Genomic DNA, 922,746 nt, shown 5'->3' on the forward strand with positions numbered 1-922,746 from the left:
TGTTTGTAGCTATCCTGGGCTGCAGTCAGCTTACTTATGTAGAAGCGGTGGAAAGCCAGCGTAAAGAAGATCTGATCAAAGCCTGTGAGAATGCGCTGCATTACTTTGGCGGGGTTCCTGTTGCCATGGTGCCGGACAACCTGCGTTCTGCGGTAACCCGGGGGAGTAAATACGAAGCCATACTTAATGACGAGTTCGCTTCCTTCGCTGAACATTATTCCGTTACCGTTGTGCCTGCACGTGTTTATAAGCCGCGTGATAAGTCCTTAGTGGAAGGAGCGGTAAAGTTGATCTACCGGAGCATATACACCAGGCTGGAAGGCCGCAGGTTCAGCGATCTGGGATCGCTGAACTCGGCTATACGTCCCGCTTTAGAGATCCATAACAACAAACCCTTCTCCGGGCGGACCTACTCCCGCAGGGAACAGTTCGAAGAGATCGAACGGGATGTACTGGCACCACTGAACCCATTGCGTTACGAGGTTAATAAACAGGTAATGGTTACCGTTATGAAGAACGGATATATCCGCCTGGGCGAGGATATTCACTATTACAGCGTGCCTTACACTTATATCGGAAAGAAGGTCAAGGTCTTATATACTTCCGGTTCCGTTAAGATCTATTACCAGTACACTCAGATCGCAGCCCATCCACGTGTCCGTATCAAGTATCGCCACACAACAGATGACAATCACCTGGCCTCGCAGCATCGTTTCCTTACTGAATGGTGCCCTGAAAAGTTTATTCAGGAGGCCGAAGCTATTCATGAGGATGTAGCCCGCTACATTACCAAGGTACTGGAACATAAGGTCTATCCGGAACAGGCTTACAAATCATGCGCTGGCATTCTAAGCTTTGCCCGTCGTGTTGGTGCCGGAAGGCTGGCTGGTGCCTGCCGCTGGGCCTACAACCTCCACCAGTATAACTATCCAATTATCGAAGAGATACTCAAGAAACGCCTGGACCAGCTTCAGCCAGAGGACGAGACATCAGTGATCCCCGCCCATAACAATATCAGAGGAAAAGAATATTACCAGTAACCCATAAAACATAGAACAAATGAATAATGAAACATTAGACAAGATGCGTCAGCTTCGCCTTTATGGCATGTATGATGCCTTTAAAACCAATCTGGAGAGTTCAGTAAAAGAATCGCTTACAGCCGATCAGTTCATCGCCCTGCTGGTCGCCAGTGAATGGGACGACCGGCGAAACCGTTACGTAGAACGAGCCATCAGGGGAGCAGGCTTTAGGTATAAAGCTTCGTTGGAGCAGGTTGACTACGGTATAGATCGTGGTCTGGACAAGAATGAGGTACACAGGCTGGCCGGGCTTGACTTTGTTAAGGAGCACAAGGATCTGTTTATTACCGGTTCCACCGGAACAGGCAAAAGCTATCTGGCGACAGCGCTTGGCTATCAGGCCTGTCAGAATGGGTACAAGGTCTTATACGTCAATACGGCCAAGCTTATGGGCCAGCTGAAGCTGGCCAAAGCAAAAGGTACCATTCTGGCAGAACTGAAAAAAATAGAACGGGCCGATCTGTTGATATTGGACGACTTCGGTCTACAGCCTTTTGATGCCCAGAGCCGGGCTTCTTTACTGGATATTATAGAAGACAGGCACCAAAAGCGCTCTACGGTGGTCACTTCGCAGATCCCAGTCAAGGAATGGTATGATGTTATCGGTGAAAAAACAATCGCCGATGCTATCCTTGACCGCATTGTTCATCACTCATTAAGGGTTGAACTGTATGGCGAATCACTAAGGAGAAGAAACTCTAAATCAGAAAATGTATTTTTGTAAAAATAATAGTTGTTAAACCGGACAAAAGCATCCGCTCCCAGGAGCCTGTCTGTACAATAACTTTATGCTCTTTTAAACCCTTAACTCAAAGGGGTCACGAACGATTGGCGAGAGGGGTCAATTAAATTGGTATATCCAATTTAGTTAATACTAAGATTCTGCCAAGAGTCTCAAATCTGCTAAAAAGGGGTTCGAAATCGTTCCCCTACGGGCTACAAAAAAAAATACCAAAAGGTGCTAAAACCCTGCAAATCAAAAGTTTGCAGGGTTTTTTGTTAGCATCAAAACACCATATTATGCACCAAAACGCAACAAAAATGAGCGTAATTCGGTGCGTATTATATGGCAAAACACTACGCACCGAATTACTTTTAATTAATTGATTATCAACTTGTTAAACGAGTTGACATCTTGATAAAGGCAGGCTACAAACTTACTTTTGTTTACCTTTTAAGCTTGTAATTATGAACAGTAATTTCCATATGCTTTTCTATATCAGAAAGAAAAAAAACTACAAAGGGGACCCTATGGCCATCTACATGCGCATTACAGTCGACGGTAAACGCGCAGAAAGGTCAACAGGCCGCGAGTGCGAGTCATCCAAGTAATAAATTGGTATTAACTTACTTCCTTTTACCTGTCCTGAATGATATTGATGATGAGCAGGATTTGATCAATACAAATCTTTTCCAAAAATCATGACCAGCATTATCATCCCAACATATAATGAAGCCGATCAGATAGCAGCCACTATCAAGAAATTGAATGGAACAAATAGCGACGGGCATTTTGAAATCATTGTTTCGGACGGCGGAAGCACAGATGATACAATTACATTAGCAAAACAGGCGGGGGCGATAACATTACTTTCACAGCGAAAGGGGCGCGCAGCTCAAATGAATGCCGGAGCGGCGCTGGCAAAAGGCGAAATACTCTATTTTTTGCATGCCGATACCATGCCACCTGTCGGGTTTATCAATGATATTGCAAATGCGATAAGCAATGGTTACCAGGCAGGTTGCTTTATGTTATCCTTCGATTATCCCCATTGGTTTTTAAAAGCTAATTGCTGGCTCACCCGTTTTGATGTCAACGCCATCCGCTTTGGCGACCAGAGTTTATTTGTTACAAAAGAAGAATTTGATCGGACAGGTGGTTTTTCTGAAAGACACATTGTTTTGGAAGATCAGGAGTTAATAAAGCGGCTGAGGAAAGCTATCCGCTTTAAGATTATCAAAAGGCCCGTGGTCACATCCGCCCGTAAATACCTGGAAAATGGCATTTATAAAACACAAGGGATTTTTTTTATTATCTATTTTTGTACGTGCTTGGTTTTTCGCAGGATAAACTCGTCAACACTTATAAGAAACTAATTAGCCAGAATAAGCTTTAACCAATAAGAGAATGGCAAAATATGAATACGATATTATTGTAATTGGCGCGGGTTCTGGTGGGCTAACTGTCGGGCTGTTTATGAATCAGGCCGGGTTCAGAGTCTTAATGATCTCGACATCGGATTTGGATATTGGCGGTGATTGCCTAAACGACGGTTGTGTGCCCAGCAAGGCCTTGATCCGCGTTGCTAAAATTGTTCATCAGGCGAGGGAGGCAGCTAATGTTGGCTTGCAAGTGAGCGGCAACGCAGATATTAAAAAAGTGATCAGCTATATAAACGAGAAACGGTCATTTATACGGACGCATGAAAACGCCCAATGGTTGAATGACAGGGGAATCGCCGTAGCTTTGGGAAATGCTCATTTTTCGGGAAAGAATGAGGTGACTGTAAACGATAAGACATATACCGCCAGAAAGATCGTTATCGCAACCGGTTCAAAGCCTCGCTTGTTAAAAGTCGAGGGAGTGGAAAAGGTCAGGTATTTTGATAATGAAAGCGTCTTTCACCTCGATGCCCTGCCTAAAAAAATATTGTTCGTTGGCGGGGGGCCAATCGGAATTGAAATTGCGCAGGCACTGCACCGTCTGGGGGCAAGGGTTACTTTGATCCATAAAGGTTCGGAGATATTGGAGCATGACGATCCGGCTGTAACAACGATATTGCAGGAACAGTTGGAAAAGGAGGGTATTGAATTTTTACTAAATGCCAGGATTGATAGGTTTATTTCCGCAACTGAAGCTATCGTCGACAACTGCAATGGCAAAAAAATAGCAATTGATTTCGACGCCATTTTTGTTGCAATCGGAAGGGAGCTTGTATTAGAGCACTTGACACTTTCAAGAGCCGACATTCAGGTTACCGAAAACAAAATCATCGTTGATCCTTATCTGCGGACAACCAACAAAAATGTATTCGTTTGTGGGGATATTGCAGGGGATCTTCAGTTTTCACATGCAGCCGAATTTCATGGGCGAATTATTCTGAATAATCTTTTTTCGCCTTTTAAAAAGAAACTCGATAACCAATATATGTCATGGGTAACTTTTACCGATCCCGAACTGGCTACATTCGGTTTAAACGATAAGCAATTAAAGGAAAGAAAAATTGCTTATCGAAGATTGGAAAAAGATTTTACAGACGATGACCGGGCGGTCGTAGATAGTTATCAGTATGCGAAGTTAGTTTTGCTGGTTAGCAAGGGTGGCGTATTCAGAAAACAAAAAATATTAGGTGGAACGATGATTGCGCCAAACGCCGGTGAGTTGATACAGGAGCTGATTTTAGCTAATACAGCCCGGCTTTCAGTTAAAGCGATCTTTAATAAAGTTTATCCATACCCGGTTGCATCCCGCATTAATCAAAGTCTGGTTGCCGACTTGATGTCCGAAGGGCTCACGCCCACTATAAAAGCATTATTGCAAAAAGCATATCAAATTTTTAGCTGATGGATTGGTGGCATTCGGTAAAGGATTGGTTTTTAGGTTTAGGCGAGCAATACCACGTTAACCCGTTTATTTTTGGTGGAATATACGTTGGCGCAATCCCGTTCTTTTTTGCGTCACTTTCATGGACAATTAATAATATCCGAAAGAAAAAATCTTTTTTGATCCCCTCAATGTTGACTGGGTTGTTTTTTATTTCAGCCTATTTGTACCTGATTGTCGTTGGTCAGCATATCCCTGTTTGGGCGTATTTTTTTATTGGCGTGATGATTGTGTATGGTATGTATTCCGCTGTTAATAAAGTTAAACGGCAAATCAAAAAATAACATGATAAAAAACAATCACAAGCCGGTAATCCTTTTCGACGTTAATGAAACTTTATTAGATATGACACCAATTAAGGAGCGGATCAACACCATTCTTGATCATACCGATGCATTTCGCATTTGGTTCGGATTATTATTGCAATACTCGCTCGTTGCGAATAACACTGCGAATTACCGTGATTTCCCAACAATTGCAGGAGCAACTTTGAACATGGTAGCAGAGTCCTTCGGCCTGTCTATCGATGACGAAACAAAAAAGTCGGTACTTGGGTTGATGACTCACTTAACGGCATATCCTGATGTGGAGCCGGGTTTGAAAAAATTAAGCGCCGCCGGTTTCAGGCTGGCGACCCTGACCAACTCTCCAGAACGGGTATTGACTGACCAGTTAAATTTTGCCGGGATTCAGGCTTATTTCGAATCTACATTGAGTATAGATGCCATAAAGACTTATAAACCCTCTTTAAATACCTATCAATGGGCAGCGGAACAACTTGGCGCAGGTACAGGAGAAATCATTTTGGTGGCTGCTCATGGTTGGGATATTGCGGGTGCCGGACTGGCAGGGTTACAAACTGCTTTTATAAGCAGAAAAGGCCAGTCTCTTTATCCGCTTGCAGACAAGCCGGATTTTATTGGTAAAGACCTTTTAGAAGTTGCAGATGAGATAAAAGCAAAATATGCCATTAGGGGTAATTGATTGACACGATATGGATTTAGTCAGGCGGATATTTGACAAAAAAGCGGCACCGCTGCTTACGGCTGTTTTTGTCTTGCTCTTCATCGTTGAGCGCAGGCGTCGGCTTCGGAAGCCGACACAGCCTTTGAAAAAAAGGATGATCATAAACTCAATTGTTGCTATTCCGGCTTTTGGCCTGCTTCGGTTTGTTTTTCTACCGGCGATGGTAAAACTGGCTTTAAAAAATAAGCGATACGGGATGGGGCGAATATTACCGATGCCAAACGTTATTCAGCTCATTTTAACATTTTTGATTCTCGACTACGGGAATTACCTGTGGCATGTACTTAACCATAAAAGCCCTTTTCTTTGGCGGTTTCATCTCGTTCACCATACCGACCTTGACCTTGATACCTTGACCGCATTTCGCTTTCATTTTGGTGAAATGATCGGTTCTGTATTTTTTAGGGGGTTGTTCGTTTTGCTATCAGGCGCGACTGCGGCCCAGGTGCTGGCTTATGAGCTTTTTTTTGAGGCAGCAACACAGTTCCATCATAGTAACATGAAAATCCCTTACCGGCTGGAAATTGGCCTTAACAGGCTGATCGTTACGCCAAGGATGCACGGAATACACCATTCTATCAATAAGGCGGAAACCAACAGCAATTACGCAGTAATCTTCTCTTTTTGGGACAGGCTGCACCGAACATTTAAAATCAATGACCACCAGGAAGAACTCATCATTGGTTTACCAGCATACCGTGAGCCCACTCAAATGACGGCGCGGTATTTATTGCTGCTGCCATTTAAAAAAATCACAGGAAAGAATTTGTGATCGAATAATCCAACATGAGCTGTAACTTTAGTATAAAACCAAAACAAGATTTAGAAGAAACCTACCAGTTAGCTCTTCGTGAAATTAAACGGTTTGGCGCAACCTATATCGGGGACGCTAACGGCGGACATTTTGAAATTGAAATTTTAGGGATGCTGTTTAAGGGCAATATTCGGGTTGAAGGCAATATCATTGTTGTTACGCTGACGGATATGCCCTTGCTGGTTCCCTGTTCTCTTATTGAAAGCAGTGTTAAAGGATATGTCGACAACTTACAATAGATTTTACAACAATTTAACAGAAATATTCAGGTATTATTAACGAATTTTATAAATGAAACGAATTTTTACATTAATGTTCTTTTTGGGTGCCATTTATACTGTAAAGGCACAGTCAACAGACAGCTTACAGGTACAGTTGGCCCGTAAATGGGTGAACAGTAAGAGCTATGCTTTAAAACTTGCTGCCTTGATGCCTGAAGACGGCTATGATTTTAAAGCATCGCCTGAAGAAATGAGCTTCCGTGAGCAATTGCTCCATATCGCCGATAACATGACCTGGCTATCGTCCTCCTTTCTTTTGGTTAATGCCCCTTCTAAAAGGGCTGCAACAGAAAAATTATCAAAAGCTGCGGTATTAAAGGTGTTGGGGGATGCCTATGATCTTGGATTGAGCGCGCATATGAAAATCAATGTCAGCCAATTAGATGACCATGTGAAGTTCTTCTCAGGCCCAATGACACGAAGGCAAATATTGATCTTAATGCATGACCATCAAACGCATCATTTAGGGCAGTTAGTCGTTTACCTTCGCTTAAATGGGATCAAGCCCCCGGAATATGTGGGCTGGTAGGACTATCGGTTAATATTCAAATTTTATCAATAGACTTTCTCCCCGCTGTTTTCTCACTTTTGAACTGGCTGGGCGTTTTACCCGTGACACTTTTAAATTGCGTTGATAAATGGGCGCTACTGCTATAGCCCATATTATAAGCGATCACATTTAGATTTAATTCACCATGTTCGATCAACTCTTTTATTTTTTCTGCTTTTTGTTCCATGATGAACCGCTCAATTGTGGTATCCTGCAGATTAGAAAACATACAGCTCAAATGGGCATAATCCCTGGCCGCCCGGTCAGCTATCAAATTGGAAAAGGATGTATTGAATTCCGACAGATCAAAATGATAGACAATCTCAATAACAGCATTTTTGATTGCCTCCACCATTTTATCTGCTTCACTGTTAATTAATTCAAAACCCGGTACTTTTATGGCAGCTGCTATCATTTGTAACTGGTTTTCATCCGGGTCAGGGGTAATTTTCGCCCGTCCCAAAATGATTCTGTGCATGCACATTTCGGGTACGTATTCAGTTTTTCAATGAACCACCTTAAAGACAAGCAAAAGGCAGAAGACATGGTGCAGGATACTTTTCTCAAAGCATTAAAAAGGTCAATCAATTTAAAGGAACTTGTTGAGAGCGGACCTGGCTTACAGCCATTCTTAAAAACAATATCTACGATCTCCTTAGACGGGAAACTAAGACAGGTCGATTGGAAGACATAGCGTAAACTGATGAAGATGAATACTTCGAGGCGAATGGCCAGTGGAAAAAGGATGCGAGACCACTTTTATGGCAAACTGACAAACTAGATGTTTTAGAAAAAAAGGAACTTTTTATCGTTTTCGATAAATGTCTCAATGACCTGCCCGTTCAGTGGGCCGCTGTATTTTCAATGAAACACGTAGATGAAGAAGAATCCGAAAATATTTGCAAGGAACTTAACATCACTGCGTCAAACCTTTGGACGATCATGCATAGAGCGAAATTAAAGTTGCCTGTGTAGGTATAAACCGACTTTGTTGTTTCAAATGCATCTTCTAATACCTTTACAGCATCATAAGCTAATTTCAGTTGCAGATAGGCTTTCTGAACTTCAAAGGCCAGGTACTCTTTGGTGCGCTGCGTTTTGTACTGGTAAACTTCAGTTTGCTTTTCAGCTCCCTTTCTCATATACAACATGTCCATATTCAGGATAGGCTGCCGCACTTCCAGCTTAGTCATAAAGTCTGATGTGCCGGAAGGATGGTTTAAAAGTGCAGGATTAAAATCGTTTTGGGCGATGGATCTTTGCTCCAATTTGTACCCAAAAGCATTCAATGGGTTGTTCCTACTCATTGCCGTATATGAAAGCCCAACCTGGGGAAGAAAAACGGCTTCGGTCTGCTTATAGTTGGCGGAAGCGATATTTTCATCCAGTTTTGCTAAACGTATGTCCCTGTTATTACTTAAGGCAGCATCAATGGCTTCATTCAGACTTAAATTTTTTGTGCTATCCTGCGCTGAAACTTTAATAGCAGATACATTTATGAGGATAACTATTATTATAGCCTTTAAAATAAAAATAGCTTTTGCTGTTCATTCATATTTAATTTCCAGCAAAACTATGGGCATTTGAAAAGGTAATTGGTAACATTTGTTACCCAGGAAATGCATCTAACAAGTGTCTAAAGAGCTCAGGCGCTAATGCTGTTTCTCGTGACTTGCATAAAGCGGTTTTAATTTCATCCGACACCAGGATCATGGATATTATATGGAGGCAAAAATTGTTGGTCAACAATGGAAAATGTTAGTTATTGAGGCTTCCGGCTAACCCTTATACGGTTTAGTTAATATTGGGGATGCTTGAATTGGGTGTGAAACATAAAATCGCCGGGTGCTCATCGCCAGGGGTATTAAGCCTACCCTTGTCACAATCGGTAAATTGGGTGTGTGCCCAGTAATTTTCTAACAAAAGCTAACAAAAATTTATTATTGAAGAGTGAGTTGGCAATAATAAAGAAAACCAAAGACATTACTGGAAGGCACTGAAATCCAAAATAAATCCAATTAAGTGTCATTAATATTGCAGTATTTTGCATCTTTATACTGTAAGGTTTGTATTTAATCTACATCATAAAGTGGTTAGCAATTCGGTACATAGCACATCACAGCCATATAAAGTATTGTAAGTCAATTGGGTTTTAATTATGTTCGATTCCCCTATGGCTTTTTTACCCTTTTACTAAATCATATTTATTCCTCCGTAAATTTAAATAACCATCGTCTGTCCCCTTATTTCTCGTCTGATAGACTATTTTACAAGCATATTAAACGCAGACATTTTAAATAATTAATTGTTGCTGGTTTAAAAGGACTACATTTGTTAAAATGCATAAAGCAAAAAGTATATTTTTATTATTCATCACAGCCATCCTGTTTTTATCATGGATGCAAGTTGATATTTGTCCTGAAAAACCAATTATTGTTAATGGTCACCAGGTTCATGGCTTATGTGCATTGAGGGCAAAAAGTAAAGGCACTAACATTTGGCCGGTTATGACCTGCAAAACACTACCCTATCTACATTCAAAATTTCAAAGTTCAGAGGAATCCCATCGGATCTCACCCGATTTAGTTAAGCTCATTTTTGCAGTTTATATATTTCATCTGCAAATTAATACAACCAACAATACCACGCTACCTCGTTATTTCTTCCACCATACGCCAGCCCCCCCTCTTGATAGTAATGCGCTTCGCGGACCCCCTGTTTTAGTTTAGTCATACTTTAATTGTTTACCTGTATCATTCGTTTACGGGTAGTATTTTTTACTACACCCTGTTTTGGCCTGCAGTTTAGTTTGCTGTAACGGTTACTGGGGGGTGGACTAAACAAATTTCAAAATGTTAAAACTTGCTTTTAAAAACAAGTACCTAGTTATTGTGGTATGCTTGCTGGTGGCCATCATCAGTATAGTTTCCCTTCAAAAACTGCCAGTAGATATATTGCCCACCTATAAATCTTCTGCTATACAAATACTCACTTTATATCCGGGCATGCCCGCCGAAGTAATGGAAAAAGACATTACTAGCCGCTTGGAACGTTGGACAGGGCAAGCAGAAGGCGTGCAAAGCCAGGAAAGTAAGAGTATGATAGGTGTGAGCATACTCAGGAATTATTACGGGCCCGAAATTGACCCCAGTACGGCCATGTCGCAGGCCACTTCACTTGCCACTTCAGATCTTTATTATCTGCCGCCGGGGACTATCCCTCCTATGGTAATGCCTTATGACCCCACGGCATCTGTGCCGCTGGCATTACTCGCTGTCAGCAGCGACCAGCTTTCTGAGAAAGAGCTCTATGATATCGCTTATTTCCAGTTGCGCAACCTGTTGGGATCGGTACAGGGGATTATAGCGCCGGCCGTTTATGGCGGTAAGCTGCGCCGCATCTATATGTATGTGTATCCCGAAAAACTGCAGGCTTATGGCTTGTCACAAACAGATATAGTACAGGCGATTCAAAAAAACAATGTAATGATACCTACAGGAGACATCAATATCGGCCCGCTTAATTATAGTGTCAACGCTAACGGGATGCTGCCTAAAGTGGATGATTTTAATAATATCATTATAAAAATGAAAGATGGCGCTCCAATTTATTTACATGACGTTGGTTATGCTAAAGATGCCAGCGCCATACAAACCAACATTGTTCACATCAATGGCAAACGCCAGGTTTATATACCAATTTATAAAAGGCCAAAAGCTAACACCATTGCTGCCATTGAAGCCGTGAACGATAAACTGGCGGTGCTGAAAACAAGGCTACCTAAATCAGTTAACCTGAATATTATACTTGACCAGTCAGACTATGTACGCAATTCCATCAGTGGCCTCGAGAAGGAGGGAGTAACCGGTTTAGTTTTAGTTTCACTGGCTTTACTGCTTTTTTTGGGGAATTTCCGTTCGGCGTTGATCGTTTTTATCAGCATCCCGCTTTCTATCATGTTTACTTTTATTGCCATGTACTTTACCGGCGATAGTATTAACAGTATAACTTTAGGGGGAATAGCCCTTGCCATCGGGTTACTGGTAGATGACTCGATTGTAGTGCTGGAAAATATCGACAAGCATTTAAAAATGGGTAAAACGCCTGCCCAAGCCGCTTTTGACGGCGCCCAGGAGGTAGCAATGCCGGTACTGGTTACCACCCTTACTATTTGTATAGTATTTTTTCCGGTTGTTTTTTTAACGGGGATAGCTAAATTTTTATTCGCACCACTCGCCGTTGTGGTGTGTTTCGCCATGATTGGCTCACGAATTTTTTCTATGACGCTTGTTCCGGTAGCCGCCGCTATGTTATTGAAACCTTACCAAAAAGATGAACATCTTAAAAATGGGTTTTTAGCTACGTTTGACCGTTTTATTGAACGTATTACCACCAGATATAGTTATGTGATTGCCAAGCTGCTGCCAAAGGCCTGGTATTTAATTGCAGGTGTACTATTCGTTTTCGCAGTTTCGGTATTCGGATTCATGAATTTGGGTACAGAACTTTTTCCCAAAATGGATGTCGGGCAAATATCTATCGATGTCCGAATGGAATCGGGAACCAGGATAGAAAATACGGAAACGACGATCACTGAAATTGAGCATTTCTTAAAGGAAAATGTCGGTAGCGACCTAAGAACGACCGTATCTAACATAGGCGTACTTAACGATTGGCCTGCGGCTTATACACCCAATTCAGGCACACAAGATGCTACTTTGTCCATGCAATTAAATAAGGGCCACAAGCCTACTGCTGCCTATGTTCGCGAATTAAGAAAAAAGCTAAAGGACAAATTTCCCGGCGTTGAATTCATTTTCAATACGGGTGGAATCGTTACACAGGCATTAAATTTCGGTTTACCATCACCTATTGACATACAGATTACCGGTAATGACTTACAAAAAGCAAGGACTATAGCTGAAAATATCAGGAACGTGGTAAACACGGTTAGCGGGACCGAAGACGTGAGGGTTCAGCAGCGTTATGACCATCCGGAATTAAAACTGAATATTGACAGGCAAAAGGCTGCGCTGCTACATATTGATGCTGATGATATTGTAAAAAACACCGTTTCAGCGTTAAATTCAAGTGTTAATTTTAAACCTTCATTTTGGATAGATGACAAAAATGGCAACCACTATTTTGTGGGGGTAACCTACCCCGAAGCTGCGCTTGATAAACCTGGTGTGCTGGGTAACATTGGGATAACCGCTGCTAATGGTTCGCCTATGTCTCTTCTTAAAAATGTGGCTGTAACCACGTTAGGATCGGCTCCGATAGAGATTAACCACGTTGATATTCAGCGGGTAACTGACATTTACTCCAATACCGATGGCCGCGATATAGGGTCTATCTCTAAAGATATAGAAAAGCAGCTAAAAATTATCCGCAAAACACTGCCGGAAGGTTATACAATTACCATGCGCGGCGAAGTACAAAGCATGCGGGAATCATTTAGTAACCTGGGGCTCGGGCTTGGGCTGGCTGTTGTACTGATATATTTAGTGATAGTACCGCTCTTACGCTCCTTTAAACTCCCGCTGATCATCATATCAGTGATACCTCTGGGGCTAATTGGTGTAACGGCTGTTATGCTTCTTACCAATACCTATCTCAATATACAGTCAATGATGGGCATTATTATGATGGCCGGGATTAGCGTGGCTTACAGTAACCTGCTTGTTGATAAGATGAACAATCTTTTAAAAGAAGGCAAACTGTTACCTGCCGCTATTCTCGAAGGTGTTGAAAACAGGTTCCGCCCTATTTTAATGACCTCCGTTGTAGCCATACTTGCCCTGTTGCCCATGGCTATCGGCTATGAAACCGGCGGCGAAGCTAATGTACCATTAGCGCGAGCTATTGTTGGCGGCGTGATAGCAGCAACCTTTTTAACGCTGTTTTTTGTGCCTGTACTGTTTTACGTAATGAACAAAAAAAATCAACTAAAGCTCATGAAAACGTCAACCATTTGTATAATTATCCCGATCCTTATATTTTTCACCTCATGCGGACAACAGAAGCCGGAAAATCAAGTTTCCATCCCTTTCGTTGGGGTCACCTTCCCCGTTAAACATAGCTTTAACAATGTTTTAAATTTAACCGGTAATGCTATGGCTTACCAGCAAACTAAAATATTTGCGCAAACCAGCGGCTATCTGTCCGTTTTAAAGGTTGATATTGGCGATTTTGTAAAAAAGGGAGAAGTATTAGCCGTTTTAAACAACCCAGAACTGCTGCAAAAAAAGGAAATGCTGGCTGCTGATCTCCAGGCTAAATCAGCATTGAATACGAGGCTGCAAAATATCCTGCATAAAACTCCACAATTAACAACGGCCACTGATGTGGAAAATGCGAAAGCTGCTTATGACGTTGCGAAAGCTACCTACCAGGCATTACTTATTCAATTAGGTTATTTACAAATAAGGGCTCCTTTTGTAGGGGTGATCACCAAGCGATATGTAAGTGCCGGTGATGTTATCCAAAATGGGTTAAGCAACTCAACAGCTATAGCTTTATTTGATCTTCAAAACCTTAACCCTATCAGGTTAATGGTGAATGTTCCCGAAACTAATGCCGGTGATATTACCAAAAACACGGTAGTTAAGGTAGGTTTTGCTGAAATACCCGGAAAAACCTACCTGTTAAAAGTAACCCGTTTAGCTTATGGGTTGGATATGGATACCAAAACCATGCAGGCAGAAGTGGATATGCCAAATAACGATTTGAAGTTAAGGCCCGGCATGTATGCCAATGTAAGCTTTGAAATGGGCAGCGACGTCAATCTGTTATCGGTACCCAACGCGGCAATTGGCAATGTTGACGGCAAAGCATTCCTGTACCTGGTCAGTAACCATATTGTCAAAAAAATACCTGTTACCATCGGCTTTCAGGACGGGCAATACACTGAGGTGAAAGGCGCGTCTATTAATCCGGACGACAGGATTGTTGTAACTGGTAAAGAGTTATGTACAAACGAGCTACATGTTGATGATAAACTTATAAACAATTAAGGAGAGTATTATGAGATCATTCAAAATATTAATTGCCTTATTGTTATTAATTACTAGCAGTAACGCTAACAGCCAGGAAATAAGCCCGGTATCGGTGCAAACAGTGCTTAAGCTTGCCGGTGCCAATAACCTTACTATAAAAGAATATCAGGCAATGTACAGGCAAGCATTAGCCGACCAGGTTAAAGCGGGCGAATGGTGGCTCCCTGTTTTAAGAGCAGGGATAACAACGCATTATTTAAACGGGGCTGCTATGAATACCAATGCCCGTATTATCAACGGGTTAAATCAAAATTCTTTGTTTTCAGCTTTTGGATTTTCTGCCGAAATAGATTTTAACAAAGGCAGATACGAATACCTGGCCGCTAAACAAATGTCGGTTGCAGCAAGTTATGCAAGTATAGCGGCACATAATCAAGCTATTTTGCACGCGGTACAAACTTATTATGATTTGCAGGCCGACCAGTTAAGCTATCTGTTTTTAACGCGGTTAGCCTCACAGGCGGATACGCTTGCCGGACAATTGAAAATACAGGTGGACGCAGGCCTGAGATATCAATCAGAATACCTGTTAGCCGCCAGTAATGCACAGCACTACTATATTGAAGCAATCCAACAAAAGGAGAACTGGCAAAAGGCGGGCATTACATTATCATCTCTGCTAAATTTAATCGGTAATATTCGGTTAGTAAGTGCTGATTCAGTAATGTTACCGCTAAGAAATGATTTTATGAGCGATAGCACGGCAACTAATAATTTTAACGTAAGGCCCGAATATAAGAGCCTACAGGCCGAACTTAGCAGCTACCAAACTACCCGTAAAATAAGTACTAACGGCTATGCATTACCCAAAATAATTATCGGCACTGATGATGGTTTATTTGGTGCTTACAGTTATCCATTGTACAATACCTATCAAATTAATGCATCTATTGTTTGGACGCTACCGCTTGGGCGTTTATTTAAACACGGAGAGCTTCAGAGGCAGGATGCCCGTATTGCCATACAACAAAATAAAATAGAACAGTTTAAAAACCAATATTTTATTGAAATTCAAAATGCCGATATTCAAAAGCATTCTGCCTACCAACAGCTGCAAGCGGCAACTTCAGCATTAAATATGGCAGGTAATGCCCTTTTACAAAGCCAGCAACGGCAACAATTGGGCACGGCCAAGGCTTTTGAAGTAATACAAGCAGAACAAGTTTACTTGCAAATAAAATTAGATGATATAAAAGCGATTGCAGAATACAATAAAGCAATTTATTCTATTTTCGTAGCTAAAGGCGGAACTTTATAAAATTTATCTTAATAGATGAACTTGTACTTAATGATCATAAATCAATAGATCTACAATAAAGCGATGGGTATTTTAACCATTTCACAAAACCTAATCTCAGTACGCACATGATTTACGAATGATTAATTATTTAATATATCTTTTTGAAATAACAGTTCAACTTCTTATCTCTATTTCATAAGATTTGCTATTAATCTGTGCTCAAAAAAGTGGTGAGTATTTCGGTGAGTAAGAATTAAAGTCATTATAAAATATTGAATATCAGCACAGTGAAAGGGTGATACAAGTTTCTCTTGCTTTTGCCCTTAGTCGCCAACTTGGTGAGAATGAGATGTTATGAATTTCGATTCGTAAGGCCGATAACGTCTCTTTTAATATTTATATGCCTAAAAGAACCTTTGTTAGAATTGGAATAATTTGGAGGATTTTGTATGTTTATACGGTAAGATTTGTAATTAATCTGCATTAAAAGTGGTTAGTAATTCGGTGCGTAGTGTCTAGATAGCCCTATACGATATTGTAAGCCAATGGGTTAGCAATCGAGTTCGATTGACTATTCCGGGGAAACTTACAACTCCATTCCGTGGCAAACTGATCAGGCAATTTCCCCGGAATAGTCATACTTTTGCTATATCCATCATAAAAGAGCATAAAAAGTCACAATAAAAACTTTTCAACAAAGTTACAGTGTCGCCACATTCTTTCTGAAAAAAGTCTTTAAACTTCTTGTTGGTAAGCATTTTATCGATAAGTTTAAAGATAGATAGTGGCGCATTGATAACGGTCATTTGATACCTTAATTGATGCTTTGCTTTTTAAAGCTGCAGAACAGGAAGTTTTGTTTGGTTTGAAAAGGGGTGATATGGTCTTCATGGATACACCTGATCTTTTCAAAATCTTTTTTCAACTGGCTTTGCAATTGGTCTTCAGTATATTGTTTGATCGGTAATCCGCTGCATTTATCAGGCCCGTTTTCAGAAAAGGTGCCCACCACCATATAGTTATTAATTGATCTGCCTGCAATTTGCAGATAAGCACCAATCTGGCGTTTGCTGGTTAAAAAATGAAATGTTGCCCGGTCGTGCCATAGGTCAAAATGCCTGTCAGTTTTGAACTTGGTAATATCGGAAACCACCCATTTGACCAATTCACTTCGTTCGCCAAGCCTGGCTTTTGCTTTGTTGATCGCCGCTTCAGAAATATCCAACACGGTAATATCCTGAAACCCCTCCTGTATAAGAAAATCCACCAGGTTACTGTCGCCGCCGCCAATATCAATGATACTGGAACTTTTAGATAACCGGAACCCGTGGATAAAATCCAGGGATGTTTGAGGAACAACTTGCGTCCAGCTCACCTGATCCGAAGTTTTATTGGAATAGACATTATCCCAATGTGCTTTTTGATTACCTTTCATGAATAAACAGAATTATATAACATTAAAGGTCATCATAAATTTGCTCAAATGAAAACTAAAACACTTCTAACCCTATGCATCCTGGTAATTGCCGGGTTATGTTCTTCCTCAGCTCAAGCGCAGACGTCCCCGGTAGCTTTACCTTCCGCCCTTAATAATTATCCCTGGACAGACCGTGACCTAATGGCGCCGGCTTTACTCGCCGCAAATATTAAAGAACACCCGGCTGAACTGCCGCTGATCCTTAATATAGGCGCAGTTGAAGACATTAAAGGGGCAAAACATATTGGTGCAGCGGGTAAAACAGAAAATCTAAAAGCACTGAAAGCTATGGTAGCTACACTGCCTAAAAACAGGGACATCGTCATCTATTGCGGGTGTTGCCCTTTCACCAAATGCCCTAACATCAGGCCTGCTTTCCAGGAATTGAAGAAAATGGGATTTACCCATGTTAAATTGTTAAATCTTCCGGTCAACCTGCAAACCAATTGGATCGCTAAAGGATATCCATTAGCGGGAAGCTAATCAAGTCGGCTACCTTTATCTTCGTGATTCAAATGAATAAAGCAGTTCAGTTGGCGTTGCTAAAGGCTTAACTTTCCAAAATTCATATATTAGTAAAATGAGAAGGATAAGTTTTTTTGTACTATCATTTACAATGGTACTAACGTTAAGTTCCCTGTCAGACGAACGGAATTTAATCGGTGAGGGCCAGCAACCACAGGTCAGCATAGACAACAAAGGATTATTCGGGTTATATTCGGATCTGCCGACCAGATATTTTGTGCTGTTTCAACCGATCATGGCGGATCGTTCACCAAGTCCGTACTCGTTGCCAAATTACCCGAAATACACTTGGGTATGGCAAGAGGCCCGCAATTAACCAGCTCAAAAAACTTTTCGGTGATCACCGCTATGGATAAATCCGGGAATATCTACTGGTATCGTCTTGCTCATGCTACCGGCAAATGGAAAAGCAAAGCATGGGACGGGTAAACGATCAGCCGGGGTCAGCCCCCGAGGGATTGATGAGCATTGCCGCTGACGATCAGGATCATTTTTACGCGGCCTGACTCGACATCCGAGCAGCAAAGCAAAACCAGATCTATTTTTCTTCCCTATCGGGTAAAGCACTTAACTGGTCTAAAAACACGATGGTCTATCACTCACCCGACCAGCATGTTTGTGAGTGCTGTAAGCCCAGTATAGCGGTACAGGGTTCTTCGGTCGCTATCATGTTCCGCAACTGGCTGAACGGTTCGCGTGACCTGTATGTAACCCGCTCGTCAAATATGGGGCAAACCTTTGCGGCAGCGCAAAAGATGGGCATGGATACCAGGAAACTGAACGGCTGCCCGATGGATGGCGGGGGCCTGCGAATCAGCCCGGCCAGCGCGGTGCAGACAGTATGGCAGCGGAAAGGCAATATTTACTATGCAGCTCCCGGTGAGCCGGAAACCTACCTGGCGAGGGGAAGAACCTGTAGTATTGCCGGCAGCGGAACGAATCCACTGATCACCTACCAGAACAGCGACACCCTAAACATGATTGCATTCCCTCAAAAAACACCAAGGATGATCGGAACCGGCGGCTATGTGAAAGCTGTGCAGCTAAGCGCAACCGGCAATCTTTTCGTTTGGGAACAGAAGAACCAGATCAGGTTTCGAAAAATGTAAAAACTAAACTTTTCGAAAATAAGCATGGTTATATTGGTTGCCCCACAGGCAGGCGATCTTTTCCGGCTTATCCGCAAAAAATTCATCATAAGCCAGTTTAACGCCGGGGTTAATATCCAGGCCTTCAACGCCGGTGGAGGCATCAAAATAATCCATCATGATACAGACCGAATTTTTCGGCATCCGGGGGTAAATACTTTCGAAACAATGCAGCATTACAGCTTATGCTCCATTTTATCCCCGCCGAAACCGCAGTCGATGTGCACAAAAGCTATTTCCGCGGGCAATTCACCCGGCAGGGTTCTTTTAAAATCCCCTTTATGCACAATCGGCTGCTTTAGCTTTGCCTTGTTAAAGTTGGCTTTTAACTCATCTTCAACGCTGCCCTTAACCTTAAAGGACGCGAAAAAACTGTCGTAAAGGTGCAATTGCTTGTCAGAGGCATTCAGCTCGATCACCTTTTCAAAAATAAGCGCACATTGCCCGGTGAAACACCCTAATTCAACTACGTCACCGGGTACCCCGTTAAAAATGACCTAATCCAGCAAGTGGTAATTATTGATCCGCTGCTCGGGCGTATTCACATCTATATTAGTATCGAGCTGCTGTGTTTAGACATTAGTTTATACTATCAACTAATATTCAATGATAGGAAATTAGTTTTAAAATCCATCGGAAAAAATAATGCGGTATTCTGTAAACTTTTAGCAGAATCCTGTAAAGCCTATGATCCTGCGCAGGGGTAAATTTGTAGGGTAAATAAAAAAGATGGCAGCAGAAACTATTATCACACAGACTTTCCCCGTTACCAGCATGACCTGCGCAGGTTGCGCTTCCAGCGTAGAGTCGATGATCGGCGTACAAAAAGGCGTCGAAAAAGCAGAAGTGAACTTTGCAACGCAAACAGTTAAGGTCGCCTATCACCCGGATATCGTTCAGCCTGAAAGCTTAAAGCAGGCTGTACAATCAATCGGTTATGACCTTATCATCGATACCGTAAACGGAAAAGAAAAGCAGGAACAGGCACAGCGGGATCATTACCTGGAACTGAAAAGAAATATCATCTGGGCCGGTATGCTGACCCTGCCTGTTGTCGCAATCGGTATGTTTTTTATGAACATCCCTTACGCTAATTATATCATGCTGGTATTAACTGCCCCCGTCCTGTTTATCGCCGGCAAAAATTTTTTTACCGGCGCGTGGAAGCAGGCAAAACACAGGCGGGCGAATATGGATACGCTGGTAGCGATGAGTACCGGGATTGCTTTTCTATTCAGCGTTTTCAATACGGTCTACCCGGAGTTCTGGCACCGCAGGGGCCTGCACCCCCATGTTTATTACGAGGCAGCTTCGGTTGTAATCGTATTTATTATGCTGGGGAAACTATTGGAAGACCGTGCGAAATCCAATACTTCTTCCGCAATCAAAAAGCTGATCGGACTACAGCCAAAGACAGTATTGCTGATTACGCAGGAAGGTGAAAAAATTACGCCTGTAGAAGAAGTAAATATCGGCGACTTGCTGCTGGTCCGTCCGGGCGAAAAGATCCCGGTGGATGGCATCGTGGAGCAGGGTAGCTCTTACATCGACGAGAGCATGATCAGCGGCGAAGCCGTCGCGGTAGAAAAAAAGACAGGCGACCGCGTTTTTGCGGGGACGATAAATCAAAAAGGCAGTTTTCGGTTCCGCGCAGAAAAGGTCGGCAGTGAAACCCTGTTAGGGCAGATCATCAGCCTGGTGCAGGAAGCACAGGGCTCTAAAGCGCCGGTACAAAAAATGGTGGATAAGATTGCCGGAGTCTTTGTTCCGGTGGTGATGCTCATCGCCTTACTGACTTTGGGCGCCTGGCTGTTCTTTGGCGGCCAGCAAGCCCTGACACAGGGGCTCCTGGCTATGGTGACCGTATTGGTGATCGCCTGTCCCTGCGCTTTAGGGCTGGCTACACCAACGGCTGTTATGGTGGGGATCGGCAAAGGAGCCGAAAACGGCATCCTGATCAAAGATGCGGAAGCCCTGGAACTGGGCTATAAAGTGAACGCGGTCATTTTTGATAAGACAGGAACGATCACGGAAGGCAAGCCCGTGGTCACCGAGCTGATCTGGGCAAAACAGGCAGCCGGTGAAAAAGAAACTTTAGGGGCGATATTGTTAGCGCTGGAGCAGCAATCGGAACATCCGCTGGCAACTGCGGTGGTCAGCTATTTGAAGGAACAAAAGATGGAGAGCGTATCGTCCAGTTACTTTCACAGTTTGACCGGCCAGGGTATCGAGGGATTGTTCAACGGGCAGCCTTTTTATGCCGGCAACCTGAAACTGGTTGAATCCTGCAAGACCTTTGTTCCGGATGAACTCCGGGTGGCTGCCGATGCGCTTTCGCAAACAGGGAAAACGGTGATTTATTTTGCCTCTCATTTAACCGTATTGGCTATTGCAGCCCTGCAGGACCGGGTGAAAACCAGTTCTGCCAAAGCCATCACAGAGTTGAAGGCTGCAGGGATCGCCGTCTACATGCTCACCGGCGACCATGCATCTACCGCTAAGCAGATCGGGAAAGAGGCAGGGATCAGCGAAATCATCGCGGGCGCCATGCCTGCCGATAAAGCGGAATTTGTAAAGACATTGCAAAGCCGCGGAAAGATCGTGGCAATGGTTGGCGATGGCATTAATGACAGCCAGGCGCTGGCACAGGCGGACCTTTCTATAGCGATGGGCCACGGTTCGGACATTGCCATAGATGTGGCAAAGATAACGCTGGTTTCTTCTGATCTTTTGCAGATACCCAAAGCGCTTAAATTGTCGAGGCTAACCGTGCGTACGATTCGGCAAAACCTGTTCTGGGCGTTTATTTATAACCTGATCGGCATACCGTTAGCTGCCGGTATTTTATACCCGGTGAACGGCTTCCTGCTCAACCCGATGATCGCGGGGGCGGCGATGGCGCTAAGCTCTGTGTCGGTTGTCAGTAACAGCCTGCGTCTTAAATATTCAAAAATTAATTTTTAATAGAAATAAACAAATGGAAACTTTAAAATTCAAGACCACTATCAAATGCGGTGGGTGCATAGCAGGTGTTACCCCTGTCCTTAATGATATAGAAGGAATAGAAAAATGGGAAGTGGATACTGTGAACCCCGATAAAATCCTTACGGTAACGGCAGTAGCAGCATTGAAGCCGGATACAGTGATCACCGCACTGGCAGCCAAAGGCTACCGTGCGGAGGCCATATAGCTAAATCCGCTATGGATAAGTTCCCCGGACCGGTAGCTTCGGGGGACTTATATGATTATCAGTAAAATAAGCTAAATTTAAACAATTGTAACATTCTTGTGTAGTATTTAATAATGAGAAAATTAGGTGCTTTTAGCCTGGCTGCGTTTTACCTGTTGTTAACAACAGATATGTTCGTATGCCTGGTGCATTGTAGTGCCGAATATATGCTAGGAAAGCCCACACAGGCGATGGCCGCCCATAAAGACGATGATTATGATGGCCACGACCCTGGAGCGATGCTCCCTGCCGGACATGATGATGATAATGACAAGGGAAAAGCACACGATCATCAAAAACCCTGCGGAGAAGGAAAAGATTGCAGATGCTGTAATCAGCATGATAATTACGTCGTTAAGGAAAATACCTCCGGATCGGCTGAACTTCAGCTGACCGCGTTACAGGTTGCTATAATCCCCTTACCATACCATGCGCTGGCACCGGTGCACGGCATATACCAGGCCAAAGTATCATGGCTTAATGCGACGGGACCGCCGCGCGCTGCCGAACAGCCATTATTTATTAAATTCCGCTCTCTTCTGATCTGATTCAAGCTTTGCTGCAATTTTGCGGCCTGAAGTACTATTGCCTTCACTTTATTTTAGCTTGAATTAAATATGACACTATATATCAAAAATATGGTTTGCGACCGCTGCATTATGGTCGTTAAACAACAACTGGAAAACTCAGGTTTCCGTATTATTTCGATAACGCTGGGTAGCGCCGTTGTCCAGCCCGAGCCTGATGCTATTCAGTTAAGTTCTATTTCTTCCTCCCTGAAGCTACTTGGCTTTGAGCTGATCGATAATGAAAAGGACCGCGTTGTACAGCGTATTAAGGACCTGATCATTGAAAAAATACATCACACTGACCTTGCGGATAGCCACCTCAGTTTTTCAGATTACCTTTCCGACCGGGTGCATAAGGATTACACTTATCTCAGCCGGATGTTCTCGGAATCGGAAGATACGACCATTGAGAAGTTCATTATTCAGCAAAAGATAGAAAAGGTCAAAGAGCTGCTGGAATACGGCGAGCTCAATATGAATGAGATTGCGTGGAAGATGGGCTACAGCAGCAGCGCCCATCTGTCAGCTCAATTCAAAACGATAACAGGTTTAACACCGAGCCGATTCAAAGCATCTGAACACGGACAGCGTAAAGCCATTGATAAAATTTAACAGCCATCCTATGAAAAACTTACTCATAACTGCCATGGTGTTGCTGTGGCTACCTGCCATAGTGCAGGCCCAGACCATGAATATGGGCGACACAACGAAGACCAAAAAAAGCAAAAAAATGAACATGCCGATGAAGCATACCGAAATGAAGGGCATGAAAATGGCGGATACCACCAAAAAGGCTAAAGCCTCGAAAATGAGTATGCCCATGAAGCCTGGCCAGATGAAAGGCATGAAGATGCAGGGTATGCATAAAGATTCGTCTATGTCAGGCATGGATATGGGCGGGATGCAGATGGATGGTATGTCCATCAAAATGATGAGCAATTCGCAGTCGCTGAACCTGCCTATGACCAGGGACGGATCGGGAACTAGCTGGCTGCCGGATGCCTCACCCATGTACGGTATTATGCTCAACAGCGGCAAGTGGAGTTACATGCTGCATGGCAACGTTGCGCTACGTTATACCAAACAGGACCTGGGGGATAAAGGCAGCCGTGGTGGGGGAAAGTTCGATGCCCCCAATTGGTTTATGGGTATGGCACAGCGAAAAATTGGCACAAACGGCTTGTTGCACTTCAACCTGATGATGTCGCTTGACCGGCTGACGGAGGGTGGTGGCGGTTACCCGTTACTGTTCCAGACCGGAGAAAGCTGGAAAGGTTCCCCGCTGATCGATCACCAGCACCCGCATGATCTTTTCTCAGAATTATCTGCCAGTTATGCCTACGCTTTTTCGAAAAAGACGGATCTGAGCATTTATGTGGGCTATCCCGGTGAACCGGCATTAGGACCGGTGGCGTTCATGCACCGTCCATCGGCCATGTCCAATCCCGATGCACCGATCAGTCACCATTGGTCCGATGCTACTCATATCACCTTTGGGGTGGCCACGGTCGGCTTCCGGTTCTATGATTTTAAGATCGAAGCCTCCTCTTTTACAGGCAGGGAGCCTAACGAGAACCGTTTTAATTTTGATAAGCCAAGATTTGATTCCTGGAGCGGGCGATTAAATTATAACCCTTCGGCGAACTGGGCCTTACAGGTTTCCCACGGCTTCATCAAGAGCCCGGAAGATCTGCACCCGGAGGAAAATGTTTACCGCACAACGGCGTCCGCCACTTACAGTATGCCTTTCGGGGATGAAAAAACGTTCAATGCGACAGCGCTATGGGGGTTAAATAAAACGCCTGAGCAGCAGGGTAATCATTCCGCCTTGCTGGAGGGTGATGTGCGTATGAGAAAAATCGCAGTCTACGCCCGTTATGAATTTGTGCAGAAAACCACCGAAGAATTGGTGCTGAATCCCCTGGCGTACGGCGATAACACCATTTTCCCCATAAATGCGATCAGCCTGGGGCTCACTTATGACCTGGCAAAACTTGGCCCGCTGAACCTTGCTGCCGGAGGGCAGCTGACCTACTATGCCGCCGACAGCAAACTGAACAGCCTGTACGGCAAAAACCCCATGGGCGGACAGGTTTTCCTGCGCCTGTATCCGCGCATGATGAAAATGAAAATGTAAAAACCTATTGTAAACCATTAAAACGATCAATTATGTCACATCAATAATTTAAAGACTGTATAGCGGCCTGCCTGGCCTGTGCAGTCGCCTGCAACCATTGTGCAACTTCGTGCCTCAGTGAAAAGGATGTAAAAATGATGGCCAGATGTATCGGTCTCGACCTCGAATGCGCAGCGGTCTGCCGCTCTGCTGCCGAACTCATGAGCCTGGGAAGCGACTACAGTGCGCGGCTTTGCCGGATCTGTGCCGATGCATGCAAGGCCTGTGCAGAAGAATGCGGAAAGCATGACATGGCGCACTGCCAGGAATGCGCAGCGGCTTGCCGGGAGTGCGCTTCGGCTTGTGAAGCGATGGCGACAGCCGCCTGATTTCAACAGGCACCTGACGCCAAAGACGCCCAGGTTCCTGTTAGCAGGTTTAAAAACATGATTTGATCAAAAAAATTTAAAAATTCGGACAGGCCTTCGATTAATGATCTTTTGACGATAACTTCCACGAATGGCATTGCGATGGTAAAACCTTCGCAGAAGCAGAAATAGTCCAGATTGTTAAAATCACTCAGGATAATATAAAGGAATGGCTGGACCAGGGCGATATTCCCCTTATCCTTGCAGAATAACACTTGGAAATCATATAACTGAATTATACCTGAGCGATGAACGAATATCGTGTCGATAGTAAATACCTGCATTGATATTTTGCCAGGGTACTTATATGCGGCGGGAACAGCTAATGATGGTATGAGAAGAAAAACGCCCCCAGATTTATAAGGCCTGGGATATTTTGATCAGATTAATATAGTTTGTTTTAACTTATTTAAATTAGGGATTCCGTTACATGCGGGCAGCCCATTTAAAACATATGAATGAACATTTACAATCTATAATCAGCCAATACAAAAACGACAGGGAATCGGTTTATAATACCTGGTTCATTAATAATGAAGAGCGATTGAAGGCCTTTCGTTCGATCCGGCGGGGTGTCCTGCAGGTTATCGACGACATCAAGAGCAAACTTTTTGGCAACGACTTCAAAGGAACCTCACTGAAATTTGTGCTTTCCTGTATTACGGAACAGAAACAGGTTTTTGAAGGTGCTTCGCACCCTTTTACTGGAAACCTAAATTGAGAATACCAGACATTCATGAGAACCAGGCGAATAAAATAGTGTTCGGACAGTTCCTTGAAAACTGCATCCATGCCAAAAACGAGCAGCAGGTGGTCAACGAAATTGAAAAACCGGATGCGCTGAAGATCAAGGGCCTTGGCCCTGCTGTAGCCAGTATCCTGTATTTTCTGCACCCTACCTGGATACCGCCGTTTAACACGGCGATCATTAACGGGTTTAATTACCTGTTCAAGGATAAAAAGAAATTGGGGAGCTGGAGCGAATATCTGAAGATCAGGAAAGTTATTATGGATATGAACCGGAAGCACTCCAATGAGTTGTCGCCAGATACCGGTGCTTTTGCCAGGCTGCTTTTTGAGATCGGGACGCAGAAACTGCTTTTGGGCAAAGACGAGTACCTGTCGGAGACGGAGCGGAGCCGGCTGGAAAAACTCATCGAAAAGCGGCATAAGAACAAACGTACGGAAATGGCGGATGAGCATCTTCATAATGAAATGCAATATCACCTGTTGAAGATCGGGCATGCACTGGGCTACGATGTCATCGCGGCATCAAACGACCGTTCTAAAAGCTGGGATGGAAATAAGTTCAGCTTTATTTCGCTGGCTGACTTTCCGCAACTCGCCCTTGAAAAAGAAGTGCTGAACACTGTCAAACTGATCGACGTACTTTGGTTTCAAAAAGGCACATCAAAAGTGACCGCTGCCTTTGAAGTGGAAAAAACCACCAGTATCTATTCTGGCATCCTGCGTTTAACGGACCTGAGCTGCAGCCTGAATAATAAGGAGGAAGTGCTCTATCTCGTCGTTCCTGATCAGCGGGAGAAAGATGTGCTCATGCAGCTTTCCAGGCCATCGATCCGGCAGGGAAATATGGAAATGAAATATATCTGTTTTTCGGACCTGCGGCAGCATTGCGACGCGCTTTTCAAATTTGGCGACGATCATGCGATCATGCAAAAGATAGCAAGAGTAGCGGTTTGATCAATTTACATCAAAATATAAGAATATGACGGAATTATATAAATCCGTCGCCTTACTAATTTTTAAATTTGTATGGAAATGAAATGTAAAGCACTGATATTGTTATTTGTATTCCTGCTCAACACGGTCGCCGGGTTCAGCTGTGCCTTACATATGGCGCATCAGGAACATAATGAGGTGAAAGGACATCACGGGCACCAGCACGCCATCGAATCTGCGGTTCACCAACATACTGCAAACAAGATCATCCTGTCACCAAACGACCCCTGCTGCCAGGGTGCCGTCAATAACTTTATTTCGCAGGCTAAACAAATTCCGGCCAGCAATACCACCGTGCTTATACCACCCTTTTTCTTTATCAGTCATCCTATTGATTTTTTTCTGAATCCGGTAACTGATGTGTGCTTAACCCAACTCAAAGTTACGGATGAGCGGCGACGGCCCCCTGACACGGATATCCGGGTTTCCATACAAAGTTTCCTGATCTGATTAGAATAGTCTGAATCTATCGTGGCTACGCCATGCCTTTATAGTATACTATGTCAATAATCAATTTAAAAGATCATGAAAAAAATATTTTTAATGGCCGCGCTGATCGCGACCGCGTTTACCCAACAACTTTTCGCTCAAGGTGCCAAATCAACCGCACTTAGCCCGCTGCTGACTTCCTATTATAGCGTGAAAAATGCACTCATTGCTTCCGCAAGTCCTGAGGCGGCTACCGGCTCAGCTGAATTTGTGAAATTATTGAGCGCAGTGGACATGAAATCACTCCCGGTAGCTGATATGGAAGCGTTTATGTCCTTACAGGAAAAATTGTCGGCCGATGCCGGGCATATTGCTGAAAGCAAGGATATCGCCGTTCAAAGGGAGCAATTTGCCAATTTATCCGCCAACTTTTTCAAACTGGTTAAGGCCGTTAAACAGACCGATCAGGCTGTTTACTATGACTACTGCCCGATGAAAAAGAGTTACTGGCTATCTGCTGATGCCCAAATCAAAAACCCATATTATGGCAACCAGATGCTTACCTGCGGCAAAGTGAGCGAAACCCTGAACAAATAATCAACGGGAGTAATGAACACCGTGCTAAATGAATTTACTTCGTTTAGCACGGCTATTATGTTACCATAGAAATTACATCATGAAAAATCTGATCATCGTCGTTGCTTTTGCTGCAACTTCATTAACCATAGCAGCCTGCAATAATTCAAATAAGCCTGCTGCATCAAGCACAACTGACACTAATAAAATGGCCTCCGCAACCGGAAAACAGGCAGCTCAAACAGCACCCGCTTCAGCAGTAAAAGGTATTCTGGACAATTACCTGCAATTAAAGAATGCGCTCGCCGCTGATAACAGCGAGGATGCTGCCACCGCCGGGAAAGCAATCGCGGCGGGCTTCGCTAAATTTGACCAATCCGCGCTGACAATAACTCAAAAGAAGTCTTTTGCCGACATTCAAGGGGATGCTAAAGAAATGGCCGAACATATCGGCGAAAGCGCCGGGAAGTTACCCCACCAGCGGGAGCATTTCGAGATGCTGAGCCAGGATATGGTCGATCTTGTTAAACTATTCGGCGCGGGACAACCCTTATACGTTGATCATTGCCCGATGTATAACAATAACAAAGGGGCTGACTGGCTAAGCGAAACCAAAGCGATCAAAAACCCCTACCTGGGTACTAAAATGCCAACCTGCGGGTCTGTTAAAGAAGAACTCAAATAAGCCATGAAACAGATGTTCAAACGTTTGCCCGGTGTAGCGCTACTTTTGTTCATCGCTATACAGTTCATCCCCCGTGGCTATAACGAAGCAGGCAATACGGCTGTCCATGATATCGCCGGCGTTTATCATATACCTGCCGGTGTCGGGCTGATCCTGAAAAGATCCTGTTATGATTGCCATAGCAATCAAACGATATACCCCTGGTATGCCAGGCTACAGCCGGTAAGGTTGTTGATGGATCAGCATGTGCGGGATGGAAGGGTTGAATTAAACTTTAATGCGTTCGGAACTTATAGCGCCCGAAAACAAAGGAGCAAATTGCGGGCGATAGGTGAAAGCCTGGACGAGGGTTCCATGCCTTTGTCTTCCTACACGCTGCTTCACCGGGACGCGATCCTTTCCAGGGCGGAACAGCTATTATTAATGAACTGGGTTAAACAAACATCGGATAGCCTGTAGAAAAAATAAAGATGAAGAAAATACTGATCATAGCGCTGCTGCTTTGCCTCAGGCAGGTAGTATTTGCACAAAACGATATGCAAAATATGAGCGGGATGCAAAAACAGCAGCCCATTACCTATACCTGCCCGATGCACCCGGACATCCATGCTGCGAAACGGGGCAATTGCCCGAAATGCGGCATGAAACTGATCAGGGAAAAGCCGAAAGCTGCCGCTAAAAAAGCTGCCAAAGTGGACATGCCCTTAAAGGAAAAGAACACGAAATTGGATGGCATGGCAATGGGAAGAAAACCGGCAGTGCTGGCCGGGACCTACACCTGCCCGATGCATCCGGACATCCATTCCGCGCAACCGGGTAATTGCCCTAAATGCGGGATGAAACTGGTTAAAGAACCATCAAAATCCATGGAAATGCCGGACGGTATGAATATGCCGGTGGCTGATAGCACAAAAAAGAACGGACAAATGACCGGCATGAAAATGGACGGTATGGATATGCCTGCGGGGTCGGTCGAAATTCAAGCCGCGAAAGACCGCCTGGGGTTTATCAAAACAGTCGCAGCCAAATATCCTCCGCGTACCGTGCGTTATGACCTCTATATCGCCGATACATCCGTGACTTACGGGGGAAAGCCTAAGCGGGCCATTGCCGTTAACGGGAGCATCCCGATGCCGACGCTGACCTTTACCGAAGGAGATACGGCAGAGATCTATGTACATAACAGACTTAAAGAGGAAACCTCGCTGCACTGGCACGGACTTTTCCTGCCGAACCGTTATGACGGTGTTCCCAATATGACGCAGATGCCGATCCCGCCCGGGGCGACGCACCTGTATAAATTCCCCATCAAACAGCATGGTACCCACTGGTACCATAGCCACACGGGCTTACAGGAGCAGATTGGGATGTACGGCGCTTTTATCATGAATAAACGTCAGGAATGGGATATACCAACCATCCCGCTGGTGTTAAGTGACTGGACCAATATGAACCCCAAAGAGGTATCTCGCAGTCTCCATGCCGCAACTGATTGGTTTGCCATCAAAAAAGGCACCACACAAAGTTATCTGGAGGCCATTCAAACCGGGCATTTTAAAACCAAGGTAGGCAATGAATGGAAGCGGATGAATGCAATGGATGTGAGCGACGTTTACTATGACAAGTTTCTGATCAATGGTGAAAATCAAAACGAACAGCCTCATTTTAAGGCAGGCGATAAGGTGCGGCTGCGGATCGCCAATGGCGGCGCGTCTTCTTATTTCTGGCTGAAGTACGCTGGCGGTAAAATGACCGTGGTAGCAACGGATGGTAACGATGTGGAACCCGTTGAAGTGGACCGACTGATCATAGCTGTTTCCGAAACTTATGATGTGGTGGTGACCATCCCGGAGAACAAAAGTTACGAGTTCCTGGTCACCCCTGAGGACCGCACCAAATCCGCATCGCTTTGGCTGGGTAAAGGGGAAAAGGTTTATGCGGGCAAAATGCCCAAGCTGAAGTATTTCGCCGGGATGAAAATGATGAATGACATGATGGATATGAACGGCAATATGGTGCAAATGGACGGAATGGCCATGCAAAACCAGATCATGGACATGAATACGGTTATGTACCCGGAAATCACCGGTGAGGAAAAGCCCAAAACTGATGACAAAAAAAGCAGTATGCCGGGTATGCAGATGGGGAATGATAAAAGCATGTCAGGCATGAACATGGCGGCGGATAATCCTGATATCGTCACCCTTAATTATACGATGCTCCGTGATCCAAATAAAACTACTTTACCTAAAGGTCCGATGAGGGAATTAAAATTTGATCTGACCGGGAACATGAACAGGTATGTCTGGACATTGGATAATAAAACCGTATCCGAATCAGATAAGATCCTGATCAAAAAAGGCGAGAACCTCCGTATCATTTTATATAATAACAGCATGATGCGGCACCCGATGCACCTGCATGGACACGACTTCCGGGTGCTGAACGGGCAGGATGAAAACGCCCCTATGAAAAATGTGATCGACATTATGCCTATGGAAAGGGACACTATAGAATTCGCCGCTAATGAGCAGGGCGGCGACTGGTTCTTTCACTGCCACATACTTTATCACATGATGAGCGGTATGGGCCGTGTGTTCAGCTATGAAAACTCTCCACCCAATCCGGACGTTCCTGATCCGAAACTGGCGCAACGAAAGTTATTCTGGGACGACCAGATGCCCCACCTGATGGGCAAAGTCGGCCTGGAAAGCAACGGTACTGACGGGCAATTAATGCTGGGTGGTACCCGCTGGAAAGCGACTACGATGTGGCACCTGGGCACGGGCGCGATGATGGGTTATGAAAGTGAAACAACGGTGGGCCGTTATATTGGGCGAAACCAATGGCTGTTCCCTTATGTGGGCTTTGATTACCACTACAAAAAGTTTAACCCTGATGAAAAGAATATTTTTGGCAGCGATTACAAGAACCTTTTCGGCCAGGTCAGTAATAAGGAAAACCGGCACACGGTGGTTGCGGGTATAGCGTATACGCTACCTATGCTATTTGTGGCTGATATGCGGATCGACGGCAATGGTAAACTGCGCTTCCAGTTGGGACGAGAAGATATCCCGATAGCGCAGAGGCTGCGCATGACGCTCATTATCAACACCGACAAGGAGTACACAGCAGGTTTGCGGTATATCATCACCAAATACTTTTCATTGTCCACCCATTATGATAGTGACATGGGGTTAGGAGGTGGTCTGACACTAACCTATTAAATTTGATAACCGGCCAATAATAATATGACACACATCATTCGACCTTTTATTAGGAATTAACAGATTTGTTTGGTTATTCCATTTTAGGTTTAATCATTAAACTAAAGATCATGGTGTACTATGGAAATTTTGGAGGAATGCATCTGATATGGTGGTTCGTTTAGATGATCATGCTATTCTGGATATTCGCAACACCTTATGATATTCCGGGTCAGCGCCGGCGAAAAGACACGCCATTAAACATGCTGCAAAAGCGATTTTCTGCCGGTGAGATTACCACGATAGCATACCAAGAAAAGAAAAGGATCCTTGAAGCGGATTTAGCCAACTAAATTAAAAACTATGGATATGAACAAAATGCCGGAAGGTATGGATCACAGTAAAATGCACAAGGGTCATGACCCGCACATGGGTATGTCAGAGCATAACCACCATGCTATGATGATCGCTGATTTTAAAAAGCGGTTTTATGTGGTGCTGGTGTTGACCATTCCTATTATGCTCTTATCAACCATGATACAGCATTTTATGAGGGTTAACTGGGCTTTTATCGGGTCTTCCTACATTTTGTTCGCCTTGTCCTCGGTTGTATTTGTGTATGGTGGCTGGCCATTTTTAACAGGTTTGGTAGATGAGGTGAAGGCTAAGAATCCCGGCATGATGTTCCTGATCGGTTTTGCGATAACTGTTGCCTACAGCTACAGCGTAGCTATTGTATTCGGTTTGAAAGGGATGGATTTCTTTTGGGAACTGGCTACCCTTATTTTGATCATGCTATTAGGGCATTGGATAGAAATGCGTTCGGTAATGGGCGCGTCAAATGAACTGGAGTTATTAGTCCAATTAATGCCAGCTGATGCACACATGGTAATGCCGGATATGGTGCATGATGTAAAGACAGATACGCTAAAGGAGAATGATATTATCCTGATCAAGCCCGGCGAGAAGGTCGCGGCTGACGGGATCATACTGGAGGGCGAGAGTTACCTGAACGAATCCATGCTGACGGGTGAATCAAAGCCGGTATTGAAAGTTAAAGGCGACAAAGTGATCGCCGGTTCGATTAACGGTAATGGCTCTTTTAAAGTTACCGTATCTCATGCTGCCAAAGATTCCTATTTGTCGCAGGTGGTAAAATTGGTCGATGATGCGCAAAAGTCAAAATCCCAGACACAGTTGCTGGCGGATACTGCCGCAAAATGGTTAACGGTGATCGCGTTGGTTACGGGCATCGGTACATTCTTGTATTGGTATTTAACCGGCCAAACCTTAGCGTTTGCGATGGAGCGGATGGTAACAGTAATTGTTATTTGCTGCCCCCATGCTTTAGGTTTGGCCGTTCCGCTTGTGGTGGCTAAGTCAACGGCTTTATCGGCCAAACACGGTTTACTGATCAAAAACCGGACGGCCTTTGAGAACGCAAGGAAGATCACCACCATTGTTTTCGATAAAACGGGGACGCTAACTGTAGGCAAGTTTGAAGTATCCAAAGTGGTTTCCTTAAATAAGGACATTAAGGAAGATGAACTGATACGTTTGGCGTCGGCCTTAGAGCAAAAATCTGAGCATCCCATTGCTACAGGCATCCTGCAAAAAATTAAAGACTTAAAACTGTCTATTCCACAAGCCGAAAACTTTAAGGCGATCACGGGCCAAGGTGTGGAAGCGACCGTAGAAGGCAAAAAGCTATTGGTGGTTAGCCCTGGTTATTTACAAGAAAATAAGGTAACGCTGCCGGATGGTTTTACTGCAAATGATACAGAAACTGTAGTATTTGTACTAATTGAAAACGAGTTGGCAGGATATATTGCATTATCCGATGAAATACGTCCTGAATCTGCGGAAGCGATAAAAACGTTGAAGGAAGAAAAAATCAAATCTATCCTGCTAACGGGTGACAATAACAAGGTAGCTGCCAGTGTGAGTAAAACTTTGGGTATGGATAGTTTTATTGCCGAAGTATTGCCACATCAGAAATTGGAGAAGATAAAAGAATTGCAAAGCAAAGGTGAGTTTGTGGCGATGACCGGGGACGGGGTAAATGATGCGCCTGCACTTGCACAGGCGGATATTGGTATCGCTGTAGGTTCTGGTAGTGATATCGCCGCAGAAACCGCAGGAATCGTTTTAGTAAATAGTAATCCAAAAGATATTGTAAGCCTGATCATGTTTGGTAAAGCAACTTACCATAAAATGATACAGAACCTTATTTGGGCAACAGGATATAACGTGGTCGCTTTGCCATTGGCAGCGGGGGTATTATATAACCAGGGTATTGTATTAAGCCCGGCAGCGGGTGCAGTATTAATGACCGTCAGTACAGTGGTGGTAGCTATTAACGCAAGTCTACTAAAAGTAAAAAGCTAAGTTTTAAACGTGGCTCGATTAGTGGGTATATATAAGAAAACTAACCAAAAAAAACATGAAAAAAATTATGATCACCTTAATTGCTGTTACACTGAGTTGTAGCGCAATGGCACAAACCAAAATGGCCGACACCTCTATGCATAAGATGTCGCACATGTCTATGAAAAAAATGAACCACTCCGCGATGATGATGGACGGTAAAATGATGACCATGATGCACGGTAAAAGTATGCCAATGACCAAAATGATGACCATGAGCAATGGAACTATGGTGATGACAGACGGTACCGTGAAAATGAAAGGCGGCAAAACCATGATGCTAAAAGAAGGGCAATGTGTGATGATGAATGGTAAGGTTATGAAAATGCCGATGAAAAAAGGCATGATGGATGATAAGATGAAAATGTAGTTGCATCCGTCTAAAAACCCGGCTGATACTTTATAATCAGCCGGGTTTACTTAAACTTTTTTATTAGTTTTATGTAAGCTTTTTGAAACATTTGCGACTAAGTCAAAGTGAAGCACGAATAATTTTCTAAACGAAGTTTAAAAAATAAGATAGCACGCAAAATTATAAATTAATTATCTTCGATTTGTGAAACGGACCACGCTCATTTTATTAACGGCCATTTATCTCTTATCCTGCGTGGGTATCGGGGTGAACCGTTTTTATTGCTGTGGTAAACTAGCCTCGGTAACCCTTACCTATGCCACGCCGGATAATAATCCGAAGGAAGGTGGCGCAGGGGACAATTGCTGCAAACATGAGAAGCAAAGTTTCAAGGTAAAGGACAGTCATTTCAGCGTAATTGCTACTGCTTTAGACCATCCTGCACCGGTATTGATCCCTTATGTGGTAATTCCGTTCCATGAACTACCATTAACGCAAGTCCAAACAAAGATTCTATATTATGGCAATGCCCCACCCGGACATTCCGATAAGCCTGCTTATACCCTGAACTGTACTTACAGGATCTGACCCTGAACATCCCTATAGTCCTGCTTTCCTGCACCGGGCTATAATTCCATTGTAATCCATCTTAATTTATAATTCACGCACAGGCTTTGCCTATGCTATTCTCCATTTTTAATTTAAAAAAATCATGAAAAAAGTAACATTGATGGCTATTGCCATTCTGTTTTCTGCCGCAACCGTTTTTGCCGGCGACACCCACACTGGTAAAATGGCTGCTGACACCACTAAAAAAGTAAACCCTGCAAAAGTGCAGTACACCTGTACCATGCACCCCGAAGTATTGAGCGACAAGCCGGGCAAATGCTCGAAATGCGGTATGGCGCTGGTTAAAAAAACCGCTGTCAAAAAGAAACCCGCAGCAAAAATGAAAATGTAATTCCATTCAGCCCCCGTTCGCCAAAGGCGGGCGAGAGGCTGATTAAAGCAATTAAGATGATTAATCAACTTATTTCCCTATCCTTAAAAAACAGGTATATCGTTCTGCTGATCGCCATAGCCCTCTTCGGATGGGGAACCTATGCGGTGAAGGAGAACCCGATTGATGCCATACCCGATTTGTCGGACAACCAGGTGATTGTATTTACAGAATGGCAAGGCCGCAGCCCCCAGATCATGGAAGACCAGGTAACTTACCCGTTGGTGAGTAATTTGCAGGGTATCCCCAAAGTAAAAGCCATCCGGGCTACTTCCATGTTCGGGATGAGCTTTGTATATATTATTTTTGAAGAGAAGGCTGATGTGTACTGGGCGCGAAGCCGGGTACTGGAACGCTTGAACTATGCACAGCGCTTATTGCCGCGGGGCATTACCCCAACACTGGGGCCTGATGGTACCGGTGTTGGCCATGTGCTGTGGTACACTTTGGATGCGAAAAGCATCGACCTCGGCGAACAACGGGCTTTACAGGATTGGTACGTAAAACTGGGGCTGCAAACTGTTCCAGGAGTAAGTGAAGTTGCCTCCTTCGGCGGATTTGAAAAACAATACCAGGTCAGCATCGACCCGCATAAGCTCAATTATTACAATATCCCCTTATCGCAGGTACTCAAAGCGGTAAAAAGCAACAACAATGACGTAGGCGGCCGCAAGTTTGAAATGAACGGTAGCGGTTACATTGTTCGTGGGCTGGGGTACATTAAATCCTTAACCGATGTAGAAAACATCAGTGTCGGCGTAATTAAAACCGTCCCTGTCAGGATAAAGGATATTGCTACCGTGCAAATGGGTGGTGATGAACGCCTGGGCATCTTTGACCAGAACGGCGAGGGTGAAGCCGTCGGCGGCATCGTAGTGATGCGTTACGGCGAGAATGCCGATAAAGTGATCCATGCGGTCAAGGATAAAATGGCGGACATTCAAAAGGGCCTGCCGCCGGGCGTAAAGTTCAAGATCGCTTATGACCGCAGCGAGCTCATTGAAAGCGCGGTTAATTCCGTTAAACATACCCTCATTGAGGAAATGATCACGGTATCTATTATCGTTATCCTGTTCCTGTTTAGCTGGCGCAGCGCGTTAAGCATCATTATACAAATACCCATCACGATAGCGACCAGCTTTATTTTATTGAACGCTTTGGGCATCAGTTCCAATATTATGTCCTTAACCGGTATCGCCCTGGCTATCGGGGTGATCGTGGATAATGGTATTATCATGGTAGAAAACTCACACCGCAATTTAGCCATTGCACAAGAAAAAGAAAAATCATGACTACAGCAGAAAGAATCAGGATCATAGAAGCCTCCTGTAAGCAGGTTGGCCGTGGCGTTTTCTTTTCCACGCTGATCATCGTCGCTTCATTCCTCCCTGTGTTCTTACTGGAAGGACAGGAAGGCAAATTGTTCGGCCCTTTGGCCTGGACAAAAACATTTATACTGGCAATAGATGCCATATTAGCGGTAACACTTGCCCCGGTGCTGATCTCCTTTTTCCTGAAAGGAAAATTGCGGACAGACGATTATAACCCGCTGAACCGGGGACTGGAAAAGATCTATCGTCCGGTACTTAACTGGTGCGTGACCTGGCGTAAAACAACTATAGGGATTAATATCATAGCTTTGCTCGTTAGCATTCCGCTTTTACTAAGCCTCGGCAGCGAGTTCATGCCGCCTTTGGATGAAGGCACGATACTTTTCATGCCGGTTACCCAGCCTGATGTATCTAACGCTGAAGCCAAGCAATTGCTACAAGTGCAGGACAGGATCATTAAAAGTATCCCCGAAGTCGCGAACGTATTGGGCAAAGCAGGCCGGGCGAATACCGCTACAGATAACTCGCCGATCAGCATGACCGAAACCATCATCCTGTTAAAACCAAAAGATCAATGGCGCAAAGGCATCAAAAAAGAAGATATTATTAACGAACTAAACGCCAAGCTGCAAATACCCGGCGTGGTGAATGGCTGGACACAGCCCATCATTAACCGGATCAATATGCTTTCCACGGGTATCCGTACCGATGTCGGGCTTAAAATTTACGGGCAAAACCTGGATACCATTAATGTTTTGGCCAATCAAATGAAACAGGCGCTGCAAGGTTTAGCGGGTGTGAAGGATATGTATGTTGATCCGATCACAGGTGGTAAATATGTAGACATACAGGTAAACAAGGATGCCATCGGCAGGTACGGTTTAAGCGTTGACGACGTAAACGAAGTGGTTGAAAGCGCTTTGGGTGGCATGAATCTAACAACCACGATAGAGGGCAGGCAACGCTTCAGCGTGAATGTGCGGCTGGCACAGGATTACCGCAGCAACCTGGGGGCCATCAATAGGACGCTCGTACAAACACCAGCTTACGGGCCGGTGCCGCTATCAGCTGTGGCTGATATTAAGATCAGTGATGGCCCGGCCATGATCCAATCGGAAAATGCCCTGTTACGTGGCACGGTACTATTTAATGTGCGTGACCGTGACCTGGGCAGCACAGTGAAGGAAGCGCAGGAAAGGTTAAATACAATGGTCAAATCGTTGCCTAAAGGCTACTTCATCGAGTGGAGCGGTCAGTACGAGAACCTGATCCGTGCAGAGCATACGCTAAAACTGATCTTACCTGTGGTGCTCCTCATCATTTTTGCCTGCTTGTACTTCGCTTTTCATTCCATCCGGGAGGCCTTTTTTAGCCTCATTTCTATCCCATTCGCTTTGATCGGCGGTGCGTACATGGTGTATTTCTTCGGGGTGCATTTATCGGTTGCTGTGGCGGTTGGATTTATCGCGCTTTTTGGTATCGCCGTGGAGACGGGTATCGTGATGGTCATTTACCTGAATGATGCTATGCAGCAATTGACCGCATTAAAAGGAAACTTAAAGGAAACCATTACTAAAGAAGATTTGCGGCTTTATGTCATGAACGGCGCAGTAAAACGCCTGCGCCCAAAATTGATGACCGTTTGTGTTGCCCTGTTTGGTTTAGTACCGGTCTTATGGGCCACCGGTACAGGCAGCGATGTCATGCTGCCCATTGTGCTGCCGATGATCGGCGGCGTATTAACGTCTTCTACCCATATTTTATTGGTTACCCCGCTCATCTTTTTGATGGTGAAGGAATACGAGTTAAAGAAATACGGTAAACTGGAAGTATTGGAGGTAAAGGAATAAAATCATGAAAACAAGAAATCAAATTATAATTATCCTGCTCATCTGCTTGCCTGGCCTTGCCGTCCAGGCACAAACCCTGCCATTGGATAGTGTTTTAGTCAGAGTAGCAAGCAATCCTGCTTTACAGGCTTACGATGCCAGGATCAGCGCGCAGGATGCCTATGCGACCGGCGCGAGAAGCCTGGATGCACCCAAGATAAGTGCGGGCCAATACCAAACTCCTTACCAGATCAACCCTAATGGTGGCTCATTCATGATCCAGGCAGAACAAATATTCACCAATCCGGCTAAACTGCGGGCAAAGGAAGATTATATGAAAGGGATGTCTAAAGTAACTGCGGAAGATAAAAACTATCAAAAAAATCAACTCATCGGCCAGGCGAAGCAATATTATTACGAGCGCGTAGTGTTGGAAAAGAAACTGGTTCAATTACAACACACACAAGACTTAATGGAATATATGCTCAAAGATGCCAATATCCGGCTGACCTACGGGAAAGAAAAACTACCGAACATCTATAAGGCCAAAGCCGAGTTGTTTGCACTGGATAACACACGAGAGCAATTGAACAATGAGATCAGCCAGCGGAATATTATGCTTAATACGCTGATGAACCGGGATAAGCAAACCGTCTTCATGGTAGATACGGATGCTATATTAAAAGAGTACGAAGGCACGATGACCGATACAGCAACCCTGGCTAACCAGCGAAGCGATATTAAAGGGGTCAGCCGCAGTATAGAACTACAGCAATTGAACGCGCAGGCGGAATACAGCAAACGTAAGCCTGATTTCGGAATACAGGCGGCCCACATGATCAGCTATGGTGGTTTTCCCAACCAATATATTTTAATGGCTTCGGTCACTATACCCATCGTACCCTGGGCATCGAAGGAATACAAAGCCAACCTGAAAGGTATTCGCTACGAAGTCCAAGAACTACAGCAGAGAAGATTGGATATGCTTAACCAGGCTCGGGGGCAGTTAAGCAGTTTAAGGACAAATATGGGCAGTAAGAAAAGACAACTGAAAAACTATAACCTCAATATCATTCCCGCCCTGCAAAACGGTTATAAAACGGCTTTGCTTGCTTATGATCAAAATAGCGGGGACCTGCCATCGGTTTTAAATGGCATCAAAGGTTTACAAACTGCACGGATGGAAGCGTTAGACCGTCTGCAGGATCTATTAACCTTACAAGTAGCTTATGAAAGGGAATATGAGAAATACTAATATCATACTAATGGGTTTCGGCATCATGCTGGTTTTTCTAACAGCATGTTCAAACCCAAAACCTGAACCTGTTGCGGTTCAGGCAAAGAGCGATATAAAATATACCTGCCCGATGCACCCACAGATCATGGAAGACCATCCGGGCAGTTGCCCTATTTGCGGCATGGACCTAGTTAAGAAATCAGGGCAGGCCAGCGAGGGGTCGGGAATCAGCCTGAACACGGTTTTAAAACCGGTTAACGGAAATGTTATTTCTTCGGTAGGATATGTTATGCCGGCGCAACGAGCAATTGCTACAGAAATTTCCGGCGATGGTTACCTGGACTTTGACACCCGGACATTTAATAATATCGCATCCCGGTTCTCGGGCCGTATCGAAAAGCTGTATATCAAATATGCTTTCCAGGAGATCCATGCTGGTCAACGCATCTTTGATATTTACAGCCCTGACCTGGTAACGGCGCAACAGGATCTACTATTCGTTAGCAAAAACTCCGCACAGGAAACCGGCCTGATCAATGCGGCGCGACAAAAACTATTGCTGTTAGGAATGACAACCGCACAAGTAGAACAAGTCGTTAAAACCGGCAAAGCGTTTTACAGCTTGCCTGTTTATAGCCCTTACGAAGGCCATGTACATGATGTAGCGCATAGTCAAATGGCCGGTAGTACAGAAAACAAACCAGCTACCGATTTTGCTAACAATCTTCCGCTATCCATCAAAGAGGGGATGTATGTTGAAAAAGGGCAACCCTTATTCAATGTGGTCAACCCGCACATGCTTTGGGCAATCATTAAAATAGACCGCTCACAGGTTTCAGGTTTAAAACTCAACCAAAAAGTGCAGATCAGTTTACCGGATATGCAGGGCAAAATCATCCGGGGGAAAGTTGATTTTATCGAGCCAATCCTACAGGATGGCGATAAGGCTACGAGCATCAGGGTTTATCTCAACAACATGGATCACGAACTAAAAGTGAATAGCCTGGTTAAAGCCGCCATTCAAACCGGCGAAACAGATGGTTTATGGATACCGCGCTCCGCATTACTGGACTTGGGACATACGCAATTAATCTGGCTCAAACAGGGTAGCTTGTATAAAGCCCGTCAGGTTTACACCGGGATCAAAAATGACAAGGAAATACAAGTCATTAAAGGGTTATCACTGGCCGACAGCCTGGCATCCAATGCACAGTATTTATCTGACAGCGAAAGCTTCATTAAAACACAGGGACATGAATAAGATCAAAATATTGATAGTAATGTTTTTACTGGCACTAACTGCGTGCAAACCAAAGCCGCAGGTTGTAGTGTCAGAAACAGTATCGAAAGCTTATTACACCTGTTCCATGCACCCGCAGGTTCACGAAGACCGTGATGGCAATTGCCCGATTTGTGGTATGAAACTCATCAAAGTTGAAATGACCGGCACGATGAGCAATATGGGTAGGGATAAGATCATACTTACCGCAACGCAAATTCAACTGGCGGCCATTCAAACGGACACTATAAAGGAACAAAATACCGGCAACGAAAAAACGCTTACCGGAACCGTGACCACCAATGAAACCGCTGCACAGGAATTGAGCGCAAGATTAGGCGGCCGGATACAAAAACTTTTTGTGAGGTCCGTTGGCGAAACAATAGCTATTGGACAACCTGTTTATGCCATTTACAGCGAGGATCTACAGGAAGCGGAAAAAGAATACCTGCTGGCTAAACAGCAACAAAAGCTTCTCCATAACCCCGATGTGGATTACAAGCAATTGATAAATGCGGCAGAAAGCAAACTTCAATTATGGGGCTTAACACCGTCACAGATCAATAGTTTAGAAGCGTTGGGCAAAGTATCTGCAACAACAGTGATATTAAGCAAGGTAAGCGGAACAGTAAGCGAAATAGCCGTCCACGAGGGTGATTATGTAACGGAGGGCATGACTGTTTTAAAAACGCAGTCTTTGAACAACTTATGGGTAGAGGCCCAGCTTTACGCTAATGAAACCAATAATTACAAGGTCAATGACCGGGTAAACGTATCGTTTCCCGATCTTGGTGGGCAGATCATCGCAGGAAAAGTTGAATTTATAAACCCTGAGTTATCAGAAACATCCAAAGTTGATTTGATCAGGATCAGTATTTCTAATAGCCAAGGGTTGATCAGGCCGGGTATGCTGGCTTATTTAACCATCGGCGGTACGGGCAACAAAGCGTTAGCAGTTCCGGCATCAGCTGTTTTAACGGAGGGAAGAGGCAGCAGGGTGTGGGTTAAAAATAGAGATGGTAGCTTCTCATCTAAAATGATTAAAGTTGGTTTAGGAAATCAAAATTATGTCTCTGTAACATCGGGGTTAAGTATTGGGGAAATCGTGGTAACGAACGGGGCTTATTTGTTGAATAGTGAGGCAATATTCAAAAACGGAACCGGTGATAAAAATGCTGGTATAAAAATGTAAGCAGAATATGTTGTCTCTTTTCAAAGATAGTCGTAAAATATTAGTACCGGTTCATGAACGGCTTATTGCAGTGGAAGAAGAATCTATTTTTGAAGTAAAAGTAATTATAACTTATAAACAAGACATGGAAACTTATTTAATCAGAGCCTAAAGCATGGGGTTAAGGCAATGTTTTGCGAATTTGATCGCTAAGGGGTACTATCGCATTATCCCGGTTGAAAAATCAAAACCAACATGGCCGCGCTAAGCGGTCATGTTGGTTTGGGTAATTAATTAATAACAGTACCGTCTTTAATATCGTCGCCGGCTTTGGTAACGATACGGTCTGACGCAACCAAAGCACCGAAAACTTCCGTAGAATCTTTTCCAGCAAGTCCTTCTTTGATATCGACCAGCTTCGCCTTACCGTCTTTTACCGTGATCACATATTCCCGTTCGGTGGAACGAACGATTGCGGTATTTGGCACCAGCAATGACTTGGCCCCAGAAAGCATCGGAATCTTAACCTCCGCATACATACCGGGTTTGAGTTGGCCGTCTTTGTTGATCACATCGATCTCGATTGCTTCTGACCGCATATTGCCCAAGGCATTGGCCGAACGGCTGATCTTCGCGGTATGTTCCTTGCCTGGCATGGCGTTAAAGGTAAAGGTAACGGCCTGTTTCAGGTCCACTTTATCCACGTAATCTTCTGGGATGGCTACTTCCAGGCGCAGTTTTCGGGTATCCTGAAGTACTAACATGGGCTGGTCAGTGCCTTTGCCAGGCGCAACCAACGCACCTGGCGATACATTCCGCTGCACGATGGTGCCGTCAAACGGCGCGTAGATCTTAAGATAACCTTGCATAGTTTTAACGGACTCCATATTGGATCTTTCAGCATTAGCAATGGCCATATCCGATTTCATCCGGGATACGGCATTGTCCAGATCAAGCGGGGAAACGGAACCCGGTTCAGTTGCTGCCTGTTTTAAACGGTTATACTTTTCCTTACTGGCATTCGCTGTTTCCTGCGCCTGTAAATAACGGGAATTGGCCGCCTGAAGCTGGGACTCCATCTCGGGTGCTTCCAAGGTTATTAATAATTGCCCTTTGGTGACCTGGGAGCCACGGTCTACAAAGATCTGCTTGACAAAACCGTTTGCTTTGGGAAACAGATTAACCTCGTTAAATGGGTTTAACTGTCCGGGTAACCTGGCATAGCTGGACAAAGCTTTTTCGGTGATTGTACCGGTCTCATATTTCTTGCTCCCGCTTGCTTTCGCTTCGGTCAGGTCTACCGGCTTTTCGTTACCGGAACAGGCTGCTAAAAAGCATGCTGCCGCGCCTAAGATGATTATTTTCTTTTTCATTTGTTTATATCGTTGAAGTTTGAATAGCAGTGGTCTCTTCCGGCATTAATGACGGTGATTCATAAGTGGTCTTGTTCTGTACCCAGGCAAATACCAAGGGCAAAATGAACAGGGCGGCAAGCGTCGAAGCAAATAAGCCCCCGATCACAGCCCGGCCCAATGGCGCGGTCTGTTCTCCTGCTTCACCCATACCAGATGCCATCGGCACCATACCCGCCATCATGGCAAAGCTGGTCATGAGGATAGGTCGCAAACGGATAGCTGCGCTCGTGATCGATGCACGCGTAGCATCTTTAAATTCCAGGCGCAATTTTTCACCATTCGTTACAATCAGGATCGCGTTCGCTACCGATACTCCGGTAGACATGATCATCCCCATATAGGATTGCAGGTTAAGTGTAGAACCTGTCAACAGTAAAGCGGTAAGTGACCCTAATATTACTGCCGGAACAGTCGAAAGCACTGTCAAAGAAAGCTTGAAAGACTGGTAATTGGCTGCCAGCAGCAGGAAGATCACCAGTACCGCGAAGGCTAAACCACTTTGCAAACTGCTCATGGTTTCGGTCAACAAGCTGGACATCCCTTTTAACTCTGCGACCAATCCTTTTGGTGGCGCGCCCAGGGAGGTCATCGCCTTTTGTACATCGGCCGTAGCGGTACCCAAATCCTTTTTATAGATATTGGCGCTCACCGTTAAAAAACGGCGGGGACCAGAACGGTCATATTCACCGGGTGAATAGATCACCTTGAAATCGGCCACATCGGCCAATGTTGGGGTGCTTTGCCCTTTCAGTAGCGGGATCTCTTTTAGTTCGTCCATCGTGTTCATTACATATTCCGGGATCTGCACCTGTACCTGGTAGGTGTAGGCCGCTTTTTCATCCAGCCATTGGTTTTTCTCTGTAAAGCGACTTGACGAAGTACTTGCAGTAACCGAACGTGCGATATCGGTCACATTCAACCCGAATTGAGACACCTTCTGGCGGTCAAGCGTAATGGCTACTACAGGTATCCTTAAAGGCTGTACAATTTGCACATCGCGCAGGTAACTGATTTGTTTTAATTTGGCTACCGCTTTATTGGCATAACCTTCAATTTGGGTCATATCCTTGCCGGCTACCCGGATCTCGATAGGTGTTGCAGCGCCCTGGCTCATGATCTTTTCGGTCATATCGATGGGTTCAAAGGTAATCCGCAGATCGGGTAGCTGATGTGAGATGTTTTTTCGCAGCGCATCCTTGAGCTCATCCATATTTACTTTGTAATTTTCATTCAGATTCACCTGCAGCACCGCTTCGTGCGTACCCGTATTGAATATGTACAGGTTACTGGTACCATAGCTGCTGGGCACGATGCCCACATAGCCCGAACTGATAGCGATATGATGGTCTACCGTTTTATCGATAATGTTCAGCACCTCTTTGAATTTATCTTCCGTGCGTTCCAAGCGGGTACCGTCGGGCGCCTTGATACGGATCAGGAATTGCCCGTTATTCAGCTTCGGCATCATGTCTTTACCAATAACCACAAAACCGACACCCGTCAGCACGATAACAGCGACGATATAGATCGGTACGATCAATTTTTTATTCGGCATCCAGCGGGTGATGATCCCCATAAACCGCATTTTGACCTTTTCGAAAAAATCGTTGCCTTCAGGATGATCCTGTTCTTCTTTCAGGTGATTGTTAACCTGTGTTTCTTCTTTTTGATTTAAAGCTTCGCCCGCATGCGCATGGGTCTCGCCATGCACATAGTGCTGGTACTGCTCGGCTTTGATCAGCCAATTGCTCAATATCGGTACCAAGGTTTGTGCCAAAACATAAGAAACGATCATCGTCAAACCGATGGACATCGATAAAGGCAGGAACATGGCCTTCGGTATACCGTTCATCAGGAAGGACGGAGCGAATACGGCCAGGATACACAATAATATGAGCAATAGCGGAAACGCTATCTCTTCGCAGGCATCATAAATGGCCAGTTTTTTTGATTTTCCCATTTCCAAATGCTGGTGGATGTTCTCAATCGTCACAGTCGCCTGGTCGACGAGGATACCGATGGCCAGCGCCAGCCCGCTCAGGGTCATGATGTTGATCGTCTGACCGAACATGCCCAACAGGAACACGCCTAGTAAAATCGACACCGGGATCGTGATCACTACGATCAGGCTGCTACGCCAGTCGCGCAGAAACAGCAATACCATCAGACCTGTCAATAAGGCACCTAAACCGCCTTCAGTTATTAAGCTTTTTACGGCATTGATTACGAAGATAGACTGGTCAAATTCGTAGGAGATCTTCACATCATCCGGCAGTAAGCTTTGCATTTCCGGGATCTTGCTTTTCAGGCTTTGCACCACTGACCATGTAGAGGCATCGGCGGTTTTAACCACCGGGATATACACTGAGCGTTTCCCGTTGATCAACGCATAATCTACCGTCACGTCAGCGGCATCAGCTACACGGGCGACATCTTTTACCAAAACGGAAACACCGTTTTTGGTTTTGATGGGAATATCACCAAATTCTTCTGACCTTTTTACCAAGGAGTTAATCGTTGTGGTAAACATCGTATTGTTTATACGGAGATTACCTGACGGCGACATAGCGTTGAATTTAGCCAGTGCCTCTACAACCTGGTCAGGGGTCAGGTCATAACTGCGCATTTTATTAGGGTCTACGCTAACGGTGATCGAACGCGAGTTGGCACCAAAAGGCGGCGGCGCGGACAGGCCGGGCACCGAAGCGAACATCGGCCGGATACGGGTAGCGGCCATATCGTAAATCTCTTTTAAGCTACGGCCCGGAGCGGATAGGACTAATTGTCCAACAGGAAGTGAAGACGCATCATACCGTACCACCTGGGGCGGCAAAGCTCCCGGCGGAAAGAACTTCATGGCTCGGTTCACCTGTAAGGCAACCTGAGCCTGGGCTTCGGCCATGTTTACATTCTCGTAAAAACTAAGCTTCAGCATCGTTAAGCCCTGAATATTCTTACTGGTAATGGTTTTAACGCCATTAACATACAGGAACTGGTCCTGCAGACGGGTGGAGAAAAAGCCCTCCATCTGCTGGGGCGACATGCCCCCGTAGGATTCGATAACGTAGATGGTAGGCAGGTTTAACTGCGGAAAAATATCTATAGGTATTTTTATTGCACTAAGCACTGCAAATATTAAAAGGCTCATGGTGACCACCACCACGGTAATCGGCCTTTTGAGTGCGGATGTGACCATTGACATAGCTGATTAATTTAAAAGGTTTAAAACTGAACTGACCTGGTTACCTGTCACGGCTTTCTGGAACAAAGCATTCGTGTACGCGGATTTGGCTTGTACATAATCGGTTTCCGCACGGTATAAAATATTTAAAGCGGCATTCAGTTCAATAATGTCGGTTAAGCCGCTTTTATATAGGGATAGCTTTTGCCGGTAACCCGCATTGGCCGCCTTCAACTGGTTAGGGATTTCCTGCAAACGCTGTTTGGCGGTATTCAATTCCACATCCGCCTGGTTCACATTTAGCGATAAAGCATTTCTTTGTTCATCCAGTTGTTTTCGGGCATAGTCTGTCGCAGTTTTTTGGGTGCGGAGTTTAAGCTGTTTGCGCCGGATGTCAAACAGGTTATAGGAAATGCCTACGCCTACCAGGTAATTGTTCCGGTTGAATCCCCAGCCGGTAGAAAGGCTATTGAAATTATCATTGGCATCTATGCTGGAACCACGGCCCCAAACGGCAGCTTCCAGCAAGATCTTCGGATTGTACTGTTTCCTCACCAAGTCTTCGCGGTCGAGGCTGCTCTGATAAATCGACTTATAATAGTTGATCAAAGGATTGTTGGCAGTATCGGCGGTCATGATGGCCGGCGTTACTGATTCCTTGATCATCCTGGTCTCTGCTGCAGTATCCGGAATGATGCTTTGATAAGCCAGCCCACTAATGGCGGAAAGCTGCAGTTGCAACCTTTTTAATTGGTTGTCCAGTTCAATATAGTTCAGTCGTGCTTTTGATAGTTCGGCTGCTGCGATACTCGTGTCAACACCCGGCCGGATACCGCTCTTGGCCAGCGACTGGATCGAGCGCTGGATTTCCTGGTTACGTTGGATATTTCTATTTTGAATAGAAAGGAGATCCTGTAGGCGCATTAATTGCAGGTAGCTGCCGATGGTATAAGCCTGCAATTGGTATTTGGATTGCGCAAACTTATTCTGTTCTATGTTGATATCTGAATTGGCTACCTTATTTTGGGCACCGTAACCTCCAAAATTGTAAACCTCCCAGTCGAGGGCTGCAATGCCCAGGTTGGTTAATACCGCGCTGGTGTTACTTTCGGTCCTGACGCCGCGTGAATTGGACGGGATGATACCAAAGCCAAAATAAGGCCCGGCATCATTATTATTGGTGCCTATATCCGCCTGGTAATTCAGTTTAAGGTTGGGCAGCCAGGCGCTGCGGGTCTCGGCAGCCTGGGCCTGCCTGATCGTAATGGCAGCAGAGTCCGTGAGTAGCGAAGGCGCTTTTTCATTGACCCGGTTTAACAGGTCTTTTAATTTGACCGGCGGATTTGTTTGCTGTGCGTAAGTATGCCCTGCAATAAAAAGGCAAATGACGACAAATAGCTGTCTTTTTGAACTTTGCATATTAATTTTTCGGAAATGAAATAAATGGTGAGTGCCGTTTATACCGGCAACACCTTAAAACAAAAGCATGTAAATTGCGCAAAAGGCCTGATTCGGCACTTTTGCAGAAGTGGTATTAGTCAGATCCGGATCACACAAAGCGATAAGTACGAATGAAGGGGAGGGTAAAGATGGTCAGACACATTAGCAAAGAACTTGGGCCTAAGCCTCCAGGCCAGCGGAATAAACAGTAGAATAGTAAAAAAGCTTAAAAATGATCTGATAGAATCAGATACCGCTTTACGCTCTTCGAAGATCGATTTATCAGGCCGCTGAATAAAACTCCGTTGGTTGCCGGCAACCGCACGATATTCCAGCTTTCTTTTAAAAATAGAATTATGGGAAAGCGCCGCATGGTGCGTGCCCTGGGTCAGGCAGGGAATAAAAAAGATGTGGGTGGAGGCTGTGAAAAAATACATGGCCACAAGCGCTAGCACTAAGATATTCCTGGGAAATGTGGCCTGCTTCTTTTTCACCTTTTAATGTTACCGCGCAAATATCTCAAAACAATAAAGGTTTTTTTGCAAAATTATTGTTGCAATTGAATTTTATTTGTTGGTATTCTTATACAGTGAGTACTTTACACGTTTGAAGCCCATTGCCTCAAAAGAAATGGAAAGTTATAGACCCCTTCAGGTTTGGCCTGGCGATTTGAATTAAATAAACCAAATTACTTACATTTGTTTATGAGGGTGACTTATCATAAAAAAATGAGTGTGCTGTTGCTGACTGCGGCATACTTGTTTATCGTGCTTACCCATATTCTTTTGCTACCTAACCATCACTTGATTTCAACTAAGTCGCAGGTACGCTATAATTCTATCTTCAAAAGAAAACTGGATAATTCCAGTGCTCAGGCACTCAGTATGATGCTCCGTACCGATAAGTCTGTTTTGAATAAAGATCAAAATATACAGAGCCTATTTGTTTAACTACAATGTATTTTTGATAAAATAGCGGTTGAATAAAAACCATCATTTTATCAAAAATATCAATGCTTTTAAACGCTTTATTCTTACATTTTAATAGTTTTATTACTTTCATATCTATTTTTGTACAAGCCCTAAAATTACATTAATACTCAATGCAAGTATCACGGTATTAAAAGCAAAAGATATCAAGGCGTGCATTAAAGATAACCTTCTGATATGCCGCGATGATATTTCCACATCTGAAACCTGAAAGGTCATACCTATCACAAAAGAAAAATAAGCAAAATCAAGATAATCAGGCTCAAGCTTGCCCGGAAATTCAAGTCCTCCTTCCGGCTCATCAGCAAGTTCTCCTTCGTGTTCCATTCCGCAATAGTAAAAATGCGCATAGCGCAGCGTAAATATGGTATGCACCAGCCACCAAGATAGAACAACACACGCTATAGATAATAGAACATGTAAATGTGCCGCTGATTTGGACAGACCGTTTGTACCCTGGAGTAGAATAAGTATTGCCATTAAACTAATAAAGGACGCGCCAACCACGAATAAGAAAACCAATGTACGGCTTGAATCCTGTCGATGGGCAATTTTACTTACTTCCTTCGGATGTGAAGAAAAAATAGTGACCCAAGCGAAGAATAAACTACAGCCGGCATAGGCCAGCCACATTAGCATTAATGTTATTGGGAATCTAACCTTGAATGTGGTCCCCAATAATACCAGCAAGGCAAAGACAAGAGTTATATAAAGCCGGTGATGTGCATCGAGCTTATTGATCCAGATAAAAAACCGTAACTCGGTTTGTTTAAATTTAGGCATTTTATTTAGTTTATTCTCCCAGCAAAGTTATCATTGGCGGGTTTAGTGATTGCTTTTATGAAAGTAATATCTTGGTTCGATGGGGGCTATTTTAAAATGGTATAAAACATGGCCAAAGCCGCAGCGCCCATAGCTATGAATGTGATCCATAATAACAGGCTTGAAAGCCAACCATTCTTATATTGCCCCATGATCTTCTCGCTACTGGCGATTCTTACAATAAGAAATAAAAGGGGAACCGCCGCAACACCATTCAATACAGCCGCATATACCAGTGCTTTAACCGGATCAATACCGATAAAATTGATAAGCAGTCCGATGATGGTCGCGATACAGATCACCGAATAGAAAGCTGGCGCCCTTTTCCATTTTAGGTTTAAACTCGACTTCCATTTAAAGGTGTCACATACCGCATAGGCCGCTGAACCTGAAAGTACCGGAACAGCCAATAATCCCAAACCAATAATCCCAATAGAGAAGATCAGTTTCGCAAAAAAACCAGAATGCGGAAAGCTATGCACCAAGGGTTCCAACGCTTTTGCCGCATCAGCAGCTGTTTTCACATCCTTAATACCGCTGTTATGAAGGACGGTAGCGCCGACGACAATAATACTCCAGGTAGCGAATTCAGAAAAGAGCATTCCAAAAGTATTGTCGATGCGCATCCTGCGTATATGCGGCCAGCTAATTTGCGGTTTACCCCTGAATACCCGTCCTTCCGCTTTTTGCTCTTCTACTTCCTGGGAGGCTTCCCAAAAGAACATATATGGAGAGATCGTCGTTCCAAGTACACCCGTTATAATGAAAAGAAATGCGAAGGTAAATTCAAAATGTGGTACCACAGTCGCTTTCAGAACCGTAGCCCATGGCTGGTCCACAATAAACAGTGTAATGGGGTAGGCAAGCAACGTGATCGCCAGCCATTTTAATATTTTGGAATAGGTTCGGTAATTAGTAAATATTTCTAACAACAAAATAATGATTGTAAATGCTAAAGTCAGCAGGATAAATGGAACAGGGACGAGCAATTGAGCCGCCGCTGCCATAGCACCAATATCAGCACCAATATTGATCGTGTTAGCAATCACAACAAGAGAAACCACACTGTATAAAACAGTTTTGCTGTAATGCTGCTTAACGACAGCTGATATTCCTTTACCCGTAACCAAACCGATTCGCGCACAGGCTTCCTGAACGGCAGTCATAAAGGGTAGCATAAAAAGTGCTGTCCATAACTGCCCGTAACCGAATTGCGCACCCGTTTGCGAATAAGTCGCAATACCCGATGGGTCATCATCCGCTGCACCGGTGGTTAAACCGGGGCCTAAAAGGCTCAGAAATTTGAGGAAATTCTTTTTTGGTCTTTTTGATGGCTGATCTGTTTCCATGAATATAATTGGTAAAAAATAATTTAAATTGGATTACAATTAATTTTTGCTAAATATTTTATGAACATATTTTGATTGGAGTTGTTTTAGCTTTTTCCTGCTATATAAAGTTAAGAGCAAAATGCTGACTAAAGAAAAACCGGTTATTGCATTTACCCAACTTAAATAATGCTTCTCATATTCTTTATCAAGAAATAAAAATAAGTTAGCGGAGATCGTAACGACTACTAGACCGATAATTATGCGTGGTATGATTTTCATATTGAAGAATAATTAATTGAACTTTTAAATGAGTATAATAACGCCGACTTAAGGTATTTATTAAAACTCTACATGCGCCCGTATCCCCAATACATTCACCGGGCCCCTGTCTTTATTATAAGCTGGATTTAAAACAAACTGGTAATCCGGTGATAGCCATAACTTATGCTGATAAGCGTTAATTTTGTAATATAGTTCGGCTACTATTTCTGGGGCGTAATTCAGTTTACCATCCCCTATTAAGAAACCATAACCGCCTGCGGCTAAATAATCACGGTGCGGCTGCGATAACCCATTGCCAATAAAGGCAAGGCCCAACTCATCGTCCTTGCGTTTCCAGGATGTTCCTTTTAATACGCCGCCAAAACTTATGGAACGGTCTATCTCCGTAAAATACCAGGTTTCGGTATGGCCGTCATTCCAGCTTGCTTTAGCGAACACACCGAAATCTTTTGTTATATACTGATCTGCGGTGATGCCAAAACCATATTTATGCCTGCCATAGGCTTGTGTCGTATCCACATTTGGTGCAACAGGGCTTAAAGCCAATGCCTGCCGGTAATCACCCATTTTACCGTTATTACGGAAACCTAAGATGCGCACCGTGCCTTTTTGTCCGCTAATGGTGTATCTTTTCTCATATTCTAAGGTCTGGGTATTGGCTTTGCTTAATTTGCCATCCCATATTGCGCCATTAGCTTCCGTGGTTGACATGGTATACGCAAATCGAAGTGTCCAGTCAGGTTGCCCTAATTCAGCGGTAGCACCGATCACATAACCACGAGTGTTCGCCGGATAATCCCAGGCTCCATTATCCATTAAGGCCCAGTTCATAAATTGTGCGCGGGGATCATGGCTGAACTCGTTACCGTCAAAGAAATCGGCCATGCCATATTTACCCACTACAATTGAAAAGTAGCGTTTTCTTTTTATGCCTGCCAATTGGTTAACACCATCTATCAATGTATCCTTTTCGATTCCCCATTCAAATCGTTGTCTTAAATAAAGCCTTGCAATATAAATTTCAGGGAATGCGCTGCCTACCCGGAACGTTTCCCCGTTTGGGAAACCTGCCACACCTAATGTTTTACTTAACCCGGCACCGCCAGACATTTCCGGGTTAAAGTAAGCTTCCGCCCCTTTCCATAACCTGGCCCCGCCGAATAAGGAGGTTGTAATGGAACTTTGTGCTTCCGACCCGGTAAGCAAGCTGTTGTTACCGGAATAGGTGGCGCTAAAGGCCGGTTTATATTGTGTAATGATCGTTTGCTGAAAATGTAAGTTAAAACGTTGCTGTTTAACGGTGTCCTGCGCAAAAGTGAGTTTAATGGTATTAAGCAGTATGATGGTAATAGGTACGTATTTCTTCATAACGTATTATTTTGAATGTGTATTTAAAAAATGAGGTATCATATAGGGTTTACCGATGATGAAAATAGTTCAACAGGTAATCGACCAAAAAAACGAGTACAGCCATACCAATAATGGCCAGTACCCATTGTTTGTTTTTTTTACTTAAAGCCATTGACTGAATTTTTTAATGAACCATGTTTTGATCAGTTGGGTTAACAGGCAGTACGCAAATAAGATACCGATCAGCCAAGGGAAAAATGCCAAAGGCAAAGCCTCCATTTTAAAGGCCGTGGCAAACGGCGAAAAGGGTATAAATAACGCGATTGCCATGATGGCCGATGTTAGCGCTACCACCGGTGCAGTGGCCCAGCTTTGAATAAACGGTATCTTACGTGTACGGATCATGTGTACAATCAGCGTTTGCGAAAGCAAACTCTCCACGAACCACCCGGTTTGAAAGAGGCTTTGATGTGCCGGGCTGTTTGCCTTGAATACAAACCACATCACGGCAAAAGTGGCATAATCGAATATGGAACTGATCGGTCCGATAAACAGCATAAACTTACTGATACCCCTGGCATCCCATTTTTGGGGCTGGTCAATAAAATCCTCATCCATGCTATCCCAGGGAATAGAAGTCTGCGATATATCATACAATAAATTGTTTACCAAAATCTGGATCGGCAACATCGGCAAAAACGGAAGCAGGGCACTGGCACCCAACATGCTGAACATATTGCCAAAATTGCTGCTGGCGGTCATTTTGATATATTTGATGATGTTACCAAAAGTCCTTCTGCCATAGATCACACCTTTGCGCAATACCATCAGGTCTTTTTCCAGCAAAATAATATCCGCACTTTCTTTGGCGATGTCCACCGCAGTATCAACAGAAATACCTACATCAGCATCCCGCAGGGCTGCCGCATCATTGATACCGTCACCCATAAATCCTACGGTATGGCCTTTTGCCTGAAGCAGTTGAATAATCCTCGCTTTTTGTATCGGGCTCAATTTGGCTAGGATACTGGTTTCATCGAGTTTCAAGGTCAATTCTTGATCGCTCATCTGTTCTAACTCCTTTCCTGTCAGGACATGTTGCACCGGGATACCTACATCGCGGCAGATCTTTTTTGTGACCACCTCATTGTCGCCAGTCAATACCTTGATGCTTACCCCTAATTTCTGTAACCCCTCAATGGCAGGTTTGGCAGATGGTTTTGCCGGGTCAAGGAAACCTACAAACCCGGTCAATACCATATCGGTTTCATCGGCAACAGAATAAGTCAGCGGCCTTTCGTCGTATTGCTTGATGGCGACCAGTAACACCCGCAATCCTTCCTCGTTGAGTTTGCGCGAGGTATTTAAGATGATTTGGCGCATCGCATCATCCATTGGCACTATCTTATCGTTTTCGATATGCAATTGTTTATCTTCTCCGGGATCAAAAGCGTGGGTACATAAGTCGAGCATTTCTTCGACAGCACCCTTGCAGATCAACAAGTGTTTCCCGTTTTTTTCCTCCAAGATTACGCTCATTCTTCTGCGTTGGAAATCAAAGGGTATTTCGTCGATCTTTTTAAACAATTCATCAGCGTTCACACAGCTATGGATCTCCGCATGTTCCAGTACCGCAACATCCAGCAGGTTCTTTAGCCCAGTTTGATGGAAGCTGTTAAGGTAGGCCCATTTCATGACCTCATCATCTGCATCCCCAAAAACATTCAAATGCCTTTCCAGAACGATTTTATCCATTGTCAATGTTCCGGTTTTGTCAGTACACAGAATATCCATCGCCCCGATATTCTGGATGGCATTCAGGCGTTTAACAATAACCTTTCTCTTGCTCATGTTTTTGGCCCCTTTGGCCAGGTTAGCCGTAACGATCATCGGTAGCATTTCTGGGGTTAAGCCGACAGCTACAGAAATAGCAAACATCAGTGCTTCAAACCAGTTGTGTTTGGTCAGCCCGTTGATCAGAAAAACCAGCGGAACCATCACCAGCATAAAACGGATCAGCAGCCAGCTTACTTTATTGATGCCTTTATCAAAACTAGTTTCGTTGCGTTTTCCGGTAATCGCTTTTCCGATGGTACCGAAATAGGTCAGGTTGCCCGTAGTAACCACGATAGCTGTCGCAGTACCACTGACTACATTCGTGCCCATAAAGCAAATGTTTTCCAGTTCCAAAGGCGACTTTTGTTCCGCGTCAGCGATACACAGCTCTCTTTTTTCCAGTGGTAAAGATTCCCCGGTGAGCATAGCCTGGCTTACGAACAAATCCTTAGATTGAATAATCCGACAATCGGCAGGTATCATATCACCCGCACTAAGAAATACGATATCACCCGGAACAAGGTCTATAATGTTGATCTCGAACTTTCCTTTATCCTGGCGTATGACTGTTGCTGTCGTTTTGACCATGCTTTTCAGCTCTTCGGCAGCACGATTGCTGGTGTATTCCTGCCAGAAACGTAGCAGGGAACTCAACATGACCATCACTACAACGACAATGACGGTTTTATAATCCCGTTCACCAGGTGCGGCCAACAACACGTCCATTACGAAAGAAACGGAGGCCAGTGCGATCAATACCGCAATAAAAGGATTTAAAAAAGCCTGAAATAACTGCGCATACCAGGCCGGTGCCTTTTCATGCTGAATTTCGTTCAGGCCGTATTTTCCTTTTTTATTGGCTACTTCTGACTTACTCAATCCCTGTTCACTGCTTTCCATCGTGGTATAAAAGGATGGGTGATCTTCTTTTGACACCCGGCGGAGCAGGGTAACAGCGGCCTCATCAAACCCGGATATGGGGACGTTGTGGGAAACTTTTAATTTTCTGGTGGTTGCTGCTAATGTCATTTGATGTTATTTTTAAGTAGTTCAATAATTAAGAGGACGCTTCCTGCCATCACCAGGAATGGCGCTATCGTATTCAGGTATTTGAATGTTTTTTCAAAAATGATGTTCTCCTAACAGGATGCCCGCGATCAGAAATAGGACGGTCAATGAAAGCAGGGCGAGTATGACGACCCGGTGATCTAGGTTAAGCCAGTTCAGGGCACAACCAAACGCAAATACATAAATGGATGTGCCTAATCCTATTTCTAAAAAGTGCCGGGTATCTAATGCAACCTGCTTGGCCGTGCTGTTCTTTTTTTTCAGTTCCTGCAACATCCGGATACTCATCGAAAACAATAACCCGATGGCGATCAATTGTTCCTCCCCTTTCAGTATCCCTTTGGTAAACAGGCCAAACCACTTACCATAGAACAGTACCATGTTTTGAATAATAAAAAGCAAACCCAATATCAAAAACAAATGAGGCGATTTGACTTTTGATTTTGGTTCTTCTACGCGGGCTAATTTGAATACAGCCATCCCGTTACCGCTTACGAAAGCAAGGACAAGGTTATCCGCAGCTACTCCCGCAGCTATCAATATCAGGGCTATGTTACAGATCATAATCATGGCGATATGCTTTCCTTGTTTTCATCATTCAGTTGGCGGCAATAAAACACGGGAAAGCGAAAAGCTGAAAATCCCGGCGGTAGGAAAAGCAAGAGCCTTAACCGGCTTTTGCTTAATTACGGGGATTAGATAAATGGGGACATTAACGGTGGTTAAAACGGTGCGGATTTTTTCTCTTTTACGCATGACAATAATTTTTTGTCCCGCCTGAACAGGACTGCGTAATGGAGCGGCCTTGAGCTTAGCGGGAAGTAAGTAATAGTTGATGTGTTCTACTCGGACCTGTATCCATGATAATTTTATTAAAAATGATTCCTTTTCTGAAATGCGTTGCAAATGTAAAGCACGGTAGTTAAGCAAACCGTTAGAGAACTCTTAGAAAACTATTAGAAAGTCATTAGAAAGCACTAAATATGCGGCAGTTCAACAGTGAACGTCGTTCCTTCGTTTTTTTGAGAAGACACTGCAATAGTTCCTTTGTGCAGGTCGATAATTTTTTTGGTGAGTGATAATCCGATACCGTTCCCGCCTGCAAATTGTTGATTTGCACCACGGTAAAAGGCTGTAAAGATATGCTTCAGTTCGGCCTCATCCATGCCAATACCATGATCCTGGAAGCGCAGAATGGTCTTGTCTTTAAAATAAGTGATAGCGACAGCGGCTTCATTGTCCTTAGAGAATTTACAGCCGTTTTCCATCAGGTTGATAAAAGCAACCTTTAACAAATACTCATTACCCATAACCGATATAAAATCATCGTCCTCAATTTCTTTTTCAAAAACGATATTAATCTTGGAGCCGGGTTGGTCATGCATGGCATCGTTACGGGCATCCAGTATGAGCTCATCCAGTCGCAGTTCCTTAAAAGTGATCTCCGTATGGTCATAATTGGCTTTGGCCAAGTCAAGCAGGCTATTGGATAACCGAACAATTTTTTGTGCGTCACTGATCGCATGGTGTATGGCACCCCTGTAATATTCATTACTCCTTTCTTTTTCTGCCGCGACCTGTAACTCCGTCAGCATTGCCGTCAGTGGAGTTCTTAATTCATGCGAAATATTGGATACAAATTCCTTTTGCGCATCAAAGGATTTTTCCAGCCGGTTCAGCATGGCGTTAAAAGTAACGGCCAGTTCCGCGATCTCGTCTTTCCCGTTTCCCTCGTTGATCCGCAGATCAAGGTTTGTCGCCGTAATTTCTTCCATCTCGTCCACCATATCCGAAACCGGTTTGAGCGCCTTACTGGAAAAAATATGCCCGGCAATATAGATGAAGATGATCGCAACAAAAAAGGCAATAAGCAGCGTGTATTTTAAATTACGGCGTTTCGCATAACCATACTGGTCATTAGCGGCAGAGGTAATCACATAATCTTTATGATTATGATGATAAAGAATTCCTACCGCCTGCATGTCTCCCTGGTAAAATTTGATCTGCTTTTTCGCTACAATTTCATCGATCATTTGCCGGGTTTCTTTTACTTTATCAATTTCAACCGCATCATGATAAAGCAAATGAAAAGACCTGTCATAGATTGCGACTTCCTCCTGGAAAAACGTATTCGGCGACTGTTTATAGATCAGTTGCAAAACGCTGGGCGCGATTTTTGCATCAAGCACTAAATTAGCTTTGGTTATAGCCGTATGTCGTAGGGAGCTATAATATTCTTCTTCCCTGTTTTCGGAAAAAGAAAAATAAACGACCAAAGCAAAAGCAAGCAATAGTGCTGCTATGATTCCGGTGAAAAGAAAAGTAAGCCTGTTACGGATCGTCATTTTGCTGCTGCAAAGATAAACCCAAGGCCTTGTTTGGTATGGATCAGTTTATCATTAAAATCTTTATCTATCTTCTTCCTAAGATAATTAATATAAACGTCAATAAAATTGGTACCGGTATCAAAATGAGTGTCCCATACTTTTTCAGCGATCTCTGTTCTTGATAATACCCTTTCGCTGTTCTGCATCATATATTCCAGTAGCTTCAGTTCTTTCGGCGTAAGGCTGATGGTTTTACCTGACCGACTCACCGTTTTGGTTTGGTTATTTAATTCCAAATCTGCATATTTTAAAATAACAGGCTGGACGGTGGTTCTGCCAATTTTTCTGTTCATCACCGCCCGGATGCGAACTAGCAGCTCCCGAAAATCAAATGGTTTTACTAAATAATCATCAGCCCCCGCATCAAAGCCGTCAACCTTATCATCTGTCGTTCCTAATGCGGTGAGCAGGATAATAGGCATATCCGGTTTGACTAAGCGGATTTCCCGACATACTTCAATCCCGCTCAATTGAGGTAAGATAATATCGCTTATTACAAGGTCATAATCGTTTTGCAGGGCCAGTTTTTTTCCAGTCAGGCCATCGTAGGCTATGACAACCAAGTGCTCCTGTTCTTCCAAGCCCTGTTGTATCAGCGTGGCAATACGCACTTCATCTTCTATAATAAGTATTTTCACGATTAATGGTATAAGCTAAAACAAATTAAGGCAATTAAACAGTAAGTCTATAAAAGAAAATAAGGGTGGTCTTTGTATTGATGAAATTTCTGAGCATTTTAAACCGCCTTTTTAAAATCGATCAGTTTACCACAGCGAAGGAATTTTATCTGATTAATGTTAAAATATATCAACAGGCTCCGGCAGGCTTTCTGCACCCAACAAAACGGAAATTCGCTGCGCTTATAACCGATTTGCTTTTACCTTACACACTAAATAACTAACATCCCATATTCACAATTACTTCCAAGATAGCCCACCGCCGGGATAAAAAGCAAAGGCTATACAAGCGGTCAATCGAATTTAGTTCATCAGGCAGTGTTAAATTTAACGCCGCAATTGGTGGTGATACAATAACTGATGGCACTGGAAATACCGGCCTTACAGCGACTGTCTTTTCTGTTATTTTTCGGAAATTAGTAAATATATCAGGTAATCGTTCGATAGAAAACGGCAGATCGGACGAGTGAAAAAGGTTACGACATTCAAATGTAGAAATAGTGCAATTTAGTGTTAACAGCTCATCTGTTACTTTTTTTTGTGTGGTTAACTCTTCGGGGCAACCTCTTTTTCTGCATACATTTTTTGGGCATCATGTTTATTTGCAAGCCGAAATATTTCCTTTTCTATCACTCCTTTTAATAATGTCAGCCCCGAACCTGCCCCGCGTAAATCTGAATCCAGTTGCTGCAAACTCTCCCTTAAGAATTTCAACCTAAAATCCCCCCGTTTTTTTTAACCCAAACTTGGTAGTTCGCAACAATTGATCGTCCAGGCAATAGAACGGTATAACTTCATCATTTTCTGCTACTGCCCTGAACAAACATTCGTTATCGCGTAAACGGAGATTTGTTTTAAACCATATCAATGCAATTTTCTTTGCCGCCATATTTATACTGCTGATATTTAGCTACTTACCTAACAACTCCTCCGGAATTATAAAAACCTTTGCAGACCCCAGCGTCAGCGATTGGAAGATTATTTAAAAACGTTGTAAATTAATATTTAATAATCATCAAGATGCGGCTAACAATTTTTAATCTTCTAAAAAGAGGCTCGAAAAGCTTCCCCTACGGGCTACTAAAATCATTATAAAAACGCTAACATATTGGCTTCAAAACACCATATTAAGCACCGAAACGCAACAAAACTGATTGTAATTCGGTGCGATCGCTGACCATGATTGTGGGAAAAGACCCACTAAAAGCAAACTTGGCAACTGAGCCATTACCATTAGCATAGCCGTACCCACCATTGGTAATGGTTGTGGTAGTACCATAAGCAATATTAGGTACAGCCCCTTGGGTGTTAGTAGACTTAGTTGGCGTTATGCCACCGCCTTGCTTGTAAACAACGATATTATTTGCATAACTAATGGCCGGGGGTGCAACAACCTTAACAACTGTTTTGATGTAGTTTAATATAGCTATGCGGTATAAATCGCAGCACGAAGCTGCGATAAGGTGGTAGCCTACGCTTTGAAAAGCACCATGTTTAACATTGTTTTTACAAAAAAATAAAGGCCGTTACGATTTCTCATAACGGCATCATTTTCTGGGTGGTGGGAGCAGGACTACTATCGAACCATCTAATGAGGGACTTGAAACTGTTCGCAACGATTTAAACTATGATTCGATTTCAATGGAGACCATACCTAAGAGTGATAACGCCGGGATTTTTGTGCTTGTGCTGATGCCCCACCAAAGCTGGGTTATTATTTCAATACAACATTACTATAAATATGGTATTCTCCGGGTCCGTAAGTTACCGTATAAGGTAATGTTACGTTAATGGAACCACCTGTCATGTAATCGTACCAGGTACCTGCGCTTGGGAAGGCTACCGTTGCCGATTGACTGTTGACATCGAAGTTCCCGGCTACTACAACATTTTCACCAGTACCATTTAGGTAAACCGTTTTTATAGAGCCGGATGAACTCGAGCTGATAGATGACGTTGCAAAGACCGGGTTCCTGATCTTCATCCTAATTAGCTTGGCGTAGGTGGCATAAAGCCTATGCCGCAAAGGGTCGCTATTATACTCCCAATGAATCGGCTTTTCGCCTGTGCGGCCATTCTGGTCGATACTAATATCATATCCTAACTCTCCAAACTGCCAGATCATTTTAGGCCCAGGCGCCGTTAGCAGGAATGCGGCGGCGGCTTCCTCACGCGCTAATGCAGTTGGGAGTGTTTTAACGCTATAGCTGCCCGATACATTACCATATTGCAGGTTTTTATACATCAATCTTTCCTCGTCGTGGCTCTCCATGTAGGTAACCAGGTTATCGGGCTGGGTAAAGCCGGTGTGGCTGGTAAAGTACAAGCGAGAAAAATTAGAAGTGGGCACATAGCCCATTGTTGCCTCATTAAAGTTGTAATTGATATTACACCACAACATCATGCCCGCATCTGATAACTCTTTTTCTTCGCGGTCGCCGCCAAAAAATTCAAGAATGTTGTAAAAGTTATTGTTATCAATACTTTTAATAAAGCTATTATATTCATTCCAAATGGCAACTCTGCTTGCATCGTAAGCAGCAAAGGATGCATCGTCGGTACTTGTTTTTTGGGTGAAGCCTTTAGCAAGGTCGAACCGGTAACCATCAATCTTATATTGCTGCATATAAAATTTCATCACGTTTTTAGCAAAGTATTTGGTAGCCGGGCTTTCGTGATTAAAATCGTAACCTACGTTGTAGGGGTGGGTAGGATTAACATTGAACCATGGGCTAGTGCTCCGCGGCTTTTGCGTTGCTTTGTCAAAATAAAGCTGCACCATTGGCGACTGGCCGAAGGAATGGTTCAGCACCATATCTAAAATCACCGCAATACCACGGGAGTGGCACTCGTCAATTAAAGCTTTTAAATCGTTTTTTGTGCCATAGTATTTATCAACCGCGAAATAAAATGAAGGGTTATATCCCCAAGACGAGTTGCCTTCAAACTCGTTTATCGGCATTAATTCAATAGCGTTAATGCCCAGGTTGGTTAAATAACTAAGTGTATCTTTCAAGGTTTTGTAACTGTGGGTGCCTACAAAATCGCGCATATGAAGTTCGTATATAACCAGCTTGTTTTTATCAGGACGCGTAAAACTGGCGTTTTTCCAGGCGTACGCCGGTTGGTTGCCCTGCATCACGCTAACGATACCCGTTTGACCGGCAGGATAGGGTTTCAGATCCGGGTAAACCGACGCAGGTATATATTTGTCGTTATCAGGGTCCAACACCTTTTCGCAATAGGGATCAGCGACTTTTAAAGTACCGTCAGACAGGAATTGATACGTATATTCTTTATTAGCGTCCAGATTGTCGATTTGCACCCACCAGTTATTGCCGTCGGGCGTAACCGTCATGGCCGTTGGCAACCAGTTATTAAATTCGCCGATTACCGCCATGGATGTTTTCCCCGGTGCGTAGATATTAAATATAGCCGAGGCTCCCGAGTTGATATAAGTTACCCCATCGCCGGCACCGGCAGGCAAAGCCTTACCGATTGTAATGGGCGGAGGCGTTACTGTGCCACCACCGCCCGCCGGAGGATCCACACTTTTTTTGCTGCAACTTACGGTACCCAATAGCAGCCCAATAATTCCCGTTAATAAAATGATATTTCTCATAAATACTGGTTGTTTTTTGCAGCGCGAAGCTGGATAGTAATGCTGTTTATTATTGATATAAAATATATGCAGTTGTAGCCGGTAAAGTAACACTGTTATTTGCCTTAGCAATGCCTTGCCGGCTAACTCTGTAGCCATTGGCAACCATTGTCCAGATACCTGCGGGCAGCGTTAGTGATTGCGGAGCAGTACTGCCATTGAGGATAACCATAATTGTTTTCCACGAATCCCCGTTGGCGTTACCATTTAGGGTGTAGGCAATAAGGCCTTCGATACCTGTATTTTTGAAAACAAGATGCTGTTGGATCATATCCGCTGTCGGCATCCGGAAAGCCGGATGGCTTTTGCGCAGGGAAATTAATCCTTTATAATAATCATAAACGCCTTTGTATTGCGCTTTGCGATGCCAATCGATCCGATTAATACTATCAGGTGATTTAAAGGAATTGGCAATGCCTTTCTTTGTCCGCAAAAATTCTGCACCGGAATGTAAAAACGCAACGCCCTGTGCGGTAAGCACTGCCGTATTGGTCAGCTTATCCATTTTGATAATCTCCGCTTCGCTGGCATCCGGGTTCGCGATTTTTAAGCGGTCGAACAAGGTATTGTCGTCATGACAAGAAGCGTAACTTATAACCTGGCCCGGTTGTGGCGCCCAGGGAGCCTTCGAGTAATTCACCTCCCGGTAATTGATTTGCGGATGCTGTACAGCCCCTGCTATACCAAACTTCACACTTTCGGCAGTGCCCGGCTGGGCGCTTACGAAACCTTTAGATTTCACATCGCTAAAACCACCTTTTAAACCGTCGCGCATGTCATCGCCAAAGGCGGCAATTTGATGCAATTGGGAAACGTGGGCCTTAGTAGCGCGCAGGCTATCCGGTAAAACGCTGTCACCAGCAGTCCAACCTTCGCCGTAAATAAATATCGTTGGATCATATTTGTGTAGGCCATCGCTTAGGGCATTCATGGTAGCGATATCATGCACCCCCATCAAATCAAACCGGAAGCCATCTAAATGATATTCTTTCGCCCAGTACAGCACCGACTCGATCATGAATTTACGCATCATTGGCTTTTCAGATGCAGTTTCGTTCCCGCATCCCGTACCGTTTGAGTACTGCCCGTTCGCTGTTTTCCTATAAAAGTATCCAGGAGCAAACTGGTTAAATACCGAGTGCTCTGTATCGTTGGTATGGTTATAAACCACATCCAACACTACGCGCAATCCGTTTGCATGCATGGCTTTTACCATCTGCTTAAATTCGCGGATACGCACGTTGCCATTGTAAGCATCGGTCGCGTAGCTTCCCTCCGGTACATTATAGTTCTGTGGGTCGTAGCCCCAGTTGTACTGCCCGTTTGACGGTTTAGTTTCGTCGACCGTTGCGAAATCAAAAGAAGGTAGCAGGTGCACATGGGTTATACCCAGTTCTTTTATATGACTTAACCCTGTAAATAATCCATCGGGGCTTTTTGTCCCGAACTCGGCAAGGCCCAAAAATTTTCCTTTGTGTTTAATGCCGGAGTTGGGATCGACAGAAATATCGCGTACATGCGTTTCGTACAAAACAATGTCGGTAAAATTCTTCAGTGCAGGCTTTTTATCAATAGCCCAGCCAGTAGGGTTGGTTTCGGACAGGTTAACTACCATACCGCGCTTGCCGTTGACACCCACCGCTTTTGCATACATATCGGGCACTTCCAGCAGCCATTTACCGTTTTGCATAACCTGGAAAGTGTAATAGCGGTTCTTGATGTTTTTAATCACGCTGGTTGCCCACGTTCCGTGATCTTTTTTTTCCAGATCAATGGCTTGCAGTGGTTCCCCGCCTAGGCCTGCTGCATACAAGCGCAATTTTACAGATGATGCCGCAGGTGCCCAGACCTTGAAAGTTGTTTTTTTTGGCGAATATGTTACGCCGAGATCAGTGCCGGTATAAACCGGGTAAACTACATCGGCCGGTTTAAAGGATGTAAGGGCAATCGTTAGCAAGAGTATTGCTCCGTAAAACTTGGGTAACTTCATCTAATCCTCGTTTTTGAATTTAGCGTACTTCAAATCTTTGTTATCCTGCACGTAAATGACAGATACTGCCGCGCAAAGCATAAAGATGCCCGCTATTACCAATGCGTAAATGGCTTGCCCTCCAAAAATATTTTTCACTATCCATCCACCGAAAAATCCGTTAATGATCTGCGGGAAGGTGATGAAAAAGTTGAAAATGCCCATGTAAACGCCCATTTTTTTAGCGGGGATTGATCCGGAAACTATAGCATAAGGCATTGAAAGTATGCTTGCCCATGCCAGGCCGATCCCAACCATGCTTATAATGAGCATATTGGGATTCGTTACAAAAAAAATAGAAATAAGCCCTACACCACCTGCAATCAGCGAAAACGAGTGCGCCAGCTTGCGGCTGGTTGCCCTGGCAATAGCGGGCAGGCAAAGTGCATAAAGCGCAGACACGCCATTGTAAACACCAAACATAAGCGCGACCCAATCGCCGGCTTTTGCGGCTTTTACCGATGTGGAGTCCTTAAGATCGACATGAAAAACATGCGATGCTATTGCAGGTGATGCAAATACCCACATAGAGAATAGGGCAAACCACGAAAAAAACTGCACCAGGCCCAACTGGCGCATAGCCATTGGCATATTTTTAAAATCTTTAAATATCTCTCTTAAACCATTCCTCTGTTCTTGTTCGTCTTCTTCGAGATGAAATTTGGCATACTCCGCAGGGGAATATTCTTTAGTGCGGATAACCGACCAAAGCAAACAGACCAACATTACAACAGCGCCAACGTAAAACGAATAAATTACGTTTTGCTGCACGTGACCTGCTTCGGCCGTTTTGATACCCGTAAAATGACTAATGGCCCAAGGCAGTACAGAGCCTGTAACGGCGCCAATGCCAATTAAAAATGTTTGTACCGAAAAGCCCAGGCTGCGTTGGCTATCCGGCAAATTATCCCCTATCAACGCACGGAAGGGTTCCATCGCTACGTTAAAAGAAGCATCCATGATCATCAGGATACCCGCGCCTACCATCACCGGAGGCAAAAACATAATCAGCCCGGCGTTTGGCATAAACAACAATGCCAAAGCAGATAAGACCCCGCCTACCAAAAAATAAGGTTTGCGCCTACCTAAACGGTTCCAGGTACGATCGCTGTAATGGCCAATGATGGGCTGAACGATAATACCTGTGATGGGCGCTGCGAGCCAAAAGAGAGAGAGGTGTTCTACATCGGCACCAAAACTTTGCAGTATGCGCGATGCGTTACCGTTTTGCAGCGCAAACCCAAACTGGATTCCTAAAAAGCCAAAGCTCATGTTGAAGATCTGCCAAAAAGTTAGTTTTGGGCGCTCAGCAACCTTACGCGTTTTCGATGCAGGTTGTTCTTTAATAGGTTCTTTTAAAGCTGTCATTTGCTTAATTCAATAATTAATGTTGTTTTTGCAGGTATAGTTAATTGATTTAAGTTACCTATTTTTACTTTTGTTATAATATTGGTGCCGCTATTAAACCCGGCCATACGTTCGTTAAAAAAACCGGTGTTCAATACTGCTTCTTTATCGTTACCGTTATAAGAAACCATTACCGTGTTTTTAGTATCATAACGGAAGTAAGTATAGATACCGCTACGCGGAATGTACTGCATTAATTTCCCGGTTTGCAGTGCCGTGGTATTTTTGCGGTAATTAGCTAGGGTGCGCACATAATTAAACGCGTCATTCTCGCTACTATCACGGCCTTCTGCGGTAAATTTATCCTTTTTATCCCCTTCAAAACCACCGGAGAAGTCCTCACGAACCAGGCCATCAGGATTAGAGTAACCCTTCATCAATATCTCATCACCATAATAAATTTGTGGTACGCCACGCATTGTAAGCAGTAAGGCCATACCCGATTTAAACTTGGTAATATCTTCATTTACTACCGAAAAGAAACGGCTCATATCGTGGTTATCCAAAAAGATGGTATTGCGGGTTGCATCCTGGTACATAAAATCTTGCGCTACAATATTATAAAGCCTGTATACGCCGTCAGTCCAGCCTTCTTTACCATTCAGTGCTTCGATAATGGCATCTTTAATTTGTGCGTCGGTAATGCCCGGCAGTTGGGTATCAAAGCCCCGGTTCACGGTATTGCCTTGCGTAAAGTAAGCCTGGTTGGCCACCGACCATACCAGCGTTTCGCCAAATATGGACAAGTGCGGAAACTCCGCTTTCAGTTTCTTCGCCCAGTCCGCCATATAAGCGGCATCATTATAAGGATAAGTATCCAAACGAAGTCCGTCAATCCCGGCGTACTCTATCCACCAAATATGGTTTTGGGTAAGGTAATTTTGTACGTAGGGGTTGTTTTGGTTCACGTCGGCCATGCGCCTGTCGAACCAGCCATCCAGCATTTGCTTTTTATCTGCAGCGGCTCCGTGCGGGTCCATTACCGCAGCGTCGCGAAAGTTAGAGTTGGTGTAATTTGGCCACTGATGTACCCAGCTTTTCATCGGCATATCCTGTATCAGCCAGCTTTCGGTACCAATATGATTGTGCACCAGGTCTTTGATTACCTTTAGGCCCTTCTCGTGGCTTTTAGCTACATAAGTTTTAAACAAATCGTTGGTACCGTAACGGCGGTCAATCTTATAATAATCGGTTACCGCGTAACCATGATAGGAAGCACGCGGCTCGTCGTTCTCAATCTCCGGTGTCATCCAAATGGCCGTTACACCTAAATCTTTCAAATAGCCCAGATGATTGATCAAACCTTGAATATCGCCGCCATGGCGCGAATACATAGAATCGCGGTGTAAGCCTGTTTCCTGCATGCCCGGCGCCACATCATTGGATGGGTCGCCGTTGGCAAAGCGATCGGGCATCAACAAGTAAATAAGATCCTTATTGGTTACGCCTTGTGCCCAATGAGTACTTTTATTACGCTGTTTAAGCTCGTAGTTATAAATCAGGTCTTTTTTTCCTGCCTGTATAAAAGTAATAGGAAATTTGCCGGGACGGGTTTCGGCGGCGATGGTAAGATCGAGAAACAAATAATTGCTGTTCTCTACCTTGTGTACAGCGGAAAGCTTTACCCCGGGGTATTTCAAACTGACTATGCTACCTGCAATTTTATCGCCGTGTATAATCAACTGCACTTTTGGGTTGTGAAAACCCACCCACCAAAAGGAAGGTTCTATGCGTTCCAGCGCAGGAATTTGCGCCAGCAGACAACTCGAAAGCAGTACGAAGCCCAGTGTTAAATGTAACCTTAATCTCATAGGTGAAATAATTGCTTGTCGCGGTTGATTGGATGCGCGGCAAAATAAGCAGGATTGCAAATAATGGTCGGCGCGCGTCATAGCAGGCCGACCATTATTTAAGGTTATTGTTTAACTAAAGTATATTCCGCCTTAGCATCATCAGCACCTTTAAGTACAAACGTAAACTTGTAGGTGCCTGTACTTGCAACCGAAATGTTATCTGCATCACTTTTGGATAAAGTAGCGCCATCTGCACCCGCTTTTGGCACACCGTAGCTAATTCCCCAATCATGATTTTTCCTTACTTTGAATTGACCTGTAGAAGCCAATGAAGCCGTAATTTCCCAGATGTTGGTTCCGTTATTGTATTTCATATCAGTATCGCTGCCCCAGCCACCTGCCGTAGCATCGCCTATTATACTGTAATATACAGCAACAGGCTCTATAGTGTAGGTATTTGCGTTCAGGTCGACAGTAACCTGGTACTGGCCTGCGCTAGGCGACGCAAAGTTAGCTCCCGATGTACTTACTTTACCCCCTCCTGCGTCACCATAGGCTACATCCCATTTCTTTTGCGGAGTTATTTTAAATTCAAGGTTACCCGGTGTGAAATTGATAATCCCGGTATAAACGCCGTTACCGTTTGCAGACTGCAAGCTATCGGCAGTTGGCGGGTTCCAGCCCTGGTAAGCACCGGGTACATAAATGTAAGATACCAAGGCAAACGGTGTAGCGGTTACAGTGACCACGTTTGAGTAGACCGTACCTTCGGTAGCTGTTGCACTTAGTGATGATTTCACGCGCATTTCTAATTGCGCAGGCTTACCGCTTGGCAAATTTAAAGATAACAGCAGGTTATTGAAATCCTTAACGGTATAGCTTTTGCTAAGCGCTCCTGTTGCCAGGGCTACCTCCGTTGGCGAAGCAAAAGCCGTACCTTTCACAGCTATTTGCAGGGAATTAGTGGCCGCCGAGGTATAGCCGTAATTTTGCGCAGTAGCTGTAACCGTAATAGCGGTTTCCATTAAGTTAGATTTTGACAATGTCGGCGTGGTGGTTGACGCCGTTAAAGCACCGCCAGTAGCAGGCTGGGCAACCGTACGCACTTCGTCCTTTTTGCATGATGCCAATACCAGCAAGGCGAGGCAGCTAAATGCTAAAAATTTGGTCATAAAGTTTTTCATATTTTATATTTTTAAAAAATAGATACATATTTATAAATAAGATACAGGCAGGTACGCATAAACGGGCCTGCCTGTATGTTTTAATACCCTGGATTTTGCTTTAATGTAGGGTTAGCCGTGATATCGTCAGTCGGGATTGGGTAAATATTCCTGAAATCTTCCACGCCCTTGCCATTTGCAACGCCACCCTTAAATGGCCACAGGTACGCCGCTGTAGTGAACCTGCCATAACGCACCAAATCGGTACGGCGGAAACCTTCCCAGTATAACTCGCGCGCCCTTTCGTCTAAGATAAAATCAAGTGTAATACCAGCAACATTACCGCTGACATTACCATAAGCGCGGGTACGAATATTGTTGATATACGTTGTGGCAGTAATTAAATCGCCGCCGGCACCGCCGCGTAATACCGACTCTGCGTAAATAAGGTACATTTCTGATAAGCGGAATATCGGAAAATCAACATCAGCATAATCAAGGCTCTTGCCGGGTACACCGTTGCGGTCTACATTGCGGTATTTGGTAACTGCAAAACCATCTGTAAAGGCACTTTGATCCTTAATTTCCAGATTTTGCCCATTTGTATAGAACTGAGCGCGCTTATCTGCCGATCCGGTATAATCAGGGAAAAGATTAGGAAGGTTCTTAGTGGTACGCGCACCGCTCCAGCCACCGCTGATACCAAAATTGCTGGCAGATTCGGAACCGCCAACCGGCGCATGGGTTAAAAACGTGGTACCGCCGTAGCTTTGTGTACGTAAACCATCATAGTTGATAGTGAAAATGTTTTCACTGGTATTTTGCTGGTTATCAGCAAGCATTATCCATTTATAATTGCTTACCAACGAGTAACCTGCGCCGATAACTTTTTTAGAATAGGTGATAGCATCGTCATATCTTTTGGTACCTGTATAAACCTCGGCGTTTAGATATAACCTAGCCAACAATGCCCATTCAGCAGCCTGATCTGCACGGCCATACTCATTAGCCCTCGGAGCTGCTAAACCTGGCTCGATAGCTTTCAATTCTGATTCAACATAGTTAAACAGTGTTTTACGGTCTACCTGTTTTGGTACAGTTACACCAATAAGGTCGGTCTCTGTAACCAACGGTGTGCTGCCATAAGCATCAAGTAGTACCCAATATTGGAACGCCCGTAAAAACCTTGCTTCTGCGCGAAACTGGCGGATTTTATCGGCATCGGCCCCGGAAATACCACGACTGCTCAATTGGCCATCGGCAGACTGCCTGATGAATTCATTAGCCAGCGTAATTTGGTATAAACTGCGGTAATATAAACCCTTTAAAAAAGGGTTCGCCGGAGACCAGTTCATATTATGGAAATCCTGGATACCTACGTCGCCCCATGCAATTACGGCTTCGTCTGTACTCAATTCTTGCGACTTCCAAAACAGGCGCAAAAAATCAGAAGTACCCTCATCAATCCCTTGCACATCACCATTGCCAGCTGGGCCCTGGTTGCCAGTTAAGGCAAAGGAGCCATAAACTTTTGCAAAAACTTGCTTGTAACCTTCGGCACTGGTATATACGGTAGCCGAGGTGATGTCATTTGTTGGCAGTAAATCAAGTTTCTTATTACAGGAAACCAAACTGCCGGTCAGCATTATTATTACAAATGCTTTAATAAAGTTCTTTTTCATATCGCTTATTTTAGCTGTTTATGTTACTATACGAATGATTTAAAATTTCAGATTTAAGCCAAGTACGTAAGTACGCGGGCGCGGATAAATATTGTTGTCGATGCCGCCATTCACCTCCGGGTCTACGCCTTTATATTTAGTGATAGTAAATACGTTTTGTACGTTACCGCTAAGGCTAAGCTGGGTAGAACCACCGAATAGTTTGCCAAAGTTATAACCAAGGCTTGCGTTATCCATTTTTAAGAATGAAGCATTTTGCACATAGTAGTCAGATAAAACATTTTTATCATTACCACCTATCAAACCGCTTTCGAGTACGTTGGTTGAACCATTATTTAGATAACCGAGCGGGTTGAGGATACTGCGCTGTACACCGGTGCTGGAAAACACATTGTTGTAGGCATAATTACCTAAATTAGCACGCATCACTACGCTTAGATTGAATTTTTTGTAGGTAACGTTGCTGGAAAAACCAAAAATGTATTTTGGATCGGACTGTTTGTACAGATAAAGATCTTTGTCATTAATAGAGCCATCATTGTTCCTGTCTACATAAACGTTATCAAGAGGTTTGCCATCTGTGCCGTAAACTTGTTGGTAAACATAGTAAACACCACGAGGTTGACCAACGATAAAACGCTGTACGCTCGAGCCTGTTCCGCCCGATACACCACCTGTAGACAAGCCTGTACTATTAGGGTCATTTACAAAGGTAAGTTTAGTAATCTTGTTTTGATTGTAGGTAGCGTTTAAAGAAACATCCCAGGTTACGTCTGCGCTTTTAATTAGCTGGGCGTTTAACGATATCTCAATACCCTTATTGGTCATGGTGCCTACGTTTGTGACAAAAGTATTAGAAAAGCCGCCACCTGCGGGCACGTTAACCGGAGCTAAAAGATCTTTGGTCTCCTTATAATAAGCATCGATGCTACCTGTTAAACGGCCGTTCAAGAACCCAAAATCTATACCGGCGTTGGTGGTTGCGCTTTGCTCCCACTTACGTTTAGGATCGTAAGCAACCGGGCGGTATAACTGGTAAAAAGCGTTACCAAACTGGTAAGAGGCCGTCTGAGAACTTAGCGAATAATACGAGGTATAAGCGTAATTAGACAAGCCATCCTGCTGGCCGGTCAAACCATAACCAACCCGTAATTTAAGATCAGATAATACGGTATTATCTTTTAAGAAAGATTCTTCCTTAATCTTCCAGGCTAGAGCACCCGATGGGAATACTGCATAGCGGTTAAGCGGACTGAACCTTGAAGACCCGTCGCGGCGGACGGTACCGGTAAGTAAATACTTATTGGAAATGGTTAAGTTGAGGCGACCATAGTACGACAAAAGCCTGTTTCTCGGAATATCAAAAGGATACGTAGGGTTTGATACCACCGTTCCATCCGTTGTGAGGTCGGGATAATTAGTTACGGTTGTTTTGTAATCGTAGTACGCATAACCGGCAACCGCATCAATACGTGTATCTATCGCTTTAACTTCTTTTACATAATTTAAGTAACCTTCAAATGTAGTGTTCAGCACTTTGTTGTCATACTGGTTATTTACACCGCTATGCAATACATTGTTGGCGTCTTTATACCGCCTGAAGCTTGATGCAGCATAATCAGGCTGTACGATAGTGCCCTTACCTTCGGATGCATCGTAACCAAAATTAACATTGGCGTGCAGATCCGGCAGGAAGTGCAATTTATAATCGAGTTGCAAGTTACCGATACTTCTTTTTACATCGCTTTTATCTTCGCGCTCCTCTAATAAGCCTACGGGATTACGCGGTGCAAGTTGCTTTAGGCCAGTTGCCGATGACGGGTCACTATCCAGGTATTCAAAGTAACCGCCGTAATTGCTGTTACCCGATATTACCGGTTTTGTAGGGTCGAAGCTAACTGCAGCACCAATGGCACCTTGGTTAGCAAAGCGTGCTTTACTTGCAGATCCCCTTACGTTCAAATCAATTTTTAAGTGATTGTCAAATAATTTTGGTGACAGGTTTATCGATGCAGATGCCCTGTTGAGGTAACCGGTTCTCAATATGCCTTTCTGATCTAAGTAACCCACAGAAATACGGTAAGGAACATTTTTAAACCCGCCCGAAATGCTCAGGTTATTGTCGTTACTGATAGCTGTTTTGTAAATCTCTTTTTGCCAATCGGTATTTTCGGCACCTAAAAGGCCCTGAAAAGTGGCATTACCGTTAGCTTTTACATAGGCGCGTAACTGGTCTGCAGACAACACGCTTACCTTTTTTGTTAATACAGCTGCTGATACCTGCGTATTTAAGTTGATGACTGGTTTGCCTACCAAGCCTCTTTTTGTAGTAATGATGATGACACCGTTAGATGCTCTCGACCCATAGATAGCTGTTGCAGAAGCGTCTTTAAGCACGGTAAAGGTTTCAATATCGTTAGGATTGATCAGCGAAAGTGCGTTTGGCGCACCAGCAATACCATCATTACTCAACTGAACGCCATCCACCACTATCAAGGGATCATTACTGGCGCTGATTGATGCACCACCCCTAATGCGGATAGTGCTCCCTGCACCTGGTGCACCGCCGTTTGACGTAATTGATACCCCGGCAACTTTACCGGCTATTAATTGCTCGGGGGATGTGATATTACCGGTTTGAAAATCTTTTGAACTTACGGTGGTTACAGAACCGGTAAGATCTTTCTTTTTAACAGTACCATACCCGATCACCACAATTTCGTTTAGTGATTTTGATGATGATTGCATGTTAAAGTTAACAGATAAAGGGCCGGTGCCCACAGTAACAGATCTTGGATCGGTAGTGTAACCTATAAAGCTGGCGGTTAAGGTGTAAGTGCCGGCTTTTACACCGTTAATTCTGTAAACGCCGTTTACATCTGTTGCACCGGCAATTGTGGTGCCTGCTACCAACACGGTTGCGCCTGGCAATGGCTGATTATTTTCATCGACCACTTTGCCGGTGATGCTCCCCGTTTGTGCTAATATCGCTTGCGATATAAATAGCACTGCAAAAAGGAGCATGAACTTTTTTAAGTAATTGTTTCTCATTTAATTAATTGGGTTAATAATGTAAATTGGTGTTGCTTGGTTTTAAGTGCTTCTTTTCCTAACCTGCCCAAACAATATTGGTACAGGTTAAAATGTATTCATTATTGATGATTCCGCATTGAAAATTTCAAAATCGACTCGCTAAAACGCTCTTATCGTGTAACGTCCCGGCTTCAACAGTGCTTAAGGTTGTTTCCGGCCCGTGGCGCAAACAAAAAAAAATTCAATACAAAAAATATAATTGGTTAATTCACTGTAGCGGAGCTATGTATAAATAGATCGACGATACTGCGAATACACAAAGTAAGGCAGCCGAACTTTTACGAACTATTTATTTATAAAAAATTTAACGAAATAGCGCTTTATTTAAATTTATAATGTTGATAATCAAATAATTAAAATTTAAAAAAGTCCAAAAATTTAACGGATGTAGCAGATTTTTGATACACTAAGGGCATTTATTAAGCTTTTACGCTTCAAATAATAAGGCAAAAATTGGGTTTTCTGCCTGTACGGTCCCAGCCTGCCAAACAGCCGCCTAGAGAATGGACGCTACAGGCATAACGGACATACAACCGAATTGGAAAATAGGCTTAGTGTATCAGGTACAATAAGTGTGAATTTTTCAAAGGCGGGATTAACTGATGATAAAATTAAGGTTTAGCCCCGATAGCGACCGCTTTAATTGCCATGATGCGCTGATCGAATTCGTCGCCATGAATGATTGCTTTGGCTTTAATACGCATTTTGTAAACGTAGATGGTTTTTTCGGAGTATTCTAATATCTTAGCAATGGCTTCGGTACCAGTTATACCCATTCGCATCAGCGCGAAAATGCGAAGATCAGTAGTGAGCACCTCATACTCTTTGGGCCAAATCTGGTTTTCCTTCTTAAACAGCGTATTGAATTCTTCAACAAAATTGGGGAAGATTTTGAGGAAAACCTGGTCGAAAGTATTGAATAATGTCTCCCGTTCCTTTTTAATATTGATATTATTGCCCATCAATTGGATATCATCATACTTTTTGGCCGGCAATTTTGTGTCTATAGATCGTTTAATTCGCTCCAATTGAAGGATATAGCCCGATATTACGTTAAAAAAGTAACCGATGTAGTCTTCTTTTATCTTGGTGCCTTCCATCAATTTTTCGTTCACCTTTTCTATTATCTTTTCTTTCGCTTTTAATTTTTTGTTGCGTTTGTATAAAAGTATAGATACCAGAATTACTGCTGCGGTCAGCACCGTAATCAGGCTGAGGCTTCTGATGTATAGCTTCTCCTCCCGTTCTATAAAAAGCAATTTTTCAGAAGCAACTATTGGCAGTAACGACCCGATTTGTACTTTTCTTTGCCTGGCGCCATAAAATTCAGCGTCGGCAAGCGCATGCTCCAGTGCTATATAAGCATTTTTAATATCTCCTTTTTTGTAGAGGATCTCGGCCAGCCAAAACAGCGCAACTGTTTCCTTTGTAGACGACCGGATATCGCTTATGGTTGCTTTTATCAGTAATTCGATACTTTTATCTGACTGTGAAGTGTTTTGAAAAACGTTGCTAAGCGTAGATTCCACAATAGCGTTCTGATGTTCGGTGAGCGTTTTAAGTTTTAGCAGTTTGTAAAAAAATACTGTGGCAGCGTCATTAAAGTTGTTTTTATATTTTTTATATCCCGACAGGTAAAGGTTATCATACGAACCCGGCTTACTTAGGAGTATAGCAGAATCGATATACTTATTTGCGAGTGAAGTGTAAACCGGGGTATAGTGCTTATCGTTATTGTAGGTAGCCAGATCATAATAAGCCCTCATTATGATAGAGTAGTATTCAACTTTAACTGAGTCATTCAGGCTTTGCACATTTATACCGTGCATGCTCTCAAAAGTTTCTTTAAACATTCCGGACGAAAGCAATATAAATCCCATCTTTATTTTGCTGAAATCCTGCTTAGATTTATCATGAAGAGCCTGGCTAACCGATAAAAGTTTGTTGGCATAAACATAAGCAGAATCGTATTGGTAAGATTTGTACTCGTCATATAATTTGTTCCCTACCGCGAATTGGTTTTGAAGATCCGATAAGGGCAATTGTTTAAGTTCTTTTTTTAGGGCAGTGATACGTCCTTCTTTTTGATGATCGTAATCTCCTTTTTTGTCAAAAGCCACTTTCAACTCGTCGAAAAGGTCGCTTGTGTTGGGTTCTGCTGCCAGCACCAACGGTGATAAAATAAACAAAAACAAAAAGAATACTCTCATAATTAGGTAATACCAGCGTAATGGGTAACGATAAATCTGCACGAAGATATGCGGATTTTAAAAAACGAAATAAAGATAACGATATGGTGCAGCAATTATGCTGAAAACTTAAAATCAAGATTATTTTTATTAAAACTTTAGGTAAGCATATTATTGTTCGGTGTAACCTGACCATTATATTGGCCAATAAGCGTTTCCACGATTTGCCTGAATTTTTCAAACTGCACCGGATAGAAGTAGTATCCTCCTTACCCAGTTTTACACAAGGCAGGACGGATAAACAGCGTTGCGACGGCGTTTTTGAAGACTCCATCAAGGCACTTCAAATGCGGAATGCGGTTGGGTACGGATTGGTGGATACCGGGCTAACGCTAAACCTGGTTTACAATCCGGCAGGTGCTTTTCTGCCACCATCGCAGGATGCGTTGAAAAAAGAGTATAAGTTTGCCGCTGTCAATAATGTAATGTGCCGCAATACGATCTCCGTTGGATGGGACGGCTATCTGTACGATTGTGATTTCAACCAAATGCTTGACCTCAAAATTACTCCGGCAATTTCGCAGCATTTAGCAGCATTTAGCAGATTTTGATTTGAGTTTATTACAAAACCGCGAGATCATTTTAAAATAACATTGCTACGGGTGTACAGCAGGTGCCGGTTCAAGTTGCGGCGGTGCAGTTACAGAATAATTATGAATGATATAACTCCTTTAAATACCGCGCTTGTCATATTTGTCCGCCACCCGGAATTAGGTAAAGTTAAAACCCGGTTGGCGAAGGTTATCGGCGATGAGAAAGCATTTTCTGTTTACAATTTATTATTAAGCCATACCCGCCAGATCACTATTCCATTAAACTGCCGAAAATTTATTTATTACACCAATCAGGTCATCGAACACGATCTCTGGACTTTCCCCGGCTATACCAAAAGGCAGCAATTTGGCGAGGATCTGGGCGCACGGATGTCTAATGCTTTTAAAGAACTATTTGACCAGGGTTTTAAACGGGTAATGATCATTGGCAGCGATTGTTATCAGTTGCAAACGACCATAGTTGAACAAGCGATAGCCACGCTGAACGATAAAGACGTAGTGATAGGGCCGACCTTTGACGGTGGGTATTACCTTTTAGGCTCAAACCGGTATGTACCTGAATTGTTTACCGATAAAGCCTGGAGTACAGATCAAGTTACAAACCAAACTGTAGCTACAGTCAACCAATTGGAACTAACGTATAGTTTGACGGAAAGATTGCACGATGTTGATGAGGTGGCGGATCTGGAATTAAACGAAATCCGCGTTTAACGGTAGTTCAGCATCTCTTTAAGAAAATGGTTCGAGATTATTCCCCTACGGGCTACCAAAAGGAAACACCAGATAATGGTTGTTTCCTTTTGGTATACCCATAAATATTTGATGCACAATTGGTTAGGACCAAATCTCATTTAGTTCGATATTTACCGATAAAATTTGTTGGTTTTCTCCCCCTTGGTCCAAAAGTGGTTTTAATATAGCATTAGCCTATTTTTTTCGAGTTCGATTTCCCCTTTAGGCTGTCGTATTTTCGGTCTCTTTCAGGTTTATTGGAAGTCTTTGCAATAAGGCAGAGAAAATTCAATATAATAACCGCCCCATTATCACCAACCTTGATGCCATTTTTATCTAATATAGTAATAGCGCGTTTAATCGAAATTGTTTTATCTACAAAATTAGGTGTTATGTTATTCATGATACAATTTTAAATAACCTTTTGACGTTTAGTGGATTGTACAAGGTAGCAACAGATAGTTCCATCCTTGTTTTTTAATAATTGCGAAGAAAAATCATATAAGAGTTTGGCCATTATTTATAGACGAACGCTTATAAGTTTGCTACGTGGAAAAATACGAGGGTATAAAAAAAGTCTATATTTAATCATTTAACCGGTAAATAACTGGCCGAAGTATCGAAGAAAGTTTTTTAGATTTTCAATTAAAAAATCGCTGATCAAAGCAATCTGAGCTAAAAAATTCCAATAAAATAACTTAGAGACTTACTGAATTACTTCGTATCTAAGTATATACTACAATAACCCTTACTGTCTGGATCTCTCCCAGTGCGCAAAGAACATCAAATATCGCCCATTGCAATATAGAAGTGCCCAATTATCTCTCTTAATGAGCAGTTAATCACTAGTGTTAAGTTAATATAATATGACGTATAAGAGTGTCTATTTGTAAAACAAATTACAGATGACATGCTATACGCTAAAACTTACAAAAGAGGAGATTGAAGAGTTATACTCAATAATCAACAAAAGGTTCTCATAGTTCTCAAACATTACGGAAAGCCTATTTAAGCGTCTTTGTATTAAATTCTTTTAATGCAAAGACAATAATCTCTTTCTCACAAGCAAACAAGCCCCTATGATACCAGCATGTTTGCCTAATTGTGATAGTCTGAGTTGAGTATCATTATTAACCAAGCTTAAAGAGTATTTATTGATGGCGCTTTTAATGGGAAGGCGTATATACTCGCCGGTTTGGGCCAAACTTCCACCCAATATAACTAACTCAGGATTGAATATATTAATGAGTAATGCGATACCGCGACCAATATTTCCGCCAATTTCAGCTATTAGTTCTATGGCCAGAACATCATCATTATTGGCAGCCTTTATGACATCTTCCATTTGTATCTCTTCCCCCTCGCCTTTTTCTTCAAAAAGGATTGATGAAGAACCCTCTTGCATCTTTTGTTTAACCATTCGAGCGAGCGCCCAACCAGATGCTTCAGTTTCGAGGCAGCCTTTTTTGCCGCAGTGGCATAGTATTTCGTTATCAAATAGTGGAATATGGCCAAATTCGCCCGAATATCCTGATTTGCCATAATACAATTGCCCGTTTATTAGTATTCCCAACCCTATTCCATAATCTATATTAAGAAATAGTACATCTTTTTCTCCTTTTACTATGCCTGAACTAAATTCGCCAAATGCCATAGCGCGCGAATCGTTTTCTAAAAACACCTTTATGCCAACCTTTGATTCGATGATCTTGCTTAATGGCTCTTCGCTAAAATTAAAAAAGCTGTAGCTGTAACCAGTAGCGTAATTAACCCGCCCTGAAATATTGATACCTATACCCAGTATTTTATCCTTGGGTATAGGGAGTTCCTTTATAAAGGTATTTATCAATTGGCACAATGTTTCTAACGATTCTTTATTGTTCTCCAGCTTATAAGGTATCTTTTCGGCAACTTTAACCAGATTTTTTTGCAGATCAGACAGTGCTACATTGATATATCTTTGGTTTATATCAACCCCGATAAAAAACGCGGACTCTGGCAGCAACCCAAATAAGTTTGGTTTACGCCCGCTTTTTGACTCCACCTTCCCGTAATCCTGTACTATACCATCCTGTATAAGGTCGTTCAAAAGCGCAGTCATCTTCGGCACGCTTATGTTTAACTCTTTAGCCAGATCAGCTATCGTAGCATCGCTCACATTAGCAAAATAACCTAAAATGCTTTTTTTAAGGTTCAGATTTTTATACGCTACACCAGTAGCGCTTTCGTTATTTAATTCTTCAAAAAATGTTTTACCCATTGGTTATACTTTATTATACTTCGATAAGCTTTTTACAACGTAAAATTAATATAAATCTACAAAAAAGAGCTTCTATTTTTAATAGTAGCCGATATTTTACAAGTACTTATTAAAATAATTTAATTATTATTTGCTTATTATTAATTTTTTTTATTACTTAGTGTTTTCTAAATTACAACACAATATCTTGTAAGAGCAATCACTAGTAGAATAATATACACATAAAGCATTCTATTAGCAAATATTAGCCTGATTTTAATCATAAAACAGGCGAATCTGTTAAATTATATTTTTTAATAAATAGTTCTTAATTAGTTAAAATATTAAATAGCCTAATAATCATGAGGAAAATTTTACTATCAACCATTATGTTATGTTTTATCATAGCAAGTTCATGCAAAAAAAACGAGGGTGCCAACCCTTATGACCCTAACACAAAAATTACAGTATCGGTTGTGCCAAAAATCATATCGTTTGCGCCGTTAACTGGCAAAACCGGCGATATTGTAGAAATCAGCGGATCGAATTTTACAAGCGCCACTGCTGTTACTTTTGGCAACAAGCCCGCAGCCTCTTTTAAAGTGAATTCAAACACCAGCATAACGGCCGTTATTGGCGAGGGCTCAACAGGCACTGTAAGCGTAACAAATGCAAAAGGCACAAAGGCACTAACTGGCTTTACTTACATTCCGCCGGTAGTTGTGGTTGAGAATCCTAATCTGGCACTGAATAAACCAGCAACAGCTTCAACAAGCTTTAATGACCCCGGATTGTCAGTAGATGGCAATCTTGGCACACGCTGGTCTATTGCCGCAGCAACGGAACACGAGTGGTACAAGGTTGATTTGCTTACAGTAAAGAAAATTAATAGAATTGATATAAAATGGGAAGGTGCCTACGCCACTGATTATGCACTACAGGTATCAATTGATAACGTAAATTTCACTACGGTGTATGCAACCTCAACGTTTACAGGTGGTGACGGAAGCAACAGTTTTCCTGCGGTAAATGCCCGTTATGTTAAAATATTACTAAACAAAAGCGCATTGCCTTACCCAATGTCGTTCTGGGAGTTTGAAGTATATGCAGATGCGCCGCCGATTAATTTAGCTTTAAACAAAACAGCGACGGCATCAACAAGCTTTAATGCCGAAAGCCTTTCTATTGACGGAAATTTAGGAACCCGATGGTCGTTAGCGGCAGCTACTGAAAATGAGTGGTATAAAGTTGATCTTGGTAAAGTTGAAAACATTGGCCGTGTAGATATTAAATGGGAGGGTGCCTACGCCACCAATTATGCGTTACAGGTTTCAACTGATAATGTAAAATTTACCACTGTGTTTTCAACGTCAACCTTTACTGGTGGTGACGGAAGTAACAGTTTCCCTGCGGTAGATGCGCGGTATGTGAAAATATTACTGATTAAAGGTGCGTTGCCTTATCCAATGTCATTCTGGGAGTTTGAAGTGTATAAAAAATAGATTTAGTTAGATTAGTTTGGCATGCCGCACATGAGAGCGGCATGCCTTTATTAAACACACAATCGTGATGAAAAAAAGCATCTTTACAATAATTATAATTAGCTTAATAGGCATCGTTAATGCCTGTAAAAAAGAACAGCATCCGGGTAAAATCCCTATAACAGATAGCACAGTTGTAAAGCCGGACGTGCCTGTTGCCTCAAATATATATGATTCGGTAATAAATAACCAGGTGCGATATATACTTGCCGCCCAAATGCCAAGCGGTGCTTTAAAGGATAATCAAGAACCTAACAGCAGGATATGCGGATATTTTGCCAACATATCCTGCCGTGCTTTGCTCAAAAAACCTACCGCTGATAATGTTGCTGCGGTAAAAAAGTATATGGCATGGTACATGAGCAAACTTAACGGTAGCGTAAACCCCATAACTGGTAAGCCCGAAGTGCCGGGCTCGGTATATGATTACTTCGCCCCCGCAGAAAGTACAAAAGGGACGTATGACTCGGTAGATTCATACGCTGCTACATTTTTATCATTAGCTAAAGAACTGGCCGCTTTATCGCCAGCTGATAAAGCCTGGGTAGCAGGGTATTCCGTGCAACTTACCTTAATTGGCCAGGCGATGGAAAAATGTATTGATAATTCGGATAATAATATACCCATTGGATTTAGCCCCGATGATAATGACGGTCTGTCGATTGATTCGTATGTTCATGGTGCTAAGTATGCCATGGATAATTCTGAAGTTAACGAAGGGCTAAAATCTATGATTTGGCTACAAGTTCAGGTATTAGGTGGTTCAAAAACCGCACATTTTCAAAACTTGTTAGATGTTAATACCAGTGCTATTGAAAGCCAGTTATGGCGTGGAAACAGGTATAACTGGAATGATGATGGCAGCACCGGTGCAAGTATTTCCAAATGGTCTAATTTTTATGCTGACGCTACCTGCCAGCTATATCCTGGGCTATTTGGTGTTATTGATCCCTTGTCCCCACGCGCAAACCAGCTGTACAGCACATTTAATGTGAATTACCCGGCTTGGTCTAACGGCACAATATACTCTGGTGCATACCCTTGGGCTGTAATATGTTATGCCGCTGCTATGCTTAACGATAAAGCAAGGGTTGACGAATACATAAAACATATCCTGGCACTAAATAAAGCTGGTAAGCAGAAAGATTACTGGTATAATGCTGAGGCAGCGTTTGTAATACTAGCCGCAGATAAGATAAAGAACCCGGGCAATAATGCAATTTTTATCCCTACACCAGTTGCCACAGACCCGCCTATTGACGATAAAGGCAATCTTGCTTTAAATAAAACAGCCACTGCATCAAGTAGCTTTAATGCCGAGAGCTTGTCTGTTGATGGTAATCTAGGAACACGTTGGTCTACTAAATTAGCTACTGATAACGAGTGGTTTAAAGTTGACCTTGGTGCGATAAAAAATATAAGCCGGGTAGATATAAAATGGGAGGGTGCCTACGCAAGCGATTATGCGTTACAAGTGTCAACCGATGACGTCAAATTTATTACTGTGTTTGCAACCAGTACAAGTAAAGGCGGAGATGTAAGCAACTCTTTTGCTCCGGTAAATGCGCGGTATGTAAAAATACTACTTAACAAAGGCGCATTGCCATATCCAATGTCATTTTGGGAGTTTGAGGTGTATAAATAAATATAATGCCGTATCGCATAGTTATCATAAAAAGCATTTCAACTATATTATAATTAATTCACGTAATATATAAAACCTTATAATACACACAAATTATGAACCCATTATTAAAAAAAACACTCACACTTGGCTTCGCCTCAAGTATGCTTCTATCCTGTCAAAAAGGGCAATTGCCGCCGGGCAAAGCGGACGTAGCAAACCAACCTGGCATCAATACTAAAACTGTTCGTTTAAATGCAACTACAGTTAATTATTCAACTATTATTACTAAACAAATCAACTTCATCCTTGCAGGCCAGCTGCCATCAGGGGCTATGATGAATACATCGGTACCCGGCAGCAGAATATGCGGTTATTTTGGAAATATTGCCTGCCTTGGCGTACTCGAAGCTCCCACTGCCACTAATCAAACAGCCGTAAAAAATTGGATGATTTGGTATATGGGCAAGCTAAATGGCACTACAAATCCTGTAACAGGAAAATCCGAAGTAGCCGGTTCGATATACGACTATGCTGGCTCGGCCGAAACAACTAATGGCACTTATGATTCGGTAGATTCTTACGCGTCAACATTTTTAATGTTAGCAAAGCGTTATGGTGAATTGTCTGCAGCTAACAGAACATGGCTTGCGGGCTATTCGTATCAATTAACGCTTATTGGTAATGCGTTAATGGGGTGTATGGATAATTCTACCAATAGCATTCCTACACTTTATACTCCTGACGATAACGATTGGCTTACTATTGACTCGTATGTGCATGGAGCCAAGAACTTGATGGACAATGCTGAAACGAACCAAGGGTTAAAGGCAATGGTTTGGTTACAAAGCAACGTAATTACTAATGGTAACCCTGCTTATTATTCAAGCGTTTTAACATCCAACACTAGTGGTATCGAAAGCCAGTTATGGCGCTCAACCATGTACAATTGGAACGATAACGGTACCACAGGTGCAACTATGTCAAATTGGAGTACCTGGTATCCCGACGCTGTATCCCAGCTGTATCCCGCTATGTTTGATGTGATAGCACCAACATCTGCCAGGGCAGCTAATTTATACGGCACGTTTAATACCAAATACGCCAATTGGTCAACCGGGTTTGTGAATGATCCAACCGGCTTTCCTTGGGCTGCAGTAAGCTATGCCTCGGCTAAAATGAGTGATTTTAGCCGCACAAATGCGTATTTAACATATCTGGATAGTTTTGCGGGCACTACACAGCCAAATAACTGGTACAATCTCGAAGCAGGGTTTGCCATACTCGCGGCAAAAGTTGCAAGCACAGCACCGGTTAATTTAGCCCTTAGCAAAACAGCGACGGCTTCATCAAATACAACCAGTGCAGGCAACTCAAACGATGGTGATTTAGGAACAAGGTGGTCAAGCGCAGTTGCCGATAACGAATGGTGGAAAGTTGATCTGGGTTCGAACAAAACGGTAAGTAAGGTAATTATTAGGTGGGAAGCGGCTTATGATACTAACTACTCCATACAAACTTCTGTAGATGATGTAACCTATACTAATGCTTACACCACCACAATTGGCGATGGAGGTGATGATGTGATAACATTTAACGCAACTACTGCACGCTATGTAAAAATATTATGTACCACGCGCGTACAGCCTTTGTGGGGATCTTCCTTTTGGGAGGTCGAGGCTTATTAAGCCTGTCTAATTCGCTACAAGCTCTGGTGTATTGGAAAAAATAATTAATCTAATAGGTTATATAATAATTATCCATCATAAACAATATGCCAGGGCTTTAATTCTATGCCCTTTTTAATGCAAACTATTTAACATGATATGAAATGAAAGAAATTTTTACAAATAAAAAAAAACTATTGAGCTTTATAGCAGTACTACTTATGATGGTGTGCGGCCAGCAAGCAATGGCTCAAGCTCAAAATGTAACAGGCCAGGTAATTGATATGAACGGATTGCCGCTACCGGGTGTAACCGTATCTATAAAAGGGACAACGAAAGCTATTGCTACCGATGCAAACGGCAAGTTTCAGATACAAGTAGCACCCGGCGAAAATACCCTCTCGGTAATGATGATGGGCTTTACAACTAAAACTTTAATCGTTAAAGGCGGGCAGGACGTAAAGATAGCTTTAGAGGGTACTATGTCTGACCTGAAAGAGGTTGTTGTTGTAGGTTACGGTTCTATAACAAAAAAGGAAATTACCGGTGCTGTATCAGTAATAAAAGGCAGCCAGGTAAATAATATGCCGGTGAGTAGTGTAGCAGACATATTGCAGGGTAAGGCAGCGGGCGTAACTGTTTCGCAAAGCAGCGGTAGCCCAGGTTCCGCATCGGTAGTGCATATAAGGGGCATTGGCTCAATAAACGGCAGTACCGATCCATTGTACATTGTTGATGGTTTACCGCAAACAGACATCAACTATTTAAATCCTAATGATATTGAAAGTATTGCTATACATAAAGATGCATCAGTAGCTGCCATTTATGGTTCAAGGGCTTCTAATGGCGTAATTATTGTAACCACCCGGTCGGGCGCTAAAAACGAGAAAGTGGTTATTTCGTATGATGGTTATTATGGCTTCCAGTCGCCCTGGAAGCGGCCACAGATGCTAAACGCACAGCAATTTATCGCTTACAAAAATTTGGCGGCAACTAATGCCGGGGCGGTTAAGCAATTCGACTTTTCTACACAGACCAATATAGATTCGGTATTGCGTTTTGTTGGCGCAAATACCGGGCCTAACGGCACCGACTGGTGGAACGAAATAACCCGTTACAATGCTCCGGTGCAAAGCCATAACATCAGTGTAAGCGGAGGCGGAAAAGACGTTAGTTTTTTATCAAGCCTTGCCTACCTCAATCAAAAAGGCATTATAGCTGGTTCGGACTATGAGCGGGTATCTTGGCGGAACAATGTAAATGCACAAGTTAGTAAACGCGTTAAGTTAAGTACCAATTTAGGTTTGATATACGAAGGCCGCCGTACTGTTGATGAAAACAACCCATTTACCGGTACCATTTTTAGCGCCATGACGGCCGACCCAATAACACCGGTATATCGCAATAACCTACAGGGATTGCCTTCGTTCTTAAACATCATTAACTCGGGTTACGAGCCTACTAATCCATTCTCGCAGTATTCGGGCCTGTTGTACTCAAATAAGCGCAACCCTGTTGCGCAGATAGAAAGGCTGCGCCAAAGTAATTTCGAGAATTTAAGTATAAAGGGTGGTATCACTGCCGATATACAAATATTAAAAACGCTTAGTTTTCAAAGCCGTGGCGGGATGGATTTGCAGCGCGCCTTATCAAAAGGCTTTTCGCCGCAGTATTACTTAAACGCGTTTGATAATGCTAATACCAATACCGTTAGTAATTACTCATACACTACCAATTATTTTGTGACAGAAAACACCCTGAACTACGATCAAACCTGGGGTAAATACCATTTAACAACCTTAGGAGGTGTATCTGCCGAAGCAACAAATGTATCGCAGTTTGGCGCATCCATACAAGGGTTTGTAAACAACGACGTTGATATGCGGGTTTTAAGTGCGGGTACCATTAACCCACAGGTTTCGGGTTACCCATACGGAAATTCAATTGCATCATATTTTGGCAGAATTGGGTTTGATTACAATGGTAAATACATTGTTGCAGGTAATATACGCCGCGATGGGTCATCGCGCTTTGCCGATGGCTATCGCTGGGGCACTTTCCCTTCTGCATCGGCAGCATGGCGTTTTACCGAAGAAAATTATTTTAAAGACAAACAAAGCAACTGGTTAAGTGATGGTAAATTAAGGGTAAGCTATGGTTTAATAGGCAACCAAAATATTGGTGGCGGTGCTTATTTATCTACTTATGGTAGCAGCATTTATGACCGGTATGAGTTTGGAAACGAAAACACACCTTTCATAGGTGCCGGCCGCCAATCTACTGGTAACACGGTTTTGAAATGGGAAACTTCCAAACAATTAGATATCGGTTTGGACCTATCGTTTTTTAATGGTAGACTAAACTTAGCAGCCGATTATTTTGACAAGAAAATTGATAATATGCTACTAATAGTGCCCTTGCCAACTACATTGGGCTATCCAACTTCGCCGTACTCAAACGCTGGAAATATGCAAAATAAAGGCTGGGAATTTGAATTGGCCTATAACAACAATATTGGTGCATTTAAGTATAGCGTAAACGGTAATATATCCGCATATCGAAATAAGGTTACAAAATTGGGTAATGGCGAACCAATATTTGCTACCGCGCACTTAGGCGAGGTATTTACCAAAACAGAAGTAGGCATGCCGGTGGGTTATTACTACGGTTATGTAACTAATGGCATATTCCAAAATGCAAAGCAAGTGGAGGACGGCCCCCAACGGGAAACCGCGTCGCCCGGAGATATACGCTTTAAAGATATAAACGGCGATGACGTAATTGATGCTAAAGACCGTACGATGATAGGTAACCCATGGCCTGATTTTGTATACGGTTTAACCATGAACGCGTCATATAAAGGTTTCGACCTGAGCGTATTTTTCCAGGGTTCGCAGGGGAATGACGTAATGAACATACAGCGTTACGATACCGAATCGGGCACAGGCTATTACAATGCTACCAAAGGCTTTCTCGAAAAATCATGGAGCGGCGAAGGCAGTACAGATAAGTATCATAAAATATCGCAAAAACAAGGGCTTAACAACAGCGTTTCTGACTATTTTGTTGAAGACGGCTCTTACCTGCGTGTAAAAAATGTGCAATTGGGCTACAATTTTGCCAATACCTTTTTACAGAAGCTAAAGATGAAACAGTTTAGAGTTTATGTAGGTGCGCAAAACCTGTTTACAGTTACTGGTTATTCGGGGCTCGATCCTGAGATAGGTTCGGCAGACCCTAAACTTACCGGGATAGATCAGGGATATTATCCACAAGCAAGAACATTCATGATAGGCATCAACGCAAAATTCTAATTTAAAAAAAATGAAAAAAATATTATATATCACCCTTTGCATTACCCTGCTGGCAGCCGGCTCATGTAAAAAAGATTTCTTAAACCGCCCTCCGCTAGGCGTTCAAACAGAAGAGAACTTTTATAAATCGCGAGATGCTGGTTTAAGAACTTTAGTAAAATGCTATCAGGTATTTAATGATGCATATGGGTATGAAGCGCCCCGTGCAGAACTTGGCAACATGGCTACAGATGATAGTGAAAAAGGTGGAGGAGATGCCGGTGACCGGCCCTTTGTAACCGATTTGGGTTATGGCAGGGCATTGTCAAGCAATCCGTCGCTACAGTCCGATTGGGCAACACATTATCAGGGCATAGGTAACTGTAACGTAGCTTTAGAAAATTTACCTGTGAATGAATTGATAGATGCTGCCGGAGCAAAGGTAACCGCCAATACAAAGGCCCGCTACCTGGCCGAAATTAGATTTATACGGGCATACCTATATTTTGAACTTGTAAAAACATTTGGTGGTGTCCCTCTTTTGGACAAAACACTAACCGTTAACAATGCCAATAAATTAAAACGTGCAACAGCTAAAGAGATATTTGAATTTATTGCAAAGGAGCTTGATGCTGTTGCGGCAGAAACCAGCTTGCCCGGAAAGAACGGGATGGATTATGACAAGGAAGCGGGGCGTGTTAATAAAGAAGCCGTGTGGGCTATGCAGGCGCGAGTTTACCTATATTTTGCAAAGGATGATAACGGCCTGTTTGCCAAAGCAAGGGATGCAGCCAAAAAAGTTATTGATGCCAATGTCTATTCGTTAGACAAGCAATTTCAGGATCTGTATTTAGTAAATAGTTATAAAACACAAGAGCCTATATTCTCAATCATAAAGGGCGATAATGCGGCTTCGAACATTTATGGCGCGTTTACCCCTCTTTATACTTCTCCGCGTGGGCCAACAGGTGCTTACGGATTCGACACCCCAACACAAGATCTGGTGAATGAGTTTGAACCCGGTGACCCGCGTTTGTTATTCACTATTATTGAACCCGGGGACGCCTTTCCAAAAGCATCAGGGCAGGAAGTATTAAATTTCTCGTCGTATCCAAATACCGGTTTTCATAACCGTAAATCTTATCTGATTCCGTTAAGGCGCGGCCCCGGCTTTGGCGACGATGCCTGGACTTTTCACCTGATACGCTACGCTGATGTATTGCTAATGTATGCTGAGGCCGTATTAGAAAGTGGCGGTGATAAGCAAACTGTTGCTAATTACATTAACATGGTAAGGCAAAGGGCCAGTAACTCAACCCGTACCGATGCTGAAGCTGTTAGTCGGGTTCGCACCATTGCTAACACGCCTTTACCTAATGTTACAGTAGGTGCTGACCTAAGAGTGGCAGTAAGGCACGAGCGCCGTATTGAGTTTGCAATGGAATACCAACGCTTGTTTGACCTTCAAAGATGGAACAACTATATCGAAACAATGAATAATTATGCAGGCAAACCCGGTTCAAATGGCAAAGGTGCTGCATTCAAAAAAGGCATTAACGAGTTGTTCCCTATCCCGCAAGCAGAGATCGACCGTTCGGGCGGATCAATAGTACAAAACCCAGGATATTAACATTATTGGCAGGGCGTTGCACTACTCCCTGCCAATATATAGAGACATAATTTTTATTGATATGAATGCATACAAATTGGCAATAAGGGTTGTTTTATTTCTCGTAGTTAGTAGCACATTTGCCTTTGCAACCCCGCCGGGTACTGCCAAACCCGAGATTAGCCTTACACTCATTCCTCCATCGCCGGTAACCGACCAGGTAACACTTGATGTACGGGCTGGGATATGGAATAATACCACTGCTAAAAAAACCATATATGTTTTATTTTACCTTGATAAAGTGGCAAAGGGAAACCTGTTGCACCAACAAACCCTAATCCTTGCAGCAAAATCAAACGGCTGCGTAAAATTTCCGTGGTCGACTCGAAATATGGCTGGTAACCATAAAATAATATTGGTTACCAAATCGGGCAAAAAAGTTTTATGTAAGGAGCGCCCTATGCAGGTACTGGCATCAAACATCCGCTCAACCCGACGGGTTGACGGGGCATGGCTGGGCTTTTATCATTGGAGCGAGGCGGAAGGTAAATTTTGGAATCCTGAGCTAAAAAAGGCAACCGATGAACAATGGGGCGAAATGATGACCGCCCAACACGCGCTCGAAATGAATATAATTGTTATTCAGGATGTTGTCCGTAATCCAACTGAATATGCAGGTAAGCATAACATTGAGAAGGATGGCTACAAAGGTGTTCCTTATTATCCCTCAAACCTATTTCCAGGGCATGTACCGATAGCGGCCGTTGACCCATTGGAAGCAGTGCTGGCGGCCGCGGATAAGAATGGCATGAATGTTTTTATAGGTGTGGGTTCGTATGCCTGGTTCGATTTTACTAATGGTTCGTTGGAATGGCATAAAAAAGTTGCCGATGAGCTGTGGGAAAAATATGGTCACCATGATTCATTTTACGGCTGGTATGTTAGCGAAGAACAGGATGGAGGACTTGGCGACGCGCAGGCAAGAAAAGACATTGTGCACTTTTTTAAAGAATTTAAGGCGTATGTTAATAAAATAGCCCCTGATAAACCGGTTATGCTCGCTACAAATTCGCACAATGTAGGCAGCGCTATCGATACTTATCGTAAACTGCTCCCTAATTTGGATATTTTGTGCCCGTTTGGATTTCACCGTATGCCCAGTACCGATTTTACTGGTGAACAATCTGCCAATAAGTTACAGGAATTGTGCAACGAAGCGGGCTCCCACCTTTGGATGGATATGGAAGTATTTGATTTTGCCGATGGCAATGCATTAGTACCGCGCCCGATCAAGGGATTACTGAGTGATCTGCACCGATTCCCAAATTTTGAAAAAATAATTTGCTACCAATTTACCGGCTTGTTAAATAGCCCAACGAGTTCGATCAAACCGGGAGGCCCTAATACGGTAAAACTCTACCTTGATTATAAACAATATCTCGACTCCATTACTACCCCTTTACAGAACTTAAAAGGCGGTACCGGCATACCTATCAATAAATAGAAATAATACAATTTATACTGCTATAATGAACATATTTGAATACCAAGAGATATATCGCGCCAACTTATTAGACAGCGTGGTGCCTTTTTGGGTTAATAACTCAGAGGATAAAAAATACGGCGGCTTTTTTACCTGCCTCGACGAAAAAGGGGAAGTTTACGACACCGATAAATTTATGTGGCTGCAATGCCGCCAGATATGGACACTTTCCATGCTTTATAACCAAGTAGAAAAGAAACAGGAATGGCTGGATATGGCTATACGTGGGGCCGAGTTTGTTAAAAATAACGGACGCGATGCCGAAGGCAACTGGTATTTTTCACTAACCCGCGAAGGGAAACCGATTATGCAGCCCTATAATATCTTTTCGGATTGTTTTGCGGCCATGGGGTTTGCCCAGCTTTATACAGCTACCAAAAACGAAGAATACAAAGCGATTGCCCTAAACACATTTTACAACATCCTTAAAAAGCGCAACGATAGTAAAGGCATCTACAACAAGCAAGTCCCCGGTACACGTCCGCTTCAAAGTTTTTCATTACCTATGATACTGTGCAATTTGGTATTGGAGCTGGAACATATACTTAAACCGGAACTTGTTGAGGAAACCATACAGCTGGGTATTCACTCGGTAATGGATGTTTTTTACAAGCCCGAATTTGGTTTAATACTGGAGAATGTTGCTCCGGATGGTAGTTTTGTAGATTCGTTTGAAGGCCGGTTGGTAAATCCGGGCCATGCAATTGAATCCATGTGGTTTATTATGGATTTAGCTTCGCGCGCGGGCGATGAGCAATTGATAAAGAAGGCTGTTGATATAACCATTGATACGATTGAGTACGGCTGGGACAGACAGCATGGCGGTATATTTTACTTCCTGGATGTAAAAGGGAATCCGCCACAGCAGCTTGAATGGGACCAGAAATTATGGTGGGTACATATTGAAGCCGTCATCAGCCTTTTAAAAGGTTATTATTTTACCGGCGACGAAAGGTGCTGGCAATGGTTTGAAAAAATACATGCCTATATCTGGAAACATTTTGTTGATGACAGGAATGGCGAATGGTTTGGCTACCTTAACAGGCGTGGCGAAGTGCTGCTGCCTGCAAAAGGTGGGAAATGGAAAGGTTGCTTCCACATCCCCAGGGGGTTATATCAAGGCTGGAAGGTACTGCAGGCAATAGAAGAAAAACGTGGTGTTTTGCACCGATAAAAAAATAACATGGCTATATTACCATTACAAACAACAGTTGTCGAGGAAAGTGTTAACCGGCAAAAACAGAATTATATACCGGCGCTTGTTGCATTAGGTGTACTCTATTTTATGATGGGACTAATCACCTGCTTAAATGATACCCTGGTACCTTTTTTTAAGAGTGGTTTTACCCTTAGTTACGCCCAATCATCATTGGTGCAATTCTACTTTTTTTTAACTTATGGTATTATGTCTATCCCGGCAGGTAAAGTGGTTGAAAAAGTAGGATATAAAAAAGGCATGGTGCTGGGTTTCTCCATTGCAGCTGTCGGCGCTATTTTGTTTTTCCCTGCCTCAATTTTGCATATATATGCCTTGTTTTTAGCTGCTTTGTTTATAGTGGCAATAGGTATTGTTATCTTACAGGTGGCGGCCAACCCCTATGTTACCGTCTTAGGGCCCGCCAAAACCGCGTCTTCGCGGTTAACCATGGTGCAGGGGGTCGGCTCAATAGGTACCACCATAGCTCCAATATTAGGTTCGTATTTTATCCTCTCGCAATTAAGTAATTCACATGGCTCAAGCGAGGCTGTACGTTACCCATACCTGGGTATTGCCGTTATGCTAATACTTATTGCGTTCACGGTTTCGCGATTAAAATTGCCGATTATAAAAACAGTCGGCAGCCAGCAAATAGCCCAATATGATGATCAAACTAAAAGTGTATTCTCATTTCGTAACCTAAATTTCGGAGCAATAGCTATATTTTTATATGTTGGTGCGGAGGTATCAATCGGCACTTTCCTAACCAACTACGTATCAGATATATTGAAGATAGGTATAAAAGATTCCAATACTTATGTGGCTTTTTACTGGGGCAGCATGGTAGTGGGCCGTTTGCTGGGTGCATTGCTTTTAAAAATAATTAAATCCTCTTACGTGTTATCAATATGTGCAGCAATCTCAATTTTTTTAATTGTCTTTTCAGTAACAAATACAGGGCAACTCGCTATTTGGAGTATGATTTCAATAGGTTTTTTTAACTCGGTAATGTTTGCAATCATATTCTCACTATCAGTAAATGGTTTGGGTAAATATACCACGAAGGCATCCGGTATCCTATCTACGGCAATTGTAGGTGGGGCTATTATTTCCTTTACACAAGGCCTATTAATTGATCATTTTACGTGGCCAATAGCTTTTATGCTCCCTTTGTTATGTTATCTGTATATCCTGTTTTATGGGTTAAACGGTTATCGCTCTAAATACAACTCTGCAACCTGAAATTAACGATCCCTTTTAGGCAGGCCGTCATTTAACTAAAAATTATGAAGGATATAGTTATTCTGAATTAACTATGTCACGTGATCTTCATGTCGCGGCTTGGGGCCGTTGCAAGTGTCATTATCGAAGCAGTTGAAAATGTATCGGGGCTTAATTTCCCTCTGTGCTGCTTCTATTTATCCGCATGCCGGTATCGGCATGCGGTATTTTCTAAAATCCCTCTTTTGGCTACGAAACCGCTTTACGAAAGCAGAGCGGCTTTTGCTTGTTATACTTATTCGCAACAATCCAACAAACCGGCGAAACCAATGCCTCTACCCACCCCAAAACCGAACGTCCTATGTTCGCTTCCGTTACAGCAAAACATATTTATCATCGCATAATTTTGTATATGTCAATATGTTGTAAATTTCAAATAGCCTTAGGGCTATTTGAAATACTTGAATCCTGATATATTCCATATTAACCTGTACCATGTGGCCGCCATGGCAACCCTGTTTTCGGGGTTTACACTTGCGTTGCTTTTAGCATTCGCAAAAAGGGAAGGCCAAGTAGCCAACCTGTTTTTAAGTGCCGCTTTAGCTGTAATTGTACTGAAGACCGGCGGGCTTTCGCCGCATTTTTACCGTAGCTGGGGCCGCTGTTGTATTTTTATGTGCGGCAGATGACGGTACCAAACCTACAATTTGGCCGAAAGGATGTTCTACATTTTTGCCCTTTGCTGGTTGCATATTGGATGCCGGGCTGGCTGGTGCTAATTTCGGTTGTCATTTATTTATACCTGCCACACCGGTTGATACAGCATTTTTGATAACTACATCGCCACAGATGCCAATATCAGAACCGATGGTTGGAAAGGATATGCCCCTTGAAAGGAAAGATATCCCGGTATCAAGCAAGAAAAATCAGCCAAAGGAAAGGCTTTTCCCCTAATGCACCGTCAGATCATGATGTTTAAAGCCTGGCTAAGAGGCACCCACCATCATTGCACTCATTTGCAGAAGTATATTGATGAATTTTGTTATCGCTTCAACAGGCTTAAATACCAGGATACCTTGTTTCATAAATTGATTGAACGAATGGTTTTTACTCAACCATCATTTTTATCAAAAATATCAATGCTTTTAAACGCCTTATTCTTTTTCCCTTTACATAAATTTTAGCTATGCATTTTATGCCATACAAAACTTAGTCGTTAAACTACAGTTTTTAAAGTAAAAAGAAAAGCCATCGACCAGCTTGCTGCCTTTTCATTTTTTATTTTACTTTTAGTAAATAACGGGTGAACTTTAACTTACACCAGTCTAATTATTTCTTTTAAAGCATTAATATTGTTTCTGTCAATATATAATTGCTCATTACTGTTGTTTGACGGCGTATCATGTCAAATTAAAAGCAATTATTTTTTATCATTCAACAGCATTTATTCGCGTAAATGTGCCATTCAACAGGCTCAGGGCATTATTATCAATAAGTTATTAAAAATGCTGACAGGCTAGTTAGCGGTAAATCAATATGGGGCACTTGCTTTGCAAGTATTATTGAGAATATGGTATTATTTATAAAAAATATGATTGGCCTTCAGTGCCGCATGTTAGCGAAAAACGAGTTAGAAAAACTTGGCATGTATTGTATTGCTGTAGATATCGGGCAGGTAGAAGTATTGGGCAGTCTTTCTGACCATCAGTTACGGTATTTTAAAGCCGCCTTATTAAATACCGGATTGGAATTGATTGAAGATCGAAAAATGATATTAATTGAAAGGATCAAAACTATTGTCCTTGATATGATAGACAACTCAGATTATCCCTTAAAAAACAACTTTTCGTTTCATTTAAGTCAGAAGCTGAACCTGGATTACACCTACTTAGCCAACGTTTTTTCAGCAATGCAAGGTATTACCCTTGAACATTTTATTATAGTCAATAAAATACGCCGTGTAAAAGAATTGATCTGTGCTAAGGACCTGAACCTTACCGAAATTTCCAGGAAACTTAATTACAGTAGTGTTGCCCATTTGTCAACCCAGTTTAAAAAAGTTACCGGGGTTACCCCTTCCCACTTTAAGTACATTAAATTTGCCGGTACATTGCTTCCTGCAATGTGTGAATTATAGAACTTATTCAAATAATTGTATAACATATCCGGCCAATACTCCGGTAGGTTTGTACTATACCCAACTCTGCCTATTAAGTTGGCGGCGCTAACAACTAATATTTAAAAAACTTTTATGAAAAAAAGAATTACTCCGACTATTAATAGCACTCAAGTGCCAAAAAGCAGAGGCTATACAAAAACATTCACCGCCATGTGGGCGATGGTTTTACTGCTTACGGTATTTATTGCTGGCTGTAAAAAAGATAAATTTATAGCTGAGCAAGGCGTATGCCCCGTAGTAGTAACCGACCCCATGGATAAGGCGGTTGATGTAGTACTTCCTAAAGTTATTACTGCAACATTTAATACCGATATGGATGCGGCTACTATTACCAAAACAACATTTATAATTAAGCAGGGCGCTAATGCGGTAAGCGGAACAGTTGCTGCCACTACAAACGCCCGTGTTTATACTTTTACACCAGACGTACCGCTACTGCCATTTGCAGTATATACAGGTACGATCACCAAAGGTGCTACCGATAAATTCCATACAGCCTTGGCTAATGATTACGTTTGGACATTTACTACTATTCCACAAATCACAATATCTGTGTTGCCGGCGGCAAGCGGTACAACCACAGGCGCTGGTACGTTTGCACAAGGGTCTACTGCATCGGTAACAGCGACAGCGGCGACCGGATTCGTATTTGTTAACTGGACAGACGGTGCGACCGTAGCCTCAACCAGTCCAAGTTATCAGTTTACTGTGGCAGGTAACAGGGCGCTAGTAGCTAATTTTGCCGCCATAGCAGCTGGCAAAGTGGCTTTAAACTTAGCAGCAAACCCTGTAGCTGGTGGCATAGTTGCCGGGCAAGGACAATTTAATATTGGCTCAACGGTTACCGCATCGGCAACACCAAGAGCAGGATATACATTTGTAAACTGGACTGATAATGGCACCGTGGTTTCCACCAGCTCAAATTATCAATTTGTGATAATTGTCAACAAAACATTAACGGCTAATTTTAGTGCGATACCAGCATCTCAATTTGCAGTTGTATTATCATCAAGCCCGGTAGCTGGTGGTTCAACAAACGGCGCAGGTTCATTTGCAGCAGGAACTTCGGTAACAGTAACCGCAATGCCTAATGCAGGCTATACCTTCGTTAACTGGACGGATGGCGCGACAATAGCCTCAACAAGCCCGGCCTATACTTTCCCGTTAAGCGCGAACCGGACATTAGTTGCTAATTTCTTATTGAACACTTACACGTTAACGGTAAATGCAAATGCGCTGATGGGCTCGGTTACAAAAAATCCAAACCTGGCCGTTTATAATAGCGGAGCTAACGTGCAACTTACAGCTACAGCAAAACCCGGATTTATATTCTCGTCATGGAGCGGCGATGCTACAGGATCTGTAAACCCGTTAACGGTGAACATGAACAGCAATAAAAACATTACCGCAAACTTTACTGCGGTGGTAGCGCTTGGCCCGTTATTGCCAGGACTTGGTGCTGCTGCTACCTTTAGCATATTAACCGAATCCGGAATATCAACTACCGGTACTACTTCAATAACCGGTGATATCGGCGTAAGCCCGATAACATCAACAGCCATAACAGGCTTTGGATTGATAATGGATACCAATGGTCAAACATCGCATACACCCATAGTAACCGGAAAAGTTTACGCGGCTGATTATGCCGTGCCAACGCCGGGTAATTTAACAACGGCTATAGGCGATATGGAAACGGCTTATACCAATTCAAATAACCTGGTAACACCGGCACCAGTAGTTGGTTTAGGCGCAGGCGATATCAGTGGTTTAACATTGCCTCCCGGCTTATATAAATGGAGTACGCAGTTATTAATAACAAACACAGGGGTAACACTTGCAGGCGGGCCTAATGATACCTGGGTTTTACAAATAGCCGCAGATTTGATTGTAAATAATACCGCCATCATCCATTTAAAGGGAGGTGCGCAAGCCAAGAATATCTATTGGGTTGTTGCAGGCCAGGCCACGCTTGGTACAGCTGTTGACTTTAGTGGTAATATCCTAAGTAAAAACCTGATCTCTTTAAATACCGGTGCTAAGGTTACCGGCAGGTTATTAGCTCAAAAAGCGGTTACGTTAAATGCTGCTACAGTAATAATCCCTTAATATTAATCCTCCTTAAAGTACACTCCCGCTGGGAGTGTACTTACTTAATTCACTTACATTAAAAAGAAACATATGTTACTACAATATAAAATGATAAAAAGGGCTATCCTGCTTTCGGCGATGGTTATCCTTTCACAAGTTGCCGCACAGGCACAAGTTACCCCACCTACCTGGTGGTGGGGTTTATCGGGCGCTGCAAATTTTAACTTTTACGATGGTACAACCCAAACGCTTAATAGCAGCCTAATGGTTCCTACCGCTTTTCATAAAGGGTTTGGTATAAGGCCATATGGCTCTGTATTGGTGGAGTATCGTCCGGCGGGTGTCTGGGGCATCATGCTTAACGTAGGTTATGATGGCCGTGGTGGCAAATTTAATGATGTTGTAGCGCCTTGTAACTGCGATGCAACCTTGCGTACCAATGCTGCCTATATCGCTGTCGAACCAAGTTTACGTTTAGCGGTACCAGCATCAAACCTATACTTTTTTGCAGGTCCGCGTTTAGCGTTCAATATCCAAAAAAGTTTTTCGTACACACAAGTTAAGCAGCCGAATACTAATGGCGAATTAAGCAATATGCGCAAAACATTAGTATCCGGGCAAGTAGGCATTGGTTATGAGATACCATTGGCAGCTGCCACTAATCCTAATAAGATTAGCCTTTCGCCATTTATTTCTTACCAGCCTTATTTTGGCCAGGCGCCACGCAGTATTGAAAGCTGGCAAATAACAACTGTACGTGCAGGTATTGCCCTTAAATTTGGTAAGGGTCATAAAAAAGTTGTGGAAATACCAGCAGTTGCGATAATACCGGTTGATGTTACATTTGCCATACGTGCGCCCAAGACGGTACCGTTAAAACGCCAGGTTAGCGAAACTTTACCTTTGCTTAACGCTGTATTTTTTGATGATGGTGCCAACACTATACCCAACCGTTACGTAGCGCTTAACAACGCGCAGGCTGGTACCTTTAGAGAAGAACAATTGCAGGCAGAACAATCAGTAACCATGTCTGGTCGTTCTGCAAGGCAGTTAAACGTATATCATAATGTCTTAAACATTTTGGGTGACCGTATGCGCGCCAATCCGGGTACTACTATATCATTAACCGGCGCTCCCGCAGATGATGGTAAAATAATGGCCGAATCAATAAAAATGTACCTTACGGGCACATTTGGCATTGATGGTTCACGTATTACTACGCTAGCCCGCAAAAAACCAGCTAATCCTTCAGAACAACCGGGTGGTAACAAAGAGCTTGTTTTACTACGTGCGGAAGACAGAAGAGTTGATATTGCCAGCACATCGCCCGAATTGCTAATGGAAGTTGGCGGCGGAATGATGAAGCCTGTACATATTAACACCATGCAAACAGATCCATTGGATAGCTACGTGATCTTAAATGTTGATGGCGCTAAAAAACAGTTTAACAGCTGGTCGATAAATGCAACTGATGACAGAGGTGTAACTCAACATTTCGGTCCGTTCACCAATGACCAGGAAAGTGTGTCAGGCATAACGATGATTGGTAATAACCCTGAGGGAAATTACAAGATCACGATGACCGGCGAAACTAAAAACGGAACAATCGTTACCAAAGAAAGCACTGTTCATTTAATACGCCAGGACGCTACTATCCAAAAAGGTTTCCGTTACAGTGTATTATTTGATTTTGATAAAGCGATAGGCATAGCATCATACAATAAATTGTTAACTGATGTAGTATCGCCTTTAATTACCGATGGATCGACTGTTATTGTACATGGCCATACCGATATTATTGGTGAAGAGGATTATAACCAAAAATTATCTGACAGCCGTGCACAACAAACACAAAAGGTGCTTGAAAGCAGCTTGTCGGCAACCGGCAAAAACAATGTTAAGTTTGAAACACTTGGCTTCGGTGAAGACATCAATCATTCGCCATTTGAAAACACGTTGCCTGAAGAACGTTTTTATAACCGTACGGTTGTCATAGACATTATCCCGGCAAATAAATAATATGCAGGTTATTGCTCACTAATTATACAAGAAAAAACCCACAGGCGGTGGGTTTTTTCTTGTATAATTAACTGGATATCATGAAAGCTATATAAAGCATGTAGTTATGGTTACTTTTATTGGCCCGACCTTGACATTTTACCAGTTCGCCCGTTCATTATTTCCGTGATGAATAAGGCATTATGTTTTCATATCTGTCCGATGGATATTTAAAAATTAGTGACAATTAATTTTTAAACTTTGTAATGTTTTGCAAATTGCGAGGTAAGATTTGTAATTAATCTGCATCAAAAAGTGGTTAGTAATTCGGTGCGTAGTATATCGAAAACTATATAAAGTATTGTGAGTCGATTTGGTTTTAATTATGTTCGATTCCCCTACGGACTACATTAAAACTGCAAAATCCCATACAAATCGTGTAAAAGAATAACTACCTATTGTTAAGTTAATCATGTAATGACGGATAAAGTCTTTTCAGTTTTATGCGCGCATCCTTATTTTCAAACTGCCAGTTAATTTTGCTATTCTTATTATTTCTGCTGTTCTGCCATGCCGCCACTTCTCCTTGATTTTTTGCATTGTTGGAATATGCCTATTTAAGCATTGTCCATTCAATACATGCAATTCTATCTCGGCCATGTTTAGCCAGCTGCCGTGCTTAGGTGTATAAACAAACTCAAACCTATCCAATAGCCTTTTGGCTTCGGCAGGTTCAAATGTTTCGTAAAATGCAGAATGACTATTCCATTACCAGAAAAGGAAGAGGCTAAAGGAAACTTTATTTAACCACCTATTTACAAATGAGTTTTATAGTTTAACTGGCTTAAGTGTAGGTGTTACTATAACTAATACTGTTAATGCACATAGATATTTTAATGAACCTTACTTTTTTTTAAGTAAGCCGATTATGGGCACTAATAACACTTTTTAATTATTTGATAACATGTACAGCAACGAATAATTCCCAAAAAGAATGGAATACGGCGAACAGTATCATGTAAATTATAATCTTAAAAAAGGATTTTCAGATCAAATGGAGAAGTTAGAGCAGGAAGTAACTATTACCTCTGTTGTAGCAACAACTGTAGGAGAAAAATTTCTTTCAAATTCAATGTCAATTGATGGTTTATTTAAATATAAAAAGGGCGATTAACCTTTTGTATGGAATCTTATATGTGAAAAAAAGAAATCCGCAAAATTACGGTGAACTTTGCGGATTTCGGTAAAAGTTAGTGGTCCTGACGAGAATCGAACTCATATCTAAAGTTTAGGAAACTTCTATTCTATCCGTTGAACTACAGGACCGGTGTTTTTAGGAATTGCAAAGGTGCAAATTTTGAATGAGTTAGTCAAACCAATTTGCACATCTGCATGGGCGCTTATCTTATTACCGATCCGTTGGCCATTTCATCTGCCGGGGCAACAAAACTTAGCTTGCCTTCGGCGTTTTCGGCCATCAATATCATCCCTTGCGACATGATACCTTTTATCTCCCTCGGCTCCAGGTTTACCAATATGCTTACCTGTTTACCAATAATGGCGTCGGGCTCGTAATGCTCTGCAATGCCCGATACTACGGTGCGTTGGTCAATACCCGTATCAATGGTTAATTTTAATAGTTTTTTTGTTTTAGCAACTTTCTCGGCAGTCAATATAGTGCCGGTACGGATATCCATATTTACAAATTCATCGAAAGTAATATTGGCTTTGGCAGGTGTAATAGCCGGTTGTGCAACAACGGCCGATGCTGCTTTTTTATCGGCCAATTTTTGGATCTGTTTTTCTATGGCTTCGTCCTCTACTTTCTCAAACAATAAGGCTGCAGGGTTAAGCTGGTGGCCATTGGCAAATTCAAGTTCCTGGTCAAATGCAACCGCATCCAAATTAAGCATACCAAATATTTTGGCGGCTGTTGCCGGTAAAAATGGCTGCAGGCAGGTTGCAATATGGCCTATGAGTACTAAACTGTTATGTAAGGCTGTTTTAGCGGCCTCAGCATCACTTTTTATAGTTTTCCATGGCTCTTGTTCGGTAAGGTAACGGTTGCCAAGGCGGGCCATATCCATCACGTTCTGCAAAGCCGCGCGGAAACGGTAGCTCTCCAGATTTTTACCAAGGTCATCATAGTATCCGCCTAACTCTGCATTGACTTTGGCATCGGTTAATTTGATAATAGCGCTATCGCTTTCTACCTTGCCATCGTAATACTTGTGCATCAATATCATTACACGGTTAACGTAGTTACCCAAAATGGCAACTAATTCGTTGTTTACGCGTGCCTGGTAATCTTTCCAGGTAAATTCGCTGTCGCTTGTTTCTGGTAGTATCGATGTTAGTACATAACGTAACTCATCCTGCTTACCCGGGAACTCCTCCAGGTATTCGTGCAACCAAACCGCGTGGTTGCGGGATGTGGAAAGCTTATCGCCCTCCAAATTCAAAAACTCGTTGGCCGGCACGTTCTGCGGTAATATATAATCGCCATGTGCCTTCAATATCGCCGGGAATATGATGCAGTGGAACACAATGTTATCCTTACCTATGAAGTGCATCAGGCAGGCATCATCCTCGGTATTTGCTTGCTTTTTCCAGTATTGCTGCCAGTCCTTCCCGTTATCAGTAGCCCATTGTTTGGTGGCTGATATGTAGCCTATCGGCGCATCCATCCACACGTAAAGTTTTTTGCCTTTGGCTTCTTCTAATGGTACGTCAATTCCCCAATCCAGGTCGCGGGTCATAGAGCGTGGCTGCAGGCCCGATTTTAACCACGAGCGGCATTGGCCAAATACATTAACCTTCCACTCGCCTTCTTTTTGGTCAATCCATTTCTCTAACCAGGGTTGGTATTTATCAAGCGGTAAGTACCAGTGTTTGGTAGGTTTCAGGATCGGTTTTTTGTTACTCAGGGTCGATATCGGGTCGATAAGATCTGTCGGGTTTAACGATGTACCACAGTTTTCGCATTGGTCGCCGTAGGCCTTATCGTAACTGCAAACGGGGCAGGTACCGGTAATATATCTGTCGGCCAAAAACTGGTCGAAGTCTTCATCGTAGTATTGTTCAGAGTATTTTTCTATGAACTCACCTTTCTCGTACAGGTTCAGGAAAAACTCTTGTGACAGATCGTGATGTATAGGTGATGAGGTGCGGTGGTAAATATCAAATGCAATCCCAAACTCCTCAAAACTCTCTTTAATCTGGTTGTGGTATTTATCAATAATAGCCTGTGGCGTGGTACCCTCTTTTTTAGCTTTGATGGTAATAGCTGCGCCATGCTCATCAGATCCGCAGATGTACACAACATCCTTTTTCATTAGCCGCAGGTAACGTACAAAAATATCTGCCGGCAGGTATGCGCCCGCCAAATGGCCAATGTGCAGCGGCCCGTTTGCGTATGGCAAAGCCGATGTAATGGTGTATCTTTTATATTTATTAAGTTGCGACATTAAACAGGGATGTTTATTAATTTGCAAAGATAATTTTTTTAAGTCAGAAAGTTGGGAAAGACGGAAAGTCCGCAAGACAGGAAGACAGCATTTAAATTACCTTCAAATAGTACAATTAATCTTTCGGACCTATGCCGACCAACGAACTTTCGGACTCATCCATTACCCATCTAAAAAAAGGCGACAAGGTGGCTATTACCTGCCCTGCCAAAAAGCTTCCGATCCCTATGACTGATGCGGTAAATTTGCTTGAATCATGGGGGCTCGAAGTTGTATTGGGTGATACCGTAAACGCCAGCTATCACCAGTTTGCGGGCGACGATGCCTTCCGCGCGGCAGATATGCAACGCTTTATTGATGACGATAGCATTAAGGCCATCTTTTGCGCCCGTGGCGGTTATGGCGCTATCCGCATGGTTGACCTGGTTGATTTTAGCCACATGGCCACAAACCCGAAATGGATGGTTGGCTTTAGCGACATTACTTTGCTGCATTCGCATATTATTAGCAATTATAACTTGCCTTGTATACATGGGCAAATGCCATTAACCATACCGGATGCTTCGGCACATTCTTTGGAAACTTTAAGGCAAGCCTTATTTGGCGAGGAGTTGATTTACCGGATAGCCCCTAACCATTTAAACAGATTAGGCACAAACAGTGGTATACTTATCGGTGGTAACCTTTCTCTTTTACTCGCCGTAATTAATTCGGTTAGTGATATGGATTACAGTGGCAAGATCCTTTTTATAGAGGATGTAGGCGAATACCTTTATGCGGTTGACCGAATGCTGCGCGCCCTTAAACGTGCTGGGAAGCTAAAAAATTTGTCGGGATTAATTGTGGGTAGTTTTACAAGCCTGAAAGACAACGACATTCCCTTTGGTCAAACTTTGCCGCAAATTATAATGGAGGCGGTCGCTGAATATGATTATCCTGTTTGTTTTGATTTCCCGGCGGGGCATGTATCTAATAACTGCAGCCTGGTGTTGGGCAGAGCTTTAAACCTGTCCGTTAAAACAGAAGGCGTAGAAATAAGTTACTTATAAATTTAAACCTCGTTATGGCATATTTAAGTTCTCTTAATAAATACAAAGATCTTGGCCTGCTCATCATCCGTGTAGGGCTTGGTGCGATGTTTATTTTCCATGGTTACCCAAAGCTAATAGGCGGTACCGATGCCTGGGCCGCGCTTGGCTCGTCAACCAAATACGTAGGCATACATTTCGCACCAGTGTTTTGTGGCTTTTTGGCAGCTTTAGTAGAAACCCTGGGTGGATTTCTGATCATAATAGGCCTGGAGTTTAGGCCGGTGTGTTTGCTGCTTGTTATTAACCTTGTTGTAGCCGCTGCTACCCACTTTGGCAAAGGCGACGGCATGCAGGGCGCGGCACATGCAATAGAAGACGCTATCATGTTCGCGGGTTTGTTTTTTGTAGGGTCGGGAAGATATAGTGTAGACAAGAAATAGCAGGTCAAACGCATTCAGAAATAGGCCTTTGTTAGTAAATGTTTATTTTTGAATTAAAATTAAGCATCAACCAACAATTCGTACATATTATGAAATTGCTTTCCTATTTATGCCTGGCCTTAGTATTAATAGCTACAAGCTGCAAAAGAGATTTTAAAACGGACGGAAGCGGTGTGGTTTACATTAAGTTTACGAATGAAGATGGCCCCAGAATAAAGCAGGGCGATTTTTTAAGTATGAACGTGCTTGCTAAAACAGATCTGGATTCGGTTATAGAAAACTCGGAAGACTATGGTGTACCCCGCCTGCTAATATTGCCTGCTCAGGCTTTTAAAGGTGATAATTTTGATGCATTAAAATTATTGACCGAAGGCGACAGTATTGCTGTTAAACAGCCTGTTGACAGCATATTTAAAACAACGCCCAAGCCTGCTAATTTTAAGGGTAAGTATATAGTATATAACATTAAGGTGCTAAAGGTGATACCAAGGCAGAAAATGGACGACGCACAATTAATGGAAAAGGCAACCGCCTATCTTAAAAGCTTAAACGCCGGCCTTAAAATTGCCGAACCAAAACGGATAGAAAAATTTATTCGTCAGAAAAATTTAGTTACTACAAAAACAAATTCGGGCCTTTGCTATCATGTAATTACAAAAGGCAACGGGCCATTGCTACAAACCGGTGATACCGCGGTTATTAATTACACCGGTAAATTACTGAGCGACAAAGCATTTGATACTAACATTTACAAGGATGCTATTACGGCAAACCTATTTGATGCCAAACACAAATACAGGCCAGTAGCTATCCCGTTGGGCCAAAAGAAATTAATTACCGGGTTAGAACAAGGTTTACTTTTATTAAACAAAGGTGCAAAAGCAATATTTGTTATACCGTCTGCCCTTGCATATGGTGATACGGGTTTTAACATTGTTGCAGCGTACACCCCAATAGTTTATACTATTGAGGTGAAGGATGTTATCCATCCAAAATAGGCATTAAGGATGTCCTTTTTAAGCCTTATTGATCCATTGCAGCAGCTAAATCCTTCAGGTAATTTTCGTCGATATCACCTTGTTGGGCAGATGCGAACTTATTAAACCTTTCTGCATCAGCGGCAAAAGCCTCTTTTAAAGCTTTCTTCTTTAGGCTAACTTTTTGGGGTTGCGCGCCGGTTTTTAAAACAAAGTAACTATTTTCGTCGGTGTACTCATCATAATTATGGCCGGAATTGGTAATACCATTTGTGGTGAAATTATTGGCTTCGAATTTGGTGATAACCTGTCTATAAACCTTATACTTTTTACCCAAGTATAGTACCTGTACATATTGCTTTGTAGTAATTGAAGGGATGTAAGCATATAACGTTGGCTGTGCATCATCATCAAAAAGAGCAAATTCTTTTACTTCGCTTTTATCAGCTATAAATGCATTCTGCTTATTGGTTATAAATATTAAGTCGCCCTTCAACTTATCGTAATTAAACAGGTAATCGTTACTTTGGATCAAAGAGTCGGCCGCGTTTATACCAAACCCATGCACCCACTTATCATACAAAAAACGGCTGCCATGTAATTCCTGCTGCCCGCCCTTTAAGTATTGCGAACCTATTATGATTGTTGCCGGCGTGCTTTGCGTATTAAAAAAACTGTTATTTCCTATTCCTTTAACCCAATTATCGGTTTTAGCAGCACCTGCAGCCAGCACCATATTAATATCGGTTTTATTATTAATGGCAACAATTGTATCGGCAAATTTAGCCGCGCTGGCCAAAAGCGATGATGCAGGATCAGCCTTAACCAGGTTGTACTTACCCTCCAGGTTGGTATACGTGCCATAGGGATGCCTGGTATCACTTATAAATACATAAGGCACCGGCTTGCCTTGCTTATCGGTAACTGTACCGTTTATAGTAATAGTTTGGCCAAATACCATGGTACCGGCAAGCACAAAAAGTGCTGATAAAAGGGGCTTTTTCATAAACGTCTATTAAAATAGTAATGCCTAATATATAATTTAAAAAGTATGCCTCAAAAGAGTACCTGTATTTTAATTGTTACAAAAAACGGCATTCTTGCATAATTAAAAATTGAAATAGACATTATGAGCTCCCTTATTGGTAAACAACAGAATTTAACCAAAAATCGATTCTCCCTTTAATACAAATTAATTAGTTTGTTGTTGTAAATTAAACTTTGAAATCGAGCCATCAGCCCTTATAATTGAACCCCACATATGGAAATCTTGTGAACCGGGGATTTGAGTTGTATAGGTGCCGTTTACAGTTAACTTGATATTGGTATTGGGATAATAGTTGTTAACCATCAACCAGCATTCGGTTATATTTCCACCGCTACCATGCAGTAAGTAAGATTTTGTGGGGTCTGCTTCATCCGGCACAACAGCGTCTCCCAAATTTTGGATCGGAATAGGCGAATTATTTGGAGGAATTGGGGGCGGTAAAGGATAATTCATATTTGCAATAGCCAGATGCGATCCTTGTGTAATCCTGATAATCTTCCCAGTATAGGTTTTAGAATAGCCCGGTCCGCTATAACTGGTTGAGACATATGAGCCAAGCAAAGGCTGCCCTCCGGTGCTGTTGCTTTGTAACCATGTAGATAACGCTGTTAAATAAGTTTTAAAATCGCCCACAAAAGAAGTGGTTGGTAAGCCCCCCATATAGCCTTGGGTTACTTCAAAAACATTACCATCTACCCCGGAATTAACTGTTTGTATAAATGATGTACCGTCTGTTGTACTAAGACTTGCTGCTACAACAGGTACACCGTTTACCAAATTGGGATACTTTCGGAAATCATAGGACCCGGGGCCTATAAGTTTTATAGCACAACCATTATACGTAGCAGTATAAGTATCAAAGCTTTCTCCTAGTTGCCTGGTCATAAGCTGTAGCTCAACATAGTCAACATTGGCCATCACCTTAATTTTATTAATAGTGGCTTGGGTCTGATCGGGAACAACCGTTTTGACGGCTTTTTCCTTTTGACAAGATATTAAGACAAATAGGGTAGCCATAGCAAACAGGATTTTTTTATTTTTCATGTGATAGTTGGTTTGTGTTTTAGCTAAAATAAATAATTCCTCAAAGTTAAATTTTAATTAATTATAATATAAGTTACTAACTGTTTGCTTAATACCCCACAAAAAAGCCGCCTTACAATTACTTGCAAGGCGGCATTTTAGTATGTACAAAATGTTTACTTATTTAAAAAATCTGTCTTGAACATGTCTGGCTCTACCTACACTGTTAGTCACATCATATTGAAAGTTAAATAGTGATAATGCTTCAACATAAGCATACTGTTTACCAGCTACCGGTGCATTTACAAAAGATGCGGGTGTAGTTACAGTAATACCATTCGCTGTAAACAAGTTTTTAACATCATTAGCATTTAAAACTACCTTAAAATTTGAATAGGTAGCACTTGCTCCTGTGCCGGTTTGGCTAAAGCTAACATCATAGTGTACACCTAATGCCGCGTAACCGCTTGGCGCTTGGAATGACGTTGGTGAAACTGGATTTAGTTTAACTGCTTTAGCTGTATAATCACCACCTGCGGGGGTACGTGTAAACGTTCCGAAGTACGCACCTGCAAAATCGTTACCAATTACATGGTAATAATTTACAGACTGATTAGCAGAAATGGTTAAACCATCAGCTTTAGTAATACCAATTGGCAACATATAGCTTTTCGAAGGATCGAGCAGGTTTTTATACACTATAAAATTTACAATTTTATAACGCTGACCAGCGGGTATATTCACAACCGTAGTTTTAAAAGTATAAGCAGAGGCCGGCATAAGCTCGTAAGCTATGCTTGGATTGGCGGCATTATAAGGTGCAATTAAACCCGGTATTACGTCTACTGTGATACTCTGATCGTGGCTTAATGTTGATGATGATGCAATGTTTACACCAAAAGCCAATTCAGCCGTATCTGATGTAATTGCTGCAGCTGAAAAATTACCTGACGACAGTCCACTCAACGGAATCTCTGCCGATTGGCCTCCTTTTGAGAAATCAACAGTTCGGGAATCATCTTTAAGGCACGAGCTTAATAAGCTGATTGCCATAACAGATAATAGGGCGGTTTTTATATAATTTCTTATTTTCATTTTTCTTTTAAATTAAATTATTTAGCCCAAAATATTTTTGAAGTAAAGATATTTATAGTACCCTGTTTGGTAACATTATCCGCGTTAGAAGTATATAATACCGTTGGGTATTGTATACGTGCTACTTGCGATGGGGGGTTAACACCAGGATAAACAGACAGTGGCAAATTAGCCGGGTAACCTGTTCTGCGCAATTCATTAAATGCCTCAAATGCACCAAACGGGTTTAAAGCAATCCACTTTTGTGTAATTATAACCTGTTGCTGTTGATCAAAAGTGCCCGCAGTTGGATAGGCGATGGCCGCTTGTGCGTAATAAGCAGCGGCAGCCGTAGCAGCAGAAGCAACACCCAAATTAGTGAATGAGGTTGTGATACCGGTGTTGTAAAGCGTTTGCGCGTTACCGGTTATATAACCTGCAGCAGCAGCTTCGGCTTGCAAAAACAACGCCTCTTCTGATGATAATAGTATAGCAGGCATAGTAGGAGCCTTTAACACACCAAGGCCAAATTTACTTGGCGTTTGCTGTGCAGGTACCGTTACAGTCCCGCCAAAAAAGCTACCTATTACATCGCCCTTAGGGTTAGGGGCGTAGACCATTTTTAAACGAGGGTCGTTATTATTAGTATAATAATTAATACCATACGTGTTAGCCTGGTATTGTTGGTTACCATTTGTACCTGCGCCACTTTGTGTATAACCGTAGTTAATATACAATGGGCTGGCCTGGCCACCATTTGCATCATTATTAGCATAACCGGGGTTAACCGATGCCGAAAATGTTGCATCAATATAACCTAATGCCTGGGTTGCCTGGGTTGCAGCCTTTAATGAGGCAGTTTTAGCGGTTATATTTGATTGGCGAATAGCTATCCTTAATTTAATGGTATTTGCAAATTTTATCCATTTGGTCATATCGCCACCAAACATGATATCAGCAATACCCGGGTTAAGGTCATTAGCGGTTGCTCCCTGTAATATTTTAATAGCAGCATCAATTTGTACTAAAAGATCATCATAGATTTTTGATGCGTCATCAAATTCAGGAGTAAGGTTATTAGCACCTTTTAAAGCCTGGCTATAAGGTATGTTGTTATAGTTATCTACCAGTGCCTGAAAATCATACACCATCATTACCTTGGCAATACCTGTGTACTTAGCGCCCGAATTTGAATTTAGGATAGCGTTGTAGTTAGATATGTTTAGAAAAAACGGCGTGTAGCTGTTAAAATCATTAGATGTGATCTGGTATTGATCAAGGTTACCAAATACCTGAAAACCTGTGCTCCTGCTTAAGTAACCTAAATAAGCAGCATACGGAATAAAGTTACCCCCGTTTACAATACCCGCAGTGGTTTTTAACGAGCCTGACAAAAGCAGGCTTGGTGATGCTACAGATGGTGTATTGGGGTTGTTTTTTAATTCGTCGAGATAATTTTTCTTACAACTGCTATTTGCAATGGTAAGAAACGCTAATATTATTGTTATATACTTTTTCATGTATTTAAATATTATTAAAATGTAACATTAATACTTGCTCCATAAAAACGTGTTGGAGGAAGTTGGTAAGTGTTAATTAAACCTGTTCCGTTACCTGTTGTTGCAGAAAACTCAGGGTCAATAAATTTCTGACCCTTTGGCCTAAGCATAACAAGGTTTCTTCCGATCAACGTAAAAGCAGCCCTTTTAATTACTTTAAGTTTTCTTGCGTACTGAGATAAATCAAAAGATAAGGTAGCTTCTCTTAATTTCCAGAAAGCAGCACTGCTTGTGTACCCTTCTACTGAGTTGTACCATGCACCTGCATTCCAGAACCCCTGGTTACCATCAGCAACGGTAACATTTGTGTTTGGCACATATACAGGGGTTTCACCTGCTTTAGCTGTATTGATAACTGAATTAGGAAATATAAATGCCTGGCGATCTGCAGAAGCAGAGTAAGCAGATATACCTGCAGCGGTAGCACTGGCTAAACTTGAGTTGTAAATAACATGCCCACTACGGAACTCGCTTGTTGCACTCAGGGTAATGATTTTCCAGCTTGCAGTTTGCGTTAAACCTAAGATATATTTAGGTGTAGTGCGGCCCAGGTTTGTAGGAACTGTATTGGATGTAGGATAACCCGTTACAGGGTTAACAATTACACGGCCCTGATCATCGCGATCCACGTTTGCGGTACTAACCAAAACCGGGAACGGCTGGCCAATTTGTGCCTGTATTGCTGCAGAACCGATGGAAGCAATAGTTACAGAGTTTAATCCCGATGTTAAAGATTTAACTTCAGAATTTTGGATCGCTAAGTTACCCCCTAAATTTAAGCTAAAGTTATTGTCTTGTTTAGTTAATACATTTAAATCCAGTTTAAACTCGTAACCTGTGTTTTGAACCTCGCCAATGTTAACAGTTGCAGATGTGTAACCTGTTTCAGGCGCGGTTTGGATTGGGATTGTTTGGTTAGTGGTATTACTTTTATAGTAGGTAAAGCTTGTGTTGATACGGCTATTGAAGAAGCTTAAATCAGCACCAAACTCAATTTCTTTGGTTAACTCCGGTTTAATTGCAGGGTTATTCAAAGTAGTTCCTAAAGTTAAACCACCTGTGTTACCATAAGGGAAACCGGTAGTTGGGTTAAATGTATTTGATGTGCTATAAGGCGCAACGTTAACACTACCAACCTGGCTGTAAGATGCCCTTAATTTACCATAGTTTAATATACGGTTACCTTTAAGCATCGGTATTGCATCGGTAAAAATTAATGATCCTTTTACTGATGGGTACCAGAATGAGCGAAGACCGTTTGAAAGCCTCGAATCATGATCGTTCCTTAAAGTAGCCTCAACAAATGCAAAATCTTTATAGCCAATGGTTAAATCACCAAAGTAACCGATCTGGCGAATTTTACCGTCAATTCGTGAAGTACCTGGCGTACCTAAGATACTACCTACGTTGTAAAAATCGTCAACAAGTAAATTTGTTGAACTATTTGATAACTGGCTGAAGTTTTGTTGCCAAATACTATTACCCAATAATAAATTTGTTTTAAAGTTGTTTAAAAATGTTTTATGAAAGCTTACATAAACATCTTGTTGGATACGGGCGTAACCTTGCGGGCCACCGGGTGCAGATCCTAATATGCCTAAGTTGCTACCATCACCAAATGATGAGATATTATATACCTGACCGGGAATATGGCCGGTAGAACCACCGTATGATTGGCCTTGGGTACCGAAACCACCGGTTGGGTCACTAATTGCATAAGCACTAAACTGCACAGGAGAGCGCCTGAACTGAACATTAGATGTGCCAAAATTTTCAGATATACGGTAATTTACATCAAACCATTTAGTTGGTGTTACTGAAGCGTTGAAACTACCGTTGAAGTGATCGCTACGGGTATCAATACGGTCATTTTTTATAATCCAATAAGGGTTAACACCGTAAGAGTTAAAGTAAGTATTCACTTCAGAGAATGGTTGGGTGATGTCTTTAAATTTATCTTGAGGCACCCAAGACGGGGTATTGTATAAAGTACTTAATAATGAACGCCCGCCATCTAACGAGGTTCCGTCATATCCACCATTTCCTTCAGTACTTTGGAAAGATTGCACATAGCTTGCTGTGAAATCTGCCTTGAAAATTCCATAAGTTTTAGCCGCAGAAACCCTTACTGAGGTTCTCTTAAACTTTTGATCAGGGGTAATACCCGATCTTAACAGGTTATTAGCAGAAATGTTAAAGCTGTTGTCAGCGTCACCCTGTGCGTAAGAAAGGTTGTTTTCTTCGCTGTGACCTGTCACAAAAAATGCTCTTCTTGGATCTACCGGACGAGTGCTGTAAGGATACTTTTGTATAGTACCATCTTCTAATGGTATACCTAATTGTGAAAGGTGGCCATCATATGCAGGACCGTAAGACTGGTTCTCGAATGGAGCCGGCGTAGTAATAAAGCCTGTGATAGGATCTTGGAATGGAGCACCTTCACCACCATAGCTACCAAACTTGGTTTGAAAACTAGGCAGATACGAAAGCTTTTCTATCAAATAATTATTTGTGTAACTAACACGCGGCGCGCCATTTGGGCTACCATGAACGGTAGTTATGATCAACGCACCGTTTGATGCGTCAGAACCGTAAAGGGCAGCTGCGCCTGCACCATTTAAAATGTTAACCGACTCAATATCATCCGGATTGATCGTGTTAACCTCATTAGGAGAAATTGGAACACCGTTTAAAACAACTAAGGCATAATTATTACCTAAGATGTGACGGTTACCGCGCAAAGTAAAACGAGTGTTAGGGTTAACACCGTTGTCAAGCGTACTTACAACTAAACCCGGGGCTTTAGCAGCTAAACCGTTTGTAAAGTTTGTAGGACGGGCCTGATTAAGTGTTGCGGCACTAATGTTAGTTGCGGCAGCGCCTTGCTCTTTTGCCTGGCGCTTAATGCCCAAAGCACCAGTTACCACAACTTCGCCTAATTGATTGCTCGAGGTTACAAGCGCAGTATTTACTACACTGCCATCAATTGCGAGAGTGGCTTTGTTAAAACCGATAAATGAGAAGCTTAATGATTTTGCCGATACCGGCACACTTAGGGAGAATTTACCGGATGCATTGGTTTGAACACCAATTGTGGTCCCGGCTACTGTGACACTTACTCCTGGCAACGGTAAACCGTCATCTTTTGAAGTAACTGTACCAGTAATTGTACGATTTTGTGCATACACCTGCGTTACGCATAACATCAGGAAACACAAACTTACTAGTAGAAGTTTTTTCATGTTTGTTAATAATAAGATCAGTTAATAGTTAATTAATTATAAAAGTAATGTTCCACTATCAATAAATCAAATTAAAAAGTAAAAAAAAATGCTTTATCGTAAAAATAATTTGAAAAAATAAATAATATTAAAAAAAACAGTACTATGTATTGCATAATACATTCCAAAACATATATCTTTGCATTATGATTGTTGAAAATACACAAACCCAAATGAGGAAAGGCATACTGGAGTATTGCATCCTTTCTATTATAGCAAAGGGCGAGATCTACGCATCAGATATTATTGCTGAGTTGAAGAAGGCCCGCCTGCTTGTTGTTGAGGGTACGCTATACCCTTTATTAACCCGATTAAAGAACAATGGCCTGCTCTCTTATAACTGGGTGGAGTCAACATCCGGGCCGCCCCGCAAGTACTATGTGCTTAGCGACGAAGGCCGCAAGGTGCTACAGCAGCTCGACGGCACCTGGAAGGAACTGGCATTTGCCATAGAAACCGCAATTGGCGACAGAAACAATAAATAAACCTCAAATCACCACCCATCATGAACAAGACCATCATCATAAACATAAACGGCATCGTTTTCCATATAGAGGAGGATGCTTACGAAATACTTAAAAGCTACATGACCGATGTGCAGCGCCATTTTCTAAACTCGGCCGATAGCCTGGAGATCACAACCGATATTGAGAACCGTATAGCAGAAATGTTTAACGAGATCCTGCTAAGGGAAGGCAAACAGGTTGTTGTTGAGCAGGACGTTAAAACCGTTGTTGAGCAAATGGGCTCGGTAGAAGACTTTGAGATAGAAGAGGATGGCGCAAAGCCACATACGCAACAGGCTTTTAACTACGGTTCTGAACCCCGCCGCCTGTTCCGCGACCCGGATGACCACCTCGTAGCCGGTGTATGCTCGGGCATTGCCAATTACTTTGATTTTAACCCGGTTTGGGTACGCTTATTATTTGCAATAGCCGTTGCTTTTGCCGGTACAGGCGCTATATTATATGCTATACTGTGGATAGTTGTACCTAAGGCCGTTACCCGTGCCGACCGCATGGCCATGAAAGGTCAGAAACTGGATTTGCAAGGCTTCAAAACAAACTTCGAAGAAGAGCTGAACACAGTAAAAGGCAATCTTCAAAACTTCCACAACGAAGCCCGCCCATTTGTATACAAAACCCGAGATTTTGCTGGAGATGTTTTTGGCCACTTCGGTAACTTTTTAGGTGGCGCAGGTAGGGCCATAGGTAAACTGGTGGCTATTGCGCTTATCGCAAGTGCTTTTGCTGGCATTATTGCCCTTGTTGTAGTGGTAATATCGGCTTTTGCATACGGCAACCGTAATATGGGCATCTACCACATGTTCCCGTTCAACATTGCCGACCAGCATATTAACAACATATTTATAGTATGCGCCACGTTAATAGGGATCATTCCGTTGCTTGCCATTATATTGACACTTATCCATTACGTGTTTCGTGGTAATGTAATAAACCGTACAGCCGGGTCTGCATTGTTAATGACCTGGATCATCTCGCTAAGTATTGTTATTTATTATACCGCTAAAACATCTGCCGCCTTTAAAGAATACGCCAGCTTTAGCCAAACCATAAACATTAAGCCATCTGCCGATAGCACTTATTACTTAAAGCTTAACGATATCAAATTCCTTACAAAAGAAGACAGCGTTCGCCTGCGGGTAAAAGAAGATTTTGGCGGCCGTGTTATTCTGGATGACGACAATGATAACAACATGGATATGCCCGATAAAAACATTAGCATATATATTGAAAGAAGCGATGTGAAGCAACCTGTGCTTGTAGAATCGTTCAGCGCCCGCGGCAGCGATTACCAGGAAGCGCTTTACAACGCCCGCGGCACTAATTACCAGTTTAAACAGGAAGGCAACGTGCTAAAATTTAACCGCCGTTTAGAAAAACAAATAGACAGGTTATGGCGCGCCCAAAGGTTACACCTAACGCTTAGGATCCCCCTAAACTCAAAAGTTGTAATTGATGACCAGGTTGAACGTTTTGTGAGGGACATCAATGTGCACGACTGTAACGAGGTAAATAAAAAAGAAAATGCATCAGCAGCAATCTTCGTCATGACAGATAACGGTTTGCAATGTAAAGTTGATACCGTGGTTATCCCACAAACACCGCAACAAAAAGCAGCAGCGGATAGCGTCGCCAAGGCAAATGCCGATCAATAATGAACGCCTTTATAAAATATATAAGCCTGCTGTTATTCAGCGGGCTTATATTAGCTTTTTACAATTCGTCTACCCATAAAAATGTTGCCTTACCGCGTTCTGTAAAAACGGCATTGGCAACAAATAACACATATGCGGCAAACCCCTTCCATACGCATAACTTTATATACCAGAACGTTGCAGAAATACTGTTTCCACAGCTAATAAATTAACATTTATCTGTAACCTTTAGTACCCTTTTACCATCTTATACCAAAGACAACAACATGTTGGCATATTGCCCGCATACAACATAAACCCTATCCCTATGCATACATCTTCACTACTCGGATACCAACCTAAGCCTGGTGCAGAAAAACGAAACCCGCATTGGCCGCATAACCTTTACCTACAATTTTGGTAACAGCAAAATAAAAGCCAGCCAGCACCAAACCGGCGCCGAAGACGAAAAAGGCAGGGTGAAAAGCGGAGGATAAGGGAGAGATGTAAGATAACAAGACATAAGATCCACGACAAAGAAAGGCCGCTAATTACTAAGCGGCCTTCTTAATTAAATAAGCATCTTGATTCCTGATTTTAAACTTCTTGCCTCTCTTTTACTGCCCTACCATAAACACAGCATTACTAAACAGCAATTTACCATTCTCCCAAAAACTACGGAACAATGGGTCATCAACCAAATAAACTACCGAGCCGCGGCCTAAAGATTGTACGCCAAGCAGCATACCGTTATTGATTTTTTGTTTGGATTGCACACCGGCGAAGCCTGTTACATATCCGTTTTTATCTATAGTGCCCACATTCCAGTCATCTTCTCCAAGCAACTCGTAAATATCATCGCTCAGTTTTAACGAGTAGTAATAGTTGGGGAAACCAAAGCCAAGTGGGTGGGTATTATCCATATTAAGCTTAAATATAGCGCCCGGGATGCTCGAGCGGATGGCATCGCGGTTACGGTCGGCATAAAGCTTCACTCTTTGTTTAGCCTTTGGGTCCGGTTTATCATCCTTTTTGGCTTCCTTCTTTTTAATGTCGAAGCCCTTTTTGTCTACCAATGACGCTACCGCATTTTCTAATGCAATCAATTTCCCGCCATCGCTAACCCACTTTTGCAGGTTGTCTGATGACAGGTCGTTATACCTGCCGTCCGGCATAATTAGCACATCATAATCCGCCAGTTTAATGCGGTTTATATCCTGGTATCGGATCAGGTTAATAGGGTAGCCAATTTGCTGCTCAAAAAAGTGCCATACCTCGCCCATTGCTTCCGAGTTGATGCCATCGCCGGTAATCAAAGCCACGTGTGGCTGTTTAATGAATTTCACATCGAACGAGCCAATATCAGATCCCTTATCTACAAAGCCTGAAGAAAGCGGGGTGATCTCGTGACCCATATCCGCGGCCAGCTGGGTAACTATTCTGTCAAAATCTATTTTCTCGTTCCCTGCACGGGTCACCAATAAGGAGCCTGCGGTAAACTTTTTGCCCTTCGCCTCAAAAGGCAACTCGGAATAGCGAACCTTGATATTCCTTTTCAGCAAGGCTGATAAAAACCTTACATCGGCAATTGATTGCCATGCAGAAACATAGGCGTATGCCTTAGTATTACTTAAGGCGGCAGGCTTAACCACACTGGAGTTGGTATTGGCTGGTTTGTACGATTCTTTTACGCCATAAGCCTTTAAACCATAAGCGTAAGGCAGCGCCCAAGCGGTAATATCATACGTAGCCGAATCGGGGATGAACGTTTTGGGCTCCAGCAAAACATGCAGTAATACCGATTTGGGCTGATAAGCATTCACCACCAGGTCATTCGGCTCTACATTATATTGCTCGGTAGCGCCGGTAAAATAGTTATACCCGGTAACCGATTTGTTAGCCAGGCCATATCCAAACTGGATACCGTTTCGGGTAAGCATTTTGGCCAGTTCGTTCACCTTTTCGTTGTTATCGTTTTTAATAACGTAGGTTTTGTACTGCCCCGGGGGGTTTTGGCGGCTGTTATCATAAAACTTCTTAAACTCATCAACCACCTTTTGGGCATTTGCCGATACGATCTCTACGGTGCTTAACCCTGTGGTATGGTGGTGCGCTATCCTTTGCGCCAAAGTAAGTGTATCGCCGCTGCGGGTAACCACAGCAAGGCCGGCGCCGATGCCTCCTTGCTCATAGGTCATCCCTATCGAGCCATTGTAAAGTGGGTAGGTGTCACCGTATGATGGGTAAAGCAGGTCAAACTCCTGTTTGGTAAAATACATCCAGCCATTCTGGTCAAAGTATTTGGCATTGTTTTTACCTATCACCACCTGGAAATCGCGCTGCCATTTGGTAATATCTTTATGGTACGGCTCGGCAGCCGGGGCAAAATAGTATGGGTTGTTATAGCCCTGCTCGTGGAAATCTACATGCACTTCGGGCAGCCACTGGTTAAACAGGCCAACACGTGCCTGCGTTTCTTTTTGTGCCTGCCATGCCCAATCTCTGTTCAAATCAAAGTAGTAATGGTTTACGCGCCCGCCCGGCCATGGTTCCATATGCTCGCGCGATGATGGGCTGGCATCGGGCGTAACGCCGCGTACCGAGTTATAAAAGTTAACATAACGGTCGCGCCCATCCGGGTTTAGGCATGGGTCGATAACTACTACGGAGTTCTTTAGCCATTCTTTCGACTTTGCGTTTAATGGATCGGCAAGGTCAAACAATGTCCACATAGCAGCCTCGCTCGATGCGGGCTCATTACCATGTACGTTATAGCTTAGCCAGGTAATTACGGGTGAGTTTGGTGTAACAGCGCCGCTTTCTATCCCCGCGATGCGCCGGTTATTATGGCGAATCTCTTCCAGTCGTTTAATATTATCATCTGATGCGATGAACATTGCCAATAATGGGCGGCCTTCGTTTGTAGTGCCAAATTGCTGCAACTGTGTGTTCTTTGCGGTTTGGGCAACGTATTTAAAATACTCAACCACACGGTAATGCGGGGTAAATTTATCGCCTAACTTGTAACCTAAAAATTGTTCGGGCGATTGTAGTTCCTGCGCAAAAACAGGGATACCGCAGAGCGCGGCTATAATAACAAAGAGTAGCTTTTTTATCATGTATAAAATACTGGTGTCAGTAAAGGCTAATCTAAAATATTTTTTTGAGGTTTCATCATCAGGCTATTAATTCAAATCTGCACTTTTGCATACAACACCATGACGCCTATACAAGCCCTTCAAAAATATTTCGGATACTCAGAGTTCAGGCTTTCGCAGGAAGCTATTATAGCCAATGTGCTAAACAAAAAGGACACGCTGGCGTTGATGCCAACTGGTGGCGGCAAATCGCTTTGTTACCAGTTGCCCGCCGTTTTGCTGGATGGATTGACCATTGTGATATCCCCGCTGATAGCCCTCATGAAGGATCAGGTGGATAGCCTGAATCTTACCGGCATACCCGCGGCGTTCCTAAATTCCAGCCAAAGCCCGGAAGAGCAAAAGGACATTGCCATTAAGCTAAAGAACAACGAACTGAAGTTGCTTTATGTAGCCCCCGAACGTTTGTTTGGTGCCGATAACCGTATGATGGCATTTTTGCATACGCTTAACGTAGTGCAAATAGCTATTGACGAAGCGCATTGTATCTCGCAATGGGGCCATGATTTCCGCCCGGAATATTTGATGCTGGCGGGATTAAAAAAAGAGTTTCCCGGAGTGCCGGTGATAGCCCTTACCGCTACCGCCGATAAGCTTACTCAAAAAGATATTTTAGAAAAATTAAACCTGCACAAGCCCGCGGTTTTTATCTCATCATTTAACCGCGAAAACATCACGTACCGCGTAATCCCCAAAAAGAACAGTTTCAATCAACTTTTGGGCTTTTTAGAGGCGCATAAAGACGATTCAGGGATCATTTATTGTCTTTCGCGGAAGTCAACCGAGGCCCTTGCCGATAACCTTAAAGAAGAAGGTTTCGCAGCCGCAGCCTACCATGCCGGGTTGGCCAACGAAATAAAAGCCCGCAACCAGGAAGCTTTTCTAAAGGACGAGATCAAGATCATTGTGGCAACCATCGCCTTTGGCATGGGCATCAACAAAAGTAATGTGCGTTACGTGGTACATATGGATCTTCCTAAAAACATCGAAGGCTACTACCAGGAAACCGGCCGTGCCGGCCGTGACGGACTGGCTTCCAATGCGTTATTACTATACTCGCCCGGGGATGCTATTAAACTACGTGGTTTCGCCACAGTAGAAAACAACAAGGAACAAAGCGCCATAATGCTTAAAAAGCTGGACGATATGGTAAATTATTGCCAGCTGCATGCCTGCCGCCGCCAGTTTTTGATGCACTATTTTGATGAGCCATTCCCCGACAATTGCGGCTCTTGCGATTTCTGCCTGAGTGAGTTTACCAAGTTTGATGGTACGCTTATAGCGCAAAAGGCATTATCGGCCGTTGTACGGTTGAAAGAGCGTTTTGGTGCTACCTATCTAATTGATTTTCTGCGCGGTTCCAGAAGCGAAAAGATCTGGACCGAGCATAAAGCGCTTAAAACCTACGGTGCCGGTGCAGATATCAGCAAAGCCGATTGGCAGCGATACCTGCGCGAACTGATCTCGAAAGGTTTTTTGCAAAGCGTTGATGAAGGTTTCCCTACTATCCGCCTCACCCCAAAAAGCGAAGCCGTTTTAAAGGGCGATGTAAAAGTTGAGTTGATTGCAAGCCAGGTTACCGACGAGCAGGAACAGGAAGTGCTGAATTACGAAGCCGAGCTATTGGCCAACCTGCGCCAAAAACGCCAGGAAATTGCCATTGGCGAAAACCTGCCGGCATATATTATCCTGTCGGATGCTACCTTATTGGAAGTAGCCACCTACCTGCCGCAAAAAATGGATGAGTTGAGGCTTATCTCCGGTTTTGGTGATGTTAAGCTTGCTAAATACGGCCGCGAATTTTTGGCTATCGTAAATAGTTATAGCGAGGCGAAAGGTCTGCCATCGCGCATCAAACAAAAGTCGGCTAAGCGCGAACGCAAGCCGAAAATTAAGAAAGGGAAATTATCAGATACCTTTCAGTTTACCTATAATCTATATAAAGAGGGCAAAAGCGTTACCGAGATATCGCACGAGCGTGGCCTTTCGCCAACCACAATTGAAGGCCATTTAAGCCGCTTTATACAAACCGGAGAACTGGATGTCTTCGAATTTGTTAATGAGAACAAGATCCCGGCTATAAAAGATGCGGTTGAAAGTTATGGTAGTGCCATGCTATCGCCCATAAAAGAAGTTTTGGGCGATGCCTATACTTATGGCGAAATTAAAGCCGTTATTGCCTGGATGAACCGAGAAGCGTAATTTAGTTTGCAATTTGACCATGAAAACAACCACCGAACAATTATATCAGCTATTCATTCAACACCCGGTTATTAGTACCGATACCCGCAAAATAGCGCCCGGCAGCCTATTCTTTGCGCTAAAAGGCGATAAGTTTGATGCTAATACCTTTGCCGCGCAGGCAGTTGAAGCGGGTGCAGCCTATGCGGTAATCGATAACCCGGAATTTGCCACCGGCGAAAGGTTTTTTTGGTTGATGATGTGCTTACCGCACTGCAGGAGCTGGCAAAGTATCACCGTAAGCAATTAAGCCTCCCAGTAATTGGCCTTACCGGCACTAATGGCAAAACTACTACCAAAGAATTGATCAACGCTGTGTTATCTCAAAAGTTTAAAACGCTGGCTACACAAGGTAATTTAAATAACCATATTGGTGTGCCGTTAACCATCCTGACTATTGATAATTCGCACGAAATGGCGGTGATAGAAATGGGCGCCAACCACCAAAAAGAGATTGCATTGCTTTGTAGCATTGCGCAGCCTACCCACGGATTAATTACTAACGTAGGCAAAGCGCATTTAGAGGGGTTTGGGGGCGTTGAAGGGGTGAAAAAAGGTAAAGGAGAACTATATGATTATTTTTCTAACTTGGAAAATTCGGAAGTCGGGAAGTACGCTGTTTTTGTAAATAGTGATGATGTAACCCTACTTGAGATGCAAAAGGCACGTGTGTTAAAAGAGGTAATTTACTATGGCAAAAACAGTAACCCTGATAATCTTGTTAGCGGAATGCTGTTAGACAACTCACCTTATTTAACCTTGAAATGGTACGACAAAGCAAGTTCATCATACAACGTAAAATCACAGCTTACGGGTTCTTATAATTTAGATAATATACTGACTGCGATTTGTATAGGCCGTTATTTCGGGCTATCATCCGATGAGATAGACCAGGGGATCGAGGGGTATCAACCTAAAAATAACCGTTCGCAGATCACCAAAACGGCAACCAACACCCTCATTTGCGATTTTTACAACGCCAATCCGAGCAGCATGTTCGTGGCTATCGAAAACATGGATAAGGTACAAGCAGAACGCAAAGTGATGATATTGGGCGATATGTTTGAGATGGGCGCAGAATCGGCCGTAGAACATACCTCTGTTATCCATAAAGCCATGGCCGCTAATGTCGACGAGCGCATATTTATCGGCAAAGATTTTTCGAGCCAGCAAACCGAAGTGGATAATACCAACCTCATCAACACAACCTTTTACCTAACTGCCGAAGATGCCATGATAGGTTTAAAACAAAACCCAATTACCAATGCAACCATCCTGATCAAAGGATCTCGCGGAATGGCTTTGGAGCGGTTGGTGGAGTTGTTGTAAAAACACATCTTGTTCACGGAAGCCATTTTAATAATATTCTGAAAAACAAGATATTATATAAAAATCTTGTATTCACATTGTGAACATGAACACGGTGTTTTAGTATTTAAGAGCCAATTCTGCTACTTCTTCACCTACTAAACTGCCTATGGCCACACCCATTAAAAATCATTTTTTAAAATAAATAAATTGTCTGTAGCGTTACGGGCAAGGCCTGCGTAATGCCATTAATCGTTCTATTGATATTGCATTACAACGTATTGCATATGCCTCCACAAGATAGCCGGCCAGCTTCTTCAAAAGGCAGAATAATATGATAGTTTGATTGTTGTTTAGAAAGGCTGCCTTAGGGTAGCCTTTTCTTTTTAGTGGGCTATCGCGTATAAAGTTTAATGCCATGTTAAACCCTGCAACAAAATTTTAATCTTATAAAGAGTACAGCGACTCAACCTTACATGTAATGCCTATTAAACGCACAATTTTATCCGTCCTATTAGTAACCATCCGTTTTTTATGCCGCGCACAGGACGATTATCAATTAAATGTAAGGGTTACGGGCAGTAATGCCTACATATCTTCAGTCCATTTTCAAACAAACGGTATAACTGTTTACATTGACCCGCTGGGCCGGGTTACACAAGAGTACGATGGTAGTACTAATGATTATTATGATAATGTTGATGATGACGGCCGGGACATACGCTTCACAAGCTTCACCAACCCCAATGTTGAGTATTACGATAATTTTGACAGGGATGAGCTTAAAGGCAAAGTAAAGTCGATAGGTGGCGTTACCATTACTTATTATGACAGGTTTGACTGGCACGAGTTAATAGGCAAAGTAAAATCAATCGGTAATATTAAGTTTATCTATTACGACAGGTTTGACTGGGATGAACTACTTGGCAAAATGAAATCGATCGGCGATAACAAAATCACCTATTATGACCGGTTTGATCTTGATGAATTGATAGGCAAGCTAAAAACAATAGGCAATACCACAGTTACTTATTACGACAGGTTTGATAGCGGCTATAACACCGGCCAGATTAAAGCTATCACAGGCACAACAGCAAACGTTATCTGGCATCGCCGAATTTAATTTCAAAAAAAGGCCCCAACAATACTGTTGGGGCCGTATATCTTGGTTCTTGAATCTTAAAATCTTGCTTCTCTTAATTCAGCCTGTAAGGCGCAATTAAATAAAACTCCGGGATCTGTACGTTAAAGACGGAATTATCCAAAAGGCGCTCCATTTGGTATTCGCCTTTCATGCTGCCCATATCGGTTTTTAGGTTGCAGCCGCTTACATATTCGTGTGAACTACCTGGCTCTATAATTGGCTGCTGCCCTACTACACCTTCGCCCTCAACTTCGCGCTTTGCGCCATTAGAATCAAAAATGTACCAGTGGCGGCTTACCAAACGTACCGCATAATTGCCCATATTCTCTATACTCACCCTGTAGGCAAACATAAAGTGATCGTTCATTGGGTTAGAATATTCGGGCTGATAAATTGTTTCCACTGAAACCTTAACACCTTCAGTTATGATAGTGGTCATTTCTTATTGTCTTCGTTATATTTCAAATATATAGCATGTATACAAATATTACGCCATTTCAAAAGCATATTTTTTGTCTACCTGATCCAATATATCCATAATCTCTTCTACGGTTGCCGCGGTTACAAGTTTCATGCGGTACTCCTTAAAATCGGGCACGCCTTTAAAATAGTTGCTGTAATGGCGGCGCATTTCAAAAATACCGGTACGCGGGCCTTTCCACTCCATTGATTTTTCGAGGTGGGTTTTGCAAACCTCAATACGCTCGGCAATGGTTGGTTTGTCCAAGTGTTCACCGGTTTTAAAATAATGCTTTATCTCGCGGAAGATCCACGGATAACCTATAGCCGCACGGCCGATCATCATGCCATCCACCTCAAATTGCGTACGCCATTCGGCAGCTTTCTCGGGGGAATCTATATCACCATTCCCAAAGATCGGGATCTTGATGCGTGGGTTCTTTTTAATATCGTGGATCAGCGTCCAGTCGGCAACACCTTTGTACATTTGCGAACGGGTACGGCCATGTATGGTTAGTGCCTTTATACCTACATCCTGCAGCCGTTCGGCAACTTCGTAAACGTTTTTGGTGTTATCGTCCCAGCCTAAGCGGGTTTTAACGGTAACAGGCAAATGGGTGGCATTTACAACCGCTTTGGTCATGGCTACCATTTTATCAATATCCTGCAAAAGGCTTGCGCCTGCGCCACGGCATGCCACCTGTTTAACGGGGCAGCCGTAGTTTATATCCATCAGGTCGGGGCCAGCAAGTGATGCTATTTCGGTAGCCTCTCGCATGTGGTCGATATCGCTGCCGAAGATCTGGATGCCTATCGGGCGTTCATATTCAAAAATGTCGAGCTTTTGGCGGCTTTTAGCGGCATCGCGGATCAATCCTTCTGATGAAATAAACTCGGTGTACATCATATCCGCGCCGTTTTGCTTACACACGTAACGGAATGGCGGATCGCTCACGTCCTCCATCGGTGCCAGCAACAGCGGGAATTCCCCTAAATCAATATTTCCTATTTGTACAGACATGCTTATATTTAACCCTGCAAATTTACGAAATATTAAGCAATATGATGAAAAGCCCTGTAAATCAAATGTCCCCGGCAAAACAGTTCCTGCTTTTTGTGGCTGTTTTTGGAGGGATATTTTTAGCTGGCAACCTTTTAGGCTTTGGGATGATAGCCGCCATATACGGAATTGACATATTGTTGGATATAGCCAAGCTAAACTTTAGCCACCCGCAAAGTATAAATGCCTTATACATTTTACAGGTGGTTACCACCACAATCCCGATCTTTTTGGCACCGGTTGTATTTGCAAAATGGATTGTAAGGGATACTAACGATTATATTAAACCTACTTTTCGTTTCCCCTGGCTGCTGTTTGTCATAGCCTTTTTTATAATGGCTTTAACAATGCCTTTGATAGAGTTTTTAAGTAATATGAACCAGCAGATGATTTTGCCCAAATGGCTTGGTGGCTTAGAGAAATGGATGAAAGACAGCGAAGAAAGTGCACGCCGCGTTACCGAAGCCATCCTTAAAATGGATTCGGTATGGGATTGTATAAAGAATGTATTGCTGATAGGGTTTTTAACTGCCGTTGCCGAGGAGTTTATGTTTCGTGGTGTACTGCAAACCATATTTGAAAAATGGACCAAAAACACGCACATAGCTATCTGGGTAGTCGCCGTGCTTTTCAGCGCTTTCCATATGGAGTTTTATGGCTTTTTTCCGCGTACATTGTTAGGCGCAATATTCGGTTATTTTGTAGCCTACAGCGGCAGCATCTGGCCTGCGATTTGGGGGCATTTCTTAAATAATGCAACAGCGGTGATAAGCACTTACCTATATCAAAAAAAACTTATTACATTAAACCCCGACGAAACCAACGTATTTAACACGCCAGGCTACCTGTTTAGCCTGATAATTATTATAAATTTGCTGTTAGTTTACAAAAAAGTAGCACAGGGCAGGCAAAAGCCCCTATTAAATGGAGAAGAACTGGGTTAAAATTTTTACATCGTCAAACTTTTATCAGTCAGAAATTGTGAAGCAGGTGCTTACCGGGTATCAGATTGATGCCGTGTTGCTTAATAAGCAGGCGTCATCTCACCAGGCATTTGGCGATATTGAAGTTTACGTGCACCAGGAAAACTTTAGCAGTGCTATCGAAATAATGATATTGAACCAGATAAATTTATGAAGACACGCGCCATAACAGGCTTCTTTTTTATTATAGTGATGATCGGGTCCGTGTTATTGGATCATAACGTTTTCGGGGCATTTTACCTCATCTTAAGCCTGCTTTGCCTGCACGAGTTTTATGGCCTTAATATTAAAAGCGGCATCCAGCCAAATCGCACATCAGGCTTTATAAACGCGGTTTTCATCTACTCACTTTTCGCTGTGATAGTGTACCATGACAGGCCAATTTACCATAGCCTGCTGTTTTTACTTACGCTTAGCTTTAGCGCCATTTTTATTCAGGAGCTCTTTAAGATTTCGGTGGCGCCGCTAACCAATATTGCTTATACCATATTAGGCTTAGTATTTGTGATCGTTCCGTTTACCTTTTTCCACGCCCTCGCGTTTATTAAAGGCTCGTATAATTTCCACTTCCCTTTGGCTTTTTTACTGATGCTTTGGAGTAACGACACGGGTGCTTATTTAACCGGCCGGGCATTTGGCCGTACCAAACTATTTGAACGCCATTCCCCTAAAAAAACCTGGGAAGGCTTTATTGGTGGGGTGGTTATCAGCGGCGGGGTGGGTTATATCATCAGCCTGTACTTCCCAGAGCTGGATTGGAAGCAATGGGTATCTGTAGGGATACTGATATCGTTCTTTGGTACGCTGGGCGATTTGGTAGAATCGATGTTTAAGCGCAGCATAAATATTAAAGATTCGGGCAGTATATTGCCGGGCCATGGCGGCCTGCTGGATAGGTTCGACGGATTTTTATTAGCCGCTCCCATTGTTTATACATACTTGTACTTTGTTGTAAATGTTTAGTTTTGTAAAAACTTATTAGCCTATATATATGACTTTTCATAAAGAAGGATATACATCACTTGCCTTAACCATACTGGTTATAGCATTACTTAATGCTGCTATATCATTTTACTTCCCCGATGCCCACGCGGTAAAATGGATAGTTTACATCCTGTCGTTTTTACTGTTTGTAATCATCGTACAATTTTTCCGCAACCCTAAATTTGTTATCACTACCAGCGAGAACCATATTTTGTGCCCTGCCGATGGTAAAGTGGTTGTTATTGAAGAAGCAGACGAGACCGAATTTTTGAAAGACAGGAGGATCCAGCTATCGGTATTTATGTCGCCCGTAAACGTGCACGTGAACCGGAACCCTATAAGTGGTGTTGTAAAATATTTTAAATACCACCCGGGTAAATACCTGGTGGCATGGCACCCAAAATCATCTACCGAGAACGAGCGTACAACGGTTGTAACCGAGAACAGCCACGGTGTACAGATATTGTTCCGCCAGATAGCCGGCGCGCTTGCACGCCGCATTGTATGGTATGTTAAAGAAGGCGATGTAGTTGAGCAAGGCCAGCAGTTTGGCTTTATTAAATTTGGGTCGAGGGTAGATCTGTTCCTGCCATTGGGCACTAAGATCAATGTGGAGCTTAACCAGGTTGTTAAAGGTGGCCGTACTATACTAGCCGAACTAACCAGCATGGCTGCTGCTACTACCGAAGTATCATCTGATGTTTTAGAAGACACCCATATTCCCGATGTAGAAACACCATTATCTAACGCGCATGGCGAAGAGACATTGGTAATTGAGCATGATCTAAAGAAAGAGCAACCCGTTGCTAAACCTGCTGTAGTAAAAGCTCCCGCACCTGCCGCTGCTAAAAAACCTGCTGCAAAAGCACCTGCAAAACCAAAAACTGCTGATAGGAAATAACATTTCCGATATATTTAAAAGCCCTGGTGTAACCACATCGGGGCTTTTTTGTTCCTTCATGTTCATTGCGAGCGATAGCGTGGCAATCTCAGCATATCCGCCAGTCTCTTAAATTATTGCGTTGTTATCGCCCCCCCGCAATAACATGGATTACTTTGTCGCAATAAAAATGGTTCGACAGGCCCACAATGACAATCCTGTGTAAAATCTCAATCAACGCAAAAAAACCCGCCCGTATTACGGGCAGGTTTGGTTTGCTTTATATTGTATCCGCCTTGCGGCGAAAAGATAATTAAACCCTTTTTGATTTGATACGAGCTGCTTTACCGGTAAGGGCACGCAGGTAGAACAATTTAGCGCGGCGTACTTTACCAACACTGTTAACTTCGATCTTATCGATGTTTGGAGAGTTGATAGGAAATATACGCTCAACACCAATACCGTTAGACACTTTACGTACTGTAAAGGTTTCGCTGTTACCAACACTGTTGCGTTGTAAACAAACACCCTGGTAAAGTTGGATACGTTCTTTGTTACCTTCTCTGATCTTATAATACACGCTAACAGTATCACCAGCCTTAAACGACGGGAAGGTATTCTTAATTACTGATTGCTCTTCTACAAATTTTACTAAATCCATGATTTTTAGCTCTTAAAGCGATTTTTAACCCGTAAAAATCGGAGTGCAATTATAAGGATATTTTTTGAATTTTAAAAACCTATTTTAAAAATTTCCACAAATTGTGTTTTGTCCACACATCATGTGGGTTTTGGTTGATTATATGAATAGTTTTAAGGCGGTTAACTATACGCCACTCAACTATACAACCACTAATCCGTTTACTCCAATAGATCGGGCCGGCGGGTTTTAGTGCGCTCCAATGCTTGTTCAAAACGCCATTTTTCTACCTCGGGGGTGTTACCGCTTAGTAAAATTGCCGGTACCTTATGTCCGTTCCAATCGGCAGGGCGGGTGTAAACGGGGGCGTCCAGCATATCATCCTGAAAAGAATCGGACAGGGCCGAGGTCTCGTCGCTTAACACGCCCGGTATCAGCCTCACCACGGCATCAACCAGTACAGCTGCGGGCAGTTCGCCGCCCGAGACCACATAGTCGCCTATAGAGATCTCGCGTGTAACGTAGATATCCCTGATGCGCTGGTCTATCCCCTTGTAGTGCCCGCAAAGTATAATAACGTTTTGTTTGATGGAGAGCTGATTAGCAATTCCCTGGTTCAGCGTTTCGCCATCTGGCGACATAAAGATGATCTCGTCATACTCACGCTCACTTTTTAATTTTTCAATACAATCTGCAAAGGGCTGTATTGTCATCACCATTCCGCTGCCGCCACCATACGGATAATCGTCAACGCTTTTTTGTTTCGCTGTTGAATAATCGCGCAGGTTATGCACCACAATTTCGGCAACGCCCTTTTTTTGGGCGCGCTGTAAAATAGAATGGGCAAACGGGCTTTCCAGCAGGCCGGGCAAAACAGATATGATATCGAAACGCATGGGGCAAAGATACTTTTATTAGACACAGGAGTAAAGGATCAAGAACTAAGACTTTTTTGAGCTTGATTCCAAAACTCCTAGCGTCTCTTTCTAATCCCCCTCTTCCAGCTCAAATATCTCTTCTACAGGCTTGCCGAATACGCGGCCAATTGCACAAAAATTCAGTTTTATTGTTAGACAAATTAGTAAGCGATAAGACAGCGTATTCAGAAATAGAATTAAAGGATGTTTTTTAGTTGATAATCTGCTTTTATTCCTCATATTAAGAGGCTAAACCAAAGCCTCTTTTTTTATGTCAATAAAAATAAAACAAAAGCAAACGGGTAAAATTGAATATGTAAGCTACGAATATTGCATGTCCACTATTAATAAGAATCTTTATGAAGCGTTAGAATTCAAAGACCTATACGAATTATATAATAGTAATACGGGAGAAGAAGTTTGGCAAGGTACAATAGATAAAAAAGATGCATTCGAGGCGATATTAAAGCATCCTAATATATTTAGAATAGAATATTCAGAAAAAAATACAAATTTAGAAGATATAAGTGAACTATCAATAGCTCAACTTTTAGATCAATTGCCCTTTGAAGACCCACCCTTAGAAAAAGGAAACTTATTGCCGACGAAAACTCCAAAGGCGTATATAAGACCCATTATAAAAAGTACTGGTAACACCATACGTAAAGTTATTAATAATGCTTTAATTGCTACAATAATTGGAGGAATAATTGCTCTTATATTAGGAACATGGTTTTGTATTAAATTTGGTTTGCTGCCAGAGGTTGGTGGTTTTAAAAAATGGAAATAAATGTTGTCCCAACTGGTATATAGTTACCAGTATTTTTGACAAATATTTTTCAAAATAAAAAAAGCGCTACAAAGAGCGCTTTAAAATATGTTGTTAAAAGAATGCTATTCTGATAAGTAAACATCCAGCAAGCCATCCGGCAGGGCAATATAGATCTCGCCGCTTTCAACATCAATACCTTTTATAATATCCACATTAAGGGGGAACAACACTTCCTTACTTTTATAATTTACAGACGCGATCAATTGCTGCGGATATTCTATCACATCCAGTATCTCGCCAAGTTCGCCATGGTTTTCATCAACCGCAATAAAGCCTTTTACATCTTTAAGTGTAAATTCTTCCTTTTTCTTTTTAGGCTTTACCTTATTTGGCAGGTAAATGTCCTTTTTAACCAGCATACTTGCCTTTTCAATGGTATCTACATCTTCGAGGTTTAAATATGCCTGGCTCTTTTGTAAAAACTTGATAGAGCTAACAAAATATGGTACCAGCTTACCGGCAATGTCTATAAATAGCGATTTGATCTTGATGGCCTCGGCATCCTCAAAATCAATATAAACCTGCATCTCGCCTTTAAGGCCTTTGGTTTTCAAAATGCTGCCAAGTCTAAAATATTCTGCCGTGTTTGTCATATATAAATACGTTTAAATAACAATGGCGAAGAACCGTTGGGTGCTTCGCCATTTGCTTTATGAACTTGCGTTCAAATAATTATTCAGCCTTTTCTGCTTCGCCTTCAGTATCAGCAGCAGCTTCTTCAGCCGGTGCTTCAGAACCTTCTTCTTCTACTACTTCTTCGGCAACAGGAGCATTTTTAGCAGCGATAGCTGCAGCTTTATCTTCTTTCTTTTTCGCTTCAGCAATTAAAGCCAGTTTACGGGCTTCGTCTTTTGCAGCGTTAAGGTTTGATTTTTTGCCCGTTATTTTACCGTCTTTTTGGTCTAACCACTCAGCAAATTTAGTTTCTGCCTGTTCTTCGGTTAAAGCACCTTTTTTAACACCGCCTTGTAAGTGTTTTTTGTATAATACGCCTTTGTAAGACAGTATTGCACGGCAAGTGTCTGTTGGCTGTGCACCATTGTTTACCCACTCAAGCGTTTTCTCGAAGTTGATATCAATTGTAGCCGGGTTTGTGTTAGGGTTGTATGAACCTACACGCTCAATAAAACGACCGTCTCTTGGAGCACGGGCATCTGCTACTACGATGTAATAAAAGGGCTTACCTTTTTTACCGTGTCTTTGCAGTCTAATTTTAGTTGCCATTCTTTTGTTTTTATGTATTCAACATTGTCCCCGGAGTTCTTTCTGCGGGGATGCAAAGGTATAAATTATTATTTATATTTAAAAGGCTTATAATTAATTAGGTAAAGGTTTTAAACTCGCCGAAAGCGGAGTAATGCATCAATTCCTCCTTGGAAGGGGTACGGTAGGAATGAGAAGTGGCAGGAGGGATTAGCAGCTTTATAAGCTCATTTTCCGCTTTAAAGATAACAGCCGCTCAAATTGAGCGGCTGTTATCTTGTATATCAATCCAACTTAAATCGCCAGTATCTCTACTATCTTTAAAAAGTCGGGGTTGATTTCCACGTTATGCTTGCAGGCATGCTCAAACGGAGTGTATGAAATTTCGTTGTGGATAACGCCAATCATTTCGTTACGGTGCCCATCTTTTAACGCTTCAACAGCAGCAACGCCAACACGGCTTGCTAATACCCTGTCCTGGCATGACGGGCGGCCACCACGCTGAATGTGACCAAGGATAGAAACCCTGGTGTCGTAATGCGGGAAACGCTCCTTAACATGCCTACCTATCTCGAAAGCGCCACCGGCATCGTCACCCTCGGCAACAATAACAATTTTCGATAGCTTGTCTTTACGGCCATGTTCCAGGCGTTCGCAAAGGGCATCGATATTGGTTTTACTTTCGGGGATCACAATGGCCTCTGCGCCCGATGCAATACCGGTACGCAGGGCAATTAAACCCGAATCGCGGCCCATTACTTCAACAATAAACACACGGTCGTGAGATTCTGCAGTATCGCGGATCTTATCAACAGCGTCAATAACCGTATTAATGGCCGTATCGTAACCAATGGTAAAATCGGTACCTAAAAGGTCGTTATCAATAGTGCCGGGTAAACCCACAATAGGAAAATCGTATTCTTCGCCAAAAATATGCGCGCCGGTAAAAGTACCGTCGCCGCCAATGCCAACAAGGGCATCAACACCATGCTTTATTAGTTGATCGTAAGCTAATTTGCGGCCTTCAACAGTCCTGAACTGCTCACTGCGGGCTGTTTTAAGAATAGTACCCCCCCGCTGAATGATGTTGGAAACAGATTTCCTGTCCATGGCAAAAAACTCGCCATTTATCATCCCCTCGTACCCCCTGCGGATACCGGTAACTTCAATACCATAATAGATTGCGGAGCGTACTACCGCCCTGATGGCGGCGTTCATACCCGGTGCATCACCACCTGATGTAAAAACTCCAATGTTTTTGATCTGCGTCATTTTAAAAGGCGCTGTCGCTTTATAAGTGTAAATAAAAAGAACTTTACAAAAACCCTGTAGGTTAGCTGCATCGTTTTCGTAAAGTTCCGCGAATTTACATTAATTTTTTTAGTGCCTGCCTATTTTTTGTAAGCAGCAATACCACTGTCGAGGTATTTTACAAAACTTTCAGTGTTTGTTGCGCCTATCGGTTTAACCAGGGCTTCGCCCTTTTCGTTAATGATCACGTAGTAGGGCTGTGCGTTTGTGTCGTACTTAGATATCTCCAGATCGAGCCATTTACCGCCCAATGTGGTTATCGCCTTTTTTTGAACGGGTGAAGTGTATTGTTCTACTTTTGGCAATTCAGTTTTATCATCAATCACCATCTGTAATATCACAAATTCGTTTTGCAGGCGCTTAAGCACTTCCGGGTTGGGTAAAACATTCTGCTCCATTTCGCGGCAGTTTACGCAGTTCCAACCAGTAAAGTCAATCAGGATCGGTTTATGTAATTCTTTCGAAAGCTGTATCGCCTGGTCGTAATCATACCATTCGTCAAGCCCTTTTACCTTTGGCAAGCGTTTAAAAAGCTCTTCGTATTTTTTTGTTTTGATGCTTGATGTATTAGCTGGATTTACAACAGCTGCCGCGCCACCACCACCCGAGATATCAAAATCTTGTGTGCTCAAAGGCGGCAATAATGCGCTAATGGCTTTTAAAGGCGCTCCCCAAAGGCCGGGTATCATGTAAACGGTAAAGGCAAACATACCCATGGCAATAAAGGTGCGGGTTACGGTTAAATACTGTACATCGCTATCGTGCGAGAATTTGATCTTACCGATCAGGTATAAACTCATTAATATGCCAATGGCTATCCAAAGCGATAATACTACTTCGCGGTCTATCAAGTTCCAGTGGTAAGCCAAATCGACGTTCGACAAGAATTTCAAAGCAAAGGCGATCTCAATAAAACCTAAAATAACCTTAACGCTATTTAACCAGCCGCCAGATTTTGGCAGGCTTTTAAGCGCCGACGGGAACATGGCAAATATGGTAAACGGCAATGCTATAGCTAACGAAAAGCCAAACATTACAACCGCAGGCCCAAGCCTGTCGCCTTTTGTAAACGCGCTTGATAGTACACCACCTATAGCAGGCCCTGTACATGAAAAAGAAACCACTACCAATGTGGCCGCCATAAAGAAGATGCCGGCAAGGCCACCCTTGTCAGAATTTGCATCCAGTTTGTTGGCCAATGAGCTTGGCAACGTTATTTCAAACGCACCCAGGAACGATGCCCCGAACACGATCAACATCAAAAAGAAAAAGAAGTTAAAGATGCCGTTTGTCGCCAGGCCATTCAATGCAGCCGGGCCAAAAATGATGGTGATCAGCAAGCCAAAAACCACATAAATAAATATGATGGATAAGCCATATAGGCAAGATTGCCATATCGCATTCGCCCTTGTGCCCCCCCTTTTAGTGAAAAAGCTAACCGTTAATGGCAACATAGGGTATACGCAAGGCAATAAAAACGCTGCAAAACCACCCAAAAAGCCAATGATGAACAACTGCCAAAGGCTGGCAGACGCCTCAGCTGCAGCCGCGTCTTTTAATGTGGTATTTGTATCCGCAACCGATGTTTTTGCTGAATCCCCTTTTACTTTATCAAGCGAGTCTGCTTTTTTCTTATTGGCGATAATTTGCTGCGAGGCCGACGGCACATCCGTAAATTCAACATCATTTGTAGAAACGGTATCGGCAGTTTGTGCTTTGGCTTGCTGCGGAATAACGGCCACAAAAGAAAACAGGACAACTAAAAATAGGAACGCGTGCTTAAAAGAGCTGCGCAGGGTAGCTGATGTCATTCGTCTTGTCTTAATATTATTTACCTAACGGGATAGAAAACTCAACCTCGTCTGGTGGAAGACATTTGGAATCGTTACAGGTCATAAACTCCAGCTTGCCTTTTACAGCAGAAGCCTTTGCTGATTTTAGTTTGATTTTTTGTTGGAATACAACCGAGTTCTCAAAATAACCAACATTCATGTTAAACACTTTTTCGAAACGGGTAATCGGTTTTGGCTCGCTTGGGGTACCAACTATGCTGTATTCTTTTGATGGTGCAAAAGTAAAGCTGGTTTTTACAGGGCCGCCTTCTTTAACGGTTTGCGAGTAAATGTGCCAGCCATGGTCAATAGTGGCTTTTATTAAAACAACGGCTTCGGTAGCGCTGGTTTTTTTGGCCGCGTATGACCATCTCACGTGCGATTCTACCTGTGCCTTGGCAGCAAAAGTGATCATTAATGCGGTAACCGCTAAAAGTAATTTTCTCATTATGGTTTATTTAAAAATTCTATTTCCTTTAAATTGTATGCTTCGTCCTTACCTTCTTTGTCAATAACCAACATCCCGGCAGGCTCAACGCTTTTTATAATACCTTCAAAAATCTCCCCGTTCGACTTAAACGCGTGCTGTTCGTTTAACCAATATAGACGGCTTAAATATAAATTCCTTACAAAATCAATCCGGCCGGCCTTAAGGTGTAGGTAATAAGCCTCAATATGGTTACAAATTTCAGCTAATATATTTTTTAATTCATAATCCCTTTGTAATATCTTGCTGATAGATGTAGCATTAACCGCCCCCTGCGGGAAGTTTTCCTGATTTACATTTAATCCAATACCTATAACAGAGTGCTTGATCTGGCTGCCCTGCAAAATGTTCTCTATCAGCATACCGCCAAGCTTTGCATCGCCATAATAAATATCATTTGGCCATTTTATCTTTAGGCTGTCACGCAACAGGGGGTACAAAGCGTCATATACACCCATACTAATGGCTCGGGTAAGGTCAAACTGCTGCTGTGCCGATAAAAAGGTGGGGTTTAAAAGAATGCTGAAAGTTAAATTTTTGCCGGGTTCTGCGTGCCAGGTGTTATCACGCTGCCCGCGGCCGGCAAATTGGTCTTCTGCCATAATGACCGTTCCCTCAGGTACTGGCTTGGAATTTGACAAGATATTTTTGAGAAATGTGTTTGTAGAGTCAACTTCTTTTAGTGACACTAAGTTTTGTCCAACAAATAATCCTGAAAATATGTTATTTTGCAAAGTATAATATTATTAAACCCAAAATCGTTCAAAACTAAATCTTTTTAATGGTAAAAAGTAAAGTGATAAATGAATCTACCTATATTTCTGAACTTGCCATCCACGGCATGCAGGAAAAAAAAGGCAATGATCTGGTAAGGCTCGATCTCCGTAATATCAACAGTTCGGTAACAGACTACTTTGTAATTTGCCACGCCGATTCAACCACACAAGTAAAAGCAATTGCTCATAGTGTTGAAGAAGAAATTTATAAAGTTATGCAACAGGACCCCTGGAGGAAAGAGGGACTAGAGCATGGCGAATGGATACTGCTGGATTATGTAGACGTTGTCATACACATCTTCAGGACCGATAAACGCGAGTTTTATGGTGTTGAAGACCTATGGGGTGATGCTGAAATAAAAAGCTACAAAAGCGCTTAAACAAAAGCGCTGGAAAACAATACCCTTTTAAACTATTATTTATAAGTTGAGCTTGTAGAACATGGAAATTAACGATAAAAAAGAGTCCCAGAAACCTTTACGCAAGGTTCCGAATAAAAAAGTTACGCCGAAGCCGCCTAAATTTAACCTGATGTGGCTTTACGCCATTGCTATTATAGGTATATTGATTGTGCCTACTTTAATGAGTGGTAACAGCGGCAAAACCATCGATTTTCAAAGGTTTAGCAGCCAAATGCTGCGCAACGGCGATGTTGAAAAAATTATTGCTTACAAAAATGGGGACCTGATAACGGCCGAGGTTTTTCTAAAAAAAGGCAGTGTTGGCAAATCTGAATATGCTGATGCCAACAAAGGACAGCGTAGTTTAGGTATAGCGGCAAACGAACCGCAGTATAATTTTACCGATGCATCATACGAAAGCTTAAAGCAATCTGTTGCGGCAGCACAAAAAGACATTCCTGACGCTAACAAAATTGCTATAGAATACCAACAGGGTAAAGAGAGCCTGCTGAGCAACTGGCTTGTACAATGTGTGATAATGGCTATACTGCTTGTTGGCGTATGGTTGTTTATTATGCGCCGCATGGGCGGCGGTGCAGGAGGTGGCGCCGGTGGCCAGATCTTTAACATTGGTAAATCAAAAGCTACCTTGTTTGATAAAGAAGCCCAGGTATCAGTAACGTTTAACGATGTTGCCGGCCTGGAAGAAGCTAAACAAGAGGTAATGGAGATTGTTGATTTCCTTAAAAACCCTAAAAAATATACCAATTTGGGTGGTAAAATTCCTAAAGGCGCGTTGCTGGTAGGTTCGCCGGGTACAGGTAAAACGTTATTGGCCAAAGCTGTGGCAGGCGAAGCACAAGTGCCTTTCTTCTCCCTTTCAGGGTCTGATTTTGTGGAGATGTTTGTGGGCGTAGGTGCATCACGTGTTCGTGACTTGTTTAAACAGGCAAAGGAAAAAGCACCATGTATCATTTTTATTGATGAGATTGATGCTATTGGCCGTGCCCGTGGTAAAAACAACATGATGGGCGGTAACGACGAACGCGAAAACACCCTAAACCAGTTATTGGTTGAGATGGATGGTTTCGGTACCGACTCCGGTATTATCATACTTGCTGCTACCAACCGCCCAGACGTACTGGATAGCGCGCTAATGCGCCCGGGACGTTTCGACAGGCAGGTATCTATCGACAAACCCGACTTGATTGGCCGTGAGCAGATCTTTAAAGTACACTTAAAGCCCATTAAACTGGCAGAAGGTGTTGACCCTAAAAAACTATCTGCCCAAACACCTGGTTTTGCCGGTGCAGAAATTGCCAATGTTTGTAACGAGGCCGCGTTAATTGCCGCCCGTAAAAACAAGGAAGCAGTTGATATGAAAGATTTTCAGGATGCTATTGACCGTGTTATTGGTGGACTTGAAAAAAGGAATACCCTTATCTCTCCCGAAGAAAAACGCGTGGTTGCCTACCACGAAGCTGGGCATGCTATTGCAGGCTGGTTCCTGGAGCACACCGATCCTTTGGTTAAAGTATCAATCGTTCCGCGTGGTGTTGCCGCTTTAGGTTACGCGCAGTACCTGCCAAATGAGCGGTTCCTGGTTGCCAAAGAGGAACTGATTGATGACATGACGCTATCTATGGGTGGCAGGGTTGCAGAAGATATCATTTTTGGTAAAATAACTACCGGTGCCCTTAGCGATCTGGAACGTATTACCCGCCTTGCTTATGGTATGGTTAAGATTTATGGTATGAACGAAAAGGTTGGCAACCTATCATTCTACGACCCGCAGGGCGAAAGCCAGTTTGTTAAACCATACTCTGACGCTACCGCCGAGTTAATAGATGCCGAGGTACGTAACCTTATCGAGTCGGTTTACGCACGTACTAAAGACCTGCTGAACAAACACCGCGAAGGCCTCGAAAACGTTGCCATGAAGCTGTTAGAAAAAGAGGTTTTATTCCAGTCAGATCTGGAAGATATACTGGGTAAACGCCCGTTTGAGCACCGTACGGCTTACGATAAGTTTGTAAATGGCGAGCCGGAATTGGTACAGGATAACAATGCTATCCCCGATAAACTGATCAACCCCGAACTTTCTATGATAGATGTGCCCAAAGAGCCATCTTCAGAAAATAAATAATCAGGGGTTTATATTATTTAAGATCGCAAGTCTTTGGTCCGCATTTGTGGATAAGGCTTGCGATTTTTTATTTTATACTTATTACTTTTGAATACTAATGAGGGATATCACTACATCAAAAGAAAAGCTTTTAAAAAAGGTACGTAAAGCGCTTTTAGAGAAACGCGACAATCCCTACCCCAACCTGGAAGACCTGCCCATGTATCCGCTCAACGAGGAAATGTTGGAGGTTTTATTTGCAGAAGAATTTACCGCTGTTAGCGGCCAGTTTGTTTTTTGTGAGGATGATGTACAATTCATAGAGAACCTGCTTGAACTTGCCGAAGAACGCAAGTGGCATAAAATTTACTGTTGGGAACCCAAACTGCAGGAGATCCTAAATACTTACGAATACCCTTTTTTTGAGACCGATAAGGACTTTGACAAAGCCGAGGTTGGCTTTACCCTTTGCGAAGCTCTAATAGCCCGCAACGGCACCGTATTGCTCTCTAATGGCGATGCCGCAGGCCGCAGGCTAAGCATATACCCGCCGGTGCATATTGTGCTGGCCTACACCTCTCAACTGGTGCTCGATCTTAAAGACGGGTTTAAACTATTAAAAGAGAAATACGGCAACCGCCTGCCATCCATGATCACCCACGTTACCGGCCCAAGCCGCACTGCCGATATTGAGAAAACACTGGTACTTGGCGCCCATGGGCCTAAAGAGTTGTTTGTGTTTTTGCTGGATGGGCAGGTACTCTTGTAAAGACGCGATACTTCGCGTCTTTTGCATCAACCAGGCGCGAAGTATCGCGTATCTACGATAACAATTTCAAATCTTCCAACCTGCTTTCCTCCAATACAATCCTTTCGCTAACCTTTTTGTGGTAAGCCCATTTAATGAGGCGGATGTAACCATCGGCTATTTCTATCCCGGTGATGTCGCCGTCGTTAAAGCAGCAGCAGCCCGTGTTAAAGTAAGTATCCAGGTAACCGTTAAAATCTGGCTGGCTATTGCCTTGCAGGTGCAGGGCGGTTATCTTCTTTTCAATTTCAGTAGCCTTTGTGGTATCATTCGCTTTTTTGGCATTATCTAAACCTATGTAAAGGATCTCCAGTTGCGTTAACGATTTAAACACCGGTTGGTGCGTATGCCCGGTTATCAGCAGCATATTCTTGCGCTGGCTGCTCCATTCGTATATAATGCGGTTATGGTCTGTTTTTAGCTGATTACTGTACGCCGGTGTGTTGGGGTTGATGCGAAGGTATCCTTGCAACGGCCCCCATACATTAGACACAAACCATTTACTGAACCAATTCCCATCGCTCTGCAAATCGCCCTGGTGGCCGTGGGTCATGAAAATTTCGACGGACTTTTCTTTTACTTTGGTTTGCAAAACGGCCCCCTCATAAACCCGGATGGCGCGCCCGTAGATCTGGAACAGGCTAACAGCAGCAAGCGGGTCGTTCCCCCAATATAAGTCGTGGTTGCCAAAGATCTTCACAAACCGGTCATCATTAATAAACTGTTTCTCTTTTTCAAACGTGGCTTTATTGTGGCGCTTAACGGTCACAAACAGGTTTTCCCATAACTCTTCGCTATCGCCAAGGTTTATGTAAATGAAATCCTCTTTGTAGTAATGATCCAGCGCGGCCAGGTAATTTTTAGCCGATTTGGCAAATATATCCGCGCCATCTCGCGCACCCTTATGCTGATCTGATAGGATAATGAATTTGTTGTTATGAGCATTAAAAGGAATTACCAGGCCTTTTTTGCCGGGTTGGGTAGTAATGCTTTTGTAGAGTGAATTTAAAGCCTTGTTAACCCTCGTTTTGTTTGGGCGAGATGAAAACCTATCGGCAAGCTGTGATACGGGTTTATAAAGTAGCTTTTGAAAAAAACGGCGCATGTGGTGTAAACATGCGCCGTAGCTATTTGTGTGAACGAGGTTGTTAATAGTTGCCGGAACCTGTCGCGGTTGTTTGCCCGTTAGTAGTTTGGTCCATCATAGTTACCGAGAACTTATAAGAGTTAGCGCCGGTTTTTGTAACGGAGCCCCTTAAAGAGTAAAATGATGCTGACTGGTTAACTACACTTATGGCATACAATTTACCGGTGAAAGCTGCATTGTCGGTATCGAAATTAGCAACGTTACTTGAGCCACTGCTTGAAGTTGGCATATTATAAATGGTAAATGATGCACCACTTTGTGATGCAATGATTACATCTATATTACCCGATACACCACTTGTAGCCGGGACTGATTGGCATATACCACTGTAAGGGGTACCCTTTATCGTGAAAGTACCCTTGCCTGAACCGATATCGCCGCCATCACCGCCACCGCTGTCTTTTTTACAGCTGCCTAAAAACGCTATTACCAAAATCAGCAGCAGGCTTTTAATAAAAATGTTCCTTTTTAAAGTTTTCATATCTTTTGTTTTATGTGTTTGGTTTTGATTGGTTTTTAGAAAGTGAACAGGTAGCTAAGGCCTGCAAAAGCGAATGAGCCCCCGGTTACTTTAATGTAATTGTAGCTAACACCCAAGTTTGATTTTTCGCCAATGTTGATGCCTACTTTAGCGGCCAATAAAAGATTAGTGGTTGATGCGGAACCGCCGCCTTCTCCATCATCTTTAAAAGATGCGCGTAAGCTGTAAAGGCCTATTTGGGGCTCCACAAAAAACATATCGCCAAGTTTAGCCAGGTAACCAATTTTTATGGGGATGCCGGAGTATTTATAGGTTACATCTTCTTTAGCTACAAAGTAGTTGTATCCAATAGTGCCTGTAACCGCGCCCGCATCACTCAAATGGTATAAAGCTTTTAGATTGATACCCACACCTACCGACGATGCGTTTTTAAAATCGCCAAGCGGCAACAATACCTCCGGCTCTAAACCAAAGCCAAATGTTGATGCAGAACCATCTGCAAATGCCGCATTCTTAAAAGCTGTTTTTTGATTGAAAAGGTTTTTTTCGCTCATAAGCGGGCTAACCGTTGCCGGCTTAGCTACAAACGCCATAGAAGAAGTTGTTGCAGCAACCGGCTGTGTGCTACCTGCAAGGTTGTTTTCCTGTGCGTTGGCTGCAAAGCCTGCGCATAACAAAGGGATAAAAAGGAATTTAGAAAAGTTAAGGTTTTTCATGTTATTAATTAGTGTTGCCTACTCTGTTCCGTTTTCGGCTTTCCCGGCCACAATTGTTTGTAATTGCTTATCACAAATCTCTGTTTGTGGCGGGTGCGCACCAATGCGCTTAACACCTTAATTCGCCTGTGTTTAGGCGGTATAAATACCGTGTTTTCACGGTAAGCCAACGCTCGGCTGCTCAATAACTTAGCTGCCACAATAAACAACAATCACACATTAATTATAAACTCATGAAAAAACTATTATTTATCGCATTACTACTAACTGCCTGCACTCTTGCCTTTACCGGCTGTAAAAAAAGCAGCGAAAACCCGTCATCGGTATCAAAAAGCCAGATCACGGGCAAGTGGTTTTATGTTAAAATTGTTGAAGACGGCGATACCGAAACTTTCACCGATGGCGAGTACATCGACTTTAACGAAAACGGAACAGCTAACGACAGTATGGATAACGATAATGGCCAATGGAGCCTATCGGGTAATAAACTAACCATTGTATCTAATAACCAAACCCATGTGGCTACCGTTGATAAAATTACCAACAACGAATTGGTAATATCATCTACCGATCATGATAAGAAACGGACTTTGTATCTAAAAAGGTAGGCGCGGTAGGTGATTAATATATTGCTAATGTTTTTGCTTGCCAATTTCTTAGCTAAAGCTTAATTTACAAACACTTTAAAACACTTAAATCTTAAAACTATGCTTACAAAAATTTCAAACGACCATTCGCCCGATAAACAACTCAATGGTGACGAAGTAACAGTTGGCCAAATCATTGATTTGTCTAAAAACTATTTTAAACATTCTTATATTGAAGAAAAGGGGCACATCAGGAAAATGAATTGCGAAAATGGCCATGTACCCGAAAAAAATGACACCCGCACTATAACATTCAAAAAAAGCCGCATAGATGAGTTTTTTGCCGCAAACCCCGGTTCTGATGATTTTATAATCCATATTGGCTTACACGATAAAAAAATCTATGACGCTCACCTGCCCGGTGAATATGAGGGCAAGTTAATGGTTGTCCTATCAACTAAAGATTTACAAAAACTGGCAGAAGGGGATGTAGTGATGATTGCCGGTATTAATGGTGGCGGTATTGATAACGGAAAACTTTGCCCTCCAGATTTAACCTGCCCTGTTTAATATGCTTTTATCTGCCTATTTGTTTTTCGAATTGCTGGCTTTTATAACATCTGTTGTAAGATACAAGGCGCTTAAGCATAACAGGTATATTTACTTTATTCCCTACTTGTTTTTTATCCTGATCTATGAGTACGGATCGATAGAGAACTGGTTCATTTTTAAACAGAGTAATCTTTGGATCACCAATATTACTCTGTTTATTTTCTTTTTATTTTACAGTATTTTCATATATGGCTTAATTGAAACTGTGAAGTTTAAAGAGTGGATAAGGCGCCTTATTGTTTTGACCATTATCTGCTCTGCAGCAAATATGGCTTTTTTACAAGGTTTTTGGGGGCTGGATACCATTACTATTTTACTGCAATTTGCAATACTGATATCCATAACCTGCCTGTACTTTTACGAGTTAATGAACCTTACAGGTAAGGAGTTAAAGGTATTGAGGATCCCGGGGTTTTGGCTTAACACCGGTTTACTGTTCTTTTGCCTGGGCCAGTTTTTGTTTTTCTCGTCCTTTGCTTATATGGCTTACCTGAAAATTTACGAGTACTCTATTTTGCACCATGTAGTCGCTAATATTGCAAATGCTATTTTATATTCCTTTTTAACCATCTCGTTTTTATGCATAAGGACGAAGAACTAATAATATTGATAATTGCGGGCACAATCATGCTTTTGCTGTTAGGGATATTTATAATTAGTTTTTTGTTTTTTTACCAGCGAAAGCACAATCAAAATTCTGTAGATAAAGAGCAATTACATGCACGCTTCCAACAAGAACTCCTAAAAACTCAGGTAGAGATGCAGGAGCAAACGCTAAACCACATCAGCCGCGAGATCCACGATAACGTTACCCAGGTGCTCTCTTTTGTTAAACTAAACCTGGCAATACCGGCAAAGGCCACCCGCGGGCAGGCCGAACAAAAGATAAGCGAAAGCCGTAACCTGGTGGCACAGGTAATAAATGATCTGCGCGATCTTTCAAAAAGCTTAAGTTACGAACACATACTACAAATTGGGCTGGTACAAACCATGGAGATAGAGGTTGGGCGCATCAACAAAAGCGGCATTATTAAAATAGAACTTGCCATTGGCGGAGATGCCCATAATTTGGGCGAAGAACGCGAACTGGTATTGTTCCGTATTTTTCAGGAAAGCCTTAATAACGCGCTTAAACATTCTGGCGCCAAAAAGCTAAAAGTAAGTTTGGATTATTTTGAGCATTTATTTAACTTAACCATCCAGGACAACGGGAAGGGTTTTTCGGCAAATGAGCAGCTTAACAGCGGCTCGGGCTTGAGGAATATTGTGAACAGGGCCTCCTTAATTGGTGCTACTGCTGTTATTGACAGCGCGCCAGGCAAGGGTTGTTGCATTAAAATAGCTATTGACCCCCTTACACAAAACCCTCATGCCAACGGAAACCACCATAGCCTTAGTTGATGACCACCGCCTGTTCAGGAGTGGGATAGTATCATTAATAAGCAGCTTTACAGGCTATAAAATCTTGTTCGAGGCCGCCAATGGCGAAGAACTCACCCGCAAGATCTCCCCAAAGTTTAAACCCGATATCATCCTGTTAGATATTAACATGCCCGTGATGGATGGCATAAGCACCGCCCAATGGCTGCGCGAAAAATACCCGGAGATCTGCATCATCATCCTATCGATGTTTGAGGATGCCGAAAAGGTGCTCACCATGGTAAAAATGGGTGTAAAAGGCTATTTACTTAAAGATGCCGAACCACATGAGTTTGAGCAGGCGCTAAAAAAAGTATCGGAAGGCGAATTATACTACCCCGAATTTGTGACCCGCCACCTCGTGCACAATTTTAATAAGCACACCGAACAGGTTAAACTTAACAGCCGCGAAATTGAGTTCCTGAAACTCGCCGGCACCGAACTCACCTACAAAGAAATTGCCGACCAGATGTGCATTAGTGCGCGCACAGTTGACGGTTACCGCGACCAGCTTTTTGAAAAACTGCAGATAAAAAGCCGCGTAGGCCTCGTTTTATACGCCATAAAAAATAACATGATAGAATTGTAATTTGCTAAAATAATTAGCAAATTTGTTTCTATGTCACATGCGGAGAACGATGATTTTTTTAAGGGTAGAGGCGCGCAGGTAAACACCCACAATAAGTTTTTAAAAAACAAATATGTGCTGGACCACATTGAGGGGCTGGACGAACAACTGCTTGAAAATACCCATACCCAGCTTTTTGAAGAAACACCCAAGAAGATCGTCAGCATCTCTAATAGTCCCGATCTTAGTCATTTCCACTCTATAAACCCGTACCAGGGCTGCGAGCATGGCTGCATTTATTGCTACGCCCGCAACAGCCACGAATATTTCGGCTTTAGTGCCGGGCTCGATTTTGAGCGCAAGATCATCGTGAAACGCAACGCTGCAGAATTGCTCGAAAAGTATTTTAATAAGAAGGGCTATGAACCTGTACCCATTATCCTCTCCGGCAATACAGATTGCTACCAGCCCATAGAGCGCAAGCTTAAAATTACCCGGGCATTATTAGAGGTTTTTTTGAAATACCGCCACCCGGTAAGCATCATCACTAAAAACAATGTGGTGCTGCGCGATATGGATATACTGAGCGAACTGGCAAGCATGCGGCTAGCACACGTAAATGTATCTGTCACCACGCTCAACGAATCGTTAAGGCAAAAGCTGGAACCGCGTACCGTTACCGGCATGAGCCGCCTGGCGGTCATTCAGAAGCTGACGGAGAAAGGCATCCCCTGCCGGGTGATGGTTGCGCCCATTATACCCGGGCTGAATAGTAACGAGATCCCCGATATTATCAAAGCAGCTGCCGACCGTGGCGCGGTTGACGCGGGTTTTACCATTGTGCGCCTTAACGGTGCTATTGCCGAGATCTTTACCGATTGGGTACATAAAGCATTCCCCGACAGGGCCGAGAAAGTGCTGAATATGATCAAAGCCTGCCACGATGGTAAACTTAACGACAGCGAGTTTGGCCGCCGGATGAGCGGCGAAGGCCATGTTGCCCAATCCATTCACCAACTATATCGCATGGCCTGTGTTCGTTTCTTGGCCGGCCGCGAAATGCCGGGATATGATATGACTTTGTTTACACCTAAAGGCGGGAAACAGACGAGTATGTTTTAGGGGAAAGCTTTATCCTTTTCATTGGTCGAAGTTTTCAACTTCGACCCAAAATAGGGCAAGCATTCTGCTTGCGTAAGCTGAAAGCTTACTGTGTTTTAGGTCCAAGTTACGCTGCGTTAAACTTGAACCAGCAGTGATAGCGACATTCTAAAAGATAAATAATATTATCTTAGTTGATATTCTGTAACAATGCCAATAACGCCGTTGACAAATAAAGTAATCGCCTATCAAGAAATCCCAAATTTTGACACAGATAGTTGTGTTGATTGGGCATTAGAAATGTTAGCAATAGGGTATGATAGCGAAAACATCTTGATGTTGGCTGGTTTGGGTAAACCAACCAATTACTTCGAAACTATTAAATTGTTAAATAATGCGTTGGCAGAACTCGGTTTACAGCTTAAAACCGGCGAAGATGCCATTATAAGCTACAGCAGTTATTACATTTCAAATATCGCCAATGGCATTGCTGTACGTTCAAACCTTAACAGCATCGACAGTTTGTGCATGGGGTTAGGATATCCAACGCCGATATATGATTTCTATCTTTTTTGGTGGGCATGGAGCGATCTCGACTACGACCCGGATGCATACCCAACTTACTGGGATGGCGCATCCATCGACAATATAGATCAGCTTTTGATCGACTATGCGAAGGCTTGGATAGAAAACAACAAAGCCATTTTATAGCCTTCACTTACATCCTCAACCTTAACGATACCGACCTGCCCAATGCCTGCACAAATTGCGGGTCGAGGGTGTGGTGTTCGCCTTCTTTCTGGATCCAGATGGTGTTTTGTTTGGTAAGTTGAAGTGTTTCACCGTTCAGCAATAGTTCAAGTTCAGTAGTATTTTGGTTAATAAGGCGGCTGTTTACAATCTGGTAAACGTAATCCTTATCATTAAAAGTAATCCTTAGCGGTAATCCCATATTTCAAATCTTCTCGGTGGTAAAGATAACCCTTAACGCTGGTAATGGAATTTTATTTGAAAAAAACTATAACTATGTCATTGCGAGCGATAGATCGGCAATCTCAAAGGACATGCGGATATGCTAAGGTTGCCGCGTCGCTACGCTCCTTACAGCAATGACATAGTTTAATAACAAAAAAGGCCCCGAATCGGGGCATTTTAAATATAAGTTTATGAACGTGGTTGCAAATTATGCGTTCTCTTCTTCAAGAGCCATTAGCTCATCAACCAGGATACGCCCGCAATGCTCGCAAACGATGATCTTTTTACGTTGACGGATGTCTGACTGGCGCTGAGGCGGGATCTGGTTAAAGCAACCAGAACATGAATCGCGCTGGATAGTTACTACCGCTAAACCATTTTTAGCGTTTGTACGCAACCGATTATAAGCGATCAATAAACGCTCGTCTGTAGTAGCTGTAGCTTTTTCTGCCTGGCCAGTTAATTCGTTTTCTTCTTTTTCAGTTTCGGCAGTAATAGTGCCTAACTCATCTTTTTTAGCCTCAAGGTCGCTGCGGCGTGCTTCAAGGTCGGCAAGCGCTTTTTCGTAAATGCCGGTTTTTGAAGAGATCTCAAAACCAAACTCACGAATTTTTTTCTCGCTCACTTGTATATCTAAGCCTTGTATCTCAATTTCTTTCGAAATCGCATCATACTCGCGGTTGTTTTTAACCTCGTTAAGCTGAGTTTCGTATTTTTTTATGTTCGCCTGAGAGTCTTTGATCAGGTTCTTGCGGGTTACAATTTCGTCCTCAAGATCGTCAAGCTCATTTTTAATTTTTTGTATGCGGGTTTCAAGGCCGGCAACATCATCTTCTAAGTCAGCAACTTCCATAGGCAATTCACCTCTTACCTGGCGTATTTTGTCAATTTTGGTGTGGATGAGTTGCAGGTCGTATAAAGCTTTAAGCTTTTGTTCTATGGTTTGTTCCATTAAATAAAATATTTGACGGGGTTTGTATTCACTTTTGTTAAACGGATGGCAAAGTTAAGAAATTTTTCTTGAATAATTTCGCACAATAATTGTTGCGTAAATTGCTCACTCTCAAAATGCCCAATGTCAGCGATCACTATTTTTCCTTCAGCATCAAAAAACTCGTGGTATTTATAATCGGCGGTAACAAAAACCTCGGCACCCGCGGCTATGGCATGCTTCAATAAAAACCCACCCGAGCCACCGCAAACCGCTACTTTTTTTACCCGTTTGCCGGTAAATGCCGTATGCCTTATCACCGCGCAATCCATCGCGGCTTTTACTTCGCCTAAAAATTCGGCTTCGTCCATCGGCACTTCCAAGTCGCCTATCATCCCGCTGCCAATTTGCTGGTGCTGGTTGGTAAGGCTGTAAAGGTCGTACGCCACCTCTTCATATGGGTGCGCCAATACCAGCGCCATAATAATTTTGCTTTCCAGGTTAGCCGGATAGATGGTTTCTATCCGCATTTCTTCCTCGTGATGGCGCACGCCGGGTTCACCCACATACGGGTCGCTGTTTTCGCTACCCTTAAAAGTGCCGGTGCCTTCTACGTTAAAACTGGTCTCGCTGTACTCACCAATGTGCCCCGCCCCTGCATGGAACAATGCTTTGCGCACCTGCTCGGCCTGTGCAATAGGCACATAAGTAACCAGCTTTTTAAGCAGGTTCTGTTTAGGTGCCAGTATGCGGGTATTGGTAAGGCCAAGAGTTTCGCAAATGCGGGCGTTAACCCCCTTCATAATATTATCCAGGTTGGTATGGATGGCATAAATAGCGATGTTATTGCGGATGGCTTTTTCCACAACCCGCTCCACATATGTTTTGCTGTTGAACTTTTTAAGCCCATTAAATACAATAGGGTGATGCGAGACGATAACCTGGCAACCGTTGGCGATGGCCTCGTCAACCACGGCCTCGGTGCAATCCAACGAGATCAACGCCTGGCTGATCTCCAGATCCGGCTGACCGACGATCAATCCGCTGTTGTCATAATCTTCCTGCAAGGCCAGCGGGGCCAGGCTTTCCAGGTAAGTAGTTAGCTGTGCTAATTTCATAATTGCACTAAGGTAATGTACAATAGATAAGATTAAAAATCTATGTTCGCTTTTATTGTAGTTTCATTGCCGCCCCCATTTATGGGGCGGATCATAGAATAAAATCTTGTGGCTTTAGCCTAAATGCGCGTTTGGGCTAAAGCCATGCCTTATTTGTTATCCGTTGGCTAAAGCCAACGGCAATTAACTTTGTGTAAAGCCGGTAAATTGTACTTAGCGGTTTACTACCCCAAAGCCTCTTCCACAAAAAAAATCAAAACGTACAGGTGATATTTTCTTTGGCGCTAACCTTTTTTTGGTTTACCAACGCTCACCGCGTTTTGATTTTTGTATGCTTAGATAGCTTCCCCGTTATAAGGCTTCGTGTTTTATTTGGCGGGCCTTAAGTGTTTTAAGGTCGTTCATTAAAATGCTCATTAGTTCTTTGTCAAAGCGTGACACTAATTTATGGGTAGCGGGTGTTTTTGAATTTTTCATGATTGTGATATGGTTTAAGACTGTAAAAAAATATGTGATAAGGTTAAGGTGATTATTGTTGATTATAGATTCCCATTTTTGCTATCTGGAAACTTTCGAAAGCCATTTTTTGATTATACTCGTTCGCTAACGACTGGTGGTTGATCAGGTCGACAATGGTACCGATAAGGCAAAAGCCCCCGGTGAAAAAATAAAACAAGCCCATTAGCGTTTGGCCTACCATAAACCTTTGCACACCGGCAATGCCTATAAAGCCAATTAGTGTGAAGATCAGGATGTCTTGAGGGCTGCGCCTTTTGCTTGAGTAGATCATATAAAAACTTTGTTTTTGCGCGTCAGTCAAGTCGTTAGTTGCTTGATGTAGTGCTGCCATTTCCTCTGGTGTGATGCCTGGCAGTGACATATAAGGATTGTAAGTGTTCATCTTTTTAATTTTTATTGTGTGATTTGATGATGTAAAACTACTATCGAATGACAATTTTGCCTACGGCTATTAGGCGGCTTATTGTAAACCATCGGTAAGCGCGGCAATTTATTCGGCGAAATACGGGAAGTTTTTTTTACCGACGGGGAGCGGTAAACTTATATTGCTTGTTTATAGCAAGCGTGTAGATCCGGTATAGCAAAAGCAGCAAAACGGGCATGCCAAGCCAATGCGCATGGAAAGAGCTTTTAACATCGCCCCTAAACAAATAGGAGATAGCATGGCCAAGGCCACAACCCGGGCACCAGGTAATGCCAAGCAATTTTAATGGGCATAAACCAAAGTGGCTTTGGCCTGCCGGGTTTGTAAACGCCAGGCAGATCAAAGCCACGATCCAGAAGATTAATTCGAAATACCTGTTAAATATTTTCTTAATCGACACGGTTGTTTTTAGTGGTAAGCAATAAAGATACTGCAAAAGCCTCTATTACACCAACAAGCAGGGCGCCAAAAATACGGCCGCTAAAGCTTTGGAACGTAGTATCGTTACTGTCGCCATTACCCCAGTTTATAAAGACGATACCGGCAAATATCGCTATAACGCCGCCTACCATTAAAATTTTAAAGCTTTGTATCAATGCTTCTAAAAAGCCCATGTTGCCTTTAAGCTCGCCGTCCCTTAACTTTCTTACGCCAAAATATAAGCCTATAAGCGGGATCAGTACGGATACATATTCGATTGGGTTTGTTTTACTGTCTGATAAATTATAACCTGTTTGGCGCATAACAAAAAGCCATACCACGCTTAAAACGCCTATTATTGATCCAAATATTACTGAGTTTTTCATGTAGTGAAAGTTTAGTTCCGTGTTGTTGTTTCGAAATATCATTTAAAAGTAAACATAAGTGCTAATTGTTTGCTTTAATTTTAATGATAAATAGTTCGGCCTGTAAAAAAAGGCTTTTTTACCTATATTTACACCGTTTTGAACATCCGTGATATATTAGAGCGATACAAGGCCGACGAACGGATAAAGGCATTGGCGCAAGCCTTAAATGCCAGTAAAAGTCCAAGAGTACAGCTTCGTGGTTTAGTCGGGTCGGGTGATGCGGCCATGGCGACAGCATTATATTTTTTGCAGCACAAGCACATGGTATTTGTACTGCCCGAACGTGAAGAGGCCGCCTATTTCCTTTCCGACCTGGAGAATTTAACAGGTAAAGAAGTCCTGCTTTTCCCGTCATCATACCGCAAGCCATTTGAATTTACCCAGCCCGACAGCAGCAATGTGCTTGCCCGTGCCGAGGTATTGAATGAGCTTAACCACGCTACCGAATACGGCCAGCTAATAGTTACTTACCCCGAAGCACTGGCAGAAAAAGTAATTGACCGGGCGTCGCTGGAAAAAAACACACTGGAAATTTCTGTCAACAATAAACTAAGTATCGATTTCATCACCGAGTTTTTGGTGGAGTATGATTTTGACCGGGTGGAATTTGTTTACGGGCCGGGGCAGTTCTCTGTCCGTGGGGGTATTGTAGACATCTTCTCTTTTTCGCATGACCTGCCCTACCGGGTAGAGTTTTTTGGCGATACTATCGAATCGATCCGGACTTTTGAAATAGAAAGTCAGCTATCTGTTGAGCAGGTAAAAAATATTACCATTGTACCTAACGTGCAATCTAAATTCCTGACAGAGAATAATATCTCGCTGCTAGAATATGTAGAGCCCGGCACGCAGGTATGGATAAAAGATGTGCAGTTTACGTTGGATATCATCCAAACCGGGCACAAAAAAGCCACACAGTTATGGAGGGCTTTATCTGCCGATGAAAAGAACCAGAACCCGGATTGGATAGACCCTAAATTCAGCTTTACCGACGAGAAATTGATTGCCGACCAACTGCACGACTTTCCACTGGTTGAATTTGGTAAGCAATTTTTTTATACCGATGCCACGCCTATTCATTTTGATATGCGCCCGCAGCCATCGTTCAATAAAGATTTTAGCCTGCTGATCCATAACTTTAAAAACAACGAGGCCGAAAAGATAGAGAACTATATCCTTACCGATTCGGCAAGGCAGGTAGAGCGTCTTTATGCTATCCTGGAGGACCTGGACAAGACCGTAAAGTTTACCCCGGTAAGCATCAGCATCCGCGAGGGTTTTATTGATCGCGAACAAAAGCTGGCTTGCTACACAGACCACCAGATCTTTGACCGTTATTATAAATACAAGCTTAAAAAAGGCTACCAGCGATCGCAAGCCATTACGCTTAAAGAGCTGCGCGACCTTAAGCCCGGCGATTTTGTAACCCATATCGACCACGGCATCGGCAAATACGCCGGCCTCGAAAAAGTAGAAGTGAACGGCAAAACCCAGGAGATGATCCGTTTGGTGTATGCCGATAACGATTTGCTGTATGTAAACATCAACTCGCTTAACCGCATCAGCAAATACAGCGGCAAAGAAGGCACCGAACCCCGCATGAACAAGCTGGGTACCGATACTTGGGAACGCCTCAAGAAAACCACACAAAAAAAAGTTAAGGACATTGCCCGCGACCTAATCAAGCTGTACGCTCTGCGTAAAACACAGGATGGGAATGCCTTTTCGCCCGATAGCTATTTACAAACCGAACTGGAAGCATCCTTCCTTTACGAAGACACGCCGGACCAGGAAAAAGCCACCGTTGATTTCAAGAAGGACATGGAATCGCCGCACCCTATGGACAGGCTGATCTGTGGCGATGTGGGCTTTGGTAAAACAGAAATTGCCATTCGTGCGGCGTTCAAGGCCGTTGCCGATAGTAAGCAGGTGGCTATACTTGTGCCTACAACCATTTTAGCGGCCCAGCACTACAAAACATTTAGCGACAGGCTCAAGGGCTTCCCCGTAAATATCGATTACGTAAACCGCTTTAAAACCAGCAAGCAGATCAAAGATACCCTTGCGGGATTGAAAGAAGGCAAGGTGGATATCATCATCGGCACGCACCGTTTGGTGAGCAAGGATGTGAAGTTTAAGGATCTCGGTTTGATGATCATTGACGAGGAGCAAAAGTTTGGTGTAACGGTAAAGGAAAAACTGAAACACATGCGCGCTAATGTGGATACGCTGACGTTAACGGCTACGCCTATCCCGCGTACGCTGCATTTTTCTTTGATGGGCGCGCGTGATCTTTCCATTATCTCTACCCCACCGCCAAACCGCCAGCCGGTACTTACCGAACTGCATGTATTTAACGATACGCTGATAAAAGACGCTGTACAGCAGGAGATAGACCGCGACGGGCAGGTATTCTTTATCCATAACCGCGTTGCCGACCTGCCACAGCTTGGCGGGATGATCCAAAAACTGGTGCCAAAAGCCCGTATCGGTATTGCCCACGGGCAGTTAGAGGGCGATGCCCTGGAGGATGTAATGCTGAAATTTGTGAACCACGAGTACGATGTGCTGGTGGCAACCACCATTATAGAAGCCGGGTTGGATATCCCCAACGCAAATACTATTATCATCAATCATGCCCACATGTTTGGCCTGAGCGACCTGCACCAGATGCGTGGCCGCGTTGGGCGGAGCAACAAAAAGGCGTACTGTTATTTGCTGAGTCCGCCGCTTTCTACTTTAACCAACGAGGCACGCAAACGGCTAAGTGCCATTGAAGAGTTTAGCGACCTGGGCAGCGGTTTTAACGTTGCCATGCGCGATCTGGACATCCGCGGCAGCGGGAACCTTTTAGGGGCGGAACAAAGCGGTTTTATAGCCGAAATTGGGTTCGAAATGTACCACAAGATATTGGATGAAGCCATACAGGAACTGAAGGAAGACGAATTTAAAGGCGTATTCCCTGATGATAAGCCAAGGCCGTTCATCAGCTTTACACAGATAGATACCGACCAGGAAATATTGATCCCGGATGAGTATGTAACCAACATCGGCGAACGCTATAACCTATACACCGAACTAAGCAAACTAGAAAACGAAACCGAACTGCAAGCCTTTAAACAACAACTGCATGACAGGTTTGGCCCTATCCCGCCGCAGGTACACGATTTGCTGAACTCCATGCGTTTACAATGGTTAGGCAAGGCAATAGGTTTCGAGAAAGTATCTTTGAAAAAGAATGTGCTGCGCGGCTATTTCATCACCAACCAGCAATCGGCCTATTTTGAAACCGAGGCCTTTAAAGAAGTGCTTGAATTTGTACAACGCAACCCACGCCGCACCAATCTTAAGGAGGTAAAAAACACGCTGCGCCTGAGTGTAGAACGTATTGGCAACATAGACGAAGCGCTGGAGATATTGAGTGAGATGATGGTGGTGCGGCCGGTTTAACTTCCTTTTTCGGCCTCGGCTTTAATATGAGCTAACACACGTTCGTGTATTTTATGAATGATAAAATCACACCAAATGTTCCAATATATAACGGGCTTAATCCTGTTACTATACCAGGTGGTCCCTTCTAATAGCGTGCTGCCGTCTTTCAATTTAGTTATATTAAACTGCCCGTTTTTAGAAACAAAGTAGCCATGTAAATGATTTGGATGTAGATCATAAAGGCTAATTTCTTTCATCGTTTCTGGCTGTTCAACTACATCAAACTTAAGAAGATGTGGTTGCTGCCAAACAGTTATTGGTTCAACAAAACTACCTGTCGAAAAATTACAGCGCCTGATAGCACCTACTCCAACGCCCTCAATTTTTGCGTTAATGGGATAGGCGATTCCTGCGTTAAAGATCAGTTCGGAGGGCGGGCTTAATTGAGGAAATTGAATTACATTTTTCCAAACAGCTTCCGGGGATGCTTTTATTATAATACGGGTGGTAACAGAACTCAATTGTTCTTTATCGTTCTTACTTTCAACATATTCAAAGCCGCTTATTATGGGCATCGATATCACTAACAGTATTGCGACTAACGATGGATTAACTGTTTTACTCCGAACGATTTCATAGCCTATTAAATAACCAAGCCACGCAAACAACATACCTATTGGGGCGGCCATTATTATGCAAATAACACCTTCAAACGCGAAGGTTAGTAATCCTAAACAAAAAAACAAAAGCGTTGCTAAGGTTAACTTGAAACAAGATATTTTCCGCACCTCATTCTTGTAGGCGTATAACATAGTTGACATAGCGCCCAATACTGTAGGCAGCCAAATAAAAAGGCCAAAAGAATAACTTGGAAATAATTTAAGATTGATGAACGCACACACCCAGCAAATTATGCAAGTAATAGCAATTGCCGATGTCCTTCTATTATTATTAATTAATTGAAGCATTATCCCTTAAAGATATTAAATCTTTTTATAAATCCCTCTCAAATTTCTACCTAACTCGCGGTAATCTAACCCGTAGCCAACTACAAATTCATTGGGGATCTGGAAGGCTACGTACTTTAGTTCTTCGATGCTGTGCTCTACCGAATCTGGTTTAAAAAGCAGGGTGCAAACGGTGATGGATGCCGGGTTACGCACCTGTAATTTTTCAATAAGGTATTTAATGGTGTTGCCGCTATCGATGATATCTTCCAGCAGGATCACATCTTTGCCGGTGATATTTACATGCAAATCAAAATCATCGCGGATGGTGCGGGTGCTGGATAGTCCGCCGAAGTATGAGGCAAGCTTAGTAAAGGTAACTTCGCAAGGCACCACGATCTCTTTCACCAGGTCGGAAGCGAACATGAAACTGCCATTGAGGATGCCCACAAATATGGGTTGGCGGCCTTCAAAGTCAACATTTATCTGCTGCGCCAGCTCAACAATACGTTGCTGGATGGTTTCGTGCGAATACATGGGCGCAAATTCAAGGTCAGCTATTTGTAGTTTCATACCGTAAACATACGCAAAGCCAAACAAATTGCATGTTTATACGCTATCTTTGAAGCTTTTATGACAGATCACCATGTACACGCGCTGCCAAACGGCATCCGCATATTATTTAAACATTCGCCGTCGCCTATTACACATTGCTGTTTTGTACTCAATGCCGGCTCGCGCGATGAGTTGCCCCAAAAAGAAGGCCTAGCGCATTTTATTGAACACCTGCTGTTTAAAGAAACCGAAAGGCGTAACACCCCGCAGATCCTGAACCGGCTGGAATTGGTTGGTGCGGACCTGAACGCCTACACCACCAAAGAATACACCTGCATCCACGCGTCGCTGTTAAAACAGCATTTAGAGCGCACGGTAGACCTGTTCGAGGATATCCTGTTCCACTCTACCTTCCCCGAAGATGAGATGGAGAAAGAACGCGGCGTGATCCTGGACGAGATCTCGTCATACCTGGACCAGCCCGAAGAAGCTATACAAGACGATTTTGAAGAATACCTTTTTAAGGGCCACCCCATTGGTAACAATATTTTAGGCACGCCTGAGAGTGTTGGGGTATTAAATGGTGCAGACATCAAGCAGTTCATCACCGCTAATAACAACACCCACCAAATGATCTTCGCCGTTTATGGCGATTACGATTTTAAGAAACTGGTGAAACTGTGCGAAAAGTATTTTGGCAGCGTGCCGGAGAACACCAACCAAAAACAACGCATAGCACCCGAGCCAATAAGCCACGGCATCTATACCTTAAAGAAACCCATTTCGCAAACGCATTGCATCATTGGCGGGCGGGCGTACCCATCGGCACATCAAAATAAATATGGCCTGTTGTTGCTTAACAACGTTTTGGGCGGCATGGGCATGAGCAACCGTTTAAACCTGGAGATAAGGGAAAAGCATGGTATCGCTTACACCATCGAATCTAATTATACTTCGCTAACTGATACCGGGATCTTCTCCATTTACTTTGGTACCGATGCCGAAAAGGCCGGTAAAGCGCTTAAACTGACCCATAAAGAATTAAAAAAACTGCGCGAAAACAAACTGGGCGCGGTACAGTTGCGCCAGGCAAAAGAAAAGTTTATTGGTCAGATTGCTTTGGCCGAAGAAAGCCGGATGAGCCTCATCATCTCCATGGCTAAAAGCCTGATGGATTTTGGGCGGATAGATTCATTAGAAGACATTTTTGCCAAAATAAACGCGGTTACCGCCGAAGACCTGCTGGAAATTAGCAATGAAATATTTGATAATGACCGTATGATAACCTTATTATTTGAGCCTAAATAATAAAACTTTTACCTTTGCACCATGAAATATCCTATAATAGCATACGGCGACCCTGTTTTAAGGAAAAAGGCCACGTCTATTGAGCCAGATGAGTACCCAAACATTAAAGAATTAGTGGGTAATATGTTTGATACCATGTATGGCGCGCGTGGTGTTGGCTTGGCTGCACCACAGGTTGGCATGTCTATGCGTTTGTTTGTGGTTGATGTTACCCCGTTTGATGATGAAGAGCCCGAGCTTAAGGATTTCAAAAAAGTATTTATAAATGCCACCATCCTGGAAGAAACCGGCGAAGAATGGTCTTTTAACGAAGGCTGCCTCAGCATCCCGGATATCCGCGAAGATGTAAGCCGCAAACCAACCATCAAGATCTCATACTACGACGAGGATTGGAAACATCATGAAGAAACCATTACAGGTATGGCTGCCCGCGTTATCCAACACGAGTACGACCACATAGAAGGCAAACTATTTACCGATAAGCTTAGCCCGCTGCGTAAGCGTTTAATAGAAAAACGCCTTAACGATATCTCTAAAGGTGTTGTTGACGTTGACTACAGGATGAAATTCCCGGCTGCGAAGAAAGGGCGTTAGAGGTTGGAGATTGGTTAATTAGAGATTAGGCCCTATATGTCTCACATAAATACTATATAAACGAAAAAGCAGGATGTTGAACATCCTGCTTTTTTTATGCTTAAAAATTATATTCCTTATATACATTTTTAGTGTACATGTATAGAAAATTGCCATTTTCTATACATGTACATTTTAATATGTATAATTTTAATCTTTTTCTATATACATTATGATTGTACAATCGGATTGATGGTTTGAATTGGCGGAGCTTGTTGTCTGTATTCCACCTCGTTTTTAAATAGCCTGAATAATGGAACGTTTATGTAAAAATTACTCCTACCTATTTTCTCCTTTTTTAAAAAACCATGCTTGACTAATAAGGCTGTATATTTAGATGCGGTCAACCTTGAGATCATTAACTCTTTCATCACAAATTCAATTTTTGTGTAAGGATGTCTAAAAATGTTATTTAACAGGTCTTGACTATAAACCTTCGGCAATTCTTTACGAATACGCATCTTATAATCTTGCATTAAAGATCGCATCTGCGAAATCAATACTATAGTTTCTTTTGCCGTTTGTTCAATGCCATTTAGCATATAAACAATCCACTCTTCCCACTCACCGGTGTCTCGAACTTTTTGTAACAGTCGATAATAGTCTGCTTTATTTTTAATTATATATCCGCTTAGATATAATATCGGTAAATCGAGTAAATCATGGACAACTAAATATAAAATATTTAAAATTCTACCTGTCCTTCCATTTCCATCATAAAAAGGGTGAATACTTTCAAATTGATGGTGAATAACTGCCATCTTAATTAATGGGTCAAGGTCGCTGTCAATGCTGTCATTCATAAACTTAACCATATTGTCAATCAACTCAACTATCTTATCATATTCTTGAGGTGGTGTATAAATACTTTCTCCGGTAGCTTGATTGATTAGTTCTGTTCCCGGCACCTTTCTAAACCCGGCATCGTTTTGTTCGAGTATTTGTTGTATTTGTATAATATGATTGGTAGTGAGTATTTTATTCTTTCTAACGAGATCGAATCCATGTTTTAGCGCTTCCGCATAGTTATTAACTTCTTTTGCAGATGCATTTGAAATCAATTCCTCAAAAAGCTGTGCTTTATATAGTTCATCATGAGTAGTAATAATGTTTTCAATAGCTGAACTATCTTTCGCTTCCTGCAGCGCTAACGTATTTATTAATATGCTTTCATTGGGTATAGTAGCGGCAACGCCTTTTAGCTCTGCTAACCTTCTATGTGCAGAAGGCAGCTTTTTTAAAACTATCTTGCTTTCTAAATCCTTTTGAGGGGGCAATAATGGAATATTGTAAAACATCGATTAAATCTTAGCTAATCAAAAATACAATAATGTATTGCCAACAGAGATAAGGTTCTAATATTAATTTGGAGAATAAAATTCTTGCCTCTTACTTACTGTCCCCGTCGGTTATCGACTTGATCAAACTACCCCAGGCAAGTGGGTTAAGTAAGGGGTTAACGCGCGAGTGCTGGTTAACAATGTCCTGGTGCATGTACTGCGCGTTGGCAGATTGGATCTCCTGCGCGTCACGTGGCAGGGTGTTGGTCATCGCTACTATAGAAGTGCGACTGATGTTTTTACGGGCTATCTCCAGGTCGTCATCGGCAATCTTGGCGTTCACAAAGTCCTTGCGGAACTCATCTGTTGTTGCCCACGGAAACACCCTTACCATCGGCAGGTTTATCATCTGCTGTCTGATAGTTACCTGTACGGTATAGCTTTTGTTTTTAATGTTCTCGGGTATCACCACAGTAACGGGCGCAAAACCTATCGCGGTAAACTGCAGGGAATCCTGCTCGTGCACTACAAAAGAAAAATAACCTTTATAGTTGGTGACATTTGCCGTATTGTGGCTGCTTTTGTTGGTTACGGTTACGTAAGGCACAACCACACCTGTACTATCGGCATTATATACCACACCCGTAAACTGTACCAACGGATTCTCTTTTTGTTGGGAGAATGCTGATATAGATACCAGTAAAAACAATATGCCAATTAATTTTTTCATTTATTTATATAACACAAATTACCTGCCATGTTTATTAACGTTAAACAAGCAGGTAAAAATACATCATTGAAATATATCAATAACGTATTTAACACTTCTTAACACTATCTTAAGTTTTCGGGAAGCACGGCATTGGGGTCATCAATGTCGGTTAGGTTTACTGCTTCAATGCCGATAATTTCCGGTACGGCCTTTAAAATGGCTTGCTCAATTCCTGCCTTAAGCGTCATGATGCTCATAGGGCACGAGCCGCATGAACCCAATAACTTAAGCCTTACCACTTTTTCAGGAGTAATTTCTTCGATAGAAACGTTACCGCCATCTGCCTCTAAGTAAGGCCTTATGGTATCCAACGCTGCTTCCACCTGATCTGTTAAACTCATTCTAATTTAAATTATAAAGTAAAGTTATTAATAATAATCAACATCCTTATATACGCACCTCTAAATCTCCCAGCAAGGGAGGGCTTCTTAAAGCCCCTGCCTACCTGAGAGGGTTTGGGGTGAGGCTAAATCGGCCTTTTGGGCGTTACAAATAGAAACCTGCTGGGCAACGCGCCTGGCCATTTCCATAAATGCGGTGGTCATTACACCATCATCGTCCATTACAATCGGCCTGCCCGCATCGCCCGAATCGCTGATACCTTTTATCAACGGAATCTCTCCCAAAAAGGGCACATCTAACGTTTCCGCCAGCTTGCGGCCGCCGCCTTGTCCAAAAATGTAATATTTATTATCGGGCAGTTCTGCCGGGGTAAAGTAAGCCATGTTCTCCACCACGCCCATAATAGGCACATTAATAGCCGGCATCATAAACATCCCAATACCTTTTTTAGCATCGGCCAAAGCCACATTTTGTGGCGTGGTAACAATTACAGCGCCTGTAACCGGGAAGCTTTGTGTAACCGTAATATGTATGTCGCCGGTACCCGGAGGCAGGTCTATCACCAGGTAATCCAGTTCGCCCCAGTCCGCATCATTAAACAATTGTTTAACCGCGGTAGATACCATTGGCCCGCGCCATGGCACAGGCTGGTTCGGGTCGGTAAAGAAACCTATCGAAAGCAACTTGATGCCAAATTTTTCAATAGGCTCGATGCGTGTTTTGCCGTTCTCCTGTGTAGCTTTTGGGCGTACGCCTTCCAGTCCAAACATGATGGGGATTGACGGGCCGTAGATATCAGCATCTATCAAACCCACTTTAGCGCCCGTTTTTGAAAGTGCAAGCGCCAGGTTTACCGATACAGTAGATTTACCTACCCCGCCTTTACCGGATGCTACCGCGATAATGTTCTTCACACCCGGTACGCCCGTATTACGCTGGGTGGTCACCTGCGAGGTCATGTTCACCATAACCTCTATCTCTTTGCTGATGAAGTGGCCAATGGCATTACGGCAGGCATTTTCTATCAACGCTTTAAGCGGGCATGCAGGCGTGGTTAGCACTACCGAAAAGGTTAGCTTGTTGCCGTCTATATGTATATCCTGGATCATGTTTAGGGTTACCAGGTCTTTTTTAAGATCGGGTTCTTCAACATTTCCAAGGGCTTGTAAAACTTGTTCTTTAGTAAATTCCATATTTATTTCATCTCAAAAATACGAAAACAGGGGCCGGCATGCGTTTGTTATAAAAACAATTTGCAGCTTGCAACCGTTTGCAAACATTGTAATTGATTAGTTTTGAAGCAAAATCCCTATATGCGCCGTATCAACCCCAAATATATCCGTATTGCAGGTATAACCGTTCTTGTATTAGTAGTTATTATGCTAATAGGCGGATATGTGGCCTACTCTAAGCGCGAGGTATTGCTCCAAAAAGCCATCTACAAAGCTAAAGCAAAAGCAAAAAGGGATTATAATTTAGATGTAAAAATAGGTTCGGCAAAATTTACGGGCTTAAGTACAGTGGCTTTTACCGATATAAGTGTGGTCCCTTTTCAGCGCGACAGCCTACTGAATATTAAAAACTTTAGTGTAAGTGTTAAGTTACTCCCGCTCATATTCGGCAATATCAAACTGGCCGATGTGATCCTGCAGGATGGTTTCCTGAACCTTACCAGCATCAAAGGCGTCAAAAACTTCGATTTTCTGTTTAAAAAGAAGAAAGATACCACCAACACCGGCAATAAGGTGGACCTGTCTGTACTTTCCAATAACCTTATCAACGAGGTGCTTTACAAGATCCCCGATAACCTGTCGCTCCATAACTTCAGGATGAGTTTTGTGGACGATAGCACCAAAGTAAAGATGCTGGCCCAAACGGCTATCATTAAAGGTGGCAAGCTTGCCTCAACCATCAACGTGAATGACGGCGATGCAACCTGGCATATCGATGGCAAGATGGTACCATCCGACAAAGACATTGATGTGCACCTGTACGCCGATGGTAAAAAGGTGGAACTGCCCATCATCCAAAAGAAATTTAAGCTGAAGCTGAATTTTGACACCATTAGCACCAAGCTAAGCAACGTTAAAAACAGCAGCGGCGAAACCAGGATCTACGGTTCGTGGAGTGTGCGCAACCTGTTGCTGAACCATCCGGGGCTTTCCGTAAGCGATATTGTGGTGCCTTACGGTTCTATTGATGCCAATGTTTTTGTGGGCAGTAACTATGTTTCGTTAGATAGTTCATCGGTTATCCACCTTAAAAAACTGACGGCTAACCCATACTTAAAATATACCCTTAACCCGGTTAAAATTTACGAGGCAAAGGTTAATACCGGTTGGGTGAACGCGCAGGATGTTTTTGATTCGTTCCCTACCGGGATGTTCGAATCATTGGATGGCATTAGGGTTACCGGTAAGCTAAATTATAGCTTAAACATGTTCATGAACCGTGCGCACCTGGATGACATGGTATTTGATTCGCGCCTGCAAAAGGATGGCGATTTCAAGATCCTGAAATATGGCCGCGCCGACCTGGGCAAGCTTAACAGCACCTTTGTTTACACCCCTTACGAAAAAGGCAAGCCTATGCCGCCGCATACAATCGGGGCCGGGGCAGCTAATTTTACGCCTTTAGAAAACATTTCGCCAAACATCCGCAACGCGGTGATGACGGCCGAAGACCCTTCATTTTACACCAACCGTGGTTTTGTGGACGAGTCTATCCGCAAATCCATAATTACGGATATTAAGGAAAAGAAATTCAAACGTGGTGGCAGTACCATTTCCATGCAGCTGATCAAGAACGCGTTTTTGAGCAGGAACAAAACCCTGTCGCGCAAGATAGAAGAGATCCTGATCGTTTGGCTAATAGAGAATAACCGCCTCATGAGCAAAAACCGTATGCTGGAGGTTTACTTCAACATCATCGAATGGGGCCGAGGCATTTACGGTATCAGCGAAGCATCTCACTACTATTTTGGCAAATCGCCGTCAGAATTAACTATTGGCGAAAGTATTTACCTGGCCAGTATAGTTCCCAACCCCAAGGCGGGCTTGTACGCCTTTCAGCCCGATGGTAGCCTTAGGCAGGGCCTGCACGGCTACTTTAACCTCATAGGTAGGCTAATGGCTAAAAAAGGCCTTACCCAGCCCGACACCAGCGCGTATGGCTTCTACAGCGTTCGCCTGCGCGAGGGCTTGCGCCAAACTATCGCGCCTATTGATACCGCGGTTGCCGATAGTCTGATGCACCAATCCGAAGATGACGATGCTGGTGGCGTAGGTGTTGCCGCACCTGTTTTTGAAGAGCCTAAAAAACCAGGTTTATTCCAGCGCCTGTTCGGTAAAAAAGATACTACCGAGGCCAAAATGGAGAAGAGGATCGAAGAGACAAACGATGCCATTAAAGCCCGCCTTAAACTGGAAATAGAAAAGGTAAAAGCCGATTACAAATTGAAAGTGGATAACGTAGATACCGCCGGCCGTACTAAAAAAGAAATTAGAGCGGAAAAGAACCGCCTGAAGGACGAAGGCAAAGCAAAGGTTAACGAATTAAAAGACCGGATGCCTTAACCATGCAGGAAAAGTTTGATATTGCGTTACCCGGCGATCTTGCCATTCCGCTGGATAACGACGCCTTACGATCAACAATTGAAATGCTGTTCAAGCCCGGTATGCAGCCATATAATTTATTGCTTGAAGCGTTAACTGAGGAGAACCGGGACAAGTACGGCTCATCAAAGTTTGATGCGATTGCATTCGAGGTAAAGCGTTTTGACCCCGACACATTAAAAGGCCGCATCCGCGTCAATTATAAATTACAGCTTACCTTTAGCTGCTCGGCTATTGTAAACGACCTCCACAACCAGCACTCCTACTGGAATTTTGAGATCGACCCGGTTTTAAACACCGCCCATTTCGAGGGTGAAGAATATGGCGACCTCCGCTCCACCTCCAACGAATTTTAAATTTTACCCGCTACAGTGATAGTATTTACTTATGTATGACCAATGTGCGTGTTGCAACATCTATGTTTGTGCCTATAACTAAACAATAAAACAACATGTCATTAGTAGATAGTTTAAACTGGCGATACGCCACTAAAAAATTCGACAGCACAAAAAAGATAGCTGCCGAAAAATTAAAAGCCATATTAGATGCCGTGCAACTGGCACCATCATCATTAGGTTTACAACATTACCGCATATTGGTAATTGAAGATGCCGACACACGCGAAAAATTAAAAGCTGTAGGTTACGGCCAAACGCAAATTACGGATGCTTCTCAACTGATCGTATTTGCCGCCGAAACTAACATCAACGAAGATTTTGGCAAAAAATACATAGATAACGTTGCCGCAACCCGCAACATTCCCCGTGAAGCATTAGCTGGTTTTGAAGACATGGTATTAGGCGCTATCAATGGCCGCACACCAGAACAATTATTGACCTGGGCACAAAAACAAGCTTACATAGGTTTAGGTATTTTGGTAACTGCCGCTGCAGACCAGCACGTAGACATTTGCCCTATGGAGGGTTTTGACCCAGCCGGTTTCGACGAGGTATTGGGCTTAAAAGAAAAAGGCTTAACCGCTACCGTTATAGCAACAATTGGTTACCGCGCCGAAGATGATGAAACCGCCAACGCCGCGAAAGTACGACGCCCTGCCAGCGAGTTTTTTATCCATATTTAATACATGTTGTGGTTATTAAACCACAACATTATCATAAGAGAGCGCAACCGGAAGCCCGGTAGCGCTCTTTTGCTTTATAGTTGTTCATGCTTAAGGTTAATATAATTGCCTGAATATTAAATACGTTATAAATATCGGCACGGGCTTTGCATAACCCTTATATTATGCGCAAGAGAATATTAATAGTAGACGATAACGAATTGATAGTAGAAGTAATGAGTTACATACTGATCAATAACGGCTATGATGTATCCTCGCTGCCGAACGGCGACCGCGTAATTGAAGAAGTGCAAAAAACACATCCCGATCTGCTGATCATGGATGCCAACATGCCCGGCATGGATGGCCGCGATATTTGCAAGATCTTAAAACTCAATAAATCTACTATGGATACCCCGGTTATCATTTGCTCTGCAGAAGAAGACCTGGATGCCGCCCTTAACGGGGAAGGTGCGCCTGACGATATCCTTCATAAACCCTTTGATATGACGGCACTTATTAAAAAGGTGGAAGTGCAATTGGCTGCGTAAAGCTCACACTTATGTCATTACGAGCGTGGCGTGGCAATCTTCGATAGAACAGGAGTCGATTGGTTCTTCGTTAAGAATGGTAGTGTGCTTTATTAAACGTCAGTGGATGTTCATTTCTTTTCTCCCAAAAGAAACGAATTAAAGAAAAGTCGCGACTTGGTAACACCCTTTTTAAGTTTGTGCTTTATCAGTTGCAGTGCCTCCCGTGTGTTACACTATGTCGCATTTTAAAGTTATCGGTCCGTTTGTCAGGCTCATTCCTGAGATGAATTTTTGAATGCTTTTTTAAGAGCGTGGGCTCAAACGTCAAAGCGGGCGGGCCGGGTGTATGGCGGGAATGTCGGTTTAGCTTTCGAAGACCGCGCATGCGGCGAGAAAGCGTTAAGAACCGGCAGGGCGGGCGGAAGCTTCTCTTTGACTTAGCCTTTTCTTTTGGTTCGTTTTCTTTGCGGCTAAGGCAAAGAAAATGAACATCCACAGACTAAACGGCAACTCACTTCCGCTCCTAACGAAGAACTAATCTGCGGCCTCTGTATAGCGAATAGATTTTATGCAAGGAGACGCGAAGTATCGCGTCTCTACAGCCACGTATCAATGACAGAAGATTTCTTTTTTTCTTAAGCATTGACCCAAACCTCAACTCGGGCGGGCCGGGTGAATGGCGGGAATGTGAGTTTAGCTTCGAGATTCGCGCATGCGGCGAGAAAGCGTTAAGAACCGGCAGGGGCGGGCGGAAGCTTCTCTTTGACTTAGCCTTTATCTTCTTTTGTTTCGAGAGGAGACTATATACCAGTAGACCATGGATGAAAAAATTATTATATTCAAACTTTAATTTAAAAGAATGAGTAAAGGGGCTATTGCGATCTTGATTATTGCGTTGATAGTTGTTATTGCGATTTTTGCTGTGCCTTTTATTATTACAATGTTAGCTGGACATCCTTTCAAACCGAATTAATAATAATCCTTCACTGATCGAAGTTTCCCAAATCGTCCCAAAATGTTGCAAACATTCTGCTTGCGTAAGCTGAATGTTTAAAATGTTTTAGGTCCAAGTTACGCTGCGCTAAACTTGAACCAGCAATGTAGTTGGGTTATGTGCCGAACGGATTCTATTCGTAGAGACGCGATACTTCGCGTCTTTTACCAAACGCTTCTGCTATTTAAATATACTTTGCGCTTTTTTGATCGTCATCTCCAGGTCTATCCCTTCCCCAAGTACCCCCTTAAACAGATCGCCTTCTTTTTTGAGGCGGGCAATAGTATTATGGATGGTAAAGTGCTTCATGGTGAGGCCGGGTTTTACTTCGTCCCAGTGCAGGGGCATGGAAACGGTTGCGCCGGGTTTTGGGCGTAGCGAATACGGGCCGGCAATGGTTGCACCGGGGCGGTTCTGCAGGAAATCGAGGTACATTTTGCCTTTGCGGTTCTTGATCATCCGCTCCAGCGAGGTATAATCCGGGATCTGCTGGTGAACTATATTAACGATCAACCGGGCAAACATCTGCGACTGGTCATAATTGTACTTAGCCTCCAGCGGGATATAAATATGCATGCCTGTAGAGCCGGAGGTTTTGCAGTAGCTTGGAACATCAATGGCATCAAGCACCTTCTTTACTTCCTGCGCCGCTTCAATCACCTGATCAAAGGTGTTTTTATCGGGGTCGAGGTCGATAATGCAATAGTCGGGATTATCAGGCGACTGTACCCGGCTGAACCAGGGGTTCATTTCGATACAGCCCAAAGATGCCATCCAAAGCAAAGTGGCTTCATCATGCCCAACTAAATAATCTTTATCCTCGCCATCGCTGGTGGTATAGGGGAATGTGTTCACCCAATTGGGCGATTTGCCGCGGACATCCTTCTGATAAAAGCTTGGCCCATGGATGCCATTAGGGAAGCGGTTAAGGGATTGCGGGCGATCTTTCAAATATGGCAGAATATACTCAGCAACCTGGTAATAGTAGTTGAACATATCCCGCTTGGTAATGCCGTCCCCGGGCCAGTAAACCTTGCTGAGGTGGGTAAATTTCAGGTCGTGCCCGCAAATCTTTTTTACCTGGGTTTCTTCTTTAGGGTTAAGCAGCGTACGCTTAACGGCTTCTTTGGGCGCGGCAACCAATTTATGTTTAGGCACCTTTTTTGTTTCGGGGTGATGCTCTTCCTCCTCCACAATGTCGGTGGTATCGGCTTCCGTTTCGCGCACTACCTCTTTGGCTTTTTTATCAACCCGCATCCCCTCGAACGATGGGTGGCGGAACACGCCGTCGCTGGTCACCTCGGCAAAGCTCACTTCGCAAACCAGTTCGGGTTTTAGCCAGGTGGCTTTAGCCTTCGGCGGATTAGGGCGGAAACGGGATGGTTTGTTTACGTCCGGTTCGCTGGTAAACGGCACTATATCTGTTATCAATGGCTTAAACGTCGCCATCATTTCCTTTTGCAATTTGTCCGAAAAGCCTGTACCCACTTTGCCTACATACAGGAATTTGCCATCCTCGTAAACACCCAGCAACAGCGAGCTGAATTGCTTGGCAGTACCTTCGTTTTTGGTGAAGCCGCCAATAACCACCTCCTGCCGTTTGTTGATCTTTATTTTTAGCCAGTCTTTAGAGCGGTTATCCGGCGCGTAAGTGCTGTTGCCACGTTTAGCCATAATGCCTTCCAGGCCAATTTTACCGGCAGCCTCAAAAAATTCGGTGCCGTTGGCCTTAAACGTTTGGCTTATGCGCACGCGGTCGTCATCCGTTGGGATCACATCGCGCATTATGGCCTGGCGCTCTGTCAACGGCAGGTCCATCAGGTTTTTACCATCATACCAAAGTATATCGAAGATGTATAGCACCAATTCGCCATCGGCCTCGCTGCGCCAGTTTTGCAGGGCGCCAAAGTTAGACACGCCTTTATCGTTCAGCACCAATACCTCCCCGTCGATAACCACGTTCAGCTTCCAGCTTTCCAGTAGTTTTTTTAGCGGGTAGTATTTCTCATTGAAATCCTTGTTATTGCGCGATAGCAACTGTACCTCGCCTTTGTTAATGAAGCCAAGCGTGCGGTAACCGTCCCATTTCACTTCGTATACCCATTCAGGGTCGTCAAAGGGTTCGTTCACCAGGGTAGCCAGCATTGGTTTTATGCCGGTAGGGCTCTTGCCTTTGGGTGCTTTCTTCAGTATCGCTTTGGCGTTTATCTCCTTATCTTCGGATGTTTCTTCAGCTTCTTCTGCCAGGTCTGCTACAGGCTCATGAAGTTTTTTTTTTGATAAGGCCATCTTTGGTTTCTCTTCTTCTACATCCTGCTCTTCGCCATCCTTCCAAACCTTTTCGCTGGTTTTTTCCATCTTCTCGATAGTTTTGCCGGAGAATACAGATTTGTCTTTTTTTGTGATGTCGGCGGCAGACGCAAAATCGTCTTTATGTTTAATGAGCAGCCAGCCATTCTCGCCCATGCCATGGGTTTTTACCAGGGCATATTCGCCTTCCAGTTTTTCGCCGTGGAGTTTTATTTTGAGCGAGCCGTCTTTAAGTTGTTTCAGCAGATGTTTCTCCTGTGCTTTTTTGCCGCCCTTTATTTCCTCGATAGGTTCGTAGGTGCCCTCGTCCCAAACGATGACCGTACCACCGCCATATTCGCCCTGCGGGATAATACCCTCAAAGTTGCGGTAGTCGAACGGGTGGTCTTCCACCATCATGGCCAGTCGCTTACTCTTGGGGTCGGTTGAGGGGCCTTTGGGTACGGCCCAGCTTTTGAGTACGCCGTCCATCTCCAGCCTAAAGTCGTAATGCAGGCGCGATGCATCGTGCTTTTGAATCACGAACATCAGTTTACCCCTATCCTTGCTGCTACCGGCTTTAGGTTCCGAGGTTTTTGTAAAATCTCGTTTTTGGGCATATTTCTCAAGGCTCATAACTAACTAACGTTCAGCGTTAATTATGGTTTGAAAAGAAATTAATTAGAAATCAAGCGGTTACTGGCCCGAGTCCGGCTCAAGAACAGACAGGAAATTGCCTGCCGGGTCTTTGAACCAGGCGATGGTTGGCCCACCGTTGCCTTTGGATACGCCATGTTCGTCGGTCTTCAGGTATTCGCTGTCGTAGATCTCGAATTTTACGCCGCGGGCGGTAAGCTCTTTTACAGTTGCCTCCATATCCTTCACCGGGAAGTTTAAAATGGTGTAGTTAGCCGGTTGATGGTCGGGTTTGTTGTACACCAAAATATTGTTTTGGTTGCCATCGATATGGATGGTGAGCATGCCGCCCATGTCCTCGGTCTTGTCAACTTGCAGGCCTAACACTTCGCCGTAAAATTGGTGAGCGGCATCAATATCATTGACAGAAAACCCGCTGAACGCTTTTGAATTTTTTAACATGACGCTTGTTTTTTAGTTGTATTTTACAGTACAAAAATGCAGCCAACAAAGAACAATCAGGGTCGGTTTTTGGTGATTGACGGGCGTTTTTTGGTGATTTAAATCGTTATATTTTCCAGGTATTTGTATCCGCTTCCGGTGTTTACCAAAACAATGGTCTCGCCGGGTTTTATCCAGTTAGATGCTTTTAGTTTTTTATAGGCCTGCCATAATGCAGCGCCTTCAGGGGCTATCAGCATGCCTTCGTGGCGGGCAATCTCCTTTACGGCGTCGTTCATTTCTATATCGCTGATGGTGAGGGCAGTACCGTTGCTATCACGCAGCACTTTCAATATGATCTTATCCGCAAATGATTTAGGCACACGCAGGCCATTGGCAATAGTGAAGCCGCCATCCACAAATTCTGCACTGTAATCCCCTCCTTTAAAGGCAGTTACAATGCCATCGCAACTTTCGGATTGTACAGCAACCATACGTGGGCGCTTGCTACCTATCCAACCCAGCTGCTCCAACTCATCAAATGCCTTCCAGATGCCTATAAGGCCTGTTCCGCCACCTGTGGGGTAGAACACCACATCGGGCAACTCCCAGTTAAACTGCTCGGCTATCTCAAAGCCCATAGTCTTCTTGCCTTCAAGGCGATAGGGTTCTTTCAGGGTCGAGATCTGGAACCAGCCGTGTTCGGCAGAACCTTCGGCAACCAGCTTACCGCAATCCGCAATATTGCCGTCAACCTCCACTAAATCAGCGCCATACAATCGGCATTCGTCCTTAAATACCTGCGGGGTTAGCCTGGGCATATACACGATGGCTTTAACACCGGCACGTGCAGCATATGCGGCCAATGCACCACCCGCATTACCCGCGGTTGGGGTTGCTATGGTTTTAATAACCAACTCTTTAGCTTTGGAAACAGCCATACCAATGCCTCTTGCTTTGAATGAGCCCGTTGGGTTGCCCGCTTCATCTTTCCAGAATACCTGATTGCCGATAGTATCATGGGTAAGGTTTTTTATGGGGATAATGGGTGTAAAACCCTCGCCCATGGTAACGATATTCTCATCATCCAAGACAGGAAGTAACTCTCGGTAACGCCACATACTGGCCGGGCGGCCCATCAAAATTTCTTTACTAAGTGGCTGGCTTAGATCATATTGCGCGAAGAGTGTGCTATTGCATCCATCGACAATACAAAATGTATTTGGCTGGGCGGCGTCATACTCAGCACCGCAAGCCGGGCATTTTAAATTGATCAGTCTGGATTGTCCCGTTATTGTTGTTGTGCTGTTAACCATGGCTTTATTATAGGCCGGCAAGGTATTAACAAGCTGATATATCCGCAAATTTTTAACTATAATGTTACTACAATTTTGCCTGAAAGTGATGCTGACAATCAATAACAATCCTCGTCGTAAACGGTAGCGGCCAATTTTAACGTGTTAGCAGGTGTATTTGCCACGGTTATTTCGGGTATAGCTATAGACAACTGGTCTTTTACGTTAAATGAGATGGCTACGTTGGCTGTACCTGTTGCAAAATCATAAGTGGTTTTGGATGCATCAGTGGTGTTTACCTGGCATTGTTTGTCGCCAAGCGCTAAAGCGGTTTTAGGCACAAGCTGGTAGGTGCCTGTGCTGTTAGGGAAGTTTTAAAAGTAACGGTTAAAGTACCTTTATGGCCGTCTCCACTGTCATTAAATACAATTGTGTTGCCACCTGTTTTAGCGATTGTGTTAACATAATGTGTAATGCTGCCCAGTGACCCGGTATTGTCTGATGTTACTACGTTGCTGTCTTTTTTTGAGCAAGCATTAAATAATAACATGGCTGCTGCCAGCATAATTGTTAGTCCTTTTTCATAGATAATGTTTTAGATGTACGGCAAATATGCCCTTTTTGTTAAAAAGATGTCAAACCTTTTCATTTGGCACCAATATCATAACTGCCTAATTAAAACTTTATTCCATATAAACCGTTCTTATAAATTACAGTTAAATTTTTTCATTAAATTTTATCTTATGAAACTCCGAATATTGATACCCTCGTTATTTATTATAGCCGTTGTAGCCTCCAGTTGTGTAAGCAGCAAAAAATATAAAGAACTACAAGCCAACTACGATAAACTTGACAGTAACACCCGCGAAATGAAAGGCAGGTACCTGCTTACCGAACGTAACCTTGGCCTCGCAACAGAAAGAGTAAAAAGCCTTGATGAACAATTAGCATCAGAACGATCTAACAATAAACAACTACAATCGGCCCTTGATAAGTGTTTAACATCAAGCGGACAAGGTAACTTAAACATTTCTAAACTGGTTGATGAGATCAACAGCTCTAACAAATACATTCAGCAACTGGTTAATGCCAAAAACAAGAGCGATTCGCTTAATATGGTGCTTACCAATAACTTAACCCGTTCTCTAAGTCAGTCTGAAATACAAGATGTTGATGTGAAAGTGTTGAAAGGTGTAGTGTATATTTCCCTTTCGGATAACATGCTTTACAAATCTGGCAGTTATGACCTGACTGATAAAGCAGGTACAACCTTAAGCAAAATTGCCAAGATCATTAAAGATTACGCCAATTACGATGTACTGATAGAGGGCAACACCGATAATGTGCCTATCACCATGAAGAACATCCGTAACAACTGGGACCTGAGTGCTTTAAGGGCATCGTCGGTAGTGCTTGCATTGCAAACAACTTACCAGGTAGACCCTAAACGTTTAACCGCAGGTGGCCGTGGCGAGTACAACCCAATTGCTGATAATAGCACAGCAGCAGGTAAAGCCCAAAACAGGCGTACGCAAATTATCATCACCCCTAAACTGGATCAGTTTATGGACCTGATAGGTAAAGCACCCGAAACAGCACCGATAAAATAATAGGTTTAAAAAGTTTTTATTGAAAAGGCCTGCTCAAGTTGAGCAGGCCTTTTTTTGGATAATTATTTAGATCAGATCAAATGCCCGGGCGTATTGCATCAACTCGTAAGTACCAGCATTTAGTTTCTTTTTGATGTTTTTACGATGAGTTTCGGCTGTATTTATAGAAATAAGGGTTAATATCTTGGGTACATAATCCTGCGCATCGTCGGCATTAAAGTATCGTTTGTAATACTCTTGTGCGGTTATTGATATGATATCTTCAATTGAAGTTTGTAAACCATCCAGCCCCCGCTTAGACATATAAAGTACCAACCAATCCCGCAAGTCGTGGATAATTACCACGCAAGGCAACAGGTTATGCATTGTAGCAAACTCTTCAATTTTGGGGATGATCTGTTTAGGCAGGTTTACTTTGTTAAGCATGCCCCAAAGTATAGGTTTAAACAGCTGCACGCACCCCGTTAAATCACGGTATTTATTGGGTTAAACAGCCGCCTGTAAGTGTTGCTCGTCAACAGCCATCACATTATCTTTCTGCTTCAGTTTCTCTTTTCGCTGATAGCGGAAATGCAGCAAGCCGATAAGTAATGCCGCGATACCTTCCAGCAAAATTGTATCCGGCGCTCCTATCCATTTAGATACCGAGCCGACAAGCAACCCACCAATCGGTTGCAAACCAAAAAATGCCATCGCATAAAAACTAATCACACGCCCACGCATGCCCGGATCAACGGTAGTTTGTATCAGGGTGTTGCTGATGGTGATCTGCGACATCATACCGAAACCCGCAATAGTTGCAAATACCAATGCCAGCCAATAGGTGTTCTCGTGCGAGAACAGCACCAGGCCAATACCAAATATAAGCGTGTTAACACTCAGGATCTTTTTCAAATTGCTCCCTGCTTTAAGCGATGCCAGGAATATTGCCCCGGTAAATGCCCCAAGCCCAATTACGCTATCTATTACCCCAAATGTTGTGGCGTTCCCTTTAAAAACCTCGCTGGCGTAGTATGGTATTAATGTACTAAATGGTAATACCAGCAGGCTTATCAGTCCAAGCATCAGTATCACAAACGAAATAGATGGCGTGGCCTTCAAGTATGCAAACCCCTCACGCAACTCCCCAAATACATTTTTCTTGTGCTCTGCTTTTACATATTTGGGCATGCGCATCATTAATAACGACCCTATTACCGCTATAAAACTTGCAGCATTAAGCGCAAAGCAAAAGCCATCGCCCCAGTACTCTAATATAAACCCGGCTATGCCGGGGCCAATTAACCGCGATAGATTTACCATGGAGGAATTGAGGGCCAGCGCATTAGGCAAATCCTTTTTATCCTCTATCATTTCATACACTAATGACTGCCTTGCGGGGACGTCGAATGCATTAATGATGCCGAGCACAACGCTTAGCACCAATATCTCCCATACTTCATAATGTTTCAACAGCACCAATATAGCCAGTATAGTAGCCTGTATCATAGAGGCGACTTGTGTGGACAGCAACACCCGGAAACGATTGTACCTGTCAGATACCACACCACCAAAAAGCGACAGTAAAAATGACGGGAACTGGCTGGCAAAAAGCGTAACGCCCAGCATAAATGTAGAATGGGTAAGCGAGTAAATAACCCAGCTTACCGCTGTTTTTTGCATCCAGGTACCAATAAGCGATACGGATTGCCCTGCGAAATATAAACGGTAGTTACGGCTGCGGAATGCGTTGAAGGTGGTGATATTCATTATATATAAATTCAACGACAATAAATGCCCGCTAATTGTTTCCGGCAAGCTATGTAATAATTAAATTACCATAACATGGCATTGATGCGGGTGGATAAACACAGGCCATTTTTTAAAAGATGCCCGGCGTATCAATTAATACATTATTTTCGTTTTATTGCGTATGTTGGTAGCTTATCCTAACTATGACCCAAGCCGAAAACTATGATCTGTTGATCGAAAAAATCAACACCTTTATTCGTAAGTACCATTTTAACAACCTGCTGCGCGGGCTGATATTTTTGGGCGCGGGTATATTTTCGGCCTACGTGGTGATCACATTACTGGAGTACTTCGGTAATTTTAATACTACGCTGCGTACCATCCTCTTCTACTTTTTTATCCTGCTGAATGTAGGTCTGATCATCTGGCTGGTATTGCCGCCGCTATTCGCCAGATTAAAACTGGGCAAAACCCTAACGCACGTACAGGCCGCCGAGATCATTGGCCAACATTTTAATGATGTGCACGATAAGTTGCTGAACACCCTACAGTTAAAGAAGCAATCCACTGAAAATGCAGAACACCGCGAATTGCTTGAGGCCAGTATCAACCAAAAAATAGAAACTTTAAAGCCGGTGAGTTTCCCATCGGCAGTAAACATCCGCGAGAATAGCAAATACCTAAAGTGGGTTATCCCGCCTGCGGCTGTTATTTGCATCATCGCATTCGCGGCACCATCAGTTTTAACGGAAAGCACTAAAAGGCTCATTCGCCATAACGAATATTTTGCACCCGTTGCACCATTTCAGTTTGTATTGTTCAACAAAAACCTATCGGCAGTACAGGGCGAAGATTACAAACTCGACCTAAAATTAACCGGCGACAAATTACCAAACGATATTTATGTAGAAACGGCTAACAATACATTTAAGTTAGATAAAGAGAACATCAGCCGGTTCCATTATCTGTTTACCAACCTGCAACAAAACACGTCGTTTAAATTGGTGGGTAATGGCTTTAGCTCGGCGCCATATGAGATAAGGGTTAATCTTAAGCCCGTTTTATTACATTTTGATGCAGATTTAACCTATCCCGCATATCTCCACAAAAAAAACGAAACCATTGCCAATGCCGGCGACCTTACCCTGCCTGCCGGCACTGTTGTGACCTGGAAATTCCACACGCAAAATGCCTCTACGCTTTTGTTTAAGATTGATGGCGCTAACAAACCCATAGCACCAACAAGCGGCAATTTGTTTGAGCATCGCGAACGCATCCTGAAAAACACGGCTTATAATGTTAGTCCGCTAAACAATAATGTGCAACGCAACGATTCTGCCACTTACCGCGTTAATGTAATTGCAGATGAGGCTCCCGCTATTGAAGTACATGAAAAGCCGGATTCGGTAAGTATGAAAGCCTTTTATTTTAATGGCAGGATTCAGGATGATCATGGCTTTTCGTCATTAATCTTTCATTATAAAATTGGCGAAAAAGGAGGCGAACGTTCCATAAACAAACCGGTTAAATCGGATCTGTCTGCCACCCAATCAGATTTCTTTTATTTCTGGGATCTGAAAGAACTGGGCATCCGTCCCGGGGATAACGTTACCTACTATTTTGAGGTTGCCGATAACGACGGCGTTGCCGGCCCTAAAAAAGCACGCACCCCCGAGCGCACATTGAATGTGCCTGATGCCGGCCAATTGGCCGAAGAGTTGAACAAAGGCAGTAATGCAGTAAAAGAAAAAATGCAGTCGGCAGTAAAATTGGCCGCGCAGATTGAAAAAAGCGCGCAGAAGTTGAACCAAGCGTTGTTGGATAAAAACGCCCTTTCGTTCGACGAGAAAAAGCAGGTGGAAGAGTTGCTACAAAAACGCAAAGATTTGGATGAGTTAGTAAAAGATACTCAGGCCGATAACAAAAAGAACCTTTACAACAGGCAGGAAAACCAGCAGCAAACGCAGGAACTGATGGAAATGCAAAAGCAGATTGAAAACCTGTTTAACAATGTGCTGGATGATAAGACCAAAGAAATGCTGCAAAGGCTACAGCAAATGTTGCAGGAAAGCCAAAAGGATAGTACCCGCGACGAATTATCTAAAATGCAGATGGACAATAAATCGTTAAAGAAAGAACTTGACCGCATACTGGAACTATACAAAAAACTTGATTTTGAGCAGAAGCTAAACCAAAACGTAAACCAATTAAACCAACTGGCGCAGGATCAGCAAAAGCTATCAGACCAAACGCAAAAGGCTGGTAACAACAATAAGGACCTGCAGCAACAAGAAAAGCTGAATAACCAGTTTAATAACATCAAAAAAAAGCTGGACGAACTGCAAAAAGAAAACGAGAAGAACGGCAACAAACAAGAGTTTAAAAACCCGGAGGCCGAAAAGCAGTTGATAGATGAGCAGATGAACAAAAGTTCGGATGCGTTGAAAAAGAACAGCCGCCCGCAGGCATCAAAAGCGCAACAGCAAGCCGCCAAACAAATGAAGCAGCTTGCCGATAAACTAAAGAACGATGAAAGCGAAGGACAGGAGAGCGAAAATGCCGTTGATGCCCGCCAGCTGCGCGAATTGTTAAAATCTTTGGTGAACAGTTCGTTCACTCAAGAAAAAATAATGCAGCAATTACGCAACACCAGCCCTAACGATCCGGCCTATATCGCGTTAGCGCAAAAACAAAAAGATGTTAAGGACAATTTAAAAACAGCTGAAGATAGTTTGTATTCGCTTAGCCGACGCATTCCGCAGATCCAATCGACCGTTAACAAAGAAATTGCGGGTATTAATGAGCAAATAGACCAATCTTTAGATAATTTAGGCGAGCGCAAAACGCCCGAAGCCATGCGCAACCAGCAATTTGCTATGACCAGTATGAACAATTTGGCACTGATGTTGAGTGAAGCACTTGATCAATTGCAAAAACAGCAAAGCAAAAGTGGTAGGGGCAAAGGCAAACAACCTTCGTTATCGCAATTGAGCAAGATGCAGCAGCAGCTAAATCAAAACATGCAAAAGGCGCGCGAGCAGATGCAGAAGATGGATAACCCTCAAACTGGCAAAACCGGACAGCAGGGCCAGCAAGGTATGAGCGAACAGTTTGCCAAAATGGCGCGCGAGCAACAAATGATTAGGCAAACGTTGCAGCAAATAAATAAAGAGAACAATAAAGACGGTACTAATGGTTTGGGAAATTTAGATAAAATTTCAAAAGAAATGGAACAAACTGAGAACGATCTCGTAAACAAGAAAATTACAAACGAAGCGTTAAAAAGGCAAGAGCAAATAAAAACACGTTTGCTGGAGGCCGAGAAAGCGGAGCAAGAGAGAGAGCAGGACCAAAAGAGGGAGAGCCGGGCGGCAAGTAACATGCCGCCGGGGTATATTAAAGCTTTGCAGAACTATGAGCAGGTTAAGACAAAGCAAACGGAACAAATAAGAACAGTACCTGCGGCGCTTAACTTGTATTACAGGCAAAAAATTAAAAAATACTTTGATCAACTTAATGGAAAATGATATGGCACAGGCGAACGTTCAAACGGAACTTTATACACTACAACTTCCGTCAAAACACGAAAGCATAACACAGCTGGAGGCTTTGATAGAAGAGGTAGCGGATAAACATAACGTAGCCGAGGATGTGTTTGCCAACATGATGACCTGCCTTAACGAGGCGGTTATTAATGCAATTATACACGGTAATAAATTAGACCCTAATAAAAAGGTTTATGTAAATGTTGAGGTTTATGGCAAACGCATCATTTGGACAGTTACTGATGAGGGTGCCGGTTTCGACTATAATAACCTGGCAGACCCAACAGCTGCCGACCGCCTGGAAGAGCTTACCGGCCGTGGCGTATTTATATTAAAGCACCTTGCCGACCAATGTATATTTAATGCAAGTGGTAACGAGGTTGAACTACACTTTAAAATATAATGCCCGCAATTACTTTCCATGAGGAAGACATCAGTTATAAATTAAAAAACAAAACCGCGGTACGTAAATGGATCACCGATACCATTGTTGCCGAGGGCTATAAACTGAGCGAGCTTACCTATATTTTTTGTACCGACGAATACCTGCTAAAGATCAATCAGGAATATCTCGATCACGATACTTATACTGATATCATCACCTTCGATAATTCGTATGAAGAAGGAGTAATTGTAGGCGATATTTTTATTTCTATAGAACGCATTAAAGAGAACGCTGCCAAATTTGGCGTTACCCCAGAGCAGGAACTACACCGAGTGATCATTCACGGCACACTGCACTTATTGGGTTACCCGGACAAAACCCCTCCCGCTAAGAAAAAAATGACGCAGAAAGAGGATTTCTATTTGGATAAAAGAGGTTTTTAATACCTAATTTTACATCTGTAAATCAATCTTCCTCGTAAATCATTTATTTTCGAAACATAAAACATGAAATTACTGATATTAATCTGCGCCATGATGTTCATCACATCGGCACCTGCACCGCTTTACAGCTTTAAGCTTAAAACCATTGATGGTAACGATTTTTCTTTGTCGAAATACAAAGGCAAAAAATTGCTTATCGTAAATACAGCATCAAAATGTGGTTTTACCCCACAATATGCCGAATTACAAAAGCTTGCGGACCGGTACAAAGACAAGGTAGTTGTTGTTGGTTTCCCGGCAAATAACTTTGGCGGCCAGGAGCCAGGCACCAATGCTGATGTAAAAGAGTTTTGCCAGAAAAACTTTGGTGTAACTTTTCCTTTAAGTTCAAAAGTGAGTGTTAAGGGCGATGATATAGCACCCATATTCGCTTACTTAACCAAAGAGCCAAATCCTGATTTTACAGGCGAGATCAAATGGAATTTTGAAAAATTCCTGATAGACGAGAATGGCAAACTGATCCATCGTTACCGCTCTACAACAAAACCATTATCTGACGAAATAACTAAAGCATTATAACAAAAAGGGGAAGCTAATTAGCTTCCCCTTTTTGTTTACTCGTTATTCTGTTCGTCGCTTAATTATCATTCTTTTTCTTAGCGACATCCTTAGCTGCTTTTTCTTTGGCTTTTATAGCTTCTTCCTGTACCTTTTTGATAGAATCTTGTTTGGCTTTGGCGGCTTTCTCTTTCTTTTTGAAGAAACCCCTAAGCAAGAAGTTATGCTGGGCGGCTTTCAAATCTTCGTTAAGGGTTGCTGTTGTACTATGCACACCCTTCATGGTAGTTTGGGCTTGTTTTACCGTTCCTTCCAGATCCCTTGCAATTTTATCGTTATTAAGCAAGCGGCCGATACTACCTTTACCGCTGTTTACTTTAGCTACAATTTGTGACAGGTCGCTGGTAAGGCTTTCTGCATTGTCGGCAACCTTAATGAGTTTGGTGATGATCTTGTCCACATCAACCGGGTTAACCGATCCTAACTCTTTACCCTCGCTAATTTCAGTTTGGCTGGTTATACCGCCGGGTGCAATTACTACCAATTTATCACCCATCAAACCATCACTACCTATACTCATTTTAGAATCGGTTTTGATGAATTTCCTTACCGAATTATTTAGTGTAAGGTCAACCCGTACGGAACTATCTGTTACTATGTTTATGGCTTCAACTACGCCCACATTTATACCGGCAAAGCGCACGTTGTTACCAACGGTAAGGCCGCTAACGTTCTTAAATGTTCCGTATACTTTAAATGTTGAGCTAAACAGGCTCTTTTGGTTCCCGATATAAAATACCGCGAGGAAAAGTACCAGTAGGCCCACAACCGTGAACGCGCCAATTTTTATTTTTTGTGATGATGTAGTTTTCATGTTGTTTCGTTAAAAAATGACCTTACCAGTTCGTCGTCCGAGTTTTTTAGCTCATCAAACGAGCCCTCGGCTATATATGTACCCTCATTCATGATCACAACACGGTCGGCGGTGATTTTGGCGCATTCCATGTCGTGAGTTATAATTATGGATGATGTTTTATACTTCTTTTGCATGTCCAGGATCAACTCGCTTATCTCGCGCGAGGTGATGGGGTCTAATCCTGTCGTAGGCTCGTCATAAAGCATTATTTCAGGCCGTACAATCATCGTTCTTGCCAATCCCGCACGTTTACGCATCCCGCCCGAAAGATCAGATGGTAGCTTATCTATTGCGTCAGCAAGGCCTACGCCTTCAAGGGCTTCTTCTACTCGTTTATCCAGTTCGGCCTGGTCAGTTATTTTTAGGACACGTGTAAGCGGAAATTCCAGGTTATCGCGCACGGTCATTGAATCGTATAACGCACCGCTCTGAAACAGGAAGCCGACTTTATTACGTAACTCTTTTAGCTGCTCTTCATTCATTTCAGCCACATCATCGCCAAAAACCTTAACGGTGCCGGTATCTGGTGTAAGCAAGCCAACAATACATTGGATCGTAACCGATTTACCCTGGCCCGATTTACCAAGTACCACTATATTCTCGCCTCGTTTTAGCTGTAAATTGATATCTGTAAGCACATCTTTCGTCCCAAAAGATTTGGAGATATGGTCGATATCCACTACCACTTCGTTTGTAGGCTTATCCACGTCCGGCTTGTTTTGTTTAGTCTCTTCCATGGTTACCTGTAAAATAGTAAGCTGGTGATTTGTACTGCAACGGCATCAATAATAAAGATCCATAGGGATGCCGTTACTACAGCCGAGTTCGCCGCGATGCCCACACTTTCAGTACCTTTATTGGAGTTATATCCCTTATAGCATCCCACAAAACCAATAGCAAAACCAAAGAAAACGGTTTTAACAACAGCAGGCAGGAAGTCTATAAATTCAAGAGAAGAAATACATTTGTGGAAGTAAAGCGTAAAGCTGATATCATCGGTAAAATTTAACGCTAAAAAGCCCCCGAGAAGGCCAATAGCGTCACCAATTACGGTTAATAACGGCACCATTAAGCTGGTTGCCAAAATACGGGTTACCACAAGGTATTGTAATGGGTTTGCGCCCGATACTTCCATGGCGTCTATCTGCTCGGTAACCTTCATACTACCCAGCTCTGCACCGATGCCCGATGCTACTTTACCGGCGCAGATAATAGCGATAATAACCGGCCCTATTTCACGTATAAACGACACCGCAAGCGTCTTAGGCAGCATGCTTTCGGCACCCATTGCTAACATGGATGGCCTAAGTTGCAGGATAAGAACCAGCCCCATAATAAACGAGGTGATACCTACCAGCATCATAGAGCGGTATCCTATTTCGTAACACTGGCGTACAAACTCCGACCATTCAAAACCGCCCCTAAAAATATTGCGGAAAAAGCTTTTGAAGAACACACCCTGTTCCCCAACGCCTTCCAGCCATTTTTTGTACCCGGTAATTGCCTGTTCTGCCATAAGTTATTATACTTGCCAGTTATAAACAAAGTATTGGTCAAATGTTTTAGGTTACCGAAATTTTATTCTGATGTTTAAAAAATCATCGGTACTTCTATGATCAATATTTTGCTTTCGCTATTGGTTTCTATCGTGAATGCCTCTGTATCGTAAACGCCTATCGCATCCCTTTTGTTTAAAACCTGATCTGCAATTTTTACTTCGCCCTCTAACAGAAACACATAAGCACCATTTCCGGGTGTTTTGATGGTATAAGTTAACTGTTGCCCTGCATCAAAATCGCCTTGCGAAAACGTGGTATCCTGATTTAACCAAAGCGTATCATCGTTTTTTACCGGCGATATCATGGTAGTTAACTCATTCTTTATAAACCTATTACTGAAGTTTTTTTGATCATAACGAGGCTCAATATTTCTTACTTTAGGGAAGATCCAGATCTGCAATGATAGGGTATCTTCCGTTTCCGATGGATTATACTCCGAATGGAACACACCCGTGCCTGCAGACATAATCTGCACGTCGCCGGCTTTGATTATGCCTTTATTACCCATGCTATCCTGGTGCTCTAAGGAGCCTTCCAATACAATGGTGGTGATCTCCATGTTATCGTGTGGATGGCGGCCGAAGCCATTTCCACGTGCAATAAAGTCGTCATTCAGCACCCTTAAAGCACCAAAATTCGTCTTTGTATCGTCCTTAAATGGCCCGAAACTGAATGAAAAATTTGCTTTTAACCAACCTATATCATTATGCCCCCTGTCGCCCGCGGCGTGAAATTCTGTTTTCATTTTTTTACTTTCCTGATGAATTAATACTCGTTATGTAATTAAATACATGTTTAAACACTCAATATTTATTCCACAATTTAATTATGCGTAAATTTGCGCGTTAAAACCTACCATAATGGCATATAAGGCAATTATAGCGGGCGCAAGCGGCCTAATTGGCAGTAATTTATTAAATATATTACTGGAGGCCGCTGAGTACAGCGAGGTTTTAGTTTTAGTTAGGAAAGAATTACCCCTAAAGCATAAAAAACTGGTGCAATTGGTTATCAATTTTGATGACCTGGGTAAATTTGCGGATACCATCACCGGCCACGCCATATTCAGCTGTTTGGGAACAACTAAGAGCCAGGCACCGGATAAGGAACAATACCGGAAGATTGACTATGCCTATCCTTTGCAACTGGCACAATTAGCCAAGCAAAATGGCGTTGAACAATTTCATGTAGTAACAGCCATTGGGGCTGACAAAAATTCGCCGGTATTTTATACAAAATTAAAGGGCGAACTGGAGGATGCATTGCAGCGATTGGGTTTAAAAACCTTGCGCATCTATCAACCATCCATGTTAATGGGTGAGCGGGAAAGAAGCCATTGGTTAGAAAATTTGGCTACCGGCCTTTTCAAAATAATAGACCCGCTGCTTATTGGCGGGTTAAAAAAATACAGGAGTATAAAAGGCAGCACGGTTGCCTATGTTATGTTCAAAAAATCATTAGAGAGTGCAACGGGCACTTTTATATATACATCAGATAAAATACATACTAATTAGTGAGCACTTATATCTCGGCCGAAAATTTAGGCCACTCCTTTCATGATAACTGGTTGTTTAAAAACCTTACGATTGGCATTAACCGCGGCCGCAGAGTCGCGCTTGTTGGTGTTAATGGCGCCGGTAAAACAACGCTGTTAAAAATCCTTTCGGGTTCGTTAAAACCAACCGAAGGCAAAGTTGCGCAGGCACGCGACCTAAACGTTGGCTACCTGGAGCAGGACCCCTTTTTTAAAAACGCGGTTACCATCAGCGATTACATATTCCATGCGGATAATATTCAGCAGCAGCTGATCCGCCGTTACGAGGAGTTGTTGGAAAACGACCCCGAGAACATGAAGGAGATGGATAAAGTGATGGAGGAGATGAGCGAAATTGATGCCTGGGAATATGAATACAAGATCAAGACCATTTTAGGAAGGCTTGACATACATCATCTTAATCAGCACATTAACACGCTATCAGGCGGACAGAAGAAACGTTTGGCTTTAGCTAAACTTTTAATTGAGGATCCGGAGATCTATATTTTAGATGAACCTACCAATCACCTTGATATTGATACTATTGAGTGGCTGGAAAAATTACTGACCGAAGGCAGCAAAACCATATTGATGGTTACGCACGACAGATACTTCCTGGATAATGTTTGTAACGAGATCCTGGAGATAGACAGAGGCAAGATCATTCCGTATATAGGTAACTATGGTTACTACCTGGAAAAGAAGGCCGAAAGAGAAGCCTCTGACGATGCTACCTTCCAAAAGAACTCGAACCTGTTACGTAAAGAGCTGGAATGGATGCGCAGGCAACCCAAGGCACGTGGCACCAAATCAAAATCACGTATTGATGCCTTTTACGACCTGGAAGCTAAGACTAAAGACCGCGGTGGTAAAGAAAACGTTGAGTTAAGTGTTAAGGTATCCCGCCAGGGTAACAAGATCATGGAGATGCACCATATTAGCAAAGGCTTTAATGGTAACACTTATATTAAAGATTTTAGCTACACCTTTAAAAAAGGCGACCGTATTGGTTTAGCCGGAAAGAATGGTAGCGGCAAGTCTACCCTATTAAATTTAATAACCGACGGGTTGCAGCCCGATACTGGCGAGATCATCAAGGGCGAAACAACCGTGATTGGTTACTTTAACCAGGCGGGATTAAGTTTTAAGGAAGATGAGCGCGTTATAGATATTGTAAAAAACGTTGCTGAGTTTATTACTATGGCAGATGGCAAGCTTATCTCCGCTTCTGCTTTGCTTACCTTATTTCTATTCCCTCCTGTTAAGCAATACGGCATGGTTTCGAAATTAAGTGGTGGCGAAAAGAAACGCCTGCACTTGATGAGCATCCTGATCAAGAACCCAAACTTTTTGATATTGGATGAGCCTACAAACGACCTGGATATTGATACCTTGAATGTATTGGAGGAATTTTTAACCAACTTCCCGGGCATATTGATCATGGTATCGCACGATAGGTATTTGCTTGATAAACTAACCGACCAACTTTTTATTATGGAAAGCGAAGGCAAGGTGCTTATTTACAACGGTAACTATACATCTTACCGGTTGGAACTGGAAGAAGCGAAGCAATTGAATAAAAAGACAACACCTGCCCCTGCTCAAACGCAAGCTGAAGCACCTAAAAAAACTAAGCTTAGTTTTAAAGAGGAAAAGGAGCACGAAGGGCTGGAGAAAGAGATAGCAGATATTGAAGACAAGCTGAAAGAAACAACTGATGCTTTAAACACAACCGATATCGACCCAAAAGAACTAACCAAACTGACAGATAAGATAACGTACCTAAACAAACAGTTGGATGCCAAAACAGCCCGCTGGATCGAATTAGGCGAACTAAAAGAAGCGTAATAAGATGAAAACATCAGATATTATTGCTTCTATTGGAGTTATCATCTTATTGGTTGCGTTTTTGCTTAACATGTTTAAGCAGATATCGGCGCAAACACGCATATACACCGGCATGAACTTTATAGGTGCAGGCATGTGTGGACTGTCGTCATACATGATCGATTTTTACCCTTTTGTGGTATTAGAGGGCATATGGGCGGCATTCGCTTTATACTCATTTTTTAATGTTCCACGTGGAACATCTAATTAAGAAATTACATAATGTTCCACGTGGAACATGGAGGTTATATGTTTAAGAAATATAATGTAATAGTAGTTGGCGCCGGGCACGCGGGCTGTGAAGCTGCTGCTGCCGCTGCCAATTTAGGCTCTTCTGTTTTGCTAATCACCATGAATATGGGGACTATTGCGCAGATGAGTTGCAACCCCGCTATGGGTGGAGTGGCTAAAGGGCAAATAGTGCGTGAAATTGATGCATTGGGTGGATACTCGGGCATTATAACCGACAAAACATCCCTGCAATTTAGGATGCTTAATTTAAGTAAGGGCCCCGCTATGTGGAGCCCACGGGCACAAAGCGACCGAATGCGGTTTGCTGAAGAATGGCGAATTGCTTTAGAAAAAACCCCCAACGTTGATTTTTGGCAGGATACTGTTACCTCTCTTTTAATTAAAGGAAATACTGTTGCAGGTGTAAAAACATCGCTCGGTATAGCAATAGAATCTGATGCCGTAGTGCTTACCAATGGCACGTTTTTAAACGGTGTTATCCATATTGGTGAAAAGAAATTTGGCGGTGGCCGTACAGGTGAAAAAGCCGCTACCGGTTTAACAGAGCAACTGGTTACCCTGGGTTTTGATGCCGGAAGAATGAAGACAGGTACCCCACCCCGCGTCGATGGACGGAGCTTAAATTATTCGTTAATGGAAGAGCAATGGGGCGACGAAGAGCGCGGCCGCTTCTCTTACACCGATGTGGAATTGGCTAAAGACCAGCGCTGCTGTTGGATCACTTATACTAATACTAAAGTACACGAAACGCTTAAAGAAGGCTTTGAAAGATCGCCTATGTTTACCGGCCGTATCAAAGGTTTAGGCCCGAGGTACTGCCCTTCCATTGAAGATAAAATTAACCGCTTTGCAGAGCGAGACCGTCACCAGATATTTGTTGAGCCCGAAGGTTGGAACACTTGCGAGATATATGTAAATGGTTTCTCTACTTCGTTACCAGAGGATGTACAATATAAAGCACTTACCCAAATACCGGGCTTTGAAACGGCTAAAATGTTCCGCCCCGGTTATGCTATCGAATACGACTTTTTCCCGCCTACCCAGCTAACCTTAACGCTTGAAACAAAGCAGATCAGTAATCTTTATTTTGCCGGCCAGATAAACGGTACTACCGGTTATGAGGAGGCTGCGTCGCAAGGATTTATTGCGGGCATTAACGCGCATCAAAAAATCAACGATAAACACGAGCTGATCCTGAAAAGATCTGAATCATACATTGGTGTTTTAATAGATGACCTGGTAACCAAAGGTACCGACGAGCCATACCGTATGTTTACCTCCAGGGCAGAGCATCGCTTATTGTTACGCCAGGATAACGCTGATATCCGATTAAGCCCAATGGGCCATAAGCTTGGTTTAATAAGCGATGAGCGACTGGACAAGGTTAACCGTAAGATCAAAAACTCGGACGAGATAGTTGCCTTCACCAGAAGCAAAAGCATCAACCCTTCTGAAGTAAATAGTTTACTGGAAGAAGCGGGCACCTCGCCTATCAACCAAAATGCTAAGCTGTTTAATTTGTTAAGCCGGCCGCAAATAGGTTTTAATGAACTAAAGCGTGTAGATAGTTCGCTTTCAGATAAGCTATCGGGTTATGATAAAGAAACTATTGAACAGGCTGAAATAAAAATCAAATATGAGAGTTACTTTATAAAAGAATTGGAAATTGTTGAACGGATGAAAAGAATGGAAGACCGGGAAATCAATCCCGAGTTTGACTATCATCAACTGGTTTCACTTTCTAAAGAAGCACGCGAAAAACTGATGAGGATAAAACCACGCACTTTAGGCCAGGCATCCCGCATTTCGGGGGTGTCACCGTCGGATGTATCGGTTTTAATGGTACACGTATCCCGATAGGATATAACTACCTGAAAATCAGATAATTATAAATTATCTTTTTTAAAGCATTTTTTTAGATTTTTAATATCCCAGTTCATAAAAAGGTAAAAATCGATTATAGGGCATAAAAACAATGTTAAAACCAAAACCGGCCATTTTTAGTAAAAACTTCTACTTCATATTTATCGCTTTGTTAGCCTTTGGCTGCGCAAGCATCCAAAAACCTATGGGAGGCCCGCGCGACCTTACTCCTCCCAAATTATTGAAAGCAACGCCAGAAAATATGACCCGTAATTTTAAGGCAAAAGAGATCCGTTTGGAATTTGACGAGTTTTATAAACTCAACAACCAGTATCAGGAAATTACCATTAGCCCTGCAATGGAAAAACAACCTGAGTACAAAATAAGCAAGCGCGACCTGATCATCGATTTTAAAGACTCGCTCCAAAAAAATACAACTTACGTTATCAACTTTGGTAAGGCCATCCAGGATGTAAACGAAGGCAACGTAATGGACAACTTCACCTACGTGTTTTCTACCGGGCCGCATATCGACTCGTTGAGCATGTCGGGTTTTGTGATGAACAGCATCACCCAGGAAAAAGAGAAAGACGCTACCGTAATGATCTTCACGGTTAAACAGGATTCGCTTTTGTTCGGTAAAAAGAAACCTACCATTTTTGCCACAACAGATTCGGCAGGTAATTTCTCCCTGAACAATTTGCACGATGGCGAGTACAAAATCTACGCGTTAAAAGAACCAAGCCCAAACAAGATCTTTGATAATGACAAAGAGTTGATCGCGTTTTCTAACCGGACAATAAATTTAAATAAGGACACCTCGGGTATCAGGCTATCCCTGTTTCAGCAGATCCCGCAAAAATTTAGGGTTTCCGAAAAGAAACTGACTAATGATGGTGTGCTATCTCTTGTATTTAACAAGCGTTTAACTAACCCGTCTTTAAAGATTATTTACCCTCAGGGATTAGACGAACAGAAAATAGTAGACATCAGCAAAACTAAGGATACCGCCCTGGTATATATGCGCAACATGGCCTTTGACTCGTTACGCGTGGCCATCTATGATAATAATAAGCCTATTGATACCATATATCAGTTAAAAGGCCGTAAAGAAGCCTTTACACGTGTACTCACATTCAAATACGGTATTAACCGGGATAATAAATTGAAGCCCAACACGGACCTTAGGATAACGGCGAATTTACCAGTTGAAAATATTGAACCGGGGTTGATTTCAATTACCATAGATTCGGCCAATGTGCCTAATTTAAACGTGCAGACAGACCCGGAGAACCCCCGTGTTATTATCGTAAAAAACAGGTGGCGTGCGGGTGGCAAGTACCAACTTGTATTAAACGAAGCAGCGGTTGTAGATATTTATGGCGATAAAAACAAGCGCACAGGTATAAACTTTGAGGCCGATAAACCTGATAATTATAGTCAACTTACCCTTAAAGTTACCGTGCCGGATAGCAGCAAAAGTTATGCGATTGAATTATTGGACGAGCAAAAAAACTTGATCCACTCCGACCCTATATCGAAAAGTGGTTCGATAGTTTATAAGAATTACCTAACCGGGAAATATAAAATCAGGGTGGTGTACGACACCAATAAAAACGGCCGTTGGGATAGCGGTAACGTTAAGCTTAAAGCACAGCCCGAGAATATTTGGCTATACAATAAAGAAATTACCCTAAGGGCAAATTGGGAGGCTGAAGAACCGTTAGATATCCCTAAAGAACAGGTTAATCCTTAAACCAGCCGGAATACATGATATAGTTTTGCGGTAACTTATTTAATAAAGCCTTTTGCTCAGTGGTAAGGGGCTTTATTTTTTTAGCGGGGCTGCCGGCATACAGGTAGCCGCTTTCGCAAACGGTTCGCTCCAATACTACAGAACCTGCCCCTATGATCACGTATTCCTCCACCACTACATCATCCATCACAATGGCGCCCATTCCTATTAAAACATGATCATGCAACGTACAGCCGTGCACAATAGCGTTGTGGCCAATAGATACGTTATTGCCGATATTAGTAGGTGCTTTTAGGTAAGTAGCGTGGATGACAGCGCCATCTTGTATATTAGAGTTATCGCCAATTTTAATATAATGTACATCCCCACGGATAACCGCATTGAACCAAACCGAGCAGTTATTACCCATTACTACGTCACCAACAATAGTGGCATTTTCGGCAATAAAACAATCGGTTCCCCACTGGGGTGATTTATCGTTTACGGGTAGGATAATAGGCATATTTTGGGAGGTGAAAGGATAAAGGTAAAAGCTTTTTAAAGTTTATCTCAAAATTTATTTATGTTTGAATGCTAATACAAGCGAAAATAGCTCAGTTGGTAGAGCATCAGTTTCCCAAACTGAAGGTCGCGGGTTCGAATCCCGTTTTTCGCTCTTAAAATTCAATTACGTTCCAAACTAATTTTATGGATTGCCTCCTGAGCTTCTGAAGGATAATCTTCATATCTTGATTTTATTTCTATAAATTCATTATCTGGACATTCTTTAAATTTCTCATAATAAAACTGAATCATCTTATCATATTTTTCGGTTTGTTCAGCATCTGATCCATGTCGAAAAAATCGAAATGCATTCTTAATTGCAGAAATATTTACAATTATGTAAATCACCATAATAATAAAAACTACCGGGCTTATACCAGTAAATTTTCCTGAATAGTAAGTGTATGTTGTATTAGCTTCCGCGAACGAATACGAGTATTGTAAAAACCCAAAAAGTGGAATAAGTAATACAAATAATAATGTTACTTGGAGTTTAGGAAAAATGTATTGCTTCAATATAGGACTAACGGCCAGAATTATTAAAGCAAAAACTTCGTTAATCATGAACATTTGTTCATTTATTTGCCAAATAATAAACAACGTCAATAACAGAGCAAAAGCACCAAATAATATCCAGTTAGTCTTATTTTTTTCCATCTTAAAATACCGTATCCTCTAAAACTTCCTGATGTTCTGGGTAATCGGTAGTATAATGCAAACCCCTGCTTTCGTGCCTGGCAGTGGCAGATTTTACAACCAAGTAACTTACCTGGATCAAATTACGCAGTTCACAAAGCTTAACGGATAGCTTGGTTTTCTTATAGAAATCCTCTGTTTCTTCATATAATAAACGCAACCTGCGCATGGCCCTTTCTAAACGGAAATCGGAACGGACAATACCTACGTAGTCGTTCATTAGTTTTTGCATCTCGCGGATGTTGTGCGTAACCAGTATATCTTCATTGGAAAGTTGTACACCATGCTCATTCCAATCGGGGATATTGGTCGGTATCTCCAAACTCGCAAAGTCAACAATAGCATCTTTATATATCCTATGCGCAAAAACCAAAGCTTCTAATAAGGAGTTTGAAGCCAACCGGTTAGCACCATGCAGACCTGTCGATGAACATTCTCCGCAAGCGTATAACCTATTTATAGATGATTTTCCCTGGTGATCTACCAATACACCACCACACATATAGTGGCAGGCCGGTGCAACCGGGATCATATCGCGGGTCATATCGATACCTATCTCTAAACATTTGGCATAGATATTAGGGAAGTGCGCTATAATATCTTTCTTCTTTTTATGGCGGATATCCAGGTAAACAAAGTCCTCACCTGATTTTTTTATTTCGGCATCAATAGCCCTTGCCACAATATCCCTTGGTGCTAATGATTTACGCTCATCATATTCCTGCATAAATTCCTCACCATTGGTACGTCTTAACACACCACCCATACCACGTACCGCTTCCGATATCAGGAATGACGGGTACTCACCCGGGTTATATAAAGCCGTTGGGTGGAACTGGATAAACTCCATATTACGCACCTTACCCTTCGCACGGTAAACCATGGCTACACCATCACCAGTAGCAATCACCGGGTTTGTGGTCACCGAATATATATGCCCGGCACCACCCGATGCCATTATGGTTATATTAGATTCTATCTTCTCAACCTGGTTATTCTCGGTATTAAAAGCATATATACCATAACACTTAATATTATTTGATGATTTATCTACAAACTCGCCCAAATGGTGCTGCGTTATCAGATCTACAGCAAAGTAGTGTGTTAATATCTCAATATTAGGTTCACGGTGGATTTCTTCTAATAAAGAACGTTCTATTTCAAAGCCTGTAATATCCTTATAATGTAATACCCTAAATTCGCTGTGCCCACCTTCTTTTGCAAGGTCATAAATACCTTCATTTGTCTTATCGAAGTTGGTTCCGTAGTCAATAATTTCACGTATACGGTCCGGTCCCTCCTTAACAACGGCTTCTACAACAACGGGGTCGCAAAGGCCGTCACCAGCAATTAGTGTGTCATTTATATGCTTTTCAAAGGAATCTTCTTTTTTATCAACAACTACCGCGACGCCGCCCTGGGCATACTTAGTATTGCTCTCGTCTTCGTTAGCTTTTGTAACTATCAGAACCTTACCATGTTTTGCAGCCTTTAGTGCAAAACTTAATCCGGCTATGCCCGACCCTACCACAAGGAAATCAACAGTTCTGGTCATGTTTAGTTTATGTATTATGTAAAATTAGCACTTATGTTAATAAGCGGTATAAAACGTGTTAACTTTGTGTAAGTAAAAATGTACAAAATAAGCAGAACGTTGATAAGTCTGAAAATTACATTTTTTACTTTTACTTTTGAGCAATTTGTTAGACGATTTTACCACGTAACTAACATTTTATTAAGCAAGCAATTATCAACAAATAAGTTTTTAAGATAATTATTTATTCTTATAGTCATCTTAATATCAGTATTATAAAAAAAGAAAAGATGTTTATAAATGTTAGTAAAAATGGATAAACAACTTTTAGTGTAAATATTATTACAACTTTTACACATAACTAACACCTTAATAACAATAGGTTTATTTATATATATAAAAAGAGTTATTATTAATTGATTTGTGGAATGGATATCTTCGAAGAAATAAAAGTGAAAGGTTTTGTAGACGAACACATCGATCCGTCGCTTGACCTTTTCGCCGAAATAGAAAAACTTAAAAAAGAGAAAAATGCCGTTATACTGGCCCACTATTACCAGGAAGGAGATATACAGGATATTGCCGATTATATTGGCGACAGCTTGGGCTTATCTCAGCAAGCCGCCAAAACAGATGCAGACATTATTGTTTTTGCCGGTGTACACTTCATGGCCGAAACAGCAAAAATATTATCACCAAACAAGAAAGTACTTTTACCGGATCTAAAAGCGGGATGCTCATTGGCCGACAGCTGCCCGCCTCACCTGTTCAAAAAGTTTAAAGAGAATTATCCCGAACATTTGGTGATAACCTACGTGAACTGCACAGCAGAATTGAAAGCATTAAGCGACATTGTTTGTACATCAAGCAACGCTGTGCAGATTGTGCAAAGCCTGCCAAAAGACCAGAAAATAATTTTTGGGCCGGATAGGAACCTTGGTGCATGGGTAGCTAAAAAAACAGGGCGTGACCTGGTGCTTTGGAATGGTGCCTGTATGGTACACGAGATTTTTAGTCGTGAGAAAATTACGAAGCTTAAGGAACGTTATCCGAATGCTAAAATACTGGCACATCCTGAATGTGAGGAAGTTATATTGCAGATGGCAGATTATATAGGATCTACCACTGGGATATTAAAGTACGCTACCAACAGCCCCGAAAAGGAATTTATTGTAGCAACCGAAGCCGGTATTTTACACCAGATGCAAAAGGATAATCCTGACAAAGTGTTTATCCCGGCGCCACCAAATAATACCTGTGCCTGCAACGATTGCCCGCACATGAAACGCAATACACTGGAAAAGCTTTACCTGTGTTTAAAAAATGAAATGCCGGAAATAGAGGTGCCTATGCACATCATTGAAAAGGCTGTAAAACCTATTGAACGGATGCTGGAGATTTCGGCAAGTTTAGGATTATAAATAAAAAAAAGTTATTGCGAGCGTAGCGTGGCAATCTTCGATAGAAAAGTATACGATATGACTATCGAAGGGTGCCACGTTACTATTGTTCCTCGCAATTATGATTATAATAAAAATTACGCTTATAATACGTCTTTTTTAGTCTCAACCGCGTCCTGCACACTCTGTGGCAGGTTTGAGAGTAAGTTATAACCTGTTGCGTTTTCAATATCACGCACCGTTACACGGTATTGTTTCCAATCGCTGTTAGTGGTATTGATGTTTGGTGTATTAACTGCTATAACACGTGTATTGCTTGTTACACGGCTTAAGTCGCTATCGCCCGTGGGTACAATAACGGCAACTTTCCAAACATTACTTGGCACTGTAATATGATCGTTATTTATTTTGTTGACGGTACCTTTTGATCCCGTGCCACCTGTGCCGTAATTACCCATTATAATGTAAACCTCGTTACCGGCAACAACCTGCGTGCGCAGGTAATTTTCCATATTGGCCCAGGTTTGCTGGTTATTATTTGGTGCCTGTGGTATCATATTGGTCATCAAAAAGGTAGCAGAATTTGCATCCGCAGAACTTGTCCTGTCTGCAGACGGGCAGTTATGGCCCCTGTCAAAACCTGAGCCCGAATAGCTATTGCTTTCTACATGGTAAAAGGTATTTGATAAACCAATAAAACCTGCAAAATTATTTACACGCGGTGCTGAGTTAGTAATATTGGTGGCATCTAAATGCCAGCTTACCCAGTTTGGTGTACCACGTGTGCTGCTATATGATTCTGTGTAATAGCCCTGGTCTATCAAATAATTATCAACCATAACAATAGCCGGCTGCGCACCCGATGGGTTACCTAATAAAATATTACTGTTATCACCAGTGTCTGGAGGGGCATCAGCACCTACAGTAACGCCGCGTTCTGCAGTTGGGGTTCCCGTACCTGTACCGGGGTCGGTACTGCCATCACCATCGCCGCTGGTATCTGGTGGGCCAACAATTATACCGGCATCGCCTTTACCTTTAAAAGTAATATCATCCAGGTTTATGCGGGTAGTACCTGTTTTTTGGATGCGGAAACGAACAGGCTTTGTGGTAGTAACTTTAAATGAATCGGCAACTAAAGTGGTACTGGTTTCTGATATATTAGCGCCTAACTGTGTATACGTAGCACCACCATCTTCCGATATCATTAACTGCCAGGTAGATGTAGCATCAGTACCATATTTGGCGTGTTTAATGCTGATCTGTTCCACACCGTTAATATCAAATTTCATGGTAAGGTCACCAGTGCGTAAACGCACAGATTTTGCACCGTTTTTAACATCAGCAGCAAGGCTGCCAATTAAACCGTCGTTGAAACTCCACAAGCCGGTATTTAACTGAACATCTGCTACAGCATAAGAAGTTTTGCTGCCTGTTTCAAAACCTTCGGTAATGGCATAAGGCTTTGGTGCTTCGGGTACAACCACTACAGGAGGGGTAATAGGTTGTGTTGAGTTATTGTCTTTTTTACAACTTGCAATAGCAAGCACGAGGGCTGAATAAATAAGTAATTTTTTGATTTTCATGTAAATATATTTAGTAAAGCAAAAATATAGCCTTAGTATTAACCAAATGTTAAATAGTTTATTGTATGATAAATATTACAATGGATATAACACTATGTTGATAAAGCAATTACCTTAAGGTAATTGTACTAAGCTTTTGTATTTTTGCATTACACTGATTTTTGGAAAGTGATTTCACCCAGATATACTTGGCAATCACTTTATAATTGGTGTAATCAAACAATAATCGGTGTAATCAAAAAGAAATATGTTCGAGAACGAAGAGAAAACCAATATAGAAAACCTTGGGGAGTTTGGCCTGATAAGCCACCTAACCAAAAATATTACCCTTACCCAAAAAAGTACCGTTAAAGGTGTTGGCGATGATGCCGCGGTGCTTGATTTTGAAGGTAAGAAAACCCTGATATCTACCGATCTGCTTTTAGAAGGCATCCATTTTGATTTGGCCTATACCCCGCTTAAGCATTTAGGTTACAAAGCAGTTCAGGTAAACCTGAGCGATATTTACGCCATGAACGGTACTGCCAGCCAGATCACTGTTTCTATTGGTATGAGCAGCAAATTTCCGTTAGAGGCCATTGAAGAACTGTACGAAGGTATTTATCTGGCTTGTGGTAATTACAATGTGGATATTGTTGGTGGGGATACATCAGCATCTAAACAAGGTTTGGTGATCAGCATTACCTCCATTGGTTATGCCGATGAAAAAGATGTGGTATACCGTAACACAGCCGAAGAAGGCGACCTGATCTGTGTATCCGGCGATTTGGGCGGTGCATATACCGGCCTGCAATTGCTAGAGCGCGAGAAACTGGTTTATATTGAAAACCCAAACATTCAACCCGATTTAGAAGGAAAGGATTACATCGTTGAGCGCCAGTTAAAACCAGAGGCACGTAAAGATATTATCGACTTATTGAAAGAATTAAGCGTTAAGCCAACGGCGATGATAGATGTATCCGACGGTTTAGCCTCAGAGGTATTGCATATTTGTAAGCAAAGCAATAAAGGCTGTAAATTATACGAGGAGAAGATCCCCATTGATCCAATGACTTACGAAACCGCACGCGAATTTGGCCTGGACCCTACCGTTTGTGCCTTAAGTGGTGGTGAAGATTACGAATTGCTTTTCACCATAAAACAAGCCGATTACGATAAGATCAAGCATAAAATGGATTTCTCTATCATCGGTTACATTACCGAACCAAATGAGGGATGTAGTTTGATCACCAAATCCGGTAATCAGCATGAGTTAAAAGCGCAAGGTTGGAACGCGTTTAAAGCATAGTATGAAAAGAACAGGGCTCATCATTTTTTTTATTTTTTTTACTGTGCAGCTAAAAGCACAAAGGGCTATTATATTTAAATACAAGTATCTGCCAAATCATAATTATGTATCTACAGTTCTAATAAATAATAACGGTGTCCTTAATTTTAAAGGCTCACCTGAAAATTTAGCAACATTAAAAGCTGAGGGAGCAGAAAACCCTATGACTATTGGTGGCGCAACCAGCATGGAGTTTTCAATAAAAACGGGCGCTTACAAAGGTTTAACTTTTCCCGTAACCATAACTTATAACAGTTTAGTTAACAAACAGTATATAGGTGACAAAGAACTACCTTTACCTAAAAGTGAACTAATAAATAAAAGTATTTACGGGCATTCTGATAATACCGGAAGGTTAAATGTAGATTCAATTGACGCCAAATCAAAAAAGGATAGCTTGTTACAAGTGGTAAGCGGTATTTTTAAAAGTGTAAATAAGCAGATAACGTTCCCTGAAAAAGGGCTTGTCGTTGGAGATTTATTTACACAGAATATGCCATTAAATATCCCAATTATGGGAGGCAATGTGCCCGTTGAAAATACTATAACTTATAAATTAACAGAAATAAAAGGCGATGTGGGCTATTTTGATGTTAGCCAAAAAGCCTCATTTAACATGACCACTTCTCAAGGACCTCTAAAAATAACCGGAGAAGGCAAAGGAAAAATGATTTTTTCAGTAAAAGATAGTTTTCCAACGCATTATGATAGCGATATCGTTCTTCATTATGGTATGGAAATTGCCAATTTAGATGTTGATGGCGAAGTAAAGATAGTAGCTACATACGATACCAAAATAAACTAACTATTCATCACTAATATATTTTTGGTCAAGTTGCTTATTAGCCTTTGCCCCCAGTCCCTTTATCTTTTCAGCCGTCTTTGTTAAGTTGCCATTACCATCCACCAGTTTATTAAAAGCGTTGTTGTAAACCGATTGTGTTTGATTGATGTTTTTACCGATGCTTTCCATATCGGCCATAAAGCCAACAAACTTGTCATACATTGTTCCGCTTAGTCGAGCTATTTCCAGCACATTACGGTTTTGGCGTTCCTGCTTCCAGATGCTGGCAATAGTGCGCAGGGTGGCCAGTAACGTACTCGGGCTAACAATTACTACCCGTTTATCCCAGGCATCGCTAAAAAGGTCGGCATCCAGTTGTACGGCAAAGCTAAATGATGACTCTATCGGCACAAAAAGTAACACAAAATCGGGCGAGTTTACCTGGTAAAGGTCATGATAGTTTTTGGATGACAGGCCGTGTACATGGTTCCGTAAGGATTCTATATGCGCTTTTGAATAAAGTTTACGCTCTTCCTCCGTTTCGCAATTCACCAAACGCTCATAAGCTATCAGCGAGACCTTAGAATCAATTATTAAATGTTTATCATCCGGGAGGTCAATTATTACATCGGGCTGCAACCTGTTGCCATCTGCGTGGTTCAGGCTGGCTTGTACCCGGTATTCTCTGTCGCGAACAAGGCCGCTACGCTCTAAAACCTTTTCTAAGATCACTTCACCCCAGTTGCCTTGCTTTTTGTTATCGCCTTTTAAAGCCTTGGTTAAGTTGGATGCCTCGGTACTGATGAGTTTATTCAGATCCATTAATTGGGTGATAACCCCCTTTAGTGTATTGCGCTCGGCGGCTTCCATGTTGTAAACCTTATCTACCTTTTCCTCAAATGCTTTTATGTTTTCTTTAAGCGGGTTTAGGATAGTATCGATGCTCAGCTTATTTACGTCTGTAAACTCTCTTGATTTTTCCTTCAATAGCTTCTCGGCCACATTCTCAAATTCGCGTTGGAAATGCTTGCGGGTGTTTTCTATATCCTCTTTTTGCTCGACAAGTTTTTCCTGCTGCGCCTTAAAGTATGACCGGGATGATTCTAATGATTGATTGGCCTGGGCCAGTTGACCGCGCTCGTATAAAAGTTCATCAAGTAAACGGTTCTGCTCATCTTTTAAAAGTTTGGTGATATTCTCCTTTTCGGACAATAATCCGGCAGATTTTTGCTGGGCTTGGGCTACAGTAATTTTTAAGGAATTATTTTCTGTTTTTAACATGGAAAACTCATCCGCAGAAATGCCATTTGAAGCAGGCTGCTTCAAAAAAATAAAGATAGCTATGAGCAATATAACTATAGAGGCACTTAAAACTACAACATCCATTTTGATAAAAATATTAGCAAAACGAATGTAGTAATTTTACCATTAAAATAAAACGCTTAGTAATTTACTTACTTAGTGGCACATGTTTATGGCGTTTTCCATAGCAGCCTTATTACCCATTTGCGCGGCTTTTTTAAAGTCGGGACAGGCGGCCGCATCATTTTTCATAAGGTGCTTAACAAGGCCTCGGTTGTTATAGGCTTCGCTGTTTTTAGGGTTAAGCGCTATAGCCTTGGTATAGTCATCAATAGCGCCTGTAAAATCATTTAGATAACGCTTGCTAAACGCTCGGTTAAAATAGGCCTGTGCATTTTTATTATCGAGGGCTAAAGTCTTGTCGTAACCATCTATTGCGCTTTGATACGAGGTTAGTTTAAGATAAGTATTCGCGAGGATGAAATATGCCCCGGCATCGGTGTTGTTTTTTGTAAGATATGCCGTAAGGTCAACGATAGCTTCTTTATTACGGTTTAATCTTTCATAAGCAAGCCCTCTGTTTAACAAGGCCGATGCATCGTTTGGGTTTGCTGCTAATGCGATATTGGCATCAGCTATTGCACCTGCATAATCTTTAAGGTCGTATTTGGTACCGGCGCGGTTACTAATGGCATCCGTAAGCGTTGGCTTTAATTTCAAAGCCATGTCAAAATCGGCTATAGCGCCTTTAGGGTCGCCAACATTGCGTTTTGTGTTTCCCCTGTTATAAAATGCTTCGGCATAATTAGGAGGGCTTAATAAAAACGATTGGTTAAAATCTGCCAGGGCACCTTTATTATCATCAAGCATTGTTTTAACAATAGCCCGCTCATAATAATAGCCCGCATCTTTTGGGTTGGCTATTACGGCCATGTCAATATCTGCCAAAGCTCCTTTTATATCATTAAGCGATTTTTTAACCAATCCCCGCTGCAGATAAAAATTCCCGTTTTTAGCATCTAAGGCAATTGCTTTGGTATAGTCATCAACAGCGACGGCAAAATTATTTAACCTAAAATTTGCTAAGCCGCGGTTGTAATAAGCAACTCCGGTTGGCTTTACCATTATAGCCTGGTCATAGTCGGCAATAGCGCCGTTATAATCGTTTAATTGGTCTTTTAAACGGCCGCGGTCAACATAGGCCATTTCGTTATTGTAATTTAATGCTATGGCTTTATTCAGATCTGCCAGTGCGCCGTTAAAATCTTTAAGGGTTAATTTAGCCCGTCCACGTTCAAAGTAATATTCAGCATTGGTGGGATAATTGGGGATCAGCTCATTAAAGTAATCGAGCGCCTTAACGCTTTTCAAACTATCTTCGGCAGATACTTTTTCGGTTACATCCTGCGCTAAACAGGCAATAGGTAGACAAAGAAACAGGAATAACAATTTCCGCATTTTGGAGGTATTAAATTTCATCCAAAATAGAAAAAAAACCGCTTCGCGAACGAATAAGATTTACGGATTGCTTTTCAAGGTGTCTTTAGGTGCATTAGTATTACCGCTTCCATTACCACTGCTATCCTTTCCGCCTGTTTCTGTAGGCGTTGTGGGCAGTTTATTACTATCCGCAGGGCTTTGGTTGCCTACGTGGGTTTGGCCGGAGTCGACAGCGGTAGTATCGCTTGAATTAGCTGATGTTTTCCCCTTACACGAGGTTACGGCAATTGCAACTATTGTAAATATATAAACAAATAACTTTTTCATATTTAAGCCGTTAATGTACTTTAACTACAAATAGTATATTTACCTGTTTTAATTATTTTAGGATAATAAATAAACCAACATGAAAAAATTAACCTTTATAAGCGGAATTATACTTTGTTTGATAGTTACAGCATGTTCTAAAAAAGATAGCGCCACACCGGCAAATCAAACCCATACCATAAAAATTACGGCATCGGGTACGGCAGATTTTGCCGCGGTGATCTCGACAGCCGCCAATGTGGGTGCCGATCCGCTAATTGTAAAAAGTGTTTCGGTCGCTACCGGCACCTCGTTCGAATTTTCTATAGATGCTACTGCAAATAGCTATATATTCCTGAAGTTGTCTTCGGATGTAGAAAATAACATCACCTACAAAATTTATGACAACGGGACGGTTGTTGAACAGGAAAGTGCAAAAGAATTTGCAACACATTCAACCGCGACGGTGCAACACCAGGTACAATAATTATTGCGCCATCTCTATTCTTAGGCCTGCATCAATAACCTCGTGGAGGGGGTTATCGCGCATGTTTTGCTCAACCTCAAAATGGTAAACGCCTTTTGCCGGGAATTTATAATTGGTGCGTAATGGAAGTTGATAACTATACAGGTTACCACTGCCGCTGCCCAGCCATTCGCCATCTTTGGTAGCCAGTTTAAACTCGTAACGGGTGGTATGCGTTTTTTTGCCCGGCGATGTCTGGAAAAACAACGCGAACATATTGGAGTACTTGTAACTGCCACTAACCCTTACATTAAAGTACAGGTTATATGGTACGCTGATATCATCTATCTTAACATCAAACTTAACCCGGTTAACATAGGACCAGTTGTGGTTGGCTACCTCCGTGTTCTGATCAATAACCGCGTTAGGGTCGGTGCAGCCTTGTGCCGTAAAAAGCACAAGGGCAACTAATACACCGAAAAGATATTTTAAAGCATTCATTTATTCTGCTGCACTGCCGTCGCCAGGGTTATCGGTACGGGGTTGGTTGTTGTTTGGGTTATTTGGCCTTGGGCGGTTGTTGTTGCGCCTGTTATTATTACGGTTACCCTGCGGGCGATTTTCGCCACCAACTTCAGGGTTTTGTCCGCCGGCCTGTTGCCCTTCGGGGCGGTTGCCATCGGGTCTGCTGCCCTGCGGGCGATTGCCACCGCCTTCCGGCCTTGGTTGCCCATCGGGCCCGTTGCTGTCCTGCTGTTGCTGCTGGCGGTTGCCTTGCGGCCTGTTGCCCTGCGGGCGATTGCTTCCACCTTCCGGGCGCGGGGCTCCGGCTTGCTGGCCATCGCGGCGCCCTTCGCCACCACGGCGGTTACGGTCACGATTATTATTGTTGTTATTACTCTTATTGCGGTTCTGGTTGCGGCGGTCGTCCAGGCGGGTTAAGCTATCCTGGCCAACAACGTTTTCGTAATCAAGAGCTTTTGCCGGTGTGTTTTCCAACTCCACCATTTCACCCAAATCGGCAGGGATAATACCCTCGCGGTTCTGTTGTTGAATTTCTTTTACCTTGGCAATAGGCATAGGTACCCATGCTTCTTCGCGCGGATAGCTAAACCACATTATCTTTTTAAATATGTCGGTTTTTTGCAGGCGTGCGTCACCTTTTTCGGTTTTAAGCACGTTCACATTATCGGGGATGTGCTTAAGCGCATCCATATAAGTATCCAGCTCGTAGTTTAAACAGCATTTTAATTTACCGCACTGGCCGGCCAATTTAAGGGTGTTTAACGATAGGTTTTGATAGCGTGCGGCAGAGGTAGAAACGGTTTTAAAATCGGTTAACCAGGTGCTGCAGCAAAGCTCGCGGCCGCATGAACCAATACCGCCAAGGCGGCTTGCTTCCTGGCGCATCCCTATCTGGCGCATCTCGATCCGGATGCGGAAACTCTCCGCCATTTTTTTGATCAGTTCCCTGAAATCTACGCGGCCTTCGGCTGTATAATAAAAAGTGGCTTTTGTTTTATCGCCCTGGTAATCTACATCGCTTATCTTCATAGATAACTTTAGTTCCAGCGCCAGCGTGCGCGATTTATGCATGGTTTCCCATTCCATATCCTTGGCAAGTTTCCACTTGTCAACATCAGCAACGGTAGCGCGGCGATAGATCTTTTTAACAACGTCGGCCTCTTTTACGTGGCGCTTGGTCATTTGCATGCGCACCAGTTCGCCGGTGATAGAAACGTGGCCAATATCATAACCACCCGTAGTAGTTTCAACGGCAACCAAGTCGCCGGCCTCCAGGTAAATGTTATCGTTATTATGATAAAACTCCTTACGCGAACCCTTGAATTTTACTTCGATTATTGAGTAAGGCTTATAGTTAGTTGGCATATCCATATGTGATAGCCAATCGTGTACATCTAATTTGCTGCAACCATTTGTAAGGCAAGAGCCATTACTTTTGCAGCCTGCAGGCGAACAACCGCCGCCTGTTGAGCAACTTCCGCATCCCATAATTTAATTCGGTATATAATGAGTCCCCTTGGGGGTAATTTTAAAACTTAGTGTCTTTATAATTTGTAAAGATACGTCTAAAAACAAGATTTTAGGGTTAGCATTACGTTCTATATGATAATGAGCCTTTTCCAGCTCGGTAATAATGGTTTGGGCCTGCGCATTATTGATCACCGCCGACATCTTTTTGGCGGTTTCCATTTCCTGTTCAGGCAGTTTTACAATGCGTTCGGCACCGGCACGCAGTAGCGTACACTCGCGGATAAAGCTTGTGCCGTAGCGTAAAAAATTCTTTTGGTTTTCGCGGCCCATCTTGGCCATTTGGTCAACAAAACTCAAAATATCCAGCCCTTTATTGCCGAAACATAAGCGCAGCCATTGTACAAATAGCTCGTGGTAGCTTTTGGTATCGTGTTGCAGCATGGCCAAAGCCTCGGTCATGTTGCCATTGCTTAGGTAGGCAATTTGCGATGCGGCGGTTTCCGTTTGATGATGCCTGCTGATTAGCTCCTCTTTAAGATCCTCGTAATTTAAACAAGGGATCTTAATTAGTTGCGTGCGCGAAAGAATGGTGTTCAGGATCTGATCCTGGTTTTGGGCCACAAGTATGAATAACGTGTTTGGCTGTGGCTCCTCTATCATTTTTAGTAATGCATTACCTTCTTTATCCAGGTATTCGGGCAGCCAAAGGATCAGGATCTTGTAAGCTGATTCAAACGGTTTAAAGCTAAATTTTTTGATGATCTGATGGCACTCGGCAATGTTGATATTCGCTTGTTTGTTCTCAGCCTCCAGGTATCCACGCCAAATATCGAGGCTTAGATAAGGGTGAGCCGTAAAGGCATCACGCCATTGTTCAATAAAGGTAAGCGCGGTATCATCTTTATGCTTGGCGAAGAAAGGGTAAGAAAAATGCAGATCGGGATGCATCAGTTTTTTATACTTGCGGCATGATGAACAAACCCCGCACGAGTCGTTGGCCTGCTTATCCTCGCACGATAAATATTGCGCGTAAGCAACCGCCAATGCCAAACCACCCGCACCTTCGGGGCCTAAAAACAACTGCGCATGGCTCACCCTGTTCTCGTTTACCGAAGTGATCAGCCTTTGCTTAATTGCCCCTTGCCCTATAATATCCTTAAACTGCATTTGGTGCAAGGTAAAAATTAGATGTGAGATTTTAGATATGAGATTTTAGACAGGGGGCAGATTAAGCTATCTTTGAATTACAGTACCATTTTTAACTATGCGGCATCTCATATCTCAAATCTCATATCTCAAATCTGCGAAGCTATGCGCATAATGGCTTTCGATTATGGTACAAAGCGCATCGGCATTGCCGTTACCGACCCGATGCAGATCATCGCGACAGGATTGGATACTATCCACCCCCTAAAAATCATCGATTACCTTAAAAAATACCTGCAAACTGAGCAGGTAGAGCTTTTCGTGCTCGGCGAACCCAAGCAGATGGATAATACCCCCTCACAATCTGCCATACATGTTAAAGGGTTTGCCAACCTGCTTAAAAGAACTTTCCCGGAGATCCCGGTAGAAATGTTTGATGAGCGCTTTACTTCCAAAATGGCATCTGCCACAATCGCCCAAAGCGGTATGGGCAAAAAAGCCAGGCAGAATAAGGCGTTGGTGGATACCATATCGGCGGTTATACTGTTGCAGAGTTGGATGAGTAAATCATTTTGAACGATGATTAGCCTGATTATAGGATTTCCTGATTGTTACCAATTTTAAGCTTCTCATTGACGGTTTTGTTCACGTTCGCGATTGTGAACACATGCTAATGTTTTTAATTTGCTTATAATCAATAAATTGATTTATTAAGTACTGACAAAACACTGCCACCATTACTTTCAATATTTGTTCTGAACCATGATTTGCCTGATTGAAGAATTTCGTGATTTTATTATATTGCCTCATGAAATATGGTGACTTAACACAAAAAATTATTGGCTGTGCGATGAAAGTACATGGGGTTTAGGCAATGGTTTTCAAGAAGTCATTTATCAGCGCGCGTTGGCTATAGAACTATCTAAAGCAGGATTGTCTTATGTGCGTGAGCTCGACATGGTTATCTATTATGATGGAATTGAGATTGGAACTCGCCGTGTCGATTTTTTTGTAGAGGGCGCGATTATGGTTGAATTAAAGGCAATCATCCAATTAGAAGACGTTCATTTAGCGCAAGCGATGAATTACCTGGAAGCTTATAAAATGGAAATCGGTTTGCTCATAAACCTCGGCTCTAAAAGTTTACAGTTTAAACGTGTCCATAATAACAAACTGATTTAGCCGACCGCGACTTACAAGGCATCAAGAAATTCTTCAATCAGGCAAATCATGGTTCAGAAACAGCGAAAGCAAGGCTCAGGTAATACCTTAATCAAGCAAATTAAGGTCAAAAATAATTTCCTTACCTTTGTGGCCATGGAAATCCTTGATCCGGCCTTGCAGGCTTACCTTGATAACCATTGCGACCCGGAGCCCGAGGCCTTGCAAAAGATAAATCGGGACACTTACCTGAAGGTGCTTAAACCTCATATGCTGTCAGGCCATTACCAGGGCCGTGTGCTGAGTATGCTCAGCAAAATGATCCAACCAAAGCTTATTTTAGAGATAGGGACCTTTACAGGTTACTCGGCCATTTGTTTGGCAGAAGGGCTGGCAGAAGGCGGCGTTTTACACACCATTGAAGTTAACGGAGAATTCGAAGAAATGCTTAATTCACACTTTGCATCAACAAATGTGGATAAAAAAATTAAACTTCATATTGGCCCCGCAGAGGCTATAATAGCTGATTTTGAGGATACTATCTTCGATTTGGTTTTTATTGATGCGGACAAACGAAATAATTTTAAGTACTTTGAGTTAATAATTGACAAAGTAAGGCCCGGAGGCTTAATAATAATTGATAACGTTTTGTGGAAAGGAAAGGTGTTTGGCACCGAGAAAGACGCCGATACCGAGAACATCCGCAAACTAAATGAGCAGATAGCTGTTAATATAAAGGTAGAAAAGTTTATTCTGCCTGTACGAGATGGACTACTGATCATTAGAAAAAAATAATTATGAAGAAACTCTTAACTGTTACACTTCTTTCAGTTTCGGCATTGTTTGCCTCAACAACAGTAGCGTTAGCCCAGAGCGCAGCACAATCATACATAGAGAAGTTCAAAGATAATGCCATTCGTATTATGCACGAAACCGGCGTACCTGCAAGTATCATTTTAGGCGTTGCCATGCACGAAAGCGCAAGCGGAAAAAGCGCTATAGCCCAAAATTTAAACAATCAATTTGGCGTAAAAGGCGGCGGTGGTGCAGTGTACTATAAAGGCAACAAAAAAGTAAGATCGGCATATAAAAAATACGACAATGTAATGGCATCGTTCCAGGATTTTGCCCGCATCATGACAGAGCGTAAGCAGTTTAGCCACTTGGCAGATAAACTTACCCAGTACGATTATAAAGGATGGGCAAAAGGCATACAACGCGGCGGATACGCAAGCAGCAAAAAATGGTCGGCACAGGTATTAGGTATCATCAATAAGTATGATCTTAACGATTTTGATGACGATGCAGAGGCTAACCCGGCCAAAGACGAATTAGCGGATAACAATTAATAATTATATTTTTAACCTTAAGTTTGGCCGACCAAAGCTGAAACTGCATGCGTAGGATATATACATTATTAGTTGCCGTATTATTATTTACATCGTGCTCGGCCCACAAAAGCGTAATTAGCCGCAGTAAAGCATCCAAAAACAACAAAACCATTCAGAAACGCAACCGCGGATCCATCGCCGGGCACCGCGATTTTACCTCCCTTGAGTATATAGAGCGTTTTAAAGCCATTGCCATACAGGAAATGAATACCTATGGCATACCCGCGAGCATTACCCTTGCACAGGGCTTGTTTGAAAGTGGCAGCGGCAACAGCGACCTTGCGGTAATAGCCAACAACCACTTCGGCATAAAATGCGGCAGCACCTGGCCGGGCGAAAGCTATTATAAGAACGATGACAATGTAAACGATTGCTTTAGGGTGTATGCCAACCCGGAAGAGTCTTTCCGCGACCACTCCGAATTTCTAAAGAAGAAAAATTACGCCCGCCTTTTTGAGCTGGATAAGAACGATTTTAAAGGATGGGCATATGGTCTTAAAGCCTGCGGGTATGCTACCAACCCTAAATATCCCCAGTTGCTACTTAATATCATCAACAAATATCAACTTGACCAATATGACCGACCGGAAGGTGAACTTGCCAAAATAAAACGCGAAGACCGTGTATTGGGCGAGATAAATGAAACGATTAACCAACCCCAGCAGGATAGCATCTCCAAGACCCCGCCCGACGATAAAATTTATACCGTAAAGCAAGGCGACACACTATACAACATATCTAAACGTTTTGGTATCACTGTTGATGAATTAAAAGCGCTAAACAAACTATCTGACTATGGCATTAAGCTTGGGCAGAAACTTGTTGTAGTGAAATAGTGTGTTAAAGATTGTTAAAGTATAGTTTATCCCTCCCCAAACGTTTAGCTTTAAACTTTATAATGAAGTTGTGGCTTTCCTTTTTCTTAAGCATTTTATGCGTTAACACCTTTGCACAAACAAAGGAAGTTACCGGTATTGTGTTTGATAAGGATAGCAAGGCGCGCGTTGCTAAAGTAAGTGTGTTAAACGCTACATCAGGTAAATCAGCCTACAATAATTTTAAAGGTGAATTTAACATTGTTGCCAGGCCCGGCGATATGCTGATATTCTCTAAGCAGGATCATTATAGCGATACGGTTAAAATAAAAGACTACACCGCCCTGGCTATTTATTTAAAACCCAATGCAATAGCACTGCGCGAGGTAACCATCCGCGACAGCTTTATAAACCCGCAAAAGCGCCTGGCTAATACACAACGCGAGTTTAGTAAGATCTACGGGCCGCAATACAATTCCGATTTGCTAAGCATTGGCTCTGGTGGCGTAGGCTTTGGTATTGATGCCTTGTATAATGCCTTTAGTAAAAGCGGCCGCAATGCCGAAAAGTTGCGTGGTATTATAGATGCCGAATACCGGCAAAACATTATCGATTACCGCTTTAACAAAGCTTTTGTACAAGGCATAACCCACTTGGAAGAACCCAAGCTTACCGATTTTATGCACAAGTATCGCCCGGGCTATTACTTAGTTACCTCGGCAAGCGATTACGATTTTATAGATTACATCCGCAAGAATTTAAAACGCTACCAACGCCGGCCAAGCGCATACGACCTTGCCCCCTTACCACAAGTTAAATGGGAGCCGGATACAAAATAATTGTAACGCCTTTTTTAAAGGTAAACGGTATAGCGCTGTTTCCTTTCATTTTGCTGAATAACAAAGCGCTGTTGAATGATGAGGTTATGATAAATCACGAACGGATACATCTGCGGCAACAGGCCGAGCTGCTGGTTATCCCCTTTTATATTTTGTACCTGCTAAACTACTTTGTTAATCTTATCATCTATCGCGAGCATAATAAAGCGTACTTAAATATCGTTTTTGAGCGGGAGGCTTATGAAAAGGAGGCCGATATGGCTTATCTTAAACAGCGTAAATGGTTTGGCTGGATGAGGTATTTTTAATTAAACCATAGAAATAACAGATTTTTACTTTTTATTTGTGGCTATGTTGAAAACCGGTACCAGACTATTCTTCTTACTGATGTTTACAGCGGCGTTTGGCGTAAACGCGCAAACTACCGATACAGTAAAAAAAGACACGGTAAAAATTGATACCACCATTCTTAATAAATACCGCATTCAAACAAAAAAGAATGCCATACCGGTACCGCCAACCCCTATCCAGATACAGCAGGAACTGATCCCGGTTACTATGCTGGACTATAAAATAAGCTACTGGCGCAAGTACATCACGTTTGGGTTAAACTTTAGCCAGGCCGCCTTTAGTGATAACTATGCCGCGGGTGGTGTAACAGCGGTGGCCTTAACATCCAACTTTATTTACCGGATAGAGTATAATAAAGCGCCATTCAGTTATACCTCAGAATTGAACCTGCTTTATGGTAAATCAAAAAACAAAGGCCAGTCATCCCGCAAAAGTAACGACAGGATCTTTTTTGATAATAAGATAGCTACCCAAATGTCCAAGCACTGGTTTTTCTTTGGGTCGTTAACGTTTGAATCTCAGTTTGATACCGGGTACCAGTATGACGGCGCCGGTGTGAACCCGCCGATATTGATATCGAATTTTATGGCGCCGGGTTACTTAACCGAATCAATAGGTTTTGAGTATAAGCCTACGAGTTATTTTGATCTTCGTTTAGGTACCGGTACCGCAAGGCAAACCTTTGTGCTTGATGATAAGGTTTTTAACAGCCTGGCACCGGGTGTAGATGAACTTTACGGGGTAAAAAGGGGCAAAAGCATCCGTACAGATATCGCGTTCCAGATGGTAGCCATATTTGATAAGGATATAGCAAAAAACATGCATTTAAACGCCCGTTATGATGTATTTGTACCTTACGGGCAAGACCTGAGCTTTACCCGCCACCGCTTTGATGCCATACTGGCTGCCAAGGTAAACCGCCTGGTGAACGTTTCTATCAACGGAACGATATTGTTCGACAAAAAATCTAAACCCGGCGTACAGGCTACAGAGGGTTTAGCGCTGGGGGTGTTGTATAAGTTTCCGTGATAAACCCGGTTGATTTATAATCTTATTTTAGTGCTAATATTATCACGAAATTACTCACCAAAAAGGGGATAATTACCGTCTTAAAAACACATTTTTTCGACCTCAAAACGCCAAAGTTTCACCTTGGTTTATCATCCCGAGGTCGCCGGTATCCATTAGCGTTATTGCAAGAAATTGGAACAAAAAACCCCAACATTCGTCAGGGCTTTTTCTATTCATTTTATGTTTTGGTTACATCTTTGGCATCCTGCGCATCATGTTGGCCATGGCAGCGGGGTTGCTCATTTGTTTCATCACTTTACGCATATCGTCAAACTGTTTCATTAGGCGGTTAACTTCCTGCAGGTCGGTGCCCGAGCCTTTGGCAATACGGTTGCGGCGGCTTGGGTTGATCAGGTCGGGGTTTTCCTTTTCCTTTGGCGTCATCGAATTGATGATGGCTTCGATACCTTTAAAAGAATCGTCGCTTACTTCAACATCTTTCATCATTTTACCAACGCCCGGTATCATGCCCATCAAATCCTTCATGTTACCCATTTTTTTGATCTGCTGTATCTGGCTGTAAAAATCGTTAAAATCAAATTTGTTCTTGCGGATCTTTCGTTGCAGCTCGGCAGCTTCCTTCTCGTCAAACTGCTGTTGCGCGCGTTCAACAAGTGAAACCACGTCACCCATGCCCAGGATCCTTGATGCCATACGATCCGGGTGGAAAACGTCAAGCGCTTCCATCTTTTCGCCGGTACCAATAAATTTTATGGGCTTGTTAACAACGGATTTGATTGATAGCGCCGCACCACCGCGGGTGTCACCATCAAGCTTGGTTAAAACAACGCCGGTAAAGTCAAGGCGATCGTTAAACACCTTGGCGGTGTTTACAGCATCCTGGCCGGTCATGGAATCTACCACAAACAATATCTCGTGTGGGTTCACAGCGGCTTTCACCTGCTCTATCTCCACCATCATGGCCTCGTCAATAGCTAAACGGCCCGCGGTATCAATAATCACCACGTTATTGCCGTTTTGCTTCGCCAGGGCAATACCCTCGCGCGCTATGGCAATTGGGTCTTTAGATTCCAGGTTGGCATAAACGGGTACACCTATCTGCTCGCCTAAAACCTGCAATTGGGTAATAGCCGCGGGGCGGTAAATATCACCGGCAACCAATAATGGTTTTTTTCCTTTTTGTGTTTTAAGGTAATTGGCAAGCTTACCGGTAAAGGTTGTTTTACCTGCACCGTTCAAACCCGCTATCAGGATGATGGTTGGCGATGCTTTAAGCTCCAGTTCGGCAGTAGTGCCGCCCATAAGCTCGGTAAGCTCGTCGTTCATCAGTTTGGTAAGCAACTGGCCCGGCGAGATCGACGTTAATACGTTTTGGCCCATCGCCTTTGTCCTTACATCATCTGTAAAGGTTTTGGCTGTTTTATAGTTAACGTCGGCGTCCAAAAGAGCCTTGCGGATCTCTTTCATGGTTTCGGCCACGTTTATTTCTGTAATTGATCCCTGGCCCTTCAGTGCTTTAAACGCCCTGTCGAGTTTATCCGATAAATTTTCAAACATTATAAATCCCTATATTTTCGAGGACACAAAGTTAAGATTTTGAAGTGATTTGGCTAATATATCTGAAAATGACATGCGCGGTTTTTATACCCTCATTTATACCGGCTAAAATAAATATTGCCGCGCAATTCCCTCATTAGCAAACTTTAACACTTGTTAACCAAATTTTAACATAATATTCTGTAACGTTTTGCAAATTTCGAGCATCTTATCGAAACTGTTAACCAACCCGAATGAGAGTTTTTTTATTTGCCATATTACTATTTGCTATATCACTAAATACCTTTTCGCAAGAAAAGAAGAAAACCCTTGTGGCTATAAAAACCCAGGCCGCACCCAAAGTGGATGGTGAACTTGATGACGCCGTTTGGCAAAATGTGCCCTTTGCGACAGATTTTGTACAGTTGCGCCCCAATGCCGGCACACACGAGAACGCTGCCGACCGCACCGAAGTAAAAATAATTTACGATAACGAAGCCATATACATTGGCGCCCGCATGTATGAGAAAGACCCGGCCAAAATTGCCCGTGAATTTGCCACGCGCGACCAGATAGGTAATGCCGATTTCATCGGAATCATATTCGATACCTATAAGGATGGCATCAACGCAGCCGGCTTTTTTGTAACATCAACCAACGGGCAGTTTGATGCCAAGTACGCCCTGCCAAATTCGGAAGGTAATACCGAAGACCCTACCTGGAATGCTGTTTGGATAAGCAAGGTAAAAATTGACAGCCTGGGCTGGACAGCCGAGATAAAAATACCCTACTCGGCACTCCGCTTCGCTAAAAAGGATATCCAAACCTGGGGGATGAACATCATCCGCAAACGACAGAATACACAGCAGCAATTATTTTGGAACGAGCTTGACCCCAAGCAGAACGGATTCATCAACCAGGAGGGCATCCTTACGGGGATAGAAAAGATAGTTCCGCCGGTGCGTTTGGCCTTTTACCCATATTTTTCTACCTATGTAAACCATTACCCATACAATACGGCAGGCGTCCCAAACACCAAAGCATCTGTAAATGGTGGCATGGATGTAAAGTACGGCATTAACGAAAGCTTTACGCTGGACCTTACGCTGATCCCCGATTTTGGGCAGGTACAATCAGATAACAAGATCCTAAACCTTACGCCGTTCGAGGTAAAATATAACGAGAACCGCCCCTTTTTTACCGAAGGTACCGAGCTGTTCAATAAAGGCAATTTGTTTTACACCCGCCGCGTTGGCGGGCAGCCCCTTAACTATGGCAAGGCTTATGATAACCTGCAACCGGGCGAGTCTGTAGTGAGCAACCCTACCGAAACCAAACTGATCAACGCTTTCAAACTATCGGGCCGTACGTCAAAAGGGTTAGGCATTGGTGTTTTCAACGGTATTACTAATACGGCTTACGCCACGGTGGAAGACGCGGCAGGCAACCAGCGCCAGGTAGAAACAAGCCCGCTAACCAACTATAACATTTTGGTTTTCGATCAAAACCTGAAGAACAACTCGTCGGTAACACTTATCAACACCAATGTTAACCGTTTCGGTAAATACTACTCTGCCGATGTGGGTGGCCTGGTGTGGAACCTTAACAACAAAAAAAACTCATATAACCTTTCGGGCTACGGATTAATGAGTAACAAGTTTTACAGGAGCCAGCAAACCGTTACGGGCTACAACTACAATGTTACTTTTGGCAAAACACTGGGCAATTTTACCTGGAGCGTATCTGAAGATCGTGTAGATAAAAAATATGACCCCAATGACCTGGGCATTTTGTTTAATAACAACTATTTAGATCATAACCTAAACCTTTCATACGCTAACTACAAGCCCAAACACTTTTTCACCAAGTGGGATGTATGGACAAATACCTATTCATCGTACCGCGTATCGCCATATAGCTACCAATACTTTAACCAAAACTTTGGTGCCGAGGCGAATTTCAAAAACTTTTGGTACGCCAACTTTAACGGGCACATCCGCATGAGCGGGAACGACTTTTACGAACCGCGTGTGCCGGGCCGGGTATTTAAAACGGCAGAAAGTTTTATATTCAACCTAAACCTGCAAACAAACCAGGCTAAACCTTTTTCGGTTGGCATCTTTTACTCAAACGCGTGGCTTAACCGCTTTAATGGTAAAGGCAACGATTTGAAGGTGTTTTACAATTACAGGGTAAGCAACAAGTTTTCTGTTGGTGGCGATTTTACGGTTAGTCCGCGTATTAATTACATCGGATTTGCTACCGTAGCAAATGATAACGTAACCCCAATAGTTGGCTTGCGCGATGCACAAACCGTACAGAATATTTTTAATGTAAAGTACACCTTTAGTAATATTATGGGCTTAACCTTCCGTTTAAGGCATTACTGGAGCAAGGTAAATTACAAACAGTTTTTTGACCTGGCCCAGGATGGCGCGCTGGCTAACTTAACCACTACCGATTTTAACCACAATGTTGACCAAAACCTAAATCTGTGGAATATAGACATGATATACGTTTGGCAGTTTACACCGGGCAGCGAGATAAGCCTGGCCTGGAAGCAATCGGCACAAAGCTATACCAATATGGGTACCCAAAACTATTACAACAACTTTCGAGACACCTACAACCAGCCGCAGAACAACAACTTTTCGGTTAAGGTGCTTTATTATATCGATTTCCAAAGTTTAAAGAAACACCATAAAGGGTAAAGTCAAAATATTAGAAATGGTTAAATGCTCCTTGTTTTAGCTGTGGTATTTTTTGTAATATTACCACATGCGTAAAAAAATCTACCTATTGCTTGCCGCGCCGCTAATAGCAGCCTTATCTGCCAATGCCCAGGCGCCGGGTGCCAATGTTGATGTGCAGCATTACCGCTTCGCCATTACCTTAAATGATGCCGATAATGTGATCAAAGGGCAGGCAACCATAACCGCAAAGTTTCTTAAACCGGCCACCACGTTAGCGCTCGATCTTTATAAGAAAAACAAAGATGGCAAGGGTATGATGGTATCGGCCATAAAAGAAAGCAACCTGCCGGTAAAGTACACGCAAGACAGCGATAAGCTGGTGCTGAACATCAAAGCGCTAAAAGGATCGACCCATAACTATGTAATTACCTACCAGGGTATCCCTACCGATGGCTTGATCATCTCCACCAATCAATATAAACACCGCACTTTTTTTGGCGATAACTGGGCTACCCGCGCGCGCTACTGGCTGCCTTGCGTAGATGACCCCGCCGACAAAGCTTCGGTTGAGTTTTTGGTTACAGCACCTGCAAAATATAAAGTGGTTTCCAACGGCTTAAAAGTTATTGAGAACCCCTTGCCGCTAAACAAGAAGCTAACCCATTGGAGCGAAACCGCGCAGCTGCCAACCAAAGTAATGGTTATAGGTGTGGCCGATTTTGCGATAGCCAACCCCGGCAACCCCGGCGGCACTCCTGTTTACAGCTACGTATTCCCGGAGGATAAGGTAGAGGGCTTAAAGAACTATGCCGTTGCTGCTAAGATCTTGCCGTGGTTTGTAAAACGTATTGGGGCATTCCCGTATAAAAAGCTGGCCAACGTGCAGTCTAAAACCATTTTTGGCGGGATGGAAAATGCAGGGGCGATATTTTATTATGAAAAATCGGTAAACGATAATAAAGGCATAGAACCCTTAATGGCGCACGAAATAGCCCATCAATGGTTTGGCGATGCCGTTAGCGAGAAAACCTGGTGGCATGTTTGGCTTAGCGAAGGCTTTGCCACCTACATGACCAACCTATACATGGAAGGCACCTACGGGGCAGATACATTAAAAAGCCGCCTTGCTACAGATCGCGACATGATATTTGGATTCGAGAAGAAGTACCGCGCACCGGTAGTAGATTCGGCTTACAAAGGTCAAATGATAGGGATGCTTAATGCCAATGCTTACCAAAAAGGCGGATGGGTGTTGCACATGCTGCGCCGCAAAATTGGCGACGATGCCTTTTGGAAAGGTATACAAGCATATTACAAGCAATACAACGGCAGCAACGCCAATACTAACGACCTGCGCCTTGTGATGGAGAAAGCAAGCGGCAAAGACCTGAAACCATTCTTTAGCCAATGGCTGCGCGATGCCGGGCACCCGCAATTAAAAATAACCTGGCATTACCAGGAGAAAAATAAGTCGCTTGCGGTACACATAAACCAATTGCAGGAAAAGCCATACCAGCTAACGGTAGAATTTATGGTTGATGGCAAGCTGTATAAATCTGATATAAAAGGCGTGGCGTCTACCATTACCGTACCTGTTGCATCGGCTACGCCGGATGTAAAGGCCGACCCTAACGTAAATTTACTGGCAACTTTTGATACAACAAATAAACCATCGGATACAAAACCTGTCAAACCTGTAAATTAACCGCTTGTTAAATATTGGAACCAATTGTAATTTAGTTTCGACATTTGCAATTTGGCCTTATATAATTTTGATAATTTAAAAAAATCAAAACATTATACCTTTTTAAATGTTTTTCGTATAATTGAACTATATAACAACCCGGTGAGGTTGCTGTGAGAATTAACCCGATCTGTTCACTTAAATTTTAACACCATGGCAAAAGCGTATCAATCCATTTATGTAATGTTTTACAGGTGGAACTTTAAAAATTTCGGTCAGGGCTCATTGCCCCAGTTTAAATCGTTGTTTAACGTAAGCTTTTTGCTAATTGTGGTGTTAACAAACGCCATGCTGTTTACCAAATTGATGATTAAAGCGCAATGGTTAACGTTAAACACTTCAACTTATATAGCTATCTTATTTGGCGCCGTAGGTTTTTTGCTTATCAATCATTTTATACTGTTAAACAACAGGATGTTAAAAAGCTTGAACATGCGCCTGGCAACCATAAGCGCACACAATAAAAACCTGTTTTCGGTGGTGTTACTGATAAATGTAGTATTTGCCTGTAGCCTTTGCCTAATCAGATAAAGCACTTAAAGCGCAAATTCTTACAAAACCCGTGCCCATAGGTACGGGTTTTTTTGTTGCCTTTTTTTTGGCAAAGCATATAAGATCAGGGCTCCCCGTTTTCTTAGGGCGCAAAACGAAAAGTATTCGCCTGTTCCCTCAAATAAAATCTATATCTTTCGCTTAACAAAAAATCTATCACGTGTTAGTTAAGACCTTTGGAAGTGCAGTTTATGGTATACAGGCAATTACCATTACAGTTGAAGTGAATATTGCGCCGGGTACCAAATATTTTGTGGTTGGCCTGCCGGATGTAGCCATTAAAGAAAGTTATTTCCGCATAGATTCGGCCCTTAAAAATTGTGGTTATCGTATGCCCCGCCAGCAAGTGGTGGTTAATATGGCCCCTGCAGATATTAAAAAGGAAGGCTCGGCCTATGACCTTACCATCGCTACCGGTGTTTTAGCGGCATCCGGCCAAATAGATGTAGAGAACCTGGATAAATACCTTATTATGGGCGAGCTGTCCTTAGATGGCGGCCTGCAGCCCATTAAGGGCGCTTTGCCTATTGCTATTCAGGCGCGTAAGGAAGGGTATAAAGGCTTTATCCTGCCAAAGCAAAATAGCCGCGAAGCCGCCATTGTAGATAACCTGGAAGTTTACGGTGTTGAAAACATCAAACAAGTTGCCGACTTTTTTAACGGCACGGCTACCCTCGAGCCCGAAGTTGTAAATACCCGCGATGAATTTTACAACTGCCTTACTGCCTACGATAGCGATTTTAGCGAAGTGCGTGGGCAGGAAAATATAAAACGAGCCTTAGAAATAGCCGCCGCGGGCGGCCATAATGTAATATTGATAGGCCCGCCGGGAGCAGGTAAAACCATGCTTGCACGGAGGTTGCCGTCGATTTTGCCACCATTGAGTTTGCATGAATCATTAGAAACTACCAAGATCCACTCCGTAGCCGGGAAACTCTCTGCAGCGGATGCATTGGTTACTACCAGGCCATTCCGTTCTCCGCATCATACAATTTCAGACGTAGCCTTAGTTGGCGGGGGCAGCAACCCACAGCCCGGCGAGATCTCGCTGGCACATAACGGCGTTTTGTTTTTAGATGAATTGCCCGAGTTTAAGCGCAGCGCTTTAGAAGTAATGCGCCAGCCCTTAGAAGAGCGGAAAGTTACCATCTCCCGTGCTAAGTTTACGGTTGATTATCCAAGCAGCTTTATGCTGGTAGCCAGTATGAACCCATGCCCTTGCGGATATTATAACCACCCCGAAAAGGAATGTATTTGCCCGCCGGGAACTGTGCAGAAATATTTAAGCAAGATCTCGGGCCCGTTGTTGGACCGTATAGACCTGCATGTGGAGGTTACGCCGGTTAATTTTAGTGAGCTATCGTCAGACAGGCTGGCCGAGAAAAGTGAACTGATTCGCGATAGGGTGATCAAAGCCCGCGAATTGCAGATAGAAAGGTTTGGCGAACGCCCTGACCTGCACGCGAACGCCCAAATGAGCCCGCAGATGGTGCGCGATGTTTGTAAAATTACAACCGCAGGCCAAACCTTACTAAAAAAGGCCATGGAAAAGCTTGGTCTTTCCGCCCGTGCTTACGACCGCATATTAAAAGTTGCCCGTACCATTGCCGACCTTGCCGGCAGCGAAGAAATCCTGTTAGAACACCTTGCCGAAGCTATCAATTTCCGCAGCCTCGACCGTGAAGGCTGGGCAGGGTAGACAGAAAAGGCCCCTGTCCTCAGAGGCCGTTATTTTTATTCCCAAAAAAGCAACTATCCCGATAATTAGACTTTTAAGTGTTCACGTTCACGCCGTGAACACCCGTTGAAAAGCGCAATCGCCTTAAAATCAAAAGATTGAAGATCTTGGCGTTTTACTGTCAAATTTAGGCCTTTAAACGCTCTGCATAAGCACCTGTGGTTTCTACACGTGCTATCTCAACCGCTTCATCAGTACGGAAACGGTACTCCACCACCTAAGCCGATTTTACCTTACGCATGCGTGCCTGGTAAAACACCCGCAGGTTGCCCGGCGTGCGGTGTAAAAATGCTTCTACCTGTACCAGCTGGCCGTTAAAGCGAAGCACGTTGCCATTTTTTACATAAGATGCTTTAACCCTTGTAATCGGCTATGCTTAACCTGTTTTCGCAGAAGCTGTACTCGTGCTCTTGATTTGAGCAAACGATGGTTAGGCGGTTCTCGCTAAATTTTTCTACGAGGCTCAGGTACCAGTCTATGCCCTGGGTATCCAGGTTAGAGGTGGGCTCATCCAGCATCAGCATGGGGGTATCGGCACAAAAAGCAAGCGCCAGTTTAAGGCGTTGTTTCATGCCTGATGAAAAGTATTTGACCAGTTTATTGCGGCTGCCCTCCAAATTCAGGATATCGGCAACGGCATTTTTATCCATCCCGGCTTTAAATTTTTTGAACTTAAAGTGAAAGTCGATCATTTCATTTAGTGAGAAATCTTCAATAACTTCTAGATATGGGGCCGCTAAACTTAGGTAGTTGAAGATCTCACCGGCTTCAATTTCTTTACCGGCGTCTTCATATTTAAGCACGCCTACAGATGGCACAAGGCTTCCGTTTAATACCTGCAGCAACGTAGATTTCCCCGAGCCATTTGCACCCAGCACGGCGTATTTGGCGGCATTTTCAAAGGTATAATCTATACCCCTGAAGATCCATTCACGGTTAAAGCGGCGGCCTATGTTTTGTAGGGTGATGTTCATGCGGGTGGTTCATAGTTGATAGTTCATGGATCATGGAATTAGCCGCTCGATTCTGACTATGAACTATGATCCATGAACTATTAACCAATTCTTAGCTGCTACCAAATCCCTTCATGATACCGCGTTGCGAGTTCTGCACAAAGTTGATGATCTCATCGCGTTCAACGGTTGGGTTAAATTCGGCTTCGATAATATCTAAGGCCTTGGTCATATTATATTTTTTCAGGAAGATGATCCTGTAGATCTCCTGGATCTCGTTGATCGTTTCAGCACTAAAACCCCTGCGGCGTAAGCCTACCGAATTTATACCAACATAAGACAATGGTTCTCGCCCCGCCTTCGTAAACGGAGGCACATCCTTACGTACCAGCGAACCGCCGGATATCATGCTATGCGCCCCTATTTCGACAAACTGATGCACCATTGAGCCGCCACCTACAAAAGCATAGTCATAAATGTTAATATGCCCGCCTAATTGTACTGAATTAGCAATGATAACGTTATCGCCAATAACACAATCGTGTGCTACGTGTACATAAGCCATCAACAGGCAATTTTGGCCGATTGTAGTAGTATTTTTATCGAGCGCAGTACCACGATTAAGAGTTACGCATTCGCGGATAATGGTATTATCGCCAATGGTAACAGTGCTGGCTTCACCTTTATATTTCAGATCTTGCGGCGGTGCAGATACTACAGCCCCCGGGAAAATACGGCAATTTTTACCAATGCGGGCGCCATCCATAATTACGGAGTTTGAGCCCACCCAGGTGCCTTCGCCAATTTCCACATCTTTGTGGATGGTTACAAACGGCTCGATAACCACGTTATCGGCAATTTTTGCCTGTGGGTGTATATATGCTAAAGGCTGTATCATATTATTTATATCTAACTATTTGTGCCATTAGCTCGGCCTCTACTACAATTTTTTCGCCAACCATGCCAATACCTTTCATTTGCGCAATGCCACGGCGGATGGGCGCTATCAGATCGCAACGGAATATTAACGTATCGCCGGGTAAAACCTTGTCTTTAAACCTTGCATTTTCAATTTTAAGGAACAGTGTCAACCAGTTTTCAGGATCGGGCACGGTGTTTAACACCAATATACCGCCTGTTTGCGCCATCGCTTCTATCTGCAATACACCCGGCATAACAGGTGCGCCGGGGAAGTGGCCTACAAAGAACGGCTCGTTCATGGTTACGGCTTTTAAACCAACCACGTGGGTTTTGGTAAGCTCTAAGATCTTATCTATCAGCAACAATGGCGGGCGGTGCGGCAATATGTTCATGATTTGAACAGTATCGTAAACCGGGGTCATGTTAGGGTCGTAAACCTTAACGTGTTTGCGGCTGCGTTCTTTTTTGATAAGCGTTTTTATCTTTTTAGCAAAGGCAACGTTTGCCGCGTGGCCCGGCCTTGCAGCCATAATATGCCCCTTTAGCGGCACACCAACCAAAGCAAGATCGCCGATCATATCCAGCAGTTTGTGGCGTGCCGGCTCATTCTGGTGACGAAGCTCGATGTTATTTAAAATCCCTTGTGGGGCAACATTTATATCTTTACGGTTGAACAGTTTTGCCAGATTGGCAAGCTCTTCTTCGTCAACTTCTTTATCAACAACAACAATGGCATTGTTTAAATCGCCGCCTTTTATCAAGTCGTGCTTAACCAGCATTTCCAGTTCATGCAAAAAGCAGAAAGTACGGCTTGATGCGATCTCTTTTTTAAATTCAGATAAGCTTGAAATAGTTGCATGCTGACTACCCAATACCTGCGAGTTATAATCAACCATACAGGTAAAACGGTAATCATCATCTAAAGGCATGGCTACCATATCAACCTTACGGTCGGGCTCCGAGTAGTGGATGTTATATGGGATGTGGTAATATTCCCTATCGGCCGCTTGTTCTTCAAAACCGGCTTTTTCAATAGCATCAATAAATTGTATCGAGCTACCGTCCATGATAGGAGTTTCGGGGCCGTCCATATCAATCAGCACGTTGTCTATCTCCAAACCAACCAAGGCGGCAAGCACGTGTTCAACAGTGCTAACACTCGCTCCGTTTTGGGTTAATGTTGTACCTCTTGAGGTATCGGTAACGTTATCCACATCGGCATCGATAATTGGCTGGCCGGGCAAATCAACCCTGCGGAACTTATAACCATGTTTCTCCGGTGCGGGGTTAAACGTGAGGGTAACGCTTTGCCCTGTGTGTAAACCTGTACCCGAAACTGATACGGGCTCCTTAATAGTTCTTTGTTTTACATTCATGTTATGATGTTCATTGGTTCATCGGTTCAATGGTTCATTGGTAAATAGTTTATTATATAGCATACAAGCTTAATAAACTAATAAACAATTGAACTAATGAACATCTCTATTCTTAAGTTCTTTTATAATCTTTTCCAGTTCGTTAACTCTTCTTTCCAGTTCGGGCAGGCGGCCTACTACTACGTTCGAACGCATATCGGCAGTGTAAGCAATAGCGGGCGACCCCGCCCAGCTTTTTCCTTCCTCTTTAATAGTGCGACCAACCCCAGACTGTGCCTGTATCTTGGTGCCCTTAGCAAGAGTAATGTGGCCTACTACGCCCACCTGGCCGCCAAGCATTACGTTTTCGCCCAGTTTGGTGCTCCCGGCAATACCCGCTTGGGCAGCAATTACGGTGTTTTGGCCTATGTCAACATTGTGAGCTATCTGCACCAAATTATCCAACTTAGCACCATTGCGCACATAAGTTGAGCCCATGGTGGCCCTGTCTATAGTTGTGTTAGCGCCCACTTCAACGTTATCTTCAATAACAACGTTACCTATTTGCGCTACTTTGGTATAGGTTCCATCTGGGTTGGGTGCAAAGCCAAAACCGTCGCTGCCTATAACAGCCCCTGAGTGTATTACTACATTATCGCCAATAATACAATCAAAGTAAACCTTTACACCGGGGAACAATGTTACATTATTACCCAGCTTTACATTGTCTGCAATGTAACAGCCCGGATAGATCTTGCAATTATCGCCCAACACTACATCCTGGCTAATATAGGCAAATGCGCCGATGTAAGGGTGTTTACCAATTTTAGCCGATTTATGGATAAAATGTGGTTCCTCTACGCCCGATTTATTTAGTTTGATGGTATTATATTGTTCGAGCAGCAGAGTAAAAGAAGAGTAAGCATTCTCAACCCTAATAAGGGTTGCTTTTACCGGCGCGGTTAGTTGCAGGCTGTTATTTACTATTACAACCGAGGCATTGGTAGTATACAGGTATTGCTCATATTTAGGGTTAGCTAAAAATGATAAAGAACCGGTGCCGCCTTCTTCTATTTTGGCCAGGTGATTGGCCTCCACAAGCGGATCGCCTTCAACTGTTCCATTTAGCATAAAGGCTATATCCTTTGCGGTAAATTGCATCGTACAAATTTAAATGTTAAAACCATAGCAACAAATTATTAATAATGGGTACCAAAAGAGTTTTTTTAAGTAGCCAATATTAACTAACTCACCAATAAACAACGCTCTTCCCGATAGTTACCGGAACACCACACTAAAACAGTTCTTTGGCATAGCAAAGTATATATTTTTTTACAGTTTTTGATAAAGCCTCCAGGTTTGAATTATCGCTGGCGAGGGTAATATCTGTAATGTCGCCGTTCTTCTTCAGAATATGAATGTTGCCATCACCCTTGTTATAGGCATTGTTGCGGATGTCATCATCAAATACAAAATAAGAAGCCTCGTGTTCGCTAATGTTATATTTTTCCATAGCGCTGGCGGTCAACTGTTTAATAAAATCAGCGTTTGGAACTTCATTAGTAATATCTACGTGGTAAAGCCTGCGGTTTATTAGGTTATGGCAAAGTTTAGATAGTACAAAATCCGGGCTATCGGCCCATATCTTTACCGCGGCCATCACGTCTGTATCATCAAGCAAAGCGAAGGTTTTTAAATGCTTATCGCTCGCCATAAATTCTGCCTTGGTTATAAAATTCTCCAGGAAATAGCTTAAGGCCGGTGTTAGTGGGAAGTGTGTACCCTGCAAAGCCAGTTCGCGGCTACGGGTAAATATTTTGCAAAGCAATTGCTCTGCAGCTATTACGGTTTTGTGGAGGTAAACCTGCCAGTACATTAGCCTGCGGGCGATCAGGAATTTTTCTATCGAGTAAATACCTTTCTCCTCCACCGCAATGCTGTCATCCTTTACGGTAAGCATTTTAATGATCCTGTCGGAACTGATAACGCCTTCGGATACGCCGGTAAAATAGCTGTCCCTGTTCAGGTAGTCCATCCTGTCCATGTCCAATTGGCTGGATACTAACTGGTGCAAAAAGTGCTTGGGGTGGCTGCCTGTAAATATGCTGATGGCTAAAGAAAGTTTGCCTTCAAACTCTTCGTTTAGCTTATTCATCAGCAGGATAGAAATATCCTCGTGGTCTATTTCATCAACAATGGTATGCTCCAAAGCGTGCGAGAATGGCCCGTGCCCAATATCGTGCAACAGAATGGCTATCATCAAACCTTCTTTCTCTTCGGGCGAGATCTCCGCGCCTTTATTGCAAAGGGTTTCTATAGCCATGCTCATTAAGTGCATAGCGCCTAAAGCATGATGGAAACGGGTATGCAAAGCGCCGGGGTAAACCAAATGGGTCATCCCCAGCTGTTTAATGTAGCGCAGGCGCTGAAAGTATGGGTGATCTATCAGGTCATACACCAGTTCGGTTGGTATGCTGATGAACCCGTAAACCGGGTCGTTTATGATTTTCTTTTTGTTCAAAGTAGCTTTTAAGAATACAAAAGTGTTGAATTATGACAAAACAAGCACGGTCTATTTGTTAATTAATGTTAATCCTTTGTATATTTTTACAACAAAACATACCCGCTAAAGGTTATAGAGGGGTAAAATTAAATATATTATGCAGGATACCACTATATTATGGGCCGATGACGAAATTGATCTGCTGAAACCACACGTTCTATTCTTAACCGAAAAGGGATATAAAATAATAACCGTTACTAACGGTAACGATGCCATTGAGGAATTTAAAAAGCAGTATTTCGACTTGGTTTTCCTGGATGAGAATATGCCCGGCCTAACCGGACTGGAAACACTACAACAAATAAAGAACATCAATAACGATATCCCTATTGTGCTCATCACCAAAAACGAGGAAGAGTATTTGATGGAGGATGCCATCGGGTCGAAAATTGATGACTACCTGATAAAGCCCGTACACCCGAAGCAGATACTGCTTACGATAAAGAAACTCACCGAAAATAAAAAGCTTGTTGGCGCTAAAACCACCATGGCCTATCAGCAGGATTTCCGTAACCTGGGTATGACGCTTAACGATAACTTGAGCTACCAGGAATGGGTTGATGTTTACAAAAAACTCATTTATTGGGAACTTGAACTGGAAACCCTGGAAGATGCCGGGATGCACGAGATACTGACCTTGCAAAAAGCTGAAGCCAACGTACAGTTCTGCAAGTTTGTAGAACGCAATTATTTGAGTTGGATAAAAGACCCCGAGAACGGGCCAACATCATCACCGCAGTTATTTAAGAAAAAGGTGTTCCCTAAGCTGGATGGCAAGGGGCCGGTTTTCTTTATATTGATCGATAACCTTCGTTACGATCAGTTTAAGATCATTAACCCCATTATATCAGAATACTTTAGGTTAGAGGAAGAAGATACCTATTACAGTATATTACCAACGGCTACGCAATACGCGCGTAACGCTATTTTCTCGGGCTTAATGCCATTGGAAATGGAAAGCCGTTACCCACAAAAATGGCAAAATGACGAGGACGAAGGCGGTAAGAACTTGTTCGAAGCCGATTTTGTTGCCGACCAGCTGAAACGTGTTTTGCGCCGCGATGTTAAGCACTCTTACCACAAGATCCTGAATATTGATGAAGGCCGTGCTTTGAATGAATCGGTAAATAACCTGATGAATAATGAGCTGAATGTGGTTGTTTACAATTTTGTGGATATGCTTAGTCATGCCCGTACAGATATGCAGATGATTCGCGAGCTGGCGAGTGATGATGCGGCCTACCGCTCACTAACACTGTCATGGTTTGAGCACTCGCCGTTGTTCGACCTGTTGAAATTCCTGGCATCAAAACAGGTAAGGGTGGTTATCACAACAGACCACGGTACCATTCGTGTTAAAAACCCCAGCAAGATCATCGGCGACCGTAATACCAATACCAACCTGCGTTACAAACAAGGTAAAAACCTAAATTATAACGCCAAAGAGGTATTCCATATCCGTAACCCGCATGATGCCATGCTACCTAAGCTGCACGTAAGCAGCAGCTTTGTATTTGCCAAGGGCGATAGTTACTTTGTATACCCTAATAACTATAACCACTTTGTTAATTTTTATAACGAGACCTTCCAGCACGGCGGGATCTCGTTAGAAGAAATGATTATCCCGATAGTTACCTACGGGCCGAAATAGGAATTGAAATATTAAATTCACCCCGTTATTGCGGGGTACGAAGCAATCCCCTACTTACAGAGCGGCTCTGTAAAGCAAAGAGAGTGCTTCGTACCCCGCGATGACGTTAGGGGATTAAACTATGGACTTACACATCACATCAACCGCCGAACTACCCCAGGTAGCATCGGGTATATTAAACTTCGCCGGCGATACCCGCATTTTCCTTTTTTACGGAGATATGGGTGCGGGCAAAACCACGCTTATTAAAGCGCTTTGTTCACAATTAGGCGTTTTAGATGCGGCTACCAGCCCTACGTTTTCTATCGTAAACCAATACGAAGGGCAGGATGGCCCGGTTTATCATTTTGATTTTTATCGGTTAAAAGATCAGAATGAGGCGCTTGATATGGGCTACGAGGAATATTTTTACTCGGGCAATTACTGTTTTATAGAGTGGCCGGAAAAAATTGCTAATCTTATTCCCGATAGCTATACCGGTGTGCGCATACATGTTATAGATGCTACCAGCAGGCAAATAAGCGTTGAAAACATTTCATAAGCAATCCTGTTTTTTTCTTATCTTCATCATCCGGAAAAAATAATGTAACATGAGTACAGGGAAATACAGCGGGTTTTCAGATGTTGCCAGGCAGGCAATGATGCAGCCCCAGGAATCGATGCTGGAAATTAAGAGCAAAAAAGGCAAACTTTATATTGGCATCCCCAAGGAGGTCTCCTTCCAGGAAAACCGGATCCCGCTTACCCCGCTGTCGGTAGCGCTGCTGATCAACAACGGCCACGAAGTGATGCTGGAAAGCAACGCCGGCCAGGCCGCCAACTTTACCGACAACAATTACAGCGAACAAGGTGCCCAGATAGTTTACGACACCAAAAAAGTTTACGAAGCCGATATCATCATTAAAATAGCCCCGCCTACTATGGAGGAGATAGAAATGATGAAGCCCGGGCAACTGCTTATATCTGCCCTGCAGCTATCAACCCTAAAAGCCGATTGCCTGCACGCCCTGATGAAGAAAAAGATTACCGCATTATGTTTTGAGCATTTAGAGGATGAAGGGGGCTCCTTGACGGTGGTTCGCGCCATGAGCGAAATTGTGGGTGCAACATCCATACTCATCGCTGCGGAATACCTGAGCAATATTTTTGAAGGTAAAGGCCTGATGCTGGGCGGCATCACCGGTGTCCCTCCAACAGAAATTGTTATAATTGGCGCAGGTACAGTAGGCGAATACGCAGCGCGTACCGCCATCTCTTTAGGTGCACAGGTTAAGGTTTTTGATCCGTCTATTTATAAGCTTCGCCGTTTACAAAATAATATTGGCACACGGGTGTTTACATCGGTGGTGCAACCCATTGTATTAGAAAAAGCCATCACCACCTGCGATGTTGCCATTGGTGCCATCAGGGCCGATGACGGGCGCAGTCCGCAGATCGTATCTGAAACTACCGTAAGCAAAATGAAACCAAATTCGGTTATTATTGATGTGAGTATTGACCAGGGCGGCTGTTTCGAAACATCAGAAGTTACCAACCATACGCACCCGGTTTTCCGCAAGTACGATGTAATTCATTATTGTGTTCCTAATATCGCTTCTCGTGTGGCACGTACCGCAACATATGCGCTAACCAACATATTTGCACCTATCTTATTAGATATTGGCGAAATGGGCGGGCTAAAAAACATGATCTGGCAAAAGGCAGGCATCCGCAAGGCGGTATATATTTACCAAGGGCACCTTACCAACAAACACATTGGCGAGCGTTTCAATATCCCTTGTAAAGATCTTGACCTGTTAGTTGTATCCAATCATTAATAGAATCAGGATAATAAGAATCAAGAATTAGGACAACCTAAATGCTTCTTGGCCCTATTTAATAGTTAGTAAACGGCCTTACGGCTTCCGGGTGGTTAATCTCCGGCTGATATTTTTCAGGGATTTCATTCGTGTGGTGTTTTTCGCCATAGTAATCGATAGCCAGTTCTCTCTTCCCGTTATCTTTTATGGTTACTTTAAAAAGCATATCGTAATCTTCCTCATCCAATGATGATGGAAAAGGTACATCGGCACCAAAAGCTTCTAAAAGTTTCATTACCGTGTTAGAGTGTCCAATAACTAAAACATTTTCGCCCCTAAAATTTTTGATGATGGTTTTGGCAAATACATTTAAGGCGGTATCTACATAAACGCGCGGTAATATTTTGGCTTTATAAGCCAGCGGTCGGGCGGTTAAGCCAGTGCGTTTATACTTGGTTACGTATATGGCTTTAATGTGTTCACCCTTTAATTCCTTAGCTAAAGCTTCGGCGCGTTTGGTGCCTGCCGCGCTTAAAGCAGGGTCTTCATCTTGCTTAATATTGGTCACTTTTTCGGCATGGCCAACGATCCAAATAGTGGTTTTTTGTGCCGAGGCACTAAAATTGCTTAGTAACAAAAAAATAAACAATAACCTTAAAAATTTAGCCGGCATCATTACAATTTTCATAAAATGGTGTTATCTTTTTTTATAATACAAGGCGCTAACAAATATATTCGATTTTTGATATGAAATTATTCAGTAAAGAGTATTTAAAACAACTATGGAAAGTGTTAATGGCCACCTTCAGTGGTTTTTCTAACGATAATGGTTTAAAACTAAGTGCGTCATTAGCATATTATACCGTTTTTTCATTAGCGCCTTTGTTGTTATTAATACTTGCCCTTGCCGGGATATTTTTAAAAGACGGCAGTTATCGCCAGGGTTTTTACGACCAGATCCAGCATTATATTGGTAAACAAGGTACGTTGCAGATCCAAAGCACTATACAATCGCAGGATATTGCCGGCAAAAGCGGGATTGGATTAGCCATAAGCATCGCTACATTGTTATTAGGTGCCAGCAGTATTTTTATCGAAATACAAGACTCTCTTAACACCATATGGCGCGTTAAAGCCAAACCTAAAAGGGGGTGGGTTCAAATGCTCAAAAACAGGTTCCTTTCTTTTTCGCTGATCGTTAGCCTTGGCTTTTTATTATTGGCTTCTTTACTGGTGAACATCATTATAAGTGCCGTTAGTGATAAGATAATTGCATTCTTACCTAAATTATTGGGCAAAGACATTGCCGGGGTTGTTGGTGAAACATTTTTATTTACCGTTAATATTGGTATTACGCTCCTGGTTATTTCTGTTCTTTTCGGGGTTATATTTAAAGTGCTTCCGGATGTTAAGATCAAGTGGAAAGATGTACGTTCGGGAGCAATATTTACGGCCATTCTTTTCATCATTGGCCAATATATCATTAGTTTATATATACAATATACAGCCCAGGGGTCGGTATATGGTACCGCCGGGGCGCTTATCGTGATCCTTGTGTGGATCTATTATACCGCCGCTATATTATATATCGGTGCCGAGTTTACCCAGGTTTACGCTGAAGCGCAGGGTAGCCGTATTGAACCTGCGGCATATGCTGTTGTTGTACAACAAACCGAGGTGGAAAGAAAGCTCACTACGCTGCCTTTGCAAAACCCAGAACTGCGCGGAGCCCTAAAGTGCGACGACGACAAAGACGGGAAAAAGCCGGAGAGCTGTTAGTGCAGGTGACTGGGGGCTAAACTATTGTGTTATTTTTTATAAAATAAACTGTAGATTTAGCTTCCAATCCAAACCAGGTGTTAGCCGGCCTATACAAATACTCAACGTTTAAACAGGTATGGCTCTTCGTCATATTAAATTGCCTTTTCCTATCGGCAAATGCCCAATCATTTGATGTCGACAGCACCCACAAGTATGTAGATATCCCCTTTAAGCTTGTCCGTAATATGATGATCGTCAAGGTCAAAATAAACAACAAGGGCCCCTTCAATTTTATTTTGGATACAGGTGTTGGGTTGATGATCATTACCGAGCCTAAGCTGGTCGATTCTATCGGTCTCGCATCAAAACGCACCATTAAATTAGCCGGGCTTGGCGAGGGCGACGCCTTTGAAGCATATGTTACCCCGGCATTAAATGTTGGCATCCCCGGGTTGGTAAGTGATAATGTTTCTGCAGCTATTTTAAAAACAGATTACTTTAACCTATCCGGTTATGTTGGCATGCCCATTCATGGCTTGCTGGGGTACGAATTTTTTAACTCGCTGGCGGTGAAAATAAATTTTACCGATACAACCATGAATGTTTGCCGCCCTAAAAACCTTAAGCCATTTAAAAAAAGCCAGAAGATCCCTATTAGTATAGAGGATAAAAAGCCTTACATGCAAACTAATGTTAGTTTCCCGGATGGTACAAAAGCGGTAAACAAATTTGTGATAGACCTTGGCGCAGGGCACCCCCTTTCTATCGAGAATATGGTGCAGAAGCATGGTTTGCCAAAAAAGGCTATTCAGGCAAATTTAGGTGTCGGGCTTAATGGGCCAATAACAGGCTACCTAAGCCGCGTTAAAGAGATTGATATGGCCGGTTATAAAATCAAAAATATCATTACATCTTTCCCCGATAAAGATTATGTGCAGCGCACGGTAAGTGTACCGCGTGACGGTAACCTTGGCATTGGGATCCTCAAAAGGTTTAACCTGGCTTTTGATTATACAAACGGATTGCTTTATGTTAAATCGAACGAAAAACTTAATGTGCCGTTTGAGCATGACATGAGTGGGATAGAGTATTTTATGGCCGGTGAGAATTATTTGCACCTGATTGTTGGCCGTATTGCACCCGGCTCGCCGGCTGATGAAATTGGCCTGATAAAGGATGATGAAATTACCTCCATTAATTTTAAACCGGTATCAAAAATGACTGCGGAGGAGATAGACGGATACTTTAAAACTACCGAGCGGAGCCTGCTGCTGGAGATCTATCATGATAAAAAATACGACCGCGTTATCATCAATTTACGCCGCCGCATATAATTTGCATGTAACTAACATGTTGCGATAGGGTTCTAAAAAAATTATTCCATATTTTTAGCCTTTACTAATTAACTTAACGATGAATACACCTTTACGGGTAAATACTTACCTGGGCATTGCATTTTTTGCTATGGCAACAATTGCAAGTTCATGCGCCACCAAAAAAGCTGCAGACCGTACGGTTACGCTTAAAACCACAACTACCCCGGGCGGCTCTACCGCAACTGCAACAATTGGCGCCGCAAAAAAAGAAAGCATCAAAAAATTCAGCGATCTTATTGGAAAAGCGAAAGCCGATAGCGGCCTTTTCAATACTTATAAGGTGGATGGTAAATATTACTTTGAAATTCCTGATAGCCTGGTGAGCCGCGAAATGCTGGTAGTTACCCGTTTTGTAAAAACGCCAACCGGCTTAAAATCTTTTGGCCAGCAGTATGGCGGCGAAGAGGTTAACAACCAGGTTTGGAAATGGGAGCGCCACGATAAGCAAGTTTTTATACGCGTACCAAGCTATTCGGTAAGGGCCGATAGCACCAGCGATATGTACCAATCGGTAAAAAACTCGAACCTTGATGCCGTGCTTGCCGCTTTTGATATTAAAGCATACAATAAAGATACTACAGGTGTATTGGTTGATGTAACCGACCTATACAATGGTGATGTTGCAGCAATAGGCTTGCCCGATAACATTAAAAAAATGTACAAGATAAGCGCGCTGGATAATACCCGCTCGTATATTGATACCATGAGGAGTTTCCCGATCAATATCGAGACACGCACCCTTAAAACTTACCGCGCTACAGAGTCGCCAACGGATAATACCAATGCTGCGGTAACATTTGAATTAAATACCTCGATGTTGCTGTTACCAAAAACACCAATGAAAGCGCGTATAATGGATGCCCGTGTTGGCTTTTTTGGCCAACAACAAACAGATTATGGTACCGATGCCCAAAAAGCAGAAGCAACCGCTTACATCCACCGCTGGAAACTTGAGCCTAAAGACGAAGCCGCCTACGCCCGTGGCGAACTGGTTGAACCAAAAAAACAAATAGTTTACTATATAGACCCTGCTACACCTAAAAAATGGGTGCCATACCTTATTGCCGGGGTTAACGACTGGAACAAGGCTTTTGAAGCCGCTGGTTTTAAAAACGCTATTGTTGGTAAAGAAGCCCCAACTAAAAAACAAGACCCTGAATTTAGCACCGAGGATGCGCGTTACAGCGTGTTACGTTACTTTGCCTCAGATGTTCAGAATGCATACGGGCCACACATCTCCGACCCTCGCAGCGGCGAGATCCTGGAGAGCCATGTTGGCTGGTACCATAACGTAATGAGCTTATTGCGCAACTGGTTCTTCATTCAAACGGCTGCGGTTAACCCTAACGTGCGTACGGCTAAATTTACCGACGCGCAAATGGGCGAGTTGATCCGTTTTGTGTCATCGCACGAGATTGGCCACACCTTAGGCCTGCCACACAACTTTGGCTCGAGCTATGCTTTCCCCGTTGATTCGTTACGTTCAAAATCATTTACGGATAAACACGGTACTGCACCATCCATTATGGATTATGCCCGCTTTAACTACATAGCACAGCCCGGCGATGGTGTTACCCACCTTTACCCGCAAATTGGCGAGTACGATCTATGGTCGGTTAAATGGGGATATAGCTACTTCCCCGGAAAGAAAACCGCCGTGCAGGAAAAAGAAATGTTAGATGTTTGGACTAAAGAAAAAGCCGGTAACCCGCTTTATTACTTTGGCCGACAAGGAACCTCTATCGACCCGCGTTTACAAAATGAAGATTTGGGTGACAACGCCATGAAGGCAAGCAACTACGGTATTGCCAACTTAAAAAGGATCCTTCCTAATATCGAAAAATGGACGTACCAAAAAGGCGAGGGCTATGATGACCTGGTAACTTTATACAATGAGGTTATTGGCCAGTATAACCGCTACATAGGCCACGTTACTATGAATATTGGTGGCATGAACGAAAACTATAAAACATACGATCAAAAAGGTGCTGTTTACGGCTTTGTAAACAAAGGCCTGCAGCACGATGCGGTTGTGTTTTTAAACCAACAGGTGTTTACTACACCAAGATGGTTAATTAACAATGCCGAGTTAGCCAAATTTGATAATGGTGTTGTTATTGGCCGCATCAAATCACTACAGGTAAACGCGGTTACCAATGTTGTTAACCCATCGCGCATGGCGCGGATGTTTGACAACCAATCAAAAAATGGTGCTACAGCCTATACAGTTGCCGATATGTTTAATGACCTGCATACAGGAATATTTGCTAAAGGAACGCCCGATGAGTTTAAACGCAACCTGCAACGCGGCTATGTAGATCGTTTAAAAACATTGTTGAACGATGATGCAAGCGCAAGCTTACCGGGTGCTACATCAGCACAACTTGCAAGCTTTGGATTAACACCTATCAACATTGCACTGTCAGACATTAGGCCGATGGTACGTGTAGAACTTGCCAAAATTAGCGCAAGCCTGCCAAAAGGCGGAGATGCGTTAACCACGGCACATTATGCCGATTTACGTTTACGTATTAAAGAAGCCTTAAACCCAACCCGCCCAATTGTTAATGTTAGCGGTGGCGCACCGGTCCGTTTAACAGACGACGCTGCCCCTGCTGACGATAGCTGCTGGCCGGCAACAAAATAAGAGCTGCTTAAAAAAGCAAAAGCCTCCCGATGCAAAATCGGGAGGCTTTTTTATTGCCTTATTTTTTAGAGAATAATTTAAATGTTATTTAAGCTGACTTATGTTTTCAAAAAAAGCGGCTTGCAGGTCAAGCAAAGTTTTAACGCTTACCTTTTCACCATAGGTATCAAAGCAAAGGAATTTTGCTTTTGCATGGTCATTATCTTTCCACTTTTCAAAAAAATTGAAGGTTTCAAAGAAATAATGGTTGGTGGTTATCTTGCTTTTTCCACTTGTTTGCGATGTATTTAGCCTGAAACCAAACGCATCTATCCATTTGTGCACTTTATTGTGCAGAGACCCGTTAAAATTATCCATAGGTTAAATGCTTTTTATTTTTAACGAAAATATCATGCCAAAAGTTATAGCTTAAACGAAATACTTGTTAACAAACGTTGAGTGTTGATGTGGATATCTATAGGTATAATTAGGCGCATTTAAAAGACATTTTATTCCACATAAATAAATTTTGAAACCAAATGTTAATAACTCCGTACAAGACCCTACACTCGCAAAAAAAATATGAAAAGAAACAGACTTTTATTAGCAACTATAGCATTTAGCCTATTAACAGTAGGTGCGTGTAAAAAATCTACAACCCCGGGCCCTCCAGGTGTAAAGGGTGAAAGCGGAGCAACTGGTGCTACAGGTGCTACCGGCGCTGCGGGGCCACAAGGCGCTACGGGTGCAACAGGCGCTACGGGTGCAACCGGCGCTACAGGAACAGCCGGCCCGGCTGGCCCAGCAGGACCACAAGGCCCGGCAGGCCCGGCAGGAGGACCAGTTGGCCCAACAGGTGCAACAGGCGCTACCGGCCCTAAAGGCCCTCAGGGAGAAACGGGCGCAACAGGTGCTACAGGCCCCGCAGGCGCAACAGGTACAAATGGAGCTAACGGTACAAATGGTACCAACGGTGCAACAGGTGCTATCGGCCAAACAGGTGCTATCGGCCAAACAGGTGCAACAGGCCAAACAGGTGCAACAGGCCAAACAGGCGCAACAGGTTCTACAGGTGCACAAGGCCCCGCAGGACCTACAGGTTCTACAGGTTCTACAGGTGCACAAGGCCCCGCAGGAACTACAGGCGCAACGGGACAAACCGGTGCAGCCGGCCAAAACGGACAGAACGGCAATGCTAATGTGCAAAGCTTTTTATTACCAAGCCAGTCGGTAACATTAACAGGTTTAACGAGGTTAAATGTGCCTGCAATTACACAAAGTGTAGTTAACCAGGGTTTGGTTTTGGTATACTTTAGGGTTACCGGATCTGGAACCGGTTATTACGCGCTGCCATACAGCGAAACCGACCGTAATTTAAGCGTATCTAACTACGGTGTTGGTTATGTAGATGTTAAAGCTAACTTTACAGCAACCGGTTTAGACTTTAGGGTTGTGGTTATAGCAGGTACATCACTAACAACATTATCCTTAACACACCCGGGCTTAAACGTGAGAAATTTTAACCAGGTAGCTTCTACCTTTAGGTTGCAATAGCCAACAAAATAGTTGCATATAAATTTATACAACACATTTTAAAAGTTTGTACAAAGCCCTCCCGACAACTGGGGGGCTTTTATATTTTTGTACTGTAACAATCCTATTGTTAGCATATTAAAATATGTAACAATGCTATGATTATTAAATATATAAACCGAATAAAGTGAACATTTGCGTAATAAATGTGTCTATACGATACTGTAAGAGGCCCTTACGTATAAAAAGATTATGAAATACCTTTATTTAATATTAGTAGTAGTTTGTTTAAATACCTTTAATGCGTCCGCGCAGCAAAGGTCAATAAGCGGTACTATTATCGATTCTACCAAACTATCCCTGCCCGGCAGTAATATCAAATTACGTAACGAACTTGGCGATAGCACCGTGACCATAGCAGATGTGAATGGCAAGTTTACCTTCCCATCGGTAAAGGGCTCTAAAATAACGCTTGTTATCAGCTCAATAGGTTACGATGGCCTTATCAAACACTATAATCTTCCTGCGGATGGTAAAGCTGTAGTGCTTTATCCTATATTGCTGAAATCATCTATCAGGCAACTTGGGCAGGTTACCATTGTAGGTGTTAACCCGGTTGTTTTTAAAGAAGATACGGTGCAATATTCAGTATTGGCCTATAAAGTGCGCGAGAACGCCCCTATTGAGGATGTTTTGAAAAAGATCCCGGGCCTTGATGTTGCCAAAGATGGTACAGTATCATCGCAGGGAAAGCAAATAACAAAAGTGCGCGTAAATGGTAAAGACTTTTTTGGCGGCGACGTACAAAGCGCTACCAAGAACCTGCCTGCTGATGTAATAGAGAGTGTACAGATTATTGATGATTACGGCGACCAGGCAAACCTTACCGGTGTTAAAACCGGCGAACCGGCCAAGATCTTGAACTTCACCATCCGTAAGGATAAAAACTATGGTTATTTTGGGCAAGCAACAGCCGGCGACGGCCGTGATTGGTTGCCTAAGCAAGATGGCGCAGATGTTAAAAACGATAATCGATACATTGGCCTTGTAAACTTTTTTAAGTTTAAAGGCGACCAGCAGATCTCGGTTTTAGGTAACCTTAACAATACTAACGTAAACACATTTAGCTATGGTGCCGCAACAGGCGCAGCGGCCGGCGGCGGCGGTTTTGGTGGCGGCGGCGGCGGTCGTGGAAACGCGGCACGTGGCGGTTCATCGGGGTCTACAACCAACGCGAATGGTATTACCAATGCACGCTCAATAGGTTTAAACTTTAGGGACCAATGGGGTAAAACATTGTCTGTATACGGTAGCTATAGTTTTAGCAACAATACTACCTACACAAACTCTACAACGTTGCAAAACAATAACTCGGAAATAAACTCGAGCCAAAGCACGCAAAAGAGCCAGGAAACAAATACACCAACAAACCACCGGTTTAACTTTAACCTGGAATGGAAGCCAGATACGCTTAACTATTTAAAAGTAACCCCAACGTTTACCTACACAGGTACCGATATTACCAGCATCGAAGACCAGTCGTTATCAAGGAAGGGAATCACAAGCCTTGCGTATACATCAAACTCGGTTAGTAATTCAACCGCGCCAAGCTACGGCCTTAATGGTTTTTTTAATCACCGTTTTAAAAACAGCAAACGTAATTTGTTAATTGGGTTTAATGTAAGCACCAATAAAAGCTCGCAGTTTGATAACCCTATAAATGATTATACCGTTGGTGTAACTAACTCGCCGGCAAACCAGGTTATCTACACAGATAGCCGTACCAATACCTATGGCTTAAACATGTCTTACCAGGAACCGATAGGTAAAGTTTCTTTCCTGGAGCTTAATTACGCCTTTAACCACAACTTTACATCAAGCGATAAAGAAACGGATACGCTATACACCAGCAACCCCGACCTTTACCACAATTATGCATTATTAAGTAACAGCTATAATTATACATTTACTACAAACCGTTTTGGCCTAAACTACCGCGTGGTAGAGAAAAAGTATAACTTAACCTTGGGTGTAGGTGCGCAACCTGCAAAACTGGATGGGGTTAACTTAACCAACAATGTATCTACAAGCGTATCTACTTTTAACATTATCCCGGCGGCAAGCTTTAATTACAACTTTAGCAGGAGCCAGGCACTGCGTTTCAACTACAACGGTAGCAGTAACCAACCGGCGTTTAACCAGTTGCAGCCGGTTATAGATTTTTCGAACGCACTGTATCCGGTACAGGGTAACCCTAACTTAAACCCCGAGTTTACAAACAACCTGTCGTTACGTTATAACGCGTTTAGCTTTCAAACGGGTAACATCTTTTTGGTTGGCTTAAACTTTTCGCAAACTGATAATAAGATAGTACAAAACATTATCAATTATGCCCCGAATTTTACCGCAGCCGCAATAGCAGCCGATCCAAGCCTTATAAATTTCAGGAATACTACACTTGTTAAATACCTTAATACAAGTGGTTATTATACTGCCGGTGCTAATTTAATTTACTCTAAACCCTGGAAAGAGCGCCGCTACACTTTAACATTTAATGCTAAAGCTACTTATACCAATAACATTGGTTTCTCGCAAAGTGTAGATTCATTAAACGTGATGACGCCTATAGCAAAAAATATTGCCAAGACTATCAGCTTAATCCCGCGTTTAGGTTTCAGGACTAATATTACCGATATAATTGATGCAGAGTTATACGGAAAATATACCGTGAGCAAAACCAACAATTCGTTAACTACATTAGGGAACCAAAACACAAATATCCGCTCAGTAGAATTAGGCTTAAACGGTAAAAACTATGTTTGGAAAGACTGGACAATTAGCTACGATTATACCAAAACATTAAACTACGGTTACGATGCGGCCCTTAATATTAAAAACCCTAACATTTTAAATACTTATTTAGAGCGCAGGTTTTTGAAAGATCACCGTGGTACTCTGCGTTTGGCAGCATACGATTTATTTAACGAGAACACAGGTTTCGCTACCACTACCAACGGTAGCACTGTTACACAAACTAATGTGAACAGGCTTGGCCGTTACTACTTGCTAACCTTTACTTTGCGCCTGCAAAAATTCTCTGGCAAGGCCCCTTCAGCTGACCCTGGTCGTGGCATGAGAGATGGCGGCGGCAAACCAGGCGGAATGGGTGGCCCTGCTCCTGGCGGTGGTCCATTCTAATTCGTTACAAAACAAAAAACCCATCCGTTTGGCGGATGGGTTTTTTTATGCTTTAATATTTTTAGTTTTTTATAAGTACCGAGTTGACCACCTTTTCCAACTCTTCCAAATCAAAAGGTTTGGCCAAATAAGTTTCGGCACCGGCGTGGTCAGCAAGTAATTGGATGTCACTATTGGCAGAAAAATACACAACGGGTATGTTTTTCAGCACCTCGTCTTTTTTAAGGGTTTGGGTAGCAATAATGCCACCCGCATCAGGGATCCAGTTGTCCATCAATATCACATCGGGCGATATCCCGCTAACTTTTTCGGTAATATCGTTGCAATCTGTAAAGGTAAAAACCTCCCAGCCTTGTTCTTCTAATATATAACTACAGATCGATAGAATGTCTTCATCATCGTCAAAAATGATGATTTTTTTTGCTTTGTCGTTCATGGGTAAGTAGAAAAGTGAAGCTATAAATAAGTTTTAAAAAAAGCAAATTTTTTAATTAGAAACACAAGGCAAAATCAAGTATTATACAACTATGCTTTTTAGTTCCGTAAATAAAAATCCTATGCTTGTATTTTCCTAAAACTCCAGCTCTAGCAAAACCGGGCAATGGTCCGAGTGCTTTGCTTCGGGCAATATCGCGCAACGCTTAATATTATCTTCCAATTCTTTACTCGCCATGGCGTAATCAATACGCCAGCCCAGGTTTTTTCCGCGCGCTCCCGAACGGAAACTCCACCAGGTATAATTGTGCGGCTCTTTATTTACATGGCGAAATGTATCTACAAAGCCCGACTCCACAAAGTTCTCCATCCACTCACGCTCCTCCGGCAAAAAGCCGGATGAGTTAGCATTTGATTTTGGGTTATGGATATCGATCGGTTTGTGGCAGATGTTATAATCGCCGCATATAACCAGTTTGGGATGTTCAACTTTTAGTAAGGTTAGGTACTTGCCAAACTCGTCCAGGAAACGGTACTTGAAGATCTGCCTTTCATCGCCGCTTGAACCTGACGGGAAGTAGGCGCTCATTACAGAAACTTCGTCAAAATCTACCCGGATACAACGGCCTTCACGGTCGAAATCGGGAATACCACAGCCGTATTCGATGTGATTTGGTGTGATTTTGCTAAATATCGCAGTGCCGCTGTACCCTTTCTTCTCGGCCGGGAACCAATAATGTTTGTAGCCTAATGCATCAACCAGCCCCAATTCTTTTATTACCTCTGGCGTGGCTTTAATTTCCTGTAAACATACCACATCGGCATCGGTAGCCTGCAGCCAGGCCAACCAACCTTTACTAATGGCAGAACGGATGCCGTTAACGTTATAAGTTATGATCTTCATCTTGTTTATATTATGGTGACCCTGTATTTTTAAGATAAAATGGTGGCAACATTTTGTCACCACGTCAAATTTAAATTGTTTGATTATGAGGGCATTGCAAATATTTGCGTGTGTTCACAATCGTGAACGTGAACATTTGCCTCTTTTTAATGTCGCACCAACAAGGGTGAATAAGAATATTATGGTGAGCCCGACAAACCATTGTTGCTATCCTATTTTACTTTGGGCCAAAGTAAGTCGTCCATCTGTTTACACTCCTTTTTGCTTAGTAATTCAACCGTCATTGGGATGTTGGTATCCGGCCTGTCGTTGCCGTCTTTTTTAACTGCAGCTATTTGGTCTACCATATCTATCCCGGTTACTACCTCGCCATAAACAGTATAGTTTTGATCCAGGTGCGGTACACCACCAACCGTGGTATAAATATCGCGCTGCCATGTTGGGATCTTGCGGCCTTTTAGGCGGGTCATCTCTAAAGTATCCAGCTTGCCGCTTGTAAAGCGCTTGCCTTCTACAATATAAAATTGGCAGGCGCTCGATGCTTTTTTAGGGTTATCATCGCGTGCCGCGGCTAATACACCTCGTTTGTGGAATAAGCTATCGCGAAACTCGGCAGGCACTGTATATTTTAGATCGCCGTTGCCCAATTCTGCACCTGCTTTATTCTTTGCCGTATCGCGAGAATCAGGGTCGCCGCCCTGGATCATAAAGTTTTGTATCACCCGGTGGAAAAACGTTCCGTTATAAAAACCCTGTTTGGCAAGTTTTATAAAGTTATCGCGGTGCAGCGGCGTTTGATTATACAGGCGGATGATTATACTACCATAGGTGGTCTTGATGCGCACGTACTGGTTCTTAGGTGGTTTGGCAAAGGCCATGCTTATGGTAAGCAGCAACAAGCAAAAGGTAAATAATTTTTTCATATGGTTTTGGTTTGTCCGTCTAAAATTCCCACTCCATTTCCGACTCAAAATAGTCAATTATCAGCGATTTTATCAGCATTTCCTGTTCTAATATGGTATAATTGGGTACGGTTTTTACCAGCTTCCAGTGCGGCCAGCCATCTTGGTCAAGCCCTTCCAATTCGTAAAAGCCCATCTTGCTGAAAAGCTTGCAATTGGCAATGTGCATCAGTTCTTCCTTTTGCCTTTTGCTAAATTTTTTAGGTCCCTGGCCCAACTCCTGTACACCAATTAAAAACATTACCACTTTAATATCGGGTTTCTCGTTATCAAATTCAGTAGAAATGCGTTCTTGCAGGGCGGTCCATTTCAAATTAATTTCGGCAGGTTTCATATGGGCAAATATACTGATGTGGCGCGGTTATCAGTGTTTATCCTGACATCCAATTAACAACATTGTTACGTATTTAAAATATGATTAGCATTTTATTAACTACTTTTGCGTTGTATTGCTAAATGTATAGCTCGTTTTGAAAAAAAGCACGTACCATATTTTTTGCGCATGGGCGCTGATGCTCTGTTTTATAACAGGGCAGTATATGGTATTTGCCCACCAGCATAACATCACCAATACTATACACGCTAAAAACTGCACTGACTGCCATAACACCTCAAAGCAGGACGTTAAAGAAAAATGTCAGCTTTGCGATAGTATGCACCATACTTATATGGAGCTGCCGGGCAATAGCCAATACGCGTCATTTACGCCTGCTGCTCATACCTTCATCACCTTTGAGTATGATTTCAAGAGCCTCACCCTCGTACTATCGCAAGGACGTGCTCCACCTGTAGTTTCATAATACTACCCATCTTTTAACGCTGCATTACGTGGCATTTTCTTGTATTTTTAACTTATTATTATGAAACTTAAGCATATATATTGTTTTATATTTTTATTCGTTCAGCTTTCTGCATTTGCAGGTGTTATAGATTTTAAGGGTAAAGTTGTTGATGCTAAAACCAACGAGCCTTTAATCGGCGCAACGGTAAGCATCCCCGATCTTCGCCTTTCTGTTGCCACCAATGGTAACGGCGAGTTCTCCTTTAAATCGATCCCGGCAAAGGGCCATTTTGTGGTGCAGGTACAATCCCTAAGCTATAAAACGATAACCCAAACTATAGATTTTTCATCCGGCGAGCCATTGGTTTTCGCCCTGCAGCCCAGTGTTATCGAATCGCATGAGGTGGTTATAACAGGCACGCCTATAACATCGGGCAGCCGCAGCAACAGCACATCGGCATCGGTAGTTACCAAAGAGCAATTGCAGGGATCATCCACAAATTTAATTGATGCGTTGGCAAGGCAGGTACCGGGCGTAAGCCAGATAACCACCAGCCAGGCCATTTCAAAGCCGGTTATTCGTGGTTTAAGTTACAACCGGGTGGTTACCCTAAACGATGGCGTTAAGCAGCAAGGCCAGCAATGGGGCGATGAGCACGGTATAGAGATGGACCAATTTGCGGCAGGCCGTGTAGAGGTATTACGTGGTGCTGCATCACTACAATATGGTTCGGATGCATTGGGTGGTGTTATTAATGTAATAGACCCGCCAACACCATCAGAAGGTAATATTGCCGGCGAGGTTTTAACCAATTACTCTACCAATAATGGGCTAAGCAATACATCGGTAATGCTTAGCGGTAACGAAAATGGTTTTGTATGGAGAGGCCGTGGTACATACCAAAATGCGTATTCGTTTAATACACCTGCGGGCCGTTATATTAACAGTGGCTTTAACCAAACCAATGCGAGCGGTATGTTTGGGCTGAATAAGTCATGGGGCTACTCGCATTTAAACTTCTCTTACTTTAAAGACAATATTGGTTTTTATGATGCCGAGCCGGGCGACAAGCTTTACAACGATAGCAAAAGCCGCACTATTGATTACCCGCGCCAGGACATCCGCCATTATAAAGTAGCGTTAAACAATAACTTTCAGTTTGGTGGCAGCTCTTTAAAATTAGATCTCGGGTACCAGAAAAACCAACGCCGCGAGTTGGAGGACAACCCTACGCCAAACCTTTTTTTCGACATGAATACTTACTCGTTAGATGCTAAGTATTACCTGCCCGAAAGTAACGGATGGCACCCTGTGATTGGTTTAAGCAGCAGCCTAAGCCATAGCGTTAACCTTGGCAAGGAGTTATTGATCCCTGCTTACGATGAATACAGCACCGGTGCATTCGTTTATGCTAAAAAGGTATGGGGACAAAATACATTTAGCGCAGGTGCCCGTTTCGATTATATCAAAAACAAAGGCAAAGCCCAAAACGATGAGGCCGGTGACCCGGTATTTGTTGGGTTTGATAACAAGTTTTCTAACGTGAGTGCCGCTTTAGGTTACACCCACATCTTTAACGATGTATTAAGCTTTAAGGCAAATGCGGGTTCTGCTTTCCGTGCGCCAAACCCTGCCGAGTTGGGTTCTAACGGTGTACACGGAGGGACAAGCCGCTATGAAATTGGTGATGCTAACCTAAAGCCTGAAAAGAGCTACCAGGCGGATGCGACATTAGAATATGGTTCGGGCTTTGTTACCGGTAGTTTTGGGATTTATGAAAACTACATACACAACTTTATTTATGCCTCAAACACTAATAAAGAGCAAACTACTGTAGTTGACCCGGGTACCGGCTTGCCACGGCAATTTGATACCTACCGCTATGGCCAGGTAAATGCTAACCTTTACGGCTTTGAAGGTAACTTAACCCTGCACCCGGTATCATTCATCCATTTCGAGAATACGTTTAGCTATACCGAAGCAAGGAACACCACGTTCGACAGGCCATTGCCTTTGATCCCGGCAGGTACGTTGCATAATACACTGCGTTTCGAGCCAAAAGTTAAAGGAATTAAAGACTTTTACTTTTACGCCGGTATCGACAACTTTTTTAAACAAAACCGTGTTGACGCCACCTTTGAAACACCAACAGATGGTTATACTTTGCTTAACGCTGGCATAGGCGCAACATTTAACCTTGGTAAGCAGCCTTTTAAACTTTATGTATCGGGTACCAACCTTACCAATAAAGCATATTACGATGCCCTTAGCCGTTTAAGACCGGGCCGATACAGCCAGGAAGACCCAACCTACGGGGTTTACAACATGGGCCGTAACATAACCTTTGGGGTTTACATACCCTTTGGGACCAATAAATAAGTACAGTTAGTTAGTTTAGTTAGAAAGAGAGCCCCGGAATAGTTACCGGGGCTTTCGCTTTTTATTGGGGCCGGTTGATTCCTAATATCTCCAAATCTCTCTTTAACTTTTCTGGCGAGGTGAAATGGATGGATTTGATGCCAAGCTTTTCTGCCGCTAAAACATTGCGTAGATTATCGTCAATAAATAAAGCCTTATTTGGCGAAACATGATACCTGTTCAACAATAACCGGTAAAAGGCAGGCGTAGGTTTACGCATTTTCTCCGTTCCGGATACTACTATGCCGTTAAACCAATTCAGGAAAGCGTAACGCTCCAAAGCCACCGGGAATGTTTCTGCCGACCAATTGGTGAGCGCGTAAATTTTGTACTTATCGCTGTCTTTTAACTGTCTAAAGATCTCTACAGTCCCTTCAATGGCATCGCCAAGCATCTCGTTCCATCTGCCGTAAAAAGCGCGGATATGTTCTTCATGCTGCGGATGTTGGGCTACCAGCAGATCAGTACCTAGCTGTAAAGAGCGGCCTGCATCCTGCTCTTCGTTCCAGTCGGGCGTTGCGATATTAGCCAGGAAATCTTTCATTTCCTGTTCTTCAGTAAATAAATTACGGTATAGGTAGTGCGGGTTCCAGTCGATAAGTACCGCGCCAAGGTCGAATATGATGGTGTTGATCATTTCTTCGCCGCTTTCTGTTTTTCAAACTTCAGTTTAAGCTTTTCTTTATTGTTTTTCTCGGGTACTTTATAATCGCTTACAACCGAATCCTTATTCAGGTAAAGCACCAGGCTTTTGGCATAAACCGTGTCAATCCCATCCATCTTGCGGATAATCTCGTATTCAAAGTTCCTTTCGGTAACACCGGTACGCTGCGGGTATTTTAACAAACCCAACGCCTGTTTGTAGGTAAGCCCTTTTAACTTACGCGTAGCCAATAGGTCATCTATCATCCCGGCTCGTTTTGGGAAGGTGATGCCATCGCCTTCGTCCCAACCTTCGGTGGTGAATTTTTCCTTTTTTACATCACAGCCGGTGAGCGCAACAATAAACGAAACAACAGTAATAGCCTTTAAAAGAGCACTTTTAAACATGGTAATATTGCTAAGCATTATTTAGCAAATATCCTTTAAATTCTCCAAAGCTAGTACCTAAACTTGTTGCGTAATGCGCTTTTTGCTGCAGGTCGTTTACCTGCTCCGGGATATTGATCTTGTCTGCTTGCTCCGGCGTAAACACATCAGGGAACTTGCACGGATGAGCGGTTGATAAAAACACACCTGCCGTATCTTTAGCACCATGTTCCTGCTGATAAGCTTTCAACGCTTTCCATGCAATGGCGGTATGCGGGCAGGCTATGTAATTGTATTCTTTAGATATAGCTTCTATCGATTGCACAGTGTCTTCATCGCTATAGGTATAGCCAACGATCAGTTTTTTAAGTGCTTCGGGGGCTTCCTTAAACAGATCGGCAATACGTACCCAGTTGCTTGGGTTACCTACATCCATGGCGTTTGATAGGGTTGCTACAGATGGCTTTGGCTGATAAACCCCTGTTTTTAAAAACTCGGGTACGGTATCGTTGGCGTTGGTAGCGGCAATGAATTGCTCAATAGGCAGGCCCATTTTCCAGGCTAACAAACCCGCGCCGATATTACCAAAATTGCCACTTGGAACGGCAAAAACCACCTTGCTAATGCCCTCGCGAAGCAATTGCGCGTAAGCATTGAAATAATAGAACGTTTGCGGGATAAGGCGGGCGATATTGATAGAGTTAGCCGATGTAAGGCGGAACTTCTCATTCAACTCGTTATCTGTAAAAGCCTGTTTAACCAATGCCTGGCAATCATCAAACGTGCCGTCAATCTCCAGCGCGCGGATGTTTTGGCCGTTGGTGGTTAACTGCAATTCCTGTACCTGGCTCACTTTGCCTTTCGGGTATAAAATAGTCACCCGTGTATTCGGAACGCCTAAAAACCCAAGGGCAACAGCACCGCCGGTATCTCCCGATGTGGCTACCAGTACGTCAAGCTGTTTTTCGCCTTCCTCTAAAAAGTAGCCCATTACGCGGCTCATGAAGCGTGCGCCGAAATCTTTAAACGCCAGTGAAGGGCCATGAAAAAGCTCCAGCACGTAAAAATTCTCTTCAAGCTTAACTACAGGCGCGTAAAAGTTGATCGCGTCATGGATGATGGTTTTCAGATCATCCGCAGGGATATCATCACCCAAAAAGTTTTGTGCCACGTGGAACGCTATCTCGGGCAGGGTATACTGGCCCAGGTTGTTCAAGAATTTATCATCAAGCCTTGGGATGCTAACCGGCATGTATAAACCTTTATCCTGCGGCATGCTGTTAAAAACCGCCTCTTTAAAACCAACCCTCAGGTCTGTATTGTTAGTGCTGTAGAATTTCATTTTTGTTTATTTTCTCCGAGCGTCATTGCGAGCGATAGCGTGGCAATTTTCGATAAGTAGGTTGCCTACTTTTCTATCGAGGATTGCTTCGTACCTCGCAATGACGCGCGTTTTTTGACTTTTAACTTTTTTATTTTGACTTATCACTATCCCAAAACCCTTGGCCCGGCATCATTTATAGTTGATACGTAACCGTTAGATCCTATTTTAATATTAGTTAAATGTTGCTGTAGTTTCTGAGTGATACGTTTGGCGGTTTCCTCATCGCGGGTAAAAGCGAATACCGAAGGCCCCGAGCCGGAAATACCGAAGCTTATCGCGCCGAGCTCCATTGCCATTTCGCGCATCAGGTAAAAATCGGGGATCAGCATGCTTCGTACTGGCTCTACCAGTACATCTTTCATGCTGCGCCCTATCAAGTCAATATCCTCCATAAACAAACCACTAACCAAGCCGGCAATGTTGCCCCATTGGGTTACCGCATCTTTCATCTGGATGTTTTTGCGGATGATCTGCCTTGCTTCCCTTGTCGGTACATCCACGTCAGGGAACACGATGGCGCACCATAAATTGGCCGGGTGCGGTAAACGTACAACATCTAAGGGCTCGTAACTGCGAATTAGCACAAAGCCACCAAGCAAAGCCGGCGCAACATTATCCGCGTGCCCATGACCACAGGCCATTTCTTCACCCTTCATTGCGAAGGGTAGCAGGGTTGATGGGTCGGTATCATCGCCTAATAATGTCTTTATCGCAAACAAACCCGCAACGGTACTGGCAGAACTGGAGCCAAGGCCACTACCTATCGGCATTTTTTTATGCAGTTCGATGTCGAGACCGATATCCAGCCTGTCGATACTGCGCAGGTAATGCTCCACACTTACGCTAACGGTATTTTTTGCCGGGTTAAGCGGCAGCCTGCCGTCATCCCCGGTAATTTTGCTGATGGTGATGCCTGGTTTATCGGTTATGCGCATAATTACCTCGTCGCCCGGTTCGTTCACCGCGAAGCCCAGCACATCAAACCCGCAAACTACGTTGGCAACAGTGGCAGGTGCAAATACGTGGATGCTATCCAATGTTTTTGCTCCTGCTGCTGCCGGTTGCTTTAAATCTTGTATATCGTTACTCATATTAATCCTATTCATTAACACACCCCTGCCCCTCTCAAGAGGGGAACCTGTGCTCTGTCTTTTTTATCTTGTCTCTTGATTCTAAAAATCTTGCCTCTCTTAATTAGCCCCTACATTTATCAGATCGGCGAATACGCCTGCGGCGGTTACTTCGGCACCGGCACCGGGGCCTTTTACTACCAACGGGCGTTCTTTGTACCTATCGGTAGTGAATGAAATAATATTATCGCTGCCGCTGAGCATATAGAACGGGTGGCTTTCATCAACACTTTGCAGGGTGATGGTTGCTTTGCCGTTTTCCAGCTTGCCTATGTAACGCAATACTTTTTTATTTTTTTCGGCCTGTTGTTTCAGGTTGGTGAAGAATGCATCTTCGGCTTTAAGGGCCGCGTAAAAGTCATCTACGGTTTGTGCTTCTAAACAAGCTTTTGGCAAAACGCTTTCTATCTGCACATCGGCTTCTTCCATTTCGTGGCCGGCATCGCGGGCAAGGATCAGGATCTTACGCATAAAATCTTTACCGCTCAGGTCATCCCGGGGATCCGGTTCGGTATAACCCTTTTCCTGGGCTTCTTTCACCACATCGTGGAAATTGGCATCGCCTTTAAAATGATTAAAGATGAAAGATATGGTACCCGAAAGGATGGCCTCGATCCGCTGGATGCGGTCACCGCTGCTCATCAGGTCTTTCAAGGTGCGGATGATCGGTAGACCTGCACCCACGTTTGTTTCGTAAAAGAAATCGACCCCGTGGCGGCGCGCGGTATCCCTAAATGTTTTGTACTGCGCAAACGACGCCGAGTTGCCTATTTTATTACAGGTTACTACCGATACGTTCGCTTTAAAAACATCCTCGTAAAACGCGATAGGCGCAGGGCTGGCGGTGTTATCAATAAATACACAATTCGGCAGGTTCAGTTCTTTTATTTTGGCGATGAAAGCCCCTAAATCAGCTTTGTGATCTGATGCCTGCAGATCGTCCTGCCAGGTATCTAACGACAAGCCATCAGCATTAAAAACCATTTTGCGGGTATTGCTTATACCAACTATCTTCACCTGGATGCCATTATTCTTTTGCAGGAAATCTTTATGCGCGTTCAATTGGTTGAACAAGGTTTTACCGATGTTGCCTGTACCCAAACAGAAAGCATGAAGGGTTTTAGTCAGTTCGATAAAGAAGGCATCGTGCACGGCATTCAGGGCTTTAGCCAGATCGTGCGCCGAGATGATCACCGAGATATTATACTCTGATGAACCTTGTGCAATTGCCCTTACGTTTACACCATTACGGCCAAGCGCATGGAACAGCTTGCCGCTCATGCCCGGGGTTTGTTTCATGTTCTCGCCCACTACGGCTAATATGGCCTGGTCTTTTTCTACCACCAATGGCTCCAGTTTATTGGCCAATAGCTCCAGCTCAAACTCTTGTTCTATTAAAAGCTTTGCTTTATCAACCTCGTTTGGTTGCACCGCAAAGGTGATGCTGTGTTCTGATGAGGATTGGGTAATGAGGATGATATTGATCTGCTCTCTCGCCAATAGCGAAAACAACCTGCCGCTAAAGCCGGATTTACCCACCATGCCGCTGCCCTCTAAATTAAGGATGCTGATATTATTGATAGACGAGATTCCCTTGATAGGCAAAGTAGATACTTTACAATCATGACGGATAACCGTTCCCGCAAAAGTAGGTTCAAAAGTGTTTTTGATAACGATGGGAATCTTTTTCAAAAACGCCGGGATCATTGTTGGTGGGTAAATAACCTTCGCGCCGAAATATGAAAGTTCCATCGCCTCGGTATAAGTAAGCTCCTCCAACGGAAATGCTTTTTGCACCATCCGCGGGTCGGCAGTCATCATCCCGTTTACATCCGTCCAGATCTGGATCTCTTCGGCATTTAAGGCCGCGCCAAATATCGCCGCGGTATAATCGCTGCCCCCACGGCCAAGCGTTGTTGTTTGGCCGGCGTCGTTACCTGCAATATAGCCGGTAACAATTAGCAGCTTCTCGCTATTTTCTCGGTAAAAGGTTTTGATAAGCAGGTCGGTTAGCTCGCTGTTCACTTTAGCGTTACCAAATGAATTGTCGGTTTTGATCAATTCTGATGCATCAACAAAAAGCACATCTTTAAAATGTTGTGCTGCTATTTTGCTCACCATAATAGATGAACAACGCTCTCCAAAGCTCAGGATCTGGTCGCGGGTTTTGGGGGTAAGTTCGCGCAGGGTAAGTACGCCCTGCAGTAATTCCTCTAACTGGTTAAAGTGGATTTTTAAACGGGTATAGGCAGGGTTTTGGTTCTGCACATCAAGCAATGCTTTAACGGCATCAAAATGGCGTTTTTCCAACTCGGCTAATTGCGCGGTAAATTCTTTGCCGTTTGCAGCATTCTCGGCCATCGATACCAGCAGGTTGGTTACCCCGCCCATGGCAGATAATACCACTACCGGGCGGCTGCCGGGTTTATCCTCGTCCTTTAAAATATCCAGTAAAGTTTTGATGCTGTTTACCGAGCCTACCGACGTGCCGCCGAACTTTAGAATTTTCATTTTTAGTATCTAATTAAATGCTACCGTTAGCCTCACCTAAATCCTCTCCAAAGAAGAGGACTTTTAAACTTCCTTCACCCTCTCCTTTGGAGAGTGCAGGGGGAGGCTATGAGGCCAAAAAAAAGCCTTCCTCTTTTCGGAGGAAGGCTTTCATTTGGTTTTGTTTATGTTTTTACACCATACGATTATCTTCCTCCGAAATATATCCCGATGGTAATAATGGTCGTAATGGTTATGTTGTTAATTGTCATATATATTATGTCGGTAAAGTAAGTAGATTTTATTTTAAATACCAAATGTAAATTGGTTTTATTTTTTGAATGGCTTTTATCTTCCTAAATTGCGGCCGTATGCAGGGACTGATAACAAAATCAACCGGGAGCTGGTACCAGGTAAGAAGTGGCGACGAAACCATCGACTGCCGGATCAAGGGCAAATTCCGGATCAAGGGGATTACTACCACCAACCCGTTAGCGGTTGGCGACGTGGTTGATTTTGATATGGAGCCCGAGCAAGGCACCGGTATTATTACCAATTTGCACCAGCGTAAAAACTATATCATTCGTAAGTCTATCAATCTTTCCAAGCAAGCGCAAATCATCGCATCCAACCTGGATAGGGCCTTGCTGGTTGTTACGCTTGCCTCGCCCCGCACCTCTTTGGGTTTTATTGACCGTTTTTTGGTTACCGCTGAGGCTTACGATGTGCCCGCCTGTTTAATATTTAATAAGCTTGACCTGTTCAGCGAAGAAGGTTTAGAGATCTTGGCCGATTACCAGGCTATTTACGAGAACATCGGCTATCCATGCTATTCTGTTTCGGCCTTGGAAGGGACAAACATCGACCACGTTCAAGAATTACTGAAAGATAAGGTGACGCTTTTCTCGGGCCATTCGGGGGTAGGCAAATCAAGTTTGATCAATCGTTTACTGCCCGATCTTGACCTACGCACCCACATGGTATCTGAATGGAGCGACAAGGGGATGCACACCACTACCTTTGCCGAAATGTTTGAATTGCCGCAGGGCGGATTTATCATAGATACCCCCGGCATCCGCGAGTTGGGTGTAATAGATATAGAAAAAGAGGTGTTAAGCCACTTCTTCCCCGAAATGCGCCAGCGCATGAACCAATGCCGTTTCAATAACTGCCGCCATATAAACGAACCAGGTTGCGCCGTGTTGCAGGCTTTAGAAGATGGCGACATTTCATTATCCCGATACGATAGCTATTTGAGTATTTATAATGGGAACGATACACGTGCGTAAGCGAGCAGGGCGGTAAGAAGCAAGAGACAGGAAGAAAAAATATCTAATAACATTAAAACAGGGTCTTGATTCTTATGTCTTGACTTCTTGATTCTATTCTATGAGAGCAGTAATACAACGGGTTTCAGAAGCATCATGCAAGGTTGATGGCAATATTACCGGGGAAATTGGTATTGGTTTTTTGGTGTTGTTGGGCATTGAAGACGCCGATACCGATGAAGACCTGCAATGGCTTGCCCAAAAGATAACCGGCTTGCGTGTGTTTAGCGACGAGAATGGGTTGATGAATAAAGCCCTTGCTGATATTAATGGAGAAATCCTCCTCATCTCACAATTTACCTTATTTGCTCAAACAAAAAAGGGTAACCGCCCGTCATTCATCCGCGCGGCAAAGCCGGATAAAGCTATCCCGATGTATGAGCAAATGATACAAACGCTGGCAACCATCACCGGCAAAAAAATAGCCACAGGTATTTTTGGTGCCGATATGAAAGTGAGCCTGGTTAACGATGGCCCGGTGACCATTACGATTGATACGAAGAACAAGGAATAACAGCCTCACCCAAAGCCTCTCTAAAGGAGAGGGCTTAAGATTTGCTTTTCCTTCCTCTCCAAAGGAGAGGGCTGGGGTGAGGCGCAAAAAAGGCCGGAGCATTCGCCCCGGCCTTTAAAATAATACTAATTTTTATAACTATTGAACCTCAAAAACATTGCTGAAGCTGCCACCATCGGGGTAGTAACCGGTGATGATAAGTCGGCCATTTTTTAGGCTGGTGATCACCCTGTCCATATCGGCAACACTGCTGATAGGCTGCTTGTTGATAGACGTAATAACCGAACCTACCGGGATCTCGGTATCATCAAAAATACCACCTGCACGTACCTGGGTTACCACAACACCCGTGCTTACTTTAAACTTAGATTTTTGCGCTGCATTTAACGGCTGGAAGCTTGCGCCCAGTTTGTTAAACAACTCGGCTGCTGATTTTGAAACCGCTGCTGTTTTATTTACCGGTGCTTCTGCTTTTAGGTTGATGTTGAAATTCTTTTCAACACCTTCACGTAAAACAGTAATATTTATTTTATCGCCCGGTTGCAAACGTGCAACGCGCTCTTGCAGGTCAGATGATTCGTAAACCGGGTTACCTTCCACTTTGGTGATGATATCGCCGGCTTTAACACCTGCTTGTACTGCACCGCCACCTGTTACCAAGCTGGTTACATACAACCCATTTGTTTTATCGCTGTTAACTTGTTTAGCCGCTTCCGGGTCGCTTAGGTCGGCAAAGCCGATACCTACGTAACCACGTTTAACAGTACCGTATTTTTTAATATCGTTCAGTACCTTTTTAGCCAGGTTGATAGGGATAGCGAAACCATACCCTTCGTATGAACCCGTATGCGATGCGATAGCGGCGTTGATACCGATAAGCTCACCAGCAGTATTCACCAATGCGCCACCGCTGTTACCGGGGTTAATAGCTGCATCTGTCTGGATAAAAGATTCGATACCTTTTCTAAGCGTAGGGCTGTCCTGCTGCCTAACAGGGTATGGGCTGTCCTCGTCATCTTCGCGGCCTATGATATTGATGCTACGGCCTTTTGCGCTTACGATACCCGCTGTAACGGTTGAGTTAAGTTTAAAAGGGTTACCAACAGCTAATACCCACTCGCCAACACGTACCGCGTCAGAGTTACCCAATTTTACAATTGGCAGGTTCTTGCCGTCAATTTTGATTAGGGCAAGATCTGTATTTGGGTCGGTACCAATCACTTTTGCTTCAAAGCTGCGGTGATCATTGGTAACGATGGTGATCTTCTCCGCTTTAGCAACCACGTGGTTGTTGGTAACGATGTAACCATCAGGAGAAATAATTACACCCGAGCCGGAAGCCATTTGCGGGCCTTGCGGGCGCATGCGCTGGCCGAACATCTGCCCAAACATCTGCTCCAGTTGGTCCTGCTGACCGTTACCTTCCGATTTTGTAGAATACGTTGTGCGGATATAAACTACTGCGGGCGTTACATCTGCCGCGGCCTGTGTAAAATCTACCGAACCGGCAGACGAGGTAACAGGCACATTTAAACGGTTGCTGGCGAAGTAAACTTTTTGTTTATCCTCTAAACTCATGCTGTCGGCATACTTGTTTTCTACAAGTTTGTATACGCCTAACGCCATGGCACCACCCACAAAGGCGGTTAATAATGTTAAACCAATTTTTTTCATATTTTTAATCACTTTTCTTTTACGTTATTAATATTGGAGTTCAAATTTAATACCATATATACGATATAATCAATAATAAGGTATATGTAATTTTGTTAAAAATTGTTAAATTAAGGGAGTCATCGGGCTATATTTGTCATATATAGTTATACTTTGATATTTAACGACTAATATAAGCAACCATTGTGCAAATAAATTTTTATAAATACCAGGGTGCCGGCAACGATTTTGTATTGATCGATAATCGCGACAGCGCCTTAAAAAACCTTGACAAACAGGCTGTTGCAAAACTATGCGACAGGCGTTTTGGCATTGGTGGCGATGGGTTGATGCTATTAGAGAACGAGCCGGGTTTTGATTTTAAGATGGTTTACTATAATGCCGACGGCAACGAGGGCAGCATGTGTGGTAATGGCGGGCGTTGCATCGTAGCCTTTGCCAAACACCTGGGCATCATTGCCAATGCGACAAAATTTCTGGCTACGGATGGTATCCACCATGCCAAAATTTCAGATGCCGGTAATTGGGTTAGTTTGCAAATGATAGATGTTGCCGATGTTGGTAAAGATGGCGAAGCTTATGTCCTTAATACAGGATCGCCACATTACGTAAAATTAGCCACCAATTTGGAAGTTAAGGATGTTTATAGCGAAGGATACGCCATTCGCAACAACCCAACTTACAAACAGGATGGCATCAACGTAAATTTTGTAGAAAAAAGCGGCGAAGGGTACTTTGTACGCACCTTTGAGCGTGGCGTAGAGAACGAAACTTATGCTTGCGGTACTGGCGTTACCGCTGTAGCACTGGCCATGGCTAAACATAATCACCAAACAGGCTCCGTTACCACCCCTATAAAAGTATTAGGCGGCGACCTCAACATCCGCTTCGATCACGATGGCGAAAAATTCAGCAATATCTTCTTAGAAGGGCCTGCAGAGCTGGTTTTTGACGGGGAGATAGAGATGTAAAGAACAATGCCTTTTCGCCCGTCATTGATCGATAGCGTGGCAATCCCCTACTTACAGAGCCGCAGACAAGTCTATCGAAGATTGCCACGCTATCGCTCGCAGCAATGACGTTCGTATAAGCCAATCACTATTCACCCAATTAACTACTCACTAAAATATTTATACCCGAAAGTTTTCGGGTATAAATATTTTACATTACGTTTGGATTTTTTCTCAGCGTAACTTCTAATAATTTTTTATCTATTAGGAGTTAATGTTACGCGTAGACAGCACCAAACCTTGCCAAATAATTTATGCCATTGCCCGGCACGATTACCTGTCGTACGTTATAGAGCCGCATATTGTTCAGCTGAACCCCAACGGTGAGTTTTCTTTTACCCACCAGCGCTTATTCTCAAACACGGCCGAGGAATTTACTCATTGCATTGATGATACCGACCGTAAACTCATTAAGATACTGGAGGAAATTGAGCAGGGTAACATCATCAAAAAATATTATAAGAAACCCATTCGCCCGTTCGAGTTTTTTGCGAAGGTATTTACCGACCAGCTTTTTGATACCATCCGCCCAAAAATTGAAAAGAAACTGGTAGAGGCATTGGCCTTGATAGGCAGCGGTAACAAGCAGATATACCTAATGAGCAAGGAGGGCTACCCAGCCGGCCGTAAGGTGCATATTGCAGATGAGCCCGCTTCGGTGCTATTCCACTTTAGGCGCAACGAAGAGGAGATCCGCTACTTCCCTACCATCAAATACCAGGGCATGCGTATCGAATTTATGTTTAAAGATGCCGAGGTTATTTGCAACCACCCTGCCTGGATGCTGTTGGACGACACGCTGTATTATTTTGATAAAGAGATAGAAGGTAAAAAGCTACAGCCCTTTCTTAATAAACGATTTATCTCCATCCCAAAATCATCCGAGCAATCATACTTCGAAAAGTTTGTTGCCCCGCTGATAGAAAAGCATAACGTTTACGCCGAAGGGTTTACCATCAATACTGAGAAGCATGAGGCAACCGCTTTCCTGAAACCTATTTACGTAGAGGGCGGCACATCGCAGCTGCAACTATATTTTAAATATGCCGGTTATATTTTCCCTTACGGGGATGGCAGGACAATTTCCGTACGCATGGAGAAAACAGGCGACGATTACCTGTTCCATCGCATCAAACGCTCAGTAACCTGGGAGAAAGGCAAACTGGCGCAGTTAGAAGCTATGGGGCTAAAAACCGTTTCATCTTTATTCCAAAATTTGGAAGTTGCCAACCATCACGAGGAGGGCGACCGCTCGTTTCCCGTTTTTGAGTGGCTTAATCAGCATCACGACGCGCTAATTGAAAAAGGCTTTGAACTGGAACAACCCGATGGACAAAAGCGCTACGTATTCGGTAATACCAAAATAGACCTGGAGATAAGTGAGAATAACGACTGGTTTGATATCAACGCCGTGGTTTACTTTGGCCCGTATCGCATCCCGTTCATCCAGCTAAAAAATCATATCCTCAGCTATAAAAAAGAATTTATACTCCCATCGGGCGAGATAGCCGTTATCCCCGAAAGCTGGTTCTCGCAATACGGCAACCTGCTGCATTTTAGCGAGGGTGGCGATGAATTAAAGCTCCGTAGGCACCATATAGGTTTAGTTAATGACCTAAGCGACGGCGAAATGGCCGAAGTTGCCATGACCCGCAAGCTGCAAAAACTTACCGATTTTGAAGAAACCGAAGATGTACCTATGCCGGTAAATTTTGCCGGTAGTTTGCGCCCGTATCAAAAGGCGGGTTACAACTGGTTCCATTTTTTAAAGGAATACCACTTTGGCGGATGCCTGGCGGATGATATGGGACTTGGTAAAACCATCCAGACGCTTGCCCTGCTGCAAAAACATAAGGAAGATACCGAGGAAGTAGGAAGCAAAGCCACATCGTTGGTGATCATGCCAACCTCGCTGATCTATAACTGGCTTAACGAGGCTAAAAAATTCGCGCCGCAATTGAGGTTGATGGTGCACACCGGGGCGTTCCGTTATAAATCGGTAGAGGTTTTTGCCAATTATGATGTGGTGATCACCACTTACGGCATCAGCCGGATAGACATCGAAATGTTTAAGGCCTACTTTTTCGATTATGTAATATTGGATGAGAGCCAGAACATTAAAAACCCTTCTTCGAAATCATTCCAGTCGGTAAGGCAATTAAAATCGCGTTTTAAACTGATCCTGAGCGGTACGCCTGTAGAGAACTCGGTGAATGATCTTTGGACACAGATGTCGTTCATTAACCCCGGCTTATTAGGTACGCAGCAGTTTTTTATAAACGAATTTGTTACGCCGATAGAAAAGAAGAAGGACGAAGACAAAGCCCGCAAGCTGCAGGCCATCATCAAGCCTTTTGTATTGCGCCGTACTAAGGAGCAGGTAGCCACCGAGCTTCCTCCAAAAACCGAAACCTTGCTGTACTGCCAGATGAGCGAGGAGCAAGCCGAGGTATACGACAAAGTAAAATCGGAATACCGGAATGAATTGCTACGCAGCATTGAGGATGGTACCTACGCCAAAACCCAGATCCAGGTGTTGCAGGGCTTGATAAAATTGCGCCAGATCGCCAACCACCCATCTATGATAGATGCGGACTACGAAGGCGATAGCGGCAAATTTGAGAACGTTACCCACACCCTTACCAATGTTTTAAACGGCGGGCACAAGGTGCTGGTGTTTTCGCAGTTTGTAAAGCAGTTGACCATATACCGCAACCATTTTGATAAGGAAGGCATCCCATATGTTTACCTGGATGGCAGCACGCAAAACCGTGGCGACGTGGTAAAACAGTTCCAGGAGGATAAAAAGACAAGAGTGTTCTTAATATCTATTAAAGCAGGTGGCGTAGGCCTCAACCTAACGGAAGCCGATTACGTTTTTATCCTGGACCCATGGTGGAACCCTGCTGTTGAGCAGCAAGCTATTGACCGCACGCACCGCATCGGCCAAACTAAGAACGTATTCATCTACAAATTCATCACTAAAGACACCGTAGAAGAAAAGATCCTGGCCCTGCAGCAACGCAAACTAAGCCTGTCCCGCGCGTTGATCACCACCGAGGACAGTTTCATCAAATCGCTTACCGCGGATGATATTAAGGAGATATTGGGGTAGTGCCTTAAGTCAATTTCTGCGCCCGGCTTTGTAAAATGTTCACGTTCACGATTGTGAACACAGAGGGTTTTTTATAAATAGCTCATTATCAGGTATTCTTAAATTCAAATGGTGACAGTATCGTGCCACCATTTTATGTTTAAATATTATAGTAACATTTCCTTCCCCAAGGAGGATTAGGGAGGGCTTTCTGCGCCTTGTTAACGCCCTTTAAACGCCCTTAGAAAGCCACCCTGCCATCACACCATCCATCGTCTCCCTCGCTAAGGATGGTGTTTAAAAAACTTAGCCAACAAAAAAGGCTGATGAAAACATCAGCCTTGATCATATCTAAATTATTTCTTCCCTATCCTATAAAGCTTGCCGCTATCGGTCAACCCGTAAAGGGCGCCATCTTTACCGGTTACCAGGGCACGCCAGCGTTCGTTCTTATCTTTTAGCAAACGCTCTTCGCCAACTACTTTATTAGCGCGGATAACCAGCCTTGCAATGTGCTGGCCGCTTAAGCCAGCCACAAACAGGTTGTTTTTCCACTCGGCGATATTGCCGGTGTAAAAGGTGATGCCGCCCGGCGATATAGTTGGGTCCCAGTAATAAATTGGTTGGGTAACGCCTACTTTTTGCTGGATGCCGTCGCCTACTTTTTCGCCGCTGTATTCAATACCATAGGTAACTACAGGCCAGCCAAAGTTACGTCCCGGTTTTATGATGTTGATCTCATCGCCCCCGCGTGGGCCAAATTCCGCTTCCCAAAGTTCGCCGGTTGCCGGGTTCCAGGCCAGGCCATCGGGGTTGCGGATGCCGTATGCATAAACCTCGGGCAGGGCGTTGGCTTTACCCGTAAACGGGCCACCTGCAACGGCTTTACCCGCTTTGGTGATGTGGATGATTTTACCGATGCCGGCGCTCAGGTCCTGCGCTTTCATGCGGATATCGTTGCCGCTGCGTTCGCCCGTACTGATAAACAGGTTGCCTTGTTTATCAAACACAATGCGGCTGCCATATTGCAAAGTGCCTTTATAAGCAGGCGTGGCGCGATAGATCACTTCTACATTTTCTACCTTACTTTCATCTGCCGATAACTTGCCTTTGGCAATAGCCAGTAACGAACCACCATCGGCTTGTTCGGCATATCCCCAGTAGATCATGCGGTTAGTGGCAAATGCCGGGTCGATGGTTACATCCAGCAAACCGCCCTGGCCTTTAGCAACTACCGCTGGTAAACCGGCTATTTGTTTATCAAAGTCGCCGGTTGCTTTTAGTATGCGCATGGTGCCACCCTTTTCGGTTACCAAAAAGCGGCCGTCGGGCAATACGTGGATGCCCCATGGGTTTTTTAAGGTGCTGTTTATTACCCTTGCAGTGTATGGCGTTTTTGTTTTTATGCCACCTATCCGTGTTTGCCCGCGGAACGCAGGTTTATAAGTACTGTTGGGGTTTTGGGTTTCTACCGGTGCAAGCGTGGTATCGCGCTGCGCAGCATAACCTGCCGATATAGTGGCAGATAAACCCATCAGCAATAAAGCTTTTTTATAGTGCATCATCATAAGTAAATAGTTTTAAAGTTATACCATATTTGGTTTTAATGGCAGGCGTTGGTAACATATAAAATACCTTTTAGGGGTTAAGGCAGGCGCAATATATCAATTCATTTTCTTTAGGGGGGGGCATGGCCACAAACAAAACTATTTGCCGCCTGTATTAACAGCATATTAGCACAATTTTAAAAGCATGGTTAAAATTACTACCTATTACTCCCCGCTTATAGCTTGCTTTTTGTAACATTGCACAAATTTTAAGATTGACAGCCTCCGCAAAAAAAACAGTTTCGTACCTTATTAAAGCAACCATACTTGTTTTAGCGGGCCTGTTTATATACAATAAGTTTTTAGGAAAGAATGATAGCCTTAAACAATTCGAGGCATTAATAGCTGTCATCAGCCGAAACCAGGTCATTTACACGCTATTGGCAGTGGTGTTGCTTATGGCTATAAATTGGTTTCTGGAGAGCCTTAAATGGCAGTACCTTGCCAAAAAGTTAACAAAAATTTCTATCTGGGTAGCTGTTGAAGCAGTTTTTTGCGGGCTTACCTGGGCTGTTTTTACCCCCAATCGTATTGGCGAGTATGGCGGCCGCGTAATGTTCCTGCCAAACCGTAAACGCATCCACGGTGTGTTTGCCATGGCCGTTGGTGCATTCGCCCAAAACGTGATCACTAACCTCGTGGGCATAACCGCTTCTTTGTGGTTCATTTATTATTTTTTGGATGTTAATATCTGGCTTTACCTGTCGCTTTTGGCACTGTCTGCGGTATTTTTAGGCCTGTTTTTGGTGTTTTATTTCAACATTAAATGGCTGGTGGGTTTGCTTGATAAAATTGGGTTCCTTAAAAAGTATCATCGCTTTTTTGAGATAATGGGGCGATATAACATGAACGAACTTTTGGTGGTAATTGGCTATAGCCTTGCCCGTTTTTTTGTATTCTCGTTCCAGTATTATTTGATCATCCATTTGCTATTGCCTACTATCCCGTTTGCAGAGATGATGTTAACCGTATTTGTGTTCCTTTTTATCCAGTCGGCAATACCATCGCTCGATCTTTTAGACATTGGGGTACGAAGTTTTACGGCAATGCACCTGTTTTTATATATAACCAACCAGCAAATAGCTATAATTGCAGCGGTATCGTGTATCTGGTTAATTAACCTCATCATCCCTGCCATAATAGGTTCAGTATTTGTTTTTAAAATGAAGTTTTTTTGACCGCACTGTATAGCATTATCTCTTTATTACTTACGGGCCTGTACCTGTTAGTTGTTGCCTACCTCATAAGGGGATGGGCCGCGTTAAAACGCCCACCCATCAGCACATCCGGCTTTACAACCAAAGTTACTATCCTTATTGCCGCGCGTAACGAGGCCGCACGCATTCGCCTAACCATAGACGATATCATCGCTCAGGATTACCCTAAACAGCTTACCGAAATTATTATCGTAGATGACCACTCTACCGATGATACCGCTAACATCATTCGCAGTTATGCCGCACAGGGCGTAAAGCTTTTACAGCTTAACGAGGATAAACCACTAAACTCTTATAAGAAAAAGGCCATTGCCGAAGCCATTGCCCTGTCGCAAGGCGAACTAATGGTTTGTACCGATGCCGATTGCCGCATGGGTACAAAATGGCTGTCATCTGTAGTTGGTTATTACGAAATGCACCAGCCGGTAATGATCTCGTCGCCGGTAACTTACTTTGAAGAGAAAAGCCTGTTCGAGCTTTTACAAACCCTGGAGTTTTCCTATCTGATAGGTATTGGCGCGGCTTTTATAGGTAATGGCCGTGCATCAACCTGTAACGGGGCTAATTTTGCTTACCGTAAAGATGTGTTTTATGAGGTTGGGGGCTTTAAAGGGATAGATGATCTTGCCTCCGGCGATGACGAGTTGCTGCTGCAAAAGGTGGCAGAGGTTTATCCGCAAAAGATAGCGTTCTTTAAAAACCGGGATGCGGTGGTATTTACCCATGCCAAACATACCTTGCAGGGTTTTTTGCAGCAAAGGCGCAGGTGGGCGTCAAAATCTACCCGTTATAAAGATAAAAAGGTGGTAGCGCTGGCTGTTTGTATCTGGCTCTTCAACCTGTCGCTGCTGGTAAATGCGGGATTAAGCTTTTACAGCCTTGTTTATCTGAAGCTTTTTTTGGTGCAGTTCCTGTTAAAGTATTTGATAGAGGTGGCTTTTTTATTACCTATCACAGCCTTTTTTAGGCGCTCTAATTTAGTGAGCCTGCTTATATTACTTGGCCCCATCCACATCATTTACTTTGTATATGTAGGCCTTATTGGCAATACCCGCAAATATGCCTGGAAGGGGCGTATTGTTAAATAGCATTGGCAAATTTCCCATCGGTTAAAAAAAGCGATACATATCCTTTAAAAAAGGAATATTTCGCTATTTTACGCTGCCTAATTTAATAATGCAAAATAACAACGATAGTTCTGGCGAAGATGAATTGATCAGACTGCTGCTTAAAAGGCAGTCTGAGTTGAATTCCCTTTTGGAAGTAACAAGGGCTATAAACAAGAACACCTCAACCTCAACATTAATCCAAATGCTGGAGGTTATCCTCAAAAACTATTTACAGGTAGGAAAATTCCGTTTCCTGATAGAAAAGGATGGCGCATACAGCTGTATCTCTAAATATGGCGGCGAGATCGAAAGCGCCGTTACCCTAAACCACCTCTGGGAGCATTTAAGTAAAATTAAAGCCCCTGCCGAGCTTACCAGCCATGCCGATAAGATATTAAGCAGGTATAATTATTTTATCCCTATTTACCACAAAAACAAAGCTTTAGCGTTCGCGCTCATCGGAGATTTTAATACCTCGGGCGATATGTTGAACAATGACCTGAACTTTATCCAGACATTGATCAACGTTATTGTGGTGGCGTTAGAAAACAAAAAACTTTTTCGCGAACGCCTGCAAGCCGAACGTTTTCAGCGCGAAATGGAACTGGCTGTTGAAGTGCAGAACATGCTGATACCGCTTAGGGAGCATAAAGAAGACAGCGTAGAGGTTGGTGCCCGTTACCTGCCCCACCAGGACATAGGAGGCGATTATTTCGATTTTTTCCGCATTAACGAAGCCGAATTTTTATGGTGCGTTGCCGATGTATCGGGCAAAGGGATTTCTGCTGCGTTGCTGATGGCAAATTTCCAGGCAAGCCTGCATGGCCTGGCGGCGATAGAAGAAGACCTAACTACGGTTGTGGAGCGGTTAAACAAAATTATGATCAGGAATACCAAAGGCGAGCGTTTTATAACGCTGTTTTTGGCCAAGTATAACGAGCGTACCCGTAAGCTTAACTATATTAACGCGGGCCATAATCCAACTATATTATATTCGAACGGGGAAGCCATCCCGCTGAAACTGGGTACCACAATGATAGGCGCCTTTGATGAATTGCCATTTTTAAACGAAGGCGAACTTGACCTGGAGCCGGGCAGCCTGCTATTTAATTATACTGATGGTTTAATGGATCACGAATCGCAAAACGCCAAAAACTGGAGTGAGGAAAAGCTGCTTGAATTTGTGATAGCCAATGGCGAACTTACCCCCGACGAGTTTAACGAGGCCCTGATGAACCACATTAACCAGGTTGTAAAAGGTAAACCTATTGATGATATAACGTTGCTGACGTTGCGGATCTCTTAGGCCTACCCGAACAACAACCCAAACACCTCTTCTATCCTGCCCACAACTTTCACATCGATGGTATAACGCGACAGGTCGAGCCGTTTTTTATCTTTCGCGGCGGTTGGCATATTGTATTTAGAGATAAAGATCTGCTCGAAGCCAAGCTTTTGCGCTTCGGCTATTCGCTGTTCCACGCGGTTAACGGCACGGATCTCGCCCGATAAACCTATCTCACCCGCGAAACAGGTTTTTGCCGGAATGGGGATATCCTCGTGCGAGGAGATAATTGCCGCTGCCAGGCCCAGATCAATAGCGGGGTCCTCTACACGGATGCCACCGGTGATATTAAGGAATACGTCTTTAGCACCAAGGCGGAAACCACAGCGTTTTTCTAATACGGCCAGCAGCATGCTCATTCGTTTGGTGTCAAAGCCCGTAGCGGTTCGCTGGGGCGTTCCGTAAGCGGATGTGCTCACCAACGCCTGGGTTTCTATCAGCATTGGCCTCAAGCCCTCTAACGTGGCCGATATGGTGATGCCGCTTAAGGGTTCGTCCCGTTGGGATAATAAGATCTCTGATGGATTAGACACCTCGCGCAAGCCCTCGCCCAACATCTCGTATATGCCGATCTCTGATGATGAGCCGAAACGGTTTTTGATGGTGCGCAATATGCGGTAAACGTGGTGGCGGTCGCCTTCAAACTGCAGTACGGTATCAACCATGTGTTCCAATATTTTTGGTCCGGCTATCATGCCATCCTTGGTAATGTGACCAATTAAAAATACCGGGGTAGATGTCTCCTTAGCAAAACGCAAAAGCTCGGCAGTACATTCCCTCACTTGCGATACACTACCCGGGGTTGATTCCACATGCGATGAGTGCAAGGTTTGGATAGAATCTATCACCAGGATATCCGGCTGTAATTCCTCTATCTGCTTAAATATGTTTTGGGTTGAGGTCTCGGTCAGGATGAAACATCCTTTTCCAAATTCCTCTTTTAATTCTTTATTCTTTGCCCGTTCCTGTTGGGTATCTAATGACACCAAACGCTCCGCACGCATCTTTATCTGGTGGTCGCTTTCCTCGCCGGATACGTATAGCACTTTTACATTAGGCATATTAAGCGCCAGCTGCAGCATCAGGGTTGATTTACCAATACCCGGTTCGCCTCCTATTAAAACTAATGAACCGGCTACAATGCCACCACCTAATACCCGGTTAAATTCTTTATCGGGCGTAAGCAGGCGATGTTCTTCTTTAAAAGTGATTTCGCCCACCTCAACCGGCTTGTTGGCACGTTGCGATGATGCAGGGCTTGCCTTCCAGTTGGGTACAGATGCGTTCGATTTTTCTAAAATTTCTTCAACAAAAGTATTCCATTGCTGGCAGCTTGGGCATTTACCCAGCCACTTGGCCGATTCGTAACCACAGCTTTGACAGAAATAAGCGATTTTAGATTTAGCCAATTTGATATTTGATTTAGAAGTACAACCGTTTTGCCAATAAAATTAGCAATTATAAATGAATGCTGCAAATAGGGTGGCTTTATAGAGTGTTAGAAACAAAAAAGAGCAGATGCTATTAACACCTGCTCTTTCAAAAACCTGCCTTAGGGCAATTTATAACTTAATCTCTTCGTCTTTCGCAGAGAAGAAATGGAACTCGGTGATCTGGTAAGCAGGGTTGCTTTTCACCTTTATCCATTGGTTGTATTTAAAGTACCATTTCATTTGGCGGTTAAATAACCCCTTTTTAATGTATGCCTCAATGTACGGGTGTACACAAAGCGTAATGTTTTTCTCGTTTTGCTCTTCAAGTATGTAATTGAAGTTTGTTTCAATATCATCTATCAGCAATACTGTTGGCCTTATAGTACCGGTACCGCCACAAGCAGGGCAAACCTCGCTGGTAACAATATTCATTTCGGGCCTTACACGCTGGCGTGTAATTTGTATCAGGCCAAATTTGCTCGGCGGCAAAATGGTATGCTTGGCACGGTCGTCCGCCATTTGGGCTTTCAGGTAATCAAAAAGCTCTTTACGGTTGGTTGGCTTGTGCATGTCAATAAAATCGACAACCACTATACCACCCATATCGCGCAGGCGCAACTGGCGTGCTATCTCTTTGGCGGCTTCCTTATTTACCTGGTACGCGTTCTCTTCCTGGTTCTCTTTATTAGCTGTACGGTTACCGCTGTTTACGTCAATAACGTGCAAGGCTTCTGTATGCTCAATAACCAGGTAGGCGCCACCGGCAAGGTTTACCGTTTTCCCGAAGGTCGATTTGATCTGCTTATCCACACCATGGTGCTCAAAAATAGGCTCTTTGTGTTTATGCAAGCGTACAATGCCCTCTAAATCGGGAGATATCTCGTGTATGTACGACCTAACCTCTTCATACATACTCTGCTCATTCACATAAATATGCTGAAAATCGGGGTTTAAGATATCCCTCAGGATGGTAGATGTACGGCCAATTTCACCTAAAACCTTTTTAGAAGGTTCGGTGCCATGCAGCTTGGTAACAAATGTTTCCCATTTGGATATCAGGTCTAACAGATCCTTCTGCAACTCGGGCACACCTTTACCTTCAGATACGGTACGTATAATAACGCCGAAATGCTTAGGTTTAATGCTTTCAACCACCTTACGCAGGCGGTTGCGTTCCGTATTGCTCTTGATCTTTTTTGAGATAGATATCACCTCAGAAAAAGGCACAAGTACTACATACCGGCCTGCTATTGAGAGGTCGGAACTTAAGCGGGGGCCTTTTGTTGAAATTGGCTCCTTGGCTATTTGTACAGGTACAAGCAGGCCTTTTGATACTACATCAGAGATCTTGCCCCCTTTGTTAATATCAGCTTCCGGCTTAAAGTTATCTAAAAGCTTCGATTGGTACCCACCGCTACGTACTTGTTTTGTAAGCTTAAGCAGGCTTTGTACCTGCGGCCCCAAATCAAGGTAATGCAAAAAGGCATCCTTCTCATAACCTACGTCCACAAATGCGGCATTCAGGCTCGGCATAATTTTTTTAATGCGGCCTAAATAAATATCGCCAACAGTATAATTGTTAGTGATATGCTCTTTGTGGAGTTCTACAAGTTGTTTGTCCTGTAATAATGCAATAGTAGCCCCGTTGGGGGATGAATCGATAATTAATTCTTTTATCAATTGCTACTCCATTTCTTAAAACGGTGCAAAATTGCACCGCGAGTTAATAAGTGGGTAAAAAACTCACATAAAAACCCCGGCACAGGCCGGGGTAATAAACTACCTAAGTAGCCTATTTTTTCTTATGTCTGTTTTTTCTTAAACGCTTTTTGCGTTTGTGGGTAGCCATTTTATGTCTCTTACGTTTTTTACCGCTTGGCATAGTAATAATGTTTAAATGTGATTATTTATTTCTTTAATTCCTTTATATACTCATCAATGCGCTGCCCTGCAGAAGGGTCGCCCATAATATCTTTGCATTTTTCATAAGCGGCAATCGCTTCTTTCTTTTTACCCAGCTGCTTATAGCTTTCGGCTAAATAAAAGTATGGTTCAAGCTCTTCTTTTTGCGCAATAAGCGTTTTAAACCTGTCAACCGCTTTTTCGTACTGGCCGCTCTTCATGGCAAACATGCCTAAATTTAGCAGTGCGTCGTGGTTATTAGGGTCTTGTTTTACTACATCAAGCAAAAGTGAAATACCCTGCATTGGCATAGCGCCGCCATTTACATAAGCAACACCTAAACCTGTCTTGGCCTCAAGGCTGGCAGGCTGTAGTTTGGCAGCATTTTTAAATGCATCAACTGCATTTAATATATACGTACCCTGTGCCGATGTATCTTGCGACAACTTGTAAGCAGCATTAAAACCTTTACCTGCGTCTAACCAATCTGCCATGGCATTGCTTTTTTGGGCAATATCCAGGTAGTAGAAAGCTGCCGGGGCGGGCTGTGCAACGCTATCCCATATTTTGGCTATTTGCCTTTTCAGGGTAGCTTTGTCAGCATCGCCTGCTGTTTTAAGCTTATTTTCAAGTGTGCTTATTTGTTTTGCAACAGAAGCATCAATATTGACCTTGGCCGAAGCTGATACTGTAGCCACATTTATGTTAGCGTTTGCCTTAACCATTGGTGCAGCGCCCGCAGCAGCCTGGCCACGTTTTGCTTCTTTGGCTTGCGACAAACCCTTAACCGGTAACGAATACAAATAGCCCATAATAGCAACTACTGCTACAACTACAACTATCTGTTTAACTTTCATACTAATTATTTGGTTGCGTTAGTTGTTTTGTTACCGCTTCTTACTTTCTCAACAAAAGTTTTAGCCGGTTTAAAACTTGGTACAAAATGCTCAGGGATTATAATGGCAGTGTTTTTTGAAATGTTACGGGCTGTTTTTTTAGCTCTCTTTTTAACTACAAAGCTACCGAAACCTCTTACGTATACGTTTTCGCCGCCAACCATTGAGGTTTTAACTACTTTGAAAAACGCCTCAACAGTTTCCTGCACGTCCACTTTTTCTATTCCTGTTTTAGATGAGATTTCAGCTATAATTTCTGCCTTGGTCATATCTTGTTTTCTTTTATTTAAATGTATAAATACTTAACTGTTTTGGGGTTGCAAAAGTATCGCTTTAAAATTAAAGAATAAAATAAATAGTAGATTTTTTTTCGAAGGGGGCAAAATGGGCATTTTTCAACCACAATTATGATACTCAGATGATAAGGCGTTACTTTGCAGAAGATGAATTTTAATGCCGAACTGGTAAACTGGTATAACAATAATAAACGCGATCTGCCCTGGCGCAATACTACTGATGCTTATATAATATGGCTGTCTGAAATTATATTACAGCAAACCCGCGTAGAGCAGGGTATGCCCTATTTTTATCGCTTTGCGGAAAGATACCCAACCGTAACTGCCTTTGCAGCAGCGCACGAGGACGAAGTGTTACGATTATGGCAAGGACTGGGTTATTACTCGCGAGGGCGTAATATGTTAAAGACGGCGCAGCTGGTTCAGGAAAAATACAATGGTGTATTCCCGGTAAAATATGATGAGCTGATAAAACTTAAAGGTATAGGCGAATACACAGCTGCCGCAATTTCCTCATTTTCGGCTAACGAAGCGAGGGCGGTTGTAGATGGTAACGTTTACCGGGTGCTGGCGCGATATTTTGGGGTTGATGAGCCGATAAATTCGCCCAAAGGCAAAAAAATGTTCCAGCAAATGGCGGATGGACTGCTTAATAAGGAGCAACCGGCAGCGCATAACCAGGCCATGATGGAGTTTGGGGCGATGCTGTGCAAGCCAAAAAAACCTGCCTGCGGTATTTGCCCTTTAAGAGTAGGGTGTGTTGCTTTCAAAACAAACGCAACTGGATATTTGCCTGTGAAATTAAAGACGGTTAAAATCCGAAAGAGATTTTTTAACTATATGTTAATTTCTGATGGTAAAAAGGTCCTGATTAACAAGCGCGGCGAGGGCGATATTTGGGCAAATATGTACGATTTGCCATTGATTGAAACGCCTGAATTAATGGAGGCTGTTGAGGTTTTAGCCCTGCCGCAGATGAATGTTTTTGGACGGAATGTTGCCTTAAAGGATAATTCGGCTGTAATTAAGCATGTATTAACGCATCAGCATTTATTTATCAGGTTTTTTGTGTTGAAAGATTTTCCCGAAAAACTGCAGGAAAGTTGGTTTATTACAGATGTGGAAGAGTTGGAAAACTTAGCGCTCCCAAAAGCTATTTTTATATTTATAAAATATTTTTTTAATTTTTAAATAATTCTCCGTTAATTTATAACATGTCTGGAATTAATAAAGTAATACTGGTTGGGCATTTGGGAAAAGACCCTGAAGTACGCCATTTAGAGGGTGGGGTTGCAGTGGCAAGTTTCCCGTTAGCAACGTCTGAAACATTTAACAAAGACGGCCGTAAGGTTGAACAAACCGAATGGCACAACATTGTAATGTGGCGCGGCCTTGCTGATGTTGCAGCTAAGTTTTTACAAAAAGGCAAACTGGTTTATATAGAAGGTAAGCTGCGTACACGCTTTTTCGAAGACAAAGACGGTATTAAAAAATACACTACCGAAGTAGTTGCTGAGAACTTTACCATGCTGGGCCGTAAAACCGATTTTGAGAATGATAGCTCTGCTAAACCAGCCCTTAAAACATCAGACACCGACGGTTACCGCAACAATGATGCAGACGACCTTCCATTTTAACCAATCATAATTCTATCTTTAGATAAATAACGAATATCGAATGATGAAGCATAAATTTTATTGATCGATACCATCTTTTTACAAATAAATAATGCCGCGTTAAATTAGCACCTCAAAGCCTGTGTAAAATACCTTCATGAAAAAATTATCTCTACTTATTATCGCTCTTGTTTGCTTTACTACCGTTAACGCCCAAAATATCGACAGGAGTAAATTTATTAAGGACAGTCTCGATCTATACATTAACAAAGCCCTCACCAACTGGCGCATCCCGGGCGTAGCGGTTTGTATTGTTAAGGACGGTAAAATTATACTGGCTAAAGGCTACGGTATTAAAGAGCTTGGCCTACCCGGTAAAGTAGATCAGAATACGCTATTCATGATAGGCAGCAATACCAAGGCCTTCACGGCAACTGCATTAGCTATGCTACAGGCCGAAAAAAAGATCTCCCTTGATGAAAAGGTAACCAAATATATTCCCGAATTTAAGCTGGAGAACAAGCCTGCAGGCGAAATGGCCATAGTAAAAGATTTGCTGAGCCACCGTTTAGGTTTCCGCACCTTCCAGGGCGATTTTACCTTTTATAATACCAACCTAAGCAGGCACGAAGTAATAGAAAAGCTGGGTAAAATGAAGGCCACTTATCCCTTCCGTACTACATGGGGATATACTAATTCGGCATTTTTAACAGCTGGCGAGATCATACCGAGGGTTACCGGCAAACAATGGGAAGTGTTTTTAAAGGAAAGCATTTTTGCCCCGCTTGGGATGACCAATACCCTTGCCCTTACTGCCGAAATGCCCAAAGCGCTTAACCGTACTGTTCCGCATACCTTAATTGATGGCAGGCTATCAGCCATTCCGTATTGTAACATTGATGGCCTGGCTCCTGCTGGAAGTATCAGCTCATCCGCAACAGATATGGGTAAATGGGTAATGGCCTTGCTTGATAATGGCAAGGTGGGCAATAAACAGGTGATCCCCGCCGCTGCAATTGCTGCTACCCGCCAACCGCAGGACTTTGTAAGCAGCGTAAGCCACTTAAACGGCGAAATAGGCTTTGAGCTGTACGGCCTTGGCTGGTTTTTGCAGGATTACAGCGGCCGCCGCCTGGTAATGCACGATGGTGGTGTTAACGGTTATGTATCATCGGTTACGTTGGTACCTAAAGAGAACCTGGGCATCGTTATCCTAACCAATACCGACCAAAACTCCCTTTACGAAGCCATGCGCTGGGACATTTTGGATGCTTTCTTTAAAAACAAAAACAACCATTACAACGATACTTATTTGGGATATAATAAAGCGAATACAACCAACTTCCAGGCTATTGACAAGAAAATGCGCGACAGCACATTGCTGAACCTGAAGCCGCAGCTATCTACAGGCAAATACACCGGCAAGTATGTGAACGACCTGTATGGCAGCCTGGAAATTACCCCCGGCGATGCCGGTAATGACCTGGAGATCCGCTTTGAGCACCACCCCAAAATGTTTGCCCGCTTGCAGCCCCTTGGCGCTAACCGCTTCTACGTAACCTTCTCCGATCCGGTATTGGGTAAAGCCATATTTCCATTCACAGTTGTGGATGGCAAGGTAACCGGGGTACGCGTTAAGGTAGCCGACTTTGTAGAGTACAACGCCTACGATTTTAAAAAGGTGGATAAATAGACGCCCATGGTGATGATAAAATGTTCACGTTCACGGTATGAACACATATACTAATATTTGTAAATAACAGATAATTAGATATTTAAAGATTTGACTACTGACAAAACATTGCCACCATTTATTATTAATTTTTTTAGGGTAAAAATTAATAATAAAACCGGCCTATATCCGCACTTAAAACGACCTCGGGTGATACCTGATTGTGACCAATTACAACCAATCCGCCAATCCCAATTTTAAGATCTCTATTAATTGCGGGTCGTTAAATTGATAGTCGTCCGGGATATTAAGTACGATGATTTTCTTTTGGAGGGCATCAAATTGTTGCTTGATGATATCGCGGTGCTTATACTCCATCACAAAAACCACATCTGCCCAATCCATTAATTTTTGGTGAGCTTAATGCGCGCTTTATCACGGGTACCGGCGCTGCGTGCATTATGCAGTTGATGGCCTTTAAATAACAGTTCGGCAGTGGGGCTGCGCCATTGGTTTTTACTGCAGATGAAGAGAAGGTTGGGCACGGTGTATTAACTAACTGCTAAAATACGTATTGCGGCGGTTGCTATTAAAACCATTATAGCAAGATAGAATATGATCCTGCCTTGCGCCCTGTCACTTTCAATATAACTGTAAACCTGCTCGCCATTGGGCAATATTTTTTTACTGCTGAATAAGTGCCAACCAATAAAGGCGCCTAAACCACCAACAAGCAAAGCAAAAATATTAGTATCAGAAGAAAAAGAAATATCGCAAGCTGGGATATGAAATATTTGAGTAAGCTTCTTAATTTTTAATGCGTTTGCCTTGGTGCGGTTATTGTGGTAATTCTAAAGTATAAAAAAACGAGAGAGCTCAGGCTTTCCCGTTAACTTTTCCGGACGGTAGTGTAATTAAATATTAAAATATGGAAACGATTAACCTTTTAGAACGGATCACTAAAATAATTTCTCAAGAGGGTCCCACGGTTGAAGAATTTGGGGAATTTACAATTGTCGTAAATGAGTTGGTCCGCCAAATTAGTGAAAACAAATTATCACATGCCCAACTGCAAAATCTTAAAAATAATTGTGAATTTCTGAAAGATGAAAGATCAATAATGGGGCACATTTTAACCAAACCTTATGGCTATGCTGGTGATTTCCATATTATTGATCGAATTTACACTCAGGATACTTCCGCTAAATTTTCAAAATGGGATAGATATTCGCTTTCGAACTCTGCAGCACAGGCAGTTAGAAATAGAAAAGATTACTTTAAGGAAAAAGTCATGCACAGTTTAAAAGAAGGTGAATCTCTTTTGAATATAGCCAGTGGACCAGCACGTGACCTTTACGAGTTATATAATGAGAATCCAATACTAGATATAAAAACGACTTGCGTTGAAATGGATGAGAAAGCAATTAGTTATGCTAGAGTATTAAATAAACATTATTTAGACAAAATCACATTCATTCAAAAGAGTATTTTTCGTTTCAATACTGAAAATAAATTCAATATAATTTGGTCTGCGGGACTTTTTGATTATTTTGATAATAAAGCATTTATAATGTTACTAAAAAAATTCAAAGAATGGTTAAAAAATGATGGCGAAATAATTATTGGCAACTTTAATGAAAATCACAACCCAAGCAGGGCATATATGGAATTTTTTGGCGACTGGTATTTAAACCATCGGACCGAAGAACAGATATATCATCTTGCAAGACAGGCAGGATATGATCAACTAAACATTACTGTTGGACGAGAGCCAGAAAACGTAAATCTATTTCTCCACTTGCGAAAATAGCACATTCATGACTGTCATAAAACATCTAACTATAAGGAATTTAAACTAAGTACAAAAAAAATGATTATGATGGTTAATGCTTATGTAGTGCTCCCTTTTTCTTGTTGTATTTTTTGTAATTCTTCTATATCCGCTTTATCCTTTAATCTACCAGTGTTAAATTTCGACAATACAAGGTCGCTTAAGTGAAGGAACGGAATTTTTACGCCATCAATATCTGCAATAATTTTTCTCTGATCTGCTTGCTCAAACTCAATCATGCTAATTCTGGTCAGGAAATCTACTTTTTCCGGTTCGTCCCACATCGAAAAGACAATATGTTTTTTAAAATCTAGTTCAGCAATATGCAGTATGTCTTCTTCATCAAAGTTCATTTGTCTTAGAACATCTAACAATTTCAACTTATTTACATTATCTGGCCTTAGCCACAAATCCACATCGCCAGTGCTTCTTGCATAGCCATGAAATATTACAGAATAGCCACCAATTACAATAAAATCAACTTTCTTTAATAAAAGCTCCTTTAGTAAGCCTTGATGTTTTTCAATAAACAGGTTCATCCAGCGGTGATTATTCTAATTTTACCTGTTGCAGTTCTACTCTTTAGGTCTTCCCGACTTACTTGATATACACGTAAAATAAGTTCAACAGTATGTCTTAAACGATCAATAGGTGATTGCTTGATGATATTCTGAATTTCAGTTGCTTTAGCTTCTTCAAATGAGTCGAAAATTCGTATCCTGTCTTTTGTCTTATTCATCACAATACCATTTAGTAAAATATATACAGCTATCAGTATACTATTTGTTTTCCTGTGCCTTCAATAAACACTTATAAAACACTTCTTTTTCCGCATAACGCTTCTTAAGTTTTTCTACTTTGTTCGTTGTAATACTTCTATAGCTTTAATTAGAATCAAACGTAAATATATGTATTTCCTGAATGATATTACGGATTTTAGCCCCATATCAATTACAACCAATCCGCCAATCCCAATTTTAAGATCTCTATTAATTGCGGGTCGTTAAATTGATAGTCGTCCGGGATATTAAGTACGATGATTTTCTTTTGGCGGGCATCAAATTGTTGCCTGATGATATCGCGATGCTTATACTCCATCACAAAAATCACATCGGCCCAGTCAACCAGTTTTTGGTTGAGCTTAATGCGCGCTTTATCACTGGTACCGGCGCTGCGGGCATTATGCAGTTGATGACCTTTAAATAACAGTTCAGCAGTGGGGCTGCGCCATTGGTTTTTACTGCAGATGAAGAGAAGGTTGGGCACGGTTTTTTAAATAGACTGATCTGTAACATTAACAGATGTATGAAATTCACGGTACAGTAAAGTATATACTTTTGTTACTGAATCGTCGGTAGATGGATGTATTTTGTTTTCACTCATCTCTTATTTCCCCTTCCCCGCCATATAATCCAGTGTCAAATTACAAAGCGCCTTTACACCAAGCGTAAAGCCGCTTTCATCCAGATAAAAATCGGGCGTATGGTGCGATGGTGCCGTTAGGCTGTTGCCGCCTTTTGGCATCCCGCCTAAAAAGAAGAATATGCCGGGCACCTTTTGCTGGTAAAAGCTAAAATCTTCGGCACCGGTAACGGGTGGGCGCAGCAATACGTTTTCCTTGCCTGCGGTAGCTTCCAGCGTAGGCAGCATTTTGGCGGTTAAGGCTATATCATTAAACGTAACGGGATATTGGTTACTAAAGGGGATCTGTACCTCGGCTTTGGCGCCGTATGCTTCGGCGGTTTTGGTGGCAATACGTATTACGTTATCGGTGATCAGTTTTTCATCGGCATCGGTAAAGTAGCGTACCGTACCTTGCATTTTAACACTCTCGGGGATGATATTAAAGCGCGAGCCGCCATTTATCAACCCTATGGTAACTACAGCCGGGTTTTCGGTAACGTTGATGTTGCGGCTTACAATGCTTTGCAGGCTGCTGATAATTTGTGCCGATACCACAATTGGGTCAACACTGCTCCAGGGGTAAGCCCCATGCGCCGAGCGCCCTTTTACAATGATCTGCAGGTCTTTTACGCCTGCCATGGTACCACCCGGGCGGTAAACTATTTTACCCACCTCGGTTTGCGAGTTGATGTGCAGGCCAAATATCACATCAACCTTTGGGTTTTCCATTACGCCTTGTTTCACCATTTCTTCGGCACCGCCTTTTTCACCAAGGGGTGCACCTTCTTCGGCCGGCTGAAAAATGAATTTCACCGTACCATGCAGGTCTTTTTTCATAGACGATAGCACCTCGGCCACGGCCATCAGGATAGCCATGTGCGAATCGTGCCCGCAGGCATGCATCACACCAACTTCCTGCCCGTTATATTGTGTTTTTACTTTTGAAGCGAAGGGCAGGTTCACCCGCTCGGTAACCGGCAAGCCATCCATATCTGCACGTAGCGCAACAACAGGGCCGGGCAGGCCTCCTTTTAAGATGCCAACCACGCCGGTAGTGGCAATACCTGTTTTAACCTCGATACCTAACGATTGCAGGTGTTTGGCAATAATGCCCGATGTGCGCACCTCGCGGTTGCCCAGTTCCGGGTGCTCATGAAAATCGCGTCGCCAGGCAATTATTTTGCTTTCCAGCGCGTCGGCCTTAACGCTTATTGTTTTTTTTGAGGCGGTGTTTTGGGCAAAGCCCTGTAGAACGGAAAGACAAAAAAGAAGGGTTAAAAGCTTTTTCATTGCTGCGGGTTTAGTGCAGTAAGATAAACTTTTAACCCTAAAATATAAAATAGGATAATGTAGATGCCTGTTTATAAAATCAAATAGGCGTAACAACAGTACCGTCTACTGCCTTAACGGTAATGGTAAATATCAGTACCGAATTAGGCGGGATAGGGCCATTTGCATATTGCCCGTAAGCTAATGCCGATGGAAGTATCAATTTTAGCTTGCGCCGCGGCATCAATCGGTGGTGTTACCTCTTTTAAGCATAAAGCAAAGCCTAATGCCAATACGCTCAGTATAAATAAGTATTTTTTTATACGGGTAGCAGCTATGGGTGTTTTTTATAATTTTAATTAAAGCTTAACAAATCTATAGTAAACACCAATACTGAATTAGCCGGTATTGCTGTGCCGGGAGATTGGTTGCCGTACCCTAAGGCTGATGGAATGATTAACAGGATGCGACCGCCTTTTTTTATTTTCGGGATTCCTACTTGCCATCCCTTTATTAAATTCGATAATTGACTGGTAAGGTTGGCCGGTTGCGCAAATACACTTCCATTTAAAAGTTTGCCTGTATAATTTACGGTAACGCTACTTGTAACAATAGGGCTGGTACCCGTGCCTTCGGTTAAGACCTGGTAATATAACCCGCTGTCATCTTTTGTAGCGGTAATACTTGGGTTGGCCTTTAAATAAGCCTGGATGGCGGTTTCATCTTTTGCGGCCTGTGCAGCAGCATCAAAGGTATCTCCTTGCTTTTTGCATGATGCAAAAATGGCAACAAATAAACTTAGTATGAGTATGGTTTTTTTCATGTTATTGATAACGTGTAAACTTAAGCAGGTGATACAGTTGTTTTAATTTTTAATTCGTTTAACTGTGTATCAGCAATGGTTGATGGCGAATCGATCATCACATCGCGGCCCGAATTGTTCTTAGGGAATGCGATCACATCACGGATAGAATCGAGGCCTGCGAAGATCGATGTCAACCTGTCGAAACCGAACGCGATACCCCCGTGCGGAGGTGCGCCGTATTCAAAGGCATCCATTAAAAAGCCAAATTGCTTTTGCGCTTCTTCTTTAGAAAAACCAAGGTGCTTAAACATCAAAGCCTGTAATTCACGGTCGTGGATCCGGATAGAACCACCGCCAATTTCGGTACCGTTTATAACTAAGTCGTAGGCGTTTGCGCGTACGTTTTTAGGGTCGGTATCCAATAAGGCGATATCTTCCGGCTTAGGTGAAGTGAACGGGTGGTGCATGGCATGGAAACGCGAGGTTTCTTCGTCCCACTCCAACAGCGGGAAGTCTAACACCCAAAGTGGCGCGAATTTATTTTTATCGCGCAGGCCTAAACGTCTGCCTATCTCTAAACGCAGCTCGTTTAATTGCTTGCGTACTTTATCGGTTTCGCCGGCTAAAATTAATATCAGGTCGCCTTTTTCTGTTTCAAAAGCGGCGCTCCATTTTGCCAGTTCTTCTTCGTTATAAAATTTATCTACTGATGATTTAAGGGTGCCGTCCTCGTTATGGCGGGCGTAGATCAAACCGGTAGCGCCAATTTGCGGGCGTTTCATCCACTCGGTCAATTCGTCAATTTGTTTACGGGTATAGTTAGCGCAACCTTTAGCTTTAATACCAACAACCAGTTCGGCATTGTCAAAAATGCTGAAGCCCTTGCCTTTAACTACATCGTTCAGTTCAACAAACTCCATCCCGAAACGGGTATCGGGTTTATCTGAACCGTATAAACGCATGGCATCGGCATATTGCATACGAGGGAAATCGCCAAGCTCCAATCCTTTTATATTGCGGAACAGGTGGCGGGTTAACCCCTCAAATATATTCAGAATATCTTCCTGGGTGATGAACGACATTTCGCAGTCTATCTGGGTAAACTCCGGCTGGCGGTCGGCACGCAGGTCCTCGTCCCTAAAACATTTCACGATCTGGAAGTAACGGTCAAATCCGCTTACCATCAATAGCTGTTTAAAGGTTTGTGGCGATTGTGGCAAGGCGTAAAACTCGCCCGGGTTCATACGGCTTGGCACCACAAAATCACGCGCACCTTCTGGTGTCGATTTAATTAGCACCGGGGTTTCTACCTCTATAAAATCCAATCCATCTAAATACTTACGGATCTCTTGTGCCATTTTGTGGCGCAAAACAAGGTTGTTGCGGATAGGGTTACGGCGTAGATCTAAGTAACGGTATTTAGCGCGAAGCTCTTCGCCGCCATCGGTTTCATCCTCAATCAAGAACGGAGGGATCTTAGATGAATTTAATATTTCAAGCTCGGTTACGGTAATTTCTATTTCACCGGTTGCGATCTTGGTGTTTTTGTTAGAACGCTCTACCACGGTGCCTGTAACTTTAATTACAAACTCGCGGCCCAGCTGCTTACCGGCTTCACGCAGGTCGGCGTCGGTATCGGTATTTAAAACCAGTTGGGTTAAACCATAACGGTCGCGCACATCAATAAATGTGGTGCCGCCCAGGTCGCGCGATTTTTGAACCCAGCCGCAAAGGGTTACCGTTTCACCTAAATTGCTGATATTTAATTGTCCGCAGGTGTGTGTTCTAAGCATAATTCCTTCTTTTAAAAGTCTGCAAAAGTATGTTTTTAGACCGAAAGTCCGAAAGTCCGAAAGACAGAAAGTGTTTAAAGTACAACAATCACATGTTTTTTCTTGCGGACTTTCCCGACTTACGGCCTTGCGGACATCAAAATAACATATATATTTGCCCCATAATTCTCAAGGGGTGCCTTGCTTTGAGCAATCAAACTGAAAGACAGGCTGAGATCAAACCCATTGTTTTTTAAAAAGTTAAAAGTCAAATTAATAAGTCGCGAAGTGTGCACGCTTTAGATTTTTGATAGGCTTCCAACTTTAATAAAAGAACATGCACCTGATCCGGGTAATGCCGGCGTAGGGAGAGGTAACAAGTTAAGTGTACTGCCATGATACCCTGGTGAGCAGATGGTTTAACTAATTTTATTGTTTAACAATTTGAAAAATTTATTTGCGGCGATTATCGCCCTGCTGCTGCCTGTCTTGGCATCGGCCCAATTTTCCATCAGCGGAAAAGTAACCAACCAAGCCGGCGAAGCTTTGCCCGGTGCAACGGTAACTATTACCAACCCGGCCACCAACACCCAAACTGATGTTAAAGGCAATTACCAAATAGGCGATCTGCCCGCTGGTAATTACACCATTAAAGCCAGTTACATTGGCTACCAAATTACCACCCAAGCGGTAAATTTAACCGCTAACCTCGTTGTTAATTTCTCGCTTACTAATACTATTTTCAGTGCCGAGGAGGTAACCATTACAGCCACCCGCGCGGGCAAAAATTCGCCAACGGCATTTACCAACCTCAGCAAAAAGGACATCCAGAAAAATAACTTTGGGCAGGATCTGCCTTATATGCTGGCCCAAACCCCATCGGTTGTGGTAAGTTCTGATGGTGGTACCGGCATAGGCTATACCGGCATCCGCATCCGCGGCAGCGATGGTACACGTATCAACGTTACCGTTAACGGTATCCCGCTTAATGATGCCGAAAGCCAGGGCTCGTATTTTGTGGATCTGCCCGATCTTACTTCATCTGTAAATAACATACAGGTGCAGCGCGGCGTAGGTACATCAACCAATGGCGCGGGCGCTTTTGGCGGTAGCATCAACATACAGACTAATACCCGCAGGGATACCGGCTTTGCAGATATTAACAACACCGTAGGCTCGTACGGTACGGTAAAAAATACCGTAAGCCTGGGCACCGGTTTGTTAAACGGGCATTTTAGTTTTGATGGCCGGTTATCCAGGATCCGTTCTAACGGGTATATCGACCGTGCATCATCAAACCTGCGTTCGTTTTTTTTGAGCGGAGCTTATTACGACCAGAAGAGTACGTTAAGGCTGAATGTATTTTCGGGCGTTGAGCGTACCTACCAGGCTTGGAACGGTGTGCCCGATTATGTTATTGGCGACCCAACCCGCAAGGATAGCCGCACCTATAATGAACTTGGCCTGATGCCCGACGGCACGTTTTATAAAGACCAGGTGGATAACTACCAGCAGAACCATTACCAGTTATTATACGATAGAAAATTAACCGATAAGCTGGCCTTTAGCGGCGCGCTTCACTATACTAAAGGCTTTGGTTATTACGAGGAATTTAAAGCAGACCAGGCTGTAACCAAATATAAATTAACACCGGTTGTTGTTGGCGGTACGCCTATTACCCATACAGATCTTGCGCGCCGCCTGTGGTTAAATAATGATTTTTACGGCGTTACATACGCTTTAAAATACCAGGCACAAAGTAACCTGAACTTTACACTTGGTGGTGCATATAACCGCTACACCGGTGCGCACTATGGAAATATCATTTACACCGCGCAAAGCGCAGGGATTACACCAAACTATGAGTACTACCGCGATAACGCCAAAAAAACCGACTTCAACATTTTTGGTCGCGGCGAATACAAATTGGGTGATGTAACCCTGTTTGCGGATCTGCAATACCGCCGGATCGATTATTCCTTCTTAGGTTTCGACAGAAATTTGAATAATGTGCAGCAGGACGCCAAGCTGAATTTCTTTAATCCAAAAGCTGGCATCACTTACGAAATAGACGAGCATAACAATGTTTACGCATCATTCGCTGTGGGTAACCACGAACCTAACCGGGATGATTACACCAACTCTACCCCGGCCAGCAGGCCCAAGCCGGAGAACCTTAAAGATTTTGAGGCCGGTTACCGTACCAGCGGCGATGTATTTAAAGGGGGTGTAAACCTGTTTTATATGTTATATAAAAACCAGCTGATATTAACCGGGGCCCTAAACGATGTAGGTTCGGCAACGCGCATCAATGTGGACGATAGCTACAGAGCAGGTATTGAGGTTGACGGCCGCGTGAAGATCACCCAACAATTAAGCTGGGCGGCAAATGCCACTGTAAGCACAAATAAGATCAAAAACCTAAGCCGCACCCTGGCCAGTTATGATGGCGACTATAACCCGTTAACCCCGGTAACGCAAATATTTAAAAAGACTGATATCGCGTATTCTCCTTCATTAATAGTAGGTAGCGAAATAGCATATTCGCCAATACCAAATGGCAGCATCGCCTTTGTAAGCAAGTATGTAAGCAGGCAATTTTTAGATAATACGGGCAACGTTAACCCAACAGGTATCAGTACCTCGCCGGATGTTGCCAATAACCCATACGCCGTTAACCGGTTGCTGAAAGCCTACTTTGTTAATGATGTAAGGCTTAGCTATAACATCCATACCAAAGCCATTAAAAACATTGGTTTAGGCTTACTGGTAAACAACATATTCAGTAAAAAGTACGAGGCCAATGGCGCTACCTATCCCGAGGTGGATAGCGGCGTACTGGTTAATTATAACTACTACTTCCCGCAGGCGCCGCGCAACTTTTTGGCATCTGTTAGCTTAAGTTTTTAAGTTATGCAAAGTTGGGCAGACTTGTTTATAAACCAGGTAAAAGCAACTTCCTTACTGGAATGGACAGCCGTTATTTTAGGCGTGGCCGAAGTGCTGCTGGCAAAAGCAAATAAAGTGTGGCTATACCCAACGGGTATAGCCGCTACTTTAATATCCATATACCTGTTGCTCAACTTCGGGCTTTATGCCGAGTGCCTGCTTAACGGTTACTATGTAGTCATGAGCTTTTACGGTTGGTACTACTGGATAAAAAAGAAAAACGAACCGCCTGTAAAAGTAAGTTACGCCAACCGGCAGGAGTGGATAATTACCTTGCTTATTGTATTTGTAGGATGGGGCGTTTTATACCTTATCCTCGTAAAATTCACACCATCTACAGTCCCTGTTTGGGATGCATGGGTATCATCGACCGCTTGGGCAGGCATGTGGCTTTTAGCAAGGCGAAAAATAGAGAACTGGGTGTTGCTGAACGTAAGCAACCTGTTTGCTATCCCGCTGCTTTATCATAAAAACCTGGCCATGTTTGCTGTGCTAACGCTGATATTGTTCATCGTAGCTATCTTCGGTTATATTGAGTGGAGAAGAATAATCAGAAAGGAAGCTATAAATGCCGGTTAATATAGAGCATCCATCAGCATTACTAAAGCCCGGGTGGGTAGAAACCATCCGCAAGAACGCGCCTGAGGCCGAAAAACTTGGCAAGCTACATCCTGCGCAATTAGAGCTGGTTTACCAGCAACAATGGTTTAACTTGCTCTCGCCCAAACAATACGGCGGACTGGAAACCCCTTTACCCAAACTCATCAAAACAGAAGAAGCCTTGGCCTGGGCCGATGGCAGCCTGGGTTGGGTTGTTACCTTATGCTGTGGCGCGGGTTGGTTTGGCGGTTTTATCGATCCAAACATCGCGCAGCAGATTTATAGCGACAAGCAAGCGTGCCTTGCAGGTAGTGGCGCACCTACGGGTACAGCCACAATTAGCGGAGAGGGTTACATAATTACCGGTAGTTGGAAATACGCTAGCGGGGTGCACCATGCCACCTATATTACGGTTAACTGCAATATCATAGATGGCGATAAGCCCATTTTAGATACGGACGGCAACCAATTGATCTTGCCGTTTGTATTAGACAGAAAAGATGTGCAGCTACTGTCCGGCTGGAAATACATAGGGATGATAGCTACCGGCAGCGATGCCTACTCGGTTAGCGATTTATACGTGGATAAAAGCCGTTGCTTTAAAATAGACGCTAATGCCGCGGTGATCTATTCACTACTTTATACCTATCCATTTCTGCAACTGGCCGAGGCTACCCTTGCCGCAAACCTATCTGGTTTGGCGGTACATTTTATCGACCTTTGCAAGCCCGCTTTCGACTTTAAAGCGACCAACATCCGCCGGGTAGACGCCGCCAATATTTTGGTGATGGATGAAGCTTTACAATTGGCCACTGAATTGCTTAATCAAGCAAGGGCAACCTTTTTTGATGCCGTAGAAACATCGTGGAACAATCCGCAGGACGAGGCGTTGTTAAAAGAGGTAAGTAATACCAGCCGGGTATTAGCGAAAATAGCCCGTGAAAGCGTTGACGAACTTTTCCCTTATTGCGGCTTACTGGCAGCATCGCCCGATACCGAAATTAACCGCGTTTGGCGCGATCTGCATACGGCCAGCCAGCACAGTTTGCTTACGTTTTTAGATTAGGCCTCATCCCAACCCTTCTCCTTTGGAGAAGGGCTAAAAAAGCACAAAGTTCAATGATTTAGGTGGGGCTACTTACTTTTAATTATATGGTAACGCAAATATCACATTGTTTGTAAATTGCATTTGTGATATTTGCGTTTTAACATCTACCCTCATGAAGATAAAAGTACTGCTTACGTTAACGTTTGCTATCGCTGTATTTAGCTTATCCGCACAAAACAAAAAAACAACCGTTCCAGCTTCAACTACACTTCCTCGCCCTAAGTTAATGGTAGGTTTGGTGGTAGACCAAATGCGCTGGGATTACCTGTACCGCTATTACGACCGCTACCAAACAGGTGGTTTTAAACGGATGCTGAACGAGGGCTTTACTTGCGAGAACACACTTATTCCATATATTCCAACTGTTACTGCCGCTGGCCACACCTGTATTTACACAGGGTCGGTACCCGCTATACATGGTATTGCAGGGAATGATTTTGTGGTTCAAGCTACCGGTAAAACGATGTATTGCACGGATGATAGCACGGTAGTGGCAGTAGGCAGTAACTCCATAGCCGGTAAAATGTCGCCACGCAATATGCTGGCAAGCACCGTTACAGATGAATTAAGATTAGCTACAAATTTCCGGTCGAAAGTTATAGGCATAGCGCTAAAAGACCGCGGCGGAATTTTGCCCGGCGGCCATGCGGCAAACGCGGCTTACTGGTTTGATGATGCCAATGGTGCTTGGATCAGTAGCACTTATTACATGACCGAGTTGCCTGCCTGGGTTAAAGCGTATAACGCCACCAAACCGGCCGAGGCTTACCTGAAAAAGGACTGGAATACCCTTTACCCGATAAATACTTACGTGCAAAGCGCGCCGGATAACAGCCCGCGGTACGAGGGTAAATTTAGCGGTGCCGAAACCCCTACCTTCCCGATTAAAACATCCGAATTGTATAAAGGCAAAGCCGGCATGATCCGCTCTACCCCTTATGGCAACAGCATGACCCTGGACCTGGCGAAGGCCGCTATCGAAAACGAAAAACTTGGCGCAGGTTCGGTGACCGATTTCCTGGCCGTGAGCCTTTCGTCGACAGATTACATTGGTCACCAGTTTGGCCCTAACTCGGTTGAGGTGGAAGACACCTACCTGCGTTTGGATAAAGACCTTGCAGCGTTCTTTACTTATTTGGATGGAAAACTGGGTAAGGGTAACTACAGTGTGTTTTTAAGTGCCGACCATGGCGCGGCGCATAACCCAAACTATTTAATTGACCACAACATCCCTGCAGGTGTTTGGAACGAGGGCAGCGTGCTTACGCGATTAAACAAAATGCTGGAGGAGAAATACAAGGTAAAAAACCTGGTTATAAACCTTGGCAATTATCAGGTTAACTTTAACAATACCGCCATTAAAAAAGAAAACCTGAGCAGCGACGCTTTAATATTTGAAACCATCCAGTTTTTACAGCAGGAGCCCGAGATTGCTTACGCGGTTGATATGCAGCGCGTTCAATTGGCAACCATCCCCGAAGACCTTCGCGCTCGCATCCAGAACGGGTACAGTGCCGAGCATAGTGGTACTATCCAGATCATCCTGAAACCGGGATGGTACAGTGGCCACGGCCAAACAGGCACCACCCACGGCACCTGGAACCCGTACGACGCGCACATCCCATTGGTATTTATGGGCTGGGGTATCAAACATGGCAGCCTAACCCGCGAAACCCACATGACGGATATTGCCGCGACCATTGCCCAGCTATTACACATCCAGGCACCAAATGGCAATGTTGGTACTGCTATTGGCGAAGTGCTGAAGTAGGTTTAGTCAGAAAGACCGGAAGTAGGAAAGACCGAAAGTCAGAATGACGGAAATGTTGTGTTACATTTATAAACTATTACCGCCGGTTAGCCCGGTGGTTTTTACTTGCGGACTTACGGACTTTCCGACTTACGGACTAAAATCATGAAAAAATACATCTCCAAATTCCATTACCTTACGCAGGACCTGCCCAACCGTACGCACATTGAGCAAGCCCAAACGGCCTGCGAGGCAGGGGCGAACTGGCTGCAGTACCGGTGCATGAGTAAAGGCGATGAGGAGATGATTGCCGAACTGCACCAGATAGCCTCCATTTGCGATGACTGGGGCGCAACGCTGATCCTTGCTAACCATTACCACCTGCTTGATAAGGTAGATGCGCAAGGCGTACACATCGAAGACCTAAATGCAGATTTCGCTGCAATCCGCGAAGCGATAACTGATGAAAAAACGTTAGGCGCATCGGCCACAAATATGGAGGGATTATTAAGGATCCAAAACAGCGGCGTGGTAGATTATTGCGGTTACGGCCCGTTCGCACACACCACTACTAAAGCTAATGATAAACCTTTATTAGGTTACGAAGGCTACCGCCAGTTAGCACAACACCCTATTGACATCCCCGTAATTGCTGTGGGCGGTGTGCAACTGAAAGATATTGACTTACTGATGCAAACCGGTGTGTACGGCATCGCGGTTTCATCGGCAGTAAACCTATCGCCTGATCCGGGTGCTATGGTTAAGGAGATTTACAGGAAGATCTATTAAGTCACTTTGTTAAGACGCGAAGTATCGGTAACTATATACCAGTTTACACTGAATAGCCGAACTTTTTTGAATAAAACATCATCTAATTCTTTTAATTAATTTATTTAATATTCGCATAAATCAAATTAGTTCTATATTTGTTACGTTTTTATAAAGCAATAAATCGTTTTGGATATATCAGTACACAATTTCAATCTGCGGAGAAGTGTAAATTTAGGCGTTTTATTACTTTGCTACTAACTAATCAATATTAAACGTGCAGTTGTATCTCACTGTTTAGTCTCTTGATGTGGTTAATTGCGAATAAAGCGTTTAGATTGTGCAAATATTATGACTTACTCCGCAAACTCTATATCTGATTTTTTTATTTCTCAAGCGATAGCTGCCGGAGAGACAATTTCGCCCGTGAAGCTCCAAAAACTGGTGTATTATTCGCAAGCTTGGAATTTCACCATTTTTGACAGAGTTTTATTTGATGAAAGAATAGAAGCGTGGACACACGGGCCTGTCGTGAAATCCGTATATGAACGTTTTAAGGAATTTCCGATGTACTCTGCTATTGACACATATTCACTGGAATTAAGCGATGTTAATTTTGACGATGAATCGTTTGCTATATTAAGTGATGTTAATTCAATATATGGCGAACATAGCGGTAAATATTTAGAAGATTTAACCCATAATGAAGATCCTTGGCTAAATGCAAGAATAGGTGTTCCCTCTTATTTAGCTTGCAATAATGAGATTACCTTAAAATCAATGAAGGAGTATTATTCCAAATTAAGTGGCGCAAAATAATAATCAAAGAAGAAGCCTAATTCTTACATCTGCATCTCATAATAGCGCCACAACAAACTTTATTGATAAGAATGCAGCGGTTATGCAAGGCTGGAAAAAAGAGGGTAACATCGCCAACATTTTTTTATCCATTAGATTTGTGCAAAAAGATTTTGAATGTTTTAGCGAATGGCAAAAAGATGAAATGGGTTTGTTTTGGGATTTTAACGACCGTATACACCAAAGTACCTGGACTCAAGTTTATGCCCAATCTGGAAAAACAGACAAATCTGGTTTGGCAATTACCCCAATTAAAAAATCTCAATATCCCCATAATGATTTTGTTAAAAAATTAAGTCAAGATGTTGATTTATTTGAACTTAGAGTAAGCCAAAAAATTAGGGTTCATGGATTTCGTGATGGAGCAATATTGTATTTGTGTTTTTTAGATAGAAATCATAAAATTTGCCCTTAAAACCTGCCTTCTTGTAGTATAATACGGATATACTCTATACTTTCTTTATTCCCCTTTTTTAGGACTGTAATTTAAAGCCATTTTAAGCTTATCGTTGAAGTTAGATAGATTTTTGACTCCCGAATCGGTTGAGTTAATCCTTTCTAAAAATTCTTCTTTTGGCGGGGTATTAATAGTTTCTATAAAATCAAATAAACTCGTTTGTTGAGGTGTTTCTTTTTGTGCCTTAGCAGTAAGATTTAGCGACTGTTGCTTTTTTAATCGAACAGCTCGCTGTGTACGGAGATTAGGAAAAGCAATAGCTATATTCTGTTTAAACTTTTCAAGATTTATAGAGGCCTTCATTATACCTAATACCGATATAACATGATCTTGCAAATTTTTGTACCCAAAATCATTAAACATTTGATGATGATGTTTAATCCCGCCCGGATATGGGTTATTTTCTCTTAAATGGTCTGCAATATCTGGATCTAATGTATCATAAATAAAGTTCATTACATATTTTCCAAACCGTTTAGGATATGGAACGGTTTGAGCGGGCGGCGTTTTGCCTTCCAATTTATATAGTTGCAGAAAAAACTGTCGAGGAAATGTTAGTGCCCATGCCCTATATTCCTCTTGAAGATAAGCTTTAAATTTTTCTTGTATTTCATTGGCTTTCCTGAAATATTGAAAGCCTGTTACTTCGTCTACAATTGCATCAATTCCGGTTTTTGCACAAGCTGATATAAATAACTCCGCTTGTTCTGCTAATTTAGCTTGGGATGGATGTAAGTCACCAACTTGGCGGGCCTTTAAATATGCATTACATATATCAACCAAATCGCTTGCTTGGATGCCATGTGCTGGGTTTCCTGTGCCCGCCTTGAAAATCAGCTTGTTACGCTCTTTATCACCATCAATTGACTTAAATTTGTCAGGTAAATAGGCCTGTATGGCCCGCGCATCTAAATATCTATTTAAGTTTCCGCTTTCTCTGCCGCCACTGATAAATTTCACTACCTCTCTCTGCGATAATACCCGCATTTCGTTATTCAACACATAACATGGCAATTCAAACTCTCCAAGTTTTATTATACCTGTATATACCGCTTCTAATTCCATTATTTCATTAATTGATTATAGGTTAAACGATTGGTGCAATTTGAAAGTAGTGAATTGAAACGGATTAAGTTAGTAGTTTTTCTGCTATTGTAACGAAAAACAAATTCATCTGTATATTTCTGAATGTGCTTTGGAGATATGTTATGATAGATACCAATAACCATTCTATCAAACAAAGAAAAACAACCCTCTATATTATTAGTGTAGTATATGCCATCACGGCCGTATTCTTTTTTGCCATGATCAACAACCGCGTGGTGGGCAAAAGATTGACCTACCTTTAAGTATGTATTGGCTGTGTCGGTCATTAATACCGATTCGGTATCTACATTGGCTCTTACTAAGTCAGGGATGAAGTCAGACGGCTTTACAGGCTGCATACGCAAGTTACCACCACGCTCTATAAATCCAATAATTGTGGTTTTGTTATCGCCTTGAATAGCCCTGTCTTCTCTAATAGATTTGCGTTTTTTGTTACTCATATTCTTAGCCTTGCCACCGTGTATTGTTTCGTCAACCTCTACAACTACGCCCGAACCACCAAGTTTATTATTATTGTCTATTTCTGTTTCAGCCGCATCAATACCGAAACAGTTTCTAATACGCTGTAACATAAACCAAGCTGTTTTTTGAGTTACGTTTAAGTCACGGCCTAATTGAAGTGATGAGATGCCTTTTTTATGGCCTGTAATAAGATATATTGCAATGAACCAAGTCTGTAATTCAACTTTAGTATTATCGAATAGAGTGGATGTACGCACGTTAAAATACTTACCTGTGTTTTTGCATTTGTAACCACGTGCAGTAGTATAAACTTTAGAAGTTTCATCAAATGGGCTAACTACATTGCCGTTCCAACGTAATTGCTCTAAATGGCTAATACAAGTTTGCTCGTCAGGGAACGCCTTGATTAACTCTCTTATTGATTTAAACTCTATATTTATCATTGCCTTTTGATTACAATGTAAATATAGAAGTTAATTACACCAATTCCAAATTAAATCGTAAATATTTGGTGTAAAGTAGTATATAGTTACCGAAGTATCGCGTCTTAACGCGGATTTTTTGTAGAGGCGCGATACTTCGCGCCTTATGCATTATCCCTATACGCCACATAAACATGCTCATCCATCACCTCCCCGGCTTTAACCACCGTTTGTTTTAATACGCCCTGCTCAACATAACGGGCCTTTTCCAACAGCCGCATAGATGCCTTGTTTTTACCGAAGATGAACGCCAGGATGCAAATAATATCAAAGTTTTTGAAGGCGTATTCGGTCAACAATTTAACCGCTTCGGTAGCGATGCCGCGGCCTCAATATTCCTCGCTAAGCCAGTAGCCAATCAGCGGAGATTTCCGGTAAACATCAGCCCTAAATTCTAAACTTATTCCACCGGCAACTTCACCGTTTATTTCTATAGCAAAGTTGGTAGCGGTTAGCTTGCTGATCATGAGATCGATAAAAGCTTCCGCATCATCCAAAGAATATGGCGACGGGAATCTGTCCAATAAATAAGCCGGCACGTTTGGATTATTGGCGTGTTTTTGCAGGGCAAGGGCATCCGCAAGGCGGAACGGGCGCAGTATAAATTGGCTTCCTTTTATTTCCATTTGTAACAATCCAAACGTTAAAAATAGTAATAGTAACTAAACTGCTAAATTGCAGCGCCTAACAGCATTTTGTGATATGAAAACACGCTTTACCTTGTTTTTCCTTTGCCTCGGTTTTGCCGCATCAGCCCAAACCCTTGGTCCGCTTACTGTAGAAAAAATTATGCGCGACCCAAAATGGATGGGCACATCGCCAAGCAATATCCGCTGGAGCGACGACAGCAAAAAGATCTATTTTAACTGGAACCCAAACAAAGCCGAGCGCGATGAGCTTTTCTGCATCACCACTAATAACACAAAACCGCAAAAGGCGAGTACTACCGAGCGCCGCGACATGGTGCCCGAGAACGGCAAATGGAACAAAGCCCGAACATTAAAAACTTTTGAGGAAGACGGCGATATCTACCTATGGCAGGCAGGCAGCGGTAAAATTGTACAGCTAACCCACACCACAGGCCGCGAAAGCAACCCAACCTTTACCGGCGATGAAGGCAGCATTGTTTACACCTACGATAATAACCTTTACCAGCTTAAGCGAAGCAAAGGCGAACTTACCCAGCTAACCAATTTTGTAAAAGCCACATCCGCAGAAAAGAAACCCGCAAAAGATACCGAGCAATCCCGCTGGCTTAAAAAGCAGCAAGCAGAAATGTTTGATATTGTTAAAGTAAACGACAAAGACCGCAAGCTGGATTCGGCAGAGCGTGCGCAAGATAAACCTGTTAAATTAAAAGAGATAGCTTTTGGCGATAAGCGTTTGAACGGCGTACAGCTTAGTCCGGATGGCAGGTATATAACCTACAGGCTGATCCAGGCGGCAGAAGTGGCAAGGGCGGGCATCGTGCCCAACTATGTAACCTCATCCGGCTATACCGAAGATATCCCTAACCGTACCAAGGTGGGTGCCCCACAGTCTACATCAGAGAGTTTTATTTTCGATACGCAACGCGACAGTGTTTATGCCATTGCCACCAAAGACATCCCCGGTATAAAAGATATCCCCGCGTTTTACAGCGATTACCCTAAGGAATTAGAAGCCCTAAAAAAGGCAAATACCGACCGAAAAGTGGACATAACCGCCCCTTATTGGAGCCCCGATGGTAAGTATGCGGTTGTAAATGTAGAATCGCAGGATAACAAGGACCGCTGGCTGATGAAACTTGATACCGCGACAGGCAAACTAACCTTATTAGACCGCCAGCACGACGATGCCTGGATAGGCGGCCCCGGTACCGGCGGCTTCTTTGCCGATGGCAGCCTGGGCTGGGCAGATAACACCCACTTCTATTTCCAGAGCGAAGCGAGCGGTTACTCGCACCTATACATGGCCGATGTAATGAGCGGAGAGAAAAAGCAACTAACTTCAGGCAAATGGGAAGTACAAACCCTGCATCTGTCGAACGATAAAAAGACCTTTTATTTTACTGCCAATATCGAGCATCCCGGTGTAACGCATTTCTACCGCATCCCGGTTACGGGTGGCGCACCTGTTAAAATCACCTCGATGAAGGGGGGTAACGAGACCTACCTTTCGCCCGATGAAAAATGGCTGGCTATCCGATATTCATACTCCAACAAGCCTTGGGAACTGTACATGCAGCCAAACAAGCCCGGTGCAAAAGCAGTGCAGGTAACCAATTCGGTTACAGAAGAATTTAAATCGTACCCATGGAAACAGCCGGAGGTGATCAGCTTTAAAAATCGTTATGGCAAGGATATTTATGCCCGTTTATATCAGCCTAAAAACCCGGATCCGGCAAAACCGGCGGTAGTATTTGTGCATGGCGCAGGCTATCTGCAAAACGTGCATTATTGGTGGAGCAGCTATTTCCGCGAATATATGTTCAACAACATGCTGGTTGATAATGGTTACACCGTGCTGGATATTGATTATACAGCAAGCTCGGGCTATGGCCGCGACATTCGTACCGGCATTTACCGCCACATGGGCGGTGCCGATTTGACCGACCAGGTGGATGGCGTAAAATTATTAGTCGATAAATATGGTGTAAACCCCAAGAATGTTGGTTTATACGGCGGCTCGTATGGCGGTTTCATTACGCTGATGGCGATGTTTACCCAGCAGGATGTTTTTGCATCGGGCGCGGCATTACGTTCGGTAACCGATTGGGCGCATTATAACCACGGCTATACCTCCAACATCCTTAACGAACCGTTTAATGATGAGAAAGCCTATCGCCAAAGTTCACCCATTTACTTTGCCGACGGCCTAAAAGGCCGCCTGCTAATGCTGCATGGTATGGTAGACCAGAACGTGAACTTCCAGGATATTGTAAGGTTAAGCCAGCGCCTAATAGAATTGCACAAAGAGAACTGGGAACTTGCGCCATATCCTGTAGAAGACCACGGCTTTATACAGCCCAGCAGCTGGACGGATGAGTATAAACGAATTTATAAGTTGTTTGAGGAAACGTTGAAGGGTAAGTAATTTATCCTTTCTTTCTTTTTAGTTCAATGAAATTTACGAACCACCTGCTGTATACAATCATGCAGTAACCTATTGTTACCTTTAAAACGGCAAAAACAAGCCATGAGAAAGTGGGGTCTTTAAGAAATTGAACATCTTTGTTCACCTCAAAAAACCTTAAAAGATTAGAGGCAAGAGTGGGGATGCCATCTAAAAACATTAAGCCGCCTAAAATGATAACGACTATTTTTACAAGCTGCGAACGGTGAATGTTTAACTGTAAAAGTTTATCGTCTTCCTCACTATTTAATTGAACGGATTTGATAAGCCAATCTGTTTTAAACAGACACAATAGCGCTATCAGCTGAATAACCAAAGCCTGCAAGATATATACCCACATAGCGGTATTACGTTGTGTATATTGGTCTGGGCTGTACATTGATTGTATTATACTGAAGTAGCCGGGAGTGAGTTCAATAAATTGCCATAACGTATATAAGCCAGCCAGTTTAACAATAATGGTCCATAAGGATTTAGAGGTCATAATATAATTGTTTCGTCCAATTTCTGTTTAATTTTGAACATTGCCAAAAAAAGCGTCATCATAAGAATGAATAAATTAACTATTCTGCTTTTGCTTTGCCTTGCTGCCTGTACCCCCGCCAAGCACCCCGCAGCAGTGCAGCTATCAGTTATCAACAACGGCAAATCCATTCAATTTAAAGGGCTGGATTATGTGGTGATGCAGGATATAGCCCGTGATAGCGATAAAAATGTTTGGCAAAACCTGGTGCCGGTTTACCGTATGCCTGCCGATACGGATATGAAGAATTACCAGCCCGTGCAACCGGGGCGCTACCAGTTAAAAGACAGCGCGTTTGTTTTTACACCCGATACCCCATTTATAAAAGGGCAAACTTACTTTGTACGCAACTATCGCCTGGGCGAGGGTGCCACGCTGATGGATTACATAAAAGGCCACTCCCAACCCGGTAAAGTGCATTTTATCGATTTGATTTTTAAGCAATAAGCTTGCTAAAATCAAAAAGATATCTTACATTTGCATCTGAATTAAAAAAGAGGGGGCATTTGTCCCCTCTTTTATTTTATCAATCAAATTATCAACCGCCCTGTTAGCTATCGGGGGCAACCGGTAAAAACATACGATAATGAATATTGAAAAAAGAACAATTGAGCTGGTAGAGGAAAAGATTGCCGATATGCCAAACTTGTTTTTGGTGGATGTTAAAATGCATTCGAACGGCAGCCTTATAGTACTGGTTGATGGGGATAACGGGATAGGGATTGCGGATTGTGTTGCCATAAGCAGGCATGTAGGCTTTCACCTCGAAGAAGAGAACGTGGTAGATACCCCATACAACCTGGAAGTTTCATCGCCGGGTATCGATACACCGCTAACGCTAAAAAGGCAATATGCTAAAAACATAGGCCGCACGTTAGCTATAAAGATGGACGACGGTATAAAACGAGAAGGCATATTGAAAGAGGCCGGCGACGGCCACATTGTAATAGAAGAAACAATAAAAGAAAAAGGGAAAAAGGCTGTAACTGTTGAAAGCACTATCCCGACAGATAAAATAACAGAAACAAAAGTTTTAATATCATTCAAGTAGAAGATGAGCAATATTAATTTAATTGATTCTTTTCAGGAATTTAAAGATTTCAAGAACATTGACCGCCCAACCATGATGAGCGTTCTGGAAGACGTTTTCAGAAGCATGATCAGGAAAAAATACGGCACAGATGAAAATTGTGACGTTATCGTTAACACCGATAATGGTGACTTAGAGATTTGGCGCACACGTACGGTTGTTGAGGATGGTTTTAGTGAAGATGATGACCTGGAGGTTGAATTGGCCGAAGCCAAAACAATTGATGCCGACCTTGAAATTGGCGACGAGCAAATTGAGCAGGTTACTTTAGAGAGCTTTGGCCGCAGGGCTATCCTTGCTGCCCGCCAAACCCTGGTATCTAAAATTTTAGAACTGGAGAAAGACGAGATCTTTAAGAAATATAAAGACCGCGTTGGCGAGATTGTTACCGGCGAGGTTTACCAGGTTTGGAAAAAAGAAACTTTGGTATTAGATGATGAAGGCAACGAACTTTTATTACCAAAAACCGAGCAGATACCGGCCGATTACTTTAAAAAAGGTGATAGTGTTAGGGCGATAATCAGCAAGGTTGATATGTTAAATAGCAACCCTAAAATTATTATATCACGTACCGCGCCAGAGTTTTTACAGCGTTTATTTGAGATGGAAGTTCCCGAGATCTTCGACGGACTGATCACCATCAAGAAAATTGTTCGCGAACCGGGCGAGAGGGCTAAAGTTGCTGTTGAATCTTATGATGACCGTATCGATCCTGTTGGTGCCTGCGTGGGTATGAAAGGTTCACGTATCCATGGTATCGTTCGCGAGTTGAAGAACGAGAACATAGATGTAATAAACTTTACCAATAATATCCAGTTATACATCCAGCGTGCATTATCGCCTGCCAAAATCACTTCTATTAAGTTAGATGATGAGAAAAAGACAGCTGCAGTGTACTTAAAGCCAGACCAGGTATCATTAGCTATTGGCCGTGGCGGCCATAACATTAAACTGGCAGGTAAATTGACAGGGTATGAAATTGATGTTTACCGCGAGGCTGATGAGCATGACGAGGATGTGGATATCGAAGAATTCTCAGATGAGATCGATAGCTGGATACTTGACGAATTTAAACGCATTGGGCTTGATACCGCGAAATCTGTATTGGCACTTTCTGTGGGCGAATTGGTTAAACGTACCGATCTTGAAGAAGAAACAATAAAAGAAGTTTTATCAGTTCTGCAGGCAGAATTTGAATAAACGTAGAAACAAGAATTAAAATCGTATTTTTGCGATAATTAGCAGAGAAAATTTAATAAATGTCAGAAGACAAATCCATAAAATTAATAAAAGCAGTAAAAGAACTGAACATTGGTATGGGTACCATTGTCGATTTTTTAGCTACCAAAGGCTATAAGGTTGAAAAGCAACCTATGGCTAAGCTGGATAACGATATGTACACAACCCTGTTAAAGGAATTTGCTGTAGATAAAATTATTAAGGAGGAGGCCAAGCAGATCAAGATAGGCAACATCCGCAAGGAAGAAGGTGTGCAAACATCTGATAAACCAGCAGAGCAGCCGCGTCGTTCCCGTGATTTCGAGAACGAGGAGATCCTGATCAAAAACACCGGCCATTTTACTTCGTCGCCGGCTGAAAAGCCAAAACCGGCCGAACCTGTACAGGAAAAAGCCGAAGAACGCAGCCACGAAGGATTACCGGGTGTAAAGGTGATTGGTAAAATAGACCTTAATAATCTTAATGCGAAACCACCGGTTGAAGAAAAAGCAGCACCAGTTGTTGCCGAAACCCCCAAAGCACCGGAGCCGGTTGCAGAAAAACCTGCACCAGTGGTTGAAGCACCCAAAGTAGCCGAGCCTGTTATAGAAAAACCTGCACCTGTTTTTGAGGCGCCAAAAGCACCAGAGCCTGTTGCAGAGAAACCTGCACCGGTTGCAGAAGTGCCAAAAGCACCAGAGCCCGTTGCAGAGAAACCTGCACCGGTTGCAGAAGTGCCAAAAGCACCGTTAGCTGAAACTGCCCCTGCGGCAGCAGTACCCGCAGCAGAAGCCGAAGGTGACGACGTTATCCGCGCGAGCGCAGAGCGTTTAAGCGGGCCAAAAATTATTGGTAAGATACAACTGCCGGTTAACCAGCCTAAACGCGGTGGCCCTGTTGCGTCTTCATCAAGTGCTGCAGGCAACGCGGCCGATCTAAAACGCAAACGTAAGCGTAAAGATCAGCAAGGCGGCCCGGGTGGCGGTAATGGCACAGGCCAGCAAGCCCCGCCAAGCGGCATTATCAATCCAAACCGTCCCGATTTCAGGAACAGACCAGCAGGCCCTCCGGGTGGCGGCGGTAACCGTCCCGATTTTAGAGGAGGAAGGCCCGCTACAGGCGGCGGCCCTAAAGAAGAACCTACAGAAAAGGATATACAAGACCAGATCAAGGCTACACTTGCACGCTTAAGCGGCGCGGGTAAGTCTGGTAAGTTTGCACAGCGTGCCAAATTCCGCCGTCAAAAGCGTGATGATGTTGCCGCCAATGCGGATGAACTGGCAATGGAGCAGGACGCGATGTCTAAAATTATTAAGGTTACCGAGTTTGTTACGGCAAACGAGTTGGCTTTGATGATGGATGTATCGGTAACACAAATTATCTCAACTTGTATGAGTTTGGGTATGTTTGTGTCTATCAACCAGCGCTTGGATGCCGAAACCTTAAGCATTGTTGCTGATGAGTTTGGCTACCAGGTTGAGTTTGTGAAACCACAGGATGAAGAGTTTATACTTGATCAGCCTGATGAGCCGGAAGATCTTATTCCACGTGCACCTATCGTGACCATCATGGGCCACGTCGATCACGGTAAAACATCCTTACTGGATTTTATCCGCAAAACAAACGTAATTGGCGGTGAGGCCGGGGGTATTACCCAGCACATTGGCGCTTACGAAGTTACCCTGGCGGATGATAAGAAAATTACATTCCTGGATACACCGGGCCACGAGGCGTTTACCGCCATGCGTGCAAGGGGTGCACAGGTAACAGATATTGTTATTGTAGTAATTGCTGCTGATGACAGCGTGATGCCGCAAACCCGCGAGGCCATAAACCACGCGCAGGCTGCAGGTGCACCTATCATCTTCGCTTTCAACAAAATTGATAGGCCGGGTGCTAACGCCGATAAGGTACGTGAGCAACTGTCAGCCATGAATATTTTGGTTGAAGAGTGGGGCGGTAAATACCAAACACAAGAAATATCGGCTAAAACAGGTTTAAATATCGAACTGTTGTTAGAGAAAGTATTGCTTGAGGCAGAATTGCTTGAGCTTAAAGCTAACCCTAACAAACGTGCCGTTGGTACAGTAATAGAAGCAGCCTTAGATAAAGGCCGTGGTATTGTTACCACCATATTGGTACAGGCAGGCCGCCTAAAAGTGGGCGACGCGATATTAGCGGGTTGTTACAGCGGGCGTGTTAAGGCCTTAACTAACGAACGTGGCCAAAGGGTTGAATCTGCAGGGCCATCTACACCGGTACAGGTGTTGGGTATGCAGGGCGCGCCTACAGCCGGTGATAAATTCAACGTATTAGATACCGAGCCGGAAGCACGTGAAATTGCGAACAAACGTTTACAATTACAGCGCGAACAAGGTTTACGTACCCAGAAACACATTACACTTGACGAGATTGGCCGCCGTTTGGCAGTTGGTAACTTTAAGGAACTTAATATTATTGTTAAGGGTGACGTGGATGGTTCTATCGAGGCGTTATCAGATTCGTTACTGAAACTGTCTACCGAGCAGATCCAGGTGAACATCATATCAAAGGCAGTTGGTCAGATCTCCGAGTCGGATGTATTGTTAGCTTCTGCATCAGATGCGATCATCATCGGTTTCCAGGTACGTCCTTCGGGAAGTGCGCGTAAACTGGCCGAAGCCGAGCAAATTGACATCAGGTTGTATTCTATCATCTATGATGCTATCAACGAGATAAAATTGGCGATGGAAGGTATGCTTGCACCAACGTTTGAAGAGAAAATTATGGCTAACGTAGAGATCCGCGAAACTTTCAAGATCAGCAAGGTTGGTACAATTGCAGGTTGTATGGTGTTAGATGGTAAAATTACCCGTAACAGCAAGATCCGTATCGTTCGTGATGGTGTGGTAATTCACACAGGCGAACTGGCCTCACTAAAACGTTTCAAAGACGACGTGAAAGAAGTGGGAACCAATTACGAGTGTGGTTTGAATATCGCTAACTACAACAACATCGAAGTAGGTGATATTGTAGAAGCATACGAAAACGTAGAAGTAAAACGTAAATTAGCTTAATCGTTTAAGGCGCGAAGTATCGCGTCTCTGTTGAATATTTTAAAAGGACGGCTTATTAGCTGTCCTTTTTTTGTTTATACCGGTTGAAGCGTCAATTGCGAGCGCAGCGTGGCAATCTTCGATAGAAGAGTCGCCGACACACCTATCGAAGATTGCCACGTCGCTATCGCTCTTCGTAATAACGCGCGGTTTATATCTCCTAAAACCCCTTCTTCCTCATAACCCCAACCTTCCTGCTCCTTGGTGATGGTTTATCCGATACCTCATCAACATCATATCTGCGGGCCATTTTGGCGATGCGCTCTTCTATGGTTTCGGTAGTGAGGCGTTCGCGGCCAAGGCTGTCTACCAGTATCGGGAAAGCGAAGGGTGTTGGCCGTTCAATAACTTTTAAGACGATACTTTGCGTTTGAATGCGCTGTAACGCCGCACGTAGACGGAACTCCTCTAATTGAAAAGCAAGTGCCTCGTTATTGGCCTGGCGAATGAGCAGGTTATCGGGCTCATACTCGTTAAACACTTCGAACAGTAGCGATGTAGAGGCCTGTAAGTGTTTATTCTTCACCTGCTGCCCCGGATAGCCGGTAAACACCAATCCACCAATATGCGCGATATCCCTGAACTTGCGCCGCGCCATTTCATTGGCATTTAAGCTATTTTGGATGTCATCTATCAGGTTATTGATGGAGAAGAAATCGGCGTTTTCTAAGGCTTCTTCGATTGGGATATCCTCGTCGGTCAATAACTCAAAACCATAATCATTCATGGCGATGGAGAAACTGGCGGGTTTTATTTTGGAGATGCGATATGCCAACAAACTCGCCATACCTTCGTGCACCAACCGGCCTTCGAAAGGGTAAAACAACAAATGGTGACCCTCGCGGGATTTAAAAGATTCGATCAAAAACTCGTGGCTCTGCGGCAGGTGAGATAGTTTGGCTTGCAGATCAAACAGCGGTTTAAGCGCCTTTACTTCAATATCTGTTTCTATCCCATGGGCCACCTCATCCAGTTTATCGCGGAACACTGCGGATAACTGCGAAGATAATGGCATCCTGCCACCTGCCCAGCTTGGTATCAGCCCTTTGGTTTTGGTTGATTTTTTGACATAGGCCGTCATCTCTTTCACCTTTATAAATTCCAGGCTACGGCCGGCAAACCAAAACGTACTGCCCGGTTTAAGTTTCGATATAAAGCCTTCCTCCAAAGTACCCAGGCTGCCCCCACTTAACCACTTCACGCGGATACTTAATTCGCTCGTTATGGTACCGATGCTCAATCGGTGCCGCATAGCCACGCGCCTGCTATTCACTTTAAAAAGGCCGTTCTCTACCTCTACCTTTAAAAATTCATCGTACTGGGCGAGTGTTTTGCCGCCATTGGTTATAAAATCTAAAAGCTGGTTAAATTCGTCACGGCGCAGGTCGGCAAAGGCAAAGGTACTTTTTACCTCGCGGAACAATTCATCGGCCCTGAAACCATCCGATACCGCCAGCGTCACCATAAACTGGATGAGCACATCAAATGTAAGCAGCATGGGGTCGCGGCTCTCGAACACGCCTTTTTTGATAGCGCTTTTTAATGCGGCACCCTCCAATAATTCCAGCGAGTGCGTGGGCACAAAGTATGCTTTTGATACTGCACCCGGATGGTGCCCGCTTCGCCCTGCGCGTTGCATAAACCTGGCGACACCCTTAGGGCTTCCCACCTGCACAACCGTGTCTACGGGCCTAAAATCGACCCCCAGGTCGAGGCTTGAAGTACACACCACTACTTTAAGCGCTTCGGCATGTAAGGCTTGCTCCACCCAGTTACGGATCTCGTTATCCAGCGAGCCGTGATGCATGGCCATAATGCCGGCATACTCGGGGTAATTATCTATAATGGCATGATACCAAATCTCGCTTTGCGACCGCGTATTGGTAAAAATCAGCGTGGTTTTGCTTTTAGCGACGATCTCCATCACCTGCGGCAATAGCTTTACGCCAATGTGCCCGGCCCAACTGTAATTCTCAATACTTTCGGGGATGACGGATTCTATCACCAGCTTCTTATCTACATTGGCCCTTACCATTTTTATCCGCTCCGGTGGGAAATCGTTACCTAATAAAACTTCGGCAGCTTGTTCCAGGTTGCCGATGGTTGCGGAAATACCCCAGATGCGGAGAGGTGCGGGGTGCGGTGTTGGGGGTGCGATATCTTTTTTATTATCCGAGCGACGCTCCGGCACTTCCGCTCCACGCACTTCTTTCTCCGTACCTAAACCTTTCAACCTGCTTAGCCCCAACTCAACCTGCACACCACGTTTGGTGCCCAGCAACTCGTGCCATTCGTCGCATACCACCACCTGCAGCCCTTTAAAAACTTTGTCGTATTCTTTTTGGGCCAGCATCAGGTGCAGGCTTTCGGGGGTGGTGAGTAGTACTTCGGGCAGTTTGCGTTTAAGGGCGGCTTTTTCTGCTGCGGAGGTATCGCCCGTGCGGGTCATGATGCGCCATGGCAGGCCTATGTCATCGCATACTTCCTGCATAGCTTTGCGGATGTCGTTGGTAAGTGCGCGCAATGGTGTTATCCACAGCATCAGCAATCCGTTGTCCTTTTGAGTGGTGTAAGTGTCCGGGTATTTATTAATAAAATCGGTAAGGAAAGGCAGGAAAAGCGCAAAGGTTTTACCACTGCCAGTGGGTGCGTTCAACAAACCCGAAAAGCCCGACAGGTAGGCCGCTGCCATCTCTTTTTGAAACGGGAATTGCTTCCATTGCTTTTGCCTGTACCATTCCTGAATTACCTTTTGCCCTTTAGATGCCATTGTTTTTGCCAACATAACCCGCTTTTACGGGTTATGTGTATCAACTGTAAATTAAACAAATTGTTACAACAATGAACATCTCAAAATATTTAATTATACTAGTGCATGCTGTAGCAGTTACAGCATGCCAGCAAAATAAAGCACCAAAAGCGGCAGATACGGTTACTAAATCTGATACCATATCAATCACGGATACCATTAAAACCACCTATACTACAACCGTTGATATGCCCGGCGATAAACCTGTGCCACTGGCGCAATTGATAGTGTCCGGCATTTGTGTTGGGCAAACCGCAAGCGCTTAGCCTTTACGATGATAGTAAAGGCGGGATCGCGTTCGATGTAGATGATAAAGATATCATCACCGGTATTACCGTGCACGAGCCAGGCCGCGGGGCAGCATCAACTTATCTGCACCTCTTCTCCGATTTGAAACCGCTTAAATAAAAATAAGCCTCCCAATGTAAATCGGGAGGCTTATTTTAGGACGATTCAAGAGATAATTATTTCTTCTCCGGCATTAAAATAACCTTTGCCAGGTTGGCATTGTTTAAATATTTGTTGGCCGCATCTTTGGTGCTTTGCACGGTAACATTCTCCAGGTTTTTAACGTGGCTAAGAATGTCATCCGGGTTTTGGTCGTTTTGTACGGCACCGGCAAGGTAACCGGCCCAGGCTACGTTTTGTTTAAGCTGTACCTGGGTAGAACGGGCCTCTTCAGCTGCAAATTTTTGAATATCGGCCGGTTGTGCGCCTGTTTGTTTTATCTTACCGATCTCTTCAAGCGTAGCAGCTACCAATTTATCAACGTTTGCCGCGGCACAGGTGAACGCGATAGTTATGGTGTAGCGGCCTTCAGGATTTTTAACATAACTTGCCCTGATGCCCGGCGCGTAAATGCCGCTTTCCTGCTCGCGCAGGCGTTCAACAAGTTTAATGTTTAGTACTTCTTCCAGCGCATCTAACTGCATGTTGTTAGCCTCGTTAAATTCATAAGCGCCGCTGTAGATCATTTGCACGTTGGCTTTGTCATCAATGCCCTTATAAACGGTTTTGGTAAGCTGGCCTGGTGCCGGGTACATTTTCAGGTTCTTAAAAGTTTCCTTTTTGTTAGTTGATGGCAGGCCACCAAGGTAAGTAGAAAGGAAAGGTTTGATCAGCTCCACATTAAAATTACCTACTAAAACAAAGGTAAAACCACTTGCATCGGCAAATCTGTCTTTATAAAAACTGAAAGATCTATCAAAATTTGCCGTGTTTAAACGCTCTAATGTAGTAGCGCCAAAACGGAAATTATTATTGCTCAGCACAGAAGATAGCGTATCCTGGAAAACACTTTGCGGGTCGAGCCCGCGGTTAGCCAATAGTGCTTTGGTTTGCAACATGGTGCCTTTCCAGATATCGGCATCTTTGCGTGGCTGCGTAAAGTAAAGATAGATGAGCTGCAATGCGGTCTCAAAATCGCGTGGTGAAGAACTTGCCCTAATGCCCTGGGTTAATTCGCTGATGTATGGCGTTACATTAACATCTTTACCGGCAAGCATTTTATCCAGCTGGCCCTGGTTAAATTCGGAGATGCCGCTGCTGCCCACAATAGAGCCGGCGAAACTTGCAGAGGTGTAATCGGCATCGCTGGCAAGGGTGGTTCCACCAAAGCCCGAACCATTGATCAGGATCTGGTCGTTCTTAAATTGGGTTGGTTTCAAGATAACCTTAAGCCCGTTCTCGAATGTTAAAGTAGTTGTGCCGATAGCCTCGTCTTTTAACTCAGACACAATTTTAGAGCCCTGCGGCTCTTTATCCATCAGCGGTTTGCTGGTAACGTTATCTACATAAGCGGTAACACCGGTTCCGGCGGCGCCTATCCAGCTAAGAATAGCTTTTTCATCGGGTAGTTTATCTTTATCCTTTTCCGGGCCCTCAACCAGTATCACACGGTTTTGGTCGCTGATGAACTGGCCTGCAAGGGCGTTCATTTCGGCAAGCGTAATTTTGCCGACGTTGCTTATATAAAAGTTATATTCAAAATCGATCCCCGGGATAGCTTCGCCGGTTAAGAAGTTTTGAGTATACTCCCTTACGTAATTAGCGGAGTTGGTTTTGTTTTTTTCGTAAAAAGCATTTTGGATGCCTACCAAAGCCTGCTGTTTTGCGCGCTCCAGCTCGGTTAGGGTGAAGCCAAATTTGCGGGCACGTTCTGTTTCAGCAACGGCGGCCTTAACGGCGGCTTCTAATCCATCCGGTTTTGATACCACTATTGATGAAAATGCATCCTGTTTTCCAATTAGCGGGGCGTAACTTGTACTTGCGTACAGGAATGGCGGTTCTGGTTTTTGCTGCAGTTCGCCAAGCCTTTGGTTAAGCATAAAATTGAACAGCGATATGCGCATGCTTTGCAAGTAACCCGTAGTGGTACGCACAACTGTATGGGGGTGCTTAACAATGATTTGTGCAAGGGTGTACGGAAATTCTTTATCCGTAACCACTTTTACAACAGTACCGGGTGTTGGCGCTACGTTAAAATCCGGACGAGGTTTTTTAGCAATAGGGGTTTTTAAACCCGAGAAGTTTGCTTTTATTAAAGCCTCTACACGTTTCACGTCAAAATCACCTACAACAATCACCGACTGCAGGTCCGGCCGGTACCAATCGCTGTAAAAGCTTTTAATGGTAGCCGCGTCAAAGTTTTTTATAATGGCCTCCTGGCCAATTGGCAAACGGGAGGCGTATTTCGAATTATTTAACAGAACAGGAAGCGTTAACAGGCTTAAACGCTCTTGCGCGTTTTTGCCACGCAGGCGCGCTTCTTCCAAAACAACGCCGCGTTCTTTATCTAACTCGGCCTGGTCAAAACTTATGTAGCCTGCCCAGTTAGCCAAAATGTTAAAACCTTTTTCAAAAACAGCGGCGCTATCTGTAGGTAATGGCAGCTGGTAAACGGTTTCGTCAAAAGAGGTGTATGCGTTTAGGTCGGCACCAAACTTAACGCCCGATTTTTGCAGATAATTAACCAATGTATTCTTGGGAAAATCGCGCGTACCGTTGAAGGCCATGTGCTCGGTAAAATGGGCAAGGCCTTGTTGGGCATCAGTTTCTAATATAGAGCCAACTTTATTTACCAAGTATAGTTCAGCGCGTTTTTGAGGCTGCTCGTTATGGCGGATATAGTAGGTTAAGCCGTTTGGCAGTTTGCCAATAATAACGTCTTTATCTACCGGCAATACATTTGGCGGGGCAATTGCCGCCGCGGCCGATGTTGGTTTGTTTCGTGGCGATGGGGTTGGCTTACGTTTTACCTGTGCATTTGCACTGCCCGATGCGATGAGTAAGGCAAGCGCGGCTACAGATAAAGTTCTGTTAATGTTCATATTTAAATTAAAAAGGGAATATTTTACTAAGATGCTAAACGAATACCTTAGTTACAAATTGTTTATGGGGTTTTAAATGCTTCCTGCATCATTTGCTGCAGCTCGGCCTGGTGGCTTTGCACCGCTTGTTGCCCAATAGCTGCACCTTTTTGAAATAACGCCGGTTGCTTTTGATTGATTTTGATGCCAAGTGGAGAGCGGTAAAAAACTGCAAGATCTTTCAATTCTTTTTCGGTAAACTCTTGTGCATATAAGGCTGCTATCTGGTCTTTCATCAAATCCCAGTTCATGTATTTGTCCGTAAAAGTATTCATGATCTCGATGAACTTTGGCTTTTTATCCTCAGGAACATTGGCGCTGGCCTGCGTTACCATTGCCGACATGTTTTCTTTTAACTGCTTACCCGCGCCGGATGCCGTTAAAACAGCTTCTGCCGCTTTTAAATGTGCCGGTGTTATGGCAGGTGTTTGCGCTTTTGCCGCGCCGCACATTAATAATGCGATAATTAAGAATTTGTATTTCATGATCTTTTTTCTAAAATTTGTACCTCACGAAGGCTTCCATGGCAGCATATTCTGCCATACCTAAGCGGTCGTAATTTTGAGCGGTTTCGCGGTTGCGGTCTTCGGCGCGTACCCAAAACTCGCGCGCATCATCCCCCGGGAAAACCGGCTTATCCTTTTGCGACTGGTGTTTAAAAATAGCACTGCGTTTGCGCAACACTTCGGCCGGCGAAAGCGGTACAGCCATTTCAATTTCATAAGTAGGGAACTCCTGCCACGCGCCGCGGTACATCCAAACCCAGCAATCATTTACCCAAGCCTCGGTTTTGCGCAGGCGGCGTAACGATTCAATGATGATATTAAAACATACAATGTGCGTACCGTGCGGGTCGGCAAAATCGCCTGCGGTGAACACCTGCTGTGGCTTTACTTTTTGCAGCAACTCCATCGTTTGTTTAATATCTTTTTCACCAACCGAGTTTTTCTGGGTTTTACCCGTCTCATAAAAAGGCAGGGCCTGGAAATGGATATTACTATCCGGCAGCCCGGCATAGCGCGCACCTGCAATGGCTTCTGTTTTACGGATAAACCCCTTTACATCGCGAATTTCTAACGAATCGATCTGGTTAGGTTCCTTGATTGCCATAAACTGGCGCATATCATCATAAATGCCTTTCATTTTTGATGCGTCTTCGCCAACGCTTTCCTTAAAATCGATGGCAAACTCCACAAAGCGTAGTACATCATCATCCCAAACGGCGGTGTTGCCTGATGTTTGGTAAGCCACATGCACGTCATGCCCCTGGTCAACCAGGCGAATGAATGTGCCGCCCATCGAGATCACATCATCATCGGGGTGCGGAGAGAACACGATAGATCGTTTTTTTGCAGGCTCGGCACGTTCGGGGCGCTGGCTGTCGTCGGCCCCCGGTTTACCACCTGGCCAACCCGTAATGGTGTGCTGTAGCTGGTTAAATATATTAATGTTGATCTGGTACACCGGCCCTTGCTCTACGGCAAGCTGCGCCATGCCATTGCTGTTATAATCTTCTTCGGTTAGTTTAAGAATAGGTTTGCCAACGGTATCTGATAGCCAGATCACCGCCTTTTTGATCAGCAAGTTTTCCCAAACGCAATCTTTCACCAGCCATGGGGTATCAAAACGGGTAAGGCCGGATGCGGCATCAATGTCCAAAACAAACTCAACATTATCTGATAATTGCAGGAAGGTGGCAGGCACTTCGCCCGAAATTTCGCCCTCTACCGCTTTACGGACAATCGGCGCTTTTTTGGCGCTCCAGGCCATCAAAATAATTTCGCGGGCTTTAAAAATGGTGCCCACACCCATGGTAATGGCTTTGGTGGGCACGTTTTGTTTACCACCAAAATCGCGCGAAGCATCACGGCGGGTAAGGTCATCCAAAGTAACCAAACGTGTGCCCGAGTTTGGCGCAGAGCCCGGCTCGTTAAAACCAATGTGACCGGTACGGCCAATACCTAAGATCTGCAAGTCTAAACCACCAAGTTCTTCTATCTGTCGTTCGTAGGCTAAACAAAAATCGGCAACCGCATCCTGTGGTAAAGTGCCATTGGGGATGTGAATGTTAGCTTTTTTGATGTCTACATGGTTAAATAAATTCTCGTTCATGAAGGTAACGTAGCTTTGCACCGCGTCAGGCTTCATGGGGTAATATTCATCCAGGTTAAAAGTGATCACGTTTTTGAACGATAGCGCTTCCTCTTTATGTAGGCGTACCAACTCGGCATAAACTTTTATGGGGGTAACACCCGTTGCCAGGCCAAGCACAGCCTGTTCGCCGGCGGAATCCTTTTTGCGGATCAGGTCGGCAATGCGTTTTGCAACGGCTACGGATGCCGCGTTTTGGTCGGAGTATACCGTAACGGGTAGTTTCTCGTACCGGGTTTCTTCTAATAAATTTAATCTGGCCATGGGCTTAGGGTTGTAATTGGTGTACAATTCTGCTAAACAAATATATAGGATATTTAGATACAGGCGGTTAAAATTTAACTTTTGTGGCTGGCTACAAAACAGGTAAATTAGCGCATGCCTGCACTCAACAAAAACCTGCAAAAACTATTTACCATCGCCCAGAAAGAAACAAAGTTGGGCATTGGGCTAATGTCGGGGACCTCGCTCGATGGGCTGGACATTGCACTTTGCAAGTTTAAAGGCAGCGGCACTAATACTGCATTTGAGTTGATCCATTTCATCACTATACCATACGAAGAAAAGTTTAAGCACGAGGTACAGGAGGTTTTTGCCAAAAAGCAGGTGAGCCTGGAGAAGGTTACTTTACTGAACGCTTATATAGGTAGTTTTCATGGTGAATTGATCTCGCAGGCGCTAAAGCAGGGGGGTATTAACACTGCCGATGTTGATTTTATTGCCAGCCACGGCCAAACCATTTACCATGCGCCAAAGCGCCTGCATAAGCAGCCGGGCTATAGCAATGCTACCCTGCAAATCGGTGACGCCGACCATCTGGCTGTTAAAACCGGGATTTTAACCATTAGTGATTTCCGCCAGAAACATATTGCCGGGGGCGGCGAGGGTGCGCCATTAGCTTTATACGGGGACGTGCTTTTAGGAAGCAAGCTGGGCGAAAACCGCATCCTGTTAAACATTGGCGGGATTGCTAACCTTACCTTTTTGCCTGCAGATGCCGGTGCAGAAGTTTTATGTACCGATATCGGCCCGGGCAATACTTTGATAGACGCGGCTTGCCGCGAGTATTTTGATAAACCCTTTGATGAGGATTCGGCGATTGCCAATTCGGGTACGGTGAATGATGTTTTGCTGGATGCCCTGCTTGATCATCCATTTTTTAGGGAAGCCGCGCCAAAAACCACCGGCCCCGAGTTGTTTAATTTAGAATTTGTGGCCGATGCTCAGCAGGGTGTAAGGCTATTCAATATCAACAAAACCGACCTGGTAACTACGTTAAGCGCCTTCACCGGCCAGTGTATAAGCAACTTTATTAAAGCAAACTTCAATCTGCCCGATCTTAAAATATTTGTAAGTGGCGGCGGGGCCAGGAACCGTTACGTTATTAACTATCTCAAAAACGCCTTGCCTGATGCGATTATTGCTGACACCGGCGAGTTAGGTATTAACCCGGATGCTAAAGAGGCGATCCTTTTTGCGTTGTTGGGAAATGAAGCGCTTTGTGGTGAGCCGATGGCTATTGGTAATAATCCGGCCGTGCTGATGGGGAAGTTTAGTTTTCCGCTATAATTCTTTTTGTTTGTATATTCGGGTCAAATTTTAAACGTATGAACGCTTATAGCTTTTTCAAGTACTTTCACTCCGGTTTCAGGTACATTGTTATCATCCTTATTTTACTGGCCATATTTCAATCGTTAGCGGGTTGGCTGGGTAAAAAAGCATATACCGAAGGCAACCGAAAGATCAATTTATTTGCCCTGATATCGGCACATACTCAATTTTTGTTGGGGCTGGTGCTTTACTTTTTAAGCCCGTTGGTAAGGTTTGGCGCAGGTGTTATGAAAGATGCCGAAGCACGTTACTGGACGGTTGAACACATCACTATGATGCTGTTTGCCATTGTGTTAATTACCATTGGCCATAGCAAATCAAAGAAAATTGTATTGCCCGAGAGCAAACATCGTATTATTGCTATTTTTTATTCGCTGGCATTTTTAGTAGTAGTTATAGCTATAATTCAAAGCAAAAGAAGCTTTTTTGGAATATCCCACTAAAAAAGTCGACAAAAAATTTGTTAATTCAATTTTTTGTATAAATTTGTTGCCACGATATGAAAAAAACTAACCTTAATACCAATTGGTGGCACTATGTGAAAACATGGCAGGCCGGATAGTTTTTGATATGCAGTACTAATCAAATGTAAACCTAATTTGAAACCCGGCGAACGCTCAATTCGCCGGGTTTTTTTGTTTAATGCGCTCTGAGATAATCACTAATGAAAAAATATAAAATTACGACCACCAAAAAAAAACTGCTCGCAGATACCACCACACCGGTGAGTATTTACCTGCGCTTAAGGGATGTTTTCCCCAACTCGCTGCTGCTGGAAAGCTCGGATTACCACAGCCGCGAAAACAGCCTAAGCTTTGTGTGCTGCGCGCCTTTTAGCGGGTTGGTTCTTGATAATAATACCCTTAAAAAGAAGTTCCCGGATGGCAGCGAAGAAGTAAGCAACCCCGGCGAATTTGATATTACCGACGAGATAAACAATTTTACCGCCCGATTCGAGGTGGAGGCAAATACCTCCAAGATATTGTCAAACGGCTTATTCGGTTATTTTACGCATGAGGCGGTTGAGCATTTCGAAACCATCCACTTAAAAGAAAGCACCGATACCGCCCGCAAAATCCCGGTGATGCAGTATCATATTTACAGCTACATTATCGCGATAGATCACTTTAAAAACGAACTTTACATTTTCCATAACCAGGTAGAGGGACAACCACAAACCAACGGACTGGAGAAAATTGAAGACTTCATCAAAAACAAGAATTTCCCCGAGTACAGTTTTAAAAGCAACGAGGCGGAAAAATCTAATCTCACTAATGAGGAGTTTATTGCCATCGTGGAAAAGATGAAGCAGCACATTTACCGTGGCGATGTGTTCCAGATAGTGCCGTCGAGGGCATTCTCTCGTAAGTTTTTGGGCGATGAATTTAATGTGTACCGAGCTTTGCGTTCCATCAACCCATCGCCGTACCTGTTTTATTTTGATTACGGCGATTTCAGGATCTTCGGATCTTCGCCCGAGGCACAGATCACCATTAAGAATAATGTGGCCAGTATTTTCCCTATCGCCGGTACGTTTAAACGCAGCGGCGATGATGAGAAAGATGCAGAGCTGGCCCGCCAGTTAGAAGCCGACCCAAAAGAGTCTGCAGAACACGTGATGCTGGTTGACCTTGCCCGTAACGACCTGAGCCGCCATTGCGAGCAGGTGAGCGTTAAGGCCTTTAAGGAAGTGCAATATTATTCGCACCTCATCCATTTGGTATCTCACGTAAGTGGTAAACTAAAACCGGGCACCACATCATTTAAAATTGTGGCTGATACCTTCCCGGCAGGTACGCTTAGCGGTGCGCCAAAATACCGCGCCATGGAGATCATTGATGAGAATGAAAAAAGCAAACGCAGCTTTTACAGCGGTGCTATAGGGTTCTTTGGCTTTAACGGCGACTTTAACCACGCCATCATGATCCGTTCGTTCCTTAGCAAAAACAATACGCTGCATTACCAGGCAGGCGCGGGCATCGTAGCAGGTTCTATAGCCGAAAGCGAATTGAAGGAAGTAGATAATAAGATAGCCGCCCTACGCAAAGCGATAGAGTTGGCGGAGGAGTTGTAAGTAGAGATTAGTGATTGGAGAATATAGATTAGTTAAACGATTTTTAGTTCCCCTCTTGAGAGGGGTTAGGGTGTGCAAAAATGAAAATATTAATAATAGATAATTACGATTCTTTCACCTATAACCTGGTGCATTTGGTAAACGAGTTAGGTTTGCAATGCGAGGTTTGGAGGAACGATCAATTTAAAATAGAGGATGTTGACGCGTTTAGTCACATCATCCTGTCGCCCGGGCCGGGCATCCCATCAGAAGCGGGTTTGCTTTTGCAGGTGATAGAAAAATACGCGCCAACAAAAAGCATTTTTGGCGTATGCCTTGGTCAGCAGGGTATTGCCGAGGTATTTGGCGGCAAACTTTATAACCTGCCGCAGCCTATGCACGGTATTGCTACACCCATTAAAATAACAGATTCAGGCGAACCGCTTTTTGCAGGCTTACCGGATACTTTTAAAGTAGGCCGTTACCATTCCTGGGTGGTTGAAAAGGATCTGCCTGCCGTGTTAGAAATTACTGCTATTGATGAAGAAGATGGCTCGGTTATGGCTTTAAGGCACAAGGAATACAACGTGCGCGGCGTACAGTTTCACCCCGAATCGGTACTGACCGAGTACGGTAAAGAAATGATGCAGAACTGGTTAAAGGTATAAAACCCTGCCCTGTCATTTCTAACGATAGTGATAAATTTTGTTAGTTATTGCAGTTAGCAAACTTTTCATAACTAACAAGATTTATCTTCGATGAGCTCCCTTCGGTCGGTTCTCCTCGTATTTCGTTCGGAATGACAGGCGTTTATTTTAGATTTGAAACAATGAACATACTCGATAAAATAGTTACTTATAAAAAGATAGAAGTAGAACGCGATAAGGTGCGTACCACCTATACGCAGTTAGAGGAGTCGGAATACTTCCACCGCGAAACCTATTCTTTTAAAGATTTTTTGCTGGCACCAGATCGTACCGGCATTATAGCCGAGTTTAAACGCAAGTCGCCTTCAAAGGGAATTATTAATGATGATGCGCTGGTAAAAGATGTGACCAAAGATTACGCGGCTGCAGGTGCTTCAGCATGTTCGGTATTGACAGATTATGGCTTTTTTATGGGCCGTAAAATGGATGTTACCCGTGCGCGCCGCGCTACCCAGATCCCCATCCTTCGTAAAGATTTTATGATTGATGAGTACCAGGTTATCGAAGCAAAAGCATTAGGTGCGGATATTATTTTATTGATAGCAGCCATCCTTACCCCTGCAGAAATTAAGAATCTGGCGGGCCTTGCCAAAAGCCTCGGCCTTAATGTGCTTTTAGAAGTGCACAACTTAGAAGAGCTGGAGCGCAGCATCGACAGCAACCTGGATGCCATTGGTGTAAACAACCGCAACCTGGCCGATTTTACCGTAACGGTAGAAAACTCTTTTAAGCTTGTTGATCATATCCCAAGCGAGTTTATGAAGATCTCGGAAAGCGCCATCAGCGACACCGAAACTATTAAACAATTAAAGGCAGCAGGCTTCAACGGATTTTTAATAGGCGAGAACTTTATGAAACAGCAGGACCCCGGTGCTGCCATGCGCGAATTTGTGAAGGGTTTGTAATAATTACCACGAAGCAGATAATTGTAAAGTTTGTTATTCCTCTTACCGTTATTTCCTTTTCGATAATTACTATGCGATCAATTGCATTTGTAGATGATATTGGGTCGATAGATTTTATGGGGTTTCCCTTTCTTTACACGTGTAAAGGGTTTCATACGTCTATGTCTCAGCAATTCTTTTTAGAACCCTTATTTATCGATTTTATAGTTTATCTATTAATTTGGTTTGTCATCTTTTTAATCCTTAAAAACTTTGTGAACCTAAATAAGGCAGCCCGATTTACATCAAGCGTCTTAATAATACTGGCAACACTGTGTTTTGCATAAATGTCTTGTTAGCGAATAATCCAGACAATATCTTTATCCTGAAAAGGGACTTCGAAATCAAGGTGGAGCAAAGCAGCTTTTATGTAGTGCCCCGGTTTTAAATAGTCTTGATGGGATGATGATTGTGAAGGGTTTGTAATTAGCCCTTAATTCAATATCTTTGTGCCATCATGTTGATATAATACTCTCCCACACTGTACCTTTCCATTTTGCTACCCATTGTAGGGATGTGCCTGAAAGTTTTGTTATGAACCTGTCTGTTTATAACCCCCTTGTTAACCGCTTCTTAGTGTAATTGTGTGGAAGCGAAATTATTAATACAAAACAATTGCGTGCCATGTGAACATAACACCATATAGTGAGTTATATTGGAGGTAACTTAATGTTTACCTTTATACTTTAATTGTTAATCATTTTTAAATGAAGCCAAAGTTTTTTGATACTGCTGTGAAGCAGGAAAAAGTGGTTTTGGTTGGTGTGATTACACCAAACGAAACCGAAGAACGTGAAAAAGAATATTTAGAGGAGTTAGAATTTTTGGTGGAGACTGCCGGCGGCCTCACCGTTAAAACCTTTACCCAAAAATTACAGCGCCCCGAGCGGTCTACCTTTGTAGGTACCGGTAAGCTGGATGAGATAAAAGAATATGTAATTGCCGAAGAGATAGACATCGTTGTTTTTGACGATGAGCTTACACCATCGCAAATGCGTAACATTGAGCGCGAACTGAATGTAAAGATCCTTGACCGCAGCAACCTGATATTAGACATATTTGCCGGCCGCGCCCAAACGGCGCAGGCCAAAACGCAGGTAGAGCTTGCACAGCTGCAATACTTACTGCCCCGCCTTACCCGCCTCTGGACCCACTTGGAGCGCCAAAAGGGTGGTATCGGTATGCGTGGACCGGGTGAGTCGCAGATTGAGACGGATAGGCGTTTGATCCTGAACAAGATCTCGTTACTGAAAGAACGCTTAAAGCTAATAGACCGCCAGAACGAAACACAACGCAAAAACCGCCAGCAACTCATTCGTGTGGCTTTGGTGGGGTATACCAACGTAGGTAAATCTACCATCATGAATATGCTGTCGAAATCGGAAGTGTTTGCGGAGAACAAGCTGTTTGCAACGCTGGATACTACGGTTAGGAAAGTGGTGATAGAAAACGTGCCATTCCTGCTATCAGATACGGTTGGGTTTATCCGTAAGCTTCCTCACCACTTGGTAGAATGTTTTAAATCGACATTAGATGAAGTGCGCGAGGCTGATATTTTGATCCACGTGGTAGATATATCGCACCCAAGTTTTGAAGACCAGATCCGCACGGTTAATGAAACGCTAAAGGAACTTGGCGCTATCGACAAAACCATGATAACCGTGTTTAACAAGATAGATGCCTTTGTACCCGAGCAACACCACGTTGATGTTACCGAAGAGCCGCTAACCCTTGATGATTTTAAACACAGCTGGATGGCCAAGAATAACAGCCCTGCCATATTTATCTCTGCAACCGAAAAAGAGAATGTAGATGAGTTTAAGGAGCTGCTTTACGAATACGTAAAAAATGTGCATACGGAGCGGTATCCGCATGATAATTTGCTTTATTAAGTAGCTTCTCCCCAGCCCTTTCCATATAGAGGGAGTAATGGTTTGTCATGCTGAACGTAGTGAAGCATCTATTCGCCGCCATGCAATCGTATGCATAGTTCGCTATTAGATCCTTCGCTATCGCTCAGGATGACAAATTTGTTTTAGGAGTTCTCTTCCCAAACCATACATAAATGCAGAATGGTATCAACCGCTTTTTGCATATCCTGTACCGACACCCATTCTTGTTTGCTGTGGAAAGCATGTTCGCCGGCAAAAATGTTTGGGGTGGGTAAACCCATAAATGATAACCTCGAGCCATCTGTACCACCGCGGATGCTGCACCGCTTTGGCTGTAACCCGGCACGGCGCATTGCGTCCATGCCGTAATTAACAATTTGCGGGTATTGGGCAAGTACATTCTTCATGTTGCGGTATTGCTCGTGCGTTTCCAGTTTGTAGGATGAGTTTGGATAGTTCTTCAATACTTCATCAGCTACATTACGGATAACATCCGCATGCTTTACCAAATTTTCTTTCTCAAAGTCGCGGATAATAAAATCAATAACCGCGGTTTCCACATGCCCGCTAATATCCACCGGGTGTACAAAACCCTGCATACCGGCAGTGTGTTCGGGCGATAAGCTATCCGGCAGGGCCGCAACAATCTTAGCCGCGATTTTTATAGCGCTTTCCATTTTGCCCTGTGCAAAGCCGGGGTGCGAACTTACACCTAGTATGGTAAGCTTTGCACCGTCGGCGCTAAAGGTTTCGTTCTCCATATTGCCCACACTTTCACCATCCATGGTGTAAGCTGCAAACGCGCCAATTTTGGCTATGTCAGCTTTATCAACCCCTCGGCCAATCTCTTCATCGGGTGTAAATAGGATCTTTATAGTCCCGTGTTTTATTTCGGGATGATTGATCAACTGGTAGCAGGCATCCATAATTTCGGCAACGCCTGCTTTATTGTCGGCCCCTAACAAAGTTGTGCCTGATGCGGTTACGATATCATTACCCAACTGGTTCTTAAGGTCGGGGTGCTCTTTCAGTTTTATTATTTGCGTGGCATCATCCGGCAGGTTGATATCTTCGCCTATATAGTTTTTGTGGATGATAGGTTTAACGCCCTTGCCGCTACAATCGGGTGCGGTATCCATGTGCGAGCAAAAACAGATCACCGGGATATTGGGCTTATCGGTATTGGCGGGGATAGTCGCGTATACATAGCCGTATTCGTCGAGGTGGGCATCGCTAACACCTGTTTCCAAAAGCTCGGCAACCAGTAGGCGGCCAAGGTCTTTTTGTTTTGCTGTTGATGGTGTGGTTGGCGACGTTGGGTCTGATTGTGTGTCTATCTGCACATAGCTTAAAAACCTATCAGTAACAGTGTAACTTAACGGTGTATTAAAATCCATAGAAAGCCTATATTAGTGGAAATTTTATTTGCCCGGTTGTGTTTTAAACCGCAAGCTAATTTGTAAAATATCAAACATAAAATCAATTGAAAAAGTATCTTTTATTTATTGTATTGGCACTGGCTTTTTTTAAAGGTAAAGCACAGGGTAGTTTAAACTATGCCACTTACGGTATTGGCGTAAGCGCGAGTTTAAACCACCCGTATGCCGATCTAAAAAAAGAATACGATAATAAATCATTCGCGGTAACCTTCAATTACTTTTATACCCCATACGTGCCTATCGGCCTGGAGTTTCAGCTTGGTAAACTTTCTGGTGGAGGTACCGATCTGAAGATAGATAAAGATGGCCGCCAGTTTGTTAATAATTACAAGGCCTTAATATTACACATAGATGTGCAGGCGGGCGAGGTTATAAATTACCAGGGGAGCACGGTGCTGAATGTGTTAAAAAACTTTTACCTGGGTGCCGGTATTGGTGGCATAGCTAATAGCGTTGTAACCCAACGCACAAGTGTTATCGACCCAACATATACCTTCCCCGGGAAGGATAACGGAATAAATTTAATTGTACCGCTGCGTTTTGGTTACGAGTTTAAGTTTTATAATGAGTACGATCAGCCAAATGTCCGCCTGGATATTGGTTACCAGCATAACCTTACTTTTGGTGAAGGGCTTGATGGTTACGCCGATCCATCAACCAAGTTTAAGAACAACGCGCTTGACCAGTATAGGCAAATTACGGTTGGCATTAAGGTGAACTTTGGCGGCCAAAACTCATACGATAAAGAGATTAGGGGGTACTAAATTGAACATAGAAGAACTGCGCGACTATTGCCTAAATAAACCCGGCGTTACCGAAAGCTTTCCGTTTGGTGAGGAAACACTTGTTTTTAAAGTAGCCGATAAAGTGTTTATGCTTACCGGCCTTGGTTCGCCAAGCTTTAACGTAAAATGCGACCCTGAGCGTGCCGTTGAACTACGCGAACAATACAGCGAAGTACAACCCGGCTTCCACATGAACAAAAAGCATTGGAACACGGTGCATACCGATGGCTCGCTTACCAGTAAACAGATCTGCGACATGATAGACCATTCATACGACCTGGTTTTTGCAAGTTTGCCCAAGAAACTGCAGGCCGAAATTGCCGACAGTAAATAACATCATGAAAAGAAATCTCGTTCTGCTGCTCTCCCTTTGTTACTACCTGCAAAGCTACGCCCAGCTTACCCCATTTGAGCAAAGCAAAGACAAAAACTATACAGCAACCTACACCGAGGTTACTAGTTACTATAAAAACCTTGCTAAGCAACAGCCACAGATGCGCTTGTTTAATTACGGCTCTACCGATATTGGCAAGCCATTAACATTGGTGGTTTTATCGAAAGATAAAGTGTTCGACCCGGCGCAGATCAAAAAGCAAAATAAGCGGGTATTGCTGATCAACAACGGCATCCATCCTGGTGAACCCGAAGGCATCGATGCCAGTATGATGTTGGTGCGCGATCTGTTAAAAAAGAACCAGTTGCCAAAAGATGTGGTGCTTTGCTTTATTGCCTTGTATAATATTGACGGTAACATGAACAGGGGGCAGTCGCGCGCTAACCAAAATGGCCCGCGGGCATACGGCTTTAGGGGCAACTACCGCAACCTGGACCTGAACCGCGATTTCATCAAAGCTGATAGCAAAAATGCGCTTGCCTTTACCCAGATCCTGAACACCTGGCAGCCCGAAGTTTTACTGGATAACCACACCAGCGATGGGGCCGATTACCAGTACGTGATGACGCTGATAGAAACCCAAAAGGATAAACAAAACCCCGTATTGGCCGCCTATACTGATAAAACCCTTACCCCCGATCTGTACAAAGGCATGAAGAAAAGCGGCTATGAAATGATCCCTTACGGTGCCGGCGAAGAAGGCCTGCCCGATAGTGGCATAGTGAGTTTCATGGAAACGCCGCGCTTTTCTACCGGGTTTGCAGCACAGCATAACATCATCAGTTATATGACTGAGACACATATGCTTAAGCCATTTGACAAACGTGTTTGGGCAGCCTACGCCTTTATGCAAAATCTAATAAGCATTTGCCAGCGTGACGCCAGGTTATTAGGCACTATGAAAAAGCAGGTAGACGCTGATGTAAGCAAACAAAAGACCTTTGCCCTTAACTGGGCGCTTGACGAAACCAAAGTAGATACCATCACCTTTAAAGGCTATGCCGCGGGGTACAAAACTAGCGATGTAAGCGGCCTTAAAAGACTTTTTTACGACCGTGAAAAGCCCTACAGCAAACCTATAAAGTTTTATAATACCTACAAAGCAAGTGCTACTGCCGACAAGCCGGTTGCCTACATTATTCCGCAGGCATGGGGTAAGGTGATAGACCTATTTAAACTAAACAAAGTTGCCATGAGCCGCCTGGCGCATGACACGACATTGAGTTTGCAGATGTACTACATCGGCGATTACAAAACCGGCACAAGGCCTTACGAAGGGCATTACATCCACAGTAATGTTAAGCTAAGCCCGGTTGATGCAAAAGTGAAATTTTATGAGGGTGATTACGTGGTTTATGTGAACCAACCTATCAATCGCTACATTGTAGAAACGCTGGAACCACAGGGCGTAGATTCCTTCTTCGCATGGAACTTTTTTGACAGCGTGCTGGGCCAAAAGGAATACTACTCCGATTATGTGTTTGAAGATATTGCCGCGCAACTGTTAAAAAACGACCCCGACCTTCGCAAGAAATTGGATGATGCCAAAACGGCCGATCCTAAACTGGCTGCAAGTGCCGGCGGGCAATTAAACTGGGTGTACCGCAACTCGCCATACTTCGAAAAAACTTACCTGCGCTACCCGGTGGGCAGGCTGCTAACCAATACTAAACTCGATCTGCAATGATGGAAATTTTCCTGGCGACACCCGTGGCGTCAATCATATTTGTAATTACACTGGCCACCTCGCTTTGGGCTTTCTCTAACGAGAACATCTATGGCGAATTTATACTGAACCCCTACAACGTATCGCGCGGGCACAAGGTGTACACAGTTATCACTAGCGGGCTGATCCATAAGGACTGGAACCATCTGTTCTTTAATATGCTGTCGTACTATTTCTTTGCTTTCCAGTTGGAGGCGATGTTGGGCCACTGGCAATTTGGTTTGCTGTATGTGTTAAGTCTGATACTAAGCGACCTGCCATCCATCCAAAAACATAAAGACGATATCTGGTATAACAGCCTTGGCGCTTCGGGTGCTATTAGCGCGGTGATATTTAGCTTTATTATGTTTAACCCAAAAGCGCAAATGGGGCTGATGTTTATCCCGATCCCTATCCCCGCCTGGATCTTCGGGGTCTTGTATCTGGTCTACTGCCACTTTGCATCCAAACACGCGCGCGATAACGTTAACCACGATGCCCACTTGTACGGCGCGGTTAGCGGGGTGGTGATCACCTTCGCGCTTCATCACGAAGTCATCAACGAATTTATAAGGCAGTTTTAATTAGGCAGGTCGATGCTTTCATGGCTTATTTTGTTGCCATCGGCATCAAATAAAAAGCTCATGGGCTCGTTTGGGTTTTTGATAATTTCTAATAGCAGGAAGCCCCAGTTTTTCCAGAAATTTTCCAATACCTGCCCGTAGGTTTTGTTAGTCCACTCATCGAAAAGCGGCTTGCTGCTGATGCCGCGCAGGGGCATATCCTCAATATACACATCCTCGCCAACGGGTAAAATATTATACTCGGGCAGGCGGTTAAAAAGGTAGTTGCTGTAGAATACCCGGCCGCTAAATTCTTCGAATTGGATAGGGTGCAGCACGTCGTCTTTTAGCTGATTGTATATCTTATGGTGGTAACCAAAGTTGGCGTTGTTATCCTGCAGGCATATCACCATACCGAAATCTTTTATCCGCAGGGCGAATGTTTGGGTGTTGATCTCATCGCGATAGCCAAACTCTTCGGGCTTGTTATCAACCTTAAATAAGAATAAACTAAAAGGTTTAAATTCTTCAAAATGGACAGGTAGGTTAACACTTTGCAGCATTAAATGCAGGTGGCTAAATTTATGGATAATGGCCTGTGAAATGTTAAATTCCTCGCCCTGCGTATGCATCATTTTTATGCCCGACTGGATCTCGTTAAAGATAATGCCGTACAATAATTTGCTGGTCCATTGGAAAAGTTTAAACTCATCTAATGCTTTTACACCTTCGTATCCACCGGCAAATGCTGCGGCAATTTCCAATTCTAAGGGTTCTAAATATTCATCGTTAACAACGGCCGAGCATGGGATCTTAAGATCTTTATAGGTGGCGATACTTTCGTCGAGCAGCTTAAAGGGCTGGTCTTCTAAATTATACAGGCTCATAAGCCATTGCGGAAAAACCTGGACCTTTTCTTCCTCGCTTTGTAAAACAGTTCCCGTTAAAAAACAGTTACGGTTACTAAAGTTAAATTTTTCGAACGGTGCGTAAATTTCTGCCGGCATGGCCGCAAAGATAAGCAGGAATTTAACTTAATGTTTTAGCTTTGGTATTATTGACATGCAGCTTACTTATCAACCCTTCGAGCTCGAACTAAAGCATACCTTTACCATCGCCAAGTTTTCGCGTACGAGCACCCCTTTGATGCTGGTGCAGTTAACCCACGAAGGCCAAACCGGCTTCGGTGAGGCATCAATGGTACCCTACATGGGCGAAAGCCACCAAAGCGCCGCCCTGTTTTTAAGTAAGGTTGATATAAGCCAGTTTAAATACCCTATTGATTTTGCAGCTATCATCCATTACCTGGATAGCATCGCACCTGGTCAGCCGGCCATAAAAGCCGCTATTGATATTGCCCTGCATGATCTGGATGGCAAACTGAAAGGGAAACCCTGCTGGGAAATTTTTGGTAGCGATCCCGCAAATATGCCGGTAACCAGTTATACGATTGGCATAGACACCAAAGAGGTGATCCTGCAAAAAGTAAAAGAAGCCAAAGGCCTTAAAGTGATAAAAGTAAAGCTTGGCCGCGATAGCGATCATGAGCTGATCCAAACCATCCGCTCGGTTACCAATGTACCGCTTTATGTTGATGCCAACCAGGGCTGGACAGACCGCAAACAAAGCCTCGACCTGATCTATTGGCTGCAAGAGCAGGGCGTGCAATTGATAGAGCAACCCATGCTTAAAACCGACATAGACGGCAACGCCTGGATAACCGAACATAGCCCCATCCCCATCATCGGCGATGAGGCAGTGCAACGCCTTGCAGATGTTGCGGCAGCTAAAGGCGTTTACCACGGCATCAATATCAAACTAATGAAATCGGCAGGGATGTACGAGGCCAAACAAATGATAAACAAAGCCCGCGAACTGGGCTTAAAGGTTCTTATAGGCTGCATGAGCGAAACCAGCTGCGCCACCCTTGCCGCCGCCGCCCTTGCCCCACAATGCGATTGGGCCGACCTTGACGGGCCATTGCTAACTATTAACAACCCCTACCAAATGCCGGAGATGGTTGATGGTAAATGGGTGTTAAGTAAAGAGGTTGGGTTAGGGTTAGAGGTGTAATTAACCACAAAGAGCACAACGTTTTTCACAGAGAGCACAGAGATAAGCAAATCTTTGTGCTCTTTGTGGCTAATAATATAGCCATTCCGCTGTGTTCTTTGTGGTTAAATAGAAGACAAAAACCCCTTAAATCAAAAAAGGGATGCTTTCGCAACCCTTTTCTTCGTTAGTTAGTTTAGTCAGTTATAGTGTTGTTATTATAGTTCTTCGTCGTGTTGGCTCATGTCCAAACCTGCAATTTCTTCTTCTGCAGTAACACGTAGCGGGCTAATCAGGTCGGTAATTTTAAGTAGTACAAATGCACCTACAAAAGCAAATACCGATACTGCTACCAATGCAATAACGTGTTTAAAAAACAATGAGGTTTCGCCATATGCTAAACCATTTGCACCTGCGCCGTTAACAGATTTGGTAGCAAAAATACCCGTCATTAACATACCTACCATACCACCTACACCGTGGCAAGGGAATACGTCTAAGGTATCATCAATGTTGGTTTTGCTTCTCCAGATAACTACCAGGTTGCTTATAACCGCGGCAACTATACCCACAATAAGCGAGCTTGATACGGTGATATAACCTGCAGCAGGTGTAACAGCAACCAAACCTACAACAGCGCCAATACAAGCGCCCATTGCCGATGGTTTTTTACCTCTAAGGATGTCAAAGAAGATCCATGACATAGCGGCAGCGGCCGATGCGGTTGTTGTGGTAGCCAAAGCAGTAGCAGCAAGTTCGCTTGAGCTTAATGCAGAACCCGCGTTGAAACCAAACCAGCCGAACCAAAGTAAGCCAGTACCCAATATTACGTAGCTGATACGTGCAGGTGTGTGGATCTCTTCTGCACCGGTACGTTTTTTAAGGTATAATGCCGAGGCAAGTGCGGCCCAACCGGCAGACATGTGTACAACGGTACCACCTGCAAAATCTAACACGCCCATCTTAAAGAAGTAACCTTGTGGGTGCCATGTTGCGTGAGCTAACGGGATATAAATTACAATGATGAACAGTGTAATAAAAATTAAGTAAGAGTTGAAACGGATACGTTCTGCAAATGCACCGGTAATAAGCGCGGGTGTAATAACCGCGAATTTTAACTGGAACATAGCGAATAGTATCACCGGGATAGTTGGTGATGCCGCCCATGCTACACCTAAAGTGTTTTGCATCATGAAAAATGATTTTGGGTTACCAATTAAGCCCAGGCCGCCAACATCATCGCCGAAGGCCATGCTAAAACCAAATACTACCCAAATGATAGTGATAAGGCCCATACATACAAAGCTTTGCAGCATGGTAGAGATAACGTTTTTTTTACGCACCATACCGCCATAAAAGAAGGCAAGGCCGGGTGTCATCAATAATACAAGGGCTGTAGAAATAAGCATCCAGGCAATATCAGCACCTACGTAAGTTGTTGCCGGTTTGGCGGCCGCTGTAGCGCCCGGGTACATCAGTGCCAGGATAACTACAATAACGAGAATTCCAAAGGGTACAATTTTTTTCATTGTTTTAGTTTGAGTGGATAAGTTTAGTTAGTTAATAGTCAGTATTATTTGGAGGTCAGTATTTTGAGAAGGGCGCTGCTTATAAGTTAGCCCTGTGTTTTCGCCGTAGGTGCCGAGGCAACAGCATCAGCCCAGGGTGCAACCTGTAAGCTGATGCCGGTTTAATTAAATCACAATTAGAACCATTTATATAAACTGTCGCGGTGTTTAATGCAGTTTGGAGAGTGTTTTTGAAAAAAATAAGATCTCTTTCGTCTCTTTTATCATTTACGATGCTTTTAAGCGTATAAACTTCGGTGAAGTTTAAATTTTTGGTGCTTTTTATGCCCTTTGTGAAAGCAAAAGCGCTTAATTGGCAGCCAATATATCTAAATGAAGCAGAAATTAAATCGTTTATCGACTTAATTTGGTTGATAGTTATTAAAATAGGTTTCAATTCTGTCAATTGCATATGCTAAAATAACAACATAAAAACCATATTGTCAATAAAATTCGCAATTTTTTATAAATTCCTTTAAAATATTGGATAATAAATGAAAAATCAATCTTATTTATTTAAGATAGGATAGTATAAAAACCCTTGTTCTATCATTTGATGGCATATTTTTAAAATATAGGCCGATACAATATATTTTTTTAAGATTTTTTAGAAAATCAGCGTCGATTATTGAATTATTTCAAAAATCGAAGAGTGTGAGCTGGTCCGTTTGCGGTTTCGCCTTGGTTTCTATAGGCAAAAAGTTAGAAACCGTAATGCCCAATAACCTTATCCGGCTGTTTTCGGTGTCTGTAACGGCCAGCAAAGTTTTTGAAATGCTTAATATGGTATCAATATCGTCCACATTATCCGGGATAGAGCAGCTGCGGGTGATCTGCTTAAAGTCGCTGTACTTTATTTTGAGGGTAATGGTTCGGCCCTTTAACCGGTATTTCAATAATCGTTCGTTTACGATCTTGGCTATCTTCTCCAGTTCGGCGTGCATTTCCTCTTCGGTGGTCAGGTCATAGGCAAATGTATCTTCGGCCCCCATTGATTTTGTTTCGCGGTGGGGTTGTACATCCCGGTCATCAATCCCACGTACTATCATGTAATAAAACCCGCCTGCTTTTCCAAAGCGGCCGGTCATATCCTCTTCGCTTAATTTCTTCAGATCGGCACCGGTAAACAGGCCCTGCTTTTTCATTTTTTCGGCAGTTACCTTACCTACGCCATGGAATTTCTCTACAGGCAGGTTCTCCATAAAGTTTTCTATAGATGACGGGCCTATGAATGTTAAGCCATCCGGCTTTTTTATATCAGATGCAATTTTAGCAACAAACTTATTAATAGACACACCTGCCGATGCGGTAAGGTTCAGCTCATCTTTAATAGCCTGTTTTATTTGCTGCGCGATCTCGATAGCCGAGCCGATGTTCAATTTGTCATTGGTAACATCCAGGTATGCTTCATCCAGCGAGAGTGGTTCTATCAGGTCGGTGTATCTCCCAAAGATCTCACGGATTTTTTGCGAGACCTCTTTATACGCAGCAAACCTTGGCCTCACAAATATGGCATGCGGGCAAAGCTGCAGCGCCTGCTTTGATGACATGGCCGAGCGGATGCCGAACTTGCGCGCCTCATAACTTGCGGTAGCTACCACACCACCTCGCCCTTCGGGCAGGCCGCCAACTACCAGGGGTTTGCCACGGTATTCGGGGAAATCGCGCTGCTCTACCGACGCGTAAAATGCGTCCATATCAATATGGATTATCTTCCGTTTTATCTGAACTTCGCTATCTGCCACTTTATGCTAAACTTTAAAAGCCCCCTTAAGCCCCCTCTAAATCTCCCCCGGTAGGGGAGCCTTTCTTTCCTGCACCCTCTCCTTCGGAAAGTTGGGGAGAGGCTAATTTAATTTACCTTTGGCAAAATTACTCAACTGTATATAATATAATGTCATCCCACCACATTGTACGCGAAAAACAGGAACCTGCCCTGCTGTTATTAAGCCTCGATAACTTCTCTGAAGAATTATTGGGCCAACTGTTGGAGTGGAGCCCAACGGTGATTGCCACGCCGCTTATTGCCGAGCAGATGAACAGCTACGAAATAAAGATAGACATTATTGTAGCGGATGAAATTGACAAAACGCTACAATCCTATATCAGGCAGATCCCGCAGGCAGGTGCATCGCAGGTAGAAGCTGCCCTCAATTTTCTTATCCAAAATGAATACAAAGCCGTAAATGTAGTGGCCGATGAGGTAAACCTTAATGAATTTACCACATTCGCTTCCGAAATCAACATTGTAATATATAGCGGAAACCAAAAAATTTACGCGGTTAACCCCGGCTTCAGCAAATGGAAACCCGCGGGCGAAAGTATCCGCATCTTATCCTTATATTTAAACCTGAAAACCAATGGGTTAGCTGATAAAGGTAACGGTAATTTTGTCACCACAACCGACGGCTTCATCAGCCTGAATTTCGACGACGGGTTACTGTTTATAGCTGAAGAGATCTGATTAGGATACAAGCCTGACAAACAGGGTAATTAGCGGCTCATTTTTGTTTAAATATAATTATACATCAATTAAACCGTTGATGTGTTTCGTAGTCTTAATACATACATCGGCTTTTATATACCGATCAATTATAAATTTCAAGATGAAAACAGGATATAAAAAATTATTAAGTATTGCCTTAAGCGGAGTGTTGCTCATGTCTTTAGGCCTAAACGCCAATGCGCAACGTGGTAGCAGAGGTGGCGGCGGCGGCGGTTTTAGCGGCGGCGGCGGTGGTAGTCGTTCATCCGGTGGTGGTGGCGGTGGTGGCTTCAGTCGCCCATCAAGTGGTGGTGGCGGCGGTTTTAGTCGCCCGTCTGCCGGGAGCAGCGGTGGTTTTAGCCGTCCGTCTGCAGGTGTTGGCGTAAGCCGCCCTTCCGGTGGTTTTAACCGTCCATCCGGCGATGCAAGTGTAGGCCGTCCGTCAGGAGGTTTCAACCGTCCGTCAGGTGGGTTTAACCGTCCCGGCACATCAGTTGGCGTAACACGAGGCACAAACGGTTTTAACCGTGGTAATACAGCTGTTTTAGGCAACCGTGGTACTTACAGCGGCAGCCGTGGAACTTATAGTGCAGGCGTAAGAGGTGGTTACCGTGGCGGTAACTATGGCCGTTACGGCTACGGTTACAACCGTGGTTATTATGGCGGCTCGCGTTACTTTAACCGTGGTTTTTATAACAACCGTGGTTTCTATAATTCATACTATTTGCCACGTATTGGTTTTAGCATAGGCGTATTGCCATTTGGTTATTATCCGTTCTATTACGGCGATTACCAATATTACTACAGTGATGGTTTATATTATCAGCAATACAATAACCAGTATACAGTGGTTGAACCACCGGTTGGTGCCGAGGTAAATTCACTACCATCAAAGGCTGAGGCTATTACCATTAATGGCGAGCAGTACTACGAATCTAACGGTGTTTACTACCGTGCGGTTACTAAAGATGATGGCAGCGTAGTTTACGAAGTTGCCGGTAAAGATGGCGAACTGAACACCGCTAATGGTGGTGGCGATGGCGGCGAGTACGACCAACCATACCAGATTGGTGATGTGTTAATCACCTTACCACAGGATAGCCGTAAAATTAAAGTGAACGGCGAAAAATTATATGTTGCGCCAGACGGAACTTATTTCCAGGAAACCCGCGACAATGATAATAACAAAGTTTACAAAGTTGTAGGCCTTGCAACAGATGAGCCGGAGGACAACAATCAATAATATTTAAGTATTATAATTAAAGGCGGATGCTGCAAAGTATCCGCCTTTTTTGTGCGTTATAATTCCGGGGAAGTAACACGCTTTTAAATTTATTCAAACAATTTTAACTTTAATACATTGATTATTAAGTTTAACTTAATAGTTGAAGTGTATGAATGATCAGGAAAGGGGAATAATACTAAGATTATTGAGTTGCGTAAAGGCTTGTGAGGAATGTATTAAAGCTTGCCATAACGAAAGGGATAATGTACAATTTAAGTATTGCATAGAGTTGTGTAAGGATAACATTGATGTTTGTGCGCAAAGCGACAGGCTGCTACAACGCGGATCAGAAATAGCTTACCAGTTTTTGGCGCTGTGTGAGGAAGTTTGCCGCAAATGTGCTAAAGAATGCAGAAGGCACGCCCAGCAAGAGTATTGCCTTAAATGTGCAGAAGTTTGCCTGGCCTGCGCCTATATCTGCCATGATTACCACGAACCGTTTCAACTGAAATACGTATGAAAGCCCTGATATTAAACTGTACGCTTAAGCCATCGCCCGCGGCATCTAACACCGAAGCCCTGGCAAAGGAGTTTGTTGCCGAGCTGGATCGCCTTGGTGTAAAAACCAATATGATCCGCGTGGCAGATCACAATATCATCACGGGAATAAAATCTGACTTGGGCGAGGGGGATGCCTGGCCCGCCATATTAAAAGAATTGCTCGCGTCAGACATCCTCATCATAGCCACCCCAACCTGGATGGGCACCATGAGCAGCGAGGCATTGAAGGTTTTAGAACGCATCAACGGCCTCTACCCAAAGCGCGACGCACAAAACCGACCGGTTACTTTTAATAAGGTAGCAGGCTTTGTGGTAACAGGTGCCGAGGATGGCGCCCGCCACGTGGTATCAGAAATTGCTGGTGCGCTGATGGATGTTGGTTTTACCATTGCGCCGCAATCATACACTTATTGGAATAATGGCCCCGGCCCCGGGGATAATTACCTGGAAAGCGATTACCGCAAAGATTGGTCGATAGAAATCGGTAAAGCCGCCGCGGCAAATGTGGTAGCGGTTGCCAGGGCCTTAAAAAACACACCCATCTCCGGTAGGGAGTAATGCTCAATATATTTTGGCTATGGCCGTCGTCTTTGTCTTTAATCTATCTTAGATTTGTTTATTAACTCATTGCCGTTCGGTTTCAGCCAACGGCTAAATTAAACTGTTTAAAATGGCTTTAGCCCAAGCTTAAAGTAGGTTTAATATGAAGTTCTGACCCATTCCCGGCAACGAATAACATTGGCGCCGATATTATTACCTTTGCGGTATGATTGACGTTGTATTAAAGAAAGGTAAAGAGAAAGCTGTATTGCATAAACACCCCTGGGTGTTTTCGGGCGCGATAGAAAACGTAAAGGGCAAACCTGCCAATGGCGAAATTATCCGCCTGCTGAATAGCAAAAAAGATTTCATGGCCTACGGTTTTTACAACGATCAATCGCGCGTTGCCGTAAGGTTATTGGAGTGGGACGAGAGCGTTGCTGTTGATGACAACTGGTTTCGCGAAAAGGTACAGGTAGCTGTTGCCGGCCGTGCCCATATACTTGCTGATGGTACAACGGACACCTGCAGATTGATTTTTAGTGAATCTGACTATCTGCCCGGCCTTATTGTAGATAAATATGCCGACCATTTGGCTGTACAAGTGCTAACATCTGGCATGCAAAACGCCATGCCTGTTATTATAGATGAACTTAATGCCTTGGTAAAACCGGCAAGTATATTTGATAAAAGTGATGCCACCTCCCGCTCGCACGAGGGTTTGGAAACTACCAATGTATTATTGGCCGGTAACCAGCCTCCCGAATTGGTGATGGTGAAAGAGAACGGCATCAGTTACGGCATCAACATCGCCGAAGGCCAAAAATCTGGCTTTTACTGCGATCAGCGTTATAACCGCCAGTTACTGGCAACCTACGCCAAAGGCAAAACAATGCTGGATTGCTTTAGCTACACAGGTGGTTTTACGCTAAACGCGTTTAAAAATGGTGCAATATCTGTAACCAGTGTGGATAGCTCGGCATTGGCATTGGAAACTTTAGAAGAAAACATCCGCCTGAATAAATTTGAGGGCACGGAGCATAACGCCATAAAATCTGATGTAAATGCGCAGTTGCGCAAATTCAGAGAAGAAGGTGCTAAGTTTGATATCATCGTGCTCGATCCGCCAAAATATGCGCCATCACGATCAGCTTTGGATAGGGCATCACGTGCTTATAAAGACCTGAACCGTTTAGGTATGCAATTGCTAAACAGCGGCGGTTTGCTGGCTACCTTCTCCTGCTCGGGTGCTATGGATATGGAAACCTTTAAACAGGTACTGGCCTGGGCCGCATTAGATGCCGGTAAACAGGTACAATTCATCTACCAGTTTCACCAGCCGGAAGACCATCCTGTTAGGGCATCCTTTCCTGAAGGGGAATACCTGAAGGGGCTTTTGTGCAGGGTTTGGTAAAACCCACACCTCAACAACAACAAAGCAACCTTTAAGCCATGCAGTATACATAGTTTAAAGGTTGCTTTGTTCCGCGCTATTAACGGCGGTTATACTATTGGCAGGAAACCTAAGTAAAATTTAATCCAAAGTTATTTGCCTTTTGATGCTTTCTTCAAGGGAAATAAATGTCTCGGTGCGTTGGATGCCTTTTACGCTTTGGATATTTTCGTTTAATACCTCGCGCAGGTGGTTGGTATCGTGGCAAACAATTTTTGCAAAGATGCTATAGCTGCCGGTAGTGTAATGCAGCTCTACAATTTCTGGCACTGCCTTCAGTTGTTTTACGGCATCATTATACTGCGATCCTTTTTCAAGGAATATACCCAGGAACGCGGTTACATCATAACCCAGCTTTTGCGGGTTTACTTCCAGGCTGGCACCTTTAATTACACCCATCTCCTCCAGCTTTTTCATCCGCACGTGTATGGTTCCGCCCGAAACGATCAATTCTTTTGCGATTTCGGTGTAAGGTGTGGTCGCATTTTTCATCAATATTGATAAAATCTGAATATCCAGATTATCAATTTCTAAATTTTGAGGTTTCCTGTGAGGCATAATTTTAAATATCTATATTCAAATACAAGTATAATTATAATAAAAGTAAAAATAAAAATATATTGTTGAAATATTTGCAAGAAACTAACAACTCTGTTAGATTTGTATACAGCAAATGACAATTGCTTTATTGTTCTTTAAAAACAAACATTGTTGGGTGGTGAAATTTTTGGCAGACACACCTCCTTGTCCCGGTGGCGGAGAATATGGGAAACCCGAAGCGGGCTAACTACTCTGTGAAGGTTCGACCCCTTCCCCAACAGCTATTAAACTGAGAGGTTTAATTAACATCCTGTAGGATGGTGAAATTTTGGCAGACACACCTCCTTGTCGCGGTGGCGGAGATAATGGGAAACTCTTAGCAATAAGAATAACCACTCTTTGAAGGTTCGACCCCTTCTCCTACAGCTCTTCTCATAATTTAGGTTTATAATTGGTTAGTAAAGGCCCCTGCCCATCAGGGGCTTTACTTGTATAAGAGACTTTTTTTTGGACCGTAATTCTACAAATAAATGACCGTTAGTATGTCATTGCGAGCGATAGCGCGGCAATCTCAGCATATCTGATTGTCCTTTAAGATTGCCACGTCACTACGTTCCTCACAATAACATAGGGCCTTTTTCCTTCATCATTTATAATTCACATTCGGTGTTCAATATTCTTTTAAACAAAAAGATCCCGGCTGTTCACCGGGATCTTAGCATGAATTTGTTATTTCACTTAAAAGAACTTGAAGCCTACGCTTAACGCCCAAATGTTTTGGCGTTGGCCGTAGCTTTCGTTTATTTTGGTTAGGCCGCCCTCGTAGCGCAGGTCGGCAGTAATATGGCCTATGTCAACCCCGCCACCAACCTGGTAGCCCAGCGTGCTTTTTTTATAGTTGCCAAAATCGTTATAAGCACCGCTTACATTATCGCTAAAGTTTTGGTTCTTATCCATCAAATAGCTGTAAACCGGCCCGGCCATTATCCTAAAATTCAGGTTTTCGCCGCCAAAACCTTTACCTAATAATAGCGGTACGTTAATGCTGGTAAAGGTTACCTTGCCGTTTGAGGTTACGGTACCGCCGCTATTATTAAAATCGAATTTACCGCCACTGCTGGCTACATAAAGCTCGGGCTGCAGGTAAAGGCTCTTACCAAAACGCGCAAATAAGCCTGCCTGGTAACCAGCCACGGTTGATTCGCCTACGTTATTGGTACTTATCTTGGAGAAATTGACGCCCGCCTTGGCGCCCAGCGAGAATTGTGCCTTGGCACTAATTGCCGCCATAAATAGTATGGCAACGCTTAACAAACATTTTTTCATGGTAGTAATTTATTTAGTTAATAAAAACGTTAGAGGCGCAGGCTTGTTAAAAGTTTAACACTCTGCAACATATTAAACGCCAGTAGCAGGTATTTTTTATATTTTTGCTTAAATATATTATTATATGGCAGAGATAACGATAAGCAACAAGGATTGGGAACGTATAAAAATTAAGGTGCAGCGCAAGTACAACCACCTTACCGACGAGCAATTGCAATACACCGAAGGCCAGGAAGATAACCTGATAACCCGCATTATGGACCTGGTAAACCGCGACCGTAAATACGTGGTGTTCACCCTTACCAAAGCATTGGTGAACATGGATACTAACCGCCTTTAAATTTAGTTTATTATTAAAAGCCGTTTGGCTTTTATATATTTATAATTCAAGAGGTTAAGGAGCATGGAAAAAAGTGTGATGAGCAGATACAGGAAACCGGCATTATATATTGGCGGGTTTGCAATTGCTGTAAGTTTATGGAGCTTTCAGGACGATCTTTTCCAGATCTCTAAAAACCTGGATGTTTTTGCATCGGTATATAAAGAGGTTAACATTAATTATGTTGATGATATAAACTCGGCCAAGCTGGTTAAAACCGGTGTAGATGCTATGCTGGAGGGCCTTGATCCTTATACCGAGTTTGTGCCCGAATCTGAGATTGAAGATTACAAACTGCACTACGTTAGTACCCAATACGGTGGCATAGGTGCAAGCATTTTTTTGCGAGATAACAAAATATACATATCTGATGTGTTCGCTGGCTTCCCGGCCCAAAAGGCAGATGTTCGCCAAGGCGACCAACTGCTGAAGATAAATGATATTGAACTTGCCGGTAAAACTAACGACCAGGTAAGCCAGTTGCTTAAAGGATCTAAAGGCGCGGTTATTAAACTATTACTGAAACGCGATGCGGATGCCCCGGGTGTAAAAACCCTAACGCGCGACGAGATAAAGCAGCCCAACGTAGTTTACACGGGTATGGTAGCCCATAATATGGGCTACATTAAGCTGAACAAGTTTTTAGAGAACTCGGCTCAGGAGGTTACCGATGCGCTTATCGCCCTTAAAAAGAATAACCCTAACGGGATCATCCTCGATCTGCGATCAAACGGCGGCGGCATCCTGCAGGAAGCCGTTAAAATTGTTAACCTTTTTGTGCAAAAAGATGTGCAAGTGGTATCGCAACGCGGAAAAGTAAAAGAAAAGAATTTCACCTATAATACCGTATCAACGCCGTTAGAGCCGAACCTGCCGTTGGTTGTTTTGGTGAACAGTCGCTCTGCGTCAGCATCAGAAATTGTTGCCGGCGCCTTGCAGGACCTGGACAGGGCCATTATTATAGGCCAGCGCAGTTATGGCAAGGGCTTGGTGCAACAAACCTTTAACTTGCCATATAACAGTTTAGTTAAGGTGACGGTTGCTAAGTACTTTGTGCCATCGGGCCGTTGTGTGCAGGAATTGGATTATACCCACCGTAAGGATGATGGCAGCGTTATAAAAATGGCCGATTCGTCTATCCATGAGTTTAAAACCCGTAATGGCCGCTCGGTTTATGACGGCAGCGGAATTTACCCGGATATTTTTATTAAGCAGGACAGGTTTGCTAACATCACCCAAACGCTGGTAAGCAAGCTGTTCGTTTTTGATTACGCTACAAAATACCGTAACACCCATCCGCAGCCTATCGACCCAAAATCGTTTACATTAACCGATGAAGGGTACGCCGATTTTACCAAATACCTGGAAGGGAAAAATTACACCTATAACACTATATCTGAGAAAATGCTGAGCAGCCTAAAAACGGAAGCTACCAAAGAGAAGCAGTTTACCGGGATACAGGCCGAGTACGATGCGCTTAAAGCTAAAATGGCCGCCAGCAAAAAGAATGACCTGCAATTGCATAAGGAAGAAATTAAGCAGGTGTTGGAGAACGAAATCGCATCGCGCTATGGTTACGAAAAAGGCCGCTACGAGGCTAACTTTAAATACGACAAGGAACTTGCCGAAGCCGTTAAAACCATGCAGGATAAAACCCAGCTGGCATCTATACTTAAAGGCGTAGGCGACTACAAAACAATTGGCAAGCCGGTATTTGCAATGGCCGGTAAAAAAGAAGATAAGGATAACGATTAAAATAGAATCAGGATATAGAGAATCAGGAGTCTTGTGTCATGCCTCTTGGCTCTCGCATCTCTACTGTAACATCCCTGCTATAACAGTTGTTTGCTTAAACTATAGTTGATAATATCTGTCATACCTGCATAAAACATAAAAATAACCATGAAAAAGATAATCATCACCGCAGCGATATTTTTAAGCTTCGCTGTATACCAATCTGCCAGTGCGCAAATTAGTTTAAGCCTTAACATTGGCAGCCAGCCCGAGTGGGGGCCCGTAGGTTACAACCATGCAGATTATTACTACATGCCCGATATTGATACCTACTACGATGTGCCTGCCCACCAATACGTTTACCTGGAAAATAACAGATGGATACGCAGGGCAAGCTTACCATCAAGGTACAGCAACTATAATGTGTACAACGGCTATAAAGTAGTTGTAAATGAACGTAACCCATGGACCCGTGACAATGTATACCGTACCAAATACGCTAACTACAAAGGCCGCAGCGGCCAAACCATCATCCGCGATAGCCGAGATGTTAAATACCGTAACCATTGGGGTAGTAATAACAACAACCGCCCTGCACGTGTTGTAGAACGCAAAAAGGTTGTTAAATACAAAGGTAATAATGGCAACCAAGGCAATAACGGAAACCAAGGCGACAAAGGTAAAGACCATGGCAGAGACCACTAATAATAGCCGATACTAAAACAAGAAAGCCCTGCTAAATGGACTTTCTTGTTAAACTGCATTACTTTACTTGTCAAGTATCCCGGTAACCAACGCCTTCCATTGCGGGCCGGAAAGCCCGTTTCTTGCCCCTAGTGCTATAATGGTGTTGCGTACCGTATCATACAGGCGGGTATTCTTGTTGTTTGGTGTTTCGTTACGGCCATAAGCGGCAGCGCTAACATGATTTAGGTAGCGCTCTACAATAAAGGTATTTGTAGCGTTATGGCTGAAGAAATGAGCTATAGATTTTTCGGGGTGCCTTGGGTTTGCTATTGGCCTTATGGTCATGGTTAGGTATTCGCTTTCAGCAGCTGCGTTATCAACCTCTTCCATGGCTTCAATCCGCACCCACTCCTTACCGTCACCTGCTAAAGACCCTGGTGAGGGCAGCGGCAGGTTGATGTAAAACAGATCGCCCTTCCCCGCCATTTTGTAGATCTCCGCTCCCTGTGCATCAGTGATCGCGAACTTTGCCGAATGCGAGCCGGCAAATGTATGCCATTGCGAGATATCCTTCAGCCTGTCTTTGGCCAAAAGGAACAAATTGTGGGCTTCCTCAACATTAGCGCAATCAACAAAATGTATAAAGTCGTTGTGTTCGCCTTCTGTTTGTGGTGGGATGTTGTCTGCTGCGTTTTGCATTTTATACTGGGATATATAACTACAACCTAATAATTTACCAGGTTGTTTTTAAAATAGGGCACAAAAAAAAGCGGACTTATTAAGGCCGCTTTCAATATTTAATACAGTTTATATCCTACCAGAAGAATGAATACAACGCCACAATAATACCACCCACAATTAATGCACCGGCAGTGAACGCGCGCGATGGTTTAAACATTGAAGCATCAATTTCCAGCCCATTGGGTTTAACGCCTTTGGCCAGGTCAATTTTTGAAATTATCCACATGCCCAAAACGCACAGCAGGAATACAAAACCCATCCTGTCTATAAACGGGATCTCGTAAACAGCTTTATCATTTAGTTTTGAGAAACCGAATTGGTTAAGCCACTCCAGGTTGGCAAAGCGTGGTAAAAACTTAAAGAACACCGAGAAGCAGAAACCACCGATGGTTGCAAACAATGCACCGTTTGAAGTAGCTTTCTTCCAAAAGAAGCCTAAGATGAACATGGCAAAAATGCCCGGGGATACAAAGCCTGTGTATTCCTGAATGTATTGGAAGCCCTGCTTGCCCTCGCCCATTAATTGCTCGCCAATTAATAAAGACATGATTACACCAAGCGCCATGGCTACCACTACCGACCATTTACCAAGCTTAACCAGGCTTTTGTCGGTAGCCTCGGGATTAATTGCTTTTTTGTAAATATCCAAGGTAAATATGGTTGCAATACTGTTTGCCTTGCCCGCAAGCGATGCCACAATAGCTGCTGTAAGCGCTGCGAACGACAATCCCTTTAAATAGGTTGGCAACAGGTTTAAAAGAGATGGATAAGCCTTGTTAGGGTCCATAATGCCTTTAGAGCTCATCATCTCCTGGTGGAACATGCCTTTTTGGTAAAGCAGGTAAGCCGCTATACCCGGCAATACCACAATTACAGGCATCAATAGTTTTAAGAATGCCGCGAAAAGAAGGCCTGCACGGGCGGTTTTAAGATCGGCACCTAAGGCACGCTGAGTAATGTATTGATTACAGCCCCAATAGTTAAGGTTTACGATTATCATACCACCAATTAATACCGATAAACCCGGCATGTCCATGTAGTTAGCATTGTCCTTTTTAAATATCATGTGGAAGTGGTCGGCAGCTTCGGTACGCATAATAGTAAGGCCGTTCCATAAACCGGTAGTACCCGATTTTTCGCTGATGAGGTTTAATGCTAAATAAGTAGCAACCAAACCACCCAGTATCAATACAAATACCTGTATAACATCTGTATAACCAATAACCTTCATGCCACCTAATGTGATGAAAACGGCAAATATGGCCAGCAGGGTGATACATACCGTAATGTCAATTCCCGAGATGCCGCTAATTGCCAAAGCGCCCAGGTAAAGGATAGACATCAGGTTTACCACAATGTACAATAACAGCCAAAATATAGCCATAACCATAGCTACCGTACCGTTATACCGCTGGTTCAAAAACTGCGGCATCGTGAAGATCTTATTCTTCAGATATATAGGGATGAAGAACACCGCTACGACAATTAGTGTCGCGGCAGCCATCCACTCGTAAGTGGAGATAGCCAAGCCCATTTTAAAGGCCGAACCGCTGGTGCCAATGAACTGCTCGGCAGAGATGTTTGATGCTATAAGTGATGCGCCAATTGCCCACCAGGTAAGGGAGCCCTCGGCCAAAAAGTAATCTTTAGAGGTAGCATCGGCATTATGTTTACGCCTGTATATCCAATACCCGTATAAGGATACAATGATAAAATAGATAAAAAACACGACATAATCGCCGTTTGATAAGGTCTTCATTTAGGGACTTGAGTTAAAAATGGTTATAATAAGGAATTTAATATTAGTTATATATATCGGTTAATCAAATTCTCCAGGTATTCTTGTTTGCCGCTGCTTACAGCCGGCTCGCCGTTTTCGCCGGCGTATTTCCGCAGGTCTTCCAGCGAAAGTTTACCCGCCTCAAAGTCTTTACCGGCACCGCTGTCGAAAGAGGCGTAACGATTGGCGCGGATTTTTTTATAGTCGGACTTTTGGAGGATGTTATCCGCAGCTATCAAAGCCCTCGCAAAAACATCCATACCGCCAACGTGCGCGTAGAACAAGTCTGCCGGGTCTGTAGAGTTACGGCGGATCTTGGCATCGAAGTTTATCCCGCCACCTGCAAAGCCACCAGCCTGTAGAATGATGAGCATGTATTCGGTAACCTCGGCCACATCGTTCGGGAACTGGTCGGTATCCCAGCCATTTTGCTCGTCGCCACGGTTAGCGTCAATTGAACCTAACAAGCCGCTATCTGCCGCAACTTGTAATTCATGCTGAAAGGTGTGGCCGGCTAATGTAGCGTGGTTAACTTCCAGGTTCAGTTTAAAATCGCCCAGCAGATCATACTTCTGCAAAAAGCCCAAAACGGTAGCTGCGTCATAATCGTACTGATGCTTTGTTGGCTCGCAGGGTTTTGGTTCGATGAAAAAAGTGCCTTTGAAGCCCTGTTTGCGGGCGTAGTCTTTTGCCGTATGTAGGAATTTTGCAAGATGTTCCTGCTCGCGTTTCATGTCGGTGTTCAGTAAGGTCATATAACCTTCGCGGCCACCCCAAAAAACGTAGTTCTCGCCACCTAAGGCAATGGTAGCGTCAATAGCCGCCTTAACCTGCGCCCCCGCATGTGCCAGCGCATGAAAATCGGGATTGGTGGATGCACCGTTCATATAGCGCGAATGGCTGAATACGTTGGCCGTGCCCCAAAGTAGTTTTACACCGCTGGCGTCCTGCTTTTGTTTTGCGTAATCAACCATGGTTTGCAGGCGGCGGTCGTTCTCGCTCAGGTCATTGGTATAATCCACCACATCTACATCGTGGAAGCAATAGTAAGGCAAATTCATTTTAGTGATAAACTCAAAAGCGGCGTCCATTTTATCTTTAGCGCGCTCAATGGCATCAGCCTTTGCATCCCATGGAAAAATGTGCGTAGCGCCACCAAACGGATCGGCACCGGTGCCGTTAAACGAGTGCCAGTAGGCGCATGCAAAGCGCAGGTGATCTTTCATGGTTTTACCGGCCACTATCTTATCTGCATCGTACCAGCGGAAAGCCAACGGGTTATCCGATTGTTGCCCTTCGTATTTAACCTGGCCTATGCCTTTAAAAAACTCTTTTTCTCCTGTTACAATTCCCATGGTATATTTATTAAGTTATTGATTATCCCGTCCTGTCTTTTGCTTCTTGTTGTCTTGACTCTCTTCCAAATGCTTTTCAAGGATGGTTTTCCAATCCCGGTAAATAGCTTCGAATGTTTCGGTATCTGTAGGTTCAACATATCCTACGCGTTCGGCGTTGCTAAAGGCCTCCGCTTGCGACGGGTAGATCTCTGCCCCAATACCAGCTCCTAAGGCAGCACCAAGGCTGCCATCGTTATTATAAAGCTCTACAGGCACACCCGTGGCGTTTACAAATGTTTGGGTGAACAGGTCGCTCAGGAACATATTGGTTTTACCAGCACGGATCACGGTTGGGTTCATGCCATTTTCGCGCATAATATCCAACCCATATCTAAAGGCGCATGCTATACCCTCTTGCGCCGCCCTGAATATGTGGGCAGGGGTATGTAAGTTCAGATCGATGTTATGCAGGTGAGCGCCAATTTGTTTATTGTTTAGCATCCGCTCGGCGCCGTTACCAAAAGGTAAAATACGCAGCCCGTTGCTTCCAGCGGGCGCTTTTGCTGCCTCGGCGTTCATTTGTTCATAAGTAAGCGATGCACCGAACGTGTTTTTTATCCAGCGGTACAAACTGCCCGTGCCATTGATGCAAAGCAATACGCCAAGGCGTATACGCTCATTAGTATAGTTAACATGCGCGAAGGTATTTACGCGCGATTGCAGGTCGTAAGTCAAATGATCGCTTACACCATATATAACACCCGAGGTGCCTGCCGTTGCAGCCACCTCGCCGGGTTTAAGTACGTTTAAGGATAAGGCGTTGTTGGGCTGGTCGCCGGCTTTGTAAGTAACCGGGATGCCTGTTGTTAAGCCTAAAACAGATGCAACATCGGCCGTTACCCTGCCATGGGCAGAAAATACCGGCTTAATCGTTGGGAACAGCTTATCGCTAAAGCCGAAATAATCTATAATGTCTTTAGACAGTCCGTTGAACTGGAAATCGAAAAAGATTCCCTCAGATAAGGCCGACGCCGAAGTGGTGATCTCGCCCGTTAGTTTCATGGCGATGTAATCACCCGGGAGCATGATCTTGTCTATTTGAGCATAGATCTCCGGTTCGTTTTGTTTTACCCAGGCCAGTTTTGATGCGGTAAAATTACCCGGCGAGTTTAGCATATGCGATAAACAGGTTTCGTTGCCGATGTCATTAAATGCTTTATCGCCTATTTCTACGGCCCGGCTATCGCACCAAATGATGCTGTCGCGAAGCGAATTTTGGTATTTATCTACCAAAACAAGGCCGTGCATCTGGTAAGCGATGCCAATTGCAGAAACATTTTTTGCCTCGAAACCACCTTTTTTTATGCACAAAGCCAGCGCCTGTTGCGTTTGCTGCCACCACATATCCGGCGATTGCTCTGCCCAGCCGGTTTGCAGCGAAATAATGGGCGATTCCGCATCCGGGTATTGCGCGGATGCGATAATGCTTTGGCTTTCAGCATCAACAACGCATACTTTTACCGAGGAGGTGCCTATATCGATGCCTAATAGCAACATGTTTTTTATTCTTTAAGGGGTTACGAGAGCCGTTAATAATTGGTATGAAAAAACGAATTTAGCGTAATTTTTGATAAAGTTTCTACGTGACGTGAATGAGGGCAAAAAACAATATAATTGAGAAATTTTAAAAAAGAGTTGTGTAAAACAAAAAGGTGCGTATATTTGCAATCCCAAACGGAGTGGTAGTTCAGCTGGTTAGAATGCCTGCCTGTCACGCAGGAGGTCGCGGGTTCGAATCCCGTCCATTCCGCTTAAAGAGTCTCAACGCTCTTGAAAACGCTTAAATCAATATGGTTTAAGCGTTTTTTTTTGCTCAAAAAACCGCATAACTACGCAGGATTTATGACTCACCCAGGTGACCTATTCGGTGGCCTATTCTAATCACTATCTTAGTCTCAAATTAACGTTAACTAAATGGTATTCAATTAGTTAGTAGGGTTTTATTTGGGCTTAAAACAGCTCAAAACTACTCAGAATTCTGACTCTTCGAACACTTGGATTTCGGTTGATATCAAAACACCTCAAATGACCTCATTGATCTGGGGTCGAGGGTTCCGGTCCCTTTGGGACCGGATGAAATTTTGCCCAAAAAGTGACCTTATCGGTGACCTATTGGAGAGCTTTGATTTTAGGTCACCGAATAACAAGGTAAGCGGTTGATTTTAAAGCACTTAATATAACTAAAATGACCTCAAAAAGGCTCATTTGAACTCAAAATTAATGTTGTTAAACAATTTAAAATCAAATGTGGTATGAAAAGCACACAACGGTTCTCAGTTCTCATCTGGGCTGACAAAAGAAAAACAGATGCTAAAGGTAATGTTCCCCTTTACGCCAGGATAACTTACCTGGGGAAAAGGGCGGAAATTTCAATGGGGCGGAAAGTCGATCCTAACAAATGGGACCCGGAGGCGGGATTTGTAAAAGGCCCGGGACAGGAAGTAAAGGATATCAACAAAGAAATCATTACGGTTAACAACGAAATCCATGCGGCCTTTATGGACATCAGACAATCGGATGATTTTATCACCGCAGAAAAAATCAAGCAAAAGTACGTAGGCGAAGAAGCTCCTCAAAAAATGCTGCTGGAAGTGTTCGATGAGCATAACAAGAATGTCGAAGACCTGGTAGGTAAAGACTTTGTAAAAGCCACGCTGACCAAGTACAATACGGTACGGTCAAAAACAGCAGATTATATTCAGCATAAATTTAAAAAGTCAGATATACATCTGGAGTCATTAGACTATGCGTTCGTAACAGGATTTGAAATGTATCTCAAGACTGAAGATGGCATTGAACACAATACCGCCATGAGGTATATGAAGAATCTTAAAAAAGTTGTTAACCTGGCGTTCAACCATGGGTGGATCAGGACGAACCCATTTAACTTGTTCAAGTGTACCTATAAAAAAGTACATCGCGAAGAATTGGAATGGGAGGAGATCCTTCAACTCGCGAACCATCCGTTTACCATCAAACGACTGGAAGAAGTCAGGGATACCTTTTTATTTTGCTGTTACACGGGTTATGCTTTTGTCGATATTGAAAAGCTCACGCCGCAGCATATCTTCATTGGAAAAGACAAAGTTGCCTGGATCAGAACACAGCGGACTAAAACGTATGTGACCGCGAATGTTCCGCTGATCCCTCAGGCCATTGAACTTATTGAGAAATATAAAGACCATGATTGCAGAACCGTACTGAACAAATTATTCCCGGTTAAAAGTAACCAGAAGATGAATGCCTATTTGAAGGAGATCGGTGATCTCGCTTCTATTACCAAAGTTTTAACCACGCACATCGCCCGGCACACCTTTGCCACCACCGTTACGCTGGAGAACGATGTCCCCTTGGAAACAGTCAGCAAAATGCTTGGACATACCAAATTGACAACTACCCAGATCTACGCAAAGATGAAGGATAAAAAGGTTAACCGTGATATGCACGCCTTAAAGACAAGATTAAAGGAACAGGAAAAAACAGAGAATTTGGACTTAGCAGAGGAGGAATTAGTATGAACTTAAATGAATCAATTATAATCGATATTCAATCGATCATAAATAAAGCCAGGGAATCGGCTGTCCGTGCTGTGGATCATGAACGGGTAATTATGTACTGGCACATAGGAAAGCGAATATTTGAGGAAGAACAAGGAGGAAAAGATCGCGCGGTGTATGGGGACAGATTAATACATTATCTATCTGAGCAGTTGGTGCCAAATTTCGGCAGTGCCTTTTCTTTCAGAAATCTCAATTATTTCAGGCAGTTTTATCGCTGTTTCCCAATTGTGAACGCACTGCGTTCACAATTGAGCTGGACCCATTATCGATCTTTATCCCAAGTTGAAAAGCATGAAAAAAGGGAGTTTTATTTAGAAGAAACTGTAAAAAACAATTGGACTGGCAGGCAAATGGACAGACAGATTGGAAGTCAGTTGTTTGAGCGGCTTTTGTTAAGCACAGACAAAGAAAGAGTACTCTCTGTCGCAAGGAATGAAAAACAGCCGGCCGAGCCAAAAGAGATTATTAAAGACCCTATGGTTCTTGAGTTTTTAGGATTAAAACCAGAAGCTGCATATTTTGAAAAGGACTTAGAAGCGGCGCTCATTACCCATTTGCAGGAATTTATGTTGGAGTTGGGTAACGGCTTTTCATTTGTGTCCCGGCAAAAACGTATTCATCTTGATGGTGATGATTTCTTTGTGGACCTGGTCTTCTACAATCGTTTGCTGCAATGTTTTGTTATAATTGAACTGAAAACGCATAAGATCACACACCAGGACCTTGGCCAATTACAGATGTATGTAAACTATTATGACCGGATTGAGCGGCTGGCTCACGAAACCCCTACGGTCGGCATTTTGCTCTGTCTGGAAAAAAACGATACAGTGGTAAAATTTACCTTGCCGGAAAACAGCAATGTTTTTGCAAGCAAATATCAGCTTTACCTACCTACTGCAGAGCAATTATCCCAGGAGATTCATAACGAAATCCTTAAACAAAAAGATAAGGAGAATGAATAAATGAATTGGGCACACACTGTGTGCCCAATTCATTTACCAACATTTACTGGATTTTGATATCACAGATTGTGTGATGTTAAAATTACAACCAGCCGTTAAAATGTCGATCCTTTTCCCTACAACAACGTTAATTGTTATCACATTACGACCGCGGTGCGTTCGCAATGTCCAAAGTGATACCTCAATTCAATTGTGCAGACACTGTCTGCAGAATTAAAACGTATAGTTCGTTTTCATGGTTGATCCCAATTGTGCAAGCGGTGCGTGCACAATTGGATTTTCTCAATATTTTGAATTGTGACTACAGTGTGGGCACAATTTGATGAAATGCTATGGCATCCAACATCAATTTATTATATTGATTGTTTACGGCGACCATCGCCGAGTATTATGCATTTGATAAATAAACTGACTTATGCGACTCTCGAAGCGGTACTATATCAGCGATAGCAATAAAAGCCAACCAGACAATAATCATTGTCGATATTCAATCAAGCCAAACGGCTTGGGCTCCTAAATTTTAATTGTGTACGCATTGCGTACACAATTAAAAAAAAACTGTATCCGACTCGGATAAACTCGGATTAAATCTGATGCTATTTAAAGCAAATTTGTATCAAGTTGTTGATTTCATAGGAAATCACAATGTACAACAACTGAAATGAACTAAAATTAAAGCTATGGCAGTAGAAATCATCACTAAAGAAGATTTGCAGGAATTTGGAAAAAACCTGCTGACTCAGATCAGGGGATTATTAGGACAATCATTGGCAGAACCTAAAAAATGGCTAAAAACATACCAGGTCAAGAATCTCTTAAAAATATCAGATAATACCTTACAAACCTTGAGGGATAATGGAACAATACCTTTTACAAAGATCGGCGGTATTCTGTATTATAATTATGAAGATATTAACAGGGTTTTGAGCGGAGATGTAAAAAGCAAGCGGATCAACACTAAGTAACGTGGTTTCGCAACGGTATTGCCGAAATCCCGGTCGCGTACATTGAATAATAAGGTGTCCCGCGATACGGCATTTTCTGACTGTATCATGGCCGGGCCGTCATTGATTTTGAATATCAGCAACTGATGTTTTACTAATCGAAAATACTGATTTTTATTTAATTAAGAACAAGGTAATAAAACCGCTCGTGTTAAGGAGCGGCTTTGTACAGATATGATAAGCTGAGATTGATAATGTGAAAATTACATTTTCGTCTTATCATCCATCATGCCCTTTTTCATCGGCATTTTCATAACCTTACCATTCATCATCACGCATTGCCCTTCTTTTAGCATCATGGTTTTGCCGTCTTTCATTTTAACGGTACCGTCTGTCATCACCATCGTGCCATTGGTCATGGTCATTGTTTTAGTCATTGGCATACTTTTACCATGCATCATCGTCATCATTTTACCGTCCATCATCATTGCGGAGTGGTTCATTTTTTTCATAGACATGTGCGACATCTTATGCATAGAGGTGTCGGCCATTTTGGTTTGTGCCATTGCGCTACAACTCAGTGTAACAGCAATTAAGGCGATCATGATTTTTTTCATAACTTCAGATTGGTTTTAATTATATGTAAATGCTTTTTATTAAGCCGGGATTGGGTCTATGGTCATTTATTTTAGATGTAGCTCGTAACATACTAGATTGATGCTCATTAGCAATATTTTGTGCGATGTTCATCATCCACGATAAAACTGTCTGCTTTTCAGGTGTGTGATTTTCAAATGAGTACCAAGCTTTAATGTATGTTTGTTCCAATATACTTTCCGCAATTTTTTTTGAGGAGTGATACAGATGATCGCTAACATTAAAGCCTTGGCACACCTATCCTACAGCACTTCTGTCCCAACTCTGCTTTTTATAGAAATCAACCGGACTAATTCTGCATCATCAACTTTTGGTTTTCTAATGATCATATCCTGTAATATATAAAAGCAGTGTATCTAAAATGATGCTAGTAAAATTGCGATTTAAACTATTCCATTTCCGATAGTTGTAGTTAAAAGCTTTTAACTACAAAGCACCCAATGAAATAAAAATACTCATTTTTATAAAATTAACTATAAATTAGCTTTATCTCTGTTAAAGAAATTATAAGATCATCAGCCCAATATTAAATTCATCATATGCTTTCACTTGCCCCCCACCATATTATTGCTATTGGCGCCTCTGCTGGCGGCATGGAAGAAATCAATTCTTTTTTTGACCACACGCCTTTAGATGGCGTATCCTATATCATTGTGCAGCATTTATCTTCTGATTTTAAAAGCAGGATGGTTGAATTGCTGGCCAAGCACAGCAAGCTTGTAGTTGTAGAAGCTAAAAATGGTATGCATGTAAAAAGCAACCAGGTATATCTTATCCCCAGCGATAAGTTCATGACCATAAGCGATGAAACATTATATTTAACAAGCAAGGAAAAAGCTTCAGGCCCTCACCTTACTATAAATACATTTTTTAATTCCCTCGCGGCGGATTGCGGTACCAAAGCTATTGCTGTAGTGCTTTCTGGTTTAGGCAGTGATGGCACCCAAGGCATAAAGGCAATTAAAAAAGCAGGCGGTATGGTGATAGCCCGCAATCCGGAAACAGCCGAGTTTGCCAGTATGCCATCTAACGCCATCGCTACAGGTATGGTAGATTTTATTTTGGAACCTGAATTAATGCCGGGTACTATTGAAGATTATGTAAAAAACGAGCGGGAATTAATACCTGATACCGCTGACGACCAAAAAAACTTGGAGGCGATTATACATCTGATCAATGAACAGCTACCCCTTGATTTTTCGGATTATAAGCAAACTACTATATTAAGAAGAATTAAAAGAAGGGCGGCCTATAATAATTTCACCAGATTAGAAAATTACATTGACTTTTTGAAGGCCACACCAGTGGAAATAGCAGCATTGGCCAAGGATTTTTTAATCAGTGTCACTTCATTTTTCAGAGATAAAGAGGCCTTTAACTTTATTGAAAAAAAGGTATTGCCTGGCATATTGGAAAATCTTGCCCCGGAGGAAGAATTAAAACTGTGGGTAGCGGGCTGCGCTACCGGCGAAGAGGCTTATTCACTCGCCATATTAATAGCTGAGCAATTAGCCGGCAAACTTAAAAATACCGTTGTAAAAATATTTGCTACTGATATTGATACTGCCGCGTTAGTGCAGGCTGGCAAGGGGATCTATAATTTAAGCATTGCAAAAGAGGTATCGGCGGAGCGGCTCGAAAATTATTTTTTTAAAGAAGGTAACAATTATAGGGTAAACCCGGAAATACGTAAAATGGTGATCTTTGCAAAGCACGACCTGGTGAAAAACCCGCCATATTGCAATATGCATTTTATCAGCTGCCGCAACCTGCTGATCTACATGACACCCGTATTGCAAAAAAAGATATTTACCATGTTACTTTTTGGACTTAAAAAGGATGCTTATTTATTTTTAGGTTCAAGTGAAAATCCGATGCCTATCATCAAAAACCTCGAAATTACCCATAAGAAATATAAGATATATAAGAATCTTGAAACAAAACGACTTTTACAATTTGATGCGTTCTCATTACCTGAACTCGTTGATTCAAAACGTAAAACCTCCTCCTTTTCTCATGAGGATACTTCCCAAAGTGCAAATAATTCCCAGGCAGAAAAAATGCACGTTAGTTTAGCTGAAGACCTGGATTACCTGGCCGTTTGTATTGATGAAAACAATCAAGTGGTAAGATCTTACGGGGATACGACAAAATATTTTTTACAAAAGCATTATACTTCAAACCTGGAAGAGCTTTTGCCAAAGCCACTTGCCGTTGCGTTTAATACATTAAAAACCAGCGCCTTAAAAACAAACAAAAAAAACACCCTTACAGGGATAAAAATTAGAAATAACCAATCGGTAATTAAAGTTAGCCTCTCGATACGCCCATTGAACGGAAAGAAGGGTGAGCAAACATTATTAATGATAACTTTTACTGAGGATAAATTATTGAGCACGGAACATCGGGAAGACATGGTGTTTGATGAAAAAATATACCACGGTGAATACACCATGAACCTGGAAGAAGAGTTGAAGGAACTAAAAGATAAGCTTCAGTCTGCTCATGAAAAGCTTGATGCTTCCAATGAAAATATGCAGTCTTTTAATGAAGAGCTTCTTTCGGCCAATGAAGAAATGCAAAGTACTAATGAAGAAATGCAATCGGTAAATGAAGAACTGCATACCATTAATGCGGATTACCAATTAAAAAACAAAGAACTGCTGGAAATCAATGACGATTTAAATAATTACTTCAGGAGTAACATTAACGGTCAGTTATTTATTGATAATGACCTTCGGTTAATGAAGTTTTCGCCGGGTACGGTAAAGCAGATCAACCTGCTGGAAACAGATGTGGGCAGGCCGCTTAGCAATATTTCTACCAATATCAAATTTGAAACCATTATTGAGGATGTTAAAAAAGTGCTTGCTAATGGCAGCATAATCACCAAAGAAATTGAAACGAATGATGGCAAATGGTACCAGGTAATGACGATGCCGTATATACGGCAGGCAGACAACAAAAGAGATGGGGCCATTCTTACATTTAATGACATTACCGAACTTAAAAGAATAGGCCAGGAATTGGAAAGCAGTAATAAGATGCTGGGGATGGCGCTGTATTCAGCCGAAATGGGTACCTGGACCATAGATATTCAAAGCCGTGAATTTATTCCATCCCCAAGACTTAAAGAGATGTTTGGCTTTCATCCTAATGAAAAAATGACTTATGAAGATGCAATAAAGCAAATTGATAGCGACTATCAATCTTTGGTGACGAGTGCCGTCAATGCTGCTATTAACAAGGGGGAGAGGTGTGATGTGGAATATCCCCTCCGCGGGTTACATGATGGAAAACTGCGTTGGGTAAGGGCAATTGGTAACCTCGCATTGGATAAAGAAGGCAAACCATCGTATTTCACCGGTGTTCTGAATGACATTACAATGCATAAGCAGGATGAGGCCAGGAAAAATGACTTTATCGCTATGGTAAGCCATGAGTTGAGAACACCGCTTACCTCACTTCAGGGATATATACAGCTTTTAACTTCCAAGGCAAAAAAGGAGGAAAATACATTTAGTGTTGTTAAATTGGATAAGGCTCATACCCAGGTAAAGAAAATGACCGCCATGATCAACGATTTTTTAAATGTTTCAAGTTTTGAAGCCGGTAAAATTTATTTGCACAAGGAACCATTCAAAATGGATTCCCTGATCAATGAAATAGTGGAAGAGATATTGCTAACGTCTGTAAGCCACATTATCGTTTTAAAGCCTTGTCCATCATTAATGGTTACGGCAGACAGGGATAAAATAGGCCAGGTGATCAACAACTTTCTAAGTAATTCAATAAAGTATTCACCAAAAGCTAAAAACATTGAGATTTATTGCAAAGAAGTAAATGGTAACATTCAGGTAAGTGTAAAGGATGAAGGCATAGGTATTAAGGCACAAGATCAGGAAAAGTTATTTGATCGTTACTACCGGATAGAAAATATGGATACCCAAAAAATTTCAGGTTTTGGTCTCGGCCTATACTTGTCAGCTGAAATAATCCAGCGGCATAATGGTAAAGTATGGGTAGAGAGTGAAATTGGAAAAGGGTCTACTTTTTACTTTAGTTTACCGCTATCTTAAAAAAAAATTTATTCGGAAGGGTCGACTAATTATTATCAAAACAAATTTTTTATACAAACTTAATACTGGCATAATATTAGCTATAAAAAATAAGTCTTTGTAGCTCCTAATTTATGAGTAAAAAAATTTTAATTATTGATGATGACAATGACATTTTAGATATTCTTTCTTTTGCATTAGTTGAAGGTGGTTATGAAGTTCGGACGTTATCATGTGGTGATACCGTATTTGAAGACATAAAAGACTTTCAGCCGGACTTGATCTTAATGGATGTAATGCTGGCTGGTATGGACGGCCGCTCGATTTGTAAAAATATAAAGGAAAATCATCTGACCTTTTTTCTGCCGGTTATTCTGATTTCCGGGACACATGACTTGGGTGAATCATTACATCTGCAAGGCGCACCGAATGATTTTGTCGCAAAGCCTTTTGATATTGATCATTTACTCCAAGTAGTTAACAAGCAATTGGCCGCATAAAATGGATGAATGATCTTTTAAAAAATCTGACTATAGTTTACAGGGGCTCTATATTAATTACTACAGCTGGAAAATAAGTATTTTGCTTTTGTTTCTAAGTTTTAAGCGCTGCTGCCAAACTTTTTAGTTTATCTGGAATTTCGCCGAGAGGTATAACGAAATCTACATTCCCCGAGTCCTGGGCACTAAGCGGCATAAAATCTACTTCGGCAGACATATCCTGAGCAAAAGTTTTTCCTCCGTTTGCCTTGATTTGCTTACATCCTTTTGTACCATCATGATCATATCCGGAAAGGACAATGCCGATCGCACGCTCACCCATTGCCGCCGCTAAGGAGGTAAAAAATAAATCAATTTGCTTGTTCCTGCCAGAGCGTGGGGAGATGACTTTGAAGGTGTAATTTTCCATTAGGAGATCCGCGTCTGAAGGAATTACGTAAACATGATTCACAAGGATCGGCATAGCGTCAGAAGCCACTTTTACAGCCATTTGAGTATGGCGCGACAGTATTTCAGCTAACTGACTATGGGCTGTGGGGTTCATGTGAGAAATAATGACAAAGGCCATACCTGTATTTGACGGTAAAGCACCCAATAGTGCCTTATATGCGTTAAGGGCACCTGCTGAGCCGCCAATGCCAACAATAAGGTTAGGGTGTAATGCTCCCATATCTACAAAAGATAACCCCTTGTTTCATTATTCACCCTTATCTTTTTTAATTAATTTTTGACCCTCAGAAACATTTTTACCGATCTTCTTTTCTTCATTAGCGCCTACTATAGATTCGCCCCCCATTGGTACTAATTTAATTCCATCATCACTCAAAATTAATTTGTGGACATCACTGTCGTGGCCCGTGCCGCGAGACTTAACAATGAAAAGTCCACGAATTCGTTTTTTACTGACGTCTTCTTCTAGCTCTCTCACTACGATCCAAGTGTCGATTAAAGAGGAGACCCCGATTTCACCGCTTGTGTCGTTTTGTGCGGCTGAAGAAACAAGGCTTGTAAAAAAGCTTGTGATACCATGAGATTTTAAAAGATCGATCATGCGGGTAATCATTGATCGGATTTCACGCTGGTCCCCCTCCCCAATCAAGCTTGTCAGTGGATCTATGACAACGATTTTTGGTTTAAATTCTGCAATGAGTTTATATAAATCAAGTAAATGCATCTCCAAACCAAAAAAAGAAGGCCTCGTAGACACAATCTTTAACAGCCCTTTTTTTATCATTGGTTCTAAATGAAAACCTATAGAACTCATATTTTGAGTGAGCTGCCCTGCAGATTCTTCATAGGACAAGAATAGACAGCGTTCTCCACGTTTACAACTTGCTATTGCGAATGCAGTGGCTAAGCTTGTTTTTCCGGTGCCTGCGGTACCTGAAGCAAGCACTGTGCTTCCCATGGTATAACCTGGTTTACCTCCTTTGAATAATTTGTCTAATGATGGAATTCCTGTCGAAACTTTCATAGCCGTGCCTGGTTGATCAAGCCCTGCTGATGTGATGGGGATTACTGAAAGTCCATCTTTATCAATAACGAAAGGATATTCGTTTGTTCCATGTTTTGAACCCCGATATTTAACGACACGGATTCTACGAATAGCAATTTGATCCTTAACCCTGTTATCCAAAAGAATGATGCAATCGGAGATGTATTGCTCCAGGCCATGCCTGGTATAAAATTCTTGCATAGGCTCCCCAGTAACAATCGCAGTCACTTGTTTTTCCTTAAGCCACCTGAACAGTCTTTTTATCTCTAAGCGAAGAATACCATCATTTGCGATGCCCGCAAAGAGGGATTCAATAGAATCCAAAACAATTCGTTTTGCGCCAATGGAATCAATGGCATGTTCCAAACGAACGAATAACCCTTCCAGGTTAAAGTCAAGCTCTTGTATATCCTTGCGCTCCAAAATAACATGTTCTATCAGGATTTTTTTTTGGGAAACAAGCCCTTTTAAATCCAGGTTGAGAGAAGCCACGTCTTCATAAAGTTGATCTTCTGTCTCTTCAAAGGACATGAATACACCTGGCTCTTTGAATTTGATCGCACCATTGATTAAAAAATCAATCCCAAAAAGGGTTTTTCCGGAACCTGTACTTCCACTAACTAAAGTAGTCCTGTTTTTTGGAAGGCCGCCTTCGGTAATTTCGTCAAAGCCTTTAATGCCGGTAAGGCACTTTTGTAGTTGCTTAGGAAGATCAGCGCTTTTTTTCATGTTATTTTTTGCTTATAATTTTCAGGAAAAACTTAATGAGGTCATTAAATATAAATGAACATACCGCAGTATAAACAATTGCAGCAAGGGTTTGTGTCAGTGCAATTGACTTAAAACCAATAGTCCGAATGTTGTTAAAACTACACCTAAAATTATATCACCGATAATCAGGAAAAGCAGTGTTTTGCTTGGTGCAGAATGCCAAAAATGATTTTTCTCTCTTACGACTAATATGGAGAATAACGCTAAAAAGAGCAATATTTCAAAACAGAAAGTATGGAGTGCCTTATTATCGGCATTTAAGCGAAAATAGTTCAATCCCAAATATTCATTTAACTGATCACATGTAAAGGAACGATTGAAAAGCTTTTTGGACGAGAATCGACAGACATCGAAATATCCTTATTATTCCCTTATATCATTAAAAAACGGTGTTTTTTTATCTTCTACACATTTTACAGCATAGAGGTACATGGCCGCGCTCCAGGTTTGCCAATCCTGTCCCATAACCTTACCATCCTGAGCTTTTATCCACTCATTAAAACCGAATTCCAGCTCTTCGTCTTTGGAGATTTTTATTATTTTCGTTAACGCAATTAATTTTTCTTCAGCCAGGCCGTACTTTTCTGCAGCAACAAGAGCCGCCACATAAAACCCGCAAATAAAGGGCCATATCCCTCCATTATGGTAATTACCGGGCAGGTTAAATATTTCATATCTGGGATGCCAGTCGGAATCACCCGGCAATGTAAATGGGAAAAAATTTGGGGGGAGTTCAACCGCCAATTCACCTTTTGCTATTATGTTTTTACATTCCACTTCTATCCAAACAATGATTTCTTTAGCCTGTGATATGGACGTTAAGCCAGATAGTATGGCCAGGCTATTGCCCAGCAGATCGAACCGGTCACTACTAAATACTTTGTATGACCAGAAGGCATAATAGGGCTTATTTCTTACTGCCAGCCCTTCGTGTATATGATGAGGTATGAATCCGCCGTCAATAGTAAACCGGTTGATCTCATTATTTAGTTTAACTGCCCTTTCATCCTGTCCCAGCAAACGAAGATAGCTATAAACCAGTGTGTTTACGTATAGGCCGTAGCCAACAACCCACTGCTCATCGCGCCAATCACTTGTTGGCTGTTGGGCAACCATATACTGATCAGATGGACTTTGATACTCCATCCATGTTAAAGATCTAAGAACGGCCCCCTCTAAAAAATCCTTTTCACCGGTTAGCTTTCTGAAAATCCCAACGCCTAATAAAAACAAAGGTGTAGTGTCGCTTGCCCCACGGTCATCATTATCATGGACAAGTGATGCAATATGGCCATGTGGTGTTTGATTTTTAGCCAAGGTTTCTAATACTACACGGATGCTTTCTATAAGCTCCTCGTCTCCCGAAACCGCTATGCCCAAGATGGAAATCATCAGGTCCCTGGTATATGGTTCAGGATACCCCCAGCCTGCAGTACGTGGCAGCCCGTCAAAAGGTCCATGCGCGTTATGCCGTAATACTTCAATCGCCGCAATCCTGGCCTTTCCTATCTCGTCCCAATTAGCAGTTTCCATATCTTTTTACTTTATAGCTAGTTTTTTATCAATCAACTCCATGAATCTCTTTGCCACCAATCTGTAATCAAAATTTGCCACCACTCTTTTCCTGCCGGCTTTCCCCATTTTTTGGCATAAGGAAGGGTCATTCATCAGTTGTATCAAATATTTCGCAATGTCGTCCACATCAGCCCTATAGTCAATTGTTCTCGGCACATCAAAAACTACTGTACGTTTTTCCGCTAATCCACATTCATCACCAATAGTAACCTCATTTACGACGATATGCTGGCTAATACCTGCAAGAAAAGCTGTTTCACCATCCACCAAGGTATCCAGCATACCCATGGCATTGATCCCTATTACCGGCTTTTCACAGGCGCCTGCTTCCACCTGTGGCATACCGAAACCTTCCAGGCGCGACGGGCCTGCATAAATATCACATGCCCCAAGTAGGTATGGCATAAAATCCCTTGAGGTAATACTTGTTGCATAAATCACTTTTTTATCAATACCCAACTCTTTTGCCAATTGCATATCTTCTTGATTTTGCTGCGAGGTACGAGGCTGTGGCCATGTTTTACAAACGTATCTCCAATCCGGCACATGGTCGCTGATGCGGGCCAACGCCTGCATCACTTCCCGTGCGCCCTTGGATGCAGCATCCCCACCAACCGTAAGGATCATTAATTCTTCCGGTTCAATGCCCAAAGCATCCCTTACTGCTAAAACTTCAAGATCGTTTTTGGGATAAGATTTAAAAGTATTCGTATTGCAACCCACAGGCAATACTTCAATATTGTCAGCTTTAATTCCGTCACGGATGTACATTTCCTTTACCCAGTTAGAGGTCACCAAAATAAGCGGAAGCTTATTAAGTACATCCTGATAATTGGCAATATAACCATCGGCAACTAACCAGGGAACAGGTTGAATATTGAATTTTTGCGGATGAAGTATCAAATGCGGCGTGTGACCCCAATAACCGATTCCGACTGCTACGTCGGGCTTAAACCATCTGTAATACCATTCTTTTTCTAAATCAGACTCATAATGGACTGCGTGCACATCGACGCCCATTTCCAAAAGTCCTTTATAAAGTAAACTTCCCTGGGTTGCCAGTCCACCGGGAGAGGCCGGATAATCATATAATAAAAGCACCTTCATGATGCTGTTCCTAAGTTGGCTAACCATTTTTTTGCAAAGACGGGATTTGAAAAATGCCAGAAAGCTTCTCCATTGGGCGTAGTTTTTGCTTCCCAACTGCTTTCGTCAAAGCCATAAGTTAATGTTATAATGTTGTATTTCACATCCCATAAATCTTGAGTAAGAAGGCGATAGCATGTTGCATGTATATCAGCCTTGGGAAGATAAGCTTTGTTACCGTCTTCGTAAGCGAATGTCCAAAGTTCATCAGTTAAAAGCTTACCTTCATTCCATAAATTAACTACAGTTTTACTAATCTCTTCATGCCTCAAGTGCCTTGTATATTCCCCATTAGGGTTATGTGTGATTATCAGATCGAAATGAACATGAGGGATTAACTGGAGTATCGCCTCCATTATTTCGTTATCCGAAAGGGGTGTTTGTTCAGGCCCGTCATTCAGATCGCCCATTGCACCCTTGGCTCCTAAAACACTTAATGCTTTAAAGAATTTCGGCGCACGATCGTTATCACTTTTTCTGCAAAGACAGACTACAAAGCATTGCCATGAAGGGTTGCTTAATATTGTCCCCCCTGCCCATAACGTTTCATCGTCAGGATGTGCTACAATAATTGCCACTTGCTTGGGTTTTTCCTGATACATTTAAAGGCTTTGACTATAGTTATCCAAAGCGTAACCTTAAAGTCTTGTTATTGTTAGCTATTCAAGAATATAAATACATTTTATGTTAATCAAACTATAAAGAAGTCTGTAAATAAGTTCTGCAAACGGTTGAACTAAAACTTATCACAGGCGAAACGATGGTCACTATTATAATTCTATTTGTTTTCATGGTTGCTAAGGCATTTCTTTACAATAGCCTATCAGTATTTTTCCTGAAGTTTAAATTCCGTTATTTTTTTCTTTAAGTGTTGTTAAAAGTAACTTGGCTGCTGCTTCTGAGGAAGCAGGGTTTTGTCCTGTGATTAAAAGACCGTCTTTTTTTACATATACCCCCCAGTCGGGTCCTTTGGTGTAAACACCACCCAATTTTTCTAATTCGTCTTCCAGCAAAAAAGGAACTATAGCTGTTAATTTAACCGCGTCTTCCTCTGCATTAGAAAAACCTGTTATAGCCTTTCCCTTTACCAAAGGTTCGCCGTTAGGTGTTTTGACTTTTATCAAGGCTCCAGGTGCATGGCATACAAAAGCCACGGGTTTGTTATGTTTATAAAAGTTTTCAATTAAAGCAATAGATATTTCATCGTTTGCCAAATCCCATAACGGGCCATGCCCTCCGGGATAAAATACCGCATCATAGTCGATCTGACTAACATTACTCAATTTAATGGTATTGGCTAATTTATCTTTTAAAGCCTGATCATTATTAAACCGTAGCGTAGCCGGTGTTTGTGCACCAGGTGCCTCACTCTTCGGATCAATAGGCGGCTGCCCACCTTTTGGAGATGCGATGGTTAATTCTACACCGGCATCGGCCAACACATAATAAGGCGCGGCAAATTCTTCTATCCAAAAACCGGTTTTCTCACCTGTATTTCCCAACTTACTATGGGATGTTAAAACGATTAATACTTTCATAATTACGGTTATTTTAAATTTTAACAATCATTTTACCTTCGTTCTTTCCCTCAAACAGATCAAGAAATGCTTGCGGAATATGATCAAATCCTTCCACAATGGTTTCGGCATAAGTGAGTTTGCCTTCTTTTAGCCAGCTTGCCAATTGTTTTATGGCTGCGGGAAATTTATCAGAAAAATCAGAAACGATAAATCCACGCATCAAAGAACTTTTAACCAAAAGCACTGATTGAATACGCGGTCCCACTGGTGGCTTTGTTTCATTGTAAAGAGATATTGCGCCACAAAGTGGTATGCGGGCATATTTATTTATGTTGGCTAAAACAGCATCAGATATCTCACCGCCAACGTTATCAAAATAAACATCAACCCCGGCAGGACAAGCATTTCCAATTGCTTCTTTCAAATTTCCTGCAGTTTTATAATTAATAGCCTGGTCAAAATGGAACTTTGATTTTAAAAGGTCGACTTTTTCGTCTGCTCCCGTTATTCCAACCACCCTGCAACCGAGTATTTTACCGATCTGGCCAACTACGCTCCCCACAGCTCCAGCGGCTCCTGATACCACAATAGTTTCACCTGCTTTAGGATCTCCAATCTCTGTCAGCCCACAATACGCAGTGAGCCCCGTCATGCCTAAGATGCCCAGGTATTTACTTAAATTATCAGCACTATCATTTATTTTGGTCAATCCGCTACCTACAGATATCTGGTATTCCTTCCATTCCAGATTTCCGGAAACGAAATTACCGATTTTAAAATCTGTATGATTTGACCTGATAACTTCTGCTATAATACCTGATTGGATTGGTTTGTTTAATTGAAAGGGCGGAACATAAGATTTAGAATCACTCATTCTTCCACGTAGATAAGGATCTACTGAAACATATAATGTTTTCAGTAATAGTTCGCCCTCATCCGCTACCGGATCCTCTTCAATGGCAAATTTAAAATCACTTAAGGCAGGTTTTCCAACGGGCCTTTTATGTAACAGAATTACTTTATTCATTATTTAAATTTTAATACAAAGAATTACAAATTCCTGAATAAGAATCTCTAAAAATTCTAATTATCGAACAGTAGTGATGGGTTTTTCAAACCATGATCGTCAATACATTTACCTATAGCTATTAAAAACCCAATTTCAAGTTGATCTTCAATACGTTGCATCCATTCATTTCCACATTTATAAAGCACCGCTTCTTTGCCATCATGAAATTGAACCCGCCAAATTTTCCAGGTTTTAAAAGTGGCAGATGTAATGTGTGCTATTCTTATGGCTTCGTCTTCGAATATTATTTCATAACTCATTTTATTACACTTAAATCAATTTTACAAAGAATGAAAAGATCATCAAATAATAGGAAAACAGGGGGTGTTCTTCCGGGCGGACGCCGCCGTGCAATTTTCAAAATAAGGGGGATTGCTCCCTAATTAAAGACTTCATTCCCTGTATTGCGGGAAACTGTGGCTTTGGTATGGCCAGGCATATAGAAATATCCCGACTGATTATAAAGTATCAGCCGGGTTTTTAGACGGATGCAATTACATTTTCATCTTATCATCCATCATGCCTTTTTTCATCGGCATTTTCATAACCTTACCATTCATCATCACACATTGCCCTTCTTTTAGCATCATGGTTTTGCCGTCTTTCATTTTCACGGTACCGTCTGTCATCACCATAGTTCCATTGCTCATGGTCATCATTTTGGTCATTGGCATACTTTTACCGTGCATCATGGTCATCATTTTACCGTCCATCATCATCGCGGAGTGGTTCATTTTTTTCATAGACATGTGCGACCTCTTATGCATAGAGGTGTCGGCCATTTTGGTTTGTGCCATTGCGCTACAACTCAGTGTAACAGCAATTAAGGCGATCATAATTTTTTTCATGTTTTTTTTGGTTAGTTTTCTTATATATACCCACTAATCGAGCCACGTTTAAAACTTAGCTTTTTACTTTTAGTAGACTTGCGTTAATAGCTACCACCACTGTACTGACGGTCATTAATACTGCACCCGCTGCCGGGCTTAATACAATACCCTGGTTATATAATACCCCCGCTGCCAATGGCAAAGCGACCACGTTATATCCTGTTGCCCAAATAAGGTTCTGTATCATTTTATGGTAAGTTGCTTTACCAAACATGATCAGGCTTACAATATCTTTTGGATTACTATTTACTAAAACGATTCCTGCGGTTTCTGCGGCGATATCACTACCAGAACCTACAGCGATACCAATATCCGCCTGTGCAAGTGCAGGCGCATCATTTACCCCGTCCCCGGTCATCGCCACAAACTCACCTTTGCTTTGCAATTCTTTTATCTTCTCCAATTTCTGATGTGGCAATACTTCGGCAATAAAACTATCCATACCCAAAGTTTTACTCACACTGGCAGCTACCTTGTTATTGTCACCCGTTAGCAGGATAGATTTGATTTTTTCTTCCTTCAACGTTTTTATCGCTTCCGCAGATTCAGGACGTATTTCATCGGATAATGCAATATATCCTGCCAACTCGTTTTCAATTAGTACAAATACTACAGTTTCTGTATCATTTGCAGTAAAACCATCCGGCAGCGTTACCTTATTTTCTTGTAAATAACCAGGGCTAACCACCAATAGCTTTTTGCCTTCTACGGTCGCTTCCACACCTTGGCCCGTGATCGCCTTAAAGTTTTCGGCTTGTGGAATAGACAGTTTTAAGTCTTTAATTTTTTGCAGGATGCCTGTAGCAATGGGATGCTCAGATTTTTGCTCTAAGGCCGACGCCAAACGTATCAGTTCATTTTCCTTAATGTCCTTATTTAAGGAAACCACTTTGGATACTTCAAACTTGCCTACAGTTAGCGTCCCCGTTTTATCGAAAACAATGGTGGTGATCTTCCTTGCGTTCTCAAAGGCCGTCCGGTTTTTGATCAGTAAACCGTGTTTGGCCGATAAAGCCGTTGACTTAGCCACCACAAGCGGAACGGCCAAACCTAAAGCATGGGGGCAGCAAATAACAATTACTGTTACCATCCGCTCCATCGCAAACGCTAAGGTTTGGCCGGTTAAATACCAATACAAGAATGTACCGATGCCCGTAACCAACGCGATCACCGTTAACCATTTTGCGGCAGTATCCGCCAGCAACTGTGTCTGGGATTTTGACTTTTGCGCATCATCGACCAATTTTACCACCTGCGACAAATAGGAATCTTTGGCAGCATGAGATACGGTAACTTTAAAAGAGCCATTACCGTTAATCGAACCGGCGATCACTTTGTCGCCTTTAACTTTCAATACCGGCTTTGATTCACCCGTCAGCATGGATTCGTTCAGGTAACTCTCGCCCTCCAGTATGATCCCGTCAGCCGCGACCTTCTCGCCGGGTTTGATCAGGATAATATCATTCTCCTTTAGCGTATCTGTCTTTACATCATGCACCATATCCGGCATTACCATGTGTGCATCAGCTGGCATTAATTGGACTAATAACTCCAGTTCATTTGACGCGCCCATTACCGAACGCATTTCTATCCAATGCCCTAATAGCATGATCAAAATAAGGGTAGCCAGTTCCCAAAAGAAATCCATCCCTTTCAAACCGAATACAATAGCTACGCTGTAGCTGTAGGCAACAGTTATCGCAAAACCGATCAGGAACATCATGCCGGGATTCTTAGCCTTCACCTCATCTACCAAACCTGTTAAAAATGGCCAGCCACCATACACAAATACAACCGAGGACAAGGCGAACAAAATGTAGGAAGACCCGATAAAAGCCCAGTTAACCCTCATAAAATGCTGTATCATGGTTGATAAGAGCATAATAGGAATGGTCAACACCAGCACCACATAAAACCGCTTTTTAAAATCAGCGATCATCATAGCATGGTGGTTATGCTCTGACATACCCATGTGCGGGTCATGACCCTTTTGCATTTTACTGTGATCCATATTTTCCGTTTTTGCAGGTTTTTCGGCTTGATGCTGATGTCTCATTTCTGTAGCTTTCATTTGTGAATTTTGTAAAGAATTAGGGCAATCGCCCAGGGTAGTGTAAAAATCAATAACAACCATTTAAAATCAGACCCGATTGTGAAATTAACCGCAGTCATTAATACGATTGAGCTGAATCCCGCCAATAAAATAAAGGTAAATGAGCCCGAGGTGCGGCTGCGGAAAGAAGTAAACGATATAAATGTTGTAAGTATTCCTGTAGTGAAAATATAACCTCCCAGCACAAAAAAAACTTTTTGCAACCAATTAAACAGGCCGGGTATTTGAACTTCAATATTCTGCGATGTTGCTCCCATATATTGCAGATCCTCGGCCAACAAAGGGGGACGAAAAAAAAATAAAGTAAAACCCCATACCAACAAGAAGTAACCCTGAAAATGCAAGTATACTGGCTGAATAAGGTTTAATTCTCAACATGACTAAATCAATTTAAGGAGTTAATAGTCACCAATCGATTTTTGGGCAACACCAAATAAGCAGAAACTGCCAGAACAACTGCAACAATCCAATAAGCAAGGTGATTCGACCATATCATTATTATTCCTCCGATCACTACGCCTGTAACCTGGCCCAGGCTATTAACGGAACTAAAGATACCCAGTGAAGCACCATATTCTTTTTTTGAATCCTGTGTAACGAGCGAGGCCAGGCTTGGTGTCAGCAGGGCCATTCCCGTTGAAATAAAGGCGACATAGACTAAAATTCATCCCATTTCACGCGAAGTAGTCAACATGAATATACCAATTGCAAGAGACAAAAAACCATAGGGCAGCAAAACGTTTTCACCTTTCTTTTCAATTAACCATGATACAGGGCCTAATTGTAATAAACCCATTAGTGACCCACTAACAATAAAGACAATGCTCATTTGCTGTGGTCCAAATAAAAAAGGCGTTGCGAGTGTAAGGCGAATGTGCCTTCAAACATAGATAACGAAAGCTGACTGATAAAGGATAAAGTGAGCAACAGTATGAATGTTTTGTTTAGTAATTTCCAGCCTGGCATTAGCGGCACTTTTGCCTTTGCTGAGGTTTGCATTTTTACTTTGTTAGGAACCTGATACGATTCAGGTAATAAAAAAATATACAGGACGAAAACCACCAAAGTCAGTAAAGAAGAAATGACAAAAGGAGTGGAAAATTTGTCAAGGGTAAGTTTTCCGAAGAGCAGGTTAAACTTCAAATTTCCTTTTAAAAGATTTCCCAGCAATGGGCCTGCAACGGCACCTAATCCGGCTATAACCTTTGTATTGCCGGAGGATGTCTTGTTAGTATTGTTACAGGCAACCATTGAAAATGAAGCCATGCCGATAGCGGAAAGAATGATTATATTTTTCATAGGATTAGTATAAATTTTATTAGTTATCATGAGCGGCGTGACCGCTCATGATAGGTTAACTTGTCAACAGATAATTTGTAAGTTTATTTATTCAGAGTTTCAGTGACTTTGCCGCAAGTCAGCATTTGACTCCCATAGTAAGGGTTTTTGATCCCCGCCTCAGCCGATAACCAATAGCTCTTTTTCATCGGGCAATAAGCATAATAAATAGGTTGATCTGTGAGTTTTACAGTTTTGGCAAGTTTGAAGAAGTTAGTGGAGAAATTAGCGAAATGCTCTCTTTGATGGTCAATATCCTTGCTCTCTGACATATGCCGTGCATCGAAAGCCAGTTTTTCTTGTAAAGCCATAAAAGTAGCCATATCGGCTGCGGGGAGCGATTTCATATCTACGCTATTAACGGCTTTTAAAAACTCTTCCGAATGGGTAGCCACATCAGCACTATTTGATTTGATCAAAGCGTCTTTAATATCGTAATACGAAGTAAGTAAGGGTGTAAGTGCAGTTGGATTAGTTTCCTGCGCAAAAAGTTGTTGTGTAAATGCGGTTGCTATGAAAGTAACAAATAAAAATATCTTTTTCATGTTGATATGATAAAACGTTAAACAATAATTTTAGGCATGGCAAAGCCATGTTCATTCATTGAATAACCTTAATCAAACCTGAAAACGTTGTATAGCGATACGGATATCGGGCGTTGGCGGGCGCTGTCGCTTATCGATCAAAAGCTGACGAAACGACTTAACGTCCAAAACGGGACTTAACACATAAGGGGCGTATGCCCTGATATAAGCGGTAGATATAGGAACGAAAATTTTGACAGATTGAGGAACCAGTTAAGCAAGCGAGGCAAAACTATTTACCGCACCCTGGCAGCAAGCGTCTTGTTTTTCTACGGAGGCGTCTGAACTGTCCTGATGCTCAGTGATCTCGTCCTTACAGTCATCTTGACAACTACGTAAAGCGCAATGAAATCAAACTCCTGTATTAAACAGGAATATAAATACCAGAAATAACGCTTTAAACTTCATATTAATTACATATTTAAGCAATAAGGTAGCAAATTGTTTCATGACGACAAGTTTAAAATCAAATTACTGGTAGCCCATAGCCTGTAATTGGAATAATTCTGCATAGCGACCATTTTTCATTACTAATTCTTCATGCGTGCCGGATTCCAGTATTGTCCCTTTATCTAATACCAGGATACGGTCAGCTAAGCGTGCTGTAGAAAAACGGTGCGAAATTAATACGGCTGATTTTCCTTTGGTAAGTTGGGCGAAACGCTGAAATACTTCATATTCTGCCCTTGCATCCAGGGCGGCGGTTGGTTCGTCAAGGATCAATACCTGGGCATCTTTCATATAAGCGCGTGCTAAAGCTACTTTTTGCCATTCACCTCCCGACAATTCTACCCCATCGTTGAATCTACGCCCCAGCCATTGGTCATAATGGTTAGGCAACTTTTCAGCAAGTACGTCGGCTAAACTTTCCTGAGCGGCTTTTTGAATTAATGTTTTATTGTTTATTTCGTTGATATTGCCGACTGCGATATTTTGGGAAAAGGTCATTTGATAACGGAGGTAATCCTGGAAGATAATGCCCAAATTTAAACGCAAGTCTTCGATTGCATATTCCTTCAGATCTATCCCATCCAATAAAATTCGTCCTTCAGTCGGGTCATACAATCGAGCAAGTAACTTGACAAGCGTTGTTTTACCCGCGCCGTTTTCACCGACCAGTGCCAGTTTTTGACCGGGATGCAGTGTAAAGTTCAAATGCCTGTTAGCCCAATTCTCCGAATTATGGTATTGGAACCCAACATTTTCAAAGGTAAATCCTTGCTTAATGGGATTGGGGAATGGTAATGGTTTTTCCGCAACGCTTATTTTGGGTTTGATTTCAAAGAACTCTAAAAAGTCGTTCAGGTAAATAGCACCCTGCGACACCGTAGTAAAGCGGTTAAGCATACTTTCCATCAGGCTGCTTAATTGCCTGAAAGAGCCTGCCAAAAACGTCAGCGTACCAACCGATGACCTGCCTGTAACAGTATGGTAAATAATGAAACCATAGGCTGCATAATAACCAACGCTGCCCAAAACCGAAAAAAAGGTGCCCCAGGCGGAACGTTTAACGGCCAGTTCGCTGTTATCAGCATAAAATTTGTCTGATAGTGTTTTGAAACGGTTAATAATGAAGTCAGAGAGGCCAAATATCTTCACTTCTTTTGCGGTTTCATCACTGGCCCCCAGGTAGCGTATATAATCCAGTTCGCGTCTTTCTGGTGTCTGGCTGCGGGTTAAGGCATAGTTTTGGCTGTTAAAATAAGATTCACCTAAAAATGAGGGAATGATCGCCACTAATAACAATATAATGAGCCACGGGTTAAAAGCAATTAACCCAGTAAGTAGAAAAACCATCGAAATAAAGTCCTGCACCTGGCTCATTACCTGCGATAATAGTATACTACGGCCGACTGTTTGCTGCCGCGCCCGTTCCAGTTTATCATAAAATACAGAATCCTCGAACTGGTCCAAATCGAGTGTCGTTGCATGGCGCATGATCCGCATAGAGGTATAATTGGAAAACAGGTCGCCAAGAAGGCTATCCACCAGGTTAATCGCCCGGTTCAGCCCATCCGTCAATATAGCTAAGGCGAATTCGATAATTAATAATTTCCATAGTTCGTGCTGGCTGCCTCCGAGACGATTTAGCCCTACAACTTGGTCAATAATTAGTTTACCCACATAGAGCAGGGCAACCGGCATAGCCGACCGCATAATACGAAGCAGGAAACTTAGGGTAGTCTTTTTAGGGCTGCTTTGCCAGACCAGCCGGAATAGTTCCGGTAAATTTTTTAAAGCCGTGAGCCGTTGTTTAAAAGTAAGATCAGGATTACGTATCGTTTTAGCCATGTGACTTTGCAGCGCTTTTGTTAAAAAACAAAGCTATGAGTAATAAGGATATTCTTCCGTTTGCGGAATACCAGCGCTTCGAAACGTTTATTGCAGGTCGCCGTACTTTCGTCCATCGCCAGTAGGCCCTTATCGCCGGACATCAAGTGGTTAACGATGTTTTTCAACTCCTTTATATCCATTTCATATGTTTTACTTTTTCAACACCGTTAACATTTGCTTGTTTGCAGCAGCATTCATTTTTCTATAAAACCACCGCTTCGCCAGTTCTGCTGATCCCAGGTAAAACAAAATGATGAGCAGCATCCAGCCATAATAAGTTAAAGGCAGCCTGGTAAATCCGAACCAGGTGGCTAAAGGTGTCAATGGCAATGCCAATACGAGCATCAGAATCAATACCGTAGCAATAGCCAAATATTTGCCGGGCAGGCTTTTAAAAAAAGGCAGCCGTGTCCTTACCACCAAAACGATCAATGTTGCAGAAATGACCGATTCAGCGAACCAGCCGGTTTGAAACAACTTTTCATTCGCATGAAAAACAAATAGCAATACGCCAAAAGTCAGGTAGTCAAAAACGGAACTCAACAAGCCAAAGGTGATCATAAAGCGCTTGATAAAACCCAGGTCCCAGCGTTGCGGCGATTGGATATTGATCTGGTCAACCCTATCGGTAGCAATGGCCATTTCGGGAAAGTCCGTTAACAGATTGGTCAACAGGATCTGTTTCGGCAGCAAGGGCAGGAATTTCAAAAACAAAGACGCGCCTGCCATACTGAACATATTGCCAAAGTTCGCACTCGTAGCCATAAAAATATATTTCATGGTATTGGCAAAAGTTTTGCGCCCTTCAATAATTCCATCGATCAAGACTTCAAGACCACTGCTTAATAATACAATGTCGGCCGCTTCTTTGGCCACATCAACTGCGGTATTGACAGATATGCCTACATCGGCGCTATGGAGTGCCGGGGCATCATTAATGCCATCGCCCATAAAACCCACGACATGGCCTGCTTTTTTCAAAATGGTGATGATCCTTTCTTTTTGATTGGGCTCGACCTCCGCGAAGACATCGGTCAGGGGCGCTTTATGGAACAAGGCGGAATTGCTCATTTTCAGCAGATCGGCACCGGTCAATATCTGCGGATCTTTGATGCCTATCTGCAAAGCCAGGCTTTTGGCGACGAGGGCGTTGTCCCCGGTAATAAATTTAAGTTTTACGCCCAGGTCATTCATTTTAGCCATCAAGTCGGCAACATTGGCTTTTAGCGGATCAAATAGGGTGATGAAACCTAAAAAGACCATATCCTTTTCATCCGCTTTGGTGAAATCCTGTTTGGCATCGGCAGGCTTGTAAGCCACGCCTAAAGTGCGGAAGCCTTGGGCGCTCAATTGCTCGTATTGTAGTTGTATGGATGGATAAAACTCAATAAAATGCCCCCATCAGACCGATTGAAGAAGTACCCTTTTGCCGCGTGATGATGACCCCACTTCGCCAAAGCAAAGTGACCCCTCTCGCCACGCGAAAGTGACCCCCTAAAAGAGCTCGAAGTTTTTGTATTGACGGTACCTGCGGACAAAGTTTTTGTTTACTTTTTAGATAAACGAAAACCAGCGAATACAATGTCCAATAAACCGATCAAGATGAATAAACTAAGGCAGATCATTCGATTATACTGTCAGGGTACCGGGGTCAAAACGATTCACGGGATGGTAGGTATTTCCCGTAACACCATTAAAAAGTACGTACGTGTATGGCACGATTTGGGCATAAGCCACGAGGCATTTGGCGCCAGGAGCGATAGCGAGCTTGCCGTGCTGTTCACTACCCCGGTTGGCAAGACCGAGAACAATCCCCGTATGCAGACGCTGGAGGCCTTGCTTCCCGAGATATGCAAGAAGCTCAAAAAGAAGGGCGTAACCCGCGAGATGCTGCATAATGAGTATATCGAAAAGTATCCTGATGGCTATGGCCGTTCGCGGTTCAATAATGCGGTCCACACTTATCTACAACTCTCGCGGCCGGTCATGCACATTGATCACAAGGCCGGCGATAAGATGTATATTGACTTCACAGGAAGTAAGCTGCAGATCACCCTATCCGAAGGTAGCGTACAGGATGTGGAGGTGTTTGTAGCTATCCTGGGCTGCAGTCAGCTTACTTATGTAGAAGCGGTGGAAAGCCAGCGTAAAGAAGATCTGATCAAAGCCTGTGAGAATGCGCTGCATTACTTTGGCGGGGTTCCTGTTGCCATGGTGCCGGACAACCTGCGTTCTGCGGTAACCCGGGGAGTAAATACGAAGCCATACTTAATGACGAGTTCGCTTCCTTCGCTGAACATTATTCCGTTACCGTTGTGCCTGCACGTGTTTATAAGCCGCGTGATAAGTCCTTAGTGGAAGGAGCGGTAAAGTTGATCTACCGGAGCATATACACCAGGCTGGAAGGCCGCAGGTTCAGCGATCTGGGATCGCTGAACTCGGCTATACGTCCCGCTTTAGAGATCCATAACAACAAACCCTTCTCCGGGCGGACCTACTCCCGCAGGGAACAGTTCGAAGAGATCGAACGGGATGTACTGGCACCACTGAACCCATTGCGTTACGAGGTTAATAAACAGGTAATGGTTACCGTTATGAAGAACGGATATATCCGCCTGGGCGAGGATATTCACTATTACAGCGTGCCTTACACTTATATCGGAAAGAAGGTCAAGGTCTTATATACTTCCGGTTCCGTTAAGATCTATTACCAGTACACTCAGATCGCAGCCCATCCACGTGTCCGTATCAAGTATCGCCACACAACAGATGACAATCACCTGGCCTCGCAGCATCGTTTCCTTACTGAATGGTGCCCTGAAAAGTTTATTCAGGAGGCCGAAGCTATTCATGAGGATGTAGCCCGCTACATTACCAAGGTACTGGAACATAAGGTCTATCCGGAACAGGCTTACAAATCATGCGCTGGCATTCTAAGCTTTGCCCGTCGTGTTGGTGCCGGAAGGCTGGCTGGTGCCTGCCGCTGGGCCTACAACCTCCACCAGTATAACTATCCAATTATCGAAGAGATACTCAAGAAACGCCTGGACCAGCTTCAGCCAGAGGACGAGACATCAGTGATCCCCGCCCATAACAATATCAGAGGAAAAGAATATTACCAGTAACCCATAAAACATAGAACAAATGAATAATGAAACATTAGACAAGATGCGTCAGCTTCGCCTTTATGGCATGTATGATGCCTTTAAAACCAATCTGGAGAGTTCAGTAAAAGAATCGCTTACAGCCGATCAGTTCATCGCCCTGCTGGTCGCCAGTGAATGGGACGACCGGCGAAACCGTTACGTAGAACGAGCCATCAGGGGAGCAGGCTTTAGGTATAAAGCTTCGTTGGAGCAGGTTGACTACGGTATAGATCGTGGTCTGGACAAGAATGAGGTACACAGGCTGGCCGGGCTTGACTTTGTTAAGGAGCACAAGGATCTGTTTATTACCGGTTCCACCGGAACAGGCAAAAGCTATCTGGCGACAGCGCTTGGCTATCAGGCCTGTCAGAATGGGTACAAGGTCTTATACGTCAATACGGCCAAGCTTATGGGCCAGCTGAAGCTGGCCAAAGCAAAAGGTACCATTCTGGCAGAACTGAAAAAAATAGAACGGGCCGATCTGTTGATATTGGACGACTTCGGTCTACAGCCTTTTGATGCCCAGAGCCGGGCTTCTTTACTGGATATTATAGAAGACAGGCACCAAAAGCGCTCTACGGTGGTCACTTCGCAGATCCCAGTCAAGGAATGGTATGATGTTATCGGTGAAAAAACAATCGCCGATGCTATCCTTGACCGCATTGTTCATCACTCATTAAGGGTTGAACTGTATGGCGAATCACTAAGGAGAAGAAACTCTAAATCAGAAAATGTATTTTTGTAAAAATAATAGTTGTTAAACCGGACAAAAGCATCCGCTCCCAGGAGCCTGTCTGTACAATAACTTTATGCTCTTTTAAACCCTTAACTCAAAGGGGTCACGAACGATTGGCGAGAGGGGTCAATTAAATTGGTATATCCAGCCTTGGGGCAAGCCGAAAATACCGGGTTCCAAGAAACACCATAAAGGCATGGGCAGGTAAGCTTAATTTGACTACTTTGCTGAATGTCAACAATTCCTCAGCGCTTCCCGGGATGACCCAAAGTCAGGAATCAAAGTTACTCGTAAAGAAGATACATGAGCTTACTAAGGCATTAGAGCTATCTCAATTAAAGAACCTTGCCTTGGAAACGATGATCGAGGTAGCTGAAAGTGACCTACATATCAAGATCCGAAAAAAGCGTGGTACCAAACAGTCTTAAGAATGCGGCAAAAGCGGCCAGAGTATACCCTGGTAGCTATTTGTGCACTGTTTGGTGTAAGCCGTCAGGCTTACTATTTAGCTCATCATAAGGCTGCAAGGACAAGCATAGCACATATGGTTGTGTTAACATTGGTTGGTGAGTTCCGTGCTGCTGTTCCTATGCTTGGAACCAGAAAACTATTACATATGCTCATTCCGGAGATGGAAAAACATGATATAAAGATGGGCCGGGACCTGCTGTATGACCTGCTACGTTTCCACGGCTTATTGATTCGCAGAAGAAGACGCATGGTGAAAACAACAGATTCTCATCACTGGTTAAGAAAATATCCTAACCTGATCACGCACCTAACCGTATCAGCACCAGAGCAGCTCTGGGTAAGTGATATAACTTATATCCGTACGTTGGAAGGCTTCAGCTACCTGAGCCTGATCACAGATGCCTATTCCAGAAAAATCGTTGGATATGCCCTGCATCCCAGCCTGGAAGCAGTTGGATGTATTGGAGCCCTGGAAATGGCAGTAGACGGAAGGAAACGGCTATCTCCATTTATCCTGATACATCATTCTGACCGAGGAATACAATACTGCTCCCAGAATTATACAGCACTGCTAAACCAGGATAGGATCGCCATTAGTATGACTCAAAGCGGCAGTCCTTATGAAAATGCACTTGCCGAGCGCGTTAACGGAATTATCAAGAATGAGTTCTTTCCTAAAAAGGTTTATCAGAACCACAAGGAAGCAAAGAAATGCATTGTAGCAATCATTGGTCATTATAACGATAGGCGTCCACACGCAAGCTTAAATTACCATACACCGGAGCAGGCTCATGGCATGTCCGGTGAAATCAAAAAGCGTTGGAAGGGATATCCACGCCCCAAAAAAGGAAAGGAGGAAAATCAGGTTACTGGCATTTAAGACCGTGCTGGCAAAAAGAAAAAAAGAAGCAAAAAAGAAAAACGCATTAGGATATGGAAAACTGAAGGAGTTTCCCACATCCTAACACGCTAATAATAACAATAAGAGGTAAGCTTTCAGCTATTAAGAAAATAAAAGGCGTACCCTTGTAAAGTAAAAGCAGGACTAATGAAATATCGGTGTAAACCGATTCCAGTATTACTACTCAAAAACGACAAGTAAAACCAGGACGAGACAACCTTTCTTTTTCTGGTAATGATAGTTCTAATATTTTACCTAAAAATCCGTGATTCTCTCCCTCAATAGTAACATAGTTACCTACCAGACCAGCATTAAATTCTTCTCCCGAAAAAATAAACTTATTTAACAGAACAGATGATGGAAAATGTACCCTTACAAAATCAGGGAATACCTGACTTATATAGCCAATGAAATAATTATGATCAAAAGGTTTATTGTACTCCATTTGGTGCGGGTGCTGTATTAGAATTATCCGAATAGACTTTAGAAGCAGGGTAATTTTGAGCAAAATCTTTAAACTCTTCGGCTACTATCATAACATTATACTGCTTATTAGCTTTTTCGATAAACCATTTCATCGCTTCAGAATCTCTTATTGTTCTAATAACGATGAGCAATCTAAAGCTCGGATTTTGACTTACCGCCTCTTTAATAGCCGTGACAATATGTTTGTCATTAAAGCTAAATCCCACACATATCAATAACACATTATCTTTCCTTAAATTCTGTTGAAATCTTTACATCATTTCAAAGAAAGGCTGGTCATAAGAGTTCTCGTATTTACTATCTTTTGGGTAAATCATCAAAGGTTTCGCGGTGTGTTCGTTAATGATGATTTGATCTTTGCTATTCAATTCCCAATTAACAGAGCCGTGCGGCTTGTATAGATGAAAAACTTTTGGAACAAAACTTTCTTCTTCTTTGATTCGGCTTTTTTCACGATAAACTATATCATAATCAAAATTCCTCCCACTTAACGTCCTTGGGGATGAAAATGAAAAACCATCAATAACCGTAAAATTTCCATTTATCGAAGCCTGCTCAAATAGGGTGTCATAATTCAATGTGAAAATCTTAACTCTCGGATCTTTAAGTTTTCTGTTAGTTATTTTATTTAAAAAAGTTTCATGGGGTGAATCATCTTTTAAAGTTATTTTACAATTGCTAAAAATTTCGGCTTCACAGATTTCTATCGTTCCTGTTATATCAAAGGCTGACGTAACAAAGTTTTTTGCAGTATTAGCTTTTGAAAGTAGTTTTTCCAAATCCTTTTGCGACTCTGTTAAAGTTGAAAGTGCTACATCACCAATAAATTTTACTTCTTTGCAAAATTTTTCCATTACAGGTGTAGTGAGTTTGGTTTCCACTTTATCCCAAAGCTCTTTCATTGTTAGCCCGCCCCAACCGACTGAAGAACCAGCCCCTGTTAGGATAATTAAATTTTCAAAATGCGATTTTAAAAACAAAGAATAAGCTGCTCTTTTTAGCTTATTTGCAAATTCAACCTTCTCAGAGGTGGTGGTTGGGGTTTCCTCTATGTATTTAAACGGCAAATCATTAACCATAATGGTCGTTGTTTCATTGCCGATGTCTGCCGTTTCTGAAACCAGTGTAATCGACTGATTAGCAGAAATAAATAATTTTGTTTCCTTTTTTATCGGAGGAGCCATATAAGATAAGGTTGACTAATATTATCAAAGCTAATCTTACTCAAGGGGATTTCCTAATAGTTATGAATTTGGGGTAATTTGCTTTCATGACCAACAACTTTTACTTCATCGATAACAATACGCCAAGCACATGCGTGTCAAAAGTGGCGGCGTAGCTTTCAGCGGTCTGGTCCGCAACCGGCCCTGGCAAAACGTTTTTCATGAATTACAACCAATTTTGGCGTGATTTTAGGAATGCACCAGACATAAAATGGAAGAGCACAGAGTTGTTTGGGGTAAGCCAATCAACCTCCTCTACAATTATAGAATTATGTATTTCTATAATTACATTCTAATGTCAATTGAAATTTAGAATACAGAGTTGTTAAACTTTTTTACAATAAATAATCCAAAAGTTCAGTTCCTTTTTTGTAAATTTGATTCATCAAAAGTTCTTTAAAACAACTCAAATTACCTCAAGTTATCCGGTGTCTTAATCGGTGACTAATAGTTTTTAGATTTCATAAACACCTGTTATTTAGCGCTATATCGAAATGGTTCGAGTCCCGTCCATTCCGCTCAAAACAATATCAAAATTGACTAAAAGCCTGTAAATCATCGATTTACAGGCTTTTTTTGCCAAAAAACACCAAAATATGCATGTTTTACCATATAAAAGGTGAGCATTTCGGTGAGCATATTTGAGGAAACAAGATGCTCACCAGAAGCGCCATAAGTAACTGATTGGCAAGATGTTCAATAGCTGAACATATTGTTTGCAAGTGATGGACTAATCAATTTTGTTTCACTATTTAATTCATTTTTAATGAGAACTAACATCAATTTGCTTTTTTATTTAAAGAAGCGCTCTACCTACTAAAATTGCACAGTGGCTAACTATCTTCGGGTTACTGTTGACGGCCAAAGAGCGGAAGCTTCAACAGGCAAAACTTGCGACCCCGCCCGCTGGAATACACAGGCAGGTCGTGCTATCGGCACCAAAGAGGACGTTCGCAGCCTAAACTCTTACCTCGACACCTTACAAGACCATCCGTCAACTTATTTAAGGACGATTCAAAATTAGCCTTTTTATGAATCTTTTTTCGCTGTTTTGATGAGTTTTAGAGCGTGTTTTCACCAATTGCTAATTTATAAACTCTTTCTTATCTAAGTAGATAAAATGCTATGAATAAGGCGAAAGGTTTATCTGTGTGCATATTTCGGTCGATGGAAAGAGGAGTGAAGCAACTATCGGTCGGGGAGTCGAACAAAGAAAAGGGGATGTTAACGATATTGAGAATCTTAACTTGAATTATCTTACAATACAACAGATCGACAGACATTAACCCATGCGATTTAAGATTTAGTTAAACGAAATAAAACTCTTTAAATGTGGTGATCAACAGGTGTAAATCGCGTAAAAATACCTGTTTCGAAAATAATTCTTGCATTTTTGCTTTTTAGTAAATAGGTTTATTGCAATAAGTTAAACCGATGTCATTCTTTTCTAAACCTAACAATGCCGATTCGGTATTGATCGAGCTGATCAAACTGGTAGACCCTGATATTACCGCAGACCAGGTAACCAATGAATTAAATATCCATCCCGACTATCCCAATCTTTTAGCACTTAATGACGTGCTAAATAATTTCGGAATCGAATCGGGCGCTTATCATATCGATAGCGATGAGCTACCAGACGTACCCCTGCCGTTTATTGCCCATACCCGAAAATCAGGATCAGAATTTTTGCTGGTAACCGCATTAAACCAACAAGAAGTTACCGTTACAGATCAATCCCGTAAAAATTATACGTTAACGCTTCATAGCTTTACCACCATTTTTAACAATGTTGTGCTGGCGGTAGAAGGCAACGGGCAACCGTTTGCAAAAGCAAGCGCCGAGTTTAAATTATCTGATAACGACACACGCCTTACTCTGGGTTTAGGTTTATTGATATTTATAGCTGTTGCAGGCATTATAAGCATAGCACCGGTTTTTACAAGCTGGCACATCATTTTGGCCTTGCTGTTTAAAACTGCCGGGGTAGCTGTTTCTGTATTATTACTTATACAAAGTATAGATCGAAACAACCCGCTTGTGCAAACCCTTTGCGGTGGTGGCGGCAAAACCAATTGCAATGCCATACTTACATCAAAAGCGGCCAATGTTTTTGAAGGGCTAAGCTGGAGTGAAGTTGGCTTCTTTTATTTTACGGGCACCTGGCTGGTAATTTTATTTGGCGGTGGCAACATTGCTTTGCTGCAGGCATTGGCCATACTAAACCTAATTAGTTTACCTTATACCGTGTACTCTATTTATTACCAGGCACGCGTTGCTAAACAGTGGTGTATATTTTGCTGCATGGTACAGGCACTGCTGTGGCTGGAGTTTATTCCTCTTGTAGGTTTTTTTAAAATGCCTTTCCAAGCCTTAAGCGTTACGGCATTAGCGGGTTTATTAATATGCCTCGCTTTGCCTGTAGCCATTTGGTTACTGTTTAAACCTTTATTTTTAAAAGTACAGGAAGCCAAATCGCTTAAATATCAGTTGCACAAGTTTAAGTATAATAGTGATCTATTTAATTCTTTATTAAAGGAGCAACCCAAATATGCAATGCCTGCCGATGATTGGAGTATTGTTTTAGGCAATGTAGAAGCAGGGAATGTTATTACGATGGTAAGCAACCCTTATTGCCCGCCCTGTGCCGTTACGCATAAGATTTTAGATGAGTGGCTAAACCGCAACAAGGACATACAATTGAGATTGGTATTTACCGCGAATAATAAAGAAGAGGACATTAAAACTCCGGTTACCCGCCATTTGATGGCATTGAACGAATTGCCGGATAAAAGCAAGGTGAAAAATGCCCTGCGCGATTGGTACGAGCAAAAACAAAAGGATTATAAAGCCTGGGCTAATGTGCACCCTGTTACCCTTAACGAAACAAAATATTACAAGCTGGAAAAACAAGAAGAATGGTGCAAAATGGCCGAAATAAAAGCCACGCCCACCATATTGGTAAACGGTTACCGATTACCGGAGGTTTACCGGATACAAGATATTAAATACCTTTTGGTAGAGCAATAAAGAAACTTCTCGAGAAAGTAAAGGAGCATGCACTTGAATATATGCCGCCAAATTGCCGGAGCGTGGTTACGGCAAAAGTAACAATTAATAAATTTTATTTTTATGTTAAAACTTAACAAACTCAGCAGAGTTGAGATGAAAAGTGTGTTAGGTGGTTTGAGACAGCCTGGGGTGGAAATGGTTGTTTAACAAGCGAGTGTTAAAATGATGATGGTTGTGCGAGTTCGCAATATGGATCAAAGTGTCAAATCTCAACATGCCAAGCTACTGGTGACCCGGCAAATTATTGCTGGAAAGGTTCCGGTAATATATCCTAACAAATATCTCATAGAAGCCAAGCTGGCTCCTATGAGTAAATTTTTTAAAATATGAAAATTTTACTTTTTTACTGGGTTTTATTGGCTATTCCCGTTTTGATAAATGGGCAAGGCAATCTATACATTAGTTGTAATGACGCTAAGGTGAAAGATGGAACCGAAATACGCTTGTCACAGATTCTGCCTAAACGTTTGGCCAAATCCGAAAAAATCTGGAGTACTAAAGTGTCTAATCATAAGTTTGCGTTCTTGATAAAGGCAAATGGTCCAGAGCTTTATTATTTAAAAGGTTCAAACGGTGGCGAGGTATTGTTTTTAGACACAGGTAAAGCGAATATAATTTTAGAAGATTCGCTTTTTAAGCGGTTAATTGTTAATAATAATAATACAGCAGCAGATTATAAAAAATATAAAGCACAATTAGATAGCATTCAACTGATCGAAGATTACGGTGTTGCTAGAGTGGATTATGATCGGTACATAAATGGCAAAAATGTCGACGAAATCATTTCCAAATCAAAATTACGAAAAAGAGACTCTTTATCAACTGAATTACAAAAAGCACTTGTAAAGTACGTTTTGAATTGGACAAGATTAAACCCGACATCGGGTATTAATTCCAAGATATTACATGATCAAGTATCAAACATAGAAACTAATGATTTAAAGAAAACTTTTTATTCACTTCCGAATAACGTACAATTGAATCAATGGGGTAAAGAACTGAAGTATGTAATTGACAGTACCTCGATTGGTGGAGTTTTACCTGAGCTAAATACGGTAGACACTATAGGTACACCATTCAATATTCAGGCATATAAAGGGAAATATGTATTGTTAGATATATGGGCGTCGTGGTGCATACCTTGTAGAAAAGAAAATCCCAATATCCGAAAAATAGCTAATAAATATAGGCAGAAAAATTTTGAAGTAGTGAGCATTTCTATCGATTTGAACAAGAACGCTTGGCGGAAAGCAATAGCGGAGGGTTGTTTGACATGGAAGCAAACGATTGATGCTAACTCCTCTGATAAAATCCTGGCAAAGCTTTATCTACCTTCAATCCCAGCTAATTTTCTTCTCAATAAAAAAGGGAAGATTATCGCAAAAAATTTATACGGAGAAGAATTATTCAGAATAATAGATAACATATTGGTAAACGACCATTGATGTGTTGCAATCATAATTATTACCACATAACCTCGTTGTTCCAAACCGGCACAAGAAAAGATAATTGCAGCAATCCTTCCTTGCATCCTCAAAGGCATTTCCTAAGATTAGTAAGTAATACCTGAATATGTTTAACATTAGTTTTTAATTGTAAAATAGTCTCCTTATATTTTCATCATGCCATTCCCATACTATAAACAACCCGATCAAATGGACTGCGGCCCCACCTGCCTGCGCATGGTGGCAAAACATTTTGGCCGTAATTTTAAAGTACAAACCCTTAGGCAACTTTGCGAGATCAATCGCGAGGGTGTTTCCCTGTTGGGCATAAGTGATGCTGCCGAAAAGATCGGATTTAGGTCGCTGGGGGCTAAACTAAACATAGCCGATTTAAAAGAAGCCGAGCTGCCCTGTATTTTACACTGGCGCCAAAACCATTTTGTGGTGCTCTACAAAATAAGCAAGGGCAAATACCACATTGCCGATCCTGGCCAGGGCTTAATAAAATTGAGTGAGCAGGAGTTTGCTGCCAACTGGCTGTCAGATACAGAAAATAGCGAGGGTATTGCTTTGCTGCTAAGCCCTACCCCATATTTTTATGAGCAGGAGAATGAAAAAGGAAGCGAAATAAGCTGGGGCTTTTTACTGCGTTACCTGGTTACTTACAGGCAACTGGTTATACAACTCCTTTTTGGTTTGGGTATTGGCACCTTGCTGCAATTGGTTGCTCCCTTCCTAACCCAGTCTATAGTGGATATTGGTATCAACACCCGCAACCTTAATTTTATTTACATCATTATTATTGCCCAGGCGGCCTTAATTATTGGCAGGGTGAGCGTGGAGTTTATACGATCGTGGATACTGCTGCACATCAGTACCCGGGTAAACATATCTATCCTAACCGATTTTTTGATCAAGTTGATGAAACTCCCCATGAGTTTTTTCGATACCAAAATGACTGGCGATATTATGCAACGCATGAGCGACCAACGCCGTATAGAGAGCTTTTTAACGGGTTCTACACTAAGCACGTTATTCTCCATGTTTAATTTGGTGGTATTTTCTGTTGTGCTTGCTTACTATAACATCGCTATATTCTTTACTTATGTGGTAAGTAGTGTATTGTATCTCACCTGGATATTCGCCTTCCTAAAAAGGCGCCGCGAACTTAATTACAAAAGTTTTGAAATTTCTTCCAAAAACCAGAGCAGTATAGTACAACTGGTTACCGGCATGCAGGAGATAAAACTGAATAATTGCGAACAGCAAAAGCGCTGGGAATGGGAGCACCTGCAAGCTCGCTTATTTAAATTTAACGTAAAAAACCTTGCACTTAGCCAGTACCAGCAGGGCGGCTCTACTTTAATAAATGAATCTACCAACCTGCTTATAACCTTTTTAAGCGCCAAAGCCGTAATAGACGGGCAATTAACCCTTGGAGGGATGATAGCTGTGCAGTATATAATAGGGCAGTTAAATGGGCCTATACAGCAATTCCTGGGCTTTATACAAGGCTTTCAGGATGCCAAAATAAGTTTAGAAAGATTGAACGAGATCCATGAAATGGATGATGAAGAACCATTGGAGAAAGAGTATAATCATTCGTTGCCGCAAAACCGCGGTTTAAGTTTAACCAATTTAACCTTCAGGTATCCGGGTGCCGGTAATGAGGCGGTGTTAGATAATATTAACCTGGAAATTCCGCAAGGCAAAACTACCGCCATAGTGGGTATGAGCGGGAGCGGTAAAACAACTATACTAAAATTATTGCTCCGGTTTTATGTGCCCGAAAAGGGGGATATCAAAATAGGCGGTCAGTCGCTTGCAAGCATCGGGTTTAAAACCTGGCGCGCGCACTGTGGCGTTGTGATGCAGGATGGCTTTATATTTTCTGATTCGATAGAACGTAACATAGCCGTTGGTGATGATTATCCCGATAAAGAAAAACTGCGCCATGCCATCCACGTGGCTAATATTCAAGATCTGATAGACGGCCTGCCGTTTGGCCTCAAAACCAAAATTGGTGCCGAGGGTAATGGTATTAGCCAGGGCCAGCGCCAAAGGTTGTTAATTGCCCGTGCTGTGTACAAAAACCCCGAATATATTTTGTTTGATGAGGCAACTAACTCGCTCGACGCCAATAACGAACGGGTGATTATGGATAATATGGCCGAGTTTTTTGCAGGCCGTACAGTAGTGATAGTTGCGCATCGTTTAAGTACCGTTAGCAATGCCGATAACATTATTTTGCTTGATAAAGGCTGCATTATTGAGCAAGGCACGCATCAGGAACTAACCGCCTTAAAAGGCGATTATTATAAACTGGTGAAAAATCAGTTAGAATTAGGCGCGTAGACGCAATTAAAAAACATTAATTAATATTGATCACTATTTATATTTAACATGCCTTCAAATCTCAATACGAATCACCAGGCCAGGCATAGCGATGATATGCAGGACATTATAACAGTTGTACCTGCGTGGATCTTACGTTGGGGCATTACGCTGTTTTTTTGCATCCTGGTGCTCTTATTAAGTTTATCGGCTTTTATTAAATACCCTGATATTGTAAAAACGAAGTTAAAAATATCGTCACCTAATATAGCTAAGCCTATTATACCTAAAGTAACGGGTAAACTTGATAAGTTGCTTGTAACCAATAACCAAACAATTACTACAGGCCAACCCCTGGCTTATATAGAAAGCACTGCAAACCATGATGAAGTGTTAACACTTTTAGCAAGTTTGTTAAAACTACAGCAGGCATCGCCGGGCGGGCAAATTGACGACGCTTTTTTCAATAAAACGGCAAATAATAACCTTGGCGAATTGCAGGGGGCCTACCAAACTTTCATCCAATCCTACCTGGCCTATAAAGCATCTATTGAGAATGGTTTCCTGGTAAAAAAGCGTACCTACTTATTGCATGACATTGAGGGCCTTAACAAACAAACCGGGCAACTACAGGCCGAAAAATTATTACAGCAACGGGATGCCGACCTGGCAAAAGAGGAGTACGATATGCACCAAAAGCTGGAAAAGCAAAAAGTAGAGACGCCTGCAGAATTGCGCCAGCAGGAGAGTAAATACATATCACGAAAAGCGCCGCTGTTACAAACAGATGCCGCACTCATAACTTCAAATACTAACTTACTGGCTAAGCAGAAAGAAATACTTGAGCTTGATAACCAGGTTGCCGAAGAAAGGTCAAAGTTTTCGCAGGCTTTAAACAGCCTGATAAGCCAAGCCGAAGACTGGAAGAATAAATATGTGTTGTACGCTTCGCAAGCAGGAAGAGTGATCTTTGCAGGTAACATTCAGGAAAACCAGGTAGTTAGCCCCGCACACGAGGTTTTTTATGTAAGTAATGGTAATGAAAAGTTTTTTGGCGAAATGAATATCCCGCAAGATGATTTTGGCAAAGTTAAACAAGGGCAAAAGGTATTGGTAAAGCTGAGAAGTTACCGTTTTGAAGAATTTGGTATGTTGAATGGCAAAATAGCATATATAGCCGACGTCCCTTTTAATGATAGCATCTTTTTATCGAAAGTGGTGTTCACATCTAAAACATCCGACATGAAAAAGCCCGTGGTACTTAAACAGGGAATGATTGCCGATGCTGAAATTGTTACCGAAGATGCTACTGTTTTACAACGCCTAACCCGTAACGTCATCAAAGCAATGAAGAGTAACTAAGGTAACTTTAATAACCTATTACATCCATCTAACATAACTTAATCTTTCTATATAATAATCTTTAAGTCAGTTATATATCTAAATAGATAAAGACGTAAAAGGGGTTTAATTTAACACTTTGATCTTATAATTTAATAATCACTTCAAGATATGACCAAGCGTTTTGGTTAGTTCAGATTCATCATTATTGAGGTTATTGGATGTATATAATATCTTACCTTGCTGGTCAATTAAGAAATAAGTAGGGTATGCGGTAACGCCGTATAATTTAGAAATATCTGTTTCTTTATCGAAATATTGAAACCAGTTCATTTGCAACTCCTTTATAGTGCGTTTCAATTTCGCGGAATCCTTGTCAACGCTAACACCAAAGTCCCTATCATCAAGCAAATCGACATACAGCACCTTACTTAAGGCAGATAATTCATGGTTTTCGGTATTAACTAAATATGCTTTAAACCAAATGTCATCGCCAATACTATAAAGGGGCTTGTCGAAGTGAATGTGTACCTTTTCTTGCGGATAATCTTCGCGCCATTTATTCAGGTTTGTCAGAATGGCCGAAAGCCAGTCTCCGTCACAAAATGCGCTTAAGTACAGTTAAACTTTATTTAATGAAGCTAATAACAAAAGTATCCATCCTAAAGTAACTAAAAGGTTATTTAGGGTAAGTCATCAATATAATTGCCCGATATAGCTTATATTATTGAGTGTTACCATGCGCCTTTGAGGATTGCCAATATACTTACTAACTTTGCAACCTATTATGGCAGATAAACAAAACGCAGCATCCGAAGAAAAAACCATCCTTCACCCCCGCAATGCACACCGCAGCCGGTACGATTTTCAGGCTTTGATAAAGGCTTTGCCTGCCCTGCGCAATTTTGTTTCGCAAAACGACCACGACGAATTAACAATAGATTTTACCGACCCGGAAGCGGTAAAAACGCTTAACCAGGCATTGCTTAAAAAACAATACGGTATTAATATATGGGATATCCCCGAAGGCTTCCTTTGCCCGCCCATCCCCGGCAGGGCCGATTATATTCATTACATTGCAGATGTACTTGCCGAAGGTAACAAAGGCGAAGTGCCAACCGGAAGTAGCATTAAAGTACTGGATATAGGCGTTGGTGCAAATTGCATTTACCCGCTAATTGGCCATAAAACATACGGCTGGAATTTTGTTGGCAGCGAGGCCGATTACATTGCCCTTGCATCGGCAAAAAAGATAGTGGAAGATAACGGATTGACCGGCGTTATCGACATCCGTAAACAAAGTACCTATGCTAATATTTTTGACGGTGTAATAAAACCCGGAGAAAAGTTTGACATTACTATGTGCAATCCTCCTTTCCATTCATCATCAAAAGAGGTGAAAGAAAAATCGACCCGAAAGTGGAAAAACCTGGGGCAGGACAAAGGCGCAGAACTAAACTTTGGCGGCCGCAATAACGAGCTTTGGTACGAAGGCGGCGAACCCCGTTTCCTGAACAAGATGATCACCGAGAGTAAGCAGTACGCCAAATCATGTAAATGGTTCTCGTCCCTTATCTCTAAAAAAACCACGTTGGATGGCTGCTATAAATCCCTTGACTATTACAAGGCTGCCGATGTAAAAACCATCAGCATGTCGCAAGGGCAAAAAACCAGCAGGATACTGGCCTGGCGTTTTTAACCATCTCTTAAATAAAAGTATATCATTGCAAGCAATAGCGTGGCAATCTCATAGGCATATCGGATATGCTGAGATTGCCACGTGTTTTCACTTACAGCAATGACATGGGTTTTTTAATTAAAATCTATCCCAAAATGCAGGTGGCTCAATACCCAGCGCGCGCAGGTAAACATAACCTTGGCCACGATGGTGAATCTCGTTATCTACAAGGTAAAGGATGGTGTTGATAATAGTGTTTGGATATTGACCAAAGGCCGCCTCGGTTTGCTGGAAACGGTCGGCAGGGATCTGCGGCCATAAAACTTCTATCTGTTCTGTCACTTCGTCCCAGGCTTCTAAAAACTCGGCTTTGGTGGTAATGTGGATGCTTTCGTTAAAATAATCTAATGCAGGGGTGGTTTCCCATTTGCCCGTTGCTATGCCGTTGATGCCGGCGCTTGCAAGGCCAAGCATCTCGCCGGCCAGCACATTGTAGGTACGCATGCCGCCAATGCTAAATTCGTATAAGTCTTTCTCCGGGAAGGCAGCTAAAACCTTGCGGCTTAATGTGCGGTGGCCCTGCCAGTGTTTTAATAATTCGTCTGCTGTAATTACCGGGGTGCTGGTTGTTTCTGTTGTTGTGCTTGTCATGGTTGTTAGTTTTAATTTGTTTAACAAAGAAACAACAGGGGAATGACAGCAGTATGTCAGCAGGATTTTAAAAATCAGGTAAATTATCTTTTTGTTAAATAGTGTCTTTGGGCACGCTCCTTGCTGTCATAACTATATGCAAATCAATTATTTCACATTAGGTGTAGTGTTATTGGTGCTATTAGCACTGGTGATATGGCTCGTGCTGCGTAACCGCAAGGACGAGCAGGACTTTGAAAAGGATAATATCGACTCTTCGCTTGTAGAGCCAAAAGACCCAGATAAAGAATAATGATTATTTTCTTACTTCCCTCTCCTCGGCGCCCTCGGAGAGGGCCGGGGAGAGGCTTATGCCGCCTTATCCTTACTGTATTTATTCCTATACTCCACAGGTGATATGCCGGTTATCTTCTTAAATATCATCCTGAAGGCTTTGGTGTTGGTATAACCCACGTTGTACATCACCTCGTTCACGTTCTCGCGAATGGTTTCCAGGCTCATTTTGGCGGCTTCGATACGTACACGTTGCATGTACTCTACAACCGTATTTGATGTGGCCTTTTTAAAGCGTCGTTCCAAATGGCGGCGGCTTAGGGCCAGCATAGATGCCAGGCTATCTACCGTGATCTTTTCCCGGTAATTATGCTCTATAAAATGCTGCGCCTTTTTGATCACATCGGCCTCATGGTCTTTTTGCCCGTGGAAGATAATAAACAGCGACTGGCTGTTGCGTTCGATATCAATCTCGAAGATCTTAGACGAATTAATAGCCATACCCCTGCCCGCAAATTTCTCTATTAGGTAAAGCAGCAGGTTTAATGATGAGGTCGGTTTTAGACACTTCATCAAAGGTAAGTTCGGGTTTAATAGTGAACAGCCCGTTTGTTAGCTCCGTTTCTTTACTTAAACCTATCAGCTGTATCTTAAACAGCGGCGCCTTCTTCATCCGGTCGAGCGTTTGGTTTACCATCGATAACATCTTATAGGTAGACTCGATGTTGCTAAGGCTGGTTTCGCCTTGCGGTATAAGTATTGATACGTGTTTCATAGTTTCAAAGTTAGATGGTACTACCGTCGCAATCAACCCCTTATATTGTCGTTATTACACCCTTGTAAATATACAAAAGCCCCGCACCTTTGTATTGTATCAACTCATTAACTTTATAATGATCGAGATCTTTAAGACAAATGTGCGGCAAAAACGGATCTCGAAGATGCTTTTAAAAGCGCTTCTGGAGCAGTTCCCCGCCAGAAAAATAAATTTCGACCTGGACGATTGCGATAAGATACTTAGGGTGGAGGGAAGAGATTTTTGCCCGCACCGCATCATAGCACTGCTTACATTGAACGGTCATTATTGTGAGGTACTTACAATTAAATTATAAACTATTAAAAATTAAAACCATGTCAAAGATCAGCGCTTACATCAATTTTAAAAACAACCAGTGTGCCGAAGCCATGATCTTTTATCAAAGCGTATTAGGCGGCGAATTAAACCTGATGCCGGTAAAAGACTCGCCCATGAAAGATAATTTCCCTACAGAGGCACAGGGCGGAGTTTTACATGCCGACCTTACCGGCAGCGATTTTAACCTGCTGGGTACCGATATGCCGAACCCTAATATCGAAGCCGTTGTGGGGCTGGTATCGTTAACTATTACCTGCGCTACCAAAGCGGGGGTTAACGAAAAGTTTGCAAAACTGGCCGGGGGTGGCAAAGTAGTACACGAGGTTATGGCTTTTTTTGCCGGCACCATGGGTAACGTAATTGACAGGTATGGCATTGGCTGGGGCGTATTTACCGATGAACAATAAGTAATAGAATTTAACTATCATGAAAGCAAAAACAATAAGAATAATCTATTGGTCATTAACGACGTTATTTGTGTTGGCGATGCTGCCCGACGGCGCGGCAGGGATGTTGCGCGAAAAAACAGGGCAGGAAGTTATGCGCCATCTGGGTTATCCAATTTACATCATGGCAATAACGGGCGCCTTTAAAATCGCAGGGGCAATAGCCATCGCCCAAAACAAATACAAAGCAGTTAAAGAGTGGGCATTTGCAGGCTTCTTTATCAACTTTATTGGGGCATTTGCTTCACGGGCTTTTGTTGGCGATGGCATTGGCCTGTTAGTGCCGCCTTTGATAATGTTGGCGGTAATGTTTACCTTGTACTACTTCTGGAAACGTTACGAAGCCATTAACAACCTATAATCATGAACGATACGGTAATGACCATCATTGGGGTCTTCGCGGGGATAATCGTAGTGGTGTTGCTGCTCGCAGCAATCGCACCTAAAGGCTACAATATCCAGCGCAGTATTATTATCAATAAACCACGGCAACTGGTGTTCGATTACGTAAAGTATCTGCGTAATATGGACAACTACAGCAAATGGGTAATGATGGACCCTAACAAGCGGATGACTTACACCGGTACTGATGGCACCGAATGGTATAGCGCCGCCTGGGATAGCGACATGAAACAGGCAGGTAAAGGCAACCAAACAATCGAGGCAATTGTGGATGGTGAACGTATAGACATCCGCGTGGTGTTTATAAAACCATTTTCCGGAGTGGCCGATACTTATATTGCCACGCAGGAAGTTACTGCCGATATTACAACCGTAAAATGGGCCTTCACCAGCAAAATACCTTTCCCCATGAATGCTATGCTGTTGTTCATCAACATGGAGAAGATGTTGGGCAACGATATGGAAGAGAGCCTTAACAACCTGAAACGTGTGTTAGAAAAATAATAGAAACTTTTAAACCTAAACCTAAATATTATGAAAATTGCGATGATCATTATCCGTACGCTGATGGGGCTTTTCCTTTTGTTTGCCTCGGTAAGCTATTTCTTTAACCTCATGAAGGTACCTGCAGTAATGCCAGAACCGGTACTAATCTATAACAAAGGTATTGCTGTGGCGCATATTTTAAAAATTGTAAAAAGCATCGAGCTGATATGTGGATTGCTATTGGTTATGGGCCGTTTTGCAGCGCTTGCAACAGTAGTTATATTTCCTATCACGGTAAATATTGTTTTGTTCCATGCTTATGCAGATCCTGCGAATATAGGCGGTGGCATACTACTATTAGCACTAAACTTATTTATGGCCTATTACTATCGTAAAAACTACGTATCGCTATTCTCGGTTAAGTAACCTGAAATAGTAACCACAAACACTTTCACAGAGGGCACAGGGATTTATTCTTTGTGCCTTTTATGTTTAAGTGATAAATTAGCACATGTAAAAACTGGCCTTTATTCTGTTATTCTTCTCGTTTATCGCCTCAGATCATACAAAGCAAAAACTTGTTGGTGATAAGGTGCCCGCCATGTTTAAAGGCAATTTTGTAGATGACTACGGCATCCGTTACACCGTTAACGACACCCTGTTTATGCAGTTGCCACGCACAAAATACCATATCATTAAATGGAATGTTAAAGACCAGTACATTGTTGCCCGTAACGACGATCAAAACCCCGGCGAGGGCGGCTTGTACACCCGTATAGATTACATGCAGTTTAGCAATATGGACCCCTGGATGTGGGGCTTTTGCCTCAGTGTTTACGACGCAAAAACCGATCAGATTGCCGAATCAACAGCCAAGGCCGACAGGAAAAACCCCATGAAAGGCTGCAACGGCTTCCCTTTTTCGAGGATGAAGAGAAAGGAATAGTAGTTACCTATGTAATGTTATTGTGGAAATCTTAAGTGAATTTCAGGTACTTCCATCTGATCAAAATCCTAACTTTATCCCATGTTCGATCAGCCTAATTACGACGATAAAACTTTTGAAAAAGTAATACTAACTGATGGCATCACCCGCCATAAGGAATTTCAAAGCTGCACGTTTCGCAATTGCGACTTTAGTAATAGCACGTTTACACGCTGCAAATTTTTGGATTGTGTTTTCGAAGAATGCAACCTGTCTATGGTCAATCTGGAAGCATCAACCATGAATGATGTTGTGTTTAAAGGCTGCAAGCTGTTGGCCGTCAATTTTAGCAAATGCGAAGACTTTTTGTTTGGTGTTAGCTTCGATGGCTGTATCCTTGATTATGCTTCCTTCGCCGGCAAAAAGATGGTGAAGACAAAGTTCAGCAGGTCTTCACTTAAAGAAGTTAGCTTCAGTCAAACCAATCTTTCAGGTTCCGTATTTGAGGAATGCAACCTATTGGAAACCGTTTTTAACCGCACCGATCTTACATCCGTAAACCTCACCACCGCCTACAACTACATCCTCGACCCGGAGTTGAACACGCTTAAAAAAGCCATATTTGCTATGACGGGGCTGGAGGGCTTGTTGACGAAGTATGGGATAAAGGTGGTGTGAGAAACGGTACTTTTCACCACGCGTCATTACGCAATAGCGACGTGGCAATCTTCGATAGCCTTGTCTGCGGCTCTGTAGTAGGGGATTGCCACGCTACGCCCTCAATGACGCGCGGAGGGAAACGCGCGGGAAATAAACACAAAAAGGCCCGCCTGCTTACGCAACCGGGCTTTTCATGTTTCTTGCTTCTTATCGCCCTGCTTCCCTTAAACGTGCAGGTTATTCGCTTTTATGTAATTGTAGCTTTGGGTAATGCTTACGAAAGGATCGCCGGGGCAAATATCCTGTTCGTTAAAGAAGTATTTTAAACCGGCCTGTTTGGCATGCGGGAAAATAGTTTTGAACGGGATAACACCGTTACCTACTTCGGTAAACATTTGTTTTGGCGTTTTATCCATATCCTTTACGTGCCATAGCGGGAAACGGCCCGGGTGTTTCTTAAACATCGCGATGGGGTCTTGCTTGGCTTTGTACATCCAGTAGATGTCCATTTCCATTTTCACCAGGTCGGCATCGGTGCTGTTCAATAATACATCGTACGGGTATTTACCATCTTGCGATGCAAATTCAAAATCGTGGTTATGGTAACAAAGCTGGATACCTGCTTTTTTAGCTATCTCGCCGGCTTTATTCAACTTATCGGCAGTCTCTTTATAATGGTCAAGCGTACCACGCTCGCTGTCTAACAAGTAGGCGCAAACCATGTATTTTAAACCAACGGCAGCAGCGTCATCAACGGCTTTTTGCCATTCGTTGCTGATGGTCCCCTTTGCATTTGGCATACCTTCGCCCAGCATAAAGTGGCTGCTCGGCATGATCAGGCCGTTATCGCCCAATACCTTTTTAAATTCGGCAGGCTCCATTCCGTAGAACTTTTGGGTGCCGGTATAAGTAGCGCCTTCAACCGAGTTAAAGCCCACCTTGGCAACTTTAGCTAAGGTAGCAACGGGGTCTTTAGCCATTGCATCACGTACGGTATAAAGCTGTACGCCTACATATCTCTTTTTATGGGCTGCAAATAATTCGGGAGCCATTAACAGGCCGGCCGAAAGCACCGCCGTGCTTTTCAGGAACGAACGTCTTGATGTCATTATCTGGTTAGTTTTATTTTTGGTTTGTGTAAATGTAACACATTGACTATACAAAACAAATAGACCACATAATTATTACAAGGTTTAATTTGAAGCAGGGCGTGGTGGTTTGTTATTGCCAAATCGTTTTGGGTTGCGTTTACCATCCCTGCGCTGGCCAGATGCAGGGCCGTGTGGGCGGTCCTCTCTTGGCGGCGCTTCAATGCTTTGCAGCACTTCGGGCAGTTCTTTAAGGGCGATAGGTTTCTCTATCAGGTCCTCAATGCTCTTTAAACGTTTAAGGTCGCGGTTGTTCACAAAAGTTATGGCTGTACCTTTTGAAGCGGCACGTGCGGTACGGCCAATACGGTGTACATAATCCTCCGGGTCGCCGGGAACGTCGTAATTAACAACCAGGTCAATACCCTCTACATCAATACCGCGCGATAATGCATCGGTACCAATAATTACCGGTAGTTGCTTGTTTTTGAATTTTAAGAGGATCTCTTCGCGCTCGTTCTGTTGCAGATCCGAGTGGAAAGCGGCCACACTAATATGTGCCTGCTTTAATTCTTTATAAAGCGATTTTACAATTTCCTTACGGGATGCAAAAATGATAGAGCTTAGGTAACCACCATCTTTCAAAAGCATTTTTAGCAATGGCGTTTTTTGGCCATCGTGCAGTTTGTAGATTTGCTGGTCAATCCCCGCTGCAGGTTGCGATATGGCAATGTTTATCTGCTGTGGGTCGGTCAAAATAGCCTTAGCCAGCGTACGGATCCTGCCCGGCATGGTAGCCGAGAATAACAGCGTTTGGCGTTTTTTAGGCAGATAACCAATAATGCGCATAATATCGTCAGAGAAACCCATGTCAAGCATGCGGTCGGCCTCGTCTAATACCAAGTGGGTAATATCATTAAACTTTAACACACCCGATGTAAGGTGGGCTATAAGCCTGCCGGGGGTGGCTATAATAATGTTAACGTTGTTTTGGATGCCGCGGCGTTGCTGCTCGTACGCCATACCATCGCCACCACCAAAAACCGCCTGCGAGCTTACGCCCGTAAAATAGGCAAGGCCTTCTACCTGCTGGTCTATCTGCTGGGCAAGCTCGCGCGTTGGCGCAAGTATAAGGGCAGTAGTTTGATGCTTATGTGTGTTACATATATAATTTAGAACCGGCAGCAAATATGATGCTGTTTTGCCGGTACCTGTTTGTGCACAGGCAATAAGGTCGTCGCCATTTAATATAACCGGTATGGCCATTGCCTGGATAGGAGTAGGAGTAGTGTACCCCATGCTCAAAACGCCTTCTAAAAGCTGTTCGTTGAAATTAAAATCCTGAAAAGTCACTTATGTTATTAAAGATGAGCATGCAAGGTAAGCAATTTTGTGGTTTTATACATGTTTACTTTATAATGATGTACAATCATGTAATATGAAACCGCATAAATAGCACTCTAAATTGCTATTTAAGAAAACTATTTTCAAACTAAATCATTTATAAGGTTTCGTTCATATGTTTAAACACTGTATTAAAATACTGCTTCTTTTTGTATTCCTGTTTGTTGTAACACCGGGTAAAATTTATGCAACTGTTATTGATACAACAGTAGCTAATCCTATCGATACCGGCAAGGTTGCAACGCGCATCATTAACCGGGCCTTCAATAACATTTACGTTCAAAACCTAAAGCCATCCTTCTTTGGGCAAGAGCTTTTCCAACCGTTAAAAACCTTGCTGGTGGGCGATATCAACGGGCATTTTGTATTGTTAAACACACCAAAATCGCGGTTCTTTTTTGAGGTATCGGCAAGGGTGAAAATGCGACTGCTAAAAGCCTATGGCGAACCGGTAAAATCGCCAAGTTATATGCCAAGCGGTAACTTGTATTACAGGTTAAACCGCGACCCATACCAACCGCAGTTCCTGCAATTATCATATACACACCATTCAAACGGCATCCGCGGGCCAACTATGAGGCCCGATGGCAGTTTTAATCGCGATAGCGGAAAATTTAGTACCGATTTCCTTTCGGCTAATTACACCATTGGTAAACGAATTGATAAGGCCAACACCATTGATAATCATTACAGCACATTAGGTGTCGAGATCCACTGCGGGTTGTTTGGTCAGTCGGGTACTGCTAAAGGCTTGCCGGGGCATTACGGTTTTGTGCGGGTGAACGGCGGTTACATCTACAACATCGCGAAAAAATATCAGGACGATATCGACCCTAAAAAATCTGATTTTAAAAACTGGCAGCGCATTCAGTTTGATTTTACTTATATAGCCGATAAGTACAACGGCTACGGCGCGCTCGATCTAAAGAAGCGTTTTAACGCCAGCCTTAAATACTACTACCAGTTCCCTTTTATGCAAAATGTATCGCTAATTGTTGGCGGCGGCTACCGCGGGCAGGATGATTACAACATCTACTTTGAGGATAGCTACGCCTACGTACAATTCGGGATAGCATCAGGGTTGAATTTTTTGTTTCATAAAGATTAGTATATTGTGTGCATGTCAATATATCCAATTGTTAAAGATGTAACATCTGTGGGCAATTATCCTGCATTGGTAAAAACCGGCGGTGGATATGTTTGGGACGAGGTTTTGGAATATCGTGTATGGTGTAGTCCAGGTAATGGCGCCGAGGATGAAGAAAACGGGGATGATTACTATTACGCTTTCGCAACCTACGAGGAAGCTCAAGACTTCGCATTACAACAGCCGGGCGCCGAAGAACCGTTAGCACTTATATTACAAAAAGAATATATTGACGAACCCAAGGCCGGAAAATGCATACACGTAAAAAAACAACGACTGACCGAATGGCCTGTAGAGTTTCTTAGCCGCCCCCGACGCGATGGTAATACAATGCCTGCGTTTCTCTCGCCTAACGCACCGGCGAACAGGTTAGATATTTTGCGTGGAATAAACAAATAGCTACCCTTCCTTAACCTCTACTGCATTCCCCCTTGTAAAATTTTTGATTGATGTTTACGTTCCTATAGCATCAATAAAAATAAATCCTACATTTAGCTTTCTAAATTAAACATGCATGCGCCCCTACGCTGCTAAACAAACATCCGATGAAAAAACTAATCTTGAGCGCACTTGCTGTTGCAGCATTACAGTACACCACCATGGCACAAACCCAATTATTTGATGGCAAAACAACCACTGGCTGGCATGCTTATTTACAAAAAGACGCGGGCCCATGGAGCGTTGTTGACGGCGCTTTGCAGTTTGACCCTAAAGCACCAAATTCAGCAGATCTGGTAACCGATGGCGAGTACGAGAATTATGAGCTTTCTGCTGATTGGAAAATTGCCGAAGGCGGTAATAGCGGTATTATATTCGGCGTGCATGAAGACCCTGCCTTGGGCGCTACCTACCTATCCGGTATAGAAATGCAGGTTTTAGATAACGTGAAAGCCGAAGACAATAAAAAACCAAGCCACCTTGCAGGCTCATTATATGATTTAAAAGCAGCCCCCGCTGATGCAGCAAAACCTGCAGGCCAGTGGAACACCGCCAAGATCCGCAAGGATAAAGGCCACCTAACTTTTTGGCTTAACGGTAAACAAACTGTTGACGTACAAATAGGCGGCCCCGAGTGGATAGAAATGCTGAACAACAGCAAATTTAAAACCTGGAAAGATTTTGCAGCTTATCCAAAAGGCCGCATCGCTTTACAATCGCACGGTGCGGTGGTGGCATATAAAAACATCACCCTGAAACAACTGTAAATCATCAACGTAAATATTTTATAGTTCGACATATAAATAATGGAAGAGTTACAGATCAAGAAAACAACCGAAACCTATGACGTAGTAGTTGTAGGCTCGGGTGCAGGCGGCGGTATGGCCGGCTACGTTTTGGCAAATGCAGGCATTAAAGTATTAATGTTGGAGGCAGGCGCCTACTTTGACCCCAAAACAGATTCGCACCAGTTAAAATGGGCGTGGGAATCTGCACGCCGTGGCGCGGGCACTACCCGTCCCTTTGGTGATTTTGATGCTGCCTATGGCGGCTGGGAATTGGAGGGCGAACCTTACACCCAAAAAGATGGTACCGAGTTTGCCTGGTTCCGTTCGCGGATGCTGGGTGGGCGTACAAATCACTGGGGGAGGATCTCTTTACGGATGGGCCCCGAGGATTTTAAACCAAAAGACGGGTTAACCGACCCATGGCCTATAACCTACGATGAGTTGAAACCCTACTACGATAAGGTTGACCGCATGATAGGTATTTATGGCACGGTAGAAAATATCGAAAGCGAACCGGATGGTATCTTCTTACCTCCGCCAAAACCACGCTTGAACGAACTTTTTATTAAACAAGGTGCAACCAAAGCAGGTGTAAAAGTTATCACAGGTCGTGGTTCGGTATTAACCGAGGCCTTGCCAAACAACAAAGACCGTGGCGCTTGTTTCTTCTGCGGGCAATGTGGCCGCGCATGTAAGGTTTACGGCGATTTCTCGGCATCATCATGTTTGGTTATCCCGGCCATGAAAACCGGCAATTTAAAAGTAATTACCAACGCCATGGTGCGCGAGGTAATTACCGATAAAAATGGTGTTGCAACCGGCGTATCATACGTAAATAAAGATGACTTACAGGAGTACCAGGTAAACGCCAAAACGGTGATACTGGGTGCAAGCGCGGGCGAATCGGCAAGGATATTATTAAACTCAAAATCGGCCGCCCACCCGGGTGGTTTAGCTAACAGCAGCGGCGTTGTTGGTAAATACCTGCATGATTCTACCGGATCAGGCGCGGGTGGTTTCCTTCCGCAACTGATGGACCGTAAGCGTTATAACGAGGATGGTGTGGGCAGTGTACACATTTACTCGCCGTGGTGGCTTGATAATAAAAAACTGGATTTCCCGCGTGGTTACCACATCGAATATGGCGGCGGTATGCAAATGCCATCGTACGGTTTTGGTGGTGGCATACAGGATATGAACGGCGCTTTGCCGGGCCGCGATGGTAAAAAGAAAGAAGCCGGTGGCTACGGTGCCGGTTTGAAAGACGATTACCGCCGTTTTTATGGCACACAGGTGGGCATGGCCGGCCGTGGTACTGCCATAGCCCGCGCCGATAATTATTGCGAAATTGACCCTAACGGTGTGGTTGATAAGTTCGGTATCCCGGTGTTGCGTTTCAATTATAAATGGACTAACGACGAGATTAACCAGGCCAAGCACATGCAGGAAACCTTTGAAGAGGTATTGCATAACATGGGCGCTATTTACGGCACCATGCAGGGTAAAGACACGAACTACGGTTTAGAAGCCCCGGGCAAGATCATCCACGAAGTGGGTACCGTGCGTATGGGCGACGACCCTAAGAAATCGGCATTGAACAAATGGTGCCAGGCGCATGATTGTAAAAACCTTTTTGTGGTTGATGCCGCGCCTTTTGTGCAGCAGGGCGATAAAAATGCTACATGGACCATTTTGGCCCTAAGCATGCGCACCGCAGAATATATTATTCAGGAACGTAAAAAACTTAATGTATAAGGCATCATGAACAGACGCGACTCCCTAAAAGCAATAGGTTTAGGCACACTATCAACCAGTTTATTCCTGGGTGGGTGTAAACCGGGCGATAAAAAAGTTGAAACAGCTGCCGATGCGAAAACCGCAGCAGTACCCGGCCGCCAGCCCTACGAAGTAGAGCGGGAAAATAAATTATTGGCCGAAAAGTATTTTGATGAGCATGAAATGGCTACCATTACCATGCTTGCAGATATTATTATTCCTAAAGATGCCCACTCGGGCAGTGCATCAGATGCCAAGGTGCCCGAGTTTATCGAATTTATTGTAAAGGATATCCCAAGCCACAAGCTACCCATGCGTGGTGGTTTAAAATGGCTGGACATCCAATGCCTTAACCGATACGGCAACACGTTTATTAAGTGTAACAGCACCCAAAAAACCCAGATATTGGACGAGATCGCTTACCCGGCCAAAGCCAAGCCAGAAATGGCACAGGGCGTAGCCTTCTTTAACCGCATGCGCGATCTTACAGCCTCGGGCTTTTGGAGCAGCGAAATGGGCACCAAGGATATTGGGTATGCCGGTAATACCCCTAACAAATGGCAGGGTGTACCCGCGGATGTGCTTAAGCAATACGGTATGGAAAACGTTAAAGTTTAATTGAAAACGCTCCTGAAAAGGGGCGTTTTTTGTTTAACTGAACCACCTTTTACTGGTGGCCACTTTTATAGCCGACGCCTTGTTGCTTACATGCAGCTTATCGTAAATATTGGCAATGTGTTTGCGTACGGTATGGGGGCTGATGAATAAACGCTCGCCTATTTCCTGGTAGTTGAGGCCATCGACTATGCGGTTCAGGATCTCCATTTCGCGGGATGATAGGGTATGGTCATCTTCGGGTTTAGGTTCTTCTACAACATCTGGTTTATTTCGCAATAGCGCCAAGGCCTTGCGGGCTATGCGTGGCGACATAGGTACACCGCCCTCGTGTACAATCTCGGCAATGGCTTTTACAATGTTAGATACCTTTTCGTCTTTAAGCAAGTAACCGCTTGCACCCGCTTTTATGGCTTCAAACAGTTTATCGTCGTCATCAAAAACGGTAAGCATTAAAAAATGCATGTCGGGGTATAGGTCTTTGGCAATGGCTACCGCTTCAATGCCATCCATCACGGGCATTTCAATATCCATTAGCACCACCTGGGGGCGTTGTTTGGGACTGAGTTTTTTTAGGGCGTCTAAAAAGTCAGAGCCATCGCAGGCCTGCAGCACTATGTCTATCTCGGTGTAGTACGAGATATTATTTAATAAGGCTTCGCGAAGCAATCGTTTGTCATCAACAATAGCAACCGGTATTGTGCTCATAACCTATACATTCATCTCCAATAAAAATAAGTATTATAAATCAATAAAGCCGCTCAGGTTAATAAGCGGCCTTATTAAATGTTGATTTTAGATTTGCCTGTAGCTATTCTATTAGAAGTTAAACCCAATGCGCAGGCCCATAAAGCCCTGGCCCTGGTAGCCCTCGTACCTGATGCTGGCATCAAAGCCACCCAGGTCTACACCAATACCCGGTGCATAAGTAAAATGTGTGCTGCCAATAGATTGCAGATTGCCGTTGGCATCGCTAAAGTACGATCTTATAATAGTTGCACCAGCCTCGGCAATGCCATAAAAAGGCCCGCCGAATTTGTATTTGTAACCTGCTTTAATTGGAATATTCAACTGTGCTTTGGTATCAAGGCCTACATTAGAAAGATCTTTAGGGATAAAGGCGATAGCACCTGTTGTTATGGTAACAGCGCTTGATGCATCAATGCCAATAGCACCACGGATGGTTAAGCCGGCACCTACGTTGTAGTAGTCTTTTAACGAACCTAATGGCAAGGCGCCTTCAAGGCCTAAACCAAGTTTGAAACCCTGCGCGTGCGATTTTGTAGCAAAACCGGCCAGGATGATGAATGCGATAGTAAAGATTTTTTTCATTGTGTTTAATATTTAGTTGTTAATTATTATTGTTAGGTTTTTGATAGTGCTAAGGAACAATAATAATTACGGGCATAAATACCAAATATGCGGTATTTATGCCCGTAATTAAGCTGATAAAACATTTTAAATCAATATAATAAATAATATAGTTATAGCCAAACACCCGGGAGGTATTCAAAATAATAATTGGGATTTTTTTTTAGCCGGGCTATCTAATATAAAGCCCGGATATAATTAAATATCACGGGCCTATCACCATCACAAATTATTTGACGCGTATAATAAAGCATGGGTTACACCTGCCATTTCTAAAAATTGAATTAATTTGCGCTAACATTAATTTACAGATGGTATACATCCTTTCCAAATTGCTTTATGTGTTTATTTTGCCGCTTACCTGGGTATTTTGCCTGTTGCTTTACGCCTTGTTCGCAAAAAACAGGGGCCGCAAGCGTAAGGTGCTAATTTTTGCTATTGTGATGTTCTGGTTTTTCGGGAACAGGTTTACGGTTAATTTGATGGCAAGTATATGGGACATTGAACCTAATCAGGCATCTGCACAACAATATAGTGCTGCCATACTTTTGGGTGGTTTTGTATCTGAAGGCAAAAATGGCGAAGGCCATTTTAATGCCGCTGCCGGCCGGTATAGCACCGCTGTAAAGTTGCTTGAACAAGGCACGGCCAAACACTTGCTTTTTAGTGGCGGCAATGCTGATATAAACCCCGATGGTTTTACAGAGGCCGGTTTTGTTGCACAACAAATGAAAAAGACAGGCATTGCCGATAGCCTGGTGCTTTTAGATAGTAAGGCACGTAATACGATGGAGAACGCCGCGTTCTCTAAAGCGTTATTACAAAAAGCAGGGCTAAAGCCGCCATATTTACTGGTAACATCGGCCTACCATATGCGCAGGGCCATGCTCATTTATAAAAAGGCCGGGCTGGTTGTTGTGCCTTACCCTTGCGATTATATTACCGGTTACGATGCCATTATGCCAACGGATCTTGTACCAAACGCGGATGCTTTTGGTAAATGGAATACGTATATTAAAGAAATGCTTGGCTATATTGTGGCCTTGTTTAACTAAGCCTATGAAAAAATCTATTATACTATTACTGCTGTCCGCTTTTATATTGCAGGCCGCGTATGCTCAAAAATCGACTAAAAAAACATCGGGTAACCCAATAGCACAGGGCTGGTACGCCGACCCGGAAGCCGCCATATTTGGCAAGCAATACTGGGTTTACCCAACCTACTCTGATAAATATAACAAGCAGGTGCATTTTGATGCCTTTTCATCGCCCGACCTGGTGAACTGGACCAAACACGATAACGTGCTTGATTCATCAAACGTGAAATGGGCAAAACGGGCCATGTGGGCGCCGGCCATTGTACAAAAAGGCGGCAAATATTATTTCTTCTTCGGGGCGAATGATATCCAAAGTGATAAGGAATATGGCGGTATTGGCGTAGCCGTTGCCGATAAACCCGAAGGGCCGTTTAAAGATTATTTAGGCAAGCCACTTATAGATAAAATTGTTAATGGCGCGCAACCTATTGACCAGTTTGTATTTAAAGATACCGACGGCCAATACTATATTATTTATGGCGGATGGGGCCATTGCAACATCGCGAAGCTAAAGAACGATTTTACAGGGGTTGAACCCGCTGCAGATGGCAAAACCTTTAAAGAAATGACGCCTGAGGGTTATGTAGAAGGCCCTATCATGTTTATCCGTAAGGGGAAATACTACTTTATGTGGAGCGAAGGCGGCTGGACAGGCCCGGATTACCAGGTAGCCTATGCCGTTGGTAACAGCATAAACGGCCCTTTCAAAAAAATCGGTGTGGTATTAAAGCAAGACCCTGCCATGGCTACGGGTGCAGGCCACCACTCGGTGATACAAGTGCCGGGGAAAGATGAATGGTATATTATTTACCACCGCCGCCCGCTTGCCGAGACAGACGGCAACCACCGCGTAACCTGTATAGATAAAATGATCTTCGATAAGGATGGTTTGATCAAGCCCGTTAAGATGACTAATGAGGGGGCGAGCGCCAGTAGGATAAAGTAGGTTTTAGGTATACTCGGAGGCGAATGAAAGTCGAAAAAAGAGCGGAAAAAAGTGATAAAAAAAGGTGTCCCATTCCCTCCCATTCAGAAACGAGTGGGACACCCTTCAAAAATTATAAGTAATTAATAATCAATTACTTATAATTCAATTCGACTTTTTTGTTTAAAAAGACAAAAATGTAACATATTAATTGTTAGCGCATTAAGCAAAAAATCTTATTCGTAATATATTGAGTGGGACACCCCATTAAAAAGCAGCTGAATTATCAGGGGCTTTTCTGTTATAGCGGTCTTGTTTCTTGAATCTATAAGTCTTGATTCTCGCCCTCTACCCAACTATCTTCATATTCTCCGCATCCCAATGAATCAGCTTGTTTTCAAAGTAACTGTCGTTACAAGCTAAAGCCGGTGCAGCGGCTCTGAAACCAAATACGGCATCCTCCACAACCGGCTTGCCAGTGCGTACCGATTCCATAAAGTTGGCGAAGTGGTCGTTAGACGCGTTGTAACCATCGGGCGCGCGGTAATTTATTGGCTGGAATTGTGGCGTGGTCTGCTGTGCTTTTGTCCACCGTTTGTTATAATCGTCCATCAGTGTTTTTTGCTCGCTTTCTGTATAAGTAGATAACGAGTCCCAGCCACCGATACCAGGGGCATCAGGCATTTTATTTTGGTGAATAGTGAAAGCTTCGCCTTCACCCCCAATATCCATAACGCCTTCAGAACCTACAATTTTAGTTATTGTTTTGTCGCCCTCGCCGCTAATAAAGTTTACACGCAAAGTAACCTGAAACGCCGGGTGCTCTTTAGTTTCGCCATAGCGTACAATCGCGCTCATTACATCGGGCACGTTGCGGCCATCTTTCCAATAGTCCAAATCGCCAATGGAATAAATACTTTCCGGGCCTTTAGAGCCGGTTATAAAGTGGATGCCGCTTAATAAGTGAACGAACAGATCGCCGGCAACACCGGTACCGTACTCGCGGTAATTCCTCCAACGGAAAAACCTGTTTTTATCAAAATCGTGCTTAACACTTGCGTTGCTCTGGTAGCGTGCCCAATCTACGTTTTGGATGTTACCGTCGGTAGGTATGGTATATTGCCATGCGCCTAAAGCGCTTTGGCGGTTAAATGATGCTTCGATAGAATTGATCCTGCCAATAGCGCCCGATTCGTACATTTCCTTGGCTTTGCGGTAAGCAATACTGCTTACCCGCTGGCTTCCCACCTGGAAAACCATCTTGGTTTCCTTTTGCACGCGGATCTCTTCCAGCCCCTGGCTAATTTTGTGGATCATCGGCTTTTCGCTGTAAACCGCTTTGCCTTTTTTCATGGCATCTATGGCTATTTGGCTATGCCAGTTATCGCTGGTGGCAATTATCACGGCGTCAATATCTTTGCGCTCCAGTATCTCGCGGTGATCCATGGTGGTGAACAGGTTTTTGCCGTACACTTCTTTAGCATGTGCAAGGCGGCCTTTGTAAAGGTCGCAGGCGGCAACCATCTCCACGCCGGGTACTGATAAAGCGGCATTGGTATCGTTAAAGCCCATGATGCCCATGCCAATGGTGGCTATCCGTATTTTATCATTAGGGGTTACGCGCTTTTCATCGCGCAGTATCCTAACTTCATTTTCTTCTTTGGCTGCTAAACTGGTGAGCGATGCCGAGGTAAGCAAAACGGATGTACCCAGGTGCTTCAAAAACTTTCTACGGTCGGTTGACATGGTGTAATTTAAATTAGCTTAAAAATTGATTAATAAATTGCAGGCGCAATTGGTGGTTTATGACAGGCAATTTAATAAAAAAGCGATAACGATAATATGTTTCCCGATATTAATATTCAGCCAGTTACAATCTCTAATTTGAAGTGGAAAAAACTTATTAATATTATTTAAAAAGTTATAAATTGCATGTTGTTACTCCAATAGTAAAAACCTCAATTATACTCCATGAAAAAACTATCTTTATTGGTATGTTCCTGCCTTGTTGGAACGCTTGCCTATGGCCAAGCCGACGCTAAGCTTGCCATCATCCCCGAACCGGTTAAAATCACCGAACACCCAGGCACTTATACTTTGCCAAAAACGCTTACCATACAGGCAGCGCCGCAAGCCGAAATGACGCCGATACTGGACCTGATCAAAAACAAGTTTAGCACCGCTACCGGCAAGGTCATCAAAGTAAAACCCGTTGCTGCCGATGCCGCCATTAAACTGGTGCTTAATAAAACCATGGATAATGTAATTGGTAAAGAGGGTTACTACCTATCGGCAAAAGCCAAGGGTGTTACCATCAGGGCCAACACCCCGGCAGGTTTATACTACGGTGTACAAACGCTTTTGCAACTGTTGCCAAACGAGATTGAAGGTAAGGTAATAGCTAATGTAAAATGGACCGTACCAATTGTTGATATTACCGATTATCCCCGCTTTGAGTGGAGGGGTTTAATGTTTGATGTATCGCGCCACTTCTTCACCAAAAAAGAGGTAATGAGCTACATTGATAACATGGCTAAATATAAACTTAATCTGTTTCACTGGCACTTAACCGATGACGAGGGCTGGAGAGTTGAGATAAAAAGCTACCCAAAACTGACCACGGTTGGTGCTTACAACGTTAAACGCGAAGGCAGCTTTGGAGATTTTACGCCACCAAAACCTAACGAGCCACGTAACTACGGTGGTTTTTACACCCAGGATGATATCCGCGAAGTGATCAAATATGCTAATGCGCGCTTTGTAAACATTATGCCCGAGATTGATGTACCCGGCCATAGCCTTGCGGCTGTAGCGGCATATCCGGAATTATCGGCTACTGCCGGTGCCGATAAATATGTGGTACGCTCGGGCGAAAAAATAATGGATTGGAGTAAACCCGGCCACCCGGCAATGGTAGATAATACGCTAAACCCGGCAGGTGAGTTCACCTATACCTTTTTAGATAAGGTAGTTGGTGAGATTGCAGAGTTGTTCCCGTTCCCGTACATCCACATGGGCGGCGATGAGTGTGCCAAAAACTTTTGGGAGCAAAGCGACCAGGTGAAAGCCCTTATGGCGAAAGAAAACCTGAAAACACAGGAAGAAGTACAATCTTACTTCGAAAAACGCCTTGAAAAGATCGTAGAATCTAAAGGTAAAAAATTTATGGGATGGGATGAGATTCTGGAAGGTGGCATTGGCCCCAACGCTGCATTAATGAGCTGGCGCGGGGTTAAAGGCGGTATCGAAGCTGCTAAGCTTGGCCACGAGGTGGTAATGAGCCCTACAACCTTTGTTTACCTTGATTATATGCAAAGCGACCGTGTAATGGAGCCGCATGTATACGCCAGCTTGCGTTTGAGCAAAACTTACGAGTTTGACCCGGTACCGGCAGGCGTTGATGCCAAAATGATAAAGGGCGGACAAGCTAACTTATGGACAGAGCAGGTGTACAACATTCGCCAGGCGGAATATATGACCTGGCCGCGTGGTTTTGCAGTAGCAGAAAGCGTATGGTCGCCGGCATCTAAAAAGAACTTTAATACATTTTTCACCAAGGTGGAGAAGCATTTTGACCGCTTTAACCAGGCCGAGGTTAAATATGCCCCAAGCGCGTACGACCCGGATTTTAAACCGGGCCGTAATGTTGACAGCACTTTAAATGTTACCCTAACTAACGAGGTGCAAGGGCTTGATACTTACTATAGTTTTGATAATTCATACCCCGATTGTTTTTATCCGAAATATACCGGGGTTCTTAACATCCCAATAGATGCCACACAAATGAAGGTTATTACCTACCGTGGTAAAAAACCTGTTGGCCGTATGATCAGCATGCCTATTGATGAGTTAAAAAGCAGGTTAGGAAAATAGTTGCCTCTATTAGTTTGCATAAGAAAGCCGCGCCATTTTGGTGCGGCTTTTCTGCTATAACGATAGGTATAGTGCGTTATTTAAAGTGCTTTGATACGCATAGCCGGTTTACAAAACCTCATTTATCTTATCTGCCACATCTGCAATTAACTCTGCCGATTTAATGATGCGCTCGTGCCCGGCACCGCTGTAATTTTGGGTTTTGATGGATGGGTGGGCTTGCAAAAAAGCTTGCAGGGAGGCATCGGGCAGCATCGTGTCCAGTTCATCATAGGCCAGCCAGTGGTTTAGGGTATCATCAAACTTATAAAGCTTTTGCATAGCGTACTCTGATGGGTAGATGCCGTAGCGCGATTTGAAATCGTCCAGGAAAGCTTGCTGCGCATCGGCTGGTACGCCAACGGCTGTCATACTTCTGATGAAGTTTTCCTGTAGTAAAATAAACGGTGCGATACTAATGAGCAATTTTGGAGTGATACAGAGATCTGTTAATGCCGATACGTTAGCCATAGTACCAAACGAATGTCCGATAGCAATATCAGGCTCGCCTTTTGCCGCGATTACTGCTTTAACCGCATTTGCAAATAACAGCAGATTAGACAAGTCACCTTCCGAACTGCCGTTAGCAGGCGCGTCAAAAGCTATGATCTGCAAATTAGGGTTTTCCTTAAGCGCATTTATCAATCCGTCAAAATCCATCGCTTTGGATCCCCAGCCATGGCTTATTAACACTCGTGTGCTGCCGTTGCCCCACTTAAAACAGTTTACCTGTAATCGTTGATTGGTGAAGTATGGGTCATCCACAATAACACTAAATTTTTCGGCCTTTGCCAAAAGCTGCTCCTGCTGCAAACGCAAAGGCATTTTTGGCGGGTAGCAGATCAATTGCCAAAGCAGGGTGTTCAGCTCATTTGGCATATTTTCGGTTACAAGGGTTTTAACATCCTGTACAATTCGCTTCAGTTTTTTCATATGGTAGATAGCTATTCAAAGCTAAAAATTAAAATTGAGCGGATAGGGGTAAATTATATAAGTTTACGCCGTATCAAACAAGCCGGTTTTACGTATATGAAGCAAATGTTAAAAATTGTGGGTGTTATTTTGCTGGCATTTCTTGTTTTGTTATTTTTTGCTTCGCTATTAACAGTTTTTAAAGCGCCTACATATCATTTATGGGTGTTGGCTATAGCTGTATCCGAATTTCCGTTGATATTTATTGGCTTAACAGGCTTGCTATTAATAGGCTGTTTTTGGGTGGAAAAATACCAGTCGGCATCAATACTAATAGGTGTTTTGGCTTTGGTTTTATTCCTTTCGCCTGTTGCGAGGGCTTACATGGTAGCATCAACATTAAAGCAAAATTTCAATACCGCCTTTGGCCCGGGCAGCACCATTATCAATGGTGATAATACCCAACCGGTATTTAGTTTTACAAAACTATTTAAAGGCGCGGTGAAGCCATTCGCCTATCAGACAATAACTTACAGCGAGGCTCATAGGTTAACCCTTGATTATTACCCTGCGCAGGTTAGCGGTAAAAAGCCTTGTGTGCTAGTGGTTCATGGCGGCTCCTGGAGCAGCGGCGACAGCCAACAATTGCCCGAACTGAACAGCTACCTTGCTACCGAAGGCTATAATGTGGCATCCATCAACTACCGTTTAGCACCGCAGTATAAAGCGCCGTTGGCAATTGAAGATGTGGATCAAGCATTAGCTTACCTCCGCAAAAATGCGGATAAATTGGACATCGATACCAATAATTTTGTGCTTTTGGGCCGCTCGGCGGGGGCACAAATTGCCCTTTTATCGGCCTACAATCGCCCGCAAAACGGACTGAAAGGCATCGTCAATTTTTATGGCCCGGCAGATATGGTTTGGGGATATTCGAAACCGGCCAGTAAGTTGGTGATGGACTCGCGCGGGGTGATGGAGCGCTACCTTGGGGGCACCTATAATGCTGTGCCCAATAAATATTTTGCCAGTTCGCCAATTGAATTTGTTAATAAGCAAACCGTGCCTACGCTCATTATCCACGGAGAAAATGATGTGCTGGTATCGCCCATACACAGCCATAAACTGGACGCGAAGCTGACCGAGAATGGTGTGAAACATTACTACCTTAACCTGCCATGGGCAACCCACGGGTTCGATTATAATATCAACGGGCCGGGCGGCCAGCTATCAACCTACGTGGTAGAACGCTTTGTAAATACCGTTTGTAAGTAACTACAAGCCCGAGTAATAATCGTATCCTATCTCGGCCCAGTAATCGGGTGGGCGCTGGTTGCTGAACACCATGCTGCCAATACACTTTAAGTTTTTGATACCATACTTTACCGGGATGATGAGCCGCAACGGTTCGCCATGCTTGGGGATCAGCGGCTGGTCGTTCATCTCATAAGCCAATAGGGTTTGGGGGTGCATGGCGCTTGGCATATCGATACCTACGTAATACTTTTTATCTGGCGTAGCCATGCCTACGTAATCCAGTTTGGCCTGGTCGCCCAAATTAAAGTGTTCTATAAAATCGCTGAATTTTACGCCACCCCAGTGCGAGATCTGGTCCCAGCCTTCCACACATTTAAAATCGAAGATCAAGTCTGTTTTAGGCAGGGCTTTGATCTGATCCAGGGCAATGTTCATTACCTCGCCCGATTGCTTTTTTACCTCCAATTTCCAATTCTCCACATCGGATTTGGGCTGCAGGCCAATGGCGCTATTATACCGCACCGTTTTGGCAGCGCGGTCTTTTGGATAGGTTTTAACGAGGTTATTGTTGCTGTATAATCTGCGGAAGGCCAGTTCAGTTTTGTTTAATGCCCGGCGCAAAGGTGCTTTGGCTCCCGCCGTAACCGTGCGTACTTCCTTTGGCGAATTTTTTAGCCAGCTCCATCCTTTGTAAGCCGCACCCGACAGCACCGCGAACGTACCGAACGAAATAAATGTGCGCCGGTTTATTTTCTGCTCGATGGTGAGCGGCTTTTTTGGCTTTTTACTTTTCATCGCTCGATATGGGTTTAATAATACGTTTGGGCCGATCATCCATCACTTCGAACCCGGTGATAACCGATTGGAAATTACGCCACCCGGCAAGTACAACCTGCACCACGTGGATGATAAAGAAAAATACGTAGCCAATGGTCAATACAAAATGCTCTATCCGTGCGGCGTGGTACCCGCCGCAAAGCCAGGTTAGGGTATTAAACTGTACGGGTTTATAAATAGCCAGCCCGGTAATGAGCGAGCCAAAGCCCATGATGATGATGGCGGTATAAGCTATCCGCTGCGCGGCATTGTATTTCTTTTGAGGCGGCGCCATTTTATGGATATGCAGATCATGTAACAGCACCTGCCAGGCCTCTTTAAACGAATTACGCTTGGGTACCAATTCCCGCCACTCGCCAGAGAAGAGCGTGTATAACACATACACCACACCGTTGATGGTAAAAAACCACATAAACAAAAAGTGGAAGGCCATCCCTTCGGACAGGCGCTTTGGAATGTTTAAAGCGATATTAAACCAATCGGGGAAAAACCTGAAAAACGTATGCCCAAACAGGCCAAAGGTATACGTATCGTTAGCCCAATAAATAAGCATCCCGCTCCAGATCATAATGGTGAGGATCGGGAAGTTTACCCAATGTGTCCACCGCATAGCTAAGGAATGTTTTTCTTTTATCGCTTTCATTTAATATAAAAATAGCATTAAATATTGATGCTGAACTAATTACTTGCCATAGCCGTTTGCGGGAATGACGAACGGGTAGACGCAGTGATCTCGCCGGTTTGGGTATTTTGCACAAATGCTATAACCTCCCACCCTAAAGCCGAAAAATTATGCGGCAACCCGATATTGGCTTCGCCGGGTTTATTATTCCCTAACGGGATGGTTTGCAATTTGTTCACGATCTGGATGTGCGATAGCGTGCGGCCGCCATTCTCACCACTTTTAACCACAGAGGTGGCGTTCTTTTGTACCAAAGCCAACATCAGTAATGAGTTGGCTGCTGCGTCTTCGATAGTATATTTTAGAATTGCTTTGTCTTTAGTAACAGCTAATCCCGATAGGGTAATTTGTGTTTTTGATGCTTTTGCCAAGCTGGTGCGAATGGCATTATGCAATGTGCCTTGTGCCGAGCCTACAAACTCGGTACGGCCGTTTACAATGGCTTGTGGGGTATAAACGCCGCTTAGGTTTAACCAACTGGCGTAGGTGCTTTGGCGCTTGCTGAAATCTGCGCTGCTAAAAACATCTTTCCAGCCAAGACGGTTCCAGTAATCTACGTGGTAGGCCAGGATGTACACGGGCTTGCCTATATTTTCTTTTTGCACACGGGCAAGCAGTTCATCGGCAGGCGGGCAGCTGGAGCAACCCTCGGAAGTGAATAATTCTACCACCGCGAAGCCTTTATCATCGCCATTAGTAACTATCGGCTTGTTTGATCTGGCAAAACCGGCAAACAGCAACCCTGCAACAGCAAGGCATCCTATTACTGTAAATATTTTTATGTTTTTCATGACGGATGCGTTTTTATGGGCTTAGTCGTGGTGCTAATCAAATCCTTACAAATAATATTACATTTATAAATGCGCCTTATTTACATACGTAAGGTACGGCTAATAAATTTTGTAAGGATTGTTATAAAACTACGACTAACGCAACAGATTTATAAATGAACATGACAGATCAGGGCCCAGAAATCCACCAGCTCGACCCGAAGAATTGGGTGAAAAATCACGCCGACTACTTATACAGATATACCATAACCCGTGTGAACGACGAAGAGCAGTCGCGCGACCTGGTGCAGGAAACTTTCCTGTCGGCGTTGCAGGGCTTGCAGAAATTCGCGGGCAAAAGTTCGGAACGTACGTGGCTAACGGCTATCCTGACACATACCGTAAAAAAACATCCGGCTTAAAGATGGCAGAGGTTGATAAGGCCGAAGCCGAGCAGCAGGAATTTTTTAATGCTGATGACGGGCACTGGACAAAAGAGCATGCCCCGCAAAAGTTTGGATTAGATAGTGCGGAAATCTTAATGAATAAGGAGTTTAACCACATCCTTACAAAATGTATGGAAAAGCTGCCCGCCTTGTGGCTCTCGGTTTTTACCATGAAACATATGGACGATGAGGACACCGATTTTGTATGTGCCGAATTAAAGATCAGCCCGTCAAACTTTTGGGTAATTATTCACCGGGCAAAACTTAACCTGAGGGCCTGCCTTCAAAAAAACTGGATGTAGATATGAGCGACTTAAAAAACATAATATATAACTGCAGGCAGGCCACTTTTTTGATAGAGAAGCGGATGCTGAGCAAGCTCACTTTTAGAGAGGGGATAGAACTGCGTATTCATCTTGCGTGCTGTGGTGTATGCACCCTTTATGTAAAGCAAAGCACCAAAATAAGTGAGATGATAAAGCAGCTTTTAAAAACTGATGTAAGCAGTACGATAAAACTGGATGACGATTTTAAAGAAGCTATGCAGGTGCAGATAGAAGACAAACTCAACAAAAAATAAATTGTAAGGATAGTTTAACCCGCCCGACAAAGGAGGAAATTAAAAACCAAAAACAAATGAAAACTTACAATAAAAAACAAAGGTCAACTTTTTCGGCAATGCTGCTAACTGCTGTTATTGCTTTATGCTTTAGTGTTAACGTGAATGCCCACTCGGTTAACCGCGCCATCAGCACCAACGTTGCCGCTATTGATACCGGCAAAATGAAAATGAAGGATGATAAGATGAATATGAAAGACGACAAGATGAAGATGAAAAAGAAAAAAATGTCTAAAATAGACAAAAAGGTGGAAGCCGATAAAATGGCAGAAGACAAAATGGGTAGTAAAATGTAATGAGGTGTTTTGTGTAAGAAAAGAGGGGGGAGCTAAAATCCCCCTCTTTTGTTTAATGCTAAATTTTTAAAGATGAATATGAAGAAGTATATATTAATAGCAATTGGGTTTTTATTCTCGGTGCAGGTAATGGCACAAACCGGATTAAAGGTAGGCGATGTTGCGCCTGCATTCACCGCGAAAGATAACTCCGGTAAAATGGTTGACCTGAAAGCACTTTTAAGATCAAACAAAAAGGTGGTATTGTTTTTTTACCGCGGCCAGTGGTGCCCATATTGTAATAAGCAAATGCAGCACATTCAGGATTCGTTACAATTGCTTACCGGCAAGGGCGCGTATGTAATTGGTGTAACACCCGAGACTGCTGAGAACATTAGCAAAACAGCAATCAAAACAAAAGCTACTTATTCTATAATAGAAGATAAGGGTTACAGCATTATGAAAAGTTATGGCGTAAACTACGTGATGGAAGATGCCACCGTTATTAAATACAAAGGCTACGGCTTAGATATGAGCAAGGCAAACGGCAATACCGATAATGTGCTGCCTGTGCCTGCCACCTACGTCATAAACAGCGCGGGCAAAATAGCCTTTGTACACTTCGATAAGGATTATGCCAAGCGTGCATCCGTAAAAGATATTTTGGCGGCGCTTTAAATTAGTACCGTATATTTAGTAATTTGCTCAGGGTTGCTTACGCGATCTTGAGCTTTTTAGTTTAGCCTAATATTTATCACAATGGACAAAAGAAGAGTTGGTACTTCAGCTTTAATACGATTGATTAAACAACGTGGCCCGATTGCCATCCTGGGCTTGGTGTTTCCAGTTATATCTATCCTTGTTCTCCTTCCATTTATTAGTTTTATCGCGCTTACGAGTAAGCAACCATACGAACAATACAATCATAAAAAGATAGAAGCATAAGGTGTTGAGGTACCGGCTAAGATAATCTATATGACTCAGCTGTAAAATGTTTCGATAAACGGCCAACACCCGGCTATTATTAGTTATAGCTACCAATATAATAACCAAACAGTTGGGGATAAGTTTGAAACGCTGGAACTTGAGAAGATCGTAGATTGGAAAGTGGGCGATGAGATCAAAGTAAAAGTGCTTAACAACGAATCAAAAATTGTGGGTTTAGAGGCATTTAGCTTCCCGTTTTATATTTTTTATATGCTGCCGGGTGTTTTTTTGATTGTAGGAGTTGTGTTTTTCATCGTCGGCACTTTGCCCGTATTAAAAGCGTACAAATTATATCAGAACGGGAGTGTGTATGAAGCAACCATTGTTTCTATTGATGCAGTAAAGCGGGGCGTAGAGGTAAACTATTACTTTACAAGGATCCATCAGCATAAGGTGTTTGGAAAATCAAGAACCGATTATTCTGTTTTGTCAGAAAAACGGCCCGACGATAAGGTTAAAATTTTTGTATCAGACACTAACGAAAATAATTCTTGCCTTGTCCCTAAATTAGAAGCGCTTAAATACAATTGGGAGTTATGAAAAAACTAATAATACTATTGCTACTATGTACCGGCGCTGCCATGGCGCAGGATAAAAACCAACAAACCCTAAAATTTGCCATCACCGGCGATGTCGTGAAGGAATCCGTCATTACCATGGATTCGCTGAAGCAATATACCATTAGCCCTATAGGCGATATTAAGGTGACTGACCATGCCGGTGCATTTAAACACCAGGATGATGAACTGAAAGGAATCCTGCTGAAGGATGTGTTATCGCATACCAAATTCAAAACTACCAGCCCAAAATTGCTTAGTCGTTTTTACTTTGTTTGTACCGGGATAGATGGCTACAAAGTGGTGTACTCATGGAATGAATTGTACAATACCGAAGTTGGCAATCATGTGTACATCATTATGGAAAAGAACGGTATCAAAGCCGATAAAATGCCCGAGAGCATGCAAATGACATCCGCTACCGATTTTAAGACCGGCCGCAGGTATTTGCATAATTTGGATAAGATTGTGGTATCGCAAGTACAATAAGATAAGATAAGTCAAAAGTTAGAAATAAAAAGTCAAAATCGAATTAGGTGGAGATAGCACTGTAAATTTTTGTTTCATTGCCGTTGGCTTCAGCCAACGGATTAGGGTAAGAAGCAAAGTGGCTTTAGCCCACCAATCCAAGTATTTGGCTAAAGCCAGCCCATTATTACTACCTATCCCGCCCCATAAATGGGACGGCAATGAAGTGAGATACTATTAGATCACATGTAATCGCCTACCTCTAATTCATCCGTACTAATCCCATCCAGTTCCTGCGGGTTATGGCTTACAATAAGCGCGGTTGCGCCGAGCCCAATAAACAATGCTTGTAACTCCTTTATCAACGCCGACTTCATCTTAATATCCAGAGCCGAAAAAGGCTCATCCATCAATAGCAATTTTGGTTTGGTAGCAAGTGCGCGAAGAATAGCCAGGCGCTGTTGCTGCCCGCCGGATAGGTGGTTGGGTTTGTGATTAGTGAAGGTTTCCAATCCGCCGATGCTTAATAGGCGATTTATCCAGGCGGTATCGTTTGTGGCATATTCCAAATGCTCTTTCACCGTCATATTTGGGAATAGCGCGTAATCCTGAAAAACGAAACCGATATGCCTTTTCTGAGGGGATAGGTTGATGTTTTGTGAGGCATCGAACCAAATAGTATTACCTGCTTTTATTGTACCGCTGTCAGGATTTATCAACCCCGCCACCATTTTTAAAAACGTGGTTTTGCCCGCGCCGGATGGGCCGGTAATACGGGTGATGCTTGCGGGGGTAAAGGCTTTCTTTATCAGTAACAACTGTAAGCCATTATAAGCTTTTAGCTTTTTTTCAATTTCAACTGCTATCATTCTAACGGGCTTTTTGCCTGGTACTTGTTATAAATAAAAACGCTTAACACCATCACAAATGTAATAGCAAACAGCACCAGCGAATAGTTATTGGCGGCGGTGTAATTCATCTGCTCTACCGAATCATAAACCGCTATGGATGCCACCCTTGTAACGCCGGGGATGTTGCCGCCTATCATCAGCACTACCCCAAACTCGCCAAGCGTATGGGCAAAGGTGAGCACAGCCGCGGTTAATAATGATGGTTTGATATTGGGCAGTAAAACGTACCGGAAGGTTTGCCATTGGCTTTTACCGAGCGTGTATGATGCCTGCGATAGTGACTGCGGCAATTGCTGAAACGCCGATTTTACCGGGCTGATCATAAACGGCATGCTGTAAATGACAGATGCCAGCACCAGGCCCTGGAACGAGAATACAAACTGCACATCAAACGTTTGCTGCAGCCAATGCCCCAACCCGCGCTGCGGACTAAACGCCAGCAACAAATAAAACCCCAGTACAGATGGCGGCAGCACCAAAGGCATGGTAATAATAGCCTCGATTATGATTTTTACAAACGACCGCTTTTTGGATAACCACCAGGCTAATGGCAAGCCGATCAGCAGCAATATCAGGGTGGTGATAGCCGCTAATTTTAGGGTGAGCCAAATGGGTGTGAGGTCCATGCGTTATAAGGTGTGGTAGCAGTAAGCTTTAAATATTTTTTTTGCCGGCGCGCTTAGTATGTACCGATAGAATTTTTCGGCAGCGGGTTTAGCCTTCGCGTTTTTAAGCACTACCATGGCCTGTTCTATCGGTTCGTAATCCTTTGGGTTGATGATCTTATAGTGCAACGATACTTTATTGTTAGCATCTTTTATTAATGACAAAGTAGTGAACCCAACCGGCACAACACCCGTAGTGATATAAGTATTAACCTGCGTAATGCTTTCGCCAAAAACGATCTTGCTTTTCACCTTGTCGTAAATACCGGCTTTGGTTAATGCCTGCTGCGCGGCCTTACCGTACGGCGCAATGGCGGGGTTGCCGATAGCTATCTTACTGATATCATCGCGTAGCAAAAGCTTGTTCCAACTATTAAAATTGAGGTTTTGAGTGCTGGCGATAATCAGCACACCTTGCGCATATACCACTGAGTTTTTAAAGGTAAGTCCATCTTTTTGCAAAGCCTCGGGAAACGCCTTGTCTGCCGACATAAACACATCATAGGGCGCGCCGTTGCGGATCTGGGTGGAGAGGTTGCCCGACGAGCCGGAGATTACATCGATATCTATTTTGGTTCGCGTTTTAAAATCATGCTGCAAATCTTTCATTACCGGTTGCAGGTTGGCAGCAATAGCCACCGTGATTTTTTGCGCACGGGCGGCAACTATAAAAAAACTCCCAAGGATGAAAATTAACGAAAACGTTTTAGTGAATAGTTTCATCGGTAGTGGCGTGTTGTGTCACAAAATACGCATTATTGCAACATCGGTACAAATGTTAAATGATAATGTAAATACCTTACATTTGTTTAGCGTAGGCCGCCAGTTGTAAACGCTTTCTGTAAACCATCATAAACCAAAAATGAAAAGGATCATCACACTCCTGCTGATTATTGCTGCCGGCATATTTAATTGCAGCGCGCAGGCACCAAAGTTCATCACCGTTAAAGGCAAAGAAGTTATAGGTGCCGATGGCAAGCCATTTTTGATGCGCGGTACAAATCTGGGTAATTGGCTGGTGCCCGAGGGTTACATGTTCAAGTTTAAAAAGATCAACTCGCCAAGGATGATCAACGAGGCATTGACCGAACTGGTTGGTCCCGAAGAAATGAAATTGTTCTGGCGCAAGTTCCAGGATACCTATGTTACCGAAGCGGATATCAAATTTCTGAAAGCATCGGGCATGAACTCCATCCGCATCCCGTTCAACTATAAACTGTTTACTTACGAGGATTACATGGGACAGAACAACCCAAACCGTGGTTTCGAACTGCTGGATAGGGTAATAGGCTGGTGCAAAAAAGCAAACCTTTATGTGATACTGGATATGCACTGCGCACCCGGCGGCCAAACCGGTGATAATATTGATGATGGCAACGGCTATCCGTTCTTGTTCACAAGTGCATCAAGCCGTAAACTTACTGCGGATATCTGGCACAAAATTGCCGGCCATTATAAAAATGAAACTATCATAATGGGTTACGATTTGCTGAATGAGCCTATCGCCCATTATTTTAAGGTTGATGAATTAAACCCGCATTTAGAGCCAACTTTTAAGCAGATCACGGCAGCCGTTCGCTCGGTTGATAAAAACCATATCGTTTTCCTTGGTGGCGCGCAATGGGATAGCAACTTTAAACCATTTGGTAAACCGTTCGATAGCAAAAGCGTGTATACCTTCCATAAATACTGGACAGAGCCAGTGCAAAAAGTGATACAGGATTATATGGATTTCCGCGATAAATACAACGTGCCTATCTACGTTGGCGAGACCGGCGAGAACGAAGATGCCTGGGTAAAAGACTTCCGCATCCTTTGCGAAAAGAATCGCATTGGCTGGCATTACTGGCCATACAAAAAGCTGGATAACCTGAAAGGCATAATGAGCTTTAATGTACCCGATGGTTACGAAGACATCATTAACTATACCGAAGCACCACGAGGTACATTCGAGGAGATCCGCAAAGCCGCCCCCGCCGACCGGGAAAAGATCCGCAAAGCCCTATGGGCATTTTTAGAGAGCAGCAAGTTTGTGAATTGTATCCCTAATAAAGGATATATTGAAGCATTAGGGTTAAAGGTGCCGGTGGAATAGGCTATTTAGCGAATAGCTTATTAACTTCATCCAAAAGAATAGGCAGATTTCTAATTACGATCGCCCAGATAATATCATCAGAAACCGTATCATAGCCATGTATGATACGGTTTCTGGTATCTATGATTTTCTTAATATCAGGTTAAGCCTTTGTGATGCGATTTGCTGCTTCGCCGATTACCTCAACATTCCTTTCAATCGCTCTCTTGGTTTTAAGGTCTTTCTTAAAATCAAAAAAGTTCTTTTTGTCAGGAAGAAAACTATCTATCTCATTAATGGCCTGTTTAATATCTAAAAGCTAGGTTTTAACCCCATCTTCCATAAACAAGCACTTTTGTATTATCTATTTCTTTTTTAAGCAAAGGGTTTTTAATCGCTCGCTCCTCTAAAAGATCCACTTGGCGGTGAAGAATATCTTCAAGCTGAAATTTTATTGCAAAGTATTTATCAGAATAATCAAGCGGGTCATTACTATCGATATCAAAAACAAGATCGATGTCGCTGTTGATATTAAAGTTTTTGGTTGTTACCGACCCGAAAGCAAACAGCGATCTCACCTCATGCAAATTGCATAATTGATTTATCTGGGCGATATGCTTTTTTAACTCGTTCATCAAAAAAAAGTTAGCAAATATATTGCCTACTTATCACTCAGCATAATCGGGTTTCCTTTACCGCCGCCAATAATAATAACCTTGGTATTTGGAGATAGGGCAATTTCCTTTTGGGCTTTGATGGTTTCGTATTGCAATTGTTTATCAGACAGGCCGGTTGAAAGTATCTTTTGATAATCTGCTATACCTTGTGCTTCCACACGTTTACGGTCGGCTTCCTGGCGTTCTTTTTGGAGCACAAAGGTCATTTTCTGGGCTTCCTGCTCGGCGTTTATTTTCGATTCGATACTTGCCTTTACCGATGGTGGCAAGGAGATATTACGGATCAGGATCTGTTGCAGGTCGAGGCCGCGTTTCTCGAAACTTAAAGATATGGTGCTGTTTATTTTATTTTGAAATTCCTGGCGTTTAATGGAGTAAAGGTCTACGGCGGCATAATTCACTGCGTTATCACGTATGGCTGTGCGGGCAACGGTACGGACGATCTTATCCACGTAATCCATACCTATATTCTGCATAATAAAAGGGGCTTTATTAGCATTTACCTTGTACAAAACGGTTAGGTCGATGGTAACTTCCAACCCATCTGATGATAGCACGCGGATGGCATCATCACCCTGCACTTCACCTTCGCTGTGCACAGCGCTCATGGTGTAGTTTTGGGTTTGGGTGTTAAAGATGGTCACATCAACCAGCGGGTTTATAACATGCAGGCCGCTTTCCAGTACATCATTTTGTACTTTACCAAACAGAACCTGTACACCAACTTTACCGGGATCTATCACCTTAAAAACTGAAAATAGCAAGCTAATGCCCGCTATCGCTATACCTATAATGCTGATAATACCGCCAAAGCGGTTAACAGGCTCAGCAGAACGCTTTATTGTTATACCTACAATAAGCACAACAATACCAACAATTATTAAAAACATTTTATGTTTTGATTAAGATTATTTGGGTAGTCTTTGGAAATTAGATATACGGATCTGTTTATTGTTACAATTACTTGTTGTTCTGCATTTCCCTGATCTCTTTTATCAGGCGGATCTTTAGCGTAATGATGATACCGGCTATAAAAGCGCAGGCCAGTACGTACTCCCAGCGTGCCGCTTCAACCGCATTCCATACAATTACTATACACAAAAATATCGCGATGTTGTAAAACACGTTAAGTGCTACCTTTTTGCCCATTTTAGTAAACGTTAAGTTCCGGGTCTATTTCGGCTTTCCAGGCTAAAATACCACCTTGCAAGTTGCTAAGGTTGGTATAGCCCTGCTGCTCTAACTGCATAATGGCTGCCATGCTGCGCTTGCCGCTGCGGCACATTACAACAACAGGCTTATCTTTCTCTACCTTATCGGCTTCAATCAATATGCCGCCAAGCGGGATAGAAAGTCCGCCTATATTTGATGTTTCGTATTCAAAGTCCTCGCGAACATCAATCAGTTGAAGATCTTCGCCTTTATCTAATTTTTCTTTAAGTTCCAGTACGCTTATTTCTTGCATGGTAAATATAATTAACAGCCAAAGGTATGTTTTTCTATATCAAATATTTGTAGTCAATCTGTAACAATCAGTACCTAAGTGCGTTTTATGGTTAAGTGTATATTATTACGCTATTCCTGAATGAAAAAAGTAACCAGGTTTTTTTGGTTTTGCTCCGGCGCACACGTGGGCACACTAAAAAAATACCCAATAGAGCATAATAAGTATGTGGGCATTGGTGCCACCATATTTTTCACCGCGCTTTTTGCCTCGCTATCCGGCGGGTACGCCATGTACTTTGTATTCAGCGGCAATGCATTTGCCATTGGTTTCGCCATCCTTTTCGGTTTGATATGGGGCACTGCCATTTTTAATATGGACAGGTACATCGTATCCAGCATCAACAAAGAAGGCAGTATGAACCAGCAAATTTTGCAGGCCACGCCTCGTATTTTATTGGCCATAATGATAGGCGTAGTAATATCGCGCCCGCTGGAGCTGAAGATCTTTGATAAGGAGATCAGCACCAAGCTAAAAACGGCTTACCTGAAGGGGCAGCACAGCAAGATAGATACGCTTCAAAAAACCTATCAGCAAAAATACGGGCAGGAACTGGTCAAAAATACCGACCTGAAGAAAGAGAAAGATTCGCTGGAGCGCGACATCAACCGCTCACGTTACGAAATGAACCAGGAAGTATTTGGTGATAAAACAAACCAAACATCGGGCATAACCGGTTATGGTACGTACGCGAAGCAAAAAGCCCAGGTACTGCAGGAGAAAGAGGACAGGCTTAAAACTGTTACCGAAAACCTGGGCCAGATGGACCAATACTTAAGCAAACGGAAAGATTATGAGGGGTTAAATGCTACCCGATTATTCAGCGAAAAGCAACTGGACAGCCTATCAAACGTAGCTGGTTTTGCGGACCGTAACTGGGCATTGGGCCAGTTATCTTACAATGTTGATGGCACACGCGATCTGGATACCTATATGGCTATCTCATTTATTGGCTACCTGTTCATCCTGTTTGAATGTTTGCCGGTTTTTGTAAAGCTGATGTCGGCTAAAGGGCCTTATGATACAGCTTTGGCTAAGATCAGCGAAGCTAACATCCATTTTGCCAATAAAGATAAAGACCGGGATATTGCCGTTACCGATAACACTTACGATCATAATCTGGATGCCGATATAGCCCGGCGAAAGCAGATCATCACCGCGCAATCGGAATATGACCTGGGCAGGCATAGTTATGATTAACATCTTCCCCGGCCAGAAGAACTTTTAAGTCCTCTCCTTTGGAGAGAATTTAGGTGAGGTTTGTAATAAAATTGATAGATACGAGTTGTCTGATTAATTGGTAATTTCAACATCTGAATCATATCATCCCAATGAAGAAAATATTACTCCTTGCAGCTACCGCTTTTTTCGCGTTTGGCGCTAATGCACAAACTAAAGCACGCAACGGGCTTTACTATGTTGTATCATTCCCTAACGCGGCTCACCACGAGGCCGAAATAACCATAACTGTTCCTGAAATAACCGATAACGTGCCGCTAAGAATGCGGATGAGCCGCTCATCGCCAGGGCGTTATGCCACGCATGAGTTTGGCAAGAATATTTACAATGTAAAGGCATTTGACCTGAGCGGTAAAGAATTGGTTATAAAACAGGTTGAGGGCGATGTTTACGAGGTGGCAGAACATGGTTCGGTAGTGAAAATAAGCTATACCTTATTTGGTAACCACACCGATGGTACTTATGTAGGTATTGATGCCAGCCATGCGCACCTGAATATGCCCGCGGCATTTATGTGGGCAGTTAATAAAGATATTGTAACCCGCCCTATAAAGTTTGAGTTTAACGATTTGGATAAATACGGCTGGAAAGTTGCTACCCAATTAAAGCACGAGGGCGAGAATGTTTACAGTGCGCCGGATATGCAATATATGATGGATAGCCCTACCGAACTATCTAACGTTAAAACCAATTACTGGGATGTGGTTAACACTAACGGCAAAAAGCAAAAAATGGGCATTGCCGTACACTCCGATGATGACCAGGCTACCATAGACAACTTTGCCCAAATGGTAAAAAAGGTTGTGCTGGAAGAAAAAGCCGTTTTTGGCGAACAGCCGGATTATGATTACGGGAGCTATACATTCCTTGACGATGTACACCCAAACAACTTTGGCGATGGCATGGAACACCGCAACTCTACTTGTATTGTTGATGGATCAGATAAAGTTGCTGGCAACGAGAAAGGCCTGTTAGGCACCTACTCGCACGAGTTTTTCCATAGCTGGAATGTGGAGCGCATCCGTCCAAAATCGTTAGAGCCGTTTAACTTTGAGCACGCCAACATGAGCAACGAGCTTTGGTTTGCCGAAGGGTTTACGCAATACTACGGCGAAATGCTATTGGTACGCAGTGGCTTTAATTCGGTTGAGGATTATACCCGCACCGTTGCAGGTTTAGTTAACTCGGTTTTAGCAGGCCCAGCCCCGGCAAAATATCCGCCAACACAAATGAGCCGTTACGCGGTATTTACAGATGCTGGTGTAGCAGTTGATGCTACTAACTATGGTAATATCTTCACAAGCTACTATGTTTATGGCGGCGCTACAGCTTTAGCTCTTGACCTGCGTTTACGCAGCGAATTTAAGATTACCCTGGACGATTACATGCGCCAGGTTTGGTTAGCTTACGGTAAAACCGGAAAGCCATATACCATACCTGATCTGCAAGCCACGCTTGGTAAGGTTACCAACCCTAAATTTGCGGCATCATTTTTTGCAGATTACATCTACGGTGTAAAAAAGAACAACTACGAAGCTTTATTAGCTAACGCAGGCTTGATACTGCAAAATGAAGCGCCCGGTAAAGCATGGATAGGCCGTATAGTAAGCAAACCATCAAACGGTGGGCTAACTATCACAAACGCTACCGTGTCAAATACCCCGTTTTACAAAGCAGGACTTGATGCAGGCGATACCATATTGCAAATTGATGGTAAGGAAGTAAAGGCAGCAACCGAGATCGCTGATATTATTAAAGATAAAAAACCGGGCGATAAGCTTGCCGTAACCTACAAAAACCGCACAGGCAACCACGACGGTACCCTAGTGGTAGAAGAAAGTCCTTCCTTTGAAGTAGTAACCTTTGAAAAAGCGGGTAAAACATTAAGCCAACAACAAAAAGATTTCCGCAGCAGCTGGTTATCATCAAAAGTAAAATAAGTGAAATTTAAATTTTTAATAGCGATAACCGCTTTAGCCGCAGCGCCGACCCTTGGCTTTTGCCAGGATGTAAATAAACTAATAAAACAGGATGATGTAGAGCGCATCATCAAAACCCTTAGCGCCGACGATATGGAAGGCCGCGGTACTTTTACAAAAGGTATCGAAAAAGCTGCCACATTTATAGAGGGTGAATTTAAAGCCGCGGGTTTAAAACCCTTTATAGGCAACACCGGCTTCCGCCAGAATTTTAGCATGGTTAGTACCAGCCCTGTAAGTTCAAAAGTTGCCATCAATGGTGCGGAGGTATCGGCGGCTAACATAGCCATCAGCGCATCCGGCTCGTTCAATTGGGCAAATACCGATGGCGTGGATGTTGTTAAAATTGCGGCCGGTAAAGATTTTGCCACCGAGTACCGCGCCATTTTCAGCGGTGGTAAAAAACAATTGGTATTGATAGATACCAGCTATGCCAAAAACTTTAACAGGTTGGTTAGCCGTTACAAAAGGGGCGGTACCAGTTTTAAAGAAGCGGATAACACAGCGCCGATCATCGTATTTTTACTTGGTGCCTTTGGCGATTTCAAATCGGCAGCGGTAAACTACGAAGTTAAATCAACCGAGAAGCCATTATTTAATGTGGTGGGTATTATCCCCGGTAAATCAAAACCTAATGAATATGTAGTATTCGGCGGGCATTATGATCACCTGGGCATTATGACCAAAGCCATGGATGGCGATAGCATCGCCAACGGCGCAGATGATGATGCATCGGGTACTACAGCGGTTATAACCCTTGCCAAGTATTACAAAAAGCTAAATAACAACGAACGTACTTTAGTATTTGTAGCCTTTACTGCCGAAGAGATCGGTGGTTTTGGTTCTCAATATTTTTCTAAGCAGTTAGACCCTGATAAAGTAGTAACGTTGTTTAATATCGAAATGATCGGTAAAGCCGCTAAGTTTGGCGAGAACTCTGCCTTTATCACCGGCTTTGAACGTTCAGATTTTGGGACTATCCTGCAAAAAAACCTGGAAGGTACGGCCTTTAAGTTTTACCCGGACCCATACCCCGAGCAAAACCTGTTTTATCGCAGTGATAACGCGACGCTTGCCGCTTTAGGCGTACCGGCGCATACCATCTCTACAGATCAGATACCGACGGATAAATTATACCATACCGTTAAGGATGAGTACGCCTCGCTTGATGTAAATAACATTGTGGCAACCATCCGTGCTATTGCGCTAAGCTCGCGCAGTATTGTTGCCGGTAAGGACACCCCAACACGTATCCCGAAAAAATAAAGTTTTCCTCATAACCACAAATCTGTAAGGCCCAAACAATTGTTTGGGCTTACTATGAGAAGAACCAGAAAAATGTGCTTGATCCCGGTGATATTGAAGAGGCACTAAACGCCGCTCATCAAATTGGCGACGACCGCCTGCAGAAAGAATACCAGGGCGAAGTGCACCCCGATAGTTTTACCCACGGCACCAGCACCCAGCGCATGTACTGGTTCAAAAAAGGTTTTGAAACAGGTGATGTAAGCCAGGGAAATACTTTTGCAGCGGGAGATCTGGAGTAGGCAATTTCAGGCGAAATGTTCACGTTCACGATTGTGAACACACGCCGTTGTTTGCAAATACCTTATAATCAGATGCTTGCATTTTTCATAACTGACAAAATAGCGCCACCATCTTATTGCTTGTAATTGTTATGAAACTTTTGCGCCAAGTCAAGCGTTCACGCTTGACTTTTGCTTTTTGGCAGCGTCTACGCTGCCGTTTATCGTGAGCGTGGACGCTTGAACGGGCGTTTCTAACTTGGGTCTACAATGGCCCTGATGCGGTTCTCTACTTCCTGTACTAACTCATCAACAGGTGTGCTTCCCGGTTCAATGGGTTCAAGTACCTCCCATTTAATGGGGGTAAAGGTATTTAACGGGTACAGGCCGTAACGGATCATCTTCCAGCTATCGGTAATAGCAACCGGCACTATAAGTGCATTAGGGCATTTTTTTAACAGCGTAGCAATACCTGCCGACTGGAATTTTTTCACCCTGCCATTCTGCGAGCGCGTACCCTCGGGGAATATCATGGCGCCCCAATTATTGTCCCTCATGCGGCCGGCAAATTTTACCAGCTCGGTGATGGATTGGCGCGGGTCTTTGCGGTCGATATTAGCGCCGCCGCCATGCCTTAGGTTAAATGAGATAGATGGGGTACCTTTTGCCAGCTCTACCTTAGAAATAAACTTTGCGTGATATTTACGCAGGTGGTAGATCATCGGCGGTATGTCAAACAAGCTCTGGTGGTTAGCCACAAAAATAATAGGCCTGCTTAGCGGCAGGTTTTGTTTGTTGATGAAAGTGACGGTGTTACCTAAAATATAGACCGTTTGCACCAGGAAAAAATTCAGGATGTCTACCGAGCGCTTGTGCGCGCTATAACCACCCAGTTTTAAGCAAAGCCACTGTATGGGGTGAAAGATCACCAGCATCAAAAAGAAAGCTGCAGTGGCAATCGGGGACAGGATATAGCCTAAAAACTTTTTCATCAAGGGCGCAAATTTAAAATTTTTTGCGGAAATGATAATCGCGATTTTATAAAGTGTTCTCTAACTGCATTAAGCGGGCTTTAAGCACGGCAGCCACCGCTAACGAATCGGTTATTTCGCCGCTACAAACCATCCTGTAAACGTCCTCAAAAGACACTTTTTTTACAATAAGTTGCTCAGTATCCTCCGGTTCGGCTTCATGCTGTTCCAGGCCACGGGCAATGTACAGGATGCAAAGTTCGTCACTCACCGAATTAGACAAGTGCATGCGTTGGATCTCCGTCCATTGCGATGCTTTTAACCCCGTTTCCTCCAACAATTCGCGCTTCGCGGATTCTAACGGATCAACGCCGATAATGCCGCCGCCTTCGGGCAGTTCCCAGCTGTATTGTTTTAGGGTGAAACGGTACTGGCCCACCAGGTAGGTGTTCATGTCATCATCCAAAGGCAGAATACCAATAGCGATATTTTTATAATGCACCTGCCCGTAAATACCCGGGTTGCCCGATGGGTTGATCACCTGGTACTCCGTAACATTTATCCACGGGTTATCGTAAATTTCCTTTTCTGATGTTATTTTCCAGGGGTTAGCTTCAGGGTGTTGCATGAGGTAAAGATAAAATAATTTACGCCACGTCATTATGAGGTTTCCCCACCCGTTATTGTAAGGTGCATTGTACTGGCATTGCATGAGGGAGACGCGAAGTATCGCTTCTCTACAAGATAATTTTCGTAGAGAAGCGATACTTCGCGTCTTAGATAATTTACTCCGCTAAACCCCGGTTCCTTTTCAAATATGCCGGCACATTAACCAGCATTATCCCAATCAATATCACAAACAGGCAGATCAGCTGCGCGGAGTTCACTTGCTCGTTTATTAGCAGCCAGCCTAAAAATACGGCAACAACCGGGTTTACATAAGTATGGGTGCTGATGATTGCCGGAGGTTTGATACTGATAAGCCAAACAAACGAAAGATATGCCAGTAACGAACCAAACACGATGAGGAAAACTAACCCACCCCAGGCTTGCCAGCTTACATCCGCGAACGCAAAACCTACCTGCTCGCTTTTGGCGAAGGCGATGATTGCGCTTGCTACACCGGCCGCTAATAACTGGATGCTTGCATTCATAGTGGAGGTGCTGTTGCCCTTATTGTCTTTGATCATTAACGACCCAAGCACCCAAAGCACCGCGCTAAATAACACTACCACGCTTGCTACTGTTGCCATAGGCGAGGGGTTGGCTACCGCCACGCCGAGTTTCAGGAACAGGAAAATACCGGTAAAGCCAATCAGCAAGCCGCTGATGATGTATTTATTAGAAAAATATCGCGACCAGTTTGCCCTATCTAATATTAAAAATATAAGTGGCTCGGTTGCAACCAATATGGCTGCCTGGCCGGAACTGATGTATTGCTCGGCCCAGGCTATCATGCCTGTGCCGCCAACCAGCATTAGGGTGCCGCTTATGGCATGGCGGATTACCAATTTCTTTTCGGGGAATTTTTCGCGTTTGATCTTACACCAGGCCAGCATTAGTAACCCCGCGCTTAAATACCGCAAGCCAACTAATATAAATGGCGGGAAACTTTTTAGCCCGTAAGCTACCGCCAGGTAGGTTGAGCCCCATATGATGTATATGTTGAAGAACGCGAAGGCAACCAGTAAGGGCGAGGCGATTTTTTTCGTCATTGCGTAATAGAAAATGTAAAGGTTAGGCTAAATGTTTATCGCTTTTTGTGAATACAGCGGCCATCATCAAACCTAATAATGCCCCGGAAATAATAGTAACAATTAAATCGCCGGTGCGGTGCAAATTAAGGCCGGTGCAAAAACGTAAGCCTGTAACCACCAGCATAGTTATTATTGCCTTTATCCAATAGGTGGTTATCTGCTTACTTCGAGTTCCTTTTAACTTAGGTAAATTAACGATGGTTATGATAATGATGCATCCGCCAATAAGCGAGCTTAAATGCTGAATGATGTTATACAAGAAAAATTTGTGCTGCAATAGATAAACAAGCTGTTTTAATCCCGGTATAATTTCTACAAAGTAGCCTGTTGGGTGTGTAAAGCTATCCCAAAGTAAATGTGATGCAGCGCCAATAATTAGTGAGACAATCACAACCGGGAAATAATATTTGGGAGTCGGGGTTAAGCCGTCTTTAAAAAAAGAGAACCGTTTTTTTAAAAATAGAGGGAGGTTATTTATCAGTTTATCTTTAACTACGAATTTGTATATCAGCATTAGTAAAATTCCCAGCGGTAAATCAAACCAAAATAAGCCCGGCAAAGTGTGGCTGTAATCGGACTGCACCTTCATGCGAATAAAGTATTCAAAATCGGGCGTTAAACTCCCAACTACCAGTGCGGTTAAAGATATAAACCGTTTAGGCAGATAATTTAATGGCAATATTACGGCAGGATGCGAAATAGTAAAGGGCATTATGTTTGAAGTTTAGCCTAAACAAAAATAGCGATAAGTAGATACTTATCGCTATTCTGAATATGGGTCGGATTGTTATTACAAACCGAAGGCGCTTTTTACTTTATCTACGTAGTCCAATTTTTCCCAGGTAAACAATTCTACTTCGCGGGTGATGGTGCTGCCATCGTGCGCGTTGAATGATTTGGTAACAACCTCGCTTGGGCGGCCAAAGTGGCCGTAAGCAGCGGTTTCGCTATAAATAGGGTTACGCAATTTAAAGCGGGTTTCAATAGCGTATGGCGTCATGCTGAAGATCTCTTCTACCTTTTTAGCTATCTCGCCATCGTTTAAGCCAACCTTAGCGGTACCGTAAGTGTTTACATAGATCCCCATTGGTTTTGCAACACCAATAGCGTAAGATACCTGTACCAAAACTTCGGTACAAACACCTGCAGCTACCAGGTTTTTTGCGATGTGGCGGGTTGCGTAAGCAGCAGAACGGTCAACCTTTGATGGGTCTTTACCTGAGAATGCACCGCCACCGTGGGCGCCTTTACCACCGTAAGTATCCACAATTATCTTACGGCCGGTTAAGCCGGTATCGCCATGCGGGCCACCAATTACAAATTTACCGGTTGGGTTAATATGGTAAGTAATCTCATTGTTAAAGAAGTGGGCGTATTTTGGATATTTAGCCTTAACGCGTGGGATCAGGATCTCCACAATGTCCTTGCTGATCTTTGATAGCATGGCTTCTTCTTCAGCAAAATCATCGTGCTGGGTAGATATCACGATCGCATCGATACGGGTTGGCACGTTATTATCGCTGTACTCTAAAGTAACCTGCGATTTTGCATCCGGGCGAAGGTACTCAATGTCGGTGTTTTCGCGGCGGATAACTGCAAGCTCGCGTAACAAAGCGTGGGCGATATCTAAAGCCAAAGGCATATAGTTATCAGTTTCGATGGTGGCGTACCCAAACATCATACCCTGGTCGCCTGCGCCCTGCTCTTCTTTCGCCTTACGGTCTACACCCTGGTTAATATCCGGCGATTGCTCGTGGATGGCCGATAGCACACCACAAGAGCTGCCGTCAAACATATATTCGCCTTTGGTATAACCAATACGGTTAATAACATCGCGGGCAATTTTTTGTACGTCTAAATAAGCTTTTGATTTTACCTCGCCCGCTAAAATAACCTGGCCTGTTGTAACCAAAGTTTCACAAGCCACCTTCGACTCGGGGTCGAATGCTAAAAAGTTATCAATTAACGCGTCCGATATCTGGTCGGCAACTTTATCCGGGTGCCCTTCAGACACGGATTCCGATGTAAATAAGTATGGCATATTATTGTATGTAATAAACGTTAAAACCGAAAGGCAAAGATCTACTTTGAACGTTGTAAAAGGGGCACGGTTTAGCACTTTTTTACGTGGTTGCAATCCAGTCCCGTTGTATGTTTATCAACAATGGGGCATTAAATCAGTCCACTTTCGGAAAGCAAAAATAAAACAATTTTTTACAAAGCCGAAAATACATTTACTTTTGCCCCCTGTAAACTTATATAGTTGAAAAGGAAAGCGTTATTTATAATAAACCCGGTATCGGGAGGGAAGAATAAGGAAGGTGTGCCGGAGCTTGTACAGAAATACGTTGACACAACTATTTTTGATTACGACATTGAATTTACCACCGGTATTTTCCACGCAAACGGCTTAGCTAAGGCAGCGGTAGGCGAGTACGATATTGTTGTTGCCGTAGGCGGCGATGGTACCGTTAATGAGGTAGCATCGGGCATTGTAAATAGCGATACCACGCTGGGTGTTATCCCTTATGGCTCGGGCAATGGCTTATCGAGGTTCTTGAACATCCCGATGAATGCAGAGGACGCCTTTAAGACGCTTAACCTGGCAAGGGCAATTACCATTGATGCCGGTAAAATGAACGGGCAATGGTTTTTTAACATGGCCGGGATGGGTTTTGATGCCCACATCAGCCATGTGTTTGCACACGGTAGCGACAAGCGCGGCTTTGTAAGCTACTTTAAATCGTCCATTAAAGAGATCTCTACCTATCAATCCAAAAACTACCATATCGAAGTTGACGGTGTGCCTTATGACCGCGAAGCATTTATGCTGAGTATGGCCAACTCCTCGCAATACGGCAACAACGCGCACGTATCGCCAACGGCATCTGTGCAGGATGGTTTGCTGGATGTTTGTATCATAAAACCTTTCCCGCTATGGCGTTTCCCGGAGATGGGCTTGAGGATGTTCACCAAAACGGCAGATAGTTCTAAATACGTAGAGATCATCAAAGGAAAGCATATCCATATCACCCGGCATCAGGAAGGCCCTATCCACCTGGATGGCGAGCCGCAGGTGGCAGGCACAGATATTGATATAGAAGTAGTGCCAAACGCGCTGAAGGTGATTGTTGGCGCATCATATAAATAATAGGCCTCACCCCAACCCCCCTCCGGGGGGATAGGGGCTTTTAGCATTAAGGAGGCAAATAAAATTCAAAACAAAAAAATAAAAGTCTCCCCTACCGGGGGAGATTATTCACAGGTGTTAGTTTTCATGTTGTTCATGAGGGCTTCGCCGTTTAAAGGGGACTTATGGCAAAGAAAAACTTCACCGGCATTATGTACTCTACCGACCCTGATTTTGAATACAGGGAAGAGGGTGGAAACGAGCAGCAAACCCTGCCGCCACAGCAGCAAAACTTAAAGATCTACCTCGACAGGATAAAAGGTAACAAACTGGTAACCCGCGTTAGCGGCTTTATTGGGGTGGATGCCGACCTGGAAGCTATTGGCAAAAAACTGAAAACCAAATGCGGCGTAGGCGGCTCGGTTAAGGATGGCGAAGTGCTTTTACAAGGCGATTTTAGGGATAAGGTGCTTACCATGCTGCAAACGGATGGCTACAAGGCAAAAAAGGCCGGAGGATAGTGTATCGAAATTAAGAATACTAACTCTATTTAGTTATTGATAATCAATTACTTAAGTGGTGTGTAAAAAATACATTATGTAAATAAATACTTAAAAATGCTTGGTTCTTAGTGTATCAAAAAGGTAGTTTTGTAGCAACCAATTATAAAATATCATCCTGATGAACACCACTGCTAACCGGGTACCCAATTTAGGGTACCTAAACCTGGCTAATAGCCCCGCTATTTACTACCAGTTAACCCCGGCACAACTTGTTGAGGCTGCAATTAAACGTAACGAAGGTGTACTGAGTGATACCGGCGCCCTCGCTATCGACACCGGCAAATTTACAGGCCGATCGCCAAAAGACCGCTTTATTGTTGATGATCACATAACCCATGATGCGGTATGGTGGGGTAGCATCAATTATAAGTTTGATGGCGCGAAATTTAACGCCTTATATAATAAGGTAGCAAAATACCTTGCCGGCAAGGAGATCTTTGTGCGCGACTCCTGCGCCTGCGCCAACGAAAAATACCATATCGACATCCGCGTGGTCACCGAAACAGCTTACCAGAACCTGTTTGTGCACCACCTGTTCATCCGCCCCGAAGTGCTGAACCCCGAGGGTGAGCCGGAGTGGACCATTATCGCAGCGCCCGGCTTTATGGCCGAACCGGAGAAGGACGGTACCCGCCAGCCAAATTTCTCTATCATCAACTTCAGTAAAAAAATAATACTGATAGGGGGTACTGGTTATACGGGCGAGATCAAAAAGGCCATCTTCTCGGTGCTGAACTTTATACTGCCGCATGATAAGCAGGTGCTGTCGATGCATTGCTCGGCCAATACCGGCGCTAAGGGCGATACCGCTATATTTTTTGGCTTATCCGGCACGGGCAAAACCACCCTCTCTGCCGACCCGGAGCGCAGCCTGATCGGCGATGATGAACACGGCTGGAGTGATTACACCATATTCAACTTTGAAGGGGGGTGCTACGCCAAATGCACCGGCCTTACTGCCGAGAAGGAGCCACAGATCTTTAATGCTATTAAATATGGTGCGCTTTTGGAAAATGTGAACTTTATCCCCGGTACGCGCCGCGTTAATTTTAATAATATAGATAAAACGGAAAATACCCGTGTGGCCTATCCTTTATATAATGTAAGCAACGCGGTAATTCCATCTATAGGTGCATCGCCCAAAAACATATTCTTTTTAACCGCCGATGCCTTTGGGATATTGCCGCCAATAGCAAAGCTTACGCCCGAGCAGGCTATGTATCACTTCATCTCCGGCTACACCGCCAAGATTGCAGGTACCGAGGCAGGTATCACCAAGCCAACCACCACGTTTTCGGCATGTTTTGGTGAGGCTTTTTTGCCATTGCACCCGGTAGCGTATGCTACACTGCTGGGTAAAAAGATAAAACAGCACCAGGTTAATGTATGGTTGGTTAACACCGGGTGGACAGGCGGAGCGCATGGTGTAGGCCAACGCATGAAGCTATCGCATACCCGTGCAATGATAACCGCGGCCATGAACGGAGGGTTGGATAATGTAGATTATCACCGGCACTCTATATTTAATATAGCTATACCATACAGTTGCCCTAACGTGCCCGATGAGGTTTTAGACCCTAAAAACACCTGGGCCAGCGCCGATAATTATGAAGATAGCGCAAATAAGCTGGCAGGGGCCTTTGTTAAAAACTTCGACAAATATGCCGCTTACAGCACCCCGGAGATAATAAATGCTGGGCCTAACGTAGCTTTAGAGGTATAATTAGACGCTACTATATCAGTTTAGTTACATACTTTTTATGTGTTATAACTTGCTATTCCAAAAAAAAATGGGTTGTATTGTAAAAAATTGTCTGCGATGTAGACAATTTTTGTGTTTCAAAGCGTTATGTAATCACCAATTTCATAATGGTTTAGCAGCCGTACATTAAATAATTATAAAGAATTACATAAAAAGTTTTTTTATTTCATTTAAATTCTATTTTTGTTATTCGCTTAAATCACACACATTTTATTAACTTATATTATAAACAAAACGAAAACTAAAAATTAAAAAGTAATGGCAAACGCACCAACAAAACCAACTACTCCTGTTAAAGAAAGCTCAAGTGCATCGGGCGCATTTGCAACTTTGACCATTCCTATCTGTATAGTAGTGGCAATTTTGATATTTGTATTCATCTTAGGTCACCCAAGTCACTACAAAGGTGGCGATCCAGCAAACGAACCAAACCCAGGCGATTTATTCGGTACCGTACACAAAGGTGGCGTTATCGTGCCTCTGATCATGTCATACCTGTTAATGGTTATCGTGTTTTCAATTGAAAGGTTTGTAGTTATTGGCAAAGCATCTGGTACAGGTAATGTTGACGCTTTCGTTAGAAAGATCCAATCTTTATTAAATGCAGGTAACATCGACGGCGCAAGCGCTGAGTGCGACAAACAAAAAGGTTCGGTAGCAAACGTTATCAAATCTGGTTTGAAAAAATACAAAGAGATGGAATTTGATCAAACTTTAGACGTTGAGCAAAAAGCTTTAGCTATCCAAAAAGACATCGAAGAAGCAACAGCTTTAGAAATGCCAATGTTAGAGCAAAACTTAACCATCATCGCTACTTTGGTATCAATCGGTACATTAACCGGTTTGTTAGGTACAGTAATCGGTATGATCAAGGCCTTTGGTGAGTTAGCTGCGGCTGGTGCTCCAAACCAATCAGCGTTATCAAACAGTATCTCTGAGGCACTTATCAACACTGCGTTAGGTATCGGTACTTCAGCTGTATCAATTGTAATGTACAACTTGTTTACTTCTAAAATTGATAAACTGACTTACGCGATTGACGAAACTGGTTTCAGCATCGTTCAAACATTCGCTGCATCACACAAAAAATAATTTTTGTAGAATATTAGTGCGCAAATACCTGTTATGACAAAATATAATTCGGACAATTGCGTTAATTAACTATCTTTACATTATTATATTAAAAAAGGAACAAGATGCCAAGAGTAAAAGTCCAGAGAAAGAGCACCTCGATAGATATGACCGCCATGTGCGACGTAGCCTTCCTTTTGCTTACTTTCTTTATATTAACAGCAAAACCCCGTACAGAAGACCCTGTACCGGTAGATATACCTGCATCATCAACCACTCAGCCAATACCTGATGATAACGTGTTGATGCTAACAATAGCTGAGCAAAAAGTTTTCTTTACTGTAGATGGTAACGACATTCGTATTCAAACGCTTAAACAAATGGGTGAGAAATACAATGTACAGTTCACTCCGGAAGAGCAAAAAAAATTCTCAGGTACACCAATATTTGGGGTGCCGATGAATCAGCTTAAAAGTTTCCTTTCCTTAGACGCCGCGCAGAAAAAGGAGTTCAAGCAATCAGGTATCCCAGCGGATACAACAGCTAATAACGAACTTGCCGACTGGATCCGTGAAGCTCGTAAAGCCGATGTGGCCTTGCACAACAAAGCCTTAAGGATAGCTATCAAAGGAGATAATAAAGAAGAGTACCCGACCATTAAAAAGGTTATTGGGATACTTCAAAAACAAAAACTTGACAAATTTAGTCTAATTACTACAATTAGAGCTGCACCTAAAACAAATTAAACATGGCAGAATTAGACACCTCCGGCGGGGGTAAAAAAGGTGGGAAAGTAAGAAGTAAAAAAGCCTCAACGCGTGTGGATTTAACCGCGATGGTGGATTTGGCCTTCTTGTTAATAACCTTCTTCATGCTTACCACTACGCTTTCTAAACCGAAAGCGATGGATGTAACCATGCCCAATAAGGACGAGAAAACCAAAGAGCAGTTACCAGTAGCCGCTTCACGATCTATGACAATTTTGTTAGGTGCTAACAATAAATTGGAATGGTTTATTGGCGAGCCGGGTAAATCCCAGCCTACTACCGAAGGGTACGGGAAAGATGGTATCCGTAAAACGCTTATTGAAAAAGGCAAAGAAGTTCAGGCAAGTTTTGGTAACTATATGGTTGTTTTGATCAAACCAAGCGATAAATCAAACTATAAAAATTTGGTTGACGTTTTGGATGAAATGAAAATAACCAACGTACAATCTTACGCTATTGTAGATATACTACCTTCCGAAGTAGAATTGCTTAAGCGCGATGGTAACTATTAATGGAAAAATTACAGTAATTTAACGTTATAACATAATGTTTGGATCAAAATTAGACATACTAAACAAGCAGTGGATTGACGTTGTTTTTGCAGGCCGTAATAAAGCTTATGGTGCATACGAACTTAGAAGGGAAAATCCTCGTAATACAAACAAGGCCCTTATAATTGGTGTAGCAGCATTTGTTTTACTTATATCTTTTAAAACAATCCTCAATGCAATAGAGGGATTTATCCCCAAAGCTGATGAAAAGGTGAAGGTTACCGAAGTGTTACTGCCTCCACCTCCCGTAAATGAAGCGGTAAAAACACCGCCACCGCCACCAGAACCACCTAAACCAAAGGTTGACCAGGTGCGTTTCCCTCCTCCGGTTGTAAAACCGGATAATGAGGTACGCGAAAAAGACCCGCCAACTGTAGAGGAATTGAAAGTTGCGGATCCGGGCCAGAAAGACCAAAAGGGTGACCCTAACCAAGCCATCACAATTGATGAGCCGGTTGGTAACTCTGATGTTAAACAGGTAGTAGAAGAAAATCCTAACCAGATCTTTGCCGCGGTAGAGCAAGCTCCGGCGTTTCCTGGTGGTGAATCTAAATTTTACAAGTACCTACAAGACAACGTTAGATATCCTTCTATCGCGAGAGAGAACAACGTTCAAGGACGTGTGATTCTAACATTCGTTGTAGAAAAAGACGGCTCTTTAACAGATATTAAAGTTGTGCGTGGTATTGGAAGCGGGTGTGATGAAGAAGCAATACGTGTATTGAAAAGGTCACCCAGGTGGAAACCAGGTATACAAAACGGTCGCCCGGTTCGTGTACAATATAGTATCCCGGTAAACTTTACACTGGCGTCAGAATAAAAAATTAATGTTATCAAACAACAATGAGAAGCAAAAATCGCCCAAAAGGCGGTTTTTGCTTATTTTAGGAGTTACTGCATTTATTTGCTTTATAGCTTTGGGGCTCATGATCATCTTTTGGGATAATTTTTTGAGCAAGCTACCAAAGCCGCAAAAAACCATTTTCGGTTGTATTATAATTGTTTATGCAGTTTTACGTTTTTCGCGTTATTTAAGAAAGGACCCCAATGAAGCTTAGTACTAAATTGTTTTTGGGTGTAGCGTTTTTGGCTGTATTACAAAGCTGCCAGCAAAACACAGCCAAAAAGGCACCACTGGACGGGTTTACTTTTGGTACAGCGCAATTTTATGGGGACGAGTCTTTTTCGCCCATAGTTGACGAAGAGTTGTATGTTTTTAAGTCAAGTTACCCTCAGGCTAACCCTGTAATTACTTATAAACCCGAAAGCGAGGTTGTAAATAATTTAATGAATGATAAAGCAAGGGTAGTTATTATGGCGCGCACCCTGGATACTGCCGAACTTGGCGTATTAAAAAGGCGTTCATTGATACCAGACGTTAATAAGTTTGCGATAGACGCTGTTGCGCTTATTGTAAATAATGCGTCAAATGATACCACGATCTCGGTAAATGAGATCAAAAGCATGCTGAACGGGCAGTCGAAAACAGATAAAAGTATAGTGTTTGATAACCCTAATTCAAGTTTGGTAAGGTATTTGAAGACCTTATCTGGCAATAAAGCGCTAAAGCAAAAAAATATTTACGCGTTAAGCTCAAGTAAAGAGGTTATAAAGTATGTAAGTACGCACCCTAATTCAATAGGGATAACGGGCTTTGCATGGCTAAACGACCCTGATAAGGACTATGCGGATGCTGTTGGTAAGGTTAAAATTGTAGGCGTTAAGGACGAAAGCAGTAAAACTGCACCCAACGAGTACTTTAAACCTTCGCAAACAACTCTTGTCCAACATACGTATCCGTTAAGCAGGTCGTTATATATAATAGATTGCACAGGCAGGAAGGGTTTAGGCTCGGGCTTTGCATCGTTTTTAGCAAGTGAACGCGGACAACGAATAATACTAAGATCGGGCTTACTACCTGATTCTATCCCGCAACGGGAATTACATATAACACACTAACTATATACATAACAAACTAAGGATGAAAATGATCAGTAAGATAAGTAAGATAGTATTAGCACTGACGCTTGTTGGCTCTTCAGTTTTTGCGCAGAGCATAGCCGATGCAAAAAAAGCGATAGATGCAGAACAGTATCAGAAAGCAAAATTGATGCTTAAGAATTTAACCGTAACCCAGCCTACTAAGGACGAGAACTTCTTTTATCTTGGTTGGGTGTATATTCTTCAGGAATATCCCGATTCAGCAAAAACCAATTTCCAGAAAGGTATTGCTGTAAACCCAAAATCGGCATTAAACTATGCAGGTTTAGGTGCTGCCGCGTTTTTAGATAAAGACAAAGCAACCGCTACAACAAATTTTAACCAGGCAATAGCTTTGGCAGGTAAAGACAGTAAACCATATTTATACGTGGGCAAAGCTTACTTGTTAAATACCGTTGACGGTAAAGTACCTGCTGCAGATGCAAATGCTGCTATTGCAGTATTAACAAAGGGTAAAACTGTTAACGCTAAAGACCCCGAAATTTTGGTTGCCTTAGGTGATGCATTGCGCACCCAAACAAAAAACACCGAAGCATTGGGTAACTACCAATCGGCTTTAGACCTTGACCCTAAATTGGCTCATGCTAAAGTAGCAACCGGTGTTATCTGGAAATATGCTAATAACTTCGAGAGTTCAGAAACGGAGTTCAAAGCAGCTTTAGCCATCGATCCTAACTACGGCCCTGCTTATCGCGAATGGGCAGAAACGGACATCCGTTGGGCATTAACTGATCCGAAAATGGCATCGGCTAAAGTTAAAGAAGGTGCTGATAACTATCGTAAATACCTGTCGTTAACAGACCTTTCTGTTGAGTCGCGTTTACGTTATGCCGACTTCTTGTTATACGCCGGTGATTACAAAAGCTTGCAAACAGAAGCTGCCGCTTTGTCAAGCGCTGCAAATGGTAACTTAAAAGTTTACCGTTACTTAGGCTACGCCGGTTACGAGAATAAAGATTATCCTGCAGGTTTGGCCGCTATCAATACCTGGATCACTAAAGCAGATCCTAAACGTGTAATACCTCGTGATTATGTTTACCTGGGCCGTTTGCAAATTGCTTCTAAGCAAGATTCATTGGGTGTTGCTTCATTGCGTAAAGCAATTGAGATTGATACTACCCAGGTTGACGTTTATCCGGAGATCGCGAAAGCACTTTACGGACAAAAGAAATACGCTGAAGCTGGTGATGCTTACCACGTTTATACTCAAAAAGGCAGGAATGTGAAATTATTAGATCACTTCTATGAAGGAGTTAGTTACTACTTCTCTTATAACGAGAAAAGCCCTGATGCCGAAGCCACTATTGCAAAAGCAGATTCAGCGTTTAGCTATGTAACCCAAAAAGCACCGACTGACCCAAATGCATATTTATATCGTGCCCGTGTAAACGATTTAAAGGATAAAGACCGTAACAACATTGTGGGTTACGCTAAACCTTTCTACGAAAAATATATCGAAACGACTCTCGCTAAAGGTGGTACACCAGTAGATAAAGTGAAGAAGGAATTGGCAGAAGCTTATGTTTATATAGCAACCTATGCTGAATATAAAGATAAAGACATGGCCAAGGCTACTGAGAACTATACAAAAGCAAGAGATAATGACCCTACTAATAAACAGGTAGTAGCGTTTTTCTCCCGCAAAGGTGGCGCATCCAGCAGAGGTAAATAATCATATTGTCTTATAAATAAATTAAAAAAGTCTCCGTTAACTAACGGGGGCTTTTTATTATGTACTCATTTGTATATTTGCACCATGGAATTAAAAAGTTTACCGGTCAACTATTTGCCCATCATATTCCAGATGATGGTGGCTATGGGGTTTGTTGTTACAACCATGGTTGTAACCCACAAAATTGGCCCTAAGCGTAAAACTAAAGATAAACTTACCCCATTCGAGTCGGGTATCGAAGTGGTAGGTAACGCCCGTTCACCAATGTCAATCAAATACTTCCTGGTAGCTATACTGTTTGTGTTGTTTGATGTAGAGGTGATATTTATGTACCCCTGGGCGGTAAACTTCCGCGATCTTGGTTCCACCGGGATGATAGAGATGTTCATTTTTATGGGCACGTTGCTTGCCGGTTTCTTCTACATCATAAAAAAAGGCGCTTTAAACTGGGATTAAGGAAGCCCCACCCAAACCCTCTCCGGAATGGATGGCTTATATAAAAAGTCTCCCAAGCCGGGGTCGATTTAGAGGAGGGGTGTAGGGAATTAGTTTAGACTGATTCTAAATATATTTCCGAGGCTTCATAGTGTATCTGTTACATCGTAATTATTGTAAATTTGCACATCAGTTTTAACTGAGCATTTAATATTATTTGATAAGGAATTTAATGAGTGATATTCAAATAGTTGAAGCCCCTGCGGGTGTTGAAGGATCGGGGTTTTTTGCCACCAAGCTTGATCAGGCAGTGGGTTTGGCACGTTCACACTCTTTATGGCCGTTACCATTCGCAACATCTTGCTGCGGTATAGAGTTTATGGCTACCATGGGTTCGCATTACGATTTAAGCCGTTTTGGCGCCGAAAGGCTTAGTTTTTCGCCCCGCCAAGCCGATCTTTTGATGGTAATGGGTACTATATCTAAAAAAATGGGCCCGGTATTACGCCAGGTTTATCTGCAAATGGCCGAACCACGTTGGGTTATGGCTGTAGGCGCTTGTGCATCAAGCGGTGGTATATTTGATACATACTCTGTACTGCAGGGTATTGATGAAGTTATCCCGGTGGATGTCTACGTGCCTGGTTGCCCTCCGCGCCCCGAGGCTATTATTGATGGTTTTATGGCAATCCAAAAACTGGTGCAAACAGAAACTTTGCGTAGGCGCGAAGAGCCTAAGTACCAGGAATTGATGGTTAAATATGGTATCCAATAATGGCTAAAATATCTAACGAAGAATTACTACAAAGGCTTAACGATAAGTTTGCCGGCCAGGTTACCCAAACAGGTGCCGATTTTGGCTTGCTTACTGTTGAGGCCAAAAAAGAAAATATTAACGAAGTATTAAGTTTTCTGAAAACAGATGCTGTATTACAGTTCATCTATTTAACAGACCTTACCGCAGTACATTACCCCGAGCTGGAGAAACAGATCGTGGTAGTTTACCATTTACATAGCTTAACAACAAATACACGCATCCGCATAAAAGTTGGTCTTACTTTAGAAGACTTGCATATCCCTACGGCTTCAGCCATTTGGGATGGCGCCAACTGGATGGAGCGTGAAACATACGACTTTTTTGGGGTGATATTTGACGGCCACCCAGACCTGCGCAGGATACTTAATGTTGATGACATGACGGTATTCCCGATGAGGAAAGAATTCCCGCTGGAAGATCCAAACCGTGTTGATAAAAAAGATTACTTTTTCGGGAGATAATATAAATGCAGAACCACCCGGTATATACTGATAACGATCCGCAAACGGAGTATTCCACGCTAAACCTGGGCCCAACACACCCTGCAACACACGGTGTGTTCCAGAATGTATTGCAGATGGATGGCGAACGCATTGTAAGCGGCGTATCTACCATAGGCTACATACACCGTGCATTTGAAAAAATTGCCGAGCACCGCCCGTTTTATCAGATAACCCCACTTACGGATAGGCTTAACTACTGTTCATCACCCATAAATAACATGGGCTGGCACATGACGGTTGAAAAACTGCTGGACATACAAATGCCAAAACGTGTTGATTACATGCGTGTAATTATCATGGAACTGGCCCGTATTGCCGATCATATTATTTGTAACGGTGTATTGGGTGTTGATACCGGCGCTTTCACAGGCTTCCTGTACATGATGGAGCATCGCGAAGAAATTTACGAGATCTACGAAGAAATTTGCGGCTCGCGTTTAACAACAAACATTGGCCGTATAGGCGGTTTCGAACGTAACTTTAACCACATAGCATTCGCCAAGATTAAAAGGTTTTTGGTGAGGTTCCCAGTGGTACTGCGCGAATTTGAAGCCCTGTTTAATCGTAACCGCATCTTTGTCGATCGTACTAAAGATGTTGCGGCCGTTACCGCAGCCGATGCATTAAGCTACAGCTGGAGCGGCCCAATCTTGCGTGCGACAGGTGTTGATTATGACGTGCGCGCCATGGAGCCGTACTCATCTTACGAAGATTTTGACTTTGAAGTACCTGTTGGCGAGAACGGCGACGTTTACAGCCGCTTTTTGGTACGTAACGAAGAAATGTGGCAAAGCCTGCGCATTATAGAGCAAGCGCTTGCCAAAATAGAAAAAGAACCAACCGATATATTCCACGCGGATGTGCCGGCATTTTACCTGCCTCCAAAAGAGGAAGTATATAATAACATGGAAGCTTTGATCTATCACTTTAAAATTGTGATGGGCGAGGTGGATACCCCTAATGCCGAGGTTTACCACGCGGTTGAAGGTGCAAACGGCGAATTAGGCTTTTACCTCATCAATGATGGTGGCCGCTCGCCGTACCGCTTACACTTCCGCAGGCCAAGTTTCATCAATTACCAGATGTATGCGCCAATGAGCAAGGGTATGTTATTATCTGATGCTATTATTAACATGAGTAGTTTAAACGTTATAGCCGGAGAGTTAGATGCTTAGTGTACAGGATACCAATACACCGGTAACATTTTCGCCGGAATTGCTCAGCAAGTTTGCTGACGTAGTTAGCCGTTACCCTGCGGGGAAACAAAAATCGGCCCTGTTGCCTATTCTGCATTTGGTGCAGGCCGGGTTTGGCTGGACCAGCGTACCCGCAATGGATAAAGTTGCCGAATATCTTGCTATCCAACCGATAGAGGTTTATGAGGTTGCATCCTTTTATACCATGTACTTTTTAAAGCCGCAAGGCAAGTACATGTTAGAGGTTTGCCGTACCGGCCCTTGCGAAATTGTAGGCGCAACGCCAATAATGGAGCATATTGAAAAAACACTTGGTGTACCCGAAGGTGACGTTACCCCCGATGGCTTATTTAGCTGGAGAGGCGTAGAGTGCCTTGCTGCCTGTGGCTTTGGCCCGGTGTTGCAAATTGGCCCCGAGTACACTTTTTACGAGAACTTAACCACCGAATCTGTTGATAAACTGATTGGTGATTTAAAGCAAAAAGGTAATAACTAACATGAAAGACAGAATAAGGCTTACCACCTGGGACATCGCATTATTAGCAGGTATCCTGCTTTATATAACGGTACAAATGCCCGAGCGTTATAGCCTGATAGTTGGTTTAACAACTGTTCTGATACTTACAAATTGTATAAAAAATCATATAGCTGCTTATAAATTTAGCGGTAAAATATATTAGTAATGGCACGTAAATTACTTTTAGAACATATAAACGTACCCGGCATCAATACATTTGATGTTTACCGCTCAAAAGGCGGTTACGCCGCTGTTGAAAAAGCCCTGAAAACCTTAACACCCGATGAAGTGGTGGAAGAGGTTAAAAAATCGGGCTTGCGCGGCCGTGGTGGTGCAGGTTTCCCTACCGGGATGAAATGGAGCTTTTTAGCAAAGCCGGAAGGTGTTGAGCGTTACCTGGTTTGTAACGCCGATGAATCTGAACCCGGTACTTTTAAAGACCGTTATTTAATGACTCATATCCCTCACTTGTTAATTGAGGGGATGATAGTAGCCAGCTTTGCACTGGGTGCAAAAACATCATACATATACGTACGCGGCGAAATGATGCCGCAGATCCGGATCCTGGAAAAGGCAATTGCCGAAGCAAAAGCAAAAGGATTTTTAGGTAAAAATATTTTAGGTACCGATTACAGCCTGGAGCTTTATGTACAACCGGGTGGTGGTGCTTACATCTGTGGTGAAGAAACCGCTTTGTTAGAATCATTGGAAGGTAAACGTGGTAACCCAAGAATAAAACCTCCGTTCCCGGCTATTGCGGGTTTGTATGGCTGCCCAACGGTAGTAAACAATGTAGAATCAATAGCAGCTGTTGTGCCTATCATTAACGAAGGTGGCGACGAGTATGCGAAATTAGGTATCGGCCGCAGTACCGGTACCAAACTGATCTCTGCAGGTGGTAACTTACGCAAACCGGGTGTTTACGAAATTGACCTTGGCCTGCCGGTTGAAGAGTTTTTATACAGCGACGAATATTGCGGTGGTATCGCCAACGGCAAACGTTTAAAAGCGGTTGTTGCGGGTGGTTCATCTGTACCTATCCTGCCTGCTAACCTGTTCCTGAAAACCATTAATAACGAACCCCGCTTAATGAGCTATGAATCATTAGCCGATGGTGGTTTTGTTAGCGGTACCATGATGGGATCTGGTGGGTTTATAGCTTATGATGAAGACCAATGTATTGTACGTAATACATGGAACTTCGCTCGTTTCTATCATCATGAAAGCTGCGGACAATGTTCGCCTTGCCGAGAAGGTACCGGTTGGATGGAAAAAGTTTTACATCGCCTGGAATATGGTCACGGTAAAATGAGCGACATGGACCTGTTGATTGATGTATCAAAGAAAATTGAAGGTAATACCATTTGTCCGCTTGGTGACGCGGCAGCATGGCCTGTAGCCAGCGCTATCCGCCACTTTAGGGATGAGTTTGAATGGCATGTAACCAACCCATCTGCTGCATTGAGTGGTAATTACGGCATTGCACATTATGCTGATCCGCTACCAACACCAGAGCCGGTAGCATAATAAATACTGAATAATAATCGCCGCAGGGTGACAAAAATATAAAAAGACGAAAGTCAAATGAAGGTAACGATAGACGGATTTCCTATTGAAGTAGAAGCCGGGACAAGCATCCTGAACGCCGCGAGGCTGATTGGGGGCGATATTGTTCCGCCTGCTATGTGCTATTACTCCAAGCTGGAAGGCACCGGCGGTAAATGCCGTACCTGTTTGGTGCAGGTAACTAAAGGGTCTGAAAAAGACCCTCGCCCTATGCCAAAGCTGGTAGCAAGCTGCCGCACAACCGTAATGGATGGTATGGAAGTGAAAAACATCACTTCGCCGGAGGTTATTGAGGCACGCAAAGGCGTGGTAGAGATGTTATTGATCAACCACCCGTTAGATTGCCCTGTGTGCGACCAGGCCGGTGAGTGCCATCTGCAAGATCTGGGTTACGAACACGGCGCGGCTAAAACCCGTTACGAGTTTGACCGCCGTACATTTGAAAAAATAGACATTGGCGATAAAATTCAACTGCACATGACGCGCTGCATCCTTTGCTACCGTTGCGTATTTGTTGCCGACCAGATAACCGATCACCGCATCCATGGTATTTTAAACCGTGGCGATCATTCAGAAATTTCCACTTATATCCAAAAAGCAGTTGATAACGATTTCTCCGGAAACGTAATTGACGTTTGCCCTGTAGGTGCTTTAACCGATAAAACTTTCCGTTTTAAAAATCGTGTTTGGTTTACAAAGCCGGTTGAGGCACATCGCGAATGCGAGAACCCAAAATGCTGTGGTAAAGTTACCTTATGGTACAAAGGCGAGGATGTTATCCGTGTAACCGCGCGTAAAGATGAGTACGGCGAAGCAGAAGAATTTATCTGTAACACCTGCCGTTTTGATAAAAAGAAAACCAGTGACTGGGTGATAGAAGGCCCGCGTAAAGTATCGCACAAATCTGTTATCAACTCAAACCACTATGATACGCTTCACCCGCTGCCGGTTGTTAAAACCAACCCGGTATTGATGGAAGCGAATAAAGAACAATTTGAAAGGGAGACACGCCTGTAATGGAATTAGCAGACATTGCCATAAAATTTGGCCTCATCATTATTATATTCCTGATAAGCCTGGTAGTAGCCATGTATTCTACCTATGCCGAGCGCAAAATAGCGGCATTTTTCCAGGACAGGATTGGTCCTAACCGTGCAGGCCCGTTTGGTATTTTACAGCCACTGGCTGATGGTGCCAAAATGTTCATGAAGGAAGAGATCATCCCTACGAATGCAACACCATTCCTGTTCATAGTTGGCCCTTCGTTAGCTATCCTTACCGCATGTATTGGTTCGGCAGTTATTCCTTGGGGACAAGATCTTGTTATCGGCGGTAAAGTTATCCCGTTACAGGTTACAGATATTAACGTAGGTATCCTTTATATATTTGGTGTAGTATCATTAGGCGTTTACGGCGTAATGATAGGCGGCTGGGCATCAAACAATAAATACTCTTTATTAGGCGCTATCCGCGCGGCCTCGCAAAACATCAGCTACGAAATTTCGATGGGGCTTTCTATCATTGCCCTGTTATTGGTTACCGGTACATTAAGCCTTGGCGAAATTGCCCAGCAGCAACATGGCTGGCACTGGAACGTGATCTACCAACCGGTGGGTTTTATCCTGTTCCTGGTTTGTGCTTTTGCTGAAACCAACCGTACACCGTTCGATTTACCGGAGTGTGAAACTGAGCTTGTTGGTGGTTACCATACCGAGTATTCGTCGATGAAACTTGGTTTTTACCTGTTTGCCGAGTATATCAACATGTTCATTTCATCGGCAGTGATGGCAACCCTTTACTGGGGTGGTTATAACTACCCGGGGATGGATTGGGTTACCGCGCATGTTGGCCCGGTTATAGGCCCGCTAATTGGTACAGCTGTATTTTTTGCCAAGATCTTCGCGTTCATCTTCTTCTTTATGTGGGTACGCTGGACAATCCCGCGTTTCCGTTACGATCAGTTGATGGACCTGGGCTGGAAGATATTGATACCTTTAGCCATCGCTAATATTGTTGTTACCGGTATTGTTATTACTTTATTTAATTAGAGAGAGGTTATTTTCAATGGAATCATTAAGTAATAAAAAGAAGCAACTAACAGTTAAGCCGCTCAATTTTTGGGAGAGGGCTTACCTGCCTGCTATAGTGAGCGGCTTAGCCATCACCATGAAGCACTTCTTTAAAAAACCGGTTACTATAGCCTATCCTGATGTAAAACGCGAGTTTTCTGAAAACTATCGTGGCCTGCACTCGCTTAAACGCGATGAAAATGGTGCCGAACGTTGTACCGCTTGTGGCCTTTGTGCGCTATCGTGCCCTGCCGAAGCGATCACGATGCAAGCTGCAGAGCGCCAGAAGGGTGAGGAGAACTTATACCGCGAAGAAAAATACGCTGCCGTTTACGAGATAAACATGTTGCGTTGTATTTTCTGCGGATTATGTGAAGAGGCCTGCCCTAAAGAAGCAATATACCTGGACGGCGACATTGTACAATCAGATTACCTGCGTAAAGATTTTATTTACGGTAAGGACAAATTAGTAGAGGCACCTTTAAATCAATAACAGAAGTTTTATACCTTTGCCCAGCTATTTAAGCAAGCAAAAGTATATTGTAAAATATAAACATGAGTACATTTTACTTCATCGCGTTTTTATCCATATTCTTTTCAATACTGGTTATTTCTGCAAAAAACCCGGTGCATAGCATACTGTACCTTATACTTACCTTTTTTACCTTCACCATCCATTATATATTAATGAATGCCCAGTTCCTGGCTATCGTAAACTTTATTGTTTATATGGGTGCGATACTGGTATTGTTCTTATATACGCTGATGCTGATAAACCTGAATAAGGAGAGCGAGCCCGTTAAGCCATTTATGGTGAAGATAGCCGCGGTATTTGGTGGTGGCATACTGGCCGTAGCATTGGTATCGTCATTAAAATCATTAGGCGTGTCAGACCCGGTGGTATTAAAGAACCCCGAGCTTGGCCTGGTGAAAAACCTTGGTAAAGTATTATTCCACGAATTTTTGTTGCCATTTGAGGTATCGTCGGTATTGCTGTTATCGGCAATGGTAGGCGCGGTATTGCTGGCAACAAAAGACCCTAAAGAACCAAAAGCAACCATCTGATGGAAAGTTTAACCCAAACCATTCAAGCGGTACCGCTTAACCACTACATTTTATTAAGCACTATCATATTTTCGATAGGGGTGATGGGTGTTTTATTACGCCGTAACGCCATCGTTATATTTATGTCGGTTGAGCTGATGCTTAACTCGGTTAACCTGCTGCTTACCGCGTTTTCGGTTTACCGTGGCGATGCAGCCGGCCAAGTATTTGTATTTTTTATTATGGCCCTGGCCGCTGCAGAAGTTGCAGTAGGGCTGGCTATAATCGTAATGATATACCGCAATACCAACAGTATCGATATTAACGTACTGAACAGGTTGAAGTGGTAGGCCCCACTCAAACCCTCCCCGGAAGGGAGGGCCTTAGAAAAGGCAAGCGATTTTTGAAACGAGTATTATACAATTTAAAAAATAAAAAGTCTCTCCGCTAACCAGCGGAGGAGATTTAGAAGGGGCTTATGGACAATTTGATCTGGCTTATTCCTGTACTACCCTTAGCCGGTTTTGTTATTAACGGACTGGGGCGCAATACCCTGTCTAAAGGTATTATCGGTGCTATCGGTAGCTTATTGGTATTGGTTGCATTTGGTTTAAGTGTTGCTACTTTCTTCCAAATAAAAAACTCGGGCGTGCCTGTAGAGGTAAACCTGTTCGATTGGATCTCGGTTGGTAGCTTCCACATCCCTTTTGCATTCCTGGTAGATCAGCTAAGCTCCATTATGCTGCTGATCATTACAGGTGTGGGTTTCCTGATCCACCTGTATTCAATTGGCTATATGCAGGGTGATAATGGCTTCGGTAAGTTTTTTGCTTACTTAAACCTGTTCGTATTCTTCATGCTGCTGCTGGTAATGGGTAGCAACTATGTGGTGATGTTTATTGGTTGGGAAGGTGTAGGCTTATGCTCGTACCTGCTTATCGGGTTCTGGTATACAAACCCAAGTTATGCGGATGCTGCTAAGAAAGCATTTGTGATGAACCGTATTGGTGACCTTGGCTTTTTGCTGGGCATTTTCTTACTGGTAAACACATTCGGCAGCACAAACTTTGCTGACATTTTCCCTAAAGCGCCGGGTGCGGTTGCTGCAGGCGCGCCAATAGTATTAATTACCTTATTGTTATTTGTAGGTGCGGTTGGTAAATCGGCACAGTTACCGTTGTTTACCTGGTTGCCCGATGCGATGGCCGGCCCAACCCCGGTATCGGCCTTGATCCACGCGGCAACAATGGTTACAGCAGGTATCTACATGATAGCTCGCTCAAACATCCTGTTCACGCTTGCGCCGGATACCATGGAAGTTATCGCCATCATCGGCTTGGCCACCGCGGCGTTTGCAGCATTGATCGCCTTGACACAAACTGATATAAAGAAAGTACTGGCCTATTCAACCGTATCGCAATTAGGTTATATGTTTTTGGGTTTAGGCGTTGGCGCTTACACCGGTGCATTCTTCCACGTGTTAACGCACGCGTTTTTTAAAGCACTACTGTTCCTGGGTGCGGGTTCTGTTATCCACGCCATGGGCGGTGAGCAGGATATGCGCAAAATGGGCGGCTTAAAAAGTAAGATAGGTATTACCTTTTGGACCATGCTGGTTGGTACTATTGCTATCGCGGGTATCCCTCCATTCTCGGGTTTCTTTTCAAAAGACGAAATTTTGGCCGCGGCCTTTGCGAATAGCACAACGTTTTATGTAGTAGGTGTTATTACTGCTGGTTTAACCTCGTTCTACATGTTCAGGATGATGTACCTAACCTTTTGGGGTAAATTCCGCGGCACACATGAGCAAGAACACCACTTGCACGAGTCGCCTGCAAACATGACCATCCCATTAATCGTGTTGGCTATACTATCTGCCGTTGCAGGTATGATAGGCGTACCGGCAGTTATGGGTGGCCACCACGAATTAGGCGCTTACCTTGCACCGGTATTTGAGGCATCACACAAAATACTTGGCGAACACGAATTAAGCCATAGTACCGAATGGATCCTGATGGCAGTATCTGTAGGCATTGCGTTGGCAGCCTTAGGTTATGCCTACAGCAAATACGTTAGCGGCGCGCATGTGCCGGTATCTGATGAAGAAGAACGCCCTACATTGGCAAACCTGTCGTACCATAAATTCTATATTGACGAATTATACGATAAGATCATTCGCAAGCCATTGGATGCCATATCGGTATTCTTTTATAAAGTGGTTGAGCTTTTGGGTATCGACGGCTTTGTGAACGGCTTGGGTAAAGGAACATTAGAAACGAGTAACGGCCTGCGCCTGTTGCAAACAGGTAATGTAGGTTTCTACATATTTATGATGGTGGTGGGCATTATTGCCATTTTGTTGTACAGTTTAATTAAAATATAAGCGCTTAGCGTTTAACATATAAAATGACGGTTAGTATTTTACTTTTTTTACCGGTTTTGGCAGCACTATTAGTGCTGTTAGTTAAGAACGAGGCTGCAAAGCACGCGGCATTATTTTTCGCTGTAATAGAGCTTGGCTTGGCCGGCTATTTCCTTGCGGGGTTTGTGCCCGATGCATCTGTACAGTATGGCCTTGACTTACCGTGGATCCCTCAAATGGGTGTTTACTTTAAGGTGGGTATCGATGGCATTAGCATGGTAATGGTTTTATTGACCACTGTGCTTGTCCCGCTTATTATCCTTACTACCTACAAACATGAGTACAAGAACGCTAAAGCATTTTACGCGCTTATCCTGTTTATGCAGGCCGGTTTGTTAACCGTATTTACCGCGTTAGATGGTTTCTTATTCTATGTAGGCTGGGAAGCAGCGTTGATTCCTATTTACTTTATTTGTGCATTGTGGGGCGGCGAGAACCGCATCCGGATCAACATTAAGTTCTTCATTTACACCTTTGCCGGTTCGTTGTTTATGCTGTTGGGTATCATTTACCTGTACCTGCAAACGCCAAATAAGCTTTATGATATAAACGGCTTTTACAATTTAAGCTTAACACTAACACAACAATCCTGGGTATTCTGGGCGTTCTTTATTGCTTTCGCTATCAAAATGCCTTTGTTCCCGTTCCATACCTGGCAGCCCGATACATATACCGAAGCGCCATCGGCCGGTACCATGATGTTATCTGGTATCATGCTAAAAATGGGGATCTATGGTGTTATCCGCTGGTTAATCCCGAATGCGCCCGCAGGCTTCCTGCAATGGCAAAACCTGGTAATGATACTGTCGGTTATTGGTGTTGTTTACGCATCACTGATCGCATTTAAGCAAATCGACGGTAAGCGTTTGGTAGCTTATTCATCTATTGCGCACGTTGGCTTAATAGCCGCGGGTATCTTCGCCTGGACAACACAGGGTGTGCAAGGTGCAATGATCCAAATGCTTAGTCACGGTATTAATGTTGTGGGGATGTTCTTTATCTGGGATATCATCAGCCGCCGTTTAAATACCCGCGACATCAGCCAGATGGGTGGCATCGCTAAAGTGGCGCCAAATTTTTCTATCGCATTTTTAATTATCCTTTTAGGAACTGTTGCCCTGCCATTAACTAATGGTTTTGTAGGCGAGTTTTTATTATTGAAAGGTGTATTTAACTATAACATTTGGTTTGCAGCGATTGCAGGTTTAACCATAATATTTGGCGCGGTTTACATGCTGCGTATGTACAAGAACGTAATGCAGGGCGAAGCCAACGAGCTAACGTTAACGTTTACCGACATTGCCGGTTCAGAGAAACTGGTGCTGGGTATCATCTGTGTGCTGATCATCGCCATTGGCGTGTATCCGCAACCTATCCTGCATATATCAGAAGCTGCGGTAACCAATTTGGTGAACACCGTAAGTGCTAAATTTAACAACGGAGGCTTTTAGAATTTATATATGACTACGCTAATAATCATATCTGTTTTACCCATTATATTATTGTACCTGGGTTTATATAAAGTTCAGAAAGCTTTATTGCCGGTAACCATTATTGGTTTGCTGATAGCTTTAGGTGCAGCAGTTGCACAATGGAATAACAACGCCGTACCAATTTACAGCGGCATGATGTTGTTCAACAACTTCTCGGTTGCATTTTCTGTTGTGAGTATCGTGTCCACTATCCTGATCCTTTTATTATCTAAAGGATACTTCGAAAAAATAAGCAACCATATTGCGGAATATTACGCCATCATCTTGTTCTCATTAGCGGGAATTATCGTCATGGTATCGTACCACAACCTGGTGATGATGTTCATCGGTATCGAGATCATGTCGGTAAGTTTATATATCCTCGCAGGTATTCGTAAGAGCGATTTTGCGTCAAACGAGGCCGCTTTAAAGTACTTTTTGATGGGTGCATTTTCAACAGGTTTCCTGTTGTTTGGTATCACTTTGATCTACGGTTCATCAGGCTCGTTCGACTTGGATACCATCCGTGAATGGGTTGTTACCCATCCCCGTAACATCGACCCAATGTTTTACACGGGTATATTATTGATCATTGTTGGCCTTTGCTTTAAGGTAGGTGCGGCACCGTTCCATTTCTGGACGCCGGATGTTTACGAAGGCGCACCTTCGCTGATTACCTTGTTCATGTCTACCGTGGTTAAAGTGGCTGGTTTTGCGGCATTCCTGCGCCTATTCGCGGCTTGCTTTTCAACCATCGCCGCATTTTGGACGCCGGTATTATTGGCTATAACCATCGCTACCCTGTTCATTGGTAACATTACTGCCCTATATCAACAAAGCTTTAAACGTATGATGGCTTTTTCGAGTATATCACACGCGGGTTACCTATTGTTCGCTATTGTGGCCTTAGGTGCAGGTTCGGCTAATTCGATATTTGTTTACGCTACGGCTTATTCTATCGCATCTATCATCGCCTTTGGCGCATTAATATTGGTGAGGCAACAAACCGGCAGCGATAACTTTGAAGGCTTTAACGGCCTGGCTAAGAAAAACCCTTTTCTGGCATTGGTACTTACCGTAAGTATGCTATCATTAGCGGGGATCCCGTTAACGGCTGGTTTTATTGGTAAGTTCTTTATGTTTAGCGGTGCTTTGGCACAATACAATACCTGGTTGGTAATAGTTGCGGTGGTAAATGCTATCATTAGTATCTTCTACTATTTCAGGGTTATAATAGCCATGTACTTCCGTACTGTCGAGCGTGCCGAGGTTGAAGTACCTGCTTACTACAAATTTGTGTTAGGCTTTTCTGCTATCGCGACCATCGCTATAGGCGTTTACCCGTCGTTTATATCCACCCTAATTTAATTAATAAAGCCTCACCCCAACCCTTTCCGAAGGAAAGAAAGGTGAAAAATGAAATAAGGCACTCTCCTTCGGAGAGGAATAGGTGAGGCTAATTTGATTTAATATTTGTAGTTTTACGGATATAGTTAATGGAAAACTTTTGGGAACACCTTCAAAATTTAACCGACGCACAGTCTATTTTAAGCAGTGGTGGGTTTTACCTGTTGCTTATAGTAGTATATGCTGAAACCGGTTTGTTTTTTGGTTTCTTTTTACCCGGCGATTATTTGCTGTTCCTGGCAGGGTTGTTAAGCGCGGCGGGTATCATCCATGTTCCTATTTATACACTGGTACTTTCGCTTATAGGCGCGGGTATTTTGGGTAATTATACAGGCTATTGGTTTGGTTATCGAACGGGGCCGGTACTGTTCAGCAAGAACGATTCGTTCTTTTTTAAGAAGCGTTACATAACTGTTGCCGAAGCGTTTTATGCTAAATACGGAGGCATGGCTTTGATTTTAGGCAGATTTTTCCCTATAGTTAGGACTTTTGCCCCTATATTTGCAGGTGTTGTTAAAGTAGATATTAAAAAATTTACCGTTTACAATATAATAGGCAGCGTTGCCTGGGTAACAACCCTAACATTAGCCGGTTATTTTTTGGGCAAGCGCTTCCCCGAGTTAAAAGACTATCTGCAGTACATTGTACTCGGATTAATAATAATTACAACAATTCCGCTGATTATTGCTTTTGTGAAAAGACAATACGAAAAATCAAAAGACGAATAGAATTTTAAATATATATACATGAGCACACAACACCCCTGGCATCAGGTTTCACCGGGTGATAATATTCCTGAGATAGTAAACGCGATAATTGAGATACCAAAAGGTTCTAAAGCAAAATACGAAATAGATAAAGATTCGGGCCTGTTAAAGTTAGACAGGGTTTTATTTTCATCGGTAATGTATCCGGCCAACTATGGCTTTATCCCGCAAACCTATTGCGATGATAATGACCCTTTGGATATCCTTGTACTTTGTTCTATAGATGTTTTCCCGATGTCAATCATCGAGGCAAAAGTAGTAGGCGTTATGCATATGGTTGATAACGGTGAGCAGGATGACAAGATCATCGCGGTAGCAAAAAACGACATGTCGGTTAATTACATTAACGACCTTGCCGAATTGCCGCCACACGCTATGAAAGAGATTGTACGCTTTTTTAGCGATTACAAAGTGCTGGAAGGCAAGAACGTAACCATTGAGCATTTGCTGGGCGTACGTTATGCACACAAAGTAATTCAAGAAGGTTTAGATCTTTATAAGTCTACCTTCCCCGATCACAAATAAAACAATAAATGGACCCCGGACCTTACGAAATTAGTGCCTTCTATATTTTCCTTACCATATTCCTGGTATTGCTAAACGGATTTTTCGTGGCAGCAGAATTTGCCATTGTGAGGGTACGAGGCTCGCAAATTGAATTAAAGGCTAAATCCGGCAGCGGTGTAGCTAAAGTTGCAAGGGGCATTTTACATAATTTAGATGGTTACCTGGCTGCCACGCAGTTGGGTATTACCATTGCATCACTGGGGCTTGGTGTTGTGGGCGAGGGCGTAGTCACAAACATCGTACTGCGTGCATTCTTGGGTATGGGTATTACGCTTACTCCGGGCTTTATTACTGCCAGTCACGTTTTGTCATTCGTGGCTATTACCGTCTTACATATTGTATTCGGCGAGCTTGCACCAAAATCATTAGCTATTCAAAAATCGGTACGCACAACATTGGCGGTATCATTGCCATTGAGGTTTTTCTTCGTGGTGTTCCGCCCGTTCATCTGGTTGCTTAACGGTTTTGCCAACTTCATCCTGAAACTATTTGGAATAAACACCTTAGAAGGTGGCGAGGCGCATCACTCATCAGAAGAGTTGCAGTTTTTGCTTGACCAGGGTAAAGAAACCGGCGCATTGGATTCTAACGAGCACGAGCTGATCCAGAACGTATTTGATTTTAACGAACGCGTGGTTAAGAACATCATGGTGCCCCGTACCAAAATATCTGGTATTGAATTGGATACCAGCAAGGAAGTACTTTTAGAAATATTAATAACTGAAGGTTACTCCAGGATGCCGGTGTTTGACGAGGTGATAGATAAGATTGTAGGTATTGTACACGCGAAAGATATTTTACCGTTGCTTGCCCGTGGCGAACAGATTGTATTGAAAGACATTATTCGCAAGCCATACTTTATCCCAGAAACCAAAAAAATTAATGATCTGATGGCTGAACTGCAGCAAAAACGCATCCAGATAGCCATTGTATCTGATGAGTTTGGAGGTACTGCTGGCATGGTTACGTTGGAAGACATTGTTGAAGAATTAGTCGGCGAGATCCAGGATGAGTTTGACGAAGAGAAACCTATTGTTGAAAAGCTGAACGACCGCGAGTTTGTGGTTAATGCGCTTGCGCCGATCTACGACGTAAACGAGCATCTGCCGCATGACCTGCCAGAGGATGGCGATTTTGATACTGTATCAGGCTGGTTAGGCCATATCTTTGGTAAGATCCCTGATGTGGGCGAGCAAAAAGAGAGCAACGGATACAACATTACGGTGCTAAAAAAATCTGACCAGAACATAGAATCTGTAAAGCTGGAGCTGCTGATAAACGAAGAGGACGCTGTAGATTTACATTAGTATCGAGTAGTTAGTATTATGATATACTACTTCTAAAAATCTTGATACCTGGTACTAAATACTTGATATTAAAAAAGAAAAATGCAGCTTTTTTATACACCAGATATCGACCCAACTTTATCCCAATACTTTTTAAGCGAAGAAGAAAGCAAGCATGCCGTGCGCGTGTTACGCCTTAATATTGGCGATGCGGTTACGCTGATAGATGGCAAAGGCGGTTTGTACAAAGCCGAGATAAAAGATGCGCACCCGAAGCGCACCATCCTGCAAATAAATTCGGTTACTGCCGAATTTAACAAACGCAATCATTACCTGCACATCGCTATAGCGCCAACCAAAAATTTAGACAGGATAGAGTGGTTTTTAGAAAAAGCTACCGAGATAGGTATCGATGAGATCTCGCTTATTATCTGCCAGCGCTCGGAGCGTAAGGAGGCCAAGGTAGAGCGTTTAGATAAGATTATCACATCTGCAATTAAACAATCTATCAAGGCATATCACCCAATACTAAATGCCCCGGTTAATTTAAACCAATTTTTAAAGCAACCGTTCTACGGGCAAAAGTTTATTGCCCATTGTGATGATGGTGAAAAAGTGGAGCTTGCACAATCTATAGAGAAGCAAAACCGTTACTTGATACTGATTGGCCCAGAAGGTGATTTTAGCCCGTCGGAAGTGGATGCCGCTTTGCAGAATGGATATAAAGCCATAACTTTAGGTGAAAGCCGCTTACGTACCGAAACGGCAGCACTTGAAGCTTGCTTTGAGGTGAATTTTTTAAACCGATAAATGAGAAGATCTGTTTTTGTTGTCGCAGCCTTTACCATGATGCTTTGCATCAATAGCTTTACCGCGCCGTCATACAAAATGGGCAGGCTTAAATACAACGGCGGCGGCGATTGGTATGGTGACCGCACAGCACTCATAAACCTCATTAAATTTTGTAACGATAACCTGAAGACCAACTTCCAGCCGGAAGAAGAAGTGGTTGAGGTAGGCAGTGACCAGATCTATAACTATCCATTTATATTTATGACCGGCCACGGTAACGTGATTTTTAGTGACCAGGAAGCACGCAACCTGCGCAAATATTTAACCGGTGGTGGGTTTTTGCATATTGATGATAATTATGGGTTCGATAAGTTTATTCGCCCGCAAATGAAAAAGGTATTTCCGGAGTTAGACTTTGTGGAACTACCAACTAACTATGCTATCTATGAACAGAAATATAGTTTTCCAAATGGCTTGCCAAAGATTCACGAGCATGATGGAAAACGCCCGCAAGGCTTCGGGCTGATCTACAAAGGCCGCCTGGTGTGTTTTTACACTTTTGAGTGCGACTTAGGTAACGGCTGGGAAGATTATGGCACTTACGCCGGCGATAGCCAGGAGGAGCGTTTAAAAGCCCTTAAGATGGGCGCAAATCTTATTCAATATATTTTCACCAAGTAGCACAAGGCATTCTGTAAATTCTTAAATCCTGAAAATTCTGATCACATGTACAAAATAAAGGTTAATACGAAGCACGATTTTGAGGTAGATAGAAAAGCTGACTCGCTTACCGTTAATGGCGAAACCATTAACGCGGATATAAAGCAATTGAATGATCTGCTGTATCATGTTATTAACGAGAACGGATCATATAACGCAGAGGTAGTAAGCTTTGATCGCGAAGCAAAAACCGCCGAGATAAAGGTGAATAACAACACCTATACCGTTGCCGCGAAAGATCAGTTTGATGTATTGCTGGACAAGATGGGCCTAAGCAATTTAATGACCGCTAAAGTAAGCGACATAAAAGCCCCTATGCCCGGCCTGGTATTAAAGGTACTGGTAGAAGAAGGCGCCGAAATTAAAAAGGGCGATAATCTATTTATATTGGAAGCTATGAAGATGGAGAATATTATTAAAGCCCCCGCTGATGTTACCGTCAAAACCATCAAAATAAAACCGGGTGATAAAGTTGAAAAAGGACAGATATTAATGATGTTCTAACTATTACAATTCGCCCAATTTCATTAAAGCATAAAATAGCCCGGTACAATGCAGTGCCTGGGCTATTTTATTATCGGCCAGTAGTTGCCTTACTTCGGCTATGGTATATTCTTCTACTACTATACGTTCGTGCTCGTCAAGCTGTTGTTCCTGTACTTTTTTGCCGCCTTTGGCCAGGTAACAAAAGGTTTTATTATTAGCGGTTGATGGATTGGCATACACAGTGCTGATCAGTTCAACCTCGTTAAACTGGTATCCCGTTTCTTCCAGCAACTCGCGGCGCATCCCCTCTTCCGGGTTCTCGCCATCTTCTATAACACCGCCGGGAATTTCCAGCGATACGATATTAGCGGCATGCCTGTATTGGCGCACCATCAAAATCTTATTATCCTCGGTAAGCGCTACGGCATTGGCCCAGTTAGGGTATTCTAAAACGTAGTAATCGTCTACTATAGTACCATCGGGCATTTCGCATTTATCGCTACGCAATGTAGCCCAGGGGCCTTTATGTATATATTGTGATGAACAGATTGTCCAGTTAAGTTTGCTCATGAGGATATAAAAATGCCAATTGGAATTACTCCGAGTCAATAAATTGTTGCTCTTGTTAGAATTTTGAATTTGCTTTTTAGATTTTTTAAACTCTACCAGCTACCACTGCTTCCGCCACCGCCGCCGCTTCCGCCGCCAAAGCCGTCGAAACCACCACCGCCGCCGCTTCCGCCGCCAAAGCCGTCGAAACCACCACCGCCGCCGCCACCCCAATCGCTACCGCTGCTACGGCCACCACCGCTACCGCCAAGTAAATTACCTGCCAGGAACCACCAGAACGGGCTTGCGCCGCCGCGGCCACCAATGATACGGCCACCGCCGCCGCCACCGCCGCGTTTGCTGAATATAAAGATGAGTATTACCACAACGATGATTATGATGAACCCAATAGGGCTGCCATCTCCTTTTGTTTTTATTTTGTGGGTGTCGGCTTTGTATTCGCCTTTCATGGCTTTCATGATATCATCCGTAGCGGCATCCAACCCACCGTAATAATCTGCCAATTTAAAACGCGGTTTCATATCATTCTGGATGATCTGCTGAGTGGTGATATCGGGCAAGGCACCTTCAGCGCCATAGCCGGTCTGGATGGCCATCTTGCGGTCGTTCAAGGCAACTAAAACTAAAATGCCGTTGTTTTTTTCTTTTGTGCCGATACCCCATTTCCGCAATAGCTCAACGCCATATTGGTTAATGTCGTAATCGCCGGTAGATTTGATGATCACTACCGCTATTTGTGTGCTGGTAGAATCATTATAGGCATTCAGCTTGTTTTCAAGTTTTATCTTGTCGGATGCTGATAGTGTGTTGGTATAATCGGTAACCAGGGTTCCCGATTTTTCCGGGATATCTTGCGAAAAGGCGGTTGCGATGCATAGCATCAGCCCCAGCCATAATATTGTTTTCTTTAACATCATTTGTTGTTAATTGCCATCCATAAAGGCGATATCATCGGGCAGTTGATTCTTATCATTAAGCAAATGCGGGAAGTATTTTTGCAGGTGCTCGCCCGCTTCTTTTATCCCTGTAATGATGCCTTCTACCAGGTTGCCGTACTTAAAATGGTTTAGCATGCTTTCTTTTGTGGTATCCCAAAAATCGCCAGGCACCACGCTGTTTATACCGGCATCGCCAATGATGGCAAACTTACGGTCGACCGTGGCTACGTAAATAAGCACACCATTACGCAGCTTGGTTTTATGCATTTCCAGTTGGGCAAAATACTTAGCGGCACGGTCAAGCGGGTCGTCGCTACAGGTTTTTTCCATGCAAACGCGCACTTCGCCGCTGGTGTTCTTTTCGGCATCGGCAACAGCCTGTTGTATGCGTTGCTGCTCCTCTTCGGTAAATACGGCCATATTTGATTTGTGATTACTCAGATTATTGGTTGCAATTGCGCGGATTATAAAAAATGATTACACCGCTTAATAAGCAATCGGTGCAATCATCCTCAATCGGTGAGATCTTAGAAAGAAACTTTTGGCGCTTTATCAGAACCGGCTTCGCTTTGGAAATAGCCTTTTTCTGAAAAACCGAATAATTTAGCAGTAATGTTAGCCGGGAACGTACGAACCTTGCTGTTGTATGTTTGTACCGACTCGTTAAAATCGCGGCGTGCTACACTAATTCGGTTCTCGGTGCCTTCTAATTGTACCTGTAAGCCCCTGAAAGCATCGTTAGCCCTAAGGGTAGGGTAGTTTTCTGATGCAACCAGTAAGCGGCCTAAAGCAGTGCTTAACTGGCCTTGTGCCTGTTGGTATTGCTGAATAGCTTCCGGTGTAAGTTTAGTAGGATCAACCTGGATAGAGGTAGCCCTTGCGCGTGCATTGGTTACTTCAGTTAAGGTTCCTTTTTCAAAATTGGCTTCGCCCTTTACGGTTGATACCAGGTTAGGTATAAGGTCGCTGCGGCGTTGGTACTGGGTTTGCACTTCGCCCCATTTGCCTTTAACGTTCTCGTCAGATTTTACCATGCCGTTGTAACTGCAGCCACCCATAAGGGCTAATACTACAACAACAGCTATTACGATAAGTAGATTTTTCATTGTGTTTGTTTGTTTATTTATGCTGATGTGAATTTACAAATTAGATTACAAAACCCATACCGTTGTTACAAAACGTAACAATTACGCCATAATGGCAATATTTGGCTTTGTAAATGTAATTAAATAGCGCTAACAAGCTATATGATTTTATATTTACAGCGTTAACGCATTACTGATCACGCATTATCATCCTAGCAATAAATGAAAAAGATATTTTCTGCTCTTTTAATTTGTACAGGTCTGCATGCAGCGGGCCAAAATACTCACGAAAATTTAGTGCAATATGTAAAGCCCATCATCGGCACGCAGCGTATGGGCCATACATACCCGGGTGCTACCGTTCCGTTTGGTATGGTGCAGCTTAGCCCCGAAACAGATACCGCCAGCTACGAATTGAATGGTAAATACAACCCCAAAGTTTACGAATACTGCGCAGGTTACCAATACGAAGATAAAACCATTGTAGGCTTTAGCCATACCCACTTTAGCGGTACAGGACACTCAGATCTAGGCGATTTTTTAATAATGCCAACTGTTGGAACTTTAAAGCTTAACCCCGGTGTTGCCGATAAACCGGGTAGCGGTTACCGCTCCGCTTTCTCGCATGCAAATGAGGTAAGCGCGGCCAACTATTACAAAGTAAAGCTTGATGCTTCAAACATTACTGCCGAGATGACAACCAGCACACGCGTTGGTTTCCACCAATACACTTTCCCGAAATCAGATCAGTCGCATATTATATTGGACCTGATGGCGGGTATCTATAACTATCCCGACAAAACCGTTTGGACGTATGTAAAGATCCTGAACGATAGTACGCTGGTAGGTTACCGCCAAACTAATGGCTGGGCACGCACCCGCAACTTATACTTTGCTATGGCTTTCAATAAAAAATTTATTCAGCATGGGTTTAAGAAATATGATAAGCGTGAAGTATACGGCGGTTTCTGGGGTAAATTCAATCAATCCAAAAACTTCCCTGAAATAGCAGGTAAGCAGATTCGGGCATACTTCGACTTTAAAACCGAAGAAGGCGAGAAGATCAAGGTCAAATTTGCATTATCATCAGTGAGCATGGATGGCGCTATGGCAAACATGCAAGCAGAAGTACCGGGCTGGGATTTTGATAAAGTTAAAAACGACGGACAAGCCCAGTGGGAAAAAGAACTGGAGAAAATTACGGTTAACGCATCGGTAGAGCGTAAGCAGGATTTTTATACCGCCATGTACCACACCATGATCAACCCGACCATTTATATGGATGTTGACGGGCAGTACAAAGGTCTCGATCAAAATATTCATAAGGCAGATGGTTTTATCAACTACACCACTTTTTCGTTATGGGATACTTACCGCGCATTGCACCCGCTGTTTAACATTATACAGCCGCAACGCAATGCCGACATGGTAAAATCGATGATGGTGCACTTTGACCAAAGCCCTGAAGGGATGTTACCGGTTTGGAGCAATTCGGCCAACGAAAACTGGTGTATGAGCGGCTACCACAGCGTATCGGTAATTGCCGATGCTGTTGTTAAGGGCAATGCGCCGTTTGATGCCGAAAAAGCTTTAACGGCTTGTGTGGCTACCGCGCGCCACCGCAGTTACGAGGGTATTGGCGAGTATATGGATAAAGGTTACATCCCCGATGAAAAAACAGGCGTATCGGTATCAAATACTTTAGAATATGCTTATGATGACTGGGCGATAGCGCAAATGGCTAAGAAATTAGGCAAGACCGACATTTACAATGAATTTATTAAACGCAGCGAAAACTATAAAAATGTTTATGACAGCAAATCGGGCTTTATGAGGCCGAGGTTGGCTGATGGCACCTTCCGCGCTAAGTTTGATCCGTTAAGTACCATTAACGAAGGTTTTATTGAAGGTAACGCCTGGAACTATACGCTATTTGCACCACAAGACCCTGCAGGTTTAATAAAACTGATGGGTGGCAACAAACGATTTGTGCCATATCTGGACTCGCTATTCACCATGAACCTGCCGGATAAATACTTTGCCGAAACGGAAGATATTACCCGTGATGGTATCATCGGTAACTATGTGCATGGTAACGAACCATCGCACCACGTGGCCTACCTGTATAACTGGACAAACCAGCCTTGGAAAACGCAGGAACGCATCCGTATGATACTACCACGCATGTACAAACCAACCCCGGATGGTTTGGGTGGTAACGATGATACTGGCCAGATGAGTGCCTGGTACATTTTTAGCTCGATGGGTTTTTACCCGGTAGCGCCCGGTTCTGTTGATTACTCTATCGGTAGCCCGTCGGTTAACAACGCAACTATACAGGTTGGCAATGGCAAAACGTTTAACATCATTGTTAAAAACCAAAACGAGAAAAACGTTTATGTGCAAAAGATGACCCTTAATGGTAAATCATATACGGCGTTGACCCTAACCCATCAGGATATTATGAACGGCGGCGAAATGGTGTTTTATATGAGTGCGAAACACAAATAGGTATCTATGTAATATCGTTTACTGAATTACGAATATTGAATGATAATTGAAAGGTGGGTAGCGAGGAGTTGCTCACCTTTTGACTTATTGATTAACCTGGCGGGCTTGCCGGATGGTAATCAATAAATCATTGTGACTTAGGCGGGTATTAGGTAATTTATCCAGCCAGGCAGTGGCGCTCTCTTACAGCTAAGCTTGTTAATTTTTCTTTCAGGATGGTACGGGCACGGTGTAAGGTAGTGCGGGATAATAATTCGCTCATACCCAATTTGCTGCCTATTTCCTGGTGAGAAAACCCCTCGATAGCGTACATGTTAAATACCGAACGGTAAGTATCCGGTAATTGCTGCACCATGTTCATCAGGTCACGGGCTTCTAAGCCATTATCATTATAGCTGGTGCTAACCGGGATGCCTTGCTCGGCAAAATCCTCAACCAAAACCACGTTTCTTGCTTTACGATAACGAGAAATAGCACTGTGTACCATAATCCGGCGGATCCAACCTTCAAGGCTTCCTTCGCCACGGTAGTTACCCATGTTTTTAAATATTTTTATAAATCCCTCCTGTAGTATATCTTGGGCTTCGTCTTTATCTTTAGCATAGCGCAGGCAAACTGCAAGCATTTTTGGCGCTAACACCTTATATAACATTTCTTGTTGCTTTCTGTCGTTACGGAGGCAACCATCCCAAAGGGTTTGTAAGCGGTTATCAACGGTAGTCATCATCTTCTTGTTGTTTAATATACAATGCCCTATGCCAAAACAGAACCAATTTTGCAACTGTCTGATTTTCAAATAAATAAAATTTAAAATAATCTTTAGGTGTACGATAGCGTACGGTTGGTGTTACGTACCCGAACGATAAACAGTTATTTTGTTTGATTGCGAACAAGTATGGATAAACCACAAAGGTGAACAGCCAACTAAAAACAGCCGATTGAATAACTATCTTTACATCAATCCGGGATAAAAACCCGGCATATAGCATGATAAAAGAAGTAGAAATTGTATGCCCTCCCGGGCAGCAGGAAGATGAAGCGGTTTTAATAAGCCTCGCTTCGGCAGCAACAAAAATTCCACAAGAGAAAATTAGTGGGATAAATATCCTGAAGCGGTCTATCGATGCCCGCGGCCGTAAGGTATTATACCGGATGCATGTACGTGTTTTTGTGGACGAGCCTGTACAAACCGAGATCTACAACCCTCAATATAAAAATGTAAAAGATGCCAAGCGGGTTATTATCGTAGGGGCCGGGCCAGCCGGGATATTTGCCGCATTGCAATGTATAGAACAAGGCTTAAAACCCATGATATTGGAACGTGGCAAAGATGTTAAGCAACGCCGCCGCGATCTGGCGAACATCAACAAACAAGGCCTGGTAAACCCCGAAAGTAATTATTGCTTTGGCGAAGGCGGGGCAGGTACCTATTCTGATGGTAAGCTTTATACCCGCAGTACCAAACGCGGCGACGTGAATGGCGTACTAAAAACCTTTGTAGCCCACGGCGCAACCGATGATATTTTGGTGGATGCCCGCCCGCACATCGGTACTAATAAACTGCCCCAAATTATTACCGCCATGCGCGAAAGTATTTTAGATGCAGGCGGCGAGGTTTTGTTTGATACAAAGGTAACCAGCCTGCTGGTGGAGTTTGGCAAAATAAAAGGCGTACAATTAGCCAATGGCGAAAAGCTTTTGGCAGATGCCGTAATACTGGCTACAGGCCACTCTGCCCATGATGTTTTCCGAATGCTGCACCACCAGGATATTTTGATTGAGGCCAAGCCTTTTGCATTAGGTGTTCGAATTGAGCATCCGCAGGAAATTATTGACCGTGCCCAATACCATTGCGAATACCGCGGGCCAGATCTGCCGCCATCTTATTATAATTTAGTGGAACAGGTGGAAGACCGCGGTGTATTCTCTTTTTGTATGTGCCCCGGTGGTATTATTGCCCCGTGTGCAACAGCACAGGATGAGATCGTAGTGAACGGCTGGAGCCCAAGCAAACGGAACAACCCATTTGCTAACTCGGGGACCGTTGTGCAGATAAATATGGAAGACGTAAAAGGGGATATGAACGACCCTTTTCGGATGCTAAATTTTCAGCAGCATGTAGAACACCTGGCTTTTAAAGCAGGCGGCGGTAACTTAGTCGCTCCCGGACAGCGCATGGTTGATTTTGTGGAAGGCCGTGTATCTATCGATCTGCCGGAGAACTCGTACCTGCCCGGTTGCAAAAGTGTTGATCTGAAAGAGGTGTTGCCCGATTGGATCCATAACCGCCTGTGCAAGGCATTGCCCGCCTTTGGCCGTAAAATGAAAGGCTATTATACTAACGAAGCGATATTAGTGGGCGTTGAGTCGCGCACATCATCACCCGTAAAGGTCCCTCGCGATAGGGAAACTTTTCAGCATCCGCAGGTAGCGGGCCTATTTCCATGCGGAGAAGGTGCAGGTTATGCCGGTGGTATAATCTCCGCCGCTATCGATGGCGTGAACTGCGCGGATGGGGTTGTGAAGTATTTTAATTAATATTTGATGGCGCGAGTTTTCAACTCGTGCCGCGCACAAAGTCAGCTTTCAGCTAACGAAAGCTGAAAGCTTAGGCCATGCTATACCACGAGCTGAAAGCTCGCGGCAGCCAACTTAATAAGGCAGTTCCTCACACATAAACCCTGCAATTTGCAGCATGTGGTTAATGGTTTGTGGTTCTACACCGCTGCTCACCACACGCAATATGTTATCGCAATCTTCCAGGTCAAAATTATATTGACGGATCTCGGCCAGCGAAGTTAACAACGGGTGGATCCGGTTTATTTCCTGCTTGTTGGCAACACTTGTTTTAAATATCAGCACATCCATGGTAGAGGGGTTTTTGTTATTTTGATTTGGTGCGGGAATCAGGTACGAAGAGCGGTTTAATTTAATATTCCCGCTCTCCGATCTTTTATCCTGAAATTATTCCTTGGTTTCTTTCTCAGCTATCGGCGCTTCTTTCCATGCATCGCGCCAGTCGTTACGGCCATTACGGGGCTTGCACCAGGCAAAACGGCTTTCCATTTGTTCTTTAAAGCTCTCTCGTTCTTCCGGCGTCATGCCGGCAAGGCGCTCCTGCATCATTTGTTTACGGCGCATCCAGGGCGCGCCACCACCGCGACCGCCTTTTGGGCCAAAGCCAAACAAGATCTTGCAAAGCACAAATATGCCCATGGCCTGCCAGTACGTAACGGTTCCTACGTGTAAAATATCGGGTAGCAGGTTGTTCCAAAGCTGCATTACTACATAGCTTACCAGTGCTAAAATGGCTATTACGCCTATCGGGATAAAAATGAACCTGCGTTCATAAAATAACTTTTTCATTGTGTTTCTTTCTTTTAATATTCTGTAATTTCTTTATACAATTGTTTTAACCGCTTGCGCAGATGTAACACCGCGTACCGCTTACGCGATACCAGGGTATTGATGTTTTCGCCGATCTTTTGAGCGATCTCCTCAAACGGCATATCATCAAGCTCCTGCCAAATAAATACCTGGCGCTGATTTTCGGGTAGCTCGTCAAGCGCTACAAAAAGCTGCTCCCAAAAAAGGTTACGCAGGTATTCGGTCTCGGGCGTTTTTGGCTCGGTTAGCAGTATCGATTGAAAATCGAAGTTGTCTTCCTCCTCGTCACCAGTGGCCGGCAATATATCATCCAACAAGGTTTCTGAATGTTTTTTATGCTTGTCGATGATCCTGTTTTTAGCCACCCGGTATAACCACGCGCTGGTTTGCTCAATAGGCCCGGCATTTACCACATTGCTAAACTGGTACCAAACATCCTGCAGGATGTCTTCGGCATCGGCATCATTTTTTACCCGCTTGCGGATAAACCCTAACAAGCTTTTACCATACGACGCAATGGTTTGTATGATATGGCTGTTTTTATCCTGGGGCATTGATGCGGCTGTCAATTTATATGTGTTTAAATATAAAGACGAGCCACCCTTAAAAACATTTTAAATTATTTTTATTTTTTGAAGAGTGATGGAAAGGCAAATAAAAAGCCCTCTTTTCATTATCGAAAAGAGGGCTTTTTATTTATATCAAAAATATGCTTAAGGCAACGTTATGGCCATGGTTGGGGTACGGTCGCTTTCGTTTTTGAGCCTATCTAAGGCCGTTATTACGTAAAAATAGGTCTGGCCTTTTTGCACGTTGCTATCCATATAAAGCGGCTCATTATCGTATTGGATGTGCAGGATGTTTTTGGGGTCGCCAAGGTCAAATTTCTCATTTCCCTGGAAACGGTAGATGACATAACCATAAACAGGTTCGTTATCTGCAGCAGGTAATGGCGGCTGCCATTTAAGCATTACACCCTTGCCCTCATATTTTACCGTAAACGCCTGCGGGATATTAGGCGGGATGGAGTCGCGCCAAAGCATTGGCGGCGGCAGGGCGGGGTAGCGGTAAAAATCTTTCTTTAAGGTATCTACCAAATGATTTGCATTAGCCATTAAGGATTGCGACCTAAAGTAAACACTCCCCTGTACCCGCGGGTTAGCTCGTATCAAACGTAGTTGGTTAGGTATCTCTGATGGGTTTTTAAACGCCGGGCTGCGTAATTCATAAAAGCGGTATGGCCCTTGGCCAATGTATAAATGCCTGTTGTAGGTATTATTGCTCCACCAGTTCAGCAGCGTATCAAATGCGGCGGCACGGTTGCCAATTTGCCAATAAATTTGTGGGTTAATATAATCTATCCACCCCTCATGCATCCATTTGCGGGTATCGGCAAAGTTTTCGATGTATGACGAGCCTCCGTTAGTAGCAGATCCATCCGGATGCTGGCTTTTGTTTGCCCAAATGCCGAACGGACTAATCCCAAACTTCATATTCGGTTTATATTTATGGATGCTATCTGCAAGCATGTGTACCAATTGATCTACATTGTTACGGCGCCAGTCTTTTATATTATCATACCCGTTACCGTATCGGGCAAAGGTTTCCAGGTCGTTTATAACCTGTCCCCTAACCGGGTATGGGTAAAAGTAATCGTCCATATGGATGCCATCTACATCATAATTCTTTACCACATCCAATATTACCTGCACAATATATTCGCGCACTTCGGGCAGGCCGGGGTTAAATAATTTTATTCCTTCATAAATAAAAAACCACTCGGGTTTGGTGCGGGTGATATGCTCAGGCGCAAGGGTTGAAAACTTGTTATCAAAGGTTGCACGATAGGGATTGAACCAGGCGTGCAGCTCCATGCCGCGTTTGTGCGCTTCGGTAGTGGCAAATTCTAAGGGGTCGTAACCGGGTTCCTGGCCTTGTTTACCGGTTAAGTATTTTGACCATGGCTCGCGGCTTTTAGCGTAAAACGCATCGGCGGCAGGTCTCACCTGGAAGATGATCGCATTTATGCCCGCCTGCTGGTGAAAATTAAGTTGGTTAAGCAGGTCTGTTTTTTGGGCTTCGGCAGTAGCGCGTGCATTGGTAGGCCAGTCGAGGTTGACTACGGTGGCTATCCAAACTCCCCTAAATTCGCGCTTAGGCTCGATTTGGGTAACCGCTTCTGGTGTAACGCTTTGTGCAATTGACAGGGAACATATAATTGAAAAGAAAATAGCAGTAAATAAGTATCTGTAGAATTGCATTAAGCGAATGTTTTATTTTTAAAGCCTCAAAGATATAAACTCACAACTAAGCTGTTTTAGTATTAGTATAATATTTACGCCTATTTTGTGTTTTAATGATATTGTATTTATTTTAGCCCGGCCCTGTATATGTACAAACAATACGCATTTTGCGGCGTTTGTTAGTTTTTTACCTATATTTATAAATAAGAATTAAGATATACCTTAGTGGGTTACCAGCCTGTTAAGCTATCATAACCTTTAACAACTTACTATGGATTATCAATCAGCATATAATGAGCCTAACCCGGCACCAAAGAAAAATTCAAACGTGATTTACTTTTTGATAGCGGTTGTGGTTGCATTATTAGGTACGGATGTTTACCTGTACACCCAAAAAAACAAGTCTGATACAAAAATTGTTTATCAGAATGATGAGAAAACAAGGCTGCAAACCGAACTGGACAGCCTTGAGGCGCAAATAGAACAGGTTAACGCGGGCCGGTCTAAAATGACGGCAAACATGCAAGCAAAGAATGATTCGTTACGTGTAAAGATCAGGGTCTTAAGAAGCGAACTTGCTAAAGGTAAACTTACTGTTGCAGAAATTAACAAAGCCCAGGAGGATATTAAGCAGCTTAGGTATTTTGTTACTAAGTACACTGCAGATATAGAGGAATTAAAAAAGGAAAACAGCACATTAGTTACCGAGCGGGATACCTTAAAAACCAACTTAGCAACCGTTAGCCAAAAAGCTACCGCGCTTGAGCAAAAGAACCAGGAACTGGATACCAAGGTTAAAGTAGCATCGGCCATTAAGGTTGCCACTGTCGATGTTGTTGCTTATAAAGTAAAAAACAGTGGTAAAGAAAGTGATGTTACCAAAGCTAAACAGGCTCAAAAAATCAAGATAAACTTTACAGTTGCCACTAATGCTGTTGCCGAAAAAGGCCTGCATGATGTATACGTGCGCATTATAGACCCAACTGGAAACCTTATTACTCAAAACGATTCAGGTACATTTAATGCCGATAGCCAGGACCTGCAATTTACTTACAAAACATCTATTGATTTTAGGGATGACGGCAGTGGTTATACCATAGACTGGATAAACCCATCTCCATTCCAAAAGGGCACCTACACCGTGCTTTTATATGCAGATGGTTATAGCATGGGTAAAACCAGCATTACGTTGAAGTAAGAGATATTTAAATATTTAAAATGCCCGGTTACCTTTGTAATCGGGCATTTTTTGTGATCGTGAATTTTGCCGTCCTGGGCGATAGCGAAGGATCTATTATTCAAAGCTGATAATCCATTTGCTGACTTTCTTTCTGATGTTCGGGTAAGCAGCAAGACAAAGGAGAAGGTTATTATTGAACTCTTTTATTCGAGTTGCTAAACGGCTATTGATGCTTCGCTATCGGCCAGGTAAGGAAAGGGATTAAACAGTTCCCGAAATATCCGAAGGTAAGCTTAAATAGAAGGTTGTGCCCACATCGATGGTAGTCTCGAACCATACCTTACCGCTCGCGTTTTCGATAGAGTTTTTAACAAAGGCAAGTCCCAATCCCGTTCCCGAACTTTTGGTGGTAAAGTTTGGCTCAAAAATCTTTTCGCGCATACCCTCGGGGATACCGTTGCCATTATCTTTTATGGTGAGCAGTATGTTTTTGTTAGTAACCAGGTAGTGGATATCAATAATACAGGCACGCTCTACAGGCGTTGCCTCTATAGCGTTTTTAAGCAGGTTGTTAAAGCAACGCAGTATCTGGTCGCGGTCGGCACCAATAAAGAACGGGGCTGTCGGCGGGTCCATATTAATGGTTACGTTATCCATTTGTTTAAAAATGGTTACTGCTTTGCCAAATACTTCAAAAATATCCATACGTTCTATTCGCGTATCAGGCATCTTGGCGAACGCCGAAAACTCCGATGCTATAGACGACAAGCTTTCTATCTGCTCCACAAATGACTTACTGAAACGCTCAAACTTTTGATCGAACTTAGGATCTTTATCTTTCCACGATTTATCAAGCAGTTGCAAGCCCAGTTTAAGCGGCGTAAGCGGGTTTTTAATTTCGTGTGCAACCTGCTTCGCCATTTCGCGCCAGGCCGTCTCACGTTCGGACTGTGCCAGCTTTTGGGCGCTGTTCTCCAGCGCGGCTATCATGTTATTATACTCTTTCACCAGCGCGCCTATCTCATCATCGCGGTCCCATTTAATAGGCTCGTTCTTTTTCCCGTAAATGGTTTTACTTAAGTTATACTGTATAAAGTTTAGCGGTGCGGTTATCTGGCGGGCAATGATCACTGCAAACAAGCCGATAGCTATAAATATAAGCGCGTAAACATTTATCATGATGTTTAACAGCGAGCCAATTCGCTCGGTATAATCTGCTTCATTAGCAAAATACGGTAACTGCAGGTAAGCTATAGTTTGGTGCTTTACATTACGAATGGGTGTATAAGCAGCGGTATATTTTAGTAAGCCTATTTTTTCCTCGCTAACTACCTCAGATTTTTGCATGCCGTTTAACGCGATAAATGCACGGCCATTCATCTGCCGGCAAAGTAAGCCGTAATCGTAAATTTTGGGTTGGGTGGTTATCAGTAAATTGCCGTTAAGCCCAAAAAGGGTAAGATCGGCAGAGTAAGTATTCGCCAGGTCATCAAATTTGATCTTGCTGTTCTCTGTAATTTTACCGGTGTAATTTGTTATCGGCCCGGCCTCTAAAGCCGCAGATATCTGCATTATTTTTGACCGGATGAGTTTCTCCTGCTGCGCCTGATATTGCGTACTGATAGATACGAATGTTATTATCCCTACCAGTATCAGTGTTATAACCACCGCGAATATCATTGAGAACTGGATGCGTGTTTTGTATAATATCCTGTCGAAAGTTAGTTTGAATGTCCACTTAATGCGGTCGTTACTAACGTTAAAGATCTTCAGTCTGATCCATATAGCGCGTGTAAGCAATATGATGGCGCCAAAGGCAAGCAGCACAACAAAAAAGAAAGTTAACGCCGTAGTGGTAGATAACAGGATGTTATTTTCTTGTGTAACAACAATTAAGTTACGATTGGCCGGCTTGTACAACAAATGGTTATAGGTTGTAAATTTATCTGCAAAACCGGCCTTATTGCTTTGTGTGGTTTGTGTGGTGTATTTTTTAAGTTCGCCTTTAAACTCACTATTGCGGATGCTATAAACATACGTGCCACTTTGGCCAATAAGTGTGTTATCGGTATAAAAAGCAAATGAATAATTTTTAAACTTCTCAGTACTGCCTTTTACTTCCTTGTCAATCAACAGATCGGGAAAGGTACCTGCGGATAGCAATGGTTTCGATTTTAGCTCGACTACAATAGTGCCCAGTTTTTTTGTGCCGTCCATCACGGGTAATATGGCAAAATAGCTTTGAAAGCCGAATGATTCGTTTTGGCGATAAAAGTAGTTGGATACCTTGAATGAGCTGTACACCACCATATCCTTAAAAACATCAAGCGAATAATTCTTTTCGACAGATATGGGCTGATCTAAATTATTATACTCGTGCACCTCAAAATCGTACTTGGACAAGTACCTGTCGAAATACAATTTTTGCAGGCGTGTTTCCAGGTAATCTGCTGTATGGTCGGTGTTTTTGTAATAGTTTATCAGTAATGGATCTACAATTATCTCTTTCTCTATTGTTTTGAACAGGGCATCTGCAGTTGTATCATCTGGTACTTCCAGGCGCTGTATCAATACTCTGCGCAGGTCCTGCTCCTTTATCTTTTCGAAATAACTAAGCTTTATGGATGAGATTACAGAACATATCAATACAATGCTGATAAAAGAGGTTACCGTAAATTTTTTGTTATTGTATAAATAGGAGTAGCCCCTTATAATAACCATCATCATCCAAAGCAGGTAAAATAAGCTAAACCCCCAGTAATAAGTTGCGATTGCCGTTGCTGCAATTACACTGGTTACAAAAATGAGCAGCTGTTGTAAAATAGGGATATCTAGCTTAAAGGAAATGGTTAATATAACCTCGTTTAGTAAAAAAAAGATCAGGAAGCTGAAGCACAGCATAAGCACCCCAATTAAACTAAAGCCCGAAAGATTGAGCACATTATTTACATCAAAACTGATTTTGGAGTTTATAATTAGCCCGTAGTAAACCTTTAAAAGATTTGTGGAGGTGATGATAAGTAACAAGATACTGCCCGATAAAATGGCATAACTTAACAGTTTATTGGGTACACGTGTAATAAGTTTTAACCGGTAGGTGTAAGCAAAAATAACCACCCAGCACATTAATAATATATTGATGCATAAATCGCCAAGGGAGCGGAATATAGGCGAAGATGCATAGAGCTTGGGGCTAAACAGCGGTAGTTCCTGCGTGAAATTTGGCCAGCCATAATATAGGTTTACAAACCTGAATAGTATTGCAAATGCAGCCATAAATAACAGGGCCGGGTAAACATATCCCTTCCCGGCTAAATAAAGTGCTATATTATTTACCAGTATAAGTAGCGTAAGGATGGCTAATAACCAAAACCCTACAACAAAATAAAAAAAGCGATGGTTAACGCCTTTAATAAGTTTTAGTGAAAACAGGTATACATTGTTAATATCGTGTACAGCATAAACATTCTTGTCGGTAAAATCGGCTATCGCGATATTGTCATCAATAGTAAGATCTTTGGCGAAGATGTTTTCGAGGTATTCGTTTGTGAACGGATAAGTGGTTCTTACCGGGATAAAAAAGATAACCGATGTATCTCCTTCGGTTTTGCGGATGGTTTCGTAATATCCGTTGGGTTGTTTAATAAATGAGCAGCCGTCTTTTATATTACTTAGTTTAGACGGGATTATCTTAGGCCCGCTCCAAAAGTCAAGCTCACCATTTTTGTAAACAAGGATCCAGATAGCGTTATTTATTGTATACTCGTTAATATACTCTAAGCCTTTTGCAGGGGTAGTACGCAACTGCTTTATCTCGTTAAAAATCTGCTTGTCTTTTATCGAATTGTAAACAAGCGCTTCCTTATCGTGCAAGTTGTTTTCTAATAGCTTTGCCGTTTGTATCAGGTTATTATCGGGCGTGTAAGTGCTCTCGACAACTATTGCGGTAAACAATAAGGTTGCGAATAACAATCCCAGTAATACCCGTATTTTTCCTGCGGTGCTCAAGCTTTAAATGTATTTTAAATGGTTGGTAAAAATAAAGCCACCTGTTAGTTAACAGATGGCTTTATTGTAATTATTCTATTACAGCGCTTGCCGTAGCAACCTCGCGGTTTACCTTTTTAACAAGGCCTTGTAAAACCTTGCCGGGCCCAACCTCAGTAAACGATGTAGCGCCATCCTCCAGCATATGCTCAACAGTTTGTGTCCAGCGCACAGGGCCTGTTAGCTGTGCTATCAGGTTATGTTTTATGTGCTCAATATCAGTATATGGTTTAGCATCTATGTTTTGATACACCGGGCAAATTGGCTCTTTAAACTCGGTGTTAACAATGGCAGCTTCCAATTCTACACGGGCAGCTTCCATTAAGGGCGAGTGGAATGCACCACCAACGTTTAATTTTAAAGCACGTTTAGCACCGGCTTCGGTCATTTTAATACAGGCGGCATCCACACCGGCTTCCGTGCCTGATATTACGAGCTGACCCGGGCAGTTATAATTTGCTGGTACAACTACATCAGTTAAACGCTGGCAAATGTCTTCTACCGTAAAATCATCAAGGGCTAAAATTGCAGCCATGGCTCCGGGTTGAATTTCGCAGGCTTTTTGCATAGCGTTTGCACGGGCAGCAACTAATCGCAATCCATCGGCAAATGATAACGCGCCAGCGGCCACTAATGACGAAAATTCGCCCAAAGAATGACCTGCAACCATCTCAGGTGTAAAATTATCACCCAAAACTTTAGCCAGTATTACCGAATGCAGGAATATAGCCGGTTGGGTTACATTGGTTTGTTTCAGATCATCTTCGGTACCGTTAAACATTATATCGGTAATGCGGAAGCCAAGGATCTCGTTAGCTTGCTCAAATAATTCACGGGCTTGTTCGCTTTGTTCGTAAAGGTCTTTACCCATACCCGGGAATTGGGCACCTTGGCCCGGAAAAATATATGCTTTCATTTGTTATGGTTTATTGGTTCATTAGTTCAATGGTTCTAATTCAAAGCTTTTGCCGATGAACTAATGAACCAGTAAACCAATGAACTAACTTAATTTCGAAGAAATCAGGTTTAAAAACTCTGTCCTGGTTTGGCCTTTCAAAAACTCGCCGGTAAATGCCGATGTGGTGGTTACCGAGTTTTGTTTTTGTACGCCGCGCATGCTCATGCACAGGTGCCTGCACTCAATTACCACGCCAACTCCTATTGGGTTAAGCGTTTCCTGGATACAATCGCGGATCTCGTTTGTCAATCGTTCCTGCACCTGCAAGCGGCGGGCGAAAACATCTACTATCCTCGGGATCTTGCTGAGGCCTACCACATATCCATTAGGTATGTAAGCAATATGCGCTTTGCCAAAGAAAGGCAGCATGTGATGCTCGCACATCGAATACACCTCAATATCTTTTACAATTACCATTTGGCTGTACTCTTCCTTAAACATTGCCGAATTCAGGATCTCTTTAGCATCCAGATCATACCCGTGGGTGAGGTAAAGCATGGCTTTGGCAACACGTTCGGGGGTTTTTAATAAGCCTTCGCGCTCGGGGTTTTCACCTATCTGTTTTAAAACATCAAGGTAATTTGCTGATAGGTTTTTGATCAGCTGCGGGTTATAACGATCTATCTTTTGGTAGCCGTTTATGCCCTCGTCCCTGTCAGGAATGTTATCGTGGTCAGTCATGAGTTTGGGTTATCCGCCAAAGTATTCGGCAGAGTTATTTTCTGTTTCGTACAATTTTACCGAGTGCAGAAATACGCCCGGGTAAGCCTGGATAGGGCCCTTAAGCTGGTTGAATATGCCAATGGTTAGCAGCTCGGTAGATGCCATCATGCCCTTCATAAATTCAACATCCAAATTGATGTTTTTATGATCCAGCTTTTCAATCACATAGTCGTTTATGATCACCTTAAGGTCTTTAAGATCCATCAGGTAACCTGTAGCGTGGGTAACTTCGCCCTTTACGGTTACAAACAAGTTGTAATTGTGGCCATGCCAGTTTGGGTTGGCACATTTGCCAAAAACCTCATTGTTTTTCTCTGCACTCCATTCCTCGCGGTACATGCGGTGTGCTGCGTTAAAATGTTCTTTGCGCGTTATGTGTATCATCATAGCAATTAATGGTGCAAATATACAAAACAAAAACAGGCGAGTTGTTTTATCTTAGCTGTCAAAAAACAGCATTTATGCGCATATTATTTGTAGCGGCGACTTCTTTTGAGGTTGGAGGTTTGTTTGGGAGCGGAGATATTGGAGTGAAGAGCGAAAAGAAAACGCACCTCACACATCTCTCCCCGCACCACTCAGTATTAATAACCGGCGTTGGCATGGTTGCTACGGCTTATTCACTTGGCCTCGAACTGGCAAAAAACCAATACGACTTGGCTATAAATCTGGGTATTGCTGGTTGCTTTGACCGCGGCATAGCCCTTGGTGATCTGGTTGAGACCACTCATGATACCATAGCCGAACTTGGTGCGCAGGACGACGAAGCCTTTTTGCCGATAGCAGACATGGGCTTTGGCGAAAGCGTTTTTAAAGCGAGTAAACCATTGTCGGATATTTACCCGGATGCCGGTTTAAAGCAAGCTACAGCCATTACCGTAAACACAGTGCACGGGCATAAGGCATCTATCCAAAAAATACAACAACGGCTTAATCCGCAAATAGAAGGTATGGAAGGCGCGGCTTTCTTTTATGCCTGCCGCGAAGCGGGGGTGCCCTGTATGCAGATCAGGGCTGTGTCAAATTATGTAGAAAAACGTAATCGGGATGCATGGCAAATAGGTTTAGCCGTTAAAAATCTAAATACATTTGCTGTGGAGTTGTTGGAACGTTTAAAGGGTGCAAAGTTGTAATGTTTGACCTTGCATGCTAACCTTCAACATTTTAACGTTACAACATTCCAACACCAGAAAATGAAACTTACCATCGGCTTTTCGCCCTGCCCTAACGATACTTTTATATTCGACGCGCTTATTCACCATAAAATAGATACTGAAGGCCTGGATTTTGAAGTGTTTTATGATGATGTGGAAACCCTTAACCAAAAGGCTTTTCGCGGCGAACTTGATATTACCAAATTAAGTTATCATGCCTTTGCTTATGCGGCAGATAAATATGTGTTGCTGGATGCCGGTAGTGCTTTAGGTTTTGGCGTAGGCCCCATGCTGGTTTGCAAAGGGAGTGCTGAAGAATTAAAAGAACGACTTGAAACGGGGGATAGAACCCTTAAAATAGGTATCCCCGGCAAATATACCACTGCCAACTTTTTAATAAGCCTGGCTTACCCGGATGCCATCAATAAGCAAGAACTGGTTTTCTCGGATATTGAGAATGCCGTATTAGAAGGCCGTGTTGATGTTGGGTTGATCATCCACGAAAACCGGTTTACTTACCAGGATAAAGGCCTGTACAAAATAATAGACTTGGGCGACTACTGGGAAAAACGCACCGGCTGCGCTATTCCACTTGGCGGCATAGTAGCTAACCGCAATTTGCCATCAGATATTCAGCATAAAATAAACAAGGTGATAAAACGCTCAGTCGAGTTTGCTTTTGCCAACCCAAAATCAGGCTTAGAATACATCCGTTCGCACGCGCAGGAAATGAGCGAAGAAGTGATGTACAAACACATTGACCTTTATGTAAATAAGTTCTCTGTTGATTTGGGTATGGAAGGTAAAAAAGCCGTAAAGCTACTTTTTGATACAGCACTGGTGAAAGGTATTATTCCACAGATAAGCGAAAGTTTATTTTTGAATCCCTAAAGCCTCACCCTGCCCTCTCCAAAGGAGAGGGCTCTGAAAAGGAAGGCAAAGTCCTCTCCTTTGGAGAGGATTTAGGTGAGGCTACTCCGCCAGCAAATCATCCGTCAGCTTTTCAAACTCACTGATAAATTCGGTGTAATGTTCACCTGTGCCCGGGCCGCTAAAACCGGTGTGGACCTTGCGTACATCGCCGGTTTTATCAATAATGATTGTTGTTGGAAAACCCACAACTTTGGTAAGCATAGGCAGGCTTTTGGCAGTTTCTTCCTTATTACTGGTGTAACCGGTTATCAGTATCGGGTATTTGATATCAAACCTGTTTTTTACCTGCGCCAGCGCTTTTTGCGATTTGGCAAAATCTGTTGTGCGCTCATATGCCAGGCCAATAACCTCTACACCGCGGGGCTGATACTTTTTATAGTAGTTGACCATGTAGGCCGTTTCATCCATACAGTTAGGGCACCACGACCCCATGATCTGCACAATAACCACCTTGTTTTTAAAACGCTCATCATCCAATGAAACCGTTTTGCCGGTTAGGTCTTTGAAGCTAAACGCCAGTTTTTTGTAACCCGGTTTTAATGCGGATAGGGAGTAAGCATCCGGTAGTTTGGCGTTCTCGTTGCGTACAGCTGTCCAAACATCTTTTCCAGTTAGGCCAGAAAAGAATTTACCATTGGTTAAGGTATTATCATCTTCGATCTTTGCGGTGAACAGGAATGCATGCCCGCCATCAAAGCAGGAAAGGTAGAGGCTATCGCCGCTTACGGTGCCTTCTAAAAAGCGGTAATCGCCTGTAGTGGTCAGGAAGGTTCCGGTAACTTTTTGGCCAACCTGTTTAAATTCGCCAACTGTTGTATCGCGGCCTGTGCTATCGCCAATTAAGGCGCTCCAGCGGCCGCTAACATTGTAGTTAGTTTTGGCAGGAGTTTTAAAAAAGCGCCATGGTGTACCGGCCGTCGCGGTAAAGCCCATTGGTACATCACGGTCGCCTAAGTGCCTTATATAATGGCCGGTTAATTTGCTGTCGGCTTGCTTCAACCTAAATTCCGAATCAAACAACGGCATTTTTATGAATACCGAATCGCCTTTGCCGGTAACATCCGTTACCTTAAAATGCTCTGTACTATTTATAATAGACAGTATTTGCTTACCGCCGGCATTGGTCACTTCAAAGTTAAAAGCGATCTCTTTTTTCGCCGCAGTATTCAAAACACCTCGCCAAATACCTGTTTGTAATTTGGTTTGTGCCGGTGCTATATGGGTAAGCGAGGTAACAAGCACCGCGCTAAATAATATCTTTTTTATCATGGCAGAATAATAGTCTACTAATTTTATATACTTTTTTCAAAAGTAATAAATGTAGCCAAACTATTTCAACACCCCACGCGATATGACAATGCGCTGAATTTCGGAAGTACCCTCGTAGATCTGCGTAATTTTAGCATCGCGCATCAATCGCTCCACATGGTATTCTTTCACAAAACCGTAACCGCCGTGGATCTGTACTGCCTCGACTGTAGTACGCATTGCGGTTTCTGATGCAAACAGTTTAGCCATTGATGCTGCTTGCGCATAAGGTTGGCCATTATCTTTTAACCAGGCAGCGCGGTAGCAAAGTAAGCGGGCGGCCTCAATTTCGGTAGCCATATCAGCCAGTTTAAATTGAATGGCCTGCAAATTAGCCAGGGGTTTACCAAAGGCTTTTCGCTCTTTAGCGTACTGTACCGATAACTCGTAAGCCCCTGATGCAATACCTAATGCCTGCGAGGCGATACCTATACGGCCACCTTCCAGCGTAGCCATCGCGAATTTGAAGCCGAAGCCATCTTCGCCAATACGGTTCTCTTTGGGCACTTTAACATCTGTAAACATCAGCGAATGCGTATCAGATCCTCGTATGCCCAGTTTATTTTCTTTGTTGCCAACGGTAAAGCCCTCCATGCCTTTTTCAACGATAAGAGCATTAATACCACGGTGTTTTTTACTGGAATCTGTTTGAGCCATTACTATATAGGTAGATGCCGTGCTACCGTTGGTAATCCAGTTTTTGGTGCCGTTAAGCAGGTAATGGTCGCCCATATCAATGGCGGTAGTGTGTTGCGATGTAGCGTCAGAACCGGCCTCGGGTTCGCTAAGGCAAAACGCGCCTATTACCTGGCCTTGCGCCAAAGGCACTAAATACTTTTGTTTTTGCGCTTCGTTACCATACTTTTCTAACCCGTAACAAACCAGCGAATTGTTTACCGATACCACTACTGATGCCGATGCATCAACTTTAGAAAGTTCTTCCATTACAATAGCGTAGGATATGGCATCCATCCCACTACCGCCATACTCAGGCGACACCATCATGCCTAAAAAGCCCAGCTCTCCCAACTTTTTAATTTGTTCGGCAGGGAATTTCTGGTGCTCATCACGTTCTATCACGCCGGGTTTTAGTTCGGTTTGTGCAAAATCGCGCGCCGCCTGGCGTATCATTAAGTGTTCTTCGGTTAGTTCAAAATGCATGTGTAAATATAAAACAAATTTCAATTAATACTATGCACGCATAGTATTAATTGAAGCATAAAAAAAGAGAGCCCTTTTGAAGCTCCCTTTTCCCCTAATTAATTTAAACTATTGATTAAACCCAAAATAAAAGAACATATTCATCTCAACTTGGGCAACTGAGAATTCACTTAAACCTTATTAACAAATTGAAAATTTTTCATAGGTAGATGATATATTTTTCAAAGATGTATGCAGGACCGATTAAATTTTAACAAAAGCTAAGCCATAATTTAAAAACGATAAAAATATTTGAATAAGCCACTATTAAAAATATTCCAAATAGGAGGATTGCACAATAGTATAAAATCTACTAATATTATAGGATATTATTTTATATGCTGATTGTTAAGTGTTTATGTTGAATTATGGAGTTTAAACATCATTTATTTCTATCCTAAATAACGTAGAAATACGTGTTTTTTCGTTATTGTAAAAAGATCAATAATTTTTTGCTTTAATGCTTCATTAGCCCCACTTTTAGTGAAAATTACTTAAAAATTGGTGTACAGTATATTACAACATTCTGTTTTTCTATACACATGCTGTATTTATTTTTAGACAAATTATCAAAATGACTATAAAAAAGAACAAGATTTTTGCGATTTCGGCTTTTGTTGTTGTCGCATTATTGCTAAGCGCTTGTAAAGACAAGAATAAGATCTACGCCGAGCACGATGTGCTGATCCATAACATCGATAAAAGTGTTAAGCCCGGCGATGACTTTTTTCAATATGCAAACGGTGCCTGGTTAAAAATGAACCCTGTACCCGGTGCGTACTCTTCATGGGGTATTGGCAACGTGGTGCAGGAAGATTTGCGCGATAAGCTAAAAAAGATAAACGAAGATGCTCTAAAAGAGAAGGCAGCAAAAGGCACCAATACGCAAAAGATAGGTGATTTTTATTTTAGCGGTTTAGATACGGTTAACATTAACAAGAAAGGCTTAAGCGCCTTAAAAGATGAGCTGGCTAAAATTGATCAGGTAACCGATGTGAAAACTTTATTGGCCGAGTTTGCCCATCTGGGAAATATTGGCGTAACTATGCCTATAGGTGCCTACGCCGGGCAGGACGAACGCAACAGCGAAAAGGTAATTATGCAGCTTTACCAAGGCGGTATTGGGCTACCAAACCGCGATTATTATTTTAATACCGATGAACATAGCGTTGCTATACGAAACGATTACCAGCAAAAGCACCTTCCTGCCTTATACAGGCTGTTAGGCTTAATGCCCGATGCTGCTTTAGCTGCAACTAAAAAAACTTATGCTATAGAAAAGTTTTTAGCCGATAGCTCCCGTAAGCTGGAAGACCTGCGCGACCCATATCACAACTATAACAAAATGCCGTTAGCTGGTTTAAGTAAACTCGCCCCGGTTATCGACTGGAAAACCATTTTTGAACAAATGGATTACAAAAAGGTTGATACTGTTATTGTTGGCCAGCCGGAATACTACCGCGCGGTAAACAAAGCACTTGCGGTTTATAGTATTGATGACTGGAAAAATTACCTGCGTAAAAACCTGGCAGACGATTTCGGCGCGTATTTGAGCAAGCCCTTCGAGGATGAGAACTTTCGCTTTTACGGCACTGTGATCTCCGGTAAAAAAGAGCAATTGCCCCGCTGGAAACGTGTACTGGATACCGAAAGCGGACTGATGGGCGAAGTTCTTGGGCAGATATTTGTGAAAGAATACTTCCCCGAGAAAACCAAGAAACGTTACGTAGATATGGTTGAGGCCGTACGCACCTCCTTTGGCGAGCATATTGATAAACTGGACTGGATGAGCGATGCAACCAAAGCTAAAGCACATACCAAGCTGGCTAAAGTATATCCTAAAGTTGGGTTTCCTGATAAATGGAAAGATTTTTCCTCGTTGGAGATCGACCGTAACTCGTACGTGCAAAACGTTATCCGCGGTAATATCTACTGGCATAAGCTTAATGCGGATAAATTAGGCAAACCGGTTGACCGTACCGAGTGGGGCATGACGCCACAAACCTATAACGCATACTACAATCCATCAAACAATGAAATTGTATTGCCAGCCGCCATATTTATGGTGCCTTGGGCCCTGGACGAAAATATAGACGACGCGGTAGTTTACGGTTACGGCGCAGCATCAACCATCGGCCACGAAATTACCCACGGCTTTGACGACCAGGGCCGCCAGTACGATGAAAAAGGGAACCTGAAAGCTTGGTGGACGCCGCAAGATTCAACCAAGTTTGCACAGCGTGCAAAAATGCTTGCCGACCAGTTTAGTGGCTACACCGTTTACGGCTTGCACATTAACGGCAAAGCTACTCTCGGCGAAAATATTGCAGATCTGGGTGGTATTGTTATCGGCCTAGATGCCTTCAAAAAAACCGACCAGTATAAAAACGGCAAAGCTATAAATGGCCTTACCCCGGTACAGCGCTACTTTTTAGGATATGCGTTGGGTTGGTTAGGGCAAGACAGAAAGGAATCCCTCTCAAGCCAGGTCCTTACTAATGAACACTCACCCGGCTTTATGCGTGTGAACGGTCCGTTTACCGATGTACCCGAATTTTATCAGGCATTCGGCATAAAAAAAGGCGATAAAATGTGGCTGGATCCCGATAAGCGGGTGAAGATCTGGTAGAAGCCCCACTCAAACCCTCCCCGGAAGTAAGTGATTTAACTATTATATAATAATAAAATCTCCCCTTCCGGGGGAGATTTAGAGGGGGCTTATTATATTTACATCATGCAAATCATCCACACCTTGCAACAATGGTGGCAGCATCAAACCTGGCAAGAACTTACCGGGGTTGTAACAGGGCTTGCATGTGTGTACCTGGCTGCAAAAAATAACATCTTAAACTGGCCCGTCGCCATTATCAGCACAGTATTATACATTTACATTTATCATAAAGCTGCTCTATATGCCGATATGCTGCAGTACGTTTACTTATGCCTTACCAGTATGTACGGCTGGTATAACTGGAGCCGCCACCCCAAGGTTGAGGATAAAACGCCGATCGTATCCATCACCCCCAAACAAATGTTATACGCGGCGCTGTTTGTGTTAATTCTGACACCGGTGCTGGGTTATACGTTGATCACTTTCACACAAAAACTGAATTATCGCCCGCCGGCTTATCCTTATATAGATAGCTTTTGCACGGCATGTAGTTTTGTAGCCCAATTTTTTTTAACGCGCAAAATTTTGCAGAACTGGCTGATATGGGTTTTTGTTGATATTATATATACTGTTATCTATTTTAAAAAGGACTTACTGATAACTGCATTCATGTTTTTTATATTAATTATAATTGCAGCCCTTGGTTACCGCGACTGGAAACGGGAATATAAAAAGCAGCTTTCTTAACATTATCTGATGACTAAATCTGAAATAGAACATTCAACTCCCGATATAATTAAAATAGCCGTTGTTGGTCCCGAATCTACAGGTAAATCCACCATGTCGGCATTTTTGGCGGAACATTACAAAACTGTTTGGGTTCCCGAGTTCTCCCGTGGCTATTGCGAAAAACTATCCGAACCACCTACATGGCAGGACGAGATCAATATGTTTCACGGTCAACTGGCCTTAGAGGCAGCGATATTGCCAAAGGCGAATAAGCTGCTAATCTGCGATACCACTTTTATCACTGTAAAGATCTGGAGCGACGAGATCTTCGGCAAAGCCCCGCAGGAGGTTATTGATGAATTACCCAAACGCCTATACGACTTATACCTGCTATTAGATATCGATCTGCCCTGGCAGGATGACCCCCTGCGAGATTTCCCCCACATGCGCGAACACTTTATGGATATATGGACCAATGAATTAAATGCCCTTAACGCAAATTATATTACCATATCTGGCATAGGCGAAGATAGATATGCAAAAGCCGTTGAGGCGATAGACAGTTATCTGAATCAGAATTTACATAATTAAAGGATTTTTAAAATATCCATATAGCATCCTGTAAATTCTGATCTTTTTTCAACCCTCAGTGCAACGTTACCAAATATCCTGCGTCATTTAACTTGAAACCTGTCAATATTTTGGAAGCCGTATACGTAGATAAACACTACAACCTGGTGGTTGAGTGTAAGCAGGGCAGTAAAAAAGCCTGTTATGAGTTGTACAAGCTATACTCAAAAGCGATGTTGAACGTCGCCTTTAGAATAGTGGGCAACATTGCCGAGGCGGAAGATGTTTTGCAGGAATCGTTTACGGATGCTTTTCATAAGCTGAAGGATTTTAGGCAGGAAACTACCTTTGGTTTGTGGCTTAAACAGATTGTGGTGCACCGCGCTATAAACCTTTTACGCAAACGCAAGTTAGAGTTTGTTGAGGTTGAAGACGGCCACCTGGATAATGTAGCCGACGAAGAAGCATGGGACGATGAGGATGTACAATACCAGGTAGCACAGGTTAAAGAAGCCATGAAAGAACTGCCCGAAGGTTACCGGGTGGTACTATCCCTCTATTTATTGGAGGGGTACGACCACGAGGAGATAGGGCAGGTACTAAACATAACAGAAAACACATCAAGAACACAGTTTTTGAGAGCAAAGAGGAAACTAAGCGACATATTAATAAGAAAGGGAGTTAAGAAATGAGCAAGAGGTTAGAAGATTTTATGAAAAACAACAGGGAGGAACTTGACGACCTGGAGCCACGCGCCGATATCTGGAACAAAATTGCCATGGAGCTTGACGCGTGGGAGGAACAACAGCCAACCATACAAAAGCGCGAAGCAAAAACTTTTTCGCTGGGCTTTGTGCTAAAGGTAGCCGCAACGGTTATTGTGGTGATGGGTTTAGGATTTTGCCTGTATTTAAAAAATCAAAAGCCGGCAGGGATAGACCTCGCCGACATTAACCCCACTTATGCTAAACAGCAGGTGCACTATGCCTCGATGATAGAGAGCAAACGTACCAGGTTAAAATTGGTTGCCAAATTTGACCCGCAGTTATACAACGAGTTTAACGCGGAGCTTTTAAAGATGGATGCCAACTACAAAAAACTAAATATTGATTTAGCAACCAGCCCCAACCAGGAACGTGTTTTACGTGCAATGATCCGAAACTTGCAAATACAAACCGAGGTGCTTAATCAGCAATTAAGTGTTATTGAACAGTTTAATCAAAGTAAAAAGGATCATGAAAATGAAAACAAAGATATTTAACCGGTTGCTTGCCGCTATTGCGATAGTAGCCATCAGCGCAGCTGCCTTTGCACAGGAAACCCCTGTACAACCGCCTGCGCCACCACAAGCACCTGAGGTAACCACTCCTAAAACTGATTTTAAACAGTTTGATAAAAAGATGGCCGACCTTAAAGTTAAAATGCGCGATCTTAAACAAAAGATGAAGCAGAAAAACTTTAATGCGAACAAGGATATGGCCTTCGCTTTTAAAGATTTCGACAAGAATTTTAGTGAAAGCTTTAAAGGATTTGACAAAACGTTTACTGAAAGCTTCAAAGATTTCGGCAAAAACTTCGCCGGCAACTTTAGTGATATGGCCCCAGAATTTTCGGGAGCGTTCAAAAACTTTAATGGCGTAAGTTATAGCAATAGTAACAACCTTAACAGCGACGAATACAAAGAGAAGCTTGCCAATGGCCAGATAAACGAAAAGATTAAAAACTACAGCAAAACTTACAGCGTTGATGGCAACGATGTGTTACAAATAAGCAACAGCTTTGGCAAAATTGTGGTAAACACTTGGGCCAAAAATGAATTTAAGGTTGATGTGCAAATGAAATTCGGATCGGACGATGAGGATTACGTTAATAGTATGATCAACGGTTCAAGCATCAGCGATAGCAAAGTAGGCTCTATTGTATCATTCAAAACCAACCTTGCCCGCAATAACGGCAGCAATGGTGATAATCATATGGAAGTTAACTACACCGTTTATATACCCGCGGCCAATGCCGTTGATATCACCAATAAGTTTGGTAATGTTATCCTACCCGATCTGAGTGGTAAAGCAACGGTGCATGTATCATATGGTACATTAAACGCGCAACAGCTTTTAAGTAAAGATAACGATATACGTGTACGTTTTGGCGATGCTAATATTGTAACCTTTAATGGCGGCAAACTGGATGTAGGCTACGGTAAGGTTAAAGCCGGTACAGTAAGCAATGTAACCGCAAACATATCATTCGCGGGTTTTAGTGCCGACAGGTTAAAAACTTCTGCCGATATCAATATAAAATATGGCGACGGGTTTAATATTGGCGCTATAGACAGATCGGTACGTAACCTGACTATTAATGCATCATTCACCAAAATCAAGCTTGACTTTAAAGGCGCCGATAGTTATAATTTTGATGTTGTAACTAAACTGGGCAGTTTTAATTATAATAATGACAATATAAAGGTAACCGCCAAAACGCCCTCTGACGAGGATAGGGGCTGGTCGTCGACAAAAACATACAAAGGCTACATTGGCAAAAGCAATAGTGATGGCAAAATTGCTATCAACGCAAGCTATACCGACGTGCACTTTTATTAAAAACTATTGGATCTATCATAAAAGTTATACCCCTGCTATAAACGGCAGGGGTTTTGCTGTTTTTAAGGCATACATTTACACCTGCATGGAAATATTAACCGACCCGGAAGCGTGGGTATCGCTTATCACACTAACCGTTTTAGAAATTGTTTTGGGTATCGATAATGTGATCTTCATATCTATATTATCAGACAAGCTCCCAAAAAAGCAACAGGAAAAAGGCCGCAAACTGGGTTTAGCCATGGCTATGATAACCCGCGTTTTATTATTGCTTACCATTACCTGGGTGATGAAGCTGACGGCGCCACTGTTTAGCCTGTCGGGTATATTTAACATTACCGATCCCGAGTGGGTAGAAAAACTGGCCATCTCAGGCCGTGATCTGATATTGATAATAGGAGGTTTATTCCTGATCTATAAAAGTACTGCCGAGATCCACCATAAAATTGAGGGGGATGAAGACGGGGCTGAGAATGTTAAACCACATTCTTTCTGGGCTACCATTTTTCAGATCATGCTGCTGGATATTGTATTCTCATTAGATTCGGTTATTACTGCAGTGGGTATGGCTAAACACGTCGAGATCATGATAGCAGCCGTAGTGGTTGCCGTTGGTGTCATGATGTGGGCATCAAGTAGTGTGGCAAGCTTTGTAAACAAGCACCCAACTGTAAAGATGCTGGCCTTGTCATTCCTGTTGTTAATAGGCGTATCGTTATTAGCCGAGGCATTTGAACAGCATATTCCTAAAGGATATATCTATTTTGCCATGGCGTTCTCCATTTTGGTAGAGATGCTGAATTTGAAGATGCGCACAAAACGTGCATATAGGGGAAAACTACATTGATAAAATTGTGCGCCCCATATCAAGAACAGTGATCAGGGACAATGCCGTTAATTATACGGCAGTTGACCTGTATTCCGGAAAGCGCCAGGAGTTTCAGGACAAGATCAACCGCACGATAACCGTAAGTTTTGACAAACGCGGACTAGAGATGCAGCAGATATTGGTCCTGAATATCACTTTACCCGCGTCGGTTAGGGCAAGTATAGAGTCTAAGATCAACGCAGAACAGGACGCGCAAAAGATGCAGTTCGTATTGCAGAAAGAGCGCCAGGAAGCAGAACGAAAACGTGTAGAAGCACAAGGTATAGCAGATTATCAAAAAATACTTTCCACTGGTTTGTCCGACAAACAGTTACAATATGAATCTATAAAGGCCCAAAAGGAAATAGCGTTATCACCTAATGCCACGTTATTATTATTGGCGGCGGCAAGGGAAATCCGATTATGCTTACGGATAAATAAAGGTTTTGGGATCAGCGTCCCATACTGATAAAAAATCCTTCCGTTTTGAAAGGGTACTAAATCACACGAGTAATCACTAAAAAAATATTTACCGATATTTTAGCTAACAAAGTGGTTGATTCTAAATATCTCAGTAGCAAAGGCATCCTTTTGGCTGCTGAGTTTATGAACCGGAACTTGGAGTTTCGGTTATCTAAAAACAAAAAAATGGATGGTGGACGAATAAGCGTAAGGTTAGCACAACCTTCAGATTATATTTATGCAAAACAAATTTCAGAAGAAACGGAACGTTCCGCTATAGCCAGGGGTTCCGGTATTTCAAAAAGATCGGTTGATTCGATCAAAGCCAAAATATATGATGGCAAAGCGGTTATAGCAGTATCAGACTGCGGCAATTGGGTTGGATTTACCTACCTGGAAGTTTGGGAAGACGGAAAGTTTATATCCAATAGCGGACTAATCGTTGCCCCCGAATACAGGAAAAATGGCGTCGCGCAGGCAATCAAAGAAGAAGTCTTTCGTTTATCACGTCAAAAGTTTCCTAAGGCCCTTATTTTTTCTATAACCTCAGGCCTTGCTATTTTAAAACTAAATACCCGCTTGGGGTTCGAGCCGGTTACCTATTCAGAGATCACCCATGAAGAGACCTTTTGGGAAGGCTGTAAAAGTTGCGTCAACCATGACGTATTAAACAGCAGGAAAAAATGCAATTGCCTGTGTACAGCCATGCTTTTCGACCCAGCAAAAAATCAGTCTGAAAAAGTTAATGTTAATCAAATATAGATATGTACCAAGTAATTGATGAACACCTGATAGAAGAAGATCCTATTGCCGGACTGGCAGAGGAAGCAGTCAGCCTGCTTAAACAACTCATTGAAACCCCATCGTTTAGTGAAGGCGAAGATGGAACGGCTAACCTGATCATCACTTTTTTAGCCAACCGCGGCATCGGCTGTAAAAGGCATCATAACAATGTCTGGGCCTACAATAAATTTTATAAAGCCGATAAACCAACAATATTGCTGAACTCTCATCACGATACCGTTCAGCCAAATGTGGGATACACACGCGACCCTTTTGACGCGGAAATAGTAAGTGATAAGCTTTATGGGTTGGGCAGTAATGACGCCGGTGGTTCCCTGGTTTCATTGTTAGCCGTTTTTTGCTTCTTTTACAACCGCACAGATCTTGCCTATAACTTATGCTTTTTGGCTAGCGCGGAAGAAGAAAGTTCTGGTAAAAATGGGATCAGTTCTATCCTGCATGAACTTGGAAAGATAGATTTTGCCATCGTAGGTGAACCAACGAAAATGGATATGGCTACTGCAGAAATGGGGTGTATGGTGCTGGATTGCACCGCCTATGGCGTAGCAGGCCATTCCGCAAGAAACGAAGGGGTCAATGCTTTATATAAAGCATTGAGTGATATTCAATGGTTTTCGACTTACAATTTTCCAAAACAATCCGGATTCATGGGGCCGATCAAAATGACGGTTACAGGGATCAATGCCGGGTTGCAGCATAATATCATTCCGAATGAATGCCAATTTATGGTAGATGTGCGGCTGAGTGATTGTTTTACTGTTGAGGAAATACTCGCTATGATCAGCCAACATACAACTTCTGAGATTAAGGTCAGGCCGGGTATACTGAAGCCAACTTGCATTGATCATATTCACCCGGTTGTTCGCACAGGTTTATCTATCGGAAGGAAAACATTTGTTTCGCCAACCAGTTCGGACCGGGGCTGGCTCGATGTGCCATCTATAAAGATGGGGCCGGGTGATTCAGCCCGTTCACACATGGCCGATGAGTTCATTTTTATAGAGGAAATAAGCGAAGGCATATTAATTTACATCCGCCTGCTTAAATCAATGATGTATTGTTTGATCAATAATCCGGATAATCAAAACAGGACTTAAATATTCAATTTTAGTGGAAATAAAAAAGATACCATCGTCCACCGTATTGGTGATTGATGATGAACAGAAACTGGCGTCATTAATTGGCCGGATATTGGAACTGGAGGGTTTCCGGGTAATCATTGCACATACGGGTAAAGAAGGCCTTAAAAAGCTGATGCTTGAAGATATACAAGTAGTGGTAAGTGACGTCAAACTCCCGGACATCAACGGCGTGGACCTGGTAAAGATGATCAAAGATAAAAAGCCCTTTGTGGAAGTCATCAATATGACCGCTTACGGCACGATATCGGATGCCGTTCGGGCGGTTAAAAATGGCAGTTTCGATTATCTCACCAAAGGCGATGATAATGATAAGATCATTCCGTTGGTTTACAAAGCAGCCGAAAAAGCACATTTTCATATCCGGATATTTAACCTGGAAGCCCGAATTACAGGCAAATATAGTTTTGAGCATATTCTTGGCCGGTCAAAAGCTATACACGAAGCCATCGGGCTTGCCAAAAAAGTAGCAGTTACCGATACTACCGTCCTGCTTCTCGGCGAAACAGGTACCGGTAAAGAAGTATTTGCCGAATCGATTCATTATGAAAGTAACCGCAGATTGCAGCCCTTTGTGGCTGTTAACTGCAGCAGTTTTCCTGCAAGTTTATTGGAAAGTGAACTATTCGGTTATAAGGCCGGGGCATTTACTGGCGCTAACAAAGATAAAAAAGGCCTGTTCGAGGAAGCCGATAACGGTACGATTTTTTTGGACGAGGTTGGTGAAATGAGCATGGAACTGCAGGCTAAACTCCTGCGTGTGCTGGAGAGCCGTACTTTCATCAAGGTAGGTGCTACACAAACAACCAAGGTCAACGTACGTATCCTGGCGGCGACCAACCGCGATCTGAAAAAGGAAGCGGAGGACGGCCATTTTCGGCTGGACCTTTACTACAGGCTCTCGGTTTTTAATATCAACCTGCCCTCACTCAATGAACGTAAAGGAGATATCGGGCTCATAGCAAAACATTACCTGAAGGAATTTTCAGATAAGGTAAATAAACGCATCGATACCATCAGCGACGAATTCCTGCAAGTGCTGCAACAACATGAATGGAGGGGTAATGTTCGTGAATTAAAGAATATTATCGAGCGTGTCGTTATCCTGACTGATAAGAACACCATTGATGTCGACCTGCTGCCTTTGGAATTCCGTACGGTGTATTTTGAAACTTCTGCCCTGGACATGGAATCGGTGGAAAGGCAACACATCACTAAAGTACTCAACCACGCCCGTGGAAATAAAACTGAGACAGCCAGGCTTTTGAATATAGGGCTTACTACGCTATACCGTAAACTGGATCAGTACAAGCTATCATGATGACACGTTATTGTGGTAAAAAACCCTTCCAAAATGGAAGGGTTTTTTTGTTTGTTAACGGTTGAAACAAATGCAATTTACTGATTTATAAATAATTACCTTATATAATTTCTCTATGGCATTAGTATTGGCATAGTTGTATTAAATAATAACAATATGATCACAATAATCCTTTTCGTTGCCATCCTGCTGGGATGGTGGTTTATTTTTAAATCCATCGACTGGTTCGAAAAAATCTAACGCATCATGATCGCACTATTTATCATTTCTATTGCAGTTTTCTTATACATGGTATATGTACTGCTTAAACCCGAAAAATTTTAACCTTAACACACAATGAACACAGAACTATTTGGAATCATTGCCTCCTTCGCCCTGATGCTGGTTATCGGCATCCCGCTGGGCAAGTACCTGGCAAAAATGTTTGCCGGCGAAAAGGTATGGACCGATTTTATGAAGCCTGTAGAAAGTGGCATCTACAAATTGTCGGGCATCAACCCTAACGAGCCCATGACCTGGAAACAGTTTTTAAAAGCCATGATGTGCATCAATCTTTTATGGTTGGTTTACGGCTTTTTTGTATTAATGCACCAGGATAAGCTGCCCCTTAATCCCGATGGCAACCCCGGCATGACGGCCGACCTGGCCTTTAATAGCATTATCAGTTTTGTGGTAAACTGTAATTTACAGCAATATAGCGGCGAAAGTGGTGCCAGTTACCTGGTACAGCATTTCATATTTATGTTTTTACAGTTTGTGAGTGCCGCAACAGGTATTGCCTGCGCAGTAGGTTTCTTTAAAGCTTTCCGTGATAAGACCACTAATGACATCGGTAACTTTTGGAACTTTTTTCTAAAAGCGATCACCCGTTTATTATTGCCTCTATCTATAGTAGTAGCCTTAATATTAACCTTTAACGGCACGCCAAGCAGCTACGCCGGTAAAGACCAATTCATATCCCTGCAGGGCGATACCGTACACGTATCGCGTGGCCCGGCAGCGCAGTTCATCGCTATTAAGCACTTAGGTACAAATGGTGGCGGCTGGTTTGGTGCAAACTCGACACACCCGCTGGAAAACCCTAACTACTTAACTAATATTACCGAGATCGTTTCGCAGATGATCATCCCTATTGCGATGGTTCTTTGTTTCGGATACTTCATCCGCCGCAAAAAATTGGGCTGGATAATTTTTGGGGTGATGATGATAGGCGCTTTGCTCCTGCTTATCCCAAGCATCGGTAGCGAAACGGGTGGTAATACCGCTATTGCCAAAATGGGCATCGCCCAGCCAACCGGCGCTATGGAGGGTAAAGAAGTGCGCATAGGGCCAACCGCGACAGCCTTCTGGAGTACATTTACCACCATTGTATCAACCGGTTCAGTTAATGGGATGCACGATAGCACCATGCCACTTACCGGCTTATGGCAGTTACTGGGCATGATGATCAACGGCTTCTTTGGTGGCTGTGGTGTGGGTGTGTTAAACTACTTCATATATCTCATCATCGCCGTATTTATATCCGGGTTGATGGTTGGCCGAACCCCTGAGTTTTTAGGCCACAAAGTAGAAGCCCGGGAAGTGAAGATCGCCGCTTTGATAACCTTGCTTAGTCCGTTTTTAATTATGGCGGGCACAGCTCTCGCAGCCTTTGTATTCACCAACCATGGCAATGCCGACTGGGCAGTTAAGCCATCGGCATGGTTAAATAACCCAAGTTTCCACGGCTTTAGCGAGATGCTTTACGAGATGACCTCAGCTAACGCCAACAACGGCTCGGGCTTCGAGGGTTTGGGCGATAACAATATCTTCTGGAACGTATCAACAGGTTTTGTTATGCTGTTAGGCAGGTTCCTGCCTATAATTGGCCCTGTTGCCATTGCAGGTTTGCTTGCCCAAAAGAAATACATCCCGGAATCAGCAGGTACTTTGAAGGTAGACACGGTGACTTTCGGCCTGATGACCTTCGCTGTAATACTTGTTCTAAACGCATTATCGTACTTCCCTGCTTTGGCCCTGGGCCCTATTGCAGAGTTCTTTTCAATGCCTAAGTAATTAATCACATGAAAACTCAATCTAATAAATTATTTGAAGCTGTGTTGGTGCAAACCGCATTGAAGCAGTCATTCATCAAACTGAATCCAAAGGTCATGCTGCGTAACCCGGTGATGTTCACCGTGGAAATAGGCACCGCCGTTATGCTGTATATGAGCGTTTACAGCTTGCTAAACACCGGCCAGGGTTCGTTCGCCTATAACTTTATCATCTTCATCGTACTGCTGCTAACCCTGCTGTTTGCCAACTTTGCCGAGGCTATAGCCGAAGCACGCGGTAAGGCACAGGCCGACAGTTTACGCAAAACCCGTGAAGAAACACCTGCCAATGTTTTAATGCCCGACGGCAGCGTTGTTAGTAAATCATCAAACGACCTGCGTAAAGGTGATGTGTTCGTTTGTGAGACAGGTGATACTATACCTACCGATGGTGAAATCACCGAAGGTTTGGCAACTATAGATGAGTCGGCAATTACAGGCGAGTCTGCCCCGGTTATCCGCGAGGCGGGTGGCGATAAATCATCGGTAACAGGCGGTACAAAGGTATTGTCAGACAAGATAAAAGTGGTTGTTACCACTGAACCGGGCGAAAGCTTTTTAGATAAGATGATCGCGCTGGTAGAAGGTGCATCGCGCCAAAAAACGCCAAATGAGATCGCCTTAACGATCCTGTTGGCCAGCTTTACGCTGATCTTTATTATTGTATGTGTTACGCTAAAGCCATTTGCAGATTATGCCAACACCCCGATAACCATTGCGGCATTAATATCCCTTTTCGTTTGTTTGATCCCTACAACCATCGGTGGCCTTTTATCGGCCATCGGTATTGCGGGGATGGACAGGGCATTGCGTGCCAATGTGATCACCAAATCTGGTAAAGCGGTGGAAACTGCAGGTGATATTGACGTACTATTGTTAGATAAAACCGGTACAATCACAATTGGCAACCGTAAAGCGACCCAATTTTGGCCTGCACCCGGTGTATTGCCTGATGATTTGGTAAGGGCGGCGGTACTATCATCATTGGCTGATGAAACGCCCGAAGGTAAATCTATCATCGAGCTGGCACAGCAAAGTAACATGCGTATTTCAATGACCCCGCCTGCAGGGGCCGAGTTCATCAAATTTTCCGCAGAAACCCGTGCAAGCGGTATCAACACTACTGAGGGTTTGCGGATCCGTAAAGGTGCTTTTGATTCTATCAGGAACATGTCCGTAGCTGCCGGTAATAAGTTTTCTGCCGATGTAGAAGAACGGGTTAAAGCTATTGCAAGCAACGGTGGTACACCACTGGTGGTTTCACAAAATGAGGTTGTTTTGGGTACAATAGAATTGCAGGACATTATTAAACCCGGCATCGCCGAACGTTTTGAGCGCCTGCGTAAAATGGGGATCAAAACGGTAATGGTGACCGGGGATAACCCGTTAACTGCCAAATTTATTGCCGAAAAAGCCGGTGTGGATGATTTTATCGCCGAGGCTAAGCCCGAGGATAAAATGAACTACATCAAAGCTGAACAACAGGCAGGCCGCCTGGTTGCCATGATGGGCGACGGCACAAACGATGCCCCGGCATTGGCCCAGGCAGATGTAGGTGTAGCCATGAACAGCGGTACACAAGCTGCCAAAGAAGCCGGTAACATGGTGGATCTGGATAATGACCCCACCAAACTGATCGAGATCGTAGAAATAGGTAAGCAATTGCTGATCACACGTGGTACGTTAACCACCTTCTCCATCGCCAATGACGTGGCTAAGTATTTCGCTATTGTCCCGGCATTGTTTATCGCGTCGATACCAGCCCTGCAGGCTATTAATATTATGCACCTGCACAGCCCGGAGAGCGCCATACTATCTGCGGTGATCTTCAACGCGATCATCATCCCGATGCTGATACCACTGGCCCTTAAAGGGGTAGAATACAAACCGATCGGTGCCAGTGCATTGCTTCGCCGCAACCTGTTGATCTACGGTTTGGGTGGTGTTATCGCGCCATTTATCGGCATCAAACTAATCGACTTACTTATTTCATTATTCTTTTAATAACAACGATCATGAAATCAAATATCATCAAATCAATCCGCATCACACTGGTATTAACCGTGATACTATGCGTAATATACCCGGTAGCCATTTCCCTTGCCGGTAAGCTATCAAAAGGCCATGGCGATGGCGAAACCATTATGGTTAACGGCAAAGTGGTTGGCTATGCCAACGAAGGCCAAAGCTTTACCCAGCCTAAATACTTCTGGGGCAGGCCATCGGCTGTTGGCTACAATGCAGCAGGTAGTGCAGGCTCTAACAAAGGCCCAAGCAATCCCGATTATTTGAAAGAGGTAAGCAACCGCATAGATACCCTGCTTAAATACCACCCGTACCTTAAACGTGCCGATATCCCTACAGAAATGGTTACCGCATCAGGCAGTGGACTTGACCCGGACATATCTCCGGCTGCTGCTAAGATCCAGATACAACGGGTAGCAAAAGTACGCGGCCTTGATGCAGAAGCAGTTACCGCTTTGGTAAACCAGCATACCGAAACCCCGCTAATGGGCCTGTTTGGACCCGCAAAAGTGAACGTTTTAAAATTGAATGTAGCACTTGATGAATTAAAGAAATAACAAATAAGATTTAACCACAAAGAACACCAAGAGAAAACCACAGAGTACACAAAGATTAAACCGTGAGCTAAAACTTACAAGCCTTCGTGCACTCTGTGGTTAACCAACGAATAGTCATGCTGAACTTGCTTCAGCATCTCACAAGCAAAGTAGGCAACCCTGCAAAGGGATCCCGAAATAAATTCGGGATGACGTCACCTATATGATTTTAACATAACATGAAAACACTTCTATTATCATCAGCAATACTTTTAGCGGCCATAACAGCTAAAGCACAGGATACAACCAAAACCGTAGAGAACCCGTTAACCATTTCAGGGTCGGTAGATGCTTATTACAAATACGATTTTTCTAAATTCCGCAACGCGGCAGGTGGTTCAAACATCCCCACCAGCTTTGCAACCGACCAAAACTCTATCTCGATTGGGATGGTTGACCTGGCTGTGAAAAAGAAAGTAAACAAAGCATCATTTGTGGGCGAGCTATCATTCGGCCCGCGTGGCGAGGCACAATCGATCCCCAATAGCGGCACCAACGGACAATCGTTCCATATCCAAAATTTATATATGGGCTATGATGTTACCGATAAACTAAACCTTACGGCGGGTTATATGTCCACCTTTGTAGGTTACGAAGTAATATCCCCGGTAGGGAATTTCAATTATTCTACATCGTACCTGTTTACCAACGGCCCGTTCCAAAATGCGGGCTTCAAGGCTACCTACGCCTTCAACAGCAAGGTTAGCTTAATGGCAGGTATTTTTAATGATACCTGGAATAACTACCAGTCTACAAAAGATGTATCAACCTTCGGCGCGCAATTGTTTGTTAGCCCGGTTAAGGGATGGACGGCTTACATCAACCTGTTAAGCGGTAAAACATCAGGTACCATCATCGACCTGACCTCCGCTTACCAAATTACGGATGCCTTTAAATTAGGGCTGAATGGCGCAAGCTTCTCGGCACCCGATGCCGTAAAAGGTGGTTTTGAAGGCGTAGCATTATACCCGCAATTAGCAGTGTCAAAAGATGTAACTTTAGGCTTAAGGGGCGAATACTTTAAAACTAAAAACGGTGGCTTTGTAACCGCAGGCCCACCGGCAGGCGAATCTATCACCGCGTTTACTTTAACAGCAAATATTAAAGCAGGCCCGTTAAATTTAATACCCGAGGTTAGGTTAGATAATGGCTCAACAGCACAGTTCATCAACAAAAATGCAGGGCCAACAAAACAGGCTTCGCAATTTTTAGTAGCTGCGGTTTACGCATTTTAAATAAAAGACAACATTAAAAGGCTGGCTACTCCGGTAGCCGGCCATTTTCATTATGGAAGAAGAAGCGCATAAGGACAATTCCGTAAAAGATTTCATCGAACTGGTCAAAAAATCCAGGAGGGGGAAATTAAAAATCTATATCGGCATGAGTGCCGGCGTAGGTAAGACCTATCGCATGTTGCAGGAAGCCCATGCGCTGCTTAAAAACAATATAGATATTCAGATCGGTTATATAGAAACGCATAACCGCGTCGAGACTCATGCTTTGTTGGCCGGCCTGCCCGTGATAAGCCGACGGAAGACCTTTTACAAGGGGAAAGAACTTGAGGAAATGGATTTGCAGGCCATTATTAATCGCCACCCCGAGGTTGTTATTGTTGATGAACTGGCCCATAGCAATATCGAGGGTAGCAAGAACAGCAAACGCTGGCAGGATGTAAGGGATATCCTGGAGGCGGGCATCAGCGTCATAACCGCTGTAAATATCCAGCACCTCGAAAGCCTGAACGAAGAAATAGAAGACATTACCGGGATACCAATTACCGAACGCGTCCCGGATAAAATTTTAGAGATCGCTGATGAGATAGTCAATATTGACCTCACCGCTGATGAGCTGATAGACCGTCTTAAAGACGGTAAGATTTATGACAAGGCCAAAGTAGAAACCGCCCTTCAAAACTTCTTCCGGAACGAAAAGATCCTACAGCTGCGTGAAATAGCATTGAAGGAGGTTGCGCATCATTTAGAGCGCAAGATCAATATAGAAGTGCCTAAGCAGATCAAACTGCGGCCGGAAAAATTCCTGGCATGTATCTCCTCCAATGCCGAGACCTCTAAGATCGTTATCCGCAAAACCGCCCGGTTGGCTTCCTATTATCGGTCGCCGTGGATTGTGCTTTACGTACAAAGCAGCAGCGAAAGTTTGGAGCGTATCAAACTGGATAAACAAAGGCATCTGATCAATAATTTTAAGTTGGCAACCGAACTCGGCGCAGAGGTTGTAAAAGTCAAAAGTGACCAGATCACCAAAACCATTATGCAAGTCGCTGAAGAAAAAGAGATCACCACGATCTGTATCGGCAAACCCCATTTAAACATTTGGCAGGTCATCCTACGCACTACTGTATTTAATGAATTACTTAACAAAATCGCAGAAACAGAAACTGATTTAGTAATATTATCATGAAAGTAAAAAATAAACTTCGCCTGGGATTCGGTTTTTTATTCCTGGTAGTGCTGGCCTTTGGCCTACTGTCGCTGATCTTTATTAACCGCCTCTCTACGGGTGCCAAAGTCATTTTACAGGATAACTATAATTCGTTAAGTTTTACCCGTGAAATGCGATCTGTATTGGATGAGAATAAATTGCCGCTCAATGCCGCCGCTTTAAGATCTTTTGAAAAGCAACTCATAGCCGAAGAACATAATATTACCGAACCTGGTGAAAGGCAGGCTGCAACAGCTTTGAGAAATGCTTTCGTAAATCTCCGGCAAAAAACCGATCTCAAAGACCTGCAACAGGCAGAACTGGAAGCGAGGCGAAGTCTAAGACAGGTTGAGATTGTGAATATGAGAGCTATCACGAACAAAAATGCGAAGGCAAATTCATCAGTTGATGAAGCAACACTTGTTCTGGCGCTCGTAGGCACCTTCACTTTTCTCGTATTATTTAGCTTTAGTGTGAACTTTCCTGGAATAATTTCAGGGCCGTTAAATGCATTGCTGGTGGGTATCAGGGAAATCAGTCAGCAGAATTACAATAAGCGCATACATTTTACCCAAAATGATGAGTTCGCAGAAGTAGCTGGGGCATTTAACGATATGGCTACCCGTTTAAACGAATGGCAAAATAGTAATTTATCTACGGTAATGTCCGATAAACTCCGGATTGAAACTATCATCGAACAGATGCAGGATGCCATTCTTGGAATTGATGAAAAACAAGAAATCCTGTTTATCAATACCTCCGCTAAGAAAATCCTAAATATCAGTGAACCTAAAATGGAAGGTCGTTCTGTCGCGGATATTATAAAAAGCAACGAGCTATTTAAATCTATTGTGGATGGACAGCAAACCGGTAAGCCCTTCAAGATCGTAGTAGAAGGCCAGAATTCCCATTTCCAACTGGAGACGCGTGAGATTAATGTTCCAAATATAGGCCCGGATTCAGGTCCGGTAATAATCGCCAATAAGTCCGCAGGTAAAGTTTATATTTTAAAAAATATTACAGAATTTAAAGAGCGGGACGAGGCCAAAACAAATTTTATTGCTACCATATCGCATGAATTGAAAACGCCCATCTCGGCTATAAAAATGAGCCTTAAGTTACTGGTCGACCCACGTGTTGGTGTATTGAATAAGGAGCAGGAACAATTGGCAAAACATATTGAGGAGGATTCTGAGCGGCTGCTTAAAATCAATTCAGAACTTTTAGACCTTTCACAGGTCGAGACCGGGAATATTCAACTTAATTTTGTCGCATCAAATCCTGATAAGATCGTAGACTACGCGATTAAAGCCGTACGTTTTGAAGCAGAGCAAAAAGGGGTTACAATAGAATATAGTATACCAGAAAATCTGCCCGAGGTAAATGCAGATGTAGAAAAGACGGCCTGGGTGCTGATCAATTTTTTGTCTAATGCATTGCGCTATAGTCCTGCAAAATCAAAAATAGAACTCAACCTCTCCCTAAAAGGGCAATATATAGAATTTTCAGTACGTGATTTTGGAAAAGGGGTAGATCCAGTTTACCAAAAACGACTGTTCGATCGTTACTTCCAGGTGCCTACAGACGGTCAAAATAAGTCGGGTTCAGGGCTTGGCCTGGCGATATCCAAAGATTTTATTGAAGCCCAGGGTGGGTCCATTGGCCTGGAAAGTGAAGTTGGTGAAGGCAGTCGTTTTTATTTCAACCTGCCGGTGACGAAAGCATAATATATTTTAAGGAGATGAGAAAGCAGAAGGTCATTACTGCGAAGTCGGAGTTGGAATTCAACTCTATTTCTTCCAAACAGCGTATCAGCTATTTACGGTTACAGGATGAGAAATTACAGGGAATGTTACTGTGGTGTAGTATCGCGGTACTGATGACGAGGCAGAAAAATTATTCCGAATCACCGCGCCTATCAGCATACTTGTATATGCAACCGGCCTATATCTGCTGGCTAAACGGGGAGCGAGGTGGGATTCCCTTAATGGCGACATACGAGGATAGACCGCGAGGTGATTAAAGGAACTCTACTCCCACTGTAAACCTTACTGGAACTGTATTTGCACCTTTCCCAATAAAATATACTATTGTGAAAGACGACACCATTAAAAAAACAGAAAGGATACTATTAGGCGCTAACCTGATATTTGCAGGTATAAGCCATTTAACATTTGCACGTAAACCCTTTAGGGCGCAGGTGCCTGATTGGGTGCCGCTAAAAACGGACGATACCGTTCTGCTTTCCGGCGTTCCCGAGATCACATTGGGTATTGCCCTTGTCTTTACTCCTGAAAAACATGAGCTAACCGTAGGTAAAGTTGCCGCCACATTTTTCACGGCAACATATCGCAGTATACCAATCACCGCTGTGCGTTTGGATTAGATACCGATGCAAAACGTTTTATGCGGTTGCTTTTTCAGCCCGTTTTGGTTTATTGGGCGTTGAAGAGCACTGGCAACCTTAATAAATAATTAAAATGAAAACATCGGAACAGATTGATTTTTCGTTTATAGAAATATAAAAACTCATCAACACATCAATCATGGAAAAATTTGCATTATTGGCCCGCGTGGAAGCAAAGCCGGGTAAGGAAGCCGATGTACTGGCATTTTTAAAAAGCGCTTTGCCTTTGGCTGAAACAGAGCCGGATACTGTTAGGTGGTATGCCCTGCAACTGGGCCCGTCAACCTTTGGGATATTTGACACCTTTGAAACTGAAGAAGGCCGCCAGGCACACCTTAATGGCAAAATAGCGGAAGCCCTTATGGCAAACGCTGCAGAACTTTTAGCTAAAGACCCCATTATTGAAAAGGTAGACTTGTTAGCCATAAAATAATAATCGTAAAATAGCATCAAGACCTTTCCGATAATCGGGAAGGCTTTTTTGTTTAAAAATTTAAATCGTCACCATTCGTTACGCCAGAATATGGTTAATGGCAACAGATTATTCTACAACATCCAGTGCTTTTGGCTTTTCGGTAACCTTTTTCCAGATGGTATAACCGCCGTACATAAATATGCAGGCAATAAGCACATATACCCAAACAGGAAGGTTGCGGCCGGCTATGATAATGTAAGTATATGGGATACAAAAAAAGATGCCGGCCAATAGTATTAATAAAGTAACAGGCTTTTTTTTGCGGATGTTTCTCACTAAAAAACCAAGCGTGGTAAAAAGCGATACCTTACTTACCAGGTAAAGGCAGCCCAAAAACAAAGGGTCAACGTCGTGCTTGTCGCCAAGTTCAACAATCCAATCTTTTATTGCGGTAAGGTATTCCGTCATTAATTGCAAGATAAGAAATTACTAAACGGTAATTTACAAAATTTAGCGCATTGTTATTTCTGCAGATCTTGTTTGCGTTTAGCTGTCAGATATTTCCGTACCGGGATGTCGTAAAACACCATCACCAGGTAGGCAAACGCCACCAACAGTATCATCCCAACAATAATAATTAGCGCCAGTTGGCCCGTTGCCGGTTTATTGGCGTTGTAGTAATTGCCGAAAGCCCATATAGCGGCATAGTGGGTCATATACAACGGATAAGACATATTTCCCGAGAACTGGCAAAGCTTTTTAAGCCCCGGTGTTAATACCGCGCCTGCGCCAAGGGAAACCAATAGCGGGAAATAGAACAGTACTACCAATGGCTCGGTAAGCCAAACCCATTTGTTAAAAGGCATCACAAATGCAAGTATTAATAAAGCACCTAAACCAACAAAGCCCAGTTTGTTTTTAATGACCCACTTGCTGCGATAAATTAGTAGCCCTGCTAAAAAAGAATAGCTAATGCGCGCGCTGCCATCCCAAAAGGTCCCGCCACTCCATCCGCCTATAACATTGCCTGTTCTGTAAGCCACATAGCAAATACTTAAAGCCGCAAATACGGTTAATATCAGCAACAATTTGCGCCCTACCCTAAAAAGGATGAACGCGTAAAAAACATTAGCCACATACTCCCAAAATAGCGACCAGGCCGGGGCATTAAAGCTGAACAGGTTAAACGCCCGCTCCTGCATTATCGGATATGGCATAAGCAATACCGAACTTAAAAAAATCAACGCAATTTTGCCCGCGCTGTAGCCGTTAGGCATTACAGCAAACGGATCAAACAAAAAGGCAAGCAGCCCAAATATCGAACCTAAAATAACCAGCGGGTGCAGTCGGATGATGCGCGATTTAAAGAACTCGACAACCCCCATCTTACCTATCCTGTCGTCATAAGCATACCCGATCACAAAACCCGATAAACAGAAAAAGAAATCTACCGCCAGGAAACCATGGGCGATAAAGTTTCTCTCCGGCGCATAAACCATCTCCATAAAATGGAAACACACCACAGATAGCGCGGCAACACCACGCAAGCCGTCCAGCATGTCAAAATGTTGTTTGGTTTTTAATATTTCGGCTGTGGATTTTTTCATAAGATTGGGCCTGTTCGCTCAAAAATATAATTTATACCCGCTATTCACTTACAAATGCCTTATTAATTATGGCATTTGTAAATACATAATAGCCAATGCAACATCTTTGCTATTATTTGAATTTAATAAACATTGGATTGATGTTTGCAAACGTTTAATTGCCATTAAAAGCATATTTATACCAAACTAAACAACCATGAACATAACAGGGAATACCATACTCATTACCGGTGGTACATCGGGCATAGGCCTTGCCTTTGCCGAAGAGTTTTTAAAGGAAGGCAACAAGGTGATCATCACCGGCCGCCGCGAGGGCAGGCTGCAAGCCATTAAAGACCGCCTGCCCGGCATCATTGCCAAAGTATCCGACTTAGAGGAGGCGACGCAACGCATTGAACTGGTGGATTGGATAGCCGAAAATTACCCGGATACTAATATACTGGTCAACAACGCAGGTGTACAATTCATCACCGATTTTAAAAAAGGCATCGACCTTGATAAACTACAAACAGAGGTAGTTACCAACCTGATAGCCCCTATCCACCTGGCATCGTTATTTACAGCCGGTTTAAAGGATAAAGAAAATGCGGCTATTGTCAATATTACATCGGGCCTTGCGTTTGTGCCTATAGCCATGATGGCCGTTTACTGCGCTACCAAAGCGGCCATGCATTCGGCAACCTTATCTTTACGCTACCAATTGAAAGATACCGGCATAAAGGTTTTTGAAATTGCCCCGCCCGCTGTTGATACCGAACTTGGGCATGACAGGCGCGAGGACAAAGACCAATCGCACGGTGGCATCCCTGTTGCAGAATTTATTGAAGGCGCAATGGCCGCATTAAAAGCCGACATATTAGAAGCCGGCATTGGTATGGCGGCGGGCATGCGTATAAAACGCGAAGAGTTATTTGAGGTAATAAACGGTAATTTCCCCGGGTAACACCAAAATGCCTAATTTTACAGGCATGAATTTACAGGCAACAAAAATACTAACCCGGTCCAATTTGTTTAATGGCTTGCTGATAGCTTTTTTGTTGCTTGTAGTTTTTGTACCGTCGGTAAAAGGGTTATTTATCCGTGGATTGATGAAGGTGGGCTTTTTTCAGCCGGATATTACCGAAACCCTAAAGTCGACCTCGCCGGTTACCTTACCGCCGGTTACTTTTGAAGGTGCCGATGGTAAATTTTTAAACCTTCAGGAGCAAAAAGGCAAGGTGGTATTAATCAACTTTTGGGCTACCTGGTGCCCGCCCTGCGTTGCCGAAATGCCTTCCATTAATGCGCTTTACAGCAAACTGAAGGGCAACAAAAACATTGTTTTTATTATGGTTGATGCGGACGGTAATTTTGCCAAATCGGGCTTGTTTATGCGCAAGCGCGATTACGGCATGCCATTATACCGGGTTGTTGGGAATTTCCCCGAAAGCCTATTTAAGGGTACGCTTCCAACTACCGTCATTTTTGATAAAAACGGTAAAATGGTTTTTTGCCACGAGGGCAGCGCCGATTATGGCGGCAGTAAAGTTTCTGATTATTTGCAGCAGCTTGCTAAGTAGTAATTAGAACGCCTCGTTTAACCCCAAAAAGAAACCACGCGACCCGTACTTACCCCAGGCATAATCTAAACAAAGGTTGGTACGTGTAGCCTTGTTAAACAATACACGTAAACCACCGCCACCGCCGGGCTGCCATTTTTCGAACAGCTTAGTGCCTAACTCATCATTTGCGGTTTGCACATTTACAAATGCCACACCACTTAAAAATTTGTTTGCGGTTATCGGGAAACGGTATTCCATTTCCGAGTAATCGTATTGTGTGCCTTTAAAGTAACCTGTGGTATAACCACGGCCGCTACGGAAAGCACCATCTTTAGCCGTTCCCGGTAGGTCAAGATATGGCAATGCGCCGCTTATGAGGTACGAGCCCCAATTCCAGAAGGCGATAACATGCTCGGGATGACTTTCAGACAAACTGAAGTACTTCCTAAAGTCGGCAGTGAACTGTACCGCGTTCTTAGAGCTCCCCATCCACGATTGGTTAACCCTAAAACCAGCATCAACATAGATACCGCTGTATGCTCGGTTCTGGTTATCGCGGGTGGTGTATTGCACGTTAAAAAGCAAGCCGCTCGATGTGTAATGGTCGTTATTAAAGCCGTAACGCTCGTTATAGATCGAATATGGTGTTGGCACCTCAGGTGTGTTTACGTCAGTGATTTTTCTTCTCAGGTCAAACGACACACCGGCACCTACAAACAGGTTTTTCTCAATCTTTTTATACGCTTTTTCGCGGAAGCTGTAAAGTTGCGAGTGGATGGCGTAACCTTTGCGGTCAGGGTTGGTAAGGATCTTATCATTTACACTGCCAGTAGCACCGTTGCCAATACCGAGTCCAAAATCGGGCGTAACGGTTTTAGCAGCTATCAGGTTACCCTGGAAATTCCAGCGGTTACCGGGAGTAAATATATTGTGGTTAATGTAAAAATAGATGATGTTTTTTGTGGTAATAGATGCCGAGGTAGCCGCCACCGACATAAATGTACCCGGCTCGTTACCCAGCACCCGGCCAGCAACCGCCTTGATACCTATCTGCGACCCGATGCTCGGGTTTGATGCGATGCTTGGGATAATTGTAATACCCGATGGTTTTTTAATAACCGAATCGGGTTTCTTTTTTGGGTGAAAAATATCGCTGAACAGGTTGCCTATATCATATTGTTTAGACAGAGCCACCGCCTGCTTGCGCGCGCGAGAAGTATCTGGCGCCGCAACCGTGGCTTTAGTAGAATCTACCGCCACCTTTACCTGGCTGTATGCTGTATTAGCCACACCCAAAAAAAAGGCGAGTAAAAAGCCTGCTGTTAAACGTAAATTCCTGTTGGTTTTATGGGCATGTGCTTTATTCAATTTTTAGCTGCTATATATTGAGTGAAAAATTAACCAAAATAACTGTAAAAGTATGTAAGTGTTTTACAATTGCAACAGTTATTGCCGTAATATAATTAAGCGTCTGCCAGTTCAACCCAAACCGGGCCATGGTCGCTCGTCTTTTCCCAGCCGCGCACTTGCCTGTCAACACCCGCGGCTAACAGGCGCTTATCTACATCCGGACTAAGCAAAAAGTGATCGATCCGCAACCCGGCATCACGCCCGTAAGCGTTACGGAAATAATCCCAAAAAGTATAAATTACCTTGTCCGGGTTAAGCTTGCGCAAGGCATCCGTCCAGCCTTGGTCAACCAGGTTTTTGTAAGCAACACGGGTTTCCGGGCGAAAGAGCGCATCTTCCACCCAACGCTCCGCTTTGTAAGCGTCCAGTTCGGTAGGTATCGCATTGTAATCTCCTGTTAAAACAACAGGCTTGCCCGATGCTAATAACCCTGCGGCATGTTCCGTAAAACGCTCGAACCAGTGCAGTTTATAATCATATTTGGGGCCGGGCGCGGGGTTGCCGTTTGGTAGGTAAAGGCAGCCAATGGTGATGCCATTTACAACAGCTTCTATATAACGGCTTTGGGTATCATCAGGGTCGCCGGGCAGGCCACGTTGTGTTTCTTGTATCTCCGCACTGCGGGCTAATATGGCAACGCCGTTCCAGCTTTTTTGCCCGTGCCAGATGGCGTTGTAGCCCAGCTCTTTTATAGCATCCAGCGGGAATTTCTCATCCGGTGCTTTCAGTTCCTGCAGGCAGGCAACATCGGGTTTGGTTTCATCCAGCCAGCGTAATAAAACCGGCAGGCGGCCATTTACGCCGTTAACGTTATAGGTGGCTATTTTCATATTGGTAATTTAAATACTATAGTTTTTGATGATGAGATCTAAATAATCGATAGTTTTTATTTATGAAAAGCTTTTGCAATAGCTTCATCAGTCACCTTCGCCATAATTTTATACCCGGCAACGTTTGGGTGCACACCATCAAGTGTTAATTCGGGCCGTTGCCCGTTGTTACGGTTATCAACCAATGGTGTAAAATAATCCAGCAGTGTGAGTTTATTTGCCGCGGCGTATGCGGTTATCAGCTTGTTCAATGCAATAATTTTATTGGCGGGCTCTAAGCCCTTGCGCCAGGGGTAATCAAACACGGGCAGGTAAGCACAAAGTATTACCTTGATGTTGTTTGCCTTAGCCAGTTCCGTCATCGAGCGGATGTTATCCATAATGCGCTCGTTAGTTACATGCCCTGTAGTCCCGGCAATATCATTACTACCCGCCAGTATAATAACTGCCTTAGCCTTCCGGTTGATCACATCCTGCCTAAAACGCAACAGTAGCTGTGGCGATATCTGCCCGCTTATGCCGCGATCGATATAGTTTTTGTTGCTGCTAAAATATCCGGGTACCAATTCCTTCCATTTCTCAAATATCGAACTACCCAAAAACACCACGCGTTTATCATTGGCCGTTGCGGGTGGCAGGGTCTTATTCCCGGCTTCGTAATGGCGCAGGTCGGCCCAGTCGTCGCGGTAATCGCCTTTTATAACGGCGGTTTCTTTCGCGGAGTCGGCCTTTTCCTGGGCAAATGCGGGGTTGGTTAACAACAGCAGCGGTAACAGGTATATTAATTTCATGTTTTCTATTTGTAAGGTAATGAGCGTCAAATTTACGTTCTAATAATCAACAGATGTTTACTTCCCGGTTTAAAAGCTTGGGCTTATGGCCAGGTTAGGCGACATCAGTTATTCGCACCAAAAAATGGACGGATACCAACGGGGCACAACCAACGGCTTCAACGTATCTTTTATTAACGCTGTTAATTTCTCCGTTAATTACGTTTTTTAAACCCTACCCAAACCCTATTATACATGTCCAAAAAAACCTCTCGAATGCCCGGGGGCTTTTCGATTCTAACAGCATTCTAATATGGTGTAACATTTTTTTATGTATTTTCACCCATGTAGGGCAACCGAACACGACGGCCCTACGTATTAAGCTAATATACCCTAGAAAAAACAATATATGAAACACCCATTCTTAAAATTCAGCGCCATTGCCTTGATGGCAAGCGTTGCCCTGGTATCTTGTACAAAAGATAAGTCGACAAGTACGGCATCAAGTGCTGACGTAGCCTTCGCACTTACGGCGGATAATGCTACTTCAACCGTAGCTCCAACATCCACAAGCGGCTTGCAAACCAATGGGCTGCAAAACGATGCATTTGTCGCTGCAAATGCTTCTATCAAATGGACGTCGGCTATTGCCAACATCAGCCGCTTTAAACTGGAAGCTAAAAAAGGCAATACAGAAATCGAGATCACCACAAAAAATATCAGTAACCTCGATCTGCTGGCTATAGACCCGGCAACTGTTGCCGCTAAAATTGATACCGGTAAATACAAAGAGATCGAGATAAAAATACTTTTGGTAAAATCAGCAGGCGCAGATATCCCGCTTACCGTTAAAGGTACATTTACTACTGCAGGTGGCGCCCTTGTACCTATCGAATTTGATTACAACGATAACGCTATCCTGAAAGCTGAAGTTGAAAACGTTACCGTTGATGCAACTACCAATGTTACCGCCAAGCTAAGTTTCCACTTAAATAAATTGCTTACTGCTATCCCGTCAAGCCAGATCGATGCGGCTACACGTACCAACGGCGCTATCATCATCAGCAGCACCAGCAACGCAATTATTTATAATAGAGTTATTGCCAATGTGCTTTTAGCGTTTGAAGCCCGTGGTTTCGAACATCATAAAAAATAAGAGAATTTAGATCTTCAGTTTTGTGCAGATCAGTTTTTCAAGGCCGCTTTTATTAAGCGGCCTTTTTTGTTGCATTTACCCTGAGCAGATAAATATATTTTGCTTTATTTTATACCTATTAAATGAGCGAAACATTATCACCCAAAAAATTCCTTAAACTAACAGGCTACCAGTGGGCGTGTATCCTGTACATAGCCGTGGCTATTTTTTGCTGGCAGCTAAAGTATTTTAGGCATATTGATAATAATTACCTCATTTTCCGCACCTCTTATTTTCACTTTAGGGATCATATAAACCTTTACCTGCATTACCCAAAAGAGTATTACGATGTGTACATTTATGGCCCGGCGTTTACGCTGCTCATAGCCCCCATGTCGCTAATGCCCGAAAGCTGGGGTTTCTTCTTTTGGGAGGTGGGTAATGCCGCCATGTTTTTGTGGGCCGTTAACACCTTGCCATTTACCAACCGAACCAAAACAGCTATCCTTTTACTGTGTGCCATCGAGTTTGCAAACTCCAGTCACTACATGCAATTTAATCCAACAATTGCTGCTATTATTATACTGAGTTTTACTTTTGTGAAAAGGCAAAAAGAGCAATACGCCACGCTATTTACGGTGTTTGGTACATTAATGAAGATCTATCCGATAGTTGGTTTAGCGTTTTTCGTATTCTCAAAAAACAAGGTGAAATATATCATCTGGTCGTTTGTATGGCTGGTGGTTTTCCTTTGCCTGCCGGCGATCATTTCCGGGCCCGGTTTTTTAGTGCAGACCTATAAAGACTGGTTTGCGGCGTTAACATCCAAAAATTTGACCAACCAGGATTTGACCACGGGTTTCGACTGGTGCCTGATGGGTGCGGTAAGGCGCTTGTTCCAGGATAGCACCATACCTAACTGGCCATTTTTATTAGGTGGCGCGGCGGTATTTGGCGCGGCTTTACTAAGGTTTAAACAGTATGCTTCACTAAAGTTTCAGCTACAAATTATGTGTTCGTTGTTGTTGATGGTAGTGGTCTTTAGTACCGCTTCCGAGCATCCCACCTTTATTATTGCCACCGCGGGCGCGGTAATTTACATCATGATGCAGGAGAAGCCTTTTACTCCTTTTAACATTGTTATGCTGGTTTTGCTATTGGTGGTAACCGGCCTTGGCCCATCAGACGCGTTCCCGAAACCCGCCCGGCATTGGATGCAGCTTTACGCTATTAAAGCGTATGCCCCCATCATCATTTGGTTTAAGATAGCGTGGGAGTTGCTTTTTAAGGACTTCATTAACGATAAACTGCCGTTAAAACAAGGCGAAACGACTGTAGCTTAACGCTCAACTTTCTTCACATAAATACTTATGTTGGTTACAAACACAGCGCAGGGTTGCTTGTTTCTGTAATTGTGCATCGCCAACAAACCTGCCGAAAGACAACAAGTAAACACGATTTAGCTTAGTATTATTCAAAAATTTAAGGTTTTAATTATATTTTAATATAAATCTTGCATTAATTGTATGATTTTTTTCATAATTTACCAAAAATCATTAATTATGATTGTTAAATCAATCGCAAATAAATACTTTTTGAAAACTGTTTGATTTTTTAGCTCATTAAAGGAAAGTTTTTATGTACAAAGCGCAGCATTTTGAAAAATACAATTTAATAAACGGCGTATGGGACGAAATGTACAACGAAAACAGCATCGTTCGCGGCCATTATCAAAAAGTAATTGAATACCTGGCAAAAGAATCACCAGATGACCTCAATAAAAAAGAAGAATTGGCTAAACGCCTGTTCATGACGCAGGGCATCACCTTTACCGTTTATAACAGCGGCGAGGGTATCGAGAAGATCTTCCCGTTTGATATTATCCCCCGGGTTATTACATCTGATGAATGGGCTTTTGTAGAGAAAGGCATCAAGCAAAGGCTTACCGCGCTTAACCTTTTCCTGAAAGATATTTACCACAACCAGTTCATTGTAAAAGATGGTATTGTGCCGATAGATATTGTGTACTCATGCCCGCATTTCCTGCGCGAAATGTATCAGTTGGATGTTCCTTATGATGTGTATGTACATATTGCCGGCATCGATCTGATCCGCGACCATGATGGTACGTTTTATGTGCTGGAAGATAACCTGCGCACCCCATCGGGCGTAAGTTATATGTTGGAGAACCGCGAGATCACTAAACGTTTATTCCCGGATCTGCTACCCAATTGCGGTGTACGCAGCGTAACGGAATATCCATCGATATTATATAAAAACCTGTTATCCCTATCACCAAGGCAGATCAGCAACCCTACTATTGTGTTGCTTAGTCCGGGGATTTACAATTCCGCTTATTTTGAGCATACCACCCTTGCCCGTTTAATGGGTGTGGAATTGGTTGAGGGGCGCGACCTGGTGGTAAACAACCACAAGGTTTACATGAAAACCACCACCGGCCTGCAACAGGTTGATGTGATTTACCGCCGGGTGGACGACGACTTTTTAGACCCATTAGTATTTAACCCCAACAGCGTTTTAGGTGTTGCCGGGTTGATGGGGGCATACCGTAAAGGCAACGTGGCCATTGTGAATGCAATAGGTAACGGCGTGGCCGATGATAAGGCTACTTATATCTACGTGCCGGATATGATCAAGTATTACCTTAACGAGGAGCCAATATTGAAGAATGTGCCAACGCACCGGCTATCAGACCCAGATGAGCGCGACTTTGTGTTCAAGAACATCAATACTATGGTGGTTAAAAAAACCAACGAAAGCGGAGGCTACGGTATGCTGATGGGCCACGCATCAAGCGAGGAAGAAATAGAAAAATACAAACTGGAGATATTGAAAGACCCGCGCAATTTCATCGCGCAGCCAACCATTAGTTTATCGGCAGCGCCATGTTATATAGGCGGGGTACTGCAGCCAAGGCGGATAGACCTGAGGCCATACGCCCTTTGCGGCCCGGATGGCATTGAAATAGTGCCCGGCGGTTTAACCCGCGTAGCTTTAACAGAAGGCTCGCTGGTGGTGAACAGTTCGCAAGGTGGCGGCAGTAAGGATACGTGGGTTTTGAGTTAGAGAGGGGCAAGAAAACAAGAATCAAGAGGAGCTTCAATCCGGACGAATAAATCCGAAATTAAAAATCCTAAATAGGAAAATATGTTAAGCAGGGTAGCAGCAAGTTTTTATTGGTTAAGCCGATATATTGAGCGTAGCGACGGTATCTTAAGGATGCTGAAGACCAACTACGCTTCGTCGCAGGATTCGGTTGCAGGCTTTACCTGGGAACCGGTGATCCATATTTTTTCGGGGTCGGATGAAGAGCTGATAGCCAAGCTAAATAACGACAGCCGTGCGGTTTTAAAATTTATGGTGATAGATAAGGAAAACCCGAACTCTATAGTAAACCTGGTAACTCTTGCCCGCGAAAACGCCCGTAGTGTACAGGAACACATCCCCAAAGACCTTTGGCAATGCCTAAACGAGTATTACCATACGGCTAAAGAACCGCGCATTCTATCCGGCCTAAAAAAGGACGACCCGATAGGCGTTCTGGATGTGCTGATCAAAGAGGTTATGCTGTACTACGGCACTGCCGAGATTACGATGGAACGCGGCCAGGCACGCAGCTTTATGAATATTGGTAAATACCTGGAACGGGCTATCCAGTCGATAGATATCCTTGATGTAAAGTTTGGGCCGATAAACAATAACCCCGACCTGCTTTTGGATATTACTTACTGGAAACACTTATTGTTGTCTATCGGCGGTTACGAGCTTTACCAGAAAACCTATCGCGATGGCCTGGAAGCCCACAACGTAATTGAGCAGGTGATCCTGAATAATGATTTCCCGCGCTCGGTTATCTACTCGGTAAATAACATCCAACGGTATTTCGAGAGGCTGAAGAACAACAGCAACGTGAACGATTACCGCGAGATCTCTTTTCAAATTGGAAAACTGCAAAGTAATATCAAATACAGTTCGGTTAAAAGCATTGGCCAAATGGGCCTGCACGAATATTTAACCAGCCTGCGCGAGGACTTGTACCGCATAGGTAACTCGCTTAACGAATATTACTTTGCAAATTCTTAACCCGATTTGAAAATGAGATGATTTGAAAATTTGAAAATGAACTTATGAGGGACAATCATTTTCAAATTCTCAAATCTTCAAATTAAAACATTAGCACCATGCCCGAATTTAAAATACAACATATTACCAAATACGCTTACGATGGCTTTGTGCGCGATAGTGCCAACAAAATTATCCTGTACCCTATTGTTGATATTTACCAGGAAGTTTTAAAGCACGATCTTAACATCAGCGGGCACCCGCAGGTAGATACTTATATAGATTATTACGGCAACGAGGTAGGTAGTTTTACTTATACCGAGCCGCATAACCTAATGATGATCAATTCGCAACTATCCATCATCACCCATCCCCGCCCATTGCCTTTGGATAATATTTTTTCGGCCGAACAATGGAACGACTTATTTAACCTGCGCTATGTTGTGCCTTACATCGATTTCTTGAAACAGGAATATTTTGAAGGCTTGAGCGAGTTGCGCCCGGTGGTAGAATCTGAACGTAAAGTGGAGGATACCCCTTACCATACCGCGCTAAAATTTTGCAGCTACGTTTACAAAAATTTTGAATATATAAAAGGGGTGACTACTGTAGAGACCACCCTTGATGAGATCTGGGAGATCCGTGCCGGTGTTTGCCAGGATTTTGCCCACCTGTTAATGGTGATGCTGCGCCTGGTTGGCATCCCTGCACGTTACGTAAGCGGTTACATATGCCCAAATAAAGATGGCATGCGTGGCGAAGGTGCAACCCATGCCTGGGCCGAGGCTTACCTGCCCGGTTACGGCTGGCTGGGCATCGACCCAACCAACAATTGCGTGGCTAACGAGAACCACGTGCGTTTAGCCGTTGGCCGTAACTTTAGTGATTGCTCGCCGGTTAAGGGCGTTTACAAAGGTGCTGCAGGCCACAGGCTGGAAGTATCCGTTTCTGTTGGGTACGAGGACGGGCAAGTTCACGAAGAAAAAGATATATTTACCATATCGAATGATCATCCAAAACCTTCTACTACTGCATCACGCAATAGCTATGCGAAGTATATGGAGATGATTCAGCAGCAACAACAACAGCAGCAATAGTAAATATAAAAGCCCCACCCAACCCTCCACGGAAGGGAGGGCATTAGATTAGTTTTTAAAGTATCCCCTACCGGGGGAGATTTAGAGGGGGCTTATAAAAAGGTATATATGACTTACTGTTTAGGAATTAAAGTTAAAGAAGGCTTAATTGCCCTTGCCGATACCCGCATAACATCGGGCACAGAAACTACTGTTAAAAAGAAATTGACCACCGTGCAAAAAGATGGTGGCAGCATGTTCATCATGACCAGCGGCCTGCGTTCTGTACGCGACAAGGCCGTTGTTTATTTTAACGAACTGGTAGACACCCAAACCTACGATAAACTTTACCAGGCCGTGAATGCCTTTGGCGAACAGGTACGCCGGGTTGGCGAGGAAGACCGCGCCACGCTTGAAAAAGCAGGCTTTAAATTCGACCTGAACACCATTATTGGCGGCCAGTTAAAAGGCGACAGCGAGCATAAGCTTTTCCTGCTTTATCCCGAGGGTAACTGGGTGGAACTGGGGCAGGGCGCACCATTTGTAGCTATTGGTAATTCGGGCCACGGCAAAGCCATCTTAAATCGTACTATCGACGAAGATTCTGGCATGCATTTAGCATTGAAGGCTGCGTTCCTCTCGTTCGATTCTACGAGGGTGAGCAGTAACAATGTCGATTTCCCGATCGATGTTGCACTTTACAGGAAAGATACTTTTACGTTAGTTGAGCAGCGGTATACTCAAAAAGACATGGCCAGCATATCGGCACAATGGGATGATGAGCTGAAAGCTGCATTGCAGCATATATCGGGAGATTGGATGGAAAAAGCGTTTGCAAAATTACCCGCGGTAAAAGATGAAGTTTAAAGTTTCGGCAGAATTAGGATACGAAGTAAAGGCACCCAGCACCTTAATATTAAATGTACATGCGCTGCGCACCGCACGCCAAACCATACTGGACGAAAAACTAAGCATCGAGCCCTATATTAAGGCCGAAGAGTTACCTTCCACCAATGGGGAAAATCGTTTTGTGCGGTTAGATATTATCGATACCGGCACCGTCAACATAAAATACGAGGCCACCGTTGATAATTATTACGAGATAAAAGATTACCACAATTATACAGAGGTGCCCGTAAGCCAGTTTGACCCTTTGGTGCTTACTTACCTAAACCCAAGCAGGTATTGCCAGTCGGACAAGTTGTACCGTTTAGCCAACAACACCTTCGGGCAAATAAACAATACCTACCAGCAGGTAGTAGCCGTTACCGAGTGGATCCATAAAAATGTGGAGTACCTGAGTGGCTTTAGTAACTCCGAAACATCAGCTTATGATACCGTTACCCAGCAAGCCGGCGTATGCCGCGATTTCGCGCATTTGGGTATAGCCCTTTGCCGGTCTTTAACTATCCCGGCACGGTACTTTACAGGGTACGCTTACAAGCTTGTCCCTGCCGATTTCCACGCCTGCTTTGAAGCCTACATAGGTGGCGAATGGATCTTGTTTGACGCTACCAAGCTTGCCCCATTAAACGGCCTGGTTAAAATAGCTACCGGCCGCGATGCTGCCGACGCCGCCATTGCCAGCATATTTGGCGATGTGGTTTGCACCAACGTAAAAGCCGATTGCCAGATGCTGGAGAACGAACCTTTCGATGCTATCTACTACACCAAATCCGTATTTGACGGAGTGACGTATTTATAGCTTTAAAGCAATAAATACGTGTCGGATGATTGTCGAAAAAAGGTGAAAAAAGGGCGAAAAAAAGCTGAAAAAATCATGCAAAAAAGGGTGTCCCACGGTGTCCCATTTAGAAACAAGTGGGACACCTTTTAAAAATCACAAATAATTAAAAATCAATTACTTATAATTCTATTTGGCTTTTTTTATTTAAAAAGTTAAATCTGTAAAGTATTAATTATTAGCATATTAAGTAAAAATTCTTACTTGTGTAATATTTAGTGGGACACCTTGGGAAATATGTGAGTATTTTAATAAAAAAGCGGGGTGTGATGGCGAGCCTCCTGCCACATTTCATATCAAACTTTCGGCTTCGGGTTATTCGCATTATCTTTGCTGCGCGATGTCAGAAAAAAAAGTAAGAGTCCGTTTTGCGCCAAGCCCTACAGGTGGTTTACACTTGGGTGGTGTGCGTACCGTTTTGTTTAATTACTTATTTGCACAAAAACACAAAGGTGATTTTGTGCTCCGTATAGAAGATACCGATCAAACCCGCTATGTAGATGGCGCCGAGCAGTACATACTGGATTGCCTTAAATGGTGCGGCATTACGCCCGATGAAAGCCCGGTTGTTGGCGGCCAATACGCCCCATACCGCCAAAGCGAGCGCAAACCCATCTACCGCGAATACGCGGAGAAACTGGTTGCACAAGGCCACGCCTACTATGCTTTTGACACTGCCGAAGAACTGGATGCCAAACGTAAGGAAGTGCCAAACTTCCAATACGGTCTTGCAACCCGCAACGGCCTGCGCAATTCACTGAACCTGCCTTTGCAGGAAACCGAAAAACTATTGCATGATGGTACACCGCATGTTATCCGCATTAAAATGCCGGAGGACGATACCATCAACTTTAACGATATGATCCGCGGCCACGTGAGTTTCGAGACTAACCAGGTTGATGATAAAGTGCTTTTGAAAGCCGACGGTATGCCAACCTACCACTTAGCCGTGGTGGTTGATGATTACCTGATGAAGATTACCCACGCTTTCCGTGGCGAAGAGTGGCTGCCATCGGCACCGGTACATATCCTGCTTTGGGAGTACCTGGGCTGGAAAGCCGACATGCCACAATGGGCACACTTGCCATTAATACTAAAACCAGATGGCCACGGCAAACTAAGCAAACGCGATGGCGCACGCCTTGGTTTCCCGGTTTACGCCATGAACTGGTTTGATGCCAAAACAGGCGAACTTACCCCGGGTTTCCGCGAGTTAGGTTTCCTGCCCGAAGCATTTTTGAACCTGCTGGCCATGCTTGGCTGGAATGACGGTACCGACCAGGAAATTTTCACGCTGGATGAAATAATAGAGAAATTTTCTATCGATCGCATCAGCAAAGCCGGCGCAAAATTCGATTTTGAAAAAGCCAAATGGTACAATGCCGAGTGGATAAAACGCACCGATGCCGAAACCTTGAAAGTTAAAGTTTGGGAGATCCTGAAAGCAAAAGGCATCGTTATAAAAGATGAAGCATACCTGTTAAAGGTGATTGATGTAGTGAAAGAGCGCTGTGTTTTATTGCCAGATTTCTACCAGCAATCGGCATACTTTTTCCAACAACCTGCCGAGTATGATCTGAATGCCGTTAAACCAAAATGGACGGATGCCAAAACAGATTTCTTTACCGCGTTCATCTCAATACTAAGCGCAGAGCCTGTAGATGCCCACGAATTGGAAGCCAAATTCAAAGCCCTTGCCGAAGAAAAAGGCTTAAAATCCGGTGATGTGATGTTGCCATTCCGTATTATGCTGGTAGGTGGCAAATTCGGCCCGCATGTGTTTGATATAGCTAAATTGTTAGGCGAAAGCGAAACGATTATTAGGATAGAGAAGGCGATAGAGGCTTTTACGGCGTAAACGTTTAAAAGCACATAAAAGAGAAAGGCGCAATTATTGCGCCTTTCTCTTTTAATAAACCCATGCCATTGCGAGCGATAGTGTGGCAATCTCATAGGACAAGCGGATATGCTGAGATTGTCACGTAGCTACGCTACTCGCAATGGCATGGTGGATTATTTTACAACTCTTTCCTCATCACAAAATCATTCATCCAATACGGCCCAATAGGGATATCCTCTTCGTATATCACTTCAAAACCCATCTTCTCGTAGAAGCTTTTGGCGTTGTTGTAGCGGTTTACATTGAGGTCTAACGTGTGCTTGCCGGCCTCGATGGTTTTATTGGCAACGGCGTTTATCAGGATCTTGCCATAGCCTTTGCCCTGGGTTACAGGCAGGCAATAAAGCTTGTGCAGTTTGTATATCTCGGCATCCTCCTCGCGTGGCGAATAAGCTGCAAAAGCGACAGGTTCACCCTCCTCTATCAGCAATAAAAACGTTTGCTGTTTTTCAGCCACCTGTTTGGTTATTTTATCTGCCGCATATAATTCGCGAAGCATATAGGCTACCTGCTCTTTGCCAAGCAAAGGTTCATATGTAGGCCACCAGGTTTGTTCGGCTATCTGTAAAATGGCATCTATATCGGCTACGGTTCCTTCTCGTATCAAATACATAGGGCAAATTTTAGTGGTTTTCTTCCGGATCTACTGTGTACGATGCTATGCTTTGTCCCACACCAAAATATTCTTCCAACTCGGTTAGGGTTGATGAACTTGTGGCGATGTCTTTGATCACCACGCCTTTTTCCATTAATAAGATACGGTCGCAAACATCGGTTACGTGGTTCAGATCGTGACTGGACACAATCGTAGTTACCCCATGATTTTTATTCTGATCCTTCAAAATATTCTTCAACCTGAACTGTGTGCTCGGGTCAATGTTAGCGAACGGCTCATCCAGCATCAGCAATTCCGGCTGTTGAAGCAGGCATGCTCCTACCCCAACTTTACACTGGTTACCTTTAGACAGGTCGCGGATGTATTTGCCTTTTTTGATGATCTCACCATTGAAAAACTCTGACAAGCTTGCCAGCTTTTCATCAACCTGAGCTTTATTTTGGTTATGCAGGCCACCTATAAAGTAAAAATACTCTTCGGGGGTAAGGTAATCGATCAGGAAACCCTCATCAAGGTAAGCTGCGGTATAGTTTTTCCATGCTTCGCCACCTTCAACGTTTACACCGTTTGATAGCACTTCACCTTTATCAGCACGGATCAGGTCCAAAATCATGCGGAACAAAGTGGTTTTACCGGCACCATTGTTACCTACAAGGCCAATACTTTCGCCTTTGTTTATTTGCAGATAGGGCACGTTTACTACAGTTACACCGTTGTAAACTTTTTTAAGGTCTTTAATTTCTATCATGATTACTTATTTCTGAAGCCTTCGGCTATTTTAAATCGTTTGGTTTGGAAATCCTGGTCGAGTTTCTTGATCCAGAAATCGCGGGTAATAATAAATGCAACGCCAATTACTGCCAGTATCGCTAAGCCCACATTGGTGTACCCTAAATATTTAAACGGCAGGTAAACCAGGTATGGGAACAGTATCAGCGGGAACGAAAGCAGCAGCTGACTTGCGCCAACGCCCTCCCAGTTAAAGGATGCACCTTTGCTCAGATCGATGCGTTTGTAGTTACGGTTGGCAAAGTAAAGCACAATGGTGGTGTTTATGCCCAGGTTCCACAAGTACATTACAAAGTGGATCATTACTGTTCTCCACCCAAAGTAAACGTAAGGCGTGGTAAGAATAAATGCCACGGTTGACACGATAGTGAACAGCAGGTATTTGGCCTTCAAAAAATCGGTGAATTTTACTTTGCTTACCAGTATACCATCAAAGTGTCCGGCTTGCCAGCTAAACATAAACTGCCCGTAGTTAATGATGAAGATCCCTGTCATAAACATGCCCACGAATACTTTAAAGCCTTCGCCCATTTTGGGATTGGTGTAAAATATCAGCCCGTAAAACATAAATAGCAAACCCATAATAAGAGCAGATCGCGGTCTTTTATTCCGCAGGATCAGCTTAACCTCGTTGGCAACAAGGTCACCTATGTGACCAAAACGACCAAGAAAAGGAATTTCCGTACTGCTTTTTGCATCTTCTTTTTTAGAGCTTAATTCTTCCAGGTATAGGTTACCTTTTAAATAGTAAAAGTTAACGTAGTACAGGGCCACCGCAAGCACTATTGGCAGTAAAACCAAGTAGGGCTTTATAATGAGATTACCAAAGAACAGATACGATACGGCTTTCAACGAGTAGATATGCCACAAATAATCACCGCAGGTGATAAGCGCTAAAATACCACTGGCGATCAGGAAGATCCAACCGTTTAAGTTGGCTTTGCGCTTAATGTATAAGGCCAGGTAATTATTAAATAATGCTAACGCGATGATAGAAATTATAAATGCTACAGCTACGCCTGCACCCGATGCAGGCAATATCACTTTTATAATGAACGGGCCAAAAATGATAATAGGCCATAAGTTAAAAAACGATAACAACGCCGTTAAAGCCAAATAACCAACTACACTATTCCGTTTTACGGGCAGGTGCAAATAAGGCTGTACTTTAAGGGTAGGCAGTTCTTGCAGTTGCATCCGCATCAGCAAGTCCGATAGGAAGTAAACCAGGATGATGCCACAGAACGCGATGGTCAGGTTTTCTTGGGGGAACATTGCCCCTAATATCTTATCCAGGAAAACCCCAAATACAAGCACATATAAAAACAGGATAAGGATCAAGACCCCCATTACCACTTTTACCGCTATACTTTTACCTGTGTTTTTCGAGCGCCAAAAGGCTTTCAGCTCGTGATCGAAAAAGGTTGATATCATGTGAGGATGTAAGATTTAAGCTCAAAAAACAGTTGTGGTTAAGATACTAATATTTGTACCTGTCGCCCCAAAGTTTCTTTAGCTTTTCTTTTGATTCATTCTCGCGCGCATTGTTACCGGGAGTATAAATTTTTGTTCCGCGAATCTCTTCGGGTAAAAAATCAAGGTCGGCGAAGTTGCCTTCGTAGCTGTGGGCATACTTGTAGTTTTTGCCGTAGCCTATGTTCTTCATCAGCTTTGTTGGCGCATTACGCAGGTGTAGGGGAACAGGCAGGTCGCCGGTTTGGCGTACCAATGCAATAGCCGCACCAATAGCCGTAGTTGCCGAATTGCTTTTTGGTGATGTAGCCAAATAAATCACCGTTTGGCTCAAGATCAATTGCGACTCGGGCATGCCAATTTTATTGACCGATTCAAAGCAGGCTTGCGCCAGTAATAAAGCGTTGGGATTGGCGTTACCGATATCCTCTGATGCCAATATCAGCATTCGGCGGGCAATAAATAGTGGGTCTTCCCCACCTACGATCATCCTCGCCAGCCAATAAACCGCGCCATTAGGGTCGCTGCCACGCATGCTTTTGATAAAGGCGGATATGATGTCGTAATGTTGTTCGCCCGTCTTGTCATACAGGGCCATGTTCTGCTGTACATGCTCTAACACCACCTCATTGGTCAGCACTATTTTTTTGCTGTCAAAAGCGTTTACCAGAAGCTCAAATATGTTCAGCAGCTTGCGGGCATCGCCACCGCTCAGGCGGAGCAAGGCTTCATGCTCTTTAATAACGATGTTCTTTTCTTTCAGTACAATATCTTCTTTTTGAGCTTTCTCCAATAGGTCGAGCAGATCCTGTTCTGCCAAATGCTGCAAAATGTAAACCTGGCATCGCGACAGCAAAGCGGAAATTACCTCGAACGATGGGTTCTCGGTAGTGGCTCCTATCAGCGTAACAATGCCACGTTCAACTGCACCCAATAACGAGTCCTGCTGCGATTTGGAGAAACGGTGGATCTCATCTATAAACAGTATCGGCAATATCTCGCCCTGCTCTTTCAGTAGTGATGCTTTCTCTATAACCTCCCGCACATCCTTCACCCCCGAATTAATGGCACTCAACGAAAAGAACGGTCTGTATAGCGACTGCGATATAATATAAGCGAGCGTAGTTTTACCTACCCCCGGCGGCCCCCAAAACAGCATAGATGGCAAGGTGCCACTCTCAATAGCCTTGCGCAAAACCGCACCCGGCCCAACAAGGTGTTTCTGGCCTACATAATCATCCAGTGATTTTGGGCGCATGCGTTCGGCTAATGGCGGCAGGTTGATCATAAATGTAAAAATCAGAATTAGAAATGCTAAATCCTAAGAAATTTAGTAATTTTATAATAACAATTATATGCCGCAACAGTTTACCCACGCCACATATCATTCCATTTGCGACGAACTTGCCGCAATAGATACCGACTTTAATAATGTTATTAAACTTTATGGTTACCCGCCTTTTTGGTCGCGGCCAAACACGTACGAGAGTTTGGTGCATATCATACTGGAGCAACAGGTATCCCTGGCGTCGGCATTATCTGCCCTGAATAAACTACGCGAGCGGGTGCAGGAAATTACTCCCATCCGCATCTTATTATTAACCGATACCGAAATGCGCGAGTGTTATTGCAGCCGCCAAAAAACAGCCTATATCCGCTACCTCGCCGAGGCTATTATCAGCGGACAAATTGACCTCGAAGTTTTTGAACAAATGGAAGACGAAGAAATTCGCCGCCAACTAACCGCCCTAAAGGGCATCGGCAACTGGACGGTAGATGTATACGTAATGTTTGCCCTGCAGCATACCGATGTTTTACCTATCGGCGATCTGGCAATTGTAAATGCGATAAAGCGTTTGAAAGGTTTGCCTAAGGAAACTACTAAAGAAGAGTTGATAACTATTGCCGAGGACTGGAAGCCCTATAGAACGGTGGCGAGTATGTTGCTGTGGCATTATTATTTAGCCTCACCCAAATCATCTCCAAAGGAGAGGGCTTAAAATCTTTTGTCATCCTGAGCGATAGCGAAGGATCTAACAGCTATGCATATCCACTTGCATGGCGAAGAATAGATGCTTCGCTATCGATCAGCATGACAAAGTGAACTTTGCAAGCGCCCAATTTACTCACCCTGACTGCGCTACGCTGGTCGACACTCTTTGCGCGCAGCGAAGAGTGTCGACGAAGCAACTACCGGGTTAGTAAAATCGTGAACTAAAAAGCCCGCCCGGCGAATGGCCAGGCTTTGCAAGCTACAAGCTTACCCCATGTTAGGGCGCAGTTACAAACTGCGATCAGTGGTGGGTATTATTTTAGTTGCCAGATATTACCCTCCACTTATCATCTTTTGTCTTTCTTATCGCTTCAAACCCTAACGGCGTATCTCCAACTTCGCTAAGTGTTTTATCAATTGCCAATATTTCACCCAGAGAAACAACTTTATAATCCGCATCTTCCAAGTTTTTTTCATTGCCGTTAAATTGCCAACTACCATCTTCATAATGATAAACATGCAATATAACTGAACTCTGATCAATAATATATTTTGTGGTAATAACCGCTGTTTTTAAATCTTCTGTGAAGTTCCCCATATTATTCTCTTTTATCCAAGTTTTCTTTTTTTGATGTAACTTATAAGTTACTATTGCTATTTGATCCACCTTTAGATCGCTGCTTCATATGATCTATTTCTGCCTGATTCATATTCGCTTTTACCCTTTTTGAGGTTTTGTTGCTACATCCAGCGCATCGGCTGATTTCTCAATCAACTGCTCGGTTTGGATGCTGTTGTAGAGGTCTAAGCTATGCCGAAAGACGTTTAGCTTATCATCCGTATTCACTACTTTGAGCGTTACTTTTAAACGGTCAAACCCGGTCAGCTTGATGCCGCCCAATACGGTGATGTGGAGTTTGTCGTTTAAGTACAATAACAGTTCGGGGTTATCCGTGATAAGCTTAACAGGTTTTTGCATCACTTTAAAAAAGTCGTAATATACTATATATAATGCAAGTATATTTATATAGTACAGTTTTACAATACCATTGTGATGTATTGTATTATTTATACTACTTGTGACTATCGTTTGAAGTGTTTTAGCCTCATTGATGAGATTTTATAGTAGTCTTTAGTTGCGTATATTTATATGTATAGGTAAAAAACTGCTGTAAATAACAATATGGATACATTTGGTAAAAGATTAAGGGAATGCAGGGATGCCAAAGGGCTTTCGCAGCAAGACCTTGCCAAGTTGATGCATACTTCTTATACAGTCATTGGTAAGTATGAGCGGGATGAAACAAAGCCATCTATTGAAGTAGCCCGTAACATGGCCAAACTACTTGATACCACTGTAGGGCACTTATTAGGAGAAAACGATGATTTGAACGTGCTGAAAGCCCCGGCTATGCTTAAACGCCTTAACGAATTAAACTCACTTGCCGAACCTGACAGGGACAGCATTCTATATGCGCTCGATGGCTTGCTTAGGGATGCTAAAGCCCGTAAAACTTATGCGCTTTAACAATAAAGCCCCTTACGAGGCGTCGTCATTTACATTATCTTTTTTTTCATTTGTTTACCATGTTGCGGGTGCTATTTTACTCTTATCAGGCACCTCAAACAGATTTGCCTCTAATTTCATAGGAGCAATATTTACAGCTATGCTTGTTAAGATAAACTGCTCATCCTCATAGATGGTTTTTAACGGAAGTGCTTTTGTCTTTGATATAATATAGTACCAATTACCGTATGCATGTTGTTTAAACAGGTCGGGATTTACACCATATTTACTATTGAAGTAATAGGCGGTTTTACTCTTAGGCGTGTAAACGATTAACACATCACAAAGTACGCCCATAATGGTTTCTTTTCCTTTTTCGACCTCAAATCTTGTTGCTACGTCTTTGTTTTTACTATAGTCCTCCCAATAAAGCAAATCGGACTTACCAGTAAGTGTGTAGCTTCTGTTTTCAGTATTCCGATATAATTGCATCTTAACAAATGACCCATTAAAGACGGATTTGTAATCACCCCCTTTAATATAGTAGTCTTGCGTTGTGCCCATCATCGCCCCCAATTGATCATCTTTCAATTGAGGAGATTTGCTTTTATAGCTATTAGCATAACTGATTTTCCCCTCAAAAATTTGTGAAAAGCAAACTATTGGACTAATTAATAATAGTAATAAAACAAGTTTTCTCATTCTTTTGGATTTAAGGGTTTATTAATATTGGGGTGATCCTTATTGTATTCGACTTCAACACTATCACCAACTTTAACGGTAGTATCATGAGAGTTCCCTGTATATTTCTCACCTTTGACCATAAACTGATAAGAATAAGAGAATTCGGCTTTTACTGGTTGATTTGGCATATAATTACGATGGTCAATGATTACTGCTTTTGTTCGTTGAGGATTATTACCAAGAAAGTGGTCTGTAAAGGAATTTACCGCAATTTTATAAATTACATATCCTACAATCAGTATTCCTATAGCAATCCATGCAATATTTTTTACTTTACCCATCCTATTGTTGATTAGTTTTTGTTTTTAATTCGTCGACCTTTGAATTCGCAGCGGCTTTTACACCACTTTCAACAGTTTGCGTGGCTGCTTTTGTAGCTACTTTTAACCCCGCCCTTACGGTTGCTGTTGTTGCTCTTGTAACATTTCCTCCTAAAGCTTTAACAACGGCTTTAGATGTACTCGACAGTCTGCCGGCATTGGTTACGCCAACCTTTGACAATGCTCCCTCCACTTTCCCCCCCAGTTTACCAGCTACTTTATCAGCAGCTAAATCTATTGCTGTATTTTTAACTACATTAACCGCATTAGTTTCAACTGTTGTTTTTAAACCGGTGCTTGATTTGGTAACTTTAACTGTATTGTTAATCAGAGCTGCCCCAGCTTTAACGGCTAATTTTGCACCTACGCTTTCAATCGCACTTCCTCCACTTGTCACAAAACCAGCTACTGCTGCTGTACCTACCGAAACAAGATTAATATTATTCGTCCAGGGATTTGCTTTTCCTTCAATGTAATTAGCTGTAACCTGCTCGCCATAATCAACTACTGCTCCTACAAGCGCACCAATAAGACAACTTGGACACTTACCATCAGGATCATCGTATCTTACAGGATTATTTAATCCATATTGATACGGGGTAAGGCTTTCCTGATCACCCTCTTCCGACGATGGGTCAACAGTCGTCCATCTACCAATTACAGGATCGTAGAACCGCGCACCATAATCGTATTGGCCTGTTTCATCCTGTAGTTCCTTTCCATTGTAAAGATACTGGTTTTTTGGGCTTGGTATATTCGGTTCCAAAGATTTTATGCTCAGGCCGAAGGCATAGTAATCATTCTGCTACAGAATTTTCGGCGTTAGCTGCGTGGCGTTGGCCGCATCCCAGGTCACCGTGGCGTTGGGCTTGCCGAACTGGTAAATGCTGACGATATGCTCACAGAGGTGAACTCTTATGTTAAATCGGTCATTGAGAAAATGGCTTTGATCGATTGAGGTGGCAACCCACATCGGCGTTGACAAATCAGCATACAGCAAGATTGAAAAGAGTTTAAGGGCTTTAATTTTTGATGAGTTGAAAAAGATAGTGCAACTCTTTAATATAACTACTGACCAAGTAATTAACCATGATGGCAAAGTGCCTAAAGAGGTGATTATTGAAGATAAAACAGCCGTAGAATAAATGCGTTTAATACAGCAGCTTGATGACGACGACAAGCAAACTATCTTCAAACTCATCGACAAGATGCTCACTAACAAGAAGTTCAAAGACTTCTTTCAGAATAATGTGGCTGCGCTATAAAAAGCCCGCCTGTAAAACTGGACTGCCCCCAATAAGTGTCTAACTTTTGGGGGGCAGTCCAAACATGCGGGCTTTTTAGAACCCTCTCTTTTGGAGAGGGCAGGGAGAGGCCTCTAAACGTTAAACAACCCGTTTCTTTCCTGCTCCTGGTAATTTTGTACCGTTTCTATGGCATTGCTGATCACGTCGCTTAGCGCGGTGATGAATGCGCCCGGTTTGGCCAGGCTCATGGCATGTTTTATGGCATCTACCTCTTTCGGGATTACCTCGTATGGAGTGTTGCCACCGTTGGCAATGCCTGCTTTTAACAGGTCGAGGATATTTTCTTCTGTGCGGCCTCGGAGGTGTTTTTCCTGGCGAAGGATGATGTAATCGAACATCTCGGCTGCTATTTTACCTAACTCGCGAATGTCCTCGTCGCGCCTGTCGCCGGTACCGGCTATGATGCCGATCTTCAACGGCGAATCAATATGACTTAAGAACGTTTTGATGCCGTTATAACCATCGGGGTTGTGCGCAAAATCGATCATGAAACGGAAATCTTTAAACTCAAAGATGTTCATACGTCCCGGTGTTTGCGCTGCCGATGGAATAAATGTTTCAAGCGACATCTTGATATCCTCCGTTTTAAAGCCATGCAGGTAAGTAGCCAGCGTGGCCGCCATTACGTTATCTATCATAAACGGAACGGTACCGCCAAAGGTCAGCGGGATCTGGATGGTGCGCTGCACACGGATCTTCCAGTCGCCTTTAATAATAGTGATAAAGCCATTTTCGCAAACACAGGCTATCCCGCCTTTTTTACAATGCGAAACAATTACCGGGTTTTTCTCGTCGCGGCTAAAATAGGCTACGTTACAATCGGCTTTTTTACCAACCTGTACACAATATTTGTTGTCGGCATTCAATACAGCCCAACCACCTTTCCTCACTGCGTTGATCACCACGCTTTTTACGCGGGTAAGGTCTTCCAGTGTGTGGATGTCTGACAGGCCAAGGTGATCTTCCTGGATGTTGGTGATAACACCAATATCGCAAGAGCTAAAGCCAAGCCCCGAGCGCAGGATGCCGCCACGGGCGGTTTCCAATACAGCGAAATCTACCGTAGGGTCTTTCAATATAAACTCGCTGCTTACCGGGCCTGTGGTGTCGCCCTTTAGCATCATGGTGTTTTGTACGTAGATACCATCTGATGTGGTAAAGCCCACGCGGTGACCGTTATTTTTTACAATGTGTGCAATTAAACGGGTGGTGGTGGTTTTGCCGTTAGTACCCGTAATAGCAATAATAGGGATGCGTGCCGATTTGCCCGGCGGGTAAAGCATATCAATAACATGGCCGGCTACGTTGCGCGCCAAACCTTCGCTCGGGGCAATGTGCATCCTAAAGCCCGGCGCTGCGTTCACTTCCAATACTACGCCACCGTTTTCGGTAAGCGGCTCAGTCAGGTTTTGCGCCATAATATCAATACCGCAAATATCCAGGCCGATGATCTTAGAGATGCGCTCGCAGATAAAAATATTCTGTGGGTGCACATGATCAGTAACATCTATAGAAGTACCGCCGGTACTTAGGTTGGCAGTAGATTTTACAAAGATCTTTTCACCTTTTTCGGGTACAGTTTCTAAGGTGTAACCTTTTTTCTCAATAAGGTCTAAAGTATCACGGTCAATATCTATCAGTGTTAGCACATTCTCGTGGCCGTAACCACGGCGAGGGTCGGTATTTGTTTTGTCGATCAGTTCCTGGATGTTCAGTTCGCCATCGCCGATGATGTGGGCAGGGTCGCGTAGGGCAGCAGCTACCATTTTATTATCTATCACCAGAACCCTAAAATCGTAACCGGTAATGTATCGCTCCACAATAACGCGGCGCGAAATATTGGCGGCAAACTCATATGCGGCAATAGAATCTTCTATAGTATTTATATTGATGCTGATGCCACGGCCATGGTTGCCATTAAACGGTTTAAACACCAGCGGGAAGCCAATGCGGTCAATAGCCTCTATCACCTGTTCGGTTTTGCTGATGGTCATGCCCTTGGCAACGGGGATGGCCTGCTCCTGCAAAAGGCGCTTGGTCTCTTCTTTATTGCTGGCAATATCAACGGCAATGCTGCTGGTTTTCTCCGTCATGGTAGCGCGGAAACGAACCTGGTTTTTGCCGTAACCCAATTGCACTAACGATTGGTTGTTTAACCTTATCCACGGGATCTTACGTGAAATAGCTTCTTCCACTATCGAACCGGTGCTTGGGCCAAGGCGTGTATTCTCGCGAATTTCGCGCATAGTTTGGATATCTTTTTCCAGATCATACTCGGTACCATCTATAAGCGCTTGCACAATATTCACGGCAGATTCGGCAGCAAATACACCCACTTTCTCTTCTAAATAAGCAAATACAACGTTATAAGTGCCCGGTGTTTTAGTTTCGCGGGTGCGGCCAAAGCCGGTATCCATCCCCGCAAGGGTTTGGATCTCTAAGGCGATATGCTCTATCACGTGCCCCATCCATGTACCGGCAATAACACGCTCAAAAAAGCCACCCGGTACACCCGGAGAGCAGCGGTGACTGTACAGGCTTGGGATAAGCTCCTTCATGCGCTCGTAAAAACCATCAATAGTGTTTGACGGGCGGTCTTCCATCTCCTCAAGGTTCAACCGCATCTGGATCAATTTTTTGCGGCTAACACTCCAAAGGTTGGGGCCACGTAGTACCTGTATATTTTCAATCTTCATATTTGCTTCTATAAACCCGTCGGGAATTTCTTTTTAAATCTAAATAACTTATCAATCTAATAAAATATTTCGGGCAAAAAATGCAGTTTTATTAATTAAACCATTAGTTTTTAATCAATTTTATTTTAATTTGTATAAATTGATATAAAGATTTATGGATGCCCCTAAAGGAAAATTAGTAATTATTGGTGGTGCTGTTGATATGGGCAGTAATGTAAGTTTGCTGGAGCATATCATGAAGCCTAACTATATCAAGTTTTTTGAAAAAGGCATATTAAGGCGCATTATAAACGAGTCGGCAAACAAGGAAGGCTCTGTTGTAGAGGTGATCACCACCGCATCTCAGATCCCGGAACTGGTTGGTAACGAATATATTAAAGCCTTTAACCAGCTGAATGTTACCCACGTAAACATCCTACACATTAAAAGCCGCGAGGATGCCGCTAACCCCGAATATTTAGAACGCATTGGCAAAGCTGATGTAGTAATGTTTAGCGGTGGCGACCAGCTGCGCTTAACTGCCATTTTTGGCGGAACGCAATTTTTGCAGATCCTGAAACAACGCTACCAAAACGATAACTTTATAATTGCAGGTACCTCAGCCGGTGCCGCAGCGGCATCAACCCACATGATCTATCGCGGGCAAAGCAACGAGGCTCTTATAAAAGGCGAGGTACAGATAACCGCCGGCCTTGGTTTTATAGATTCGGTTATTGTGGATACCCACTTTGTACAACGTGGCCGCATTGGCCGTTTATTATACGCTGTAGCTACTAACCCGGGCATACTGGGCATTGGCCTTGGCGAAGATGCCGGCCTGCTGATAACCGAAGGCGCCATGATGGAGGCGATAGGCTCGGGATTAATAATGTTGGTTGATGGCAAGAATATTGTAGAAACCAACGTTTATGATGTAGAGATAGGCGACCCCGTTTCTATTGAGAACCTAAAGGTGCACGTAATGTCGATATTTGATAAATACGACTTGCAGCAGCACCGCATGATCATCAAAAAAGCGGTTAAGGTTGAGGAGGGCGTTTATATTAGCGTTCAGGATAGCGATAGCAGTAACGATCTATTACAATGAAACTGATCATACACGGAGGTTTTTTTAGCGAGTCGGGCACAAACCAGGAGGTAAAAAAGGCCAAGCAGGATGCCCTGCGCGAAATTGTTACCCTTGGCCACAAATATTTGGAGAGCCATACCGCGGCCCAAACCGTAGTTTACGCGGTGCGATTGTTAGAAGACTGCGACCTGTTTAACGCAGGCACCGGCTCACAAATCCAAAGCGATGGAAAGATCAGGTTGAGTGCTTCGCTGATGGATGGCAAAACCCAAAAGTTTAGCGGCGTTATCAATATAGTGGATGTAAAAAACCCTATCTGTATTGCCGAGAAACTAATGGAATATGACGACCGCGTACTTAGCGGACAAGGTGCCAACGGCTTCGCAGCTGAAAACGGGTTTGCCTATTACAACCCCGAAATTCCCCAGCGCCGTAAAGAATACGAAAAAAAACTAAGCGACTCTATCCGCTTGGGTACCGTTGGCTGTGTGGCGCTTGATATTTATGGCGACATCGCGGCAGCAACGTCTACCGGTGGCAAAGGTTTTGAGATCCCCGGCAGGGTAAGCGATTCTGCTACTACGGCGGGTAATTACGCCAATGCTTTCGCGGGCATTTCCTGTACCGGTGTGGGCGAGGATATCACCAGCGCGGCTGTAGCCTCAAAAATTGTTACCCGGGTAACCGATGGCATGCCCCTATCTGTCGCTACAGCAAAAACTCTCGACGAGATGAAACCTTATGATGGTTTTGCAGGCATCATCGGCATTACCCAAACCGGCGATATTTATCATGCCGATACCCATCCATACATGGTTTGGGCCTTGCATGATGGCGAGGTAGAGGTGTTTGAGTAAGCAAATAATCCAATTTTAACAGTAGCGTTAATTCCTATAAACAATATTTTCTCTTAATTTACGTTAATCAATCACGTTGTGCAAGGCTGTAAATAACAGCCATTTATACCCGGTTTAAGGCATTGCAAATCAAAAGAGTATTTTTTATATTTGCATACCAGTTAAATTAATTAACTTAATATCCCCCGCTTATAATTTAAATGCGATACTTAATATTAGTGATCTTTTGCGGTTTAAAACTGTCGGCATCTGCCCAATGGTGGCGCGGCGATTTTAAAAAGCACGTGCGTTACGCTCAAATATCACAGGTAAAAGACCATTCCCTTAAAAGGTATTTGGCAGACAAACCGGCCCGCTACAACCCGAAAAGACTCGCAAAAAATATAATAGCGCGTAGCCAGTTTAGCCTTGAAATTAATGAGCGTATAGTAATGCGCGCGGCCCAGCACAACATGCGTTTCCGCGAATATGCTTTAGCCAGCTACCGCTTTAGCGAACTTGCAAAGATCTATGTTGGCGAAAACCGCCTGTCGGAAGCTAAGTGGTACTATCTGCAAAGCATCCTCATCTCCAAACAACAAAACGACTACCAACACACCATTAATAACTTAATTAGCTTGGCCCTTATTAAAGCCGACCTTGGCGATTTGACCCAGGCACAGCAGGACCTTGCCGAGGCGCGCGACCTTGCACGTACTACAGGCCGTACCGATGACGTTAAGTTAATAGATAGCAAGATCAAGTTTGTACAAAGCAACAAGGTTTGGTTACCAAAATCAGAGCTGCGCTACGCCGAAGCCGTTGACGTTACCGGTAAATCTAAATAAAAGCCTGTTTTTGTAACAATTAGGTAAAATGCGGCATCTATAATAAAACAACCCAAACATTATTGTAATATTGTTATTCAATATATTAGCGGGACGGCTTTGTGGCTGTCTCTTTTTTTATTGTACAAATTAAAAACAGGCAAAAGTATTGATGTTTCACACAGGTCCCGATTTAAATAGTGTAAAAGATATGTTCAAGAAATTATATTTAATGCTGGCATTAGCTACCGCGTTTGCGTGCCATGCCGCCCCGGCCAAAGTAAACTACAAACACGCAGGCCCTAATGATCTGCAACCCGATGAGCAGCAAAGCGTTGTTTTAAAATATGTTTATACGCTCATCTCTGATTATAACTATAAAAAAGTGCCGTTAAATGATTCGGTGTCCGCTATTATTTATGACCGTTACATCAAAAAATTGGATGAGAACCATAATTACCTGTTAGCATCAGATCTTAAAGAATTTGACCAGTTCAAAACTACGTTTGATGATGATATCAAGGCCGGTAACCTGGCTAATGTATTTTACATTTTTAATGTATTCCAAAAACGATATACCGAGTATGTTAACTTTTCGATAGCGCAATTGGGCAAAAGCTTTGATTTTAGCCAGAATGATACTTACACTTACGACCGTGATAAGTTGCCGTGGGCAGCATCAGAAACCGCCCTGCATAATGTTTGGGCGCAACGCGTAAAATACGATCTGCTTAACCTTAAGCTTACCGGTAAAGAACTTGCCGCAAATAAAGAAACGCTGAAGAAACGTTACACCAACATCCTTTCTCAATCAAACAAATTATCTAACCAGGACGTGTTCCAGGCGTTTATGGATTCGTTCACCGAAGCTATTGACCCGCACACCAATTACTTCAACCCGTCAAACGCGGCGAATTTTAATATTGACATGTCGCGTTCTTTAGAAGGTATCGGTGCATCACTATTAATGGAGAACGAATTTGTAACCATTAAGAGCGTTACCCCGGGCGGCCCTGCCGATAAAAGCAAACTGGTAAATGCCGATGACCGTATCATAGCGGTAGCACAAGGCAAAACCGGCGAATTTCAGGATGTTGTGGGTTGGAGAATAGATAATGCTATCGCGCTGATCCGTGGCCCTAAAGGCACAACTGTAAGGTTACAATTATTAGCTAAGGGCGTTTCACCAACTGCTAAGCCAAGGGTAATTGAACTGGTGCGCGAAAAAATTATTTTGAAAGATATCTCTGCTAAAAATGAGATACGTACGTATATGCAAAATGGCAAAGCTGTTAAGATAGGTGTTATTTCTATCCCGGCGTTTTACCTTGATTTTGCCGACTACAAAGCAGGCAACCCTAATTACAAAAGCACCACCCGTGATGTTAAGCTGATATTAGACACTCTTAAACGCGAGAATGTTGACGGCGTAGTTATAGACCTTCGCCAAAATGGTGGCGGCTCTTTAATGGAAGCTGTTGAGCTTACGGGCTTATTCATTAAAACCGGACCTGTTGTGCAGGTGCGCGATTCGCGTAACCAGGTAGAGGTTGATAAAGATGATGACCCTGCTATTGCTTATTCGGGCCCGTTAGCGGTACTGGTAGATCGCTTTAGCGCGTCCGCATCAGAGATTTTCTCGGGCGCAATACAGGATTATGGCCGTGGCCTGATCTTAGGTACACAAACCTATGGTAAAGGTTCGGTACAAAACGCTATCGACCTGGATAAGGTGATCACCCCATCATTAAAAGATAAATTATTAGCTGTTGCGGGTAAAACCAAAACAGTAGCTACAGGCAGCCAGAATAAGTTTGGGCAGCTGAATTTAACTATCGCTAAATTCTACCGTATTAACGGTAATTCTACCCAACATAAAGGTGTATTGCCCGATGTTGATTTCCCGTCTATCATCCCATTGGATAAATATGGTGAAGATACCGAGCCATCTGCAATGCCCTTTGATGTGATCGAAAAAAGCGATTACACTGCTGTAGGTAATTTTACTACCGTTTTGCCGCAGCTTAAAAAGTTACATGAAGACCGTATGGCCGCAAGCCAGAGTTATAAATACCTGCTACAAGATATTGAAGAGTCTAAAAAACAGTCTGGTGAGAAAAGCGTAACTCTTAACGAGCAGAAGCTTAAACAAGAGCGTGATGCAGATGAGCAAAAAGCGTTTGAACATAACAACCTTCGCCGTGTAGCCTTGGGTTTATCGCCATTGAAAAAAGGCCAGGTAAAACCTAAAAACGAGGATACAGACTTCCTGCAGAAAGAAGCAGGCCAGGTACTAACAGACTACCTTACTTTAGGCAGCAAGTTAACCACCGTAAAACCGGCAGGTACAAACTAATACAAAGGTTTAGATATATTGAGAGGCGCGATATTCTCGCGCCTCTTTTTTGTGGCCTATTATCATGGTAAGCCTGTCGAACCATTGGCCTCGCAGGTCTCTTGAAAAGGCCCCTGCGACCGCAAACTAATTTCATCGCCATAGGTTATTACTATAACCATGGCTAAACCACTGCTTGAATTTACTGACAGGGGCATTTACTGCGAACAGGGCCGGTTTTATATCGACCCCTGGAAACCTGTAGACGATGCCGTGATCACCCACGCCCACGCCGACCATGCCTATTTTGGGCACAAGAATTATTTGGCGCACCACCTGTCGCGCGAGGTGATGCTTTACCGCCTTGGCGATATCAATTTGCGCACCATCGAGTATGGCGAAACAGTGGTAAAACATGGTGTGAGCATCTCGATGTTCCCGGCAGGGCATGTGATTGGATCGGCGCAGATCAGAATTGAATACAAGGGCGTTATTTGGGTGGTTTCCGGTGATTACAAGACGGACGATGACGGTATTTCTACCCCTTTTGAGCCGGTAAAATGCCATCATTTTATATCCGAGTGTACCTTCGGGATGCCGGTATATTCATGGAAACCACAAACTGAAATTTTTACTGAAGTGAACAACTGGTGGCGCACCAATGTCGAAAATGGCGTGGCTACGGTTATCGTGGGCTACTCATTAGGCAAGGCCCAGCGCATCCTGCAAAATCTTGATCTGAGCATTGGTAAAGTGTATACCCACGGCGTTATCGAAAACACCAACGAAGCCCTGCGCCGTAACGGTGTGATATTGAACCCAACCGAGCGTATCACTATAGAATCATCAAAAGAAGAAGTCCGCAAAGGCATCATCATTGCCCCGCCATCATCAGTAGGCACACCCTGGATGCGCAAGTTTGGCCCGTATAGTTTTGGCTATTGCAGCGGCTGGATGGCTATCCGTGGAGCAAAACGCCGCCGCGCTGCCGATAGGGGGTTCATCATGTCGGACCATGCCGATTGGAATGGCCTGGTAAGCGCCATTGACGCAACGGATTGTGAATGTGTTTACCTTACCCACGGCTATACCGCTTCATTCACCCGGTATTTGAACGAAATAGGCTTTAGCGCCAGCGAAGTGCAGACCCTTTATGGCGGCGAAGAAGAAGACGCGGAGGCCCCCACCCAACCTCCCCCGGGAGGGGAGGAGCTTCCTGGCACTCAAAACAATCAAAAAGCCTCTCAGCTAACCAGCGGAGGAGATTTAGAAGGGGCTGGATGGGCTGTCATATGAAAGCATTCGCACAACTCTTCCTCTCCTTAGACGAGACCAACAAAACCAACGAGAAAGTTAAGGTGCTGAAGGACTATTTCACCAACGTACCCGATACCGATAAAATGCACATGCTTGCCCTGTTCACCGGCAGGCGGCCTAAGCGCCCAATCAATTCAACATTGATCCGTACCTGGGCCATTGAGGCATCAAACATTCCGCAATGGTTGTTTGAAGAAAGCTACCACGTTGTAGGTGATCTGGCCGAAACGATGTCGTTATTGATGCCCGAAAGCCCCGGTAGCAGCAGTAAAACGTTAACGGAGTGGATAGCCGAGATTAACCAACAAGCCGCCCGTACCGAGGAAGAAAGAAAACTGTGGCTAATAGAATCATGGGCGATGCTGGACAGGCAGGAACGCTTTGTGTTTAACAAACTGCTTACAGGCAGCTTCCGCATTGGCGTTTCCAGTAACCTGGTGGTAAAAGCTTTGGCGGATATTACCGGGATAGAAGCCCCTGCACTTACCCACCGTATTATGGGTAGCTGGATGCCCGAGGATTATACTTATGACCAGCTGATCCAAGAACAAAACGCTGCAGATAACATTTCGCGCCCTTACCCTTTCTTTTTGGCTTACCCTATCCAAGAAACATCCGAGAAACGAAAATCGGCAGAGGATGTGGGTAATGCCTTGGGTGATGCTACCGGCTGGCAGGCCGAGTGGAAATGGGACGGTATCCGAGCGCAAATGATAAAACGCGGCGGTGAGATCTTTATCTGGAGCCGCGGTGAAGACTTGGCTACCGAGAAATTCCCGGAGCTACATCCATTCCTGAATGCATTGCCGGATGGCACCGTGCTGGATGGCGAGATCCTGAGTTTTCAGAATGGCTTACCCATGTCGTTCAGTGTGCTGCAAACACGCATCGGGCGTAAAAACCTGAGTAAAAAGATCCTGACCGATAGCCCGGTGGCTACCATCGTTTACGATTGCCTGGAATATGCGGGCGAAGATATCCGCCACAAATCACAGTTGGAACGGAGAGAAATGCTGGAAAAATTACAGGCCGAAACCGAGTTCCCGGAAGTGTTCCGCATTTCATCACTCATTAAATTTGATAGCTGGGAAGAGTTGGAAAAAACAAGGGAGCAATCCCGCGCCATGATTGCCGAAGGTATTATGCTGAAACGCAAAAGCGCTGAATACCAGGTTGGCCGCCGCCGCGGCGATTGGTGGAAGTGGAAGATAGACCCGCTCTCGGTTGATGCTGTGATGATCTACGCCCAAAAAGGCCACGGCCGCCGTGCCGATTTGTATACTGATTATACCTTCGCCGTTTGGGATGGTGATAAACTGGTGCCATTCGCCAAAGCATATAGTGGCCTTACCGATGCCGAGATCAACAAGGTAGATTATTTTGTAAAGCGCAATACATTAGAAAAATTTGGTCCCGTACGTACCGTAAAACCCGAGCTGGTTTTTGAAATAGGTTTCGAAGGCATCAACAAATCATCCCGACATAAATCGGGCATCGCCCTGCGTTTCCCAAGAATCTTACGGTGGCGGCATGATAAACCGAAGGAAGAAGCTGATACGCTGGAAAGTTTAAAGAATCTGTTGGGTGAGCATGGTGGGTAAACAAATATAAAATACGTTAATGCGAGCGTAGCGTGGCAATCTTCGATAGACTTGTCTGCGGCTCTGTAAGTAGGGGATTGCCGCGCTATCGCTTACAGCAATGACGCGCGCGGAAAAGATTTAAGAATTATCTATAAGCAAACTCTCTCCAAACTTTTGCGAAACCGTTTTATGCTCTGCTCCATTGATACTGATCACCAGCGAACTATCGAATGGGATCTTCTCTATCAATTGAATTTTTGTGCCGATATTGATATCCAGTTTTACCAGATATTGCAAAAATTGGCTGGTGGTATCTTTTACAGCCACAACGCGGCAACTGCCACCGGTTTTAACATCGGCAAGGGTGGTAGAAAAACGTTTAGCCATTTTTCCATTGGCTTTTGGTATTGGGTCGCCATGCGGGTCATACTCCGGGAAACCCAGGAATTTATCCAGCCTGTCTGCAAGCGTAGCATCTTTAATATGCTCCAGTTCTTCGGCAATATCGTGGATCTCGTCCCAGTGGTAGCCCAGTTTCTCTAACAAAAAAACTTCCCAAAGGCGGTGCCTGCGCACAATTAATGTAGCATCCTTTTGCCCTTGCGCGGTCAGTTCTACACCTTTCTTTTTATCGTACGATATCAGTTGCTTGTCGGTAAGTTTACGAATCATATCCACCACCGATGCCGGGTTGTTACCAAGCGACTCCGCAATGGCAGTGGGCGTTATCTTTTGCCCTTTGTCCTGCCAAAGGCGATAAATACATTTCAGGTAATTTTCTTCGGATAGCGTATGCATACTTATTTATTAGGTTATACAAACATAAACAAAAACATATGGTTATAAATAAAATTAGTCTTGCCTAATTTTATTTAATAGATTAATTATATTATTTATATACGTTTGTGCAAAAAAAAGTTATGCGCCATCTACTAATAATCATAATAATACTTTCTACACTTACAGCATCGGCACAAAAAAATTCCTTAAAGGGAACCGTGACGGTAAATAATGCGCCATTGGCTTACGCTACTGTCGCCCTAATCGGCACCAAACACGGCACAACAACCAATGATAAAGGCTTTTACGAGATAAAAAACATAGAGCCTGGCGAATATACCATAATGTTCAGCAGCATTGGCTATTTCCCCGAGCGTATAAAAGTGACCATCGCCACCGGCGAACCCGTTACCCAGCATGCCGAATTAAAAGAAGGTAGCTCTAAACTAAACGAAGTGGTAGTAACCGGCGTATCTCGTGCTACCGAACTGCGCAGCAACCCCGTGCCTATTGTAGTTTTAAGCAAAAAAGACATCGACCAACACGTAAACAATAATATAATTGATGCTATTGTAAAGGGCATCCCGGGGGTTACGGCGGTTACCACGGGGCCAAATATCTCTAAGCCGTTTATCCGTGGGCTGGGCTATAACCGCGTGCTTACTTTGTATGATGGCATTCGCCAGGAAGGGCAGCAATGGGGCGATGAGCACGGCATCGAGGTTGACCAGTACGGCATTTCCCGCGCCGAGGTTATCAAAGGCCCTGCAAGTTTAACCTATGGGTCGGACGCGTTGGCGGGGGTTATCAACCTCATTCCCTACATCCCCAATGGCGAGGATGGCAAACTGAATGGTGATATTATTACCGATTACCATAGTAATAACGGGCTGATAGGTTCGTCGCTTGGGCTATCCTACAAAAAAAATGACTGGAAATATGCCTTCCGGGCTACCGGCAAGGCGGCCCATAATTATCAAAATAAAGTCGACGGCTATGTTTACAATTCGGCGTTTCAGGAATATATTCTTTCAGGAATGGCAAGGGTAGATAAAAAATGGGGGTCGTCGCAATTCGTAATAACTACCTATAATAACAAACAGGAAATCCCCGATGGCAGCCGCGATTCGCTTACCCGCAGGTTTACCGTTCAGGTGGCCGAAGCAGGTAACGATAATATCAAGAACCGTCCTTTTGCCCCGCAGGAATGGATGACATCGTACGGTGTTACGCCGTTGCATCAGCATATCCAGCATTATCGCATTTACAACAAAACCGAAATTAAACTGGGCAATGGCATTTTTGCTTCGGCACTTGGCTGGCAACAAAGCGTAAGGCGCGAGTATAACCACCCCACACAACCAGATCAGGCCGGGCTTTACGTTACGCTGAATACTTTGAACTACGATTTCAGGTACAGCCCGCAGGTGGTTAATGGGTGGGGATCTTCGTTTGGGGTAAATGGCATCGCCCAAACCAACCGCAGTAAAAACGCTACCGATTTCCCAATACCCGATTATAATTTGTTTGATATTGGTGGGTTCTTTTTCGTGAAGAAAAGCATTGGCAAAACGAATATATCGGGCGGTGTGCGTTATGATACCCGTAATATCAAATGGAATGATTTTTACGTCGGCGCTAACCCGGCTAACGGATTTGAGCAACGTGTTATAGCTGCCGACCCAAGCGGCAGGTTGCAGTTCCCTAACTTTAAACATACTTATCATGGTATCTCGGGTAGTTTGGGGCTTACTTACAACGTGAGCGAACGCGTGCTCTTAAAGGCTAACATAGCCCGTGGCTACCGTGCGCCAAACATTACAGAAATTGGCAGCAACGGCCTCGATCCTGGCGCGCACATTGTTTATTTGGGTAACCGGACATTCGAGCCGGAGTTTAGTCTGCAGGAGGATCTTGGCTTTATTGCCTACCTAAAAGATGCCGACTTTATGCTGGAGGTGTTCAATAACCATATCTCGAATTACATCTACCAATCCCGGTTAGACGATGCCAATGGCAACCCGGTTATTATTGTGCCGGGTAATACTACTTACCAGTACCAGCAATCTAAAGCGCGGTTATATGGCGCCGAGTTTACGTTTAACCTGCACCCGCATAACGCCAAATGGTTCGAGCTGAACAATAGTGCAGCTTATGTAATAGGCCTCAATCAAAACGAGAAACTGATAGCCCAAAGTAACGGCGCAGCCAGGTACCTGCCATTTATCCCGCCGTTGCATATCAGGTCGGAAGTAAAACTTAAACTGCAGGGCACCTATGGGGTCTTTTCCAAAGTGTATTTCCGTGCCGAGGCAGATGCCTACGCAGCCCAAAACAAGTTCTACGCTTTAAATGATACAGAAACCCCTACTCCGGGCTACACGCTGATCAATGCGGGCATTGGTTCGACACTAAAAGCAAAATCAGGCAAAATCATTTGCGAATTATTTTTTCAGGCTGATAACCTGTTTGATGTCGCCTATCAATCAAATCTCAACCGGTTAAAGTATTTTGAGTACTACAATGCATCGCCCAACGGCCGCAGCGGTATCTATAATATCGGCAGGAATTTAAGTGTGAAGGTTATTGTGCCGTTTTAACACGAATAGTTGAAAAATATCCGTTTGATTTCTCCCCAAAGAGTGCCAACTTCGCATTCCCGGTAATCGGTGTAATCTCCCGATAGCTATCGGGACTAATCTGTGAAATCATATAATGGAATCATATAATATCAAAATAGCCCGGGAACTTTCTGTTGGCAGCAAACAGGTAAGCGCGACAATCGCTTTGCTTGATGAAGGCGCAACTGTGCCGTTCATATCACGTTATCGTAAAGAAGTTACCGGCAGCCTTGATGAGGTACAGGTAGCCGCCATCCGCGACCGTGTACTGCAATTGCGCGAGCTGGATAAACGCCGCGAGGCTATCCTGAAATCGCTTACTGATCTGGGCAAGTTAACGTCCGAACTACAAAAGCAAATAGATGCGGCCGAAACAATGGTACAGTTAGAAGACATCTACCTGCCCTACCGCCCTAAACGTAAAACCCGTGCTACCGCCGCCCGCGAAAAAGGGTTGCAGCCATTGGCCGATGTTATCCTTGCCCAGCGAAGTATTGACCCGGAACTGGAAGCCCGTAAATTTATTGATGACGAAAAAGGCGTTGCCACTGCCTACGATGCCTTGGCCGGTGCCCGCGATATTATTGCCGAACACATCAGTGAAAATGCAGAAACACGCGCGAAAATGCGTCAATTATTTACGGAAAAAGGTGTTTTTGAGTCGAAAGTTGCCCCCGGAAAAGAGCAGGAAGGCATTAAATACAAAGATTATTTTGAGTGGACGGAGCCTGTAAAATCGGCACCATCCCACCGCATCCTGGCCATGCGCCGAGGCGAAAAAGAAGAGATCCTTTACCTGGATATTAAACCAACCGAAGAGGATGCCTTAGCCCTGTTAGAGCGCGAATTTATAACCTCACGCAATGCCGCAGCAACGCAAGTTGGTTTGGCTATTGCCGATGGTTATAAGCGCCTGCTTAAACCATCTATGGAAACCGAAATTCGTTTATTGACTAAGAAAAAAGCCGACGAAGAAGCCATCCGCGTATTTGCAGCGAATGCCCGCCAGCTATTGTTAGGTGCACCTCTTGGTCAGAAACGCATAATGGCTTTAGACCCGGGTTTTCGAACGGGTTGTAAATTAGTTTGCCTGGATGAGCAGGGTAAACTGTTAGAAAACACTGCCATTTACCCGCATACTGGTGCAGGCCAGGCAAAGGAGGCCGAGAAAACCGTTCAGCATTTATTTGAGCGATGTAATATAGAAGCCATTGCCATAGGCAATGGCACCGCAGGCCGCGAAACAGAACTGTTTATACGCAACCTGAACCTGCCGGGCGCTACCATTGTTATGGTGAACGAAAGCGGCGCATCTATTTACTCCGCTTCGGATGTTGCCCGCGAGGAGTTCCCTGATAAGGATATTACTGTGAGAGGGGCTGTATCAATCGGTCGCCGTTTGATGGACCCGCTGGCAGAACTGGTAAAGATCGACCCAAAATCAATCGGTGTTGGGCAATATCAACACGATGTTGATCAAAACAAATTGCAAACGTCATTGGATGATACCGTAATGAGTTGTGTTAATGCCGTGGGTGTTGAACTGAATACTGCATCGAAACAGATACTTGCCTATGTATCCGGCCTTGGCCCACAGCTGGCGCAAAATATTGTAGAATACCGCAACCTAAACGGCGCATTTAAACGCCGCGACCAGTTGAAGAAAGTCGCGCGTTTAGGTGATAAGGCATACGAGCAGGCAGCCGGTTTTTTACGCATCCGCGGAGCGGAGAACCCATTGGATAGTAGTTCTGTCCACCCCGAGCGTTATACGTTGGTTGAGCAAATGGCTAAGGACCTGAAATGCAGCGTGCAGGACCTGATGAGTGATAGTACCCTGCGCAAATCTATCCCGTTGCAAAAATACATTTCGGACGCGGTAGGTTTACCAACCCTTAACGATATCATGGCCGAGCTTGCCAAACCTGGCCGCGACCCTCGTGAGCAGTTCGAGGCCTTTAGCTTTACTGAAGGTGTTAACGCCATTGGCGACCTTAAGTTAGGCATGAAACTACCGGGCATCGTTACTAACATCACCAACTTTGGTGCATTTGTAGATATTGGCGTACACCAGGACGGATTAGTGCATTTGAGCCAGATAACCAACCGTTTTATTAAAGACCCTAACGAGGTGCTTAAAGTACATCAAAAGGTAGAAGTTACTGTAACCGAGGTAGACGTAAGCCGCAAACGCATCGCGCTAAGCATGAAGGAGAATGAGAAAAGACAAGCCCCTGCACCAAGGCCACAAGCCTCAAAGCCGGTTCAAACGAGTTTTATACCTAAGCCTAAAGCAGAGCCGGAACCAGAAATGGACATGATGAGCAAACTGGCTGCGCTTAAAAATAAGTTTAAATAAAATCTTAAAGTCCGTCTTTGCGGGGAACGAAGCAATCTCTTTGCTATACAGAGCCGCTCTGCCTATGTAGAGATTGCTTAGTTCCTCGCAATTGTAAGGGTTACGTAATTCGACCATAGAATTAGGTGTTTTTATTTGTTGTTTAGGGTGGCCATTTTGATAGGTTTTTTACCATTAATACCTTGGTGGGGGCGTTTCCAATTGTAGTAAACAAGGTACTTAAGTAGTTCGTCTTCCAATTCTTCGAGGCTATCAAAATCAGTAATAAATTTCAATGAAAATTAAAGACTATTCATAAAATCCGACATAAAATTATTTACTTTTAGTTAACAAAGCATTTAGCCAACTAAAAGTATAAATTTTTCACCCAGCAACGAATCCGTTAGTAGACGGGGTCGAGATCAGTGAAACCGGGATATCATTAGGGCAGTTGCCGACGCCCAATCCTAACAATTTAAGCAAAGGTAATTTTCTACATTGATGCATAATCAATATAAGCCGCAAAGTAATTTTTTCTTTTACTATGAGCTTTTTAAGGAATTAAATACGCGGTCGCAATTCCCGAAAGAAGCCGCAATACGGGATTCAAACAGAAACAAGTCCGATGAACCTGTCAGTTAAAGATACCTTATCGGCATTGCATTAAAATAAGAGGTGGTGTCCTATCGTTTAGTTACAATAACGCAAAACCCCAGAGCAGTGTAGACCTATCCGGGGTTTGCATATCATAAATGAGCTGAGTAAGATATACCTGCCAATTATTTGTGAAGCTGTTTTTTACGAAGATATTCCAGCATCAACTGCGGCCTGTCGGTTTGTATGATAGCCGCACCGTGATTGATCAGCCAGTCCCAGCTATCATTTTATTCCCCATTTCAACGGCTTTATCATCATCGTGTCCCGCATATAGCGATGCCCAAAGGGAATTAAGCCAAACCCTTGCACCGGTTTTAGTGATGAATTTATTGTCGGCTAATATAGCCGACGTGTCTTTTGTGAAGTTAAGTTCAAAAGCATAAGATTTCATATTTTTGAGATATTCTGTAATAATCTGCTTAGCGTCTGGCCTGTCAATATTTACCACCGGCATAAAAGTTATACTTTCTATCAGTTTCGGATATTTTTGTTTTACCTGATCGTAAGTAGCTTCAGCTTTAAATATGGCCTGTTTGAGCGTACCTGTTGCTTTAGCAGTGCGAATGCCTCTTCGTAGTATTCATGACTTTTATCCAGGGTCACTTTAACACCGATACCTTTTAAAGCCAGCATGACTTCCTGCATGGTCGGGATCGGGTTATTGGTGACCCGGCCTATGCCATTTTTTAAGCCAAATTTTCGAATTTCCTCTAATGTGTACTCAGAAGGCTTTTCTTTAGCATTTGTGGTTCGGTCAATTGTACCGTCGTGCATAATGATAATAATGCCGTCTTTTGTTTTTTTAAGATAGTTACGATCTTTCCGAATCGCCTAACTTTAAGCAAGTATCGAATATGCTGGAAGATGCCTTTAAAACGCTTGACGGGCATCAAAGGCCCACCTTCCCCTCTGATCAGGGCTGGCAGTACAGAATGACTAAGTATAAACAGATGCTAAATGAGCAGGGCATAACACAAAGCATGTCCCGAAAAGGGAACTGTTACGATAACGCTATTATTGAGAACTTCTTCGAAACCATCAAATCTGAAATGTTCTATCTTAAAAAATACATCTCAATTGATGAACTAAAAAACGACATATAAAGAATATATCAGCTACTATAACAACGACAGAATCAAACTCAATTTAAACGGAATGAGCCCGATAAAATACCGGGCTCATCATTGTAATTAATCTTTAACTTCGTCCAACTTTTGGGGGGCAGTCCACTTTCGACTTGAGGCTTTTTGCTTTTTAGGTAGCCCCAACAGGGCTATTATCGAGCCGCTTGATGAATGATTTACAAATTTTGCCGCTATTTAATGTCTGTTTGCGCCCAGTCTGAAGAAGAAGTAATTTTTGAGGGAGTTAGGCCGAATCGTTGTTTAAATGACCTGCTGAAGTGGGCAACGGTTTGGAAGCCACTTTCAAAAGCTACATCACTAATAGCTTTTCTATTATTATTGTTTAAAAGGCTTTTAGCATGTAATAAACGCCTTTCCAACAACCATCTGCCAGGTGTGGTATCAAATATCGCTTGAAAATCTCTTTTAAATGCAGAAAGGCTGCGATTACTTAATTGGGCGAATTGTTCTAATTTAAGATTATAACGAAAATTATCCGTCATGGTTCTTTCCAGCGCCACTCGGCTTGGCTCATTTTTCAGGGTGCAAAAGTAAGATAGCAGCTCGCCATTGAAAGGATTATCAGCTATTGTCAGGATTAGTTCCTTAAACTTAAGCTCTAATAAGGATTGCGCCGGTTCCCTTGCCTCGCTGAAGTAAGACGCCATAGAGAGAAAGAAACCCGCCATCTTTTCGCTGGAGTTTAAAGTTATTACCTGCTTATGAAATTTTTGCTTAATTGGCACATTGAATTTTTTGCCTAGTGTTTGGCAAATAAAATTATCTGGAATGAAGAACAATATCAGGCAAAAACCAACATCAAAAAATTGTTCCAACACAAATGCCCCTTTCCGGATGAATATACAACTCCCTGTTCTAATATCGTAAGAGCCCTCGGATGTATGCCACATCTTCCTGCCTTCTACCACATAAAATAAATAATTGTATTGTGTCCAAAGTGCTGAAAACTTGTTTTTTAGCAAGCGCACTTCAGCCGGGCAGCTAAAAGCAGTAATAAGTGAATCGTTACAATTAAACTGCCTGTAATAATTCGGGTACTGCAGGATACTTTCATACAGGTTTTTCATAAAGCAATTTAAAACATGAAGTTAATTCTTTTTGGACTTTAAAGTCACTTATCTGACCTTTTTAGACAAACTGTTTTCGGCCTATATGGCTAATTTTGATAATATAAATAATGAAAGATTATTAATTAACAATTAAATCATTAATCATATGAATCCAAATAAAGCACTATGGGAAAAAGGCGACTTCACAAAAATTGCAGCAACCATGCGCGAGAGTGGTGAAGAACTGGTTAGAAAACTGGAAATCAAGAAAGATCTAATGGTTCTTGATCTCGGTTGTGGCGATGGCACGACTGCCATTCCCGAGGCGAAACTCGGCGCACAGGTTTTAGGGGTTGACATAGCAGAAAACCTCGTAAAGGCCGGGAATGCCAGGGTTAAGGCTGAAGGAATAGTTAACTGCACCTTTCGGCAAGGGGATGCTACTGATCTTAATTATTTACAGGATGAATCTTTTGATATGGTAGTAAGCATATTCGGTGCTATGTTTGCACCTAAACCATTTGATGTGGCTAAAGAAATGGTCCGTTTAACACGACCTGGTGGCAAAATAATAATGGGGAATTGGATACCCGGCGATTCAACACTGGTTGCACAAATACTCAAAATTAGTTCGGCCTATATGCCACCGCCGCCTGAAGGTTTTGTCAGCCCGATGCTTTGGGGTGTTGAAAAAAATGTTGTAGAACGTTTTACCAAGGCCGGCGTTCGGGAAGAAAACATCTCCTTCACTAAAGAAACGTTTGCTTTTAAAGCAGATTATAAGCCGGCGAAATTTGTTGAAGTGTTTAAACAATATTATGGCCCCACTATGAATGCTTTTGAAGCAGCCGAAAAAAATAATAATAGCCAGGCACTTCAACAGGAGCTGGAAGTATTATTCAACAGCCAAAACATAAGTGACGTTGAAGACAGTACATATATAAAGGCCAATTTTTTAAAGGTTATAGTGGCCAAATAACACTTTAAAGCGTAAGTTTAGAATTTATACCAATTATAGACGGCTGCTTATTTATTCCGATGCTCAACATGGCTGAAGTCGAGTCAATTGGCAGATGGTTTGCAAATTAGCCTGCGGTAGGTGTTATCACTGCACCATTAATCTCCAATAAAAAAAGCCTTTGGTCTTTCGACTAAAGGCTTTCATTTTTAGGTAGCGGGAGCAGGACTCGAACCTACGACCTTCGGGTTATGAGCCCGACGAGCTACCAACTGCTCCATCCCGCACTATTTTAAATTTAATTGCAGTCATAAAATCTGCAAGTTTATTAGTATTCAGTAACACCCTGTTTCGGCAATTAATAAATTAGCCACACTATAAGAAAGCAAAAGCCTCTAACTTTCGTTAAAGGCTTTTGTTTTGGGTAGCGGGAGCAGGACTCGAACCTACGACCTTCGGGTTATGAGCCCGACGAGCTACCAACTGCTCCATCCCGCACTATCTTTTTGGTGTATTACATAACGGGCATAACTCCGAAATGTTTGTTTCCAATTGTAAAAAAGCAATTTGCTGTTCCTTTTAATTGGACTGCAAAGATATAATTCGTTTCTTTGCAGTCCAAATAATATTTTAATTATTTTTTTATGGCGCATAAGGCAGGTTTTGTAAGTATAATTGGTAAGCCCAACGCGGGTAAGTCAACCCTTATGAACGCATTGGTGGGCGAAAAAATGTCGATCATCACCCCAAAGGCGCAAACCACCCGCCACCGAATTTTGGGAATTGTAAATACCGACGACTACCAGATTGTGTTTTCGGACACCCCGGGTATCATTAAACCACACTACGCATTGCACGAAAGTATGATGCACCAGGTAGACGGCTCTATTGTAGATGCTGACCTGATACTGCTGGTTACCGATATCCACGAGGAATTTAACGAGCAGGATGTGATCAAAAAACTGGAAGGCTCTACCGCCCCACTGGTTGTTTTGATCAACAAGATAGACCTATCCAGCGAGGAAGAGGTGAAAGAAAAAGTAGAATACTGGCAGGAGAAATTAAACCCGAAAGCCATCTACGCTATATCTGCATTGTTGGATCATAATATAAAAGCCGTGATGGATTTTGTGTTGGACGGTTTGCCGGAGCACCCCGCTTATTATGAGAAGGATGCTTTGACGGACAGGAACGACAGGTTCTTCGCATCGGAAATGATCCGCGCGCAGATCTTTAAACAATACAAAAAAGAGATTCCATACAGCACCGAGGTTATTGTAACCGCGTTTGTGGAGGGCGAAAAACTGCACCGCATCAGCGCCGAAATTATTGTAGAGCGCGATTCGCAGAAAAATATCATCATAGGCACCAAAGGGGAAATGCTGAAGATAGTAGGCACCTACGCCCGCAGGGATATGGAAGATTTTTTCCAGAAGAAGATCTTTCTGGAAATGTTTGTTAAAGTTATCCCCGACTGGCGCAGCAAAAAAAATTACCTGAAAAAATTCGGGTACGAATAAAAAAAGAGAATCAAGATGCAAGACATCAAGATTCAAGACAAAAATTTAACTTTGTAATAATTCGGGTTAAGGTATCATAAAGGGCTATTGTCTTATGTCTTGGTATCTTGGCTCTTGACTCTCTATAATCATGAGTAATATAGTAGCTATAGTAGGCAGGCCCAACGTTGGGAAATCCACTTTATACAACCGTTTAACCGAAAGCCGTAAAGCTATTGTTGACGATTTTAGCGGCGTAACCCGCGACAGGCATTACGGTACATCCGAGTGGATCGATAAAAAATTCACGGTGATTGATACCGGCGGCTACGTAGCCAATTCCGACGAGCTTTTTGAAGTAGCCATCCGCGAGCAGGTGCTTATCGCCATCGAGGAGGCTTCGGTAATTTTATTTATGGTTGATGTTACCACCGGTATCACCGACCTTGATGATGAAATTGCCAACCTTTTGCGTAAAGGTAAAAAGCCGGTGTTTGTGGTTGTAAACAAACTGGATAACAACGCCCAACTGGCTGATGCTTCCGAGTTTTACAGCTTAGGCTTAGGTGAGATCTACACCCTGTCGTCTATGACGGGCTCAGGCACCGGCGAATTGTTGGACGAGGTTGTGAAGCACTTTGAGGATGTTCCTTTTGAGGAGAACACCCGCCCTAAGTATGCCATTATTGGCCGCCCTAACGTAGGTAAATCATCTATCATCAATTCCCTTATAGGGCAGGAGCGTAACATTGTAACGCCTATTGCCGGCACCACGCGCGATTCTATACATATTCATTATAACCAGTACGGTCATGATTTTATGCTGATCGATACTGCCGGGATGCGTAAAAAAACCAAGGTAAAAGAGAATATCGAATTTTACTCGGTAATGCGTACCATCAAAGCATTGGAAGAAGCTGATGTGGTTATCATCATGATCGACGCGGTTGATGGCTTGGAAGCACAGGATGTGAACCTTTTCCACCTTGCCGAAAAGAATAAAAAAGGTGTGGTGATCGTGGTAAATAAATGGGATTTGATCGAAAAAAACAACAAAACCATTAAGGTATTTGAAGAACAGATCCGCCAGAAATTAGCGCCGTTTAGCGATGTGCCTATTGTGTTTACATCGGTATTGGAAAAACAACGCGTGCTAAAGGTAATTGAAGTAGCCAACCAGGTTTACGCCAACCGTGCCCGCAAGATCCCAACCAGCAAGCTGAACGAGATCATGCTGCCGATCATCGAAAAATATCCGCCGCCATCATTAAAAGGCAAGTACGTAAAAATTAAATACATTACGCAGATAGCGGGTACATCACCCATGTTCGCGTTCTTTTGTAACCTGCCGCAGTATGTAAAAGAACCATACTACCGCTTTATTGAAAACCAATTGCGCGCCAATTTCGAATTTTCAGGAGCGCCTATCCAGGTTTGGTTCAGGCAGAAATAAGAAGTTTAGACTTTTATATATGATAGCGATGGGTTTACTCATCGCTATTTTTGTTTAAATATTAACTATATTGACGCAAGCAATAATACAATGGATATTAATAAAAAAGAAAAGATTATATCTTCCTTTCCATTAAACTACAGGGAAGCTGAACTTAATATCATTATTTCGAAAGAAGAATATAGCGTTTTTCAAAATGGGATTTATTCAGGTAGTATGGATGAAAAATGGAATGTTTTTACGTTAAATAATGTAATAGCGTTCGCCCGTAGCTGGACAAGCAATTGTATTTTTAAAATATTAACAGAAGAATATCACCATTCGGTTTTATTGCGGAGTTTTCAAGTTAATCGGGATAGTGCCCAATATAAGGGGGGAAACTTAGAAGAAGACGCTGTGCTCTTAAAGAAATTGCTTCAAATGTTTTTAAAGAGGGATGACCTTTACGTTGATCCTAAGTTGAAATTGAAATTAATTCAGGAGACCATTGAACATGAAGATCCGGAGAATAGGTTTACCAAATCGATATCGACAACCAGCGTAGGGCAGATTAATCAAATCTATAATACTTTGATTGGCCCGCCAAACGATGACTACTTTCGCGTTAACGGCTGGAAAGAACTAAGCGAGCGACTTTTAGGCAAAGCTGAAGACGAAATATTGTTAAGCCTTTATCTCCAACATAAAACGGATAGGTTTGCAAAAACGTTGTATTTTAATGAAAATGCTGAAACGTATTTAGGTGAAACACGAATTGAGCGAACGGGTTCACTTGATTTTTAGACGGCTTACAATATCAGTTACATTGTAATTATCTTTACTCTACTAATGACAAATTCTCCACTCAATAAATATAACGTCAAATTTCAGGAAGCGCTTGCCGGGTTAAATCCCGAGCAGTTGGCTGCCGTTAACCAAATGGATGGCCCTGTGCTGGTAGTTGCCGGGCCGGGCACGGGTAAAACGCAGATCCTGGCGGCGCGTATCGGCAAGATCCTGACTGATACCGATGCCTTGCCAAGCGAGATCCTCTGCCTTACGTATACCGATGCCGGCGCTGTTGCCATGCGCAAACGTTTATTCGAGTTTATTGGGCCCGATGCCTATCGGATTAATATTTACACCTTCCACGCGTTTTGTAACGAGATCATCCAGGAAAACCTGGAGTATTTTGGCAAGCTGAATTTAGAGGCATTATCAGATCTGGAATCGGCTATGCTGTTCCGCGAGTTGGTGGATGAGTTTGGCAACGACCATTTATTAAAGCGGTTTACCGGCGACGTTTACTATGATGCACCACGTCTAAAAAAACTGTTCTCGACCATGAAGACCGAGAACTGGACGGAGGACCTGATCAAACAAGCTGTACAGGAATATTTGGACGATCTGCCAAACCGCGAGGAGTTTGTTTACAAACGAGCCAATGCAAAAGCGGGTATCGCCATAGGCGATACCAAGCAAAAGGATATTGACAAGGTGCAGGAGGCCATGAGCAAACTGCTGGCTGCTGTAAGCGAGTACCAGAACTACTCCCGCAAAATGCGCGATAACAATTGGTACGATTACGACGACATGATCCTGTGGGTGCTAAAAGCCTTCCGCGAGAATGACGAGATCCTGCGCCGTTATCAGGAGCGCTACCAATATATTTTGGTGGATGAGTTCCAGGATACCAGCGGCTCGCAAAACGAGCTGTTAAAATTTCTGTTGAACTATTGGGAAACACCCAACGTGTTTGTGGTGGGCGATGACGACCAGTCGATATTTAAGTTCCAGGGGGCAAACATGAAGAACATTCTTGATTTTGCCGGGGATTACGTGTCTACCCTGCAAACGGTAGTGTTAAAGCATAACTACCGTTCCAACCAGCATATCCTGGATATTTCGAGGGCGCTGATCAACAATAATAACGAACGCTTAACCGCTCAGTTAAAACTCGATAAAAACCTGAAGGCATCGCATCCTCGCTTCATTGAGGAAATTGTTGAACCTGTCATCAAAGAATACGAAAACCCAAGCCAGGAACTGGTGGATGTTGCCCTGCAAATAAAACGATTGGTGGATAAAGGCACCCCGCCGGGCGAAATTGCGGTGATTTACCGCAACCACAGTCAGGTAGAAGAGTTGCTTCATTTTTTAGATACCCAGCATATCGCGGTAAACACCAAACGCAAGATAGATGTGTTGACCATCCCCTTCGGCGAAAAGATCATCAACATATTGCGCTACCTGAGCATGGAACTGGATTCGCCTTACAGTGGTGATGAGTTGCTGTTTGAGATACTGCATTACGATTTCTTCTCCATCCCGCCTATCGAGATCGCTAAGGCGAGCATCGCGGTATCAAAGGAGAACTTCGGCACGGCAATCAATAACCTGCCTAAGACCTCGCTGCGCCGTTACATCAGCGAAATTAAGTTAGCCGCCCAGGCAGATCTGTTCAGCAAGCCAGCTGCGCAGGAAATGAAATTTTTGGTGAACGATATTGATGCGTTACTGACTGATGCATTAAGCGTTACGCTGCAACAGTTTTTCCAGAATGTGATAGCCAAGGTGGGCATCCTAAAATATATTATGCAGCAGCCCGATAAAGGCGTGCACATGCAGGTGCTTACCAGCTTCTTTGACTTTTTGAAAGATGAAAGCCGCAAGAACCCCGAAATAAAATTATCCGACCTGATCGTTACCATCGACCTGATGCGCAAAAACAACATCAGGCTGGAATTGAACAAGGTGATCTTTTCTGATAACGGCATCAACTTCCTAACCGCGCATGGTTCAAAAGGACTGGAGTTTGAGCATGTGTTCTTCATTGGTTGCGATAAAAAAACATGGGACAGCAAAGGCCGCAACAGCGGGTTCAGCTACCCGGATACCTTGACGAGGGCAGCATCTGACGACATCGCCCAAAAAGAAGAAGCGCGCAGACTGTTTTACGTGGCACTTACCCGTTCAAAACAATGCCTTAATATTTCTTACGCGGGCAAGGATAAAAACGGTAAAGACCAGGAGCCGTCGCAGTTTATTGGCGAGATTTTGGCAGATACGCATTTATTGATAGACCGACCCAAAGTAAGCAGCGATGATATGCTGGAATTCTTCGCCACCCAATTTAGCGAGGCAGATAAGCCGGTAGTGGAGCTGCTGGATAGGAACTATATTAATCAACTGCTGCAGAATTATACGCTATCGGTAACCCACCTGAGTAATTATTTGGATTGCCCGCTTAGGTTCTATTTCCAATGTCTGATCAGGGTACCATCGGGCAAAAGTCCGTCGGCTACGTTTGGGCAGGCGGTACACTGGGCGCTTAATAAAACGTATCGCCGCTTAAAAGAGAACAACGACGAGTTTTTATCTACCGAAGAGTTTTTAAAAGAGTTCCGCTGGTATATGTACCGCAATCGCGATTCATTCACCAAAGAAGATTTTAAACGCCGCGTGGATTATGGCGAAAAGATCTTACCGCTATACTACGAACAAAATGTGCCCACCTGGAACAAAGTAGCCCAAACCGAGCGAAGTATTAAAAACATAGAAGTGGCAGGTGTGCCTATAAAGGGCAACCTGGATAAGATAGAATTTGACGGCAAACAGGTAACCGTGGTTGATTATAAAACCGGCCGTGTGCGCAACGCCAAGTCAAAACTGGACCGGCCTACCAACGAAGAACTAAACGGAGGCGATTACTGGCGCCAAGCGGTTTTCTACAAGATACTGGTAGATAACGACCGCACCAACGATTGGGAAGTGATCAACACCATATTCGATTTTGTAGAACCCGAGAAAGAAGGCGAATATTTTAAAGCGAAAGTGGTGATTACCCCTCAGGATATTGAAGATGTCACCCAACAGATAACCACCGTGTACCAAAAAATAATGGCCCACGATTTTAACAAAGGTTGTGGTAAAGTTACCTGCGACTGGTGCCACTTCGTAAAAAGTAACTTTAAACAACCCGAAGGTTTGCTGGAAGTTGCCGAAGGAGAAGATGGGGAATAAAGCTATTTCCCCTTTGTCATCCTGAGCGATAGCGAAGGATCTATTATTGAACTATGCAATCGTAAATTGCTTGGCGTAGATCAGATGCTTCACTATCGTTCAGCATGACAATTAAAAAGAGCGCCTTAAGCGCCCTTTTTAATTACATATCCATCATATCATGATCCATCTTGCGTTTGCTGACGCCAATTTTCATGGGGCTGGGCGTAATGCGCAGGTAAACCTGGAAGGCAGGGTGCCGTGCCATAAAGTGGCTTCAGCGCCTGCGGAGAGGCGTTCAGCGTAGCTTGCAGACCAACGGTTAGATTGGTGTTTTTAAAAGTTGACACACTGCGATTAGTGCCAAGTGTTATGGCATTAGTGCCATAGTTTGGATTGCCGGGATAAAGGGTTTCCAGGTCGAGTTCGCCGGCATCTTTTTGCACATATTCGTACCGGCTGTAAATGGCAGTTTTATTTAATTGCAAGCTATTCTCTAACAGCACAGCAGGCTGCGTGCGGCCATGGTGGCGGTTTTGTCCGTAAACCAATGTGGTGGCTACGTAACTATTTTCGCCAAGCATTTTAGTATGAATGGCCGATGCGGTAAATCGGTCTACATCATCATTTGGCTCGGCTTCCTCAGGGCTTTTTAGCCATCCATTTGATACCTGTAGTGCCCACTCCTTGGATGGGTTAACCGACAAGCGCACCGAGTAAGAATCAAATCTTGGTCTATCAAAATTGTAACGGTGTTCATCGGGTTCGCGGCCTGTGAATATCGATCCTTCCAACTTTGCATTTTTGTATCTAAATCCTAAGGTAGCCGTACCGAAGGTAATGTGCGTTGCATCCGCATAATGGTGACTTAGGGGCGCATCAGGGTTATTCATGGCCGAAATTCGGTGCATAAATGCCGGTGGCCCAAGGGCGGGCTCGCCCGGCATCCCAACGGAAAGGGAAACATCTGTGTTCTTGGCCACGCGCTGGGTATAAGCCACGCTCAGTTCCGAAAACAGGTCATGCGGGTGCTGGCGATCAACCAGTTTTTTGCCCTGGTAAGATTCTCCGGTTTGGTACAGCAGCGGGTAGCCATCGTTACCTACCGTAAATGCATCCAGCGAGAACATGGTGTTGATGGCGAACAAACCATTACTGCCTATCTTGCGCTGCGCCATGTACATAAACCAGTTTGGTACATCAAACTGGCTGCCGCCGCGGCTGCCTTTGTTAAACAGGTCCTGCTTATTGTATCGTGCAAAAAAGCTTCCATGGATCATTTGCATCCACTTTTTGCCATGCACCATGTACATATACATCGGCGTTTCATCGGGTACCCAGGAAGTTCCCGAACCATCGCGGTTCATCGGCAAATCCAGCGAAAATTGGCTGTCATGCTCATGTTGTACTTCGTAGTATCATGCTGCATTTTGGCCATCATTTTGGCGTGGTCGTGCTTCATGTGTTTTTTAGTGGTATCCGTTTGCATGTGTTGCATGTTGTCCATCTGCTGAGCGTTGGCAGTTATGGCCAATACCAGCAAGGCGAGTATTATGAGATATATTTTCATTGTAAGATGATCTATAAGTTAAAAAAGTTGTACTCGAACCGTACCAGGTACATATTGGCGCTATTGCGTTGCATGTTGTTGTACAATGGGGTTCGGTAAGAAAAATCGAGGCGGCAAACGCTGTTGAAGATCAGTTGCACGGCAGGGGCAACATCCAAATAGTTTTGGTTATAGCCGGGGTTATTCTTACCAAGCAGTTCTACATACAGGTTCAGGTTTACCTGATCGTAGCTGGTATACCGTTTAGGCAGCACCAGGTAACCTGCTGATAGGGTATAGGCCAGTGCTTCTTTAGCACCGTTAATTGTACCCAATTCATTAACGCTATTCAACCCACGCAGGTAACTTGCCGAGCCGGATATGGCCAGCTTATGCAATAATTGGGTAAATACCAAACCGCTTTGTAAACCCGAATTATCACCCTCCAACGCGATCTCCTGCTGCTGGTATGGGTTACGGCTAATTGCCACTTTCCCAAATACTGCCCCTCGGAAATGGGTTTGCACAGCATCTACAGAAAGAAACCGGTATTTGGCGTAAAAGCTGCTGCCCTCAAACCGTTGGTTGCTTTGATAAAAGTTAGACGTGTATAAAGCGCCATGCAGCATCAGTTTACCGGTAGCGCCATACATAGCCTCTAAAGTGGTTCGGTTTTTAAACACGGATGCCGCTTTAAACCCCTGGTTCTCCAGCCTTATGCCTAAGGAGTGCGCAGCCATGTTACTGGCAGGCTCGGTGTTTACATATAACTCTTGCGCGTGCGCAAAGCATGCCAGTGCCACAAGGCAAAATACCAATAAAATAACCTTCATAAAATGAGTTTTAAGAAGGTGCTTAAATTGCTAAGTGATAAGTGCGGCCGGTAGCGGTTGCGGGCTCTTCAGGTGCTTTACCAAGGTGTTTTTTGGTAACTGAAGACGGTGCAAAACCTTTATCTACAATGGTAACTGTAACCATGCCGGTTAATGCTTTATCAGCATTAAGCAGCTTGTAGGTATTAGCGCCATAGGTGAAAGCGTTGTCGGCAACCTTGGCGTTATCAAAGTTGAAGGTGGTTTTTAGATAACTAACCGAAAAGCCCGAATCTTTTACCTTTTTGCTGATCTGTGCAAAATCTACCGGGACATCATTTTTAAAGGTGATGACATAGATGTTGCGCATCAGGTCGGGTTTTATCTCGCTAACGAATGGCAGTGCTTTTAATGATTTTTCGGTAGTGCGCGCACAAAGTGAGCAGGTAAGGCCGCTAACTTGTAGTTCGGCCTTTGTGAATTGTGCTTTTGCAACGGTTACGGTTGCTATAAGTAGGATGATATATACTTTAAGGGTTTTCATGTTATTAAAAATTGAATTTGAATTGATATATTAAATCTTGCGGAGAAGATCTAATATCAAATTTTCAAAGTTCTATTTTTAATAAATGAGGGGACGCTCTGTTTCGGCGCATCGGGTGGGCCGCGGTCAAAAAATACGTTAAGTAAAATTTGGTGTACAGGTAATAGAAAATCACCAAACAACGACTTTGGAACAACTACCGGAGATGTTTTTGCAATAAATGAGTTTGGCTGGCTTTCGTGGCTATCCTTAACTTTTACATCAAGCTTAGTATCCTTACAGCATTTCATTTTGCTTTTAGCCATCAGCGCAATGCAGCTTTTGGCAGGAGCATTTATTTTGATAGCTGCAACGTGGTTGCCGCAGTAATGTAAGTTCAGCGCAAAGCCGGTTGATGTAATTACATACATCAAAACCAAAAACAATACGCCTGCCTTTTTCATCATTACACAAAAATACACTATTAACTGCCTCATTTCAAACTTGTAGAGGAATTATTATTGTCTGCCTAGTGTAAATAGAAATATAATCCGTTTCTTTGTTTAGATTTAATCTAAATAATAATAATAATAATGAAAAAACTTATATTCTTATTATCACTTTGCATTTGCGCTATAAGCGTATCTGCACAATCTAAATTTGAGCAGGATAGGGCCGCTATTAAATCCTTAGCAGGTTACTATAAAGTTACCTTCAATTATGCCGAAACTTTCGCGCCGGATACCGCTTATAAATTCCACCCGCGCTACCATTCATGGGGTTATGAATGGGCTATTGTAGTGGAAGATTCTCCGAAAAAGATATCTATTCAGCATTTATTAGTTGTTGGCGATAGCACCGTTATCAAACACTGGCGCGAAGACTGGGTGTACGAACAACCAACCATACTGGCTTACGAAAAAGATAACACCTGGAAAAAAGCAATTTTGAAAGCTGCTGATGTAAAAGGCCGCTGGATCCAGAAAGTTTACCAGGTTGATGACAGCCCGCGTTACGAAAGCATTGGTACCTGGGTGCATGTTGATGGCCGCCACGAATGGCAAAGCAAAACAGATTCGCCGCTGCCTCGCCGCGAGTTCACCAAACGCAGCGACTATAATGTACTTAACCGCGGTAACCGCATTTACCTAACCGCTAATGGTTGGATGTACGAGCAGGATAACAATAAGGTAGTACGCGGTGCCGATGGAGACAAAATTATAGCCCAGGAAAAAGGTTTTGAGGAGTTTACCAAGGTTGACGAAGCTAAATTTGCTTACGCCAAAAAATGGTGGGCAGGCCAGCAAAGTTACTGGACCGATGCCCGTGTGGCATGGGATGCTGTTTTCGCTAAAAATGCTACCATTAAATTGAGCGGCAAAAAAGATGGCAAGCTCCTTTACGAGCAACTATTCGCTTTAGCCGAAAAGTCTGAAAAAGAAAAATGGAGTTCTGATAAAAACAAAGCCGAGACCACCAAGATGATTAACAATTACGTTAACGCATCATAAATACGTTCATCTGCCGTTGAAATAAGGAAGGCCCTGCAATTTTCAGGGCCTTCCTTATTATGTAAAATCAACCCCACTTACTCATTTCTAACAAGTTTTCTCACTATCGTTCGAATGACAGATGGGGAGTTTTTAATGTTATTTTACCGCTTTTAAAGTAGCTGTTACCTTACCGCATTCTAACATATCATCACCATAATATGGGTTGCGGATGTCCTCAGATTCGCTTAACCAGGCTGCTTTTTTCATTGGGCAATACTGCTGATAGATGGTAGTGCCGTTAAGCTTTAAGCCGGATAAAAAGCTGTACATGTTTTTTGATAAACTCTCGAAATGTTCGCGCTGATGATCTATAACCGTAGTCTCGCTAATATGGCGGCTATCGAATTTTAGTTTATCTAAATAGATAGCCAGTAGCTTTTGCTGGGAAGGCTTTAACCCTTTAATGGGCGTAGACAATGCTGCAACCAACTCAGCAGAACGGCTTTTGGCAAGGGTTGCATTACTTGCCACCAATGCGTTTTTTACACCAATGTAAGATGCGGTTACTTTATCAATAGCAGTGTTTTGTGCTTTTGCCACAACGATTGATAGCACGAGGATCAGGCTTAGAAGTGTCTTTTTCATGATTTATAAACGTTATAGATCAAACTTAAGCATATTGCTTTATAATTTCCTTACATCCCGCTTCAATCAGTTTAAAAACCGGGGCAAACTGGGCATTATCATAGTATGGGTCGGGGACTATCTTATCGCCTAAAAGCATCTTAACTTTCTTGCGGTCTTCATCAGTACGGGCAAGGGCAAGTACATTGCTCAGGTTGCTTTTGTCCATTACCATTATCAGGTCAAACTCGTCAAAATCCTTCACACGAAATAAGCGGCAAACCTGTTTGGCGATATCTATGCCCTCGTCGGCCGCTGCTTTGATAGAGCGCCTGTCGGGAGCGCGGCCAACATGCCAGTCGCCGGTACCTGCGGAGTCCACTTGCCAATCCAGCCCGGCCTTATCTGCCAGGTGCTGCATAATACCCTCCGCCAGCGGCGAACGGCAAATATTACCCAGGCAAACCATTAGTATTTTCATTTTTTGGAGTGAGTGGTTGATTGGGTTGATTAAGTGAGTGGTTCTAATCATACAACTACTCACCTAATCAACCAGTCACCAATTAACCGAATATCTGGTTCAACAATCCTGCTAACCTTACGCCACCTTTAACCAGTTGGTCGTTCAGAGTGCCGATATATTCGAAGTTATATCTGTAAACATTTACTTTATCGGTGTCTTTAACACCTGCGTAGATCTTGGCAGCTAAATGGTTCGACTCTAACAACCATTGGCTTACCGGTGATTTTTGCCAATCTTTAATTTGCGCGACAGTTGGGTGATTGATCCAGCTCACATACTCAGTATAGCTTAATTGCTGAAAATCTATCAGCTGGCTATCCCAAATAGAATGCAGATTGGTATCCTTATCAAACCATTTTAACTTCACATCATTACCACCTTTATCACTCAGGTGGCCGGTATGCATAGGTTGATGAATATCTTCTACAATGTGGATCAGCATACGCAAAGCAAGCAGTTTGTTGTTTTTAGCGAGGTTTTTCTTTTTCAGTTCGCCCACTAAAAAATTTATTTTAGTGTAAGCATCAGTAAGGGTATCCTTCTTTAAAAATTCCTGCATTTCCGGGTAACTGTATTCCCTTTCCATATTGATGAAATGCCAGTTATACAGGTAATTATATTGCGGGTCTGATTTTATAAAATCGGCCCAGTTGCTGGTTATGGCTAACGACTCGGTACCAAGGATCGCCTTAATGGCGGCGCGTGCTTTCGCGTTTAGGTAACTATCGGCAATTTGGCCGCTAATGCGATGGCCATTTGTGCCCCATGCCATGGTTTGTACCGGCAGGTAAATAATAGCTATGCCTAAAATTATTTTTTTGAAAATGCTGGTTTTCATGTTCTTTATAATGGTTTTGGTATACAGGAGTTTCTTTTTACTAAACGTGTGTTAATGGCAATTACGCTTGATGTTGGGTTGAACTGAACAAGCGAATCGGTCTTCTTTATTATCTTAAACCTTTCCTCGTAAACACCCGAACGGAAACAGCCCGACGGATCTTTGTAGCTATAGTCTGCATTGCAGAACAGGCCGCGCACGTGTAGGGTATCGTTACGTTGCTCGTAAACGCCTTTAACGTATTCTGTCCATTGGCCATTTTTGGTGCAGCTATCGGCGCCGGTGTTTGCTTTGCTAATGGTTTTGATGGCCACAAAAAACGAATCGCAGTTAAACTTAAGGTTATATAAAGAATAACTTACCAATTGCTTCTGCATTGTTACACTATCCTGCTGCCACTCGCCCTGCAGATAACTCTCGCCCGGCGTTTGCATATCGGGGTTGAAGTGACAAGCGGTTTGCAGCAGGCAGTTTGCAGTTAGCAGTAATGCGAAAGCTAAATAAGCGAAAGGTTTTTTCATGCGATGTGAGCAAATAAAAAGCCCCTCTCTTGCGGAGAGGGGTTTGGGGTGAGGCTCTTTTTATTTTAAAGAGCCTATCATATCTTCGGGGCGTACCCATTCGTCGAATTGTTCGTTGGTTAGGTAACCCAGGCCAACCGCAGCTTCGCGAAGCGATTTGTTTTCTTTTAGCGCAGTTTTGGCAATTTTAGCCGCGTTCTCATAACCTATATGTGGGTTAAGCGCGGTAACCAGCATCAACGAATTTTCAAGGTGTTTTTTGATGCCATCGTAGTTTGGTTCGATACCAACAGCACAATGATCATTGAAAGATACACAGGCATCGCCAATTAACCTTGCCGACTGCAGGAAGTTTGCTGCCATTAAAGGTTTAAACACATTCAGCTCGTAATGGCCGTTTGAACCACCGATGGAAATGGCAACATCGTTACCCATTACCTGCGCCGCAACCATGGTAACCGCCTCGTTTTGGGTTGGGTTAACCTTGCCCGGCATAATAGATGAACCTGGCTCATTATCCGGGATGTGGATCTCGCCAATACCAGAACGCGGACCAGATGCCAGCATCCTGATGTCGTTAGCTATCTTCATTAACGATACCGCTATTTGCTTTAAAGCGCCATGGCTTTCTACAATGGCATCGTGTGCGGCAAGGGCCTCAAATTTATTTTCGGCAGTAATGAACGGCAGGTTGGTAAACTTAGCAATGTATTCGGCAACCTTAACATCATAACCTTTAGGGGTGTTGATACCCGTACCTACTGCAGTACCGCCAAGGGCCAACTCGCTAAGGTGATCGAAGGTGTTACGCAGGGCTTTTAAACCATGATTTAACTGCGATACATAACCCGAAAACTCCTGGCCTAAAGTAAGTGGCGTAGCATCCATTAAATGGGTACGGCCAATTTTTACAACGCTTTTAAAGTCTTCGCTTTTTGCTTTTAAAGTATCGCGCAGTTTCTCGATACCCGGGATGGTTACATCAATCAAAATTTTGTATGCCGCAATGTGCATAGCGGTTGGGTAAGTATCGTTTGATGATTGCGATTTGTTTACGTCATCATTCGGGTGGATGAAGGTTTTGCCCTCGCCCAAAGTATTACCCTGTATAACGTGCGCGCGGTTTGCAACCACCTCATTAACGTTCATGTTTGATTGTGTGCCCGAACCTGTTTGCCAGATCACCAATGGAAACTCGCTTGCAAGCGAACCGGTAAGGATCTCGTCACAAACCTGTGCTATCAGGTCGCGTTTATCGGCAGGTAAAACGCCAAGGTCGGTATTGGTGTAGGCCGCTGCTTTTTTAAGGTAAGCAAAGGCATCTATAATTTCCTTTGGCATAGATGCCTCTGGGCCTATTTTGAAATTGTTGCGCGAGCGCTCGGTTTGCGCGCCCCAGTATTTGTCGGCCGGTACCTCTACCGCGCCCATGGTGTCATGTTCGGTTCTGAAACTCATATGGATAGTATGTTTTTGCAGGGGCAAATTTAGGGTTTTATGTGGGTTTAAGCTAAACGAATACAGGTAATCTTTTTGTTATTTTAGCCTGCCTCATTTGCTTTCATCCAACTATTCAATACTATAATATTATCCGCATTGTTTTTCACCCAGGCCGCATTTTCAGGGAAGCTGCTTTGGCTAATAACTTTCACAAAAGTTTCGAAATTATCTGTTTGCGATAGCTTGAAAAAATACGGAGCGTATTTGTACGGCTTGCCTGTTGTGGCTTCAAAAGCGGCAAATAAATTTTTTAATTGCGCGGTAAGCAATGCTGTTGGTGACGTGTATTTACGCGTCATAAAACCGGCCAATACTTTGGTGATGATTTTGTTTTGGGCGAAAGCTTCGGCTTTGGTGGCGGCGTTTGGTTGGTACCCAACTTCTGCTTCCAGCGTGCCGCGCAGCAAGATGTTTTGTAGGTTCCCGAAAGCTTCCTTACTGCGGGTGGAGTTTGGTTCTAATTGTAAAAACCTACAAAAGCCAAGCACGGCATCGGCACGTTTATTTTCGTGGAAGGTTACCAGCGCGTACATCCTGATACTCCCTGCATCCAACGAGTCACGCTTTATGGCGCTTATAAAACTTTGTTCCGCATCGGGGTAAAGTTTGCCGCGGTATTGTACAATGCCAAGGTTATAATAAATGCGCTGGTTGGTGCTATCCGTTTTGATGCCGTTTCTGTAAGCCTCAATAGCTTTAGGCAGTTGTTTGGAGTTGCCGTAAATACTGCCCATTAAACTGTATGATGCGGCAGTAAGCGTAACGCTGGCATTGATTCTTATTGATTTCTCAAGAAATGGCACACCATCCGGCCCTTTGCCGCTGCTAAAAAGAGTTAAGGCCATTTCGTAATTTGTACGGGCGTTATCAGGTTCGGCAGTTAAGGCGGCTTTATACTTTTCTATCGCGGCAGCATATTGCTTTTGGCGGTACAACTGCTGGCCCTCTTTGGTAAGGCCGGCTGCATCCTGGGCGCAGGAAATGCTTGTTGCTGCTATTAGGAAGAATAGTATGCTGACCAAAAATCTCATTTTTAAAGTTACCAATTTAACATTGTTGAAACATTAATCAAAATTTAATCTTTTACCACTTAGATAATTTTTAATTTTCGCCTTTCGTTTTGTGATTGATTTTTTACCTATGAGACAAGTGTGCACAACTGTCATTTCCCTTGCTTTTTCTTTACTTTCTTTGGCCTCTTGTTCCCGCGGAAAGGGCGGCAATAAACCAGGCATCGCCGATAATGGTAAACCTTTTAATACAACAGAGCTTCTTAAATACGACCCCGCAAAAGGCGACAAAAAGATAGAAGAGTTTATGGAGCACCTGCACAAGGTAAGCGGCTTTAATGGCAATATACTTGTAGCAAAAAAAGGTAAAATAGTTTACGAAGGAGCATTTGGCTGGGCTAACCACTTAACCCGTGATAGCCTGAAATTAGGCTCGCAGTTCGAACTGGCATCGGTAACCAAAACCATGACAGGTACTGCAATTATGCAGCTTTGGGAAAAAGGGAAGATCAAACTCGATCAAGATGTAAAAGATTTCTTTCCGGATTTTCCGTACGATGGGGTCACCATTCGCCTGTTGCTTACTCACCGCAGCGGTATGATGAATTATGTATATTTTTTGGATAATATTTACCGCAGCCAGCATTTAAACCAGAAAAAGGGTGTTACCAATAAAGAAACCATGGCGCTAATAGCACAGTACAAGCCCGCGCGTTTTAACAAACCAAACGCAAGCTTTTTATACAACAACAGCAACTTTATGGTGCTGGGCGCTATCATAGAAAAAGTAACCGGCATGAGCTACGCCGATTACATGAAAGAAAATATTTTTAAACCTGCGGGGATGACGCATACCGCCGTTTACTCTAAAGCGGTTTATGATAAGATCCCGGTTGATGTTGTTGGGCACGATCGCAACAGCTGGAGATATTCGGTAGCGCAAAACTTTTTAGACGGCCCGGTGGGCGATAAAGGTATTTACAGCACCGTAGCCGACCTGTATGTTTTTGACCAGGCACTTAAGACCGGCCGTTTAATAAAGCAAGCCACACAAGATTCTGCCTATACAGATCGTAACCCGATGGTACGCGGGCACTTTAATTATGGTTATGGCTGGCGTTTGTTTACCAGCCCGGGCCAGAAGGTGGTTTACCATACCGGCTGGTGGCACGGTTTCCGCCATATATTTTTACGAGATATGAAAAACGATGTCACCATTGTTTTGTTAGGTAATGTAGTAAACGGTAGCTTGCTTCACCTGGATGACTTGTTTAAAATGACAGGCATGCCGGTAGTGCGCAAAGGAGCCTACAATGGGGCAGGCGATACCGCGGAGGATTAATTGTTGGTGAGTGGTTGATTTAGTTGATTGGTGAATAGTTGCCTTTCTAACCACTTAATCAACCAATAACTTAAAAAGGATGTTCGATAAATTAATGGAAGCCAAGCAAAAGGCTGGCGAAGTAAAACAACGTTTGGATGCCATTACTGTAACAGGTACTGCCGAGGGTGGAAAGATCACCGTACAGTCAAATGGTAATAAAGTTATACAATCTATTAACATAGATGCCGACTTTTACAAAGACGCCGATAAGGAAGAGCTTGAAGAGCTTTTGGTGGTTGCTATAAACAAGGCAATTGAACAAGCCGAAAACCTTAGCCAAACCGAAATGGCCGCCATGACCCAGGCTATGCTTGGTGGGATGGGCGGCTTAGGTAACTTATTTGGCAAATAAGCTGTATTACATTTAAGACACAATACTATGAAATTTACATATTATGGCCAATCGACCATTGAGTTGGTTGCCAATGGCAAAACATTGCTTTTCGATCCGTTCATCACACCAAACGAACTGGCTAAACACATTGATGTTAATGGCCTGAAGCCAGATTATATCCTGGTATCGCACGGGCACGGAGACCACGTTGCCGACTTAGTAACCATTGCAAAAAGCAGCAGCGCAAAAGTTATTTGCATTGCCGAAATTGCGGGTTGGTTAGCCAAACAAGGTGTAGATAATGTACACGGCATGAACATAGGCGGGGGCTTTGATTTTGATTTTGGCCGCGTTAAAATGGTAAACGCTGTGCATTCAAGTACTATGCCTGATGGTTCTGCAGGTGGTAACCCGGCAGGTTTCCTAATCTATTCGGAAGGTAAAGTAATTTACTTTGCAGGCGATACAGCGCTTACTTACGATATGAAGTTACTGGCTGATGAGAACCTGGATTGGGCCTTATTACCAATTGGCGATAACTACACCATGGGTGCCGATGATGCTATTAAAGCAGCAGCATTCATCAACTGTAAGAACATCATCGGTGTGCATTACGATTCGTTCCCGGTTATTAAAATAGATAAAGATGAAGTTACCGAGAAATTTATTAAAGCCGGCCTTAATCTAAAGCTGCCTAATGTTGGCGATAGCCTAGATCTGTAATCATTTCTTAGGTTATATAACAAAAATGCCCTGCGGTTATCGCGGGGCATTTTTGTTACAAGAATAAAGTGATTAAAGAACTGAAAGAATTACATCTTCATTGCGGTGTCTTTATTCATCATGGTGTCCTTCATCATTTTTTTCTTGTTAGTGTCTTGCTGTATTGCGCTGGCGTTGCCGCAAATGCATTTACACTACCGAAAGAGATGGCGGCAACCGCGATCATACAGATAGTCTTTTTCATAATAAGTTAATTTAGTTTTTTAGCTTTTTAATTAAACTGTATTAACTCAAAACCGTTGCGCTATCTTTTAAATTAAATAACTGTGCCACTTGGTATTATGGCCCTTTTTTTAATAATCACAATGCCATCGGTAACCGTATATGTCGGGAAATCGCCATCGGGCAAAGGTTCGCCGCAGTTGATTTTTACATCATCACCTATATAAGTATTTTTGTCGATGATGGCATTTTTGATGCAGCACCTGTCACCAATACCCATAATAGGTTGGTTGTTTTCTTTAGCTATCGCGATCTCTTCCAGCGTTTGATAATTATCGCTACCCATTACATAACAGCTTTCTATTTCGCTTGCTACACCAATACGGGTACGGATGCCAATAATAGCGTGGATAATGTGCGAGGCATTGATGATGCATCCATCGGCAATAATAGAGCGATCTATCAATGTACCCGAAATTTTAGTTGGCGGCAACATGCGTGCGCGGGTATAAATATGGTTTTTATCGAACAGGTTAAACTGCGGGATATCATCGGTAAGGCCAAGGTTAGCATCAAAAAATGATGGGATAGTACCGATATCTGTCCAGTAACCCTCGTATTGATAACTTACCACTTTGTGGCCTTGGATAGATTGCGGGATGATTTCTTTACCAAAATCGGTATACTCGTTACCTTCCAGCAATTTATATAACAGGCTTTTGTTAAATATGTAAATACCCATAGATGCCAGGTAGATCCGGCCCTGCGCTTTCATCTCATCGCTTACATCAGAAACCAGGTTCTCGAAACCACTCTTTGGTTTCTCCACAAATGAAGTGATCAGGCTGTCTGAATCTGTCTTCAGGATGCCAAAGCCGGGTACATCACTTACATTTACCGGGATGGTAGCGATTGATATATCGGCTTTTTTATCGATGTGCTGTTGTATCATTTCCTCAAAATCCATCTGGTACAATTGGTCACCGGATAGGATCAGTACATACTCAAAATCGTGCGTAGCCAGGTGGTGCAGGCTCTGCCTAACCGCATCTGCCGTGCCTTGGAACCAACCACCGCTTGTAGGCGTTTGCTCGGCGGCCAAAATATCAACAAATGCCTTGCTGAACGTGCTAAAATGGTAAGTATTTTTAATGTGCTTATTAAGCGAAGCCGAGTTAAATTGCGTTAAAACAAATATGCGGTTGATGCCGGAGTGCAGACAGTTTGAAATGGGAATATCCACCAAACGATATTTACCAGCAATTGGCACTGCCGGTTTTGAACGGGTTTGTGTAAGTGGCGCCAAACGGCTGCCCTGGCCGCCTCCAAGCACAATACTGATTACTTTCGATGTCATATCTTAGGAATTAAACTTTCATACAGGTTTATATATTCTTTTGCCGAGCGGTACCACGAAAAATCGAGGTTCATCATGCGTTTGCGTAAGGTTTGCATTTTGCGGGTGTCTTTATACAATACAACCGCGCGGGTGATGGATACGCATATATCATCTACCGTTACATTGTCAAAGCGTATGCCGTAACCGTTTTCGTCGCCAAAATCAATCACGGTATCTTTTAAACCGCCGGTGTTGCGCACTATGGGCATAGTGCCGTAACGCATGGAGTACATTTGATTTAAGCCACACGGCTCTACGCGCGATGGCATCAGCAGGAAATCGGCCCCGGCGTATATTAAATGCGCCAGCGACTCGTCATACCCAATAAATACATTGCAGTTTTGAGGGTACAGCTGTTTCAATAAATTCAGCGACATTTCGGTAGCGCTGTCACCCGCACCCAGTATCAGGAAGTTTACTTTATCGCCATGTTCTTTGATGCTTTTTTCGATGGCTGCAGGCAGCTGGTCTGACCCTTTTTCGACCACTAAACGGCCTATAAACGCTATTAAAGGCTTATCAAAAGACAAGCCGAAACGCTCGCATAAGATCTCTTTATTTTTTTGTTTACCCTTTGCAACCGTTGTCGCGTTAAAGCGCTCCGGCAGCATCGGGTCGGTTTCGGCACTCCATACTTCGGTATCAATACCGTTGATGATGCCTACACCTTTGTCGCGCTCTACATAGAAAAGGTATTCTAACCCGTTAGAGCTGATGCTTAATTCCTGCAAATAACTTGGCGATACGGTTGTGAACCTCCAGCAGCATTTTACTGCGGATGCCAGTGGGTTAATACCGCCGTTCCAGTCCAGCAGGCCGGTTTTATAAAAATCGATCTCGGGCAAGTAATGCAAATTATCCCAGCCAAAAGCGCCGTGATATTGTCCGTTATGGATAGTGAATACGGTTGGGATATTCGACAGCCTGCGATACAAATAAGAATTATACATCAGGAAGGGCACCAGGCCCGAGTGGTGGTCGTGGCAATGTATGAGGTCCGGCGTTTGGCCGCTCCAGTTTATCCAGTCCAGAAAGCAGATTTGGAAGGCCAGGAATTGTTCCTTCTCATCCGGGTAACTGTAAATATTTTCACGGTCGAGCAAGCCGGGGATCTTTACCAAGTATAACTCAAAACCAAGTTTATCAGTTTGTTCTTTTAAAATCTCAAAATAGATCCTGCGGGTGCCCAGCAGCGTAGTGCCCTGGAAAACAACATCAAACAAGTTTTCGTGAACAAATTTGCGATTATAAAAAGGCATCACAACGGCGGCTTGCAACCCTGCCAGGTTTTGGTATTTTGGCAGCGCGCCAACCACATCGGCAAGGCCCCCAACTTTAGCAATGGGGTAGCATTCGGCACTTAAGTGAAAAATTCTCATTCGGGATTATATGATGGTTAAGGTACTAAACATTTACCCAAATGAACAAACACATAATTTGAAAAATGTGTTTAAAAAAGTGATATTATTTAATCAGAAACAGCGGTTAATTACAATTAACGTATTAATGGAAATTGGTGAGGAGCGTTTATTGTGAAATTGTTAAAGGTTTGGGGGGCAAGAGCGGGTGGAGTGAAGGGAAATATTAGAAACATTATGGCGTTCCCGTTAGCCTGCGGCCGGGGCTATCCGCTACAATTCCTCATTTCGGGCTGCTGATAGAAGAAGCCCTGCATTCCGGGTTTTACGCTGCTATACCTAACGCATTTTTCCGAACCATAATTTTTAGGATTTAAGGATTGCCATGATTTCTTTTGAAAAAACGTCGGTCAACCCACCAGAAATGTTCACGTTCACGTTTGTGAACATATCTAAAATTTTCAAAAATCCTCATAATCAATTACTTGAATTTTTAACTACTGACAAAATAGCGCCACCACTTAGTATATATAAATTTATATAGTTAATTGTCTGAACCCGAATTTTCAGAATTGCGTGGGATAATTATTGGGAGCGGTGGGCCATGCAAAAACCTTTCTGAACCACTAATTGACGGCTTATCTCATCTAACAAGATTTCTCCTCATACCTCGTTCGAAATGAACTGTGTTTAAAAGCTATCGAGGTTTCCACGCTATCGCTTGCAAAGACAGGTTTAAAAGCGCTTAATGCGCTTCTAACCAATTCAACCCGGTACCAATCTCCACCATAATAGGCACTTCGGTTTTAATGGCGTTTTTCATGTTCTCCAGGATAATGGGTTTAACGATCTCTATCTCGTGATTGGGCACATCAAACACCAACTCATCATGCACCTGCATGGTCATACGGGCGTCCAGTTTAAGGGCTTTAAATTCGCGGTGGATGTTGATCATGGCAATCTTGATCATATCCGCAGCCGAGCCTTGTATTGGCGCGTTAATGGCATTTCGTTCTGCAAAACCGCGTACAGTTTGGTTGGCGCTGTTAATGTCGCGCAGGTAACGACGGCGGCCCATCAGGGTGGTTACATAGCCATTCTCGCGGGCAAAATTCATGGTATCGGCCATGTATTGTTTAATGCCGGGGTATTGGGCAAAATAGTTTTCGATGATCCCGGCAGCCTCTTTACGCGGGATGCCCAAATTCTGCGATAAACCAAATGCCGACTGCCCGTAGATGATCCCAAAGTTTACCGCCTTGGCATTACGGCGCTGGGTGCTATCCACCTCATCAATACCAATGCCATAAACTTTAGCAGCTGTAGCGGTGTGGATATCAATATTATCAATAAAAGCCTGGCGCATATTGGGGTCTTTGCTGATCTCGGCAATGATGCGTAGCTCTATCTGTGAATAATCGGCAGATACAATGCTGTGGTTGGCATCACGCGGGATAAACGCTTTCCTAACCTCGCGGCCCCTTTCCGTACGGATTGGGATATTTTGCAGGTTGGGGTTGTTAGAACTTAACCTACCCGTTGCTGCCACCGCCTGGTTATAACTGGTATGCACGCGGCCTGTTTTGGGGTTAACCATCGTTGGCAGGGCATCTACATACGTTGATTTAAGCTTTTGCAACTGGCGGAAATCTAATATATCCCTTACAATATCACTCTTGGCAGCAAGGCCTAACAGTACGTCTTCACCGGTTTGGTATTGGCCGGTTTTGGTTTTTTTGGCTTTAGGATCAAGTAGTAACTTCTCGAACAGCACCTCACCCAATTGTTTTGGCGACGCGATGTTGAAACGTACGCCTGCTTTTTCAAATACCGTTTTTTCCAGCACGGCAATATCGGTTTCCAGTATTTTGGAAAATTCTTTTAACGTTTCATGATCGATCTTTACACCTTCGTGCTCAATATCGGCCAATACATATATCAGCGGGTTCTCTATCTGGTGCAGTAAGTTTTCCGCGCCCACCTCTTTTATCTGTGGTTCAAAAACGGTGCGGAGCTGTAAGGTTACGTCGGCATCTTCGGCGGCGTAATCTTTTATCTTTTCTATTTCGACATCGCGCATGTTGCCCTGGTTTTTGCCTTTAGGGCCAATCAGCTCGGTAATAGAAACGGGTTTGTATTGCAGGTAATTTTCTGACAGGATATCCATACCGTGGCGGGTATCCGGGTCAATTACATAATGCGCCATCATGGTATCAAACAAGTCGCCTTTCATCTCCACATCGTACCATTTCAGCATCAATATGTCGAATTTTAGGTTCTGCCCCGTTTTACCAATACTGGCATCTTCAAATACAGGTTTAAATTCTGCAACCAGTTTGGTCGCTTCGGCTTCATTATGGGGGGCAGGTACATACCATGCCTGGTTATGTTTAACGGCGAACGATAAACCCACCAGTTCGCAATTGTTGGCATCGGTACCGGTGGTTTCGGTGTCAAAGCAAAAACGTTTTTGTTGTTTTAATATATTGATGAGTTCGGCGCGTTTTTCAAAGGTATCGGCCAGAATATATTCGTGTTCAACCGTGTTGATGTTCTTGATCTCAACAGGCGTTGGGGCTTCGTAAATGTTCTGCGTTTCAACGGTAAGCGTGGTGCGGCCATCGGCCACGGCGTTACCAAACAGATCGGTTTGTACAGATACGGCGCGGGTTTCGGTAATGCTGAAATCATCGCCAAACACACGGCGGCCTAACGTACGAAACTCTAACTCAGCAAAAAGTGGCTCCAGTAAATCTTTGCTTGGGGCGCACCTTTCCAGGCCTTCTTCATCCAGTTCCACCGGCGAGTTAAGATTAATGGTAGCCAATCGTTTCGACATCAAACCTTGCTCTGCAAAGTTTTCTACATTCTCGCGCAGTTTGCCTTTTAGCTCGTGGCTATGGGCTATAATTTCTTCAACCGAGCCATATTGTTTGATGAGGAGCTTGGCGGTTTTCTCACCTACACCCGGGATGCCGGGGATGCCATCCACCGCATCGCCCCAAAGACCAAGGATATCAATCACCTGTTCGGGGCGTTCTATCTCCCATTTCTCCAGCACTTCCTTAACACCCCATATCTCCATATCGTTACCCATGCGGGCCGGCTTGTAAACGCGAATATTTTCGGATACCAGCTGCGCAAAATCCTTATCGGGCGTCATACAATAAACCTGGTAGCCTTTCTTTTCGGCCTTTTTGGCAAGGGTGCCTATAATGTCATCGGCCTCGTAACCATCGCTGGTTATCAGCGGGATATTAAAACCAAGTACTACTTTAAATATATACGGAAGCGCTTTACTCAGGTCTTCGGGCATGGCTTCGCGGTGGGCCTTGTACTTTTCGTATTCGGTATGGCGTTCGGTAGGGGCATCGGTATCAAATACCACCGCCATGTGGGTTGGTTTCTCTTTACGCAGAACCTCCAGCAGGGTATTGGTAAAACCCATCACCGCTGAAGTATTTAGTCCACCCGAAGTAAAACGCGGGTTTTTACTTAAAGCAAAATGCGCCCGGTATATCAGGGCCATACCATCCAATAGAAAAAGCTTCTTCATTTTTTTGTTGATTGCACCGATAATTTTGGGATTATACCGATTTCTCAAAAATACAATTTCAAGAGGTTAATATCGAACACAGAATGCCGAATATTGAATGATGAAATACTTCGGTGTTGGAAATTCGAAATTTAGTATCCGATATTATTCTGTCTTAAATCGCAATCAGGCACATGGTCATTAACCATGCCGGTAGCCTGCATAAAGGCGTAGCAAATGGTAGTGCCGAAGAACTTAAATCCACGCTTTTTCATGTCCTTGCTTATGGCATCAGACTCTGGCGTGCTTGCATGCGCGCCTGTGTATTCTATAATAGGTTTGCCATTGGGCATAAAGCTGTACAGGTATTTATCAAACGAACCAAACTCGTTTTGTACATCTATAAACAGCTGCGCATTCCTGATGGCCGAGCTTATTTTTAACCGGTTGCGGATGATGCCTGCATCGTTCAACAGTCGCTCTTTATCGGCCTCATCAAAGGCCGCGACCATCTTTACATCAAAATTTGCAAATGCTTTGCTGTAACCATCGCGCCTGCGCAAAATGGTGATCCAACTTAAGCCTGCCTGCGCAGCTTCGAGGGTAAGGAACTCGAAGAATGTTTCGTCGTCATGTATGGTTTTGCCCCATTCTTTATCGTGGTATTCCATGTAAAGCGGGTCGGCTCCGCACCAGGTGCAACGGTTTAAGTTATCAGTTGGCAGTTTTGAGTTTGCAGTTGACATAGATCAAATGTAGCGATTAATAATAAGCGTTATTAAGAGGTAAGAAGCATTCACTTTAGAATAATTATCATCTTCCATGATGTGGCCGATAATCCATAAATTTACCGCTTAAATTAAAACCTATGGAAACCTTTTATGGTGCTACCGAGTTCTCGATATTGGATAACAATAACTACGTTTTAACTTTTGCCCAGCACTGATAAATGATAAACTTTAAACGGGCAGATCATTTCCACATTTGCGTGCCACCCGAAAGGCTGGAGGAGGCAAAAGACTTTTATACAAAAGTGCTTGGGTTGGAATTAATTGATCGGCCCGATCATCTTTTTTCCTCGGCAGGGTACTGGCTAAATATTGGCGATATGCAGGTACATATTGGTGTAGAACCCGCCTTGCCGCGCACAATCCGCCATACGGCGATGGAAGTTTTGGATGTTGATGCCGCCCGTAAGCACTTGCAAGATAATGGGGTTGAGATTATAGAAGAACCGGTGATTCCCGGCCGCAAGCGCTTTGCCTTTATAGATCCGTTTGGTAACCGGATGGAGCTGCTGCAACTCATTAATAGTTAGCAAAAATCATTGGCCTGATTTCTGTGTATGTTATAAAAACTTAAACGCCTTATGAAACTTATTTCGCCTAAACTGCATGGCCTTATAGATTACGTTTTGATCATCTTTCTGTTTGCTTCGCCCACCTTGTTTGCTATGCCTAAAGATGTTGCTACTTACACCTACCTGCTTGCTACCGGCCAATTGGTGCTTACCGTTATTACAGATTACAGTTACGGGATTTTTCGAATGGTAAGTTTACGTGTTCACCAGATTATTGAACTATTAGTTAGCATCGGGATGATCGTAGCGGCTTTTACCCTGTTTAGGTATGACGAGCGCTCGCAGCCTTACTACGCAACACTGGGGATATTTTGGCTTATTGTGGTAATTTTTACCGACTACAGCAAAAAAAGCGATGGCGTTAAAGCGCCAATTCTATAGCAGGATCCCAAAATATTTCTTTAAAATTTTGTACCTGGTTATCAATTACTTCAACACCTTCGTTCTGCAGCATCTGCTCCATGGTATCGCCTCCAAAATGGAATTTGCCGGTTAGCAGCCCCTGTTTGTTTACCACCCTTTGCGCGGGTACAGGCGGGTTAGCTGTTCCGCTGGCCATCATTGCGTAGCCCACAATTCTTGATGACTGCTTTGAACCTAAGTAAGCCGCAATGGCTCCGTACGATGTTACCCTGCCCTTAGGGATCTGCCTAACTACATCATATACGTTATCGAAGAAATTATAGTCGGGCATCGCAGTGTTTAGAATGTAAACTTAAGGTAGTTAATATTCTTATTATGCTGGAGGTACTTTTTCTCGTAATAGGTTTTGATGGATAGCACCTCGTCCGCGTATTCCGAGTGATAAAGGTCTTCGGTTTTTGCAAATAACTTCAGATCCAGTTCGGCTATTTTTTCGGCTGTGTAAGCATGCAGCTGGTCGTTATCGGTTTTCAGGTTCATGAAACCATCCGGCTTAAGCACTACGCGGTACATGTCTAAAAAGCGGGGAGAAGTTAAACGTTTCTTTTCGCGGCTTAATTGCGGCTGCGGGTCAGGGAAGGTGATCCAGATCTCATCCACTTCGCCGGGGGCAAAGTAATCAACCAGGTTCTCTATTTGTATACGCAAGAACGCAACGTTATTTACGCCATCCTCTGTCGCCGTTTTAGCACCGCGCCAGATGCGGTTGCCTTTGTAATCTATCCCAATAAAATTCTTATCGGGGAACATGGTAGCAAGGTTAACCGTGTATTCGCCTTTGCCGCAGGCAAGTTCTAATACTACCGGGTTATTATTCTTAAAAAAGCCTGTAGCCCAGCTGCCTTTGTTAGGCTTGCCGGCATCCAGCTGTAAAACATTACTAAAAGTTTCTATCTCGGCGAAGCGCCTTATCTTGTCTTTTCCCACGTGTTGTAATAAAAATGCGAAAATACGGATTTGTGGTTAACCTCGGGCTAAAAAAGGGAAAGGGATAAACTATATAAGCTTACCCCTTTAAGATCATTTTTCACAACAGGGCCGGTATCTTAATAAGCCTGGTATGCAGGCACTTCGTCTTTATCGAGTGCTATCTCGGTTTCTTTTTCTTTTTTCTTAAACAAATTCTCAAACAGGCCTTTTGCTTTACCCCAAACACCGGTTACATTCTCTTCGCTAATATAATGCGATGCCTTTTGTGAAAGGATGCCAACTAACGTTTTAACAATAAAGTTAGAATGCTTGAATAGCGTTTTGTTTAGAGCAAGCGGCAACACGAACCTTGATATGAGGCCTAAAAAATCTTGCTGGAAAAAGCCAGAATCCTTCATGCCATCAACCATTGGCGATTTTGGGAACAAAGAAAGTACGGTTGAAAAAATGGCCGAAGGGCCACTAAAACGAGTTTTTAATGCAACAGCTTGCCGCGCCTCTAAATTCTTAAGGCGGCCAATTTCGCCCTGTAGTTCAAATATATTTCTGATCGATGTTTCCATGGTCTTATTTAAATAGCTTTTTTATCATCGCATTAATAATAGGGCGCTGAAAACTGTGTTTCGCAACCCTTAGCAATACCGCAATAAGCAGGTATATCAACGCTACGCATCCAAAGCCCTGCCAGTACGAATGCAATACATCAGCCAAAAATAACGCCAACGTAAAACTTGCGAATAAGAATGTTAGCACTAAACCAATTATAATAACTATATCAATTATTACATCGGCTATTATGGATGTGCTGCGCTCAATAACTTCATATTTCAGTAGTTTAAAGCGGGTTTCAGCATAATCTTTTAGCTGGTCAATAATTGGGCGTGTTGCTTCTTCTTTTTCGGGTTCCATATTGTATTGTTAGTTACGGGGTATTAATAAGCCCCATAACGCTAAAATTATGCGTGTTCCAAGTCGTCCTGATATTCTGCTTCGGCGCCTTTTACTTTTGTTTTGATGTTGTCAACAACCTTGTCTTTAAGGCCTACCAGTTTATCAATTTCATTAGCAGCTGTCTCTTTGAGAGAATCGCCAAGGTTTGCTAATGATTCAGATAATTTGTCGCGTATTTCGGTACCTTTTTCCGGTGCAAATAAGATTCCCAGTGCCGCTCCTGCCGCTAATCCTGCAAGTAGGGCGACAAGCACTTTTGTGTTATCGTTCATATTGTATAAATTTTTAAGTTGAATATTTGTTTTATTAATTATCAAATAATTTTTAATCCTTGTGTATCAAGCCTCATTATTGCATTTCGGGGCCCATTCGTATCCGCTCCAGCCTGTCGGCCGCCATGCGGTTAGTTTCATATATTTCCAATAATAACAAAAAATACGACAGTAACACTGGCCCAAAAACCAAGCCAAGAATGCCAAAAAGCGGTAACCCTATAAAAACACCTATAATAGATATGATGGGGTGCGTATTGCCAATTCGCTTGTTTATAATGAGCCTCAGTACGTTATCTACATTGCCAATAAAAAGCAAACCGTATGATAAAAGTAAAATGCCCTTTAAATTATGCCCGCCGGCAAAAAGTATTACACTTGCGGGGATACACATGGTAGGCGCGCCAACCACAGGTAAAAAGGATAGGAACGATCCTATCACCCCCCAAAAAATAGCATCGGGGATACCAAACGCATAAAAGCCCATAGCCAGTAAAATCCCTTGTGTAAGCGCGATAACGCCCTGCCCTAAAACATTGGAGTAAGTTGAGTTACGCAATTCTGTAGCAAATTTTAAGGCATGTTGCTCGCGGAAGGGGGCGTATTTTAAAAGGCCAACTTCAAACTCTCGCATCTGTACAAACATAAAGTACAATAGAAAATACATCACCAATAGTGTAAGCACTATACTTGCGGCGCTACCTAACAATGACGGAAAAAGATCTGCAGCGTAAGCGCCAAGTTTTTGAAGCGTATCTTCTGCAAAGTGGGGTTGGTTAATGTTGGCCCCGGTAAAGGCATCAATTTTTTCGCTCCATTTATCAATATTGATAGATTCGCGGTTGATGCTGCCAATTTTACCGATCACCATTATGCTTAGCGAAAGGAAGGGGATAACGATAACAATAAGCGAGATGAGTATAATTATAATTGCGGCAAGGGCGCTGTTAAGGCTTTTGCGCTCGGTCATATAAAGATAGAACGGCCTGAAGATGGTGAAGAGAACTATGGCTCCAAGTATGGAGCTGAAAAGAGCGCTAAGGGCGTAAAGTAAAAAACAGCCGAGCGCAATAATACTTACCAGTATAATGTTGTTGCGCTGCTTATAGTTAAAGATAGACATTGTTACACCCGGGAAAGCTAATTGTGATACGAATATATAACAAAAAAGCGCCAAAAAGTTTCAGCTCCATTGCATATTTTCTATTCAAAATCGCCCAACAACTTATCTATTTTTTGGGCAGATTGGGTAATGCTATCCATGTACAACCCAAGGTCGCTACTTTGATCTTCCACCTCGTATCTTAAGCCTTCTAAAGCGAGGTAAATATTGGAGAGCTGGTTCTTAATATCATGCTTCAACATATCAACCGCCTCGTGGCTAACCGGTTTGTTTTCTTTTCCTTCGGCCATAATTATTTTAGGTTGATGGCCTTCATTTTATTGTAAAGCGTTTTGCGGTCAATGTTCAGGATCTCGGCAGCTTTGGTTTTGTTGAAGTTCACTTCGCGCAGCACCTTTAATATGGTTTCGTGCTCGGCGCCAAGGGCGGCATTTTTAAGATCGTGCTTAGGTTCTTTGGCCTCGTTTGTTGCCGATAGGTTTGACGGCTCGTATGCCAACACCTTAAAGTTAGAGATTTCCAGCGGGAGGGTTTTCATAGTGATCTCATTGCCCTCGCTTAATAAGGTTGCGCGGCGTACCACGTTCTTCATCTCGCGGATGTTACCCTGCCAGCGGTAGTTCATAAAGCACTCTATAACCTCGGGGGCAAAAGTGGTTACATTGCGGTCAAGCTCCTGGTTCGCAATTTTCAGGAAATGCTCGGCAAGCATCATAATATCGTTACCACGCTCGCGCAGGGGCGGCATATAGATGCTAAACTCGTTAAAACGGTGGTAAAGGTCCTCGCGAAAACGGCCTTTGCTGATCCCTTCCTGCAGGTTCTCGTTTGTGGCGATGATGATGCGGACATCCAGATCTATTTCCTTGGTGCTGCCAATGCGTTTTACCTTACGTTCCTGCACGGTACGCAATAGCGCTGCCTGGATCTCGTATGATAAGTTACCCACCTCATCCAAAAACAAGGTGCCGCCGTTAGCCATTTCAAAGTGACCGATTTTGGTGTATAAAGCGCCCGTGAATGACCCTTTTTCGTGGCCGAAAAATTCACTTGAAGCCAGTTCTTTGGTAAGCGAACCACAATCCATCGCCACAAAGGGCTGGTTATGGCGCGGGCTGTTCAGATGGATGCTTTTGGCAACCGACTCTTTACCGGTACCGCTTTCGCCCAATATAATAACGCTGTAATTGGTTGGGGCAACCAACTCAATTTGTTTTAAAAGTTCTTTTGATGCGCGGCTGGTACCTACTACAAATTCGCTGGATAAGATCTGCTTTTTGTTTTCTTTCTGCGGCTTGTCGTTACTGTCCGCGCTGTAATCGTTGGCGGCCATTTCCTGCAAGGCGTACTGGGTTTCAATAGCCTTGGTAATGGTATTCAGAATCTCATCGGGGTAAAGGGGCTTGGTGATGTAATCATAAGCGCCCATTTTGATGAGCTCTACAGCCATCTTAATATCCGAGTAGCCGGTTATGATAATTACGCCTGTTTTTGGGTAAAGCGCTTTAATGTTTTTAAGCATCTCGCGGCCATCGGTATCCTCCAGCCTAAAATCGCACAACACCAGGTCAAAATCGCCCTTTTTTAAACACTCCATACCTGCACCGCCGTTGGCAGCCGTGCTTACCTCAAAACCATTGCGTACCAAGAATTTTGATAGTAAAACCCCAACGTTAACTTCATCATCAATGATGAGTATTTTCTTCATAGCAGTATACGTGAGTGCAGGTAAATGTATTTGCAGTTAAATTACAAATATTTGCTAAGTTATTAGAATTATAATTGATAGCGTATAAAAAATGGTTTTACAACAAAAAAGGAGACCATAAGCCTCCTTTTTTTGTTCAATCGTTGTGTTTTTTATAGGTAGATGTTTAGGGCTTAGAAACCGTAAGCAACGCGTACACCTAAAAAGCTTGGTTTGCTGTTTTCAATAGCACTGTTAAATTTGGTAGTAGCTTCGTAACGTACACCGGCATCAATAAAGTTACCGCTTGCACTAACCGGGAACTGAACACCAATTTGCGGCGCATAAACAAATGCTACAGATTTATCATTGTAGGTATCTTTGCTGTTTAACAAGAAAGCGGCACCTGCTTCGCCCTGGATGTAAAAGTTTTGTACCGGGAAGAATTTTAAACCTGCTTTAACCGGCAATAATTTTATGTCGGTAAAGTCAAGGCCGGATACACCGCCCACGTCTTTTTTACCAAAGATGTTGTTGTAACCTGCGTTAACAGTTACGAATAACTGGTTTGCTACAGGAATATCTGCCTGTACCGAACCACCAAGGTTCCATTTGTGGGTGTCTTTAAGGTTGCCCACCGGGATGCCTGCATCAACACCGATGCTATAGCGTATGCCGCTTTTAGTAGTAGTGCTTGCAGAAGTAGAAGGGGTTGTTTGGGCTTTAGCGGCGAATGATAATCCGGCGAAGGCTAAAACCAATGTTGCGATTTTTAATGTACTTTTCATGATATTATGATATTAGATTATGTGCTGTTTTCTGTTTAGCACAGGGCAAAGTAAAGCAGGATTTCTGCTCTATTTTTTCATCCTATTGTCACGAATATTCAATCGATTGATTAATAGCGAATTAAATTTGACCAATTGGGGCGAATGGTCAGGCGAGTGTAACTTAAGTGTTAAAAACCGCGCTGGTATATGAAATTTGCATGAAAATGAATTTTCCCAGTTGTTTATCAAAGCGGCTATTTGGCGTAAAGAATCTTTACTTCCCTTTAAACTCCGCGTTGCGTTTTTCCAAAAATGCAGATACGCCTTCCTTAAAATCTTCGGTGCCGAAGCATTTGCCAAACTCGCGGATCTCAGTTTCGAAACCGTTGATACATTCGGCGCCAAAATCGTTAACTGTTTTTATGGCAGATGCCAGCGCAAGCGGAGCGCGGGTGAGAATCTTATTCATGATCTCTTCGGCCTTTGGCAGCAGGTCGTCCTGGAAAACAACGTGGTTAACCAGGCCTGCGCTAAGTGCTTCGGCAGCGGTAAGCATATCGGCAGTCATGATCAATTCCAACGCTTTACCGCGGCCAACCAGTTGAGTTAGGCGCTGTGTGCCTCCATACCCCGGTATCAAACCTAAAGTAACTTCGGGCAGGCCCATTTTGGCACTATCAGATGCTATACGGATATGGCAGGCCATAGCTAATTCTAATCCACCGCCTAACGCGAAACCATTAATGGCAGCGATGACAGGCTTATTGCCATTGGCGATCACATCAAAAACGGTTGACTGCCCGGTGCGCGAGAGTTCGGTGCCGCCTTTAATATCCAGATTTGCAAATTCGGAAATGTCAGCACCGGCTACAAAAGCCTTAGTGCCCGAGCCGGTAATGATTATACCGCCAACGCCGCTGCTTTTAAACGCATCTGTTAATGCCTCATGCAGTTCGCACAGGGTAAATTTATTTAACGCGTTAAGTTTGCTTTCGCGATTGATGATGATGTATTGTATGCGGCCTTTGTTTTGAACAAGGATGTTTTCGAATGCCATAACGATTGATCTTTAGAAATTGCGGTTGGTGTGCACCCAGTTGGTAATATAAGTAACAATATCGGCGGTGCTGGTACCCGGGGCGAACAGTTCGCCCACGCCGATCTTCTTGAGTTCGGCCATATCATCGGCCGGGATAATGCCGCCGCCGGTAAGCAGCACATCGTCCATTTTTTTCTCTTTTATCAAAGCCATTACCTTCGGGAAAACCGTCATGTGCGCACCCGAAAGTATACTGATACCAATAGCATCCACATCTTCCTGCAGGGCGGTGTTCACCACCATCTCGGGCGTTTGGCGCAGGCCGGTGTAGATCACTTCCATCCCGGCATCGCGCAGGGTGGTAGCAATAATGCGTGCACCGCGGTCGTGCCCGTCCAGCCCTACTTTGGCTACTAATACGCGTATTGGGCGGTTAAATTGGTTTTCGCTCATGGTTATAAAGGCAGTAAAAAGGTATATCAAAGTTAAGAGAAAATTATGGATGTTTTTACCACCACCGTCATGCCGAATTTATTTCGGCATCTCACGCGCTAAGTTTCTGTAGTGGTTAGATTATCGTTAGCCCGCTCATTGCCGCGGAGGCTACTTGTTTTTCGCTGCTGTTTATTTTTATTTTGGCGCTCAAGCGGGCTTCGCCGTTTTGTCTTGATACAAAAGGAAGCAAATACCAAGCGATAGCGAGGTCATGAACACCTATAAAAACAAACAACAGGTGAATAAATCAAGACAAAAAAATCTTTCCCCGCACAGGCCTTTGCCCATCGGCCACGGTTTTTTGTTGGCCCACCGCTCTTCAATACATATCTCACCCACATTCTGCAAATTCTTTAATTCGTAAATTCAGGTTCAGACAAACGGCGTGTCGCTTGTTCAAGGCGCGAAGTATCGCGTCTCTACGTCAAAAATATCTGTAGAGACGCGATACTGCGTCTCCTTACATAACAGGTTCCGCGTTAGGGATAGCAGTGGAAACCCCGGAATGTAGGGCTGCTTCTATCAGCAGCCTGGAATGAGGAGTTGTAACGGAAAGCCCGGGCCGCAGGCAACGCCCATATTCAGTTGGCAGTTGTTGGTTGGCAGTTAGCACATTGTAATATAATGCTGTACAAATAAAAGGCTACATAGTTCTATATAATCCCTGTTCAAAATGTATAATTCTGTATAATTTCTCCGTACTTTTGCCACCTGTTACAAACATCATGAGCGAAGAAAGATCACTGAATTTTATAGAGGAAATTGTTGAAGCGGATATTGCCGCGGGCAAAAATGACGGGAGGGTTTTAACGCGTTTCCCGCCCGAGCCTAACGGTTACCTGCACATTGGGCACGCGAAATCGATATGCCTTAACTTCGGCCTCGCTAAAAAATATAACGGTAAAACCAACCTGCGTTTCGACGATACCAACCCCGCTAAAGAAGAGGTTGAATACGTGGATAGCATTAAAGAGGATGTAAAATGGCTTGGCTTTGAATGGGCCGAGGAACTTTACGCCTCGGACTACTTTGACCAGCTTTATGCGCTTGCCGCTGAAATGATAAAACAGGACCTTGCTTACGTTGACGACAGCACTGCCGAAGAGATAGCCATACAAAAAGGTACGCCTACCGAAGCCGGTGTAGCTAACGAATACCGCAGCCGCCCTATAGAAGAGAACCTGCAACTTTTTGCAGATATGAAAGCCGGTAAATACCCGGATGGCGCCAAGGTGCTGCGTGCCAAACTGGACCTGACATCGACCAATATGCAACTGCGCGACCCTTTGATGTACCGCATTAAACACACTCATCACCACCGTACCGGCGATGCCTGGTGCATTTACCCGATGTACGATTTTGCGCATGGGCAAAGCGATGCTATTGAGCACATAACCCACTCGATATGTACGGTTGAGTTTATACCTCACCGCCCGCTTTACGAGTGGTTTATTGAGAAGCTGAACCTTTTCCCGAGTAAGCAATACGAGTTTGCCCGCCTTAACCTTAACTATACTGTGATGAGCAAGCGCAAGCTGCTGCAACTGGTAGAGGAAGGCCATGTAGACGGTTGGGACGACCCGCGTATGCCTACAATAAGCGGCCTTCGCCGCCGTGGTTATACACCTGCCAGTATCCGCGAGTTTTGCGAGCGCATTGGTGTTGCTAAACGCGAGAACATGATAGATGTTGGTTTGCTGGAGTTTTGTATACGCGAGGACCTGAACAAAACCGCCTGGCGCCGTATGGCCGTGCTTGACCCGGTTAAGCTTGTTATAAATAATTACCCGGAAGGCAAAACCGAGATATTCCACGGAGAAAACAACCCTGAGGTTGAAGGTGGCGACGGCAGCCGTGAGTTTCCGTTCGGCCGTGAGCTTTGGATAGAGCGCGACGACTTTATGGAAGAGCCTACCAAGAAATATTTTCGCCTGGGCATTGGCCTGATGGTGCGCCTGAAAAGCGCTTACATTATTAAAGGCGAAAGCATTGTTAAAGATGCCGGGGGCAATATTACCGAGATCCATTGCTCGTACATCCCCGAATCGCAAAGTGGTAACGATACCAGCGGCATCAATGTCAAAGGTACCATCCACTGGGTTAGTGCCGACCACGCCAGGAGTGTTGAAGTGCGCCTGTACGACCGCCTGTTCCAGGTGGAAGACCCAGGCAGCGAGGACGGCGACTTTAAAGAATACATTAACCCAAACAGCCTGCATGTATTGCAACCCGTTTATGTAGAGCCCGACCTGGCGAACGCCCCTATTGGCACCGCCGTTCAGTTTATGCGTAAGGGTTATTTTACACTCGATAAAAACTCGACCTCAGATAACTTAGTGTTTAACCGCACGGTGACATTGAAGGACGGGTGGGTAAAGAAAGGTTAAAGCTGAAAGGTAAAAGGCGAAAGGTTTTTAGAACGTTTCGCCTTTTTTAATATAATGCAGCTACCTTTTAGCTTTCACCTTTTACCTCTCAGCTTTCTTTGCAGCTACCTTTTAGCTTTCACCTTTTACCTCTCAGCCTTCTTTGCAGCTACCTTTTAGCTTTCGCCTAACCTCAAAATCAGTATTTTTTATACACATTAAAAAGCACGTCCAGATCAAACTGTGACAACGTGCCCGAGCCTTCGCGCTGTACAAAGTGGCGTTTAAAGGCGCCTATTGCTGCGGGGAGGTTGCCGGTATCGTAACCTATTAAACGTAGGGCAATAGCGCTGTCGAAGTTTAATGGTGCCGGCACGATGATGATATCCGAATAATAACCAAACCCTTTTTTAGCCAGTGTTTCCCATGGGAACAATATGCCCGGATCTGGTTTGCGGCCGGGGGCTATATCGCCGTGGCCTATGAAATTTGCGGTAGGGATGTTGTAGTCCTTTTTGAGTTTGGCGAGCAGGATAAGCAGGCTGTTCATTTGCGCGGGGGCGAATGGCTCGTTGCCTTTGTTATCCAGTTCGATACCTATAGAGCAGCTATTCATATCGCTGATGCTGCCCCACTTGCTTACACCGGCATGCCAGGCGCGCATATAATCGTTCAGCATGTGGATCACCTTACCATCTTTACCGATCACATAATGGGCGCTTACCTGTGGTTTTACGAGGGTGAAAGTCCGCACGGTTTGGGCCAGCGAATCTTGCGCAGTATAGTGGATAATAACATAGTTGGGCTTGCGCAGGTTAAAATTAACCGTGCCGATAAACTCAGAAGGAATGGGTTGGTTGAGGCTGTCGGTTAGCGTAGCCGGGTTTTCGGCCAGTAACATTTTGCTAAGGCTATCGGCTTGCGTGGTGTAAACACTATTTGTTTTGGTATGCGGATTAGTAACTTTTTTAGAACAGGCGGTTATAGTAGTTGCAGCTAAAAGCAGCAGAAACAGGCGGTTTTTCATGAGCATGTTATTTTGAAACTTTAGCTGCTTTTTTATCATCGCTTTCTAAGCGTCGTTCCAGCTTTTTCACATCTTCAACAGGTGGAAGGGCTTCTGGTTTTACTCCACGCTTTAATAAAATGTCGCGCACGGCTTTATTGTTGTCAACATGTTCTTGTGAGATTTGCGCCTGCTTGTTTAAATCTTTTTCGATAACGTTATGGCTGGTTAATTCATTTGCAAAATCTTTAGCCTTGATTGTAAGTGTAGGCAAAAAATCGGCAAGAGGTTTAGCAGCAGGCACCCCAAGCTTTTTCTTCATATCGGTTGTGCTGAACCCACCGAATAGGGCTTGATCTCCTTTAGACCTAATGAGCGCGAAGCCTGCACCATCAACACCACGCTCATACAAAATGCCAGATAGTTTCTTTTCAGATTTGGTCAATTTCTCCCGGGCAGAAACACGCTCAACGTCAATTAAACGTTGCTCAATTATTTCCTGCTTACGGGTTTGTACCGCAAAGTAGGTTTGGGCAAAAGCTATCGCAGGCTTTGACGGGTCACCATTTTGAGCGATAAGGTAACAGGCGTATCTTGTTAAGGCGATATCTTCAACTTCGCGTTGCGCACCTTTTGCGATCACGATCATTTTCGTGACGTCACGAAAATGATCGCGAACATCTGTGGAAGCGTTTTCTGCCGCCTTTTTAGCCTTATTTATTGCGTTTACAAAATTTTCCCAACGAGCATAGCCAAGGATTGATTGCAATTCTCTTGCGCTCCAACATTCAACCCCTTCAATTACATAACAAGCTTGTTCGAATTTACTAAGCAGTTCTAATATAACTTCTTTCTTCACCGTTTTAGTTTTACAGCAAGTTAGCTATTTTAAAAAGCTTAACAGCTGTTTGTTGGAAAAATCCCGCTACTACTTATTCTTCTTATAAAAATCCTCCAGCGCGTCTTTATACTCTTCGCGACTGAACAGGTTTGTTAGATCCAGAAATGATTTGTAGTTGGTGGTGTACTCGAACGCGTATTTGGCAACGGCGAGTTTAGAATCATCTGTAAGGAACTGGTTCATGAGGGTTGCCAGTTGGTTTATGGTGAGACCGACTTCTTTACTATTTATTTTGGCTTTTATAACGGCAATCTTCTCCTCGTCGTTACGCTGCTGCTGCATTTCTTTGAGGATGGCTTTGGCCTGCTCGGGCGCCATTGCTTTTTCCGGGTGCTTTATTTTATCGTAGCTGATAATAGAGCTTGCCGGTTTAATACTTGTTGTAGGGTTTGCCTGCGCCATTGCCGCCGAAAGCAGGATAATAGGTATGAACAGTTTCATTTTGGGTAGGGTGTTTATTGGATTAAATGTAGGAAGAATTGCTGAAAAGCGAAAGGGGCGTTAATTCCTGACAGCGCTAAGGAAATCGGTAATGTTCTGCTCGCCGATTTCATTGGTAAACTCAACACTTTCAAACTCGTGCCAAGTATGGTCTATCTCGTTATCCCATGTGCCTAAGTGCAGGTCGGGCACATTCCATTTGTCGGCATAGAACCAGGTATCATCAATTAGTTTTGAGAGGATGTGTTTCTCAATTTCTGCTAACGCGATGTTTGTCGGGTTGTTGAAGATTATGAAACTGTGATTTTTGTAATTGGCATCGTCGCGATAGCGGTAAAAGAATTTGATGTTTGGCATAGGGCTAAATTAGCCGGATGCGCGGTTGGTGTCAATCGGATATAAGTGAAGTTTAGCCTTTAAAACGGCCGTTATGGATCTTCAGAAATTCTACATCTGGAAAAAACTTCTTTGGCTCTATTAAAGATTTTCCATCGTATGCGATAAAGTTTTCTCGGATGCTTTGGATGTTAGTGCTGTTCATCAGGATAGAAGACACTTTGATCTTCAAATCCTCAGTAATAGTTATCAGCCCTCTCTCAAAAGCTTTATCGTGCAGATTATTTAAAGCTAAACCATTGCGAGGGTTAAGCCGATTGCCTGCATCCAAGCTCCACGGTAAAATATGACTTGCAATTAATAACTCCGGTTGATTAATGCCGGTGATACAACAGGTATCAGCAAAATTGCTCAGAACCATTTTTCTGAATACGGTTTGGTCCAATCGAACAACTACTTGTCGGATAGCTTCCCTGCCCACCATCGTTTCAGGTTCTATTAGCTCGATAGGATTAAGCTGCTCAATAGTAGTATGCTTCTTTTGGGCGAGCAGTGTTTCGCTTTCAATAAACAATTCATCCCAATTGTTCATGTATTCGTTCCAAACTTCACGGTCGAGCTTGCTTACGTTTGGCAAGCCTTTAACGCCTCTTTCTAAAAGCTTAGGGTCGAAACTCGCGAAGTTACCCAGCTTACGGGCAACAGCAGCTGGAGAACGGCCAATAAGCAAAGCCCACTCCTTAACAATAGCGTTGCCAGCACTCATCTTTCCGAAAGGGATTTTAGAGTACAGGTTTATTGCTAAAAGTAATTGCTCTTTTGTCCAAAGCGTTTGGCCTTCTTTCATGATTATTCTTCTACCTCGAAAAATACATGTTTACATCCGATATTTAAACACTCCTCAATTTTTAATTTAAGAAGCGTATGTAGAAAATCGGATATTTGATTAGTTCTTGCGCCACAAATGGGGCAAGTTGTAGGCTGGTCGCTAATTAGGTAGTAAGCATTCATTTAATAAATATAGCAATCGTACAAAAGAGTACAAGCTTTTATCATTAAACCTAATAACAAAAACCAAGCTGTCCCATTCCGTCCCATTCAGAAACCAGTGGGACACCCCTCTGAAAATGAATAAGTTATTGACAGTTAGTTTGTTGATTCTAAAATAGAAAAGTAAAACTCTAACTGAAATTGTAAATTATAAAATGCAATTTGCTGTAATACAGCCTATTCCGTATTTGTAATGTGGTGTGTAATATTTAGTGGGACACCCTTGACCTTTGGCCTTTCACCTCAAAACATCAATACTGCCCAATACTCAACAACACCAATGTGCAAGCATAGTCGGTTTCGATGCCATTTTGGTGCGCTAATTGGCGAAGTTCGGTGTTTTCGGTGCCGGGGTTAAATATGATGCGTTTGGGGCGGGTGTTAATGATATAATCGTACAGGGGTGGTTGGTTTTGCGGGCCTATGTACAGGGTAATAGTGTCTATATCGGTGTGGATAGTTTCGGGCTTTTCGATGGATACGCCGGCAACTTCGCCGGTTTTAATGCCAACGTTTACGATGCTGTGCCCTTTGCCCACCAAGCGGTTGGCGGCAAGGTAAGCGTATCGGCTTGCGTCGGGCGTGGCGCCCAGTATCAGTGTTTTTTTATCGGCCATGTAAGTATAACGTGTGGGGCGGTTGTTTAGTTTGCAGTTTTGGTTTGGCAGGTTGCACGTTTACAATCGGGTGAATTATCTCTTTTTTAAAAATTCGGTTTTAAGTACAATGTTCATGCCCTCAATTTTGCAGTCCACTTCGCCGTCGTCATCCGTCAGGCGGATCTTTTTTACCAGTGTGCCCTGTTTTAGGGTAACGCCGCCACCTTTTACTTTTAAGCTTTTAATGAGGGTAACGCTGTCGCCATCGTTAAGGGTATTGCCATTGCTGTCTTTTACGTTAGATTCTGCCATGGGCAAAGCTAAAGATATCCGTTAGCTTATTGCTATATAAATCGTCGACTTTTCTATCGAAGATTGCCACGCTATCGCTCGCAATTGTAAGGGTTACGTAATTCGGTAACAGAATCAGGTATTTTATTTGTTGTTTAGGGAGACCATATCTATAGGTTTTTTCCCATTAATACCTTGATGTGGTCTTTCCCAGTTATAGTAAACGAGGTATTTTAACAATTCATCTTCTAATTCTTCCAGGCTATCAAAATCTGTTTCTTCGATAAGATCTTCTTTTAAAGTTCTCCAGAATCGTTCAACCTTACCGTTAGTTTGTGGTCTGTAGGGTTTCATGTAACGGCGTTTAATGCCAGTCTCCATTAGCATTCTTTCAAACGGGTGCTTTTTTTTGTTTTGACTGGAAAATGGCCCAAACTCAGGACCGTTGTCTGCGATCATTTCCTCGAACTGTATACCGAACTCCCGCTTGATTGCCTGCATGCAATGCATAGCAGTAAACATGGTGGTTAGCGCGGTAATGTCTTCCATCACCTGTGCCCATGCTACGCGTGAGTAATCATCCAGCACAAACAGGAGATAAAGCCTCCTGTTTTGCCCCCTGATCACACTTTTGCTTAAATGATGACAGTCAATATGCCCTAATTGGCCCATACGTTCCTTAATGATCTTTACCTTTACTTCCCGGTCTGCCGGCTTTAAACGGTTCCGGTTATGCCGCTTCAGGACATTGTATACACCTGAAGGTGATGGTGTAAAGTTATTTGATTTCTGTTTAAGTTGATTCGTGATCTCAAACTTATTGCAACCACGGTCCCGCAGGTCTAATATCTGCTGCTCATCCTGTTCGGACGGCCTGCGCTTACCATACTTAGGTCCGCGCTTACCAGGCAACAGATCATCTTCGTTACCCGACTGCTTGAAAAGATTGTAATACTTTAAGAAAGCCCTTGCATCTGTATCGTGAGCCAAATAGAAATCTTTGGCAAACCTGAAATGGGGATGCTCCCGGCGTTTTACCTGTTCGTACTCACCAATCAGAAAACGGTATTTACTTAAATAATTCCGTTTTAAAGTAAGGTCATTATTAATGTTCCGCATAACGTTGTAGCTTTAATTCTTTAAAGCTAATTCTGTTACCGAATTAGTTGACCTTTACAGCAATGACGCGCGTAGAGAGGGGATAGAAACGAAAAAGGCTCCGATAATTCGGAGCCTTTCTAATATTTAGTCGTTACAATTATTTGGTAACGTACATTACTTCTTTTACTGCTTTAACCACACGCTCGGGGTTTGGCAGGTATTCCTGTATCAGGGTTGGTGCGTACGGCAATGGTACGTCGCCACCTGTTATGCGCAATACCGGTGCATCCAAGTAATCGAACGCGTCTTTTTGTACTTTAAATGCTATCTCGGTAGCAATAGAACCTAAAGGCCAGCTTTCTTCCACAATTACCAAACGGTTTGTTTTTTTAACCGAAGCAATTACGGTATCGTAATCAATAGGGCGTACGGTACGTAAATCAATAACCTCTGCGTGGATGCCTTCTTTTTCAAGTTCGGCAGCAGCGGCGTTAACCACTTTCATTATTTTACCAAAACCAACTAAAGTAACATCGCTGCCTTGTTTAGTTACGTTTGCTTTACCTATTTCAATGTAGTAAGTTTCTTCGGGCACTTCACCTTTATCGCCATACATCAACTCAGATTCCATAAAAATAACCGGATCCGGATCTATAATAGCTGATTTTAAAAGGCCTTTTGCATCGTAAGGGTTTGATGGAACAACCACTTTTAAGCCGGGGCAGTTTGCATACCAGTTTTCGAAACACTGGCTGTGCTGCGAGCTTAACATACCCGCGTTACCTGTTGGGCCGCGGAATACAATTGGCACAGAGAACTGGCCACCACTCATCGACATAATTTTAGCTGCACCGTTGATGATCTGATCGATAGCTACCAACGAGAAATTGAACGTCATGAACTCGATAATTGGCTTCAAACCATTCATGGCCGAACCTATGCCTATACCGGCAAAGCCTAATTCAGAGATAGGCGTATCTATAACACGTTTAGCACTGAACTCGTCAAGCATACCCTGGCTTACTTTGTAGGCACCGTTGTATTCGGCAACTTCTTCACCCATTAGGTACACATTCTCATCCTTGCGCATTTCTTCCTGCATTGCTTCCCTAAGCGCTTCCCTGAATTGTATTTCTCTCATTATGTTGTTAAAATGAAGTTTTTTACGACCGCAAATATAATCACTAATGTGTAAAATGCAATTACGTAAAGGCACTATAAGTTTTTATGTATTATTTGTTACATTCGGCTAAACAAACCTAAGCACATGAAATTCCCATCGTTAAAAAATCTGACCCAGGGCGCGCTGGTAACTATCAAACGTTTCCCGTTCGAGGTGCTGTTTGCGTTGGCAGGGACTATTGCAGGGATCACCAAGATTGAGCTATCGTTGCTAAACCGCGTAAACGAAGATTGGTGCCTGCGCATAATAATGATAGCCAATCTGGGCTTACTGCTTAGTTTATGTACCACTTTATATACCGAAAGCAAAGAAATTACAGGAGCGAAAAAATCAGGTCTCAGAATAGCCGCCTTTGCTTTTAGCATCCTGCTGATATTTATGATTAACCCCGGCGAGCATCAGGCTGATTATATCCGGTTTTTCCTGTTCAGTTTATCATTCCACCTAATGGTAGCGTTCGCGGCGTTTACCAGCAGGGATCACATCCAGGGCTTTTGGCAATTTAATAAAACGCTGTTTCTGCGGTTTTTAACAAGCGTATTATATAGCGTGGTGCTGTTTTTGGGACTGGCTGCCGCGATTAGTTCCATGAATTTCCTGTTTAATTTTAAGTTCGAATGGGATACCTTTGCCATCCTTTGGTCATGTATTGTTGGGATGTTCAGCACAATCTTTTTCCTGGCGGGAGTGCCTGCCGATACCAAAGCGCTCGATACCGACTTTAGTTATCCCAAGGGATTAAAAGTATTTACACAATATGTGCTTATACCGCTGGCAACCGTTTATGTTGCCATATTGTTAGCGTACGAGATAAAGATTTTGGTGCAATGGCAATTACCAAAGGGCCTTGTTTCTAATCTGATATTAGGTTATGCCGTTTTTGGGGTGTTATCTCTTTTGCTGGTTTACCCCATACGTGAGCAGGCCGAAAACAAATGGCTTAAAACCTACGCCCGCAGTTTTTATTTTCTGCTGATACCGCTTTTGGGTCTATTGTTTACTGCCGCGGGCACACGCTTATTCCGTTATGGTATAACAGAGATGCGTTACTTTTTGATACTGTTGGCTTTTTGGCTGCTCTTCATCACCATATATTTCCTGGTATCTAAAAAGCAAAATATTAAGCTGATCCCTATATCGCTTTCCATTCTAACGTTGTTATCAATTTACGGGCCGCAGAGCGCTTTCCAGGTATCGATGTATTCGCAAAGGCGTGTGCTGGTGGAGGTTTTTAAAAAGAACAATGCTTTTAGGGATGATAAATTTACTGCGATAGATAGCACCAAAATAAGTAAGCGTGATGGCAGCAAGGCTGTTGCTACTTTAGATTACCTGATATCGAAGCATGACCTGACATCGTTACAGCCATATTTTAATCAGGACTTGAGCAAAGTGGCCGATTCGTTATCGAAAAATATAAGAACGCTTAATAACGGTAGCCGGTCGGATGTTTACTTATCCGACTATGAACTGCGGGAAAGAAAGTTAACCTGGGCAAAAAAACGTTTAGGCCTTAACGCGTTCGACGGTTATTGGAACGATGGTGAGGAACCGGTAATAACAAAATACGAAAGCATTATTTACCGGACAGAAAGTGACGATACTTATACCATTAATGGCTACGATTATATGATAGATATGGCCGCGGTTAATTCGGCGGATACAGCAAATACAAAGCTTGATGGTATGGCTATTGAGAAAACCTCATTGGGTTACGATAAATTTACATTAAAGATAAATAACCAGATTTTTACCTTTAATGTTAAACCAAGCATTGATAGTTTAAACAATAAAAAATTGAATAAAGGATACCCGCCAATATTAAAAGGGGAGCCAAATAATTATTTGATACCTGCTAATAAGTTGTTTTTTACACAAGAAAACAACATGTTTAAAGTAACGCTAAGAATAAAACGCGTGACCATTGGCGGGTTCAATGACAAGGGGGTCAACTTTTTAAACGGTTATTACCTAATCAAAAAGAAGTAACAGGCAATCCCGAAAAAGCCAATATCAAATTGGCATCGGGTATGTTTTCAATATAATCCACCTTGCGCGAGTATTGCCCCACGCCGGGATAGTCGCCCCGGGCATCGCCAATATCCAGCATCAATTGAAAATGAAGGTGCGGCGGCCAGTGGCCGTTTTCTGTTGCGTGGCCCAAGGTTGCTATTTGTTGGTTTATGCTGATGGATTGGCCAATCTGCAATTCTACCAAACTCGCGCGGCTTAAATGCCCGTATAAACTATATAGGGTTAACCCATCCAAATCATGTTGCAGAATGATGCATGGCCCGTAATCGCCAAAATTGTCGTTATCTGCAAAGCTGTGTACGGTGCCTGCTAAAGGAGAGTAGACTGGCGTGCCGGCATTGCCCCAGATGTCTACCCCAAGGTGTAGGCGGCGTGGCTCGTAGTCCGTATCAAATAAAGCGCTGCGATTATAAATGGTGCGATGCTCCATGTAGCCGCCAATGCCATAGCGGGCGTTATTATCACTAAGTTTTTTGTTTATCCACTGGCTAAAGGCTTCGGTATCGGCAACCAGTTCGGGAGTTAATTCCGCGTTGGCGGCGGTAAAGTCGAGCGGGTATAGCTTATCGCTTTTAACATCAAAGTCCACCACTTTGCCAATGGCACCGGGGTGGACTTTGATATAAGCTGCTAATTTTTCGGTAGCAAGCATAGTATTTTAACTTTCTTCTTCGGTATCGGGCTGGCGTGGCTCATGGCTTATTTTGTCGAAGATCTTCTCCATGCGCTCTACGTATTCGCTGGTATCATCAACAAAAAACTCCAGTTGGGGTATCACCCTCACCTGGTCTTTGATGCGGGCACCAAGCTTATAGCGAATCTCCGACGCATGCAATTTAATGGTTTGCAGCGCGGTTTGGTTATCGGTATTGTTAAAAAAGCTCAGGAAGATGCGGGCGATGGCCAGATCGGGCGTAACGCGGACCTTGGTAATTGTAACCAACGTGTGCGGAAGGTAATTCATGCCCTCGCGTTGAAATATCGCGGCCAGGTCCTGCTGTATTACCCCGGCAAATTTTTGCTGACGTTTAGATTCCATAGTATTTAAATAAACGCCGCTGGGGCGAATGAGTTTTTAATTATTATTTGGCGAAGGTAATGGTTAAAGCTAATGAATTGAAAATGGCCTGCAAAATAGTGTTGGTAAAAGCCTCACCTAATCCTCTCCAAAGGAGAGGCCTTAAAAAAGTTTTGCCCCCCTCTCCATTGGAGAGGGCTGGGGCGAGGCTACAAATCCTGTTTTATCTCATCCAGCCTTTTAACGCTTAGGCTCGAGCTAATACCCGATGCAATTACCGCTATTACTGTAACGGTTAAAAACACCAAACCAATATCGCTTAGCTTAAAGGCAACGGGGTAAGCATCAAGTACAGATAATGCCGAACCCATTTTAATGAAGCCGAACTGCTTTTGTATTAAACAAACAATAAGCCCCAATGCCAGGCCGGTAACACAGCCGATAAAAGAGATCATCATCCCCTCAAAAAAGAAAATGCGTTGTATCAGGCCCTTGTTAGCACCCAGGCTGGTTAGTATGGCAATGTCCTTCCGTTTATCTATCACCAACATAGTTAACGAACCAATGATGTTAAATATGGCAATGATGAGCACAAACGTGAGGATCATAAATATAGACCAGCGCTCGTAATTGATGGTTTTGTAAAGCTCGGTGTTCTGCTCCTTGCGGTTGCGGATGGTGAAGCTTTTGCCTATGCGCTCTTCCATGGCTTCCTGCACTTGATCAAGGTCGGTGCCTGTTTTATAATTTAACTCTAATGACGATACCTGGTTGGGCTGGTCGAGCAGGTCGCGGGTAAATTCTATGGGGGTGATGATGAGGCCGTCAAAATCCTGCTGTATACCAAAAACGCCCGAGGGTTGTATAGACCGGAAAACAAAATCGTTCATAGGGTCGGTAGAGGTGCCCGCATTCCGCCTTGGCGAAAAGACCTGTAGCGATGTAAACTGGTTCTTTAAACTCACCCCCAAACTACCCTGCACGGTTGAACCAATCACCGCAAAATTTTCTCCCTTATCTTTCAGCGTAAATGAACCAAACTGGATGGTACTGTCCAGCATCCGTCCCTTTAAAAAGTCGTCGCTCACGCCTTTAACCGTAGCAATGAAGGATCTACCCGAGTATCGGATCAACGCCTTCTCCTGTAATACCTGGGTATAGGATACCACCCGTACATCTTTCCCAAGCGCGTTAAAATAAGGCGTGTTTGGGTCGAAGGTTTTGCCCATGCGGGGCTCTATCTTCAACTCGGGCGTAAAGTTGCTGTATAGCGACAAGATGACACTTTCCAACCCATTAAACACCGAAAGGATAATGATAAGCGCCGCGCTGCCAACCAGTACACCCAATATGGAGATACCCGATATAATGTTGATGGCGTGCGTCTGTTTTTTAGAGAACAGGTACCTTTTAGCTATGTAGATGGAGGTGTTCAAATGCGTTTTATATTACAAATATGGGTTGGTTTGTTTTTCGTAACCGATGGTAGTTTCGGGGCCATGGCCGGGGTAAACCGTACAATCATCGGGCAGGGAAAAAAGTTTTTCTTCGATATTTTTTACCAGCGTGCTAAAATCACCTCCGGGCAGATCGGTACGGCCAATGCTGTTGCGGAATAGCACGTCGCCGCCTATCAGAATATTAGCTCCCTTGTCATAAAAGCACAAATGCGCAGGCGAATGGCCGGGCGCGAAGATCAATTCCAATTCGGTATTTCCAAATTTAACGGTGCCTGTTTCGAGCAGGTAAGTATCCGGCAGCGGCGATGGCTCGTACCTTAAACCCATTGATGGCGCATAGGCCACAACAGCGGCTAAAGTATCCGATTCGCCTTTGTGGAATTGTGGTTTTAAGCCGTACTGGTCAAATACAAATTTATTACCCAGCACATGGTCGATATGGCAGTGTGTGTTTAAAAGCAAAACAGGCTTTAGGTTATTGTCTTTAATAAAATTGGTAACCGTGTTTTGCTCGGCAGCCGTGTACATACCCGGGTCGATGATCGCGCATTCGCCGGTTTCATCAAACAATAAATAGGTATTCTCCTGGTAGGGGTTATTTACAAAGGATTGAACGGTAGCCATGATGCAAAAGTAAGGAAATAGTTTATACCACTCTTATGCAATGGTGAGCTTGTCGAACCATTTGCGAACAGACCAACTCGCGTCCTTCGACAGGCTCAGGATGACAGGCTCACCGCCTCTTTAATTCTTCCACCTAAAGCTCTTGATCATCAGATCCACATCCTTCTTTATAAAATTAAGTACGGGTTGGATAGAGTCAAGCCTCGGTTCGGAGTTAAAGTAAAGTGCGCCGCGCAGGTAGTGTTTGGTGCTATCCGTAAGGTAAAATTGTGCCGATGATGCCGCGTTGCCGTCAATGGTATAGTAAATGCCATAAACCTTGCGGTCGGGGTAGGCAATTACGCCTTCATCTATAGAAGTTGCTTTTACGCTATGCTTAAAACTTAACTTGTGGGCATCCTCTATCAACTCATTAAATTCTTTTTTGGACGTGATAGACTCGTAGCTTAAATGCAGTGTGGCGTTAAACTGCGGGAACTGGATATTTTGCCAGCAAGGTTTTGCACCCCTGGATTTATCAGGCTCCACCTTGCTGTATTTTGGGTAATCGAACGTAAAGGGGCAGCCTTCGGTGTAGGGCTGGTATTGTTTTGCAGGATAAACAATGCGGTAATAACCCCTCGGTTTTGGCGAATAGTCGGCATTGCCGCCGCAGGCAGCCAAAAACAGTACAACTATTAAAAGCACAAAATATCTCACGGGTGTTTTTGTTTTGAGTTCCATATTTCCCAGGCCTTTTCTGCCTGCAATACTAACATTTCATATCCATTTTTTGTAGCGGCACCCTGTTCCGCACCCTTTTTCAGGAAAAGCGTTTGTTCCGGGTTGTAGATCAGGTCAAACAAAAGGTGGTCTTCTGTTACACCCTCGTAAGGGATTGGCGGGCATTCATCCACATTGGGGTGTGTACCAATAGGCGTTGTATTGATGATGAGTTTATTATCCGCGATATCCTTAACCGTCAAATCGTTGAATAAAATATTGCCTTCGGCAGTTTTGCGGGTTACGCATTTGTAGGGGATGTCTTTATTATCCAGTACGCACTTTACGGCCCTTGCCGCGCCGCCGTCGCCCAGGATCAAAGCGGTCTCGTGCTTATCCGTCAGTAGCGGACTTAGCGACATTTCAAATCCGTAAATATCAGTATTGTATCCCTCCAACCTAAAATCGTGGCCTTTTACACCCACCTCGCCGGAGAAGGCTGCCTGTAACGGGCTTTCTGATGTGATTCGGATACAGTTTACCGCACCTGCGCCTTTGGCGTCATGTTCAATCCAATCCAGGTATTGTAAAACGTTTACTTTGTGGGGGATGGTTACGTTAAGGCCGCAAAGGGTTGGGTTCTCATGTAGTAATTTTGGCAGGTCGTCAATATTTTCGAGGGGGTAAAGCTCGTAGGTGCAATCCTCGATCTTTTCTGTTTCAAATTTCTCGGTAAAGTATTTTTTAGAGAATGAGTGTGTTAGCGGGAACCCGATTAGGCCATAATGTTTCATTGCCGGCAGTTTTATAAAAGTGTAATATTAGCAACAATACGGCAACAATAATAGTTTTTTCTGTTTTATACCGGTGCTTTCACCAGCGCTGTAAAAGCGGTCAATTATGCGGTTAATGTTTGTCGTTACGGCAAATACGAGGGGCGTAGGGTTTTGCCCTTCGCGGATGTTGGCTGTAGCCTGCATCCATTTTGGACCATAAAGGTTGCTTTTGTTTCTTTTTTTGATAAAATAAAAAAGCCGTCCGAAATGTCGGGACGGCTTTAAATATTTAGAAGGCGGTTTCCTTATTTAATACATTCAAATTTCACAACCAGTTCCCAGCGTTTTGGGTTTTCTACAAGTTTAAACATCGGGTCGGAGGAGTCGTTAAGTTCGCATCTGCGGATGTTGGTAAAACCGGCATCGCTCAATTCTTTCTCAGTCGACTCCCAATCCCACAACCAAAGATGTTCTAAATAACCAAACATGTGTTTGGTAACGGCTTTGAAACTGCGCGGCCTTACCTCAACGCCCATCATCATGCGTTTAATAAGGGTTATAGATGCTTCCGGGTCGTGCTTTACGTCTTTATCGGTAATGTAATCGCGCACCAGGGTTTCCAGGTCGGGCATAACAATGCGGAAGATGCCGCCCGGTTTAAGCATTTTATAAGTATTGCGTAATGCTATCCTAAAATGCTCTAACGACATATGCTCTAACACGTGCGAGCAATAAACGCCTTCGGCAGTACCATCTTTTATACCCGGCAGCCCTTTGGTGATATCGCCGTACTGTACGTTTTTATCAAATACTTGCCCAAGGCTTTTCTTCAATAGAAAACCTAAAATCGGCGTGTTTTGAATGGCAAGGGTAGGCGATACATCAAAATTTTTCCATTCGGCAGGGGCGGATTGGCCACAGCCATAATGGACGTATAACTTATTATCAGACATTTTAGAAGGGAGATTTTCTTACGGTTAAAAACTTTTTTGTCGTTTTAAAGGTAGCTGATTTGTAATGAAATATAAAGGCGTTAAGGTGTTAAAATTAGAACAATTCGCTCTTTTTATCGTACAAGCCATTAAATTCAAAGCGTTTTATTATTAGTTTAGCAATAAATAAAGCAACCATGTTAAATAACCGTAATATATTATGCATTAGCGGTACCGAGTGGAACGGTAATTATATTAAAGCGGTTGTTGAACTGATGAAGGTTTTATCTACCCAAAACCGCATCCTTTTTGTGGAGAATGCCTACACTTATAAAGATGCCCTTGCCGGTGTTAGCGATAAGGATAAAATAGATTTTAAAAAAGTGCTCGGCCTTAAAACCCGCATTCGCACCATAAAAACAGATAATGGCGGCACGGTGCATATTTTGTTCCCGCCGTTGGTTTTCCCGGTTAACTTTTTGCCGCACAGTGCATTGTATAACAAACTGATAAAATTTAACGCATGGCTGTTGCGTCGCGTTGTTAAAAAAGCGCTGAAGAAGCTGAACATGCAGAACGAACTGATCAACTTTACCTCGTTTAACCCTGGTATGGGGCTCATGACCGGCCATACCTTTGGCGAGAAAACCCTGATATACCATTGTTACGACGAGATAAAAGGAGCACCATACTGGCTTGCAAGGCACGGCCTGCGGCTGGAAGAAGGCTTTTTAAAAATGGTTGATGCTACTATTGTAACCTCGCAGGGATTATATGACAGCAAAAAAGACTTTACCAAACAGTGCTTCATCGTAAAGAATGCCGTAAAGGTTGATCTGTTTAAAAAAGGGTTTAACAGTACGCCTAACCCGGGCAAAAAGGTGGTAGGGTATGTGGGCACTATTGACGACCGCAGCGATTACGACCTGTTGCACCACCTGTTCACCAGCATGCCCGATGCCGAGTTTATGTTTGTGGGCCGCATATTAAGCGAACGCGGGTTGGCTATCCTCAAAAAATATCCCAACGTAAAAATTGAGGGGCCAAAAATGCCCGAGCAATTGCCGCCATACCTGCAAAGTTTTTCGGTTGGTATTATACCTTTTGTGAAGGACGATTTTACGAAGGGCATTTACCCAATGAAGATAAACGAATACCTGGCGGCGGGCCTGCCGGTAGTAAGTACCGCTTTTGGTGATATTACCGATTTTGCAAGCCTCATTAAAATAACCGACGATAAAGAAACGTTCCTGCAATACTTGCTGTCGGAAATTGCAGATGACACGGCCGGGAAACGCCTTGCCCGTTTAAAAACTGCTGAAAGCAACACCTGGGATAAGCGCGCCGAAGAACTTTCTACCGTAATTGAGCAGGTAGAGGCCGGTTTGAAATAAAACCAGCCTAAAGCCCAATTCATCAAGCGGGAAAAATTTCCGTTATTTGAGCATCCATTTATGAACCCGTACCAACAAAAACGCCGCTGGAAATATTTTTTGCTTGCCTTTGCCGTAGTCATCGCCAGTGGGTCGGTTTTTTATACCAGTTACCTGGTGCGCAATATTGCCAAAAGCGAGCGTACGCGCGCGCAGGTGTGGGCGCTAAGCATGAAACAGATAGGCAATACTTACGATAATGATTTCTTGTCGTACGTGTTTTCTGTGCGGGATAGCTTGGTGGTGCCCGCCCTGGTTACAGATGCTAAAGGGGATTTTTTGTTTACCCGCGGGCTTGATGCAACCAAAACATTTCTGGGTTATGATAAAGAAGAATTAAAGCAACGCAAGCTTAGATACGACCCGCAGTATTTTAAAGATGAGCTGGCTTACATGAAAAAGCAGCACGCGCCTATAAAACTTACTACTGTTTTAAACGAAACCTGGCTGGTTTACTATAAAGATTCGCCGCTGCTTATGCAGTTAAAGATGTTCCCCTACATTCAGTTATCGGTCATCGCTATATTTTTAGTTGTGGCTTATACCGCGTTCAGTTCGTCAAGGAAATCGGAACAGAACCAGGTTTGGGTAGGTTTGGCTAAAGAGACCGCGCACCAGCTGGGTACACCCATATCATCGCTAATGGCGTGGATAGAGCTGATAAAAGATAAGTTTAATGCCGAGGATGACCCGCTGATGGCCGAGATGGAGAATGATGTGAAGCGACTGGAAATAGTTGCCGACCGCTTCTCAAAAATTGGCTCGAAACCTAAACTGGAAGATCACCCTGTTTATGAGGTAGTGAAAGAGTTTGTAGATTATTTTAGCGTTCGCGTGAGCAATAAAATAAGTTTTGAGCTAACCGGTAACCGCCGGTTGGTTGCCGGGTTAAACATCCCGCTGTTTGATTGGGTGCTGGAGAACTTACTGAAGAATGCCGTTAATGCTATTGACGGTACAGGCAGCATTAAAGTACAGATCCACGGCAGCAAGCAAAAAAAACAGATATTTATTGATATTACCGATACAGGTAAAGGAATCCCGCGGTCTAAATTTGACACGGTGTTTCAGCCGGGGTACACTACCCGCCAGCGTGGTTGGGGTTTGGGGTTATCGCTTACCAAGCGTATCATCCAAAATTACCACGACGGGCAAATATTTGTAAAGGATAGCGAGCTGGGAAAAGGTACCACATTTAGGATAGTTTTAAAAACAGTAAAATATGATAAGCAAGCCAAACTCTGACGATTACGCGGCCTACGCTACCGGTTATGTAAACAAAGTGCCTGATGGTGCCGATGTTTTGCAGGTATTATTAGATAACCAAATCAAAACCTACAACCTGTTTCATAACATGACGGATGCCCAGGCGATGCATGCTTATGCCGAAGGTAAGTGGACATTGAAAGAAGTGCTTGGGCATATGATAGATACCGAGCGGGTGTTCTCTTTCCGCGCGTTTGTGTTCTCGCGAGAGGATATTTCCTTGCCGGGATTTGATCAGGAAACTTATGTGTTCAGCACCGATTTTAACAGCCGCACCATCCAAAGCCTGGCCGATGAATTTAAGGCGGTTAGGGAGGCTACATTGTTTTTGTACAGATCATTTAGCGCCGAGCAATTAAAACGAAGCGGCGTAGCCAGCGGGGCGCTGGTTAAAGTAGGTGCATTGGTTTACATTACCGCCGGGCACGAAATTTACCACCTCGATATTATTAAGGAACGATACCTTTAATAAAAAGCGGCCTTAATTAATTGGGGCCGCTTTTTTGTGATGTATTGCATCTTAATTCTCCATTTTATCAAGCACTTCCTTTTTTTCGATGCGGTATGACAGTACCAGGCCAAGGCCGCCAAACATGGCTATTAATCCAAAGTAAATAGCTTCGTTCTCGCGCTCTGTTTGCGCAAACACGGTGCGGTCAAGCACATACGCCAGGAACAACCCTAAACCAGCGCCTATTAATAACAGGCCCCAGGTAAGGTTTTGGTAAGGTGCCGGTTTTGGTTTGTAGTTACGTGGGTCCATGCCGCGCTCAATCATCGCCATGCGTTCGCGGTTCCTGATGTAAAAAATCCCAAAGATGAGTGAGAAAAAACCTAAAAAGCAAATTGCTACTAATACGCTATCTTCCATGATATTTAAATTTTAATATGTTAATTTTTTGTTTTGCTGTTGCGCCACTACAGTGTATTTTTAAGCTATGACCACACTCTTTTTAAGTAGGTTACACTTGGAGTGAACTTTTTTGTAGCAGTTATAAGTTGCAGCAGCAGTATTTACCAAGTGTTCCTATTACTGCAATTGCCACTGCTATTTTATACTGCCACTGTAACAGCTACTTTATACTTATCTTTATTTTACATGTAACCTATTCCGCGGGCGTGTAGTCAGAGTGTTTGTATAATATGCAAAGCAAGCTTACCGATATAGCGCTAATAGAGCAAACCCTTGCGGGCAACCAGGCGGCCTATGCCGATCTGGTGAAGCGCCATCAGCGGTTTGTTTTTACGTTGGCCCTGCGTTTTGCGAAAGGGCGCGAGGATGCCGAGGAGATCGCACAGGATTGTTTTATAAAGGCTTACCGGTCGCTCAGCTCTTTTCAGCAGCAATCAAAATTCAGCACATGGCTTTATAGTATTGTTTACACCACCGCCATGACGTTTTTGCGGAAGAAGAGATTAAATACCGATTCGATTGATGCAGATGAAAGTTATATACAGATAGAAAGCAAGCCAGGCGGATACGACGAGTATAACGTGGAGAATAAATCGCGGTCGTACTATTTAAACCAGGCTATTGAACAGCTTTTGCCCGATGATGCTACTATAATTACCATGTTTTATAAAGGCGAGCAATCCCTCGAAGAAATTGCGCAGGTAATGGGGATAGAGGCCAATACCGTTAAGGTAAAACTATTTAGGGCGCGCCAGCGTTTGAAAGACAGGCTGGAGCGTAATTTAAAACACGAAGTTAACGAACTGATATGAACAGTATAGATGAAAAGCTTTGGAACTACATTGATGGTACACTGCCCGCAACCGAGCAGCAAGGCATTGCCCTGCTTATTGAACAGGACGAAGTGTACCGTGCCAAATACAACCAGCTGCAGCAGCTAAATAGCGAGTTTAACGCGATGGGACTTGACGAACCATCGATGGCTTTCACTTACAATGTAATGGAAACCATCCGCACCGAAAATGCCATGAAACCGCTTAAGGCCACCGTAAACAAACGCGTTATAACAGGTATAGCGGCTTTCTTTATACTTACCATCGCGGCAATGCTGGTGTATGTGCTAAGTACAGTAAATTGGTCAACAGGGGGCAGCGAATTTAAGATCCCGGTGAAATTGGATCTAAAAGCGGTGCACTGGTCAAATTACTTTAGTGGCCCTGTTGTAAAAGGCTTTTTGTTTTTTGATTTAGTGATGGGTTTGTTCCTTCTGGATAACTACCTGCGCCGCAAAACCGTGGCAAAAGGGCAATAATTGTCAGGTTTTGTGTATGAATTTACTGCCATGAGATAGCACCTGCTAAATTAGCAGGATATTAAATTCGTGTAAAAAGAGCCCTATTGCGTTATAACGACACATTTAAAATAAGTTTAAACATTTATTATAGTTTGGTATAGTATTTGTAATACACAATGCATACCGGCAATCTTGCCGGTTAATTGTGATAAGGTTTAGGTTGAAAGTCTCCCGGCGCAAGGTTGGGAGGCTTTTATTTTTTTAAGCCCTCCGCAAACTCACCTATTAAACCTTTTCACTAAAAATTCATCATACAATTACTACCTTAGTACTAAATTATACTAATGAAAAAAACGGTTATATACTTATTTACCATGCTAATGGCATGTGTAACTTTAAATACATACGCGCAACAGGAGCCGCGGATACCCGAGGCCAGCTCTACACAAACCATTATACAAGATTTTGGACTTGGTAAAATAACCATTACTTATTCGCGCCCAAATGTTAAGAGCCGCAAAATATTTGGCGGCATTAACCCATACGGTCAGGTTTGGCGCACAGGCGCTAACTGGGCCACCACCATTACTTTTAGCGAAAACGTTTTGGTAGAAGGTAATAAAGTGCCTGCCGGTACCTACTCATTATTTAGCATCCCCGAGAAAAACAGCTGGACCATCATCCTCAATAAAACCGTTAAACAATGGGGCGCTTACAGCTACAAGCAAGATGCCGACCTGGTGCGTTTCAACGTAAAGCCGATAGATGTTAAAGAGAAGCGCGAAACCTTTACTATGGCGTTTGCAAACTCCACCACCAAAACGTCTGACTTGTATATCATTTGGGACCATACCGGGGTTCCTATCCGCATGCAAACGGATGATGACGTACAGATAACCGCCAACATCGATAAGTTAATGCAGGGCGATATTAAAAAACGCCCGTACTTTAATGCTATCCAATATTATTACGAGAACGATAAAGACCTTAAAAAGGCTATGCAATGGGCTTTAGAAGCCGAGAAGCTGGAGCCGAAAGCGCCATGGTTTAAGTTATGGAAAGCACGTGTACAGTTAAAAATGGGCAATAAAAATGCCGCCATTACAACCGCGCAGGAAGGTATAAAACTGGCTAAGGAAAGCGACGATGATGAATACGTTCGTTTGAATGAGGCCGTAATATCGCAAGCGAAAGACTAACCATAATCAAGATATTTATGAAGCCTTAAACTTTTGTTTAAGGCTTTTTTGTTTGAAACAAGCTGCTTGGGATGCGGGTATAAGTTTGTGGCTGAACGAATACCAGCTTGATTAGCGGAAAGGTGGTTTTAATGGCCAGCCGTACCCGTTCGATAGATGCGGTAATGTCTTCGGTATCGATATCCGGGTTAAACTCTACAATCAGTAACAATACCACATCGTCCGGCGCCTGGTAGGTGGATAGTACGTTTACCACGCGGATAATTGCCTGGTCTTTTTCTACCAATACCCTTATTTTATGCTGGGTGTTGCGGGCTATGCCTTCGCCCATTAATAAGCTGCGGCTTTCGCGGGCTAATATAGCGGATGCAAATACTAATAGTAACCCTACTAATACCGAAGCGATGCCATCCATATATGGCATATTGTAGTTATGGCCTATCAGCATAAATACAAATACGATGAGTAAGCCAAGCACCGCTGCACCATCTTCAAACAACACCAAAAAGCTTGAGGGATCTTTACTCCTGATAATGGCCGACCACCAGCTTTGCCCGTTGCGCACCTTATTAAATTCTTTTATGGCGATAACAAGTGATGCGCCTTCAAATACGAATGACGAGGCCAGTACAATATAGTTCCAAAATGGGTCGCCCAGTTCTTCGGGTTTAATAATATGGTTAACGCCCTGGTAAATGGAAATCCCACCACCCAGGCCAAAGATCAGGATAGAAACAATGAAAGACCAGAAATAAAGCTCGCGCCCGTAGCCGAATGGGTGGCTTGCATCGGGTTTTTTATGGCTGCGTTTTAAGCCGTATAAAAGCAACACCTGGTTCACGGTATCAACCATGGAGTGAATCCCCTCGGAGATCATGGATGAGCTGTTGGTAAAGCCTCCTGCAATAAATTTAGTTACGGCAATTAAAAGGTTGGCAGCCAGCGCGCTGTAAATAGATGCATTGTTTTGAGCTTTCATACTTATATAGTACTAATGCCAAAAGGCCCGATGTGTTTGTTTTGATATGCTTTTATTGAGCGATGGCAGGTTTTGCGGGTATCAGCTTATTTAAAATATATGCGATGATAATGACTCCAATACAGCCGATAGCGTTTAACCACAGGTAAGCAACCGTATTATAATAACCCATTACGCAGATGAGGGCTTCGGTGATAACAGCTGCAAGAAATACCGGTGTGCCTTTGATTTTTTTCAGATAGAAGGCCACGATGAATACCCCAAGGATGGTGCCGTAGATGTAAGATCCTAATTGGTTTACAGCCTCTAATAAATTGCCAATTTTACTAGCGTACAAAGCCATGCCAATACAAACCAGTCCCCAAAATACCGTTGCAAGTCGGGATGCGGTAACGTAGCTTTGTTCGCTGCCATCGGGTTTTAGGATGCGTTTATAGATGTCAACAACAGATGTACATGCCAGCGCGTTCAACCCGCTTGCGGTAGAGCCCATTGATGCGAGGAAGATAATAGCGATCAGTAACCCGATCAAACCCTTTGGCAGGTACTGCGTAACAAAGGTTAGGAACACGTAATTGGTGTCGTTCACGGCATCATTCCCGCTGTTTTTTTTAATGATATTGATGGCGCTTTTGCGGATGGTATCGGTGCGTTTTTCGGCCGTTTTCAGGTCAATTTTGGCGCTGGCAATTTGGCTTGCATCCCGGCTGTCGAACGCTTTTACAAGGGCTTCGGTTTTTTCCTTTTTATTGGCGAAGGCACCTTCGTATTGCTTTTCTAACGCGTTAAATTGCGGGGCGTACTGGCTTTTCTTTACCTGCTCTACCTCGTAATTGTTAAAGAAAACCGGCGGCCTGTTAAACTGGTAAAAGCTGAAAACCAGCACACCGATCAGTAATATACAAAACTGCATCGGGATCTTTATCAAGCCGTTCATGATCAACCCAAGCCTGCTTTGGCCAATAGAACTACCGGTTAAATATCGCCCAACCTGGCTTTGGTCTGTACCGAAATAGGAGAGCTGCAGGAAGAAACCACCGATAATACCACTCCAGATGTTATAGCGGTTATTGGCGTCAAACTTCCAGTCGATAACGTTCATACGGCCCATATTGCCTGCCAGTTTAATGGCTTTACCGAAACCTACATTATGCGGCAATAGCATCACCACAAATACACCCGCCAAAAACATCCCGGTAAAAATGATGCTCATTTGCAAAAGCTGGGTATAAGAAACCGCCTTTGCACCGCCATAAACGGTATAAAAAAGCACTAATCCGCCTATAAAAAGCGTGGTATAGGTAGTATTGATATGCAGGATGCCCGACAGGATTATGGCCGGGGCATAAATGGTTATAGCTGTGGATAAACCCCGCTGGATAAGGAACAGGATAGAGGTAAGCGCGCGGGTTTTTAAATCAAATCGTTGCTCTAAAAACTCGTAAGCGGTATAAACTTTAAGCTTGTGGAATATCGGCACAAAGGTGATACACAGCACGATCATGGCCAGCGGCAGGCCGAAGTAGAATTGCACAAAGCGCATCCCATCACTATAGGCTTGCCCGGGGGCGGATAGGAAGGTAATGGCACTGGCTTGTGTGGCCATTACCGATAGCCCCACATGGTACCACGGCAGCGAACGGTTGCCATGGTATTGGTCTATATTTTTACTGGTGCCGCTTTTCCACACGCCATAAATCACGATGGAGAGCAGCGTTGTGCCCAGTACTATCCAGTCGGTTAAGCTCATTCAAAAGATTTAGTAATGAGCCAAAATACCAGGATCAAAAAAACCAGCCATACGATAACAATACCGTAAAACTGGTTCCAGTTTTTTATAAAAGAAGGGAGATCGGTATGCTCAGACCTCTTCACGCCCTTTAACCAGGAATTTGATGAAGACAGCAGCGGTTAACAAGCCGAAAACACCACCTACAGGGATCCAGATAAAGCCTCTTTCTATAATTGCACCAACAAACATACCTGTTAATAAAGCAACCAGGTAAAATACGTAATCGTAGTTTTTTTCTTCGTGGTAGTGTGGGTGTTGATGATGTGACATAGTATGATATTAAATATGATGCTGCAAATTTATATTATTAAAGTATTGATGCCTAATTCAAAGTATCAATTTTTTGGCTTGCTTAACAAATTAACAAACAGGCGGTATGCGCCCGGCACGCCAGCCGGCAGTTCCCTGAAGAATGCCAGCGACGTATACACAAAACGCCCTTTTCCTAAATTTGTTACAATGAGCGAACCTTTATTTGGTGCCATGCCGGTATCGTTCATTTGCAGGGGTGTGCTGTACTGGCTGTCGATATTATCAACAAAGTACAAACCGCGTTCCTGGATCCAGTCGTTAAAATCGGCATTGGTTATTTTGTTAGGGTAGTTTAGTACCGGGCTCGTTGGCTCGGCGAAGATTACTTTGGCATCTTCCTCGGTAACGCGTTGGTTAACAACGGTGAACGGGTACGGGCTAATGTTGCGGGTTACCAGCCCATTGTTGTTATTGTATTGCACCACCAGGTTGCCACCATTTTTCACATATTCCATCAATTTAGGCTGCCCATAAGCAAGGCGCTCATTTACGTTATAGGCACGTACGCCGGTTACAATGGCATCGTAAACAGAAAGATCGCCGTTGATGATCTCGCTTTCGGTAAGGATGTGCACATCGTAACCAACTTCGCGTAAGGATTCGGGGATTAGGTCACCGGCACCTGCAATATAGCCTATTTTTTTACCCGCGGTTTTTAGGTCGATGTTTACCAATTTGGCCTGCGCCGGCGGGAAGATAGTAATGGCAGGCACGTGGTTGTACCTGATATCCAATAATCCCTGCGAAAAGGTTTTGCCGTTGGCTATAACATCTGCCTGCAATACGGCAGTATTGGTTTTACTATCCGTTGGTGATACAGTAAATGCTACCGTCCACTCGTCGCCCTTGTTTTTGCCGGTATAATCAATTTTAGCCGGACTTATCTTCCATCCCGCTAAAGGTTTTAAGCTGATGCTGCCGGCGGCGTTGGTAAAGCTTTTGAGCTTGATCTGTACCGTTTGTGGTTGGGTGTTGTTGAACGCGTAAAGCTTTTCGGCGATGTTAGCGGTAACTGGTGGCGTTATTTCTAAAGGCTGATAGATCTCGCCACGGGTAGGATCAACGTATTTGAATACCAGTTTACGGTAGTAATTAATGGTCCTCCCGGCAATATTAAAATCAACCCTCACCATTTGCGCGTCTGGGTTTTCGGGGTTGCCAACTTTTAGGTCATCATTTATGGTATAGTTGCCAATACCATGAGGCGATTCCAGCCAGTAAGGTTGGGTAAGTTTCTTAGCTGCAAATTTTTGTGAAAGCGTTTTAAGTTGGTTCTTTTTAAACACGCTATCCGCATAGGTGATAAATGTATCCGTTATGGTGATACCAAAAAGGGTTACAGGTACATCGCTGCTGTTAATCCCTTGCAATTGAATCTTCATGGTATCCCCTACAGCGTAGGCCGGTTCTGCCGTGTACGCTTCAAACCATAATCCCGCGCAGGCGGCAATAATATCTTTTAGCTCTTTCGTTTTTTGCTTGTGCCAATAATTATAAGCAGTACTAGCGCCTTCGGTAAGCCTTACGGTTTGGAAGGCTTTGTTGGTTGCAACGGTTTGGTCAACATCGCCAAGTAGCGCTACCAATGCCGGTACCGATGCCTGAGGCGCATCGCTGTTAAATGCTTTGGTAATGGCGGTTATCTTTTGTGCTATAGGCGTGCCAAATGGTGTGCGGGTCCAGGTAACATCCACGCCGTCCATTAGGTCAGTTTTTGGGGCATCGCCCAAAATGGTCTTAAAATATTCAAAAGCATCACCCCGTTGCTTGGCCGAACCAAAGCCCTGGGTTTTGTGGTTGCTGCGGCTTTCGGCGGCTATCTCACCATAACTTTTACCAAGGATAGGATTGTAACCACCAACGTTGATCTTAAACTGATCTGGCGAGGTGGTGTTGGTGCTGCCAAAGTTAAACGTATTCCAAAGCAGGCGTTTGGCTTGCCATGTGGTGGTGTATTTTAATTGTTCGGGGTAACGCTTTGGGTCGGCAGCGGCGCTGAAAGCCTCTTGAGCTAATATAGCCGATGCGGTATGGTTGCCGTGGCCGCCCTCGCCGGTTGTAGGGAAACGGCAGATCATCACATCGGGCCTAAAATTGCGGATCACCCAAACCATATCGCCAAGTACTTTATCCTTATCCCAGAATTTTAAAGTTTCTTCGGGGTTTTTAGAGAAGCCAAAATCGTTAGCGCGACTAAAAAACTGCTCCGCGCCATCCATTCTACGGGCGGCCAAAAGCTCTTGCGTACGGATCAGCCCTAAAAGTTCACCCTGCTCGGTACCTATCAGGTTTTGTCCGCCATCGCCACGGGTAAGCGATAAATAGCCGGTGCGATAGTGTTTCTCCTGCGCCAGGTAACCCAGCAAGCGGGTGTTCTCGTCATCGGGGTGGGCGGCTATGTATAACACGCTGCCCAAAACCTTCAGCTTTTTTAAATTTTGCTGGATGGTGCCGATATCCGACGGTGGCGCGGTTTGCGAGAATACTTTGGCGTAAGCAAAAAACAGTATAAGGGTTACAGGCAGTATGCGCTTCATAGCCACAAATATATCTGAAAGATGTATTTACGCAATATTTGGTATGATAATTATACCGTCATAATTACATTTTCTCCCTCTTATTTAATCGATTGATTGAAATTGCAATTTGATGATAAAAGTGGCTTTTATTAATCAATCGATTAATTAATTTTGCACCGGACAAAAAAGAAAATGGAAAAGGATAAAACAGATAAGAAAGATCATATACTCGATGTTGCCGAGCGTGTTTTCGCCGAACAGGGGTACGATGGTGCATCTACCCGCATGATATCGGGCGTGGCCGGGGTAAATATGGCTATGCTTAATTATTACTTCGGTTCAAAAGAAGGGGTTTTCCTGGCAATATTTGATCGCAGGATCAGCAATTTCCAAGCCGTGCTGCTAAGCATCGGTAACGATGAAAGCATCAATTCATGGGAAAAACTGGACAAATATCTCGACAACTATATAGATAAGGTAGTAACCAATAATTGCTTCCACATTATGCTTAACCGCGAGATCTCCAAATCTAAAAAGACCGACCTTACTGATCAGATCACCGATATTATGATAAAGAACGTCAATGTTTTTCTGAATATTATATCCGAAGGTATCCGCAAAGGCGACTTTAATAAAGATGCGGATCAGCAGCTTTTAGTGGCTACCATCTTCGGTACCAAAAACTACATTATTAATACCCCGCATATTTCTTCCAAAGTGCTTGGTTACGATGTGCTGGATACTGATGTACAGAATAACCTGCTTAAACCCCGGTTTAAAAAATACATGAAAACACTGTTAAAAGCTTACTTGCAAAATGAAAATGACAACAATAAATAATACACCCTTGAAACCCTCACAACTAAACAAAGCCCTAAAGGCCGCGGGTAGTTTAGCCATGCTGTTACTGGCATTGCTAATTACCAACCCCGCCGCCGCGCAGTACAAGACCCTCACGCTGGAGGAAGCCCTAAAACTAGGAATTGAAAACAGTAAAGTGCTAAAACTTTCGCAATCTCGTATCGACCAGGCGGTATCACAATACCAGCAGGCTAAAGACCGATCGCTGCCAACAGGTAAAGCCAGCTTTGGTTACAACCGCGCGCAGATTCCCGCCAATAAACTAAATTTTGGCGAAGAAACTTTAGCCTTGCCAACAAGCGCTAATGCTTATCTGGGTACATTATCGTTAAATCAGGTAATTTTTGCCGGTAACAAATTAAAGTACGCCCGCGAATCTACCAACCTGCTTAGCGAAGTCGCCCGTTTGGATGCTGTTAACGATAAAGACCAGATTGCGTACAACATTATAGATTCTTACTATAATTTGTACAAAGTACTGCAAAGCAAAAAAGTGGTTGACCAGAATTTGGCTACTATTGATGCGCAGATCAAACAATCGCAACGCTTTTTCGACCAGGGTTTGGTTACTAAAAATGATGTGTTGAGGTTCCAGTTACAACGTTCTAATATCGAACTGAACGGTATCGACCTGGAAAACAACCGCCGCATTATTAACTATAACATGAACATCCTTTTAGGCTTACCGGAAACTACCCAGCTAGGGATAGTACAGATTATTGAAGCCGATAGGAATGCATTACCGCTTACCAGCTACCTGGATTCGGCCATGACCAACCGCCCCGAGTTTAAACAATTGGACTTACGCACACAGGTTGCTGACCTGAATATCAAAAGCATTAAGGCAAATACTACACCAACGCTTTCGGCATCGGGTAGCGCTTATTATGTGGGCGTTGCTGCAAACCCAATACCTAAAAGCGGTAACTACATCACCCCAATATCTATAGGTTTAACCGTAGGATGGGATTTTGGCAGCCTTTGGACAAACAAAAACAAGGTTAACGAAGCTAAATTACAGCGCGAAGAAGTGATGATCAACCGTGGCATCACGCTGGATAACGTAAAGGACGAGGTTAACCAAAGCTACCAGAACTACAAAGCTGCTTTGGATAAAATAACCCTGCTGCAAACGTCTATCAACCAGGCTAACGAGAACAACAGGATCTTAGAATCTAAATACAAAAGCAATATATCGTCGGCTACAGACCGTGCCGATGCGCAAACCCTGCTTTACCAGGCACAGATCAATTTAGAGCTGGCTAAAGCCGATGCAGGATTAGCATACTATACATTATTAAAATCAACAGGAAAACTTAACAAATAATTACAATATATAAAGCGATGGCAAAGGAAACACAAGAAGCAGAACCTAAAAAGAAAAATAAGGTACTTCCTATCATATTAGGGGTAGTTCTTTTAGGGGGTATCATATTTGGAGTAAAGGAATATATATACTTCAGCAAACACGTTGATACTGATGATGCGCAAATAGATGGCGACATAAGCCCGGTTGTGGCGCGTGTTGGCGGCTATGTAGACAGCATTATGTTCGAAGAAAATACGCACGTTAACAAAGGCCAGTTATTGGTTAAGATTGATGACCGCGATTACAAAGTTAAATTAGAGCAGGCACAGGCAGCGCAGGTTGGTGCAAGCGCAAGCATTAACGTAGGCGAATCACAGATCTCAACCACAGCCGCAAACTCATCAAGCGCTAAAGCTGATGTACAATCTGCAAAGGCACGTTTAGATAAAGTACGTAAAGATTACGACCGTTACGATAACCTGGTACAGGATGGATCGGTAACCCGCCAGCAGTTTGACCAGGCCAAAGCCGACCTGGAAGTTGCACAGGCAAACTACAATGCATCGCGCGATAAATACAAAGCCGCGTTAGAGCAAATTGCTACCAGCCGCAGCCTGTTAAAGGTTACCAATACGGGTGTGTCTCAGAAACAAGTTGATATCGATTATGCAAAACTACAGATAACCTATACCGATGTTAAATCGCCGGCGAGTGGTACTGTGGCTAAAAAGAATGTACAGGTAGGCCAGTTGGTACAGGCAGGGCAAACGCTGTTCTCGGTAGTAAATGATAACAGTATTTATGTAACTGCCAACTTTAAAGAAACACAGTTAAACGATATCAAAAACGGTTTAAAGGTTGACCTTAAGGTTGATGCTTATCCAGGTTTGAAAGTTGAAGGTATAGTATACAATTTCTCGCCTGCTACAGGTGCAAAATTCTCGTTACTGCCACCGGATAATGCTACCGGTAACTTCGTTAAAGTTGTACAACGTATCCCTGTTAAAATCAAGATCACAGGCAGCAAAGAAGATATAGCGAAACTACGCCCGGGTATGAGCGTTGCCGTTTCGGTAATTACAAAAGACTAAATAACATGGCTGAAACTGGCTTTAAAAAATGGATAATTACCATTACGGTAATTATGGCATCATTACTCGAGCTTATTGATACCACCATTGTAAACGTTGCTATACCGCATATACAAGGTAACCTTGGCGCAACCTTAGAGGATGTTGCCTGGGTGGTTACCGGTTATGCGGTGGCAAACGTTATTATCCTGCCTATGTCGGGATGGCTTGGTGGCCGCTTTGGCCGTAAGCAATACTTCCTTGCCTCTATTATAGTATTTACTATAGCATCGTTCCTGTGTGGTAACGCAACCTCGCTTGATGAGTTAGTGGTGTTCAGGATACTACAGGGTATTGCGGGTGGTGGTTTAATATCTACCGGGCAAACTATCCTGATAGAGACCTGGCCGCGCGAGCAAATTGGTACTGCTACAGCATTGTTTGGTTTAGGCGCGGTGGTAGGCCCAACTGTAGGCCCAACCATTGGTGGCTGGATCACCGAGAATTACTCGTGGCCGTGGATTTTTTACGTGAATTTACCGGTGGGCGCGCTTGCCGCTTTCCTGGCGTATACATTTATTACCGAAACGCCCAAGGCCGAAAAGAGACCCATCGACTGGTGGGGAATTGGCTTGCTTGCTGTTGCTGTAGGTAGCTTACAAACTATTCTTGAAAAAGGAGAATCGGAAGATTGGTTTGCAAAAACTTACATATTGGTGCTTACTGTTGCCGCGGTATTAGGGGTTATCCTGTTCATCTGGCGCGAGCTAAGTACCGAACACCCTATTGTGAATTTCAGCATTATGCGGCATCGAAGTTTCGCGGTGGGTATGTTCACCTCCTTTATCCTCGGGTTTGGGTTATATGGTTCGATATTTGTATTCCCGGTATTCTGTCAAAGTTTGCTTGGGTTTAACGCGCAGCAAACGGGGCAGCTGCTGTTCCCGGGTGGTTTGTGTACCATCGTAATGATGCCATTTATTGGTAAAATGCTTAACAAAGGTATCCCCGCGCAATTTATGGCTACGGGTGGCATGTTCCTTTTCTTTGTGTTTACCTGGATGCTGAGCAACTCTACCCTGGCAACAGGCGAACATGATGTGTTAATCCCGTTACTGATCCGTGGTGTAGGTATGGCCTTATTATTTGTGCCTTTAACCACGCTTGCCATGGCCGACCTGAAAGGGGCGGAACTTGGGCAGGGATCGGGCTTAAATAACATGATGCGCCAATTAGGCGGCTCATTTGGTATAGCGGCCTTAACAACCATTATCCACATCCGCCAGGGTTTCCACAGAAGTACGCTGATAGAGCATGTTAACCCTTACAACCCTGCGTTTACCGAGCGCTTGCACATGCTTACACAGGGTTTCATATCCAAGGGTAAATCGGTGCTTGATGCTACCCACATGGCGTACGCCGCTATTGAAGGTGCAGTTATAAGGCAAACTATGCTGTTAAGTTACGATGACGCTTACTGGATCTCGGGTTTGGTGATGCTATTCTCGATACCGTTATTATACCTGCAGCCGTTTAAAAAACTAAAGGCGGTTACAGATTCTCACTAAAAAAACAAAGCCATTCTGTTCTTACGAACGGAATGGCTTTTCCAAAAAATCAACAATTAAATTTGTATTCCGCCCTGGTGCCGGTAATGTTTTACAGCTATAAAAGTATTATGGTAGAAGGGGTTCGTAATAATCTAAGCGTTAAAATTAAGAGTTTTATATCAACAAACCCAAATATTGCCTGATATTATTTTTAAACAAAGCGAAAATCTTTTTCGTTTTATTAGAATATGATTTTGCCGGTTGCTGTTACTAATGATGCTATCCTTACGGCATCAAATATGCGCTCCTCGGTAGTGCCAGGTTTTATCAATGAATCTTCGTGGGCGTTAACGCACATTTCGCAACCGTTAACGGCCGAAATGGCAAGGCTCATCAATTCAAAAAACTCTTTTCCGGTAACCGGTTTTATCATCAGCTGCATGCGGATACGTGCCGGGATCTGGGTGTATTTTTCCTTTTGGGTAAAATGCCTGAAACGATAAATTATATTGTTTGCCGCCAATAATGAAGCACAGCCCGCAGCTTCAGCCACGTCGGCTTGCTTTGCAACGCTGGTATAGTAGGCAATAAGCGGCGCGTTTTGGTTACTAACAGCAGTGCTTAGGGCTAACAGGGCGCATTCTTGAGCGCTTAGGTGTTCGGGTGCTGGTAAAGTTCAGTTTAAGATTGCGCAGGTAGCGCGATTCGCAGGCCTATAAAAGGCTGATGGCCGGGGTACGGTATGTTCTGTCAAGGCCGGTTGTTTCCAGCCGTTTTTAGAAAATTGAGGGAATTTTTGTCCTATCGTCAACATAATAATTATTTTATTATATTTTATGCAACGAACATGTACTTAAAGCCGATAGTTATTTCATAGATAAAAACCTATAGTATATAGTTTTTATCTATGAAATAAGGTTTTCGTATTGAAATATACTATTGAATTGCTGACTGCTAAAAACTATAATTAATGTAAGTGGCGCTGTTTTTAAACGGATATATATGCATGAGCAACAAATAATTACCCTGCAGAATATTACATTTGTAACCCCGCTAAATATAAAATTGAAATTTACGTATGTACGATATCTGTTGCATAGGGCACATCACCTTAGATAAAATTGTTACCCCCAGGGCTGTTAAGCATATGGCAGGGGGCACCGCCTTTTACTTTTCAAACGCCATACGCAATATGGATGTGAAATATGGACTGGTTACCGCCGTTGCCGATACCGAACTGCCCAGCGTTACCGCCCTGCGCAATAAAGGCACCGAGGTGAAAGTATTGCCCAGCGCGCATACCGTGTACTTCGAAAATATTTATGGCCAGAACCAGGACAACCGCACCCAGCGCGTACTGCAAAAAGCAGATGCCTTTGTTGCCGAAGACCTGAAAGATGTAGAAGCTATTATTTTCCACTTAGGCCCGCTACTGGCCGATGATATGTCGACCGAATTGATCAAAACCTTGTTTAGTCGTGGTAATGTTTCGGTAGATGCCCAGGGTTACCTGCGCGAGGTGATAGACCAGGGCGTGCATGCCATAGATTGGGCGGATAAACGCGAAGCCCTGCAATACATAGACATATTAAAAGTGAACGAAGACGAACTGGAAGTGCTTACCGGTTTTGCCGATATCAAACAAGGTGCTAAAGTACTGGCCGATTGGGGTGTTAAAGAAGTAGTAGTAACCCGGGGCAGTATGGGCTCGGTAATTTACCACGATAGCATTTATTACACTATCCCCGCCTACAAACCTACCGAGGTAGTGGATGCCACCGGCTGCGGCGATACCTATATGGCAGGTTACCTGTACAAACGCGTTAAAGGTGCCGACATCCAAAAAGCCGGCGAATTTGCCGCCGCCATGGCAGGCCTAAAAATTGAAACCTCCGGCCCGTTTGAAGGGACCGAGGCAGATGTTTTGGCGATGATGGAGCGGTAAGGTTAATCCCTTCATTGCGGTACGAAGCAATCTCTTTAGGACAAGTATACACCTTACATGCACGACTTGCATAAAGAGATTGCCACGTCGCTATCCTTTCTCGCAATGACGTGGTGGTTAAATGTCTTGCTGAGACGCTCTCCCTTACATCCCCAACTGGTTCATTACATATTCAAAAATAAACGTCCAGTTTTCTATGGCTTGCTGGGTGCTTTGGCCGCTGCCGTGGCCGCTGTCAAAATCCATGTGGAGGATAATGGGGCTGGTTTGGCCGGGGTTGTTTTGCAAGGCTGCCACAAACTTTTTGGCATTCATAGGGTCAACCCTGCTATCGTTTGCGCCGGCGGTTACCAGCATGGGTGGCACGTTAACCCCCGCGCGGATGTTTTGGTAGGGCGAGTAACGTAATAACCAGCGGAACTGCTCCGGGTCTTCGGCTGCGCCGTATTCGGGGATCCAATAACGGGCTATCAAGAATTTGTGGTAACGCAGCATATCCAGCAGCGGCACCTCGCACACAATGGCTTTAAACAAGTCGGGGCGCTGTGTTGCAGCCGCTCCCATCAGCAGGCCGCCGTTGCTGCCGCCAAGGGCTACTATCTTACTTTCGGTAGTGTATTTTTCTTTGATCAGCCATTCCGCGCAGGCGTAAAAATCGTCAAAGCTGTTTTGCTTTTTGGCCAGCATCCCATCCAGGTGCCATTGCTCGCCAAACTCATCGCCACCACGGATGCCCGCGTTAACCACTATGCCTCCCGCCTGGATGAACGGCGCGTAAAAGCCAAAGTACCCCGGTTTAATACCCGACTGGAAGCCACCATAAGCGGTTAACAACACCGGGTTTTTACCATCCAGTTTAATGTCCTTACGGTGCACCACAAACGCGGGCACACGGCTGCCGTCTTTACTGATGTAAAATTTGATCTCGCCGGTAATTTCGCTCATGTCAACCGGCAAAATCCTTTGGTAAAACAGTTTCCACTTATAATCTTTTGGCGATGCCACGTAGGTTTTTGGGGTAGAGGTAAAGGTTACCAGTGAAATATAGATCTTATCCTCCTCGCGGTCGTAACTTACGCCGCCAATGCTGCCTTGCTCGGGCAGGGGCATGGCGCGTAGTTTTTTACCGTTCAGGTCGTAAATGGTCAGGCGGCTTTCAATATCCTTTTTATCCTGTATAATGATGCTGTTTTTGGTAACCACGTAAGCCTCCATCACGGTGCTGCTTTCGGGGATCAGCACCTTCCAGTTCTTAAACTCGGGATGTGCCTTATCGGCCACCATTAGCTTGCTGTTTGGCGCTTTATCGTTAGTTTTAATGTACAGGCGATTACCGATTGCCTCGGGGTAGGCCTGCGATTTTTTACTGCCGAAGATGAGCTTGCCTTCCTTTAAGCTCCCGGTAGGGCGCATCTTTAAACTGTTGGAGTAGAAGTCGCCCTCGCCGCTAAAGGTTACATCGCTGTAGCGGTTATCATAAATAAAATAGCTGTTTTGGGCATCCTTGGTAGTGCCTACAAAAGTTGCCTTCTCTATCGGGTCGCCAACTTTAAGGTAGTAGGTTTTAAGGGGGCGTTGCTTATCTACATCTTCCTGGCTACGCAGGGTAACGTAGGCATGCTGCTGGTCCTGCGCCCAGTCGAACCCGCTGGTATTGGTAATAGGATCATGAATTTGCTTGCCGGTTCGGGTATCAATAAAGTAAACAGTGTTTACCTCAGCACCGCTTTTTTGCGCGCTGATGGCTGCGCGTTCACCATCGTAAGTATAGTTTGTACCACTGGTGGAGATCTTGCCGTCGGCATCCAGCGTAACCGGGTCCCAGATCAGAATCTTTTTACCATCGATAATGGTGTAAATCTTATATTGTTTGTCGCCCTTTTTCTTAACGGTTTGGAAAACGCGTTTGCCAACCGTGTTCAGCGGGCCTTCGTAATCCATGTTGAGGTAGGCGGCAATTTTCTCTTTCAGGTCGGGGTGTGCTTTTTGTGTTTTCTTCAGGTATTCAACACCATAGTCGTGCTGTTTTTTGGTCCACTCAATAGCGTCCTCGTTCTTTTTATCTTCCAGCCAGCGGTAGTTATCGGTAAGCTGCACGCCGTGCAGAGTATCAACAACAGGTATGGCTTTAGTTTTTGGCGGATCGAATTTTTGCTGTGCGTTTGCAGCCATAGCGGCGGTAGTAATTAGGGTGAGCAGAAGGGTGCGTTTCATTGCATTAAAGTTGGTGAGCTAAATATAGGCAGATATTCTTTACATTTTATGACCTTGGTTGCGGTGCTTAATTGGTGTTGAAAGGGCGTTATAAAATGGTGCGCGGGAGTACATTACAAGACGAATGAAAGTCGTTTTTTGGTCGATAAAAAGTGCTGTTACGAGGTGTTTCATTCCGTCCCATTCAGGAAATAGTGGGACACCATCACCTAAACACACAAAAGGCTAAAATACAGAATATTCTGTATTTTAGCTAAAGAACAACTTGATGTATAATGCGAAATATTGATTTTGTTATCTATTGATTATCAATATTTTACAATTTATTATGCATTGTGTATTATTTAGTGGGACAGTAGGAGAAAGATTGAATTAAAATCCCTCGCTTATGGCAACTTCTTCGGGTATCACCACTTTGGTATTTGCCAGTTTCTTTTTGGTCATTTTATCAACCCTGCGCATCAGCAATATGCTTATTATGGAGATGCCTACAATTACATAACCCACTATGTTATAGTGCTGTAGCGGGGCACCTTTGCTTGGTTGTGTAACTATAATCCCGGCAACGGCTGCGGCTACGCCACCTGCAATTTGCTGTAGCGATGCGTTAACGCTCATGAAAGCGCCACGGTCGCTCATCTCAGGTATAGCGCTGGTTAAGGCCGATGAAGGGATCATCCTGCTCATGATGCCCATCATCATTAAAATGTTTAGCGCCATTACGATAATTAGCGGGGTTACGCCCAGGTTAGTATAAACCACACACATGATCATCATCCAAACGGATGCTACCGCGAAGATCTTGAACTTGTCTATCCTATCGCTCAACTTGCCAATCAGCGGCATAATCATTAATGAGCTTAAGCCCGATACCATCAACAGCATAGTTAATTGTTTGTAGCTAACGCCAAGGTTATTCACCGCGAAGGCGCTGCCAAAAGGCATCATCATAAAACCGCCTATGGATAGTAGTGCTGTAGAGGTAAAGCCCACTCTATAATCTGCCTTAGAAACCGTGTGCCACAAATGCGCCAATGCCGACCTGTCCCTTTGAATAGCAAGGTGTGATACTAACGGTTTAAGGTAAAAACCAATAGCTGCCGCGATGAATACACTTAAGCCGGCCACCATCCAAAACGGTGCTTCCCACTGCCATACGGTAGCGATATAGATCCCGATAGGTACACCTAAAACCTGGCTTGCACCAAAGCCCATTTGTATAAAACCCATCACACGGCCACGTTGTTGCAAAGCAAAAATATCGGTAATAATAGCCATAGAGATAGAGCCGATTACTCCACCAAATAAACCGGTGATAATACGGGCGGCTACCAATGCAGCGTAGGAGTGCGCCATGCCACAGAAGATAGTGCCCACAATAAAGCCGATGTAAAAGAATAGCAGTAGTTTCTTACGGTCGAATTTATCGGCGAAGCCTGCTGTTAGTAAGCCCGAGATACCTGCGCTAAAAGCATAGGCAGATACAGCCACACCAAAGGCAGATGGTTTTAGGTTAAGCGATTTCATCAGCATATCGCCAAGGGGCGACATCACCATAAAATCTAATATCACCGTAAATTGGGTTATAGCCAGTATAAATATTACAAATTTTTGGTAGCCCGTAAACGGGACTACCGATTGTTTATTTTCCATTTGTTTAGGTTAACTCACAGCAGGAATAGCCGCGGCTGTTCATTAATTCAATTATCTGCAAATGGCTTAACGTGTACGATACGATCCGCAAAACGCAGTCATCATCGTCCATGTCCACGGTCCAGCATTGTACATCCGGGTTGCCATCCAGTAGGGTATGCAGCAATTTTTTATCACCATCGCAATTTACGTTAGTTTTAAAAAGCAGTATGTGGTCAAAGTTTTCTGTAGTGTTCATCAATTTACTTTTTTAAGGGCTTTTACAACCAGGTCAAAAGTTTTCCAAAGTATCTCATCCGTCATTTTAAACGGCATGCCGCCCATGCTCTGGCCCTCGTTATCAAAGCGGATAAGGTTATATAGCGGTGAAAATGCTATTGACCAATACACTTCAAAGGGCATTACTTCAATTTCGCCACGGTTGATAATGTTGTGCATAAACTTGCCCATGGTTACTTTAAATTCAGTTAAAAAACCGGCCAGAAATTCCTCCTGGTAGCTGGATGTTCGTAACTGTTCAAAAAAGGAATTCATTAGCGGGTTATCTACCATATACTGATAGCGATTTTTCCATTGCCTGCGTAAGCCATCCTCAAACGGCATATCCGGGTTAAAATCTTTGATCATGGCTTCTGCCATAACCGTTCCTTCTTCATGGGCAATTTTTAAGATCAGATCATCGCGATCTTTATAATAGATATAGAGCGTAGCGACTGAAATACTGCATGCCTTTGCCAACTTATTCATGCTGAAGCCTTCCAGTCCGTCTTTAACTATTAACGCTATAGCGGTTTGCTTTACCAGCTGTACTTTATCTATATTCCTGATGCGCATCTAAAATTGTGTATGGCACAAATATAAATGAATATTCATTCATTTATAAATTATTTTAATTTATTTACGAATGAGGATAAGAGTTTGATTGTTAAGGGTGAGTGGAGAAAAGCAATAATGGGAAATGCAGAGGTGCATAAAGCGCCGACGGCTATTATATAACCGGAAGTTACCATTTGGGCAAATGGCATAACAAATTAATACCCCTAAAAGCGGAGCAATAAAATTAGGTTATCAATAGAAAATTTAAGGAAAAAGGATGTTGGGGTTTTTAAGCACCGTCGCCCTATCAGGCATATAAAATATGCCCGATAGGCTATGATGCACACAATTGATTTAGAATCCCCCTCTAAACCGTATTAAGCAGAGTTTTTTTGGGCAACGTCTTCCCAAACCGAGCCGTAGACATATGATTTTTTATTACAGAAACTACAGGAGTATCTTTTTATAGGCAACCAAAATAAGGTTGCTTTCATCCAGACTGGTCTTCGTGCCCGGCTGGTTAATTTACCTTTCTCGCAGTGGGAGCAGGCTTTCTTTTGTCTTGTTTCCATTGTAGGGGTTTGCAAACGATAACAGTTGATCAATAATTATATATAATCATCTTAAGCATCAGTTATCATAGCTATGTACTTTTGCGTTAAAACTAAATTCTTCAGTAGATGTTAATCAAAGCGATTGGCCGAACATGATCTGACCAATTGCTTTGGTAGTCCAAATATGAGTGTAAATGACCTTTTAAACTAATTTAGGGGGTGGACAAATGTAAGACAAATGTTTTTAGTATAGCTATTAGGAATATTAAAGCTTATTTATAATGTCTTCTAACTCATCACCCTCTAAAATTTCCATTTTTTTACGAAGGCGCTGTTTTGCCTTTTTCACGCCATCAACCGAAATGCCCAGCATGCTTGCCATTTCGCGGTTGTTAAGTTTAAGTTTAATTAGTGCCAGCAACCTTACATCCGTACCAGATAAATTACCATACTCCTGTCGTAAGTTGTAAAAGAAAGTATTATGTACCCGCGAGAATAGTTTTTTAAACTCGGCCCAGTTATCCTCTGTCATGATATGGGCCTGCATCATTTTATCTAAACTTTCGGCCATCTCAAATCCGCTGTATTTAGATTGTATGTTTTCGAGCTCTGCCTTTATCTCATCTATCAGGATATTCTTTTGGGTAAGATTTTCGGTGTAGGCGTTCAATACCAGGGTGGCATTCTTTAACTCTTCGTCTACCCGGCGTTTTTCTGATGCCAACAACTCCTTGTCTTTTTTTGCTTTTAGCCGCTGGCGGTTGTAAATAAGCGCTGTGATTATGATCAGTAGCGCCAGGACCACTATAATAGTGTTTAATTTAAAAGCATTTACCTTGGTGCTTTTCTTTAAATCATTAAACTCTTCGCGGCTCTTTTCGGTTATCCATTGCATTCGTACACGTTCAATGGATGCTATATTATCGCGCTTGGATACTATTTCCCGTAATTTTTCTGACTGGTTGTGAAATTTAACCGCGTCCCTGATATTATCGTTCCTGTCGCTAATGGTAGCTTTTAACCCATAATATAGTACCCGCTGGCCTAATACATCTTCGGTACATAAAACCAATATTTTATCGGCGGTATCTAACTGCAGGCTTGCCTCTTTTAACTTTCCATAGTCTACATTGATACGCACCAGCCGGAGCAAGGCTATCGCCGAGTTTATCTTCTGATCGTATTTAACAGATTGATTGTAATCATTCTGTATTAAAGAGAAGGCTTTTTCATAGTTGTGCTGTAAAAAATATACCGACCCAATGTTGCCGGTAGCTATTGCCATCCATACCGTGTCCTTAGCAGATCGGGCCATGTTTAGCGCGTTATCAAAATAGGCCATCGAGGTATTGTACTGCCCATCGTTACGATAAGTAAGCCCTATAGTATTTATGATATTGATACGCGTACGCGATATTTTAGTTTGATATTTTAGCGCCTGGCGAAGGTTTTGGCGAGCGTTGTCAAAATCCCCAAGGGAGTAGTAAAAGTTTGATGCCTCAGAAAAAAGGTTGCCCATGCCCGGAACGTTATCAAAACCCACCTCACGAAAATTCTCTTCGGACAGGAGGTAGTACCGGCAAGCCTCGGCGTTTTTCTTATACAGGAAGCTGTAATTTGCTTTGCGATGCTGATAAATGCCGGTTTCCAGTTGCATTTTTTCCTTTTGGGCAAAGGCAATGGCCTTGTCAAAGTATTTATTGCTTAGGTTATTGTAGCCGCGGTTAACCGAATAATAATCATCACGCAGATCATACGTGACGCAAATAAGCGGGCGGTCGTTTAAATCATGTGAAATACGGGCCAGGTCATCAAGGCTATGCATAGCATCCGCTTCGGTCATTTTGCGGCAATCCTTATATAAAACCCGTGCCGCCTCGACGCGACGGGCTTTGGAAGTATATTTAAGGGTGTTGAAAACGTTGGGCCGATATACGGTTTTTTTTTCCTGTTTGGCAGCGTAAGAAAACAAAGGCGCAATTAACAGTAACCATAAAGGCAGCGAACATAAAATTTTACACAATAGGGCTTTAAAAAACTTTGGTGTCAAAGCTAAATAGTTAATTAGTAGGGGAAATATTTACGTTATAAAATTACTAAAGATCAATTATTTTTTACAATTAATCTTCAGTAAAATTCAGCCTAAATTAAGGGGGATTTTTACCTGCTAATTAACTGATAGGGCATTTGATAACTTCGGGTTCGTGGATCTGTTTTAATGATAGCGGGATAAGCTTTCTTGTTTTAAGGAAGGTAATGGTTACGATCATCAGCGTCATGCTGCCGCCAAATAAAACCGCCGGTATGGTGCCCAATAGTTTAGCTGCCATGCCCGATTCAAAATCACCAATCTCGTTAGATGAACCAATAAACATAGAATTTACTGCAGATACCCTGCCGCGCATATGGTCGGGCGTTAAAAGTTGCATGATAGTGCCACGGATGATAACACTTACACTATCAAACGCGCCCTGCAGAAACAGGAACAATAGCGATACGTAAAACACGGTAGACAGGCCAAATCCGATGATACAAACACCGAAACCTGCTACCGCGATCAATAAATTACGCCATGGTTTGTTCATGGGCGAGAAGCGAATCATGGCCAGCATCGTTAATGCAGCACCTAATGAAGATGCCATACGCATAATGCCCAAGCCTTCGGCACCTACCTTTAAAATATCAAGGGCAAAAACAGGTAGTAATGCAACAACGCCGCCAAAAAACACCGAGAATAGATCGAGGCTCATGGCGTAAAACATCATCTTGTTGGTAAAAACAAAATTGAGGCCTTCTTTCAGGCTTATCCAAATGTTTTCTTTTGGAATAAAAACCGGCGGGTACTCGCGTAGCAGATAAACCAGTATAATGGATACCAGCATAAATATTAAGGTTAACCCAAATGTTGCTGTAATGCCGCTTAGACCTGGTATAATATGATGTGCAAACCCATAGATAAAACCACCTGTAAGCGGCCCGAGGATGGATGCTACCTGCCAGCTGGAACTGCTCCAGGTACTGCCGTTAGGATACAACTCTTTAGGGATGCTATGTGCGTAAATGGAAAATGTTGTCGGGCCGTAAAAGGCCCTTGCCACACCGTTGCAAAATATCATGGCGTAAAGTATCATTAAGATGCCATTGGTGTGTATTTGCGATGCCACATTGGTTAATGTTGTAATAAACATTACCAGTGATGATAAAAATACCCCCACAAATATGATGAGGAGCATCTTGCGTTTTTCGTACTTATCAGCAATGTAACCACCGTATAAGGCTATCCCAACTGCAGGTATGGCTTCGCTTAAGCCGATAAAGGCCAGTGCAATTTTGCTATGTGTTAATTGGTAAATGTAAAAGCCCAGTACAACTGTTTGCATTTGGTAGGCAAACGTAAAACAAAACCGCATGCCCAGGTACGATCTAAAATCCTTGTATTTAAGAGCTGCAAATGAGTCGGTTTTGGGTGTTATTGTTCCGTCTTCTGGCAATGTGGTGGTATATTAAGATTTAGGCCGCAATTTACAACAGTAAGCTGCGGCCTCAAAGCAATATCGTTTAAAAATTTAAACCGTGTTGGTCTATCAAATAAACCAATGCGGTAATGGCTGCTGCGCCCAGTTCAAGTTCGCGTTTGTTTACGTTCTCGAACACATCATTAGGCGTATGGTGGATGTCGAAGTATCGTTGTGAATCGGGCCTGAAACCTATTAACATAATAGAGGGTCTGGTTTCTTTCAACGGGCCAATATCTGTACCGCTGCCACCGGCTATTAATCTGTCGGCTTCGTATGGTTCAAAAAGTGGTTTCCATTTTTTATTGAGTTCTTTTAAGAACGAGGCTGATGCGCCTTCAAAGCTAAAGCCACGTGGGGTAAAGCCGCCTTCATCTGTTTCAATAGCTGCAATGTGCTCTTCTTTATTCGCGGCAGCAACTTCGGCATATTTTAAACCGCCTTTGTGGCCATTCTCTTCATTCATAAAAAACACAGCGCGTATCGAGTTTTTCGGTTTATAACCTGTAGCTTTTATGATCCTTAAAACTTCTACCGATTGCATTACACCGGTACCATCATCATGCGCCCCCTCGGCCAGGTCCCATGAATCGAGGTGGCCACCTACGGTAATGAATTTATTAGGGTTTTCGCTGCCTTTTATCTCGCCAATTACGTTGTATGATTTAACGTCCGGCAAAGTTTGGCAGCTTTGTTTAAAGTAGAATTTAATAAGTGGCAATTTGCGTAACCTAAGCATGTTGCTCAGCTTATTTGCTGCCAAAGTAGATATAGCCGCCGCCGGGATCTTCCTGCCACCTTCGGCATAAACGGTACCGCCGGTATGTGGATAATCATCAAGCGCCGGGGTTATAGAACGTACAATGGCACCAACCGCGCCATATTTGGCTGCTGCTGAAGGGCCTGCAAAACGCTGCACACCTGCCGCGCCGTAGCCCGCGCCAGTCTCGATAAAGCGCTGATCGAACGGGCCGTTAAAGAAAACTATTTTGCCTTTTATAACGCTCTCGCCAAGCGCATCTAATTCTTTTATGCTGCGTACTTCCACAATATTTGCAGTGATACCTGCCGCAGGTGTGCCTACCGACATGCCCAGAGCCGTTATTGGTACTGCTATTTTATTTTTACCGTCAATAATATAACCCTGCTCTTTAGCGCCGCGTACCCAATGCGGTACCATTACTTCTTGTAAGTAAACTTTATCAAAGCCGTAACCATCCATCAGCTTTTTGCTCCACTCTACAGATTTTGCTGCACCTGCCGAGCCGCTTAAACGCTGGCCTATTTTTTTACACAGGTAGCGCAGGTTTTCATAGCATTGGCCATTAACCAGGGCCTCATCGTAAAACTTACGGATCTGCAAAGAATCTTGCGCTTGCGACGCCAGAGTTGTTACTAATAAAACGATGGAAAGGAGGAGGGCTTTTTTCATGATAAGATGCGTTTAAGCAAATGTAATATTTGCCACGCATTTTAGCATATGTCTTATGATATTTTATCCCAGCTTAACCCGGCATTTTTTGCCTGGAAAGCTAAGTTCAGGATCTGATTTTCGGGAGCAGTCAGTTGCGGGTCTTTCTCAAATATTTCGATAACGAGGTTTCGTGCTTGCTGTAATATTTCCTGGTCGGTGGTTAAGTCGGCAACTTTTAAGTCTAATACGCCGCTTTGCTGGGTGCCTTCGATGTTACCGGGGCCGCGCAGCTGCATATCAATCTCCGCTATCTCGAAACCGTTATTGGTTTTTACCATAGTGTTTAAACGGATGCGGCCATCGTGGCTCAGCTTTTCGTTACTCATCAAAATACAAAAGGATTGCTCGGCGCCACGGCCAACCCGGCCACGTAACTGGTGCAATTGCGAGAGGCCAAAACGCTCGGCATTTTCAATGATCATTACAGATGCATTGGGCACATTCACACCTACCTCTATCACGGTGGTGGCTACCATTATCTGCGTTTCGCCTTTTACAAAACGCTGCATTTCAAAATCTTTTTCGGCGGCCTTTAATTTGCCGTGCACTATACTGATACGATATTGCGGCAACGGAAACTCGCGCGACATGATCTCGATGCCGCTCTCCAGGTTTTTAAGGTCCAGTTTTTCGCTTTCTTTTATCAGCGGGTATACTACATAAACCTGTCGCCCTTTGGTAATTTCGTCTTTAATAAAACCAAACATGCGCAGGCGCCGGGCTTCGTAATAATGTACGGTTTTGATAGGTTTGCGGCCGGCTGGGAGTTCGTCAATTACCGAGATGTCTAAATCGCCGTACATGGTCATGGCCAGGGTGCGGGGGATAGGGGTGGCCGTCATTACCAAAATGTGTGGCGGCACCACATTTTTTCGCCATAATTTCGCTCTTTGTTCAACCCCAAAACGATGCTGCTCGTCTATCACCACCATGCCCAGGTTTTTATATTGCACTTTGTCTTCAATAAGCGCGTGGGTGCCTATCAGGATATTAAGCGTGCCATCTTCCAGTTTCTCGTGGATAACCTTTCGGGCTTTGTTAGGTACCGATCCGGTAAGCAATGCCACCTCTATAAAATCATCGCCCACTAAACTTTTGATGGTTTGGTAGTGCTGATTAGCCAAAATTTCGGTAGGGGCCATAATGCAGGTTTGGAAACCATTATCGATCGCGATAAGCATGCTCATTAGGGCTACCACCGTTTTGCCGCTACCCACGTCACCTTGTAAAAGGCGGTTCATTTGTACGCCGCGCTGGGTATCTGTTCGGATCTCTTTCAGTACCCGCTTCTGTGGATTGGTTAACTCGAAAGGTAATTTATCGTGGTAAAAATCATTAAAGTAATGGCCTACCTTATCAAATATATTTCCTTTGAATTTTTGCGTGCGTGTTAATTTAGTTTTTAATAGCTTTAATTGCAGGAAGAATAATTCCTCAAACTTCAATCGGTATTGTGCCTCCTTTAACTGACTAGCATCGTTAGGCGAATGGATGTTGCGGTAGCTCTCCTGCCTGCCCGCCAGTTTAAATCGGTTGAGGATGTAGGCCGGTAAATTCTCGTGAATGTCTTTAGCGGTTTGCTCAAGCAAGGCCGCTATCAGCTTTTGTAGGCCTTTACTATCTAAACTAAATTGCTTTAACTTTTCGGTTGAGTTGTAGGCCGGCTGGAGGGTTAAGTTGCCTTTTTGCTGCGGAGCGCCCGGTAGATATAGATCCATCTCAGGGTGGGCCATTTGGGCCTTTTGGTTAAAGAACCCCGGCTTGCCAAATATCACATACACCTTACCTGGGATGAGCATCTTCTCGGCCCATTTGATCCCCTGGAACCATACCAGTTCAATGGTGCCGGTATCGTCATTAGCTTGTACTACTAAACGCTTGGTCCGCTTTTCGCCAATAAGTTCTTTTTTTGTTACCCTTGCAAGCACCTGTACGTAGGGCATATCGGGTTGGATATTTTTTATCTTGTAAAACCGGGTACGGTCTATATATTTATAAGGGAAGTGCCTTAGCAGGTCTTCAAAATTGTTTATCTGCAATTCCTTTTTAAGCACATCCGCACGGGCTATGCCTACACCTTTTAAATATTCAATGGATGTTTGAAAATGCTGATTGTTCAATTTCTACTCAGATCAGGGCTTTAAAGCAATTACAGAGATCTCTACATTAACACCTTTTGGCAGGGCCGATACCTGCACGGTTTCGCGCGCCGGGAAATCAGCTGTAAAGTATGAACCATATACTTCGTTAACTTGTGCAAAGGTTTGCATATCTGTTAAAAAGATGGTGGTTTTAATAATGGCATCAAAGCCTATACCGGCCTCAGTTAGTATAGCTTTAAGGTTTTCCATAACCAAAGTAGCCTCGTCGGTAATGCCGGTGGTGATGATCTCGCCTGTTTTTGGGTTAGCCGGAATTTGGCCGGATACAAAAAGTAAACCGTTGGCAGCTACTGCCTGGCTATACGGGCCTATTGGCGCAGGTGCATTATTGGTATTGATGATGGTTTTCATGATAGTGTTTGTATTATGAAATTACTTTTTTAGAATGAACCACTGGATAAGTTTCCAGGTAATGCCGGCCAAAAACATAGTGATGGCAATGGCATTTATAACATGCATAACCTTTAGGTTAAAGCTGGTGGGCCTGTTTGGGTCTTTTTTTCTAAAGAAGTACATAACACAAATTTAATAAAAAAAGAAAGCCCCCCGAGTTATTCGGGGAGCTTTTTAAATAATATTTTATTTAGATATTATCTTTGTTTGAAAGCAACACGACGGTTAGCAACACGTCCTTCTTCAGTTGAGTTATCAGCAATCGGGTTAGTTTCACCGTAACCTTTAACTTTTAATTTTGATGCAGCAACACCAGAGTTAACTAAGTAAGTTTTTACAGAGTTAGCACGGTCACGTGATAATGATAAGTTGTGAGCAGCAGTACCTTCAGATGAAGCGTAACCGTCAATCTCAACAGTTTTACCAGATGAACGTAAGTCGGCTGAAGTAGCATCTAATACTGGGTAAGAAGAAGTTCTTAATACCGAGCTATCAAATTCAAACTGGATGTTTGAGTAAGCAGCAGCAGTTGATGCAGCAACAGCTGAATCAGCTTTAGGGAATACGATAACGCAACCAGAACCGTCAACAACGCTACCAGCAGGGGTATTAGGGCATTTGTCAAATTGATCAGATACACCGTCACCATCAGAATCTTTCTTAAGATCAGTAACTGCGTTTTCAACGTTAGTTACACGGCCTTTAAGAGCTTCAACTTCTTGGCGTAAGGCTGCATCGTATAATTCGTCGTACATCATAGCAACCGGGTTAACCCATTCTAAACTCGGCTTTGATTTCGAACCTAAAGTGAATTCTAAACCACCGTAACCGTATGAGTAGTGATCTTTAGAGTTTCGTGCGTTTTTAACGCCATCAAAGTTGCCACCATCAATAAAGTTCTGAGTGTAACCAAAGTTTAATGCAACTACGTCACTTAAGCGGAATTTAACACCAACACCAACTGGTACTACAAATTCTCTAACGTACCTGTCAATGCCTGGTGCACCACCGGCAACACCATCTTTGTAGTTAAAAGGAACGCCAGCACTAGTTACACCTGTAGGGTTGTACATAGCTAAACCAGCACCTGCATTGATGAAAAAGTTAACAGAGTTTTTACGACGAATAAAGTCGATAGTTGCAACGTTAACAACACCACTTAAAGTAGCTTGGTAAAATTTAGTTGAGTACATACCCGGGTTACCAGCGATGCTGCTGTTATCGCCAGATACTTTACCACCACGTACATCTAATTGTAAACCAAAGTTGTGGCCTAATTGATCACGTACAGAGATACCGTAACCTAATTCGATGTTTTTGTTTCTGAAGTCGTTACCACCACCAGTTGCAAGAACTTGTGAAGTTGCGCCAACGTTTAAACCGATGCTCCAGGTTTTGTACTGACCTCTTCCGCCAAATACTTTAGCGGTAGTTACTGTTGATGACATTGTTGTGTCTGCCATGGTTTTGGTGGTAACGGTTTTAGTGCTGTCTGTTTGCGCACTTACCATACCAGCAACCAGCAGAGAAGCAAATGATAATGCTACTGATTTCTTTAATGTAGAGTAATTCATAGTTTTAAGATTAAACGATTTAATTGTGATTTTTTTCAAAATTAGTAATTATGTTTGAAACAAATACCAAATTTTGTTCCAAAATTCACAATATCTACTACAATCAGTAGTAATAATTTGTTTTTTTTTAAATCATTATTGTATAGTCCATGAAATATCTACCTCTTAACGAACAGTTATTTACAAATAATAGAAAAAATTTCGTTTCGCGAATAAAATCCAACTCAATAGCTATATTTCACTCCAATGACGAATATCCAAGAAATGGCGACCAAAACTTCATTTTTAAGCAAAACCCCGATTTTTATTACCTCACAGGCATAGATCAGGAGCAAAGCATATTGGTTTTGTATCCCGATTGTCCTAATCAGCAATACAAAGAAGTACTTTTTTTAAGACAAACTAACGAACATATTGCCATTTGGGAAGGACACAAGTACACTAAAGAAGAAGCACGCAAAGCATCGGGCATCCAAAACATATATTGGTTACAGGAATATGATGCCATTTTGCATACTGTAATAAACTATGCAGATAATATATATATCAATACTAATGAGAACGATAGGTATGCACATACAGTACCCTATCGCGACCTGAGGATGCTGGAAACCCTGCGCCAGAAATACCCGCTACATCATTACGAAAGATCGGCCCTTATACTGCGCGATCTGCGTGTTGTGAAATCGGAAATTGAGGTAGAACTTACCCAAAAGGCATGTGATATTACAAGAGACGCTTTCATCCGCGTACTAAAATTTGTACAGCCCGGCGTAGCCGAGTACGAAATAGAGGCCGAAATAACCCATGAGTTTTTAAAACAGCGTGCAACAGGGCATGCTTACAACCCAATTATAGCATCGGGCAAAAACGCTATTGTACTACATTATATAGAAAACAACGAGATTTGTAACGATGGCGATGTGATTTTGTTTGACTGGGCTGCAGAATACGCCAACTACAATGCCGATATGAGCCGCTCTATCCCCGTGAATGGCCGTTTTACCAAACGCCAGCGCCAGGTGTATGATGCTGTATTGCGTGTATTTCGCGCGGCAAGTAAAATGATTGTTGCAGGTACGGTTTGGAACGAATATCATGACGAGGTAGGCAAAATAATGACAGGCGAACTGATAGACCTGGGCTTATTATCAAAACATGATGTTGATAAGCAGGACACCAAAGCGCCTTTATATAAAAAGTATTTTATGCACGGTACATCGCACCACCTGGGGTTAGATGTGCACGATTTTGCAAGCCGCTACAAACCGTTCGAGGTTGGTAACATCCTTACCTGCGAGCCGGGCATCTACATCCCCGAAGAAGGCTTGGGCATCCGTTTAGAAAACAACATCCTGATCACCAAAGATGGTAACCACGACCTGATGGCGCATATCCCTATTGAGGCGGAGGAGATTGAAGAGTTGATGAACTCGAAATAGTGAGTGGTTGATTGGGTGAGTGGTGATTTGTTAACCATTAACTCAATCAATTTAATTTAACTAATCACCCAACATAGTTGGATGCGAACTGATAAATGTTAAAGTCATGATTAACTAAAGCCTTGGCAATATCCTGCTGAAGTTTTCGCTTATCTATCCCCATCATTTTATTTTGCTGGATAATGTTGTAAACCTTTTGGGTGAGCAGCAGCTCGCGGCGGGTGTTTTTGGTTTTTTGGTTGGATAATATAAAATCGGTGATGGCGTCTATCCCCTCGTTTTTGGAGGCCACCGTTTTAAATATGGGCAGCTTGCCGTCCTTACTTTGCTGTAATATCTTTTTAAGGTTGTTGATGAACAGGTCGGCGCCATCCCTGTCGGCTTTGTTGATGATAAAGGCATCGGCAATTTCCATCAATCCCGATTTGATATTCTGGATCTCATCGCCCGCTTCGGGCACCAGCATTACAAAAGTCAAATCAGCTAAGCCGGCAACTTCCACTTCTGATTGGCCTACACCAACGGTTTCCACAATAATGTGGTCAAAGCCGGATGCGCGTAGTACATCCGTCATCTCGATGGTTTTGGCAGATAACCCACCCAACGAACCACGTGTAGCCAGTGACCGGATAAAAACATCGGGGTGGTTAAAGTGCGAGGCCATGCGGATGCGGTCGCCCAGTAATGATCCAAAGTTAAAAGGTGACGTTGGGTCTATAGCCAGTACGGCTACTTTTTTACCTTGCTGTACTAGGTTATTAATAATGGCATTTACCAGCGTGCTTTTACCTGCGCCAGGCGGGCCGGTTATACCTATAATAGGTGTATGTATATTAAAGGTAAGGCTTTTTAAAAGTTGGGTGCTGCCGGTAAGGTTGTTCTCCACTATGGTTAACGCCCGCGCAACCGATCTAAAATTGGTGCAGGTGGGTGTTATATAGGATGTGGATGCAGGCATTTGTCAAAGAAACAAAAATACACGTTAATTAATCAAGCCATAATAATATAAATGGGCAAGCTTAGATAATTATATTTGCAGTACATATAACTTATATATACTTAGTTTGAATTGCATACTCATAAGCCGGACCGATGCCATAGGCGATGTGGTACTTACCTTACCAATGGCGGGGTATTTAAAAGAACTTTATCCGGCTGCCCGCATCTTGTTTTTGGGCAAGTCCTACACTGGCTCGGTAATCAAATGTGACAAATTTGTAGATGAGTTTGTGGATTATACGGAGTTGCTGAAACTATCTGATCAGGAACAAACGACTTTCCTCCAGCAAAAAAACATTGATGCCATTGTGCATGTATTCCCTAACAAGCATGTGGCCAAATTGGCAAAGCAGGCAGGGATAAAAACAAGGATAGGTACCACCAACCGTATCTTCCATTGGTTTACTTGCAATAAACTGGTAAAACTAAGCCGTAAAAAATCTGATCTGCACGAGTCGCAATTAAACCTGGTGCTATTAAAGCCTTTAGGCTTAAAAGAAATACAACCCCTGCCGCAGGTAATAGCTCATACAAGTCTTAAACCCACTTTGGAATTACCTGCAAAATTTGAGGCTTTATTTGATAAAGAAAAATTCAATTTGATCCTTCACCCAAAATCTCATGGCAGCGGGGTGGAGTGGGGGCTTTGTAATTGTAAGAAACTGGCCGATGCCTTGCCGGCAAATAGCTATAAAATATTCATCACCGGATCTGATAAAGAGAAGGAACTGCTAACCCCCTGGATAAAAACTTTGCCTGCCCATGCGGTAGATGTTACCGGTACCATGTCGCTTGACGAGTTTATTGCTTTTATAAACCGTGCAGATGGCCTGCTGGCATCCGGCACCGGGCCTTTGCATGTCGCGGCGGCGTTGGGGATTCATGCTTTGGGGTTGTTCCCGTCGGTAAGGCCTATTCATCCCGGCAGGTGGGCACCGTTGGGCAAAAAGGCTGAATATTTAGAAAGTGGAAATGGCGATTTGGAAAGTATTTCGGTAGATATGGTTGCGGCAAAAATTAATAACTGGAAATGAGCAAACCACGCGTTTTAGTAACACTCGATTCGCTGCGGTACCCAAATACTGGGCTGTATAGCTTTGGTAAAAGTTTGGGTAAGGCTTTGTTAAAGCATAACACACAGTTTGATCTCGATTACTTTTTGTACCCCGGCAGCAACACGGGTTTCGAGGAAGAGGAGGTACACAAAACCTATCTTAAAAAGTACAACAAGTTCTTTTTCAGCAATAGTAATAAGGTGGATCTGTTCCACTTTACCGACCAGTTCTCGCGGCTTAAACCCAAAAAGGTACACAGCGGCAAAAAGATCCTGACCATACACGACATTAACCAGGTACACGAAAACGTAAGCCCGGAGAAACTTAAACTGTACCTGAAAAAACTTGGCGAGCGCATTAACAAGTGCGAGCGCATAATTACCATATCAAACTTTACAGCTAATGATGTGCTGCATTACTATCCCCACATCGCTCATAAAATAAGTGTGATATATAATGGTGCGGATAAACTGGTACTGAAAGATGAACACGCACCTGCCTACATCCCGCAGAAACCGTTTTTATTTACCATCGGCATTGTATCTGCAAAAAAGAACGCGCACGTGTTGCCTACTTTGCTTGAGAATAATGATTTGGAACTGGTGATAGCAGGTATCAAAACACCTTACGAGGCCGAGGTAATGGCACAAGCCAAAAAGTATGGTTGCGACGACCGCGTGAAAATTATAGGCCCAATAAGTGACGACGACCGCGCCTGGTATTATAAAAATTGTGAGGCCTTTGTTTTTCCATCCATCGCCGAGGGTTTTGGTTTGCCGGTGATAGAAGCCATGCACTTTGGCAAGCCGGTTTTTTGTTCAACCCGTACATCGTTGCCCGAAATTGGAGGAGATGCCGCTTATTATTTTGACAATTTTGACGGAGAGGCTATGCAGCAGGTCTTTAAAAATGGCATGACTGATTTTAAAGAGCATAATCGCTCAGCCAGAGTCATGGCGCATTCCGAAAAATTCAACTGGGATAATACCGCCATACAATATCTGCGTTTATACGAGGAAGTGTTAGGCGTTTAAGCTTACTTTTTACCCTTTAGCTTCCTGATCTTAAACCTCAGCCATATTTTAAAGCCAAAGTTTTTTAGGATGAGGGATGGCTTGTCCCGCTCAAAAATCCTATCGCGCGATTGACCCGAAACGCCCGTATCGGCAAAATGGGCTATTACATAATTATGGTGTACAAATTTCAGGTCCTTATCGCCCAAGGCCTGCATGTTCAGCGCGAAATCGGCAGATGACCTATACTTTAAATTATAGGCGTACCGCTCAAAAACAACTTTTGGATAAATAATAGATTGCTGGATAATGCCATGTTTAGCCAGGTAATAGTCAGACACGGGGCCGAGTGGCTCTAACCCGCGGGTAAGCACACTGCCATAGTAAACAAAATTAGGGTTAGCCAACTCCAAAGCCATGGCCGAGAAATCCGGCAGCAACTCATCATCCGCACCTAAAAAATAGATCCATTCGCCTTTGGCCTGGGCAAGGGCTTTGGTCATCGCATCATATATGCCGCTATCGGGCTCGCTTTTCCAATTAGTTATTTTGTCTGTATTTGCTTTTAAGATCTCTTGTGTGCCATCGGTGCTGTTGCCGTCAATTACGATCAACTCCAGGTTTGGATAGGTTTGCATAAAAACGCTGTCGAGGCAGGTTTGCAGGGTTTTTGCAGCGTTGTAGGTAACAACAATTATGCTTAGCAGGGCGTTATTGGTTTCCGCGGGATTAATTCCGTGTTTTTCATTTACCATCGGTACTATTGCTTAAATTAGCGGCATAGCATTATGCATTTGCAAAGTAAGTCCATTTAAATAAAATTCCTGTTGAAAATATTATTTGATCATCAATACTTTTCTACTCAAAAATACGGCGGCATTACCCGTTACTTTGCAGCATTAAACAAGGGCCTCAACAACCTCCCCGGGATTTCAGGTCAGATCGGAGCACTATATTCCGAAAATGCGTACCTGCCCAAAGGTTTATTGCCATTAGATAATGTAATCGGAAGAAAAATCTTCAATCGTCACAACAACCGCCTTTTTCGCTGGAATAAGCGCTATTCTAATTACCTCATTAAACAAGACAATTACGATGTTTTTCATCCAACGTATTACGACACCTATTTTTTAGACATCATAAAAAGGCCATTCGTAATCACGGTTCATGATATGATCCACGAAACGCTGCCCGCGTTATTTCCAGATTCGGCAGCGGTAATTGCACGGAAAAAGCAACTGATAGAAAAGGCGAATGCGCTTATCGCCATATCAGAATATACCAAACAGGAGATCATTAGGTATTATCCACATGCCGTAGCCAAGATCACGGTAGTTCATCATGGCTACATTTTAAACCCGGTATCTGCAAGCGCGTTGGTATTACCAGAAAAATATATCCTGTTTGTGGGCGACCGCGCGCACTATAAAAACTTTACAACCTTTATTAAAAGTATAAACGGTTTGTTGCAGCAGGACAAAAGCCTGCATTTGATCTGCGCTGGTGGTGGCTTGTTCAGTAAACAAGAGCAAGAAATAATATCGGGCTTTAACATCGCTGCGCAATGCCAACAACTTACGGTAACCGATGCCCAGTTAAAACAATTGTACACCCAGGCCACCGTTTTTGCTTTCCCATCATATAAGGAAGGGTTTGGCCTACCGTTGCTGGAAGCTTTTGCCAATTACTGCCCGGTAGTGTGCAGTAACGCAAGCTGTTTCCCCGAGATAGCCGGAGATGCCGCTTTGTACTTCGACCCGATGGATGAGGCATCTGTTAAAAAAACAGTAGCACAAGTTTTAAATGACGACGATACCCGCAAATTACTTATTGCAAAAGGCCGGCAACGCTTGCAACGCTTTACTTTTGATAACTGTGTTGATAATACCATACAGGTTTACAAGACGTTATTAAAAAGCGTTTAACTATACATGGCCAAATTTGTATAATTTTGCACCTTAACTTTTTAAATGAAGACTTACTTCCGGTTATTATCTTTTGCAAAGCCAATTGAAAAGTTTGCAATACCATATATCCTTACTACTCTGTTTGCCGTAATATTTAGCACGCTAAACCTTGCTTTGGTGGCGCCGTTGTTAACAACACTATTTGCCAATAATCAAAGCCACGCGGTTATGCCACTGGGTGCTAAACCTGCGCTTATAGATATCATGGCCACCTTTAATTATTATGTGCGCTATGCCATTAACAATTATGGTACAGGTGGGGCTTTAAAGTTTGTTTGTGGTACCATTGTAATATCGGCCTTGTTAGGTAATTTTTTTCGTTACCTGTCGCAGCGCATTATGGAGAACTTAAGGGTATACACCCTTTTAAACCTGCGCCGTACCGTATTTAATAATGTAATGAACCTTCACCTTGGCTTTTTTAGTAACGAGCGTAAGGGGGATATTATCTCCAAAATCGCCTCAGATGTGCAGGTGGTACAATATTCGGTGACCGGCACTTTACAGGTTGTTTTTAAAGAACCTTTAACACTTATCACCTTCCTGGCAATGCTGTTCCTGATCTCACCAAGCCTAACGTTGTATTCATTTTTGATCATTCCGTTCTCGGCATTTATTATTGCCCGCATTGTAAAACGATTAAAACAACAGGCCGTAGCATCGCAGCAAACCTATGGCAACATGATCAGTTACCTGGATGAAGCACTTTCGGGCATCAAAATCATCAAGGCTTTTAATGCCACGGGTTTTATAAAAAACAGGTTTGATAGCGAGAATAAAAAGTATTCGGAAATTACAAAATCTATGGCGCGCAGGCAGCAGCTGGCCTCACCGGTATCGGAGTTTTTGGGGATATGTATGGTTGCCGGAATTGTTTTGTATGGAGGTAATTTGGTTTTAAATCAAACATCACCATTGAAACCCGCAGAATTTATTGCCTTTATTGTATTGTTTTCGCAGATCCTCAGGCCCGCTAAAGCCATTTCAGATTCGTTCAGTAACATACACCAGGGTATTGCCGCCGGCGAGCGTGTGTTGAGCCTGATAGACGAAAAGCCTACTATCATTGATGCACCAGATGCATCAACCATAAAAGATTTTACCGAGGCTATCCGTTTCGAGGATGTATCGTTTGCCTACCAGGAAAAGGCGGTGTTATCACATGTAGATCTTGTTGTGCCAAAGGGTAAAACCGTGGCGCTGGTTGGCCCTTCGGGTGGTGGTAAATCTACCATGATGGATCTGATCCCTCGTTTTATGGATCCGCAAAGCGGGCGTATTACAATTGATGGGCACGATATTAAAGGTGTAACAGCAGACTCGCTGCGCGGATTGATGGGCGTGGTAAACCAGGAATCGGTTTTGTTTAATGATACCATTTACAACAACATCGCTTTTGGTAAACCCGGTGCTAGCCCTGCTGATGTAGAGGCTGCCGCACGTATAGCCAACGCCCATAATTTTATTTTAGAGGCCGAGAACGGTTACGAAACTAACGTGGGCGACCGCGGAACAAAGCTTTCCGGTGGCCAGCGCCAACGCATTTGTATAGCCCGAGCGGTGCTGACTAATCCACCAATAATGCTCTTAGACGAGGCAACATCGGCGCTTGATACTGAATCAGAAAAATTGGTTCAGGATGCCTTGAACAACCTGATGAAGAACCGTACATCGCTTATTATTGCCCACCGTTTAAGCACCATTCAAAATGCGGATATAATTGTGGTATTAGAGAATGGTAAACTGATAGAGCAGGGCAACCACCAGGAACTGATCAATAAAAATGGCTTGTATCGTAAGCTGATAGATATGCAAACCTTTAACGAAGGATAAATTAGGGTTTCTTATTAAGCTTATCTTTAATATATTGCCAGTCGCGCATTAATAAACCTTCGGGCATGGGGTTATTCCGTTTTTCTGTTTTGGCTATATACTTTTTAGCCTTGCGCAGTAAAAACTTATCTCTAACCGGTGCAAACGGGTTAAACCCAAGCTTACCCTTTGTAAACAAATGCAGGAAGTGGCCGTCGCTGTAAAAGTTATAGCCTAACTGGTCGGCAATGGCTATTAAAGTAGCTTCATTGTAAAATGCGATATGCTGGCCGGTCTCGGTAGCAAAATATGCCCAATCTTCAAGTTTTTCAATTTTACCGGGCTGTAACTCGGTACTAAATAGTAAGCTGTCCGAAAATTCAAGCATCTTTTTTATTTGCGGTATCGGGTCGGGTAGGTGCTCAAAAACCTCAAACGCGGTAACCATTTCAAAGCGCGTGTTTGCGGGCAGGTCAGTCAAATCAAAATATTCAGCAAACAAGTTTTGGGCGTAAGGGTCGGTATGGTAAAAATTAAAACCTTTATCGCGCATAAGGCGGGTAAATAAACCATAGCCGCCTGCGTAATCCAGAAAGGTGCCTTTGCTATCAAAGTTATTTAAAAGTAGTTTGCTAACCCGCCCGCTTAAATTAATATTACGATACGGCAGGCCAACATCAAGCTTGGTAATGGCAGATGAGTAGGCTTCGTCGAGCCAGTAGGCCTCCTCGGTTTGGATGAAGCCCGTTTGGTTACAACGGTAGTATTTTACATCGTATTTGCCCAGTACCCGGGCTGTAAAAAGGAGTGTGGTATCGCCGCCGGTTATTTTGCTTTGCATTTTTTAAAGATGCAACTATTATTCTTAATGTAAAAAAACAACATACCCTTTCGTTTAAGTAATATGCTGCATTTGCAGTAAATTGCGCCAATTAAAACGCTATGCCTATACCCATTATATTTTTCCATTATGGCAACCCGGCTTACTTAAAATATAGCCTTAAACAAGCCCGGTATTTTAACCCGGAAGCTGACATTTATTTACTGGGCGACGATAAAAACAACCGCTGTTCGTTTGTAACACATATACAGGCAAGCAAATACGTAAAAGATACTGAGGCTTTTACAAGCGTATATCAGCACAATAACACCAACGAAATACACTACGAGTTACATTGTTTTTTGCGCTGGTTTTATGTACGTGCTTTTTGCCGGGGACATAATATAGAGCAATTTATATACCTCGATTCGGACGTGTTGTTGTATCAAAATGTATCTGATATGGCAATTTATTTTAGAAATGCAGCCATTGCAAATACTTGCGAAACCATGGGTATGCCAGCATTTACTTATTTTAACAGCTATAAAGCAATAGATAGTTTTTGTGATTTTTAATAGACGCTTACACTACAAACGCCGGTTTAGCAAGGCTTAATGAGTTTTACGCTCCCTTTTCCGCTGATCCCGAAATGATGGGCGGTGTTTGCGATATGACGCTGTTCCAATTTTATTTTAATGATCACCCTGCCGAAACACTAAAGATAGACCTGATGAATGGCGAGTTAGCCATAGATACATCCCTGCACAATGCTGATGGTTACGAAATGGAAAACGGTATCAAAAAAATTTACTGGCAAAATAACCTGCCCTTTTGCAAATTGGAGAGTAGTGGCAAGCTAATAAGATTTGCTGCATTGCACTACCAGGGCCACGAAAAATACTTAATGGCAAAGCATTACCTGGGTGGCGGCTATGCTATAAAAAGATTTTTAGAGATCCATGAGATAAAAGCGCGGTTTAAAAAGTTCAGGAGAGGTATTAAAGGGCTGTTTAAATCATAATATTTTGCCACAAAAATTATCTTTGCAACATGGATGCCCCCACTATATCATATAAAACCAAGTCGGCAGTATTGTTTATAGTATTTAACCGGCCGGATACTACCGACCGTGTCTTCGAACAAATTCGCGCAGCGCAACCATCGCGTTTATATGTAGCAGCGGATGGGCCAAGGGCACAAAAGGCTGGTGAAGATGTTTTATGTGAGCGAACACGCGCTATCACAGCAAAAGTAGATTGGCCCTGCGAGGTAAAAACGCTTTTTCGCGAGAGCAACTTGGGTTGCAAAAACGCGGTATCATCTGCTATAGATTGGTTTTTTAATAATGAGGAAGAGGGTATAATATTAGAGGACGACTGCCTGCCCAACCCGGATTTTTTCAGGTTTTGCGATGCGATGCTTGATAAGTACAGGGATGATACCCGCATCAGGCATATTGGCGGCGCTAACCTGCAGCATAGTAAACAATGGGGCGATGCAAGCTACTACTACTCCAACCTTACACACGTTTGGGGCTGGGCCGGCTGGCGCAGGGTTTGGAAAGATTACGATAAGGAACTTTCGCACTACCAGCCAGCCGATGTAAGAGCCAAGCTGGAAACTATTTTTAACGATCGCTTTGCGGTTGATACCTGGATGGAAATTTTCACCAAATTAAAAGCAGGCGAAATAGATACCTGGGATTATCAGTTGAGCTTTTTAAACTTCGTTAATAACGGGTTATCTGTTATCCCAAATGTCAACCTCATATCAAACATTGGCTTTGGTGCTAACTCAACCCATACCAGCGATGTTAATAATCCAAATGCGAACATACCATTGCAGGATCTTGGTGAGATAACCCATCCTGCTGATGTAGCGCCACAAAAGGAGGCCGATTACTATACCCTTAATATGGATTTTAATTTGGATTATCGCTGGATGCGCTATAACAAACCCAAGCGCAAATTAAAGCGGTGGTTGCAAGGCCTGTTCAAACAACAAAGCCACCCACCCCAACCGGGCGAATGGCTTTACAAAATCAATAGTTAGATCTTATTAGTTGAACTTAAACCCTAAGCCCAACGAGAATACCTGGTTGCGGTAATCTGGAATAGCCGAGTTGCCATTCGCGTAGTTTTTGTCGAGGTCGATAGCGTAACGGCCCCTTAGTTCCACATTGCGATTAAGGTTGATGCCTACACCAACAACGCCCGATATATAGCTTTTATCGCCACGGTAATTGTATTCAGATTCTGATATGATGTTAAAGCCATCATCGTAAGTATTACGGGTTGATGTGATGAATGTTAACTGCGGGCCTATTACAAAATTAAAGCCCGGCACCAAACGGAATTTGGCTAATAAAGGGATATCAACATAATTGGTACGTTGCTTAAATGTACCGTCGATAGTTTCGGCTTTGTAACCCTTTTGCGAAAACAAAATTTCGGGCGCGAATGATAACGGATAGGCAATAGGCACCTCAAAGGTTAAACCCGCGTGCCAGCCTGCAATAGTGCTGGTGCTAAAGTCTGAGTTATAAGCATCAACGGTATTGGAAAAGTTTACACCACCGGCAAGGCCAACTTTTGGCGTGTAAAAATCATCGCCACCACGCCTGTTATCATAACGTTGCACGGGGGCGGGTCGCCTTACTCCCCGGCGCTGGTAGCGGCGATCGTAACGTTGCGCGCTCACGGTTCCGGCAACGGTAATAAGGCATACGGCCATTAAGAGAAATTTTTTCATCGGTTCTGTTTTAAAGTGTTGCTGAACTACTGTGGGCTGGCCACAATATTTCCTGTTCGTTGATTTTTATAACCTATAGAGTGAAATCAGGGGCCAAGGTTTATTCGTATATCCAATATATATCTTTCTAAAGGCAAAACAATTAGCCGTAATTGAGATTTAAGCTACATTTGGATAATAATGAAACAGAAAAATTACATTACCTGCTGCCTCCTTTTAACGTTTAGCCTGCTTACCCAGGCAGTTTCCGCTCAAAATAAAAGTTTTATCACCACTATAACCGAACAAAACCGTTGGGTAGATTCGGTGTTCAGGAAGCTGACCCGTAAAGAAAAGATAGGCCAGTTATTTTACGTAAGGGCGCATACCAACAGGGGCAAGGCCTATGAAGATTCTGTTGCAACCATTATCCGCGACGAACACATTGGCGGCCTGGTGTTTTTCCAGGGCGGGCCGGTAAGGCATGCTAACCTAATCAACCTTTACCAAAAACAATCGCGCGTGCCATTGCTGATAGCTATGGATGGCGAGTGGGGCCTGGGCATGCGGTTAGATTCATCCGTATCCTACCCTTACCAAATGACTTTAGGGGCCATACAAGATAATACCCTCATCTATAAAATGGGGCAGATGGTTGCATATGATTTTAAGCGACTGGGCATGCATATCAACTTCGCACCCGATATGGATGTAAACAATAACCCCAATAACCCGGTGATCAACTACCGCTCGTTTGGGGATAATAAGTACAATGTTGCCAAAAAAGGGATCGCCTACTTTACCGGCATGCAGGATGCAGGCGTTATCGTCTTCGCAAAGCACTTCCCCGGCCATGGCGATACCAATGTGGATTCGCATTTTGCTTTGCCGCAGCTGCCATTTACCAAAGGCCGGTTAGATTCATTAGAAGAATACCCATTTAAGCAAGCCATTGAGGCAGGTATTAGCGGTGTAATGATAGCTCACATGAATATCCCGGCGCTGGATAGTACCAAGAATTTGCCTTCTACTTTATCCCGCCCGATAGTTACCGGGGTATTAAAAGATTCGCTAAGATTTAAAGGCATTGTAGCATCAGATGCCATGGAGATGCAGGGCGTAGTAAAAAATTTACCGAATGGCGAGGCCGATGTAAGGGCTTTTTTGGCAGGGAACGACTTAATAGAATTATCCGTCAATTCAAAAAACGGCGCGAAGCTTATTTTAAAAGCCATCAAAAAGAAACAGATCAGCAAAGAAGAATTTGATGCTAAGATCAGGAAATTGCTTGCCGCAAAGTACTGGGCAGGGTTAGCTAATTACAAGCCGGTATCACCAACTACCATCCCACAGGATATAAACCGCGCTGCCGCTGCCGAGCTGATCCAGCAACTGGCAGACGCATCGGTAACGGTAATAAAAGGGAGCGGCCAAACCATCCGCCAGGATCCTTTAAAGAAAACCGCGATTATTAGCATTGGGTTAGATAAGCCCACCGTTTTCCAGGTGGAGCTTTCTAAATGGTACCCCAACAGCATGATCTTCCACGTAGATAAAAACATGGGCGTGCCCGAAATGAACCGTATGCTTCAGGTACTAAAGCAGTATCCGCAAGTTTTTGTCAGCATCCACGATACCCGCACCCGCCCCGCCAGCAAGCTCGATTATAGTAATAACGTAAAGCTGCTGATATCTGAACTGGCCGCTAAGCCAAACACGGTAATGAGCCTTTTTGGCAATCCCTATACCATTGCAGGTTTGCCAGGCATCGAAAAAAGCACGGGCATAATTGTAGGCTACCAAAAAGAGGATGCTATGCAACGTTCGGCAGTGAAGGTGATAACAGGGTTGATAAAACCGGCAGGTAAACTACCGGTGAGTGTAAACGCGTTTTTCCCTACCGGAACGGGCGTAAGCTTTTAATCACTTGCTAAAGCTTTTTTAAAGGTGGTATCGTTGGCGTTAAGCACGCGGTAGTAAGCGTTATTGCCCCATTTAAAACGGGCGGCGTTGGCTTTCACCAATATTTTAATGGTTTCTTTTGATTGCTGCAGCTCTGCCGGGTTAATTTGCTTAATAGTTTGCAGCGCGTAGGCTATAAAGTTTTTCAGCCCCTCATCGCTCAGGTTGTACTGCTCAATAAAATTATCTGCAGTTGGGTATTTGGATAGAGCGGGTTGTAACCTATCAATAATGTAAGCGGTAAAAAGCTGGTTCTGCGCAAGCTGGCCTACCAGTTGAGTATTCTGTGCGGTATCGGCAGGTACAAAAACATCGGGCATTATACCACCACGGCTAAATACCTTGCGGCCTTTGGTGGTATGGTAGGTTGATCCTCCAAAAAAGGCACTATCACTTAAGTTGTTCCCTGCATTTAATAACTCGCCCTTGCGGATCCTGTTAAGCAGTTCGTTACGATAACTCGCCAAGCCGTTTGCATAAGATTTTTGGATCGACCTGCCCGACGGTGTGTAATATCTTGCCACCGTTAGGTTTATGGCCGTGCCATCTCCAAATGGGAATTGCTGTTGTACCAAACCTTTACCAAACGAGCGGCGACCTACAATAGTAGCCCTGTCCAGGTCCTGTAAAGCGCCCGCTAGTATCTCACTTGCCGATGCGGAGTACTCATCAATAATAACAGTCAGGTCGCCATTCTCATAACTGCCGGAATCTGTCGCGAAGTAATCTGTACGCGGCTCGTGGCTGCCTTTGGTGTAAACTATAAGTTTGCCTTTTGATAAAAACTCATCTGCCATACTGGTGGCAGTATTCAGGTAGCCGCCGCCGTTTCCGCGCAGATCCAGCACCAATTTTTGCATACCATTGGCCTTTAATTTTTTAAGGGCGCCCCTAAAATCGCTATCGGTGGTTGAGGCAAATTTGCTTATTTTAACATAGCCCGCGCTGCCAACGTTATAGGCGGCATCAAGGCTGCTTAAGCTTACACGATCGCGTTTTATAGGGAAATCTTTTATTTTTTTAAACCCATCGCGGCTTATGCCCAGGCTTATCTGCGTGTCCTTTTCGCCCCTGAATGTTTTGCTGATGTGCTGAATATCCAGTTTAGTGCCCGAGAATGGCTTGCCATCCACATTGATCACCCTATCCCCAACCATAACACCTGCTTTAGCAGCGGGGCCATCAGTATTAACCTGGGTAATAACCAAAGTATCGCGCAGCAACTGGTATTCTAAACCTATGCCGTTAAAGCCGCCTTCCAAACGTTCGTTAATGGAGCGAGCCTGTTGCGCGGGTAAGTAAACCGAATGTGGGTCGAGGTTTTGCAGCATATCGTTCACGGTCACACCCTCGATACTGTCAGTATTTACCGAGTCGACATACTTATTATTAACCAGGGAAAGTACGCGTGAAATTTTGTCTGGACCGGCACTTAGGCCAAGTTTGCGGCCTACCATATCGCCGTTAGTAAGAAGTATGCCGATACCTATTCCTATCAAAATTAATATCAGCGTCCTGAAAATTATACCCGCAGTTCTTTTCATGTGTAAATGGCTATTGCAAATCTAATAAATAGCGGCTATAGCTTATAATTTAGTTCATCTTCGTTGCTTTGATGTTTTTTATTCAATTTTGTTAAAATATTTATTGCCTCACCCTGCCCTCTCCAAAGGAGAAGGTTCAAAAGTTGAAGCTGAAGTCCTGTCCTTTGGAGAGGATTAGGTGAGGCTAAACATCAACCAAAATGGAAAGAAGTACCGAAAAAGACTCTAAATACAATGGCCTGGAGAACATGCCTTTGCTTGAGCTTTTGAAGAACATCAATAACGAAGATAAAACTGTACCATTAGCGGTAGAGCAGGCCTTGCCGCAGATAGAAGCGCTGGCAAAGATCACTACCGAGCGCATGCGCAAAGGCGGCCGCCTGTTTTACATCGGCGCGGGTACCAGCGGCAGATTAGGCGTGGTAGATGCATCGGAGTGCCCGCCAACATTTGGTGTGCCGTTTGATTGGGTAGTGGGTATTATTGCCGGTGGCGATACGGCCATTCGCAAAGCGGTTGAATTTGCCGAAGATAATACCACCCAGGCCTGGAAAGACCTGCAGGAATTTGATATCCATGAGGGCGATGTAGTGGTAGGCATAGCAGCATCGGGCACTACACCCTATGTTATCGGCGGTTTAAAAACCGCTAACGAGCATGGCATTGCTACAGGTTGCATTGTTTGTAATGCCGGCAGCCCGGTTGCCGCAACGGCCCAATACCCGGTAGAAGTAGTTACCGGCCCCGAGTTTTTAACCGGCAGCACCCGCATGAAAGCAGGCACCGCGCAAAAGCTGGTTTTAAATATGCTGAGCACAAGTGTAATGATACAACTGGGCAGGGTAAAGGGTAATAAAATGGTGGATATGCAGTTATCAAATGATAAGCTGATACAGCGCGGCACCAACATGGTAATGGCCGAAACCGGCCTGCCAGAAAGCGAAGCCGCCGCGCTGTTAAACCAATATGGGAGCGTACGTAAAGCAATAGACGCACATAATAAATAAATATGCAGGAGATTAGATGTGCAGATGTGCAAATATGCAAATGTGCAGGTGAGGAAAATAAAAAAGTCTCCCCTATCGGGAGAGGTTGGAGGGGGCTATGCACGAAATAGAACCATATTACCGCTGGCGGGATGATTATGTAGCATCAGAGGATGAGCATTCTCCGTTTTATGCTACGCAGTATAACGAGTTTGAGTTTGATAAGCAGGTATATAACTATTTGCTGCATCCGCAATGGGATTCATTCGGGTCGAACACGCTGTACCTTAAAGTTTTATACGTTGATTACGGCCGTGGGTACAGCATCATAGAGTTTATTGGGGAATGGAACGATGCCATTAACAATGATATTATGCTGATGAAGCGCGAACTGATAGAACTGATGATAGACCAGGGCGTAAACCAATTCATCTTAATAGGCGAGAATGTACTTAACTTCCATTTCTCGGACGATAGTTATTATGAGGAATGGTTCCAGGAGGTGGAGGATGGCTGGATAGCCGGCATCAATTTCCAGGAGCATGTGATCCGCGAGTTTAAAAGCGCCAACATTGACTATTACATTAACTTTGGCGGGCAGCTGGATGAACTGAACTGGCGCGCCTTAAAACCTATACAGGTATTTAAAATGGTAAAAGAACAGCTAACCAAAAGGCTTAACTAATTTCATCCCATTGTAAGCTTTATAAAAGCTACAACTTTATATGCATTGCTGCGTTTTTACTATATTCGTACAAATAATTTCTAAAAAATAAATGGAAACCAAAACTCAAAATTACGTTTACGAAAACGTAAGTTATGTAGAAAATCCCGAGGCATCCCGCAAATTTATCGCGAATGTGTTTTTATGGATGTTTGTTGCATTAGGTATATCGGCCCTTTGCACTTATACTTTTGCGTTTATACCCGAGCTATCGAGCATGCTGCGCGATCCGGCAACAGGTCGCAACAATATTTTCGGTACCATAACCATGTTCGCCCCTTTTATCCTCGTGTTGATATTATCAAGCCGCATTAGTAAAATGAGCATCGTAACTGCCGTTATTATGTTCCTGGCTTTTTCGGCCATTATGGGTGTAAGCCTTAGCTATATATTTTACCTGTATAACTTCGGTACCATATCAAGCGCGTTTATTACAGCATCTGTAGTGTTTGGTGTAATGGCAATAGGTGGTTACACAACCAATCAGGACCTTACCAAATTTGGTTCAATCCTGATCATGTTGCTTGTTGGCGGTATTATTGCAACCGTGTTAAACGTGTTCATCTTCCGCAGCAGCAGTTTCGACTTACTGATCAGTTATATATTGGTTGCTGTATTTGTAGGCTTAACCGCTTACGATGTACAAAAGCTAAAACGCATTGGTGCCGGTATCGAGTATGGCAGTGCCGAAGGTAAGAAGACAGCCATTATGGGTGCCTTAACCCTTTATCTTGATTTTCTTAACCTGTTCCTTTTACTGCTTCGCATATTTGGCGGCAATAGGAGATAAGCGGATTGTCTTATAAAATTGAAAGCCGTTTGCTATGAGCAGGCGGCTTTTTTGTTTTAGAGGTTCGGCTAAAGCCGGATTGTCTAATTTGTTATCTGCCCCATAAATGGCGCGGCAATGATTTTTTACAAGTTTGACTTGCCTGAAATTTCAAAGCTACTTCTCCCACATCAGGTACAATTGAGACGGGGTAAAATTATATCATTGCCGTTGGCTGAAGCTAACGGATTTCCAAGCGGAGCAAATCGGGCTTTATCCCAACACTTCAATTTATAAGCTTGCACTTTACAACATTATTATTCATATTTGTAACGCTTATGGAGAAAGACGGAGGGATTAGACCCTGCGATGTCTTGGCAACCTGTTACTTAACAAGGTGCTACATTCTACTCAACCAGCCAATTGGCGGATGGGACAGATAAGTGAAAGTCAATATAACACCCGGCTTTTCGAAATAAGTTTTTTTAGTATCAGGTAATTAGTATCAAGTATCAGGACCTTTTTCCTGCGCTGGATATTATGCTCACGTATCGAACTTTCGGTAATTGATACTTGATACTCGCTACTTGATACCAAACAATGGATATTAGAAAAGAACTACAGAAACGCATATTGGTTATTGACGGGGCTATGGGTACCATGATCCAGCAGTACGAGCTTACCGAGGAGGATTTTCGTGGGGAGCGTTTCCGTGACCATGCATCCGACCTTAAAGGCAATAACGACTTGCTGAATATTACCCGGCCGGATGTGATCAAAGCTATCCATGCTGAGTATTTAGACGCGGGTGCGGATATCATCGAGACCAATACCTTCAGTACACAAAAGATTTCACTGGCCGATTATCACCTTGAAGAACTTGATTACGAATTAAGCTACGAGGGTGCCCGCATAGCCCGCGAAGTGGCCGACGAGTACACCAAAAAAGACCCCTCGAAACCACGTTTTGTGGCTGGCGCCGTTGGTCCCACAAACCGTACGGCATCCCTGTCGCCGGATGTGAACGACCCAGGTTACCGCGCCGTTACATTTGATGACCTTGCCGAGGCTTATTATGAGCAGGTACGCGGTTTGGTAGATGGCGGATCGGATGTGCTATTGGTCGAAACCATATTCGATACCCTTAACGCAAAGGCGGCATTGTTCGCCATCGACCGGTATAAAAAAGAATGTGCAGCAGCGGGTAAAGATTATTTGGCTTTCCGTGATACCGGCGGTGTGATGATCTCGGGTACCATTACCGATGCATCTGGCCGTACTTTATCAGGGCAAACAGTAGAAGCTTTCTGGAACTCGATCAGTCATGCTAACCTGCTATCGGTTGGTTTAAACTGTGCTTTGGGTGCAAAGGAGATGCGGCCCCACTTAGAGGAACTCTCTGAAAAAGCAGGTGTATTTATCTCGGCCTATCCAAATGCCGGCTTGCCAAATGAATTTGGCGCGTACGATGAAACCCCGCACGAAACCGCACACCAGGTTGATGATTTTATCAAAGCCGGGCTGGTAAATATTGTGGGTGGTTGTTGCGGCACCACGCCGGATCACATCAAATGTATTGCCGATAAGGCCGCTAAATATTCCCCGCGTTTGATTCCCGAAATTGAGCCTTATTTGCGCTTAAGCGGCCTGGAAGCTGTAACTCTTACCCCCGAAACAAACTTTGTAAACATAGGCGAGCGTACCAACATCACCGGGTCGCCAAAATTCTCTAAACTTATCCTTGCCGAAGATTACGAGGCTGCCCTAACCGTTGCCCTGCAACAGGTAGAAGGTGGCGCGCAGGTCATCGATATCAACATGGATGAGGGAATGATCGATTCGGAAGCGGTGATGGTAAAATTCCTGAACCTGGTTGCAAGCGAACCCGATATTGCCAAGCTACCCATCATGATCGACTCTTCCAAGTGGACGGTTATCGAAGCCGGTTTGAAATGTTTGCAGGGGAAAGGTATCGTAAACTCTATTTCCCTGAAAGAGGGCGAGGAGAACTTTAAAGAATACGCCCGCAAGATTCTGAGCTATGGCGCTGCAGCCGTGGTAATGGCCTTTGATGAAACCGGCCAGGCCGATTCACTGGAACGCCGTAAAGAAATTTGTGGTCGCTGTTACAGGATATTGGTTGATGAAGTTGGTTTCCCGCCACAGGATATCATTTTTGACCCGAATATCCTGACCGTAGCCACCGGTCTGGAAGAACACAACAACTACGCGGTAGACTTTATTGAGGCTACCCGCTGGATAAAACAAAACCTTCCATATGCCAAGGTAAGCGGTGGGGTAAGTAATATATCCTTCTCGTTCCGCGGTAATAACGTGGTGCGCGAGGCGATGCACTCGGCATTCCTGTACCATGCTATTAAGGCCGGGTTGGATATGGGTATCGTAAACGCCGGGATGCTGGAAGTTTACCAGGAGATCCCGAAAGACCTGCTGGAACTTGTTGAAGACGTTCTGCTAAACCGCCGCGATGACGCCACCGAGCGTTTGGTCGAGTTTGCCGATACCATTAAAAGTAAGGGTAAAGAGATCGTGCGTGATGAGGAATGGCGCAAGAACCCGGTAGAGCAACGCCTATCGCACGCCCTGGTAAAAGGTATTATCGAATACCTTGACGACGACGTGGAAGAGGCCCGCCAAAAATTTGCCAAACCCTTAGAGGTGATCGAAGGCCCGTTGATGGACGGCATGAATGTGGTTGGTGACCTGTTTGGTGCCGGTAAAATGTTTTTGCCGCAGGTGGTAAAATCGGCCCGGGTAATGAAAAAAGCGGTGGCTTATTTACTGCCATTTATTGAGCTGGAAAAACAGCGCGTGATAGATGCAGGCGAAGATAGCAGCGGCAGCAGGGCCAACGCCGGTAAGGTTTTAATGGCCACTGTAAAAGGCGACGTACACGATATTGGCAAGAACATAGTAGGCGTGGTACTGGCCTGTAACAACTTCGAGGTGATAGACCTTGGGGTGATGGTGCCCGCCCAGCGCATTATAGAAGAAGCAATAAAGCAGGAAGTAGATATCATCGGCCTAAGCGGTTTGATCACCCCTTCGCTTGATGAGATGGTACATTTCGCTAAAGAGATGGAACGCCAGGGCTTTACTATCCCGTTAATTATTGGCGGTGCAACAACCTCGCGCATCCACGCTGCGGTAAAAGTAGCGCCGCATTACTCGGGCGCCGCCATTCATGTGCTGGATGCATCGCGCAGCGTAACCGTTTGCAGCAGCCTGATGAACCGCGATACCCGCGATGGCTACATCCAAAACATTAAGGACGAATACACCAAAGCCCGCGAAGCTCACGCCAACAAAAAAAGCGACAAGCGCTTTGTAAGTATTGAACAGGCACGCGGGCAAAAGTTCCAGATAGACCTCAAGGCGGTTGCACCTGCACCGGCGTTTTTGGGCACCAAAGTTTTTGATGCCTACCCGTTAGAAGAACTGGTGCCTTACATCGACTGGACGCCGTTCTTCCATACCTGGGAGTTGCGTGGCAGCTATCCTAAGATCTTTGCCGATAAGTTTGTGGGCGACGAAGCCAAGAAATTATTTGATGATGCACAGGCATTGATGAAACGCATCGTAGACCAGAAGTTATTGCGCGCAAGCGGTGTTATCGGTTTTTGGCCGGCCAACAGCGTGTGCGACGATATCGAATTATATACCGATGAAACCCGCCAGCATTTGCTGACGCGCATCCATACGCTTCGCCAGCAGAACGAAAAGGTTAAAGGCGAACCTTATTATGCGCTGTCGGATTTTGTGGCACCTAAGGAAAGCGGTGTTGCCGATTACTTTGGTGGCTTTGCCGTAACAACCGGGATTGGCTGTGATGAACTGGTTGCCGAATTTGAGGCAGATCATGACGATTACAACAGCATCATGACCAAAGCCATTGCCGACCGCTTTGCCGAGGCCTTTGCTGAAAAAATGCACGAGTTGGTACGTAAAGAATATTGGGGCTATTCGAAAGACGAGCAGCTTGCTACCGAAGAATTGATCAAGGAAGAATACCAGGGCATCCGCCCAGCACCGGGTTATCCCGCATGCCCGGATCATACCGAAAAAGCCACCTTGTTTGAAATATTAAGTGCCGAAGAGAACGCCCACATGCACCTTACCGAAAGCCTGGCCATGACACCGGCAGCAGCAGTAAGCGGCTTCTACTTCGCGCACCCGCAGGCAAGATATTTTGGCTTAAATAAAATAAGTAAAGACCAGATAGAGGATTATTCTGAAAGGAAGAACTTATCTGTGGAAACGGTTGAGCGTTGGCTCGGCCCAAACCTTAATTATTAAATAGAACGTCATTGCGAGGTACGAAGCAATCTCTTTAGGACAATTGTACACCTTGCATAAAGGACTTGCTTAAAGAGATTGCTTCGTACCTCGCAATGATGTAACGAAATAAAAGATTACAACCTACAATGAAAATAACGGAACACATTGCAAACGCCAACGGCAAAACACTTTTTTCCTTTGAGCTTATCCCGCCATTAAAAGGCCAAAGCATCCAGGGGATCTACGATGCTATTGACCCGTTGATGGAGTTTAAGCCGCCGTTTATTGATGTAACATCGCTGCGCGAAGATTATATTTATAAGGAGCACCAAACAGGTTTGCTTGAGAAACTGGCTTACCGCAAGCGCCCCGGCACTATTGCCATCTGCGCGGCTATCATGAACAAGTACAAGGTAGATACCGTTCCGCATTTGCTTTGTGGTGGTTTTACCAAGGACGAGACCGAGAATGGCCTTATAGACCTGCAATTTTTAGGGATTGATAACGTGCTGGTTTTACGCGGTGATGCCCGCCGTGGCGACGCTTCGTTTGTGCCAACACCCAATGGGCACTGCTATGCTACCGACCTGCTGCAACAGGTGGTGAACATGAATAACGGCGTTTACCTGCATGAACATTACGAGGGCATCCTGAAAACGAACTTCTGTATAGGAGTTGCCGGTTACCCCGAGAAACATTTCGAGGCACCAAACCTAAAAACCGACTTTAAATATTTGAAGCACAAGGTTGATATGGGCGCAGGCTTCATCGTAACCCAGATGTTTTTCGACAATCAAAAGTATTTCGACTTTGTGAACGGCTGCCGTGCCGAGGGTATTAACGTGCCGATCATCCCGGGCTTGAAACCTATCACTACTTCCAAACAATTGGTTAACCTTTCTAAAACCTTCCACATTGATATCCCCGAAGGATTAAGCGATGCGATCCAGGATTGCAAGGACGAAAAGAACGTAAAAGATATTGGTATCGAATGGATGATAGCGCAGTGTAAAGAACTGGTAAAATTCGGCGCGCCGGTGCTGCATTTTTATACTATGGGTAACCCCGGCCCAACAAAAAGGATCGCGGAAGCGATATTTTAGGGCTTTAAAAATTTGTCATGCTGAGCGATAGCGAAGCATTTAATCGCCGACATGCCTATTCAATATGCAAAGTTCAATAATAGATCCTTCGCTATCGCTCAGGATGACAAGTGAAAATACCCCACCATGTCAAACGAACGTGCGATAGCCGATTTGTCATGGTGAGCCTGTCGAACCATTGTAAAGCGGATAAGTCTTCGACAAGCTCAGACTGACATTATCAATAAATAAGAAAGGCCCGACATTAGACTGCCCCAAAAAAGGTAGACACTTACCGTCGGGCCTTTATTGTTATGTCGGGAGAGATTATTATATCCCTTCACCCTTCATTTTTGAAGCGGCAACTAATGCTTTATAAGCATTAACCACACCGCCAGTTTTTGATAGGGTTGTAAAATCAACCTTTTCGGTTTGGCTGCCCGGTTTTAAAACCATTAGGCCGGTTATAGGCGTGGCAGATGCCAGTATGGCTTGTTTAACCTGTTTAGCGGTTAATGTTGGGTAGTATTCCAAAATCAAAGCGGCAACACCAGCTGTAATTGGTGATGCAAAGCTGGTACCATCGGCAGTGTTAAATTCTGCGTCCATATTTACAGATGTTACTTTAACGCCCGGGGCAAATACATCCACATTCTTTTTACCGTAGTTGCTAAAGGTGCCTGCAAGTTTAGCATCAGCTTTATCGGCAGATGCCCCAACGCTGATCAGGTTATCGGCATCCATTGATGATCCATCCTCAAACATATCGTTCGGGAACTCCGGTTTGGTGTCCATATCCTGATTATCGTTACCCGATGCCTGGATCAACAATACATTCTTAGCTGCAGCATATTTAAAGGCTTCGTCAACCCATGCTTTATGCGGGGAGATCTTTTTGCCAAAGCTCATGTTAATTACACGTGCGCCATTATCAACCGCGTAGTGGATCGCGTTAGCAATATCTTTATCGTACTCGTCGCCGTTTGGCACCGCTTTAATAGCCATAATGCGCACGTTATCGGCAACACCGTCAATACCATATTTGTTATTGCGTACGGCGCCAATAAGGCCTGCAACGCCGGTACCGTGCTCGGCATCTGCAAATTTCAGGATGTTGCTGCCGTAAGGTTTGCCGTCTTTAACATCCGGGTCATCACCTACAATGCGTTTGCGTGCACCCAGGTCGGGGTTAACATCATTGTTCAGTTTTGCAAGGTATTCGCTCAGGTCGTTAATGATCTTGGCGTTGGTTTCATTGCCGCCTTCCTGCTCAAAAACAGAGGCCCAAACATTTTTACTTTGTGTAATGGTATCGCTTTTAGAGGTGATCTTAATCAGGTCGGCCTTTTTAAAAGAAGCATCACTTTTTAAGTTAAGGGCTTTTTTAATATAACCACTGGTCGCCATCAGCGCGTTCATCACGGGCTGCAGCTGCTGGATCTCGGTTTTTGATTTGGTTAGCGTAGCATCATGCTGTAGCTTCACCTTTTCCCAGTAAGCAAACTCCTTTTCGCTGCCGGCAGGGGCACTGGTCAGGTTCTCGTATTTGCCTTTAAGCCTGTTGTACTCGCGCACTTCCTCGGTGGTTTCGGTAAAATCGCATTTGCCACCGGGGCCGCCTAAAAAGTTCCAGCCGTGCACGTCATCAATGTAACCGTTCTTATCATCATCAATTCCGTTACCGGGAATTTCCTTGGTGTTGGTCCAAAGCACCGGTTTAAGATCGGCCTGCGCGGTGTCTATCCCGCTATCAATGGTTGCTATAACCACCGTTTTGCTTTTTTTGCCCTTAACAAATAAGTAAGCTTGGTTTAAACTGATGCCGTAATAGCCATCGGTTTTTAGGTCCATCAGGTGCCAGTTTTTTGGGAGTTCGGCAGCAGGTTTTGGGGCAACCTGCGCATTTGAATTAATGCTTAATAACAGGGCGGCGCTTAGTAATAGCCCCGTAATAGGTTTGAAAATTCTATACATGTTTCTCTTTAGTATTTATACTTGTTATTCATTGCCGTCGACTTTAGTCGACAGACTTGCCAATTTAGTTCAATGGCTTTAGCCAAAATTATTCGGCTAAAGCCACTATTATATTTCCATAATTCCGCCCCATAAATGGGACGGCAATGAAGTTGCTTAGTTTAATTACAGGTCAAATTTAATCCCCTGCGCTAAAGGCAACGTTTTAGAATAGTTTATAGTATTCGTTTGTCGCCTCATATAAACTTTCCAGGCGTCAGATCCGCTCTCGCGGCCGCCGCCGGTCTCCTTTTCGCCGCCAAAGGCACCGCCTATCTCCGCACCCGATGTGCCGATGTTAACGTTGGCAATGCCGCAATCAGAACCCGCGTAAGAAAGGAATGTTTCTGCCTCGCGCAAATTATTGGTCATGATGGCCGATGATAAACCCTGTGGAACGCCATTCTGTAACTCGATGGCTTCCTCGATAGTGGAATATTTGATCAGGTAAAGTATGGGCGCAAAAGTTTCATGCTGAACGATCTGGTAATGGTTCTCCACCTCGGCAATACATGGCTTAACATAACAGCCCGATGAATAAGCATCACCCTCCAGCTTGCCGCCTTCAACAGCAAACTTACCGCCTTCAGCTTTGCATTTTTCGATAGAATCAAGATATAATGCAACTGCATCCTGGTCTATAAGCGGGCCCATGTGGTTATTCTCGTTTAAAGGGTCGCCAATTTTGATCTGGCCGTAAGCCTTAACCAGTTTGTCTTTAAAAGCATCATAAACACTTTTGTGGATGATGAGCCTGCGCGTACTGGTACAACGCTGCCCGGCAGTACCCACCGCGCCAAATACAGCGCCAATGAGCGACATATCCAGATCCGCATTCTCGGTAATAATGATGGCGTTATTGCCGCCAAGTTCTAACAGGCTTTTACCAAGTCGCGCGCCAACAGCGGCGCTCACCGCTTTACCCATCCGGGTAGATCCGGTTGCAGATACCAACGGCACGCGGGTATCGTTACTCATTAGTTCGCCTATCTGGCGGTCGCCGATAATTAAACAGCTTACGCCTTCATCAATATTATTTCTTTTGAAAACTTCTTGCGCGATGTGCTGGCAGGCGATGGCCGTTAGAGGTGTTTTTTCTGATGGTTTCCAGATACAAACATCGCCGCAAACCCAGGCCAGCATGGCATTCCAGCTCCAAACCGCAACCGGGAAGTTAAAGGCGGATATTACGCCTACTATCCCTAATGGTTGGTATTGCTCGTACATGCGGTGCTCGGGGCGTTCGCTGTGCATGGTAAGGCCGTATAACTGGCGACTTAAGCCTACCGCGAAATCGCAAATGTCTATCATCTCCTGCACCTCGCCGTAACCTTCCTGCAGGCTTTTACCCATTTCGTAGGATACCAGCGTGCCCAGCTGCTTTTTATTCTCGCGCAGCGACTCACCAATCTGTCGTACAATTTCTCCACGCTTTGGCGCAGGTATGGTGCGCCAGGTTTTAAACGCTTTTTGGGCGGTTGCTACCACCGTATTATACTCATCCGCAGTAGCAAATGTAGCCGCCGCTATCTTTTTACCATCCGTTGGCGATACAATGTCTTTTACCCCGGCACCGGCGCTGCTGCCCCAGTTGCTGCCCGTACTAAAGGCATGGTTTATGTCGTTTATGTGTAAATGGTCAAGAATATCTTTTATTACTAAGCTCATAATTGGTACTTTTGTCAAAGGTAAAAATCTTTAGGGCAATTAATCAACTCATCCGCTGCCGCTTAAATGCTTTTCATTTATTATCAGCTATTTGTATTAACGCGTGTTAATAATGTTTGTATGTTGAAAACTTAATTGACTTAGGGATGCTTATTATTGTAATTTGAACTCATGTTTAAGCCTTGCGGATAAACATCCGCCGGGAAATATGGTGTTCTGCAAATAAACTTGAATGGAAGAAGAATTTGATTTTGGTTTTACCGAAGATCCAAAGTTTTCGGTAGAACGGTACGAAGAAATGATCCGCAATCATGACCAGTACTTTTTTGACGCCCAGGCGTTTGAGAACATTATAGACTACTACATAGAAAAAAACGACCCGGCAAAAGCCCTGCAGGTATCTGAGTATGCCCGCAACCAGCACCCGTTTGCCGCAGTGTTTTTAATTAAACAAGCCCAGTTACTGGTAGTTACCAACCGCGCGAGCGAGGCATTTGCAGCGCTGGATAAAGCCGCGATGCTGGAAGCGAGCGACGCGGATATCTACATCATTCGTGGTAACCTGTACGAGAGCATGGAGCGCAATATTGAGGCTTTAGAGAACTACGAAAAGGCACTTGACCTTTCGGAAGAAACCGACGAAATTTTATTGCACATTGCCTACGTTTACCAAAACATGGGCGATTATGATACCGCTATAACTTACCTTAAACTGTGCCTTAAACAAAACATGGAAAACCAGGATGCGCTTTACGAGCTTGCATTTTGTTATGATGTTTTGGATAACCAGGAGGAGAGCGTTCAGTTTTACCAGCAATATATAGATAACGAGCCTTACAGCTATGCCGCATGGTATAACTTAGGGAACGCGTATACCAAGCTTAGTTTGTTCGAGAAGGCTATTGACGCTTACGATTACGCTATACTGATCAAAGACAGCTTTGCATCGGCCTACTTTAATAAAGGTAACGCCCTGGTTAACCTGGAAAAATACGCCGAAGCCATTGAGGTGTACCGCCAGACGTTTGAGTACGAGCAGCCCAATGCGGATACTTATTGCGCCATAGGCGAGTGTTACGAAAAGCTGGAGCAAATGGACGAGGCGCGGTCGTTCTACAAAAAATCGGTTAAGATGGATCCTAAGCTGGCCGATGCCTGGTTCGGTATCGGTGTTACCCTTGATTTTGAAGAGCGCTACTTCGAGGCCCTGCATTTCTATAAAAAAGCGTTAGACCTTGATATTGCCAATGCCGATTACTGGTTTGCTATCGCGGATGCCGAGTACAAACTTGGCCACATGAAAGAGGCCGAGGACGCCTACGAAAAAGTAGTGGAACTAAACCCGCTTGATGTGGATGCATGGCTGGATTACTCCTCTATCATGTACGAGCAAAAGCGTTTGGTTGATGCCATTGAAGTGATCTCGCAGGCCATCAAAAACAACCCCGACGCGGCAGAGCTGTACTACCGCATGGTAGCATATCTGTTTGCCAAAGGCGAGTACAACGAAGCATTGAACTATCTGGAAATGGCCCTTGCGTCGGACCCGGAGAAGCACTACATCCTGTTTGACTACCTGCCCCAGTTGCAGGAGAACAAGGTTATAGTTGACATCATAAACCGGTATTGTAAATAAGAGATTAGGGAATGGTGATCAGAGATTAGTTTTAAATCGAATACAACAATTTATAAGTTAAAGGCCGGACGAATAACTCGTTCGGCTTTTTTGTTGGATGAAAAATCATTCCCTCCCGTGGGAGGGTTAGGTAGGGTTTTTCTCGCCAAGTTAAAATTGGGGTAATCTCCTCCCTGCCCTTACGCAATCCATCGCGCCCGTCCCCAAGGAGGGAATGATAAAATCATTGCCGTTGGCTTCAGCCAACGGATAACAGGTAGAAACTTCCCGACTTTAGCCAAACGATATTTTGGCTAAAGCCATTCTTGGCATGTTTCCTATTCCGTCCCTTAAAAGGGACGGCAATGAAGTACAGGCCTCTTTGCGAAACAAAAAGGCACCATTAAAATAATTGACTGTAGTGGTGGCACTATTTTGTCAGTAGTGTGTATTTTAGATTCTTGATTATGAGTTATTTATAAAATATTGTGTGTGTGTTCACAATCGTGAACGTGAACATTTGGCTGATCTCAGAGGCGAAAATGAGACCTTTTCACCCTCTTTGCGCAGCAGCGAGGGTCGACCAGCGCAGCGAAGTCGGGGTGAGTAAAATCTACGGCAGGCAAATCCTTCAAACAACGCTCTCTCTTTTCCGTTATTTTTATAAAACCGAATAATTATGAATACTCCAGATAGCCCAACGCCGGGCGAAATATTCCCTTTAGAGGGCGAAACCGGCGACCCGAAAGTAAACGCCGCAGAGCAGGATGTGATTACCAATAACGATGACACCAATAAAGATGGCGCAGTAGCTGAAAAAGAGGGCATTACCGGAACGCTAAGCGAAAGTGAGCCAACAACAGAGCTGAATGCCGATAACCACATCACTAATAATGATAGTGCAGGTACCAACAAACTGGAAACGGATGAGCAATTCTAATAGTGATTAGCTACGTATCAACAGCAGCTTATTAAGGCTGCTGTTTTTGTTTAGGCGAATTTGATGTAGAAAAATATACTCTATTATTTTATTTACTGTGCGAGAATAGCCAGGGGATAAGCTGTGGTTCTGCGAAGGCATCGTCCCAGCTGTTGTGGTCGTCGTTAGGGTAAATGGTAAATTTGGGGTTGGCGCCGGCGGCTTTAAGAGCATCAACCACTACCTGCGAGTGATCGAACGGTACCACACTATCCTTTTGCCCGTGGAAGATCCACAAAGGTACTTTTTTAGCATACTTGCTTACGTTATTGGTGTTATCGCCACCGCAAATGGCAAATGCCGCTGCAAAGGTGTTTGGCTTGCGCCTTAATATCTCAAACGTACCCATACCACCCATAGACAGGCCGCCAATATAAACCTGTTTTTTGCTCACAAAAGGCTTGTCCAGAAATTGATCTACCAAACCCAGTAGCGCGCCCATGACTTTCGTAGGCTCGCCGCCTTCCTGGAAATGGAAAACGTATTTGCCTAAGTCGTTCTTATCAATCTTAACATTCGACCAAAAGCCATTTGCAGGGCATTGCGGGAACACCACTATAGCGGGGTAGTTCTGGCGAATGGTATCATTCAAAAATAACTCAGGGCCGTATTTGATCTGCGCCTCGTTATCGTTACCGCGTTCGCCTGCGCCATGCAGCACTATGATTAATGGATATTTTTTGTTTGGATCAAATTTCTTTGGGAAAAGAATGCGGTAAGCCAGCGTATCTGTTTTAGTAATGTATGAACCCCTGTCGAATGCCGAATTAACCTGCGCCCGGGCTAAAAAAGGAAATGCCAGGTACAGCATACCCAGCATTGCCAATATTCTTAATTTTTTAATGATCATAGTAAACGTTTAATGTGGTTATCATTACTAAACGTAAATAAACGGGTTTCGATTTAAATCATCCCATTTATTTTTTGTGGCGATGTAATAATCACCACTTTACCATCACTTTAATTTTACTTTTTTACGATAGCGGTGCTTTTAAAATCAAGCTTTTTGAGCCCGTTTTGGATCTCGGGCGCACTCATAAATAAATTCCATAATAAACCCGAGCGGTAGTTCTCTATCATTACGATGATGGGCCCCTGATCGATAGCTAAATATGATTTTGCGTACCAGTTTTTAGATTCGCTAAAGGCATCGGTAAAGCCATATTCGCCCCAAATCTTATCGCCCAGGTCATAGTAGAAATGGCGAAGTGCTTTCATCGAATACTCCGGCGTGTATGGGAATGCCGATAAAGCAGCAGTAGGCGTAATTACTCCCAAATCATTGTCCGGCGAGTGCGCGTTGTAGCCTTCGTAGTTATCGCTGGCAGTTAAGCCCCACGAGTTTTCGCCGTAGCCTTTAAACTTTTTAGGATTATCGATACAGTAAGCACGGTTGATAAGCGTATGGTTTAAATTCTGTTCCCAGTAGTTGGCATAGCGGTCGGTTAGCCCTTTTGGGTTAAGCCCCAGAAACGAATATTGCGAAAAGAATAGCGGCCCGCCATACGGGAAGCCAAGGGGCAACTTATAACCGTAATAGGTGTGGCCATTCTTAAAGAAATCACTTTGTGTCCATCCACGGTGGTAAACTTCGGCGCTAACGGGGTAGCGGTCGGCAGATGCGGCCAGTATGTAAGTGATCAAACATTCGTTAAACCCACGGATTGGGAAGTTCATGGCCCAGCCGTTATTTGGGCTCCAGTGCCAGTACAGGTTGTCGCGGCCATCGCGGGTGTACCAGCTCCATTCGGTTTCGCCCCAGATCCAGCTTATCACATCGCGTATGCGGCGTTCTTTTGGTGTGTTGGCAACATAGTATTGCTTGGCGCAGATAAGCCCTTGCAGCAGGTACGCAGTCTCTACCAGGTCACCACCATCATCCTTGCGGCCAAAACGGATGATCTTTCCGGTTTCGCCATTAAGCCAGTGCGGGAATACGCCGTGATAAGCGTCGGCTTTAAATAAAAACTCCACGATCTTCAGCATCCTGTCGACAGATTGCTCGTGTGTGATAAACTTGCGGTGATCTGCAGCTATCATGGCCATAATGCCAAAGCCCGAGCCGCCGATGGTTACCACCTCGTTACCATAATCGAAAGAGGTGTTGCTGCGCTCGCGGGCAAGGCCACTAACCGGGTGCCCAAAATCCCAAAAGTAACGGAACGTTTGGCGCTGCACCACGTCTAATAAAGCGCTGTCGCTTAAGTTTTTTATGATGCCTACGGGCTTAATCCCATCTTGTTTAATAGCGGGCTTTTGGGCCATGCTGTAAACTGATGCTATTGCCAGGCAGGCAGTTAGTATAAATCTCTTCATTAGTTGATCTGTTTATAAAACCGCAGGTTATTTTGAGATAGCAGTTTTAGTACTTATAAATTAGGGCTGGTAAAGCCTAAACCTTTCATCCCGGTTTTAATTTCGGGGCAGCTCATAAATAAATTCCAAAGCAGGCCGCTTCTGTAGTTCTCGATCATCACGATGATAGGCCCCTGGTCAATAGCCAGGTATGAATCTGCAAACCATGGGTTATTTAAGTTATAAGCATCGTAAAAGCCGTAAGGCCCCCACATTTTATCGCCCAGTTTGTAATAGAAAAATTTAAGCGCAGCCATTGATTCTGTAGGTGTGTATGGTAACGACGAGATAGCCGCAGTAGGTGCAATTACCCCAACATCATTAGTTGGCGAACTTGCTGTATAACCACCCTCAATGTCGCTTGCGGTTAAGCCCCAACTATCTGCGCTATAGCCATAATAACCTTTTGGGTTGGCCACCACATATTTATAATTTATCTGGCTGTGTGCTTTATTTTGCTCTTCGTAATTAGCATAAGCATCGCTTAATCCATTCGGGTTAATGCCCAGGAACGAGTAATGTGCGAAGAACAGCGGGCCGCCCTGCGGTGGTCCTAATGGCAATTTTACACCGTAGTAGGTGTTGCCGTTCTTCATGGTGCCGTTACCCGCCCATCCGTTGTCATAAACAACTTTTGGCACGCTGTGCGTGGTTGAAGATGCTGCCAGTACGTAAGCTATAAGCCCCTCATTCCAACCGCTGATTTTCATGTTGATGGCCCACGCATTGCTCGGGCTCCAGTGCCAGTACAATACGTTTTGGCCGCCTTGCCTAAACCAGTCCCATTCTACATTATTCCAAAGGGTATTTATGTCTGCGCGCAAATCCGTTTCATCCGTACCGGCGCCGTTAAAATACTGGCGGGCGGTAAGCAGGCCCTGCATAAGGTATGATGTCTCTATCAGATCGGCTCCATTATCAAGTGCGCTAAAAGGCTGTACTGCGCCTGTAGCACCATTCAGCCAATGCGGGAAAGCACCATGAAAAGTTTGAGCCTTTGTTTTTAAGAAGCCCACTATCTTTTGCATCCTTGCCAATCCCTCGGCACGACTGATAAATCCGCGGTTAACACCAACAACCATCGCCATAATTCCAAAACCTGAACCACCTGTGGTAACCACATCGCCTGATGTATTACGCTCGCGGGCAAGGCCACTAATTGGGTGCCCAAAATCGTAAAAGTATTTAAAGGTTTGCTTCTGCACCAGGTCAAGCAATTGATTGTCTGATATGGTGGTAAATTTATTAGTAGAATCTATACCTGTATTAATAGCGATATTTACAGGTGACTGCAATGCACCATCTTTTGTAGATTTAAGCGAGGTACTTACATCTAAAGTATATTTTGAGATAACGGCAAGTGTAGGTTTAATAACTACTGTACTGTCGCTGTTCTCGTAGCTTGTGGCAAAGTTTATAGCCGCGCCGGCTTTGTCTTTTAAACTTATGGCCGATGCTACCGTAGTTTTGTTTAAAGGGGTAGAGAAGGTGATTTTTATTACCGGGGTTTTGTTTACGTTTGTATATGTATAGCCGTTAAAAACGCCATTTACCTTTAGCCCGTAAAAGCTGAACGAAGCAGGTATTACCGGCTTAACCGGATCTGGCGTAGGGGTGTTACCGCTCTTGCTGCAGGCAAATAATAATACTAATAAACTAAACCCGGCAAAAATTTTCAAATCTCTCATCATCAATACCTTTAAGTAAGCAGATAAGCCTGCAAACTAAATCTCAAAAAAAGAGGCTGCCTGGCTATACACCGAACAACCTCATACTCAATCAAATGTTTACTTTCCTCGTCCTTCGAGTTTAGCAATAGCGCCAACTTCAATATCAGATAATGCTTTGCTGTATATCCTAACCTCGTCAATAGAACCTGTTAAAAAGCTTGCCCAGCCTTCAGCACCGTGTGTTGTGGTTTGGCTTGGTGTAGTCATAAACTGTGGCGCACCAAATACAATATTACCCTGGTTTTTAAAGTTTAGAGGGCCTGTAACACCAGGGAATGCCTGGTTAACAATGCGTGTACCATTCATATAAACTTTACATGTTGCTGTAGCTGCATCGTAAGACACCGCGAAGTGTACAAATTTATCGAACCAGTTTTTTGTGCCGTTAACTTCTAACGTTTTATCATCTGTACCATTAAAAATGTGGATACGCAATAAACCATTATCGTTGGTGCTACCGTTCTCGAAAAATATTTCGATGTTACCCCAAAAGCCAGCCTTGTTTGCTAAAGAAAAAACAGGGACAATACCTACTGAAGGTGGTGGTGTGTTGATCCACTCGGCAAAGGTAAAGCTGGTTAAACCTGATACAGCAGCAGATGGTGCAGTTATTACGTAGCTGTTTAAAGCACCCTGCAAAGCGCCGCCTTTAACGCCTGTGCTAAAAGTGGTACCTGTGTTTGTACCGGCAACTTTTGAAACGCTGTCAATCAAATTGCCGTCAAAAGACCATTTTGCAACAAGGCTTTCGGGTGCAACTTCGTTTGAGCTGGTGAAACCATCAATACTCAACGGCGGCGCGTAAGTAGAAGGGTCGAACTTTTTTTGACATGATGATAGCGCGGTACTTACAAATGCCGCTGCTATTAAGCATATATTTAATTTTTTCATTTTGTGTGAAGGTTAAAATTAATTGTATCCCTGGTTTTGAGTTAATACACCAAAGCTTAGGTCGATCTCGTTTTGAGGGATCGGCCATACTTCGTTTTTGTTAGCTTTCCAGCCTTTAGGGCCAAATACAGCTAAACCACGCCCCTGGCGTATAACATCGAAGTAACGGTCGTACTCCTGCGATAACTCAACCCTTCTTTCTTTCCAGATAGCGGTGCGTAAAGCATCTTTATCTGTAGTTGTAACTTTTGGAAGGATCGCGGCATTGCTACCCCTTGCACGTGCCCTAACCAATTCAAGGTCTGCAAGTGCGGTAGTTGCATCGCCAAGCTCGTTGGCAGCCTCGGCATTCATTAATAATACATCTGCATAACGTATCACGCGGATATTTTGCTGTACCCCCTCGTTATAACCGGTTACGAACATGCCGAAAGGCACATAAGATTTTTGGTTATACATAGGGTTATCACCTGTTGCCGGGATAGCATCACCTTCTGGTGTTGTTTCGCCACGGAAGATGATAGAGGCATCACGACGAGGGTCGCCGGGTTCAAAGGCATCGGCAAGGTTTTGAGTTGGAACGTTAAAGCCCCAGCCACCACCTATTGAACCTCTTACACCCTGTATTTGTGAATACTGGGAGTTTGACGCATCCGGGTTGCCCGGGATCAAATCACTCTGGATCTCAAATACCGACTCTGAATTGTTCTCGTTATTGGTCCTGAACATTTGCTCGTAATCAGGGAACAATGTATAACCTAAGCCTTTTACCTGGTTAGTAAATGACAATACATCAGCCCATTTTTGCTGGTACATAGCAGCTTTTGCGTGTAACGATAGCGCGGCACCTTTTGTGATACGGCCAACATCCGCAGCACCATAGCTTTGTGGTAACACAGCGGCAGCATCTGTAAGGTCTGTTTCTATAGCAGCCCAAATTTGGGCTTTAGCGGTGCGCGGAATGTTGTATTCGCTTGCATCTTTTGGTGGTGCAAGGCGCAATGGTACATCACCAAATGCCCTAACCAACCTAAAATAAGCGTAAGCCCTTATGAATTTACATTCGGCAATATAACGTGCTTTTAGGTTAGCATCCATTTCAATTGCAGGTACGCGGGTAATAACCTGGTTTGCAAAGTTGATGGTTTTGTATTCCCCACCCCAAAAATCACCAAGCTGGCCCTGGCCCGCAGTTACCGTGAAGTTGTCGTAATCGTTCATGAAAGTTGCATCTGTGGCACTACTTCCTTTTTCGGTATCGTCAGAACCAACGCTTTCAATAGCCATTGGGGCAAATGCAATGTTTGTCCACTCGTGCAGGTTGGCGTAAGTAGCACTTACAGCTGCCTTAGCATCGTCTCCTGTTTGCCAGAATTGTGCTGCCGGTTGCTGTGCCTGGCGGGGTACATCTAAAAAGCTTTTTTTACAGCTTTGCGTTAATATAAGGGTTGCAAAAAGCACAAGTCCTGATGCTTTATACAAGATATTTTTTGAGTGATTCATTTTTAATCAGATTAAAACGTAACGTTAACACCAAAGTTATAAGTAGCATATAGTGGGTATACGCTGGCATCAATACCAGTGCTGCCCGGGCCGCCACCAACTTCTGGGTTAAAACCTTTGTATTTAAAGAAGTTTAATGGGTTTTGCGCGTTCGCGTAAACTCTTAAACGTTTTATGCCAATCTTAGTTAACAAAGCGCTTGGCAGGGTGTAACCCAATTGCGCGTTCCTAACCCTGAAATAAGCACCGCTTTCTACATAGAAAGAGTTTGGCGCCGAGTTGCTTGTGTTACCAACATTTGCTGATGGATAGGTAGTTGAAGTACCCGGCCCGTGCCAGCGGTTGTCATAAAAATCTTTAGTATAGTTTTCGTTACCAAAGCGGTAAGCCACGTTTGCATTGTAAATATCAACACCTGCAAGGCCCTGGAAATCTAAAGCCAGATCGAAGTTTTTATAACCAAAGCTGGTGTTAAATCCGTAGTTATATTTAGGGTTAGGGTTACCTAATACAACACGGTCTTTACTGGTAATCACGCCGTCACCATCTGTGTCAGCGTATTTAAAGTCGCCCGGTTGTGCGCTGGTTTGGCCGGAGCTTGCAACCTCGGCAGCAGTTTGGAATACGCCAACAACTTTATAACCGTAGAACTGGCCAATTGGCTCGTTAACTACCGAACGGGTTGCCAATGCACCGTTAGCTATACCATCGCCACCCTGGTAAAGTGGATTTTTACCGGATACAACTTCAAGTAATTTATTGTTGTTGATGCCGATGTTGCCACCTATAGAGTAAGTAAACTCGCCTGAAGTACCTCTCCAGGTTGCAGAGAACTCAAAGCCACGGTTTTGAATTTTAGCCTGGTTGCCAATTAACCCGCCTGATGTACCAGTTGATGATGGTACAGGGATAACAAATATTGCATTGTTAGTGGTCCTGTTGTAGTAATCAGCCTCGAAAGTTAAGTGGTTGTTAAACATTGCCGCTTCTAACCCAATATCGGTACCAACACCAATCTCTAAACGTAAAAGCTGTGGTTGTACGGTGTTATAACTTGCGCCCTGGTATGGTACGCCGCCAAAAATAGCGGTTAAGTATGGGTCACGTGCGATGGTTGGTGTTAGTGGGTTATACGGGATACCCGCGTTACCTACTTTACCCCAGCTGCCTCTTAATTTCAATAGATCAAATACATGCTGATCTTTCATGAAATCTTCTTTGGTAATAACCCAGCCTGCACCAATTGATGGTAAGGTGGTGTGTAAGAAATCGCCGTAGAATTGTGAAGCAGCATCATCACGGATGGTTGCATTCAACAGGTACTTGTCTTTAAACGCGTAGTTAACACGGCCAAAGTATGATGATGCTGTGTTTAACGAACCGCCATCTGTTGAAGTACGATTTGTACCAAGCGACAAATACATGTTTTCGTCACCACCGCCCGGTACGTTTTCTGCACGGCCGTTAAAGGTGTAGCCTTGGTTGCGTTGAGCGGTTTGACCGGCTAACACGGTTAACCTGTGGTCGCCAAATTGGTTTTCATAGGTTAGTGTGTTTTCAACTATCCAGTTGCGGGTTTCTGTCCTGTCCTGGCTAAGTACGCTTGTTGTATTACGCTGTTTTAAAGTAGCAACGTAAACAGGGTTGTAGTTTTTAACCTCGGCCTGTCCAAAATCGCCACCTAAGCTTGTTTTAAAGTTGAAGTGTTTTAGAAAGGTTAACTGCGCGTAAGCATTACCCGTAAAACGGAAATTTGTTGATTTTTGGTTAAAAAAATCAAGCGATGCCTGCGGGTTGTAGTTGTTACCATCACCCAGGCTGTAGTCACTTGGGTCGCCATAAGTGCCATCGGCGTAGTAAACCGGTACTACTGGTGCTGCGCCATAAACCTCGTGGAATATGCCACCCGGGATATCTTTTGATTTGCTGTATAAACCGCTTGCGCTGATACCTAATTTTAGGTTTTTGTACGGCTGATAATCATCAGTTAAACGCATGGTATAGCGTTTATAGTTGTTTGTTTTGATGTTACCATCCTGATTAAGTATACCTAATGATAAGTTGTAGCTCGATTTTTCGGCACCACCGTTTATAGAAACCTGGTGGCTTTGTACAAATGCATCACGTAAGATCTGTTTAGACCAATCGGTACCTGTTCCGTAGCTTGCAGGGTCGCTAAACAATGCTGTAGAATTATTGCTTGCGTAAAGCTCGTTGATAATGGTAGCATACTCGGTAGCATTAGCCATTTTTACCGGGTTGGTAACTGATTGCCAACCTGCGTAACCGTTATAGTTAACAGTTGTTGTGCCTTTTTTACCTTTTTTGGTAGTTACCAAAACAACACCGTTTGCCGCCCTGATACCGTAGATAGCAGTACTTGATGCATCCTTAAGGATACTCATGTTTTCGATATCCGACGGGTTAAGGAAGCTGATATCATCATACCAAACACCATCAACCACGTATAGTACATTGGTGTTACCGTAAATGGTACCGGTACCACGTATAACTACTTTAGGTGAAGCACCCGGCGAACCCGAATTAGTAATTTGCACGCCCGCTACTTTGCCTTGTAAGGCGCTTAGCGGATTGATAGAAGCTTGTTTTGAAATTTCCTCGCCTTTAACTGAGGCAACCGAACCGGTAACATCAAGTTTGCGTTGAGTACCGTAACCGATAACTACCACGCCTTGCAGTTCGTTAGTAGCGCTTTGTAGTTTAACGTCTATATTAGTACGTCCGGCAATTAGAATTTCCTGTGTGGCGTAACCTAAATAGGATACCTGCAGTGTTGTGTTTGATGCGGCATTTACTGAGTAAACCCCATTAACATCAGTTTGGGCGCCGTTTGTGGTACCTTTTACCGCAACTGTTACGCCTATAAGCGCTTCACCGGTTTTTGCATCGCTAACTTTACCTTTAATAGTAACGTTTTGTGCAAATAGGGCAGTTGAGAAAAAAGTAAACAATAGGAGCAAGCCCGAGATTGTGTAAATTCTCTTCATAGTGGTTAATAAATTTTTAAGTACTGGTTTAATTGGTTGTTGAAGCCTCGAAGTTGAGGAGATAATACAATTTTAGCAAATAATGCAACTCTACATTAATACATCAACCTTAAAATACTTTCACAAATTTTTTAAGAAGAAAATATAAACAATTGATATAATGTAAGTTAAGAAACAATTTTATATGCTTTGTATACTACAAACCCTATGCATGCATAGCAGTAGTGAAATGGGGGTATGAGAGGTAATGATGTAGTATTATAACTCGATGAGAAACTCTACCAGGTTTTTATCATGCTCTAAATTGAGCTTTTTACGCAGGCGGTAGCGCCTAATCTCCACGCCACGGAGCGATATGTTCAATAATGATGCCATCTCCTTGCTGTTCATGTTCATGCGCAGGTAGGCACAAAGCTTTAAATCGTTGGGTACCAGGTCGGGATGGCCTTGTTTAAGTTTCTTAAAAAAGTTTTCGTGCGCTTCGTTAAAACTGTTCTCAAAAACGTTCCAATCGCGGTCATCGCTCATACCTTCTTCAATAACTTTGTGAATCTTTTTAAGCTGATCGTCTGAAAGCTTTTTGCCGCTGCTATCTTTAAAACGGTCTATTTCATCGCTTATTTTTTGCAGCAATTCGTTCTTGTACACGATGTTCATGGCGGAGTTAGCCAGCTCGCGGCTTTTGCTTGCAAGGTCGGCCTGTAGCTGTTCGTTTTTAATAGTTACAATGTGTTGCTCGTTTGCAATGGCCTCGCGCTGTAAAAACTCCTCTTTTTCGCGCTGTAGTTTTTCCTGGATCTGGTGCTGGTGGCGTTTCAGTTTAAGCAAATAATACTTGCGGATAGCAATGTAAAGCAAAGTGGCCATCAATAAATAAAACGTAATGGCAATTTTGCCGGCGTACCATGGCGGCAAAACCTCGAAGGTAAAAGTAGTTACACCCGATACATTTTCGTCGTTAATTTTAGCGCGTACCTTAAAATGGTAAGTGCCCTGGTTAAGGTTAGTAAACTCTTTTTGGCTTTGCGCGCTCCACTCGCTCCACTGGCGCGAGTACCCTTCCAGGTAATACTGGTACTTAATTTTTGCCTGTTTATAATACGGCAGAGAATAAGAGATGCGGATGTTGTTTTGATGATAAGGGATGGCTATCTCGTTATCATTACTGTTCATATCCGTTATTATCTGTGTTTTATCGGTAATGTTTTCAACCTGCCGTATCAGTACATCGGGCAGTTTAAAGTTGGGCTGCCGCGATGTGTTTTTATTATTCACAATAACAAAACCATCGTCTACACTTATGAGGTAGATCTGGTTGTTGATCATACTGATGTTCTCATAATTCTGCACCATTTGGCCATTAAGACTGCTAAAACGGTTCGAGTCGATAGTGAGTTTACCCGGCACTGATAGGTCTGCCAGGGCAACCCGCCCATGGTTTATAAACCAGTACTTTTTACCGATAGCAGCTATTACCTTATTTGACGATGAAAAGGTTTTAAGCGCTTTATTAAGCTGCTGGTATTTGTAAAACCTGTCGGTAATGTCATCATACACATAAAAGCCAGAGTCTGACGAGAAAATGATACGGTTATCGAGGTTGAAAACACCCACATTATAACTATCGGGAAGGCCCGAGTTTTTGTCGTAATATTTTTGCGACGCTACCTTTTTATTGTCGGCAGTCAAGATTATTTTATAGATGCCTTTGTAGGCATGGCTCACCCAGATCTGGCCTTTGTTATCCTGCTCCACATACCGCGATGGTTCGGTAAAGCCTTCAATTTTATGATCGAAAGCCCAATTACCGGCGGCATCTTTATGATAAATAACCAAGCCGGTATAAATACCCTGGATCAGTTGGCCTGTATTAAATTTTTTGATGGTCCACCCACCGCTTAGGGGGTTTATTTTTGTTAGGGTATTACCGTTTACCTGAAACGTGCCATCGTTGTGGCCGCAAAGTAGTTTACCATCTTGCAGGGATAGCTCCCAAACCTGCCCCTGCGAACCGGGGATAAGTTGAAAATCAAACGACTGCAAAAGGCGCTTGTTACCGGGGATTATCCAATCACTATAATAAAGGCCTTGGTTAGTACCCAAATAGATCTTATTATTAAAAATAATGCTGGAGTAAACCGTGCCGAAGCGCCCTGTTTTGTCAAAGTAAAAGTAGAGGGGGGAGTTTACCTCGATGCGGTCAATACCGTTATCCAACCCTGCCCAAAGGTTCTGTTCAGTATCGGTATATAGGCTTAATACCGTGTTGTTTTGTAGCCCGCTTGATTTGTTAATGTGCTGCACCACGTTACCCGCGGTATCAATTATGACAATGCCATTTAAGATAGTGCCGTAAGCAAAGTACTTACCTGGGATAATGGCGCCGTTGTTTAGCTGATAGTTTTTCAGGAAATCGTTCGCCTGGTTTTGCCATGGTTTTATGGTGGCACCATCGTACAAAAACAAACCGTTTTTAGCAGTACCGATGAGGTATTTGTTATTGGAGAATGGCAGGATCGACAGCACCCGGCTGCCTAAAATATTGCTGCCTGCTACGTATATCAGTTTGTTGTTTTTAAGTTCGAACAGGCCTGCATCAACCTGTTCAACAAAATAGCGGCTGCCGGTTTTGAAAAGGAATAGAAATGGTGTAGGCGCCTTTATAACGTTTATTTTACCGTTGGCGTAAATGTAGATAGAGCCAAACGACTGAAAAATAACCCTATCCTTATCTACATAGATCTTCCAGGTTTCTTCGTTTACCGGCTGGTATTTTTTGGGGACAAGGTGGGTGAGCGAATTATATTTAAGAAAACCTTTTTTGTTGTTTTTCCAATAGCCAAATTCGCCAAACCCGCCAGAGTAGATCTTGCCTTTTCCATCAGCCGCTACCGAGCGAACGATGAGGCCATTGGGCATCCGGTTTAGCTGCCAGTATTTACCATCGAACGATAGCAGGCCTTCGTCATTACCAAAGTACATAATGCCGTGCTCATCGCGCGTTATCGACCAGTTTTGATTTCCCGACTGGTACTGTGCCTTAGTGTAATTTTGTACGTAAGGTACACCAATGCTTTTTATATCAGCAGCTTGCACGCAAATATTTACAAGGACGAAAAAAGCAAACAGGAGGTGTTTCCGCATAAATGTATCGGCACAAAGTTAATGTGTCAAAAATACAATTTGACTTTGAATAAATGGTAGGGGAGATTTTGGCTAAAACCAATACGCTGTTTTTGTTACCCGTCGGCTAAAGCCGACGGCAATGATAGGCTGCAAAGGTTAAGCGCGTTGGTGATTTTGGTGTTAAACGAAGTGCTGAGTTATCAAATATTAATATCATTGCCGCCCCATTTATGGGCGGATGAATTGATATACATTTCCGGCTTTGGCCGAAATCATTCGCCTGCGAATTGCACAGCGCCTTTTTTAGCTGTATTTACCGGCTGGGGAACTTTTACATAGTAACCCGTGCCATCGTAAACACGCTTGCGCGGGTGCGATTGACATTCGGCGCTGCAGCATCCATCCATCGCGGTGCCGCACTCATCACACTGCGTGAAGTGTTCGTTACACTCGGGGTTGGCACAGTTGATCATCTTTGGCGTGGTTTTGCCACAGTTACGGCAGGTGGATATCACAACCGGGTTTACGCTATTTACATCAACAGAAAGGCGGTTGTCGAACACGTAGCATTTGCCCTCAAAATCTTCGCCGCCGGTTTCTTTACCGTATTTGATAATGCCGCCGTGTAGCTGGTAAACATCGCTAAAGCCTTCGTGCAACAGCAGTGCCGATGCTTTTTCGCACTTGATGCCGCCGGTGCAATAGGTCAATATCTTTTTATCCTTGTATTTGGCAAGCTCGTTGATCATCGCCGGGAAATCGCGGAAGTTCTCGATATCCAGCGTTACAGCATTTTTAAATTTCCCAAGAGAGTGTTCGTAGTTCGAGCGTACATCAAGTATCACCACGTCGTCGCGGTCTTTCATCGCCAAAAAATCTTTTGGCTCTAAATGTTTACCGGTTTGTAGCTGCGGGTTGATCATGTTTGGATCGCGCAGGCCGGAGTGTACTATTTCTGATTTATATCGGCAGTGCATTTTCACGAACGAAGGTTCGTCTACCACATCCAGCTTAAAATCAATCCCGGCGAAACGCGCATCGGCGTGCAGGGTATCCATGTAGGTTTTACAAGCGTCTTCGGTGCCGGATACGGTACCGTTAAGGCCTTCGTCGGCCACAATAATGCGCCCGGTTAACCCAAGAGAGTTACAAAATTTTAAATGATCGGCCGCAAATTGCTCGCCATCGGCTATTGTTGAATAACAATAGTAAAGTAGTGTGTTGTATTTTATCATAACCACATTGATACCGCTGCAAACGGTGTTAAATGAAGCGCAAAGATAATGTTTTGTTGTGAATGGTAAAATGGTTGATTAAGTGAGTGGTTCTAATCGGTTTAAAACCACTCACCACTTACTCAACCAACAATTCACTACGCGTTATCTCAACCCGTAAAATATCCTGAAGCCCTGGATGTATTTTTTGTTCCCGGCGTAGGAGATACCGTAATCTACCCTAAAAATAAGGCGTTGTACACCTACATAAAACTCTTTGTAGTTAGGGTTGCCCTTGGTGGTTAAATAGTTGACGCCAATTACTTCTTCCAGCTTTAATTTCCTGATCAAAGGTATTTTGTTTAGTAACGATCCGGCAAAGTTGTGTTGGTAGTGTGCTTCGAAGAACGCGCCATTTGTACTGTAGGTATAAAACGGCAGGAAGTGGAAGCTACCGATGTAGGTAGGGTCGAACGTGGTACCCTGGTTACCTAAGTAATGGTAATAATCCATATAATACAGGTTGTTGTTCCTGAAGAAATCGCCACCTGTTAATTTAAAAGAGGAGAAACCCGACAATCCTACACGGATGTTGGACTGCGCGATATCAACCGATGCAAAATCATAATCAACATCAGACCCAAAAGCGCTTTTTATACCCTTACGATAGTTAACAGTTAGCGTTGGATACCTCGACGGGATATTGAATTTACCGGTTGGCCTGGTAATATATTGCTGATCGAACGTAAAGGCGACTGATGTATTAAATGTTAATGCTTGGTTTTGCGGGAACAAGAATGAGCGGTCTTCTGGAGGTGTGCCTGCAGGTGCCAGTGGATTGTTAGAGGTAAATTCTTTATTCTTTACATCTACTAAGTGCCCAAAGGCATTATTATACATTTGGGTACGGCTGGCGTATTGCAATGCCGCCGACCATAAAATGCCATTGCTTAATTCGCGCTGGAAGCCAAAGCCCCCGTATTGCGAACGGTAATATTTTACATAGTTATTCTCGTACAGTATGGTGCTCAGTGTGTTGAAATATAGCGAGCGTGTACCTACGTTGTTCAGATCGAGCACATCGCTGCCAAAATCAACAAAAAACTTTTGGTTATGAAATGGATCGTTAAGGTACTCGGCATGCACATTGGCGCTGAAAAGCTTATTACCAAAACCATAGCGCACGGCAGGGGTGACGCTGTACGAGTGCAGGTCATCTATTTTATGGGTGTAACGCACTTTGGCATTTATACCAAACCCTTCAACTGTGTTGTAATAAAACGTTTGCAGGAATGGGAAAATGTACAGGGAATCGCGCTCGCTGCGGTTGCTTGCGCTGTAACCAAATATAGTATAAGTAAAGTAGTTGATGTTGTTTTTAGTATGCTGCAGGCTATCCAGGTAAGCATCCGTTTTTTTGTAGGCGGCAATGCTATCCTTCTTTTGATAATCGCGGGTTTCCTGCCTGGTTAAAGGTAATGGGCGAGTGGCGTTCCAATATCCCGGGGTTTTAAGATTGGCCGCGGTATCTATTTTTAATACTTCGCCATTAAAATAACCTTTGGGGAAGGTTGGGTTTAATTTATAGTTGTTGTAGATCCCCTGGTAATATCCGCCAAATTTAAACCCAAGTACCGATCCCCTAAAATTGACCTGTACCGCTGCCGGCATCCAAACGCTATCGGTTATGGGGATGTATTGCTGGCTTATCTTTAAGGTGTCAACAAGGTTTAAGCTTGCCCTTTTGTTGGTAAGCATCAGGTCTACACTGTAAATCCGCCAATCACCCTCTACAATGTACATGTTACCCTGAAAGTACTGGCCATTCTCGCGCTTGGGTATTACCTCAATTTTATCAACTGTAAGGCCGTTTTGTATGGTGCTGCCAACCAGTTTATAATTGTAATACTTAGCCGCGTTTGTACCTATGGGTGAAAGGTAAGCCCGGGTGCTTAACCCGTTTATTTTAAACACATCGTTATAAAAATTCACCTGCAGGTCTGATGCCTTACTGTAATCGAACGCGGTATTGATACCCGATTGCTTTGAAGCAATGGTAACCTCGCGCATTTTGTTAGGGTTTGCAACGTTAAGGCTTGATAGGATCTCGGTTTGGTAAAGGATGCCACGGCCGTTAGAATCCAGATCGAGTGCCTGTATCACCGCTTTACTGGTTAATGCCTTTGGCGAGCTTAAAAGCTTTTGAACCCCTTTTACATAAACCGCGCACGAGTAACTTTTTACTTCATTTAAATGCTGCTGGCGTTTGGCAATAACCCGGCTCATGATGGTATCGCCCGGGTCAAGGTTTTGTTTCCACTTGTCAGATACCTGGCTAAATTTGAAAGCCTCGTTGGTTAGCTGCATATTATGTGGAACGGGCTGGTCGGCGATGGTTATCTTTTCTACCTGTTCTGCATAACCTGTAGCGCGGTAAATAACGTTATATGTGCCGGGGCTTAGTTTTAGCTGATAGCGGCCTTCCTCGTTAGCGGTGGTGCCATAAGTGGTATTGCGGATGTACACCGATGCGAACGGCACCATCTCGTTTTTTTGGCCTGTTATATGGCCCGATAATGCGTATTGCTGTGCCGATGCGGTAAAGGCAGTGAGTATAAATATAATAAAGGGTAAGTATCTTCTCATAGGGTGTTTTACGGTAAATACTAATAGTGCGTAAAATGTTTTTGCGTGTACGTAATTTACATTAAATGTTTTGTATAACCCGTTCAATTGCTTGTTAATGTTTAATTTTGCGGCTTTAACATCTCATTATTATGTACAATACATTGCAACCGGTTTTACAGCAGGAACTTGCCGATATTGAAAGCGCCGGCCTATACAAACGCGAAAGAATTATCACCTCGCCACAGGGCGCAGATATTACCGTGCAGGGCGGGCAGGAAGTAATAAACTTTTGTGCCAACAATTACCTGGGCTTATCGGGAAACGGTAAAGTGATCGAGGCTGCCAAAAATGCGATGGATACCCATGGTTACGGCTTATCGTCGGTGCGTTTTATTTGCGGTACGCAGGATATACATAAAACACTAGAACAAAAAATAACTGCCTTTTTAGGTACAGAAGATACCATACTATATGCGGCCGCTTTTGATGCGAATGGTGGCGTTTTTGAGCCGTTGTTTAACGATCAGGATGCTATTATTTCTGATGAATTGAACCACGCGTCTATCATCGATGGTGTGCGCCTTTGTAAAGCGCAACGCAAGCGTTACAAACACGATGATATGGCCGACCTGGAAGAGCAGCTGAAAGCCACTCAGGATCTTCGCCACCGTATTATTGTTACCGATGGGGCGTTCTCTATGGATGGTACCATCGCGCAGCTTGATAAAATTTGCGCCCTTGCCGAACAGTACAATGCCTTGGTAATGATTGATGAGAGCCATTGCAGCGGCTTTATGGGCAAAACCGGCCGCGGTACGCACGAGCATCATAATGTAATGGGTAAGATAGATATCATTACAGGTACGTTAGGTAAAGCTTTGGGTGGTGCATCGGGCGGATTTACATCTGGCCGTAAAGAGATCATTGACATGCTTCGCCAGCGCTCGCGTCCGTACCTGTTCAGCAATACATTGGCCCCTGCTATTACAGGCGCATCTATTGCCGTACTGGATATGCTAAGCGAAACCACCAACCTTCGCGATAAACTGGAAAGCAATACCCAATACTTCCGCGAGAAGATGACTGCTGCGGGTTTTGATATAAAAGCAGGCGTGCACCCAATTGTACCTGTTATGCTTTACGAAGCCAAGCTGGCGCAGGAGTTTGCAGCTAAGATGCTGGAAGAAGGCATCTATGTTATCGGCTTCTATTACCCGGTTGTTCCGCAGGGCAAAGCACGTATCCGTGTACAGATCTCGGCCGCGCATGATGTAGCACATTTAGATAAAGCCATAGCCGCATTTACCAAGGTAGGTAAGGCTTTAGGGGTGATTAAATAGTTACGTATAAATTTTTTATATTTGTACGTATAAATTTATTGATATGGCAACTGCGAAATTAACATTGAGCATGGATAGGGACACTATACAAATTGCGAAGGAAGTTGCAGCCGAAAGCAATATGAGTGTTTCTAAGTTTATTAAAACCCTTGTTATAGAACTTGATAAGAAGCGAAAAAAGAAAAAGGCTGATATGTCACAATTAGCTGATTTTCCGGAATGGATGCAGCAACTAATTGTAGCAAAAGAGCCTACACCTGATTTCGATCATAAGGCATTATATCATAAGCATCTGGATGAAAAGTATGGCTTATAAAAATTTATTTATTGACTCCGATGTGTTATTAGATACAATTTTAATCAGGCAGCCTCATTTTAACACCAGTGCAGAGGTAGTAAACTTAGCTGATGGCAGTATTTATAAATTAAGCGCTTCCACCCATAGTTTATTGAATATCCATTATGCAACTAAACGAGTATTAAACGAGAAACTTGCCAGGCAAGCAGTTTCAGTATTAACAAATAGGTTTACCATTATTAAAGAAGATGTTGATTTAATTAAAGCTGCTGCCGCTTCAGCTTTCTCTAATTTTGAAGATGCCGTGCAATACTACGCTGCAATTAGTGGAGGATGCGACGTTATAATCACACGTAATATAAAAGACTACAAACAAGCTACAATACCGGTATTGACTGCCGAACAATTTTTAAGAACGTTATAATGCAATCTAAAATAGATCAATATACTGCCGAGATAAAAGCTTTCACAGCTGCCAAAGCTGATGAACTGGAATCATTTCGTATTAAATTTTTAGGTACCAAAGGTTTAATAAAAGACCTTTTTGAAGAGTTTAAAACCGTTGGCCCCGAAGAGAAACGCACTTTTGGTAAAGTACTTAACCAGTTTAAGCAATTTGCCGAAGGCAAGTATCAGGAAATACAGGAAAGTCTTAAAACTGAAATCGAAAATCCGAAATCCGAAATCGACCTTACTTTGCCCGGTGATGGTTTTGAAGTAGGTTCACGCCACCCGTTATCGTTGGTACGTAACGAGATCATCGATATATTTAAACGACTTGGTTTCGTAGTGGCCGAGGGCCCGGAGATTGAGGACGACTGGCATAACTTTTCGGCCTTGAACTTCCCGCAGGAACACCCTGCCAGGGATATGCAGGATACTTTCTTTATCCGCAAGGGTGATGGGACGGATGATATCGCTTTGCGTACACACACCTCATCGGTACAGGTGCGAATGATGGAGAATGGCAAGCCGCCGTTCCGCGCCATTATGCCTGGCCGTGTTTACCGTAACGAGGCTATTTCTGCCCGTGCACACTGTTTCTTCCACCAGGTAGAGGGTTTATATGTAGATGAGAATGTATCGTTCAGTGATCTGAAGCAAACACTTTATCACTTTGTGCAGGAGCTTTACGGCGAGGGTACCAAGGTGCGTTTCCGCCCATCATACTTCCCGTTCACCGAGCCATCCGCAGAGATGGATATCTCCTGTACCCTTTGTAAAGGCGCGGGCTGTAACATGTGTAAATACAGCGGCTGGGTAGAGATCTTGGGCTGCGGCATGGTTGACCCTAACGTGTTGGAGAATTGCGGCATCGACAGTAAAAAATATACCGGCTTTGCTTTCGGTATGGGTATCGAGCGTATCACCAACCTGAAATATGTGATCCGCGATCTGCGTTTATTCTCGGAGAACGACGTACGTTTCCTGAAACAGTTTACAACAGATATTATATAAATGAAGAATATCCCGGCACTGCTTATTATTTGCCTGCTGTTTTTAGGCTGCGGCAAAGCTGAAAGCGTAGTGCCGCGTGTACCTGTAAACGTAAAGATCGTAAAAACAGATCCACGCTATACGGCGCTTAACGCACCGGGCGGGTATGTCTATATATCGGGTGCGGGTGTGGCAGGTATTATTATTTACAGGCAAACAGATAATTCTTATGTGGCTTACGACCGTTGCAGCAGCTATCAGCCAGAGAAACTGTGCGCCATTTCTGTTGATGATACGGGCTTTACCGCTACCGACCCATGCAGCGGTTCAAAATTTTCACTTTCAGATGGGGGCCCTGTTAAAGCCCCTGCTACCAAATATCTTAGGTCGTACATTGTAAATACCACGCAATTTGAGATATTTGTTTCAAACTAATTAATGGAAGCCGATAAAATTAAAGATAGTATTAAGCGGGCAGCGCAAGATCTGTTCCGCAAATTCGGTTACCACAAAACCAGCGTAAACGAAATAGCCAAGCGTGCCAAAATCGCAAAGGCCACCATTTACAAGTATTTTGATAGCAAGGAGGCCGTTTTGCACGTTTTGCTGATGGACTATATCAAAGTAAGCGTTGACGAACTGATCAATACCAATACCCCCGATATGGACGAGGAAGCACACCTGAGCAGCCTCATCATGAAAACCTGCCGCCTGTCATACACCATTTGTAACGAATTTATAGGCTGGGATTTTATCCGCGAAAGCACCAACTCGCAGGATTTTTTGAAGAATCTATCTAACGAACTGGAAGAGTTGCTGGTACAATCATTCATCCAGTTACCCGGCATCCGCAAGCACGAGGGTTACCACCAGCGTGTGCGATTCCTCATTAAATGCAGTAAAAGCATTGTATTCAGCTTCGCCTTTACCTCGGTAAGTGATAGCGATGTGCGCAAGAATTTCGTGTCTTTCCAGAAAGAGATCTTGCCTTATTTGGTGAAGGCGGCTATATTGGTGTAGTGACCTAATCAACCTTAATAGTTATTGATCCACTTTCCTCCACTTCCCATATGGTTGCTTCATCAATATTAATTGCATTTAAATTTAAAAAGCTGTCGGCCTGCTGTAGGTAATTATCTTCTGTATCGCCAAGTCTGGGTAAAGCAATTACATCGGCATCAACATTAATTCGTGCTATCCTGTCTTTAAGTAATTTTAAAGTATCTACAGAATAAGTAGATGTTGCATCTTTGGATATCTCACCGTCGGCTTCAAATAAAAAATAGTCAATCATCAATATAGAAAAGAACTGCTTATCACGCCTATCGAAATAAAAAACCTCAGCAAACCTTACAGGAGATTGTTGAAGCCCTATTATTAGCCAATTATATATTTGTTCCTGAATGTTCATTGATAAAGATATTGAACTTTATCAAATTTTATTTGCAACTACCAATTTTAATAACTTACTTTGAATAACAAAGTACTTTTAAGTGAAAGAAAACGAAATACAAGACGAGCTTACCTCCATCCGCAGTATGATGGAGCGCTCCTCAAAATTCATCTCGCTTAGCGGCCTTAGCGGTGTGCTGGCTGGGGTTTATGCTTTGATAGGCGCGGCCGTCGGCTACAGCATCATTTACGGTAGCGGCGGCTTTTTTAGCTACCGCGAGTATGTGATGGATGATGTAAAGCGCTCGCCGGGTAATTTGTATACTTTGATTTTGGTGGCGTTGGCCGTATTGGCTGCTTCGCTTATTACAGGGGTTTATTTAACACTTCGCAAGGCAAAACAAAAAGGGCAAAACCCTTGGGGGCGCACCAGCAGGCAATTGCTGTTTAACCTGGCTGTACCATTGGTAACCGGCGGCTTATTAGTGCTTATTTTAATATCGAGAGGGTACTTTGGCATTGTGGCATCAACAACGCTTATATTTTATGGCCTGGCACTGGTAAACGCCAGTAACAATACTTATAAAGATGTACAGTATTTAGGTATTATAGAAATTGTATTAGGTTTGCTGGCTGCTTTACTGCCGGGTTATGGTTTGCTGTTTTGGGCTGTAGGCTTTGGCGTGTTACACATTGTTTACGGCAGCATCATGTACTTAAAATACGACCGGTGAAGATCCCATTTGAAAAACTCGACAAAGCCTTTGAGAACCGGCTGCGTTTGCAAATAATGAGTGTGCTGGTGGTGAACGAGCGCTACGATTTTATTTCGCTTAAGGAACTGCTTGATGCATCAGACGGCAACCTGGCATCGCACCTAAAAGCTTTAGAAAAAGAGGAGTATATTATGGTACACAAATCGTTTTTGGGCCGCAAGCCAAACACCAATTACGAGGCTACAGCCAAAGGCAAACAAGCGTTTAAACAACACCTGGATGCCTTGGAGCAGATCATAAAAAATCAAAAGAATTTTTAACTATATTTTTTTACCCATTTACTTTGTAATTCAAAGTACTTTAAATAATCAAATGATACAAGAACAACAAAACCCGCTACGCAGCATTATGGATTGGTTCAAGGAATCGATCACCGTTAAATTAGTTTTTATTGGCATACTTATATTGGTGCTTATGATTCCCTCATCCCTTATTGACGATCTGATCCGCGAGCGCGCTGGCCGGCAGGACGAGATGATAAAAGATGTGGCGGACAAATGGTCGGGCAGCCAGATGGTGAAAGGGCCGGTGCTGGTGATCCCTTACCGCAAAACCGTAAAATTTACCGATGCTGATAAAAAAGAAACTACCAAAGAGGTTATTGAAACCCTTTACGTACTGCCCGAAAATTTAAAGATAAAGGCAAACGTAAAACCCGAGCTACTGCACCGGGGGATGTTTGAAACGGTGGTTTATAATTCTACCATCCGCCTTACGGGTAACTTTGCCAAAGCAGATGTTGCCGGCGTTGCTTTAGCGCCCGGGCAGCTAATGCTTGATAAGGCCCGGCTGGAGTTCAGCATCAGCGATTTAAAAGGCCTGAAAAACAATCCGGTAGTTAATGCTGCAGGTATGCAGGTATCGGCCGAGCCATCTTTTAACAGCAAAGATGTGTTCAATAATGGCTTAAAGGCGGATATAAACCTGGCCGCTACTAAAGACGGTGCCTTTACGTTCGATTACACGCTGGACCTGAAAGGAAGCCAGGAGTTACACTTCCTTCACCTGGGTAAAACTACCGACGTAGAGGTTGATGGTAAATGGAGCACCCCAAGTTTCGACGGGCGTTACCTGCCGGATAGCAGGGTGGTAGATAGCAGCGGCTTCAGGGCCAAATGGCGCATGCTGTATTATAACAGGCCTTTCCCGCAGCAATGGCTTAATGACAATGATTTACTAAGTGGCGATAAAAAACAAGAGGATGCATCATTTGGTGTAAAACTTCGCCTGCCGGTAGATCAGTATCAAAAAATTACCCGCACAAGCAAATACGCCATCCTTATCATTCTTTTAACCTTCGTATCGCTGTTCCTTACCGAACTGATCCGCAAGCAACGCATCCATGCCTTTAACTATATTTTGATAGGCGGGGCCATGATCATTTATTACACGTTGCTGCTATCCTTCTCCGAACAGGTTGGCTACAACATTGCTTACCTTATTGCATCGGTATCAACTATCGGCCTGGTGTCGGCATTCATCGCATCATTACTTAAAAATAAGGCTGCGGCGGGCTTATTCGCGCTGATCCTATCCATCATTTACATATTCATTTTCGTGATCATCCAACTGGAAGACCTGGCCTTGCTGATAGGCAGTATCGCGCTTTTCGTCATCGTAGCCCTGCTCATGTATTTCTCGCGCAAAATAAATTGGGATAAACAATAACAAACTGTAGAGACGCGATACTTCGCGTCTCTTTTTAAAATTTTAAAACATCAAAAAACATATGCATACAAGCTATTACTGGATAGGGTATTTCCAGGCAAATGCCCACCAAAAAAGAGTGAACTGGAACATAGCGCCCACCATTACGCAGGAAGAGATCGCTACCATCCTGCAATCGTTACAGGCGTGGCAACTGGGCGAAACATCCGAAGGGGCGCATCTTATTGCTGCATCAACCAAATACGCCTACCGCATTGGCGACCCTGATTATGTGGACGCCGTTAAGCTCTTCATTAAAGAGGAACAAAAGCACGGCAACAACCTGGGCCGGTACATTGATAAGATAGGCCAAAAGCGCGTAAAAAAAGATTGGGGCGATACCCTGTTCCGCAAAGTGCGCTATTGGAATACCAGTATGGAGATTTGGACGCTGGCCGTTATTGTGGTAGAAAGCACCGCCCAGATTTTTTACCAGGCGCTAAAAGATGCCACCCAATGCCGCCTGCTAAAAGATATTTGTACCGATATTTTAATTGACGAAGCCCCGCATATCACCTTTCAAACAGAGCGGCTGGCCATAATCTTCGAGGGGAAATCGGATTTTTCTAAAAGCTGGCGTAAAGTGGCATACAAACATTTTTTTCATACCACATCGCTGTTGGTTTGGCATGGCCACAAAAAGCTGTTTATGGCCGGCGGGGTAACGTTTGATATGTATGTAAAAAAGATGCTGTACAAGTACAAAAAGACGATCAATATGATAACAGCCGCCCCGGCAGATTATCAAAACATGATTTTTAAATATGGAAGTTAAACCGTTAGACATGCAATCAAAGGCACTTAATTACAGCTTAAAAGTATGGCTAACCAGTGTTTTGTAGCGCCGATTATTTTTAATAATCATTTTTAATTTTGTTGCAAATGAAGGATATCAAAAGCATATAAATCGCTGGCTTAGTGAGCAATTGATGATCTACTTGTTAATCGTGTGTTTTTAAGCTCAATATTATCGTTTCTCACCTGGGTTGTTTTTTTGTGGTGATTGATTTTCAACGCGTGGCAAACGTCCGATATCTCAAAAATATTAAATACTACATTATAGCACTTGGGGTAATTTTAACGAGTTGCAATTTTTGCGTTATTATTGCTTCTTGATATTGGAGAAATCTTGTATTATTTGTGCGCTTCCTATTGTATTTGTATTGCCGGTAGTTCGTATTTCTATAAGCTGGAAATTACAAGGTTAGAGCCATGCTGTGTAGGCTCAAATAAAAAATGCGAAAGGAAATGCCCCGGAGGGGCTACCGCTTTGTAGAACTTGGGGTAATTTTAACGAGTTGCAATTTTTGCGTTATTATTGCTTCTTGATATTGGAGAAATCTTGTATTATTTGTGCGCTTCCTATTGTATTTGTATTGCCGGTAGTTCGTATTTCTATAAGCTGGAAATTACAAGGTTAGAGCCATGCTGTGTAGACTCAAATAAAAAATGCGAAAGGAAATGCCCCGGAGGGGCTACCGCTTTGTAGAACAAATTTGAATCTGATTATTGCCTCGTAGAGGCTACCCATCAATCAGATATGTAAATAGCTTATTTGCGGCCTGCCTAAGAAAGGGTAGCCTCTACGAGGCAAAGCTCGTCCTTTTCATCGGCTACAAAGCGGTAGACCCTACGGGTCATTAATAATAACTTGTCGGAAACATAGTCATGATAGGTTAGATATCACATTTGGCTATAATAATTCAAAATACCGTTTTGGTTTTTGGTATAAATTTTATTATGTTTGCATAGTAAAAATAATCTACATTGCTATGAGCCAGGAACTAATTGAATTCTCGGAGCTTATTGATGAGCAGTTCGAAATAGAGATAGATTTGGGGAGTATAGAACCGGATAACTTCTGGAACAATATCCTCAACCTCTTTATCTGAACCAATTAACTTAATTGCTTTAAGCAGTTCGCTGCTAAGTAAATTGCTATGAGCTAAATCTCCGTGTCCTTTGTGGTTTTCTTTGTGTTCTCTGTGGTTAAATTTCCCTAACCAAACTTCGCCATTCTAAAAATTAATAAATACGTTTAACTTTGCAGCCTGATGAGTAGATCTGCAAAAAAACCTAAGTTCTTCGAGAACGTAACTGTTATTGATATTGCCGAAGAAGGCAAGGGAGTTGGCAAAGCCGAAGATTTTGTGCTGTTTATTGAAAAGGCCGTTCCAGGCGACGTTGCCGACGTAGAGGTTTACCGCAGCAAAAAAAGCTTTGGCGAGGCCAAGATCATCAAACTTATCACCCCATCAGAATACCGCGTGCCTGCTTTTTGCGAGCACTTTGGCACCTGCGGCGGCTGCAAATGGCAGCATATGACCTACGAGGCACAGCTTAAATTTAAACAAAAGGCTGTGCACGATGCTTTAACCCGCATCGCCAAAATAGATGTTGAGCATATGGACGCTATTGTGCCATCGCCTGCCGATAGATATTACCGTAACAAGCTGGAATATACTTTTTCTAACAAGCGCTGGCTGTACGACGGCGAAAGCCGCGAAGACGAAACGCTTGATATGAATGCACTGGGTTTCCACATCCCCGGCCGTTTTGATAAGATCCTGAACATTAACCATTGCTACCTGCAGGCCGAACCTTCAAACGATCTGCGGAACAGCATCAACGCTTTTGCCAAAGAGAATGGCATCAGTTATTATGATGTCCGCGCCCATACGGGGGCTTTGCGTAACCTCATCATCCGTACCTCGTCTACCGGCGAGATAATGGTTATCGTAGTTTTCGCTCACGCGGACCAAGAGCAGGTAAACCTGCTGATGAACTATGTGGATGCAGCCTTCCCGCAGATCACATCGCTGTTGTACATCCTTAACCAAAAGATGAACGACACCATTTTTGACCAGGAAGTGATAGCTTGGAAAGGCCCGGAATATATCCACGAAGAAATGCCTGCTGCCAATGGCAATGTGGTGCGTTTTAGGGTTGGCCCCAAATCGTTCTATCAAACAAACTCTATACAGGCGCTGCGCCTGTACGAAATAACGCGAGATTTTGCAGGGTTTACCGGCAACGAACTGGTGTATGACCTTTACACCGGTGCCGGTACCATAGCTAACTTTATTGCCGGCCATGTGCGCGAAGTAGTAGGGGTAGAGTACGTGCCATCGGCTATTGAAGATGCTAAGGTAAATTCGCAGATCAACAATATCAGCAATACCAAATTTTACGCCGGCGACATGAAGGATGTGCTGGTGCACGATTTTGTGGTGGAGCACGGCAAACCAGATGTTATCATCACCGACCCGCCACGCGCCGGGATGCACGCCGATGTGGTTGCCCGTTTGATGGAGATCGAAGCAGACAAAATAGTCTACGTAAGCTGCAACGCTGCAACCCAGGCCCGCGACCTGCTGATACTAAAGGAAAAATACGACACGGTGAAAATACAACCGGTAGATATGTTTCCGCATACCCAGCATGTAGAGAATGTGGTGTTGCTGAAACTTCGTAAATAATTACTGCGGGTTAAATAAATTATCCATTACTTTATTCATCAAACTACTTGATGTTAAAAATTCAATTATTACTGATTAACAGTATTGTAGAGCAATATTTTTGGTAAATTAGCTTCATAAAGCAAATGCCTGCCTAATTGCTGATACATGGATGCTCCTATACCTTTTTTTAATTTCTCGATAAAAAAGGTTTTATTCCGCGAACCCGACAACCTTAAGCGCGCACGGATAAAAATTGTGTACACCACACTACTGCTTACCCTGCTAAAAATTGTGATACTGATGCCCCTGGCTTATGATGCCATACAGGGCCACCAGCTATACCGTATAGCCTTTGTTTTTGTATTGTACGTAGGGCTTACTAAGTATTTACTGTATAAGCCGGATAATATCGGCATTGTGGCGCACACAATCATATTATCAGGTGTGTTCGGCATTTGGTCTAACCTCATTATTCTTAACCAAAACCTTAACCTGGTTACCGTGCAGTTTGTATTTATGGTGACTTTTGTTGGGTACTGCCTCATCAACAACCGGTTTGCCATTGTATACAGTGTGTTTGCTATAGCGCCGGTTATGTATTGCCAGGTGGTTACCAATAGGTCGCAATGGCACCTTAATAGGGTAACTTACGAACTGCCATCGCCTGGTTTTGAGGTGATCATTTTCCTGAATTTTATTACGATCGTGCTCATCCACTATCTGTTTTATAAGGCCTTTAGGGATAACGTGAACGAGAAAGAAGAGCTGAACAAGCGGCTTCAAGCCACTGTTGCCGAAACCAAGGCCCTGGCCGAATCGCGCTCGGTATTCCTGTCTACCATGTCGCATGAGTTGCGTACGCCATTGAACGCGGTTATAGGTATGACCAGCCTGATAAAAGATACCGCCACCAAAGAGCAAACCGAGAACCTGGATATCCTGGAGTTTTCGGCCACCAGTTTGCTTACGCTTGTTAATGATATCCTGGATTACAACAAAGGTGAAAACGATAAGATAGAGTTAGAGTCCATCCCGGTATACCTGCCGGTTATGCTGCATAAGGTATGCTCGGGCCTGCAGCATAAGGCTGCCGAGAAAGGGTATCAGTTGGTGCTGGATGTGGATCAGCAGCTAAAAGACCAATGGATAGTTACCGATCCAACCCGTTTAACGCAGATCATATACAACCTTGCCGGTAATGCCATTAAGTTTACCGAAAGCGGACAGGTGAGTGTGAAAGCCTTGGTCGAAGAAAGATCTGATGACCATGTAACCGTTAACTTCTCCGTATCAGATACAGGTATCGGCATCCCAATGGACAGGCAAGAGGTGATATTTGACCCGTTTACACAGGCATCCGCAGATACCACCCGCCTTTATGGGGGCACAGGGCTTGGCCTTGCCATTGTAAAACGCCTGTTAAAATTATTCAATAGTGTTATCGAACTGAAGAGCGAACAAAAAAAGGGTTCGGTGTTTTCATTTCCTATTCAGTTTGAGTTATATAAAGGAAAAACAAACCCGGTATCGTTGCATACGGTGATGAACAGTAGCCTCGAAGGCCTTAACATCCTTATTGCCGAGGATAACTCGGTAAACTCGCTATTATTGGTTAAGCTTTTATCTAAGTGGAACATAAACGCTACAGTAGCCAACAATGGCATGGAGGCCGTTAAAAAGCTTAAAGAAGGCGATTTTGATGTGATACTGATGGACCTGCACATGCCCGTAATGAACGGTTACCAGGCTACGCAATTAATCCGTGCCTTAAATGATAAAACAAAATCCCGCATACCCATCATTGCGTTAACGGCATCGGTTTCCCATAATATTAATGATAAAATAAAAGAAGCCGGCATGACCGATTACCTTTCTAAACCATTCCAGGCCGCATCTTTACATCAAAAACTTGAAGCATTAAGCGTTTCAAAGGCGGGTAAGGTTATGGCTGGGTAGGTAATCAATCTGATTAGGATAATCAAATTCATTGCCGTTGACTTCAGTCAACGGATAACAAAACAAAAACATTGGCTTTAGCCAAAATGAAGAAGGGTTAGGCTAAAGCCAATTAGCGCTATTTAATTCCGTCCATAAATGCGACGGCAATGAATAAACTTAACGCTGTCGAGTTACTGCGTAGTAGATAACATGATAACAAAAAACTTACACATGATGGCGGTACTATTTTGTCAGTAGTCAAAACCTCAAATGTCTGATTATTAGAATTTTGTGAAAATCCTCGTGTGTTTACAAACGTGAACGTGAACATTTGGCTTAAAACGACAGCGTAGAATAACTAACCACCCAATGACTGGCAAACTTCCTTTATCGTTTCACTAACCGGTTTAAATTCGAAACCAATGGCTTGCTTTATTTTGCTGTTATCAAACTCGCGGCTGTTTGATGCCGCACGTGCGCTGGTTTTATCCAAAGCGGGGGCTTTGCCGGTTAACAATCCTATAAAAGATGCGCCACGCCAGGCTAGTTCCATCATCCACGGCTTGGCAAGGGTTTTAGGGGCGGGTACATTTAGGCATCCTGCAATTTCTTTAAAAAGGTGTTTGTAAGGGCGGTTTTCGGCGTTTATGATGTAACGTTCGCCGCTTAGGTTGGTTTCCATAAGGGCTATCATACATTTGGCAACGTCCTGCACATCTACAAAACCAATAGTGCCGCCGGTATAAAATTTAAGGCCTTTGCGTACAGTTTCAAAGATCTGTCCGCTGCCTGTGGTCCCGGCACTTACGCCTATAATGATGGTTGGGTTTACAATTACAGCATCCAATCCCTCGGCAATGCCGCGCCAAACTTCCATCTCGCTTTCCAGTTTTGATATGGCATAGCCATCCGTTTCGGTTGATGAATCCAGGTGGTGGTTCTCGGTGATCAATTCGCCGGGCTTAGCCTCGCCAACCGCAGCTACCGAACTGGTGTGCACCATGCGGATGCCTTTTTCGTTACAAAGGTCAACAAGGTTGGCCGTTCCCCGCACATTTGTACGGATCATCGCCTCTTTGTCGGCTTGTTTTAGGGATACAAAGGCTGCGCAGTTGTAAACATGTGTAATACCTTCTAAGGCATCTTCCAAAGCGGCGGCATCCATCAGGTCGGCGTTAACCCACTCGATTTTGTCGACAAAAGGCTCCAGTATTTTAGGAATGATTGATGATGCACGTTTGGTGCAACGAACCTTGTTTCCGCGTAGGATAAGTTCTTTCGCTAATTCGGCCCCTAAAAAACCTGTCGCACCCGTAACAAGAATCATTATTTGAAAATTTGAAAATGAGTTGATTTGAAAATGTAAAAGTGCACAAAAGTAATTTGAAGATTAATCAAATTCGGAATTTGAAAATTAATATGTTTGTTGAGCGTATTGAAAGGCATCTTCAAGTTTTCAAATCCATACATTTTCAAATCAAAAAATGTCCTTAGCCGATTTTTTTACACCCATAGATCTTAAAAAGATCACGCCAAAGAATGGATATATCACCAGCCAGCTTGGTGATAAAATTAACCATCACTCGGTTGACTTCCCCGATCTTGAACAAAAAACGGATATCGCTATTATCGGTGTGCTTGATGACCGAAACGCAGTAAATAACCCCGGCTGCGCTTTAGGCCCCGATTACGTACGCGAGAAACTTTACCTGCTAAATGAGGGCAGTTACAACACTAAAATAGTCGACCTCGGTAACATCGCCCGTGGCGAAACCGTGATTGATACCTACTATGCCCTTAAAACGGTTGTAGAAGAGCTTATCAAAAAAGATATTATCCCGTTGATCATAGGTGGCGGGCAGGATCTTACCTACGCCCAATACCTCGGTTACGAAAAACTGGAGCAGAAAGTAGATATGCTGGTTGTGGATTCGCAGCTGGACCTTGATGATGACGGCTTAAGCGAAACCATCGAAACCACCTCGGCATCGTACATGAATAAAGTGATCCTGCACGAGCCTAATTATCTTTTCAATTACAGCAACCTGGGCTACCAAACCTACTTTGTAAACCAGGACAGTTTACGGGTGATGGATAAGCTTTATTTTGATGTACATCGCCTTGGCGAGCTTACCCAAAACATCGCGGTAGCAGAACCAATTATCCGCAACGCCAACATGGTTAGCTTTGATATGGGGGCCATCCGCTCATCAGATGCGGCCGGTAATGCCAATGCCAAGCCAAACGGGTTTTACGGCGAAGAGGCCTGCCAGATCTGCCGCTATGCAGGCTTTAACGATAAACTTACATCGATAGGGTTCTACGAATTTAACCCGGCTTACGATACCAACGGTCAAACGGCAATGTTGCTATCGCAAATGATCTGGTATTTTATCGATGGTGTTTACAACCGAAAGCGCGATTTTCCGCTCAATCCCAAATCACAATACCTTATTTACAAAACCAGCCTTACGCATGATGAGCACGAACTGGTGTTTGTAAAAAGTAAAAAAAGCGACCGCTGGTGGATGCAGGTGCCTTACCCAACAGGAGGTTCCAAAAACGAGCGCTTCCACCTGGTGCCATGCCGGTACGAGGATTACAAAACTGCCGTATCTGGCGAAATGCCCGACCTTTGGTGGCGTACCTACCAGAAATTGAACTAACCTGCAATTGATTAGGTATTTACACGTTATTGTACTTTACTGATAATTTAAATGAAGAAATTTCTTTTCACCATAGCGGCATTTTTGCCGGCTTTGGCCTACGCGCAAAACGCGCAGCCTTTTACCGTTAAAAGCAAACTGACAAACATTAAAGGCCCTGCAACAGCTTACTTAGTTTATTACCTTGGTGCTAACAGTCAAACAGATTCTGCAACCATAGTTAACGGCGAATTTAAGTTTGAGGGCGTTATTATGGACCCGGTTACCGCGTCTTTGTTCATCGACCATAGAAACCTGGGATTCACCAAATATGTGGAACAAAACTTCCCGGATGGCGGCCCTTCAAAAACTGCTGATGGCTTAAGCTTTTTCCTGGAAAAGGGAACTATCAGCGTAAGCGGTAAAGATTCTATCGCTACCGCGGATGTCGTTGGCTCGCCTATAAATGATGATAACAAAAGCTTAAAAGCGCAGCTAAAGGTTATTATTGATAAAGCCCAAAAAGTAACTGAAGAAGGCAAAAAGGCCACTGCCGGGCAGCAACGCTCTCCTGCTTTCCAGAATGCAATGCAGGCAAAATACAAGGTATTGCAGGACGAGCAGAAGAGCGTGATCAAGAATTTTATAACCACACATCCTACAAGTTATATCAGCTTGTTAGCGTTATCGAGCGTTGCCGGCCCAAACCCGGATGTTGCCGAGATAGGGCCATTGTATAACCTGCTCTCTGCCGATCTGCAAAAGTCTGAAGGCGGGAAGCAGTTGAAAATGTCTATCGATGCATTAAATATCACCGCTATCGGCGCTTTAGCTCCAGATTTTTCGCAGAATGATGTGAATGGCTTACCTGTGCGCTTGTCATCATTCCGTGGTAAATATGTGCTGTTAGATTTTTGGGCATCGTGGTGCGGCCCTTGCAGGCAGGAAAACCCTAACGTGGTAAAAATGTATAATAAGTACAAAGGGAAAAACTTTACTGTGCTTGGTGTATCGCTTGATAAGGCCGATGGTAAATCGGCATGGTTGGCTGCTATTAAAAATGACGGCTTGACATGGACGCAAGTATCCGACCTTAAATTCTGGAACAACCTTGCCGCGAGTTTATACGGCGTGCAATCCATCCCCCAAAACTTTCTGATAAACCCCGAAGGTAAAATTGTTGCCAAGAACTTACGCGGCGATGCACTGGATGCTGTGTTAGAAAAGTTACTTGGTAAAATTTGATTCTAAGTATAATAACCTCATATTAGGCGTCAATAAAACTGACTGTAATTATGAAAAAAATAACATTGAGTGCACTTGTGCTTTTGCCGGCGCTTGCTTTTGCGCAAGGCGGAAAATTTACGGTACAGGGTAAGTTGGGGAGCTACAATGCACCTGCTAAAGCCTACATTCAATACCGTAAAGAAGGCAAAACCATTATGGACTCTGTGGTGCTTAAAAATGGCGCGTTCAAATTTGAGGGTATTGCTGCCGATGTACCCGGCCAGGGCTATTTATTGCTTAACCCCAAAGGTAACAGCATGAATGCTTCTAAAGATTACAAAGCCATTTACATTGAACCGGGAACTATCACGGTTACCACTGCTGATGAACTGATCAAGGCAACCGTTACCGGTACAAAATCTAACATCGAAAATGAACAATACCAGGCGGCTTTAAAACCGGTTAACGATGGTTACAAAGCCATGGAAGCCAAAGAAAAAGCTACCCCTGAAGCTGATCAAAAATCTGATGCCTTTGTCAAACAAGCTAAAGCAGCCGAAAAAGCTATTGAAGTTCAGGAGAAAGCTATCAACCAAAAATTTATTAAAAGCCATCAGGATTCTTATGTGAGCATGAATGCTTTGCAGTCGCTTGCTTACAGCTCGGATTATGTGGATATTGAGCCTTTGTATACTTCACTTTCTCCGGCTATTAAAGCTTCGGCAGGTGGTAAAGCATTTGGCGAATTATTGCCAAAAATGAAAGCTGTTGCCTTAGGCGCAACCGCGCCTGAAATTGCTGAGGCTGATACATCAGGCAAGGTAGTTAGCCTGTCATCATTCCGCGGTAAATATGTATTGGTTGATTTTTGGGCATCGTGGTGTGGTCCTTGCCGCCAGGAAAATCCTAACGTGGTAAAAGCATACAATGCCTATAAAACTAAGAACTTCACCATCCTTGGCGTATCGCTTGATGGCAAAGGTGCTAAAGGTGCATGGGTTGGCGCTATCCAAAAAGATGGCTTGGAGTGGACGCAAGTATCTGACCTTGCAGGCTGGAAAAGCCGCCCTGCTGGCGAATATGCCGTACGCGCTATCCCTCAAAACTTTTTAATTGACCCTAACGGCAAGATCATCGGCAAAAACTTGAGAGGTGATGACCTGGAAGCCAAACTTGCTGAATTGTTCGGGAAAATATAATTTCAGGTCCGCAAGTCGGTAAAGACAGAAAGTCCGAAAGAAGAAGCTTTGTAGCTAAAACTTTCGGACTTCCTATTTTAAAAACTATTTGTCCATCTTTCGGATATTGGACTTCCTGACTATAACAAATCGAACCCTATATCTTTCCTGAAGTAAACACCGTCGTAATAAATGCGTGCGGCATCGGCAGTGGCTTGTTGCAGGGCATCAAACATGTTATCCTGCAGGCTGGTAACCGCTAACACACGGCCGCCGGTTGCTTGTACATCTTCGCCAACCAGACTGGTACCCGCCTGGAATACATGCGAATCGCGCACGTTTTCAATCCCACTGATGGTTTTATCTTTTAAATATTCGCCGGGGTAACCGCCTGCAACGCATACTACGGTAGCCGCGGTTTTTTTGGAGATGATGAGCTCTTTCTCGTTCAGGTTACCTTCGGCAACGCCTAAAAGCAGGTCTACAAAGTCCGACTCGATGCGTGGCATTACACTTTCCGTTTCCGGGTCGCCCATGCGGCAGTTGTATTCAATAACCCATGGCTCGCCGTGGGTATTCATCAGGCCTATAAAAATAAACCCTTTGTAAGGGATGCCTTCTTTTTTTAAACCTTCAACGGTAGGGATGATGACCCTTTGCTCCACCTTCTGCATAAATGCCTCATCGGCAAAATGCACCGGCGAAACCGAGCCCATGCCACCTGTATTTAAACCGGTATCGCCTTCGCCAATACGTTTGTAGTCTTTAGCTTCGGGCAGTATCTTATAATTGGTGCCATCGGTCATCACAAAAACCGAAAGTTCTATTCCCTGTAAAAATTGTTCTATCACCACTTTAGAGCTGGCATCACCAAACTTGGCTTCGGTAAGCATTTCTAAAAGTTCCTGGCGGGCTTCTTCAAGCGTAAGGCATATCAAAACACCTTTGCCGGCTGCCAGTCCGTCGGCTTTTAAAACTACGGGCAGGCCGGTGGTAGCCAGGTAGTCAAAACCTTCCTGCAAAGTATCGCGGGTAAACGTACGCGATGCCGCGGTCGGTACGTTGTGGCGTTGCATAAACGCTTTGGAGTAATCCTTGCTGCCTTCCAGTTGGGCACCTTCCTGCTGCGGGCCAATAACCGGGATACTTTTCAGCTGCTCATCTGCCAGGAAAAAATCGTGGATGCCCTTTACAAGCGGTTCCTCGGGGCCAACCAAAACCATTTTAACATCGTTAGCCAAAACAAAGGCTTTAATACCTTCAAAATCGGTAACTTTAAGGTTAACGTTGGTGCCATACTGGCCGGTGCCGGCATTTCCCGGTGCAATAAAAAGTTTATCGCATTTTGGGCTTTGTGAAATTTTCCAGGCGAAGGCGCTTTCCCTTCCGCCCGAACCAAGGATCAGGATGTTCATGTGTGCAAATATAGGTTTTTTGGAGTATCAAGTAATTAGTATCAAGTATCAAGAATACTTTTCTAAATTTTTTGTCATTAAATCCCGTCTATGTACTTGATACTTGCTACTTGATACCCTCTGTAAAAGCAAAAAATAGTACCTTTGCATGTCAAAATGACTTTAAAATTGCACTGGCGCAATTATTGAGTTTGGTGCATTATATAAAAACAATATGTTAGATTTTTTCAGTAAGCTTTTTGGAAGCAAATCAGAACGAGACGTTAAAGGCATTTTGCCGATAGTTGAGAAAGTTAAAGCTGCTTATGCCAAGCTTGATCAGTTGAGTAATGATGAGTTACGGGCCAAAACCATAGAATTTAAAGAAACTATTGCTGCCGGCCTTGCGGGTATCGACGGCGAGATACAGGCTATAAAAACCCGTACCGAAACCGAACTGGGTATGGAGGTGAGCGAAAAGGTTGCCCTGTACACACAGTTAGATAAGCTGGAGAAAGACCGCAATAAAGAACTTGAAGATATTTTAGCGAATATTTTACCGGAGGCATTTGCCGTGGTAAAAGAAACATCGCGCAGGTTTGCCGAAAACAAAACGATTGAGGTTACCGCTACCGAGTTCGACCGTGAACTTGCCGCTAAAAAAGGTAACGTTATCATTAAAGGCGATAAAGCTACCCACCATAACACATGGTTGGCTGCCGGCAACGAGGTTACCTGGAACATGGTGCATTACGATGTACAGCTTATTGGTGGTATTGTATTGCACCAGGGTAAAATATCTGAGATGGCCACAGGTGAGGGTAAAACGTTGGTAGCCACGCTGCCTGCCTACCTTAACGCGCTTGCAGGCCAGGGTGTACACATTGTAACCGTGAATGATTACCTGGCACGACGCGATAGCGAGTGGATGGGCCCATTATACGAGTTCCACGGTTTGGCGGTTGATTGTATTGACAAACACGAGCCAAACTCTGAAGAACGCCGTAAAGCTTATTTAGCCGATATTATCTTTGGTACCAATAACGAATTTGGTTTTGATTACCTGCGTGACAATATGACACGCAGCCCCGAAGAACTGGTACAGCGCAAACTGCACTATGCCATGGTGGATGAGGTCGATTCGGTATTAATTGATGATGCGCGTACACCGCTTATTATTTCCGGCCCAATTCCTCGTGGTGATGAGCATGAGTTTTATGAGTTGAAACCGCGTATCGAGCGTTTAGTTAACGCCCAAAAAGCTTACGTAAACACCGTGTTGAACGAAGCCAAAAAGGCGATCAATGATGGTAACACCGGCATTGAGGATGGTGGTTTAGCATTATTACGTGCGCACCGTGCATTACCGAAAAGTAAAGCATTAATAAAGTTCCTGAGCGAGGGTGGTAACCGTACCGTTCTGCAAAAAACAGAGAACCACTACATGCAGGACCAGGGCAAAGAAATGCCAAGGGTCGATTCGGAGTTGTTCTTCATCATTGATGAGAAAAGCAATTCAGTAGAGCTTTCTGAAAAAGGTATCGAATTGATCACAGCATCGGGCGAAGATCCACACTTCTTTGTGATGCCTGACGTAGGTACCGAGATCGCTAACATCGAAAAATCTGACGCCCCGGCAGAAGAGAAGATAGCTAAGAAAGATGAGCTGATGCGCGATTTTTCTATCAAATCTGAGCGGATCCACTCGGTTAACCAATTGCTTAAGGCTTATACCCTGTTTGAAAAAGATACCGAATACATCCTTGATGATGGTAAAGTAAAAATTGTTGATGAGCAAACCGGCCGTGTATTGGATGGCCGCCGTTACTCTGATGGATTACACCAGGCTATCGAGGCTAAAGAAAATGTTAAGGTAGAGGATGCTACACAAACATTCGCGACTGTAACGCTGCAAAACTACTTCAGGATGTACCACAAACTTTGTGGTATGACAGGTACCGCCGTTACCGAAGCTGGTGAGTTTTGGCAGATCTATAAACTGGATGTGGTAGAGATACCAACCAATACGGCAACCAGCCGTGCAGATATGCAGGATTTGGTTTACCGTACCATCCGCGAAAAATATAATGCCGTTGCCGATGAAATTGTAAAACTAACGCAGGCCGGTCGCCCGGTACTGGTGGGTACAACATCGGTAGAGATCTCGGAGTTATTGAGCCGTATGCTTAAGCTTCGTGGTATCAAACACAACGTACTGAATGCCAAAATGCACCAGAAAGAGGCGGACATTGTTGCCGAGGCGGGACAGACAAGTACTGTAACTATTGCTACCAACATGGCAGGCCGTGGTACGGATATAAAATTAGGGCCAAATGTAAAAGAGGCCGGTGGTTTAGCCATTGTAGGTACCGAACGCCACGAAAGCCGCCGTGTAGACAGGCAGTTGCGTGGCCGTGCAGGTAGGCAGGGTGACCCGGGTTCGTCTCAGTTCTTTGTATCGTTAGAGGATAACCTGATGCGTTTATTCGGATCAGAGCGGATATCCAACCTAATGGTACGCATGGGTATCGAAGAGGGCGAAGTTATCCAGCACTCCATGATCTCAAAATCTATAGAGCGCGCGCAGAAGAAAGTAGAAGAGAACAACTTTGGTATCCGTAAGCGTTTGCTGGAGTATGACGATGTGATGAACTCGCAGCGTACCGTTATTTACGCCAAACGTAAGAACGCGTTATTTGGCGAGCGCCTTGACGTAGATTTGAGTAACACAATTTTTGATGTAATTGAAGATGTGGTTACCGAATACAAAGAGGGCAACAATTACGAGGGTTTCCAAATGGAAGTTATCCGTTTGTTCTCGTTAGATACGCAGGTAAATGCAGAAGAGTTTAGTGCGACATCTATCCTTGATCTTGTAGAAAGCACTTTCATAGAAGTAACAGACTTTTACAAACGTAAAGCAGAAGCTGTTGCCCAACAGGCTTACCCGGTTATAAAAGACGTTTATGATACCCGTGGCCAGTATGTGGAGAACATCGTAGTGCCTTTCTCTGATGGGATCCACGGTTTACAGGTATCGGTACCGTTGAAAAAAGCGGTTGAGAATAAAGGTTTAGAGGTATTTAAATCGTTTGAGAAAAACGTTACCCTTTACTTGATCGATGATGCCTGGAAAGAACACTTGCGCGAAATGGACGAGTTAAAGCAGTCTGTACAAAACGCGGTTTACGAACAAAAAGACCCGCTGTTGGTTTACAAGTTTGAGGCTTTTGAATTGTTCCGCCAGATGTTATCAAACGTGAACAAAGAGCTGGTTAGCTTCCTGTTTAGGGGGGGTATCCCGGTTCAGCAGGAGCCTGAACAGGTGCGCGAGGCAAAACCTCAGCCAAAACTCGACCTGAAAAACATGCGTACTTCAAAACCCGAACTGGTAAGCGAAGCTAACGGCATGCCGATGGAAGACACCCGCGAAATACAAAAACCAACCCCAGTAAAGGTTGAGCAAAAAATAGGCAGGAACGACCCATGCCCATGTGGTAGCGGCAAAAAATACAAAAGCTGCCACGGCCTGGGAATGAATTAATAACTAGCCCCTCCCAACGCTCCCCGGAAGGGAGGGCTTTAATAAAAAATTTACTAAAAATGAAAAAAGCAATGTTTGATTATAAAGCTCCGATAAGCCTCATCAAATATTGCTTTTTTTTATGCTGCTACTGGCCACATTCGGGGCATCGGCACAAACTACCCGTGGCAAGGTACAGGTAGTGGCACCACCATTTTTTGATACCTTGTTAGCCAAGCGGGCAACGCTTAATAAAGGCGGCGGTGGCTCAAGGGGGTACACATCATCATACGGTTACCGCGTGCAAATCTATAGTGGTAGCAACCGTAGCTCGGCGTTTAATGCGCAGGCCAAGTTTAATAAAGAGTTCCCGGAAATGCGTACCTATATTGTGTACAAAGAGCCAAACTTTAAAGTACGTGCGGGCGATTTTCGTTCACGTATTGAAGCGGAGAGTATGAAGGAACAACTGAAGCCATGGTTCCCGGTAATGTTTATTATCTCAGAAAAAATCAATCCACCCAAAACGGTTATCACTAATGATTAAAGAAAAAATACAGCAAATAGCAAAAGATATTTTTGATGATGTAGTGGCTAACCGCAGGCATTTGCACTCGCACCCCGAATTGTCTTTCCACGAGGTAGAAACATCGGTGTTTGTGGCAAATAAGCTGGAAGAACTTGGGCTGGAATATCATAAAATGGCCGATACCGGTTTGGTGGCCCTGCTAAAAGGCGACAAACCGTCTGACCAGGTAGTTGCCCTCCGTGCCGATATGGATGCCCTGCCGATATTGGAAGCTAATGATGTTCCATATAAATCTCAAAACCCGGGTGTAATGCACGCTTGCGGGCACGATGTGCATACCTCATCATTACTGGGTGTTGCTAAGATCTTAACCGATCTTAAAGGTGAATTTGGCGGTACTATTAAGTTCATTTTTCAACCGGCAGAAGAGAAACTACCCGGTGGTGCCAGCCTGATGATCCAGGAGGGTGTGTTAGAAAACCCAAAACCACAGGCCGTAATAGGGCAGCATGTTATGCCGCTTATAGACGCAGGTAAAGTAGGTTTCCGCGCGGGCAAGTATATGGCATCAACTGATGAACTTTATGTCACCGTAAGGGGCAGGGGTGGCCATGGTGCGCAACCACAACAGAACGTAGACCCGGTAGTAATTACCGCGCATATTATTACTGCCCTGCAAACTATTGTAAGCCGCTCTGCAGACCCCAAAAGTCCGTCGGTATTATCCTTTGGGAAGGTGATCGCTAACGGCGCAACCAACGTTATACCAAACGAAGTTTATTTGGAAGGTACGTTCCGAACTATGGACGAAAAATGGCGTTCTGAGGCCCATATCAAGATCAAAAAAATGGCAGAAGGTATCGCCGAAAGTATGGGTGGAAGTTGCGAATTCAATATCATAAGGGGATACCCATTTTTGATCAATGAAGAAAAGCTAACCGCCAGCACCCGCGGCCATGCCGAGGATTATTTGGGTAAAGAGAACGTGATCGACCTGGATATCTGGATGGCCGCCGAAGACTTTGCCTACTACTCGCAGGTGGCGGATTCTTGCTTTTATCGCCTGGGCACACGTAACGAAAGCCGCGGTATTACGTCATCAGTACATACCCCAACGTTTGATGTTGAAGAAAGCGCCCTGGAGCAAAGCGTTGGCCTAATGGCATACCTTGCTGTAAAGCAGTTAGGTAATTAGTCGATAGACATTAAAAACTTTTGTATTGCTGTAATGTTCTTTATAAGTGATGGTCTGTGAGACTATCGACCATGGACTATTATATGAACAAAAAACTACTTTTAGCTTTCTGCTTACTCCTCTCTGCACTCACCTCTAAAGCGCAGCAGATCCCGCGTTTTAACCCCGATACTATTCTTACCATTGTTATTGATTCAGCTGTAAATATCCGCTCTCACCGTTTAAACACGCAGGACTTTATTGACGCGGTAATGAACGATACCAGCTTTTACAAAGCGTTTCAAAACATGAAATATTACGCCTTTACGGCCGAGAATCGAATTTTCACTTACGATAAAAAGAACAAAGTTGATGGTAAAGTTTACCGGCGCTTGCTGCACAGCAATAGCGGTGGCAAACATCAAATAGAATACACCGCTAAGCGCGATAGTGGCAACGTATTTAAAAAGAACGGTAAGTACCAGTTGTATACCGTAGAAATGTTCGACTATATTTTTATGAATGCCTACAACTCCGATTATGTAAAAAGTGAGGGGACATCCGAAGAGAATAAAGGCAAAAACGAGGGCTACAAAGCCAAGCTAAAAAAACTTGTGTTCACACCGGGCAGGCGTGTAAATGGCATTCCGTTCATCAGCAGTAAAACAGAAATTTTTGGGCCGGAGTTAAAGCAGTTTTATACCTATGAATTTGCCCGCGGTAAGTACCTTGATAGCATTCCCGTATATCGCTTTAAAGTAAAGCGTAAGCCAAGTACCGCTGCCGATGATGTGATGATACAGGAGATGACCACCATTTTTGACGTAAATAACTTTGAGATCCTGGGCCGTTATATCGATATGAAATACAGTAACATGCTGTTTGATTTTAATGTGCAGATGAACATCGAACTCAACAAATTCAACGACCAGCTATTACCCATCAAAATAAGCTACCAGGGCAACTGGGATATCCCCTTCCACAAAGAAGAACGTGCCAGCTTTTTAATTGTGCATAAGGATTATAAAAGGGAGTGATTTTAGATTGCACTGATTGTAAAATGATTACACCGATTGGATGATTAATAGTTCGGCTAAAGCCAGTATGTTAATTTCCTAACCCGTCCCATAAATGGGACGGCAATGAAAATTTATTTTATAAACGGAGAGGCATCATTGCCGTTGGCTTTAGCCCACGGGTGAAATGTAGAGAGTTTCTGGCTTTAGCCAATCCTTCTCCGACACCTCTTTAATGACAAGATTACGTGTAACCAGCAATCCGGTCATATATCTTTTCAAGAATAGCCAATTTGCCAACTTCCCAAGTAAGCCTAACGGCGATTCAAAAACAAATACATCCCGCATTACAGTTTGCTTTCTCTCCTCAGCAAAATAATGTTCGTGCCTGAAGCTTTTGAAAGCGCCCGCAACCATTTCATCTGCAAAGAAATTAGGTGAATTAAACTCTGTTATTTTTGAAGTGAGGTTTTGCCGGATGCCAAAGTGCTTAGCCCGCCAGGTAACCGTTTCACCCAATTCAATCAAGCCGCTGGTACGACCTGCAATGGCTCGTTCGCCGGTATGCGCGGTAGAAGCTACATGCACATCAATATCACGAGAGATATTAAAACAGCGTTGGATAGGAGCATTGATGATTGTGGTTAATACTATTTTAGGCATCTCATAGGCAAATTACAAAATATATGTGGGATGCAGATCCCTTGGCTAACGAACGGCATTACAGGAAATAAAACAAAAACGCCGATCATAAAATAATCGGCGTAATCATAAAATGTATAAATCAGCGGTTTAAAATTCCGCGTTCTTTGGGAACCTTGGGAAAGGGATCACGTCGCGAATGTTGCCCATACCGGTAACAAACAGTACCAAACGTTCAAAGCCTAAACCAAAGCCGGCGTGCGGGCAGCCACCGTAACGGCGGGTATCCAGGTACCACCAAAGCTCATCTTTAGGGATACCTATCTCGTCCATACGTTGCTCAAGCTTATCCAAACGCTCTTCACGCTGCGATCCACCTACAATTTCTCCAATACCAGGGAACAGGATATCCATAGCGGCAACGGTTTTACCGTCGTCGTTCTGGCGCATGTAGAATGATTTTATCTCTTTGGGGTAATCGGTAAGGATCACCGGTTTTTTGAAGTGTTTCTCAACCAGGTAACGCTCGTGTTCCGATTGTAAGTCGGTACCCCAGCCTTCTATCGGGTATTGGAATTTCTTCTTTTTATTTGGGGTAGATTCTTTCAGGATCTCGATGGCCTCAGTATAAGTCAGGCGTTCAAAATCGTTATCTAAACAAAACTGTAGTTTCTCTAACAGGTTAAGGTCAGAGCGGTCCTGCTGTGGTTTTTGTTTTTCCTCGTCAAGCAAACGTTGGGTTAAAAACTCGATATCTTCTTTGTTTTTATCCAGCGCGTAGCGGATAACAAATTTTAAAAGTTCTTCAGCCAAGTCGGCATTGTCTTTCAGGTCATAGAAAGCCATTTCCGGCTCTATCATCCAAAACTCGGCAAGGTGGCGGGTAGTGTTAGAGTTTTCGGCACGGAAGGTAGGGCCGAAGGTATAAATATCACTCAGTGCCATGGCGCCAAGTTCGCCCTCAAGCTGACCAGATACGGTTAAGTTGGTAGATTTACCAAAGAAATCTTGCTTATAATCTACCTCGCCGGTATCGGTACGCGGCACATTAGCCAGATCGAAGTTAGTCACATGGAATGCTTCTCCAGCACCCTCTGCATCGGATTGAGTAATGATTGGCGTGTGCAGGTAAACAAACCCACGTTCCTGGAAAAAGGTATGGATAGCGTATGACAGCGTGTTACGCACCCTGAAAATAGCGCCGAAAGTACTGGTACGGAAACGCAGGTGCGCTATCTCGCGTAAAAATTCAAGGCTATGTTTTTTAGGTTGCAGCGGGTATTTCTCCGGGTCGCTATCGCCCAAAATTTCGATGCTGGTGGCTTTAACATCAACACTTTGTCCTTTACCTAAAGATGCCACTAACCTGCCGCTAACGCTAAGCGCCGCGCCTGTAGTGATGCGTTTTAATATGGTAGGGTCGGTGTTTTCAAAATCAACAACAATTTGTAGGTTGCTATTGGTAGAGCCATCGTTTAAAGCAATAAACTGGTTGTTACGGAAGGTACGTACCCATCCTTTAACAGTTACATCAATATCGGTTTTACCGCTTTCAAGCAGTGCTTTGATTTTTGTACGAGAGCTCATATAAAAAGTATTAGAGCGGTAAAAATACAATTATTTGCTAAAAAGCACTCTCTATTCTCCCCCGGCAGGGGAGACTTTTGCAAATAGATTTTTATAATGCCTAAAGCCCTCCCTAAGCGGGGAGGGCTTGCGTGGGGCTGGATATAAAATTAGCGAGGCAGGTAAATTAAAAAATTGCCTTTAGTGAATTTAACGCTATCCGGATAAATGCTTGATGTAGCGGGGAACGTACGTTTAAATTTCAAAGTGAATTTCCCGGTAATGGCTTTCACGGTTGAATCTACGTCGGTAACTTCAAGCGTGCTGCCTGCAGCAATCCCCGCGTTATAACGGCTTACGGTATCGTTACCAACTATTTGGTAGTATTTTGCCTGGTTGCCGGTTAACGTATAAGTCCCTTTACCGGTATATTTGATGTGCATTTTAATACCGGCATCCCTGCTAAGGCCTAAAACAGAAATGGAGTCGGTGCCAATTTTTTTGCTGAATGGCTCTGCATAAACCGATAGGCCGTTTCGTTCGGTGACAAAATATTGCTGGTACCCTGTTCTGCAGCAATTGTCGTCTTTTTTTAAGCAAGCGCTAAGTAAAAGTGTTAAGAGAGCCATGTAGGTAAATGTTAACTTTTTCATAATCTGTTTATTTAATGGTGTTGTTTGTACTATACGTTAAAAAAGTTGCTTGTGATACAGGGGGTGTGAAAATTTTTGTCAGAACTCGAATTTCAGGAATTTAAGAATGAGCAGAATGATTTTTACTTCCGTTCGATAAATTCCTTTAAAATTCCGGTTCAGACGAGCTATGTTTGCAGCTCAATAAAATCTGATGAAACCCAAACTGAGCCTTGTTATTGGCATTGTGTGCATTTCCTTTTCGCCAATATTTGTAAAGCTTGCCGCTTCGCCGGCCATTACATCGGGCTTTTACAGGATATTTATTGCGTGGTTGTTGCTGCTACCTTATTGCATTTTAAAAGGCAAATTGAAAACTACCCGCCGGGCGCTTATCATCACCATTATTGGCGGCGTTGTTTTTGGGGCTGATATTGCCATGTGGAATATATCGTTGCTTAAGATCAGCGCTACTATCTCAACCTTATTGGCTAATCTCGCGCCGGTTTGGGTAGGGCTAATGAGTTATATACTATTCAAACATAAAGCAGGCAAGCTGTTTTGGGCGGGCACGTTTGTGGCGGTTATTGGGATGGTGATATTGGTAGGGTACGATAATGTGCTGCACCTACAATTTAGTTCGGGCATATTGTATGCCGTGGCTGCCAGTATGCTTTATGCCGCTTACCTCATGATCACTAAAGGCATCATTAAACATATAAATACCTTCACTTTTATGTTTTACAATATGCTTGGGGCGGCCGTGTTTCTGTTAACTATTGCGTTAATCCGTGGCGATGCGCTAACAGGCTTTGATACCGGCACTTGGGGCTGTTTCCTGGGGATGGGGATGCTTTGCCAGTTGATAGGTTGGCTTACCATCAATCATTCATTACGTTACCTCGAATCGACCAGGGTGGCAATATCCCTGCTCGGCCAAACCGTTATAGCAGGTTTTTTAGCCGTTGGCTTATTGGGCGAAACACTGCATGCGAAAGAAATTATTGGTGGTGTGATAGTTTTGGCAGGGATCGCTGTTTCATTTTTGAAAGCGAAAAACGTGGTTCTCGCTACAAAAAGAGCCGATTAATTATTTAGTTAACCACCCATTATCACCCATCCAGATCTTCGCCCAATCAAACCATAAACCCTTGCTTTTGGAATTTACCAAGCCGAATCCATGGCCACCAGCGGGGAACAGGTGCATTTCGGTTTTTACTTTATTTTTCAATAGAGCCTCGTACATTAATAAAGCATTTTCTACAGGTACCACATCGTCATCTTCGGCGTGGACGATAAAGGTTGGCGGCGTATTGGCGGTTACCTGTTTCTCGTTCGAGTATAGGTCGATCTGATCCTGTGTTGCGTTCTTGCCTATCAGGCTATCGCGCGAGCCAACGTGGGCCTTTTCGCCAAAGGTTATCACGGGGTAAATCAGCATCATAAAATCGGGGCGAACGCTGATGTTATCTTTATTATCAATCACTACCTTATCAAAATGCGTCCCCTCGGTTGATGCGAGGTGGCCCCCCGCCGAAAAACCAATAATGCCAATCCTGTTCGGATTAACGCCCCATTTGGCGCCATCCTGCCTAACCAGTTGTATCGCGCGCTGTGCATCCTGCAACGGGCCAATGGTTTTATCAACCATAATGCTATCAGTTGGTAAGCGGTATTTTAACACATATGCTGTAACGCCAATTTTATTGAATTCTTTAGCTATCGCGAAACCTTCATGAGCTGATGCCAGACCGCCGTATCCACCACCAGGGCAAATAACAATGGCCGTACCGTTGGCTGTGCCTTTTGCAGGCAGGTAAGGGGTTAATGTCGGCGTACTTACATTGGTTATCCAGTAAGTATCGTTCATGGTTTCCTTGTAGTTTGCAGGAGTGGGCTTGCTGTTAGGAACGCCTTTTGGATAAAGCGGTAAAGGCTTTTGTTCCTGGCTAAAGGCAATGGTTGTAGTGGCAGTCAATATCAACGCGGTTAAAATATGCTTCATTATAAAAAGTAGAATTGGTAAAGGTAAGTTACAACTTACATCAACAAAAAGCGATGCTGTGGTGTGCAGCATCGCTTTTTGTAATAATCTAAGAATGTTATGCTGAACTCGTTTCAGCATCTCTCGTGAAATCCTTCGACAAGCTCAGGATGACAAACGGGTTTAATTCTTCGGCCCTCCAAATTCCATCAGGTACGATTTCAGGAATTCGTTCAGGTCGCCATCCAGTACAGCGGCGGCGTTAGATGTTTCGTGATCTGTACGCAGGTCTTTAACCAGCTTATACGGGTGTAACACATAGTTGCGGATCTGAGACCCCCATTCTATCTTTTTCTTGTTGCCTTCCACCGCGCTTGATGCCTCTGCACGTTTGCGCATTTCAGCTTCATACAACTGTGATTTTAGCAAGCGGATAGCGTTTTCTTTATTCTGTAATTGCGAGCGCGACTCCTGGTTTTTGATGATGATACCCGATGGCTTGTGGTATAAACGTACGGCAGTTTCTACCTTATTTACGTTTTGGCCACCCGCACCACCTGCGCGGAAGGTCTCAAATTCAATATCGGCATCCTTCACTTCAATATCTATGGTATCATCTACCAAAGGGTAAACATATACTGAAGCAAATGAGGTATGGCGCTTGGCGTTAGAATCAAATGGTGAAATGCGCACCAAACGGTGGACGCCATTTTCGCCTTTCAGGTAACCATAAGCAAACTCACCCTCTATTTGCAGCGTAACTGTTTTTACACCGGTCACGTCACCTTCCTGGTAATCCTGTTCAGATACTTTATGCCCATTCTTTTCGGCCCACATAATGTACATACGCATCAGCATACCGGCCCAATCGCAGCTTTCGGTACCACCGGCGCCAGCTGTAATTTGCAGCACGGCGTTAAACTGATCTTCCTCGGCGCTAAGCATGTTTTTAAATTCAAGCTCCTCAACGGCAGTTAAGGCCTGTGCGTATTGGTCGTTCATTTCGCCCTCGGTAGCATCGCCACTTTGGAAAAACTCGAACAGTACGTTGGTATCTTCCACAAGCGAAACCACTTTCTGGAAAGCGTCGGTCCATATTTTTTTTGTTTTGATGGATGCCAAAACCTTTTCGGCATCTTTAGGATGGTCCCAAAAGTTTGGGCCTAAGGTTATATCCTGTTCCTTTTGCATGGCATCGAGTTTGGTATCGATGTCAAAGATGCCTCCTCAGGGAAGTTGTTCTATCCCTTAAATCCTGCATGTTCTCTTTTGTCATAATGGCAAATATATAAAATTGCGGTTAGGCCAATAAAAAAGGCCTACAATTAAATTGTAGGCCTCATTGTAAAACATTTTAAGCTTACGCTATACGTATCTGGTTTAGCAACATACCCATATTGGCAACGTTATTACCGCTAACCTTAGATAGTATGGTGCTTAATGCAAACTCTTTGTTCTGATCACCTTTAGATTGCTCCATCAACTGGTGCATAACCGGGGGTATCAAACTAGCGGCAATAGCCATAGCCTCTGTGGTACTGATATTATAAAAATTATTTAGCTTGTTGGCAAACCTGTTAACCGCACTTGTAATAAGCGGGTTTTCATAAATGGCCGAAAACTGAAAATATTTAACAAGGTCTTTTAACTTGCCGCTATCCATCTGGTTTTTTAAAACCTCTATGATAGAGCTTGAAGCCTCATTGATCACCGACTCGCGATCTCCCACCGCAATTACCGGGTTGTTAATAACAGCCGTATCAGCGTTACTTTTTACGAGCAAAAAAAGTTTTTCGAACATGGTGTAATGTATTTAAAAAACGAATTAAGAAAATGATGAAAAATGCCTGGTTTATTTACCAACCCCACAAATATATTAAATATTTATTTTCACTTTCTAAAAATTATCAAACATTTGTTGTTGAAATGACAATTCTGTTGGTGTAAAACAAACACTATGTAGGCATTGTTGATAAGTGTATAAATAACACCAAACTGTCCTTTTTTCACATTTAAAGCCTGGCGCAGTTTTAACTTGTTATTTTTACAAAAAACATTACAATTATGCTGCCAAATATTGATTTCACGAGCACCCAATCGTACAAATACTTAACCGACCATTACATCGATATCGTATCAAAAAGTTTAAAGGAATTATTTGAAACTGATACTCAGCGATTTGAAAAATTCTCTCTTCAGTTTGAGGATATTTTGGTGGATTATTCCAAAAACCGTATTGATGATGAAACACTTGCGTTGCTTGCCCAATTAGCACGCGAGTGTGGTGTAAACAAGGCAATTGAAGCCATGTATTCCGGTGAAACGATCAATGTTACCGAAGGCCGCCCTGTTTTGCACATCGCTTTGCGTAACCGCAGTAATACCCCAATTTTAGTTGATGGTAAAGATGTAATGCCCGATGTGAACGGCGTGTTAGATCATATGAAAGAATTTAGCGAGGCCATCATTAGCGGCGCGTGGACGGGTTACACCGGCAAAGCGATAACTGATGTGGTAAACATCGGCATCGGCGGATCAGACTTGGGCCCGGTGATGGTTACCGAAGCATTGAAAGCATACAAGAACCACTTAACCATGCACTTTGTATCCAATGTAGATGCAACGCACATTGTAGAAACATTAAAAGAGGTTGACCCGGAAACTACGCTGTTCCTGATCGCGTCAAAAACATTTACCACGCAGGAAACTATGGGAAACGCACACAGCGCCCGCGACTGGTTCATTAAAAACGGTGGTAAGGACGAGGATGTGGCCAAACACTTCGCGGCATTATCTACCAATAGTGAGGGTGTTGAGAAATTTGGTATCGACACTAAAAATATGTTTGAGTTTTGGGATTGGGTTGGCGGCCGTTACTCTTTATGGAGCGCGATAGGTTTATCCATTTCCCTGAGCGTTGGCTTTGATAATTTTGCAGCCTTGCTTGATGGCGCCCATGCCATGGACAACCACTTTAAAACCGCGCCACTTGAGCAAAACCTGCCTGCTATTTTAGCGCTGATAGGTATCTGGCATAACAACTTTTTTGAAGCCGAAACACAAGCTATCCTTCCGTACGACCAATACATGCACCGATTTGCGGCATACTTCCAACAAGGGGATATGGAGAGCAACGGTAAACATGTAGACCGTAATGGCAAGCATGTAGACTACCAAACCGGCCCCGTTATTTGGGGAGAGCCGGGCACCAACGGCCAGCATGCCTTTTACCAGTTGATACACCAGGGAACAAAATTGATCCCTTGCGACTTTATAGCACCTGCACAATCGCACAACCCGCTGGGCGAGCACCACAACATGCTGCTATCAAATTTCTTCGCCCAAACCGAAGCTTTGATGAACGGTAAAACCGAAGAAGTGGTAATTGACGAATTGGAAAAGGCCGGTAAAAGCGAAGAAGAGATAGAAAAAATTGCACCGTTTAAAGTTTTTGAAGGTAACCGCCCAACAAACTCTATCCTGGTTAAAAAAATAACGCCGCATACTTTAGGCAGCCTGATAGCCATGTATGAGCACAAAATATTTGTACAGGGCATCATCTGGAACATCTACAGTTTTGATCAATGGGGTGTTGAATTAGGCAAGCAATTGGCCGGCAAGATCCTGCCCGAGCTTAAAGGCAACGAAGAGATAATCAGTCACGATTCATCAACCAATGGTTTGATCAATCAATACAAAGCCTGGAGGTAGGTTCAGTTTTGAGTTTGCAGCAAGCAGTAGAAACGCCCTGTAGTTTCGAAAAGAAAAAGCTGCAAGTTTAAAACTTTGTATAGCCATTTTATAAAAAGAAAAGCCGCGAAATTCGCGGCTTTTCTTTTTACTTTTTCACAAACTTCACCTGGAACAATTTATCCCACTTTTTACCTGTGATGAAAATGCGTTTGGTTGCTTTATCATATGCAATGCCGTTCAGTACATCGGCGTGGGGGTTGCGCTGCCCTTCAGGATAAAGGCTCGTTAAGTCTATCTTTTGCTCAACAGCGCCGGTTTTGGGGTTTATTACCAAAATATAATCCTGGTGATAAACATTAGCATAAATCTTACCGTCTATATATTCCAGCTCATTTAGTTCGTTTATAGGGCCTTTATCGTCATACACATCAATAAATCCTTTTTGCTGGTAGGTATCTTTATTCAGGAACCAAATACGGTTGGTGCTGTCATCCATATAAATTTTGTCAGCATCATGGGTCATCCCCCAACCTTCTAATCCAACATTGTTGTCAAATTTGCTAAGAAGCGTAAGCGTTTTTTTATCGTATACAAACCCGATCTTCTCGGTGTAGGTAAGTTGTACAATTTTGTCGCCTATAACAGCTATTCCTTCAGCGAAGATCTTTGGGTCGATATTTGTTATTTTAAGTACTTTGCCGGTAGTGAGGTCAACCTTACGCAGGCTCGACTGACCATTTCCTTCTGCCGCCCGCCCGCCATCGCTTTCATATAAAATCCCGTCCTGGTATTCTAAACCTTCGGTATATGAGGAGGTATCATGCGGGAAAACCTTTTCTATTACAAAACCTAACTGCTCCGGTGCTTTGGCGGCAAGCAGGTTGATGTTTGTCGTAAGATCCTGACTTTTGCCGCCCTGGTAAACCTTGGCGGTAATTACTCGCGCGCCAAGAGCAATGCTATCGGTTTTAACTGTTACCGTGGCCGAGTCTTTAGCCGAGCCAACGCGTGTACTATCCAGTAAATAAACAACGGAATCTATCTTAACATCCTTTGGATAACCAATCTTCAGGGCAATTTGCTCGCCGCTTTTGTAGTTGCTGCCCGCATCCGGGCTAATGGTAAATTCGTCGTCTTTTTTATCTTGTCTACAGCTGTAGGGCAGCAGCGCTATAATGGCGAAAAGTGCTATACGTTTGTTCATCTTAAATGGCAGAAGGCCAAAAGGCATCTTCAATATGTTTTAATGTGTGGTTACTATTACGGTCAAACAGGATAGATATTATATCAAACCTAACTTCTCCCTGGTGGTTCATCAAATATATGTACTCGTCGGCAGCTTCTACCAGTAAACGCTGCTTTCGTGCATCAACAAAGTCTTCGGGTTCGCCAAAGGCATTGCCGGTACGGGTTTTAACTTCGGTAAATATAATAATCCCGGCTTTATAAGCGACCAGGTCTATCTCGGCTTTGCCGAAAACCCAGTTCTCATCCATTATCTCGTACCCCGTGGCTTCCAGGTGGGCTTTCGCCATTGCTTCGCCTTTTTTGCCGAGATCGTTGTGGGATGCCATTATTTTATAATCACCGAGCCTAAGTAATCAGAGATTGTCTTCTCCACCTTTTTCATGTGCATGTATTGGTTCAGCAGAATTTCCTGATCGACCTCTCCTGTAGTAGTTTGCAACTCGTTACGAATTTGTGTCAATATCTTACTAACCTTTTGCTTTTTTAGATGAAAAATAGCACCGAGGATGGTAGCTTTCATGTTGGCTTGCTCATCAGGCACCAAAATTTTGTGCATTTCGTACCAGTTCTCGCTCAGGATGTATTTGGTGGCAAGCATGGTTACTACCAGGTCAACTATGCCTTTATCATGATAATGGATAAAGTGCTGTTCCTCGGGCAGTACGCCATTCTCTACTTCCTGGCGGTAGATCTCCATGAACTTTTTAGTTTCCGTTTGCTCAAATTCCACATCACTTAACTCGGCTATCATAAAGGGGCCGATATAGGTATTGGCAATACCATCCCAATCGATCATTTTATTGCCGTAGTTTAAAAGCAGGCGGACTATCTCGCGCTCCTGCGTGTCCGATTCTTTGGCAATGTGCTCCTGCGGCTCTTCAAAAAATAAAAGGTCTTCGGGCGATGGCTCGGGTTTACGGCCCTGGTATGGCTGCTGACTGTCTTTTTTGGCCTTAGCCTGGCGCATTTTATTAAGCTCGGAGAGCAACGCGCGCTCGTCAATTTCCAGGCGGTTACTACATTCTTTTAGGAATACAGATGCCTTGATAGAATCGGGGATCTTGGCGATGCTTTCTACTATTTCGCGGATAACCTCGGCCTTTTTTATCGGGTCGTTCCCAACATCCTTTAGCAGGATCTCGGTTTTGTATAGGATAAAATCTTTTTTGTTTTTGTCTACGTGTGTTTTAAAGGCATTGGTGCCAAACTTTTGCACGTACGAATCCGGATCGTGCCCATCGGGGAACAGCACCACTTTTACGTTAAGGCCTTCCTCCAGGATCATATCCAGCCCGCGTAGCGAAGCTTTGATACCCGCTGCATCGCCATCATACAAAATGGTGATATTTTTGGTAAGGCGACCGATAAGCCTGATCTGCTCAACGGTTAACGATGTACCCGATGATGCCACCACATTCTCTATCCCCGCCTGGTGAACGGATATCACATCGGCATAACCCTCCACCAAATAGCAGTTATCTTCCTCGCGGATGGCTTTCTTGGCGAAGTACAAACCGTAAAGGATGCTCGATTTATGATAGATCTCCGACTCGGGTGAGTTTACATACTTGGGGACGTTCTTGTCGCTCTTTAACGTACGGCCGCCGAAAGCGATCACCCTGCCCGTAAAGCTATGGATAGGGAACATCACCCGGCCACGGTAACGGTCATACAGCGAGCCGTTATCGCGCTTAACGGATAACCCGCTCTCTACTATAAATTCTTCCTTGTACCCTTGTTTTAGGGCTTCTCCGGTAAAGGCTTCCCATTGGTCTGGCGAGTAGCCCAACTCAAACTTCTTGATGGTATCGTTGCTAAAACCGCGCTCTTTAAAATAGCTGTAGCCTATGCTTTTGCCTTCATCGGTATCCAGTAAGCTTTCGTGGAAGTATTTAGCCGCAAAGCCGGACACGATCATCAAACTTTCGCGGTGGTTCTGCTCCTCCAGGTTTTCGGTGGTATCAACCGTTTCCTCCACCTCGATGCCGTATTTTTTGGCCAGCCATTTCAGCGCTTCGGGGTAGGTGAACTTCTCCAGCTCCATTAAAAAAGTAACGGCGCTGCCTCCTTTGCCCGACGAGAAATCTTTAAAGATACCCTTAGCCGGCGATACCGTGAAGGACGGCGTACGCTCGTTAACGAAGGGGGAAAGGCCCACATAATTGGCCCCGCGCTTTTTTAATTGTACAAATTCGCCAATCACCTCCACAATATCTGTGGCTTCCATTATGCGGTCTACGGTGGGTTTGGTGATCATGTTTTAAAAAAGCGAGCCACAAAAATAGTGGTTTATACGTCTTGTTCTAAAGATATAAAAAAGTAATTGTTTTGGATAATTATAGGCGGGCTAAGAACATCATTGCCGTTGGCTTTAGCCAACAGATAGCAAATTGCGATGTTTGGGCTTTAGCCTAAATCTTAACGGCGTTTTGGCTGAAGCCAATGCGCTAATTGTTTGTATCCGTCACTTAAAAGTGACGGCAATGAGTTTACTAAAACGAGGTTAGTTTTTTATCCCCCCATTATCTGCAACAACTCATTCAATTCGTCCACCTTTTCTGATGAGCCCAAGTGTTCGTAGGCGCTGATGAGGTTGCGGATAACACGCTTAATAATGTCTGAGTTGGAGCAGGGTTCGTAAAACTGCTTATCAAATTTCAGGTTCAGTTGCTTCAAAAACATATCTACATCTCTGCGGCCAAAAATGAAACCTTTGTTAAACGCGTTAATGTAAAACAGGATGCCGCCTTCAAACTCGCTGTCGCGGCTTTCATCAAGGTAAGCCAGTATAAAATGCTGTGGCAGGTTTACACCGTAAATAGGAATGTCCAGCTTTTGGGCGATGATGGCGTAAATGATGGCTAATGAGATCTGGTTGCCCCTTTTAATGTCCAGTACCTGGCTTATATAGCTGTTCTGCGGGTCGCGGTGATTGGTGGTGTTGCCGCTAAAGCCGTGGATGCTGTAAAAAACGTGGTTCATTAACTTTACCTGCTCTACCGGGCTGGCCTCGTTCATCATTTGGATCCAAACGTCGCGTTTTATGGCTTCTATCTGGTTTATTACTTTTTGCTCGTCAAGATCAGGGTATTGGTAGCGGTTAATGATGAGGATACCCTGCAGCAGATCGAACGCGCCGCTTTGGTGCCAAAGTTTCAGGTCGTTTTTTACAGTGCCGAATTGGATCTCGTGAACCAGGTTGGCTATCCGTTCCTGTTGAATGGGGTCAAAGGCTTGTTCGAAAGCGCTTTCGAGGTAATCTATAGCTTCTGTACCGTAAGAAAGTAGCTTTTCGTGCACGTGGCCGAATATTTCAGCATCGGGGTCGTCCAGTAAACGGATAAGTGAATTTACTTCTGTAGGATTTATCATATATCTCTTATGCTAAAATACTAAACCTTTTAATAATTTTACAGCTATGTTCAATTTAACGTTCGCGAAAGATTATCTGTTGCACAGGCTTACGTCAAAAAACCGTCATGGTTTGCACTCTCCATTTGTATACCGCCTGGTAGACCAGGTGATATATGATAAAGCTGATAAACCTGTATATGAAATGATAGAACAAGAGCGCGACATTTTGCTGACGGACGACCGCTACATTAACGTTACCGACCTGGGAGCAGGGTCGCATGTGAACAATAACAAACAAAAAGCCATAAGCGCCATCACCATGAACGCGCTTAAACCACCTAAGCTGGCTAAGCTGCTTTACCGACTTGCGGCATCAACTAAACCCGCGAGTATTGTTGAACTGGGCACCTGCCTTGGTATTACCACACTGTACCTGCAGGCCGCCGCGCCAAATGCCAAAGTATATACCTTAGAAGGCTGCCCCGAAACCGCCGGCGTTGCCAAAGATGTTTTTACCAGGGCAGGGGTAAAGGATATAAACGTAATCACCGGGAACTTTGACGATACCCTGCCAAATGTTATTGCCGGACTGGACAAACTTGATTTTGTATACATAGATGGCAACCACCAACGCGATGCCACGCTCAAATACTTTGAATGGTGCCTGCCCAAAGTGCACGAAGATACCATGCTGATCTTCGATGATATTTATTGGAGCGATGGCATGAAACAGGCCTGGGCACAAATAAAAGCCCACTCGCAGGTAACGGCCACTGTCGACCTGTTTTGGATAGGCGTGGTGTTTTTTAAAACCGGGCAGGCGAAGGAAGATTTTAAAATAAGGGTGTAGCTGATTATGCAGATTTCAGATGTGCGGATGTACAGAGTATTTCCTAATCTGCACATCCAAAATTCGCATATCTGCACATCAGAAAGCTTCCCCTAACCCCACATAAACACCGCTTTGCCTGCTTTCGCCGGGGCGTTTTTCGCCAACACCGTAATCTACACGGATGCTGAGGCCTTTTTGCACATCGAAGAAGTAGCGCAGTCCGCCGCCGTAATTTGGCTTTAGTTGATTAAAGTTAAAATCTTTGTTGAACACCTCTCCTCCGCCTATAAAGCCCACAATACCAAAACGTTCTGTCATGCGGTAGCGCAGTTCGGTTTGGCCGACTAAGAGGTTGCGGTCGCGGAAACGGCCGTTGTAGTAGCCGCGCATCATTTCGTCGCTGCCCAGTGCGGGTAACAGGTAAAACGGCGACTGGCTGCCCGTCATGTTCTGGCTTTGCACATCAAGCCCTAACACAAATTTTTTGCCAAGGGCTATAAAATGCGTTACCTCTATATTTAAAAAGCCGCCGCTGTAACCGCTATTGCCACCCACGCCATGCATGATGTTTAAATAACTGGTAAGCGTGGTGCCACTGGTGGTGTAGGTGTTATTGTTGCGGCTATCCAATATAAAACTTGGCCCAAAGTAAAGGATGGTACCTCCGTTTTTACCCTCAATGGTTGGGTCGGTAGCGAAAATGCCGCCGGGTTCCTGGTCGTGGAAACGGTAATCATAGCCACCGGCCACCAATCCCAGGTAAATATAGTCGCCAAGTTTTTTCTCCCCGGTAAAGGTTACGCGAAAGCGTTTTTGGCCCAGGCGGTCGGCATCCGCTTTAGCGGTATTGTTGCCTATGCCATAAAAATCGAACGGGAAATTGATATACCCAATCGCGCCCGTAAAATGGTAATTGTTATTTGGCGCCCAGTAGCTGCTGCTTAAGTTTACCCTGCTTTGGCCTTTGGTGGTCAATGTCGCGTAAGCAAAAATATTGGATACCCGGGTTTTGTTGCTGAGGGTATCAGTATAAAAAGAATAAAGGGCCGAACCGCCTGCTTCCAAACCTGTTTCGGGTGCCGAACTAATGACGGGGAGTACCACAAAGCTGCCGCGTTTGCTGGTATCCTTCTCAAAATACATGCGGCGGATAAATTTCGGCAGCATTTTTACCTGGGCGAAAACGGGTATTATAAGGGTGGATAAGAGTAAAATGAGGATGATTTTTTTCATGTGCTGTAGTGCCATAAAGGTAATTTTAAAGCACTTGTTTTGTAGAATTTGTAATTTAAAATTCTGATGTGCGCAAAATACCTACTTTTGCAAAATAATAATAGTAAAATAATATGAGCACAGCAAGAGGCCCTATATCTCAGTTCATCGAGAAAAACTACCTGCATTTTAATGCAGCGGCATTAATGGATGCAGCCAAAGGTTACGAAACACATTTAACCGAAGGCGGCAAAATGATGGTGACCATTGCTGGTGCCATGAGCACCGCAGAACTGGGCATTTCACTTGCCGAAATGATCCGCGAGGGTAAAATTGACATTATATCATGTACAGGTGCAAACCTGGAAGAGGATATCATGAACCTGGTAGCGCACTCGCATTACAAACGTGTGCCTAATTACCGGGATCTTAGCCCACAGGATGAGTGGGATTTGTTAGAGAACCACTATAACCGTGTTACCGATACCTGTATCCCCGAGGAAGAAGCCTTCCGCCGTTTGCAGAAACATATTTATAAGATCTGGAAAGATGCTGATACCGCTGGAGAACGTTATTTCCCGCATGAGTTTATGTACAAGATCTTGCTAAGCGGCGAGTTGGAACAGTATTATGAGATAGACCCTAAAAATTCATGGATGCTGGCAGCGGCAGAGAAAAACCTGCCAATTGTTGTACCGGGTTGGGAAGACAGTACTATGGGTAACATCTTCGCGTCGTACGTTATTAAAAACGAAATAAAAGCCACTACCATGAAAAGTGGTATCGAATATATGGCATGGCTTGCCGATTGGTATCCGAAAAATTCGGGTGGTAAAGGCGTAGGCTTTTTCCAGATAGGTGGCGGTATTGCCGGCGATTTCCCAATTTGTGTGGTGCCGATGCTTTACCAGGATATGGAAATGACCGACATCCCTTTCTGGAGTTATTTTTGCCAGGTAAGCGATTCTACAACCTCTTATGGTTCGTACTCGGGCGCTGTGCCAAACGAAAAAATCACCTGGGGTAAACTGGACATCAATACCCCTAAATTTATTGTAGAAAGCGACGCGACAATTGTTGTTCCGTTGATATTTGCGTGGATCTTAAAGCAATAATTTAATAACCATAATTGAAAAGGCTGTTTGGATATCCAAACAGCCTTTTTTAATTTTTCTGATGTTACATTAGCAATTAATAGTTGAAGTTATTAGTAAATTTTAAAATTTGTTATAGTTTTAATGCGGTTATTGTTAATGTGGCGGATAATTGGCTGGATATTAAAACAATAAATAGGTTTTCAAAGTATCTTTACATATTTTCTTTTTTCACATACTGCCCGCTTTTGGCAAAACAGTGTTTACAGTAATTTAAAGGGGTTTAATCGGTAATTTAGAACGATTATAAATTAGACATTGCGGTCATTATATTGTCAGCGATACTGTAATAAATTATACTTTTGTAGCTGAAAAAGTGACTAAATCAAGCAGCTTTACGTCAGTTTAACACTTATATATAAAAATTATTTAGCATAAATACCTTATATGAGAAATATCTCATTGATTATTAAACAGTTTTCAAGGTCGGTTTTACTGGTTGCCGGTTTGGTTGTGGTAGGCTTAACAGCCCACGCGCAAACAGACGCAGCAAAAGGTGAAGCTATATTTAAGGCCAAATGTACCGCGTGTCACAAAATAGATGTGCGTATGACCGGCCCGGCCTTAGGTCCGCAGTTAACAGAAGAAACTGATGACGCTTACCTAACCAAATGGATCCAAAACAACCAGGCATTAATTGCTGCCAAAAACCCCAAGGCCGTTAAAATATTTAACGAGTACAACCAGGCGGGTATGACAGTATTTGCCGAGTTGAGCAATGCAGATGTTGGTAATGTTATCACTTACATCCGTGCTGATTGGAAAAAGATCCAGGACGATAAAGCAAAAGCACCTGCAGGTGGCACAGCAGCAGCAGCCGAAGATAAAGGCCCAAGCGCTTTAGTTGTTTGGAGTTTATTAGGCGTTATTGTTATTGCGTTCGTCGTTATCCTTGTTTTAAATAAAGTAATTGCAACGCTTGAGCGTTTGTTGCTTAACAAAAAAGGGATCTTTGAAGAAGAAGAAGTTGTTGAGGAAGAGAAAGTACCTGTAGATAAATTAGCTATAGTTAAAAAGCTTCTTAAAAACAAAAAACTTGTTTTCTTTTTAGTGCTTTGCGCTGTTGTTGGCTTAGGTAGCTTTAGCTGGATCACCATGTGGAATACTAACGTTCACCAGGGATACCAACCGGTACAGCCTATCAAATACTCGCACCAGTTACACGCAGGTGTCATGAAGATAGAGTGTCAATACTGTCACTCAGGTGCATACAAATCTAAAAATGCTTCGATACCATCGTTGAACGTTTGTATGAACTGCCACAAAGTTGTTAAGACAGAATCACCGGAGATCCGCAAAATTTACGATGCTTTGGGTTACGACCCTAACACCGCAAAATACGATAGTACTAAATCAAAACCAATCCAGTGGGTGCGTATACACAACCTGCCCGATCTGGCTTACTTTAACCATTCGCAACACGTTACAGTTGGCGCAATAAAATGCCAAACTTGCCACGGCCAAATTCAGGAAATGAAGGAAGTATATCAATATTCTCCACTTACCATGAAATGGTGTATCCAGTGTCACAAACGTACCGAGGTTAACGGGAAAGGCAATGCTTACTACGACAGCATACTTGCTGCCCATGATAAAATTAAAAAGGGTGAAAAAGTTACTGCAGCAGTGTTAGGCGGTATTGAGTGTGCTAAGTGCCACTACTAATAATTATTAAGAACAGTACATTACAGTTTATATAACTATAAATGGATAGCAATAAAAAATACTGGAAAGGTTTAGAAGAACTGAACAAAACGCCAGAATTTGTTGAGAAAAATAAACACGAATTTGCCGAGCCAATTCCTATCGAGGAGGTTTTAAGCGGAGGCGGCCTTATGGGCAAAACCCCCCGTCGCGACTTTTTAAAGGCATTAGGCTTTGGTGTTGGTGCGGTTACATTAGCGGCTTGCCAAAAAGTACCGGTACACAAATCGATCCCTTACTTAATTAAACCGGAGGAGATAACCCCGGGTGTGGCTAACTACTACACATCTACTTATGATGGTAGCGCAATTTTGGTTAAAACCCGCGAAGGCCGCCCTATTAAGGTTGAAGGTAACCCTAAAGATCTTTTATCAAAAGGTGGTTTAAGTGCGCAGGCACAAGCATCAGTGCTTGAGCTTTACGATACCAGCCGCGTTAAAGACCCTCAATTGAACGGTACCGACAGCAGCTGGTCTGAGATTGACGCTTTTGTAAAAAGCAAACTTGCAGCGGTTGCAGCAAGTGGCAAAACCATCAGCATCGTTTCATCAACAGTACACAGCCCGTCTACACAAGCGGTAATTGCTGAATTTATTGCAAAATATCCTACTGCAAAACACGTACAGTACGACGCAGTTTCTTATACAGGTATTATAAAGGCTAACCAAAACAGTTTTGGTAAAGCGGTATTACCTCACTACAATTTTGATAAGGCTGACATCATTGTAAGCTTCGCGGCAGATTTTCTTGGAACATGGATCTCTGGTGAAGAGTTTACCCGCCAGTACGTATCAAACCGTAACAACAAATCGCTCGAAGAAAAAAAGATGTCACGTCACATCCAATTCGAGAGCGGTATGAGCCTTACCGGTACCAATGCAGATGTGCGTATCGCCATCAAACCATCTGAAGAAGGTGTTGCCTTGGTTAACCTGTACAATGCTATATCAGGCACAACGTTACCGGGTTCAAAAAAATTAACTACAGTAAACGCAGATAAAGCCATCTTATTAGTAGCGGCAGAACTTAAAGCAGCAAAAGGCAAAGCCTTAGTTGTAGCCGGCTCAAACGATGTTGCTAAACAAGTTTTGGTAAATGCTATCAACTCTTTATTAGGCAGCTACGGCACCACTATCGATCTGGACAATCCATCTCGTCAGTACGCCGGTAATGATGGTGCCATTGTTGATTTCATTACACAAGCTAAAGCAGGTACAGTAGGTGCAGCATTATTCCTTGATGCTAACCCGGCTTATGATTACCATACCGCAGCCGCAGTTGTTGATGCATTGAAGAATGTAGGCTTAAAAGTTTCATTCTCTGATCATACCGACGAAACCGCGGCACTTTGTAATATTATTGCGCCAAACCACCACTATTTAGAGTCGTGGGGTGATGATAGCTCTGTAGAAGGTTACTACACGGTAATGCAGCCAACTATTAACCCGGTTAACAATACCCGCCAGGCCGAGCATAGCCTGTTGGTTTGGGCTGATAGCGCAACTAAAGATTACTACACATTTGTAAGAAATAACTGGAACACCAGCTTATTAGCCAAAGGCGGTTTATCTGGCCAGGCTGGTTGGGAAACCTTATTACAAACTGGTTTTGTATTGGTAGCACCTGTTGCTGCCGGTTCATACACCTTTAACTATGAACTTAACGCGGTTGCACAAACCATATTAGGCCAAAGTGCTAAACTTGCCGAAGGTGGTAAAGTGGAGCTGCAGGTTTACCAGAATACAGCAATGCGCGATGGTAAAAAAGCAAACAACCCATGGTTGCAAGAGTTACCTGACCCGGTTTCTAAAGTTACCTGGGACAACTTTGCAGCGATGTCTCCATCTGATATTAAAAAGATGGGCCTTGATGAATTTGAGGTTGTTGAGATCACCGCGAATGGTTACACGGTAACATTACCGGTATTATCACAACCGGGCCAGGCGCCGGGCACAGTATCTGTAGCTGTTGGTTACGGCCGTACTGCAGCAGGCCTTGTTGGTAACAATGTAGGTAAAAACGCGTATCCATTCCTTAGCTTCCTAAACGGTACGTTCCAAACAAACGCATCGGCAACTGTAAAAGCTACAGGCGATATATTCCCGCTTTCGCAAACACAAACGCATCACTCTTTTGAGGGCCGTAACATTATCCGCGAAGCAACCTTTACCGAATACAAGAAAGATGCGCGTGCAGGTAGCGGTAAAGAAGGTGAAGAAGAGAAGATGTTTGACCTTTGGGAGAGCACTAACGAAGACACCATCCACGCTCGCCCTGTTTATGACTGGGTTATGGCTATCGACTTAAATGCATGTACAGGTTGTGGCGCTTGCGTTGTAGCATGTAGTGCAGAAAACAACATACCTGTTGTTGGTAAAGACGAAGTTGGCCGCCGCCGCGAGATGCACTGGATCCGTATTGACCGTTACTACAGCTTTGAACAAAATGGCGAGGCTAAGGTTGATAGCCGTTCTGGTAAAGTAACGCAAGAGAAAGAAATTGAGAAACTGGCCGATTTTAGCAACGTTACCGTTGTTCACCAGCCAATGCTTTGCCAGCACTGTGACCACGCACCTTGTGAAACTGTTTGCCCGGTATTAGCTACCACGCACTCAAGCGAAGGTTTAAACATGATGGCTTACAACCGTTGTGTTGGTACACGTTACTGCGCAAACAACTGCCCATACAAGGTGCGCCGCTTTAACTGGTTCAACTACTGGAACGATTCTCGTTTTGATAATTACTTAAATAACGAGCATACACAATTAGTACTTAACCCCGATGTTACTACACGTTTCCGTGGGGTAATGGAAAAATGCTCGATGTGTGTGCAACGTATACAAGCAGGTAAATTACAGGCTAAAATAGAAAAACGCCCGCTTAGGGATGGCGAAGTTAAAGTTGCTTGTCAGCAAACTTGTTCTGCAAACGCTATCGTGTTCGGTAACAGGAACGACCCTAACTCTGAAGTTTCAAAAGCTTTGAAGAGCGAGCGTACTTACTATGTACTTGAAGAACTTAACGTAAAACCGGGTATTGGATACCAGGTGAAAGTTAGGAACACCGGAACTGAATCATTGGCTTAATTTTACATCGAGATATATAACAACATATGGCTCATCAACATGAATCAATAATCAGGGAACCGTTAATGACGGGCAAAGACATGACCTTTGCCAAGATCACTAACGATATATTGTTACCTGTAGAGAATAAACCTAACAAAGCTTGGTGGATCGGTTTTACCGTATCATCATTAGGCTCATTGTTATGGGTAGTGTCTATCAGCTACACCTTTTGGTTTGGCTTAGGCGCTTGGGGACTTAACAAAACTGTAGGATGGGCCTGGGATATTACCGGTTTCGTATGGTGGGTAGGTATTGGTCACGCAGGGACACTGATCTCGGCGGTACTATTGATTTTCCGTCAAAACTGGCGTAACTCCATTAACCGGTCTGCAGAGGCGATGACCATCTTCGCGGTAATTTGTGCCGCTACATACATTGTAGCACACATGGGCCGCCCATGGTTAGCATACTTCACCTTACCGCTTCCAAACCAGTACGGCTCACTTTGGGTAAACTGGAACTCGGCGCTGATGATGGATGTGTTCGCGATCTCAACTTACTTCTCGGTTTCATTATTGTTCTGGTACACAGGTTTATTGCCTGATATCGCTTCGATCCGTGACCGTGCAACAGGCTTACGTAAACGTATCTATTCAATACTATCATTCGGCTGGACAGGTTCATTAAAAACCTGGCAGCGTTTCGAAACCGTATCTTTGATACTTGCAGGTATATCTACACCACTGGTACTATCGGTACACACCATTGTATCATTTGACTTTGCTACGTCGTTAGAGCCGGGATGGCACACCACCATCTTCCCTCCATACTTCGTTGCGGGTGCTATCTTCTCTGGTTTCGCGATGGTGCAAACACTATTGCTGGTAACCCGTAAGGTGTTAGGTTTAGAAAACTACATTACCATGTTCCACATCGAATCGATGAATAAGATCATCTTATTAACAGGTTCTATCGTGGGCGTGGCTTATATAACCGAGTTTTTCATCGCGTGGTACTCTGGTGTAGAGTATGAGCAATACGCTTTCATCAACAGGGCAACTGGCCCGTACTGGTGGGCTTACTGGAGCATGATGAGCTGTAACGTAATTTCGCCACAGCTATTCTGGTCAAAATACTTGCGTACCAATATTAAATTCTCATGGTTCCTGTCAATCATCGTGAATATAGGTATGTGGTTCGAGCGTTTCGTAATTATCGTAACCTCGCTACACCGCGATTACATCCCATCAAGCTGGGCAATGTTCTATCCAACCTGGGTTGATGTGAGCGTGTTCATCGGGTCTATCGGTTTGTTCTTTACCATGTTCCTGTTATTTGTGAGGGTACTACCATCAGTAGCTATTGCCGAGGTTAAACTGATGCTTAAAACATCGAGTGAGCAGGCTAAGAAGAAACTTATTGAAGAAGGCCACCTTGAGCCGGCCGAGGTTCAGTATTACAAGGAGTCGTTAACAAAATTTGACAGTGTTGATTCGGCTGATTACGAAAAAGTATAAAAATGAGCAAGACTAAAATGATATTAGGCCTTTTTGATGACCCGGACGATATGATGCAGGGCATTGATAACCTACAGAAAAATAGCATCCCTATCTACGACATTTATACACCAATGCCAATACACGGTATTGAGGATAAAATGGGCGTTAAAGATTCGAGATTAGGTTACGCGGCATTTTGTTTTGGCTGCCTTGGTGCTACAGTAATATTTAGCATGATATATTATATGCTTGTGCACGATTGGCCAATGAATATAGGTGGTAAACCAAGTTTTGCAATACCAAACTTTGTACCGTTCACATTCGAGTGGACTATCCTTTTCACCGCGTTTGGTATGACGTTCACGTTCTTCGCAGCAACCCACCTTTTCCCTGGCCGTGCGCCACGTGTAATGGACCTGCGTGCAACCGACGACCGTTTTATAATAGCTGTTGATGCTAAAGGAAACGTGCCGCACGAGGATATAACCAATTTATTAAAACAAGCAGGTGCAGTAGAAGTAAAGCATAACGAAAGAAAATATGTTAGCTATGAATAAATTTAGAATATTGGGCACAACGGCTATCGTTATTGCTGCATCGATCGTTATTACATCGTGCAAGGATAAGCGTAGTACAGGTTGGGAATACGCTCCCAATATGTACGAACATACAGCATTTGACCCGGACCAGGCCAATCCAAACTTTAAGGATGGTAAAACAGCGCAATTACCGCCCGCAGGTACAATACCTTTAGGCTTTAAACGCTTTGATTACCCAAACACCCGTGAGGGCTACGATAAAGCAAGCCTTGAGGTTACCAACCTTATTGCTAACGCCCCTCAGCATTTGGCAGAGGGTAAAAAGCTTTTTACAACCTTTTGCTCGCCATGCCATGGTTTAACCGGGCAGGGTGATGGTTTAGTTGTGCAGCACGGTTACCCGCCGCCGCCATCTTACTCAAAAGGCCAGTCATCACGTGGTGGTGCAATGAAAGATCTTACAGACGGAAAAATATATCATACTATAACTTATGGTGTAAATGCGATGGGTTCTTACGCATCACAGGTAGCACCAGAAGAGCGCTGGAAGATAGTTATGTATGTACACCATTTACAAACTTTATAAGATTAATTTTTAATGAAGACTCATAATAGTATAGAAGAACGTTTTCAATTCACAGGTACAACCAAAACATTGAGTTTGGTTGGTATTGTAATTGGTATCATAGCAATTGCATTTGGCTTCATATTGGGTGGTGAACACGTACAACACACTTATAGCAACTTGTTGCTAATGTCTTACTACTTTGTTTGTGTTTGTACAGCAGGTGTGTTCTTTTGCGCTTACCAGTACGCGGCACAAGCCGGCTGGTCGGCATCCCTGATCAGGATCCCTCAGGCATTTGCCAAGGTGTTGCCTGTAGCAAGCATTATCTTAATAGCTGTAATTACTTTTGGCTTATTTAGCGAGCATGAAGTTATTGAACACGGTAAAAAGGAAATGGTACCATACCTGTATGCTCACTGGGCTACACATGGCTTAACCACTCTTGGCAGCGAAAACTACGATGCTATCATCGCGGGTAAAGCACCATTTTTAACTATCAAATTTTTCTACGGAATGCTTATTGTATTGTTAGGTGCCTACAGCTACTTTGGCTGGGCTTTAACAAAAACTTCGGTTGATGAAGATACTGAAGGCGGCATGCGTAACTACGATAAAAGCTTTAAACTGGCCTGTATATTCCTGGTGGTTTTTGGTTTTACGTTTCCAATCTTCGCGTTCGGTGTTATCATGTCATTAGAGGCACACTGGTTTTCTACCATGTTTGGCTGGTACAATTTGGCGGCAATGCACGTAAGCGGTTTAGCTATCATGGCGTTGATCATGATTCACCTGCAAAAGAAAGGTTATATGGAGTGGTTACATGTAGATCATATGCACAGTATAGGTAAACTTATCTTTGGTTTTTCTATCTTCTGGACATACGTATGGTTTGCACAGTTCTTCCTTACCTGGTATGCTAATATACCAGAGGAGTCTGTTTACTTCTACAAAAGATGGGAGCCCGAGTACAAATTCTGGTTCTGGTTTAATATCGTAATGAACTTTTTAGCGCCATTGTTACTGTTGATGTCTCGTGATGCTAAACGTGTAAGAAGCCGTATGATGTGGACCTGTCTGCTATTAGTAGCCGGCCATTGGTTAGATTACTACATTATGATTATGCCGGGTACGGTTGAAAAACCAGGTTTTGGTGTTGAGGAAATAGGTATATTTTTAGGTTTCGTGGGTTTATTTACTTTCTCGGTATTAACCGCGCTAAGCAGGTTTACATCGCTTATCCCTAAAAAACATCCGTTCCTGCAAGAGAGCCTCCATCATCACATATAATAATTGTTAAATTTGTAACCGGATACAGCAATTCAAATAACCAATAAAATGGGATTCAAAAATTTATTCAATTCTAAAAAAATACTTTCGCTTTTAGCTGTGTTTATGCTTTTGGGCACGAGCGTGCTTTTTGCGCAGGGTACAGAGGCAGCCGGTGCTACTGCAACAGATGCAGTTAAAGACAACGGCTTAGCAACTGCAGGTTATTATATCCTGCTTTTCCTTATCGTTTGTTTTGTTATCGGTATAGTTGGGAAGATCCTTCGCGTTTTCGATCTAACGCAACAGATCCAAAACAAAAAACCTATTAACTGGGATAATGTAATGGGTGTGTGCTGTCTTATATTCCTTATTGCAGGTGCATACGGGGCTTACTGGGAATTTACCGTACAGGGTGCCATGATATTGCCTGATGCAGCTTCAGAGCATGGTGTGAAATGGGATGAAATGTTCTGGACAACAACTACGTTAACAATGATCGTATTTGTAGTTACACAAATCTTGCTGTTCAGCTTCCTGTTCAAATACCGTCACAATGCAAACCGCCGTGGCCATTTCCTGCCACATAACAACACTATCGAGAAAGTTTGGACAATAGCACCAGCTATCGTTTTAACTATCCTTGTAATTTTCGGTTTCTTCACCTGGCAGCAAATCACCGATAACGTTGATGCTAAAGGCGAGCCTGCTTCTATCAATGTTGATATTACCGGCCACCAGTTTGCGTGGGAGTTACGTTACCCTGGTAAAGATGCCCGCTTAGGTAAAACCGACTACAAATTGGTTAGCGGTACAAACAAATTAGGTATCAACTTTAAAGATAAAGATAGCTATGATGATCTTCAGGCCGATACCATGTACTTACCGGTACGTAAATCTGTTAGGTTAAATATCCACGCGCAGGATGTTATCCATAGCGTTTATATGCCTCACTTCCGTGTACAACTGAACGCGGTACCGGGTTTACCAACTTTCTTTAAATTTAAACCAACCATTACTACTGCAGAGATGCGTATCAAATTGGATAAGCCAAATTTTGAATACGAGATACTTTGTAACAAGGTTTGTGGTGGAGCCCATTATAACATGAAAAAAGTTGTACGTGTGGTTACCGAGGCTGAATACCAGGCATGGTTAAGCCAACAGAAACCATATCTGACAGACGCGATTAAGAAAGACCTTAAATTTGCTGCAGAGAAAAAAGAAGTACAACCAAATAGGTTAGCGTTAAACAATTAATACAAAAAGATTAGCGAGTATGTCAACATTAACAGTTCACGATCACGTAGTAGCACATCACGAAGAAGATCACGGACACCATAAAGCAACTTTCCTGAATACTTACGTATTCAGTATGGACCACAAGATGATCGCCAAGCAATTCCTGATCACAGGTATTACAATGGCATTCATCGCCATGACCCTTTCTATCCTGTTCAGGATTCAATTAGCTTACCCTGATAAAGCGTTCCCTTTAATGGAAACATTATTAGGCCGTTTTGCACCGGGTGGCCGTTTAGATTCAAACTTTTACCTCGCATTGGTTACCATACACGGTACCATCATGGTATTCTTTGTATTAACAGCAGGCTTGAGCGGTACCTTCGCCAACTTACTTATCCCATTGCAATTAGGTGTACGTGATATGGCATCGCCATTCATGAACATGTTATCATACTGGTTCTTCTTTATTGCCTGTGGTATCATGTTATCATCATTCTTTATACAAAAAGGCCCTGCCAGCGGTGGCTGGACCATATATCCACCTTTATCTGCATTGCCTAAAGCTATGCCGGGTTCGGGCTTGGGTATGACGCTTTGGCTGATCAGTATGGTTTTTTTCATCGCATCACAGCTAATGGCTGGTATAAACTATGTGAGTACCATCCTTAACATGCGTACAAAAGGTATGGACCTTTGGAAAATGCCACTATCTGTATGGGCATTGTTCTTAACTGCTGTCCTGGGTGTATTATCATTCCCGGTGTTAGTAGCAGGTGTTGTACTATTGGTATTTGACCGTAGCTTCGGTACCAGTTTCTACTTATCAGAAATTGTACTGAACAGTTCACAAGTTCAACCTTTCGAAGGTGGTAGCCCTATCTTGTTCCAGCACTTGTTTTGGTTCTTGGGTCACCCGGAGGTATACATTGTAATTATGCCAGCGATGGGTATCTCATCAGAGGTTATGTCGGTAAATTCGCGTAAACCTATCTTTGGTTACCACGCCATGGTTTACTCGCTTATAGGTATCACCGTATTATCGTTCATCGTATGGGGTCACCACATGTTTGTTACGGGTATGAACCCGTTTCTGGGCGGTGTGTTCATGATCACTACATTGATCATCGCGGTACCATCGGCAGTAAAAACATTTAACTGGCTTGCAACTTTATGGCGCGGTAACATCCGTTTTACATCGGCTATGTTGTTCGCTATCGGTATGGTGTCATTCTTTATCTCTGGTGGTTTAACCGGTATTTTCTTAGGTAACGCTGCGCTGGATATCAACCTGCACGATACTTACTTCGTAGTAGCCCACTTCCACCTGGTAATGGGTTCGGCAGCTATATTTGGTATGCTTGCGGGTGTTTATCACTGGTTCCCTAAAATGTTTGGCCGTATGATGGACGAACGTTTGGGTTACCTGCACTTCTGGTTAACCTTCATCGGCGCTTACCTGGTATTCTTCCCAATGCACTTTATGGGCTTAGATGGTGTACCACGCCGTTACTATGCGTTCACCGAGTTTGAGTCAATGAAACAATGGTTATCTGTAAATACATTTATTACATGGGCGGCAATCATGTCCGCATTAGCGCAGTTAGCCTTCTTGTTTAACTTTGTGCACTCTATTTTCTGGGGTAAAAAAGCGCCTCAAAATCCTTGGAACGCAAATACACTGGAGTGGACCACACCTGTTGAGCATATACATGGTAACTGGCCGGGCGAGATCCCAACCGTTTACCGTTGGCCGTATGATTACAGCAAGCCGGGCGCAGAGCATGATTTTATACCACAGACAACGCCGCTTTCTGAAACAATGAGCTCTAACCTTCCGCACGATTTTGAGGACAACCCGATAGGTTTAGAGGAGCACAGCAAATGGACAAGTACTCAAAAAAGAAACGAAGAAGTTAAATAATATTACACTTGATCTGATGTTTTAGGGTACCTTTTCCTAATTTGATAATTAGAGAATCTGAAGATTTGAAAATGATAATTTTTAAATTGGTCAATTTTCAAATTTTCGAATTGAAAGGTACCCTAATTTGTTAGAAATATTTAAATGAGCATAAAGGCACCCGGTAACAAGTTTCTAAAGTTTAATCTCATAACCATCATCCTGCTATTTTTAGTGATACTGGCGGGTGGAGTAGTGCGCAGCACAGGCTCTGGTATGGGTTGCCCCGATTGGCCTAAATGCTTTGGAAGGTATATACCACCAACCAGTATATCAGAATTACCGGCCAATTACAAAAAATCGTACTCGGATAAACGCCTTGCCAAAAACCAAAAGTTTGCCAAAATGCTCGATATTTTTGGATACAGCCAATTGGCGATGCGCATCCGTAACGACAAATCTATCCTGGTACCTGAGGAATTTAATACCGCCCGCACTTGGACAGAATATATCAACCGTTTGATAGGTGCTGCATCGGGTCTGTTTTTACTGCTGTGCGTTGTATACTCTTTTAAATATTGGAAGACTAATAAACCGATTGTTTTCCTGAGCATATTTAATGTGTTTTTGGTAGCCTTCCAGGCTTGGTTAGGATCTATAGTGGTATCAACCAATTTGGTTGCCTGGATCGTAACCGTACACATGCTTATTGCCCTGGTTATTTTAGCCATTAGCATAACAACCTACCACATGGCAAAAGTGCAGGGCAGGTATAAGGTGGAACGTAAACCATTTATAGCGATAGTTACTTTGCTGGTATTAGCGCTGAGTGTTTTGCAAATAACTTTTGGCACCGAGCTGCGCGAAAAGATAGATGCAGTAGCCAGCCATTTAGAAGGCAGCTACCGCGCTAGTTGGGTACATCGTGCAGGTGATATATTCGCACAGCACCGCGATGTAGCCTTAATAGTTTTGATTATGAACGTCGTTTTATATGCACTCATCCGCAAGGGCTTTAACAAGCATTCGGTACAACAGCAGTTAATGAGTTTTACGTTTTTAATGATCATGCTGCAAATAGTTACCGGTATATTGTTATCATACTGGGCTTTACCGCCGTTTGCGCAGGCCGTACATATTGTACTGGCGAGTTTAGTTTTTGGCGCCCAATTTTATTTATTGTTGAATTTATTTAGCTCGGTGAACGTGCAGGGGGCAGGCAAATGAAATGGAGTGATTTTTCTAAGCTGATAAAAATGCGACTAACCTTGTTAGTGGTGTTTTCGGCATCTATTTCATTTATCATAGCAGTTAAGGCCAACGGTGGCAACACCTGGGGGTCGCTGTACAGCACAACCATGTGGATCAATTGGGCCAAGCTGGTTATTGGTGGGTTTTTAGTTACATCTGCAGCCAATTGCTTTAACGAAGTAATTGAGGTTGACCTGGATAAATTAATGAAACGCACCATGGACCGCCCAATGCCTGCAGGCAGGATGACAAATGGCCAGGGCCTGGTTTTAGGCTTGGGAATGGGTATGGCAGGTACATATCTACTGGGGAGTTTAAACGTACTTACAGGCCTGCTATCGGTATTCTCAATTATATTATATGCGTTTGCTTACACACCATTAAAGCGCAAGTCGCCAATAGCAGTTTTTGTGGGGGCTATACCGGGCGCATTGCCTGCATTAATAGGTTACGTAGCAGGCCAGCCACACGGCCGGATAGATGAGATAGCGTTAATTTTATTCGCCATACAGTTTGTATGGCAGTTCCCGCATTTTTGGGCAATTGCCTGGGTGTTGGATGATGACTACAAACTGGCAGGTTTCAGGCTGTTGCCAACAGGTAAACGTAACCTAACAAGCGCCGTAATTACTTTTGCAGCTACTGTTATATTATTGCCGGTAAGCTTGCTGCCGTATTTTAACCATAATGGCGGCATTGTTCTTGCCATAGTGTCATTAGTAATGAGTTTGATTTTTATATACCAGGCATTTAATTTAATGCGTACTCTTGAAATTAGCAGCGCCCGGAAATTGATGTTTGGCTCTTTTTACTATTTGCCGGTAGTGCAATTAGTGTTTTTATTTGATTTTATAGGAAAATGATGGCACAGATACAAAAAGAAGACAGATATAACCTGGCACCCAAAAAATTCAACATGTGGATCTTCATATTCACATCGTTTATGTTTTTTGCGGCGTTAACCAGCGGTTTTATCGTATATGTGGGTGGCAGCAAGGCACATGGCATTAATATTAAATTGCCTGATGCCTTTATGTACAGCACCGGCGTAATTATATTAAGCAGCATTACGATGTTTTTGGCATCAAATGCGGCTAAGGCGCTTGATCGTGGTAAACAGCAATTTTATTTAATGGCTACCATTTTTTTAGGCGTTGCCTTTTTTATCATCCAGTTATCGGCATGGTCGTACCTGATCAAAAATGGCGTTTATTTTAGTAACCCAAATGCTTCCCAATCCTTTATATATGTATTTACCGGGATGCATTTACTACACATTTTTGCCGGCTTATTGCTGTTGGCCAATACGCTTTGGCGTAGCACCCGCAGTATTGAGCAGGTTAAAAATTTATACAGTGTACAGATGTCCTCTATTTTTTGGCATTTTGTCGATATAATATGGATTTATCTGTATGTTTTTTTACTTTTGAACCAATAATAAAAACTCATGAGTGTACAAGTATCACCTATAGATGAAGTAAAGACAACGCCGTGGTCTGGTGGAAGATCTCCGTTCAATGTCGAATACGGTAAAATGATGATGTGGTTTTTCCTCCTTTCGGATGCGTTTACCTTTTCGTCACTATTAATTGCCTATGGATCGCTGCGTTTCAGCTCGAGTAGCTGGCCTGCACCAGATAAGGTTTTCCAATCGGTACCTGGTTTGTTAGATAGTGGCGCACCACTTGTGTTTGTGGGTTTAATGACGTTTATCCTCATCCTTAGTTCGGTTACCATGGTATTGGCTGTAGAGGCCGGCCACCGTTTAGCCAAAAAAGAAGTGCTTTGGTGGATGTTTGCTACCATTATTGGTGGCTTTACCTTTTTAGGTTGCCAGGCGTTAGAGTGGAGCCACTTACACCACGAAGGTTTCTGGTGGGGGCACATCCCTAATGCTGAAGAGCTGAAACACCTGTTTACAGGCGGTAACGAGGCTACCTACGGTACCTACGCGCAACAGTTTGCTAACTTGTTTTTCACTATAACGGGTTTCCACGGTTTCCACGTATTTAGCGGTGTTATTATCAATATCATTATCACTATAAATGTATTGTTAGGTACCTACCAAAAACGCGGCAGCTATTTAATGATCGAAAAAGTTGGCCTTTACTGGCACTTTGTAGATTTGGTATGGGTATTCGTATTTACTTTCTTTTACTTAGTTTAAAAATTAACTGATAAATATATGTCATCAGAAACAACAGAAGTTCACCACGAAGATCATGGTCACGGTGAAGGAATGACCAAAAAGAAAATCATACAGATCTTCCTGGTATTATTGGGTATAACTGTAGTTGAGTTTATTATCGCGCTTTGGTTAGTGCCATCGGGTAAAGTGCCTATACACTTGGCAAACCCTATATACATTGTATTAACCCTGTTTAAAGCATTTTATATAGTTGCATACTTTATGCACTTAAAATTCGAGAAAATAGGTTTAGCGCTTTGCATCATTGTGCCGATACTATTCATCATTGGTTTGATATTGGTGCTTACAAATGAAAGCCACTACTGGGTAGATTTGAGACCGAAAATAGGATAATGCGTAAAGCTTCTTTCCCGAAAAAAATAATAGTCCTGGTAATGATATTAGCTTTACCGGGATTTTTGTATTATTTGCTAACCGCCAAAGGTAAGAACAGGTATAAGCCTCTCTCGTTTTTTGGCCCTAAACAGGCAGCTAAAACGGGGCATACGTTTCACGGAACGTTTATCCCCGATACGATCTACCATAAGCTTAGCGACTTTACCCTTACCGACCAAAATGGCAAGCAGGTATCGTTCAAGAACTTTGATAAGAAGATTTTTTTGGCAAGCTTTTTTTATACCAACTGCCCAACCGTTTGTAACGAGGTAAATAAGAACGTAAGCGAACTGGTGTACGCTTACCGCAAAAACCCGATGGTGTATTTTACATCTTTTACGGTTGACCCAACGCGCGATACACCGCAGGCTTTAAAAAAGTATGCAGCCAAGTTTGAGGAAACCAGGAAATGGTTGTTCCTTTCGGGTGATACCAGTATTACGTATAACCTGGCTCGTACCGGCTTTTTAGTGAACGCGGTACAGGCCGGTAAGGACGATTTTATTTATAGCGATAAGCTGATACTGATCGATGCTGAGAAGCGTATCAGGGGCTATTACTCCGGCACATCAGCCGCCGACCTTACCAAGCTTAACGATGAGATCAAAGTGCTGATAGCCGAAGAGCTGCGCAAGGTGGATAAAGCTTTATATTAGAATAGAAGTAAGCAAGAATCAGGAGCCAAGACAAAACCCTGATGAAACATATTAAATAATAGAAACGAATCCTGACGCTAATCGTCTTGATTCCTGACTCTCATATAAACTATGACTGATAAATTCATAATCCGATTTGTAGCAGGTGTAACTATATTCGTTATAGTGGTGGTGATCGTGCTTAACCGCCATCTTATCCCGGGCCCTGCTACGCCACCTGCGTTTACGCCTTATTTGCCACTGCTTAACGCCGTTTTAAACGGTACGTGCAGTGTGCTGCTGTTAACTTCGTTATACTTCATTAAACAGGGCAATATAACGGTTCATAAACGCTTAAATATTTTAACGTTCTGCTTGTCGTCGTTATTCCTGGTATCCTACATCCTGTTCCATTACCTAATGCAGCACGATACCGTGTACGGCGATACTAACGGAGATGGCTTATTATCTGCCGATGAACGCGCAACTGCCGGTAGTATGCGTACAATTTACCTGTTGTTATTAGTGCCACACATTATACTTGCTGCAGGTGTTTTACCGTTGATATTGTTAAGCTTTTACCGCGGCTTACAAATGCAGGTTGCAAAACATAAGAAACTGGTAAGATGGGCGTTTCCTATATGGTTATTCGTTACATTATCCGGCGTTGTTGTATATTTGATGATCAAACCGTACTACCACTTTTAATAGTTTTACACATGAAGAAGTTAAAATATTTTTACCTCGTATTGGTTTTTGGTTTATTGGTGATAAGCGTTGTGCCGGTTAAGGCCCAGTGTTCTACGTGCAGCGCCAATGTAGAATCCAACAGCAAAAGCGGCGATAACAAAACCAACGGACTTAACAGCGGCATTATGTACCTGTTGGCTGCGCCATACCTGGCTGTTGCTGTAGTTGGATACATTTGGTATAAAAAATATCGCCGTAAAGATGTTGACCTTAACATCCGCCCCCAAAAGCTTAACTTAAATTAGGCTTTAGTTTATAGATAATGGTTCATAGATCATAGCGAACGTAGTCGATCATAATAAAATGTATTTTTTGGATGATACAATCCCAAACGCTTGATTTTTTAAAAGAGCTTGTTGATAATAACAACAGGGAATGGTTCCAGGCTAATAAAGCAAAATACGATACAGCTCGCGAGAACCTTATTGAATTTGCCGCGAGCGTTATTGAAAAGCTGCATAAAGTAGACCCAACCGTTAGCGCCGATCTTGACCCTAAGAAATGTGTGATGCGCATTTATCGCGACATCCGTTTCAGCAAAAATAAAACGCCTTACAAAAACAACTTCGGCATTAGCTTGCCAACTTTAGGTTCTAAATTGGGCGGGGTGGAGTATTACCTGCAGATCCAGCCGGGCAAATCATTCATTGCCGGTGGTTGCTGGATGCCCGAGGCCGAACACCTGAAAGCCATTCGCCAGGAAATTGATTACAACGCCGCCGACCTGAAGAAGGTGATAGACGATAAGGAGTTTGTAAAGCTGTTCGGCGATTTCCGTGCGCAGGATCAGCTGAAAACAACCCCTAAAGGTTACGATGCCTATAACGGGAACATCGATCTGCTGAGACTGAAAAGCTTTATCGTTTCGCATCCGCTTAAAGATAAAGAGGTAATGACCGCAAGTGCCGCACAGGATATTGTGGATATATGCAGCAAGCTATACCCGCTGAATGTGTTCCTGAAGAATGCAATTGCTTAATACACTTAAACCCTATATAACATGAAGTTTAAACACCTGCTTTTAGCCGTTCTGTTTGTTTCCGCGCTGCAATCCTGCGTGGTAATGTCGCCCAAAAAGCACAAGGCCCTGTTGGCCGAGCGCGACTCCTTGGCCACCCGTACCGCCACGCTTGAAGAGCAGGTATCAAAACTGATAGCTGATACCTCGCGCATCCGCCAGGAATTGGCTGCGCTTAAAGGAAACTACAGCGGACTTAATGATAAATATAACGCGCTTGATAAAAACTACAATGCCAGTTCCTCAAAAGTAACCCAGCTATCTACCGACCTGCAAAAACGCGAAGCACGCCTGAAAGAGGTGGAAGAGATTCTGCGCAAGCGCGATGAAGCAACAAACGCTTTGAAAGATAAGCTACAAAAAGCCCTGCTTGGTTTCCAGCAAAGCGGCCTAACGGTTGATATCCGGAATGGCAAGGTGTATGTGTCGCTTACTGATAAACTGCTTTTCCCATCGGGCAGTATAGTTATTGATGATAAAGGTAAACAGGCGCTTAAACAATTAGCTGCCGTGTTGAACAAAGAAGCCGACATTAACATTTCCGTAGAAGGCCATACCGATAACAAAAAGATAAAAAACCTTGGCCAGATAAAAGACAACTGGGACCTTAGCGTACTACGCGCAACATCCGTAACCCGCTACCTAACCGAGACCGAGAACATCGACCCTAAGCGCGTAACCGCGACCGGTAAAGGCGAGTTCCAGCCGATTGATACTGCTAATACCCCTGAAGCACTGTCAAAAAACAGGCGCATAGAAATTGTGCTTACGCCAAAATTGGATGAGCTGTATAACCTGATCACCAAATAGAAGCCTCATCCCAAACCCTTCTCCGAAGGAGAAGGGCTTAAAAAATAAAAGTTAGTCCTCTCTTTCGGAGAGGACTTTTTTATTGCCTTATTATTTCGATATTGTGGGCAGCACCACCAATGTAAACCCATGTTAAAGATCGATAGTCACCAGCACTTTTGGCAATACCATCCCGTTAAAGATGCCTGGATAACCGACGACCTAAAAGTTATCCAACGCGACTTGCTGCCTGAGGCTGTTGAACCGATAATGCCAGAGCACGGCATATCAGCTTCCGTAGCTGTACAGGCCGATCAATCCGAAGCGGAGAATGATTTTTTATTGGGCCTTGCTCAAAAGCACAGCTTTATAAAAGGTATTGTAGGCTGGGTTGACTTTAAAGCAGATAATATCGAAGAGCGCTTAGCCTACTACAGCGGCTATAAACTCATAAAAGGTTTCCGCCACATATTACAGGCTGAGCCCGATGAGCAATTTATGCTGGATGAAAAGTTTATGAAGGGCATCAGTTTATTAAGCAAGTACAATTTTACGTATGACATCCTAATAAAACCAAATCACCTGCCTTATGCCAAGACTTTGGTGGCGGCTTTTCCTGATCAAAAATTTGTGATAGATCATCTGGCTAAACCTTACATCAAAGATGGCGGGATAAATGGCTGGAGAGAGGATATTGAAGCCATTGCATCCCATCCAAACGTATCCTGCAAAATATCCGGTATGGTAACCGAAGCCGACTGGGCCAACTGGAAACCCGGAGATTTTACCCCGTATCTTGATGTCGTATTTAATGCTTTCGGTATTAAAAGGGTAATGTTTGGCTCCGACTGGCCGATGTGTAATTTAGCAGGGGGGTATGCGGGTGTTTTAAGTATTGTAGAAAGTTATATCAGCCACTTGAGCCTCAACGAGCAGGAGCTATTTTGGGGCAAAAATGCGGTTGAATTTTACGCCTTATAATTAGCCGGTTTAAAAGGCCACTCCTTATTCATGTTGGCTTTTATGAAGTAGACAATAGCACCCAATGCAATGGCGCTTAAACCACCTAATACCATATGGAAGCCGGTAGATAATAAAATGCCAAACCACATCGCTATCGCCAGGAAAATAGGGATAGGGAATAACGGCATTTTATAAGGGAAATTTGTTTCACTTTTGGCCCGGCGCAGGAGGTACAGCCCCAAGGCTTGTGATATAAATTGAATCAGGATCCGCATGGCTAATATGGCACTGATCACATCGCTAAGCTTAAATAGTAAGCTAAATACAAAGGCTATCCCACCCAAAAACAACAACGATACGTAAGGGAAATTACCCGTTGGGTGCAGCTTGGCAAATACTTTAAAAAACGCACCATCCGCCGCCGCCGCGTAAGGGATGCGGCTATAACCTAACGTGGCTGAGAATACTGATGAAAAGGCCACCAGCAATATCAAACAGGTAACAATTTTTGCCGAGGTGTGCCCCGATAATTGCTCCATAAATTCGCTTACCACAAACTTACTGTCCTTAGCATGTTGCCAGGGTATTACGCTTACCACGCTCACATTCATTAGCATGTAAAGGATAGCAATACCTGCTATAGAAATAAACATACTCTTCGGTATGTTTTTAGATGGGTTGATGATCTCGCCACCCAAATGGCATACATTATAGTAGCCCAGGTAGCTGTAAACGCTTTTTACACTGGCAAAACCAATTGCCGCCACAAAAGCATAATTTACAGTTAAGCCGTCATTAATATGTTTTATGGGGGCTAAGAAATTGCCATGCGCTAAGCCACCGGCTATGATCCAAATCATGGTAAGTAGTACGCCCACCCAAAGTATCACGCTAATTTTTCCTATCGATTCAATCTTGCGGTATAGTAATGCCACAATACAAATTACCACACCACCGCTCATTAGCTTAGCTTCTATGGGGGATAGGGGAAGTAAATAAGAAAAGTATGCCGCGAAACCAATAGCTGCCGAGGCGATAACCAGCGGTGCCTGGATCATGGTTTGCCAAACGAACAGGAAACTCATAAGCTTGCCGGGGCCGTTTTTGCCGTAAGTTTCTTTCAGAAAATTATAAGAACCACCTGCCATGGGGAAGGCCGCGCCAAGTTCGCTCCAAACCATGGCATCAATAAAGGAAAGCAGCGCACCCGCCAGCCAGGCATACAAAAACCATGGCCCGTTCATCATACTGATCACCATAGGCAGGGTAATGAACGGCCCGATGCCAACCATATCGGTCATGTTTATGGCGGTGGCTTGTGCCAGGCCAAGGCGGCGTACCAGGGAAGTTTCAGCCATTCGTTTCTATCAGCGGGAATAAATTTCAGTTAATACTACAAAAATAACTTTAAGCAGCAAGGGGCAAAATTTATTGGGTCAGGCATTTGTAAGGAGTTTAGCTTAGGCCAGACACCCATGGTGTACAAATAACACTTATTAAATACAAGCAATAAGTATTTAAACATTAAAAAATATTTTAAAAACAATTGGTAAAATATTTGAATCGTACGCACTTGTTTAGAAAGTGTATTAAATATAAGTTAATCAATTAAATATTATTTGCCCTAAAGGCGGCTGTATTAAACTTATAAATAACACAATGTGCCGGGGTAAACGATATTGGTTTGCCTATCCTGATTTTTTTGTATTTGAATTATTCACTCTTTAAATCATTCATAACCATGAAAAAAATCTGTTGTATTGTATTTGTAGCGCTATTTGCTGCCGCATGTACCAAAGAGAAAACGGCAACTGTTGCCCCGCAAAGCGCCAAGGCCCCCGAGAACGCCACCGCTGTAACACAGGGCAGCAAGCGCGACCAGGCCACCATTTCCTGGAGCGGCTACTCCTGGAACGTTAAGGCACCCGCCGGCACTGAAGGCCCCGGCCCCAATTATTGGACCGGCAATAACGTTTGGGTGGATGCGAACGGCTGGCTGCATTTAAGGGTATCTAAAAATGCCTCCAACAATCATTGGGAGTGTGCCGAGATCTCCAGCACCAACAACTTTGGCTTTGGTACTTACCAATGGCAAATTGACGGGCCTATCGCCAACCTGGATAAAAACATTGTACTTGGCTTGTTTGATTACTCGGGCATCGATGGCCGCGACGAAATAGATATCGAATTTGCAAGATGGGGTAATGCGGCATGGCCAAACTTAAACTATACCATTTTCCCTAAGGAAGGTGATGCACCTGCCCCGGCAAGTTACTCGCAGGAGTTTTCTACCCCGGGCGGCACATATACTACACACCGTTTCAAAAGAACAGCTACCAGCGTGGTATTTAAAAGCCTTTACGGTTTCCAAAGCGGCGATACCAACCTATTCTTAACCAAAACCTTTAACAGCCCCGGCACATCCATTAGCGGCAAAAGCATGCCGGTATTGTTAAACCTATGGTGCTACAACGGCCTTGCCCCGTCAAACGGACAAAGCGTAGAGATTGTGATCCATAGCTTCACTTTTACAGCAAATTAATACCCTCCCCCTCATAATAAAAAAGGTCGTCCCGGCATCTCGGGACGGCCTTTTTGTGATGTAATAGATTGCTATTTTGTTTCTATCCTGATGGTTTTTATTCCCTTACCGGGCATGGTAAACGTATTATCTAAGGCGGCTCTTTTGTCCTCCGCTAAATTGCTGTCCCAAAGTTTAATGCCCGTGGTTTGTTGCGGGGTAAAGTTTACGGTGCTTTCGGCATCGCTTGTGTTTACGATCATCACGATAGTGCCTTTTCCATCATCTGCCGGTTTTAAAATTTCGGTGTAAATGTTATTGCCGGTAATTTTAAATGGCAAACCCTGTTCGTTAGCTGTTGCCGCGGCAACAATTAATGGCTGATGGTTATTAAGCCCCTGTTGGTTTGCTTTCAGGCTGTTATAACCTTGCTCGTGCGCCTGTATAAAGTAACGGAAGGTGGCTACACCATCCTGGTCGGCTTTAAAGTTGGTATGCCAAAGGTTGTTCATCACCCACGAATAGATGCCCGATGATTGCGGGGTGAACGATAACCATTGCGGCGCAAAATGCAGCCCGCCCAGGAGGTTATCCGTGGTGATCTTGCCTATCTCAAACAAAGGAGCGTCCGGGCTGCTCCAGGTAACACCATAGTTGGCGTTAGACACATCTACCCAGCGTTGTTGCGTGTACCAGTTATGGTTTGCATTTGGCAGCTGATCAGCTTCGGCGGCAATACTTCCCCATGGGATGCTGTAACGCACCTGCGCGTTTGGCACGTTGAACGGAAACGCGAAATGTACGCTCTCTTTCCTGCGGATGGCTTTTTTATCAATGGTGTTGATCAGTTCCACCTTATCCAACCCGCTTACCAAACGGATCTCTCGGGTTAATCCGTTTGTGCCCGGCGCGTCGGATGTTACCAGTAAACTCACTACCAACGGGCCTTTTTCTTTAATGCTGATACGCGCGTTGCTGCTGCTTTGCAGGTTCTTCAACGTATCGCCCGGTAAATAAATGTACTGGTTGAGCGATGCGGTATCTGATACATAATTGCGTGTGCCTTTTACCAGTTTTTGGATATTCCCGTTAGCCTTATCAAGCACCACATTGTAAACGCCGTTGCTTAACGTATTCAGCGTAACAATAGCTTTTGCTTTGCTGTAAGCTTTGCCCGCGCTAATGGTAAAGGTGCTTTTACCCATCTGCGCAACATCATCCGCCAAAATAGCCAGTTCGCCGGTACTTAAGCGTTGCGATGGTACGCGCTTGCCCGAGGCGTTTTTAACCGCGTCACCGGCTTTGCTAAGTGCGGCAGGTACATAAACCACATCGGTACGCGGCCACATTTGGGTATTGTACACATCAATGGTATTTGCTTTTGCTGATGCCGGTTTTGAAGCAAGCACCATCAACGAATCCGCTTTTTTATGAGCGCTTAACGCGAACGACTGCTTTACCGCCCATTCGCTTTTAACCTTGGCATCATCGGGTGCGTCGGTGCTGTTGTAAGCCCCCCAGGTATGTTCGTTAAACAGCAGCAGGTTTTTCCAGGTGTCGTTAAATGCATTTACCGGGTAGGTGGCTTTGTTGCGGATGGCCCAGATGGCATCGCTTTGTTTCAACACATCTGATGCGTTGCGGTTGATGGCCGTTTCTTTTGCTGAGGATGATACGCCATCCGTCCAGTACTCCGTGTAATCGCCCTGGTAGCTTGGCAGCTTGTCTTTATACTTTTTCTCCAGATCTGTAAAGAATTGTTTTGTTGAGGTAATTATCAGCTTTGGCGATTCGAAATGTTCGTTCCAGGCTTTTACGGCATCGGGCAGTTCCGGGTCTATCGGCGCGTTATCGCTCATGGCCCAGGTAAGGATGCTCATATCATATGGGAAGCCCTTTTGCTCCAGGTCGCCAAGGTATTGGAACAGGTAAGGGTTCAGGAAATTTTCGGTCGGTTTGCCGGTGTAAAATGGTTTTGGCTCGTCAATGGTAAAAAAGTTAGGGATCTTGGTGCCTTTCAGGGCATAGCCGATAGAGTAGGGCTGGCATTGCCAAAATAATAGTTTTTCTTTACCCGATGGTGATACCCAATAGAAGGGTTTATCCTGCCATTTGGCCAGGTTGCCTATCCTGTCAGAAGCATTTGGCCCGGATAGGAAATACCTGATCCCCGTTTGCTCTGCCTGCGCGGCCAATCCCCAGGAAGCGCCCGGTACATCCCCCTGGAACATCGTGTGGATCTCGATACCCTGCTCGCGCGCCAACCTTTGCGACTCTGCAAACATCTGCATCAACTGCCTTGAATCGGTTAAACTGGTATTGATGTTGCCATAAGCACCATCAAGGTTTATCCAGCCCTTTTTAACGGCATTCCAAAAGTGGGCCTTCTTTTCTGTTGATGATAGCTTCAGGTAATTATCAACCACCCATATAGCTTCGGTAGTCCATTTAAAACGGGCTTCGGCAGGGTAATTTTGGGTCTTTTCGGCAAGGGCAATGCTCTCGTCAATGTTTTCCATATGCAGTTTCAGCACCTTAGCCTGCGTGTTGGTGTAGCCAATATCCACATGCGAGTGGGGGAGCACATAAACACTCCAGTTAGCACGTGCAGGTTCAACTATACAGCGGGCGGTATACGTTTGGTTGCCCGCTTTTAATGTGACGATTGCCTGGGTGGAGATCTTAATGGCATCGCCCGGCAGGGGCAGTTCAAAAACATCCAGGCCATTTTTATTGGCGGGGATGCTGAGGTGATCAGTATGATTATTAAACGTTACGCTTACATCCGCGGCAGCATAGCTTTTACCATTTTTAAAAAGCAGCCTTGCCATGCGGCGGGTTTCGCCCTTATATTTTACATAAGCGATGGTTGGCTGCAAGGTTACCGAAGTGAAGTTTATAGCTGGTGTTTGGCTATATGTAGTATTGTTGATACTTATTAATAAAAAAACTATCGCAAAAACAAGGTATTTCTTCATAGTATATTGATTATGTTGCTGTTACAATTTTATGTAAAGCAGGTTAGCGCTTTTGCAAGATAGAAAGAAAATCGACTAATTATGCTTGTGCCGTTCAGCCATTCAGGGAAATCGCTTTTAAAACTTAAACTGTAAAATTTTGGCTTTAGCCAAAATTTTACAGTTTTTATGATCCGTTGGCTGAAGCCAAACGGCAATGAATTTAATATACGGGTTCAAATGAAATTGAAATTCATTGCCGGCCCATTTATGGGGCGGAATGAAAGCAATAAAGGAGATGGCTTTAGCCAAAATAATATTGCAATTTTAAAAGAGATTTCCCTGTTTAAGCAGTCTTCCAGATGGTGTCCCCCGCAAGCATTTGGGTGAAATTGCTGCGCGATGGAATGTCAAGATAAGGATAGGTAACCTTGCTTAGGTATAGGCCCTGCGGATAGGCCGGTTTAATTACCTGCGGCAGCAGCGGATCTATCAGGTGCGCCTCAAACTCATCAACACTCAATTTACCGCTGCCAATATCAATGAGTTTACCGGTGATGATGCGAACCATTTTACCCAGGAAACGGTTGGCAGAAATGTGGAAACGGAGCCTGTCGCCGGTGTTATCAGTAAAGATCTCCGCCTCGCTGATGTTGCAAATAGTATGCTGGTTGCGGCCGGGCATTTTGCAAAACGCGAAAAAATCCGTATATTGTAGCAACAGTTTTGCCGCCCGGTTCATACTGCCCACATCCCAGTCTTTTATGGCGTACATCGAACTGAAACCACTAAGGAAAGGATCTTTGTAGGTATGGATAAAGTAATTGTACCCGCGCTGTACGGCATCAAAACGGGCGTGTTGTTGTGCCTCCACCGGGATAATGTCAAACACAGCGATATCATCCGGCAATAAATTGTTCAGCCTGAACGCCAGGTCAAAATCCCAGGCATCATCAACATCCAAATGGAAAAAGAACTGGCTGGCATGCACCTGCGCATCGGTACGGCCACAGCCTATGATCTGTAAGGGCTTCTTAAATACCTGGCTCAGGCTTTTTTCTAAAACCTGCTGTACGCCTATCCCATCGGGGTGGATCTGCCAGCCGCTGTAGTTGGTGCCATGGTAGCCAATATGGAAAAAGTAGCGCAAGGGGGTGGGGATGGTTATTCGGTTATTTCGTCGTCCTCAGATTCCGCATCGTCGGTTTTCTCCGGCTTCGGTAGGTTTGCCTTCAGCATCACGCGGCCTTTTTTGGTTAAAGTACAGGCCGGTGAACGTTTGGCTTCTTCGCCCTTGCCAATATCTATCAGGTTGAATTTTTTTAGTTCCTGCAGATCTGGTTTGGTTATGTTGATGGCGAGGCCTTTTTCGGCAATAACTTTTAGCGCGGCAACCACTTCTTCGTGTTTCATAAGTATCGTATTGTAGCTGCAAAGATAAGAATAAGAAAGGTCATCGCTCTTAACGCTTTGTATGGTATATTTAGGTGTTCGATATACGATAAGGCAATCATTGGGGAAATTCGAAACCCCGCTTATAATTATACAGGGCAGTATTAATCTACATCAATCACCTTTAAAAAAATCAAAATGAGCACGATCAAAGTTAAAGGCGGTACCAAAATTTATTAGAACCGCGAGGACGCCGGGGTATTGCAAGGCGTGCGCGACAATTGGTGGCGCCAGGGGATGATGGGCGGCATCAAGGCCCATTACGATTGTATCAAGGCGTTCTCGGAAACTGATTTTACCGAAGACCTGAAAAGTGTTGATGTACCCGTACTTGTTTTGCATGGCGAGGACGACCAGATAGTACCCTACCAGCTTACCGGTGTAAAAGCCGCGAAGTTTGTAAAAGATGGTAAACTGATCACTTATCCCGGTTTTCCGCACGGCATGCAGACCACGGAAGCCGCAACGATCAACAAAGATCTGCTGGCATTTATTAAAGGCTAAAACAGGACGTTTAAAAGTCGTTTTTTGGTGAAAAAAGGCGCTCTGAATTAAGTTTTCAGGGCGCTTTTTTTGTGATAATATATAAAATATCTGATGCTATCCAATTTTTGCTAAATTGATTTAGTAAATAATATATTTATTGATTAGCCACAAAAATCGATAATGCTGATTTGTCAGGATTGTATAAACGCGACAAAGCTGTAGCTTATAACAGGTTTTTCTTTTTTTACTTGCCGCGCGAATGCAGCAGGGGTTGTGCCACTGTACTTTAATTGATCTGAAAATTGGCATTTATTTTCTCGTCAGCGGACGAGCTACCCAATGCCAATTGGTATGAGCCGGGATAAAGTTTCCATTTGTGGTTTGTTAAATCCCATTTTAACAATTCGCTAACAGGCACTTTCAATGTTATGGTTTCGGATGCTCCCTTTGTTATAGATACACGTTTAAATGATTTTAATTCTTTAAGCGGCATACGATCGATAGTTGGGTATTTGATGTACGCCTGTACCACTTCGTCGCCATCTGCATTGCCGGTGTTTTTTATAGCAACCGTAACCGTTATGGTATCTTTAGCAACATACCGGCTTTTAGGCACTGCAACGGCATCATATTTAAAGGTGGTATAACTCAAGCCAAAGCCAAATGGGTACTGCACCTGGCCTTTAAAATAGCGGTAGGTGCGGTTTTTCATGCTGTAGCTTTGGTACGGAGGAAGGTCGTTAATGGAGTTATAAAACGTAAGTGGCAGGCGGCCCGATGGGTTTACTTTTCCGAAAACGATATCTGCTAATGCATTACCGCCCTGCTCGCCCGGGTACCAGGCAAATATAATAGCGTCGGCATATTCTGCAATGGCAGATACATCCACATCACTGCCCGCTGTAATTACGGCAACAATGGGTTTTTTAACGCCCTTACGTAAGGCTTTCATAAATGCGATTTCGCTTGCAGGGAGGCTTAAATTCTTTTTATCGCCACCATTCTCGGCCAGGAATGCATCACCTGCTTCGCCTTCCAGTACCGGCGATAAACCTAAAACGGCAATGGTAAGGTCGGCATTACCTGCACCCCAAATTCCACCAAAATGGGTGGTGTCGCGATAATCGCAACCCAAATCGTACTCAACCCTTGTTGCAGGGTCTACAGCGCCGGTTATACCTTCAACAAAGTTTACTACTCTACTGCTTACACCGTGGTAGCTACCTAACATTGCATCTAAAGAAGCTGCATTTGGCCCAAGTACCATAATAGCCGGATAATTCGCCTCCTTTAATGGCAACAGGTTATTGTTGTTTTTTAACAGCACCATGCTTTGTTGCGCGGCTTTACGGGCCAACTCAATATGCTGTGTAGTATGAATGCTATCCGCACGGTAGCTATAAAAAGGGCCTTTAGTGGCATCATCAAAAAAGCCTAATTTAAACTGTGTTTTTAACAACCGGCCCAGGGCTATATCTACTTCTTTTTCGGTTAATAGTTTTTGTTGTATGGCTTTAAGCACATCGCCCTGTAAAACAGATGAACAATCCAGGTCAATACCGGCTTTGATAGCCGCTGCCGCCGTTTCAGTAGCATTTGGAATAGTTTTGTGGGTTAAAAACACATCATCTAAAGCGCCGCAATCTGTTACTACGTGGCCTTTAAAGCCCCACTCTTTTCTTAGTACATCCTGTATCAGGTGTTTGTTAACCGAGTTGGGTATACCATTAACGCGGTTATACGCCGTCATAATGGATTCAACACCGCCATCAACCAATTTATGGAAGGCGTACATGTATGTTTCGCGCAGGTCTTTTTCATCTACAATAGCGTTAAAATAATCACGTGTGGCCTCGGGGCCGCTGTGGGCCACAAAATGCTTGGCTGCTGATGCTGTTTTTAAATGCAACGGATCTGTACCCTGTAAGCCCCTTACGAAGGAGGTGCCGATCTGCGAAGTTAAGTATGGGTCTTCGCCGTAGGTTTCCTGCCCGCGGCCCCATCTCGGGTCACGAAAGATGTTGATATTGGGCGTCCAATAAGTAAGGCCCATATATTGCAGGTGGCGGCCTTTAGCTGTCGAAAGGTTGTACTTTGCCCTTGCCTCGGTAGATATTACATTTGATACCGATTGCACCAGCTCCTGGTTAAATGTAGCAGCTAAAGCAATTGCCTGCGGGAAAACGGTTGCGTCGCCGGCACGGGCTACGCCATGTAATCCTTCGTTCCACCAGTTATAGGCGGGGATGTTTAGCCTTGGCACTGCCTGGCTACGGTAGCCTAAAAGGGATACTTTTTCTATTAGCGTTAGTTGAGATAGCAGGTCTTTAACACGCGCGTCTATCGGTAACGACTCATTTTTATAGTTCTGCTGAGCCATTGCGGTAATACACAACAAAAAGCTAAGTAGTATTAAAAAGGATGTTTTTTTATAGAAGAAATAACTCATTATGTAGCTGTAAATTAGTTTTTATACAATGGGCTGATGCCCGCTTTTTTTATTTTGTCTATAATGGCGGCCGCCACCCTTTTGCCCTGGTCGTTGCCGTTTTGAATGCTCTGCATGTAATGAATGCCACCGTAAAAGCGCGACATAGATGCTTCTGCAGCAGCTTGCCTAAATGATTTAAAATCTCGCTGGCCGCTGCCAAAAGGTATTTCGGTATTATCTGTGTAGGCAAAGTTATCGCCCAGCAGGTAGGTTAATAATTCTGCTGATGCATTGGAGATAACAGCATGCCCGCTGGTATACTCCGGAAATGGCGGGGTTTGCAATATTGGCTGCCATTTTACATCCATGTAACGGTTTATAAAAGTTTCGGGGCGGATGCGGTTACTGGTGAATTTCTCTTCCCAGCAGCTAATAAAGGCATCCATAATGGTGATGCCATTTAAAGTTATCACCATTACCGATTCATCAAAACCAAGGTTTGCTTTTTGTGCTACCAGGCAGGCAACGTGCATCCAATGGCCACCCGGACTGATCTTTTTATAACCAATAGCCATGTGGCCCGATGTTGTTACCGCAAACGGGTTGCAATCCCAAAAAAGTGCCTGGTTTATCTGCTCGGGGTTTAAATGTTTTGAGGCATCATAAACAGCTTTAACCTGGCCATAAAATTCAGACGTAGTGTCTTTACTGAATGGTATCAAGGCATTTGGTTTGTATTGCGTAGCCGAATCTATCACCAATGTGCGGATGGTTTTCCAGTTGGGTTCCACCGCTTCCATGTACATGGGTGGGGTGGGGTACCACTTACTTTCATCCTTAATAGGTGTGTAACGTTGAAGTGCACTTAATTGGCTGTAATGGTCTGTCTTAGAAAATGTTACAATGGCTGCAGACGCAGCTTCAGCAACCTTTACCGAATTGGCGATGATATCCTGTGAGACCTTTGTTTTGTGCAGTAGCTCTACAAAAGCATCTTCATCATCTTTAAGCATAAAACCAGATGGCAACAGTAACTTGGCGGTTTCTAAAATGCTGTAATATGCAGCTATCTTATAATCGTACTTTAAGGTGGTAGCTGCCAATGAACTGTTGCCGGGGTAGGCTTTTATAAATATGTTTAATGCCGGTATCTTTTTGTTATTGGCCGTTACAATATCGTAAGCGCCAAGTGTGCAATAAGTATAATAACGCGCAGCTACAGGCGGGCTTACCACATCATGTACCATTACCATAGTTACGGTATTAACAGCATGGTTCGGCTGCAGGTAATCGGGGTAGGTGGCTTTTTGTTTGTTTTGTGCCCGGCTACATTGGCATGCAAGTAAAAAAAGTATAGTAAGAGATAGTTTTAAAAACCTCATTCTTTATAAAATTTTAAAGGTCCTTCGCTTGTGCCTATCAGTAAATAAGGGGCTTTATTTATTTGTATCTCTAAAGCGGCTTTAACATCGCCGGTTATTGATAAACCGGATACTGACTGCTCTACATAGGTGAACCCCCCCTTGCCATCACCTTTTAAAAGGCACCCGTAGTTAGCATCCATGCTGCCAATTTTAAGGCGGTTATCTGCATGGTTGCCTAACAGCAATAGATCTGTTTTGCCGTCGTGGTCAAAATCGTTTGTCAGGATCTGGCTAACCGGGGCAAACTGGGCTTGTATGGGCAGGGCGGCGGCTACAAATTTGCCGTTCTGGTTAATAAACAGGGTTGTTTGTGTTGTGCTAATGCTCAGTTTGGTTGCTGTAGCCAATTCCTTTGGGGTAAAAATTTCGTTTATTGTGGCATCAGCATAAGCTTTGTAAGAACTAAACCGGCGGCGCATAGGATAGATCTGTTCATTTAGCTCATCGCGGCTTACAAACGGGTAACTTTTGCCGTCCAGATAAAAGTTAAAAAAAGGATCAATTGAGCCGTTATTATCAAAATCGGCATAATATAAGTCGGCAGGCTCTTTTTCAGACGCATGTATTTGGCTGTTTTGGCCAATGTTACCGGCAATCAGATCTGGTTTGCCATCGCCGTTAACATCGGCAAAAGCTATTTTAAACCAAAAACCTTTTAATGGGGCAGCAAAGTAATCCTGTGTTTTATCTTTAAATCCTTCTTTGGTATTGATGAGTATTGTTATTGGCATAAATTCGCCGCAAAGCACCAGGTCTTTACGGGCGTCATTGTTCAGGTCTACCCATTGGGCATCTGTTACCATACCCGCTTTGGCAAATGGTATGTTAGCAATGGTGAATTTACCTTTACCATCGTTCACCAATAAATAACTTTCGGGCGCTACGGGGTATTTGCCCGGGATAACACGGCCTCCTATAAACAGGTCGATATCGCCATCGCCATCAAAATCATAGGGTTTAACACAAGCTTTGCTATTGGCATTTAATACGGGTAAGGCAGTTGGCGATAGCACGAAGCGGCCGTTACCTTCGTTAAGATATAATTCGTCCTGTAATGCGGCGGTGTTGGGCTCGTAGTTGGAGTAGCCGCCTTTGGCAATGTATAAGTCGGGCTTGCCGTCGCCATTGGCATCAAAAAATTCGGCTGCGGCAGTTGTGCCTATATCTTCTGTTTTGCCACGTATAATATCAATAACCTGGTAAGTGCCGCCTTTTTGTTGCAGGTAAATTTTGCCCGCACTGTCTTTATCACCGCTAATGAAAAGGTCTTCCAAGCCATCGCCATTAACATCGGCTTTAGTAACAACCGGCGCCGTGCGCGAGTACATGAATAGCATCAGCAACTGGCGCTTAAAATCGTTAATGGTTATCTCCTCCGGTTTAAAATTGATAATAGCAGGTGCCGGTTTAAAAATTGAGGCGGCAGCTTTTACAGCTGTGATATATAGTTTTTTTGAAGGGTTATATTTAACACTTAACAGTTGGTTGGCCTTAACTTTTGTAAGTAACTGGCCCGACTGATCCGGCCAAATAATGCGTATCGAGTCAACTTCTGTAGTGTTACCCAAACCAAAGTTTAGTGTGCTTGATACGCACGAGAGGTAACCACGGTTAGGGTTTACCTCTTGATATTGCATATTCCCTGCGCTATAAACGTAAACTTTAGCGCCGATGGCATTGGTGTTTTTGCCCGTTCCGTTTAGCTTAACAGCAAGGTATGATGCCTTATTGTTATTATTATCCCTGCCGGTATTTTGGTATACAAATGCGGGTTGGTTAATATTATTTACAACAAGGTCGAGGTCGCCGTCGTTATCGAGGTCGACATAAACGGCACTGCTTGAAATGCCCGGATCATTTAAACCCCACTCCACCTGTTTTTTAGTGAAGGTAAGGTTGTGGTTATTCTTAAAAACATAATTAGGCAGTGATGTTGAGGGCATGGCCATTACCAGGTCCATAAGCAGGAATGGTTCGCCGGCCATGGCTTTTTTAATTTTGTAATCGCCCCAGTAGCGTAAAAAATCTTTATTGGTATAGTCTCGCAAGTAGCCATTGGTTATAAAAATATCTTTATATCCGTCATTATCCAGGTCGGCAATAAGCGGGCACCAGCTCCAGTCGGTATTGGATAAGCCGGCCAACTGGGCTATTTCGCTAAAGGTGCCATCGCCATTGTTCAGTTGCAGCATATTGCGCATATATTGGTTATAAAGCCCCTGGTTTTGCATTAAAGCAAACAACTCATAATTCTCCTGTAACTGTAATGATTTTTGACGATGGTTATCCTCGGGCATCATATCCAGCGTGATAATATCCGGTAACCCGTCATTATTAAAATCGGCAATATCTATACCCATCGAAAAGTGCGACATGTGCCTTAACATATCTTTAGAATGTTCGGCAAATTTACCGTCGTGGGTATTGATGTATATATAATCGGGTTCGTTGTAATCGTTTGTAACGTAAATGTCGGGCCATCCGTCTTTGTTGATATCTGCAATGGCAATACCCAGCCCAAAAGTTAACGGGTTTTGAATGATACCGGCTTCCTTTGATACATCAGTAAAGTGCCCGTTATCATTACGGTATAATTTATTACTTGCAAGCTGGTCTGTTTCGTTTTTATAACGGGCCAGTTCCATATTGTCAATCTTTTTAATGTTATGATTAAGCAGGAACATATCCAGATCGCCATCATTATCATAATCAAAAAAGGCAGCCTGGGTACTGTAGCCAGGGTCTGCAAGGCCGTAAGCTTTAGCTTCTTCGGTAAATTTGTTATTGCCTTGGTTAATAAATAATTGGTTGCTTCGGGTTTCATTATCAGTTTTGCCCGAGTAGCATATATAAATATCAAGCAGGCCATCGCCGTTAACATCTGCCATGGTAACGCCGGTTTTCCATCCGTTTGGCCGGCCTTCAAGATAAGGGGATGCTTCTTTTGTAATGTCTTTAAACTTTAACCCGCCAAGGTTTAGGTAAAGTTTGTTAGGTTTCATATTCGCTGTGAACATCAGATCGGGCAGGCCATCGTTATTGATATCGCCTGTGGCAACACCGCCGCCATTGTAAAAATACTCGTATGACAGTACGTTGAGCGATTCTTTTTCAACAATATCATTGCTGAATTTAATACCGGTTTGCGCACCCGGCAGCAATTTAAAAAGTGGTTGTTGTGCGATAGACAGGGCCGGTGCAAAAAATGCTACGGCAATACATATAACAGCAACTTTAACAGCTGTTTTTAGAAAATATATATCAAATAGTTGCATAAGTTTTTTGATACTTACGATAAATAATCAAGAGGAGTATAAATATAAACAAGTGGAATTAAACAACAATAAAAAAGGAGACGTACGTCTCCTTTTTTATTGAGTTAGATATTATTATTGCTTATCCCAGTATACACGGGTAGCAAAGTTATCTGCACCTTGTCGCTGTACAGCAGCGGCGTAATTAGCGCCATTTTGTTGTACCTGGCTGGTAGGGTAAGGCATCCTGCGCGGAACTTGGCCACTGATATATTGACCAGGGAAAGTTACCGGGGTTAATACAGGGAAACCAGACCTTCTCCAGTTTGCAAACGTTTCGTTGTAGTTAAACGTAGCTGATGTTGTAACCCAGTACTCCATATTAATTTGCTGCAAAGCTGTGGCTGCAACTAATGGATTGGCGGCTAGGTAAGCTGCTATACTTGCATCGCTAATAACAGCAATAGGTGTTGCGTTGTAACCAGCCAAAGTATTCATATCTGCAATTATTGCATTTGCATAATGCGTGGCCGCAACTCCGGTATTCCAACCTCTCGAGGCTGCTTCTGCCAACAATAATTCAGATTCTCCATAGGTGTAAATGTAATTTGCACTTCCTCTATCTGCATAAACCTGAAAGCGGGGGCGAGAATATTTACCCAGTGGCGCAGGCGCGTCACTGGCACCAGTTGCCGGGGTAGCACCAGGATATCCGGGAGCATTAGCGATGCTGCTTATAGTATAACCATTTGGCATACCCATCTGCAAGCTTGCCGTGTTATCACCTGCTGCTTGCGTTTGATTAGCTGCAAGTCCATTACCTATCGCTACTTCTGCAATTGCAGATATACGAGGGTCGTTTTTAGATTTCATGAAATCTATCAGGGTTTTACCCCATCTTACTTCTCTAAAATCATCAGGTGTGCGCATCACGTCAGAGTTGCTGCTTGATGCATTGTTGGCATCTGCCATTACTTTAGTATCATCGCCAATACTGCTCATGGTACCTCCCGCAAATGCTTTTTCGGCATAAGTTTTAGCGGTAGCAGGATCAACCTTTGTTAAACGCATACCAACTCTTAACATTAATGAATAGCCAAGGCGTTTCCATTTGTTAACATCACCTTGGTAAAACAAGTCAGCTGTTGGTGCAGTTTTCGAGGCATCCAGGGCAGCTGTAGCAGTTTCTAATTGTTTCAGCATATCTGCGTAAATGGCTTGCTGGCTATCATATTTTGGTGTGAAAATACCAGCCTTAGCTTGTCCTGCTTCTGTATAAGGAATATCACCATACAGATCTGTAAGACGCTGAAACTCCATTACACGTAAAATGGTAGCGCATGCATTAAGGTTGCTGTATTCCGGCTTGTCTTTGATGATGTTTTGCATCTCAATAACAAGCGTAAGGCCGCTGTATGCCCTGTTCCATGTATAATTGAAGTAACCTGAACCAGAGCCGCCAAATACATACTTGTCGCCATTGTAATAATAGCTAAAGGTTGATGCTAATGATTGCATCCACTCACTTTGGAACAGCAACTGATCATATCCGGTTTGCGAGAATGTTATTTGTGACTGAGACAAGAAATAGTTTGGATCAATTAAATCCGCTGTTGTTTTGTCGGGATTTGTATTTATCTCTTCAAAGTTTTTTGTACAGCTTGCCATTAACGTAGCACCTGCTACCAGGAAGCTAAAAATATATCGTTTTTTCATCTGTTTAGTTTTTGAATTTAAAGTTTACGTTTAAACCATAAGTCCTGGCGAAAGGCAAACTGTTACCTTCGATACCTGCGTATCTTGGATCAGCAGAGAAGCCCGACTCCGGATCGATGTTTTTAGTGTGTTTCATGATCGTCCAAAGGTTACGGCCAACTGCTGATACGCCAATACTGCTAAATGGCGTGCTTCTTAAGAATGCTGCGTTAAACGTATAGCCTAAAGTTACCTGGCGTAATTTAATAAAACTGCCATCTAACACATCTACGGTATAAACATTACGTGCTAATGCCTGGTAGTAGGTTTGTGCCGGTACATTTACTGTATTAACTGCTCCTGTTGGTGTAACACCAACGCCAACTACACCGGTTTCGCGGCCTTCAAGTGTAAGTTTATTTAAACCTCCTAAGATGCTTGTATATTCAGTTGCTGAAAGCACTTTGTTACCAAAGCGATAATCAATAAGGAAGCCTAAATTAAATTGTTTGTAATTGAATGTGTTGTTAAAACCACCATAAATTTTAGGGATTGTTGAACCCATTGCTTTAAGATCACCTGTTTGAGGAAGTCCGGCTGCATCAAAAACGATATTGCCAGAAGCATCACGCTTGTAATCAGCAGCTAAAATTTGAGGGCCTGGTAAACCTACTACAAGTGCGGTGATAGCTAAACCGTTACCTGCTGACGGGCGGAACCTTCCAAAATTGATGTTGTCATTTGTAACGCCATCAGTTTGCAAAATCTTGTTTTTAACATAGGTAAAGTTGAAAGATGGAGTCCAGCTGAAACCTGATTTTCTAACCGGAGTACCATGAATTTCAACCTCGATACCTCGGTTTTGAGTAGAACCTGTACCAATGTTACGGCCAGTGTAGCCAGTAGACCAGTCTAAGTTACCATTAATGATCTCATCTTTAGTTTTCCGAGAGAAATAAGTAACATCAAAACCGAACCTGTCGCCCCAGAATTTCATCTCCAAACCTGCCTCAAGTTCTTTTAATCTGTATGGTTTTAAGAATAAGTTAGGTAACTGGCTGCTGAAACCTGCGGCAGGTAAGCCGTTGATCGAATTATTCAGATCGTAATAAACAGTATTTGCAAATGCCGGGGCATCATTACTTGTCTGTGCATAAGACAACCTTACTTTACCAAGGTCCATGCCATTCACTTTGTATAGCTCAGAGAAAATGAAGCTACCTGCAATAGATGGTGAAAAAATACCCGGCCCTACAGATTTACGTATAGAGCTGTAGTAATCATAACGGCCTGTAGTACTCAATACCAGGAAATCTTTTACAGAAAAATCAGCAGAATAGTAAGCAGAGTTAACTTGTATTGCATTTAAGTCAATTGGGCCAGAATCACGTGTTTTAAAGTTTTTTAAACTATAAAAGTAAGGGATAATAAAACCGTTTTGCCCGTTAATAAACGTACCGGTTAAGTCAGATTTACGAATATTGCCTCCAAGAGACAAATCTAAACCTAAAAAATCTTTGATAAGAGAATGTTTAGCATTCAACAAAACATCGGCATTAAATTCTGTTGTTTGGCTGTTGGTTTGATTCAAAGATCCATTATCGCCTCGGTAACCGGTACCCGTTGGCTCAATATCAACTCTTGCATCGTTGCTTACATCATACCCTAAACGGCCTTGTAGATAGATCCAGTTGGTCAAATCGTATTTTGCCGATAATGAAGATATAAAACGATTTCTTTTTACATTTTTCTGGAAAAAATTAGCCGCAAAATATGGGTTGGTCACATAGCTATCATCTGTAAATGTTAACTCCTTACCGCCCGTAGTTGTACCTGGTGCCAAAGTAGCCTGGTCCTGGTTAGGTGCTAAAAATTGTACGTTGTTAGGGTTGCCCGGGCCATCACTTAAGCCAGATCTGTTTTTAGCGTTTTCAAGCACATAATTGGCTACTACGTTAACGTTTAACTTTTTGGTAACCTGCTGGCTGCCATTAAAGTTAAACGTTTTCCTGTCAAGGTAGCTGTTTGGTACCATTGAGTTTGCACGCAGATCAGATATTGACAAGCGGAAAGCGCCGGTTTCATTACCACCTGTAAATGATGCGGTATTAGTAAAGCTTGGGGCTGTACGGTAAAAATTGATGTAATTACTCACGGGCGAATATGCGTGGTCCTTACCATCTATTTGTGGCACCATACTGCCATCCATTTTTGTACCCCAGGCTAAACTGCCAGAGTTACGTGCCTCGTTAAGCGAAGTAGGTTTTGCAGCTACACCTGCGGCGTTTAACATACCCTGGCCATAAACTTGCTGGAAGTCGGTATTGTCCACCGCTTTATCAAATTGAATGTTCGTGTTAAATTCAACACCAAACGGAGAATTCTTTTTACCTGTTTTGGTAGTGATCAAAATTACACCGTTTGAAGCACGCGAGCCATAAAGTGCAGAAGCTGTCTGGCCTTTAAGTACCGTCATCGATTCGATATCATCCGGGTTAATGTTGGAGATACCGTCACCATAATCTGCACCACCCCATTCGCCTGATGCGCCACGCGCTGTATTATCCATAGGTACGCCATTGATAACATAAAGCGGGCTACCTGCGGTAAAGCTGGTTAAACCACGTAGTAACACCCTTGCAGATGAACCCGGGCCACCATTAGATGCACCAACACTTAAACCGGCAACGCGGCCTTGTAATGATAAGACAACGTTGGTTTCTTTTGCTTTATTAAGCTGTTCGCCATTAACGGTTGTAACGGAGTAGCCAAGTTTCTTCTGTTCTTTGGTGATACCTAATGCTGTTACAACTACTTCATTAAGGCCTTTAGATGAAGGTGCTAACCTAACGTTAATACTGGTTTTGCCTGCTACAGAAACTTCCTGAGTTTCGTAACCGATAAATGAAAATACCAAAACCGCGTTATCTGGTGCGTTGATAGAGAATGAACCGTTAGGATTGGTTACAGCACCGTTTGCTGTACCTTTAACTTTTATGCTAACGCCGGGTAAACCTACACCGGTCTCGTCTACAACTTTACCGGTTATTACCGCGTTGTTAGCTAATTTATTTTTATTGATCGTTACATTATTATGCGGATATGCAACGGCTACTGATTGTATGCCTACCGCTAATGATAATACAAGAGACAATTTTATTGTTAATCCAGATTTTGACAATCTGTATCTGTCTCTCACACCCATAGGATGTTTAAAATCTTCCATACTGTTGTTAATTAAGTGAGTTAATTAAGAATGCGTTAATTAATAACCAAATTCAGTTTTTGAACCTGGTATTAGTTATAATGTTGTTGACGAGAAATTTGGTGTTGATCTCAGTCTTAATAGAGTGTAAAATTCTTTTAATTCATAGGCGTTTCTAATCAATTAAAGGTTTAATAATAAGTGACTTTTTGGTATAGTTTAATTAAGTGATAATTCTATTTATTTAATATGTCGGCAACATTAAATTATTAAATCTTTAATTCAAAACCGTCAAATTTATTTTAACAAGATTGAATTGTTTGCTATACAATTTAAACGTAATTTAACAATTATGTTAATAGAAGTAAAGAAAACTATTAGATTTTAAAAAAAAAGGTACAAATAATAAAGATTTTAAATTTTTTTAAATAGTTATTGTTAAAAAGTCTTAAAATTGTTTCCCTGAAGATTTAGTAACGAATATTGCTTCCTGCCTATATAAATAACAGCCGTAATCAGGTATATTGATACGTTTTAGCCAAAATCGCGTTTGTAATTTAGTAAATACATGAAAAAAACTCTCCCTATTGCTTTTAAATTTGATGTTTGTAGCCGCAGGTTATGCGCAGGAACACAATATGTCTGCAAATTATGTAGCTCCAACGGATGTTTTGGTGCAAGCTAACCTTCAAAAGGGGCAGTAATTAAAATTTGGGTTGTTTATGCACTGGGGAACTTACAGCCGCCTGCAGCAAATAGGCAGTTGGATAAAGGTAAACGACGAGGGTATTTACAACTCTACATCGATAGCGCCCTATTCCGAAGAAAATATTTACTACACAAAATCAACCGTTAGTAATACCATATACGCCTTTGTAACGTCCCCCAAAGACGATGTTGTTTTGCCCGGTAGTGTAACCCTGCACTTGAAAGATATCAATAATGTAAAAAACGTTACCCTGTTAGGCACAGCAAAAAAGTAAAATGGAGGGGCGTTAACGGCGCCATTAATATTACGGTGCCTGTAGCCCTGCAAAATAATAATGGCCTAACGCAAGCCGCTGTTTTTAAAATTAAGTATTAATATTCATCCCATAATTAGATATCATGCTCCCGATATTACCCTGCCGATCATCAAAAATTAAAACACTGTTTGCCCTTGCTATCATTACTGCTTTTAGTTGCCTTTACACCAAAGCACAAGCCCAAAGCAGTTACGAACTAAATACAGGCTGGAAATGCGCGCCAATAGGCAGCATAAAGGAAAGCGGCACCCAGCTTTCTGCTGCCACATATAATAGCAGCAATTGGATGCCGGCCACGGTACCAGGCACAGTTTTAACCACTCTTTTAGATAATAAAAAAGTACCCGATCCATTTTACGGGATGAATAATGAGAAGATACCTGATATATTTAAAACAGGTGCGGCACACTATACTTATTGGTTTGTAAAGGAATTTAAAGAAAACCCTGCGACAAACGGCGGGCAGGTTTACCTTAATTTTAGAGGGGTAAATTACAGTTTTGACGTTTTTATGAACGGGCAAAAACTGAATAAGGCTTTACAAAAGGGCATGTTCCTGAGGTTCTCCTATAATATTACCCCTTATTTAAGCAAAACAGGCAATAATAAATTGGCTGTGATAGTATACCCGCCGGATGTTTTGGGCAATGCCAACGGCGGCCAGGGTGGCGATGGTACTATTGCCCGCAACGTGGGTTTGCAATACACTGCCGGCTGGGACTGGATCCAACCTGTTCGCGACCGTAATACAGGTATTTGGGATAAAGTTACCCTTCAAAAAACAGGGGCCGTACGCATAACCGATACCCATGTAATTACCCTGGTGCCGGGTAAAAGGCTGCCCGAAGGCGAGCAAAAACCAGCAATAATTAAAATGGAAGCTGAAGTGAATAACCCAACGGCGGCAACCGTTACCGGAATTTTGAGCTATGAGATAGCCGGAACTGTGGTTTCAAAAAGTGTAAGCCTTAAACCTAATGCAACAGCCACTATAAAACTTGCAGATCACGTTTTGCAAAACCCTAAGCTTTGGTGGCCAAATGGCTATGGCCCGCAAAATTTGTACACAGCCAAAGTAAAGTTTGTAACCAATGGCAAAGCGGTATCAGACCAGCAAACACTTAAAGTAGGTGTCCGCGAGATACAGAGCGAATGGAACGAACATACCGGTAGCAGGCAAATAGCGGTAAATGGCCAAAAAATATTTATTAAAGGTGGTAACTGGATCTTATCTGACGCGATGCTGAGGTTCTCTGATCTTCGGTATGATGCCGAAGTGCGTTTTCACCGCGATATGAACCTGAATCTCATCCGTATCTGGGGGGGCTCTATTGTAGAACGCCCCGAATTTTACGACGCCTGCGACAGGTACGGCATGCTGGTTTTCCAGGACCTTTGGGGATCGGGCGATTGTAACGGGCGCTGGGTAGACCCCATGAAGTTGGACGACCAATGGACACGACGCAAATATCCGGATGATCATGGTTTGTTCCTGCGCTCGGCCGAAGACCAGATCAAAATGGTGCGTAACCATGCTTCTTTGGCCATTTGGTGCGGCGGAAACGAGATCACCCCGCCGGAGGACATCCTGATCGCCCTAAAGGAAGATATTTTACCAAGGCTTGATAACACCCGATGGTTTGTAGATTACTCCAACTCCGAAGAAATGTCGCGTAATACTTTGGGTGGCAACGGCGATGGCCCCTATGGCATCCAGCCGCAATCGGTGTTCTGGGAGTTTAAAACCTATCCGTTCAATTCTGAAGTGGGTTCTATTGGTGTTGGCGATTATGAATCGTTAAAAAGGTTCATCCCAACAAAAAACATGATAGCACCCCAGTTTGATGAAGCTACACGTAAAAACAAAACCGACAGCGTTTGGGATTATCATAAATACATAGGATATGATACCAGCGTTGCCAAATATGGAAAAATTAAAAGCGCAGCAGATTTTGCGAAGAAAGCACAGCTGGTAAACTATGACCAGTACCGCGGCATGGCCGAGGGCTTTACATCGCACATGTGGGATTGGTATACCGGTTTCATCATTTGGAAAACACAAAACCCCTGGACTGCCATGCGCGGCCAGATGTACGATTATTACCTTGACCCTAATGCCTGTTTGTATGGCCTGCACAATGGCAGCGAGCCGTTGCATGTAATGTATAACCCTATAGACGGTATGATATCGCTTGCTAACAATACCTTTAAGCCAAGCCGCAGTATGATGCTGGTAGTAAAAGCCTATGACATGGCCGGTAAAGAAAAATTGATCACCCAGGTTTTTTGCGATATTGTAGCCACATCAACAAAGCGCGTACTCTCTGTTAAAAGTGTAATAGATGAAATGGCCGCCAAAGATGGCGCATTCCTGTCCCTGCAGCTATTAAATACCGATAAAAAAGTACTGTCTGATAATTTATATTGGGTTGCCGATAGCAAAGGCAAGTACCCTGGTTTAGAAAAAATGAATGATGATGCTTTAGTTTCTGAAGCGAGGTATATTAAACCCGGAAAAATAGAAGTTACTTTAACAAATAAACCAAACAGCGTAATATCATTTTTTAACCGGGTTTCGTTAGTTGATGCGGGTACAAAAGAAAGGGTTTTACCCGCTTTTTATGATAACAATTACATTTCTGTATTGCCGGGCGAACAAAAAAAGGTGATCATAGAATACCCTGCAACCGGCCTAAAAAACCTTGCAATTGATATTGACGGCTGGAATACCGCGACAGGTACATCACAATTATTAAAAATTAAGAATTAATGATGCGTTTATCTTATTTTAAAATTTTTTTTGTTTTGGCGGTAGCCTGTGTATGCGGACTGCAATATGCAGGGGCCCAGGATGCACGCTATCCTATTATCCCATACCCAACATCGCTAACATCTGTTGCAGGTTCGTTTAACATTAGTGCGGCAACCCGTATAACTGATGTTAGTAGCAAGTTTGCTAATGAAGTAACGCAGCTGAACCAATTGGTTAAACAAGGTATAGGTGTCGCATTAAAGCAATCGAATAAAACCGGCGCTATAATTTTTAAATATGATGCATCTGTTATAGCCGAAGAAGGTTATAGGCTAACCATAACGCGGCAACAATTAACCATTACTGCCGGCACACCAACAGGCGCTTACAGGGCGGTTGAAACTATTAGGCAGCTGCTGCCTGCCGGTATTGAGGGTGGCGGCGTTAAAATAAAACAGCTTACTTTACCTGCCTTAACTGTTAACGACCAGCCTGCCTATGCATGGCGCGGGATGCATTTGGATGTATCGCGGCATTTCTTTTCCATTAGTTACCTGCGCAAGTTTATTGATATAATGGCACTGTACAAGATGAATAAATTTCACCTGCATTTAACAGACGACCAAGGCTGGCGGGTAGAGATCAAAAAGTATCCAAAGTTAACATCAGAAGGTGCCTGGCGTACTTTTAACAACCAGGATTCGGCCTGCATGAAAAAGGCCAAAGATAACCCCGATTTTATAATCGACCCTAAGCATATCGTCAAAAAGAACGGTAAAACCATGTACGGTGGCTTTTATACCCAGCAGCAATTGAAAGACCTGGTGATTTATGCCGCGACAAAGCACATCGATATCATCCCCGAAATTGATATGCCTGGCCACATGATGGCGGCAATTAATTCGTACCCTTTTCTAACCTGCAACGGCGAAAATAAATTTGGTGAACTTTTCTCTAAACCCATTTGTCCGGCAAATGAAAGCACTTATGAGTTTGCCCAGAATGTATTTACCGAGATCATGGACATCTTCCCATCAAAATATATCCACATAGGTGGAGATGAAGTAGACCGTACCGATTGGGAAAGATCTGCCACTGTTAAAGACTTTATGAAGCAGCACGAAATTAAAGATATGGCTGCATTACATAGCTACTTCATTAACCGTATGGAGAAATTCTTTAATGCTAAAGGGCGTAAACTGATAGGATGGGATGAGGTGATAGAAGGCGGCATCAGCCCAACTGCAATTATTATGTACTGGCGCGGCTGGGTGCCCGATGCACCGGTTAAAGCGGCTAAAAACGGCAATACCGTTATTATGACCCCGGGCGAACCGCTTTACTTTGATAACCTGCCAGATCAGTATTCTATTTATAAGGTTTATCATTTTAACCCTATTCCTGCTAAATTAAATTCAGAAGAGGCAAAATCAATTATTGGGGCGCAGGCAAACATCTGGTCGGAAATGATTCCGAGTGAGAACCGGGCTGATTATATGTTTATGCCAAGGATGACCGCACTGGCCGAAAGGTTGTGGACAAGCAACCAGGACGATTATAAATCGTACCTGAAACGCCTTATTTCGCATTACAAACGCCTGGATAACTTAAAAGTGCATTACCGCCTGCCCGATCTGCCAAACATGGTAACCGAAAATGTATTTATAGATAAAGATACGCTGAACATTAAAAAGCCAATGGCCAATATGCAGATTCGTTACACTACCGACGGCAGTTTACCTTTGGTTACCTCAAAAGCATTAGGCGAAAGGCTGATCATAAACAGCCCGCAAACTATAAAGGTAGCGGCGTTTACACCAATAGGTTCGCGCGGAGATATTTATACGCTTAACTACAAAAAGCAAACCTACGCACCGGCAGAGAAAGCAGCTAATACTACTATGGGTTTGTCTGCCACTTATTACAAAGCCTTTTTTAAACAAACCAGCTTAATAAGTAAGGCCAAAGCCGATAGTACTTTTACAACAAATGCTATTGCTGTCCCATCATCTGTAAATGCGCCATCTTTTGCCATCACTTACAGGGGCTATATTGAGATCCCAACTACAGGGGTTTATACTTTTTACCTTAATTGCGACGATGGCGGCATCCTTAAAATAGCTGGCCGCATGGTAGTTGATAACGATGGCAACCACTCTGCAATTGAAAAGAACGGGCAGGTGGTATTAGGCAAAGGCCTGCAGCCCTTCGCGCTTGATTTTATTGAGGGCGGCGGCGGCTTCGCGTTAAAGCTAAAATATAGTTTCAATGGCAGTGCACCTGCCGAGGTGCCTGCGTCATGGTTTAAACACTAATATTAATGAGAAAGTATTTAATAGCAATTGCCCTTGTTGCGGCCGGCTTAAACGTTTCGGCACAGTCTGCCCTTAAGCCTTATGGCGTATTGCCAAGCCAGCGCCAGCTAAACTGGCAGGAAACAGATATGTACTGTATAGTGCATTTTAGTATGGCTACCTATACAGATAAAGAATGGGGCTATGGCGATGAAGAGCCCGGCATATTTAACCCCCAAAGCTTTAGTGCCATGCAAATTGTAGGCGCGGCAAAAGCAGGTGGTTTTAAAGGGATTGTGGTAGTGGCAAAACACCACGATGGGTTTTGCCTTTGGCCAACCAAAACTACCGATCATAACATTAGCAAAAGCCCCTACAAAAACGGCAAGGGCGATATCCTGAAAGAATACCAGTTAGCATGCCAAAAGCTGGGGATGAAAATGGCGGTTTACTGCTCGCCATGGGACAGGAACAACGCCCTTTACGGCAAGCCCGAATATGTAACCAAAGTTTACCGTGAGCAGCTGAAGGAGTTATACAGCAATTACGGCCCGCTGTTTATGTCGTGGCATGATGGTGCCAACGGCGGCGATGGTTACTACGGCGGCACCCGCGAAGCGCGTAAGATAGACCGATCGACTTATTATGGTTGGGATACTACATGGGGCATCACACGCAAAATGCAGCCCGGCGCATCTATATTTGGTGATGTTGGCCCGGACGTACGCTGGGTAGGTAACGAGGAAGGCCATGCCGGCGAAACCTATTGGGCAACTTATACACCCCACGCACCCGAAGAAGGCAAAGTGCCTGCTAACGGATTTGTAAAAGATTACGAAGGTACAGAAGGAACCCGTAAAGGCAAATTCTGGATGCCTGCAGAGTGCGATGTGCCGTTAAGGCGCGGATGGTTTTACCACCAGTCGCAGGATGGGCAATCAAAATCTGCTTATAACCTGGTTGACCTGTACTACAAAAGTGTTGGCCGTGGCGCATGTTTAGACCTGGGCCTGTCGCCAGATAAAGATGGTGTGATAACCGGTGAGGATGTAAATATCCTGAAAAAGTTTGGCGGCATCTTAAAGCAAACCTTTGCTGTTAACCTGGCTAAAGGCGCATATTTTAAAGCATCCAATATCCGCGGAAACAATAGTGCAAAATACGGTACAGCATTTTTAACAGATTATAGCCGCTATACCTACTGGGCTACAAATGATAAGGTTACCAAACCCACTTTAGAGGTTAACTTGCATGGTACCAAAACCTTTAACGTTATCCGCCTGCGCGAGAACATTAAGCTGGGGCAACGCATAGAAGGCGCGGCTTTTGATGCCTGGATAGATGGCGCGTGGAAAGAAATTGCCACTGTGCCAAGCGTTGGCGCTAACCGTTTGGTGCGCTTGCCATACAATATCACTACAAATAAAGTAAGGTTACGCATTACCAGATCGCCGGTGGCTGTTGCCATAAGTGATTTTGGCTTGTTTAAAGAGCCGGTACATTTGGTTGCACCTGTCATCAAACGGAACAAAATGGGCGAGGTGGCTATCACCACAGAAGCACCTGTAGGCAGCATCCGTTACACTACAGATGGTACGCAGCCAACGGCTTCTTCCCAGGCGTTCATCAAACCGTTTATGTTGGCCGACGATGGCGAAATAAAAGCCATAAGCCTTGATGGTAACAATAAACCGAGCGAGGTAAGTACGCAAGCATTCGGCTTGTCAAAAAGTAAATGGCAAGTTATCGGCGATGACGCCAAAAAGGCTATTGACGATGATGACAATACTTTTGCCACCAAAACCAGTTCATCTGACTTGGTGGTAGATCTGGGCGCAGCATATACTATAAAAGCCTTTACTTATTTGCCGAGGCAGGATAAGCAAACCGATGGCATGGTAAGCGGCTACAGTTGGGCTGTTAGCAATGATGGGGCCACATGGCAAACCGTTGCCGATGGCGAATTTTCAAATATCAAATCAAACCCAATAGAACAATTGGTGCCGCTGAAAGCCGCTGTGAAAGCCAGGTACTTTAAATTAACGGCTTTAAAACTTATCAGCGGAACAGGAATAAGCGCTGCAGAAATAGGCGTACAAGTAAAATAGTATGATATTAATGAAGAATAAATTAAGATTACTTATACCATTTTTTTATAGCATCGGCGGCTTTCGTGCAACCACCGAAAAAAGTAAAGGCCGGCCAACAGGCTGATCTTACCCAATACGTAGACCAACTGATAGGCACCGGGTTCCACGGGCATATTTTTGTTGGTGCCAACGTGCCATTTGGCGCTGTACAATTGGGGCCAACCCAGCTTTCAAAAGGATGGGACTGGTGCTCTGGCTACCACATTTCAGATTCTACAATTATCGGCTTTCAGCATACTCATTTAAGCGGTACCGGTATTGGCGATAACTTTTACACCACTAAACCGGATGGTATTATCGGTAACGAAGATGTCGGCCAAATGTCGGCTTGGTATGTGCTTTCTACACTTGGTTTTTACCCGGTAAACCCGGCTAATGGCATGTATGTATTTGGCAGCCCGCACGTAAAAGAGGCTACTATTTCACCTAGCGATAAAAAGTTCCACATATTGGTTAAGAATAATAGTGCAGCTAATAAATACATTGCAAGTATTACTTTGAATGGTAAACCGCATCTAATTAACTATTTGCCGCATAGCGTTATAGCCGCAGGAGGGGAAATGGTGATAACCATGTCGGCCAAACCAACGCTGTTTGGAACAAGCCCGGAAAGCAGGCCGAGATCAGTTAATTAATTTAACACCAGCGGGAAGAGCAGGGATTTCTTTCCTGAGATCGAATTACAAGAAGGCGTGTTGCAAGCGCTTGATCAGCAGATTTTATGGTGTAAAAAAGGAGATAATAAATAGATGTTATCTCCTTAAGTAGCAGGGAGCAGCAAATGCAAGCATAACAGCTAAAACACATCTTGTTAAATATTAACTGAAATCGCTGATTAAGTTCATTTTCTGATCTTCGTTTAGTGAAAAACAAGTAAATCATACAACTTATAAGAGAAATTTCGACGAAGTGAAAGCCGACCGCATTTTGCTACTTTTAAATGCCGCAAAATATATAACAGCTAAATAAGGCAGATGAATATAGTTTAGCCAAGGGTAAACCAAAAGGAACTTCACAGGTTAATCTTGCTTCAGATTACCTTAGCGATTCCCACTAGTAAACAACATCCTTAAAAGTATAATTAACGTTTGTTGCACTTATAGCCCTAAAAGAAATGCTTATTAAATGTTCTTGTCATAGTATTTTAGAACTGGAAATAAATAAATGATTTACTGGTACCCTGACTTAAAATAATCAGGATCAATAATAAGGCCCATACAATACCCAATAGCCACCACGGTAATTTTGCAGAGGTTTTTAAAACCGTTGTATCCCGCATAAACCAATGAAATGCCAGCATTAATGACACTACAATTGCTACCTGCAATAGAGCAGCAGTAGTAAGTAATGGCGGCCCAGCGGGCGGAGCCTGGCCTGCCATGGATTTTAATAAACGCCATGCGATTGCAAAGGTAGCCGAACGGAAAAATACCCAGGTTACACAAATAAGCAGAAATGTAAACAGCGCATATAAAAATCCGCCATTGCTTTTGCCGGGTAATACAGGCGCGAATGAGGCTGTAGCAATAACAGGCGCCAGTGGGGCACTATCGGGCAGGTGTGGTTTTTTTATCCTGCTGTCTTTCAGCGCTTTTTCTATCCATAAATAAAAGCCATGCAAACAACCCCAGGCAACGAAGGTCCAGTTGGCGCCGTGCCATAAGCCGCCAATTAGCATCGTGATCATTACATTTATATAGGCCCTGAATTTGCCTTCGCGGTTGCCCCCTAAAGGGATATAAAGGTAATCACGCAACCACGATGACAGGGTAATATGCCATCTGCGCCAAAAATCCGAAAATCCGATGGCTGCATATGGATACAAGAAATTTTGCGGTAAAATAAAGCCAAGGCAAAGGGCCACACCTATGGCAGAAGTAGAGTATCCTGCAAAATCAAAAAATATTTGACCAGAAAATGCAAGCACCCCTGCCCATGCATCAAGCGGGCCCATATTGCCCGGTGAACTGAAAACGGTATCGGATGTTGATGCAAGAAGCGTGTCGGCACAAACAACTTTCATGAATAAACCAAGTGTTAACAGCAGTAAGCCGTTAAGTAATTGTTGGCCCGTAGCTGTACGGGGTGTTTCAAATTGAGGCACCAGTTGAGGTGGGCGCACAATAGGGCCGGCAACGAGGTGAGGAAAAAAGGTTACAAATAACGAAAAATCAAGCAGTGATTTTACCGGCTTACTTTTCTTTTTATACATATCAATGGTATAACAAAGTGTGGTAAAAGTATAAAAAGAGATGCCGGCAGGTAATATGATATTTGGTTTAGCGGGATGGTAGTTTAAACCTATGGCATTACTAAGGGTCACAAAATTCTCTAATATAAAGCCACCATATTTAAAAAAGCATAACATACCCAGGTTGCCTATTAAACTTATTATTAATAGCAAGTGGCGTTTACTTTTATTGGGTTGCGTGTATAATGCCCTGCCTACAAAAAAATCTACAACGGTAGATAACCATAGCAATAAGATGAACGGCGGATTCCATGCTGCATAAAAAAGGTAACTGGCAATTAGCAAGTTTATCTTTTTAGCCTTCCAGGAGATGGGAAGGTTGTGCAAGCCGAGTATGATGGCAAAAAATATAACAAAGGTATAGGAGTTAAAAACCATGGCGTTAGCATTTAAGGTTTAGTGTGATTTTTGCGTATAGGAGCTAAAATGTTATAGGCCCCAGATCTTGTCGTGTTTTAAAATATTTACCAAGGTGTGGGTATAGGTTACGGCGCCTGCGGGCGATAAATGCGAAAACTCCGGGCAGGTAAGTGATGCCATTACGGGATAATCTGCGTAGTAAATACCCTTGCACCCGGTTTCTTTTAATAACCTGTTCCAGTAAGCCTCACGCGGGAACATATGGTTTTCGGCCATTAAAAAAAATCCGCTCGAAGGTGTCCTGGTGAAGACAACGTCACCGCCTCTTGCTTTAATTTTAGCTACATCGCGCGTTACCGACTGCATAACCAGGTCAAGTGCTTTGCCGCTCATGGGTGGTGTAGGGTCATTTTTCAATAATCCCCAAATGGCTTTTACTTTATTGCGTTTATTAGTATCGGTTACAAAATCTGCACTCATTTTAGTTTGTCGGTTTAAAAGTGTGATGCCGAAGCCTTGTGGGAAATCAAGAAATGGATATACCATTGGCCTGTTTGGAATATGCATTTCGCCAATAAAGGCATTGATGGCGTATTTGCCATTATTTAAAAAAGCCAGGCGGCTTTCTATCGGCTTATCGATAAGGAAACTTAATTTCTGAGCCGGTGTACGTTCTTTATAATAAGCTATGCCTGCATCAGGTGAAGCATTGCCACGATTACTAAAAAATAAAACTTCAGTAACATCAATAATAAGCTTGCCTTTGAATTTAGGGTCATTAGCTAAATTAGTGAGTATGTGTCTTGGCGATGAGGCTACCATTGCCAGCTGTATAGCGTGTTTATTTGTGAGCCCTTGCCAGGTGGCAATATCAAGATCATATTTAATACGGGAAGAGCCTATGAAAACTATTGATTTATCGGAAGGCTCGTAAACCTGTTCACGGGTATGTGCCCATAATTCCGGGCCGTCGTCATAATCGGTAACCACACCTTGATGCCGCAAGTATAATTCCCATGAAATTACAAAAGCTAAAACAAGCAGCAGGGCTAACGCTGCTGATTTTACAGATAGTTGTGTTTTCATTATCAAGAAATAAATGTTCGTGTAAAAGCAGTAAACTTCGCGAAGCGCCTGTCCCTAATAATAATTCCCGCACCGCTTTAGGAAGGTATACGTGGTGTAATATATTGTAAAAGCCTGTAATTTAACTATTTATATTGAAAAACAAAGTTTTTAACTATTTATTTTTAAAAACTGTATGATAATTAAGGTGAAGCCTACGATAGATGTTGATGTAATGAGTTTTTGGTAGTATAAGGGCGGTATTTCACCGTGTGGCCTTTAGTAGCAAATTGGTTATGTGAAAGGAAACGGTTGTTGAGATCGGCTGTAAAGCCAATATAGATCTCGTTAAAAGAAGGTGAGTACAACACGTAGACGGTAAACATACGCTGTAATTAAATTAGGAAGGCCCCATAAAGGGGCCTTCTACAAGTAGCCCTTACTGGGCAAATCTCGAACTATTTTATGGAAGGTTTAAGAAAAATTTCTAATATTTCCATTCGCATATAACGAGATAATCTTCCCCTCTGTCAGCCCGTAGGGGAATAATTTCGAACCATTTTCTTAAAGATTTGAAGCGATTAACTAGCTAAAATCCAGCGATTATTCATTACTTATAAAGACGTCTCGAACAATCTTATGGAGTATTTAAAAAGAAAAAAAACAGAAAGGAATGACATATAACTTGTTAATTTTAACAGATCGATGATTGTAAATACATGAATACAAACTTTGTGCCAGTGATGCTTGATGCAGCCCATATTGGAATTTGTGGCAACAACGCTGGTATAAGCGGTGCTATTGAAAGAAATTGGCATTGACATGACTGTCCTTTAACTTGAAACTTTTCTTTTCATGCTTGCAGTAATTATCCTTTATCTCTGATTCTTTGGTAGAATTATCCGGCATTGCATAAATAATGTAACCGATGCCAGTTTACCGCAGCAATAAAGCGGGTCGCTCTGATACCCAAACAGGATAAAAGATAAATGGCCGTTAGAAATATGAGCGCGGTACGTTTCAATGATCGTAAATAAGTATTTTAATTAAAACCTTTATTTGGGCTAATGCTCACCAATAATTTTTCTACTATAAGATTTTTTATAATATAAATGAGAAGCAAGTGAGAATTAAGTATATTTTAAAATAGAAAAAAGGTAGCGGCGGGTTGAAATTTTGCACCAAAGGGGAGAGAAATAAACGTTCGTTTTAAGAGAACATAAACCGCTATTGATACGCTAAATAGATTATAAGTAACTCTATTTTTGCGACATTTTAATTGTAATGGAGATGCCGACCTTTGGATACTTACTTAAAACTTCTTGTATTAAGAAGTTAATCTTCTATATCTTTACAGCATTCAATTGCTAATGGAGCAACGCCATCGTCAGCGACTATCAGACCCCTATTAAACGAGCATTTAGTTATATGGGTCTATAAATAATATTCCATTTATTAAACCGCAAGCGGCAATTATAGAATTATTACCTTATATATTCTGCTCATATCCATATTCTTCATTTCACCCTTTGGCTTCATAGAAAGGTCACCCCAATATCTTGCCGCTGAAATACCAATGGCCAAGATGATTATCGAAGTTATTGCTACAAAAATTTTTGTCCTTAAAGAAACGTTGCTATTCATATCCATTCCCTTCATATCAGTATTCTCTTTTTTAACAGCAAGGACGCTATCATCAATGTCCTCATTTATTGCTTTCATATTCATTGCTGATATGTCCATACGGGCATATTCGTTTCCTTCATTTCGTCATTTTCTTTTGCACCTCCTTTGCCTAATGCTCTTTCCTTACCCATTCCATGCTTTAATTTATTTTTTACCATCCACCAGTTTACAGGTATTGCAAGCAGGCCGCCAAGTAATGAGGCAAGAGACATAATACCCCAGAACGTAACGAATGAGCTTCCATATTTCGCATATCGGCAGTCATTAGGATAATCATAACCGGTATCATTCCTGCCATTACAAAATTCATTGACATCCACTCGGGATACCAGGTTTTACGAACAGCTTCTGCGTAGCAGGAAACTACTTTTTAAAGCGGGATTAGGTGGAGATTATGATGAATGAGACCACATTATTTCGGCGCAAGCTGACCCTACGTTTCGGGGCAAACTGACCCACCAAAACGCGTAGCAAATGCTGTAGAAGCAACCATCTTTTGAGGGCAAATGACCCGTTCTAAGATGGTCAATTTGACAATCAGCATTAGTAAGATTAGAAAGATTTTAAGGATGAACAGCCAAGGGCGCAGCACGCGATTTATAGCTGCTCAAATTGGTTCATACTGGAATACCGTAAGAAAGTACCTGGCCGTCCTTAAGAAGAGCGGCTTTACCTTTGAAGAAGTTAATAGCCTGAACGATAAGGAACTGGAAGACCTTTTCGGCAAGACCAGGGAAAACAACCAGCCAAGCAGTCGTATGCAATCCATGCTGCGCTGCTTCCCCACGTCGATAAAGAGCTTAAAAAGACTGGCATGAACCGGCAGATCTTGTAGGAAGCCTATATCAAGGAGTTCCCCGAGGGCTATAAGTATACCCAGTTTTGCACGTACTACAACCAGTGGAAGACCAAGGTCAATCCGACCATGCACATGGATCATAAGGCCGGGGACAAACTGTACGTCATTTTTGCGGGTGAAAAGATGAGCTATACGGACAAGGAAACCAGTGAAGTAGAAGTATTTGTAGTAATCCTTGCGGCCAGCCAGCTTACCTATGTAGAGGCTGTTATGAGCCAGTAAAAGGAAGACTTTATAGCGGCCTGCGAGAATACCTTGCACTTTATCGGGGGCGTTCTTGCCGCCATTGTGCCGGATAATCTGAAAGCGGCCGTAACCAAAAGCAGTCGCTATGAACCTACCCTCAACGAAACATTTGAAAACTTTGCCGATCATTATGGCACTACCATATTACCGGCGCGGGCGTACCGCCCGCGTGACAAGGCATTGGTAGAAGGTGCGGTTAAGATTGTTTATACCAAGGTATACGCCCCTTTAAACAAGCATATCTATCATTCTTTAACAGAACTCAATACAGCGATCTAGCAGGCCCTGAAAGCCCATAATAGCCAGTTGCTCAAAGGCCGCAATTATAGCAGGATACTACAGTTTGAAGAGATAGAGCGCCAGACCCTGGCACCACTGCCTGTGTTGCGTTACCAATTCAAAAAACACTTTTATGCCAGGGTGATCAAGAATGGCCATGTCAATCTCGGCCCGGATAAACACTACTGGAGCGTGCCTTACCGCTTTATTGGCAAAAAGGTCAAGCTGTTATACTCCCGCACCATTGTAGAGATCTACTACAATTATAAGTGTATCGCTTTACACCCGCGCGAAAAGAACCCCTACGGTTATACTACGCCTGTGTATTGGGCTACCGGGTATATTGTACACCAGTAAACCCAAACTGTTCGCTAAACTGAAGATGGCCAAGGCGGACGGCTCCTACATGAAAGAGCTGGCTAAGATCGAAAGACAGCAATTGCTCATACTCGACGACTTTGGTATCCAGCCTTTTGATGCACAAAGCAGGGCTGCACTAATGGAGATCATTGAGGACAGGCACGGTAAGACCTCACTGATCATCACTTCGCAGTTGCCGGTGAGCAAATGGTTTGAAGTGATCGGTGAAAAAACGGTTGCTGATGCGATCCTCGATCGGATCGTTCATGATGCACACCGCATCGAGTTAAAGTGAGAATCCATGAGAAGAAAACGTAATGTTGAACCGGAAAACAGCCATTAATGAAATTACCTTTTAAATAACTATTTTTTGTACATGCTTTTATAGCATTTGCTGCAACCCAAAAGTCAGCTAACCCCTGGAACAATTTGGCCCGAAATAGGGTGGTCAACATCTCCATAATATACACTGGTAAACCTGTTTCAGAAGAATTAGCGCTTGCTGGTCGGTTTGGCTAACTACCCTGATTTCGCCTAATTATTTAATCCACGGAAAGTGAGGATTGACAATTGATATAATTAACTTAGGCTTATGAATGTCACCCATGTTGATGTGCGTTTACCACTTAACTTGATACCTTCGAACGCCTGCCTGTTCGAGCCTTATCAATATTATCAGATAGCTGAGCCGGAGGTTGCTAACCTCCGCGATATTTTTGTAACTTATTCGGGGTTTTGTGCAGACGAGGATGGCCTGATTAGGGGCTGTCATCACGATCATCCCTATCAGATGGCTGGCTTTGTAGCCGAAGCGATGTATTATTACCAGGACGTTTCAGATAACCCGGAAAACCTGATCGAACTGAATGCCGACAAAAAACATCTGCTAGTGCATCATCCGTGGTTCAACTATTACCATTGGTTGTGCGAGTGTATCCCCAGGTTGTGGCGCGTGCGGGCTGAACTCGATAACTTGACGGTACTATTACCGGAGCATTATTTGGGGACTGATTTTATTACCGGTTCGCTAAAACCTTTTAATATTAAAGATATATTTGTGATACCTCCGGGTAAAAGCTTATTGGTCCCGCAATTGAAACTTCCGGCTATAAAACCGATCTGCGATTCCTATCATCAAAAGGAATTGCGGGCTATCGCTCTATTCTATAAAGAGTATGCCGCGAAGCACGTGCCTGATATAAACCTTGGTGACAAAGTTTACCTAAGCCGGAGAAAAGCCGGGCGTAAAAAGGTTATAAATGAAGATGACGTAGAAAGCCTTTTACAGGAATACGGTTTTCGTACAGTATATAATGAAGATTTCTCATTTCTGGAGCAGGTAGCAGTATACCGCAATGTCAATTATTTGGTATCCATTCACGGATCCGGCCTTACAAATATGCTTTTCATGCCTGAAGGTTCCAGTATACTTGAGATAATGAAAGCGAAAACAAATGACCTTGCCAGGCCAAGTTTTGTTTTTTGGTATCAGGCTGATGCTTTAGGCCATAATTATTTTGCACAAATAAGTGACCCGTTAAGTGAACCAGATGATTACTTTTTTGGTGATTTTTTCATTGATATTGATGAATTAAGAAGAAACATGAACCTAATGATGGCATCCTGAAATGCGGTGCAGGTTGCTTTTTGTAATCAAGGTTGTCATCACCCATCTTTTTGATATATTAGCTAATCAATGTGCCTCAATTAGGCCGGCCTATGTTAAGATCATTTCCTAACTTTAAACAACTGGACACAACGGACTGCGGCCCGACGTGCCTTCGTATTGTTGCAAAACACTTTGGACGGGATATCAGCCTTGCCACTTTACGCCAGTATTGCCAGATAAATAAGGATGGGGTTAACTTGCTGGGTATTAGCGAAGCAGCTGAAAAAACCGGCTTCAGGTCACTTAGCTTAAGGTTAAGCGCAGATCAACTTGCCAACGCGGAACTTCCCTGCATTTTACACTGGAAAAATAACCACTTTGTAGTACTCTACAAGGTTTATAAGGGTTATTATTATATCTCTGATCCTTCAGGCGGAATAATCAAGCTCAATAAAAAAGAATTTATAAGCAGGTGGGGTAACAAGGCCGAAGGTATCGGGATAGCCCTGATGTTAGACCCGTCGCCGGCGTTTTTCCAATTTGAAGATGATCAAAACCACCTTGACTGGCGCGGGCTTTTTAAATACCTCATTAAATACCGTAAGCTGATCTTACAACTTTTATTATCTCTCGCTATCGGCACTGTTTTACAGCTGATATTCCCTTTTCTAACACAGGCAGTGGTAGACATAGGCGTTAATACTAAAGACCTTAATTTTATATACATTATAGTAATTGCACAAAGCGCATTAATACTCGGGCGGGTTTCTGTAGAATTTTTAAGGTCCTGGATCTTGCTGCACGTTAGCACAAGGATAAACCTTTCTATCCTTACCGATTTCCTGATTAAACTGATGCGTTTGCCCATGAGTTTTTTCGACACAAAAAAAACGGGCGATATTATGCAGCGGATGAGCGATCAGCGCAACATTGAGGTGTTTTTGACAGGATCTGCATTAAACCTCATTTTTTCAGTTATAAACCTGATTGTTTTTTCTATTGTACTCGTATTATATAATGTCACAATTTTCATAGTTTTCTTTGTAAGCGGCCTTGCATACCTCGCCTGGATAAGCTTGTTCTTTAAAAGCAGGCGCGAGCTTAATTATAAGAGTTTTGATATCTCCTCTAAAACGCAAAGCAACGTTGTGCAGCTGGTCACCGGTATGCAGGAAATAAAACTTAACAACTGCGAGCGGCAGAAAAGATGGGAATGGGAGAGGCTTCAGGCCGTGCTTTTTAAGTTCAATGTCAAAAATTTATCGCTTAGTCAGTACCAGCAGGGTGGTTCAATGCTTATCAACGAAGGCAAAAACCTCATCATCACTGGCCTTAGCGCCAAAGCAGTTATTGATGGGCACCTTACCCTTGGTGGTATGGTGGCTATACAATATATTATTGGCCAGCTTAACGGGCCGATAGAGCAAATGCTGGGTTTTATCAGGTCCTTCCAGGATGCCCGCATCAGCCTCGAGCGATTGAACGATATCCAGGGAATACCTGATGAAGAACCAGCCGGAAAACAATTGATTTATGAACTGCCTTCAGACAAAACAATTCGCCTTAACGGCTTATCTTTTACTTATCCCGGGGCCGGAAATGAACCGGTGCTAAAAGAGGTTAACCTAATAATACCAGCTGGTAAAACAACTGCGATAGTGGGTATGAGCGGCAGCGGAAAAACAACTCTGCTAAAGCTGCTGTTAGGTTTTTATGATGTATTGCCGGGGAGTATCATGATTGGAGATACACCGCTCAAAAACCTAAGCTACCGCTCATGGAGGGGTAATTGTGGTGTGGTTATGCAGGACGGGTTTATATTTTCTGACACCATTGCCAATAACATTGCTGTTGGGGAAGATCAGATAGATAAGCAAAAATTATGGCATGCAATTAACGTTGCCAATATTAACGATTTGATAGAAGGCCTCCCGCTTGGGATCGATACCTTGATAGGCGCGGAAGGGAATGGTATCAGCCAGGGGCAACGGCAACGGCTGCTTATTGCCAGAGCAGTTTATAAAAATCCCAGCTATATTTTTTTTGATGAGGCAACCAACGCCCTTGATTCTCGCAACGAACGCGTAATCATGGATAATATGCTTGGATTTTTTAAGAGCAGGACAGTAGTAGTGGTGGCCCATCGCCTAAGTACAGTAAGCGATGCGGATAAAATTGTAGTTTTGGATAAAGGCATTATTATCGAAGAGGGGACGCATAAGGAACTTATAGCTATGCGTGGCGAGTATTATAAACTGGTAAAGAATCAATTGTCGCTTGGTGAATAAATATGATAACATGCCATTGAAAGAGAAAAATATCGCCCAGGCGCGCAACAGCCCGGAACTGGATGAAGTAATATCGAAGCCACCACCTTCGCTTATTGGCTGGGGCATTAGCACGATGACGGTTATCCTTACCATTCTGATATTGATCTCCGCCTGTGTTCAATATCCCACTTTGATAAATTCTTCGAAAACCATCCTTAACATTGAAAAAAACGGCACGCTTACTGCACGGACGTTGGTCTCTGAGCGCGACATTAGTAGAATACAGAAAGGACAGCTGGTCTATATCCGTCTGACAGCTTACCCGGCGGATAAATTTGGCCAGCTTCGTGGCAAAATAACTCGTGTTGAAGGTATTCAAAATGACGGTGACGTCACAGTGATGGTTACAACTATCTCTACTATATCGGACGCCGGTAAAAGTATCCCCGTTTTCAGCGGCATGACCGGGGAGTCGCATATTTTAACCGATAAAGCATCTCTGTTACGACGCATGTATGTTCAACTTATGGAGGTAAATTTTTCAAAATGAACAGTGAGAATACTTATAGGGTACTGCAGGCATTAGTCAATATTTTAAAGGTTAAGCTAACCTCAAAAAGTATCAGGGTTGAACTGAGCAAGCATCCCGAATATTACAGTTTTCTTGGCATGTCAGATGTGCTGCGTACCTTCCATATACCCAATGGCGTATTTGAATTATCCAATACGCAGCTTGATGAAGTCGAACTCCCTTTCGTTGCCCATATGAACACCAATGGCGGCGAATTTGTATTGGTGACCCGATTAAGCAGCGACAGCGTGGTGTTATTTAACGAAGTTTACGAGCATAAGTTTACAGACCGTAAATGGTTCAATGAAGCTTATACCGGCAAAGTGTTGGTGGCAGAGACAACTGACGCGTCAGGTGAGCAGGATTTCAGGAAAAAAAAAGACAGGAATTTCGTGAAAAGTACCGCGGTACTTTTCTGCTCGGCGGAACTATTGTAGTGCTGATTTGCCTTTTTGTAACTATGTACCCGCTATTGAAACCGGAGCCCTTGCTGCTTTGTTCGCTGGGTTTAAAGTTGATGGGTGTCCTTACCAGCGCAGTGCTTGTTTTAAAAAGCATCGATATCAGTAACCCACTGCTTAACCGCTTATGTTTTGCCGGCCCGGGAAGTGATTGTAACCAAGTCATTTTTTCTGCTTATGGAAAGATCACTGATGAACTGAGTTGGGCGGAGGCCGGGCTTTTATATTTTTGCAGTACATTTTTAACCATGCTATTTACCCTGGCATGGCCCGGTATAAACGCTTACTTTTTTCTTTTGGCGCTGCTGTCCTCGTTATACATTTTTCACTCATTATATCTCCAGGCATTTGTATTAAAGCAATGGTGTTTACTTTGCATTTTAACGCTTGTTATCTTATGTTTAGATGTAATTTGCCTGGTTCAGTTCTTCCAATGGCCCCTGCCTTTACTACCGGTAAACATAATTTTTAAACTTGGGGCTTGTTTTGGATTTGTAGTGCTGGCCTGGGTGGCAATTAAACCCGGCTTAAAGGCTTCGCGGATATTGGTCAGCACCAATACAAAACTGCGTGATATTAAAGGCCGCAACATCCGGCTTTTCAGAGCACTTATGGCCGGGCAGCCATTTTTAGATATCCCGCCACCGGCGATAACCATTATGGAGGGCAAGCAATCCGCACCTATTACAATAACTGTTGTTTCCAAGCCCTATTGCGAGGCCTGCGGTGAGGCGCACCGCGAACTTGCTTCATGGTTGGAAGTACGTGATGACATTCAGGTGCAGTTGGTATTTTATGTGCTTAATTATGAAGACGACGCTGAAACAGATATCGTAACATATCTGATGCAGATCTACCGCCAAAGCGGACCGGAGCAGGCAAAAAAAGCACTTGGTGAATGGTTTGCAAGCAAATCAAAGGATCTTGACAATTTGAAACGGGGCTATCCGTTAGCACAAATGGTTAACGTAAGCACAGATCTGAAGCGTCAGCAACAATGGTGCCTAGACAATGACATATCCGTTACGCCTATGATCCTTATCAATGGCAAGCAGTTGCCTGCATTTTACAAGCCGGAAGAAGTTAAATATTTTATTTGAATCAGCTACGGGGGATTTTGGGCGACGGCATAAGGTTTATTTGTTCCCAAAGCGCAACTTTCTGTCTGCCCCGCTCATCCAGGGTTTGCTCCTGCCGCACGAAATAAGCATTAAATTCAACAGCTTCTCGGTTAAAATGGCCTGTTTGTTCTAAATGTCTGAGGTAAAACCCGCGGTTGTAAAGAAACTTATGAATATCACCAAAAAGCTTTTGTCCATGATAAAGTTCCAGTAAGTGCGTTTCCAGTTCAATACACAACACCTTATTTAATAAGTCTCCAAAACCGTTCAAAACCTCATACTCAAAACCTTGTACGTCTATCTTAATAAAATCAGGCACCGGGAGATTTTTTTCGGCAGACACTTCGTCGTAGCGGCGCAGTTCAGTTGGAACTTTTCCGATCACCGTAAACCATTTTTCCAAATTAAAACGGCGGAGCACAACCATATTTGGCTCCAGCACAGAGGAACAAGACTGTGATGCCGTTAAATGAATATCCCTGCGTTCCTTGTGGTCGCCGAGACCAACTTGCAATATTTGCGCATCAGGATAGCGCAATCCGATCTCAGCGGCTTGCGATTTGTCGGGTTCTATTAATATCAAACGAAAATTAGGGTCGGCAGCAAACTTTTCCCATTTTACGGGTAGTCCGTAACTGGCACCTATATCAATATAGGATATCTCTAAAGGCAGTTTATGCAGAACCCCTGCCTTTTCTTTTTTGACTGTAGCTTCCCGGTGCGCTGTATGATCCTGTTCGTCAAGTTCCATTACTAATGCAGTTCCCGCGTAGATTAGTTTAAATGAATTCAACACCATAGGCACCTGGTAGCAGTTTCGGTTAGTAATAATTACATGCTGTTCATCCAGGGCTGTTACCAATAGATATTCGCCGTTATCGCTGGTAACATACGCAACAAAAGGAAGTTGTAATTCGGCAAGTTCCGCAAATGTTATTTTAAAAGCACCGTTTGGGATGCCATAGCGACTTAGGGTATCACTTAAAGCAAGCAAACTTGGATTATCGGGATGGTTATTAAGCGACTTGCACGCGGCTAATATATCTTTGCCAGGCCGGTATTGCCTAAGTAATGTGCTCAAAACATGTTCCGCGCTGTTCATTTTATCATGAATTTATTACATCTAATAAGGGTCTGAAGCATTGTTCCGTATCAAAATGTTGAGTCATGTAAGTGGCTGCATAACAACTTAATTCTTCCCTTAAAAATGGGTCCCGGATTAATTTGTCAATTTGTTCGGCAAATGCTTTGGGGCTATCAGCAATTAATAAAGCTTTATTAGCGAGTCCTTCAAGCCCGCGTGCACCGTGAGCAGTAGTTACCAGCGGTACACCTGCAGCCAGGGCCTCGAGCGTTTTGATCTTCATGCCGGCGCCAAAGCGAACAGGATTGATCATGATATCAGCCTCGTCATAAATATTGTTGATGTTTGGAGCATAGCCGCGCAAAGTGACTTGGGGCGGTAAACTTTCCTGGGACAGCCTGTGGCAGATATTTCCGAAAATGTGCAGTTCAACCGGGTATCGGGCAGATATATCAGGCCAGGCGGTTTCGATGAAATGAGCGATGGCGTCAATATTAGGCAGGTATTCGCTGGCCATATAAACGATTTTTTTAACGATAGGTCGCGTTGATCTGTGGTGAGCTAAAGTAGGGTGCGGGCACAATAATACTTTTCCGGGAATTACTGTTTCAAGTTTATTTCTGTCAGGCTCGCAAAGGACCATTACCTTATCATAAACTTCCATAATGGCAAATTCGTCTTCGGGCAACATCTCGGGCAGTGCGCCGCTATAGTTAAATTGACCAAATTCCCGTGTACGTTCGCTAATGATATCATGCATATCAAGAATCATCTTTACATGCTCATCAACAAAATTAAGCATGTAACTGAGGTGAATATACTCGATAATAACTAAATCCGGGCTGTAATGGTTCAGCAGCTCTTCAAGTTTTTGACCGTAACCTGTAGGTGAGAGGATGTATTCGTCATTCAGGATCACCATTCGTGCAGGAATATTTTTAACCAGGTCCTTATCTGTATCCGGCACCAAGCCAATGTAGGAAATGGTTAAGTCGGAAATCCTGGCCAGGTAATTTGCTAAGGCACTAATACGAACGCGGTGCCCGGCGCCTTTTTTCCAGAAATCAACATCGGTAATCAATAATATTTTTTTCATTTATTATCGTTTGCTGCCTGGTTAATAAAATCAAAGATCAGGCTTTTTGCTTGTGGTGGCAGTCCCAGCGTATCAATAATCAGGTCACTTACATCATTTAGAATCATATCATGTTCGCCATCAGATGCCAGCGATTCGCAGACCTTCGCCCAGTTTTTCATCCACTCATTTTCCGGCTCGTTTAAAAATCCGGGCAAAGCCAGATCATTTATAATTTCATTTAAAAGTAAGGTATTATCTTTAAGAACGGCAGATAATTGCTCATTGAGAAACATTTCACTATCCGCACTTCGTTGGGCATAATCTCTGTCAGGCATATTTAAACATTGAACGGCAATGACGTGGAGATAAAAAGCAAGTGTAAAGGTTGTGTCAGTATCAATAGGCTCCGGAGATAATACACCCAGGATGATGTTAGTAAGCTGTTGGGATAGAAATATAATAGTGGGGAGGCATAGTTTCTTAGCATTAATGGTTGGGAAATTATACATACCATAAGCGATTTGCCCGGGCGTAAAATCAGAGAAGGTGCTGTGTGTGCGAACAGTCGGGGTCCATTGGGGTGAAGGTAGAGATTTGATAGCCTGCAAGATTTTATGATGGACAGTAGTCAAAAGGGCTTCGGCCCTGTGACAGGGGAGGAGCCAGGTAATACAAATATTCGCCCCCCGATATTTGCTTAATCTTAAAATGCCAAATGCATTATTGTTTTCTTCGACCAAACTTTTAAGCGCAGGCTGCAGTATATCCTTCAGCAAAACAGGCCACTCATTGCCCGGCCAATAAAACGATGATGTAATTACGCTATGACTGTCATTTTTTAAAGAAAATGGCGGGCGGATTGTATAGCCGGTATCATCATTTAGAAAGTGCCTGTTATTAAACTGTGTGTAAAACATTAACAGGTCGGTGATTAACTTTTTATCTCGTACTTTTTCGAAACGATTGTCATGGTCTGCAAGCTGATCGTTGATAAGTGTGTATGCATTGATTTTACCGGCATTATTGTATAACTTCAATATATTCTCGTTTTCTTCCCATGTTCCCGTATGCCATTTGGGCGTGGTAAGCGCATATTCATAGCGGAATGTTTTTGGATGTAGCACATGCTCGGGGAACCCGCAATGGTGTGTAGTGCGGTCTATAATACATCCCCGGGCATAGGTACCATCTTTAAATACATATAAAATATGCGAGCGGGAGGGCGATACAAAAGAAAGATACATGTTTTTAAGCAGAAGGAAGGCTTTTTCTTCGCGAATCCTTTCGTCATCGCTATGTGTAATTGCACCAAAAAAATGCAATTCAGTCATCACTTCACGTTTTAGCCCCGTTTTGCTTAATTTCTGTATCAGTTCATGGTCCTCAAAGCCATAACCATCCATTTTTTCATTGTATCCTCCAACCTTTTTAAAATCGTTCTTTTTGCAGCAGATCCTTCCAAACAAGTCAGGAGAATTAGGCTGCTCCGCGGAAAAGGCTGTCAAAAATATCTTCTCGTCAAACAAGAACTGTTCGTTGATGTATTTGGCAAAGTCCTTGCCCGTAAAATTATCTGCGTCTACATTACAAACAATTTTGCCTTTTGCGGCACTAAATGCTAAATTGCGGGAATGGCTTCGGTGAAAATATTCGTGTCCGGGTGATTGAATATACACTACGCGGCCAGTGGCAATATCTCCTGCCATCGTTGTGGTGATCCATTCTTTAAGTCCGTCTTTTGAACCGTAGTCCAGGATAATGAATTCCAGCCAAGGATAATCGATATTATCTTTAAGGTTTTGCGGTAGCGTTTGCTTTAAATGGTGCAAACGGTTACGGATGGCCGTACAAAATGAGATAGTATGCAACTTATAAAGTAGTAGTAATTGAAATAGTGGACACAACTATGATAAAGGAACAAAACCAAAAAGGCTTTGTTCCTCTACAAAATTAGCAACCCTGCACGAAAGCCGATTGTGAACCAGGATACATTGACTGACAAGCACCAAGATTAGATGCATAGTTACAAGTAGAAGACTGGAAGCTACCAATAGTGTAACCACCGGCATTTTTGCAATACACCCAGTGATAGGTTGGCGGCACCGGATCATAACCACCCACTACATTTTTTTGTTCTTCACGCGTTAGTTCTTCGGCCTGCGCGAGCAAACCCTTTAAAACGAGCTTTTTCATAATTTTTGGTTAAATTTTTTATGAGTAAACTTATGTAATTGCTTCATTATATACAAGTTAATATCAAAAATATTTTCATCTGTATTAAAATCAATTTTCCTCTGCCGAAAATTCAAAGTTTTTTATCCGTTATTTTAACGCTTTAAGATATTTATAACCCAAGCAAAGGGACTGATGTCATAGTTGGGGAATTGAGAATCAATCGTTCGTCCATGAGCAGGCTCGTATATTTTATTACTAACAAATCACCGATTCTAAGCAGTGAGCAAGGCAGGTGTCCACACTAAACGCTTTAGTTATGCGGAAATTCTGTTTTTAAAAAGCTGGGCGATGCCTTTGCCCATGACGCCAACCAAGTTGACGGTATTCACCAAAGCGCAACATTCGCTTTCAAAGATATTGCCGTTTGTAAATTTGACCCTGTTGTACTAAATTGAGTGGTTGGGTAACAAACGTTTTCAGGTTGATAAAAACCTCCCGATTAAAAGATGGGCTCCCAATCTTTACAGCTTTTAAAGACCAAGCTTTTCGCGATTTGCTGGTGATACTTATGAGCGGTTTGGCGAGGAAATTGCATAAATGCTACACAAATATTGAGCGTTTTATGAGATGATAAAGCATGGCTTTAACATGTAGGTTTGATATTAACCAACATGTAATCAATTTACTACAATCAAACTTGAATATCATTAAAAATTAAAACACATCGCCATGAAAAGAAAATTTTTATCCATTTGCACAGTTTTAGCACTTAACGTGTTTTTCTCCTGTAAAAAAAACGCGACCAAGGAAATATCGCCGGTTTCGGTGTATGACCAGGAACAAGACACCATACCCGCGTCGCAGCTTAATCTGAACGACGTTGCTTTTTCATAGTTAGCTGTAGCTGGCAACTACAAAGTAATTGTAGGTAAGTACAATGCCAGTGCACAGGTAGATGGTAATGGCGGCCATGCAAAGTTTTTGCAGCCTAACGGTATTTTTGTTAACCCGGACGGATCATTGTTAATAGCAGACTTTGACGGTGATGTGCGCAAGATACAGCATGACACCGTGGTTACAAGTATCCCTTTTCCGGTATACCCGGACGGGTTTACTTATGGCGGCGGAAGTGACATAGCGGTAACAACGGATGGCTAGATAATGGTTGTTGGCGAACATGAATACTGGCTTTATACTAACGGGATATTGCATTATCATGGCGTTGACAGCCATGATGAGATAGGCCTTGGTGTTGACAGAGACCCCCGCGGTAAGTTTTTCTGGTATACCAACTTTACGCCTCTGCTTACGGTAACGCCAAACGGCGGGAGTGTACCAACCAAACCTTTATACAGCGATCAGATAGGTGGCTTTAACAGGCCCCTCTGGAACCTAAAAAGCCTGGGACCCAGATTTCAAAAAAAGGAAAAAGATAAAAGCCTTGCTGGAAAAAATGATCCCCGAATTTGCGATCAACTTGGGCGGTGCTACTTCAATAGATGTTACCAAGCCGGGCATAGATAAAGCTTACGGAATGCATAAACTGGAAGAAATGCTGAAGATAGACATAGCGGAGATGCTTTTTATCGGCTATGCCCTGTTTGAAGGTGGAAATGATCATCCGGCTAAAACCACTGGTGCGGACTGTATTCAGGTGCGCAACCCTGAGGACACTAAAATTATTATTCAAACGATCATCAACTGCCAAAAGTAAATATGGAAGCATTAAAATTGAAACGTTTGGGCACGATCATGGAGCCGGATGTTGACAACCCAATGGAAGCCGGCGGCGTTTTGAACCCGGCTGCAGCGAGGGGAAAAGACGGAAATTTGTACTTGTTTCCGCGAATTGCCACAAAAGAAAACTATTCGAGGATCAGCATAGTGAAAGTATTATTCAATAATGCCAGGGACCCCACAGCTGTAGAACGCCTGGGTATTGCGCTGGAACCAGAAGCCGATTATGAAAAGCGTCCCGATGGTGGCGGCGGTTGTGAAGACCCCCGCGTGACCTATGTTGAGCCTTTAGAGCGCTATATTATGACCTATACGGCATTTTCACCAGATGGCCCGAGGATTGCTATGGCACAATCCGAAAACTCGTTAAACTGGGAACGGCTCGGACGTATTACTTATAAACCTTACGAAAATATTGAATTTAACCATATCAATAATAAAGACGCCTACGTTTTCCTGCTGCAAATACCAAGTCCGCATGGTCACCGTGCCCTGGGCATGCTGCATCGCCCCCTTTTTCCAGGCACGTCGCCTGAAGAGAAAGCTGCAAATTCATGGGACAAAGCTGTAGATAAACATCATGAGAGTATATGGTTATTTTATTGCCACATTCACCCGGAAAAGCAAGAGAGCAGGAAATGGGACCCGGCGGCGTTTACTTCTCACCGGCCACTCGCGGTCACTGTGTTTGACTGGGAAAAGATAAAAATAGGTTCCGGGACACCGCCGGTAATGACAAAATTCGGCTGGATGTTTATGTATCATGGCGTGCATGCAAGTCAGGGAACCACACCGGAGAAGCAACAATTGATCTATTTTGCAGGTTTAATGTTTCTATCGGCGGATGATCCTTACGATATTGCGTTTAGATCATTTGAGCCGGTACTGGTGCCAACCCTGCCTGAAGAAAGAGTCGGGGTCATTGCAAATGTCGTTTCCCCTACAGGAATACACCAGCGAAGCGACATTGGTATGCCGAACCGCTACGATGTATACTATGGGATGGCTGATAATCGAATCGGTGTAGCCCGTTTGGATCTTCCCCAAAGCCTGGAATGGGATTGATTTTCGTTACGATTATATATCATTATGAACTTAATGAAACTTAAACCTACAAATAAACTGTTTTCAATGATACTTCTCTGTTAAGTATGGTGAACCGATCGGTTCATTATTATTTGTCTAACGATGTGTTTTTTTCAAAGCTTCAAATCCGGAAACGACATCAAAAGCTCTTCGTCTATTGTACTTTGGCCCAAACGTTGTAGTTTCTTGCCAATATTTTCTAACGTGTCGCCCATGCTTTTCTCCGCTCGCTGCATGGCTTCCAGCCGGCTTGCATTTCGAACGGCCAAAGATTTTGCACAGGCCTTAAAAACTGAAACAAACAAATAGGCGCTATTGTGTTTACAGAGAAAACACAACAAAATCAGTTTTAAAGCATATAATATAACGAATAAATTTTCCTGCGCTTTATAAAACTGAACCTTTTAAATTGCAATAAACCTTTGCATACTGTACCCGTTTATATTAATTCACAATATAAACTTTAGATCATTTCCGTCGCCATTGTTGCCACGCACCCGTAGACCATAAGGCCAGGAAATTAGAATTATCTGAAAAGGAAGCCTCAACCACCTGGCTAACTTTGTATCCAGGCCAAAAGCATTTTTGTGTTCTATCAATTGGGCAATATTTCCAGGGAAAACCAAAACAAAAAAAATCGCAACTATCCAACCAACTTTAGCACGCTGCTTTTGTAAAAAAATTTGCCCAGCCCAAGTAATATTTCTACAATTCCAGATAAGATAACTACCAAATCCGGGTTTATGGGCAACCACGTTGAACCTTGCGCTAAAAAATTCTTTTCTTAATAAAGGAAGATGACCAATGCCTGCGAAAAGCAGACAGCAGTACAGGGATCGGTAAAAGCTATATTGCTTCAGCTGTCGGGTACCAGGCCTGTACACTCGGCTACCGGGTCTTTTATGCAAGCATACCTAAGTTATTCTCCAAGCTTAAAATGGCAAAGGCTGATGGCTCTTACTTTAAGAAAGCAGCCAAGATAGAACGGCAACAACGTTGATATTGGATTACTTCAATATCCAGCCTTTTGATGCACAAAGCAGGGCTGCACTCATGGAGGTCGTTAAATACAGGCATGAAAAGACATCGCTGATTATTACCTCTTAATTGCCAGTTAGTAAATGGTATGATGTAATCGGTGAAAAGATAATCGCTGATGCCATCCTGGACCGTATTGTACACAGTACCCATCGTATCGAGCTGAAAGGAGAATCAATGAGTAAAAAACGGAGAACTAATGATAAAGAGGTCAGCTATCAGTAACCAATTTAATAACTAACTTTAAAAACGTTTTTACAGATCTCGCTGCTATCGTTCGCCAGCTAATTGACTGGTCACTTTGCCACGGAATCAGGTGGTCAACATCCCCGGAATACCAAGATTATGTCTCGTCCTGGTTTTACTTGTCGTTTTTGAGTAGTAATACTGGAATCGGTTTACACCGATATTTCATTAGTCCTGCTTTTACTTTACAAGGGTACGCCTTTTATTTTCTTAATAGCTGAAAGCTTACCTCTTATTGTTATTATTAGCGTGTTAGGATGTGGGAAACTCCTTCAGTTTTCCATATCCTAATGCGTTTTTCTTTTTTGCTTCTTTTTTTCTTTTTGCCAGCACGGTCTTAAATGCCAGTAACCTGATTTTCCTCCTTTCCTTTTTTGGGGCGTGGATATCCCTTCCAACGCTTTTTGATTTCACCGGACATGCCATGAGCCTGCTCCGGTGTATGGTAATTTAAGCTTGCGTGTGGACGCCTATCGTTATAATGACCAATGATTGCTACAATGCATTTCTTTGCTTCCTTGTGGTTCTGATAAACCTTTTTAGGAAAGAACTCATTCTTGATAATTCCGTTAACGCGCTCGGCAAGTGCATTTTCATAAGGACTGCCGCTTTGAGTCATACTAATGGCGATCCTATCCTGGTTTAGCAGTGCTGTATAATTCTGGGAGCAGTATTGTATTCCTCGGTCAGAATGATGTATCAGGATAAATGGAGATAGCCGTTTCCTTCCGTCTACTGCCATTTCCAGGGCTCCAATACATCCAACTGCTTCCAGGCTGGGATGCAGGGCATATCCAACGATTTTTCTGGAATAGGCATCTGTGATCAGGCTCAGGTAGCTGAAGCCTTCCAACGTACGGATATAAGTTATATCACTTACCCAGAGCTGCTCTGGTGCTGATACGGTTAGGTGCGTGATCAGGTTAGGATATTTTCCTAACCAGTGATGAGAATCTGTTGTTTTCACCATGCGTCTTCTTCTGCGAATCAATAAGCCGTGGAAACGTAGCAGGTCATACAGCAGGTCCCGGCCCATCTTTATATCATGTTTTTCCATCTCCGGAATGAGCATATGTAATAGTTTTCTGGTTCCAAGCATAGGAACAGCAGCACGGAACTCACCAACCAATGTCAACACAACCATATGTGCTATGCTTGTCCTGGCAGCCTTATGATGAGCTAAATAGTAAGCCTGACGGCTTACACCAAACAGTGCACAAATAGCTACCAGGGTGTATTCTGGCCGCTTTTGCCGCATTCTTAAGACTGTTTGGTACCACGCTTTTTTCGGATCTTGATATGTAGGTCACTTTCAGCTACCTCGATCATCGTTTCCAAGGCAAGGTTCTTTAATTGAGATAGCTCTAATGCCTTAGTAAGCTCATGTATCTTCTTTACGAGTAACTTTGATTCCTGACTTTGGGTCATCCCGGGAAGCGCTGAGGAATTGTTGACATTCAGCAAAGTAGTCAAATTAAGCTTACCTGCCCATGCCTTTATGGTGTTTCTTGGAACCCGGTATTTCCGGCTTGCCCCAAGGCAACTGATCATCCCAGTTTTTATTTCTTCGACAATCTTTATTTTGGTCTGCTCATCGACCTTATCAAATGGCTTCCGCCTAACAACAATTGCGACTTTCTTCTTTTTTACTGATATTGCTTTCATTTTCTTGTCTTTAGTGACAAGCTATATCAGGACAAGACAATCCCCTTATCGGTATTGCTTTTAGCTACAGCAAACATTATTTATACCGTCAAATTGTACAAAACTACGCCCGAACCAATTATAAAATAAAATATTAGAGGTTACAGGTTAAACAATCGTCCCGATTGTCCATGCACATACACCCTTTATCCATGTTAAACCGGGGTGGAGCACCGCACCTTTGTATTGTCAATGACGACAAATTAAAATTAAAAAAAATGTCACGTCTAATCGCACTTAATCCGGAAACTACAATTGGAAAATCTAAAGATCTTTTTACTGCCATTCACGGCAAGCTGGGTATGGTACCGAATATGATGAGGACGATGGGCAATTCACCCGCCGTTTTAAATGGCTATCTTTCTTTCAACGCCGCTTTAGGCGAGGGAACTATAGGTGGCAAGCTTGGTGAATTGATCGCACTTACCGTTGCCAACGCGAACAGCTGTGGTTATTGCAATGCTGCGCATAGCTTTATCGGCGAAAAACTAGTTCACATTGATACCAACAGTATTGCTTATGCTCGTGAAGGTAAATCAGCAGATGAAAAAATTCAGGCAGCTCTTGATTTTTCAAGAACGATCGTTGAAAAAAGAGGAATGGTTAATGATGCCGATGTAGATGCATTGAAAAATGCCGGCTACGATGAAGCAGGAATTGCAGAAATAATCGCCCATGTTGGATTGAACCTGTTTACCAACTATTTCAACAATGCTGCGAAGGTAGTGGTAGATTTCCCTTCAGTTGAACTGGTTAAAACAGCCGCTATTTAATCATGTTCACCCACTAAAGAATGGATAGATTTGTATTTATCCATTCTTTAATTTAAAACTACTATGGAACAAAAACTTCCCCTGCCTCCGTTTACCATGGAAACCGCATTAGAGAAGGTACAGCTTGCTGAAAACGCCTGGAACACCAGAGATCCGGAAAAGGTATGCCTGGCTTACACCATTAATACGGAATGGCGCAATCGCACCGACTTTATTAATGGTAGAGAAGAGGTGAAAGCTTTTTTAACAAGGAAATGGGAGAAAGAGCTTGATTATAAGCTAAAGAAAGAACTATGGGGATTTCGAGAAAATCGTATGGCCGTTCGCTTTGAATATGAGTGGCATGATCAAACAGGACAGTGGTACCGCAGCTATGGACACGAACTTTGGGAGTTTGACGAAAACGGGTTGATGCGTAAGCGTTACGCCAGCATCAATGACCTTGAAATTTCCGCTAAGGACAGACTGCTGTTTTAAATTTCAAACTTTAATAACCATACTTTGACAGCTCATACCGCCTTTACCTTAATTAATCCGCAAACGAAAGCTTTAGCCTTTAAAATCTTTGCTTTTGAGGACGACTCCTATTTTAACCAGCAGAAAAACTACAACTACTATTCAATGGTTTTGGTGACTAAAGGAAAAGGCAGGATAACAGCAAATTTTTCAGAATATGTATTTAATGAATATAGCCTGATAAGCTTTTCTATTTACCAGCCATATATGATCAGGGCGGAAGGTGAGTTTAAGGGCCTTTTGATTAATTTTCATCCTGATTTTTTTTGTATCCATAAGCACCATAATGAAGTCGCCTGTAATGGAGTGCTCTTTAATAATATCTACGAATCGCCGCAGGTGCAGTTAACAGAATCGGAAATGGGCCTGTTTACCGGCCTGGTTGAACAGTTAAAAGCTGAAATGCAAAACACAGCAGTCGCCCAATATGAATTAATGATTGCGTACCTTAAGATATTTTTGATCAATGCATCAAGGATAAAACTTAATATGCAATCGCTTAATATGTCCAGCACGGAAAAGGAGCCATTCATTTTAAAAACCCTGAAAGATGCTGTCGAAGAGCATTTTAAAAGCAAACACAGCCCCAGTGATTATGCCGATTTGCTGAATATATCTACCAAAGCATTGAACAGGATCAGTAAAACGTATTTTAATAAAACCTTAGGTAACCTAATCGCAGAGCGGATAATTATCGAAGCAAAGCGGGAATTATACTTATCCTCGAAGCCGGTTAAAATGATCGCATACGAATTGGGTTTTAACGACGAGTTCTACTTCAGCCGGTTCTTTAAAAACAATGCCGATGTCTCTCCACAAATTTACCGGGATACGGTAGGATTTGCGAGGGCCAATGCCTGATTCATCAGAGATGAAAAGAATCTTAAGCTTACATTTAGTTTTGCTTGTATAAATTCGTTTCGTAGGGAAAACCTTACTGAGCATTATTCAAGTGTTCACTCTTCAATGGATAAGTAAACATTAAAAAAAATGGCAACTTTTACGAAATTACAAAGTAAGAAGCCAATATTAATATATCTTACCATAACGCTGTGTTTGAGCGCAGTGGTTTGAATCTTAACCTTACATCAAGGAACAGGCAGAATTGGCGACAGAACAGATGGTTATGGTATTATGTGGTGCCCTGCCCGGGAAACTTATCATACCTGTAAAATATTGAAGTTTAATATAGCTGGCTTGTCATGGCAATGGGAAAATTCAAAAAATACCTGTTATGGGCTTATCTTATTCCTTTGTTATATTCTACTATAAGCTATCTTATTATTTGGCTTACAAGTTGCAGCATTTTTATAATAAGGAAATATCGTGAGGATTAAGCTGTAATTTAATTTGATAGGCAAGGCGGTCGAGTTTTTCCAAAAGCGGTCGGTCCTGATCGCCTATCTATTATTTTTAAAACAAATGACATTGAAGAGTTACTTCATGAAGCCGGTTTTAATATAATTGATGTCATAAAGAGGCGTCCGTATCCAGATGCGGAATACCAAAGCATGCGGGCTTACATTCGGACGGAAAAAAATGAAGAAGATGATTATCTAAAAAATAAGCAATCTCAACAAGAGCAAGCTAAGCTTAAGTGGGGTCGGACCGTTAATGGAGGTACTATCCATGGTGGAGGTCAAAGAATTTTTGAAACATGATCATTTTGGCTCGATGAAACAGGTCCGGCAGAAATTGCGAAAGTATTGATAATGTTTCCTTTTTTTAAAATAATCTTGTCGTTTAATTCTATATTTCGGTATGGAGTCGTAATAAATTGGTAGTATTGAATCGATCCTTTACATTTTATATTAGGAGTAAAAATGAACCTGGTCGGATTTTGAGGAAAAACATATTTAAATATGTAATACCATTTGGCAAATTGCTAATCAGGTGGTTTCTTTGTTGCTGAAAAACATAAGTTGCACGAAAAAAATAATTATTTATTTGAGATAATTTTAGAATGTTAAGCAGTTTGGTGAAAGAAAAGCCTGAAGTAAGATTAAGGGCATTTAGAGCAGTTGACGAGCCCGAAACTTGTGCATTATTCATTGAAGGCCATACTCATGTACTAACAAGCATAGGCATTACAAAAGTAACTTCATCTAAAAATGAATGGACTACAAACCCTTCGTCTTTTGTCATGGTTGTTGAATCCCTTGACGGGAAAGTAGTTTATGGGGGAGCAAGGGTGCATGTGGCAGGGGGCACCCAGCAATTACCTATAGAACAGGCAACAGGAGCTATGGACGCAGGCGTGTTTGGCCTAGTCTGGCAATATGCGCAACAAGGCACCGGAGAATTATGCGGGTTATGGAATTCAAGACAAATAGCCGGATATGGAATTGGTTCGATTTTTCTGATCCGTACTGCGGTTGCCATCGCTTACCAGATCGGAATACAGTCTCTGTTTGCGCTATGTGCCCCTTACACCATACCCCCAGGAGTAGCCGTTGGAATGGAATATGAAACAACCATTGGTGAAAATGGGACATTCTATTACCCTAAGCTGGATCTGGTAGCGACAACTATGCTACTTAAAGATGTGCCTGTTTTAAGTAAGGCTTATGAAGAAGATAAAATTGCGATTATGAAAATCCGTGACAATCAAAAGATCATTCGTACAGAAATATTAAGAAAAAAGGAGATTACCATTCATTATGATATTGAAATACAGAATCTTAAACAATGGGACCTGAGTGTAAGCATTGCACAGGCGAAAACAAATTATTTGAATTCAAAAATAAGCGACCAGGACCCCAATATTATTTAATTTGCCAGCTGTTGTATGCACAAACTTACTGACTACAAAAGAAAAATAAAAATGTTTAACTCCATATATAACAACGATAACCTGAAAAAAAGTGTGCTATATGAACCAATTTTTTATCGATTAAATAATGATTCAGACAAACAAGCTTTTGATGAGCTTTTAGCAAGGGGCAAAATTTTATTTTTACATGATGAAATTGAAAGTCAGTTACAAGAACTTTTAAAGATTCAAAATCCTTCAATCAGCATAAAAAAGGAAGACTACGAAAATCTAATTATCCAACATTTGAATGGTGGGGCATTAGCAGATTATGGCGTTTGGGTTTATTATCCGTGGAATGGCAGAATGGTTCATTTGCTGGACGAGGATGAATTTATTGAAGTACGAACAAACAGGAACCAATTTAAAATCACCAAGACAGAACAGGAGCTACTTCGGAAGAAAAAAATTGGGATCGTGGGGCTATCGGTCGGCCAGTCTATCGCCTTAACGATGGCTATGGAACGAATTTGCGGCGAAATACGACTGGCAGACTTTGATGTTGCTGAATTAAGTAACTTAAATAGATTGCGCACCGGATTGCACAATATGGGTTTAAATAAAACAGTTATTGCCGCAAGAGAAATTTGGGAGATTGATCCATTTATCAAGGTTAAACTGTTTCATGCAGGACTACAAACCGATAACATGAACGAATTCTTTACCCATTATGGTAAATTAGATCTCTTTATTGAAGTGTGCGATGGCATGGATGTAAAAATTGAAAGCCGCTACAAGGCCCGTGAGCTCGAAATTCCAGTTGTTATGGATACAAATGATCGGGGCATGCTTGATGTAGAACGCTTTGACTTGGAGCCGGACAGGCCTATATTACATGGTCTCGCTGACGGACTTGATCCGATAACTATTAAGAATCTTTCTAACGAAGATAAAATCCCATATATCCTTAAAATTGTAGGAGCGGAAAGTATTTCTATGCGCCTTAAAGCTTCAATGATGGAGGTACAACAATCTATCAACACATGGCCTCAGCTTGCATCTTCGGTGACTTTGGGTGGTGCAATAACAACAGATGTATGCAGGCGGATTCTTTTGGATCAATTTCATGAATCAGGAAGATATTATGTGGATATAGATGAACTTGTTAAGGATTCCGAAACGTTACCAGTAAATAAAGTTCCTTCCGCATATCTTGGCCCCCCGGAGTTAACGAAAAGCCAGATGCTGAAACAAGTTGAACATTTTAGTCCCAAAACTGCCAATATTGATTTGGATAGAAAGACTATAGAAGAAATTGTCAAGGCGGCCATCATGGCACCGTCAGGAGGAAACGCCCAACCCTGGAAATTTCTTTATAATGATCAAGGTCTGTTCCTGTTTCATGATGAATACTTTTCTTACTCATTACTTGATTTCAATAATCTTGGGTCTTATGTTGCAATGGGAGCGGTTATTGAAAATATATGTATAAAAGCTAAGGCTCTTAGGTTTGATATCAGTGTAGATTATTTCCCTTCGACTGCAAATGAGAAAATGATTGCCCATATCACTTTTCAGGAAACTAAGACTGAAGGAAATAGTAAATATCTTGAACAGGGAATAACTATGCGCGTCACCAATCGCGAGGTGACCATTAAAGAGCCCCTTTCAAATGATGTTTATGATAATCTACTCGCATCCATTCAATCTTACCATGGCGCCCAACTTCATTTAATTACGGATGATTTGGTAATGAAAAGCCTCGGTGAAATACTGGCAAAGGCGGAAATGATAAGGATATTAAACCCACGAGGTCATTACGACACATTCACAAATGAATTACGTTGGACAAGGGAAGACGTTAATCAAAAAATGGATGGCCTGGACGTGAATACCTTAGGCGCTACCAAACCTGAACTTGCAGCATTAAAAATTGCTGAGGATAGTCAGGCTATTGCTTTTTTAAGAGAGATGAAGGGGGGGGGGCTTTCACAAAAATGGTAAATAAAGCGGTAGCTTTTTCATCAGCCTTGGGCATTGTTACTATGCCCGAATATACCGAGCTTGACTTTCTAAAAGGCGGCCGGGCTGTAGAAAGAATTTGGATCGAAGCGAATTTAGCTGGTCTGTCTTTTCAGCCCATTGCCCAATTAGTATTTATGATGGCACATTCGGAGCGCGAAAGCGACAAAGGTATAGATGCCGATTATCATAGGGAAATCGGCACGCTGAGCAATTTATTTAACCAATTACTCCCTGAATTAAAAAAAAGACAACCTGTTTTTATTTTCAGGCTGGCAAAATCAGGGGAACCAAAGCTACGATCTTTAAGGAGGCCTTTAGAATCAACATTCTTTTTTGCTGATGATATACGCTGATCGTAAAATGTGCATCTCTAATTATTTTTACTCAAACCTTAACAAATGAAGTTAGGAACTATCAAGCATTTTTTCTTTACGCTTTCTTTTTTTATTTTCACTATATCTAAAGTTTATGCTCAGGTAGCTTTTGATGGTAAAAATGATATGCTAACGATTGGTAAAAAAATTGAATACTATATCGATTCTTCATCGAATAAAAACGTACAGTTCTTACAACAACAAAAACAATTTATTAGGTCAAAATCTAATGTTCCAGACTTTGGGCTGCTGAAGGTTCCAATATGGCTAAAAGTAAGTGTTACTAACAATAGTAATACACCCGAAATATTGATCGAGTTCGGACAGTCGTTTCTACAAAGCATTGATTTCTATAGCTGGGAAGATGGTCGGTTGACAGTTAGTAAAAGCGGAGAACTGTACCCCTTCAGCTCAAGAACTATTAAGTACCATCAGTTTATTTATGCCCTTCATATTCCAAGGGGTGCCACAGCAACTTATTATTTTCGAATCGTTTCAAATCATGCAATGCAACTTCCCGTGTTCCTCGGTAACAAAGATCATGTAGAAGAAAATAATCTAACGAAGAATATTTTGTTCGGAGTTTTTTTTGGTATAATTATAGTGATGTTCTTCTACAATCTCTTTATCTACTTTGTAGTAAAAGATAGTATTTATTTATATTATGTAGTGTACATCCTGATCGTTGGGCTGATACAGGTGACAATTGAAGGTTACAGTTTCCATTACCTATGGCCTGATAATCGTTTTCTGGCTACCCGGTCATTCTTTATTTTAACCGCACTGGTAAATATCAGTGGGCTTGCATTCGTGCGACAATTTTTGCAGACCAAACGGTTCATTCCTCGGCTTGACAAAATATCTTACTTGATATACTTCGTATATGCGGTGGCTATTATTTTAGCATGTAGCGGCGAATACTATATTTCATACCAAATTTTACAATCGTTTGCCGGTATAGTTTCCGTGTATATAATTGTGATTGCCTCAAAGATAGCGTGGTACGGATACAGACCGGCGAAATTTTTCCTGATAGCATGGATACCCCTGATCGTAGGTATCCTAATTTGGATACTGAAGGATTTTGGTGTTTTTCCCTATAACACATTTACCAACTATAGCATTACCTTGGGGTCTGCATTAGAAGTCGTTCTCCTTTCATTTGCCCTGGCAGACAAAATAAACATCCTAAAGGCCGAAAATGATAAGTCACAACTCGGTACTCTACAAGCTTTAAAGGAAAACGAAAGGATAATACGGGAACAGAATGTTGTCCTGGAAAAAAATGTTATTGAACGTACTAGTGAATTGATAAGTGCTAATACGGTACTGAACGAAACATTAGAAGATTTGAAACAAACTCAGTCCCAACTGGTAGAATCTGAAAAAATGGCCTCTTTAGGGCAACTTACTGCTGGAATTGCTCATGAGATTAATAACCCAATTAATTTTGTTACTTCTAATATCAGACCGTTGAGAAGAGATATAGATATTTTAACTACGGCATTTAACACTATTGAAGCAATATGTCTGTCTGATGTTTTACCGGCTGACAGGCAAAAACAAATACTTGACTATAAAGAAGAAATAGAGTTTGATATTCTTACCCTGGAAATAAGCCATTTGGTTAAGGGTATTAGTGAGGGTGCTAATAGAACTGCTGAAATTGTAAAGGGATTAAAAATCTTTTCGAGGCTTGATGAAGATGATCTAAAAAAAGCTGATATCAATGAGGGGCTGAAATCAACAATGATTATAGCCAACAACTTGCTTAACAATAATATTAAGACAATTAAGAATTATAGTGATTTACCGCTGGTAGAATGCTATGCAGGCAAACTTAACCAAGTGTTTTTAAATATCATTTCGAATGCTGTATACGCCGTCAAAATACAATTTGATGATAGGCCCGGTGGTGAAATAACCATTGAAACCAGCCATGATGAAACATTCGTTTTTGTAACATTTAAAGATAATGGCATAGGGATGGATGAAAAAACCCGGCAAAAGATATTTGAACCTTTTTTCACGACAAAAAATGTAGGTGAAGGAACTGGTTTGGGAATGTCAATTTCGTACAATACTATAAAAAAGCATAACGGAAAAATAGTAGTGCAGAGTACACCGCATAAAGGCAGTATATTCAGATTGGAAATACCTATCAAATTCGACACTAAACATTTTAGTGGTGTGAATTAAAGAAACCACTAAAATATATCGTTAAGAAAAGTCATTGAAATTATTTATAAATCATATTTATAATGTTGCAAAAAATTAAAATATTATACGTGGATGATGAACCAGACAACCTTTTAGGGTTTAAAGCATCTTTAAGAATGGATTACAATGTATTGGTATCTACCGACACTTCAGAAGCGTTAAAATTACTTGATGATCACCCGGACATTAAAATAATATTTTGCGACCAGCGCATGCCAGATAAAACAGGAGTAGGGTTTTTTGAAGGCATTCGAATAAGCCATCCGCTTCCTGTACGTATTTTACTTACTGCTTATACTGATGTAGAATCAATTATTGATGCTATTAATAAGGGCAACATATTTCGCTATGTCAAAAAACCTTGGACTGAAACTGATATCATTTCAGCTATTTCAGAAGCAGAAAAGTTTCATACGGCCAATGCCATGCTTTACATCAAGAATGAGGAGTTGCAGATAGCCTATGACGAGCTTAATAAATTTGCATACAGTATTAGTCATGATATCAGGGGCCCTCTTTCGGGTATTTTAGGGGGCATTGAAATAGCCAGCGATATTGACGATTTGGAGGAAATGAAAGAAATGCTTTTCCTCATGAAAAAATCATTACAAAAATTGGACACCTACATTTTAAGCATGCATGACTATTACAGCTTACAAAGAGGTGAATTAAAAATAGAGGATATAAATTTTGATAAATTTATGGTAGAAATGAAAGAGATATATTCGATAGTTGCGAGAGCAAGCAATGTCAATTTCATAACCAACGTTCAGCAAAACCAGATTTTCAGGAGCGATAAGAGGCCTTTGAAAATGATTTTCAATAACCTGATTTCGAATGCTTTCAAATATCAGGACAGGAACAGTAAAAATAAAATTGTAGAGGTTAGCGTCGATGTTGCGGATGGGATAGCCTCAATAAGTATTAAGGATACTGGAATCGGCATTTTAGGTCAGCACATTGGTGAAATATTTAATCTTTTCTACCGTGCAAATTCGCAGGAAGTCGGCTCGGGTTTTGGCTTATATAATGTCAAAGGTGCTTTATTGAAATTAAACGGACAAATAGAAGTTAATTCGGTAATGCACAAAGGAACTACCTTTAAAATAACCATTCCATCTATTTAACCAAACCTATGCCGTTATCATTTATAGTTATCGATGAGAATGAGTTTGATTGCTTTATTGCAGGGAAAATTATAAACTTTAAAGATAAAAGGGCTGATGTCAAAGCTTTTCGAAATGCGCAACTTGCACTGGATTTCCTACGAATTACCCCTGAAAAGACCGATAAGAATCCTACTGTGATCTTTCTTGATTTACAAATGCCAATAATGAATGGTTATCAATTTGTCAATGAGTTTGAAAACCTGCCTTCCGAAATCCAGAATGGGTACAGGATTATCGTATTGTCTGCTACAAGAAATGTTAGTGATATTTCCAGGATACTTAACTATCCCTCGGTCCAAAGCATATTAGAAAAGCCACTCACTAAGGAAAAGATCAATGAGGTATTCAATCAATTAGCTTTTTTGAAACCAGTTAAATAGTTAAGAAAGTAATTTTTGTCGTAACATAAACTCGAGTTGTTCATTAGACCCGGTAAGTTTTTCATTCATTATTTTCAATTGCGCTTTCTCTGTATATTTGTCAAAAGCTCTGGTTATCGTCAAATCCAGTTCGTCTTCGTCCCAGGGTTTAGCCAGGTAATGAAATATTTTGCCTTGGTTTACAGCGTCTACCACTGCCGCCATGTCTGCGTAACCCGTTAACAATATTCTCATTGGATCCGGGTGTTCTTTCAGGACTAATTTTAAAAACTCTACGCCAGTCATCTCAGGCATTCGCTGATCTGTGATAATGATATGTATTTGCGTACTCGCCAAAACCTGCAGTGCTTCATTTCCGCTTAAAGCAGTAAAAATCTTATACTTCATGCGGAAAGCAGCTTTCAATGAGAATAAATTATTTTCTTCATCATCTACATATAGGATGGATATTTTAGGGGTTGCCATATTTATTATATTACCAAAGGTATTCGCTAAATAGCCAAAAAATCCTGCCTCATCACTTTTTTAAATATTGATGCTCAAGAAATCATGTTAAACTTAGTAATAATACACCAAACAAACAATGTGTTAATCTATGCATATAGATAAGGTCCTATAGATCTGGCTGAATTACAGAAGCGCTTGAAGTCGGGTAAACTATATTAAGAAAATACATCAGGATCATTCAACACGAGCGGTTGACTATTTCTAATCGGATCGAAAAAACCGGCTAATCAATAAAGTTTTGCTGTTGCGACAATACCTTTGTTGCGCGTTGCTATTGCCGCTTGTGCTAATGTAATGTTCATCTGGATTTTTAATGTTTAATGGTTAATATGACAAAACTGCTTGAAATATATCAAAATGTTGACTCTCAGGTCAAAAGGCATATCATTAGTTCGATGTATCCCGAAAATCTCACTTTTGACGGTGAGCAACATCGAACTACGAGGGTAAATGAAGCAATCCGCGTTTTTGATAGCGTAAGGGCTGTTTTTGAGGCAAAAAATAAGGGCAAATCGACTATAAAAGTTGATTTGCCCAGTAAGGTAGCGGGGAGCAGGATCGAACTGCCGACCTCAGGGTTATGAATCCTGCGCTCTAACCATCTGAGCTACCCCGCCGAAAAAAAATATGATTACCTAAATTTTACTTTAGCCCTCTTTTGTAGTCATACCAATGATACTTCCGAAAAAGGTTTGCAAATATAGCAGAAATTCGCTTCCTTTAGAAAAAATGTTAACTTTTACCCTTGACTGATTTTTGTAATTACTGAACCCCTATGTCCGAGAAGAAGAAATTTAATATCGAGTACGAGATAAAATCGTCACCCAGAATACTATACACTTTCCTGAACGAAGCAAATGGCCTTACTCAATGGTTTGCAGATGACGTGAGCGTACGCGACCAGATCTACACTTTTACATGGGATGATGAGAAGCAAAACGCCAAATTGGTATCCTTAAAGGAGAACAAACTGGTGCGTTTTAAGTGGATTGACGACGAGCCGCAATGTTATTTTGAAATGGAGATCATCCAGGACGAGCTAACAAACGATGTTGCCCTTAGCATCACCGATTTTGCAACCGAAGAAACCATTGCAGAACGTAAACTAATCTGGGATAACCAAATAGATTACCTGATAAGTACACTGGGCGCTTAAACATTTTTATTTCCTTATTTTTGTATCCCGAAACGGGCGTTGCGCGCTTGCAATTATTTGCGCGCATAAACGTTTCAGTCCCTGTATACAATTGCCCTGATGAAAAAAATACATCTGTTACTGCTTAAATCATTTATAAGGCCTTTTATAGTAACCTTATTAATAGTGATGTTTGTATTGCTGATGTTGTTTTTGTTTAAATACATCGATGACCTTATCGGCAAAGGCTTCCAGTGGTATATCATCCTGGAGCTAATGATGTATAACTCGGCCACTAACCTGGCCATGGCGCTGCCGCTATCGGTATTGCTTTCTTCTATCATGACTTACGGCAGCCTCGGAGAAAACTATGAATTGGTAGCGATCAAATCGGCAGGGATTTCTTTACGCCGTGCTATGTATCCAATGATTGTGGTGGTTTTTGTGATTAGTATTGCAGCCTTTGCATTCTCAGATTATATGCTGCCGGTAGCTAATCTTAAGTATTTTTCCTTACTGTACGATGCCCGAAAGCAAAAATCTGCCGATCTGCTTCCCGAAAATATTTTCAGCAATCGTTTCCCGGGATATACCATTCGTGTAAAACACAAGGATCCTGATGGCCAGACTTTGCACGATATCATGATCTATCACAAAGGTACGCTGGAAACTAACCTGGATGTTACCTTCGCGAAATCGGGTTTAATGTATCGCTCAAAGGACGATTTATTTCTGATATTAAAACTTAAAGACGGTGTAGTTTATGCAGAAGAACCCGGCGACCAGGGTAACAGCATGCCAAGGCTGCGTTTAAGGCGCTTCAGGTTTAAAGAAACCGAATACAAGTTCGATCTTTCCGATTTTAAAATGACCCGCACGGATCAAAGCGAGTTTAGGAATGCATCGCAGATGATGAACCTTAAGCAGTTACAGCACTATGTAGATTCGTCACAGAGAGTGGTTGACAGCAATGTTAAAATAAATTATGCCCTATTATCGGCATATATGAAATATACAACCGTGCCTGCAAAGTCAAAAGTAAAGGCATTCCCCGCCGATAGCAACAAAATGAATGGGCAAAGCGATAAGATCAACGTGCTAAACAATGCATCGAGCGAAGTGCACCAGATCCTCGATGTTTTACGAAACCGTGCCGAAATGCATAAAGAGACCAACCGCGGTATCCGCCGCTATGTGCTGGAGTATCAAAAGAAATTTACGCTTGGCGCCGCATGTATAGTGCTGTTTTTAATTGGCGCGCCGCTTGGGGCTATTATTCGTAAAGGGGGGCTGGGCTTGCCTGTAGTGGTGTCGGTTATTTTCTTCCTTATCTATTACATTATTGGCACCATTGGTGAGAAATCTGCCAAGGAAGGCGATTTATCGCCGTTGGCAGGTGCCTGGATATCCATCGTTATATTGTTCCCGATAGGCCTTTTCCTGAGTTATAAAGCCGCTACCGATTCGGCATTGTTTGATATGGATCTTTACAAACGCTTTTTTAAGCGCTTTAAACTGCGTAAAACTAAGCCCGTATAGTTTTACAAAATACCGACCTTATTACGCTTATTATCGTATAAATTTGTACTACATCAGCAAGTGCCAATACGATAGCTGTTCCTACAAAAGAAAGACAAAATGCTAAATACTATACCGGAAGCTATTGAAGCTATAAAAGCAGGTAAAACCATAATTGTTGTTGATGATGAAGACCGCGAAAATGAGGGCGATTTTTTAACTGCTGCCCGTAACGCTACGCCGGAAACCATCAACTTTATGGTGAAATATGGCCGTGGTTTGGTTTGCACCCCAATAACCAAAGAGCGCGCACACCAGCTTGAGCTTGAGCCGATGGTAAGCCATAATACTACATCGCACGAAACTAATTTTACGGTATCGGTAGATCTATTGGGCCATGGTTGTACTACTGGTATATCGGCAACAGATCGCTCAAAAACCACTTTAGCCCTTATTGACCCTGCTTCTAAACCTGCCGACTTAGGCCGACCGGGGCATATTTTCCCGCTGATCGCTAAAGATGGTGGTGTATTGCGTCGCTCCGGGCATACCGAAGCCGCTGTAGATCTTTCTGTTTTGGCGGGATTTGAACCCGCAGGTGTTATTTGCGAAATAATGAAGGAAGATGGCGACATGGCCCGCCTGCCCGAGTTATTAGTGATGGCGAAAGAATTAGATCTCAAGATAGTTTCTATAAAAGACCTGATATCGTACCGTTTGAACACCGAATCGATGGTGCGCAAAGAGGTATCTGTAAAGATGCCTACCGAGTGGGGCGATTTTGATATGATAGCTTATACCCAGCTGGATACCGGCGAAAACCATCTGGCCCTTGTTAAAGGCGAGTGGGAGCCTAACGAGCCTGTTTTAGTACGTGTACACAGCTCTTGTGTTACCGGCGATATATTTGGATCATGCCGTTGTGATTGTGGCCCACAGCTGCACAAAGCAATGGAGATCATCAGCAAAGAGGGTAAGGGTGTGATTGTTTATATGAACCAGGAAGGCCGTGGTATTGGCTTGGTAAATAAATTGAAAGCATACCATTTGCAGGAAAATGGTATGGATACTGTTGAGGCTAATATCCAGCTTGGTTTCCAGATGGATCAGCGCGATTATGGTATTGGCGCGCAAATTTTACGTAGCCTCGGTATCTCAAAAATGCGCCTGCTGACCAACAATCCTAAAAAACGCGCGGGCCTTATTGGTTACGGTTTAGAGGTTGTTGAGAACCTGCCTATCGAGATAGCATCAAACCCGCATAATGAAGCGTACCTGCGTACCAAACGCGATAAGATGGATCACGCTATTATGCGCGAACATTAATCTTTAATCGTCGCCTTCTGTATCCTCATTGTTCCTGTCGTCTGATGATTTGGAAGGCTTTGGCGTATTTATAGTAGTGGCAGGTACCGATGTAGGCTTAACAGGTGGCTTGTCGCGGCGGCTTTGTCTAAATATATTCCTCAGGAACTCGCCGAACGTGTCAAAATCGCGCTGGTAAACCAAACCAATACCGTTTACATATTGCACTCCTAACTGGTCGTTAATGGTGTTTAGCGTGGTGCTGTTTAATGCCCGGTACGAGTAACGGCCCCTTAAATTACCATCTTTACGGAACAGGTACTGGATCTCGAAATCTTTTGTCAGTGTTCTAAAATCAGTATTCAATAAACTCTGGCGGTTGTTGAACAAGTCGCTGGTACCGCTATTAGAATATAAGCTACCGTTAATGATCAATCGGTCATTTAAAAACTTTAACGACGCGCTCGCATCATTAAACGACCGTATGTTTAAATCAAAATATTTGATGTTGGATTGAGAGATAAAGCTATTTAGTTTATTAAACGCAAATTCGCTTACCGCCTCGCCGGCCGTACCCAACACCTGGTTGGTTAAATTACTACCCGTGCCCGATGCAAAACTTCGCCTTACAATGATGCTTAGCGCCTGCTGGCTGCGGTTATTGTTATCGGCAAGGTAGGTGTTCAAGTCATCCTTAATAGATGGATCTACAGGGAAATTAAAGTTAAAATCAATATTTGGTTGCAGGAGCGATTTGGTTAATATCAACTCGGCCTGCACTAATACCTGTTTTGGTTGCGGCGCCTGTAAACCCGCGGCTGTATAGAGCGGAGCAATATTGGTACGCACCTCGTATACTGCCTTTAAATTGATCTCCGCGTTTGACGGATTGCCCGTCCACCTGATGTTACCACCCTGGTTTACCATAAAGTTTTTACTGATGAAATCCTTGGCTGTAAACTCAAACTTACCCGAGGTGATCCCGAAATCGCCAAACATCTCAAAGTCGCCCAGGCTATTGATCTTAAGGTTTAAATTTTTCGCGTTTCCTGTACCTTCTAACACACCGTAATCGGTACTTATCCTTACAATAGTTTGCTCGTCAATTGTTAAGTCGAAGTTTAGCGTAACCCCGTTAAAGGCTTTTACTTTATCTATGACTTTTATAGTGGTGTCGTTATGGTCAACCCAACGTATAAAATCATAATCTGCCGCGGTTGATGAGGTGTTAAGCGGGATATTAAATACCGTACCGGCTCCGGTACTGGCTTTAATATCTATCTTCATGTTATCTATAGGCCCGGTAAAACTAAATGTACCGCTGCCATAAGCTGTACCGTAATAAATGTGGTTATCCTTAAACGTAGTATTAAGCGCCATCAGGTTTTTAGCCTCCAGCGAGATATCAAGTGTGGGGTTTGAGATATTATTCAAATCCACCGTGCCATTAGCTTCGCCTGTGCCACCGCGAATATCCTTCAATATCATCTTATCTATCTTGATAACACTGTTGCTAACCGTCAGATTATCGTTTACCGTGTAGGCGGTTTTTAAGTAATTAACAGTAATGCCGGTATTATCCAGCGATACTGTACCGTTCAACTCAGGCTTGGACGGCGAACCGGAGAGTTTCAGATTTGCCGATACGGCCCCTTTTATATTTGATACCAGGTCTTTTATAAACGGCTGGAATATAATGGCTTCGGTATGGTCCATTTTAACATCAAAGTCCAGTTTATCATCGGTTTGTTTGCCAAGGGTGTAAACGCCGGCAATATTCATGGTTTCGAGGCCGCGGTTAGTGATGTTTAGTTTTACATTGGCAAGTCCGCGGTCGTTATCAAGGTTTGATAAGATCTTTACATCGCCGAGCAAAGTCTTATTCATCATCAACGAATCGATACCTAAATTGGCATCCACCCCCGGCTTTTTAATGATAGAGGTAAGCGTAACATCTCCGTTTAACGATCCTTTAAGCACTATGCCAGATGTTTTGGTAAGTTGGTTTAGCGTAGCCATACTAAACTTCTCGAATTGCACTTTCAACTTATCCGTTGGGTTATTGGATATAAATCCATTAATTCTCACCTTCTGTACGCCGTTTGATAACTCAAAACCGGATACCTGGGTTTTACCATCCAGCAGGCGGATGCGTACCTGGTCCTGGATCTTCCAGTTCTCCCGCTCTAACACCACGTCAGATGGTAATATCTTTAGTTTGGCAGTAGTGTCCCGGCCAAATTCTACCAAACCGTAAAGGTCTAACTGGTTGGCAGCGTTTTTATCAGATAACTTAACGTTAAAGTTTAGGCTATCATGCTTCAGGAAATTGGTAATGTTGATGTTTTTGATGTATAAGTTATCCGTTAGGTCAACCCGGTTCAGGGAAACGTTCAGGCCCAGGAAATCGTCGCTTGTGCTCTCATCAATAATAAAATCATGAAATACGATTTTACCCAGTTTTATTGTTTTGATGTAACCGTTTAGCGTCGCCGTTTTATTTACCGAGTTAAATTTACCTACAAAGCTTCCCTGCTCGGGCACCTTTAAATCGGGCATAAATATGGCCGTAAAAGGATCGATATTTTTCAGTTTCAGGTTGAAATCAAAGTTTTGCGGTTTAGGCGGGATAATATCCGTTTTAAGCGACGGAATATATTTTTTGGCGATGGTTTTAAAATAGGAGGGCAGGGTAGCCAGGTCATAACTGCCTTTAATGCTTCCATCTGCAAGGTCGGATTTTAAAGAAATTACCCTTGCATCCCCTTTGCCGTTAGCCGTTAGTGCTACGGTATCCACCACATAATTATTCCGCGGGTTTACAACGCGAATTTTGGTTAGCAGGATGCTTCCATCCAAATTGTCCAGGTTATTACCCGAGAAGTTTGTGTTAAGATCGGTACCGATGGTAATCGTATCCCTCAGGAATTTTAACTCGCGTAGTTTCGCATTAGTTACGTTTCCCTTAAAATCAAAAATTGGCAGCTTAGGGTTTAGGTTAACACTACCGGCAATGGCAAGCTGCAGGTTTTTATCATTTATAGATAGTTTACCCTTTGCAGTTTTGTGATCAAATGTACCGTTGGTTACAATGTTTTTGTAAGTGTATCCCTTAAACTGTAAATATGCCACTTTTGCATCACCGCGAACATCCAGGTTTTTAAGCTCGTCGCCACGGCCGGCCAGGTTGGCCGATAAGCTGGTGCGGCCAATAGTGTTATTATCTAATAAAGTGCCCAGGTCAAAATCATTGGTGGTGATTTTACCGCTATAACTTGGCACGCCCACTTTGTTTATTTTTAGGTTTATATCCGGGTCAAAACGACCTAATTTCGTCTTAAAAACGCCAAACGCCACAAAATCATTCTGCACGCCGGTGAAACGGCCCGTAAAGTTTACGTTGCCAAATTTGCCCACAATGGCAGGCACTTTAGCATTTGGTTTGCCGGTAAAATGCTGATATAAATAATCCAGATCTTTTTTGTTGGTAGCAATCTGATCGAACTTTAATTGCAGGAAGGTATTTTTCCAGTCCGGCAATCCCGTAAGGTTAAAATCGCCTTTAATAAAAGTTGCCTGAGCGGCGGTAATAGTTACGCCTTTAGCTTTAAGGTTTTTTACCAGGCCTCGTACCCGTCCGTCAATACCCAGTTCAAACGTGGTTTTATCAAGCGTGCTGGTGAAATAGGCGATATCTTTTGATGACAGGTGCGATGTTTTGAAATCGGCATCCATTTTTATCTTGTTCTCAAAATCATTAAAATCACTAAACGACTTAAATTCCATTCTAAAGAAGTTCCTTACATTGGAGTTTGCCGTTTGTATGTTTAGGTTTTGCAGTAGGATCTGGTTGGTATCAATGGTAGCATTGGAGTTGAAATTTTTGACAAAGAACCCGCTCTTTTCTTTCAGGGTCAAACCGCCAACACGTGCTTTAAACAAGTGGTTCTGCAAGTCCATATTGCGGATAACGGTACTGAAGTTGCGAACGTCGATATCATTGAAATTTACCCCTTTTACCAGTTCGTTCCGCAGGCTGTTCTTGTACTTAAAATGGAAATTGTTAACGGCTATCTTCTCGAAGGTAAGCGTCCACGGTTTGCTTTTGGTTTTTGTGGTGTCGCCCGAGTTGAAGTAATCAAGCACAAATTTAAGATTGGTGGTACTGTCCTTTAATTTTTTAAGATAGAAGGCGCCGTTATCTAGTTGGATTGATGCAAAATTGATTTTCTTTTGCTTGATGCTGTTAAAGACGGAGAACCCGCTAAGCTCTACGGCGAGCTTGGGTGTACTTAATAAGGTGTCCTGCTGTTTATCCAGTATATATAATCCTTCTAAAACAACCGATGAGAATGGCTTAATGTAAAGGCTTTTAATATTAATAGTGGTATGAAGTTCTTTAGACAGGTAAGCGGTGGCTTTTTTTGCAGCCCATGTTTGTACCGGCTTGTATTGAAAAAGCAATAACGTAATGCTTATCAGCAACAAAATTATCAATACGATGCTTAACGCTATTTTGAGTACTTTTTTAATAACTTTGTCCTTTAGTAATGGTTGGAGGTTTTGAATCAGAATAATCCCTATCGCTATACGTTTTTATGGCGTAATAGTTTGAAGCTTAGTCAATAATTCATCAACTCAAAAATCAATAATTTAACAATCGTGCCTGTAATATTAGCTATCGAATCTTCTTGTGATGAAACCTCTGCATCTGTTTGTGTGGATGGACGGATCCTGAGCAATGTTATTGCTAATCAAACCATTCATGAACTTTACGGAGGCGTTGTCCCTGAGCTTGCCTCAAGGGTTCATCAGCAAAATATTGTTCCTGCTGTGCAACAAGCATTATTAAACGCAAAAGTAAGCAAAAATGATATTGATGCAGTAGCTTTTACGCGCGGACCGGGCCTTTTAGGCTCACTTTTAGTGGGTGTTTCTTTTGCCAAGGCATTTGCGCTTGCCAAGAACCTGCCGCTGATTGATATTAACCACATGCAGGCGCATATCCTGGCGCATTTTATAGCCGAGAAAAAGCCGTCATTCCCATTCCTTTGCCTTACCGTATCCGGCGGGCATACCCAAATAGTTTTAGTTAAAGACTATTTTGATATGGAAGTGATTGGCCAAACCCTTGATGATGCCGCTGGCGAAGCGATGGATAAAACCAGCAAGATACTCGGCTTGCCATACCCCGGCGGCCCGCTGATAGATAAACACGCGCGTACCGGCAACCCGGATGCTTATAAATTCCCCGAGCCGCAGATTCCGGGGTTTAATTTTAGCTTTAGCGGGGTTAAAACGGCTATCCTATATTTTATAAGGGATAATGTGGCGACTAACCCAAATTTTATACAGGAGAACTTGAATGATATCTGCGCATCGGTAGAAAAACGTATTGCTACTATCCTGCTGAATAAATTGAAACGCGCTGCAATAGAATATAGCATTAAAGATATTGCCTTAGCAGGCGGGGTATCTGCCAATACCGGCCTGCGCGAAAGCCTCACCAAAATGGGTGCTGATAACGGCTGGAATGTTTTCATACCAAAATTTGAATACTGTACCGATAACGCGGCCATGATTGCTATTGCCGGTTATTATAAATATTTAAAAGGCGAATTTGCCGGGCAGGAGATAGCTCCCCTGGCACGGATGCCGATGTAGTTTTAGCGTATAGTTGATGGTTCATAGTAAATATCCATCTGCAAAGTACCATAAACTATTAACCATGAACTATTAACTATGAATATTCCTTCACTTATATTTTGGGCGGTTTTTGTGCTGCCGCTTGTAGCTTTTTTAGTGTGGCTAATGCGCCAGGATAAACGCAAAGGCATTACCGGCCTAATTGTGCTTGCCATTATGGTTGTGGGCTGTATTGCTTACATGTACTGGAAAACAGGCGGTAAATAAAATTGCCATAAACAATAAGCCCCCGCATTGCTGCGAGGGCTATTAAGAAAAAACGCTTACAAAATGTTTAACCTGCTTTTCTGTGCAGGATTAGATCTTTCTTCTAAAGATGCGTGTTAGCCATACACAAACAAAAAAGCCTCCCCATTGGGAGGCTTTAATATATTCTATAAAGATTGGAGTAATATTTCACATAATCGGTGAAATCATCTGTCAACCTAATTGATCAGTGAAATCTAAATCTAAGCTTCAGCTAAGCTTTCGCCTGTAACGGTGGCTTTAATTTTTGCTTCCAGTTCTTCCATCAGTTCCGGGTTATCCATTATCAGTTGTTTAACTGCATCGCGGCCCTGGCCTAAACGGGTTTCGCCGTAGCTGAACCACGATCCTGCTTTTTTAATGACATTGTATTCTACACCAAGATCAATTATTTCACCTGCTTTAGAGATACCCTCACCAAACATAATGTCGAACTCGGCAATACGGAACGGAGGAGCCACCTTGTTTTTAACGATCTTCACTTTAACGCGGTTACCAGATACCTCGTCAGAATCTTTAATTTGAGAGATGCGGCGTACATCCAAACGTACCGAAGCATAAAATTTTAAAGCGTTACCACCTGTTGTAGTTTCGGGGTTACCGAACATAACACCGATCTTATCGCGCAGCTGGTTAATGAAGATACAGCAACATCCTGTTTTGCTGATGGTACCGGTTAGTTTACGTAATGCCTGCGACATTAAACGGGCGTGTAAGCCCATTTTAGAATCGCCCATTTCGCCTTCTATCTCCGCCTTTGGCACCAATGCCGCAACAGAGTCGATAACTAATATATCTATAGCACCCGAGCGGATCAGGTTATCGGCAATTTCTAATGCCTGCTCACCATTATCCGGTTGTGATATTAAAAGGTTCTCTACATCTACGCCCAATTTTTTGGCGTAGAAACGGTCGAAAGCGTGCTCAGCATCAATAAATGCTGCTATGCCACCTTTCTTTTGGGATTCGGCTATGGCATGTATGGCTAAGGTTGTTTTACCTGACGATTCCGGGCCATAAATCTCTATCACCCTGCCTTTTGGTAAACCGCCTACACCTAAAGCAATATCAAGGCCTAAAGACCCGGTTGATATGGTTTCGGTAGGTTCAATCACGGAGTCGCCCAGTTTCATGATGGTTCCTTTACCGTATGATTTTTCCAGCTTGTCTAACGTTAGCTGTAATGCCTTTAATTTATCTGCGTTGCTCATCTTAAATTATTGTGAAACAAATATAAAACATAAATTTATAATTACTAATATTTTTAGTAATTATTTTATTGGTAGTAATATTCCGTCATTGCGAGGAGCGTAGCGACGTGGCAATCTTCGATAAGTAAGTAAGCCACATGCCTATCAAAGATTGCCACGCTATCGCTCGCAATGGCGCGAGAGGTTGATGTAAACTTACCTAACCCAAAACTCTTAATCAAATATCTTTATCAACACTTCGTTTCGCCAGTTCTTTGCTGATAGTATTCAACGCCTTTTTCTTTTTAGCGTCTTTGGTCTTGCGGATTTTTGCAGCCTCAGCACGTAACAAAGCCGTCTCGGTATTTTGCTGCTCGTAATATTTGCAGAACCAGGTAAGCGGGCAGATCTCGCACTTAGGCGAGCGGGCCACACAAATATAACGCCCGTGCAATATCAGCCAGTGATGCGCAATGGCCAGCGTATTTTGCGGCAGGTATTGTACCAGCTGCTTTTCTACCGCCAGCGGGGTAGTGGCGCGTGTGGTTAAACCGATCCGGTTAGATACCCTGAACACGTGCGTATCCACCGCGATAGCAGGAGCATCAAACACTACTGATGCAATTACGTTAGCCGTTTTGCGGCCAACGCCGGGTAACCTTTGTAATTCATTAATATCAGATGGTACCTCGCCGCCAAAAACTTCCATCAGCATTTTGCCCATGCCGGCCAGGTGCTTTGCCTTATTATTTGGATAACTTACGCTGCGGATGTAAGTAAAAATCTCGCCGGCATCTGATGCCGCCAAAGACGCCGCATCCGGGAAACGTTTGAATAGTGCTGGTGTAACCTGGTTGATGCGCTTATCGGTACATTGCGCCGACAGAATCACTGCCACCAACAATTCATACGGACTGCTATAATGCAACTCTGTTTCGGCCGAGGGCTGGTTTTTGGAGAAATATTCTACGAAGTGGCGGTAGCGTTCGGCTTTAAGCATATTTAGTTCATGGTTGATGGTTCATAGATGATAGACGAACCAAATTTTTACAATAATCCAGAATTATATGCAATTAGCCAAAACGAGTTGCCATGAACCATTAACTATCATTTATGAACTAAGGTATAAATAGAAAGGTTCATAAATCAAACCAATGGATGTAATACCCAACCGGGATGATTTATGAACCAGTGCTTTGGCGTAGTACTACTTAGCGACGGCTTTTCGAATAATCGAGGATGTAGTGGATGGTCTGCAGTTTTGGCTTCTTTTTTAGAAGATCCAAATCAGCACGGATAGAATGATAAAACATCACATCATCCACATCCAGATTTTCTTGTACTACCTCTGATTGTTTCACCTGAGCTTTGTTAGTGACCGCATTAAATATTGAAGTAAAGGTTTCACCCATAAGCTGTTAATTGTTTAATTATAAAAGTAACGAGAATTATTTATTAATATTTTACGAACATGAAAATTAAATGAAATTTTTTTTGAGGGTTAATTTTAAGTCAATCCATACGCTTTAAATTAAGAATATTAACTCAATCGATGAAAATTCCATCATGAATTTGAATTTTAAACGACCGGAGGTTGCTGGATATTGTTGCGGGGGCAATAAAAAAAGCCACCCTATACAGGGCAGCTTTTGTAACAATATTATTAGATGATTATTTATCTGTCCAGAGGGATCCTGAAACAAGCTGAGGATGACGGTTATTTACTAATTTTTTAAACTCATCTCTTTATTCTGCATCATTTTGCGCAGGTTATTAAGCGCGTAACGCATGCGGCCAAGTGCGGTGTTAATGCTTACATCGGTAACATCGGCAATTTCCTTAAAGCTCATGTCACCAAAGTGGCGCATAATTAATACCTCTTTTTGCTCGGATGGTAAAAGCTGAATAAGCGATTTCAGGTCCTTATGCGTTTGCTCGCGTACCAGTCGGTCTTCGGCGCTTTCATCATAATTGCCTAATACTTCAAAAATATCAAAGTCGTCGCCATTGCTAACCATTGGCGCGCGTTTCTCGCGGCGGAAATGGTCTATCACAAGGTTATGCCCTATACGGGTTACCCAAGGTAAAAACTTACCTTCCTCGTTGTATTTGCCGGCCTTTAGCGTATTAATAACTTTAATAAACGTATCCTGGAAAATATCTTCAGCGAGAGCTTCATCTTTAACAAGTAAGTAAATAGAAGTGTAAATTTTTGACTGATAACGCCTGATGAGTTCAACAAGTCCTGCCTCGTCTCCGGCGATATAAAGATGGATTAGATCCTGATCACTTTTCAATTGAAAATCCATAGAAAGCTACTAATAAACTAAATTAAATGTTTTGTCGTTATTAAAAGTAGAATTCTATCTATAGCGTTTCTTTTTAGGTTTAAGAAAAATGTTAGGCTCAAATATAATGATCTTAAAAAATAAAAGCAAATATTTTTTAACAGGGCATTTTACGTTCTTCTCAAAAGCTAATGTGTCACTAAAATGCAAACTCTTTTATTAATAACTAATTAAGCTTCACAATTACCAAAACCTATTTGGATTAAGCTAAATATTTTAGGATTTTTGCAGCCGGAAAATGTTCATAGATAATAGATCATTGTTCATAGTCTGAAGTGCCAAAAATCAAACAAGTTTAATCTTTTAGCAGTTAGACTTTTATTCGTGACTAAGGTTTAATGGGTTCTATGAACTATTAACCATCAACCATGAACTTCCCAGATGAATTAAGGAAAAGAATGACCAAAGAAGCAGAAAAAGATCCGAAAAAACATATTATTATAAAAGGGGCAAGGGTACACAACCTTAAAAATATGGATGTGGCCATCCCCAAAAACAAGCTGGTGGTTATCACGGGCATGTCGGGTTCGGGTAAATCATCGCTTGCGTTTGATACTTTGTATGCCGAAGGTCAGCGCCGCTATGTGGAAAGCTTATCATCATATGCCCGCCAGTTTTTGGGGCGAATGAATAAGCCGGATGTTGACTATATAAAAGGGATAGCACCAGCCATCGCTATTGAGCAGAAGGTGATAACCAGCAACCCGCGGTCAACGGTGGGTACTTCTACCGAGATCTACGATTACTTAAAGCTGCTTTTCTCGCGCATTGGTAAAACTATTTCGCCTATATCAGGCGGGTTGGTTAAAAGAGATTCGGTTACCGATGTAATTAATTTTATTACGGCTTTGCCGGATGAATCACAGGTTACCATCCTTTGCCCGCTGCATCCGCATAACAACCGTAGCATTAAAGAGGAATTGGCCGTTTTAATGCAAAAGGGTTTTGTAAGGGTAGAGTTTAACGGACAGGTATCGCGCATAGAAACCTTGCTGGAAGATGAAACTATCGACGGTGCATCTATGGTGATGGATGAAGAAGCTGCGCCTGCAAAAACTAAGAAAACAAAGGCTAAAAAAGGCGAAGAGGAAGTATCATCACTGCCCGCCATTTCAGTTGTGCGCATCGTTATAGATCGTATCACTAAGAATGAGGAAGACGAAACCATCAGCCGCTTAGCCGATAGTATCCAGACCGCATTTTTTGAAGGGAAGGGCGATTGTTATGTGCAATATGTAGCCTCAGTAGCCCCCTCTACATCTCCCCCGGTAGGGGAGATTTTAAATTATGAAGCCCTCTCTTCCGGAGAGGGTTTGGGTGGGGCTTCCGAACGCTTCTTCTGCGACCGTTTCGAGCTGGATAATATCCGTTTTGAAGAGCCTACGCCAAACTTTTTTAGCTTTAACAACCCTTACGGTGCCTGCAAAAAATGTGAAGGCTACGGCAAGGTTATCGGTATTGACGCCGACCTGGTTATCCCCGATAAAAGCAAGAGTATCTACGAAGGCGCTATTGCCCCATGGCGTGGCGAAAAAATGCGCGAGTGGAACGATTTGCTTGTAAAAAGCTCGTTAAAATTTGACTTCCCTATCCATCGCCAGTATAACCAACTAACCGAAAAAGAGCAGGAATTGCTATGGACGGGTAACCAGTATTTCCGTGGGTTAAATGCCTTCTTCAAAGAGATGGAGGAGCAAACCTATAAAATACAATACCGTGTTTTGCTATCGCGATACCGTGGTAAAACCACCTGCCCGGAATGTAAGGGCAGCCGTTTGCGCAAGGATGCAACCTATGTTAAGATAGACGGCAGATCCATAACCGATGTGGTGCTGATGCCTTTAGATACCGCGCTGGAGTTTTTCAGCAACCTTAAACTGAATGAGACCGACGCTAAAATTGGTAAACGTTTATTGCTGGAAATTGTAAACCGTTTGGTGTTTTTGAATGATGTAGGTTTGGCGTATTTAACACTTAATCGTTTGTCAAATACACTATCTGGTGGCGAGTCGCAACGGATCAACCTGGCTACATCATTAGGGAGTAGTTTGGTGGGGTCGATATATGTGTTGGATGAGCCAAGCATCGGCCTGCACCCACGTGATACACAGCGTTTAATTACCGTGTTAAAATCTCTGCGCGATGTAGGCAACACCGTTTTGGTTGTTGAGCACGAGGAAGAGATCATGAAAGCTGCCGACCATATTATTGATATTGGCCCCGAAGCCGGTACGCATGGCGGTAACCTGATGTTTACAGGTACCTACGACCAGATCATTGTAGATAATGAAAGCCTTACCGGTAAATACCTGAGTGGCCGCGAAGAGATAGCTATACCGACAAGCAGACGTAAATGGAGCGACTATATTGAGATAAAAGGCGCCCGCGAAAACAACTTGAAGAATGCGGATGCTAAGTTCCCGTTGGGGATACTTACTGTGGTAACAGGTGTATCCGGCTCGGGTAAAACCAGTTTGGTAAAACGCATTTTTGCGCCTGCCCTTCAAAAAACTTTGGGTAACTATAATGGCGACCAAAGCGGGGCGTTCGATAGCATCGAGGGCGATTATAATAAAATTGAACAGGTAGAGATCGTAGATCAAAACCCAATTGGCCGTTCATCGCGTTCTAACCCGGTTACTTATGTAAAGGCCTGGGACGAGATCCGTAACCTGTACGCCGCGCTGCCGGTTTCAAAGGCTGCAGGCTTAAAACCATCGGCATTTTCTTTTAATGTAGAGGGCGGCCGTTGCGACGTTTGCCAGGGCGAAGGCGAAGTGAAGATAGAGATGCAGTTTATGGCAGATATCTTCCTGACTTGCGAGGCCTGTAATGGTAAACGCTTTAAACAACACATCCTGGATATCACCTATAATGAAAAAAATGTATCCGAGGTTTTAGAAATGACTATTGATGAGGGCCTTGAGTTCTTCGTTAAAGAGCCGAAGATATTAGCTAAAATAAAACCATTGGTTGATGTTGGTTTGGGTTACGTGCAGTTGGGCCAATCGTCAAACACACTATCAGGTGGCGAGGCGCAGCGTATCAAGCTGGCATCCTTCCTGGTGAAGGGTAACAATACTAATAAAACGCTTTTCATATTTGATGAACCTACTACAGGTTTGCACTTCGCAGATATTAAGAAGCTGCTAAAATCGTTCGACGCATTGTTAGAGCACGGCAACACCATCATCGTAATAGAACACAATATGGACGTTATTAAATGCGCCGACTGGGTGATAGACATCGGCCCCGAAGGTGGCGACCGTGGTGGTAAAGTAGTGTTCGAAGGCCTGCCCGAAGACCTTATAAAAGTTAAAAATAGCTACACAGGTCAGTTTTTGAAGGAGAGGTTTTAGGGTAGATATTAGTGAATGGTGATTAGAGATTAGGCTAATTATATAAAAGGCGATGGGTATTCATTGCCTTTTTGTATCGTGTTCCTGCCAATAATCCCACAAAAAAAAGCCTCCCCATTCAGGAAGGCTTAATCTAAAATCGTATTTCTAAAATCTAAAATTAAGATATCATTTGCCTGCGGATGATGTTCAGCGCGCCGCCTGCTTTAAACCACTCTATTTGCTGCGCATTGTAGGTGTGGTTTACAGGGAAGCTTTCTGTTGTGCCATTTGCGTGGTGTAACATTACATTTAACTGTTTGCCGGGGGCAAATGTGGTTAAACCGGTAATGTCAATAACATCGTCCTCTTGTATTTTTTCGTAATCGTTGGTGTCAGCAAAGGTGATACCCAACATACCTTGTTTTTTAAGGTTGGTTTCGTGGATACGGGCGAATGATTTTACCAATATAGCACGTACACCTAAGTGGCGTGGCTCCATCGCCGCGTGCTCGCGCGATGAACCTTCACCATAGTTCTCATCACCAACAACTATAGAACCAATGCCATTGGCTTTGTAATCGCGCTGTGTAGCCGGAACCGGGCCGTATTCGCCTGTAAGTTCGTTTTTAACGCTATCTGCAGTGTTGTTGAAATAGTTGATAGCACCTATCAGCATATTGTTAGATATGTTATCTAAGTGACCACGGAACTTCAACCACGGGCCTGCCATAGAAATATGGTCGGTAGTACATTTACCACGTGCTTTAATTAACAGTTTTAAACCGGTAATGTCAGTACCTTCCCAAGGGGTAAACGGCTCCAATACTTGTAAACGTGATGATGTTGGGCTAACAATAACCTCAACGCCGCTACCATCTTCGGCTGGTGCCTGGTAACCGGCATCTTCAACTGCATAACCACGTATCGGCATTTCAATACCTTGTGGCTCGTCAAATTTAACCTGCTCGCCTGCTTTGTTGGTTAACGTATCGGTAAGTGGGTTAAAGGTAAGGTCGCCGGCAATAACAAACGCGGTAACAATCTCCGGGGAGGCTACGAAAGCGTGAGTATTAGGGTTACCATCCTGGCGTTTAGCAAAGTTACGGTTAAACGAGGTGATGATAGAGTTTTTGCGGGTAGGGTCGTCGGTATGGCGTGCCCACTGGCCAATACAAGGGCCACAAGCGTTTGCCAATACCACACCGCCCATAGCCTCAAAGGTGCCTAAGTAACCATCGCGCTCAACCGTGTAACGTACCAGTTCCGAACCCGGGGTAATGGTGAACTCGGCTTTAGTAGCTAAGTTTTTATCGATAGCCTGTTTCGCGATTGATGCAGAACGGGTAATGTCTTCGTAAGACGAGTTGGTACAAGAACCTATCAAACCAACCTCTAATTTTTCCGGCCAGTTGTTCTCACGAACCGCTTGCGCGAATTTAGAAATAGGCCACGCCAAGTCAGGAGTGAACGGGCCGTTAACGTGCGGCTCCAATTCGCTCAGGTTGATCTCTATAACCTGGTCAAAGTATTCGGTAGGGTTTGCGTAAACCTCGTCGTCACCGGTTAAGTGCCCGGCAATAGCGTTGGCAAGGGTAGCAATTTCTTCACGTTTGGTACCGTTAAGGTAAGTAGCAATTTTCTCGTCGTAACCAAAAATAGAAGTGGTTGCACCAATTTCGGCACCCATGTTACAGATGGTACCTTTACCTGTTGCAGAAAGTGAGCGTGCACCTTCGCCAAAATATTCAACAATAGCGCCGGTACCACCTTTTACAGTAAGGATACCTGCTACTTTCAAAATAACGTCTTTAGCTGATGTCCAGCCGGATAGTTTACCGGTTAATTTTACACCGATAAGTTTAGGGAATTTTAGCTCCCATGGTAAACCTGCCATTACATCACAAGCATCGGCACCGCCAACACCAATAGCCACCATACCCAAACCACCTGCATTAGGCGTGTGCGAGTCTGTACCTATCATCATACCACCGGGGAACGCGTAGTTCTCTAAAACAACCTGGTGGATAATACCTGCACCGGCTTTCCAGAAACCGATACCGTATTTATCAGATACAGATGAAAGGAAGTCGTAAACTTCGCGGTTAATATCAACCGCTGTATTTAAATCGGCAACTGCGCCAACTTTTGCTTGTATCAGGTGATCGCAATGCACGGTTGATGGTACTGCAACCTGCGGGCGGCCTGCCTGCATAAACTGCAATAGCGCCATTTGCGCGGTAGCATCTTGCATAGCTACGCGGTCTGGTGCAAAATCAACGTAGTCGGTACCGCGTTCAAAAGCTTTTTTAGCATCACCTTCAGAAAGGTGAGCGTATAATATTTTTTCGGTTAAAGTAAGATGTTTACCGGTCGCTTTACGGGCAGCATCCACGCGGGTGCTGTAGCGATCATAAACCTTTTTGATCATGTCTAAATCAAAAGCCATAATGTTTGATTTTTAGTAGGTAATAAGATATAAGCCTGCCTAATGGCCAACTTGCGGCGAATTTACAAAATATAAACTTTATTCACAGTCAGGCCTTTGTACAATTGTTATTTGGATATGTTCTAAATAAGATTGCAGTATCAGTTTGCGGTTTGCAGTCCGAACTTTGCCAGATAACAAGCAGGGGCGGGAATTGTTGTTTCCAATTCATTGCCGTTGCCTTTAGTGAACGGTTAGGTATGGATTAAGATATTGGCTTTAGCCGAAAAGAATGTTTGGCTAAAGCCGGGTGTAGCATATTTGTTATCCGCCCCATAAATGGGACGGCAATGAATTAAATATTACCGGTCTAAGTTTTCAACTTATACCAGATGGCGGGAATTGTTGTTTCCAATTCATTGCCGTTGACTTTAGTGAACGGTTAATATGGATTAAGATATTGGCTTTAGCCGAAAAGAGTGTTTGGCTAAAGCCGGATGTAGCATATTTTTTATCCGCCCCATAAATGGTACGGCAATGAATTAAATATTACCGGTCTAAGTTGAAAACTTATACCAGATAGGTTTATACCAATTCAGGGGTTAGGGCGGCAAAAGTATACCCCTCCTTACTCCAATGCTCCATAGCTATCGGCAGTACATGCTCAAGCTTAAAAAAAGCCTTTACACTGTCATGGAAAAGAACGATCGAGCCATCCTTTACATTATTGAGCACATTTTTTAAAGCGTCTTCCTTTTTTAGCGCCATATCAAAATCGCCGCAAAGTACATCCCACATAATTATCTGCAGATCGGGGCGGGCTTCCTTCAACAGTTTTATTTGGTCGCGTTTAATGCGGCCGTAAGGGGGGCGAAACAGGGGCGTATCTAAAGCCTTATCTGCTTTCAGGAAGTTTTCGAGGTAAGTTTGGTTGTCTGTGGCCCAGCCTTTTAGGTGGTTGTAAGTATGGTTGCCAATGGCGTGTCCTGCTTTTTTCACGTCGGCAAATACATCGGGGTGCTTGCGCACATTGTCGCCAATGCAAAAGAAGGTGGCTTTTGCATCATGCTTTTTTAAAATATTTAACACAAATGGTGTAACAATGGGTATGGGGCCGTCGTCAAAAGTCAAATAAATGCAACGGGCACCTGGTTTAGTATCCCAAATTAATTGAGGGTATAGCTTTTTAAGCCACCAGGGAGTTTTTACCAGGTACATTCGTAAAACGTTTAAGTGTTTAATTAGTTCACTAACAAAATCTGAGCTTGCAAAGTAAATAGCTTTACTTACAATTGTATACAATTTATTATGAAACTAAACTTACAAATCACAAAAGTAACCATTGCTTGCTTCATATTACTTTCGGCGGTAAACTTTACTGTTAAGGCGCAGGAAGTTATCACCTTACAAAAAGCTATCGACCGTACGCTTGAGCGCAACTTAACCATTAAACAAGCGCAGTTTAGCGAAGCGATATCCGAAGAAAACCTTAAGCAATCTAAATACAACCAATTGCCAAATTTAACTGCAGGCCCGCAGGCTTCACTAAATTTTGGCCGTAATATCGACCCATCTACCAACCAGTTTACCAACCAGCACATTTTCGCGTTAAATGGTACGCTTAGTTCGCAGGTAACACTTTTCCAGGGTGGGCAATTGCGTAACCAGATCATCGCTAACAAATTATTGCTTGGTGCCGACCGTAGTTACACTGCCAAAATAAAGAATGACCTGGTACTGAATGTAGTTACCCAATACCTGCTAATATTAACAAACCAGGACCTGGTAACCGCTGCGCAGCAACAAATAGATATTGCCAAAATAACGCTTGACAGGGCTCAGAAAAACTTTGACGTAGGTAACCAAACCCAGGCAGATCTGTCGCAGGCTAAAGCAGCGCAATCAACCGCGGACTTGAATTATACCAATGCCGAGAACCAATTGGAACTATCGGTAATTACACTTAAACAGTATATGGAGATGCCCCCTGCAACCAATATTATCTTTGAGAAGCCGGACATTAGCAGGTTTAAAGAATTGAGCACCGTGTACGACCCCGAAGTTGTTTTAAAAACAGCTTTAGCCGTTAACCCGGATGTTACTTTGGCAGAAGCAAGGCAAAAGGCTGCCGCGCAGGATATTAAGGTAGCAAGAGGCAATTATTTCCCAAGTGTGGTGTTGTTTGGCCAGGTTGGTACAAATTATTCTGACGCGCGCCGCCTGCAAGGCACCCCGTTTGCAACCGGCAGGGTAGATACTATTGGTTTTGTACAAAATACGCCAAACGCGGTTACGATACCAAACTTTTCGGTACCTATCTTGCATTACCCTATTGGCAGGCAATTGAGCGATAACTTTAACCAGGCTATTGGTGTAACGTTACAGATCCCTATATTTAACAGGTTTAGCTCGCGTACCTCTGTACGTAAAGCGAAGATCACTAATGAAAATGCCATAGTTACGGCGCAGTTAGCTAAAAACAACTTAAGCAAAATAATTTACCAGGCGGTTTGGGATGTGCAGGCAGCAAACAAAAGATATATATCTACACAGCAAACTTATAATGCCAATAAAGATGCCTTTAACATCATACAACAAAGGTATAATGTGGGCCTGGTGAACTCGCTTGATTATAATACATCATTAACAAACCTAAATAAATCGCAGTTTGACCTTATAAACGCCCAATACGAGGTGGTGTTCAGGAGCAAAGTGATCGATTATTATTTAGGCAACCCCATAACACTCTAATTAAATACACAAACACAATCCTAAAATTATCATGGGAAAAACTACTAAATATATACTGATAGGCCTTGTTGTGCTGGTGGCATTACTAATCATTGGCAAAGCCACCGGTATAATTGGCAAACCGCAGGTAACGCAGGTTGCTGTTGAGAAAGCCGATAGCCGCGATATTAACGAAACCGTATCTGCCAGTGGTAAAATTAAACCTCACATCGAGGTTAAGATCAGCCCGGAGGTATCTGGCGAGGTGGTTGAGTTGCCTATTAAAGAAGGTGACGTGGTTAAAAAAGGCCAGTTGCTTTGCCGTATCCGCCCGGATATCTTAAAGTCGGGTTATGACCGCGCCGTGGCATCATACAACACCCAAAAAGCAAGCGTTGGTAATTCGGCACAAATGCTGAAACAATCGCAGGCTACATTTGCCAACCAGGAGTCTATCTACAAACGGAGTAAAGAGCTTTTTGACAAAAAAGTATTAACCGTTGCCGAGTTTGAGCAGGCGAAAGCTAACTACGAAGGCGCGCGTGCAACATTAGAAGCATCTAAGCAAAACGTAATAGGTTCTACCTATGGTTTGGCACAATCACAGGCATCTGTTAAAGAGGCACAAGATAACCTTGCCAAAACAACTATTTATGCCCCTGTTGATGGTGTGGTATCAAAACTGTCTATTGAGCAGGGCGAGCGCGTTTTGGGTACCCAGCAATTTGCCGGTACCGAGATCATGACCATATCTGACCTGAGCAAAATGGATGTTAATGTGGATGTGAACGAGAACGATATTAACCGCATAGCTATTGGCAACCAGTCGCAAATTGAGATAGATGCTTTCCTGGGTAAGAAATTTACCGGTGAGGTTATCGAAATAGGCAGTTCGGCCAACGTGGTAGGTACCAATGCAGACCAGGTGACCAACTTTACGGTTAAAGTGCGCATCACCGCGCAGTCATACATTGACCTGCTGAAGAAAAATGCGGAGAACCATTCCCCTTTTCGCCCGGGGTTAACCGCCACGGTTGATATCCAAACCAATCACGTAAAAGCATTGTCGGTGCCTATCCAGTCGGTAACCGCCCGCGATGTGAAAAAGACGGATGCTAAACCGGCCGATACCCAAAAGGACGATGCCAAGAAAACCACTACCAGCGCACCTGCAAAAGAGTATGTATACGTTTTGCAAGGCAACAAAGTGAAGCAGGTACAGGTAACTACCGGCATACAGGATGATACCTATATCCAGATCTTAAGCGGCCTTAAAGGCGGCGAAGAAGTGGTATCTGCACCATTCGCGGCTATCTCAAAAACATTGAACGATGGTATGATAGTAGAAAAAGTAGATAAATCGAAATTGTTTACCGGCGAGGTTAAGAAGTAATTTTAAGCCGAAAAGGTGACGGAAAAAGGCGAAAGGTTTCAGTACTTTTCGCCTTTTTTGGTTAAAAAAGTACTGTATTTTTCCGTTTAAAGATGGTGGCGCTATTTTGTCAGTAGGTAAAATCTGGATGGCTTGATTATGAGATGATTGTGAATATTCACGTGTGTTCGCAAACGTGAACGTGAACATTTTGGTTAAGCTTTACGCCAGGAAGCCTTTAGCTTTCACCTTTTCGCATAATATTTCATTAATTTGCATCACGGGAAAACCAATTGCCCGTTTGGTTCATTACTGACTTAATGCTTAAGCAAAAAAACAAAATTGCTGTTGTGGGCGGCGGAAGCTGGGCCACCGCAAATATTAAAATGCTTACCGATAACACCGCCGAAAAGGAAATTTTTTGGTGGATGCGTAACGGTGAAGCTGTAGAACACATCCGTAAATTTGGACATAACCCACACTACTTAAGTTCTGTGGAGATCAAAGTGCCTGCGCAAAATATCTCTACCGATCTAAGATCCCTGATACAAGGTGTTGATTATATACTGCTGAATGTACCTGCCGCATTTTTGAAAGCAGCGCTGGCAGGCATCACTCCGGATGATCTGAAGGGTAAAAAAATAGTATCGGCCATAAAAGGTATTGTGCCCGATGAAAATAAGATCATCGGCGAGTTTTTGAACGAGAATTACGATGTGCCGTTTGATCATATCCTGGTTATAAGCGGCCCCTGCCACGCAGAAGAGGTTGCGCTGGAGAAACTATCCTACCTTACTATAGCCTCCAAAGACGAAGCCCTGGCTGCCGAATTTGCGGACATGCTAAGCACCCGCTACATCAAAACCATCGTGTCCGACGATATTTACGGCACCGAATACGGCGCTGTGCTGAAGAATGTGTATGCCATTGCCAGCGGTATTTGCCACGGCGTTGGGTATGGCGATAACTTCCAGGCGGTATTGATCTCGAACGCCATCCGCGAGCTGGAGCGATTCGTTGACAAAGTACACCCTATTGACCGCGACATAAAGGAATCGGCCTACCTGGGCGACTTGCTGGTTACTGCGTACTCGCAGTTTAGCCGTAACCGTACTTTTGGGAATATGATAGGGAAGGGGTACACGGTAAAATCGGCACAGCTGGAAATGAATATGGTTGCAGAGGGCTATTATGCAGTAAATTGCCTACACCAGGTGAACAGGCAATACAAAGTAGATATGCCCATTTGCGAGGCCGTATATGCTATTTTATACAAGAAAAGCGCACCTGTGTTAGAAATGCAGAAACTGGCAGAGAAATTGAGTTAGTTACAGCAGTAACTAAACAAAATTCTTCCAAATGAAAAATCTATTTAAATCAGCCCTGTTAGCTGCCTCGTTATTTGCAGCATCATCGGCTTTCGCGCAAACACATAAAGACACTACGCTGGGCCAAAAAATTGGTACTACAGCTAAAAAAGGTTGGCATGCTACCCAAAAAGCAGGTAAAGCAGTAGGTAATAAAACAGCAGAAGTTGCCTCTAAAGGTGCCGCAGCTGTCGCCGATAAAAAATACGATGAAAAAGTAGCGCCGGGTGGTCAAACTATTTACATCGATAAAAACTCTTATTATTACTACGTAAATAAAAAAGGCCATCACATATATGTGCCTAAAGCAAAACTGGTTGATAAACCGGTTAAATAATTTTACAAAAAGCACCGGTTAATCAATCGGTGCTTTTTTATTTTCCTATCTTTTATTACCTTATTTGCAATATGAAAAAACATGCTTTACTATTGATAATGCTATATGGGGTAGCCGCACTGATAACCGCCTGCGATAAAAAGGAATCAAATAAAAAAGTACGGGGCGACTGGAGATCTAAAGATTCTAACACGAGCCTTAAAATAACTGATAAAAAGTTTATTATGGATGGCGATGTGCAAAACGCCGAGGATTATTTTACTAAAGACGACACTATTTTTACATCATTTGAAGGCAATCAGCCCTACACCAAATTTGTGATTCAAAAACTTGATGAGCAGCGCATGAACCTGCTATACCCCGATTCGGTTGCCGTTGAGTTTATCCGTTAAAACAAAAACCTCCCGTATGATGAACAAACGAGAGGCTTTGTAAACAAAACTAAACTAAAACTATGCTTCCGGGTAACTAATCCGAAAGCTCTTATGAAACTAACTAACTAAACTTAGAATCTTCTGCGGCGTTCCGGGCGCTCTTCGCGGGGTTTGCCAGAGAAATCACGAAAACCACCACCACCGTTGCCAGCGCCGCTGTTCCTGTCCCTGTTACCACCTTCGCGGCGTCCGCCACCACCACCACTATTTCTATCACGGTTGTAACCGCCGCCGCCTTCGCGCCTTTGGTAACCGCCTTCACGTCTGTCGCCATCGCCGCTTCTTGGGCTGCTGGTACCTTCGCCAGATATTTCAATCCTAACTTCGCGGCCTTTAAACTCAATGCCTTTAAAGTTATTCACTACCTGGTCAACATCAGCATTGCTTACTTCAAAGAATGAGTAAACACCTTTAACATCAATTTTACCAACGGTGCGTCCGCTTATTTTAGAGTTGTTGCAAATGTAACCCAGCAAATCGCCGCGGTTAAACTCATCAACACTACCTAAGTTGATAAACAAACGTGTATATTCTGATTTGCCACCTGAATCGCGCATTCCGCGTTCGCCTCTTTCGCCATCCCTGCTACGATCATCTGCAGGTGCGTTAAGGTCTGGTGCATTTTGATAATAATCTAAAAAGCGGTTAAACTCTAATGATGCAAAACGTTTAATTACATCCTCTTTGCTTAACTCAGCAAACTCATCCATAATACGTGGGATGTATTGCTCAATTTGTGCTTCGTTAATAGTTACGTTATGTACTTTATGTACAAGGGCAAACAATTGTTTTTCGCAAACATCAAAACCTGTAGGTATTTCGGCTTTTACAAACTTTTTACCAATTACACGCTCAATTTGGCGAATTTTACCAAGCTCTTTGCTGTTGATGATAGCGATAGATATACCCATTTTACCTGCACGGGCTGTACGGCCGCTACGGTGGGTGTAGTTCTCTATCTCATCGGGTAAGCTATAGTTAATAACGTGTGTAACATCATTAACATCAATGCCACGTGCTGCAACATCAGTAGCAATTAATAATTGCAGGCTGCGTTCGCGGTAGCGTTTCATTACCTTATCACGTTGTTGTTGTGATAAATCACCATGTAAAGCATCAGCGTTGTAACCGTCTTTTATAAGTGACTCTGCAATTTCCTGAGTTTCTATTTTGGTACGGCAAAATACGATACCAAAAATCTCGGGGTTATTATCAACAATTCGTTTAAAGGCAGCATATTTATCGCGGGCACGTACTACATAGTACTCATGCTCGATATTCACATTACCTGTGTTTTTTTCGCCCATGGTTAACTCAAAAGGGTTATCCATATATTTTTTAGCGATCCTTCTAACCTCAGAAGGCATGGTGGCTGAGAACAGCCAGGTTTTTTTGTCGTCTGGAGTGGTAGATAAAATACTGTCAATGTCTTCCTGGAAGCCCATGTTGAGCATCTCATCAGCCTCATCCAATACTACAAACCTAACCTGCGAAAAATTGATCGCCTTGCGGTTAATAATGTCAAGCATACGGCCCGGGGTAGCAACAACGATCTGTACACCACGTTTAATTTGGCGTAACTGATCCTGGATGCTTGCACCACCGTAAACGGCAACAACGTTAACGTTGTTCATGTGCTTGGAGTAGTTCTTAATGTCGTTCGTGATCTGTAAACAAAGTTCACGTGTTGGGCATAAAACAAGCGCTTGCGGATGATTTTCTTCGAAATCGAGCAGTTCTAATAGCGGCAGTCCAAAAGCAGCTGTTTTACCGGTCCCTGTTTGGGCTAATCCGACAAAATCGTTGCTGCCTGTTAACAATACCGGAATTGACTGTTCCTGGATTGGTGTAGGATTTTCAAATCCTAACTCAGAGATGGCATTAACAATATCATGACGGATTCCCAGATTGATAAATGGGTTCATGAATTAAAATAACGTATTTGACTACATCGTCAAATCGGGTGCAAAAGTACAATTAATATTTGATATTGCAAATACTGATTTTGAAATTTATGATACTGGTAAAATTTAAGGTTAATTTGATGTTAACTAACTTAAAATCAATAACTTTTTTATGTTAATTATTTTGGCGTTAGTGTGGCGTATACATAACAACAGTTTTTCACCCTCTTTTAAAAAGAGTTAAAAAATGTTAACCACTATTATGAAAACTATTGCAAATCAGCTATAATTCATATCTTTAAACATATATAACCTTATTGCAATGAAATACTTAAATAAAACACTGTTATCTACCTTGTTAGCTTTAATCTCCATAGTTAGTTACGCGCAGCAAAAACCCGATAACGATACAACTCAATACGGGCATAATGCTGCTGTAGGCAAGTATGTTACTTTGCGTGGGTTTAAAATGTATTATGAAGTTTATGGCAAGGGCGAACCAATGCTAATCATTCACGGTAATGGCGGTTCTATTAATAACTTTAGGTACCAGATTCCATATTTTGCTAAAAATTACCAGGTAATACTGGCAGATAGCCGCTCGCAAGGAAAATCGGTAGATAATAAAGATTCCATCACCTACGAAATGATGAGCGATGACCTTAACGCTTTGATGGAACACCTGCAGGTTAAAAACGCCAATGTTATGGGTTGGAGCGATGGTGGGATAGAGGGCCTGCTTTTAGCGATGAACCACCCCGATAAAGTGAAAAAACTTGCCGTTACAGGCGCGAACCTTTGGCCCGATACCAGCGCGATTGATAAGTTTGTATACGATTATGCTTTTAAGATGAACCAGGTAGCGGTTGATACCATGAAGAAGATCAAAAACCCAACCGGCGAGATGAAGGTACAGGTAAAATTACTGCACCTGCTAAGCTACGAACCGCATATAAAATTGGCTGCATTAAAGAAGATCAGCTGCCCAACGCTGGTAATTGGCGGCGACCATGACGTGATCAGGAACAAGCACACCATGCTGATAGCAGAGAATATAGCCAACTCGTATTTGTGGATCATACCCAACTCGGGTCACTCCACCCCGATATTTTACCGCGATATGTTTAACCAGGTAGTAGGCGACTTTTTTGCGAAGCCATACAGGCAGATAAAGGAGTTTGGAAAGTTTCAGTAACTACCTCAACCTATCAGCCGATTTCACCAATTTCTCATCTCTTTGAATTGCTTTAACAGCAAATATGATAAGGATGATGCTCAACGATGTCAGGAACAGGCCAATGCCCATATTTTTGTATTCCAATGTAATTGGGCCTACCACGTTTTTAACGGTTTGTGCCATCCAGAAGCTGTAGCCTATTAATACCAAAACAGCCACATAGCTAATGGTGATTTGCTGCTTGCGGTTCTTGTAAAGGAATATTAGCGCCAGCGGGATCAACGCGGCAAATACGGTAGCAATAGTTAATGGTAAAAAAGTGTGGGTCTGCTTGTCCTGCCCGTTTAGTATTTCATAAACGCCGGTTACGGATACGTTAACCAGTTTGCCATCCACAAAAATGTTATGGGCAAGCGGGAAAACGAACAGCGCGAAAATCACCATTGAAGCGAAAAGGAAGTATATTGATTGGATACGTTGTAGCATTTTGTTTGTTATAAGTTGCAAGCAAATATAGAATGGTAATTGGTAAATCTAAAATCGTAAATGATGTTAACTTTGCCACGTGGCAAACATTCAACGATATTTTATTGAACTGGCTTATGATGGTACCAACTATCATGGTTGGCAGGTGCAGCCAAATGCCGTAACCGTTCAGGAAGTGTTGGACAAAGCCCTTACCACTTTGTTACGCCAATCCATAGAAACCGTTGGTTGCGGCCGTACAGATACCGGTGTGCATGCTAAAGATTTTTTTGCGCATCTGGATGTTCAGTCGATGGTCCATGAACCATCGACCATAGACAAACGCAGTTTAAACGCCTTGCTTCCGCACGATATCGCCATTAAAAGCATCATCCCCGTAAATCCCGAAGCTCACGCCAGGTTTGACGCCACACTGCGTTCGTATGAGTATCATATCCATTTTGAAAAGAACCCGTTTTTAAACAACTATTCATGGTTGATCCGCGACAAGCCAAATCTGGAACTAATGAACCGGGCGGCGGCAATAGTCATGGAATACACAGATTTTAGCTGTTTCAGCAAAAGTAATACGCAGGTTAAAACCAATAATTGTAAAATTGCAAAAGCAGAATGGGTGGAGACTGAAAACGGCATCGTTTTTCATGTTTCTGCCGATAGGTTTTTGCGTAATATGGTCCGCGCCATTGTGGGTACATTATTACAGGTGGGTAAAAGCGAAATGCAACCCGAAGATATCCGTAAGGTAATAGAAAGTAAAAACCGTAGCAAAGCAGGAACAAGTGTACCGGCTTGCGGGTTGTATTTAACAGAGATAAAGTATCCGTATTTGTAAGATTTCGAATTTCGAATGTTCAAATTCGAATTTGATTTAACAGGACAACGACATTAAAAAGTAATCTCGAATTTGAACATTCGAAATTCGACATAAACTATAAATGGCATCAGAAGTTACAGGTAAAGCGCTCGACTGGAAATTAATGAGCAGGGTTATGCACTATGTAAAGCCGTACAACGGCAAGTTTGTAGTAGCTACCATCCTCACTATATTTTTGGCGGCGGTTGCATTGGTGCAACCAATACTGATACAGCGCACGCTGGATGTAAACATATTGGGTAACGATTATAACGGCCTTGTTTTTATGGTTGGACTAATGATAGCGCAATTGTTTGTCCAAACCATTGCGCAGTATTATCAAACCTATTTAACCAATGCGCTGGGTCAGTCTGTGATCCGCGATCTGCGGAAGGATGTTTTTAACCACATCACCAGCCTGCGGTTAAAATATTTCGACCATACACCAATTGGGATGCTCATCACACGTACCGTGTCTGACCTGGAAACTATCGCCGATATTTTTTCTGAGGGGTTGATCTCTATCATGGGCGATATGCTGCTGGTTTTTGCTGTAATCGGTTACATGATCTGGCAGGACTGGAAACTGGCGCTGATCACCCTGATACCTATGCCGTTGCTTTTTGCATCAACTTATATATTTAAGGAAGCTATAAAATCTTCCTTCCAGGAAGTGCGCACGCAGGTGGCGCAACTTAATACCTTTTTGGCTGAGCACATCAGCGGTATCAGCATCATCCAATACTTCGCCCGCGAGGAGCAGGAGATGCGCAAATTCCGCTCAGTGAATGAAAAGTATCGCGATGCCAACATACGCTCTAACTGGTACTATTCTATCTTCTTCCCGGTGGTAGAAATTTTGTTCGCCATTTGTATAGCCCTGCTGGTTTGGTACGGCTGCAAACGGATCCTGGACGATCAGCAAATGCATGCATTATCGGCTTCGCCAAATGGCATTACGCCGGGTGTAATTACCGGGTTTATAGTATTGCTAAATATGCTGTTCCGCCCCATTCGCCAACTGGCCGATAAATTTAACACCCTGCAAATGGGTATGGTTGGTGCCGACAGGATCTTTAAAGTATTAGATACCGATGAGGTTGCAATTGACAAAGGTAAACTTGCACCTACCTCATTACAGGGCGATATCGAATTTAAAAACGTTTGGTTTGCCTACAACGAGGAGAACTGGGTGCTTAAGGATATTAACTTCCACATAAAACCCGGGGAAACGCTGGCTTTGGTTGGGGCAACAGGCGCGGGCAAATCATCCACTATCAACATCCTTAACCGCTTTTATGATATTGGTAAGGGTGAGGTAAAAGTAGATGGGCACGATATACGTGAATATAAGGTGGATTACCTGCGCTCCAAGATTGCCACGGTAATACAGGATGTATTTTTGTTTACCGATACCATTGGCAATAACATCAGCCTCAACAATACGGATATCACCCGCGAAGATATCATAGCGGCAGCAAAAGATGTTGGCGCGCACGATTTTATTGAACGCTTACCCGGCGGTTACGACTATAATGTGATGGAGCGCGGCGCAACCCTATCTGCAGGGCAGGCGCAGTTGATCTCGTTCATCCGTGCATTGGTTTATAACCCGGCTATTTTGGTGCTGGATGAAGCTACCTCATCGGTAGATACCGAAACCGAGCTATTGATACAAACTGCCATTAATAAATTAATGCAGGGCCGTACGGCTATCGTAATAGCCCACCGTTTATCTACCATACAAAACGCCGATAAGATCATCGTGCTTGATCATGGCGAGATCAAAGAAGTGGGTACCCATCAGGAATTGTTGAGAATAGACAATGGTTACTACCGTAAACTATACGACCTGCAATTTAATTCGGCAGGTATAGCCAAACCGATAGAATAGTTTATTTAGATTCCAGCCGACGGTTGTCATCATCAGATGCATCGGGCTGGTTTTCTTTCGGTGGGTTTTTTACCGGATTAACCGGTTGCTCCTCGTTTTCATAACGTTTGGCCACATTTTTCTGTTGTGGCTCATCGCTGTGATATTGTTTATCCTCTTTTTTCACAACACTTTCGTGCCCGTTATCTGCAGGCCTGTTGGTTGGTGTGTCTGAAGGTGATGGTTTATTGTGGTCGTTTGCTGGAGTTGTCATGATGTGATAACAGGTGAAAGTTAAATTTGTTAACCGATGATTTGATTGATTAGTATGATTTCGCTGATTTTTACATATAAGTACATTGCCGTCGGCTTTAGCCGACGGGTGCCCCAAATGAAAGTCCGGCTTTAGCCAAACAAATCACGCAAGTTTTGGCTAAAGCCAAGTCCAAATTATTTATGATCCGCCCCATAAATGGGATGGCAATGAAGTAAAATTACCGTAATACTGATTTTACCTAAATCAACGGTCCGTTAATTATTGTTAATTATCCGCTATAAACTTTTACCTTTAGAGCAGGTTTGTTAATTTCGCAAATTAAAGTGTAAGATATATAAAGGGAGAGCTGGTCTCAAATCTCATATCTACATCTCATATCTAAATTTACGCATGGAAGAATTTGAAGCAAGCGCATCGGCAAAAAAAACAAAAACGATATATATATCTACCGTTTTTGGGATTGCTATGGTTTTATTGATGATAGGGCTGCTGGGCTTGATATTGGTACATGCCAACAACCTCTCGCGCTATGTAAAAGAAAACATTGTGCTGAATATATTTATGGATGATTCGGCCCACGAAACAGATGTACTGCAACTGCAAAAACAACTGGATGGCAACCCCATGGTTAAGCAAACCGCGTATGTAAGTAAAGAACTTGCCGCTCGCAACCTGCAAAAAGACCTGGGCGAAGATTTTGTAAAGTTCCTTGGTTACAACCCTTTATCGCAATCGCTGGATATTTACCTGAAGGCAGATTACGCTAACAATGCGGGGATCGAAAAATTTAAAGCAGAGTTGCTGAAAAACAAACTGGTTAAAGAAGTTAAATACCAGCAGTCACTTGTCGACCAGATGAACGCCAACCTTACGTCTATCAGCCTAATTATATTGGCCTTCGCCGGAATCTTCATTATCCTATCGGTAGCGTTGATCAACAATACCATCAGGCTGGCCATATACTCGCAACGCTTCCTCATCAAATCGATGCAGTTGGTAGGTGCAACAAAAGGGTTTATCCGTAAGCCGTTTTTGCTTTACGGCATATGGCATGGCTTATTGGGCGCGTTGATATCCATTGTGATATTGATAGCTACCTTGTTTGTTGCCAACAAGCAGATCCCTGACCTGGTGATTCTGCAAAGCCCTGCCGAGTTTGGTATGGTGTTTTTAGGTATTGTGATACTGGGTATATTTATATCAGCCTTCAGCACGTTCCTGGCGGTTAACAAATTTTTACGCTTAAAAATATACGATCTGTACAGGTAGTTTATTAGTTCACTGGTTCATTAGTTAATTTATAGCTACAGCCAAGTAATTAAATCAATCATTAATAATTAAAATATATGGCACTGCAACAATCAAAAACAACCGCAAGCAAAATACAGGCCCCGGTAACCAATATTACTACGCCTGCTCAATTTATATTCGGTAAAGAAAACTATAGGTGGCTAATCATCAGCATTGCCGTAGTTGCATTTGGTTTTGTGCTGATGAGCGGTACTACCGATATTTATAGCACCACCAAAATCGTTATCGCACCAATTGTAGTATTAACAGGTTTCGGCCTTGGTTTCTACGCTATTCTAAAAAAGCCTACAGCTAAGTAATGAACATCATACATGTAATTGTCCTTGCTATTATAGAGGGCATCACCGAGTTTTTGCCCATCTCGTCTACCGGGCACATGATCATCGCCTCATCGGTAATGGGCATCCAAAGCAACGATTTTGTAAAACTTTTTACAGTGGCAATCCAGTTAGGCGCAATCCTTTCTGTAGTGGTATTGTACTTCAAACGTTTCTTCCAGTCGCTTAATTTTTACTACAAGCTTTTTGTGGCTTTTATACCCGCGGCAGTGTTCGGTTTGCTATTCAGCAAAAAGATAGACCAGTTAATGGAAAGCGCGCTAACAGTAGGTATTACCCTGTTTATCGGTGGTATTATTTTGCTTTTTGTAGATAAGTGGTTTAACAACCCCGATGTTAAAGAAGAAAAAGAGATCAGTTATTTAACCGCTTTAAAGATCGGTTTTTTCCAGTGTTTATCCATGATCCCGGGCACATCACGTTCAGCAGCAACAATCGTAGGTGGTATGAGCCAAAAGCTGAGCCGCAAGGCAGCTGCCGAGTTTTCTTTCTTTTTAGCTGTGCCAACCATGTTTGCTGCCACAGCCAAAAAGCTTTACGATTTTTACAAAGAAGGGCACGCGTTTACCGGCGAAGAAATTAAGCTGTTAGCAGTAGGTAATGTAATTGCCTTTATAGTAGCCCTGCTGGCTATCAAAACATTCATCACCTTTTTAGAGCGCCGCGGTTTTCAGCTTTTTGGCTGGTACCGTATTTTAGTAGGCGGGGTAATTATTATCCTTTACCTGAGCGGCCATAATTTGCAAGTGATATAAAACCATTCCTATTGATCAATTCCTTCCAATCCATACAAGATTTTGCCGACGGGCAACTCCTCCTCATTGATAAACCATTAGAATGGACAAGCTTTGATGTGGTAGGCAAGTTGCGCAACTCTTTTAAGCCTTTAAAGCTTAAAGTAGGCCACGCCGGCACGCTCGATCCATTAGCTACCGGCCTGCTTATTATCTGCACCGGTAAAATGACCAAGCAGATAGATACTTTCCAGGCGGAAGAGAAGGAATACACAGGCACTATGGTGCTTGGCGCTACTACCCCAACATACGACTTGGAGAGCAAGCCCGAAGCTAAATTTGAAACAAGCCACCTAACCGAAGAGCAAATAAAAGCGGCCTGCGCGCAATTCACGGGTGATATCCAGCAATATCCACCCGCGCACTCCGCTATTAAAATTGACGGCGAACGCCTTTACGAAAAAGCCCGCCGCGGCGAAGAGGTGGAGCTTCGCCTGCGTAATGTTACGATATCAGAATTTGAGATCACCCGTATTGAATTACCCGAAGTGGATTTCCGTGTGGTGTGCAGCAAAGGCACCTACATCCGCTCATTAGTGAACGATTTTGGTAAGGCGCTTGATAATGGTGCATACATGTCGGCATTGAGGCGTACACGGAGTGGTAATTATATGGTAGAGGATGCCTATGATGTCTTAGCACTTGTGGATACCATTCGCGAACTTAAATCGAGCGAGCAGGCAAACCCCGCTTTGTAAATTTTACACTTCAACAAACAAAAAGCTGCTTAGTCCTTTTACCTTTGTGGCAATAAGATGAGGATATACCATAATATCGACGAATTTACAGCCGTTAAAAACGCGGTGGTTACCATTGGTACGTTCGACGGCGTGCACATCGGTCACCGTAAAATTATATCGCGCATTAAAGAACTGGCTGCGGCTACCGGCGGTGAAACGGTTATCCTTACTTTCTTCCCTCACCCAAGGATGATCCTACATCCCGAGGACGAAAGCATCAAACTCATCAATACCATAAACGAGAAGGCCGAACTGCTGGAACAATTAGGTGTCGACCATCTCATCATCACCCCGTTTTCCCGAGATTTTTCTAACCAAACCGCCGAGGGTTACATCCGTGATGTATTAGTGAATAAGATAGGCACCAAAACCATCGTAATAGGGTATGACCACCGCTTTGGTAAGGACAGGCAGGGCGGCTTGCGGGACCTGCTTACGCTTGGGCCACAATATAACTTCGAGGTAGTAGAGATTCCCGAGCAGGATATAAACGATGTAGCTATAAGCTCCACCCGCATCCGTGCGGCCTTGCTGGATAATAACATCAATATTGCTAACGAATGCCTGGGCTACCCATTCTTCATTACCGGTAAGGTTATCCGTGGCGATCAATTGGGCCGCCAGTTAGGTTACCCAACCGCCAACCTGCTTATCGAGGAAAAATATAAACTTATCCCTGCCGATGGCATCTTTGCGGTAAAAGTGAAAGTTGCCGGCAACGAATATTCCGGTATGGCCTACATTGGCCACCGCCCAACCATTAACGGGATGACGCGTAACATCGAGGTAAACATTTTTGATTTTAAAGACGAGATCTACAATCAGCAGATCAGGATGGAGTTTTTGCACTTTGTACGTGCCGATATCAAATTTGAATCGCTGGACCAATTGGTGGTGCAATTAGGTAAAGATAAACAAGATGTTCAATCCCTACTTGTGATTGACGGCCCGCAGTTTAACACATAGCTTTATTCCCTTTTCATCGTCGGGCATTAATTTCTCATCCCGATATCCGTAAATTAAGTGTGAATTAACATTGTTTCCTCTCACTTATTCCTATAAATTCGTGTATCTGTAAACCTATGGCTAAACTGAATATCGACCGGCAGGAAAGTGAATTTTTGAACGATACCATCGCGCATTGGGAAAAGAACAACTTGCTTGATACCGCACAAGCTGAAAAGCTCCGTAACTCATATGAGGTAAAAGGTTTCGACTGGATGCGTTTGGCTAAGTACAGCATTTGGGTAGCCCTGTTTTGTGGTGCCATAGCCATCGGTTCGCTTATTGTAGATGATGCCGTTATCAAATGGATCAAAAACTTGTATGATACCCCTGATATTGTTATCAGCATGCTATCCGGCGTGGCCGCAGCCGCACTTTTCTATTTAGGCCGCAGACGCGAGCGATTGTTCCCCGAGAAGATATTCAGTAATGAGGCCACCATATTTTTAGGTGTTTTTTGCACGGCCAGTTGTATTGCCTACCTGGGCAAAACGTTTGATAACGGCTCGGGGCATTATTCTATACTCTTCCTCGTATCCGTATTTGTATACGGCGTTTTGGCTAACCGGATGAACTCAAGGCTCATCTGGCTGTTCGCGCTGGTATCATTAGGTAGCTGGTTCGGTACCGAAACAGGGTATCAAACCAACTGGGCGCTTTACTTTTTGGGGATGAATTATCCGCTGCGTTTTGTACTGTTTGGCTTGCTGTTAGTAGGTGCCTGCCACCTGCTTAAAGGTAAAAATTGGTTCGCCTACTTTTGGGAATTGACGTATGTTGTAGGGATGCTATACCTGTTTATGTCGCTTTGGTTGTTGAGCATATTTGGCAATTACGGCAGTATGGAGGTTTGGTGGCAGATCAAACAGATCAGCCTGTTCTACTGGGGTATTATCTCCGCTGTGGTTGCCTGTATGTTCCTGCTGTATGGTTTGAAATTTAAAGATGTTATAGCCCGCGAGTTTGGTATCACCTTCCTCATTATATTCCTGTATACCAAATACTTCGAATACTTTTGGGATGGTACCAACAAAACGCTGTTCTTTGCTATCCTGGCCCTGTCGTTCTGGTTAGTTGGGCGCAAGGCCGAAAAGATCTGGAATATCAATACAGCCAGGCCGCAGGTTTCCAAAGAAAATAGTTAGCTAATTCCCGGGGTGTCCCATTATTTGTGATACAAATGCAATTAGACAGGTAACTAACTGTAAATCAATAACTAACAAAACCGTAAATTTTACTTTCAGCTGAAGTGTTTCTTTAATCAAAATACAGAATATTCTTTATTTTAGTTAGTTGTATGTTTTGGCCGGGGTGTCCCACTTGTTTCTGAATGGGACGGAATGGGACACCTTATTTTGAGGTAATTGAGCGTATTTCGACGACCTTAAATAGCATTTCATTCGCCTTTTTTCGTCCGTCGAAATCAATTATTTATCTTATTTACCGGTACTTAAAATAAACGAGATAGATCTGCTTAAAAACATGATATGCTGCAAACGAGAAGAATAAAATCGAGATGCCAATATCAACAGCCTTGGTGCTCAACTCAAATTTCTTTTGCAGGAACTTAGCGAACCTGGCATAAAAATACAAAGCGATAAAAGACCCCGCAGCCGAGCCGATACTAAAGATAACCAACGCCAGGCGGCCGTCCTCAATCCACTCATGGGTGATGAGGTAAGTGCCCGTCACCATCCAGAAAGGGATCTGCATTGGGTTTAAAAACCCCAATAGAATGCCGTATTTAATACTGGCGCGGTTGCTGTAAGTTGTTTTTGGCGGTTTGTTGCGGTTTAACCAGGTAATGGTACCCAGTGTACCGAAAAGCACCACCATTACCCAGTCGATAATGGTATCCAGTTTAACCTCCTCAGATAGCCATTTAGCTCCCTGCATCACCACATAAGTAAAAAAGAACTCTACGCAGCTAAAAGCGATGATAAACTGCAGCGCCTGTTTCATGCCGCGGTTTATGGTGATCTGCATCAAAGTAAGGTTGATGTTACCGGGTGGTATGTAGCCAATAAAGTTGGCGATGACCCCGATAAAAAAGGTTAGGAATATCATTAAAAGCAAAGATAATATTTAAGAGGGTAATTGCGATAGGCAGTTTACAGGTATAGCATTCCGTGGTAATATTTTAGACATTCTTGCATTTGGTTCTTCGTTAGGAATGGCGGTGGGTCAGATGAATCGTCAGTGGATGTTACTTTCTTTTCTCTCAAAAGAAAGTAACCAAAGAAAAGTCGCGGCTTGGTAACACCCTGTGTAAGTTAGTGCTTTATCAGTTCTGGTGCCACCCGTGTGTTACGCTATGCCGCATTTTCGAGGTCATTGTTCTGTTCATCAAGCTCAGAGGAAACATAGCCCTTTGTTTCTGTCAGCAAAGCAGCTTCGTCCGAAAGCGGGAAGAACTATGGTGGCCTTGTGCGTGGTATGGGCATAGGGAACTTTTGCGGAAGCGGTGGCCTGAGCGCATTGGGGCAAAAGATTTCCGGCCCGTGGTTCTGAGCGATTTGCGGCGTGGGGCTTGTGCGGCAAAGAAGCCTTTTTGCTGACTTGAATTTTTGCTTCTTTTGTTTCAAGACAAAAGAAGTAGCCCTCCGCGGCAATGAGCGGGCTGGCGTTCATAAAAGCACAAACTACTGATAGTGCACAACCCCTCCCTGCCACCATACAATCAATCGCACCCATCCCAAGGGAGGGAATTAAAAATCTTTATTCGCATATTTGCAACCAATATGTCTGCTCATAAAATAGTTTCGTTATTACCCGCCGCTACCGAGATCGTTTGCGCTTTAGGATTGGAAAGCAGCCTGGTTGGCCGCTCGCATGAGTGCGATTATCCGGAGAGCATCAAGCATTTGCCCATATGCTCTGAAGCCAATTTTCCGGATGGTATGAGTAGTGCCGATATTGATGTAAAGGTAAAAGAGATCCTGGCCGATGCTTTATCGGTTTACACGGTTAAGCGCGAGGTGATCAAAGAACTGTCGCCAGATGTGGTGATCACCCAGGCACAGTGCGAAGTTTGCGCGGTGTCGCTGCCCGAGGTACAGCAGGCTTTGGAAAACTATTTAGATAAGCAGGCACGGATCATCTCCCTGCAACCCAACAGCCTCGACGAGATCTTTAATGATATTAAAACGGTTGCTAAAGTACTTAATGTTGAAGCAGAAGGGGAACAACTGCTTGAAGACCTTACCGAGCGTGTCGACATCATTCGCCATAAGCTGAAGTTTATGGAAAACAAGCCAACCGTTGCCTGTGTGGAATGGCTGGAACCCATGATGATCTCGGGCAACTGGATCCCCGAGCTGGTGCAAATTGCAGGTGGCACGCCTATATTGGCGCAGGCCGGCAAGCATTCGCCATACGTAAGTTGGGACGACATCCGCGAAAGCGATCCTGATATTATACTGCTGATGCCTTGCGGATTTTCCATCGAGCGCACCATGCGCGAGATCAATATCCTGTTAGAACAGCCCGGCTTCGCCGACCTGAAAGCCGTAAAAAATAACCGCATCTATATTGCCGATGGCAACCAATACTTTAACCGCCCCGGCCCAAGGATAGTAGATTCAGTCGAGATCCTGGCCGAGATCATCCATCCCAAGCAATTCGCTTTTGGCTACGAAGGTGATGGCTGGATCAAATTCGCACTTTAAAAAATATTTTAAAAAGTATTTCCACATCTTAAAATCATTATATTTACGCTTATAAACCTAAATATAAACTGATGCGCCGTTTTCTTACCCTATTGTTGTTTGTTGCAATAAACACTGTAACAGTATTAGCCAATGCACCCGTTTTTGATACTAAAGATTTGCACCTAAGCTGGGAAGTTTTAGATAACAATTATCTAAACAAGCATGAGGCGTTAACCTCGCTGGTGATCACCAATAAAGGGAAACAAACCATGCCGGCAGGCGGCTGGAAGATCTATTTCAACTCATCCCGTAATTTTATTGCGGACGCGGTTAGCGGTAACGCCAGGATCTTGCAGGTAACCGGCGACTTGTACAGCATCATCCCAAACGATAAATTCACAGCCATAAAACCCGGCGAAAGCATCCGTATAGATTATGTGTGCGACGCCGTGGTGGTAAACTTTACCGATGCCATTGAAGGCCCGTACTTTGTATGGGATGCCGAACCAGCCAAAGGTTACCGGCCCGGCGATTTTACCATCAAACCATTAAACCCAACTTACCAGGGCTTAATTACGCCCGAGATCTTATACAACCAAAACAAGATCGTTCAGGATATCCCGGCATCGCAATTGCAAAAAATTATCCCCACACCGGTAAATTACCAGGAGAATGCAGGCAGCTTTGTGATCACCAATGCGGTGTCTATTGTAAGCGACCCACTTTTCACCAAAGAGAAAACCTATTTCATTACCGATATTGAAAAGTTACTGGGCAGTAAGCTTAAAGGTGGTTCAATAACAAAAAAGATCATCTTTAAAAAAGACGCGACTTTAGGTGCGGAGGCTTATACTTTAAATGTTACGCCGAATGATATCACCATAGCGGCATCAACCCCGGCAGGGTTATTCTATGGCATCCAGTCGCTCAAAACAGCTATTTCGGCATCACCATGGATGAAAGCACAGGCCAGTATCCCCGTGCCTTGCATCAGCGTTAAGGACGAACCCCGTTTCCCATACCGAGCGGTGATGCTGGATGTTGCACGTAATTTCCAGAGCAAACAGCAGGTGCTTAAACTGATAAACCTGATGGGTGTTTACAAACTGAACACTCTGCACATGCACCTCACCGATGATGAGGGCTGGAGGATAGAGATCCCGTCGCTGCCGGAACTGACCGCTGTTGGTTCAAAACGCGGGCATACTTTAGATAGCAAAGGCTTCCTGCCGGCATCGCATGGTTCCGGTCCCGATTTTGATAACAAAGCCGGTACAGGTTTTTACACCAAGGCCGATTATATCGAGATCCTGAAATACGCTACCGAACGCCACATTAACGTATTGCCCGAGATAGAGACCCCCGGCCATGCACGCGCCTCTATCAAAGCGATGGACGCCCGTTACGAGCGGCTTTTAGCCGCCGGCGATAAAGCAGGTGCCGAACGTAATTTGCTGCGCGATGTAAACGATAAATCTGATTATCGCTCGGTACAATACTGGAACGATAACGTGATAGATGTTTCGATGCCATCAACCTATAACTATATCGAAACCGTAGTTAGCGACCTGGTGAATATGTATAAAGAAGCAGGTGCACCGCTGCCTGCCATACACTTTGGTGGCGATGAAGTGCCGCCGCATGTGTGGGAGAAGTCGCCATCATACCTGGCGTTGAAAGCAAGCAACCCCGAGATCCAAAACACGGGCGACCTGTGGTACTACTTCTACGGCAGGGTGAACGACATCCTGAAGAAACGCAACATTCGCCTGGCGGGTTGGGAAGAAATGGCCCTGCGTAAAACATTGGTGGACGGGCAAAATACTTATGTGCCTAATCCGCAGTTTTCGGGCGAAAAAATGCAGGTGGATGTTTGGAACAATGTGCTTGGCGACGGGCAGGAAGACCTGGCCTACAAACTGGCGAACGGTGGTTACAAAACCGTGCTTACCTGTGTAACCAACCTGTATTTTGATATGGCCAACTACAAATCGTGGGACGAGCCGGGTTACTACTGGGGCGCGTTTTTAGGCATAGATAAATTCTTCTCATTTATCCCATACGATTACTTCAAAAATGCGGACGTGGACAAGAACGGCTTGCCGATAAACCGCAACATCTTTATAGGCAAACAACGTTTAACCGATTACGGCAAAACCAATATCATAGGCTTACAAGGCGCGCTTTGGGCCGAGACCGTGAAAACACCCCAGCGGATGGACTACATGATCTTCCCTAAGCTGATAGGCCTGGCAGAACGTGCCTGGGCGAAAGACCCGGCCTGGGCCACCGAACGCGATACCACCAAAGCCCGCGAAATGTACAATGCCGACTGGAGCAAATTCCTGAATATATTAGGCAAACGTGAATTGCCAAGATTAGCCTACTATAACGGCGGTTATAACTTCCGCATCCCTAAGCCGGGTGTTATTTTAGAAGACGGCAAATACAAAAGTAATATCCAATTCCCGGGGATGACGATACGCTACACTACAAACGGGAGAGAGCCGGACGCGAACAGCCCCGTTTACGAGAAACCGATCCCTGCGAACGGCATCATCAAGTTCCGCGCGTTCGATGCCAAAGGGCGCGGCGGGAATGTAGCCGAAGTGCAGAATAAGCAGGAACCGGCGATGTAGTTTAGTCGATGGTCAATAGTCTATGGAAAGACATAACAAATAGGCTGCCTAATGGGTAGCCTTATTTGTTTATTGCCTATGTAGTTGGCGGCCTCACTAAAAACTCTTACGCAGGTATCATTGCCGTCCCATTTATGGGACGGATTTAGGCATGCGGCATTGTGGCTTTAGCCAAAGTTCGCATGGTTTGGCTAAAGCCAATGCTTGTCTCTAAGTTATCCGTTGACTAAAGTCAACAGCAATGAGGGAGTTGGAAACACTATAAATTAAGGTTCACCCCAAAAAAGTAATTCCTTAGCGGCGCAGGGTTATAATACCTATTCCCCACTGCGTTCAGATCGTTACCTAAACTGTATTTCTGGTTTAGCAGGTTATCGGCACCGGTGTAAAGCTCCAAACGGGTTTTACGGCTGATATTGTGCTGCCAGGAGGCCTTCGCCTGTAGCAGGTGATACTTGGGCGCGTAAACGGTATTGCCATCGTTCAGCGGGACATTTGAGGTGTAATTATGCTGCACGAACAACGCGAAACTTTGCGGGAAAAGCGTTTGCAGCGATGATACAATAACCTCGCGCGGTACACCCGTTAAACGGTTGCCCGAGTAGCTTGCCCCCGCTACATTATAATCTCTGAATTTGAAACGGCTTATGGTAAGTGAAGTATTGAATTGCAACCCGCGGATGATACCGTTGTTGTTGCGTTTGATTAACCAATCGGTAAAAGCCAGTTCAAAACCGGGTTGGTTGGTGCCTCCCGAGTTAATGTAGTACTCCGTTTCGTTTTGATTGAGCTGACGAACGATAGACTTATCCAACCTATAATAAAATACCGACGCATCCAGCAGCAGGCTTTCATCTTTATTACGCAGTCGGAAACCCGTTTCGTAGTTCCAGCCGGATTGTGCCTGCAGGTTGGTGTTGATGATATTATTGGTAGGCCTAACCTCGGCAGTAGTAGGGGTAGAGTACCCTCTGCTAACCGACGCCCGCCAGATAAAATCATTGGTGATCTGGTAAGACAGCGCCAGTCTCGGCATCACCACCGCATCAAATTTACGGTCGGTAAAATTAGCCTCATTCAACGGGGCAATGTTGCGGAATTTGTAGCCGTAGTAGTTCAAGCTTGCGGCAGCCTCTACATGCAAGCGTTTGAAAATATCCGCCGCGTAGCGCGCGAAGAAAAAGTGCTGCCCGGTGTTGATCTTGTCTATCTTTTGCACCTTACCCTTTTCGCCGGCGTTGTTATTATAGTTGCTGATCTGCGAGTTGGTTTGCTGCCACTCGGCGCCCACGTTCAGTTTCCAGTCGAAATTTTCCTGCGGGATGGCGGCCAGTTCAAAGTAGGTGCGTGCGCCGTAGGTATTCTCTTTACGCTGCTCGTAATTGGTGATGAAAGGGTTGGCAAAATCTACGTGGTTACCAAAAACGGCCAATACGTTGCGGATGCGGTTGGTAAGCTGTGCATTGTTCACCAGGCCGCCCAAAAGTAATTTGGTATTGATGCGGATCTTTTGCTGGATAGCCCCCGGCAGCGTAGCTGTTGGTAACCTTGCACTGCGCGGGTCGGCCTGCATTTGTGCCAGGTTTAAGCCGCCGGGCGTTTGGTAATCCAGATCAGAGTATAACACGGTTGCACGTAATTCGCTTTGCGGTGCGTATTGGTAAGCATCGCCGGCCTGCAAATAGGTGCGGTGCATGCGGCTGTTTTGGCGGTAGCCATCATACGTTTGGTACGATTGATTGAAATTGAACCGGTTTTTAGCGCCCGTATTTTGCAGCGACACCTTTTCATGGAACAAGCCATACGAGCCGCCGTTGATGCCTGCGGATAAATAATTACTGTCTGTACGGTTAACCGGACTAAGCAAAACCACACCTCCGGAATTAGCCCCGAAAAGGCTCCCATCCGGCCCTTTCAGGATCTCGATGTGGCGGATGTTGCTGATATCGATAGTATTCAGATAAGTATTGCCGCCTGCATCGGTTAAGGGGATCTCATCAAAGTAAACTTTTACATCCCTCACCCCAAACGGCGATCGCAGCAAACTACCGCGGATAGACAAGCGGTAACTCCCCGGCGAGCGTTCCTCAGCACGTACACCCGGCAAGGTGTTCAGCGCGGTAACAAATGAATTATCGGGCTGCAATTTCAGCTGTGCCGACCCAAGCACGCTAACAGATGCAGGCACACTTAGCACGGGCTGCTCGGATAAGTAGGCCTTTATGGTAACCTGCTTTAACTGCCGCGAGGTGTCTTGTTTAGCAATAGGCTTGGTTTGCGCCACAGCAGCAACCGAGAATATAACAGCTGAAAATAAACTTAAGTAACGTTTTATCATGTGCGGGGTATGGAAAGCAAAAATAGCCCTTTATACTGTATTGGCTGTCCTTGTTAAATAATATTACAAATAGTTTATTTAGCGCTCACACGCCAGATGCGGTTGCTCACATCATCGGCAACCAACAGCGAGCCATCTTTGGCAACAGCCACGCCAACCGGGCGGCCATAAACTTCTTTTTTATCCAGGTCGGCAATAAAGCCGGTCAAAAAGTCTTCCATTTTTGGGGCGAGCTTGCCGTTCACAAAAGGTATAAAGCCAACTTTGTAACCAGACAAAACCGATTTGTTCCACGACCCATGCTGACCAATAAACGCGCCGTTGTCATACTTAGCCGGGAACTTTTTGCCGGTATAGAACGCCAAGCCTAAAGATGCCGTGTGCGGGCCTAATGACAGATCGGGCGTAATGGTTTTGGCAACCATATCGGGGCGTTTTACCTCAAGCCTTGGGTCTTCGTGTTTCCCAAAGTAAGCCCATGGCCAGCCATAAAAGCCGCCTTCCTTAACGCTGGTAAAATAATCGGGCACCAGGTCATCGCCCAAATTATCACGCTCGTTAACCGCGGCGTAAAGTACACCCGTCCCCGGCTGAAAATCTATCCCCGCGGGGTTGCGTAAACCGCTGGCATAAACGCGTTCGCCGCTGCCATCGGGGTTTATCTCTAACACATCGGCGCGGCGTTTTTCAACCGCCATACCGTGCTCGGCAACGTTAGTGCCCGAGCCTACCGCCACGTAAATTTTAGTGCCGGCGGCATTGGCGCGCAAGTTACGTGTCCAGTGGTTGTTGTAGCCTCCCGCAGGCAACGATAATATCATTTTGCCCGGGGTAGTTATTTTGGTTTGCCCGGCTTTGTAATCGTATTTCCAAAGGCCATCGGTATTAGCCACGTAAAAGGAGTTACCTAATATCAGCATACCGTAGGGCTGGTTCAAGTTGCTTAAGAATACCCCGCGGGTATCGGGCACGCCATCACCATTGGTATCACGCAATATGGTTACCTGGTTGGCACTTTTACCCAGGTTTTGCGATGCGGCCGCGCCAATAATTTTGGCACCTATTTTTTTAACGCCCTTCACTTCGGTATTGGCTTCGCTTACAAAAATAGCCCCGTTAGGGGCCACATAAATATTGCGGGGGTTTTTCAGGCTATCGGCAAATAAATTAACCCCGAACCCTGCCGGGGCCACGGGCATTTTGCCTGCGGGCCATGCAATAACTTTGCAATAATTACGCACGGCTTTAGTTTCGTATGGTGCAGGCAGGTTTACCTCCTGTTTGGTGGGCGTATTTACTTCTGCCGCTTTAGAGGCGTCCACCTTTTTTTGTTTGCAGCTTGCTGCTAATAAGGTAATGCCGGCTATGCAGGCTATATAAGTTTTCATAAGTGATGTTTTGCTGGAGAATTAACCTGCCTGCACTTGCTTTTGTTTTAATAGATCAATTGTTTGTAAAGCCCTTATTACAAACAATTAACGCTAATTATCTGTCAAAAAATAATAAATTTGGATAAGCCTGTATATCAGCACCAATGCTAGCCTTTAAACGCGCGTTAATACTATCGGCGCTTGCCGCACTATTAGCCCTAAGGGTTGGGGCCCAAAGCAGCCTGGGCGACCCTGTGCTTACTGAATACTTTGGTTTTGGCGGCCCGTATTTGCCGCCTGATTATATGGACGACCCAACATCCCTCACACCCCAAATTAACCCGCCCGATGATGTCACGTATACCCTCAATGTACAATCGGCCGATAATTGCGGCGTAGGTTTTGAAGATGCGATGCACGTACGGGGTTTTAAAAAACTGGTGGTACCATCAACATTTACCCCCAATAACGACGGTTATAACGACACCTGGCATATTGATAAACTATCTACCTACCCCGAAAGTGTGCTTACGGTACTTACCCGCGAAGGGAGCGAGGTTTTCCGCACGGTTGGGGATGCCAAACAATGGAACGGAGTATTAAATGGCAAGGCGTTGCCCTGCGGAACCTACTATTACATTATCGACCTGAAGAATAATTTACCCAGGCGATTTGGCTGGGTAATACTTTTGAAATAGCCCTGCATAGCGCACCGTTAATTTAATTTGGCTGTTAAGCGCAACTTTGCTAAAAAGCTATATTTTTGATGCTACCGTTTTGTACAACAGTACGCCATGCCAGTTAATAAGCTAAAGTTTTTAATCTTCCTGGGATTTTTATTTATTAATGTGCAGGTATTTGCGCAGGTAAGTGACGGTAGCTTGGGCGACCCGGTATTTACACAAGATTTTGGTTCGGCCACCAGGGCGGCGGTAGCCTTATCAACCAATTATACTTTTACTACAAATACCTGCCCGCCCGATGGTAGCTATGCAGTTGCAAGCAGCACAAACGGGTGCTTTGGTAACAACTGGCACACGGTTACGCATGACCACACCGGCGACCCTGGCGGGTATATGATGATTGTTAATGCATCTTACAACAAAGGCGAATTTTTTAAACAGCAAATAGACGTGGGTACACTTTGTGAAAACACCAAATATGAGTTTTCTGCCTATATATTGAATTTAATTGTACCCAAGGGCGACGCCACTATTAAACCGAATATATCTTTTATAATAGAAAAGGTTGATGGTACGCTTATAAAGCAATATGATACTGGGGACATTCCGGAAAGTGCCGCACAAGATGCCTGGGTAAAATACGGTACCACTTTTACCACCAAGCCAGGCGTAACCCAGGTGGTGATACGGATAGTAAATAATGCAGATGGTGGCAATGGCAACGATCTATTGTTAGATGACATTGCTTTTAGGGCCTATGGGCCGGTTATACAGGCGGGCATAGGAGGAAATGTTAGTTTTACAAAAGACAATGTTTGCCAGAGTAACGCGGCATCATACCATTTAACATCAACACCGGCAACAGGATACAGTGATGCAAAATACCAATGGCAGCTAAGCACTAATAATGGCGATACCTGGGCGGATATAAACAATGAGACGGGCCAATCGCTCGACCGTGTTTTTCCTGCCGATGCCGTATTGGGGGCTTACCAATACCGTTTGGGTGCTGCCGAAGGAGAGAATATCAATTCCCTTAAATGCAGGGTGTACTCAAATATCGTCACTATTAGCGTTACAGCTTATCCCGTAGTAAATGGCCTTCCGTCGCAGCAACCCATATGCGAGGGCGATGCGCTCACGCTTACTGCAACAGGAGGTGCAACCTATAAATGGACGGGGCCAAACCTGCCAGAAACTTCTCAAAACCAGCTGATTATACCAAATATGACGGCAGATAAGGCTGGGACTTACCATGTAGATGTAATATCTGCCGCGGGTTGTATAACGCCTAAAAATGTAACAGTAATAGTGAATGCAAAACCCGTTATAAATGTAAGCGGCCCGCAAACTATTTGCGCGGGTATAGGCTCGTTAATAACGGCATCGGCACCAGATGCGGTTACCTATAGCTGGTTGCCTGCGGCAGGCCTGTCAGATCCTAATTCAGCCACTCCTTTCGCCAATCCTTCGGTTTCAACTTTATACACCGTTACCGTTACCAGTGCCGGTAATTGCTTTAGCACCAAAACAGTGCAGGTTGATGTTTTGCCGGTACCTATAGTTAATGCCGGCGGCGATAAAAAAATATTTGAGGGCCAATCTGTAAAACTGGATGGCAGCGCCACGGGTGATATAGCTACCTACAATTGGTCGCCGGCTGATTACCTGGACGATCCGCATTCGTTAACGCCGGTTGCCACGCCGCTGCACGATATTACGTATACCCTTACCGTAACCTCAGGCAATAATTGTGGCGAAAAGGAAGACAAGGTTTTTATAAGGGTTTACGAAAAGTTAGTTATACCATCATCATTCACCCCAAATAGCGACGGCATAAACGATATATGGAATATTGAAGCCCTGGAGACCTACGCCGATTGTGTAATTTCTGTTTATACGCGCACCGGTAAACGCGTGTACCAAAGCAGGGGCTACGGCAAACCATGGGATGGCAGGTTAAATGGCAGCCAGTTACCCGCCGATACGTACTATTATGTGATAGATCTTAAAAACGGCACGCCTAACCTTTCCGGGTGGGTGTTGCTGATGCGGTAAAAATTATTTGAAAAAATAGTTAATACCCAATTGGGCACCATAGGTGCTTATGTGATAATAAGAGTCGTGAGTAACATCGGTGACACTTAAAAATCCGGCGTTTATCTCAACTCTTTTATTGATTAGCACACCAGTTTTTAAAACTAAAGCAGGTGTTACTGTGGTAAAGGAATCGAACGGTTGTGAAGCCAGCGTGCTTGGCGTTCCGTCGGCATTCCGAAACTCTTTGCCGATGTAGGTACTAAGGGATGCCTGCAGCCCCCCGCCCATAAAAAATTTGAAATTTGGCTTGTTGTAAACGGTGAAAAGTACCTGCGGGCTAACAGATAAGGTTACCTGGTTAAATTTAAAAACCACTTCATCATATGGCGAATCTTTACTGGTGTATCCTATAGCATAACGGCCCAGGGCTAACCCTGCTTCTACCCTTAATACCACTTTTTGTATCCGTGGATTTATATAAAAGTTTAAACCGGCAAGTATTTTTGGTAAAACAGATGTAGCATCGGGCGCACCTGCAGCCTTAAAGCCTCCGTCGGTTTTATAAAAAGTTATGTTAGCCGCTACCCCGCCATAAAAGCTAAATGCTTTTGAGTCTTGTGCATAGGCTGTTATCGCTGCGTTATCGGTTTTATCATTTATGCTATTTATCACTTTAACCAGGTCCTCCTCTTTATAGTCTGTCCGCTGTATCAAGATGTTAACATCATCACTCAGTTTCTGGTTTTGTGAAGCAATAACACTTAGTTGCTTACGATACGTACGTTCATCAATATTCCTATCATTTTGCTGGTACGAACGATAGATAAGTTCCGTTGGGGCGGCATTGTCAATTGCTATAAAAAAGGGCTTTTAACACCGTCCCGGTACTCATACAAAGCCAATTTATTGCCACGGGTAAGCAATTTCAAAAAAACGGTTTTTTGCTCGAACGATGTATCCCTGTCGTTGCCGCCGGGTACATCAGCACTTACACTCCCGGTGTGGCTTTTATAAATATCAAAGCCGGTAATAGATACCAGCCTTACATTTTGGGGTGTTAAGTGTTGGCGCTGGTTATTGTTTAGGGTAGGTTTAAAATCAATTGTTTCGGGGTTTTCCTCCCATTCGCGATAATCAACGTACCCTTTTGTGGTATCGCCTTGCAACGAAATATAGTAACCGGTTTTATAGTTGCTTTGTGCCGATGCAGAGAGTGCGAAGCATATAGCGAAAATGGGAAAAAAGCACAAGTGTTTCATTAATAGTTTAGGTTTAGGGGCTTACTTTGTTTACGACAATTAGGTTCATGGGCAGATTAATTCGTATAAATGTACTGTCATTATTAATTAATGGGATTTGAAAAGTACCAGGTAAGCAATAACGCTAAATAAAAGAACAGCAAGTGTTGCTTTTGTGTAATTCGTTTTCTTTTTTACAAAGGTAGGGTTATGCATGCCATTTATTTGCGATACCATTTTAACAAGGTTTGGTTCGCGATATTCCGGGTCGTCTAAAGTGCGCTGTAATTTATCGGTTAGGCTGCCATATTTTAAGGCAAGGCTACCAAGTTGTTGCGCGTAAATATTATCGGTTTTAGTGCGCCCCTCGTTGCCGGGAAGCACATAAACCCTGTAAAGTAATTCCTGGGGTGTTGCAGTGCCTTTTTCGGTCACAAAAAAGCGTTTTTTGGTTTCATCTGTATAAGCGTAGAGCGATAAGTTTTTGCCGGCCTGCAGTTCTTCTAAAAACACCGTAGCGGTTTTAGTGGTGGTATCTTTGGCGTACAAGTGGTTCTCTTCTACCGTGGCAAGGCTTATTTGGCAGGTAAAACTTTTGTAAGTAACACGGTTATCTATTGTAAACTGTTTAATATCGGCAACGGTATATTTTTGTTGCGCATGAAGGGTATCGGCCCTAAAGGTTACCGATGTTGGGTTGGAGTCCCACTCATGCTCGCTTATAAAGCCTTTAAGGGTATCGCCTTTTAAGGTGAGTACATAACCGGGTTTAAAATTACCCTGGGCATAAGAAAGTGCGGGGAATAGCAGTAATGCTATAAGCAGCTTGTATATAAGTTTCATTAATTATGATAATTGGTGGGATGAATATATCCAAATTCCCCATCAATAACACTAAAAACTTAGTTTTAATTAAAACTTGATGAATTTATCCATCTGCTCGTTGGTGAATTTTAGGGTGTCCTCGGGGGTGATGCTGCCCTGTTCGTCCATTTCCTTACGGATAGATGGGATGTGGATCTTTAGCGGCATTACGTGCAGGTTAAGGTAATGGCAAACGCCCGTAAAATGGTCTACACCGCGGATGTTACCATACTTGCCCGATGACAAACCAACCAGCGCCACTTTTTTATCATAAAAACTTTCGGGGAAACTGCAGGCATCAACAAAAACCTTTAAAATGCCGGGGAAGCTGCCGTTGTATTCGGGTATCACAAATAAAAACTTTTCGGTAGCGGTAATTATCTTCTGGATCTCGCCAAAGGCTTCGCTGCGTTTGCCGTACAGGTCGGTTTCTATCAGGTTTGGCGGCAGTTGGGCCAGCGATAGCAAGGTAGTTTCCAGACCCTTTGCTGCAAGTTGCTTATGGTAGTATTGGGCAAGCTTTAAGGTTGAACTCCCGGCGCGGTTTGTTGATGCTATGATGGTGACCATGGTGTGTTTGGTGAATGATGAGTAGTGAATAAAGAGTAGTTAATGTAGGATAAGATAGCTATAAAAGCAACCATTCACCACGCTCTACTCACCAACCATCAACGCACAAATATGTTTGTAAGTTGGCAAAACTGTTAATTTCTCAATTGTTTAAATCCGTATCTTTAACGGCGGATAAAAAAACAGTACAAACATAGAAATTTATGTGCCTGTTTTTCGTTCGTAATATACCACAGACTTAATTTTTTAGAGATATATAATGGGTAAAATTATTGCTTTAGCTAACCAAAAAGGTGGCGTTGGTAAAACTACATCATCTATAAACCTTGCCGCAAGTTTAGCAGTGCTGGAATACAGGACTTTACTATTAGATGCCGACCCGCAGGCTAACTCAACATCGGGTATCGGTTTCGACCCGCGCAATATCAAAAATAGCATTTACGAGTGCATTATTAACGATGTTGACCCCCGCGAAGCTATCCAGAAAACAGAAACACCAAACCTCGACCTTTTGCCAGCGCATATTGATTTGGTTGGTGCCGAGATAGAAATGATAAACCTGCCAAACCGCGAGTATAAAATGAAAGCGGTTTTAGAAAGCATCCGCGACGATTACGATTTTATCATCATAGACTGCTCTCCGTCGTTAGGTTTAATTACCATAAACGCCCTTACCGCTGCAGATTCGGTTATTATCCCGGTACAGTGCGAGTACTTCGCGTTAGAGGGTTTGGGCAAATTGCTGAACACTATCAAAATTGTACAATCGCGCCTGAACACCACCTTGCAGATAGAAGGTATTTTATTAACGATGTACGATGTGCGCCTGCGCTTATCTAACCAGGTGGTTGATGAGGTGCGCACCCACTTTGAAGATATGGTGTTTGATACCATTATACAGCGTAACACCCGCTTAAGCGAGGCGCCAAGCTTTGGTATATCCGTAATTATGCACGATGCAAACTGTAAAGGTGCTGTTAACTATCTAAACCTTGCCCGCGAGATCATCCGTAAGAATGGCCTGGTTAGTAACGAGGAACTGGCAACTACCGTAACAGCTTAACAATAACAATGAGTACAGAAAAAAGAAACGCCTTGGGAAAAGGTTTAAGCGCCCTGCTAAACGATTCCCCAAGCGTAAATCAAAATAAGAACAGTTATTCCAACCCATCAAACCCGGTATCAGAAACAGATAGCCTGGGGTCGGTGAACGAGATCAAGATAAGCGAGATAGAGGTTAACCCTTTCCAGCCCCGTACCGAGTTTGATGAGCAGGCCCTTGCCGATCTATCGGCTTCGATAAAATTACAGGGCTTGATCCAGCCTATTACCGTAAGGCGTGTTAATTCGCATTCGTACCAGTTAATATCGGGCGAACGCAGGTTACGTGCATCAAAAATGGCGGGCCTTACCCAGATCCCGGCATACGTACGTACCGCCAATGACCAGCAAATGCTGGAAATGGCGTTGATAGAGAACATCCAGCGCGAAAACCTGAATGCTATTGAGGTAGCACTGAGCTTTCAGCGGATGATTGATGAGTGCAGCCTTAAACAGGAAGAACTTGGCGATCGCGTAAGCAAAAACCGCTCTACCGTTACCAACTATCTAAGGCTTTTAAAATTGCCGCCAACCATCCAGGCGTCAATCCGCGATGGTGGCATCAGTATGGGCCATGCAAAGGCTTTGCTGGCTGTTGATGACCCAACTGTTCAGATTTATATTTTCCAGCAGGTTATCAAAAATGAGCTGTCGGTACGTAAGGTTGAGGAGATGGTGCGCGAGATCCAAAAAGCGCCGCAAAAGAAAGAAGGCAAACAGCCGGAAACGCTTACTTATCAGCTACAAAAAGTACAGGACGACCTTGCTTCAAAGTTTAGCACCAGGGTTAAACTAAAAGTTAACGCCCAAGGCAATGGAAGTATCGAAATTCCGTTCTTATCCGAAGACGACCTGGGCCGTATACTTGAAATGCTGGATTGGTAAACACATGCTGAAGAAACTTTTAACTACTGTATTATTTTTAGGGTTTGCCTTTTTTGCAATGGGCCAAAACCCCGATACAACCGCGAAAGCTAAAAAGGATACTACCGTTGTTAAAAAGGTTGATACGGTAAGGAGAACTTCCTTTGCCCCGCCAATAAAAAAAGAAAAAGAGTACCACCCCGATAGTACGCACAGCCCAAGCCTGGCTGTAAAGCGCTCGCTTATTATCCCCGGATGGGGGCAATATTATAATCGCGAATTATGGTATTTAAAAGTGCCTGCTATTTACGCCGGCCTTGGCTTATTGGGTAACGCAATTATTGTGAACCAAAAAAATTACACGATTTTTGTGGCGCTTGCAAAAATAACGCGGACAGGCGGCGTGCCTGTGCCCGGAGACAGGCTTTATGATTCGTACATTAAATACAAACGCGAGTACGACCTTTATGTGGTAAACTACGGCGCATCAAACACCGATCTTGAAAGCGCGGCAAACGGCTACCAGCGTAACTTTCAGATAAGTATACTGGGTGTTATAGCCGTTTGGGGCATACAGGCGGTAGAGGCTTACATCACCGCTAAATTTATTAATGCTTATACGGTAGATAATAACCTTTCTTTTAAAGTTACCCCAACCTTAATGGGGCAGCCTGTTTATGCAGCGTCGAATTTTAACAGTACATTTATGCCGGGATTAAGATTAACCCTAACGCTTTAATAATTTAAAGCATAAAGTTTAATACATTACGGATGAAAATTGCATTGTTAGGTTACGGTAAAATGGGTAAGATAATCGAAAAGATTGCCCATGACCGCAAACACGAAATTGTACTTAAAATAGATAACAATAACCTTGATGAGCTAACTACCGAAAACCTGCAAAAGGCGGATGTGGCTATTGAGTTTAGTACCCCGGCTACCGTGTTGGGCAATATCGAAAGTTGCTTTAAGGCAGGCGTACCCATAGTTGTGGGCACCACCGGCTGGCACCACGAAATGGAGCAGATCAAAGAACAGTGCGAATACCAAAAAGCATCCTTTATTTATGCAACCAACTTTAGCGTTGGCGTAAATGTGTTCTTCCACGTAAATAAGATCCTGGCTAAGCTGATGAATAACTACCCTTACTACGATGTACAGGTAGAAGAGATCCATCACACCCAAAAGCTCGATTCGCCAAGCGGAACGGCTATTACCATTGCCGAGGGTATTATTGATAACCTGGACAGTAAAAAAGGCTGGAAAAATGTTGTGATCAGCGATGAAAAACCTGACGACGAAACAATTGCCGCTAACGACTTGCTTATTGAATCGTTACGGATAGAGAACGTGCCCGGTACCCACACCGTTATTTACGATTCTGAAATAGATACCATAGAGTTTAAACATACCGCTCATAACCGTAACGGCTTTGCCTTAGGCGCCGTGCTGGCTGCCGAATGGATCAAGGATAAAAAAGGTTTTTATTCTGTTGAGGATATGTTTGATTTTAATAACTAATTCACTACCCAATAATTAAATAATGAACTGGAAATTTTGGAATAACAATAAATCAAAGGATAAGAAAAAAAAGAGCGCGGGCCGCGAATGGGCAGATGCGATAATTTTTGCGGTTATTGCCGCTACGCTGATCCGTACATTGTTTATTGAAGCGTACACCATACCTACACCATCAATGGAGCGCTCGCTGTTGGTAGGCGACTTTTTGTTTGTGAGCAAAGTTAACTACGGCGCCCGCACACCAATAACGCCTGTTGCATTCCCGTTTGCGCACCACACCATGCCTATATTAGGCACAAAAGCATACTGGGATGGCATTAAATTACCATACTACCGTTTGCCGGGTTTAAGCGAAGTTAAAAAGGGTGATGTGGTGGTATTCAATTACCCTATGGAGGCCGACTCGCCATACTTTAGGCCTGTTGATAAACGCGAAAATTATATTAAACGTTGCCAGGGTGCCCCCGGCGATACCTTAAGCCTGATAAATGCGCAGGTGTATATAAACAGTAAGGCTGCACCAAACCCTCCGGGCGAGCAAACAGATTACGCCGTTACTACAAATGGGATGGATCTAAACCCGCAGATCCTGGCCGACCTGAATGTGTCTTATTACGACCCAAGCCAACCGACCCCAACCATGACCAAGGATGCGGCAGCCAAATTAAAAACATACTCCAACGTAAAATCTATCACGCCAAACTACAAGCAACCAGGCATGGCAGATCCGTTTAACCCGGTTTTCCCGGCGGGGTATCCAAAATATAAACTAAGCCCGTTGAATAAAGATTTTGACTGGAATGTAGATAACTACGGCCCTATCATTATCCCTAAAAAAGGCTGGACAGTTAAATTAGACAGCTTAACCCTGCCTATATACGGCCGCGCTATTGAGGTTTACGAAGGTAATAAATTAGAGATCCAACACGGTAACGGTAAGATCCTGATCAACGGTAAAGAGACCACTACCTACACCTTTAAAATGAATTATTACTGGATGATGGGTGATAACCGCCACGACTCGTTAGATTCGCGCTACTGGGGTTTTGTACCCGAAGACCACATAGTGGGTAAAGCCCTTTTTGTGTGGATGAGCTGGGATGATAACGCCTCGTTCTTCGGCAAGATTCGCTGGAGCCGGTTGTTAAGGGGTATCCACTAACCCCTGTTATGATATTGAAAGCCCTCCCAACTATAGTCGGGAGGGCTTTTTGCGTTTGTGACAAATAATAAAAACCATGTCGCTACGCTCTTCGCAATGACATATTTTACTATTTACTCCCCATCATACTTCAATCCCACTTGTTTCCTTGCTTTATCTATCATCGCTATCATCTGGCGGGACATTTCATGGGAGATGATCGGGCTTTCGGTTTTGCCGGCTTGCATCAGGTCAACAAAGTGTTGTATCTCGTAATTCAATCCACCTGCGGTGAAGGGTTCGTCAATTTCTACTACGCGCCCGTCCAGGTAACTGATGGTAGCCTTTGCCGGGTTCCACCAGTTTTTGTGGATGGTGACGTAGCCGATGGTGCCGCAAATTAGTGCGTCGCCTTTACCATGCAGATCGAACCCGCCGTAAAGTTGGGCATACCCATTCTTGTGTTTGGTTTGGAAAATGCTGAACATATCTATCTCCATCCCGCTGAAGCGGCCCATGGCTTGTACCTCTTCTGTTTTGCCAAGCCAGTCTACGGCCAGGAAAGCTTCGTAAATACCGATCTGCATTAAAGCGCCGCCTGCTAACGCGAGACTAAAATTTGGATGGTCCCTGCTGATATCAGCGACTGATGAGCCTGCCCTTACATACCCCACCGGGCCAATAGGGTCTTCAACTAAATATTCTTTGAGTTTTTGGTATAACGGGTAGAAGGGCGGTTTCATCCCTTCCATAAATAACAGGCCGCTTGCTTTTGCAACGGTTAATACTTCTTCTAACTGGGGTAGGTTTAAGGTAGCCGGTTTCTCGCATAATACATGCTTTCCGGCGTTTAATGCTTTAATACTGTAACCGGCGTGGGTATCGGGCAGGGTGGCAATATAAACCGCGTCTATATCGGCCGCTAAAAGCTCTTCCGCGCTGCTGCAGGCCTCGCCTCCGTACTGCGCTACAAATGCATCAACCGTTTCCGGCCTGCGCGAGTAGGAAGCCGCAAGCACGTTGCCGGGCAAGGCGTTTAAACCCTGCATAAACCTGTGCGCTATGCGCCCGCAGCCGATGATACCCCATTTTACTGGAGAATAGTGAGTGGTGAGTGGAGAATGGTTGGGCATGCTTGTATTTTAAAGGGCAATATATATTAAAAAATGGTGAGTAGTTCATCGTAAATTATACGCCATGAACCACTCACCACCCTCTATTCACCACTTAATCTCTATTGATACTGTATATACAAAGGATAAGGGCTGTACCTTGTTATTACCTCTGTTGGGGTTAGCATATGGTGAGGTGCTTTCTTGATGTCGTTTTTGTAAAACAATTTAAACCCTGTGAATTGTACCGGCTCCTGGTTAATAAAGTAGCGGTAAGTACCGGTCTTCAAATCAGGTTCGCCCCAGCCATCCATATCCATTACTACCTGTACTTCGGGGCGTAATTTAATGTTTTTGTAGTTGGTTACCATCTTTTTAGTAAAACGGTGAACAACCAATATTTTTGGAGGCAGGCCATTCTTTTTAACAATGTTAGCCAAATAACCGGTTACGTAATTAATATCGGCAGCATCATAAGTGCCAATTTTTTTACCCGGCTTGCTGCCGTCTTTCATAGAAAACTCAGGGTCCATACCAAAATGTACTTGTGGCATTTTTAAGTATTTTTCAAATAAAGGCAACTCGGCCTGTATATTACTTAAGGCTACCTGCACATCTAAAAAAACAATGGCATGTGCTTTTTTAGCCAGTACCAAAATACTATCAATTTGTTTAAAAGGCATGCGGTAACGGTATTTACCATCTTTACCACCATCGCCCTGGGCAACAACTGCAATGTAGTGTAAGGCAGGTTGTACAGGTGTTTTAGGGTCTGCTTTTTCCCATGCTTTAACTTCGCCTTTTAGTTTGGCAAGCATTTCCTTTGGCGGCAATTCGCCCAGGATGCCCATTCTTTTAGAGTATAGGTTGCCGTAAAAAGATACCACGCGTTTAAATGGCAAAATGGCACCACCTAATGGGTAAGGCTGGTTTTTAACCGGCCAGCGGCCGCTGGTATCGGTATGGGCGTTAAATTTTAATAAAGAGTCGTATTTGGCTTTATCAATTGGCGGGTAGCTCGATTTTAAAACACCTAAAGTGTCGGCTTCTTCGCCTTTGGCTTTCACGGTGGTGTCGGCCTTTTTATCGGCTGTTTTGCTGCCGCCGCTTTGGCTGCAGCTGCTAAGCAATGCAACAGAACATACCGCTATTAATGCCGGTACAAATACGCTTTTGAATTTCATAAGTAATGGGTAGTTTGATTGTTTGCCGACCGTTTGGCCTGGTTAAATATAGTGCTTGTAAAGATAAAACTTATAGGTGTATTAGCTTTTATTTTTATAAAATTTACCAAACACGCCTAACGGTAGTTTGAGGCCTGCCGTGGCGTGTAAATACAGCTCGCCTATTTCTAAATTCTCTACTGCAGGATATGCACTTTTGATCAGGTTCTCTATGATGACCGATGAAAACCCAAGCGAGTAGGTGTTCAGGATCAGGAAGTGTTCTTCGGGGTCAAGCAATTGCATTACATCGCTCATCATCTCGTTGATGTTATCTTCCAGTTTCCATTTTTCGCCGTTGGGGCCGTTACCGTACGCAGGTGGGTCCAGGATGATGCCGTTATAGGTTTTGCCGCGTTTAACTTCGCGCTTTACAAACTTCAGGGCATCTTCCACCATCCAGCGGATGTCTTTTAATCCCGAAAGCTCCTGGTTCTCATTTGCCCAGGTAACCACCTGTTTTATCGAATCTACGTGGGTGGTATCGGCACCTGCCGCGCGGGCAATTAACGATGCACCACCGGTGTAGGCGAACAGGTTAAGCACCTTTGGAGTTGGCGTTTTAAATTTTTTGATATTGTCTGAAATGTAGTCCCAGTTCACGGCCTGCTCCGGGAAGATCCCCAGGTGTTTAAATGAGGTTAAACCCAGGCGGAATTTGATAGCAACATCGTTGTTTTTGTATTCCACGTGCCAGCGGTCGGCGGTTTTTGGGTCTTTCTTTACCCAGTCGCCTGCGGTTGCGCTGCGGCCTTTAAATTTAATATGGTGCAGGTGCTGCCATTCGGCGGGGCTGAGGGCTTTGCTCCACACAGCCTGCGGCTCGGGGCGTATCAGTATAGTATTGCCAAACCTTTCCAGTTTTTCAAAGTCGCCGCAATCTATCAGCTCGTAATCTTTCCAGTGGGTTGGGGTAAGCAGTTGGATCATGTTTTAAGTGGTCCGAAAGTCGGAAAGACCGAAAGTCCGGAAGTGTTTTTATTGTGAATTAATAAGATGCTGCAAATTTAGACAATCTTATTGATTTTGTTCTTCTTTCCAACTTTACGGACATCGGACTTACCGACTTAACTACAATTTCTCTTTCGCTGCCTGCATAAATTTACTGGCGAATACAAAGTCGTTAAGTTCTTGATTATCGGTATGTGCAATATCTTTATTAGAGCCTTCCCACCATTTTTGGCCCTGGTGAAGGAAAATGATATGGTCGCCAATACCCATTACCGAGTTCATATCGTGCGTTACAATAACGGTAGTCATGTTATACTCGGCAGTAAGATCGTTGATCAGGTCATCTATCAGGATAGATGTTTTTGGGTCGAGGCCGGAGTTTGGCTCATCTACAAATAAAAACTTTGGCTGCATGGATATGGCGCGGGCAATACCCACACGCTTTTTCATACCGCCCGATAGTTCTGCCGGGTAAAGTTTGTTCTTATCTTTAAGGTTTACACGCTCCAGGCAAAAGTTAGCGCGGTCCTGCTTCTCTGCCTTCGATTGCTGGGTGAATAGGTTTAGCGGGAACATGATGTTCTCTTCAACCGTCATGCTATCAAACAAAGCCGAGTTTTGGAACAACATCCCAATTTGCGTACGGATAGGTACGCGGGCGATAAAATCCATCTCGGTAAAATTCTCATCCTCAAAAAACACCTGGCCTTTGGTAGGTTCGTGCAAGCCCACGATACATTTTAGCAAAGTAGTTTTACCGGAACCCGAGCCACCGATAATAAGGTTGTTTTTCCCGGTTTGAAAAGTAGCGCTGATGCCTTTAAGCACCTCGTTATCGCCAAAGGTTTTATAAATATCTTTGATCTCGATCATAACATTAAACTGGTGATCATAAGGTCGGCAAATAAGATCCACACACAACTAAAAACCACACCACGTGTAGCCGACTGGCCAACCTCGAGTGCGCCGCCTGTTGTGTAAAACCCCTGGTAAGAACATATAGAAGCGATAAGAAAGCCAAATACAAAGGCTTTAACCAATGCAACACGAATGGTAAGGCCATCAAAGCCATCATGAACACCCATCAGGTAATCTGCAGGGGTAATGCTGCCGGTAACCAAACAAGCGATGTAACCGCCTGTAATACCTAATGCTATTGATACGATAACCAACAAGGGCACCATAGTGATAGAAGCTAAGATCTTAGGCGCTATTAAATAGCCCGGCGCGTTAACACCCATAATTTCCAAGGCGTCAATTTGCTCGGTAACACGCATGGTGCCAATGTTTGATGCAAAGTTTGAGCCCACACGGCCTGCCAATACCAATGATGATATGGTTGGGCTAAACTCCAGAATGTTGGAGTCGCGCGAGATGCTGCCGGCAATACTGCGGGGCACCAAAGGGCTTGAAAGCTGGAAGGCCACCTGGATGGTGGTAGCGGCACCGATAAATACCGATATAATACTGATGATACCCAACGAGCCGATGCCCACTGATACCATTTCGCGCATTACCTCGGCCCAATAAACCTTAAATTTCTCGGGTTTTTTAAAACTTAAACCCAGCAATATTATATATTTTCCTAAGCTTTGAAACATTTGTGATCGTAGATAATTCGGTTAAAAATACATTTTTTAATATTAAGCTATATTGCCGCTTCAAATTCAATCGATTTTAATTGATATTTAAGTATGAAAAACGCCCTTATTACTGCAGCAACTAAAGGCATTGGCCGCGCTGTTTCAATTGCTTTTGCTAAACAAGGAATAAACTTATCAATTTGTTCTCGAAACGAGCAAGATTTATTAAATTTTAAACAGGAGCTGCAAGGCATCAACCCCCAAATTACGGTAATAACCATGGTTACGGATTGCAGCAAGCGCGACGAGCTCATAAATTTTGCCGTATTCACCGAGAAAAAGCTGGGTTTCGTCGACATTATTGTGAATAACGTGGGTATGTACAAGCATGTATCTATACTTAACGATAGCGAGGATTCGTTCCAAAAACAGATAGATACCAACCTGCTTCCGGCCTATGAACTGTACCGTTTCTTCGGTAAAACCATGGTTTCTGTCGGTAAAGGGCATATCTTCAATATATGCTCTGTAGCAGCTATAAACCCCGTAGTAGAGGCAGGTATGTATAGTGTAACTAAATATGCACTTTTAGGTCTTAATAAGGTAATGAGGCTCGAAACGCAGGGACATGGTGTTAAAGTAACAGCAGTGATACCGGGGTCAACATTAACAGATTCATGGAACGGTATCGAGGTTGATAAAAACACCATGGTACTCCCCGAAGATGTAGCATCGGCAATAGTAAATATATTAAATATGAGCGCCGGTGCCAATGTTGACGAAGTGGTTATAAAACCTGCGCCGGGCCAGATTTAAAAACCAACATTTAAACTAAAAGACAATGGAAAAGAAACTTTACAGAGACGAACACCGCAAAGTAGTAAGTGGTGTTTGCGCAGGCTTAGCCGAATACTTTGGCATTGATGTATCAATAGTACGTGTAATATTTGTACTGGGCATATTTTTAAAAGGCTTTGTTGTGCTGCCCTATTTTATATTATGGGCAGTATTGCCAAAACGCCCGTTCAACTATAATGAACCATTTAGGCCGGGTGTAACACCGGGCTATAACCCTAACTATCAACAAGCATATGGTGATGTAAAGGTAGATTATACTGTGCCTAACCCGCCATTCCCGGGCCAGCCGTTTCAGCCGGTAAAAAAGGCCTCTAACGTAGGTGTGATGTTTGGTGTGATATTGATAGCCCTTGGTACCATCTTTTTGCTGGACCAGATAGACATCATCCCCGATTTTGATTTTGAAAAATTATGGCCTGTTGTATTGGTAGCTGTTGGCGCAACGCTTATATTTAATACCAAAAAACAACCGTGGGAAAAAGAAGGCTGGGCTGCCGATAAAAAGGAAGCCGATTTTACTGCCCAGCCCAAAACCACAACAACCGAAGAAAACTTAAACGATAACACTCCAACTGTATAATCATGAAAAGCGAAAAAATTGTACCTGGCCTTATCCTGGTCCTGTTAGGAACCGTGTTCCTGTTAGATAATTATAACGTAATAAATTTTCACTGGGGTAACATATGGCACCTATGGCCAATATTCTTGATCATGGGTGGTATAAACCTGGTGTTGGCCAATAATAAAACGGTTTGGGCAGCTGCCCTTAAAATAGGTGTGGTAATATTAGGTTTTGCGCTGCTGATATTCGGGCATTTCGAAAATCGCTGGTTCTCGCCGTTTAACAGCCGGTGGAACTTTAACGATAAAGGCTGGTATAAAGATAATGATGACGACAACGATAACGGAAGCGATAGCACCGGCATTGTAAAGGTAGAAGGTAGCAGTACCTATACCGAGCCTTATGTAGCAACTGCAACGGTTGCCAAGCTTAATATAACCGGTGGCGGTACTTTGTACACCTTAAAGGATACCACCAACCAGCTATTTACAGCCGTAACAAAAGAGCGTTTTAACAGGTATATCTATACACATACCATGGACGGCGCCACACCAGTAATTAATTTGCGCATGAAAGATAAAAAAGGCCATATCGACTGGGATTCAGACAATGGTAATTCTGCTGAAATAAAGCTGAACACAAAGCCAGAATGGGATATCAATATTGATGCTGGGGCTACCGCTCTTGAATTTGATCTTTCGAAATTTAAAATTCAACGGGTTAATATAAACGGTGGTGCGGGTTCTTTTGAAATTAAACTCGGCCAGCCACTTGCAACTACCAACATCGATGTTGAAACCGGTGTATCTAAAGTTGCTATCCAAATACCCCAGAATGCAGCATGCCGTATCACCTCAAATTCCGGCCTATCATCAACAGATTTTATAGATTTTGTTAGCAAAGGCGACAATGTTTATGAAACCCAGGGATTTGAAGCCGCTAAAACTAAAATAATCATCAATATGAAAGGTGGCTTATCTAAATTTAAGGTAAGCAAATATTAATAGTTTTTATTGCCGGATGGAGCAACCAATGTTTAAATTTGAACGCTATGCAACCATCTGGCAATACTAATTTACCGCCTACCACCCATGACGAATATATCCTCGTCATCAACGGTAAACCCAATGGCCCTTTCAGCATTGCCCAATTAAAAGAGCGTAAAATTAAGCCCGGCGATTTTGTAAAGACCCCGGCGATGGACGATTACAAAGAAGCCCATGAAATAGCTGCACTAAGGCAACTTTTTGGTTTTAAAAGGCAACCATTGCCCATGCAATATTTCGGTAGTTTCGATCAGCGGGCTATTGCTGCAGTTATAGATTGGCTTATTGTGTTAGCAGTATTTGTACTGGCCGCTTTTGTGGTGATGCTGATTTTATTGTTAGCCCTCCCGGGGAGTGAAAACCAGGTGCTGCGCATTGGCATCACCATAGGCATCGTAGCCTTAACACCCATTGCTAAGGTCATCTACAATGTACAATTGGAAAGCGGCTCCAAGCGCGGCACAATAGGCAAGCAGTTAATGAAGATCCGCGTGTGCGACCTATACGGCGAGCAGATAACCTCCGGCCAGGCCATTGGCCGTAACCTTGGCAAATACCTTTCCACAGCTACATTTTTTATTGGTTATATCATGTGCTTCTTCACCGCCAAACAACAATGCCTGCACGATATGCTGGCGGATACCGTGGTGATCAAGGACAGGCTCGACTCGTAGCACTATAAAATATGTCAGTCTGAGCCTGTCGAAGACTTCTGCGAGAGGCTAATGGTTCGACAAGCTCACCATGACAACCTTACCTGTTCAATAACACACCCCTAACCCCTTTCAAGAGGGGAACAAAAAAATAGCGATGGATATTTTACCCATCGCTATTAAATCATGTAAACTAATAACCGTACTAAACCGCGTCAGAGAGTGAACTAAACGTAAAGTCCCTTATCCGCATTGGCGGGATCAGGGCGCTTTGGCTGCTTTCGCCGCTAACGGTGCGCTCGCTTTTGCCAAGGGCATCCAGGTTGTTCAGCATTATAACAGGGCTCTCGTTAAAGCGCATGTTTTTTATCGGGAACTTGATCTTACCGTTCTCTATGTAAAAAGTACCATCGCGGGTAAGGCCGGTATACAGCAGGGTTTGTGGGTCAACCGGGCGTATGTACCACAGGCGGGTAACCAATATGCCTTTTTCGGTACCTTTTATCAGGTCTTCCAGGCTTTGTGTGCCACCTTCCATAATAATGTTGGCTGCGCCCGGCACAGGTTTTACACCCTTCTTTTGCGCCCAGTATCGCGAATAGCTAAAGTTTTTGATAACCCCCTTTTCTATCAGGCTCATCTTATCTAAAGGCATGCCTTCGCCGTCGTAAGTAGCAGCTGGCAGGTCGGGGTTGGTAGGGTCGGCGTAGATGTTGATGCGCTCGTCAACCAGTTTTTCGCCAAGGCGGGTTTTACCGCCCGGTTTGCTTAAAAAGCTGCGGCCCTCGTCTGCACTGCGGGCATCAAGGCTACCGTATAGTTGCTCTAATAATACAATGCCTGCGGCAGGCTCCAATATTACGGTGTACTTGCCCGGTTCAATGGCTTTAGCGCCAACAGAGCCGGCTGCTTTTTTAGCCGCTATTAACGAGAAGGCATTAACATCCAGCTTGCTAACGTCGTTATAATCCTTAGTAACATAACCCGAGCCTTGCCCGTCTGCCGTGCGCATTGTGGCCGAAAAATTAACGTTGGTGCCGCTGTTGTATACAAACAGGCCTTTAGAGTTCATCATGGCGCTGCTGGCACAACTGTCTTGCAAAAAGCCGGCGGCTATCAACTTGTTCTGTTTAGATATGTTTAGGCTGTCCTCCACCCATTTGCTGCGCTGTGCAGGTGTAATAGCCGCTGTTGCCTCTACAAAAGTTTTGCCGTGGGCGGGGTAGGTTTGTGGCCCAAGCATGGGCATATACTCCGGGTTATCGGGTGCAAAATGCGCCAGTTCTTCAGCGCGTTTTACCGCTTTTTGTAACGAATCGTCGCTGTAATCATTCAACGTAATAACGCCCAGCTTTTTGCCAAAGGCCGATGATATAGACATGCTGCTGCTGCTGATAGCGCCGCTGGTTGATACGTTGTTACGGGCAAAGCGTACGTTTGCCGAATCTGAACTGTAAATGCTAACCTGGCATTCATCAGCTTTTGAATAGCTAAGCACCTTTTTTAACAGGGTGCGGCATTCGTTTTCAGTTAATATTGCCATGTTATATTTTTCTTGCTGTGTTAATTACGTTAACCCCGTTAAAACGGGCTGTTGATGAACCATGAGATACCGCGCTTGATTGCATTGGCTGGCCCTTGCCGTCAAAGAAAGATCCGCCCAAACGGTAATCGTCCTTATCGCAAACAGCTGTACAGGAATTCCAGAACTCCTGCGTGTTGGCCTGGTAGGCAACATCGTTTAGCATGCCTACTATTTTACCATTTTTGATCTCGTAATAAAGCTGCCCGCTAAACTGGAAGTTATAACGTTGCTGATCTATAGAGAACGAGCTATCGCCGATGATGTAAATTCCTTTCTCCACATTCTTGATCATATCCGCGGGTGACATTTTCTCCTTGCCCGGTTGTAGCGAGATATTCGGCATACGTTGGAACTGTACATCTTTCCAGCTTTGCGCGTAGCAGCAGCCTTGCGATTCTTTTAGCCCGATGATGTGCGCCTGGTCGCGGATGGCCTGGTAATTAACCAGTATCCCGTCCTTAATAATATCCCACTGTTTGGTGCCTACGCCCTCGTCATCATAACCAACCGCGCCAAGCGAACCCGGCTGCAGCTTATCAGCCACAATGTTTACGTTTTTACTGCCGAAGTTGAACTTGCCCGTTTTCCACTTATCTAAAGTTAAGAAACTGGTACCGGCAAAGTTGGCCTCGTAACCCAGCACACGGTCAAGTTCTGATGGGTGGCCTACCGATTCATGTATGGTTAGCCACAGGTGACTTGGATCAAGCACCAGGTCGTATTTGCCCGGCTCTACCGTTTTTGCCTTTAGCTTTTCGGCAACCTGCAATGCTGCCGCGCCTGCATCTTCCAGCATATCGTAGCGGTCGCGGTAAAGGGTGGTTTGGCTTTTTATCTTTTCGCTTGCCTTAGGCATCAGGTATTCGTAACCCATGCCGCGCGGTGCGCTAAGCGAGCTGCGGGTTTCAAACTTGCCGCTCTTGTCGTCTATTTTGGTAACCCCAAATACCGGCCAAATGCGGTGGATATCCTGGTCTATGTATGAGCCATCGGTAGAGGCAAAGTATTTCTGCTCGTTCACCAAAAACAACACCGAGTTAACGTAGTTGGCGCCGTTTTTAAAGGCAGCGTCGTTTACAGATAACAGCAGGTCGGTTTTTTCTTTCATGGGCACCTCAAAGGCGTTACGCTCTATCGGGGTTTTCCAGGTAACCTCGCCGTAGCCCTTTTGCGGGGCAAGCTGTACCGGCTCGCTTTGTATGCGCGAGTTCTCTTTGGCAATGGCAACGGCGGTTTCGGCAGCGCGTGCAATGCTATCGTTATCCAGCTTATCTGTAGCGGCAAAGCCCCAGCAGCCGTTGGCAATAACGCGGATGCCCATGCCGTAGCTTTCGGTATCAACAATATTTTCAATGTTTTTATCGCGGGTAACCACAAACTCGTTCAGGTAGCGGCCAAGGCGCACATCCGTATAGGTAGCGCCTTTAGCGCGGGCAGCATTAAGGGCCACATCGCTCATGCGTTTTTTTATAGCCACATCAACATCGCGCATGCGCGTGCCGGGCACAATGGGCGAACCCACCGCCGAAAACTGGCTAAGCATAGATGCACTAATGCCCATGCCCGTAAGGTAAAGGAAGTCTTTTCTTTTCAAAACGATATGATTAAAGCCTAAATATAGCGATTAAAGGAAGATGTGCAAATATGCGGTTATGCGGATATGCAAATGTGCAGATGGTTTTAAGTTCCCCCTCTTGAGAGGGGTTAGGGGTGTGTTTTATACAAGCGACGTGTGTCTGCTCAATCACTAATGAACAAGTGAACTAATGAACCAACAAGAAAAGCAATTGCAGTGGTGTTTCGGTTGGGGTAGCCCCTCCGTTAGCCAACGGATATACATGGTCTACGCTGCTATCGGGTTTAGGTGGGGTTGGTTGGTTGTGAAGGTAGAGGCACACGCGGTGGGCGAGCGCCAGCAAGGGGGGTGGCTGAATATTGTCTGAACCTTGATTTATAGGATTATCCAGATTAAGGGATTTTAAAAATCATGGACCTCGGGTAAATCCGCTCAATCCTGGTTCAAAACCAATTGAGCCTGAAGAACCGAACGATGACCCAAAAACTGCGGCATAGTGTAACACACGGGTGGCACCACAACTGATAAAGCACTAACTTTAACAGGGTGTTACCAAGCCGCGACTTTTCTTTGGTTCGTTTCTTTTGAGAGAAAAGAAATGAACATCCACTGACGATTAATACAGCACCGACCATTCCTAACGAAGAACTAATTAACGCCTTATCATATCTAACAAGATTTCTCCTCGTACCTTTTTCGAAATGACAGGGTGGGGGGTAGTTGTCTGAACCTTGATTTATAGGATTATCCAGATTAAGGGATTTTAAAAATCTTGGACATCGGGCAAATTCGTTAAATCCCGGTTCAAGACAATTAAGCCTGACGAACCGAACGATGACCTAAAAACTGCGGCATAGTGTAACACACGGGTGGCACCGCAACTGATAAAGCACTAACTTTAATAGGGTGTTACCAAGCCGCGACTTTTCTTTGGTTCGTTTCTTTTGAGAGAAAAGAAATGAACATCCACTGACGATTAATACAGCACCGACCATTCCTAACGAAGAACTAATTAACGCCTTATCATATCTAACAAGATTTCTCCTCGTACCTTTTTCGAAATGACAGGGTGGGGGGTAGTTGTCTGAACCTTGATTTATAGGATTATCCAGATTAAGGGATTTTAAAAATCTTGGACATCGGGCAAATTCGTTAAATCCCGGTTCAAGACAATTAAGCCTGACGAACCGAACGATGACCTAAAAACTGCGGCATAGTGTAACACACGGGTGGCACCGCAACTGATAAAGCACTAACTTTAACAGGGTGTTACCAAGCCGCGACTTTTCTTTGGTTCGTTTCTTTTGAGAGAAAAGAAATGAACATCCACTGACGATTAATACAGCACCAACCCTTCCTAACGAAGAGCTAATTAACGCCTTATCATATCTAACAAGATTTCTCTTCGTGCCTTTTTCGAAATGACAGGGTGGAGAGTAGTTGCAGCTTGTCCGAACTTTGATCAGGTGCAGAAAGAGGGAGTCCTATACTGCACCGTTTTGTTCATTAAATGGCTTATTCCCCGGCGAAACCAGGGCGAAAAAAAGTCATTTAAGAGCGTAAAAACAAGTGTAATTTTTAAATACAAAGTGGTGGCGCAGTTATGTCAGTACTTAAATTGTTAATTATTTGATTATCAGAATGTTCATGATGTTAGCCGTGTGTTCGCAAGCGTGAACGTGAACATTTTGAGGTGGCAGTGTACCAAAGTCTCTCCGCTAACCAGCGGAGGAGATTTAGAGGGGGCTCTACCTATTGCGTACCAACACGTAGGTTTTAGCGATTTTATCGTGCCAGGCTTGTTTGCGGTCGTCCCAAAGGATGCTGAGGTAGCCTACGCCGAATGCGATGCTTGAAAAAAACTTGCTGAAGTTTCTGCTTAGCGCGCGGCCATACTTTAGCCTGCGGCCATCGGCATCAACCACAACTAAACCGCAAAATCTTTTGCCAAGGCTGCCCTGCAGGGGCGATGCTTCCAGAGCGGAGTGGTAAAAAACATAGGCAAGGAAATTTAACAGGCAGATCTGGACAAACAGGGGCATATCGGCCGAGGTCATGGTATTATCCAGTATCTTTTTGGATAGCGGCGCCGTAATACCCGACGTGAAAAGCGCGAGTACGTAACCTAAAGTAAAGTAGTCGATAAAGTAAGCTAGCAGCCTCCACCAAAAACCGGCAAGGTTATCTTCGGTAGGGAAGTAAATGCCGGTGGCCTCAAAGTAGTTAAAAAACTCGGGCAGGTCTGCCGCGCGTTGCCAGTCGTCGGCCCCCGGGGATAGCACCATGGTATCTAAATCGATACCCATTTCCGTCAATTCTTCTAAAGTAAAAGGGCCTTTTTCTTCGTTGCCCTGCGATATGTGGTAACCGTCTGTCATGCGTGTTTTAAAACTTGGCGAAAGGTAAGCAAAATTGGCGTTACCCGTTCAGGAATTCATGGCGTAAACAATAATGTTCACCCCAAATTTGGTGTTATCTTCTGCCAGGAAGCGTTTGTTGCGGTAGTCGTAATCCCACTCGCAGCCGTAATCTTTACTGCTGTACAGCACCCCTATGCGGCCATTTATTTCAATGGCTTTAAGGTAATCGTGCACCAGGTCGTCGCCCCAGCCGTTCAGCTCAAAGGAGGTGGTAGGCGGGCCTTTCTCAAACTTAAAAAAGGAACTGTACAACTTATGGTTATTGGGAATTTTTTTCATGGCAGCAGGCCCAAACAAAGCCGCTATTTGCGCCTCGAAAGATTTGGCGAACAGCCCATCGATATCGTGGTTGCAATCGTCTACAAACACAAAACCCCCGTTTTGCACATACTTTTTAAAGTTGGCTTTCTCCTTTGCATCAAACTGAACCAGCTTATGCCCGCTGAGGTAGCAAAAGGGGTAGGCAAAAATATCATCGCTGCTTAGCGGGATAACCTTCTCATGCTCGTCGATAGGGATGGTGGTGTACTCCAGCAGGGAATTGAGCAGGTTGGAGGGCATACGCTGATCGGTATCCCAATCGCCGCTGTGGTAGCTTAACCTTGTAAAAGTGAATTTTTGCCCGTATGCCATTTATAAGTAGATCCCGATAGTAATCGGGATTAAAATTAAGACAAAAATCCTGCCCGCTTAAATTAATAAACCGATGATGTTGTAAAGTTTTAGATACTTTGTTGAGATTTTGACAAAAAAGCATGGTATTTAAGTTAAAGGGTAATATCTTGTAGCCTCATTAGCCTCACCCCGGCCCTCTCCAAAGGAGATGGAGTTTGTAAGTGGGTTTATAAAGCCTCCTCTCCAAAGGAGAGGGTTGGGGTGAGGCCGAAATACAAACACATTGGAACTTACCGAGAAAAATATACAAGCCCTGCTACAAAAACTGCCTCAGTTAAAAACCGAGATCCAGAAGGTAATTGTGGGGCAGGATGCCATTTTGGATGAATTGCTGGTGGCATTTTTAGCCGGCGGGCATTGCCTGTTAGAGGGTGTACCGGGGTTGGCAAAAACGCTGATCGTTAAAACCATGTCGCAGGCTTTGCATTTGGCGTTCAGGCGCATCCAGTTTACGCCAGATCTGATGCCTACGGATATCATCGGCACCGAGATATTGGAGGAAGACCACGCAACGGGCAAACGCTTTTTTAAGTTTAATAAAGGCCCGCTATTCGCCAATATTATCCTGGCCGATGAGATCAACCGGACGCCGCCTAAAACACAGGCGGCATTGTTGGAGGCCATGCAGGAATTTGAGGTAACCTATGGCGGGCAAACCTACCCGCTGGATAAGCCTTTCTTTATCCTGGCTACCCAAAACCCCATAGAGCAGGCAGGAACTTACCCGCTGCCCGAGGCACAACTCGACAGGTTTTTATTGCTGATTAAAATTGGCTACCCAACCCCCGAAGAAGAATTTGCGATACTAAACCGCACCACCGGCACCAAAAAAGCCGATGTGCAAGCCGTAATAACCGCCGAAGAAATTATACAGGCGCAAGCCCTGGTAAGGCAGGTAACCATTAACGAAGACCTAACACGCTACGTAAGCGAACTGATCCGTGCTACCCGCCCCGATACTACCACCGTTGCTTATATAAAGGAATGGGTACGCTGGGGTGCAGGCCCGCGCGCAGGGCAGGCGTTGATATTAACTGCCAAAGCAAGGGCTTTGCTAAAAGGCAGGTATTCGGTACTGATGGAGGATATCCACGCCATGGCCCCGGCCGTGTTAAGGCACCGCATACTCATGAACTTTAAAGCCGAGGCAGAAGGCATCAACTCTGACAGGGTAACCGAGGAGTTGATAAAAGTGGTTGAACGTAAAGGCGCGCTGTAGCCTCAGCCTGCCCTCTCTCCGGAGGAGAGGGTTCTAATAAATTATGCGTGCTAATCTTTAATTAACCGATCTCTGATCACTCACCATGCTTAACCCTAAAGTATTAATGACCATTAAGGATTTGCCATTATTGGCGAAGACGGTTATTGATGGCTTTATGAACGGGTTTAACAAAAGCAAGGTAAAGGGCCCCGGACTGGAGTTTAGCCAGTACCGCAGCTACCAACCGGGCGACGACCTGCGCTGGCTGGACTGGCGCATGTTTGCCCGCAGCGACAGGTACTACATCCGCGAATCGGAAGTGGAAACGAGTATCTCCGTAAGGTTTTTGGTGGATGCCAGCGCATCTATGAACCATGATGATGACGGGGTTAAAAAGATAGCATATGCCAAAGCATTAACGGCTTCATTAGCCTACCTAGCCAACCTACAGGGCGATTCTGTTGCTTTGAATATATTTAAAGATGGCGAACTATTCTCGATGCCCTCTAAGCCAGATCCGCAGCATTTGCAGCGCTTGTTTTATAATTTGCAACAAGTTGACCCGGCAGGTGCGTTTACTAAGCCGGTGCATTATCAAGAGCTTTTTGCAGGCAACGGCCGCAAGGAACTATTGGTTTTTGTGACCGATATGTACCAGGCGGATGGTGAGATAAACGCGCTGCTCAATTCCTTATCCGCCTTACGGCACGAGATCATCGTGTTCCACCTGATTGGGCAAAACGAACTTGATTTTGATTTTAAAGGGTTCTCTACCCTCGAAGACCTGGAAACCGGCCAAACTATCCAGGTAAACACCCAGGGCGCAAAAGATAATTATAAAGAGCGTTTGCAGGAACATTTAGCGGCTATAAAAAGCAACCTCGCGGCCAAACGCATCGTATATCAAATGGTGAGCACGCAGCAACCTTTGGACGAGGCCTTGCGGGTATTTTTGGTACAGCGTAAAAAGGGGGCGAGATAGGCATGCAGTTTTTAAACCCCATATGGTTTTTTGCACTGGCCGCGCTCAGCATTCCGGTTATTATCCACTTGTGGAATGTAAGGCCGGGAAAAACGCTTAAGGTTGGTAGCATTTCGCTTATTACGGAGGCCTCTAAAAGCAGCAGCCGCAGTTTTAAGCTGCTGGATATTTTACTGCTGATACTGCGTTGTTTATTGCTGGCCTTATTGGCGATGCTACTGGCTTCGCCGGTTTGGCAAAAGGGGGCATCAACTAAAATGGTTAAAGGCTGGTTGCTCATCCCGAAGGAGAATTTTAAAGAAATATATCAAAAATTTAAACCCGTGGTCGATTCACTAAATAAGGCCGGTTACGAGTTCCATTATTTTGATAGAGGATTTGCAAAGAACGATTTGAACAAGTTATTGACCGATACCACTATAAATGATACCGCCACAAAAGCCAATTACTGGAGCCTGATCAAGGCTTTGGATAGCAAGGTTTCGTCGGCTATGCCGTTGTATGTTTTTACGCCGAATGGTATGAACTATTATAAAGGCAGCAAACCACAAGTAGATTTGAACCTGCGTTGGCAAACCTACACTGCTGCCGATTCGGTGAGCAAATGGATCGCCTCGGCATCGCTAACAAATAGCGGTTCCATAAAAGTAACAGTTGGCAACAGCAACCCTGCGGGGACAAGTTACAGCAATCAAATATTGCAGAATGGTGGCAGCGGCGACATCAGCGTTAGCACTCCAAACGGACAGCCATCAGTCAGTTTAAAAGGTGCGAATAGTATTGCTGTTGATACCAGCGCCACGCGCATAGCGATCTATACCGATAAGTATGCGGTTGATGCCAGTTACTTGAAAGCGGCGCTATTAGCAGCAGTTAACTTTAGCGGAAGGAAAGCTGTTGTTAAACAATATAGTAGCTCGTTACAAATACCCGGCGGACAAACCTGGTTGTTTTGGTTATCCGACCAAACGGTAAGCAGTTCTGCAAAAAGCAGTAAGCATATTTTTAAGTATGAGGCCGGTAAGGTCATTGATGCAAATACCTGGATAGAGCCGGGGCATATCGCGTTAGCAAAATCCATCAATCCAAAAAAGAATGAAGAAGCAATTTGGAAGGATGGTTTCGGCAAGCCGGTATTAGGGTTAGATGGCAATACTTATCATTTCTACAGCCATTTTAACCCGCTTTGGAATGAATTGGTTTGGAGCGACGCATTCCCAAAAATGATCTTGAAGCTGATAGAAAAGGACGTCGTTCAGCCCGCACAATACGATAAACGGGTACTTAGCAACGCGCAAATCCAGCCCAATAAAGCAACCGAAAATAAAACGATCTCATCAGCTAAATCAACAGAACTTATAGCCTTGTCGCACTATTTCTGGCTGTTATTAGTAGCAATTTTTATTGCCGAGCGCATCCTCGCACATAAAACTAAAACCATAAGTAATGGCTGAGCAGGGCGGGATATATAAAATACAAGGCCTGCGCCGGCGATGGATAATTTACCAGGTGCTGGAGGATGTGCTATACTCACTGTACGCAGCCTTATATGTGGGTGCGCTTGTGTATTATTTATGGTCGCCAAATTTGGTGTATGGGCTCATCACCTTCCCAATTGCCTTTGCCATTTTATTGGCTATTAATCGCCCATGGCGAATGACGGACGAGAAGATAGCCGCGTTTCTCAACAAAGAATATCCGGAGTTACAGGAAAGTAGCCAGCTATTATTGTTGCCTGCGGATGAATTGAACCTGTTACAAGTTATTGCCTCATCAAAAACGGCGTCTGTTTTAACAGATCTGAAAATATCACATAAGCCATTCGCCAAACGATTGGTAACCGCATTCTTCTTTTTGATTATCGCTACAGGTTTGATATGGGGATTAGGCAAGATCTTCCATATCGAGCGGGTATTTTATGGGCCAAATCGGCCCGTTGCAGTATGCGCACCCGGCACAATGGATATGGCCGAAAATGTTTTGCCGCAAATAAGCAGTGTGGAAATTACGGTCACGCCGCCCGCTTATACAGGCAAAGCCAGGCGCGTGCAGGATAAGTTTAACCTTTCGGCAGAAGAAGGGGGAGCCGTTAGCTGGATTATTAAAACCAACATCGCTGTCAAGAAAATTGCTATACAGTTTATTAAGAATGGTGAAATTGCATTACAAAGCAATAAAAAACATACTGAATGGCATGCTTCTAAACAAATTGTTAAGCCGGGTTTTTATCAGGTGAGTATCGATGGTAAATTATCTGACTATTATTATATCCAAATGGTTAAGGACGTTGCGCCGGTTATTCATATTAAATCGCCAAAACAATATACTTATATAGATGCAGGCGAGGCGCCAAAAGTTACCATAAACGCCACCCTGAATGATGATTATGGCATTGCAGCATCTACCATTATAGTAACCGTTGCCAAAGGCCGGGGTGAGGGTGTGAAATTTAAAGAATATAAGCTGAGTTTTGCGGAAGGTTTTGATGCGCATAAACCGAAATACGATCTGCAAAAACTAATAAACCTGCCAAGCCTGGATATGCAGCCCGGAGACGAACTTTATTTTTACGTGCAGGCACAGGATACGCACAAGCAGCTTAGTCGTACCGATGTGTATACCGTAAGTATACAGGATACTGCTGAATTGCTGAGCATGAACGGTGTGCTCTCCGGTGTAAATGTTAAACCCGAATTTTTTAGGAGCGAGCGGCAAATAATTATTGATGCCGAGCAATTGCTGAAAGATAAGGACAGCATCAGCGTAGAGAAATTTAATGCACGAAGTAACGATCTGGGCATAGACCAGAAACTGTTAAGACTGCGTTACGGCAAGTTTTTAGGCGAAGAAGGTGAAGATGCCATTGGTGCGCCAAATAATGACCCCGCCAACCCGGCAGATTTTAGTAACGCCGCAAAGATCCTGAAAGAATACACCGACGACCACGATAATGCCGAAGATGCAGGCTTTTTTGAGCCGAACATCAAAGCCCAGCTAAAAGCCACCCTCACCGAGATGTGGAAGGCCGAATTACAGATGCGCCTTTACAAACCACAGGCCGCCCTACCTTTCGCTTACAAAGCGTTGCGATTACTGAAAGATCTGCAACAAAAGTCACGTTCATACGTAGCCAAAACAGCTTACAACCCCGCGCCGCTAAAGCCCGGGAAACGATTGAGTGGCGAACTGGACAAGATCATCCAACCCATAAACAAACAGGAAATAAAAGCCCCGGCAGACCAGTTGGAGGCGCTTAAAAAAGCGGTGAATGTATTGGAAGGTTTAAAGAGCAACCCGGCGCTTAGTCAGGCCGATAACAGGACGCTCCGGTTAGCTAACCAGGAACTAAGTGTGAGGGCATCGGCACAACCCGGCGTTTATTTGTTGGCTTTGAATGCCATGCGCAGGATCTTATCGGCACCAAAGGCAAACCTTGCAGATGTAAATACGGTAGAACGTGCCCTACAAAAAACGCTAAGAGCACTCAAAGCAATGCCATCATCTCAGGGAACTTCCGCGGATATGGGCCTCTCCAAACAGTATTATAAGAACTTAAAACAAGCCAACCGTTAATGCAAGCCAACTGGACATATCTCGTTATCGCGCTGTGCATTGTGCTGGCTTTGGGCTTTGTATGGCAGGAGTACAGGCGTGCCAATAAACGATATGTATGGCTGCGGATGCTGGCGGTGCTTATCGCGATAGCATCATTAGCATGTATTACTTTGCCGATTGCTTACAATGACTCGGTAACAAAATCTGACGAACATAAATCCATTTTGCTCACCGATGGGTTTGATGCGGATAGTATCAAATCTACAGATACCAATTTGGTTACGACAGAGGCTGCAATTAAGAAAGCCTACCCCAAAGCCAAACTCATTAATGGTTTAGATGAGCTGAACAAAACGGATAAGCTGCACATTTATGGTTACGGATTACGTGCAGATGAGTTAGCACAACTGAATAGTCGGCCATTCGTATTTCATCACGCGAAAGCACCATCCGGTATTAATAATGTAAATTGGAACGGCCACCTAAAAGCGGGTGAAGCCCTACATGTGCAGGGCACCTACAACAATCCATCGGCACAAAAAATAAAATTGATTTTAAGTGGATTGAACACGGGTTTAGATTCGGTAATGCTGCCGCCGAATGCACAAACGGAGTTTGACCTAAGCGCCATCCCAAAAACCACAGGTAAGATGGTGTTTAATTTACGTGCCGATACCGCTTTGCAGGGAAGCATCCCCGTTCAAATATCGCCTGTTAAACCGCTAAAAGTTTTAATGCTTTCGGCTTCGCCGGATTTTGAGAGCAAATTTTTAAAGAACTGGCTTACTGAGAATGGCTACTCCGTTGTCCTGCGATCTGCCATTAGTAAAGGCAAATTCAACATCGAATATATTAATATAGCACAATTCAGTCTGGATAAACTATCCACCCAAACGTTGAATAAATTTGATGTAGTAATAGGCGACCTATCAGTTTTAAATGGATTGACCCCGGCAGGAAGCGGTGCGCTTAAACAGGCTGTTGCCGATAATGGGCTTGGACTAATTGTACGTGCGGATAGCACCGGTAAAAGATCATGGCTGCAAGCACAGTTCCTGGTAGACAGGCCTGCGGGTAAAGAACCAGAACCCGCTTTGCTCATCATCAATGGTAAAAAAAGCGCAGGCAAATTGGGTTACGGGCTGGCGCATATTGTTTATCAAAACGGCACCCAGCCCTTGATTAAAACCGCGCAGGAAAAAGTTTTGGCAAGCAGTGCCATATCCGGCTCAGGAAAGGTTGTGTTTACCACATTAAATAATACTTTCAGTTGGATGCTAAGTGGAAATAAGCAGGATTATATGATGTTGTGGTGGGCATTGATTAATAAGGCTGCGCGTAAAGATGATATGAATGAAAGCCAAATTGAATTTATATCCCCACCTTACAAAGGCGAACCTGCTCAACTGCAAATAGCACAGGGTAAAGCAGCCCCCATCACTATCAACAACGAAATCATCGCATCGATACAAAACCCAAATGTACCTTTTGAATACAGCGCGCAATACTGGCCAAAGGCTGCAGGCTGGCAAATTTTGCAGGGTAAAAGCTGGTACGCATTTGCTAATAACGATTGGAGACCAGTACAGGCGGCCAACAAATTATCAGCAACTGAAAAGTATGCCAAGTCGCACGAAATAAGTGGCATTGTAACAAAACAGATACAGCAAAAAGTGCGAATTGATGTTCCGAAAATATATTTTTATATCCTGTTGCTTGCGGCATGTACTTTCCTTTGGGTAGAAACAAAAATCCTCTCCCTGCCCTCTCCAAAGGAGAGGGTTCAAAGAGATTGACAAAAGGCCTCTCCAAAGGAGAGGATTTAGGAGAGGCTATCATTTGAAATTAATTTTTTGGAGGACAAACTTTGAGAAGAAGAGACTTTATTTTTTTAACCGGCGTTGGCGCGGGGGCTATGATGCTGCCGTCGTTAAATGGCTTTGGTAAAAACATTGATGTGCAGCAGGCGCTTGAGGGCGTTGATGTGCGCATCAAAAAAGAACTGGCCGATGTTGGGCTTAACACCGCCAAAAGCGCAGGCGCAAGCTATGCTGATGTGCGCATAGGCCGTTACCTGAACCAGTTTGTAATAACCCGCGAAAACCTCGTAACAAACGTTGCCAATACCGAATCGTATGGTATCGGCATCCGTGTTATTGCCAATGGTTGCTGGGGCTTTGCCGCAACAAACGAGGTAACTAAAGAGGGTATAGCCAAAGCCGCCAAACGTGCCGTTGCCGTTGCCAAGGCTAATGCTAAATTGGGCAGTGCGCCGGTACAACTGGCCCCGCAAAAAGGTTATGGCGAAGTAAGCTGGAAAACACCTATCGAAAAAAACGCCTTTGAGGTGCCTATAAAAGAAAAGGTAGACCTGCTGCTTGGCGCGAATGCCATAGCGATGGGTGGCGGTGCCAACTTTGTAAACTCCACCATATTTGCGGTTAACGAGCAAAAATACTTTGCATCTACAGATGGTTCATACATCGATCAGGATATCCACAGATTATTCCCGTCGTTTAACGTTACCAAGATAGATAGCGCCACAAACTCTTTCCAAACCCGTCGCTCGTTAAGTTCGCCGGTTGGTATGGGTTACGAATACCTGGTGCCGATGGCTTCTGAAACGATTGCCGGGATTACGCCACGCTACAAAAAGCGTTACGATATGATGGAGGATATGAAGTTCGCCACCATACAAGCCGCTGAAAAGATCACCGCCAAAACGGTAGAGCCGGGTAAATATGACCTGGTGCTTGATCCAAGCCACCTTTGGTTAACTATCCACGAATCGGTAGGCCACCCAACCGAACTTGACCGTGTGTTGGGCTACGAAGCCAACTTTGCCGGTACCAGTTTCCTTACTCTGGATAAATGGAAATCGGGCAAGTTTAATTTCGGCAGTAAAAATGTAAACGTAACGGGCGATAAAACCGAAGTTGGTTCGCTTGGTGCGGTTGGTTATGATGATGAAGGCGTTGGTACTAAGAAGTGGGATATCATTAAAGACGGTACGCTGGTAAACTACCAGGCCATCCGCGACCAGGCACATATTATTGGCCTGAAAGAATCGCAGGGATGCTGCTACGCGCAAAGCTGGCAGGATGTACAGTTTCAGCGTATGCCTAACGTATCGTTACAGCCGGGTAAAACGCCGCTTGCGGTTGATGATATGATCAAGAATGTAGAGAAAGGTATCTATATTATTGGTGATGGGTCGTTCTCAATTGATCAGCAACGTTATAACTTCCAGTTTGGCGGGCAACTGTTCTACGAGATAAAACAAGGTAAAATAGTAGGTATGCTTAATGATGTGGCTTACCAGGCCAATACCCAGGAGTTCTGGAACTCGTGCAACGCGGTTTGCGATGAGCGCGATTACCGCCTTGGTGGTTCGTTTAATGATGGTAAGGGCCAGCCGAGCCAGAGCAGCGCAGTATCGCACGGGTCGTCAACAGCAAGGTTTAACGGTGTTAATGTAATTAACACAAAAAGAAAGATCGGATAACATATGCCTATATATACAAAAGAACAAGCACAGGCTTTATTAAAGAAAGTGCTTAGCTATTCAAAAGCCGACGAGTGTGAAGTAGGCCTTAGCGGCAGCGAGGGCGGTAACGTACGTTATGCGTTAAACGCGGTTTCAACAGCCGGCGATATCAGCACGGTTGGGCTTAGCGTAACCTCTGTTTATGGCAAAAAAGCAGGTTCGGCAACTATCGATCAGTTTGATGATGCCTCTTTAGCGCGCGTTGTACGCCGGTCGGAAGAGTTGGCACAGCTTGCTCCCGAAAATTCGGAGTACATGCCGATGCTTGGCCAAAGCGAGTTTAAAGAAGCCATCACTTATAACGCCAATACCGCCGCCATGACGCCCGAAAGCCGTGCCGAAATGGTGGGCAAAAGCTTACAGGTAACCAAAGAAGCTAAACTGTTCGCGGCAGGTTTCCTTGAAAATTCAAGCGGGTTTAACTCTGTAATGAACTCAAAAGGCTTGTTCGCTTACAATAAAAGCAGCGATGTTACCTTTTCGGTTACTACCCGTAACGAAGGCGGTACCACATCCGGTTACGCAGCGCGTGGCTTTACCGATGTAGCTAAACTGGATACGGCCTCTGCAACCCGCGTAGCTTGCATGAAGGCCAATGCATCTGTTGGTGCAAGGGCTATTGAGCCCGGAAAATACACCGTGATATTAGAGCCCGTGGCGGCAACCTATATGCTGGAAAATATGTTCCGTTTTGACGCGCGCAGCGCGGAGGAAGGCCGTAGCTTCCTGAGTAAAAAAGGTGGCGGTACCCGTTTGGGAGAGCAACTGGTTGACCCTAAAGTTACCATCTACTCCGATCCATTTAATACTGATTTGCCCGGCTCAACCTGGGGTGGCGATGGTTTGCCAAGAAAGAAAACATTGTGGATTGATAAAGGTGTGGTGAAAAATTTATCGTACTCGCGCTTTTGGGCGCAAAAGAAAGGCGTGCAACCTATCCCCGGCCCAAGCAATATTATTATGGAGGGCGGCACGCAAAGCCTGGAGGAGCTAATAAAAGGTACCGAGAAAGGCATCCTGGTTTCGAGGTTATGGTACATCCGCATGGTGGACCCGCAATCGCTACTGTTAACAGGGCTTACCCGTGATGGTACGTTTTATATCGAGAACGGTAAGATCATGTTCCCGGTAAAAAACTTCAGGTTTAACGAGAGCCCGGTAATTATGCTGAACAACCTCGAAGCCCTTGGCAAGCAGGAACGCAGCATCAGCGTAGAAAGCTACCGTAGCTACCTTATCCCACCAATGAAGATCAGGGACTTTACATTTAGTTCACTGTCAGACGCGGTGTAGTCACCAATAAAATATCAAACGCCATTGCCAAAAGCAGTGGCGTTTTTGTTTCTTTGTAGCCCCAAAACTTTTATCATGCAAATCTTCCGGGTCAGTAATTCTACATTATCATCAAAGTACGTTGATTTATTTTTGCAGGACAAATATGGGTTTAGCGCAACTGCTACTTACAAAGGGTGGAGTACACGCCAAAGGTTATATTGCAGGATCCATTGGAGTATCTCAAGGAATTTCTGCCTGCCGACAGCGAGGAAATGCAATGGATGTTATCAACCCAAAAGTTTCTATTGGACGAATTGGGAAAAGCAGATAAATCGCAACTAAGAATAGGCGCTACCCACATGGATATTAGGTTCGATAATTTCAACATCACCAAAGAGGGGCAGATCAACTTATTCGATTTTGATTTCTGCGGGAATGGCTGGCTGTGTTACGATATTGCTTACTATATTTTGCAATTGAATAGTACGGAGAAGGTGGAAGCCGAACGCACGGAAAAACTGAATAACTTTTTAACCGGCTATGAAAGTGTTATTACAATAACTGATGAAGAAAATCGCTTGCTGCCTGTGTTAGGAGTAAGCATGTATTTCTTTTATCTTAGCATTCAGGCGCAGCGGTTTGATAATTGGTCGAATGTGTTTTTTAACAAAACCTATTTGAAACGATTTATTAATCTGCTTGTAAAAAAATACTTCGACGAAAACGTTGTTACCACAAATACTGTTAACCCATCATGACAAATACAATAAAAATTGGCTGGATAGGCCTTGGCCTAATGGGCAACCCTATGTCGCAGCAATTGTTAAAGGCAGGTTATCCGGTAACGGTTTATAATCGCCATAAAAATAAAGAGGCCGAACTAAAGGAGCAAGGCGCCACCACTGCATCAACCCCCAAAGAACTTTTGCAACAGACGGGTGTGGTGATCATTATGGTGACCGACGATAAGGCTATCCGCGAAATATTTACAGGCGAAGATGGTTTGTTAAAGGCTGATGTTAACGGTAAAGTAATCATCAATATGAGCACCGTATCTCCCGCTATCAGTAAAGAAATGGCTGAATTGTGTAAAGCGCAGGGTTTGGATTATTTAGATGCACCGGTATCCGGCAGTGTTAAACAAGCTGAAACCGCGCAATTGGTTATCATGGTCGGCGGAGATGCTGAAGTATTTGAGAAAGTAAAACCAGTTTTAGAAACCATTGGTAAATTAGCGGTTAACGTTGGTGAAGTTGGCGCGGGTAATGCGGCCAAACTTGCTATCAATACTTTATTGAGCTTTTATACCCAGGGCTTAGCCGAGGCGGTTATCCTTGCCAAAAACAATGGGATAAAACCCGAAATTTTATTGAACCTGATAGGGAATGCCGCCATTGCCAATCCATACACAAAAATAAAAGGCGACGCTATTGTAAACGATAATTTTAAAGCGGCATTCAGCCTTAAAAATATTGTGAAAGATTTGAAACTATCGCGGGATATTGGATTAACCACCCCATTAGGTGAAGCGGCATTAAAAACATTTGAAGCGGCCAGCGAAAATTTTGGCGACGAAGATCTTATCTCTATATATAAATATCTGGATAGCGCTAAGTAACTATTCCCGCTTCTTTTTTAGGCTGTAGGCAGGTTTGTTAGACTGAATTTTATCGGCATTATCATAAAGGCTTAAGGTGCGTTTATTAATGATGAATGAATATGCCTTTTGATCTTTAGCGTTCAGGTTAAAAATAATCTCGTCGTGGCTGTGTTGTGGGTCGGCAATATGGTCGTTTTGTACGAAGTAGGTCGTAAGCCCCGGTAAACCGGTTACTTTTCCGTTGTCGTTAAATTTGGCAATTATCTTTTTGCCTACAGCGTCCGTGCCTTCGTAATTGCCGGATAGGATGGCCTGGTTGATCATCAGGTTCATGCCTTCGGTTAAGCCACCTGCAGGTTTGCTTTGCATAGCTTTAATGTATTGTGCGGTATTAGTTTCTTTAGTTTGGTTGTTGTAACTGTAGATAATTAGCGTGGTATCACCATTTTTTACCTTATAGCTTAACTCATCGTCGCCAAGTTCGATAGTAGTAGTGTTTTTACCAGCCTGGAATCTTAATGCTGAGTTAGTGCCTTCATGGTTGTTTATTACAACGGGTACTATAATGCTATCACCCTTTAGCTGTGCCGTATCAATATACATTACTGTGATGCCCGTGCCTTTTTCAACAGCCTCCAGCGGCGATTTGCTTTTCTTTACTTTTTTAACGTAATCCTTTTTCACCCACACGCCACTGATCAGCGGTTTAAACTGGTGTATCAAATCCTGGGACTGGTCCAGTCGGCCGGCCAAGGTTGTATCCTGGTCGGTATCACCTGTTTTACTTTTGCACGATAGGAAAATACTGAGTATAAGCGGGAGATAGAAGATCCTTTTCATGTAGACGTGTTAATAAACCCAAGATAGGGAATTATAGGCCTATTGTTGTCTAAATGACACAATAAGTTTCTTATTAATTATTAAAAATATTTGTCTTTAATCTTTTCGGCAGGTATATAGCTTATGTCGTTATTGATTTCTTCATGAAGCATTTTATCAATCATAGCTTTATAATTATCAGTTAGACATGATGCTAAATGGGTTTGATTTTCGATGTATTTCTTTTCATCCATGAATTAAATTTAAGAAAATAACTTTACAACCTGCCAACATAAACAACCTTAAACCTTCAAACTTCTTTCGTATTTTTGCATCTCATTAATTCCATCCCTGCATGAATGCTGATGCTGTGAAAATGCTGCAAGGCCGTTATTGTAACTCATTAACAAACTATTCCCGTTTTGTAACCCGCGAGGTTGCTATTGGCGATGTGCCAATGGGCGGCAATAATCCTATCCGCATACAAAGCATGACCACTACCGATACCATGGACACCATGGGTACGGTTGAGCAAACCATCCGCATGGTTGATGCCGGCTGCGAGTACGTGCGTATTACCGCGCCCAGCATTAAGGAAGCAAATAACCTTGCCGAGATAAAAAAACAACTGCGTCAACGCGGGTACAACGTGCCGTTAGTTGCAGATATCCACTTTACCCCGAACGCTGCCGAGGTAGCCGCACGTATTGTTGAAAAAGTACGCGTGAACCCCGGCAACTACGCCGATAAAAAGAAATTCGATACTTTAGATTATACCGACCTTGAGTACAAGGGCGAGTTGGAACGTATCTTTCAAAAGTTTACCCCGCTGGTAAATATTTGTAAAGAATATGGCACTGCCATGCGTATTGGTACCAACCACGGCTCGCTGAGCGACCGTATCATGAGCCGTTATGGCGATACCCCGCAGGGGATGGTAGAGAGTGCGATGGAGTTCATCCGCATGTGCGAAATATTGGGTTATTATAGCCTTGTAGTGAGCATGAAGAGCAGCAACCCGCAGGTAATGGTACAGGCTTACCGCTTGCTGGTACAAACCATGGTGGCCGAAGGTATGAACTACCCGCTGCACCTCGGCGTAACCGAAGCCGGCGACGGCGAGGATGGCCGTATTAAATCTGCCGTAGGTATCGGTACCTTATTGGAAGATGGCCTGGGCGATACCGTGCGCGTGTCCCTAACCGAAGAACCCGAAGCAGAAGCACCCGTGGCTATTGCGCTGGTGAAGAGATATACTGAGCGAAGCCTCACCCCAAACCCCTCTCCGGGGGAGAGGGGCTTAAAAAAAGTCTCCCCAACCGGGGGAGATTCAGAGGGGGCTCACTCCCCCTACGAATACAAAAAACGCGAAACCTATGAGGCTAATGCCTTTATAGGCGGGCACATGGTGCCAAGGGTCGTTGTAGATCTGTCTGCCGCTAACTTAAAAGCCCCCGCGGTGATGAATGATGCAGGTTACCTCTACTCAGCACTGCTGGATAAATACAATATGGCCGAGCAATCGGTAGATTTTGTTTATCTGGCTGATAACTTGCCGTCGTTTACCCTGCCGGGAAATTTAAAGCAGCTGTACAATTATACAACCTGGCAAAAGCTGGCTAATAAAATGCTTTGTCACCCGGTGTTTACGCTGGATGAATATGTAGGTGATGGTACCGACCGTACATCTGCGCTAAACCTTGTACGCATAAAAAAAGCCGATCTGGACAGCGAAGCATTTGGTTTGATCCCGCTTGATAAAAGCTTAGTTTTCGTACTGGAAACAACCGAACATCACGGCATGGCCGATCAACGCGCGTTTTTCCTGAAATTACAGGCATTGGAATTGGATGTGCCGGTGATCATCAAGCGTAGCTACGCTTTTGATACGGAGGATTTAGAACTTAAGACACAGAACTTACAACTATATGCCGGTACCGACTTGGGCGCTTTATTAGTTGATGGCTTTGGCGATGGCATCTGGATAGATGCGCCGCAGGTGCCCACTAATATTATTACTTCTACCGCTTTTGGGATACTGCAGGCAACCCGCTCGCGCATTTCCAAAACAGAATATATTTCCTGCCCAAGCTGCGGCCGTACCCTGTTTGACCTGATGGTAACCACCCAGATGATCCGCAGCAGGACGAGCCATTTGAAGGGATTAAAGATCGGTATCATGGGCTGTATCGTAAACGGCCCCGGCGAAATGGCCGATGCCGATTACGGTTACGTGGGCTCGGGTACGGATAAAGTTACCCTGTATCGCGGCCAGCAAGCGGTAAAAAAGAATATCAGTTCTGCCAACGCGCTTGATGAGCTTATTGACATTATTAAAGTTGATGGTAACTGGATAGAGCCTGCGGAATAAAGTGATGAGAAAGAAGATTACGGTTTTTTTACTGATGTTTGTTGTCCTTAAATCCTTTGGGCAACAGGGCGATTTTGATAAAGGACTTATAGCGTTCGGCTCAAAAAATTTTAAGGAAGCAATTTCGAAATTAAGGCCTTTTGCCGAGAAAGGTAACTGCATAGCTCAATTTGCTGTAGGTTTTTCTTATATGTATTCTGCTGATAGCCAAAATGATACAACCGCCCGCCACTGGTTGCTTATGGCTGCGGAACAGAAACAATCCGCAGCAATGGGGCCTTTAGCGGCAAACTACTTTGGTTCAATAGCTGAAGATGCCAACGTTAAAGCTTATATGTGGGCAATGCTTGCAGCAGAGTACGATGCAAGGCAAAAATTCACAACAACACGTGTTCTAATAAAAAGCTATTTGAAACCCGGAGAATTGCAAAAAGCAGAAGCCATCATTAAAATTTACAAGGATAAGTGGAAGGATACTCCAGATTGCAAATAACATTTTTGTAGCGGAAAGAACTTTTGAAAACGATCTTAATTGCCTTGGGAAATTAAGATATATCTTCTTTTACCTATCAGATTTTCACTTTAAACACCTGCCAACCTGTCACCGAAAGGTAAGTTAGACTGACGGTTTGTAAGTTAACTGACACCCTACCATTATTTTTTCTGCCAAATGCATATTGGCACAGGCATTGATAAATAGGTGTGGAAGCATTTATTATCAAGAAAAAAAAATCATAATATGTCTAAAATAATTGGAATTGACTTAGGAACAACAAACTCCTGCGTATCAGTAATGGAAGGTAACGAACCTGTAGTTATTGCTAACAGCGAGGGAAAACGTACTACGCCTTCTGTTGTAGCTTTTGTTAACGACGGTGAGCGTAAAGTGGGCGACCCGGCAAAACGCCAGGCCATTACAAACCCAACAAAAACTATTTATTCTATCAAGCGCTTTATGGGTAACAACTTCAACGAAGTTACTACTGAAGTTGGCCGTGTACCTTACAAAGTAGTTAAAGGCGACAACAACACCCCTCGTGTTGAAATTGGCGACCGTAAATATACTCCTCAGGAGATCTCTGCTATCATTCTTCAAAAAATGAAGAAAACGGCTGAAGATTTCTTAGGCCACGAAGTTACCGAAGCGGTTATTACCGTTCCTGCATACTTTAACGATGCACAACGCCAGGCAACTAAAGAAGCTGGTGAAATTGCAGGTTTAAAAGTTCGCCGTATCATTAACGAGCCTACTGCTGCTGCCCTAGCCTACGGTTTGGACAAAGCACATAAGGACATGAAGATAGCGGTATTTGACTGTGGTGGTGGTACGCATGACGTATCTGTACTGGAGTTAGGTGATGGCGTGTTCGAAGTGAAATCTACCGATGGTGATACTCACTTAGGTGGTGACGATTTTGACCAGGTTATTATCGACTGGATGGCAGACGAATTTAAAAGCGACGAAGGTGTTGACTTGCGTAAAGACCCAATGGCTTTGCAACGTTTAAAAGAATCTGCAGAGAAAGCTAAGATCGAATTATCAAGCTCTACTCAAACAGAGATCAACCTGCCATATATTACTGCTGGTGCCGAAGGCCCTAAGCACTTGGTTAAAACTTTAAGCCGTGCTAAATTTGAGCAATTGGCTGATAGCTTGATCAAACGTACTATTGAGCCTTGCCGTACTGCTTTGAAAAACGCAGGTTACAGCACTTCAGATATCGACGAAGTTATCCTGGTAGGTGGTTCAACTCGTATCCCGGCTATACAGGATGCAGTACAAAAATTCTTTGGCAAAGCGCCGTCAAAAGGTGTTAACCCTGATGAAGTTGTTGCCATTGGTGCAGCTATACAGGGTGGTGTGTTAACCGGCGAGGTTAAAGATGTATTGTTGTTAGATGTTACCCCGTTATCATTAGGTATCGAAACTATGGGTGGTGTAATGACAAAACTGATCGAGTCGAACACAACTATTCCTACTAAAAAATCAGAAACATTCTCTACAGCGTCAGATAGCCAGCCATCTGTTGAGATCCACATACTACAGGGCGAGCGCCCAATGGCAGCGGGTAACCGTACCATAGGCCGTTTCCACCTGGATGGTATACCTCCTGCACCTCGTGGTGTGCCTCAGGTTGAAGTAACATTCGACATTGACGCGAACGGTATATTACATGTATCTGCAAAAGATAAAGCTACCGGTAAAGAGCAAAAGATCCGTATCGAAGCATCATCTGGTTTAACCGATGCCGAGATCAAAAGGATGAAAGACGAAGCTGAAGCTAATGCTGAATCGGATCAAAAAGCAAAAGAAGAAGTTGAAAAACTGAACTCTGCTGATGCCCTGATCTTTTCTACCGAGAAACAATTGAAAGAGTATGGTGATAAGATCCCTGCCGATAAAAAAGGCGCTATCGAAGCCGGCTTAGAAAAATTGAAAACAGCTTACGTTGCTAAAGACCTTGCTGCTATTGAGCCAGCACAGGAAGAGTTAAACGCTGCATGGACTGCTGCATCTGAAGATATGTACAAAGCATCTGCCGAAGGCGGACAACAGCCGGGTGCTGACGCAGGTCAGCCTGCAGGTGGCAAACCGGAAGGTAATGCTGACAATGTAACAGATGTTGACTTCGAAGAAGTAAAATAATCAGCCCGATATATAAACAAAAAGGCCCCGAATTTCGGGGCCTTTTTTGTTGGTGTAGATTGTCAGTCTGAGCTTGTCGAAGACTTATCCGCCCTGTATAGTTTGGTAATGGTTCGACAAGCCCACCATGACATAATTAAAATAAGAAAGGCCATCCGTTAGCTAACGGATGGCCTTTCTATATAAAGTCTTTTATCTTAAGATATCAAATTATTTACCTTATCAACCAACTCAGTTAAATCGAATGGTTTGTTAATGATTGCGTCGCAACCATAGGCGTAAAGGTCGGCCTCGTGGTTAATATATGCTGAGAATATAATAACAGGTACATTACCAAATTTGGGGTGTGCTTTAATACTACGGCAAAGTTCGCCGCCGTTTTGGCCCGCTACGCGATAATCAAGAATAACCAGGTCGGGTTTAAATTCTTCAACAAAGGGCATAACATTTTCGCTCGCCCCGGTGCTTTTTACATCGAAGTTTTCGTACGTAAGCGTTTCATGAACAATGTCCAGAATATCCTGATTGTCGTCCAATACTAAAATGCGCTTCACCATAACCAATGAGTAACTAAATTAAAAAGTAAGTAAAGATATTAAAGTAAGATGAAAAATATATGAAGGCAGTATCTTGGTACGGAAACGTAGCTTAATAATATCTGGTAATTGATCAGCTATGAGCCAAATGTAAGACATTTATTTATATTAAAAAAAATAGTATAGCTATAGTTTTAAAAATAAATTATGTTATAAAATAAGATAATGAGTTGCTTGCCATGTATATGTAGAAAAAATACAGGCACAAAAAAGCCCCCGTTGATAAAACGGGGGCTTTAAATATGATTAATAAGGATATGCCTTACCTGGATGGTTGCGTTTCCATGCGCCGCGGCGTTCCAGCCATGCGGCGTGTTTTCTTTTCTCTTCGCGTTTACGGGCTTCGTTACCAATAATGTAACCACCACCTGCACCAATAGCACCACCAATTACGGCGCCACCAACGCTTTTACCTATAAGGGCACCTGCAACAGCACCACCCGCACCACCAATAATGGCGCCTTTACCTTGTTTACTTATTCCTTTACTCTCTTGCGCCTGGGCACTAAAATTAACAGTTGTGGTTAATGATAGTAACAAGCCTCCATATATGATCAATCTTTTCATGGTATGTATCTTTATAAATATGAAAAACTTTAACAAATAGCAAGCCAGTAAAGCTTACATATTAATAGAGCCGTAAAAATGCCAATGGTTTAAAATTTATTTTAAAAAATTAAGTATCGCTGCCGAAAACTGTATAGTATTGCCTGCACTGTTATGGTTACCGGGTACGGTAACGAACTTAGAACCAAGTATCATTTTCTGTAAAACGGTGACATCGCCGTTGGTGGTATCTTCTGTCCCGTCTATCAATAGCACCGGTATTTTAACCGCCGCAAGCTCTTTAGGGCTGGTGCTTGGCTGGTTTTTTTGCTGGTAGGCCAGGGCAAGGTTATCAAACTTGTTTTTATGGATCCAAACCATCATCTCATCCACATCATGCATGGTGGTATCGCCCATTAAAGCTTTATAAGCGTGGATTCGTCGAGGCCATTCGGGGTTGGTGTAATCGGCACCCATACCACCCATTACGGCCTTGTTAATGCGTTTATCAAGCACAATCAGGCGCGACGTAATGATAGACCCGCGCGAGTACCCCACAACGCTATATCTCTTAAGACCGAGGCTGGTTGCCAATGCCATTACATCCTTGGCTTCTGCATCGTTGCTGTATCCCGCGTCGGTGTGGGGCTTGCCGGAAAGGCCGTTACCGCGTTGGTCCAGTATAATTACCTGGTAACCCGCGTCAATCAATGCCGGGTAAAGTGAGCCATGCTTCCAACCCTGGCTGGTGCCGGTAAAGCCATGCAACAATATCACCGGGAAGCCTGTGCCTTTTACCTCGTAATAGATCTTTGTTCTGTCGAAGGACGTGAACAATTTACCCTCCGGGTTTTGGGCGTGCAGGTTAACGCTGCAAACAATGGTTAAAATAAGTGCTGATAAGATCCTCTTCATAACATTAAACAAACAGGTTTAAAATTAAAACACCACCCAGGCCTATTACAGATACTAAACTTTCCATCACCGACCATGATTTGAAGGTGTCCTTTATACTCAGGTTAAAATACTCCTTAAATAACCAAAAGCCTGAATCATTTACATGCGAAAACGCCAAACTTCCTGCACCGATAGATAAGACCATTAAATTAGGATTTACATGTTCGCTAACTACCAATGATGATACTATGCCGGCGGCAGTTAGCCCCGCAACAGTAGCCGAACCTAAACTTACGCGGATAATAGCAGCTATTACCCAACCTAAAACAAGCGGCGGCATATTAAAGGATTTTAAGCTATCGGCAATTTCGTTGCTTACTCCGCTGGTGGTTAGCACCTCTTTAAAGGCTCCCGACCCGGCGATGATTAGCAGGATCAGCGATATATCTTTTACGGCATCCACATAATTAACGCCTAACTCGCTCATATTGCGGCCTTGTTTTATACCAAGCGTATAAGTAGCTACGATAAGCGCTATCAGCATAACAATAGAAGGGTCGCCAAGGAAAGCCATCACTTTTAAGGCTTTTTCATTTGTAACACCCAAATATGGGAAGAAAGCCGTAAGCATCAGTAACATCACCGGCAGCAGCGCGGTAAAAAAACTGATAAAGCCGCTTGGTAGTTTATCGGCAGGCATCTCTTCGGCACGGAAGGTTGCCAATGGTTCTGATGGGATCTTTTTTAGAAAACTCGCGAATACAGGCCCGGCAAGTATAATTGTTGGTATAGCGATGCAAAGACCATACACAAATGTAGTAGCCATATTTGCATGGAATAAAGCTACCAATGCCGATGGCGATGGGTGCGGAGGTAAAAAGCCGTGCGTAACAGACAGCGACGCAATCATAGGCAGGCCTATCCAAACGGCGGGTAGCTTGTACTTATACACTACAGAAAATATGAGCGGTACCATCAGCACAAAGCCTATCCCGTAAAACAGGGGGATGCCTATGATGAACCCTGCTGCCACCAATGCCCACTGAATGTATTTTTGCCCAACGGCATTAACCAGTACTTCGGCAATTTTTTGGGCGGCGCCACTTGCGGCAACCAGTTTACCCAGCATGGCCCCAAGGCATATAATAATAAGCAGGCTTCCCAGTATATCGCCAATGCCTTTTTGTACCGATGCGGTTACTTTATTGATAGGTATACCCAACATTAAACCCGCGGTGATGGATACCAGCAGGAACGCCAAAAAAGGGTTTAGCTTAGCCCAGCTAACCAGTAATATGAGCAGTACTATACAGAACAGTATAACCAGCATTATTTTATATTAAGGTTTATAAATGCATTGCTTGCCGGCGGGGCCGGTGCAACTAAAGTAGTAATTATATTAATTGTATGGTGTTAAGTGTTCATCTTTCATAACAATATCAGTTAAGGGTTTGGTAGTAAACTATTTTACAATTGCCTTACCCCGTTCACTCAATTAAACTTCGTTTATTTGCAGGGATGACAAGCCAACGCTATTTTTTCCTGATCCTGATATTAGGCTCGCTTACCGCACTCGCGCCTTTCTCCATAGATATGTATTTGCCGGGTTTCCCGGATATTGCAAAATCCTTGCATACCAGTACCGAGAATGTGGCATTGTCGCTTTCCAGCTTTTTTATCGGGATCTCTGCCGGGCAGTTGCTTTATGGGCCGCTGTTGGATAAATACGGGCGTAAACCACCTTTGTATTTTGGTTTGGCATTATACATTGTAGCGTCAATAGGTTGTTACTTTTCGGCAAGTATCGAGATGCTTATCGCTATGCGGTTTATCCAGGCCATTGGCGGTTGCGCGGCATCGGTAGCATCTATCACTATGGTGCGCGATATTTTCCCGGTGAAGGATAACGCCAAGGTTTTTGCCCTGCTGATATTGGTTTTGGGTGCATCGCCCATGATAGCGCCTACAGTTGGCGGGTATGTGACAACCGCTTTTGGCTGGCAATTGATTTTTCTTATCCTGGCGGTTATCGCCGTGCTGATAAGCCTTGCGGTTATCTTCTTTTTGCCGGAGAGTTATAAGCCCGATCCAACATACTCCCTTAAGCCAAAGCCCATCATCAATGGCTTTATAACCGTTATTAAAACACCGCAGTTTTATACTTATGCCATTAGTGGGGGTGTAGCCTTTTCGGGGTTGTTCGCTTATATCTCCTCGTCGCCATTGGTATTTATGGAAGTATTTAACGTGAGCAGCAAAGTTTACGGATGGATCTTCGCTATCCTTTCGGTAGGTTTTATTGGTTCCAGCCAGGTAAATAGTTTACTGGTTAAAAAATACAAAAGCGCGCAAATAGTTAATGCCGCGCTTATTGCAATGGTAATTATTTCGGCTTTATTCGTTGTTGGATCTGTGCAAAACATACTTGGGCTTGTGGGCACCATTGCCATGATATTTTTGGTATTGTGCTGCGTAGGCATTACCAGCCCAAATACATCGGCGTTAGCCTTAGCGCCATTTGAGAAAAACGCGGGTACGGCATCAGCCCTTTTAGGCGCATTCCAAATGTGCATAGGGTCGGTTGTATCTGTAGGGATCAGTTTGTTCAAAAGTCAATCTTCTATACCCATGTCGGCTATTATGCTGGCGGCATCGTCACTGGCCTTATTTATCGTACTAATAGGCCGCCGAAATATCAATGAGAGGGTTGAGTGCACCGGCGGGTCCTTTGCCGCACACTAAACTTTTTTAACAGTAGCGTTATTTTAATAGTGCATATTTTAAAATATTGCCTACAATTATGAACAGCATCGTACCATACTAAAATGGGACGTTTTGTAACAAAAGCTGCATAATAAGCTAAAAGATATTCCTGTATGGAATAATACTTTAGTGTGGCATTAGCCTTGCAAACAGCACGATAATAAAAACTAACAGTTGTATTATTTACAACTTTTGGTTGTGTTGATACAAGATTATACGAAAAGCCCCCCTCATGATTGCCGGTGTAAAAAAAATATCTATCCTACGTTATGCCTTAATTGTAATGCTCATAGTAGTGTTGTTTGGCAGCGCATTTTATTTATACCTGCATTATAACAAGGCCGAAAAACTGCGCGGAAATTTCCAGCAGATGGTAAACGCGCGCGAAAACTCATCCCTTATAGATAGCTGTATTGTTGAACTTTATAGTGCCGATAACAGCAGCCGTATGTATGCCCTTACCGGGCGCAAATGGTATTCAAACGAGTTTGCAAGGCAGATCAAGAATGTACGCGGAATTATTACGGCCATCAATTCTAACGATAAAAAATCCGCTAATTTATCTGGTGATGACGAACTGGGAAACTTGGTTAGCGAGAAGAAGTTAAAAACCGATAGCTATATTAAACTGATGGCTTTATCTGATAGCCTGATGCGGTCGGCTAAAAAGATAAATGAGGCTTTAAAGGATAAGGACAATAAGATAATACAACAACCTGTAGTAAGGCGTATAAAAACGCAGGTACGCATAGATACTGTTAAAACGGTGGCCATTGCCAAAACGCCTGAGCAAAAAAAGAAGTTATTTGGTCGCCTGTTTTCTGTTTTCGATAAAAAGAAAAAAGAAGAGGGTAATAAACTTGTGCTGTTAACAAGGCGTACGGATACCATTATTACCACCATGACAGCCAGCCCTAAAGTGGCACAGGCCTACAATAAATATTACACTAAAATATACGATGCCAACAATAAGTTGCGTGCCAACGAGCGCGAGATGCTGGAGATAAACAACCGTTTAATTAGCCAGATCATTGGTAGTCTTAAAAAGTACAAAGTGGCTGAGCAGCAATACATAGTGGGTAGCCGGGAAGAGATGAACAGCAACCTTTCTACCGTATTGTACGAGTTTAAAAGGTTATCGGGCATTATGTTTCTGCTGCTTACTACGGTTGTAGTTATTATACTTTATAACATCTGGAAGATCTTCCGTAACGAGGAGGAATTGGTTGTTTATACCGAGATGGCCGAAAAACACGTGCAATCTAAAAGCCGCTTTTTAGCCAGCATGAGCCACGAGATCCGTACACCTTTGAACTCTATTATCGGTTTCTCGGAACAGCTAACACAAAGTAACTTAACTGCAACACAAACCGAGCAAAGCAACGCCATCCGCAGCTCGTCAAAAATGCTGCTGGAGGTTGTTAATGAGATCCTGGATTTCTCAAAGTACGAAACCGGTAAAATGAATTTCGAGACTTCGCCCTTTAGTCCGTTTAAGGCAATACAGGAAATTGCCACCAGTATGCAGGTGCAAGCAGGTAAAAAGAATATTGCCTTAAAGCACGATATAAACTTCGTCAAAGACTTTTGCTTTAACGGCGATTGTTTTAGGTTGAAGCAAGTAATTATGAACCTGGTAGGTAATGCCATTAAATTTACCACCATTGGCGAGGTTGCCATTACTGCGTTTTTAACTGAAGGCAAACCCGGCCAGCAGATCTTGAATGTGCAAGTGCGAGATACCGGCTTGGGTATCGATAAAGAGCATTTACCGCTACTATTTGAAGAGTTCTCGCAGGTGGCATCGGCACAAAAAACAGCTAATTATAGCGGTACGGGGCTTGGCCTCGCCATCTGTAAAAAAATCATTGAGTTACAAGGCGGCAGTATCAAAGTAACCAGTAAAGTAGGCAAAGGGTCGGTATTTAACTTTAAGCTGCCAATGGATGTTGCAGAAAAGGGGGCATGTGTTAAGCAACAAGAAGTTGTAGCCCAGTTTGACCCCAAACAGTTTGTTGCAGGCCGACACGTATTGATAGCTGAGGATAACAAACTAAATGTATTACTGGTAAGTACCATTCTTAAAAAATGGAAGATAAGCTTTGATATTGCCTATAACGGCCGCGAAGCGCTGCAGCTTTTTGAAGATAAACATTACGACATTGTACTTACAGATATTGAAATGCCGGAAATGGGTGGTATAGAACTTACCCAGGTTATCCGTACCAACGGCAATACTAAAAAAGGCGAAGTGCCTATTTTAGCCCTTACCGCTAACGTACTTAAAGAGGACAGGGACAAGTATTTGTCTGTAGGGATGAGTGGTGTGGTATTAAAACCATTTTCTGAACAAAACCTGATAGATAACGTTGCCGCCGCTTTGCAAAAAAAAAGTGAATTAGTAGGATAATAGATTTGCTACAACTGCAGCTTTTGGTAAATAACAAGTGTAATTGTTTTCTTTAATAATTACCGTTATGTTTATTACCGTAATTACACGGTTATCATCATGAGAAAAACCCTACTTTTTATCCTCCTGTGCTGGCATGCAAACTCATTTGCACAAAATGCGGCCGGCTTAACCATCAGCAGCAATACCGGGCAAACTATTAGCAGGCATATCTACGGCCAGTTTGCCGAACATTTAGGCCGGGGCATTTATGATGGTTTTTGGGTTGATAAAAACCTGCCGGTAAAAAAGCAGGACAGGATACGCCTGGATGTAGTTAACGCTTTACGGAAAATAAAGATCCCTAACCTGCGCTGGCCGGGTGGCTGCTTTGCCGATGAATATCATTGGCGCGATGGTATTGGCCCCAGTATGCAAAGGCCTAAAATGGTTAATACCAATTGGGGTGGTGTAACCGAAGACAATAGCTTGGGCACACATGAATTTTTAGCACTTTGTAAGCTGCTTGACACCGAGCCATACATTGCCGGTAATGTTGGCAGCGGCACGGTAGAAGAGATGGCTAAATGGGTAGAGTATCTAAACTCGGGCAGTAGCAGCACAGTTGCTAAAATGCGTGCCCAAAATGGCCATCCCGAACCTTTTAAAGTTAGCTTTTGGGGCGTAGGTAACGAAAGCTGGGGCTGTGGCGGCGAAATGACCCCTGAATTTTATGCCGGCCAGTTTAGGCGGTATGCTACATATGCAAGGGATTACCCGGGTACACCGCTAAAAAAGATTGCCAGCGGCGCAAATTCCTTTGATTATAATTGGACGGAAGTATGCATGAAAAATATCCCTCTTAATATGATGTGGGGGTTATCGTTACATTACTATACCATACCTACCGGTAACTGGGGCAAAAAAGGGTCGGCAACCAGTTTTACCGAGCAGGAGTATTTTAATACCATGGTAAGCTGCCTTAAAATGGAAGAACTGGTTAATAAACATTCGGCCATAATGGATAAGTATGACCCGGATAAAAAAGTGGCGCTGGTAGTTGATGAGTGGGGGATTTGGACCGACCCCGAACCGGGCACCAACCCCGGGTTTTTATACCAGCAAAACAGCCTGCGCGACGCGTTGATAGCCGCAACTACTTTAAATATATTTAACAACCACTGCGATAGGGTAAAAATGGCCGAACTGGCCCAAACAGTTAACGTACTGCAGGCATTGATCCTTACCGATAAAGCTAAGATGCTGCTAACACCCACATACCATGTATTTGATATGTACAAAGTGCACCAGGATGCTAAGTATTTAGCCATAAACCTAAAATCGCCGTATTATGATGTTAACGGCAAAAACATCCCGGCCATAAACGTTTCCGCTTCGCAGGATGCTACAGGGAAAATCCATATATCTTTAGTTAACGTTGATATGAACAAAGCGGTTAGCATTAGCACACAGTTAAAAGATCTCAAATGGTCGGCAGTAACCGGTGAGATACTTACCTCTGCTAACATTACAGATGTAAATACCTTTCAGCAGCCTTCTAAATTGCACATCAACAATTTTACCGGTGCAAAAAAAGACGGGGATGACCTTAAGGTAACTATCCCGGCAAAATCAGTGGTGATGTTAGAACTTAAGTAGATTTTTTCGCGGCTTTATTTGTTTTTCGCTCCGCTTTTTTCACCTCGTCTTTTTCGCTCAACGGCATTTCTGTTTCCAGATTGTTATTACCGGGTGATGGTGATTTTGCGATGGCCTTTTTTGCGGCGGCCGGTCTGCCTTGTGATGTTGTCATGTGCATTTCCTCCTGTTAAAATAACTTTTGAGTGTGCAAAATGTTTACAAAAACTTAATTTTTAATGTGTTTAAATACCTATCGGGCAAGCGATATCAGGAAAAAAGATAATAGGAAGGATTGTTTTTTTAACTGGCGAAGCTCGGTCTTCAGTTCTTGAAACTGCTGTTGGGCCTGCCTGTTCTCCAGGTAAAAGTAGATGGCACATCCCAGGAATATCTTACCCAACACAAACACAGCGGCGAAAATAAATTTCCACGTTTTATGCACTTTCATGTGGTTGTTCTCAGATTCAACCTCAATGTATTGCTGGCCCTTATCAGGCTTCGTAAAATTTTTGTGATTAGTTCCCTCGCACGCCGTGAACGGCTCAGCGTCGCTTGTTTGGCGCAGGATGGTCTCGTCGATACTGGCAGAGATCTTGTTCCAGGTATGTACAGGAGGGGTACCGGCCATGCTTTGGCAAGCAGTTCCATATCTGTTTCCAATTCCTGTAAAGCAATGTTTACCTCAGGTTATTTAGCTTTCATCTGCAGCAGTTCATGCACCTAATGCTCGGAGGCAGAACCTGTTATATAAGCTTCTAATATGCCGCTATTAATGTACTGCTGTATCATTACGGTTTTTCCTGATAATTGTAAACGATTCTCTTAGTAATTGCCTGATGGTATCTTCGGGCTTATTTAACTCGGTAGCCAATTTAGCAGTTGTTTTGCCATGGTAATGTACTCCACAAAAAACAAGTTGCTGCTCCTGGTTCATCATTTCAATAAACTTATTGCTTTGTATCGCTTTCTTAGTGGTTATTTCTACCTGGTCGGCACAATCTTCAACCGTGCTGATAAATGATGATAGCTTTTTGCGGGCCAACTGCTGTAAACGCAGGAAAGCATTTGCGCCGGGTGCCAGTATCTCTTCAATATCCTTATGCTGCAAGTCGTTAAAAACCTCTATAAGGTATTGCTCGGCAATGGCAATTTCTTTTACCACTTCCTTGATATAACCCAATAGCATTGCGCCATAGTTAGTGTATAAACTATGCTTGCTTTGCTTAATTGTGGGTAATGAAGCTTCAGTATGTATTAACTGCTGTTTCAAGTTTAATTAATTAGTTTGTTAGTAAGGGTAAGCAAAAAGTATTTATAATGTTCTAAATATATTTTAAAAAAGAATAATTAGTTAAAAAATTTCTTCTATGGAATCGTTTTCTGCTGAAACCATCTTGTTTCTGACAGGGAAATGTTAAGTTAAACATCCATACTGCTTTGCGAATTGTTGCGCCCTTTACATAGTTTTAAACTATGCAACGCTACCTTATCCTTTTCGCGTTTTTAATATCAACCGCGGTTAATGCCCAAACTACATTAAAGGCGCGCGTGTTCGAGAATAAAACCCGCATTGGCCTGGCCGGGATTAGGGTAGATAACCTGAATAACAAGAAAACTACGCTCACCAATTTTAGCGGGGATTTTACTACCCCCGCTAAAATTGGCGCCTTGCTGGTGCTTAAAGGCTTTACTTACCAGGTTGATACGCTGGTTTTAACCAAAATGAACGAGCAGGAAATATTTATGGATTCTTTTACCAACGCACTGAACCAGGTCAACATTGCCACTACCGAAACCAAAAACCTATTACGACCCAAGGTTTCACGCACAACAGCTGATTTACACACGATGACAAGTTGAACTATAAAGGCGGTGTTATATGGCGATTATGGTGGTGGAAGAAAGATGAGAAAAAGAAAACCAAGCTTGAAGTGCTGCAACAGAAATATGCGATTATGGATAAGATCCAGGCGGTATTTCAGCCGAAGATCATCGCTCAATATATTCCGCTAACGGGCGAGGATCTAACCAACTTTATAAACCTATACACCCCTACTCTACCACCAAGATAGTAACGGAGGAAGATTTTAACCTGGCTAATTACCTCAATGCCTGCCTGAAGAAGTATCAGAAATTATCGCTTGAAAAACGGTAACCACCAAAACTTACAGAGTAATATCTACAAAGTAACGCCACTGCTAAACGCAAAGGCATCGGTAAAAGCACCTGTAAACTGCGGTACAATATCAGGCAGTTTATCGGCATGTTTACGGATGTAGAAACCGGCAACACCTGTAAGTAATGCTGCAGCCCCGCCAATTAACATTCCCTTAAATATACTTTGCTTGTTTTTGCGAAAGATAGCCGCGCCCGCAAATGCGCCGGATGCTACGTGCAGGCCTAACTGGCGCATATCAATATGATCGGTTGTTTTTGCTGATCTCTTTCTTTCCTTCTCTGCGGCAGAGAGCAAAGAAGTTGCAATACTGGTGATTGGAGCGTGCACAAACCTAACTATGCTTAGCGAGCTGGAGTGAAACCCATTGCTGTAATAGTTGGCTATTGCCGGTGCCGCGCTTGCCCTTACACCTGCCACTGCACCTAGTCCTAAAGTTTGCCAAACGGGTTTCCTGCTCTGCATGATCATTTTTGTTATTGTATTTAAGGAACAGGTGAGTGGGGCGATGGTTTTGATTAAACAAAAAAAGCGACAGTCATTAACCCGTCGCTTTCAGTATTGTAAAGTAAGAATTTCTTACATCGCCTTTTTAATACTATCCTGTTTGGCTTTCTCCTTTTTCTTAAAGAAACCTTTTAACAAAAAGTTATGCTGAACAGCTTCCAGGTCATCATTTAGTTTGATAGAACTTTGCTGCAGGTAATTGATGGTGCTTTGTACTTTAACGGCCGCTTTGGGGTCGTTTAAAAGTACACCAAGGGCGTTGTCTGTCGTGTTAAGTTTGTTGCTGGCCTTGTTCAAGTTATCCGTTAAAATGCTGGCATTATCCGCGGCTTCTTTTAAACGGATAACAGATCCACGAATTTTGTTGAAGGTAATTGTGTCAGTTAACAGGTTATCGGCAAAGCCCCCTTTGGTGTTCATCTTATTGCTGAAGTTATTTAGCTGAGATGACATATTCGCCGCGTTTTGGGTGGCAGCCTGTAAATTGCGCATGGTTTGTTTTAACTGGTTGCCCATGGTGCTATCGGCCAGTAAAGTGCCTACAGTGCCCTTTCCGGCCAGTATCTGTTTGCTTAATTGTTTAAAATCAGTAGTGATAGCCAGCAAGTTCTGGTTGTTTTGCTGCAGGGTTTTCAGCACATCATCGGTAGATAACAACTTCTCTGACTGTAGCACAGCACCATCCTGTATAGGAGGTGCCTGCGGCGAACCACCGTCAATAACGATGATCTTGTTACCTATTAAACCATCGCTGCTGATACGTACACCTGCATTACGGTGAATGTACTGCTGCGTGCTCGATTCGATACTCATGATCACATCAACCTGCGACGGGCCGGTGAAATGGATGTTTTTGATGGTACCCACCTTTACGCCCGAGAACCAAACGTTATTCCCTTTTTTTAAACCTGCAACATCGCTAAATATCGAGCTGATGGTTATGCTTTTAACAAAACTTTTTTGCTGGCCGCCAAGGGTAAGCACGCCTATTACAAACACGGCCACGCCGAGCAGTACAAACACGCCCACTGTTATTGATCTTTTATTTTCTGCTGCATCCATTATATAGGGTACTAATATCTATTGTATAAAATTATAATCGTAAAAAGGGGTAACGCGCGGGTCGGTAGTTTTAAATACCTCATCAAAAGTGCCCACACGTTGAAACTGTCCGTCAAGTAGCATCGCTACACGGTCGCCGGTCATTTTGGCGCAGGTAAGGTCATGCGTGATGATGATCGACGATGTATTATAGCGCTGCTGAACCTCGTTTATCAGTTCGTTAATTTCGATACAGGTAATTGGGTCCAGGCCGGCGGTTGGCTCGTCATAAAGCATTATTTCGGGGTTAAGGATAAGCGTACGGGCAATACCTATACGTTTACGCTGCCCGCCCGATAGCTCTGACGGCATTTGATTAATAGTTTGCGAAAGGCCTACGGCCTCTAATACTTCGGCTACGTTTTTATCAATTTCGGGCCGGGTGATGCCCTTGCGGTTACGCACCAGCGGGAATTCCAGGTTCTTACGAACCGTCATACTATCGTACAGGGCACTATTTTGGAAAGAGAAACCAATGTGGATACGAAGTTCTTCAAGATCGCGTTCGCTAATGTTGGTTACCTCTTTGCCCAAAACTTCTATCGTACCCGCATCAGGCGTTAACAATCCGGATATTAGCTTAATTAATACCGATTTACCCGTCCCGGAACGACCTAAAACCACTAAATTTTCGCCCTGAGAAAGGTCAAGGTCGATACCACGGAGCACGTCATAATCCGCGAAAGATTTTTCAACCCCGCGCAGCTTAATTACTTCGTTAGTCTTATCAATATTTGCCTTTTGCTTTTCCATAATTTAGCGGAACCATCCGGCTATCTGTACAATTAAAACTTCCTCAATAAACACCAAAAACATGGCGGTAACTACCGCGCCGTTTGCCGCTTTACCAACACCCTCGGTGCCTTTAGTAGAATTATAACCCTGGTAACATCCCACAATACCAATGGTAAAACCAAATACTATGGCCTTGATAAGTGATGCCCAAAAATCAATAAAAGTTAAAGGCTCAAAAGCCTGCTCCATAAAGATGGCGTAACTGGTGCCCTCGTTTTGGCTAACGTTTAAGTAACCACCTAAAAGCGCTATAAACGCGGTGTAAGTTGCCAGCAATGGTATGGTGATAGTGGTAGCGATAACCCGCGTACAAACTAAAAATTTGAAAGGTTTTGTGCCCGATACTTCCATGGCATCTATCTGCTCGGTAACACGCATCGAGCCAAGCTCGGCACCAATGCTTGAGCCAACCTTACCTGCAGCTATAAGCGCGGTAACCAGTGGTGCAAGGGCTTTCATGATAGCGATGGATACCAGCGACGGTAACCACGACTCGGCACCAAAGTTGGTTAACGACGGGCGGCTTTGTTTGGTAAAAATAACCCCCACAATAAAACCGGTAAGTGTAATCAGCGTGAAGGACCTTACACCGGTTTCATAACATTGTTTTACAATCTCTTTAAACTCGTAAGGTGGTAAAAAAACCTCTTTAAAAAAGCGCAGGATAAATGCATATACCCTGTGCAGCATTAAAAAAAATTCTGTCAGTTTACTCCGCGTTTTTGTAAAACGTTTTGGTGCAGGTTTTAAAGATGTATCTACGCTATCCATTAATGTGGCAAAGGTATAACTTATGTAAGATATAGATACTTGAAAGCCCCAATTTCTTTTAAAAGATATTTAGCTAAATGTAATAATTATCTAAAATACACAATAATAACCGGCTGCAAAACCACCGCTATAATTAATACAAATAAAATTCGAAAAGGTGCAGGTTTAATAATTTGTGCTACTTTAGGGCATCTGATATCAGCATGAAAACCATTTACCGTTACGCCATTATCATCATCTTATTAACCCGTGGTACATCAGTTACGGCACAATTATATAACCCTTGCGATAAGCAGGCCACATACGAAACCAAACAACTGTATTATAGTATGCAGCGATTGGTAGGAGCGGGCACCATCTTCGGCCACCATGATGATACCGCTTACGGCATAGGCTGGTGTTACGAGGAGGGACGGTCTGATGTTAAAGATGTTACCGGATCATACCCCGCTATGTACGGCTGGGACCTCGCTAAAATAGAACACGACAGCACACGCGATATTAACGGGATGCTTTTTAAAGAGCAAAAAAAGATGGTGCGCGAGGCATATGATCGCGGCGGCATCAATACTTTTTGCTGGCATATGGATAACCCAACCAATGGCAAAACCGCCTGGGATACCACGAACCGTACCATTAAAGATATTTTACCCGGCGGCGCATACCACGATGTATATGTGAGGTGGCTGGAGAAAGGGGCAAACTATTTAGCCGGTTTAAAAGGCGGGAGCGGTGAGCAAATCCCTATCCTGTTCCGCCCGTTTCATGAGCTTACGGGCAGTTGGTTTTGGTGGTGCGCCAATACCAGCACTCCCGGGGAATTTAAGGAGTTATGGCGTTTCACCATTGATTATATGCGTAACACCAAAAAGCTGCATAACCTGCTCATTGTGTATTCGGCGGCGGATTTTGACAGCGAAGCCGATTTTATGCTGCGATACCCGGGTGATACTTATACAGATTTTGTTGGCTTTGATAATTACTGTTATAAAAACGTAGCCGAGTACCAGCAAAAACTGGACGAGCGCATGGGCATAGTAGACGCCGTTGCTGCCAAAACACATAAGCTTGCCTGCCTGCCCGAAACCGGTTACGAGCAAATACCACAGGCCGACTGGTGGACAAAAGTGCTTTTGCCAACCCTTGCCAAACACAAAATATCCTACGTAATGGCATGGCGTAACGGCCGGCCCGATCATTATTTTGTGCCATACCCCGGCCAGGTGAGCGAGCAGGACTTTAAGAAATTTTATGCCGATCCACGCATGATATTTGAGAACAGGCTGGCGCGTTTAGGGGTTTATGGGCGATATGTATCTGCACCGTAGCGTTCAATCGGTAAAAACTTAATTCAACACGGCCTGTTCTATAAGCAAATTATAATATTATGAATGCTTATCAGCAAAAGTGGTTGGATGTATTGCAGGGCGCAGGCCTTAAAGACTGGAAAATAGAAGCCCGTTGCGAAGACATCGCTATAGATATGCCCCACATTACCGACTTAAAATTGATTCGTGACAATCTGCCGTCAACCTTAGGTGCTATATCGCTGGATATTAATTTGCCGCACGAACGGATCAAGTTCATCTTCCATAACGGATACGAGAATTTCGAATATGTGCTTAACCCGAATGAAGGAGATCTGACAGAAGAGTAATTAAATTTTCGCCTTGGTAGCAAATAGGGTTACGCAAATACCCATGGCTGCTATGAGGGTAAAGGATGCCCTTAAAGTAGCTATCCCGGCCACAAAACCTATCAACGGCGGGCCAACTAAAAAACCTGCAAACCCAATGGTTGATACGGCTGCCAGTGCCACCCCCGGCGACATGGTTTTAGATTTGCCTGCCGCGCTGTAAACCAACGGCACAACAGATGATACACCGAACCCTACCAATAAAAAACCGAATATTGCCGAGTACATATAAGGGAATGCCACGGCGGTAAGTAAGCCGGTGGCGGTAAGCATGCCGCTTATTTGTAAAGTGCGTTTAAGGCCAAAGCGGTGTGCGAATTTATCGGCTACAAAGCGGCCGGTAGCCATGGTAAACATGAAGGCTGTATACCCGGCACCCATTGACGCATTTTGGGCAAGCACTACTTTTTTAAAGAAAATAACGCTCCAGTCGAACATCGCGCCTTCGCATATCATCGAACAAAAAGCGATGATACCTAATTTTATCAGCGAGTTATCGGGCATTACAAACACCGGCCCGGCGCTTGTTGGCTTGTCGTTTTTAAGGTAGCGCGACGTAAAAATCACCACTACGATCACCAGCACCATTATCATGCTAAAATGCTTGAACGGGATAACCTGTTTGCCTATCATAAAGGTGCCTATGACAGCCCCTGTAAAGCCGGCCAAACTCCATAAACCATGGAACGATGCAAGTATTGGGCGCTGGTATAACTCCTCGGCAGCTACGGCCTGAGTATTAACAGCTATGTTTACCGCGTTGCTGGAGAAACCGAATAACAGCAAGCATGCGATCAGTTGAACGGTATTTTGCGCGATGCCTAAAGAAACTAACGAAAGGCTGTAAACCACCAATGCACTGATCAGCAACTTACGGCTGCCTATGCGGGTAATTACCCAGCCCGAGAATGGGAGCGAACACATTAAACCAACCGGAAGCGCAAATAAAACACCGCCAAGCCCGGCATCGCTCAAATTAAGATCCTGTTGAATAGTAGCTATACGCGATGCCCAGCTTGCAAAGCAAATGCCGGTCATAAAAAACATGGCTCCTACCGCAATACGCAGGGTGGTTCTTGAAAAATGGTAAGATGGGGCTACTGCTTCCAAAAGTAAAATTTAAACTTTGTGTATTTATTACACTAAGGTGCAAAGTTACTATCTATAATTTATATTATTGAAAATAATAGGGATAAACAGCTGTCAACAAAAAACAAGGTTACATTTTAATGCTGAACGATCCCGAAATATCTTTTTTGATCTGATTGGTTAAATTTGTTACGCTTCCCGTAAAAGTTCCCTTTACTGTTCCTTTTAAGCCGTTATTAGTAGTATTTATCTCGGTAAATGTAACTTTGCCATCGCCAAAAGAAGTACCTAATACTATTACATCGGCGTCAAACGAACCTGCAACGGTAGTTCTTGCTGATAAAGAGAATGCACTGGCTGCATCTGTACCTCCGCCAATTTGCGTACTTCCATTCGGCGGTAGCTGGGAAGCATTAATCACCTGGAAAAATGCTGTTGTAAGGGTGGTAGATTTGCCATCAACGGTGTATGTAATAGTACTGCCGTTTGATATACCGCCGTTGTTAGAGCCAGTTCCTGTTCCTGTTCCAGTACCAGTATTTGTTTTGCCGATAGTTGAGATGGTCCCCTCCGGGTAAACAACCGGATCTACCTTACACCCACCAATTGCTAATGCCGAAAATATAACTAATAATAGTTTTGAGTAGAGTTTATTCATGTAGTGTTTATTGAATTAATCAGGGTATATATATAATATATATTTCGCGCTGATTAATATACTGCCTCAATTAATTTACACTTATACGGCTGATTAGCACATAGGTTAAGATTTGCTGCAAATAAATTTATTTGCTTAGCAATCGCCATCCGGGCCGCAGGTTGGGCCTTCAATAACATCCAGTTTTGGTTTGCTTTGCTCATCGTTCCATTCTGCAAACGCTTTTTCTAATGTTTGGGTAAATACCGGAACCGCCTGCGCGCCAGATACGCCGTATTTATTATTCATCACAAAAAACGGTACACCCTGTATGCCTAAATACTGCGCTTCGGCTACGTCATGCTTAACATCATCTATAAAAGCATCGGTACCAAGGGTTTGTTTTACCTCATCGGGGTTAAGGCCGATAGCAGAGCCCAATTCTGCAAGGGTGTCTGTATCGTCCACATTTTTGCCTTCGGTAAAGTATGCTTTAAATAAGGCTTCTTCGGCAGCATCGCCAAGGTTATACTTTTTGGCAAGATGGGTAAAGCGATGGGCTTTTAAGCTGTTGGCAACAACGGCATTGTCCATATGATAAGTGAGGCCAACTTCGGCAGCCATCTCGGTTACGTGGTTGTTCATTTGTTGTGCATACTCCAATGTCCAGCCTTTAGCATCGGCAAGGTATTGGTTAATGTTTACCGATGGGTTGGTTACCATATCCGGGTTAAGCTGAAAGCTTTTCCATTCTATCTCCACTTCCCCTTTATGCGCGAATTGTTGCAGGGCATCTTCAAAACGGCGTTTGCCTATGTAACAGAATGGGCACATTACATCACTCCAGATCTCGATCTTCATTTTTATTGAATTTTTATAAAGTTACAATGATGCAGGAAACTTAGCGTAAGTGTAAAGTAAAAAACCCGGGCACTAAGCAAAATTATAGCGCCCGGGCTTAGTCTTTAAAGATGATGCTTATTTCCCCGTTGTATCCCGCTCCACCAAATCCATTCCGCATTTACTGCAGGTGCCTGGCTTGTTTGATGTTATCTCGGGGTGCATGGTGCAATAGTATTTTCCTTTTGGTTTGGCAGATTCGGTTGCCTTGGCATCTTTTGTTGCCGGTGAATTACAGGCTGCAAAGCTCAATGTGGCTACAGCTAAAATGATGATGTATCTTCTCATAATTATTTGTTTTTAAGGAACACGGCAAAGCCGAATCCTGATATGACGAATACACCCAGCGCGGCAAGCATGCTTACTATGTCGCGGATGTTTTTGCCGGCCCAGCTCATGCCGAAATACTTGTGTAAAAATATAAAAGAAAACCCTTCGGCGCGGTCAATACCCGCTACTTTGGTAGCCAATTGCGATGTGGTGGTTTCGATATACCAGTTCTCGCCGTTAGGGTAGGCCACTTTTTGTACCGGCAGGCGTTTGTTGATAAAGCCATATTCGTTATCAAACTGACGGGTCTGCGTTATTGTGCTTTTGCCTTTTACTTTTATCTGTGGCTTGCCTGCGCGGTAAAAATTGCTCAGGTAATTGGCGTAGATCGCATCACCATCCGCCAGTTGTTTGCCGCTTGAGGTATTAAAATAGCTGACATTCTTTTTAAGATCGGCCACCTGATAATAGGTGCTATCTGCATATTTAATTAGGCCAATTGTTTTGATGCTATCTACGGGCAATTGCAGGTTAGTGAAAGACAACTCTTTTGTTTCGATCATTTGGCTATACGATTTACCCTGCGGTTTAATATTATGCAACTTCACAATTAAGTGGAATGCCGCGCTGATGATAAACGTGAACATCACGAACGAAACAATAAGCCCAAGCTGCCTGTGAAAGCGATGTACAAAGCGGGTCTCCGGGCGTTTATCGGCTTTGCGGTTTTGTTTGATGGTCTTGAATTTCTTCCAAAAGAAACCATAAACGGTTAGTCCGGTTAATATCGATAAAAACATAATGCTCACAATTACCAGTAACACCACAATTCGGAATTGCTCGCCGCCAATTGCTTCTAAAAACTGCCAGGTGTGTAGCTGCTCAAAAACGCTAAGCATCGCCTTGCGGGTATTGTTGTTGAACGTACCCATTCGGCTTTGCGCTGTTTCCACGTAAACGTCCATACCGTTTGCCCGGTCGAAGGCTATTTTCCAAACGGGCAGTAGGTGGTTTATGGGCTGGTAATGCGCGTCAAAGGTTTTTTGCAGGGTGATGCTTTTTACTTTTGATGTGCTATCCTGCGTAAAATAGCGCGCAAGATAGGTAGCGTATTGCTTATCGCCGTCATTCACTAAAGTACCGTTGGTAGCTGAGTAGTAGTTCGTGATGCTATCCTTCCCCAGTACCTGGTAGTAAGCCTGCTTATTAAAACTGATTAACCCAAAATTGATGAATTGGCTGATCGCGTTCTTATCCAGCACCTGTTTAATGGTTAGTGTGAGCTTAATAATCTGCCCCGGCTTGTAAACTTCCCTTGCAATAGTCGGCCTGAACCAGTTGGACATGAACGGGTGCAACAGGCCGCTCAGCGTCCACATCATAACAGGGATAAGGGCTGTTAAGCCCAGTATCCGATGCCATTTATAAAAGTTTTGTTTTGCTGTTGCCATGGTTAGTGTTTTGCAAATGAATAGCTGATACCTAATGTATAAACCCTTGGTGGCGCAGCGTTGTACGTATCGCCGTACTGGTTGCTGGTTACCGTTGTGGCGTAAAGCTTATTAGTAACATTTAATACATTAAACCAGATGCCCGCGCCTTTAAGCACGCCGCTTTTTACATCAAACCCGGTACGGAAGTTAAAGATGTCATATCCCGAATAGGTTTTGGTGTTTGCCGGATTTGTAAAGTATGACGCAATATGCTGCCACTCGCCCGCTATCCTGAAACCGTTGATGTAAGCGGGCTTGTAAGTAAGCTCGGAGTTGGCTATCCAGCTTGGTGCGTTATTCATGCGGTTGCCATTGTAAACGGTAACTGTGCTTGCACCCGTGCTAAAGTTGGTTGAAACTTCATTGTAATCTACATAAGTATGCCTGGCATTGGTACCGCTAAACCTGAAACCCAACTCGCTAACCGGCGCGTAGGCTACCGAATACTCTATACCACGATGGCGTGTTGCACCAGCGTTTTGGTTTTGAGTGGTATTATCTGGCAGTAATTGGTTAATGATCTCGTTACGGCCTTCCAGATCATACACGGTTACCTCTACATACATTTTCTTGTTTAATAATGCTAACCAGCCACCTGCTTCATAGTTATTAAAGGTAGCTTGTTTTAGCGGGGTGAGCTGGCGGGCGCTATATAAGTCGCCGGTTTCCGGCGGCTGGAAACCTACGCTGTAGTTGGCGTATAAACCTTTATTGTTGCCAAGGTTATAGGTTAGGCCAAGTTTTGGCGCTACGATGTTAAAATCATTGATTTCCTGTTGTTTGTATTTGGTGCTGCCCGCGGCGATGCCATTGGTGAAGTTGTAGTGGATGCGGTCGTAACGCAGGCCCATCACAATGCGCAAAGGCTCGGCAGGTTTAATCTCGTACTGGGCGTAGGCCGCAGTGTTAAACAACTTAATGTGGTAGTTATCGATGTAATTCCCGGTAGGGGTATAGCCGGTATAAAAGTTGTTAGCCACGTCTTTCTGAATATTTAAAAACTTGGCGTAATAGCTGCTCGGGCTGTTATCGGCATAAACTCCCAAAATCAATTTCGAGTGTAAAAAATCAAAATCTTGGCGGTGTTGCGCCAACAAACCAAGGCTATGAAAGCTTTGGTCGTTCTCCTGCCCGTTAGAACTTAGGTAATTACCCGCATTGTCCCGCACATCAGATATAAAATAGCTTGGCAATTGCGCGGTAGAGTTGTTGCGGTAAAACAAGGTTAAAAAGCTGCTACTTTGCGCGTTCCAGGTATGCTCCAGTTTGGTATTGGCCCTAAACGCCTTTACTTTACGATAGGTAAAACGCTGGTTAGCGCCATACGTCCTGCTGTAAAATTTTGCGCTATCTAAGCTGCCCGGTGTTTGTGTGTTCAGGTAATTATAGGCTACAGATGTGGTCAATCGCGTAGCGGCATCAAAATCGTAAGTGGTTTTAAAGTTGCCCGAGTATTTGTCAAAATCGCTGTAATCCCGCCAGCCGTTGCGCAGTTTGGCTACGTAACCGCCAACGTACAGGCCAAATTTGCCTGCGCTAAAACCACCATCGGCATCAACCCTGCGGTAGTGGTGATTATCGCCTTGCACAGATACATTGCCGGCGTAACCCGCTGGTGGGCCCTGTGTAATAAAGTTAATGGCACCACCAATAGCATTACTGCCATATAGTGATGACGCGGGGCCTTTGATCACCTCAATATCGCGTACGCCACTCATGTTGATCTCGTAAAGCGAGTTGTGGTTAAAGATCCCGGTAGGGCGAATGGGCAAACCATCTTCCATATATAAATACAAAGCGTTGTAAGTAATAGGCTGGCGGATGGCCATGGTATGCTGCTCGTTCCCAAGATCTACCATGTATACACCTGTTACTTTGTTAAGCAACTGGTAAAGCGCGGTTGCCTTGGTATCATGAATTTGGGTAGCGTTTATTTTGCTGATGGCGATAGGTGCATCCTGCCTGGCCTGGCGTTCGCGGCTGGCAGATACAACTACTTGCTGCAGATCAATCGTAGAAGGCTCTAAGGCGATCTCGATAGATGCAGCGCCGGTTAAAGTGTAAAGCTTATCATTAAAACCTACCATTTTAAAGCGAAGGTTTTTGATGCTTTCGTTTGTTAGAGTAAACTTGCCTTTGGCATTTGTGGTGGTGAGCAGGTTGCCGTTATCGGCATCGCTTACCATTACGCCCTGCACGGCTTCGTGTGTGCGGGCATCGGTAACGGTAGCTGTTAGTTTGTTTTGGCCAAAGCATAAGGCAGGCGCAAAACACAACAGGATATATAGTAGTGTAGATATTTTCATAAAAACGTGTATGGTGTCCCAAATGCACCGGGACATAAATAATTTACAGCGCATGCAAAGGCATAGCAGATAAGGGCCGCGAAGCCGGTATCAAAACTGTATGAATAAGAATGGTGTTTTTATGCGAGCCGTGGAGGCTGGAAGATGTTTGCCGGTTGCTGCGGCAGTTGGAACCTGTAGTTGGGAACTTTGGTTACCGATAATAAAACCGAGTAAAACTTAACCTGAGCAGGCTGATTGTAACTGGCCTCCTGGAACAGGTTTTTTTGTGCCTGCCTGTCTTCGGTGTTCTGCTTTTCTTCGGCTTGCTTTACTTTTTTCATGAAGTAACACTTGCCGTTGCAATGCAGCTGCGGTTTATTACGGTTCTCACAAAGTTTCGTCGCGATGTAGTTCCTGTTCAGCTCAAAACCCGCGTAGATAAAAAAACGGGAGAAGTTGGCCGATACCAGGGATACAATTAATAAGTATGCGGTTAAACGGTGTAACATGCGGCGCAAAGGTAAGCGTTGTTAATTATGTACCAAGCCTGTTATTTACATTACGCTAAAAAACCCCGCCGGGTTGGGCGGGGGTTTTTATTATTTTAAGAGGTGGGTGTTATTTTACGCGTTTTAGCACAAAGTGCAATTGGTCCGCATTGATAGTAAGGTTCATGCCAACCGAATCTGCATATACTTTACCTTTGTGTGGTACATCAAGGCCGTTAACGTTTACGCTAAAGCTAAACTCGTCGCCTTTTATTTTACCATCTTCAATATTTACATCACCCTGTGGCGACTGTGCTGTACCGGTCAGTTTTTCGCCGGCAACTTTAAAATCGTATGTAACCGGGAAGGTGTTACCATCACTCATGGTTAAATTACCTGTCCATTTACCGGTAAGGTCGGCAAAAACCGCTGCTGCCATACAGATCATAAAGCAGCATGATAATAGGGCTGTAGTAAAGATCTTTCTTTTCATTTTGGTTGTGAATTTATAGTCCTAAATATAACGCTTTTATATAAAAGTAATGTCTGCCAAATATTAATTCTAAATAATCAAAAGTTTAAAATGAAAATAGCGGGGCATGCACCATATCGTCCCGCCACCTGCCGTACCACGGCAAACAAGATGCAATAAAAATAGCTATGTAGTATCCCGCTATACCACACAGCTATTATAAAAATCAGGCTGTTACGGTTAAAGTGTTATCAACCACGTTAACGGTATACTTTTTAAGCGCGGTTGCAGCCGGCCCTTGTATCACGGCGCCTGTAGTACTAAACTCGCTGCCATGGTTAGGGCAAATAAACAGGCCCTGGGCGTTGTTATAGTTAATGCTTGTGCCCTCGTGCGTACAGGAAACCTGTACTGCTGTAAAAGCGCTTGCCGCTGCGCCGGCCGCTAAGCGGACCAGTACTACCCCGTTAGATACTTTGGAACTGCCTACGCTCTGCAACTCGCTATTTAGGTCAACGGAGAATAAGTTGCCATTACCGCCTGTTGGCGGGTTATTACCGCCATTGCCCGGCGTGGGGTCGCTTACTTTAGAGCCTCAGCCTACTATACTACAGCCGGTACAAACCGCAGCTACACCTATACCTAATTTTGCTAAAAATTCGTGCCTTTCCATAGTTTTAAAAGTTAGTTTGATTTATGTTTTTTATTAAAATCGAAAATGCGGGAAATGGTAAACCCTAAGCGAAACTGGCCTTTGCTCCAGCTGGATTGGGTATTGGTTACGTAGTTAAATTCGGAGATGGCCTCTGCATTGGTAAAGTTAATGGTGAACACGTGGCCACCGGTCTCAATCTCGATACCCACACCTAATCCATCATAAAATTTGGGGTTCACGCTGTTATCCCTGAAGTTGGAGAAGGGGTGCACGTAATCTAAAACGATCCCCATGCGCTTGCTGAATTTTAAACGGCCCGCTGCAGATAGGGCAAAAACGTTTTGCGTGTTACCTGCCAAAAACGGATAGGGCAAATTGGTACGCACAAATATTGGCGATACCTGTAAGGATAATGCTGATGAAAACTTGCGAGCTATAACGGCCTGTGCCAGGTAATTGAACCGGTTGCTGTAAACATCAAAAACATTGGTATTTACGTGGTAAGGTTTAAGCGCGGTTTTACCAATCAGCGTAACGGCAACGGGTACGCTGTTATCTGTTTTTTGATGCAGTATGTTGTACTTTAAACTAAGCTCTATCAGTTGCTCGGATTTGCTGCGGCCAAAATCTATGTTCAGGTTATCGGTAAGGCCATATTCAAAGCCAATGTAGATATCTGAAGAATTATCCAGCCCCCAAAGGGCTTTGCCGCCGCCTGCCGCGCCGCCAATGTCACCAAAGCGATGGATCACCAAAAAATTAAGTTCTTTCTTTTTAACCGTTTCGGTAGTTTGCGACAGGATGAGGCGCGTGGCCTTAAAGGTTGCTATAACCGGCTCGCCTTTTTGTGGCGCGCTCAGGGTTTTCATGAGCGAATCGGTGCTGTTGGTAGTCGCTGTTGAATCGGTTTTGGTTTGTGCTTTTATAAAGCCTGCTGTACTTAACAGCGCGATAATTAAGAGGGACCTTTTCATGATAATGGTTGTGTTGAGGGTTTGCTATTTGTAAGGCGCGTATGCCGCTGTTACTTTTATTTTGATGGTTTCGGCAATGTTTTGGAACACCAGTTTTGGGATATCTATCTTATGATCTTTACAAGCAACCATAAACTCCGAACTAAGACTTACGGCACCGTTTGTTACTGTTATAGTCCCCGGGATGGTGCGGCTTTGTTTTACGCCATGCGCTTCGAAAATACCGGCGGCGGTTACGGGGTAGCTTCCATCCTTGCTTAGGTCGGGTTTGCTTGTAAGCCTACCTTTAAAACTTGCTTGCGGATATTTATCGCTTTCCATATAGTTTTCGTTGAAATGGTCCTGCATCAGGGCCTTATCAAACTTAAATGAGCCGATGGGTAAGCTAAAGGCTACATCGCCGGTGGCGGTATTTAGTACCGATGTTCCCCTGTTGCTGCGGGCATCGATATCCTCTATAGGTGCCTTTGAATAAAGCGTTACAACCGCGTTTTTACAGATATAGATATCCCGCCCCGCCCGGTTTGTTGCAAACCAAACGAGTAATATTACTCCAATATATTTCATGTTTTTCTTAAGGTTTTAGTCCCGTATTAATGTTCCACGTTACCCCCACAGCAACCCCTGCCGATTTTAGATTTACCTGCCCGTAGCCAATGCCCGTGAGCGGTACTTTAAAGTATGGCTGTACACCCACCCCAAATTTTGAACTTATTTCGCGCTGATAAGTGACATTCAGGTTTAGGATGCCCATAATGTGTTTGTTTTTATTACGTATGTTGAAGCCGGCTGGCCCATCCGGGTAAGCACCTGCATAGTTATAGGTGTAATTTTCGCGCAGCATAAAGTATGACGACAGGCCCGTGCCCAGGCTAAACTTGTTGCGGCCATTGTTAAAAAGCTGGTACCCAACATTTATCGGGATATCTAACACTATACAGCTTGCGGTAACGCTTACCGGGTTGGTGTTAAACTTGTAGGCCGTTGCATAATTTGCAAAATCTGTCATGTAAGGCTTATCAGCATAAACCGCCCCCGTGGTAATGCTCCATTTGCGGGATACGCCCATGGTTAGCATCAGCCCAAAATTGCTGCCCACCTTAGTTTGTGTAAAACCTTTGGCACTATTCACATCCGGCGAAGCAATAAAACTAACCGCGAATGTTGGCCTGAATGCGTAAGCTGCCGGCCCAGATTTGCCGCCTGATCTCGAAGGTTTTTTGTTCGGTTTAATATCATCCACTACCGAGATCAACGGAGGCCGTTTTTGGGTGATAATGGTATCTTTTTTGGTGCTGTTTGCTGCTATTACGGCGGCTTTATCGGTTATGATGGTGTCAATATAAGCTTTGTTGTTATTTGCAATTACCGGTGCGCTTTTATCGGTAATAATGGTATCCACTTTGGCTATGCCGCGTTGGTTTACATCAGTAATTATCGTATCCTTTTTATAGCCGGATGGTGTATTAGGTACGTAGCTAAAACCGGTAATATTACGGCCGCCCGGTACAGCAGATAAGGTGAAGAACGACTTACTTTTACGGTTCAATTGGTTTGCACTCATCGCACTACTATCATTTGCCGAAAGCGTATTACTTTTGAGATCTGCCAGTTGCTGCACGGGCAGGCCGTATTTACCGGAATCCTTTTGTACAGATTGTGATTTTTTCACCGCCTGTTGTGTGTTTTTATCGGGTTTTGAGGCAGGGTTTATGTATAACCAGCCAATTATTAATGCCAGCATAGCCGCTATGGTACCGGCCAGCACCAATAAATTAAATACAATGCCCCTTGGTTTTTTGCCATAAAGCATTTCCTCCATATCGTCCCAGTCTTCCTCCCGGTATTGCGCATTGTCGCCCGGCTCGCTTAGGCCGCGGCTAAACAATTTATCAATACTATCTTCTTTTTCCTCTTTCATCTTTTGGTTACGTTGTTTATAAAAGATATGGATAGGTTGGGGGTGTTTTTGTGGTTAAGTAGTACTATGTTATCGTTTGCTTGTTTACTTGCTGTGCCGGGCATTTTATTGCTGTTGGCTATCATTATTTTTAATTTCTCGCGCGCCTTGTGCAGGTTTGATTTTGAGGTGCCCGTGCTGATATTCAGCATGGTGCCTATCTCTTCGTGCGTGTAACCCTCAATGGCAAATAAGTTAAATATGGTACGGTATGCACGAGGTAACTGACTTATCATATCCAGTAATTCGTTATAATTTAAATTCCTGTCGGCAAACTCGGTATCGTTAACGTGTTCGGCTTTGTCCAGCTCTTCGGTGTATGCAATCTTCAGGTTAGAGCGGTAATAATCTATGGATGTATTAACCATAATGCGCCCTAACCATGCCTTAAAGGGCTTAGTTAGATCATACTTCACTAAGTTTTTAAATACTTTATAAAACCCCTGGTTCATGATCTCCGAAGCCTCGTACCGGTTGTTGGCGTACCTTAAACAGATGCCTATAGCAAAGCCATAAAAAGCCTTATACAAAAGCTTTTGACATAGCCTGTCATCCTTTAAACAGCCTTTTACCAGTTGATGTAATTCTTCTTCGCCCATATTTGGGAATCCTGTTTGCCTTAAATTATTACCTTATCTGCATACATCACGATGGATATTGCCTAAAGGTTGCCGCGAGGTAAGAAAAAATTTGAATTAATTTATTTGATAGAAATGTAGTGATAATTATTCGGAGTTGAAAATGCCTTTAACACGCTAACAGCTAAGTGATACTTTAATTAGCTATATTTAGGTAATGAAAAAGCTGATATACCTATTGATCCTGCTTGCGGCGTGTAAAAGCCCGGAAAAGAAAGTTGCCGCGGTTGAAAAAGATACCGTGCAAAAGGCAAAACCCGCGGATACCACTTTTTTATTGAGAGAGGTTAAAAAGGATCTTTATCATGCGGTTTATATAGAAAAAGACCGCAATGCGAGCCAATACAAATGGCTGTTAGGTTTCAAGTATGACCATAACGACAGCATAAATTATAACGAAACCTATAAGATATTAAAGGTTAAGCATGGTAAGCCACTTAAAAAATATGACCTTGCCGGCTTGCCAAAGCAATGGGTACCGTTAAATTTATATAAGGGCAAATATTACCTATATGCACCCGGCGATGGCGGCAATACACGGATCCGGGCAATTACGGATAGCACTATAATATACTACGATATGGATGGGCCTACCGTACAGACCTTGCTCGATTTTAAAAAATTAAAAGCGAATAAATACTTTTTAAAATCGCCGCCATTTTACCAGTTCGTAAGATCATCAAATGTTACCATATATATTATAGATCCCAAAAACATGGTTACGGTTTGGGAGGACACATCGCTGCCGTTTGATTACCGCTATACCCTATACGTAGCGAAAGAACATGCCGCCAAATTTGATATGGTAGTCAATTACAGCAAAATGGATAAAATGCCGGAGTTTGATTTTGATAAGATCAATTATAAAAAGCTTATCAAAGGCCTATAATCTCGGCGTTATTAGTTCCGGTGTTCACGTTTGATGTGTTAAATAAAAAACACAAATATCTGATTATCAGAATAATAAACAATTATTATGGTGTTCACACCGCGAACGTGAACACTCGACTATGAATTAATTTCCTGCTATTTTATAATAATATATAGGCGCGTAAATACCCTCACTGGTAGTATAATAACCTTTGCCATCACGCGTAAAAGCTATAGCTTCACCTTGTTTTTCCTGTTTGTAAACCAGTTCTTTCGGAGTAGTTTTTAATGCCTGCCAAATGGGTTGGTTAGCCTGGCGCTGCCAGTAATAAACTTTCTCGTAGCTTTTTACCAGAATCTGTTTACCATCGGCAGTTACATCTGCAGCGGTTATCCATTTAAAAGGCTTTATCCCGCTGAAGAATAACCTGCCCCTAAAGGTTAAGGTAATGGTATCATTGGCTTTGTAAGTTAACGGCGATGTATAAACGCCCACACTATCGCCACGCTTGGTGATGATGTACAGTAGCTTTTCAATAGGATCAATGGTTATTGCCTCGGCATCCTTGGCGCCATCCGGGTATTTCAGGTTGAGTGGCACGGGCACGGTGTGTGCAAGGCTGTCGGTTCCCCAGGTCTTGCGCTCTTCGGCGCGGTAAACGGTTATGAATTTTCTTACTGCGCTATTATCACCAATATCCCCAATATACACATAGCTTTTGCCTTTTAAGGGGCCTGGGCCAACGGCAATGTCTTCACAATCGCGCACGCCAAGGCGCTCTTTTTTATCGCCGGTAAAATAAATGGTGGTTTTTAGTTTGCCATCGGCAGTAATGGCGAAGAAACGGCTGGTGTCTCCGCTATCGTTATGGGCATAATAAATATCTGGGTTTATGGCTGATGCTGCCAGTCCCGATGTTTCATCCATTTCTTTTGAGAACAGATGGCTTTCGGGCAGGTGCTTGTTATCAATTAAACGGTGTTTGGCAAATGCCGCTATAAACAGCAGGCACAATACCGGGATAAATATTTTTAACGCTTTACTTTTAATCATAACTAAGCTAATCATAACTAAGCTAATCATAACTAAGCCTATAAAACAAAAAACGACCCATATTATTATGGGCCGTTTTATTTATGCTTTTAAATTGACACTTAAGAGTTTTGCGGGGTTAAAGCGGGCTCTTTGCCAAAACTCATTTCCGCATCTGGTTTAGATACATCGGTAATGGCAACCTTACCACGCTCGCGGCGCAAGATCCTGTTGAATAACGAGATCTCCCTGTCAAACAAAAACTGGAAGAATAGCTTGGTCCAAGAGGTGTGGTAGTACAAGGTATCGTAGTATTCTGGCGCGGTTTTCTTTATCTCCGGAAGCTTATTCCATGGGATAGAAGGGAAATCGTGGTGCTCATTATGGAAGCCTACGTTAAATGCTACCGCATTAAAGTTACCATAGTAGCTGTAAGTTTCCTGCTCAACATTATGAGTTAAGTAGTGCTCCTGGATCCAGCGGGCGCCAAGCGGGTGCAAGCCAACCGAGAATGAGAAGCTCAATAGCAAAAATGCTAAGGCATGCCAGCCCATAAAGTAATAAATAAGGCCTGTAAATACGGCCTGTATTATCAAGTTGGTTAGAATCCAGCCGTCAAACGGGTGGATCTCGCGTAAACGTGATAAACGGAATAACTGGAACACCGGAAAGAACAATAACCAAAGTGCTTTACCAAAAAATGAGTTGCTGATCAATCTTGCTTCCCAACGGTTTGGCAGATCGGCATCAAGCTCGTGCACACCCTGGAAAGAGTGGTGTTTGATGTGGTATTTTTCGAACGATATAGCGCTTGGTAATATTTGCGGCAAATTGGCAAACATAGATGCCCAACGGTTAGCGTTACGGTTTTTAAATAACAATTGGTGGGTACATTCGTGAATCATCACAAATAGCGCGTGGTCTGCAAATGCGCCTAATAAATAAGCTGCGCCAAATACCAACCACCACGATTGATCGCGAAGGAACCATGCCAATACAACCTGGAATGCTACCAGGCCAATGATCGCCCAAATAGTTTTTGGGTTTTTCCCTATTAAGTTCCTTAGCTGCGGAAACTGCTTTAGTATCTTTTTTGTACGTATGCGGTGTGGTTCCGATTCCTGGGAATAAACAAAATCAGTTTTCTTCATATTAACATTAAAACGATGAAGATAAGAATAACGTGCCACAAAAATAATTTTCTTATAAAAAATCATCACATTTAGGGTGAAAATACTATTCGATATTAATCTAAACGAAATTACTTCTTTTTTGGATGGCATCAGATAAGTTAAATTGGTAATTATTTTAACCTGTATAAACTATAATTATGTGGTGGATCTATGCATTACTCTCGGCACTATTTGCGGCCTTAACCGCGATATTCGCTAAAATTGGTATCAAAGGGGTTGATACCGACCTGGCTACCGCTATCCGTACGGTAGTGATATTATTAATAGCCTGGGCAATTGTATTGTATAAAGGTACACAGCATGGCATAAACGGTTTAACTAAATTAAACTGGACTTTCCTGGTGCTATCCGGTTGCGCCACGGGTTTATCGTGGATCTTTTATTTTAAGGCATTGCAGTTAGGTAAGGTATCGCAGGTGGCTCCGGTAGATAAACTTAGCGTGGCAATTGCTATAATTTTATCTGTGGTTTTTTTGGGCGAGCCGCTTACACTAAAAACAGGGATGGGGGCGTTGCTGATAATTTCGGGCACTTTGGTGCTTATATTTTAGCCGAATATGGAGTATGTAACAATTACGAAACGTAACTAAAAAATCAGTTTTAATCCAAAGTTTCTTTTCAGTTTTACACCTCGAAATAAAGAGGTTATATGCGTACGTTTTTTGTTCTTGTTTTTCTGTTTGTTACTACCGTAAATATAAATGCCCAAAATGCTGCGGGCGGCAAAAGTAAAATTACCGGTAAAGTTACCGATGCTGTAAGCAAACAGCCGGTTGACTATGCAACCGTATCATTATTTAAACAAGGCAGCACCAGCCCCTTCAACGGTATTAGTACCGACCCAAAAGGTAACTTCAGTTTAGAGAATATCCCTGCCGGAGATTACCGCCTGACCATAGATTTTTTAGGGTATAAGAAACACGCCGTTGAGCATGTTATTGTAGTTGACGGCGGTACAATGGCCCTTGGTAATGTTTTGATAGACCCTATTCAAAACCAGCTTAAAGGGGTTGATATTGTGGCTAAAGCGCCGATAATTGAGAACCGGATCGACAAAATGGTTTACAATGCCCAAAACGATCTGACAGCGCAAAGCGGCGCGGCTATTGACGTGCTTAAAAAAGTACCGCAGGTTACGGTAGATATTGACGGTAACGTAGAATTACAGGGCAACGCCAACATCCGTTTCCTCATCAATGGTAAGCCGAGCAGTATTTTTGGTGCCAGCCTTGCCGATGCCTTGCAGGCCATCCCCGGCAGCCAGATAAAAAGTATTGAAGTAATAACCAGCCCCGGCGCTAAGTACGATGCGGCAGGTACAGGCGGTATCATCAATATTATATTAAAGGATAGCAAGGTACAAGGCATCAATGGTAGCGTTAACTTAACCGCCGGTACCCGCCAGGAAAACGGATCGTTTAACCTGAACGCCCGTAAGGGTAACTTTGGCGTAAACGCGTTTTTTAGCGGGAATACGCAACTAAATACAACTGTTTTAAATACTAACAACCGCTCATCAACCGATGGATCGGGTAATGTAACCGGCCTGGTTCAAAATGGTGGCTCGGATTCTAAAAGAAGCGGTTACCAAAGCGGCCTTAGTTTAAACTGGGATATTACGCCTAAAGATGTATTAACGGCTTCAATTGGGTTTGATCATTTTGGGAACCACAACAACGGGCTTACCAACCAGCAGGACAGTGTAACCGATGCGAACGGTAATTTGTTATCTAACCTGTTAACTCTGCGTAATTCTGATAGTAAGTTCACCGCGTATTCTACCGATTACAGCCTTGCCTACAAAAAGAATTTTAAGAAAGAAGGCCAATCGCTTGAGTTTTTATACACCAGCAGTTATAGCAAAAACACCGCAAACTATTTTCAAACGCAAGATTACCTTAATGACCCGAAAGAAACCACAGGCATCCGTGGCAACAACCCGGGTAGCGACAGGGAGACCAATATCTCCATTGATTATACACACCCGGTAACTAAAACCTTTACTATTGAGGGCGGCGTTAAAGCGGTGATAGAAGACCTGAAGAATACTACCATTACCGATACTTTACAGAGCGGTAACTATGTAAACAACGCCGACCAAACCTACGGATTTAACTATAAGCGTAATATTTACGCGGGTTATGTATCGGTATCAACATCGTTGTTTAAAAACTTTTTGGATGTTAAGGCGGGTTTGAGGAGCGAGTACACCGATACCAAATCAAACCTTGCGGGGGTGGTGATACCGGGCTATAATACTTTTGCGCCATCGGCAGTAATATCTCATAAGTTAACGCCAACCCAAAGTATTAAGCTGAGCTACTCGTACCGGATAGAGCGACCGGATTATGGCGAGATCAACCCGTTTTATAACATCAGCGACCCTAAGAACATCAGCACAGGTAACCCTAACTTAAGGCCGGAGAAAAGTAATAGCGTTGAGTTAGGCTACAACAAATCATTTGATAGCGGCACAAATATTTACATTGGTAGTTTTTATCGCCACAATACCGACGATATCCAACAGTTTACCACCCGTTACGAGTTATTAACTATCAACGGGAAGGATTATACCAACGTATTACTCAACCAACGCGCCAACTTGGGCACACAGGCATCATTAGGTGGTAACATTTTTGCATCGATACCGGTTACTAAAAAACTGAACCTGCGCACCAATATATTCCTGGTAGAGCGTAGCAACAAAGCCCCGGGTATCGATTCTATAAAGGCCTTTCAGTATCGCTTAAATTTAAATGCCAGCTACCAATTTGGTGGCAACATTATGGCAGAGGCATTTGGTAACTACAATTCCTCATCGCGCACACTGCAAGGCACACGCCCGCATTTCTTTTTCTATACCATGGCGGTGCGCAAGCAGTTTTGGGATAAAAAGGCCAGCATTGGTTTGGTTGCCAACAACGCGTTTAGCCGGTATATTAACCAGGAGTCGACCACCAAAGGGCCGGGCTTTAACCAATCAAGCATCAGGCAGTTGCCATTCCGCTCGTTTGGGTTAACGCTTAGCTATAAATTTGGTAAGCTGGAATTCTCTAAGGATAAAGAGAAGGAAGGCCGAGAAGAGGGCGGAAATAATATGCCAAGCGAGCCCGCAGGCAGGTAATTTTAAAAACAATTAAGCGTTTTATAGTATTACTATAATGATATATCTTAAAGCATTATCGTTATGAATACTGCTGATAAACATTATAAATTCATAAACAGTAAGACTGGGTATGTAATTTTCTATTCGTCGTTGAGCATCAAATTAGGCCCCGATGAGGTTAAAGCCGAACTTGAAAAAATAAAGGCTCAGGTTGCCATCAAAAATGGCATTTATGCGGGTACCCTTTATTGGGAAGAGATAAAGGACGAGTAAACCCATTTTATATCTTTTTTAAATGTAGTGCAAAAAACTGCTTGTACTATTCATCTGGATATCAGTATATTTATGTGCCAATTATAACGGACAAACAATCCGCGATTTTATCGCATATAAATATCTACTATCATGAAAAAACTTTTCTTAATGTTGTTTGTCGCCGGCTGCGTAAATGTGGCTGTGCAGGCACAGGTTGCGCCTCAAAAAACGGATGTTAAAGATGTAGTAGCCAAACTGCAATCACTCTCTACCGACAAGATCATTGAGAAAGCTTATCTGCATTTCGATAAGCCTTATTATAACCCGGGCGATACCCTCTATTTTAAAGCCTACATAACCGCTGGCGAACAGCACGAATTATCAAAGATCAGCGGTGTATTGCATGTAGACCTGGTGAGCAAAAACGATTCGGTTATGCAGTCGCTCATCCTGCAACTGAAAAACGGGCTTGCCTGGGGCGATTTTTCGTTGCCAAACTACCTTTCAAAAGGCAACTATAAAGTGAGGGCTTACACCCAATGGATGCAAAATGCAGGCAATGCCTATGTATTTAATAAAACCATATCTGTTAATGGCAAAAGCATAGCGCAGGTATACCCCGCAAAAGCAACGGACAACAAAACCGATGTGCAATTTTTCCCGGAGGGCGGCTCGTTTGTAACCGCTGTACCCTGCCGCATTGCGTTTAAAGCGGTTGGCAGCAATGGTTTGGGTACATATGTAAAAGGAACTGTTGTTGATAGCGATAATAAAGAAGTTGCCAAATTTACCTCGGCACATTTGGGGATGGGCCAGTTTTATATCACTGCCGATGCCGGCAAAACTTACAAGGCAAAAGTAACCTATCCGGATGGTTCGGTAAATATGGTGGCGCTCCCAACGCCGGAAGCAAAGGGCATGTCGCTTACGGTTAACAACAGCGACGTCAGCAAACTGGCCATCGATATAAATGCCAATAAGGCTTATTACCTGGAGAATAAGGATAAAGAAGTAAACGTGGTGATCTATTCGGCCGGTGTGGTAAAAACGGTAAAAACTATTTTAGATAACCAGGTGATCGGGTTCGATCTGCCAAAAAAAGATTTAAAAAGCGGGATAACACAGATCACCGTTTTCGCGCAAAACGGTGTGCCATTAGCCGAACGCCTCGTGTTTATCCAAAATGAAGATGGCATTAATTTTACCGTAAACAGCGATAAAGCAACTTACGCCGGTCACGATAAGGCAACCATAACGCTGAATGCAAAGTTTGGGGATAAAGCATCAGTAGGCAACTTCTCGGTAGCGGTGATAGATGAAAGTAAGGTACAGGGCGATGAGGATAAAGAAAGCTCTATCCTGTCAAACTTGCTGTTAACCTCAGAATTGCGGGGGTATGTAGAACAGCCGGGCTATTATTTTAACACTGTAAATGCCGATACCCGCAGCAACCTGGATGTTTTGATGCTTACCCAGGGTTACCGCCGCGTTCAATGGCAAGAACTGTTGAATGAACCGCCAACACCTTTAACTTATAAACCCGAGTTCGGGATCCCTATTAAAGGTGTACTCACCAATAGATCGGGCGCGCCAATAGCTAATGAAAAGTTAACCTTAATGCTATCGGCCACCGGGCAAAGTATAACTGCAACTACTGATGCTGCAGGTAAATTTAACTTCCCGGATCTGGAGTATGCAGACAGATCGCAGTTTGTGTTAAATATTGATAATAAAGCATTACGTAACAAAGCTAAATTAGTGATAGCTAATAATAGCAGTGCTATTACACTACCCGCTTATAATGAGCCGGCAGTAGGGGTTGTTGATAACTTATCAAACTACGCAGGTGTAACAGCCGGGCAAACAGGTAAAATACGCAATCTGAAGCCGGTATATGTAAAAGGAAAACCAGGCAACTATCGTACACAAAGCCTTGCGGGCGCAGGCAATGCCGACCAGGTTATTTTCGGCAAGGACATTAAAAATTTCGCAACTTTATCACAAGGGCTTACCGGGCTTGCACGTAATATTGATTTTAATAACGGGAAAGCTTACCTTAAAACCTCGATTGCTGTGGCAAACGGGTCTACTGTTTCCGAACCCATGCTGATCGTTATCGACGGCGCCATCACTTCGGGAGGGATAGATGGTGTACAGCCTAATGATGTTGAATCTATAGAGATACTTAAAGGTGCTAATGCCGCGGTGTATGGTATGGGGGCAGGCAGCGGAGTTATGGTGATCAATACTAAACAAGGTGGTGACGCGGTAGAGGTAAGTAAAGAAATGTCGCCGGGCATTTTATCATTATCGCCAAAAGGGTTTTATATGGCGCGTGAATTTTATTCGCCGGTTTACGATGCAGTAAAGAAATACCCAGCCGATGAACGTACAACCATTTATTGGAAACCAAACGTGATAACCGACGCTGCAGGGAATGCTTTCATTAATTATTTTAATGCAGGGGCGGGCCGGTACCGGGTAATTGTTGAGGGTATTGATAATGCAGGCAATATTGGCCGTGCAGTTTATAAATACAACGTGCAGTAGTTACTTGCTGATAAGATAAGCCTTTGAGACAACCTGGCTGCGTGTGGCGCTGTTTATAAACTTTGGCAGCATATTTTCCTGTGGATAATCAATAAATAATTTGACGACCTTAAAATTAGCGTGGGCATTGGTAAGGTAATCTACAGATGCCTGGCTGGCAAAAAAGAGTGCTTTACCAGCAGGTTTAAAATCTTTAAAGCCCTCAAGTGGCACAAACTGCACAGGCCTGTTGCTATAAAACTGGAATGAGTTGTTAGACATGCGCAAGGTATATAACTTAGCATCGGCAAACTGCGGCTGGCTTGCGTACCTGGCTGCAGGTATTTGCCCGTTGTAAGACGCAACCAGCGGGAAGAAAACAGTATTCAAGTAAAAATTAGCGAAAAGCACCGAGCAGCAGGTTAGCATAAAAACCTTGTAGGCTATTTCTTTTACTTTTAGGCTGATTGCTGCAGCGATTGATCCAAACAACACAACAGCTGTTATAAATAGCAGGTTAGACGCCGGCTTCGCAAAAACATGTATCGCGATAATTATCATCGGTAAAGCTATCGCAAATAAAAGCAGAACTATCTTACGATAATTTTCGCCTGCCTTGCTCAGTTGTACAAAACAATAAGGCGCGGTAATAATAGCAAATAATGGGAAAAGTATATTGGTATAAAACGGCAACTGAAACCCGGATAGCGAGAATAGGATCAATAACAACAAACCACCACTTAAAGTATAATATTCTGGCAGGGTTACCTTTCGCCAGATGCTTTTGAAGCTTTTGTAAAGTGCGTAATAGAACAATAGGCACCAGGGTAAATAAGCCCAAAGCAGGGTATGTATAAAGAAGAATTTATCGCCCCCTTTTTTCTGTTGGATAGGGCCCTGGTTTATAAAACGGCCGAACTGGCTATCCCACAAAAACCATTTTATGCCGCTTACATTTTGCCTGTCGAAAACCGTTTTCTCGGGGTGCGCGTCAAACTGTGCATAAAGCGCGTAAACTTCGGGGATGGTAAACAGAAAGGTAAGCACATACAATAGCAACCATTTAGGATAAAACAACTGCAAAAACTTTTTTTGAAATATAAACTGCCCAAGCAACGCGCCATATATTGCTACGATCACAAATATGCCTTTAGTCATGATAGCACATGCGGTTAGCAGGGCGGCCAGCAATAAGTGCTTTGCTATTGGCTTATCATTATACCGGGCAATGTGGTAAATGCTGCCAATGATCAGCGCCAATAAGTACGGCTCGGCGCGTATATCAAGGTTTGATAACAGGATGTGCTGGGCTGTCATCAATATTAATACCGCTGTAAGCGCTATTTCTTTGGTGTAAAACCTGCGTGCGAATAGGTAAGTATAAAGCAAACTTAGCAAGAAGAACAGCAGCGCGGGCAGGCGATAGGCCCAGGCACTCACACCAAATATTTTAAAGCTTACCAGCACCGCCCAAAACGGAAAGTGGGGCTTGTCGAGCCAATCGGTATTGTAGGTGAAGAGTTGTAATACGTCATGCTTGTAAAGCATGTTTTTAGCAATAGAAGCGTAAAGGCCGGGGTCGTCGGTAAAAAAATCGGCATTGATGCCAATGAAATTAACCATCAGCGCCAGCACAAACAGTAAAAGGTAAAAGGGCTTGTAATTTTTGGCCATTGCTGGCACAAATATAGGAGTAATGCAGGCAAATATTTATCGCGCTGAACGCATAAAAAACCCCTGCCTTGCGGCAGGGGCCAAAAACTCACAACAATTGTTTAACCTTTCGGTCTATTCCTAACTGCAATGTGAATTCAGCCTTTATAACACGCTGTTTTAATGAAAGTTTTAGCGGCACATGGTAATAAGTAATTTTTTTAGATGTTGTGCGTTTATGCGTTATCTTTATCACCACATAAACTACAAGCGTTACTATTATGAAAAACACATTTCAATTAAAAGCAGCAATGCTATTTGCATTCGCCATGCTGTTCACAACCGTTACCTTTGCACAAAAAAAAGCTGTTGAAAGCCCGCGCGACAGCGTTAGTGCAAAAATTGGTGCATCAACCGTTAGCATCAACTATGGCAGCCCGGCGGTAAAAGGCCGTAAAATATATGGCGAATTAGTGCCGTTTGATAAAGTATGGCGCACAGGCGCTAACGAGGCTACCGTATTTACAACAACTAACGATATTTTGGTTGAAGGGAAAAAATTACCTGCCGGTACTTATAGCTTTTTCGCTATCCCAACTGCTACCACCTGGACAATTATTTTTAACAAAACTGCCAAACAATGGGGCGCGTATAAATACGATGCAGCACAGGATGCATTGCGTGTAACTGTTAAGCCGGTTGCTGCAAAACCTACCGAGCATTTGGTTTACAAGATCAACAAAAAAGGTTTCACCCTAACATGGGATAAGCTAACTGTACCGGTTGCCGTAAAATAAGTTATCGAACTATTTTAATAAATTAACCCCGGCCATTTGGTTGGGGTTTTTTATTGGGCGATAATTAAAATAAAGCTAATATTGCCTTACTATAATACCCCTATTACAAATGCAGAAACAAAGGCCGGGTAAGGTTTTAATAAAGAGAGGATTGATCATCCTCGGCCTTATCCTCGCAGTAAACCTGCTGCTTGTTTTTGCGGATTATCCCCGGGCGGTAGAGCGATATTACTCTAACGGTTTTTATCCTTTAATCTGCCATATACTGCACCCGGTTTTTAACCTGTTCCCCTTTAGTACTGGCGACCTCATCTACCTTTTTGTGATTGGTTACCTGGTGTATGCACTGGTTAGGCTTGTTGCAATGTGTATTAAAAAGAAATTTATTCACGCGGGGATCTTTGCGGCGGGGGTCGTAATTGTCGTGATGGCAGGCATCCTGATGTTTTACGTTTTTTGGGGGTTAAACTATTTCCGCCCGTCGGCAGGGGAGCGGCTTAACCTGCGGGAAAGCACTTATACCAGGGCCGAACTGCAACGTGTTACCAATATCCTGATAGATAGCGCTAATGCCACCAGGGCAAGAGTTACAGCGGCAGATCTGAAGCAGGGCAATGATTCTATATATAGCATCGCTACAAAGGCGGTCATCAAATTATCTAATACCAATAGTGAATACTATACTTACAGCCCTAAAATAAAACCATCGCTGTTAACGGGGCTATTGAATTATATAGGTACATCCGGCTATTACAACCCGTTTACCAGCGAGGCGCAAATGAATTACCAGATGCCGGTTTTTAACCGGCCGTTTGTAGCCAGCCACGAGATGAGCCACCAGATGGGTTACGGCCCCGAGGACGAGGCCAACTTTGTAGGCTTTGTAGCAGCAACAGGATCTAACGACAGATTGTTAAGATACTCGGCATATAACCTGGCTGTTAACGAGTTTATGCATACCATGCGCTATACCGATACCGTAGTATTTAAACAGCTAAAAACAAAGATCTCCCCGCAGGTGTTGGCCGATTTTAAAGAAGAGCGCATCTACTGGCTCTCCTATCAAAATAAGATCAACACCATCACCAGTGTTTTTTACGACAACTTTTTGAAGGCCAACAACCAGCCCCAGGGTTTAGATACCTACAACAGGATGGTACTGCTCGTAATGGCGATGTATAAGGGTAAGTGAGTGGTTAGTGGAGGGTAAGTGAGTGGTTGGAAATTCAAACCTAACAGATCGGTACAATCAATCTAATCTATCTGCAGCAAGCACGATCGGTGCAAACCAAATAAAAAATGCGTTCCGTATCTCACCCCGGAACGCACTACAACATCATTCAAATAATGTTGATCAACTAAACCTCAGATAACATGTTTAAAATTACCCAAGCTCTTTATAGCGAAGCCATTTTGGCTGCTTATTTCTTAAAATATTATGAATGTGATAGTTACACTACAAAAAGTGTTCCTAATGCAACTAAGTGTCAAAGGTACACATTGAACGTATGCCATAAAAGCTTATTCTAATAAAAGACTTTTTAAACATATAAATGTTACTAAACTGTGAATAATACAGTTCTGAACTAATACGGGGCATAATATGCAGGCGCAACAGCGTAAGCGAAATTTAAATGAGCATATACGTTCTGAGAAATGAGTAGCACAAATACAAGGATGTTTTATGCACTATAAAATATACAAGTGGCGCGAGGGGGGGAGTTAACAAGCTGTCGAACATTTGCCCGGTATTCCTAAAAGCGATGGCATGGAAATCGCTTTTAAAATTGCAATATTATTTGGCTAAAGCCATCTCCTTTATTGCTTTCATACCGCCCCATAAATGGGACGGCAATGAATTCATTTGACCCCGTTTAAAAATTCATTGCCGTTTGGCTTCAGCCAACGGATCATAAAAGCTGCAAAAGATGGCTTTAGCCAAAATTCTCCGGGTTTAAGTTTTAAAAGCGATTTCTTGAAAGGGATGGCTGTGAACATCTTAAAATAAAAAATTTCAATTATATTTGTTTCACCTTCAGGTGTATGAAAAGATCCGCGTTAATCATATTATTCTTTAGCCTTTGCGTTGGCGCGCGGGGACAAAGTATTTCTTTTTTCGATCTTACCAACCTTACTAACTTAAGCGATGGGCAGGCGCATACTTATCTTACCCTTGGTAATGTTTTTAAACAACAATATTTAGAGGAAAAAGACGGTAAAAAGATAGAGCATTTCCGCTCAAAATCAACAACAGTTAAAGAGCAAAGTATTACCATAGGCGAAAACACCACATTATCTAACGGGATGATATTGCGGACAGTTACTTACGATACTACTGATCCGCAGCACATTGTAAACCTTATTGCCCAGGCACGCCGCTCTAAGCTGATCATGAAATTCCAGGGGCAGGATAAGTACAACAACATCTACAAGTTTGATAACGAGTTTTACTTTGTCACCATGACTATCAGCACCACCGAAAACCGGGGGCAGGTTGTAGTGCACCAAAAAGAATTTGTAGGATATTGATCAAAAAATAATCCCCGGCATTCGCCAGGGATATCAGTTTTTAAAATCTTCGGTAATTTATTATTAAGCGGTTAGCTCCTCATAAGCCGCGGTAAGCCCTCGTTGTATGCCATCGCCATTCCAGCCGGTAACACCGGGGATTGCGGTTGCGGCCAATATCTGCTCTTTGGTTTTACCGGCCTTTATGCCGCTATCAACAAAGGCAACCAATTTTTCCATAAAGTTTTGCATGGCTTTCAAATCGTCGATAGTGCCGGTGACTTTAACAGGGTCAAAAGCATGGCCATAAACAAATATGGTATCCTTATTAAACTGTTTTTGTGCCTGCTCCAGCGCTACAGGCCAGTTTTTGCATGAGGCACCAGCGCTGCGATCTATGTACGGATACATACGGTTAAACACCTGGTCGCCACAGTGTACAACGTTGGCATTCTCAAAGTGGATGAAGCTATCGCCATTGGTATGGCCGGGGCCAAAGTAATGCGCGCTGATGGTTTCGTCGCCAACTTTTACTTTCCATTTATCGGTGTAAATAGTATCCGGGTAAAGCTGTTTGTCTTCTGTTTTTTGTATTGCCGCGGCCGCCTTTTGGTTGGTTAACGAATTGGCATGTGCCCCCACGTTTTTGGCAATGCCTTTAAACGAAATATTGCCGCTGGTATGGTCGCCGTGGTGGTGGGTATTGATCAGCCATTGAAAAGGCTTATCACTTTTCTTTTTCAGCTCTGCTATCAAATGCGTTGCCGGGTCGGGGAACTCGGCATCAACACAAACAATACCTTCCTTGTTCACCATCCAGATGATGGTACCGCCCTGCTCGGTAAAAATACCTACGTTGTTACGCAATGGCGTTAATTTATACCCGGGCATGGCCAGCATTTGGGCAAAGCTTTTGTTTCTCAATAGAGCCAGCGAACCGGCTGTTAAAGCGGTGTTTCTTAAAAATTTACGGCGTTCCATATGGTTTTGAGAATAGAGATTAGTTGATCAGAGATCAGTTAAAATTATGTTTTATTTGGCTAATTACATATAGCTGATGAGGTCTCTTACTTATGAACCATGATCTATATGCTATGAACTGTTTAATACTGATGAAACCCCTGCGACACAAATTCAAGCACGTTTGGTAACGATGCCCGCCAATACGTCCAGTTGTGTGCGCCATCCCGTACCCGGTATTCATGCGGGATGTTCAGCTTACGCATCAAATTATGTACCAGGCCATTGCCTTCGTACAAAAAGTCGTCGTCGCCAACATCCATAAACCAGCGCACGTCTTTCTTTTTGGCGTCGGGCATGGCTTTCATCAATTCAGATACGCTGTATTGTTTGTAATAGTTGCTTATCGTGCTATCTTTTATGGTAGGGTATTCTTCTTTACAATAATCCTTTGCCTCGTCTAAGTTCCAAAAACCGGTAGCGGCACTCAGCGGGCAAGCAGACGAGAAAAGTTCGGGATGGTGTAGCGCGTAAATGAAAGTGCCCTCACCGCCCATGCTTAAACCGGCAATGGCGCGATAGCGCTTTTCAGATTTAACTTTGTATTTTTTCTCTACAAAAGGCATCAGTTCATTAAAAAAGAAATCCTCGTAGTTCCAGTCGCCCTTTACGCGGTTAAAGTAACCCTTGTGGCCGGTATTACCATCGGGCATAACAATGATCATGGGCGTGGCCATGCCATCGCGGATGGCCTTATCAGCTATGCTGAGCACCTCGCCAAACTGCACCCAGCCTGTTTGGTCGTCGCCCGAGCCATGCAGCAGGTAAAGTATAGGGTAAGTACGGCCGCTTGTCTCGTAATCGGGTGGCAGGTAAACGGCATACTTGCGTTCGCTTTTCAGGATCTTGCTGGTAAGGGTAAGGTTATCGTACACCTTGCCGGTAATCTGCGCGAAAAGTACAGCCGGACAAAGCATCAGCAATACAAACAATATTTTTTTCATCAAGATTTTTGGTTAGCAACAGGGGTTATTGCGGTTGGTTAAATTTAGGGATAAAAGTTTGGTTTGAACCGGGACTTTTAGGATTTATACGATTAATAGGATTTTTTCTTTTGTCATGCTGAGCGATAGCGAAGCATCTGATCGACGACATGTACCTGAAATTTGTCTGAACCCGAATTTTAGGAATTAAAGAATTTCAGAATGATAAGTATTGAAGAGCGGTGGGCCGACAAAAAACCGGGGCCGATGTGTAAAGGCCCGTGCGGGGAAGGATTTTTTTGTCTTGATTTTTTGCTTCCTTTCCTATCAAGACAAAAGAAGTAGCCCTCCGCGGCAATGAGCGGGCTGGCATTGATTAAAAGAACAGCACCTGCATAACACACCCCAACCCCTCTCAAGAGCGGAGCTACTTGCAGAACTTTCTCCTCGTACCTCGTTTGAAATGACATTATGAAATACATGGCAACAAACATTTTTGCCTCGACACGCAATATATACACCCATCTCCTTAACTTTACCCCGCATGCAACAACCCGACCGCGATAATTACAAATGGCTTTACACCTTTATTGGTTTGGCCGTGTTGCTTAATTTTACGGGTTTGTTCATCCCCATTTTAGCGCCCGATGGTACATTATATGCCGCCATCGCCAAAACCATGGTGCAGCGTAACGACTACGTAAACATTATTGTAAACCATACCGACTGGCTGGATAAACCACACTTCCCGTTTTGGGTGGCTGCACTTTCATTCAAGATCTTCGGGTTTACTACCTGGGCATATAAGCTACCCGGCATTTTGTTTATGCTGATGGGGGCGTGGTATACCTACAAACTGGCAAAAGAGCTTTACACGAAGCAAATAGCGCTGTGGGCTGTACTGGTCTTGCTTACCTCGCAGCACATCATCTTATCCAATAACGATGTACGTGCCGAGCCTTACCTTACGGGGTTGATCATCGCGTCGGTATATTATTTCTATATCGCTTATACCCGCAACAAGTTTTGGCAACTGGTATTAGGCGCACTGTTTGCCGCCTGTGCCATCATGACCAAAGGCATGTTTGCCCTGGTGCCGATAGGTGGCGCAATAGTATGTCAGTTGGCCATTACCAAACAATGGAAACAGCTTTTTAACCTGCGCTGGTTGCTGGCTGCTGCGCTGATATTGGTGTTTATCCTGCCCGAGATCTGGTGCCTTTATGTGCAATTCGACAGCCACCCCGAGAAGCTTGTTTTTGATACGCACAATGTATCGGGCATCAAATTCTTTTTTTGGGATAGCCAGTTTGGGCGCTTCTTTAATACCGGCCCCATTAAAGGCCACGGCGACCCATCGTTTTTTGTGCATACTACGTTGTGGGCGTTTTTGCCATGGTCGCTGATATTGTTCGCGGCGATATGGCACTTCATCAAAACGGGCATTAAAGATGTACAAAAGCGCGAATGGCTTTGCATCAGCGGGGCATTGCTTACGTTCCTGCTGTTCTCGGCATCCAAATTTCAGCTGCCGCATTATCTCAATATCGTATTTCCGTTTTTCGCTATTATAACCGCGCAGTATTTGGTGGGTTTACAGTCGGAACGTACTATCAAAACCATCCGCATAATGCAAATTGGTTTGGTTGTTTTGTTGTTGCTGGTGATAGGCACCCTGCACTGTTTTTTTAAACCGCAGGAGTTTAATTGGCATGTTGGGTTTACACTTTTGATCTGGCTTGCGCTATTAATTATACTCCCCGGTAATTTCAGCGATGCTGATTTCAGGCAGACGGCATTCCGTACACTCATCATAGCTTTTGTGGTGAATTTGTACCTGAATTTGGCTTTTTATCCGTCGCTACTAAAATACCAGGCCGGGAGCGAGGCCGCTTTTTGGATCAACCAAAACAACGCCGCGAAACTACCAGTTGCCCGCAGCTTTGAGTTTGCCTCCTTCCCGATGGAGTTTTATCTGCAACAACCTATTGTGGAATTGAATGAAGATGGCAGCGGGAAGATTCCTGCAACGCCATTTATTTTCTATGGCCCGGCAGAGGTAGCTGCATCATTCACCTCAAAAGGATACAAGGTTGAAAAGCTGGCGCAATTCCAACGTTTCCACACATCCCGAC

837 protein-coding genes, 6 tRNA genes, 11 pseudogenes and 1 riboswitch (2 of these 855 only partly in view) are annotated in these 922,746 nt (G+C 43.4%); of the genes and pseudogenes, 465 read left to right on the forward strand and 389 right to left on the reverse strand.

The window, feature by feature from the left end:
* From istA to RHM67_RS00830, 10 genes are all read left to right on the forward strand, one after another.
* Positions 1 to 1,040 carry the 3' portion of an IS21 family transposase gene (istA, locus tag RHM67_RS00785; protein WP_322229620.1) on the forward strand. It extends 484 nt beyond the left edge of the window, so the window shows 1,040 of its 1,524 coding nt (coding positions 485-1,524); the start codon falls outside the window, past its left edge; its stop codon occupies positions 1,038 to 1,040.
* A 19-nt stretch (positions 1,041 to 1,059) separates the two neighbouring features.
* Complete coding sequence (istB, locus tag RHM67_RS00790; RefSeq protein WP_322227467.1) at positions 1,060 to 1,806, forward strand: IS21-like element helper ATPase IstB; 747 nt, start codon at positions 1,060 to 1,062, stop codon at positions 1,804 to 1,806.
* A 464-nt stretch (positions 1,807 to 2,270) separates the two neighbouring features.
* Positions 2,271 to 2,414 (forward strand): hypothetical protein, encoded by a 144-nt coding sequence (locus RHM67_RS00795; protein ID WP_322229621.1) that lies wholly within the window; start codon positions 2,271 to 2,273, stop codon positions 2,412 to 2,414.
* A gap of 90 nt (positions 2,415 to 2,504) precedes the next feature.
* Positions 2,505 to 3,179: a TIGR04283 family arsenosugar biosynthesis glycosyltransferase gene (locus tag RHM67_RS00800; RefSeq protein ID WP_322229622.1), complete on the forward strand. Its 675-nt coding sequence runs from the start codon at positions 2,505 to 2,507 to the stop codon at positions 3,177 to 3,179.
* A gap of 31 nt (positions 3,180 to 3,210) precedes the next feature.
* Positions 3,211 to 4,647: a dihydrolipoyl dehydrogenase family protein gene (locus RHM67_RS00805; protein WP_322229625.1), complete on the forward strand. Its 1,437-nt coding sequence runs from the start codon at positions 3,211 to 3,213 to the stop codon at positions 4,645 to 4,647.
* Positions 4,647 to 4,970 (forward strand): hypothetical protein, encoded by a 324-nt coding sequence (locus RHM67_RS00810; protein WP_322229626.1) that lies wholly within the window; start codon positions 4,647 to 4,649, stop codon positions 4,968 to 4,970. Before RHM67_RS00805 ends, RHM67_RS00810 begins: the two co-directional genes overlap by 1 nt.
* Position 4,971: 1 nt before the next feature.
* Positions 4,972 to 5,670 (forward strand): haloacid dehalogenase type II, encoded by a 699-nt coding sequence (locus tag RHM67_RS00815; RefSeq protein ID WP_322229628.1) that lies wholly within the window; start codon positions 4,972 to 4,974, stop codon positions 5,668 to 5,670.
* Between the two features lie 10 nt (positions 5,671 to 5,680).
* Positions 5,681 to 6,484 carry a sterol desaturase family protein gene (locus tag RHM67_RS00820; protein ID WP_322229630.1) on the forward strand — a complete coding sequence of 268 codons (804 nt, stop codon included), beginning with the start codon at positions 5,681 to 5,683 and terminating at the stop codon, positions 6,482 to 6,484.
* A gap of 14 nt (positions 6,485 to 6,498) precedes the next feature.
* On the forward strand, positions 6,499 to 6,765 hold the full coding sequence (locus RHM67_RS00825; protein ID WP_322229631.1) for a hypothetical protein: 267 nt from the start codon (positions 6,499 to 6,501) through the stop codon (positions 6,763 to 6,765).
* Positions 6,766 to 6,817: 52 nt separating this feature from the next.
* Positions 6,818 to 7,336, forward strand: a complete 519-nt coding sequence (locus RHM67_RS00830) for a DinB family protein (RefSeq protein WP_322229632.1) — start codon at positions 6,818 to 6,820, stop codon at positions 7,334 to 7,336.
* Between the two features lie 16 nt (positions 7,337 to 7,352).
* Here RHM67_RS00830 and RHM67_RS00835 read toward each other — a convergent pair whose 3' ends face one another.
* Positions 7,353 to 7,835 (reverse strand): helix-turn-helix transcriptional regulator, encoded by a 483-nt coding sequence (locus RHM67_RS00835; RefSeq protein ID WP_322229635.1) that lies wholly within the window; start codon positions 7,833 to 7,835, stop codon positions 7,353 to 7,355.
* A 386-nt stretch (positions 7,836 to 8,221) separates the two neighbouring features.
* Between RHM67_RS00835 and RHM67_RS20560 the strand changes: the two genes are divergently transcribed.
* Positions 8,222 to 8,332, forward strand: coding sequence for a hypothetical protein (locus RHM67_RS20560; protein WP_369124777.1), 111 nt, complete (start codon positions 8,222 to 8,224; stop codon positions 8,330 to 8,332).
* A 56-nt stretch (positions 8,333 to 8,388) separates the two neighbouring features.
* Here RHM67_RS20560 and RHM67_RS00840 read toward each other — a convergent pair.
* Positions 8,389 to 8,892 (reverse strand): annotated as a pseudogene (locus tag RHM67_RS00840) (TolC family protein); the annotation flags it as partial.
* Positions 8,893 to 9,696: 804 nt separating this feature from the next.
* Here RHM67_RS00840 and RHM67_RS00845 point away from each other — a divergent pair.
* The 3 genes from RHM67_RS00845 (at position 9,697) to RHM67_RS00855 (ending at position 15,673) form a co-directional block, all read left to right on the forward strand.
* Entirely contained in the window at positions 9,697 to 10,086 is a 390-nt protein-coding gene (locus tag RHM67_RS00845; protein ID WP_322229636.1) for a hypothetical protein, read from the forward strand.
* Between the two features lie 123 nt (positions 10,087 to 10,209).
* On the forward strand, positions 10,210 to 14,373 hold the full coding sequence (locus RHM67_RS00850) for an efflux RND transporter permease subunit (protein ID WP_322229637.1): 4,164 nt from the start codon (positions 10,210 to 10,212) through the stop codon (positions 14,371 to 14,373).
* A 10-nt stretch (positions 14,374 to 14,383) separates the two neighbouring features.
* Positions 14,384 to 15,673, forward strand: coding sequence for a TolC family protein (locus RHM67_RS00855; protein ID WP_322229639.1), 1,290 nt, complete (start codon positions 14,384 to 14,386; stop codon positions 15,671 to 15,673).
* A gap of 796 nt (positions 15,674 to 16,469) precedes the next feature.
* Here the strand turns inward: RHM67_RS00855 and RHM67_RS00860 are convergent.
* On the reverse strand, positions 16,470 to 17,090 hold the full coding sequence (locus RHM67_RS00860; RefSeq protein WP_322229642.1) for a class I SAM-dependent methyltransferase: 621 nt from the start codon (positions 17,088 to 17,090) through the stop codon (positions 16,470 to 16,472).
* 48 nt (positions 17,091 to 17,138) lie between these two features.
* Here RHM67_RS00860 and RHM67_RS00865 point away from each other — a divergent pair, with 48 nt between their 5' ends.
* The 3 genes from RHM67_RS00865 to RHM67_RS00875 all read left to right on the forward strand — a co-directional run bounded on the left by RHM67_RS00865 (position 17,139) and on the right by RHM67_RS00875 (position 18,766).
* Positions 17,139 to 17,615 (forward strand): rhodanese-like domain-containing protein, encoded by a 477-nt coding sequence (locus RHM67_RS00865; protein WP_322229646.1) that lies wholly within the window; start codon positions 17,139 to 17,141, stop codon positions 17,613 to 17,615.
* A gap of 336 nt (positions 17,616 to 17,951) precedes the next feature.
* Positions 17,952 to 18,086, forward strand: a complete 135-nt coding sequence (locus tag RHM67_RS00870) for a hypothetical protein (RefSeq protein WP_322229648.1) — start codon at positions 17,952 to 17,954, stop codon at positions 18,084 to 18,086.
* Between the two features lie 158 nt (positions 18,087 to 18,244).
* Positions 18,245 to 18,766 carry a hypothetical protein gene (locus RHM67_RS00875; RefSeq protein ID WP_322229650.1) on the forward strand — a complete coding sequence of 174 codons (522 nt, stop codon included), beginning with the start codon at positions 18,245 to 18,247 and terminating at the stop codon, positions 18,764 to 18,766.
* Between the two features lie 3 nt (positions 18,767 to 18,769).
* On the opposite strand, the gene RHM67_RS00880 is transcribed toward RHM67_RS00875, so the two are convergent.
* Both RHM67_RS00880 and RHM67_RS00885 read right to left on the reverse strand, forming a co-directional pair.
* Positions 18,770 to 18,925: a hypothetical protein gene (locus RHM67_RS00880; RefSeq protein WP_322229652.1), complete on the reverse strand. Its 156-nt coding sequence runs from the start codon at positions 18,923 to 18,925 to the stop codon at positions 18,770 to 18,772.
* A 56-nt stretch (positions 18,926 to 18,981) separates the two neighbouring features.
* Positions 18,982 to 19,224 (reverse strand): hypothetical protein, encoded by a 243-nt coding sequence (locus RHM67_RS00885; RefSeq protein WP_322229656.1) that lies wholly within the window; start codon positions 19,222 to 19,224, stop codon positions 18,982 to 18,984.
* 310 nt (positions 19,225 to 19,534) lie between these two features.
* Here RHM67_RS00885 and RHM67_RS00890 point away from each other — a divergent pair, with 310 nt between their 5' ends.
* From RHM67_RS00890 to RHM67_RS00990, 21 genes are all read left to right on the forward strand, one after another.
* The gene (locus tag RHM67_RS00890) at positions 19,535 to 21,769 is read left to right on the forward strand and encodes a heavy metal translocating P-type ATPase (protein ID WP_322229657.1); all 2,235 of its coding nucleotides are present in this window, start codon (positions 19,535 to 19,537) and stop codon (positions 21,767 to 21,769) included.
* Between the two features lie 13 nt (positions 21,770 to 21,782).
* A complete protein-coding gene (locus RHM67_RS00895) occupies positions 21,783 to 21,995 on the forward strand; it encodes a hypothetical protein (protein WP_322229658.1) in 213 nt (70 codons plus the stop codon).
* Positions 21,996 to 22,108: 113 nt separating this feature from the next.
* On the forward strand, positions 22,109 to 22,582 hold the full coding sequence (locus RHM67_RS00900; RefSeq protein WP_322229661.1) for a hypothetical protein: 474 nt from the start codon (positions 22,109 to 22,111) through the stop codon (positions 22,580 to 22,582).
* A 69-nt stretch (positions 22,583 to 22,651) separates the two neighbouring features.
* Complete coding sequence (locus RHM67_RS00905; protein ID WP_322229663.1) at positions 22,652 to 23,215, forward strand: AraC family transcriptional regulator; 564 nt, start codon at positions 22,652 to 22,654, stop codon at positions 23,213 to 23,215.
* A gap of 10 nt (positions 23,216 to 23,225) precedes the next feature.
* Complete coding sequence (locus RHM67_RS00910) at positions 23,226 to 24,740, forward strand: hypothetical protein (RefSeq protein WP_322229664.1); 1,515 nt, start codon at positions 23,226 to 23,228, stop codon at positions 24,738 to 24,740.
* An 861-nt stretch (positions 24,741 to 25,601) separates the two neighbouring features.
* Positions 25,602 to 25,868: a hypothetical protein gene (locus RHM67_RS00915; RefSeq protein WP_322229666.1), complete on the forward strand. Its 267-nt coding sequence runs from the start codon at positions 25,602 to 25,604 to the stop codon at positions 25,866 to 25,868.
* Positions 25,865 to 26,851 carry a type II restriction endonuclease gene (locus tag RHM67_RS00920; protein WP_322229667.1) on the forward strand — a complete coding sequence of 329 codons (987 nt, stop codon included), beginning with the start codon at positions 25,865 to 25,867 and terminating at the stop codon, positions 26,849 to 26,851. Before RHM67_RS00915 ends, RHM67_RS00920 begins: the two co-directional genes overlap by 4 nt.
* A 72-nt stretch (positions 26,852 to 26,923) precedes the next feature.
* On the forward strand, positions 26,924 to 27,340 hold the full coding sequence (locus RHM67_RS00925; RefSeq protein WP_322229670.1) for a hypothetical protein: 417 nt from the start codon (positions 26,924 to 26,926) through the stop codon (positions 27,338 to 27,340).
* Between the two features lie 75 nt (positions 27,341 to 27,415).
* Positions 27,416 to 27,916 carry a DUF3347 domain-containing protein gene (locus RHM67_RS00930; RefSeq protein ID WP_322229672.1) on the forward strand — a complete coding sequence of 167 codons (501 nt, stop codon included), beginning with the start codon at positions 27,416 to 27,418 and terminating at the stop codon, positions 27,914 to 27,916.
* Positions 27,917 to 27,995: 79 nt separating this feature from the next.
* A complete protein-coding gene (locus RHM67_RS00935; protein ID WP_322229674.1) occupies positions 27,996 to 28,580 on the forward strand; it encodes a DUF3347 domain-containing protein in 585 nt (194 codons plus the stop codon).
* 3 nt (positions 28,581 to 28,583) lie between these two features.
* Positions 28,584 to 29,039 carry a heme-binding domain-containing protein gene (locus RHM67_RS00940; RefSeq protein WP_322229677.1) on the forward strand — a complete coding sequence of 152 codons (456 nt, stop codon included), beginning with the start codon at positions 28,584 to 28,586 and terminating at the stop codon, positions 29,037 to 29,039.
* Positions 29,040 to 29,050: 11 nt separating this feature from the next.
* Positions 29,051 to 31,807 (forward strand): multicopper oxidase domain-containing protein, encoded by a 2,757-nt coding sequence (locus RHM67_RS00945; RefSeq protein ID WP_322229679.1) that lies wholly within the window; start codon positions 29,051 to 29,053, stop codon positions 31,805 to 31,807.
* A gap of 342 nt (positions 31,808 to 32,149) precedes the next feature.
* The gene (locus tag RHM67_RS00950; RefSeq protein WP_322229682.1) at positions 32,150 to 34,174 is read left to right on the forward strand and encodes a copper-translocating P-type ATPase; all 2,025 of its coding nucleotides are present in this window, start codon (positions 32,150 to 32,152) and stop codon (positions 34,172 to 34,174) included.
* Positions 34,175 to 34,229: 55 nt separating this feature from the next.
* Positions 34,230 to 34,583 carry a DUF6799 domain-containing protein gene (locus RHM67_RS00955; protein WP_322229685.1) on the forward strand — a complete coding sequence of 118 codons (354 nt, stop codon included), beginning with the start codon at positions 34,230 to 34,232 and terminating at the stop codon, positions 34,581 to 34,583.
* A 186-nt stretch (positions 34,584 to 34,769) separates the two neighbouring features.
* A complete protein-coding gene (locus RHM67_RS00960; protein ID WP_322229688.1) occupies positions 34,770 to 35,153 on the forward strand; it encodes an HYC_CC_PP family protein in 384 nt (127 codons plus the stop codon).
* 124 nt (positions 35,154 to 35,277) lie between these two features.
* Positions 35,278 to 35,526 carry a heavy metal-binding domain-containing protein gene (locus tag RHM67_RS00965; RefSeq protein ID WP_322229689.1) on the forward strand — a complete coding sequence of 83 codons (249 nt, stop codon included), beginning with the start codon at positions 35,278 to 35,280 and terminating at the stop codon, positions 35,524 to 35,526.
* Positions 35,527 to 35,582: 56 nt separating this feature from the next.
* Entirely contained in the window at positions 35,583 to 36,857 is a 1,275-nt protein-coding gene (locus RHM67_RS00970; RefSeq protein WP_322229692.1) for an efflux RND transporter permease subunit, read from the forward strand.
* The gene (locus RHM67_RS00975; protein ID WP_322229695.1) at positions 36,854 to 38,746 is read left to right on the forward strand and encodes an efflux RND transporter permease subunit; all 1,893 of its coding nucleotides are present in this window, start codon (positions 36,854 to 36,856) and stop codon (positions 38,744 to 38,746) included. The genes RHM67_RS00970 and RHM67_RS00975 overlap by 4 nt, the downstream gene beginning before the upstream one ends.
* Positions 38,747 to 38,750: 4 nt before the next feature.
* Positions 38,751 to 39,980 (forward strand): TolC family protein, encoded by a 1,230-nt coding sequence (locus RHM67_RS00980; protein WP_322229697.1) that lies wholly within the window; start codon positions 38,751 to 38,753, stop codon positions 39,978 to 39,980.
* The gene (locus tag RHM67_RS00985; protein WP_322229699.1) at positions 39,967 to 41,223 is read left to right on the forward strand and encodes an HlyD family efflux transporter periplasmic adaptor subunit; all 1,257 of its coding nucleotides are present in this window, start codon (positions 39,967 to 39,969) and stop codon (positions 41,221 to 41,223) included. Before RHM67_RS00980 ends, RHM67_RS00985 begins: the two co-directional genes overlap by 14 nt.
* On the forward strand, positions 41,216 to 42,433 hold the full coding sequence (locus RHM67_RS00990; RefSeq protein ID WP_322229701.1) for an efflux RND transporter periplasmic adaptor subunit: 1,218 nt from the start codon (positions 41,216 to 41,218) through the stop codon (positions 42,431 to 42,433). The genes RHM67_RS00985 and RHM67_RS00990 overlap by 8 nt, the downstream gene beginning before the upstream one ends.
* A gap of 269 nt (positions 42,434 to 42,702) precedes the next feature.
* On the opposite strand, the gene RHM67_RS00995 is transcribed toward RHM67_RS00990, so the two are convergent.
* The 22 genes from RHM67_RS00995 to RHM67_RS01095 form a co-directional block, all read right to left on the reverse strand.
* Entirely contained in the window at positions 42,703 to 43,785 is a 1,083-nt protein-coding gene (locus tag RHM67_RS00995) for an efflux RND transporter periplasmic adaptor subunit (protein ID WP_322229702.1), read from the reverse strand.
* Positions 43,786 to 43,789: 4 nt separating this feature from the next.
* On the reverse strand, positions 43,790 to 47,023 hold the full coding sequence (locus RHM67_RS01000; protein WP_322229704.1) for an efflux RND transporter permease subunit: 3,234 nt from the start codon (positions 47,021 to 47,023) through the stop codon (positions 43,790 to 43,792).
* Positions 47,024 to 47,035: 12 nt separating this feature from the next.
* Positions 47,036 to 48,427, reverse strand: a complete 1,392-nt coding sequence (locus RHM67_RS01005; RefSeq protein ID WP_322229708.1) for a TolC family protein — start codon at positions 48,425 to 48,427, stop codon at positions 47,036 to 47,038.
* 119 nt (positions 48,428 to 48,546) lie between these two features.
* Positions 48,547 to 48,942: a hypothetical protein gene (locus tag RHM67_RS01010; protein WP_322229712.1), complete on the reverse strand. Its 396-nt coding sequence runs from the start codon at positions 48,940 to 48,942 to the stop codon at positions 48,547 to 48,549.
* A 570-nt stretch (positions 48,943 to 49,512) separates the two neighbouring features.
* A complete protein-coding gene (locus tag RHM67_RS01015; protein ID WP_322229715.1) occupies positions 49,513 to 50,220 on the reverse strand; it encodes a DUF1345 domain-containing protein in 708 nt (235 codons plus the stop codon).
* Positions 50,221 to 50,306: 86 nt separating this feature from the next.
* On the reverse strand, positions 50,307 to 51,608 hold the full coding sequence (locus RHM67_RS01020; protein WP_322229716.1) for an Nramp family divalent metal transporter: 1,302 nt from the start codon (positions 51,606 to 51,608) through the stop codon (positions 50,307 to 50,309).
* A gap of 321 nt (positions 51,609 to 51,929) precedes the next feature.
* Positions 51,930 to 53,240: a carbohydrate porin gene (locus RHM67_RS01025; RefSeq protein ID WP_322229718.1), complete on the reverse strand. Its 1,311-nt coding sequence runs from the start codon at positions 53,238 to 53,240 to the stop codon at positions 51,930 to 51,932.
* 144 nt (positions 53,241 to 53,384) lie between these two features.
* A complete protein-coding gene (gene mgtA, locus RHM67_RS01030) occupies positions 53,385 to 56,087 on the reverse strand; it encodes a magnesium-translocating P-type ATPase (RefSeq protein ID WP_322229720.1) in 2,703 nt (900 codons plus the stop codon).
* A gap of 93 nt (positions 56,088 to 56,180) precedes the next feature.
* A complete protein-coding gene (locus RHM67_RS01035) occupies positions 56,181 to 56,696 on the reverse strand; it encodes a manganese efflux pump (RefSeq protein ID WP_322229722.1) in 516 nt (171 codons plus the stop codon).
* Between the two features lie 24 nt (positions 56,697 to 56,720).
* Positions 56,721 to 57,032, reverse strand: coding sequence for a hypothetical protein (locus RHM67_RS01040; RefSeq protein ID WP_322229725.1), 312 nt, complete (start codon positions 57,030 to 57,032; stop codon positions 56,721 to 56,723).
* A 71-nt stretch (positions 57,033 to 57,103) separates the two neighbouring features.
* Positions 57,104 to 58,471, reverse strand: a complete 1,368-nt coding sequence (locus RHM67_RS01045; protein ID WP_322229728.1) for a HAMP domain-containing sensor histidine kinase — start codon at positions 58,469 to 58,471, stop codon at positions 57,104 to 57,106.
* Complete coding sequence (locus RHM67_RS01050) at positions 58,468 to 59,151, reverse strand: response regulator transcription factor (RefSeq protein ID WP_322229730.1); 684 nt, start codon at positions 59,149 to 59,151, stop codon at positions 58,468 to 58,470. The genes RHM67_RS01045 and RHM67_RS01050 overlap by 4 nt, the downstream gene beginning before the upstream one ends.
* Before the next feature lie 585 nt (positions 59,152 to 59,736).
* Positions 59,737 to 59,904 (reverse strand): deoxyribodipyrimidine photo-lyase, encoded by a 168-nt coding sequence (locus tag RHM67_RS01055; protein WP_323514493.1) that lies wholly within the window; start codon positions 59,902 to 59,904, stop codon positions 59,737 to 59,739.
* Position 59,905: 1 nt separating this feature from the next.
* A complete protein-coding gene (locus RHM67_RS20565) occupies positions 59,906 to 60,079 on the reverse strand; it encodes a deoxyribodipyrimidine photo-lyase (RefSeq protein WP_369124778.1) in 174 nt (57 codons plus the stop codon).
* 825 nt (positions 60,080 to 60,904) lie between these two features.
* Positions 60,905 to 62,812, reverse strand: a complete 1,908-nt coding sequence (locus tag RHM67_RS01060; RefSeq protein ID WP_322229733.1) for an alpha-amylase family glycosyl hydrolase — start codon at positions 62,810 to 62,812, stop codon at positions 60,905 to 60,907.
* Positions 62,813 to 62,861: 49 nt separating this feature from the next.
* On the reverse strand, positions 62,862 to 64,841 hold the full coding sequence (gene pulA / locus RHM67_RS01065; RefSeq protein WP_322229735.1) for a type I pullulanase: 1,980 nt from the start codon (positions 64,839 to 64,841) through the stop codon (positions 62,862 to 62,864).
* Positions 64,842 to 66,248: an MFS transporter gene (locus RHM67_RS01070; RefSeq protein WP_322229738.1), complete on the reverse strand. Its 1,407-nt coding sequence runs from the start codon at positions 66,246 to 66,248 to the stop codon at positions 64,842 to 64,844.
* Positions 66,245 to 68,098 carry a glycoside hydrolase family 13 protein gene (locus RHM67_RS01075; RefSeq protein ID WP_322229739.1) on the reverse strand — a complete coding sequence of 618 codons (1,854 nt, stop codon included), beginning with the start codon at positions 68,096 to 68,098 and terminating at the stop codon, positions 66,245 to 66,247. The genes RHM67_RS01070 and RHM67_RS01075 overlap by 4 nt, the downstream gene beginning before the upstream one ends.
* A 104-nt stretch (positions 68,099 to 68,202) precedes the next feature.
* A complete protein-coding gene (locus RHM67_RS01080; RefSeq protein WP_322229741.1) occupies positions 68,203 to 69,264 on the reverse strand; it encodes a SusE domain-containing protein in 1,062 nt (353 codons plus the stop codon).
* Between the two features lie 80 nt (positions 69,265 to 69,344).
* Positions 69,345 to 70,925: a RagB/SusD family nutrient uptake outer membrane protein gene (locus RHM67_RS01085; RefSeq protein WP_322229742.1), complete on the reverse strand. Its 1,581-nt coding sequence runs from the start codon at positions 70,923 to 70,925 to the stop codon at positions 69,345 to 69,347.
* 39 nt (positions 70,926 to 70,964) lie between these two features.
* The gene (locus tag RHM67_RS01090) at positions 70,965 to 73,976 is read right to left on the reverse strand and encodes a TonB-dependent receptor (RefSeq protein WP_322229744.1); all 3,012 of its coding nucleotides are present in this window, start codon (positions 73,974 to 73,976) and stop codon (positions 70,965 to 70,967) included.
* A 653-nt stretch (positions 73,977 to 74,629) separates the two neighbouring features.
* Entirely contained in the window at positions 74,630 to 76,228 is a 1,599-nt protein-coding gene (locus tag RHM67_RS01095) for a DUF6377 domain-containing protein (protein ID WP_322229746.1), read from the reverse strand.
* A gap of 203 nt (positions 76,229 to 76,431) precedes the next feature.
* Between RHM67_RS01095 and RHM67_RS01100 the strand changes: the two genes are divergently transcribed.
* Both RHM67_RS01100 and RHM67_RS01105 read left to right on the forward strand, forming a co-directional pair.
* The gene (locus tag RHM67_RS01100) at positions 76,432 to 76,818 is read left to right on the forward strand and encodes a DUF3641 domain-containing protein (RefSeq protein ID WP_322229748.1); all 387 of its coding nucleotides are present in this window, start codon (positions 76,432 to 76,434) and stop codon (positions 76,816 to 76,818) included.
* A 102-nt stretch (positions 76,819 to 76,920) separates the two neighbouring features.
* Positions 76,921 to 77,532: a TIGR04282 family arsenosugar biosynthesis glycosyltransferase gene (locus tag RHM67_RS01105; protein WP_322229751.1), complete on the forward strand. Its 612-nt coding sequence runs from the start codon at positions 76,921 to 76,923 to the stop codon at positions 77,530 to 77,532.
* A gap of 211 nt (positions 77,533 to 77,743) precedes the next feature.
* Here the strand turns inward: RHM67_RS01105 and RHM67_RS01110 are convergent, their stop codons facing one another.
* Positions 77,744 to 77,956, reverse strand: a complete 213-nt coding sequence (locus RHM67_RS01110; RefSeq protein ID WP_322229753.1) for a hypothetical protein — start codon at positions 77,954 to 77,956, stop codon at positions 77,744 to 77,746.
* A gap of 630 nt (positions 77,957 to 78,586) precedes the next feature.
* A complete protein-coding gene (locus tag RHM67_RS01115) occupies positions 78,587 to 79,813 on the reverse strand; it encodes an ROK family transcriptional regulator (protein WP_322229756.1) in 1,227 nt (408 codons plus the stop codon).
* Positions 79,814 to 80,154: 341 nt separating this feature from the next.
* Here RHM67_RS01115 and RHM67_RS01120 point away from each other — a divergent pair, with 341 nt between their 5' ends.
* From RHM67_RS01120 to RHM67_RS01180, 14 genes are all read left to right on the forward strand, one after another.
* Complete coding sequence (locus RHM67_RS01120) at positions 80,155 to 81,294, forward strand: discoidin domain-containing protein (protein ID WP_322229759.1); 1,140 nt, start codon at positions 80,155 to 80,157, stop codon at positions 81,292 to 81,294.
* A 67-nt stretch (positions 81,295 to 81,361) separates the two neighbouring features.
* Complete coding sequence (locus RHM67_RS01125; protein ID WP_322229762.1) at positions 81,362 to 82,978, forward strand: discoidin domain-containing protein; 1,617 nt, start codon at positions 81,362 to 81,364, stop codon at positions 82,976 to 82,978.
* A gap of 95 nt (positions 82,979 to 83,073) precedes the next feature.
* On the forward strand, positions 83,074 to 84,645 hold the full coding sequence (locus tag RHM67_RS01130) for a discoidin domain-containing protein (protein WP_322229764.1): 1,572 nt from the start codon (positions 83,074 to 83,076) through the stop codon (positions 84,643 to 84,645).
* Positions 84,646 to 84,788: 143 nt separating this feature from the next.
* Entirely contained in the window at positions 84,789 to 87,938 is a 3,150-nt protein-coding gene (locus RHM67_RS01135; RefSeq protein ID WP_322229767.1) for a TonB-dependent receptor, read from the forward strand.
* 10 nt (positions 87,939 to 87,948) lie between these two features.
* Positions 87,949 to 89,547 (forward strand): RagB/SusD family nutrient uptake outer membrane protein, encoded by a 1,599-nt coding sequence (locus RHM67_RS01140; RefSeq protein ID WP_322229769.1) that lies wholly within the window; start codon positions 87,949 to 87,951, stop codon positions 89,545 to 89,547.
* Positions 89,548 to 89,608: 61 nt separating this feature from the next.
* Complete coding sequence (locus RHM67_RS01145) at positions 89,609 to 91,030, forward strand: DUF4434 domain-containing protein (protein ID WP_322229772.1); 1,422 nt, start codon at positions 89,609 to 89,611, stop codon at positions 91,028 to 91,030.
* Between the two features lie 25 nt (positions 91,031 to 91,055).
* A complete protein-coding gene (locus RHM67_RS01150) occupies positions 91,056 to 92,243 on the forward strand; it encodes an AGE family epimerase/isomerase (RefSeq protein WP_322229774.1) in 1,188 nt (395 codons plus the stop codon).
* Between the two features lie 9 nt (positions 92,244 to 92,252).
* Entirely contained in the window at positions 92,253 to 93,509 is a 1,257-nt protein-coding gene (locus RHM67_RS01155; protein WP_322229777.1) for a sugar MFS transporter, read from the forward strand.
* 440 nt (positions 93,510 to 93,949) lie between these two features.
* Complete coding sequence (locus RHM67_RS01160) at positions 93,950 to 94,177, forward strand: hypothetical protein (protein WP_322229780.1); 228 nt, start codon at positions 93,950 to 93,952, stop codon at positions 94,175 to 94,177.
* Positions 94,178 to 94,220: 43 nt separating this feature from the next.
* Positions 94,221 to 94,442 (forward strand): hypothetical protein, encoded by a 222-nt coding sequence (locus tag RHM67_RS01165; RefSeq protein ID WP_322229782.1) that lies wholly within the window; start codon positions 94,221 to 94,223, stop codon positions 94,440 to 94,442.
* Between the two features lie 17 nt (positions 94,443 to 94,459).
* Positions 94,460 to 94,672: a transposase gene (locus tag RHM67_RS20570; protein WP_416182870.1), complete on the forward strand. Its 213-nt coding sequence runs from the start codon at positions 94,460 to 94,462 to the stop codon at positions 94,670 to 94,672.
* Positions 94,673 to 95,100: 428 nt separating this feature from the next.
* Positions 95,101 to 95,625, forward strand: a complete 525-nt coding sequence (locus tag RHM67_RS01170; protein WP_322229784.1) for an AraC family transcriptional regulator — start codon at positions 95,101 to 95,103, stop codon at positions 95,623 to 95,625.
* A gap of 114 nt (positions 95,626 to 95,739) precedes the next feature.
* Positions 95,740 to 97,776 carry an ice-binding family protein gene (locus tag RHM67_RS01175; protein ID WP_322229787.1) on the forward strand — a complete coding sequence of 679 codons (2,037 nt, stop codon included), beginning with the start codon at positions 95,740 to 95,742 and terminating at the stop codon, positions 97,774 to 97,776.
* Positions 97,777 to 97,866: 90 nt separating this feature from the next.
* Positions 97,867 to 99,777, forward strand: a complete 1,911-nt coding sequence (locus RHM67_RS01180; RefSeq protein WP_322229789.1) for an outer membrane beta-barrel protein — start codon at positions 97,867 to 97,869, stop codon at positions 99,775 to 99,777.
* Between the two features lie 445 nt (positions 99,778 to 100,222).
* On the opposite strand, the pseudogene RHM67_RS01185 reads toward RHM67_RS01180, so the two are convergent.
* A pseudogene (locus RHM67_RS01185) lies at positions 100,223 to 100,521 on the reverse strand (transposase); the annotation flags it as partial.
* Between the two features lie 229 nt (positions 100,522 to 100,750).
* Here RHM67_RS01185 and RHM67_RS01190 point away from each other — a divergent pair.
* Positions 100,751 to 100,930 carry a hypothetical protein gene (locus RHM67_RS01190; protein WP_322229791.1) on the forward strand — a complete coding sequence of 60 codons (180 nt, stop codon included), beginning with the start codon at positions 100,751 to 100,753 and terminating at the stop codon, positions 100,928 to 100,930.
* 80 nt (positions 100,931 to 101,010) lie between these two features.
* Here the strand turns inward: RHM67_RS01190 and RHM67_RS01195 are convergent.
* Both RHM67_RS01195 and metG read right to left on the reverse strand, forming a co-directional pair.
* Positions 101,011 to 101,082: transfer RNA gene (locus tag RHM67_RS01195), tRNA-Arg, on the reverse strand.
* A 74-nt stretch (positions 101,083 to 101,156) separates the two neighbouring features.
* Positions 101,157 to 103,223: a methionine--tRNA ligase gene (gene metG / locus RHM67_RS01200; RefSeq protein WP_322229792.1), complete on the reverse strand. Its 2,067-nt coding sequence runs from the start codon at positions 103,221 to 103,223 to the stop codon at positions 101,157 to 101,159.
* Positions 103,224 to 103,354: 131 nt separating this feature from the next.
* Between metG and RHM67_RS01205 the strand changes: the two genes are divergently transcribed.
* From RHM67_RS01205 to RHM67_RS01215, 3 genes are all read left to right on the forward strand, one after another.
* Positions 103,355 to 104,272: an LD-carboxypeptidase gene (locus tag RHM67_RS01205; RefSeq protein ID WP_322229795.1), complete on the forward strand. Its 918-nt coding sequence runs from the start codon at positions 103,355 to 103,357 to the stop codon at positions 104,270 to 104,272.
* 14 nt (positions 104,273 to 104,286) lie between these two features.
* Complete coding sequence (locus RHM67_RS01210; protein ID WP_322229797.1) at positions 104,287 to 104,694, forward strand: DoxX family protein; 408 nt, start codon at positions 104,287 to 104,289, stop codon at positions 104,692 to 104,694.
* Between the two features lie 89 nt (positions 104,695 to 104,783).
* Entirely contained in the window at positions 104,784 to 105,692 is a 909-nt protein-coding gene (locus RHM67_RS01215) for an FKBP-type peptidyl-prolyl cis-trans isomerase (RefSeq protein WP_322229800.1), read from the forward strand.
* Positions 105,693 to 105,717: 25 nt separating this feature from the next.
* Here RHM67_RS01215 and RHM67_RS01220 read toward each other — a convergent pair whose 3' ends face one another.
* From RHM67_RS01220 to RHM67_RS01240, 5 genes are all read right to left on the reverse strand, one after another.
* On the reverse strand, positions 105,718 to 106,677 hold the full coding sequence (locus RHM67_RS01220) for a carboxypeptidase-like regulatory domain-containing protein (RefSeq protein ID WP_322229802.1): 960 nt from the start codon (positions 106,675 to 106,677) through the stop codon (positions 105,718 to 105,720).
* 186 nt (positions 106,678 to 106,863) lie between these two features.
* A complete protein-coding gene (locus RHM67_RS01225) occupies positions 106,864 to 107,763 on the reverse strand; it encodes a hypothetical protein (RefSeq protein WP_322229805.1) in 900 nt (299 codons plus the stop codon).
* 159 nt (positions 107,764 to 107,922) lie between these two features.
* On the reverse strand, positions 107,923 to 108,837 hold the full coding sequence (locus RHM67_RS01230) for a DUF1735 domain-containing protein (protein WP_322229807.1): 915 nt from the start codon (positions 108,835 to 108,837) through the stop codon (positions 107,923 to 107,925).
* Between the two features lie 17 nt (positions 108,838 to 108,854).
* Positions 108,855 to 110,336 (reverse strand): SusD/RagB family nutrient-binding outer membrane lipoprotein, encoded by a 1,482-nt coding sequence (locus RHM67_RS01235; protein WP_322229811.1) that lies wholly within the window; start codon positions 110,334 to 110,336, stop codon positions 108,855 to 108,857.
* Between the two features lie 14 nt (positions 110,337 to 110,350).
* Positions 110,351 to 113,617 carry a SusC/RagA family TonB-linked outer membrane protein gene (locus RHM67_RS01240; protein WP_322229813.1) on the reverse strand — a complete coding sequence of 1,089 codons (3,267 nt, stop codon included), beginning with the start codon at positions 113,615 to 113,617 and terminating at the stop codon, positions 110,351 to 110,353.
* A gap of 185 nt (positions 113,618 to 113,802) precedes the next feature.
* Between RHM67_RS01240 and RHM67_RS01245 the strand changes: the two genes are divergently transcribed.
* The 3 genes from RHM67_RS01245 to RHM67_RS01255 all read left to right on the forward strand — a co-directional run bounded on the left by RHM67_RS01245 (position 113,803) and on the right by RHM67_RS01255 (position 116,311).
* Positions 113,803 to 114,141, forward strand: coding sequence for a PadR family transcriptional regulator (locus RHM67_RS01245; protein WP_322229815.1), 339 nt, complete (start codon positions 113,803 to 113,805; stop codon positions 114,139 to 114,141).
* A 20-nt stretch (positions 114,142 to 114,161) separates the two neighbouring features.
* Positions 114,162 to 115,835, forward strand: a complete 1,674-nt coding sequence (locus RHM67_RS01250) for a PspC domain-containing protein (protein ID WP_322229816.1) — start codon at positions 114,162 to 114,164, stop codon at positions 115,833 to 115,835.
* 347 nt (positions 115,836 to 116,182) lie between these two features.
* Entirely contained in the window at positions 116,183 to 116,311 is a 129-nt protein-coding gene (locus RHM67_RS01255) for a hypothetical protein (RefSeq protein ID WP_322229817.1), read from the forward strand.
* 120 nt (positions 116,312 to 116,431) lie between these two features.
* Here the strand turns inward: RHM67_RS01255 and RHM67_RS01260 are convergent, their stop codons facing one another.
* Positions 116,432 to 118,933, reverse strand: coding sequence for a M14 family metallopeptidase (locus RHM67_RS01260; RefSeq protein WP_322229819.1), 2,502 nt, complete (start codon positions 118,931 to 118,933; stop codon positions 116,432 to 116,434).
* 99 nt (positions 118,934 to 119,032) lie between these two features.
* Here RHM67_RS01260 and recQ point away from each other — a divergent pair, with 99 nt between their 5' ends.
* The 4 genes from recQ to RHM67_RS01280 all read left to right on the forward strand — a co-directional run bounded on the left by recQ (position 119,033) and on the right by RHM67_RS01280 (position 123,644).
* Positions 119,033 to 121,174, forward strand: coding sequence for a DNA helicase RecQ (gene recQ / locus RHM67_RS01265; RefSeq protein ID WP_322229823.1), 2,142 nt, complete (start codon positions 119,033 to 119,035; stop codon positions 121,172 to 121,174).
* Positions 121,175 to 121,193: 19 nt separating this feature from the next.
* Positions 121,194 to 121,463 carry a Mur ligase domain-containing protein gene (locus RHM67_RS01270; RefSeq protein ID WP_322229826.1) on the forward strand — a complete coding sequence of 90 codons (270 nt, stop codon included), beginning with the start codon at positions 121,194 to 121,196 and terminating at the stop codon, positions 121,461 to 121,463.
* The gene (locus RHM67_RS01275) at positions 121,415 to 122,542 is read left to right on the forward strand and encodes a UDP-N-acetylmuramoyl-tripeptide--D-alanyl-D-alanine ligase (protein WP_322229828.1); all 1,128 of its coding nucleotides are present in this window, start codon (positions 121,415 to 121,417) and stop codon (positions 122,540 to 122,542) included. Before RHM67_RS01270 ends, RHM67_RS01275 begins: the two co-directional genes overlap by 49 nt.
* A gap of 460 nt (positions 122,543 to 123,002) precedes the next feature.
* Positions 123,003 to 123,644: a hypothetical protein gene (locus tag RHM67_RS01280; RefSeq protein WP_322229830.1), complete on the forward strand. Its 642-nt coding sequence runs from the start codon at positions 123,003 to 123,005 to the stop codon at positions 123,642 to 123,644.
* A gap of 73 nt (positions 123,645 to 123,717) precedes the next feature.
* Here the strand turns inward: RHM67_RS01280 and apaG are convergent, their stop codons facing one another.
* Both apaG and dusB read right to left on the reverse strand, forming a co-directional pair.
* Positions 123,718 to 124,104, reverse strand: coding sequence for a Co2+/Mg2+ efflux protein ApaG (gene apaG, locus RHM67_RS01285; RefSeq protein ID WP_252758665.1), 387 nt, complete (start codon positions 124,102 to 124,104; stop codon positions 123,718 to 123,720).
* A gap of 48 nt (positions 124,105 to 124,152) precedes the next feature.
* The gene (dusB, locus tag RHM67_RS01290) at positions 124,153 to 125,145 is read right to left on the reverse strand and encodes a tRNA dihydrouridine synthase DusB (protein ID WP_322229833.1); all 993 of its coding nucleotides are present in this window, start codon (positions 125,143 to 125,145) and stop codon (positions 124,153 to 124,155) included.
* Positions 125,146 to 125,186: 41 nt separating this feature from the next.
* On the opposite strand from dusB, the gene RHM67_RS01295 reads away from it, so the two are divergent.
* From RHM67_RS01295 to RHM67_RS01310, 4 genes and pseudogenes are all read left to right on the forward strand, one after another.
* A complete protein-coding gene (locus RHM67_RS01295) occupies positions 125,187 to 126,128 on the forward strand; it encodes a type II CAAX endopeptidase family protein (protein WP_322229836.1) in 942 nt (313 codons plus the stop codon).
* Complete coding sequence (locus tag RHM67_RS01300) at positions 126,109 to 126,321, forward strand: hypothetical protein (RefSeq protein ID WP_322229839.1); 213 nt, start codon at positions 126,109 to 126,111, stop codon at positions 126,319 to 126,321. Before RHM67_RS01295 ends, RHM67_RS01300 begins: the two co-directional genes overlap by 20 nt.
* On the forward strand, positions 126,318 to 127,130 hold the full coding sequence (locus RHM67_RS01305) for a phosphatidate cytidylyltransferase (protein WP_322229841.1): 813 nt from the start codon (positions 126,318 to 126,320) through the stop codon (positions 127,128 to 127,130). The genes RHM67_RS01300 and RHM67_RS01305 overlap by 4 nt, the downstream gene beginning before the upstream one ends.
* A 28-nt stretch (positions 127,131 to 127,158) precedes the next feature.
* A pseudogene (locus RHM67_RS01310) lies at positions 127,159 to 127,812 on the forward strand (phosphatidylserine decarboxylase family protein); the annotation flags it as partial.
* Positions 127,813 to 128,344: 532 nt separating this feature from the next.
* Here the strand turns inward: RHM67_RS01310 and rplS are convergent.
* Positions 128,345 to 128,692: a 50S ribosomal protein L19 gene (rplS, locus tag RHM67_RS01315; RefSeq protein ID WP_369124783.1), complete on the reverse strand. Its 348-nt coding sequence runs from the start codon at positions 128,690 to 128,692 to the stop codon at positions 128,345 to 128,347.
* 200 nt (positions 128,693 to 128,892) lie between these two features.
* Positions 128,893 to 129,567 carry a tRNA (guanosine(37)-N1)-methyltransferase TrmD gene (trmD, locus tag RHM67_RS01320; RefSeq protein ID WP_252758670.1) on the reverse strand — a complete coding sequence of 225 codons (675 nt, stop codon included), beginning with the start codon at positions 129,565 to 129,567 and terminating at the stop codon, positions 128,893 to 128,895.
* A 292-nt stretch (positions 129,568 to 129,859) separates the two neighbouring features.
* On the opposite strand from trmD, the gene RHM67_RS01325 reads away from it, so the two are divergent.
* The gene (locus RHM67_RS01325) at positions 129,860 to 130,378 is read left to right on the forward strand and encodes a hypothetical protein (protein ID WP_322229843.1); all 519 of its coding nucleotides are present in this window, start codon (positions 129,860 to 129,862) and stop codon (positions 130,376 to 130,378) included.
* 104 nt (positions 130,379 to 130,482) lie between these two features.
* Here RHM67_RS01325 and rimM read toward each other — a convergent pair whose 3' ends face one another.
* The 6 genes from rimM to RHM67_RS01355 form a co-directional block, all read right to left on the reverse strand.
* Positions 130,483 to 131,013: a ribosome maturation factor RimM gene (gene rimM / locus RHM67_RS01330; protein WP_322229846.1), complete on the reverse strand. Its 531-nt coding sequence runs from the start codon at positions 131,011 to 131,013 to the stop codon at positions 130,483 to 130,485.
* 79 nt (positions 131,014 to 131,092) lie between these two features.
* A complete protein-coding gene (locus RHM67_RS01335; RefSeq protein ID WP_322229849.1) occupies positions 131,093 to 131,644 on the reverse strand; it encodes a 30S ribosomal protein S16 in 552 nt (183 codons plus the stop codon).
* 273 nt (positions 131,645 to 131,917) lie between these two features.
* Entirely contained in the window at positions 131,918 to 132,895 is a 978-nt protein-coding gene (pfkA, locus tag RHM67_RS01340; RefSeq protein ID WP_322229851.1) for a 6-phosphofructokinase, read from the reverse strand.
* Between the two features lie 119 nt (positions 132,896 to 133,014).
* Positions 133,015 to 134,745, reverse strand: coding sequence for a protein-disulfide reductase DsbD family protein (locus RHM67_RS01345; RefSeq protein WP_322229853.1), 1,731 nt, complete (start codon positions 134,743 to 134,745; stop codon positions 133,015 to 133,017).
* A gap of 16 nt (positions 134,746 to 134,761) precedes the next feature.
* Positions 134,762 to 135,214, reverse strand: a complete 453-nt coding sequence (locus tag RHM67_RS01350) for a protein-disulfide reductase DsbD N-terminal domain-containing protein (protein WP_322229856.1) — start codon at positions 135,212 to 135,214, stop codon at positions 134,762 to 134,764.
* Positions 135,214 to 135,942 carry a biotin--[acetyl-CoA-carboxylase] ligase gene (locus RHM67_RS01355; protein ID WP_322229859.1) on the reverse strand — a complete coding sequence of 243 codons (729 nt, stop codon included), beginning with the start codon at positions 135,940 to 135,942 and terminating at the stop codon, positions 135,214 to 135,216. The genes RHM67_RS01350 and RHM67_RS01355 overlap by 1 nt, the downstream gene beginning before the upstream one ends.
* Positions 135,943 to 136,034: 92 nt before the next feature.
* Here RHM67_RS01355 and rsfS point away from each other — a divergent pair, with 92 nt between their 5' ends.
* The 3 genes from rsfS (at position 136,035) to RHM67_RS01370 (ending at position 139,324) form a co-directional block, all read left to right on the forward strand.
* Positions 136,035 to 136,409, forward strand: coding sequence for a ribosome silencing factor (gene rsfS / locus RHM67_RS01360; RefSeq protein WP_322229862.1), 375 nt, complete (start codon positions 136,035 to 136,037; stop codon positions 136,407 to 136,409).
* Between the two features lie 61 nt (positions 136,410 to 136,470).
* Positions 136,471 to 138,576, forward strand: coding sequence for an ATP-dependent zinc metalloprotease FtsH (gene ftsH / locus RHM67_RS01365; RefSeq protein ID WP_322229864.1), 2,106 nt, complete (start codon positions 136,471 to 136,473; stop codon positions 138,574 to 138,576).
* A gap of 97 nt (positions 138,577 to 138,673) precedes the next feature.
* Positions 138,674 to 139,324 carry a lactate utilization protein gene (locus tag RHM67_RS01370; RefSeq protein WP_322229867.1) on the forward strand — a complete coding sequence of 217 codons (651 nt, stop codon included), beginning with the start codon at positions 138,674 to 138,676 and terminating at the stop codon, positions 139,322 to 139,324.
* Positions 139,325 to 139,376: 52 nt separating this feature from the next.
* On the opposite strand, the gene RHM67_RS01375 is transcribed toward RHM67_RS01370, so the two are convergent.
* From RHM67_RS01375 to RHM67_RS01385, 3 genes are read right to left on the reverse strand one after another with little or no spacing between them, the layout of a single operon-like run.
* Positions 139,377 to 140,468 (reverse strand): metallophosphoesterase, encoded by a 1,092-nt coding sequence (locus RHM67_RS01375; RefSeq protein ID WP_322229870.1) that lies wholly within the window; start codon positions 140,466 to 140,468, stop codon positions 139,377 to 139,379.
* Positions 140,469 to 140,511: 43 nt separating this feature from the next.
* Entirely contained in the window at positions 140,512 to 140,991 is a 480-nt protein-coding gene (locus RHM67_RS01380; protein ID WP_322229873.1) for a hypothetical protein, read from the reverse strand.
* 35 nt (positions 140,992 to 141,026) lie between these two features.
* Positions 141,027 to 141,707 (reverse strand): hypothetical protein, encoded by a 681-nt coding sequence (locus tag RHM67_RS01385; RefSeq protein WP_322229874.1) that lies wholly within the window; start codon positions 141,705 to 141,707, stop codon positions 141,027 to 141,029.
* Between the two features lie 233 nt (positions 141,708 to 141,940).
* On the opposite strand from RHM67_RS01385, the gene RHM67_RS01390 reads away from it, so the two are divergent.
* The 7 genes from RHM67_RS01390 to RHM67_RS01420 all read left to right on the forward strand — a co-directional run bounded on the left by RHM67_RS01390 (position 141,941) and on the right by RHM67_RS01420 (position 146,705).
* Positions 141,941 to 142,315 carry a lipocalin family protein gene (locus tag RHM67_RS01390; protein WP_322229876.1) on the forward strand — a complete coding sequence of 125 codons (375 nt, stop codon included), beginning with the start codon at positions 141,941 to 141,943 and terminating at the stop codon, positions 142,313 to 142,315.
* Between the two features lie 99 nt (positions 142,316 to 142,414).
* Positions 142,415 to 142,864 (forward strand): hypothetical protein, encoded by a 450-nt coding sequence (locus tag RHM67_RS01395; RefSeq protein ID WP_322229879.1) that lies wholly within the window; start codon positions 142,415 to 142,417, stop codon positions 142,862 to 142,864.
* Position 142,865: 1 nt separating this feature from the next.
* The gene (locus tag RHM67_RS01400; protein WP_322229882.1) at positions 142,866 to 143,507 is read left to right on the forward strand and encodes a hypothetical protein; all 642 of its coding nucleotides are present in this window, start codon (positions 142,866 to 142,868) and stop codon (positions 143,505 to 143,507) included.
* A complete protein-coding gene (locus tag RHM67_RS01405; protein ID WP_322229885.1) occupies positions 143,486 to 144,307 on the forward strand; it encodes a sensor histidine kinase in 822 nt (273 codons plus the stop codon). The genes RHM67_RS01400 and RHM67_RS01405 overlap by 22 nt, the downstream gene beginning before the upstream one ends.
* Positions 144,276 to 144,914, forward strand: a complete 639-nt coding sequence (locus tag RHM67_RS01410; protein WP_252758689.1) for a response regulator transcription factor — start codon at positions 144,276 to 144,278, stop codon at positions 144,912 to 144,914. The genes RHM67_RS01405 and RHM67_RS01410 overlap by 32 nt, the downstream gene beginning before the upstream one ends.
* A 30-nt stretch (positions 144,915 to 144,944) precedes the next feature.
* Positions 144,945 to 146,015 (forward strand): PA0069 family radical SAM protein, encoded by a 1,071-nt coding sequence (locus tag RHM67_RS01415; RefSeq protein WP_322229888.1) that lies wholly within the window; start codon positions 144,945 to 144,947, stop codon positions 146,013 to 146,015.
* A gap of 279 nt (positions 146,016 to 146,294) precedes the next feature.
* The gene (locus RHM67_RS01420; protein WP_322229890.1) at positions 146,295 to 146,705 is read left to right on the forward strand and encodes a hypothetical protein; all 411 of its coding nucleotides are present in this window, start codon (positions 146,295 to 146,297) and stop codon (positions 146,703 to 146,705) included.
* A gap of 7 nt (positions 146,706 to 146,712) precedes the next feature.
* On the opposite strand, the gene RHM67_RS01425 is transcribed toward RHM67_RS01420, so the two are convergent.
* The 7 genes from RHM67_RS01425 to RHM67_RS01455 all read right to left on the reverse strand — a co-directional run bounded on the left by RHM67_RS01425 (position 146,713) and on the right by RHM67_RS01455 (position 150,767).
* On the reverse strand, positions 146,713 to 146,946 hold the full coding sequence (locus tag RHM67_RS01425; RefSeq protein WP_322229893.1) for a hypothetical protein: 234 nt from the start codon (positions 146,944 to 146,946) through the stop codon (positions 146,713 to 146,715).
* Positions 146,947 to 147,177: 231 nt separating this feature from the next.
* The gene (locus RHM67_RS01430) at positions 147,178 to 147,921 is read right to left on the reverse strand and encodes a zinc ribbon domain-containing protein (protein WP_322229895.1); all 744 of its coding nucleotides are present in this window, start codon (positions 147,919 to 147,921) and stop codon (positions 147,178 to 147,180) included.
* Positions 147,921 to 149,018 (reverse strand): Nif3-like dinuclear metal center hexameric protein, encoded by a 1,098-nt coding sequence (locus tag RHM67_RS01435; protein ID WP_322229897.1) that lies wholly within the window; start codon positions 149,016 to 149,018, stop codon positions 147,921 to 147,923. The genes RHM67_RS01430 and RHM67_RS01435 overlap by 1 nt, the downstream gene beginning before the upstream one ends.
* Before the next feature lie 351 nt (positions 149,019 to 149,369).
* Entirely contained in the window at positions 149,370 to 149,495 is a 126-nt protein-coding gene (locus RHM67_RS01440; protein ID WP_322229899.1) for a hypothetical protein, read from the reverse strand.
* 52 nt (positions 149,496 to 149,547) lie between these two features.
* Positions 149,548 to 149,919, reverse strand: coding sequence for a TM2 domain-containing protein (locus RHM67_RS01445; protein ID WP_322229901.1), 372 nt, complete (start codon positions 149,917 to 149,919; stop codon positions 149,548 to 149,550).
* Between the two features lie 136 nt (positions 149,920 to 150,055).
* Positions 150,056 to 150,361, reverse strand: coding sequence for a DUF2752 domain-containing protein (locus RHM67_RS01450; protein ID WP_322229903.1), 306 nt, complete (start codon positions 150,359 to 150,361; stop codon positions 150,056 to 150,058).
* A complete protein-coding gene (locus tag RHM67_RS01455; RefSeq protein ID WP_322229905.1) occupies positions 150,351 to 150,767 on the reverse strand; it encodes a DUF4199 domain-containing protein in 417 nt (138 codons plus the stop codon). Before RHM67_RS01455 ends, RHM67_RS01450 begins: the two co-directional genes overlap by 11 nt.
* A 138-nt stretch (positions 150,768 to 150,905) precedes the next feature.
* Here RHM67_RS01455 and mfd point away from each other — a divergent pair, with 138 nt between their 5' ends.
* Positions 150,906 to 154,259 (forward strand): transcription-repair coupling factor, encoded by a 3,354-nt coding sequence (mfd, locus tag RHM67_RS01460; RefSeq protein WP_322229906.1) that lies wholly within the window; start codon positions 150,906 to 150,908, stop codon positions 154,257 to 154,259.
* Here the strand turns inward: mfd and RHM67_RS01465 are convergent.
* A complete protein-coding gene (locus RHM67_RS01465; RefSeq protein WP_322229907.1) occupies positions 154,256 to 154,930 on the reverse strand; it encodes a hypothetical protein in 675 nt (224 codons plus the stop codon). The genes mfd and RHM67_RS01465 overlap by 4 nt on opposite strands.
* Before the next feature lie 294 nt (positions 154,931 to 155,224).
* Positions 155,225 to 155,761 carry a hypoxanthine phosphoribosyltransferase gene (gene hpt, locus RHM67_RS01470; RefSeq protein ID WP_322229910.1) on the reverse strand — a complete coding sequence of 179 codons (537 nt, stop codon included), beginning with the start codon at positions 155,759 to 155,761 and terminating at the stop codon, positions 155,225 to 155,227.
* Positions 155,762 to 155,821: 60 nt separating this feature from the next.
* Here hpt and RHM67_RS01475 point away from each other — a divergent pair, with 60 nt between their 5' ends.
* Positions 155,822 to 157,051, forward strand: a complete 1,230-nt coding sequence (locus RHM67_RS01475; protein WP_322229913.1) for a pitrilysin family protein — start codon at positions 155,822 to 155,824, stop codon at positions 157,049 to 157,051.
* Positions 157,052 to 157,072: 21 nt separating this feature from the next.
* Positions 157,073 to 157,645, forward strand: a complete 573-nt coding sequence (gene def, locus RHM67_RS01480; RefSeq protein ID WP_322229916.1) for a peptide deformylase — start codon at positions 157,073 to 157,075, stop codon at positions 157,643 to 157,645.
* A 209-nt stretch (positions 157,646 to 157,854) separates the two neighbouring features.
* On the opposite strand, the gene RHM67_RS01485 is transcribed toward def, so the two are convergent.
* The 4 genes from RHM67_RS01485 to RHM67_RS01500 form a co-directional block, all read right to left on the reverse strand.
* Entirely contained in the window at positions 157,855 to 158,982 is a 1,128-nt protein-coding gene (locus RHM67_RS01485; RefSeq protein WP_322229919.1) for a Fic family protein, read from the reverse strand.
* Positions 158,983 to 159,073: 91 nt separating this feature from the next.
* A complete protein-coding gene (locus tag RHM67_RS01490) occupies positions 159,074 to 159,694 on the reverse strand; it encodes a carboxypeptidase-like regulatory domain-containing protein (RefSeq protein WP_322229921.1) in 621 nt (206 codons plus the stop codon).
* A 104-nt stretch (positions 159,695 to 159,798) separates the two neighbouring features.
* Positions 159,799 to 160,077, reverse strand: coding sequence for a NifU family protein (locus RHM67_RS01495; protein WP_252758704.1), 279 nt, complete (start codon positions 160,075 to 160,077; stop codon positions 159,799 to 159,801).
* Positions 160,078 to 160,164: 87 nt separating this feature from the next.
* On the reverse strand, positions 160,165 to 161,271 hold the full coding sequence (locus tag RHM67_RS01500; protein ID WP_322229924.1) for an Mrp/NBP35 family ATP-binding protein: 1,107 nt from the start codon (positions 161,269 to 161,271) through the stop codon (positions 160,165 to 160,167).
* A gap of 102 nt (positions 161,272 to 161,373) precedes the next feature.
* Here RHM67_RS01500 and RHM67_RS01505 point away from each other — a divergent pair, with 102 nt between their 5' ends.
* The 4 genes from RHM67_RS01505 (at position 161,374) to RHM67_RS01520 (ending at position 165,303) form a co-directional block, all read left to right on the forward strand.
* Positions 161,374 to 163,653: a biosynthetic peptidoglycan transglycosylase gene (locus tag RHM67_RS01505; RefSeq protein WP_322229926.1), complete on the forward strand. Its 2,280-nt coding sequence runs from the start codon at positions 161,374 to 161,376 to the stop codon at positions 163,651 to 163,653.
* Between the two features lie 2 nt (positions 163,654 to 163,655).
* On the forward strand, positions 163,656 to 164,048 hold the full coding sequence (locus RHM67_RS01510) for a hypothetical protein (RefSeq protein ID WP_322229928.1): 393 nt from the start codon (positions 163,656 to 163,658) through the stop codon (positions 164,046 to 164,048).
* A gap of 95 nt (positions 164,049 to 164,143) precedes the next feature.
* Positions 164,144 to 164,773, forward strand: a complete 630-nt coding sequence (locus tag RHM67_RS01515) for an NAD(P)H-dependent oxidoreductase (protein WP_322229930.1) — start codon at positions 164,144 to 164,146, stop codon at positions 164,771 to 164,773.
* Positions 164,774 to 164,937: 164 nt separating this feature from the next.
* Positions 164,938 to 165,303, forward strand: a complete 366-nt coding sequence (locus RHM67_RS01520) for a response regulator (protein ID WP_322229932.1) — start codon at positions 164,938 to 164,940, stop codon at positions 165,301 to 165,303.
* 1,156 nt (positions 165,304 to 166,459) lie between these two features.
* Here the strand turns inward: RHM67_RS01520 and ligD are convergent.
* From ligD to RHM67_RS01545, 5 genes are all read right to left on the reverse strand, one after another.
* The gene (gene ligD, locus RHM67_RS01525; RefSeq protein WP_322229935.1) at positions 166,460 to 169,204 is read right to left on the reverse strand and encodes a DNA ligase D; all 2,745 of its coding nucleotides are present in this window, start codon (positions 169,202 to 169,204) and stop codon (positions 166,460 to 166,462) included.
* 60 nt (positions 169,205 to 169,264) lie between these two features.
* The gene (locus RHM67_RS01530; RefSeq protein WP_322229938.1) at positions 169,265 to 169,666 is read right to left on the reverse strand and encodes a VOC family protein; all 402 of its coding nucleotides are present in this window, start codon (positions 169,664 to 169,666) and stop codon (positions 169,265 to 169,267) included.
* Positions 169,667 to 169,764: 98 nt separating this feature from the next.
* Positions 169,765 to 170,961 carry a threonine synthase gene (locus tag RHM67_RS01535; protein WP_322229941.1) on the reverse strand — a complete coding sequence of 399 codons (1,197 nt, stop codon included), beginning with the start codon at positions 170,959 to 170,961 and terminating at the stop codon, positions 169,765 to 169,767.
* Between the two features lie 98 nt (positions 170,962 to 171,059).
* Entirely contained in the window at positions 171,060 to 171,281 is a 222-nt protein-coding gene (locus tag RHM67_RS01540) for a hypothetical protein (RefSeq protein ID WP_322229943.1), read from the reverse strand.
* Positions 171,263 to 171,505, reverse strand: coding sequence for a hypothetical protein (locus tag RHM67_RS01545; protein WP_322229945.1), 243 nt, complete (start codon positions 171,503 to 171,505; stop codon positions 171,263 to 171,265). Before RHM67_RS01545 ends, RHM67_RS01540 begins: the two co-directional genes overlap by 19 nt.
* Before the next feature lie 178 nt (positions 171,506 to 171,683).
* Here RHM67_RS01545 and RHM67_RS01550 point away from each other — a divergent pair, with 178 nt between their 5' ends.
* On the forward strand, positions 171,684 to 172,550 hold the full coding sequence (locus tag RHM67_RS01550) for an OmpA family protein (protein ID WP_322229946.1): 867 nt from the start codon (positions 171,684 to 171,686) through the stop codon (positions 172,548 to 172,550).
* A 66-nt stretch (positions 172,551 to 172,616) separates the two neighbouring features.
* Here RHM67_RS01550 and RHM67_RS01555 read toward each other — a convergent pair whose 3' ends face one another.
* Positions 172,617 to 172,976, reverse strand: a complete 360-nt coding sequence (locus RHM67_RS01555; protein ID WP_322229949.1) for a hypothetical protein — start codon at positions 172,974 to 172,976, stop codon at positions 172,617 to 172,619.
* Between the two features lie 60 nt (positions 172,977 to 173,036).
* Positions 173,037 to 174,299: an MFS transporter gene (locus RHM67_RS01560; RefSeq protein ID WP_322229951.1), complete on the reverse strand. Its 1,263-nt coding sequence runs from the start codon at positions 174,297 to 174,299 to the stop codon at positions 173,037 to 173,039.
* A 185-nt stretch (positions 174,300 to 174,484) separates the two neighbouring features.
* On the opposite strand from RHM67_RS01560, the gene RHM67_RS01565 reads away from it, so the two are divergent.
* The 4 genes from RHM67_RS01565 to RHM67_RS01580 all read left to right on the forward strand — a co-directional run bounded on the left by RHM67_RS01565 (position 174,485) and on the right by RHM67_RS01580 (position 179,233).
* Complete coding sequence (locus RHM67_RS01565) at positions 174,485 to 177,808, forward strand: DUF4175 family protein (RefSeq protein ID WP_322229952.1); 3,324 nt, start codon at positions 174,485 to 174,487, stop codon at positions 177,806 to 177,808.
* Positions 177,786 to 178,229 carry an ATP-binding protein gene (locus RHM67_RS01570; RefSeq protein WP_322229955.1) on the forward strand — a complete coding sequence of 148 codons (444 nt, stop codon included), beginning with the start codon at positions 177,786 to 177,788 and terminating at the stop codon, positions 178,227 to 178,229. The genes RHM67_RS01565 and RHM67_RS01570 overlap by 23 nt, the downstream gene beginning before the upstream one ends.
* On the forward strand, positions 178,229 to 178,654 hold the full coding sequence (gene ybeY, locus RHM67_RS01575) for an rRNA maturation RNase YbeY (protein WP_322229957.1): 426 nt from the start codon (positions 178,229 to 178,231) through the stop codon (positions 178,652 to 178,654). The genes RHM67_RS01570 and ybeY overlap by 1 nt, the downstream gene beginning before the upstream one ends.
* A 63-nt stretch (positions 178,655 to 178,717) precedes the next feature.
* Positions 178,718 to 179,233: a glutathione peroxidase gene (locus tag RHM67_RS01580; protein ID WP_322229960.1), complete on the forward strand. Its 516-nt coding sequence runs from the start codon at positions 178,718 to 178,720 to the stop codon at positions 179,231 to 179,233.
* Positions 179,234 to 179,291: 58 nt separating this feature from the next.
* On the opposite strand, the gene RHM67_RS01585 is transcribed toward RHM67_RS01580, so the two are convergent.
* The 4 genes from RHM67_RS01585 to RHM67_RS01600 form a co-directional block, all read right to left on the reverse strand.
* The gene (locus tag RHM67_RS01585; protein ID WP_322229961.1) at positions 179,292 to 180,086 is read right to left on the reverse strand and encodes an MlaD family protein; all 795 of its coding nucleotides are present in this window, start codon (positions 180,084 to 180,086) and stop codon (positions 179,292 to 179,294) included.
* On the reverse strand, positions 180,083 to 180,865 hold the full coding sequence (locus tag RHM67_RS01590; RefSeq protein WP_322229964.1) for an ABC transporter ATP-binding protein: 783 nt from the start codon (positions 180,863 to 180,865) through the stop codon (positions 180,083 to 180,085). The genes RHM67_RS01585 and RHM67_RS01590 overlap by 4 nt, the downstream gene beginning before the upstream one ends.
* 2 nt (positions 180,866 to 180,867) lie before the next feature.
* Positions 180,868 to 181,644: an ABC transporter permease gene (locus RHM67_RS01595; protein WP_322229967.1), complete on the reverse strand. Its 777-nt coding sequence runs from the start codon at positions 181,642 to 181,644 to the stop codon at positions 180,868 to 180,870.
* A gap of 74 nt (positions 181,645 to 181,718) precedes the next feature.
* The gene (locus tag RHM67_RS01600) at positions 181,719 to 182,432 is read right to left on the reverse strand and encodes a pirin family protein (RefSeq protein WP_322229969.1); all 714 of its coding nucleotides are present in this window, start codon (positions 182,430 to 182,432) and stop codon (positions 181,719 to 181,721) included.
* A 115-nt stretch (positions 182,433 to 182,547) separates the two neighbouring features.
* On the opposite strand from RHM67_RS01600, the gene RHM67_RS01605 reads away from it, so the two are divergent.
* The 5 genes from RHM67_RS01605 to RHM67_RS01625 all read left to right on the forward strand — a co-directional run bounded on the left by RHM67_RS01605 (position 182,548) and on the right by RHM67_RS01625 (position 188,979).
* The gene (locus RHM67_RS01605; protein ID WP_322229972.1) at positions 182,548 to 183,201 is read left to right on the forward strand and encodes an NAD(P)H-binding protein; all 654 of its coding nucleotides are present in this window, start codon (positions 182,548 to 182,550) and stop codon (positions 183,199 to 183,201) included.
* Positions 183,201 to 185,069 (forward strand): ABC-F family ATP-binding cassette domain-containing protein, encoded by a 1,869-nt coding sequence (locus RHM67_RS01610; protein WP_322229975.1) that lies wholly within the window; start codon positions 183,201 to 183,203, stop codon positions 185,067 to 185,069. The genes RHM67_RS01605 and RHM67_RS01610 overlap by 1 nt, the downstream gene beginning before the upstream one ends.
* A gap of 4 nt (positions 185,070 to 185,073) precedes the next feature.
* On the forward strand, positions 185,074 to 185,319 hold the full coding sequence (locus RHM67_RS01615; protein ID WP_322229978.1) for a CBU_0592 family membrane protein: 246 nt from the start codon (positions 185,074 to 185,076) through the stop codon (positions 185,317 to 185,319).
* Positions 185,320 to 185,357: 38 nt separating this feature from the next.
* Positions 185,358 to 187,220 carry a tRNA uridine-5-carboxymethylaminomethyl(34) synthesis enzyme MnmG gene (mnmG, locus tag RHM67_RS01620; protein WP_322232164.1) on the forward strand — a complete coding sequence of 621 codons (1,863 nt, stop codon included), beginning with the start codon at positions 185,358 to 185,360 and terminating at the stop codon, positions 187,218 to 187,220.
* Between the two features lie 115 nt (positions 187,221 to 187,335).
* The gene (locus RHM67_RS01625; RefSeq protein ID WP_322229980.1) at positions 187,336 to 188,979 is read left to right on the forward strand and encodes an Ig-like domain-containing protein; all 1,644 of its coding nucleotides are present in this window, start codon (positions 187,336 to 187,338) and stop codon (positions 188,977 to 188,979) included.
* Here the strand turns inward: RHM67_RS01625 and RHM67_RS01630 are convergent.
* Entirely contained in the window at positions 188,969 to 189,481 is a 513-nt protein-coding gene (locus RHM67_RS01630; RefSeq protein ID WP_322229982.1) for a gamma carbonic anhydrase family protein, read from the reverse strand. The genes RHM67_RS01625 and RHM67_RS01630 overlap by 11 nt on opposite strands.
* Before the next feature lie 80 nt (positions 189,482 to 189,561).
* On the opposite strand from RHM67_RS01630, the gene RHM67_RS01635 reads away from it, so the two are divergent.
* A tRNA-Gly gene (locus tag RHM67_RS01635) sits at positions 189,562 to 189,634 on the forward strand.
* Between the two features lie 8 nt (positions 189,635 to 189,642).
* On the opposite strand, the gene RHM67_RS01640 is transcribed toward RHM67_RS01635, so the two are convergent.
* Positions 189,643 to 190,179 (reverse strand): hypothetical protein, encoded by a 537-nt coding sequence (locus tag RHM67_RS01640; RefSeq protein ID WP_322229985.1) that lies wholly within the window; start codon positions 190,177 to 190,179, stop codon positions 189,643 to 189,645.
* 1 nt (position 190,180) lies between these two features.
* Positions 190,181 to 191,773, reverse strand: coding sequence for an L-aspartate oxidase (gene nadB / locus RHM67_RS01645; RefSeq protein ID WP_322229987.1), 1,593 nt, complete (start codon positions 191,771 to 191,773; stop codon positions 190,181 to 190,183).
* A 407-nt stretch (positions 191,774 to 192,180) separates the two neighbouring features.
* On the opposite strand from nadB, the gene nadA reads away from it, so the two are divergent.
* Positions 192,181 to 193,173 (forward strand): quinolinate synthase NadA, encoded by a 993-nt coding sequence (nadA, locus tag RHM67_RS01650; RefSeq protein WP_322229989.1) that lies wholly within the window; start codon positions 192,181 to 192,183, stop codon positions 193,171 to 193,173.
* 122 nt (positions 193,174 to 193,295) lie between these two features.
* Here the strand turns inward: nadA and RHM67_RS01655 are convergent, their stop codons facing one another.
* Positions 193,296 to 194,738: a DNA/RNA non-specific endonuclease gene (locus RHM67_RS01655; RefSeq protein ID WP_322229991.1), complete on the reverse strand. Its 1,443-nt coding sequence runs from the start codon at positions 194,736 to 194,738 to the stop codon at positions 193,296 to 193,298.
* Between the two features lie 247 nt (positions 194,739 to 194,985).
* On the opposite strand from RHM67_RS01655, the gene thiL reads away from it, so the two are divergent.
* Positions 194,986 to 196,026 carry a thiamine-phosphate kinase gene (gene thiL, locus RHM67_RS01660; protein WP_322229993.1) on the forward strand — a complete coding sequence of 347 codons (1,041 nt, stop codon included), beginning with the start codon at positions 194,986 to 194,988 and terminating at the stop codon, positions 196,024 to 196,026.
* A 1-nt stretch (position 196,027) separates the two neighbouring features.
* Positions 196,028 to 196,870: a hypothetical protein gene (locus RHM67_RS01665; protein WP_322229995.1), complete on the forward strand. Its 843-nt coding sequence runs from the start codon at positions 196,028 to 196,030 to the stop codon at positions 196,868 to 196,870.
* On the opposite strand, the gene RHM67_RS01670 is transcribed toward RHM67_RS01665, so the two are convergent.
* The 3 genes from RHM67_RS01670 to RHM67_RS01680 form a co-directional block, all read right to left on the reverse strand.
* Positions 196,871 to 198,235 (reverse strand): DNA recombination protein RmuC, encoded by a 1,365-nt coding sequence (locus tag RHM67_RS01670; protein WP_322229997.1) that lies wholly within the window; start codon positions 198,233 to 198,235, stop codon positions 196,871 to 196,873.
* A 72-nt stretch (positions 198,236 to 198,307) separates the two neighbouring features.
* A complete protein-coding gene (locus RHM67_RS01675) occupies positions 198,308 to 199,609 on the reverse strand; it encodes a tetratricopeptide repeat protein (RefSeq protein WP_322230000.1) in 1,302 nt (433 codons plus the stop codon).
* Positions 199,610 to 199,669: 60 nt separating this feature from the next.
* Positions 199,670 to 199,918 carry a hypothetical protein gene (locus RHM67_RS01680; protein ID WP_322230003.1) on the reverse strand — a complete coding sequence of 83 codons (249 nt, stop codon included), beginning with the start codon at positions 199,916 to 199,918 and terminating at the stop codon, positions 199,670 to 199,672.
* Positions 199,919 to 199,997: 79 nt separating this feature from the next.
* Here RHM67_RS01680 and RHM67_RS01685 point away from each other — a divergent pair, with 79 nt between their 5' ends.
* Positions 199,998 to 200,384: a hypothetical protein gene (locus tag RHM67_RS01685; protein WP_322230006.1), complete on the forward strand. Its 387-nt coding sequence runs from the start codon at positions 199,998 to 200,000 to the stop codon at positions 200,382 to 200,384.
* On the opposite strand, the gene RHM67_RS01690 is transcribed toward RHM67_RS01685, so the two are convergent.
* From RHM67_RS01690 to RHM67_RS01700, 3 genes are read right to left on the reverse strand one after another with little or no spacing between them, the layout of a single operon-like run.
* Positions 200,385 to 200,864, reverse strand: a complete 480-nt coding sequence (locus tag RHM67_RS01690) for a gliding motility lipoprotein GldH (protein ID WP_322230009.1) — start codon at positions 200,862 to 200,864, stop codon at positions 200,385 to 200,387.
* The gene (ricT, locus tag RHM67_RS01695) at positions 200,865 to 202,376 is read right to left on the reverse strand and encodes a regulatory iron-sulfur-containing complex subunit RicT (RefSeq protein WP_322230011.1); all 1,512 of its coding nucleotides are present in this window, start codon (positions 202,374 to 202,376) and stop codon (positions 200,865 to 200,867) included.
* A gap of 3 nt (positions 202,377 to 202,379) precedes the next feature.
* Entirely contained in the window at positions 202,380 to 203,525 is a 1,146-nt protein-coding gene (locus tag RHM67_RS01700; protein ID WP_322230014.1) for a hypothetical protein, read from the reverse strand.
* Positions 203,526 to 203,669: 144 nt separating this feature from the next.
* Between RHM67_RS01700 and ruvX the strand changes: the two genes are divergently transcribed.
* The 8 genes from ruvX to RHM67_RS01740 all read left to right on the forward strand — a co-directional run bounded on the left by ruvX (position 203,670) and on the right by RHM67_RS01740 (position 209,090).
* The gene (ruvX, locus tag RHM67_RS01705) at positions 203,670 to 204,080 is read left to right on the forward strand and encodes a Holliday junction resolvase RuvX (protein WP_322230016.1); all 411 of its coding nucleotides are present in this window, start codon (positions 203,670 to 203,672) and stop codon (positions 204,078 to 204,080) included.
* A 330-nt stretch (positions 204,081 to 204,410) separates the two neighbouring features.
* The gene (locus tag RHM67_RS01710; protein WP_322230019.1) at positions 204,411 to 204,686 is read left to right on the forward strand and encodes a GxxExxY protein; all 276 of its coding nucleotides are present in this window, start codon (positions 204,411 to 204,413) and stop codon (positions 204,684 to 204,686) included.
* Positions 204,687 to 204,821: 135 nt separating this feature from the next.
* Positions 204,822 to 205,460 (forward strand): O-methyltransferase, encoded by a 639-nt coding sequence (locus tag RHM67_RS01715; protein WP_322230022.1) that lies wholly within the window; start codon positions 204,822 to 204,824, stop codon positions 205,458 to 205,460.
* 2 nt (positions 205,461 to 205,462) lie between these two features.
* Positions 205,463 to 206,014, forward strand: coding sequence for a glucosaminidase domain-containing protein (locus RHM67_RS01720; RefSeq protein ID WP_322230024.1), 552 nt, complete (start codon positions 205,463 to 205,465; stop codon positions 206,012 to 206,014).
* A gap of 47 nt (positions 206,015 to 206,061) precedes the next feature.
* Positions 206,062 to 206,892, forward strand: coding sequence for a glucosaminidase domain-containing protein (locus tag RHM67_RS01725; RefSeq protein ID WP_322230026.1), 831 nt, complete (start codon positions 206,062 to 206,064; stop codon positions 206,890 to 206,892).
* A 62-nt stretch (positions 206,893 to 206,954) separates the two neighbouring features.
* Positions 206,955 to 207,710: a hypothetical protein gene (locus tag RHM67_RS01730; RefSeq protein ID WP_322230028.1), complete on the forward strand. Its 756-nt coding sequence runs from the start codon at positions 206,955 to 206,957 to the stop codon at positions 207,708 to 207,710.
* Positions 207,689 to 208,018 (forward strand): hypothetical protein, encoded by a 330-nt coding sequence (locus RHM67_RS01735; RefSeq protein WP_322230030.1) that lies wholly within the window; start codon positions 207,689 to 207,691, stop codon positions 208,016 to 208,018. Before RHM67_RS01730 ends, RHM67_RS01735 begins: the two co-directional genes overlap by 22 nt.
* A 43-nt stretch (positions 208,019 to 208,061) precedes the next feature.
* Complete coding sequence (locus RHM67_RS01740; RefSeq protein ID WP_322230032.1) at positions 208,062 to 209,090, forward strand: DUF3078 domain-containing protein; 1,029 nt, start codon at positions 208,062 to 208,064, stop codon at positions 209,088 to 209,090.
* 231 nt (positions 209,091 to 209,321) lie between these two features.
* Here the strand turns inward: RHM67_RS01740 and ffh are convergent, their stop codons facing one another.
* Complete coding sequence (gene ffh / locus RHM67_RS01745) at positions 209,322 to 210,650, reverse strand: signal recognition particle protein (RefSeq protein ID WP_322230034.1); 1,329 nt, start codon at positions 210,648 to 210,650, stop codon at positions 209,322 to 209,324.
* Between the two features lie 233 nt (positions 210,651 to 210,883).
* Here ffh and RHM67_RS01750 point away from each other — a divergent pair, with 233 nt between their 5' ends.
* The 4 genes from RHM67_RS01750 (at position 210,884) to RHM67_RS01765 (ending at position 217,317) form a co-directional block, all read left to right on the forward strand.
* Complete coding sequence (locus tag RHM67_RS01750) at positions 210,884 to 213,340, forward strand: DUF5916 domain-containing protein (protein WP_322230036.1); 2,457 nt, start codon at positions 210,884 to 210,886, stop codon at positions 213,338 to 213,340.
* Between the two features lie 67 nt (positions 213,341 to 213,407).
* Positions 213,408 to 215,027: a M1 family metallopeptidase gene (locus tag RHM67_RS01755; RefSeq protein ID WP_322230038.1), complete on the forward strand. Its 1,620-nt coding sequence runs from the start codon at positions 213,408 to 213,410 to the stop codon at positions 215,025 to 215,027.
* 192 nt (positions 215,028 to 215,219) lie between these two features.
* Entirely contained in the window at positions 215,220 to 215,597 is a 378-nt protein-coding gene (locus RHM67_RS01760; RefSeq protein ID WP_322230041.1) for a hypothetical protein, read from the forward strand.
* A 181-nt stretch (positions 215,598 to 215,778) separates the two neighbouring features.
* Positions 215,779 to 217,317: a YifB family Mg chelatase-like AAA ATPase gene (locus tag RHM67_RS01765; protein WP_322230044.1), complete on the forward strand. Its 1,539-nt coding sequence runs from the start codon at positions 215,779 to 215,781 to the stop codon at positions 217,315 to 217,317.
* A gap of 259 nt (positions 217,318 to 217,576) precedes the next feature.
* On the opposite strand, the pseudogene RHM67_RS01770 reads toward RHM67_RS01765, so the two are convergent.
* From RHM67_RS01770 to RHM67_RS01795, 6 genes and pseudogenes are all read right to left on the reverse strand, one after another.
* Positions 217,577 to 217,723: pseudogene (locus tag RHM67_RS01770) on the reverse strand (hypothetical protein); the annotation flags it as partial.
* A complete protein-coding gene (locus RHM67_RS01775) occupies positions 217,710 to 218,330 on the reverse strand; it encodes an ABC transporter ATP-binding protein (RefSeq protein ID WP_322230046.1) in 621 nt (206 codons plus the stop codon). The pseudogene RHM67_RS01770 and the gene RHM67_RS01775, both read right to left, overlap by 14 nt.
* A gap of 91 nt (positions 218,331 to 218,421) precedes the next feature.
* A complete protein-coding gene (gene lpxA, locus RHM67_RS01780; RefSeq protein ID WP_252758757.1) occupies positions 218,422 to 219,207 on the reverse strand; it encodes an acyl-ACP--UDP-N-acetylglucosamine O-acyltransferase in 786 nt (261 codons plus the stop codon).
* A gap of 1 nt (position 219,208) precedes the next feature.
* Positions 219,209 to 220,606 carry a bifunctional UDP-3-O-[3-hydroxymyristoyl] N-acetylglucosamine deacetylase/3-hydroxyacyl-ACP dehydratase gene (locus RHM67_RS01785; RefSeq protein ID WP_322230050.1) on the reverse strand — a complete coding sequence of 466 codons (1,398 nt, stop codon included), beginning with the start codon at positions 220,604 to 220,606 and terminating at the stop codon, positions 219,209 to 219,211.
* 93 nt (positions 220,607 to 220,699) lie between these two features.
* Positions 220,700 to 221,746 (reverse strand): UDP-3-O-(3-hydroxymyristoyl)glucosamine N-acyltransferase, encoded by a 1,047-nt coding sequence (gene lpxD / locus RHM67_RS01790; RefSeq protein WP_322230053.1) that lies wholly within the window; start codon positions 221,744 to 221,746, stop codon positions 220,700 to 220,702.
* A gap of 133 nt (positions 221,747 to 221,879) precedes the next feature.
* The gene (locus tag RHM67_RS01795; RefSeq protein WP_322230056.1) at positions 221,880 to 223,106 is read right to left on the reverse strand and encodes an HD domain-containing protein; all 1,227 of its coding nucleotides are present in this window, start codon (positions 223,104 to 223,106) and stop codon (positions 221,880 to 221,882) included.
* Between the two features lie 139 nt (positions 223,107 to 223,245).
* On the opposite strand from RHM67_RS01795, the gene RHM67_RS01800 reads away from it, so the two are divergent.
* From RHM67_RS01800 to RHM67_RS01810, 3 genes are all read left to right on the forward strand, one after another.
* Entirely contained in the window at positions 223,246 to 224,799 is a 1,554-nt protein-coding gene (locus RHM67_RS01800; RefSeq protein WP_322230059.1) for a bifunctional response regulator/alkaline phosphatase family protein, read from the forward strand.
* Between the two features lie 121 nt (positions 224,800 to 224,920).
* Complete coding sequence (tsaE, locus tag RHM67_RS01805; protein WP_322230062.1) at positions 224,921 to 225,340, forward strand: tRNA (adenosine(37)-N6)-threonylcarbamoyltransferase complex ATPase subunit type 1 TsaE; 420 nt, start codon at positions 224,921 to 224,923, stop codon at positions 225,338 to 225,340.
* A 49-nt stretch (positions 225,341 to 225,389) separates the two neighbouring features.
* Positions 225,390 to 226,616, forward strand: coding sequence for an alanine dehydrogenase (locus tag RHM67_RS01810; protein WP_322230064.1), 1,227 nt, complete (start codon positions 225,390 to 225,392; stop codon positions 226,614 to 226,616).
* A 58-nt stretch (positions 226,617 to 226,674) separates the two neighbouring features.
* Here the strand turns inward: RHM67_RS01810 and RHM67_RS01815 are convergent, their stop codons facing one another.
* The gene (locus tag RHM67_RS01815) at positions 226,675 to 227,286 is read right to left on the reverse strand and encodes a phosphoglycerate mutase family protein (RefSeq protein WP_322230066.1); all 612 of its coding nucleotides are present in this window, start codon (positions 227,284 to 227,286) and stop codon (positions 226,675 to 226,677) included.
* Positions 227,287 to 227,345: 59 nt separating this feature from the next.
* Between RHM67_RS01815 and RHM67_RS01820 the strand changes: the two genes are divergently transcribed.
* The 3 genes from RHM67_RS01820 (at position 227,346) to RHM67_RS01830 (ending at position 232,382) form a co-directional block, all read left to right on the forward strand.
* Positions 227,346 to 228,377, forward strand: coding sequence for a YihY/virulence factor BrkB family protein (locus RHM67_RS01820; RefSeq protein ID WP_322230068.1), 1,032 nt, complete (start codon positions 227,346 to 227,348; stop codon positions 228,375 to 228,377).
* Between the two features lie 77 nt (positions 228,378 to 228,454).
* Positions 228,455 to 229,693, forward strand: coding sequence for an aspartyl protease family protein (locus RHM67_RS01825; RefSeq protein ID WP_322230071.1), 1,239 nt, complete (start codon positions 228,455 to 228,457; stop codon positions 229,691 to 229,693).
* 79 nt (positions 229,694 to 229,772) lie between these two features.
* A complete protein-coding gene (locus tag RHM67_RS01830; protein ID WP_322230073.1) occupies positions 229,773 to 232,382 on the forward strand; it encodes a zinc-dependent metalloprotease in 2,610 nt (869 codons plus the stop codon).
* 84 nt (positions 232,383 to 232,466) lie between these two features.
* Here the strand turns inward: RHM67_RS01830 and RHM67_RS01835 are convergent, their stop codons facing one another.
* Positions 232,467 to 232,739, reverse strand: a complete 273-nt coding sequence (locus RHM67_RS01835; protein ID WP_322230074.1) for a hypothetical protein — start codon at positions 232,737 to 232,739, stop codon at positions 232,467 to 232,469.
* Positions 232,740 to 232,943: 204 nt separating this feature from the next.
* Here RHM67_RS01835 and RHM67_RS01840 point away from each other — a divergent pair, with 204 nt between their 5' ends.
* Entirely contained in the window at positions 232,944 to 233,915 is a 972-nt protein-coding gene (locus tag RHM67_RS01840; protein WP_322230075.1) for a hypothetical protein, read from the forward strand.
* A 231-nt stretch (positions 233,916 to 234,146) separates the two neighbouring features.
* A complete protein-coding gene (locus RHM67_RS01845) occupies positions 234,147 to 237,092 on the forward strand; it encodes an outer membrane beta-barrel protein (protein WP_322230076.1) in 2,946 nt (981 codons plus the stop codon).
* A 61-nt stretch (positions 237,093 to 237,153) separates the two neighbouring features.
* Here the strand turns inward: RHM67_RS01845 and RHM67_RS01850 are convergent, their stop codons facing one another.
* From RHM67_RS01850 to RHM67_RS01865, 4 genes are all read right to left on the reverse strand, one after another.
* Positions 237,154 to 237,528 (reverse strand): response regulator, encoded by a 375-nt coding sequence (locus RHM67_RS01850; protein ID WP_322230077.1) that lies wholly within the window; start codon positions 237,526 to 237,528, stop codon positions 237,154 to 237,156.
* A gap of 135 nt (positions 237,529 to 237,663) precedes the next feature.
* Positions 237,664 to 238,431: an exodeoxyribonuclease III gene (locus tag RHM67_RS01855; protein ID WP_322230079.1), complete on the reverse strand. Its 768-nt coding sequence runs from the start codon at positions 238,429 to 238,431 to the stop codon at positions 237,664 to 237,666.
* Between the two features lie 212 nt (positions 238,432 to 238,643).
* The gene (locus RHM67_RS01860; protein ID WP_322230081.1) at positions 238,644 to 239,354 is read right to left on the reverse strand and encodes a peptidylprolyl isomerase; all 711 of its coding nucleotides are present in this window, start codon (positions 239,352 to 239,354) and stop codon (positions 238,644 to 238,646) included.
* 19 nt (positions 239,355 to 239,373) lie between these two features.
* Positions 239,374 to 239,727, reverse strand: a complete 354-nt coding sequence (locus RHM67_RS01865; RefSeq protein WP_252758774.1) for a hypothetical protein — start codon at positions 239,725 to 239,727, stop codon at positions 239,374 to 239,376.
* Positions 239,728 to 239,932: 205 nt separating this feature from the next.
* On the opposite strand from RHM67_RS01865, the gene RHM67_RS01870 reads away from it, so the two are divergent.
* Positions 239,933 to 240,193, forward strand: a complete 261-nt coding sequence (locus RHM67_RS01870) for a hypothetical protein (RefSeq protein WP_322230084.1) — start codon at positions 239,933 to 239,935, stop codon at positions 240,191 to 240,193.
* 60 nt (positions 240,194 to 240,253) lie between these two features.
* The gene (locus RHM67_RS01875; RefSeq protein ID WP_322230088.1) at positions 240,254 to 242,554 is read left to right on the forward strand and encodes a TonB-dependent receptor; all 2,301 of its coding nucleotides are present in this window, start codon (positions 240,254 to 240,256) and stop codon (positions 242,552 to 242,554) included.
* A 61-nt stretch (positions 242,555 to 242,615) separates the two neighbouring features.
* On the opposite strand, the gene RHM67_RS01880 is transcribed toward RHM67_RS01875, so the two are convergent.
* The 5 genes from RHM67_RS01880 to thrA form a co-directional block, all read right to left on the reverse strand.
* Entirely contained in the window at positions 242,616 to 243,230 is a 615-nt protein-coding gene (locus tag RHM67_RS01880) for an HAD family phosphatase (RefSeq protein ID WP_322230090.1), read from the reverse strand.
* Positions 243,227 to 243,643, reverse strand: a complete 417-nt coding sequence (locus tag RHM67_RS01885) for a hypothetical protein (protein ID WP_322230093.1) — start codon at positions 243,641 to 243,643, stop codon at positions 243,227 to 243,229. The genes RHM67_RS01880 and RHM67_RS01885 overlap by 4 nt, the downstream gene beginning before the upstream one ends.
* A 10-nt stretch (positions 243,644 to 243,653) precedes the next feature.
* Entirely contained in the window at positions 243,654 to 244,964 is a 1,311-nt protein-coding gene (gene thrC, locus RHM67_RS01890) for a threonine synthase (protein WP_322230095.1), read from the reverse strand.
* 146 nt (positions 244,965 to 245,110) lie between these two features.
* A complete protein-coding gene (locus RHM67_RS01895) occupies positions 245,111 to 246,097 on the reverse strand; it encodes a homoserine kinase (protein WP_322230096.1) in 987 nt (328 codons plus the stop codon).
* A 99-nt stretch (positions 246,098 to 246,196) separates the two neighbouring features.
* The gene (thrA, locus tag RHM67_RS01900; RefSeq protein WP_322230099.1) at positions 246,197 to 248,647 is read right to left on the reverse strand and encodes a bifunctional aspartate kinase/homoserine dehydrogenase I; all 2,451 of its coding nucleotides are present in this window, start codon (positions 248,645 to 248,647) and stop codon (positions 246,197 to 246,199) included.
* Positions 248,648 to 248,997: 350 nt separating this feature from the next.
* On the opposite strand from thrA, the gene rsgA reads away from it, so the two are divergent.
* The gene (gene rsgA, locus RHM67_RS01905) at positions 248,998 to 249,915 is read left to right on the forward strand and encodes a ribosome small subunit-dependent GTPase A (RefSeq protein ID WP_322230102.1); all 918 of its coding nucleotides are present in this window, start codon (positions 248,998 to 249,000) and stop codon (positions 249,913 to 249,915) included.
* Positions 249,916 to 250,015: 100 nt separating this feature from the next.
* Positions 250,016 to 250,468, forward strand: coding sequence for a D-aminoacyl-tRNA deacylase (gene dtd, locus RHM67_RS01910; protein ID WP_322230103.1), 453 nt, complete (start codon positions 250,016 to 250,018; stop codon positions 250,466 to 250,468).
* Between the two features lie 138 nt (positions 250,469 to 250,606).
* Here dtd and RHM67_RS01915 read toward each other — a convergent pair whose 3' ends face one another.
* Positions 250,607 to 252,142 (reverse strand): Do family serine endopeptidase, encoded by a 1,536-nt coding sequence (locus tag RHM67_RS01915; RefSeq protein ID WP_322230107.1) that lies wholly within the window; start codon positions 252,140 to 252,142, stop codon positions 250,607 to 250,609.
* A 185-nt stretch (positions 252,143 to 252,327) separates the two neighbouring features.
* Here RHM67_RS01915 and dapF point away from each other — a divergent pair, with 185 nt between their 5' ends.
* Together dapF and RHM67_RS01925 are read left to right on the forward strand one after the other, a co-directional pair.
* Entirely contained in the window at positions 252,328 to 253,113 is a 786-nt protein-coding gene (gene dapF, locus RHM67_RS01920) for a diaminopimelate epimerase (RefSeq protein WP_322230109.1), read from the forward strand.
* 253 nt (positions 253,114 to 253,366) lie between these two features.
* Positions 253,367 to 256,267 carry a DEAD/DEAH box helicase gene (locus RHM67_RS01925; protein ID WP_322230110.1) on the forward strand — a complete coding sequence of 967 codons (2,901 nt, stop codon included), beginning with the start codon at positions 253,367 to 253,369 and terminating at the stop codon, positions 256,265 to 256,267.
* A gap of 335 nt (positions 256,268 to 256,602) precedes the next feature.
* Here the strand turns inward: RHM67_RS01925 and RHM67_RS01930 are convergent, their stop codons facing one another.
* Positions 256,603 to 257,814, reverse strand: a complete 1,212-nt coding sequence (locus tag RHM67_RS01930) for a PQQ-dependent sugar dehydrogenase (protein ID WP_322230112.1) — start codon at positions 257,812 to 257,814, stop codon at positions 256,603 to 256,605.
* Between the two features lie 254 nt (positions 257,815 to 258,068).
* Between RHM67_RS01930 and RHM67_RS01935 the strand changes: the two genes are divergently transcribed.
* The 3 genes from RHM67_RS01935 (at position 258,069) to RHM67_RS01945 (ending at position 261,485) form a co-directional block, all read left to right on the forward strand.
* Entirely contained in the window at positions 258,069 to 259,031 is a 963-nt protein-coding gene (locus RHM67_RS01935) for a lysylphosphatidylglycerol synthase domain-containing protein (protein ID WP_322230114.1), read from the forward strand.
* Entirely contained in the window at positions 259,028 to 260,158 is a 1,131-nt protein-coding gene (locus RHM67_RS01940) for a glycosyltransferase family 2 protein (protein WP_322230116.1), read from the forward strand. The genes RHM67_RS01935 and RHM67_RS01940 overlap by 4 nt, the downstream gene beginning before the upstream one ends.
* 88 nt (positions 260,159 to 260,246) lie before the next feature.
* Positions 260,247 to 261,485, forward strand: coding sequence for a PP2C family protein-serine/threonine phosphatase (locus RHM67_RS01945; RefSeq protein WP_322230118.1), 1,239 nt, complete (start codon positions 260,247 to 260,249; stop codon positions 261,483 to 261,485).
* Positions 261,486 to 261,487: 2 nt separating this feature from the next.
* On the opposite strand, the gene radA is transcribed toward RHM67_RS01945, so the two are convergent.
* The 4 genes from radA to RHM67_RS01965 form a co-directional block, all read right to left on the reverse strand.
* Positions 261,488 to 262,933: a DNA repair protein RadA gene (gene radA, locus RHM67_RS01950; RefSeq protein WP_322230120.1), complete on the reverse strand. Its 1,446-nt coding sequence runs from the start codon at positions 262,931 to 262,933 to the stop codon at positions 261,488 to 261,490.
* 153 nt (positions 262,934 to 263,086) lie between these two features.
* A complete protein-coding gene (locus tag RHM67_RS01955; RefSeq protein ID WP_322230122.1) occupies positions 263,087 to 264,637 on the reverse strand; it encodes an Rne/Rng family ribonuclease in 1,551 nt (516 codons plus the stop codon).
* Positions 264,638 to 264,864: 227 nt separating this feature from the next.
* Positions 264,865 to 265,716: a tetratricopeptide repeat protein gene (locus RHM67_RS01960; protein ID WP_322230125.1), complete on the reverse strand. Its 852-nt coding sequence runs from the start codon at positions 265,714 to 265,716 to the stop codon at positions 264,865 to 264,867.
* 5 nt (positions 265,717 to 265,721) lie between these two features.
* On the reverse strand, positions 265,722 to 266,024 hold the full coding sequence (locus RHM67_RS01965; protein ID WP_252758795.1) for an HU family DNA-binding protein: 303 nt from the start codon (positions 266,022 to 266,024) through the stop codon (positions 265,722 to 265,724).
* A 174-nt stretch (positions 266,025 to 266,198) separates the two neighbouring features.
* On the opposite strand from RHM67_RS01965, the gene mutY reads away from it, so the two are divergent.
* The 3 genes from mutY (at position 266,199) to RHM67_RS01980 (ending at position 269,360) form a co-directional block, all read left to right on the forward strand.
* Positions 266,199 to 267,242 (forward strand): A/G-specific adenine glycosylase, encoded by a 1,044-nt coding sequence (mutY, locus tag RHM67_RS01970; protein ID WP_322230128.1) that lies wholly within the window; start codon positions 266,199 to 266,201, stop codon positions 267,240 to 267,242.
* 23 nt (positions 267,243 to 267,265) lie between these two features.
* Positions 267,266 to 267,688, forward strand: a complete 423-nt coding sequence (locus RHM67_RS01975; RefSeq protein WP_322230130.1) for a single-stranded DNA-binding protein — start codon at positions 267,266 to 267,268, stop codon at positions 267,686 to 267,688.
* Between the two features lie 136 nt (positions 267,689 to 267,824).
* Positions 267,825 to 269,360 carry a serine hydrolase gene (locus tag RHM67_RS01980; protein WP_322230133.1) on the forward strand — a complete coding sequence of 512 codons (1,536 nt, stop codon included), beginning with the start codon at positions 267,825 to 267,827 and terminating at the stop codon, positions 269,358 to 269,360.
* Between the two features lie 210 nt (positions 269,361 to 269,570).
* Here RHM67_RS01980 and RHM67_RS01985 read toward each other — a convergent pair whose 3' ends face one another.
* Positions 269,571 to 269,744, reverse strand: a complete 174-nt coding sequence (locus RHM67_RS01985; protein ID WP_322230135.1) for a hypothetical protein — start codon at positions 269,742 to 269,744, stop codon at positions 269,571 to 269,573.
* The gene (locus RHM67_RS01990) at positions 269,744 to 269,884 is read right to left on the reverse strand and encodes a hypothetical protein (RefSeq protein WP_322230137.1); all 141 of its coding nucleotides are present in this window, start codon (positions 269,882 to 269,884) and stop codon (positions 269,744 to 269,746) included. Before RHM67_RS01990 ends, RHM67_RS01985 begins: the two co-directional genes overlap by 1 nt.
* Positions 269,885 to 270,267: 383 nt before the next feature.
* Here RHM67_RS01990 and RHM67_RS01995 point away from each other — a divergent pair, with 383 nt between their 5' ends.
* On the forward strand, positions 270,268 to 271,149 hold the full coding sequence (locus RHM67_RS01995) for a class I SAM-dependent methyltransferase (RefSeq protein WP_322230138.1): 882 nt from the start codon (positions 270,268 to 270,270) through the stop codon (positions 271,147 to 271,149).
* A gap of 80 nt (positions 271,150 to 271,229) precedes the next feature.
* On the opposite strand, the gene RHM67_RS02000 is transcribed toward RHM67_RS01995, so the two are convergent.
* The 7 genes from RHM67_RS02000 to aspS all read right to left on the reverse strand — a co-directional run bounded on the left by RHM67_RS02000 (position 271,230) and on the right by aspS (position 276,441).
* The gene (locus RHM67_RS02000; protein ID WP_252758799.1) at positions 271,230 to 271,709 is read right to left on the reverse strand and encodes a nucleotidyltransferase; all 480 of its coding nucleotides are present in this window, start codon (positions 271,707 to 271,709) and stop codon (positions 271,230 to 271,232) included.
* Positions 271,706 to 271,909: a hypothetical protein gene (locus RHM67_RS02005; protein WP_252758800.1), complete on the reverse strand. Its 204-nt coding sequence runs from the start codon at positions 271,907 to 271,909 to the stop codon at positions 271,706 to 271,708. Before RHM67_RS02005 ends, RHM67_RS02000 begins: the two co-directional genes overlap by 4 nt.
* A gap of 212 nt (positions 271,910 to 272,121) precedes the next feature.
* Complete coding sequence (locus tag RHM67_RS02010) at positions 272,122 to 272,436, reverse strand: protein tyrosine phosphatase (RefSeq protein ID WP_322230142.1); 315 nt, start codon at positions 272,434 to 272,436, stop codon at positions 272,122 to 272,124.
* Between the two features lie 120 nt (positions 272,437 to 272,556).
* Positions 272,557 to 273,864: an amidohydrolase gene (locus tag RHM67_RS02015; RefSeq protein ID WP_322230145.1), complete on the reverse strand. Its 1,308-nt coding sequence runs from the start codon at positions 273,862 to 273,864 to the stop codon at positions 272,557 to 272,559.
* A gap of 79 nt (positions 273,865 to 273,943) precedes the next feature.
* Positions 273,944 to 274,087, reverse strand: a complete 144-nt coding sequence (locus tag RHM67_RS02020; RefSeq protein WP_322230148.1) for an FKBP-type peptidyl-prolyl cis-trans isomerase — start codon at positions 274,085 to 274,087, stop codon at positions 273,944 to 273,946.
* Positions 274,088 to 274,198: 111 nt separating this feature from the next.
* Positions 274,199 to 274,666 (reverse strand): FKBP-type peptidyl-prolyl cis-trans isomerase, encoded by a 468-nt coding sequence (locus tag RHM67_RS02025; RefSeq protein WP_322230151.1) that lies wholly within the window; start codon positions 274,664 to 274,666, stop codon positions 274,199 to 274,201.
* 20 nt (positions 274,667 to 274,686) lie between these two features.
* Positions 274,687 to 276,441, reverse strand: a complete 1,755-nt coding sequence (gene aspS, locus RHM67_RS02030) for an aspartate--tRNA ligase (RefSeq protein WP_322230154.1) — start codon at positions 276,439 to 276,441, stop codon at positions 274,687 to 274,689.
* Positions 276,442 to 276,864: 423 nt separating this feature from the next.
* On the opposite strand from aspS, the gene RHM67_RS02035 reads away from it, so the two are divergent.
* The 7 genes from RHM67_RS02035 to RHM67_RS02065 all read left to right on the forward strand — a co-directional run bounded on the left by RHM67_RS02035 (position 276,865) and on the right by RHM67_RS02065 (position 284,868).
* On the forward strand, positions 276,865 to 279,330 hold the full coding sequence (locus RHM67_RS02035; RefSeq protein ID WP_322230156.1) for a TonB-dependent receptor: 2,466 nt from the start codon (positions 276,865 to 276,867) through the stop codon (positions 279,328 to 279,330).
* Between the two features lie 3 nt (positions 279,331 to 279,333).
* Positions 279,334 to 279,948, forward strand: coding sequence for a nicotinamide riboside transporter PnuC (pnuC, locus tag RHM67_RS02040; RefSeq protein ID WP_322230158.1), 615 nt, complete (start codon positions 279,334 to 279,336; stop codon positions 279,946 to 279,948).
* Positions 279,938 to 281,035 (forward strand): acyl-CoA dehydrogenase, encoded by a 1,098-nt coding sequence (locus RHM67_RS02045; protein ID WP_322230161.1) that lies wholly within the window; start codon positions 279,938 to 279,940, stop codon positions 281,033 to 281,035. The genes pnuC (RHM67_RS02040) and RHM67_RS02045 overlap by 11 nt, the downstream gene beginning before the upstream one ends.
* Before the next feature lie 154 nt (positions 281,036 to 281,189).
* Entirely contained in the window at positions 281,190 to 282,848 is a 1,659-nt protein-coding gene (gene pafA / locus RHM67_RS02050) for an alkaline phosphatase PafA (RefSeq protein ID WP_322230162.1), read from the forward strand.
* A 144-nt stretch (positions 282,849 to 282,992) separates the two neighbouring features.
* A complete protein-coding gene (locus tag RHM67_RS02055; protein ID WP_322230164.1) occupies positions 282,993 to 283,616 on the forward strand; it encodes a thiamine phosphate synthase in 624 nt (207 codons plus the stop codon).
* Positions 283,617 to 283,946: 330 nt separating this feature from the next.
* On the forward strand, positions 283,947 to 284,414 hold the full coding sequence (locus RHM67_RS02060) for a Panacea domain-containing protein (protein WP_322230166.1): 468 nt from the start codon (positions 283,947 to 283,949) through the stop codon (positions 284,412 to 284,414).
* Positions 284,401 to 284,868: a hypothetical protein gene (locus RHM67_RS02065; protein WP_322230169.1), complete on the forward strand. Its 468-nt coding sequence runs from the start codon at positions 284,401 to 284,403 to the stop codon at positions 284,866 to 284,868. The genes RHM67_RS02060 and RHM67_RS02065 overlap by 14 nt, the downstream gene beginning before the upstream one ends.
* A gap of 45 nt (positions 284,869 to 284,913) precedes the next feature.
* Here RHM67_RS02065 and RHM67_RS02070 read toward each other — a convergent pair whose 3' ends face one another.
* From RHM67_RS02070 to RHM67_RS02080, 3 genes and pseudogenes are all read right to left on the reverse strand, one after another.
* Positions 284,914 to 285,975, reverse strand: coding sequence for a P63C domain-containing protein (locus tag RHM67_RS02070; RefSeq protein ID WP_322230171.1), 1,062 nt, complete (start codon positions 285,973 to 285,975; stop codon positions 284,914 to 284,916).
* On the reverse strand, positions 285,975 to 286,922 hold the full coding sequence (locus tag RHM67_RS02075) for an IS1595 family transposase (protein ID WP_322230173.1): 948 nt from the start codon (positions 286,920 to 286,922) through the stop codon (positions 285,975 to 285,977). The genes RHM67_RS02070 and RHM67_RS02075 overlap by 1 nt, the downstream gene beginning before the upstream one ends.
* Positions 286,923 to 287,065: 143 nt before the next feature.
* Positions 287,066 to 287,587, reverse strand: a pseudogene (locus RHM67_RS02080) (GNAT family N-acetyltransferase).
* Between the two features lie 76 nt (positions 287,588 to 287,663).
* On the opposite strand from RHM67_RS02080, the gene RHM67_RS02085 reads away from it, so the two are divergent.
* Positions 287,664 to 290,036, forward strand: coding sequence for a S9 family peptidase (locus tag RHM67_RS02085; protein ID WP_322230176.1), 2,373 nt, complete (start codon positions 287,664 to 287,666; stop codon positions 290,034 to 290,036).
* 1 nt (position 290,037) lies between these two features.
* Here the strand turns inward: RHM67_RS02085 and RHM67_RS02090 are convergent, their stop codons facing one another.
* Positions 290,038 to 290,559, reverse strand: coding sequence for a hypothetical protein (locus RHM67_RS02090; protein WP_322230179.1), 522 nt, complete (start codon positions 290,557 to 290,559; stop codon positions 290,038 to 290,040).
* A gap of 66 nt (positions 290,560 to 290,625) precedes the next feature.
* Between RHM67_RS02090 and RHM67_RS02095 the strand changes: the two genes are divergently transcribed.
* The 4 genes from RHM67_RS02095 to infB all read left to right on the forward strand — a co-directional run bounded on the left by RHM67_RS02095 (position 290,626) and on the right by infB (position 295,962).
* A complete protein-coding gene (locus RHM67_RS02095) occupies positions 290,626 to 291,045 on the forward strand; it encodes a hypothetical protein (RefSeq protein ID WP_322230182.1) in 420 nt (139 codons plus the stop codon).
* Positions 291,046 to 291,184: 139 nt separating this feature from the next.
* Positions 291,185 to 291,649 carry a ribosome assembly cofactor RimP gene (rimP, locus tag RHM67_RS02100; RefSeq protein WP_322230183.1) on the forward strand — a complete coding sequence of 155 codons (465 nt, stop codon included), beginning with the start codon at positions 291,185 to 291,187 and terminating at the stop codon, positions 291,647 to 291,649.
* Positions 291,650 to 291,652: 3 nt separating this feature from the next.
* Positions 291,653 to 292,888: a transcription termination factor NusA gene (gene nusA, locus RHM67_RS02105; protein ID WP_252758816.1), complete on the forward strand. Its 1,236-nt coding sequence runs from the start codon at positions 291,653 to 291,655 to the stop codon at positions 292,886 to 292,888.
* Between the two features lie 59 nt (positions 292,889 to 292,947).
* A complete protein-coding gene (gene infB / locus RHM67_RS02110; protein ID WP_322230185.1) occupies positions 292,948 to 295,962 on the forward strand; it encodes a translation initiation factor IF-2 in 3,015 nt (1,004 codons plus the stop codon).
* 199 nt (positions 295,963 to 296,161) lie between these two features.
* Here infB and RHM67_RS02115 read toward each other — a convergent pair whose 3' ends face one another.
* A complete protein-coding gene (locus RHM67_RS02115; RefSeq protein ID WP_322230187.1) occupies positions 296,162 to 298,786 on the reverse strand; it encodes a ligase-associated DNA damage response DEXH box helicase in 2,625 nt (874 codons plus the stop codon).
* Positions 298,787 to 298,842: 56 nt separating this feature from the next.
* Between RHM67_RS02115 and RHM67_RS02120 the strand changes: the two genes are divergently transcribed.
* Both RHM67_RS02120 and RHM67_RS02125 read left to right on the forward strand, forming a co-directional pair.
* Positions 298,843 to 299,076: a hypothetical protein gene (locus RHM67_RS02120; protein ID WP_322230189.1), complete on the forward strand. Its 234-nt coding sequence runs from the start codon at positions 298,843 to 298,845 to the stop codon at positions 299,074 to 299,076.
* Positions 299,054 to 299,218 (forward strand): hypothetical protein, encoded by a 165-nt coding sequence (locus RHM67_RS02125; protein WP_322230190.1) that lies wholly within the window; start codon positions 299,054 to 299,056, stop codon positions 299,216 to 299,218. Before RHM67_RS02120 ends, RHM67_RS02125 begins: the two co-directional genes overlap by 23 nt.
* A gap of 56 nt (positions 299,219 to 299,274) precedes the next feature.
* Here the strand turns inward: RHM67_RS02125 and RHM67_RS02130 are convergent, their stop codons facing one another.
* The 3 genes from RHM67_RS02130 to nagB all read right to left on the reverse strand — a co-directional run bounded on the left by RHM67_RS02130 (position 299,275) and on the right by nagB (position 304,593).
* A complete protein-coding gene (locus RHM67_RS02130; RefSeq protein WP_322230192.1) occupies positions 299,275 to 302,139 on the reverse strand; it encodes a M16 family metallopeptidase in 2,865 nt (954 codons plus the stop codon).
* 62 nt (positions 302,140 to 302,201) lie between these two features.
* On the reverse strand, positions 302,202 to 302,663 hold the full coding sequence (locus tag RHM67_RS02135; protein WP_322230195.1) for a DUF2059 domain-containing protein: 462 nt from the start codon (positions 302,661 to 302,663) through the stop codon (positions 302,202 to 302,204).
* A gap of 10 nt (positions 302,664 to 302,673) precedes the next feature.
* On the reverse strand, positions 302,674 to 304,593 hold the full coding sequence (gene nagB, locus RHM67_RS02140; RefSeq protein ID WP_322230198.1) for a glucosamine-6-phosphate deaminase: 1,920 nt from the start codon (positions 304,591 to 304,593) through the stop codon (positions 302,674 to 302,676).
* 114 nt (positions 304,594 to 304,707) lie between these two features.
* Here nagB and RHM67_RS02145 point away from each other — a divergent pair, with 114 nt between their 5' ends.
* The 6 genes from RHM67_RS02145 (at position 304,708) to hflX (ending at position 311,536) form a co-directional block, all read left to right on the forward strand.
* Positions 304,708 to 305,898, forward strand: a complete 1,191-nt coding sequence (locus RHM67_RS02145; RefSeq protein ID WP_322230201.1) for an anhydro-N-acetylmuramic acid kinase — start codon at positions 304,708 to 304,710, stop codon at positions 305,896 to 305,898.
* A gap of 38 nt (positions 305,899 to 305,936) precedes the next feature.
* The gene (locus tag RHM67_RS02150; RefSeq protein ID WP_322230203.1) at positions 305,937 to 306,383 is read left to right on the forward strand and encodes a cytochrome B; all 447 of its coding nucleotides are present in this window, start codon (positions 305,937 to 305,939) and stop codon (positions 306,381 to 306,383) included.
* 221 nt (positions 306,384 to 306,604) lie between these two features.
* Positions 306,605 to 308,014: an anthranilate synthase component I family protein gene (locus RHM67_RS02155; RefSeq protein WP_322230206.1), complete on the forward strand. Its 1,410-nt coding sequence runs from the start codon at positions 306,605 to 306,607 to the stop codon at positions 308,012 to 308,014.
* An 80-nt stretch (positions 308,015 to 308,094) separates the two neighbouring features.
* Entirely contained in the window at positions 308,095 to 308,661 is a 567-nt protein-coding gene (locus RHM67_RS02160) for an aminodeoxychorismate/anthranilate synthase component II (protein WP_322230209.1), read from the forward strand.
* Positions 308,662 to 308,822: 161 nt separating this feature from the next.
* Entirely contained in the window at positions 308,823 to 309,605 is a 783-nt protein-coding gene (gene trpC / locus RHM67_RS02165) for an indole-3-glycerol phosphate synthase TrpC (protein ID WP_322230212.1), read from the forward strand.
* Between the two features lie 746 nt (positions 309,606 to 310,351).
* Positions 310,352 to 311,536 (forward strand): GTPase HflX, encoded by a 1,185-nt coding sequence (hflX, locus tag RHM67_RS02170; protein ID WP_322230214.1) that lies wholly within the window; start codon positions 310,352 to 310,354, stop codon positions 311,534 to 311,536.
* A gap of 143 nt (positions 311,537 to 311,679) precedes the next feature.
* Here hflX and pepT read toward each other — a convergent pair whose 3' ends face one another.
* Entirely contained in the window at positions 311,680 to 312,933 is a 1,254-nt protein-coding gene (gene pepT, locus RHM67_RS02175) for a peptidase T (protein ID WP_322230216.1), read from the reverse strand.
* Positions 312,934 to 313,019: 86 nt separating this feature from the next.
* On the opposite strand from pepT, the gene RHM67_RS02180 reads away from it, so the two are divergent.
* Genes RHM67_RS02180 through RHM67_RS02195 form a run of 4 tightly spaced genes read left to right on the forward strand, consistent with a single transcriptional unit; the run spans position 313,020 to position 316,443 of the window.
* Positions 313,020 to 313,739 carry a hypothetical protein gene (locus RHM67_RS02180; protein ID WP_322230219.1) on the forward strand — a complete coding sequence of 240 codons (720 nt, stop codon included), beginning with the start codon at positions 313,020 to 313,022 and terminating at the stop codon, positions 313,737 to 313,739.
* 1 nt (position 313,740) lies between these two features.
* Positions 313,741 to 314,094, forward strand: coding sequence for an MmcQ/YjbR family DNA-binding protein (locus tag RHM67_RS02185; protein ID WP_322230222.1), 354 nt, complete (start codon positions 313,741 to 313,743; stop codon positions 314,092 to 314,094).
* Between the two features lie 4 nt (positions 314,095 to 314,098).
* Positions 314,099 to 315,841 carry a M14 family zinc carboxypeptidase gene (locus RHM67_RS02190; RefSeq protein WP_322230225.1) on the forward strand — a complete coding sequence of 581 codons (1,743 nt, stop codon included), beginning with the start codon at positions 314,099 to 314,101 and terminating at the stop codon, positions 315,839 to 315,841.
* Positions 315,838 to 316,443 (forward strand): rhomboid family intramembrane serine protease, encoded by a 606-nt coding sequence (locus RHM67_RS02195; protein WP_416182863.1) that lies wholly within the window; start codon positions 315,838 to 315,840, stop codon positions 316,441 to 316,443. Before RHM67_RS02190 ends, RHM67_RS02195 begins: the two co-directional genes overlap by 4 nt.
* On the opposite strand, the gene RHM67_RS02200 is transcribed toward RHM67_RS02195, so the two are convergent.
* Positions 316,440 to 317,429 (reverse strand): hypothetical protein, encoded by a 990-nt coding sequence (locus tag RHM67_RS02200; protein ID WP_322230228.1) that lies wholly within the window; start codon positions 317,427 to 317,429, stop codon positions 316,440 to 316,442. The two genes, RHM67_RS02195 and RHM67_RS02200, sit on opposite strands and share 4 nt — an antisense overlap.
* A 55-nt stretch (positions 317,430 to 317,484) precedes the next feature.
* On the opposite strand from RHM67_RS02200, the gene RHM67_RS02205 reads away from it, so the two are divergent.
* The gene (locus RHM67_RS02205) at positions 317,485 to 318,495 is read left to right on the forward strand and encodes a dipeptide epimerase (protein WP_322230230.1); all 1,011 of its coding nucleotides are present in this window, start codon (positions 317,485 to 317,487) and stop codon (positions 318,493 to 318,495) included.
* A 197-nt stretch (positions 318,496 to 318,692) separates the two neighbouring features.
* Here the strand turns inward: RHM67_RS02205 and RHM67_RS02210 are convergent, their stop codons facing one another.
* A complete protein-coding gene (locus RHM67_RS02210; RefSeq protein WP_322230233.1) occupies positions 318,693 to 320,003 on the reverse strand; it encodes an ammonium transporter in 1,311 nt (436 codons plus the stop codon).
* A gap of 677 nt (positions 320,004 to 320,680) precedes the next feature.
* Positions 320,681 to 321,739 (reverse strand): DNA polymerase IV, encoded by a 1,059-nt coding sequence (dinB, locus tag RHM67_RS02215; RefSeq protein WP_416182864.1) that lies wholly within the window; start codon positions 321,737 to 321,739, stop codon positions 320,681 to 320,683.
* 197 nt (positions 321,740 to 321,936) lie between these two features.
* Here dinB and RHM67_RS02220 point away from each other — a divergent pair, with 197 nt between their 5' ends.
* The 5 genes from RHM67_RS02220 to RHM67_RS02240 all read left to right on the forward strand — a co-directional run bounded on the left by RHM67_RS02220 (position 321,937) and on the right by RHM67_RS02240 (position 326,267).
* Positions 321,937 to 322,506: a thiamine pyrophosphokinase gene (locus tag RHM67_RS02220; RefSeq protein WP_322230237.1), complete on the forward strand. Its 570-nt coding sequence runs from the start codon at positions 321,937 to 321,939 to the stop codon at positions 322,504 to 322,506.
* Between the two features lie 142 nt (positions 322,507 to 322,648).
* Positions 322,649 to 323,770 (forward strand): DUF6515 family protein, encoded by a 1,122-nt coding sequence (locus tag RHM67_RS02225; protein ID WP_322230239.1) that lies wholly within the window; start codon positions 322,649 to 322,651, stop codon positions 323,768 to 323,770.
* A 151-nt stretch (positions 323,771 to 323,921) separates the two neighbouring features.
* Complete coding sequence (locus tag RHM67_RS02230) at positions 323,922 to 324,272, forward strand: four-helix bundle copper-binding protein (RefSeq protein WP_322230242.1); 351 nt, start codon at positions 323,922 to 323,924, stop codon at positions 324,270 to 324,272.
* Positions 324,269 to 324,871, forward strand: a complete 603-nt coding sequence (locus RHM67_RS02235) for a flavodoxin family protein (RefSeq protein ID WP_322230245.1) — start codon at positions 324,269 to 324,271, stop codon at positions 324,869 to 324,871. Before RHM67_RS02230 ends, RHM67_RS02235 begins: the two co-directional genes overlap by 4 nt.
* Positions 324,872 to 325,079: 208 nt before the next feature.
* Entirely contained in the window at positions 325,080 to 326,267 is a 1,188-nt protein-coding gene (locus RHM67_RS02240; protein WP_322230248.1) for a class I SAM-dependent rRNA methyltransferase, read from the forward strand.
* 120 nt (positions 326,268 to 326,387) lie between these two features.
* Here the strand turns inward: RHM67_RS02240 and RHM67_RS02245 are convergent, their stop codons facing one another.
* Positions 326,388 to 326,864, reverse strand: coding sequence for an Lrp/AsnC ligand binding domain-containing protein (locus RHM67_RS02245; protein WP_252758844.1), 477 nt, complete (start codon positions 326,862 to 326,864; stop codon positions 326,388 to 326,390).
* 720 nt (positions 326,865 to 327,584) lie between these two features.
* Positions 327,585 to 328,172, reverse strand: coding sequence for a porin family protein (locus RHM67_RS02250; protein ID WP_322230251.1), 588 nt, complete (start codon positions 328,170 to 328,172; stop codon positions 327,585 to 327,587).
* Positions 328,173 to 328,296: 124 nt separating this feature from the next.
* On the opposite strand from RHM67_RS02250, the gene RHM67_RS02255 reads away from it, so the two are divergent.
* The 3 genes from RHM67_RS02255 (at position 328,297) to RHM67_RS02265 (ending at position 330,990) form a co-directional block, all read left to right on the forward strand.
* On the forward strand, positions 328,297 to 328,512 hold the full coding sequence (locus RHM67_RS02255) for a hypothetical protein (RefSeq protein ID WP_252758846.1): 216 nt from the start codon (positions 328,297 to 328,299) through the stop codon (positions 328,510 to 328,512).
* 78 nt (positions 328,513 to 328,590) lie between these two features.
* Positions 328,591 to 330,306, forward strand: a complete 1,716-nt coding sequence (locus RHM67_RS02260) for a S41 family peptidase (protein WP_322230254.1) — start codon at positions 328,591 to 328,593, stop codon at positions 330,304 to 330,306.
* Positions 330,307 to 330,453: 147 nt separating this feature from the next.
* Positions 330,454 to 330,990: a hypothetical protein gene (locus RHM67_RS02265; protein ID WP_322230257.1), complete on the forward strand. Its 537-nt coding sequence runs from the start codon at positions 330,454 to 330,456 to the stop codon at positions 330,988 to 330,990.
* A 63-nt stretch (positions 330,991 to 331,053) separates the two neighbouring features.
* On the opposite strand, the gene RHM67_RS02270 is transcribed toward RHM67_RS02265, so the two are convergent.
* The 4 genes from RHM67_RS02270 to RHM67_RS02285 form a co-directional block, all read right to left on the reverse strand.
* Positions 331,054 to 331,671, reverse strand: coding sequence for a hypothetical protein (locus tag RHM67_RS02270; RefSeq protein WP_322230259.1), 618 nt, complete (start codon positions 331,669 to 331,671; stop codon positions 331,054 to 331,056).
* A 115-nt stretch (positions 331,672 to 331,786) separates the two neighbouring features.
* Positions 331,787 to 333,472: a sodium:solute symporter family transporter gene (locus RHM67_RS02275; protein WP_322230262.1), complete on the reverse strand. Its 1,686-nt coding sequence runs from the start codon at positions 333,470 to 333,472 to the stop codon at positions 331,787 to 331,789.
* Between the two features lie 47 nt (positions 333,473 to 333,519).
* A complete protein-coding gene (xylA, locus tag RHM67_RS02280; protein ID WP_322230265.1) occupies positions 333,520 to 334,848 on the reverse strand; it encodes a xylose isomerase in 1,329 nt (442 codons plus the stop codon).
* A gap of 15 nt (positions 334,849 to 334,863) precedes the next feature.
* Positions 334,864 to 336,387, reverse strand: a complete 1,524-nt coding sequence (locus RHM67_RS02285) for a xylulokinase (protein ID WP_322230267.1) — start codon at positions 336,385 to 336,387, stop codon at positions 334,864 to 334,866.
* A gap of 179 nt (positions 336,388 to 336,566) precedes the next feature.
* Here RHM67_RS02285 and RHM67_RS02290 point away from each other — a divergent pair.
* The 4 genes from RHM67_RS02290 to RHM67_RS02305 all read left to right on the forward strand — a co-directional run bounded on the left by RHM67_RS02290 (position 336,567) and on the right by RHM67_RS02305 (position 340,377).
* Positions 336,567 to 336,640: transfer RNA gene (locus tag RHM67_RS02290), tRNA-Asp, on the forward strand.
* Positions 336,641 to 337,142: 502 nt separating this feature from the next.
* On the forward strand, positions 337,143 to 338,408 hold the full coding sequence (locus RHM67_RS02295; RefSeq protein ID WP_322230268.1) for a site-specific integrase: 1,266 nt from the start codon (positions 337,143 to 337,145) through the stop codon (positions 338,406 to 338,408).
* Positions 338,405 to 339,412 (forward strand): PDDEXK nuclease domain-containing protein, encoded by a 1,008-nt coding sequence (locus tag RHM67_RS02300; protein ID WP_322230270.1) that lies wholly within the window; start codon positions 338,405 to 338,407, stop codon positions 339,410 to 339,412. Before RHM67_RS02295 ends, RHM67_RS02300 begins: the two co-directional genes overlap by 4 nt.
* Positions 339,413 to 340,092: 680 nt before the next feature.
* The gene (locus tag RHM67_RS02305; protein ID WP_322230271.1) at positions 340,093 to 340,377 is read left to right on the forward strand and encodes a helix-turn-helix domain-containing protein; all 285 of its coding nucleotides are present in this window, start codon (positions 340,093 to 340,095) and stop codon (positions 340,375 to 340,377) included.
* Positions 340,378 to 340,619: 242 nt separating this feature from the next.
* Here RHM67_RS02305 and RHM67_RS02310 read toward each other — a convergent pair whose 3' ends face one another.
* A complete protein-coding gene (locus tag RHM67_RS02310) occupies positions 340,620 to 340,973 on the reverse strand; it encodes a DUF6799 domain-containing protein (RefSeq protein WP_322230274.1) in 354 nt (117 codons plus the stop codon).
* A gap of 579 nt (positions 340,974 to 341,552) precedes the next feature.
* Between RHM67_RS02310 and RHM67_RS02315 the strand changes: the two genes are divergently transcribed.
* Together RHM67_RS02315 and RHM67_RS02320 are read left to right on the forward strand one after the other, a co-directional pair.
* On the forward strand, positions 341,553 to 345,092 hold the full coding sequence (locus tag RHM67_RS02315; protein ID WP_322230277.1) for a chemotaxis protein CheB: 3,540 nt from the start codon (positions 341,553 to 341,555) through the stop codon (positions 345,090 to 345,092).
* 113 nt (positions 345,093 to 345,205) lie between these two features.
* Entirely contained in the window at positions 345,206 to 345,571 is a 366-nt protein-coding gene (locus RHM67_RS02320; protein ID WP_322230280.1) for a response regulator, read from the forward strand.
* A 94-nt stretch (positions 345,572 to 345,665) separates the two neighbouring features.
* On the opposite strand, the gene RHM67_RS02325 is transcribed toward RHM67_RS02320, so the two are convergent.
* From RHM67_RS02325 to RHM67_RS02400, 16 genes are all read right to left on the reverse strand, one after another.
* The gene (locus RHM67_RS02325) at positions 345,666 to 346,241 is read right to left on the reverse strand and encodes a chemotaxis protein CheB (protein WP_322230283.1); all 576 of its coding nucleotides are present in this window, start codon (positions 346,239 to 346,241) and stop codon (positions 345,666 to 345,668) included.
* Positions 346,242 to 346,268: 27 nt separating this feature from the next.
* Positions 346,269 to 347,795 (reverse strand): circadian clock protein KaiC, encoded by a 1,527-nt coding sequence (gene kaiC, locus RHM67_RS02330; RefSeq protein WP_322230286.1) that lies wholly within the window; start codon positions 347,793 to 347,795, stop codon positions 346,269 to 346,271.
* 405 nt (positions 347,796 to 348,200) lie between these two features.
* Complete coding sequence (locus RHM67_RS02335) at positions 348,201 to 349,370, reverse strand: glycoside hydrolase 100 family protein (protein WP_322230287.1); 1,170 nt, start codon at positions 349,368 to 349,370, stop codon at positions 348,201 to 348,203.
* A gap of 6 nt (positions 349,371 to 349,376) precedes the next feature.
* Positions 349,377 to 350,519, reverse strand: coding sequence for a glycosyltransferase family 4 protein (locus RHM67_RS02340; RefSeq protein ID WP_322230289.1), 1,143 nt, complete (start codon positions 350,517 to 350,519; stop codon positions 349,377 to 349,379).
* Entirely contained in the window at positions 350,516 to 351,160 is a 645-nt protein-coding gene (locus tag RHM67_RS02345) for a PIG-L deacetylase family protein (RefSeq protein WP_322230291.1), read from the reverse strand. The genes RHM67_RS02340 and RHM67_RS02345 overlap by 4 nt, the downstream gene beginning before the upstream one ends.
* A 240-nt stretch (positions 351,161 to 351,400) precedes the next feature.
* Positions 351,401 to 352,096 carry a type 1 glutamine amidotransferase domain-containing protein gene (locus RHM67_RS02350; protein WP_323515250.1) on the reverse strand — a complete coding sequence of 232 codons (696 nt, stop codon included), beginning with the start codon at positions 352,094 to 352,096 and terminating at the stop codon, positions 351,401 to 351,403.
* Between the two features lie 13 nt (positions 352,097 to 352,109).
* Entirely contained in the window at positions 352,110 to 353,105 is a 996-nt protein-coding gene (locus RHM67_RS02355) for an NADP-dependent oxidoreductase (protein ID WP_322230295.1), read from the reverse strand.
* Positions 353,106 to 353,161: 56 nt separating this feature from the next.
* Positions 353,162 to 353,407, reverse strand: a complete 246-nt coding sequence (locus RHM67_RS02360) for a hypothetical protein (protein WP_322230297.1) — start codon at positions 353,405 to 353,407, stop codon at positions 353,162 to 353,164.
* A gap of 234 nt (positions 353,408 to 353,641) precedes the next feature.
* Complete coding sequence (locus RHM67_RS02365) at positions 353,642 to 353,995, reverse strand: DUF6799 domain-containing protein (protein WP_322230299.1); 354 nt, start codon at positions 353,993 to 353,995, stop codon at positions 353,642 to 353,644.
* A 55-nt stretch (positions 353,996 to 354,050) separates the two neighbouring features.
* Complete coding sequence (locus tag RHM67_RS02370) at positions 354,051 to 356,108, reverse strand: copper-translocating P-type ATPase (protein WP_322230302.1); 2,058 nt, start codon at positions 356,106 to 356,108, stop codon at positions 354,051 to 354,053.
* A 427-nt stretch (positions 356,109 to 356,535) separates the two neighbouring features.
* Complete coding sequence (locus RHM67_RS02375) at positions 356,536 to 356,814, reverse strand: MFS transporter (protein WP_322232166.1); 279 nt, start codon at positions 356,812 to 356,814, stop codon at positions 356,536 to 356,538.
* 161 nt (positions 356,815 to 356,975) lie between these two features.
* Entirely contained in the window at positions 356,976 to 357,449 is a 474-nt protein-coding gene (locus RHM67_RS02380; RefSeq protein WP_322230304.1) for a hypothetical protein, read from the reverse strand.
* Between the two features lie 83 nt (positions 357,450 to 357,532).
* Positions 357,533 to 358,033: a DUF3347 domain-containing protein gene (locus tag RHM67_RS02385; protein ID WP_322230307.1), complete on the reverse strand. Its 501-nt coding sequence runs from the start codon at positions 358,031 to 358,033 to the stop codon at positions 357,533 to 357,535.
* Positions 358,034 to 358,543: 510 nt separating this feature from the next.
* Positions 358,544 to 360,217 (reverse strand): ABC transporter ATP-binding protein, encoded by a 1,674-nt coding sequence (locus tag RHM67_RS02390; protein WP_322230310.1) that lies wholly within the window; start codon positions 360,215 to 360,217, stop codon positions 358,544 to 358,546.
* Positions 360,218 to 360,384: 167 nt separating this feature from the next.
* A complete protein-coding gene (locus RHM67_RS02395) occupies positions 360,385 to 360,546 on the reverse strand; it encodes a class I fructose-bisphosphate aldolase (RefSeq protein WP_322230313.1) in 162 nt (53 codons plus the stop codon).
* Between the two features lie 10 nt (positions 360,547 to 360,556).
* Positions 360,557 to 361,756, reverse strand: a complete 1,200-nt coding sequence (locus RHM67_RS02400) for an HAD-IC family P-type ATPase (RefSeq protein WP_322230316.1) — start codon at positions 361,754 to 361,756, stop codon at positions 360,557 to 360,559.
* 252 nt (positions 361,757 to 362,008) lie between these two features.
* Here RHM67_RS02400 and RHM67_RS02405 point away from each other — a divergent pair, with 252 nt between their 5' ends.
* The 4 genes from RHM67_RS02405 to RHM67_RS02420 all read left to right on the forward strand — a co-directional run bounded on the left by RHM67_RS02405 (position 362,009) and on the right by RHM67_RS02420 (position 365,639).
* Positions 362,009 to 362,761 carry an IS21 family transposase gene (locus RHM67_RS02405; RefSeq protein ID WP_322227469.1) on the forward strand — a complete coding sequence of 251 codons (753 nt, stop codon included), beginning with the start codon at positions 362,009 to 362,011 and terminating at the stop codon, positions 362,759 to 362,761.
* The gene (locus RHM67_RS02410) at positions 362,761 to 363,531 is read left to right on the forward strand and encodes a Mu transposase domain-containing protein (RefSeq protein WP_322227468.1); all 771 of its coding nucleotides are present in this window, start codon (positions 362,761 to 362,763) and stop codon (positions 363,529 to 363,531) included. The genes RHM67_RS02405 and RHM67_RS02410 overlap by 1 nt, the downstream gene beginning before the upstream one ends.
* A 19-nt stretch (positions 363,532 to 363,550) precedes the next feature.
* Positions 363,551 to 364,297 carry an IS21-like element helper ATPase IstB gene (gene istB, locus RHM67_RS02415; protein ID WP_322227467.1) on the forward strand — a complete coding sequence of 249 codons (747 nt, stop codon included), beginning with the start codon at positions 363,551 to 363,553 and terminating at the stop codon, positions 364,295 to 364,297.
* A gap of 421 nt (positions 364,298 to 364,718) precedes the next feature.
* On the forward strand, positions 364,719 to 365,639 hold the full coding sequence (locus RHM67_RS02420; protein ID WP_322227400.1) for an IS3 family transposase: 921 nt from the start codon (positions 364,719 to 364,721) through the stop codon (positions 365,637 to 365,639).
* A gap of 205 nt (positions 365,640 to 365,844) precedes the next feature.
* On the opposite strand, the gene RHM67_RS02425 is transcribed toward RHM67_RS02420, so the two are convergent.
* The 3 genes from RHM67_RS02425 to RHM67_RS02435 are packed head-to-tail and all read right to left on the reverse strand — an operon-like array spanning position 365,845 to position 367,330.
* A complete protein-coding gene (locus tag RHM67_RS02425) occupies positions 365,845 to 366,105 on the reverse strand; it encodes a hypothetical protein (protein ID WP_322230318.1) in 261 nt (86 codons plus the stop codon).
* On the reverse strand, positions 366,092 to 366,367 hold the full coding sequence (locus tag RHM67_RS02430) for a hypothetical protein (RefSeq protein WP_322230321.1): 276 nt from the start codon (positions 366,365 to 366,367) through the stop codon (positions 366,092 to 366,094). Before RHM67_RS02430 ends, RHM67_RS02425 begins: the two co-directional genes overlap by 14 nt.
* A gap of 30 nt (positions 366,368 to 366,397) precedes the next feature.
* On the reverse strand, positions 366,398 to 367,330 hold the full coding sequence (locus RHM67_RS02435; RefSeq protein WP_322230324.1) for an SIR2 family protein: 933 nt from the start codon (positions 367,328 to 367,330) through the stop codon (positions 366,398 to 366,400).
* Between the two features lie 868 nt (positions 367,331 to 368,198).
* On the opposite strand from RHM67_RS02435, the gene RHM67_RS02440 reads away from it, so the two are divergent.
* The 5 genes from RHM67_RS02440 (at position 368,199) to RHM67_RS02460 (ending at position 375,582) form a co-directional block, all read left to right on the forward strand.
* Positions 368,199 to 368,393: an Arm DNA-binding domain-containing protein gene (locus RHM67_RS02440; protein WP_322230325.1), complete on the forward strand. Its 195-nt coding sequence runs from the start codon at positions 368,199 to 368,201 to the stop codon at positions 368,391 to 368,393.
* 410 nt (positions 368,394 to 368,803) lie between these two features.
* Entirely contained in the window at positions 368,804 to 370,399 is a 1,596-nt protein-coding gene (locus RHM67_RS02445) for a vitamin K epoxide reductase family protein (RefSeq protein ID WP_322230328.1), read from the forward strand.
* A 368-nt stretch (positions 370,400 to 370,767) separates the two neighbouring features.
* Positions 370,768 to 371,886, forward strand: coding sequence for a TlpA disulfide reductase family protein (locus RHM67_RS02450; protein ID WP_322230330.1), 1,119 nt, complete (start codon positions 370,768 to 370,770; stop codon positions 371,884 to 371,886).
* 177 nt (positions 371,887 to 372,063) lie between these two features.
* Positions 372,064 to 374,241: a peptidase domain-containing ABC transporter gene (locus tag RHM67_RS02455; protein WP_322230333.1), complete on the forward strand. Its 2,178-nt coding sequence runs from the start codon at positions 372,064 to 372,066 to the stop codon at positions 374,239 to 374,241.
* A 48-nt stretch (positions 374,242 to 374,289) separates the two neighbouring features.
* Positions 374,290 to 375,582, forward strand: a complete 1,293-nt coding sequence (locus tag RHM67_RS02460; protein WP_322230335.1) for an HlyD family secretion protein — start codon at positions 374,290 to 374,292, stop codon at positions 375,580 to 375,582.
* Between the two features lie 138 nt (positions 375,583 to 375,720).
* Here RHM67_RS02460 and RHM67_RS02465 read toward each other — a convergent pair whose 3' ends face one another.
* Positions 375,721 to 375,987 (reverse strand): TlpA family protein disulfide reductase, encoded by a 267-nt coding sequence (locus RHM67_RS02465; RefSeq protein ID WP_322230338.1) that lies wholly within the window; start codon positions 375,985 to 375,987, stop codon positions 375,721 to 375,723.
* A 361-nt stretch (positions 375,988 to 376,348) separates the two neighbouring features.
* Here RHM67_RS02465 and rlmF point away from each other — a divergent pair, with 361 nt between their 5' ends.
* Positions 376,349 to 377,260 (forward strand): 23S rRNA (adenine(1618)-N(6))-methyltransferase RlmF, encoded by a 912-nt coding sequence (rlmF, locus tag RHM67_RS02470; RefSeq protein ID WP_322230341.1) that lies wholly within the window; start codon positions 376,349 to 376,351, stop codon positions 377,258 to 377,260.
* A 117-nt stretch (positions 377,261 to 377,377) separates the two neighbouring features.
* On the opposite strand, the gene RHM67_RS02475 is transcribed toward rlmF, so the two are convergent.
* A complete protein-coding gene (locus RHM67_RS02475) occupies positions 377,378 to 377,890 on the reverse strand; it encodes a DinB family protein (protein WP_322230343.1) in 513 nt (170 codons plus the stop codon).
* A 136-nt stretch (positions 377,891 to 378,026) separates the two neighbouring features.
* Here RHM67_RS02475 and RHM67_RS02480 point away from each other — a divergent pair, with 136 nt between their 5' ends.
* Positions 378,027 to 378,182, forward strand: coding sequence for a hypothetical protein (locus RHM67_RS02480; protein WP_322230346.1), 156 nt, complete (start codon positions 378,027 to 378,029; stop codon positions 378,180 to 378,182).
* A gap of 56 nt (positions 378,183 to 378,238) precedes the next feature.
* Here RHM67_RS02480 and RHM67_RS02485 read toward each other — a convergent pair whose 3' ends face one another.
* Together RHM67_RS02485 and RHM67_RS02490 are read right to left on the reverse strand one after the other, a co-directional pair.
* Positions 378,239 to 378,664: a helix-turn-helix domain-containing protein gene (locus RHM67_RS02485; RefSeq protein ID WP_322230347.1), complete on the reverse strand. Its 426-nt coding sequence runs from the start codon at positions 378,662 to 378,664 to the stop codon at positions 378,239 to 378,241.
* On the reverse strand, positions 378,654 to 378,938 hold the full coding sequence (locus RHM67_RS02490) for a hypothetical protein (protein ID WP_322230349.1): 285 nt from the start codon (positions 378,936 to 378,938) through the stop codon (positions 378,654 to 378,656). Before RHM67_RS02490 ends, RHM67_RS02485 begins: the two co-directional genes overlap by 11 nt.
* A gap of 118 nt (positions 378,939 to 379,056) precedes the next feature.
* Here RHM67_RS02490 and RHM67_RS02495 point away from each other — a divergent pair, with 118 nt between their 5' ends.
* From RHM67_RS02495 to RHM67_RS02525, 7 genes are all read left to right on the forward strand, one after another.
* Positions 379,057 to 379,275, forward strand: a complete 219-nt coding sequence (locus RHM67_RS02495; RefSeq protein ID WP_322230351.1) for a hypothetical protein — start codon at positions 379,057 to 379,059, stop codon at positions 379,273 to 379,275.
* 19 nt (positions 379,276 to 379,294) lie between these two features.
* Positions 379,295 to 379,705 (forward strand): VOC family protein, encoded by a 411-nt coding sequence (locus RHM67_RS02500; protein ID WP_322230353.1) that lies wholly within the window; start codon positions 379,295 to 379,297, stop codon positions 379,703 to 379,705.
* Between the two features lie 19 nt (positions 379,706 to 379,724).
* Positions 379,725 to 380,105 (forward strand): DoxX family protein, encoded by a 381-nt coding sequence (locus RHM67_RS02505; protein WP_322230356.1) that lies wholly within the window; start codon positions 379,725 to 379,727, stop codon positions 380,103 to 380,105.
* Positions 380,106 to 380,107: 2 nt separating this feature from the next.
* A complete protein-coding gene (locus RHM67_RS02510) occupies positions 380,108 to 380,650 on the forward strand; it encodes an SRPBCC family protein (protein ID WP_322230358.1) in 543 nt (180 codons plus the stop codon).
* Between the two features lie 30 nt (positions 380,651 to 380,680).
* On the forward strand, positions 380,681 to 381,058 hold the full coding sequence (locus tag RHM67_RS02515) for a DoxX family protein (RefSeq protein ID WP_322230360.1): 378 nt from the start codon (positions 380,681 to 380,683) through the stop codon (positions 381,056 to 381,058).
* Between the two features lie 175 nt (positions 381,059 to 381,233).
* Positions 381,234 to 381,578 carry a hypothetical protein gene (locus RHM67_RS02520; RefSeq protein WP_322230362.1) on the forward strand — a complete coding sequence of 115 codons (345 nt, stop codon included), beginning with the start codon at positions 381,234 to 381,236 and terminating at the stop codon, positions 381,576 to 381,578.
* Between the two features lie 81 nt (positions 381,579 to 381,659).
* Positions 381,660 to 382,235, forward strand: a complete 576-nt coding sequence (locus tag RHM67_RS02525; RefSeq protein ID WP_322230365.1) for a pentapeptide repeat-containing protein — start codon at positions 381,660 to 381,662, stop codon at positions 382,233 to 382,235.
* 206 nt (positions 382,236 to 382,441) lie between these two features.
* Here RHM67_RS02525 and RHM67_RS02530 read toward each other — a convergent pair whose 3' ends face one another.
* A complete protein-coding gene (locus RHM67_RS02530; RefSeq protein ID WP_322230367.1) occupies positions 382,442 to 383,326 on the reverse strand; it encodes a TIM barrel protein in 885 nt (294 codons plus the stop codon).
* Between the two features lie 84 nt (positions 383,327 to 383,410).
* Complete coding sequence (locus RHM67_RS02535; RefSeq protein ID WP_322230369.1) at positions 383,411 to 384,658, reverse strand: DEAD/DEAH box helicase; 1,248 nt, start codon at positions 384,656 to 384,658, stop codon at positions 383,411 to 383,413.
* Between the two features lie 166 nt (positions 384,659 to 384,824).
* Here RHM67_RS02535 and RHM67_RS02540 point away from each other — a divergent pair, with 166 nt between their 5' ends.
* The 5 genes from RHM67_RS02540 to RHM67_RS02560 all read left to right on the forward strand — a co-directional run bounded on the left by RHM67_RS02540 (position 384,825) and on the right by RHM67_RS02560 (position 389,476).
* Entirely contained in the window at positions 384,825 to 385,817 is a 993-nt protein-coding gene (locus RHM67_RS02540) for a hypothetical protein (RefSeq protein WP_322230372.1), read from the forward strand.
* Between the two features lie 12 nt (positions 385,818 to 385,829).
* On the forward strand, positions 385,830 to 386,255 hold the full coding sequence (locus RHM67_RS02545) for a hypothetical protein (protein ID WP_322230373.1): 426 nt from the start codon (positions 385,830 to 385,832) through the stop codon (positions 386,253 to 386,255).
* A 146-nt stretch (positions 386,256 to 386,401) separates the two neighbouring features.
* Positions 386,402 to 387,061, forward strand: a complete 660-nt coding sequence (locus tag RHM67_RS02550) for a DUF1080 domain-containing protein (RefSeq protein WP_322230375.1) — start codon at positions 386,402 to 386,404, stop codon at positions 387,059 to 387,061.
* A 39-nt stretch (positions 387,062 to 387,100) separates the two neighbouring features.
* Entirely contained in the window at positions 387,101 to 388,837 is a 1,737-nt protein-coding gene (locus tag RHM67_RS02555; protein WP_322230378.1) for a GMC family oxidoreductase, read from the forward strand.
* A 6-nt stretch (positions 388,838 to 388,843) separates the two neighbouring features.
* Positions 388,844 to 389,476, forward strand: coding sequence for a gluconate 2-dehydrogenase subunit 3 family protein (locus RHM67_RS02560; RefSeq protein ID WP_322230380.1), 633 nt, complete (start codon positions 388,844 to 388,846; stop codon positions 389,474 to 389,476).
* A gap of 33 nt (positions 389,477 to 389,509) precedes the next feature.
* Here RHM67_RS02560 and RHM67_RS02565 read toward each other — a convergent pair whose 3' ends face one another.
* Together RHM67_RS02565 and RHM67_RS02570 are read right to left on the reverse strand one after the other, a co-directional pair.
* Positions 389,510 to 390,181, reverse strand: a complete 672-nt coding sequence (locus tag RHM67_RS02565; RefSeq protein WP_322230383.1) for a response regulator transcription factor — start codon at positions 390,179 to 390,181, stop codon at positions 389,510 to 389,512.
* Between the two features lie 111 nt (positions 390,182 to 390,292).
* Positions 390,293 to 390,805, reverse strand: coding sequence for a hypothetical protein (locus tag RHM67_RS02570; protein WP_322230385.1), 513 nt, complete (start codon positions 390,803 to 390,805; stop codon positions 390,293 to 390,295).
* Positions 390,806 to 391,155: 350 nt separating this feature from the next.
* Between RHM67_RS02570 and RHM67_RS02575 the strand changes: the two genes are divergently transcribed.
* Together RHM67_RS02575 and RHM67_RS02580 are read left to right on the forward strand one after the other, a co-directional pair.
* The gene (locus tag RHM67_RS02575) at positions 391,156 to 391,899 is read left to right on the forward strand and encodes a YdcF family protein (protein WP_322230388.1); all 744 of its coding nucleotides are present in this window, start codon (positions 391,156 to 391,158) and stop codon (positions 391,897 to 391,899) included.
* A gap of 4 nt (positions 391,900 to 391,903) precedes the next feature.
* A complete protein-coding gene (locus tag RHM67_RS02580) occupies positions 391,904 to 392,887 on the forward strand; it encodes a glycoside hydrolase family 43 protein (RefSeq protein WP_322230391.1) in 984 nt (327 codons plus the stop codon).
* Between the two features lie 327 nt (positions 392,888 to 393,214).
* Here RHM67_RS02580 and RHM67_RS02585 read toward each other — a convergent pair whose 3' ends face one another.
* Positions 393,215 to 394,612, reverse strand: coding sequence for a Gfo/Idh/MocA family oxidoreductase (locus tag RHM67_RS02585; protein ID WP_322230394.1), 1,398 nt, complete (start codon positions 394,610 to 394,612; stop codon positions 393,215 to 393,217).
* 225 nt (positions 394,613 to 394,837) lie between these two features.
* Here RHM67_RS02585 and RHM67_RS02590 point away from each other — a divergent pair, with 225 nt between their 5' ends.
* Positions 394,838 to 396,739 (forward strand): beta-N-acetylhexosaminidase, encoded by a 1,902-nt coding sequence (locus RHM67_RS02590; RefSeq protein ID WP_322230396.1) that lies wholly within the window; start codon positions 394,838 to 394,840, stop codon positions 396,737 to 396,739.
* Positions 396,740 to 396,847: 108 nt separating this feature from the next.
* Here RHM67_RS02590 and RHM67_RS02595 read toward each other — a convergent pair whose 3' ends face one another.
* A complete protein-coding gene (locus tag RHM67_RS02595; RefSeq protein ID WP_322230399.1) occupies positions 396,848 to 397,711 on the reverse strand; it encodes an alpha/beta hydrolase in 864 nt (287 codons plus the stop codon).
* Between the two features lie 96 nt (positions 397,712 to 397,807).
* Here RHM67_RS02595 and RHM67_RS02600 point away from each other — a divergent pair, with 96 nt between their 5' ends.
* Positions 397,808 to 398,965: an alpha/beta hydrolase gene (locus RHM67_RS02600; RefSeq protein ID WP_322230402.1), complete on the forward strand. Its 1,158-nt coding sequence runs from the start codon at positions 397,808 to 397,810 to the stop codon at positions 398,963 to 398,965.
* Here the strand turns inward: RHM67_RS02600 and RHM67_RS02605 are convergent, their stop codons facing one another.
* Genes RHM67_RS02605 through RHM67_RS02615 form a run of 3 tightly spaced genes read right to left on the reverse strand, consistent with a single transcriptional unit; the run spans position 398,966 to position 401,257 of the window.
* Positions 398,966 to 399,742: a molybdopterin-dependent oxidoreductase gene (locus RHM67_RS02605; protein WP_322230405.1), complete on the reverse strand. Its 777-nt coding sequence runs from the start codon at positions 399,740 to 399,742 to the stop codon at positions 398,966 to 398,968.
* Positions 399,732 to 400,427, reverse strand: a complete 696-nt coding sequence (locus tag RHM67_RS02610; RefSeq protein ID WP_322230408.1) for a cytochrome b/b6 domain-containing protein — start codon at positions 400,425 to 400,427, stop codon at positions 399,732 to 399,734. The genes RHM67_RS02605 and RHM67_RS02610 overlap by 11 nt, the downstream gene beginning before the upstream one ends.
* Before the next feature lie 35 nt (positions 400,428 to 400,462).
* Positions 400,463 to 401,257 carry a DUF1223 domain-containing protein gene (locus RHM67_RS02615; protein ID WP_322230411.1) on the reverse strand — a complete coding sequence of 265 codons (795 nt, stop codon included), beginning with the start codon at positions 401,255 to 401,257 and terminating at the stop codon, positions 400,463 to 400,465.
* A 161-nt stretch (positions 401,258 to 401,418) separates the two neighbouring features.
* Between RHM67_RS02615 and RHM67_RS02620 the strand changes: the two genes are divergently transcribed.
* The 8 genes from RHM67_RS02620 (at position 401,419) to RHM67_RS02655 (ending at position 404,609) form a co-directional block, all read left to right on the forward strand.
* Positions 401,419 to 401,658 carry an RNA polymerase sigma factor gene (locus RHM67_RS02620; protein ID WP_322230414.1) on the forward strand — a complete coding sequence of 80 codons (240 nt, stop codon included), beginning with the start codon at positions 401,419 to 401,421 and terminating at the stop codon, positions 401,656 to 401,658.
* A 2-nt stretch (positions 401,659 to 401,660) separates the two neighbouring features.
* Positions 401,661 to 401,984, forward strand: a complete 324-nt coding sequence (locus RHM67_RS02625; protein WP_322230416.1) for a hypothetical protein — start codon at positions 401,661 to 401,663, stop codon at positions 401,982 to 401,984.
* A 2-nt stretch (positions 401,985 to 401,986) separates the two neighbouring features.
* A complete protein-coding gene (locus tag RHM67_RS02630) occupies positions 401,987 to 402,262 on the forward strand; it encodes a hypothetical protein (protein ID WP_322230418.1) in 276 nt (91 codons plus the stop codon).
* 56 nt (positions 402,263 to 402,318) lie between these two features.
* A complete protein-coding gene (locus RHM67_RS02635) occupies positions 402,319 to 402,597 on the forward strand; it encodes a hypothetical protein (protein WP_322230421.1) in 279 nt (92 codons plus the stop codon).
* A 78-nt stretch (positions 402,598 to 402,675) separates the two neighbouring features.
* Positions 402,676 to 403,254: a peroxiredoxin-like family protein gene (locus RHM67_RS02640; RefSeq protein ID WP_322230424.1), complete on the forward strand. Its 579-nt coding sequence runs from the start codon at positions 402,676 to 402,678 to the stop codon at positions 403,252 to 403,254.
* A gap of 81 nt (positions 403,255 to 403,335) precedes the next feature.
* Complete coding sequence (locus RHM67_RS02645) at positions 403,336 to 403,521, forward strand: hypothetical protein (protein ID WP_322230427.1); 186 nt, start codon at positions 403,336 to 403,338, stop codon at positions 403,519 to 403,521.
* Between the two features lie 162 nt (positions 403,522 to 403,683).
* A complete protein-coding gene (locus RHM67_RS02650) occupies positions 403,684 to 404,103 on the forward strand; it encodes a hypothetical protein (RefSeq protein WP_322230429.1) in 420 nt (139 codons plus the stop codon).
* The gene (locus tag RHM67_RS02655) at positions 404,100 to 404,609 is read left to right on the forward strand and encodes a hypothetical protein (protein WP_322230431.1); all 510 of its coding nucleotides are present in this window, start codon (positions 404,100 to 404,102) and stop codon (positions 404,607 to 404,609) included. Before RHM67_RS02650 ends, RHM67_RS02655 begins: the two co-directional genes overlap by 4 nt.
* Before the next feature lie 221 nt (positions 404,610 to 404,830).
* On the opposite strand, the gene RHM67_RS02660 is transcribed toward RHM67_RS02655, so the two are convergent.
* The 3 genes from RHM67_RS02660 to modA are packed head-to-tail and all read right to left on the reverse strand — an operon-like array spanning position 404,831 to position 406,887.
* Positions 404,831 to 405,457: an ATP-binding cassette domain-containing protein gene (locus RHM67_RS02660; protein WP_322230435.1), complete on the reverse strand. Its 627-nt coding sequence runs from the start codon at positions 405,455 to 405,457 to the stop codon at positions 404,831 to 404,833.
* Positions 405,454 to 406,125 carry a molybdate ABC transporter permease subunit gene (modB, locus tag RHM67_RS02665; protein WP_322230437.1) on the reverse strand — a complete coding sequence of 224 codons (672 nt, stop codon included), beginning with the start codon at positions 406,123 to 406,125 and terminating at the stop codon, positions 405,454 to 405,456. Before modB ends, RHM67_RS02660 begins: the two co-directional genes overlap by 4 nt.
* Before the next feature lie 3 nt (positions 406,126 to 406,128).
* Complete coding sequence (gene modA / locus RHM67_RS02670) at positions 406,129 to 406,887, reverse strand: molybdate ABC transporter substrate-binding protein (protein ID WP_322230439.1); 759 nt, start codon at positions 406,885 to 406,887, stop codon at positions 406,129 to 406,131.
* Between the two features lie 139 nt (positions 406,888 to 407,026).
* Between modA and RHM67_RS02675 the strand changes: the two genes are divergently transcribed.
* Complete coding sequence (locus RHM67_RS02675) at positions 407,027 to 408,259, forward strand: glycoside hydrolase family 5 protein (protein ID WP_322230442.1); 1,233 nt, start codon at positions 407,027 to 407,029, stop codon at positions 408,257 to 408,259.
* A 1-nt stretch (position 408,260) separates the two neighbouring features.
* Here RHM67_RS02675 and RHM67_RS02680 read toward each other — a convergent pair.
* The 5 genes and pseudogenes from RHM67_RS02680 to RHM67_RS02700 form a co-directional block, all read right to left on the reverse strand.
* Positions 408,261 to 408,548 (reverse strand): annotated as a pseudogene (locus RHM67_RS02680) (DUF86 domain-containing protein).
* Between the two features lie 16 nt (positions 408,549 to 408,564).
* A complete protein-coding gene (locus tag RHM67_RS02685) occupies positions 408,565 to 408,873 on the reverse strand; it encodes a nucleotidyltransferase domain-containing protein (RefSeq protein ID WP_322230445.1) in 309 nt (102 codons plus the stop codon).
* Positions 408,874 to 408,899: 26 nt separating this feature from the next.
* Complete coding sequence (locus tag RHM67_RS02690) at positions 408,900 to 409,805, reverse strand: prohibitin family protein (RefSeq protein WP_322230448.1); 906 nt, start codon at positions 409,803 to 409,805, stop codon at positions 408,900 to 408,902.
* 70 nt (positions 409,806 to 409,875) lie between these two features.
* Complete coding sequence (locus tag RHM67_RS02695) at positions 409,876 to 410,064, reverse strand: DUF6358 family protein (RefSeq protein WP_252758931.1); 189 nt, start codon at positions 410,062 to 410,064, stop codon at positions 409,876 to 409,878.
* A 1-nt stretch (position 410,065) separates the two neighbouring features.
* On the reverse strand, positions 410,066 to 410,380 hold the full coding sequence (locus RHM67_RS02700) for a rhodanese-like domain-containing protein (RefSeq protein WP_252758932.1): 315 nt from the start codon (positions 410,378 to 410,380) through the stop codon (positions 410,066 to 410,068).
* A gap of 120 nt (positions 410,381 to 410,500) precedes the next feature.
* Between RHM67_RS02700 and RHM67_RS02705 the strand changes: the two genes are divergently transcribed.
* The 4 genes from RHM67_RS02705 (at position 410,501) to RHM67_RS02720 (ending at position 415,184) form a co-directional block, all read left to right on the forward strand.
* The gene (locus RHM67_RS02705) at positions 410,501 to 411,619 is read left to right on the forward strand and encodes a DUF4407 domain-containing protein (protein ID WP_322230453.1); all 1,119 of its coding nucleotides are present in this window, start codon (positions 410,501 to 410,503) and stop codon (positions 411,617 to 411,619) included.
* 131 nt (positions 411,620 to 411,750) lie between these two features.
* On the forward strand, positions 411,751 to 413,598 hold the full coding sequence (locus tag RHM67_RS02710) for a M61 family metallopeptidase (protein ID WP_322230455.1): 1,848 nt from the start codon (positions 411,751 to 411,753) through the stop codon (positions 413,596 to 413,598).
* Positions 413,599 to 414,903, forward strand: a complete 1,305-nt coding sequence (locus RHM67_RS02715) for a M20/M25/M40 family metallo-hydrolase (protein ID WP_322230457.1) — start codon at positions 413,599 to 413,601, stop codon at positions 414,901 to 414,903.
* Positions 414,904 to 414,941: 38 nt separating this feature from the next.
* Positions 414,942 to 415,184 (forward strand): neutral zinc metallopeptidase, encoded by a 243-nt coding sequence (locus tag RHM67_RS02720; RefSeq protein WP_322232167.1) that lies wholly within the window; start codon positions 414,942 to 414,944, stop codon positions 415,182 to 415,184.
* 233 nt (positions 415,185 to 415,417) lie between these two features.
* Here RHM67_RS02720 and RHM67_RS02725 read toward each other — a convergent pair whose 3' ends face one another.
* From RHM67_RS02725 to metK, 5 genes are all read right to left on the reverse strand, one after another.
* Positions 415,418 to 416,155, reverse strand: a complete 738-nt coding sequence (locus RHM67_RS02725) for a lysophospholipid acyltransferase family protein (protein WP_322230460.1) — start codon at positions 416,153 to 416,155, stop codon at positions 415,418 to 415,420.
* 46 nt (positions 416,156 to 416,201) lie between these two features.
* Complete coding sequence (locus RHM67_RS02730) at positions 416,202 to 416,762, reverse strand: NUDIX hydrolase (RefSeq protein WP_322230463.1); 561 nt, start codon at positions 416,760 to 416,762, stop codon at positions 416,202 to 416,204.
* A 157-nt stretch (positions 416,763 to 416,919) separates the two neighbouring features.
* Positions 416,920 to 417,849: an EamA family transporter gene (locus tag RHM67_RS02735; protein WP_322230466.1), complete on the reverse strand. Its 930-nt coding sequence runs from the start codon at positions 417,847 to 417,849 to the stop codon at positions 416,920 to 416,922.
* Between the two features lie 22 nt (positions 417,850 to 417,871).
* A complete protein-coding gene (locus RHM67_RS02740) occupies positions 417,872 to 418,603 on the reverse strand; it encodes a DUF4184 family protein (protein WP_322230468.1) in 732 nt (243 codons plus the stop codon).
* A gap of 78 nt (positions 418,604 to 418,681) precedes the next feature.
* Positions 418,682 to 419,932 (reverse strand): methionine adenosyltransferase, encoded by a 1,251-nt coding sequence (gene metK, locus RHM67_RS02745; protein WP_322230471.1) that lies wholly within the window; start codon positions 419,930 to 419,932, stop codon positions 418,682 to 418,684.
* Between the two features lie 222 nt (positions 419,933 to 420,154).
* Between metK and RHM67_RS02750 the strand changes: the two genes are divergently transcribed.
* From RHM67_RS02750 to RHM67_RS02895, 30 genes are all read left to right on the forward strand, one after another.
* Positions 420,155 to 421,042, forward strand: coding sequence for a diacylglycerol kinase family protein (locus RHM67_RS02750; RefSeq protein WP_322230473.1), 888 nt, complete (start codon positions 420,155 to 420,157; stop codon positions 421,040 to 421,042).
* 164 nt (positions 421,043 to 421,206) lie between these two features.
* Complete coding sequence (locus tag RHM67_RS02755; RefSeq protein WP_322230476.1) at positions 421,207 to 421,542, forward strand: translation initiation factor; 336 nt, start codon at positions 421,207 to 421,209, stop codon at positions 421,540 to 421,542.
* Positions 421,543 to 421,702: 160 nt separating this feature from the next.
* Positions 421,703 to 423,307: a phosphoenolpyruvate carboxykinase (ATP) gene (gene pckA / locus RHM67_RS02760; protein WP_322230479.1), complete on the forward strand. Its 1,605-nt coding sequence runs from the start codon at positions 421,703 to 421,705 to the stop codon at positions 423,305 to 423,307.
* A 297-nt stretch (positions 423,308 to 423,604) separates the two neighbouring features.
* Positions 423,605 to 424,438, forward strand: a complete 834-nt coding sequence (locus RHM67_RS02765) for a MotA/TolQ/ExbB proton channel family protein (protein ID WP_322230481.1) — start codon at positions 423,605 to 423,607, stop codon at positions 424,436 to 424,438.
* Positions 424,439 to 424,542: 104 nt separating this feature from the next.
* A complete protein-coding gene (locus tag RHM67_RS02770; protein WP_322230484.1) occupies positions 424,543 to 425,163 on the forward strand; it encodes a biopolymer transporter ExbD in 621 nt (206 codons plus the stop codon).
* A gap of 2 nt (positions 425,164 to 425,165) precedes the next feature.
* Positions 425,166 to 425,696 carry a biopolymer transporter ExbD gene (locus RHM67_RS02775; RefSeq protein WP_322230487.1) on the forward strand — a complete coding sequence of 177 codons (531 nt, stop codon included), beginning with the start codon at positions 425,166 to 425,168 and terminating at the stop codon, positions 425,694 to 425,696.
* Between the two features lie 34 nt (positions 425,697 to 425,730).
* The gene (locus RHM67_RS02780; RefSeq protein WP_322230490.1) at positions 425,731 to 426,555 is read left to right on the forward strand and encodes a TonB family protein; all 825 of its coding nucleotides are present in this window, start codon (positions 425,731 to 425,733) and stop codon (positions 426,553 to 426,555) included.
* A gap of 227 nt (positions 426,556 to 426,782) precedes the next feature.
* Positions 426,783 to 427,694, forward strand: coding sequence for a substrate-binding domain-containing protein (locus RHM67_RS02785; protein ID WP_322230491.1), 912 nt, complete (start codon positions 426,783 to 426,785; stop codon positions 427,692 to 427,694).
* A 22-nt stretch (positions 427,695 to 427,716) separates the two neighbouring features.
* Positions 427,717 to 429,408, forward strand: coding sequence for a hypothetical protein (locus RHM67_RS02790; protein ID WP_322230493.1), 1,692 nt, complete (start codon positions 427,717 to 427,719; stop codon positions 429,406 to 429,408).
* Positions 429,409 to 429,492: 84 nt separating this feature from the next.
* The gene (locus RHM67_RS02795; protein WP_252758950.1) at positions 429,493 to 429,864 is read left to right on the forward strand and encodes an NADH-quinone oxidoreductase subunit A; all 372 of its coding nucleotides are present in this window, start codon (positions 429,493 to 429,495) and stop codon (positions 429,862 to 429,864) included.
* Positions 429,865 to 430,075: 211 nt separating this feature from the next.
* Positions 430,076 to 430,618: an NADH-quinone oxidoreductase subunit B gene (locus RHM67_RS02800; RefSeq protein ID WP_322230495.1), complete on the forward strand. Its 543-nt coding sequence runs from the start codon at positions 430,076 to 430,078 to the stop codon at positions 430,616 to 430,618.
* Positions 430,618 to 431,121 carry an NADH-quinone oxidoreductase subunit C gene (locus RHM67_RS02805; RefSeq protein WP_322230497.1) on the forward strand — a complete coding sequence of 168 codons (504 nt, stop codon included), beginning with the start codon at positions 430,618 to 430,620 and terminating at the stop codon, positions 431,119 to 431,121. Before RHM67_RS02800 ends, RHM67_RS02805 begins: the two co-directional genes overlap by 1 nt.
* A 5-nt stretch (positions 431,122 to 431,126) precedes the next feature.
* A complete protein-coding gene (locus RHM67_RS02810; RefSeq protein WP_322230499.1) occupies positions 431,127 to 432,338 on the forward strand; it encodes an NADH-quinone oxidoreductase subunit D in 1,212 nt (403 codons plus the stop codon).
* On the forward strand, positions 432,331 to 432,855 hold the full coding sequence (nuoE, locus tag RHM67_RS02815; protein ID WP_322230500.1) for an NAD(P)H-dependent oxidoreductase subunit E: 525 nt from the start codon (positions 432,331 to 432,333) through the stop codon (positions 432,853 to 432,855). The genes RHM67_RS02810 and nuoE overlap by 8 nt, the downstream gene beginning before the upstream one ends.
* Position 432,856: 1 nt before the next feature.
* The gene (locus tag RHM67_RS02820) at positions 432,857 to 433,039 is read left to right on the forward strand and encodes a hypothetical protein (RefSeq protein WP_295717589.1); all 183 of its coding nucleotides are present in this window, start codon (positions 432,857 to 432,859) and stop codon (positions 433,037 to 433,039) included.
* A gap of 2 nt (positions 433,040 to 433,041) precedes the next feature.
* Complete coding sequence (nuoF, locus tag RHM67_RS02825) at positions 433,042 to 434,403, forward strand: NADH-quinone oxidoreductase subunit NuoF (protein ID WP_322230502.1); 1,362 nt, start codon at positions 433,042 to 433,044, stop codon at positions 434,401 to 434,403.
* A gap of 57 nt (positions 434,404 to 434,460) precedes the next feature.
* Positions 434,461 to 435,459 (forward strand): 2Fe-2S iron-sulfur cluster-binding protein, encoded by a 999-nt coding sequence (locus tag RHM67_RS02830; protein ID WP_322230504.1) that lies wholly within the window; start codon positions 434,461 to 434,463, stop codon positions 435,457 to 435,459.
* Positions 435,459 to 436,490 (forward strand): NADH-quinone oxidoreductase subunit NuoH, encoded by a 1,032-nt coding sequence (gene nuoH / locus RHM67_RS02835; protein ID WP_322230505.1) that lies wholly within the window; start codon positions 435,459 to 435,461, stop codon positions 436,488 to 436,490. The genes RHM67_RS02830 and nuoH overlap by 1 nt, the downstream gene beginning before the upstream one ends.
* 16 nt (positions 436,491 to 436,506) lie before the next feature.
* A complete protein-coding gene (locus tag RHM67_RS02840; RefSeq protein ID WP_322230507.1) occupies positions 436,507 to 437,004 on the forward strand; it encodes an NADH-quinone oxidoreductase subunit I in 498 nt (165 codons plus the stop codon).
* 62 nt (positions 437,005 to 437,066) lie between these two features.
* Positions 437,067 to 437,576 (forward strand): NADH-quinone oxidoreductase subunit J, encoded by a 510-nt coding sequence (locus tag RHM67_RS02845; protein ID WP_252758960.1) that lies wholly within the window; start codon positions 437,067 to 437,069, stop codon positions 437,574 to 437,576.
* Complete coding sequence (gene nuoK / locus RHM67_RS02850) at positions 437,576 to 437,905, forward strand: NADH-quinone oxidoreductase subunit NuoK (protein WP_252758961.1); 330 nt, start codon at positions 437,576 to 437,578, stop codon at positions 437,903 to 437,905. The genes RHM67_RS02845 and nuoK overlap by 1 nt, the downstream gene beginning before the upstream one ends.
* A gap of 128 nt (positions 437,906 to 438,033) precedes the next feature.
* Entirely contained in the window at positions 438,034 to 439,938 is a 1,905-nt protein-coding gene (nuoL, locus tag RHM67_RS02855; RefSeq protein WP_322230509.1) for an NADH-quinone oxidoreductase subunit L, read from the forward strand.
* Between the two features lie 23 nt (positions 439,939 to 439,961).
* Positions 439,962 to 441,428, forward strand: a complete 1,467-nt coding sequence (locus tag RHM67_RS02860) for an NADH-quinone oxidoreductase subunit M (RefSeq protein ID WP_322230510.1) — start codon at positions 439,962 to 439,964, stop codon at positions 441,426 to 441,428.
* Between the two features lie 9 nt (positions 441,429 to 441,437).
* Positions 441,438 to 442,817 (forward strand): NADH-quinone oxidoreductase subunit N, encoded by a 1,380-nt coding sequence (locus RHM67_RS02865; RefSeq protein WP_322230511.1) that lies wholly within the window; start codon positions 441,438 to 441,440, stop codon positions 442,815 to 442,817.
* A 128-nt stretch (positions 442,818 to 442,945) separates the two neighbouring features.
* Positions 442,946 to 443,584: a DedA family protein gene (locus RHM67_RS02870; RefSeq protein WP_322230512.1), complete on the forward strand. Its 639-nt coding sequence runs from the start codon at positions 442,946 to 442,948 to the stop codon at positions 443,582 to 443,584.
* A gap of 18 nt (positions 443,585 to 443,602) precedes the next feature.
* Complete coding sequence (locus tag RHM67_RS02875; protein WP_252758966.1) at positions 443,603 to 444,148, forward strand: inorganic diphosphatase; 546 nt, start codon at positions 443,603 to 443,605, stop codon at positions 444,146 to 444,148.
* Positions 444,149 to 444,156: 8 nt separating this feature from the next.
* Positions 444,157 to 445,497 (forward strand): hemolysin family protein, encoded by a 1,341-nt coding sequence (locus tag RHM67_RS02880; protein ID WP_322230514.1) that lies wholly within the window; start codon positions 444,157 to 444,159, stop codon positions 445,495 to 445,497.
* 81 nt (positions 445,498 to 445,578) lie between these two features.
* The gene (locus RHM67_RS02885; RefSeq protein ID WP_322230516.1) at positions 445,579 to 446,286 is read left to right on the forward strand and encodes a 16S rRNA (uracil(1498)-N(3))-methyltransferase; all 708 of its coding nucleotides are present in this window, start codon (positions 445,579 to 445,581) and stop codon (positions 446,284 to 446,286) included.
* A complete protein-coding gene (locus RHM67_RS02890) occupies positions 446,287 to 446,949 on the forward strand; it encodes a DUF4159 domain-containing protein (RefSeq protein WP_322230517.1) in 663 nt (220 codons plus the stop codon).
* A 45-nt stretch (positions 446,950 to 446,994) separates the two neighbouring features.
* Positions 446,995 to 447,492: an acetyl-CoA carboxylase biotin carboxyl carrier protein subunit gene (locus RHM67_RS02895; RefSeq protein ID WP_322230519.1), complete on the forward strand. Its 498-nt coding sequence runs from the start codon at positions 446,995 to 446,997 to the stop codon at positions 447,490 to 447,492.
* 3 nt (positions 447,493 to 447,495) lie between these two features.
* Here RHM67_RS02895 and RHM67_RS02900 read toward each other — a convergent pair whose 3' ends face one another.
* The 4 genes from RHM67_RS02900 to RHM67_RS02915 form a co-directional block, all read right to left on the reverse strand.
* A complete protein-coding gene (locus RHM67_RS02900) occupies positions 447,496 to 448,044 on the reverse strand; it encodes an NUDIX hydrolase (RefSeq protein WP_322230520.1) in 549 nt (182 codons plus the stop codon).
* Positions 448,045 to 448,136: 92 nt separating this feature from the next.
* Positions 448,137 to 448,961, reverse strand: a complete 825-nt coding sequence (locus RHM67_RS02905; RefSeq protein WP_322230522.1) for a TPM domain-containing protein — start codon at positions 448,959 to 448,961, stop codon at positions 448,137 to 448,139.
* Positions 448,962 to 448,967: 6 nt separating this feature from the next.
* Entirely contained in the window at positions 448,968 to 449,402 is a 435-nt protein-coding gene (locus RHM67_RS02910) for a TPM domain-containing protein (protein ID WP_322230523.1), read from the reverse strand.
* A 107-nt stretch (positions 449,403 to 449,509) separates the two neighbouring features.
* Complete coding sequence (locus tag RHM67_RS02915; RefSeq protein ID WP_322230524.1) at positions 449,510 to 450,088, reverse strand: LemA family protein; 579 nt, start codon at positions 450,086 to 450,088, stop codon at positions 449,510 to 449,512.
* 201 nt (positions 450,089 to 450,289) lie between these two features.
* On the opposite strand from RHM67_RS02915, the gene RHM67_RS02920 reads away from it, so the two are divergent.
* Positions 450,290 to 452,578 (forward strand): GH92 family glycosyl hydrolase, encoded by a 2,289-nt coding sequence (locus tag RHM67_RS02920; RefSeq protein WP_322230525.1) that lies wholly within the window; start codon positions 450,290 to 450,292, stop codon positions 452,576 to 452,578.
* Between the two features lie 157 nt (positions 452,579 to 452,735).
* Here the strand turns inward: RHM67_RS02920 and RHM67_RS02925 are convergent, their stop codons facing one another.
* On the reverse strand, positions 452,736 to 453,305 hold the full coding sequence (locus RHM67_RS02925) for an RNA polymerase sigma factor (protein ID WP_322230526.1): 570 nt from the start codon (positions 453,303 to 453,305) through the stop codon (positions 452,736 to 452,738).
* Positions 453,306 to 453,565: 260 nt separating this feature from the next.
* On the opposite strand from RHM67_RS02925, the gene RHM67_RS02930 reads away from it, so the two are divergent.
* A complete protein-coding gene (locus tag RHM67_RS02930) occupies positions 453,566 to 455,116 on the forward strand; it encodes an NAD(P)/FAD-dependent oxidoreductase (protein ID WP_322230528.1) in 1,551 nt (516 codons plus the stop codon).
* Positions 455,117 to 455,230: 114 nt separating this feature from the next.
* Here the strand turns inward: RHM67_RS02930 and RHM67_RS02935 are convergent, their stop codons facing one another.
* From RHM67_RS02935 to RHM67_RS02950, 4 genes are all read right to left on the reverse strand, one after another.
* Entirely contained in the window at positions 455,231 to 455,446 is a 216-nt protein-coding gene (locus RHM67_RS02935) for a hypothetical protein (protein ID WP_322230530.1), read from the reverse strand.
* Positions 455,447 to 455,542: 96 nt separating this feature from the next.
* The gene (locus RHM67_RS02940; protein WP_322230531.1) at positions 455,543 to 455,944 is read right to left on the reverse strand and encodes a hypothetical protein; all 402 of its coding nucleotides are present in this window, start codon (positions 455,942 to 455,944) and stop codon (positions 455,543 to 455,545) included.
* A 14-nt stretch (positions 455,945 to 455,958) separates the two neighbouring features.
* Entirely contained in the window at positions 455,959 to 456,534 is a 576-nt protein-coding gene (locus RHM67_RS02945) for an RNA polymerase sigma factor (RefSeq protein ID WP_322230532.1), read from the reverse strand.
* Positions 456,535 to 456,678: 144 nt separating this feature from the next.
* On the reverse strand, positions 456,679 to 458,226 hold the full coding sequence (locus RHM67_RS02950) for a glycoside hydrolase family 10 protein (protein ID WP_322230533.1): 1,548 nt from the start codon (positions 458,224 to 458,226) through the stop codon (positions 456,679 to 456,681).
* Between the two features lie 253 nt (positions 458,227 to 458,479).
* Here RHM67_RS02950 and RHM67_RS02955 point away from each other — a divergent pair, with 253 nt between their 5' ends.
* Entirely contained in the window at positions 458,480 to 459,406 is a 927-nt protein-coding gene (locus RHM67_RS02955; RefSeq protein WP_322230534.1) for a hypothetical protein, read from the forward strand.
* Between the two features lie 243 nt (positions 459,407 to 459,649).
* Here RHM67_RS02955 and RHM67_RS02960 read toward each other — a convergent pair whose 3' ends face one another.
* The 4 genes from RHM67_RS02960 to RHM67_RS02975 form a co-directional block, all read right to left on the reverse strand.
* On the reverse strand, positions 459,650 to 463,396 hold the full coding sequence (locus RHM67_RS02960) for a sensor histidine kinase (RefSeq protein WP_322230535.1): 3,747 nt from the start codon (positions 463,394 to 463,396) through the stop codon (positions 459,650 to 459,652).
* 70 nt (positions 463,397 to 463,466) lie between these two features.
* The gene (gene fabD, locus RHM67_RS02965; protein ID WP_322230537.1) at positions 463,467 to 464,351 is read right to left on the reverse strand and encodes an ACP S-malonyltransferase; all 885 of its coding nucleotides are present in this window, start codon (positions 464,349 to 464,351) and stop codon (positions 463,467 to 463,469) included.
* 84 nt (positions 464,352 to 464,435) lie between these two features.
* Positions 464,436 to 465,074, reverse strand: a complete 639-nt coding sequence (gene folE, locus RHM67_RS02970) for a GTP cyclohydrolase I FolE (RefSeq protein ID WP_322230538.1) — start codon at positions 465,072 to 465,074, stop codon at positions 464,436 to 464,438.
* Positions 465,075 to 465,083: 9 nt separating this feature from the next.
* Positions 465,084 to 465,500, reverse strand: coding sequence for a 6-pyruvoyl trahydropterin synthase family protein (locus RHM67_RS02975; RefSeq protein ID WP_322232168.1), 417 nt, complete (start codon positions 465,498 to 465,500; stop codon positions 465,084 to 465,086).
* A 77-nt stretch (positions 465,501 to 465,577) separates the two neighbouring features.
* Between RHM67_RS02975 and mqnB the strand changes: the two genes are divergently transcribed.
* Together mqnB and RHM67_RS02985 are read left to right on the forward strand one after the other, a co-directional pair.
* Entirely contained in the window at positions 465,578 to 466,249 is a 672-nt protein-coding gene (gene mqnB / locus RHM67_RS02980) for a futalosine hydrolase (protein WP_322230539.1), read from the forward strand.
* A 60-nt stretch (positions 466,250 to 466,309) separates the two neighbouring features.
* Positions 466,310 to 467,161: a 1,4-dihydroxy-6-naphthoate synthase gene (locus tag RHM67_RS02985; protein WP_322230540.1), complete on the forward strand. Its 852-nt coding sequence runs from the start codon at positions 466,310 to 466,312 to the stop codon at positions 467,159 to 467,161.
* Positions 467,162 to 467,242: 81 nt separating this feature from the next.
* Here the strand turns inward: RHM67_RS02985 and RHM67_RS02990 are convergent, their stop codons facing one another.
* Positions 467,243 to 468,472 carry a TlpA disulfide reductase family protein gene (locus RHM67_RS02990; protein WP_322230541.1) on the reverse strand — a complete coding sequence of 410 codons (1,230 nt, stop codon included), beginning with the start codon at positions 468,470 to 468,472 and terminating at the stop codon, positions 467,243 to 467,245.
* 60 nt (positions 468,473 to 468,532) lie between these two features.
* A complete protein-coding gene (locus RHM67_RS02995; RefSeq protein WP_322230543.1) occupies positions 468,533 to 469,672 on the reverse strand; it encodes an acyl-CoA dehydrogenase in 1,140 nt (379 codons plus the stop codon).
* Between the two features lie 613 nt (positions 469,673 to 470,285).
* Between RHM67_RS02995 and RHM67_RS03000 the strand changes: the two genes are divergently transcribed.
* From RHM67_RS03000 to RHM67_RS03090, 20 genes are all read left to right on the forward strand, one after another.
* Positions 470,286 to 472,340 carry a M13 family metallopeptidase gene (locus RHM67_RS03000; RefSeq protein WP_322230544.1) on the forward strand — a complete coding sequence of 685 codons (2,055 nt, stop codon included), beginning with the start codon at positions 470,286 to 470,288 and terminating at the stop codon, positions 472,338 to 472,340.
* A 105-nt stretch (positions 472,341 to 472,445) separates the two neighbouring features.
* Positions 472,446 to 473,069, forward strand: coding sequence for a nicotinamide riboside transporter PnuC (pnuC, locus tag RHM67_RS03005; protein WP_322230545.1), 624 nt, complete (start codon positions 472,446 to 472,448; stop codon positions 473,067 to 473,069).
* A 9-nt stretch (positions 473,070 to 473,078) separates the two neighbouring features.
* Positions 473,079 to 473,642 (forward strand): ATP-binding protein, encoded by a 564-nt coding sequence (locus tag RHM67_RS03010; protein ID WP_322230547.1) that lies wholly within the window; start codon positions 473,079 to 473,081, stop codon positions 473,640 to 473,642.
* 110 nt (positions 473,643 to 473,752) lie between these two features.
* The gene (locus RHM67_RS03015; protein WP_322230548.1) at positions 473,753 to 474,313 is read left to right on the forward strand and encodes a sigma-70 family RNA polymerase sigma factor; all 561 of its coding nucleotides are present in this window, start codon (positions 473,753 to 473,755) and stop codon (positions 474,311 to 474,313) included.
* Positions 474,310 to 474,882 (forward strand): hypothetical protein, encoded by a 573-nt coding sequence (locus tag RHM67_RS03020; protein ID WP_322230549.1) that lies wholly within the window; start codon positions 474,310 to 474,312, stop codon positions 474,880 to 474,882. The genes RHM67_RS03015 and RHM67_RS03020 overlap by 4 nt, the downstream gene beginning before the upstream one ends.
* The gene (locus RHM67_RS03025; RefSeq protein ID WP_322230550.1) at positions 474,863 to 476,221 is read left to right on the forward strand and encodes a hypothetical protein; all 1,359 of its coding nucleotides are present in this window, start codon (positions 474,863 to 474,865) and stop codon (positions 476,219 to 476,221) included. The genes RHM67_RS03020 and RHM67_RS03025 overlap by 20 nt, the downstream gene beginning before the upstream one ends.
* An 85-nt stretch (positions 476,222 to 476,306) precedes the next feature.
* On the forward strand, positions 476,307 to 477,068 hold the full coding sequence (locus tag RHM67_RS03030; protein ID WP_322230551.1) for a TerC family protein: 762 nt from the start codon (positions 476,307 to 476,309) through the stop codon (positions 477,066 to 477,068).
* A 7-nt stretch (positions 477,069 to 477,075) separates the two neighbouring features.
* Entirely contained in the window at positions 477,076 to 477,558 is a 483-nt protein-coding gene (locus tag RHM67_RS03035; protein ID WP_322230552.1) for an SPFH domain-containing protein, read from the forward strand.
* Between the two features lie 83 nt (positions 477,559 to 477,641).
* Complete coding sequence (locus RHM67_RS03040; RefSeq protein WP_322230553.1) at positions 477,642 to 478,313, forward strand: GNAT family N-acetyltransferase; 672 nt, start codon at positions 477,642 to 477,644, stop codon at positions 478,311 to 478,313.
* A gap of 2 nt (positions 478,314 to 478,315) precedes the next feature.
* Positions 478,316 to 479,452 carry a M20/M25/M40 family metallo-hydrolase gene (locus RHM67_RS03045; RefSeq protein WP_322230554.1) on the forward strand — a complete coding sequence of 379 codons (1,137 nt, stop codon included), beginning with the start codon at positions 478,316 to 478,318 and terminating at the stop codon, positions 479,450 to 479,452.
* 13 nt (positions 479,453 to 479,465) lie between these two features.
* Positions 479,466 to 480,815, forward strand: coding sequence for a sigma-54 dependent transcriptional regulator (locus RHM67_RS03050; RefSeq protein ID WP_322230556.1), 1,350 nt, complete (start codon positions 479,466 to 479,468; stop codon positions 480,813 to 480,815).
* Between the two features lie 246 nt (positions 480,816 to 481,061).
* Positions 481,062 to 481,139 carry a potassium-transporting ATPase subunit F gene (locus tag RHM67_RS20575; RefSeq protein WP_369124773.1) on the forward strand — a complete coding sequence of 26 codons (78 nt, stop codon included), beginning with the start codon at positions 481,062 to 481,064 and terminating at the stop codon, positions 481,137 to 481,139.
* A gap of 12 nt (positions 481,140 to 481,151) precedes the next feature.
* On the forward strand, positions 481,152 to 482,870 hold the full coding sequence (kdpA, locus tag RHM67_RS03055) for a potassium-transporting ATPase subunit KdpA (RefSeq protein WP_322229146.1): 1,719 nt from the start codon (positions 481,152 to 481,154) through the stop codon (positions 482,868 to 482,870).
* Between the two features lie 8 nt (positions 482,871 to 482,878).
* The gene (gene kdpB / locus RHM67_RS03060; RefSeq protein WP_322229147.1) at positions 482,879 to 484,912 is read left to right on the forward strand and encodes a potassium-transporting ATPase subunit KdpB; all 2,034 of its coding nucleotides are present in this window, start codon (positions 482,879 to 482,881) and stop codon (positions 484,910 to 484,912) included.
* A gap of 11 nt (positions 484,913 to 484,923) precedes the next feature.
* Positions 484,924 to 485,490: a K(+)-transporting ATPase subunit C gene (locus RHM67_RS03065; RefSeq protein WP_322229149.1), complete on the forward strand. Its 567-nt coding sequence runs from the start codon at positions 484,924 to 484,926 to the stop codon at positions 485,488 to 485,490.
* 218 nt (positions 485,491 to 485,708) lie between these two features.
* Entirely contained in the window at positions 485,709 to 486,764 is a 1,056-nt protein-coding gene (locus RHM67_RS03070; RefSeq protein ID WP_322230557.1) for a porin, read from the forward strand.
* A 52-nt stretch (positions 486,765 to 486,816) separates the two neighbouring features.
* Positions 486,817 to 487,950, forward strand: coding sequence for a sensor protein KdpD (locus RHM67_RS03075; RefSeq protein WP_322230558.1), 1,134 nt, complete (start codon positions 486,817 to 486,819; stop codon positions 487,948 to 487,950).
* On the forward strand, positions 487,947 to 489,698 hold the full coding sequence (locus RHM67_RS03080) for an ATP-binding protein (RefSeq protein ID WP_322230559.1): 1,752 nt from the start codon (positions 487,947 to 487,949) through the stop codon (positions 489,696 to 489,698). Before RHM67_RS03075 ends, RHM67_RS03080 begins: the two co-directional genes overlap by 4 nt.
* Before the next feature lie 365 nt (positions 489,699 to 490,063).
* Positions 490,064 to 490,357, forward strand: coding sequence for a hypothetical protein (locus tag RHM67_RS03085; RefSeq protein WP_322230560.1), 294 nt, complete (start codon positions 490,064 to 490,066; stop codon positions 490,355 to 490,357).
* 160 nt (positions 490,358 to 490,517) lie between these two features.
* Positions 490,518 to 490,811 (forward strand): putative quinol monooxygenase, encoded by a 294-nt coding sequence (locus RHM67_RS03090; RefSeq protein WP_252757490.1) that lies wholly within the window; start codon positions 490,518 to 490,520, stop codon positions 490,809 to 490,811.
* Positions 490,812 to 490,919: 108 nt separating this feature from the next.
* Here RHM67_RS03090 and RHM67_RS03095 read toward each other — a convergent pair whose 3' ends face one another.
* Together RHM67_RS03095 and RHM67_RS03100 are read right to left on the reverse strand one after the other, a co-directional pair.
* Positions 490,920 to 491,261 carry a hypothetical protein gene (locus tag RHM67_RS03095; RefSeq protein ID WP_322230561.1) on the reverse strand — a complete coding sequence of 114 codons (342 nt, stop codon included), beginning with the start codon at positions 491,259 to 491,261 and terminating at the stop codon, positions 490,920 to 490,922.
* Positions 491,262 to 491,314: 53 nt separating this feature from the next.
* The gene (locus tag RHM67_RS03100; protein ID WP_322230562.1) at positions 491,315 to 492,400 is read right to left on the reverse strand and encodes an acyltransferase; all 1,086 of its coding nucleotides are present in this window, start codon (positions 492,398 to 492,400) and stop codon (positions 491,315 to 491,317) included.
* Between the two features lie 196 nt (positions 492,401 to 492,596).
* On the opposite strand from RHM67_RS03100, the gene RHM67_RS03105 reads away from it, so the two are divergent.
* Both RHM67_RS03105 and RHM67_RS03110 read left to right on the forward strand, forming a co-directional pair.
* Entirely contained in the window at positions 492,597 to 493,343 is a 747-nt protein-coding gene (locus RHM67_RS03105) for an SDR family oxidoreductase (RefSeq protein WP_322230564.1), read from the forward strand.
* A 25-nt stretch (positions 493,344 to 493,368) separates the two neighbouring features.
* Positions 493,369 to 493,959, forward strand: a complete 591-nt coding sequence (locus tag RHM67_RS03110; protein ID WP_322230566.1) for a TlpA disulfide reductase family protein — start codon at positions 493,369 to 493,371, stop codon at positions 493,957 to 493,959.
* 3 nt (positions 493,960 to 493,962) lie between these two features.
* Here RHM67_RS03110 and RHM67_RS03115 read toward each other — a convergent pair whose 3' ends face one another.
* The 3 genes from RHM67_RS03115 to RHM67_RS03125 form a co-directional block, all read right to left on the reverse strand.
* Entirely contained in the window at positions 493,963 to 495,309 is a 1,347-nt protein-coding gene (locus tag RHM67_RS03115) for a BamA/TamA family outer membrane protein (RefSeq protein ID WP_322230568.1), read from the reverse strand.
* A gap of 95 nt (positions 495,310 to 495,404) precedes the next feature.
* Positions 495,405 to 496,181: an exodeoxyribonuclease III gene (xth, locus tag RHM67_RS03120; protein WP_322230569.1), complete on the reverse strand. Its 777-nt coding sequence runs from the start codon at positions 496,179 to 496,181 to the stop codon at positions 495,405 to 495,407.
* Between the two features lie 56 nt (positions 496,182 to 496,237).
* Positions 496,238 to 496,972, reverse strand: a complete 735-nt coding sequence (locus RHM67_RS03125; protein ID WP_322230570.1) for a GDSL-type esterase/lipase family protein — start codon at positions 496,970 to 496,972, stop codon at positions 496,238 to 496,240.
* Positions 496,973 to 497,360: 388 nt separating this feature from the next.
* Between RHM67_RS03125 and RHM67_RS03130 the strand changes: the two genes are divergently transcribed.
* The 8 genes from RHM67_RS03130 (at position 497,361) to gltX (ending at position 506,847) form a co-directional block, all read left to right on the forward strand.
* Positions 497,361 to 498,107, forward strand: coding sequence for a hypothetical protein (locus RHM67_RS03130; protein ID WP_322230571.1), 747 nt, complete (start codon positions 497,361 to 497,363; stop codon positions 498,105 to 498,107).
* Between the two features lie 122 nt (positions 498,108 to 498,229).
* On the forward strand, positions 498,230 to 499,429 hold the full coding sequence (locus RHM67_RS03135) for a glycosyltransferase family 87 protein (protein WP_322230572.1): 1,200 nt from the start codon (positions 498,230 to 498,232) through the stop codon (positions 499,427 to 499,429).
* Between the two features lie 295 nt (positions 499,430 to 499,724).
* A complete protein-coding gene (locus tag RHM67_RS03140; RefSeq protein ID WP_322230573.1) occupies positions 499,725 to 501,173 on the forward strand; it encodes a circularly permuted type 2 ATP-grasp protein in 1,449 nt (482 codons plus the stop codon).
* An 81-nt stretch (positions 501,174 to 501,254) separates the two neighbouring features.
* Positions 501,255 to 502,190 (forward strand): alpha-E domain-containing protein, encoded by a 936-nt coding sequence (locus RHM67_RS03145; protein WP_252757502.1) that lies wholly within the window; start codon positions 501,255 to 501,257, stop codon positions 502,188 to 502,190.
* Positions 502,191 to 502,288: 98 nt separating this feature from the next.
* Positions 502,289 to 503,266: a transglutaminase family protein gene (locus RHM67_RS03150; protein WP_322230576.1), complete on the forward strand. Its 978-nt coding sequence runs from the start codon at positions 502,289 to 502,291 to the stop codon at positions 503,264 to 503,266.
* Between the two features lie 108 nt (positions 503,267 to 503,374).
* On the forward strand, positions 503,375 to 504,112 hold the full coding sequence (locus RHM67_RS03155) for a peptidase (protein ID WP_322230577.1): 738 nt from the start codon (positions 503,375 to 503,377) through the stop codon (positions 504,110 to 504,112).
* Complete coding sequence (locus RHM67_RS03160; protein ID WP_322230578.1) at positions 504,102 to 504,950, forward strand: transglutaminase family protein; 849 nt, start codon at positions 504,102 to 504,104, stop codon at positions 504,948 to 504,950. Before RHM67_RS03155 ends, RHM67_RS03160 begins: the two co-directional genes overlap by 11 nt.
* Positions 504,951 to 505,329: 379 nt before the next feature.
* Positions 505,330 to 506,847, forward strand: coding sequence for a glutamate--tRNA ligase (gene gltX, locus RHM67_RS03165; RefSeq protein ID WP_322230579.1), 1,518 nt, complete (start codon positions 505,330 to 505,332; stop codon positions 506,845 to 506,847).
* A gap of 160 nt (positions 506,848 to 507,007) precedes the next feature.
* Here gltX and RHM67_RS03170 read toward each other — a convergent pair whose 3' ends face one another.
* The 4 genes from RHM67_RS03170 to RHM67_RS03185 are packed head-to-tail and all read right to left on the reverse strand — an operon-like array spanning position 507,008 to position 511,055.
* Positions 507,008 to 507,502, reverse strand: coding sequence for a GNAT family N-acetyltransferase (locus tag RHM67_RS03170; protein ID WP_322230580.1), 495 nt, complete (start codon positions 507,500 to 507,502; stop codon positions 507,008 to 507,010).
* A gap of 10 nt (positions 507,503 to 507,512) precedes the next feature.
* Positions 507,513 to 508,253 carry an ABC transporter ATP-binding protein gene (locus RHM67_RS03175; RefSeq protein ID WP_322230581.1) on the reverse strand — a complete coding sequence of 247 codons (741 nt, stop codon included), beginning with the start codon at positions 508,251 to 508,253 and terminating at the stop codon, positions 507,513 to 507,515.
* 2 nt (positions 508,254 to 508,255) lie between these two features.
* Positions 508,256 to 509,728 carry a DUF5687 family protein gene (locus RHM67_RS03180; RefSeq protein WP_322230583.1) on the reverse strand — a complete coding sequence of 491 codons (1,473 nt, stop codon included), beginning with the start codon at positions 509,726 to 509,728 and terminating at the stop codon, positions 508,256 to 508,258.
* A gap of 46 nt (positions 509,729 to 509,774) precedes the next feature.
* Positions 509,775 to 511,055 carry a replication-associated recombination protein A gene (locus tag RHM67_RS03185; protein WP_322230585.1) on the reverse strand — a complete coding sequence of 427 codons (1,281 nt, stop codon included), beginning with the start codon at positions 511,053 to 511,055 and terminating at the stop codon, positions 509,775 to 509,777.
* Between the two features lie 67 nt (positions 511,056 to 511,122).
* Between RHM67_RS03185 and RHM67_RS03190 the strand changes: the two genes are divergently transcribed.
* Positions 511,123 to 511,767, forward strand: a complete 645-nt coding sequence (locus RHM67_RS03190; protein ID WP_322230587.1) for a DNA-3-methyladenine glycosylase 2 family protein — start codon at positions 511,123 to 511,125, stop codon at positions 511,765 to 511,767.
* Positions 511,768 to 512,079: 312 nt separating this feature from the next.
* Here the strand turns inward: RHM67_RS03190 and RHM67_RS03195 are convergent, their stop codons facing one another.
* The 3 genes from RHM67_RS03195 to RHM67_RS03200 are packed head-to-tail and all read right to left on the reverse strand — an operon-like array spanning position 512,080 to position 512,739.
* Positions 512,080 to 512,427: a hypothetical protein gene (locus RHM67_RS03195; RefSeq protein ID WP_322230589.1), complete on the reverse strand. Its 348-nt coding sequence runs from the start codon at positions 512,425 to 512,427 to the stop codon at positions 512,080 to 512,082.
* Positions 512,399 to 512,470, reverse strand: a complete 72-nt coding sequence (locus RHM67_RS20580; RefSeq protein ID WP_369124782.1) for a hypothetical protein — start codon at positions 512,468 to 512,470, stop codon at positions 512,399 to 512,401. Before RHM67_RS20580 ends, RHM67_RS03195 begins: the two co-directional genes overlap by 29 nt.
* A gap of 8 nt (positions 512,471 to 512,478) precedes the next feature.
* The gene (locus RHM67_RS03200; protein ID WP_322230590.1) at positions 512,479 to 512,739 is read right to left on the reverse strand and encodes a hypothetical protein; all 261 of its coding nucleotides are present in this window, start codon (positions 512,737 to 512,739) and stop codon (positions 512,479 to 512,481) included.
* Between the two features lie 204 nt (positions 512,740 to 512,943).
* On the opposite strand from RHM67_RS03200, the gene RHM67_RS03205 reads away from it, so the two are divergent.
* The gene (locus tag RHM67_RS03205; RefSeq protein WP_322230591.1) at positions 512,944 to 513,288 is read left to right on the forward strand and encodes a helix-turn-helix transcriptional regulator; all 345 of its coding nucleotides are present in this window, start codon (positions 512,944 to 512,946) and stop codon (positions 513,286 to 513,288) included.
* Positions 513,289 to 513,342: 54 nt separating this feature from the next.
* On the opposite strand, the gene RHM67_RS03210 is transcribed toward RHM67_RS03205, so the two are convergent.
* The 3 genes and pseudogenes from RHM67_RS03210 to RHM67_RS03220 form a co-directional block, all read right to left on the reverse strand.
* The gene (locus tag RHM67_RS03210; protein WP_322230593.1) at positions 513,343 to 513,969 is read right to left on the reverse strand and encodes a hypothetical protein; all 627 of its coding nucleotides are present in this window, start codon (positions 513,967 to 513,969) and stop codon (positions 513,343 to 513,345) included.
* Positions 513,966 to 514,292 carry a DUF3592 domain-containing protein gene (locus RHM67_RS03215; protein WP_322230595.1) on the reverse strand — a complete coding sequence of 109 codons (327 nt, stop codon included), beginning with the start codon at positions 514,290 to 514,292 and terminating at the stop codon, positions 513,966 to 513,968. Before RHM67_RS03215 ends, RHM67_RS03210 begins: the two co-directional genes overlap by 4 nt.
* A gap of 1 nt (position 514,293) precedes the next feature.
* Positions 514,294 to 515,115: pseudogene (locus RHM67_RS03220) on the reverse strand (RHS repeat-associated core domain-containing protein); the annotation flags it as partial.
* Positions 515,116 to 515,290: 175 nt separating this feature from the next.
* On the opposite strand from RHM67_RS03220, the gene RHM67_RS03225 reads away from it, so the two are divergent.
* Positions 515,291 to 515,476: a helix-turn-helix transcriptional regulator gene (locus tag RHM67_RS03225; RefSeq protein WP_322230597.1), complete on the forward strand. Its 186-nt coding sequence runs from the start codon at positions 515,291 to 515,293 to the stop codon at positions 515,474 to 515,476.
* A 233-nt stretch (positions 515,477 to 515,709) separates the two neighbouring features.
* Here the strand turns inward: RHM67_RS03225 and cphA are convergent, their stop codons facing one another.
* Positions 515,710 to 518,334, reverse strand: a complete 2,625-nt coding sequence (cphA, locus tag RHM67_RS03230; protein WP_322230598.1) for a cyanophycin synthetase — start codon at positions 518,332 to 518,334, stop codon at positions 515,710 to 515,712.
* Between the two features lie 154 nt (positions 518,335 to 518,488).
* Here cphA and RHM67_RS03235 point away from each other — a divergent pair, with 154 nt between their 5' ends.
* The 6 genes from RHM67_RS03235 (at position 518,489) to RHM67_RS03260 (ending at position 526,319) form a co-directional block, all read left to right on the forward strand.
* Positions 518,489 to 519,421 carry a cyanophycinase gene (locus RHM67_RS03235; RefSeq protein WP_322230600.1) on the forward strand — a complete coding sequence of 311 codons (933 nt, stop codon included), beginning with the start codon at positions 518,489 to 518,491 and terminating at the stop codon, positions 519,419 to 519,421.
* Entirely contained in the window at positions 519,418 to 520,260 is an 843-nt protein-coding gene (locus RHM67_RS03240; RefSeq protein ID WP_322230602.1) for an isoaspartyl peptidase/L-asparaginase, read from the forward strand. Before RHM67_RS03235 ends, RHM67_RS03240 begins: the two co-directional genes overlap by 4 nt.
* A gap of 200 nt (positions 520,261 to 520,460) precedes the next feature.
* Positions 520,461 to 521,087, forward strand: coding sequence for a hypothetical protein (locus tag RHM67_RS03245; RefSeq protein WP_322230604.1), 627 nt, complete (start codon positions 520,461 to 520,463; stop codon positions 521,085 to 521,087).
* A 190-nt stretch (positions 521,088 to 521,277) separates the two neighbouring features.
* Entirely contained in the window at positions 521,278 to 523,422 is a 2,145-nt protein-coding gene (locus RHM67_RS03250; protein WP_322230606.1) for a carboxy terminal-processing peptidase, read from the forward strand.
* Between the two features lie 159 nt (positions 523,423 to 523,581).
* Positions 523,582 to 524,697, forward strand: coding sequence for a ligase-associated DNA damage response exonuclease (locus RHM67_RS03255; protein WP_322230607.1), 1,116 nt, complete (start codon positions 523,582 to 523,584; stop codon positions 524,695 to 524,697).
* On the forward strand, positions 524,694 to 526,319 hold the full coding sequence (locus tag RHM67_RS03260; protein WP_322230609.1) for an ATP-dependent DNA ligase: 1,626 nt from the start codon (positions 524,694 to 524,696) through the stop codon (positions 526,317 to 526,319). Before RHM67_RS03255 ends, RHM67_RS03260 begins: the two co-directional genes overlap by 4 nt.
* 120 nt (positions 526,320 to 526,439) lie before the next feature.
* Here the strand turns inward: RHM67_RS03260 and RHM67_RS03265 are convergent, their stop codons facing one another.
* On the reverse strand, positions 526,440 to 527,099 hold the full coding sequence (locus tag RHM67_RS03265) for a metal-dependent transcriptional regulator (RefSeq protein ID WP_322230610.1): 660 nt from the start codon (positions 527,097 to 527,099) through the stop codon (positions 526,440 to 526,442).
* Between the two features lie 122 nt (positions 527,100 to 527,221).
* Here RHM67_RS03265 and RHM67_RS03270 point away from each other — a divergent pair, with 122 nt between their 5' ends.
* Together RHM67_RS03270 and RHM67_RS03275 are read left to right on the forward strand one after the other, a co-directional pair.
* Positions 527,222 to 529,681 carry a TonB-dependent receptor gene (locus RHM67_RS03270; protein ID WP_322230611.1) on the forward strand — a complete coding sequence of 820 codons (2,460 nt, stop codon included), beginning with the start codon at positions 527,222 to 527,224 and terminating at the stop codon, positions 529,679 to 529,681.
* A gap of 115 nt (positions 529,682 to 529,796) precedes the next feature.
* Positions 529,797 to 532,061 carry a Tex family protein gene (locus tag RHM67_RS03275; protein WP_322230612.1) on the forward strand — a complete coding sequence of 755 codons (2,265 nt, stop codon included), beginning with the start codon at positions 529,797 to 529,799 and terminating at the stop codon, positions 532,059 to 532,061.
* A 131-nt stretch (positions 532,062 to 532,192) separates the two neighbouring features.
* On the opposite strand, the gene RHM67_RS03280 is transcribed toward RHM67_RS03275, so the two are convergent.
* The 4 genes from RHM67_RS03280 to RHM67_RS03295 all read right to left on the reverse strand — a co-directional run bounded on the left by RHM67_RS03280 (position 532,193) and on the right by RHM67_RS03295 (position 533,471).
* On the reverse strand, positions 532,193 to 532,336 hold the full coding sequence (locus RHM67_RS03280) for an integrase core domain-containing protein (RefSeq protein WP_322230613.1): 144 nt from the start codon (positions 532,334 to 532,336) through the stop codon (positions 532,193 to 532,195).
* A gap of 483 nt (positions 532,337 to 532,819) precedes the next feature.
* Positions 532,820 to 532,906 (reverse strand): hypothetical protein, encoded by an 87-nt coding sequence (locus RHM67_RS03285; RefSeq protein WP_322232169.1) that lies wholly within the window; start codon positions 532,904 to 532,906, stop codon positions 532,820 to 532,822.
* Positions 532,903 to 533,151: a hypothetical protein gene (locus tag RHM67_RS03290; protein ID WP_322230614.1), complete on the reverse strand. Its 249-nt coding sequence runs from the start codon at positions 533,149 to 533,151 to the stop codon at positions 532,903 to 532,905. Before RHM67_RS03290 ends, RHM67_RS03285 begins: the two co-directional genes overlap by 4 nt.
* 38 nt (positions 533,152 to 533,189) lie before the next feature.
* The gene (locus RHM67_RS03295) at positions 533,190 to 533,471 is read right to left on the reverse strand and encodes a glycerophosphodiester phosphodiesterase family protein (RefSeq protein ID WP_322230615.1); all 282 of its coding nucleotides are present in this window, start codon (positions 533,469 to 533,471) and stop codon (positions 533,190 to 533,192) included.
* 35 nt (positions 533,472 to 533,506) lie between these two features.
* Between RHM67_RS03295 and RHM67_RS03300 the strand changes: the two are divergent.
* A pseudogene (locus tag RHM67_RS03300) lies at positions 533,507 to 533,891 on the forward strand (transposase); the annotation flags it as partial.
* A 121-nt stretch (positions 533,892 to 534,012) separates the two neighbouring features.
* Here RHM67_RS03300 and RHM67_RS03305 read toward each other — a convergent pair.
* The gene (locus RHM67_RS03305) at positions 534,013 to 534,909 is read right to left on the reverse strand and encodes a helix-turn-helix domain-containing protein (RefSeq protein WP_416182865.1); all 897 of its coding nucleotides are present in this window, start codon (positions 534,907 to 534,909) and stop codon (positions 534,013 to 534,015) included.
* Between the two features lie 148 nt (positions 534,910 to 535,057).
* Between RHM67_RS03305 and RHM67_RS03310 the strand changes: the two genes are divergently transcribed.
* Complete coding sequence (locus RHM67_RS03310) at positions 535,058 to 535,870, forward strand: class I SAM-dependent methyltransferase (protein ID WP_322230617.1); 813 nt, start codon at positions 535,058 to 535,060, stop codon at positions 535,868 to 535,870.
* 193 nt (positions 535,871 to 536,063) lie between these two features.
* Here RHM67_RS03310 and RHM67_RS03315 read toward each other — a convergent pair.
* Together RHM67_RS03315 and RHM67_RS03320 are read right to left on the reverse strand one after the other, a co-directional pair.
* A tRNA-Met gene (locus tag RHM67_RS03315) sits at positions 536,064 to 536,136 on the reverse strand.
* A 134-nt stretch (positions 536,137 to 536,270) separates the two neighbouring features.
* Positions 536,271 to 536,347: transfer RNA gene (locus RHM67_RS03320), tRNA-Met, on the reverse strand.
* A gap of 146 nt (positions 536,348 to 536,493) precedes the next feature.
* Here RHM67_RS03320 and era point away from each other — a divergent pair.
* The 4 genes from era to RHM67_RS03340 all read left to right on the forward strand — a co-directional run bounded on the left by era (position 536,494) and on the right by RHM67_RS03340 (position 542,803).
* The gene (gene era, locus RHM67_RS03325) at positions 536,494 to 537,369 is read left to right on the forward strand and encodes a GTPase Era (RefSeq protein WP_252757526.1); all 876 of its coding nucleotides are present in this window, start codon (positions 536,494 to 536,496) and stop codon (positions 537,367 to 537,369) included.
* Between the two features lie 130 nt (positions 537,370 to 537,499).
* Entirely contained in the window at positions 537,500 to 538,801 is a 1,302-nt protein-coding gene (der, locus tag RHM67_RS03330) for a ribosome biogenesis GTPase Der (RefSeq protein ID WP_252757527.1), read from the forward strand.
* Positions 538,802 to 538,891: 90 nt separating this feature from the next.
* Positions 538,892 to 539,584 (forward strand): hypothetical protein, encoded by a 693-nt coding sequence (locus tag RHM67_RS03335; protein ID WP_322230618.1) that lies wholly within the window; start codon positions 538,892 to 538,894, stop codon positions 539,582 to 539,584.
* A gap of 45 nt (positions 539,585 to 539,629) precedes the next feature.
* Entirely contained in the window at positions 539,630 to 542,803 is a 3,174-nt protein-coding gene (locus RHM67_RS03340) for an ATP-dependent DNA helicase (RefSeq protein WP_322230620.1), read from the forward strand.
* Between the two features lie 158 nt (positions 542,804 to 542,961).
* Here the strand turns inward: RHM67_RS03340 and RHM67_RS03345 are convergent, their stop codons facing one another.
* From RHM67_RS03345 to RHM67_RS03365, 5 genes are read right to left on the reverse strand one after another with little or no spacing between them, the layout of a single operon-like run.
* Positions 542,962 to 544,149, reverse strand: a complete 1,188-nt coding sequence (locus tag RHM67_RS03345) for a hypothetical protein (protein ID WP_322230621.1) — start codon at positions 544,147 to 544,149, stop codon at positions 542,962 to 542,964.
* Positions 544,146 to 544,352 (reverse strand): hypothetical protein, encoded by a 207-nt coding sequence (locus RHM67_RS03350; protein ID WP_322230622.1) that lies wholly within the window; start codon positions 544,350 to 544,352, stop codon positions 544,146 to 544,148. Before RHM67_RS03350 ends, RHM67_RS03345 begins: the two co-directional genes overlap by 4 nt.
* Before the next feature lie 11 nt (positions 544,353 to 544,363).
* Positions 544,364 to 545,164 carry a hypothetical protein gene (locus RHM67_RS03355; RefSeq protein ID WP_322230623.1) on the reverse strand — a complete coding sequence of 267 codons (801 nt, stop codon included), beginning with the start codon at positions 545,162 to 545,164 and terminating at the stop codon, positions 544,364 to 544,366.
* A gap of 22 nt (positions 545,165 to 545,186) precedes the next feature.
* Positions 545,187 to 545,687 (reverse strand): heavy metal-associated domain-containing protein, encoded by a 501-nt coding sequence (locus RHM67_RS03360; RefSeq protein ID WP_322230624.1) that lies wholly within the window; start codon positions 545,685 to 545,687, stop codon positions 545,187 to 545,189.
* Between the two features lie 56 nt (positions 545,688 to 545,743).
* A complete protein-coding gene (locus RHM67_RS03365) occupies positions 545,744 to 546,133 on the reverse strand; it encodes an HYC_CC_PP family protein (RefSeq protein WP_322230625.1) in 390 nt (129 codons plus the stop codon).
* Between the two features lie 126 nt (positions 546,134 to 546,259).
* Between RHM67_RS03365 and RHM67_RS03370 the strand changes: the two genes are divergently transcribed.
* Complete coding sequence (locus RHM67_RS03370; RefSeq protein ID WP_322230627.1) at positions 546,260 to 547,177, forward strand: DUF6607 family protein; 918 nt, start codon at positions 546,260 to 546,262, stop codon at positions 547,175 to 547,177.
* Positions 547,178 to 547,315: 138 nt separating this feature from the next.
* Here RHM67_RS03370 and RHM67_RS03375 read toward each other — a convergent pair whose 3' ends face one another.
* The 6 genes from RHM67_RS03375 to RHM67_RS03400 form a co-directional block, all read right to left on the reverse strand.
* Positions 547,316 to 547,804 (reverse strand): DUF3347 domain-containing protein, encoded by a 489-nt coding sequence (locus RHM67_RS03375; protein ID WP_322230628.1) that lies wholly within the window; start codon positions 547,802 to 547,804, stop codon positions 547,316 to 547,318.
* A gap of 25 nt (positions 547,805 to 547,829) precedes the next feature.
* Positions 547,830 to 548,264, reverse strand: coding sequence for a low molecular weight protein-tyrosine-phosphatase (locus tag RHM67_RS03380; RefSeq protein WP_322230629.1), 435 nt, complete (start codon positions 548,262 to 548,264; stop codon positions 547,830 to 547,832).
* 82 nt (positions 548,265 to 548,346) lie between these two features.
* The gene (locus RHM67_RS03385; RefSeq protein ID WP_322230630.1) at positions 548,347 to 549,144 is read right to left on the reverse strand and encodes a S1/P1 nuclease; all 798 of its coding nucleotides are present in this window, start codon (positions 549,142 to 549,144) and stop codon (positions 548,347 to 548,349) included.
* 5 nt (positions 549,145 to 549,149) lie between these two features.
* Positions 549,150 to 549,665 carry a fumarate hydratase gene (locus tag RHM67_RS03390; protein WP_322230631.1) on the reverse strand — a complete coding sequence of 172 codons (516 nt, stop codon included), beginning with the start codon at positions 549,663 to 549,665 and terminating at the stop codon, positions 549,150 to 549,152.
* Positions 549,666 to 549,725: 60 nt separating this feature from the next.
* Positions 549,726 to 551,123 (reverse strand): class II fumarate hydratase, encoded by a 1,398-nt coding sequence (gene fumC, locus RHM67_RS03395; RefSeq protein WP_322230632.1) that lies wholly within the window; start codon positions 551,121 to 551,123, stop codon positions 549,726 to 549,728.
* An 83-nt stretch (positions 551,124 to 551,206) separates the two neighbouring features.
* The gene (locus RHM67_RS03400) at positions 551,207 to 552,196 is read right to left on the reverse strand and encodes a tetratricopeptide repeat protein (RefSeq protein ID WP_322230633.1); all 990 of its coding nucleotides are present in this window, start codon (positions 552,194 to 552,196) and stop codon (positions 551,207 to 551,209) included.
* Between the two features lie 109 nt (positions 552,197 to 552,305).
* Here RHM67_RS03400 and RHM67_RS03405 point away from each other — a divergent pair, with 109 nt between their 5' ends.
* The 3 genes and pseudogenes from RHM67_RS03405 to RHM67_RS03415 all read left to right on the forward strand — a co-directional run bounded on the left by RHM67_RS03405 (position 552,306) and on the right by RHM67_RS03415 (position 554,616).
* The gene (locus RHM67_RS03405; RefSeq protein WP_322230634.1) at positions 552,306 to 553,517 is read left to right on the forward strand and encodes a serine hydrolase domain-containing protein; all 1,212 of its coding nucleotides are present in this window, start codon (positions 552,306 to 552,308) and stop codon (positions 553,515 to 553,517) included.
* A 76-nt stretch (positions 553,518 to 553,593) separates the two neighbouring features.
* A pseudogene (locus RHM67_RS03410) lies at positions 553,594 to 553,911 on the forward strand (YbaB/EbfC family nucleoid-associated protein); the annotation flags it as partial.
* Positions 553,912 to 553,938: 27 nt separating this feature from the next.
* On the forward strand, positions 553,939 to 554,616 hold the full coding sequence (locus RHM67_RS03415; protein ID WP_322230635.1) for a metal-dependent hydrolase: 678 nt from the start codon (positions 553,939 to 553,941) through the stop codon (positions 554,614 to 554,616).
* 316 nt (positions 554,617 to 554,932) lie between these two features.
* Here the strand turns inward: RHM67_RS03415 and RHM67_RS03420 are convergent, their stop codons facing one another.
* From RHM67_RS03420 to RHM67_RS03435, 4 genes are all read right to left on the reverse strand, one after another.
* Positions 554,933 to 556,195, reverse strand: a complete 1,263-nt coding sequence (locus RHM67_RS03420; RefSeq protein ID WP_322230636.1) for a glucose-1-phosphate adenylyltransferase — start codon at positions 556,193 to 556,195, stop codon at positions 554,933 to 554,935.
* Positions 556,192 to 557,616, reverse strand: a complete 1,425-nt coding sequence (locus RHM67_RS03425; protein ID WP_322230637.1) for a glycogen synthase — start codon at positions 557,614 to 557,616, stop codon at positions 556,192 to 556,194. Before RHM67_RS03425 ends, RHM67_RS03420 begins: the two co-directional genes overlap by 4 nt.
* Before the next feature lie 724 nt (positions 557,617 to 558,340).
* Positions 558,341 to 561,151, reverse strand: a complete 2,811-nt coding sequence (gene polA, locus RHM67_RS03430; RefSeq protein ID WP_322230638.1) for a DNA polymerase I — start codon at positions 561,149 to 561,151, stop codon at positions 558,341 to 558,343.
* Between the two features lie 131 nt (positions 561,152 to 561,282).
* The gene (locus RHM67_RS03435) at positions 561,283 to 561,876 is read right to left on the reverse strand and encodes a DNA-3-methyladenine glycosylase I (RefSeq protein ID WP_322230639.1); all 594 of its coding nucleotides are present in this window, start codon (positions 561,874 to 561,876) and stop codon (positions 561,283 to 561,285) included.
* 203 nt (positions 561,877 to 562,079) lie between these two features.
* Here RHM67_RS03435 and RHM67_RS03440 point away from each other — a divergent pair, with 203 nt between their 5' ends.
* Both RHM67_RS03440 and RHM67_RS03445 read left to right on the forward strand, forming a co-directional pair.
* Positions 562,080 to 562,448 carry a VOC family protein gene (locus RHM67_RS03440; RefSeq protein WP_322230640.1) on the forward strand — a complete coding sequence of 123 codons (369 nt, stop codon included), beginning with the start codon at positions 562,080 to 562,082 and terminating at the stop codon, positions 562,446 to 562,448.
* Positions 562,449 to 562,499: 51 nt separating this feature from the next.
* Complete coding sequence (locus RHM67_RS03445; protein WP_322230641.1) at positions 562,500 to 562,871, forward strand: hypothetical protein; 372 nt, start codon at positions 562,500 to 562,502, stop codon at positions 562,869 to 562,871.
* On the opposite strand, the gene RHM67_RS03450 is transcribed toward RHM67_RS03445, so the two are convergent.
* The 11 genes from RHM67_RS03450 to RHM67_RS03500 all read right to left on the reverse strand — a co-directional run bounded on the left by RHM67_RS03450 (position 562,852) and on the right by RHM67_RS03500 (position 570,138).
* The gene (locus RHM67_RS03450; RefSeq protein WP_322230642.1) at positions 562,852 to 563,184 is read right to left on the reverse strand and encodes an MGMT family protein; all 333 of its coding nucleotides are present in this window, start codon (positions 563,182 to 563,184) and stop codon (positions 562,852 to 562,854) included. The genes RHM67_RS03445 and RHM67_RS03450 overlap by 20 nt on opposite strands.
* 8 nt (positions 563,185 to 563,192) lie before the next feature.
* Complete coding sequence (trmB, locus tag RHM67_RS03455; RefSeq protein ID WP_322230643.1) at positions 563,193 to 563,840, reverse strand: tRNA (guanosine(46)-N7)-methyltransferase TrmB; 648 nt, start codon at positions 563,838 to 563,840, stop codon at positions 563,193 to 563,195.
* A gap of 119 nt (positions 563,841 to 563,959) precedes the next feature.
* A complete protein-coding gene (locus tag RHM67_RS03460; protein WP_322230644.1) occupies positions 563,960 to 564,406 on the reverse strand; it encodes a hypothetical protein in 447 nt (148 codons plus the stop codon).
* A 4-nt stretch (positions 564,407 to 564,410) separates the two neighbouring features.
* Complete coding sequence (locus RHM67_RS03465; RefSeq protein WP_322230645.1) at positions 564,411 to 564,752, reverse strand: phage holin family protein; 342 nt, start codon at positions 564,750 to 564,752, stop codon at positions 564,411 to 564,413.
* A 47-nt stretch (positions 564,753 to 564,799) separates the two neighbouring features.
* The gene (locus RHM67_RS03470) at positions 564,800 to 565,066 is read right to left on the reverse strand and encodes a YtxH domain-containing protein (protein WP_322230647.1); all 267 of its coding nucleotides are present in this window, start codon (positions 565,064 to 565,066) and stop codon (positions 564,800 to 564,802) included.
* Between the two features lie 76 nt (positions 565,067 to 565,142).
* A complete protein-coding gene (locus tag RHM67_RS03475; RefSeq protein WP_322230648.1) occupies positions 565,143 to 566,189 on the reverse strand; it encodes an AI-2E family transporter in 1,047 nt (348 codons plus the stop codon).
* A gap of 80 nt (positions 566,190 to 566,269) precedes the next feature.
* Entirely contained in the window at positions 566,270 to 566,479 is a 210-nt protein-coding gene (locus RHM67_RS03480) for a histidine kinase dimerization/phospho-acceptor domain-containing protein (RefSeq protein ID WP_322230650.1), read from the reverse strand.
* Positions 566,480 to 566,481: 2 nt separating this feature from the next.
* Positions 566,482 to 567,897 carry a sigma-54 dependent transcriptional regulator gene (locus tag RHM67_RS03485; protein ID WP_322230651.1) on the reverse strand — a complete coding sequence of 472 codons (1,416 nt, stop codon included), beginning with the start codon at positions 567,895 to 567,897 and terminating at the stop codon, positions 566,482 to 566,484.
* A gap of 173 nt (positions 567,898 to 568,070) precedes the next feature.
* Positions 568,071 to 568,664 carry a hypothetical protein gene (locus RHM67_RS03490; protein WP_322230653.1) on the reverse strand — a complete coding sequence of 198 codons (594 nt, stop codon included), beginning with the start codon at positions 568,662 to 568,664 and terminating at the stop codon, positions 568,071 to 568,073.
* 256 nt (positions 568,665 to 568,920) lie between these two features.
* Entirely contained in the window at positions 568,921 to 569,703 is a 783-nt protein-coding gene (locus RHM67_RS03495; protein ID WP_322230654.1) for an enoyl-CoA hydratase/isomerase family protein, read from the reverse strand.
* A 12-nt stretch (positions 569,704 to 569,715) separates the two neighbouring features.
* The gene (locus RHM67_RS03500) at positions 569,716 to 570,138 is read right to left on the reverse strand and encodes a cobalamin B12-binding domain-containing protein (protein WP_252757563.1); all 423 of its coding nucleotides are present in this window, start codon (positions 570,136 to 570,138) and stop codon (positions 569,716 to 569,718) included.
* A 767-nt stretch (positions 570,139 to 570,905) separates the two neighbouring features.
* Between RHM67_RS03500 and RHM67_RS03505 the strand changes: the two genes are divergently transcribed.
* Positions 570,906 to 572,567 (forward strand): glutamine--tRNA ligase/YqeY domain fusion protein, encoded by a 1,662-nt coding sequence (locus tag RHM67_RS03505; RefSeq protein WP_322230657.1) that lies wholly within the window; start codon positions 570,906 to 570,908, stop codon positions 572,565 to 572,567.
* Positions 572,568 to 572,745: 178 nt separating this feature from the next.
* Here the strand turns inward: RHM67_RS03505 and RHM67_RS03510 are convergent, their stop codons facing one another.
* The 9 genes from RHM67_RS03510 to RHM67_RS03550 all read right to left on the reverse strand — a co-directional run bounded on the left by RHM67_RS03510 (position 572,746) and on the right by RHM67_RS03550 (position 579,412).
* Positions 572,746 to 573,573, reverse strand: a complete 828-nt coding sequence (locus RHM67_RS03510) for an N-acetylmuramoyl-L-alanine amidase (RefSeq protein ID WP_322230659.1) — start codon at positions 573,571 to 573,573, stop codon at positions 572,746 to 572,748.
* 7 nt (positions 573,574 to 573,580) lie between these two features.
* Positions 573,581 to 574,411: a DNA damage-inducible protein D gene (gene dinD, locus RHM67_RS03515; protein ID WP_322230660.1), complete on the reverse strand. Its 831-nt coding sequence runs from the start codon at positions 574,409 to 574,411 to the stop codon at positions 573,581 to 573,583.
* A gap of 69 nt (positions 574,412 to 574,480) precedes the next feature.
* Positions 574,481 to 574,894 carry a DUF4476 domain-containing protein gene (locus tag RHM67_RS03520; protein WP_322230661.1) on the reverse strand — a complete coding sequence of 138 codons (414 nt, stop codon included), beginning with the start codon at positions 574,892 to 574,894 and terminating at the stop codon, positions 574,481 to 574,483.
* A 60-nt stretch (positions 574,895 to 574,954) separates the two neighbouring features.
* On the reverse strand, positions 574,955 to 575,251 hold the full coding sequence (locus RHM67_RS03525; RefSeq protein WP_322230663.1) for a hypothetical protein: 297 nt from the start codon (positions 575,249 to 575,251) through the stop codon (positions 574,955 to 574,957).
* A 52-nt stretch (positions 575,252 to 575,303) separates the two neighbouring features.
* The gene (locus RHM67_RS03530) at positions 575,304 to 576,077 is read right to left on the reverse strand and encodes an HNH endonuclease (RefSeq protein WP_322230664.1); all 774 of its coding nucleotides are present in this window, start codon (positions 576,075 to 576,077) and stop codon (positions 575,304 to 575,306) included.
* A gap of 454 nt (positions 576,078 to 576,531) precedes the next feature.
* Positions 576,532 to 576,897, reverse strand: coding sequence for a CoA-binding protein (locus tag RHM67_RS03535; protein ID WP_322230665.1), 366 nt, complete (start codon positions 576,895 to 576,897; stop codon positions 576,532 to 576,534).
* A gap of 75 nt (positions 576,898 to 576,972) precedes the next feature.
* Positions 576,973 to 577,191: a zinc ribbon domain-containing protein YjdM gene (locus tag RHM67_RS03540; protein WP_322230667.1), complete on the reverse strand. Its 219-nt coding sequence runs from the start codon at positions 577,189 to 577,191 to the stop codon at positions 576,973 to 576,975.
* A 123-nt stretch (positions 577,192 to 577,314) separates the two neighbouring features.
* A complete protein-coding gene (locus RHM67_RS03545) occupies positions 577,315 to 578,289 on the reverse strand; it encodes an integrase core domain-containing protein (RefSeq protein WP_322230669.1) in 975 nt (324 codons plus the stop codon).
* Positions 578,290 to 578,428: 139 nt separating this feature from the next.
* Positions 578,429 to 579,412: a pyruvate dehydrogenase complex E1 component subunit beta gene (locus RHM67_RS03550; RefSeq protein WP_322230671.1), complete on the reverse strand. Its 984-nt coding sequence runs from the start codon at positions 579,410 to 579,412 to the stop codon at positions 578,429 to 578,431.
* A 126-nt stretch (positions 579,413 to 579,538) separates the two neighbouring features.
* On the opposite strand from RHM67_RS03550, the gene RHM67_RS03555 reads away from it, so the two are divergent.
* A complete protein-coding gene (locus tag RHM67_RS03555) occupies positions 579,539 to 581,443 on the forward strand; it encodes a DUF4153 domain-containing protein (RefSeq protein WP_322230673.1) in 1,905 nt (634 codons plus the stop codon).
* Here the strand turns inward: RHM67_RS03555 and RHM67_RS03560 are convergent.
* The 7 genes from RHM67_RS03560 to RHM67_RS03590 form a co-directional block, all read right to left on the reverse strand.
* Positions 581,430 to 582,140 carry a peptidoglycan DD-metalloendopeptidase family protein gene (locus RHM67_RS03560; protein ID WP_322230675.1) on the reverse strand — a complete coding sequence of 237 codons (711 nt, stop codon included), beginning with the start codon at positions 582,138 to 582,140 and terminating at the stop codon, positions 581,430 to 581,432. The genes RHM67_RS03555 and RHM67_RS03560 overlap by 14 nt on opposite strands.
* Positions 582,141 to 582,146: 6 nt before the next feature.
* Positions 582,147 to 582,527, reverse strand: a complete 381-nt coding sequence (gene rbfA / locus RHM67_RS03565; protein WP_252757573.1) for a 30S ribosome-binding factor RbfA — start codon at positions 582,525 to 582,527, stop codon at positions 582,147 to 582,149.
* Between the two features lie 188 nt (positions 582,528 to 582,715).
* Positions 582,716 to 583,942: an FtsX-like permease family protein gene (locus tag RHM67_RS03570; RefSeq protein WP_322230677.1), complete on the reverse strand. Its 1,227-nt coding sequence runs from the start codon at positions 583,940 to 583,942 to the stop codon at positions 582,716 to 582,718.
* Between the two features lie 12 nt (positions 583,943 to 583,954).
* A complete protein-coding gene (locus RHM67_RS03575; RefSeq protein WP_322230679.1) occupies positions 583,955 to 584,590 on the reverse strand; it encodes an MBL fold metallo-hydrolase in 636 nt (211 codons plus the stop codon).
* Between the two features lie 120 nt (positions 584,591 to 584,710).
* Entirely contained in the window at positions 584,711 to 585,313 is a 603-nt protein-coding gene (gene gldD, locus RHM67_RS03580) for a gliding motility lipoprotein GldD (protein ID WP_322230680.1), read from the reverse strand.
* On the reverse strand, positions 585,286 to 586,086 hold the full coding sequence (locus RHM67_RS03585; protein WP_322230682.1) for a shikimate dehydrogenase: 801 nt from the start codon (positions 586,084 to 586,086) through the stop codon (positions 585,286 to 585,288). Before RHM67_RS03585 ends, gldD begins: the two co-directional genes overlap by 28 nt.
* A gap of 287 nt (positions 586,087 to 586,373) precedes the next feature.
* Complete coding sequence (locus RHM67_RS03590) at positions 586,374 to 587,021, reverse strand: class I SAM-dependent methyltransferase (RefSeq protein WP_322230684.1); 648 nt, start codon at positions 587,019 to 587,021, stop codon at positions 586,374 to 586,376.
* A gap of 176 nt (positions 587,022 to 587,197) precedes the next feature.
* Between RHM67_RS03590 and RHM67_RS03595 the strand changes: the two genes are divergently transcribed.
* From RHM67_RS03595 to RHM67_RS03605, 3 genes are read left to right on the forward strand one after another with little or no spacing between them, the layout of a single operon-like run.
* The gene (locus RHM67_RS03595; RefSeq protein ID WP_322230686.1) at positions 587,198 to 588,394 is read left to right on the forward strand and encodes a glycosyltransferase; all 1,197 of its coding nucleotides are present in this window, start codon (positions 587,198 to 587,200) and stop codon (positions 588,392 to 588,394) included.
* A gap of 60 nt (positions 588,395 to 588,454) precedes the next feature.
* Positions 588,455 to 589,678 (forward strand): HAMP domain-containing sensor histidine kinase, encoded by a 1,224-nt coding sequence (locus tag RHM67_RS03600; RefSeq protein WP_322230687.1) that lies wholly within the window; start codon positions 588,455 to 588,457, stop codon positions 589,676 to 589,678.
* Complete coding sequence (locus RHM67_RS03605; RefSeq protein ID WP_322230688.1) at positions 589,656 to 590,168, forward strand: DinB family protein; 513 nt, start codon at positions 589,656 to 589,658, stop codon at positions 590,166 to 590,168. The genes RHM67_RS03600 and RHM67_RS03605 overlap by 23 nt, the downstream gene beginning before the upstream one ends.
* 51 nt (positions 590,169 to 590,219) lie before the next feature.
* On the opposite strand, the gene RHM67_RS03610 is transcribed toward RHM67_RS03605, so the two are convergent.
* Positions 590,220 to 590,570 (reverse strand): DUF6249 domain-containing protein, encoded by a 351-nt coding sequence (locus RHM67_RS03610; RefSeq protein ID WP_322230689.1) that lies wholly within the window; start codon positions 590,568 to 590,570, stop codon positions 590,220 to 590,222.
* Positions 590,571 to 590,842: 272 nt separating this feature from the next.
* Here RHM67_RS03610 and RHM67_RS03615 point away from each other — a divergent pair, with 272 nt between their 5' ends.
* The 3 genes from RHM67_RS03615 (at position 590,843) to RHM67_RS03625 (ending at position 593,105) form a co-directional block, all read left to right on the forward strand.
* Positions 590,843 to 591,424 (forward strand): RNA polymerase sigma factor, encoded by a 582-nt coding sequence (locus RHM67_RS03615; protein WP_322230690.1) that lies wholly within the window; start codon positions 590,843 to 590,845, stop codon positions 591,422 to 591,424.
* Complete coding sequence (locus RHM67_RS03620) at positions 591,421 to 591,924, forward strand: hypothetical protein (RefSeq protein ID WP_322230691.1); 504 nt, start codon at positions 591,421 to 591,423, stop codon at positions 591,922 to 591,924. The genes RHM67_RS03615 and RHM67_RS03620 overlap by 4 nt, the downstream gene beginning before the upstream one ends.
* A 326-nt stretch (positions 591,925 to 592,250) precedes the next feature.
* A complete protein-coding gene (locus tag RHM67_RS03625; RefSeq protein WP_322230692.1) occupies positions 592,251 to 593,105 on the forward strand; it encodes a DUF2911 domain-containing protein in 855 nt (284 codons plus the stop codon).
* A 37-nt stretch (positions 593,106 to 593,142) separates the two neighbouring features.
* Here the strand turns inward: RHM67_RS03625 and RHM67_RS03630 are convergent, their stop codons facing one another.
* The 4 genes from RHM67_RS03630 to RHM67_RS03645 form a co-directional block, all read right to left on the reverse strand.
* Complete coding sequence (locus RHM67_RS03630) at positions 593,143 to 594,084, reverse strand: cation diffusion facilitator family transporter (protein WP_322230694.1); 942 nt, start codon at positions 594,082 to 594,084, stop codon at positions 593,143 to 593,145.
* A 52-nt stretch (positions 594,085 to 594,136) separates the two neighbouring features.
* Positions 594,137 to 595,834: a sodium:solute symporter gene (locus tag RHM67_RS03635; RefSeq protein ID WP_322230696.1), complete on the reverse strand. Its 1,698-nt coding sequence runs from the start codon at positions 595,832 to 595,834 to the stop codon at positions 594,137 to 594,139.
* A 111-nt stretch (positions 595,835 to 595,945) separates the two neighbouring features.
* The gene (locus tag RHM67_RS03640; RefSeq protein ID WP_322230697.1) at positions 595,946 to 596,146 is read right to left on the reverse strand and encodes a hypothetical protein; all 201 of its coding nucleotides are present in this window, start codon (positions 596,144 to 596,146) and stop codon (positions 595,946 to 595,948) included.
* A 65-nt stretch (positions 596,147 to 596,211) separates the two neighbouring features.
* Positions 596,212 to 598,725 carry a PIG-L family deacetylase gene (locus RHM67_RS03645; protein ID WP_322230698.1) on the reverse strand — a complete coding sequence of 838 codons (2,514 nt, stop codon included), beginning with the start codon at positions 598,723 to 598,725 and terminating at the stop codon, positions 596,212 to 596,214.
* Between the two features lie 174 nt (positions 598,726 to 598,899).
* Between RHM67_RS03645 and RHM67_RS03650 the strand changes: the two genes are divergently transcribed.
* Genes RHM67_RS03650 through RHM67_RS03665 form a run of 4 tightly spaced genes read left to right on the forward strand, consistent with a single transcriptional unit; the run spans position 598,900 to position 603,515 of the window.
* Positions 598,900 to 599,547, forward strand: a complete 648-nt coding sequence (locus tag RHM67_RS03650) for a TetR/AcrR family transcriptional regulator (protein ID WP_322230699.1) — start codon at positions 598,900 to 598,902, stop codon at positions 599,545 to 599,547.
* A gap of 7 nt (positions 599,548 to 599,554) precedes the next feature.
* Complete coding sequence (locus tag RHM67_RS03655; RefSeq protein ID WP_322230700.1) at positions 599,555 to 600,895, forward strand: TolC family protein; 1,341 nt, start codon at positions 599,555 to 599,557, stop codon at positions 600,893 to 600,895.
* A gap of 17 nt (positions 600,896 to 600,912) precedes the next feature.
* Positions 600,913 to 601,968 carry an HlyD family secretion protein gene (locus tag RHM67_RS03660; RefSeq protein ID WP_322230701.1) on the forward strand — a complete coding sequence of 352 codons (1,056 nt, stop codon included), beginning with the start codon at positions 600,913 to 600,915 and terminating at the stop codon, positions 601,966 to 601,968.
* Positions 601,969 to 601,973: 5 nt separating this feature from the next.
* The gene (locus RHM67_RS03665) at positions 601,974 to 603,515 is read left to right on the forward strand and encodes a DHA2 family efflux MFS transporter permease subunit (RefSeq protein WP_322230702.1); all 1,542 of its coding nucleotides are present in this window, start codon (positions 601,974 to 601,976) and stop codon (positions 603,513 to 603,515) included.
* A gap of 223 nt (positions 603,516 to 603,738) precedes the next feature.
* Here the strand turns inward: RHM67_RS03665 and RHM67_RS03670 are convergent, their stop codons facing one another.
* Positions 603,739 to 604,050 carry a carboxymuconolactone decarboxylase family protein gene (locus RHM67_RS03670; protein WP_322230703.1) on the reverse strand — a complete coding sequence of 104 codons (312 nt, stop codon included), beginning with the start codon at positions 604,048 to 604,050 and terminating at the stop codon, positions 603,739 to 603,741.
* Positions 604,051 to 604,575: 525 nt separating this feature from the next.
* Between RHM67_RS03670 and RHM67_RS03675 the strand changes: the two genes are divergently transcribed.
* On the forward strand, positions 604,576 to 605,442 hold the full coding sequence (locus RHM67_RS03675; protein ID WP_322230704.1) for a PfkB family carbohydrate kinase: 867 nt from the start codon (positions 604,576 to 604,578) through the stop codon (positions 605,440 to 605,442).
* Positions 605,443 to 605,586: 144 nt separating this feature from the next.
* Here RHM67_RS03675 and RHM67_RS03680 read toward each other — a convergent pair whose 3' ends face one another.
* The 11 genes from RHM67_RS03680 to RHM67_RS03730 form a co-directional block, all read right to left on the reverse strand.
* Positions 605,587 to 607,656, reverse strand: coding sequence for a prolyl oligopeptidase family serine peptidase (locus tag RHM67_RS03680; protein ID WP_322230705.1), 2,070 nt, complete (start codon positions 607,654 to 607,656; stop codon positions 605,587 to 605,589).
* A 372-nt stretch (positions 607,657 to 608,028) separates the two neighbouring features.
* Entirely contained in the window at positions 608,029 to 609,309 is a 1,281-nt protein-coding gene (locus RHM67_RS03685; protein ID WP_322230707.1) for an MFS transporter, read from the reverse strand.
* A 4-nt stretch (positions 609,310 to 609,313) separates the two neighbouring features.
* On the reverse strand, positions 609,314 to 609,547 hold the full coding sequence (locus RHM67_RS03690) for a hypothetical protein (protein WP_322230709.1): 234 nt from the start codon (positions 609,545 to 609,547) through the stop codon (positions 609,314 to 609,316).
* The gene (locus RHM67_RS03695) at positions 609,547 to 610,143 is read right to left on the reverse strand and encodes a TetR/AcrR family transcriptional regulator (RefSeq protein ID WP_322230711.1); all 597 of its coding nucleotides are present in this window, start codon (positions 610,141 to 610,143) and stop codon (positions 609,547 to 609,549) included. The genes RHM67_RS03690 and RHM67_RS03695 overlap by 1 nt, the downstream gene beginning before the upstream one ends.
* Positions 610,144 to 610,944: 801 nt before the next feature.
* On the reverse strand, positions 610,945 to 612,522 hold the full coding sequence (locus tag RHM67_RS03700) for a tetratricopeptide repeat protein (RefSeq protein WP_322230712.1): 1,578 nt from the start codon (positions 612,520 to 612,522) through the stop codon (positions 610,945 to 610,947).
* 328 nt (positions 612,523 to 612,850) lie between these two features.
* Positions 612,851 to 614,170 (reverse strand): MFS transporter, encoded by a 1,320-nt coding sequence (locus RHM67_RS03705; RefSeq protein WP_322230713.1) that lies wholly within the window; start codon positions 614,168 to 614,170, stop codon positions 612,851 to 612,853.
* A gap of 67 nt (positions 614,171 to 614,237) precedes the next feature.
* Positions 614,238 to 615,626 (reverse strand): M20/M25/M40 family metallo-hydrolase, encoded by a 1,389-nt coding sequence (locus RHM67_RS03710; RefSeq protein ID WP_322230714.1) that lies wholly within the window; start codon positions 615,624 to 615,626, stop codon positions 614,238 to 614,240.
* Between the two features lie 53 nt (positions 615,627 to 615,679).
* On the reverse strand, positions 615,680 to 617,788 hold the full coding sequence (gene recG, locus RHM67_RS03715) for an ATP-dependent DNA helicase RecG (RefSeq protein WP_322230715.1): 2,109 nt from the start codon (positions 617,786 to 617,788) through the stop codon (positions 615,680 to 615,682).
* Positions 617,789 to 617,800: 12 nt separating this feature from the next.
* Complete coding sequence (locus RHM67_RS03720; RefSeq protein WP_252757607.1) at positions 617,801 to 618,181, reverse strand: RidA family protein; 381 nt, start codon at positions 618,179 to 618,181, stop codon at positions 617,801 to 617,803.
* Positions 618,182 to 618,202: 21 nt separating this feature from the next.
* Complete coding sequence (locus RHM67_RS03725; RefSeq protein ID WP_252757608.1) at positions 618,203 to 618,346, reverse strand: DUF6728 family protein; 144 nt, start codon at positions 618,344 to 618,346, stop codon at positions 618,203 to 618,205.
* Between the two features lie 74 nt (positions 618,347 to 618,420).
* Positions 618,421 to 619,797: an OmpA family protein gene (locus RHM67_RS03730; protein ID WP_322230718.1), complete on the reverse strand. Its 1,377-nt coding sequence runs from the start codon at positions 619,795 to 619,797 to the stop codon at positions 618,421 to 618,423.
* Positions 619,798 to 619,946: 149 nt separating this feature from the next.
* Between RHM67_RS03730 and RHM67_RS03735 the strand changes: the two genes are divergently transcribed.
* Positions 619,947 to 621,239 carry an aminopeptidase P N-terminal domain-containing protein gene (locus tag RHM67_RS03735; protein WP_322230719.1) on the forward strand — a complete coding sequence of 431 codons (1,293 nt, stop codon included), beginning with the start codon at positions 619,947 to 619,949 and terminating at the stop codon, positions 621,237 to 621,239.
* A gap of 64 nt (positions 621,240 to 621,303) precedes the next feature.
* Here the strand turns inward: RHM67_RS03735 and meaB are convergent, their stop codons facing one another.
* Positions 621,304 to 622,197 (reverse strand): methylmalonyl Co-A mutase-associated GTPase MeaB, encoded by an 894-nt coding sequence (gene meaB, locus RHM67_RS03740; protein WP_322230720.1) that lies wholly within the window; start codon positions 622,195 to 622,197, stop codon positions 621,304 to 621,306.
* A 106-nt stretch (positions 622,198 to 622,303) separates the two neighbouring features.
* On the opposite strand from meaB, the gene RHM67_RS03745 reads away from it, so the two are divergent.
* Together RHM67_RS03745 and RHM67_RS03750 are read left to right on the forward strand one after the other, a co-directional pair.
* On the forward strand, positions 622,304 to 623,272 hold the full coding sequence (locus RHM67_RS03745) for a glycosyltransferase family 9 protein (RefSeq protein WP_322230721.1): 969 nt from the start codon (positions 622,304 to 622,306) through the stop codon (positions 623,270 to 623,272).
* Complete coding sequence (locus RHM67_RS03750) at positions 623,269 to 624,327, forward strand: glycosyltransferase family 1 protein (RefSeq protein ID WP_322230723.1); 1,059 nt, start codon at positions 623,269 to 623,271, stop codon at positions 624,325 to 624,327. The genes RHM67_RS03745 and RHM67_RS03750 overlap by 4 nt, the downstream gene beginning before the upstream one ends.
* Before the next feature lie 2 nt (positions 624,328 to 624,329).
* On the opposite strand, the gene RHM67_RS03755 is transcribed toward RHM67_RS03750, so the two are convergent.
* Positions 624,330 to 625,061, reverse strand: a complete 732-nt coding sequence (locus RHM67_RS03755; RefSeq protein ID WP_322230724.1) for a glycosyltransferase family 2 protein — start codon at positions 625,059 to 625,061, stop codon at positions 624,330 to 624,332.
* A 72-nt stretch (positions 625,062 to 625,133) separates the two neighbouring features.
* Here RHM67_RS03755 and RHM67_RS03760 point away from each other — a divergent pair, with 72 nt between their 5' ends.
* Entirely contained in the window at positions 625,134 to 626,231 is a 1,098-nt protein-coding gene (locus tag RHM67_RS03760) for a glycosyltransferase family 1 protein (RefSeq protein ID WP_322230726.1), read from the forward strand.
* Positions 626,232 to 626,276: 45 nt separating this feature from the next.
* The gene (locus tag RHM67_RS03765) at positions 626,277 to 628,106 is read left to right on the forward strand and encodes an ABC transporter ATP-binding protein (protein WP_322230727.1); all 1,830 of its coding nucleotides are present in this window, start codon (positions 626,277 to 626,279) and stop codon (positions 628,104 to 628,106) included.
* A gap of 1 nt (position 628,107) precedes the next feature.
* Here the strand turns inward: RHM67_RS03765 and RHM67_RS03770 are convergent, their stop codons facing one another.
* Positions 628,108 to 628,926, reverse strand: a complete 819-nt coding sequence (locus RHM67_RS03770) for a class I SAM-dependent methyltransferase (RefSeq protein ID WP_322230728.1) — start codon at positions 628,924 to 628,926, stop codon at positions 628,108 to 628,110.
* Between the two features lie 101 nt (positions 628,927 to 629,027).
* Here RHM67_RS03770 and RHM67_RS03775 point away from each other — a divergent pair, with 101 nt between their 5' ends.
* The 3 genes from RHM67_RS03775 (at position 629,028) to RHM67_RS03785 (ending at position 630,957) form a co-directional block, all read left to right on the forward strand.
* Positions 629,028 to 629,480: a hypothetical protein gene (locus RHM67_RS03775; RefSeq protein ID WP_322230729.1), complete on the forward strand. Its 453-nt coding sequence runs from the start codon at positions 629,028 to 629,030 to the stop codon at positions 629,478 to 629,480.
* A gap of 95 nt (positions 629,481 to 629,575) precedes the next feature.
* Complete coding sequence (locus RHM67_RS03780; RefSeq protein ID WP_322230730.1) at positions 629,576 to 629,926, forward strand: hypothetical protein; 351 nt, start codon at positions 629,576 to 629,578, stop codon at positions 629,924 to 629,926.
* 29 nt (positions 629,927 to 629,955) lie between these two features.
* Positions 629,956 to 630,957 carry a nucleotide-diphospho-sugar transferase gene (locus RHM67_RS03785; protein ID WP_322230731.1) on the forward strand — a complete coding sequence of 334 codons (1,002 nt, stop codon included), beginning with the start codon at positions 629,956 to 629,958 and terminating at the stop codon, positions 630,955 to 630,957.
* Between the two features lie 6 nt (positions 630,958 to 630,963).
* Here the strand turns inward: RHM67_RS03785 and RHM67_RS03790 are convergent, their stop codons facing one another.
* On the reverse strand, positions 630,964 to 631,656 hold the full coding sequence (locus tag RHM67_RS03790; RefSeq protein WP_322230732.1) for a porin family protein: 693 nt from the start codon (positions 631,654 to 631,656) through the stop codon (positions 630,964 to 630,966).
* A gap of 180 nt (positions 631,657 to 631,836) precedes the next feature.
* Between RHM67_RS03790 and RHM67_RS03795 the strand changes: the two genes are divergently transcribed.
* Positions 631,837 to 633,558, forward strand: a complete 1,722-nt coding sequence (locus RHM67_RS03795) for a glycoside hydrolase family 3 protein (protein ID WP_322230733.1) — start codon at positions 631,837 to 631,839, stop codon at positions 633,556 to 633,558.
* Here RHM67_RS03795 and RHM67_RS03800 read toward each other — a convergent pair.
* The gene (locus RHM67_RS03800; RefSeq protein ID WP_322230734.1) at positions 633,555 to 635,141 is read right to left on the reverse strand and encodes a S41 family peptidase; all 1,587 of its coding nucleotides are present in this window, start codon (positions 635,139 to 635,141) and stop codon (positions 633,555 to 633,557) included. The two genes, RHM67_RS03795 and RHM67_RS03800, sit on opposite strands and share 4 nt — an antisense overlap.
* Before the next feature lie 200 nt (positions 635,142 to 635,341).
* Here RHM67_RS03800 and murQ point away from each other — a divergent pair, with 200 nt between their 5' ends.
* From murQ to RHM67_RS03825, 5 genes are all read left to right on the forward strand, one after another.
* A complete protein-coding gene (murQ, locus tag RHM67_RS03805) occupies positions 635,342 to 636,148 on the forward strand; it encodes an N-acetylmuramic acid 6-phosphate etherase (protein ID WP_322230735.1) in 807 nt (268 codons plus the stop codon).
* A 97-nt stretch (positions 636,149 to 636,245) separates the two neighbouring features.
* Positions 636,246 to 636,812 (forward strand): hypothetical protein, encoded by a 567-nt coding sequence (locus RHM67_RS03810; protein WP_322230736.1) that lies wholly within the window; start codon positions 636,246 to 636,248, stop codon positions 636,810 to 636,812.
* Positions 636,813 to 636,903: 91 nt separating this feature from the next.
* Positions 636,904 to 637,641, forward strand: a complete 738-nt coding sequence (locus RHM67_RS03815) for a Bax inhibitor-1/YccA family protein (protein WP_322230737.1) — start codon at positions 636,904 to 636,906, stop codon at positions 637,639 to 637,641.
* 312 nt (positions 637,642 to 637,953) lie between these two features.
* A riboswitch (SAM riboswitch) is annotated at positions 637,954 to 638,066 on the forward strand.
* 154 nt (positions 638,067 to 638,220) lie between these two features.
* Positions 638,221 to 641,937, forward strand: coding sequence for a methionine synthase (gene metH / locus RHM67_RS03820; RefSeq protein ID WP_322230738.1), 3,717 nt, complete (start codon positions 638,221 to 638,223; stop codon positions 641,935 to 641,937).
* Positions 641,938 to 642,065: 128 nt separating this feature from the next.
* Positions 642,066 to 643,022 (forward strand): methylenetetrahydrofolate reductase, encoded by a 957-nt coding sequence (locus RHM67_RS03825; protein WP_322230739.1) that lies wholly within the window; start codon positions 642,066 to 642,068, stop codon positions 643,020 to 643,022.
* Positions 643,023 to 643,331: 309 nt separating this feature from the next.
* On the opposite strand, the gene RHM67_RS03830 is transcribed toward RHM67_RS03825, so the two are convergent.
* Together RHM67_RS03830 and RHM67_RS03835 are read right to left on the reverse strand one after the other, a co-directional pair.
* On the reverse strand, positions 643,332 to 644,975 hold the full coding sequence (locus RHM67_RS03830) for a S8 family serine peptidase (RefSeq protein ID WP_322230740.1): 1,644 nt from the start codon (positions 644,973 to 644,975) through the stop codon (positions 643,332 to 643,334).
* Between the two features lie 165 nt (positions 644,976 to 645,140).
* Entirely contained in the window at positions 645,141 to 646,682 is a 1,542-nt protein-coding gene (locus tag RHM67_RS03835) for an aldehyde dehydrogenase family protein (RefSeq protein ID WP_322230741.1), read from the reverse strand.
* 232 nt (positions 646,683 to 646,914) lie between these two features.
* On the opposite strand from RHM67_RS03835, the gene RHM67_RS03840 reads away from it, so the two are divergent.
* Both RHM67_RS03840 and RHM67_RS03845 read left to right on the forward strand, forming a co-directional pair.
* Positions 646,915 to 648,318, forward strand: coding sequence for a tetratricopeptide repeat protein (locus RHM67_RS03840; protein ID WP_252757628.1), 1,404 nt, complete (start codon positions 646,915 to 646,917; stop codon positions 648,316 to 648,318).
* Positions 648,319 to 648,976: 658 nt separating this feature from the next.
* Entirely contained in the window at positions 648,977 to 649,237 is a 261-nt protein-coding gene (locus RHM67_RS03845; RefSeq protein ID WP_322230742.1) for a hypothetical protein, read from the forward strand.
* An 88-nt stretch (positions 649,238 to 649,325) separates the two neighbouring features.
* Here RHM67_RS03845 and RHM67_RS03850 read toward each other — a convergent pair whose 3' ends face one another.
* The 9 genes from RHM67_RS03850 to RHM67_RS03890 form a co-directional block, all read right to left on the reverse strand.
* Positions 649,326 to 650,126, reverse strand: coding sequence for a prolyl oligopeptidase family serine peptidase (locus tag RHM67_RS03850; protein WP_322230743.1), 801 nt, complete (start codon positions 650,124 to 650,126; stop codon positions 649,326 to 649,328).
* Between the two features lie 116 nt (positions 650,127 to 650,242).
* Positions 650,243 to 651,592, reverse strand: a complete 1,350-nt coding sequence (locus RHM67_RS03855) for a glucoamylase family protein (RefSeq protein WP_322230744.1) — start codon at positions 651,590 to 651,592, stop codon at positions 650,243 to 650,245.
* 53 nt (positions 651,593 to 651,645) lie between these two features.
* Positions 651,646 to 653,322 carry a glucoamylase family protein gene (locus RHM67_RS03860; protein WP_322230745.1) on the reverse strand — a complete coding sequence of 559 codons (1,677 nt, stop codon included), beginning with the start codon at positions 653,320 to 653,322 and terminating at the stop codon, positions 651,646 to 651,648.
* Between the two features lie 96 nt (positions 653,323 to 653,418).
* The gene (locus RHM67_RS03865) at positions 653,419 to 654,252 is read right to left on the reverse strand and encodes a LamG-like jellyroll fold domain-containing protein (RefSeq protein WP_322230746.1); all 834 of its coding nucleotides are present in this window, start codon (positions 654,250 to 654,252) and stop codon (positions 653,419 to 653,421) included.
* Positions 654,253 to 654,270: 18 nt separating this feature from the next.
* Positions 654,271 to 655,755, reverse strand: coding sequence for a RagB/SusD family nutrient uptake outer membrane protein (locus tag RHM67_RS03870; RefSeq protein WP_322230747.1), 1,485 nt, complete (start codon positions 655,753 to 655,755; stop codon positions 654,271 to 654,273).
* A gap of 11 nt (positions 655,756 to 655,766) precedes the next feature.
* A complete protein-coding gene (locus RHM67_RS03875) occupies positions 655,767 to 658,763 on the reverse strand; it encodes a TonB-dependent receptor (protein ID WP_322230748.1) in 2,997 nt (998 codons plus the stop codon).
* Between the two features lie 258 nt (positions 658,764 to 659,021).
* Positions 659,022 to 661,907 carry a ligand-binding sensor domain-containing protein gene (locus tag RHM67_RS03880; protein ID WP_322230749.1) on the reverse strand — a complete coding sequence of 962 codons (2,886 nt, stop codon included), beginning with the start codon at positions 661,905 to 661,907 and terminating at the stop codon, positions 659,022 to 659,024.
* A 254-nt stretch (positions 661,908 to 662,161) separates the two neighbouring features.
* Positions 662,162 to 663,124, reverse strand: a complete 963-nt coding sequence (locus RHM67_RS03885) for a rhodanese-related sulfurtransferase (RefSeq protein ID WP_322230750.1) — start codon at positions 663,122 to 663,124, stop codon at positions 662,162 to 662,164.
* A gap of 144 nt (positions 663,125 to 663,268) precedes the next feature.
* A complete protein-coding gene (locus RHM67_RS03890; protein WP_322230751.1) occupies positions 663,269 to 665,749 on the reverse strand; it encodes a DUF5686 family protein in 2,481 nt (826 codons plus the stop codon).
* A gap of 131 nt (positions 665,750 to 665,880) precedes the next feature.
* On the opposite strand from RHM67_RS03890, the gene kbl reads away from it, so the two are divergent.
* Genes kbl through RHM67_RS03920 form a run of 6 tightly spaced genes read left to right on the forward strand, consistent with a single transcriptional unit; the run spans position 665,881 to position 669,826 of the window.
* The gene (gene kbl / locus RHM67_RS03895; protein ID WP_322230752.1) at positions 665,881 to 667,071 is read left to right on the forward strand and encodes a glycine C-acetyltransferase; all 1,191 of its coding nucleotides are present in this window, start codon (positions 665,881 to 665,883) and stop codon (positions 667,069 to 667,071) included.
* A 43-nt stretch (positions 667,072 to 667,114) separates the two neighbouring features.
* On the forward strand, positions 667,115 to 667,387 hold the full coding sequence (locus tag RHM67_RS03900; RefSeq protein ID WP_322230753.1) for a DUF6364 family protein: 273 nt from the start codon (positions 667,115 to 667,117) through the stop codon (positions 667,385 to 667,387).
* Positions 667,368 to 667,793, forward strand: a complete 426-nt coding sequence (locus RHM67_RS03905; protein WP_322230754.1) for a PIN domain-containing protein — start codon at positions 667,368 to 667,370, stop codon at positions 667,791 to 667,793. The genes RHM67_RS03900 and RHM67_RS03905 overlap by 20 nt, the downstream gene beginning before the upstream one ends.
* Positions 667,793 to 668,827 (forward strand): phenylalanine--tRNA ligase subunit alpha, encoded by a 1,035-nt coding sequence (gene pheS / locus RHM67_RS03910; RefSeq protein ID WP_322230755.1) that lies wholly within the window; start codon positions 667,793 to 667,795, stop codon positions 668,825 to 668,827. Before RHM67_RS03905 ends, pheS begins: the two co-directional genes overlap by 1 nt.
* A complete protein-coding gene (locus tag RHM67_RS03915; RefSeq protein WP_322230756.1) occupies positions 668,828 to 669,241 on the forward strand; it encodes a hypothetical protein in 414 nt (137 codons plus the stop codon).
* 3 nt (positions 669,242 to 669,244) lie between these two features.
* Positions 669,245 to 669,826, forward strand: coding sequence for a TetR/AcrR family transcriptional regulator (locus RHM67_RS03920; protein WP_322230757.1), 582 nt, complete (start codon positions 669,245 to 669,247; stop codon positions 669,824 to 669,826).
* A 4-nt stretch (positions 669,827 to 669,830) separates the two neighbouring features.
* Here RHM67_RS03920 and RHM67_RS03925 read toward each other — a convergent pair whose 3' ends face one another.
* Positions 669,831 to 670,217 carry a hypothetical protein gene (locus RHM67_RS03925; protein WP_322230758.1) on the reverse strand — a complete coding sequence of 129 codons (387 nt, stop codon included), beginning with the start codon at positions 670,215 to 670,217 and terminating at the stop codon, positions 669,831 to 669,833.
* Between the two features lie 82 nt (positions 670,218 to 670,299).
* On the opposite strand from RHM67_RS03925, the gene RHM67_RS03930 reads away from it, so the two are divergent.
* From RHM67_RS03930 to RHM67_RS03955, 6 genes are all read left to right on the forward strand, one after another.
* A complete protein-coding gene (locus RHM67_RS03930; protein WP_322230759.1) occupies positions 670,300 to 670,932 on the forward strand; it encodes a hypothetical protein in 633 nt (210 codons plus the stop codon).
* Positions 670,929 to 671,234 carry a winged helix-turn-helix domain-containing protein gene (locus RHM67_RS03935; RefSeq protein WP_252757646.1) on the forward strand — a complete coding sequence of 102 codons (306 nt, stop codon included), beginning with the start codon at positions 670,929 to 670,931 and terminating at the stop codon, positions 671,232 to 671,234. The genes RHM67_RS03930 and RHM67_RS03935 overlap by 4 nt, the downstream gene beginning before the upstream one ends.
* 52 nt (positions 671,235 to 671,286) lie before the next feature.
* Positions 671,287 to 672,642 (forward strand): cell envelope integrity protein CreD, encoded by a 1,356-nt coding sequence (creD, locus tag RHM67_RS03940; protein ID WP_322230760.1) that lies wholly within the window; start codon positions 671,287 to 671,289, stop codon positions 672,640 to 672,642.
* 61 nt (positions 672,643 to 672,703) lie between these two features.
* Positions 672,704 to 673,456: a ferritin-like domain-containing protein gene (locus RHM67_RS03945; RefSeq protein WP_322230761.1), complete on the forward strand. Its 753-nt coding sequence runs from the start codon at positions 672,704 to 672,706 to the stop codon at positions 673,454 to 673,456.
* A gap of 1,279 nt (positions 673,457 to 674,735) precedes the next feature.
* Entirely contained in the window at positions 674,736 to 676,160 is a 1,425-nt protein-coding gene (gene rlmD / locus RHM67_RS03950) for a 23S rRNA (uracil(1939)-C(5))-methyltransferase RlmD (RefSeq protein ID WP_322230762.1), read from the forward strand.
* A gap of 147 nt (positions 676,161 to 676,307) precedes the next feature.
* The gene (locus RHM67_RS03955; protein ID WP_322230763.1) at positions 676,308 to 678,098 is read left to right on the forward strand and encodes an ATP-binding protein; all 1,791 of its coding nucleotides are present in this window, start codon (positions 676,308 to 676,310) and stop codon (positions 678,096 to 678,098) included.
* A 340-nt stretch (positions 678,099 to 678,438) separates the two neighbouring features.
* On the opposite strand, the gene RHM67_RS03960 is transcribed toward RHM67_RS03955, so the two are convergent.
* Positions 678,439 to 679,407, reverse strand: a complete 969-nt coding sequence (locus tag RHM67_RS03960) for an SDR family NAD(P)-dependent oxidoreductase (protein WP_322230764.1) — start codon at positions 679,405 to 679,407, stop codon at positions 678,439 to 678,441.
* 157 nt (positions 679,408 to 679,564) lie between these two features.
* On the opposite strand from RHM67_RS03960, the gene RHM67_RS03965 reads away from it, so the two are divergent.
* Genes RHM67_RS03965 through RHM67_RS03975 form a run of 3 tightly spaced genes read left to right on the forward strand, consistent with a single transcriptional unit; the run spans position 679,565 to position 683,151 of the window.
* On the forward strand, positions 679,565 to 680,746 hold the full coding sequence (locus RHM67_RS03965; protein ID WP_322230765.1) for a formimidoylglutamase: 1,182 nt from the start codon (positions 679,565 to 679,567) through the stop codon (positions 680,744 to 680,746).
* Between the two features lie 51 nt (positions 680,747 to 680,797).
* On the forward strand, positions 680,798 to 681,970 hold the full coding sequence (locus RHM67_RS03970; RefSeq protein ID WP_322230766.1) for a TlpA disulfide reductase family protein: 1,173 nt from the start codon (positions 680,798 to 680,800) through the stop codon (positions 681,968 to 681,970).
* Between the two features lie 50 nt (positions 681,971 to 682,020).
* Positions 682,021 to 683,151 (forward strand): TlpA disulfide reductase family protein, encoded by a 1,131-nt coding sequence (locus RHM67_RS03975; protein WP_322230767.1) that lies wholly within the window; start codon positions 682,021 to 682,023, stop codon positions 683,149 to 683,151.
* A 119-nt stretch (positions 683,152 to 683,270) separates the two neighbouring features.
* On the opposite strand, the gene purD is transcribed toward RHM67_RS03975, so the two are convergent.
* On the reverse strand, positions 683,271 to 684,545 hold the full coding sequence (purD, locus tag RHM67_RS03980; RefSeq protein ID WP_322230768.1) for a phosphoribosylamine--glycine ligase: 1,275 nt from the start codon (positions 684,543 to 684,545) through the stop codon (positions 683,271 to 683,273).
* A 214-nt stretch (positions 684,546 to 684,759) separates the two neighbouring features.
* On the opposite strand from purD, the gene secA reads away from it, so the two are divergent.
* The 4 genes from secA to RHM67_RS04000 all read left to right on the forward strand — a co-directional run bounded on the left by secA (position 684,760) and on the right by RHM67_RS04000 (position 690,787).
* Positions 684,760 to 688,068, forward strand: a complete 3,309-nt coding sequence (gene secA, locus RHM67_RS03985; RefSeq protein ID WP_322230769.1) for a preprotein translocase subunit SecA — start codon at positions 684,760 to 684,762, stop codon at positions 688,066 to 688,068.
* A 121-nt stretch (positions 688,069 to 688,189) separates the two neighbouring features.
* Positions 688,190 to 688,594 (forward strand): SPOR domain-containing protein, encoded by a 405-nt coding sequence (locus tag RHM67_RS03990; RefSeq protein ID WP_322230770.1) that lies wholly within the window; start codon positions 688,190 to 688,192, stop codon positions 688,592 to 688,594.
* A complete protein-coding gene (locus RHM67_RS03995; protein WP_322230771.1) occupies positions 688,587 to 689,771 on the forward strand; it encodes a M20 family metallopeptidase in 1,185 nt (394 codons plus the stop codon). The genes RHM67_RS03990 and RHM67_RS03995 overlap by 8 nt, the downstream gene beginning before the upstream one ends.
* 83 nt (positions 689,772 to 689,854) lie before the next feature.
* Positions 689,855 to 690,787 (forward strand): hypothetical protein, encoded by a 933-nt coding sequence (locus RHM67_RS04000; protein ID WP_322230772.1) that lies wholly within the window; start codon positions 689,855 to 689,857, stop codon positions 690,785 to 690,787.
* Between the two features lie 150 nt (positions 690,788 to 690,937).
* Here RHM67_RS04000 and RHM67_RS04005 read toward each other — a convergent pair whose 3' ends face one another.
* The 3 genes from RHM67_RS04005 to RHM67_RS04015 all read right to left on the reverse strand — a co-directional run bounded on the left by RHM67_RS04005 (position 690,938) and on the right by RHM67_RS04015 (position 693,627).
* On the reverse strand, positions 690,938 to 691,429 hold the full coding sequence (locus tag RHM67_RS04005) for an SRPBCC family protein (protein ID WP_322230773.1): 492 nt from the start codon (positions 691,427 to 691,429) through the stop codon (positions 690,938 to 690,940).
* A gap of 129 nt (positions 691,430 to 691,558) precedes the next feature.
* On the reverse strand, positions 691,559 to 692,995 hold the full coding sequence (asnS, locus tag RHM67_RS04010) for an asparagine--tRNA ligase (protein ID WP_322230774.1): 1,437 nt from the start codon (positions 692,993 to 692,995) through the stop codon (positions 691,559 to 691,561).
* 149 nt (positions 692,996 to 693,144) lie between these two features.
* Positions 693,145 to 693,627 (reverse strand): hypothetical protein, encoded by a 483-nt coding sequence (locus tag RHM67_RS04015; protein WP_322230775.1) that lies wholly within the window; start codon positions 693,625 to 693,627, stop codon positions 693,145 to 693,147.
* A 193-nt stretch (positions 693,628 to 693,820) separates the two neighbouring features.
* Here RHM67_RS04015 and RHM67_RS04020 point away from each other — a divergent pair, with 193 nt between their 5' ends.
* The gene (locus RHM67_RS04020) at positions 693,821 to 694,696 is read left to right on the forward strand and encodes a DMT family transporter (protein ID WP_322230776.1); all 876 of its coding nucleotides are present in this window, start codon (positions 693,821 to 693,823) and stop codon (positions 694,694 to 694,696) included.
* On the opposite strand, the gene RHM67_RS04025 is transcribed toward RHM67_RS04020, so the two are convergent.
* The 3 genes from RHM67_RS04025 to RHM67_RS04035 all read right to left on the reverse strand — a co-directional run bounded on the left by RHM67_RS04025 (position 694,697) and on the right by RHM67_RS04035 (position 697,391).
* Positions 694,697 to 695,611, reverse strand: a complete 915-nt coding sequence (locus tag RHM67_RS04025) for an alpha/beta hydrolase (protein ID WP_322230777.1) — start codon at positions 695,609 to 695,611, stop codon at positions 694,697 to 694,699.
* Between the two features lie 162 nt (positions 695,612 to 695,773).
* Positions 695,774 to 696,866 (reverse strand): peptide chain release factor 2 gene (gene prfB / locus RHM67_RS04030; RefSeq protein WP_322230778.1). Its coding sequence is split into 2 segments (ribosomal slippage): positions 695,774 to 696,805 and positions 696,807 to 696,866, totalling 1,092 coding nucleotides; the frame shifts between segments, so codons are not numbered across the junction.
* Positions 696,867 to 696,950: 84 nt separating this feature from the next.
* Complete coding sequence (locus RHM67_RS04035) at positions 696,951 to 697,391, reverse strand: hypothetical protein (protein ID WP_322230780.1); 441 nt, start codon at positions 697,389 to 697,391, stop codon at positions 696,951 to 696,953.
* 263 nt (positions 697,392 to 697,654) lie between these two features.
* Between RHM67_RS04035 and pgi the strand changes: the two genes are divergently transcribed.
* Positions 697,655 to 699,301: a glucose-6-phosphate isomerase gene (gene pgi, locus RHM67_RS04040; protein WP_322230781.1), complete on the forward strand. Its 1,647-nt coding sequence runs from the start codon at positions 697,655 to 697,657 to the stop codon at positions 699,299 to 699,301.
* A gap of 127 nt (positions 699,302 to 699,428) precedes the next feature.
* Here the strand turns inward: pgi and RHM67_RS04045 are convergent, their stop codons facing one another.
* The 4 genes from RHM67_RS04045 to RHM67_RS04060 form a co-directional block, all read right to left on the reverse strand.
* Entirely contained in the window at positions 699,429 to 700,514 is a 1,086-nt protein-coding gene (locus RHM67_RS04045) for a glutaminyl-peptide cyclotransferase (RefSeq protein WP_322230783.1), read from the reverse strand.
* Positions 700,489 to 700,857 (reverse strand): YraN family protein, encoded by a 369-nt coding sequence (locus tag RHM67_RS04050; RefSeq protein ID WP_322230785.1) that lies wholly within the window; start codon positions 700,855 to 700,857, stop codon positions 700,489 to 700,491. The genes RHM67_RS04045 and RHM67_RS04050 overlap by 26 nt, the downstream gene beginning before the upstream one ends.
* On the reverse strand, positions 700,857 to 702,788 hold the full coding sequence (gene dnaG, locus RHM67_RS04055; protein ID WP_322230787.1) for a DNA primase: 1,932 nt from the start codon (positions 702,786 to 702,788) through the stop codon (positions 700,857 to 700,859). Before dnaG ends, RHM67_RS04050 begins: the two co-directional genes overlap by 1 nt.
* 254 nt (positions 702,789 to 703,042) lie before the next feature.
* The gene (locus RHM67_RS04060) at positions 703,043 to 703,903 is read right to left on the reverse strand and encodes a transglutaminase-like domain-containing protein (RefSeq protein WP_322230789.1); all 861 of its coding nucleotides are present in this window, start codon (positions 703,901 to 703,903) and stop codon (positions 703,043 to 703,045) included.
* Positions 703,904 to 703,949: 46 nt separating this feature from the next.
* Here RHM67_RS04060 and RHM67_RS04065 point away from each other — a divergent pair, with 46 nt between their 5' ends.
* Positions 703,950 to 704,735 (forward strand): O-methyltransferase, encoded by a 786-nt coding sequence (locus RHM67_RS04065; protein ID WP_322230791.1) that lies wholly within the window; start codon positions 703,950 to 703,952, stop codon positions 704,733 to 704,735.
* Positions 704,736 to 704,813: 78 nt separating this feature from the next.
* Here the strand turns inward: RHM67_RS04065 and RHM67_RS04070 are convergent, their stop codons facing one another.
* Positions 704,814 to 705,950, reverse strand: a complete 1,137-nt coding sequence (locus tag RHM67_RS04070) for a polymerase (RefSeq protein ID WP_322230793.1) — start codon at positions 705,948 to 705,950, stop codon at positions 704,814 to 704,816.
* A 113-nt stretch (positions 705,951 to 706,063) separates the two neighbouring features.
* On the opposite strand from RHM67_RS04070, the gene RHM67_RS04075 reads away from it, so the two are divergent.
* The 20 genes from RHM67_RS04075 to RHM67_RS04170 all read left to right on the forward strand — a co-directional run bounded on the left by RHM67_RS04075 (position 706,064) and on the right by RHM67_RS04170 (position 726,880).
* Complete coding sequence (locus tag RHM67_RS04075) at positions 706,064 to 707,044, forward strand: deoxyhypusine synthase family protein (protein ID WP_322230795.1); 981 nt, start codon at positions 706,064 to 706,066, stop codon at positions 707,042 to 707,044.
* A 426-nt stretch (positions 707,045 to 707,470) separates the two neighbouring features.
* A complete protein-coding gene (locus RHM67_RS04080; protein WP_322230797.1) occupies positions 707,471 to 708,748 on the forward strand; it encodes a cytochrome c3 family protein in 1,278 nt (425 codons plus the stop codon).
* 41 nt (positions 708,749 to 708,789) lie between these two features.
* The gene (locus RHM67_RS04085; protein ID WP_322230799.1) at positions 708,790 to 711,873 is read left to right on the forward strand and encodes a TAT-variant-translocated molybdopterin oxidoreductase; all 3,084 of its coding nucleotides are present in this window, start codon (positions 708,790 to 708,792) and stop codon (positions 711,871 to 711,873) included.
* 26 nt (positions 711,874 to 711,899) lie between these two features.
* Positions 711,900 to 713,372: an NrfD/PsrC family molybdoenzyme membrane anchor subunit gene (gene nrfD / locus RHM67_RS04090; RefSeq protein WP_322230801.1), complete on the forward strand. Its 1,473-nt coding sequence runs from the start codon at positions 711,900 to 711,902 to the stop codon at positions 713,370 to 713,372.
* A 2-nt stretch (positions 713,373 to 713,374) separates the two neighbouring features.
* Complete coding sequence (locus RHM67_RS04095; RefSeq protein WP_322230803.1) at positions 713,375 to 713,911, forward strand: DUF3341 domain-containing protein; 537 nt, start codon at positions 713,375 to 713,377, stop codon at positions 713,909 to 713,911.
* On the forward strand, positions 713,904 to 714,479 hold the full coding sequence (locus RHM67_RS04100) for a cytochrome c (protein WP_322230805.1): 576 nt from the start codon (positions 713,904 to 713,906) through the stop codon (positions 714,477 to 714,479). The genes RHM67_RS04095 and RHM67_RS04100 overlap by 8 nt, the downstream gene beginning before the upstream one ends.
* Before the next feature lie 12 nt (positions 714,480 to 714,491).
* On the forward strand, positions 714,492 to 715,748 hold the full coding sequence (locus tag RHM67_RS04105) for a quinol:cytochrome C oxidoreductase (RefSeq protein ID WP_322230807.1): 1,257 nt from the start codon (positions 714,492 to 714,494) through the stop codon (positions 715,746 to 715,748).
* A gap of 48 nt (positions 715,749 to 715,796) precedes the next feature.
* Positions 715,797 to 716,987, forward strand: a complete 1,191-nt coding sequence (locus RHM67_RS04110; protein WP_322230809.1) for a cytochrome c oxidase subunit II — start codon at positions 715,797 to 715,799, stop codon at positions 716,985 to 716,987.
* A 115-nt stretch (positions 716,988 to 717,102) separates the two neighbouring features.
* Entirely contained in the window at positions 717,103 to 718,893 is a 1,791-nt protein-coding gene (locus RHM67_RS04115; RefSeq protein WP_416182871.1) for a cytochrome c oxidase subunit I, read from the forward strand.
* 144 nt (positions 718,894 to 719,037) lie between these two features.
* On the forward strand, positions 719,038 to 720,099 hold the full coding sequence (locus RHM67_RS04120) for a COX15/CtaA family protein (protein ID WP_322230815.1): 1,062 nt from the start codon (positions 719,038 to 719,040) through the stop codon (positions 720,097 to 720,099).
* Complete coding sequence (gene cyoE / locus RHM67_RS04125) at positions 720,096 to 720,986, forward strand: heme o synthase (RefSeq protein WP_322230817.1); 891 nt, start codon at positions 720,096 to 720,098, stop codon at positions 720,984 to 720,986. The genes RHM67_RS04120 and cyoE overlap by 4 nt, the downstream gene beginning before the upstream one ends.
* Complete coding sequence (locus RHM67_RS04130; RefSeq protein ID WP_322230819.1) at positions 720,983 to 721,561, forward strand: cytochrome c oxidase subunit 3; 579 nt, start codon at positions 720,983 to 720,985, stop codon at positions 721,559 to 721,561. Before cyoE ends, RHM67_RS04130 begins: the two co-directional genes overlap by 4 nt.
* Before the next feature lie 9 nt (positions 721,562 to 721,570).
* Positions 721,571 to 722,290 (forward strand): cytochrome c oxidase subunit 3, encoded by a 720-nt coding sequence (locus tag RHM67_RS04135; protein ID WP_322230822.1) that lies wholly within the window; start codon positions 721,571 to 721,573, stop codon positions 722,288 to 722,290.
* 18 nt (positions 722,291 to 722,308) lie between these two features.
* Positions 722,309 to 722,665 (forward strand): cytochrome C oxidase subunit IV family protein, encoded by a 357-nt coding sequence (locus RHM67_RS04140; protein WP_322230824.1) that lies wholly within the window; start codon positions 722,309 to 722,311, stop codon positions 722,663 to 722,665.
* A 41-nt stretch (positions 722,666 to 722,706) separates the two neighbouring features.
* Complete coding sequence (locus tag RHM67_RS04145; RefSeq protein WP_322230826.1) at positions 722,707 to 723,363, forward strand: SCO family protein; 657 nt, start codon at positions 722,707 to 722,709, stop codon at positions 723,361 to 723,363.
* 111 nt (positions 723,364 to 723,474) lie between these two features.
* On the forward strand, positions 723,475 to 724,050 hold the full coding sequence (locus RHM67_RS04150; protein ID WP_322230828.1) for a DUF420 domain-containing protein: 576 nt from the start codon (positions 723,475 to 723,477) through the stop codon (positions 724,048 to 724,050).
* A gap of 11 nt (positions 724,051 to 724,061) precedes the next feature.
* Positions 724,062 to 724,337 carry a hypothetical protein gene (locus tag RHM67_RS04155; RefSeq protein ID WP_322230830.1) on the forward strand — a complete coding sequence of 92 codons (276 nt, stop codon included), beginning with the start codon at positions 724,062 to 724,064 and terminating at the stop codon, positions 724,335 to 724,337.
* A 71-nt stretch (positions 724,338 to 724,408) separates the two neighbouring features.
* The gene (locus tag RHM67_RS04160; protein ID WP_322230832.1) at positions 724,409 to 725,071 is read left to right on the forward strand and encodes a DUF2461 domain-containing protein; all 663 of its coding nucleotides are present in this window, start codon (positions 724,409 to 724,411) and stop codon (positions 725,069 to 725,071) included.
* Between the two features lie 21 nt (positions 725,072 to 725,092).
* Positions 725,093 to 725,920 carry an OmpA/MotB family protein gene (locus RHM67_RS04165; RefSeq protein WP_322230834.1) on the forward strand — a complete coding sequence of 276 codons (828 nt, stop codon included), beginning with the start codon at positions 725,093 to 725,095 and terminating at the stop codon, positions 725,918 to 725,920.
* Positions 725,921 to 726,049: 129 nt separating this feature from the next.
* Positions 726,050 to 726,880 (forward strand): amidohydrolase family protein, encoded by an 831-nt coding sequence (locus tag RHM67_RS04170; protein ID WP_322230837.1) that lies wholly within the window; start codon positions 726,050 to 726,052, stop codon positions 726,878 to 726,880.
* Here RHM67_RS04170 and RHM67_RS04175 read toward each other — a convergent pair.
* Positions 726,868 to 728,220, reverse strand: coding sequence for an APC family permease (locus RHM67_RS04175; RefSeq protein WP_322230839.1), 1,353 nt, complete (start codon positions 728,218 to 728,220; stop codon positions 726,868 to 726,870). The two genes, RHM67_RS04170 and RHM67_RS04175, sit on opposite strands and share 13 nt — an antisense overlap.
* A gap of 383 nt (positions 728,221 to 728,603) precedes the next feature.
* Here RHM67_RS04175 and RHM67_RS04180 point away from each other — a divergent pair, with 383 nt between their 5' ends.
* Positions 728,604 to 729,404: a glycoside hydrolase family 16 protein gene (locus RHM67_RS04180; protein ID WP_322230841.1), complete on the forward strand. Its 801-nt coding sequence runs from the start codon at positions 728,604 to 728,606 to the stop codon at positions 729,402 to 729,404.
* 71 nt (positions 729,405 to 729,475) lie between these two features.
* Here RHM67_RS04180 and RHM67_RS04185 read toward each other — a convergent pair whose 3' ends face one another.
* From RHM67_RS04185 to RHM67_RS04195, 3 genes are all read right to left on the reverse strand, one after another.
* A complete protein-coding gene (locus RHM67_RS04185) occupies positions 729,476 to 732,361 on the reverse strand; it encodes a glycoside hydrolase family 38 C-terminal domain-containing protein (protein WP_322230843.1) in 2,886 nt (961 codons plus the stop codon).
* 325 nt (positions 732,362 to 732,686) lie between these two features.
* Entirely contained in the window at positions 732,687 to 733,490 is an 804-nt protein-coding gene (gene truA, locus RHM67_RS04190; protein WP_322230845.1) for a tRNA pseudouridine(38-40) synthase TruA, read from the reverse strand.
* 14 nt (positions 733,491 to 733,504) lie between these two features.
* Entirely contained in the window at positions 733,505 to 733,753 is a 249-nt protein-coding gene (locus RHM67_RS04195; RefSeq protein WP_322230849.1) for a hypothetical protein, read from the reverse strand.
* A 219-nt stretch (positions 733,754 to 733,972) separates the two neighbouring features.
* Between RHM67_RS04195 and RHM67_RS04200 the strand changes: the two are divergent.
* A pseudogene (locus tag RHM67_RS04200) lies at positions 733,973 to 734,296 on the forward strand (alpha/beta fold hydrolase); the annotation flags it as partial.
* A gap of 268 nt (positions 734,297 to 734,564) precedes the next feature.
* On the opposite strand, the gene RHM67_RS04205 reads toward RHM67_RS04200, so the two are convergent.
* From RHM67_RS04205 to RHM67_RS04225, 5 genes are all read right to left on the reverse strand, one after another.
* Positions 734,565 to 736,727, reverse strand: coding sequence for a glycoside hydrolase family 3 N-terminal domain-containing protein (locus tag RHM67_RS04205; RefSeq protein ID WP_322230854.1), 2,163 nt, complete (start codon positions 736,725 to 736,727; stop codon positions 734,565 to 734,567).
* A gap of 14 nt (positions 736,728 to 736,741) precedes the next feature.
* Positions 736,742 to 738,091 (reverse strand): vanadium-dependent haloperoxidase, encoded by a 1,350-nt coding sequence (locus RHM67_RS04210; RefSeq protein WP_322230856.1) that lies wholly within the window; start codon positions 738,089 to 738,091, stop codon positions 736,742 to 736,744.
* Entirely contained in the window at positions 738,088 to 741,408 is a 3,321-nt protein-coding gene (locus RHM67_RS04215; protein WP_322230859.1) for a VCBS repeat-containing protein, read from the reverse strand. The genes RHM67_RS04210 and RHM67_RS04215 overlap by 4 nt, the downstream gene beginning before the upstream one ends.
* A gap of 114 nt (positions 741,409 to 741,522) precedes the next feature.
* Entirely contained in the window at positions 741,523 to 743,103 is a 1,581-nt protein-coding gene (locus tag RHM67_RS04220; protein ID WP_322230861.1) for a SusD/RagB family nutrient-binding outer membrane lipoprotein, read from the reverse strand.
* 4 nt (positions 743,104 to 743,107) lie between these two features.
* Positions 743,108 to 746,236 carry a SusC/RagA family TonB-linked outer membrane protein gene (locus tag RHM67_RS04225; RefSeq protein ID WP_322230863.1) on the reverse strand — a complete coding sequence of 1,043 codons (3,129 nt, stop codon included), beginning with the start codon at positions 746,234 to 746,236 and terminating at the stop codon, positions 743,108 to 743,110.
* Between the two features lie 773 nt (positions 746,237 to 747,009).
* Here RHM67_RS04225 and RHM67_RS04230 point away from each other — a divergent pair.
* The 5 genes from RHM67_RS04230 to RHM67_RS04250 all read left to right on the forward strand — a co-directional run bounded on the left by RHM67_RS04230 (position 747,010) and on the right by RHM67_RS04250 (position 755,143).
* Complete coding sequence (locus RHM67_RS04230; RefSeq protein ID WP_322230865.1) at positions 747,010 to 747,270, forward strand: hypothetical protein; 261 nt, start codon at positions 747,010 to 747,012, stop codon at positions 747,268 to 747,270.
* A gap of 124 nt (positions 747,271 to 747,394) precedes the next feature.
* A complete protein-coding gene (locus RHM67_RS04235) occupies positions 747,395 to 750,082 on the forward strand; it encodes a glycoside hydrolase family 2 protein (protein WP_322230866.1) in 2,688 nt (895 codons plus the stop codon).
* A 35-nt stretch (positions 750,083 to 750,117) separates the two neighbouring features.
* Positions 750,118 to 752,379: a family 20 glycosylhydrolase gene (locus tag RHM67_RS04240; protein WP_322230868.1), complete on the forward strand. Its 2,262-nt coding sequence runs from the start codon at positions 750,118 to 750,120 to the stop codon at positions 752,377 to 752,379.
* Between the two features lie 5 nt (positions 752,380 to 752,384).
* Positions 752,385 to 754,466 (forward strand): alpha-L-fucosidase, encoded by a 2,082-nt coding sequence (locus RHM67_RS04245; protein ID WP_322230869.1) that lies wholly within the window; start codon positions 752,385 to 752,387, stop codon positions 754,464 to 754,466.
* A gap of 65 nt (positions 754,467 to 754,531) precedes the next feature.
* Entirely contained in the window at positions 754,532 to 755,143 is a 612-nt protein-coding gene (locus RHM67_RS04250; RefSeq protein WP_322230870.1) for a glycoside hydrolase domain-containing protein, read from the forward strand.
* A 509-nt stretch (positions 755,144 to 755,652) separates the two neighbouring features.
* On the opposite strand, the gene RHM67_RS04255 is transcribed toward RHM67_RS04250, so the two are convergent.
* From RHM67_RS04255 to RHM67_RS20585, 5 genes are all read right to left on the reverse strand, one after another.
* Positions 755,653 to 757,137, reverse strand: coding sequence for an MBOAT family O-acyltransferase (locus RHM67_RS04255; protein ID WP_322230871.1), 1,485 nt, complete (start codon positions 757,135 to 757,137; stop codon positions 755,653 to 755,655).
* Between the two features lie 51 nt (positions 757,138 to 757,188).
* Positions 757,189 to 758,205 (reverse strand): hypothetical protein, encoded by a 1,017-nt coding sequence (locus RHM67_RS04260; protein WP_322230872.1) that lies wholly within the window; start codon positions 758,203 to 758,205, stop codon positions 757,189 to 757,191.
* A gap of 194 nt (positions 758,206 to 758,399) precedes the next feature.
* Positions 758,400 to 758,570 (reverse strand): GIY-YIG nuclease family protein, encoded by a 171-nt coding sequence (locus RHM67_RS04265; RefSeq protein WP_322230873.1) that lies wholly within the window; start codon positions 758,568 to 758,570, stop codon positions 758,400 to 758,402.
* Positions 758,571 to 759,657: 1,087 nt separating this feature from the next.
* A complete protein-coding gene (locus tag RHM67_RS04270; RefSeq protein ID WP_322230874.1) occupies positions 759,658 to 759,927 on the reverse strand; it encodes a hypothetical protein in 270 nt (89 codons plus the stop codon).
* Positions 759,909 to 760,190 (reverse strand): DUF4396 domain-containing protein, encoded by a 282-nt coding sequence (locus RHM67_RS20585; RefSeq protein WP_323514517.1) that lies wholly within the window; start codon positions 760,188 to 760,190, stop codon positions 759,909 to 759,911. The genes RHM67_RS04270 and RHM67_RS20585 overlap by 19 nt, the downstream gene beginning before the upstream one ends.
* A gap of 186 nt (positions 760,191 to 760,376) precedes the next feature.
* On the opposite strand from RHM67_RS20585, the gene RHM67_RS04280 reads away from it, so the two are divergent.
* From RHM67_RS04280 to RHM67_RS04320, 9 genes are all read left to right on the forward strand, one after another.
* A complete protein-coding gene (locus tag RHM67_RS04280) occupies positions 760,377 to 760,688 on the forward strand; it encodes a hypothetical protein (protein ID WP_322230876.1) in 312 nt (103 codons plus the stop codon).
* A gap of 296 nt (positions 760,689 to 760,984) precedes the next feature.
* Positions 760,985 to 761,254 (forward strand): hypothetical protein, encoded by a 270-nt coding sequence (locus RHM67_RS04285; RefSeq protein ID WP_322230877.1) that lies wholly within the window; start codon positions 760,985 to 760,987, stop codon positions 761,252 to 761,254.
* Positions 761,255 to 761,281: 27 nt separating this feature from the next.
* Positions 761,282 to 761,611, forward strand: a complete 330-nt coding sequence (locus RHM67_RS04290) for a Mu transposase domain-containing protein (RefSeq protein ID WP_322230878.1) — start codon at positions 761,282 to 761,284, stop codon at positions 761,609 to 761,611.
* A 25-nt stretch (positions 761,612 to 761,636) separates the two neighbouring features.
* Positions 761,637 to 761,909 (forward strand): ATP-binding protein, encoded by a 273-nt coding sequence (locus RHM67_RS04295; RefSeq protein WP_322230879.1) that lies wholly within the window; start codon positions 761,637 to 761,639, stop codon positions 761,907 to 761,909.
* 297 nt (positions 761,910 to 762,206) lie between these two features.
* Positions 762,207 to 763,241, forward strand: coding sequence for a glycosyltransferase family 61 protein (locus RHM67_RS04300; RefSeq protein ID WP_322230880.1), 1,035 nt, complete (start codon positions 762,207 to 762,209; stop codon positions 763,239 to 763,241).
* Between the two features lie 92 nt (positions 763,242 to 763,333).
* Positions 763,334 to 765,511, forward strand: a complete 2,178-nt coding sequence (locus RHM67_RS04305) for a peptidase domain-containing ABC transporter (protein ID WP_322230881.1) — start codon at positions 763,334 to 763,336, stop codon at positions 765,509 to 765,511.
* Positions 765,512 to 765,521: 10 nt separating this feature from the next.
* Entirely contained in the window at positions 765,522 to 766,043 is a 522-nt protein-coding gene (locus RHM67_RS04310; RefSeq protein ID WP_322230882.1) for an HlyD family secretion protein, read from the forward strand.
* The gene (locus tag RHM67_RS04315; protein ID WP_322230883.1) at positions 766,040 to 766,501 is read left to right on the forward strand and encodes a cysteine peptidase family C39 domain-containing protein; all 462 of its coding nucleotides are present in this window, start codon (positions 766,040 to 766,042) and stop codon (positions 766,499 to 766,501) included. Before RHM67_RS04310 ends, RHM67_RS04315 begins: the two co-directional genes overlap by 4 nt.
* A gap of 23 nt (positions 766,502 to 766,524) precedes the next feature.
* Entirely contained in the window at positions 766,525 to 767,625 is a 1,101-nt protein-coding gene (locus RHM67_RS04320; RefSeq protein ID WP_322230884.1) for a vitamin K epoxide reductase family protein, read from the forward strand.
* 1 nt (position 767,626) lies between these two features.
* Here the strand turns inward: RHM67_RS04320 and RHM67_RS04325 are convergent, their stop codons facing one another.
* From RHM67_RS04325 to RHM67_RS04340, 4 genes are all read right to left on the reverse strand, one after another.
* On the reverse strand, positions 767,627 to 768,748 hold the full coding sequence (locus RHM67_RS04325; protein WP_322230885.1) for an FkbM family methyltransferase: 1,122 nt from the start codon (positions 768,746 to 768,748) through the stop codon (positions 767,627 to 767,629).
* Between the two features lie 4 nt (positions 768,749 to 768,752).
* Positions 768,753 to 769,826 (reverse strand): glycosyltransferase, encoded by a 1,074-nt coding sequence (locus tag RHM67_RS04330; protein WP_322230886.1) that lies wholly within the window; start codon positions 769,824 to 769,826, stop codon positions 768,753 to 768,755.
* Complete coding sequence (locus RHM67_RS04335; RefSeq protein ID WP_322230887.1) at positions 769,823 to 771,676, reverse strand: glycosyltransferase family A protein; 1,854 nt, start codon at positions 771,674 to 771,676, stop codon at positions 769,823 to 769,825. Before RHM67_RS04335 ends, RHM67_RS04330 begins: the two co-directional genes overlap by 4 nt.
* An 82-nt stretch (positions 771,677 to 771,758) precedes the next feature.
* Complete coding sequence (locus tag RHM67_RS04340; RefSeq protein WP_322230888.1) at positions 771,759 to 772,001, reverse strand: hypothetical protein; 243 nt, start codon at positions 771,999 to 772,001, stop codon at positions 771,759 to 771,761.
* A 711-nt stretch (positions 772,002 to 772,712) separates the two neighbouring features.
* Here RHM67_RS04340 and RHM67_RS04345 point away from each other — a divergent pair.
* From RHM67_RS04345 to RHM67_RS04370, 6 genes and pseudogenes are all read left to right on the forward strand, one after another.
* A complete protein-coding gene (locus RHM67_RS04345) occupies positions 772,713 to 772,877 on the forward strand; it encodes a hypothetical protein (protein ID WP_322230889.1) in 165 nt (54 codons plus the stop codon).
* Positions 772,878 to 773,003: 126 nt separating this feature from the next.
* The gene (locus tag RHM67_RS04350; protein WP_322230890.1) at positions 773,004 to 773,141 is read left to right on the forward strand and encodes a hypothetical protein; all 138 of its coding nucleotides are present in this window, start codon (positions 773,004 to 773,006) and stop codon (positions 773,139 to 773,141) included.
* Between the two features lie 295 nt (positions 773,142 to 773,436).
* Entirely contained in the window at positions 773,437 to 773,697 is a 261-nt protein-coding gene (locus RHM67_RS04355) for a hypothetical protein (RefSeq protein ID WP_416182866.1), read from the forward strand.
* A gap of 2 nt (positions 773,698 to 773,699) precedes the next feature.
* Positions 773,700 to 774,785 (forward strand): glycosidase, encoded by a 1,086-nt coding sequence (locus RHM67_RS04360; protein ID WP_322230891.1) that lies wholly within the window; start codon positions 773,700 to 773,702, stop codon positions 774,783 to 774,785.
* 871 nt (positions 774,786 to 775,656) lie between these two features.
* Positions 775,657 to 775,806: an ATP-binding protein gene (locus RHM67_RS04365; protein WP_322232170.1), complete on the forward strand. Its 150-nt coding sequence runs from the start codon at positions 775,657 to 775,659 to the stop codon at positions 775,804 to 775,806.
* A 2-nt stretch (positions 775,807 to 775,808) separates the two neighbouring features.
* Positions 775,809 to 776,069, forward strand: a pseudogene (locus tag RHM67_RS04370) (ATP-binding protein).
* Positions 776,070 to 776,427: 358 nt separating this feature from the next.
* On the opposite strand, the gene RHM67_RS04375 reads toward RHM67_RS04370, so the two are convergent.
* Complete coding sequence (locus RHM67_RS04375) at positions 776,428 to 777,348, reverse strand: IS3 family transposase (RefSeq protein ID WP_322230892.1); 921 nt, start codon at positions 777,346 to 777,348, stop codon at positions 776,428 to 776,430.
* A gap of 2 nt (positions 777,349 to 777,350) precedes the next feature.
* Entirely contained in the window at positions 777,351 to 777,755 is a 405-nt protein-coding gene (locus RHM67_RS04380) for a hypothetical protein (RefSeq protein WP_322230893.1), read from the reverse strand.
* Positions 777,756 to 777,946: 191 nt separating this feature from the next.
* On the opposite strand from RHM67_RS04380, the gene RHM67_RS04385 reads away from it, so the two are divergent.
* From RHM67_RS04385 to RHM67_RS04425, 9 genes are all read left to right on the forward strand, one after another.
* On the forward strand, positions 777,947 to 778,567 hold the full coding sequence (locus RHM67_RS04385) for a carboxymuconolactone decarboxylase family protein (RefSeq protein WP_322230894.1): 621 nt from the start codon (positions 777,947 to 777,949) through the stop codon (positions 778,565 to 778,567).
* Between the two features lie 63 nt (positions 778,568 to 778,630).
* A complete protein-coding gene (locus RHM67_RS04390; protein WP_322230895.1) occupies positions 778,631 to 779,044 on the forward strand; it encodes a nuclear transport factor 2 family protein in 414 nt (137 codons plus the stop codon).
* Positions 779,045 to 779,068: 24 nt separating this feature from the next.
* Positions 779,069 to 779,944 (forward strand): helix-turn-helix domain-containing protein, encoded by an 876-nt coding sequence (locus RHM67_RS04395; protein WP_322230896.1) that lies wholly within the window; start codon positions 779,069 to 779,071, stop codon positions 779,942 to 779,944.
* Between the two features lie 1,102 nt (positions 779,945 to 781,046).
* Positions 781,047 to 781,856, forward strand: a complete 810-nt coding sequence (locus RHM67_RS04400; protein WP_322230897.1) for a hypothetical protein — start codon at positions 781,047 to 781,049, stop codon at positions 781,854 to 781,856.
* Between the two features lie 51 nt (positions 781,857 to 781,907).
* Entirely contained in the window at positions 781,908 to 783,839 is a 1,932-nt protein-coding gene (locus RHM67_RS04405; RefSeq protein ID WP_322230898.1) for an Rv1355c family protein, read from the forward strand.
* A complete protein-coding gene (locus tag RHM67_RS04410) occupies positions 783,833 to 784,213 on the forward strand; it encodes a hypothetical protein (RefSeq protein WP_322230899.1) in 381 nt (126 codons plus the stop codon). The genes RHM67_RS04405 and RHM67_RS04410 overlap by 7 nt, the downstream gene beginning before the upstream one ends.
* Positions 784,214 to 784,258: 45 nt before the next feature.
* Positions 784,259 to 786,433: a 7TM diverse intracellular signaling domain-containing protein gene (locus tag RHM67_RS04415; RefSeq protein ID WP_322230900.1), complete on the forward strand. Its 2,175-nt coding sequence runs from the start codon at positions 784,259 to 784,261 to the stop codon at positions 786,431 to 786,433.
* Between the two features lie 89 nt (positions 786,434 to 786,522).
* The gene (locus tag RHM67_RS04420) at positions 786,523 to 787,581 is read left to right on the forward strand and encodes a hybrid sensor histidine kinase/response regulator (RefSeq protein WP_322230901.1); all 1,059 of its coding nucleotides are present in this window, start codon (positions 786,523 to 786,525) and stop codon (positions 787,579 to 787,581) included.
* Between the two features lie 8 nt (positions 787,582 to 787,589).
* Positions 787,590 to 788,003: a response regulator gene (locus RHM67_RS04425; RefSeq protein WP_322230902.1), complete on the forward strand. Its 414-nt coding sequence runs from the start codon at positions 787,590 to 787,592 to the stop codon at positions 788,001 to 788,003.
* Here the strand turns inward: RHM67_RS04425 and RHM67_RS04430 are convergent, their stop codons facing one another.
* Positions 788,004 to 788,468, reverse strand: coding sequence for a response regulator (locus RHM67_RS04430; RefSeq protein WP_322230903.1), 465 nt, complete (start codon positions 788,466 to 788,468; stop codon positions 788,004 to 788,006).
* 585 nt (positions 788,469 to 789,053) lie between these two features.
* Positions 789,054 to 789,127 (reverse strand) — tRNA-Met (locus tag RHM67_RS04435).
* A gap of 158 nt (positions 789,128 to 789,285) precedes the next feature.
* Here RHM67_RS04435 and RHM67_RS04440 point away from each other — a divergent pair.
* The 3 genes from RHM67_RS04440 (at position 789,286) to RHM67_RS04450 (ending at position 792,489) form a co-directional block, all read left to right on the forward strand.
* On the forward strand, positions 789,286 to 789,666 hold the full coding sequence (locus tag RHM67_RS04440) for an START-like domain-containing protein (protein WP_252757710.1): 381 nt from the start codon (positions 789,286 to 789,288) through the stop codon (positions 789,664 to 789,666).
* Positions 789,667 to 789,765: 99 nt separating this feature from the next.
* Positions 789,766 to 791,184, forward strand: a complete 1,419-nt coding sequence (locus RHM67_RS04445; protein ID WP_322230904.1) for an LptF/LptG family permease — start codon at positions 789,766 to 789,768, stop codon at positions 791,182 to 791,184.
* A 99-nt stretch (positions 791,185 to 791,283) separates the two neighbouring features.
* Entirely contained in the window at positions 791,284 to 792,489 is a 1,206-nt protein-coding gene (locus RHM67_RS04450; RefSeq protein WP_322230906.1) for a bifunctional 3,4-dihydroxy-2-butanone-4-phosphate synthase/GTP cyclohydrolase II, read from the forward strand.
* A 3-nt stretch (positions 792,490 to 792,492) separates the two neighbouring features.
* Here the strand turns inward: RHM67_RS04450 and RHM67_RS04455 are convergent, their stop codons facing one another.
* Positions 792,493 to 796,932 (reverse strand): translocation/assembly module TamB domain-containing protein, encoded by a 4,440-nt coding sequence (locus tag RHM67_RS04455; RefSeq protein ID WP_322230908.1) that lies wholly within the window; start codon positions 796,930 to 796,932, stop codon positions 792,493 to 792,495.
* Positions 796,933 to 797,130: 198 nt separating this feature from the next.
* On the opposite strand from RHM67_RS04455, the gene tsaD reads away from it, so the two are divergent.
* Positions 797,131 to 798,132 carry a tRNA (adenosine(37)-N6)-threonylcarbamoyltransferase complex transferase subunit TsaD gene (gene tsaD, locus RHM67_RS04460; protein ID WP_322230909.1) on the forward strand — a complete coding sequence of 334 codons (1,002 nt, stop codon included), beginning with the start codon at positions 797,131 to 797,133 and terminating at the stop codon, positions 798,130 to 798,132.
* A 78-nt stretch (positions 798,133 to 798,210) separates the two neighbouring features.
* The gene (locus RHM67_RS04465) at positions 798,211 to 798,381 is read left to right on the forward strand and encodes a hypothetical protein (RefSeq protein ID WP_322230910.1); all 171 of its coding nucleotides are present in this window, start codon (positions 798,211 to 798,213) and stop codon (positions 798,379 to 798,381) included.
* A 242-nt stretch (positions 798,382 to 798,623) separates the two neighbouring features.
* Here the strand turns inward: RHM67_RS04465 and recA are convergent, their stop codons facing one another.
* The 4 genes from recA to RHM67_RS04485 form a co-directional block, all read right to left on the reverse strand.
* On the reverse strand, positions 798,624 to 799,631 hold the full coding sequence (gene recA, locus RHM67_RS04470; protein WP_322230911.1) for a recombinase RecA: 1,008 nt from the start codon (positions 799,629 to 799,631) through the stop codon (positions 798,624 to 798,626).
* A 217-nt stretch (positions 799,632 to 799,848) separates the two neighbouring features.
* Positions 799,849 to 800,610: an endonuclease III gene (nth, locus tag RHM67_RS04475; protein ID WP_322230912.1), complete on the reverse strand. Its 762-nt coding sequence runs from the start codon at positions 800,608 to 800,610 to the stop codon at positions 799,849 to 799,851.
* Positions 800,611 to 800,821: 211 nt separating this feature from the next.
* Complete coding sequence (locus RHM67_RS04480) at positions 800,822 to 801,022, reverse strand: hypothetical protein (protein WP_252757718.1); 201 nt, start codon at positions 801,020 to 801,022, stop codon at positions 800,822 to 800,824.
* Between the two features lie 312 nt (positions 801,023 to 801,334).
* A complete protein-coding gene (locus RHM67_RS04485; protein WP_191175799.1) occupies positions 801,335 to 801,919 on the reverse strand; it encodes an RNA polymerase sigma factor in 585 nt (194 codons plus the stop codon).
* A 437-nt stretch (positions 801,920 to 802,356) separates the two neighbouring features.
* Here RHM67_RS04485 and uvrA point away from each other — a divergent pair, with 437 nt between their 5' ends.
* Entirely contained in the window at positions 802,357 to 805,317 is a 2,961-nt protein-coding gene (gene uvrA / locus RHM67_RS04490; RefSeq protein WP_322232171.1) for an excinuclease ABC subunit UvrA, read from the forward strand.
* 160 nt (positions 805,318 to 805,477) lie between these two features.
* Here uvrA and RHM67_RS04495 read toward each other — a convergent pair whose 3' ends face one another.
* Positions 805,478 to 807,745, reverse strand: coding sequence for an aconitate hydratase (locus RHM67_RS04495; RefSeq protein ID WP_322230913.1), 2,268 nt, complete (start codon positions 807,743 to 807,745; stop codon positions 805,478 to 805,480).
* A 564-nt stretch (positions 807,746 to 808,309) separates the two neighbouring features.
* Positions 808,310 to 808,942 carry a polysaccharide deacetylase family protein gene (locus RHM67_RS04500; RefSeq protein ID WP_322230914.1) on the reverse strand — a complete coding sequence of 211 codons (633 nt, stop codon included), beginning with the start codon at positions 808,940 to 808,942 and terminating at the stop codon, positions 808,310 to 808,312.
* Between the two features lie 90 nt (positions 808,943 to 809,032).
* On the opposite strand from RHM67_RS04500, the gene RHM67_RS04505 reads away from it, so the two are divergent.
* The 5 genes from RHM67_RS04505 to RHM67_RS04525 all read left to right on the forward strand — a co-directional run bounded on the left by RHM67_RS04505 (position 809,033) and on the right by RHM67_RS04525 (position 813,922).
* A complete protein-coding gene (locus RHM67_RS04505; RefSeq protein WP_322230915.1) occupies positions 809,033 to 810,475 on the forward strand; it encodes a TolC family protein in 1,443 nt (480 codons plus the stop codon).
* Between the two features lie 31 nt (positions 810,476 to 810,506).
* Positions 810,507 to 811,847 (forward strand): efflux RND transporter periplasmic adaptor subunit, encoded by a 1,341-nt coding sequence (locus RHM67_RS04510; RefSeq protein WP_322230917.1) that lies wholly within the window; start codon positions 810,507 to 810,509, stop codon positions 811,845 to 811,847.
* A gap of 299 nt (positions 811,848 to 812,146) precedes the next feature.
* A complete protein-coding gene (locus RHM67_RS04515; protein ID WP_322230918.1) occupies positions 812,147 to 813,154 on the forward strand; it encodes an NAD(P)H-dependent glycerol-3-phosphate dehydrogenase in 1,008 nt (335 codons plus the stop codon).
* Positions 813,155 to 813,185: 31 nt separating this feature from the next.
* Positions 813,186 to 813,530 carry a hypothetical protein gene (locus tag RHM67_RS04520; RefSeq protein ID WP_322230919.1) on the forward strand — a complete coding sequence of 115 codons (345 nt, stop codon included), beginning with the start codon at positions 813,186 to 813,188 and terminating at the stop codon, positions 813,528 to 813,530.
* A 71-nt stretch (positions 813,531 to 813,601) separates the two neighbouring features.
* Positions 813,602 to 813,922, forward strand: a complete 321-nt coding sequence (locus RHM67_RS04525) for a hypothetical protein (protein ID WP_322230920.1) — start codon at positions 813,602 to 813,604, stop codon at positions 813,920 to 813,922.
* 113 nt (positions 813,923 to 814,035) lie between these two features.
* Here RHM67_RS04525 and RHM67_RS04530 read toward each other — a convergent pair whose 3' ends face one another.
* Positions 814,036 to 815,889: a DEAD/DEAH box helicase gene (locus tag RHM67_RS04530; protein WP_322230921.1), complete on the reverse strand. Its 1,854-nt coding sequence runs from the start codon at positions 815,887 to 815,889 to the stop codon at positions 814,036 to 814,038.
* Between the two features lie 301 nt (positions 815,890 to 816,190).
* Here RHM67_RS04530 and RHM67_RS04535 point away from each other — a divergent pair, with 301 nt between their 5' ends.
* Positions 816,191 to 817,063 carry an alpha/beta hydrolase gene (locus tag RHM67_RS04535; RefSeq protein ID WP_322230922.1) on the forward strand — a complete coding sequence of 291 codons (873 nt, stop codon included), beginning with the start codon at positions 816,191 to 816,193 and terminating at the stop codon, positions 817,061 to 817,063.
* Here the strand turns inward: RHM67_RS04535 and RHM67_RS04540 are convergent, their stop codons facing one another.
* On the reverse strand, positions 817,064 to 817,531 hold the full coding sequence (locus RHM67_RS04540) for a DUF4293 domain-containing protein (RefSeq protein ID WP_322230923.1): 468 nt from the start codon (positions 817,529 to 817,531) through the stop codon (positions 817,064 to 817,066).
* Between the two features lie 79 nt (positions 817,532 to 817,610).
* On the opposite strand from RHM67_RS04540, the gene truA (RHM67_RS04545) reads away from it, so the two are divergent.
* The gene (truA, locus tag RHM67_RS04545; protein WP_322230924.1) at positions 817,611 to 818,363 is read left to right on the forward strand and encodes a tRNA pseudouridine(38-40) synthase TruA; all 753 of its coding nucleotides are present in this window, start codon (positions 817,611 to 817,613) and stop codon (positions 818,361 to 818,363) included.
* Between the two features lie 103 nt (positions 818,364 to 818,466).
* Positions 818,467 to 820,278, forward strand: coding sequence for an ABC transporter ATP-binding protein (locus RHM67_RS04550; protein WP_322230925.1), 1,812 nt, complete (start codon positions 818,467 to 818,469; stop codon positions 820,276 to 820,278).
* Between the two features lies 1 nt (position 820,279).
* Here the strand turns inward: RHM67_RS04550 and RHM67_RS04555 are convergent, their stop codons facing one another.
* Positions 820,280 to 820,531 (reverse strand): hypothetical protein, encoded by a 252-nt coding sequence (locus RHM67_RS04555; protein WP_322230927.1) that lies wholly within the window; start codon positions 820,529 to 820,531, stop codon positions 820,280 to 820,282.
* Positions 820,532 to 820,924: 393 nt separating this feature from the next.
* On the opposite strand from RHM67_RS04555, the gene RHM67_RS04560 reads away from it, so the two are divergent.
* The 6 genes from RHM67_RS04560 (at position 820,925) to RHM67_RS04585 (ending at position 825,867) form a co-directional block, all read left to right on the forward strand.
* The gene (locus tag RHM67_RS04560) at positions 820,925 to 821,803 is read left to right on the forward strand and encodes a cell division protein FtsX (RefSeq protein ID WP_322230928.1); all 879 of its coding nucleotides are present in this window, start codon (positions 820,925 to 820,927) and stop codon (positions 821,801 to 821,803) included.
* A gap of 77 nt (positions 821,804 to 821,880) precedes the next feature.
* Positions 821,881 to 822,144 carry a DUF3098 domain-containing protein gene (locus RHM67_RS04565; RefSeq protein WP_252757733.1) on the forward strand — a complete coding sequence of 88 codons (264 nt, stop codon included), beginning with the start codon at positions 821,881 to 821,883 and terminating at the stop codon, positions 822,142 to 822,144.
* Positions 822,144 to 822,938, forward strand: coding sequence for an undecaprenyl-diphosphate phosphatase (locus RHM67_RS04570; protein ID WP_322230930.1), 795 nt, complete (start codon positions 822,144 to 822,146; stop codon positions 822,936 to 822,938). The genes RHM67_RS04565 and RHM67_RS04570 overlap by 1 nt, the downstream gene beginning before the upstream one ends.
* Positions 822,939 to 822,949: 11 nt before the next feature.
* Positions 822,950 to 823,675 carry a tRNA pseudouridine(55) synthase TruB gene (truB, locus tag RHM67_RS04575; RefSeq protein WP_322230932.1) on the forward strand — a complete coding sequence of 242 codons (726 nt, stop codon included), beginning with the start codon at positions 822,950 to 822,952 and terminating at the stop codon, positions 823,673 to 823,675.
* A gap of 57 nt (positions 823,676 to 823,732) precedes the next feature.
* On the forward strand, positions 823,733 to 824,683 hold the full coding sequence (locus RHM67_RS04580; RefSeq protein WP_322230934.1) for a bifunctional riboflavin kinase/FAD synthetase: 951 nt from the start codon (positions 823,733 to 823,735) through the stop codon (positions 824,681 to 824,683).
* A gap of 116 nt (positions 824,684 to 824,799) precedes the next feature.
* Entirely contained in the window at positions 824,800 to 825,867 is a 1,068-nt protein-coding gene (locus RHM67_RS04585) for a DUF2157 domain-containing protein (protein WP_322230935.1), read from the forward strand.
* Positions 825,868 to 826,162: 295 nt separating this feature from the next.
* On the opposite strand, the gene RHM67_RS04590 is transcribed toward RHM67_RS04585, so the two are convergent.
* A complete protein-coding gene (locus RHM67_RS04590) occupies positions 826,163 to 826,789 on the reverse strand; it encodes a LysE family translocator (RefSeq protein WP_322230936.1) in 627 nt (208 codons plus the stop codon).
* Between the two features lie 674 nt (positions 826,790 to 827,463).
* Between RHM67_RS04590 and RHM67_RS04595 the strand changes: the two genes are divergently transcribed.
* Together RHM67_RS04595 and RHM67_RS04600 are read left to right on the forward strand one after the other, a co-directional pair.
* On the forward strand, positions 827,464 to 828,390 hold the full coding sequence (locus tag RHM67_RS04595) for a cobalamin-binding protein (RefSeq protein WP_322230937.1): 927 nt from the start codon (positions 827,464 to 827,466) through the stop codon (positions 828,388 to 828,390).
* A gap of 71 nt (positions 828,391 to 828,461) precedes the next feature.
* On the forward strand, positions 828,462 to 831,011 hold the full coding sequence (locus RHM67_RS04600) for a family 20 glycosylhydrolase (protein WP_322230938.1): 2,550 nt from the start codon (positions 828,462 to 828,464) through the stop codon (positions 831,009 to 831,011).
* A 259-nt stretch (positions 831,012 to 831,270) separates the two neighbouring features.
* Here the strand turns inward: RHM67_RS04600 and RHM67_RS04605 are convergent, their stop codons facing one another.
* Positions 831,271 to 833,349, reverse strand: coding sequence for a TonB-dependent receptor (locus RHM67_RS04605; RefSeq protein WP_322230940.1), 2,079 nt, complete (start codon positions 833,347 to 833,349; stop codon positions 831,271 to 831,273).
* 74 nt (positions 833,350 to 833,423) lie between these two features.
* Complete coding sequence (locus RHM67_RS04610) at positions 833,424 to 834,737, reverse strand: sorbosone dehydrogenase family protein (RefSeq protein WP_322230941.1); 1,314 nt, start codon at positions 834,735 to 834,737, stop codon at positions 833,424 to 833,426.
* Between the two features lie 146 nt (positions 834,738 to 834,883).
* On the opposite strand from RHM67_RS04610, the gene RHM67_RS04615 reads away from it, so the two are divergent.
* Positions 834,884 to 835,417 carry a gliding motility-associated C-terminal domain-containing protein gene (locus tag RHM67_RS04615; protein WP_322230942.1) on the forward strand — a complete coding sequence of 178 codons (534 nt, stop codon included), beginning with the start codon at positions 834,884 to 834,886 and terminating at the stop codon, positions 835,415 to 835,417.
* Between the two features lie 96 nt (positions 835,418 to 835,513).
* Positions 835,514 to 837,460 carry a gliding motility-associated C-terminal domain-containing protein gene (locus RHM67_RS04620; protein WP_322230943.1) on the forward strand — a complete coding sequence of 649 codons (1,947 nt, stop codon included), beginning with the start codon at positions 835,514 to 835,516 and terminating at the stop codon, positions 837,458 to 837,460.
* 3 nt (positions 837,461 to 837,463) lie between these two features.
* On the opposite strand, the gene RHM67_RS04625 is transcribed toward RHM67_RS04620, so the two are convergent.
* The 4 genes from RHM67_RS04625 to RHM67_RS04640 form a co-directional block, all read right to left on the reverse strand.
* Positions 837,464 to 838,156 carry a hypothetical protein gene (locus RHM67_RS04625; protein WP_322230944.1) on the reverse strand — a complete coding sequence of 231 codons (693 nt, stop codon included), beginning with the start codon at positions 838,154 to 838,156 and terminating at the stop codon, positions 837,464 to 837,466.
* 140 nt (positions 838,157 to 838,296) lie between these two features.
* Entirely contained in the window at positions 838,297 to 838,701 is a 405-nt protein-coding gene (locus RHM67_RS04630) for a hypothetical protein (protein ID WP_322230945.1), read from the reverse strand.
* Positions 838,702 to 838,788: 87 nt separating this feature from the next.
* A complete protein-coding gene (locus RHM67_RS04635) occupies positions 838,789 to 839,523 on the reverse strand; it encodes a hypothetical protein (protein ID WP_322230946.1) in 735 nt (244 codons plus the stop codon).
* 69 nt (positions 839,524 to 839,592) lie between these two features.
* Positions 839,593 to 840,114, reverse strand: a complete 522-nt coding sequence (locus tag RHM67_RS04640) for an NAD(P)H-dependent oxidoreductase (RefSeq protein WP_322230947.1) — start codon at positions 840,112 to 840,114, stop codon at positions 839,593 to 839,595.
* Between the two features lie 259 nt (positions 840,115 to 840,373).
* Between RHM67_RS04640 and RHM67_RS04645 the strand changes: the two genes are divergently transcribed.
* Genes RHM67_RS04645 through lepB form a run of 5 tightly spaced genes read left to right on the forward strand, consistent with a single transcriptional unit; the run spans position 840,374 to position 844,762 of the window.
* On the forward strand, positions 840,374 to 841,177 hold the full coding sequence (locus RHM67_RS04645; RefSeq protein WP_322230948.1) for an AAA family ATPase: 804 nt from the start codon (positions 840,374 to 840,376) through the stop codon (positions 841,175 to 841,177).
* 8 nt (positions 841,178 to 841,185) lie between these two features.
* Complete coding sequence (locus RHM67_RS04650; protein WP_322230949.1) at positions 841,186 to 842,100, forward strand: ParB/RepB/Spo0J family partition protein; 915 nt, start codon at positions 841,186 to 841,188, stop codon at positions 842,098 to 842,100.
* Positions 842,101 to 842,104: 4 nt separating this feature from the next.
* The gene (locus RHM67_RS04655; protein ID WP_322230951.1) at positions 842,105 to 842,818 is read left to right on the forward strand and encodes a DUF5683 domain-containing protein; all 714 of its coding nucleotides are present in this window, start codon (positions 842,105 to 842,107) and stop codon (positions 842,816 to 842,818) included.
* 32 nt (positions 842,819 to 842,850) lie between these two features.
* Positions 842,851 to 843,600 (forward strand): 4-hydroxy-tetrahydrodipicolinate reductase, encoded by a 750-nt coding sequence (gene dapB, locus RHM67_RS04660; protein ID WP_322230952.1) that lies wholly within the window; start codon positions 842,851 to 842,853, stop codon positions 843,598 to 843,600.
* A gap of 22 nt (positions 843,601 to 843,622) precedes the next feature.
* Positions 843,623 to 844,762 carry a signal peptidase I gene (gene lepB, locus RHM67_RS04665; RefSeq protein ID WP_322230953.1) on the forward strand — a complete coding sequence of 380 codons (1,140 nt, stop codon included), beginning with the start codon at positions 843,623 to 843,625 and terminating at the stop codon, positions 844,760 to 844,762.
* A gap of 113 nt (positions 844,763 to 844,875) precedes the next feature.
* On the opposite strand, the gene RHM67_RS04670 is transcribed toward lepB, so the two are convergent.
* The 5 genes from RHM67_RS04670 to RHM67_RS04690 all read right to left on the reverse strand — a co-directional run bounded on the left by RHM67_RS04670 (position 844,876) and on the right by RHM67_RS04690 (position 849,628).
* Positions 844,876 to 845,874, reverse strand: a complete 999-nt coding sequence (locus RHM67_RS04670; RefSeq protein ID WP_322230954.1) for a Gfo/Idh/MocA family oxidoreductase — start codon at positions 845,872 to 845,874, stop codon at positions 844,876 to 844,878.
* A 101-nt stretch (positions 845,875 to 845,975) separates the two neighbouring features.
* Positions 845,976 to 847,037: a hypothetical protein gene (locus RHM67_RS04675; protein ID WP_322230955.1), complete on the reverse strand. Its 1,062-nt coding sequence runs from the start codon at positions 847,035 to 847,037 to the stop codon at positions 845,976 to 845,978.
* Positions 847,038 to 847,118: 81 nt separating this feature from the next.
* Positions 847,119 to 848,006: a class I SAM-dependent methyltransferase gene (locus RHM67_RS04680; protein ID WP_322230956.1), complete on the reverse strand. Its 888-nt coding sequence runs from the start codon at positions 848,004 to 848,006 to the stop codon at positions 847,119 to 847,121.
* 141 nt (positions 848,007 to 848,147) lie between these two features.
* The gene (locus RHM67_RS04685; protein ID WP_322230957.1) at positions 848,148 to 848,900 is read right to left on the reverse strand and encodes an ABC transporter ATP-binding protein; all 753 of its coding nucleotides are present in this window, start codon (positions 848,898 to 848,900) and stop codon (positions 848,148 to 848,150) included.
* Positions 848,897 to 849,628, reverse strand: coding sequence for an ABC transporter permease (locus tag RHM67_RS04690; protein ID WP_322230959.1), 732 nt, complete (start codon positions 849,626 to 849,628; stop codon positions 848,897 to 848,899). The genes RHM67_RS04685 and RHM67_RS04690 overlap by 4 nt, the downstream gene beginning before the upstream one ends.
* 93 nt (positions 849,629 to 849,721) lie before the next feature.
* On the opposite strand from RHM67_RS04690, the gene RHM67_RS04695 reads away from it, so the two are divergent.
* From RHM67_RS04695 to RHM67_RS04710, 4 genes are read left to right on the forward strand one after another with little or no spacing between them, the layout of a single operon-like run.
* A complete protein-coding gene (locus RHM67_RS04695; RefSeq protein ID WP_322230960.1) occupies positions 849,722 to 850,426 on the forward strand; it encodes an SDR family oxidoreductase in 705 nt (234 codons plus the stop codon).
* A gap of 25 nt (positions 850,427 to 850,451) precedes the next feature.
* On the forward strand, positions 850,452 to 851,048 hold the full coding sequence (locus RHM67_RS04700; protein WP_322230961.1) for a PspC domain-containing protein: 597 nt from the start codon (positions 850,452 to 850,454) through the stop codon (positions 851,046 to 851,048).
* A gap of 2 nt (positions 851,049 to 851,050) precedes the next feature.
* Positions 851,051 to 852,034, forward strand: coding sequence for a LiaI-LiaF-like domain-containing protein (locus tag RHM67_RS04705; RefSeq protein WP_322230962.1), 984 nt, complete (start codon positions 851,051 to 851,053; stop codon positions 852,032 to 852,034).
* Positions 852,035 to 852,081: 47 nt separating this feature from the next.
* Entirely contained in the window at positions 852,082 to 852,750 is a 669-nt protein-coding gene (locus RHM67_RS04710; RefSeq protein WP_322230963.1) for an RDD family protein, read from the forward strand.
* 184 nt (positions 852,751 to 852,934) lie between these two features.
* On the opposite strand, the gene RHM67_RS04715 is transcribed toward RHM67_RS04710, so the two are convergent.
* The 4 genes from RHM67_RS04715 to RHM67_RS04730 all read right to left on the reverse strand — a co-directional run bounded on the left by RHM67_RS04715 (position 852,935) and on the right by RHM67_RS04730 (position 858,943).
* Positions 852,935 to 854,272 (reverse strand): TldD/PmbA family protein, encoded by a 1,338-nt coding sequence (locus tag RHM67_RS04715; protein ID WP_322230964.1) that lies wholly within the window; start codon positions 854,270 to 854,272, stop codon positions 852,935 to 852,937.
* Between the two features lies 1 nt (position 854,273).
* Positions 854,274 to 855,908 carry a TldD/PmbA family protein gene (locus RHM67_RS04720; RefSeq protein WP_322230965.1) on the reverse strand — a complete coding sequence of 545 codons (1,635 nt, stop codon included), beginning with the start codon at positions 855,906 to 855,908 and terminating at the stop codon, positions 854,274 to 854,276.
* A gap of 1,730 nt (positions 855,909 to 857,638) precedes the next feature.
* Positions 857,639 to 858,268, reverse strand: coding sequence for an RDD family protein (locus tag RHM67_RS04725; RefSeq protein ID WP_322230966.1), 630 nt, complete (start codon positions 858,266 to 858,268; stop codon positions 857,639 to 857,641).
* A 48-nt stretch (positions 858,269 to 858,316) separates the two neighbouring features.
* Positions 858,317 to 858,943, reverse strand: coding sequence for a DUF4159 domain-containing protein (locus tag RHM67_RS04730; RefSeq protein WP_322230967.1), 627 nt, complete (start codon positions 858,941 to 858,943; stop codon positions 858,317 to 858,319).
* Positions 858,944 to 859,208: 265 nt separating this feature from the next.
* Between RHM67_RS04730 and RHM67_RS04735 the strand changes: the two genes are divergently transcribed.
* From RHM67_RS04735 to RHM67_RS04775, 9 genes are all read left to right on the forward strand, one after another.
* Positions 859,209 to 860,204, forward strand: coding sequence for a MoxR family ATPase (locus RHM67_RS04735; RefSeq protein WP_322230969.1), 996 nt, complete (start codon positions 859,209 to 859,211; stop codon positions 860,202 to 860,204).
* Positions 860,205 to 860,289: 85 nt separating this feature from the next.
* Positions 860,290 to 861,168 (forward strand): DUF58 domain-containing protein, encoded by an 879-nt coding sequence (locus RHM67_RS04740; RefSeq protein WP_322230970.1) that lies wholly within the window; start codon positions 860,290 to 860,292, stop codon positions 861,166 to 861,168.
* 2 nt (positions 861,169 to 861,170) lie between these two features.
* Positions 861,171 to 862,622 (forward strand): BatA domain-containing protein, encoded by a 1,452-nt coding sequence (locus RHM67_RS04745; protein ID WP_322230971.1) that lies wholly within the window; start codon positions 861,171 to 861,173, stop codon positions 862,620 to 862,622.
* A complete protein-coding gene (locus tag RHM67_RS04750; RefSeq protein ID WP_322230972.1) occupies positions 862,615 to 864,741 on the forward strand; it encodes a hypothetical protein in 2,127 nt (708 codons plus the stop codon). Before RHM67_RS04745 ends, RHM67_RS04750 begins: the two co-directional genes overlap by 8 nt.
* Positions 864,741 to 866,519 (forward strand): hypothetical protein, encoded by a 1,779-nt coding sequence (locus RHM67_RS04755; protein ID WP_322230973.1) that lies wholly within the window; start codon positions 864,741 to 864,743, stop codon positions 866,517 to 866,519. Before RHM67_RS04750 ends, RHM67_RS04755 begins: the two co-directional genes overlap by 1 nt.
* Before the next feature lie 71 nt (positions 866,520 to 866,590).
* Positions 866,591 to 868,228 carry a TldD/PmbA family protein gene (locus tag RHM67_RS04760; RefSeq protein ID WP_322230974.1) on the forward strand — a complete coding sequence of 546 codons (1,638 nt, stop codon included), beginning with the start codon at positions 866,591 to 866,593 and terminating at the stop codon, positions 868,226 to 868,228.
* Positions 868,229 to 868,231: 3 nt separating this feature from the next.
* Complete coding sequence (locus tag RHM67_RS04765) at positions 868,232 to 869,563, forward strand: TldD/PmbA family protein (RefSeq protein ID WP_322230975.1); 1,332 nt, start codon at positions 868,232 to 868,234, stop codon at positions 869,561 to 869,563.
* A gap of 176 nt (positions 869,564 to 869,739) precedes the next feature.
* Positions 869,740 to 870,303 (forward strand): phosphotransferase enzyme family protein, encoded by a 564-nt coding sequence (locus RHM67_RS04770; protein WP_322230977.1) that lies wholly within the window; start codon positions 869,740 to 869,742, stop codon positions 870,301 to 870,303.
* Complete coding sequence (locus RHM67_RS04775; protein WP_322230978.1) at positions 870,300 to 871,163, forward strand: NAD(P)-dependent oxidoreductase; 864 nt, start codon at positions 870,300 to 870,302, stop codon at positions 871,161 to 871,163. Before RHM67_RS04770 ends, RHM67_RS04775 begins: the two co-directional genes overlap by 4 nt.
* On the opposite strand, the gene RHM67_RS04780 is transcribed toward RHM67_RS04775, so the two are convergent.
* Both RHM67_RS04780 and RHM67_RS04785 read right to left on the reverse strand, forming a co-directional pair.
* Positions 871,164 to 871,985 (reverse strand): hypothetical protein, encoded by an 822-nt coding sequence (locus tag RHM67_RS04780; protein ID WP_322230979.1) that lies wholly within the window; start codon positions 871,983 to 871,985, stop codon positions 871,164 to 871,166.
* An 80-nt stretch (positions 871,986 to 872,065) separates the two neighbouring features.
* A complete protein-coding gene (locus RHM67_RS04785; RefSeq protein WP_322230980.1) occupies positions 872,066 to 872,218 on the reverse strand; it encodes a hypothetical protein in 153 nt (50 codons plus the stop codon).
* 101 nt (positions 872,219 to 872,319) lie between these two features.
* Between RHM67_RS04785 and ispG the strand changes: the two genes are divergently transcribed.
* From ispG to dnaK, 3 genes are all read left to right on the forward strand, one after another.
* Positions 872,320 to 874,335, forward strand: coding sequence for a (E)-4-hydroxy-3-methylbut-2-enyl-diphosphate synthase (ispG, locus tag RHM67_RS04790; protein ID WP_322230981.1), 2,016 nt, complete (start codon positions 872,320 to 872,322; stop codon positions 874,333 to 874,335).
* 4 nt (positions 874,336 to 874,339) lie between these two features.
* On the forward strand, positions 874,340 to 874,828 hold the full coding sequence (locus RHM67_RS04795; protein WP_322230983.1) for a hypothetical protein: 489 nt from the start codon (positions 874,340 to 874,342) through the stop codon (positions 874,826 to 874,828).
* 207 nt (positions 874,829 to 875,035) lie between these two features.
* Positions 875,036 to 876,982, forward strand: coding sequence for a molecular chaperone DnaK (gene dnaK / locus RHM67_RS04800; RefSeq protein ID WP_322230984.1), 1,947 nt, complete (start codon positions 875,036 to 875,038; stop codon positions 876,980 to 876,982).
* A 197-nt stretch (positions 876,983 to 877,179) separates the two neighbouring features.
* Here the strand turns inward: dnaK and RHM67_RS04805 are convergent, their stop codons facing one another.
* The 4 genes from RHM67_RS04805 to RHM67_RS04820 form a co-directional block, all read right to left on the reverse strand.
* Positions 877,180 to 877,539 carry a response regulator transcription factor gene (locus RHM67_RS04805; RefSeq protein ID WP_252757778.1) on the reverse strand — a complete coding sequence of 120 codons (360 nt, stop codon included), beginning with the start codon at positions 877,537 to 877,539 and terminating at the stop codon, positions 877,180 to 877,182.
* Positions 877,540 to 877,824: 285 nt separating this feature from the next.
* Positions 877,825 to 878,145, reverse strand: coding sequence for a glycine zipper domain-containing protein (locus RHM67_RS04810; protein ID WP_322230986.1), 321 nt, complete (start codon positions 878,143 to 878,145; stop codon positions 877,825 to 877,827).
* A gap of 96 nt (positions 878,146 to 878,241) precedes the next feature.
* The gene (locus RHM67_RS04815; protein WP_322230988.1) at positions 878,242 to 879,039 is read right to left on the reverse strand and encodes an alpha/beta hydrolase; all 798 of its coding nucleotides are present in this window, start codon (positions 879,037 to 879,039) and stop codon (positions 878,242 to 878,244) included.
* A 4-nt stretch (positions 879,040 to 879,043) separates the two neighbouring features.
* A complete protein-coding gene (locus RHM67_RS04820; protein ID WP_322230989.1) occupies positions 879,044 to 880,351 on the reverse strand; it encodes a gluconate:H+ symporter in 1,308 nt (435 codons plus the stop codon).
* A 188-nt stretch (positions 880,352 to 880,539) separates the two neighbouring features.
* On the opposite strand from RHM67_RS04820, the gene RHM67_RS04825 reads away from it, so the two are divergent.
* The 3 genes from RHM67_RS04825 (at position 880,540) to RHM67_RS04835 (ending at position 885,832) form a co-directional block, all read left to right on the forward strand.
* Positions 880,540 to 881,763 carry a multidrug effflux MFS transporter gene (locus RHM67_RS04825; RefSeq protein ID WP_322230991.1) on the forward strand — a complete coding sequence of 408 codons (1,224 nt, stop codon included), beginning with the start codon at positions 880,540 to 880,542 and terminating at the stop codon, positions 881,761 to 881,763.
* A gap of 253 nt (positions 881,764 to 882,016) precedes the next feature.
* Entirely contained in the window at positions 882,017 to 884,194 is a 2,178-nt protein-coding gene (locus tag RHM67_RS04830; protein ID WP_322230992.1) for an ATP-binding protein, read from the forward strand.
* A 99-nt stretch (positions 884,195 to 884,293) separates the two neighbouring features.
* Positions 884,294 to 885,832, forward strand: a complete 1,539-nt coding sequence (locus RHM67_RS04835; protein WP_322230993.1) for an alpha-N-arabinofuranosidase — start codon at positions 884,294 to 884,296, stop codon at positions 885,830 to 885,832.
* Here RHM67_RS04835 and RHM67_RS04840 read toward each other — a convergent pair.
* The 3 genes from RHM67_RS04840 to RHM67_RS04850 form a co-directional block, all read right to left on the reverse strand.
* Complete coding sequence (locus RHM67_RS04840) at positions 885,825 to 885,986, reverse strand: hypothetical protein (RefSeq protein WP_322230994.1); 162 nt, start codon at positions 885,984 to 885,986, stop codon at positions 885,825 to 885,827. The genes RHM67_RS04835 and RHM67_RS04840 overlap by 8 nt on opposite strands.
* 78 nt (positions 885,987 to 886,064) lie before the next feature.
* The gene (locus RHM67_RS04845; RefSeq protein WP_322230995.1) at positions 886,065 to 886,442 is read right to left on the reverse strand and encodes a hypothetical protein; all 378 of its coding nucleotides are present in this window, start codon (positions 886,440 to 886,442) and stop codon (positions 886,065 to 886,067) included.
* A 141-nt stretch (positions 886,443 to 886,583) separates the two neighbouring features.
* Positions 886,584 to 887,084, reverse strand: a complete 501-nt coding sequence (locus tag RHM67_RS04850) for a sigma factor-like helix-turn-helix DNA-binding protein (RefSeq protein ID WP_322230996.1) — start codon at positions 887,082 to 887,084, stop codon at positions 886,584 to 886,586.
* A gap of 203 nt (positions 887,085 to 887,287) precedes the next feature.
* Here RHM67_RS04850 and RHM67_RS04855 point away from each other — a divergent pair, with 203 nt between their 5' ends.
* Positions 887,288 to 887,674 carry a hypothetical protein gene (locus RHM67_RS04855; RefSeq protein WP_322230997.1) on the forward strand — a complete coding sequence of 129 codons (387 nt, stop codon included), beginning with the start codon at positions 887,288 to 887,290 and terminating at the stop codon, positions 887,672 to 887,674.
* Positions 887,671 to 887,886, forward strand: coding sequence for a hypothetical protein (locus RHM67_RS04860; protein WP_322230998.1), 216 nt, complete (start codon positions 887,671 to 887,673; stop codon positions 887,884 to 887,886). The genes RHM67_RS04855 and RHM67_RS04860 overlap by 4 nt, the downstream gene beginning before the upstream one ends.
* 107 nt (positions 887,887 to 887,993) lie before the next feature.
* Here the strand turns inward: RHM67_RS04860 and RHM67_RS04865 are convergent, their stop codons facing one another.
* The 4 genes from RHM67_RS04865 to RHM67_RS04880 form a co-directional block, all read right to left on the reverse strand.
* Entirely contained in the window at positions 887,994 to 888,455 is a 462-nt protein-coding gene (locus RHM67_RS04865) for a hypothetical protein (protein WP_322230999.1), read from the reverse strand.
* A gap of 114 nt (positions 888,456 to 888,569) precedes the next feature.
* Positions 888,570 to 889,559 (reverse strand): MlaD family protein, encoded by a 990-nt coding sequence (locus RHM67_RS04870; RefSeq protein WP_322231000.1) that lies wholly within the window; start codon positions 889,557 to 889,559, stop codon positions 888,570 to 888,572.
* Positions 889,560 to 889,577: 18 nt separating this feature from the next.
* The gene (locus tag RHM67_RS04875) at positions 889,578 to 890,351 is read right to left on the reverse strand and encodes an ABC transporter ATP-binding protein (protein ID WP_322231002.1); all 774 of its coding nucleotides are present in this window, start codon (positions 890,349 to 890,351) and stop codon (positions 889,578 to 889,580) included.
* Positions 890,352 to 890,354: 3 nt separating this feature from the next.
* Positions 890,355 to 891,083, reverse strand: a complete 729-nt coding sequence (locus RHM67_RS04880; RefSeq protein WP_322232172.1) for an ABC transporter permease — start codon at positions 891,081 to 891,083, stop codon at positions 890,355 to 890,357.
* A 284-nt stretch (positions 891,084 to 891,367) separates the two neighbouring features.
* Here RHM67_RS04880 and RHM67_RS04885 point away from each other — a divergent pair, with 284 nt between their 5' ends.
* Positions 891,368 to 892,492, forward strand: a complete 1,125-nt coding sequence (locus RHM67_RS04885; RefSeq protein ID WP_322231003.1) for a glycoside hydrolase family 26 protein — start codon at positions 891,368 to 891,370, stop codon at positions 892,490 to 892,492.
* Positions 892,493 to 892,551: 59 nt separating this feature from the next.
* On the forward strand, positions 892,552 to 892,821 hold the full coding sequence (locus tag RHM67_RS04890; RefSeq protein WP_322231005.1) for a hypothetical protein: 270 nt from the start codon (positions 892,552 to 892,554) through the stop codon (positions 892,819 to 892,821).
* On the opposite strand, the gene RHM67_RS04895 is transcribed toward RHM67_RS04890, so the two are convergent.
* The 13 genes from RHM67_RS04895 to RHM67_RS04955 all read right to left on the reverse strand — a co-directional run bounded on the left by RHM67_RS04895 (position 892,822) and on the right by RHM67_RS04955 (position 904,685).
* Positions 892,822 to 893,970, reverse strand: coding sequence for an MFS transporter (locus tag RHM67_RS04895; RefSeq protein WP_322231007.1), 1,149 nt, complete (start codon positions 893,968 to 893,970; stop codon positions 892,822 to 892,824). It abuts the gene before it with no gap.
* Between the two features lie 109 nt (positions 893,971 to 894,079).
* Positions 894,080 to 894,607, reverse strand: coding sequence for a hypothetical protein (locus tag RHM67_RS04900; RefSeq protein ID WP_322231009.1), 528 nt, complete (start codon positions 894,605 to 894,607; stop codon positions 894,080 to 894,082).
* A 135-nt stretch (positions 894,608 to 894,742) separates the two neighbouring features.
* Entirely contained in the window at positions 894,743 to 895,447 is a 705-nt protein-coding gene (locus RHM67_RS04905) for a DsbA family oxidoreductase (RefSeq protein WP_322231011.1), read from the reverse strand.
* Between the two features lie 117 nt (positions 895,448 to 895,564).
* Positions 895,565 to 895,774 carry a heavy metal-binding domain-containing protein gene (locus RHM67_RS04910; RefSeq protein ID WP_322231012.1) on the reverse strand — a complete coding sequence of 70 codons (210 nt, stop codon included), beginning with the start codon at positions 895,772 to 895,774 and terminating at the stop codon, positions 895,565 to 895,567.
* Between the two features lie 2 nt (positions 895,775 to 895,776).
* A complete protein-coding gene (locus tag RHM67_RS04915) occupies positions 895,777 to 897,207 on the reverse strand; it encodes a PepSY domain-containing protein (RefSeq protein WP_322231013.1) in 1,431 nt (476 codons plus the stop codon).
* 2 nt (positions 897,208 to 897,209) lie between these two features.
* The gene (locus RHM67_RS04920; protein ID WP_322231015.1) at positions 897,210 to 899,555 is read right to left on the reverse strand and encodes a TonB-dependent receptor; all 2,346 of its coding nucleotides are present in this window, start codon (positions 899,553 to 899,555) and stop codon (positions 897,210 to 897,212) included.
* Positions 899,556 to 899,674: 119 nt separating this feature from the next.
* Positions 899,675 to 900,046, reverse strand: coding sequence for a hypothetical protein (locus RHM67_RS04925; RefSeq protein ID WP_322231017.1), 372 nt, complete (start codon positions 900,044 to 900,046; stop codon positions 899,675 to 899,677).
* A 109-nt stretch (positions 900,047 to 900,155) separates the two neighbouring features.
* Positions 900,156 to 900,518 carry a hypothetical protein gene (locus RHM67_RS04930; RefSeq protein ID WP_322231019.1) on the reverse strand — a complete coding sequence of 121 codons (363 nt, stop codon included), beginning with the start codon at positions 900,516 to 900,518 and terminating at the stop codon, positions 900,156 to 900,158.
* Positions 900,519 to 900,723: 205 nt separating this feature from the next.
* Entirely contained in the window at positions 900,724 to 900,996 is a 273-nt protein-coding gene (locus RHM67_RS04935) for a ubiquinol-cytochrome c reductase iron-sulfur subunit (RefSeq protein WP_322231021.1), read from the reverse strand.
* Positions 900,997 to 901,181: 185 nt separating this feature from the next.
* Positions 901,182 to 902,126 (reverse strand): DUF5777 family beta-barrel protein, encoded by a 945-nt coding sequence (locus RHM67_RS04940; protein ID WP_322231022.1) that lies wholly within the window; start codon positions 902,124 to 902,126, stop codon positions 901,182 to 901,184.
* A 24-nt stretch (positions 902,127 to 902,150) separates the two neighbouring features.
* Positions 902,151 to 902,693, reverse strand: a complete 543-nt coding sequence (locus RHM67_RS04945) for a YceI family protein (RefSeq protein WP_322231023.1) — start codon at positions 902,691 to 902,693, stop codon at positions 902,151 to 902,153.
* 7 nt (positions 902,694 to 902,700) lie between these two features.
* Positions 902,701 to 904,047 (reverse strand): hypothetical protein, encoded by a 1,347-nt coding sequence (locus RHM67_RS04950; RefSeq protein WP_322231024.1) that lies wholly within the window; start codon positions 904,045 to 904,047, stop codon positions 902,701 to 902,703.
* On the reverse strand, positions 904,044 to 904,685 hold the full coding sequence (locus RHM67_RS04955; RefSeq protein WP_322231025.1) for a sigma-70 family RNA polymerase sigma factor: 642 nt from the start codon (positions 904,683 to 904,685) through the stop codon (positions 904,044 to 904,046). Before RHM67_RS04955 ends, RHM67_RS04950 begins: the two co-directional genes overlap by 4 nt.
* Positions 904,686 to 904,881: 196 nt before the next feature.
* Between RHM67_RS04955 and RHM67_RS04960 the strand changes: the two genes are divergently transcribed.
* A complete protein-coding gene (locus tag RHM67_RS04960) occupies positions 904,882 to 905,613 on the forward strand; it encodes a hypothetical protein (protein WP_322231026.1) in 732 nt (243 codons plus the stop codon).
* A 126-nt stretch (positions 905,614 to 905,739) separates the two neighbouring features.
* Here the strand turns inward: RHM67_RS04960 and RHM67_RS04965 are convergent, their stop codons facing one another.
* Positions 905,740 to 906,648 (reverse strand): hypothetical protein, encoded by a 909-nt coding sequence (locus RHM67_RS04965; RefSeq protein ID WP_322231027.1) that lies wholly within the window; start codon positions 906,646 to 906,648, stop codon positions 905,740 to 905,742.
* 101 nt (positions 906,649 to 906,749) lie between these two features.
* The gene (locus tag RHM67_RS04970) at positions 906,750 to 907,778 is read right to left on the reverse strand and encodes a fatty acid desaturase (protein ID WP_322231028.1); all 1,029 of its coding nucleotides are present in this window, start codon (positions 907,776 to 907,778) and stop codon (positions 906,750 to 906,752) included.
* 179 nt (positions 907,779 to 907,957) lie between these two features.
* On the opposite strand from RHM67_RS04970, the gene RHM67_RS04975 reads away from it, so the two are divergent.
* From RHM67_RS04975 to RHM67_RS04990, 4 genes are all read left to right on the forward strand, one after another.
* Positions 907,958 to 908,371, forward strand: a complete 414-nt coding sequence (locus RHM67_RS04975; RefSeq protein ID WP_322231029.1) for an EamA family transporter — start codon at positions 907,958 to 907,960, stop codon at positions 908,369 to 908,371.
* Positions 908,372 to 908,469: 98 nt separating this feature from the next.
* Complete coding sequence (locus RHM67_RS04980; RefSeq protein WP_322231030.1) at positions 908,470 to 910,944, forward strand: TonB-dependent receptor domain-containing protein; 2,475 nt, start codon at positions 908,470 to 908,472, stop codon at positions 910,942 to 910,944.
* Positions 910,945 to 911,007: 63 nt separating this feature from the next.
* Entirely contained in the window at positions 911,008 to 911,199 is a 192-nt protein-coding gene (locus tag RHM67_RS04985; RefSeq protein WP_322231031.1) for a hypothetical protein, read from the forward strand.
* Positions 911,200 to 911,331: 132 nt separating this feature from the next.
* A complete protein-coding gene (locus RHM67_RS04990) occupies positions 911,332 to 913,731 on the forward strand; it encodes an MG2 domain-containing protein (protein ID WP_322231032.1) in 2,400 nt (799 codons plus the stop codon).
* Here RHM67_RS04990 and RHM67_RS04995 read toward each other — a convergent pair whose 3' ends face one another.
* Complete coding sequence (locus RHM67_RS04995) at positions 913,732 to 915,384, reverse strand: ArnT family glycosyltransferase (RefSeq protein ID WP_322231034.1); 1,653 nt, start codon at positions 915,382 to 915,384, stop codon at positions 913,732 to 913,734. It abuts the gene before it with no gap.
* Between the two features lie 260 nt (positions 915,385 to 915,644).
* On the opposite strand from RHM67_RS04995, the gene RHM67_RS05000 reads away from it, so the two are divergent.
* From RHM67_RS05000 to RHM67_RS05010, 3 genes are all read left to right on the forward strand, one after another.
* A complete protein-coding gene (locus tag RHM67_RS05000; protein ID WP_322231035.1) occupies positions 915,645 to 916,160 on the forward strand; it encodes a DUF2911 domain-containing protein in 516 nt (171 codons plus the stop codon).
* Between the two features lie 109 nt (positions 916,161 to 916,269).
* Positions 916,270 to 917,352 (forward strand): DUF3810 domain-containing protein, encoded by a 1,083-nt coding sequence (locus tag RHM67_RS05005; RefSeq protein WP_322231037.1) that lies wholly within the window; start codon positions 916,270 to 916,272, stop codon positions 917,350 to 917,352.
* 851 nt (positions 917,353 to 918,203) lie between these two features.
* Positions 918,204 to 918,689 carry a hypothetical protein gene (locus RHM67_RS05010; protein WP_322231038.1) on the forward strand — a complete coding sequence of 162 codons (486 nt, stop codon included), beginning with the start codon at positions 918,204 to 918,206 and terminating at the stop codon, positions 918,687 to 918,689.
* Positions 918,690 to 918,752: 63 nt separating this feature from the next.
* Here RHM67_RS05010 and RHM67_RS05015 read toward each other — a convergent pair whose 3' ends face one another.
* Entirely contained in the window at positions 918,753 to 919,649 is an 897-nt protein-coding gene (locus RHM67_RS05015; RefSeq protein ID WP_322231039.1) for an MBL fold metallo-hydrolase, read from the reverse strand.
* A gap of 122 nt (positions 919,650 to 919,771) precedes the next feature.
* The gene (locus RHM67_RS05020; protein ID WP_322231040.1) at positions 919,772 to 920,632 is read right to left on the reverse strand and encodes an alpha/beta hydrolase; all 861 of its coding nucleotides are present in this window, start codon (positions 920,630 to 920,632) and stop codon (positions 919,772 to 919,774) included.
* 523 nt (positions 920,633 to 921,155) lie between these two features.
* Between RHM67_RS05020 and RHM67_RS05025 the strand changes: the two genes are divergently transcribed.
* On the forward strand, positions 921,156 to 922,746 hold the 5' portion of the coding sequence (locus RHM67_RS05025) for an ArnT family glycosyltransferase (RefSeq protein WP_322231041.1). It continues 77 nt past the right edge of the window; only the first 1,591 of its 1,668 coding nucleotides appear in the window; its start codon is at positions 921,156 to 921,158; its stop codon lies beyond the right edge, outside the window.

Source organism: Mucilaginibacter sp. 5C4 (assembly GCF_034345625.1).
GTDB classification, from domain to species: domain Bacteria; phylum Bacteroidota; class Bacteroidia; order Sphingobacteriales; family Sphingobacteriaceae; genus Mucilaginibacter; species Mucilaginibacter aurantiaciroseus.

What these genes read in the sequence shown, in the direction of transcription:
- RHM67_RS03600 (WP_322230687.1), top strand. Translation starts at nt 588,455, where the DNA reads ATGAACCCGTACCAACAAAAACGCCGCTGGAAATATTTTTTGCTTGCC.
- RHM67_RS04925 (WP_322231017.1), bottom strand. Translation starts at nt 900,046, where the DNA reads ATGTTACACCGTTTAACCGCATACTTATTAATTGTATCCCTGGTATCG.
- RHM67_RS04480 (WP_252757718.1), bottom strand. Translation starts at nt 801,022, where the DNA reads ATGGGTGAAACCTTTACTTCAATATTTAATGCGGTCACTAACAAAGCT.
- RHM67_RS04780 (WP_322230979.1), bottom strand. Translation starts at nt 871,985, where the DNA reads ATGAAAAGGATCTTCTATCTCCCGCTTATACTCAGTATTTTCCTATCG.
- RHM67_RS01630 (WP_322229982.1), bottom strand. Translation starts at nt 189,481, where the DNA reads ATGCCTATTATCCTACCCGTAAACGATAAATCACCCCAGTGGGGAACC.
- mnmG (WP_322232164.1), top strand. Translation starts at nt 185,358, where the DNA reads ATGTTTAAGAAATATAATGTAATAGTAGTTGGCGCCGGGCACGCGGGC.
- RHM67_RS02655 (WP_322230431.1), top strand. Translation starts at nt 404,100, where the DNA reads ATGAAAAAACTAATAATACTATTGCTACTATGTACCGGCGCTGCCATG.
- RHM67_RS02390 (WP_322230310.1), bottom strand. Translation starts at nt 360,217, where the DNA reads ATGCCGGTTGCCCTGCTCTATGTGGGTAAACTAATTATTGACCAAGTT.
- RHM67_RS01005 (WP_322229708.1), bottom strand. Translation starts at nt 48,427, where the DNA reads ATGCAAAGTTCAAAAAGACAGCTATTTGTCGTCATTTGCCTTTTTATT.
- RHM67_RS01915 (WP_322230107.1), bottom strand. Translation starts at nt 252,142, where the DNA reads ATGAAAAAAATTGGTTTAACATTATTAACCGCCTTTGTGGGTGGTGCC.
- RHM67_RS01665 (WP_322229995.1), top strand. Translation starts at nt 196,028, where the DNA reads ATGAAAAGAACAGGGCTCATCATTTTTTTTATTTTTTTTACTGTGCAG.
- RHM67_RS02130 (WP_322230192.1), bottom strand. Translation starts at nt 302,139, where the DNA reads ATGAACATTAACAGAACTTTATCTGTAGCCGCGCTTGCCTTACTCATC.
- RHM67_RS02190 (WP_322230225.1), top strand. Translation starts at nt 314,099, where the DNA reads ATGAAAAGAAATCTCGTTCTGCTGCTCTCCCTTTGTTACTACCTGCAA.
- RHM67_RS03890 (WP_322230751.1), bottom strand. Translation starts at nt 665,749, where the DNA reads ATGAGAAGATACTTACCCTTTATTATATTTATACTCACTGCCTTTACC.
- RHM67_RS02355 (WP_322230295.1), bottom strand. Translation starts at nt 353,105, where the DNA reads ATGAATAAAGTAATTCTGTTACATAAAAGGCCCGTTGGAAAACCTGCC.
- RHM67_RS00830 (WP_322229632.1), top strand. Translation starts at nt 6,818, where the DNA reads ATGAAACGAATTTTTACATTAATGTTCTTTTTGGGTGCCATTTATACT.
- RHM67_RS02425 (WP_322230318.1), bottom strand. Translation starts at nt 366,105, where the DNA reads ATGGAGTACAATAAACCTTTTGATCATAATTATTTCATTGGCTATATA.
- RHM67_RS01325 (WP_322229843.1), top strand. Translation starts at nt 129,860, where the DNA reads ATGTCAATAAAAATAAAACAAAAGCAAACGGGTAAAATTGAATATGTA.
- RHM67_RS03075 (WP_322230558.1), top strand. Translation starts at nt 486,817, where the DNA reads ATGGAAGAAGAAGCGCATAAGGACAATTCCGTAAAAGATTTCATCGAA.
- RHM67_RS04990 (WP_322231032.1), top strand. Translation starts at nt 911,332, where the DNA reads ATGAAAAAACTTTTCTTAATGTTGTTTGTCGCCGGCTGCGTAAATGTG.
- RHM67_RS01885 (WP_322230093.1), bottom strand. Translation starts at nt 243,643, where the DNA reads ATGTTTAAAAGTGCTCTTTTAAAGGCTATTACTGTTGTTTCGTTTATT.
- RHM67_RS03420 (WP_322230636.1), bottom strand. Translation starts at nt 556,195, where the DNA reads ATGACATCGAAAGTAATCAGTATTGTGCTTGGAGGCGGCCAGGGCAGC.
- RHM67_RS03695 (WP_322230711.1), bottom strand. Translation starts at nt 610,143, where the DNA reads ATGCGCATCAGGAATATAGATAAAGTACAGCTGGTAAAGCAAACCGCT.
- RHM67_RS04885 (WP_322231003.1), top strand. Translation starts at nt 891,368, where the DNA reads ATGAAAACCATTTACCGTTACGCCATTATCATCATCTTATTAACCCGT.
- RHM67_RS02560 (WP_322230380.1), top strand. Translation starts at nt 388,844, where the DNA reads ATGAACAGACGCGACTCCCTAAAAGCAATAGGTTTAGGCACACTATCA.
- ricT (WP_322230011.1), bottom strand. Translation starts at nt 202,376, where the DNA reads ATGGGATGCGGAAGTTGCTCAACAGGCGGCGGTTGTTCGCCTGCAGGC.
- RHM67_RS03400 (WP_322230633.1), bottom strand. Translation starts at nt 552,196, where the DNA reads ATGAGATTTTTGGTCAGCATACTATTCTTCCTAATAGCAGCAACAAGC.
- RHM67_RS04645 (WP_322230948.1), top strand. Translation starts at nt 840,374, where the DNA reads ATGGGTAAAATTATTGCTTTAGCTAACCAAAAAGGTGGCGTTGGTAAA.
- RHM67_RS00815 (WP_322229628.1), top strand. Translation starts at nt 4,972, where the DNA reads ATGATAAAAAACAATCACAAGCCGGTAATCCTTTTCGACGTTAATGAA.
- metG (WP_322229792.1), bottom strand. Translation starts at nt 103,223, where the DNA reads ATGTCGCAACTTAATAAATATAAAAGATACACCATTACATCGGCTTTG.
- RHM67_RS02775 (WP_322230487.1), top strand. Translation starts at nt 425,166, where the DNA reads ATGGCAGAATTAGACACCTCCGGCGGGGGTAAAAAAGGTGGGAAAGTA.
- RHM67_RS03865 (WP_322230746.1), bottom strand. Translation starts at nt 654,252, where the DNA reads ATGAAAAAATTAAATATATGCTTAATAGCAGCGGCATTTGTAAGTACC.
- RHM67_RS03835 (WP_322230741.1), bottom strand. Translation starts at nt 646,682, where the DNA reads ATGAGCTTAGTAATAAAAGATATTCTTGACCATTTACACATAAACGAC.
- RHM67_RS02530 (WP_322230367.1), bottom strand. Translation starts at nt 383,326, where the DNA reads ATGACATCAAGACGTTCGTTCCTGAAAAGCACGGCGGTGCTTTCGGCC.
- RHM67_RS01720 (WP_322230024.1), top strand. Translation starts at nt 205,463, where the DNA reads ATGAAGAAACTCTTAACTGTTACACTTCTTTCAGTTTCGGCATTGTTT.
- RHM67_RS01435 (WP_322229897.1), bottom strand. Translation starts at nt 149,018, where the DNA reads ATGAAATTAGCACAGCTAACTACTTACCTGGAAAGCCTGGCCCCGCTG.
- RHM67_RS04650 (WP_322230949.1), top strand. Translation starts at nt 841,186, where the DNA reads ATGAGTACAGAAAAAAGAAACGCCTTGGGAAAAGGTTTAAGCGCCCTG.
- RHM67_RS02070 (WP_322230171.1), bottom strand. Translation starts at nt 285,975, where the DNA reads ATGGAATTAGAAGCGGTATATACAGGTATAATAAAACTTGGAGAGTTT.
- RHM67_RS01370 (WP_322229867.1), top strand. Translation starts at nt 138,674, where the DNA reads ATGAGGGATATCACTACATCAAAAGAAAAGCTTTTAAAAAAGGTACGT.
- RHM67_RS03730 (WP_322230718.1), bottom strand. Translation starts at nt 619,797, where the DNA reads ATGAATTACTCTACATTAAAGAAATCAGTAGCATTATCATTTGCTTCT.
- RHM67_RS04750 (WP_322230972.1), top strand. Translation starts at nt 862,615, where the DNA reads ATGGCTGAGCAGGGCGGGATATATAAAATACAAGGCCTGCGCCGGCGA.
- RHM67_RS04910 (WP_322231012.1), bottom strand. Translation starts at nt 895,774, where the DNA reads ATGAGAAGATACATCATCATTTTAGCTGTAGCCACATTGAGCTTTGCA.
- RHM67_RS03465 (WP_322230645.1), bottom strand. Translation starts at nt 564,752, where the DNA reads ATGGAACCCGAAAAAGAAGAAGCAACACGCCCAATTATTGACCAGCTA.
- RHM67_RS02085 (WP_322230176.1), top strand. Translation starts at nt 287,664, where the DNA reads ATGAAAACACGCTTTACCTTGTTTTTCCTTTGCCTCGGTTTTGCCGCA.
- nth (WP_322230912.1), bottom strand. Translation starts at nt 800,610, where the DNA reads ATGCTTAAAGCCGAACGCTACCGCCACTTCGTAGAATATTTCTCCAAA.
- RHM67_RS04610 (WP_322230941.1), bottom strand. Translation starts at nt 834,737, where the DNA reads ATGAAAACTTATATAGCCTGCATAGCCGGCATTACCTTATTAGCAGCA.
- rsgA (WP_322230102.1), top strand. Translation starts at nt 248,998, where the DNA reads ATGCAGGGACTGATAACAAAATCAACCGGGAGCTGGTACCAGGTAAGA.
- RHM67_RS00940 (WP_322229677.1), top strand. Translation starts at nt 28,584, where the DNA reads ATGAAACAGATGTTCAAACGTTTGCCCGGTGTAGCGCTACTTTTGTTC.
- RHM67_RS02695 (WP_252758931.1), bottom strand. Translation starts at nt 410,064, where the DNA reads ATGGGCAAAAAGGTAGCACTTAACGTGTTTTACAACATCGCGATATTT.
- RHM67_RS03180 (WP_322230583.1), bottom strand. Translation starts at nt 509,728, where the DNA reads ATGATATCAACCTTTTTCGATCACGAGCTGAAAGCCTTTTGGCGCTCG.
- RHM67_RS02145 (WP_322230201.1), top strand. Translation starts at nt 304,708, where the DNA reads ATGCCTGCACTCAACAAAAACCTGCAAAAACTATTTACCATCGCCCAG.
- RHM67_RS04145 (WP_322230826.1), top strand. Translation starts at nt 722,707, where the DNA reads ATGATATTAGCTTTACCGGGATTTTTGTATTATTTGCTAACCGCCAAA.
- pnuC (WP_322230545.1), top strand. Translation starts at nt 472,446, where the DNA reads ATGCAAATCATCCACACCTTGCAACAATGGTGGCAGCATCAAACCTGG.
- RHM67_RS04555 (WP_322230927.1), bottom strand. Translation starts at nt 820,531, where the DNA reads ATGACAACTCCAGCAAACGACCACAATAAACCATCACCTTCAGACACA.
- ligD (WP_322229935.1), bottom strand. Translation starts at nt 169,204, where the DNA reads ATGAGCCTTGAGAAATATGCCCAAAAACGAGATTTTACAAAAACCTCG.
- RHM67_RS04710 (WP_322230963.1), top strand. Translation starts at nt 852,082, where the DNA reads ATGCAACCATCTGGCAATACTAATTTACCGCCTACCACCCATGACGAA.
- RHM67_RS02795 (WP_252758950.1), top strand. Translation starts at nt 429,493, where the DNA reads ATGGAATTAAAAAGTTTACCGGTCAACTATTTGCCCATCATATTCCAG.
- RHM67_RS04375 (WP_322230892.1), bottom strand. Translation starts at nt 777,348, where the DNA reads ATGCGGCAAAAGCGGCCAGAATACACCCTGGTAGCTATTTGTGCACTG.
- RHM67_RS04315 (WP_322230883.1), top strand. Translation starts at nt 766,040, where the DNA reads ATGAACAGTGAGAATACTTATAGGGTACTGCAGGCATTAGTCAATATT.
- RHM67_RS03525 (WP_322230663.1), bottom strand. Translation starts at nt 575,251, where the DNA reads ATGCCAAACATCAAATTCTTTTACCGCTATCGCGACGATGCCAATTAC.
- RHM67_RS03550 (WP_322230671.1), bottom strand. Translation starts at nt 579,412, where the DNA reads ATGAGAGAAATACAATTCAGGGAAGCGCTTAGGGAAGCAATGCAGGAA.
- RHM67_RS04930 (WP_322231019.1), bottom strand. Translation starts at nt 900,518, where the DNA reads ATGAAAAGAAAGATCTTTACTACAGCCCTATTATCATGCTGCTTTATG.
- RHM67_RS04320 (WP_322230884.1), top strand. Translation starts at nt 766,525, where the DNA reads ATGTACCCGCTATTGAAACCGGAGCCCTTGCTGCTTTGTTCGCTGGGT.
- RHM67_RS03310 (WP_322230617.1), top strand. Translation starts at nt 535,058, where the DNA reads ATGAATCCAAATAAAGCACTATGGGAAAAAGGCGACTTCACAAAAATT.
- RHM67_RS02025 (WP_322230151.1), bottom strand. Translation starts at nt 274,666, where the DNA reads ATGAAAAAAACCATACTCATACTAAGTTTATTTGTTGCCATTTTTGCA.
- kdpB (WP_322229147.1), top strand. Translation starts at nt 482,879, where the DNA reads ATGAAAACTCAATCTAATAAATTATTTGAAGCTGTGTTGGTGCAAACC.
- RHM67_RS01375 (WP_322229870.1), bottom strand. Translation starts at nt 140,468, where the DNA reads ATGCGCCGTTTTTTTCAAAAGCTACTTTATAAACCCGTATCACAGCTT.
- RHM67_RS02540 (WP_322230372.1), top strand. Translation starts at nt 384,825, where the DNA reads ATGTTTAAACACTGTATTAAAATACTGCTTCTTTTTGTATTCCTGTTT.
- RHM67_RS02420 (WP_322227400.1), top strand. Translation starts at nt 364,719, where the DNA reads ATGCGGCAAAAGCGGCCAGAGTATACCCTGGTAGCTATTTGTGCACTG.
- RHM67_RS01785 (WP_322230050.1), bottom strand. Translation starts at nt 220,606, where the DNA reads ATGAATGTAAAACAAAGAACTATTAAGGAGCCCGTATCAGTTTCGGGT.
- RHM67_RS03540 (WP_322230667.1), bottom strand. Translation starts at nt 577,191, where the DNA reads ATGGCAGAATCTAACGTAAAAGACAGCAATGGCAATACCCTTAACGAT.
- pnuC (WP_322230158.1), top strand. Translation starts at nt 279,334, where the DNA reads ATGCAAAGTTGGGCAGACTTGTTTATAAACCAGGTAAAAGCAACTTCC.
- RHM67_RS02975 (WP_322232168.1), bottom strand. Translation starts at nt 465,500, where the DNA reads ATGATACACATAACGCGCAAAGAACATTTTAACGCAGCACACCGCATG.
- RHM67_RS02460 (WP_322230335.1), top strand. Translation starts at nt 374,290, where the DNA reads ATGCCTTCAAATCTCAATACGAATCACCAGGCCAGGCATAGCGATGAT.
- RHM67_RS02055 (WP_322230164.1), top strand. Translation starts at nt 282,993, where the DNA reads ATGAAAAAATACATCTCCAAATTCCATTACCTTACGCAGGACCTGCCC.
- pepT (WP_322230216.1), bottom strand. Translation starts at nt 312,933, where the DNA reads ATGGATTTTAATACACCGTTAAGTTACACTGTTACTGATAGGTTTTTA.
- polA (WP_322230638.1), bottom strand. Translation starts at nt 561,151, where the DNA reads ATGAAGAAGCTTTTTCTATTGGATGGTATGGCCCTGATATACCGGGCG.
- RHM67_RS01260 (WP_322229819.1), bottom strand. Translation starts at nt 118,933, where the DNA reads ATGATAAAAAAGCTACTCTTTGTTATTATAGCCGCGCTCTGCGGTATC.
- RHM67_RS03475 (WP_322230648.1), bottom strand. Translation starts at nt 566,189, where the DNA reads ATGTCTATCTTTAACTATAAGCAGCGCAACAACATTATACTGGTAAGT.
- RHM67_RS04060 (WP_322230789.1), bottom strand. Translation starts at nt 703,903, where the DNA reads ATGATAAATCCTACAGAAGTAAATTCACTTATCCGTTTACTGGACGAC.
- RHM67_RS01930 (WP_322230112.1), bottom strand. Translation starts at nt 257,814, where the DNA reads ATGATGATGCACTATAAAAAAGCTTTATTGCTGATGGGTTTATCTGCC.
- RHM67_RS03255 (WP_322230607.1), top strand. Translation starts at nt 523,582, where the DNA reads ATGGCTAAACCACTGCTTGAATTTACTGACAGGGGCATTTACTGCGAA.
- RHM67_RS02595 (WP_322230399.1), bottom strand. Translation starts at nt 397,711, where the DNA reads ATGAAAAAACTGAAGCGAATTGTACAGGATGTTAAAACCCTTGTAACC.
- RHM67_RS04015 (WP_322230775.1), bottom strand. Translation starts at nt 693,627, where the DNA reads ATGAAAAAGTTAACATTTACCTACATGGCTCTCTTAACACTTTTACTT.
- RHM67_RS03200 (WP_322230590.1), bottom strand. Translation starts at nt 512,739, where the DNA reads ATGCAAAAACCTGTTAAGCTTATCACGGATAACCCCGAACTGTTATTG.
- RHM67_RS02525 (WP_322230365.1), top strand. Translation starts at nt 381,660, where the DNA reads ATGTTCGATCAGCCTAATTACGACGATAAAACTTTTGAAAAAGTAATA.
- RHM67_RS02640 (WP_322230424.1), top strand. Translation starts at nt 402,676, where the DNA reads ATGAAGAAGTATATATTAATAGCAATTGGGTTTTTATTCTCGGTGCAG.
- RHM67_RS02725 (WP_322230460.1), bottom strand. Translation starts at nt 416,155, where the DNA reads ATGAAAAAGTTTTTAGGCTATATCCTGTCCCCGATTGCCACTGCAGCT.
- RHM67_RS00970 (WP_322229692.1), top strand. Translation starts at nt 35,583, where the DNA reads ATGATTAATCAACTTATTTCCCTATCCTTAAAAAACAGGTATATCGTT.
- RHM67_RS03275 (WP_322230612.1), top strand. Translation starts at nt 529,797, where the DNA reads ATGGAATCATATAATATCAAAATAGCCCGGGAACTTTCTGTTGGCAGC.
- trmD (WP_252758670.1), bottom strand. Translation starts at nt 129,567, where the DNA reads ATGCGTTTCGATATCATATCTGTTTTGCCCGGCCTGCTGGAAAGCCCG.
- RHM67_RS02865 (WP_322230511.1), top strand. Translation starts at nt 441,438, where the DNA reads ATGACTACGCTAATAATCATATCTGTTTTACCCATTATATTATTGTAC.
- RHM67_RS04840 (WP_322230994.1), bottom strand. Translation starts at nt 885,986, where the DNA reads ATGACAACATCACAAGGCAGACCGGCCGCCGCAAAAAAGGCCATCGCA.
- RHM67_RS01230 (WP_322229807.1), bottom strand. Translation starts at nt 108,837, where the DNA reads ATGAAAATAAGAAATTATATAAAAACCGCCCTATTATCTGTTATGGCA.
- RHM67_RS04745 (WP_322230971.1), top strand. Translation starts at nt 861,171, where the DNA reads ATGCAGTTTTTAAACCCCATATGGTTTTTTGCACTGGCCGCGCTCAGC.
- RHM67_RS04985 (WP_322231031.1), top strand. Translation starts at nt 911,008, where the DNA reads ATGAATACTGCTGATAAACATTATAAATTCATAAACAGTAAGACTGGG.
- RHM67_RS00825 (WP_322229631.1), top strand. Translation starts at nt 6,499, where the DNA reads ATGAGCTGTAACTTTAGTATAAAACCAAAACAAGATTTAGAAGAAACC.
- RHM67_RS01845 (WP_322230076.1), top strand. Translation starts at nt 234,147, where the DNA reads ATGAAATACCTTTATTTAATATTAGTAGTAGTTTGTTTAAATACCTTT.
- RHM67_RS01840 (WP_322230075.1), top strand. Translation starts at nt 232,944, where the DNA reads ATGAAAAGAAACAGACTTTTATTAGCAACTATAGCATTTAGCCTATTA.
- RHM67_RS02610 (WP_322230408.1), bottom strand. Translation starts at nt 400,427, where the DNA reads ATGAAAGCGATAAAAGAAAAACATTCCTTAGCTATGCGGTGGACACAT.
- RHM67_RS04900 (WP_322231009.1), bottom strand. Translation starts at nt 894,607, where the DNA reads ATGAATAAACTCTACTCAAAACTATTATTAGTTATATTTTCGGCATTA.
- RHM67_RS04095 (WP_322230803.1), top strand. Translation starts at nt 713,375, where the DNA reads ATGAGCAAGACTAAAATGATATTAGGCCTTTTTGATGACCCGGACGAT.
- RHM67_RS02200 (WP_322230228.1), bottom strand. Translation starts at nt 317,429, where the DNA reads ATGCCGGCAGAAATTTACGCACCGTTCGAAAAATTTAACTTTAGTAAC.
- RHM67_RS01835 (WP_322230074.1), bottom strand. Translation starts at nt 232,739, where the DNA reads ATGGATAATTTTAACGGGTCTCTGCACAATAAAGTGCACAAATGGATA.
- RHM67_RS04445 (WP_322230904.1), top strand. Translation starts at nt 789,766, where the DNA reads ATGAAAAAAATACATCTGTTACTGCTTAAATCATTTATAAGGCCTTTT.
- RHM67_RS04590 (WP_322230936.1), bottom strand. Translation starts at nt 826,789, where the DNA reads ATGATATTCCTAACCTTTTTTATCGGGGTCATCGCCAACTTTATTGGC.
- RHM67_RS04830 (WP_322230992.1), top strand. Translation starts at nt 882,017, where the DNA reads ATGATTGCCGGTGTAAAAAAAATATCTATCCTACGTTATGCCTTAATT.
- RHM67_RS04415 (WP_322230900.1), top strand. Translation starts at nt 784,259, where the DNA reads ATGAAGTTAGGAACTATCAAGCATTTTTTCTTTACGCTTTCTTTTTTT.
- RHM67_RS03260 (WP_322230609.1), top strand. Translation starts at nt 524,694, where the DNA reads ATGAAAGCATTCGCACAACTCTTCCTCTCCTTAGACGAGACCAACAAA.
- RHM67_RS04580 (WP_322230934.1), top strand. Translation starts at nt 823,733, where the DNA reads ATGAGGATATACCATAATATCGACGAATTTACAGCCGTTAAAAACGCG.
- RHM67_RS02570 (WP_322230385.1), bottom strand. Translation starts at nt 390,805, where the DNA reads ATGAAAAAAATCTTTACTATCGCATTCATCATCCTGGCCGGTTTTGCT.
- RHM67_RS01045 (WP_322229728.1), bottom strand. Translation starts at nt 58,471, where the DNA reads ATGACGATCCGTAACAGGCTTACTTTTCTTTTCACCGGAATCATAGCA.
- RHM67_RS01475 (WP_322229913.1), top strand. Translation starts at nt 155,822, where the DNA reads ATGACAGATCACCATGTACACGCGCTGCCAAACGGCATCCGCATATTA.
- RHM67_RS03415 (WP_322230635.1), top strand. Translation starts at nt 553,939, where the DNA reads ATGAAATTTACATATTATGGCCAATCGACCATTGAGTTGGTTGCCAAT.
- RHM67_RS03335 (WP_322230618.1), top strand. Translation starts at nt 538,892, where the DNA reads ATGGATATTAATAAAAAAGAAAAGATTATATCTTCCTTTCCATTAAAC.
- RHM67_RS04210 (WP_322230856.1), bottom strand. Translation starts at nt 738,091, where the DNA reads ATGAGGTTTTTAAAACTATCTCTTACTATACTTTTTTTACTTGCATGC.
- RHM67_RS04220 (WP_322230861.1), bottom strand. Translation starts at nt 743,103, where the DNA reads ATGAAAAAACGATATATTTTTAGCTTCCTGGTAGCAGGTGCTACGTTA.
- RHM67_RS01465 (WP_322229907.1), bottom strand. Translation starts at nt 154,930, where the DNA reads ATGGCCGCCCCAATAGGTATGTTGTTTGCGTGGCTTGGTTATTTAATA.
- RHM67_RS04105 (WP_322230807.1), top strand. Translation starts at nt 714,492, where the DNA reads ATGAAGACTCATAATAGTATAGAAGAACGTTTTCAATTCACAGGTACA.
- RHM67_RS04820 (WP_322230989.1), bottom strand. Translation starts at nt 880,351, where the DNA reads ATGCTGGTTATACTGTTCTGTATAGTACTGCTCATATTACTGGTTAGC.
- RHM67_RS02885 (WP_322230516.1), top strand. Translation starts at nt 445,579, where the DNA reads ATGCAGCTTTTTTATACACCAGATATCGACCCAACTTTATCCCAATAC.
- RHM67_RS01715 (WP_322230022.1), top strand. Translation starts at nt 204,822, where the DNA reads ATGGAAATCCTTGATCCGGCCTTGCAGGCTTACCTTGATAACCATTGC.
- RHM67_RS03370 (WP_322230627.1), top strand. Translation starts at nt 546,260, where the DNA reads ATGAAAAAACTTATATTCTTATTATCACTTTGCATTTGCGCTATAAGC.
- RHM67_RS02475 (WP_322230343.1), bottom strand. Translation starts at nt 377,890, where the DNA reads ATGACAAGCACAACAACAGAAACAACCAGCACCCCGGTAATTACAGCA.
- RHM67_RS03650 (WP_322230699.1), top strand. Translation starts at nt 598,900, where the DNA reads ATGGAAAAGGATAAAACAGATAAGAAAGATCATATACTCGATGTTGCC.
- RHM67_RS03625 (WP_322230692.1), top strand. Translation starts at nt 592,251, where the DNA reads ATGAAAAAAACGGTTATATACTTATTTACCATGCTAATGGCATGTGTA.
- ybeY (WP_322229957.1), top strand. Translation starts at nt 178,229, where the DNA reads ATGCCCGCAATTACTTTCCATGAGGAAGACATCAGTTATAAATTAAAA.
- RHM67_RS03500 (WP_252757563.1), bottom strand. Translation starts at nt 570,138, where the DNA reads ATGAGCGAAAACCAATTTAACCGCCCAATACGCGTATTAGTAGCCAAA.
- RHM67_RS01700 (WP_322230014.1), bottom strand. Translation starts at nt 203,525, where the DNA reads ATGCAGTTTAAGGATATTATAGGGCAAGGGGCAATTAAGCAAAGGCTG.
- RHM67_RS01580 (WP_322229960.1), top strand. Translation starts at nt 178,718, where the DNA reads ATGAAATTACTGATATTAATCTGCGCCATGATGTTCATCACATCGGCA.
- RHM67_RS01640 (WP_322229985.1), bottom strand. Translation starts at nt 190,179, where the DNA reads ATGGAAAAAAATAAGACTAACTGGATATTATTTGGTGCTTTTGCTCTG.
- RHM67_RS03345 (WP_322230621.1), bottom strand. Translation starts at nt 544,149, where the DNA reads ATGAACCGCGATGGTTCGGGAACTTCCTGGGTACCCGATGAAACGCCG.
- RHM67_RS03530 (WP_322230664.1), bottom strand. Translation starts at nt 576,077, where the DNA reads ATGAAAGAAGGCCAAACGCTTTGGACAAAAGAGCAATTACTTTTAGCA.
- RHM67_RS03290 (WP_322230614.1), bottom strand. Translation starts at nt 533,151, where the DNA reads ATGCCGGTGGTAAATATTGACAGGCCAGACGCTAAGCAGATTATTACA.
- uvrA (WP_322232171.1), top strand. Translation starts at nt 802,357, where the DNA reads ATGACCAAAGAAGCAGAAAAAGATCCGAAAAAACATATTATTATAAAA.
- RHM67_RS03860 (WP_322230745.1), bottom strand. Translation starts at nt 653,322, where the DNA reads ATGATGAGAGATTTGAAAATTTTTGCCGGGTTTAGTTTATTAGTATTA.
- RHM67_RS01730 (WP_322230028.1), top strand. Translation starts at nt 206,955, where the DNA reads ATGAAGTTGTGGCTTTCCTTTTTCTTAAGCATTTTATGCGTTAACACC.
- RHM67_RS03925 (WP_322230758.1), bottom strand. Translation starts at nt 670,217, where the DNA reads ATGAACATTCAGGAACAAATATATAATTGGCTAATAATAGGGCTTCAA.
- RHM67_RS02690 (WP_322230448.1), bottom strand. Translation starts at nt 409,805, where the DNA reads ATGTTTTTAATAATTGTTGGTATTGTTGTGCTTATTGTAGGTATAACA.
- RHM67_RS01150 (WP_322229774.1), top strand. Translation starts at nt 91,056, where the DNA reads ATGAACATATTTGAATACCAAGAGATATATCGCGCCAACTTATTAGAC.
- RHM67_RS02505 (WP_322230356.1), top strand. Translation starts at nt 379,725, where the DNA reads ATGAAAGCAAAAACAATAAGAATAATCTATTGGTCATTAACGACGTTA.
- cyoE (WP_322230817.1), top strand. Translation starts at nt 720,096, where the DNA reads ATGAAATGGAGTGATTTTTCTAAGCTGATAAAAATGCGACTAACCTTG.
- RHM67_RS03560 (WP_322230675.1), bottom strand. Translation starts at nt 582,140, where the DNA reads ATGCTTGCTACCGAAAAATTAGCAGCTTATATCAAAGTCCACCCCGGT.
- RHM67_RS04430 (WP_322230903.1), bottom strand. Translation starts at nt 788,468, where the DNA reads ATGGCAACCCCTAAAATATCCATCCTATATGTAGATGATGAAGAAAAT.
- RHM67_RS01600 (WP_322229969.1), bottom strand. Translation starts at nt 182,432, where the DNA reads ATGAAAACAGAATTTCACGCCGCGGGCGACAGGGGGCATAATGATATA.
- RHM67_RS01760 (WP_322230041.1), top strand. Translation starts at nt 215,220, where the DNA reads ATGGCAAAAGCGTATCAATCCATTTATGTAATGTTTTACAGGTGGAAC.
- RHM67_RS03665 (WP_322230702.1), top strand. Translation starts at nt 601,974, where the DNA reads ATGGCTGAAACTGGCTTTAAAAAATGGATAATTACCATTACGGTAATT.
- RHM67_RS03350 (WP_322230622.1), bottom strand. Translation starts at nt 544,352, where the DNA reads ATGAAAATATATCTCATAATACTCGCCTTGCTGGTATTGGCCATAACT.
- RHM67_RS01080 (WP_322229741.1), bottom strand. Translation starts at nt 69,264, where the DNA reads ATGAAAAACTTTATGACCAAATTTTTAGCATTTAGCTGCCTCGCCTTG.
- RHM67_RS01550 (WP_322229946.1), top strand. Translation starts at nt 171,684, where the DNA reads ATGAAACTCCGAATATTGATACCCTCGTTATTTATTATAGCCGTTGTA.
- RHM67_RS02550 (WP_322230375.1), top strand. Translation starts at nt 386,402, where the DNA reads ATGAAAAAACTAATCTTGAGCGCACTTGCTGTTGCAGCATTACAGTAC.
- RHM67_RS02930 (WP_322230528.1), top strand. Translation starts at nt 453,566, where the DNA reads ATGATAAAAGAAGTAGAAATTGTATGCCCTCCCGGGCAGCAGGAAGAT.
- RHM67_RS05010 (WP_322231038.1), top strand. Translation starts at nt 918,204, where the DNA reads ATGAAAAGATCCGCGTTAATCATATTATTCTTTAGCCTTTGCGTTGGC.
- RHM67_RS04630 (WP_322230945.1), bottom strand. Translation starts at nt 838,701, where the DNA reads ATGAAACACTTGTGCTTTTTTCCCATTTTCGCTATATGCTTCGCACTC.
- RHM67_RS02575 (WP_322230388.1), top strand. Translation starts at nt 391,156, where the DNA reads ATGGTATACATCCTTTCCAAATTGCTTTATGTGTTTATTTTGCCGCTT.
- RHM67_RS03210 (WP_322230593.1), bottom strand. Translation starts at nt 513,969, where the DNA reads ATGAGAAAACTTGTTTTATTACTATTATTAATTAGTCCAATAGTTTGC.
- RHM67_RS03585 (WP_322230682.1), bottom strand. Translation starts at nt 586,086, where the DNA reads ATGAAACATTATGGCCTAATCGGGTTCCCGCTAACACACTCATTCTCT.
- RHM67_RS01830 (WP_322230073.1), top strand. Translation starts at nt 229,773, where the DNA reads ATGAATACACCTTTACGGGTAAATACTTACCTGGGCATTGCATTTTTT.
- RHM67_RS04945 (WP_322231023.1), bottom strand. Translation starts at nt 902,693, where the DNA reads ATGAAATATATTGGAGTAATATTACTCGTTTGGTTTGCAACAAACCGG.
- cphA (WP_322230598.1), bottom strand. Translation starts at nt 518,334, where the DNA reads ATGAAGATTGAAAATATACAGGTACTACGTGGCCCCAACCTTTGGAGT.
- RHM67_RS01220 (WP_322229802.1), bottom strand. Translation starts at nt 106,677, where the DNA reads ATGAAAAAGCCCCTTTTATCAGCACTTTTTGTGCTTGCCGGTACCATG.
- RHM67_RS02275 (WP_322230262.1), bottom strand. Translation starts at nt 333,472, where the DNA reads ATGAAGACCTTATCAAACGGCGATTATGTCGTGTTTTTTATCTATTTT.
- RHM67_RS01020 (WP_322229716.1), bottom strand. Translation starts at nt 51,608, where the DNA reads ATGGAAACAGATCAGCCATCAAAAAGACCAAAAAAGAATTTCCTCAAA.
- RHM67_RS00950 (WP_322229682.1), top strand. Translation starts at nt 32,150, where the DNA reads ATGGATATGAACAAAATGCCGGAAGGTATGGATCACAGTAAAATGCAC.
- RHM67_RS00805 (WP_322229625.1), top strand. Translation starts at nt 3,211, where the DNA reads ATGGCAAAATATGAATACGATATTATTGTAATTGGCGCGGGTTCTGGT.
- RHM67_RS01115 (WP_322229756.1), bottom strand. Translation starts at nt 79,813, where the DNA reads ATGGGTAAAACATTTTTTGAAGAATTAAATAACGAAAGCGCTACTGGT.
- RHM67_RS03915 (WP_322230756.1), top strand. Translation starts at nt 668,828, where the DNA reads ATGAAGAATATCCCGGCACTGCTTATTATTTGCCTGCTGTTTTTAGGC.
- RHM67_RS03495 (WP_322230654.1), bottom strand. Translation starts at nt 569,703, where the DNA reads ATGGCATTCGAAAACATCCTTGTTCAAAACAAAGGCCGCATACAATAC.
- RHM67_RS00945 (WP_322229679.1), top strand. Translation starts at nt 29,051, where the DNA reads ATGAAGAAAATACTGATCATAGCGCTGCTGCTTTGCCTCAGGCAGGTA.
- RHM67_RS03375 (WP_322230628.1), bottom strand. Translation starts at nt 547,804, where the DNA reads ATGAAAAAGACACTTCTAAGCCTGATCCTCGTGCTATCAATCGTTGTG.
- RHM67_RS02920 (WP_322230525.1), top strand. Translation starts at nt 450,290, where the DNA reads ATGAAAAAGATATTTTCTGCTCTTTTAATTTGTACAGGTCTGCATGCA.
- RHM67_RS01800 (WP_322230059.1), top strand. Translation starts at nt 223,246, where the DNA reads ATGCAGGATACCACTATATTATGGGCCGATGACGAAATTGATCTGCTG.
- RHM67_RS02805 (WP_322230497.1), top strand. Translation starts at nt 430,618, where the DNA reads ATGGCTAAAATATCTAACGAAGAATTACTACAAAGGCTTAACGATAAG.
- RHM67_RS02350 (WP_323515250.1), bottom strand. Translation starts at nt 352,096, where the DNA reads ATGAAAGTATTAATCGTTTTAACATCCCATAGTAAGTTGGGAAATACA.
- RHM67_RS04000 (WP_322230772.1), top strand. Translation starts at nt 689,855, where the DNA reads ATGAACAAAAAACTACTTTTAGCTTTCTGCTTACTCCTCTCTGCACTC.
- RHM67_RS04525 (WP_322230920.1), top strand. Translation starts at nt 813,602, where the DNA reads ATGAAAAAACATGCTTTACTATTGATAATGCTATATGGGGTAGCCGCA.
- RHM67_RS02325 (WP_322230283.1), bottom strand. Translation starts at nt 346,241, where the DNA reads ATGGGAGCATTACACCCTAACCTTATTGTTGGCATTGGCGGCTCAGCA.
- RHM67_RS03045 (WP_322230554.1), top strand. Translation starts at nt 478,316, where the DNA reads ATGTACCAAGTAATTGATGAACACCTGATAGAAGAAGATCCTATTGCC.
- RHM67_RS03720 (WP_252757607.1), bottom strand. Translation starts at nt 618,181, where the DNA reads ATGAAAACCATCATCAATACCAATAATGCACCTGCGCCAATAGGCCCG.
- RHM67_RS01385 (WP_322229874.1), bottom strand. Translation starts at nt 141,707, where the DNA reads ATGAAAAACCTTAACTTTTCTAAATTCCTTTTTATCCCTTTGTTATGC.
- RHM67_RS04825 (WP_322230991.1), top strand. Translation starts at nt 880,540, where the DNA reads ATGACAAGCCAACGCTATTTTTTCCTGATCCTGATATTAGGCTCGCTT.
- RHM67_RS04205 (WP_322230854.1), bottom strand. Translation starts at nt 736,727, where the DNA reads ATGAGTTATTTCTTCTATAAAAAAACATCCTTTTTAATACTACTTAGC.
- kdpA (WP_322229146.1), top strand. Translation starts at nt 481,152, where the DNA reads ATGAACACAGAACTATTTGGAATCATTGCCTCCTTCGCCCTGATGCTG.
- RHM67_RS03020 (WP_322230549.1), top strand. Translation starts at nt 474,310, where the DNA reads ATGAGCAAGAGGTTAGAAGATTTTATGAAAAACAACAGGGAGGAACTT.
- RHM67_RS01035 (WP_322229722.1), bottom strand. Translation starts at nt 56,696, where the DNA reads ATGATTATGATCTGTAACATAGCCCTGATATTGATAGCTGCGGGAGTA.
- RHM67_RS04805 (WP_252757778.1), bottom strand. Translation starts at nt 877,539, where the DNA reads ATGGTGAAGCGCATTTTAGTATTGGACGACAATCAGGATATTCTGGAC.
- RHM67_RS04835 (WP_322230993.1), top strand. Translation starts at nt 884,294, where the DNA reads ATGAGAAAAACCCTACTTTTTATCCTCCTGTGCTGGCATGCAAACTCA.
- RHM67_RS03815 (WP_322230737.1), top strand. Translation starts at nt 636,904, where the DNA reads ATGGAAACCAAAACTCAAAATTACGTTTACGAAAACGTAAGTTATGTA.
- RHM67_RS01595 (WP_322229967.1), bottom strand. Translation starts at nt 181,644, where the DNA reads ATGGCAGAACAGGCAATTACCGGGTACAAAAAATGGCTGGAAGGCGTT.
- RHM67_RS04775 (WP_322230978.1), top strand. Translation starts at nt 870,300, where the DNA reads ATGACAAATACAATAAAAATTGGCTGGATAGGCCTTGGCCTAATGGGC.
- ffh (WP_322230034.1), bottom strand. Translation starts at nt 210,650, where the DNA reads ATGTTTGAAAATTTATCGGATAAACTCGACAGGGCGTTTAAAGCACTG.
- RHM67_RS04110 (WP_322230809.1), top strand. Translation starts at nt 715,797, where the DNA reads ATGGGATTCAAAAATTTATTCAATTCTAAAAAAATACTTTCGCTTTTA.
- RHM67_RS02660 (WP_322230435.1), bottom strand. Translation starts at nt 405,457, where the DNA reads ATGATAGCAGTTGAAATTGAAAAAAAGCTAAAAGCTTATAATGGCTTA.
- RHM67_RS01615 (WP_322229978.1), top strand. Translation starts at nt 185,074, where the DNA reads ATGAAAACATCAGATATTATTGCTTCTATTGGAGTTATCATCTTATTG.
- RHM67_RS04410 (WP_322230899.1), top strand. Translation starts at nt 783,833, where the DNA reads ATGGTAAATAAAGCGGTAGCTTTTTCATCAGCCTTGGGCATTGTTACT.
- RHM67_RS02005 (WP_252758800.1), bottom strand. Translation starts at nt 271,909, where the DNA reads ATGAATAAGACAAAAGACAGGATACGAATTTTCGACTCATTTGAAGAA.
- RHM67_RS03510 (WP_322230659.1), bottom strand. Translation starts at nt 573,573, where the DNA reads ATGAAAAACCGCCTGTTTCTGCTGCTTTTAGCTGCAACTACTATAACC.
- RHM67_RS02605 (WP_322230405.1), bottom strand. Translation starts at nt 399,742, where the DNA reads ATGAAAAGTAAAAAGCCAAAAAAGCCGCTCACCATCGAGCAGAAAATA.
- kbl (WP_322230752.1), top strand. Translation starts at nt 665,881, where the DNA reads ATGTACAATACATTGCAACCGGTTTTACAGCAGGAACTTGCCGATATT.
- RHM67_RS03355 (WP_322230623.1), bottom strand. Translation starts at nt 545,164, where the DNA reads ATGAAGGTTATTTTATTGGTATTTTGCCTTGTGGCACTGGCATGCTTT.
- RHM67_RS03885 (WP_322230750.1), bottom strand. Translation starts at nt 663,124, where the DNA reads ATGATAAAATACAACACACTACTTTACTATTGTTATTCAACAATAGCC.
- RHM67_RS03710 (WP_322230714.1), bottom strand. Translation starts at nt 615,626, where the DNA reads ATGAAAAAAGCCCTCCTCCTTTCCATCGTTTTATTAGTAACAACTCTG.
- RHM67_RS03700 (WP_322230712.1), bottom strand. Translation starts at nt 612,522, where the DNA reads ATGACCGAAGCGGATGCTATGCATAGCCTTGATGACCTGGCCCGTATT.
- RHM67_RS02240 (WP_322230248.1), top strand. Translation starts at nt 325,080, where the DNA reads ATGATTGACGTTGTATTAAAGAAAGGTAAAGAGAAAGCTGTATTGCAT.
- RHM67_RS02490 (WP_322230349.1), bottom strand. Translation starts at nt 378,938, where the DNA reads ATGAAACACGTATCAATACTTATACCGCAAGGCGAAACCAGCCTTAGC.
- RHM67_RS02735 (WP_322230466.1), bottom strand. Translation starts at nt 417,849, where the DNA reads ATGACGAAAAAAATCGCCTCGCCCTTACTGGTTGCCTTCGCGTTCTTC.
- RHM67_RS02150 (WP_322230203.1), top strand. Translation starts at nt 305,937, where the DNA reads ATGAACGCTTATAGCTTTTTCAAGTACTTTCACTCCGGTTTCAGGTAC.
- RHM67_RS02990 (WP_322230541.1), bottom strand. Translation starts at nt 468,472, where the DNA reads ATGATAAAAAAGATATTATTTAGCGCGGTGCTTGTTACCTCGCTTACC.
- RHM67_RS04295 (WP_322230879.1), top strand. Translation starts at nt 761,637, where the DNA reads ATGGCCAAGGCGGACGGCTCCTACATGAAAGAGCTGGCTAAGATCGAA.
- nuoL (WP_322230509.1), top strand. Translation starts at nt 438,034, where the DNA reads ATGGACAATTTGATCTGGCTTATTCCTGTACTACCCTTAGCCGGTTTT.
- RHM67_RS04540 (WP_322230923.1), bottom strand. Translation starts at nt 817,531, where the DNA reads ATGCTACAACGTATCCAATCAATATACTTCCTTTTCGCTTCAATGGTG.
- RHM67_RS03140 (WP_322230573.1), top strand. Translation starts at nt 499,725, where the DNA reads ATGTACAAAGCGCAGCATTTTGAAAAATACAATTTAATAAACGGCGTA.
- RHM67_RS00865 (WP_322229646.1), top strand. Translation starts at nt 17,139, where the DNA reads ATGAAAACTAAAACACTTCTAACCCTATGCATCCTGGTAATTGCCGGG.
- RHM67_RS02900 (WP_322230520.1), bottom strand. Translation starts at nt 448,044, where the DNA reads ATGAGCAAACTTAACTGGACAATCTGTTCATCACAATATATACATAAA.
- RHM67_RS00875 (WP_322229650.1), top strand. Translation starts at nt 18,245, where the DNA reads ATGGTCTATCACTCACCCGACCAGCATGTTTGTGAGTGCTGTAAGCCC.
- dinB (WP_416182864.1), bottom strand. Translation starts at nt 321,739, where the DNA reads ATGGACGCATTTTACGCGTCGGTAGAGCAGCGCGATTTCCCCGAATAC.
- RHM67_RS02895 (WP_322230519.1), top strand. Translation starts at nt 446,995, where the DNA reads ATGTACAAAATAAAGGTTAATACGAAGCACGATTTTGAGGTAGATAGA.
- RHM67_RS04815 (WP_322230988.1), bottom strand. Translation starts at nt 879,039, where the DNA reads ATGAAGAGGATCTTATCAGCACTTATTTTAACCATTGTTTGCAGCGTT.
- RHM67_RS01245 (WP_322229815.1), top strand. Translation starts at nt 113,803, where the DNA reads ATGATTGTTGAAAATACACAAACCCAAATGAGGAAAGGCATACTGGAG.
- RHM67_RS03090 (WP_252757490.1), top strand. Translation starts at nt 490,518, where the DNA reads ATGGAAAAATTTGCATTATTGGCCCGCGTGGAAGCAAAGCCGGGTAAG.
- rbfA (WP_252757573.1), bottom strand. Translation starts at nt 582,527, where the DNA reads ATGGAATCTAAACGTCAGCAAAAATTTGCCGGGGTAATACAGCAGGAC.
- RHM67_RS02580 (WP_322230391.1), top strand. Translation starts at nt 391,904, where the DNA reads ATGAAAAAATCTATTATACTATTACTGCTGTCCGCTTTTATATTGCAG.
- RHM67_RS03520 (WP_322230661.1), bottom strand. Translation starts at nt 574,894, where the DNA reads ATGAAACTGTTCATACCTATTATCCTGCTTTCGGCGGCAATGGCGCAG.
- RHM67_RS04165 (WP_322230834.1), top strand. Translation starts at nt 725,093, where the DNA reads ATGAAGTTTAAACACCTGCTTTTAGCCGTTCTGTTTGTTTCCGCGCTG.
- RHM67_RS04915 (WP_322231013.1), bottom strand. Translation starts at nt 897,207, where the DNA reads ATGGCAACAGCAAAACAAAACTTTTATAAATGGCATCGGATACTGGGC.
- RHM67_RS01440 (WP_322229899.1), bottom strand. Translation starts at nt 149,495, where the DNA reads ATGAAAAATTCAAAAACACCCGCTACCCATAAATTAGTGTCACGCTTT.
- RHM67_RS03995 (WP_322230771.1), top strand. Translation starts at nt 688,587, where the DNA reads ATGATTAAAGAAAAAATACAGCAAATAGCAAAAGATATTTTTGATGAT.
- RHM67_RS03850 (WP_322230743.1), bottom strand. Translation starts at nt 650,126, where the DNA reads ATGATCATTAAAAAATTAAGAATATTGGCAATGCTGGGTATGCTGTAC.
- RHM67_RS01095 (WP_322229746.1), bottom strand. Translation starts at nt 76,228, where the DNA reads ATGAGAGTATTCTTTTTGTTTTTGTTTATTTTATCACCGTTGGTGCTG.
- RHM67_RS03905 (WP_322230754.1), top strand. Translation starts at nt 667,368, where the DNA reads ATGAAAAGTATGGCTTATAAAAATTTATTTATTGACTCCGATGTGTTA.
- RHM67_RS04550 (WP_322230925.1), top strand. Translation starts at nt 818,467, where the DNA reads ATGGCATCAGAAGTTACAGGTAAAGCGCTCGACTGGAAATTAATGAGC.
- RHM67_RS01070 (WP_322229738.1), bottom strand. Translation starts at nt 66,248, where the DNA reads ATGACAGCTTTAAAAGAACCTATTAAAGAACAACCTGCATCGAAAACG.
- RHM67_RS04400 (WP_322230897.1), top strand. Translation starts at nt 781,047, where the DNA reads ATGTTAAGCAGTTTGGTGAAAGAAAAGCCTGAAGTAAGATTAAGGGCA.
- ftsH (WP_322229864.1), top strand. Translation starts at nt 136,471, where the DNA reads ATGGAAATTAACGATAAAAAAGAGTCCCAGAAACCTTTACGCAAGGTT.
- RHM67_RS04405 (WP_322230898.1), top strand. Translation starts at nt 781,908, where the DNA reads ATGTTTAACTCCATATATAACAACGATAACCTGAAAAAAAGTGTGCTA.
- RHM67_RS04785 (WP_322230980.1), bottom strand. Translation starts at nt 872,218, where the DNA reads ATGGATGAAAAGAAATACATCGAAAATCAAACCCATTTAGCATCATGT.
- RHM67_RS03155 (WP_322230577.1), top strand. Translation starts at nt 503,375, where the DNA reads ATGACTTACTGTTTAGGAATTAAAGTTAAAGAAGGCTTAATTGCCCTT.
- rimM (WP_322229846.1), bottom strand. Translation starts at nt 131,013, where the DNA reads ATGACAAACACGGCAGAATATTTTAGACTTGGCAGCATTTTGAAAACC.
- RHM67_RS03095 (WP_322230561.1), bottom strand. Translation starts at nt 491,261, where the DNA reads ATGACGGAATACCTTACCGCAATAAAAGATTGGATTGTTGAACTTGGC.
- RHM67_RS01170 (WP_322229784.1), top strand. Translation starts at nt 95,101, where the DNA reads ATGTTAGCGAAAAACGAGTTAGAAAAACTTGGCATGTATTGTATTGCT.
- RHM67_RS03250 (WP_322230606.1), top strand. Translation starts at nt 521,278, where the DNA reads ATGTTCAAGAAATTATATTTAATGCTGGCATTAGCTACCGCGTTTGCG.
- RHM67_RS02830 (WP_322230504.1), top strand. Translation starts at nt 434,461, where the DNA reads ATGAAGGTAACGATAGACGGATTTCCTATTGAAGTAGAAGCCGGGACA.
- RHM67_RS04035 (WP_322230780.1), bottom strand. Translation starts at nt 697,391, where the DNA reads ATGTTCGAAAAACTTTTTTTGCTCGTAAAAAGTAACGCTGATACGGCT.
- RHM67_RS04050 (WP_322230785.1), bottom strand. Translation starts at nt 700,857, where the DNA reads ATGGCATCCCACAACGATCTCGGCAAAAAAGGCGAAGCAATGGCGAAA.
- RHM67_RS03575 (WP_322230679.1), bottom strand. Translation starts at nt 584,590, where the DNA reads ATGGCTACCGTTCAATCCTTTGTAAATAACCCCTACCAGGAGAATACC.
- RHM67_RS01895 (WP_322230096.1), bottom strand. Translation starts at nt 246,097, where the DNA reads ATGAGTAACGATATACAAGATTTAAAGCAACCGGCAGCAGCAGGAGCA.
- RHM67_RS02520 (WP_322230362.1), top strand. Translation starts at nt 381,234, where the DNA reads ATGTTTAAAGGCAATTTTGTAGATGACTACGGCATCCGTTACACCGTT.
- RHM67_RS02555 (WP_322230378.1), top strand. Translation starts at nt 387,101, where the DNA reads ATGGAAGAGTTACAGATCAAGAAAACAACCGAAACCTATGACGTAGTA.
- RHM67_RS00910 (WP_322229664.1), top strand. Translation starts at nt 23,226, where the DNA reads ATGAAAAACTTACTCATAACTGCCATGGTGTTGCTGTGGCTACCTGCC.
- RHM67_RS02260 (WP_322230254.1), top strand. Translation starts at nt 328,591, where the DNA reads ATGAGCAGATACAGGAAACCGGCATTATATATTGGCGGGTTTGCAATT.
- dtd (WP_322230103.1), top strand. Translation starts at nt 250,016, where the DNA reads ATGAGAGCAGTAATACAACGGGTTTCAGAAGCATCATGCAAGGTTGAT.
- RHM67_RS03390 (WP_322230631.1), bottom strand. Translation starts at nt 549,665, where the DNA reads ATGAAAAAACCTTTCGCTTATTTAGCTTTCGCATTACTGCTAACTGCA.
- pfkA (WP_322229851.1), bottom strand. Translation starts at nt 132,895, where the DNA reads ATGACGCAGATCAAAAACATTGGAGTTTTTACATCAGGTGGTGATGCA.
- RHM67_RS02780 (WP_322230490.1), top strand. Translation starts at nt 425,731, where the DNA reads ATGTTTGGATCAAAATTAGACATACTAAACAAGCAGTGGATTGACGTT.
- RHM67_RS04795 (WP_322230983.1), top strand. Translation starts at nt 874,340, where the DNA reads ATGAGAAAGAAGATTACGGTTTTTTTACTGATGTTTGTTGTCCTTAAA.
- RHM67_RS02515 (WP_322230360.1), top strand. Translation starts at nt 380,681, where the DNA reads ATGAAAATTGCGATGATCATTATCCGTACGCTGATGGGGCTTTTCCTT.
- RHM67_RS03435 (WP_322230639.1), bottom strand. Translation starts at nt 561,876, where the DNA reads ATGTCAACTGCAAACTCAAAACTGCCAACTGATAACTTAAACCGTTGC.
- RHM67_RS02365 (WP_322230299.1), bottom strand. Translation starts at nt 353,995, where the DNA reads ATGAAAAAAATTATGATCGCCTTAATTGCTGTTACACTGAGTTGTAGC.
- RHM67_RS03145 (WP_252757502.1), top strand. Translation starts at nt 501,255, where the DNA reads ATGTTAAGCAGGGTAGCAGCAAGTTTTTATTGGTTAAGCCGATATATT.
- apaG (WP_252758665.1), bottom strand. Translation starts at nt 124,104, where the DNA reads ATGACCACTATCATAACTGAAGGTGTTAAGGTTTCAGTGGAAACAATT.
- RHM67_RS01985 (WP_322230135.1), bottom strand. Translation starts at nt 269,744, where the DNA reads ATGGATTGGGCAGATGTGGTTTTTGTGATGGAGTATAAGCACCGCGAT.
- RHM67_RS05005 (WP_322231037.1), top strand. Translation starts at nt 916,270, where the DNA reads ATGCAGAAACAAAGGCCGGGTAAGGTTTTAATAAAGAGAGGATTGATC.
- RHM67_RS01975 (WP_322230130.1), top strand. Translation starts at nt 267,266, where the DNA reads ATGTCTGGAATTAATAAAGTAATACTGGTTGGGCATTTGGGAAAAGAC.
- RHM67_RS01740 (WP_322230032.1), top strand. Translation starts at nt 208,062, where the DNA reads ATGTTGAAAACCGGTACCAGACTATTCTTCTTACTGATGTTTACAGCG.
- RHM67_RS02800 (WP_322230495.1), top strand. Translation starts at nt 430,076, where the DNA reads ATGAGTGATATTCAAATAGTTGAAGCCCCTGCGGGTGTTGAAGGATCG.
- RHM67_RS03680 (WP_322230705.1), bottom strand. Translation starts at nt 607,656, where the DNA reads ATGAAACGCACCCTTCTGCTCACCCTAATTACTACCGCCGCTATGGCT.
- RHM67_RS02230 (WP_322230242.1), top strand. Translation starts at nt 323,922, where the DNA reads ATGAATGATCAGGAAAGGGGAATAATACTAAGATTATTGAGTTGCGTA.
- RHM67_RS02285 (WP_322230267.1), bottom strand. Translation starts at nt 336,387, where the DNA reads ATGTTGCTATTAGGCATCGATATAGGCACCTCCTCGGTAAAAGTATGC.
- RHM67_RS03340 (WP_322230620.1), top strand. Translation starts at nt 539,630, where the DNA reads ATGACAAATTCTCCACTCAATAAATATAACGTCAAATTTCAGGAAGCG.
- RHM67_RS04235 (WP_322230866.1), top strand. Translation starts at nt 747,395, where the DNA reads ATGCTCCCGATATTACCCTGCCGATCATCAAAAATTAAAACACTGTTT.
- RHM67_RS04425 (WP_322230902.1), top strand. Translation starts at nt 787,590, where the DNA reads ATGCCGTTATCATTTATAGTTATCGATGAGAATGAGTTTGATTGCTTT.
- RHM67_RS01690 (WP_322230009.1), bottom strand. Translation starts at nt 200,864, where the DNA reads ATGAATGCTTTAAAATATCTTTTCGGTGTATTAGTTGCCCTTGTGCTT.
- metK (WP_322230471.1), bottom strand. Translation starts at nt 419,932, where the DNA reads ATGCCATACTTATTTACATCGGAATCCGTGTCTGAAGGGCACCCGGAT.
- nrfD (WP_322230801.1), top strand. Translation starts at nt 711,900, where the DNA reads ATGGCTCATCAACATGAATCAATAATCAGGGAACCGTTAATGACGGGC.
- RHM67_RS02370 (WP_322230302.1), bottom strand. Translation starts at nt 356,108, where the DNA reads ATGAAAGCTACAGAAATGAGACATCAGCATCAAGCCGAAAAACCTGCA.
- RHM67_RS02320 (WP_322230280.1), top strand. Translation starts at nt 345,206, where the DNA reads ATGAGTAAAAAAATTTTAATTATTGATGATGACAATGACATTTTAGAT.
- RHM67_RS05015 (WP_322231039.1), bottom strand. Translation starts at nt 919,649, where the DNA reads ATGGAACGCCGTAAATTTTTAAGAAACACCGCTTTAACAGCCGGTTCG.
- RHM67_RS02270 (WP_322230259.1), bottom strand. Translation starts at nt 331,671, where the DNA reads ATGCAAAACGCAGCAGACAACATCCCACCACAAACAGAAGGCGAACAC.
- RHM67_RS01135 (WP_322229767.1), top strand. Translation starts at nt 84,789, where the DNA reads ATGAAAGAAATTTTTACAAATAAAAAAAAACTATTGAGCTTTATAGCA.
- RHM67_RS03240 (WP_322230602.1), top strand. Translation starts at nt 519,418, where the DNA reads ATGAAACTGATCATACACGGAGGTTTTTTTAGCGAGTCGGGCACAAAC.
- RHM67_RS03920 (WP_322230757.1), top strand. Translation starts at nt 669,245, where the DNA reads ATGGAAGCCGATAAAATTAAAGATAGTATTAAGCGGGCAGCGCAAGAT.
- RHM67_RS03175 (WP_322230581.1), bottom strand. Translation starts at nt 508,253, where the DNA reads ATGATAGAAATTAAAGACCTTAAAAAAGTTTACAACGGTGTAACTGTA.
- RHM67_RS04215 (WP_322230859.1), bottom strand. Translation starts at nt 741,408, where the DNA reads ATGCAACTATTTGATATATATTTTCTAAAAACAGCTGTTAAAGTTGCT.
- metH (WP_322230738.1), top strand. Translation starts at nt 638,221, where the DNA reads ATGGATATTAGAAAAGAACTACAGAAACGCATATTGGTTATTGACGGG.
- RHM67_RS03490 (WP_322230653.1), bottom strand. Translation starts at nt 568,664, where the DNA reads ATGAAAAGTACATTAAAAATCGCAACATTGGTTTTAGCCTTCGCCGGA.
- secA (WP_322230769.1), top strand. Translation starts at nt 684,760, where the DNA reads ATGTTAGATTTTTTCAGTAAGCTTTTTGGAAGCAAATCAGAACGAGAC.
- RHM67_RS03215 (WP_322230595.1), bottom strand. Translation starts at nt 514,292, where the DNA reads ATGGGTAAAGTAAAAAATATTGCATGGATTGCTATAGGAATACTGATT.
- RHM67_RS01860 (WP_322230081.1), bottom strand. Translation starts at nt 239,354, where the DNA reads ATGAAAAAATTATTTACCTTTTGCTTGTTGCTGCTTACCATAAGCATG.
- RHM67_RS02095 (WP_322230182.1), top strand. Translation starts at nt 290,626, where the DNA reads ATGAATAAATTAACTATTCTGCTTTTGCTTTGCCTTGCTGCCTGTACC.
- RHM67_RS02380 (WP_322230304.1), bottom strand. Translation starts at nt 357,449, where the DNA reads ATGAAAAATATAATCATTCTTTCCGCTATCGGCATGGCTTCATTTTCA.
- RHM67_RS01980 (WP_322230133.1), top strand. Translation starts at nt 267,825, where the DNA reads ATGAAAAAATTATCTCTACTTATTATCGCTCTTGTTTGCTTTACTACC.
- RHM67_RS01810 (WP_322230064.1), top strand. Translation starts at nt 225,390, where the DNA reads ATGAGTACAGGGAAATACAGCGGGTTTTCAGATGTTGCCAGGCAGGCA.
- RHM67_RS03125 (WP_322230570.1), bottom strand. Translation starts at nt 496,972, where the DNA reads ATGAAATTAATATACCTGTTACCGCTGCTGTTGTTAACCAACCCCGCA.
- RHM67_RS01945 (WP_322230118.1), top strand. Translation starts at nt 260,247, where the DNA reads ATGCAAAATAACAACGATAGTTCTGGCGAAGATGAATTGATCAGACTG.
- RHM67_RS02405 (WP_322227469.1), top strand. Translation starts at nt 362,009, where the DNA reads ATGAATAAACTAAGGCAGATCATTCGATTATACTGTCAGGGTACCGGG.
- RHM67_RS01655 (WP_322229991.1), bottom strand. Translation starts at nt 194,738, where the DNA reads ATGAAAATCAAAAAATTACTTATTTATTCAGCCCTCGTGCTTGCTATT.
- RHM67_RS04640 (WP_322230947.1), bottom strand. Translation starts at nt 840,114, where the DNA reads ATGGTCACCATCATAGCATCAACAAACCGCGCCGGGAGTTCAACCTTA.
- RHM67_RS00855 (WP_322229639.1), top strand. Translation starts at nt 14,384, where the DNA reads ATGAGATCATTCAAAATATTAATTGCCTTATTGTTATTAATTACTAGC.
- RHM67_RS02115 (WP_322230187.1), bottom strand. Translation starts at nt 298,786, where the DNA reads ATGTTGGCAAAAACAATGGCATCTAAAGGGCAAAAGGTAATTCAGGAA.
- RHM67_RS02710 (WP_322230455.1), top strand. Translation starts at nt 411,751, where the DNA reads ATGAAGAAAATATTACTCCTTGCAGCTACCGCTTTTTTCGCGTTTGGC.
- RHM67_RS02985 (WP_322230540.1), top strand. Translation starts at nt 466,310, where the DNA reads ATGAAACTTACCATCGGCTTTTCGCCCTGCCCTAACGATACTTTTATA.
- RHM67_RS01420 (WP_322229890.1), top strand. Translation starts at nt 146,295, where the DNA reads ATGTTAGCAATAGGGTATGATAGCGAAAACATCTTGATGTTGGCTGGT.
- nuoK (WP_252758961.1), top strand. Translation starts at nt 437,576, where the DNA reads ATGGAAAGTTTAACCCAAACCATTCAAGCGGTACCGCTTAACCACTAC.
- RHM67_RS02700 (WP_252758932.1), bottom strand. Translation starts at nt 410,380, where the DNA reads ATGCAAGAAATAAGCGTACTGGAACTTAAAGAAAAATTAGATAAAGGC.
- der (WP_252757527.1), top strand. Translation starts at nt 537,500, where the DNA reads ATGAGTAATATAGTAGCTATAGTAGGCAGGCCCAACGTTGGGAAATCC.
- RHM67_RS01485 (WP_322229919.1), bottom strand. Translation starts at nt 158,982, where the DNA reads ATGTTTTACAATATTCCATTATTGCCCCCTCAAAAGGATTTAGAAAGC.
- istB (WP_322227467.1), top strand. Translation starts at nt 363,551, where the DNA reads ATGAATAATGAAACATTAGACAAGATGCGTCAGCTTCGCCTTTATGGC.
- RHM67_RS04360 (WP_322230891.1), top strand. Translation starts at nt 773,700, where the DNA reads ATGGAAGCATTAAAATTGAAACGTTTGGGCACGATCATGGAGCCGGAT.
- RHM67_RS04845 (WP_322230995.1), bottom strand. Translation starts at nt 886,442, where the DNA reads ATGGCCGGTACCCCTCCTGTACATACCTGGAACAAGATCTCTGCCAGT.
- RHM67_RS02685 (WP_322230445.1), bottom strand. Translation starts at nt 408,873, where the DNA reads ATGAACGAGTTAAAAAAGCATATCGCCCAGATAAATCAATTATGCAAT.
- RHM67_RS04025 (WP_322230777.1), bottom strand. Translation starts at nt 695,611, where the DNA reads ATGAAGCATATTTTAACCGCGTTGATATTGACTGCCACTACAACCATT.
- mutY (WP_322230128.1), top strand. Translation starts at nt 266,199, where the DNA reads ATGAATTTTAATGCCGAACTGGTAAACTGGTATAACAATAATAAACGC.
- RHM67_RS04305 (WP_322230881.1), top strand. Translation starts at nt 763,334, where the DNA reads ATGTTAAGATCATTTCCTAACTTTAAACAACTGGACACAACGGACTGC.
- RHM67_RS04715 (WP_322230964.1), bottom strand. Translation starts at nt 854,272, where the DNA reads ATGGCAATATTAACTGAAAACGAATGCCGCACCCTGTTAAAAAAGGTG.
- RHM67_RS04170 (WP_322230837.1), top strand. Translation starts at nt 726,050, where the DNA reads ATGTTAAAGATCGATAGTCACCAGCACTTTTGGCAATACCATCCCGTT.
- RHM67_RS03590 (WP_322230684.1), bottom strand. Translation starts at nt 587,021, where the DNA reads ATGTCTGATAATAAGTTATACGTCCATTATGGCTGTGGCCAATCCGCC.
- RHM67_RS03305 (WP_416182865.1), bottom strand. Translation starts at nt 534,909, where the DNA reads ATGAAAAACCTGTATGAAAGTATCCTGCAGTACCCGAATTATTACAGG.
- RHM67_RS01995 (WP_322230138.1), top strand. Translation starts at nt 270,268, where the DNA reads ATGGAAACGATTAACCTTTTAGAACGGATCACTAAAATAATTTCTCAA.
- RHM67_RS01875 (WP_322230088.1), top strand. Translation starts at nt 240,254, where the DNA reads ATGAAACTTAAGCATATATATTGTTTTATATTTTTATTCGTTCAGCTT.
- RHM67_RS03725 (WP_252757608.1), bottom strand. Translation starts at nt 618,346, where the DNA reads ATGTACTTCTTTAGAAAAAAAGACCCAAACAGGCCCACCAGCTTTAAC.
- RHM67_RS01445 (WP_322229901.1), bottom strand. Translation starts at nt 149,919, where the DNA reads ATGAACACTTACAATCCTTATATGTCACTGCCAGGCATCACACCAGAG.
- RHM67_RS04875 (WP_322231002.1), bottom strand. Translation starts at nt 890,351, where the DNA reads ATGGAAAAGCAAAAGGCAAATATTGATAAGACTAACGAAGTAATTAAG.
- RHM67_RS02675 (WP_322230442.1), top strand. Translation starts at nt 407,027, where the DNA reads ATGAAAAGGATCATCACACTCCTGCTGATTATTGCTGCCGGCATATTT.
- RHM67_RS02020 (WP_322230148.1), bottom strand. Translation starts at nt 274,087, where the DNA reads ATGCCGCGGCGCAAGCTAAAATTGATACTTCCATCGGCATTAGCTTAC.
- RHM67_RS01390 (WP_322229876.1), top strand. Translation starts at nt 141,941, where the DNA reads ATGAAAAAACTATTATTTATCGCATTACTACTAACTGCCTGCACTCTT.
- RHM67_RS04600 (WP_322230938.1), top strand. Translation starts at nt 828,462, where the DNA reads ATGCGCCGTTTTCTTACCCTATTGTTGTTTGTTGCAATAAACACTGTA.
- RHM67_RS04980 (WP_322231030.1), top strand. Translation starts at nt 908,470, where the DNA reads ATGCGTACGTTTTTTGTTCTTGTTTTTCTGTTTGTTACTACCGTAAAT.
- RHM67_RS00930 (WP_322229672.1), top strand. Translation starts at nt 27,416, where the DNA reads ATGAAAAAAATATTTTTAATGGCCGCGCTGATCGCGACCGCGTTTACC.
- modB (WP_322230437.1), bottom strand. Translation starts at nt 406,125, where the DNA reads ATGGACCTCACACCCATTTGGCTCACCCTAAAATTAGCGGCTATCACC.
- RHM67_RS03545 (WP_322230669.1), bottom strand. Translation starts at nt 578,289, where the DNA reads ATGCGGAACATTAATAATGACCTTACTTTAAAACGGAATTATTTAAGT.
- hflX (WP_322230214.1), top strand. Translation starts at nt 310,352, where the DNA reads ATGAAGCCAAAGTTTTTTGATACTGCTGTGAAGCAGGAAAAAGTGGTT.
- RHM67_RS03615 (WP_322230690.1), top strand. Translation starts at nt 590,843, where the DNA reads ATGCAAAGCAAGCTTACCGATATAGCGCTAATAGAGCAAACCCTTGCG.
- RHM67_RS00990 (WP_322229701.1), top strand. Translation starts at nt 41,216, where the DNA reads ATGAATAAGATCAAAATATTGATAGTAATGTTTTTACTGGCACTAACT.
- RHM67_RS00965 (WP_322229689.1), top strand. Translation starts at nt 35,278, where the DNA reads ATGAAAAAAGTAACATTGATGGCTATTGCCATTCTGTTTTCTGCCGCA.
- RHM67_RS00810 (WP_322229626.1), top strand. Translation starts at nt 4,647, where the DNA reads ATGGATTGGTGGCATTCGGTAAAGGATTGGTTTTTAGGTTTAGGCGAG.
- RHM67_RS01060 (WP_322229733.1), bottom strand. Translation starts at nt 62,812, where the DNA reads ATGAGAAATATCATTTTATTAACGGGAATTATTGGGCTGCTATTGGGT.
- ruvX (WP_322230016.1), top strand. Translation starts at nt 203,670, where the DNA reads ATGCGCATAATGGCTTTCGATTATGGTACAAAGCGCATCGGCATTGCC.
- RHM67_RS03900 (WP_322230753.1), top strand. Translation starts at nt 667,115, where the DNA reads ATGGCAACTGCGAAATTAACATTGAGCATGGATAGGGACACTATACAA.
- rsfS (WP_322229862.1), top strand. Translation starts at nt 136,035, where the DNA reads ATGGTAAAAAGTAAAGTGATAAATGAATCTACCTATATTTCTGAACTT.
- RHM67_RS02925 (WP_322230526.1), bottom strand. Translation starts at nt 453,305, where the DNA reads ATGATGACTACCGTTGATAACCGCTTACAAACCCTTTGGGATGGTTGC.
- RHM67_RS03235 (WP_322230600.1), top strand. Translation starts at nt 518,489, where the DNA reads ATGGATGCCCCTAAAGGAAAATTAGTAATTATTGGTGGTGCTGTTGAT.
- RHM67_RS01125 (WP_322229762.1), top strand. Translation starts at nt 81,362, where the DNA reads ATGAAAAAAAGCATCTTTACAATAATTATAATTAGCTTAATAGGCATC.
- RHM67_RS01775 (WP_322230046.1), bottom strand. Translation starts at nt 218,330, where the DNA reads ATGAACATCACCCTACAAAACATAGGCCGCCGCTTTAACCGTGAATGG.
- RHM67_RS02075 (WP_322230173.1), bottom strand. Translation starts at nt 286,922, where the DNA reads ATGATAAATATAGAGTTTAAATCAATAAGAGAGTTAATCAAGGCGTTC.
- RHM67_RS01680 (WP_322230003.1), bottom strand. Translation starts at nt 199,918, where the DNA reads ATGAAAAAGTTATTTGTTTATATATTTACAATAGTTGCAATTGCCGTA.
- RHM67_RS03555 (WP_322230673.1), top strand. Translation starts at nt 579,539, where the DNA reads ATGAAATTCCCATCGTTAAAAAATCTGACCCAGGGCGCGCTGGTAACT.
- RHM67_RS00845 (WP_322229636.1), top strand. Translation starts at nt 9,697, where the DNA reads ATGCATAAAGCAAAAAGTATATTTTTATTATTCATCACAGCCATCCTG.
- RHM67_RS02870 (WP_322230512.1), top strand. Translation starts at nt 442,946, where the DNA reads ATGGAAAACTTTTGGGAACACCTTCAAAATTTAACCGACGCACAGTCT.
- RHM67_RS00850 (WP_322229637.1), top strand. Translation starts at nt 10,210, where the DNA reads ATGTTAAAACTTGCTTTTAAAAACAAGTACCTAGTTATTGTGGTATGC.
- RHM67_RS04085 (WP_322230799.1), top strand. Translation starts at nt 708,790, where the DNA reads ATGGATAGCAATAAAAAATACTGGAAAGGTTTAGAAGAACTGAACAAA.
- RHM67_RS04065 (WP_322230791.1), top strand. Translation starts at nt 703,950, where the DNA reads ATGTTCAATTTAACGTTCGCGAAAGATTATCTGTTGCACAGGCTTACG.
- RHM67_RS02480 (WP_322230346.1), top strand. Translation starts at nt 378,027, where the DNA reads ATGCAAATCAATTATTTCACATTAGGTGTAGTGTTATTGGTGCTATTA.
- RHM67_RS01015 (WP_322229715.1), bottom strand. Translation starts at nt 50,220, where the DNA reads ATGCCTAAATTTAAACAAACCGAGTTACGGTTTTTTATCTGGATCAAT.
- RHM67_RS03875 (WP_322230748.1), bottom strand. Translation starts at nt 658,763, where the DNA reads ATGAAGAGAATTTACACAATCTCGGGCTTGCTCCTATTGTTTACTTTT.
- RHM67_RS04960 (WP_322231026.1), top strand. Translation starts at nt 904,882, where the DNA reads ATGAAAAAGCTGATATACCTATTGATCCTGCTTGCGGCGTGTAAAAGC.
- RHM67_RS04515 (WP_322230918.1), top strand. Translation starts at nt 812,147, where the DNA reads ATGCTTAAGCAAAAAAACAAAATTGCTGTTGTGGGCGGCGGAAGCTGG.
- RHM67_RS01750 (WP_322230036.1), top strand. Translation starts at nt 210,884, where the DNA reads ATGAGAGTTTTTTTATTTGCCATATTACTATTTGCTATATCACTAAAT.
- xylA (WP_322230265.1), bottom strand. Translation starts at nt 334,848, where the DNA reads ATGGGAATTGTAACAGGAGAAAAAGAGTTTTTTAAAGGCATAGGCCAG.
- RHM67_RS03100 (WP_322230562.1), bottom strand. Translation starts at nt 492,400, where the DNA reads ATGAAAAAATCCACAGCCGAAATATTAAAAACCAAACAACATTTTGAC.
- RHM67_RS03365 (WP_322230625.1), bottom strand. Translation starts at nt 546,133, where the DNA reads ATGATGAAAAAGGCAGGCGTATTGTTTTTGGTTTTGATGTATGTAATT.
- RHM67_RS01305 (WP_322229841.1), top strand. Translation starts at nt 126,318, where the DNA reads ATGAAGACACGCGCCATAACAGGCTTCTTTTTTATTATAGTGATGATC.
- RHM67_RS03405 (WP_322230634.1), top strand. Translation starts at nt 552,306, where the DNA reads ATGAGACAAGTGTGCACAACTGTCATTTCCCTTGCTTTTTCTTTACTT.
- RHM67_RS02950 (WP_322230533.1), bottom strand. Translation starts at nt 458,226, where the DNA reads ATGCAATTCTACAGATACTTATTTACTGCTATTTTCTTTTCAATTATA.
- RHM67_RS04855 (WP_322230997.1), top strand. Translation starts at nt 887,288, where the DNA reads ATGCAACGCTACCTTATCCTTTTCGCGTTTTTAATATCAACCGCGGTT.
- RHM67_RS04560 (WP_322230928.1), top strand. Translation starts at nt 820,925, where the DNA reads ATGGAAGAATTTGAAGCAAGCGCATCGGCAAAAAAAACAAAAACGATA.
- RHM67_RS04160 (WP_322230832.1), top strand. Translation starts at nt 724,409, where the DNA reads ATGATACAATCCCAAACGCTTGATTTTTTAAAAGAGCTTGTTGATAAT.
- RHM67_RS03970 (WP_322230766.1), top strand. Translation starts at nt 680,798, where the DNA reads ATGAAGAAATTTCTTTTCACCATAGCGGCATTTTTGCCGGCTTTGGCC.
- RHM67_RS01410 (WP_252758689.1), top strand. Translation starts at nt 144,276, where the DNA reads ATGCCAACGGAAACCACCATAGCCTTAGTTGATGACCACCGCCTGTTC.
- RHM67_RS01510 (WP_322229928.1), top strand. Translation starts at nt 163,656, where the DNA reads ATGCAGGAAAAGTTTGATATTGCGTTACCCGGCGATCTTGCCATTCCG.
- RHM67_RS02300 (WP_322230270.1), top strand. Translation starts at nt 338,405, where the DNA reads ATGAACTTAAATGAATCAATTATAATCGATATTCAATCGATCATAAAT.
- RHM67_RS00895 (WP_322229658.1), top strand. Translation starts at nt 21,783, where the DNA reads ATGGAAACTTTAAAATTCAAGACCACTATCAAATGCGGTGGGTGCATA.
- RHM67_RS04695 (WP_322230960.1), top strand. Translation starts at nt 849,722, where the DNA reads ATGAAAAACGCCCTTATTACTGCAGCAACTAAAGGCATTGGCCGCGCT.
- RHM67_RS04245 (WP_322230869.1), top strand. Translation starts at nt 752,385, where the DNA reads ATGAGAAAGTATTTAATAGCAATTGCCCTTGTTGCGGCCGGCTTAAAC.
- RHM67_RS04685 (WP_322230957.1), bottom strand. Translation starts at nt 848,900, where the DNA reads ATGATCGAGATCAAAGATATTTATAAAACCTTTGGCGATAACGAGGTG.
- nadB (WP_322229987.1), bottom strand. Translation starts at nt 191,773, where the DNA reads ATGACCAGAACTGTTGATTTCCTTGTGGTAGGGTCGGGCATAGCCGGA.
- def (WP_322229916.1), top strand. Translation starts at nt 157,073, where the DNA reads ATGAAATATCCTATAATAGCATACGGCGACCCTGTTTTAAGGAAAAAG.
- RHM67_RS03880 (WP_322230749.1), bottom strand. Translation starts at nt 661,907, where the DNA reads ATGCGGAAACACCTCCTGTTTGCTTTTTTCGTCCTTGTAAATATTTGC.
- RHM67_RS03750 (WP_322230723.1), top strand. Translation starts at nt 623,269, where the DNA reads ATGAGCAAACCACGCGTTTTAGTAACACTCGATTCGCTGCGGTACCCA.
- RHM67_RS01500 (WP_322229924.1), bottom strand. Translation starts at nt 161,271, where the DNA reads ATGGAATTTACTAAAGAACAAGTTTTACAAGCCCTTGGAAATGTTGAA.
- RHM67_RS04965 (WP_322231027.1), bottom strand. Translation starts at nt 906,648, where the DNA reads ATGATTAAAAGTAAAGCGTTAAAAATATTTATCCCGGTATTGTGCCTG.
- RHM67_RS04385 (WP_322230894.1), top strand. Translation starts at nt 777,947, where the DNA reads ATGTTAAACCGGGGTGGAGCACCGCACCTTTGTATTGTCAATGACGAC.
- RHM67_RS02195 (WP_416182863.1), top strand. Translation starts at nt 315,838, where the DNA reads ATGATGGAAATTTTCCTGGCGACACCCGTGGCGTCAATCATATTTGTA.
- RHM67_RS02545 (WP_322230373.1), top strand. Translation starts at nt 385,830, where the DNA reads ATGTCAATATATCCAATTGTTAAAGATGTAACATCTGTGGGCAATTAT.
- RHM67_RS04705 (WP_322230962.1), top strand. Translation starts at nt 851,051, where the DNA reads ATGAAAAGCGAAAAAATTGTACCTGGCCTTATCCTGGTCCTGTTAGGA.
- RHM67_RS02305 (WP_322230271.1), top strand. Translation starts at nt 340,093, where the DNA reads ATGGCAGTAGAAATCATCACTAAAGAAGATTTGCAGGAATTTGGAAAA.
- RHM67_RS02245 (WP_252758844.1), bottom strand. Translation starts at nt 326,864, where the DNA reads ATGCCTCACAGGAAACCTCAAAATTTAGAAATTGATAATCTGGATATT.
- RHM67_RS01215 (WP_322229800.1), top strand. Translation starts at nt 104,784, where the DNA reads ATGAAATTGCTTTCCTATTTATGCCTGGCCTTAGTATTAATAGCTACA.
- RHM67_RS01415 (WP_322229888.1), top strand. Translation starts at nt 144,945, where the DNA reads ATGTCACATGCGGAGAACGATGATTTTTTTAAGGGTAGAGGCGCGCAG.
- RHM67_RS02940 (WP_322230531.1), bottom strand. Translation starts at nt 455,944, where the DNA reads ATGAAAAAGTTATTTTATGAACGCAGGTTCATTTTTATCCCGATAGGC.
- RHM67_RS02335 (WP_322230287.1), bottom strand. Translation starts at nt 349,370, where the DNA reads ATGGAAACTGCTAATTGGGACGAGATAGGAAAGGCCAGGATTGCGGCG.
- RHM67_RS02235 (WP_322230245.1), top strand. Translation starts at nt 324,269, where the DNA reads ATGAAAGCCCTGATATTAAACTGTACGCTTAAGCCATCGCCCGCGGCA.
- RHM67_RS04585 (WP_322230935.1), top strand. Translation starts at nt 824,800, where the DNA reads ATGGCTAAACTGAATATCGACCGGCAGGAAAGTGAATTTTTGAACGAT.
- RHM67_RS02730 (WP_322230463.1), bottom strand. Translation starts at nt 416,762, where the DNA reads ATGCAACACCCTGAAGCTAACCCCTGGAAAATAACATCAGAAAAGGAA.
- RHM67_RS01675 (WP_322230000.1), bottom strand. Translation starts at nt 199,609, where the DNA reads ATGCGGAAATTGTTATTCCTGTTTCTTTGTCTACCTATTGCCTGTTTA.
- RHM67_RS02770 (WP_322230484.1), top strand. Translation starts at nt 424,543, where the DNA reads ATGCCAAGAGTAAAAGTCCAGAGAAAGAGCACCTCGATAGATATGACC.
- RHM67_RS02955 (WP_322230534.1), top strand. Translation starts at nt 458,480, where the DNA reads ATGGATTATCAATCAGCATATAATGAGCCTAACCCGGCACCAAAGAAA.
- RHM67_RS01625 (WP_322229980.1), top strand. Translation starts at nt 187,336, where the DNA reads ATGTTAAAACCAAAACCGGCCATTTTTAGTAAAAACTTCTACTTCATA.
- RHM67_RS02590 (WP_322230396.1), top strand. Translation starts at nt 394,838, where the DNA reads ATGAAAAAACTATCTTTATTGGTATGTTCCTGCCTTGTTGGAACGCTT.
- RHM67_RS04530 (WP_322230921.1), bottom strand. Translation starts at nt 815,889, where the DNA reads ATGAACCCATTTATCAATCTGGGAATCCGTCATGATATTGTTAATGCC.
- RHM67_RS04075 (WP_322230795.1), top strand. Translation starts at nt 706,064, where the DNA reads ATGAGCACAGCAAGAGGCCCTATATCTCAGTTCATCGAGAAAAACTAC.
- rimP (WP_322230183.1), top strand. Translation starts at nt 291,185, where the DNA reads ATGAATATTGAAAAAAGAACAATTGAGCTGGTAGAGGAAAAGATTGCC.
- RHM67_RS01120 (WP_322229759.1), top strand. Translation starts at nt 80,155, where the DNA reads ATGAGGAAAATTTTACTATCAACCATTATGTTATGTTTTATCATAGCA.
- RHM67_RS00890 (WP_322229657.1), top strand. Translation starts at nt 19,535, where the DNA reads ATGGCAGCAGAAACTATTATCACACAGACTTTCCCCGTTACCAGCATG.
- RHM67_RS01585 (WP_322229961.1), bottom strand. Translation starts at nt 180,086, where the DNA reads ATGAAAACTACATCATCACAAAAAATAAAAATTGGCGCGTTCACGGTT.
- RHM67_RS03640 (WP_322230697.1), bottom strand. Translation starts at nt 596,146, where the DNA reads ATGTCACATCATCAACACCCACACTACCACGAAGAAAAAAACTACGAT.
- RHM67_RS04175 (WP_322230839.1), bottom strand. Translation starts at nt 728,220, where the DNA reads ATGGCTGAAACTTCCCTGGTACGCCGCCTTGGCCTGGCACAAGCCACC.
- RHM67_RS02395 (WP_322230313.1), bottom strand. Translation starts at nt 360,546, where the DNA reads ATGGATATAAAGGAGTTGAAAAACATCGTTAACCACTTGATGTCCGGC.
- modA (WP_322230439.1), bottom strand. Translation starts at nt 406,887, where the DNA reads ATGAAACTATTCACTAAAACGTTTTCGTTAATTTTCATCCTTGGGAGT.
- RHM67_RS03960 (WP_322230764.1), bottom strand. Translation starts at nt 679,407, where the DNA reads ATGATTCTTGTTACGGGTGCGACAGGTTTTTTAGGGGCCGAATTAGCG.
- RHM67_RS01880 (WP_322230090.1), bottom strand. Translation starts at nt 243,230, where the DNA reads ATGATCAACACCATCATATTCGACCTTGGCGCGGTACTTATCGACTGG.
- thiL (WP_322229993.1), top strand. Translation starts at nt 194,986, where the DNA reads ATGTTCGAGAACGAAGAGAAAACCAATATAGAAAACCTTGGGGAGTTT.
- fumC (WP_322230632.1), bottom strand. Translation starts at nt 551,123, where the DNA reads ATGAGTTTCAGAACCGAACATGACACCATGGGCGCGGTAGAGGTACCG.
- RHM67_RS02705 (WP_322230453.1), top strand. Translation starts at nt 410,501, where the DNA reads ATGAAAAAAGTAACCAGGTTTTTTTGGTTTTGCTCCGGCGCACACGTG.
- RHM67_RS01205 (WP_322229795.1), top strand. Translation starts at nt 103,355, where the DNA reads ATGCCGACCAACGAACTTTCGGACTCATCCATTACCCATCTAAAAAAA.
- RHM67_RS04975 (WP_322231029.1), top strand. Translation starts at nt 907,958, where the DNA reads ATGTGGTGGATCTATGCATTACTCTCGGCACTATTTGCGGCCTTAACC.
- RHM67_RS02810 (WP_322230499.1), top strand. Translation starts at nt 431,127, where the DNA reads ATGCAGAACCACCCGGTATATACTGATAACGATCCGCAAACGGAGTAT.
- RHM67_RS02060 (WP_322230166.1), top strand. Translation starts at nt 283,947, where the DNA reads ATGACTTACTCCGCAAACTCTATATCTGATTTTTTTATTTCTCAAGCG.
- RHM67_RS02485 (WP_322230347.1), bottom strand. Translation starts at nt 378,664, where the DNA reads ATGGCTATTAATTCGTCTAAGATCTTCGAGATTGATATCGAACGCAAC.
- RHM67_RS00955 (WP_322229685.1), top strand. Translation starts at nt 34,230, where the DNA reads ATGAAAAAAATTATGATCACCTTAATTGCTGTTACACTGAGTTGTAGC.
- purD (WP_322230768.1), bottom strand. Translation starts at nt 684,545, where the DNA reads ATGAACATCCTGATCCTTGGTTCGGGCGGAAGGGAAAGCGCCTTCGCC.
- RHM67_RS01925 (WP_322230110.1), top strand. Translation starts at nt 253,367, where the DNA reads ATGTTACGCGTAGACAGCACCAAACCTTGCCAAATAATTTATGCCATT.
- RHM67_RS01395 (WP_322229879.1), top strand. Translation starts at nt 142,415, where the DNA reads ATGCTTACAAAAATTTCAAACGACCATTCGCCCGATAAACAACTCAAT.
- RHM67_RS03385 (WP_322230630.1), bottom strand. Translation starts at nt 549,144, where the DNA reads ATGAAAACCAGCATTTTCAAAAAAATAATTTTAGGCATAGCTATTATT.
- RHM67_RS01605 (WP_322229972.1), top strand. Translation starts at nt 182,548, where the DNA reads ATGGCATATAAGGCAATTATAGCGGGCGCAAGCGGCCTAATTGGCAGT.
- RHM67_RS01405 (WP_322229885.1), top strand. Translation starts at nt 143,486, where the DNA reads ATGCATAAGGACGAAGAACTAATAATATTGATAATTGCGGGCACAATC.
- RHM67_RS02860 (WP_322230510.1), top strand. Translation starts at nt 439,962, where the DNA reads ATGACGGTTAGTATTTTACTTTTTTTACCGGTTTTGGCAGCACTATTA.
- RHM67_RS04620 (WP_322230943.1), top strand. Translation starts at nt 835,514, where the DNA reads ATGCCAGTTAATAAGCTAAAGTTTTTAATCTTCCTGGGATTTTTATTT.
- RHM67_RS00835 (WP_322229635.1), bottom strand. Translation starts at nt 7,835, where the DNA reads ATGCACAGAATCATTTTGGGACGGGCGAAAATTACCCCTGACCCGGAT.
- RHM67_RS04570 (WP_322230930.1), top strand. Translation starts at nt 822,144, where the DNA reads ATGAACATCATACATGTAATTGTCCTTGCTATTATAGAGGGCATCACC.
- RHM67_RS01175 (WP_322229787.1), top strand. Translation starts at nt 95,740, where the DNA reads ATGAAAAAAAGAATTACTCCGACTATTAATAGCACTCAAGTGCCAAAA.
- RHM67_RS01400 (WP_322229882.1), top strand. Translation starts at nt 142,866, where the DNA reads ATGCTTTTATCTGCCTATTTGTTTTTCGAATTGCTGGCTTTTATAACA.
- RHM67_RS01590 (WP_322229964.1), bottom strand. Translation starts at nt 180,865, where the DNA reads ATGGAAGAGACTAAACAAAACAAGCCGGACGTGGATAAGCCTACAAAC.
- RHM67_RS03110 (WP_322230566.1), top strand. Translation starts at nt 493,369, where the DNA reads ATGAATTTACAGGCAACAAAAATACTAACCCGGTCCAATTTGTTTAAT.
- RHM67_RS20560 (WP_369124777.1), top strand. Translation starts at nt 8,222, where the DNA reads ATGAAACACGTAGATGAAGAAGAATCCGAAAATATTTGCAAGGAACTT.
- mgtA (WP_322229720.1), bottom strand. Translation starts at nt 56,087, where the DNA reads ATGACATTAGCAGCAACCACCAGAAAATTAAAAGTTTCCCACAACGTC.
- RHM67_RS02015 (WP_322230145.1), bottom strand. Translation starts at nt 273,864, where the DNA reads ATGAAAAAGCTTTTAACCCTTCTTTTTTGTCTTTCCGTTCTACAGGGC.
- nagB (WP_322230198.1), bottom strand. Translation starts at nt 304,593, where the DNA reads ATGGCCAGATTAAATTTATTAGAAGAAACCCGGTACGAGAAACTACCC.
- RHM67_RS02995 (WP_322230543.1), bottom strand. Translation starts at nt 469,672, where the DNA reads ATGCATTTTGAACTAACCGAAGAACACTTAATGATACGCCAGGCGGCG.
- RHM67_RS04080 (WP_322230797.1), top strand. Translation starts at nt 707,471, where the DNA reads ATGAGAAATATCTCATTGATTATTAAACAGTTTTCAAGGTCGGTTTTA.
- RHM67_RS03855 (WP_322230744.1), bottom strand. Translation starts at nt 651,592, where the DNA reads ATGAAGAGATTTATACTAACTGCCTGCCTGGCAATAGCATCAGTTTAC.
- RHM67_RS03065 (WP_322229149.1), top strand. Translation starts at nt 484,924, where the DNA reads ATGAAATCAAATATCATCAAATCAATCCGCATCACACTGGTATTAACC.
- RHM67_RS04270 (WP_322230874.1), bottom strand. Translation starts at nt 759,927, where the DNA reads ATGGACATATCAGCAATGAATATGAAAGCAATAAATGAGGACATTGAT.
- RHM67_RS01075 (WP_322229739.1), bottom strand. Translation starts at nt 68,098, where the DNA reads ATGAGATTAAGGTTACATTTAACACTGGGCTTCGTACTGCTTTCGAGT.
- RHM67_RS02160 (WP_322230209.1), top strand. Translation starts at nt 308,095, where the DNA reads ATGAAAATATTAATAATAGATAATTACGATTCTTTCACCTATAACCTG.
- RHM67_RS20570 (WP_416182870.1), top strand. Translation starts at nt 94,460, where the DNA reads ATGTTTAAAGCCTGGCTAAGAGGCACCCACCATCATTGCACTCATTTG.
- RHM67_RS03080 (WP_322230559.1), top strand. Translation starts at nt 487,947, where the DNA reads ATGAAAGTAAAAAATAAACTTCGCCTGGGATTCGGTTTTTTATTCCTG.
- RHM67_RS04520 (WP_322230919.1), top strand. Translation starts at nt 813,186, where the DNA reads ATGAAAAATCTATTTAAATCAGCCCTGTTAGCTGCCTCGTTATTTGCA.
- RHM67_RS04345 (WP_322230889.1), top strand. Translation starts at nt 772,713, where the DNA reads ATGAAAAGAAAATTTTTATCCATTTGCACAGTTTTAGCACTTAACGTG.
- RHM67_RS03690 (WP_322230709.1), bottom strand. Translation starts at nt 609,547, where the DNA reads ATGAACACTACAGAAAACTTTGACCACATACTGCTTTTTAAAACTAAC.
- RHM67_RS04135 (WP_322230822.1), top strand. Translation starts at nt 721,571, where the DNA reads ATGAGTGTACAAGTATCACCTATAGATGAAGTAAAGACAACGCCGTGG.
- RHM67_RS02740 (WP_322230468.1), bottom strand. Translation starts at nt 418,603, where the DNA reads ATGCCCTTTACTATTTCGCATCCTGCCGTAATATTGCCATTAAATTAT.
- RHM67_RS05020 (WP_322231040.1), bottom strand. Translation starts at nt 920,632, where the DNA reads ATGAAAAAAATATTGTTTGTATTGCTGATGCTTTGTCCGGCTGTACTT.
- RHM67_RS01545 (WP_322229945.1), bottom strand. Translation starts at nt 171,505, where the DNA reads ATGCTGGCAGCAGCCATGTTATTATTTAATGCTTGCTCAAAAAAAGAC.
- RHM67_RS04535 (WP_322230922.1), top strand. Translation starts at nt 816,191, where the DNA reads ATGAAATACTTAAATAAAACACTGTTATCTACCTTGTTAGCTTTAATC.
- pafA (WP_322230162.1), top strand. Translation starts at nt 281,190, where the DNA reads ATGAAGATAAAAGTACTGCTTACGTTAACGTTTGCTATCGCTGTATTT.
- RHM67_RS01685 (WP_322230006.1), top strand. Translation starts at nt 199,998, where the DNA reads ATGAAAAAATTAACCTTTATAAGCGGAATTATACTTTGTTTGATAGTT.
- RHM67_RS03770 (WP_322230728.1), bottom strand. Translation starts at nt 628,926, where the DNA reads ATGCAAAGCAAAATAACCGGCGGCGATACCACACTCCTTTTTACAGCC.
- RHM67_RS04155 (WP_322230830.1), top strand. Translation starts at nt 724,062, where the DNA reads ATGAAGAAGTTAAAATATTTTTACCTCGTATTGGTTTTTGGTTTATTG.
- era (WP_252757526.1), top strand. Translation starts at nt 536,494, where the DNA reads ATGGCGCATAAGGCAGGTTTTGTAAGTATAATTGGTAAGCCCAACGCG.
- RHM67_RS03130 (WP_322230571.1), top strand. Translation starts at nt 497,361, where the DNA reads ATGAAACACCCATTCTTAAAATTCAGCGCCATTGCCTTGATGGCAAGC.
- RHM67_RS02265 (WP_322230257.1), top strand. Translation starts at nt 330,454, where the DNA reads ATGAAAAAGATAATCATCACCGCAGCGATATTTTTAAGCTTCGCTGTA.
- RHM67_RS03480 (WP_322230650.1), bottom strand. Translation starts at nt 566,479, where the DNA reads ATGGCCGAAGGAAAAGAAAACAAACCGGTTAGCCACGAGGCGGTTGAT.
- RHM67_RS04355 (WP_416182866.1), top strand. Translation starts at nt 773,437, where the DNA reads ATGATCCCCGAATTTGCGATCAACTTGGGCGGTGCTACTTCAATAGAT.
- RHM67_RS01140 (WP_322229769.1), top strand. Translation starts at nt 87,949, where the DNA reads ATGAAAAAAATATTATATATCACCCTTTGCATTACCCTGCTGGCAGCC.
- RHM67_RS02205 (WP_322230230.1), top strand. Translation starts at nt 317,485, where the DNA reads ATGCAGCTTACTTATCAACCCTTCGAGCTCGAACTAAAGCATACCTTT.
- RHM67_RS02295 (WP_322230268.1), top strand. Translation starts at nt 337,143, where the DNA reads ATGAAAAGCACACAACGGTTCTCAGTTCTCATCTGGGCTGACAAAAGA.
- RHM67_RS03790 (WP_322230732.1), bottom strand. Translation starts at nt 631,656, where the DNA reads ATGAAAAAATTTCTCTTAATGGCCGTATGCCTTATTACCGTTGCCGGA.
- RHM67_RS04995 (WP_322231034.1), bottom strand. Translation starts at nt 915,384, where the DNA reads ATGGCCAAAAATTACAAGCCCTTTTACCTTTTACTGTTTGTGCTGGCG.
- RHM67_RS04150 (WP_322230828.1), top strand. Translation starts at nt 723,475, where the DNA reads ATGACTGATAAATTCATAATCCGATTTGTAGCAGGTGTAACTATATTC.
- RHM67_RS03780 (WP_322230730.1), top strand. Translation starts at nt 629,576, where the DNA reads ATGACGCTGTTCCAATTTTATTTTAATGATCACCCTGCCGAAACACTA.
- RHM67_RS03470 (WP_322230647.1), bottom strand. Translation starts at nt 565,066, where the DNA reads ATGAACGATAACACAAAAGTGCTTGTCGCCCTACTTGCAGGATTAGCG.
- RHM67_RS04615 (WP_322230942.1), top strand. Translation starts at nt 834,884, where the DNA reads ATGCTAGCCTTTAAACGCGCGTTAATACTATCGGCGCTTGCCGCACTA.
- RHM67_RS01735 (WP_322230030.1), top strand. Translation starts at nt 207,689, where the DNA reads ATGGGAGCCGGATACAAAATAATTGTAACGCCTTTTTTAAAGGTAAAC.
- RHM67_RS04485 (WP_191175799.1), bottom strand. Translation starts at nt 801,919, where the DNA reads ATGGATTTTCAATTGAAAAGTGATCAGGATCTAATCCATCTTTATATC.
- RHM67_RS03190 (WP_322230587.1), top strand. Translation starts at nt 511,123, where the DNA reads ATGCCGCAACAGTTTACCCACGCCACATATCATTCCATTTGCGACGAA.
- RHM67_RS02630 (WP_322230418.1), top strand. Translation starts at nt 401,987, where the DNA reads ATGAGCGACTTAAAAAACATAATATATAACTGCAGGCAGGCCACTTTT.
- RHM67_RS04870 (WP_322231000.1), bottom strand. Translation starts at nt 889,559, where the DNA reads ATGGATGCAGCAGAAAATAAAAGATCAATAACAGTGGGCGTGTTTGTA.
- RHM67_RS03775 (WP_322230729.1), top strand. Translation starts at nt 629,028, where the DNA reads ATGCCTATACCCATTATATTTTTCCATTATGGCAACCCGGCTTACTTA.
- RHM67_RS04195 (WP_322230849.1), bottom strand. Translation starts at nt 733,753, where the DNA reads ATGAAACACGAAGAAGTGGTTGCCGCGCTAAAAGTTATTGCCGAAAAA.
- RHM67_RS20575 (WP_369124773.1), top strand. Translation starts at nt 481,062, where the DNA reads ATGATCGCACTATTTATCATTTCTATTGCAGTTTTCTTATACATGGTA.
- RHM67_RS02345 (WP_322230291.1), bottom strand. Translation starts at nt 351,160, where the DNA reads ATGTATCAGGAAAAACCCAAGCAAGTGGCAATTATTGTAGCACATCCT.
- hpt (WP_322229910.1), bottom strand. Translation starts at nt 155,761, where the DNA reads ATGAAACTACAAATAGCTGACCTTGAATTTGCGCCCATGTATTCGCAC.
- RHM67_RS04265 (WP_322230873.1), bottom strand. Translation starts at nt 758,570, where the DNA reads ATGTTTACCGTCTACGTGTTGTACTCACCTTCTTTTAACGAGATCTAT.
- dnaG (WP_322230787.1), bottom strand. Translation starts at nt 702,788, where the DNA reads ATGATCACCAAACCCACCGTAGACCGCATAATGGAAGCCACAGATATT.
- RHM67_RS04880 (WP_322232172.1), bottom strand. Translation starts at nt 891,083, where the DNA reads ATGCTGCACAGGGTATATGCATTTATCCTGCGCTTTTTTAAAGAGGTT.
- xth (WP_322230569.1), bottom strand. Translation starts at nt 496,181, where the DNA reads ATGAAAATAGCCACCTATAACGTTAACGGCGTAAATGGCCGCCTGCCG.
- RHM67_RS04140 (WP_322230824.1), top strand. Translation starts at nt 722,309, where the DNA reads ATGTCATCAGAAACAACAGAAGTTCACCACGAAGATCATGGTCACGGT.
- RHM67_RS01300 (WP_322229839.1), top strand. Translation starts at nt 126,109, where the DNA reads ATGGAGAAGAACTGGGTTAAAATTTTTACATCGTCAAACTTTTATCAG.
- istB (WP_322227467.1), top strand. Translation starts at nt 1,060, where the DNA reads ATGAATAATGAAACATTAGACAAGATGCGTCAGCTTCGCCTTTATGGC.
- recQ (WP_322229823.1), top strand. Translation starts at nt 119,033, where the DNA reads ATGACGCCTATACAAGCCCTTCAAAAATATTTCGGATACTCAGAGTTC.
- pckA (WP_322230479.1), top strand. Translation starts at nt 421,703, where the DNA reads ATGAACACCACTGCTAACCGGGTACCCAATTTAGGGTACCTAAACCTG.
- RHM67_RS02340 (WP_322230289.1), bottom strand. Translation starts at nt 350,519, where the DNA reads ATGAAGGTGCTTTTATTATATGATTATCCGGCCTCTCCCGGTGGACTG.
- RHM67_RS02765 (WP_322230481.1), top strand. Translation starts at nt 423,605, where the DNA reads ATGGCAAACGCACCAACAAAACCAACTACTCCTGTTAAAGAAAGCTCA.
- RHM67_RS00870 (WP_322229648.1), top strand. Translation starts at nt 17,952, where the DNA reads ATGGCAAGAGGCCCGCAATTAACCAGCTCAAAAAACTTTTCGGTGATC.
- RHM67_RS01240 (WP_322229813.1), bottom strand. Translation starts at nt 113,617, where the DNA reads ATGAAAAAACTTCTACTAGTAAGTTTGTGTTTCCTGATGTTATGCGTA.
- RHM67_RS04325 (WP_322230885.1), bottom strand. Translation starts at nt 768,748, where the DNA reads ATGAACAGCGCGGAACATGTTTTGAGCACATTACTTAGGCAATACCGG.
- RHM67_RS01345 (WP_322229853.1), bottom strand. Translation starts at nt 134,745, where the DNA reads ATGACATCAGCTACCCTGCGCAGCTCTTTTAAGCACGCGTTCCTATTT.
- dapB (WP_322230952.1), top strand. Translation starts at nt 842,851, where the DNA reads ATGAAAATTGCATTGTTAGGTTACGGTAAAATGGGTAAGATAATCGAA.
- RHM67_RS03785 (WP_322230731.1), top strand. Translation starts at nt 629,956, where the DNA reads ATGGATGCCCCCACTATATCATATAAAACCAAGTCGGCAGTATTGTTT.
- RHM67_RS01270 (WP_322229826.1), top strand. Translation starts at nt 121,194, where the DNA reads ATGAAAACAACCACCGAACAATTATATCAGCTATTCATTCAACACCCG.
- RHM67_RS02600 (WP_322230402.1), top strand. Translation starts at nt 397,808, where the DNA reads ATGAAGCAAATGTTAAAAATTGTGGGTGTTATTTTGCTGGCATTTCTT.
- RHM67_RS01850 (WP_322230077.1), bottom strand. Translation starts at nt 237,528, where the DNA reads ATGAACGACAAAGCAAAAAAAATCATCATTTTTGACGATGATGAAGAC.
- RHM67_RS01295 (WP_322229836.1), top strand. Translation starts at nt 125,187, where the DNA reads ATGATGAAAAGCCCTGTAAATCAAATGTCCCCGGCAAAACAGTTCCTG.
- RHM67_RS01560 (WP_322229951.1), bottom strand. Translation starts at nt 174,299, where the DNA reads ATGAATATCACCACCTTCAACGCATTCCGCAGCCGTAACTACCGTTTA.
- RHM67_RS04300 (WP_322230880.1), top strand. Translation starts at nt 762,207, where the DNA reads ATGAATGTCACCCATGTTGATGTGCGTTTACCACTTAACTTGATACCT.
- RHM67_RS03170 (WP_322230580.1), bottom strand. Translation starts at nt 507,502, where the DNA reads ATGTATTTGATACGAGAAGGAACCGTAGCCGATATAGATGCCATTTTA.
- RHM67_RS04740 (WP_322230970.1), top strand. Translation starts at nt 860,290, where the DNA reads ATGCTTAACCCTAAAGTATTAATGACCATTAAGGATTTGCCATTATTG.
- RHM67_RS01130 (WP_322229764.1), top strand. Translation starts at nt 83,074, where the DNA reads ATGAACCCATTATTAAAAAAAACACTCACACTTGGCTTCGCCTCAAGT.
- thrC (WP_322230095.1), bottom strand. Translation starts at nt 244,964, where the DNA reads ATGAAATTCTACAGCACTAACAATACAGACCTGAGGGTTGGTTTTAAA.
- RHM67_RS04505 (WP_322230915.1), top strand. Translation starts at nt 809,033, where the DNA reads ATGAAACTAAACTTACAAATCACAAAAGTAACCATTGCTTGCTTCATA.
- RHM67_RS04465 (WP_322230910.1), top strand. Translation starts at nt 798,211, where the DNA reads ATGAATATTCCTTCACTTATATTTTGGGCGGTTTTTGTGCTGCCGCTT.
- RHM67_RS04340 (WP_322230888.1), bottom strand. Translation starts at nt 772,001, where the DNA reads ATGAAAAAGCTCGTTTTAAAGGGTTTGCTCGCGCAGGCCGAAGAACTA.
- RHM67_RS00800 (WP_322229622.1), top strand. Translation starts at nt 2,505, where the DNA reads ATGACCAGCATTATCATCCCAACATATAATGAAGCCGATCAGATAGCA.
- RHM67_RS03755 (WP_322230724.1), bottom strand. Translation starts at nt 625,061, where the DNA reads ATGGTAAATGAAAAACACGGAATTAATCCCGCGGAAACCAATAACGCC.
- RHM67_RS02915 (WP_322230524.1), bottom strand. Translation starts at nt 450,088, where the DNA reads ATGAAAAATCTACTTATCGTAATAGCTGTTGTTGTAGTATTAGCCCTT.
- RHM67_RS04755 (WP_322230973.1), top strand. Translation starts at nt 864,741, where the DNA reads ATGCAAGCCAACTGGACATATCTCGTTATCGCGCTGTGCATTGTGCTG.
- RHM67_RS01350 (WP_322229856.1), bottom strand. Translation starts at nt 135,214, where the DNA reads ATGAGAAAATTACTTTTAGCGGTTACCGCATTAATGATCACTTTTGCT.
- RHM67_RS02890 (WP_322230517.1), top strand. Translation starts at nt 446,287, where the DNA reads ATGAGAAGATCTGTTTTTGTTGTCGCAGCCTTTACCATGATGCTTTGC.
- RHM67_RS04310 (WP_322230882.1), top strand. Translation starts at nt 765,522, where the DNA reads ATGCCATTGAAAGAGAAAAATATCGCCCAGGCGCGCAACAGCCCGGAA.
- RHM67_RS04810 (WP_322230986.1), bottom strand. Translation starts at nt 878,145, where the DNA reads ATGAAAAGATTGATCATATATGGAGGCTTGTTACTATCATTAACCACA.
- fabD (WP_322230537.1), bottom strand. Translation starts at nt 464,351, where the DNA reads ATGAAAGCATATATTTTTCCGGGCCAAGGTGCCCAATTCCCGGGTATG.
- nusA (WP_252758816.1), top strand. Translation starts at nt 291,653, where the DNA reads ATGAGCAATATTAATTTAATTGATTCTTTTCAGGAATTTAAAGATTTC.
- RHM67_RS02615 (WP_322230411.1), bottom strand. Translation starts at nt 401,257, where the DNA reads ATGAAAAACATAAAAATATTTACAGTAATAGGATGCCTTGCTGTTGCA.
- rlmF (WP_322230341.1), top strand. Translation starts at nt 376,349, where the DNA reads ATGGCAGATAAACAAAACGCAGCATCCGAAGAAAAAACCATCCTTCAC.
- RHM67_RS03605 (WP_322230688.1), top strand. Translation starts at nt 589,656, where the DNA reads ATGATAAGCAAGCCAAACTCTGACGATTACGCGGCCTACGCTACCGGT.
- RHM67_RS03870 (WP_322230747.1), bottom strand. Translation starts at nt 655,755, where the DNA reads ATGAATCACTCAAAAAATATCTTGTATAAAGCATCAGGACTTGTGCTT.
- RHM67_RS01495 (WP_252758704.1), bottom strand. Translation starts at nt 160,077, where the DNA reads ATGAGTTTAACAGATCAGGTGGAAGCAGCGTTGGATACCATAAGGCCT.
- RHM67_RS02565 (WP_322230383.1), bottom strand. Translation starts at nt 390,181, where the DNA reads ATGAGCACAATACCGGTTGCTATTGTTGATGACAAACGATTGCTTCGC.
- RHM67_RS02315 (WP_322230277.1), top strand. Translation starts at nt 341,553, where the DNA reads ATGCTTTCACTTGCCCCCCACCATATTATTGCTATTGGCGCCTCTGCT.
- RHM67_RS04495 (WP_322230913.1), bottom strand. Translation starts at nt 807,745, where the DNA reads ATGGCTTTTGATTTAGACATGATCAAAAAGGTTTATGATCGCTACAGC.
- RHM67_RS01960 (WP_322230125.1), bottom strand. Translation starts at nt 265,716, where the DNA reads ATGAAAGTTAAACAGATAGTTGTAGTTGTAGCAGTAGTTGCTATTATG.
- RHM67_RS03635 (WP_322230696.1), bottom strand. Translation starts at nt 595,834, where the DNA reads ATGAGCTTAACCGACTGGATAGTACTGGGCACAACGCTGCTCTCCATC.
- RHM67_RS02910 (WP_322230523.1), bottom strand. Translation starts at nt 449,402, where the DNA reads ATGGCCGTATTTACCGAAGAGGAGCAGCAACGCATACAACAGGCTGTT.
- RHM67_RS01025 (WP_322229718.1), bottom strand. Translation starts at nt 53,240, where the DNA reads ATGAAGAAATACGTACCTATTACCATCATACTGCTTAATACCATTAAA.
- RHM67_RS00935 (WP_322229674.1), top strand. Translation starts at nt 27,996, where the DNA reads ATGAAAAATCTGATCATCGTCGTTGCTTTTGCTGCAACTTCATTAACC.
- RHM67_RS00915 (WP_322229666.1), top strand. Translation starts at nt 25,602, where the DNA reads ATGAATGAACATTTACAATCTATAATCAGCCAATACAAAAACGACAGG.
- RHM67_RS03630 (WP_322230694.1), bottom strand. Translation starts at nt 594,084, where the DNA reads ATGAAAGCTCAAAACAATGCATCTATTTACAGCGCGCTGGCTGCCAAC.
- RHM67_RS01565 (WP_322229952.1), top strand. Translation starts at nt 174,485, where the DNA reads ATGACCCAAGCCGAAAACTATGATCTGTTGATCGAAAAAATCAACACC.
- RHM67_RS01335 (WP_322229849.1), bottom strand. Translation starts at nt 131,644, where the DNA reads ATGGCAACTAAAATTAGACTGCAAAGACACGGTAAAAAAGGTAAGCCC.
- RHM67_RS02620 (WP_322230414.1), top strand. Translation starts at nt 401,419, where the DNA reads ATGACAGATCAGGGCCCAGAAATCCACCAGCTCGACCCGAAGAATTGG.
- RHM67_RS01865 (WP_252758774.1), bottom strand. Translation starts at nt 239,727, where the DNA reads ATGAAACCTGCCGAAATTAATTTGAAATGGACCGCCCTGCAAGAACGC.
- RHM67_RS02585 (WP_322230394.1), bottom strand. Translation starts at nt 394,612, where the DNA reads ATGTCAACCGACCGTAGAAAGTTTTTGAAGCACCTGGGTACATCCGTT.
- RHM67_RS01555 (WP_322229949.1), bottom strand. Translation starts at nt 172,976, where the DNA reads ATGCTTAACAAAGTAAACCTGCCTAAACAGATCATCCCCAAAATTGAA.
- RHM67_RS01425 (WP_322229893.1), bottom strand. Translation starts at nt 146,946, where the DNA reads ATGGGATTACCGCTAAGGATTACTTTTAATGATAAGGATTACGTTTAC.
- RHM67_RS04765 (WP_322230975.1), top strand. Translation starts at nt 868,232, where the DNA reads ATGCCTATATATACAAAAGAACAAGCACAGGCTTTATTAAAGAAAGTG.
- pulA (WP_322229735.1), bottom strand. Translation starts at nt 64,841, where the DNA reads ATGAAGTTACCCAAGTTTTACGGAGCAATACTCTTGCTAACGATTGCC.
- RHM67_RS04920 (WP_322231015.1), bottom strand. Translation starts at nt 899,555, where the DNA reads ATGAAAATATCTACACTACTATATATCCTGTTGTGTTTTGCGCCTGCC.
- RHM67_RS00860 (WP_322229642.1), bottom strand. Translation starts at nt 17,090, where the DNA reads ATGAAAGGTAATCAAAAAGCACATTGGGATAATGTCTATTCCAATAAA.
- RHM67_RS01280 (WP_322229830.1), top strand. Translation starts at nt 123,003, where the DNA reads ATGCCTATTAAACGCACAATTTTATCCGTCCTATTAGTAACCATCCGT.
- rlmD (WP_322230762.1), top strand. Translation starts at nt 674,736, where the DNA reads ATGAGTAGATCTGCAAAAAAACCTAAGTTCTTCGAGAACGTAACTGTT.
- RHM67_RS02880 (WP_322230514.1), top strand. Translation starts at nt 444,157, where the DNA reads ATGGACCCCGGACCTTACGAAATTAGTGCCTTCTATATTTTCCTTACC.
- RHM67_RS03440 (WP_322230640.1), top strand. Translation starts at nt 562,080, where the DNA reads ATGATAAACTTTAAACGGGCAGATCATTTCCACATTTGCGTGCCACCC.
- RHM67_RS02360 (WP_322230297.1), bottom strand. Translation starts at nt 353,407, where the DNA reads ATGAGTTATGAAATAATATTCGAAGACGAAGCCATAAGAATAGCACAC.
- RHM67_RS04955 (WP_322231025.1), bottom strand. Translation starts at nt 904,685, where the DNA reads ATGGGCGAAGAAGAATTACATCAACTGGTAAAAGGCTGTTTAAAGGAT.
- RHM67_RS01535 (WP_322229941.1), bottom strand. Translation starts at nt 170,961, where the DNA reads ATGGTTAACAGCACAACAACAATAACGGGACAATCCAGACTGATCAAT.
- RHM67_RS02510 (WP_322230358.1), top strand. Translation starts at nt 380,108, where the DNA reads ATGAACGATACGGTAATGACCATCATTGGGGTCTTCGCGGGGATAATC.
- RHM67_RS04330 (WP_322230886.1), bottom strand. Translation starts at nt 769,826, where the DNA reads ATGAAAAAAATATTATTGATTACCGATGTTGATTTCTGGAAAAAAGGC.
- RHM67_RS00925 (WP_322229670.1), top strand. Translation starts at nt 26,924, where the DNA reads ATGGAAATGAAATGTAAAGCACTGATATTGTTATTTGTATTCCTGCTC.
- RHM67_RS04605 (WP_322230940.1), bottom strand. Translation starts at nt 833,349, where the DNA reads ATGATAAAACGTTACTTAAGTTTATTTTCAGCTGTTATATTCTCGGTT.
- RHM67_RS03270 (WP_322230611.1), top strand. Translation starts at nt 527,222, where the DNA reads ATGCGCCATCTACTAATAATCATAATAATACTTTCTACACTTACAGCA.
- RHM67_RS04390 (WP_322230895.1), top strand. Translation starts at nt 778,631, where the DNA reads ATGGAACAAAAACTTCCCCTGCCTCCGTTTACCATGGAAACCGCATTA.
- RHM67_RS04865 (WP_322230999.1), bottom strand. Translation starts at nt 888,455, where the DNA reads ATGCAGAGCAGGAAACCCGTTTGGCAAACTTTAGGACTAGGTGCAGTG.
- RHM67_RS03265 (WP_322230610.1), bottom strand. Translation starts at nt 527,099, where the DNA reads ATGCATACGCTATCCGAAGAAAATTACCTGAAATGTATTTATCGCCTT.
- RHM67_RS03675 (WP_322230704.1), top strand. Translation starts at nt 604,576, where the DNA reads ATGTACGATATCTGTTGCATAGGGCACATCACCTTAGATAAAATTGTT.
- RHM67_RS04690 (WP_322230959.1), bottom strand. Translation starts at nt 849,628, where the DNA reads ATGTTTCAAAGCTTAGGAAAATATATAATATTGCTGGGTTTAAGTTTT.
- RHM67_RS04500 (WP_322230914.1), bottom strand. Translation starts at nt 808,942, where the DNA reads ATGTACCTGGTAAAAACTCCCTGGTGGCTTAAAAAGCTATACCCTCAA.
- RHM67_RS03955 (WP_322230763.1), top strand. Translation starts at nt 676,308, where the DNA reads ATGGATGCTCCTATACCTTTTTTTAATTTCTCGATAAAAAAGGTTTTA.
- pgi (WP_322230781.1), top strand. Translation starts at nt 697,655, where the DNA reads ATGCTGCCAAATATTGATTTCACGAGCACCCAATCGTACAAATACTTA.
- RHM67_RS04950 (WP_322231024.1), bottom strand. Translation starts at nt 904,047, where the DNA reads ATGAAAGAGGAAAAAGAAGATAGTATTGATAAATTGTTTAGCCGCGGC.
- RHM67_RS04940 (WP_322231022.1), bottom strand. Translation starts at nt 902,126, where the DNA reads ATGAAAAGGTCCCTCTTAATTATCGCGCTGTTAAGTACAGCAGGCTTT.
- RHM67_RS03795 (WP_322230733.1), top strand. Translation starts at nt 631,837, where the DNA reads ATGAAACAGAAAAATTACATTACCTGCTGCCTCCTTTTAACGTTTAGC.
- RHM67_RS01190 (WP_322229791.1), top strand. Translation starts at nt 100,751, where the DNA reads ATGGAATACGGCGAACAGTATCATGTAAATTATAATCTTAAAAAAGGA.
- RHM67_RS02790 (WP_322230493.1), top strand. Translation starts at nt 427,717, where the DNA reads ATGAAAATGATCAGTAAGATAAGTAAGATAGTATTAGCACTGACGCTT.
- RHM67_RS03070 (WP_322230557.1), top strand. Translation starts at nt 485,709, where the DNA reads ATGAAAACACTTCTATTATCATCAGCAATACTTTTAGCGGCCATAACA.
- RHM67_RS03105 (WP_322230564.1), top strand. Translation starts at nt 492,597, where the DNA reads ATGAACATAACAGGGAATACCATACTCATTACCGGTGGTACATCGGGC.
- meaB (WP_322230720.1), bottom strand. Translation starts at nt 622,197, where the DNA reads ATGCCTGCATCCACATCCTATATAACACCCACCTGCACCAATTTTAGA.
- aspS (WP_322230154.1), bottom strand. Translation starts at nt 276,441, where the DNA reads ATGCTTAGAACACACACCTGCGGACAATTAAATATCAGCAATTTAGGT.
- RHM67_RS04380 (WP_322230893.1), bottom strand. Translation starts at nt 777,755, where the DNA reads ATGAAAGCAATATCAGTAAAAAAGAAGAAAGTCGCAATTGTTGTTAGG.
- RHM67_RS01815 (WP_322230066.1), bottom strand. Translation starts at nt 227,286, where the DNA reads ATGAAAATTGTAATGATGCCGGCTAAATTTTTAAGGTTATTGTTTATT.
- RHM67_RS02120 (WP_322230189.1), top strand. Translation starts at nt 298,843, where the DNA reads ATGAACATCTCAAAATATTTAATTATACTAGTGCATGCTGTAGCAGTT.
- trpC (WP_322230212.1), top strand. Translation starts at nt 308,823, where the DNA reads ATGAACATACTCGATAAAATAGTTACTTATAAAAAGATAGAAGTAGAA.
- RHM67_RS04005 (WP_322230773.1), bottom strand. Translation starts at nt 691,429, where the DNA reads ATGCCTAAAATAGTATTAACCACAATCATCAATGCTCCTATCCAACGC.
- RHM67_RS04670 (WP_322230954.1), bottom strand. Translation starts at nt 845,874, where the DNA reads ATGCCCAACCATTCTCCACTCACCACTCACTATTCTCCAGTAAAATGG.
- RHM67_RS03245 (WP_322230604.1), top strand. Translation starts at nt 520,461, where the DNA reads ATGCGATACTTAATATTAGTGATCTTTTGCGGTTTAAAACTGTCGGCA.
- nuoH (WP_322230505.1), top strand. Translation starts at nt 435,459, where the DNA reads ATGGAATTAGCAGACATTGCCATAAAATTTGGCCTCATCATTATTATA.
- RHM67_RS01725 (WP_322230026.1), top strand. Translation starts at nt 206,062, where the DNA reads ATGCGTAGGATATATACATTATTAGTTGCCGTATTATTATTTACATCG.
- RHM67_RS01755 (WP_322230038.1), top strand. Translation starts at nt 213,408, where the DNA reads ATGCGTAAAAAAATCTACCTATTGCTTGCCGCGCCGCTAATAGCAGCC.
- RHM67_RS02935 (WP_322230530.1), bottom strand. Translation starts at nt 455,446, where the DNA reads ATGGATGTGCTGATATTTAAAACAAGTGTTGCCAACAAGCAGGAAATA.
- RHM67_RS03645 (WP_322230698.1), bottom strand. Translation starts at nt 598,725, where the DNA reads ATGAAGCGCATACTGCCTGTAACCCTTATACTGTTTTTTGCTTACGCC.
- RHM67_RS01520 (WP_322229932.1), top strand. Translation starts at nt 164,938, where the DNA reads ATGCGCAAGAGAATATTAATAGTAGACGATAACGAATTGATAGTAGAA.
- RHM67_RS04655 (WP_322230951.1), top strand. Translation starts at nt 842,105, where the DNA reads ATGCTGAAGAAACTTTTAACTACTGTATTATTTTTAGGGTTTGCCTTT.
- RHM67_RS02220 (WP_322230237.1), top strand. Translation starts at nt 321,937, where the DNA reads ATGTCATCCCACCACATTGTACGCGAAAAACAGGAACCTGCCCTGCTG.
- RHM67_RS04280 (WP_322230876.1), top strand. Translation starts at nt 760,377, where the DNA reads ATGACCCGTTCTAAGATGGTCAATTTGACAATCAGCATTAGTAAGATT.
- RHM67_RS04725 (WP_322230966.1), bottom strand. Translation starts at nt 858,268, where the DNA reads ATGACAGACGGTTACCACATATCGCAGGGCAACGAAGAAAAAGGCCCT.
- RHM67_RS03845 (WP_322230742.1), top strand. Translation starts at nt 648,977, where the DNA reads ATGAATACTCCAGATAGCCCAACGCCGGGCGAAATATTCCCTTTAGAG.
- RHM67_RS02255 (WP_252758846.1), top strand. Translation starts at nt 328,297, where the DNA reads ATGGCAGAGATAACGATAAGCAACAAGGATTGGGAACGTATAAAAATT.
- RHM67_RS01515 (WP_322229930.1), top strand. Translation starts at nt 164,144, where the DNA reads ATGTCATTAGTAGATAGTTTAAACTGGCGATACGCCACTAAAAAATTC.
- recA (WP_322230911.1), bottom strand. Translation starts at nt 799,631, where the DNA reads ATGAGCAACGCAGATAAATTAAAGGCATTACAGCTAACGTTAGACAAG.
- RHM67_RS01180 (WP_322229789.1), top strand. Translation starts at nt 97,867, where the DNA reads ATGATAAAAAGGGCTATCCTGCTTTCGGCGATGGTTATCCTTTCACAA.
- RHM67_RS04255 (WP_322230871.1), bottom strand. Translation starts at nt 757,137, where the DNA reads ATGGTTTTTAACTCCTATACCTTTGTTATATTTTTTGCCATCATACTC.
- RHM67_RS04120 (WP_322230815.1), top strand. Translation starts at nt 719,038, where the DNA reads ATGAGCATAAAGGCACCCGGTAACAAGTTTCTAAAGTTTAATCTCATA.
- RHM67_RS01490 (WP_322229921.1), bottom strand. Translation starts at nt 159,694, where the DNA reads ATGAAAAAATTAATTGGCATATTGTTTTTACTGGTATCTATATCAGCA.
- lpxA (WP_252758757.1), bottom strand. Translation starts at nt 219,207, where the DNA reads ATGATACAGCCTTTAGCATATATACACCCACAGGCAAAAATTGCCGAT.
- RHM67_RS04890 (WP_322231005.1), top strand. Translation starts at nt 892,552, where the DNA reads ATGAATGCTTATCAGCAAAAGTGGTTGGATGTATTGCAGGGCGCAGGC.
- RHM67_RS01380 (WP_322229873.1), bottom strand. Translation starts at nt 140,991, where the DNA reads ATGAAAACTTTAAAAAGGAACATTTTTATTAAAAGCCTGCTGCTGATT.
- RHM67_RS04595 (WP_322230937.1), top strand. Translation starts at nt 827,464, where the DNA reads ATGTCTGCTCATAAAATAGTTTCGTTATTACCCGCCGCTACCGAGATC.
- RHM67_RS03150 (WP_322230576.1), top strand. Translation starts at nt 502,289, where the DNA reads ATGCCCGAATTTAAAATACAACATATTACCAAATACGCTTACGATGGC.
- RHM67_RS03425 (WP_322230637.1), bottom strand. Translation starts at nt 557,616, where the DNA reads ATGAGAATTTTTCACTTAAGTGCCGAATGCTACCCCATTGCTAAAGTT.
- RHM67_RS01965 (WP_252758795.1), bottom strand. Translation starts at nt 266,024, where the DNA reads ATGACCAAGGCAGAAATTATAGCTGAAATCTCATCTAAAACAGGAATA.
- RHM67_RS00985 (WP_322229699.1), top strand. Translation starts at nt 39,967, where the DNA reads ATGAGAAATACTAATATCATACTAATGGGTTTCGGCATCATGCTGGTT.
- RHM67_RS03505 (WP_322230657.1), top strand. Translation starts at nt 570,906, where the DNA reads ATGAGCGAAGAAAGATCACTGAATTTTATAGAGGAAATTGTTGAAGCG.
- folE (WP_322230538.1), bottom strand. Translation starts at nt 465,074, where the DNA reads ATGACTGACCACGATAACATTCCTGACAGGGACGAGGGCATAAACGGC.
- RHM67_RS03990 (WP_322230770.1), top strand. Translation starts at nt 688,190, where the DNA reads ATGCTGCTACTGGCCACATTCGGGGCATCGGCACAAACTACCCGTGGC.
- RHM67_RS01235 (WP_322229811.1), bottom strand. Translation starts at nt 110,336, where the DNA reads ATGAAAAAGTATATAACAATAATATTAGCGTTTCTTACCATTGCAAAT.
- RHM67_RS04115 (WP_416182871.1), top strand. Translation starts at nt 717,103, where the DNA reads ATGGACCACAAGATGATCGCCAAGCAATTCCTGATCACAGGTATTACA.
- lpxD (WP_322230053.1), bottom strand. Translation starts at nt 221,746, where the DNA reads ATGCAATTTACCGCAAAGGATATAGCCTTTATGCTAAATGGAACAGTT.
- RHM67_RS01155 (WP_322229777.1), top strand. Translation starts at nt 92,253, where the DNA reads ATGGCTATATTACCATTACAAACAACAGTTGTCGAGGAAAGTGTTAAC.
- RHM67_RS04905 (WP_322231011.1), bottom strand. Translation starts at nt 895,447, where the DNA reads ATGAAGATCGAGATCTGGAGTGATGTAATGTGCCCATTCTGTTACATA.
- RHM67_RS04045 (WP_322230783.1), bottom strand. Translation starts at nt 700,514, where the DNA reads ATGCCTTTTGGCCTTCTGCCATTTAAGATGAACAAACGTATAGCACTT.
- RHM67_RS02090 (WP_322230179.1), bottom strand. Translation starts at nt 290,559, where the DNA reads ATGACCTCTAAATCCTTATGGACCATTATTGTTAAACTGGCTGGCTTA.
- RHM67_RS00900 (WP_322229661.1), top strand. Translation starts at nt 22,109, where the DNA reads ATGAGAAAATTAGGTGCTTTTAGCCTGGCTGCGTTTTACCTGTTGTTA.
- RHM67_RS04730 (WP_322230967.1), bottom strand. Translation starts at nt 858,943, where the DNA reads ATGGCATACGGGCAAAAATTCACTTTTACAAGGTTAAGCTACCACAGC.
- RHM67_RS03685 (WP_322230707.1), bottom strand. Translation starts at nt 609,309, where the DNA reads ATGGAAAATAAACAATCGGTAGTCCCGTTTACGGGCTACCAAAAATTT.
- RHM67_RS04130 (WP_322230819.1), top strand. Translation starts at nt 720,983, where the DNA reads ATGATGGCACAGATACAAAAAGAAGACAGATATAACCTGGCACCCAAA.
- RHM67_RS01085 (WP_322229742.1), bottom strand. Translation starts at nt 70,925, where the DNA reads ATGAAAAAGAACTTTATTAAAGCATTTGTAATAATAATGCTGACCGGC.
- RHM67_RS03360 (WP_322230624.1), bottom strand. Translation starts at nt 545,687, where the DNA reads ATGAAAACCCTTAAAGTATATATCATCCTACTTATAGCAACCGTAACC.
- RHM67_RS02385 (WP_322230307.1), bottom strand. Translation starts at nt 358,033, where the DNA reads ATGAAAAAGATATTTTTATTTGTTACTTTCATAGCAACCGCATTTACA.
- rplS (WP_369124783.1), bottom strand. Translation starts at nt 128,692, where the DNA reads ATGGATTTAGTAAAATTTGTAGAAGAGCAATCAGTAATTAAGAATACC.
- RHM67_RS02455 (WP_322230333.1), top strand. Translation starts at nt 372,064, where the DNA reads ATGCCATTCCCATACTATAAACAACCCGATCAAATGGACTGCGGCCCC.
- RHM67_RS01455 (WP_322229905.1), bottom strand. Translation starts at nt 150,767, where the DNA reads ATGAAAAACTCAGTAATATTTGGATCAATAATAGGCGTTTTAAGCGTG.
- nuoF (WP_322230502.1), top strand. Translation starts at nt 433,042, where the DNA reads ATGGCACGTAAATTACTTTTAGAACATATAAACGTACCCGGCATCAAT.
- RHM67_RS00880 (WP_322229652.1), bottom strand. Translation starts at nt 18,925, where the DNA reads ATGATGGATTATTTTGATGCCTCCACCGGCGTTGAAGGCCTGGATATT.
- RHM67_RS04700 (WP_322230961.1), top strand. Translation starts at nt 850,452, where the DNA reads ATGGAAAAGAAACTTTACAGAGACGAACACCGCAAAGTAGTAAGTGGT.
- RHM67_RS02135 (WP_322230195.1), bottom strand. Translation starts at nt 302,663, where the DNA reads ATGAAATACAAATTCTTAATTATCGCATTATTAATGTGCGGCGCGGCA.
- RHM67_RS04450 (WP_322230906.1), top strand. Translation starts at nt 791,284, where the DNA reads ATGCTAAATACTATACCGGAAGCTATTGAAGCTATAAAAGCAGGTAAA.
- RHM67_RS02905 (WP_322230522.1), bottom strand. Translation starts at nt 448,961, where the DNA reads ATGATGTTAAAGAAAACAATATTATGGCTGGGGCTGATGCTATGCATC.
- RHM67_RS04440 (WP_252757710.1), top strand. Translation starts at nt 789,286, where the DNA reads ATGTCCGAGAAGAAGAAATTTAATATCGAGTACGAGATAAAATCGTCA.
- RHM67_RS02755 (WP_322230476.1), top strand. Translation starts at nt 421,207, where the DNA reads ATGGCAAAGAAAAACTTCACCGGCATTATGTACTCTACCGACCCTGAT.
- RHM67_RS01530 (WP_322229938.1), bottom strand. Translation starts at nt 169,666, where the DNA reads ATGTTAAAAAATTCAAAAGCGTTCAGCGGGTTTTCTGTCAATGATATT.
- RHM67_RS00795 (WP_322229621.1), top strand. Translation starts at nt 2,271, where the DNA reads ATGAACAGTAATTTCCATATGCTTTTCTATATCAGAAAGAAAAAAAAC.
- RHM67_RS03610 (WP_322230689.1), bottom strand. Translation starts at nt 590,570, where the DNA reads ATGGAAGATAGCGTATTAGTAGCAATTTGCTTTTTAGGTTTTTTCTCA.
- RHM67_RS02785 (WP_322230491.1), top strand. Translation starts at nt 426,783, where the DNA reads ATGAAGCTTAGTACTAAATTGTTTTTGGGTGTAGCGTTTTTGGCTGTA.
- gldD (WP_322230680.1), bottom strand. Translation starts at nt 585,313, where the DNA reads ATGGAACTCAAAACAAAAACACCCGTGAGATATTTTGTGCTTTTAATA.
- RHM67_RS03160 (WP_322230578.1), top strand. Translation starts at nt 504,102, where the DNA reads ATGAAGTTTAAAGTTTCGGCAGAATTAGGATACGAAGTAAAGGCACCC.
- RHM67_RS02840 (WP_322230507.1), top strand. Translation starts at nt 436,507, where the DNA reads ATGGAATCATTAAGTAATAAAAAGAAGCAACTAACAGTTAAGCCGCTC.
- RHM67_RS03295 (WP_322230615.1), bottom strand. Translation starts at nt 533,471, where the DNA reads ATGCACGACGGTACAATTGACCGAACCACAAATGCTAAAGAAAAGCCT.
- RHM67_RS03185 (WP_322230585.1), bottom strand. Translation starts at nt 511,055, where the DNA reads ATGATCAACCTGCCGCCATTAGCCGAACGCATGCGCCCAAAATCACTG.
- RHM67_RS03810 (WP_322230736.1), top strand. Translation starts at nt 636,246, where the DNA reads ATGCACGAAATAGAACCATATTACCGCTGGCGGGATGATTATGTAGCA.
- RHM67_RS03010 (WP_322230547.1), top strand. Translation starts at nt 473,079, where the DNA reads ATGACTAAATCTGAAATAGAACATTCAACTCCCGATATAATTAAAATA.
- RHM67_RS01145 (WP_322229772.1), top strand. Translation starts at nt 89,609, where the DNA reads ATGAATGCATACAAATTGGCAATAAGGGTTGTTTTATTTCTCGTAGTT.
- murQ (WP_322230735.1), top strand. Translation starts at nt 635,342, where the DNA reads ATGGAAAGAAGTACCGAAAAAGACTCTAAATACAATGGCCTGGAGAAC.
- RHM67_RS04020 (WP_322230776.1), top strand. Translation starts at nt 693,821, where the DNA reads ATGAAACCCAAACTGAGCCTTGTTATTGGCATTGTGTGCATTTCCTTT.
- RHM67_RS04565 (WP_252757733.1), top strand. Translation starts at nt 821,881, where the DNA reads ATGGCACTGCAACAATCAAAAACAACCGCAAGCAAAATACAGGCCCCG.
- RHM67_RS01670 (WP_322229997.1), bottom strand. Translation starts at nt 198,235, where the DNA reads ATGGATGTTGTAGTTTTAAGTGCCTCTATAGTTATATTGCTCATAGCT.
- RHM67_RS03735 (WP_322230719.1), top strand. Translation starts at nt 619,947, where the DNA reads ATGAAATATCTACCTCTTAACGAACAGTTATTTACAAATAATAGAAAA.
- RHM67_RS03485 (WP_322230651.1), bottom strand. Translation starts at nt 567,897, where the DNA reads ATGAAGAAAATACTCATCATTGATGATGAAGTTAACGTTGGGGTTTTA.
- RHM67_RS03825 (WP_322230739.1), top strand. Translation starts at nt 642,066, where the DNA reads ATGAAAATAACGGAACACATTGCAAACGCCAACGGCAAAACACTTTTT.
- nadA (WP_322229989.1), top strand. Translation starts at nt 192,181, where the DNA reads ATGGATATCTTCGAAGAAATAAAAGTGAAAGGTTTTGTAGACGAACAC.
- RHM67_RS03595 (WP_322230686.1), top strand. Translation starts at nt 587,198, where the DNA reads ATGTTAAATAACCGTAATATATTATGCATTAGCGGTACCGAGTGGAAC.
- RHM67_RS04180 (WP_322230841.1), top strand. Translation starts at nt 728,604, where the DNA reads ATGAAAAAAATCTGTTGTATTGTATTTGTAGCGCTATTTGCTGCCGCA.
- RHM67_RS02435 (WP_322230324.1), bottom strand. Translation starts at nt 367,330, where the DNA reads ATGGCTCCTCCGATAAAAAAGGAAACAAAATTATTTATTTCTGCTAAT.
- mqnB (WP_322230539.1), top strand. Translation starts at nt 465,578, where the DNA reads ATGCGCATATTATTTGTAGCGGCGACTTCTTTTGAGGTTGGAGGTTTG.
- RHM67_RS02045 (WP_322230161.1), top strand. Translation starts at nt 279,938, where the DNA reads ATGCCGGTTAATATAGAGCATCCATCAGCATTACTAAAGCCCGGGTGG.
- RHM67_RS03380 (WP_322230629.1), bottom strand. Translation starts at nt 548,264, where the DNA reads ATGAAAATACTAATGGTTTGCCTGGGTAATATTTGCCGTTCGCCGCTG.
- RHM67_RS02495 (WP_322230351.1), top strand. Translation starts at nt 379,057, where the DNA reads ATGATCGAGATCTTTAAGACAAATGTGCGGCAAAAACGGATCTCGAAG.
- RHM67_RS03660 (WP_322230701.1), top strand. Translation starts at nt 600,913, where the DNA reads ATGGCAAAGGAAACACAAGAAGCAGAACCTAAAAAGAAAAATAAGGTA.
- RHM67_RS03800 (WP_322230734.1), bottom strand. Translation starts at nt 635,141, where the DNA reads ATGAAAAGAACTGCGGGTATAATTTTCAGGACGCTGATATTAATTTTG.
- RHM67_RS02500 (WP_322230353.1), top strand. Translation starts at nt 379,295, where the DNA reads ATGTCAAAGATCAGCGCTTACATCAATTTTAAAAACAACCAGTGTGCC.
- RHM67_RS02820 (WP_295717589.1), top strand. Translation starts at nt 432,857, where the DNA reads ATGAAAGACAGAATAAGGCTTACCACCTGGGACATCGCATTATTAGCA.
- RHM67_RS00995 (WP_322229702.1), bottom strand. Translation starts at nt 43,785, where the DNA reads ATGAAAAAGAAAATAATCATCTTAGGCGCGGCAGCATGCTTTTTAGCA.
- RHM67_RS03450 (WP_322230642.1), bottom strand. Translation starts at nt 563,184, where the DNA reads ATGCCCGACTATAATTTCTTCGATAACGTATATGATGTAGTTAGGCAG.
- RHM67_RS01090 (WP_322229744.1), bottom strand. Translation starts at nt 73,976, where the DNA reads ATGAGAAACAATTACTTAAAAAAGTTCATGCTCCTTTTTGCAGTGCTA.
- nuoE (WP_322230500.1), top strand. Translation starts at nt 432,331, where the DNA reads ATGCTTAGTGTACAGGATACCAATACACCGGTAACATTTTCGCCGGAA.
- RHM67_RS03830 (WP_322230740.1), bottom strand. Translation starts at nt 644,975, where the DNA reads ATGTATAGAATTTTCAAACCTATTACGGGGCTATTACTAAGCGCCGCC.
- RHM67_RS02875 (WP_252758966.1), top strand. Translation starts at nt 443,603, where the DNA reads ATGAGCACACAACACCCCTGGCATCAGGTTTCACCGGGTGATAATATT.
- RHM67_RS04970 (WP_322231028.1), bottom strand. Translation starts at nt 907,778, where the DNA reads ATGAAGAAAACTGATTTTGTTTATTCCCAGGAATCGGAACCACACCGC.
- pheS (WP_322230755.1), top strand. Translation starts at nt 667,793, where the DNA reads ATGCAATCTAAAATAGATCAATATACTGCCGAGATAAAAGCTTTCACA.
- RHM67_RS01210 (WP_322229797.1), top strand. Translation starts at nt 104,287, where the DNA reads ATGGCATATTTAAGTTCTCTTAATAAATACAAAGATCTTGGCCTGCTC.
- RHM67_RS02450 (WP_322230330.1), top strand. Translation starts at nt 370,768, where the DNA reads ATGAAAATTTTACTTTTTTACTGGGTTTTATTGGCTATTCCCGTTTTG.
- RHM67_RS04230 (WP_322230865.1), top strand. Translation starts at nt 747,010, where the DNA reads ATGCACTGGGGAACTTACAGCCGCCTGCAGCAAATAGGCAGTTGGATA.
- RHM67_RS03945 (WP_322230761.1), top strand. Translation starts at nt 672,704, where the DNA reads ATGCATACAAGCTATTACTGGATAGGGTATTTCCAGGCAAATGCCCAC.
- RHM67_RS02635 (WP_322230421.1), top strand. Translation starts at nt 402,319, where the DNA reads ATGAAAACTTACAATAAAAAACAAAGGTCAACTTTTTCGGCAATGCTG.
- RHM67_RS02000 (WP_252758799.1), bottom strand. Translation starts at nt 271,709, where the DNA reads ATGAACCTGTTTATTGAAAAACATCAAGGCTTACTAAAGGAGCTTTTA.
- RHM67_RS04635 (WP_322230946.1), bottom strand. Translation starts at nt 839,523, where the DNA reads ATGAAACTTATATACAAGCTGCTTATAGCATTACTGCTATTCCCCGCA.
- tsaE (WP_322230062.1), top strand. Translation starts at nt 224,921, where the DNA reads ATGGACTTACACATCACATCAACCGCCGAACTACCCCAGGTAGCATCG.
- RHM67_RS00975 (WP_322229695.1), top strand. Translation starts at nt 36,854, where the DNA reads ATGACTACAGCAGAAAGAATCAGGATCATAGAAGCCTCCTGTAAGCAG.
- RHM67_RS02845 (WP_252758960.1), top strand. Translation starts at nt 437,067, where the DNA reads ATGAGTACATTTTACTTCATCGCGTTTTTATCCATATTCTTTTCAATA.
- ispG (WP_322230981.1), top strand. Translation starts at nt 872,320, where the DNA reads ATGAATGCTGATGCTGTGAAAATGCTGCAAGGCCGTTATTGTAACTCA.
- RHM67_RS20565 (WP_369124778.1), bottom strand. Translation starts at nt 60,079, where the DNA reads ATGGCGGCAAAGAAAATTGCATTGATATGGTTTAAAACAAATCTCCGT.
- RHM67_RS03030 (WP_322230551.1), top strand. Translation starts at nt 476,307, where the DNA reads ATGGAAATATTAACCGACCCGGAAGCGTGGGTATCGCTTATCACACTA.
- RHM67_RS02625 (WP_322230416.1), top strand. Translation starts at nt 401,661, where the DNA reads ATGGCAGAGGTTGATAAGGCCGAAGCCGAGCAGCAGGAATTTTTTAAT.
- RHM67_RS03135 (WP_322230572.1), top strand. Translation starts at nt 498,230, where the DNA reads ATGAGCGAAACATTATCACCCAAAAAATTCCTTAAACTAACAGGCTAC.
- RHM67_RS04680 (WP_322230956.1), bottom strand. Translation starts at nt 848,006, where the DNA reads ATGATCCAACTGCTTACCCCAACCCACTGGAAAGATTACGAGCTGATA.
- RHM67_RS05000 (WP_322231035.1), top strand. Translation starts at nt 915,645, where the DNA reads ATGAAAAACACATTTCAATTAAAAGCAGCAATGCTATTTGCATTCGCC.
- RHM67_RS02210 (WP_322230233.1), bottom strand. Translation starts at nt 320,003, where the DNA reads ATGAAAAAAATTGTACCCTTTGGAATTCTCGTTATTGTAGTTATCCTG.
- RHM67_RS03765 (WP_322230727.1), top strand. Translation starts at nt 626,277, where the DNA reads ATGAAGACTTACTTCCGGTTATTATCTTTTGCAAAGCCAATTGAAAAG.
- RHM67_RS02250 (WP_322230251.1), bottom strand. Translation starts at nt 328,172, where the DNA reads ATGAAAAAATGTTTGTTAAGCGTTGCCATACTATTTATGGCGGCAATT.
- RHM67_RS03965 (WP_322230765.1), top strand. Translation starts at nt 679,565, where the DNA reads ATGTCCTTAGCCGATTTTTTTACACCCATAGATCTTAAAAAGATCACG.
- RHM67_RS01000 (WP_322229704.1), bottom strand. Translation starts at nt 47,023, where the DNA reads ATGGTCACATCCGCACTCAAAAGGCCGATTACCGTGGTGGTGGTCACC.
- RHM67_RS03000 (WP_322230544.1), top strand. Translation starts at nt 470,286, where the DNA reads ATGACTATAAAAAAGAACAAGATTTTTGCGATTTCGGCTTTTGTTGTT.
- RHM67_RS03975 (WP_322230767.1), top strand. Translation starts at nt 682,021, where the DNA reads ATGAAAAAAATAACATTGAGTGCACTTGTGCTTTTGCCGGCGCTTGCT.
- gltX (WP_322230579.1), top strand. Translation starts at nt 505,330, where the DNA reads ATGTCAGAAAAAAAAGTAAGAGTCCGTTTTGCGCCAAGCCCTACAGGT.
- RHM67_RS02310 (WP_322230274.1), bottom strand. Translation starts at nt 340,973, where the DNA reads ATGAAAAAAATCATGATCGCCTTAATTGCTGTTACACTGAGTTGTAGC.
- RHM67_RS03205 (WP_322230591.1), top strand. Translation starts at nt 512,944, where the DNA reads ATGGATACATTTGGTAAAAGATTAAGGGAATGCAGGGATGCCAAAGGG.
- dusB (WP_322229833.1), bottom strand. Translation starts at nt 125,145, where the DNA reads ATGTCTGTACAAATAGGAAATATTGATTTAGGGGAATTCCCGCTGTTG.
- RHM67_RS04675 (WP_322230955.1), bottom strand. Translation starts at nt 847,037, where the DNA reads ATGAAATTCAAAAGCGTATTTGTACCGGCATTAATAGCGGTATGTTCT.
- RHM67_RS01105 (WP_322229751.1), top strand. Translation starts at nt 76,921, where the DNA reads ATGAATGATATAACTCCTTTAAATACCGCGCTTGTCATATTTGTCCGC.
- RHM67_RS02445 (WP_322230328.1), top strand. Translation starts at nt 368,804, where the DNA reads ATGTCATTCTTTTCTAAACCTAACAATGCCGATTCGGTATTGATCGAG.
- lepB (WP_322230953.1), top strand. Translation starts at nt 843,623, where the DNA reads ATGAACTGGAAATTTTGGAATAACAATAAATCAAAGGATAAGAAAAAA.
- RHM67_RS04185 (WP_322230843.1), bottom strand. Translation starts at nt 732,361, where the DNA reads ATGAAGAAATACCTTGTTTTTGCGATAGTTTTTTTATTAATAAGTATC.
- RHM67_RS01430 (WP_322229895.1), bottom strand. Translation starts at nt 147,921, where the DNA reads ATGGAACAAACCATAGAACAAAAGCTTAAAGCTTTATACGACCTGCAA.
- RHM67_RS01225 (WP_322229805.1), bottom strand. Translation starts at nt 107,763, where the DNA reads ATGAAAAATAAAAAAATCCTGTTTGCTATGGCTACCCTATTTGTCTTA.
- thrA (WP_322230099.1), bottom strand. Translation starts at nt 248,647, where the DNA reads ATGAAAATTCTAAAGTTCGGCGGCACGTCGGTAGGCTCGGTAAACAGC.
- RHM67_RS03025 (WP_322230550.1), top strand. Translation starts at nt 474,863, where the DNA reads ATGAAAACAAAGATATTTAACCGGTTGCTTGCCGCTATTGCGATAGTA.
- asnS (WP_322230774.1), bottom strand. Translation starts at nt 692,995, where the DNA reads ATGAGCTCTCGTACAAAAATCAAAGCACTGCTTGAAAGCGGTAAAACC.
- RHM67_RS03620 (WP_322230691.1), top strand. Translation starts at nt 591,421, where the DNA reads ATGAACAGTATAGATGAAAAGCTTTGGAACTACATTGATGGTACACTG.
- RHM67_RS01110 (WP_322229753.1), bottom strand. Translation starts at nt 77,956, where the DNA reads ATGAATAACATAACACCTAATTTTGTAGATAAAACAATTTCGATTAAA.
- RHM67_RS00820 (WP_322229630.1), top strand. Translation starts at nt 5,681, where the DNA reads ATGGATTTAGTCAGGCGGATATTTGACAAAAAAGCGGCACCGCTGCTT.
- RHM67_RS02155 (WP_322230206.1), top strand. Translation starts at nt 306,605, where the DNA reads ATGAAAAAATATAAAATTACGACCACCAAAAAAAAACTGCTCGCAGAT.
- RHM67_RS00905 (WP_322229663.1), top strand. Translation starts at nt 22,652, where the DNA reads ATGACACTATATATCAAAAATATGGTTTGCGACCGCTGCATTATGGTC.
- kaiC (WP_322230286.1), bottom strand. Translation starts at nt 347,795, where the DNA reads ATGAAAAAAAGCGCTGATCTTCCTAAGCAACTACAAAAGTGCCTTACC.
- RHM67_RS04100 (WP_322230805.1), top strand. Translation starts at nt 713,904, where the DNA reads ATGAATAAATTTAGAATATTGGGCACAACGGCTATCGTTATTGCTGCA.
- creD (WP_322230760.1), top strand. Translation starts at nt 671,287, where the DNA reads ATGATACAAGAACAACAAAACCCGCTACGCAGCATTATGGATTGGTTC.
- RHM67_RS03445 (WP_322230641.1), top strand. Translation starts at nt 562,500, where the DNA reads ATGAAACTTATTTCGCCTAAACTGCATGGCCTTATAGATTACGTTTTG.
- RHM67_RS01855 (WP_322230079.1), bottom strand. Translation starts at nt 238,431, where the DNA reads ATGAAGATCATAACTTATAACGTTAACGGCATCCGTTCTGCCATTAGT.
- RHM67_RS01870 (WP_322230084.1), top strand. Translation starts at nt 239,933, where the DNA reads ATGGTATTTGCCCACCAGCATAACATCACCAATACTATACACGCTAAA.
- RHM67_RS03535 (WP_322230665.1), bottom strand. Translation starts at nt 576,897, where the DNA reads ATGGCCGATAAAAAAACACTGATACTGGGCGCCACGCCCGACGCAAGC.
- RHM67_RS00980 (WP_322229697.1), top strand. Translation starts at nt 38,751, where the DNA reads ATGAAAACAAGAAATCAAATTATAATTATCCTGCTCATCTGCTTGCCT.
- RHM67_RS02225 (WP_322230239.1), top strand. Translation starts at nt 322,649, where the DNA reads ATGAAAACAGGATATAAAAAATTATTAAGTATTGCCTTAAGCGGAGTG.
- RHM67_RS01820 (WP_322230068.1), top strand. Translation starts at nt 227,346, where the DNA reads ATGAAATTATTCAGTAAAGAGTATTTAAAACAACTATGGAAAGTGTTA.
- RHM67_RS03460 (WP_322230644.1), bottom strand. Translation starts at nt 564,406, where the DNA reads ATGGAAACATCGATCAGAAATATATTTGAACTACAGGGCGAAATTGGC.
- infB (WP_322230185.1), top strand. Translation starts at nt 292,948, where the DNA reads ATGTCAGAAGACAAATCCATAAAATTAATAAAAGCAGTAAAAGAACTG.
- RHM67_RS01250 (WP_322229816.1), top strand. Translation starts at nt 114,162, where the DNA reads ATGAACAAGACCATCATCATAAACATAAACGGCATCGTTTTCCATATA.
- RHM67_RS04510 (WP_322230917.1), top strand. Translation starts at nt 810,507, where the DNA reads ATGGGAAAAACTACTAAATATATACTGATAGGCCTTGTTGTGCTGGTG.
- RHM67_RS03840 (WP_252757628.1), top strand. Translation starts at nt 646,915, where the DNA reads ATGGAAGAAGAATTTGATTTTGGTTTTACCGAAGATCCAAAGTTTTCG.
- RHM67_RS04260 (WP_322230872.1), bottom strand. Translation starts at nt 758,205, where the DNA reads ATGAAAACACAACTATCTGTAAAATCAGCAGCGTTAGCCCTGCTGCTT.
- RHM67_RS04070 (WP_322230793.1), bottom strand. Translation starts at nt 705,950, where the DNA reads ATGAAAAAAATCATCCTCATTTTACTCTTATCCACCCTTATAATACCC.
- RHM67_RS02645 (WP_322230427.1), top strand. Translation starts at nt 403,336, where the DNA reads ATGGACAAAAGAAGAGTTGGTACTTCAGCTTTAATACGATTGATTAAA.